This is a genomic window from Siminovitchia sp. FSL H7-0308, assembly GCF_037980985.1.
Taxonomy (GTDB): domain Bacteria; phylum Bacillota; class Bacilli; order Bacillales; family Bacillaceae_C; genus Siminovitchia; species Siminovitchia thermophila.
On the sequence record NZ_CP150282.1, the window covers coordinates 2,076,172 to 2,998,917 of the forward strand.

Sequence of the window (922,746 nt, forward strand, 5' to 3'; positions counted from 1 at the left end):
CCCCGTGAACCGACAAGATATCCGTCTTCAAGCGATTTTTTTACAAGCTTATGAGAAATTAAGTAAATAACTGCAAAACCATGGCCAATGATGCTTTTTAGTTCTTTTTCGAGCCTGGCTTCCACAATCTCGGGAAGCGGGTCTCCATAAATGGATTTGGCCATGCCGTAGCTCATTTGCCTGATTTCATCTTCGGCTCCTTCAATTTTCGGTGTGTACAAGTCATCTTTAATCGGTTTTATTTTATCGATCTTGTCATTAATGAGATTGGAGTTTGTGACAACCACCTCATAAGCTTTTTCATCACCAAGGAAAGAAAACTCGGACAGCATTTCATCTGTTGTTCGGAAATGAACATCGGGAAGCTTATGCCTGTTTAGCGGATTTGCCCCGCCTTGGGAGTTTATGAGAATCTCCCGGTATATTTTATCTTCTTTATTTAAATAATGGACATTTCCTGTTGCAACGACGGGCATGTTTAAAGTTTCTCCCATCATGACGATGTTTCGGATAATGTCTTCCAAGTCTTTTTCATTCCTGACAAGCTCCATCTCAATTAGCGGGGCATATACAGGCTTGGGATGTATTTCCAAGTAGTCGTAAAAGGCGGCCGCCTGTTCGGCCTCAGCCCGTCCTTTTTGCATCATCGCTTCAAACACTTCACCTTTGTCACACCCGGAGCCAATCAAAATCCCTTCTCGGTGTTTCTCCAGCAAAGAACGCGGGATGCGCGGTACTCTATAAAAATAGTGCAGATGCGAATAAGATACGAGTTTATATAAGTTTTTCAGACCCGCTTCATTTTGGGCAAGCAAAGTGCAATGGTATGGACGCGCCTGTTTATAAGCGTCACCTTTGCCCATATTGTCATTGAGCTGATCATGATAAAGGATGCCCTTTTTCTTGGCATCGCCCAGCATTTTCAAAAAGATATTACCAGTTGTTTCGGCATCATAAATGGCCCGGTGGTGTTGCACAAGCTCTATATCAAACCTTTTTGCCAGCGTGTTTAACCGATGGTTTTTAAATTCGGGATATAGGAATCTTGCAAGCTCAAGCGTGTCAATGACCGGATTTGCGACTTTATCAAATCCAATCCTTTGATATCCGCTATTTAAAAAGCCGATATCAAAAGAGGCGTTGTGGGCTACAAGAATGCCGTCCCCTGTCCAATTCTTAAATTCTTCCAGCACTTCCTCGATTTCGGGGGCGTTTTCTACCATATCGTCTGTAATGCCTGTCAATTCAATCGTTGTTGCGGACAATGGATGGTGGGGATTGGCAAATCTCTCAAACTTGTCAATCACTTCCCCCTGATGAATTTTGACTGCCGCCAGTTCAATGATTTTGTCATATATCGCCGATAGACCGGTTGTTTCCACGTCAAAAACGATAAACGTATCTTCTTCCAGCAGCCTGTTGGCGCTATTATAGGCGATTGGCACCCCGTCGTTTACCAAATTGGCTTCCAGCCCATAGATGATCTTCATATCATGTTTTCCGCCCGCCCCAAACGCTTCGGGAAATGATTGAACGACGGCATGGTCGGTAATTGCCACCGCCGGATGTCCCCACTTTTTCGCCTGGGCAATAAGATCCCCCACTGAGGTAACAGCATCCATTTGGCTCATGGGTGTATGCATGTGGAGTTCAACCCGCTTATCACCGGCTGCTTTATCCTCACGTATTTTCGGCTTTACTTCATTAATGTCTTGCGCCATAATGACCAGTTCGCGGGCAAATGTGTCCGTTTGGACACTTCCTCGAACCTTCACCCACATGCCTTTTTTTAAACTGGCCATGATGGAAGCATCCTCATTATCTTTTGAGAACATTTTTACGGAGATGGAATCGGTATAATCCGTCATTTTAAACGTCAGTAAAGTTCTTCCGCTTCGCAGTTCCCTTGTCTCTGCCTGAAAAACATACCCTTCTACCGTGACCCTGCGCTCTTCGTCCACTATTTCCTCGAGTCTTTTCATCTCTTCACCATTTTTAATGGCATACCCAAGCATTAACGGTCCGGAAGGCAACTCACCTTCGTTTGTCCGCCTTTCCTGCTCAAGCTTTTGCATTTCTAAAACAGCTTGTCTTGCCCGCTCTTCATCCTCTTTCCGTTTCGCTTCAACAAATTTTGCATATTCTTCACTCGATTCACTTTCGGAGCGGACTTCTGCTGAAAATAGGAGTGAAGGAAAGCCAAAGTATTGATACACTTCGGTGATGATTTTTCCATATTTCTCTTGAAGCGTCCTGGCCTCCATATCGTTGCGGACTTGAACAATGATTTTATTTCCATCGACTTTGGGTGTTTGATGATGTAAAAGACTGAGCAGCATAGGAGACATTCCTTCTATTTCTTTCAAGCAGCCCTGCCAGTAATCTGCCACAAGCTGATCAGTGATCGTTGTTTGCGATATCGACAACGAGAATTGAACCCGGGCAATGTGTTGAAACGACTGTTCAAGTCTCCTGGTGAAATGTTCATATATTTGGAAAGGCAAAATCCGCTCAAAAATAAAATAAAAATGCCATTTCTGATTGATGCGATCCACAACAAGCTTTTCAATTTGTCCAGACCGCAAGTGCTCTATGTACGGGTCATCTGTTAAGCCGATCTGTTGCAGCAGCAGATGGAAACGTTTCTTTTGTTCGACGGGATTTTGCGTCTTTTGCATCGTTTATCCTCTCCCATCTATTAATCGTCCAATCAATAAAAAGATCATATGAAACTTCAATCAGCGAGGGCTTTCTTCCCCCGCTGATAAGAAATAATACAAAAGCCCAGTTCTAAAGCGTCCTGTTGGCAAGCTCAGGCAACGATGTCACCAAATTGCACTGGTACATCCTGTACGTCACAAAGCATTTGTGACCGATACCCTTGATGCATGATAGATGTCGAATTCTTTCAGGTTCTGTCTATCGGAAATAGACAATGATCTGACACCCTTCTCCACATATAGACGGAAGCCTTGCCGGCTTTTACATGCGGGTAAAGGAGTCACCTGAAAGAACCGTTATACCGATAATGCTTTAAAAATATTTTGCAATGTTGCCGAAAGATCCCGCCGATGTACTTCCAACATTTCACCGGTCTTCCGGACTTTCACTTCCACGATTCCTTCGGAAGCTCTCTTTCCGACAGTCACGCGAACAGGAAGACCGATTAAATCCGAGTCGTTAAATTTGACGCCTGCGCGTTCGTTGCGGTCATCAAACAGCACATCGTATTCAGCCTGTAATTCATCGTATAATTGTTCGGCACAGCTCGCTTGTTCCGAATCTTTCATATTGATCGGAATAAGATGAACATCGTATGGCGCAATATTCACAGGCCAGATCAACCCTCGCTCATCATTGAACTGTTCCGCTACTGCGGTAAGGGTTCTTGATACACCGATTCCGTAACAGCCCATGATATAAGGATGGGGTTTTCCGTTTTCATCAAGGAATCCGGCGGACATCGCTTCACTGTACTTTGTTCCCAATTTAAAAATATGCCCTACTTCAATACCACGCGCGAATCGAATTGTTCCTTTTCCATCAGGGGAAGGGTCGCCTTCCTGGATAAACCGGAGATCGGCATATTCGTCAACAGCAAAATCACGCCCTGGTACAACATTGATATAATGATGCTCATCTTCGTTGGCGCCGCAGACCGCATTGACCATTGCCCCGACCGCATGGTCGGCTATGATCTTCATTTCGGATGGTATCTGGATCGGCCCTATCGATCCGAAGGAACATTTCAATAGCTCTTTCGTTTTTTCTTCCTCCGCAAATTCTACCATTTTGGCGTTCAAAGCATTTTTCACTTTAATATCGTTTACTTCGTGATCACCTCGCACGAGTACCATGACGGGCTCTTCATCTGCAAGCATTACAAGGGATTTAATAACTTCTGAAGGCTTTACACTTAGAAACTCTGAAACATCCACGATCGTTTTTTGACCTGGGGTTTTTATTTTTTTCAACTCTTTTTCCGCAACATCCGGCTTTTCATAAACTTGACAGACGTCTGCCATTTCAATGTTGGCGGCATAATCGGACTGATCGGAATAGGCAATGGTATCTTCGCCAATCTCCGACAACACCATGAACTCCTGTGTGTCTTTACCGCCAATGGCTCCAGAATCCGCCAATACGGATCTAAAGTTCAGGCCGCACCTTTTAAATATATTCGTATACGCCACATGCATTTTCTGATAAACTTCATCCAAACTTTCGTGTGAAGTATGGAAGGAATAAGCATCTTTCATAATAAATTCACGCCCGCGAAGCAGCCCGAAACGGGGGCGCTTTTCATCCCTGTATTTCGTTTGAATTTGAAATAAGGTTAATGGCAGACGCTTATAGGATTGGACTGCATCCTTTACGATACTCGTAATGACTTCTTCATGAGTGGGACCTAAAGCAAAATGTCTGTCGTGGCGGTCATGAAGGCGCATTAACTCATCGCCATATGTATGCCAGCGCCCGGATTCCTGCCATAGTTCAGCAGGCTGGAGAGCCGGCAGAAGCAGTTCTGCAGCTCCCGCCTTTTCCATTTCTTCCCTAACGATATTTTCGATGTTATCGAGTGCTCTTTTTGCCAATGGCAAATAGGAATAAATGCCGCTGGCAATTTGCTTAATAAACCCTGCTCTTAAAAGCAGCTGATGGCTTTTTATTTCTGCATCAGACGGAACTGCCCTTAGAGTGGGGATGAAAGTCATGCTTTGTTTCATCAATTGCACCTCTACTTATAGTTATTTAATAATAAAAAAGCGTTGTATATCGTTCCAGGTGACTACAATCATCAAAACCATCAAGAGCGCAAAGCCGATAAAATGCACCATTCCTTCTTTTTGCCGGTCAATCGGTTTACCCCGCAACGCCTCAACGCCGAAGAACAAGAGGCGGCCTCCATCAAGCGCCGGTATCGGCAGCAAGTTCATGATGCCGAGGTTAATGCTCAACAACGCAGCCCATTTCATTAATATCAATATTCCTGCCTGGGCAGCTGTCTCTGTCGTTTTATAAATCCCTACCGGACCAGCCAGCATATCAATGGAGAATTGACCCGTAACAAGTGTTCCCAGCAACTCGATAATTTTGACTGTCCAATTGTACGTTTCTACAAACCCGAATGTCGCCAGCCGCAGGAACGACTTGTCGACCGGTGCTTGTACCCCGATTAAGCCAATTTCCTTATCCTCGATGATTTCCCGTTTTGGTGTCACCGGAACGTCCAGTGTTTCTTCATTTCGTTCCACCGTAAAAATGAGCTCTTCTTCAGGATGGCTTCGTACAATTTCAGTGATGTCATCAAAATCCGAAATTTCCGCTCCATCAATGCTCAGGACAACATCACCCTCCTGCAGCCCCGCTTTATGGGCAGACCCTTCAGGAAGAAGTTCACCGATGAACGGCTCATTGACTTGAACCCCTTGGATAAAACCGAGCAATGTAAAGATCACAATTGCCAGTAAAAAGTTCATCATCGGACCCGCAAAAATCGTCATTGCTCTGGCCCCGAGCTTTTTGGAAGCAAATTGCCGGTCCCAAGGCGCGATAAGTGTTTCCGCTTGTTCTTCCACAATGACTGCGGTGCGAGAAAGATGAAATGTTTTCAATGTCTCATCTTCTTCGTCTTCATATCCTTTAATGATCAGATCGTGTTCCAAATCAGCCATTTCCACTTCGATAATCCTGGCGTTTGGAAACCGGTCTTTCCCCTGTAAAACAATTTTTTCAACGAGATTATCGTCGTTCAATACGAGCGCGATCCGATGACCCGGTTTAATTTCAACCATTTCGGGGTCGTCTCCCGCCATCCGGACAAATCCGCCGAGCGGCAAAAGCCGAATCGTATAGTTCGTCTCATTTTTTGTGTGAGAAAACACTTTCGGTCCAAATCCGATGGAAAAATCCCTGACAAGGATTCCAGCGCGTTTGGCAAAAATAAAATGTCCAAGTTCATGGAAAAACACAAGCGCCCCAAAAATAATAATAAACGCAATGACTGTATTCAAAAAAATAACCACCTTTTACAGGAGTGTATAAACGTGCTTCCTTGTCTCACGGTCAACTTCCTCTATAGCCGCCAAATCCGGCTGATCAATAACATTATGCCTTTCCAACGCTTTTTCAATCAACTCTTCAATATTTAAAAAGGAAATTTGTTCTTTCAAAAATGCTTCGACAGCTACTTCATTCGCCGCATTTAACACTGTGGGCATCGTTCCCCCTCTCATTCCCGCATCATAAGCAAGCTTTAGGCAACGATAGCGATCCATGTCCATTTTTTCAAAATGAAGGATGCCTATCTCCGCGAGGCCGAGTCCTTTCGTATCAAGCTTCATTCTGTCCGGATAAGTAAGTGCATATTGAATCGGAATACGCATATCCGGAGTACCTAGTTGGGCGATGACGCTGCGATCCTTATATTCCACTAGTGAATGGATGATGCTTTCCCGGTGAAGAAGAACCTCAATGTTTTCATAGGGAATATGGAACAGCCAATGTGCTTCGATCACTTCCAGCCCTTTGTTCATCATTGTAGCAGAGTCAATCGTAATTTTGGAACCCATTGACCAGTTTGGGTGCTTCAATGCTTGTTGTCGTGTAACATGCTTCAGCTCTTCCCTGCTCAAATCCCGAAAGCTTCCTCCGGACGCCGTGATGATCAATTTAGAAACATTTTCCCGGCTTTCTCCCTGCAAGCACTGAAAAATAGCAGAATGTTCGCTGTCAACCGGAAGAATATCCACTCCGAACTTTTTAGCTGCACCCATAACAATATGACCCGCCGTTACAAGTGTTTCCTTATTGGCCAGCCCAATCGTTTTTTTAGCTTCAATCGCGTGCATTGTCGGAACAAGGCCGACGCTTCCCATAACGGCGTTTAATACAATATCGGCCTGGTCGTGTACCGCGGCCTCGATTAAACCATGCTTGCCGTAAGTAAATTTGATCCCGGACGGGAATTCGGCTTTTAATCGTTCACAGTCTTCCTTTTCAAGCACTGCTACGAGATTTGGTTGAAAATCTGAAATGATTTTTCGGACTAGGTCAATGTTTCTTCCAGCCGAAATCGCGCAGAGCCGAAATTGGTCCGGATGTTCTTTTATGACTTGCAGTGCTTGCGTCCCTATCGATCCGGTTGCGCCCAGCAAACTAACATACTTCATCATTTCACTCCTAAACTAATTCTACGCTTATATGATTTGCAAAATGTGTATGAGCGGCAAAACGAAAAGCCAGCTGTCACACCTGTCCAAAATGCCCCCGTGGCCCGGAATAAGCTTGCCGGCATCTTTTACCCCATAATGGCGTTTAAACGCTGATTGGACCAAATCCCCCATTTGCCCAAACATGGACAATAAGACCGTTACAAACAACAATTTTAAGGTAGGAATGCCCATGTCCGCAAAGACAGAAAACAACAGGGCAACGACAATTGCAACGACTATGCCCCCGATGGACCCGCCGATCGTTTTATTGGGACTGATCACCGGCCACAGCTTTCTTTTTCCGAGTGACTTGCCAATAAAGTAAGCTCCGGAATCCGTTCCCCATATGACGAAAAGGACATAAAAAAGATATATAAGCCCCGCTTCACGAGTCGCTATCAAAAAATAGAACCCGACACCGACATATAGTGCCGACAAGATGGAAAAACCGGCATTGTCAAAGGTAAAGCGGTTTTTTGAAACGACCGTATATGACAAAATGAGCAATACAGCCAAATATACAATTTCCATTTTTGTCATTGCCCCCGCGAAAAGCAACTGAAAATATTCGTTCGGCAGCAATATGACCCAAAGCATGACAAAAGATAGCAAGCTTTGTCCGGACATTACCGGCTGCTTTTTCATTCGTAACAATTCAAAAAGTCCTATAGTCGCCATCATATATGTCAAAATGACGAAAGGTAGTCCGCCTATCCATACAAGCGGCAAAAAAATTCCCATGGCAACAACTGCTGATATAATTCTTTCTTTCATTACTGAAACTCCTCGCTGATTAATCCGCCGAACCGTCTAGAGCGGCGCTGAAAAGATTCGATCGCATCCATTAAATGTTTTTCTGAAAAATCGGGCCATAATACATCGATAAAGAATAATTCTGTATAGGCAAGCTGCCAGAGCATAAAGTTGCTCAATCTCAGCTCCCCACTTGTTCTAATCAATAAATCGGGATCACGCAAACTTTTTGTCATCAAATAATTGGAAAAGCATTCATCATCAATATCATTTTCATTCAGCCGGCCATCCTTGACATCGGCGGAAAGTTGCTTGATTGCATCAATGATTTCTGCACGGCTCCCATAGTTCAATGCAAAGTTTAAAATAAGTCCATTATTATGTTTCGTTTTGTTGATCGCATGGTTGACAGCTTTTCGTGTAGTCTCCGGTAGACGGGTTGTGTCGCCCATTGTACATACTTTCACATTTTCTTCAACAAGCTCCGGTAAAAAGTTTCCGAGAAACTCTTCCGGAAGCTTCATTAAATAGTCCACTTCCGATTTGGGCCTTTTCCAATTTTCTGTTGAAAAAGCATATAATGTTAATATTTTCACCCCAAGGCGGTTGGCTGCTTTCGTTATTTTTCTGACCGTCTTCATTCCTTCGTGATGGCCTGCAATTCTCGGAAGTGCCCTCTTCTTCGCCCACCGGCCATTCCCATCCATAATAATCGCGATATGTTGCGGTATCGGCTGGTTCATTATTTGGCCTACTCGGTCTTCACTAATTTCTTTATCTTTTGAAGTTTTCCATAACTTCATTTTATTAAACATAATTAGTCCTCCGTCAGAAGTGCTGGCATCTAGCATCAAACATATTTTAGCATATTGGAAGGAATAAGCGATATGATTCCCGCCTGATTTATTATTACAATTTCAAGAGAAAGAATAAAATACGAAAAAGAGACGTTATCGTAAATAGAGGGAAACTTGATCATCCCATAAAAAAACCCTCCGATAGGAGGGGATCATATCAATTATATTTGCCTAAACCTCTAAAACTTCCTGCTCTTTTTCCTTCGTTATCTGATCAATTTTCTTGATGTGTTCATCTGTAAGCTTTTGGATATCTTCTCCATATGAGCGCAAGTCATCTTCAGATATGTCTCCGTTTTTCTCAAGCTTTTTTAATTCGTCGTTCCCATCTCTGCGAATATTCCGGATGACGACTTTGGCATCTTCCGCTTCTCTTTTTACTTGTTTCACAAGCTCTTTGCGACGTTCTTCCGTCAGCTGTGGAATCGAGATTCTTAAAAGAGAACCATCATTTGCCGGTGTAAGGCCAAGGTCAGATTTTAAAATGGCTTTTTCCATATCGCCCAAAACCGCTTTATCGTAAGGTTGAATAACGAGAAGCCGTGCTTCTGGAACGGAGACTGTCGCTAATTGATTGATCGGTGTTGGGACACCATAGTAATCAACTGAAATTTTGTCCAAAAGTGCCGCGCTTGCTCGTCCGGCACGAATGCTGGCCAATTCCCGGGTGTAGACTTGAATGGCTTTTTTCATTTTCTCTTTGACATTCGAGATTACTTGATTAGGCATTATTCCTTCCCCCTTACTATCGTTCCGATTTGTTTACCTAACACAGCGCGCTTAATATTTCCTTTTTCCGTAAAAGAAAAGACGATCAGCGGAATATCATTGTCCATGCAAAGTGATGAAGCGGTTGAATCCATGACGGCCAATCCTTCTTTTAAAACGTCAAGATATGAAAGCTGCTCATATTTGACAGCATCTTTATCAAGCTTCGGATCGGCATTATACACGCCGTCAACATTGTTTTTCGCCATTAAAATGACGTCCGCTTCAATTTCGGCAGCCCTTAAAGCGGCAGTGGTGTCCGTTGAAAAATAAGGATTTCCCGTACCAGCGGCAAAAATGACAACGCGCTTTTTCTCGAGGTGGCGAATGGCTCGGCGCCTGATGTAAGGTTCAGCTACTTGAATCATGTCTATCGACGTTTGAACCCGCGTTTCAATTCCCAATTGTTCGAGGCTGTCTTGAAGGGCAAGCGAGTTCATGACTGTTGCGAGCATACCCATATAGTCTGCTGTAGCCCGGTCCATTCCCATTTCGCTTCCGACTTTCCCTCTCCAAATATTTCCTCCGCCAACAACTACGGCAATTTCAACATTAAGCTCCGCCACTTCTTTTATTTGCTCCGCAATGGATTTGATGATGGCCGGATTAATGCCAAAGCCTTCTTTACCCGCCAACGCCTCTCCACTCAATTTCAGTACAACTCGGTTATATTTCGGGATGCTCATCTGAACCTCCAAATCAATTATGTATTCCATTTTCAGTTTGTAAAAGAGGGAACACAAAGTGTTCCCTTTAAATCTGGATGATTTATTTCTTCGCTTGATTCATTACTTCTTCAGCAAAGTTTTCTTGGCGTTTCTCCAACCCTTCGCCGACCTCATAACGAACAAAATCGACAACTTTCGCTCCGTTTGAGCTGACAAATTTACCAACTTTTTCATCAGGGTTTTTTACAAAGGATTGGTCAAGCAGACAAATTTCTTCAAAAAATTTGCCGAGTCGGCCTTCCACCATTTTTTCAACAATTTTTTCCGGTTTGCCCTCATTTAAGGCTTGCTCTGTCAACACTTGGCGTTCGCGTTCTGTTTCCTCCGCAGGCACTTGATCGCGAGAAATGTATTTAGGCTTGATTGCGGCGACATGCATCGCAACATCCTTGGCAACATCGGCGTCTGTCGTTCCTTCAAGAACAGTCAAAACACCAATGCGTCCGCCCATATGCAAATACTCACCAAATACGCCATTATCCGTTTTTGTTTTTACTTCAAAGCGGCGAAGCGTGATTTTTTCACCGATTTTCGCAATGGCTGAGTTAATATATTCAGTGACAGTTTCGCCGCCGCTCATTTTTTGCTCAAGTGCTTCTTCCAATGATGAAGGTTTGTTGGCAAGCAAATGCTGGGCCAATTCTTTTACAAGCTCTTGGAAGTTTTCGTTTTTTGCAACAAAATCTGTTTCGGCGTTCACTTCTAAGATGACAGCTTCATTGCCCTCACTGAGGATATAAGCTGTTCCTTCGGCTGCAATCCGATCAGCTTTTTTTGCTGCCGAAGCCATGCCTTTCTTTCTGAGAAAGTCAATTGCTTCTTCCATGTTTCCATTTGTTTCTGTTAGTGCTTTTTTGCAGTCTAGCATGCCCGCACCTGTTTTGGCACGCAGTTCTTTTACCATTTGTGCAGTAATTGCCATTATTTTTCCTCCTTGAATGAGATACGAACCAAGTTGTTTTAAAAAAAGGTGACAAGCGTATCCACTCTTATCACCTTTTCACTGCATTAACTGTTATGCATTGGCAGTTTCAGACGCTTCTTCTTCTTCCTGCTCTTCTTCGCTGTATTTAGCTTCCAACAAGGCATCGGCCATTGTAGCTGTCAACAACTTAACCGCGCGGATTGCGTCGTCGTTTGCCGGAATCACATAATCAATTTCATCCGGATCGCAGTTCGTATCAACAATACCCACAATCGGAATATTTAACTTCCGGGCTTCAGCCACTGCAATGCGCTCTTTTCTCGGATCAATGATAAACATTGCGTCAGGAAGAGTCTTCATGTCTTTGATTCCGCCTAAAAACTTGACGAGACGGTCACGTTCCCTATTCAGCATGACAACTTCTTTTTTCGGTAGAACGTCAAATGTTCCGTCTTCTTCCATTTTTTCAATCGCTTTTAAGCGCTCGATTCTTTTTTGGATTGTTTCAAAATTCGTTAAAGTTCCGCCGAGCCAGCGGTGGTTGACATAAAAGTGTCCAGCTCTCTCCGCTTCATCTTTAACAGATTCCTGGGCTTGCTTCTTTGTTCCGACGAATAAAACTTTCCCGTCGTTTTCGGCAAGCTCTCTCATAAATTTGTAAGCTTCCTCGACCTTTTTCACAGTTTTTTGCAAGTCGATGATATAAATACCGTTTCTTTCCGTAAAAATGTATTTCTTCATTTTAGGATTCCAACGGCGGGTTTGGTGTCCAAAATGTACACCAGCTTCAAGCAATTGCTTCATAGAAATGATAGACATAAAATGTTTCCTCCTTGGTTTTTTTCCTCCGTTTCAATCATTTTTTGTGCAGGCTGTTTTTTGCAATAATGCCAAACAGCACCCTGTCACAAAATTATGAAACGTGTGTTTTAATACCACCAAATAATATAGCACAATCAAAAATCGTAATCAAGTAATGTTTTAAGCCTGCTGGTAAAATTTCATGGCAAGTTCAATTTCGGTTTTCCCCTTCCCAAGAGCTTTTGCGATCTCTGTCATTGTCATCCCCTGGGCCGCCATTGCTTCCACTTGGTTTCGGAGGGATTGTTCCTCTTGAGCATTTTCCGTTTCTTCAACCCTGTCTAACATTTCTTCAGTGATGTCTATTGTTTCCTCAGTACTGTCTATCGCTTCTTCGGATAGCCCGCCTCCAATGACGTCTTCAGGTTTGTCCGCTTTATCGTTATATGAGGTGTTCTGCCCCGGTTTTTCATCCATCTTTCTAGCATGCGCGAGTTGCTGTAAAAACCGGTCGTTTTCTTCCCTCATCTCCGCAAGCAGGCCGCTTACCAGCTCTTCCGCTTCAGATAGCATTTCCCGCTGCTTTTTTTCAACCTCCAATAGCCGATTTTGCCGCATAAACAGGAGGATAATGGCAAAAATCAAAAGAGCGTTTATTAAAAATAAAATAAGTATCATTACGGCTGTCAAGATGATCCCTCGCTATCTTAATTGCATGAGCTGGTTTCTTAACTTAAATAACGCTTTAGAATGAATTTGGGAAATTCTAGAGGTCGACAAGTCTAGGACTTGGCCGATCTCTGTCAATGTTAGCTCCTCTTTATAAAACAGGCTTAAAACGAGTTGTTCATTTTCCGTCAGATGGGCGATTGCCCCAGCCATTTCTTCCAGCCATTCATGATGGACAAGCTGTTCCTCAGGTCCGGGGGTTTGTTCATCTTTTATGATATAGCCGTGATGTTCTTGATCTTCGTCTCCAGTTAAAAAATCATCCACTGAAATAATTTGTGAAAAATAATATTCATTTAATGTTTTCGTTACATCTGTTTCATCAAGGCCGAGCTCTTGCGCAATCTCTTCTACGGTTACACGCCGCATATATTGCTGTTCTAGCTTTTGCTGCACAGATTCGATTTCTTTTGCTTTGTCGCGGGTGTTTCTCGGAAGCCAATCTTCCTTCCGAAGGCCGTCCAAAATCGCGCCTCTTATCCGAAACGATGCATACGTTTCAAACTTTAGATCCCGGGAATGGTCAAATTTTTCAAATGCGTCCAAAAGACCAATGAGCCCAAGGCTCCGTAACTCTTCCCGACTTACATTTTTAGGCAAATTGACGGAAATCCGCTGGACATGGTATGAAACGAGAGGCATATATTTTTTTACCAAATGGTTGCCGGATTGTTCATCCCTTGTTTTTTTCCAGAGATCCCAATGCCTCCGTTCTTCAAGAGGTGGGGAAAGTGACATATATATCTCCTCCTTTTCGAAATGGAAACGGGGGAAACGTTTGAGAAAGTAGCCCCTTGTTTATTTGCCGTGAAACAGCTTGCGCAATCTTGCCATAAATGAATCGTTCTTTGTTTCACCATCAGATCTGCCGTTTCTTCCCGTCAATTGGTCAACGGCATGTTCCAATATAATAGATACGGAAGAACGGGGATACACACAATAAACAGGGGTGTAATTCAAGACGGCTTCTCGTACAAGTTTGTCTTCCGGTAATATCCCCAACAATTCGATTTCCTTTTGAAGAAACTTGCGCATGGCTTGCTGTAGACGAAAGAATGTTTCCCGTCCCTGTCGTTCATGATCAGTCCGGTTGCACACTACGAGAAACCGGGTATTTTCATTCTGCAGATAGGCCAGTTTCATGATTGAGTAAGCATCCATGACCGCAGTAGGTTCCGGGGTTGTCACAACGATTAAATAGTCGGCTGCCAGCAGGATATGGAGCAATGCTTGGCCGGCTCCTGCCGCCATATCAAAAATAATATAATCGTATGTTTCCTGAAACATTTGTAAACCTGCAAGAAGCGACTTGACCGTATTGTTATCCAGTTCAACCGCGCCATATAGCCCGTTTCCGCCTGCAATATACGAGACGCCCAAAGGCCCTTTCTGCACAATTTGGGCTAACGGTTCACCTTTTAGGATAAAATCACCCATTGTCTTGTCCGCTGAGCCACCCAACAGTAAATTGACATTCCCCATGCCGATATCGAGATCAAAAACAAGCACTTTATATCCTCTTTTGGCAAGGATGACAGCTAAATTACTTGAAATATTGGATTTGCCCACTCCGCCTTTCCCACTGACCACGGCTAAAGTCCTCGCCTGTTTCTTTGTTATGTTCTTCAATTTTAAACGCAGGCCTTCTGCTTGATCCTTCATCTGCTTTGCTCTCCAAAGATATAGTTGCCAAACAACTCCGGTGCAGCAAGGACAAGGTCATCGGGTACTTCTTGCCCGTCTGTGATATAGTCGGCCGCCAAGCCATACTGAAGCATCATGTTAACCATGGGACCGTAAACATCCGTTTCATCCACTTTTGTAAAAATAAATTTTTGAGCACTGAGATGCTGAAAATGCTTCATGATGGATTCAACATCCCTTTCTTTCATGGAGGCAGTTAATATGAGATAAATATCCAAATCACTTACCAGTGAAAGTATACCGTTTAAATCGGTGACGAATTTGCCATCACGATAATTCCTTCCCGCTGTGTCAATAAATACATGGTCGTAGGAAGCAAGTTTGTTTGCGGCTTCTTTAAAATCATTCGCGTCATATACGACTTCCACCGGGACATCAAGCAGCTTAGCGTATGTTTTTAATTGTTCGATCGCGGCAATGCGGTATGTATCCATCGTCATAAAGGCGATCTTCTTTTTCTGTTCAAGCATGGCGCAGGCTGCCAGCTTGGCTAAGGTCGTTGTTTTTCCCACACCCGTAGGCCCGACAAGCGCAATAAATTTTTTTTCGAATGTCGCGCCAGAAAAGCCCAATTTCTTTAATTCGCCGCAAAGAATGGATTTAGCCGCCAGCGCCATTTCCATTTCATCGGGTTCTTTTTCTGCTTTCCTCCACATGTCCAATAACTGGTCCCCAATCGCCAGGACAAAATTCTTATCCAGCTCTTGATTCATGCATCTTAACAAATTTTTTTGAATCGCGGACGGATACATTTCCAGTTTGGAATCAGGGACATAACTTCTTTTTTTCACAATTTTTTTCAACGTTTCCAGTTCTTTTAAAACAGCATCATTTTGCGCTGGTTGGAGCATTTGGGCATAAACTGCCGGTTGAACTGGCTTTGTTTCCTCTACGTGATCAAGAGCGGCAATCACTTCAAATTGCTTTTTCTTGAAAAGTCCCATAATGCCCTTCGTCCATAACACTTTTGAGCTTAATATGACAGCATCCTCGCCGAGCTGTTTTTTTACCCTGTTAATAGCCTCCGGCATCGAAGCCGCCACGATTTTTTCTACCTTCATCAGATATTCACCATCCCGATGCTCTGTACTTCAATATCCGCTTCCAACTCATTATAGGATAGAACTGGCACTTGTGGGAAATATCTCTCGGTCAATTGCCGGACATACATTCTGACAGCAGGAGAACAGAGTAAAATGGGTATTTGTTGCACCTTCGACAATTGTTCGAGTTGTGCCGCAATAGATTCCAATATTTTTTTCGAGTCATTTGGCTCGATGGCCAAGTAATTGCCATTCTCCGTTTGCTGTATGCTGTCAGCAATCATTTTTTCCACTTTTCCTGAGACTGTCAGGACTTTTAAGACTGGCTCATCTCCTACATACTGTTTTGTTATTTGCCGTGCCAGCGCCTGGCGAACATATTCCGTTAGCAGATCGGTATCAATGGTCGTCTTTGCATAATCAGCAAGTGTTTCAAATATAACAACCAAGTTTCTGACCGATACTTGCTCTTTTAACAATTTGGCAAGGACTTTTTGAACTTCTCCAATCGTGAGCGGATTAGGTGTTACTTCTTCAACAAGAATCGGGTGTGTTTCCTTTAAGTGATCTATCAATTCTTTCGTTTCCTGTCTGCCGAGCAGCTCATGAGCATTCGCCCTAAGCACTTCCGTTAAATGAGTCGCTACGACAGAAGCAGGATCGACAACGGTATAACCGGCAATCTCGGCCTGTTCTTTTACTTCTTCTGTAATCCATTTTGCGGGAAGACCAAAGGACGGTTCAATCGTATCAATTCCCTCAATCTCGTCCTCGCCTCCCGGACTCATTGCCAAGTAATGATCCAATAACAAATTACCGGAAGCAACAGGGTGACCCTTAATTTTAATTTGGTAGGCATTAGGTTCCAACTGGATATTGTCACGTATCCGTACAACAGGAATCACAATTCCCAGTTCTAATGCCAATTGCCTCCTAATCATGACAATTCTGTCCAGCAAATCTCCTCCCTGCTTCACATCGGCAAGCGGAATGAGCCCATACCCAAATTCAAACTCAATCGGGTCCACATGCAATAACCCAAGTATATTTTCCGGCTTTTTCATTTCTTCCGCTTCCAGTTCCTCAGGAGCTTGTGCTATTGCAGCACTTTCTTTGTCGGGTATCCGGGAAAGGAAGAACCCCCCTGCTCCAAGTAAGCCTGCAATCGGGACCGTTAGCATATTATGTATGGGTGTTGCAAGACCAAGCAGAAAAATGGTGCCAGACGCGATGTACAGCAACTTTGGGTAACTGAGCAGTTGTCCGACGATATCAGAACTAAGGTTCCCGTCTGATGCGGCCCTTGTCACAACAATACCGGTTGCCGTTGAAATCAGGAGCGCAGGGATTTGGCTGACAATCCCATCTCCTACCGTAAGCATGGAGTATTTCAAAGCGGCTTCCCCGATCGGCAGGCCATGTTGCAGCATTCCAATCAAAATTCCAAATAATAGATTGATCAGTACAATAATAATACCGGCAATGGCATCACCTTTTACAAATTTGCTGGCCCCATCCATCGCTCCGTAAAAATCGGATTCGCGGGCCACTTTTTCTCTTCGCACTTTCGCCTCGTGCTCTGAAATAATGCCGGCATTTAAATCAGCATCGATGCTCATCTGTTTGCCCGGCATCGCATCGAGGGTAAACCTCGCGGCTACTTCCGATACCCGTTCGGCTCCTTTTGTAATGACGACAAATTGAATAATGACCAGTATAAAAAAAACAACCAGTCCAACAAGGACATTACCGCCAACTACGAATGTCCCGAAGGTTTCTACGACATTTCCGGCATCTCCAACGGAAAGAATAGATCTCGTCGTCGAAACGTTTAGTCCCAGCCTGAACAAAGTGAGCAGCAATAATAAAGATGGAAAAATTGAAAACTGCAGCGGCTCATGCATGTTCATGGAAGTAAGTACAACCAACAGTGCGAGAGAAATGTTCGCGATGATGAGAAAGCTTAACAGCCATGGCGGAAACGGAATGACCAACATGGCGATGATTAATATAACGCCTAATAAAATAGTAATATCTTTTACTTTCATCATACGTTCTCTCCCTAAAGCCCAAATCAAATCTTATGTTTGATTCGATACACATAAGCTAATATTTCAGCAACCGCCTTAAAAAAGTCTTCGGGTATTTTGTCCCCGATGTCGGTTTGTTTGTATAATGCCTGTGCCAATGGACGATTTTCAACAAGCACAACATCATGTTCCTTGGCAATTTTTTTTATTCTTTCCGCCATGAAATCGAGTCCTTTTGCTACCACAAACGGAGCGTCGGATTCATCTTCGTCATATTTAAGGGCAATGGCATAGTGTGTGGGGTTAGTAATGACAACATCCGCATTGGGAACTTCCTGCATCATGCGAGCCATGGCCATCTCTCTTTGCCGCTGCTTAATTTTTGATTTTACCAGCGGATCGCCTTCTGTATTTTTAAATTCGTCCTTTACATCCTGCTTGGACATCCGGATGTTTTTTTCAAAATCATACCGTTGATATAAATAGTCCAATAGGGATAACAGCAATAAGGCGATGGAGGCGCTGATTCCCATTTGCAAGGTCAAGCTTGCGATTGTTTTTAAAGCTGCGGGGGCGGCTTTATGGGACAGCACGAGCACTTCGTCAATTCTTTGCCACAATACAAAGAAAGCCACGAAGCCGACAAACCCGATTTTCAAAATCGACTTTAACAATTCAACAATTGCCCTGACAGAGAATATCCTCTTCATCCCTTTGATCGGATCAATTTTTTCAAACTTTGGTTTGAGCGGCTCGGTTGTTGCCATAAACCCGATTTGCAGCAAGTTCGCCCCCACTCCTGCCAGCAATCCCAATAGCATGATGGGCCCCAAAAGAATAGCCATTCCGTTTAATACTTCAATGGAAATGAGCCGCAAATTCCCAGGCGTCAAATCAAGAAGCATATATTCCGTAAATGTTTCCCGAAAAATATGAAAAACTGTTTGGCCCAGCTTCGAGGAAAAAAACAGTAAAAAGGTGAAGACAGCAAGCAATCCAATCGCTGTATTGACATCTTGGCTTTTTGCCGCCTGTCCTTTTTTTCTCGAATCTTGCCTTTTCTTCGGTGTTGCTTTCTCTGTTTTCTCCCCCGCAAAAAATTGAAGATCCAACTGAAACTGTTTCATGATTGACTCCCCAGCATTTCCATCACATCTCTCATCACTTGTCCCATCGTTTCAAATAACTGTTGAATGACACCAAATATGACACCCATCACAATAAACAGGACAATAAAACTGACAGCAATTTTGATTGGAAAACCAACGACAAACACGTTCATTTGCGGTACCGTCCTGGCCACTATCCCGAGTGCCACATCTACCAGAAAAAGCACGGCAACAACAGGCACTGAGATTTGAAAAGCAATTAGAAACAGCATCGAAAAAGATTTTGCGATATACTCCGCCAGATTGGCATTGGCAAATCCAAAGCTGGCCTGATCGAGCGGAATAAACTGATAACTGTAAAAAATCCCGTTTAGCAGCATATGGTGTCCGTCCACGGCCAAGAGCAATAAAAGAGAAAAAATATACAAATACTGGCCAATTAAGGGAGATTGAACGCCTGTTTGCGGGTCAATGATATTAGCGATGGCAAACCCCATCTGAAAGTCGATAAAATTTCCGGCAACTTGAATGGAAGTCAAAACCATATAGGCGATAAACCCGATAAAAAGTCCTACAGCCGCCTCTTTTAACATCAACAGAAAATAAGCCGCATTAATATCAATCGTTCCCTGGTATACCGATGCATACATCAAAACCGATACAAAAAAAGCAAGGCCGATACGAAATAAGGAAGGCAGTGTCCGGTATGAAAATAGCGGCATCGTGACGAAAAAGGCAGACACCCTGACAAATACAAGCAAAAAGACTGAAAATCGTGTAATAAACTCTTCCATTCCATCAACCTACAAACTGGGTTAAGTTTTGGAAAATATCCGAAGTGTAGGATAACATCCGACTTAACATCCAGGGCCCGAAAAATACAATTCCCAACAGGACTGCAATAATTTTGGGAATGAACGCGAGGGTTTGTTCCTGTATTTGTGTCGTTGCCTGAAAAATACTGACGGCCAGGCCAATGATTAATGCAAGTAACAGAAGAGGGCCGGCGATAATTAAAATCGTATAAACTCCCTTTCCCGCTAACGAAATAACCGATTCGGCGCTCATATGATCACCTTCTTTGAATGTATAAAGTGAAATAGGACCACATGGTGTGGTTCATGCAGACGTTGCCGCACGATGTGGCGTTCCCGCTAATAAAAGGCAGAACAAAGGCAAAAGCCGAAAGCGTCCTATTCATAAGCCCATGTCATGCAGAGACTTCCTCGAAAAAGCTTGCGCTTTTTCTACAGATGATGACGGTACGATCGAAACTTTCCTTGTCTTTTCGCTTCGCTTGTACGTTGCAACGCCTTTTTGCCCGCCTTGAAAACATGCGATGTATCACTGTCAAAGTTTCTTCTTATCCTGGCCATCCAAAGCCATCGGGCGATTACTGACAGTGCTCCCTATACAGATCACGCTCATGTGATTTTCTGAAAGCAGGGGGCTTCCTGCCAGTCAAAGCCGGATAAAGTGAAACTTCAATTAGTGACGGTGAGACCCGTAATATGGGGCAGCGGGTTAAAACTTGTTACGTAAAACTTTCAAGCAATGATTTGATCACCAAGTACCACCCGTCAACGAGCACAAAGAGCAAAATTTTAAACGGGAGAGAAATCATCATCGGCGGAAGCATCATCATCCCCATAGACATCAAAACACTGGCCACAACCATGTCAATGACCAAGAAGGGGATAAAGATCATAAAGCCAATTTGAAACGCGGTCTTCATTTCACTGAGCGCAAAGGCGGGCACAAGTGCCTGCAATGGAATATCCTGAATCGACTCGGGCGGTTCAGATTCTGTATACGTTAGAAAGAGTTCCAAATCTTTTTGTCTTGTATGCTTGCTCATAAATTCTTTAAAAGGCACCGCAGCCTTTGTGTACGCTTCTTCCAAAGTAATTTCATCCTCAAACAAAGGGGTCAGCGCTTCATTATTTACCTCGTTGAATGTGGGTGCCATAATGAAAAATGTTAAAAACAGCGATAAGCCCACGATGACCTGGTTAGGAGGCATTTGTGGAGTTGCCAGGGACGTTCTCACAAATGAAAGAACGATCACAATACGCGTAAATGATGTCATGACCATTAAAATGCCTGGAGTGATCGACAACACGGTTAACAGGAGAAACAATTTAACGGAAGTGGACACCGATTCTGGTGAACTGTTAAAAAACTCCGTGATTTCACTCATGTGTCTCACTCTCCTTCCGCAAACGATCAAGCGCCTGTAATCTTTCTTTTTTGATGCCATCCATTTCATCCATCAGCTGCTGGTGAAAATCTTTTTTATGTTTGTTGTCCATTCCGCTTCCATGCTTGACAGCCTTTTTTACATTGTTAACCCATTTTGTCAGCTTTGTTGGCTGAAAACTCTTTTCCAACTGCTCGTTATACTGGTGAAGATATTCCTGAATTTCTTTTTCGTCTGATACTTCTTTAATCAAGCGAATATCTTCACCAACACCCAAAACAAAAAGGCGCTTGCCGACCCTTACCATTTGGAGCGAGCGGTTGCCGCCCAATGCCGTCCCGCCAAGATTTTGGATCAGGCTTGTTTGTTGATATGATTGGGTCCGTTTATTGATAAACTTTAACAAGAAATATAAAAGGGCGATGACAAAAATCAAGGCAAATAGCATTTTTAAGACATCCATCACACCGATTGAAACTGACTGATTTTTTTGGGGCGCAACATCCCCTTGTTCCGTATCTTCTTTATCTTCTTTGCATTTCTCAGGGTTTTCCATGCATTCGCCGACGGAATAACCCGTTTTGCTTGCCTGGGCAACTGGCGGGTTGATCAGGGTGAAAAAAATGATCACGCACCATAAAACTTTACTTTTGTTTATCATTGTTCGATTTCCCAACTCTATGAAAATATATGGCTTTGCCTCCATTCTATCTCAAACGTTCGAGGCGATTCCGCTTGTTCAAAATATTAGTGACTCTTACACCAAAGTTTTCATCAATCACAACCACTTCCCCTTTTGCTATGTGACGGTTGTTGATTAAGATATCTACTGGTTCCCCAGCCAATTTATCAAGTTCTATAATGGATCCTGCGCCAAATTCAAGTATTTCCTTAACCGAACGGCTAGTTCGTCCGAGCTCAACAGTCACTTGCAAAGGTATATCCAGTAAAACATCAAGGTTGTTGGCTTCAAAACTATCAACACTCTCTTCATTAAAATCGGAAAAGTCGGCTTTATGAACATTGGGCGGAGTGTTTTCGGCAGCCATTTGTTGAGTGGCTGTCCTTGTATTTTCCTTCCTGGGACGCGATGCCTCTTTATCTGTCATTTGAGGGGAAGTCGTCTCACTCTGTTCTTTAACAGGTTTCTCTCCTGCTTTTTCCATCTTGGACTGCTCATCTCCTCCTTTTTCAAGCTTTAACATAAGTTCTTTCACCAAATCCTTTGCAAAGTCGATCGGTATGAGCTGTGTTAATGTGGAATCAATAATATCACCGACTTTTAACTGGAAAGAAACGCGGGCAAACTTGCTTTGGTTTGACAACTCTTCCAATACTTCAACAAAGGAGTCTTCAGGCCAATGAATAGTGGGAGGAGAAATATCCACCCTTTTACTAAAAAATGTGGACATCGATGATGCTGCTGAACCAATCATCTGATTCATCGCTTCCTGAACAGCGCTTAAATGGATCTCATCCATTTCTTCTGCAGGCGACGTTCCATCCCCGCCCAACATCATATCGGCAATGGCAGCTACATCGCTTTTTTTTAGAATTAATACATTTACCCCTGAAAAGCCGGAAGTATAGGTAACACGGACAGCCACACCCGAATCCAAAGGCTCATCCGAGATATCCCTGTCTAACATAGAAACAGTCGGCGTTGTGATTTCTACTTTTTGATTTAGCAGTGTAGAAAGAGTGGTTGCTGCCCTGCCGACAGAGATGTTGCCTACCTCGCCTAATGCGTCACGTTCCATTTCATTCAAATCATCTATTTCATTGTTGTTTTCATTCTCTTTTTCAATGAATCCTGTAGAAAGCAGCATTTCAATCTCTTCCGGAGAGAGCTTCTCATTATTCATTGTCTTCATCTCCCTCGTTTATCATCGATAGAATTTGTACAGCAAGATAATTATGTCTCCTGCCCGGTTGACCCAGGTATTTCGGGATGCCGGCAATTTTGACAGTTAGGGGGTCATCTATACTTGTATTGAGTTGAAAAACATCCCCCTCATTAAGCGACAGAAAATCTTTTACAGTCAGATCCGCCGAACCCAAGTCGGCTGTTATTTCCATCTCTGTACCTCTTATATTTTTGTCCAATGCCAAAATGGTTTCAGGCTTTCTTTCTTTGGCGCCCGATTCCATCCAATATTGTGCCGAAAGCTTCGGAATGATGGGCTCCAGTACAACGTGGGGAATACATATATTAATCATTCCGCTCGTTTCTCCAACCGTTGCCTGCATTGTAATGACAACAACCGTTTCATTTGGGGAAACCATTTGTAAAAATTGTGGATTCACTTCAATTTCGGTTAAAATCGGATCAATATGCGTAATGCCCGTCCACGCCTCTTGCAATGGTTCCAGCGTCCTCCGAAATAGCTTTTCCAACAGCTTCATCTCTATATCTGTTAAATGATTGATCTTGTTCAAACCAGAACCCTTACCGCCCAAAATGCGATCAACCATCGCATAAGCAATATTGGGATGGACTTCCATGATCATTCTGCCTTTAAGCGGCGGTATTTCCAAGACATTTAAAAATGTCATACTTGGAATGGAACGTATGTACTCGTCATATGGTATTTGATCAGCCGATGCGACTGAAAAATTGGTATATGTTCGTAAATGAGCAGAATAAAGAGTTGTCAATAACCTGGAAAAATTGTCATAAATCCTCGTTAAGCTTCTGATTTGATCCTTGGAAAAGCGTAAAGCCCTTTTAAAATCATAAACTTGCACATCTTTTTCTTGCTCATTAAGTACTTCTTCTTCAAGAGTGATGTCTCCCTCTGAAAGCCCCGATAATAAATCGTCAATTTCACTTTGAGATAATATCTCATCAGACATGATAGCCACCTCCAATGATACAATTTGAATATTTATTCATGAAACAATATAGGAGGTGATATATACTTTTTTTATTTCACCATTTTGTAACAGTTCGCCTATTTTGACTTCCATCATTTCTTCTAACTTCCTTTTCCCTTCTTTTCCCTCTAAATCTCCCGACTTCATGTCTGCAAGTTCAGACAGAATGATACTCCGAATTTGAAAATCACGCTTTTCAAGCTCTTGTTTCGCTTCTTCCCCGTCCGTTTCCACTGTCAAAGACAGCTTAATATAGCGGCCATCCTGCAAGTTCGTCGTAATGTCATTTACATGAACTGATGCTTCTAACACTTCGTCAATGGAAGGCTCTTTATCTTTCGATTTTCCACTGTTGTCATTTATCAACAAATAAGCTGTTCCGCCAAGAAGCACAACGATAAATATAATAAGCAAAATATTGATAATTCGTTTACCCATCAGCATGGCCCCCCTGTTTCTGGCCAAAAAGTTGAATTGATTGATAAAAATCAAGCATTCTTTCCCTGACCAAAATTTCAGATTCCGAAACAACATACTTATGCCCATTCGTCAAAGTAATGGTCGTATCAGGAAAAGTTTCAATTTTTTCTATGTACAATGCATTCAAATAAAAAGACTTTCCGTTTAATTTCGTCACCTGAATCAATAATCATCCAGGACCGGAGTGTGACCGGTCCTGTCCCCTCCTTTTAGTTAACGTTTTAAGTTGACAAGTTCCTGAAGTATCTCATCGGATGTGGTAATGATTCTTGAATTGGACTGGAAGCCGCGTTGTGCAATGATCATTTCTGTGAATTCTTCTGAAAGATCAACGTTTGACATTTCCAACCTTCCGCTTAAAAGCTTCCCTGCCCCGTTTTCCAGAGGCTGCCCATGCGCGGGAGGCCCGGACGCTTCAGTCGGAATGTAAAAGCTTTCCCCTGATTTTTCCAGCCCACCATTATTAGGGAACCTGGCTACTCCGATCACCCCGGCAGTACCAGGTGTTCCATTACGCATAAATGAGACTGTTCCATCATCTGCGATGCTTATGTTTGAAACTTGATTAATATCATTAATGACAATCGGATCCCCATTACTTTGCAATACTAGGGCACCAGTAGATGTAACAAGGGTGCCGGATTGATCAAAACCAAGATTTCCAACCCGTGTGTATTTAATGTCATTTCCGACCTGGGCAATCAAATAGCCGTCTCCTTGAATGGCGACATCCAGCATTCTATCAGTCATTTGCGGGCTTCCTTGCGTATCGATCGTTTCAATCGCGGAAATCTGCGAGCCCAGCCCCACTTGTTTAGGATTGACTCCTCCACGATTATTCCCCCCGCCGCTGGCACCGGAGATCGTCTGGCTTACCATGTCCTGAAAGGTGATACGCCCTTTTTTAAATCCGTGTGTGTTGACATTCGCGATGTTGTTTCCTATTACATCCAGCTTAGTTTGAAAGTTTTTCATTCCACTTATTCCTGCATACATTGATCGCAGCATATTTTTTTCCTCCTTTAATCAACCGCTTCAGTCATTCCGCGGTTACGGCTCCCTATTCAGGTCCAGCCGTTTGCAAAATGTCTATTCCATAATGATGGTTCCATCAATATTTGTGAAAATATGGCTCGCCGCCTCTTTCAGCAGCACAAGCGGTTCATTTACGCCTTTTGCCTGTGCCTTATGTATTTTTTCTTCTATTTGGCCCCACTTGTTGGGACTTATATGGATATTCCTTTGCTCCATCCTCAACCTGGCATGTTTGCTTAATGTCAGCTTGTTCGATTGTTGAATCGTTTCGTTTAGCTGTTGCGCAAATGAATGTTTATTTTGCACGGTTGCATGTTTCGCTTCGTTTGCCGGCTGGCGGATTACATTCACTTTTCCGCTGTAGGGATGAATAAAATGATTGTTCATGGATCTTTTATCCTTTTTACAAAATTTTCGTAATCTGATTGAAATCAACGACAGTCTGATCTTCAAGCAGAAGCGATAGTACACCGTTTTTAACAGATACGGATTGTACAGTTCCGGATTGTTCATTTTGTTCATCGTCCATCCATGACACTGTTTTTCCAATGAGATGGCTCGCCTCAAGCAATGGATTTCCAGCCGGAGCAGGCATTAATTCAGAGATGTTCGCCGGTGTCAGTTCTGTACCGTCTTCAAGAATGATCCGTACCGTATCCCCAAGAAACTGGACAGATGCTACAACTCCCTTGCCTTCAGTAATGATCGGCTCTCCCGTCTCACTATCTTGACCATCAACCCTATGCCAAGTCACTTCTTTCCCGACAAACTCGGTAAAAGAAAGCAAAGAGGACTGTGAAAAACCATCTTGCCACATTTCCAAGGTCTTATTAATATTTGTCAACTGCTCTAATGACGAGAAAGTGGCCATTTGCGCAATAAAATCTTTATCTTCCATCGGATTCAGAGGGTCTTGATTTTGTAACTGTGTTAGTAAAATCTTTAAAAACGCATCCTGCCCTAAAGTGTTTTGACCCTCACTTTTCTTTTGAAATGGATTTTCCGGTACAGAATAGTCGTTGTTGATCGCGTTTGTCACAATTTCACCTACACTTCCGTCTCAAATATGGCATCATTTAGTACAATGGAAAAATGTTGTTCATTCTTTTCCTTCTTTTCTTTCTGTGTTTGTTCGCTGTGTTGTTCTTCTTGCTGCTCCTTTTGCCCTTGCTTGCCGTCAAAGTACGGGTGCTTTTCGATGTTTGGCTGATGTGTTACATCCACTTTTTCAATTTGAATGTTGTGGTTTACCAAGCCATGCTTCAGTTGCTGTAAATTCGAATCAAGCAGTTTTTTGGCCATTTGCGTAGATGCGATAATACGGGCAACCATTTCCCCTTCTTTTTGGAATAACTCGACTCTCAGCATCCCCAGATGTTCTGGATAAAGGCGAATCGTCAATTGTTTTGTTTGATGAATATTGGAAAAATGAGCGTTCCGTAAAACGGAAACTAATTTCCTTACAAGTGCTCTCCCCTCTGGTTCTTGAACACCGTCATCAAGTAAGCGGGACAAGTATTGCTTTGTATGAGCTTCTGTCAAACCCATATTGAAAGGACTGTCGCGGTCAATCGAAATTCTTGGTGCTGCGTGTTCCTGATAAGCTTGGCGTCCGAATATAAGCCCCAAGTTCAATTGTTGCTCCCTGCTCACTTGATTGTTCACTGGTTGCAACGATCTTGACTTCGCCAATTGTACAATAGGAGACTCTTTATGTTTCTCAGTTGAGTCCGCTACTTTCGGCCATTCGTTTTCCGGTTGAACAGCCCTGAGAGATTCAGGCCGCTCTGGAACAGTCTTAGTCGGCTCCGGAACAGTCTTAGTCAGCTCTGAAACAATTTCAGACCGCTCTGGAGCAGGTCGCGTTTTAAATTCGTCAAAGCGCAAGTATTTCTGAGCTTCTGGGGTTCCCAAGATTGATGTCAACTTTTCTCCCAACTGATGCAGTTGTTGAATAGTGTTGTGCTCATGCTCAACCGGCGATTCAGCAACAAGGGAAATGAACTCCTCCAGTTTCTTTAATAAATCAAGCGGATTCGTGACTTCTGTGTTCTCCAGTTCCAAAAGAACTTGTTTCATATTTTCCAATAATTGCGGGTCTATATGTTCCAGCTCCTGCTCTATTTCTTTCGAAAGCAAGGGAACCAAATGCTGAATGTCCTTGATCAACTTTTGGAGTACCGAACCATCTTCCTCAGAAAGCAAAGAAGCAAAGTTTTGAACATCCTGCGTTAATTTTTGCGACTGTGAATCACCTTCTTCAGAAAGCAAAGACGGGTCATCACCATTCAAATTTTTTATCAGTCCTCCAAGCACCTGATGAAATAAAGTGCCTTGATCCACATTTGCCTGGCCCGTTTCGGACGTTACTTTATTGGGCATCATTTCTAACAGCTGCAGCCGCACTGCACTCACCTCCTTTCATTGGCCTCCGTTGATAATTTCTGGGAGAAGGCAGCCGCTCTATCCGGAGGCATTTTCTCCAATATCCTCGCCAATGATTCGGTCGATAAATTAGAAAGTATGTTTAATGATTCCTCTTCTTTCATTTCCAGGATAATCAGTGCAGCTTTTTTGGGCGCCATCGTTTCATAGACCGCTTTTATCTCTTTTATGTCAGGCTTAGCTTCCTTATTGTTTTCTGGATTCCCTTCTGCGTCTTCTTCAATGGAACTCTCCAATCTTTCCTGTTCCAAAAGCAACTTGTCCGCTTCCGCTTCTTTTTCTTCCAATTTTTTTTGAAGGCGTTCAAGTTGAGTGTTTTTGTCTTGTATTTCTCCTTCCAGATCCACAATTCTTTTTTGATACTCTTCAATGCTCAATGTGCTGCTATCTGTAAAAGCCGAAAGAATCGGTACTTTGCTCATTGATTTTTTCGCCTTTTCAAAGACGTTTATACCAGCAATGGATGCAATGACAAGAATGAGGAGCAATATGACTAAAAGCGGAACCGCCACCCATAATATAAACTTCTTAAATACTCCCTTTTTCTCGTTTTGTTCCATATCTTTCAAGGATTTATCCACTTCACCACCTAATTTCCCTTTCGATGACTATATTGAATAGCTGCCAATTCATCCATTTGAGTGTTTTCATGACGCTGAATGAATTGTAAGAAAGACTCTTCGTTTTTTTCTTTTAAACGCTCATATTTCTTACATTCAATATCCCTTTCCAGAAGTTCATCTTTCAGAGATTGCATCTGTTCCCTCGCTTGAATGACTTCCAATTGCCAATGATCAATCGTCTCAGTCATACTTTGCAAAAATTGTTGATACTGCCTAATACCGTTTACTGTAAACCCTTTTTGTAGTTCGTTTGACTGGACTTGTTCAAGGTTCTCTTTTTTCCTTAGAAACTCATACAATGTGGTGGCCGCTTTTTCAAATTGATGAACTGCATTTTGATACGACACATATGCTTCATCTTTTTCTCTTTCTTTTATCTCTAATAAGTTTTGAAATCGATATTCAAACTTCATTTAAACTCACCTGTTTCTACTAAATGAATCAATGACCTGATACATTCTTCACTGGATATCCGTTCATTTGTTTCCTGCTGCAAAAACTTCATAATAGCGGGATAATATTGTATGGCTTCATCAATTTCTGCAGAGCTTCCTTTTTTATAGGCGCCTATATTGATTAAGTCTTCATTATTCATATAAGTACCTAATACATTGCGAATTTTTTCTGCAGCTTTTTTGTGTTCCGGTGTAACCAGGTGATTCATTAGCCGGCTGATACTATTCAATACATTGATCGCTGGATAATGGCCTTTTTGGGCCATTGCCCTGTCTAACACAACATGCCCATCCAATATACCTCTTACTGTATCAGCAACCGGTTCATTCAAATCGTCTCCATCGACAAGAACTGTATAAAAGGCAGTAATGGACCCCTTTTCGCTTGTCCCTGTCCGCTCCATAAGCCTGGGAAGTAACGCAAAAACAGAAGGTGTGTAGCCTTTTGTTGTTGGAGGTTCGCCAACAGCCAAGCCAATTTCTCTTTGGCTCATTGCCACTCTCGTTACCGAATCCATTAATAACGTTACATTGCAACCCTTATCCCGAAAGTATTCAGCAATGGCCGTTGCGGTAAAAGCGCCTCTAATTCTCATTAAGGCAGGTTGGTCGGATGTTGCGGCAACGATAATTGATTTCTTCAATCCCTCAGGACCTAAATCACGTTCAATGAATTCTTTCACTTCTCTTCCCCGTTCACCAATTAAGGCAATGACATTTACATCTGCATGAATATTTCGGGCAATCATGCCAAGAAGCGTACTCTTCCCAACGCCGCTTCCCGCAAATATGCCGAGACGCTGTCCATGACCCACAGTAAGCAAACTGTCAATCACTCTAATTCCAACTTCCAATTTGTTGGATATGGATGGCCTTGTTAATGGTGGGGGCGGATTTCTTTCTATCGGTACCGAAGGCATGCCTTGGGGAACCAATGATCCATCCATCGGAACCCCCAAGGGATCGACAACTTTTCCAACCAATTCATTCCCCACATGTATCTTAAGAGGCTTGTTGGTTGATTCAACAAGACTGCCCGGTGCTACTTCCATTAAATTGGAATACGGCATGAGAATTAATTTTCTCCCTTGAAAACCAACTACTTCTGCCATCACAGTACGAACCTTGCCTGTTCTGCCGGAAACGTGAATAAGACATACGTCGCCAATTGAACTTTCTGGCCCATGTGATTCGATCATTAACCCGACAACTTTCGTCACTTTTCCATATCGTTTAAACGTATTAATATTACGGATATGCGGAATTAAGTCTTTCGCCTTCATTTTTTTTCATCAGCGGAAAGTATTTCCGTTAGCTTTTCTTTTAACTCTGACAGTTGGCTGTCGATACCTGCTTCTATTCTGATATTTTCCGATTCTATAATGCAGCCATGTTCGTCCATTTCTTCAGATGGGTATATAAACATTTTGACATCAGTGGAACTTGCGGCGGCAAGCTCTTTAGACGCTTCCATCATGAAAGGATATTGGCAAGGATGGACATATAAAGAGATTTCCGGTTCGTTTCTCAACTCTTTTAATACGTTTTTCACGATACCAATATATTGTTCCGGATGATTCGAAACTTCGGATTGCAAAATGGCTTGCGCACTCTCGATAGCGAGTTCAAGTATGGTATACTCGGCCTCTTCGATGTATGCACGGCATTCGTTTTTTGCTTGTTCAATGACGCCCTGGGCTTGCATAATCAATTGCTTGTATTCTTTTTTACCTGCTTCTCTCCCGCCTTCCAATCCTTTTTGATAAGCTTCATTCCATGCTTCCTCTTGCAATCTCTTTTTTTCGGCATCCCATGATTGGCGTTCTTCTTCAATGTCCATTTTTAATTTGTCGGCAGCATCGTTAGCATCAGCTAAAATCTTTTTTGCTTTATGTTCTGCTTCAATAATAAATTCTATCGTTTTATTTTCGGTGTCCTCTTCATAAGGTTGTACTTTTTCTATAATTTTTGGCTTTATTGTGGCAGACGTAAGGTGTTCGGAATTCAGTTTGATGAGCTTAGACAAGTATATCGTCTCCTCCTCCTCGCGCCAGTACGATTTCTCCGGTTTCTTCCAAACGGCGAATAATCGAAACAATCGTTGATTGCGCTTCTTCAACATCACTTAATCTGACTGGTCCCATGAGCTCCATCTCTTCTTGAAGCGTCATAGCCATCCGTGATGACATGTTCTTGTAGACCATTTCTTTGACTTCATCGCTTGCCACCTTAAGCGCCAACATCAGATCTTCATTTTCACACTCTCTTATGACTCTCTGAATAGAGCGGTCATCGAGTGTGACGATATCTTCAAACACAAACATCCGCTTTTTAATTTCTTCCGCCAATTTGGGATCTTGAACGCCAAGCGCATCAAGAATGGTTTTCTCGGCTGCACGCCCAACACCTTGAAGGACCTCCACCACAGTATTAATTCCCCCGCTTTGTGAATAATCGTTGGTTACAGTGGCAGAAAGCTTTCTTTCGAGTATCGACTCAACTTCCTTAATGACATCCGGAGATGTTCTATCCATTACCGCGATCCTTCTGGCGATATCAGCCTGCGTATCATTGGGCAATTCCGAAAGAATTTGACCTGCTTTCTCCGGATCCAGATAGGACAATACCAAAGCAATGGTTTGCGGATGCTCATTTTGTATAAAGTTTAAAATTTGGCTTGGATCGGCCTTTCTTGCAAAATCAAAAGGCCTAACTTGCATGGTGGATTGCAATCGATTGATGATTTGGCTGGCTTCTTCTTCGCCGAGCGCTTTTTCGAGCACTGCTTTTGCATAGTCAACGCCGCCTTGAGATATGTACTTCTGGTCGATTGCAATTTCGTGAAATTCTTGAATAACCTCGTCAATTTGTTCCGAGTTAACATTTCTAACCCCAGTAATCTCCATCGTTAATGCTTCAATTTCTTCTTCTGACAAATGCTTATATACTTTAGAGGCACTTTCAGGACCCAATGAAATAAGAAGCACGGCAGCTTTTTGCCTGGCTGTTAGTTCTTGATCTTTTCTCATATGCGTCATGCCTCCTCATCGTCAGCCAGCCACGTGCGAAGCAGCTCCGCAAATTGTTCGGGCTTTTCTTGCGCAAATACTTCCAGCTGTTTACGGTGTTCAAATGGTTCCAGTTCGGCTTTCATATCCGTGTCTGCGTTAGTGTCTTCCGGTTGTTCCACAACTTCCACTTCTTCGGCTTCTTCCCTTGATTTAGAAGATCGAATCCATAAAAATATCAAAGTTGCTATGATGGCCACAAGTAGTCCAAATATGATATATGCCCACCAAGGCAGTAGGCTTCCTTTGGCTTCCTCATCCATGGCTGTTTTTCCATTAAACGGCTGCACAGATACGACAACCTTGTTTTCAATCTCTTCATCCGTTACTTCCACATCCGGATCTTTGTCAATTGAAGTCCTGACAACAGTAGAGAGGATATCACGAATATCATCGACTCGCTCTTCCGGAAAAGAGTTTTCATCTTCCGGGTCTGGCGGCTCGACCATCACTTGTATCCCCAAATCCCGTATTTTATAAGGACTTTCGACGATTTCCTTGCGGACTTTGTTTACTTCATAATTAATCGTCTCTTCGGACTTCTCATATTCCCCGTTATTTCCAGCACCTTCAACGTATTGATTGGCGCCGGCGTCTGCTGGATCACTTGCTTGAGGCACTCCGCCAGGAACACCCTCTTCTCCTGTATAAGCTTCATTTATTCTTTGGGCGCTAATGGCAATTCCGCGCATATTTTCTTCGTCTACAGGTGTAACCAAGTTCTCCTCCCTGTTTTCTTGGGAAAAGTCAATATCGGCTGTAACAAGAGTGACCACTTTGTCAAATCCCGTTAACGTGCCAAGCATTTGTTGAACTTGTCTTTGAATATTCTTTTCAATTTTATCCTTGATTTTCATTTGCTGATCTAATCTGTTATCAGCAAGGCCGCTTTCTTCCAAGTCGTAATACTCCAAATATTGGTTTCTTATCACAATATTCTCAGTTGGAAGATTGGGCACGCTTTTTGATACAAGATGATATAAAGACCGTATTTGCTTTTCAGTAAATTCGTGACCGGGTTGAGTTTGAAGGACAATGGAAGCAGTTGCTTTCTCATCTCCTTCTTTTACGAAAACGCTTTTCTCAGGTATGTTGATCATTACTTTTGCTTCATCAACACCCTCGACGCTAGCTATCATTTCCGACAGCTCATTTTGCATTGCATCCAATTTAATGACATTAAATTCATTGTCTGTCATCCCAAAACTTGCATTGTCGCTAAAGAAAGAATAATCGATATTACCCGACTTCGGAATTCCTTCCGCTGCTAACTCAACCATTAATGACTCAGCCTGTCCCTCTGGCACCTTTATCGTTGTTCCATCGTCTGTGATTTCCGACTTAATTCCTTTGGAATCCAGGTTTTCCTTGATTGAGCCGGTTTCGGCGGCCTTTAAGTTTGTATACAAGGGAACCATTGACGGCCGATTGAATATGTAAGTTAAGCCCACAACCAATAACAGGCCAATAACGAGCAATGAGATAAACAGTATTTTTTGCTTCTTAGATCGCTCCACCCAAAAGTTTTTTATGTATTGTAGTTGCTTTTCCAGTTTCTCCCTCATCGAATATCCCCTTAAATATTACACTTGCATCCTCATGATTTCTTGATATGCTTCTACTGCTTTGTTTCTGATTTCCAATGCCGCTTGCATGGATACGGATGCTTTTTGTGATGCGATCATTACTTCATGCAATTCTATCTTTTCTCCCGCAGCCAACTTTTTTGTCGCCACATCAGATTCTAGCTGAAGATTATTTACCTCATTTAAAGCTTTTTTCAAATAAGTGCCAAATCCGTTTTCCTGACCGGCCCCTTGCATTGCTTTGCTTGCTTGATTGCCAGGGTTCGAGTTTACTAATTGTGAATTTAGTAGCTGTACTTCCATTCAGTGTCATTCTCCTCTATTTTCCAATTTCTAGAGCTTTCATTAACATTCCTTTTGTCGCATTGAGAACAGTTACATTTGCTTCATAGGATCGGGTGGTACCGACCAGGTCCACCATTTCTTTCAGGGGGTCAACATTTGGATAGTACACATACCCATCTTCGTCTGCATCCGGGTGAACCGGATCAAATACTGCACGGTAGGGCGTTTGATCTTCAATGATACGTGACACCTTTACGCCATTGTGCATTTTTTCATTACTTTTTGAACTGACAGCTTTGTTGAAAATGGATGAAAAGGATGTGTCCTGCGGCTGCATCACTACCATCTTGCGCCTGTAAGGCTGCCATTGGCCATCTACCATTCTGCCGCGCGTCGTATCTACATTCGCCATATTCGACGAGATTGTGTCCATCCTTAGACGTTGGGCAGTGAGAGCCGAGGAGGAAATATTTAACGAATGAAACATTTTATCTACCTCCTTTTATAACATTTTTTAGTGAATTGAATTTTCCATTCAATCTGTCTGATATTGCATTAAAGTAAATTTGGTTTGCCGCAAGATCCGACATTTCTTTATCTATGTCCACGCTATTTCCATCATGGCGATATTGGACACGTACATTATCAATGCCGGTGGTCGGGTGCAAATCAGACTTCAATGTAAAATGTCGTGGATCTGTCCTATGACTTTTCATGTTTGCAACAGAGTTATCCAATGCCTTTTTAAAACTTACTCGTTTCCCCTTGTAGTTCGGTGTATCCGCGTTTGCAATATTCTGGGATGACACCTCATGCTTAATAGTGGAATACTTCAGTGAAGCCTCTAGGGTCGGGAAGATTCCAGAGAATAATGTCATACAAAACACCATCCATTTTTTTCATGTTTCTCCTAAACTTACTACTATTGTAATCTGAATGTCATATTACGTCTATAGATGTCGATACTTTTTTGCGGGTTTAAGGGGTAAAAAGGTGAAAAATGGTACTTTAGTTCTATGAAAATGAGATTGTTTTGTGACATTTTATTGCAAAAATGTATTAAAAATTACATCAAAACGTAAAGTGAAAACAATTGATATGATTTTCATTTTTTTATGAAAAAGAGTAAGAAATCCATATGTTATCGAGAAATACAGGTCAAATTTCAAAAAGTCGACCTTTTTAGTCATACCAGTATTTTGACTTATGACCAACAGCCTATGCTTGCCTTTAGCACCTGTCGCCCGAACACTTTCAGACCTTCAAAATGCTGTATTTTTCCTTTTTATGGCATTTTTTACATCTAATCCGCTTCTTCTGCGACGTCGGTGGTACTAGGACTTTTTATATGTTAGAGCCAGCACTAGCGTTCATTCATTTCCATGTTTTTTCCCTTCCGTTTTTTCAAGTTTTTTTCTTAGGGTAAAATACCATTTGCTCTGCGGCTGAAAACCTTGCTGGCACTCAGCAAAATTCGACAACTTTCCTGTTTTTATGACAACAAGGTCTTTTTTTATCTTGTTGGGGGGCTGTAAAATAACCCTTTGACCTTGATATAAGCAAAGAGAAAGAGCATGTTTAGATACATCTTTTTCAAAACATGCTCTTACAATGTGAATGGATGGTACTAACTGTAGAGTGACACTTATGTTTTTATCTCAGCGTCACGATGTTATTCTTTCTGGATATTACGGTGAGCATCTTCCAAATCCATCCGTTCGACTTTTATGATATATTCCTCTTGCTAAATTTCTTCAGACTTCTTTATGGAACAGCATTCATGCAAAAAACTGCAATGATAACCGACTCGGCAGCATATCCCGTTTCCTCCATTATAACAGCAAGATCCCTTTCGCTTCACGCACCACCATGTGGCAGACCATGCGACATTCTTTCATGTTTTTAGGATATCATGACGGGTTGGTCAAATAATAGAACATATGCAATATCTTCTTATGATCGATCCAAGCCATTCTCATGGGAATATGGAGATCATATCATTAAACCAATCTAGACTATGATCGAATCACTTTTTTAAAACACGCACCCATCTTATCGAGGTCGAAACAAAGCGCTTTTCCTTCGTACTGTGATATGGGACGAAGCCAGCGCCCGCTTCGCCTGCACTGGAACGGAAATGTCCAATTCAGCTACTGACACGTCTGTGTCGCTTTTCATACACTAGGACATCCAGTTCAGCGGCTTGCCCATCCGGCGTTGGCCCCGTGCATCACTTGTATACTTCAACGTGCTGTTTTAGCGAATCTGGGCATTTCATATACATGTCGCTTCCATATCATACTAACATAAAAAACGCCGGGAAAATCCCGGCGCTGATATTAGTTTGATTTTAATTTGTCCAATTCTACGAGGAATTTTGAGTTCAATACTTTAATGTATGTTCCTTTCATTCCAAGCGAGCGGGATTCGATTACTCCCGCGCTTTCCAGCTTTCTCAATGCGTTGACAATGACAGACCGGGTAATACCAACACGGTCGGCAATTTTGGATGCGACAAGCAATCCTTCCGTACCATTGAGTTCCTCAAAAATATGTTCAATCGCCTCTAATTCACTGTAAGACAATGAACTGATGGCCATTTGAACAACGGCTTTGCTGCGAGCCTCTTCTTCAATTTCCTCGGCTTTTTCACGAAGGATTTCCATTCCTACAACTGTTGCACCGTACTCTGCCAATATCAAGTCATCGTTGTCAAACTCCTGATCCAACCTTGCCAAGATCAGTGTGCCCAAGCGCTCACCACCACCATTGATCGGAACAATCGTTGTTAAACCCGTCGCAAATAAATCTTTGCTTTCTTCAGGAAATGCCGTGTATGGGCTGTTTACATCAAGGTTTGATGAAGTTTCTGTAATGTTAAACAGATTTTTCGTGTAATCTTCGGGAAATTGGCGATCCTCAAGCATTTTTTTCATTCTGTCATTTTCAATTTGTTGGCGGATTGCATAACCAAGCACCTTTCCCCGCCGGCTTAATACATATACATTTGTATCGATAACATCACATAATGTTTCGGCCATTTCCTTAAAGTTGACTGGTTTTCCGGCTGCTTTTTGAAGCATTGCGTTAATTGTTCTTGTTCTTGATAATAGTTCCATTGTTTCTCCTCCTAACGGTTAATTAGACTCTACTTCCAACAATATTAAAGAATAAATTGGCTTAAATCTTTGTCTTCCGAGATTACTGCGAGTTTTTGGTCAACATACTGCGGTGTGATTTCCACTTTTTCAAGCGTGATATCTGGTGCTTCAAATGATAAATCTTCCAATAATTTTTCCATGATTGTATGGAGGCGCCTGGCACCAATGTTATCCGTATTTTGATTCACCTCAAAAGCAATTTCCGCAAGCCTGTTAATAGCATCGTCTGAAAATTCTATTTGTATACCTTCCGTTTCCAATAATGCCGTATATTGCTTAATTAATGCATTATCGGGTTCGGTTAAAATTTTGACGAAATCATTTACGGTCAATTTTTCAAGTTCCACCCTGATTGGAAAGCGCCCTTGAAGTTCTGGAATTAAATCAGACGGCTTTGCCATATGAAATGCGCCCGCAGCTATAAACAAAATATAATCCGTTTTGACGGGGCCATATTTTGTTATGACCGTGGAGCCTTCCACGATTGGTAAAATATCCCTCTGAACACCTTCCCTTGATACGTCTGCAGATGAAGATTGATTTCCTCTGCTGGCAATTTTGTCAATTTCATCAATAAAGATGATGCCTGTTTGCTCCGCTCTTTGGATAGCTGTTTGCGTAACTTCATCCATATCAATCAATTTTTGGGCTTCATCGTTTGTTAAAACAATTCGTGCATCTTTTACGGGAAGTTTCCTTTTTTTCATGCGTTTAGGCATGAGGTTGCTTAATGCATCCTGCATATTCATTCCCATTTGCTCCATGCCCGAACCTTGGAAAAGATCAAACATAGATGGTTGCTGTTCCTCAACTTCCACTTGGACGATTTCATTTTCGAGTTCTCCGTCCGCAAGCTTTTGCGCAATGATCCTCCGCTTCTCACGGATGCTCATTTCTTCCTGCTCATTAGCAGAATCGGTCGTCTCGCCTTGTTGCGCTCCCCCAAAGATCATTTCGAAGGGGTTTTTAAAACCCTCCGCTTTTTTCTTGTCGGGGACAAGAAGTTTTACGAGTCGTTTGTTCGCCTGCTCTTCCGCGCGTTCCTTCACTTCCAGCATTTTTTCTTCTTTTACGATCCGGATGGACGTTTCCATGAGGTCGCGAATCATCGACTCAACATCTCTGCCGACATAGCCTACTTCTGTAAATTTGGTTGCTTCCACTTTTACAAAAGGCGCTCCCGTCATTTTAGCCAGTCTGCGGGCAATCTCGGTTTTACCGACACCCGTAGGGCCTATCATCAAAATGTTTTTGGGGACAATTTCATCCCGTAGATCTTCTTGTAAAAGTCCTCGCCGATAGCGATTCCTCAACGCAACAGCAACAGCACGCTTCGCTTCTTTTTGCCCAATGATATATTGATCAAGCCGCTCAACAATCTGTCTTGGAGTTAAGTCATTCCCTTTATTCAAAATTGGCAAATTAGTCCCTCCTTACATACAGTACCGCATTGAGCAGCCGACATGTGTTACAATTCTTCGACAATTATTTGTCGATTTGTGTAGACACAAATATCGGCTGCAATTTCCAATGCCGCCTTTGCCATTTCTTTAGCTGATAAATGTTCGCCAGCATAATGTTTCAGGGCCCTGCCAGCGGCAAGCGCATAGTTTCCCCCGGAACCGATGGCCAGAATCCCGTCATCCGGTTCAATCACTTCGCCTGTTCCGGATATGAGGAGCAAGTTGTCTTTGTCCATCACAATTAACATCGCTTCAAGCTTGCGCAATATTTTATCACTGCGCCATTCTTTGGCAAGCTCCACCGCAGACCGCTGAAGGTTGCCATTGAATTCTTCGAGTTTTCCTTCAAATTTTTCAAAAAGCGTAAATGCATCTGCAACAGATCCGGCAAACCCGGCGAGAACTTTTCCATGAAATAATGTACGTACTTTGCGGGCAGTATGTTTCATGACGACGGCATTACCAAAAGTTACCTGCCCATCACCTGCCATCGCACACTTGCCATTATGATGAACGGCAAAAATCGTCGTTGCATGAAATTGATCCATCGGAATCTCTCCTTCTACCCCGCTACGCTCTCGGGTGAAAATTCATGTATGTTTTTCGCAAATGTTCTTTCGTTACATGTGTATACACTTGAGTGGACGATAAATGCGAGTGGCCTAAAAGCTCCTGCACTGTTCTCATATCGGCGCCATTATTCAGCAAGTGTGTCGCAAAACTATGACGGATCATATGCGGATGCAATTTCCCATTCAATGACGCCTTTTTCATTAATTCGGTTAATATATAACGGATTCCCCTTGGAGTCAGCGGTCCACCCCGCGCATTGACAAACAGTCTGTTGTGGGCAGAGGGCTGTTTTACCAGTTCGTTTCTTCCTTGATCAATATATATAAGCAATGCCTCCCTGGCAAAATCGCCAAAAGGAATGTAGCGTTCTTTTCTTCCCTTTCCCTTCACCAGGACTGTAGAAAAGTCGAAGTCAATGTCTTTGTCTTCAATTTCCGCACATTCACTTACCCTGATGCCCGTAGCGTACATCAGCTCCAATAGCGCCCGATTTCTTTTTCCTAATGGGGTGGAAACATCACATGCGAGAAAAAGCTGCTCCATTTCTTCTTCATAGAGAAAGCTTGGAAGCTTGACCCCGAGTTTTGGTTGAATAACCAACAGAAAGGGATTTTCAGATACCAGTTTTTCTCTCAAACAGTATTTGAAAAAGCTTCGTAAACTTGAAATTTTCCTGGCTGCGCTCGTTCTGGCATATTTCTTTTCATATAAAGTGGTCACATATAAGCGCGCATCTAGGTATTCAACATCTTTAAACGACCCGATTCCGTTCTCTTTCATAAAATGGATGAACTCGTCAATATCTTTTTTATAAAACTGAATTGTATAAGAGGAATGGCTTTTTTCAATTTGCATATACTCTAAAAATGATTGTACCGCTTTATGCACCATATGTAATCCCTCTTTCGGAAGCCTTCTAAATATTATCACAATTCATTTATCGGCGCAACTTCCATAAAGTTTTGAATGGTAGCTAATGCTCTTTGCGCATATTGTTCGATTCGCTGCTTTTTGTTCCTTACTTTTTGTGGGAGTTCGGGAAAAAGCCCGAAGTTTACATTCATTGGCTGAAAGCTTTTCGCTCCTGTTGTTGTGATATAGTTGGCCAAACTTCCGATGGCCGTTTCCTTCGGAAAGACAAGCGGTTCTTTTCCACTGGATAGCATGGCGGCATTGATTCCTGCAACAAGCCCGCTCGCTGCCGATTCGACATAGCCCTCCACTCCTGTCATTTGTCCGGCAAAGAATACTGTTTCTTTTTCCTTAAACTGATAGGTGTTTTTAAGCACCTTGGGCGAATTAATAAACGTATTTCGGTGCATGACGCCATAACGGACAATTTCAACCTTCTCCAAGCCGGGAATCAGTTGGATGACTTCCTTTTGGGGTCCCCATTTCATATGGGTCTGAAATCCCACCATATTGTATAGCGTTCCTGCTGCATCATCTTGTCGAAGTTGGACAACGGCATAAGGTGTTTTTCCAGTACGTGGATCTTCCAAACCTACCGGCTTCAGCGGTCCAAACAACATCGTCTTTTTGCCCCTTTTGGCCATGACTTCGATCGGCATGCAGCCTTCAAAGAACATTTCTTTTTCAAATTCTTTCAATGGGACGGTTTCCGCTTCGATTAACGCTTCATAAAAGCGATCGAATTCCTCCTCATTCATGGGGCAGTTCAAGTATGCTGCTTCTCCTTTGTCGTATCGTGACTTTAAGTAAACTTTATCCATGTCAATGCTGTCTTTTTCCACAATGGGCGCGGCGGCATCGTAAAAATATAAATATTCTTCTCCGGTCAGTTGTTTTAATTTTTCAGAAAGGCCCGGGCTCGTCAATGGTCCCGTTGCGATAATGGTAAGCCCTGTAGGTATTTCTGTTATTTCTTCGTTATAAACCGTTATGAGCGGGTGGTTACGAATCTTCTCGGTTACATAACCGGCAAATTCATGACGGTCGACGGCCAAAGCGCCTCCGGCAGGTACGGAAGCCGAATCGGCCGCTTCAATGATAAGCGAGTCGAGGATTCTCATCTCTTCTTTCAGTACACCGACTGCGTTCGTTAAGGAGTTGGCCCTTAGAGAATTGGAACAGACCAATTCGGCAAATTTATCCGTATGGTGTGCAGGCGTCTGTTTTGCAGGTCTCATCTCGTATAAATGAACGGGGACGCCCCTTTTCGCCAACTGCCAGGCAGCTTCACTGCCAGCGAGCCCTGCCCCGACTATATTAACAGATTGCGTCATCTATTTACCTCCTGATAATGATCAATCATTCACAAACTCCACTATTTCCACATCCCTATTGCATTTTACCCTAAATAATTCAGAAATAACAACAATGAGCTTATGGATCGTGCATTTTTTACATTCATAGAAAAAAGCGAGCCAGTGCTCGCTTCACATTACTCTTGCGGTTGTTCTTTATAGGTACAATTTGAACATTGCACCTGTTTGCCTTTTTTCAATTTTTTCTCTACAAGCAAGCCTTCACATTTAGGACAAGGTCTTTCAAGCGGCTTATCCCAAGACAAGAAATCACACTCGGGATAGCGGTCACACCCAAAAAATATTCTTTTTTTCTTGCTTTTTCTTTCGACAATACTGCCTTTATGGCATTTCGGGCATTGAACACCAATATGTTTTACAATCGGCTTTGTGTTTCTGCAATCAGGGAAGTTACTGCAAGCCATGAATTTTCCGTACCGGCCCATTTTTATGACCATCGGATTGCCGCATTTTTCACAATCCTCGCCTGCGTATTCATCTTTGATTTCTACTTCCTTCATTTCCTCTTCTGCTTTTTTCAGGTTTTTCTCAAAGCCTTTATAAAAGTCATCAATCAGTTTTACCCAGACAAGCTGGCCTTCTTCAATTTCATCCAAATTGGATTCCATTTTTGCCGTAAATTCCACGTCCAAAATTTCCGGGAAAAACTCCATAATCAGCTCCAAAACAATTTCACCGAGTTCTGTCGGTACAAAACGGCGGTTGTCAAGAGCGACATAGCCGCGTTTTTGGATCGTGTCCAATGTAGGCGCATAAGTGGATGGCCTTCCGATTCCAAGCTCTTCAAGTGCTTTGACAAGCCTTGCTTCCGTATACCGTGGAGGTGGCTGCGTAAAATGCTGTTTCGGATCAAGTTTCTCAGCTTTTACATGCTCTCCTTCGGAAAAAGCCGGCAGGACATTTTCCTTTTCCTCAAGCTGATCATCGGTGCCTTCTACATAAACCTTCATGAAGCCCGGGAATTTGATCTGTGAGCCGGTTGCGCGAAATATGACTTCTCCATTTTTTAAATCGACTGCCACCGTGTCCATGACAGCCGGAGCCATTTGACTCGCTACAAATCTTTCCCAGATCAATTTATACAATCTAAGCTGATCCCGGCTCAAATAGGCCTTTACCGAGTTCGGTTCCCTCATCGTACTTGTCGGCCTGATCGCTTCATGGGCGTCTTGGGTGTTGACAGCCTTTTTCTCTTTCCGGCCGCCGGTTCCTTTATATTCTTGCCCGTAGCTGGCCGTAATGTATTCCGCCGCTTCGTTTTTGGCCAGATCTGAAATTCTCGTGGAATCTGTTCTCATATACGTAATCAGTCCGACTGTGCCTTCTTTTCCTAAGTCAATTCCTTCGTATAGTTGCTGGGCCAGCATCATCGTCTTTTTGGCCCGAAAGTTCAGCTTTCTCGCGGCTTCCTGTTGCAGTGAAGAAGTCGTAAACGGTTTTGCCGGATTCCGTCTTCTTTCTTTTTTAGTGACGGTATCTACTATAAATTGATCGCCTTTGACTTTTCCCAATATGTTTTTGACGTCCTCTTCGGACGTCAGTTTTACTTTCTTGCCGCCAACTCCGTAAAAAGCTGCTTGAAAAGGGTCCTTTCCTTTTTTAAAACTGCCTTCAATGGACCAGTACTCTTCAGGCACGAAATTTTTAATTTCATTTTCCCTGTCGATGATCAGTCTGACTGCCACTGATTGCACCCTTCCGGCGCTCAATCCCTTTTTCACTTTTTTCCAAAGAAGCGGGCTGATATTGTACCCTACCAGTCTGTCCAGAACCCGTCTTGCCTGTTGTGCGTCCACCAGGTCCATGTTGATGGGACGGGGATGTTTAAACGATTCTTTAATGGCATCTTTCGTAATTTCGTTAAAAATAACCCGGCAATTGGAAGTGATGTCAACATCCAAGCTGTGGGCGAGATGCCAGGCAATCGCTTCTCCCTCCCTGTCTGGGTCAGCTGCAAGATAAACCTTTTTCGCTTTTTTTGCCGCAGTCCTTAATTCTTTTAAAATGGGGCCTTTCCCACGGATGGTAATATACTTTGGTTCGTAATTATGTTCGATGTCTACACCCATTTGGCTTTTCGGCAAATCGCGGACATGCCCCATGGATGCTTTCACTTTATATTTTTTTCCTAAATATCGTTCAATGGTTTTCGCCTTTGCAGGCGATTCCACAATAACCAAATAATCGGACATACAAAAATCCTCCCTAGAGGTGTAGTTACTGAAATCAGAATAAATCTTATACATGTATCATTCTTTTGTCAATGAAATAAATAGAACAGGCGAAAGGTGACAGCCTGTTCAAAGCTTCTTTTGATGAATCTATCCCACTTTTGGCCAAAATGCAAGTTTTATTGTTTTACAAAATCCTCAAAACAGGAGTTCTTCTAAAATGTCTTCCCCGGATGATACGAGTTTGGCCCCTTGTTTAATCAGTCTATTCGTCCCTTCTGACAAAGGACTGTCGATGGGCCCGGGAACCGCAAAAACTTCTCTGCCTTCATCTAGAGCAAAGTCTGCTGTAATCAGAGAACCGCTCTTTATGTTCGCTTGAATTATAACGGTTCCTTTGGCAAGACCACTGATAATTCTGTTGCGCATCGGGAAAAACCACTTTTTCGGCTTCCAGATGGGGGGATATTCGGACAAGAGCAAATGATGTTTACTCATCTCTTCCGCAAGAGTTTTGTTTTCAGGCGGGTAAAGGTGAAAAAAACCGCCTCCCAACACCCCGATTGTTTTTCCACCCATCATCATTGTCTGTTGATGGGCTATGCTATCGGTTCCTCTTGCCAATCCGCTAATGATGATGAATCCTTTTTGAAGAAGCGGGGGAAGCAGCAATCGGATCGACCTTTTGGCATAATTGTCCGCCTTTCGGGCCCCCACAATCGCTAATGAAGGCCTTTTCAAAAGAGCGGTGTCTCCTCTGGCAAACAGAACGAGCGGCGGATCATAAACTTCCTTCAATTGTTCAGGATATTCTTCGTCACGGTAAGTGATAACGGCAATGTTGTTCGAATGGTATAAAGAAAGAAGTTTGTTCATATCCATTGTATAAAATTGCTCCGAAAATCGCTTCTTGGAAGAAGGGTCTAAATGGAGTAAAGATTGAAGTGTTGAGAAGGAAATCGAATAGAGTTGTGATAAATCGGGGTCCAATTCCAGCAAGTGTCTAATGGAGCCATTCGGTAATTGACAATGGAGAAGATGTAACAATCTTTCCTTAAAAATGAATACCATCTCCTTTATAACAGCCCCTCAAAAGGAGGGGCCATTTTTGAAAAACTGGGGGAAAAAGCCTTCAACATGATGGTAACGGGCCAATCCCTTTTTCGTTCGTTTTTAAGCATGCGTTTTGCATTTTTCGTACAGCCCTTTTTCCTTGAGGACGCCGATCAATGTTTCACCAATAACAGCTGGTGTTTCCGCTACTTTTATGCCGCATTCATTCATGACGCGGATTTTTTCATCAGCGGTTCCTTTTCCTCCGGAAATGATGGCTCCCGCATGACCCATCCGCTTTCCTGGAGGTGCTGTACGACCGCCAATAAATCCGACAACCGGCTTTGTCATGTTTTCTTTTACCCAGCGGGCCGCGTCTTCTTCGGCTGTTCCGCCGATTTCCCCGATCATGATGACCGCCTCTGTTTCCGGGTCTTCGTTGAACGCGGTTAAAACATCGATAAAGTCGGTGCCGTTAACAGGGTCTCCGCCAATTCCGACCGCAGTGGATTGGCCTACTCCCGCTTGGGAAAGCTGATGTACGGCTTCATATGTCAAAGTTCCCGAGCGGGAGACGACGCCTACGTGGCCTTTTTTATGAATATAGCCAGGCATAATGCCGATTTTACATTCTTCCGGAGTAATGACTCCCGGGCAGTTCGGGCCGACAAGGCGTGTTTTCTTGCCTTCCATAGCTCTTTTTACTTTTACCATATCAAGAACCGGAATATGTTCTGTAATGCAGATGACCAAGTCAAGCTCGGCATCGACAGCTTCCAAAATGGCGTCTGCCGCAAATGGAGCAGGAACATAAATGACGGAAGCATTTGCACCAGTTGCTTTTACAGCATCTTCGACTGTGTTAAAGACCGGAACTCCTTCGACCTCTTGACCGCCTTTGCCAGGTGTTACTCCCCCGACAATTTTTGTTCCATATTCAAGCATTTGTTTTGTGTGAAATAATGCGGTTGAACCGGTAATTCCCTGTACGATCACTTTTGTATCTTTATTTATATAAACACTCATGATTTTTTAACCTTCCTTTCAGTTTTGTACAGCCGAAAAGAAAAACAAATCGTGTACATGTATTTTGTTTTTTTTAGCTGACAAGCTCAACAATTTTTTGGGCACCGTCAGACATGGATTCAGCAGCGATGATATTGAGTCCGGATTCGTTCAATATTTTTTTGCCCAAATCAACATTCGTGCCTTCGAGTCTTACAACGAGAGGGACACTCAAGCCGACTTGCTTGGCCGCTTCAACAACACCGGTTGCAATAATGTCACACTTCATAATTCCTCCGAAAATGTTGACAAATATCCCTTTCACATGTTCATCGGAAAGAATAATTTTAAACGCTTCTGTTACTTTCTCCGCGGTAGCCCCGCCTCCAACATCCAGGAAGTTTGCAGGATCTCCGCCGTAATGTTTGATAATGTCCATTGTAGCCATCGCCAGACCGGCACCGTTGACCATGCATCCGATGTTCCCATCAAGGGAGATATAGCTCAGGTCATATTTGGAAGCTTCAATTTCTTTCGGGTCTTCCTCATCCAAATCGCGGTATTCCAAAATATCCTTATGCCTGAATAGGGCGTTATCATCAAAGTTCAGCTTGGCATCAAGTGCGAGCACATTGCCGTCGCCTGTAACGACTAGCGGGTTGATTTCCGCAATGGAGCAATCATTATCAACAAAAGCATTGTAGAGAGTGATCATAAATTTGGCCGCTTTTCCCACAAGCTCTTTTGGCATGTTTATGTTAAATGCAATACGTCTTGCTTGGAAGCCAGTTAATCCAACAACCGGATCGACGACCTCTTTAAATATTTTTTCCGGCGTTTTAGCTGCCACTTCTTCGATGTCCATCCCGCCTTCTTCGGATGCCATTAAGACGACTCTATCTGTGGCGCGATCTACAACGAGACCGACATAATATTCTTTCTTGATATCGCAGCCTTCCTCAATCAATAACCGTTTTACTTCTTTTCCTTCCGGTCCTGTTTGATGAGTAACGAGGGTTTTTCCAAGTATTTCGTCAGCATATGTACGAACTTCATCTAGATTTTTCGCGACTTTCACACCACCGGCTTTCCCGCGTCCCCCGGCGTGGATTTGCGCCTTTACAACGCATATTTCCGTACCCAGTTCTTTTGCCGCATCGACCGCTTCATCAACGGTAAATGCCACTTTTCCATTTGGTACAGATACGCCGTATTTTCTCAGGATCTCTTTACCTTGATACTCATGGATATTCATTTTCCGTCCTCCCTCAGACTGTAAAAAATAGATTACCGTGTTTATTGTATTAAAATGGCGAATGGAAGTCCACCCTTAAAGCCTTTTCATTTCGATTCTCCGGTTTTCTTGTCGATTTGATAGATAAAAGCCAGAACTTCGGCAACTGCGCCGTATAGTTCTTCCGGAATAGCTTCGTTAATATTCAGCTGTCCCAGCAATTCAGCAAGGGTGGGGTCTTGCTGCACCGGAATATTATTTTCTTCCGCCTTTTCCAGAATTTTCTCCGCCACTTTTCCCGTTCCTTTTGCCAATACGATAGGCGCCTGATCGCTTTCAGCATACCGTAAAGCAATGGCTTTCTTCTGTTCTACATTTTTCTCATTCATATCCGAATATCAACCCCAGTATACGGATTGCTCTCCAAGCCTGATAGCCGGTTTACGACAGGGCTTTTGTTTGCCGGCTTGCGAATATGCACCGTGGATAAAGTATAATCTAAATTTTTTAATTCCTCTTTTAGAAAGGGCATAAGCGTTTGCGCCAGGGGTTTGATTGCCTCTGATTCGTTAAAGAGCGTAACTGTGACGACCCGGTTTTGTATTTGCATGTCCACAACCGTTTCCTTTAAATGTTGCAGGTCAAGGTAAAATAAAATCCGACAATAATCAGCGTCTATTTTTCCATCCGGTTTCCGCTTTGCTGTCCATTGCATTGTTAATTCGGTGTATTGCTGAAAAACTGTTAAAGGAATAGTGAAAACGATTTGCTGAACAGATGTGTTATTGGCTGAAAATAGCTGCTGTCCGTTCATTTTTAAAATAATTTGCTCCGCGTAATTTCGCGAAGTGTTTCCAGCTTCATTGATCCCGACATATTTTACAAGAAGGGATTTTAATGCCAACTCCGGCTTGAGCTGTTCCATATTGGCTTCATAAAAGATCCCTGTATGCTTAATCGCTCTCATAAGATGTTGAAAAACGTCCTTGCCTGTTCCTGTATGAGCTTTTTCTTGATGGCTGCCATGATGGAGCAGCTCCTCAAGATGCTGAAGGATTTGTTGAACGAGAGGGGCATTTTTTGGTTCCTGCTGGAGGGATTCATATAATGAGGACATTAAATTGGTGAAGGATGTTTTGTTTACAGCCGCAAAAAGGGATTGAAACACCGAGTCAATAAAGGGTAAGTTTTGCCTGCTCATAAAACGGATGACATCCATAGCCAAACTTTGGTCATTCACTGTCTTCAGCCATCTTCCAGCAGTGAATATTTGCTCTTTCGTCAATGGAACGGGTTCCTTCATTAAGAAATTTGTAAGCTCTTGCAATCCCTTCTGCTCTGGAAATGGAGAGTGATCGAGCGAAATGGGACCAGGGGTGCGAGGGGCTTCTTTCGACAGTAATTTTAAAAGCAATTCTCCTTGTTGAAACGCTGCCTGAAACCAATATCCCTTTCCGCTTTCCAAAGGAACCTCCAGTTTTGCAATCAAGCGGTTGGATCCAATTTGAATTTCTGCCAGCTGATTGGGAAAAAAGCGAAGTGTTCTGGCAAATACTACTTGGCCATCCCGCAGTATGAACGGCTGGTCAGCAGGGACTTTATCGGTATTAAACATTATTCTCGAAATGGTATGTATATCCAATCAACTCACGTCCTTCTCACTGGCCGGCATGTTCTTTTATCGGGCCGAAAGATTTTCGGTGAATCGGACAAGGCCCGTAAGATTGCAATGCAGACAAGTGGCCTGCAGTTCCGTAGCCCTTATGGATGCGGAAACCGTACTGGGGAAACTGCTCATCATATTGTATCATAAGCCGATCGCGGGTGACTTTGGCAATGATTGATGCAGCCGCTATTGAAACACTTGCTGTGTCGCCTTTTACAATCGACTTGTAGGAAAACGGCACATCTATTTCCATGGCGTCAAAAAGGATAAAATCCGGCTGGACACTTAATTCGCTGATGGCTGTCTGCATTGATTTTTTGACGGCATTATGTATGTTCAATATATCTATTTCCCGCGCCGAAATAATCCCAACTCCGACAGCGATTGCTTTTTCCGTAATTTCTTGATAAATGTCAAAGCGTTTTTTTTCGGAAAGTTGTTTTGAATCATTGATCCCCGCGATATAACAGTCGGCAGGCAATATGACAGCGGCCGAAACAACCGGCCCGGCCAGCGGCCCGCGCCCGGCTTCATCAACTCCCGCGATATGCTCATAACCCGCCGCTCTCGCTTCTTCTTCCAATTTGCTCATGTTCTCATATCGCTTCCGCTCAAGTAGCGCTTTTTGTTTTTCACGCCGCCATTTGGCTACAAGGGTTTGGACGCCCTTGCGTGAATCCAAGGCAAGCTGCTGAAATAATGGGTCCTGCTCGTCTGTTATCTCTGGCAGCAATTTTTTTACTTGTTCGACAGTCATCTTGTCCATCCATTGTCCCTCATTGTCTATCTGTTTTTTATATCGGCCAAGTGAAGAGGTTATGTATATGTTTACAAAAAATTAGTCGGATTGTTCTTTCGGAAAATCAAATGTCAATCGACCAAGCTTTTGTGTTCGCACATCCATCACGATGATGTCAGCCGTTTTATCATAATCAACTTCCCCTCCGGACATTAAACAGCCGCGGAGCTTCCCGATATGATCGAATAAATCAGCCATTTCTGTCGCTATATCCGCCATTTGGTACCTCTCCATTAAGCGTTGCGGATAATGGCTTTTCAGGAAATCCAGCGCATAGACGGCAATGTCTTGCATATTTAATAATGAATCCTTAATGGCTCCTGTTAAAGCCAACTTGTATCCAATTTCTTTATCTTCAAATTTCGGCCATAAAATTCCGGGTGTATCGAGAAGTTCCAGTTCTTTTCCGACTTTTATCCATGCTTGTCCGCGTGTTACTCCCGGTGTATTGGCAGTTTTGGCGATATTACGCTTTGCAAGCCGATTAATCAAAGTTGACTTCCCCACATTCGGTATGCCAATAATCATCGCCCGTAAGGCTCTTGGCTTTAGACCTTTTTTTGCCCGCCGCTCGATTTGCTCCTTCAGCAATTCCTTCGATGCTGCGATGATTTCTTTCAATCCCTTCCCTTCCTGGGAATTAATGGCAAGCGCCTTATGGCCCTTTTCACTGTAATAACGAATCCACTCCTTCGTATAATCAGGATCCGCCATGTCAGCCTTATTCAAAAGAATAAGGCGCTTTTTTTGCAGAATGATTTCATCAAGCATAGGGTTGGCGGATGAGATGGGAATCCGCGCATCAACAAGCTCGAACACAATATCTACGACTTTTAATTTTTCTGTCACTTCCCGGCGAGCCTTTGCCATATGCCCGGGAAACCATTGAATTGCCATGAATGTTCCTCCATTCAATCACTTTACAACTCTAACATCCTTTAAAGGCCAATATACAAATTTGGTGTCGCCAATCACTTTTTCCATTGGTATTGTTCCTATATGGCGACTGTCTTTACTTGAACGGCGGTTGTCCCCCATTACAAACAGTTCACCTTCCGGAACGGTTTTGTGGCCGGTAATTTCCTCCAAAGTAAAATCTTCCGTTAAAGGACCTTCCGGATTTTGCTTTTTGTAGACTTCCAAATATGGTTCCTTATAAGGCTTTCCATTCACATAAAGTGTGTCGTTTACATACTCAACGGTATCTCCGGGCAATCCGATCACGCGTTTTATATAATCCTTTTGCTCAGGGGCATGAAAGACGATAATATCAAAACGGTCCGGTTTGCTCAGTTTGTTAACAATCATTCTGTCGCCGTTATGGAGTGTGGGCATCATGGAAAACCCGTCTACAACAATCGGAGCAAAAAGGAAGTAACGAATAATCGCAGCCAGCCCTACGGCAATGAGCAAGGCTTTTGTCCATTCCCAAATCTCATTTTTTTGTTTCGCCATTTTGTCACCATCCAATCATCACTGGGAAGTTTTCACATGTTTTCTCTCATATGTATACACCATTTTACACGAGTTTAAAACGCAAGGAAATAAATTGCAAAGTAAAAGGAGCTTGAATCCAAGCTCCTTTGACAAATTTCATTTACGGCCTCTTGTTGCAACGAAGCAGGCATGAGCCATAAATTAACGAATTTCTTTGATACGAGCCGCTTTACCACGCAGTTTGCGCAGATAGTAAAGTTTTGCACGGCGAACCTTACCGCGACGCACGACTTCAATTTTAGCAATTCGTGGTGTATGGACCGGAAATGTTCTTTCCACACCAACACCGTAGGAAATTTTGCGAACGGTAAAAGTCTCGCTGATTCCGGCACCTCGCCGGCGGATAACGACTCCTTCAAACAGCTGGATCCGCTCACGCGTTCCCTCTACGACTTTTACATGAATCCGAACTGTATCCCCCGGGCGGAATGCCGGCAGGTCAGTACGAAGCTGCTCTTTCGTGATTTCCTCTATTAATTTGTGCATCGTATTCATCTCCTTCCACCGATGCTCATGCAAACGTTCAATCTTGCAGCGGAACACCGTAGTCACCGACTGGAAACAACTTGCTACATTCCCAGCCACAAAAGTAATAATATCATAGCCAGCCGTCATTTACAATTGGAATTAGGACAGATTTTCCTCGTCAAGCCACTTTTTTTGTTCTTCCGTTAACGGATAGCTGTCAAGAAGGTCGGACCGGCGATTTTTTGTCCTTTTTAAAGATTGCTTGATACGCCATTCTTCGATCTTTTTATGGTTGCCGGATAGGAGCACGTCAGGCACCTTCATTCCCCGAAACTCGGCCGGCCTTGTATAATGCGGGTGTTCAAGCAATCCGGTTGAATAAGAATCCAAAACAGGTGATTTTTCATTTCCAAGAACGCCCGGCAATAGCCGGACAACCGAATCAATGACAACCATAGCGGCCAGTTCACCGCCTGTTAATATGTAATCCCCAATGGAAATTTCGTCAGTCACAATACTTCTGATCCGCTCATCATATCCTTCATAATGTCCGCAAATGAAAATAATTTGCTCCTCTTTTGACAACTGTTCCGCCTTCTTTTGGGTAAATGTCTCTCCCTGCGGGCATAAAAGAATAACGCGCGATGAATGTTTCTTTTTTACGCATTCTACCGCATCGAAGATCGGCTGCGGCTTTAATACCATTCCCGCGCCGCCGCCATAAGGGTAATCATCTACCGTCTTGTGCTTGTCATCGGAAAAATCACGGAAATTTGTTAGATGGTATGTGACGGCATTTTTTTCGGCAGCTTTTTTTAAAATGGAAGAACCGAGAACTCCTGAAAACATTTCGGGGAACAAAGTCAATACGTCAATCCTCACGGCAATAATCCCTCCAGCGGATCAATGACAATTTCTTTTGTATCAACAGAAACTTTAAGGACTACATCAGCGATATAGGGTATGAGCAAATCTTTTCCGTTCTCTCTTTGGACGACCCAAACATCGTTGGCCCCTGGGGTTAAAATTTCTTTTACAGTACCAAGCTCTTCTCCGTCAACAGTCAACACTTTGCAGCCAATGATTTGGTGAAAATAGTATTCGCCTTCTGGAAGATCCATCAATTCTTCTTCGGAGACTTTTAACATCCCGTTTTTCCATTGTTCTACTTCATTCACATTGTCATATCCTTCAAAGGTAAGCAAATCAAATTGTTTATGCTTGCGATGTGTTTTGACTACAAGTGGAATAGGTGCTGCTTCGTTGAGGAAGAGATGCAGGGTATTACCCGGGGCGTAGCGTTGTTCCGGAAAATCGGTTACGGAAATCACTCGGACTTCTCCGCGTATTCCGTGGGTATTGACAATTTTTCCAACATTAAACCAACAGCCCATGACAGTCACCTTTCTCGAATTTCAGATATGATTCCGTCTTTTATAATGACGGTTTTCCCTTTCATTATTTCTTCCCAATTATCACCAATTTCAACTTCTACAAGTGCCTGGACATCTTGATCCTTTAGCTCGCTCCCGTACGGAAGCATCCCAAGCTGCTCAATTTGAAAGTCGATTAATTTTATTTTTTCCTTTCTCAAATCAATTTCCTTATCAAATTGGGCTTTTAGGCCGACGGCTGAAAACTTTCTTGTTCTTTCCAATTTTTTCATCTCAAATAATAATTGATCGCATTCTTTTTGCAATTGCTGTTTTTGCTGGTTATATTTAGCGGAAAGCTTTTCACGGCTTTTTTCGGTTAAAATTTGTTTGACGGTGACAGTTTGGATAATTTTCACACGATCATCCTCCGTCTTTTATTTTCGGTGATATCGTTAAAAAAAAGGGAGGTTTTTCCTCCCTATTCGTCGATTTCCATGTATACCTTCTTATGTTGTTTGGATCCTGCAGCGGCATACACGACCGTTCTAATCGCTTTGGCTACGCGTCCATGCTTTCCAATCACCTTCCCGATATCCTTTTCGTGAACCGTAAGATGATAAACAATTCGTTTGTCATCTTCACTGACACGCACTTGAACATCGTCAGGATGATCAACAATCGGCTTGACGATCGACAAAATTAATTCTTGCATCGCTATCACGTTTACTTGCTATTCTTCGCGTTATGGTATTTCTCCATAATACCTTGTTTCGAGAACAGGTTGCGGACGGTATCAGAAGGTTTCGCCCCATCCTGAAGCCACTTTAACACACTTTCTTCATTAATTGTAACTTGTGCAGGCTCAGCGACTGGGTTATATGTGCCAACCTCCTCAATGATACGTCCGTCACGCGGTGAACGCGAGTCGGCAACAACGATCCGATAAAAAGGAGCTTTCTTTGCTCCCATACGTTTTAAACGAATTTTAACTGCCATGCTTTAAAGCACCTCCGAATAGTTTCACACAAGATAGTATAATATCAGTGTGTGTTTTGTTTGTAAAGTGTTTTTTCTTAACATGTTAAAATGACATGTATGCAACCCCAAGACGGGATAACTACGTGGCATACAGTTGCCTTTTGGTAATCGGCGGAAGCTTGATATTATCTTGCTCCCGCGCCGCTTATCGACTAGCTGACTTTACGCTAATATGCTCCTGCGCCCCGGCTTATTCGATAGAAGCCTTATTCAGCGCGTCACAAGATGCAGACGCTTTGCACAGCTTCTTGTCTCCTAAGACACGGTACACTTAATTGAAGTGGTTAAACCTCAGCGCATCACAAAGAAGCTTATTCTGATTGGAAACAGCTGAGGCGCCATGGTCCTATTAACTTGGCAAAAGCGCTCTAGATAAGCAGGCGCTTTTCGCTTTTCTTATTGTCCAGCTCTAGCGCCTATCGACTAGCCGACTTCGAGCCTACTCCTACGATAAGTCAACATCGGCTCGGTCCTCGCCGTGTTTCCTTTATCTCGTCGCAGGCGCTCCAGTCTGTACGTCGATGAACAGGCGCTTTCCGCTTTTCTTACATAAACGGAAATTTGAAGCCTTTCTTTCTCCCTTTTTGCTGCATGCCCGACATTTGTTTGAGCATTTTTTTCATTTCCTCAAACTGTTTCAGGAGCCGGTTTACTTCTTGAACGGGACGCCCGCTCCCTTTGGCGATTCTTCTGCGCCTGCTCGCATTAATGATTTCGGGATTTTCTTTCTCGGCTTTTGTCATGGACCGGATAATGGCCTCCACATGCCCAATCTGCTTTTCATCCACTTGCAAATTGTTGAGCCCTTTCATCTTGTTGGCGCCCGGCATCATTTTGATCAATTCATCGAGCGGCCCCATGCTCCTGACTTGGCCAAGTTGTTCAAGGAAATCGTCAAATGTAAAAGAGGCTGTCCGGAATTTATGTTCCATTTCCTTCGCTTTTTCTTCATCGACAGATTCCTGGGCTTTCTCAATCAAGGTAAGCACATCGCCCATACCCAAGATCCGGGAAGCCATTCGCTCGGGGTGGAACGGTTCGAGTGCATCCATCTTTTCTCCCATCCCCACAAATTTAATGGGTTTTTGGGCAACGGAGCGAATGGATAAAGCAGCCCCTCCGCGGGTATCCCCGTCCAGCTTTGTCAAGATGACCCCTGTAATGTCAAGCTGCTCATTAAAGCTTTGTGCCACATTGACAGCATCCTGCCCCGTCATCGCGTCCACTACAAGGAATATTTCATCCGGATCGGCTACTTCCTTGATTTGCCTTAATTCTTCCATCAGCTCGTCATCAATATGCAACCGTCCGGCAGTGTCGATTAGAACATAATCACAATTTTCTTCCTTTGCCTTTTCGATTCCTTTACGGACAATGTCCACGGGGTTCACTTGGTCGCCCAGCGAAAACACTGGCATATCGAGTTGCTTTCCGATCGTCTCGAGCTGTTTAATGGCCGCCGGCCTGTATATATCGGCTGCAATGAGCAAAGGCTTGCGGTTGTAGCTTTTGCGCAACAAATTGGCAAGCTTCCCCGTTGTCGTCGTTTTACCGGCTCCTTGCAGTCCGGACATCATGATCACCGTCGGTGGACGTTTCGCCGTGGCAATCTTGCTTTGTTCACCGCCCATCAGATCGGTAAGCTCTTCTTTCACCACTTTAATGACTTGCTGGCCAGGCGTGAGGCTTTTCATTACCTCCTGCCCGACTGCCCTTTCGCTCACCTTTTTAATAAATTGTTTGACAACCCGAAAGTTGACATCCGCCTCAAGCAAAGCAAGCCGGACTTCACGCATCATTTCTTTGACGTCCGCTTCTGTTACTTTTCCCTTGCCGCGGATTTTTTGAATTGTCGATTGCAACCGGTCGGCCAATCCTTCAAATGCCATTATTGCCGCCCCCTAATCCAATTCCTCTAATTTATCCAGATAGATGGATATTTTATCCTTCAAATCCGGGAAGTCGCTTAACTGTTCCCTCATCAAACTCGTCAAATGTGTTCGTTTTTGGAATTTTTCCAGCAGTAAAAGCTTGCTTTCATACTCTTCGAGCAATGCTTCAGTCCGTTTTAAATTATCGTATACAGCTTGCCGGCTCACGCCATAGTTTTCGGCAATTTCTCCGAGTGAAAGATCATCCCGGTAGTAAAGGGCCATATAATTACGCTGCTTTGGAGTCAACAACGTTTGATAAAAGTCATACAAGTAGTTCATGCGCGTTGTCTTCTCAAGCATCATCGGGATCTCCACCTTGTTAAGTTAAAAGCCTTTACACACCCTAAATCTTACACCATTACCAGTGAGGCGTCAACCCGTTTCCTTGAAAGCGACTATTCCTCCGTTTTCTCGATCGCATCAGAAAACAATCCGTAAATATATTTCTCAGGATCAAATGGCTGTAAATCATCTATTTTTTCACCAAGGCCGACAAATTTCACCGGAATATTGAGTTCTTTCCGAATCGCCAATACAATGCCGCCTTTGGCTGTTCCATCCAACTTGGATAACACAATGCCGCTGACATCGGTCGCTTCTTTAAAAGTTTTTGCCTGGAGCAAGGCATTTTGCCCGGTTGTGGCATCCAGAACGAGCAAAACTTCATGTGGTGCCCCAGGAATCTCCCTTTCTATGACACGCTTGATCTTTCCCAGCTCGTTCATCAAGTTTACTTTGTTCTGCAGGCGGCCTGCGGTATCACATAACAAAATATCCGCTTTTCTCGCTTTTGCGGCCTGTACCGCATCATACATAACAGCAGCCGGATCCGAACCCGCTGTTTGTTTAATGACTTCCACACCGACACGCTCACCCCATACTTCAAGCTGCTCAATGGCTCCGGCGCGGAACGTATCTCCTGCGGCAAGCAACACTTTGTTTCCCTCCGCTTTAAAATGGTGGGCCAGTTTGCCGATCGTCGTCGTTTTGCCGACGCCGTTAACCCCGACAAATAAAATGACGGTTAGACCATCCTTCTGGATGTTCAAATCACCGAGATGATCCTCCCCCGACTCGTAAATCTCAATCAGCTTTTCGGATATAACGGATTGGACCTCTAGCGGATCTTTCATGTTTCTTCTTTTCACTTCCGTCTTTAACTCATCGACAAGTTCCATAACCGTGTCAAAACCGACATCCGCCTGAATCAATATTTCTTCAAGCTCTTCAAAGAAGTCTTCATCCACCGTACGATAGCGGGCGACGAGGTCATTGATTTTATTGGAAAAATTATCACGGGTTTTTACAAGGCCTTCTTTAAATTTTTCAGAGATGGTATCGGTTGATGTTGTAAATTTATCTTTTAATTTTTTAAAAAAACTCATTTGCTTCACCCCCAAGGTTATTTGGCCAGCGCTTCAGCTTCCTCCAGTTTTACAGAAACAAGTTTGGATACGCCGGACTCCTGCATCGTGACGCCGTATAATACGTCTGCTCCGGACATAGTGCCTTGTCTGTGTGTAATGACGATAAACTGGGTGCTTTGGCTGAATTCTTTTAAATAATTGCTAAATCGAAGGACATTCGCTTCGTCCAGCGCCGCTTCCACTTCGTCCAGCACACAAAACGGGACTGGTCTGACTGTTAAAATGGAAAATAATAGGGCGATGGCTGTCATCGATCGTTCTCCGCCCGATAAAAGGCTCAAATTTTGCAGTTTTTTTCCGGGCGGCTGGGCTACTATTTCAACTCCGGTCGTTAATAAATCATCCGGTGCTGTCAACTCCAGCTTCGCTCGTCCTCCGCCAAATAAGGATCGAAAAACTCCTTCAAATGCTTGTTGGATGGATTCAAACGTTTGACCAAACCGTTTAATCATTTCTCCATCCATCTCCTCCATAATTTGTATAAGCGTATCCTTCGCTTCCATTAAGTCTTGCTGCTGGGCTTGTAAAAATTCAAATCGGCTGTTTACCCTGTCATATTCTTCTATTGCACCAATGTTGACAGTACCCATATCCTCAATTTCATTCTTAAGCACTTCCAACCTGTTTTTTGCTTCTTCAGGTGTTTCTTCTAATGGATAATCTGCTTTCGCCCGCTCATAAGACATCCTATATTCATTTTTTAATATATGGGCATAGTTTTCCAATTCAACTTCGAGCCGGTTTTTCTTTAATTCGCTTTCTTTTGCCAGATTCATCATTTTCCGATGTTTTCTTTTTAACGCTCGCAGTTCGATTTCGATTTCCGCAATGGCTTGCTGGACAGCGTTTCTTTCTTTACGCCTGAGTGCAGCTTCTTCGATCGTTTCTTCCTTTTTTTTCCGCATAATGTGTATTTGTTGGTGATTATCGACGATATTTTTCTCGATTTTTTCGCTTTCTTTTTGGAGTGCGGCGAGTCTTTCCTCTGCGTCCACCATGTCGTTTTGCAATTCTTTCAACGTTAACATAAGCCTGTCCCGATTGGCTATTTCTGCGTTTTTCTGTTCATGCAAAGTCGCATAACGCGTATTTAATTCGTTTATGTCCCCTGAAAGCAACTCTTTATGTTGACGCTGCTCATTCCGTTTTGTTGTGAGCTCTTCAATCTCCTTATCAAGCTTGGCAATTTCTTGTTGACTATTTTCCAACACGGATGCAACTTGCTTCATTTGGTCTTGGATCGAGATACATTCGGCTGTGATTTCCTTTTTTTCCATTTCAAAAAGAGCCATGTAGTCTTGCGCATTTTTTTCATTGATTTCAAGCTGGGAAATTTGTTTCTCTAATTCCTGGCGCTCTCGCAGCCACTTTTTCTTTTGTTTTCCCGCTTCATCCAGCACATTATTATATTTGGCAAGTTGCTCCTTCAGTCTGCTTCCTTCAAGTTCATAGTTTGAAATGGTTGTCTCCACAGCATATAGCTCTTTTTTTAACCGGGCAATCTCATTCTTGCGTCCCACAAGGGAGTTCCGTTTTTGTTTTGAATTTCCCCCCGTCATGGAACCGCCGGGATTCATCACTTCGCCGTCGACGGTTACGATGCGAAAACGATATTGAAGCAGCTTTGCCAGCTCCGTTGCTCCTTGCAAGTCTTTGGCAATAATGACATTTCCCAGCAAGTTGCCAATTGCCGCCTCATGCTTTTTGTCAAAGCGGATCAGTTGCGAGGCAATGCCGACAAATCGGCTGTGACGCTGAAGGAACGCTAGTTGCTCGCTTTGCAGCTGTTTCGGCCTGACAATATTAAGCGGCAAAAAAGTCGTCCGTCCCAATCTGTTTTTCTTTAAAAATTCGATCGCTTTCCGGGCGTCTTCGTCTGTTTGGACAATGATGTGTTGAACGGCGCTGCCAAGCGCGATTTCAATGGCTGTCTCCAGCTCTTTCGGAACATCAATCAATTCTGCGACGGCTCCTTCTATGCCAGACAAAATGGATTTTTTGGCTTTCAACACTTGACGTACACCATGAAAATATCCGGCATAATCCTCAGCCAATGATTCTAGACTTTCCTTTTGGGCTTTCAGTTTATCGGCGGTTCTGTAGGATTCCATCAGCATGGATTGCTGTTGATCCAATTTACCCTTCAACCCATTCATATGTTCCACAAGTTCTTTTTCCTGCAACACTATGTCTTCCAGGGCTTTTAACACTTGAACGATTTTTTCCTTTTTCTCCAAAAGCTTGCTTTTTATATCTTGATAGTCTCCTGAATATTTGTCATAATTTTCATTCGCCTTTTGCAGCTTTATTTCCTGCTGGCTTAACTGGCTTTCTAAATATTGAAGCCTGTTTTTCTCGGATGCCCGCTGATTCAAAACCTCGACATAATCACTTTTTAGCGAATCTATCGTCGCCTCAATTTGGTCATCAAAAAAGCCCAGCTCATTTTTCTTTTTTTTAAGCTCATCCTGGACATGGTCAATTTCCTGATCTTTTTTTTGTAAGAGATTTCTCGTGGCCTCGAGTTGTTTTTTTAACTCTTCTATTTTACTGCCGGCCTCTTGAATCGAAACTTGGAGCTGTTCCATTTGTTCGTTCGTATACTTCTTTCTTTCCTGAAGAACCTGGCTCGTCCCTTCCAGTTTCTCTAGTTGTCCAGACACATCGAGAAGAACATTTTGAAGTGAGGTGATCGCCTCGTCAAGCCCATTCTCGGTCTCCCTTTTCCCATCAAGAGCCATTTCAGCTTGCTGGACGGCATTTGCCACTGATTGCTCATTGTCGGTATGCTCTTCCCACTTGTTGTTCAACGACTCCCATTCTTTATAAAGCGTTTCGATTTGGTATACTGTTAACGCTATTTCACTTTTTTCTTTCAACCTTTTTTTATCCAGATATGTTTTGGCCTTTTCTGCTTGTTCCATTAACGTTTCCAATTGTCCATCCAATTCATGGATAATATCGTTTACCCGGTTTAAGTTGTCCTCTGTTTCCGCCAATTTTCCTTCTGCTTTCATTTTTCTCTGCTTATATTTCAGGACTCCGGCGGCCTCTTCAAAAATGGTCCGCCTTTCTTCCGGTTTACTGTTTAAAATTTGATCCACTTTTCCTTGGCTAATGATGGAAAAGGCCTCTCTTCCAAGCCCTGAATCAGTAAACAGATCGACAATATCCCTGAGCCTGCATCGGCTCCCATTGATATAAAATTCACTTTCTCCGGTCCGATGAACGCATCTTTTCACACTGACTTCATTATAATCAATCGGAAGCAACCCGGATGTATTATCCAAGATCATGGTCACTTCCGCAATATTAAGCGGCTTCCTTGAATCGCTTCCCGCAAAGATGACGTCTTCCATCGTTCCCCCGCGCAAGCTTTTGGCGGATTGTTCGCCGAGCACCCAGCGAAGAGCGTCTGTAATATTGCTCTTGCCGCTTCCGTTTGGCCCGACAACCGCGGTAACGCCGGGTACAAAATCGACCGTTACCTTCTCGGCGAAAGACTTAAATCCAAATATGCTTAATTGTTTCAAGAACAATCTGTTTCTTCCCTTCACTATTGAGTTAAAGCTCGTTTAGTTTTCCTAAAGCCATTTGGGCGGCATGCTGCTCCGCTTCTTTTTTGGAGCGGCCCATGCCTTCGCCGAGTACTTGGCCATTGAGGATTACTTGCGCTTCAAACACACGATTGTGGGCCGGACCGTGTTCTTTGAGTATATTGTATTCAATCGCTCCGGAACCGTCTCTTTGAACGAATTCCTGAAGCTGGCTTTTAAAATCCATCACATGAGAAAAAGCACCTTTGTCCACTTTTGGAAACACGATTTTTTCAAGGAATGCTTTCGTTATTTCCAAGCCCTGATCCAAGTATAAAGCTCCGATAAATGCTTCAAAGGCATCCGCAAGCAATGCGGGCCGTTTTCTTCCGCCAGTCATTTCTTCTCCCTTGCCAAGTAAAACGGCATCACCAAAATGCAGTTCATTGGCAAAAACAACTAATGACGGCTCACACACGATGGCAGCTCGGAGCTTCGTCAGCTCTCCTTCGCTCATCATCGGATATTTTTCGTATAAGTAGTGGGAAACTGTCAGTTCCAGAACCGCATCTCCCAAAAATTCCAGACGTTCATTATCTTCATAGGGCTTTTTTCGATGCTCATTCACATAGGATGAATGTGTAAAAGCTTTCATCAGGAGTGTTTCATTGGAAAATTGAATTCCAATTTTTTCTTGGATCTGTTTAAATAACAAACGCTCCCGTTCTCCTGCTTGTTGACTTTTTTTTGGTTTGCGCATATCTTCTTCCACCTTATCGGTATTTATAAGTAGAAAAAGCCCCGTCGGCAATCAACGGGACATTTTACTTCCAACGATTAACTGTTGCTTTTTATGTAATTGACCGCATCACCGACTGTCGCGATTTTTTCAGCATCCTCATCGGAAATTTCCATATCAAACTCGTCTTCAAATTCCATGACCAGTTCAACTACATCAAGCGAATCTGCTCCTAGATCATCTCTGAACGAAGCTTCAAGCGTTACTTTAGACTCTTCCACTCCAAGACGGTCAACAATAATTTTCGTTACTCTTTCCATAACATCTGCCATCCGATTCACCTCCCCTCAAGTCATTATAATCGATATACATGAAAAATAAAATATCGCCTTTATTTTCTTCAGGCGCATTTACATCGCCATTCCGCCATCTACGCAAATCGTTTGTCCTGTTATGTACTCGGCATCATCGGAAGCCAAAAACAGCGCTGTTTTGGCGATATGCTTTGCTTCACCGAATCTCGCAAGCGGAATTTGTTGTAACATCGCTTCTTTCATGTCTTCCGATAATTCGTGAGTCATATCCGTGGTAATAAATCCAGGCGCAATCGCATTGACTGTAATATTGCGTGATGCAAGCTCCCTTGCCGTAGATTTCGTTAAGCCGATGACTCCGGCCTTTGCTGCAACGTAATTGGCTTGACCCGGGTTTCCGATCACACCGACGATCGAAGAGATGTTGATGATTCTTCCAGATCTTTGCTTCATCATTTGCCTCGTTACAGCTTTTGTGCAAAGGAAGACTCCTTTTAAGTTGGTGTCGATCACTTCATCCCACTCATCTTCCTTCATTCTCATCAGCAGATTATCTCTCGTAATACCGGCGTTGTTGACAAGAATATCTATACGCCCAAAGTGGCTAATTGTATCTTTCACCATTTTTTGTACCGCATCCCCAGACGCCACATTGCATTGATAGGCGACCGCTTCGCGGCCCATGTCGGTAATCAGGCGTACTACTTCATCCGCTTTTTCCTTGCTGCCGGAATAATTGACGATGATATTGGCTCCTTCATTGGCAAGTGTCAAAGCCATTTCCCGGCCTATTCCCCTTGAGGCTCCTGTCACGATAGCCGTTTTTCCTTCCAAACGCAATTTAATTCCCCCTTAATGCCGCCACTGCAGCTTGTAAGCTTTCCGTATCTTGGACAGATACTGTCTTGACGTTGCGGTCTACTTTTCTGATAAGTCCGGATAACACTTTTCCCGGGCCGACTTCTACGAAAGTGCCGACACCAAGCTTGATGAGCTTTTCGACCGTATCTTCCCACAAAACTGGTGAATATAATTGTTCAATCAACTTTTTCCGAATCATTGCAGAATCGGTTTCGGGAGCCGCCGTCACATTGACTACGACCGGGATCTCGGCATCTTTTACATTGATTTCGTCCAATACGGCTTGGAATTTTTCTGCTGCGGGTTTCATGAGCATGGAATGAAAAGGACCGCTCACCTGCAATGGAAGGACGCGTTTCGCCCCCGCTTCTTTAGCCCGATCTCCAGCTTTTTGCACTCCCGCAACCGTACCGGAAATCACAATCTGTCCGGGACAATTGAGATTGGCCAATTGAACGGGATCTCCTGCTCCCGTTACATGTTGGCAAATATCGTGAAGGATGCTTCGGTCCAACCCCAATACAGCCGCCATTGTGCCTTCTCCGCTTGGAACAGCTTCTTCCATATATTCGCCCCGCTTCCTGACTGTATAAACAGCGTCTTTAAAGTCGAGCGCTCCGCTCGCTACCAGTGCGGAATATTCTCCCAAGCTGTGTCCGGCCGTATAATCCGGGCGAATGCCGGCTTCTTCCAGTTCTTTCAGCAAAGCGACGCTTGTCGTCAAAAGGGCGGGCTGGGCGTTCGTTGTAAGCGTCAGCGTTTCCTGAGGTCCCTCAAAAATGACCTTGGACAAGGAAAAACCCAATGTTTCATCCGCCAAGTCAAAAATGCGGTTTGCCTGTTTATTTTGCGTGGCCATTTCCTTTCCCATGCCTACCGTTTGCGAGCCTTGCCCCGGAAAAACAAAGGCAATTTTCTCCATGTATTCCACTCCCTTTATATTAACCATTTTGTTCAGTAATATTGGCTTTGATCGTTCCCGTCACATCGTTCTTGACAATGTCGAACGCTTGGCGGATCGCATGGTAGACGGCATTCGCATTAGAGGAGCCATGAGCCTTGATGACCGGCGACTCCAATCCGAACAGACAGGCGCCTCCATACTCCGTATAGTCCATTTGATCTTTCAGTTCAAGCAAATCCCCTTTGATGATCCCGGCTGCCAATTTGTTTTTAACACTTTTTGTCATCGTTTTTTTCAGCATGGAAAAAAGCGAAGCGGCTGTTCCTTCAATGGCTTTTAAAACCACATTTCCGGTAAATCCATCCGTTACGACAACGTCCGCATGACCCTCAAGAAGTTCCCGGGCCTCGATATTTCCGGTAAAGTTCACGTTTGCTTTTTTCAATAAGTCGTATGTCTTTTTCGTCAGATCGTTACCTTTATTCTGTTCAGAGCCAATATTTAATAAAGCCACTCGCGGATTTTCTATCTTTCTAACATTTTCAGCATATATTTTTCCCATATAAGCATATTGCAGCAAATGCTCGGGCTTGGCATCCACATTAGCCCCTAAATCTAGCATCACAAATCCTTTTCCATCAATGGTCGGAAGTGTCGGGGCAAGAGCGGGCCGCTCCACACCTTTAATTCTCCCGACAATAAATAAACCTGATGCCATCAAGGCCCCTGTATTGCCGGCTGATATACAGGCATCCGCCTGTCCATCGGCCACAGCTTGGGCCATTTTCACCATGGATGCCTCTTTCTTGCGGCGCACGGCTCTGACCGGTTCGTCGTCCGCCCCGATTACTTCTGTTGTATGGACGATTTCAATCCGTTCATGACTAGTCAGGTATTGCTGTATGTCCTTTTCGTTTCCATACAACGTGAATGCTGCATCAGTAAAATCTTTGGCTGCTTTTTCTACACCACGGACAATTTCTCTTGGTGCATGATCGCCGCCCATCGCATCTATCGCAATCTTCATGTTAAAACTCCCTTACTCATAACTGAAACGATACATTTCAAAATTTCCTTTAAAGCACATTTCGCCGCCTACAAAACTTTCAACCTTCACAAACGTTCTTTTGTCACCTTTTGTATGGCCGAGGACTTTTGCTTTGGCGACTACTCTTTCACCTGCTTTAACCGACCTTGTAAAATGAATGTCCGCTGTGACCGTAAGAGCAACTTCATCATCAATGACTGCAACAGCCAATGAGTTTGCCTGGGCAAACAGATGGTGCCCCCGCGCAATAGAATTTCTTGTAAATGTGTGTTCGCTTTTCACATCAAAAATGGATATCGCACTTTTATCAAGCTCAATATCGATGATATCACCGATGACATCATCTGCAGGCAATGACTTTACTTCATTATCGACATGTTGTTCGGCCACATGCTTAATACGTTCACGCAGCTCCGGTATACCGAGTTCCATCCGATCAAGTCTGATCGTTTGAACACTGACCAAAAAACGTTCAGCCAATTCCTCATCCGTGATGAACGGGTTCGTGTCAATCGTTTGGACGAGAAGCTGCTGGCGTTCTTTTTTCGTTGGCTTCATGCATGCATCACACCATTTCACGTTATTAAGACTTGGTATTAATAGTAGTATATAAAAAGGTGGATTGTCATGCAACATTATTGGAATATCTTAATCTAATTTCTCTCCGGACATAGCTCCCGATTCTTCAAGATAACATCTAAGCGGCGCATATTCATCATCCTGCCAAAATTCGTCCAGTTCAATGAAACGGATCGCGTCGGCGCGGGCAATTTCCAAAATTCGGTAATCATGGACCATGTCCGCCACTCGAAACTCAGGCAGCCCGCTTTGTTTTTTTCCGAAGAAATCCCCTGGCCCACGCAATTCTAGGTCACGTTCACTCAATACAAATCCGTCATTCGTTTCTGTCATAATTTTCATTCGTTCTTTCCCGGTTTCATTTTTCGGATCGGCAAGCAAAATGCAATACGATTGGCCGGAGCCGCGTCCAACTCGGCCGCGCAGTTGGTGCAACTGGGATAACCCGAATCTTTCCGCATCATAAATCAGCATGAATGTCGCATTTGGAACATTGACTCCTACTTCCACAACAGTTGTCGAAACAAGGACTTGGATTTTATTGGCGCTGAATGCTTTCATGACTTCCTCTTTTTCTGAAGAGGGGAGGCGTCCGTGCATCAAGCCTGTATGAAACCTGCCGTGAAAATGATTGGCCAGCAAATTATACACGTCAATCGCATTTTGGACATCCAGGTTCTCCGACTCTTCAATTAAGGGGCATATGACATAGGCCTGCCTGCCTTTATTCAACTCTTTTTCCATTAATGAAAGTACCCGATCCAGCATTTCATGCTTTGCCCAAAACGTTTCAACAGGCTTTCTGCCGGCAGGCATTTCGTCAATAACAGACACATCCATCTCGCCAAAAACAGTAATAGCGAGCGTTCGGGGAATTGGGGTGGCAGTCATAAATAAAACGTCCGGATTTTCCCCTTTTTCTTTTAAAACTCTCCGCTGTTCTACACCGAAGCGGTGCTGTTCATCTGTAATGACGAGCCCCAGATTTGAAAAATGCACCTCATCTTGAATCAAGGCATGCGTTCCCACTAATATATCAATCTCTCCATTTTGAAGCCGTTCCAATATTTCTTGGCGGGCCTTCCCTTTTACTGAGCTGGTTAACAAGCCTATTGTCAATTCCGTATTGGCGAACAGCTTGCTTAACGATTCGGCATGCTGTTCGGCCAATATTTCCGTTGGAACCATTAAAGCCCCCTGAAAACCCGCCGTATAACTTGCGTACAACGCAATCGCGGCCACAACCGTTTTCCCCGAACCGACGTCCCCCTGAAGCAGCCTGTTCATTTTGTAAGGCGATTTTAAATCTGCACAAATGTCATTGACTGCTTTTTTTTGTGCATTCGTCAAAGAAAAAGGGAGGGTCGAGATAAACTGCTTCAATTGCTTCAAATGATAGTCTTGGCCGACTCCCCGTGTTCGTTCCCTTCTCATTTTCCTGAACACTTGAAGCTTTAATTGGAACAATAAAAATTCCTCGTAGACAAACCGTCTGCGCGCCTGCTTCATCTCTTCCTCCGTTTTCGGAAAATGGATGAATGCTAGAGCATCCTGTATAGGAGCCAATTTGTAGCGGTCTCTTACTGCTTTTGGAAGAATTTCTCCCACGGAGCCGCCGTATTTTTGCAGGGCATTTTCTATATAGCGACGCAGCGCTGGAACCGTAACATTCCCTTTTACCGGATAAACAGGAAGGAATGGCGTGACTTGCTGGTGTGGACCAAAAACGATGTGGCTGCATGTAATGGTTTGCCGATGTTTGTCCCACTTTCCGGACACAGTAATCACATCATTCGGCGCCAACTTGCCCTTTAAATACGATCGATTGAAAAATACTGCCTTAATCAAGTATTTATCAACCAAAAGATGGATCGTCAGCCTGTTCTTTTTTCTTCCATAAAATACAAGAGAAGGTTCACTATGAACCTTCCCTTCAACCGTTATCCGCTCATCGTGTTGAACGTCGGCCAAATCACGCACTCTCATGTCATCGTAACGGTAAGGCAAGTAGTACATTAAATCTTGAATGGAGTGAATCCCCATATCGGCAAGCTGGACGGCCGTTTCCTTCCCAATTCCTTTTACTACTGTTACGTCTATATTTTGTAAATCGGTCATGGGCTGCTTGCCTCCCTCCTTCCTTATTTCAGGAGCATATCACTCAACTGAAAAAATAAAGTCGTATACAGGCTGGCCCCCTTCATGGAGTTCAACCTCTATATCAGGAAACTGCTCTTCGGCAAACCGGCCCAATTGTTCCGCAACCGCCGGTTCGGTGCCTTCTCCATAAATGATCGTCAAAATTTCCGAGTCATTCTCAATCATTTTTATCAACAAATTTTTGGCCGCTTCCAACAAGTTTTTGTTTGTTGTTACGATTTTACCGTTGGCAATGCCCATATAGTCATCTTTTTTGATTTCCATTCCATCGATGGACGTATCCCTGACAGCATACGTAATTTGTCCTGTTTTTACCAATTGCATCGCATTTTTCATTGCCTGTACGTTGCTTTCAAGGTCCCGATCCGGATGGAATGCCAGCATAGCGGCGATCCCCTCAGGAATTGTCTTTGATGGAACGACAAAGATGTTTCCCTTGGCAACTTCGGCTGCCTGTTCCGCTGCCATGACAATATTCTTATTATTGGGAAGAATAATGATGTTTTCAGCATTTACCCGATTGACGGCGTTAAGCAAGTCTTCGGTACTCGGGTTCATCGTTTGGCCGCCTTCGATAATGGCGGAAACGCCGGTGCTTTTTAACAATTTAGCGACGCCTTCTCCAGTGGCAACAGCAACTATTCCCCATTTCTCCTGTTTCTTTTTCTCAACAACCGGAGTGGATGGGGCTAAAGCCGGGCGCTCTTTTACAAGGGCGCTGTGCTGCTCCCGCATATTTTCAATCTTTATATGAATAAGTGGACCGTACTGCTGGCCGTATGATAAGACCTCTCCGGGCTGCTCGGAGTGAATGTGGACTTTTGCCACCTCTTCATCGGAAATAACAAGCAGGGAATCACCGTATTCACTCAAGTCTTTCCGGAAGGTTTCTTCATAAAAAGGTTTGTGATCTTTTTCCAAACGGACCATGAATTCTGTGCAATATCCAAATTCAATATCTTCCGTACTCATAAATCCGTGAACATTTTGGTGATGCTGCGCGTTTACCAGTTCTTCCATCGAGCGGACGTCCGTTCGGGGAGCGCGCGAAAGAACTTGTCCTTTCAAAACTGCCAGAAAGGCTTCATATATAAAAACAAGTCCCTGCCCACCGCTGTCTACAACACCTACTTCCTTTAAAACGGGTAGCAGATCGGGGGTCCGGGAGAGCGACTTTTTTGCAGTAGCCAGAGTATCATCCATTACTTCTGCAATATCCACCGTCGTTTTGGCGGTTTCCACCGCTTGTTTGGCGGCATCTTTTGCTACTGTCAAAATCGTTCCTTCCACTGGTTTCATGACTGCTTTATAAGCTGTTTGAACGCCTGCTTCCAATGCGCGGGCAAATTCTCTGCTCGATAAAGCGGATTTGGTTTCAATTTCTTTGGAAAATCCCCGAAAAAGCTGGGATAAAATGACGCCGGAATTCCCGCGGGCTCCCATTAACAAGCCTTTGGAAAAAGCGGCACCTACCTTGCCTATGTGATCTTGTACATTTTTTTGTACCTCTTTTGCTCCCGAATTTATTGATAATTTCATATTTGTACCTGTATCGCCGTCAGGCACAGGAAAAACATTTAAGGCATCAACCAACTCGGCATTGGCTGATAAGTAATCGGCTCCGTGAGTAACCATCTCAGCGAAGCGATTTCCATCCAATGATGTTATCGACACAAACTTTTCCTCCTCATTACGGGTTCGTAACCCGAACTCCATGAACAAATATATTGACTGTATCGGCTGATAGTCCGATCATTTTTTTCAATGTATACTTAACCTTTGATTGGACGTTGTAAGCCACTTCTGAAATTTTTGTTCCATAACTGACAATTATGTACATATCGATGTGGAAGGCGCCTTCTTCCTGACGGATGACCACTCCGCGCGAAAAATTATCTCTGCGCAATATTTCAGTCAGCCCATCTCTAATTTGATTTCTGGAAGCCATACCGACGATACCATAGCAATCAATCGCCGCTCCACCGGCAATCGTTGCGATCGTTTCATTCGATATGTCGATTTGGCCGTACTTCGTTTTCATTTCAATGGACATGTTGCTCCCTCCTATTCTCTTTCCAAAAGGTTGAACGGTTCAAGTTTATGGCTATGCTTATCTTACTATAACAGAGGTAAATTTTAAAGCTGAATCATTTTTAATTGATTGCTCCGTAAAGAAAAAAACCTTAACAGCAGGGAGAAGATTTGTTGCATTCTGGCCCGTTGTATGATAAATTATTAAAGTATTATTTACGAATAAAGATTAATGTAACCATCAACTGGCGGTTTGAGCAAAAAAAGCAAGCAGTTCGCAAGAAAGCAACCGAGCGGCACCGGAGTGTAGGGTGTTAAAGAACACCGCGGTAAAGCCCGACGGCTTGTCCGCAACATCAGCGCTGGCACATCCAGCACACCCGATGTGCGCAAGGGAAGCAATCAAGAAATGCGGCGCTTCTTTTGGTCAACAGTTGATTTATGGGGATTTATATGGATTGGAGGGAATCTTTATGGCGAAGCAATGCGTCATTACCGGGCGTAAAACAGCTACGGGCAATAAACGTTCTCATGCTATGAATGCAAACAGACGCACATGGGGTGCCAACTTGCAAAAAGTGCGGATTTTGGTGAACGGGAAACCAAAGCGGGTGTGGGTATCAGCACGCGCACTCAAATCAGGAAAAGTTCAAAGAGTATAATGGCAGTGAGAAAATTGCTCTTTCTTATGAAAGGCAATTCTCTCTATAAAAAAGGGCGCCTATTCGTATAGGTGCCTCTTTGCATTTTGATTCAACCTTTTTTAAATGTACTAAGCATCGCCCGTACTATGCCGCCTAAAAACCTCGGAAGCTTGATCGTGTAAAACTTCATACAGGTCCCCTCCTCACCGCTTTAAAGAGAAATAGCTGTTTTCACTCTTATCTTATTCAACATGTATTCATTAGTACACGAAGCAAACAAACATGTTAGAAACATTAATCCATGCTCCTTATCATCATTAATATGCCTTTTTCAAAAGAAAAATGACCGGTTTGCCGAATAAGTTCATTGCTGACGCATAGTGAAGAGCCGAGCGGAACCGTATGATTGCGTAATGGATATTTGAAACCCGACAATGTAAGCCCTATAACCTCGTTAAACACGGGAATAAAAGAGACATATTTTTTTGCGGTGTCCTGCTCAATGGTGTGCATGCCGGGCAACCAGACTGAAATTGTATTATTTGTATCAATTAATTCAAACATAATGTCAGGGTATTTCTGTTTATAGGCCGCCACCAAAAAGGCGTTTGCCATAAAATGATCGAGTCTGCCACCGGTTGCCCCAAAAATAACGATTTTTTCCGGTGTTTGCCCGACGGCCCACAATAAAGCCAGTTCCATGTCTGTTTCATCTTTTTCCGGGCGAAACTTGTGAATCGCGGGTACTTTCTTTTCAATTTGCTGCCACTCTTCCTTACTGATCGAATCAAAATCTCCAACAGCGACGTGGGGGGCGATACCTGCCTGGAAGATTGTGCGAACCCCGTGATCGACCCCTGCCCAAAGTACGGGATGATCGATAAACAAAGACAGATCCGGGATTAAATTCCTCGGACCTCCAGCAACGATATGGATGATTGGTTTTGTCATTCCCAACGTTTATTCCTTTCTAAACGATTTCTTTACGGATTTCCAGCAAGGCTTTTTTTCTGTCTTTTTGTTGAAAAATAGAGGAACCGGCTACCAAGACAGTCGCGCCGGCTTCTTTGCATAGCCTCGCCGTTTCGGGATTAATGCCGCCATCCACTTCAATATCAAATTGAACACCATGTTTCAGCCCCATATTCCTTACTTCGGTAATTTTGGGGAGCACGGAATGAATAAATGATTGCCCGCCAAATCCCGGATTTACTGTCATCAACAAGACCATATCAATGTTGTCGAGCACATATTTTATCGATTCTGCCGGTGTTGCCGGGTTAAGAACAACACCTGATTTTATCCCTTGCTTTTTGATCTCATCCAGTGTTCGATGCAAGTGGGGCGAAGCCTCGACATGAACGGTCATATAATCCGCCCCCGCTTTGGCGAATGCCTCAATATATTGATCCGGATTTTCAATCATAAGATGAACATCAAGAGGGAGCTCTGTAATAGACCGGATCGCTTCTACTACTGCGGGGCCCATCGTGATGTTGGGGACAAAATGACCGTCCATGACGTCAATATGGATCAAATCTGCTCCTGCGGCTTCAACTTCTTTAATTTCCTCCCCCAGCTTTGTAAAGTCCGCAGCCAATATGGATGGCGCTATTTTCATAACCTAATACCTCGGCTTTCTCTCTTTAATTTCTTCCAAAAATTTCTTGTAATGTTCATATCTGTATAAACAAATATCGCCTTCTTCGACGGATTTTATCACCGCGCACCCAGGTTCATTTACATGAAGGCAACGACGAAACTTACAACTTGCACTCGCTGCAAAAATTTCCGGAAATGCTCGTCCTAATTCGGCCTCCTCCATCTCGGGAAATTCCAGGGAACTAAATCCCGGCGTATCTGCAACAAGTCCTTCACCAATTTGCAGCAATTCAACATGGCGGGTTGTATGCTTGCCTCGTCCAAGATGTGATGAAATATGTCCTGTTTTTAAATCAAGCTCTGGTCGCAACGCATTCAAAAGAGAAGATTTTCCGACACCTGACTGTCCGGCTAGAACACTCACTTTTGAATCAATATGCGGCAAAAGCTGGTCTATCCCTTCACCGGTCAAAGCAGACACCAAAATAACATCATAGCCGATCGTCCGATAGTCTTCCACATAACGATCAAGTTGCTTTCTCTCCTCTTCCAAAAGCAAATCAATCTTCGTCACGCAAATGATAGGATGAATATTGTTTGCCTCCACAACGGATAGAAAGCGATCTAGAAGAAGTGTGTTAAAGTCCGGTTCTTTGGCGGAAAAGACCAGGATGCCCTGGTCAATATTCGCTATTGGCGGACGTGTCAGTTCATTTTTTCTCGGCTCAATCGCCATAATATAACCTTCTTGCTCATTTTCAGCCTGAAATGTAACATAATCGCCAACGAGCGGATGTATATTCTTTTTGCGGAAAACGCCTCTTCCCCTGCATTGGACTATTTGATCTCCCGCCAATACATAGTAAAAACCGCTTAACGCTTTAATAATCTTTCCTTTGGTCATGGCATCCTTCCTTTCAAATATTAATCATTTGGATAAGGCACTTCCTCTTCCAGTATGACTGTATTGTCCCTCACCACTTTATAACCGGCTTTTTTGTCTTTTTCAACCTTTAATTGGATCTCCCTCTTAACATTGGAGTTGATTAAAAAAATTTCTGCAGGAACCGTCATACTATGATTCATATCCTCTATAAAGATTCTTACTTCTTGAGATTTCCCCTTTTCTGCGGGTTCATATGGAATCGTAATTTCTTTTGTCACGGTTTTGGGCGGGATTTCTTTTTCCCCTTTGGAAATGACCACCTTGACTGTATCGCCCTTTTTTAGTTCGGTCCCTGCGGCAGGCTCCTGTGATATGACGAGACCTGCATCAACTTCGTTCGAATATTCTTCCGCAGAGGAGTCAATCGTTAAACCAGTAGATTCCTCGTAGCTTTCCAAACCTTTTTTATTGTACCCTCTCAAATCTCTTAGCGTAATTCTCTCTGCCCCTTGGCTAACGGTGAAAGTAACCGTCGTTTCGGAAGGAACTACTTCCGATCCAGGTGAAGGATCCTGCTCAATGATCGTCCCCGGTTCTTCGTCTGAAGTCACCATTTCTTTTCTAATTTCCTTAAATTCTTCATCATTCAACAATGTAAGAATGTCTTCGTACGGTCGTCCCGTGTAATCTGACATGACGAATTTTTCTTCTCCCGTACTTAAATAAATGTCGATGACACTGCCCTTTTTAACTTCCCTACCCGCTTTGGGGCTTGTTTTAATGACTTCGCCTTCTTTAAACTCTTCATCCGGGGTTTCTATTGTTTCACCGACCTCCAAGCCGGCATCGACCAGCGCCAGAACTGCATCATCGTATTCTTTTCCGCTTACATCAGGTACGTTGACAATTTTCGCCCCAAGGACTGCTGGCAAAATAATGGTAAACAACAATACCAATAAAAGTGCAAGGGTTATGATCGATCCAATAATCCAAAGCAACTTTTTTCTCGGCTTTTTCTTCTTCTTTTCTTTTTTCTCGGGGTTATTGTCCGAGCTGTTAGGATGAATAACCGTTTCGTCCCCTGAGGAATTGATGTCATGATCCGTAATAACCGGAATGGCTTTTGTCGCCTCTTCATCTTCTGGAATCAAAAATTTAGGCTCTTGCAGCCGATCCGGGTCAAGGGCCGTTTCTAAGTCTTTTTCCATTTCATCTACATTATTGTAGCGTAAAAAAGGATCCTTTGCTGTTGCTTTTAAAACAATATTTTCAACACTTTGGGGGATATCTGGATTCCACCGTCTTGGAGATGGGGTTTCTGACTGCAAATGTTTCAGTGCAATGGATACCGCCGATTCCCCGAAGAATGGGAGCCTTCCGGTAAGAAGTTCAAACATGACAATCCCGAGTGAATATATATCTGACTTTTTAGTGGCCATGCCTCCGCGCGCTTGTTCAGGAGACAAGTAATGAACGGAACCCAAAACGGCATTCGTATGGGTAATCGAGGTTGCGCTTAAAGCCATGGCGATGCCAAAATCCGTAATTTTGACGGTTCCTTCATGATCAATCAATATATTTTGCGGCTTTATGTCGCGATGGATAATGTGATTGTAATGCGCATGGGAAAGTCCGGATGTTAGCTGTTGCATAATGTCAAGCGTTTTTTCCACCGAAATGGGATGATTTTGTTGTATGTATTGTTTTAACGTCATTCCATCGACATATTCCATTACAATATAGTATATATTTCCTTCCTCACCCACGTCATATATATTGACAATATTGGAATGAGCAAGGCTCGTAGCGGACTGGGCTTCTCTTTGAAAACGGCGAATAAATTCGTCTTCATCTGCGAAGTCAAGTCTCAATACTTTTACAGCCACATCCCGGTCCAAGATCATGTCGTGGGCCAGATAAACGTTCGCCATTCCTCCTCCGCCAATCACTTTTATGATCTTATAGCGCCCGCTTATCCTTTTTCCGATCAGCATCCATTACACCTGCTTTCACCGCGGGCTTCATATTCAATAATGGCGAGTGAAATATTGTCCTCACCGCCGTATTGATTAGCCATCTGTATCAATTTGCCGGCTTTTTCCTCTACATCGCCCTGTTCATTTAAAATTGATTCCATCTCGTCCTTCGTTACCTTGTCCGACAAACCATCGGAACAGAGCAATATTTTATCCCCTTCTTCAAAGGTGATTGTTTTCGTGTCCATTTCGATGTCCGGCTCGGTTCCAACCGCTTTTAACACAATATTTTTACGTGGGTGATGGGCCGCATCTTCAGGCGTAATTTGCCCTGTTTTCACCAATTCGTTGACAAATGAATGATCTTCCGTTAATTGTTTATACCCTTGTTCATTCATCACATAACAGCGGCTGTCCCCGATATTGGCCACCGTCGCAAATTTATCGGTAACAATGACCGCCACAATCGTTGTGCCCATGCCCTCATACTCTTTGTTTTCCCGGGAATATTTTAAAATTTGCTTGTTGACCGCCGTTATATTTTTTCGAAACCAATTTTCTGCCTGAGCAGGGGTCTCCATCGTATCCACTTGCTGCCACTGATCTTTCAAATGGCTTACAGCACATTGGCTTGCCACTTCCCCTGCCTTGTGCCCGCCCATCCCGTCTGCAACAATGGCAAGATAATCGCCGCGATGATTTACAAAAACACCACCGTTATCTTCATTATGCGGCCGGACTTTTCCCGTATCTGTTTTAAATATTGCTTTCAATTGCGATCCACCTCATCCCATAAGTCAATTTGGAACGACTTTTTATTCTTCCTTTTTCCTAAATGATGAAATGAAAAAGCCGTCACTGTCAAAATCTTGGGGCATGATTTGCACGTAATATCCATTTGCCAAGGCGGATATCGCCTCCGGCAATTGTAATGGATACGGTTCAAAGTCAGGGTGATCAATCAGAAAGTTCTCAGCAACTTTTACGTTTTCTTCCTGATCAACCGTACATGTACTGTAAACGAGCACCCCGCCTATTTTCACAAGCTTTGCTGTTGCATTCAATATATCGGCTTGAACAGTTTTCAGGGAATAAATATCTGCCGCCGTCTTGGCATACTTGATGTCCGGCTTCCGACGCAGAACACCTAAACCCGAACAAGGCGCATCTACGAGCACCCTGTCAAAGGATTTCTCAGGAAATATCTCGTTTACCTTCCGGCTGTCAAGTATTTGGACTGTTATGTTTTGAAGGCTTAACCGGTTCGCCTGCTCGGTAATCAATTTTGCTTTATGGGCGTGAAGATCGAGCGCAATGACTTCCCCTGTATTTTCCAGCATCTCGGCAATATGAGCCGCTTTGCCCCCGGGAGCCGCGCAAGCATCAAGCACCTTTTGACGGGGAGAAAGGTTGAGCGCGTAGGCGGCCAGCATGGAGCTTTCGTCCTGAATGGTAAAATATCCCTTCTCATAATATTTCGAATGCGCCAAGTTGCCCTTGACAGCTCGAACAGAAATGGGAATAATGGGGCTCGGCTCTGCAATAAGGCCTTCTTCTTCCAGTAATTCAAGCAAGTGTTCCCTTGACGTTTTTAACACGTTTACCCTCGCTGTTTGAACAGGAGCCTGCAAATTCTTTTCACACATGTCTTGCGTTTTTTCAAGTCCATACTGAGTGATCCACCGCTCGACCAGCCACTGTGGGTGGCTAGTCGCAATCGCCAGGCGTTGTGCGGGATCTGAGATAGAATCCAGGGATGGTATACCGTTTCTCTGAATGGACCTTAATACACCGTTCACAAGCCCGGCAATACCTCGATGGCCACGTTTTTTGGCTATTTCTACTGCTTCGTGAATAACAGCCCGATCAGGAATTTTATCCAAATAAACCATTTGATATACGGAAAGCCGCAACAAATTGCGAACCCAGTTCTCCAATTTCTTTTTAATAAACGGCTCCAAATAATAATCAAGGGTCATCTTTCTTTGGATTGTTCCGTAGACCATTTCTGTCAGCAAAGCCGTATCAGGCCCTTTTAATTGATATTTTTTAATGAAGCTGTTCAGCAGAAGATTGCTGTATGACCTTTGTTTTTCCACTGCTTCTAATATGTCCAATGCAACTTCGCGAACGTTTTTCGGTGGCTTTTTCATGTTTTATTCTCCTAAAAGATCGCCTTCTTTGATGGAAGCCCCTGCTCCTCTTAAATATTGGGACGCTGACATTTTTTTCTTCCCCGCAGGCTGCAATTCCAATATTTTGATGCCTGTATTGTTTCCCGTGGATACTAGAAAACCGTCTTTTTCAACCTTGACAATCGTTCCCGGCTTCTTTTTTGCTTCGATATGCTTTTTTTGCGCTTGCCAAATTTTTAAAATGTCACCGTCGAAAGTTGTATAGGCAACCGGCCAAGGGCATAAACCGCGAATATGATTGTATATGTCTTCTCCGGAAGAAGACCAGTCAATTTGTTCTTGTTCACGGGTGATGTTGAAAGCATAAGTTGCTTGTGATTCTTCCTGGGGACGGGGATTTAGTTCACCGGCGAGAAGCTTCGGAAGTGTTGTCGACAAAAGGGTTGCCCCTGCTTCACTCAGCTTGTCATGCAAGGAACCGACGTCATCTTGTTCGGTAATGGGAACTTCCACTTGACTGATAATATCTCCGGCATCGAGTTTTTCAACCATATACATGATCGTGATCCCTGTTTTGGCCATCCCGCGCATGATGGCGTGGTGAATCGGCGCCCCGCCCCGAAGCTCAGGCAACAAGGAAGCATGGACATTTATGCAGCCGTGTTTAGGAGCGTCCAAAATGGGGCTTGGCAACAGTTGCCCAAAAGCAGCCGTGACGATCAAGTCCGGGGAAAGCTCCAGGATTTTGTCCGTTTCTGCTGCTTCACTGATTTTCTCAGGCTGGTAGACGGGAATATTCCACTTTTCCGCTTCTTTTTTTACAGGCGGCGGCGTCAATATCCTTTTCCTGCCAACCGGCCTGTCCGGCTGGGTAACGACTGCGGCCACATCATACCCATCCTCGATCAACGTTCTTAAAATGGGGACGGCAAAATCGGGCGTTCCCATAAATATCACCTTAGTCATTCAGTTCGCTCCCTTCCAATGTCGCCAATTCAGATTCCGTTACATATTCAGTGACTTTTGTTGTAAACAAAATGCCTTGCAAATGATCAATTTCATGCTGCAGAGCCCTGGCTAAAAAGCCTTCGGCTTTTATGGAAAATACTTGTCCATGCCGATCCATTGCTTTTACAACGACAATGCGATGGCGTGGGACCTTTCCATATAAACCGGGCATGCTCAAACAGCCCTCTATATCAGTTTCTGAACCACTTGCCTGTACGATGACAGGATTAATCAGTTCAATATACTCATTACCATATTCCTCACCAATGTCCACGATTGCAATTTGTTGACCAACGCCTATTTGCGGAGCGGCTAGCCCAACTCCATCAGCGGCGATCATTGTTTCATACATATCATTCAACAGTGATCCAAGAGCTTCGTCAAAAAGAGTGACACGTTCACAGCTCTTCTCCAACATTTCGTTTGGATGACATACGATGGGTAGAATAGCCACTATGAGTTCCTCATTTCTGTCAGTTATATCATCATATAAGGATTAACATCGATGGAGATGGATAATCCCTCTTTTGAAAGTTTCGTTTGATAATGTTCAAGCACTTTCTTCAATGCTGGAAAAAGGTTCGGTTCCCGCTTGTATTTTATCAAACATTGATAACGATATCTATCATTGATTCTGGGGATGGGGGACGCGACAGGCCCCAATAAAATGGCATCTTGCGATATTCTTGCTTTCATATAGTTGGATATTTTTTCGGTAACGGAAATGACTTTCATTAAGTCTTCGTGTTGAACCGTGATTAATGCCAGATAGTAAAAAGGAGGATATGAGCCAAGTTTTCTCATGGCCATTTCCTGCCTGTAAAAACGATCGTAATCCTGCTTCCCCGCAAGCTGGATGCTGTAATGTTCAGGTGAATATGTTTGAATGACCACTTCTCCAGATAATTCATGTCTTCCTGCTCTCCCGCTCACTTGCGTCAGAAGCTGGAACGTTTTTTCGGCAGCGCGAAAATCCGGCAAATGAAGCATCGTATCGGCACTTAATACGCCAACAAGGGTAATATTGGGAAAATCCAGCCCTTTGGCAATCATTTGTGTTCCAAGCAAAATATCCGCTCGTCCCGCCTGAAAATGGTCTAATAGCCGTTCGTGGGCACCTTTTCGTCCAGTTGTGTCCACGTCCATCCTGATCACCCTGGCCTCTGGAAGCAATTTAGAAAGCTCTTCTTCCACTTTTTGTGTTCCGGTACCAAAATAACGGATATGCGAACTTGCGCAGTCCGGGCAGGTTTGCGGCGCCTCCGTTTGAAACCCGCAATAATGGCACTTCATTTCATTGGAGTAGCGGTGAAATGTCAGCGTAATGTCACAGTGGGGGCATTGCATGACAAATCCGCAATCGCGGCACATTAAAAACGTAGAATGACCGCGGCGATTCAAAAATAAAACCGTTTGTTCCCGTTTGGCAAGCCTGTCTTTGAGTTTTTCAAAAAGCTCTTTGGAAAACATCGACCGGTTGCCGCTTCTCATTTCCTCCCGCATATCCACAATTGCTACCGAAGGCAACTGTTTTTCATTCATCCTTTTAGACAATGTCAACAGTTGGTAAACTCCTTTTTGAGCCCTGGCAAACGACTCGAGTGAAGGTGTGGCGCTGCCAAGAACGACTGGGCACTGATGATATTTTGCCCTTTCAATGGCAACGTCCCGGGCATGATAGCGCGGTGTTTCTTCCTGCTTATAGCTCGTTTCATGTTCTTCATCTATAATAATGATTCCCAAGTTTTCGAAAGGGGCAAACACGGCTGAACGCGCTCCGACAACGACTTTGACTTCCTTTTTTTGGATTTTGCGCCACTCGTCATACTGTTCGCCAATGGAAAGCCGGCTGTGCAGGACAGCCACATCACTTCCAAATCGTCCTTTAAATCTTTCTACCATTTGCGGGGTAAGTGCGATTTCTGGTACAAGGACAATCGCCTCTTCCCCTTTTTTGATCACTTCATGAATGGACTGTAAATAGACTTCTGTCTTGCCGCTGCCTGTTACACCGAAAAGCATGAACGTTTGGTGGATATTTGTTTCAATCGTTTCCAATATCGGGCGAATGGCCTCTTGCTGTTGGGCAGTGAGCGGCAACGGGGTCGTCCGTTGAAAAGTTTTGTGCTTATATGGGTCCCGATATACGTCTTCTTCTGTTTCAGATAAAATTCCCTTTTTGACAAGTGCCGCAATCGTTTGCCGGGGCACTTCCGCGCGGGCGGCCAAATCCCCCGCCTCAAATGATTCCTCTTGTGCAGCATGAATATATTGCAGCAGCTTTATTTGGTTCACTGCATTCTTTGGAAGCTCATCGGCAGCCACTCTCAGCTCATGATGTGGCACTGCCGGCTGCACTATTTTCATTTTTTTCGTTTTCGCCCGGTCCTTTACAAGATAAATGACTTCGGCATTGCCTTTATTGATCTCTTTGTGAAGAGCAGGAAGCAGATTTCGTTTTTCTGCCTCCTTCCAGTCTATTTCCTGCTTTCCGCCAAATAAGTCGTCTAAAGAAGTCAGTTTCATATGATCCGTTTTCCGGATGACTTTTTTATACTTTGCTTTCATGGCGGCTGGAAGCATTGCATGGAAGGAAGTGATCTTAAAAGACAACGTTTGTTCGGCAATCCACTCTCCTAATCTCAGAAGCTCCTTATTTAAAACGGGCGTCATATCCAATGGCTTACTGATGGATTTTAAACGTGGAACATCTGTCGTATCTTTCAACCCAATGACAAACCCTTGAATAATCCGGGGGCCAAATGGCACGGCAACACGCATTCCCGGCTGAATCATTTCCCGCCATTTTTCAGGTATGGCGTAATCAAACTCTTTATCTGTTCCAATTGCGGGAACATCAACAATGACCCGGGCAATTGTCATGTTTGCCATTCCCCCATTTGTGAAGCGATCTCCATTAGAATTTCTTTGGCAATATCCGCTTTGCTCATTATTGGTAACTCCTTCGCGGAACCATCCTTATGATAGATCGTTACGATGTTGGTATTCCCTTCAAATCCGGCTCCTTCAAGGGTGACATTGTTGGCAACAATCATATCGGCGTTTTTTCTTGTAAGCTTTTCTCTCGCATATTCTTCAACATGATTTGTTTCAGCAGCAAAACCGACCAAAAATTGATCCTTCTTTCTTTTTCCGAGTTCATAAAGGATATCTGTCGTTTTTTCCATCTCGATCATGATTCGGTCTGCTGATTTCTTTATTTTGGAGTCAAACATCTGCTTCGGCCGGTAATCAGCCACGGCGGCGCTCTTTATGATGATATCGGCTCCAACGGAATGTTTCATCACTTCTTTATACATGTCCTCTGCACTTTCAACATGTATCCACGTAACATCTCGCGGGATCGGAAGACGATCCGTTCCAGATATTAAAATGACGTTTGCCCCGAGCAAAGCAGCCTGCTCCGCCAATGCATAACCCATTTTTCCGCTTGATCTGTTTGTAAAGTAACGGACTGGATCAAGCTTTTCTTTTGTGGGTCCTGCCGTGACAAGGACAGTTTGATTTTGTAATACCGCTTGCTTGGGCGCAAAAAACTCCTCCACTTTTTCCAAAATAACGGCCGGGCTTTCCAATCTGCCCTTCCCCACATATCCGCATGCCAAATACCCCGATCCCGGCTCAATCATACGGACACCATATTCCAAAAGGGTTTCGATATTTTTTTTCACGGATGGGTGGTTATACATATGGACATTCATGGCGGGAGCAATCCATACGGGCGCAGTCGTGGCCAAAAGAGTCGTGGAGATCATGTCATCTGCGATGCCGTTCGCCAATTTCCCGATCATATTGGCCGTAGCCGGAACGACCAACACCAAATCTGCCCAACCCGCCAGATCAATGTGGGCAATAACAGATGGGTCATTTTCGGCAAAGGTATCTATATGGACTTCATTTCTCGAAAGAGCCTGAAATGTCAGCGGTGTAACAAACTTTACTGCGGAGGCGGTCATGATCACTTTCACTTCAAAGCCTGATTGAACAAGCTTGCTCGTTAAATCCGCCGCTTTGTATACTGCGATTCCCCCAGAAATACAAAGCAAGATTTTTTTTTTATTCACGACATATATCTCCTTTATTGTACACTTTTCTTATTTTCTTCTATTATGAATGATAATCGTGTTATAGAAAAGAAAAAACAACCTATCCTGGCGGACAGGTTGATTATTTTCCCTATTCGGCTAGCGCGTTGTCTTCGACCTTGACTTTGAGGACACCTTCATTTATTTCTTCCAATGCCTTGCCGACATATTTATGGGAAACGTATTTTTCCAAAAGAGGCTTGTTATGATCCTTCAGATCACGGGCTCTTTTTGCGGCAATGGAAACGAGTGAATATTTGGAGTCAATCACTTCCATTAACTTATCAATAGAAGGATATAGCATGTTATTCCACCTCCAGCATTTTTATGTATTTGTCGATGACACGTTCGCTGCGGCAATGTTCCGCCTGCACAATGGCATTAATTTTATCAACTGCGCGTTCGACATCGTCATTTTCCACAATATAATCGTACATGCTTGTTAATTCAATTTCTTTCTTGGCCGCTTCCATCCGATTATGAATGAGCTCAATGGACTCAGTGCCCCGGCCGACAATTCTTTTTTTCAGCTCGTCAAGGCTGGGTGGCATGAGAAAAATAAAAAGTCCATCTGGAAACTTTTCCCGAACCTGCTTTGCTCCTTGTACTTCAATCTCTAAAAAAACATCTTTTCCGGAAGCAAGTGTTTCTTTTACATAATCAATGGGAGTTCCGTAATAATGACCGACGTATTCGGCATACTCGAGAAGTTTCCCTTCCTTGATCAGCCGCTCGAACTCTTCCCTTGACTTGAAAAAATAATCGACCCCATCAACTTCCCCTTCGCGCGGCTTGCGTGTTGTCATGGAAATTGAATATGCAAATGTTGCGTCCGGACGGGAGAATACAGCCTTTCTCACCGTTCCTTTGCCCACTCCGGATGGGCCTGATAATACAATCAGAATGCCTTTCTCTTTCATATGTCCGTTTCCTACCCCTCTTCCTGGCCATTCGATACTAACCGTTGTGCAACCGTTTCAGGCTGCACCGCTGACAGAATAATATGATCACTGTCCATTATGATGACGGCCCGCGTTCTTCTCCCATAAGTGGCATCAATGAGCGTGGCACGTTCCCGTGCATCCTGAATCATCCTTTTGATAGGGGCAGATTCAGGACTGACAATGGAAATAATTCGATTGGCGGAAACAATATTTCCAAACCCTATGTTTAATAACTGTACCGGCATGCTGCTCCTCCCAGTATTGACGGTTGTTTGCTTTTACAACCGTTATTTACTCCAAATTTTGCACTTGCTCCCGTAGCTTTTCGATCAACACTTTCATTTCCACTACGAGCGATGAAATGTCAGAATCGCTTCCTTTTGAACCAATTGTATTCGCTTCCCTGTTCATTTCTTGGATAATGAAATCGAGTTTCCGACCGACGGGTCCCTTGGAGTTCATTGTTTCTGTAAACTGTGCGATATGGCTTGCAAGCCTGGCCAGCTCTTCACTTATATCGGATTTATCGGCAAAAACAGCCGCCTCCGTTGCGATTCTTGTGTCATCTAACATGTCGCCAGCCACATCTTTCAATTTCTTTTCAAGTTTTTCCCGATAAGCCATTTCTGCTTTTGGAGCCTGCATCTTTGCCTTTTCTACGAGGAGATGTAACGAAGAAATGTGGTTTGCCAGATCGGAAAGCAAGTTTTCTCCTTCCCTTATCCGCATTTCCAGAAGTTTATCTGCGGCTTCTTCAACAGCCTCCATCAGGACAGTAACAAGATCGTCGACATCTCGCCTGCCTTCGCTGACAACTACTGCTTCATCAATATGTAATACATCCGTAACCGACAGGTCTGAAGGCAATTGATACCTTTCGCTGGCCTGCTGTATAAACTGATAATAACTGTCTAAAAGATTCCAGTCAATATGCAATTCCTTTGCCGCATTCCATGTGCCAGAAAACGTTGCATGAACCTCTACCCGGCCCCGCTTTATGTATTTGTTCAAGCATTTTCTTATTTCCATATCAGCATAGGCGAAAGCTTGGGGTAATTTGATGCTATATTCCAAAAAACGGTGGTTAACCGTTTTTATTTCTACTTGAATGCTCAAATTTTCCGTTTGTTTTATGCTTCGTCCAAATCCCGTCATGCTTGCAGCCATTCACAGTCACTCCCGGTCGCTTCATACACAATAAGAAAGGTAATAGCTTCATCCTATTACCTTCATCGATTATATCATAACATTATTTGTTTTTTCTTGAAAACAATGAACCTGCCAATAAGAAAGTCGGGAAACAACTGAGACCCAATACCAACAACCAGTCCAAAGGTAAAATGGGGACAGTATGAAAAATCGGCTGGAGTATTGGGATATAAATAACCGCCACAGTCAGCAATGCCGAGGAAATGACAGCCCAAACCAAGTACTTGTTTTCAAACGGATTTCTTGAAAAAACGGATATTTCGCTTCGGCAATCAAAAACATGTATAAGCTGGGACAGTACAAGGGTAGTAAAAGCAATCGTCTGGGCATAGGAAAGATCAGAAGGATCCCGTCTGTAGACGATGATAAAAGCAATTAACGAAACGATGCCGATCAAAAATCCGCGGGAAACAATTTTCCACCCTAGCTTGCGGGCAAAGACACCTTCCTTTGGATGCCGCGGTTTTCTGTGCATCACATTTTCTTCAGGCTGGTCCAACCCAAGAGCCATGGCCGGCAATCCATCAGTTACAAGATTGACCCATAAAATTTGAATGGGAACCAACGGAAGCGGCAGGTACAAGAGCATCGCGAATAACATCACAAGAATTTCCCCTACATTTGAAGCCAGTAAATAACGGATGAATTTACGAATGTTTTCATAAATGTTCCGCCCTTCCTTGATGGCGGCCTTGATGGTGGCAAAGTTATCGTCAAGTAAAATTAAAGAAGATGCTTCTTTTGACACGTCTGTTCCAGTAATTCCCATGGCAATTCCGATATCAGCCGCTTTGATCGCGGGCGCGTCGTTTACCCCGTCACCGGTCATGGCGACAACATGGCCTCTGTTTTGCAATGCCTTGACAATCTTCAATTTATGTTCTGGAGATACCCGGGCAAACACCCCAACATCCTCAACGGTTCCTTCCAGCTCCTGAACGGACATATCGTCCAGCATTTGTCCGTCCATCACGTTTCTGCTTTCCTTTCCTGTTTCCAGTATCCCCAATTGTTTGGCAATTGCCCGGGCGGTAACGACGTGATCGCCGGTAATCATGATGGTTTTAATTCCGGCCTGGCGACACTCTTCAACGGCGGCTTTCACTTCGGGACGCGGCGGATCGATCATTCCGAATAACCCGATAAACGTCAGGCCGCTTTCGGCCTCTTGAGCCGTTTGCGGAATGTCTGGGGAGTGGAGTTCTTTGCAACCGACGGCAATCGTCCTCAATGCTTGGACAGCAAGCTCCTCGACCGCCCCGTCTACCTCTTTTCGAATGAAATCATTAATCGGTTTTACGGTTTCGCCCCACAAAGCCCTTTGGCATTTCGTAATGAGCACATCCGGTGCCCCTTTAGAAATAATCAAACGGCGGCCGGAGCGATCCTTGACAAGCACACTCATCATTTTTCGTTCAGAATCAAACGGATATTCTTTTTCAACTGTAAATTCATTTAATAGCGTCTGTTTTTCATATCCCGCTTTCAAGGCAGCAATCAATAAGGCGCCTTCCGTCGGGTCTCCATCCAACTCGACTTCATTACCAGTAACAGAAACGGAGGCGTTATTGCATAAGGCTCCAAAAATGAGCAATTGTTGAAGTGTTTTTTCCTTCAGCACGTCCACCTTATGATCCTGATAAAAAAATTCGCCCTCAAGATGATATCCGGTTCCCGTTACATCCCAGTCTTTTCCACCATTCCAAATTTTTGTCACAGTCATTTTGTTTTGGGTCATCGTTCCGGTCTTGTCCGAACAAATAATAGATGCGCACCCAAGTGTTTCAACAGCCGGCAGCTTGCGAACAATCGCATTTTTTCGTATCATCCGCTGCACGCCAAGAGATAATGCGATCGTAACGATGGCTGGCAAACCTTCGGGAATAGCCGCCACAGCCAAGGAAACTCCCGCCAAGAACATCGTATAAACATCGTGGCCATGGATGATTCCCGTAATGACGACAAGTACTGTCAAAACAAGTGCCACGGAAATCAATATTTTTCCGAGTTGATCCAACCTTCTTTGCAAAGGCGTCATAACGGATTCGGCTGTCTGGATCATTCCGGCTATATTGCCCATCACTGTGGACATTCCAATAGCGGTCACAACCCCTACCCCATTTCCGCGAGTAACCAACGTTCCCTTAAATGCCATGTTCGCCAAATCCCCTAGCGGAGGATTCGTTTCAGCAATGGGTTCTGTAAATTTCGGAGCAGGGATGGATTCACCAGTTAAAGCAGATTCCTCAATCTCCAAATTATTCGCGGCAATAATCCGCATATCAGCGCCAATCCGGTCACCGCTTGCAAATTTGATAATATCCCCGGGAACAACTTCTTTCGAATTGATCTTTTGCCATTCGCCATCCCGCAACACAGTAACTTGCGGAGCCGATAAATTTTTTAACGCCTGCAGGGACTTTTCTGCTTTATTTTCCTGTAAAAAGCCTAAGAAACCGTTTATTAAAACAATGACCATGATGGCCACCGCATCCAGGTATTCACCGAGGAGTCCGGAAATAAGCGTAGCTGCCAGAAGAACAAGCACCATAAAATCTTTAAATTGGTTAAAAAAGAGCAGGATAGCCGACGGCCGCTCCCCCTCGGACAATTCATTCCAGCCGAACTTCTCCCGTTTTTTATGAACAGCTTTACGAGTCAAACCATGCGTTATATTCGTATGAAGTGTTTGTTCCACTTCTTCTAGTTTCATTTGATGGAATTTCAACAAGCAACACCCGCCTTCCCTTCAAAAGAAGTAGTAGTTGTCCTTATCACTCCATGCTTATTCAGAAAGAAAGGCTTTCATGATATAATTTTTCCTACGGGAAATTTATTTTAAGCAAAGGAATGTTTTATATGGCTTTTGACGGCTTATTTACACGTGCAATGGCAAAAGAACTGGATGAAGCACTTACGGGTGGAAGAGTCCACAAAATTTACCAACCTTACAAAAATGAAGTTATGATCATTATCCGCAATAAGGGAAAAAATGTAAAGCTACTCGTTTCCGCGCATCCCAATTATTCCCGGGTTCAAATAACGGAAGAAACAGCGGTCAACCCGGAAGAACCCCCGATGTTTTGCATGATACTCAGAAAGCATTTGGAACGCGCCACCGTCCAAAGTGTTTACCAGCCGGGCCTTGAGAGGATCATTGTCATAGAAATGAAAGGAAGAAACGATCTTGGGGATGAGACGATCAAGCAGTTGAAGATCGAAATCATGGGCAGGCACAGCAATATCATTCTTGTAAACAAGGACACTCAAAAAATAATTGACAGCATCAAACACATCCCTTCATCATTGAACAGCTATCGAACGATATTGCCCGGCTCAACTTATGTTTATCCGCCTCCCCAGGAAAAAGAAGACCCATTTAAAGCGGACAAATTGGATATATTGAAGCATATTGACTTTAACGCCGGCAAAATCGACAAACAAATTGTCCAGCGGTTTGCGGGCATTTCACCTGTTGCCGCAAAGGAAATTGTATTCCGAGCGGGATTGGTGAACCCCAAAACGCTGCCTCCGGTGTTCCTAAACATCATGGAAAAACTAAAGCTGCATCAATATGATTATTCGTTGACAGTAACTGAACATAAAAGCGACTTTTATTTGTTTCCCCTCAAACATATTGGGGATAAGCATAAGTCTTTTACCAGTTTAAGTGAAATGCTTGACCATTTTTACTTTGGAAAAGCAGAACGGGATCGTGTCAGACAGCAAACGCTTGATTTGGAACGACTGATGAAAAACGAGAAAGAAAAAAATGAAAAAAAGCTTATTAAGCTTGAGGCCACTTTGGAAAAAGCCGAGAAAGCCGACGAGCTTCAACTGTTGGGAGAATTGCTGACAGCAAACATGCATGCTGTAAAAAAAGGCATGAAAGAGATTGAAGTGATGAATTATTATGATGAAAACGGTGGAAAATTAACCATCCCATTGGACCCCAGGAAAAGCCCGGCCGAAAACGCCCAGAACTATTTCAAAAAATATCAAAAAGCGAAAAATTCCATTCAGGCGGTCAAAGAGCAGATGAAACTGGCCATGGAAGAAATACGATATTTCGACGTTCTGCTCCAACAACTCGAATCAGCATCCGTAAAAGATATTGAAGAAATCAGGGAAGAGCTCATTGAAGGCGGCTATATCAGACGAAAAGCCAAACGCGGCTTCAAGAAAAAAAGCGATGCTAAACCGCTTATTGAGAAATATAGATCAAGTGACCAAACGGACATACTTGTCGGAAAGAACAATAAGCAAAACGATTATTTGACGAATAAACTGGCCCGCCGTGATGACATATGGCTGCATACGAAAGATATTCCCGGTTCACATGTAGTCATAAGAAGCAAAGAGCCTTCTGAACAAACGCTGCTTGAAGCTGCCATGCTAGCCGCGTATTTCAGCAAAGCAAAACATTCGTCTTCCGTACCGGTTGACTATACAAAGGTCCGCCATGTTCACAAACCAAAAGGAGCCAAACCGGGATTTGTCATTTACGATCATCAAGAAACGCTCTATGTCACTCCTGACGAGGAACAAATCAAAGCAATGCGAATCTAAATGAAAAGTCCAACACCATCCGAATCTCTAAAAGGGTGAACTGTTCCATTTTCATTAAGTGAAACTTCATTCAGGAGGCGTTTTCTTCCCTCGCCAACTGAATGTTAGTTGAACGAACCAGGCATGTAGGTGCCGTTTTCTCCACTTAGACCTTTTGTATCTACTCAGGTCTTGAAGTAGTGTATTGGCACCTTACATGCGGGATAAAAAAGTTTGATCGTTTTCCACCTTTGTTATTCAAGAATAGCGCCCGATTCTGAAACAATGCTTCACTAAAAATTTTAAAGAAAAAAGGTATTATTAACACAAGAAATACCCCTGCAACAAACCCAGATATAACCTGAAATCTTTTTTCACTTTCCTTTCCAAAAAGACATCCCCTTAAAGTGATTTTCATTTATTTAATGTCTATTTTGGATTCCCAAACGAGTAATCAATATAGCAAAGAACGCTAATACAGAAAGGGAAAATGTAGTCCCGGTTACTACCCAATTTATTTCTCCGTTCCGAAGCATACTCACAACTATAATTCCTGTGAGGACACCCGCAATAAGTCCGAAGTATGCCTTTGATATTTTAGCCATAATGTCGCCCCCTAAACAAAATTGATCTAATTGAATCATATCACTTAATCAAGATAATGGGTCGATTGTTAAATAAGGAAAATCCTGGATTAAAAATGGATTTTTAATCAATCTTTATTATCAATTCTCAATCTTTATTTTAAACAATCGAATTTTGTTCCAAGTGATCAATCTGTTTTATAAAAACTACATTAGTCCGCTAATAGGATGGAGAACAAAGGCTAAGATCGCGCCGTACATCCTGTACTTCACAATGCCTTGGGATCGGCATCTTGAAAAAGAAGAGGGCTTTTTTGTGCGGGAGATGTCTCGTTGCCGAAGTTTTTACTTGATCCGAACCAATCAGGCGTTTACTGGCAGTTGACCCCTATTACCATTCTCGTTTTACCTCGATTGCTTGAAATAGGACTTACTGGAAGTTTATATTGCCACGGAGGGGCCAAGCAGTTTGTTTCAATGCGGATGGGAAAATGAAATGGACGGTGAAAAACATTATATCATGAGTAAGAGCAGGCCTGAGGATGGGAGGAAAAAGGTATTCGAATGATCCATTTCAGATAAAGAAATTCAAGGTTGTAAACCTTTTTTCTCCCGTTATGCTACTCAAGATTTCTTAAATAAGCTATGGCGCAGAAGCAGATTTTGTTGACTCATCGTAAAGCTCTGAATTCACTTCCACGAAAAAACAACCACGCAGAAAAAGCGGAGCTTTTTCGGGGAAAGGAGAATGAAATTTGCTGGGCCCTGAATGGACAATGACAGTTTACTTGTACGAATATCAATACAAAAATCACCCTTCTTATCTTTAAATAAAAGGGGCTTCCCTCTCGCCTTTGTTAACAAACAATTACAACGACATGATTACTTGCAATATGCCGGCTTGCAGACTTTAACACTTATTTTTTTACGCATGAGGGCATGCAAAAATGAGCATATGTGCAATGCAAATTTTTTCAAGGGATTATTTCAGTCGTAAAAATCTATTGAGTTATAGTCTATTTGAATCATTTCTGTCCTCTCAAATATTCAATTAAGCATCTTTCTGTAAGCTACATGACTAAGAAATGGACGGAAATTCTTTCTTTTTAAGAGTGTATGAATGCCATTTCGACTGTTTTGGTCTGCCATGGCTATCACTTTAGAGAAATTCTTTTTTTCTAATCGACTACACAGCTCATTTATTAGGAAAGAAGCAATTCCTTTACTTTGATATTCTGTTTTAACTCCTATAAATGATAATTCTGGAATCCCGTTGACGACATCGCAACAAACAAAACCAACAATTGAATCATTATTGATCAATATCATATCAAGGTCGGGATCGTAATTTACTGTATTAAATCTTTGAAAAGCAGCTTTTTCAGTCATAAGCCCTAATCCCCAATAGTTTTCAAAAACTTGGTTAAAAAACTGAACCCATTTTAAAAGGTTATAATCGACCAAATTGAGGCATTTGAATTCACTTGCTAAGTGAGTTTTATTAAAACTTTTTTGGTTTAAAATCTTTTTGTATTCTATAAACTTCCTTGCTAATTTAAATCCATTGTTTTCCGCAAAAAATTTAAATTCTTTAACCTGCTCATAACCTACTAAATCCATAATACGATATTTATTTTCGAGTGATTTAATATGGGTTGTAATATGATTTAGTAACAAAGTTCCAAGTCCTTGTCTTCTAAATGCAGGATGGATAATTCCATAGATTCGCGCTCTTTGTCTATTCGGTATTTCATCTACACCAATAAATCCGATGATATCGACAGCTTTGTTTTTCATTAGAAAAACATTTTTATTCGTATCAGTTTCCTGAAAAAAGCTAACTAATGCTTGGGCAGATTGTGGGTATTGTGTATCATCGTATTGATTGGTAAACCTCAATAGTTCTATTAGTGCAGATTCATCTTGATCATTAAAAGGAACAATTTTAAAATCCACAAATTTTCCTCCATATTGTTGGGTTATCGTCAAAAGTGTTCGAATATTCATTTCAAAAAAGTCGACTCATTTCATAACAGATAGTAATGCATAGGGCTACAATATTAAAAATCATGATCTTTTGGACTAAAATCCAATTGTGCCATTTTTGGTTTTCGATCATCATCGGGTTTTGAGGGCATTAAAACTTTCAGATAAAAATATGAAAGTAAACTTCAGTACACTTACCAGTACAATAAATATGCATTGAATTGTCCAACAAATATATGGACGTTATGTATTCTTGTGGCGTATGGTACTGGTTTAAGCAACATAAGATTACAACGGATCGAGAGATGGATCGTAATGAAGAAATTTTTTAATGGTTTTGAATATTCAAGGAGAATTGGACACTAAATGTAGCAAGCGGTATTGTGTCTAACAAAAGTTATATAATGGCAACACTTTTTTTATGAATTATCCGGTCTTCTCCTTTTTTCCATCTTCATTTTTTTTGTGTGATATCCATTTCAACACTCCATAAAGGGTTGCCGTTTCTATTAACATGGCCGAAACAAGCGATATGGCAGCTATCATTGCGCCAGGAAGGAAGGAGCCCATATTAAGAAAAAGCAGCACCAGTGTCATGACAATGATATTATTATACATTGAACGTTCCACATACTTTTCTTTTTCTAAGCAAATTAATCTTCCGCGCAAGTTACTTTGAATCGAGAAAAAAATAGGAGTGATCAACATAATGGCTGTTGAGACGTTAGCCAGATAAAAATACTCCTCCTGTAATCCCATCAATTTTATATAATAAAGTTCACCTAGTGGGGTAACGACGACAGTTAATAAAATAGCACTTAAGCTGATCCCTAATAGTAAGCTGAAGTTCCGCAAATGGATGATAGACTGAACGTTATTACTTAGATTAATGGTTATGTTCTGCAACTCAAGAGCAACTCCACCGATCATATAAATAAAACTAAGAACAATTTGCCATACCACTAAAGACTCCTCCGCAAGATTTGGCGCGTTGCTTATCCCTATCAAAAAAATAGGTGTATCCAAAGTAAGTAAAAACCCTGTAATAGCAAGGGGGTAATGTGACTTCCATATCATTGAAATACTGACGATATCTCCAGTAGCAGGGATATTTCTCTTCGTTTGCTTTCTCCAGACTGTCACTACAATCGCTTCAACAAATGCGCTAATGACCAAAGCATAAGCGCCAACCATTACACCATCAACTGAATGGAATAGATAAAAAAAAGCAGCAATCGTTATTCCTGAAAAAAGCCGAAATAAAGTACTCAAAGTAATGACTTCAGTAGCTTCCCGTTTAATCCAGCGGCCTTGATATACCCTTCTCCACGCAACTGCTAAAGGAGAAAAGCTTAAGACTAAACATCCTTGTTTAATAAGTTCCATTGTGTGAGAGTCATTTATAGAGAGAACCTTTTCAAAAAACCAATCAAAAATAGGAGTAGTCAGGAATAACCATCCACACACTACTAAACAAGTACTGTAAATGAGAGAGAACCTTAAAAGACGAAAAAATGAAGGTTGGTTACTAGACAATTTTGCGCTGACAGATGTCAAGTACTGCACAGTGCTATTCAAAATAAATATAAAACCCAGCCCCATACTAAAAGCGATGATGTTTTTACTGGGATCTTCCATTCTTGATATAAAAAATAACATGATAGGAACTTCAATAAAAAGAATACTTGTACTAAGTGCCAATGGAAACCACTGGCGAAATATTTCTTTTTTTGAGTAAACCTTATTCAGTTTTTCCTTCATCAGATACCACCCTTAAGCATGCTCATAAGTGATAAGAGAATGACAGATACAATCAGGTTTAATGGCATGTTCAATATAATCAAATGCCATTTTTTCAGTATTAATATGAAGCGTTTTGCCTAAAACAGAAGGAGTTGCAAATCCTGTTAATAATTTAATCATTTCATGAACAGCAATGGATGCAACCATTAATACATTTGCACCCATGATAGCAGCGTCGTATTTATGTTCATAAAAAAACTTATCGATAGGCAATAAACCTAAACATTCATAACAAGGTGTTTTTCCTGGAATGACCATAGGGCCTACACGAGAAGCTTTATCACTAGAACCAATGCTTACATATGGAATATTTGCTTTTAAACAAGCTCTTGTTACCCAAAGTGCAGAATAGTATAGAGGTTCGTCGATGGCATCAAAAACAAAATCTGCACCTTTTATAATTTCATATACATCTTCTGTTGACTCAACACGCTTATTATAAAATTCACAATTAACACTCGAGTTAAAGGAGGTTATATGCTTTTTAATTGCTTTCACTTTAAGATCGCCAATATCGCTTTCTTTAAAAAATATTTGTGATGGAAGATTAACTTCTTCTACTGTATCGAAATCCATCCCAACTATGTTTCCAATTCCTGCGGCGGATAAAAGGCTGATAAGCGAGGAACCACCTGCTCCAATTCCTACTACAGCTACAGTTGAATTTTTAAGTTTTTCCTGTGCCTTTCTAGCGTTAAAACCTTCCCTTTCGAACAATGCAAAATAATTAATTTGGCGATCCCACCTCTTAAGCAAATACGGATCAATAGGTGTTTTAGGTACATCAAAATCTCTTAACAAATCAAACTCATCTAATTGTTGTAGCCATTTTTTTCCCAGCGGAAATTTATTACAAATATCTTCGTATGTATGTTCTCCGTCTAACATTTCAATAAAATTAATGATTTCATCATTTACATCTTCAATTTTAAATTTATCTGTTCCACGACCTATACTAAGAATGTTCCCCTGTAGTATACAGATGTACTCACTTTTAATGCCGGGCTTTTTCATCATTTCAGCCTCCTAAAAGGTTAATACTTAAAAGGGTGGCGATATTTCTAGAAATATCGCCATTGAAAAGTCAAACAACACTAGATTTTTTTCACGTACCAGATGCGATCTTCGGTAGCATTTTTTTCATGTTTAATCTTTAGCACAAGCTCACCTCCCAAAAGTCAAATCGGGATTCAGCGAAATACCAATTTGACATGTAGAGACCATAGTAACTTGAGTGAAGAAAGATGTCAATATTTTAACATAATTTTCTGTAAAATAATTAACTCAAAATTCGACAAATTTATCCCAGACTTTCATCAGAGGGAAGTGTATGATTGTAAAAATATCCAGCCGCATAGAGCAGTCTCTTTTGGGTTAACGCTTCAAAAAGATTGGAAGCGGCAAGCCGAATTCAACAAAAGGTGTTTTTCTTTGAAGCTGGTTGGTTGGAAACTACAGCCTCTGCTGACTTCTTTCTGTTTAGCTGCCACATCACCGAACAGATGGACTAACCATCCCTTTACTTCATGCCAAACGCGCAGTCTTTTCTTCTACTTTACTTATAAAACTATCGATTTGGTAATCTCAGTCAATTATACCTAGCCTATATGTAGTCGGGTTCCTATTCCGCCTCGAAACGCACATTATTGATCTAAAGTTAAACGAACTGCGACTTTTGCTTCACATCCCGGAAACTTTCCCCTCTGAGCACAAAAAAAGGAGGGCATCCAAATTGGACAGCCCCTTTGCTTTACATTCTTTTTGCCCATTCCTCGGGATTTTCCCTCCATTTTTTTAAGGCATTCAAGTCTTCTTCGGAAATCCTTTTTTGCTCAAAAGCAGTTTGAATCAAGTCCGAATAGCCTGCAAGCGATACCGCTTTTACCCCAGCCTCTTCTAATTGACGCTTCCCTTTTTCAAGCTCGTATGAAAAAATGCTGACCGTTCCGAGAACAGTGCATCCGGCTTCCCGCAGGGCCTCTACAGCAGTTAGAACACTGCCGCCTGTGGAAATCAGATCTTCGACAACAACGACATGTTGGCCCTTTTCTACTTTTCCTTCAATTTGGTTGCCTTTTCCGTGCACTTTTGCCTTGGAACGCACATAACACATCGGCAGATCCAGCAAATCGCTTACCCATGCGGCATGTGGTATACCGGCCGTTGCCGTGCCGACGATCATCTCCACTTGCGGAAAATGGGTTCTGATTAACGCGGCCAGTCCTGCCGCTATTTCTTTTCTTACCTCCGGGTAGGACATCGTCATCCTGTTATCGCAATAAATGGGTGATTTCAACCCCGACGACCACGTAAATGGATCATTCGGACGTAAAAATACCGCCCCGATATTCAGCAAGTGCTCGGCTATAGAGCTGTTCATCTTCCCATCTCCCATTCTTTCAAGACTTTTTGATAGGCCGACCGGGGTTGATCGGCACGGGTAATCGGCCTGCCAACAACAATCAAGGATGCCCCTATTTTTCTTGCTTCTTTAGGGGTTACAACCCTTTTTTGATCGTCAGTTGCATGTCCCTCAGGGCGTATACCCGGTGTTACCCGCAAAAATGAAGATCCCGCTTCATCGGCAATGAGGCCTGCCTCATGGGCAGAACAGACAACTCCGTCAAGACCCGCTCTTTTGGCGAGTAGCGCATAATGCAAGACCGATTTCTGCAAAGGCCGGTCAACTAATTGCTCGGTTTTCATTTGTTCTTCGCTCGTACTCGTTAATTGAGTCACAGCAATGATTGCCGGGCGGGAGCGCCCGGTGCCGCTCCCATCTTCCAGACCGTGCACTGCTGCTTCCATCATTTTGCTCCCGCCGGCAGCATGTACGTTCACCATGTCAATATCCAGCTTCGCCAATACTTTCATGGCACGGTACACCGTATTGGGAATATCATGAAGCTTCAAATCAAGAAAAACGGAATGTCCGGCTCTTTTTAATTCTTTGATAAAATCTGCTCCCGTTTGATAATACAGCTCCATGCCCACTTTTACGAAAAGTTCTTCCCCGGGAAAAAGGCGTAAAAAGTCTACCGCCTCATCTTTTCCCGGAAAATCAAGGGCAATAATTGGCCTGTTTTCTTTACTAAGCACGTTTGCCATTAGTTAACCACCTTTTTGCCGCCAGTCATCGGTTCTGAAGAAAATACCATTGATTCCAATACATCAAGGATCGCTTTTGCCGTATCAAGGGACGTTAAGCAAGGTATTTCATTTTCCACTGATTCCCTGCGGATTCTAAATCCATCACGGCGGGGCTGCTTTCCTCTTGTCATTGTATTAATGACAAGTTGGGCATTGCCTTGGCGGATGACATCCAGCAGGTTGGGACCTTCTGAACCAATTTTATCAACCGGCTGCACTTTTACTCCGAAATTCGTCAAAAACTGTGCTGTTCCTCTTGTAGCCAATATTTGATAGCCGATCGCTGCAAACCTCTTAGCGAGCTCCGCTGCTTCCTCTTTATCTTTGTCCGCAACAGTGATCAGTACGGCTCCGTGCGTTTTAATTTGAATACCGGAAGCGACAAGACCTTTATAAAGCGCCTTTTCCATTGTCCTATCTATCCCCATGACTTCACCGGTGGACTTCATTTCAGGTCCAAGGTTGATATCCACTCTTCGTAGTTTGGCGAATGAAAAGACCGGAACCTTTACATACACCCCATCTATCTCTTCATGCAGTCCTGTTCCATAACCAAGAGAAGCCAGGCTTTCGCCAAGAATCACTTTGGAAGCAATATTCGCCATTGGCACACCTGTTATTTTACTCAAAAACGGAACCGTACGGCTGGAGCGCGGATTCACTTCGATAACATAAAGCTCATTATTCGATACAACGTATTGAATATTCAACAGCCCTACAATTCCAAGGCCTTTGCCCAATCGAATCGTATAATCGACAATTTTATCCATCATCTCCCGGCTGATATGCTGCGGTGGGTAGACAGCGATTGAGTCTCCCGAGTGGACTCCGGCCCGCTCTATATGCTCCATGATTCCGGGGATAAATACATTTTCGCCATCGGAAATGGCATCTACTTCAATTTCTTTTCCCGTTAAATATCTGTCAACAAGCACCGGATGTTCCGGATTAATTTTCACTGCGTGTTCCATGTAGTGAAGCAGTTCTTTTTCTTCATACACAATTTCCATTGCCCGGCCGCCGAGTACATACGAGGGGCGGACAAGGACCGGATAGCCGATATCTGTTGCAATTTTTACCGCTTCCTCCACGGAAAATGCTGTTTTTCCTTTAGGCTGCGGGATATTTAATTCAGCAAGCGCATGCTCAAATTTATCCCTGTCTTCCGCCCGATCAAGGCTTTCAAGTGACGTTCCGAGAATGTTTACGCCACGTTCGGCAAGACTGCCGGCGAGGTTGATCGCTGTTTGGCCACCGAACTGCACAACAACTCCGATTGGCTGCTCCAAATCAATAATGTGCATCACATCTTCGATTGTCAGCGGTTCAAAATACAGTTTGTCAGAAATGCTAAAGTCGGTTGAAACTGTTTCGGGATTGTTGTTGATAATGATAGCTTCGTATCCGGCTTCCTGAATCGCCCAAACGCTGTGTACTGTCGCATAGTCAAACTCGATTCCCTGCCCGATCCGGATCGGACCAGATCCTAGGACAATGACACTTTCTTTTGTCGATTGAACTGATTCATTTTCTTCCTCGTATGTGCCATAAAAATAAGGCGTCTCTGATTCAAATTCCCCTGCACACGTGTCCACTTTCTTATAGACTGGTATAATGCCGTTCTCTTTCCGCCACTCATAAACCTCTTTTTCAGTGCAGTTCCATCGTTTTCCTATTGTAAAATCCGAAAATCCCATCTCTTTGGCACGTCTGGCCCATTCAACAGAAAATGCTTCCTTTTGCAGTTCTCCTTCAAGTTGGATGATGTTGTTCAGTTTATGAAGGAAAAAGAAGTCAATCCGGCTCCATTCATGAATGGTTTCAATGGAAATGCCTCTTCTTAAAGCTTCAGCTATGATAAACAAGCGCTCGTCCGTGGCGTTTTGTATTTCTGACTTAAATGTATCCTCTTCGTAACCGCCTGCCTCCTCGTGTTCCAAGTGGTAGAGGCTGATTTCCAGCGAACGAACAGCTTTTAACAGTGATTCCTCAAATGTCCGACCGATCGCCATCACTTCGCCCGTCGCTTTCATTTGCGTACCAAGCAACCGATTGGCTGACTCGAATTTATCAAATGGCCATCTCGGTATTTTTGTCACGACATAATCAATGGCAGGCTCAAAACAGGCATACGTTTTCCCCGTTACCGGATTCATCAGCTCATCGAGCGTATAGCCCGCAGCTATTTTTGCCGCGAGTTTCGCAATCGGAAATCCGGTTGCTTTTGAGGCTAAAGCAGAAGAACGGCTGACACGCGGATTCACCTCAATAATATAATATTCGTAGCTATTTGGATCCAGGGCGAGTTGGACGTTACAGCCGCCCTCAATTTCCAAGGCGCGGATCAGCTTTAATGAAGTGTTCCTTAACAACTGTACTTCCCTGTCGCTTAATGTTTGACAGGGGGCAACGACAATGGAATCACCGGTATGGATGCCGACCGGATCAACATTTTCCATATGGCAGACAACAATCGCCTGATCATTAGAGTCCCGCATTACTTCAAATTCGATTTCTTTAAAACCAGCAATGCTTTTTTCCAGGAGACATTGGTTGACGGGGCTGTTTTTTAAACCGCTCGATACGATGGAAATAAGCTCTTCTCTATTATGGCAAATCCCCCCGCCGGTTCCCCCCAATGTATAAGCCGGGCGAACAATGACTGGAAATCCTACTTCCTCTGTAAAAGTCTCAGCTTCCTCGAGGGAATGGACGATGTCACTTTCAGGAACCGGTTCATTCAAGTCATTCATTAGTTTCTTAAAAAGCTCTCTGTCTTCAGCTTGTTCGATGGCTGACAACTTTGTGCCAAGAATCTCAACACCGCATTCTTCCAACACACCTGCTTCCGCTAACTGCTTTGCGATATTCAATCCTGTTTGGCCGCCAAGTGTCGGCAAGATGGCGTCTGGTCTTTCTTTTCTAATAATCCGGCTGACAAATTCGATTGTCAGCGGTTCAATATAAACGGCATCTGCGATTTCAGAGTCTGTCATGATTGTGGCCGGATTTGAGTTAATCAGGATGACTCTATAGCCTTCTTCTTTCAAAGCAAGACAAGCTTGGGTCCCGGCGTAGTCAAATTCTGCCGCCTGCCCGATGACAATTGGTCCTGACCCAACCACCAAGATGCTTTCAATATCAGTTCGTTTTGGCATGCCCATCAACCTTTCGTTTGTTGGTCTCCATAATGGCTAAAAATTGATCGAAAACATATTTCGCATCTTCTGACCCCGGGGATGCTTCCGGATTAAATTGAACGGAAAATGCCGGAAACTGTTTATGGGCCAGTCCTTCCACAGACTCGCTGTTGATTTCTTCATGAGTCACAGAAAGGGTATTTTCATCAACCGTTTCTTTCACAACTTCGTAACCGTGGTTTTGCGAAGTAAAAAGGACTTTGCCCGTTTCCAAATCTTTTACTGGATAGCTGGAACCCCGATGGCCGATGGTCATTTTTTTCGTTTGGCAGCCGTTTGCCAGAGCAAAAAGCTGATGTCCCAAACCGACGCCTAATATCGGAATCTCCTGTTGGATCACCCGGACTGTATCCGCCAATTTTTGAACATGAAGCGGATCACCAGGACCATTGGAGAGCAGTACTCCGTCAGGGTGCAATGAAAGAATATCACTGGCATTCGTGTGATATGGAACAACGGTTACATCGCAGCCTCTTTTCGTCAACTCACGCAAAATTCCATGTTTGAGACCAAGATCCATGACAACGACTTTATGTCCCCGTCCCGGTACTGGATACGGTTTAACGGTTGATACTTGCTTCACTTGGTCAACCAATGTTTCCATCGCTTGCAGCCTCGACAAGTGAGTTTCGACTTTTTCTCCGAAACCGCAAATGATGCCTTTCATCGGTCCGTTTGCCCGGATTTTGCGAATGAGTTTCCTTGTGTCGATTCCGGAGATCCCCGGGATATCTTTTAATTTCAAAAATTCGTGGATCGACATGCCGCTTCTCCAATTTGACGGCTGTTCGGCGGCTTCCTTTACGATAACCGCTTTGACGACCGGCTGTATCGTCTCAAAATCGTCGCGGTTGATGCCATAGTTTCCAATAAGAGGAAAGCTGAAAGCAACGATTTGCCCGTAGTTGGAAGGGTCTGTAATGATTTCTTGGTATCCCGTCATACTCGTATTGAATATGACTTCTCCGGATGTCTCTTTTTCACTTCCGAACGCCTTGCCAATAAATGTTGTCCCATCTTCTAAAATAAGCTGCCGTTTCATTCACAATCACGTCCTTTCGCCCATGTGAGCTTTCCACTTACAAATGTTGCAACAGGCCAGCCCTGGCAGCTCCAACCTGCAAATGGAGTGTTTTTTCCTTTTGAAGCAAACGTTGCCGGATCAATTTTCTGTTCTTTTTCCAAGTCGATCAGCGTGATGTCGGCCGGTTTGCCCGTTTCCAGCGTTCCACTTTTCAAATTGAAAGTTTTCGAAGGGGCGACGCTCATCCAATCGATCAACTGTTTTAATGTGCATAGTCCTTGTTTGACAAAGTGCGTGTAGAGCAATGGAAATGCGGTTTCCAAACCGACGATTCCAAACGGAGCCGCCTTCATCCCTCTCGCTTTCTCTGACGCAGTATGGGGAGCATGATCCGTTGCGATGAAATCAATTGTCCCATCAAGCAAGCCCTCTATTAAAGCTTCTCGATCCTCTTTGCTCCTAAGCGGCGGATTCATTTTATAATGGGCATCATCGCCTTTTATGTCTTCATCACATAAAAGCAGATGGTGCGGAGATACCTCAGCTGTCACCTTTATGCCAGCGCGCTTGGCATCCCGGACAGTACGGACAGATTCTTTCGTGCTAATATGGCAAACGTGGTAGTGACAGTTAGCCGCTTCCGCCAGCAACACATCTCTGGCAATCTGGACAGATTCGCAGATGGAAGGAATCCCGGGAATCCCTGATTGCTTTGAAAAGGTTCCTTCGTGAACCGCTCCCCCGTAAATAAGTGAATTATCTTCACAATGGGCTACGATTGGCATCTCTATAGCGGCAGCTTTTTTCATGGCTTCATACATCATTCCAGCCGATTGAATACCCACTCCATCATCGGTAAAGGCAAATGCGCCCGCCTGTTTTAGCGCCTCGAAATCATTCAGTTCCTCTCCCTTTAAACCAGCCGTGATGGCGCCATAGGGTAAAACATTCACATGCGCCTTTTCTTCAATGCGTTGCATGAGCCATCTCATTTGCTCTTCATTGTCAGGTACTGGATTCGTATTCGGCATGGAAGCTACCGTTGTAAATCCGCCTTTGGCTGCTGCTTTTGTTCCAGTCTCAATTGTTTCCTTTTCTTCGCCACCGGGCTCCCGAAGATGGATGTGGAGATCCACAAATCCTGGCGATATAAGCAGCCCTTCCGCGGCAAACTCTTCTTCTCCGTCACTTTCCAAATCAGAACCCACTTCGGCAATCATGCCATCCTGAATGCGGACGTCCACATCCTTCAATTCTCCCAAATCATTAAGCATTTTTACGTCTTTTATCAGCCAGTTCATGCCCATCCTCCTTTTATTGTTCCAATACAGTCCGCAGTACGGCCATTCGTGTATACACACCGTTTTGCATCTGTTTAAAAATTCTTGACCTGTTGCATTCGACAAGACCGTCCGCTATTTCAACCCCTCTGTTAACAGGACCTGGGTGCATAATAATGCTACCCTTCTTCATCCGCCTTTCCCTTTTAAGGGTTAAGCCATACAACTCGTGATATTCTTCAGCGCTCAAATGGGACATGTTTTCATGACGCTCATGCTGAATTCTTAACAGCATGACTACATCACATATTTCCATTGCATCGTCTATATCGATATACCGCTCTGCATTGCCATAAAACCATTCGCGCGGTCCTGAGAAAAATACATTTGCACCGAGGGCGGACAATGCTTCACTGTTTGATTTCGCGACTCTGGAATGGCTTAAATCCCCAATGATCGCCACATTCAATCCGGAAAAGCCCCCAAATTCCTGACGGATTGTATGAAGATCAAGCAAAGATTGCGTCGGATGCTGGCCGCAGCCATCTCCTGCATTGACAAGTCTTGTGCCAACTTTGTTTTTCAGCGCTTCATAATACTTTTCTTCTTTGTGCCGGATCACCACAACGTCCACACCGATCGCTTCCAGTGTTTTTATTGTATCCTCTAATGTTTCTCCTTTTAAAATACTTGATTGGGCCGTTTCAAACGGGATGACATCCAGTCCAAGTTTTCTTTCTGCCATTTCAAAGCTCGTTTTGGTTCGAGTGCTTGGTTCAAAAAACAAATTGACGGCAAAAAGCTCTTTAGGCGGGCTCCAGGTTTTTCCTTGTTGGAAGGAGTCTGCCATATCCAATATTCCGCATATGTCCTCCTTCGAAAGCTCACACATTGAAAGTAAATGTTTCATGACAATTCACCTGTCTTTCTGTCAAAATAAAAAACCCTTTTTGCCCAACACGGCAAAGAGGGTTCGCGAAAAGAAGCCTGTTACATTCAGCTTCCATAAAACCTCCCTTTGCCAGCCTCACGGGACTGTATTTAAAAGGGATTATTCAATTGAATGGATTGTAACTTTGTCCTCGCCATCTGTTTCCGAAAGTTCCACAACGATTTTTTCCTGGCGGGAAGTAGGGATATTTTTTCCGATAAAATCAGCACGTATTGGCAATTCCCTGTGTCCCCTGTCCACGAGGACGGCGAGCTGGATTTGCGAGGGCCGCCCCATATCAATCAATGCATCCATTGCTGCCCTCACCGTTCTTCCGGTATATAACACATCATCTACTAAAATGACTTTTTGATTGGCAATATCAATCGGCAAACTGGATCCTCTTACTTCAGGCTCCGCATTTTCTGTTTCAACCGTCAAATCATCTCTGTATAACGTAATATCGAGATCCCCGACAGGTACTTGCACGCCTTCAATCTGGTTGATTCTTTCCGCCAGGCGCTGTGCCAAGTAAATGCCCCGCGTTTTTATCCCGATCAGCACACAATCTTCAATTCCTTTATTTCTTTCAATGATCTCATGGGCAATTCTTGTCAATGCCCTTTGAATGGCCTTTTCATCAAGAACAATCGCCTTTGGAGCCATAAACAACACCTCTTTCAAAAGTCTTTTTCAACAAGAAGGAGTACTTCGACGGCGAACGACGTCATGCCTTGCTGCAACGGAGAAATGGGATATTCGAAACTATGCTGTTTGAACATGCTCTATAAACATAGAAAAACCCTCTTGCCAATGCGGCGAGAGGGTGCATTTCTCCTTAAACGGGCACGACAAACGAGCTGCCCATTATATACACGTTCCTTCTCAGCCTCACGGGACCGAATTTAAAGGCATTTATTAAGCTATACCAACTATATACTTGTTGCTTGGATATGTCAATCATTCTGACGCAATTTATTTAGAAGCGCAACAAAATATTGTGGCAATGGGGCGTTGAACTCCAAATACTCTCCCGTTCTCGGATGTTGAAAACCCAATACTCCTGCATGCAGCACTTGTCCGTCCGCGGAAATCGTCTGTTTCGGTCCGTATTTCGGATCGCCTGCAAGCGGGTAGCCGATATACTTCATATGGACCCTAATTTGGTGGGTTCTTCCTGTTTCCAGTTCGCATTCTGCCAATGTAAATTGTTCAAATCTTTCTTTTACGGAAAAATGAGTGACAGCATGCTTGCCTTTTTCGGTGACCGCCATACTTTGCCGATCGGCCGGATTTCGCCCGATCGGAGCATCGACCGTTCCATGATCATGGGGAATGATCCCGTGAACAAGCGCTACATATTTCCGGACGACGGTTTTTTTGACAAGCTGATCGACAAGCCGTTCGTGGGCAAGATCATTTTTGGCGACCATCAGCAATCCCGATGTGTCCTTATCGATTCGATGAACAATGCCGGGGCGTAACACACCATTAATACCCGATAAATCTTTGCAATGAGCCATCAGTCCATTTACAAGTGTGCCGGAAGGGTGGCCCGGCGCAGGGTGCACGACCATGCCTTTAGGCTTATTGACTACGATCACATCCTGATCCTCGTAATAAATATCAAGATCCATTTCCTCCGGTTCCACATTAAGCAGTTCTGGTTCGGGAATAGAAATGGCGATCTCATCATCTGTCTGACATTTATAATTTGCCTTCACTTGTTCCGCATTTACTTCAACGAATCCAGCTTTTATCCATTGCTGGACTTGTGAACGGGACCATTGTTCATCAAGGGAAGCAATCAACTTGTCAATCCGTTCCCCGTTTTCCTCACTTGAAACAAGATGCTCAACCTTTTTCATTCGCGTTCACCTTTTCTTTTCTGTCTTCACGAAAGATTTGAATCATCAATAGGACAACACCGATCGTCAGAGCGGAATCGGCTATATTAAAAATCGGAAAATCGTAGCCAAAAATATATGTATCAAGAAAGTCAACGACTTCCTTCCTAAACAAGCGGTCAATAAAATTCCCGATCGCTCCGCCGAGAATAAAAGCGAGGCTTATCTGAAAGAATGGCTTTCCTTTCACTTGGGTTTGCATATAATATATGATTCCCGCTACCACAATGACGGTTATAATATAAAACAGCCACATTTGCCCCTCTAATATTCCCCAGGCCGCTCCCCTGTTGCGGTGTGAAGTAATATGAAACAGATTGGGAAGAATCGGAATGCTTTCCCCGATCTCCATATGACGAACGATCAGCCACTTTGTAATTTGGTCCAATACAACTACAAATAAGGCAATCAAATAATAGCCCACGCGCAAACCCCCGTATCGTAATTCATTCCAATTACATTTTAGCTATAATCACTTATTTTTAAAAGTAACAAGCCCTCCGAAAAAGAAGGGCTTGCCATCAATCATGTTAACTGCTTAACGACATTGGCACAACGCGGGCAAATATCCGGATAATCCTTATCTTCTCCGACGGTCGGTGTCACGACCCAGCAGCGGGCACATGTTTCGCCTTCAGCCTTCTCAACAACAACAGCAGCACGTTCCAGCTTCAAGGCGCTGTCCGGCGCATCATCGTACGCGCCACCCACTTCAAACGCTGAAACAATAAACAACTGTTTAATGTCTTCAGAAATACTTTCCAGCAGCGTCTTTACTTCATCATTAACGTAAAGGGTCACTTTTGCGGTAAGCGATTTGCCGATCACTTTATCGTTTCTGGCTTCTTCCAGCGCTTTTAATACGTCATCGCGCACACGCAAAAATTTGTTCCATTTATGTTCAAGATTTTCCCTATCGGCAATTTTTTCTGGTTGGGGCATATCCGTTAATTGAACGCTGATTTCCTCTACACCAGGGATGTATGACCACACTTCATCCATAGTATGCGGCAGAAGCGGCGACAATAATTTTGCCAGAGTCACAACACATTTGTACATGACCGTTTGCATGGCTCTTCTTTCTAAGTGATTTGCCGCTTCAATGTACAGCACATCTTTGGCAAAGTCCATGTAAAAAGAACTTAAGTCGTTTGTACAGAAATTGTTCACCGCGTGATAAATATCGGCAAACTCAAAATCTTCATATGCCGCCAATGATTCTTTTATCAAGTTGTTTAGCCTGACAAGCAGAAATTGGTCGACTTCCCTCAGCTTGGCTGTTGCAACCGAATGTGTTTTGGGATCAAAATCTGCCAGATTTCCAAGCATGAAGCGGAAGGTATTCCTGATTTTCCGATATACTTCACTTACTTGTTTTAAAATAGCGTCGGAAATTCTGACATCTGATTGATAATCAACCGAAGCAACCCAAAGACGGAATATTTCTGCTCCAAATTGGCTCGTAATTTTGGCTGGTACAATAACATTGCCCAGAGATTTACTCATTTTATGGCCTTCGCCATCAAGAGCAAATCCATGGCTCAGCACTCCTTTATATGGTGCTTTTCCCGTGACGGCGACCGAAGTTGTTAAAGAAGAGTTAAACCAGCCGCGGTATTGGTCCGAACCTTCCAGATATAAATCCGCAGGCCTTCTTAGGTCTTCGCGGACGTTCAAGACGCTCTGATGGGAAGAACCGGAATCAAACCAAACATCCATAATATCCGTTTCTTTTGTGAAAATGCCGTTGGGGCTTCCCGGATGTGTAAAGCCTTCAGGCAACAGCTCCGACGCTTCTTTTTCAAACCAAATGTTGGAGCCGTGCTTGCGGAACAGTTCGGAAACATGGGTAATCGTTTCATCCGTAATAATCGGCTCCCCGTTTTCCGCATAAAATACGGGAATGGGTACTCCCCATACCCTTTGCCTTGAAATACACCAGTCGCCACGATCGCGTACCATATTGTACAGCCGTGTCTCTCCCCATTTCGGAGTCCATTTTACTTCTTTGATCGCCTCAAGAAGTTCGGACCGGAAATCTTTAATGGAAGTAAACCATTGGGGGGTCGCGCGGTAAATAACCGGCTTTTTCGTCCGCCAATCATGCGGATACGAGTGTGTAATGAATTCAAGCTTTAAAAGCGCTCCTGCTTCATCCAGCTTTTCGGTGATCGGTTTGTTCGCCTTATCATAAAACAACCCTTCAAAACCGGGCGCCTCATCTGTCATATAACCTTTATCATCAACAGGGCAAAGCACATCAAGTCCATATTTTTGGCCAATATAAAAGTCGTCTTCTCCGTGCCCGGGAGCAGTATGGACACATCCCGTACCGGCATCAACCGTGACATGCTCACCAAGGACTACAAGCGAATCCCTTTCATAAAGCGGATGTGTGGCTGTTACATGCTCCAGCTCATTTCCTTTCAAGGTTTGCACGGTTTCATATCGATCCCATTCAAGTAAAGAAGCTACCTTTTCCAACAGATCTTTGGCCAGAACATATTGTTTGCCTTCATGCTCAACGACTGCATATTGTAAGTCAGGATGCACGGCAATCGCGAGATTGGCCGGGATGGTCCACGGCGTCGTGGTCCAAACAATCAAATAACTTCCTTCTTTCAGTACTTGTTTGCCGTCTTTTACAGGAAAGGCAACATAAATGGACGGAGAACGTTTGTCTTTATATTCAATTTCCGCTTCCGCCAGTGCAGATTCACTCGAAGGCGACCAGTATACGGGTTTTTTCCCTTTGTAAATATAGCCCTTTTTGGCCATTTCACCGAACACTTTTATCTGTTCCGCCTCATACTCGGGCTCTAGCGTAATATAAGGATTTTCCCAATCCCCCCGTACACCGAGCCGTTTAAACTCCTTGCGCTGGTTGTCAATTTGCTCAAGAGCGTACTGGGCACATTTTTCCCTGAACTCGGCAACCGACATCTCCTTGCGCTTTACACCTTTATTTGTCAAAACCTGTTCAATCGGAAGGCCGTGAGTGTCCCAGCCCGGAACATAAGGGGCGCAAAAACCAGCCATCGATTTGTAGCGGACGATAAAATCCTTTAACGTTTTATTGAGTGCATGCCCCATATGAAGACTGCCATTGGCGAATGGGGGGCCGTCATGAAGAATATAAAGCGGCCTGCCCGCCGTCCTTTCCTGGACTTTCCGATAAATATCTTGTTCCTCCCACCATGCCTGGATTTCCGGCTCTCTTTTCGGCAAGTTCCCTCGCATTGGGAAATCCGTTTTCGGCATAAGCAACGTATCTTTATAATCCATTTTTTTTCCTCCTTCAACTTTTATCTTGCAGCCATCCGGCCTTGTACAACGCATTTTTCAACATTTCTTCTTACAATGCAAAAAACCTTCACATCCCCACAAGGGACGAGAAGGTTATATTCCCGCGGTACCACCCAATTAGACATGCATAAAAGTGTTACTCAAAAAGTTCGTTAAAAATGACACATCGAATTTCTTCACTGGCAACTATGCTGCGCAAACTGCGACGCCTCGAAATTCTTGGTCCTTTTATACTCCTTTTTGAACACACTTTAAAGTGCATTTGTCCACTCTGAATCAGTATCGTTGATCAGCCGCTCTCATCTACTTACCAAAGGCTTTCGTTTCGAGTACTCAAGGGTGATTTTCCATTTCTCTTCCATCCCGGGCTTCCACCATCCCCGGATCGCTTGAATGGCTTTTTTAAAAATGTACTTTCCCTATCATCGCTTTATTCCCTGTAAAATTACTATTATTATATGTGAGCACTCAAAATGATGTCAAGTTCTACTCTACTTCTTCCGCCTCTTCTAAAGAAGTGAGTTCGGTAGCATCAAGTTCAAACTCCATCAGTTTATCCCAATCATCGCTTTGCAACAGGTCAAGCTGAGCCTCGATCAACATGCGGAAACGTGTGCGGAATACTTTTGACTGCTTCTTTAGTTCTTCAATTTCCAAGGCGATCTTTCGCGCTTTTGATAAAGCTTCATTTACAATTCTATCTGCATTTTTTTCAGCTTCACGTATGATCAGCTTTGCTTCTTTCAATGCATTGCCTTTTACTTCTTCAGCAGCCTCCTGAGCCACAACAATCGACTTATTAAGCGTTTCCTCTATATTGTTGAAGTGGCCCAGACGCTCATTCATAGCAGCCAATTGGTCTTCTAATTCTTTTTTTTCGCGTATTAAAAGCTCATAGTCTTTTATAACCTGATCAAGAAACTCATTGACTTCATCTCTATCATAACCGCTCATTCTTTTGCTGAATTCTTTATTATGTATGTCTACCGGCGTTAACGGCATCATGCCACCTCCTAGTGCTTTTCCTCATCATAAGATACATATATTATAACGAATTTTGTCTAAGTCTGGGGAGATTCTTTTCAAATTTAAGATTTTACCATCCCGAATTGTATCCTAAGCTTCTGTTTTTTCGTTTCTCCCAAAATGCGGATAATCTTACACCTTCCAAGCCTGCGCGCAGAGATCATATCACCTTCAAAACAGTCCGTTGCCGGTTGTTCGGTTATTTTCCAGTTTAATTTTACCAACTTTTGACCGATGATTGATTGGGCTTTTTGCCTTGAAACGGAAAAAGCGGCAGAAATAATAGCATCCAGCCGCATCGAGGAAGCAGTCTTTTCCATCTGGACCCACTCTTCTTCCCGTTCAATCACTTCATCCAGCCCAAGCTTTTGAATTGTCACATTGGCCTTACCGACCTCTTTAAATTGAGAGATGATATAATCTTCAATTTCCGTACTGGAAAAAAACTGAATGCGATCCCCGTTTACAATGATGTCGCCAAACTTCTCTCGCTTGATCCCTAAGGACATTAACGACCCGAGCACCATGCGATGTTCCAGCTTCACAAACTTCCGGGGATAATCAATCTCGTACAAGCCGATTTGAAAGTGATCTTCTTGCGGTTTTAAATAATCCGGAAAAATGAGTGCCCTTTTACGCTCACAAGAAGGACCTCCTCCAAAAAAAGCATAGCGGACATCAGGTCCATCACCGACAACCGACTGTAATATGAACTGTTGTCTTGGATCAAGAAAGTCTGTCAATTTCTCTGCATAGGTTCTTTCCACAAACTCTTTCCAGTCCATCGCCAAATCAATAAATTGTTTTTCTTCCTTGCGAAAATGTTGATATATATCATCCAAAACGGTCAACCCCATTTGCAAAAAACACTCGGATCATGAGTCAAGGAGCTCAGCGGCCCCAAACCCTTATCCCACCCATTTGGCAATTTCAAGTAATCCCATTGTCGCAAGCTTGAGAACAATAAAAGCGACAATCGGAGAAATATCAATCATGCCAAGGGGCGGCACAATTCTGCGGAATGGTTCCAAATAAGGTTCGCAAATCCGCCCCAGAAACTGCCCGATTCCAGATTCTCTGGCGTTCGGAAACCACGACATTAATATGTATATAATTAATGCCCAAGAATATAGTTGAATCAATTGTACAATTATAGCAGTTATTAATGTCATCCCGTTATGACCACCTCGTATCATCATAATGATCGGTGTCTATCATTTCTGTAATATTTCCTGATACTTCCACGTTATCAGGCGTACAGAGAAAAATATCCTTGCCGATTCTTTGTATGTCGCCTCCTATAGCGTAAACAGTACCGCTTAAAAAGTCGACGATTCTGACTGCCTGGTCGTGCTGAATACGTTGTAAATTAACGACAACCGCTCGGCGGTTGACCAAATGATCCGCTACTTCCTGTGCTTCGGCATATACTCTCGGTTCAATCAATATTACCTTGGAAGACTGTTGTACGCTTTGCAGACTGACGACATTTTGCTTCCGTGTAGCCGGTGTGCTTGGTTTTTTTGTTTCCTCAGGTTCGTTAGCCACTTTTTCTTCTTCAGCGTATTCATACTCATCTTCCAGCAAAAAAAAGTTTTTAAATTTTGATTTAATACCCAATTTCGTGCCTCCTTCGCATCATTCACCAACAAGAGCGGACCCGATGCGGACGAAAGTTGCCCCCTCTTCTATGGCAATTTTGAAATCATTGGACATGCCCATCGACAGATCTTCACATGGCGCATGCGGCAAATCCAACTGTTTGATTTCTGTTTGCAAATGCTTCAGTTTTCGAAAACAGGTGCGTAACATATCCTCGTCATCTGTTAATGGCGCCATCGTCATTAATCCGGCAACAATTATTTTATCAAATTGGGCCAATTGTTCAATAAACTCTTTCACCTGACCAGGATCCAACCCGTGTTTTGACTCTTCACCGGAAACGTTTACTTGGACAAAGCACTTAACAGATTGTTCGGCTCTTTTGTTAATTTCTTTTGCCAACGATAGCCGGTCAAGCGAGTGAATATACGTTACCTTGTCAATAATATTTTTAACTTTTCGGGATTGGAGTGTTCCGATGAAATGCCATGTGGGCTTGTCTTTTAAAACTTCCCATTTTTTCTGCAGACCGTCATCTCGGTTTTCACCAAAATGCTGAATGCCCGCTTCAAGTGCTTCCACAGCCCTGTCTATTGTCACATATTTCGTTACCGCCACGATGGTGATGTCTTCAGGATTCCGGTTGGACCGGGCGCATGCTTCTGCGATTTCCTGTTGAATCAAATGCAGCTTTTCAATAACTTTCACGATTCATTACCCCTATATTCTTGTTGTATATATTCGCGTAAAATGACATTTTCTTTAGTGTACCACAAAAGCATGCGAACAGCATGGATAATCTTAATCTTTTGGCATGTTAAGCTGCTGTTGTTCAAATTTGGCACTGCTGTGCCTCACAAGAATGACATCCGTTCCGATTTTGATAATTTGATTCCAGGGAATAATGATTTCATCTTCTTTTCCAAAAAAACCAAGCAGTTTGCCTGTTTGGCTAATAATGATCGACTCTATTTTACCCGTATCAAGATTTATATCGATATCGCCTATATTTCCAAGCTTGCGGCCATCTGTCACATTCACCACATCTTTTAATTGAAATTCCGATATTCTTACCATTATGATCCCCGCTTCCCGCCATGCTTTTTATATACTATAAGTATATGCAACACCCTTAGCCTTTCATGATAAGCGAAAGCCGGATTTCGTATAGTGAAATCCGGCTCATTGAATGTTGATGTTTTTATTCATTTGTTTAATAGCGGCTTTTTCCAATCTTGATACTTGTGCTTGGGATATGCCAATTTCCTCTGCCACTTCCATTTGGGTCTTTCCTTGAAAAAACCGTTTGCGGATGATCATCTTTTCCCTATCATTCAGCCGCTGCAGGCCATCATGCAAAGCGATTTCTTCAATCCACTGGCTATCCCTGCTCTTTTCGTCGCTCAATTGATCCATGACAAAAATGGGGTCCCCACCGTCGTTATATATCGGCTCAAACAAAGAGACAGGGTCTTGAATGGCATCAAGGGCAAAAACAACTTCTTCATGAGGGATTTCCAGTTCACGGGCAATTTCCGCTGCTGTTGGCTCCTTAGACGTTTTTGCCATTAACCGTTCACGTACATGGAGTGCTTTATAAGCGATGTCCCGCAATGAACGCGATACCCGGATAGGGTTGTTATCCCGTAAATATCGGCGGATTTCCCCAATGATCATCGGGACGGCATACGTTGAAAAGCGGACATTTTGGCTGAGGTCGAAATTATCTATTGATTTCATTAATCCGATACACCCGACCTGAAATAAGTCGTCCACATACTCTCCCCGGTTGTTAAAACGTTGAATGACGCTTAACACAAGGCGCAGATTGCCGTTGATCAGTTTTTCTCTGGCTGTTACATCCCCTTGTTGCATTTGCTTCAACAGTTCCCGCATTTCCTCATTTTTCAAAACAGGGAGCTTTGAAGTATCCACACCGCAAATTTCCACCTTATTTCGCTTCAACAGTTTTTCCCTCCTAGCAGGAGCTTGCTTACAGTGTAAGTATCTCCCTGGGAGGAAAATATATGCATTCCCATTTCTTCCTGCCGCTTATAAATCCATGTGAGCCTCTGCCGTCCTTTGCTTTTCGTTCAAAATAATTTTTTAGTTCTTAAATCATTTTATTGAATTCTTTTCTGAGGCGTTTGATAATTCTTTTCTCTAGTCGCGAAATATACGATTGGGAAATGCCCAGAATTTCCGCAACGTCTTTTTGTGTTTTTTCCTCCCCACCCGCCAGGCCAAAACGAAGCTCCATAATCTGTTTTTCCCGATGGTTTAATTTTTCCAACGCATTGAATAACAGTTTCTTGTCCACATTCGCCTCGAGATCCCTTGTGATAATATCATTTTCCGTCCCCAATACATCAGACAACAACAGCTCGTTGCCATCCCAATCAATGTTAAGCGGCTCATCAAAGGAGACTTCGGATCTTGTTTTGTTATTTCGGCGCAAATACATGAGAATTTCATTTTCAATACACCGTGAAGCATAGGTCGCCAGTTTTATCTTTTTCTCGGGATTAAACGTATTGACCGCTTTAATGAGTCCGATCGTTCCAATGCTGATTAAGTCCTCAATATTGATCCCGGTATTTTCAAATTTTCTGGCAATATAAACTACCAACCTTAAATTCCTTTCAATCAGCATGGACCTTGCGGTCTTGTCCCCTTTGGGAAGCTTTTCAAGAAGAACCGCTTCCTCTTCCTTGGAAAGCGGGGGAGGAAGAGCCTCACTTCCCCCTATGTAATAAACTTCATCTGTTTTCCATCCCAATTTCATGAGGAACTTATACCAATAATATGTGATGCGAAACCGAAACTTTTTCACGATATGTCCTCCCTGAATTTTTTTGTTGTGCGGCACTTATGATGCTGACTCGGAGATTGCTTGCTCGATAATGAGAGGATGTACAATACACTCAAATGTGCCATCGCTGGACAGATGTTGGTCTGTAAAAGCAATCAAAGCTTTTCTAGCAACCTTCTCCTGGTCATTCATTTTGATCTTGATTGATTCTGGCTTAAAAGCGAATAAAAGCTGGTGATTCATTCCCAGCGTTTTTGCGGGAATAAGCCTCATCTTTTCCCTCCACTGATCAGGCAATTCCGAAGCAACCTCAAGTGAGTGGTTCGACTCATTGGATAGGTTCACGATTTCTTCCGGCAAGACCTCTTTTAAAGAATGAGTCGAAATGATCATAACCGGAGTTTTGGAGATGGGATCATACAATTGATTGCCGCTGTCAATCAAACCCTTTACATGAATATGGAGTCCGTTCAAGTGGATGGAAACATCTGCCAATACACTATATTCAACAGACGAAATCGTCATATCGTCCACTCTTTTCCTTGAAAAATACCACGCGAGCGGAAATGCAAAGATTACAAACAGCCAGCTGATCGGATCGCCAAACCCTTTTATGCTCTCAAGAAAATAAGCTGTTTCAAGATCCATGTCGAATGAGAGAAAATAGTGAACACCTATAAGAGTTCCTCCCATGAGAAATGTAGCGAAATAAAATGTCAGCAGGGAGGAGATGAACGTTTTAAATCTTTTATACCCGAAGGTGATCATCACCATAAAAACGGATAAACCAAACTTTGCAAGCGGGTGGCCGGACATCTCGGCTACCGGAGTAACAGCCAAAAGAACGACAATGGATCCTGCAATCCCCCCGAGTAAGAGACGCCAGAGTTTGACATGCCTTTTTAAAAAAATAGCTGTTATCCATAAAAGCAAGCTGTCTACCAAGACATTTAAAAGCCATATGATATCCAAATAAACAACCAATGACCCTCCCTCCCCAAGTGGATCATAGCGCAAGGGCAGTCCTTTTATTCATTATCGTTTAGTATAAAGGAAGAGGGCTATAGAATGTGTCAATTCCTGTAAGGGAAAATAGAGAAGTTTTCACAATTAACATCGAAGATTGGCTAATGCGGAAGGGTAGAAGATAAATAAAAAAACCAGATTCATGATCAGGCCAGGTAACTAGATGCTTGACAACCTGTCTACAGGACCGGCTATCTGTTTTAAAAAATAATATTACGTGTTTGCTAAGACAGTAATGGGATGACTCCGGAAAGAAACATTCCAATTGCCCAAGCCTGGATTCATTTAAAAAAGGCTTGAAGGGCAGCCATGCTTTTACATTTCCTCCATTCCTGGTTGGGCTAAGTGGGATAATCGTCAAAACATCCTGGTTGGGCAAAAAAGGATGATCGTCAAAACATCCTGGCGGGCTATGGGGATGATTGTCAAGACGGACATCAAGAGGGAACGCATGTCAGGTCCCAATGTAAAAACGGGCATCATGCAGAAATAGGGATGTCTCATTTTACAAGCCGATCAACATCCACCCGAAAAGCGCGCAAGATGGAACAGTGATCAAACATATGACTGATCGGCCGCATTCATAATGAATAGGAGATCCGCAATCTGTTTTTTCGCTTCTATAATACCTTACAAAATAAAAAAGCTTGTAGAGAAAAACAACTGCTTTTTCTACAAGCCGACCAGATTCATCATCTGGCTTATCTTCTTCTATTTCGATTTCTTAAAAATGTAGGAATATCCAGTGTATCCTCCACCGGAGGCTGGTTTGTCCTTGCAGGCTCCTGCACCTCTTCCCTTTTTTGCTCTCGGCTTGTCACAGGGTTATGGTTATGCTGGTGTTGCGGCCTCATTTGCCGGAGCAAAGGATTTTGTTGCTTTTCCTGTCCAGCTGTTTCGTTAAAGCCCGTTGCGATTACAGTCACAACAATTTCATCCTTTAAACTTTCATTAATGACAGATCCGAAAATCATGTTTACTTCCTGGTCTGAGGCACTGGCCACTACATCTGCCGCTTCTTGAACTTCATACAGGCTCAAATTTGTTCCGCCGGAGATATTCATCAATACCCCTTGGGCGCCATCGATGGAAGTTTCCAGGAGTGGGGAAGAAATAGCCTTTTTGGCAGCTTCTACCGCCCGATTTTCACCGGTTGCGACACCAATCCCCATTAAAGCGGAACCTTTATTCGTCATGATGGTTTTGACATCCGCGAAATCCAAGTTAATTAAACCAGGGACGGCAATCAACTCGGAGATTCCCTGAACACCTTGCCGCAAAACATTATCGGCTTCCCGAAATGCTTCCAGCATCGGCGTGCTTTTATCCACAATCTCTAAAAGTCTGTCGTTTGGAATGACGATTAAAGTATCGACAGACTCTTTCATCGCGTCAATTCCACCGCTTGCTTGGTTCGCCCGCTTCCGGCCTTCAAAAGTAAATGGCCTCGTGACGATTCCGACAGTCAATGCCCCCAAATCTTTGGCAATCTGGGCGATGACCGGTGCAGCTCCCGTTCCGGTGCCGCCGCCCATTCCCGCGGTGACAAAAACCATGTCTGCCCCTTTTAATGCTTCTTCTATCTGTTCTTTACTCTCTTCGGCAGCTTTTTTCCCGACTTCGGGATTGGCACCCGCACCAAGACCTCTTGTTAACTTCGCGCCAATTTGCATTTTAATCTCGGCTTTTGACAAGTTAAGTGCTTGTGCGTCCGTATTGACTGCGATAAATTCGACGCCCTGAACGTCATGCTCTATCATCCGGTTTACGGCATTGTTACCGCCGCCGCCGACACCAATAACTTTAATGGTTGCTAAAGAATCAATATTTGTATCGAAATCCAACATGACATGTCCTCCTGTTCTTTTATTCCCAACGGATGTCTCTATTCAAAAAAGTACCCAAAGAATTTTTTTACTTTAGTAGATATTTTCGCATCGGGATCCTTCGTATCTTTTGTATTCGGCTGATGACCCGCAGGAATTCGGGCTTCATCTGCGTCACTTGGCAATTGCACAGGAGAGGCACTGATATTTCTGCCTTGTAATTTTGCCTCGTGGTAGGCATACTTGATGAGCCCTACAGCTGTTGTATATTGCGGCTCTCTGACACCGATGTAATCCGGAAGGGCGATCCTCACCCTGTTTTGGAAAATGATTTGAGCCAATTCCATTACCCCGGGCATATTGGCGACGCCTCCTGTCAAAACAAAACCTCCCGGTAAATCGGCAGCTCCCATTTGCTTTAATTCAAGCTGCACAAGCTCGAATATTTCTTCCATTCTAGCTTCAATGATATCAGATAGCTCCAGCTGGTTAAATTGTTGATGTTGGTCGCTGCCAATAATTGGCACGCTGAATACTACTTCTTCTGACGCATGGTCGTAAAATGCATGTCCATATGCGAGCTTGATGTTTTCCGCGTCATCAGTAGCCGTCCTTAAACCAATTGACAAATCCTTTGTAATATGATCCCCGCCAACCGGGATAACGCTTGTACCCGCAATGCCTCCATTGGCAAATACGGCAACTGTCGTGGAACCTCCCCCGATATCGATTAAGGCACTTCCCATTTGGCGTTCATCTTTTGACAATGCAATAGAAGCAGCTGCCAGCGGTTGCAGAACGATATCGGTGATTTCCAGACCGGCTCGTTCGACGCAGCGCAAAGTATTATGTAATATGGTCTTTGCCCCGGTGACAATCGTCCCTTCCATTTCCAGGCGGACTCCAATCATTCCTCTCGGATCTGTAATTTCATCCAATCCGTCCACAATAAATTGTCCGGGAATGACATTGATAATTTCCCTCTCAGGAGGAATGGACACAACTTGAGCCGCATCCATCACCCTTGCAACATCATCATTCGTAATTTCCCTGTTTTGGCTGGAAACGGCGACTACTCCGTGACATGGCATAAGAGAAACATGATTTCCGGCAATGCCGACAATGCAATTATTAATTTGCATGCCTATCATTCTCTCGGCCTGCTCTACTGCCTTCTTTATCGAATGAACGGTTTCATCTATATCAACAATTGAACCTTTCTTGATCCCTTCAGCCTTGGCGTTGCCAACTCCGATAATATTTAAAGAATCACCGGTCATCGAGCCAATTATGACTTTTATTGTGGAAGTTCCCATATCAAGACTGACATACAATTCATTGGTGTTCACTCCGCGGCACCTCCTTCAACTCTCCCATTCTCTTTTTCTCTTAAAGTTGCCATTTAATGATCATCCTTAATTTTTTAACTACTTTTACTTATTCGGCAAATGAACGTTATTTCCTGTTTGTCAACTAAATTTATTAGACTTTTCATTCGTTGTTTTTTGTACAACTTATCATGATTACAACAGTTTTCGACCAATTCCGGCAAAAGCATGATGAAATTTGACGGTTATGTACCATGATAACTTATTATAAGTCTACAACAAGATTAGCACCTAGAAAAGTCAAACTTGAGTCATACATTATATATTCGCCCCTTTGGGTTTGTCCCTAATGACAGGACATGCTCGAAATCTCTCGAAAAAACGGTCCAAATAAGCGGACCTGTTCCCAAACATTTCCAGCATTCCTGGTGCGAAAAAAAGCTTTACTGGAAGACAAGGTTTTTTCAGCTTCCATTTACAGGAAAGAAAAAGGAAGTGGGGCACGTCCATGTGTAGAAAAAATCATCCTGTTTATTGCCCCTCCTCTTTTTCTTCTTTGTTATCTGATTCGTATGCTTTAAAAAAAGACCCGACTTCCAGATCAATTATACCTTTCTTCTGTGGGTCCAGTTCACTGACAAAGGAAGGATAATGAATCATTTTTTCCGCAAAAGTTAGGATTGTGGCACTTACTTCAAACCCGTCATTCATATACAAACTAATGTGGTATTGATCTGTTTTTTTGGGGCTGTAATGTATTTCGGAAATGGCATTTACAATTTCCGGCGGTAGCTCCATTAATTGTTTTGCCATTTCTTCCAAGATATGGTTTTCTTCAAAACCATTAAGAATAGGCGCATTGCCTGGAATCTCCATCTTTGGATTATCTGTTAATATTTTCCCATTTTCTAATATGGGGAAAAATTCGGTTCCCGTCGATACGAATGCAATCTTCGCGTATTCTTTCACATTTATATGTACGGTATTCGGAAAACCGATCCGTACGGCAGCGCTTTTGATTTCAGGATGGCTTTTTAAATCTTTCACCGCTTGTTTTCTGTCAATCTCCCATATACTCAAACCACGTTTTAGTTTGCTCATTTTAATGGCTTCTTCAGAAGTGACTGCTTCATTTCCATGCACTTGAATCTGTTTAACGTGGCTAAGGGGGGATTGAAAATAAATGACACAGACAATTAAAAGGAAGAATAGGGAAATAAGGAAAATGAGCCGGCGATTTGCCTTTCGTCTCCGATGCTCTTTTATTTTTGGAATGCGCTCTTCCAAAGATAATATTTTTCCTTTATCCATGCTCCTTACTCCCCGTCAAGATCATTTGTTTGTTATAAAGGATGCCGCTTTGCTGAACAAACATGAAAAACTCCATCCTTTCGCCTGCTTAATCTATTTCCCTTTGCACGATTTCAACCTCTGTATGCAAGTGAATTCCCGTGCTTTCAAAAATTGTTTTTTTAATATGATCGATTAGCTTGATGACGTCTTCGGCCTTGGCATTTCCCGTATTGATAATGAAGTTCCCGTGAAGTTCGGAGATTTGGGCACCTCCTATCTGGAACCCTTTCAAGTTTGCGTCCTGAATCAACTTGCCGGCATGATGAGGTAAAGGATTGCGAAATACACTGCCACAGCATGGTTTTACCGGTTGTGTTTCACGACGATAATGTTTATGCTTCTTCATTTCAACAGTTATCAGTTCCCGATCGCCCTCACGCAACTCAAAAACAGCTTCCAACACGATGCCCGGGCGTTTTTTCTGTAAAACGGATGTCCTGTATGAATATTCCATTTCTTCATTGGAAAGCCATTCTACCGTCCCGTCCGGAAAAAGGATGTGCGCCTTCCGTAAAATCTTTGAGACGTCAGATCCGTGTGCTCCGGCATTCATATAGACGGCTCCCCCGACGGAACCCGGAATTCCTCCGGCAAATTCCAGCCCGCTTAAACCTCTCCTGGCCATGGCATTGGCCAAAACGATAAATGAATAGCCAGCACCGACCCTTACTTCTGTCCCATTTACCTCAAGATGGTCCAGCCCTTTTCCGAGCTTGATAACGACCCCTTCTATTCCCTCATCAGATACGAGCAGATTGGACCCGCGTCCTATGACTCTCCAAGGCATATGATGTTTTTGCACAATTTCCATCGTTTTTAGCAAAAGATCAATTGAATCTGGTTCGACAAATATATCTGCGGGTCCTCCCACCTTAATCGTCGTATGATTGGCAAGAGGCTCATATTCCTTTATCTTCCCAACTTGGTTGGCATGAAGTTCTTCTAAAAAATCCATTGCATTAACCCCCTCACAAGTTAGCGGCGTTTATTGACAACACTTAAAAGCACATTATATAAGCGCTTGGTCGCATCCGGCATACCAAGGTTTTTCGATGCTTCAGACATTGAGTCTAATATTTCGTGATCTAGTAAAATCTCATCTATGGCTGCAACAAGCCGTTGGCTTGTTAACTCTTTTTCAGGAAGCATAATCGCTGCCCCGGCCGAAGTTAAAACCGATGCATTTTTTTCCTGATGGTTATTCGTAACATATGGACTTGGGATTAATATGGCGGGAAGTCCGAGTGCAGTAATTTCGGCAAGGGATGTTGCCCCCGCCCGGCCGACGACAACGGCTACATCGGCCAACACCTCTTCCATATTATGAATAAACGGTACGATCGCCACATTTGGAGAGCGGCCGATTAAAGCAACTTCTTCTTCCACATCTCCATAATGAGTCTCACCGGTTATGTACAATACTTGATAAGGTTTATTGGCAAACTGCGACAGCGATTTGATCACCGCTTCATTAATCGGCCTTGCGCCTCTGCTTCCGCCAAAAATTAAAGCTGTCGGTATATGTTCCTTTAGACCAAATTGATTCAGCCTTCCACTCCCTTTTTTGCCAATTACTTCAGATGCCCGGGGGTTCCCCGTAAGAACCACTTTCTGTCCCGGAAAAAACTGCCTTGAAGATTCAAAACAGATGGCAACCTTTTGTACATAACGGCTTAAAAACTTGTTCGTTAATCCCGGCACGCTATTTTGCTCGTGAATGACAGCAGGAATTTTTAATTTTGCTGCCGCATATACAACAGGAGCGGAAACATAGCCTCCCGTACCGATGACAACATCAGGCTGGAAGGCCTTTAGCATTTTTTTACATTCCCTTACGCCTTTAAAAAAGCGCATAATTGTTTTTATATTTTCCAAGGACAACGAGCGTTTAAAACCGGTTATATGTATTTTTTTAAAAGGTATGTTTTCTCTTTGCACAATATTGGCTTCAAGCCCTTTTTCTGTGCCGATATACAAAAACTGCGTATCAGGATGCTTTTCTTTAATTGTTCGGATCAGGGCAAGCGCCGGATACACATGGCCGCCTGTTCCCCCTCCGCTGACAACAATTTTCATCGTGTCACCTCAAGTCAGTGAGATCATCATATTCATTTAACTCTTCAATTATCTTATTTTACTATATTTTACACAAGAAAAATGTGAAACATAACGATTGTTGTCTATTTGTAAAATGAAGAAACATTTGGAGAACAACCGTAATAAAAAAAGAAACCCATTATTTGGAGTTTCTCTCAAATACGTGCATAACGGCTAATATTGAGCAATACGCCAACGGCCATCAGCATAATCGTGAGTGAAGATCCGCCATAACTCAGAAAAGGCAAGGTGATGCCTGTTACTGGCATAAGGCCCGTTACAACCCCAATATTGATCATTACTTGTATGGCAATCATCGAAATGATGCCCACGGCGAGAAAACTGCCATATAAATCAGGGGCGCCAAGCGCTATTTTAATTCCCCGCCATAACAACAAAGCGAATAACAAAATGACAAAGCTTCCCCCGATAAAACCAAGTTCTTCCGATAAAATAGCAAAAATAAAATCTGTTTGCGGCTCAGGCAGATAAAAAAATTTTTGCCTGCTTTGGCCCAGCCCCAATCCGAACAATCCGCCCGGGCCGATCGCATATAGCGACTGGATGATTTGAAATCCGCTGTTCAACGGGTCTTGCCACGGGTCCAAAAATGAAGTAATTCGGGCCATTCTATATGGAGCGGATACAATGAGGGCGACAAAGCCGGCAAGTCCCACCAAACCTAGAAAAACAAAATGAGAAATTCTCGCACCCGCGATGAATAACATGACGACACACGTTCCTGCCATGACCGTTCCCGTTCCGAGGTCAGGCTGAAGCATAATGAGTCCAAACGCAAAGAAGACAAGAGACAAAGAAGGCAAAAGACCTTTTTTAACCGTTGTAATATACCTTTGGTTTTCTGAAAGAAACTTAGCTAAAAAAGCGATAAGGGCAAGCTTGATAAATTCAGACGGCTGAATGGAAAAAGCCCCGACCCCGATCCAGCTTCGGGAACCGTTTCTCTCCATGCCGATGCCGGGGATTAAAACAATCAACAGTAAAAGAAAGCAGATGAGCAAAAGCGGCTTGGCCCATTTCCGCCATGACCAATAATCAATCTTCATCATGAAAAACATCGCTGCAAAACCAAGCCCGGCAAATAACAACTGTCTTTTGGCGAAGAAAAAAGAGTCGTTAAATTTATAATTTGCCCAAACCGCACTGGCACTGTATACCATAATTAAACCGAAAGCCAGCAATGTACAGGTAACTATAATTAAAATAAAATCAGGAGTGGATTTTTTAAAAGGCAACGAAACAGCACCTCTGTCTCCTTTTTATTGAGCCTGCTCCTTCAGTTTGGGATGCGAAGATTCCTTATTCGCGGCATGTCCTCATTATAGGCTCTCTTTCAGTTTATGCACGGCCTCTGTGAAAATATGACCACGAACCTCAAAAGTCTTGTATTGATCCCAGCTCGCACACGCGGGCGACAATAAGACAATATCTCCCGGCTCAGACAAGCTGTACGAAACCGGAACAGCTTCCTCCACATTATCGACATGATGTATGGATCGTATTCCCGCCTCTTTTCCCGCTTTGGCCAATTTATCCGCTGATTGTCCAAATACGACTAAAGCCTTCACTCCCTTTAAATATGGGACAAGTTCATCAAAATCGTTACCTCTGTCCAGTCCGCCCGCCAGCAAAATAACGGGGCTTTGAAAAGCTTCCAATGCACTTTTTGTCGCCAATATATTGGTTGCCTTTGAATCGTTATAAAAGGTGCGGCCGTTCATTTCCGTGACGAGCTGTGTCCTATGCTCCACCCCTTTAAAGCTGCCAAGAACACGGACTATCGCTTCATTTTCAACACCCATCAGCTTGACTGCCGCAATCGCCGAAAGAATATTTTCCAGATTATGTTTTCCCGGCAAAATGATTTCATCAAGTGAAATAATTTCCTCATCAAACCATACAATCTTGCGATTTTGTATGGATATGCCCTCTGCAAGCGGCTGTTTGGTAGAAAAGAAGATTTTCTGGGCCTTTGAATCTTTTACGAGTTCCAATAAATGCTCCTGATCCCCATTGACGATCAAATGGTCGCCTTCCGATTGGTTCAGTGTAATATTCACTTTCGCCTGACTGTATTCATCCATCGTTCCATGGTAATCAAGGTGGGCTTCATATATGTTTGTTATGATGGCAATTCGGGGTTTGAATGTGCGGACTCCCATTAATTGGAAGGAGGAAAGCTCCATGACGATCGTATTGTCGGAAGATGCTTCCCTGGCTACTTCAGAAGCCACCGTACCAATATTTCCTGCTATCAATGGATTTTTATCCGCTGCTTCTAACATTTCAAAGATCAGTGTAGTCGTGGTCGTTTTCCCATTTGTCCCCGTTATGCCAATAATATCCGCTTCTGACACTTGGTAAGCAAGTTCTACTTCCGTAATGATCGGAATATGATGATCCACAGCCTTCCTGACAAGAGGATTCCCGTATGGAATCCCGGGGTTTTTTACGATCAGTTCAAACCCGTCGTCAAGGAGTTCGGGAGGATGGCTTCCACAAATCACCTTTATTCCTTTTTCCAGCAAGCCTTGAGCCGCCGGATTCTCCTCAAAAGGCTTTTTATCATTGACCGTAACAAAGGCGCCAAGTTCGTGTAAAAGAGATGCAGCGGCAACCCCGCTTTTTGCCAGGCCAAGCACAAGTATTTTTTTATGACGATATATTTCAATGTTTTTCAATTTATACCCACACCTCTATGTAAATTCCCAAGATGGCAAAAAGCAAGCCGACTGCCCAAAATGTTACCACGACCCGCCACTCGGACCAGCCGGACAACTCATAATGATGATGGAGCGGACTCATTTTAAAGACTCTTTTTCCTGTAAGTTTAAAGGAGGTTACCTGAATAATAACAGAAAGTGTTTCAATAACAAAGATACCTCCGACGAGGAGAAGCATGAGTTCCATTTTTGTCATGATCGCAATCGCGGCAATAGCTCCCCCAAGCGCAAGCGATCCCGTGTCGCCCATAAAGACTTTGGCCGGATGGGCGTTGAAGACGAGAAAGCCCAACAGGGCGCCAACAACAGCTACGCTAAATACGGCAATGTCGTATTGAGATTGGCTCCAGGCAAGAATAGCGAAAGCGCCAAATGCAATGGCGGCCGTTCCGGACAGAAGACCGTCCAGCCCATCGGTCAAGTTAACCGCGTTCGAAAAGCCGACAAGCCAAAACACAAGGAATAGGGCATAAAAAGGCCCTAAATCAAGTTCCCAATTTGTTAATGGAATCTCCACTGCCGTATCAAATCCAAATCGCTTTAAGACGAAATAGAAAATAAGCGCAATGACAATTTGGCCCAATAGTTTTTGCTTCGATGTTAAGCCAAGATTTCTCTTTAGGGCGATTTTGATAAAATCATCCAAAAAGCCGAGCAAACCATAACCAAATGTAACAAGCAGCAGTAAATATGTATCCAAACCGGGCTGAGAATATTTTCCCGTCATCGTCAATGTTGTCACGATGATTGACAGCAAAATAATAATGCCGCCCATCGTAGGCGTACCTTTTTTCTTATGATGGGATTTGGGTCCTTCATCCCTAATGCTTTGCCCAAACTTTAACTTTCTTAAAAAAGGAATAAAAAGAGGGGATAACAAAACAGTGACTAAAAAAGACATCAAGATCGTAAAAAGAATGACACGTTCCATCATCACTGTTCCCCCTCCCTGTTGCTGTTATTTTGAAGCAAGTGACAAATTTGTGTAAATATATCTCTATATCGTTCATTGTTTATTTTTGGCATAATCAACTCTGTTTTTCCTCTTTTTTTTCCAATACTGATCTTATGCTTATATTGATCAACTATCTGAACAACCGCTTCTGCTGGTTCATCCGCAAAAAATATGGGGAAATGATTAGGTGCGTAAAATGGAACCTCCACATCCTTCTTCCACACCGCCGCAACCGCCCCCTGATGAATGGCTTGTTGAAGATCATCATCATCCGCGGTAAAAACAAACAACCCTTTTTCCTGATCATGTTCACTTGAAAAGGTAATTTTTTTAAAAGAAATCGGGACTTGCACACCCCGGAACTCTGGAAGGATCCGTAAAACATCATTATATTCAAGCATCATTATAGCTCCTCAATTGCTTTCATGGCCACAAGACGATCATCAAAATCAATCACTTTCTCGCCGATAATCTGATACGTTTCATGCCCTTTTCCGGCAATTAACACAACGTCCCCTTGTTTGGCTTCCCTAATGGCTGTCTGGATCGCTTCTTTGCGATCGGGAATCACTTTGTAGCGTTGGTCCTGTACCCCAGCCTCCATATCAGCCAAAATGGCCGACGGGTCTTCGGTGCGCGGATTATCTGATGTGAATATGGGATTTGTCGAGTAAACGCAAGCTACTTTCGCCATGAGGGGCCGTTTCGTCCGATCCCTGTCCCCGCCACAGCCAACGACGGTAAAAATTCGTTTTTTCGCAAACTGCTGAATGGTTTTCAGGACATTCTCCAAACTGTCAGGCGTATGAGCATAATCGACGATCACTGTAAAATCCTGTCCCGCGTTCACTGCTTCAAAGCGGCCGGGAATCCCCTCCAATTGTTCAAGGGAATGAATTGCCGATTGGAGCGGAATATTCGCGACATATGCAGTCGTAATGGCAGCCAAGGCGTTATACACACTGAATTTACCCATTAATCTCAGTTTTACTTCTTGCTTGCCTTCAGGGGAATGAAGGGTAAATGAGGCCCCGTCGACACTCATTTGTATATTTCCCGCCGAAAATTCGGCCGGCTGATCGATTCCATAGGTGACAACATGGGCTGACGTCTCTTTTACAAAATATGGTCCCGCCGGATCATCGGCGTTGATCACGGCAAACTTCGGCTTATTCCTGTCGTAAATATTGCCCAGACGGGAGAACAAAAGACCTTTCGCCCTTTTGTATTCCTCCATCGTTTCGTGGTAGTCCAAATGATCTTGGGACAAGTTTGTAAACACAGCCACATCAAAGTCGCAGCCATTTACCCTTCCTTGGATAAGGGCATGGGAAGATACTTCCATGGCGACTGTATGGACTCCTTCTTCAACCATATGCGCAAATGTTTGCTGGAGTACAATATTATCAGGGGTGGTATTTTTTGTTTCTAATTTTTCATCCCCTATTTTTATATGAAGCGTTCCAATCAAGCCTGTTTTTTTGCCGGCATCTCTAAAAATGTTTTCAATCATCATACTCGTTGTCGTTTTTCCATTTGTACCGGTAATTCCGATTAAATTCAGTCGCTGCGTAGGGTGGCCATAGAACTCATCAGCCAACACTGCCATCGCCCGTTTCGTATCAGGGACAAGGATTACCGGCGCCTCCACTGCCACTTTCTTTTCCGCTAATACGGCAACAGCGCCCTTTGCCACGGCCGCATTCGCAAATTGATGTCCATCTGTTTGATGGCCTTTTATACAAATAAATAACGCACCTGGTTCAATTTTTCGAGTGTCATTTGTTATGCTGTTGATATCGGGATTTTCCCGGGGAGCTTTTGTTAACGGCAATACCTTTAATAGACTATGTAACTTCATGGATCCGATCCTTTCTATTATGAAACATTATCGTCCTTTTATGAAAGCTTGCGCATTCTTTAATTGGCATCATTTTACCATAAGACCGTATGATAATATACTATTATATGAATATACAGGAACATGCATTCCTTAGTACAAATGATGTTATTTTCCTTGGTGACATCTGCCATCCATTATATTATCCACAGATTCATTTTTTCGCAATAGAAAAAACCCTCTTATCTAGATTACATATTTTACCATCAGCAAACAGTTTCCATAAAATCTACTCATGCCAAGCAAAATCTGCCCCGAAGGAAGCGGGGCAGATCTCTGCATACCTGATTACTTCATGTATATTCTGACCACTGATCCTTCCTCCACCTTGACTCCGGGATCGGGCGCCTGCTGGATAACAGTCGTTCCATCCCCGCTCACCTCAAGCTTTAAATTCAGCATTTGCTGCAATAGCTCTTTTTTCGTCATTCCTTTCAAATCAGGAACGGTAACCATTTTGGGATCAAGCCATGTTGTCTTCTTTTCAATTTGTTTTTTGCGGGGCTTCACATCAAGTGAACGCAATGAATCTTCCATAATTTTTCCAACGATCGGAGCGGCTACAGTACCTCCAAATTGAATGGTCCCCTTTGGGTTATCCACTGCGAGATAAACGACAATTTGCGGGTCATCCGCCGGCGCAAATCCAATAAACGAAACAATATGGTTGTTTTCAAGATAACGTCCGTCTTTTGCTTTTTGGGCGGTTCCCGTTTTTCCGCCAACCCGAAAAGATTCTATAAAAGCATTTCTGCCTGTACCTTGGGCAACAACGCTTTCCAAAGCGTGGCGGACTTGCTTGGAAGTGTTTTCGGAAATAACGCGCCGTTTAGCGACAGGGCTCTTTCTCATTACGACTTCATCTGTTGCCGGATCGACTAGTTCTTTTGCTATATAAGGCTGATAAAGAGTGCCTCCATTGACTGCGGCAGCTACAGCGGCTACTTGCTGTATGGGCGTGACTGACACTCCTTGCCCAAAAGCGGTCGTTGCCTGTTCCACTGGTCCCACTTGATCCATATGAAAGAGTATGCCAGTACCTTCGCCAGCCAAATCGATGCCCGTTTTTGCGCCAAAACCGAAATCTCTTATATATTTAAACAATTTTTCTTTCCCAAGCCGATCCCCAAGCTCCACAAATCCGGGGTTACACGAGTTTTGAACTACTTCCAAAAACGTTTGGCTCCCATGCCCCCCTTTTTTCCAACATCTTAATTTTGCTCCTCCTACTTTGACGGAACCAGAATCAAAAAACTGCCCGTGTTCCAAATCAACTTTTTTTTCTTCCAAAGCAGCGGCAAGTGTAATAATTTTGAACGTTGACCCCGGCTCATACGTACTCCAAATCGGAAGATTTCGGTTATATATTTCCTGCGGGACGTCGCGGTATTCTGAAGGATTAAAAGTGGGCCTGCTTGACATGGCCAGAATTTCCCCGTTGTTCGGATCCATCGCAAGGGCCACAATCCCATCCGGCTTATACTGTACTTCAGCGTTATCCAATTCCCGCTCCATGATCGTCTGTATTTTTGTGTCTATCGTCAGCCGCAGATTAAAGCCGTCAACCGGAGGATCAAAGTCATCCGACATGTCCGGCATCCTTCTTCCTTTCGCATCCGAAAAGAACTGGACCGATCCTTTTTTTCCCTGCAATTCTTCATCATAATACAGTTCCAGCCCCATCAATCCCTGATTATCAATTCCCGTAAAGCCAAGCACGTGGGATAAGTAGCGGCCGAACGGATAGTGGCGTTTCGAATCCTCCGCGATATACACACCTTTAATATTCAGGGCTCTCACATCTCGTGCCTTCTCATATGAAATTTTTCTTCCTTCCGGCAGACGCTCTATGGAAGAATTGGCCGTCATGCGCTTATACACTTTATCTACCGGCACATCCAGCACATTGGCCAGCATTTCTGCCGAACGGGCCGGGTCCTCGATTTGCCTTGGAACAATGTAAACCGTCGGCGCACTCTTATTTTCGGCTATGGGAACATTGTTTCGGTCCAAAATCAGTCCCCTTTCAGGCTCAAACGGGATATTTCGGCTCCACGAGTCGCGGGCCTTGTCTGTTAACGAATTCCCTAGCACAAATTGAACATATCCCAGCCTGATGTCAATGATCAAAAATACAATGATACCTATAAAGAGAAAAAAAGATAGTCTTTTCCTTACGGTTACAGCAGAAACCCGCTTCACTAAAATGAACCCCCTCATTATTCGGCTCCTTACAACATATGCCTTGTCCTTTTTACATAGAACAGGCATAGTTGCTTGCGGGGGTTCAGCTGATCAGTTTAACGGACGTTCATCTTGATCGGCGGTTTCATTCGCTTTCTTCTTTTCAATCATTTGAAGCTGTGTTTCAAAATTGACGACAAGGCTGTCCCCTTCCCTCACTTTTGTTCCTGGCTTCAAGTTTTGTTTTACGGCAAATCCGGTTCCAACTATATTTATTTTTAATTTGCCCACTTGCGCCACTTTCAGCACATCGCGTTTCGACCAGTTCCTCATATCTGGAATTAAGAGGTCGCCATCTGTCCTTAAAACAACTTTTTCGCCTTCCAACACTTTTTCACCTTGACTTGGCGAATGACTTACAACTGTATCCCCATTGCCCAGCACGATGGGTTGCAAGCCGCTTTCCTTCATGGAATTGACTGCTTCTTCCGCTTTCATCTTCGTTAAATCCGGAACTTTGGACAGTTTTGTCTTTCTTTTTTGTTCCGGCTGGATATTCAAGTATTTCAAGCTGTTTTGCATGACTGGTTTAAAGATTTTTGATACCGGGAGCGCACCATTTTCCGTTTCTTTCAGCTTCGGTTTTTCCACCATCACGTACATGATAAGCTTCGGGTCTTCCTTGGGGGCGATTCCGATAAAGGAAAATATATAGTTTTCCCTTCCTTGCAAATAGCCGCCTGTTGGTGAAGGTATTTGTGATGTCCCGGTTTTTCCGGCTACTGAATAACCTTCCAGCTGATAAAATTGATGCCCGGTCCCTTTTTTTTCGGTAATTACTGTTTCCAGGTAATCCCGGACCTTTTTAGCACTTTCGGCACTGATTGGCTGTCCACTTGATTCGGGATTTGTTTTCTTTTCTTCCCCGCTTTGAGGATCAACGATTTTTTCAACCACGTAAGGTTTCATCATTTTTCCGTCATTTGCAATGGCTGACATGGCCTGGACCATTTGCAGCGATGTTACAGTTGTCCCTTGGCCAAATACGCTCGTTACCTTTTCGACCGGATAGTTGTATAAAATTTTTCCGGTAGCTTCATTCGGAAGTTCAATCCCTGTCTTTACGCCAAACTTGAACTTCTCCATGTATTGTTTCCACGTATCTGTCCCCATTTTTTCCAGCAGGTTTGCAAAAGCAACATTCGAAGAGCGTTGAACACCTTCTAAATAGGGAATAGTTCCCCAGCCTCTTCCATAGTTATGATCTTTAATGGGCGGCTGTTTTTTGTCAACATAATACACGCCCGACTTAAATTGTTCATTGGGATTAAAAACACCTTCTTCAACCGCGGCTGCCAAAGAAAAAACCTTCATGGTCGATCCGGGTTCAAAGGACGCTTCAACAACCTCATTATGCCACGTTTTATCGATTCCTTCTCTTGTTGTCGGATGGAAGGTGGGACGCTGGCCCATCCCTAATATAGCTCCTGTTTTCGGATCGGCGACAATCGCCATCATCCGGCTTGGGGAGTGTTCCTTTTCTACTTGATTCATGGCGTCTTCTAAAAACGTTTGAATCTTTTTATCAATTGTTAAATATAAATCGTTGCCATCTTTCGGCTCCACGACTTGTTTTTCGGAATTTGGCAATATGTAATCCCACACATCCCCAGAATATTTCAGTGAACCATCCGTTCCCTTCAGCAATTTATCATAGCTTTTTTCAATCCCGGTACTTCCGGTAATGTCCTCCCCCTTTTCATCCTCCTCTCCCTTTTGGGCATAACCGATCAGGTGAGAAGCAAAAATGCCGTTGGGATAAAACCTTTTCGTATCTTTTATAAAGGTGATACCGGGTAATTTTAACGCTTCGATCTTCTTTTTAATATGATGCGGCAAGTCACGTCCCGCCTGTCCAAACTCAACTTGGTAGCGGTTTTTTTTTGTAAGCAGCTTATATATTTCTTCTTCGCTCAGGGAAATATGCTTTGCCAATTCACGTGCTGTGCCTTCGGGATCGGTCACATGGTTCGGGCGTTTTGGATTTGTGGTTGCTTTTTTATTCAAAATAGCCACAAGCGTATAAGAGGCAGAATCTTCGGCAATGACTTCTCCTTGCCTGTCGTAAATCGTTCCCCGGCTTGCTTTCAGCACTTCTGTGCGCATATATTTTTGGGCCGCTTTTGCCGCCAGAGCTTTTCCCTCGACCTCGCCCGTGTATTGTATCGTGAAGATCCTAACCGCTAAGACAAAAAAAAGCAGCCCGAATAATGAAAACAACAGCGCTGCTCCTATGTTCCTATTTTTTTTTTGAACATTCATCGTTTTTCAACAACCTTGACATTATTTTCATTCAAGTCAAATCCGCGCTCCTTCGCTTTCTCCCAAATACGGTCGTATTTACTTAAATCATCCACTTGCATGGATAAATCAGCATTTATTTTTGCTTGTTCCTGGACCGAAGTGCGGACATCCTGAATATCTTTGTTCACTTCATAAATAGTAGACTGCACACTGACAATTTTAACAGCCATAAAGGCAACAAACAACACAAAAATGATAAATAGAATTTTTTCCCCGGGGCTGATGCGGGCAAGGCGTTGAACCTTTTGAACGGGAACTTCTTTTGGCCCCAAAGACTTGTGAATTGTTTCATGTTGCTTTCGGGCAAGATTGCTCACAGATTTTCCCCCATTCTTTTCATGTATATTTATCGTTTTTCTGCGATTCTTAATTTAGCAGATCTGGATCGGTTATTTACGGCAAGTTCCTCTTCTGTCGGAACAATCGGCTTCCTCGTTATCAACTTCATTTCCGGCTTCAGCTCGTCCGGAATAACGGGCAGGCCGGGAGGAAGATCTGGTACGGAACTGGCTTCCTTGAGCAGTTGTTTACAAATTCTGTCTTCCAGGGAATGGAAAGTGATCACACAAATCCTTCCGCCTGGATTTAGCAACTGAATAGCCTGTTTCAGCGAACTTTCGAAGGCCTTTAACTCATCGTTTACCGCGATGCGAATCGCCTGAAAGATCCGCTTGGCCGGGTGGCCGCCTTTTCTTCTTGCCGGTGCCGGAATACTTTGTTTAATGATCTCTACAAGTTCGCCTGTTGTTTCTATCGGCCTTTTTTCCCTTGTCTTTTCAATGTTCCTCGCCACTTGTTTGGAAAACTTTTCTTCCCCGTAACGGAAAAAAATCCTCACCAGCTCTTCATAAGTCCAGTTATTGACTACTTCATAAGCTGTTAAGTCGCCTTCCAAATCCATTCTCATGTCAAGAGGAGCGTCATGATGATAACTAAAGCCGCGCTCTGGTGTGTCCAATTGTGGTGATGATACACCTAAATCATACAAAACACCGTCGACACGATTTATCCCAAGATGTTGGAGTTCCTCTTGGAGATATTTAAAATTGCTTTTAATGGCCGTAAATTGTTCCGCATAACCTTTCAGCTTTTCTCGCGCATACCGCAGAGCAGTTTCATCTTGGTCAAACGCAAACAATTTTCCGCCATTCGTAAGTTTGGATAAAATATATGAACTATGCCCGGCTCCGCCAAGTGTACAATCCACATATATACCATCAGGACGAATATTCAGGCCGTCCACAGACTCCTTCAATAATACAGTTTCATGATTAAACAAAGCTTTCACCATCCAATTCACTTTGAGGCCTTGGAGCATGTTATATGTTAAAGTCAATCATGTTTTCAGCGATTTCCGCAAATGATTCTTCTGAAGTTGAAAAATAGTCTTCCCATATATCCTTGCTCCAAATCTCAAAACGGTTGGACACACCCAAAATGACACATTCCTTTTCCAACTTTGCATAGTCGAGAAGGGAAGAAGGCAAATTGACCCTTCCTTGTTTATCAAGTTCACACTCTACTGCTCCAGAGAAAAAAAACCTCGTAAAAGCCCGGGCATCTTTTTTCGTTAAGGGGAGAGCTTTTAATTTTTCTTCAATGGACTTCCACTCGGAAAATGGGTAGCCAAACAAACATCGGTCAAGTCCCCTTGTAATGACAAAAGATTCTCCAAGATGTTCCCGGTATTTGGCAGGAACGATCAAACGGCCTTTTGTATCAATGTTGTGGCGATATTCCCCCATGAACATGACCCGTGCCCCCACTTTCTATAATTAATGTACCACAATCCCCCACCTTCCTCCACCATTTTTTCAAAAAAATTTATCGCAAATTCATCCGATTGTTCGATAAAAAAACCGAATCCGCAGCGGATTCGGTTTTTTATCGACTATATTCTTACAACTTTATGCTTCCCGTCAAATTCGTATGGTTTGTTTGCAAGAGAATGAATGAAATGACGGCCGTATTCGTTTAGGAAGTAAAAAATATTCCAAGCTCTTTCCTGCGGATGTCCTGCCGGGCGGAGCATTAATTCCACATTTAGATACTTGTTTAATATCGCTTCATGCCGTTTTATGACACTTTCTTCTACTTTCCTCTGTAGAAAATCAAGCTGTTGAAGGTGGAACGCCAGATTTGTATCAGCAAGGCGTGTATGTCCACGGTCAACTTCATATATATGGGTCCGGATTTTTTGATAGTGCTCCTGGAGGCTCTCCTTTGTTTGCTGCACAAGGACAGCCAACTGTTTATCTTGAATATGCTTTAAAAATTGTTCCCTTTCTTCCTTGCAGCCGTGCTGAAGCACCTTTTCCAATGATAATTCAAGGTCTTCCAAGTCTTTTTCAACGGCACGGTTCAGCAATGTAACATGTAATCGGGGAACAATCGGCGGCATTTCCATACCGACTGTTTCAAAAGCTGTTTGCAACTCGCCCCAATAGGCGATTTCACCAGGACCGGCTATAAAGGCCAAAGTGGGAAACAACCATTCCTGCATCAGCGGCCGCGTTACAACATTATTGCTAAAGCTTTCAGGGTGATCGTGAAGATGTTGCCGCAATTGCTCCTCCGTCATCACAATACTTCCACCCTTGCTGATAAATACTTGATCAGCCGGGTCATATAAAAGCAATTCCCGCCCGACATCTGTATTCATGAACAGATTGGCCGCGTTTTCGTCCATATCAATCGCCTTCTCAAAGCCTTTTTGTTCCATGATCGTCTGACGAGATAAAACAGCTTCGGTAATGGCTTGGTTTCGCTCAATCAACTTTGAAAAATAAGGCTTTTCAAGTTTACGAAGTGAAGGGTCTGCAGAATCAATGACGAGCAGTCCATAATCTTTAAACAACGAAAGAATGATATATGTGAAGAAATCAACTACTGTATCAGAATGATGAACGGCTTCATCTAAAAAAGGGAGAATTTCATTTGTGTGGGGTTTTTCACCCATCATGGAAAATACTTGGCGGATCCAACTTTTCATGACCCCTTTATCAAATTCGATGTGGGAAGCCATTTTCTTGCTTGTCATTTGTTGGGGATACGTTATTTTTTTCAACGTTTGCTTTTCTCTTACATAGAGATGGTTGATCTCTTGATAATCATGATCCTCCCCGGCTGCCCAAAATACGGGTACAACGGGAATTCCCAGTTCTTTTTCTTGTTGTTCAGCAAGTTTTATAATGGAAATAATTTTATGGATCGTGTATAAAGGACCTGTCAACAAGCCGGCTTGCTGGCCCCCGATCACGACTACCGACCGTTGGTCACGGAGCTTTTCCAGTGCCAGCCCCGTTGCATCCGACTTTGGAAACCGGCTCATATATTTTTCAATACAGGCAGCCAAACTGGCCCTGTCAAAATGACGCTCGAGCACATCCCGATACCGTTGCCTGAATATGCCATTCTTCGTTATGTCATAATGAAAAAATTCTTGGATGTTCTCTCTATTTTCTATATATAAAGAGGCAAACCGATTCGTTGCAGGAACAACGGTACTTTGCAATTCCATATAAGGTACTCCCCTTCTCCTACTGTTTCAGTCACAAAGAGTATAGCAAACAAAATCGTTAAAAGACATTTTCCTGCTTGATTTATACAGTCAACGCTTCCTTTGCGCGAGATATAACGCCAAAAAGAATTAAACTGACATAAAGGAGTGAGAATACCAGAAAATTAAATCTCCAAAAGCCGATAAACACTTTTCGATAATGAATTTCTTCTTTCGTCTTCCAATGATAAAAAGTAAACATAATGGCAAGCACGAGCATGACTAGTATAATCAACGCGAGAAAGGAGCGGTCCCAAATCGTCAAAATGATCAAATGAACGGATATAATCAAAACAAATGTAGTGGCATTAATCGCACTGTTCAACGCCAACCGGTGATTTTTCGTTATTTGTTTTATAATCGTAAAAAGCAATATGTAAAAAAGAAACGGGATTGTAATAAAAAGTCCTGCCGCAGATGAAAAAATTGCTGTCAATTTCTCTCCTCAACTCCTTTCCTGTTCAATCCCTTTTACCATGAGATAAACCGTCTGTAACGTCTTAGGATTCAGGCCTTTTTGGGAGGCTGAACGAAGTGCGTATCCCAATATAGCCTCAATTTCGGTCTTTCTTCCCCCTTGAATATCCTTTAGCATGGATGAAGTATTGTCTTTCGTATTTTGACATATATTAACAACTTTTTGAAATGTTTTTTCCTTATCATCATCCGGGAATATTTCATAAATCTCTTCAAACAACAGCCTGAAGAGTTGAAAATAATAAGGGTTTTCCACAAGGGCACCGTTTTTTTCCTGAAAAATAACTGTCAATGGATTGATCAGTGCATTAGCGATTAATTTTTCTACCAACATCCCTTCATAATCATGATGAAACTGAAACGGAAAATTTGGGTGCTTGCAGCCGAATAATGTTTGAAAGCTGCTGCTGTCGCCACGGTATAATCCGATGTTGATTTTACCTATTCCATTATGGGCAACCGTTCTGCTATCTTCCCGTTTGGCGCCATGCTCCACCGTAGCCAGGAAAATCGTTTTGTTCGGGAGACTCGGCAGCCATTCAAGATGCCCCATGCCATTTTGCAAAAAGCAAAGCGGAATATCGCTGGCGATTTCACGGACAATCGGAACAAGATCGTCCAAATGATATTGCTTCACCGCCACAAAAATAAAATCCTGGCGATTCAAGTCGCCAAATTCTTTGCGGGCCTTTACCTTCGTGAAGAAATCCTCCTTATGAGTGACCAATCGAATACCCTTTTCAGCCAATTCTCCGGCTTGCTCTTCCGTACGGGTGTAAACCGTTATGTCAACACATTTTCCTAGATAAGCCGCCAGTAACAAACCAATGGAGCCTCCTCCAATAATGCCCACTTTCATTTTTCATTCACCCGCTCCCAGTATTCCTCAGTTTCTATTTTAGCAAAAATACCATAACTCCCCTTCCTGCAAAGGAAGAAAAGAGATGCCGAACATTCCATAATACAGCATTGTGCAACAAGCCACCTTGGAAACTTGTATCATTCCAATACAATTAAAACATCCTCTTCATTGACAAAATCCCCTTCCGCCACTTTTAATGCAGCGACATTTCCGGCACTCGGACTATCCACCGGGATTTCCATCTTCATTGACTCTAACACAACAACCGTTTGGCCCTTCAAGACATCTTGGCCCTCTTTTACCATTATTTTAAAAACTGTTCCAGCCATGGCCGCTTTGATTTCTTCCACATCCAACTCCTCCATTACCGTTAATTGTACGATGCTCTTTGGCCTCCCCCAAAAGGTGTAACCGTTTCCTACCATTATATCTGAATTTTTTTGGGGTTTGTTATATAATGAAACTAAAATAGATAATTTCTAACAAATAGGATTTATAAGGGGATGAAAATATGCCGACGGAAGTACAAAAGTTAAAAATCAACTATAAGACGATGGAAGATTTCAAACATTTTAAGGAATACGGTGCCCAAGAGCTGTCCATGCTCGAAGACTTACAAACAAACTTTGTGGAAGATGAAATCGACTCTCCTTTTTATGGAATTTATTATGGCGATAAACTGGTGGCGAGGATGAGCCTTTACAAGCGAGATGCCAAGTATGACCAATATTTTAACCCGCCACAGGATTATTTAGAATTATGGAAATTGGAAGTGCTCCCAGATTATCAGGAAAAAGGGTTGGGAACAAAACTGGTAAACTACGCTAAGAGTTTTAAAATGCCCATAAAAACAAATCCCCGAATGAATTCTCGGCCTTTTTTTGAGAAAATGGGTTTTGAGCCGGTTACATACAGTGTTGAAAGGGATTTAGGGGAAAACCCTCTCGTTTGGTACCCAGAGGGAGTTTCGGAGCAAAAAAGAGGAATGGAATAACGCCTAAAAGGCTGGTGAACACCGGCCGTAACGCCATTTCAGCAGTTTCGGCGGCCTGATGCGGCCCCGAAAAACCTTTTTTGTTTTAAAAAAATCGAAACTATTTTCCTTCCTCTCCGTACTATATACAGACACCGTTACACTTAAAGAGGAGGAATCTTGATGAAAAGAACAGGTGAAGTTGTACTGGGAGTCATTGGCATCATATTAAATGCTTTACTTTCCTTAATAGGAGGCTTTTTTGCATGGGCGGCTACTTCAGATACCACAACTGAACAAATGGCCAACGACCCAACGTTTAGTGCTAATCCCGATGATGCAGATGCAATACTCGGGCTCATGAGCACATTTGGCTGGGCCGTGGTTGCGGCGGCCATCCTTGGAATTATTTTTGGTATCATTGCCGTCGTCAACATCTCTAAAAATAAAAGCCCAAAACTGGCCGGATGGATGTTTATTGTTGGTGCAGTTTTGACCGGAGTTGTTTCAGTAGGATTTGGCTTTTTACCCGCTCTTCTCTATTTAATTGCCGGTATCATGTCATTTGTCCGGAAAGAACCAGCAGAAGCTAGCTTTTAGAGAAACGGAAGGGGCTCCAACTTAGCGTAAAGACACTAAAACTTAAAACCCAAGAATGTTGATTTTACAGCATTCTTGGGTTTTATTTTTTGATTCTCAAGCTCCAATATTACTTTTCGGACAGCTTCTTTTTTTATGTTTGTGCTTCGGCTTTTTGTCTCGTTTTTTTCTCCCGGTCAATTGCCGCTACTTCCCTCGCCTTTTCCAGAATTCCCAAAAGTGATGCATAATCGTTTTTGATGGTTTGCAATTGATGTTTCGTTTCTGCCAATTCCTGTTTTAGTCTTTCATTTTCCCTTTTTAACGCTTCTTGTATCTCTGACTCAGATTGGATGTTGGACTGTGCTTCTTCCATATCCATTAGAAACTGAATAATGTCTTTTGTAGAAAAGGTTTTTGCTTTTTCTTTTGGCTCATCCTGTATATCTGGCTCTTTCCCTTTTCTCCCCTGTTTCGGATACGCTTTTCTTGCTTTTTTCGCTTCGGATATTTCATTTTTATATTTTTTTCTGACATAGGAGTTCCACCGGAATCCACATGCTGCTGCTGTTCTCGACAGTTTCGCCCCCACTTCTTCAAAAGCTTTTAATTGGGTGCTTCCTGCCCGGATATGTTCCAATACAATCTCCGCAAGCAGTCTATCTTCTTCCATCGTCCATGCATCTTGGCGTCCTGTCGCCATATTCATCACTCCCGGCTTTTTAACACATACATATGCATGTAATAGAAGAGATAGAATAGCGGAATGGTATATTTATTAATTTAGAAATTCGGAAACTGCATCATGATGGGCATCAAGCGCCCAAAGTTCTGCACATCGCTTTATTTCATTTTCCATGCGTTCTTTTAAATGGACAGCATGAAATTTCTCAATCATTGCCTTTTTATAAGCTTCTATTACTCCTGTATCTTTTTGCAAGATGATTTCCATAAAATCGAATGCTGTTTGGTCCTTTAGTGAATCATATACTTTCTGCAAAAAACCGATAGCTTCCATTTCTTCCGCAGTATGTAATTTTGCTTCAGACAATAATGCAAAAGCGGTGGAAGGGGCCAAACGCTCATACAACAAGCTTGCCCCTCCCCATCCAGTTGTAATGGCAAGATTCGCTTGAATAAAACCTAGTTTTGCCCCGCTGCGTGCGATTCTAAAGTCGCAGGCCGCCGCTATCTCACATCCACCGCCCACTGCCGTGCCATTTAGGGAAGCAAGCGTCGGTTTTGGAAGCGTGGCAAGCCGGTATAACAACTTTCCCATTCGCGACAACATGGAAATGGCTTCCTCTTCGGTTTTCAGATCATGAAATTCGGCAATGTCCCCTCCGGCACAAAAAGCGCGACAGCCTTCCCCGGTAATAACTACAGCTTTAACAGAACGGTCACTCTCGGCGCGATCAAGCAACTCCTGAAACCCATCCATGACTTGATAATTTACGGCATTTCGCTTTTCGGGTCTTGTAATCTTCCCAAAAAGAATGCCTTCTTCTGATTTATATTGTATAAAATCCCCCATCGTTTTCCTCCATTAGTGCTTTTCATCTATTATAATGAAAAGAGGACAAAACTGTAAGCTTGGCCTATCGCCTTTCCAATAGGATATAATGTAGAATTAACTTTACATCGTACTTTTGAAAGGAGCATATACCATGCATTATGATGACCTGTTAAAAAATAGAGTAAAGAGAATAGAAGGACAATTACGCGGAATCTTACGAATGATGGAAGAAGGTAAAGACTGCAAAGATGTGATTACACAGATGTCGGCAGCGAGAACAGCCATTGACCGTTCGATCGGCGTAATCGTCAGCCAAAACCTTGTGGAATGCGTAAAGCAGGCAGAAGCGGAAGGAACACAGAAGACAGAAGAGCTCGTTCAAGAGGCGGTTAATTTGCTTGTCCGAAGTAAGTAAGCAATACAATACTTTTTATAGGCAAGTTAGTGAAGCGGCCTAACGAACAGTCTAGTGCCAAGCTTTTGGACGCCGTGGCCTTGTTCATATAAACTTCCATTGGAAGGTCAGCAAGTGCCTTGGTTGTTCGGAAAAAATATAGAGCCACTCAACCGCCGTTTAAGATATTTACGAAACGAGTTTGATGACCTGATTTCTGAACGCTATCGTGTTTAGGCAACATCAACTTGGGATCTCCCCTGAAGCAAGCGGAAAAAACTTCGCCTTAAGCGGCCAAGATGCTGAACATGAGCTACTTTCGGAGCTCCTCCCTTAATCGCCCGGGCAACACCAGCCGCTCTCCATAAGCGTCATATCGAGTTCACCTGATGTTCGGGCGGCACATTTGATATAATGCTTTGAACATCCGTCAAACCGATGTTGACTTATAGGGTTTTTTACAAACCGAATGTTTTTGAAAAAAAAAAATGATTTTCCCCATTATCACTCAGCTTTCCAAAAAAAGAAAAAACGTGAAGAGGCTTTCCTCATCACGTTTTTTCATGCAGCAAAAATTAATCGTTTACTACCGATTTACCTTTATAAGTTCCGCATTCTTTACAAACGCGGTGGGCAAGCTTTAATTCACCGCAATTTGGGCATTCAACCATTCCTGGTACACGCAACTTAAAATGAGTCCGGCGTTGTCTTTTTGCAGTTTTAGAAGTTCTTCTTTTAGGTACAGCCATTCTTCCCACCTCCTTACAGTGCAGTCATCGTATTATTTTTGAGTATCTTTGTTTTTTTCAAGCAATTTGGCAAGCCCTGCCAGCCGAGGGTCCACCTTTTCCTTCTCTTGTTCCCTGGCTTTAGCCAGCTGCTCCTCGGTAAGGACTTCCCATCCTTTTCCCGCAGGCAATTCCGTATTTGTTTGCGCCTCTTCAGAAAAAACCTGCATCGGTACTTCCAGCAGAAGCAGTTCATAAATTACGGGCATTAAGTCTACGACGCCGCCTTCGACTACATGAGCCATCTCCGCTTCATCATTGTAAAGCGCAGGATTTAACAAAAAAGTTTCCGCCGAAGAAATATGAAAAGGATAGCGGGCGTCTGCCAATGTTCTCGAACAAGGCAAGATAAATGTACCGGTAATGACAAGATGAAAAGTAACCTTGCGAGCGTCAATATCTGCTGTTCCTTTTACATGAACCGGTGATATATCCCTAATGTCGGGATTTTCCTTTTGCAGGACCTTATTCACGTTGATTGTCTCATCAAGCTCCATTACATCATGTTGATATTTATGTAATTCAGCTACCGTCCACTTCATTATCATCACCTCTGGGCAACAAAAGTTATTATATCTTTCACGACTCCTTTTGTCAATATAATCCTCTTTACACCTTTCCCCACCTTCTCTTATTTTACCCTTACCCATTATGAAAGAAACTGAACATAAAAATCTCGGTACATAAAAAGGACAATCGCCTTCACAGCTTGGTTATTTATACATACACTAATTCGAAATGATCACCTGGAGGTGAAACAATGGACAATAAAGAACGGCAATTTTACGGGCCCTCTCCTATTATGGGCGGATATCCTGGTTATGGCGGCTTCCCGGGACCTGGCGGATTTGGCGGTTATGGTGGACCGGCAGGCATGGGCGGCTTTCCGGGATACCCTGGGTATACCGGATATGGACCAATGGGACAATATCCTTCTTATGGCGGCTTCCCGGGCTACGGCGGCTTCCCGGGCTACGGCGGCTTCCCGGGCTATCGGAATGAATCGAAATAATTTCGAGGGGATATTCCCCTCCTTATTTATCCCGCATGTAAGGTGCCGTAAAACTCCCAATTCAAAATCTCGAGTGAATACAAAAGGTCTAAGTGGGAGTAAACGGCACCTAAATGCCCGATTGGTTCAACTAACATTCAGTAGGAGCCCTACTAAATGAAGTTTCACTTTATTTCCCATCAACGGTTGTTTCAAGTAATATATAGTTACGATATTGTAACAGGAGTAGATCTTATGAAAAGTGTTGGCATTATTGCAGAATATAATCCATTTCATAACGGACATCTGTATCATTTACACAAATCAAAGGAAGTGTCTGGAGCGGGTGTGGTCATTTGTGTCATGAGCGGGAATTTTTTGCAAAGGGGAGAACCCGCACTCATTTCAAAATGGTACAGGACACGAATGGCCCTTGAGGCCGGCTCGGATATTGTGGTGGAATTGCCGTATGCATTTGCTGTCCAAAAAGCGGAAATTTTTGCTTTTGGAGCCGTTTATCTGCTAAATGCGTTAAAATGCGACTCTATTTGTTTTGGCAGCGAATCGGGAGAGGTCCAGCCATTTTTTAATACGCTGGATTATTTAAATAAGCATTCCGAAACATATAACGATCACATAAAACGTTATGTAAAACAGGGAGTCAGTTATCCCCGGGCCTTGGCGCTGGCATACGAAGCCGTTAAAGATGGATTGCGCAATGGCGTTGATTTATCCAAACCGAATAACATATTGGGCTACCAATACATACGTGCAGCACATGAGATTAACAGCCATATTCATTTTTTTACAGTAAAAAGAAACAAAGCGGGGCACCATGATCAAACTTTCCATCATGAGAAAATGGCAAGCGCTACATCGATTCGCAAATCATTGAGCGAAAATCCCAACCTTGATCACATTGCCGCTTATGTTCCCGAATCAACACTTTCCGCGCTCGCTTCCTATGTAAACAGATACAAAAAGCTCCATGATTGGGAAGATTATTGGCCTTATCTTCAATACCGCCTGCTCACAATGAGTGATGATGAACTTCAGCAAGTATACGATGCCGAAGAAGGATTGCCTTACCGGCTTAAAAAAACAGCCCAAAATGCAAAGAGCTTCCATTCGTTTATGGAAAGTGCCAAAACAAAAAGATATACATGGACGAGATTGCAACGAATTTGTGTACACATCTTAACAAACACACCGAAAAATATGATGATTCCTGCCGCCAAAAAGCCACAGTATATTCGTTTACTCGGAATGAGTTCCGCCGGAAGAGATTACTTGAACAAACGAAAAAAAGAGTTGGAGCTTCCGCTCATTTCAACTGTTTCCTCTTACCCTGACGAATGGCTGATGTTGGATCGAAAATCTTCTCAAGTATACGCACATGTATTGCCTGATCCTGAAAAAAGCAGACTGGTCTCCCTTGAATTTGCCCAACCGCCCATCATGATCGGGAATCGTCCATAGTGTGGGGCCACCTTTTCATTGCTTCGTTTATTTCGGGCAATTTTAAAAGGGCGGCCTCTTCCCCTATCTGGATAATCTCTTCGATATTTCTAAAGGACCGCGCATTCACGTGTTCCACCGGTGGTAAAATCATTACATCTGCTTCCATTTCCCGCGCAGCAATGATTTCCATTTGTAAAATATCAATACTTTGCATGATCACATCGTAAATCGTTTGAATATCCGCTCTTGTATTGATTCTTGAAACATCAACACCTATTACAATATTCGCGCCCATTTCTCTTACTGTTGCGATGGGTACCCGGTCAGAAACCCCGCCATCAATCAGGAGCCGCCCTTTGATTTTTTCCGGCACAAAAATGCCGGGAATCGAAATGCTTGCCCTGATTGCTTCTTCGGCCTGCCCCTCCCTAAAAACCACTTTTTCCCCCGTATGCAAATCGGTGGCAATGACCGCTACAGGGATACGTAATTGTTCCAATCGCTTTCCTTGCATAAAAAGCCGAATGAAGTTTTTGAGCCTTTTTCCGGAAATAAACCCCATTTTTGGTATCGTAAAATCCAAATAATGCTTTCGATGGAACGCCTTTGACAGCTTGATTAGCTTGTCAACATCATGTCCGAATGCGTAAAAACAGCCGACGAGCGCCCCCATGCTGCTACCGGCAATCATATCAATCGGGATGGAATGGTCCGCCAAAGCTTTAATGACCCCCAAATGCGCAAAACCCCTTGCTCCGCCTGATCCAAGCGCCAGGCCGACTGTTGGCTTCTCCATTGTCACACCTCCCTACCTCATTTTATGGTCTAAATGAACAGCCTATGAGTATATTGATTATGTAGGGACGTTGGACAGGGAGGTCATGAATTGAGTTTATCAAAAATAAAAACGATCTTACTCGCCGCAAGCATTTCATGCATGGCTGCTTCCATGATCCTACTGCCGGAAAAATCATTTGAAGCTTCCGTTCGGGGATTAAATATGTGGTGGGAAATTGTCTTTCCATCCCTTTTTCCTTTTTTTGTACTCTCCGAATTACTGATCGGATTCGGAGTCGTTAAATTTGTAGGAATATTACTTGAGCCTTTCATGCGCCCATTATTTAGAGTCCCCGGAGTGGGTGGATTTGCCTGGGCGATGGGGATGGCTTCCGGCTTTCCGGCAGGAGCAAAAATTACTGCCCGACTGCGTCAAGAAGGCCAGTTAACCAGGGGCGAAGCCGAACGGCTCGTATCATTTACAAATTGTTCCAGTCCCCTTTTTATTTTTGGAGCAGTATCGGTTGGCTTCTTTCACAACCCGAAACTGGGGATTATGTTGGCAGCGGCTCATTACTTTAGTAATTTTTGTGTCGGTGTAATCATGAGAGGATACGGTAAAAAAGAAACGAAGCCGAAGCAGTATAAAAGAGCATCCACGCGCCCCATTTTTGCCCAAGCACTGTCCGCATTGCATCACACAAGGCTTAAAAATAAAAAGCCAATCGGCAAGCTAGTTGGAGACGCGGTTATCACATCTATCAACACACTGCTCATGATTGGCGGGTTTATCATTCTGTTTTCAGTGCTTAATAAGCTGTTGTTTCATCTTCATATTACATTGTTTCTGGCAAAAATCGCCAAAGTACTATTATTATTTTTCCAACTGCCGACTGACTTGAGCATTCCTTTGATTGCCGGGCTATTTGAAATCACGATCGGAAACCAAATGGCAAGTCAAGCAGTGGATGCAGGCCTGATGTATCAAGTCGTAATGGCCAGCTTTATTTTGGGTTTCAGCGGGTTCAGTGTTCAAGCGCAAGTTGCCAGTATACTGGCGCAAACAGATATTCGCTTTCTGCCGTTTTTCATTGCCCGCATCATGCAAGGGTTTATATCCGGATTGTTTACATTCCTTTTATGGATTCCCTTTGAACAAAGATTTTTAATACACTCATCAGCCATACCGGCATTTTTGCAATTCCAAGTTAATTGGTGGGAAAAAGCATTGGCTTGGCTTAGCCATATCGGACCGATTAGTACAATCCTCCTATTGATCGTTGGAATCGGTTTTTACTTGCACAAGATGAGAACAGCAAATTAAGCATCTTTTCACTTTTGCAAAAACTTTTCTTTCAGCGCTTTTTCAACTTGTGCCGGAACCAAATCCGAGATATTCGCACCGTATTTCGCAACTTCTTTGACGATGCTGGAACTTAAAAAAGAATATTGACTATTTGTCATAACGAAAAACGTTTCGATGTTTTCATCCAGCACCCTGTTCATAGATGTAATTTGCATTTCATATTCAAAGTCGGAAACGGCCCTTAAGCCTCTTACAATAGCGCTTGCACCAACGCCCTTTGCATAATCGACAAGCAGGCCGTTAAAGGAATCGACTTTCACATTATGTATTTCTTTCGTTACTTGCTGCAATAACGCTGTTCTTTCTTCTGTAGAAAATAATGGGCGTTTGGAAGAATTGCTTAAAACAACGACACTTACTTCATCAAATACTTTCGCCGCCCGGCGAATGATATCCAAATGCCCGTTTGTAACGGGATCAAAACTTCCCGGACATACTGCGATTCTCTTCATTCTGATTCCCCCTCTTTCGTATATAACGACAAACCGCTCATCCCATAATCAGTATGTTTTGCTTGTATGAGCTTTCCGACCGATGCGGGAAGCTTTACCTCTGGATCATGTTCACAAATAATAGAGCCCGCTTCTTTTAATAATGAATGTTTATCGATCTCTTCAAGCAATGCGGCAATTTTTTGCTTTTGATATGGAGGATCAATAAAAATGACATCAAACTGCAAGCCTCTCTTTGTGACAGCTTTTAAAGCCCTTCTTGCATCATTTTGATATATCTCGCATTGATCATCAAAACCACATAAAGATATGTTCGTTTTAACCGTTTGCACGGCAAATTTATTGCTATCTATAAAGATGACCCGATCAAGTCCCCGGCTTAACGCTTCCAGACCGAGCCCACCGCTTCCGGCATATAAATCAAGCCCAAGTCCTCCATTAAAATAGGGACCAATCCAGTTAAAAATGGTCTCTTTCATTTTATCAGTCGTCGGTCTCGTTGATGTTCCCGGAACCGCTTTTAACCTTCTACCTTTACAACTGCCAGATATTATCCTCATATTCGTCACCATTCGCTGTTTTCATACTTTTTTATACTAACACAAAAAAAATGGACAAGCTACCTGTAAAAGCTTTTACAAGTAAGAACCTGCAAGCAATTTATGTATAAAACTTTCCCAACAGGCGATAATATGAATAACAACATCGCAGCAGATGTTGTTGCCAACCGCGGAGAAGACTTACGTTTCCCCATAAGTTCTTCCTCCGGTTTCTCCTCTCCCTTTGCCTTCTATCCGCCAAGGCGGAAAATAGAAGGACCCTGCAGAATTTCTGCAGGGTTTTTTATTGCAATTTGATTTTATTGTCTGCTTCAAAAAGCCTGATGCCAAAGACAAGTGAGACCACCTCGGTATGGATATATGTTTCTGATCCCATTAATAGAAAGGGATTGCTTGAAAGACCAAATGGGCGCCCATTTTTATAGAAGATTTTTTTTCCGTAATAAAACTCAAAAGTATCATCTCCCCTTTTCATCACCGCTTGATCTGGCCCCGGCTGTACTGTAAACCCGAGCTGCTCAGCAAGTGGAAAGAAGGAAATGTACGGCTGTTCATTGTGATACAAGATTGATACGTTATCCGCCTGTACCTCATGAATCAAAATCGGCCTTGCATCCACTGCAAAAAATGGGATAAAAGCTTTCGTTTCCTCCTCATTTAATGCAAAAAAATTTGTCTTTCTGCCTGTTTCTTCCCATATATGAGCGTCCAACCGACGTGCCGATATAGCCGTTTTATCAGACAGAACTTTCGACAGCCAACGCTCAACACCCTCTTTTTGCAATTCTCGTTCCAACTCAAGATACATGCTTTGAGCTTTTTTACTGCCGTAAGGACGCTCTAAAAAAGCTGAAATGATCACATCGAGCAACCACTCTTGATTCTTTTCCATAGAAATTGTTTTCGCAACCATTGCCGGCAAAATGGCTTCTTCCTCGGGAACCAGGATCAGGTCGTCAAAATCCTGAAGTTTTTTCGCTTTTTTTGTAACAATTGCCACCAGCTTCCCCTTGCCATTCAAATTACTTAACTTTGAAAAATCCGCCGATACATTGCTTTCCGAATAAACCGTTACATACTGATCCTTATAAAGTTCATGCATCTCATTCGCATTCCAATAAAGAGCCGGACTTTTCTGGTTTGTCTCAAACACATAATAATCGATGGCATTCATTTTTCTCTTGCCTACAGAATCGGCCGCTGCCACCCACTCCCCTTGCCGCCATTTTTCGTCCGTAAGCTGAATTCGGGTGGAATGGCGAGAGATATTTTGAACTTCAAACAGCCAGTTGTCCAGCACAAAATGACTCGGGCTTTTAAAGGATGGAAGCCGGTATGTAAAAGAAATCGTTTCTTCTTCACCAATAGCGATTTTTGTATTTTCCTGATTCAGCCAAATACACGATTGATGGCGGCTGCTTGTACAAGAAAAAGAATCCAGATTTGTGGGCTTGCGCATTTCATAGCTGCCTTCAGGAATATGTTTGATTGATTGCTCTATTTGAAAGTGATCCTGCATATGCCGGACCACCACGTTTTGTTCGACTTTTTCTCCCCCGGAAAACGTTGAAATGGGCTTCCATTGAAAAAAAAGCAGGCCACATATGGAAAGGATCAGTATGAAAACAGTCGGCCAGACAAGTTTAGACATCGCGTCAAATCTCCCCGTCACAAGAAATACTTATTAGTCCATCTTGTATATTTCTCTCTATTTTAAAAGACGGCCTTTTACCGGGCCGCCTTTTTATTAAAGACCAATTCGATAATCATATTCTTTTGCTTTATCCGGTTTGGCATTTTCAAACTCTGTCTTTAAGTATGGCTTGTATGATGGCTCCACTTTCTTTACAAACTGAAACTGCCGCAACTTGTCCGAAATAAGTTCCAAATCTTCCTGGTTGCAATAAAGAACGGCATACTTCATTCTCTTGGAGACATAATGTATATTCCCAAATCGTTTTAACGCCTTTATATTTTTCGTATGGGTCAGCCATACAATTAATCCTTGCTTCTTTATAAACATTTATGATCCCCTTTAGCTCTTAGGCAGAACAGCCGCAGCCGCCGCCAGTACCGCAACCACCGCCGCAAGCAGCACCTGTTTCAAAAAAAGGATTGCCCGTTGCCACCTTGATATTGGCGGAGACTGCTTTTCCAATTAACATGCTTATTTCATCCAAAATAGATTGGATTTCATTTTCCGCTTTCCGGAAATTAGCCACATTTTCATCCAAATCCATATCTCTTTTTAATTCGCGAACCTTTCTCATCACCTGTTTATAATCAGGATGATAACGTCCAAAGCGTTGAACATCTTCGTACACTTCTTTCATTTTCACGAAAGCCTCTATCTTTGCTTTCGTCCTTCCATCTTGATGCAATTTATGATAATAAAACCGGTACTTATCGGCGATGTCAGTGGCATTGATCATGTTCCCAAGCATCTCGGCTGTTTCAATAATTTTGACTCTTTCAAGTGTTGCAAGCAAACGGTCCACCTCCACACTCATTTTACCATGTTTTTATTTGCTATGCGACTGCGTTATTGAATTGTCACCGAAAACTGCTCGCTTAAGCCGACAGGTTCATCATGGTCATTTACAATTTCTATTTTAATGTCATGTACACCTTTGGGCAAATCTTTGACGATAAAAGCAGCCGATTCGTGTTCGCTGTGAAATGTTCCGTTCATGTATAATCGAGCTTTCCCCTTATTTTTTGCCTCCGACTGATTGGAAAATGAAATGGACGGTGCAAAACATTCGATCATGAGTGTATTCCCTTTTAAAATTCGATGAACCGTGAAGGTTTTTTGCTTTGTGCTTTCCTCCGAAGCCCTTGCATTCATTGATTCCGGCTCAGGCAATTTTTGGGCACAGCCGCTGGCAAGCAAAAATACAATGAAACAAATCGCCAATATTTTCAATGTCATCACTCCTTGACCATAGCTTTTCTCCAAACAAGAGGCTTCATGCAAAAAAATAAAGAACACATGGACTTTCATTCACATGTGTTCTTTACTTAGTATTCATTGCTTGGAGCATGCCCATAAACATGTTTGCCATTTGCACTCCCTGTGAAAATTTTTCCACTTGATGAGGAATCGTTTTTTTAAAATAATGGAGGGAGGCGATTTCAAATTGCTCCAATTGTTTTGGATCTCTGGACAATGTTCGATACCATCGAGGCTGTTCCCGGATAAATTGTTTTAATTCATGATTTGCATAAATATATTGCAAAACATCGGCTCTCATCCGTTCTCCTCCTTGCGTCAGTCTTTTCTAAAAGCAAATGGATCGCGGGGTGCCTCTTGTGCCGGGTCGTTTTGTTGCTGGCTACTTCCTTGAAATTGAGAGAGCAGGCCTTGGATCGCACCTATCGCTTGGCTTAGGTTATCAATATGATATTGCATTTGATTGGCATCCATTTTTTTCAAAAGACCGGAAAAATGAGTAAACCATTTTTTTACATCATCCTTGGTTTCGGTTGTTTCAGCCGTTTTTCCATTTTTATATTTTTCCCATTTGGGGTCATCCCCACCGAGCAAGTACCACTCCTCATATAGCTCCTGCCATGTACTTTCCTCTGCTCTTACCAGTTTGACAAGGTTCGGATGCTCTCTTACAAATTGCTTAAATTGTTCGACTGACGGGTGAAGTTTTTTCCTTGTCATCCCTCAATCACCTCAAATGACTCGATTATCCGTCACTTCATGTATATGTTTGATCATATATAATGCCACTGGGTTCCCTTTTATTTTTTACGCACAAAGTTTTGGGTATAATTTTTTTGATAAACACCCACCCCGATATGCTTAACATCTTTATCCAAAAGCGGCTTTCTATGATTTTCCGAATTCAGCCACCCTTCAAATGCTGCCGGTCCGTCAATATAATCTGCGGCAATATTCTCTGCTGCTGATTGAAACTCAACCTTTCCTTCGTTCAACCGCTTTTCCAAGTCGCCGTATTTGGGCGACTCATGGTCAAAATAATCGTTTAAATTCATATCTTTACTATGGCCATAAGCAACGCTTGAAATCTCTTCATCCCACGTTAATGTGTCCAGTCCAAACCTCTTTCGAAAAATATTCGTTATATCGTATATTTGGCGCTCGCTTCCCCTTTCAATTGCTGCCCATTCCTCGTCATCAGGTTCTTCGCTCTGGGGCCCATCTCCTCTGTAAACAAGCTCGTACGACCTTTGGGCAACGAGTGTGTCCTGATCAAGAAAGCGGACACTAAACAGCTTGCCGGTAAACTTATCAACGGACAGTTGGGCGAAAATATCCCCTAGCTGAATAAGCGGCCTCATATTTAAGTCTTCTTCTGAAAGCTCAAGCCGATAAGTTCCATTTTCAGAAGTGACCACAATCTCTGTTTCCAGCATTGTCGTACGGTAAATATCTTCGACCGGCTGGCCTATTTTGTAAGGGGAAACATCTAATTGATCACCTAAAACGTATAATGTAACAATAATGCCATCTCGGACTCCCACTTGCATATATTTATGGGCCTGATCATTGTACACCCACCATTCATAATCATAGGCGGAAGGTTCTTTCCTGTCTGGTTTACCGTGAACTTCCAGCAATTGATTGGCGGGCTTTCCAATATAGGAACCCAATCCGCTTTCAGGCTGAGTTTCAGAACCCGGAATATTTTGATCGGGAATGTTTTCTTCATTATCTTTGGAAGGAAGCATATACGTATTATCTTTTAAGGGGCCTGTTTGTTCGGGAGAATATATATAAAAGCTGATAAACAAGAAGAAGCCAGCCAAAATAAATATTCTGAATAACGTACGCAGCTTTTCTCCTCCTTCCCGAATACTCTTTTCATGATTCGTTTTCATTATACCACTTCCTACTGCATGTACAATAAACTACAGCAAGAAAAACCCTGAAATTCAGGGTTTTTGAAAAGGAAAGTATACATGAATGATAAGTATTCGTCAGAATGAGTAAAGCGTGTCCTTAATGTGCGGGCCAAACTGCTCTAATTGAGACGAAGACAGCACCGATGAAGCCTGCGAAATATAGAGCACTCGTCCAGCCAATGATGAGACTTGTCACGCCGACTAATGACTGTTGACGTATAGGTCGCTAGTAAGCCGATTGAGGCAGGACTGCGTCGATTGAAGCCCGTTGACCTAAATAGGCCGCTAGTTCAGCCGAAAGACGGGCCTGCGGCGATTGAGACCCCAATGAACAGGACAGGCTTCAAGCAACCGATGAGGCAGGACGCGCCAGTTAAAGCGGCGACAAAACATGGATAATCATCCCTCCAAGAGAAAGCGCAAGCTTTTTGGAGCATGACTGACTAAGCAACATCACTTAATGTCCCTGCTGCCTAGCTGGGCTGATTGGGAAAGCAATAGAAAGCTTCATACAATTTTTAGAGATATTTTCCTTGAATCGAGCAAGATGAGTAGCAACATCCATTCCCTTTTAGCTTGTCGATAGCAGTTCGCTTGCGTTTTTCTGTAAGCATCTTCGATTTTGATGAAATCAATGAATGGATTGTTCATCGTCCGGTTCGGATATTTCGGATAAAGCTGTTTTTGCTTGATTATCGGTCAAGTCGCGAACGGCCAGGTCACCGAGAGCAACGATTCCGACAAGCTCACCATTTTCAACAACAGGGAGTCTGCGAATTTGTTCTTTTGCCATTAGTCTCGCCGCTTCCTGCGTAGTCGTATCAGGTGTCACAGTAAATAAGTTCTCACTCATAATTTCTTCAACTTTAGAAGAAGGAGGATTTTTCTCAGCGATGCACCTAAGTACAATGTCACGATCCGTAATAATGCCTACAAGTCTTTTTCCTTCCACAATCGGGATTACACCAACATCCCATTCTTTCATTTTTACCGCAACTTCGTAAATATTATCTTTCAATGAACATGTCTCAACTTCATCCGTCATAATATCCCGGATAAGCGTCATGATGATACCTCCTCCTGAATCATTTTTTCATTACACTTTCATATGTTCACCAACAGTCCGCAAATTATACACAATTGTTACATACCTTTGTTGCAACTGAGCACTTTTTGGACTATTATAAAACATGGGGAATTACTCATTCGGCCTGATTATTTAGGAGGGATTGAAGATATGAAGTTTGAAGATACTGGTATTGAATCGATAAAAATTGATTTTAACCGTCTGGACGAAGTAATGAGCAAGCACAGAATGATTCTTGCGGGACAATGGGATTATGAACGGGCTACATATGATCATAAGTTCCAAATCAAAGAAGGTACATACTACTTACGCATCCCCGGCTATGCCGTTGAGGGAGATGTCGGTAGCCGCAAAGCAGTTATTCAATTGATGACGCCACTTCTTGGCAAACATTATTATCCTCATGGAGTAGAGTACGGGGACGATGAAGTATTTCCAAACCATCTTGTCAAGCAATGCAAGCAAATGCTTGATAACATCAAAAAAGATTTGGATATGTTTGCTGAGTAGGAGCTGGGACATAAGCAAATGCGAAATAGCAAAAACCGAACAATTCATTTATAATTGTTCGGTTTATTTGTGTAAAAAAATCCCTATCATCGCTACGTCAACATATTTCGCTTTCCGCAGGTCTCTTCAGCTTCCTCGGAAAGCAAAGGTCGCTTTCCTGCGGGATCTTCAGCTCGAGCCATTCCCGCAGGAGTCTACCTATTTTGACTACGCTAAAAGCTTGCGTATTGTACACTAGGACAATTTATCCCGCATGTAAGGTGCCGTAAGTACTCCCACTTCAAAATCTTGAGTGAATACAAAAGGTCCAAGTGGGAGAAAACGGCACCTAAATGCCCGATTCGTTCAACTAACATTCAGTAGGAGAGGGAAGAAAATCCCTACTGAATGAAGTTTCACTTTATCCCGCATGTAAGGTGCCGTAAGTACTCCCACTTCAAAATCTTGAGTGAATACAAAAAGTCTAAGTGGGAGATAACGGCACCTAAATGCCCGATTGGTTCAACTAACATTCAGTAGGAGAGGGAAGAAAATCCCTACTGAATGAAGTTTCACTTTATCCCGCATGTAAGGTGCCGTAAGACTCCCACTTCAAAATCTTGAGTGAATACAAAAGGTCCAAGTGGGAGAAAACGGCACCTAAATGCCCGATTGGTTCAACTAACATTCAGTAGGAGAGGGAAGAAAATCCCTACTGAATGAAGTTTCACTTTATCCCGCATGTAAGGTGCCGTAAGACTCCCACTTCAAAATCTTGAGTGAATACAAAAGGTCCAAGTGGGAGAAAACGGCACCTAAATGCCCGATTCGTTCAACTAACATTCAGTAGGAGAGGGAAGAAAACTCCTACTGAATTGTTTCAATTTGTTGTTTGTTTTTTAATCAGCTGATTTAGTTGTGTCCCAGACTATTTGTGCGTTAAGATGCCACACATGTATACGGGAAATGAAGTTGGCCACATTCATCCCGCCAAACAGGACACCCATGTAAGAAGTAGTAGTCAAGAAGGCTTCACAAAGCTTTGAAACAGCCTGCCGCCAAACAGGACTCCTCATGCGGCAAAACGAAGAGCAAGCAATCATATCTTGGATGTGGCGATTTTAGGTGCTTAATAAAAAAAGGATTTATTTGGAAATAATTAAGCTCGCAACATTTGTTCAGAGGGGGTTTATTCCTGCGCTAAGCTTCAATATATATTCAAAAGTTTGATGAAAGCGAGCAACAAGTCCCCTTCGCCACTTGGCAAACCCGATTGCCTGAGACTACGGTCCTGCACTTTTTTTGTTTTTGCCTGCATATTACTACCGAAAAGGCTGTGGACATTATATAATAAATTAAAATCATGAGAAAAGGAGAAGTATTTTGCGTGGAATGTTAAAAAGAAAATACGTGATTCTTGCTGCCGCCATGGTGATTCTTGGTTTGGCCGCGTTTTATATCCTTCCAGTATCTGTCCCACTGATCGCCGCATTGATTACTGCACTTTTGTTGGAGCCGCTCGTAAGAATGCTGCAATCAAAGTTTAAAATGAAAAGACATTATAACGTCATGATCGTTTTTACAGTATTTACACTTGTTATGGGGATTGGCATTTATTTCACAACAACGAAAGTCATCAGCCAAGGCGTTAAGCTTGTGGAAGATCTGCCGGAGTACGTGAACAATGTTTCGAGAATATGGTACCAATATGAAGAACAATTTAAAAACACCGCCCAAGCGCTACCAAAAGAAATGGTTCATGCCGTCACCCACGAAATAAACACTTTTTTGAACACGATTGTAACGAGCGTCATCAATTATATCAATATAGAAAATATCAGTAGTGCGTTATCATACATACCGAACTTTTTAGTAAGCTTTCTCGTATACTTGATCGCATTATTTCTGTTTATGTTGGATTTACCTAAAATACGAAATAGAATTTACCGTCATTTAACCGATCAAACTTCAGAAAAAGTAAATTTCATGACGAAAAGGATCTCAACGGTTGTTTTTGGTTTTTGCAAAGCGCAGTTTTTAGTCAGTTTGTTGATTCTGGGTGTTTCATTAATTGGCCTCTTAATCATTTCTCCCAAAACAGCCATTATTATGTCTATCATTATTTGGATCATTGATTTAATACCCATTATCGGTTCAATCGTCATACTGGCTCCATGGTCACTATATCACCTGTTAACAGGAAACGTCATTCTTGGTACACAACTGGCGGTTCTTGCAACCGTTTTGCTTATTATTAGACGAACAGTGGAACCAAAAGTGATGGGAACCCATATCGGTTTGTCGCCACTTGCAACCTTAATTGCCATGTATCTCGGTTTAAAGTTATTTGGCTTTCTTGGGTTTTTCATTGGACCGATGCTGCTCATCGTTTTCAAAACAGCACGAGAGGCCGAGATTATCAAATTAAACTTCAAAATATAAGATCTATTGCTCAATAGATTTTGGAGGAATAACCCAACCAAGGCGCTCATGTTAACTATCGTAGACAATGCTGCAGAACTCCAGGCAGGCTTCATGCGGCTTTTCTACGATTCATAAAATGGCGAGCCTGCTCGTTAATAAATACTCGCCGCCTATTTGAAGTGATATTCTGGTTTCCTTGGAGCGATGAGCTCCTTGAATATGTCTTGATTCCATCACCCTATAACCATTCTTGCATTTACCGCACAAGTTAAATCGTTTTTGCGCTCGCCCTTCTAGCAAAAGCGAAGATAGCCCATCTTTTATTTAAAAAAACATGCCAGGAATCCCCCTGGCATGTTTTTATGTTTAATTTCCCAATATTGCTTTGATAAGAGAAGTCGTTTCCCCACCCTCATATATCACATACAACAGTAAATAGACTATAACACCTGTTATTCCGGTTGCAAGCCATACAACACTTGAAAACGGCCCAATCTTACGATGAACATGCAGCCTGTCTTTAAAGCCGGTCCACAGAGAGATAATGCCAAGGACAGCACCTACAGTTGCCAAGGTAATATGAAAGAATAAGAAAACTGTGTAAAACAACTTTACTTCATCCGGACCCCCGAATGAAGTATTTCCTATAAATACTGTCCTTGATGAATAAATAGCAAAAAAGATTACGGCAAATACAGCTGCTGCTGTCATCATTTTTTGATGGGTTTCTAGTTCTCTTCTCTTGACTTTGGACCAGCCAATTGCTACTAGAACAGCACTTATAACGATACACACCGTACTGATTGTCGGTAACATTGGAACAGACATTATGCGATACCCTTCCTTATTTGTATATTGAATTGCTCCAGTACTTCCCGTCTTTATTTTAGTTAATCTGCGTGGCGGGGTTCCTGCTGAACAAGCGTTCCTGTTTCATCCACAGGTTCCGAATCAACTTGCTCTTTTTTATACCAATCAAAGAATACTTTTGCCAAGATGGTGGCGAGTACAATTTCCTGGATGATTTTCATTAATACGCCGCCTAATTGTTGGTCTTCCTTTGCTGGCATGTTTGTGAATAATTCTGGGCCACTGATGGTCAGCCCTTCCAAAGTTGACCCGGGCACACAGAGGGCCATCGACTTTAGCCATAATTCCCCATCAGTATAGGTCGCATACATTGCTTCGGGAGCAAATATAATGAGTCCGCATGCCGGTGTAAGGAGAACCGCATCCCCCAATATATAACCGATCTTTTTCAAGCCATGAAGCTGATTCTGCCCCGGCAGAGTATTGACTAAAGGCCACCATAGAAAAATGGCAAACACAAATAACATCACCGTATACGAAGCATGCAAAATGATATTCATTTTTACGAAATCCATTACAAGTGGAATATGATAAATCGAAAATAGCCCATTAAATCCAACTAGAGCGATAAGGGGCCTTGTAAAAAAGCGGAACATTGAACGAATCACTGGCAGTTCAATTACTTTTTCCCAAATCCAGTTCGGCACCCCCGCAATGAAAAGCGGTGGTATGACAAGGTAAAGAAATGCCATTTGCACCATATGAAAAGAAAACATGATATGCGCCATTAAGTCCACGGGAGAGCCCTTAATCACATAAAGGAGAACCATGCTTATGACAAAAATGATGCCTTCTTTTTTTTTCAGTGGTTCACTGTTGGCAAATTGGTCACGTTTCTTAACCGTCAAATAGAAAAAGGCGGCGATCAACAACAAAACAAAGATCAAAAAATACGGGCTCCAAAGAGCTCGAAATCCAAATATACTTAAAGCGCTAAAAGGCATTCGCCTTCACCTCTTTTGTAGAATACGTTTCCTTCTACTTTTCATTATACGTTTACCTACTTTCCGGTTCAATGATGGCGATTGACAAGTTCATGACAAAACAAATGAAAAGCCAGCCGAAAGTTTCGACTGGCTCTCCTATTACCACCATACAATCGTGACGAAGCCTAAAATGGTTACAAAACCAATAATGACTCCCCCATATATAAATAATTGAACCGCTTCATGTCCTTTTTCATTCATATGCATGAAATAATACAATTGGAAAATAACTTGCACCAATGCGAGCAAAAGAATGAACGGGATGACAAACCATTTGTCAAATCCTGCTGCCACTGCCCCAAATGCCACCAATGTCAGAAAAATTGAAATGGCAAAAGAAATTACTTGATGGCGCATGGCTTCCTTGTTTCTTTTTTTGCGGTACTCATAATCAACGCGTGCATTTCCTGAATTCATGTATTGATCTTCCATACGTTATCCCACCATTCCCATTAAATAAACGACAGTGAAGATAAATACCCAGACTACGTCAATAAAGTGCCAGTAAATACTTGCCAGGTAAAACTTTGGCGCATTATAAAGGCTGAGTCCACGTTTTCTGTTTCTGATCAGCAATGCTGCAATCCAGCCAAGTCCAAACACTACGTGTCCTCCGTGGAATCCAACAAGTGTATAGAAAGCCGAGCTGAAAGCACTGCTTGTGAAACCAAATCCTAACTCTGTCGTATAATGCCAAAACTCATAAATTTCTAAAGCAAAGAATCCTAAGCCCAATAAAAGCGTGATGATAAACCATAACTGCATCTTTTTATAATTAAAGTTCCGCAAATGGTAAATGGCATACACACTTGTTACCGAACTAGTGAGTAACAGCATCGTCATGGCAAATGCAAGCGGTAAACCGAAGACTTCGGACGAGGTCAAGCCTCCGCTGGCTGGGACCTTATCCTTCAGTGCCAAATATGTCGCGAAAAAGGACGCAAATAATACGGTTTCGCCCCCAAGAAAGAACCAGAGGCCCAAAAACTTATTTTTACCCTCCAGAGTGGCCCGTTCAGGCAACTCGGGCCATGTTTCTGGAGTAAATTGCTGTTCAACATGCATTATGCCTTAACCCCCTTCTCATCTTCCAACAACTCTGCTTTCGGAATATGATAGCCATGATCATCTTTCAGGGAGCGCACAAGCATGGATCCAAAGGCGATAGCCAAACCAATGATTAATACTGGTATTCCCCAAGCATGTTCCTGATTGTAAATGGCTCCAAAGGAAGCAACGAAGAAACCTAAAGAGATCATAAATGGAATAAATGAACCATTTGGCATATGAATGTCTCCTACAGGCTCAGCTGGAGTCATTTCTGTTTTTCCATCCATTTTCTCAAGCCAGTAAGCGTCAAGTCCGCGAACGAGCGGGAGTTGTTTAAAGTTATAATATGGCGGTGGTGAAGGAATTGCCCATTCGATAGAACGGCCGTCACCCCAAGGGTCATTTGCAACAGATTCATTTTTAATAGCAGTGATCACAACGTTAATGAGTAAAACCACAACGGCTACGCCCATTGTCAAAGCTCCGATAGAACTAATCATGTTTCCAGTCTCTAATCCTTGTCCGTCAAGGAATGTAAAGACTCTTCGCGGCATCCCCATTAGACCAAGGAAATGCTGGATGAAGAATGTTAGATGGAATCCGATGACAAATAAGATACATGTGATTTTCCCTAAAGTCTCATTTAACATGTGTCCAAAAAGCTTTGGCCAGTAAAAATGAACGGCAGCAAAAATACCGAATACGACTCCACCAACAATGACATAGTGGAAGTGGGCCACGATAAAGTAGGTGTCATGGTATTGGTAGTCGGCTGGAGCTGCAGCCTGCATGATTCCAGTCACTCCACCCATTACGAATGAAGGAATGAACGCAGCCGCCCATAGCATTGGTGTTGTAAATTTAATGCTTCCGCCCCACATTGTTAATAGCCAGTTAAAGATTTTAATACCTGTCGGAACCGCAATTGCCATCGTCGCAACAGCAAAGATTGCATTGGCGATATTACCTAATCCAACTGTAAACATATGGTGAGCCCACACCATGAAGCCAAGGAATCCGATTAGAACGGTAGCGAATACCATTGACGAATATCCAAATAATCTTTTTCTTGAAAAGGTCGAGATCACTTCCGAGAAAATCCCGAAAGCAGGCAAAATCAAGATATATACTTCCGGATGTCCAAAGATCCAGAAGAAGTGTTCCCAAATAATAGTGTTCCCTCCGGCAGCTACATTAAAGAATTGAGAGCCAAACAGTCTGTCAAATGTAAGCAAGAACAATGCAACTGTCAGCGGCGGGAATGCAAACAAAATAAGTGCTGAAGTAATAAATGTTGTCCATGTGAACATTGGCATTCTCATGTAAGTCATTCCTGGCGCACGCATGTTGATAATCGTGACCAAGAAGTTAATTCCCCCCATGAGTGTTCCAAACCCGGAAATTTGAATTCCGGTAGCATAGAAATCTGTACCATGGGTTGCGGAGTTCATCGCAAGTGATGCATAAGAAGTCCAACCAGCTTCTGGTGCGCCTCCTAAAAACCAAGAGACGTTGACCAATAATCCTCCAAAAATGAACAGCCATAGTCCAAGAGCATTCAAAAACGGGAATGCCACGTCCCGCGCCCCAATTTGGAGAGGCATAATGGCGTTCATAAATCCAATCAAGATCGGCATGGCGGCAAAGAAGATCATCGTTGTCCCATGCATGGTCATCATTTCATTAAACGTTCCAGCACTTACAAAGTCATTGTTAGGAACTGCGAGCTGGATACGAATAATCATGGCTTCGATTCCGCCAAGGAGGAAGAAGAAAAATCCTGCGCCAAAATATAAGATACCAACTTTTTTATGGTCGACAGTCGTTAAATAATCCCATAAAACGGCACCGAAACCTCTTTTTTGAGCAATAGTACTCACAGAGATAAACCTCCCTTATTTTAAAGTCGTCATTCTTGAACCTTTAATTCCATTAAATAGGCAGCCAAAGCATCCAATTCTTCATCAGATAATGCTGGATAAGTGCCCGTCATTTTATTGCCCGGTTTCACTTTCTCAGGATCCTTCAGCCATTCCTTCAAGTTTTCCTCGTTATGGTCAAGGATACCGGCAATTCTTTCGCGTTCAGCAAACCCGGCCAAATTTGGTGCTGTTCTCGCTTGAGCCGGTGCTTCGTTGCTCGGGGAGATAGCATGGCATGTGATACAACTTTGTTGAAAAATTTCTTCTCCCTGTTGCGCAAGTTCTGTAGTTGGAGCAGGTTCTTTGGCGTCTTGCATATCTGCCACCCATTTTTCAAAATCTTGCTGAGGCAACGCTTTTACCTTGAAGTCCATTAATGCGTGGGAAGGACCGCATAGCTCGGCACACTTGCCGTAAAAGACATTTTCTGCTTTTTCCGCTTTTTTGCCGTCAACAATCAACCAAAACTTGTTTTCGTTTTCAGGGTTTGTATCCAGCTTTCCTCCCAGTGGCGGAATCCAAAACGAGTGTTTTACATCTGCGGCTTTTACTTTGAAATAAACTTTCTCGTCAGTCGGAATCACCAAGTCCTGGCTTGTTACGATGCCAAGATCAGGATATTCAAATTCCCACCAGTACAAATGGGCACGCACATTGACAACCAATGCCTCCCTGTTTCCATCCTCATCCTTCTTGTTAATTGCGGATACATCGCCTTGGCTAAATGTAATGGCAACCGTAGGAACGGCGAGAATCAGCAACAAGACAATTGGAATAACAGTCCAGACGATTTCCAATGTATGACTGCCTTCGACCTGTTTAGGGATTTTATTTTCTTCCCCTTTCCGGCGACGGAAACGAATAATGGCAAAAGTAAAAATGATTACTACAACGACGATTACCAATGTCATGATCCCCAAACTTAACAGAATGAGATCATATTGTTGCTTGGCAATTTTACCCGCTGGTACCAGTGCGGATACAAAAGGCTCGCCGCAGCCTGAAAGAACGAGCGCCAACATCGCAAACACCGATAAAAGGCGCCACTTATGCAGCCATTGTTTCATAATTCTACTAACCCCTCTTTCGTTAAAAAATCATAATGTCAACCAATGACCGGGTCTTTTATATATGGATTTCTTACATAAGAAAGAATTCCCCAAGTTATATAACTGTAAATATGACCATGGCCGTAAAAAGAATGGTCAAATAATTTAAGGAATAGACAAACATGAACGTTGCCCATTTTATATTATTTTTCATTTTATATCCAGCAATACCCAAAATGAGCCATCCGACATTTAACATAGTCGCAAATATTACGAATGGAGTGCCCAAAGAAGACATGAAAAACGGTAATGGCAGCAACAAGGCCACCCACATAATAATGCTTCTCTTTGTAGCAGCAAATCCTTTTACAACAGGCAACATCGGAATATTTGCCGCCCGGTATTCTTCCACTCTTCTCATTGCCAACGCATAAAAATGCGGCGGCTGCCAAATGAACATGAGGAGAAAAAGCATCCAGGCCATGGCCGGCAAGCTCGGATCCACTGCCGCCCAACCAATTAAGGGCGGGACCGCACCGGAAATGCTTCCGATCACAGTGTTGCTTACATACCGCCTCTTTGACCACATGCTATAGAGAACCACGTAACTGAAGACCCCTACTATACTAATAAAACCGGCTGTCATATTCGTCATAAAAACCATGAACAGGCCAGCAGCGATAAAAATAAAGCCAATCGCCAACACTTTGCCTCCGCTGATTCTTCCTGTAACTGTAGGCCTGTCTTTCGTTCTTTCCATAATCGGGTCAATGTCACGATCAATATAATTATTGAGTGCACATGAACCGGCTATAATAAGGGATGTGCCAAGCAATGTTAAAAAGACAATGTCAAGTGACTGCAAAAAGTGTTTTTCAGTCATGATGATTGCTATCCATAGTCCAGTAAATGTGGTGATCAAGTTCGAGTTGACAATACCAATTTTGATCAATGACAGGAAGTCTTTCCAGGCAGTAGCAGGAGGGATGGCTTCTTCCACCGCTGATGCAAGCCGACTGTTATCCATTATTCTTCCACCTCTCTCCCTTTATAAACTTGATTGCTTTACCCTTACTATAGTCCAAAATGATGCAATTTTCCCTTATTATGTTCATTTTTCAGTATTTGTTCACTTATTTTCCTGTTTTTTCAATATGTTATGTAGGTATGCTGGTGCACTTTGTATTGTACCATAATGCATCCGAAAATCCGAACTATCAGGTTTAAAGCATTTTTCCCCTCAGGCCATTGCTACTTTCCATTTTATATTTAAGCATATTATGCAACCATTTATATATTGCTTTCGCCACAATCTTTGTCAAAAGTGTGTCGGCCATTTTGTCAAAAGTGTGTCGGCAGCAATCTTTTTTGATCAGTTTATGGAGCATACTATATATCATTTCTAGCAAAAAACCCCTGTAATTTCAAGTTTTTCAATAGTGAAAGCGATGTTAACAAATTTGTCGGTTGTTTTTTGGAGCATGATTAGGTACTATCGTTATTGAAATTATTGTTGCTGAACGTTCCATGAAAATAAAATTTCTTATAGTAAGTAGGTGAAAATTTGCACCGGAAATTAAAATGGTTCGCCGTTCTCTCGACGGTGGTCATGGTCTTCGTCTTGCTCGGGGGAGCTTTAGTGACAAAGACAGGTTCTTCACTCGGCTGTGGAAGATCATGGCCCCTTTGCAATGGCGAACTGATTCCATCAAATATCAATGCAGAACTGATCATTGAACTAGCCCACCGGGTTGTTTCCGGATCTGCAGCCATTATGGTTGTTATTCTTTCCATCTGGGCTTGGAAAGCGATCGGAGACAAAAGAGAAACGAAGCCGCTCGCGGTTCTTTCTGTCTTCTTTCTTATTTTACAAGCATTAATCGGTGCGGCTGCAGTTGTATGGGGGCAATCAAAATTTGTTTTAGCGCTTCATTTCGGTATTTCCCTTATTTCTTTTGCTTCTGTCTTTTTATTGACACTGTTGATTTTTGAAGTGGATAAAAAGTTCGATGCAACGAAATTGCAAATAGATAAAAGGATGAAATATCATACGGTCGGTGTCACCATATACAGTTATATTGTCGTTTATACAGGCGCGCTCGTCCGCCATACCGATGCAAGCCTTATTTGCAGTGATTGGCCTTTATGTTCGAACGGGTCTCTACTGGCGCTTCCATCCAATATGTATGAGTGGATTCAAATGGGCCACCGCGTAATGGCCGGACTCATTTTTATTTGGATTGGTTATATCACATGGATGGCCGTAAAGCATTATAAAAATCAAAGAGTCGTGTATATGGGGTGGATTGTAGCCTTCATTCTGGTTACCTTGCAAGTAGCGGCTGGTGCTGTCGTTGTGTTAACGGAATTGAATATTTACGTTGCCCTTGCGCATGCCCTCTTTATTACCTGCCTCTTTGGTTTACTTAGTTATTTTATTATGTTATTTTCAAGACCAGGCGTGGAATATGCACCTGTACAAGAAACAACGCCGGGTGAACTGAAATCATCTAAAATGATTACGCAGCAATGAAAAAACTTGCACATGATGTTCGTGTGCAAGTTTTTTTGCGCTCGGGATATTATTTTTCCATCTCGATAAGCAAATCGCCTGTTTGGATCGCCTCGCCGCTTTTGACGTAAATATCTTTGATCGTTCCAGAGAAAGGCGCCTGTACGGTTGTCTCCATTTTCATTGCTTCGGTGATAATGAGGTGATCGCCTTTTTTCACGGCCTCTCCTTTGGCAACAAGCACTTTTAGCACCGTTCCAGGCATGGTGGCAGCGATTTCAGCTTCATTTTTCGGATCCGCCTTCCGCTTTGCGATAACGGTCGACTTGATGCTTTCATCTTTAATGATAATTTCACGCGGCTGGCCATTTAGCTCGAAATAAACTGTCCGGGTTCCATCCGGCTGTGATTGGCCGATTGATACAAGCTTGACGATCAATGTCTTTCCTGTTTCGATTTCTACTTCGATTTCTTCTCCCAATCTCATTCCGTGAAAAAATGTGGGCGTGTCGATAACCGAAATATTTCCAAATTGGTTGATGGTTTGAAAATACTCAAGGAATACTTTCGGGTACAGGGCGTAGGCCATTACATCATACTCAGAAACGGTACCTCCGACCTCTTGTGCCAACTGGGCTTTTAACGCGGCAAAATCGATATCTTCAAGCAGCTCTCCAGGGCGTACGGTAATAGGCTTGCGTTTCTTTAAAATGACTCGCTGCAAATCTTTCGGAAAGCCGCCGTAAGGCTGTCCGAGGTATCCTTCAAACAGTTCAATAACCGAATCAGGAAAGTCGATTGTCATGCCTTTTTCAAGGACAGATTCCTCCGTCAAATCGTTTTGCACCATAAAGAGCGCCATATCCCCGACCACCTTGGATGAAGGTGTCACTTTGACGATATCTCCAAACATCAAGTTTACCCGGCGGTACATATCTTTTACTTCATCCCAGCGGCTTCCAAGCCCAACCGCTTTCGCCTGTTGTTGCAAGTTGCTATATTGTCCGCCCGGCATCTCATGACGGTATACTTCTGAATGAGGAGCAAGCATGCCGCTTTCGAAGTGCTGGTAATATTTGCGGACATCCTCCCAATAGTAGGAAAGCTTCTCCACATCATCAATCGACACATCTGGCTGCCTGTCTGTTCCCTCCAGGGCATAGTAAAGCGAATTCAAACTGGGCTGGGATGTAAGCCCCGCAACCGATCCCAAAGCCGTGTCAATAATGTCGACACCCGCTTCAATAGCTTTCGTATACGTAAAGATTCCGTTGCCGCTCGTATCATGCATGTGCAGATGAATTGGCACATCGACTATACCCTTCAATTCGGAAATAAGGCGGTAAGCCGCTTCGGGCTTTAATAAGCCAGCCATATCTTTAATGGCCAGAATATGGGCACCCTGAGCTTCCAATTCTTTGGCGAGCTGCTTATAATAATTGACATCATACTTGGACCTTCCCGGATCGTTGATGTCCCCGGTATAACAAATAGCCGCTTGGGCAATTTTCCCTGATGCGCGGACAGAATCGATTGCCACTTCCATTCCCTTGACCCAGTTAAGGCTGTCAAAAATCCGAAAAACGTCAATGCCTGCATCAGCGGATAATCTGATAAACTCACGGATAACGTTATCAGGATAGTTTTTATATCCGACGGCGTTCGAGCCGCGGAAAAGCATTTGAAAAAGCAAATTCGGAATCTTCTTCCGAAGTACTTGAAGGCGCTCCCACGGGTCTTCTTTCAAAAACCGGTACGCAACATCAAACGTGGCCCCTCCCCACATTTCCAAGGAGAACAGTCCTGGAAGAAGTTGTGCTGTCGGCTCTGCCACTTGCAACATATCACGGGTTCTGACACGAGTGGCAAGCAACGACTGGTGGGCATCGCGAAAAGTTGTATCGCTTACAAGCGCTCTATTCTGATTTTTTACCCAATTAACAAGCCCTTCCGCACCTTGTTGTTCCAAAATTTGCTTTGTTCCGGGTGGCACTGATTGGCCCGCAGGTATTTTGGGTATGCGCGGATCCGGAAAAACCGGTTTTTTCGTCGTTTCAATTCCAGGGAAACCATTTACCGTGACCGTTCCAATATAGGAGAGCATTTTTGTTCCGCGGTCTTTGCTCTCCTCAAAAGAAAACAATTCCGGCGTCTCATCAATAAAAGAAGTATCATATTCACCCGTAATGAACTTTTCATGTTCCATAACATTGATCAAAAATGGAATATTTGTTTTTATTCCCCTAATGCGAAATTCTTTCAGATTTCTGACCATTTTTGCCGCAGCCTGCCTGAAGGTGAGCGCTTGGGTCGATACTTTTACAAGCAGCGAATCATAAAACGGGGTAATGACAGCCCCTTGAAAGCCGTTACCTGCATCAAGACGAACGCCAAATCCACCGCCAGAACGATACGCCATGATCTTACCGGTGTCCGGCATGAAGTCGTTAAGCGGATCTTCAGTTGTGACACGTGACTGAATGGCAAAACCGTTCATCTTAATATGTTCCTGCTTTGGAATCTGAATTGTTTCTCCATGCAGGGAATGCCCTTCCGCAATCAGGATTTGTGATTGGACGATGTCAATCCCGGTGATCATTTCTGTAATCGTATGTTCCACCTGGATTCTTGGATTCACTTCAATAAAGTAAAACTCATTGCCTGAAACAAGGAACTCTACCGTTCCGGCATTTATGTACCCGACATTTTTCATGAGGGTAACCGCCGCATCGCAAATTCTTTCCCGCATATGGTCTGAAAGCGATACGCATGGTGCCGTTTCAACAACTTTTTGATGGCGTCTTTGGACGGAGCAATCCCTTTCAAACAAATGAATGATATGGCCTTTGGCATCTCCCAAAATCTGGACTTCAATATGCTTCGGATTTTCAATTAATTTTTCGACATATACTTCATCATTTCCAAAAGCGGCTTTTGCTTCCGATTTGGCCCGCTCGTAAGCTTCCTTTAGCTCTCCGCGCGAACGCACAATCCTCATACCGCGTCCACCGCCGCCAAGAGCCGCCTTTACCATAATTGGGTATCCATGGTCATTACCGAATGTGGCCGCTTCTTCAAGGGTTTCTGCAGGCCCATCGCTTCCCGGGATAACTGGGATCCCCGCCAAGATGGCCTGGTGCTTGGCTTTTACTTTATCCCCGAACATATCGAGGTGTTTGACAGCCGGTCCGATGAAGATGAGTCCCTCTTCTTCGCACCGTCTGGCAAAATCAATGTTTTCGGAAAGGAATCCATACCCAGGGTGAATGGCATCCACTCCGGCCCTTTTCGCAATGTCAATGATGCCTTCAATATCTAAATAAGCATCTATAGGTTTTTTTCCTTCGCCGACCAAATAGGCTTCATCCGCTTTATAGCGGTGGTAGGACCCGGAGTCTTCGCGGGAATAGACGGCCACCGTCCGGATGTTGAGCTCTGTACAGGCCCTGAATACCCGGATGGCGATTTCCCCCCTGTTGGCAACCAGTACTTTATTAATATTCTTCATCCACAATTCTCCCCTTCTATAATAACCATTTATTTAAATGTACGCCGCTGAGCGCCCCATTTCCGATTGGCATTCGGCTGGGAAGGCTCAGCATGTGGTACAGGAACAGCTTTTTCGGCTTTGAATTTTTCTTCGTAATTGTTAAACATGGCCACATTAGCCAAAATTCCCATCAAAATGGATAATACTAGAATGGATGATCCGCCATAACTAATGAAAGGAAGTGGAACCCCCGTTATCGGGATTAGGCCTGACATTCCCCCCAAATTAATAAAGGATTGAATACCAATCATGCATGAAATGCCAATCGCCAGCATGGCGCCAAACGGATCCTTACTTCTGGTGGCGATAAAAAGGCCTCTCAAAACGATATATCCAAGCCCAACCAATACAAAAGCGACTCCAAATGCTCCAAGTTCCTCTGCAATGATTGCCATAATAAAATCGGTGTGGGCTTCCGGCAAATACCCTAGCTTTTGGACACTTTGACCAAGCCCCAATCCTTTTAAGCCGCCGGAACCGATAGCCAAATACGAGTTTACGAGTTGAAAGCCCTCATTCTGCCCGGTTCCAAAAGGGTCCAAGTACCCCGCGAATCGGCCCATGCGATTTTCTGTAAAAATCTTTTCGAACTTTAAAATAAGGAAAGGAGAAAGGACAGCAATTAACAGCAATCCGAGCATGACGAGCTTCATGATCGTGCGAAATCGCATTCCCGAGCAGACGATAATCGTCATTCCGATTAATAAAGTAATGAGCGCGGTACCATTATCTGGTTCCATTGCAATCAAAAAACAGACAAAAACGAGAAAGAGCAAAGGGGGCAATACCCCTTTATTGAGTTGGTTGATATAGGATTGCTTTTTTGAATATACCGCGGATAAGTATATAATGACGCTTATCTTCGCGAACTCGGAGGGCTGGATTTTTCGCGCCCCCAATTGAATCCAGCTTTGGGCGTTATTTGTGACATGTCCAAACAAAACAACTGCAAATAAACCAAGCACCGCAGCTAACGTAATGGAAATGAGAAAGGTTTTATTTTTGTATGCTTTATATGGAAAAATGGCGAAAAACAAAAAAAACAAGAATCCGACGAGCAGGTTGATCTTCTGCTTTTCATAAAAAAAATCAGCCGGGTAACCAAACCACTGAACAGCCACCACCATGCTGGCGCTATAAATCATGATTAATCCAAATAAGCAGAGCAGAAAATAAACAGCGATGATCGAGTAATCATATGACCGCAGTATTTTTTTCAGCATATTCTTCATCCAATCTTTCATTCAATTTTCGCCATTTATTAATAGAGTAAAAAAGTAAAAGAATACTACCTAAACGTCTGTCCATAGGACAAAAAAACCCAAACAATTTCGAATAAACTGTTTGAGTTTTACAGTGCGGCGATAGTGATGATGCTTGTACAAAATCACTCACTTTTCACTTTCTGTAAATGCCTCATGGAGAGCAGATAGCCGCCTTTCAAGTGAACATATCAATTCCTTGCCATCCTTTTCATCCACAAGTCCGAGGCGGACGGCAAAGTCTATTTCACGAGAAAAGCCGAACATCTGAGTATCCAACACTTCCTCGTATAAAGGACATTTGGGCATCGTTAAGTTGTCCATTTGCACCTGAATCAAACGCAAAATCTTGTCCGCGTCTGCCTTGAGCAGAGCGTAGGCCCTTTCCCGATGATCAATCTTCATTTCAGACACCACATTTTATCCCCCTGTCTCCGGACAAATAGACAATACTATCTGTAAATTTTAACCCTAATATAGGCAAATTGCAAGGGGTAAGTGGAAATATGACAAGAGAGCTTCCGTAAAAAAACAAATGCTTATGAAACAATAAGTGCGGACAACTTTTATTTTTGCAAGTTTTTCGGTATACTTACTCCAGGATAAGAAGGAGGTTAAATGATGGATACGATTCTCCCGATTAAAGGCAAGGTCAAGTTTCCAATCACATTGGATGCGGGTGTTTGGATTTTCGATGACCGCAAAATCGATTTGAATACATATTTTTCGGAAGACCATAAAGAGGACGATGAAGAAGAATTTACAGTAGCCTCCAAACATTGGGACAGGGTGATCAAAGAAGGAAATGTTTCCCCGCCAACCCTTAAATCAGAACGGCAATTTGAAAAAACGAAATTGCTGACAGGCACTTTCGGCATTTCTTTAAAACCATTTTTGGAAAATGCCGAGCCTGAAAAGAATGCCTCAACATTTGTCATCGAAACAGATTCAAAAGACATTTCATATCCTCTTGAAAACGCGTATGATTTAATCCTTGCTTTTTCAAAAGACGGTAAGCCGCTTCGAGAAGACGGTCCTGTACATGTGTTACACTCAGACGGGTCCAATAGAAATAACCCGATTAAGTTTGTCAAAGGTTTTCGTGTGGAATAGGGTAAAACAGACGCGAGGCTGGGACATAAGCAAATCCGAAATAGCAAGAGCCGAACAATTCATTTATCATTGTTCGGTTTATTTGTGTTAAAAAACCCTATCATCGCTACGTCTACATATTGCGCTTTCCGCAGGTCTCTTCAGCTTCCTCGGAAAACAAAGGTCGCTTTCCTGCGGGACCTTCAGCTCGAGCTATTCCCGCAGGAGTCCACATATGTTGACTACGCTAAAAGCTTGCGCATTATACACTGGGACCATTTATCCGGCATGTAAGGTGCCGTAAGACCCCCACTTCAAAATCTGGAATGAATATAAAAGGTCTAAGTGGGAGATAACGGCACCTAAATGCCCGATTGGTTCAACTAACATTCAAGGAGAAAAGCATTCCTTGAATGAAGTTTCACTTTATCCCGCATGTAAGATGCCGTAAGCCTCCCACTTCAAAATCTGGAGTGAATATAAAAGGGCTAAGTGGGAGATAACGGCACCTAAATGCCCGATTGATTCAACTAACATTCAGCAGGAGATGGAAGAAAACGCCTACTGAATGAAGTTTCACTGTATTGTTCGTTTTTTCATCAGCTGATTTAGTTGTGTTCCGGACTCTTTCTTTATGTAACTTTTGTATGAATATTGGCAAGAAACAATCTGACGTTGTCGCAGTTGCGCCCCCCTCTCCTCGAAAAAGCTCCGCTTTTTCTGCGTGGCTCTTTTTCAAAATAGTATTCAAAGAATCACGATTAGCATCTTAAACCGCTTTGCGATATCGCTTGTTTTGTTTACCGCGTCACAAAGCGGCAGGAAGTTTATTGTGCCTATTGAATGAATTTTGAAGCGAGTCTCTCCCTGGGAGGACTCTGGTTAGCGCTAATCGGGGGCTTGTCTGACAGTTAAGCGCATGAGTTGCCTCATTTTTCAAACTGCCCATTCCGCTTCCGAGGAAATTATTGATCAAAACATGGCGAGCTTTTCATTTCAAGACAACACTAAAGCGCATATGGATTACGATATGTAATGGTTCTTCAGCCCGCGGATTCGTCCAGATGCTACTTCAATCCGCTGATTCCTTCTATTTTCAAGTATGCAAGAAAAGGGCAGATCATCATCACATCCTCATTGAAGAGTTCAGGAATGAATAAAAAACAGCGATCATTTTATTCGGAGCAATGATCACTTAATTGGCCCATTCAGTCCCTAAAAGGGCATCCTCTTTTACTCTCTTGTTGAAATCTCGTCCTTCTCAGGAATATTTGTCATTATGATCACTTTTGGAAAAGGCTTATAATATGTCAGCGGCAAGCTGCGCCAATTGGGATCTTTCACCTTTGACAAGCTTAATATGCCCCGCCGCACTTTCCCCTTTAAACTTCTCCAATACGTATGTCAAACCGTTGTTGTATTCATCCAAATAAGGATGGTCGATTTGTTGCGGATCACCCATCAAAACAATTTTGCTTCTTTCTCCCACCCTTGTTAATATTGTCTTTGCTTCATGCTTCGTCAAATTTTGGGCTTCATCTATAATGATAAATTGCTCCGGAATGCTTCTTCCTCGAATATATGTGAGCGCTTCTACCTCTATTGAGCCCATTCCGGCGAGGATCGAATCGAGTTCCCCCGGCTTTTTTGTATTGAATAAATATTCAAGGTTGTCGTATATCGGCTGCATCCAAGGCCGTAATTTTTCTTGTTTTTCTCCGGGCAAATACCCGATATCCTTTCCAACTGGAACGATCGGGCGCGCCACCAACAGCTTTTTGTACGACTGCAAGTCTTCCGTCTGCATTAACCCTGCAGCCAGTGCAAGCAAAGTCTTTCCCGTACCGGCTTTGCCGATCATTGTGACAAGCTGGATATCATTTCGGAAGAGCAGTTCTGCGGCCATCATTTGCTGAGCGTTCCTTGGTCTGATTCCCCATATGGACTCATAACTGCTTTTGAGCTTTTTAATGTTTGCTCCCCGTTTATCGACCATCCCAATCCCGGAAGACGAGCTCCCCATTTCATCTTTCATGATGACGAATTGATTTGGATAAAAGGTCTTTTTTTCTGATAAATCCAAAGCGGATATTTCGCCCTTTTCGTAAAAAATCCTTAAACAGTCGATATCGACAAAAATTTCTTGCATTCCGGTATACAAGTGTTCGACTTCAACGACCCGGTCGCTCAAAAAATCTTCTGCAAGCAAGCCAAGAGCATCGGCTTTCACCCTTAATAATGCATCTTTGCTTACGATGATCACCGGCTTTCCATCTTCCTTTCCCTCTTCTTCAATGGCGATATTCTTCGCCACCGCGAGTATGCGATTATCATTTGTTTTTTCAAGAAAAATCTCCTGCAGTTGATGAAAGGATCTATGGTTCAATTCAATTCTCAGTGTGCCGCCATTTTCGAGAATGATTTGTTCATGCAATTTTCCCGTCTTCCTGAAGCTGTCAATCAATTTGGAAACATGTCTTGCATTCCTGCCGATTTCACTCATATCCCTTTTTTTAGAATCGAGTTCCTCCAATACTACAGCCGGAATGACGATCTCATTATCTTGAAATGAAAATACGGCATTCGGATCTTGAAGCAAGACATTCGTATCTAACACGTAAATTTTCGTCAAATTGATGCCTCCTGCTCCTTTTTAATATCATATGAAGCGAGAAATGCGCCGGTGCCAGTCAGCACTTTTTCAGAAATATATGCCTGACCGCATAAAGATAGAAGCTCTTTCACAATATAAGTGTAAGAAGGCAATATGAAAGGAGGCAATTCATATGAAAAAAGTTTTATTACTCATGTGCATTTTTTTATTGGCGGCATGCGGGCAACAAAATAATATGGAAAATAATACGAACGAGCCCAGACCACAAGGTGTTAGTACAAAAAATGAAGAAATGGCGGACGATAATCGCCGAGATAATATAGATAAGGCAGACCATCTTGCCAACTTGGCTTCACAAGTTCGGGGAGTAAGAGGAGCCAGGGCGGTTGTTGCCGGGGATTATGCCGTAATCGGAATTGATGTGGACAAAGACATGGACAGATCGAAAGTCGGCTCTCTTAAATATTCGGTTGTTGAAAGCATTAAGCATGATCCGCTGGGAGCCGGCGCGGTTGTCGTAGCCGACCCCGATTTGAATGAAAGACTTGACGAATTAAGAAATGATTTTGCAGCAGGCCAGCCGCTTCAGGGGATTATGAATGAGTTGGCAGATATAACAGGCAGGGTAATGCCGGAGGCTCCGCCCCGGGAAATGAATAAAAATCCCGAAGAGGCCCCCCAAAAGCCCAAGCGGGAAATGAATCAAAATGAAAACAGAACTTTAAACAAGGAACAGCAAGAGCAATCTACGGAAGAATAAAGGAAAAAATGCTAGCAGCGGGTTGGTTGGGTCGTGCAGGCGTGATGTAGTGTTCTTAGCCTGCGATCCTCTAAGCCCTCACCGATTAGGTGGCAAGCTCCGGAAGCAACGTCCTTGAAGCTCGCGCTTTTTTCAGGCGAAGACGATGCTATCGAAATCGCTTCACTTACACTAATAATCCTGTAAGCCACATCACTTTTCGTGGTCGGAATCTTTGAAAAACAGATGATGTGACGATGCCGATTTTTAACAATGGAGCCGACCGAAACCGGGCTGTTACTGGCGGTTGAGCCCCACCCAACCTTTTTACTGCCAGTTAAAGGCGGTTAAGGCGAAACTTCTAGCGGCGGAGAGCTTTTGGGCCGCTAGTTGTTAGTTAAGCCAATCCGGCTGGTACTGGCAGGCCTCCACCCAACCCCATTTCAGTGGAAGTCTTACTGCCATTTAAAGCGATAATTTATACAATCACCGAATCATGGTATAATCGTACAGAAGGAATTTCCATTTGTACTTGAGGTGGTCTTTATGAAAGTACAGTGTGTGATATGTGATGAACAAAACGAGCTTGAAGATGACACGCCGCTTGCAAAAAAGCTTCGGAACAGGCCGATCCATACGTATATGTGTGAACAATGCCACAACCGAATTGAAGAAAAGACAAGAGCCCGGTTTGCAAGCGGACAATTTCACCTGTACAGTTTTAAAAAAAAGAAAAATGACTTCTAGAATGTAAAACACCCAAGCCTTGTGAAGTCACCCCTAAAAGTTAGACACGGTTATTTCATCAGGCAACTTGAGTAAAATGAGTTCGGTATTGCACCGGACTCATTTTTAATTTTGACTTTATCCGTAGTAATCGATATATTTTTCTAATTTAAAGTGTTTTACAATTACAACGAGGCTGGTATATAAAAAATCGAACGATTCATTTATCATTGTTCAGTTTATTTGTGTTAAAAAAATCCCTATCATCGCTACGCCAAAATATTTTGCTTTCCGCGGGCCCGGCATCAGCTTCCACGGAAAGCAAAGGTCGCTTTCCTGCGGGATCTTCAGCTCGAGCTATTCCCGCAAGAGTCTACCTATTTTAACTACGCTAAAAGCTTGCGTATTAAACACTGGGATAATTGATCCCGCATGTAAGGTGCCGTAAGACTTCCACTTCAAGACCTGAGTTGATACAAAAGGTCTAAGTGGGAGATAACGGCACCTAAATGCCCGATTCGTTCAACTAACATTCAGTAGGAGAGGGAAGAATACTCCTACTGAATGAAGTTTCACTGTATTGTTCGTTTTTTATTGTATCCCAGACTCTTCCGAATTCATAATCCCAAAGAAATTCTCCAACGGGTGGACGTCCCTTTTTCTTTGATTGAAGGGCATCGAATCCTTGTGTTTCAAATTGTTTTTTCCACTGCGAAGTGCAGGTTGAGTAGATATATTACATATACCGCAGTTTCAATCATGCATTTTAGTACATCTGGTTTAAACTGTGCTGGATAATTTGTATACCGTTTTATAAACGCTTCTACGCCGTTATACTCATATTGTTTCACCCATTTTAGAATCGCTTTATGATCAGTTCTTAACGATTTTGCTGTTCATTTGAACCTCATTTCTATTTAAATTTCACTCAATTGCTTGTAATTTATCTTCTGCAGTAAATGTAGCCATAGAAAAAACTGCACCTCCAATAGTTAGATGGATGCAGTTCATTGTGTGTGCATGGGTATTTTTCGTTTGTGGTGCCTGAAGCTATAGTGCACCCGATTTTTTTTCTTTGTGTAATCTGATCTTATAAAGGATTAAAATGAGGGCCGCAACAATAAGCCCTTCCGCTATTGGCAGGAAAATGCCCAAAAAGGTAAGTACCGTACATCCCGCTATGAGAAAAATGTAAATAATAGCGGATTTTAGCAATGGGAGCTTTTTGGCAAACCCCAATTTATACACAAGGATGCTAAGGGCAATGATCGTTACATAAAAAAGCCAGTTTGCCGTTGGCGGATTTTGAGTCAAATCGTAGTAAAATCTATAAATGGCAGAAAATCTGTCAATGACAGCCTGATCTTCTTTGGTCATGGCGATAATGGATGCCAGGCTTCCGAAGAAATTCATTTCCGCTCCCTCCTTTTCCAGCCTTTTAAAAGGGGATTCCTCCATACAGAAGAATCCCAAATAAGCATATCATATTTACCATGTTTAAAAACCCGTTTAGACATATTTTTTCTTTTTCGCCACTTTTTCCCGTTCATTTTTATTCAAAATCTTTTTCCTCAATCGGATTGACTCGGGAGTGACTTCACACAACTCATCGTCATTCAAGTATTCAAGCGACTCTTCCAACGACATGATCCTCGGCCTTTTAATAGTCGACGTTTGATCTTTCGTAGCCGAACGAACGTTTGTTGCATGCTTTGTTTTCGTAATATTGACAGCAAGGTCATTTTCCCGGGTATGCTCTCCGATGATCATTCCCTCGTATATTTCGGTTCCGGGTTCGACGAAAATAGTACCGCGGTCTTCAACATGCATGATGCCATAAGTTGTTGCTTTTCCACTTTCCATGGAAACGAGCACTCCTTGATGTCGCCCGCCTATCTGTCCCTGTGCCATTGGCTGATAACTATCAAAGGTGTGGTTCAAGATGCCGTACCCTCTTGTAATCGACATAAATTCAGTCGTATAGCCGATCAGCCCTCGCGCCGGAACCTGGAAGATCAACCTGACCTGTCCTTTTCCGTTATTGATCATGTCCAGCATTGTCCCTTTTCGGGAGCCGAGAGATTCAATGATGCTGCCCGTATGTTCCTCAGGGGCATCGATTTGTACGTGCTCAATCGGCTCACAAAGGGTCCCATCAATTTCTTTCACGATGACTTTCGGCTTGGAAACCTGCAGTTCAAAACCTTCACGCCGCATATTTTCAATTAAAATAGACAAATGGAGCTCACCACGTCCGGAGACGATCCAAGTATCGGGAGAATCGCCAAGTTCTACACGCAAACTGACATCGGTCTCCAACTGTGTCATAAGCCTTTCTTCAATTTTTCTGGCAGTGACAAATTTGCCTTCCCTGCCGGCGAACGGACTATTATTGACAAGAAATGTCATTTGCAAAGTAGGCTCGTCAATTGTGAGGATCGGCAGAGGCTCTTGATGGTCTACCGGGCAAAGCGTTTCACCCACATTTATATCTTCCATCCCAGAAACGGCAACGATATCGCCAGAAAATGCTTCGTCGATCTCTACTCTTTTTAAACCAAAGAATCCGAACAGCTTGGTCACCCGAAATTGTTTTACTGTGCCATCTTGTTTTAAAAGGGCGACCTGTTGCCCGACTTTAATTGTTCCGCGAAAGATACGGCCGATGCCGGTTCTGCCAACATACTTGTCATAATCCAGCAAAGAGACTTGGAGTTGGAGCGGCTCTTCCCGATTTTCCACGGGAGCCGGAATATGATCCAATATCGTTTCGTACAGGACTTCCATCGTTTCTTCCTGACGGTCCGGTTCTGTACTTGCTGTTCCGTTTATGCCGGAAGCAAAAACAACTGGAAATTCAAGCTGGTCATCGTTCGCATCCAGTTCGATAAACAATTCCAACACCTCGTCCACCACTTCTTCCGGGCGGGCAAAATCACGGTCGACTTTATTGACAACAACGATCGGTGTCAAGTTTTGTTCAAGCGCTTTTTTCAAAACAAACCGCGTTTGGGGCATGCAACCCTCGTAAGCATCCACAACAAGCAAAACGCCGTCAACCATTCGCAAAATCCGCTCTACTTCACCGCCAAAATCGGCATGTCCAGGGGTATCCATGATATTGATTTTTGTACCTTTATATTGAATGGCTGTATTTTTAGCCAAAATTGTGATTCCCCGTTCACGTTCCAATTCATTGGAATCCATTACACGATCTTCAACGTGCTCATTCGTACGGAAAATCCCTGATTGTCTTAAAAGCTGATCCACCAATGTCGTTTTCCCATGATCAACATGGGCAATGATCGCTATATTTCTTATATCATCTCTTTTATTCAAAGTTGTTCCTCCTGCCTAAGTCGTGCATATTGAACATTGAACCTGACAATTATATCATAAATGGTGGTTAAATGGTTAATTTTTTTGTACAATATCAATAAGGAGGCGAACGTTTGTGACTGGCATAAAGTGGAACTTTTTATGTCTCGCCATTTTGGCGGCATTTTCCATTGTGGGAATGGGCATTTCGCTCGGAGTACAAAGCATGTTGGGAATGCTCATTTGCTTGATTATTTTAGTATCCGTCATGGGTTACGGTTTTAAAATGAAAAAAAAGCTTCGGGAAGCCGGAAGGCTATAAGATAACCCGGTGTATTCTCATGCTTAGTATCCACAACACGGCGTCCATTCAATGAATGGCGCCGTTTGTTATTGAATGCCCTTTTTTAAATACTCTTCTATTATTTTTTCATGGAGACGCGGTTTTGCGGCGACAACCGGGGTTTTTTCAAGCAGATTCAAAGGTTCCCCTTTTAAATTGGTTATTTTCCCTCCCACTTCTTCCAGAATGATTTTTCCGCCTGCGAAATCCCATGGAGAAAGCCGCATCGTTATGTAGGCATCAAGCCTTCCTGTCGATACGTAAGCAAATTCCATGGCAGCTGAACCGTATGAACGAGTTCCGCGCACATCATTTGCCAAGGGTATAAGTGTTTTGGCCGGATCCAACAGCCTGTTGGATGTCAGCCATGTCAGGTTAATACCAATAACAGCCTTGTCAACAGTTGTTTCTTTCAACATGGGGAGCTGTTCATCATTCCAATAAGCTCCCTCACCCGCAACAGCAACATATATTTCGTTTAATACGACATCATATATGTACCCAAGACGCGATTCACCGTTTTCAAATATTCCGATGGAGATCATAAAATTCCGTTTTTGATGGATAAAATTCGTCGTTCCATCAATAGGGTCGACGATCCATACGACTCCGGAAAGATCTTTTAGGTCATCACCAAAACCTTCTTCCCCCATAATTCGATGTCCGGGAAATGTTTGTCTAATCTGTTTGGCAAAAAATCGTTCTGTCTCCTGATCGATATTCGTAACAAGGTCGTTTGCGTTCGTTTTTTCCTTTATTTGAAGAGCCGTTTGAAATGATAAAATAATTTTATCGCCGGCTTCCTTCAACCAGGCCCGAGCACATTGATCAATTTCCGTCCAGTTTGTCATTGTTTACCTCCAAAAAAGTCTTTCATAGTTGCCTTGCTACAAGCTTAGATAATTAAGGGAACGTTTTCAAGTGCCACCACACAAAAAAACGAACCCCTATTATGAAACATGGCCCTTAATAGTGAGTCCGCTTTTTCATATGTTTATATTCATTGATGTCTAATTTCATTTGTCAAACTCTCACAATGCTTCCATTTTCATTAACTCGGCACGAATTTTTTCCAACTTTCGCTTTGCTTTTATTTTCAACTCTTCATTTTCCTCTTGCATGGCATCAAATAACACAGCCAATTCATAGTTCAACTCAAGGTGAAGGACAGCAAGTTTTTGTTTATCCATCGACTTTTTGCGATAAGCATTCATTACTTGCTTCATGAAAAAACACCCCTTCCAAAATTAATCTCCATCCTGACCTTAATTCACAATTTACTTATGATATCTTATGTTGTCTGCATTATGCCGGTAACAAAATTGTGCACTTACCTATGAAAATGTTATATGAGTCCTTCTGCTTACTAGTTTAGTACCCTTTTTAGCAAAAAAATAAACGCATTGGATCAATGCGTTCATAAGGGATCATGTATGTTTTATGATGATGGTTTTGTTATCTTCAGCCTGCTTCGCTTTTTGAAAAACTTGGTAAGCGGAGTATCCGCTTACCTCTTCAAATTCCTTCGTCACCTTTTTTTCTTCTGCTTTTCCGGGAACAATTTGTTTGAAGCGGCGATATTGAGCCATAAATTCATCCCGGGGAATGCCTGTTTCATAGGCCTTTTCTACAGCTTGAAAAAAATGAATGACGGCAATGATTTCTTCCGTCGTCCAATGGTGTGAACAGGGATATTGATATTCCATTTATTTTACACCCCACTTCTTTCGAATTCCTGCTGCCTCCGAAATCAGCGATTGGATCAACTCTTCAACACTGACCACTTTATGTATTAATCCAATTGCCTGGCCGGCCCAACCATATCCTTGATCTACAAGACCTTCATGTATATATTTTTTGTTTGCTTCCCCGCTGATATACTCTTTCATTTCTTCGTAGCCGCCGCCCGCTTGCTCGATGTCCAGAATTTTTTTCGCCCAATCATTTACAATGACCCTGCCTGGGGCATTTAAAGTCTGTTTGATGACAACAGTATCGGTTTCCTCTCCCTTGATAATCGCCTGCTTGTATTCCTCGGAAGCATGTACACATTCTTTTGTCGCAATAAATCGTGTTCCCATCTCAATTCCTTCCGCGCCGAGTGCAAGGGCAGCCATCAATCCTCTGCCATCAGCGATTCCCCCCGAAGCAATGACAGGTATTTGCACACTGTCCACAACGCGCGGAATAAGAACAAAAGTCCCGATATCATCTTTGCCGATATGCCCCCCGCCTTCCTGACCAACAACCATTACAGCGTCCGCTCCAAGCTCTTCCGCTTTCTGCGCCTGTCTTTTAGCTGCAACAAGCACGAGCTTTTTGACATCGACACCTTCCAGCATCTTGAAAAATGGGGCAGGGTTTCCGCCAGTCACGGAAACAACACTGACACTTTCCTCTATGGCGGCTTCAACCATATGTTCAAAAGGTCGTCCGTGCTGGCCGATTGCAAAATTAACGCCAAAAGGCTTATCGGTCAATTCTTTCGTTTTTTTAATTTCTTCCTTCAACATTTCCGGGTTTTCCAGCGACATTGCCGTTATCTGTCCAAGTCCACCTGCGTTTGAAACGGCTGCAGCCAGTTCCGAATAGGCCAGATAAGCAAGGCCTCCCTGAATGATCGGATATTGAATATGTAATAAGTCAGTCACTCGCGTTTTCAACTGTTCCACTGCCATCTTCTCCTTTTTTTCCTTTTCTGTATTCATTCTCCATGCTTTTCGAAAAAACCTTTCTCCAACAAAAAAAAGGAAGCATACCCGGGGCTGCTTCCTTAAATGGCAGTGGCGACTGTTGTTTCCTCTTTTTTTCCGCAGTCACAGCAACAGGAATAAAGTGTCGTGACCTTCTCATCTTCAAAATAATCAATCGTTTCATTGCATGCTTGGCAGACAATGATACCCATTTATTTCATTCCTTTCGTAAGAAAATGAAATCTTTTATTTTATATTAGGGTATCATATATCTGAAATCAAGCACAAATTGTATGTCACATATGACAAATTGGTTATCCTGTTGTCATTCAATTGCAATGAGATTCGGATCTGCCATGTCGTAGCCTTTTTCCCGCAACCCCTGAACCATTTTTTCCAAACCGTCTCTTGTCCACTCTCTGTCATGCATCAGCAAATTGGCGCCGTTTTGAAGATAGGGTGTATTGACCATAATGTCAGATATGGCATCCCCTGTTTTGTATTGGGACTCCCAGTCATAACCGTACGTCCAATTCATCAGCACCATGCCTTCCTGGGCTGCAATCTCCTTGCTCTTATCCGTATTCTTTCCAAACGGGGCCCGGAAAAATTTCGGTCGCTCCCCCGTTACCTTTTCCACGATATCGTTGACGGAAACAATTTCCTCCAATTGTTTTTCTTCCGGCAAAGTTGTCAAATCACTGTGGGAATAGGTATGGTTCCCGATGACAAACCCAAGGTCATATATTTCCTTTAACATTTTTTCTTTTTCGGGTGTGTTGATAAAGTGCCCATTGACAAAAAAGATGGCAGGGGCCTCAAGTCTTTTCAATATATGAGCCATATCCAGCGCATATTTGTCGGGAGCGTCATCAATGGTCAGCAAGACCACTTGCGGATTTGCGTCGGCAATCGGTTCAAGTGCATACATTTCATTCATTTTGTACTCGGGTTTTGTTTGTGTTTTCTCGGTCTCATTCTCTTCTTTATTTTCTGCTTGCTCTTCTTTCGAATCTACCTCTTTGTCATCATTCCTGCTTTTCTTTTCGGTTCCTTCGTCTTGCGAGGTTGAACCCTTGCCCCCGGCCTTTTCAGTTTCCGTTCCTGCTTCGCTGGAGCAGCCCAGCAAAAACATTGCACATAACATGATGTAAAACCATTTCATAAAACCATTTCACCTTCTATAAATCTACTATTTTCATTCGAATATATTTCATTATACCCATTTTTGGCCTAGGAATGACATAAGCGAAAAGTCATGTTGGAAAAATAAACTGCAAGAACAAATGCATGGCTGAATAAGCAGAAAGACTCATAACCGTTATGATAAAAGTGATTTTATTGGATTTGAGAATGATCCTTGCCAACATAAAAGCGAGATAAAAAAACACTCCAAACAAAATAACTTTGAAAAAAAGGCGGTCCCCTCCCGAAAGCCATTCCACCAATGTAAACCCGCTCCAAATCATTAGTTGTAAAATAAGAGCAATATATTTATTCATCCAAAATCTCCACCGTCTCATGAAAGTGATTTGCATCTTACTGATAATATGCACGTTACGGCGGGATTTAAAACTATGAATTTAGTCTTTATTAAAAACATGTGTAACTACAAAGGAAAAACACATGGTGTTGTTCCTGATACAGGAAGAATCCATGTGTTTTTCGACTATTTTTTATTTCACAATATGAATAGGCGTTCCCAGTGCCACTTCCGCGGCTTCCATCGTAATTTCTCCCAAAGTAGGATGGGCGTGGATCGTCATCGCGATGTCCTCGGCTGTCATCCCGGCTTCAATGGCGAGTCCGATCTCAGCGATCATATCGGATGCGCTCGCTCCGGCAACTTGTCCGCCAATAACGAGTCCGTCCTCTTTGCGAGTAATTAATTTGACAAATCCGTCCGTCGCATTAAGTGCGAGTGCCCGGCCATTTGCCGCAAACGGAAATCTTCCTACTGCAATGTCAATGCCTTCTTCTTTCGCTTGCTTCTCCGTGTAGCCGACAGATGCCAGCTCCGGCTCGGAAAAGACGACAGCCGGAATGCCAAGATAATCAATCTCTGAAGAATGACCCGAAATGACTTCGGCGGCGATTTTTCCTTCGTAGGATGCTTTATGAGCAAGCTTTGGCCCATCAACGATATCGCCAATGGCAAAGATGTTCGGTATATTCGTTCTTAACTGCTTGTCTACTTCAATCAGACCTTGGTCGTTTACTTTAATGCCGACTTGCTCAAGACCAAGCTCGTCCGTGTTCGGCTTTCTTCCGACTGTAACAAGGACATAATCCGCTTCAATCGTATGTTCTTCCCCTTTGGCCTCATACGTCACTTTTACACCATCGTCTGTCTCTTCGACACCTTTTGCCGACGCGTTGGTCACAACCGACACGTTTTTCTTTTTCAAGTTTCTTTTGACAAGAGCGGTCATTTGTTTTTCAAATCCGCCCAAAATTTCTTTCATTCCTTCAATGATCGTTACTTCAGTACCAAAATTGGCATATGCTGTTCCCAGTTCAACCCCGATATAGCCTCCTCCGACAACAACGAGTTTTTTCGGCAGTTCGTCAAGGTTGAGGGCTCCTGTTGAATCAATCACCCGTTTCGAATATGTAAAGCCGGGGATTTCAACAGGACGAGATCCAGTCGCAATAATGGCGTTTTTGAACGTATACGTTTGTGCTGAGTTATCGTCCATGACACGGACGCTGTTTTCATCCACAAAGTAGGCTTCACCTTGGACGATGTCGACTTTGTTCCCTTTTAAAAGGCCTTCAACTCCTCCGGTCAGCTTGTTAACGACGCCGGATTTCCATTCTTGCACTTTTGAAAAATCCAACGTAACGTTTTCCGCGTTAATGCCGATATCGCTGGAATTTTTGGCCTCATCATAGCGGTGCGAAGCAGAAATGAGTGCTTTGGATGGAATACATCCCACATTTAAACAAACTCCTCCAAGGTTACCTTTTTCCACGATCGTCACTTTTTGGCCAAGCTGAGCAGCCCGAATAGCCGCAACGTAGCCGCCGGGTCCCGCCCCTATCACAATCGTATCGGTTTCAATTGGGAAATCTCCTACTACCATTCTCTACGCCTCCATTAGTAAAAGTTCCGGGTCGCTCAACAGACGTTTTATCTGATTTAATGCCTGCTGTGCGGTAACTCCATCAATAACCCGATGATCAAAGCTCAAGGATAATGCTAACACAGGAGCGGCTACAATTTCACCATTTTTGACTACCGGTTTTTCAGCAATTCTGCCAATACCCAGAATGGCTGTTTCCGGATGATTGATCACTGGCGTAAACCATTGGCCCCCGGCAGATCCGATGTTCGTAATTGTGCACGAGCCTCCGCTCATTTCATTCGGACTAAGTTTGCCGCTTCTCGCTTTTTCCGCCAGTTCATTGATTTCTTTTGAAATCGCAAAAACAGATTTGGAGTCGGCATGCTTGACAACAGGGACAAGCAACCCTCGCTCTGTGTCGGCGGCAATACCGATATTGTAGTAGTGTTTCTGGATGATTTCTTCTTTTTCATCATCAACCGATGTATTAAGCGCCGGATATTCACGCAATGTGCTGACGAGCGCCTTTACAACATAAGGGAGGTACGTCAATTTTATATTTTTCTCGGCCGCAACAGCTTTAAATTTCTTCCGGTGGGCAACAAGTTCTGTAACATCCACTTCATCCAAAATGGTGACGTGCGGAGCGGTATGTTTCGAATTAACCATTGCTTTGGCAATCGCTTTGCGAATCCCGCTCATTTTTTCTCTTGTTTCAGGATATTCTCCTTCCGGAACGACAGGAGCCTTCGGTTTTTCTTCTTGCTTCGTATCCGCCTTTTGAACTTCCTGAGTGTCAGGAACTTCGGTAGCTTTTTCTGGCGCGTTCAAATACTGGTCAATATCTTCTTTTAGTATTCTGCCATTTTTACCTGTACCTGTTACCTTTTGGATATCAACATTTTTTTCACGGGCATATTTGCGTACAGAAGGCATTGCGATAACCCGGTTGTTCGTTTTTTCCTGTTCAGCCGCGGCACCCGTGCTTTCTGCTTCTTTTTCCTGTTTTTCTTCAGCTTTCACTTCTTCTTTTTGAATATCCTGTCCGGATTCTGCGGTTGATTGCACGTCCGCTTCGGTTTCTTCTTCACCACTGTCCCCTTTAAACTGGAGATCTTCGTATCCCGGCGCATCAAATGTAACGAGCACATCTCCGACAACAGCCGTCTCGCCTTCCTGAACGAGTATTTCCTCCACTGTACCAGTTACCGGAGATGGTATTTCCACCACGGCTTTGTCATTTTGCACTTCACATAATACGTCATCTTCTTCCACTTTCTTACCAGGTTCCACGAACCATTTCACAATTTCGCCTTCATGGATTCCTTCTCCAATATCAGGCAGCTTAAATTGGAATGACAATATTTTCACCCTCCTGTTGTAAATAGTTGTTCAGTCTTGAGGTTGTTTAAAATTCCAGTACTTTTTTAGCCGTTTCAACGATATCTTTATGGTTTGGCAGCCAAACCGGTTCAGCTTGTGAAAATGGATATACCGTATCCGGAGCTGTTACTCGCAATACAGGCGCCTCCAAGCTTAAAATGGCGCGATCGTTAATTTCCGCCACAACATTCGCTGCAATTCCCGCCTGTTTTTGAGCCTCTTGGACGACAATAGCCCGGTTCGTTTTTTCAACGGATTGAATAATGGTTTCAATATCAAGCGGGCTAACAGTTCGCAAGTCGATGACTTCCACGGAGTACCCATCTTTTTCAAGCAGTTCGGCAGCTTTTAGTGAATCATGAACCATTGCGCCATACGTTACGATCGACAAGTCGCTTCCTTCACGCTTTATATCTGCTTTCCCGATAGGAATCGTATATTCTTCTTCCGGAACTTCTTGTCTGAAAGAGCGGTACAATTTCATATGCTCAAGGAAAATAACCGGATCATTGTCTCGAATGGCGGAAATAAGCAAACCTTTGGCGTCATAAGGCGTCGAAGGAATGACAACCTTTAGTCCGGGTTGCTGGGCTACAAGGCCTTCAAGACTGTCTGCGTGCAACTCAGGTGTATGTACGCCGCCCCCAAAAGGTGATCGGACTGTAATGGGTGCATGATACGAACCACCCGTCCGGTAGCGCCAGCGGGCCATTTGGCCATTGATTGAATCCATTACCTCATATAGGAAACCAAAGAATTGAATTTCTGGGACTGGACGGAATCCTTGAGTTGTCAAGCCAATTGCCAGCCCGCCAATAGCGGATTCCGCAAGCGGCGTGTCGAATACCCGTTCTTCTCCAAATTCTTTTTGCAGTCCCTCCGTCGCGCGGAAAACGCCTCCGTTTACCCCCACGTCTTCGCCGAACACAAGGACATTTTCATCATTGCGCAATTCCGTGCGCATCGCATCTGTGATTGCCTGTATCATTGTCATTTGCGCCATGGCTTACTTCGACTCCTTCTCTTTATATATTTCAAACTGCTCTTTTAAATGGAACGGAAGTTCTTCATACATATTCGAAATCAAGTCCGTCACTTTTTGCTTTGGCGTTTGATCCGCTTTTTTAATGGCTTCTCTAATTTCGTCTTTCGCTTTTTCAATTACTTCATTTTCCTTATCTTCGTTCCACAGACCTTTTTCTTCCAAATACTTTCTAAAGCGGACAATCGGATCTTTTTTCTCCCATTCGCTGTCAGTATCGGAAGTTCTATATCGTGTCGGGTCATCTCCCGCCATTGTGTGTGGACCATATCTGTAGCAAATGGTTTCGATAAGAGAAGGTCCTCCTCCATCAACAGCCCGTTTCCGAGCTTCCCGCACCACAGCATATACCGCAAGCGGATCCATGCCATCTACCACAATACCCGGAATTCCTGCCGCCACTGCTTTTTGGGCAATAGTCGAAGCGGCTGTCTGTTTGTCCCGCGGTGTAGAAATGGCAAATTGGTTGTTTTGGACGATAAAGACCGCTGGCGCGCCGAATGCGCCGGCAAAGTTGATTCCCTCGTAAAAGTCTCCTTGGGAAGATCCGCCGTCACCCGTATATGTTGCGGCAACCGCTTTTTTACCGCGCTTTTTAAGTCCAAGGGCAACGCCCGCCGCCTGCACATATTGCGCTCCAATAATGATTTGCGGAGGAATGACGTTTACTTCTTCGGGAATTTGATTCCCAACATAGTGTCCTCTTGAAAATAAGAATGCTTTATAAAGCGGAAGACCGTGCCAGATGATTTGAGGAACATCCCTGTACCCCGGCAAAATAAAGTCTTCTTTTTCCAATGCGAAATGCGAAGCAATCGCGGATGCCTCTTGACCGGCAGTCGGTGCATAAAAGCCGAGCCGTCCCTGTCTGTTCAAAGAAATGGAACGTTGATCAAATATGCGCGTATAAACCATTCGGCTCATAAGCTCAACCAGTTCATCATCAGATAAATCCGGCAACAATTTTTCGTTGACCACTTCACCCTTTTCATTCAACACTTGAATCATTTCAAATTGTTTTTCAATATTCTCGAGCGTTTCGACCGCATCGAATTCCGCTGTCTTCGCTTTTGAAGCCATCGAAATCACCAACCCTTTCTATTTTTAAATGCATTACTTGGTAGAGTGCCCTAAAAAAAGCATGTCAATATGAAATAAAGGTGTCTCTATAGTTTTTCCACAATCTTGAGTTGAAAAAACAACTATCGACCTCCTTTGAAACACCCTAATCTGTATCAGTTATTTTTTTATGTATTATAACACAATGTAATTTTTCCTCATTTTTTAGATTACATGAGAAAATCCCTTTCGTCAACGAATATATTTTAACATAAAGCCCTTTCCAATTTTTCAATCATTCATTCCTGTATTATTATCAATCAGAAAACTGTATTATATAAAAACTTATTTTCTTCCGCTGTTATAGTACATAATTAAAGCGCTTTCAACAGCTTTTTACAAATATCCCCGCCAAATTCACCAAAAACTGCCCGAAAAAAAAGAAACGGCTGATTCCCGTTTCTGTTGATTAAGATGCATTTTTAAGATCCTCTTCTTTATAAAAAGCAGATTTTTCTTCATTAAACTTTTTCGTATATTCGTTGAATTCTTTATTGGCCTCTATGACCTGCTCCCGGGCCTTGTTGGACGCAGCAATTTGTTGTTCCAGTTCTTCCAGTTTTAAATCTTTATTCTTCATCATTTCATACAGTTTTCGGTCTTCCTTGATGGTTGCTTTATAGGCTTTGGAAAGCTTGACATGGGCGTCATACCGTTCAGCCATAAGCTGCTCCAACTGATTTGCTTTTTCTTTTAACGGTTCATCTTCTAATGAAGGAATGGTTTCTTTTACTTTTTCAAATTCTTTTTTGGAAGCCGCGATCGCTTTCTCTTCTTTTTTAAGATATTCTTCCCGCTTTTTCAAATTGTTTAAGGCCTTGTCAGAGAGTTCCGTAACTTTGTCCATTTGTTTCATTCCGAGCTTCATCATTTCATTAAAAATCTCAGTTTCCTTTTCCTCAAGCTCGGCCATCGGTTTTTGTTGGCTTTCAAAATCTTTTTCTATGCTCACGGTTTCTTCAAGGGTTTTATATATTTTTTTTTCCGGACTTCCGCAACTTGCCAATAAAAAAGCAGAAACACATATAACGGTAGCCAATTTCCTTTTTCTCACCGGTATTCCTCCCATCGTTCACATTTCCTACTATAACGGGAGAAAAAAAGTTTTACAACCTTGAATTTTTTTATCTGGGAATGGAATGGAAGTAATCTGATTTAATTAGCTGATCTTTTTTGGTAAACTGATTATACAGTATCACATACAGGGGGATGTACATGATTTTAATGAAGGATATAGTTCGGGATGGACATCCGGTACTTAGGAAAAAAGCGGCCGACGTGCCGTTGCCGCCATCCCAGGAAGATATAGATACGATCAAAAAAATGGAGGAATTTTTAATAAACAGCCAAGATCCGGAAATAAGTGAAAGGTATGGCCTTCGGCCAGGCGTCGGATTAGCTGCTCCACAAATCAACGTGTCTAAACGAATGTTTGTTATGAGGGTTACGGATGACAAGGGAGAGAAATATCATTATGGCTTTTTCAATCCGAAAATAATGAGTCACTCAGTGGAGAAAGCCTATTTGACTTCCGGTGAGGGGTGTTTATCTGTCGACCGTGATATACCCGGTTATGTTCTTCGCCACGCACGAATCAAAGTAAAAGGATATGATGAAAACGGCAATGAAATCAAGTTGCGCTTGCGGGGTCTTCCGGCAATTGTTTTTCAGCATGAGCTTGATCATTTAAACGGCGTGATGTTTTATGATCATATCAACAAGGAAAATCCGTTCCACGTTCCGCAAGACGCCGTTCCGATTGATCGTTAACCAACCAGGCAGGAGAATGGGCTTTTCCCCTGCCTGGCTGCGTTTATTGTTTAACCGTATCAAATTCACGGGATAGAAGCCCGATTTCTTTCAATCCATTGACAATCCCATCATTTTCAACATTCGTTGTCACAAAGTCGGCATGGTCTTTCACAACTTGGTGGGCATTCCCCATCGCTACCCCGGTTCCAGCCTCTTGAAGCATTTCGATGTCATTCATTCCATCTCCAAAAGCGACGACATCTTCCATTTGGAAACCGAGTCGGCCAATCATTTGCTTGATCCCCTCCGCTTTTGATCCTCCCTTCGGTACGATATCCAGAGAAGATTCATGCCAGCGAATATAAGTAACATCATCGACCTCCGGCAAATCCCTCCCTGCATTCTCATTGGCAAAGATGAGCGCCTGGTATATTTCTTTGTTTTTGTAAAAATGAGGATCAAATTCCGGATGTGAAAGCTTCAATGAACGAAGGCTTTTTTCAATCAATTCATTATGAGGGACATTCGCTTTCATCGTTATTTCATTCATGTATACGAGCGGGTAATCACGCTCTCTTGCTGTTTCATCAATTTGTTGAAGGGCATAGCGATTGATTGGATTTTTGTAGATCGCTTCATTTTCAAAAACAACATATTGCCCGTTAAAACAAATATAGGAATGGATATTTAATTCCGCAAGCACGGGGGATATAAAAAACGGTGCCCTTCCTGTCGCAATGGCCGTATAAATGCCTTGCTTTTGCAATTGCCGGACAGCAGCCTTGGCAGATGCAGGCAATTCTTTTTGAGCATCGAGCAAAGTGTCGTCAATGTCGAAAAACACAATCTTTGTCATGATCATCCCTCTTTCTCTTATTTCCATTGTTCTCCATGAGAGTCACTCTATATTTGAGCATATAATAAAAACAAAAACGATGCATATAAAAACAACCTGTTTTATGATACTTTTACTTTTTACAAAAATCGGTTAAAATAGTGATAAGGAGTGATCCACCATGTTTAAGAAGCTGCGGAAAAAGCTTTTGAAACAGTGGAAAGACTTGCTCAGAAAGAAAACAATTGCGTAAATGATTATACCGTCATTTCCGAAACCCTCTGAATCAAAGAGGGCTTATTCTTTTTATGATAAGTGTGTGGCCGACATTTTCACCAGCCCTGCAAAAAACATGCATTCACCCGGGCTTTCTAATATAATAAAGAAAATTAACAATGACAACGGAGTTAAGGAGAGAAGAACATGATTTTTAAAGTATACTACCAGGATAGCATCCATGAAATGCCTGTCCGGGAAAAAACAAAAGTATTATTTATTGAAGCTGAAAACGAACGGAAAGTACGACATTTTTTAAAAGACCGCCAACTAAATATTGAATATATTCAATTGCTTGAAGGAAAATACCTTGAATATGAAAAGAACAGCCCGAATTTTAGTCTGGAGAATGTGTAACAGATGAAGTTTGTAAAAAATGACCAGACGGCCATTTTCGCCTTGGGCGGTTTGGGTGAAATTGGTAAAAACACATACGGGGTTCAATTTCAAGACGAAATTATCATGATTGATGCAGGAATTAAATTTCCGGAAGACGAGTTGCTCGGTATTGATTACGTCATTCCAGATTATTCCTATTTGGTGAAAAATGAAGATAAAATCAAAGGACTGTTTATCACGCACGGACATGAAGACCATATAGGCGGCATTCCGTACTTGCTGAGACAAGTGAATATACCCATATATGCCGGGAAATTGGCCATTGGGTTGATCAAAAATAAACTGGAAGAGCACGGTCTCCTGCGAAAAACAAAACTGATTGAAATTAAAGAAGACGATATCATCAAGTTTCGAAAAACATCGGTCACGTTTTTCAGAACGACCCATAGTATTCCGGATTCGTACGGAATTGTTGTTAAAACGCCTCCGGGCAATATCGTCCATACGGGTGATTTCAAGTTTGATTTCACACCGGTTGGCGAACCCGCCAATTTAACCAAAATGGCGGAAATCGGAAAAGAAGGAGTGCTTTGTCTGCTGTCCGACAGCACAAATGCCGAAGTCCCGCATTTTACAATGTCGGAGCGCAAGGTCGGCGAGAGCATTAAAGATATTTTTCGCAAAGTGGAAGGAAGGGTGATCTTTGCCACCTTTGCATCTAATATTCACCGTTTGCAGCAAGTAACAGATGCCGCAGTCGCCAACAACCGGAAAATAGCGGTATTTGGACGAAGCATGGAAGCAGCGATTGAAATTGGACAAGACCTGGGATATATCCGGGCGCCAAAAGATACATTCATCACTACCCAGCAATTGAACAGGCTCCCAGCAAATAAAGTAACCATTCTTTGTACCGGCAGCCAAGGTGAGCCGATGGCGGCACTTTCGCGTATCGCCAACGGAACGCACCGTCAAATCCAAATTCAGCCGGGGGACACAGTCGTCTTTTCTTCGTCCCCAATTCCCGGTAATACAACCAGTGTAAACCGGACGATTAACCTGCTCTACCGTGCAGGCGCTGAAGTTATTGCGGGCTCCTTGAATGATATCCACACATCCGGGCACGGAGGGCAGGAAGAGCAGAAGCTGATGCTGCGGCTTATACAGCCAAAGTTCTTTATGCCGATTCACGGAGAATTTCGCATGCAAACCATGCATGCCCAACTCGCGGTAGACTGCGGCATTCCTGAAGAAAATTGCTTTATTATGGATAATGGCGAGGTACTTGCCCTAAGTTCCAATCATGCTGAAGTAGCTGGAAAAATTCCATCTGGTTCTGTTTATATTGACGGAAGCGGCATTGGCGACATCGGGAACATCGTTCTGCGCGACAGAAGAATTCTATCTGAAGAAGGGCTCGTCATCGTTGTTGTTTCCATCGATATGAACGAATATAAGATTGCGGCTGGTCCCGATATTATATCAAGGGGATTCGTCTACATGAGAGAATCGAGCGATTTGATCAACGATGCGCAAAAGATGATCTCTAAGCATCTTCAGAAAGTCATGGAACGAAAAACAACCCAATGGTCCGAAATCAAAAATGAAATTACTGAGACACTCATGCCGTTCTTATACGAGCGGACAAAAAGAAAGCCGATGATTCTTCCCATTATTATGGAAGTATAGAAAAAATCCTCTTGAACGCTTTTCAGGCGCCCAAGAGGATTTTTTTATTCAAGTACTTTTTTTTCAAACCGGTTAATATCGGTATCAGCGCCGATAATGATTAAAATATCACCGAGTTGAAGTGGATCGTCCGCTTTTGGCGAAACGATGATTTCCTCTCCCCGTTTAATGGCGACGATATTTAAACCGAATTGCGCCCTAACATCCAATTCCACGAGGGAATGTCCAGCCAATAATTCATTTACCTTAATTTCCACAATACTGTACTCCTCAGACAGTTCCAAATAGTCAAGTACATTGTTGGAAACAATATAGTGGGCGATTCTTTTGCCCATATCCCTTTCCGGGTGAACGACATGATCCGCGCCTATTTTGCGGAGCACTTTTTCATGGTAGTCGTTTTGGGCCTTAACGGTAATATGAGTAACGCCAAGTTCTTTTAAAATTAAAGTGGTCAATATACTCGACTGGATATTATCTCCAATCGCTACAATGACGTGATCAAAGTTGCGAATGCCCAAGCTTTTTAACACTTGCTCATCCGTCGTGTCGGCTACGACAGCCTGTGTGGCGATGGAGGCAAATTCATTTACACGGTCCTCGTCTATATCGATAGCCATGACATCCATTCCTTGCTCGCTTAAGGAGTGGCAAATGCTTCCTCCAAATCGGCCCAGTCCAATGACGGCAAATTCCTTTTTCACTTTCATTCCTCCACTTTCGCTGTTATTTTATTCTACCACAATCCAGCGGAGTGTACATGATTTCCTTTGAAACGCCAGGATCATACCGTTCATTTTTTATTTTTTCGCCTTAATACGTCCCCCAGCCACCCTTTTCTGTAGAGCCACCAATAAATCAGGCCGGTGGAAGCGAGGATGATCACCCAGGCAAACAAGTATCCGAAACCCCAGTCAAGCTCCGGCATATTTTTAAAGTTCATTCCCCACAACGCTCCGAATACCGTGATTGGGGTGACTAACACCGTGAAGACTGTCAATGCTTTAATCACTTCATTGCCCCGGTATGAATATAAGTTCATATTTATATTTAAAAGTGTTTCTATTTGGCTGTCGTAATGATATAACAGCTTCATTGTCCGCTCAAGCCTTACTTTCGTCTGCCGGAACGCATCCATATCCTTAATATTTTCGTAAAAAGCCTCCTCCATAGCCAGCAACATCTCTTCTATCGGTATCGTAAGCTGTTTTAAAAAAAGCATTTCCGATCTGCGATCAAATATTTCTTCAAGAATATTGCCGTGATTATGGAAGCGAATCCTCTTTTCCAAGTCAATCAGCTTTTCCTCAAAATCATCGATCCCATCTAAAAAAGTGTTAAGGATCTCCCCCATGATAAATAAAAATGCTTCAAAGGCATTATCACACTTTTCCAGCCGTGCCATTAATGTTTGTCTCGTCATTTTAGAAATGGTGCCAATGTCAAAATCAATCGTTAACAACTTGTTCTCAGTCACATAATAATGGAGCAGCCTGTACGAATCCTCATCGCTCGGATCAGCGGAATAGTTTAACGACCCGATCAATGCGCAATCATGATGATCATCAAAAGATAGGACCCGCAAATAATTCGTTTCAATGTCCATCGCATTGTTGATCCAAACGTCGTATTCGGGAAATTTGTCAGTCAACTGTTTTAATTTATCTTTTTCTTGAAAACTAAACTCCTGCCATCTCCACCCGTTTGCAAAACAATGAATATCTTCTTTTTTTCCACTCATATGCATCACCTGCTAGTAAATTATAGGTTTTATTCCCTTTTTCCAGGTAAATATTCATGTATAGCGATTCATTTTGTTTGCAAGGGTACTTTGGATGAAGGGAGCAGATGTGATCGTGGAACTCATGTTAATGGCAGTTTATTTTATTTTCATCGCCATCGTCATTGAAATGGCGACCACTTTCCTATGTTTGACAGGTTTATCAAGAGAAGTTTCCCGCTATCAGGCCATCTCGATGTTAACGAATACCGGGTTTACAACTGATGAGGCCAAGCTCATCTTGGAACATCCCATAAGAAGAAAAATCAGCACTTTTCTTATTCTGTTCGGCGCTTTTTCACTTGCGGTTGTGATCTCCATTTTAAGCACATATTTGTCGGATGATTTGAAAATTCCCGAGATGGCGGCGCTCGTCGTTTTGTTTAGTGTATTTTTGCTGCTTTTAAAAACACAACGGGCAACAAATGTGCTAAAAAAGAAGTTTTCCTCTGAGATGAAGGACCATTATGATCCGGAAGAGCTTCCCATCAACGAAGTTCTTTATGTAAATGAAGATGATTACTTTACAGATATTCCCATTCAAGAAGGATCCTCCTATATTGGAAAAAAGCTTGCCGATATGTTTTCCGAAAATGAGGATGTGCATGTACTGTTCATAAAACGGGGTGAAGAAGCCATCCGCAAAAACTTGGACGAAGAGCATGTCCAGGAAGGTGACCTCTTCTTCGTTTATGGAAGCAAGAAAGAAATGATGCGGAAATTCCAGCACGAGCTTGACTACAAAGAACAACATAGACATCATGATTCATGACGGCTATCTTGATCGGTTATATGGGTCCAACCATCTTTTTGAATAATTTTTCCCTCTTTCATGAGTTTTCCCAGCACTTTTTTAAACAGGCCTTTGCTGATGGAAAATCGCTTCTTAATATCCTCCGCCTCACTTTTATCTGAATACGGCATCGATCCTCCGCGACCTTGTAGGTAGCGGTATATTTGTTCGGCCTGCTCGTCGATCATTTCGTGAGCTCTCGGCAAGAGAGAAACATTGATCGTGCCGTCTTCTTTTACGGCTACAACTCGCCCCTCCACATGTTGACCAAGCCGGGGCTCTTCTTTCCTTTCCGATTGATGAATAAATCCGATGTATCTTTCTTCTGTAATAATCAAAGAACCGCTAAGGAGAACCCGATACACGGTCCCCTTGACGCTTTTATTAAAAACACTTTGGCCGGCCCTGACAGAAAGCCCTCTCATTACTTCCTCATTCGCCAATTCCCCGAACAGCCTGTTTTTCTTGTCCGTTTTCATTGAACAATACAGCTTGTCCCCTTTTTCGGGCCATAACTGCAACAGTTCCGGCAAGTCATCTTTTGATATAAGCAAATCTTTTTGAAGCCCGATATGGACAAATACGCCAAGCCCCGCTTTTACTTCCACTACTTCTGCCCATCCGTATTGTCCCTTTCTGATTTGCGGAATCGTTAAAGAGGCCGAAAGACGCCCTTCATGATCCTGATATAAAAAGACAGTTTGCTTTTCCTCCGGATGAAAATTTTCGGGAACTTCCGAATGGTGAAGCAATACATCTTCCTCACCGTTTGTCAAAAAATATCCAAACGGCGCTTCACGCACTACTGTCAATTCTTTTACCGTTCCTGGTTCAAGCATGGTGTTAGTCTCCTCTATTTTTGATACATTTTTATCGAAAAAATCAACCCAATTATAGCATGACCGATTGATCCTTCCTACTTTCATTAAAAAGCAACATGATATAAAAAGCCAATATACACCATTTTTTTGAGGAAAGTGATAACAACTATATCATAAAATCCCAGAAAAATGAGTATTAAGACCTATTTTGCAATTTCAAGGTGAAAAGCGGCTCAAAATGTGAAAGATATGGTACAATTTTGTATGAAAATGGTTACAATATCGACCGGTTGGCACTTGGCAGCGAACCTGTTAAAGACTAACCACCGCCTGCGCCTATCTGTGATGGCTCTATTTGCGGTGGTTTTTACTTATTCGGAAGATACTTTGTTGAGAGCGGTTACACCCCCTGATAAAATTGCTGAACTTTTCCGAAAAGGAGGATTTCACATGGAAAAATTAAAAAATAGATGGCTGATCGTTACTTCGGCTGTGGGTATTCACATTTCGATCGGTTCCGTTTATGCATGGAGCAACTTTACAAACCCGCTCATGGAGCAATATAATTGGACTGCAAGCCAAGTCCAACTTACGTTCAGTTTGGCCATTTTATTTTTGGGTTTGTCTGCTGCTTTTTTGGGACATTTTGTGGAAAAACACGGCCCCCGAAAATCGGGCCTTTTGGCGAGCGCGTTTTTCGGAATCGGTGTCTTTTGTACCGGATTTGCCGTAAAGTTTGAATCTTTGCCCCTACTGTACATATGCTACGGTGTATTGGGGGGCATCGGCCTGGGTGTCGGCTACATTGCCCCTGTATCCACCCTTGTCAAATGGTTTCCTGACCGCAGAGGAATGGCCACCGGTATGGCGATTATGGGATTTGGCTTCGCCGCGGCAATCAGCAGTCCCATCATGGATTACCTGATTAAAAATACCGGAATCGCCAATACGTTCTTTATTCTTGGCGCGGCTTATTTTATTGTCATGACGGTTTCATCCCTATACTTGGCTAAGCCTCCGGATAATTGGACCCCGAGAGGTTATAAAGAAAAGGTGGAAGCAGGTAAAATATCCGCGGACCTGGCGCAGCTCACCGCCAATGAAGCGGTCAAAACCTCGCGTTTTTATTATTTATGGATCATGCTCTTTATTAATATTACATGCGGAATCGCCATTCTCTCCGCCGCAAGTCCGCTTGCGCAAGAGAGTATCGGCATGAGCTCGATTGAGGCGGCTGCCTTTGTAGGCGTCCTCGGGATATTCAACGGTCTTGGGAGGATCGGCTGGGCTTCGGCATCGGACTATTTGGGGCGCCCCAATACATATACAGCCTTTTTCGCCATTCAAATTGTGTTATTTGCTCTATTACCTTTTACAACGATTTCAATTTTATTCCAAATCATGCTCGCCATCATATATACTTGCTATGGAGGCGGATTTTCCTCCATTCCCGCCTATATTGGAGATATTTTTGGAACGAAGCAACTTGGAGCCATTCACGGATACATTTTAACAGCGTGGGCTGCCGCGGGAGTTGCTGGACCAATGTTTGCGGCTTGGGTAAAAGATGCAACAGGAAGCTATGGCAACAGTTTATTATTTTTTGCCGGACTGTTTGTCGTTGCTTTCGTCGTATCCCTCCTCATTCGTTTGGATATAAAAAAGCAGAAAGAACGGGGATCTGCTCATGCAAGCTAAAAACAGTTTTTAATTAACCGGGTTGAGAACTTTTGTAAACATGGTAAAATTAAGGAGAGGCAACAAAAATCAGGGGTTAACCGTTATGAAAAATTATGAAGCAGAGTTTAGCAATCTTGTACGGGCATTCCGCAAACGCCATATGGGCAAAGGCCCCAGTAAAATCAAAACGACCTTTTGTAAAAACTGGGCCATTTGCGAAATGGAAGGAAATCTTTCTCCGGTCGAAAAGTTTATTGCCAGTGCACAAGACGGTAGACAAATGGTAAGGGCTGCCCGTACCGAAATGGTAAAAGAAATGTATCGAAAGAACCACCCTGTCGAGATGGAAGAATTACTCGACGCCAAATTTCTGGATCTGTTCGTTGATATTGATATTGAAAAAGACCTGGGCATGTCCATTTTTATTTTTGACCAGGATCTTGAGAAAAAATTTCATCACTGACCATGCAGTTGGCACTTGACAGGGACCCTGTTAAAGACTAACCGCCGTGACACGCTTATCATAAAGATAAGCATGTTTGCGGTGGTTTTTTTATGAATGAAAGAAAGAAAGGATGTACTAAAATGGGAAATACTAAACATACTGGACCAATTAAATTGCCAAAAACCCCCGATCCACAGCATTGGGTGAGCCCCATTCCATTTGGCCTCGGCAAAGTAAAACCAAAACATATTCGCGATACCATGAAGGTGGTCATTGAAAACCGGGACAATCTTCCCTACGCTTATCGCATATTAACTCAGGGAGTTTGTGATGGATGTGCGCTCGGAGTATCGGGTCTGTATGATCAAACATTGGCGGGACCTCATCTTTGTACAACAAGGCTGAACGTGCTGCGGCTGAATACGATGCCCGCCATTTCGGAAAATGTGCTTCATGCGGATATTGAAGAGTTGCGAAAAATGGACAGCACCGAATTAAGAAAACTCGGACGCATCCCCTATCCCCTTTCGAGAAAACCCGGAGAAAAAAAGTTTCGGAGAATTTCGTGGGATGAGGCTTTAAACAAAATAGCCGGCAAAATCAAATCTATTGATCCCAAACAGTTGGCATTCTTCTTGACTGCACGGGGAATTACAAACGAAGTGTATTATACGGCGGCAAAATTTGCCCGTTTTATTGGGACAAACAATATTGATAATGCTTCACGAATCTGTCATTCTCCTAGTAAAACGGCATTAAAAAGATCTTTGGGCATCGGCGCATCCAGCTGCAATTACAAAGATTGGATCGGAACCGATGTGCTCATTTTCTGGGGCTCGGTTGCGGCGAACAACCAGCCTGTCTCGACAAAGTATATGTACGCAGCCAAAAGGAAAGGAACAAAAATTATTTGTATTAATCCATATAAAGAGCCCGCCATGGACGGATATTGGGTCCCTTCCATCCCTGAATCCGCCTTATTTGGCACCAAAATTGCCGATGATGTATATCAAGTAAATATAGGCGGTGATATCGCCTTTATGAATGGCATTATAAAGCATTGGTTCGAGATGGAAGAGAAACATCCCGGCTCCGCGATCAATCATGAATTTGTTTCCCGGCACGCCAACGGTTATGAGGAACTAAAAGTTCATATTGAAGAGCAATCTTGGGAACAGCTCGAACAATCATCGGGCGTCTCAAAAGAAAGAATGCTTGAATTCGCGCAGCTTCTGGCCAACTCAAATAGCGGTGTATTCGTTTGGTCAATGGGATTAACCCAACACAGGTTTGGCACGGATAACATATCACAAGTGGCCAATTTGGCTATCTTAAGGGGATTTATCGGCAAAGAACATTGCGGCGTCATGCCGATCCGCGGCCACTCAGGTGTACAAGGTTCCGGAGAGATGGGAGCAGATCCATTCGTCCTTCCCGGAGGGGATTTTGAACCTGAAAACATAAAGAGAATGGAAAAAGTATGGGGTTTTGACATACCGAAATGGCAAGGTGACATCGTGGGTGTTTCCCTTGAAAATGCCTTGCTTCCGGAAGACCGTGAGCGAAAGCTGAAAGTATTTTATACTTCGGGCGGAAACTTCCTGGAAACAATGCCTGATCCGGAATTCATGGAAAAATGTTTAAGCAATGTAGATATAAGGGTACACCAAGATATTATATTAAATACTTCAACGCTTGTAGATGCGAAAGAGGAAGTGATTGTCCTCCCTGCCCAGACACGCTATGAACAGCGCGGTGGCGGTACTTCGACTTCCACGGAGAGGATGGTATATTTCTCGCCGGAAATTCAAGGACCCAGAATCGAAGAAGCCCGGTGTGAGTGGGAAATATATGTTGATCTTGCTGCTCGGATCAAACCGGATATGAAGCACCTCATGACGTTTAACGAAGCACAGGAAATCCGTGATGAAATTGCCGTGGCCAACCCAAACTATGACGGCATCCAACATTTAAAAAAGCGTGGCGATGTCTTTCAATGGGGAGGAGCTTGGCTCTGTGAAGGCGGCAATTGTCCAACAGAGGATGGGAAAGCCAATTTAATTCCGATTGAGTTGCCGGAATTGCGTAAACCGGACGGCCATTTCTATGTGACCACAAGACGGGGCAAACAATTTAACTCGATGATATACAGCGAGAAAGATCCTTTCAACGCTGCTGACAGATATGATGTGTTAATCAACGAAGAAGACGCGAAAGAACTTGGTATTGCCGATCAGGAAGCTATCGTTGTTTATAACCAATTTGGCACCTTTCAAGGGAGAGCCAAATACGCGGATACACGGCGCGGAAATATTTCCGTTTATTGGCCTGAAGGAAATGTACTGCTTCAAAAAGGCATTTATGAACAATTTGCGGGAATTCCTGAATATAATATCGGTGTCGTTGTTGAAAAAGCGGACACATTCAATGCCAAAAAAGATATTCAATACTTGGAGAAAAGGATCGATGACTTAGAGCAGGAAATTAGTTAAGCAGGTGATCAGATGAATCACATGGTCAAAAAACATCTCAACATATGGAAATATGATGGGCAGACAATCCGCAAAACCGAGGACTGCGCAGCTGTAGAATTTCCTTTTACGATTTATATTGATGGAGAAGAGTTCGCGACGGCAGTTTGTTCACCGACTGATCTTGAACAACTGGCCGTCGGCTTCCTGGCATCAGAAGGAATCATCCGGCAAATGGATGATCTGGATTCATTGGACATTGACCAAGCTCGTGGTTTTGCCTATGCCGCCTTAAAAAGAAAACAAACGATTTCCAAAGAGTTTTACTCGAAACGGATGATCGGCTCATGTTGCGGCAAAAGCAGACAATTCTACTTTTACAACGATGCTAAAACAGCCAAAACTGTCATGTCCAAACAACAGATTTCGATCACCCAATGCTTTCGTTTAATGGCAGACTTGCAAACGCAATCCGAGGACTTTTTGCTCACCGGCGGCGTCCATAATGCCGCTCTTTGCACAGCCGATGATATTATGGTTTCCTTCTCAGATATCGGCCGCCACAACGCCCTAGACAAAATATACGGCTATTGCTTAATGAATCACGTACCTTTGCACGATAAAATCATTGCCTTCAGCGGCAGGATTTCATCCGAGATCGTTTTAAAAGCCGCAAAAATTGGTGTCGGCATTCTTATTTCCAAATCCGCTCCAACCACACTGGGAATCAGTTTGGCTGAGGACCTCGGCATCACTGCTATCGGTTTTGTCAGGAAAAACCAGCTGAATATTTACTCGCATCCACACCGAATCATCGAAGTAGCTGACGATTTAGAGGAAGATGCCACAACCAAATAGAGGCTGAGACAAACCTCTATAAAAATGGATAAACCGCGTGAAATCAAGTGGTACTTACCCCCGAAAGTTAGAGTAGAAAATCTAATTTTCGGGGGTGTTTTTATGGCTAAATATAATGAAGAATTTAAAATAAAGCTTGTCACCGAGTATTTATATGGCAACCTAGGATATAAATCATTGGCAAAAAAATATAATATGGGTAGTGAAACACCAATAGTTGAATGGGTGAAAGTGTATAAATCTCAGGGAATGGATGGGTTAAAAAGAAAGCAAACTAGGGAAATGTATCCTGTCCAATTTAAATTAGATACGATACAATTTGTGTTAAAGACAGGTGCTTCTTATTTAGAAACTGCTGTTCAATTTAAGTTGAACAACCCTTCCTTAATTAGACGCTGGATGAAAGAATTTAAGGAACAAGGTGTAGAAGGCCTGAAACCAAAGGGGGAGTCTTCTATGTCCAAGAAACCCAATAAACCAAAGAAAAAGGAAGAAATAAAGTTAACACGTGAAGAAGAGCTGGAACGTGAGAATGAACTACTAAGGCTAGAAAATGCGTATCTAAAAAAGTTGCGAGCTTTTCGGGAGAATCCGAATGCCTTCCACGAAAAGCACAGGCAAAGGTGGCATTCGAACTTAAAGAAGAAGGATTCCGATTAAAACATATTCTCCTTGTTGTGGGTATTCCTGAAGCAACCTATCACTATCATGTAAAAAACTTCGGTAAAGAAGATGCGGATGCAGAAATAAAAGAACTCATTAGACACCTATTTAAGCAATTCCATGAACGCTATGGTTATAAACGAATCACAAAAGAATTAAAGAAATTAGGACATTGCGTTAATCATAAGAAAGTGTATCGGCTTATGCGGGAATTAAGTCTGAAATGTGTTAAATTTATGCGGAAATCTCGGAAATACAACTCCTATAAGGGATGGGCTGGAAAGGTAGCGAAAAACCTTCTATCCCGCCGTTTTAACACATCTATTCCTCTTCAAAAATTAGTAATTGACATTACAGAATTCAAATGTCTAGGCGAAGAGAAGTTGTATTTAAACCCTATTCTTGACCTTTATAATGGAGAAATTATTTCGTTTGGAATTAAGAAACGTCCAACATTGGATCTTGTCATGGAACCTTTAGACGAAACAATTGAGATCATAAAGAATCACGCAACCTACCGTACTACCGTCCACTCGGATCAAGGGTGGCATTACCAACACAAACAATGGGTTAAAACATTAAAGAAAAATAATGTATTCCAAAGCATGTCACGTAAAGCAGCCTGCGCAGACAACGCCTCGATGGAGAATTTCTTTGGCATTTTAAAGCAAGAAATGTATTATGGGGAAAAATTAGTAAGCTATGAGGAGTTATAGAGGAGAAAAGAAGACTATATCTACTGGTATAACAATGAACGATCCAAAGAAAAATGGTTCTATGTCAAATGTTGGGGTGAAGTGAGATGGAATCTCACCTACCCAACATGACTTCCAATTTTTTTATACTTATGTAAAAGAAGTATTCTTGCCCTTGCCCTTAGGAAGTTCCTAAATCCAAAGGCGTTCCTCTTCATGACTTTCGTCAGGTTATTAATTCCCTCCAAAAAACCATTTGAGTAATCAAATAAAAAGCTGTTTAGTACCTCTGTCTGCCAGTTCTTGAATGTACGGATAGCCTTCACAAATTCAGGGATGCCCTCTTGTTCTACCTTCCTATAAAAATCCATTAATCCTTGCTTGGTTTCTTGGATCTTAGCCTGTCCATTTTCCTTGGCTTGCTTAAACCAACAGCAGTAGGACTCTTTCAACTCGTAAGCCCTGCGAAGCTCTTCGTCCATCCCAAGGTACCTGTCCAAATACCAGCGATCCTCTTCGGTCAGCTTTGCACTGTCTTTGTAAAACACATAGCGCATCCTTTTACATTTCTTCCGATCATAATCATTCCAATCAGACTGGATTCTTCTTCTGACCCCGTCAAGAGCCCAATAAATATAACGGCAAAAATGAAAACGATCTGCTACAATAACTGGCTTCCCCAACGCCTTTCGGACAGCTGCTTTAAAAGAAGGGCTCATATCCATAATGACCACTTCCACATTGGTTCCATGTTTTTGGAGATAATCCTTGATGGTCTTCTTTTTTCGGTTTGGCAAGATATCAATCGGTTCCTTTGTCTCCCCGTCAGCAATAATCAATTGATATTTTCCTTCCTTTGTATCTCCCTTGTACTCATCGATGGCGATCACCCTGGGCAGTTCTTGAACCTCTGTCATTTCCTTTACGGCCAAACGATCAAACCTGCGCATGACAGTTGATACGGAGACACCAAACTGCTGGGCAGTTTCCTTAAATGTCTTCGCTTGCACGATCCGAACGGATACTGCCTGATTCCACTCGATAGAAAGCCGTTGATATCGATGAACAAAAGGATTGTCCTCCGCAAATCTCTTCCCGCACGAACAGGCATAGCGGCGCTTTTTGTAGAAGAGGTACGTCAACCGTTCAAACCACTTTAAATGTTTGATCTTTTGGATCCGGTAATCATGAATTTTCTTAGTCCTTTCCCCACAGCTGGGACACTTATGTACCTTGACAGCCATTTCTACATGAAGCGCAATACGATCTTCCATTTTCTCCACTTTTGTGATCCATACATCTTCAAGGCCGGGGATTTTTATGGTAAAATTCACTTGCACGCAACTCCAATCTTTTCTTGTTTCTAGGCAATTCAAGTATAAAAGAATTGGATGTTTGCGTGTATATTTTTATGTGCAAATTATGTGGAAACCCCAACATTTAGTATAGAGCCAGAAAAATTGACTGGACTAAGTCCGGTCCAATACCGAACTCAATCCAGCCAATCAGCTGCATAATAAAAACTCTAGCTTTTAGGGGTAACCACCAATATAAAAAGATGATTTCACGCGGCTTTATCGTCACAATTTATCGTTATGGGTTTTATTGTTGCTTTTCCATTTCTCCAAGAACACGGTTAACTCTTTTCTCAAGCATCTTCATTCCGCCGCCCCCGGCTTGGAAATGGCGCAACTTGCCATCTTTATCAAATACATAATAGGCGGGAACATATTGGTTTTCGAAAGCATCGGCTAATTTCATTTCACTATCCACGAAGATCGGCTGGGTAATATCATGGTCAGCAGCCACCTTCTTGATTTCATTTAAATCAAGATCGTCCTCTGAACGCGGCATATGTACGGCCACAACATTTAATTTATCCTGATACTTATCGCGGAATTCATTCACTTGCGGCATTGCCTCTTTGCACAAATGGCAGCTGATCGACCAGAAATGAATAAGGGTGGGCTTTTCGCCTACAAGCTCCTCTTTTGTAACCTGGCCATTCAGCCAATCTACAGCACCGTTCAGTTCAGGCATGGGCTCACGTAATTTCATTCGCTATCCCTCTTTTCTCGTAAAATAGTTTTCGATATGGGAAGGACAGACACAATGGGTGCCTGTCCTCAAAAAGGTTTATTTAAAATTAAACATTCAATGTTTCTTGTCCTGGTCTCCAGTTGGCAGGGCAAAGGCCACCTGTTTGCAACGCTTGAAGTACGCGAAGCGTTTCATCAACATCACGGCCGATATTGTTGTGGTTTACAACAGAGTACATCATTTCCCCTTCAGGGTTGATGATGAAAAGGCCACGAAGGGCGATTCCTTCTTCTTCAATTAAAACGCCATACTCCCGGGATACGGCGTGGTTTGTGTCAGCCGCAAGCGGATATTTCAATTGACCCAATCCATTGTCTTTACGGTCTGTGTTAATCCAAGCCAAGTGTGTATGAATCGTGTCCGTAGAAACCCCAATCACTTCTGCATCCAAATCTTCGAACTCATCATAACGGTCGGAAAGAGCTGTAATCTCAGTCGGACAAACAAATGTGAAGTCCATTGGATAGAAGAAAAGCACTGTCCACTTGTCATTTTTCATGTTCTCTTCCAAACTTACCTTGCCAAACTCTTTGTTGGGCATAACAGCATCCATTTCAAATCGAGGAGCTTGCTTACCTACCATACGTTCTGCCACAAAAATCCCTCCGTTGTTATAATTATTATTAATTGAGAAAATGAAATACATTTTCTCATATAAAACTTGATTACATTTGACATTATAGGCTAAATTTCGACACAAGTCAACATAAATTATAATAAATGTAATTAAAAACTAATTACTGTTTAGAATTTCGTTCACACTTTTTAAGTTATACCCCAAAAAGGGGAATTTATTCCTTATTTAAGATAAGTGTAGCACGCTTCAGTAATTTGTTAAAATAAAATGCCTTTATTAAAACAACTACATAACAGGCTGATCTTTACTATAATCCCTTACTACATCAAGGAAAGCCTGTACCTGTCGCAATTCAAATGCCGAATCATACCCCAAGAGCCATGTATCTCTTCTGATCGGGGTCCCCCGTTCATCCAAAAGGGGAATTTTGTATATATTATTTTCAGTTTCATTAATCGTAATGGCCGGTAAAATAGCGTAACCGATTCCGTTATACGTCATTTGCTTGCACGTTTCGATCTGATCCACGACAATAGACCTTTTGGGAAAAGTTTGAAACTGACGGTGCCACCAATCCTGAATCTCCTGATAATAATTGGAGTCACTTTTAAATTGGATGAAAGGCCTGTCCGTTTCAATGACTTGTTCAATCTTTTGAATTTCACGGTCAACAAGATATAGACTATCCTTGAACAACGGGTATTTCGTGCCCTTCCAATCGGTTGTCCCCCGAGTGATCCCTATATGAACCTCGCCTTCGTATAAAGCTTTCAATATTTCACTGCTCCATCCTGTAATGAGAGATATTCTCACATGTGGATATTGAGTGACAAATTGTTTTAATACTTTCGGCAGCCAATTTTGACCGACAATCGAAGCGCAGGCAATTTTCAATGTTCCGTGTACATGCGTTTCCAATGCCCGAATCTCTTCATATACCCTTTCCTGCTTCTCCAGTGTTTCGCTTGCAAATTGAACGACCTTTTCACCGGAAGGTGTAAGCATTAAGCCTTTTTGTGATCTGATAAACAGCTTTGTCCCCCATTGTTTCTCAATATTTTGTAGACGCTGGGATAATGCAGGCTGCGAGACGAACAGCTTTTCCGCCGCTTTTCGCATATTCATTTCTTTGGCCAAAACCGTTAACAATTTTAAATCAGTTAAAGACATAGCATTCCCTCTTCATTATGATGATGACGAATCAACTTGCCAATTTTTCTTTTTAGGCAAAAAGAATATTAAAATAAGACTTATGATGCCAAAAATCAAAACTGCTACATAGACAGAATGGAGCGAATGGGATAATCCGTCTTGCAAAAGCGCTTTGACGGCAGGAAGCAATTCACTTCTTTGCTCCTCCGTCAACAGCTTGTTCGTGGAATCCAGTGTAAGCTCCTCCCCCACCTTTCCACCTCGCTCAGAAAAATAGCGGAGTATTTGACCATTTAATATTCCGCCAAGCAAAGCCGCTCCCACAGTATTTCCCAAGTTTCTCATGAACATGTTCGTTGCTGTCGTGATTCCCCGCTGTTTCCAGCTCACGGCACTTTGGATCAGTACGATAAATGACGTTGATGTCATACCCATCCCAACGCCAAAACAAAAAGAAGACAAGGCCGCGCCACCAGGGCCGGCAGCAGGAACAATGGCTACAAACAACAAACCGCCAACGACCAAAAATATCCCGCCGATAAAAGATGTATTCCGATAGCCGATCTTTAACATCAATTTCCCCGCAACAGTCGAGGCAATCGGCCAACCAATGGACATGGCCGTTAATGTAAAGCCCGCGACAGTTGCACTTTCTTCCATGACACCTTGTACATAGGCAGGCAAAAAGCTGGATATTCCAATAAGCATCAATCCCGTTGTAAACGAAACTACATTGGCAATGAAGAGCGGCCGGATTTTCCATATTTCAAATGGAACCATCGGTTCGGCTGTTTTTTGTTCCTGGACGATAAAGAACAGAAATGCCGCAACAGCAATTACAGATAAGCCGATGATTTGGGGGGAGGTCCAAGAAAATCGCACTCCCCCTTCGACAAGAATAATCATGAGCGAGGCAATAACGACCGTTAACAGGCCGGCTCCGGCATAATCAATCTGAGGCTTCTTCTTCTCCATATTTTCATGAAGAAAGAGCCAAAAACCCACCATGGCGAGCAGACCGAGGGGGATGCTCACCCAAAACACCCATCTCCAACTGAGAAATTCAACCAACAGGCCGCCTACTGCCGGACCCATAACGGCTGAAATCCCCCAAACGCTCGATAAATAACCTTGAATCTTCGGACGTTCTTCTGGCGAATATATATCACCGACGATCGTTGTCGCGATGGGCATGACTGCGCCGGCGCCGATCCCTTGAAGCAGCCGAAAAAGAATCAGTTGTCCCATGGAGGCGGCAACCCCGCAAAGGAGCGACCCAAGAAGGAATATGCCGATCCCGAAAGTGATAACCGGTTTTCTTCCAAATAAATCGGCCAGCTTGCCGTAGATCAGGACAGTAATGGTATTCATTAACAAATAGGCTGAAAATACCCAGCTATAATGTGAAAAACCGCCCAACTCCCCCACAATGGCCGGCATGGCGGTGGCGACGATAGTGGCCTCGACCGCTCCGACAAACATGGCAAGCATAACGGCAACCAGCACATATTTTCTCTTTGTTTCTTTTTTTTCTGTATTTTGAATAGTATCTTCCACAAACGCCCCTCCCGAAATCCCAATTGGTTTCCCCATTCCTTTTAGAACCGTATTATGAACAGAAGACCCCCATTGCAGGGAAAAGAAAAAATGACCCTTTTGAATTTTTCAAAAACAAACCATAAAAAATGGGCTCCCGAATGAGGGAGCCTCCCTTGATGTTTATGTTTAAAGCTGCATTTTTAATTCTTTTAAAAGGGCTCTTCTTGTAAAAATGCCTTCAAAATACCCCTCATCATCCAGTACACACAAAAAAGGATGGTCGATGAGCAAATCAACCGCTTTTTCAAATGGATCCTTCAACAAGACGATCGGGATGTTTACCGCCATAACATCTTCCACTTTCTTATCACTAAGCTTTTCAAACTCAATTCGTTCCAATCCAAGAATGGATTCCGTAATGATGGCGGAACTGATTAATCCGTGTAATTTAAAACGGGCATCAAGGACCGGAATCGCGGAATAACCACTTTTTGTCAATACGAGCAAAGCGTGTTCCAGGTTATTGCCAACTTGAACGTGGGCTACTTTCTCAGATGGTATGATATAGTCGCTTATCTTTGGGTTTGTAAACGCATGACTTTTTAAGGAAAGCATTGTAAACTCCCTCATCTCTTTAAAATCTTTCTTACTTCATTTTACCATAAATTAAGAAAAGGGAAACCAATATGCCATAGCAAAAAAGCACTTTCACATCCCGCAAGCAGCTTTATTTAAGAGAGATTTTTCACTTCCTGGACGATGTCAAAAATCTCGATAGCCGCAGCATCAATATCATCAAACTGGTACACTCGCTTATTTTTGTGTTTGTCGTACTCTTCAACTTCAAACGTTTTTTTGTCGGGAAAAAATTTTACTTGGCAAATAACCTTTCCGTTTACTTCAAACTGTCTTTGCGGAAAGTCATCGTAGTCCGTCATATTTTGCATGGATTGCAATCTTTGAATAATGCCCATTAATTGTGACATGTTTAAAACCCCTTTCTTTGGGAGACACACTAATTATAAAAGAAGCACCTTTCACATTGCAAACTGTTTTTCTTGCTTGTGCTAAATTTGCCACTCCTTTATTTTCCAGGGGTAAAAAAACCTTGATTTTGCAGGGAAATAAAATCCGAAGCCAGTCACCGGCATTTTGCGAAAGGCTCACTGACAATAAAAAGTGAAAAAAGCAGGCTGTCAGCCTGCATCATTCATCTTCTTTCATATTTAATAAGGATTCATTCAATTTTTCAAGTGAGCGGATAATTGTTTTCTTGCGGTTATAGCCTTTGACATTCACCGATACCGTATTCATGCTCGTAAACACTTGTCCCCATGAGCCATACGGTTTAAAACCGTAAATATATATTTTAATGACTCCTGATTTTGTCGGCAGGAAAAGAGCTTCATAAGTGTTGTTTTTTAACATTTTAATCCCCTTCCATCGTTCTTCCCAGCCAATGTTATATAAAGTATCCCATCATACGAATGTTTGGTCTGACAAAGTAAATATACACTTGAAGCCTTGTGTTTTCAAGTGTAAATTCTTTTTAATAAAATCAATGAATGAAATGTTTGTGGTCAAAGAAATAATCAAACTGGGTGAATCTTTATAACATAACATAAAATCGCCACTCTTTTTAAAATAGACGTGAAGTTTTTTCGGAAAACTGCTGGAACAATGTACCGAAGTTTCGTACCGAACGAACGGATCAAGAAAAAAATCCTCCAGTCTGCCATTATTCAGATATAGCGCGCCAAAACTGACCACTCCGAAGCCAGTGGTATCTTTCCAACAGATCTATAAAATGTTATAATAATGTCAAATTCAATCAATCTCAAGAAAGGGGAACTTTCTGTGGACCTGGATTCCAATAAGACGCACCCATTGCCGCCGACGATTGAAAACCTTTCACAAGCCATTTTTACCGTCAACAGACATGCGAAAACCGCCATTAACCCCAAATTTTTATATAAACTGAAAAAAACGGCTATTGACAAAATGATTCAAGAAAAAAAAGCGACAAAGACAGGACTGCATTTTTCAAGAAATCCGAGATTCAGCCAACAGCAATCAGATGTTTTGGTAAAATGCGGTGATTACACCTTTCACATACCGCCCACTAAAGAGGATTTTCAACGTTTACCCCATTTAGGCCATCTTGATCAACATTCCCGCAATCCTAAAACCCGAATGCCGCTTAATACAGCAAAGAAGCTTTTACAAGAATATACAGGTCTTAAAGAAACCAAACAAAACCCCCATCGTCCAGAAAGAAAGAAGCCTACATTTAAAAAATTGGGCGACAGCTTTTTTTAATAGGCTAAGACCGTCTGTGCAGGCTGTCTGAAAAAGATACAGCCTTTACGGGAAGAGCTGCCTCCTTCAAGGAGACAGCGAAATCGTAAAAATATGTTAAGCGGCTTGGGGCAAAGCCGTTTAATCTTTTTGATACCGTTCATGTCATAAAAGTCAATGACTTGTTTCATCCTTCCAATGGATCGTACTTCTTGCATTTTACCATACTCGAAGTGGCTTTCATGTCGCTGTCAAGACATCGCCAATACGCGACATCCTCTCTGCTTCACTAACCATTCGTTACACACTCAAATAATGCATTTTGAAATCCGAGATCCCTATGAAAATGCTTCATTTATACATGGAAGCGCCGCATGCAGGTTCTGAAAACTCCGTGAATGATGTGAAGCATGACTTCTTTGGGGGCTTGTAAAAGGAAAACCCCCAATGAGTGAGCTTGTCGCCTGTCTACTCATTGGGAGCACATCATTGTTTGATGGGGTATTTACTTCCAATACTTAATCAATGCCTGTGTTCCGCTTTCTTCTTCTCCTTTTTTCGCAATAGCTTCATACATTTGTTTGGCCAATTCCAATCCCGGAAGCTTCAAATCCATTTTATCTGCTTCCTCAAGAGCGATGCCCATATCTTTGATAAAGTGCTTAACAAAAAACCCAGGCGAATAATCTTCTTTTAAAACCCTGGGAAGCAGGTTGGACATCGACCAGCTTCCGGCCGCGCCCGTGCTGATCGATTGGAGCATTTTCTCCGGATCTAGCCCTGCTTTTCTTGCATAAATGAGCGCTTCCATGACGCCAATCATGTTCGATGCAATGGCAATTTGGTTGCACATCTTCGTATGCTGGCCCGCCCCGGCCTCGCCTTGATAAACAATATTGTTTCCAAGGATTTCCAAAATCGGCTTAAGCTGTTCGAAAGTCTCTTTTGACCCGCCTGCCATAATGGAAAGCGTTCCGTTTTTCGCCCCGATATCACCGCCTGATACGGGCGCATCGAGCGCTCCAATACCGCGTCTTTGCGCCTCTTGAGCAATCTTTTTGGCAAGTGTCGGTGTTGAAGTCGTCATATCGACCACTATTTTTCCTTTGGAAGCCCCATTAAAAATCCCGTCATCACCAAAATAAACATGCTCCACATCATGCGGATAACCGACCATCGTTATAATGACATTTGCATCACTTGCCACCTCTTTGGGGCTTACTTTCCATTCGGTCCCTTCCCTGATCAAATCTTCAGCTTTTTCTTTCGTGCGTGTATGAATAAGAACACGGTAACCATGTTTTTGCAAATTCCGCACCATTGATTTTCCCATGACACCGATTCCAATAAAGCCGATCACTGCATCCATTGTAAAAACCGCCTTTCTTTTTATATGGATCTTAACTTGCCGCCGTCAACGATAAAAGTATTTCCAGTCATATATGTATTTCCGTCTGATGCGAGAAATACGACAACTTTCGCAAATTCTTCCGGTTTCCCGTCCCTGCCAAGTGGTATGCTCCTTTTCGCTCTTTCTTCAATAATATCAACGTGAACCCCTTCCCTATCTGCCTGGGCACGATCAAGCTCCTTCACTCTTTCCGTTGCGATTCTGCCCGGCCCCACCGTATTGACCAAAATATGATAAGGCGCAAGCTCTTGAGACAATGTTTTGGAGAGCCCGACAATCCCAAGCCTGAATGTATTGGATAAAATCAATCCTGGAATAGGTTCCTTAATGGAGGACGAGGCGATATTCACAATTCTCCCACCCTGTCTCTTTAAGTAAGGGAGTGCTTCCCTAATCGTCCTAATATAAGATAATAAATTAAGCTGGAATGAATAGGCCCAATCTTCATCCGTCATGTCCTCAAACCCGCCCGCCGGAGGACCACCTGCATTATTCACCAAAATATCGATGCCGCCGAACTTCTCAGCCGTATATTGGACTGCCTGCTGAATATCGGACGGCTTCAAGATATCGCAAACGGTATATCCGGCAGATCCTTCCTTTAACCTATTTAACTTTGAAACTACAGTTTTGAGTCTTTCTTCATTACGGCTGGCAAGCATTACTTTCGCACCCTCTAAGACAAATTGCTCCGCTATTGCCCTGCCAAGCCCTTTGCTTGCTGCCATAACGAGCACTCTTTTCCCCGCTAAGCCGAGATCCATGTCTCTTCACCCCTCGTTAAATAATAATGTTCAACAAGCGCTTAACCGCTTTTTGATCCATTCACCTCCTATCCTTAAGTATAATGAAAAAAGAATCGGTTGCCGCCTTTTCCGCATCCGGCATATTATTTTAACAATTATAAAAATTATATCTATTTTAATCCGAAAAATAAACAAAAAAACCGGAAGGCAATTGCGGCCTTCCGACAAAATAGGGGGAAAAATGAGATTGACATGACTACTAAAAAGCAAGATCAGTCATGGTTATTATTCTATACCACATTTTTTACTTTATACTCCTTCTTTTGAAGATTTTTTTGTTTCAATTATATTACAATTTTTTAAAATTCCTAATTCCTTCTATTGGATAATTGACAGTTGTTTCGTTTTCCGTTTTACTGTACATATTCGCGTAAAAACATGATTTAAAAAAGTAGCATTGTGTCATATTTGCACTTTCATAAAATATAGTGCAAACTATGTAAAAAAACATAAGGGGGAAGCCAATGAAAATTGCCAAAGTCGGAGACTTGATTGAATTCAGGGGAGGCCTTCAAGGAATTGTGGAAAAAATTAATGACAACTCGGTCATTGTTGATTTAACGTATATGAAAAACTACCGTGAACTTGAACTGGAAGAAAAAACGGTCGTCAACCATAAAAAATATAAAATCATTAAAGAATCTGTGGGGTTATAAGAAGCAAGCACCATGCTTGCTTCTCTTTCATGCCAATGATACCATAGAAAATTGTCGAAAAATGGAGTCCAGAAAGGAATTTACATATTCAAATGAGTAAAAAATGGATTGATGTTAAACTGGCCGGCGGAGTCTTTTTGGCCTACTTGCTTGTTTTTGTTGCCTTTGATAGAACAGATGTGTTCTGGTATTTATATACAGCCGCCATCTTGTTTCTGATCAGTTACTCTATCATTCATGAACCATTGGACGATGAAGCACCTACAAAACAATATATCACGTATGGCGTCATATCGGGGATCGCCCTTTATGTATTATTTTTCATTGGAGATTGGGTGTTGGGAATTATACCGAATCCGTTATCTGAACAAGTGGATAGCGTTTACACCCATTTTAGCTTTGAATTTTTTTGGCATTATTTAGTCCTCGTTTTTATTATGATTCCTGGAGAAGAAATTTTTTGGCGGGGATTTGTCCTAAAAAAATTGCTGGTTTGGCTAAATCCAATTGGCGCCATCTTTGCGGGAGCGCTACTGAATGGAGCGGCATTTTATTTTACCGGTTATTTTATCTTGGTGATTGCCGCCTTCGTCAGCGGACTTGTGTGGGGTTGGCTATATATTTGGAAAAGAAGCATTCGACTCGTCATCCTGTCCCATTTAACATTTAATTTGTTACTCTTGATTCTCTTCCCTCTTCAATAATAGAAAAGCATTTCTTCTATCGTTTGTGAAAAAGGTCTATATGTTTGTTTTGGATTGTATGCCCCGAGAAAAATATCTACCATACTTGCAAGTGGGGACTTTTGTCATAAAAGCCCCTCCTCTACCTCTTTTTATCGAAGCATGTTTTGCAGATTATTTTCCCTTCATTCTGTATGTATGCTTTGATTTCAGTCATACCTCGGCTTTTCGGATAGCGCATCTTCACATAAATCTCTTCATAAGGCTGAATTTCTTTTTTGCATACAGAACATTGGGCAGTCAATTGAAACATTATCAACCATACTCCTCCCTATTGCTTGTCTTTTTATATATACGGTGTAACGAATAGGATAGTTTTCATATGGCAACGGTTCTTCATTACTGCCTTCCAATTACCCTCACCCACAACTTTTCCAAATATATAGGAACATTATCGCATATGAAAACAACCTCCCCTTCGCCCCTTTGCACCCAGCCGCTTAAAGGGTATTTTGAGATGATCAACGATAAAAAGCCCTCAATTCAATAAACGGCCGGAATAGACAGTCGTTTTTATGGAGACACTTTCGCCGGCTTTATCAACAACAACAGCAAAAAGCCAATGCTCACATAGCCGAATAACGGATACAACAAACCGAGCAGCTTGCCATATTTCACAAGACTAATCAAACAAAACACGATAAACAGGAACAGAATGATCCATAAGGGGTTTGTCGGAACGTATTGATGGAGCTGACGTTCAATCCCATATGTATTGCCAATCAATGTTGTAAAAATTTCTCCATATATAATGAGGATATATATAAGGTAAAGACTTCCTGCCGACTCATGAACAATCACCGCCATCGGAATTTCAAACATCCTGGGATCACGCAACACGGATAAACAGATATGGCTGGAAATTAGCAGGACGGTGAGAAATACCCCTCCCATCACCCCACCCCATTTGACTGTTTTTCTGTCATTTATTTCTGCAGCAAGGGGAACTAGTACAGCTTGAGCCAAAGCAAGATTAAAGCCGGCATACGAAATGGCTGACAACACTGCAAACCACCCATTACCTGCATCTTCTACTTGAAACCATAATGTAACATTCCCCCCAGGGACAATATGAAAAAGGACGGCTGTATTAAAGGCGATCATCATTGGAACAACAATCACATTAATCGCCAACAGCCCTTTTATCCCGGCAGCCATAATAACCAGACCAATAAACGTGGTTAAGAGCATGCCGGAAAATTTGGGGAAATTCAACTGCTCGACAAACAATGCTTCCGCGCCCGCAAGCATTACTCCACAAACGCCTACAAGCATAACTAATAGAAATAGATTAATAAACTTCGCCAACTTTTTTCCAAACAAATATTCATTTAATTGTTCAAATGATGTCGCTTTAATATCAATTGACAACAACATGATTTTTGAACCGAGGATTACGAACAAAAATCCTGCCATCAGGATTGACAACAAGCCAAGAAAACCAAACCGTGTAAAAAACTCTACAATTTCCCTTCCTGTTGCAAATCCCGCACCAATGACGGTTCCTACGTAAACGGCAGCCACTTGACATACATCTATCCAATTCTTCACGGCTCATCCCCCTTAGAAAAATCGTATGATGGCTTGCCCAAAAAAATTTGCAAAATGAGTAAAAAAGAGTTGAAAGTCAAAATTGGTCAGTGTATAATGAAATCAAAGGTCAAAGTTAGTCAATGTCAAAGGACCTTTTTTATATCATTAAATGGTCAAAGAAGATCAAAAAAATAACAAATGGAGGTTTGGTGTATATGTTTTGCAGTAAATGTAAGGAAAAACAAGCAAACATTCATCTCCACGTCAATATTAACGGACAAAAGCAAACGATGGCATTATGTTCAGAATGCTATGCGTCGGAAAAACAACAACTCGGTGCATTAGGAGGCGTCCCATTTAAAAGTCAATTTGGCAGCTTTGATGATTTATTTAAACAATTCCCCGGAATGAATCAGCCATTTGGGCAAAACATGGGCGTATCCCAAAAAGAAAGAAGCACAACAGGACGCGGCGGAGGATTTCTTGATCAGCACGGTCATAACTTAAACGATGCCGCCAGAGCCGGACTGGTCGACCCTGTAATTGGCCGCGAGGAAGAAATAAACCGGGTCATCGAAATATTGAACCGGCGAACGAAAAACAATCCGGTGCTCATCGGTGAGCCAGGTGTCGGAAAAACTGCTATCGCGGAAGGGTTGGCGCTGAAAATTGTTGAAGGAAAAGTGCCCGCCAAACTAAAAAACAAGGAAGTCTATTTGCTTGATGTGGCATCTCTTGTCGCCAATACCGGTATTCGCGGACAGTTTGAAGAGCGGATGAAACAACTCATCACAGAGCTTCAAAGCCGCAAAAACATCCTGTTGTTCATTGATGAAGTGCATCTTCTTGTTGGAGCCGGATCCGCTGAAGGATCGATGGATGCCGGGAATATTTTAAAACCGGCGCTCGCACGTGGAGAATTGCAAGTCATCGGGGCCACGACACTAAAAGAATATCGACAAATTGAAAAAGACGCCGCACTGGAAAGGCGCTTCCAGCCGGTTCAGGTCGGAGAGCCATCTTCAGACAAGGCCCTGGAAATCTTGAAAGGATTAAAAGAGAAATATGAAAACTACCATGATGTAACGTTTACAGACGAAGCGTTAAAAGCATGCGTAGAACTATCAAGCCGCTACATTCAGGATCGCTACCTGCCTGACAAAGCAATCGACTTAATGGATGAAGCCGGCTCCAAACTCAACTTGACGATTCAAGATACAGATAAAGAGTCGCTCCAACAACGCTTTGCCGAAATTGAGAAAGAAAAGCAAGCGGCCCTTGCCAAAGAAGATTATGAAACGGCAGCAAAACTTCGAGACGAAGAAATGGATCTCGAAAAACTTCTTAAAGAAGAGTCTCCAGAAAAGCGGGTTGTCGTAGACGTCCGCCATATTCAGGAAATCGTAGCGAAAAAAACGGGCATTCCCGTCGGCAAGCTCGAATCAGATGAACAGAAAAAAATGAAACACTTGGAAAAAGCTCTGGGGGCAAAAGTCATCGGACAAGAGGAAGCCGTTCAAAAAGTAGCTAAAGCCATTCGCCGTAGCAGAGCCGGATTAAAAGCGAAAAGCCGCCCGATTGGTTCGTTCCTGTTTGTAGGACCCACAGGGGTTGGTAAAACAGAGCTTACAAAGGTACTGGCTGAAGAACTATTTGGCACAAAAGACGCGTATATTCGCCTGGACATGAGCGAATATATGGAAAAACACAGCGTTTCAAAACTGATCGGTTCCCCTCCGGGCTATGTCGGCCATGAGGAAGCCGGACAGCTTACAGAACGAGTGCGCCGCAACCCGTACAGCATTATATTGCTTGACGAAATCGAAAAAGCGCACCCGGACGTTCAACACATGTTCCTGCAAATTTTAGAAGATGGCAGATTGACTGACAGCCAAGGCCGGACAGTCAGCTTTAAAGATACAGTCATCATCATGACGAGCAATGCAGGAACAGGCGAAAAGCAAATTCATGTGGGATTTGGCCAAAGTAATGCATTAAAAGAGACAAGCATTCTTGACAAGCTCGGTGCATTTTTCAAGCCGGAATTTCTTAACCGCTTCGATGCGATTATCGAATTTAACTCACTTGAAAAAGAACATCTCTTGAAAATAGTTGATCTGTTACTTGCTGAACTGGCTGGGACACTTTCCGAACAAGGAATCACGATCACGATTTCCGATCAGGTAAAAGAAAAACTAACGGAATTGGGCTACCACCCTCAATACGGGGCACGTCCTCTCCGCAGAGCCATTCAGGAGCATTTGGAGGATCAAATATCCGACTACATTTTAGACCATGAAAATGTTCAAGATCTGCACGCAGTTGTGGAAAACGGACAAATCAAAGTCATCCAAAAAGAAGTTGCCTAATACGAGGCAATCCCAGGCCGTCGAGCGTTTCTCGACGGTCTTTTTATCGAGAAAAAAACTTGTGTTTGTAAAAAGTGTAAGCTTTTTTCGAGGACACGGCTGTCTGAGCTCGCCAACAGAACAGTTTCACTTTAAGCCTTTTCGATTTCGGTGAATTTAAGGAGACGGGCCATGTCTGAGCAAGCACTGGTCACTTTCAATCTTAAGCTTTGTTCTGCTTCAATCAGGAACTAAAAACCCGCTCATTGATGTTTCGTTTATCTAGCAGTGGAGTCTCCTTTTTATACATCACCAAAGTGGGATTTAGAGGTTTGCAGGCGAAGAAAGTCACATCATGTGCACCTCCCCCTCCCACTGATTGAGCTTGTATATTCATTATTTCACTTAACGTGTCCATGGCGAAAATTATCCCAGTGTATAATACGCAAGCATTTAGCGTAGTCAAAATATGTAGACTCCCGCGGGAATAGCTCGAGCTGAAGATCCCGCAGGAAAGCGAAATATGTTGACGTAGCGATGATAGGGATTTTTTTACACAAATAAACCGAACAATTATAAATGAATTGTTCGGTTTTGCTATTTCGTATTTGCTTATGTCCCATTCTCTTTTTTATCGTTTTTTACTGTATGAATTATATTCTCGGGGTTTGCAATCTATTAGGACGACCGTATATGGTTTTGACGAAATGGTTTGGAAAATAATACGAATGACTTCTTTAGAGCATGTCTCACTTTTTTAGAAACTGTGCCAGTTTGAAAGTCCCGATAATATTCATTTAACAACTGGTCAAGCTCACGGCTGCATCTCACTGTTTCCTCGGCATTCAGTCCATATTTATTGCCAATAAAAAACATTTCTTCGCGTTTTTCCTGAATTTTTGCCAACAAGATTTGCTTTTCCATCCTACCGTAACCCATCGTTCGTTCTCCCCCGCCAATTATTTTCCTTTTCAACTTCCTCATTATCTCAAAAGTCTCTATTTTTGTAAACGCCTGAAAACGACCAGTCACACTTTTGACATATTTGTGGTTCATTATAATACTCCTTCCAATTTTAGCAAAATCTCTTTTTTATCAACTTGATTTCCAGCATATCCCATGAGTGACTTGTTCTTCCCAACTACCCGATGACAAGGGATAATAATAGGAATTGGGTTTCTTCTGTTCGCCTGTCCAACAGCTCTTACCGCTTGCTCATTACCGATCCACTTTGCGATTTCTCCATAGGTTCGCGTTTGGCCGTACGGAATTTCCAACAATTTACTCCACACCATTTTTTGAAATGATGTACCATGTAAAAATAACGGCACGTTAAATAATTGAATTGTGCCTTTAAAATACTGATCCAATTGCCGCTCCGCTTCTTTGAGGATGGAATGTTCGGCATTTTCCACGGGTTTGGTGGCTGTTTGTAGAAACTTGTCCCATCCAAACGTAATACCCGTAACTGCCTCATCCGTCCCTGTTATGACAAGTTGTCCAATTGGACTGTCCATAGTTGTATAATACATTCTCTAGACTCCTTACCTCATTTTGTTATAATATGGCAAATGAAAATATCATATGTTTGTTAAACGACGTAAAGGGAAAATATAGGCTGACTTAATAAATGAATCAAGCAGGTGATTGCATATGGATAAAAGAGACAGTTATTTTGATAATGCCAAAACCCTTTTAATCTTTCTTGTTGTGTTTGGTCATTTGATCCAATCCTACATTGAAACAAACGCTTTTATATCCTACTTGTATAATTTTATTTATACGTTTCATATGCCCGCCTTTATCATCATATCAGGATTTTTTGCCAAAGGAATATATGAGAAAGGCTATATTTGGAAAATAACAAAAAAGTTAATCATTCCATATATTCTGTTCCAAGGACTTTACGCTGTTTTTTATTACTTTTTGCACAAAGAAGATACTTTTCGTTTTGAACTGCTTGACCCAAAATGGTCGCTTTGGTTCTTAATTAGCCTCTTTTTCTGGAATATTTTGCTTTTGGTCTTTAACAAATTTAAACCGGCCGTGGCTTTAACAATTACCATTGCAATCGGCCTTGCTGCCGGATATGCCGATTGGATTACGAATTATCTCAGTTTATCAAGAACGCTCGTTTTCTTTCCTTTTTTCCTGGCGGGATACTTTTTAAACAAAGACGACTTTCAGATGTTACGATCCAATAAGGCAAAAGTTGTGGCGGCGACTGTCATGTTCGTAGTAACAATTGGAATCGTCTATTTTTCGGACTTAGATGAAAAATGGTTCTTCGGGTCAAAGCCATATGGTGAACTGGAAAGTGAAGCCATTTTGGGAATGTTGAAGCGAACCGGCATATACACACTTCAGTTTTTGATGGCTGGAAGTTTCTTTGCTTTCGTTCCTCGCCGACGCTTCTTTTTTACAAGGTGGGGAAGAAATACACTGTACGTTTACTTGCTTCATGGCTTTATCATTCGCTTGTTTAGAGGAAGCAGTTTGGAGGATTATCTAAACCAAACACTGACCCTACCTGTTCTGATTTTCGCCAGTTTCGTTTTAACCGCCATCCTTTCCAGCAAATATGTAACGAGTTTGACACAGCCGTTCATAGAATTAAGAATGTCAAAGTTGAAAAAGTTTTTCGAGCAGCTGAGAAAAGAATATAGAGCACTAAGACATTCCTGAAGCCTCCCCATTAAAATGGGGAGGTTCTAAATTTTCAAGGTTTTTCGTAGTCCTTTTTTCTAATTCGTTGTATTTGGTCTTTATCCTGCTATATTCGCTCGACATTTTTCGTGAAATTGTGGTTTCCCCCTTTCTCCGCTAAAATAGAAAAAGAGTGTCAAAAAAAGGAGTTGCCATGTTTCATGAAAGTAATCGCAAGTACTTTAAACGCGAAATTTATCCATACAAATTTAGCCATCCGATATTTAAAAGCATACGCTGCACCGGAATTTGAAGTCGAAATAGCTGAATACACGATCAATGATCCGGTTTTAAATATTGCATCCGACTTATTTGCCAAAAAACCGGACGTGATCGGCTTCAGTTGTTATATATGGAACATTGAAGAAACAGTGAAAGTGATTCAAATTTTGCGTAAGATCCTGCCGGATGCGGTCCTCATTTTGGGTGGCCCGGAAGTTTCGTACGACGTAATTTATTGGCTTAAACGATTGCCGGAAATCAATTATATTGTCATCGGTGAAGGTGAAGCTACCTTTAAAGAACTGCTTGCACATTTGGCGGGTGGAAAAACAATCACGGATGTGATGGGGATCGGCTTTATGGAAAACGGAAAGCCGGTAATCAATCCGATCCGTCCGAAAATTGACTTGCGTGAAATGCCTTCCCCTTTTCGTTTTCCAGAAGACATACCGAATCTGTCCAAGCGGGTCACATACATTGAGACAAGCCGTGGCTGTCCCTTCAGCTGCCAATTCTGCCTCTCCTCCATCGAGGTCGGAGTCCGTTATTTTAACCGGGAGAACATAAAAGAAGATATCCGGTATTTAATGAAAAATGGCGCTAAAACGATCAAATTTGTTGACCGCACTTTTAATATTAGCCGGAGCTATGCAATGGAAATGTTTCAGTTTTTAATTGATGAACACGTGCCGGGCACCGTATTCCAGTTTGAAATCACCGGCGATATTATGCGCCCTGAAGTGATTGAATTTTTGAATGAAAACGCACCAAAAGGGCTATTCCGCTTTGAAATCGGCGTCCAATCTACAAATGATTTGACGAACGAACTCGTTAAAAGAAGGCAAAATTTCGAGAAGTTGACAAGGACTGTGACCATGGTAAAAGACGGGGGAAAAATTGTTCAGCACCTCGACCTGATTGCGGGCCTCCCGGAAGAAGATTACAATTCCTTTAGAAAAACATTTAATGACGTATTTGCCTTAAAACCGGAAGAGTTGCAGCTCGGCTTTTTAAAAATGCTGAGGGGGACCGGCCTGAGAATATCGGCCAAGCAATTCGGCTATACGTATATGGACCATGCACCATATGAAATCCTCGGTAACAACGTCATTGACTTTAACGACATTCTTAAAATTAAGCAAGTGGAAGATGTGCTTGAAAAATATTGGAACAACCATCGCATGGATAACGCTGTTGAATATATCGTTTCAACTTGTTTTGAAACTCCCTTCGATTTCTTCCAACGGTTTGGAGCATATTGGGATCAGCAAGGCTGGTCGAGAATAGGCCATCAACTTGAGGATTTATTCATTCGTCTCCAGCAGTTTTTGAGGGTAGAGAATGTGGAGGGAAGAGCGATAGCTGAAGGACTCATGAAGTTTGACTATTTGTTGAACATCCGCTACAAACCAAGAAAACCATGGTGGAAACCTTCCTTAAAAAAAGAAGAAAAAGCCTATATTTACAAGGCTGTACTCGCTAAACCCGAAATGGCCGGCAGCGCGTTTGCCCGTCTGCAGTTAAAGGAAAGGGATTTATTTAAGCATACGATCCTTGAACTATTTCCATTCAGCATCTCAGATTATCTTCAATCTGGCCGGATCGTTTCACAGCCATCCATGGCCCTCGTTTATTTTGACCCGGCCGATGGAAGATCATCTTTGTTCCCTTTAGCAAAAAAACAGGCTACAAACATGCGCAAGCGTCTTATTCATGACATTTAAACACCAAAAACCGGCCCTAGAGCCGGTTTTTGAAACTATATATAATTGCTAACTTGGGAACTTTTTACAAAAGCTCTTTTCTGAGCTGTTCGGGAGATTTCGGAGACAGGAGACCGACAGGTACATCAAATACCGTCTTGGCGCCAATTTGCCCCAGGGCATTCAACCGATAGGCCGCCCTTGCGTAAGCAACCAAAATGCTTGAAGTAAATTCCGGGTTGCTGTCAAGCTTTAGAGAATACTCGACAATTTGATTCGTTCCTTCTCCGGTCTTTCCGCTTCGGATCACAAATCCGCCGTGAAGCATTTTAGCATGATTTTTCTCCAGCTCTTCTTTTGAAATAAAGTGTACGGTTGTCTCATAATCGGCGAAGTAATTTGGCATTGTTTTGATTTCTTTCTCAATCCTACCTAAATCCGCTCCTTCTTCCGCTACAACGTAACATTCGCGCAAATGCTTTTCCCTAGTGGTCAGTTCAGGATTTTCCCCTCTTCTTACGCGTTCAACAGCTTCTTCAATCGGAATTGTATATTGCACGGCGCCTTTTACGCCTTCAATTCTGCGAACAGCATCGGAATGGCCCTGGCTGAGTCCTTTTCCCCAGAACGTATATGTCGCCCCTTCAGGAAGAATCGCTTCTCCCATCAGCCTGTTTAGAGAAAACATGCCCGGATCCCAACCGACGGAAATAATGCTTGTTTTTTTGCCGGATATTGCCGCTTCATTCACCGCACTGTAATATTCAGGTATTTTCGCATGTGTGTCATAGCTGTCAATTGTATTAAACAGCTTGGCAAACTCTGGCCCCTGCTCGGGAAGGTCTGTTGCGGATCCTCCGCATAAAATCATGACATCAATATCGTTCACATATGATTCAGCATCGGAAATATGCAACACTTTGACTTGTGGATTCTTCACATGAACATCTTCCGGGTTTCTGCGCGAAAAAACAGCAACAAGCTCCATATCCCGATTTTGCTCGATAGCCGCTTCTGTACCGCGTCCCAAATTTCCATAACCAACAATGCCTATTTTGATTTTTTCCATTGTCATGCCTCCTTGAAATTTTGACTAGCCAATGATGACCCGTTCTTTCGGATAATGGAAGTCCGGTTCCTTTTCATTGCTTGACATAATGAACAAGAATGATAAAATCCCGACTCTGCCAATGAACATTAATATGATCAACAGCCATTTTCCCGTATTGGTTAAATCGGCTGTTATCCCCATGGAAGCCCCGCACGTACCAAAAGCGGAGGAAACTTCAAATATAATGGCCAACAAACTGGCATCTTCCGTATAAGATAAAATAATGATGGAAATGCCATATAACAAAACCGCAAGCAATAGAACGACAAGCGATTTAATCACATCAGCCTGGTGAATCTCTCTTTTAAAGACTTTAATGGACCTGTTCCCTCTTGCATAATGATAAAGAAATAATATATTTAAGGCAAAAGTGGTTGTACGAATGCCGCCTCCGACAGAGCTTGGCGAAGCTCCGATAAACATGAGGGCCGACATGAAAAGTACTGTCGAATGATGAAGGTCGTTAATATCGAGCGTTAATAATCCGGCACTTCTCATCGTAGTTGATTGAAACAAAGCATAAAAGAATGATTCATGCCAAGATTTTCCGACAAAATACCCGTTAAACTCTAAAAAAATAATCACAATCGTTCCAAAACCCAACAATAAAAAATAGGTGGAAGTGGTAATTTTCGTAAAAAGAGAGAATTGAAAGCGATTTTTCAACGGCTTGTTAAATAAGAAGTTTTTCACTTCAATCCATACAGGAAAGCCAATGGCGCCAAGAATGATCAGGATGATTGTAACAAACTGGACAAAATAGTCCCGGGCAAAAGGAATTAAAGATTGTCCAGTAATATCGAACCCCGCATTCGTTGTCGCACTGACAGCAGCAAACAGCCCCTGAAGAAAAGCCTCCTGCCATGTTGGAAAATAGTTCAAATAATAAACGCCAAGCACAAGCGCCCCGAGAACTTCAATTAGTAAAATCAAGGCAACAATTTGCCTGAGCAAACTGACTAACCCCGAAAAATTAAGCTGATTTTGATCCGTCTTAATCAATTGCCTTTGCTTTAGCCCGATTTTTTTTCCGAAAATAAGCCAAAAAAATGTACTTATTGTCATAATGCCGATCCCGCCGATTTGAAGGGCAAAGATCAAAATAAAAATACCTGTTATTGTAAACGTTTCTGATAAGTCAACAGTTGTCAAACCCGTGACACTAACGGAGCTGGCTGCAACGAAGACAGCATCCATTGCCGACCAGTCAGCTCCCTTTTGCCTGGCGACCGGAAGGCTTAAAAGTATCGACACAACCGCAACTGCCATTATATAGTAGGAAACCAATAACCGGAACGGTGTCAGGGCGAGTCTGTATAATTTTTGTTTATGTATCGGTTTGTCATTCATCATATTCAATTTCCTTTTTGTTACTCATTCTTACATATTAAGCAAAAAAGTATTAAAAAGAAAGAATTATTCACCACGATTTCAGAAAAAAATGGATTGATTTTAGCCATATAGGAAGTTATGCACCAATATACAGCATGTTCCAGCATGGTTTACACTTTGCGCGGAATAATAAAAATTAAGCCAAACAAAGAGAAAGGAGGAATAGGTATGGGACAGCAAAGCAATCAATTGCTTGTTCCTGGCGTGGAACAATTTTTGGACAACGTGAAATACGAAATAGCTCAGGAATTCGGTGTTACTCTTGGATCCGACACAGCAGCGAGGGCAAATGGCTCCGTAGGCGGAGAAATCACTAAGCGCCTTGTGAAACAAGCACAAGTACAATTATCCAACCAACAAAGCGACAGCTAAGACAGCTAAAGTCTAACGCCAATTAACGCCAACTTCCCTAACTTGGATAATACCAGGTATAAATGATACTTCACCGTCCCCAAATATATACCCCATAAAAGGGAATATCAAATATAGAGGCGGGGGCTGGGGTATAAGTTGAAAGCCTGATTAATATTCGTAAAAATCGTGAGAATAAAACCGCGTGAAATCAAGGTTTTTAAACTTGATTCCATGCGGTTTGTTTCATTTTTACATGGTTATGTCCCGGTCCCTTTCCTTTGAGCACAATAAGCGTTGAATAACCGTTTTTTCGATTATCTCCGTATACGAGCTTTGATCGTTTTTCCCATTAAAATGGGAACGAGCACCTCGGCCTGATGACCACTGCTTCGATTATCCCCATAGAACAGGCTCGATCACTGCCATCTCTTATGACCGTTTTTTCCATTTCCCCCATAAAACGGAAATGAGCACTTCGGCCTGATGACCACTTTCCATGTATCCCCATGGAACGGCAGTGATCGCCTCGGTTTATTGATTTTGGCCGCTTCTTTAATCATCCCCCAGGGGCTGGCGTGGTCCCGTCACTAAAGGAGCTTTTTCAAACTCGTGCTATTGATCGCGATACACCATAAGCGGTCTTCCATTTATTTAGATTCTTGTAAGACATTCTTTTTCGATAGAAAATATCCACCGGCTGCAATGACAACCAGGACGATCCAGAATGTAAGCTTCCATTCCGCTGATTCGGGAAAATGCTTGTTTAAAATACCAAGATTTGGATGTGACAATGTTAACACAGCCAATTTTACCCCGACCCATCCAACGATCAGAAATGCGGCTGTCTCCAAACCAGGATATTTGGCCAACAAACGCACAAAGGTTGTGGCGGCAAAACGCATAATGATTACTCCGATAAGGCCGCCAAGTAACATGACAATAAATTGGCCTCCGTCTATGCCCCCTACTTGAAACCATCCTGTCGGCTTCAATGTAACAGCAAGAACAACCGCTGCAAGCATGGAATCAATCGCAAAAGCAATGTCGGCAATTTCAACTTTAATCACCGTCGGCCAAAATGAGTGGGATTTTTTGTTCTTTACTTTTTCCGGTTTACTTTCATTACCATTAGCCGAATACTTTTTCACAATGTGATGAACAGATAAAAATAATAAATAAGCTGCACCAAGCGCTTGTATTTGCCATACATTAACTAAAAAAGTGATAAGGAATAAGGCGATAAATCGAAAAATAAATGCACCAAACAAGCCGTAAAACAACGCCTTTTTCTGTTTATCCCTTGGCAAATGCTTGACCATGACAGCCATGACGACCGCATTGTCCGCGGCCAAAATCCCTTCCAGTCCCACTAAAATAACCAGGACCCATAAATACTCCAGTAGCATAGAAAAATCCAAAGAAATCCCTCCAATATAGTATAGACATTCCACCGGGCATTTAAAATGGATTTTTCAAGAAAACAAAAAGACCCCTGCCCGATGGGCAAAGGTCTTGCTAGACATTTATCATGCCAACAAAGCCGGTGAAGCGTAACCTTCACGAATTGACGACTTTGTTGCAGATGCAGGTAAACGCATCTGCTGCTACTCCCCTTCACTAAAAGCCAAGCCTATTAAACTATTAGTATTATAAAACACAATGGATCAAATTTCAATGGTTATCATGAGGTTTTTTTATTTTTTTTATTCATTTTTCTTGTTTCCGGGTCAAACAGACTATAAACAACCGGAATAACAAATAAAGTAAGGAAGGTACTGCTGACGAGTCCCCCGATGACCGCTACCCCCATTGGCTGGTTCATTTCTGTTCCTTCACCGATTCCAAGTGCAAGCGGAACAAGCCCCAAAATGGTCGTTAATGCTGTCATCAAAATAGGACGAGCCCTGTCTTTTACAGAAATGACAAGCGCATCGTAGCTTGACATTCCGTCCCTTTTTCGTTGATTTATATAGTCAACGATCACAATGGCATTATTTACGACGATTCCCGCCAATATAATGATACCAATCAATGCTGGTATGCTGAGCGGCATTTGCGCCAAAAATAGCGCAATCATTACACCGATCGCCATAAGTGGCACTGTAAACATGATGACAAACGGATATTTGAATGATTCGAATTGGGCAGCCATGACAATATAGACAAGGATAATGGCCAGGATAAACGCCATCATCATGTCACTGATGGAGTCTTCAAGCAGCTCTGACTCCCCGCTGTATGTGATTTCTGTTCCGTCTTCCAAGTTAAGGTCGGCTATTTTCTCATTAACTCTTTTCGTGATATCTCCTAAATTGGTATCCGTACTGTATTTTACTGTAAATTCCACAGAGTTTTGCTGGTTGATTCGCTGGATTTCAACCGGCCCTTCACCTACTTTGACTGTTGCCACATCTTTTAATTCCGTATAGGTTCCGTCCGGCTTTTTAATCAATACCGTTTTCAGCTTATCGAGATTTCTTGTTACTTGTTCATCGTATTGAACGAAAACCCCATATACATCGGAGTTTTCACCAATTATTTGCGCTGCCTGCACACCGCGTGTTACATCGTTGACGATGGTTGCGATTTGTGCTGGAGCTAGTCCGGCTTCAAACGCTTTTTCCCTGTCAATCGTCATTTGGACTTCCTCAACTGTTTCCGCGGTGCTCGTCATGAGGGATGTCACATGATCCAACTGGCCAAGCGCTTTATAAATTTTATCGGTATTTTTATCTAAACGCTCTTTATCCGTATCGCTCACATTAAATGTCAAGGTTTGTGCTTCCATGCCGGAAGCAGTGTCTACTTGAAACGTAAGTTTCGTTCCTTTTTTTGCCTTCTCCACCTCTTTTTCCAATTCCGACTTAAGATCTTCAACATAATGAAACAGTGATATGTCTCTATCCTCTAGAGATTGCATCTTTACATAAATCTCTGCCGTATTTGCTTTCGAACTGCCTTGGAAGGAGGCTTCCTGAGTAGAACCAATCAAGCTGACATACGTATTGACGGCCTTATCATCTTTTAAGCGGTCCTCAATCAATTTGACAACTTTCTCCGTTTCAGACAAAGCGGCGCCATTTTCCAGCTCCACATTCATGCTGAAAAATCCTTCATCCGTTGGAGGTAAAAACTGCATACCTACTGTTGATATTCCAGCGGCTCCTCCAACAAAGAGCAGTAGAGAGACGAGCAAGACGACGAAGCGGTGCCTTAAGGACCAGCGAATGGAACGGTCCAGCCATCTAAACGTCTTGGACCTGCGTCGCCTTGCCTCATGATTGGCTGGCGGCTTTTTCAACACCCTGCTGGCAAGCATCGGAACAACAGTCAAGGCGACGAATAGTGATGCAAAAAGGCTAAATGAAATGGTTAGAGCGAATTCTTTAAACAATTGACCTAAAAGACCACTGATAAATACAACGGGCAGGAACACGGCAACCGTGGTTAAAGTGGAAGCCGTAATGGCACCTGCGATCTCTTTGGCACCTTCTCTCGCGGCAGTTTTCGGATCTTTTCCCATCGAAAGATGCCGATAAATATTTTCAATGACAACAATGGCATTATCAACAAGCATACCGATGCCAAGCGCAAGCCCACCGAGAGTCATAATATTCAATGCGAAATCCGAAAAATAGATTAAAACAAACGTCACGATAACGGAATAAGGGATCGCAATGCCAATAATGAGTGGACTTTTTACACTTCGTAAGAATAAAAACAATACGAGCATTGCCAGCGCTCCCCCGATGATGAGGGAAGAAGAAATGTTTCCGATAGCAATCCTAATATAATCCCCTTGGTCAAAAAGAATATCTGCTTCAATGTCTTTAAATTGGTCTTTTTGAAGCAATGTTTTTAATTCTTTTTGAAAATCCTTTGAGACGCTTGCTGTATTCGCATCTGATTCCTGCAAAACACTGACTAGAACAGACGGCAATTCATTTGTCCGTGTAATTGTTTTTTCCTCTTGCTTCTGCAGGTTCACAGTGGCCACGTCACGTATCTGAATTTTTTCGCCGCTTGCCGGATTGATTGTAACGGAAAGGTTTTCGATATCTTTAGGAGATTGAAGGCTGCTAATAATGCGTGTTGTCAATTCCTTTCCATCCGTTAACACAGTTTCGCCGGGCATTGACACATTGCTCGCTTGAACCACATTCACAATATCCGACTGGGAGAGCCCATAGTCTCTCAGTTTGTTTTGGTCAAGCGTGATCCGGATTTCTTCAGTTAGCGTTCCGGACACATTCACGCTCGCTACGCCTTTCACTCTTTTCAGTTCCGTTGTTAATTGATCGGCAAGCCTTTTTAAGGAGTCCTCATCCGTATTGGATTTTAGTGAAAGCTGAATGACCGGAAATTGCGATGGATCAAACTTTAATAATCTCGGTTTTTCCGCATCGGCAGGAACCGGAGTCTGATCAATTCTTTGCAGTATATCGTTTTGAACATCATCAATCGAAGTGGACCATGAAAACTCCAACAAAACCAAGTTAGATCCATCCTCGGAAAATGATTGTATATTTTTAATGCCCGGTAGTGTGGATAAGTTTGCTTCCAGCGGTTTAGTAATCTTTTCAACCACTTCCTCCGGACTTGCCCCCTCATAAGACGTCACTACAACGGCAATGGGGGGATTAATATCTGGTATTAATTTCAGCGGAATTTTTAGAAGTGAGACGATTCCGAGTATAACAACGAGAAACATTGTAACGATTGTAAAAACCGGTCTTCTAATCGAAAAATGGCTCAGGTTCACAAAAAGTACTCCTTTCGGTATGTCTAAACACCTTCCATTATATCAATGTATCCTCCAAGTTCATAAACATAAAACATAGTAGTTTTAAACATATTTTCTCACACAAACAAAGCAAGACGCCCAAAGGCGTCTGGTCGCTGCCATCCAACCTTGCCGGTCCAAATGGAATCAGGGATTGTCCGATAAGTAATATTGCTGCTTGAAAATTTCAAAAAAACCCAAGAATGCTGTATATTCAACTTTCTTGGGTGTTACCTTTTAGTGCAATACTAGACAGCCTCTTTTTGGTGGGACATTTTTATCTTATGAACGAAGTCTTTCGAGGAGTTGGGAGAATTCGACGAATGCTTTTCTCCAACAGCGCTTGGGGACTTTGGCATTCGCAAACGACTTTCGCTTCGCTTTTCAACATGTTCGCCAGTGCATTTTCCCAACATAAAAAGCACCCACCGAATCGCTCAGTGAATGCCTGGGATTATTACTTTACATCTTTTACCGAATGATCCGATGCCGTCACTTTAAGCACGGCTATCCGGTTGCGGTTCGTGGCAATGATGTAAATAGCGGTAAATATAATGGCCAAGGCTATGATGGACCCAAGATTAAACAACCCTTTCTGGGAGTACCATACAATGGCATAACCGATGGAGCCGGTTAACAGCGCATAATACGTAAACGGGAATAATGTTTTTCGAATAACCGTTCCCTCTTTGCCAAGCAAACCAACAACGGCGGATGCGGCTACAACATTATGGACGCAAATCATGTTTCCCGCCGCACCGCCAACAGATTGCAAAGCGACAATCCAAGTCGGATCGACGCCAATCTGTGATCCAACGTCATATTGAAAAAGGGAAAACATCATGTTGCTCACCGTATTGCTTCCTGCAATAAATGCTCCGAGGCCCCCAATAAAGGTGGCAAAAAACGGCCAGTACTCCCCGGCAAGTGCCGCAACACCGTTGGCAAGCTCTATCGGCATTCGTTCATAGCCCGCTTCTCCACCGCCGCTATTCAGAAATACTTGCACCATCGGGACAGTAAAAATGAGAGCAGTAGATGCAGCCAAAGCCGTTTTTCCGGATTGCGCCCACGACCTGTAGTAAGCGCTTCCATTCATTCCATGTAAGAAGTATGTGATGAAAGAAACGATAATGAAAATGGTGCCCGGCGAATAGAGCGGCTGAAAGCTTGCTGTAATGCCCGAATCAAACATATTTTCAAATGCGATTGTCCATGACTGGGCCCACTCCATAAACGGCAAGGTCTTTAATCTGGTCAAAACGAGGAAAATCCCAACTAGAATGTAAGGGGACCAGGCACGAATCATTGACATGGAGCCGCTTTTATGAGCGATGTCTTTTATAACAACTGTTCCTTTCCAATCAGAGTCCCATTTGGATTCATCTTCAAAATTCCATGCCTCTTCTTTCGGGGGCACAAACAGCCCTTTTTTGGCCGCCAATACGACAATGATCAGGCCGACCAATCCGCCCGTCATAGATGGAAACTCGGGACCAAGAACATTTGCTACGATCACGTACGGAATCGTCATGGCAAATGCAGCGAACAACGCAAACTTCCATACTTGAATTCCTTCTGAAAATGATTTGTTTTTACCAAAAAATCGTGTCATGAGCGATACAACAAATAGTGGAACGAATGTGCCGGCTATCATGTGCAAAATGGCCGTCTTGCCGCCAATCACCGTGACCAACTGCAGAAAGTCATTGCTAATGCCGGGGTCTGCCGAGAGCCCTGTTTGAACCCCGACAAGCACCGGGGTTCCCACTGCCCCAAAAGTTACCGGGGTACTTTGAATCACCATGCCCGCCACAACTGCCGCCATAGCGGGGAATCCCAAACCGACAAGGAGCGGAACGGCAACAGCCGCAGGCGTTCCAAACCCGGCAGACCCCTCGATAAAAGAGCCAAATAACCAGGCAATAATGATAACCTGGATTCGCCGGTCTTCCGAAATATCCGTAAATCCTTGGCGAATTGTTTTAATGCCGCCGCTCTCTTGGAGCGTATTCAACAATAAAATGGCGCCAAAAATGATGTATAAGAGGGTAAAGGCGACAACAACGCCATTAATTGTCGCGGCCCCAACATTTGCTCCTGGAACTTGCCACACAAAAAGCGCCAATGCGGCTGCCAGAATATAAGAAATGGGCATAGCCCTGCTGGCAGGCCACCTCAACCCAACAAGAAACACACCTACAGCAAGAATCGGCAATAGAGATAAAAAAGCAAGCAAGCCTGTACTCACCAAAAAACTCCTTTCAAAGTGAATTTTTTATATGCCTTCTTTTGTGGTGAATGTATTATGGTTATTTTTTCTGAAGTTCTTGTTTTATCTCGGCGCAACGGCCAGGGGTTGGAAACATTTTTCCCGCATTTAACAGATTATCCGGATTAAATACCCGGCGGATATTTATTTGGGCAGTTATTTCATCATCTGTAAAAACGAAGCGCATTTCTTCCTTTTTCTCGATCCCCACACCATGTTCACCTGTAATCGTGCCGCCTGCATCGGCGCATGCCTTTAAACAGGCGCTTCCCGCTTCGATCGCCTTTTCGGTTTCGCCCGGAATCCGCGAATCAAACAGGACAAGCGGATGAAGGTTCCCATCTCCCGCGTGAAAAATATTGGCGATCCTTAATCCATGCTCTTTACTGATGTGATGAATCTTTTTCAATACTTGAGGTAATTTGCTTCGTGGTATAACTCCATCCTGGACGAGGTAATCGTTCGAAATAGCCCCCATCGCTCCAAAGCCTGTTTTCCGGTTCGCCCACCATCTTTCTCTTTCTTGTTCATTTTTGGCCACCCTCACCTCCCTCACATTTCTGTTTCTGCATACTTCTAATATTTGTTCAATCTGTTCCTCGATTCCCGCGGCGATTCCATCGACTTCTATTAATAATACAGCCGCGATGTCCCGGGGATGCCCAACCGGAAAAGCGGCAGACTCCACACCTTCGATCGCGATTTTATCCATCATTTCCAATGCAGCCGGAACAATTCCTGCCGAAATAATGTCGGATACCGCCTGGCTTCCGTCTTCTATCCGGTCAAAATAGGCCAGTACCGTTTGCTTTGATTCCGGATTTTTTAATAGCCTGATTGTAATTTTTGTCACGATGCCCAGCGTTCCTTCAGACCCCGTTAACAGCCCAAGCAAATCATAGCCCGGTTCATCGGGAATGCCGTTTTTTCCAATCTCCATTATCTCTCCATTCGGTAAAACGACCTCCAATCCCAAAATATGATTGGTCGTCACCCCATATTTCAGACAATGTGCACCACCGGCATTTTCAGCAACATTGCCCCCAATCGTACAGCAATATTGACTGGATGGATCAGGAGCATAATAATAATCTTTATTTGCAACAGAACGGGTTAATTGCAAGTTAATAAAACCTGGCTCCACGACCGCTCGCCTATTTTCAAGATCAACACTTAAAAGGCGTTTCATTCTTGTCAAACTGATGATCACTTCTCCATTAAGCGGAATCGCTCCTCCGCTCAAGCCCGTGCCTGCCCCGCGCGCCAAAAACGGTAAATTGTTTTCAGCGCAATATTTGACGACTGCTGCCACTTCTTCTGTATTTTCAGGAAAAACAACCGCCTTGGGCAAAAATCTCTGAATCGTAAAACCGTCACAATCATAAGCGGCCAAATCAACTTTTTTGTATAAAATAGGATTAGGTCCCGATAAAAGAGATGCCAAGTTTTGTATATGAGGATCGGCCACTTTTATGTTTCTTGTTTTCATCATTTCACCCCCTCTTTTTCTTTTTGATAGGCTAAATCAAGCAATTGGACTGTATGAACGATCTCCTGTCGTCGTCCGTGCCTTTGGACACCGAGTGCCATTTGGAGCATGCACCCTGGATTTCCCATAGATATAATGTCCACATCGTGGGGAACATTGCTCATTTTGCTTGCCAATATCGCATCCGCCATTTCGGGATTCGTAATATTATAGATTCCCGCGCTTCCGCAGCAGCGGTCAGCATTGGGCATTTCTACGATTTCCACACCAGGAATAGCCTGCAAAATGTCCCGGGGTTCCTTCGAAATGCCTTGCCCGTGTACCAAGTGGCACGCATCATGGTACGTTACTCGCTTGTGAATTTCGGCTGTTGGTTTTTCGTATCCAATATCATGCAAATATTCCGATATATCCTTTATCTTGTTGGAAAAGACTTCCGCACGTTCTTTCCACTCCTGGTCAAAGCGGAACAACTCGGGATATTCTTTCATCATTGACCCACATCCGGCAGCATTCACCACAATCGTTTCTGTCTCTGCAAATGCTTGAATATTTTGTTTCGCCAGCTTTCTTCCCATTTCCCTATCACCGGCATGAACATGAAGCGCGCCACAGCATGTCTGATTTTTAGGAATCGTCACATCGACTCCATTTCTATTTAAGACATGAATCGTTGCCTCGTTCACATCACTGAACATGATATCCATTATGCAGCCGGTTAACAGGGCGGCTTCACCCTTTTTCTCTGTCTTTGTCTTGATCACGTCTTCATTTTTATATTTCTTTTGAACGGCCTGCTGTTCAATAACCGGCATGATCCCTTCCATTTCAACAAGATGCTTGGGCATTACACGGATCAAGCCGGTTTTTCTTACGACTGTTTGTATCCCGCTTTTTTGATACAGCTTTAACATCCCGCCAATCTTTTGCATTCGAGCGGGATATGGGAACAAGCTTTCCAAAAATAATTTACTCACAATATTTTTCCAGCCTGTTAAAGGCATGGCCTGCCGAATCTGTCCTCTTGCTTCCTCGATCAGCCCGCCCACATTGACATCTGCGGGACACGCCGTAGTACAAGCCCGGCAATCTAAACAATCAAACACTGGATGAACCAAATCCTCATTTACTTCCAGCCTGCCTTCAGCAACCGATTGAATGAGATGGACGCGCCCCCGCGGTGAATGCTGTTCCTGCCCTGTTATTTCATATGTTGGACATGACTCCAAACACATGCCACAGTGTACGCAATCTGCCCACTTATTGGGATCAGGGGGATCTTGCCAAAGATAGTTGCCCAGCCGTATTTCCTCACATGCAGGGGTTTGTTGAGCTTCCCTTTGCTTTTCTGCAGACAATTATATCCCTCCCACAAATCTGTGCCGATTTAATATTCCTTTTGGATCAACCTCTTTTTTCATCCCTTCCAGCAAGAAAAAGTAAGACGGTTTTTCTCCCCAAACTTGAATCTCCTTTCTATAAGATAACGGCAAATGTGTGATAACGGCATAGCCGCCAAGCTGTTCCGCCTTTGTTCTCATCTGGTGAATGGCCGCAACCACTTTCTCTGCCTCTCCATAAAAATTGATTTTGCAGAGCCCATGCCCCAAACCTCCATGAGCCTTGAGTTGTATGTTTTGCGAGTGTTCCAGTTTCATGGTTTCGTTGATAATCTCTACAACGTCCATGTTGACGACGCCTATTTTGACAGCCGCCTGAAAAACGTTTTGACCCTTATTTCCTTTGGAATAAAAGGAATCCCAAAATTGTTTTGTTTCCCCTTCAGACAGTATGGACAGTTCAGAGTCCGAAGGCTTCATTGCCTTGAGCATGTTTTCTTGATAAAGAACCGAACTTTCTACATCTTCAAAGCTGACAACCAAAGTTGTGCATGCATATCCTGTTAATGTAGCGGCCATTGTTGGGTTCAGCAATTCAATGGCAACAGGCTCAATCATGACATCCAAAAGTTGTGAGGCAAATCGGCGTATCTCTTTCATCTGATTAGCCGGGAAACTGATAAAAGCAACGCTTTCGCACTTTGGTAGAGGACGCAACTTAAATGTCACTTCCGAAATAACCCCAAGAGTTCCCATTGAGCCGATAAATAACTTATTCATGTCATACCCCGCTACATTTTTCACCACTTTTCCGCCGGTGCGGATTATTTTTCCATCTGGATAAACGATTCTCATCCCGATGACAGCATCCCGCGCGGCGCCGTATCTAAATCGTTTCGGCCCGCTGTCATTGGCGGCAATCACCCCGCCCACCGTTGCTTCTTCGGGAAAAAAAGGATCGACGGCCACTTTTTGATAATAATCGGCAAGATACTGCTGCAATTCGCCAAATACGGTTCCTGCCCTCACCGTCACGGTCATATCACCTTGAACATGTTCAACAACCCCAGTATAGGATTTTGTCGATATCAATATATCAGCTTGTTCCGTTAAACCGCCAAATCCTCTTTTCGTTCCCGCTCCCATGACAGAAACGGTTTGTCCCGATGTGTTGGCATAAGCCAAAATATCAGCCATTTCCTGCTCAGTTTTGGGGTAAATCGTCACTTTTCCTCCATTGCCAAGATGGAGTTCATCATCTTCCCCATCAAAAATGCGATCTTCAGGAATAACTGCCTTTAAATGAGAGAGAATACTTGCTGTCGTCATTTCATCCACCCCAATCTACGAAGTCCTGTTTTCTCCATTTAATCATTAAAATTCTTTGTATTCAAGCAATTTTTAGAATATACTAAACAGTTTAACCACAAAAAAACTCACCCAAGTAAGGATGAGAAATATACATTGTTTAAAGTGAAACCATTTTTTCCAATCATTCATCATGCCTTTGCCAATTCCACCATCTTCGCGGAAATGCGATCTACAGGCATAATATGATCCACGCACCCCAGTTGAACGGCTGATTTCGGCATACCATAGACAACGCAAGTTTTTTCAGATTCGGCAATGGTTGTCGCGGCGCCTTCCTCTTTGCCTTTTTGCATCCCTTTCGCTCCATCACTGCCCATGCCGGTCATAATAATATAGTGGCGTTTTAACTTTTTCAGCTTGGAAACAGAATCAAATAAAACATCGACAGATGGGCGATGCCCATTCCGTTGCGGCTCCTTGTTCAGCACGATTCGATAGCCATTGATGGTTTGACGGACTTCCATATGATAATCTCCCGGTGCAATATAAACCGTACCACCCCGGATGATTTCATTGTTTTCAGCTTCAGTCACGGTGACATTGGAAATGTCGTTTAATCTTTTCGCCAAATAATGAGTGAATTTAGGCGGCATATGCTGAACAACCAATACCGGACAATGAAAATCAGGCGGGAGCTCAGTAATGACGGTTTCGAGCGCTTTTGGCCCGCCTGTGGATGTCCCGATGGCAAATATTTGGTTAAACGTTGTATTGACAGGACCCGGATGAAGAATGGGATCTTTTTTTATCTTTTTTGCGGGTGCGAATCTACGTTTAGGCCGATCTTTCGAAAGCGGCGCCTTGGCAACCGCTTTGACTTTTGTAAGTAGTTCATCTCTTACACGAAACATATCCACTGAGATAGAGCCCGACGGTTTTTGGATAAAGTCTACAGCTCCGAGCTGCAAGGCTTTAATTGTTTCATATGCTCCCTTATCGGTAAGAGAACTTACCATAAGGGTAGGAGTAGGGAAGTTTTTCATAATTTGCTCAAGTGCTGATAGGCCATCCATTTTCGGCATCTCAATATCCATGGTTATGACGTCAGGCTTAAGTTCTTTTGTTAATTCCATTGCCTCCAGCCCGTTTTTGGCGATCCCGACCACTTCCAGCAAGGGATCTTGATTAATCAGTTCTGAAATGAGTTTACGCATAAACATGGAGTCATCAACAACAAGCACCCTGATTTTTAACACCTGAAACCTCTCCTATACTTTCATATAAAAAAACGTCTCTGTTTCCTTTAACTGATATTTTCCGGGTTGAAAAATCTGCTCGGCCCCTCCGACAAAAAGGTATCCTCCTTTATTCAGCGATCTGCTAAATTTATGAAAAAGATCGTCCTTTGCTTCATCAGTAAAGTAGATTAATACATTCCGGCAAATAATCAAATCAAAACCTCCTGGAAAAGGTTCTGACAATAAGTCTTGCTTTTTGAATTCTACCTTTCTTTTGATCTCATCCCTCACTTTGAAATGGTCACCCGCATCCTGAAAAAAAGATTTGATTTGAGCAGGAGACAGGTTTTTCAATGAGCTTTCCTCATATTCTCCACGTTTTGCTTTATCAAGGACTTTTTGATTAATATCCGTGGCCAAAACCCGAAAATCTTTTACATTGTTGAGGGAAGACAATACCATCGCCGCACTATAAGGTTCCTCCCCAGTTGAACAAGCGGCACTCCAGCAATGAATGACATCATTTTGTGACAACAGCCTGGGAATAATTTTTTTCTCCAGTATTTCCCATCTCATGGGGTTACGAAAAAATTCTGTCACGTTGATCGTCATATGATCTAAAAACTCATCAAATAGAAATTCATTATTGATCATCCCAACGAACAAATCATCGAAGGTGGAAAAGCCCTTTCTTGTTTTAAAAGCAGTCAACCTTCGCTTCATTTGATCCTCTTTATAGAGCTGCAAATCTATATTGGTCCTCTTTTTGATCTTCAGCACAAATTGCTCATAATCTTTCTCCAAATCAATCACTTTTGGCATGGTTTTACCTTCAGCTCCATCGGGATTTTATTCTTCATACAGAAGCGTTAGTTCAATAGATCCCGTATTATTGATGGACAGAGCGGTGTATAAAGCTTTCATCTCTGTTCCTGACACCTCGATAGATTGGCCTACCACTAACGTTGGAGGTGTGATATTCATGGAAAAACCCTTCTCCATAAAAATAGTCATGGCATTGCCACAAATCATATTCCCCAGTTCCAAAAGTGCGCTTTGAGCCATTTGATCCAAGTTTTCAGTCGGCATCCCCATCATTGTAGAAGAGATCTCCAGCCCAACCTGTAAAGGAATTCTAAAAATGATTTGTCCGCGGACATCACCTGTTATGCCTATCATAGCGAGTACATCTTCCGATGTTGGTGTTGCTGCTTGGCTGTTGTCCCCGGTTTCTTGACAAGACATTTGAAATTGTTCAAACACATGTGTTGATGCTTTTAAAAAAGGTTCTAAACTAATTGTATTCATAAGTTCCATCCTCACATTCATTTCTCGCTACCAAAAAAGAGTTACTGAACCTTGTTTACTTTTCACCAATCTTTTTGATAGCTGCACTCATTCTTTGCGGATCAATTGGCTTAACGATAAAATCGGAGGCTCCTGCAATGATGGCATCTTTAACCATTGACTCCTGCCCCATAGCTGATGAAATAAGAACCTTGGCTTTGGGATCAAGTTCCCTTATTTCCTTGGTGGCGGTGATCCCGTCTTTGTTTGGCATCGTGATATCCATCGTAACCAAATCAGGATTTAATTCTTTGTACTTCTCTACCGCATCATTGCCATCAACAGCTTCTCCCACCACTTCGTGGCCAAACTCTTCCAACATCTTTCGTAAAGTCATGCGCATAAAAGCAGCATCATCCACAATTAAAATCCTCATAATTCCATTCCCCTATTCTGATTTCATGTTTATTCGTCATTAACAACCCTGGAAATACCGGCAACTTCCAGTATTAATTCAACTCTACCATCACCCAAAATGGTAGCTCCTGATATATATTTAATTTTGCCGATATATTTTCCTAATGATTTTACAACGATTTCTTGGTTGCCGTGCAGTTCATCCACCATTAAAGCGATTCTTTTTTCACCCAAACCTACAATGACAAGCGGAACCTGCCTGTTATTTCGATCTTTTCTGGGAATCTGTAATAAATCGTTCAACCATACGACAGGTAAAACTTGCTCCCTGATCACCACAATGGATTTTCCTTTTATCGTTTGGATGGAATCCAGAGGTACTCGTACAATCTCCAGGACGTTGCTCATCGGGATGATAAAGGTTCTCTCGCCTATGCCCACAATCAGCCCTGTAATAATCGCCAATGTTAACGGAAGTTTGATTTTAAAAATGGTGCCTTTCCCCAGTTTTGAGTCCAGTTCAATGATTCCATTTAAACTTTCAATGTGGTTTCGGACGATGTCCATGCCCACTCCTCTTCCGGAAACATCACTGACATTCGCAACAGTCGAGAATCCCGGGCGAAAAATTAAATGTATCGCCTCTTCATCTGTCATTGCCTCGGCTTCTTCTGTGGTGATCAGTTCTTTTTTAATGGCGGAAGCTTTTATTTTCTCGGGGTTTATTCCCGCGCCATCATCTTCCACGGTAATGACAACCTGATTTTCCTCGTGGTAGGCATTAATACGTAAAAGGCCCTTTTCAGGCTTATTATTCTTGATTCGCTCCTCAGTGGATTCAAGTCCATGATCCACCGCATTTCGTATTAAGTGGATGAGCGGATCGCCAATCTTTTCAATAACTGTCCGGTCCAATTCTGTTTCTTGGCCTTCAATGACCAAATCTATTTCTTTGTTCAAAGAATGGGAAAGATCACGTACCATTCTCGGGAACCGGCTGAATAATTGACCTATCGGAAGCATCCGAACTTTCATCACGCTTTCCTGGAGCTCTCCGATTACCCGGCCAATGTGATCAGTTACCTGATCCAGTTCTTCAATCGCTTCTGCCCCGGAGTTTTGTCTGCCTAAATCGCTCGCCACTTGTTTGATCCTTGTTTGGTCGATCACCAATTCACCGACCAAGTTCATTAAGTGCTCCAATCGGTCTACATCCACTCGAATCGTCTGTTTCGTCTGTTTCCTCTGCTTTGCCTCATCCTGCCTTTTGCGCGTAACCTTAGGCTTTTTTTCTGCAGATCCGCTATCCGAACGAGTCTTTTTGACTGGTTTGCTTTGCGCTTCGCTCCTTGCAGTAAACGGGACTACACTTACATCTGCAACTTCGTTCATGGATTGAAGCAAGTCTTTGATGTCCTCGGCATCTTGTTGTGTAGCGATCAGGAAGTAAACATTCTGAAAGTCAGCGTCAACTTCGCTGTCCATTGCGGGGATGGTTTGTATCATCTCTCCCCATGATTGCAACTCATTATAAATTAAAAAAGCACGAACTGATTTCATTCCGCAGTCAGGAGATATTTTTACTTCAACTTGAAAAATACGCAATCCTTTTTCCTTTAAAGCTTGAGCTTTGCGATGCGTTTCCGCGGTGAACAAAGCAGCCGTTTCTCCCTTGCCTTCAGGTTGTCCAGAAGCATTGCCACCACCGGTTCCCTGGGAAAATGATTGCACTTCCTTTATAAGCGGAGCGACATCCGTTCTTTGTTCTTCCTCAGAAACAATTTCATCTTTTAGCTGTCTTAATTGATCGAGACATTTAAACAAAAGGTCAATTAATGCTTCGCTTACATGTAAGCGATTATTCCGGACATGGTCCAATAAATGTTCCATCGCATGGGTTAATTTGGCCATGTCATCGAATCCCATCGTCGCGGAGGACCCTTTTATCGTATGGGCGGCACGGAAAAGCTTTTGGATCACTTCCTTGGATTCTCCATCTTCTTCAAGCGCCAATACTTCCTGATCCATTATTTGCAGTTGTTCGTCCACCTCATCGATAAAAACGCCCAAAAACTCGGTTAAATCGAATGTTTCCATGTTTTTCACCACCTATTGCCCAAGAAGTTCATTTAAATTTAATACAGCAACCAATTCTTCCCCTGAAGTCCCGATTCCACTAATAAAAGATTTATCAATATTACCGTGATCCCCGGACGATGGCTGTAAATCATCAAACGTTGTCACCCGGCTTACTCGGTCGACCACAATGCCTACCATTTCGCCTTCATAGCTGACGACTATAATTCTAGTATCTTTTGTGTATTTTTCTTCAGGCAAGTCAAATCGGTGTCTCAGGCTGATAACCGGAATAACGATGCCTCGCAGATTAATAACTCCTTTTATATATTCTTTGGAGTTTGGGATGACGGTAGTATCCTGCATTTTGATGATTTCTTTTATTTCATTGATTTTGATGCCATATAATTCTTCCCCAATGGCGAAAGAAATATATTTTTCCTGTTGGATCGTTTCCATCGTTTCACCCACTCTCACTCTTCTTTTACAGGCGCTTAAACATTTACTTCTTTTTACAAAATTTCGTTTTTACCTTCATGGCAAAATGTTCACAATGGCGATTGCAAGCCGCTTACTCCAACACTTTCTTTACATCTACATCACTTAGCAGTGTTTCCAAATCCAAGATTGTGATCGTTTGATCATCATGATGATAAACTCCTTTGATCCATTCACTCTGAGATGAGTGAGGGGCAGGGGCTATATACTCTTCCGGCAGAAACTTCACCTGATCCACATCATCTACCACAAACCCGCTTTCCTTGATATTGTTGTTCAAAACGATTATGCGGGTTGTTGACACTAATTCATTTTCCTTTTCCAAAAACATTCGATGCAAGCTAACAATCGGTATGACTTTTTCTCTAAAATGAATGACACCCAAAAACTCGTCTTTTGAATTGGGAACCCATTTCACAGTCCTCATTCTGGTAATTTCAAATACATCTTGAATGGAGATGGCAAAATATTTATCATTAATCGCAAAAACAACATATTGATCATTGATCGGATTCATTCAAACCTCCCCTTTCAAAAAATAAAAACAGAACCCCTACTACTTTTCAAAGGTTCTCCAAATATGTAAAGCGGCAGATTCCACAGAGGTCTTTACGACATACAGGAACATTGACATCCTCTATTCAATATTTATCTCGTGCCTGTTTACAAAACTGGATATCTCATATCATTTTTATCGACATACATGACACTTTCTTTAGAATGCAGGGAGTTTTTTTACTATTCAAACAGTTCGTTTGCACATCTCCATCCGCCCCCTTTAGGCAAACATTCCGCAAACGGCTGTTGGATTGCTGCAATGATTCCCTTAAACACGTCTAATATTTTTGGTGCTTTCATGAACTTGACGAACCCGGCAATCTCGGCAACAAACTTTTCATAGTGAAACAATTCTCAAATCATTTTAAGCCCTAAACACTTCCTTCAAACTCACTATAACGCCTTTTTAAATGAACAATGCTGGCATCCCCCGCCATCTGCCCATTATCCTTACAAAAAGAATAAAGGAAAGTTTACAAGATAATTTTAAAAATACTACATAAAATTTGATAATTCAACGGAAACATGTTATTTTTTACCTAGGCATAAAGACTCATTTTTATTGGCTTTAGAAATTAAAAAAGATCAAGCGGCGGGACGATCGCCCCGTAAAGCAAAAAAATATAAAACAAATTCCTTGTAAAACTAAATAATATGATTAACATAGCCGATATAAATAATTGCAGGCAAAATATTAAACATAATAATGTGTATGATGAATCGTATTTTTCATTTCATAAAGCAAGAAGCTGGTTAAAGTGGATCAAGGAATGGGGAGGAAGCAGGATGGCATTGTTCGGTTTGGTAAAAAAAAGTGGCAAATCCGATAAAACAGTAAAAACACTCAAAAGCAGGGGAACGGGTGATATTGACATTCAGGATGCCCGTCTCATAGCCAAAATGAAGATGATCGATTTAAGTAAATCTGATTTGGATATCATCAAAAGCATTCAGCCACTAATCGAAAAGAATATTGATCTATTGGTGAATACTTTCTATGACACTATTTTAAATCTTGATCATTTAAAAGAAATGGTTCTAAAACACAGTACGGTGGATAGACTAAAAAAGACGTTAAGAAGACATATGATTGAATTGTTTGACGGCAATATTGACAAGAATTTTATCAATAAAAGACTGAAGGTAGCCAATATACATTTTAAAATAGGGCTTGAACCTTCTTGGTATATGGGGGCTTTCCAAAATATACAAAATTCACTTACCCAGATTATTTTTAAAGAAGTGCAATCCAAAGGGGAGCTTCTGAGCGTCATTGACGCGGTGCAAAAGGTATTGAGCTTTGAACAACAAATTGTGCTTGAAGCATACCATCAAGAACAAATGGAACAGTTAAGCGTTCAGTTCGAAGAAGGGAAATCCTACTTGAAAAATAAAATGACAGCTGTCAGTGAAGACCTTGTGGCACTTGCTGAGCAAAATCAGGCTTCTGTTGAAACGTTAAGCATAAGCATTGATGAAGTCAATCAAACAACGGCTGAAAGTAACGAAAAAGCGATATTGGCTAGAGACTTTGCCAGTGATGGCCAAAACAATTTAAATGAACTCCTTGAAAAGATCAACTTTATGGAAGAACTGTCAAAGGAAATGATTGAAAGTATCCATAAGCTGGGAGAGTCTTCCGAAAAAATCTCAAATGTCATATATATGGTCCAAGATATAGCCGAACAAACAAACGTCTTGGCTTTAAACTCCGCCATAGAGGCGGCAAGAGCCGGAGAACATGGCAGGGGATTTGCTGTACTTGCCCAGGAAGTGCAAAAGCTTGCTGAACAAACAAAAGATTCCATTACTCAAATACATGAATTAATCACCACTTCCAACAACCATAAAGAGCGGGTCATCGAATCTTTGGAACAGGTGGAAAACGCAGTGCAATCCGGTATTACCTCTTCAAGAGACACCTATGAATCGTTCCAAAAAATAGTCCAGTCCGTACAACAAAACAGCATTACCGCAACGGAAGTGCAAGAACAAGTAAAAGTTCTAATCAAAGTTGTAAAGGAAATTGAACATGCGACTTCGATCGTGGCCGAATCTGCCGAAGAATTGAATGAAGCAGCCATAAAGGCGTAAATATAGAGCTGACTGCTGCTTGATCATGACTATTGAAGGCAGGAACCTGAATTGCACCCCAATTGTGAGATGCGCGTCTGACAATTGGCGGTGCTTTTATTATGTCTATATGTAGAGGCAAGGCCGTATAAAACAGTTACAAAACGATCGTGCTGGAAATAAGGAAACCCATTGAGTCGGCTGAAATATGAGTGACAGGTGAATGAAAAGGGTGTGAAAATTTCCATTGAATTTCAGAAATGAACTCGGCCACCTCTTTCTTATGAAAATAAAGTAAAGAAGCCTTATACAAATGAAACCGCATGAAATCAAATGTAAAAACCTTGATTTCATGCGGTTTATTTTCACGATTGGACAAACAGCAATTCGTTTTCAACTTATGGTCGAACCTCTCACTTTCCACCTTCCGGCTTCTTGATTTTAGCGCGGTGTTCCAAAAATCCGGTTCCGAGCACGACCCCGACCACAATCAACAAAAACCCGATCCATTGGATGGAATAAATTTTTTCTCCGAGAAATACAGCAGCCCCAACCAACGAAAAGAAGGGAGACAAGTTAAGAAAAAGAGCAGCCTGGCCTGCTCCAATTCTCTGAATGGCATAGTTATACAAAAGATGGCCCATTGCCGTCGCAATGGAACCAGACGCAAAAAACACGAGCCAGGCCATGAGAGTCCCCGTTTTCAAGGAAGCCAATCCTTCAGGTTCAACCGTGACGCTAAGGACGAATAACATAACGGATCCCATCAACATGGACAACCCCGTCAAAGATTGCGAACCTACCGAGTTTGCCATTTTATTAATTAAAATAAAACTGGCCGCTTGAGTAAGAACGGCGATAAAAATGAATATATCCCCAATGGAAAATTGCAATGCCGCTCCCGGCTTGGCAAGCATGATCAAAGCCACTCCCGAGAACCCAAAAACCAAACCAAGAATCCGAAAAACCGTTAGACGGTCGCCAAGAAAAAGAGCAGCCGCGACGGTCGTAACAATGGGCACCGAGCCAAGAATCAAGCCTCCATTGGCCGCACTTGTATACTTTAGTCCGACAGATAAAAAAGCATGGTGGCCAAGAACTCCAAAAACAGCAACACACGCAATCATCAGTATGTTTTTAAATGAAAGCCTTTGAATTTTATTGCGATAAAATAGCAACGGCGAGAGTGTTAAAAAAGCGAGAAAAATGCGTAAAGACGTAATTGTCACCGGAGAGAAGTGGCTGACGATAATTTTAATCGCAGTGACATTAAACCCCCAAACGATCATGAGTACAAATAATAAAATGTATAGCAAAAAGCTGTTCATCTGATACCGCCTGCCAATCCATCATCGTTCAATTTCCTATATCATACTACCATATTATTGGATAGAAAGACTATTTATTTACCCGGAAGCCTTGGGAAACCATCCATACGAGATACATAAACAGAAAATATCCAATCGTCGAATACCAATGATGCCAGCTTTCTGTATGCCGAAGTAATCCCGCGGATTCCGCCAACATTTCAAATACCGCGGCGGCAAGACCCAATCCCAAGTAGAAAAGACATCTTCCCTTCCTGGACATGTTCTTTCCCATATACAAAAACAGTAACGTGAATAACGGCAAAGCAACCAGTGTAAAAAACACATCGATAGGAAAAACATCCGAAAACGGCCGTTTAGGAAACTCATATAACCCTTTACCAACCAATAACAAATCCAAATATGTCGCGATAAGGCAGCCAAATACAATCGCCGTAAAATAAGAAGGCCTCCTATTTCGAAAATGCTGTTTTGGCGGAGGCCGCAAACTCGAGATTTTCCAGCGTTTCACAGTAATCATCTTCTATGTCCCCACTCTTTTTTTCATGATCTTTTTCCAAGTAGTAGATGACGTCCCAGCGATTAAACCAGTCCCCTTCTTCCGCATCTTCTTGAACAACATTTTTCCAGGCAAATTCCAGTCTTGGGCTATAAAATCGTGGAAATCCTTTTTTCAATTGGCATTTCTTTAATCTTTTATAAATAGTGCCCGGCAACCCTTCATGCACATCGTTGAAAAGATGCGGCCAATAGTCTTTCCTTGATCCTGTATGCGGCTGGGCGATACACCATCCCAACACCTTTCGCCACAAACGCTGGTCCGAAAATAACAGACGATATAAGTGCTTACCAAGTACAATGCGTTCATGAAGCGAGCCGAAATAATCAAGTGTCATTCCGACAAGCGCGGTTCCTCCTTCATGATCCGGCTCTGAATACGGAAACAGAATATGGTTGAATGAAAGCAGTTCCTGTAAAAGAAATTCAAACGTATAAAGTACTTTCTCTTGATACACCGGATTTTTTACAACTCGCTTTTCTAGATAACTCTGTTCATTGATGACCTGGGCAATCGCCAACGTATAGCTGTCTCCTCTATTCCAAAAGTCATTCCACACTACTTCCATAAAAACGGATACATGCAAATAGGGCAACAAATAAAATAAATTCCTATTTTGTTTCACGGATTCCGCATAAAGTAGAAACTGGGGATAGATGTCCTGGAAGATGAGCCAATTTCCCCTCTCTAAAAAAAGGAAATAGTCTTCCCTCCGTCTTTCATTTAATAGCTTTACAAGCAATTCTCCTTTTAGATCCGTCATATTCCAACCACCGTTCCGAGAAACGACATGACCTAAAAAAGCCCAATGGATTTCCGGGTAATGCAGATAAAAATTCAGGTAAGCCATTGTTCTTGTCACATTATTGAGATTTAATGCGGCGGTTTGGGCTTTTATTTGCTCCAACAGCATCTTGTCTTTACTCGGCAAGACTGCCGATTCGCAAGATGAAGGGGTACCCTCTTTTTTCTTCAATTGATTTTTCATGGGGATAAGATGGTCAGAGAGCTTTTTTTTCGTTAGTTTTTTTTTAACAAAAAACTCCTTCACCCCCAAACCGCATTCTTTTTCCCCGCAAGAATAAATATGAAACATACACATAGCAAGCAAGGAGTTGGTTTTAATTGAAATTTGAACACGTTGAGATGACCATCCGGCGCATCACCGAAGAGCTGAAAGCCCGCCAATCTTCTGATGGGTCGTGGAATTTCCCTTTTGAAACGGGGACTTCCACCGACGCGTATATGATTATTTTATTAAGGACGCTGGAAATAAATGATGAAGATTTAATCCGCGAATTGACTCAACGCCTCCTCAGCAGGCAAGAAAAGAATGGGGCATGGAAACTTTATTACGATGAAGGAGACGGAAATTTAACGGCTACAGTGGAAGCATACTATGCACTCCTTTATTCCACCTATTATTCGACATCAGATCCACAAATGCGGGCAGCCAAAAAGTTTATTGTCAAGAATGGCGGAATTCAAAAATCCCATATGTTTACAAAAATAATGCTTGCGTTAACCGGACAATATCAATGGCCGGCTTTTTTCCCCATACCCGTAGAATTGATCTTGCTTCCCCTCTCTTTTCCAATCCATTTTTATGACATTTCAGTATTTGGCCGGGCCAACCTCGCCCCCATCATGATTTTGGCAACAAAAAAATACAGTAAAAAAACAAAATACAGTCCAGATCTTTCGCATTTATTTACATCCAGATCGAGTGATTTCTATTCAAACGAAGAGCTCCGAAAGCTGAAAACAATCGCCGATTATATGGAAAAAGCGGTTAAATACCTCATCGGCTTGCCATTTCAGCTTCGCCAATCGGCCATTGAGCGAACAAAGCAATATATGCTTACACACATCGAACCGGATGGCACGTTAAACAGCTACTTCAGTGCCACTTTTCTCATGATTTTTGCTTTGCTTTCGCTTGGTAGCCGAAAAGATGCCCCCCTCATTACCAAAGCGATTGACGGCTTAAAAAGAATGAGATGTACTATCAAGGGTCACACCCATATGCAATACACAACAGCCAATGTGTGGAATACCTCTCTCATTTCATTTGCCATGCAAAGCGCGGGAATTTCACCATCCGATCCCGGTATCCAAAAAGCGAACAGGTATTTACTGGAGAAACAGCATATCAAATTCGGCGATTGGGCTATTCGTAATTCCGGTGTTATGCCCGGTGGATGGGGTTTCTCGGACATCAATACATTTAACCCGGATGTGGATGACACTACTGCATCTTTGAGGGCGCTGTCCGCTACGGTCCAATCTGCCACAATTCGGGAATCATGGAACCGCGGTGTGTCATGGAGTCTTTCCATGCAAAATCGTGATGGCGGCTGGCCGGCATTCGAAAAAAATATCGATAAAAAGATATGGAACCTGCTCCCGATCGAAGGAAACAAGTTTCTCATTTCAGATGCCAGCAGTGCGGACCTGACCGGAAGGACACTTGAGTTTCTCGGTCATTATACGAATTTGCCGAAAAAACACCGAATTGTAAAGAACGGAACAAACTGGCTTCTTACCAACCAGAGAAAAGACGGCACCTGGTATGGCCGCTGGGGAATTTGCTATATATATGGAACATGGGCGGCAATGACCGGCCTTTTGGCAGCTGGGATAAATCCGGAGGAAAAACATATTCAAAAAGCGCTGCATTGGTTGAAGCACATTCAAAATGAAGACGGCGGCTGGGGGGAATCTTGTCATAGTGACCAGAAAAATCAGTATATACCCCTAGGAGCAAGCAACATTACTCAAACTTCCTGGGCGTTGGACAGTCTCATTGCTGCCGAAGCCAAACCTTCAAGGGAAATCAATTTCGGCATCGATTATCTATTACAAAAATACGACCAAAAGGACTGGACGGATGACTATCCCGTCGGTCAGGGTATGGGCGGCGCATTTTATATCCATTATCACAGTTACCGCTACATCTTTCCTTTAATAAGCTTAACGAACTACGTAAAAAAGTATAAAAATCAATGAAAATGCCCATTTGAACTATTTTGAAACAGGAAAAACACCTTCAAAGTGTCAAATTTAAGGGTGTTCAACTGTTCATTTCCATTAAAGACAGATGAATTCTTTGAACGCGAATAAATACAGGGCGTCATGATATTTGAAAAAGAGCCGCCAAACGCCGCCGTAACTCGGATGTTGAGCAGCCTTGAAGGTGATTTATCCCGCATGTAAGGTGCCATATACACCACTTCAAGACCTGAGTTGATACAAAAGGTCTAAGTGGAAGAAAACGGCACTTAAATGCCCGATTCGTTCAACTAACATTCAGTAGGAGGTGGAAGAAAACGCCTGCTGAATGAAGATTCACTTTATATAAGATGGATATTATTGATGTAATAAAACCAAATATTTGAACCATTACCTCACGTGATTTCAAGTATTAAAAAGCATTTATCACCACAGAAAGAAAATCGCTATGGCTTGATGATGAAAGGGCATTTCCTGCAAAATATAGGAAATTTTGCTACACTTAGGTTATCTAGTGTCACGAAATGATTCACTAACTGGCGGAATTATAGAATATAGAGAGAATTGATAAGTATAGAAATTGACCTTTCTTGAGGGAGCGGATAGAGTGCTTTTAGATTCTGTTGAAAAACCTTTGAGTAACTTGCGTGAAGAAAATGGAGCAGGAACAATAATAAAGGAGTATATACAAATTAACGGAGTAAGACAAGGAATCATCATTGAATCTTTAAATAAAGGAAACCCATTATTATTATTTTTACATGGCGGGCCTGGATTTCCTGTCTATCCTATTATTAAAGCTCACGATATTAGGCTTGAGCAATTTTTTGACGTCTGTTACTGGGATCAAAGAGGAGCAGGAATGTCTTACCATGTTAAAGACGCTAAAAAACAACTAACGGTTGAACAGTTAGTTGACGATACGATACAAGTAATAAACTATTTGAGAAATAAATATTCACAAGACAAAGTTTTTCTGCTTGGACATTCATGGGGCACTTTTCTTGGGAGCCTTGTGGCAAGAGACAAACCTGAGCTTTTCCACGCCTATATTGGTATTGGTCAAATAGGGTCAGCAAAAGAATCTGAAAAAGAGACCTATCACTTTATCTTGCAAACCGCGATAGCTAAACGTGACAACCGTGCGCAAAAACAAATAGAAAAAGTTGCATTTAACGATACATATTACAAAAATCGTTCATATGGTGCTATTAGAGAAAAGTTTACAAACAAGTATGGAGGTGGGTTTAAGCGTACCGGGTATTCACATTTTAAAATACTAAAACATGTTTTTACTTGCCCACATTATTCTTTTCAAGAACGAATGAATATTTTCCCAGGGAGTATTTACAGCTATCAGTCATTAGGTCATATCATGGCTACAACCGATTTAGTAGAACTTATTCCAACACTCAACCTCCCTGTCTTTATACTCCAGGGTGTCCATGATTATCAAACAACATACACCCAAGCTAAACGCTTTTATGACTCAATTGAAGCTCCATACAAGAAAATGTACACTTTTCATCATTCCGCACACGCTCCTTTTATTGAGGAGGAAGAGCGCTTTTATACGATTATGCAGAATGATGTTTTGGAAATTATGAAAAGGTAATGACAAATTGATCTATTTGAGAAAATAACAGTAAAAATCCTAACGGTGCTTTTGCGGGAAAAAGAATGTCGATATGGCAGTTTCCTAGCGTAATTAAAATATTGCTTGAGCGGGTACATCTAGAAAAACCTAAAATAGCTTTTACAATTATGATTGTTTTGAATACAAGAAATATCTTTAAGGATTGCACTCTTCTTATTATCCATTTTTGAAAGTGATCGAATTTGGACATGGATAGAGGGAGGAAGAAAGTGCGATTACTTCTTCAACTATAGAGTGCATTGTTTAAAATTCAAAAAAACATACTAAGATTAGTGGGTAAGATCATCGACGGATGATTTTACCCACTATTTCTTTTTTAAGATATAGTGAGAAGTGAGAGAAAGCCCGACCGTAGCCTCGAGGATTGCGAATCCGAATAAAAAACCGGGCTTCTTCACTTTCATTTTTGAATCAGGTTTAAGTATGTTGGGGCCTTGAGCTCGTGTATAGGAAATTGGAATCGAAATGAATAAGTGAAGAACTTTCATCACTAAGAGAGAAAAGAGGTAGTTAAATGGGAACAGTAATGGCTTTAGATGTATCAATGGGGAAAAGCTACAAGGTTGTTTACGACGATCAACAGTGTCTTTCTGAAGGTGAAGTAATACATAGTCAAGCTGGTTTTCAGGAACTCTTGTATGAAATATATACACTTCCTGAAGATTTGATGCTTGTCTTTGAATCTACTGGAATTTACTCTAAGACGCTAGAAACATTCTGTCAAAAAAATCAATTACGTTATTGTTTATTGAACCCCTTGGCAGCCAAAAAGCAATTAGAACAAGGGACATTACGAAGCTGGAAAACAGACAAACATGACGCCCATAAATTGGCCCAAGTTCATCGACAAAATGATCGACCAGAAAAATTAGACCAACCAGATATTTATCATGATATACGTGATTTATCTCGCTTTTATCAAGAAGTAGAAGAGGATATAAAGCGTACACGGATGTATTTGCATAATGCGTTACAATTAAGTTTTCCAGAACTTGAGAGATTCTTTTCTAGTAGAGTCACACCTTATGCACTTACACTAATCGATTTATTTCCACATCCAGATTTTGTATTACAAACAAGTAAAACAAAAATAAAAAACCTTTTGATAAGAAGTACCACTAAAAAGATATCCGAGAATCGTGCGAAGCAGAATGCAAGTGAAATTTTTGAATACGCCAAAGAGTCTTATCCAGCTGTTTCATCAAGTAGTGTCAAACTCAAAAGGTTCAATATTACGCAAGACAACTTCTTCAACGATTAGAAGAAAAAGAAAAGGTTTCTAAACAAATGACCGAGAAAGCCAAACAACTTCCAGAGTTTGAGTTACTCATAAGTTTTCCAGGCATTGGTGACATAAGTGCAGCACTCTTTATTGGTGAAATCGGCGACCTATCACGTTTTTCTGATCATAAGAAAGTAAATGCCTTTATTGGGATTGATATTCGGAGATACCAATCAGGAAAATATGCAGGCCAGGATCACATTAATAAGCGTGGTAATCCAAAAGGAAGAAAAATTTTATATTTCATTGTCCGGAACATGATTCGTCAACAAAAAGCAGCACCAAATCACATTGTAGATTACTATTACAAATTAAAAAAACAACCTCATCCGAAGAAGGACAAGGTTGCGGTAGTAGCTTGCATGAACAAGCTACTAAAATGTATTTATTCCATGGTCAGGAACAATACGAAGTACGATTATTCGTACACGGCCTCTATGGACCAATAAATCAATTAGATTATATCACATATCACACCTCAATTTAAAAATAAAATACTTGAGGTTTATTTCTTATGCCCAGATATTCCATACAAAGTAAATTGAAAAGTATTATAAAGATACTTGACTAATCGTAGGAAGGGGCTTGGACATAGGCAAATACGAAATAGCAAGGGGCTTGGACAAAACCCTGTAAACATGAAACAAACCGCATGGAATCAAGTTTAAAACCTTGATTTCACGCGGTTTTATTCTCGCGATTTTACGAATATCAATCAGCTTGCAACTTGTGTCCCAGCACCTTAACCTAGTATGAGCCTTTCACTTAAAAGGTCATAAGAGATGTTGCTATCATTATTGTAAAATAAAGGGCACTTTTCTTTAAATGTTATGACTATATCCCCAACGATTACATATTTCGCAAATCTGTGACGACATCGACTGAGGAAAAATCATGATGTTTCACCAATTGGACGAGTCTTTTTGCCGTTTCTTCCGCTGAACTGAGTAATCCTTTTTCTTTATACCCTTTAAATTGATCAACAAGTTCAAAATTTTTCCGATCCGTAGACCGGATTCGTTTCTGCATATCCGTATCAATGATGCCTGGAGCAACTGAAACAATTTTCACCCCATAAGGCTCCCGTTTTTGCTCCAACGAAACAGCCCGGGAATAATGGTCAAGACCCGCTTTCGCGGCACAATAACTGCTCCATCCCGCATAGGCATGCCTGCCTGCTCCCGATGACACATTTACGACCCGTTTGGGAACATGTTTGTCTTTTAATCTGCGAATAAAAGCCGAAGTTAAAATCATCGGAGCTGTTAGATTAACCGCAATGTTTCTTTCAATTTCCCCAACAGGATTGTCTTCCGTATTCCCGATCGGATCAATCACTCCGGCATTATTGATGAGTGTGACAGACTCTGGATAGTTTGGCATATGTGCAATCATGTTGTCCATTAAGCTGTCCAAGCCGGCAGTTTCGGCCAAATCATATTTTATAAAAGCGAGATGTACTCCCTTTTCTTCTACCAGCGCAGCCAACTCATGATTCTTTGAGCGGGCTGTACAAACAAGGATGTGATTTTCATGTAAAAGTTCTTTTGCGAGCGCCAAGCCAATACCTCTTGAAGCACCGGTTATAAAGAAAACTTCCATCGTCGACCATCCTTTCTGAATAAAAGTCTTAAGCACGATTAATTATTTTCAACATCTGTATAAAATTCCGCCGGAATCGATCCGAAATGGCGTCGATGATACAGCATCGGATTGCGATTCTCTACTTGAATATCCAACACTTTCCCAATCAGAATCGTATGGTCGCCGGCTTCGACCGCCTTAAACAACTCACATTGCAATACGGAGAAAGCTCCTTCAATGACCGGCAGACCAAATTCGGACTCGCTCCATTCGCATTGGCTGAATCTATCTACATTAGGTGTCGCAAATGTTTTGCACAATTCGACCTGATCCGCCGCAAGAATGTGAACCGCAAATTTATCGCCCTTTGTAAAAGCCTCGAGCGATGAAACGCGATGGTCGATTGACCAGAGTATAAGAAGCGGATCGAGAGAAACGGATGCAAAAGAGTTGACAGTAAGTCCAACTGGTATATTTTCGTCTGTAAACGTCGTAACAATTGTTACTCCGGTAGGATAGTTGCCAAGCGCTTCTTTAAATAACTGCTGTTTTTCTTCTTTCGTCATCTTTTAATTCCCCTTCTTCCAAATTCCTCAAACTTCTTTTATATTTTAAAATATTTCAGTCATGCGGTTGCGCACATCAGTTGTTGAAGCATTGCCTCCCCTGATCTGGTAAGCCCTTGCAGGAGAGTATGCATGATAAGCCAACCGTTTTTGCTCATAACTTCAAAAATCAAGCAGTCGTCTTGACGACCAAATCACTGTAAGCTGAGTGACATGTCCCGCCTCCGTGATACCGGCACAAATTGCGCCGACTCGAACACGGACCTCTCAGGATTCACATTTGCTCCCGCCGTAAAGCCCTCATTTTTCGCAAGCCCAGTAATTCTGTCTTCATCCATCATTTTACCATGTTTTAAAGAATACGCGCATCCCTAAGGAAAATGGATGAAATCCAACTGACAGGCTCCATGCAACTCAACCGCTTTTTTAGCTACCATATTACGGCGATCATGAACCTTAGGGACCGTCCCTCGGGATGGTTTTCATGTGAAAGAATCTTTTATGGAAATTGAACGTAATCCCCGAGCCGTCAACCGACCGCTCAAAATTTCAAGAAACCTTTTGACTGCAAGAATCTTAGCATATATTCTCTGCGATTCTTTGCCATAAATTCCGCCATCACATCCGTCCAGGCATTGTCTCGTTTATTCGCTGTCCGCTGTTCATAATAATCTTTCATGATGTTATCGTAATCTTCCAGAATCCGCTCATATTTCTCCTCGTCATATGTATCTTCATGTAAAATAGCTTCGACCGGGAGACGCGGCTTTACTTCGTTGGATTCATCCGGCACGCCAACCGTCATCCCGAACAATGGAACAACAAATTCCGGCAATTCAAGCACTTCGCTAATGAGTTCCGGATTATTCCGCACCCCTCCTATATAGCAAATTCCATACCCTTTAGATTCTGCGGCAATGACAAAGTTTTGAGCGAATAAAGCCGTATCAATCACTGAAACAAGAAAGTTTTCAGTCAATCCGGCTCGTATATCCTTTTTCTGAATTCTTGCCGCATGTTCCAGTCTCTTTAAATCGGCACAAAAAACAAGCGCCAACGGAGCAGAATCAAATTGTTTCTGATTTTTCGACAGCTCGGCCAGCTTATCTTTTTTGACAGAATCTTTCACCCTGATGACGGAATAAGCCTGGACAAAATTGGAGCTTGCCGCATGTTGTGCAGCGTGAAGCATCTCATAAAATATTTCATCAGAGATGGGTTCGTCTTTATATAGTCGAACAGATGAATGTGACTTTAACAGATCAAGCATACAAACATCCTTTCTTAAAACATTTCGCAATACATCAAACATCATCATAACAAAGTTTGACTGCCCTTACAGTATATATGCTTGGGACGAGTTGATAGAATTGATGTTTTAATGAATTTTAGTGAAACTTACGTTCATGGAAACATATCGACCGTTTTGGACGTATGCGAGAACATGTCAATATATATTTAATCCTTACTCAGCTGCTCCGATAAATATTTTAGCATATCAGGAACTCTCCAAGTATTTGCTTGACATATTTCTATATGTTTTTCTAGAAGATGGGGTTTTAAGGTATAAAGTTCCTCTAGTTCATCCCTTAATTTGAAAGGCGGATAAGCACTATCTAAAGCATTATTTATTGCATTAACGATTTTTTCATCTAAATCTATTTGGGATATGTAATACATAACAATTTCTTTATTTCGATTTCCCCAGTTAAAATTATGTGCAATAGTTTCACCGACAAAAGCCTTCTCATAAAATGTTTTAAAAAAACCTTGCTGGATTAGAGTTAGCTTGTCTATATCAGAAATATCATTGAACATTCCGTTCCATTTATACTCCGTACCAAAAATATCAGAATCTATGGTATTAAATACATGCTCATAAGCCTCTTCTAATTGGTCTCTGGGTATCAGTTTGTTTCTAAGCAAGCTAATAAGAATCTTATAATCATCCGACACTTTAAACTTACTTCTCCACAGCTCTCTTATAAAAGTTTCTCTGCCATGAAAATACCTTATAATTGAACTTTTTCTTCTTAGAATATCTAAACAAAAGCCACTTTCCTCCGTTAAAAATTCAATTAATATCTCACAGTACACCTCAGGAAGTTCAAATTGTCTATACCAAACTTTTGCTATTTCATCGTCTAATACCTTGAATGGTTGAGGATATCTTTCTAATGTAAAACTCTTTAATTGGGTTAAAAAGTCACTATATTCGTCAATCTCTATTGCAGTTGGTATTTGTTGTACAATTGGATCTATTGGTGTTTCAGGAGGAGTAAATACTGGATTATAATAATCACTAATCTCTTCTAATATAAATTTCATCCCGCCATGGACCACGAATTTAGTTAAATTAGACTGAATAAATAACCAAAAACTTTCAACATGGGGATAGCTGACAGTATTTCCCTTCGCATGGGCACAATCGTTTCTACGATTTTTCCAAAAGTTATACTGATCCCTTAAATCCTCAGATATGTTAAATATGGGCTTCTTTTTGTTACTTATCAATGAGATTATTTTTTTGTCCCATAAATCATCATTTTGTAAATCTTTTCTTATTTGGCTCCATTCGCCGTCTGAATAATCCTTTGCAGCTCTAGACTTGATAACTCTGTGTTTAATAATCGTTTGAAAGCCTAAAAAGGAAAATAGTAACGATGCTCTATAGGCTGATGCTTTATAGCAAATAATACTTTCTTCGAACAGCTCTTTAGCCTCGCTTTGTACATCATGGTTCCTTAACCATTTTTCAAAACCTATAATCATTTGCTCACTTCCATTTGTACTTAGTAAAAATATTTATTATTTAACTTTAAATTAAACAACTCACTTTTCTCTTTTTCCGTTAATAACTCATCTGGATGTTTACTAGAATCTTGAATCCAATTAGCTTTATTCATGGCCCACTGATATTCATCTGTTGACTTATCTAATTCACTAGAAATATATTCTCTTATAATATTTGAATAAAAATAGTTCATCGAATTATTCAGCAAATCCTGTGTTCTTTTATATTCTTTTTCTCGCCGTTCTTTGAGTAATAACCTTTCCTCTTCTTCCTTTAGTTTTCTCTCTTCAGCTATTATATGAGCCTTTTCTTCCTCATCAATAATTTGTGGCAATGAAAAGATATAAATAAATACCTTTCTTAACAAATCTTCTACTGACATAGTTTTAGTTTGATTGATCACCTTTTCATTTCTACTCCAACGATACCAATAAGCTTTATACCCAACTTCGACATTAATCGTTCCTTTTGTTTCATATTCATATGTGTGATAAGTTGAATAATTTTTATCTTCTGGAGAAAGGTTTATTTTTCTGCATGGAAGCTTAAAATTTATTGTGAAAGTATACTTCTTAAATATTATCTCTGTTTCATCAAATTTACATATGATCTTTGCACCAGCTTTTTCAAGTGCTTTAAACAAACTATCAATAAAAGATAATACTTCAGGAAATATTTCACCTGATGCAGATTTAATTCTTAGTCTATCTTCCCTATAAGTTTTTGTTTTTCTACGGTATTTTATTATCTCTTTATGTGGCTTAGTAGATAAATTTTTGTTGATATTCAATGAATTATAAATATCCATTAAATTTTTTTGTTCAGATTCTAAATAAGAAAAATAACGAAGTTCTTTCTTTTCAGTTGGTGAAGTCTTAGTATTAACTTTTGATATTTCATTAGCATCTTTATTAGCATCGGGTATAATAATTTTTTCTGGTACAGTGGTAACTCGATGTTTCTTCGCCTTTTCAATAGAAACTATACGGTTATCTTCTGAGTTTGGTAACGGTGGTTGAACTGGCTTTTCATTCCCCATGTGTAACTTGCTCCAATAGGATGCTGTCGGCAGTGGTATATCATTATTTAAACAAGCTTTTTTTAATTTATCATAGGGTGCTTTTAAATCCCTTGCTGTTTTTGTTATTCCTATTGACCAGAGCATATCATATAAATCTTTCCTGGAGATTGATATCATCCGTTACACGCTCCTTAGTTTTTACTCTATTCTATAACTCATAGAATTCTCAGTCAATTTAATACAAAGTAAGAGCTCATGCCATATTAGACATGAGCTTGTAAAGAAGTTATTTTAAATATCTTTTTCAATTTCAATTCCCGATTTAAATTCAATTGTTAAATGTCTTTCACGAACCGTTATTTTTTCAATCAATCTTCTAACAAGTAAATCGTCATATGCTTCAAGTTGCTTCGGTTGTTCTTTTAAAAACTTTGTCATTTCTTCTATCCGCTGTCTCATTCCTTCACGTTCAGCATTTTTCAACAAGACATCTTGTTTCAATTCCCGCAGTCTATAAATCTCTTCTGCCACTTCATCATAATCTGCTTTTGAGTTAGCAAGTCTGAGCAGTTCCATTTGTAGTTCTTCTAGCTTTTCGTCAATGTCAGCTGTAGGTTTATCTGCATTTTCATTTAAAACTGTTTCAATGTTTTCTACCAATATACTTAAATAACTATCTTTACTGCCCAGCACTTCATTTATTGCTTGTACAATTGCATTTTGCAAATCATCTTCTCTGATGGTTTCTGCATTACATAGATGTGTTTTTCTCTCCAATCTGCTAACGCATCTCCAAACAATTGATTTGTAACCTCTGTTGTTCCAATGCACCCTTCGAAAAACATCTTCACATTCTGCACAAAACACAATGCTAGATAATGCGTATTTACTGCTATATACTCGTTTCTTTCCAGTTTTTCCGTTTCTAATATTTACCCTTCGCATCATTTCTTCCTGCACTTGTAAATAAATCTCTCTTGGAATAATCGGTTCATGATTGTTTTCTACATAGTATTGTGGGACGATTCCATTGTTCACAACCCGCTTTTTTGTCAGAAAGTCTACGGTATATGTTTTTTGAAGCAGTGCATCTCCTATATATTTTTCGTTCTGCAAGATCTTCTTAACTGATTCCGGTCGCCACTTTTTCCTTTTCGCTGCTGTCAATATTCCATCTGCTTCAAGTCCACGAGCAATTTGGATCAAGCTTTCCCCTTCTAAATATTTTCGGTATATACGTTTTATAATCTTTGCTTCTTCAGGTACAATGACTAGTTGCTTATTTTCATCTTTTGTATAGCCTAAAAATCGGTTATGATTCACCTGCACTTCACCTTGTTGGTAACGATACTGTATGCCTAGTTTTACGTTTTGGCTTAGGGACTGACTTTCCTGTTGTGCAAGGGATGCCATGATAGTTAACATAATTTCACCCTTGGCATCCATTGTGTTAATATTTTCTTTCTCAAAAAATACAGGTATTTCTTTATCCTTTAGCTGCCTAATATACTTCAAGCAGTCTAATGTGTTTCTCGCAAATCGACTAATAGATTTTGTAATAATCATATCGATTTTTCCGTTCATACAGTCCTCAATCATTTGGTTAAACTGTTCTCTCTTTTTGGTGTTCGTTCCTGATATCCCATCATCGGCATAAATACCTGCAAGTTTCCACTCTGGATTGCTTTGAATATAAGATGTGTAATGTTCAATTTGAACCTCGTAACTTGATGCTTGTTCGTCACTATCAGTTGAAACTCGGCAATAGGCCGCCACTCTCAGTTTCTTTCGTTCCGCTTCATCTTGATTATTTCTAACTCTTGCTCTTGCAGGAATGACTGTCACGTTTCTTGCTACAGCCATTGATTAAGTCACCTCACTTTGTATTAAACTGTATACATATTCTGCTTGTTTTATTGGATTGTCATATTCCTTTTCTATTTCATTAATCAAAAATTCATAACTAGGTTGAAATCGTTCCTCTTTCTTTTTCCTATTTAATCTGCCTAATTTTTTAGCGCGTTTGTGCCTTTCCTCCTGAGCACATTCAAAAACCTCTTTTGAAATTAGAGCTGGGAATATTTCGTTACCGAGATACCGCTCATCTGTAAGAAGTCTTGTAATTCCACTATGAGTACGATTGATGTTTGCTTTCTTTCCCGCATTTTGCATTGACTTGCCTGATAAATACGCTTTAAATAAAGTCTTCAGTCGCTCCGCTTCTTGTTCATTTACAAAGACCTTTCCACCTACAATCTGATATCCAAACGGAGTGTGTGCCATTATCTATCAATCCTTTCTTTCAATGTAATGCCACATTTTAATTGGAATCCGATTGCTGTTGGCGAGTAAGCAATAATTTTTTTGACATATTTTTCAAATATCTCATCTTCAAATGATTGGATATTTGACATCTTGTTTAGAAACTTTAGCAGTTTTTTCAATTCTTCAATCTGCGTTACCCCACCGTTGATTAATTGATGTAATCTTATTTTTTCATTTTTTAATTCCATTGAGTTCCGCTGAAGTTCTATTTTCTGCTCGTTAAAAATGGCTGGTTCTAAAAAGCCTTTTGACATTAAATGAATCAATGTTTGTAATTGCTCTTTGTTATCTTCTATCTGAACTTCGATATCCTGAACTTGTTCATAGCTATTATCGAACTTTAAACTTTCCAACTTTTTCAGTAAAGGAATCAGTACATAATTCCTTCCGAAAATTAACTTATTTATCATTGTGACGAATGCTTGATGGATTCTCTCCTCTTTAATAAAAAGCATGGAACACACATCTTTATTTTTTATGTGTGTTGAGCAGCACCAAGCAATATATTTTATATGTGTTGATGTATGAATCCTTCTTCTGAATGAATCGCCACATTCTGCGCATTCAATCCTCCCTGAAAATGGGTAGCGGTTCTGATATTTTCTACTGCCACTTTTCACATTCTTCTGAGTGGCTTGGTATTCAAGCATTTTATTTGCCGCTTCAAATTCAGCATGATTAATAATCGACTCGTGATGTTTTTCAATTAGATACTGATCTAATTCGCCCTTATTAACTTTTCGGTTAAAGTTTTCATCAGTGTACGTTTTTTGTAGCAAGGCATCCCCAGTATACTTTTCATTTTTAATAATTCCTCGAATGGTAGATCCAGTCCAGTTTCCGTTCCTTTTCGTTGGAACTCCTTCTTCGTTTAGTTGTTTAGCAATTTTTTCTGTTCCTTTACCATTCAGTACACTTTTAAAGATTCGTTTGATTATTTTTGCCTGTTCTTCATTCACAATTATTTGTCCGTCTACATAATCGTAACCATATGGTGGATAAGCCAGCTTATACGTACCGCGTTTAAATCTTTGTCTAATTGCCCACTTATTATTTTCTGAAATCGATATTGATTCGCTTTCCGCAAGGCTACTAAGAATTGAAAGCATCAGTTCACTGTCCATCGATTCAGTATTTATGTTTTCTTTTTCAAAATAAATATGAATTCCCAAGTCCACTAACTTTCTAACTAGTTCCAAGCAATCAATTGTATTTCTTGCAAACCGACTGATGGACTTTGTCATGATGAAATCAATTTTTCCCTTTTCACAATCGGAAATCATTCTTAATAGTTCTGGACGTCTGTCTTTTTTTGTTCCTGTTATTCCTTCATCACAATAAATATCGACAAGCTTCCATTCAGATTTCTTTTCAATTAAAGTTTTGTAATGTTTCTTCTGTGCGTCCAAACTAATTAGTTGATCCTCATTAACGGTAGAAACTCTAACGTAAGCAGCAACTCTTAATCTATCTTTTATTTTCTGATTAGTGGTAGCATCAATCGTTGTTATCTTTCTCATCAACTCAACCTCCCTTCTTGTACGTGATATATTAGCTCTAAACCCTTGATATATCAAGGGTTATCGCACATCAAAGGACCTAATAACGGTTTGAATTTCTGACGATTTAATTCGTTAATTTTATTGAATTCTTCTTTTGTGATGAGGTTGTTTTCGAGAATTTTCATGAGCAATCCTTCTGAATAATAATAATCAAATTCATTTTGCAATTGCTCATGCGTTATTTCGTGCTTCATTTTCATTGCAGACGTGTTTTTTGCTTTATGTTGTTTCACTCGCATATAGATTCCTCCTAAAAGTCTTCTACCTATATGCGATAAAAAGAGGGTATTCGAACCCCTTTACGATAACTTGAAGTTTTTTCTCTTTATACTTTGATAAACTTACCTTATTCAATTATCATCAATATTAGATAATAAAGTTTATTCAACAAGCAAATCAATTAGGAATCTATTAATCAAAGTTGATACTAATTTAAGGGGGATTTACATGGGGATATTTGATTTTCTGTTTAGGAACAAATCTAATAAAAGTGAAAAGGAAAAACAGCAAACGAACATAACTACAGAAATAAAAGAAGAATATAAAGAGCCTGTCTCTATTGCTGAAACAAGCTATTCTGTGACTAAGAGAGAGAAGTATGGAATATTTGAATACATTGATTTCAAAATTGCAGGAACCTCTTTTTACCAAAAAGCTATAAAAAAAGCCATACAACAAGAAAAAGAAGATAGTATTTTCTTTGATGAAAAATTTGAGGGTATGACAAACAAAGATATCTTAGAAGACACTTATGATGAACCAATTTTTGAATATGCAGGTGCATTATTTTCCAATTGCTCGCTACAATTAGAACCTAACAACGAATATGATTCAAAGGCAATAGCGGTCTATATAGATTCATATTTGGTCGGTTATGTTCCTAAGAAAGGCTTCTTGGAAGGTAAAGAATACATTTATAATCTATTAAACGGTGGATTGAAAGAAAACCAAAAGCTGAATATCAGTATTAACCTAAGAGGTGGGAAATATAAAATAAACCGTGATGAAAAAATTGAAACTGGGGAATCTGATTATAAATTAGACGGACAAGTAACTATAAAAACTGAACATAAGTAATATAGTGCCCAAAGTAAATCACACCCCTTGGGCACTTTTATTTAACCGTAGTTTATAAAAGCATCACTGAAACCTGCCTTTTTAGCATTTGCAAGTTGCTTCTCTGCATTAGCCTTTACGCTATATGCACCAATCTGCACTCGATATAGTTTCTTTCCGGATATCGGTTTTGAAGGTGTTATACTCTTCGCAAGTTCCTTTTTTACATCTGCTCGGAATATATCCATACTCTTTCCATGTTTTGTAAACCAATGACTTGGATCGACATGATTACTTGCGATTTTCTTTTGATATCCTTCGTAGTGGCCAATAATATCTTTCTCGGTTAATTTGTATTGCTTACAAAGATACGCACACAATTCAACCGCTTCTTTATAAACTTGATTAAAATAAGTTTTATCCGTTAAACCATCCTCACAAATTTCAAAGCCAATATGTGTATTATTCGCCTCTCCACCAGCATGCCATCCACGATGATTCCATGGTAAAGTTTGATACGTTGCAATCGAGCCATCTTTTAATTTCCCAATAAAAGCATGAACACAAACTTGTCTACCATCGGGACATGACTGATTCCAGTGATTATTGTATTGATTCTTACCAAGCCATCCATCATCTGGTCCCACATAACGTTTTAGATTAGGATTGTTTGCTCCTGTACTGTGAACCATAATTCCCGTTGGTCTAATTTTCTTTCCTGATTTGTAGCAATCGTTATTTGTAAAAATTAATTTCCTTAAATTCATTTTTCATTTCCTCCTTTGTCACGCAGTTGGGCAAGAACATTTTTTAGTTTTTGTGGGATAGGAAGCCCAATTCTTGCAGCATTTTCTAAGATGCTGATACCTTCATTTGATAAATAAAAAAAGATGACAGCTGTGCGAATTACACTGCTATCACCTATAAGTCGACTATCTACAATATGAGCAATTGCGACCATAATAAAGATAAAAATCTTTTTAAAAATCCCCTTAGCTCCAATTTCACTTGAGAGTTCACGTTTAATAATTCCAACCATTATTCCTGTAATATAATCTATAATAACAAAAACAATCAATGCATATAAAAATCCATCAATCCCACCTAAAAACCAACCTACCCACCCGCCGATTAACGTAATCAATGTTTGAACATATACAAAAACATCTTTAACCACCAATATTTTCTCACCTCTTTTTAACTAGTTTTTTTGATTATGTCTTTCTAAAAAAAAAATAATTAATTACTGCTACCAGTAACAATGTCCGTCTTTAGAATCAAATATTTATTTTCATACCTAATATTATCAATAGCAATTATGTTATATTGTTTTCCCCTAAAAAGTATCTTGTATGTTGTGTCAATACCTGGGAAGTATCGAACAATAAAACTTACCGTATTTTCCGCCTGTACTGCGGCAGCAGCATAAAACTCTCTACCGCTAAGGTTGGAGACTGCCGCCCATACAGTTGCAACATCCACCCATTCTTCAATTGGAAATCCATCTGGATCGGTACCATAAATATGCTTTTGGAAAGTAACGCGATTTCTTAACCTTCCAATTTCCATTACATTACCAACTTTCTTTTCGGTAATTATTTAGGATTAATTTCATAATCTCAATTGTTTCTTTAATCCCACCACTATCATTTCTAGTGTAGTTGTATGTTCCTTCTCTTTTCTCATACATATTTGCAACACAATATAGCATTGCTTGTTTCACCGTTAAAGGGATTTCTTCAAAATCTGTAAACGGATATCTTAGTATTTGTTCACAGAGTTCCTTCGCTGTACCAATTAGAGCGGTGATAAGGGTATCTTCCTCATCACCGTCTACACGTAAATATAATTTAGCTTCTTCAAGCGTCAGCATACACCTGCACCACCAATACATTTATAAGCTAAAAATTCCATTTATGTTGTTTTCTGTTGGAGCACCTTGATTGCCTCAGGAAGAATCAATTTGCCATCAACTCGGTGTGTACCTTTAAATCCAACTTGTCCTGTCGCAGCATAAAGTTCATTTAATCGTTGGAAGGAACGTGCCTGTCTATCTGCAATCCAGTAGTAGCCAAAGTCTCCAAATGCAATCGTTTTAGCATCAGCCTTTGCAGTTGGAACATACGGTGAAGTCTTAACTGGTCGATTCAAAATAGTATCTGGTTCTCCAGCCTTAATAGATGGTTGCCATAAATACTGTCCATTACCATCTTTAAGCTTCCGTATCTTTTTAACTGTGTCATCATTCATGACAAATACAGCATTCCTACGATAAGGTGATCTTAAGGAGTAAACTAAATCTATGATTTCATCAGCTGTGATAGCCGTAGCTGAAGCTGCAGTCACTCCTAACTCTGCACCACCCGTTGCATTAAAAATACCAGTCGGTTTTCCAGTGCCATCTCCAACGAAGAAAGCTTCTTCTTCTTTAGCACCGATCCGTCTGGCAAACTCTTTTGCGATATAAGATTCAAGATTAAACGCACTATCATTTAATAGTTCTTCGGATACTTTAATCATCGTTGCTACTTTATAAGCTCCAATTAATACTTGTCCGAAGCTATCATCCGAATCAGGAATCAAGGCCTCTTCATCAACCCAAGATGCAGTTCCTTTGGAAGCAACCACTGGTATTTTTCTGTCTCCTGACGATGTATTAATAACTTTAGCTAAAGTACGAAATATATTTTCTTCCTCTAGCGATTGTATTAAAGTCCGCTCAAACTCATCTGGAGCTAAATATCCACCTTCAGTATCTACACCTACTTGTAATGCGTTTTTTAGGTTATAATTGTCTTTGTTTCGCATCGCATTCCAGAATGCCTCTCTATATTCATCCGTTCCTCTACCTGCTTTAGGTTTGCCCATCTCAGTTGGATTTAATTTAATTGGCTGATTTGTTGGCTTTGATAATTCTAAATCGATAGCCTTTTGTCGCTCTAATCTATCTATTTCTTTGCCAAGATTGACCACTTCCTCTTCCATTCTTTCATAAGTAGCTGTATCTTCAGCTGACAAAAAATCACTTTCTTTCTTCTTAGAATTGAGGAAAGACTTTGTTTCCTCCCATACCTTCGCTCGTTTTTCTCTCAGTTTTAAAATTTGACTCATTAAAATCTCCTCCTTAAATTTTCAAGAGATCAAGTCTCTTTTCCAGTATATTAATATCTGTATTTGCTTCATTTTTTGGTAACTTATGCAGGAATGAATTCATAACAGCAACTTTATTGTAAATAATCCCTTCTTCTGGTGAGGATTGTTCATTTTCATTTTGGAACATAATTTCATCTGCAAATCCAAGTTCAACTGCCTTTTTGGAATTAAACCAACTCTCTCCATCCATTAGATGTGAAAGTTTTCTTCTTGAAAGGCCCGTTTTTAATTCATAGGCATTAATGATGCTCTCTTTTACTTCACTTAGCATACTGATTGCCTTTTTCATCTCAGATGAATCTCCAAATGCAATCGTCATTGGATTGTGAATCATCATCATGGAAACTGGAGACATTAGAATATTTTCACCTGCCATCGCTATGACAGATGCGGCACTTGCGGCAATCCCGTCAATTTTCACAGTGACGTGTCCTTTATAATCCATCAACATGTTGTAAATTTGACTAGCTGCGAAAACATCACCTCCTGGCGAATTGATCCAAATATCAATATCTCCACAGTCTTTATTTAACTCATTTTTAAATTGCTTTGGAGTTACATCATCGTCATACCAAGATTCCTCGGCTATAATACCATCCAAGTAAAGTACTCGACCTTCTTCATTCGAAACCCAATTCCAAAACTTTTTCAAGGACTACCCCTCCTCATATTTCTCTGTCCAAATACCTGCTTTTGACATGTCGACAAAGTTACCGTTCACTAAATATTTATCTCCTCCCATATCAGATGAAATCATATTCATCTCTTCTAACTCGCGTATATCATTTGCTGACATGACCCCATTTTGTCGCATAATTTGATAGAACTGTGCTCTTGAACCTGCATCCCCTCGTAATCTGCCATTTAAGTTAAATTTAATAGAATAATTCCTTTTATCTTTATCACTTAATAAAGCTTTCTTCATAGACTGTTCAATTCTTGTTACCCAAGGCATAATTGTATTATCTATAAAGCTAATTGATTGATGTTCAATATTGCTAAATGTTGCTTTATCTAAATTCGCCACGAGATGTGGTGGAACACGAAAAATTCTACAAATCTCTTCGGTCTGAAATTTCCTAGTTTCCAGAAATTGAGCCTGTTCAGGTGGGATACCGATACTTTGAAATTTCATCCCCTCCTCTAGTACCGCAATTCGATGGGCATTACCACTTCCCTGATAGACGGCATTCCAGCTTTCCCTAATTTTTGTTGGATCCTTAACTACTCCAGGGTGTTCCAAAACTCCACCCGGATTTGCACCGTTGGCAAAGAATTTAGCACCATATTCCTCTGTTGCCAGCGCCATTCCGATTGCATTTTTTGCCATAGCAATTGGTGAGTATCCTATTAACCCATCAAAACCAAGACCAGGGATGTGTAGAACTTCTTCTCTTCTAAGAATGGTAGAACCTTCGTCTTTACGATACTCATAGTACAGTTCTCCTGATGCAGTCCTATCCACCGTCATTCTATTGGGAAGTAATGGATAAAGAGAAAGCACCTCTCCTCTACCATCTCGGATAATCTGAGCATAAGCATTTCCCCATAATAAAAGATGACTCATCAGTGTTTCTCTAAACACGAACGAAGTCATCTCATTATTTGGCTCATCATGTAGCATATAGAACAAATTATGTTCTATCGCCTTTTCTTTTCCATTATCAGTATGTCTGTATAAATGTAGTGGAAGGCTTGCAATGGTTTCTGCTAAAATTCGTACACAAGCATAAACTGCGGTAGTTTGCATAGCGGTTCTTTCATTAACTGATTTCCCACTAGTTGTACCGCCGAAGAAAAAACTATAAGTATTTCCCAGAAGACTATTTTTGGGACTAGCTCTAGTTTTAAATAGTTTCTGTATAAATGGAAACTTAATGTTAACCACCTCCCTAAAGAGCTCTAACATAATCTTCTTATAGATAGAATCACAGAATAATTATCCCACGTTCATCATAAATACTTTCCCTATTCTCATTTCTTATCGCCCTGTCCAATGCCATAATCAAAGCAACTGCCCCATCAATTCGTTCTGTACTTTTTGCTTTATCTGGCTTTATGTTCCCAGCTGGGTCTGTTCTCACAAAAATGTTATCCATCATCCAACGTAAAACAGGATTTCCCCCATGAACGATCCGATTTTCTAATGTAATTTTCATTAATTCTTTGGTTGCTGGAGACATATCCTTGTATCCCTGTCCAAATGGCACAACAACAAAACCCATCCCATCTAAATTCTGAACCATTTGAACTGCACCCCATCTATCGAATGCAATTTCCTTAATGTTGTATTTCGTCCCTAATTCTTCAATAAAAGCTTCGATAAAACCATAATGAACGACATTACCTTCAGTAGTTTTGATAAACCCTTGTTGTTTCCAAATATCATATGGTACATGGTCTCTTCGCACCCTGACTTTTAGGTTTTCATCTGGAATCCAAAAATAAGGTAGAACAACGTACTTCTCATCATCTGTTCTTGGTGGAAAAACTAACACAAACGCTGTTATATCAGTCGTACTCGAAAGGTCAAGACCAGCAAAGCATTCTCGACCTCGTAGACTATCGAAGTCAATGGAATCATCACAGGCATCCCACTTATCCATTTGCATCCAACGGGTTGATTGTTTTACCCATTGATTTAACCTTAATTGACGGAAGATATTCTCCTCTGCCGGATTTTCTTTAGCACTAATAAATGCATTTCTAACTTTTTCTATGTCAATGGTATGGTCAAGCGATGGGTTAGCTTTATACCAGTTCTTTTCATCTGTCCAATCATCGTCATCATCAATTCCATAAATCACTGGATAGAATGTTGGATCAATTTTTCTACCTTCAATAATATCCTCTGCTTTTTGATGTATCTCATAACAAATTGAATTCCGATCTGTCCCAGCTGTTGTAATTAAGAAAAACAACGGTTGACGTCTTGCATCTCCTGAACCTTTCGTCATAACATCAAATAATTCTCGATTTGGTTGGGCATGCAATTCATCAAAAACCACTGAATGAACATTAAGTCCATGTTTGGTATAGGCTTCAGCAGATAATACTTGATAAAAACTATTTGTAGGCTTATAAACTAAACGTTTCATAGACATGACTGGTTTAAATCTTTTTCTGAGTGCTGGAGATTGGTCCACCATTTCAACTGCAACATCAAATACAATTGATGCCTGTTGCCTATCTGAAGCACAGCCATACACTTCTGCTCCCCACTCATTATCAGCACATGTCATTAATAGGGCAATAGCTGCAGCAAGTTCACTCTTTCCATTTTTCTTTGGAATTTCAACATAAGCTGTATTATATTGACGATATCCATTTTCTTTTACTGTTCCAAAAATATCTCGAATAATTTTATCTTGCCATGGTAATAAATCGAAAGGAACACCACGCCACTGTCCTTTTGTGTGCTTTAAAAGACTTATGAAATCCACAGCATGCTGTGCTTTCTTTTCGTCATACACTTTTACCACCGCCTTGCAAGAGCATTAACTCCATTGGATCGTTTGAATCATTCGTCTGCTCAACCACTATCCTACTTCTTGATGAAGGTGTTAATCCAAACTGTTCACAAAAACGAGTCATGATTTTTAAATAACTCTGTGCGATAGATACTTGAGGCACTTGCTGCCAATAACCCGATGGTGTTTTAACAATCGATCCATGTTTGGAAATAAACTCCTCAGCCTCTCTCCACCTCGCATAAGCTTGACAATATCCAGCAAAGGCTGCCATATCAACTTCTGTTAGAATACCTAAATGCTCCATCTTTTTGACCATTCTACGCCATTCTTTCTTCGCTTCTGGTTCAAGCCAAGATGGACATCTAGGCGCTCTTTTTTCAGGTTTAGGTTCATTTTGGTTCAGCTTTCGTTTGCCAGGATTGCCCTCTAGCGCCATTATTGCAGTCGGCTTGGGTTTACGTCCACGTTGAGCCACAAGCGCCACCTCCCTTCAATTTTGGCATAATAAAAGGGTCTATCCAAAGACAGACCCAGTTTGAAGATATTTATTGATACTTCAACAAATCCCATTACTTTTTGCGTATTTGTTCATCCATATTAACTTAGAGAATAGCAGTTTAATTATTACTATTGATACCTGGAAAATTGTAGTTTCCTTTCTTGATTTCTTCATGGTCGGCTTTAACTGCATCACGATAGTCAATGCGTTTAGATTCCTTGTCTTTACATGCTAGACAAATGCAATCAGTATTGTACATGGACATAATTCTACCGTCTTTTAAATTTCCACCACAGCGGTCACAGTTTGCTTGTGTAAAAAACTTATCCATTTGAGCCCCTCACATTCCGATGAGCTCCACTTCCTTCGAGGTTTTTCAAGAGGACCTTCCTTGTTGTTTTATAATGTGGTCCATTCATACCAAGCCGTATCAGCCAAGTTCTGAAGGCATACTTTGGATTGTCATTCTGAGATTTTTTGAAGGATGCTCTTTTTTGCCTTTTAGCATTTTGATTAATGAAAGTAACAAGGGCTTGAAAAGCATCTATTTTCTCTGAATTTAAATTTTTACCCGCTAATTTGATGGTGAAGATTTCATTTTCAAAGTCAAAAGTTAATCCTGGCATCTTTCCATCACCTAGTTCTTCAAATACCATTTTAAAATCCTGAATAGTTTCCGTTTCCTTTTTGCTAAAATCCTTTGGTATGGTTTCATCCATCAATGGCTCTGTTGTTTCGAATGCCATCATAATTAGGTGCTGTTTACTATAAAGCATATTTACAATATTTTTCAGAGTGTTTCCAGTGTGACCCTCAAGTGGAAGTGTAATCTCCATGCCTTCAAGTTCAAAATTTACTGATTGATTATCGTTCTTCACTGCATCCTCATGTATTGGTGGATTTACAATTTCTTCAAAACTCCTCTCTTCTCCTGCTGAATTTGTAATCGTTCCTTCCCTATCAATCGTGTACGTTTCCTCAGCTGTCACTATCTCATAAGCAAAGCTTGGGACACCTAAATAAGTTGGTTTTACATCAAAAAATTCGCCTAGTTTTTTGACCATTTCTTTCCGTTCCATTTTCACTACCTCCTGTGTTTTGGTGTAGTACATATATCACTCTAAACACAAGATATAGCAAGCTATTAAAACGTATTTTCAAACTATCCTGCATTAGAATTTCTATGCAATGTTTGTACGATTCCTTTTAGTACAAAATGAACACATGGCAATGCGACCCCATTTCCCCACATTTTATATTCAGCAGTGTCAGAGTGTGGTTGATTTAACCACTTGATAATTTGCTTTCTTGTTTTTGGTCGTTTACTTTTACCGATTACTTTTCTATGTGTTTCCCACACTTCTGTCCAGAATAAGATTTCGTCTTCTGTAGGCTCATCTGTTCCAAGGTTACTGCACCACTCATCAGGAAATCCTTGAAGTCTAGCACATTCAGTTGGAGTTAATCTACGTACTATTCTGTTAGGTTCATTAATAAGTGGAGGATCTTTGTAATCTGTTGCAACTAACGTATTTGCAACTTCTTCTTTCGCATGTGTAAAATGGGAGTTTTTACTTGCCGAAAAAATTGGGGTTTTATTCTTTTTATCCCCTTCACTTTGAACAGCAACCACAGCAATTCCACCTTGATTACTATCAGGCACATTTCCAGATGTATCAATAGTTCTTGAAATAGAACTTTCATAAACATTTGCTCTAACATTTGCAGTACCCTCAGAGGTAAAGCGAACATCAAACGTTTTAGATTTTTCTAAAATAAAAGGTTGACTGTTACCTCCAGTTCCATAAACTGATAGTACCGTTTGAGCAACCTCTATTGGTCCTTTAACCCTCGCATCTCTGCCATGATTTTCAAAAACAAGCGGTGGATGATTAGACTGAGCACGAAGTGTTGCTGTTTTTCCATTAGTCACATCCATTCGACTGCCGCCTTGGTCATTTAAGCAGAGTTCGCTTGCCGCTCCAAAGCTATCTTCAATACTTGTGGTAATTCTTTTCCTCGTTTCTCCGCTCTTCGTAAAATTCCCTGACAGGCTCTCTGACTCAAATAATATTTTGGATGCACTCTGTCCATTAAAATCTGCGACAAGGAAGATGCGTTTTCTTCGCTGGGGAACTCCCCAATATTGCGCGTCAAGGACTCGCCAAGCGAGTGAAAAGTTTTCTCCCACAATTTCACCTGCGTGTTCCCACTTGTCAGGTTTAGTGATAGCAACGCTTTCTTCTTTAATCTTACAGAATTCTTCAAGGACACTTCTAAAATCTTGTCCTTTGTTTGAAGAGAAGGCTCCACAGACATTTTCCCATACTGCGTATTTTGGATATTTACCATTCGTTTTACACCTCATTTCCTTTATAATTCGAATGGCTTGATAGAATAATGACGACTGTTCTCCATCAAGTCCTGCCCGCTTACCTGCAATAGATAAATCGGTACAAGGTGAGCCAAAAGTTATCACATCAACGGGAGGAATTTTATCTCCTCGGAGCATACTGATATCTCCTAAATGTTTCATTTGCGGGATTCGCTTTGTCGTTACTCTTATCGGAAATGGCTCTATTTCTGAAGCCCATACAGGATTTATTCCACAAAGTAATCCAGCCAATGGAAATCCTCCACTTCCATCAAATAGTGAACCTAAAGTTAATTTACTCATCGGCAATCACCTTCAGGTCACGATAATTATGTTTTTTATTTCCTCTTAATAGATACACTTCCTCATCTGTACCAACATGTTCAATAAATCTTTTAACTATTACATCTGTATATTTTTCGTCTAATTCAATCGTGTAACAAATACGGTTTGTTTGTTCACATGCTATCAATGTAGAACCACTACCACCAAATGGATCCAGTACAATACAATTACTCATACTACTGTTTTTAATCGGGTAGGCACAAAGCGCAACTGGTTTCATCGTTGGATGGAGTGCATTTTTAGATGGTCTGTCAAAATTCCAAATGGTACTCTGCTTTCGATCTGTATACCAGTTATGCTTTCCATCTTTTAACCAACCAAATAATATCGGTTCATGTTTCCATTGATAAGGACTTCTACCAAGCACTAAGCTTTGCTTTGCCCAAATACAAACTCCCGAAAGATAGAATCCGGCATCTTTAAATGCTTTTCTAAAGTTATAACCTTCAGTATCAGCATGAAACACATAGATAGACGCATCTTTTTCCATGTTAGCAGCCATATTTTTATACGCTTTTAAAAGGAAATTATAAAACTCTTCATCCTTCAAATTGTCATTTTTTATATCTCCAACTTGAGAAGAATAATTTACGTTGTATGGTGGGTCTGTCACCACGAGGTTTGCTAATTGTCCATTCATAAGTTCCCTATAGACAGTTGGATCTGTACTATCCCCACAAATGAGTCGATGTCTCCCTAATAACCACATATCACCTTTTTGTGAAACAGTCGGTTTTTTAAGTTCCTCATCTACGTTAAAATCATCTTCTTTTATTTCCTTATCATGAATTTCGTTAAAAAGCTGTTCAATTTCAGGGGGGTCAAAACCTGTAAATGAAACATCATATTCTACAGAATGCAAATCTTGAATAAGATCTGCAAGTAGTTCTTTATTCCATTCACCGCTAATTTTATTTAATGCTATATTTAGTGCTTTTTCTTTTGTCTTATCAATATCAACGATGACGCAGTCTATTTCTGTATAACCTAATGTCTTTAATACCGTCAGTCGTTGGTGACCACCAATAACTGTTCTATCACTATTTACAATGATAGGATCCACATAACCAAATTCTTGTATACTATTCTTAATTTTTTCAAATTCACTATCCCCAGGTTTCAACTTTTTTCTAGGATTGTAGCTTGCAGGAACTAATTCATCAATTGCTAGTTTTTCAAACTTCATCTTCTTCACTCCAAAATCTAGATTTGATATAACAGTCATGACTACAGTACTTTCGTCTTTTATTTCCATAGCAACTAAATTCTCTTTCACATTGTTGGCACGTATAATGATAAAATGCTGATTTATTCCTATTCCGCGCTCTAGGATTTTCTTTCCACCATTTCCTCCGACAATGTTCTGAACAAAACTTACGAACTCTACCACGCGCTTTTTGGTTTATCGGTCGTCCACATGAAGTGCAGAGTAAATGGTTTTTCATTTGTTCCTTGACGTTTAATGCAACAACACTTGAATCCCCAACCAGACCATTTCTTTTACAAAAACCACGGACACTGTCCCGGCTCTTACCTAGCACTGTGGCGATTGCTCTATAGCCGACTCCTTTAAGTCTCAAATCAAAAATTATCTGCCTTTCTATCTCATTCACCCTCTGCACTCCTTTCTGCGTAATCTTTTTAATAAAATCGATAAAAATACACCTTAATCAGCTGTTCAGCATGCTTAATAAGGTGCATTTTAGGTATTACTGTTAAATTAAGAATGTATTGAAAAACCTTAGTATCATTAATGGTATACAGCTTTTAGATTTATCTTCCATTGAACTTTTACGCAAAAAACAAACTGCCAAAAACACTTATGGACAGTGGGGTAATCTCTATAAATGACTCTCTCTATGATACCCCCCTTGCACAATTTCGCGAAAATTCACGCGAAGGGGGCCGACGGTCGTGGTGGCTTTGATTGTAGAGATTCATCTCCCCCCTGGGTATGCTTATTAAAAGGTGTAAACCGGATAACGGTCTTCCCTTCCGGTTTTACGATCATGGCATTTCTTACACAATGGTTGCCAATTGCTTTTATCCCAGAACAACTCCATGTTTCCTCGGTGCGGTTTAATATGGTCAACAACAGTTGCCTGAATCAATCTACCGCTTCGTTCACACTGTTTACAAAGAGGATGTGTTTTTAGGAATTGCTTACTTACCTTCCTCCAACGATAACCGTATCCACGTTTTGTAGCACTTGGCCTATCATTAGAATGGAGTTCTGCATGGGACTCACAATACTTTCTGTTCGTTAGCATGGGACAACCATTATGCATACATGGCTTTTTTGGTTTCTTTGGCATTATACTCAACTCCATCACTAAAAAAGCCCCGTAGGTTTACCTACGAAGGCTATCGATAATTTTTCTCTACTATCATTCTATTATAGGTAAAGTAAAAAAGCGTCCACGATATTACTCACTTGCCATAGAGTAATAGTGTTAAACGTTCCAAAGTTCGATTTTTCTTGTTGTAAGCTGACGAACGTTCTATATTAAAACGGTCGCAAATATTATACACTGCGCTTGTTTGCGATTGTTCTTCCACCATATAAAACTCATGTAAAACAAATTGTTCATCTTCTGTTAACTCATCCCAAGCAGGCTGAAACCAGTCCATGTACTCTAAGGCTTGTCGTAATCTTTCTTTTAACACATCAATTTTATCAATAGTATGGGCAATTCGATTTTCATTTGCTTGCGGATTACGTACAGTTGGCATCCCATCATTTACAGGAGAACTAGGTGATATCATCCCGTCATAAATCATGGAGATATCATCATCAGTACGTTCAATGATATGCTTCATACTGTTGTAGTCTTTTAAAACTTTTATCGTAGCGGCTCTTTTATCAAGATATTGCCAAACAATATTCATACGAGTATTCCCCCCTTTAATGTTGCTTTCACTGCATCGATTAAAGCCGATTGTGTATTGTTCTTTTTATTTAAAGCCTCCATCACACGTTCATCCATCGTATCTTTTGCGATTAAATGATGAATAACAACCGTATCCGTTTGACCTTGTCGATAAAGTCTAGCGTTTGTTTGTTGGTACAGTTCTAAACTCCACGTAAGTCCGAACCAAACAAGTGTTGATCCACCTGCTTGTAAATTCAAACCATGCCCTGCGGATGCTGGATGGATTGCTGCAATTTGAATTTTCCCTTCGTTCCACCTCTTAATTGACTCACTACTAGTTAGAATTTCCACTTTAAAACGACTTTGTATTCTTTGTAGATCGTGCTTAAACCAGTAAGCAATTAAAACAGGTTTACCATTTGCTGCTTCAATAATATCTTCTAACTTTTCTAGTTTTCTATCATGTATTTGAATGACGGAACCTTTGTCGTCATATACCGCTCCATTTGCCATTTGAAGAAGTTTTCCAGATAATGCAGCTGCGTTTGAAGCGGTTATATCTTCTCCTTTAATCGTTGCAATTAAATCTCGCTTCATAACATCCAGTGTTTCTTTTTCTTTATGATTTAAAGGGACGGGCACTTCATTCATCATCAGATTGGGAAGTTTTAAATAATCAGTCCCTTTCATACTAATCGTGATATCAGCAATTTTGTCATATATCGCTTTTTCAGCTCCTGGCTTAGGCTTATAGGAAAAAATCATATGTTGATTTCTTTTATCTGGATCAAAATAGGATTCTCTAAATCTACCAATAAACTTGCCTAGCCGCTCACCCATATCTAATATTCGATATTCTGCCCATAAATCCATTAGTCCATTTGATGAAGGTGTCCCAGTTAAACCTACCATTCGTTTCACCTTTGGTCTTACTTTCATCAGACTTTTAAAACGTTTTGATTGATGGGATTTGAATGATGATAGTTCATCGATTACAACCATATCAAAGTTAAAATCAAAACCGCTTCTCGCAATTAACCACTCTACATTTTCTCTGTTAATGATATATACATGTGCGTCCGAATATAATGCTTCAAGTCGTTCTTTTTCTGTTCCAACTGCCACTGCATAGGTTAGTCCGTTCAAATGGCTCCATTTTTCAATTTCCTCAGGCCATGTATCTCTTGCTACTCGAAGTGGTGCAATAACAAGAACCCTACTAACCTCGAATCGCTCTAACATTAATTCATAAATTGCACTTAGTGTAATAACACTTTTTCCAAGGCCCATTTCAAGGAAGATTGCAGCTATCGGATTGTTTACGATAAAATTTGTTGCGTAAACTTGATAGTCATGAGGTTTGAATTGCATGAAGCATCCCTCCAATGTGCTCAGGATTGTCCAAACAGAATACTAAAAAACCTAGTTTCTCTAACTCGTTTTTTCGCTTTTCTTGCAAAGGTCTCAGATTCTTTCCAGGTGATTTCACCTCAATAAAAGCTATCTTTCCGTTTGGTAACAACACAAGTCGGTCTGGCAAACCATCAAATCCTGGTGCTGCAAGTTTAATCGCAAGACCACTCATATTTTTAACTTGTTTCACTAACTTTTGTTCAATTTGCTTTTCTCGCATTTAATCACTCCAGTTCCGAAAAACAAAAATTTCCTTTACGCGCGTATATAGGCGTTTACACGTGATTTCCCCTATATATTCATACATTTTCTATATATTATATTTTTATTGGAACATTGGAACAGAAGTTTGATAGAACCCTACTAGACAATGGGCTCCCGCCTGTTCCTATGGGATGTTCCAAACAGTCCTTTTCGGAACAAAGGAACACATTTTTGCTTGTTTGTTTCACTATTTGTTCCGAGCGTTCCAAACTTTTTTTAGTCTTTCGGAACATAAACCCACTGCGGTCCATAGATAGAAATCCGCTCTTTTCTTACGAGTCCTGTCCATCCACCAATGCTCGCCATAATCGTTGCGATTTCGTTACCGTCCATCCTTCTTAAATTAGAACGATCCTTTCCAAAGCACTCGCACCAAATTTCCATGTTGGAAACATATTCACGTTTCCATACACCTTTTTTCTTACTATCACCAAACTCTGTGCCATTGATATATGCTCTACGTTCATATAAATCCATTTCATCCCAATCTTCTGGCAATAACATATCAAGATATTCACGTACCAAACCTTCCCGCTCATCTGATTCCATTGCCTCTCTTTGTTCTTCTTTAGCTAATTGTTCAAGGTTTGCTTCTAAATAAAGTTTTTCCCCTTGTTTCACGTATTCCAAAGTTTCAGCCCATATTTGAAGAACTTCCTCTTCCGAAACTTCCCATGACTTTTTAATACCATCACCTGGTGTTTTCACAGGCCAAAATCGTCTGTTTCCCGTTGTATCTCTTAAATATCCCTTTTCAGCATTAGTCGTTCCGAAAAATACACATTGCCTTAAATGTGGTGTAACTCTTCTTCCAAAACTCGCTCGATATATGTCGTTTTGTCTGGATAAGAAACTACGAAGTGTTTCTACTTCTGCCTTTTTTAATCCTGCAAGTTCTCCAATTTCAATGATCCAGTAGCCTTGTAATTTCTCGGCTGCCGTTTTATCTTTTGTATCTGATAAACTTAAACTATCTGAAAACCATTCACCGCCAAGTCTTGCAATGAGTGTACTTTTTCCGACACCTTGCGGGCCATTTAAAACAAGCATAGAATCAAACTTAGTTCCAGGTGTCAAAACCCTTGAAATTGCAGCACACAATGTTTTTCTTGTAACAGCACGAACATACGGATTGTCATCAGCACCTAAATAATCAATTAAAAGCGTATCTACTCTTGGCACCTTATCCCATTCTGGCAGGTCATCTATAAAATCACGTATTGGATGATAAGACCTGTCATCAGCTACTTTGGCAATCGCCACATCATAATTTCTAGCTGAAAAAGACCCATAGTGTGCATCGATATAACTTATCAGCTGCGCATCATCTGCATCTCGCCAGTATTTAGATGGATGCGACCAAGGAACGGTACTTACAATTTCCAAATTGTCCGATAGCTCGTTAAACACAATACCTTGAAGATTTGGATCATGTTCTAATATTAAAATTAAATTTTTAAGTGTATTTTTAACTGCACCCGTTTTATCTAGTTCAAGCTGTCCTTCCCAATCATCTTCACTAAATTCAGCTTCTGCTTGTGATTTTCGTTCTTCAGCAAATTGTGCTTTTACTAGTTCATCCTTTAGTGCAAATTCTGTCATTGCTTTAAAAGATGGTAGTTTTGTAGTTGCTGTTGTATATGAAGCTTTGTCATCTAAATCCTGAAACAAATGAAGCCTTACTAAATCAAAAGCATTTAATAAATAACCCGATGCCGGGTCTGTTGCATGATGGCTATAAGCGAACTTTCCATTGTAAATCACAACACCTGCGGATGAATCAGCTAGGATATAATCGTATCTTCCTTCCATTAAACTAGGTTCATACACATGATTTAAAAATGTATCGATTGCCTCTTCAATTGAATAAGCCCTGCAAAACGCACCGATGATACCATCTTTTTCTAAAGGATCAGCCTGCTTTTTAATGTTACGTTGCACAACCTCTGATTGTCGTGATGATACCGGCCATGTAGTTGTATCTCGCCAGTCAACATATTTAGATAAGTACACATCTGGATCTAATAAATCTCCATCCTTTTTATTAAAGAAAAACTCACCATTAGATGGTGTAGATGGCCAGTACATTAACCTTGAAGGTTCGTAAGTTGTATCATCGAAATAATCGATTCCGATTTCCTTTGCGACCATTCTTGCGATTGCTGGATATTCATCTTCTGACACATCCCGTTTTAATGGGATAATTAATCGAAGCCGTGGTTTATTCGGAGTGTGTTTATGTGTTGAATATACGCAGCATTTAAAATCATATAAAAGTTCAATTTGATCCCAAATGCCAGGTATTGCATAGTCCATATCAAGAGTAAGAAGTGAACGTGACAATACATGTCCGTTCCTTCTTTTGCCTTGTTTTAATTCTCCACCAACAAACCCACCCACATCTTTAATAGAGTCTTGTTTTGCACGATTCATCTTTTTATATTCTTCTACCGTTTCAGTCGTACGAATCGTTTGTTTTACTAAATCTACGAATGCTTCCCACGTTATATCTTTGTTTTTCCACTTACGATCCATTCGACTATTTCCGACAGCAATTTTCATATCGAATACCTCCAATGCTTAACTGTTCAGTTCAATCTTTGGTAAGATGCCATTTGATTTAAGTAAATCGTAAATAAACAAACGACCTTTTTGCGTCCAGTACGTATGCACTTTTGAACGGTCATATCCATTACTGTCTTTAAACGTATGAGTCTTTGTCGTTGTATAACCAAACTCCGCATGGTTTTGATAAAGCAACCAAATCTTCCCTTGTTTATACTGAACACCTTGTTCGTGTAAATATTTGTTTAACCAGCGAGCTGATTTTCCATAATCTTTTGCAATAACGGAAATTGCAACCGCATCTTTACAATTAAGAACAATGTCGTAATAACTCGCTTTCGGTTTCATCTCGACAATTTGTTGTTCTTGAATACTGATTGTTTCTGTAAGCTGGGTATTTTTTAAACGTTCAGCTTTTAATTCTTGTAATGCTTTAATTAAAATATCAGGATTCGTAAGAACTTCATCGACCACATATAAACCATGTTTTCGAATCGATGGAAGGACATCGTGAGTAACCCATCTTCTAAACTTTTTAGCATTTGGTTTGTTTGAACGAATTATCAAAGTGTATAAACCACTTTCATTGATACAAATCATTTCTTGTGGACCTCCAAGGGTGTCCACTGTTATCGGCTCCCTTTCATCTATATCCAATCTTTCAGCAGCATCACGATACTTTGATATACCTAAAACTCCACACACATCTTTGGCAACCCACCACGGATTACCGTCCTTTAAAATTGTTCTAACTGAGATACCTTCGAAATCAAATACTTTTAAATTGTTCATGTAAATGAGCCTCCAACAAATAGTTGTAGAGTAAATAAAATTACTCTCACCTATATGCGAAGAAAAAGGAGGATTCGAACCCCCCTTTGTTAATCTTTTTTATAAAAGTCTGTTTCAAATCCATCTGCGCGTAAATTTAGATGTTTTGCCCATGGAGGAGATTCACTCATTAAATCGCTAATATAATCAACGGTTACATCTTTTGGTGCTTCAATTACAATTTCATCATGTACGTGCATAACAATTCGAAAGCCTTCTTCATGAACATACTTTAATGCATAGCACAATAAATCTCTTGAAATTGCCTGCACGATATTCTCAACAAACTTCGGACCATAGCTAAATATCCGCTCCCACTTTTTTGTTGCACCAATTCCTTCATAAGACACAGACTCATTTCCAAAGCTATTTATTCCAAGACGTGGTTTAACATACGTAAGCCATCTACCGGAAGGCAAACCAATGAGTAACATGCCACTTCGGTATTCAAATTTAATTCCATGAGTAGTTCTTGATTTTCTTTCTCTTACAACTTCCTTCGTAGCTCGATCGACATCCCACCAAAACTTCACGATTTTAGAATTGGATTGTCTCCACACATCAACAAGAGGCTTTAATTCTTCTTCTTCCAGTCCCATACTAAGTGCACCCATTGATTTTAAAGCACCAACAGAACCACCATAACCAAGGGCTAATTCTGCAATCTTTCCTTTTTGCCTAAGTGGACTATCTTTTGAGATTTCATCAATTGGAACTTTAAACATTTGTGCAGCAGATGCTTCATAAATTTTTCCGTGCGATGCAAACACTTCATTTCGCCATGTTTCACCAGCAATCCAAGCAATCACACGAGCCTCGATTGCACTAAAGTCAACGATTATGAATTTATTGTTCCGAATAGGAACAAATGCGGTCCTAATCAGCTGAGAAAGTACACTCGGAATCGAATCATATAATAGTTTCAAAGCTTCAAAGTTTCCTTGTCGCAATAATTCTCGTGCTTCTTCTAAGTCGGGGAGATGATTTTGTGGTAGGTTTTGTACTTGAATTAATCTTCCGGCAAATCTTCCTGTTCGGTTTGCCCCGTAAAATTGAATTAAACCTCTTGCCCGTCCATCCTCACAAACGACATTTTCCATTGCTGTATATTTTTTTACACTTGATTTAGCGAGTTGTCTTCTTAGTTGTAAAACTTCTTTAATTTCACCATCAGTTTCTTCGATTAAATGCATAACTGCTGCATTATTTAAACTATCTGTTTCAATACCTTGTTCTTTTAACCATTCACGCATTTGCATGACGGAATTCGGATTGTCCAGTTGGGTTATTTCTTTCATGCGGCTTAATAGTTCACTTCGAATAAGTACATCGCATTTAATTGCCTGAGCAACAAACTCTAAATCTAGCTTTATTCCCCTATCGTTAATAAGCTGATCTAAACGGTAATTTTCCCACTCATCCTCTGGCATTGGAAACTTAGATAATCTTTCTTGAATTGCTAGTTCAGTTTCCACATCACGTTTGTTATATTCTTTAAAGTTCTCCCACCACTCAGGTGCATGTTCTTTTGAATTTCGAGTACGACCTCCATTTGATTTTGTTGGACGACAAGGAATGGAGAAAAACCGAATTAAATCCTTCCCTTCAGATAACTTTTGTTTATCTGCACCAGTTATCATTGCTGCTCCTTCTAATGAAAGTGGCAATCCTAAATAAGCAGACCAAATCATTGTGCATCGCCAATCATCTGGAAATAAATGTTGCTTAAAATGTTTACTTAAACAGACACGTTCAAACTGAGCATTGAATGCCCATTTCGTAATTTCTTTATTAAATATCGCTTGTTCTATTTCATTCGGAATCACTTCACCATTCGCTAAATCAACAATATGAACAGGACCTCCGTCCACACTATAAGCAAATAACATGACCTCGAAATCTTCTGCTTCTACATAGCGATAGACCCCGCTTTTAGCGAGGTCCACACTACTATACGTTTCAATGTCGATATTTAACGTTCTCATGATAAGAAATCATCATCCACATCAGTGGCAAAATCGACAGAGGCATCTGTACGTCCACCAAGCGGTTCTCCATCTCGAATCTTTTGAATGTTTCCAAGGCCACATGCAATCCCGCGATTTCCATTTGAATTAAATGCGTAAAAATTAATACTTACACGTGCATAAACTCCTGAGTAAACTTCCGAGCGCTCTAAAATTGGATTGATGTCCTTGTCAACAATTTGTGGTGGAGTGATACTATTTGCATTTACAAAGTAGCTGTTTGAATATGCCTCGTCATCTGAGCGATCAATATTACCATCACGAAGTGGTAATTTTAATGCAGCTTTGTTTGGAATCTTCCCGCCAAACTTTCCTCTACCTTCTTCAATCGCAGCATCTACCGCTTTCTCAATTGCCTGTAATGTTTTTGTATCATCTTTTGGAATGATAATACTGACACTGTATTTTTCTTTTCCACCATTAATTGACTTTGGCTCCCATACATTTGCATAAGATAATCTCACTACTCCTGTAATTACTTTCGTTGGATTTTTTACTTGTTTTGTCATAATTAATTTTCCTCCATAAATTCATTTTTAATTGATATATTTTTTATTTCAGGTCGTTTATCTGATAATGGAACTAATGTCGGTTTGCCCTTTGGCTTCATAACAAATTGACCTAAAATTTCATTAAACTTAGATTTACCCATTAACTTTTCCATGTTCGTTATGGTTAAAATGCTCTTTTTATAAATGTCTTCATAACCAGCTTTAATTGCAGCTTCTTCGACATCTTTTTCATTTGTGTACTTACGTATAGACCTACCTTCCACCACTTTAAATCCTGGCCATTCTTTGCCATGATTGACTGCAGCACTTGTCGCATAACTAGTAATTTCATTTGTCCACTTCGTTAAATCGGCGATGCTTGTTAATATGTCGGCAATTTCTTCATCCGCTAAAAGTGGTGGTTTTTTGAATTCATATTTAGCAACTTTTAAATTTGCTTCAGCTCTTGCCCTACATTTAACAGATGCCCTGCAAAACCTGCACCAATCACCAGCCACGTATTCACCTTTACCTGCAAAAGCTAACTCCGCTTTAGATTGTAAAACATTATTCGCCCAATCTAGTAGTTCTTCTTTTGCTAGTGTAAAAACACTTAAGTTTTCCCGTCGTGGCTGATAGATGGTCATGCAAACTTGTTCAATATCATAAATGCCATCAAACAAGTTCAAAGCACCCAGTGCATACAACATCATTTGCGGGTTAGTTTCCGCTTCTACTAAAACACCTTGTCCATATTTAAAGTCGATTACATGAACAACATCATTTCCAACAATTACGCAATCCCCTGTTCCAAAACCTTCTGGCACATAATTTGAAAAATCTAATCGTTGTTCAATCAAAATAAGCGGGTCCTTTGTTTTCTGTTTCACTTCTTCAATTACTTCTAGAATGTATTGAACGTATCCATCTGTATGAAATTCCATCTCATCAGAATGATAGACTAACGATGGCTTTTCGCACTCCCTGTTTAAAGCGTTTCTTAATTTATACTCACTTAACTCATGAGCAGCAGTTCCTTCAGCTGCCGCTTCTCCTGAAGTATCATCAAACTCTAATTCCAGTCGAGCGGATGGAGTACATTTCAACCAGCGATGTGCGCCTGAAGCGGATAAAATGGCATGTTTCATTATTTCAATTCCTCCGCATCTTCCATAAGTGCAACATAATGTTTTGGATCAATTTCACTTAGCTTTATCGCATGATATTTTCTCAGTAACTTTTTTATTTCAGCTGTAAATCCAGCTTGGCTCTTTTGTGCAAGTAAGGTTCTCACTTCTTCAAGTGTTACTTCCTTTCTTGATTCATCTTTCTTAACAACGTCTTCTTCTTTTGTTCGTAGAGACTCTTCATTACTTGCTAACACTTCAGCAATTTCTTGCACTGTTTCAGCTAGATTGTTTAAATCAGTTACTAGATCAAGAAGTAATTTTGTTCTGCTCATATCAAGCCTCACCACCTTTCTTGGATTCTTTAATTTCTACTGTTTCCACTGAGTCCCCAGGTGTGATAACGAGCAAATTCACCTTTTTGCCGAGTAGTAAATCTAGCATTCTACTTCGTACTGTTTTTCTCTTACCTTCAACTACTCGTGTTTTTTCGCCATGCTGATCTGTTACATTGATAATCACCTTGTGATTTAGACTCATTGAAAAACACTCCTTTCTAAGAGTGATTTAATATCCTCTCACCTATAAGCGATTTTTTCGCCGTATTCGAACCCGTTTTTTACGATTAATTTCAAAAAGGCTCAATTATGAGCCTTCTCGAATTAACTTTTTTAATCTTCTGTATATTTTTGTTAGACGATTTCGAATAGCCGCTTCCGTTACACCTTCTTCAGCAGCAATATCAACATTCGTTCTGTTTTCAAAAAACTTCTTTTGAATCGTACTTAATTGTTTCTCAGTTAAGTGTCGCATGGCATCTGACAACTCATTAATTAATTCCTGTTTTTCTTGGTAGTTTTCCATTTCTACAATTTCATTAATTGGATTAGCGTCCCAATCAGCTAGTACTTTATTATGTTCGGCTTGTGAATCTCCTACAAAGTCATCGATATAATGATTTGTTTTTTCGATATATCTATTCCATGCTCTAGTTTCTTCATCATCCATTTCATGTATAATTTTAATGTCAACTTCTGTTACACCATTTTCACCAGGAGTAATTGTTATTGGCGGTTGATTTGCTCCCGAATAAATATAAACTCCTCTTTTGTTTTGATTCGTAATGTACTTCTTTTCAAGTCTTTTCACTGCTTTCTCTTTTGTCATTGTCTGGCATCCTTTCCGCCTATTTGCGGAAGACAAAGGATACAAACAAAAACTAACTTGTCCTGAAGTACACTGCCCTTTACCTAAAAAAGTGCGCAATAAGGGTAGGGTACTAATATTGAGTCACAACAATCCATATGGACTGTGATTTTCAATATGTATCCTTTGCCCTTATTGCAAATCAGGCATTTGATATTTTTTTGATAGAATTCTAGTTTAAAGTGCCACAACTAAATTTCTATTGACTTTATTGTCTCTCTTCTAACTAGGTAATTAAAATAGTCTAAAAATCTAATTATCTAAAAAATAAATCATTGATTAAATAATATTTTTTGATAATGTTAATATAGACATAATTAGAAATTAGTAATTTATTAATTACTATTTGAAAGGTGGGGGTATACCAAATGAGTTACGACACATTTAAGAGTGCATTTGTCTTCGAAAGCTTTAAATGTGAAACCAACTTTAATGAAATTGTCGAACCGAGTACAGGCGAAAAAGTAAAGAGCTTAGTGATTAGAAATAATAGTACTGAAAAGTTCCGAGCTGCCTATATTTATGGTGAAGGATTGAAGGAAATCAGTAGAAGTAAAGGAAGTGAAAAAAATAATATTTTAGGTGAATTTTTGGGGATAAAAAAAAATGACATCGAATCTATCATGTCATTTTTTAAAAAATATGGATTTTTATTTAGTTTGAAAGAATTTAATCAGTACATATCAGTCGACATAGATGACATCATTTATATAAAAGAAAACCTTGAGGCTTTAATAAATTTGCTAAATGCTCAAGAGTCAAGTGAGATTGATTATAAAAAATTACTCGATTCTGTGCTCTTTCTCATATTAAGTGAAAAGAAAAATGTAAAAATAAACGAGAAAATATTTTATAAACCTACACAAGATAATTTTTTACATAATATTAAAAGTGCTAATAAGATTAATTTTGAAGGTAATGGTAATATAATTCAAATTCCAAGAAATGATGGAGGAAGTTATCCAGCATATAGAGTTAAAGATAACATTATTGACGCTGGTTTCTATGATATGAATATAACTAATTATGAAAGTTTACTTGAAAGTGAAGATTCATCTTTAGATTTCATTAAACAAATATTTAAGTCATTTGTAACAAAAAACACTTCCATTTTTTCAGAAGATGAGTGTTTAATAGTAGATTTCTTATTTCATTTTGTTCAACGAATTTCTATAATTGATTTGCATTCGTTATCTTTAAACATGCCATTTTCAAAAGAAGTGTATGAAAAAATTATCATTGAAGAAAACACAGATTTAAAAAAAGCATTATTAACAATTTCTAAATTTCTTATTGAGAGAGAGCTCAATCATCATTTATCTGAAATTAAACCAGTGTATAATGCAAAAACTATGCAACCCAACTGGAACCTTCCTTCCTTACTATCTGCTATGTACTTATCATTATTCTATTTGGATTCTAAACAAGCATCTTACAGAGCTTGCCAAAATATTAATTGCAACCAATTCTTTTTAGTATCTAAAACTAATAGGGTAAAAAAATATTGTTGTGTTTATTGTACTAATGCAGTTTCCCAAAGAAGATACAGGCAAAAAAAAATAGAGTGAGAACTTTTTTCATTTCTCACTCTACATCTTTTTATTCAATTCTAAACTTTCTTTTATTGCTTCAGATAACTTTTTTATCTCTTGTCTATTTGGTCTAGTTGAATTTGCCATTAATGTTTTTACATCAACTAATATTCCTTGCACTCGTTCATAATCCTTATTAGAACTTTTCCAATCTGCCACCGCTTCGCCAATCGAAAAATAATTGTTATTTGCATTGAATCTATTATTTCCTAAATTAAATGGCATTAAGAATGCGTTTAGTACTTCTTTCCCATCTTTGCGCTTTTCATCGAACTTTGGATTTTCAGCAATATATTCAGCATAAGTTATTTGCTTATTAATCGATGTTGACCTTGGTAAGTCACTTACTTTCCCAGAAACTCCATACTTATAATATTTCGCATCTAAAACTATTATATTATCATCTGTTACCATAATGGTATCAGGTTCAAGTGCAGCATTTTCTCTTTCACCAATTCTTAGTTTCCAGGATGTTTTTGGAAAATAGAAATATTTATCAGAAACACCGTAAGTTTCATCAATTAATTTTTCCCATATATATTCAAAGTTATTAGTTCCAAAATAAAATTCTTCAGGATCATCTACACTATTTCTAAATTCAATTATTGCAAGCATACTTTGAAACAATTGTTTCAATGAATCATCATTGGTTTTTTCTAATTTTTGTAGTAATATGCTGCGATAAACTTTTAGATTTGGATTCTTCACACTTGCAGGTGGGGGTAATTTTTGTTTGTAAATCCAACCTAGTTTCATAAAACTTTCATAAACACAAAATTTGTTAATTTCAGTGATAAGGTGTTTATCGGTATCATTACTTTTTCTAACCATTAAATTCGGAAATACAAACCCTGACTTTTGAACAATTGGATGAATCTTTTTTATAGTTTGCTTCATACTCACAGGTCCAGACATACCTTGAACATAGACTTCTTCATTTTCCATATAATAATCATAATCCAAAAAATACTGCATTACCCTAAAATAAGCCTGAACTGGAAACCTAACGGTTTTTAAAACCTGATTAGGGTTAATTTGTGAAACTCTAGATTGTTTATCATTATAAGAAGCTAATATTCCAATTAAATCTATAATTTCATCCCTTATTTTTTCTTCTTTTTCGGATATTTTATAACCAATTGGAAAGTTCACACTTATTTCGTGCCTGTCACCTTTAATTTCAGATTTAATTCCAACGAATGTATCTCCTTCTTTATTAGTAGCATTTCTACAATATTCTTTTAAAGATTTGGACATTAAAACATCGTTAAAATCACTGCTCATTTATATTCCCCTCAGTCGAGCTATCCAAAAATAAATCCTCTCTGATATCCTGATTAAAAATATTAAACCTAGCATCTGCCGTATATCTATTAAAATCGTCCAAAACTTTTTCTAAGCTTTTATAGCTACTATCAAACAAGTCTTCCCGGCTAAATTTAAATGCATCATCCCAAAGATATTTAATAACCTTATCTCCAAATCTTGAGTTTAAATCTTGAATAATTCTATTAATTCTCTCGGTATCACTTGAATCTACTTTATATTTTTCTGATATTTCTTCCCGATTTTCAGTAATTGAGTAATACTGTAAAACATTCTTTGTAACAAAGTAAGCACCTAGTCGTTTATCTTCAGACGATAGAGTTGAAGCACTGCTAGTAATAATTTGGTTATTAATAGTCGTATTAAACTTTTTCCAAGTTACATTCGTATCAAGAATTTTAATATCCGCATGCTCCGCTTTTGTCACATCATTTTCAATCATTTTCATATTCCATCTTCTTTGGAATGCAGTATCCAAAGTAAATACATTTTGATCCGCAGTATTCATAGTCGCCAAAATATGTAAGTTAGACGGGATATAAATAGGTCTTTCTTTTTCATTGAATATTTCATTTGCTATATTGTAATTTGTAATTTCATATGAACTTTTACCATCATCATCCCTGTCCAATAATTGAAATATTTCACCGAAAATTGCCGGAGCATTACCACGATTAATTTCCTCAATTACTAAATAATAATGACTACCTGGATTTTCTATTGCTTTTTTAAGCACTCTTGTAAAAGGCCCTGGAGTAAAATCATAAGTGATTTCTTTTTCCTCCCCTTCACCTTTTACTGTTGGTAAAATCTGGCCAACAAAATCTGTATTCATGTAATCTGGATGAAAAACAACTCGTTCCATCAAATTAAAATCATTACAATATTTTGTTTTTATTTCATGACTTTTTCCTGATCCTGGGACACCATATAATAAAATGTTATTTCCACCAGTTAAACGATTAATTTCCATTGTTCTGTCCCTATCTATTATTGGATCCGATACATCTTTATCAATATTATAGACCTTTAGGTTTCTTAAGCGTTTCTCGTATTGTTCTAAAACTGTTGGTTCGACTATTATTCGCTTTGGTCCTGCTACGTTTTCTTGTTCGGCAAGAAATCCCCATCGTACTAAAACCATAATCGGCTTACAGTCTGCATATTTACTTGCCTCTTCATCTAATACAAAAGAATTTTCTGTACGCATTCTTCTAATTTCTTGCAAACTATCCGTATAATTGCCACCAACATCTTCTAGTTTCCAAAGTAAATAAGCAAACTCTCTATATGTTAAATACTCTAAATCTAATATTGCTCTAATATAAAGATTTGGAGGTTCCACATCCGAATCACTTTCTGGGCTTCCGTAATTTTCTCGACCAAATTTAACAGTTTCCAAAGATTGCATTAAAATTTCCTGAATCCTATTTTTGTTATTATCTCTGATAGCTTCATAAATAGCTTTTCCAGATTCAGTAATTCTACGTTTCGATTGTGGGTTATTTATATCTTCCCAGACTGTAAATCCAAAATATGAAGTAATTTGTGCTTTTTTTGTATATGAAGATGAGTATTGATCTGGTCCTATCAGTTCCTTTAAACGTTCTTTATAAACACTATTATGTAACCAATCATTAGCTTCGTAATATATTTTTAAAACTGATTCAACCTCATGTAACAAGGCACTGTTCTTTGGCATAACTATTTTCCCCATGATTTCTCCCCCTAAAATTGTTTTAATAATTCCAACATTATATTCTTAACTAATTTCGGCGGAATCCCCTCACCTATTGATTTTCTAATTAAAGTTTCACTTGCCCAGTCAGGTATACTCCAATCCAGCGGAAGTGACATAACAATTAACAATTCATATATTGATAGTACTCTAGGATCGGAATAAAGTATCTCGCCAGATTCATTAATAAATTCTCTTCCTGGATGTACGCATGCCAAAGAAGACATGACACCGTTGTTTTGTGTAATTGTTCGACTTGGCATGTCCCATTTCAATCTTCGATAATGATTATGGTGAGCCTTAACTGGAGTACCATCTTTTTTCTTCGGATAATATTTCTCATTATAAATGGCAGGTCTTCCGGATGGTGTGTGTAACATCCATTCTACTTGCCGCCAAGAATGTGTAGGTGGATAATGCCATTTTGAAACTTCGAGTCCCAAAGTTTTTTTTCTTTCAAAGTCCGGAAACTTTTCCAATGTAAAATCTAAACCTTCTCTTAATTTAGGATCAAGCGAAGGTAAATGACCAATTGCTTCTCGTAAAGTAATTTCAGGTTGCTTTTCCGGGAACTCCCAAGTATATGGCAAGTCATTTCTTACAAGCAAGAATATGCTTCTTTCACGTAATTGTGGAACTCCATGATCTTTAGCCATAACTAATGTTTCTCTATTAAACTTATAAAATTCACCTAATTCCCTTTTGATAAATTCAGGAATTAATATAATATCATTCTCATACTTAATTTTAGTCGTTAATTGTTTAGGGACATTTTCTAGTAACACAAACTTAGGCTTAACTCTTTTAATCACATCTATTGCATAGGTTATCAATTGATTCCGTGGATCATATTTTAGTCTTAATCCAGCTTCACTCATTCCTTGACAAGGGGGTGTTGCTATTAAAAAGTCAACTTGATTTTGAATTGATTTTTTTACAATTTCATCACGAACTTTATCGTCTGTTATATCACCAATAATCATTTCTGTATCACTATAAATTTCCTTATAAAATCTTGCTCTTTCTTCGTCAATTTCATTTGCAATTTTAATATCAATGCCTAGCTCACTCATATATGCTTCTGCTACACCGACATTAGCAAATAAAGAAACACCATTTAACTTTCCCATAATTTAATCTCCTAATTCAAGTTTTCAAATACCTTTTTTACAAATAAAGGTGGTATCCCTTCGCCAATTATCCGTCTTACAAAAGCTTCTGAAATATCATCAGGTAATGGCCAACTCTCTGGAATTGACATTATTATCATAATCTCATATAAAGTAAGTGCTCTCGGATCTGAATAAATCTCTTCCCCTTCACTATTTACATACTCTAGTCTACCCGGATGGACATTTTCTTGTGATGATATTTTTCTGTTATCCATTGTAACGGTATAAGCTGGTGTACTCCAATTTTGTCTTTTATAGGTATTCCTATATCCCCTTACTCTTTCTCCATTTTCTTTCTTTGGATAATGTTTTTCATTGTCAAAGGCAGTACATCCTGTTGGGGTATGTTGCATTGCAATGACTTGTCTTTTCACATGATGGGGAGGTATATGCCACTTTGAAATTTTTTCAGCTTCACTTTTCCTTTCATAAAAGCGTGGAAAAATCTCTAATAATTCATCTTCAGATATATCAGTAATGAATGGGTCTAATATGGGTAAGTGCCCAATTGCATCCTGCATTGTGACCATTTGAGTATCTTTTTCAGGCATTTTCCACTCTTTTATTCCCATATTTTTTTGCGTCATTAAAATGATTGCACGTTCACGTGTTGAGGGTACCGAATAGTTCTTAGTGTCTATAACATAGTCATTGATTAGATAATCAGACTTTAATTCTCTTTCAATCAAATGAGGTATTAAAACATCTTCACCTTCTATATTTATAATAGTGTTCAAAAAATTAGGGACATTTTCTATAAAAACATACTTAGGCTTCACTCGTTTTATAATTTCTATAACTGGTACTATTAATTTATTTCTTTTATCATTTTTATCCAATCTTCCTACGGTGCTCATTCCTTGGCATGGTGGCGTTGCAACTATTGTATTAACCCCGTGCTCGATACTTAAATTAATTATTTTCTCTAAAATTTCTTCATTGGTTATATCTCCACAAATCATATTAGTTTCTGGATAGATCTTTGAATATAAATCTGCTCTACGTTTCTCAAGTTCGTTGGCAACTGGTACTTCTATACCAATTTCATCAAAATATGCTTCTGCAACCCCTATATTTGCAAATAACGATAAAACTTTAATATCCCTTGCTTTACCATCTCTTGTCGATTTACCATTGTCCAGAAATTCAAAATATAGTTTTACCGCTCTTCTAATCTGAGAACGTACTGAACACGACAATTCTTTAAATTCGGATTCTCGTTCCAATTCGAACAAATATACAGGGTCATTAAACCATGATAAAATTCTATTTGCCCGCTTCATCCTAGAAACGGTATTGCTTATTGTTTTTTTTGAATAATTCTGGTTATTAATCAACCAATCTCTATAACCTTCTAAATCTAATTCCATATTATCAACCCTCTATATTAACCTCTTTTAATCTATTTTAGTATACTACAAGCACTTAAAAGGCGTCAACAATTTGACGCCTTTTAAGTAGAGTGCATCAATTCTGTCAACTCTCCTACGCAAAAGTCATCCTATCAACTCAACCCTATTTCATCGTGATTTTTCCCATTATTTCTTACCAAATAAAATAAGATTTCCCAGTATTGGCAACTTCCCAAAACACTGGAAAACCTTATTATTTCAACGCTATAACTACACTTATTCATCTATTCTTGACATCAATGCTACGCACTCGACGTGGCAGGACAGCGGTAACTTATCAACTATATGTCAAGCCAACTTTTTTTGACTGCTGATCGATCATCGTTTTTCTTCCGAAGTATCATTCCTCTCTTCCGATATCATTTCAAGATTGCCGCCGCTTGGAATTCTTCTTCATCCAGTTTTGGCAATCCCGGGCGGTACATTAACAATCGGCCGACCTGTTCCTCAGCCGCCATTTTTCTCTTAACGAAGCCAGCCCCCTCAGATTGAGCGTCCAGCTCCTTCGAGTTTAACAAAAGTAATGTTGTCACTGCTGCGTGTTTCTTCTTTACGGCTTACTGATTTGATTGTTCGTGGATCTCGTTATATTACCTTATTATTTTTCAGCTTCGGAAAAAATAAAGTTGTCATCATCCTGATACTTTACATTGGATGCTGCTCCTCCTTTATTTTGTCTGAAACAACGCCCGCTTCCTTTTTCGATTCGAATCTTTTTCTCCCTTTTACCTTATTATTACAACCGCCAACTCTTTTTTACTGAAGCATAATGCTCTGGCTTTTGGCTGCATGCGACGTTATACAAAAGGGTATTGCTGAAAAAATACACGTGATCCAATTCATTTGATTTTATCGCTATTTCACATGTCTATTTCCCTTCCATTATATTCAAATCGAAGATAAACAGAAGGCAACTAGTTCCCTGAATATGCCTATTAAAATATGTTTGTCTGCGATTGGAATAGATTTTGCCAGCAAAAAAACGGTTTGGACGATTCGCCTGCATAGCATATGTACAAAGAGCTAGCTTTACATTTTCGTTTATTTTTTCTCATTCTTCTTCTTTCAATTTCGATCATATAATGCAAACTTGAATCCTCTGCCCATAGACTAATTATTTATTTTCAAGATTCGGCATGAGAGTTTCCCACATTCAAATATAGTCACATAAGGTTAATGAACATTCCTTATTTTGATTAGAAACCCAAACCTTGTACAACACCGGTCATATTTTAATATGAGAACAAAGTATAAGGGAGTGAAAGCCTATGAATCAATCGTATAGAAGGGGTTATGATAGCGACATGATCTGTGATTGTGAAGCTTGCAGAGCAGATTTGAATCAAGTAGATGATCACCTCCGTGAAACAGAGCAAACGAATAATAGCATGGATGAAATGATGCGGCAATCCGCTGATCGTTTGTATCGAATTCCAGTATTTTTAAGCAGACCCAATGTTTTAAATGCTGTCCAAGAAGCATTTATGAGGCGTTTGATTCGTGAAATCAGAAGAGAGCTCTTGTTCCCCAGGACATTGCCGAGAACCGAACAATACCCAGAAACGGTTTTGGAAAATGTTAGGCGTTTAGTTAATTCGAGTTATGGCTTATTGCAACGAATCTCAAACAATTGGAAGTTGATGTATTAGGAACGAATACCGGCAGATTTCCAACACCGAGAATAGAGTGGTTAGGATCGGAATTTTTACAAATCGAGCCAAGTATGGCCTATCAACGGGGGCTGCCTCTCCTTCTTATTAGAGAAAGAGGCGTTGAAGGTACAGGGATTTGGAGTCCGGGCATTGCGCCTTTTTTAATCTTTTTAGAGTGGGACCCTTCCCAACCTCTGAATGAGTTTTTCAATAGTAACGCCTGGAAAGAGGTATTAAAAAACTGGGCGCATGAGGTGAGAAATGGCTACTATATTCAAACAGAACCGGAATTTAGATACAAATCATGCTGACTGGAATAATGAGAGTTCAATACGCCATCAATCAACAAGGGGGTACAACGAGTGGCAATATTAACGAGAGGGACATGTGTTGGGGTATTATATCGGGCTAACCAAGGTGCTTCGTGTAATACGAGCGGCTATTGCGTTCACAATGGGAGATTAGTAGGCGGCGTTTTAAGTATCGACAACAACACGATACGTGTGAGCAGAACTGTTAACAACGCTAATTTGCAGCAATATAGAGGGATCATACTAAGCCATTTGGCCATTAATGCAAATAACCCAAGCGGCCGGCCACGCCAACAATATTTATATTTTACTACAAACCAATTGCGGAAAGTTTTAAGAACACCCTATTAATGGAAGCTGCCAAACAGCTACCCGCGATAATGTACGGGATATTATTTACCCCGGAGAATGCGTTGGCATTAGGTATTATGATGTAAACGCGAATCGATACAACGTTCATTTGGGCAGGTACCTTTATTGGGTCGGACAAAGGAGACATTGTATATTGGATGAGCGACCACAAAGTACCAACCGGCAATTTTTAAGAGCAATCTGGTATTCTCACTGGATACTGGACCCCGCCAACCCGGCAAACATTATACCGACACCCACTTCCAGAAGCCATGCCATGGGAGAACGCCGAATTTTCGTGTATAAACTCAGAATTCCTGCAAATGGTCAATCTATACGGATTCAACGAGTCCCCGGGTCTAGGCAACGGCCAAGAAGAATCATATATCAATAGATGCGGGGATCTGACTGAATAAAGCAAAACAATCAGCAGGCTTTTAGTCCGCTGATTGTTCGTTAACCAATCGGATGTTTATTGGCAGTTGATCTGCCATTTACTATTCTCGCTTTATCTCGAGTTTTTAAAGAAAGCCCCCTGCAATTCATTATTTGCTTTATCAATCGTTGAATCTTCTTTCGGAAGCGACATTCAACCAGACATGAAATAACTATTTGGAATCAATCATGAATTCACCAATCGAGAACATTATTTTTGGCGTGATGGCCAAAAGACTTTACCGACATAAACATGAAAAGCCCCGGTTAAAAACCGGGACTGGTTACTTATTATGTTTACCTTATTTTAAAGGACTCGACAGACCGGTTAAGCTGTTCAGCAAGATCGTTTAAAGCCTGGGCCGTTGAGGCTGTTTCCTCGCTACTTGCCGCCGCTTCTTCAGTCGTAGCAGAAATGCTTTCAATAAAGGAAAGAACTTCCGCTGATTGTGCCGCCTGCTCTTCGCTGGCTCCGGCAATCTCCGTCACTTTATTTCCGGTGTCGTTCACCACGTCGATAATTTCTTTAAACGCCTCTCCGGATTTCTGAGTATATGTCAGACCGTCCTCAACCGCAGCTACGCTTCTATGCGTGTTGTCCTGCATCTCCTTAATGATATCGGTGATCTGTTTTGTCGCTTCCCCGCTTCTTTCAGCCAACTTGCGCACTTCATCGGCCACAACGGCAAAGCCACGGCCTTGTTCTCCGGCGCGGGCAGCTTCAATGGCCGCATTCAAAGCCAATAGATTCGTCTGATCCGCGATATCATCTATCACTTCTATTATTTCTCCAATCTTATTGGAGTCTTCTTCCAACTGAGCCACTCGTTCACTAACAAGATTCGAACCTTCAACAGAAGACAACACTACTTTTTCCCCATCTTGGGCGACTTTAATGGCTCTATTAGAAAGTTCAGCAGCCTGTTCTGTATTTTGTGCGACGGCACTGATCGCATCCGATAATTCTTTAAACAACTCATTCATTGTTTGGGCTGAATTCGCCTGTTCGGTGCTGGAGCTGGCAATCTCCTCAGTAGCAGCGGATACTTGGGACGCAGAGGCTGAAAGATTCCCTGCCGCGCTCAAAATGTTTCCGACAGTCTCCCTCATCTGAAACACCATTTTATTCAGGGACTCAGCAAGCCGTCCAATCTCATCATTCGTTTGGATATTGGTTGTTACAGTCAGATCCCCTTGCGCCACCTTCTCCAACAAATCCGCCATGTGATCAAGCGGACGGGCAATGATCCTTGTGAGCATCATTCCCAAAGCAATACAAATGATTAATGTGATGACGACGATGGCAATCATGATTTTTATCGTAGTGGAAAAAGTTTTATTAGAATTATCATATTCTTCTTTCGAAAGCGACATGTCCAATTCCCATATCTCTTCGAGACTATTTGTTAATCGATTGTGATAGCCATACAAATCGTCATCCAGTTGTGGAAAGCTTCTCCGATCCGCGACAACCGACTGGATTGCTTGATCCATTAAATCGTTATAGGCTTTGAAGTCCGCCATAAACATGTCATGAAACTCTTGCGCCTCCTGTTGCGCTTCTTTAGGTTGATTTTTATAAGAATCGGTGTAAATGCCAATATCTTCTTCAATATCTTTCCTGACTTGCTTTAATTCTTCGGTCTTTGCCTCCAGGTTCTCATTATCCTCAGAAGTGGCTATGTCACGCCAAGTAATTCTTAATTGCAAGAGTCCATTCTGGGCTTGTGCCATATTTTCCATTGGCTTCAATGCATCCGTGTACATTTCAGAACCAATATCATGAATTCTACTCATATTTGCCATGGCATAAATGCTCACACCGGCAAGTATGACAGCAATGAGAATAAAAGTCGACAGTAATTTAAATGATGTTTTTTTATTTAGGAACCAACGCATCTTTATCATCCTTTCGCTGAGTTTCTTCGTTCCACGATCTCTATCCCTGTTCGGCGAAGCGTCCAATCAGGAATGTAAATGTTCCAGAAATTCCAAGAAGAGTATATAAAGCCGATGGTAGCCCAAATGTATTCAGGTCTTCACACATGATAAACCGCGTATATATAACAATGGCGCTTTTCCGAGGAATAAAACGATTCCAATCGGCTTATAGGCACCCTCAAAAAATAAGCATCCTTGGAAGTTGGATCTTCATGTTTGAATCAAACAAAAATTTTATGTTACATGCATTACTCAATCATACTCCTTTCGAACAGCCACAAAAAAACCCCGTATAGGGGACAATATTGTGGACAGAAAAGTTTTATCGGTATAGTAACTACGAGCGGAGCAGCCTGACATGTTTCAGTAATGTCAGTAACAATTTTAACTGCCAGGCTACATAAAATGATCGCCTTATTTAATGTATCGGCTGATTTCATTACAATAATAGTGTTTTTTTAAAAAAATCATTGACAATTGAATGAAAAATGTAAATCCGTCAGCCAGATTACCCGCGTTCGGTCGAACACCGGACTGTAAACACCCCTCGAATTTATCTATTTCCGTTCCTTGACCGGGGGGGGTGACAAGCAGAATACAATGCGAAATAAACATATCATTTTGATGTTGTGGGTTTATTGATGGATACTCAAATGTTATTGAAGACAGTTTGAGCACTTTTGCTGGATACTGCATTGGCGCCGGGAAATCTACTGTTGATCGGCATGTCGCCATGGCAGGGAGCACAAATTGATTCCAACTGTGTAACGTAATCCGGCTTATGTATTTTCAAGCGGGAAATGGCCAACCGAAGTAGATGACAGGCAAGCATTTAAAAAGGCCCAAAAAGACACTGTTCCATGTTTTTAAGAAACAGCGTCATATCATTAGACCGGGCTTAAACGAGCGAGTTCCACCTGTCAGGCATTAAAAAGTGAATCCTTTTAACTTAAAAAAGCATGAATTGTCCGACGGAAAGATCGATTCTTCATATTTGTTTTAAATGATTTTCTTCATAAACGTATGTTACTTTTTCTTTTGGATAAAAAACGGTTTGGTTTGGACTGATTGGTTTTATGAGTTCTGGATATTGGCTATGCCATGGAATGACAATCTTTGGCCTAACTTGTTCAATGTATGTTAAGATATCTTTTTCAAGCGCATGACCAGATACGTGTAAAGGTTTGTAATCAATGTCTAAATGATTTAAGACAGATAGCAATTTTGGATAATCCGGATCAAAGTTGCCCAAAGGAGTTCCGTTTGTATGTATATAAACACTTTCTTTCAAGTCAAAATCTAATAAATTTAGTATGTTTTCAAAACGATTTTGCACAAAATAATTTCCAGGGCGAACATTCATTTCCGCCGGAGTAATCCTTGCATATTTCATCAGCAATTTTTTATTCCAATCTGTTTTTTTTATCTTGTTATCGTAAATTAAAAAAGACGGATTCTCTAAAAATGTATTTGCTAGATAGGCTGTTTCCAACTCTAAAACCGCTGTACGATTCGTTAATGTTGCTACTTGGAGAATATGATGTAAACGCTCAATATTACGGTGATACAGATTAAAAAATGCCAATCCTTTGTATTCACTTAAAAGATGTTTGCTAACTTGTATGATATCCGTTTCTGTTTGACAAAGTGTATCCGTATTTTCTTCCTTCGTTGGCTTAATAGTCGTTCCTTCTATCAAAAGAATGTCTATTTGTTGCTGGCTTATACTTTTTATTAAATGATGAAAATACTCAGGATGCAGTCCATGCAACCGAAAATCTCCGGAATATAAAATCTTGAGATCCGGGGTTTCAATTAAAAATGAAGCAGCCCCGATAATATCGTGGTCGATTCGATACGGAGTAACAGAAATCGCTCCAATTTGCAGCTTTTCCGCAAACTGGAAGGACAGTACTTCACGGGAAAAAGTCAAGCCTTCACCTATATTTATTAAAGTATCGTATAGCTTTTTCGATTCCGCGGACATATAAACGGGGACAGATGGCGCCAAAGTATCAATAGCGCCCATATGATCTAAATGAAGATGGGAGATCAATACTGCTGTTGTCATCTTTGATTTTTCATAGGGCACAGGCTTTTTATTGAAAAATGGTTCACCAGCCGATAAGTCTTTATTCGAATAAACTCCATCCATATTAGGAATCATAGCCAGTTTTAATAAATCCGTGATATACTTGCTTTTTTCTCTCGTATGATCGGCGTTCACAATCAAACTAGCTGGATCATAAACAAGCCCAAAGTCAAAAATAACTCGGTTGTTTCCAAAAGTGATTTCTGCGATATTTCCACCTATCGTACGTAATCCACTCCAAAAAGTAATGGTCGTTTTGTTCATAACACGATTCTCCTTATCATGATCAAAATAATGAGTAAAGGCAGGGTACGGTATGCCCCTGCCCGATCCGACTATAATTCAGGTAAAGTCTTCTTTTATTTTTTTAGTTCTGCATTTGAACGTTCTTGGGCATCTGCCAAACCATCTTCAACAGACTTTTCATTCAATAAAATCGTTTCGAATTCCTCAATCACAATATTGCGGACAGCGTCTCCACCTTTAACACGCGCAGTAAAGAAACCGGCATCAAATTGTGCTGGTCCCGCTTTATAAGCTGGATTTTCTTCGACATACTTTTTATATTCCTCTAATTCTTGCGCAGAATAGCGAACAGGCAAATAACCTGTTTTCATTGACCATTCTGCAGTAACTTCAGGGGTTGTCAAGAATTTCATAAACTCCCAAGCCGCTTTTTGTTCTGCTTCATCTATTTGATTAAACATGACGATATCATTTCCGGCAAAAGGAGTAGCGGCTTTACCTTCAAAAGTCGGCAAGACTGCTGTTGACCATTCCATATTTCCTTCGACGGCAGTGCCTACGTGCGGGATCCCCGCAGAAGAACCAATGTACATAGCGACATCACCGCGTCCAAACGGATTCGACATATATTGGTCTTCACCGGCAGTACGTGCTAAACCGTCATCAATCATTTCCTTCATAAAGCTCAATGCCTTTATTCCTTCTTCTGAAGCGAACTTTGCTTCACTAGTGGCCTCATCAATAAAAACACCACCCATTTGTTCCAATAATCCTTGGAATTCTAATTCAAATGAATTTTCAAAGCCCATTCCGATCGTCTTACCTTTCGTCAGTTTTTCGGAGGCTTGAAGAATTTCTTCCCAAGTTTTCGGTACTTCGACTCCATTTTCCTCTAATATATTTTTGTTATAATATAAAACTCTTGTACTTTTACTAAATGGTAAGCTGTAATAAGTATCGTCCCATTGACTAGATTCACGGAAGACGTCGACATAATCATTTAATTCTTCTTCGGAAAGTCCCTTTTCGCTATCTTCAATAAACTCATTTAATGGTGTGATCAAATCATTAGCTATATACTCCGGGATGGCTCCTGTAGCCGTTTGTGCTACCGCAGGTAATGTTTTTGCTTTTGCAGCTGCCATTGTTTTTTGTCTTAAATCATCATATCCGCCTTGATTGACAGGTTTGATCGTAATATTTTTATGCTCACGATTAAATTTTTCAACTAGAGCATTCATAGCTTCTTCATGTGGCCCACTCATTGCGTGCCAAAATTCAATTTCGACTAGATCCGTTTCTCCTTCTTCTGAAGTTCTTTCTGATTCTTTATTTTCATTATTTGCTGTGGCTTCTTGCCCTTTATTTTCTCCTCCACCACAAGCACTGAGCACGACAATGAATAATAGACAAAATAGGCTGAAGGGTAACCATTTTTTCATCGTATCTCTCCTCCTATACTCTTATTAGTCATCAAACGATCCATGAACGCCTCAAACGAAATTGCTTGGCATCACCCCCCCAAAAAAGTCCTTTTGAGATTTAACCTTTTAATCCAGCTCGAGCGACACCAGCGACAATATATTTTTGCATGATAAAAAAGAGTATGATCATAGGAAGTATAACCATAGATGAGGCGGCCATTAATAATTCATACTTAATTCCTGCTTCTGTCGTAAACGCCGATAAACCGACAGGCAACGTGCGTAACTCTTTAGAATTTGTAACAATTAAAGGCCAAAGAAAAGCGTTCCAACTATTAATGATTTTTAAGAGAGCTATCGTAATAATGGCGGGTTTGGCAAGTGGAACCATCACATACCACAAAAATGTAAAATCCCTACACCCGTCGATTTTGGCCGCATACGATAATTCGTTTGGAATGGTTAAGAAAAACTGCCGAAGCAGGAAAATGGCAAAAACACTTGCAATCCAAGGAATGATTAATGCTTGATATGTATTAATCCAACCTAAATTAGATAATGTCACGAAATTAGGAATGATCAGAACCTCACCTGGAACCATCATCGTTCCAAGCAGGATGGCAAAACAAATATCCCTACCAAAAAAATTGATTCGTGAAAAAGCATAGGCGGCCAGAATAGTAGTCAGTAGTTCACCAACAGTACTAAGCAGTGTCACAATGACACTATTAACAAAATAGCGATCAAATGGTGCGACTTCTAGCGCTTTTAAAAAATTATCCCATTTTATTTCACCAGGAATCCAAATGGGAGGCATTGCCATTACTTCATTAGGTGCTTTGACTGATGTGCTAATCATCCAAATAAAGGGTAATATCATCAAAATGGCTCCCAAAGAGAGTAAAAAATAGATCGTTCCTTTAGACAAAGCATCACGTGTCATTTGGATTCCCCCTAATTGTAATGTACGAACTTCCTGCCGATTAATAATTGAACAAGTGTAAAAATAAACACGATCATAAATAGGATAAATGCCGCGGTTGATGCAAGACCAAACTGCCATTCCTCATAGAACTTTTGATAAACATAGTAAACAACCGTTAACGCGCTATTGGCAGGACCAGGTCTTCCACCAAATAAGGCAAAGATTTCATCAAAAACTTTAAAACCATTTATGATCGAAATAATGGACACGAAAAACATAGTCGGAGATAACAAGGGGAGCGTCACAGATGTAAACCGATGCCAAGCTTAAGCCCCATCTACTTTTGCTGCCAAATAATACTGTTCATCTATGTTTTGTAAGCCAGCGAGGAAAATAATGATATTAAACCCCAATCCTTTCCAAATACTTAAAATGATTAAGGAAGGCATGGCATAGGTCGGGTCAGTAACCCATTTGATCGGATCTATACCAAAAAAACCGAGGAAAAAATTAAGCAAGCCATAATCCGAATGAAATATCCATCCCCAGACAATCGCTACAGCCACCACTGAAGTAACATAAGGGAGGAAATAGATCGTTCGAAAAAACCTAAGAAATTTTATTTTGCTATTTAATAACATGGAGATACCAAGTGATAGGATAATCGATAAAGGTACGACACCGACAACAAATATAATCGTATTTATCAGGGCTTTAATAAAATTCGGATCTTGAAAAATGGCGATGAAATGATCAACACCATAGGCATGAACGATATTGGCGAAATAATCATAGTCTACATAAAAGCTCATTAAAAATGATTTCATAATGGGATAAATATTAAATGGAATTAGGATAATAAGGGCGGGTAGTAAATAAAAATAAGCTTTAAGCGTACTCTTCCAGGTCGGTTTGATCATCATCAACTTTTCCCCCTTTTAACCGTTCACCCGTTTCACTAGAAAAATAATGAATCTCTTCTTCCTCAGCTCCCAAAAAACATACATCGCCAATCTGAAGTTTCTTTTTGGGATCAACTAAAGCCCGGACAGTGGATTCCCCTAAATCGACCCGTATTAATGTATCACGGCCAATTGTCTCAATATGAATGATGTCCCCTCTAAACAAAGAGTTGTTCTGTGTGGTAACAAATAAGGATTCTGGCCGAATGCCCATTTTTAAAGTGGTTCTGTCAAAATGTTTTAATCTCGATAAATGTATCGGTTGTGCTGTATGCTTTATTTTGTAATGCTCATTCTGACGATGTCTTTCAACAGTGATGAAATTGATCGGGGGATTTCCTAAAAAGGAAGCAACGAATTCGTTTGCAGGTTTTTTATACATTTGCTGCGGTTCGCTATCTTGTTGCAGGACGCCATTATTCATAATCATGACTCGATCTGAAATACTAAGTGCTTCCTCTTGGTCATGAGTGACAAAAACAGCAGTAATTCCAACTTCTTGTTGAATTCTGCGAATCTCTTCTCTCATTTCTAAACGAAGACGTGCATCTAAATTGGAAAGAGGTTCATCTAATAATAATACATTGGGTTTTTTTACCAACGCCCTTGCGATGGCAACTCGTTGTTGCTGTCCACCGGATAATTGTCCGGGCTTTCGATTCAGTAAGTGGCCAATATGTAGTAATTCTGCCATTTCAGTAGCTTGTTCCCTCGCTTCTATTTTGTTCATTTTTTTCATTTTAAGAGGGAACATAATGTTTTTTAAAACAGATAAATGAGGATATAATGCGTAATTTTGAAAGACCATACCGACTTGTCTTTTTTCTGCATCAAGTTCAGTGACATTTTGATTACCAAAATAAATCCTTCCCGATGTCGGTTTATAGAGTCCTGATAACAGCATTAATGTCGTACTTTTTCCACAACCACTTGGTCCTAGTAATGAAACGAGCTCTCCATCCTTTATTGTTGTTGATAGGTGGTTCACCGCGGTTATATTATCAAAACGCATCGTTAGGTCTTGAATACGAATATCCATACGTCTGCTCCTTTCACAAAACTACTTAAATATAGTTTAATAGTAGCAAGCTAAAATCAATATAACGTTAAGATAGCGTAAAATAATTCTTTACAATATTCCATTTTCGAAAGAAAGATGTTATGATATAATCTTGACCTTATATCCTATTTTCGAAATGGTTTAATAAAAATGGTATTTTTAAATATACAAAAAAGACTGATCCCAACAATTTAGGGATACAAGCTTCTTGGGCCATAATAGGGACAAGATGCCCCGACTTACATCCAAAACGATGATTGACAGCGTTTGTTAGGAGATGAATTTTCAATCAGCTGTGTTTTGGAACGCTAAAACAAAGAAACTTGGGGTTTGAGAAAGCATGACAGGTCATATGATGGGTGAAGAGCTTTTGAAACCTAGTAAACCGCTTTTATATGAAAATACGGCACAATACATACAACGATTGTTGTTCGACCAAGCAATATATACACCAAAGCCTCCCCCTGCATTTCGGGGGAGGTTTTCTGATTAAAAGGGAGACTTTCGTAGAAGAAAGCGGCTATTATTCAGGGGGGTTGTACGTCAGGAATTATGAATTGAGACATATCCTCCATAATGTGTAATGGTAATTGAAGTGAGATGGAGGCTATTTACTCTTTGATGATCATCGCATAATCGAAAAAGACTCGACAAAATAGTGTGCGAAGATTGTTATGAAGGCTATTTGTTTTTATATGTATAAAAGCCCGGTCAGCGCCGGGCCTGTTTTTATTTAGCCATTGATTTCTCTACAACGGCAAATGAATCGCTCGCGCTCACGATCATGGTGGTGGTCGTGATCACAATCATCCCAATCCCTTACTTCCCTACATCTACAAACTAACCTTACTCTCCTTCTCCGCTCTTCTCTTTCTCCACCGACAAAATCATCTTCAAACCACATATACATCTCTCCTATTGTTTATTAAAGCCGGCTTCGATATTAATATATTGTATTTTGTATAAAAGGATTGGACAAACATTCTGATGCAAATGACGATTTTTAATATAAACAAGTAGGAGCCCTTATTCAGTATCGTTATTTAACCGCGCATCTGATTAAGCAGCAGCGTATTTTGTGCAGCCGTACCGGTATAATTCTTGATACCGTGCTGCGCTGCCAGCTTTTTCCGGTTTGCGTAAGACGAGTCAACACCGAGCGACTTAAGATAATCAACAATGCTGTTCGTCTTTTGGTCGCCTTTCTTGGTGTTAACGGGCTTTGGATATGCCGCGGCGGTTTTGCCTGCGCGCATTTTATTGAGTAGCTGCATATTTTGCGCGGCAGTGCCTTGGTAACCGGATATGCCGTACTGTGCGGCCAATCTCGCGCGGTTAGCATAGCTTGCATCCTGGCCGATGCTTTTTAGATAGTCGACGATACTGCTGCCGTTGTAGCCGCTGGATGGTTTGCTCCTCGTCCGATATACGACAACGAATGTGTCATCCAGCTCATTCGAATATATCTATAATGAAAGAGGGTGCCAATCTTTTTAAAGAAGACAAAACTTCAAGGAGAGTAACGACAACCTCTATCTGATTAAATGCATTATACCTTGAGAAAGGTATAACGATTTAGAAACTAGTTATAAAACTAGTCAATAATAATATACGAGGAGAGTAAGTCATGAAAAAAGGATATGATAAGCCAAGGGGAAGCAACAAATTGGCCGGGTTTATAGCCTAAGTCGCCTGAAGTGGATATTATGAACCAGAAAAGATAATGTTTCTTGATTTCGTCAATAATGAATGTATGCCGAAAAGCATTTGTCTCATACAACGCTTGAAATTGATATAGGCTGCCTTGAAAGAAGGATTCTCTCTGCTCCCAATTTTGCGACTAGACCAAACTAAGCCAGTGCATATAAAAATTAGATGAACAGAACCATAAAAGTATAATAAAAAAATATCTAAAATTAACATGAATCAACATTTCGCCGTCAAAATGTTAGCAAATCGAAGTTTTTTCTGGGATTATAAAAAGAAAAAAATAATATCAAGGTTTTTGAATTGACAGTACGATTGTTTCTAATTAAAAATGAGTGTTGTTGATGAGTTTGGTCAACATTTCTTCAACAAGTGGAGTTTTTACTATCTTTGAGCAAAATAAAAGAACCCTTGAAACATTGAAGTATCAAGGGTTCTAGCGATGATTCCGACTGGGTTCGAACCAGCGACCTCCACCCTGTCAAGGTGAACGGTTTTTAGTCGGTAAGTCTACGGTATGTCAAACGTTGGTATGTACGTTAAGTCTAACGGTATGTCACACGCTTACAACGATTATACCGATAATGGCGCTACCTTACAAGCCCTATTTCGCAATGAAAGGCCGATAGTACGCCGACGCCTCTACTCGATTGCTCTAAACGCGATTCTCTGCATAAAAAAAAGACGGACTAGCCCGAAAGCCAGCCCGTTCCGCTAAACATCATATGCCTATGATCTCCGCCCGCTGCCGATAGCTGCGTACTCGAAGGAAGAGGAAATGCCCATAATGGGCAATTATGATCTCCGCCCGCTGCCGATAGCTGCGTACTACCTCCGGCCATGCGTAAAGCCCTCATCAGGGCCAAACATTTAATTAACGTATTTATTGAGTTCTGCCAAGCCGCGGCTGATCTCGTCTCGCGAGTACGTAGGCTTGCGATTATCCGTCATGACAACCGTTTGTTTATCCTGCATACGTCCGTTCAGTTTATAGAAAAGCTCCAATGCCTTAATAGAGGCAACTCCGTTATTAGAAGTACCTTGTATCAGTTTAATCAACTGACTATCGGCAAGGCTTCGGTAATTATCAAGCTTATTATCGCTGATTGCGGACATATATCGGGTAAAGTCCGCATCCTGTCGCCAGTTGTAAAGCTGTCGATCCGTAACGCCCACCTGCTCCGCAATTTGTTCTAACGTCATTTTCTCACCTTTTGGCGCGAAGTCGTTTTGAACGATTAATTCCGCAGCGAGGCGTTGACCTGGCTTTAATCGTTGTTTTAATTCATCGAAAGTAATTTCCATTATATGGCCCCCTAGTATAAGTGTTTTATAGACTCGTAGTGTTCGCGCAGCTTTTTATATTCTGCGTCGAAATATTCCTCATCTTTTAATCGCTCGTATTCGGCATATACTTCTTTACTAAACTTATCGTTTTCCTCTTTGCTCGCGTTCCATTGCCAAGTATATTCCTCGAGCCGTGGCGGATGGTATTCGCCCTTTAAGAAGTCGAGACAAACGAACATAGGCCGCAATAAGTCTAATGCCGATTCACATTCGGCGTGCTTTTCCATTCTCGAAATAAGTCCGCCCAATGCTCCGCCTAATACTTTAAGCAGGGTAGCGTGTTTTACCTCTGTAATAAGCTCCGTATATGGTCTGAATGACTGCGCCCATTGTATTTGCTCGTCCGATAGTGGTAAAACTTCGTTGGCTTTATCGCATAGTTGGGCGTATCTAATAGCGAATTGATGCAATGGCTGGCAACGCTCGTATAAAGTCCACGCCATCGCAACCGATACAAAGTCCGGCGGCGGTTCTTCCGGTAATCCTCGTGCTTCTCGATCCGCTTTAATCTCGGCAGATAATCTTTCTATATCGCTCTTAATTTGCTCAATCGTATCAGCTTTCATCGTTTCACTTCCTTGTTATATTGACGGGGACAGCGTGCCGGACCGCCCCGTCTGCTCGAACTCATAGTTTGCATTGCGCACGGTTACGCGCCTTTTCCTCTCCGGCCATCAGCTTGCCATCATCGAGGCATGAACGCTCCTTTACCTTTCAAATGTTCCTCGTAAAATTCTCGATCAATTCCGCCGCCTTTTAGTGCGCTACTGGCTTCATCTTGTACGACCCGACGCGCGATGTCATCGATTCGCTGCTTTCCTAGTACACTTGTCGGCAACTGTTCCGCGACTTTGACAGCGAGTAAATCGCTATTACGAATATCCTGCACCGCCTCGATTATCAGCAGCTTGTCCGACTCGTTGCCGTCAATACCTCCGATAAGCCCTGCGATATGTCCTTGTAAAGCCGTTTTCTGCTCGTCTGTAAGCAAGTTAATCTCGTTTCTAATCTCCGTCAATGCTTCGCCTTTATTGGACGCGCCCGCAAGTTTTAACGCTGCCCTATTTTTAAACTGTTCCGCTACTGCGCGATCACTGTCCGTTACCTTAATAACTGCCCGCGCGGCTCTTACTTTGGCTTCTTCGATTTGTTGCGCTCGGTAAGCCTTCCATTCCGCCTCGATTTCCGCAGTCTTGGCGCGATATTCCTTTTCGAGTTTATCGAGTTCATACTTTTGTACTTTCTCGTCTTGCAATAACGGATTGTCCGACTTGCGGATACGGTCAACATTAGCGCGGTAAGTTGTTCGCAGCTCGTCCGCCTTTTGCTCTAAACGCTCAAGCTCCGGTAAATCTAATTTAACCGCCTTACCACTGTCGATAAGTGCCTGCGCTTGCTCATGTTCAGCATGAATTACTCTATGCTTTTCGATATTTCCATCTGATTGGTACGTGAATAGCCTTGTCATTTTATCGTCTCCTTTTTATTTGAATGGTCGCCATGACCTGTCATCAACATATACGTCCGTATAACTTTTTTCTCGCTTAATATCTGCCGCTACCGCTTGCGCCTGCTTTTCGATTTCCTCCGGGCTGTCTCCGGTAATATATTTAGTGTAAATATCAACGTCGGTTATACTGACGCCAGCCTCCGCGAGTTTTACTTGTTTTAATTTCGATAGATAATCGGCTTTTGTTTGCTCTAGCTTTTCGCTCATACTTACCACCCCCAACGTAATTTATCTTTTATGCGTTCAAATACTTTTTTGCCTAGCTCGGTCGGGTCTTTATGCTTTGGTCGATAACTTCGCCCTGACATTGGAGTCGGGTCTACATAATTAATTGCTGGCGGAATCTCGAGCATTAAATTAAAAACGGACTGCTTAATTTCCTCGTCCGTTTCGCCTTCGACGTGCTCGAGATAACGCTCGATCTGCTCGTCGTTATAGTGTAGTTCCCGCATGGCCTTCCGCTTGCTCTCCGCAATGCTTTCCGCCTTAAATCCGGCGAGCTGTTCGTCTAGCTTCGCTATCTTCGACTGATAGGATTCGATTTCTCGCTCAATTTCGATGAGGGCGTCCGTTTGATCCTCGATTTCTTCGGCCTTACCCTCGACTTGTTCCTGCTGTTCCGGCGCAGTCATTCCGCTATATAGCTGTTCAGTTTCCGTCTGATTTTCGCTCATAGTCGATCATCTCCTTATCAAGTTTTAGGACCTCGAGTTCTATTTCCAGTTCGTGGATACGCTCATTTAGCTTGTTTACTCGCTGTCTTACGATTTGGCTTACGTCGTCTTTTGTATATAGGCGTTCGCTCATTCTTTTTCGCACTCTCCTTTAATAGTTATTTTCATAACCCCCCTTGACTTGCTTTTTAACGTGTGTTATTGTTTAGGTGAGATAATATTGTCTAATTCCTTATACATACCTAAAAATAAAATAAGTTCCTGGTTAACTTCGATATTTTGGGCTATTCTCGCTCGTACTGTGTCACTAATACAGCGCCGGCCTGTCTCGATGGCTGCCACCGTCGACTCTGATACTCTCAATAGGTCGGCAAACTCTTTCTGCGTCATCCCTTTCTGTAACCTCATAGCTTTAAAACTTGCTTTATTCATTTACTTGCCTCCTTTTCCGTACATTTATAGTAAAAATTATGGCGTCAAGTGCTGCCGGCTTGCACTCGACCCCTCTACTCTAGTATGGACTTTTTCAAGGTTAACTTACTGATTTTTCATAATAGTCTGCATTATATTTCTGTTGGTCTATAATCTCGCAAGCTGACCGCTTTGACCGTCTACCGTCCGAGCCTATTCCGTGTTGCTGATCGCATACCTGGCGCCTCATATCGTGCGTATAGAATCCTCCGCCACATATACGGCACTCCTTGACGCGCTCTAGCTTTAGCGCATTGATCCGTTTTAAGGCTTCCGCCTCGTCGTATCCGTATTCCTCCGATAATGTAGCCGCCCAATATTCCGGATACTCTTTCACACGGGCAAGTTCCCGCCGCACGTCCTCGACACTTGGCGGCCGCTTTGACTGGTGTGCTAGATGGGAGACGACATCCTCCTCGCTAATGTAGCCGCTAGGCACGCGCTCGCCTAATTCTTCGTCAATTTCGTCCGAAAATAGGCCGATTTCATTTTCCCCGCGCTTGTCCGCGTTTGTTATGTCCTGTTCGGCATGTGTGACCGGATACTCTGCTCGACGTTCCGCGCGCATATCCGCCCGTATAATAAAGTCCGCCAGTATATCCATCGCTGTATACTTCGGTTCATCGTAGCGCCTTTTTTGGCTATTCATCGGATGGTAAAAGACAGGCTTGTCCAGCTTTATTTTAGAAGGATCGAGCCACTTGGCCGCGAAGTCCTCGACAAGTTGATTACGCTGGGCGGTAGTGTATGGCTTAGTATAGTGATCGAACCAAAAGCGATATAGCGCGTCTTTTACTGCGGTTTCTTCTTTTGTTAGTTGTGTCATCAGTCGTTTTCCCCTTCTTAGTCGTTTTTGTGCGATAGTTCCCGCAATGCTTTTCTAAACTCCGGCGTATCTTCGAATATAAAAGCCGCCTGCCCTCTCTTTTTAGATGACGGCTTAAATTCTACGGGAACGAAGCCCGCCTTTAACAGACGATCCGCCATGAAAATGTTAATGATCGCTTTGTACTGCGTCATGGCCCTCCTCCTTTTATATTTCATACTTAGCCCACATTTTTAATAGTTCACGCATCCGACTAGACGGCAAATATAGATTGATAGATTCACCGTTGCGGATTCTCGAGCGATATATCCACTGTAATAAGTCGGAAACTGCTAGCAAGTCTTGATCGACTTTAACGCCATGATCTTCGAAAAATGCCCTTTCTATCGGATTCATAAAGCGATTAAACACGTAAGCTAACGCCCAACGCTCTTGATATTCATTTGTTGCTCTTGCGTTACATTGTAGAAATGACCGAGCGTAACCTTTCCCCGATAATTCCTTACGTACTGTATCGCCTTCACCTTTTACGGTCGTCCATAAAATTTCCTTTGCTTTTGCTTTAATATCATTCCGAAAATAACCATATATAGCTCGTTGTATCTTAAGCGTGTTATCATCAGACATATTCTTTAACTTAGACGCACTCAAAGCGTAGTAATCATTGCCGATGTCGTTCTTTTTTCCTTCATATAAATCAATAAGCTGGAATAATTCCTCCCTACCTTCGTTTTTTGGATTATATTCGCTAACAGCGTACTTCTCTCCGTCATACTTAATGGCTTGGAAGCTGTATTCGAATCCGTACAAATCGAAATAATAGCGCTGTATCTGTCCGTTAAATAAGTAGGTCATGACGTACACTTTACTGAATGCCTCGAATATCCTCGGAGGGAACGCCCATATTAAAAACTTGCCGCGGTGATAAAATAGATTGCCTGCGCGTGCTAGTCGCATAATATCCGAATATTTGGCGTTAGTATCATAATCAACGCACGTCCATAGCACACGATTGTTTTCTATTTCGATATGACCGAGCGCCTTTAAATCTCGTATATCCCTCTCCGTAACTTTCGCCTTGTCGATAACGTCCATTACTTCATCGAGTATGAGCGTATAGCCACTGTCGGTTAGAAGTTCCAATAGTTCATCATCAGCCGTCTGGAATAGCGAGTGGGTCGATACTATGTCCTTGCCGTCCGCGATTAACTCCTTAAGGCTGTGCATTTTACTGCCGCTTTTATTGCGCGGATTAGGCTCTAAGAAGGTACGACATGATACGTTTTCTCTTATGCGTTGCACCTCGCTTAGATACGGTGTAATGTAGATAAACTTTTCCAGCGGGCCGGCATCGTTCATATACTGGATGGCCCAGCTTGTCTTTCCGCTTCCCATGATCGAGTCGATAACTTTAATTTCCGTCACTATGATTCCTCCCTTATTTTAGGTCTAGCACATAAAAGTGCTAAAACAGTACTACAAACGTTGATATGACGCGGTTTATAAGCCCTCGCCCTTAAAGAAGGGTATAAATAAGTGCTAAAACCCACCGCCCAATTCAGCCATAAAAACCAATGGCTTCATTGGTCGGAATCTACGCTTTTTAAAACCTTCGAAAAATATTAATACCGCCGAAAAAGTATTATAGACACGTTCAGACGGAAACTTGTTTTCCGGCTGTAGGTTTTAATGGATTGTTTACAATCCTCGTATTAACCCGCGGACATTATCGGGGAATGTATAACGGGAATATTAAAATATTCGACGGACATTCCTATACAACGACTTTTAAGATGCGTCTTAATTCGGCCAGTTCCTCGTCTGTCAACTCGAAAGCCTGTCGGACTCTTTCGGCTGTTCTCGGCGTCAATCGCTTCATGCCCGCCTCGATCTGCGCGACTAGGCCGTGACTGACTCCGATAGCTTCGGCAAACTCCCGTTGTGTAAGACGCTTGGAAACTCGGACAAATCGAAATAGATCGCTGTTCATCTTATCCCCTCCGTTTATTTGTTACGCTTATAGGTTGTGGTAACTTTACACTAACCTATATCCGTAACATTTCTTTTTCTATATGCAGCCTGCTTACATGCTGTTGAGCAGTATTTCGCATCGTTTCTTCTTGCTTGAAATTCTACCCCACATTGACCGCATACCTTCTGACGCGATTTTTCTCTTAGTTTTTTACGTTTGGATATATAACTATCATTGGTGCAACGGTAAGAGCAATAACGAGCCTCGGGACGCATCGCGTAGAACTCTTTACTACATTGCCAGCAAGCACGCTTATAAGCCCCCAATCCGTCACCACGCCGATCATGTTGCTCTTTTAGTATTTGCTGAACCCTTTCAGAATGTACTGACTCGCCATGAAACGAACTGTAGCTCAACTCTATCCCCTCCGTTTATTTTTGCTTACTAACTCCCGAAAAAAAATCGGAATACCGCGCGGGAGTTGTGAGTTATCACGGTGCCGACCTTCATTTCCTAATAATAAAGCGACGATTAGAACGGATAATTTGCTTGACACTCGAAAAAAATCTCTTGTAATATTAAATTATCATGATAAGATAGGTTATTTATGTTTAAATTTAGACGTACATCTTTTTATTATATCGGACACTTGGACTCTATTTCAAGCGTTTTTTGTATTGTTCACAAATTTGTCACAATTAACGATTAAACGCCTCCAACTTCTCGATTCGCTCGCCAACCTCCGCATAATGATTACGGAAGAAGTCGCGCAATGGCAGTAACTTCAACGCGACATCTTTTACCTGCCTGCGCTGTATAAGTAATTGCTCCATTTCATCGGCGGTAAGTTCCGGCCTGCCCCGCTTGCCCAACTCGTTCAGCCGTTTATCAATTTCCGAGTTTTGCTTCCGATAATACTGAAAATCTGCCTCGATCTGCTCGTATAGCTCGTCCAGTTGCTCAATGTATCCGATATGTAATCTATTAACCGTCGTTATACTACCCACTCGAATCCCTCCGGTAATTTAATTAAACGGGCATTCTCCGTCAGTTCCCACAATTCTTCTTCGGTGACTTCTGCACAGCCGAGTACTGCCTCTTTACTCACGCCTGTTATTTCCCGAAATATTTCCGGCTCGATATTATACGTAGCGCCTGCCTCCGTATCGAAGTTGTACCATCCTACGACAGTCCTGCGATAAGATATTAGTCTCAATTCGTTCACTTTGAACCGCTCCCTTTCAACCGTTTATTTAACGCTGCCTTATACTCGATCAACCGCTTGCCCCTTCGCCCGTGCCTATCGTCTCGCTTTGTCGGATGTACGGCGCCCCATGCGGCGACCTTGCGCGTGTACCATGCTATACGTCTAGCTTGCTTCATTCCGCCTCGCCCTCCTTTGAAATACCGATAAATAGTCCGATTGTAAAACTGCCCAGGACTGCGAATAATACTGTCATTAGTTCCAATTTCGATGGCCTCCTTACGTATTACTGTAATGCGTTAATTACATATTACCGTAATAAGAAACGCAAGTCAACACTTAAATTACACTTTTGCGAAATTATTTTCCGTGGTAGAATAAGAGGACTAACTCACGACGATTAGGAGACGATAGCATGACGATAAATGAGCGTAGAATTGTATTGAAGCTCGACGAACATATTAAACGGAAGGGATGGCAGCAAAAAGAGTTCGCGGAACTTGCTAACCTTCGACCAGCTACCGTAAGCCAGCTCGTTAATAATAAGTATGATCGGATACAACTGACGCACTTGCTGGCCGTGATGGATGCGCTCGAGATAACGGATTTCAACGATATACTAACGATAGTAGACGATGAATAGAACGCATTTAAAGCGCCCTACGAGCCGTTTTAAGCCCTCCGAATAGGAATATACTAGGACGGCTTTAGGACGCTCACACGGCGCTTAGAATGCGTCTAAATGACGATTGAACCCTGCGAATTATAAAATTATATCGCGCTATTTTTTAAGGCTGGGATAATAAAATTTTCGGTCGAATTTAGAGGATAGCAGGCGACGCGCAGGAAATAATAAGGCCGCCGGGGGGTTATTTCCCAGCGGTCTTTTCCTCGTTCAATATTTTATAAATTGTACTTCGTCCAATTCCGTATTCTTTTGCGATGTCTGTCGCGCTTTCTCCTGCTTCATATAATGCGATTACTTGTCGCTTCGTCTTATTATCTAACGCCGGTCGTCCTCCTGTCCGTCCCCTGCGCTTTGCTGCGTCCAGTCCTGCCCGAGTGCGTTCGCTTATAATGTCGCGCTCAAACTCCGCGAATACTGCGAGTATACCGAACAATGCTTTACCTCCTGCCGTTGTTGTATCGAGCTTATCCGTTAGGCTGACGAACTCCACGCCTTGCTCCTTCATAACGTCCGTATGCGTATATAATTCCTTTGTTGATCGTGCCAGCCTATCGAGTTTATAGACTGCGAATATATCGCCTTTAGTCATCGCCTTTAGTGCCTCGTTTAGTTGCGGCCTAGTCTTACGAGATGATACTTTATCAACGTATAATACTAGCGCCTTGCCGGAGTCCTTGGCGTACTTATTTAATGCGTCCACTTGTAAAGCCTCGTCTTGTCCGTCCGTACTTACTCGAACATATCCGATTATTCTATTCGTCATATTCTCCGATCCCCTTCCGTCTATTTGTCATACGTTTTATATAATTCTAAGTATAGACGACTTTATAGACAATTGCAAGTAGAAATATCGCTTATAAACGTGATAAGTGCGATCGTTCTAAATCTGTACATTAAACAATCGTTAAATAGACGGTATAATCGAGGGGTGAAGTTTCGGAGGGGGTCACGCGTCAAGGGCGCTCGCCTGATATTATCGGGAAATAATCGGAAGTATTCGGGAAATAAAAGACGAGGGCAAGCGGAAACTGATCCGATTAAGAAGTCGAGGATTGCGAAATTCTTGCAGGAGTATTGGAACGTAAGGGAAGGGAGTGCGGGGAAAAGAAGTTTAGAGGGACAAAATGCCCTCCAAAAAACAACAAGTGACATCGCCGATATGCTCGGCGAATCTGAACGCAATACAAAGCGAATCCTAAAACTCCACGACCTCATCCCGCAACTCCAACGCCTAGTATCCGCGGGCAAGCTCGGAACGACAGCAGGCGAGCAATTAGCGCATTTAACGCCTTCCGGTTGCTCGTCCGCCTTCATCTGCGTATATGCCCGATTAATCGAATACTCTCCGTTGAATACCCGCTCGAATAGGTCGGTACGTCGTTTGTAGACCGTTATTAGATTCCCGATAGAGCCTTTACTGATTCCTGCCATTTTAGCCAGTTTTTCGTGGATATTTAACTTTTCCCAATCTTGGGATAAGTCCGTTCTTTTCCCTTGCGCACCCCCATCTTTATAGTGCAGCCGAATCACTAGTGCCGCTTTCTGTCCGTTTTTTAAATCATCCCTATTCAGTTTAGTTTCCGTGATATATGCCGGTATGTCATCTTCGGGAATGTCCTCGATACTTCTGTATCTAAACACGTTTCACATTCCGCATAACGACGCGCTTAATCCGTCGATTACGTAGGTCGATACTTGAGTAGTTGCAGCATGTTCGCACGTTGTGACGATCTTCTCCGAAAATCGGAGGACATGGAAACGAAGAAGCAATACACACGCCTATATACGTTGTGACCATCGACCGTTTTAACCTTGTGCAAAATTTGCACGAACTAATACACACGCCTATATACGTTGTGACTGCGAATTTAAGCAAGCCAGTCGTATAATACCGGATGCTTGTCCACGCTGACGCGTCTTTTAATCGTCGAAGTAACCGCCTGCCATGTGCGATAAAGTAGACCGGACAGGCTCCGCACCTTGCCCGCTTTATACAGTCTGACAACGTTCATGAATGCGTCAATATAGGCTTGTCCATGCGTTTCTAGCGTGATAGAACGGTCTACAGACGCCTTGGCACGCAATAGTATGCCGTAGGTATCGTATAATTCTTGACCTCCGAAAAAGGGCGCCAGGGCGTTGTAAATGGGCGTAGGGATAGCGTGTTTAAGGCCGCGCTTAATTATTTCATCCGCGCTTATATACGTCTCTTTATATGTATTATTATTAATGTTTTTAGAAGGAGCTTCTTGGCGTGACATGTCCGGTGTGACTTGCGCTTTGTAATTGCGCATTATGCGCATTTCATCTTCTTCGAAAGTATACCCATTTTGGGTACCCTTTTCCGCCATACTTCCCGACGTCGGGCGGTTTGAAAACGAAACTCGGGATTCCTTTTGGCTCACCGGTGAATCATTTGCGGCCAATATAACGATAACATTCGTTGACTGCCTACGATCCCCACCATCGCGCTTAGTTTCGTATTGCTTGATGATGCCGAGCGCCTCTAAACGTTGGCATACTCGAATAACAGTACGACGTACCTTGCCGACTGCTTTTCCGATATTAGTTTTCGATAAATAGCACACTCCGACGTATTTACACGCGTACTGGCTGATTACGTCCAGGACAGCGCGCTCTGTTTCGGATAGCTTATGCGCCGACCTGTGCGCTTTGATTGCTTCGTCCATTTCTTCGACTGATTGAAACGTGGATAGGCTGCGATATGTATTTTCGTTTGCTAGTAACATTTTCGACGGCTCCTTTACGGTAGCCCATCGCAACTAGAAACATATGTTCGGTTGACAACGCGCACTTAAATAAACGTTGCATATCTCTATTTTTTTCGATATACTAACGTTAACTATTGCTATTGCGTACCCGTTGTCGCGGGTGTGCGCGTTGCCTTCTGCGGAGAACTTCGTTTCTTGTCTGCGGGAGGCTTTTTATTTTATTGTGTTTTACGTTTAATTTTCCGAGGCAAATTACGCTTACCTAATACTTGCTTAATCGGTGAGTATTGCTCATGTTGTTGTTTAAGCGCCTCATTAGATAAATGCGTATACCTAAGAAGTACGCGCAAATCAGAATGACCGAGTAACATTTGCAGATGCCGAATGTCGCCGCCAGCTTCTAAGAACATAGTGGCCGCCGTATGTCGAAATAAATGCGGATGCACATTCTTCTTGATGCCAGCCTTTTCTGCGAAATCATTAAGACGCTTCCGAAAATGGTCGCGGCTGATCGGCCCGCCATAAACGGTAAGAAATATATAATCGCTATCGAAGTCGGCTTTATTTTCGATAATCAATTCGTTTATTAATCGAGCCGTCCGGCTTTCTATCGGAATGGTTCGCGTTTTTCTATTTTTAGCGATTGCAGCTCTAATAACGACGGACTGTCCCGAGAGGTTAAAATCGTCTACCTTTAAATTGATCGCCTCACTAATCCGCATCATTCCGTCAATTAATAGATTCATTAGTACGTAATCTCGAAAGTCCGCATAGCTCCGACGGTTTGGTACGTTTAGAAGGCGCTGCAATTCTTCGGCGGTCAATACTTCGATATTCTCCTGCTGCTCCGGGAGATTGCGGACGCCTTCCATCGGATTGCTATCGACTAGCGCCTCGTCCATTAGACAGCGATACATTACCCGTAATGTTTTTAAACGCGTGTTTATTGTTGCTGGCGCTAGGCCGGCGGTTTGTTCAACTTCCGTTTTGAAGCTATGGCCTTCGAATCTGATCCAATCATTCCGCATGAATACTATGTAATCTCGTATGGTGTCGCGCGTAATAGCGCTAGGCGTCCTCTTGATGCCGTGCTTGTCCAGGTATTCGGTAAAGAATCCGTAATTCTCCCGATACTGTTGCATAGTAGACGGTGCCCGCCCTTCCGCATCTTTGATAGCGATAAATATATCGAATAAATCGTCTAAACTTTCGGTGGCTCTTCTAACGTTCCTTTTCCGCATAAAAAAACACACCTCCCTATTTCGGAAAGTGTGTGATATACCGCTACCCTGTCGCCTAAGTCTCCGCCTATGTCAACGCATAGAAAAAGGCGCCAAACGCTGTAATAACAACGCTTGACGCCCGTGTAGTGATTCCGACTGGGTTCGAACCAGCGACCTCCACCCTGTCAAGGTGGCGCTCTCCCAGCTGAGCTACGGAATCGCTATTTAATGAAATCGACATTTATTAATATATAATAGATTCTTTATAATGTCAACTATTATTCTAAAAATATTTGGCAACCAGTTTATACACCGGAATGTTTATGCACTCCATCTTTGTATGCTCCATATGCTGGTGTTTGTCTTCTCCTATTTTTGGCAAGGGGTTTGATGAACGTTTGCCAAAAATGGAGCCGCCAGTTTGAAAAGGCCAATGATATAGCGTGTATTTTTTCTCCTTGCCAGTCCATTCAGCTATTTCATAATAGAACAATTTGATTTCAGTTGTCCAAAGGACGGCGATTTCTCCTTTCTCCGACCATAAATGACCTCATTGATGTTCCTTTTTTTCGATCATTTTTTCCTTTGCAAGAATCCACATATAGCATAGACAAACCATGAACGAAAAGGTGCCGCCGCCGCTGATACGCTACACCCCTGGGACACCCGCTTTATTCTGTTATTCTTCCTTTTTTAGAGAATGTTGTACGGTCAATATGTGATCTTATTGCATTTCGGCGCAGGCAGCATCTTGATCCTTGATCAAAAAATAGGCCTGAAAGGCGCGTAGTTGTTCTTCCTCATAAGACAACGCTTTTTCCTATCAAAAACGGCCAAATGAGCGGACTGTCCCGATCTGATAGATATATAGCCTTTTTGGCTATTTAATAAAATATTACATTGTTCTCATAACATATCACTATTATTTTTATCTGTAAACCTTTTCACGGACTGACTACCCAAAGCAAAAATAAGGTGAAGCTTCCGTTGCTTTTTCCTCAACTTTATCCAGCAAGTTCTCAGAGGGTGTTAGCTCAAAGCACTCCTTACAATTCGCTTCACTGGTGCTGAACTGTCGAAGTACATAAGCGTACCCTCTTTGTTATATAAATTTCGCTGGCGACTCAAAAAAGCAACTCCAAGAGTGGGGTTTTTTTAATACCTCGCGATAAGCTTTCCAGAACCATACGCCTAGCGCTTGGTCAGCTTGTAGAGAAAGTCGATGGCAATTTCCAAAAGTCGTGAGTAAATCAAAAAAAGCGCGCGTCATTATCTGGAGTCAGCGTTTAAATTAAAGAATTTTCCAAGATTCGTTCGAAAACCCCAAAACAGACGAGTGCATTCCAAAGGGTGGGAGGATTTAGGCTTTCGAGGGTTTTGTCCCAGCGCCAACGTTTTGCCTAGTTATGCCCCAGCCCCAAAAAAAGCGAAAAACCGTTTAATCTTGGTTTTTCGCTTTTTGACTTTAAGCTGCCTTGTATTTTCCTTTGTTTTTCGTAATGATTTGGCTTGCGATCAAAGCAATAAACAATCCAAGACCGATTGTATCGGACATACCTTCCGGATACATGAGCATGAGACCGGCAATGATCGCGATAATGCGTTCAAACCAGTACATTTTTCTGTACCAGAAGCCAATGATTCCCGCGCCAATAGCAATCATTCCCGTAAATGCCGTAAAGATGACCCATATCATGTAAGGAACAGTCGTATCAATCATTAATAACTCGGGAGAAAGGACGAACATATACGGTATGATAAATGCGGCGATCGCCAATTTGGCCGCGTTCACACCGGTTCGTATTGGTTCTCCCCCGGAAACCCCCGAGGCGGCAAAAGCTGCCAACGCAACCGGTGGTGTAATATCTGCCACAATACCAAAATAAAAAACAAACAAATGTGCCGATAAATCAGGAACACCCAATAAAATAATGGCTGGCGCAGCGATTGTAGAGGTAATGACATAGTTGGCCGTTGTCGGCGATCCCATTCCGAGCACGATGGCCGTCAACATGGTAAAGAACAACGTTAATAATAGTTTTTCGTTGGCCAAACCGACCAAGCCGTTCGCAAGATTCAGCCCGAGTCCTGTTTTGGTCACGACACCTACGATGATCCCGGCAGTGGCGGTAGCCGCAGCCACGGAAAGAGCGGTCCGGGCACCATCAACGAGTGCTTCCACCATCTGCTTAAATCCGATCCGAGTGCTTTTGCGAATGGCACTGACCACAATTGTGCCGATGATGGACCAGAGGGCAGCGCGCATGACACTAACACCGGACATAAGTAAAATAATGATCAATAAAATCGGAATTAATAAATAAATTTTACTTAATACATCTTTTCTATCAGGCATTTCTTCCTTGGCAAGCCCTCTGAGGCCAACACGCTTCGCTTCAAAATGGGTCATGATCCAAATGCCGGAAAAATATAGAATAGCAGGTATCGCTGCCGCTTTGGCAATTTCCCAATACGTAATCCCGATAAATTCAACCATTAGAAATGCTGCGGCTCCCATGACTGGAGGCATAATTTGCCCTCCGGTCGATGCAGCGGCTTCAACCGCTCCAGCGAATTCTTTTCGGTAACCAAGCTTTTTCATCATGGGAATTGTAAAGGAACCTGATGTCACAACATTCGCGACCGAGCTGCCGCTGATCGTTCCCTGTAAGGCACTGGAAAAAATGGCGACTTTGGCAGGTCCGCCTACCCGCCTACCCGCAATCGAAAGCGCCAAATCATTGAAGTATTGGCCTACACCTGTTTTGACAAGAAATGCCCCGAACAGCAAGAAAAGGAAAATAAATGTCGCCGATACGTAAAGCGGAGTCCCCAAGATGCCTTGTGAAGTAAAGAACAGCGTATTGACAAGGCTTTCAAAGTTCAGTCCCCGATGAGCCAAAAAGCTTGGCATTGACTGTCCAAAATACGCATATAACATAAACAGAATGGCGATAACCGTAATCGGCATTCCTACTGCCCTTCGTGTCGCCTCAAGTGTCAATAAGATTGCGAGAACGCCAACCGTCAAGTCGATAGGTGTCAACGTTCCTACTCTATTGACAATCGTTTCGATCATCATCGGCCAATAAGCACCAATTCCAACGGATATAAGCGATAAAATAATATCATACCAAGGAACCTTATTTTTCCTTTTGATTTTTCTACTTGCTGGAAACAAAAGAAAAATCAAAGAAAGCGCAAATCCAAGATGAATCGATAGCAGAATTTGCCGCGGAATAGATTGTGTAATGGATGCATATAACTGGAATATGGAAAAAGCAAGCAAGCCAAAAAAGATAATCCAACCGGTCGGGCCGCTTGCTTTTCTTGTTGCCGACTCTGGGTCATATTTCTCCAATATTCTCTGTTGTTCGTCTTCTGATAAAACTTCAAACTTTTGTTGATCTGCCAAGCAGGTTCACTCCTTTCCAGAGCTGCCATAGTGCCAATTTTTGTTTTTTCACTCTTACAACGGAACCGGGAGCTGAAAATGAAGAAAGCGGGATGGTTTTATTTTGAATCAACAACCTGTGATTGGCATTTACTTGACCAACACTTATGTCTATCCAGGAAAAGTCACGCTTCATATCACGGATATAATATTTACCATCTTTCATTTCAAAGTCTCCCCCTCCTTCCGATTCGGACGGCATCCCTATGGATGTATCTTCATACTCCAATTCTATTTGGCGAATTACCCCGCTATTTTCCACCTGATATGTTTCTATCACTTCTGATTGATGAATAGAGTGTGTATATTCGATTTGAAAGGTTTTGTCAGTATCCCGCAAGAGAAAATACGCCAGGAGCTCCCCGCTCTTTCGAGCTTCAAAGGTGACTGCCTGTTGAAAAGGGATAACCGCCAAAACAGCCCCGATCATGAGAGTAAAAACGACCCAACCACCATATTTATTACATTTTTGCATCATATTCTCCATTTGGTCTTCTAGAACAAGACAAAGAAAAGAATAGACCGTGAAGCGGCCGGCCTATTCACTCAGTTGAGGATTTTGTGTCATTCCGATGAAATGCCCTTTTCATCAAAATATTTTTTTGCACCAGGATGCAAGTCGATAGCCATGCCCTCTAATGCTTTTTCAGCACTAATTAATTCACCTTTTGCATGGCCGATTTTATCCGTATTTTCATAGATCGATTTTGTGATTTCGTAAACAAGGTCATCAGACAAATCATCGCGAACGACGAGCATCGCCTGAACGGCTACTGTGTTTGTATCGTCAGATAACCCATAAGTGCCGGATTTGATTGTTTCCTTTGCGTAATAAGGATATTTTTCAATCAGTGCATCAATTTTGTCGTCGGCAATAGGAACAATGGACACTTTTTCTGTTGCAGCGAGCCCTTCTACCGCACCTGTCGGTGTACCTGCCGTAATAAAGGCCGCATCAATGGTTCCATCTTGAATGCCTGTTGTGGAGTCATCGAACGATAAGTTACGCGCTTTAACGTCATCCAATGTCAAGTCATGCACTTCCAAGATCTGCTCGGCGTTTGCCAGCGTACCGGAACCAGATTCACCAACCGATACCGTTTTTCCTTTTAAATCTTCAACAGATTTGATACCCGACTTTTCAGTCGTTACGATTTGAATCGTTTCAGGGTAAAGAGTTCCGAGGCCTTTCATATTTTCCACTTTGTCGCCGTCAAACATTCTTGTACCTTCAGTCGCGTAAGTGGCGATGTCTGTTTGGGTAAATGCCACTTCGGTTTCTTCTTTTTTAATCAGCGCCATGTTTTCCGCTGAAGCCCCTGAAGTAATAGCATTTGCCTCGATCCCTGTCGCATCTTTAATGAGGTTGGCAAAGTTTCCACCCAATGGATAATATGTGCCCCCCGTACCGCCTGTTGCGATACTTAAAAATTTAATCCCATAATCCTTTTTGTCTCCGCCATCACCTTTCGATTCTTTTTTACCGTCTCCTCCTCCGCCGCAGGCGGCGAGCATAAATGAAAGCACTAACATTAAAGCGGTTACAAATAATAGATTTCTTTTCTTCATTGAAGCATCCCCCTCATCTTTATTATTTAACAATAACGATTTTAACACATTACTATCTGGAATCAAGCAATAACTTTGCTGAATATACCTTGCCTGGTCAAGCTTTACCTCAATAAACGGGACGAGAAACATTTTTTTATTTCAACGCAGGCTTGTGGTAAAATCATACATATCATTTTCAATTATGGAATGTGGAGGAAATAAATGTATGAATAAGGGTCAAGGAACCGTTACTGAATATGAATTTGAAAGTCGGGAACTGGATGAAACAATTTCGCTCCTGATTTATCTGCCCCCCGGCTATTCGCCGCTTTACAAACACTCTGTTGTCATCGCGCAAGATGGCAGGGACTACTTTCAATTGGGCCGCCTTCCCCGTTTCGCGGATGAACTGATTCACAATAATGAAATCGAAAATGTCATCATAATCGGCGTTCCTTATAAAAATGTAAAAGATCGTCGAAACAAATACCACCCGGACGGAGAAAAAAATGAGGCTTATATTCGTTTTCTGGCCCATGAGCTGTTGCCGTGGATCGAAAGCGAGTATCCGGCATATTGCATCGGGAAGTGCAGAACACTAATAGGGGATAGTCTTGCGGGTACAGTATCATTAATGACTGCCCTTCGTTACCCAAACATATTCGGAAAAGTCATCCTTCATTCGCCATTTGTGAACGACAAGGTTCTTTCCGAAGTAAAATCCCACACTGAACCTCATTTATTGGACATTTACCATGTTGTTGGAAAAAAAGAAAATGAGGTGAGATTTTCGCCCGAGCGGGTGGAGGATTTTTTAACACCCAACAGAGAGTTGCATGAGGCCTTTATGGAAGCGGGCTTCACCTCGTTCTATGATGAATTTGATGGAGGTCATGCGTGGACATATTGGCAGCCTGATGTAAAAAGAGCGCTAAAAATGATGTTTCCCTAGATATAACTCTTTCTTCAGTCCTATAGGAAAATAGGATGAAATTTGCTATAGTTAAACATAAGTTGTATCATTTATCTAAGTTTTGACAATAAGGAGGTAGACAATTTGAAATATGGCGTTGTTATTTTTCCATCCAAGAAATTACAGGACTTGGCAAACTCCTATCGAAAAAGGTATGACCCCAATTATGCACTGATTCCTCCACATTTAACATTGAAAACTGCATTCGAAACAGATATGGATGTGGAAAAAATCACTGATCATTTAGAAGAAATTGCTAAAAAATATGAACCTTTTACATTAAAAATCCGGAAAGTCAGTTCTTTCCAGCCGTTGAACAACACTATCCACTTTAAAGCGGAAAAAGACCCCGTGCTGGAAGGCCTATCCGAAGATTTATATGAAACGTTGCCAGGCGAAAGACCCGAACATCCATTCGTTCCACATATTACGATCGGACAAAAGCTGTCCAACGATGAACATTCGGATGTGTATAGCCAATTAAGAATGCTTGGCCTAGAACACGAAGAAATCGTCGATCGCTTCCATCTTGTATACCAATTGGAAAACGGTTCTTGGACGGTGTATGAAACATTCCGCCTCGGAAAGGACCCCCAGTAAATGGAAGTGATTCGGGCAACAACAGAAGACCAGCTTCAGGATGCCTATGCCATTCGAAAGAAAGTATTTGTTGAGGAACAGCATGTTCCTCTTGAAATTGAGATAGACGATCATGAAAACGATTCATCACATTTTGTCCTCTATGATGAAAACAAACCTGTCGGCGCCGGCAGGTTTCGTATTTTGAACGGAAAAGGGAAAGTGGAAAGAATTTGCATCCTTCCATCTTACAGAGGAAAAGGTGCCGGCCTAAAAGTGATGAAAAAAATCGAGGAATTTGCAAGCGATCTTTACATAAAAGAGCTCGTGTTGAATGCCCAAACCTCGGCCATCCCCTTTTATACAAAACAAGGGTATGAAGTCGTTTCGGAAGAATTTTTTGACGCAGGAATACCCCACCGCACGATGAAAAAAACGCTCAAACATACATCGCCCCTGGATTCATAACAAATCCAGGGAATTGGTGCTTATCACCCAAAGTACATTGTCCTTTACAGTTAATTTCACTTTACCATCTTCTACCAGGGAAGAGAGGTATGCTGTAAAAGAAGTTCTGTACAAAAGCCATTGCCCCACTTCCCTTGCCTTAAGATCGAAATGTTCCAAGATTTTTCTTTGTATGGTGTCCATCGAAACGCCCGAAGGAACACTTTCTATTAGATTTTGTATAAATGTTTTTACATGTTCATGACATTCAATATTGGCGCGAATCGTATAAGTGGGGTCTTTTTCAAACTCTCCGTGTCCAGGCACAAATCCGGAGCAAGACAGCCGCAGGACTTTTTCCAACGATGTAATGGCTGCATTCGCGTCGACAATAAATGGAACTTTATGCTTGCGCAGTACTTCAACTTCAAAGTAACTGTCAGCCGCATAAAAAATTTCTTCAACCAATATCCCGCATTGACTGTAACTGTGACCGGGCAGATGTATAGCCGTGATCTGAAAGGGACCAATGGCCTGCTCCCCACAATCAAGCAGACTATCAACTTTGACAGGTTGTCCTTCCAGAAATTTGTTTCTAAGCGCTTTCATTGGAAAAGCCCCGTTCCATAAGTAAATAGGCTCCAAAACTGGATTTTCCATGATAGCGGCTTCAAGTGGTGGCGCAAACACCTCGACATGCGCCTCTTTTTTTATGTACGCAGCCCCGCCATAGTGATCGGCATGGGCGTGGGTCACTATCAAGTAATGGACAGGCAGTTCTCTTTTGATTAATTGCTTAAGAACTTTCTTGGCGGTACTTTTTTCCAAGCCGGAATCAATCAACATGCCTTTTCCATCCTTGAAAACATAACCGATGTTGACCGCACTTTTAAAGTAATGGCAATGCTCCGATACGCTGATGAACTCCAATAAGAAACACCCTTTCAATCATGATACTAGACATATTCGTTCACGTATCGGCCTTTTCCTGTCGGGTCCAACAATTCCTTTGCCTGTTGTTTGCTCTTTTCGGGGTAATATTTGCCCTCCTGGTAAAATGGCAATATTCTCCTTCCAAAAATGCGCTCCACTTTTGCTGTTGGGGTAACCGGCATCGGATCCTGAATATGTTCGGCTTGCTCAATCCTTCGCTTGTAGTCCTCGTATTGGTATGCAGTTACAGGAGCAATGTAACCCATTGTTCGTCCCTCCTTGATTGTGATGTTTTTATTTATTTACCCTCGTTTGTTTCAATATAAACATTTTTTTCATAATTTGCCAGCGCCAAATTGGCTCATTAAAAAAAGGACTTGCAGTAATGTCCGCAAGCCCCATTCATTATCTATTGTTTAACATATTGGTTATAGTTCCCATATCCAGTTTGCTTCCATCTTTCGTAATGGTTTTGACCATTTTGTCTTCCAATTCTTTGGAAACCGGTTTATTAGCAATCTTGGCCACTTGGCGTATCACTCTTCTGACTGTCTTTTCATCTTTAAAGTTTGCACCTTGTAATGAGTTGGCGAGTCTAAGTACCTCATCCATACTTACTCCGGTCTTTTTTTCAATGTTCTTGAAAAACTGGTTATCCATTCCTTCCCTATCCCTCCTTTACATCTTTTATATATTATGAAGGAGGAATTTTTTGGTGAAGTCAGGAAAACCAAATTCAAAAGATCGGGGCAATGCCCAGTATCTATCCGCTTATCCCTTCGGTTTAAAAATAAGAGCCCCGAGAAAACCGAATATGATGGCAGCCGAAATACCCGAAGATGTGACTTCAAACATGCCGGTTATCACCCCGATAATCCCATGTCGTTTCGCTTCTTGCATCGCTCCTTCTACGAGTGAATTTCCAAAGCTAGTAATAGGAATGGTTGCTCCGGCACCTGCAAAATCAATGAGTGGCTCATATAGCCCAAAACCGGCAAGAACTGCCCCGGCCACAACCATGATGCTTAATGTATGTCCCGGTGTTAGCTTGGCTACATCGAACATAAGCTGTCCAATTACACATATGGAGCCGCCAATCACAAAAGCCCAAAAAAACATTGCTAGCATCCGTTTACCTCCTCATCACATACATTCAATTCCAACAGCATGCGCAATGCATGGAATGGTCTCTTTCTGTTGATATGACAACGGGGATAAAAGCGCTCCTGTCGCCACAAATAAAACTTTCTTGTAAGTTCCTTTGCTCATTTCGTTTAATATATGCCCATAAGTTACGACTGCTGCACATGCCGGTCCGCTGGCACCGGCAAAGACTTCCTGTTCCTCACTGTAAATCATCAAACCACAGTCAAGAAACTGTTCTTCCTTCATTTTCAGCCCTTGCTGATGAAGCAAATCAAGGGCTGCGGCTCTGCCGATTTTGGCTAAATCGCCCGTCAAGATAAGATCATAATAAGAGGGGTCGATGTTCAAATCAAAAAGATGGCGCGTAATCGTGTCTACTGCTGCGGGCGCCATCGCTCCTCCCATATTGTAGGGATCTGTTAATCCCATATCCACCACTTTTCCAATCGTTGCAGAGACAATCCGGGGGTGGGGGCTGTTGAGTCCCTGTCCCTTGCTCAGCAATGCAACACCCGCGCCAGTAACCGTCCATTGTGCAGTCGGCGGCTTTTGCCCTCCATACTCTGTCGGATAACGAAATTGCCTTTCTGCAGAAGCATTATGGCTTGAAGCTCCAGTTAAAATATAGTTTGCTCCATCATTATCGAGAATCATGGCGGATAGGGCCAACCCTTGTGTTGCAGTGGCACAGGCGCTGAACAGTCCTAAATGGGGAATTTGATTCTTCCTGGCGGCAAAACTCGTTGGGGTTATCTGGTTGATTAAATCGCCGGCCAAAAAAAATTGAATAGCGTCTTCTTTTAATGCTTTTTTTCTCAGGGCAATATCGACCGCATCTTCGAGGAGAACTGTTTGCGCTTTTTCGTAAGAATCCTTTCCCATCCATAAGTCCTGATGAAACTTATCGAAGTCTTTTGCCAAGCGGCCGTCTTTTTCAAACGGTCCTCCTACAGTTCCGGTGGATATGATAGCCGGCTTTGTTTTAAAAACCCATGTTTGGGCTCCTGTAAGCATTACGATCCCCCCCATGTAATCCATATCGTTTTGATCAATGTAATGACAAAGGCGGAAAAAACGCCAAAGACGATAACCGATCCGGCCAATTTAAACATATTTCCGCCAACACCGAACACAAAGCCTTCTGTTCGATGTTCAATCGCCGATGAAATGACGGCATTTCCAAAGCCGGAAACCGGCACCGCGCTGCCTGCTCCTCCGAATTGTCCCATCCTGTCGTACATGCCAAAACCGGTAAGCAACATGGCCAAAAAGACGATTGTGGCGACAGTTGGATTTCCAGCAGTCTGTTCGGTAAAATCGAAATAGTAAATGTAAAAATATGTAATTGCCTGGCCAATGACGCAAATGCTTCCGCCGACAAAGAAAGCCCGAACACAGTTTTTGAAAATGGGGCGCTTTTCTTCATGCTTGCTCTGCAATTGTTCGTATTTGATTTGATTGGGTGTTTTCGTTTTATTTTTGCTTGACATGCTGATGCTCCTAAGTCATTTCTTTTTTTAGTTTGATGATTTTCTTAAAGCGTTTTTCAGCTTCTTCATTCGACATGTTCGCGCCATCCAAATCTTCTTTTAACCTTACTGTTTCAAGAAAAATTTTATAGTCGCTTGAAACAATGAAATCATCACCAGGATATTTTTTATTTAATTTGTCCGTAATTTTTTTTTCAATACTCTTCATTCGAAAGCGATTCAGATGCTTCACTTTGTAGGCGACTACAATCTGTTTGTCGCCTTCCAAAACAGCCACATCATATATTTCATCCACCTTGGAAACATCTTTGCGCACTTGGTAGGCAATAGAATCTTTCTCTTCTCTTTTTTTCAGTTCCACCGGTGCGGGTTTTGTCGTTTTGAACAGTGCCGTATCGCTTTTTTCATGCTCTTTACCGCCATCATAAGAACAACTTGTCAAGAATATGAAAGCGAATATGATCAATATAAATGGCTTTTTTGTATATAGAATAAACATAATAACCCCCGTAAGAAATGTACTGTAACCTTATTTTTCACCATTCCTCATAAAATATGAACGGTTCAAATGAAATAAAAAAAAGACTGGATGAACCAACAGATTTCATCCAGCCTTTTGATTAATAATAACGCGGCTTTTTTTTAGGGGAGCCACAGCCACAGCCTTTTTTTCTTTTTCTCTTACTTGCCGGCTTGATTACATGAGGATTGTTTGTTTTTTTCATGCCTTCACACCCCGGTTAGTTTTGGAATGATTTGCCACCCCTATTATAATTTATGTTCCGGTGGATATTTTTGTTTTCCGAAAATCCCAGTTTAATCCGAAATGATTGCCTGAACGATCGTTTCAATTAGTGCAGCAAGACCGGCCAGTGAGAAGATGACAATAATGGGTTCCGCAATAATGGGCGCGCTGACGTAACATACATATAATCCAGCAGCAATCCAGACGCCGGTACACCAATAACAACTCAGAAGCGATCCGACCCAACCCCTGAATCCGCGCTCAATAGGCATATAATAAACTTCTTTTTCTCCCGCTTCATTCTCCTCTTCATATTCCTTCATGAAAGGCTTTCTCAACCATTCCATAATTTCGTCATACACAAAAAGCCTTGTTAAGCGGAATATGGCCAAGCTGAGCAATCCCAATTCCATCCAGGAAATATCCATGTCCCCAACCACTCCTTTTGCCTATTTTATGCAATACAGGCGATTGTCCGTTACTCATTTACCTACCCATTAATATGTTGTTAATGTAAATGACCATATACACTAAATTAAAGGAGGAATTTGATTTATGAAATTTGAAGAAATGGAGTCATCGTCCATGACATTTGGAGGAGAGTCTTCTTCGGTTGAATCAATGGGGATGCACCACCACCATCATCATGATCGGAAAAAAGACTGTGGGTGCAAATTAAATTGTGTATGCCAGGTTGTAAAGGCGATCAAGGATATTCAAGATCAGGCTGTTGAAGAAGAATGCGAAAGGTGTACGACAAATTGCTTCATCGAACCTCTCGGTGAATTGGGTGTAAGAGGCCGAATGCATGCCGATACACGCGTATTCACATTGACGAATAAAAATGGCGAATTATTTAAAGCATTGTTCAGAGGTCATCACGGTAAATGCGTTTCCGTCTTTTTCCGAGTTGAAGAAATCTTTGATAATTGTTGTGCCACGCTGCGGGTTTTGATTCCATTGAAAAAAGACCGTCAAACTGTCGTTGATATTTTAACACCAAGTGGGCATATCAACCATCATGATCTTTGCGAAGTAAGGAGCTGGGGTGCAAGCAACAGCTGTATTACGGTAGACCTTCACTGCTTCTGTGCAGTACAATGTATTGCCGACGTGGATTTGGAAATCTGTGAATAAATGTTTGGGACGGAAATGGACCCCCTCGCCATTCCGTCCTTTACTCTAACCGATAATCCGGATCGCAACAAGATCTTGTCTCTCGATCGTTTGCCTAATTCCTTTTGTCGTCATGATCAGAATGTTGTCTTGATGAAGCTCCTTTATTTTCCCAACAAATTCGCTGTCTTTTGTCTTAAAAGCGCAATAGTAAAATTGCGGGCTTGAAAAAATATAATCTAGTTTTTCATCAATTGTCATGCTTGGAAACGACTTTACCGGCTGTAACCCTTTTGAAGGCTGCTGATTGACAGATGATTCCGGCTGCTTTGGGACCTCTTTGACAGGCTCCTCAAATATAAGCGACTGTTCTTCGACGGAGATTCTTTTCCTGTTTCTTTTGTTTTCTTGAACTGAATCTCGTTCATCTGTTTTTTGAACCGGATGTCTTTCAACTTGTGTTGAATCTGGTATTTGGACCGGTTTTTCCGGTGAAAAAGTGAAGCTGGATTGCATTTGTCCCAGAGGCTCTTTCATTTTTGGCTGATTTATAAAAAGTAAAGGCTTTTTCGTCACTGGTTTTTGATGCATTAGGAACACCCCTCAAATATTTGTTTCATAATAGCGTATGCACATCCCGATTTAGAGGTTTATACTTGTGCAACAAAAAAAACTGCGGCATCAAAATGCGGCAGTTTTTTTATATTAATTCCCCATAATATGGTATCCAGAATCAACATGAATGTTTTCGCCGGTAATACCCCTCGATAATTCGCTGAACAGGAATAATGCCGTATCTCCCACTTCTTCCTGTGTCGTCGTTCTTCTGAGTGGCGCTTTTTCCTCAATTTCTTTTAAAATACTGTTAAAATCACTGATTCCTTTTGCTGACAGCGTGCGGATCGGGCCGGCAGAGATAGAGTTCACCCTAATGCCGTATTTACCGAGATCACTGGCCAAATATTTAACACTCGCATCAAGTGAGGCTTTGGCCACACCCATCACATTATAATTGGTGACTACCCGCTCTCCACCGAGATACGTCATCGTGACGATGCTTCCTCCCTCAGGCATTGCCTGGAGCTTTTGTACTGCTTTGGCAACCGCTGTTAACGAGTACGAACTTATGTTATGGGCAAGCAGAAATCCATCGCGAGTGACATTCAAATACTCACCCACCAGCTCTTCTCGATTGGCAAATGCGATGCAGTGGGCAATCCCGTGAATCGGCCCTGCCTTTTCTTTAATGTTGCTGAAGCATTCTTCAATGTCTTCATCTTTTGTTACATCGCATGGCAAAACGATGGATTCATTACCTTCCAACGATTCGGCCAGCTCCCGGACGCTTTTTTCCAAACGTTCCCCCGCATATGTAAAAACAAGGCGAGCGCCTGCCTGGTGCAGTGATCTGGCGATTCCCCACGCAATGCTCCTTTTATTTGCCACCCCCATCACCACAAATGTCTTTCCGTCCAATGACAACATAATTGATGACCTCCTAATGATAACGTGTTATTAGCACCTAGTACTAATCATACATGAGCGCTTTTTATTCTGTAAAGATATTATTCCTTAAATTGAAGTTCACGAGTTAATTCTTCCACATATTGGGGAGAGCCGGTCACAACAAGGCGGTCGTTCATAAGCAGCTCCGTATCGCCGTGGGGAACAATGGAATCGACTCCCCTGAAGATTCGGACGATAATAACATCCCCCGTAAACGGAAATTCCCGTAAAGTCATCTTATGGTAATGCGGATTCAGCATCTGAATCTCATGTAAGGCCGTATCCTGATTTGTCATGATTTTGGCGATATTAGCCGATTCAATTAACGCTTTGACTAAAGCGGTTGTCGAAAGGATCGTTGAAAATATTTCAATGTCCTGTTCTGCCAACGGCTTGCCCAGATCAGGGGTTTCAATTCTGGCGATGACCCTTTCTACCCCCCGCTCCTTTGCCGCCATGGCGATGACAGCATTCAACTCTTCATCTCCTGTTGAGATAAAAAGAATGTCCGCTTCGAATACTCCCTCTTGTTGCAGAATGTCCTCATCGTATCCTTCCACTTCATGAATGTCAAAAACAGAATTAGTCGTTTGTGAGTCTGCTTTTTCAACTTTCTTATGAATGAGTGAAAGGTCATACAAAGATCTGTTTAATTCTTTTGAAACCGCCAAGGTAAGCTGGTTGGCACCTATAAATACGACGCGTGTTTTTCTTTCTTCCCCGTTTTCTTTCGGAAGCCATTTTTTGAATAAAATAGGTGTTACAATGCATGAAATAACCGCTACCAATATCAAAGTTCCGCTCATTTCATGCGAAATGACATTCATTCGTTCCGCGATTTTTGCGGCCGCAATGACTAAGGATAATGTCGACGTTAGTAAAAAAGAAGACGCTACGACAGTTTTTGTATCAAGCCAACGCTTTAAAAACAGCACCGGGATAAATTTAGATATAAATAGTGCAAGGAGTAAAAGCGGAATCAATAAAAGCATATCTTTATTGTTCAACAAAGTCCATAAATCAAGGTCTACTCCCACCATGACAAAAAATATGGGAATAAAAAATCCATATCCGAAGGAATCCAACTGCCGAACCATCGTCTTGTTCGGGTTAAGCAAAGAAACAAGGGTTCCCGCGATAAAAGCCCCCAAAATATTTTCCGCCCCTACCGACTCAGATAATGCGACCAACACGATAATGAGCGTAAATACTGCCCGCGTCCCGATCTGCACTGTTCCCCTTGAAAGGCGCGGGATGACATATTTATTCTTAAAACGGGCGCCGATAAAGTAAAAGAAAACCCCCGTGGCAAACAAAATAAGCAGAAGCCACATTTGGCCGCCGCCTTCACTTGACAGTGAAACGAAAACAGACAATAAAATCATCGTGACAAGGTCCGCAATGACCGCTATCAGCAGAATGATTTGGCCAATGCTTGTCTTCATTAGATTCGCTTCTTTTAGAGTGGGTACAACGACACCGAGGGAAATCGTGGAGATGATCAACGTCATGAGAAAGACATTTTCCATCAACCCGGCCATTTTCATGATAAACGCTAGCAACAGCGAAATAAGGAAAATGCCTATAAAAACAGTGAAGGAAACCGCCAAGCGGTTGGGTTCCTTCTTTCCGTTCGCCAGTTCCTTATGCTGATTTCCTTTAAAAGCAGAAAAATCGATTTCCAAACCGCTTAAAAACATTAAAAAGATAAAGCCCAATACAGATAGCGTGTCCAGCCACATATCATGCTGAATCAAATTAAATCCACTTTTTCCGATAATCAGCCCCATAACGATTTCAGCGATCACGACCGGAATAAAAAAGAGCCGCAAACGGTGGAGCAGAAGCGGAGTAAAAAAAGCGACCAACAGGACAATGACGAGAGAAAGCAAAGAAGATTCATTTTCCATATATTCACACCCCGCTTCAAGCATTAATGGACGAGATAGCCCATGAATAACGTCGCCAAGCCAAAATAAATCAAGATTGATGTAATATCGTTCATCGTTGTAATAAATGGTCCCGATGCAACGGCGGGATCAATTTTTAACTTATGCATCAAAAGAGGAACAAGGGAACCTGCCAAGGTGGCAACAAATAAAGAAGCCAGAATGGAGACCCCCACCAAAAAACCAAGAAACAGTTCCCCTTTCCAAAGATATACGATAATGGAAACCATAATACCGCAAATAGAACCGGTAATCAGGCCTGTTCCCGCTTCCCGCAGTACAAGCTTCCACCTGCTTTCTTCTTCCAATTCACCAGTGGCAATTCCCCTAACGGCGACAGCCAAAGCCTGGGTCCCCGTATTTCCGGCCATTCCAGCGATCAATGGAATAAATACGGCTAAAATGGAAACCTCATTCAATGTCGCTTCAAACCTGCCGATAAGACTCGCTGTAAACATACCGAGAAACAGCAGGATGATCAGCCAAGGAAGTCGTTTTCTCGCTGCGGTAAATGGACTTTTATCAACGGTGTCAACATCAAATACACCCGCGAGTTTAGAGTAGTCGTCAGACGCTTCCTCATCAATAACGTCAATGATATCATCAACGGTAATAATCCCTAATAAATGATTTTGAAAATCGACAACTGGCAGTGCCAACAAATCATAATCCCTCATTTGCTTCGCGGCGGATTCCTGGTTTTCATCGACAGTCGTAGATACGACACGGTCGGACATCATATCGGCTATCATCGCATCGTCATTACTGATGATCAGGTCACGAAGAGAAATGACTCCGACGAGCCGATGGTCATCATCGACAACATAGACATAATAAATCGTCTCGGCAGTAGGTGCTTCATTTTTTAAAATATGCATGGCCGAACGGACCGTTTGATTGGCGGAAATGGCAATAAATTCCGTCGTCATAATACTTCCGGCGGTAGATTCTTCATAATGCAGAAGATTTTTGATCTCTTGCGCGCTTTCCTTGTTCATAATCGTTAAATAGCTGACTGCCTGGCGTTTATCAAGCTTATTTAACACATCTACCGCATTATCGGTGTACATGAAGGAAAGCATGTCGGCAGCATAATTTGGTTCCATCTCAGCCAAAATATCTTTATATTCCTGGTCTTCTATATCAAGAACTTCAAAGAAATCCGCCACTTCTTTCGGTGATAAGAAATAATAGATGTTCAGCCGATCGTCGAATTCAATTTTCATAAAAAACTTTGCCTGGTCGTACGGATGCAGTTTTAGGAAGTTTTCCCTGAACTGCTTAATATCATTCTTTGCGAGAGCATGCAGCAGCAACTCTTCGTTTATTTGTTCCCTTTCGTCATCATGTAGTTCCATTGTCGACACGCCTCCTCTCCCATTCGTATTCATTATCCTAACAAATCTTTTATCAATTGTCGCTTATATCATTTATTTTTTTGCAATAAATCATTTCTGTTCGTTACAATTTATGATGTAAAGAAAGGTGATGCAGGTGAAAATCGATATTATAGGCGATATTCATGGCTGTTACAGAGAATTAAAAAATCTTACTGAACACCTTGGTTATACATGGAGAAATGACAAGCCCGTTCATCCGGAGCGAGTCCTGGGCTTTGTCGGAGACCTGGCTGATCGGGGACCCGATTCTTTAAAAGTAATTGATACAGTTTGGGGGCTACGGAAAGATCATAAAGCCTATTATGTTCCAGGCAATCATTGTAACAAACTATACCGCTATTTTCTGGGGAGAAATGTAAAAATAGCTCATGGTTTGGAAACGACGGTGGCCGAATTAAACAGCCTTTCTACGGAAAAAAGACTTCTTTATAAAAAAAAGTTCATGGAATTATATGAAAATGCCCCGCTTTATCAAGTATTGGCTGACGGAAATCTCGTGATTGCCCATGCCGGTATTAAAGAAGAAATGATCGGCAAGTCGAACAATAAGGTCAAAACATTTGTGCTTTACGGAGATATTACCGGCGAAGTTCTTCCTGACGGAATGCCTGTCCGCCGAGACTGGGCCAAATCATATACGGGAAAACCCTTTATCGTCTATGGCCATACGCCGGTCCATACACCGCGCATGGTCGGAAACACCATCAATATTGACACCGGCGCTGTTTTTGGGGGAGCATTAACAGCATTTCGGTATCCCGAAATGACAACTGTTTCCGTTCCGTCAACGATGCCTTTTGTAAAAGAAAAATTCCAGACATTTGACGAGTAAGCCTATTCCAGTAAATGAAGCACTTGTTTTAGATCAAGAGGAAGCGGCGCATTAAAGTGTAGTTCCTTATGTAAAAAGGGATGAAAAAACCGCAATTCACTGCAATGAAGCGCCTGCCGCTTCATCAAATCTGTCGGCCCTCCATATAGTTCATCCCCCAACAGCGGATGGCCTATGTAAGAAAAATGGACTCTTATTTGATGGGTCCGTCCCGTTTCCAGCCATATTTTCACATGCGCCGCGTCATGGAACTGTTGTAATACTTCGTATTTTGTTACCGCCCGCTTTCCGTCATCTCTTACTTCACGTTCGATAATGCTGGAAAGCTTTCTCCCAATCGGGGCATCAATGACATCCTCCTTCTTGCTAAAGACACCTGAAGCAACGCCCTCATATGATCGGGCGATTTCGTTTTTCTGTTGTAAAATGCTACATAAATGATGCGCATGCCGATGCTTTGCCACGAGTAACAAGCCGGATGTATTTCGATCAAGTCTCGTCACAATATGAACGGCGGCTGATATCCCCTTTTGTTCATAATAATAAGCCAGTGCATTGGCAATACTGCCTCCCGGATGTTCTCTGGAAGGTATCGTGTTCATTTGGGGCGGCTTATTGACGACCAAAAGGTCCCTGTCTTCATAAAGGATGTCAAGAGGAATGTTTTCTTTTGTGAGTTGTTCGTTTTTGGCTTCCTCCGGAAATTCCACCTCAAGCCTATCTCCAAACTTCAACACGTAACGGACATTTTTCTCTATCCCGTTTACTTTAATGGAGCCGCCTTGAAATTTTATTTTGGTCAGGGCTCTCCGCGAGATCTGTTTTTCCACTAAAAACTGTTTAATTGTTTTTTCATTTTCGCTGCTTTTCACGATCCAGCTTAGCTTATATTGTCGCATATCGTGTTAGCTCATCCTTCGTCTGAAATAAACGAATCATGCACTCTCTTCCAAAAAGGAAAGGGGCGAAAACGTGCAAAGCGCACTTTTTCATCAGCGACTCGGAATTGAATTGATTTCACATCCCGGTGCATGACCGTTAAATGATCGATCGTAACATGAAAGTCATTCGTATTGACCGGTTTTAACATTAACGTATGGTGCGCCGGTAAAATAAGCGGAGAGCCGACTGTCCGGAATACCCGGTTGTTAATCGATGCCATTTCGGCCAACTGGATGGCGTGCAACGTCGGGTGGATAATAGCTCCACCGAGCGCTTTATTGTACGCCGTGCTTCCGGATGGGGTTGATACACAAAGACCGTCGCCGCGGAACCGCTCAAAGTGTTCCCCCCGGATTTCCACATCCATTACGAGCGTTCCTTCCATGCTTTTCACGGTTGATTCGTTTAATCCGAGATACTTCGTCTCTTTTCCTCCATGCCTGTAACGTATGATCACTTCAAGGAGCGGATACTCCACTACCTGGTAGGGGGTTTTGGCAATGGCGATCACCAGTTTTTCAATTTCTTCCGGAAGCCAATCTGCGTAAAATCCGAGGTGGCCGGTATGTACCCCGACAAAAGCCGTTTTATCTAACCGTGAACTGTAGCGGTGAAATGCATGTAAAAGGGTCCCGTCACCACCGACCGAAATGACGATATCCGGTTGCTCTTCATCATAGATCAGCTCAAAATCCTGTAAATATGTAATCATCTTTTGCATTAATGCATTTGAAGTCGAATCTCCTTTTGACATGACTGTGAATCTCAAACGTCTCCACCCTCTCCAAGTTAATTTCTGTCAGTCCGTTCAAAAACTTCTTTGTTTTTTGTAAAATATACTTGCGCTTCTTGAACTTCTTCTTTAATTTGCGACATTTGTTCATCAAGACGAAATGCAGCTTCGGCGGCTTTTTGCAACCTTATTTTAATGTCTTCGGGAATCTCCCCCTGATATTTATAGTTGAGTGAATGTTCGATTGTTGCCCAAAAATTCATGGCCAATGTTCTGATTTGAATCTCCGCCAAAATTTTCTTCTCGCCATTGATCGTTTCAACGGGATATTCAATCACGACATGATATGAACGGTATCCGCTCGGTTTTTTATTGGAAATATAATTTCTTTCCTCTACGATTCGAAAATCGTTTCTTTGTCTAAGTAAGTGCACGACCGTCTTAATGTCATCGACAAATTGGCACATGATGCGCAAACCCGCAATGTCCTGCATTTCCGTTTCTATCTTTTCCAAAGGGATGTTTTTCAAATTCGCTTTAACAAGAATACTTGCGACGGGTTTTACCCTCCCGGTAACAAATTCAATAGGAGAATGAATATGTTCTCCGACAAATTGTGCCCTCATCCCTTTTAATTTAATCTTTAACTCATCAACGGCTTGTTTATATGGAGATAAAAATTGGTCCCACTGATTCAATGCAATTCACCTCTAAAAACAGACACTGATTCTCATTACATGAACCCATTTTAGCACAAAGCCCTGTTACTGAACATTGACAACCCGGGCAAACAGCACATAATAAAACATAGACATGGAAAGGACGATGAAACTTTGGGAAGACATATTGAAATCGAATTTAAAAACATGGTCACAAAAGAACATTTTGAATTACTGCTAAGCGTTTTTCACATAACAAGGGATGACTTTGCCAAACAGGTGAATCATTACTTTGATACGGATACATTTTTGCTGAAACAAAAGGCGGCGGCACTGAGAATCAGAAACAGGGATCACCTTTATGAACTGACATTAAAAAAGAAAACAGAGACGATTGGACTGCTGGAAATCAATCAAGAGATATCACCCGCTGAAGCCAATGCATGCTTACATAAACAAATGTTCCCCGAAGGCGAAGTGAAAGCAGAATTAGCGGCAATTGATATTAATCCCAACTGGCTCATCTGTTTCGGTTCGCTTGAGACGAGACGGGCGGAAAGGCCATTTGGTCCAGGATGCCTGCAATTTGACCATAGTCTGTACTTGGGGAGAGAAGATTTTGAAGTGGAATACGAAATTCCTGAAGGCAAAATAGATGAAGGGAAAAAAAATTTCTTCCAATTACTAAACGAACTTAACATTCCTACTAAGAAAGCCGATAATAAAATTAAGAGACTTTATGATGCGAAATTTACATATTTGGAGTGAATAGGCTTGAACAAGCTTGGTGAAATAAATTTGTTAATGGAATTGCAGACACTGAGAAGATTGACAACACAAACGGCCAACCACATGCTACAAGATTCAACCGAGGCGTTCAGCAGTTTGCTTGGGGAAGCTATAAACAATGTGATGGCTGAAGCGGCGAAGAATCCCGAAAAAATGAACACGCTTGGCCTCATTCATTCATTGGCTCAGAATCAAGTGCAGACGAAAACAAACAAACCGCTGCCAGCGGTTGACATGAAGCACATAAACAGCTTGGAAGGAATGATTGACGCCGCGGCAAATAAATATAATCTCCCGCCAAAGCTGATTAAGTCCATTATTCGCCATGAATCCAATTTTAATCCGAACGCGGTGAGCAAAGCGGGCGCTTCCGGATTGATGCAGTTGATGCCCGCAACCGCCCGCGGCCTGGGCATTAAGAATATATTCGATCCTTTGGAAAATATTATGGGCGGCAGCAAGTACATCCGCAACATGCTGGATAAATATAATGGAAATATACAGCTCGCTTTGGCAGCTTATAACGCGGGACCCGGAAACGTCGACAAATATGGAGGTATCCCCCCATTTAAAGAAACACAAAATTATGTAAGAAAAGTAACCGAATCATTTTACAGTTAAACCCCTGTTCCTTTACACGGGGGTTTTATTTATTTCAATTCCCTTTTTTTCCAAAAAGGCTATTTATTTGAGTTATTTTTTACACGTTGTTACAATGTACATACATTTTAGAAAAAGGAGCGATTCATATGGTTGAAGAGCGCATGACGCCGTATGACGCAATTGGGGAAAAAAAGCTTTCTTCCCTTGTGGACGCCTTTTACCGCAGGGTGGCAAATCATCCCGAACTCATCCCCATTTTTCCTAAAGACTTAACCGAAACAGCCAGATTACAAAAGCAATTTTTAACACAATTCTTGGGGGGACCTCCATTATATACAGAAGAGCACGGACATCCCATGTTGCGTGCCCGGCACCTGCCTCATGAAATTACTCCACGGAGGGCAAAGGCCTGGTTGTCTTGCATGTCGGCCGCTATGGATGAGGTAAAGCTCGATAGTCCCATTCGGGAGCACTTTTTTTCCCGGCTTGCATTGACCGCCAACCATATGGTAAATAGTCCTGATAAGGTGCAAGGTGAAGTGCCGTGATGGAATGGAAATCCCAGAAAGAACTTAAAGCCAAATATATGCAAAACAAGCCTGTAGAAATGTATGTGTTTGTAGATCCGTTTTGTATGGACTGCTGGATGCTTTCGCCCATTGTAAAAAAACTTCAAATACAATACGGAGATTACTTCACAATAAAGCATGTATTAGCTGGCGATTTAACGGCTTTAAATTCGTGTAAATTAAACAACCGAAAAGAACAGCTGACAAACTCATCGACTCCTTCCAAAAAAATGAAGCATATGCCCCATTTGGCCGCCATCAGCATCAAGGCAGCCGAATTGCAAGGAAAAAGGGCTGGAATACGCTATCTGCGTCGGCTTCAAGAACTGCTTTTTATGGAACAGGAGGATATTACAGACCTGTATGTTTTGGAACAATGCGCGGATCATGTGGGGCTGGACTGTAAAGAGTTTCTGCGCGATCTGTATTCATCGAGCGCGGCCAGAGCGTTCCAGTGTGATGTCATCATTGCTACTGAGATGAATGTGGCAGAAATGCCGGCTATCGTCTTTTTCAACGAGCGCATAGAGGACGAAGGCCTTAAAATCAGCGGCCTGTATTCATATGATATTTATGTCCATATTTTAACGGAGATGCTTGGCGGGTACGTCCAGCCGACAGAGCTTCCGCCGCTGGAGCTCTATTTATCCGCAAATCCGATGATATCCACTCAGGATTTGGCCATGATCTATGATATGCCTTTCCAAACAATCGAAAGAAAAATGAAAAAGCTGCAATTACAGCGCAGAGTGAAAAGAATTCAAACACAGAACGGTTCTTATTGGAAATATATTGCATATGAACAATAGGAGCGCTTCGTTCATTACGGAGCATCGGTAATGGTGAGCCTGGCGTATGTATCGCAGGAAAACAGATGTAGAGCTTTCGCAGCTGCAAATCGTACCAAGACAGGACGGCAACTAACAGCGCTAGCCGCCTTTCATAGCCGCATCTTCCGAAAAGCCCGGCGTGTATGATTCACGGCATGCTGCTTCCTTTGATGGTTGCGCGCGGTACTAGACTTCCTGCCCGGAGCAGGACAAAGCAAGTTTTATATTTTACTTTCGAGGAAGGCCGAGACGGCCTTTCTTTTTTCGTATAAAATGGGACAACAATGAATACTCATTGTTAACAGACGCTTCCTCTAAATAAGCTCTCGTATAACTGAAAGGAGAGATTTCAAAAGATGCGAAAGGCATATATAGCCGGAATGATTCTTTTCTTTTTAATCAGTTTTTCTGTACAAATGCTTGCTCTAATCCGGTTAATACCACTGTATATATCTTCTCCCATTTTATTCCTTTCCATTTTAGTGTTTTTTTCATACTTGAATAACCGCAACAAATTTAAAGGCTTTCAATAACCATAATGCCGACGAGGCTGGGACATAAGCAAAAACCGAACAATTCATTATAATTGTTCGGTTTATTTGTGTAAAAAAATCCCCATCATCACTACGTCAACATATTTCAGTTTCCGCAGGTCTCTTCAGCTTCCTCAGAAAGCAAAGGTCGCTTTCCTGCGTGATCTTCAGCTCGAGCTATTCCCGCAGGAGTCCACATATGTTGACGACGCTAAAAGCTTGCGTATGATACACTAGGACAATTTATCCGGCATGTAAGGTGCCGTAAAACTCCCACTTCAAAATCTTGAGTGAATACAAAATGTCTAAGTAGGAGATAACGGCACCTAAATGCCCGATTGGTTCAACTAACATTCAGTAGGAGATGGAAGAAAACTACTACTGAATGAAGTTTCACTTTATCCCGCATGTAAGGTGCCGTATGACTCCCACTTCAAAACATGAGTGAATACAAAATGTCTAAGTAGGAGATAACGGCACCTAAATGCCCGATTGGTTCAACTAACATTCAGTAGGAGATGGAAAAAAACGCCTACTGAATGAAGTTTCACTTTATCCCGCATGTAAGGTGCCGTAAAACTCCCACATCAAAATCTTGAGTGAATACAAAAGGTCCAAGTGGGAGATAACGGCACCTAAATGCCCGATTGGTTCAACTAACATTCAGTAGGAGATGGAAAAAAACGCCTACTGAATGAAGTTTCACTTTATCCCGCATGTAAGGTGCCGTAAAACTCCCACATCAAAATCTTGAGTGAATACAAAATGTCTAAGTAGGAGATAACGGCACCTAAATGCCCGATTGGTTCAACTAACATTCAGTAGAAGCCCTACTGAATGAAGTTTCACTTTATTGTTCGTTTTTTCATCAGCTGATTTAGTTGTGTCCCGGCCTCGTATATTATTGAAAACTGATGAAGATTATAAAGAAGCTCGATGATCCTAATTTACATTTTTGAATCATCGAGCTTTTTTGTCATGCCTAATTTTCACTTAGAAAATGGATGGAATTCACCAATAACAGTATTGACTTTATATAGTTAGCCTCGTTGTTGATCCTACTTGCGTATTAGGACATTAACAGTTGTTCCATTTCATTCAGTTTTTCTTCAAACACTTTACATGCCGCTTCGATCGGCTCTGTTGTTGTCATGTCAACCCCTGCCTGTTTGAGCACTTCGATCGGATAATCAGAGTTGCCCGCTTTTAAAAAGTTGATATATCGCCCGACAGCTGTTTCACCTTCTTCCAATATTTGTTTGCTTAAGGCAGTTGCGGCGCTGAATCCTGTAGCATATTGATAAACGTAATAATTATAGTAAAAATGGGGGATTCTCGACCATTCAAGCCCGATTTGTTCGTCAATATGGATATGGTCCTCGCCAAAATATTTTTTGTTTAATTCATAGTATTGTTTTGTAAGGAAGTCTGCGGTTAAGGCAGTCCCTTCTTGAGCTTTTTGGTGGATTAAATGCTCAAATTCCGCAAACATCGTCTGGCGAAAAACGGTTCCACGAAAGCCTTCCAAGTAATGGTTAATCAAATATAGACGCTCCTGTTTATCATCAGTCGCTTTTTGCATATAATCTCCAAGTAGTGCTTCATTGCATGTGGAAGCCACTTCCGCGACAAATATGGAGTAATTGCCGTACGGATATGGCTGGTTTTTTCTTGTATAGTAGCTGTGCACACTGTGTCCGAATTCATGTGCCAATGTAAATAAGTTGTTGACGTTATCCTGCCAATTCATGAGGATATAAGGATTCGTGCCATATGCGCCCGAAGAATAGGCACCGCTTCGTTTCCCCTTATTTTCCACAACATCCACCCAGCGGTTTTCAAATCCTGCTTGCAAGATCCCGACATACTCTTTTCCTAGAGGAATAAGGCCGGAAAGGAGAATGTCTTTCGCTTCCTCGTATGTCACTTTCATGTCGACTTCTTTTACAAGCGGTACGTATAAATCATACATATGCAACTGTTCAAGTCCCAAAATCTGTTTGCGGAGCTTCAAATAGCGCTGCAACAGGTGCAGATTGTTATTGATCGTTGATACAAGATTGTCATATACTTTTTCAGGAATGTTGTTGGCTGCCAAAGCTGCCTGCCTTGCCGTTTGATAATTTCTCGCTTTGGCATAAAAGTTATCCTGCTTGATAGAACCGCTTAAAGTACTGGCAAATGTATTCTTAAATTTTCCGTACGTGCGGTACACGTTCATAAATGCTTCTTTTCTGACGGAGCGATCCCGACTCTCCAGAAAACGAATGTAATTTCCATGCGAAAGCTGCACATCATTTCCTTCTTCGTCCTTTATGACCGGGAATTCAAGGTCTGCGTTGTTTAACACGCTGAATGTGGTGCTTGATGCCCCCATTACTTCCGAGGCTTCGGCAAGAAGCGCCTCCTGCTCTGCGTCCAACACGTGCCCGCGCTTCAGGTTAATACGGTTTAGCGCATGCTCATACAATTGTAATGCCGGTTCTTCTTTTAAAATTTGCGCAAGCTGTTCCTTTTCGATATTGAGTATTTCCGGAACGATATATGAAAAAGCGCTGGTTAATTGTGAATACAAACTTTCCGCCCGGGCATTCATCCCTTGATAATGTGTATTCGTCGTATCCTGATCGTTGCGCATATGAGCATATGTATAAAGTTTACCCATCCGTTCCGACAGTTTTGATTGAAATTGCAACGCTTCATACAATGTTGCCGCACTTTCGCCCAATTTCCCTTTAAACTGTTGCGCTTCTTTCATCTTTTGCTGGATGGCAGCATACTCTTTTTCCCACTCCTCATCCGTCACAAATATATCCTCTAATCTCCATGTTAATTCTTCCGACACTTCCGATCGGCTTGGAAGAGTTTTTACGTTATTCTCCTCTGTCATCTGTTATCCTCCATTCAAGTTGTAATGCGAAATTCCGCCCATGTTATAATCATTCTATTTAAATATTCATTTTTCCTGCTCCCCAAACAGGAAACATTGCTTGTTTTTTTTATTTATTTTGTTTGTGTAGGAACTTTTGATGAGAACTTTAAAAATATATTCCTCCTCTGTCCGATCTTCCGTATGCTTCAAGCTGTTGATCATTTTTCGCTTTACAAATAAGTCTTCCCCCGCAATTCGCAAATATGACAAATGAACGAGCAGCCGCAAGTAAAAAGCGACGGCCTTTTCCCAATTGCGATAGTCGTGAAACGGCAACTGTCGTAAAAGAACATCTTCACGATCGATCCGCCGTCCAAGTTTATACAGGACGTATTTTAAAGAAATCTTTTTGCCAAAAGGTAATTTTTGCAAACAATCGATCCAAACATAAAACTGCCAGATCATCGGAGCGGAAGCAAAGCTTTCCATATACGGAACCGGGAGGCCGCATACAGCCGGCAATAAAAAAGGATTATTCCCCGATTTATATACGTTTTTAAGAAAACTTCCATGAACAATTGTTCCATATCTGACTTTTTGTTGAATCCACTTGTTCTTTTCCTTCAACCAATGTAGATACGGAAAAGAAGCCGTTTGGTCTTGAATGTAAAAAGGAATGCGACAGTTGTTGAGTGGGATACTTTCCAGGCGGGCAAATACTTTTTTGGAGGTGAAAGGAGCCAAATTTGATAATACAAACAGGGTGCTGTCTACAGGTTCGTAGCCGATTAAGGTGATATCTGCACCGGTTCTTTTCGTCAAGGACCAATAAAAATCGGTAAGCTCATAGACGGAGTTTTTCAGTTTTTTCACAAATGGATAACCGCCGATAATCCATATGGGCGTAATGCCGATCTTTAAGTAACGATCAGACCTTTGTTGTATGGAACGGATAGAAATGGGGGTGCATTGGTACTCAATTGCATAGCGCCTCCCGTTTCTAATGGCCAAAACATCGGGACGCTGTTGAATTTCGGGGAGATACTGTTCTAAAGTAGATTCATAGCCGTTTTTAAGACAAAATCGAAATAAATCTTTCTTTCCTTGGAGATGTCGGGCGCTTTCGGGTTCTGTTGTGAAGCATTGGGATTTGATACGGTGGGCAAAATGGGGAATACGGACAGATCCTGCCTTCAGGACGAGGGGCTCTTTACAAACGGGGCAGTAGAAGCGGATGTTTCGCAACTTACCTACATGACGGCGTTCCATCTCTGCAAGATTAACCGCCATTCCCTTTTCATTAACTGCTGTGAACAGATTAACACTTCCTTTCAACTCTTTGGACTTAAAAAATGGACGAATAAACGTTGGAGTCCATTTGTTCAACATTATAGCATAAGTCCAATGATTATGAAAATTGCTCACTTTCATCTGGCAATATCCTTTCCCTTCACTTCATTTCATCGCAAAATATACTAACGAATTTTTAAGTTTTCGAAGCTTTCGATAGAATAGTAGTTTTTCGAGTGGCCATTAAACACTGTCTTCAAAATAGATCAAAGTGCCTGCGAGCAAATCTTCCTTGTTTTTCACATTTTTCTGTACTATTTAGCGACTTGATACAAAAATAAAACGGCTTCCCTCTTCGAAATTATCGTATTATTTATTTGTTATAACTTGGACGACTCCATGTACAACCTATAAAAAAACCGATTTCTGCAAGAAATCGGCTCAGTTAGGAAAAATGTTTATTTAATGTGGCAAATACGTCTTGGCTGATGATTTGTTTTCCGTATTCTTGCAAACGATGAATCGTAAAGGACGATTCATGCCCATATTCCAAAAGAACACTTAACATGTCTTCAACTTCTTCTTCATCATATTCCTCATCCGGGAACTTAACATATAGGAAATATTTGCCTTCATATGAAAAAATCTTTGTGTCCAAATCACTCGTAGTTTGCGTTCTTGCCAAATCAAGGATATCATCAAAATCGTTAAAGAGGAGAACAAATTCGAGCAAGTCATCTTCCGAACGGTCATATTGATTCAGATGAAGATGATGGTCCAAAAACTCCTCGATTCTTTCATCAATCGGCAAGTCCTTAAGCTTGTCATCCGGAATCGGCAATTCAAACCTTTGGCCATCTTTGGAAAGCTGGGCTTTTGTAACGAGGACCTCCAAGCCCTTGTCCAAAGCTTGCACTTGAATCCAGAGCGGCCCCTCTGGGACAAACTCCTCTTCATGATGAATTTCATCCATCATTTCCCAAAATAACTCTTCACTTTTTTCGCGATTGTACCATATCTCTTCGCGATCAAAGCCCCTTTCTTCTATATCGACATATGAAATGTAAAATTTCACCGTATTTTCGTTAATGCGTTCAATTTCCATCATACAACTCCCCCTTCTATAATAGGGTAGTAAGGTGAAGGGATCTTACTTCCCGGAGACCAACCATCAGGACTTAAATACAGTAAGTAATAGTCTTCCCCTTGTACTTCTTATTTTATGATAAATAAATGGAAAAGGGAAACAAAATATGTTTCCATTTCATAAATCATCATATGCCTAGCAACGCCCAAGATGATGTTGCGCCTATCTTAACCAATATATGAAGATAAATCAAGCATATTTATTCATCTAAATGGAAGCAACTTGCAGACCATCAGCCGTCCGATGACTTTCACTCCTTCTCTTCCCTTATTCCCTTGCGGCCAGCGGCTTACACATTGGAGCAGAGAAAAGGGAAGGCACGGCGGCAAAAGAGCCAAGCAGCTTGCTTTAAAGTCTCATGCATGTGCTCCATTAGAGATAAGCTTCAGGTAGCTTTGCGACAAACTAAACAAAACTTCTTCGAATAAGCATGGACGTATCGTAGCGCACCGAATCTCCTCCCCCATAAAAATGGCCATGTGAAAAAAGCCGAGCTTTCGATAATGGGAGGGAGAAGTTGCTTATCGTCGTACACCAGTTTATCGTACGAATATTCATACTGAAATGGTACTGTTCACCTTATAAAAAAAACCTCCATACTTTCGCATGAAGGTCGGGTTCATTTGTTAGTCTGTGTTGTCATGTAAGCCTGCATGGTACCAGTGTTAATTCACCATTTTCTGAGCTTGGCGAAGCTGATACGTTCTTACCTTACGAGGCAGAAAACGTCTAATTTCATCTTCATTGTAGCCCACCTGGAGTCTTTTCTCATCAAGAATGATCGGGCGCCGAAGGAGGCCCGGGTTTTTTTGAATAATATCGTAAAGCTGCTGCAACGGCAGAGAATCTAAATCTATATTGAGCTTTTGGAAAACTTTAGAACGTGTCGAGATAATCTCGTCTGTTCCGTCTTCGGTCATGCGCAAGATTTCCTTGATTTCCTCAAGGCTCAAAGGTTCGGAAAAAATATTCCGTTCAACATATGGAATGTTTTGTTCTTCCAACCACGTTCTCGCTTTCCGGCATGATGTACAACTTGGTGAGGTGTATAATGTGACCATGTTCATCCACACTCCCATTCATAAATTGAAATGCACAATTGTATATGCAAGGCCCGTCTAAAGACCCATATTATAATTAATCTTAATAAACACTCTCTATTATGTATTATACACTAATATCGGCAGAAATAATAGGTGATTTTGGCAATTTTTCGCTCTGTATCTCTCCTTTTCATTAAACTGTTACATATGGATGTATTTCTTATTACCACCTCTGATTACCTTTTAAACATTCTCTTTGTATAATTTATCCATCCACCCCATTTCCATACATAAAAATGATTTATTTTATATGGGTAAATAACTGTCACATTATTGATCCGGTGTATAATCCACGTTTTTCGTATACGTGTTACCCGCATTCCATAGCAGGAATTCTTTGATTCCTGAATCATACAATGCCTTTATTTGGGCTTCAACTTCCGCTTTTCCGTACACTTTATAATTTCCGCTTCCCAAATAAGATGCCGTAAAATCTTGAATCCAAGGGCGCGAAACAGGAGGATTTTCCAACTTGGATAACTTTGCATTCTCCACCTTTGCATATTCATGCACAAGTTTATAAGGCTCTAAATCAGGTTTGGCGATTCCAAAGTATGACGTCCAGTGGCTTGGATAAATCATCGAGGAAATGACATCTACATTTTCGGATATTTTACTGAAGTTTTGTCCGATTCCAGGTGCCTCCGGAAGTGTTGCGGTATAGCCAAAAATATCTACGGACACTTTTGCACCGTATGGCTTTAGTTTTTCCCGCGCATAGGCAACAAAATCGGTAACAGCATGAACGCGCTTTTGCACGTTGTCTTCCTTCATATTTTCATATTCGCCCATCCCGTACTGTAGCTGTTGATCACGCTTTTCAAATCCTTCCGGGAAACGGACATAGTCAAACTGAATCTCCTTAAATCCGAGCTTTGCCGCCTCTATGGCGATTCCCACATTATAGTCCCATACTTCTTTTAAAAACGGGTTGACGAATGCCTCCTTTCGGTTGTTGACCCAGACTTTCCCCCCTTGTTGAAAAGAAAGGTCGGGACTTTTTTTCGCAAGCAGAGAATCTTTAAACACAACAATTCTGGCAATGGGGTAGATCTGTTTCTCCTCCATTGTTTTTAGCATTTCTCTTGGATTCTCTATATAACTTTGGCCGATTCCTGCATAAGGTGAATCTTTATCGGCTTTGTATGTCACATTTCCCCAATCGTCTTTTATGTCGATAACCATGGCGTTTAAATCTGTCGTTTCTATCAACTTAACGAGCTCATTAAAACGGCTTCCTCCTGCTGAATGACCGGTCACATAAATTCCCCGGACCGCGTCGGGATATTCAAACTTTAAGCCGGAATCATACACAAAGCGGGGTGAGTCCACAGGAACGGTTTTCAACTCAACAGCCAGTTGTCTTTGCGGGTTTGTATGTACTTGATCAGATGCTTTACCCGAAACTGGCTGGGCCGGTAACGCAATCATTCCAATCAGCCCCGCAGTTGCCAGTATCTTTTTGACTTTCAATATGGTTCGCTCCTTTTCCCAGATGCCTTTCATCCAAGGTAAATTCATTACCTATTCTAGCAATAATTTCTATGGAAAGAAATCCTTTTTTCCTCCTTTTCTTTTTGGGTGTTCTTGTGTTGGCTTGATTGTAAGCAGGCCAAAAGTTATAATAAGAACATAAGTTTTTTCGAATACATATAACATTTATTATGGAATACGCAAGAAAGTTGTTATAAAAACCATTTCGCCCATGATCGGGTAAAATGGTTTTCGCGTATACAGGAGGATTTTAAGATGAAAACGATTTTTTCTGGTATTCAGCCCAGCGGTGTCATTACGCTTGGCAACTATCTGGGAGCCATTAAACAGTTTATAGAGCTCCAGCATGAATATGATTGTTATTTTTGCGTGGTAGACCAACATGCAATTACTGTGCCGCAAGACCGTCTGGAGCTTAGAAAAAATATCCGTTCCCTAGCCGCATTGTACATTGCTGCGGGGCTCGACCATAAGAAAGCGACGCTATTTATCCAATCAGAAGTACCCGCTCATGCGCAGGCAAGCTGGATGCTGCAATGTATCGCATATATCGGCGAGTTGGAAAGAATGACACAATTTAAAGACAAATCAGCGGGTAAAGAAGCCGTCTCAGCCGGATTGTTAACATATCCGCCTTTAATGGCTGCCGATATTCTGCTTTACGGCACTCACCTTGTTCCTGTTGGAGAAGACCAAAAACAGCATCTCGAATTAACCCGCGACCTTGCGGAAAGATTTAACCGAAGATACAACGACATTTTTACGATTCCGGACGTGCGCATTCCAAAGGTTGGGGCCAGAATTATGTCCTTGCAGGAGCCAACGAAAAAAATGAGCAAGTCGGATCAAAATAAAAAAGCCTTTATCACGTTGTTGGACGAGCCGAAACAAATTGAAAAGAAAATTAAAAGCGCCGTTACAGATTCTGATGGCTTGGTAAAATTTGATCGCGAAAATAAACCCGGTGTTTCGAACCTGCTTGCCATTTATTCAATTTTGGGGAATAAAACAATTGAAGAGCTTGAGAACCAATATGCCGGCAAAGGCTACGGGGAATTTAAAGCGGATTTGGCTGAGGTCGTCCTCCAGGCATTAACGCCCATTCAGGAAAGATACCGCGAATTGGTTGATTCCAAGGAACTCGATGACATCTTGGATGAAGGAGCTGAAAAAGCGCGGGCAAAAGCCAACCGTATGTTAAAGAAGATGGAAAATGCGATGGGGCTCGGCAGAAAAAGGTCCTAGTATGCATTAGCTTAAAACTTTAAGCATAAAGAGGCTAACTATATAAAGTCAATACTGTTATTGATGAATTCCATCCATTTTCTCAGTAAAAATTAGGCATGACAAAAAAGCTCGATGATTCAAAAATGTAAATTAGGATCATCGAGCTTCTTTCGTATTTCCTTATGTCCCAGACTGTTCTTTTTCGCGGCTTTGGGCTTCAATTTACTTTTGAATCACATTCCATCTCCCAAAGCTTTTCAAAGAATGGCTGGCCTTTAATCATATTTTCACACAATAATTGATGTTTTTCCGACCATCCTTTTTTTGTTGCCTCATAAAGGTCGTTCCACACCTTTTCAAAATCCATCTCCTGTATTTCAGAGTACAGATGAGGACACCATTCTGTATACCAATATCTTACTTCTGCCGTATTTTTTGACGAGTAAAGCTGGTCCAGCGCCATAAACAGCAACTGTTTTAACTGTCTTTCTTTTCTTGTCAAACCGCGCATTAATATTGGGTCCGGCGATAGTATATGGTACTCTTTCTTTTTGGTTAACGGCTCAAATGTAAACGTTTCGGGCTGATTATTGGCGATCATCTCATACACCAACTGCTCCTGACGGGGAATGAGCCTGCTTTTTCGCAGCGGTATCGAGTATCCGACCGTATCTACAGCAAGAATTCCTTGTCCATCTGTTACAACAAAACAATAGTCCAACACAATTCGTTCATGATTCTTTCTCAAATAGGCCTTTTTATAAATTTCATTCAACAATGCCTCGGGCAAATCGGCCATATCATTTTCTATATGGTTGAAAAGGAGAGAATCGATATATAACAGCGGAACTTGATCTAACAGTTCAATCACGTCTTCTCCTCTTCTCCACTCGTGAAAATGGCATACATTATACCCATTTTCTTCTCCTTCAAACCAATTAACCCATACATCATGAAGATAAAGCATCTTAACCCCTCACTTCATCACTATTTGTTTTTCAGTATGGGCAGGCTTTAGTCAATTTATTCCTATATATCCAGTTCTAACGAGGGACTATTCGCCCGTCTGAAACCCAAACACGGCAAGTGAGATCATCATGACGCCAACGACAAACAAATAGCATTCAGGTCTTTTTAAAATAAAAAGAATATATTCTGCAAAACTGGCGCCCATTACCAACAAATTGAAATAGGCGATAATGTTGAACCCTCCCGCAACCGCAAATCCGAATCCTGCCAGATAAAGGAATGTTCTGAAGAGCATATCAATTCCCCCGGTGTGTTTATCATACAATTTTCTTTGCTTCATTATATTCGGCCATGCCTGTTCTATACATTTTCCCCAAAAAAAAAGCGCCTAAGATGGCGGGTTGTATCGGGAATTATTTGCTAGTATCTCCTCTGAAGGAATTTGAAAAGAGTACTGGACTGTGAGCGGCCTGCGCCCTTTATACCCTTTGACCAAATCAGCTCCAATCGCATAACCCATCATCGGAGGAACTGGCCCACTGCCAAATAAGAGTTGATCATGAAGGGGATGATTTTTCTTCCGTTCAAGATTTGGTTGATAATGCCTCTCCCAAAATACCCGGAGCATATCAGGATTATATTGTTTTACCCATTCAGATTGATATTCTTTTCCGCAATATTTTTGGACGGCCTGCTCGGCAAGCCCTTCAAATACAAGTGAATCAAGCAAATGGTAATGATCTACATCTTTTTTATAATGATGCATCCTCGTTGCGTGATGATACTCATGCACGAACAAGGATTCCCAATTTTTTTCATCTTCCGTCGGCGATAAAAACAAAAACAACTTTTTGGGAAACGCCGCACCCGAACGTCCTTTTAAACCTTCGAGAAATTGTCGGGTTGGATTAATCGGAAAAATATAAATATCAATCTTATGCTGTTTCCACTTATTATAGTATTTTTGATAAATGTTACCGATTTTTTCCCATGCGTTTTGCCTTTTCAGCTCTTCAAAAAAGCCAAATGTAGCCCTGGACGGTTCGTACATTCCGAATCGGCGCAAATAGTGGTAAAAACGGCCGCCTTCTTTATCCTCAGAATAAGCCATGCCGCAAACATGCTCTGGATTGAAAAAATGCTGCTCAAGCCAATCATTCGTTTCAATAACTCCCATATGCCGTCTCCTCCCCTTCGATATTGTACGAAAGCCTAGAAAAAAGGTGACAGCGTTCCAAATACGAAGTAAAACAAAAAAGATATAGCCCGATTGCTCTGGCTATATCTTTTGTACTTACTCATATTTTTTAAAGGCGATTGTAGCATTATGTCCGCCGAATCCGAGAGAGTTGCTCAGAACCCCTTTCAAGTCCCGCTTACGGGCTTCGTTGACCACATAGTCGAGATCGCATTTTGGATCAGGTGTCTCATAGTTGATCGTCGGCGGCATGATGCCGTCTTTAATAGCCAAAACAGAATAAATGGCCTCAACTCCCCCTGCTGCCCCAAGCAGATGACCTGTCATGGATTTTGTGGAGCTAATCCCTAATTTATAAGCATGTTCGCCAAACACTTGCTTGACTGCGTTCGTTTCAAATTCATCATTATAAGGCGTGCTTGTCCCATGGGCATTAATATAATCAATGTCTTCCGGCTTCATACCCGCATCCTCCAGAGCCAATTTCATCGCTCTCGCGCCGCCTTCACCACCGGGAGCCGGCGCTGTAATATGATAGGCATCTCCCGTGGAGCCATATCCGACGATTTCTGCATATATATCCGCTCCGCGGTTAAGCGCATGATCCAGCTCTTCCAGAATCAATACACCGGCCCCTTCACCGATGACGAAACCGTCGCGATTTAAGTCAAACGGTCTGCTTGCCGTGTTCGGATCAGGATTTGTCGATAATGCCTTATTGGCACAAAAACCGGCTACCGACATTTGAGTGATCGGCGCTTCTGTCCCGCCGGCAATCATGGCATCGGCATCACCACGCTGAATCACTTTAAAAGCGTCCCCGATGGAATTCGTCCCTGTTGCGCATGCTGTCACCGTACAGGAATTGACGCCCTTGGCTCCGAGAAAAATCGACACTTGGCCTGTCGCCATATCCGGAATCATCATTGGGACAAAGAACGGACTGACCCGGCGGTAGCCTCTCTTTTGAAAAATCTCATATTGCTTTTCAAATGTCTCCATTCCCCCGATGCCGGAACCAATCCATACACCGATCCGGTGCGCATTGTTGTCGTCGATGACCAGCCCCGCATCTTTAACAGCCATCAATGCTGATGCCAACGCAAAATGGGTAAAACGATCCATTTTCCGGGCATCTTTTATCTCAATAAACTTTTCTATATCAAAGTCTGTTACTTCTGCAGCTACTTTCACAGAAAAATCGTCCGGATTTAATCGTGTAAGGGGCCCAATCCCTGATTTTCCAGCCACAATATTTCCCCATGCTGTTTCTACATCGTTCCCAACCGGCGATATGGAGCCGATTCCGGTTACAACTACTCTTTTCTTCATCTTTTGCATCATCTCCTTTATGTTATTTCAAGAAGATATTAAGCGCCTAGCGGCCCCATCTTAAAGCAATGGCCCCCCATGTGAGACCTCCGCCAAAACCGACTAAAACGATAACATCATCATCCTTTATTTTTCCCGCTTCCACTTCATCGGCAATCACCATTGGGATGGAAGCAGAGGATGTGTTGCCGTATTTATGAATCATTTTGGACATTTTTTCTTCAGGGAGCTCAAGGCGCTGCCTGGCCGCTTCCATTATGCGAATGTTGGCCTGATGAGGGATCAAGAAATCAACATCATTTTTGGTTAAGCCGGCTTTTTCGAGAACTTTGACAGAAGATTCTCCCATTTGCCTGACAGCAAATTTGAATACTTCTCTTCCGTTCATCACGATATATTGATCTTGGTATAAATGTTGGCCGCCTGTTCCGTCTGCGCCAAGGTCAAATGCCAAAATACCCCGGCCCTCGGATACGGGCCCCACTACGACCGCTCCGGCTCCGTCCCCAAAAAGGACAGCCGTGTTCCTGTCAGACCAGTCGGTGATTTTTGACAGTTTTTCAACACCTACAACTAAAATGTTCTTGCAGGCTTCATTTTCTATAAATTGTTTCGCTGTTGCTACGGCATACATAAAACCAGCGCACGCCGCGCTGACATCCATTGCGGATGCGTTGACGCAGCCCAGCCTCGCCTGCAGCATACACGCAACCGAAGGGAACGGGCGGTCAGGAGTCACCGTCGCAACAAGAATCATATCAATATTTTCCGGTTGCACTCCGGCATGATCCATGGCTTTTTTGGCTGCTTCATAAGCCATGTCCGATGTATCAATGTCGTCAGGGGCAATTCTTCGTTCCTCAATCCCCGTTCGCGTCCGAATCCATTCATCGGACGTATCCATCATCGTTTCCAGCTCTTTATTGGTCACAACCCGGTCGGGCATGTATTTTCCTACGCCAATAATACCTGCATTCATAGGTAATTCCCTTCTTTCCCTTACAAACATAATGAATTTATTATGATATCTTCTATTAAGACTTGGTGCTAATTATACCACCTGTCTTCTTCATTGTCACCCTCATTATAGAGCACGCCGATGTTTCGAAACTTGTCAGGGCCTTCCAAGCCATTCTCTGTTTTTTAATGCCGTTATTCCTAGTTGCCAACAAGCTTTTCTTCAGATCTGGAAAGCACGTTCTCCACTTCACGCTTGCACTCTTCCTTGGTTATGACTGACTCTTTTTCTATCTCTATAGACAGGAAAAAGTCGTTAACAGAAACTTGATTCGTTTGAAAGTTTGAGTAAATGCTATCGAGATTTTTGAAAAAGGGAGCCTGATGCAAACGTGAAGCAGGAGGATAAATGAAAAACACGAATGCTTCTTCCAACATTTCCATATGGGACAAAAACGTTAATTGCCGAACAAGCTGATCAGCTACATGTGAAACATGGCGCATGACATAATCAATAATAGGAATAAATATGAGACAATTTTTGGAAGGTTGAAATGGAAGTTTGGCTTGGTCTTCTTCCCTTGCGATCTCATGATAGACCAAATTGGCATTGCGGCCAATAAAGAGCCATTTTTCTTCATCCTCCTCCCTCATCCAATGTTGATGGTCAACGGCATGCACAACATATCCTTTTTCAAGCAGTTGTGAACATAATTCAAATCCAAATGGCTGGCGCGCTCCATAAACTACGGCATGTCTCATACATGAAAACTCCCTTCTCTTTTTCCTACTTCATACATATGCCAAAGTGACAAGGACTTACCACCAGATGTGGAAATGCCGACAGCGAATGTTTGTACCATTTGATTTATTTATGTTATACTATCGGGGTAAATATATCGTGGATTTTTTATGTGGGTTTGAAATGGGGTGAAGAGTTTGAGATATATCGTTACAATTTTTTGGACATTTTTGCTTGTCAATATGGTCATGTACGTTGGCGGATCTATGATCGGATCCACTTATGATTTTAAAACGGCCTCTATGTTGTCTGCTGCAGTCTCTATCTTAATCTTCATTGCATCGGCTATTTTACCACAGCCGGTGGAAGAAAAATAACTCGCCGAAACATTGGCGAGTTATTTTTTCTTTGTTTATGATCTCTGAACTGTTACCGCCAGCTCGCCGTCTTTTAATTCAACGAGGAGCGAGTCGAAAGGATGTACATGGCCGGCAATGATTTCTTTGGCGATCTTCGTCTCCACATTGCTTTGCAGATATCTTCTGAGCGGACGCGCGCCATACACAGGGTCAAACGCTTCACGGGCTATAAAGCTTTTGGCTTCCTCTGTCATGTTCATCTGTATATGCTGGTGCCGTAACCTTTCTTTGAGTTCTTCCGTCAATTTTTCAACGATTCCTTTTATGTTTTCCAAGTTTAAAGGCTTAAACAGAATAATTTCATCCACCCTGTTTAAAAATTCCGGTCTGAAAGACGCTTTGAGCTGACTGAGTACGCGTTCTTTTGTCTGTTCATCAATGTGGTCTTCATGTTGCTCCCTTTCCAGCAAAAACGCCGATCCTATATTGGATGTCATAATAATGACGGTGTTTTTAAAATCGACTTTCCTGCCTTGAGAATCGGTGATTCTTCCATCATCCAACACTTGAAGCAAAATATGAAACACTTCCGGGTGGGCTTTCTCAATTTCATCCAGCAAAACGACCGAATACGGCTTTCTCCGAACCGCTTCTGTCAGCTGACCTCCTTCTTCATAACCAACATAACCCGGCGGCGCGCCGATCAACCTGGATACAGCATGTTTTTCCATGTACTCGGACATATCGATTCGGATCATTTGTTCTTCACTGTCGAATAACGTTTCCGCCAACGCTTTCGCCAACTCTGTTTTCCCGACACCTGTAGGGCCTAAAAAGATAAATGAACCAATTGGACGATTGGGATCTTTAATTCCGGCGCGAGCGCGAATGACGGCATTGCTGACGAGCGCGACCGCTTCATTTTGGCCGATGACCCGCTTGTGCAAAATGGATTCCAGGCGCAATAGTTTTTCCCTTTCGCCTTCCACCAGCTTGGTGATCGGGATTCCGGTCCACCGGGAAATAATTTCAGCAATTTCATCTTCGGTGACTTCTTCTTTTACGAGCCGAGATTCTTCCGCCTCTTTTCTTTCGAGAGTTCTTTCCATTTGTTTTAACTCTTTTTCAAGAGCCGGAATTTTTCCATGCCGCAGTTCCGCAGCTCGATTCAAATTATATTCATTTTCAGCATCTTCGAGCTCCCTGCGCAGTTTTTCCAGCTGCTCCCGTTTTTCACGAATGACGGAAATCTCGTCTTTTTCCTTCTCCCATTTTGCCTTCATTTCCTTGGCTGTTTCTTTTAAATCGGCCAATTCTTGTCTCAATAAATCCAATCTCTCTTTGCTTGCTTCATCATCTTCTTTCACAAGAGCCGCTTCTTCAATTTCCAATTGCATGACACGTCTTGTAATCTCATCAAGTTCACTTGGCATCGAATCAATTTCAACCCGGATGTTGGCGCAAGCCTCATCAATCGTGTCAATCGCTTTATCAGGCAGGAAGCGGTCCGTGATATAGCGGTCCGATAAGGTGGCGGCGGCCACGATGGCACGATCATGAATATTAACCCCGTGATGTATTTCAAACCGCTCTTTCAGTCCGCGCAATATGGAGATCGTGTCTTCCACCGTAGGTTCGGGAACGAGCACTTTTTGAAAGCGGCGTTCCAGTGCGGCGTCTTTTTCAATATAGAGCCGGTATTCATCGAGAGTCGTGGCGCCAATACAATGAAGCTCGCCTCTGGCAAGCATCGGTTTGAGCATGTTTCCGGCATCCATCGCGCCTTCCGCTTTGCCTGCGCCGACAATTGTATGAATTTCATCTATAAAGAGCAGGATCTTGCCCTCGCTTTTTTTCACCTCTTGAAGTACCGCTTTCAGCCTTTCTTCAAATTCTCCCCGAAACTTGGCGCCGGCAATTAATGAACCCATGTCAAGAGCAAAAATCGTCTTATCTTTCAACCCTTCGGGAACATCCCGTCTGACGATCCGTTGGGCAAGTCCTTCGACTATCGCTGTTTTCCCGACGCCGGGCTCGCCGATCAAGACAGGGTTGTTTTTCGTTTTTCTGGACAGGATTCGGATGACATTGCGAATCTCCTGATCCCGGCCAATGACAGGGTCCAGCCTGCCCGACTTTGCCTCTTTCACCAAGTCCCTTCCATATTTTTTTAATGCTTCATATCCGGCTTCAGGATTTTGGTTTTCCACACGATGTCCTCCCCTTATTTCTGTAATTACTTTCAATAAAACATCCCTCGTTATGCCTTGTTTCGTAATATAACGGGTAATGTCGTGATGTTCCATATCTAAAAGGGCTAATGCAACATGTTCTACCGATAAGTAAGCATCTTTAAAGGCGACTCTTTGTTCCTCCGCTTTTCGGATAAGTTCCCCAAGAGCGCTGCTTACGTATTGCCCGCCTTGAACACCTTGTCCATATACTTCAGGTATTTGATCGAGCAATTGGTCGATCTGGCCAATCATTGCTTCTTTTGCCAGCCCCAGCCGTTCATACAAGGAAGTCAGCAAGCTATCGCTTTTTTCAAGGAGCGCTTTCCAAAGGTGAACAATATCCATTTCCGGATGGTGATGAGAAACAGCAATTTGCTGAGCTTTTGCAAAAGCTTCCTGCATCGTATGAGTCATTTTGCTTAGGTCCATTTTTAACCCCCTCCACACTTGATAAGGTGATGACAATAAAGAGCGAAGCCGCCTCTTTACAGGTGCTCCGCTCTATAAACGCTGTGTGTCAAATATCAGGTTACGCCAAGTGCAATTTTTGCGTACCGTGACATTTTGTCTTTTGTCCATGGAGGATTCCAGACAATATCGACTTCTGTCTGTTTCACTTCCGGTATATCGGCAAGAGCCGCATTAACCTGGTCTACGATAACTGGTGCCAACGGACACCCCATAGATGTGAGGGTCATGGTAATTTTGGCGGTACCATTTTCGTCCAAATCGACATCGTACACGAGTCCGAGATTGACAATATCTATTCCAAGTTCGGGGTCTATTACTTGTTCCAAGGCACCGTAAATATTTTCTTTCAACGCTTCATCCATCGGTCCCCACTCCTTTCAAGAAATCAGGATTCTATTCTTATCATACCAAAATGAAGCCAATTTCACACGGAAAAGCCTTATGATTGTAAATATGTTGTGAACCATTCCACCGTTTTTAAAAATGCTTCCCGGGTGACTTTATGACCGGCCCGCTCATCCGCTAAAAACTGTAACCGTTCGGGATATTTCTTATATTTATCCCGGACTGTCAAATAAAAATCATATGTAGGGCCAAACGGCACAACAACATCTTGTTTCCCGTGCCAAATGAACAGCGGCCTGTCATTCAGCGTTTCGGGCTGCACGCTGACATCATACTTTTTTACCGTTTGATACATTTCTTCCAATTCATTATCGGTGTGGGGGAGGTTAATTCCTTCTCGTTTCAATGCCTCAATCTGTCCCCTGACAAATGTTTCAAATGTCGGGCTTCCCATTAACGATGCCCCGGCTTTAATCCAGTCGTACTGAGTGAGTGCCCCAAAGGTGATCATGCCGCCCATCGATGTACCGATAACCCCGATGTGATCACTGATCAGCGCTTTTGTCGCCAGGGCATTTTTCATCTGATCCAATTCTGCTATCGTATGGATCACAATATCCAAAAACTCATACATCATTTCTTTTTCCGGCCGGCCATCTGTCCGCTCACCGTGCAGTCTGGCATCTGGAAGGATAACCCGAAAGCCTTTTTCGGCCAATAAATAAGCAAAGTGCAAATTATGTTCCTTTGCTGATGTGAAGCCATGAACGAAAAAAATAAGCGGTAGTTTTTTGTTCATATTGTCGGACTTTACGGCATGCAATGCTGGAATTCCCGCTAAAATTTCCCGATGAATCTCAATCAAGCGACCACTCCTTCGGTTATCCCGTTGTTGATTTCAGTCTAACATGAGCGAATGTTATTTTCCAAAACATACAAATGGATTGCCTGCGTTTTTTGCAACGATTCGCAAACAATAAAGCTTGAACACGCTTTGTGTTCACATCCTGTTCGAATGGTGGTGCGGTTTAGTGGCTAAAAACAGCAAATCAAAACGCTTTACCCAGCAGGGGAAAGTGTCGGTGGAAAAACATGCCGAAAGATTTCCTTACCGGGCAACCTTGGATGAAGCAGAAAAAGAAAAAATTGAGTATATGAAAAAGTCGTCTCTAGGCGGTATTTGAATCATACGGGAGCTAGCGCTCCCTTTTTTCACATAACTAATCTCTCCGGAAAAAACCCAAGACGCCCGCGGTTTCCACAATATTGGTAAAAGCATTAGGATCGACTTCCTTGATGATTTTTTTGAGTTCATATAGTTCGTAACGGGTGATGACCGATATCATCAAGTCTCTGTGTTCATTTGAAAAAGCGCCTTTCGCCGGCACAATCGTAATCCCGCGCACCAGCCTTGAATAAATCGCTTTCTGTAAAGCAGGCGCTTTCTTGGTGACAATCATGGCAGTCAGCTTTTGATGACGGGTATGAATGGCATCAATAACCCTTGTGGAAACATACACCGAAAGCAGCGTGTACAATGCTTTATCCCATCCGTATAATGCGCCGGCTGTCAAAATGATGATGGCGTTTAAGATAAAAAAATACGTTCCAACCGATTTGTCGCTCATCCGCGACAACACCATGGAAATGATATCGAGCCCCCCTGTTGAAGCGCCGACCTTTAATGTGATTCCGATTCCGATTGCCGCAATGACACCGCCAAAAACGGCATATAGCATCACATCTTCGGCTCTTTCCTGAACGGGAATGAACTCCAAAAATACGGTTGTCAACACCACTGAAAGAAAACTGTATAAAGTGAATGAACGGCCGACTTTTAACCAGCCCAGGATGGCGACGGGTATATTGAAAAGCAGCAAGAGGATGCCAGTCGATACCTGGATTGATGCAAAGTCGGCCAAAATTCTGGACAATAGTTGGGAAGCCCCGGCAAAACCGCTTGCATACACATTTGCCGGAATCAGAAAAAAGTTTAATGCCAATGCTCCTAAGAGAGCCCCGAATGTAATGATGCTTATTTTTTTTATCATTTCCCACACCGAAACAGTTTTCATGTTTTCACCCTTAAAAACAATTGTTGAGCTTTCTTATGAAAGCATATACACTAAAAACAGCGGAATGCATATTATTACTATTTCACGAAGGGTGTTATTTTATGTCTACGAAACTATTTGCGGACAGTTCATGCGACCTGCCGCTTGCTTTTTTTAAAGAACATGGCGTTGAACTTATTTCCTTGCAAGTACATATTGATGACAAGGAATTTAAAGATTTGATCACCATACAGCCGGAAACGGTATACAACGAAATCAGGGCTGGGAAAATGCCAAAAACATCCCAAGCTACCCCGCAATTTATTGAGAATTTGTTTATCGAGCTTGCGGAGTCGGGAGAGAGCGGCATTTACATCGCACTTTCCTCGGAACTTTCCGGCACATATCAAACGGCTGTCATGATGTGCGAACAAGTAAAAGAAAAATATCCGAACCTTGATTTAACAATCATTGATTCCAGATGCGTATCTGTCGGATACGGCATGGCGGTCATGACTGCGGTGGATCTTATAAAAAAAGGAAAGCCAAAAGACGTCATTGTAGAAATTGTGAAGGAACAATGCCAGCATATGGAACACTTGTTTACGGTCGAGGATCTGGACTTCCTGGCCAAAGGCGGACGATTATCCCGCTCTTCCGCGTTTATTGGCGGGCTCTTAAATATCAAACCCCTCCTGCATGTGGAAGATGGAAAGCTCGTCCCTCTTGAAAAAATTCGCGGTAAGAAAAAACTGCTGAAGCGAATGCTTGATGTAATGGAGGAGCGAGGCGTTGATTTGGAAAACCAATTGATTGGCATCAGTCACGGAGATGATGAAGCAACCGCGCTTGAAGTCAAACAAATGATTGAAGAACGGTTTGGGGCAAAAAAGTTTTACATTAACTTGATCGGCTCTGTCGTCGCATCTCATGCCGGGCCAGGAACACTTGCTTTCTTTTTTCTCAATAAAAAACCATCAATGGAGGAGGTATAAAATGGCTAAAGAGCATTCATTTGATATTGTCTCCAAAATCGATATGTCCGAAGTTTCCAATGCGATCAATATCGCGATGAAAGAAATTAAAAATCGTTATGATTTCAAAGGGAGCAAAAGCGACATTCGTTTGGAGAACAATGAGTTGGTACTCATATCGGACGACGAATTTAAATTATCTCAAGTGAAAGACGTACTCCATGGAAAACTGATCAAACGGGAAGTGCCGATTAAAAACATTGACTACGGGAAAACCGAAAATGCGGCAGGCGGCACAGTCCGGCAGCGTGCCAAGCTTATCCAAGGCATTGATCAAGACAATGCCAAAAAAATCAATACCATTATTAAAAACAGCAAATTAAAAGTAAAAAGCCAAATACAAGATGACCAAATCCGTGTAACAGGAAAAAATCGCGATGACCTGCAACAAATCATCAGCGCCATCCGCTCCGCGGATTTGCCAATCGACGTTCAATTTATCAATTATCGCTAGGAAAGCTCTTCCCATTCGGGTTGAACGCGATTCAGGCTGAATTTCGGAGGAGGTCAATATAGACAATGGTAAGCACTCGGTGTCCAATGGCAACGAGTGCTTTTTTCTCAGCACGCGAATCCACATTTCGTTTCATTTATGCTTCTTTCACTTTAACAATAAAAAAACAAGGCTGCCGAACAACCTTTTCGGGAGCCTTGTTTATAATGATCATGGCCGCATATTGTGTTTTTTTCCTCTTTTCCATGCAGCATACATAAACACGATAAAGAAACCAAATACAGCAAATAGCGCGATGATAAACGGTATATTGTAACTGCTTTTGTCAACCAGATCATAGATTTCCGTCATCTCTCTGTCCACAATGATCTTATATTCGCCGTTTTCACTTCGAACCATATCCGTACCATATAATCCGCGCAACTCTTTTCCATCCTGCAAATCAGCCGCTTGAATGACAGCCGTTTGGTCCTCACTCGTATTATTGATGGCCACAACGATTGTATCATCCTGATACTCTCTTTTAAACACGAGCATTCCATCTTTTTCATATAAAAGCTCCATTGTCCCATGGGTGAGTGCCGGATGCTGACTGCGAATCTCCGCCAATCTTCCAATGAATTCAATCAGCTCTTCTTTTGCCCAAAAACTCATCAACGGAACATTATCGGGCGGACCCCCGCCATTTACTGCGATTTCCGAACCGTAGAAAACAATGGGGACTTGTGGCTGAGTATACAAATAAAACAGCGCGAGCTTCCATCGGGAACCGGGGAATTGCTTTTGATCCACCATATCCCGCGTATATCTCACGGTATTTTTGTCATCCAAATAAGCCGGAAATAAGCTTGGTTGATCATAGGCGCTTACATTTTCTTTCCAATTATCCAATAACGCAGAGGAGGAAGCATCTATTTTGGAAAAAGCGTCCCTCATCGGCTTGTTCAACTGGATATCTTTTATCCCATCAAGCCCGGCTGCCTCCAATTCGGCCAGTTCTTTCCGACTTCCTTCATTAACTGCGCCAATCAGATAGGACCCTTTTTTGAAAGACTTCACTTCAGATGTAAATGCTTTTATAAAATCTGACGGAACATTATCCAAATATTGAAGGCTGAATCCATCTACCTGTGTTTCATCCATCCACCATTTGGCCGCCTCGATCAAGTAGGCCCTTACTTCCTCATTTTCCAAATTAATCACTGGAAGCCCCTTATTCCATTCGCTCCCGCCGTTATCGGCACCTGCTTTAATCCAATCTTTCGTCTCGGGGTTTGAATTCCAAGGGTGAGCTTCTGCCACCCGATCAACCGGAAATTCAAGCATGACTTTCATCTTCCGCCTATGGGCTTCTTCAACGAGTTTTTTCAAATCCTCAGTAGAGCCAAAATGTTCTTCTGTTTTGTAAAAATCTGTTACCGCTTCACCATGGAAACCACCTGAATCATTTTGAAAAACAGGCGACAGCAAAATGGTTGTGAATCCCATCTCTTGTAAATAATCAAGCTTTGCGGTAATCCCTTTGAAATCCCCGCCTTCAAAACCGGCTTCATCCGCTTCATGAACCCTATCATTTGCGGGGTCTCCGTTGTTAAATTTGTCGATCATGAGTGAATAGACAATTTCCTCTTCCCATACCCGTTCTTCTTTTTTGTCGGCACTTGCTGGAAAAGCGTAAAAAAGCAAAAACGGAACAAGCAGGAATGCCAATATTTTTTTACCCACTTCCGTTACCTCCCTAAAACTACTCCGCCTTAAGATTATCTCTTTTTATAGCCCTTCGTCAATTTTATAATTATTACAACTATGTGGCGGGGGCTTGATGTCAAATCAAAAGCCCCGGCAGTTGGCACCGGGGCGTTCAAATATTCGAGTTTTTCCGCTTCCTTTCCAGCCAGTGTGTAAAACGCCTTGCTTCCAACGGCTTTTCTATCAAATATCCCTGAACGAAATCACAACCGAGACTCGTTAACATATGCAGTTGTTCAGTCGTTTCGATTCCTTCCGCAACAATTCTCAACCCAAGCCCATGTCCCATTGTCAAAATGGCGTGAACAATGGCAAGATCCGGAGATTGCTTATTGAGATTCTGAATAAAAGAACGATCAATTTTCAACGTATGAATTGGAAAATGTTTTAAATAACTAAGAGATGAGTAACCCGTCCCAAAATCATCTATCGAAATATGAATGCCCATTTCCATCAATTCACGCAACATTTCAACGGTCGTTAATGATCGGTCAATCATTACACTTTCAGTCAATTCCAAATGGAGATACCGGGGGGCAAGTGCTGATTCGTCCAATGCCTGTTTAATATTGTCGATAAATCGGTTGTTTTGCAGCTGATGGGCTGACACATTGACAGATACACTAATATGTTCAAAACCATCTCTTTGCCAATCCTTCACCTGCAAACAGGCGGTTTTTAAAATCCACTTGCCCAGCGTATGAATCATCCCTGTTTCTTCAGCAATTGGAATAAACTTCTTCGGCGACACAATCCCCCATTCGGGATGTTCCCACCTAAGCAGCGCTTCACAAGCGACAATTTCATTGGTCACCGGGTTTATGATTGGCTGATAAGCCAGGAAAAATTCATTGTTTTCGATCCCTTTGCGCAAGCTTCTTTCCAGCTCCACCCGCTCAATCATTTCCTTATTCATTTCATTTAAATAAAAAACAACATTTTTATTTGTTACAGTATCAGTCCGGCTTAGTGCCACGTCCGCATTTTTCATTAAGCTTGCATATTCCTGCCCATCAAAAGGATACACACTTATCCCAATGCTTGAAGCGATATAAAATTCTTGATTTTCAAAAAGTAATGGTTCTTGAATGGTTTGTAAAATACGTTGGCTAATGGACATCACCGTGGTTGAATCCGTTTCCCCTCCAAGCAGAACGGTAAATGTATCAGTCGAAAACCTCCCCAAAAAAGAGCCGCTTGGCAGTAAAGATTGGATTCTGGAGGCCAATTGTATCCGCGCTTTGTCACCGATATGATGTCCAAACGCATCATTAATGGTTTTTATGCGATCCAGCTTGATAAACAAGATCGGAAATGACTGTTTTCCCCTTTCGGCTTTTTTAATCCATTGGTTCAAAATTTGTTCCAACTTTTTTTGGTTCGGCAGCCCTGTTTTCTCATCATAGTACGCCATTTGTTCAAGCTTTTTTTCCATTTGCCGCAGTTCCGTCATATTACGGCCCAAAAACAATATTTCCACACATTCACCATCTACGAAAATAGGGAAGACGTGCAAGTCAAACGTTTTTAATTTCTTTCCCCATAAAAGTTCCAATTCTAATTGAACTGCCTGTCCCGTTTTGGCGATCTCAACATTCTTTTTCAGTCTCTCTCCTTTCTTAGGATTAAGAAATTCCAGCCAGCTTTTCCCTGCCAGGTCTGCTGTCTCTTTGCCAAATAGCTTTGTAAAAGCTGGATTCACCATATGAAAATGACCATGTAAATCTGTTGTAAAAATGATATCCGGGTGGTTCTGTATGATGGAATCACAAAATTCCTTTGAATGAATCAAGCGGTACCGCTCTTCTTGATCATACTGCGAAGCCTCTTCTGGCGATTGCTCCAAGCATTCCCTCATCTTGGCGCCAGCCCGCTTTGAAATATATAAAAATACGTCCTTTTCATGATGCCATCTTGCGGATTTGCCGGGATGCTTCACAATTTTTTGCAAGCACGGGAACTGTCCAGTATTTGCCCTATGAAGCTTTGACAACCCTTGCAATTGACTGACGAAACCAATAACGAAATTGGTATCATCATAAACGGCCGTTCTACCTTTTCTTGTCGTGTAATGTTTGGCTGGCAGCAGCTTTGTAGCAGTCTTTTTTCCCAACTGCATGTTTAGCGGCTTAGTTGGAATTGGGCTGTCTGTTTCTTGTGAAAAATCTTTTGCATCACCTGATACATTCGGCTCCACCACCCTTTTCTTCACAGCGATATGGACTGCCGAGTTTTGCCCGCTGAAAGTGACGGCTGCAATTCCTTCTTCGGCGATCATCGTTTCTGTAAAAATAATGGTGCCGCTTCCAGATATTCCGCCGGCAATGGCGATTTCCGGCAGGTGATGTTCAAACAGGCCCAGGCACTCTTCAAGCATCCCGGTCCATTTATTCGCCATCACCATGGCCGCTTTTGGCCTGTCAAATGTGAGACCTTTTACAAAGTCATTTATGGAATCATTATCGGAAAGTTTAAATAGAGAAGATGTTATGTTTATGTCTTTAAAATGTGTAAAAAATAGCCTGGATTGCTCATTCATACCGTCAAATAAACAGCCAGAAGAATTGCTCCCAATCATCACTGCACGGGGTAAAAGAGTGGAAAATAAACGCCGCAATCGATCAATTTTTTCAATTGGCCAATTAACAAGATTCGCTTGGATTAGAAGGTTGTTGGAAAATTCGTGATAATGTGCTTGTATGAATTCCTTCAATTCATTTTCATTCTTGTAAAGATAGGCATATGTCGTTTTCAACCCGCTAGTCACCACCGTTTTATTTTACGACATTTTTTGACTATATCCTTGTTATTACTATTCTAATAAATTTTGTCCTGCTATGTCACTACTAATTGTTCACCTTTTCAAGAATTAAAAAAAACCGCCGATATGCAGCGGTTTTTTCCCAAGTTCTATGCCAGCCAATTCCATCCAAGCGGTAATTTTATCCCCAGAATAAACGTTACAATAAAGGCAATGATCAAGACACCCCAAAATAATCCTGTCCCTTTTCCTTTTGACATACGTACAAGTATCATTTCCATCATCGCAATCACAATGACGCCGCCAAGAAATTTCATTCCGTATAAAGCCGGGTTGTAGCCTTGGTGTTTCCAAAATAATAATATTCCAGTCATGAGAATGAGCAAGTAAAAAATCCTAAGGATCATTTGGACAATTTTCTTGCCTTTTTCGTTGCCGGCGTTAGATAAAGCCACGGCAACAACAAAAAGAATAAGTGCAATCACCCATGTTGTAATATGGGCATGTGTCGTATCAAACATCAGTCAAACCTCCTCAAACTTGCCTCATTTTTTGGTATCTATCCTCTCACCATCTTAGCATACAAGGGTTCGGCAAAATATTGTCAAGCCTTTAGTTCACAGTATTGTTTAATTTTCCAATTCCTTCAACATAAATCTCGACTTCATCCCCTTTGCTTAATAAACGGGGCGGCTTAAAGCCTTTTCCTACCCCCGACGGCGTTCCTGTCGCAATGATATCACCGGGTTCCAGTGTCATGCCTTGTGAAAGAGTTGCAATGATTTCCTCAATAGGGAAGATAAAATGTTCTGTATTGGAATTCTGGCGGATTTCTCCGTTAACCCTCGTCTGGATATTTAATCCGTTGGGATTTTTGATTTCCGAATGATGGACAATCCACGGTCCCATTGGGCAGGAAGAGTCAAGACTTTTCCCCAGGAAGTATTGCTTATGCCTTACTTGAAGATCCCGAGCCGTAATATCATTCACGATTGTATAGCCAAATACATAATCAAGCGCATCTGCTTCAGCTATATTTCTCCCCTGTTTGCCAATGACTACCGCCAGTTCGCCTTCATAATCCAGTTCATTCGTCAATTCTTCATGGGCTTCGATGCTATCTTTATGGCCAATCACTGTCGTAGGAGCTTTCGTAAACACAATCATATGCTTTGGTATATCTGCTTCGCTCCCCATTTCTATCGCATGATCTCGATAGTTTTTTCCCACACACATGATGTTTTTCCAGGGCTTTGGAATGGGTGGAAGCCACTTGACATCTTCCAAAGGCAATTGATATTCATTTTTTCCATTTTCCACTCCCCATTGAACCAACTCTTCAAGGGTGGCATAAAAGGGGCCGCTCTCTTGAATTCCTGCGAAAATGGAATCAGGGACTTCCTGATTTTTGGCTTTCGCAAGTGCCGGCACATCCCAAACGCGATTGCCGTTTTCGTGAACTACGCCATATGTTGGCGTGCCATTCCACTCAAAGCTCATTAACTTCATTCGTTCCACCTCTTCTTTTCATATTCTTTCCATACGTCAAGCTCCGCCATAGCATTTCTGCCGGACCCCTTTGGAATTTTGCCAGCCATAACCCGGCCAAAACGACCTGAATAACATATATACAAACGGCAAGCCATGTTCCAGTTGTTAACGAAATATCACCATACAACCCTAAGCCATAAGGATAAAAGATAAGCGTTCCGATAAGCGATTGCATTAAATACATCGAAAGAGACATACGCCCTATTGTCGAAAACGGCTTCAACAGCTTGCCGGCCATGCGGGCATTCATGAGCAGAATGAGACCGGCTGCATAGGCAAATCCCAAAATCGGTCCTCCCAATGCGTCCTGAATGTATTGAAAACTGAGTGAAGGTTCCACAATCAGCGGGAGAAGCTTTATGGCTATCCCTATCGGCAACGCAATCAAGAAAATAACAAGCCACATTCGCCAATATTCCTTCGACTTTTCAATCCACTTCAACTTGGCAGCTCCAGCGCCTATCAACATCATTGGTAAAATTAAAAATATGTATAAAGTAAAGCCAGCCGACAGATTGATTGTTTTCCAATCAGATATACGCTGGGCAGTCACTTCCATGTAGCTTCCATTTGTATAAGCTTCCTGCGAAGTTTGCAAAGCGACGATATTCGTATAATCCGCCAATGAAACCCCATTAGACAAATGGAGTATGAGAAAAAGTGCTGTTAAAAACAACTGAGGCAACAAATACAAAGCCATGCCCAAACCAATCAGGAAGGGACCGGGAATTCTTAAAAACAAAAGCAATAAAAACCCTATCAGTGCGTATGTAATCAATATGTCTCCGTGCCATATGAAAAAGGCGTGGATGACGCCGAATGCCAGAAGAACCAGCAGCCGCTTGACACCAATTTTCCAAAAAGTATTTCCATTTGCCAAAGCTTTTCTTCGAATCATGACCATGCCATATCCAAAAAGCAAGGCGAAGATCGGGTAAAAGGTTCCTTGTACAAGTACATCTATCCAAGCATGTGTTGTGAGGTCGTCATATTTCCACCACTCGTACGGATTGTAATACCCGTAAGGAGAATGAAATCCGATCATATTCACAAGAATAATTCCAAAGAGGGAAAATCCGCGCAAAACATCGAGTGTTTGGATTCGTTCCGTTTGGACAACAGGCGGTATGTGATTCATCGCCATAACTCCTTTCTAAATGTTGAATATATAACACCCCCCTTATTGTAAAAAAAGACGGCAATATATTCCCCTGCTTTTGTTTATACCATCTTCGCCCATGTTTGTCTAAAAAACTGTGCTTATGACATAAAAGCTTTACAAAGTAGGCATGGGCAATTGAAGCACAAATTACCCAGTTACTCATAAAATACAATAATGATATATAGAAGCAACGGAAGGATGTGAACGGATTTGCCTGGATTTGTTGGTGCCGTTCAAGTGATTAACGTAAGTACAGGAGGCGTCGTCAACATTGGAGACGTGTTTCAAATCCATCCGATTGCCTATGCCAAAACATTTTCTGGAGCAGGTTCATTTAACACCGGTGAAGGGATCACGGTCAAAAATAATTATTCTTCAACAAACACTTATGATGTCGACGGCCTTGACCAAGGAATATTGTTTAATTTATAAAAAAGCAGGCGACTGTTTTGTAAAGTACAAAATCGGATACTCCGCAAAGAGATGAAAGAAGCACTAGTCGCAAAGAAAGACAGTCACGAGACAGTTTCCCATATTATACCATCAAGAACAGGAGGCCGAAATGATCATTAATGTTCAACAAAACATTCATATTAATACGCTAAAAATTGGCGGGATTACAAACTCATCAGTATTGCAAATCGGAACTTCAGGAATCATTAAGCCCGCATCTTATTTATTTAATACAGGAGGATTCGAAGAGCCGGCCCCTCCTGCCATTCCTGAGCTGGTCGAGGAGCAAGTAAGCTTGATTCCTTTGTAATTTGCCTGATACCAAAATAAAGCGTGGTGGAGGAATATGAACGTCAACTACTATATTCAGCAATTGTACGGCTGTATCAACCAACAGCAAAAGGCCATCGCACAACTGAAAAGCGACATACAAGATTTATCGGCGGAAGTCAAACGATTGGGGGAAAAACCGCCCATGACCGTCGAAAGGCTTGAGTATAAATTCGACCAATTGAAGGTTGAAACGTTGGAAGGAACTTTAAATATCGGCCTTTCACCAAGTAGCCTTGATGCCGTCGATGAGTTATCCATTCCGAACGGAACGTTTCCCCAGACGCAAACTTTTTTCCGGAACAAAGAGATTTATCGCGATACGATCAGCAAGCTGAACCATTATATTGACGAAGAACTAGAACAACATGTTTTGGATTCCCAAACACAGGCAGGAGTTCAACTTGATCCTTCTTTTATTCAAATGATCAAAGAGGATGTCCGAAAACAAATTGAGAGACGAGCGGATCATTATTTGCACTATTTTAGTTCGCAGCCAAATAACGAAGGAACAGAAGAAGAATTATATCATAAAGTATATCAAACGGTCGTTGCCGATATTAACAAGGCGGTACATCGTTTTATCGCGGAAATGCCGAATAACCAGGGAGGGGTGAACCCCCATGGAACTTAATGTCGTAAACAAGGAGTTATCCGTCGGCCAAATTCGAGTCATCGGAGTGAGCGCCGCCTCATTGCTGTTGGTTGGGGACGCTAATACAATTCAATTGGGCTCTGTTTTTGATACGCCCCCTGAATCATTGATCATCGGTCCCTTCGCTCCCCTCACCAGAGAAACTGGAGTATATCCAAAATGATCGGAACAAGGAACTCTGTCGTTCAATATCTTGATATTAAAAATCTCATCTTTGGTTCCATATTGGAAATTGGGGATTCGGTTCATCTGGGGGCGAATGCGAACGCCTTGGCGGTCCAAAGGAGGAGACAGCTTTTTTATGCCGATGAAGGAGATTTGCTCTCTTTCTCCGCTTTTACCAAACCCATTCCCCTTCCGCCAATTTACGAATCATTCCCCATCAGACATAAAATACATGATAGTCCGAACATTCGAGTAGGAAATGTTCATGTCATCGCTGCTTCCAACGCTGCCGTCCTGTATATAGGAAGTACAAACCATATTGCAATGGAAGGAAGAGTTAAGCATATTCGGCAAATCAATCCGAGGATTTAAAAAAGGATAAGGAGATGCACAATGCCTGCTATTCTGGGACCCGTCCAAATTTTTAACGTTTCCGGAGGAATTGTTCAATTTGGCGATACTGCTGTCATTTCACCAAAAAGCAGTTCAAAATCATATGCCGGCTCGGGCTCGGACAGTACCGGAGGATTTATCATAACTAATAATGGTATAAGTTCCAGCAATACGCTTGATACGAACCTCGTTGACCAGCCCACGGTAGGCAATAACTGATTTGCTAGATTCATGAAAAAAAACGGGGCAGGGACAACACCTGTAAAAAGGAATAAACCGCGTGGAATCAAGTTTAAATCCTTGATTTCACGCGGTTTTATTCTCACGATTTTTACGAATATGAATCAGCTTTCAACTTATGTCCCAGTCCCGTTTTATAGTTTGATGGTAAATCCACCATCGAAGAAATATAAATAGGCTTCCTTGACTTTCTTTTTTAAAATTTCCTTAATGGCCCGTTCATATAAGCGAACTTGCATTTGATATCTGTTCTTCAATCGCTCTTTGGCCTGAGGGAATCCTCCCGGGAATCGGCCCGTGATAGAATCGGTTTTATAATCAAGTAAAACGACTCCGTCTTTTTCTTCGATGATACAGTCCATCACACCTTGCACAATCACCAGTTCATCTTCCCCGTCCCATGCCGGATAAATGTCCCGCGCCGGAATCCCCATTGTAAAAGGAACTTCTCTTGAAACACCTGATGCTCCCAGGAGCCTTTTTCCTAATTCCGTTTCGAAAAATTGGACAATCTGTTCACCGGAAACCGCATCAGCCTGCTCTCCTGTAAGAATTTCTCTTTGAATAAGCTCATCGAGCAAATGTTCAATAGACAGCAGTGTCGGAGCTTCTGTCAAGGGAATATGCTGCATGACGGTATGCATGATGGTTCCCCGTTCAGCAGGCGACAACACTTTTTGCTCCAAAAACTTGGGCTTATGAAACAAAAGAGTGTTTTGACGCTTTCCTGCAAACTCATACCCGCTTGTCTCATCCTGCAATTCAACCATTCTTTTTAACTCGGAAACGGATTGCTTCGACATTTTATTTGTGGCCATTTGATGCGAATATGTCCAGCTAAGTCGTGTAAAGACAAGATGCTTACATGAAGATTCAACAGGAAATGGCTCACCTGCTTTTACGTGTTGCAGCCATTCATCGCTGTCACTTGCTTCATCTTCCGCTACCGGTTTGATATCCATTTTTGAAACGATATCGATGTGCCAGCGGGAAGGGTGTTCCGCTATGAGGCCTTCCGACCAAATACTTTCGGAAATATGGCAATGGCGATGCCGTAGCAAAGCCGGCCCAATCCAGTCCAAGTAGGCCTTCGCATTCGCTCTGTCAAAATCTTTTAATAGCCATTCCCCACTGATGAAGGATTTTTGCCATTTTAACACTTCTTTTTCCGCATTTTTCACCGTACCGACAAGAAACAGTTTCTCCTTGGCCCTTGTGAGCGCCACATAAAGAACCCGCATTTCTTCGGCCACCAATTCCAGCCTCTTTTTTCTCTTTAAAGCCAACTGGGGCAGGGATGGATAGGAAATCCGTTTTTCCGGGTGGATATATTTGCTTGCAAATCCGTAATCTTTGTCAATTAAAAAGGGACGATGCAAATCCTTTGTATGGAATTCGCGCCCGAGTCCCGAGACGAATACGATGGGAAACTCCAACCCCTTGCTGGAGTGAATCGTCATAATCCGCACGACATCTTCCTGCTCCCCCAATGCCCGGGCCACGCCCAAATCTTTGCCTCGGTCGCGCATTCTGTCGATAAAGCGAAGGAACCGGAATAACCCCCTGAAGGAAGTTTCTTCATATTGGGAAGCTCGGTCATAAAGCGCACGCAAATTCGCCTGCCGCTGTTTTCCTCCCGGGAGGCCGCCAACGAATTCATAAAAGCCTGTATCACGATACAACTGCCAAATGAGATCCGGGAGCGGCCCGCTTCTGGCAAGGGTTCTCCATTCATACAAACCTTCCAAAAAGCCCCGGGCTTTTTCCCTCGTTTCTTCTTGTCCATCTTCCTCAGGGGTGTTCACATACTGTTTAACGGCTGCAAAGTAACTCCCCTGCCGGGCTGCCAGCCGGATTCGGGCAAGCTCTTCTTCATCCAAACCGACAAGCGGCGACCGCAGAACCGCAGCCAGCGGTATATCCTGTTCCGGATTATCAATCACTTTTAACAACGACAGCATGATGGTCACTTCAGTCGCGTCAAAATAGCCTTCCGACAGATCAGCATAAACGGGAATGCCCGCATGCCTCAATTCATCGACCATATCCTGGGCCCATGTCAACGAACGCAACAAAATAACAATATCTTTATATTGTGCTGGGCGGGAGACGCCTTTTTTCACATCATAGACAGGTTTTTTTTCGTCGATGATCTTCCTGATCTTACCTGCCAAAAAGCGGGCTTCCAGTTGCGACTTTTCAAGTTCTTCCTCCATTATTTCCGCTTCTGCATCTTTGCTTTTCCCGGAACTTTCATCCGCCAGATCAATGATGGCCACTTCCACAGGATACGGTTCATCTTCGGGATATCCTGCGCCCTTCACCAATTCCGAGTCAGCGTTATATTCGATTTCACCCACTTGAACCCCCATAATTTGCTTGAACAAATAATTTGTTCCTTCCAGCACTTCAGCCCGGCTGCGGAAATTCCGGGATAAATCGATGCGGAGGCCGCTGTTTTCTCCATTGGAAGAAAAGCGGCTATACTTTGCCAAGAACAAATTGGGTTCCGCCAAACGGAATCGGTAGATGGATTGTTTCACATCACCAACCATGAACAGATTGCCGTTATATTCTTCATCTTGTGAAATGAGCTGTAAGATGGTCTCTTGCACCATATTAATATCTTGATACTCATCAATTAGCACTTCTTTAAATTGATGACGGTAACCGCGAGCCACCTCCGAAGGGCTGACCTGGCCTTTTTCCTGATCCACTAAAATAGCAAGTGCCAAATGCTCCAAATCCGAGAAATCGACAAGCCCTTTGTCTCTTTTGATTTGTTCAAACCGGCAAGCAAAAGCTTTTACAACTTTTACTAAAGTCGCATAAACAGGCCGCATCTCGCGCATGTCCCGAATAAAATTTTCAGGGGACCTTGAAAAGAGTTCAGCTGTCATTTTATTCAGGATTTCTTTTGCCTTATCCCGTAAATCAGCGGCTCTTTTCATTAATTCAGGATCGTATTCATCCCCTCGACATGGTTTGGCGCGTGAAAAACTCCAATTATTCATCATTTCATAGAGCGCATCAAATCCAGTATCGGCGGCTCTTTCCATTTGGCGAATGATCTCCAAATCGTCTTCATAATTGACAGCGCGGGGAGCCGGCCCTCCCGGCCACTTGGTCATTTCATATGCTTCCTCTAACAGTCCTTTTGCACCTGAAAGCTGAAGCCTGATATCGGCTAGGAGGAGCTTTCCAAATTCCAGGTCATCCACACGAGTGTTTTCTGTAACATCATACTTACTGACAAGCTCATCAAGCCATTGATTTGGAAACGGATGAGACCGGGAAAATTCGTATAACTTTAACACAAGGGTTTGCAGTTCTTCATCACTTCGGTCACTTGTAAAAGTATCCACTAGCCTAAAAAAAGCGTCATTATCTTTTTTCCCGTACTCTTCTTCAAACAATTCATCCATCACTTCATCTTGAAGAAGCACCATCTCGGTGTCATCGCCAATGCGAAATTGCGGGTCGATGTCCACCATATAATAAAACTTTCTGATTACCTCCAGACAAAAAGAGTGGAGAGTGGAAATCGACGCTTTGTTCAATAATCCCAATTGCTTGCGAAGATGATTGGACTCGGGGCGATCGTTGATTGCCCGGGAGAGTGCTTCTCCGATTCTGGATCTCATCTCCGCCGCCGAAGCGTTTGTGAAAGTCACGACGAGTAATTGATCCACATTGAGCGGATCTTTTTCCGCCAATATTCTTTGGATAATCCTTTCTACGAGAACAGCCGTTTTTCCAGAACCCGCCGCCGCCGCCACCAATATATCCTGGTCCTTGGCAAAAATCGCTTTCCACTGATCATTTGTCCACGAGGCCTGCTCCGGTTTTGCCGGAATGAATGTTTTCATATTTCTTCACCTTCTTCCCGAATGCGCGCAATAACTTGCTCCCGCTTTTCTTTTTGAATGAGTCGAAATTGGTTTGCAGCCAAGGCCTGGTCGAATTGACAAACAGGCTTATAAACACAAAATTGGCAAGGTGTTTTGTTCGCGAATTGATAGGGACTGATGTCAACATATCCTGACAAAATAGCATTCCCCGACTTTTTATAAAGGCTGCGGACATGGTTCCGTAGTTTGTGGAAATCTTCCTTGCTGGCTGCTTTAGAGTTTGCCCTTAGGGTTCCGTCCGTTTTCAAACCTGCGGAAATAATGTGGGAACTGCCCGATTTCAGCGTGTTGTCCATGAGGCGGATGATGTCGGGATCTTTCAGAACGAGTCCATCCATTTTAAATTTCTTGTGAATTTCTCCTTCAATGGCTTCCATTGTCATTGCTTTATTACTTTCAATCATTGGGTTATGCAAATGGAAATAAAATACCCCTGCAGGGAATCCCTCTTGACCGATTAATGCTTTTGAGTGGGTAACGACAATGTCCAAATATGTCAACATTTGAACAGACAATCCGTAATACACTTCCGTTAAGTCAAGCTGGCGGGCGCTTGATTTGTAATCGATCACCCGTACATAAATACCATTTTCATTTTCGGCTTTGTCTACACGGTCAATGCGTCCTTGCAGCTCCATCCGGGTTCCGTCTTTCAAGGTGAACGCCAAAGGCGGCAGAGCCTGGTTCGGGCCAAAAGAAAGCTCAAAACCGACAGGCGAGAACCCGCTCTTTTTGGCATGTCCGCTCATGACATAGGAAGCTCTTTCAATTACTTTTTCCAATTTTCTTTTAAGATAAGAATGCCGGTTCGAGCTTAACAATATTTGATTGTTTAATTTTGGAGCCAGATGTTCGACAGCTTCTTTTGCAAGCTGGGCACACTGTTCCTTTGTCAGCTCGGACCATTTCAACCGATGTTGATTGATTTGGTCGGCAATCCATTTCAATGCGCTATGGAACAAGTCGCCGATATGAGGAGCTTCCAGCCGATAAATCTCTCTCTCCTGCAACTTTAACCCGTGTGAGACAAAGTGGGAAAAAGGGCAACTGTGAAAAAGTTCCATTCGCGAAACGCTGGCGACCATTTTGTCTCCGTATAATTTTTTACTCGTGTCTTCTGAAAGTTTCTTCGTTCTGTTATCGTAATATAAACTTGACAATATGCGTCTTGCCTTATTTTTCCAAGTGGGGTCGGCCATATAAAAATTGTAAACATCCCACCAAAAGTCAGCCATTGGATATTTTCTTTTTTTCAATTGCAGCTGCCCGGTCAAATACGCAATGGCAGAGTCTGGATGGGAAATATATTCAAGTTGGTTGTCTTCAAACAATTCGGCCGGTTCGTTTACAACCATGCTTTCAGTTGCATGGGGAAACATTGTCCTGATCCGTTCAATAAATGGAGAAGGCTGAAGGGCTTTCCCTTCATCATCTGCCAATGGATAGGACAGGATGAGTTGCTTTTCGGCTGCAGTAAATGACCGATAAGCCACAAACTCCTCATTCAGCAGCCGCCTTCTGCTGTCCGGAGCAATAGGCACGCCTGCTTGCAATAATGCAGTCCGGTCTTCGTCAGACAACACTCCCCCATCTATCATCCTTGCCGGCAAAACGCCGTCGTTTAAACCGGCTACAAATGCCGTTTTAATATGAGACAACCTCGATAATTCCAAATTGGCAACAAAAACTTGATCTACGGCCGGCGGAATAAGAGAAAACTTCATTTCTTCCAATCCGGAGTCAATAATGGAAATAAATTTATCCAATGAGATGCTCGCATCCCCCAAAATCTCCACAAACTGGTCCAATAACTCAATGATGGCATTCCACGCCTGATCATGCTCCCTTGATTCAATTAACCGGCCTTTCTTCTCGGCATTCTCACTGAGCTGCTCCAATTTTTGCGGAACTTCCAGTTCTTCCAGAAATAAATAGACAGCTTCGCATAAATCCCGTCCCTTTACAGCTTTTTTAAGTCGCCTAGACAGCCTTACAATGGGAAGTGTAACGAGCTCCCTTGAACGGGCGATCTCCCTCTCTATTTCCTTTTCTTTATCAGTCTGTACGAATTGGGCAGACTCCAACCCGCGAAACCGGCTGTACGTCCATCGTTCGTTCTTTGTCCAGTCTTCCCCTTTCTTCCCATAAGCAAGAACGTAATTTTCCAGCCTGTCCATTTGCTCCCGGAACGTCTCAATATGTTCTCCAAGCGGAAAAAGCAGGTCTGTTTTGACAGCCCGAAATACCGGCTCGTATCGCCAGTTTCCATTGATGACCTCCAAAACAGAGCGAAGCAACTCTACGAGCGGATGATTGAGCATTGAACGCTTTTGATCAATAAAAAACGGTATGTCGTAGTCATGAAAAATGGTCTCCAAAGCCGACCGATAATCATTTCCATTCCGGATTAAAACAGCGATATCTTTATAACGGTATCCTTCCTCCATCACCAGCCGGCGAATTTCTCTTGCAATGCCTTCCATTTCCGCCCGGCGATTGGCGGCTGCCATCAATTGTATACCGCCTTCCTCCTTTGAAGCACTCACCGGCCTGCTTTCAAATTGGGCTTCTAAATGGCGCAGGTTTGCAGACTTGAATTTTTTCGCATGCAAAAGCTGGATATCTTGTTCAACCGGAACGTCTTCTTGCTGCGCCATCTCATATAAGTGAGCATACGTTTCGCCAGTCATTCTAAATAGATGAAGTTCATCAGGCAGCTCATGTTGAAAGGGCCGATCCAGTATAAGCGCCACCGTCACCCTGCTGCATTTTTTCAAAAGGCGATTGATCACCAAATATTCCTGGGGCGTAAAATTGTGAAAACCGTCAATATAAATTTCGGCATTCTGCAGATATTGAGACCGGTCAATCAGTTCTGACAACAAGCGCAAGCTATCATTGGAATCCAAATACTTTCCTTCCAGTCCTTTTTCAAAAAGCCGGTAAATCAATTCAATGTCATGGAGTTTATCAGCCAATGCCCGTGTAGAATGAAGAAACGCCATTTCCTCCTTCTGTTTAGCCAGGTCATCAGGCGCCACACAATAATGTTTCAGTTCAGTGAACATCTGTTCCAATTGCTGGACAAAGCCCGATTTATCGGATGCCTGTCGGAACAACTTCAACTCATTCTTATGGTCTTCCACAATTTTTCTGATCAACATATTCAGCCCGGCACTTGTCACATGATTTCTGCTTGACCCGCCTGTTTCCTGAAAAATCCGCCAAGCAAGCCGGGTGAAACTGTATACTTGGGCCCGGATCGTTCCGGCGAGTCCCGGCGTTTGCACCAATTCATATTCAGATAAAAACGTCATTTGCTCCGGAACTATGTATAAAATGGGGGGACCGTCAGGAAGTTCTTTTAACTTCTCTCTGATTTCGTTTAGAATGAATGTCGTTTTTCCTGTCCCCGAACGGCCGATAATAAAACGAAGCGACATATTTCCAACCCCTTTATTCACTTTTTCCCCATGAAACCGAAAAATTTCCTTTTATTATAACATATAACGCCCAACAAATACGAACATACATTCCGCAAGAAAAGTGGGAAAGTCACCGGCCTGCACACAAAAAATGCGATCATTTCAATAAGTACGGTCAAATCGCACAAGACCATTCCCACCGGTGTCAAAATCACATCGGGCCAGTTGACCAATTTACTCGCCTCATTCCTGGGAGCGGGCATGATCAACCGGGTTTGATGACCACTTTTGCGATTTACTCTATAGGGAGGACGGAGCTGTCATGGATGGTGACCGTTTTCTTCGCCTCTCCCGGGAGCGGGCATGATCTATCATAGCTAGTGGTCGGTTTCCGTTATTACTTAGACGTTATACTTGTGTGTGCTCCTTTTTTCAACCTTGGAAAGTAGAATGGTAATGACCGCTGCTGTTTCTGTGATGGACGATCTCTCCTCTGTTCCTTTCATCAAGCATGTTCCATTTAAACGATAAAGTGTACGGTGAGTTTTGCGAGCGCTTTCTCCCCCAAAGTGATACATATGTCTCTCATTTCTTTTCGATTAATTACATGCAACATGAGAAAAGCACCTCCAATATTTGATTGGGGTGCAGTTCAACGTTCACATCTTTATTGCCATCCATTTTCCAGATCATGCGTACGTTTTTTAAATGCGCGACGCCAAAGCCTTTTGTTTATTTGAAAATCTGCGCGACGCAAAAAGAAGGCTTGTACACTTTTCTTAATCGTGCAGACGTGTCTTATCCTTTTCTTTCAGCTTTTCTTCGACCCGTTTTCCAGCATACCACAGGATGGCGATGATCAAACAAACAATTCCCGTTCTGACGGGCTGTTTTACTAAAGAGATGACGTCATATCCAATAAAGCTCATTGTAAAAATCATGACGGCTTTCCCGGTTAACACAGCAAGCATGTATTGATATATGCCTATTTTCGAAAGACCTGCCACAATATTTACGACAGCTGATGGTGTAAACGGAAAACAGAGTAGAATAAATAACGGACCAAAGCCGCGCCTTTCCACCCAAGCCATCAAGCTCCGAACTTTTTCATTCCTGCGCAGAAAGTTGAACACCCGCGCTTCGCCAAATCTTCGTATGAGCAAGAACACAAAATAAGCCCCGCTCGCAGAGCCAATCCAGGAAAACAGAAACCCCCAGCCAAGTCCGAAAGCATTGGCGTTTGCCATCACAAACAAAAACAACGGCAAAAACGGGAAAAACGCCTCTAGGAATGGCAATAAAATACCGGGGAGCGGACCGAAAGAGCGGTACTTTTCGATTAATTCCATCACATTTTCAATCGTTATCCATTCTTTGAAAAAATCCAGATCCATCAATATTCCTCTATTCACAACCGGGAGCACGGCCTTGTTTGTTTTTAAATTATAACATAGCCGCATGCCTCTGATCTATTCTTCTTCCTCCATGCAAGAATTGCCTTCCTTACCAGCAATTTCATCTTGCTATTTCGAATGCCTCTTAGTAAAATGAGAACAAATGTTCCCTTCTTTAAGGAAAGGAGAATGAAAAATGACAAGGATTCCTGACAATGAACGGGATGTAATTGAGCAGGCGATCTACTTGCCAATGGTTCTTTCCGTATTGCGCCGTGACTTGCGCATGATAGAAAAAAGTCCCTTCAAACTAAAAAAACCTTATCAGGAATTGATTCAAAAAACAATGAACATCATTCAGAAGGAGCTTGCAGCAGTAAAACACCATTTGCAAAAAAACAATATCCGTGTCAAGAAAATAAAATCAGACAATGCTTTTACGATGTACATGTTTTTTTACAAAGGCTACGAGGAACACCATAATTACTTTAATCCCCGTCTGCGAAACAGGGTCGAAGAACTGCTCACTGATTATTTGGGCAGCGGCAGCCGGACCAAATCACAAGCGCGTAGCCCCGAAACGGAGCCAACACCAAAAAAGAAGGAGACATGAACATGTTCCTTCTAAATTAAGTCCAATAAAATCCTCTCTGCTCTGAAACCTGATTATGTATCAGCTTGGCAAACTTCTCCATCCGCTTCATATTTTGCATAAATTTAATTCTTAGCATGGCCGTCCGCGATAACTGGTTTTCAAACGAATAAAATGAAATCGGAAGTTCATGGATTTCATTGTTTTGGAATGTAACGATCGTCGCATCTGACCCGTTTCTTTTATGTGAGGTAACATAATCGTGAGAAATCCATATACAATGGGAGCTTGTAGGTGATGCGGTAGGAAAAAGAAAGATGGATGTGTAGGGGTCTACAATAATCGGTGGCTTGTGGGTAATTCCTATGAGCTGCCGTGTCCCGTGTCGTCTTCCATTGAAAGAAGATCCAAAATATTCACAGCTTCTCTTTACGATATTAAAGGGCGGGTCTGAAGATAAGTAACGACCATTCATTTCAAAAATTTCCGAGAGAATTTGAGGATCATTGTTCGTTGCGGGCTTAATCATCATCGTGTACGGGTTAATTTCATAATCCTCAACAAAAACGATGTCCTTTTTCGCCATAGCTCTTCCCCTTTCAACAAACTTCATCATTATTCATATAAATCATAACATACGCGCACAAAAATGTCACATAAATTCCAAATTATATTAAATAATGAAAATTCTCTCATTCATAATAAGCAACAGATTTATTCTTAAAAAACATCTGAAAATTTTCATAGATTAGTTGTATTTTGCCCATTAACCGTGTATAATTAAAAAAAGGTTCCGAGGTGATCATCGATGGAAAGGAAGAAATCTTATCAGGAACTGTTGAAAGAGTATACGATGACACAGCAACAAAAAGAAGCACAAGCGCTTGAGTGGTACACTGACCTTTTCCTGAACGGACTCCTGCAAAAAAGACGCGAAGAGCAGTTGCGAAAAGAAATTGACTTGGCGCTTGACCGAAAAGACAAAGAAGCTTTTATGAAGCTGACAAAAGAATTGGCCAAATATACAGAATAAATACTCAACAATAGTCATCCCCCTCTTAAGGGGGATGTTTTTCATTTATAACTCTTCGTCCCGATCACCTTCAAATTCTTCCATCATTCTAATCCGTTCCAGCATCGTTGGATGTCCATAACGGAAAATTTTCACAAGGTATGGCGGGTTTACTTGGCTTAACCCTGCTTTCGTCAAGTTTTGAAATGTCCGTACGGCCGCGTCTTTGTCCTGTGTCATTTCGATCGCATATCGATCAGCCCGCATTTCCTGGTAACGTGATACCCAGTTTGTCAACGGACTGACGGCAAACAGAAGAATAGAGATTGTCAGCAGAAAAACAGGCAGGGAGCTGATGTTTGTTATACTTTCCACCTTCCACACTGTTCCTCTTTTGGCAACCCACCGTTCCATCCATTTCGCTGTCAGCCACAGGCCCGCAAAGGAAAGCAGCGTATAGCCGGCAATGCCAAAATAAATATGCTTTTCCACGTAGTGGCCCATCTCGTGAGCCATGATAAACAAAACTTCCTCATCATCCAAACGTTCAAGGGTCGTATCCCAAAGAACGATCCTGGAGTTAGATCCAACACCCGTTACATAGGCATTTAACGCATTCGTTTTTTGCGACATATCCACTTCATATACATGTTCCGCCGGTATGTCCGCTTCATTGGCAAGCAGGAGGATTTTGGATTCCAGTTGTTTGTCTTTCAAGGGGTAAAAATCATTATACAGCGGATCAATGACGACAGGCTGGATAAACATCATGAAAATGGAATACGGAACCGACAACACCCATGCGGCCAACCACCACTTCTTTTTAAATTTTTTCATCAAACTATATAGCACGAGGACAAGGATGAACATAGTGGCGTAACTGACCCAAAAATCAATTAATTCATCCTTCATCCACGATGGGAACAACTGTGTGGAAATATTGTAAGTTCTTGAAAATACATAAGAGATATAAGAAAATGGAAAAGTAAATACGAATGATGCAAGAGACAGCCAGAATAAATAAATAGCTGTTTTCAACGGAAACCATTTTGACGCTTGGCCTGCCCAACGTTCGAAGGCGGCTGAAACACCAAAAATAAGTACTAAATAATAAAACAACCACTCATATGGAGAAGACAGAAAAAAAAGCAAGTTGCGGATCTTGGAATATTCTTCACTTAACATCATTTCCCGGGCGTTTAAAAATGTGGTTGGATCGACGCTTGTACCTTTATACATATCCGGGATGGACGTATCAGCCAAAAAAAACAAATAAACGTACATGACTACGCCGAACAAAAAATAAGCGGCGATTGCACGTAAACACCATTTTCTAACCATTTCATTCCCCCCCTCGTCCATTCATTATTATATGTAGAAAAAAATACATCAGAATAGAACCTGTTTGAAAGTATTGTGTCCTACTGCACAAAAAAATAAGCGGGCGAAGACGCCACGCTAATGAAAACCATTCGTATTTTTTTACAAAAAAGTTGAAGAAGCAGCTAAGATCACAATGGAACCAATGACGACGAGAATGACGTTCGCCCCAGCAAAGGCGATCAAAAATGCGGCCACCGCCCCGACAATGCCGTACAGAATATCCCCGTCACGTATAAATAAAACAGCCGGAAAAATGAGGGCGCCGAGCGTTGCATATGGGACGTTTTTCAGGACACCCTGTACAAACGGCGGCAACTCCTTTCCTTTAAACATAATAAACGGCAGCATCCTCGGGATATACGTCACAACAGCCATTCCGATAATCGTTAAAATAATCGTGGAACCGGAAGGATTCATTTGATCATCCCTCCTTTGTTTTTCACCATCTCGACAATTTCAATGATAATGGACGAGAAAAGAGTCGCTGCCACAATCGCCCAACCTTTTCCCATCACTCCAGAGTAAACAAAGAGACTATTGAATACCGCGGCTAACAGAGCCAAACAGCCCACTTTTACACTCTTTTTCATAGATGGCACGAGCAATCCAATGAACATTGCATAAAGTGAGATGGCCATACTTTCTTGCAACACTTGCGGCAGTCTGGCGCCAATGGCAAAACCTATAGCCGAACAGATCACCCAGCTGCTGTAGGCAAGTGTAATAATCCCAAATATATATCCCGTTTTCACTGTGTCCGGCTTCGTGGCGGCGACCGAAAAAGTTTCATCTGTAATACCAAAAGCATAAATGGCTTTTTTCCAACGGGCGTCTTCTTCCATTTTTTCATTTAAGGAAGCAGACATGAGAAAATGCCTGATATTAACGATAAACGTCGTCATTATGATTTCAATGGCCCCAGTCCCAAGTGCAAACATGCTGAGCGCCATATATTGTGACGCCCCGGCAAAAACGATTAGGCTCATCAAGACTGTCTCCAATAACGTCAACCCTGATGTTTTCGCAAGCAGCCCATAAGTTAAGGCTATGGGGGCATACCCGATTGCGATACTGATGCCTCCCTGAAGGCCTAGGCGAAATGATGAATCTTCCTGTTTGCCGACCGATACTTCCACCATTGTCCCTCCTCACAACAAAACCGGCTTTTAACATACTTAGCTTAGAACTTGGTTCGTTTCTTTCATGATGTTTTTAAGAATATGAGCGGCATGTTCTTCAGGCCGCCGGAGGAGCCGTGTTCCTTGTCCCGCCCACAAAGACATATATTCTGGATCGTTTTGTTCTGCGGCTACCTTTCTGATGTCATTTGTCAAGGTATTCTGGGTAGGAAACGGAAGCGGTTCTACCGCAGCTTCAAATTCTTGGATAAATGTGTTTTTGATTCCCCGAGCCGGTCGGCCTGAAAAGCTTTTCGTAATAACAGTACTTTCCTCTGTACTTTCGGACAATGCTTTCTTATAAACAGGATGAGCGACAGACTCTTTGCTAATTAGAAAAGCCGTGCCAAGCTGAACACCGGCTGCCCCCAGTGCCAGTGCTGCTATTACCCCTCTGCCATCCATAATGCCTCCGGCAGCGACTACGGGGACATTCACATGATCTACAACTTGCGGAATGAGAGAAAAAGTGCCGATATTGGCTCCATTCGGATGTGCGCCGATGTCAAACGTTCCACGATGGCCGCCCGCATCGCTTCCTTGAGCCACAATTATATCCACTCCCGCTTTTTCGGCTGCAATCGCTTCGTTTACAGTTGTCACCATGGAAATGGCTTTGCTTCCTGCCCTTTTTGCCTCTTTCATTTTATCCGGTGAAAGCAAGCCGAAGGCTGTGCTGATCACCGGAACTTTTTCTTCCGTCAGTACTTGAAATTGCTCTTCAAACAACTGTGGCGGCATTTCAAAGTCCAATTTCTCATCCATGCCCAGATCCTTTCTGAAGCGATTTAAGACATGTTGAACTTTCTCGAATCCATCCGTGCCGCCTTGCTCTTTCGTACAAAATAAGTTCACTCCAAACGGCTTATCCGTCTTTTCTCGAATGTCCCTGATACACGTTCTGATCGTTTCAGGAGCCATATAAGCCGCCCCCACTGTCCCAAGCCCGCCGGCCATGGAAACAGCTGCAGCTAATGCCGCGGTCGCGGTCCCTGCCATACCTGCCTGAATAACCGGAAATTGAATATTTAACTCATCACAAATAGATGTTCTCACATTAATCATGATTCCGCATCCTCTTTTCTTTTTCTATCAATCTTTTGACATGTTCTTTCGGTGTCCAGCAATCAAACTGATAGTTTGTTTTTGTTTCAAACCCGAGGCGGGTACATAAATAGACCATCTTGCCCTCTTTTCTTTCTGCCGAAAAATGAATGCAAGTGGCACAACAATGATAATTTTTCATCTCAAGCCCCCGATTCATTTCTACACGTATAACCCCATTATAAAGAACCAATAGTATAAGCAGGAGGGTTCTTTCATGAATATAATGCGAGCAAAAGAAATTGCTTCCTTGCCAGACATGGTAAAGGTCACTTTAAACGGCGTTCCTGTATATATCCAACATGTGGACGAGAAAAACGAAACGGCCAGGATTTACCCGCTTGATGAGCCGCAAAATGAACAATCCGTTTCAATCCGCCAACTGAAAGAAGAAGAGGGATAAAGTGAAACTTCAATCAGCGGAATTTTTTGTCCGCTGATTGTTAGTTGAACCAATCGGGCGTTTACTGGCAGTTGGACCTCTACTCACATTTTTCATTTTACCTTGAACTCTTGGAGTGGGGGCTTACTGCCAGTTAATGCGGGATAAAGTGAAACTTCAATCAGAGGAATTTTTTGTCCGCTGATTGTTCGTTGAACCAATCGGGCGTTTACTGGCAGTTGGACCTCTACTTACATTTTTCATTTTACCTTGAACTCTTGGAGTGGGGGCTTACTGCCAGTTAATGCGGGATAAAGTGAAACTTCAATCAGCGGAATTTTTTGTCCGCTGATTGTTCGTTGAACCAATCGGGCGTTTACTGGCAGTTGGACCTCTACTCACATTTTTCATTTTACCTTGAACTCTTGGAGTGGGGGCTTACTGCCAGTTAATGCGGGATAAAGTGAAACTTCAATCAGCGGAATTTTTCGTCCGCTGATTGTTCGTTGAACCAATCGGGCGTTTACTGGCAGTTGGACCTCTACTCACATTTTTCATTTTACCTTGAACTCTTGGAGTGGGGGCTTACTGCCAGTTAATGCGGGATAAAGTGAAACTTCAATCAGCGGAATTTTTCGTCCGCTGATTGTTCGTTGAACCAATCGGGCGTTTACTGGCAGTTGGACCTCTACTCACATTTTTCATTTTACCTTGAACTCTTGGAGTGGGGGCTTACTGCCAGTTAATGCGGGATAAAGTGAAACTTCAATCAGAGGAATTTTTTGTCCGCTGATTGTTAGTTGAACCAATCGGGCGTTTACTGGCAGTTGCTCACCCCGCCACATCTTCGTTTTATTTTTTTGAATCGAGTGTCTTGCTGCCGATTCAGGCGGGAAAGTTGAAACGAGTTACTCGTTCATCCAGTTCAGCTTGTTATTTTCCTTGGTATACAGGCTTTCTTTTTTCACTGAATGCCTGAAGGGCTTCCAGTCTGTCTTCTGTCGGGATCGTCAATTCATAGGCTTTTCTCTCGATTTCAAGCCCGGTGGCAAGATCGGCATTCATCCCCGTTTTAACGGCATATTTCGCCTGCTGGACGGCAATCGGGCCATTAGCCAAAATCGCATTTGCCAATTCTCTTGCGGCTTCCATAACCCTTTCCTTTTCCACCGCTTTCGTTACCACTCCATATGTAACAGCATCTTCACCCGAAAATCTTTTCGCCGTCAAAATTAATTCGAGCGCCTTTGCTTCACCAATCAGACGCGGCAGCCGCTGTGTCCCGCCGGCCCCCGGTATGATGGCAAGGCTTGTTTCCGTCAGACCCATCAACGCCTCTTTGGCAGCGATCCGGAAATCGCAAGCAAGCGCCAGCTCCATCCCTCCGCCAAATGCATGTCCATTCATGGCGGCAATGGTCGGCTGTGGAAGTTGTTCAACCGCCTGAAACACTTTTCCTATTTTATAGACATTGCGGCGCACTTGCTCTTCTGAGAGTGTTTTTCTTTCTTTCAAATCTGCTCCAACGCTGAATGCTTTGTCACCTGCTCCCCGAAACACAATGACTCTGGCGTCCTTGTCCATTCTCAATGATTCAATTGTTTCTTCAAGCTGGCACAGCGTTTCATAATTAAATGCGTTCAAAGAATCCGGCCGGTTAATCGTAATGGTTGCGATAAAGTTCTCCACATGACAAACAATATTTCCCATTTTATTCCTCTCCTTTGGAAGATCTTTTAGCATTTTTTATTTTTAGGAACAAATTTAAAGCATCTATCATCAAAAGCTAATAAATTAAATTGACGATTTCCTCTTTCGTCACATTTCCGAAATAATGGGAGACATCGATCCCCGCCAGCGCTCTTTCGATATCGGCTCGTTCATAGCGTGTTCCGATCAAACGGCTTTCTATTTCGGCTACATCTCCAACACCGAAAAAGTCGCCAAATATTTTACATTGCGAGATGACTCCTTTCGTTACATCGAGGCGGAATTCAACCAGGCCAACCGGGAATCTGCGGGAATGCTGGATATTACACTGAGGGGACTTTCCAAAGTTCCAATCCCAACTCTTGTAGCGTTTTTCAGAGATTTCATGGATCTTTTGCCAGTCATCCTCGGTTAGCTTATATTCCGGAATCTCGTCTACCCCTTCAAAAATATGCCGAAGCAGTAATTGCCTAAACGCTTCAATCGTCATTTCTTCCGTTAAGAACTCAGAGATGTTGGCCACCCGGCTTCGAATCGACTTAATGCCTTTGGATTCTATTTTATCTTTTCTTACTTTTAAAGCCGATACGACGTTTTCAATTTCCGAGTCAAACATAAGCGTTCCATGGCTGAACATCCTGCCCCTGGTTGCGAATTGGGCATTTCCCGAGACTTTTCTCCCCTCAACGAGAATATCATTTCTTCCTTTCATCTCCGCTTTCACCCCGATTTTATCCAGGGCCTGAATGACAGGCTGTACGAACTTTTGAAAGTTCATGAAGCTGTCGCCATCATCTTTTGTAATAAAGCTGAAGTTCAAATTGCCGAGATCGTGGTAAACGGCTCCTCCCCCGGATAGCCTGCGGACGACATGAATACCGTTTTTTTCTACATACTCCGTATTGATTTCCTCGATGGTATTTTGGTTTTTTCCAATAATGATGGAAGGTTCATTGATATAAAATAATAAATATGTATTGTCCGCATCCAAATGCTTGAGCGCATATTCCTCGATTGCCAAATTAATGCGCGGATCCGTAATCCCGTTGTTATCAATAAAAAGCATTTTTTCCTTTCCTTCCTTTCCAATTTTATAACGAAACAGTGAGTCCTTCTTGGGCGATGAGAATGTCCCCCCTGTATTGTTCCCCTGCTTCTGTTTTAAGTTGATTCAAGTTTCCATAGTGCGGAAGATGCGTCAAAATCAGCTTCCCCACTTTTGCCATGTTTGCCACACGTCCTGCCTCTTCACTCGTCATATGCCCCGCGGCTGTTCCATCCATCCCTTTATAAAAATTGGACTCCGCCAATAATACGTCGGCATCCTTGGAAAATTCGGCCAACTCTTCAAAAAATGCGGTGTCCCCCGTGTACACAAGCGTCTTTCCGCCAGCTTCAATCCTCATGCCATAGCAAGGAACAGGGTGCTTCGTTTTAAAGAAGACAATGGAGAAGGGCCCAATATGCAATAGTTGATCCGATTCATAGGGAATGCCTTTCATGACATCTTTATAGGATAGCTTGTCAAATTCGGCCTCATTTTGGCCGTGCCCATAGACGGGAAGGCATCCGTCGTATTGATGAATGAATTTTGCAACGTAAAGTGCATGTTGGGTAACGCCGATATCCGCTATATGATCGGGATGATAGTGTGAAAGTACGATGGCATCCAGTTTCTCTGGCGGAATCATCATTTGCAACTTTGACAGGACGGCACTACCGCAATCAAGCAGCAAGTAATAGTTATCATACTTCAACAAATAGCCGGAGCTTGCTTCCCCCCCTTTCGGATAGCCGCCCCAGCAGCCCAATACAGACAGTTCCAATTGATTCACCACTTTTTTTATTTACCTTAACTATACTTGATTTCGAAAAATTTATCATGACAAAAAATTTTTATTGACAGGAAAAGCGCTGTTATAATACAATATTATTAAAGATGATCAGTTGTATAACAAAATGGAAGGAGAGGGAAACAAGTAATGCTTGATAACGTCGTAGAATTCTTTAAAAACCTGCCTCCAAAAAGATGTACGGAATGTGGAGAAACTGTATCAGAACAGCACGAGTGTTATGGAACAAAATGTGAAAAATGCCTTGATTTTAAATAATGATAGATAAAGAACTTATAAGATTTGATAACAGCAAAAAATCTCCTTTCATGCAGACATGAGATCGGAGATTTTTTTTCGTCCTTCTATTCCTCGTGAATCTCGGCGTTCCACTCCGGCTTGATTTCCATTCCGATTGTTTCAGCCACTTTTTTATTGACCATAAATAATAAGGTTTTGGGCGGCTGAGCCGGTATGTCCCCCGGATTTGCCTCCTCTGTTAATATTTTGACGGCCATTTTTCCTGCTTCATGGCCAACCTCAAAAAAGTCAACACCATATGCGGCAAAAGCACCGCGTGGAACCGAGGCCACATCGGCTGCCAGTAACGGCACTTTTTTATCCGATGTTACGTCAGCAACCGATTCAAAAGCGGAAACGACCGTATTATCCGTGATCACATAAAAAGCATCCACTTGATCGATGATCGACTCGGTTGCCTGTTTGACATCGGCGGTGGTTGAAACCGTCGCCTCCACTAATTCCAACCCGTAATCATCCATTTGTTTGATCAGCTTATCAATTTGGGCCCGCGCATTTTGTTCTCCTGAATTATAAACAGTTCCGATTTTCTTCGCGTTTAATTGTTCTTTAAAAAATGTTAACGTCTCCGGAATCGAATCAGGATGGTGATGGCTCGTCCCTGTTACATTCCCGCCCGGCTTTTCCATTGATTCTACTAATTCGGCGCCGACTGGATCAACGACAGAAGTAAACACAATCGGAATCTCGTTCGTTTTGCTTAATGCAGCCTGTGCGCTCGGCGTTGAATTGGCAAAAATCAGATCTACATTTGCACTGACAAAGTTGGTGGCAATCGTGTCATTGGCTGTGTTGTCGCCTTGGGCATTTTGAATGTCATATTCGACATCCAGTCCCGCTTCTTCCAGGGCTTTTTGAAACCCTTCAGTGGCAAGGTTCAAAGCAGGATGCTCTTGGACTTGTGTAATGCCAATCGTATATGTTTTCCCTTTTTCTTCATCTTTATTGGTATCTGGAGAAGCAGTGTCATTGTTGCACGCCCCTAAAATGAAGATAGCGCTCATAAAAACAAAAGCGCATTTTTTGAATGCGTTCATTTACATCCCCCCATAAACTCCCTTAATAATAACTTTAGAAAAATATTAATTTTCAAAAATTATAATGGAGGGAATATTGACTGTCAACCTATTTTGTGATTTGGTCGATCGCAACAACCAGATATAAATAGAAAGCCATCAAAAAAGACGGCTTTCATGTTTCGTTATTTTACATCGGCCCCAACCACTTCGGAAATATGGTGGATGCCGTCCCGGTCCATCAGTTCAATTAGCCTTGCGTTGATGTTTTTGGCAATGCTTGGCCCCTCATAGATCATTCCGGTATATACTTGAATAAGGCTCGCTCCCGCACGGATTTTTTCGTAAGCGTCCTCCCCGGTAAAAATACCGCCGACTCCAATAATCGGCAGTTCGTCCCCCACCTCTCGATAGATTTCTCTTATCCAGGCGGTTGAACGTTCTTTCAGCGGCAAGCCGCTTAAACCGCCGGCCTCGGAAGCTGTGTCCCGATTTCGCAGGCCTTCCCGCGACAATGTCGTGTTCGTGGCGATAATGCCGGAAAGTCCCTCCTCTTTGGCCAAGCGGATGACATCAGACATCTGTTCATCTGCCATATCAGGGGCGACTTTTAACATAATCGGTTTCTTTTGGGCACCATTGTGTTCCAAATCTCTTTTCTTGTTTTGAATGGACGCGATTAAATGTCGGAGACTCTCTGTTTCCTGCAAGTCCCGCAAGTTCGGCGTATTGGGGGAGCTGACATTGATGACAAAATAATGTCCGTACGGATAGAGGACTTCCAAACATTTTTCATAATCACTTGCCGCGTCTTCGTTCGGGGTAATTTTGTTTTTTCCGATGTTGATTCCAATCGGTATATGAGCTTTCTCAAAATCCCGCAAGTTCTCTTTGATCCGCTCTGCTCCTTCGTTATTAAAGCCCATTCGGTTAATGACTGCTTTGTCATCAGCAAGGCGAAATAAACGAGGTTTGTCATTCCCGGATTGAGCTTTGGGCGTAATCGTCCCTACTTCCACGAATCCGAAACCGAGTGCGGCCAGCCCGCCGTATACTTCCGCATTTTTATCAAAACCGGCAGCAAGCCCGACAGGATTGGGAAAGCTGATCCCCATTACGGTGGATGACAGCCGGTTGTCAGCCGCACCATATATTTTTTTTAGCAGTCCGCCCCCACCCATATTTTCAGCCAGCTTTAGCAGCGCCACCGTCTTATGATGGACATCCTCAGGGTCAAGCCGGAATAAATATTTTTTAATAAGAGGATAAATGGCTGTTCACACCTTTCTATTGTCTCGATGCTATGTACTTGAAGAGATTCTACCATTATACACAAAATTGCTCAATGACCTGTAATTGAATGTCTAAATTGAATAATTTCTGAACTCTTGCGTGACATAATCCTCTTTAAAAGAATCGTAGGTTATAATAAGGATAAGAAGTGCGTAAATGGAGGTATCTTTCTTGAGAAAATCGCTATATATCATGTTCCTGGCTGTGTTGCTCGCATTAGCTGCCTGTTCATCCGAAAAAAAAGGGACGCCGATCGCGGACTTTAACTTTACCGATCAGGATGGGAAGCCTTTCGGCCTGAAAGATTTGGAAGGAAAAGTGTGGGTGGCCGACTTTGTGTTTACAAATTGTACGACCGTTTGTCCGCCCATGAGTATGAATATGAGTGAACTGCAAAAAAGGGTGAAGGAAGAAAAACTGGATGACGTCCATTTTGTTTCTTTCAGTGTGGACCCTGAAGTCGATACGCCCGAAGCATTAAAAAAATACGGAGAATCTTTTAACGCGGACTTTTCCAGGTGGCATTTTTTAACAGGGTATACGCAAAAAGAAATTGAAGATTGGGTTCCGAAAAATTTTAAATCTGTTGTGAAGAAGCCTCGTGACGACAACCAAGTGATACATGGCGTCAGCTTTTACCTGATGAATAAAAATGGAGAAATTATCGGTGAATATCCCGGCGATAAGGATGTTCCATTCGATCAAATTATGAAAGACATTAAAAGAGCCTTGTAGCAGGAAAGGAGGTCCTCCTTCCTGCTTTTTTGAGGACATATATGTAGCACAACAAAAGCGGCCCATTTCCGGCCGCTTTTATTACGAGTTGATATAGGTTAACACTTTGTTCACTACCGCTTTCCCCTGGTCAATACAATCCGGAATCCCGAGTCCTTCAAACGAACTTCCTGCTATATATACCCCCGGCAAATCCTCGCTGACGATTTTGTTCATCTTTCCGACACGCTCTTTGTGCCCTATTGTGTATTGAGGCATCGCCTGTTTCCAGCGGGTAACGATCGTAAATTCGGGTTTGGCTTGTAAATCCATGATCCTTTTTAAATCATCCAATACAATCTGCTCAATTTCTTCATCCGGCAGATCAACAACGGTTTCTTCTCCGGCACGGCCAACATATGACCGTAAAAGCACTTTTCCGGCAGGTGTCGTATGCGGCCATTTCTTATGAGTCCATGTGCAGGCTGTGATCGTGTAATCACTGTTTCTGGAAACGACAAAGCCGGTTCCGTCCATGTGGTCCGCCACGTCATTTGCATCAAAGGCCATCGCCACTGTCGCAACCGACGTGGAAGGAACATGCTTAAAGCTGCCGAAAAAGTCGTATTGTGGAAATAGATCGGCCAATAACATATGCGGTACTGTACAAACGACACTATCCGCTTCTATATTTTTTCCGTTATTTAAATAAACGGTATAACCTTCTTCGTCTACTTTCCTTAAAACTTTCATGACCCGGGTCCCTTTTAGAATACTTGATGCGGGAAGCTTTTCTTCAATGGCACATACAATCGACTGAAGCCCGCCTTTCAGTGTTTGAAAAATCCCCTGGGTTTTCGGGTTCAATGTTTTTTTCGGCGCAGATGGCGTTGTGTTCTTCATCCCCAATATTAAGCTGCGATATTTCTTCTCCACCTCGTAAAATTGGGGAAAGGTGGATTGAAGGCTTAACTGGTCGATATCCCCGGCATAAATGCCCGATAAAAGGGGTTCAATCAGATTTTCAACGACTTCATCACCAAGCCGCCTTCTGAAAAATCTTCCCAAAGACTGGTCTCCCGAAACTTTGGAACGCGGGATGATAAAATCAGCAGCCGCTCTCATTTTTCCTTGAACCGAAAATAAATTAGTAGTGATAAAAGGGGTAATTTGTGTGGGTATCCCCATTACTGCCCCTTTCGGCATGGAATGAAGCTTATCGTTTACAAGCACGAATGACTTTCCCACTGTATTGTTGACAAGCTCTTCTTCCAATCCCACATCTTTTGCGAGTTCAGCGGCACTTTTCTTGCGTTCCAGAAATGAGTCCGGACCGCGTTCGATGATAAAACCGTCCTTATGGACTGTTTGAATTTTTCCTCCAAGCTTGTGGCTTGCTTCAACGAGTTTAATATCTATCGGGAGCTCTTGTTCATCAATAGCCCGCTGTAAATAATACGCTGCTGTCAAACCGGTGATGCCTCCGCCGATTACAACAACTGTTTTATGACTATCCAAAGCTATACCGCCTTCTTTTGCAAATTAATCAACTTGTTCCAATTTCTTTAACACAACCGTGGCCATGGCATCAATAAAGTCCGGCTGGGCATCCGGCATGGCGGGACGGTAGTATGACGCACCAATCTCATCGGTGACAACCTTACATTCATAATCATTATCATAAAGGACTTCCAAATGCGTCGAAACAAAACCAACAGGAATATATATATATGCCTTATAACCTTTACGTTTATGCAAATCCCTGGTTAAGTCCTGCACATCGGGTCCAAGCCATGGCTCAGGTGTATTTCCTTCACTTTGCCAGCCCACGGCATACTCTTTCACCCCTGCTCCCTCGGCAATCAAATCGGCTGTTTCTTCCAATTGCTTCGGATAAGGGTCATTCAATTGCAATATTTTCTCCGGGAGGCTATGAGCCGATACAATGAGACACGCCGAATGTTGCTCATCCTCAGGCATGTTTTCCAGTGTCTCTTTAACTTTCTCGACCCAATAATCGATAAACTTAGGTTCGTTGTACCAGCTTTCCACTGACGTAATGGCCGGACCGCCAAGCTTATCGGCTGTTTCTTTCGCGCGGCTGTTGTATGACTTGACGCTGAATGTTGAAAAATGTGGTGCCAATACGATTGAAACAGCTTCCTCAATACCGTCTTCCTTCATTTTTTCAACAGCATCTTCAATGAACGGTTCAATATGCTTCAGTCCAATGTAAGCCTTAAACTCAACATCTTGCTGAACTTCGTTTAACCGCTTCTCCAAACCAAAGGCCTGATCCTCGGTTATTTTGGCAAGAGGTGAAATACCTCCGATGGCCTCGTACCTTCTCCGCAAATCTTCCAATGCTTCTGGAGATGGCGGCCTGCCATGCCGAATATGTGTGTAATATCTTTCAATATCGTCTTCGGTGTATGGAGTGCCATATGCCATTACTAGCAAACCCATTTTTTTTCTTGCCACGTTTTTCGCTCCTTTTTTATTGGGACTGTTTCATTTTCATTGCGCTGTATTCGTGAATAAAAGCTGTCAGTTTTTTGAGTGTTTCCGGTTTTACATCAGGGAACACACCGTGTCCCAGATTAAAGATGAATCCCGGCTTTTCTATACCTTGGTCAATAATGTCTCTCGCCCTTTCTTCAATCATTTCCCACGAGGAAATGAGCAGAGCCGGATCCAGATTTCCTTGCACGGCCTTTGTGATTCCAAGGTTTCTCGCCTCACGAATCGGAAGCCGCCAATCAAGCCCGATGACATCAAGCGGCAGATCATTCCATTCCAATGCGAGGTGGCTTGCTCCCACGCCATGCATAATGATTGGTGCTTTTTCATTTTTAAAGCCATAAAAAATCTTTTCCATATGAGGTTTGATATACGTCCGATAGTCTTGACGGCTCAACGCCCCTACCCAGGAATCGAAAAGCTGCACGGCACTTGCACCGGCATTGATCTGTGCTTTTAAATACACAATGGTCATATCGGCCAGCTTATCCATTAAAAGCGCCCAAGTTTCAGGTTCCGAGTACATAAGCGCCTTCGTTTTATGGTAATTTTTTGAAGGTCCGCCTTCAATCATGTATGACGCCAAAGTAAACGGAGCCCCGCCAAAACCGATCAAAGGAACCGATAACTGCTCGTCTGTTAACAGCTTGATCGTTTCCAATATATAGCTGATGTCTTCTTCAGGAGAAAGCTCCCCGAGTTTTTCCACATCCTCTTTCGATCTGATGGGATTGTCGATTACCGGGCCTACCCCGCTCACAATTTCCACATCAATTCCGAGTGCCGGAAGGGGTGTCATAATATCTTTATATAAAATGGCCGCATCCACATCATACATTTCTACGGGTAGCCTGGTGACATAAGCACATAATTCCGGTTGATGTGTAATTTCAAACAAGGAATATTTTTCTTTTAGCTCCCTATATTGTGGCTGTGACCTTCCCGCCTGGCGCATATACCAGACAGGAACATGATTAGTCTGTTCTCCCTTTGCTGCCTTTAAAAAAGAATCGTTTGTTATGTTTTTCATATAAGAAACCGCCCTTCATCATTTTAGACGCATGGATCTAGTATAATTGTAATGGTTGGAACGCACATAATTCATGTTCGCCTTTACTATAGTCTTTTTAGAGCCCAAAGTATAGCCGGGGCGCATGGTTGTCATAAATTTGTGCTTTTTTTGTTCTCATTAGCAACTTTCCGTTCACGGAAAATGGCGTTTTCAATTTCAAAAAAGGGTAAACTACAAATATGAAATAAAAATGGCCAAAGAGGTGCTTTTATTGTACACATATATTACAACTGGTACTTATTATTTTATGAAAAAAATAGCCGACCAATATCCGAATGAAACGATGATTTTGATGGTAAGTCCCGTAACAGTCCAATTATGGCATGAAACAGATGGCGCAACCATTTTCAAGTCTCCCAGAAAATATGAGGTCATCCACTCAAGCGGAACATGGGCAGAAAAAGGGTTTGTAGCCTGTCACCATATTCCTGTACGGGATGAAGGACGCCCTGTTTTTGAATACGACTTCATAGAAAGTGTCAAAAATGTCGAGCAGTTTCCAGGATTAATCGTCATGAGAGTGTTGCGGCCCCTGTCAAGCGATACGTACATTACCATGACGATGTGGAACGATAAAAAAGCATATAATGATTGGAAAGACGACTTGAAACAGCAGATAGATTTAAAAATAGTCAAAAATACCGGCATATTTGCTGGACCATCTTATATTTCCACATTTGCCGTTGGTGAAGAAGAGGATCAAGAGTAAGCAGCTGATCTCATTTGACCGATCAAGCGCTGAGCCAAACACAGCTGGGAATTCGATCACGTATGTGCCGCCAACCAAATCACCTAACACATTCCTGAAAAAGCGATATGTTTACAGCCAGCGTACCCACTTCGTTCTCAAACCCATTTCAAAAAAACAGCCCCAAATAAAAAAAGTGGTATTAAATGGGCACCTACTGGCAGTTAAGGTGGGGAAAAAAGCCCGCTAAAAATAATAACGTTGGAGAATAGGGGTGGAATCTCGCGCCCTCACGATAATCGTGATGGCGTTTTCTCATTTTTAGGCAAGCAATAAACATCCTTATCATCATAATATTTACATCTGGCGGCGTCCATAAACGCGAACCAATGAAAAACGAGAGCAGACTTCGCAAAAAACCCTTGCCGCCACACATTTTTTCGGCAAGTAGAGAAGCCAACTGCCGGCATTCCTTTATTTTTCCATTAATGATATAATTTAATGTGAAAAATGGATGGGTGGTGTTTTATTTGAAACAAGCACTCTTTACAAAACTGGAGCAATATTATGATGAAATGGTTGAAATTCGCCGTTACTTGCATCAATATCCAGAATTGTCTTTCAAAGAAGAAAAGACTCCACAATATATTGCCGATTTTTACAGAAAACTCGGAATAAAAGTCCGTACCGGCGTTGGCGAAAATGGAGTGGTTGCCCGTATCAAAGGAAACAAACCTGGGAAAACGATTGCTTTGAGGGCTGATTTTGACGCGCTGCCAATACAAGAAGAAACGAATTTGCCATTCCAATCCAAAAACCCGGGCGTCATGCACGCTTGCGGACACGATGGCCATACTGCGACATTGTTAATTGTCGGTAAAGTTCTACATGAATTGAAGGAAGAGCTTTCGGGAGAATATGTACTCATTCATCAACATGCCGAAGAATTGGCTCCCGGCGGAGCCATCGCCATGATTAATGATGGGTGTCTTGAGGGTGTAGATGCCATTTTCGGTACCCATCTATGGGCCGAAACTGCATATGGGACTGTCCGTTACAAAACAGGTCCCTTTATGGCGGCTGCCGACCGTTATGAAATTACCATCAAAGGCCGCGGCGGTCATGGAGCCATGCCGCATAAAACGAAAGATGCCATCGTGATTGGCTCCCAACTTGTCATGAACTTGCAGCAAATTGTCAGCAGACAAGTAAATCCTACGGAACCTGCCGTTGTTTCAGTAGGCTCTTTTGTGGCAGAGAATGCGTTTAATGTTATTGCCGATACGGCCAAAATAAGCGGAACCGTTAGAACTTTCAGTGAACAGATACGAGATCAGGTCGAAGAGGAAATGGAAAGAATTGTCCGCGGAACATGTACAGCAGCCGGATGCGAATATGAATTTGAATATGCCCGTGGGTATCCAGCAGTTGTAAATCACCAAGACGAAACTGAATTTTTAATGAAAGTCGCCCACGAAGTGCCTGAAGTATCTGTTGTGGAAGAATCCAACCTTGAAATGAGTGGGGAAGATTTTGCCCATTACCTGCAACACGTAAAAGGGACATACTTTTTTACGGGAGCAAAACCAGATGCGCCCATCACTTATTCACATCATCATCCAAAGTTTGATATCAATGAAAAATCGATGCTGGTGGCAGCCAAGATTCTGGCACTCTCTGCGATCGACTATCAGCACTCGGAAACAAAGTGCAAACAGAAAGCCACAGTGTAAACAAGAAAAGAGTCTGGGAGGCAACTAAATCAGCTGATGAAAAAACGAACAATAAAGTGAAACTTCATTCAGTAGGCGTTTTCTTCCTTCTCCTACTGAATGTTAGTTGAACCAATCGGGCATTTAGGTACCGTTTTCTCACACTTAGACCTTTTGTATTCACTCAAGATTTTGAAGGGGGAGTCTCTTACGGAACCTTACATGCGGGATAAAGTGAAACTTCATTCAGTAGGGCTCCTACTGAATGTTAGTTGAACCAATCGGGCATTTAGGTGCCGTTTTCTCCCATTTAGACCTTTTGTATTCACTCAAGATTTTGAAGTGGGAGTCTTACGGCACCTTACATGCGGGATAAATGGTCCCAGTGTATTATACGCAAGCTTTTAGCGTAGTCAACATATGCGGGAATAGCTCGAGCTGAAGACCCGCAGGAAAGCGACCTTTGCTTTCCGAGGAAGCTGAAGAGACCTGCTTTAAAGCGAAATATGTTGACGTTGCGATGATAGGGATTTTTTAACACAAAAAAACCGAACAATGATAAATGAATTGTTCGGCTTTTGCTATTTCGTATTTGCTTATGTAGCTCCTTTTTTACTCGAATCGTTGCGCCCCCACTTTTTTCGCCGCATACACCTTCACAAACCAGGCTGTAAACGCCGCGCTCGCTCCCCCTATATAGACAGCATTTAAAAAGTTGCCATTCAATAGTTGAATGATCACAAACAAAATAGCCTGTCCCGCCAACACAAACAACAGTAATTTTAAAAAAGCTTTCTTTTTATGATGAGGTGATATTGGATAAAGATGGACCCATACTTTTACATCATTCCGGCGGTAAACCGGAAGCAGCTGGAATCCAGTCAAATATAAAAAGGCCACTGATATGGCAACCGCAATATACGGATTGTCCACAAACCATAAAAGAATCGCCGGTATGACTGATAAGCGCAAGATCAAGCCCGAAAACTCTTTCGTCCGCAGAAGTGTTCTTGAAAACAAGTGTACATATACTTGCTGTTGACCATATGGGATAAAGCGAAAAATCGGATCAAGCCATTTTCTTCTGCCCACACGGCTTTTTAAATGGGGAACGTCTGTGAACATATTGGCCGTGCGATAAAACAGCTGCATTCTTCCAGACTCTTTTTCAATCAGTCTTTCCCATTTAAGCGGCTGCTCCTTGCTCTTGCTTTCTGAGTACAAAGTGTAGGCAACGATAAACAAAGCAACCGCCAACATGATCATGACAGAGGATTGTGTGATCAGAAAAAACAAAAAAAAGCCGTTAAGCAAACTGCGAACTGAAAAGTCAGTGATAAGAGATGCCGTTTTTCCCGACTTCAAGGCATTCCAATGCATCCGTATGTTCCAAATTTTTAACAACAGCAGGCAGGCCAATATAATAAAGAAAGACCTGAAGTCGGCTCCAACCGTTCGATTCAGCAGCGGCATGAGGGCGGCCAAGACAAGCAAAAGCAAATACGACTGCAGGATAAAACTAAGCCGGCCGCCTTTTTGGAAATATCCGGACAGGCGTTTTTCCAAAGGGGAAAGAAAGACGGCATCCGGTTGCTTTAACAGCGTAATAATGGGACTGGCCGCAAGAAATCCCGCCAGCATCACCGCTGCAATTGCCGCACCGGGAAAGTCCGGCCCTATCGTTCTGATCCATTGGGAATAATAATAGATGGCGGCGCCTCCGCCAAAAATAAGAACAAACCTCACATGGTCATTCAGCATATATTTGAAATAACGCCTGATCTCCTTCATAAACGAATGGAGCCGTTCCGGCCATAGCGATTCAATCTGTTTCATTCGTCTCTTCCTTTGTCAGATGAATATATATATCATCAAGCCGAGCATCTCTCATTCCGAACTCTTCCTGCAATTCAGCCAGTGAGCCGTTTGCCCGCACCTCTCCGTTATGCATGATGATAAAACCGTCACAAAATCGCTCTGCAGTCGCCAGGATATGAGTAGACATCAATATTCCGGCTCCCTCTTCTTTTCTCTTGTTCATCAACTCCAGCAAAGATTGGATCCCGAGCGGGTCCAACCCCAAAAAAGGTTCGTCAATGATATAAAGCATTGGTTCCACCAAAAAGGCACACATGATCATGACCTTTTGCTTCATCCCTTTGGAAAAATGTGCCGGGAACCAACTTAATTTTTTATCGAGGCGGAACTCTTTTAATAAGGATCCGATTCTTTCCTTATATGTTTCCTCTTTCAACCCGTATGCCATTGCCGTTAAACGAAGATGTTCCTCTAGCGTCAATTCTTCATATAAAACAGGCGTTTCAGGTATGAAAGAAAACTGCCTTCGATATGTTTCCGTGTTTTCTTTTAAGGTAATGCCGTTTATCGTAACTGTTCCGGATCTTTCTTCCATCAAGCCGGTGATATGCTTAATCGTCGTACTTTTACCGGCGCCATTTAGGCCGATCAGTCCAATCATCTGTCCTTCTTCGACTGAAAAACTGACATTTTTAAGTACAGGATTTTTTGTATAGCCTCCGGTTAGATCTTTGACTTCCAATAAAGCCATCGCAAACGTCCTCTCTTTAAATTGCTTTCATTGTAACATATCAGCCATTTGGATGGTATTCCCACATAATGAATGCCGCCAGGGTCTTCGTACGGATCATATATTTTCCGCTTTTTTCCGGTCATGAAGGCAGTCAATATGGTTACCTTAATGATTGAAAGGGCTGGAAAAGAATATGGGGTGAAGCCGTTGGGCAATATTCTGCTTCAAACGCGCAAGTCGATCAGCATTTAAAGCACGAATCAAACCGTTAAGGGGATGATAGTGTTGGACATGTTATCGGATCATCGCATTTTTCTTTAGCGACAATTCAATTTGTGCGCCCTTTCCTTCAATGATGTGCAGGGAAGCTTTCCCTGCACTTTTCGTTTTTCATCGGGTTTGGACATGACAAACAGACGCCTCGTGCTTTTGTACACCGTCCTTTCCTATGCTAAAATGTGGGTAACAACAAGGAAAGGTGGAACTAACCATGGGTGCTTGCATTTTTTGTAAAATTATTAACGGAGACCTCCCCTCTGCACAAATTTATGAAGATGAGCATGTATTGGCTTTTCTTGACATCAGCCAGGTAACGAAAGGCCACACGCTTGTCATACCGAAAATACATATCGAAGATATTTTTCAAATGGATTCCGCGACAGCAAAAAACCTATTCTCTCCCGTCCCGGAAATAGCAAATGCGATTAAAGAAGCGTTTCATGCGGAAGGGATGAACCTTTTAAATAATAACGGAGCATTTGCCGGACAGGAAGTTTTCCATTATCATTTGCATCTTATTCCCCGGTATGATCATAAGGATGGTTTTTCCAAAACGTTTATCAGCCATCAGAAGGAATATTCGCCAGCGGACCTGCAAGAAATTGCTGCAACCGTACGCACCAAGCTTCAATAAGCCGATGCAGTCCCTCTTTTCACTTTAAAAAAGGCTTCATTCCAAAAGTTTAGTATGATACAATATTTCTAATCTTTCGCTGGCAGCATCAGAGCATGTCAGGAAAGCAGAAAGCCAGTTTAGTTGAGCAGAGGAGAGTTAGTATGAATACTAGAACGTTGGTCGTGTTATCCCTATTTATCGCCATCGGGGCGGCATTGCATTTCATCATGCCTGGAATTTATTTGGGAATGAAGCCTGATACAATGCTGGCCATGATGTTTTTGGGAGTTGTGTTATTCCCCGGCGTAAAAAATGTGCTCGTGCTTGGAATCGCAACCGGAGTGCTTGCCGGAATGACATCGAGCTTCCCGGGAGGCCAGATTCCAAACATAATCGACAAACCGATTACTGCATTTATCTTTTTCGCCTTATACTTGCTGATCGCCAAAAAATTTACGAACGTTGTCAGTGTATCCATTTTAACAGCAGTTGGCACGCTTGTATCGGGAACTTTGTTTCTTACATCCGCATACTTGATCGTCGGTTTGCCGGGACCATTCGCTGCACTTTTTGGCACGGTTGTCATCCCTACCATCGTCATGAATACGATCGTCATGTTTATTTTATACCCGATCGTCAAAACGATTCTCAAACGGACGAACCTTTTACAGACGGCCCAATAGAAGAACCCTTTCGGGGTTCTTTTGTTTTACATACTTACAGCAACAGAGCTATAATGATCATCACTAGACCTGTAAAGCCGAGCAAAGCGGCCCGCTGTTTCAAAACTTTTTTCGGCGGATAAATTCTCGGACGCATGCACGCCATCATGTGGTGCAGCATTCCAAACAGCAGGCATATGCCAATCACGATTGCCAAACCTTTTACGATGTTCAATTCCCGCCACCTCAATCCCCGCAACTTTCTAAATCATATGCTCAAATGCGTGTGGACATGAAAAAGTTGGGGTATAAAGTATATAAGGGAGTCTATTTTTTCACCAAGGAAATGATTATAATGATAGGGGTGATGTGAAATGAACAAAAAAATGTTGACTTATGGATTAGTAGTTGGAGGGGTGGTTGGTGCTGCGACAGCACTGCTCTCTGCGCCGCTTTCGGGAAAAGATTTGCGCAAACAGATAAAAGAAGCCAAAAATGAGTGGGTTCGAATCGCCAATGAATTCAAAGAGAATGCTGCCGAAATGAAGCATTCTGTCGCAAAGCTTTCCAAAGAAGGAACTGAAATCATCAAAGAACTGGCAACAGATGTTAAAACAGTTGTCGAAGAATGGCAGCAGGACATCGAACCAACTAAAGAATCACTGCAACAAGAAATTAAAAATATCCAGCAAACAATTGCTGATTTGGAAGACAAGTTGCAAAAAGGAAAAGGGACAAATAATCCAGCCTAAATAAAAAAAGCAAGAGTAAATTTCGACAAAACTCTTGCTTTTTTTATTTTTTACTTAAAAACCATGATTTTCTCGTTGCATCTTTATTTTTTATTTTGCATAATAATGAAAAGACATGCAAAGCGAGGGAATAAAATGCAGAAAGAACATTTCTCAATGAAGGAAGCGATGATTTTCAGCCAACGGATGGCACAACTGAGCAAGGCGTTATGGAAAGCGATAGAAAAGGACTGGCAAAACTGGATCAAGCCATACAATTTGAATATTAACGAACATCATATTTTATGGATTTCCTACCATTTGAAACAAGCATCTATTTCTGATATCGCCAAGTTTGGTGTGATGCATGTATCCACTGCATTTAATTTCTCGAAAAAGCTTGAAAAGCGAGGGTATCTCCAATTTTCCAAAACGGAAGATGACAAACGGAATACGTATATAAGGCTGACGAAAAAAGGAGAGCATTTACTGCTGGATTTAATGGAATGCTATGAGCCTCATAAAAGCATGATTGTCCAAGGAGCATTGCCGCTACAAGACCTGTATGGAAAGTTTCCGGAAGCACCAGAAATCATGGTAATGGTACGTAAAATATATGGCGATGACTTTATGGAAATTTTTGAAAAATCATTCAACAATCTCGAATCCGACTTTACAGAAGACGGACTGGCCATTCATAAAACAAAGGTTGACAATGCGGTTTAGCGCACACTAATCCATATTTTGCAGCAATTTATTCATCAGTTCCACATATATGCCTTGCTTTATGCATGCGGTAATGGTTTCTTTTAGCGATAATTTTTTATTCAATCTTGTTGTAAATTCTTGAAAAAGCGGAGTGTAATAAACAAAATGATCCGCTTTTAGTTTTTTTAAATCTTTGTTAAGCTTTTCACAAAGTTCCAGGAAGCCCTCTACCTCCTGTTCAGATAAATTATATTTTATGACAAGAAGGTCGAAAGCTTTGTCCGTATGCTGGATCATTCCCAACAGCAACCTTTGGTGATATTCCAACTTTTCCACCCTCGCCTTCATCTCTCCCATATCCATGTTTTCCCTTCCCCCCATCGACTCTATATCTTTGTTTTACATTAAGGAAAAAGCATATTGCAATTCAGCATTTTTCATCGTAAAGTATGGAAAGTAACCGATTTTCAAACCACTGGAGGCTGTCCATTATGCATTGTTGGAAAACATATTATTTAAATCGCAAGTACGATTTTTTTCGGCGTTTTTTTATTTCTTCTATTGTTACTCTGCTTGTTTTTATTATATTTTATGTTACAATGCAATCCTTTATGGACCGTCAATTTAACGATGATTACGTGTTTGCTTTTATATTGGCAACCATTCTTCTATACCCGCTTCATAAATTATGCCACCTGCTGCCAATCATTCCATATTATCAGTATATGAAGTGGGAAATCGAGTTTTTTTATCTATTGCCAGTTATTAAAATGAAAGTGGAATATCCCATTCCAAAAAAAAGGTTTCTCTTTGCACTTATTTTACCATTTTTACTGATCAACGCGGTACTAATCACATTCCTATTTCTTTTTCCGAAATATGGACATTACATCGCTATTTTATTTTCTTTACACAGCGGTATGTCCACGTTTGATTTTATTTATATAAGAGCGCTGTTTTCTTCACCCAAAAATACACTCGTTGAGGAAAATGAAGACGGCTACGACCTCCTTGTGGAAGACGAGGAGGACTAATTCACAAGCATTTTCAACATGGCACTGTTATTTTGTTATAAAATTTGCTATCCTTTCTTTATGAGGCAGTGAGGGGGAGGATCATTCTTGGTTTCTTTTTTTATTGTGTATGCAGTTATCATATTATATGTTTTTAATAATTTAACTTACTCCCTCTGTATCCAGAGAGAGATTCCCGAAGAGCGCCATCCCAAAATTTTTCGAACGATCAATATTTTAATTACGATATTGCTATTTTCGTCATATATTGAAATTTTGTTTACGTAAATGCCGGGCTGGTTTAAAGATCGGATAAAAAGAAGGACGGGATGTTGGAATCCCGCCTTTTTTGGCCTATATAAACCGTTATTGGCTTCTTAGTAGCCCCAAGCGGCACCAACGATTACTAACAAAATGAACAAAACGACGATCAGGGCAAAGCCGCCGCCGTATCCAACTCCTGCGCCCACTTTCTACACCTCCTCTATACCATTCACCATTCATCATATTCCCTTATCAGTTTATTGATCAGGTAATTAGCCCACTTTTCAGCAAATTACCAAACAAATGCCGCCCCAACGATCACCAGCAAAATAAACAACACAACGATCAAGGAAAAGCCGCCGCCACGAAAGCCGCCCATTCTTCATGACCTCCTTTACTCACTTACAGCATATGCCATGCAGGGCTATTTGGCTGATACAAACGCCCAATTTGCTTCGATTTTATGGAAACTGTTTTTTTCTGTAATCATCTATGATATAGTAAGTTTTGTGGAATTTCTCCAAAAAGGATAACATTACAGGGAGTTGGCTTATATGAAAAAATGGGTAGTTACCCTTACGATGGCGGCAGGAATCGTCGGTTTAGCAGGTTGCGGCGGCCAAAACAGTGATACAGTAGCAAAAACGAGTGCCGGTAATGTAACAAAAGATGAGCTTTATGAAGCAATGAAAGGAAAAGCCGGTGAACAGGCCCTTCAGCAGCTCGTATTTGAAAAAGTTCTTTCCAAGGAATATAAAGTATCGGATAAAGAAGTTGATAAAAAAATGGACGAGCTAAAAGAGCAGCTCGGACCCCAATTTGAAATGGCGCTGGCTCAAAGCGGTTTTAAAGATGAAGATGATTTCCGCGAGTCTCTCAAAGTAAATCTGCTGCAAGAAAAAGCCGCGGTAAAAGACGTTAAAGTTTCTGAAAAAGAAGTAAAAGAATATTACGATAACAAACAAAAAGAACTCGAAGTTCGCCACATTTTAGTGGAGGACGAAAAAACCGCGAAAGATGTGAAAGCAAAGCTTGATCAGGGCGGAGACTTCGCGGCACTCGCGAAAGAGCATTCTGTCGATACGGCCGCCAATGAACAGGGTGGAAGCCTTGGGACAATTACCATTGATACTCCACAGATGGATCAGACATTTATAAAAGAAGCATTCAAATTAAAGAAAGATCAAATCAGCAACCCTGTGCAAACACAATTTGGCTGGCATATCATTCAAGTAACGAATATTAAAGAGAAACCAAAAAAGGATGTTAAACCATTCGATGAAGTCAAGGATGATTATGCCCATGAATTAAAAGTGGCCAAGCTTGACCCTGAGACCATGCAAGAAGCTTTAACGAAAGAACTGAAAAAAGCAGATATCAAAGTAAATGACAAAGATTTAAAAGAAACCTTTGATGCCATGTTAAATGACAAGCAGGATCAAGGCGACAATAAAAAAGAAGAAGAAAAAAAATAACGCGAGTCTGAGACAGAACACTGTAAAAATGAGTGAACCGCGTGAAATCAAGTTTGAAAACCTTGATTTCACGCGGTTTTATTATCACGATTTTTACGAATATCAATCAGCTTTCAACTTATGTCCACTCCCCTATTTGTGTAAAAAAATCCCTCTCATCGCTACGTCAACATATTTCGCTTTCCGCAGGTCTCTTCAGCTTCCACGGAAAGCGAAGGTCGCTTTCCTGCGGGATCTTCAGCTCGAGCTATTCCCGCATATGTTGACTACGCTAAAAGCTTGCGTATGATACACTGGGACAATTGATCCCGCATATAAGGTGCCGTAAGACTCCCACTTCAAAATCTGAGTGAATACAAAAGGGCTAAGTGGGAGAAACGGCACCTAAATGCCCGATTGGTTCAACTAACATTCAGTAGGAGATAGAAGAAAACGCCTACTGAATGTTGTTTCACTTTATTGTTCGTTTTTTCATCAGCTGACTTAGTTGTGTCACAGACTCTTTCCATTTTTCATATAAAGCAAAACGCCTTAAGCATTTTCCGCTTCGTTTACTTCCTTTCTTCGCTCTTTCTCTTCTTCCATTCTCTTCATAAATACTTCTCCTTCTTTTTCAATCCATTCTTGCTCCACTTCCCGGTCTTCTCGGGCCGTTTTCACGGCCATAAACGCGCTGACAAAGATTCCTGCAATAACGAAGTATATCCAAATAGGCAGAGACATGTGTGACATCTCCTTTCATAAGCTTGTCCGTTTGTTTTCATCATATGCCGGGATCAAAAAAAAATGCCTCTTAACAAGAGAAACTATCAGATGAAAAGGATGCATACGCTTAACTTTACTTGCGTGAGTATTCGCAGGAAAAAACAAAGTGAATACATAGGAAAGCGACACTCCAAATAAAAACCCGTGTCTATATTCAAATGAAAATAACACTCATAAAACCCGCGCCAATATTTATATGAAATCGTTACCATCTTATTTCAAAATAAAACTTGTAGAGAAATGATTCCCTACAAGCTGAATGACTTTAAATGAAAAAGCCATTATGAATGGAATGTTGGCTTGTAAAACGAGCGATTGTCCAGAGGAAATATTTTTTCTGTATATTCCCCGGGTTTTACCCGTTTTAAGGCGCGATCCAACATATTCATTTTTGCATCCAAGTTATCAATCAAATGTAATATTTCCGCTTCTTTGATCATTGGCTGCTTCGGACTTCCCCATTCCATTTTTCCGTGATGGCTTAAGACAAGGTGCTGAAGGACAACTATTTCCTCCCCTTGGATGCCCAACTCCTCAGCGGCTTTTCCAATCTCCTCCACCATGATTGTGATATGGCCGAGCAAGTTGCCTTCGATTGTATAAGCAGCCGCCACCGGGCCTGTCAATTCGATGACTTTGCCCAAGTCATGCAAAATAATTCCTGCATACAGCAAATCCCTGTCTAGAGACGGATATAATTCAGTGATCGACCTGGCAAGATCCAACATGGACACAACATGGAAACCAAGTCCCGATACAAATTCATGATGATTTTTCGTAGCCGCCGGATATTCGAGAAACTGCTCATAATATTTGCGGAGCAGATGTCTCGTAATCCGTTGGATATTGGGATTTTTCATTTCAAATATATATTGTGTCACCTTGCTGGATATTTCTTCTTTTGACAATGGGGCTGTTTCCAGCAAATCTGCAACCGTTATTCCGTCTTGTGGAGCCGATCTTCTAATCTGCTTGATCTTTAATTGCATTCTTCCCCGATAATTATGGACTTCCCCCGCTACTCGCACGATCTTTCCCGGTTGGTATATCTTGACTTCATCATCAGAAGCATCCCATAACTTCGCTTCTATATCCCCCGATCGGTCCTGGAGGATAAGCGTAAGAAATGGTTTTCCGTTGCTCGCAATTCCCCTGACCGCATTTTTGATCAGTAGAAACATATCAACATGTTCGCCCACTTCATATTCCAATAGTTCTTTTAGCATCCAAACGCCTCCATCCCCTTGTTCCAATCAAATTATACCATAACCCTTTCCTATTGAGCCCCGCTCAATTGAAATGATTGCTCATCAAGCTCCAAGACATGTTCTCCGGGAAGGTGTTCGATTACATGCGGATGACACGTAAACAACAATACTTGCGTGTTGGAACTAACTTGTTTGATCAACTGTAACACCCGCTGTGTCCGCTTTTGATCAAAATTGACAAATCCATCATCAATGAAAACCGGAAACGGGAGTTCTTCTCTCAGCACGTGAATCAGTCCCAAGCGAATCGCCGTATATAGCTGTTCACCCGTTCCTTTGCTCATTTCGATAGGTGTAAACACTGTCCGGTCTTTTCTTTCCACAAGCAGATTTCCATCCTCCCGCAAGAAAATGCGCCTGTATTCACCGCCTGTCAATATGGAGAAGCATTCCTCCGCTTTTTGTATTGCCTTTGGAAAGCGTTCTTCTTGATATTTTTGCAATGTTTTTTCAAGTATCGCTTTGGCGGCGGCAAGCTCTGTCCATTTTTTGGCGTCCTCGTTAAAAGTTGAGCGCAAATGATAAAAGTGATGGAGGTGCTCCGTATAAGTTCCTCCGTTTTCAAGGAAGCGGATCTCCTGAGTCAGAGCTGCAAGCTGATTGCGATAGCGCTCCATCTTCTCCTCATCATTGTTAATAGAATCTTTTAATATGGCCATTTCACCTTTTAACTCCCCGGCAGTTTGGAATTCAGGCACAAGCTGATCGGGATCAATCTGACTTGCTAACAGGTCGAGCCTTTGGCTTAATTTTTCTGTCTCATGAAACAAGTCCGCCTTTTTTCGAAATGCCTCTTCTGTTTCAACCCCCGCCGCTTCCAGTAATGTAGACATATGCGTTCTGATTTCTTTCTGCTCATTTTCATAAAACAGCGCATCCGTTTGTAAATTTTGCAGCTTTTTCTTCAATTCCTGGAATACAATTTGTTTTTTACGTTCCTTATCGAGTAATTCTTTGATCGTAAAAACAGCTTCAGAGGGATCTGTTACTCGTATATCAAGCGCGCTCAAAAAAGTCTTTATACCGGTATGCCATTCTTCCTGTTTTCGGGATAACATACGCCATTGTTTCTTTAGATCATGTATACGCTCTTTCGTCTCCTGCAGTCGTTTCAAGAGTTGAAACGCGTCTTCCAGCTTCAAATTATGGAAACTTTCGTGAAGCCCGAACGCTTTTTTAATCTCATTCAGCTCTTTTTGATTGGCCGACATCGCCGTCCTTATCGTTTCGTACTGGTCCTTTACTTGGTCCACTTTCTCCCGTTGCTGTTCTAATTGATGATAAGCCTGCTTCCACTCCTCACGAAGCTGGAGTTGCCTTTCAAATCGTGAGAAAAGATCCGTTCGTCCGTCGAATTTTGCAATGGTCTCCTCCATTGTTTTTAATTGCTCTTTCTTTATGCGGATGCTTTCATCGTATAACCCATCATTATTTCTCTTCCAAGACAGCATCATAACCGAATACAAGATGGCAGCGATGGAAAACAGTGCAAATATCCATTGGTTGGAAAAAAAGCTCCATATAAAAACAAAAGCAAACAGTGAAACAAACAGGCCGTTTATAATAAAGCTCTGTTTTCTTTTTTGTGCCCTTTCCCGCTCTTCGCGGCTTTTTTGCTCAAGAAGGCGCTCAATCTCCCTTTCCAAAGTCCGCTTTTCTTGTTCGGCCGACTGGACAGACGCTTGCATGTCATACTGTTTTTTCCACTTTTGAAATGTTTCTTCATCGATCAGGTTGCGTTCAATGTCCTTACACGTTTCCTCACATTTTTTCAGCAGCACTAGCTCATTGTTCAACATGTCATCCATGTCGCTTATTTTTCCTTCCAAACGGACATATTGTCGAACCTGTTCCTTCAATTTCGCTTTCATGTCCATTCCCAAGTTGAATTCATGCATGGCGGAAAAAATATGCTCGGACAAATTCAATTCCTTCAAAATATAGGCCGTTTCTTTTTCATAATCCTCTATTTCTTTAACAATCAAGGAAATTTTTTCGTCTGCTTGCTCATATGAGGGCCATCCCTGCACAAGCAACTCAGCCCGGCTTTGTTGAAACCCCGGCATTGGCGCGTGCGCCTCCAGCTCCTCCTTTGTTTCCGCCCATTTTTGTTTGGTTGTTGCCAAAGCACTGCTCACTTGAATCAGTTGATCTTTATATTTTTCAAGCCTGGCAATCCCTTCTGTCGGAAAATCGACAGGACCCACTTGTTCAAGCCGGCTTTTGATCTGTTCGGCCTCCATGATGAGCGGCCAGGACTTATACAAGTTCTCATAGTTTCTTAGCTGTTCCTTTTTCAAACGAAGTAACTCTTCAAGTTCCCTCATGGCTTGTTTTACAGACTCTTTCTTTTGGAGCAACGTTTCATATTGTGCGTTTTCTTGCCTGGCATGTTTAAGAAGCTGTTCCTGCTCACGGAGCTTTTTCATTTGGACATTCATCCGGGGTTTGCGTCCGCCTGGTTTAAAAAGATCATGCATGTTTTTTTGCAGATGCTGTTCCGCTTGGAGTAATAAGTCTGTTCCCACTGTTCCGGCAGCGATTAAATACTTGGCGATATCCTCTTCTTTTAATCGGTGGATTTGCTGCAATCCTTCGAGGCGAAAAGAAAAAATACTTTCAAACATCTGCCTGTCCATTCCGTTTAAAAGTTCGCGTAAAAATGCTTCATCTTTGATCGTTCCGTCTTCCAACACAATTGTTACATCTCCCGCAGCCTTTCCCCTTACTCGTTCGATGACGACTTCACCAAATTTACCGGTTGCCATGACCAATTTACCGCCATAAGAAGAGCCGGTTTTCGGTTCATATCTTGGCTGAGATGTCTGTTGTTTGCCTGGAAATCCGAATAACATGCTTTGGATAAACGACATGATCGTCGATTTGCCCGCTTCATTCTCACCGTAAAAAATTTGGAAATCCCCCATGTTTTTAATATGGAGATCGTTAAATTTACCATATCCGTATATGTAAATTTCTATAAGCCGCAATGATTCTCCCCCCTTCACTTCATCCTGGAAATCGAGTCAATCACAAGCTTTTGGGCAGAATAAAGTATCTCGTCTAATTCCTGTTCAGTGAAAGCATCCAAATAACGACTTCCATATGTATGGGAGTAAAGATCAGCAATCGCTTCATCTAATCCATCGCTCTTTAATTCCAAAACGATGCTTTCGATAGTGTCGGCCAGTTTTTCATCAATAACACTCGAGGAATGAAGCATCGTGGCATGAATCTTATAAGGCCAAACAAATGCTCCTTCGAAATCAGCATTGTCTTGAAGCATTTCTAGAAACTCTTCATTCTCAATCGTTCGCAAAACGTTATCCAAAAGCAAATCCGCCTGGTGAAGGGTCAAACTGCAAAGGACCCCTTCGGCTTTGTTTGACCGGAGTGATTCCATTTCTTTTATACATTCATTAAAAAGCTGCGTTAGATCCATGCCTTCCCGAATGTGGATGTCGATTGATTCCCAGCGAATATCCGCCGTTTCAATAAATTCCACTTCCGTTTCGCCCGCCTCTTTTAAAACAACAAAATAACAACCTTTTTCCCCATACTCTTTTTGGTGCCTTCCTTGAATGTTTCCCGGATATACGATATACGGATTGGAATGCAGTATTTGTTTTTGATGTATGTGGCCGAGCGCCCAATAATCCATGGTTTTTTTGAGCAATTCATCAACTGAAAAAGGAGCATAAGGCTGATGCGTCCCTCCTTGCCCTTCTTCGCTTCCATGAAGCATGGCAATATGGAAATCGGCCCCTTCCACTCTTTTATATTCTGCGACTTTCCGGGAATAGACATGCCGCTTTGGATAACTGAATCCGTACACATAAGCGGAAACCCCGTTTTTCCCAATCCATTTGACGGACTCCACTTTCTCTGAAAAGATCCGAACATTTCCCGGCATGTCAAGCGAGATCCAGCCGCCGTCCAAGTGATCGTGATTCCCGTGTATCATAAAAACGGATATGCCGCTTTCTTCCAATCGCTGCAACTGTTTTCTCAATCGCGCCTGTGCTTTGATGCTGCGGTCTTCCCCGTCATATAAATCACCACATATGAGCACGAAATCAACCTTTTTTTCGATAGCCGCGTCAATTACGTTTTGAAATGCCGTAAATGTACTTTCCCTTAAACGCTGTACCAATGGTTTCGGCAAATGGCCCAAGCCCCGGAAAGGACTGTCCAAATGCAAATCTGCTGTATGTATAAAACGGATTTCTTTCATGATGACAGCCACCCCCCCCAAACGAATATACGTTCTCATTATTATACTAAAGTTTGGGAGTACATGCCATCACCACCTTTTCATTTTACCGCAAGTATGTAATGATAGTGATAAAAAAAGGAGGTTCATAGAATGGGAACCTATTACTTAACCGCTTTTGAGAAAACAGGGAAAACATTGCTGGATGAAACGTTTGAAGCAAACAATGAAAGCGAGGCCAAAGAGAAAGGGAACGCCATTCTGGCTGAAAAAGGACTGCTTCAACACACACACCGATGCACAACACAAGCGGGACAGCTTGTTTTATTTCACCGCTGACAATGAACAGGCGCCTCCGAGCTTTTACCAAAAGCCGAAGGCGCCTTTCCAAGCGTTTATTTAAGCATATTGTTCTTTTTTAAAAATTCGATGCGATACTGCTTTCGAAAATGTTCTCGAACCATGTAGGCCAAGCCGTTTTCATTATTGGTCCTCGTAATCCAGTCTGCGGAATCTTGAAGCGCAATAGGCGCATTGCCCATGGCAACACCCAAACCCGCCCAACTGACGAGAGGAATATCATCCATGCCTGCTCCGACGGCAACAACTTCGTGCTGCTTGATGCCATAGTGGTTACAAATATACTTGATCCCATTTAACTTTGAAGCGCCCGCCGCCACAATTTCCATCTTTAGTCCATCGGATTCTATGCAATGGACTTCTTCGTACATTTCCTCAATCGCTTTTTTCGCATCTTCCAAATCCTTTTTCGCGAAAAAAACCACTTCCATTTTTGGTGGAGAAACAGGATCATCCAACAGTCGTTCACTTAGAGAATCAACGTACCTTTCTTGGTAGATGAAGCGGCTCGCCGATTGAAAAACAACCTTTGCCAGCATGTTGTTGGGGACCTTCACTTTATTGCCAAGTAAAAATTTTTCATGTACAAGGCGAATTTGGCAAGAAAAAGATTCTAAAAGCGTGACGAGTTCACTTGTAATCTGCTCATTAATTCGATGAACATATATCGGTTTGTTTAATTCTTTGGCGATGAAAGCGCCTTGATGCGTAGCTAAATAGGAGTCAAGCTTTAGCATTTTCGCCACACGTTTGGCTGCCGGAAAGTTCCTCGATGTGGCGATCGTTATATGAATTCCCTTTTGCAGCGCAAAATCCACCGCTTCCCGGGTATGTTTATGAATCTTGCCATTGTCTTGCTCAAGAGTTCCATCGATATTCATGACAAGCATTTTATATACCATGTTGCATGCTCCCCCTTTACGCAGTCTCTGCCTTTATTTATATATACGAGATGCGCGGGACAATTAGAACAAACTTGACGGATTGGAAAATAGCAAGAAAACGGGGCTGGACATAAGCAAATACGAAATAGCAAAGGGACCGGAACAAAAACCCTGTAAAAATGAAACAAACCGCATGGAAACAAGTTTCAAAACCTTGATTTCACGCGGTTTTATTCTCACGATTTTTACGAATATGAATCAGCTTTCAACTTATGTTCCAGCCCCTTCGTTCAAATCACCCGAAACTGGGACCATACAGATCATCAAGTGGTTTCAGAATGATTTTATTTAATTCGGCAATGATCATGCTCATCCGTTGTTCTGCATCCATTAACTTCGCCACTTTATGATGTTGCTGCACCCGGTTGGCAATTTCTTGTGCTTTCATTACTTCATCATCAGTAATATGCAGGCCTTCCATTTGTTTGTGCTGAAGCTGCAATTGAACATTCCGAAACTCATCAAACAAGTCACGGGCTGCCGGATCATTGGCGACTGCTTCAAACATTTGCTTCAGGTGGCTGAATTCTGTGCTTCTTCGCACCGCTTTTTCAAGAACATACGCTTGATCATATAAATTGGTACTCATATTAACAACTCCTCCCTCATCGTTTAACATACTATGATGCAACTGTAACAATGATACCCTGTATGATTCCAATTACTCCCCCCAATATCGCTCCGAGATAAGTGATCATGACCAATTCTTTTTTAGCGATTGAAATGACAAGCTCTTCCAATCGTTTCAGGGAGAAAGATTCTATTTCGTTCCGAATAATGTCTTCTATTTGAAAACGTTCCAACACCTCGCCGGATTGTTTCGTCAAGTACTCCCCTGCGATGGACAGAAGATTCGGGAGGACAGATTCCTTTATTTTAGCCCGATAAGGGAGGACAAGTTCACTGATCGGCTTTTGTAAAATGTCATCCACTTTCACCATCTTTGCAGCCGTTTCTTGCAAAAATGAAATAGCTTTTTGATCATTTAAATGTTGCAGAAATTCATGCGCCTTTTTACGTTTAAATTTGGCTGTTTCTTCTTCCATGATGGAGACAAGTACTTGTTTTGTGTTTGGATGATGCAGAAATTTGTTCAACTCAGGCTGCACCTTTTCAGCAAGCTGTTCCTCACCAATAAACATTTGAATCAGGTTCCATATTTTCCCCCGGGTTTTGAAAAAGTTTTCAATCATGACAGTGATTTTCTCTTTGCCTTCCTCACTTGTAAAATACTCGCTCCCCTTTTGAATGATTCGGTCGGCAATAAGGGGAATGTTTTGCTGAAAAACTTCCAACCACTGTTCGGGAACGATCTCCATTAATGATTTGTCTTTATATTGTTGCTTTAATGAATAAAACTTTTTTTCAATTTGGGTATTCATATATACAGATATTTTTTCACCCGGGGCGAATATTTGCATGTGTTCCAACAATTCTTCCAATGTCATCCCTTTGTCAAGCCAATGAGATATCTTGTCATTGATCCAGATTTCCATTTCTTGTTTGAACGTTTCATCTGTCAATTTTTTATTAATGCTGTCGGGCGTGACTAAATGGCTGACGACAAGCCGCCCTATTTGTGCCGCCAGTTCCCCTTGTCTTTTCGGAATTAACCCCGGCGTAAACGGAAGCCTCCATTTCCCGATATAAACTGGATAAAACGGCCGAAACAGCATCCGAATGGCAAGAAAGTTTGTAAAGCCACCGATCACTGCTCCTATCACCATCATAAACAACACTAATATGAACCAATTGTTCATCATGCATCTCCTCCAACTATGCAAAAGCGTATAAACGATATAAACAAGCACTTTGGATTGGCCACGATCAGCATAAGCCTCTTCAACTGCTATAAGCGTGGTAACCCAGTGGTGGCAACGGTTTTTTCAATGACAGCTAGTCCGAAAAAAACTTGCCGGGGTCGATGATCCGCTTTTCCGACTAGCACACAAGCAAAAAATCAAGCAAGATGTCTTGCAACTACCGGCGCACAGCATACAATGTCCGGCGCAACCGGATAGTGACCGATATTGTTTAGGCGAATATTCATATTTCTTTTGAACACAGACATTTACACTCACATACGATGATAAGAAAAGCGCCCACAAAAACCGGTCATGACCTGATTATAAAGAATGACCGCATACAAGGGCAAATATGGACGCTCCCAGGGAGGCTTCAGCAATGAAAAGACATTTTAAAATTGAGTTTTTTGAAGAGCCAAAGCTGGAATTGCATTACCCGAAGGATTTCACTTTTAAACAAAAACATCAATATGCGGCATTTGGTTCGGCTTTGGAAGAGGCGGTATTTCTAACACATCCGGATGGAAAGAACGTGGTCAGGATCAGTACAGGGTTGCGCGCTGCCCTTGAACTTCCGGATTTTATTTCCTCCATCAGTCTTTTTGAAAATGGGGAAATCTTATTTTTGGGACCGCTCATCGGTATTTACACGTCAGGCTTCACTCCGAAACAGCTTACACCAATTGGACCAAGATCCGACCTCATTGCAAGTTCAATGTCTGTTCATAGAGCGTTAGGAGCTGTCCCGTTTTTATTCGGGAAAGAGCATATTGACTGGGAAAACGGTTGTATCCACGGGTTTTTCCATACGGAGGAGGGTTGGAAAAAAAGTACGGTCCCTTTTCCAAGCATCGTAATGGATCGTCTGCCAAAAAGGTCCAGCGAAAATCGTCATAAATCAGTGTTATTAAAACAAAAGTTTGAAAATGATTATTTGATCTCCTGGTATCATCCCGGCTTTTTCAGCCAACTTGAACTGTATGAAAAACTTTACAATGATTCGCGGGCAGAGCAGTACTTGCCGGAAACGCATCCGTTCATCTCTTTTTCATCCGTGGGGCGCATGCTCGATGACTATGGCCATGTCTTTTTAAAAGGTGATGATGGCCATGCAGCTTGCCAGCTTCTTTATCACCCGAAAGAACGGTTATATTATTGCCGCTTATTCGATCAAACGAACAAACTTCTGAAATTCAAATCTCTTGAAGGCTTTTCAAGAAGGGTATACGGGAGAAAGCAATTGGAAAAATTCCTCGTTCAACAAGGTATTCGGCTCATTCGAAAAGAAAACAAAGCAGTTGATTTTCATGTTGTTGTAAATCACAATAATACATGGGAAGCGGATACAATCAAAGTAAAATACGCCTATGAACAAAACGGAACAAACGAACTTTCTTTTGAAGACGTATTTCAAGACGAAGAGGAAAGGAATAAAAATCTGGAAAAGCTTAAAAAGGCTGCCAGTGAAATTGCCAGTGCGATCGAGGATAATATCGGAGGAATACTTACAGGAATGAAATTGGAGCTGGGGATAGACCGTGATGGGCGCATCTGGCTGCTTAAAGCGGAGGAAAACTGCGATCCAGCCCTTTTTCCCCATCCGGAATTGGGCCAAACAGATTATTTGACGAAACGGCTGGCTGGCGCCTTTTTGCTTCGTTCTAACAAAACACTGGAAAATGAACTGGTATTATCGAAACAATAGAAGGAGCGATTCAGATGCTGCAACATTTTCAATACAGTCCGTTGTATCGGAATGAAAACATTCCCGGCTGGAATTTTTCTTTTTATTTTAACGGACAAAAATATGAAGGCATATACAAGCAAAACGGAGGCATTGATTGGCTTACCCAAGCTCCCGATGCCAAAAGTGTGCAAAATATCGAGAAGTATATACACGATTTAATGCTTTATCATGTTTATGACCAACGCTAGCAAAAAACTGACATTCTTTTCTATGAATGATTTATCACATAGACTGCCGAAACTGTAAAAAAGGAGGTTTATGTGATGGATCAAAAAAACGGCCAATTTTTACCCGATACAAAATATGAAGGAAAAAATCAATCTTTTCTTGATATCGACCGCATGGTGAATGAGGGACTTGCGGGTGGAACAGTGTTTATGAGAAAAGATTATGTAAACATCGAACAGAGTACAGATTTTCCTCCCGAAGAATCGCCGGAAAACAATGAGAGTATGCCATAAAGGGCGCGGATATCCGTGCCCTTTTTTATGGATGATGAACCGTCAATTCTCGTTCGTTACCACAATAAGGGCAGATCAATAAGTGTACGCATTCCGGCTTCTCTGCATTATCTGGAATGCCATCCACGAGCTTATTCCAATCAATTTCCATATAAGGAGAATAATCGTCGTAGTAATCGTACATTTTTCCTTTATCCTTCATTTCCCCCTTACATAAGGAGCATTGATAAGACTCATCGCTCATTCCGTTACATAGTGGACAAACTGACATTTGGAAGCCACCTTTTTGATTACTTTTTGTGGCCGCGCTGAAATCATACATGTTTGATGCCAGGGAAAATTTCCCTTTTATCTACATGTATATTTTTTTCTTATGAAAACAAAATAGAAATACATTGGGTTGAGCTTAGTAGCTAACATGCATGTTTGTCGGTGCAATTCCGACTGACCCAACCAATTTATATCATACAATAAGGAGATGACAACATGGCTAACAATAACAGCTCCAACCAAATTTTAGTACAAGGAGCCGAGCAAGCGATTGATCAAATGAAGTATGAAATCGCTCAAGAGTTTGGCGTGAATCTTGGCGCGGACACTACCTCCCGTGCAAACGGATCTGTTGGTGGTGAAATCACCAAACGTCTGGTTGCAATGGCGCAGCAGCAACTTGGTGGATTTTCCGGCCGATAACATGATAATAGGATGGATAAAAACCCCCTGGGAATGACCCGGGGGGTTTCAATTTTTTGTCCATTATTTCGGAAGGTTGACCATTTTGCTTGGATCAATCCATTCGTCATATTGCTGTTCTGTTACATAACCTGTTTTAATGGCCGCTTCTTTCAACGTTGTTCCTTCTTTAAAAGCCAACTTCGCGATTTCAGCAGCTTTTTCGTAACCGATGTACGGGTTGAGGGCTGTCACGAGCATTAGAGAACGGTTTACATTCTCATTAATGACCTCGATATTAGGCTCCAATCCACGTACACATTTTTCATCAAACGAAACCATGGCATCTGCCAGTAAATGAACGGATTGAAGGAAGTTGTAAATAATGACCGGTTTATAAACGTTCAATTCAAAGTTGCCCTGGCTCGCCGCAAATCCGATCGCGGCATCATTTCCAAACACTTGCACAGCCACCATTGTGAGGGCTTCACTTTGTGTCGGGTTTACCTTTCCAGGCATGATGGAGCTGCCAGGTTCATTCGCCGGAATGGCAATTTCTCCGATGCCGCTCCGTGGACCGCTTGCCAGCCAGCGTACGTCATTGGCGACTTTCGTCAAATCGGCGGCAAGTCCTTTTAGCGCACCGTGAACAAAAACAATTTCATCATGGCTTGTCAAGGCATGAAATTTATTGTCGGAAGATACGAATTCATATCCTGTTTGTTTGCTGATCTGGTTCGCGACTTTGTCTCCAAATTCGGGCTCCGCATTAATTCCCGTTCCGACAGCAGTTCCGCCAATCGCCAAGTTAAGCAAATGTTCCGCGCTTTCTCGAATCATTTTTTCACTTTTCTCTAACATGGCGCGCCAACCGCTGATTTCCTGTCCCAATGTAAGCGGCGTAGCGTCCTGTAAATGTGTACGGCCAATTTTGATAATGTCCCTATACGCTTCTTCCTTTTCAAGAAGCGTCTGCTTTAATTGTTCCAATGCCGGAAGCAGTTCTTGATAAATGGCATGATAGGCCGCGATGTGCATGGCCGTTGGAAAAGTGTCGTTCGAGCTTTGTGACATGTTAATATCATCGTTTGGATGGACTTTCTCATCCGAATCCTCGCTCAACCACTCGTTGGCACGGCGCGCAAGCACTTCGTTAACATTCATGTTAGATTGGGTGCCGCTCCCTGTCTGCCACACAACAAGTGGAAAATGCTCGTCAAACTTTCCTTCCAATACCTCATCACAAGCTTTGAGGATAGCTTCTTTTTTTGTATCGGACAACTTGCCGAGCTCATTGTTCGCAATGGCAGCAGCTTTCTTCAATTGGACAAATGCCTTAATGACTTCCAGCGGCATTTTTTCATGGCCAATTTTAAAGTTCTCCTTGCTTCTCTGTGTTTGTGCTCCCCAATACTTGTCCGCAGGAACTTTCATTTCACCAATTGTATCCCGCTCAATCCGGAATTCCATCTTGTACATGCCTCCTCGTGTTCTTTAACAACATGTATTCTCTCATAAAACGCCAAAAATTTCATCTTCCGTGTTTAAGAAAAACTGGACTTGAAACGTTTATTGTTCTTTCAGCCGCCGGTACGTATCCTTTAGTTTTTCTTCAAGTTTTTCCAGATGACCTTTTCCTTTTTCCAGCTGCTCCTTCCATTTTTTGGCTTCTTCCTTCATTTTTTCGTCAAACTGATCAAGCTTTTCCTTTACGGATTGTTCCTCTTTTCGTTTTTCTTCTTCTAACCGCTCATTAACAGAAGGTATATCAAATTCTTCTTGTTCCACATGGGGAAGCGCATTTGCCATCATTTCCCGGAAAATAGGAACAACAGTTTGGCTGCTCGATCCCTTTAGGTAATGGTTTCTGTCAGTAATATCATATCCGAGCCAAACAGCTCCAACTAGATTAGGGCTGTACCCCACGAACCACTGGTCTTTTGTGCCGTTTCTAATTTCTGGATATGGCAGCTGGGTTGATCCGGTTTTTCCGGCAATCGAGTAGCCTTCTACTTTTGCATTTCTGCCCGTTCCGGTTTCTACAACATTCTGTAAAATGGCCGTCATTTGTTTAGCCGTCTTTCGGCTTGTCACACGGGTTGATTTTGGTTTGAATTCAGCTTCAACATTGCCGGTGGGACCGACAATTTTTGTAATGATGTGGCTTTCCATCCTTTTTCCGTCATTGGCAAATACAGAATATGCTTCAGCCATTTGGCGCGGTGAATATCCCGTAGTCGTTCCCCCCAACGCGAGACTTAAGTTTTTATCCTCTTCTTTGATCGTCAAGCCAAACTTTCGGGCTGCTTCTACCCCTTTTTCCAAGCCAATTTCATTTAAAAGCCAAACCGCCGGAACATTTAATGATTGCTCAACGGCTGTATAGAGGGGAACTTCACCTGCATATTGGCCGTTAAAGTTTTTCGGTGTGTATCCGTTAAATGACATACCCTCTTCATCTTTCAACATTGATTCGGCCGTATACCCTTCTTCAAGCGCCGGTGTATATACGGCCAGCGGCTTCATGACAGATCCAGGCTGCGCCTTTAGTTGAGTAGCACGATTATAAGCCCTGAACGTATGCTTGCCGCGCCCCCCGACAAGCGCCCGGATACCGCCTGAATTCGGGTCAAGAAGGATGGACCCGCTCTGAGCCAATGTTCCATCGGGACTCGACGGGAAGATGGCATGATTGGCATACACCTTTTCCAAGCTGGCTTGGAGGTTTTGATCCATTTGCGTATAGATTTTATATCCCCTCGTCAAAATCTCGTCTTGGGTCAATCCATATTTGTTGATCGCTTCATTGAGAACAGCATCCACATAATATGGATACTTTCCTTTCAATGGATCTCCTCCCTTATCATCCAACACAATCTTTTCTTTACGGGCTTTTTGATAATCTGACTCAGAAATCATTTCAAATTCGAGCATTTGTTTTAATACTAGATTTCTTCGTTCTATCGCCCCATCAAAGTTTTTATAGGGATCAAGGGCGGTTGGTCTGTTTACAATGCCAGCCAGCATGGCCGCTTCACTTAAGGTGATGTCATCCACATCTTTTCCAAAATATTTTTTCGATGCGTTTTGCACACCCCAGGCACCGCTGCCAAAATACACTTGATTCAAATACATTTCCAATATTTCATCTTTCGTATATTTCTTTTCGATTTCAATCGCCAGAAATACTTCTTCCAATTTTCTTTTATAGGTTCTTTCAGGTGACAAGAGAGCGTTTTTCGTCAACTGCTGTGTTAACGTACTTCCTCCCGCCCGGATTCGGCCGGACAATAAATTTTGGAAAAAGGCGCGCATAATTCCCCGGACATCAAACCCTCTATGATCATAGAAGCGGTGGTCCTCAATGGCGACTATCGCGTCTTTCAAATGATCGGGCACTTTACCGATTGATACGCCTTCTGTCCGATTGGCGGATATTTTGCTGGCCTCATCGCTATCTTTGTCATAAATCACGGTAGCTTGAGCCAACCCTTGCTTTAAAGACTCGACATTCGCCGTGTTGGCCAAATACGCAAAATAAGATAATCCTATCAATATGAATAATGATACGAGCAATAATATAATTTGGTTTAAATGGGCTTTTTTCCATAGTTTTTTAACTGCAGCCCATAGTTTGTGAAAAAGTTGCATTCTTTTATCCCTTCTTTCTTCCACACCCATGCTACAGTAACCCATCTTCTAATATAAAGTTTTTTTATTTGAAAAGCCATTCCTTTTTTGTTGGCTAATCAGCAATATTTAGGAAAATACAACAAGTAAAAGAGGCGTACCCAATTTATTCCATTAGATACGCTCAAGGCGCAAGTCTACGCGCAAGAAGGACAAAACTCATTGCAAGCCGGTCTTTTCAACCACCTGAGCATTGTCGGCTTTGGATATGTTTTTCGGAAACTACTCCAAGCTCGCAGCAATTTCCGCTATCGCACTTTTCAATTTCTGTCGCTTCGCCGGCCATCGCCAGGCAAGCAGCCTTGTTACTTCACATGCACACCAATCTTCCTGTTTAATGAAGCTGGGGTGAATTACACATCGTCGGCATAAAAGCGGTTTGACTTTATATTATGTAACAATAAAAAAACAATCGGATCACCGATTGTCTACAGAATTTATAAGTTGGTCAACTTGAAGGTTTTGTTTCTTCAACCTTTCAATTTCTTCATCCATTGACTTCATATACATATACACAATTTGCCTTGTCTTATCATTAGCTCCGATGATATCCAAATGCTTCATACATTTTCGAATGGCTGGATGCTGCCGTCTGTTAGGTTCATGTTCATTTTTCATGACCGGTTTCACCCCGCGTGACAAGATTGTGCCTTGTCCAATTTTATACTGTGGCTGATCCGAGCATTCGACACCATCATGATTTTACTTGCATAAAAATTAAGCAAATTGGCTAGGAAACGTTGATACCATTATTATAAATGACTTGGGAAAATTAATATATAGGCATATATCCCTGCTTTATAAAATGATACAATGGACATGGAATCCTGTTCTTTATAAAGAAAAAACTTGCAACATTTTGTATGAAGAATGAATATTTTGCCGAATAACGAATAATAGTCTTATAAAGTATTATTTTTTTGATAGAGCTTTTTATTTTCTAGTTGTTATAATAGTAGAGAGGTGAGTGAGGCTATGGATCAGCTAAAGGATGATGTGATATCTTATCTCCAAGAGAAAAAGACGACAATCCTCGAAAGATGGGATAAAAAAGCAATGCATCCGCCCGATCAGACCGGATCAGGACAATTAAGCACAAATAGCGTAGGGCGATTTATTTTAAAGGTAGCTTTGCATGGTCTGTCACTATCCAAAGCTGAACTGGAAAATTATTTGCAAGCCAACGCTTATAAATTGGCCAAGATTAAAATTAAGGATAATTTAGGGATTGAAACACTCGTATATAATGTCAATATGGCAAGAAACATGCTCGTGGATGAGCTATACAATTATCCTGCCCATCTAAAAAAGTTGGAACATATCTTTTCACAATTATTAAATATCATTGATCGATTCACATTTCATTTGATTTCCCACTACTGTGCCATAAAAAATCAAATGAATGAAGAGAAAAATCGCCATATTAATTCAAGTCACGAAGATCGCCTGACGTTACTCGGCCAGATGACATCCAGTTTTGTTCATGAATTCAGGAATCCGCTTACAACTGTTCAAGGATTCGTTCAACTATTGCGTGCCGAATACCCGGATCTCCCGTATATGGACATTATTTCGGCGGAGTTGGACCAACTAAAGTTCAGAATTACACAATTTCTTATGCTTTCCAAAAAGCAAGTGGTTGATCAAGAAAAAGTGGTCTTTTCCTTAAACGATTTAATGGATCAAATTTCTGCATTTGTTTATCCCAGGCTGCTCGAACTAAATGTTTCCTTAAAGCAAGAACTGGAACAAAATCTATTTGTAAAAGGGGTTCAAGAAGAAATTCGCCAAGTCATCATCAATATTATTTTCAATGCCATTGAGGTGATGGCGGCAGAGAGCTCCGAAGCAGTGATCCATATAAAAGGGTACAGAAAAGACGGGAAAATTGTTCTGGAAACATCCAATACAGGGCCTAAAATACCGGATCACCTGATTAAAAGCATTTTTGAGCCGTTTGTGACGACTAAGAAAACAGGAACTGGCCTTGGGCTTTATGTATCCAAAGAAATTATCGAAAAACATAACGGAAAATTATTTTGCCGGTCAAACGATGATTGGACTACTTTTACTATTATTCTCAATGCATATGATAAACAAGAAGGGTTTGACTAAACTTGGCAAAAGTGCAGACTGCCCCATACCTGCTGGGAAGTGAGGCAGTCTTTTTCCGGCAAATTATTTTATGAAGACAGTGCGGTAAACCGTCTCCACTTATATTTTAGTAACCCCAAGCAGCGCCGACAATAATCAACAAGATAAATAATACGACGATCAACGCGAAGCCTCCGCCGTAGCCAAAGCCATAGCCTCCAAAGCCATAACCGCATCCCCAGAAGCCCATGATCTTCACCTCCTGATTCGGGAATAAGGGAAAACCCCCTACACCATAAGCTATTCAAAAGCTTAGCTTTTGGATTGGGCGCTTCATTTATATACCATCAACTATTTTATCTTTCGTCTATTGATCGTTATACTAAGATATGAACCTTAAGTTCGAAGGGAGCACCATAATGAAATCACTCATACTAGCGGAAAAGCCCAGCGTAGCACGCGATTTGGCGCGTATTCTGGGCTGTAAAACAAAACAAAAGCATTATATAGAAGGAGAAAAGTTTGTCATTACTTGGGCACTAGGACATTTAGTGGAATTGAAGATGCCTGAAGACTATGATACAAAATATAAAACTTGGCGCATGGAAGACTTGCCCATTATCCCAGAGAAAATGGGCTTAAAAGTCATCAGACAAACAACAGCCCAGTTTAAAGGCATTGAGAGGCTCGCGAAAAGAAAAGACATGAAAGAACTGATTATCGCCACGGATGCCGGACGCGAAGGTGAACTTGTCGCCCGCTGGATTATCGAAAGAATCCGGTGGAATAAACCAATTAAAAGATTATGGATATCGTCCTATACAGACCGGGCGGTCAAAGAAGGCTTTCGCCGGTTGAAGCCCGCAAAACAATATGATTCACTATACAAATCAGCGGTTTGTCGTGCCGAAGCCGATTGGCTCATCGGCTTAAACGCAACCCGGGCCTTGACGACAAAATATGAAGATCCGTTATCCGCCGGTCGGGTACAAACACCAACATTGGCCATGATCTTAGACCGCGAAAAAGAGATCCAATCTTTTATTCCCAAACCATATTGGACCATTCACGCCCATGTCGGGACCTTAACAGCAATATGGGAAACAAATGGCAACAAAAACATTTTTTCAGAACAACAGGCCAAACAAATTTTCGAGAAAATAAAAGGCAAGCAGGCTCTCGTGAAAACGATCGAACGAAAAGAAAAAACAGAGCCGCAGCCCCTTCCCTATGATTTGACAGAATTGCAAAGGGATGCCAACAGACGGTATGGATTTTCCGCCAAAAAAACGTCCAACGTCTTGCAAAGCCTTTATGAGCAGCATAAACTCGTAACGTATCCACGAACTGATTCTCGTTATCTAACGACGGATTTGGCCGGTACTATGTCAGAAAGGCTCTCCGCTCTTTCATCCGTTTATAAAGAAGAAGTGCGTCATGCAAGGAAACATAGTGGGAGCGTATTGGCGAAACGGGTTTTTAATAACGAAAAAGTAACCGACCATCACGCTATCATACCGACAGAAGAAAGACCTTCCATGAATGATCTTTCTGTGGATGAGAAAAAGTTGTACGGACTAATTGCCACAAGATTTTTGACTCTTTTTTATCCAATCTGCCGATTCGAATCGGTGCGGGCAGTATTTGATATTGAAGGGGAATTCTTTACAGTCCAAGAAACCATTGCGGTTGATCCCGGCTTTAAAGTGATTTTGCAAGGCAATGAACCTACGGAAGCTTCCAACAGTTTGGCAGTCCTCAAACCTGGTAAGAAAATCTCTGTACGCGACGCCATGTTGAAGGAAAATATGACAGAAGCACCTCCCCGGTTTAACGAATCGGACTTACTTGCCCGAATGGAGAAATACGGTTTGGGGACACCGGCAACAAGAGCCGACATTATCGAAAAGCTTTTAAGTTCCGAAGTCATTGACCGCCAAAATAACCGGTTGTATCCAACTCCAAAGGGCAAACAGCTGATTGATTTGGTGAATGACGAATTGAAATCACCCGAATTGACGTCTAAGTGGGAGGCCGAGCTTGAGGCCATTGCACGCGGAAAAGGCAATCCAGGCGAATTTTTACAAAAAATAAGAAACCAAACGAAACGAATCGTAACAGAAATAAAACAAAGCGAAAAAAAATATAAAGCACATAACTTGACAGGGACAAAATGTCCGGAATGCGGCTCTCTTATGAAAGAAGTGAAAAGAAAAGACGGCCGGATGCTCGTTTGCTCGGACATCTCGTGCGGCTTTCGAAAACGGAAAGACCCAAAACTGTCAAATCGCCGCTGTCCGCAATGCCGCAAAAAAATGGAAATCCACCAGGGGAAGGCGGGTGCCTATTTTCAATGCCGCCGCTGTAATATTGTAGAAAAGCTGGAAAAACAGAAAAAAGCCGTGTCAAAAAGAGAGGAGCGGCAGCTTTTAAAAAAATATTCAAATGACGAATCGTTTGGGAACAGTTTGGCGGATGCGTTAAAGTCAGCCATGGAAGAGAAAGATGAATGAGATCACTGTCAAGCTCCTTGTCCGTAATTTTGGAGCTGACAAATCTTCTCATCTAAAAAAAGGCGGTGCCGCGCGGCACTGCCTTTTTTCAAATTCTACATGTCCATCGAGCTGTAGAGATTAGCCATTTCAATAGCGCTGACAGCCGCTTCCCATCCTTTGTTTCCCGCTTTTGTCCCGGCACGCTCTATAGCCTGTTCAATCGTGTCAGTCGTCAATACCCCAAAAATAACAGGTGTACCAGATTCCATTGCGGCGTTAGCAACTCCTTTTGCCGCTTCTGCACTTACATAATCAAAATGGGGTGTCGCCCCGCGAATTACTGTGCCAAGCGTAATAATGGCATCATAATCATTTGTCTTGGCCATTTTTTTGGCCGTTAAGGGAATTTCAAATGCACCGGGGACCCAAGCAATGGAAACATCGCCTTCGGAAACCCCGTGCCGTTTGAGCGCGTCCAATGCACCGGAAAGAAGTTTTCCCGTAATAAATTCGTTGAACCTGCCTGTCACAATGCCTATCTTCAAACCTGTCCCAACAAGATTTCCTTCAAAAACTTTACTCATTTAAGCCTCTCCCTTTTCTTAGAATAGCAACATATGACCCAATTTCTCAGCTTTTGTTTTTAAATATCTTTCGTTCTCTCTTTTCGTTGGCAACTGTATCGGTATTCTCTCAACAATGTCCAAACCCAATCCTCGCAAGCTCGATATCTTTCTTGGATTATTCGTTAATAACCGCACCTGCTTGACGCCAAGATCCTTTAAAATATGCGCTCCTATGGAAAAGTCACGCATGTCGGCGGGGAAACCGAGCTTTTCATTCGCCTGTACCGTATCATACCCTTCATCCTGCAATTGGTAGGCTTTTAATTTATTGACAAGCCCGATCCCTCTTCCTTCTTGGCGCAAATAAAGCAGTACACCGTTTTCCTCTTCAGAAATCCGTTCTAGGGCAGCCTCTAGTTGAGGGCCGCAGTCGCAGCGGCATGAACCGAACACATCCCCTGTTAAACATTCAGAATGCAAGCGGACAATAATAGGCCAATCGGAAGAAACATCCCCTTTTACAAGTGCCACATGTTCTTTCCCGTCCGTTTTATCTACATAACCGATCATCTTAAAATCTCCGTACTTCGTAGGGAGTTTCGTCTCCGCTTCCCGGCTCATCTCCGATTCTGAAAAAAGCCTGTACATGATTAAATCTTTTATTGTAATCATGACCAAGCCAAATTGGCCGGCCAACTTTTCAAGATCTGTAAGACGTGCCATCGTTCCATCGTCATTCATAATTTCACAAATAACGCCCGCCGGCTTTGCACCACATAATACAGCAAGATCCACCGCAGCTTCCGTATGTCCCGGCCGCTTTAATACTCCCCCGTCCACAGCTACGAGGGGAAATACGTGGCCCGGTCTGTTAAAATCAGCAGGTCTTGCGCCGTCTTCAAGCATTTTTAATATCGTTGTAGAGCGCTCAAATGCGCTGATGCCTGTATGGGTGGAAATATGATCTATGCTGACAGTAAAGGCTGTTCCGAGCGGATCTGTATGTTCAAGCACCATTTTCGGCAAATTCAAATCGACCGCCAACTCTTTTGTAATCGGTGTACAGATAAGACCTCGCCCCTGTTTCGCCATAAAATTAATCACTTCCGGGGTCGCTTTTTCGGCGAGAGCAACAAAATCCCCTTCATTTTCCCGATCCTCATCATCAACAACGATAATCATTTTTCCTTTTTTCAATTCTTCCAATGCAGTTTCAATATCAGCAAACATATTTTCACCTCCATACTTTCTCCATTCAGAACTGATCAAATAAAGTGAAACTTCATTCAGTAGGGCTCCTACTGAATGTTAGTTGAACCAATCGGGCATTTAGGTGCCGTTTGCTCCCACCTTTTGTATTCACTCAAGATTTTGAAGGGGTGTATATGGCACCTTATATGCGGGATCAAAAAACACATGCTACAAATCGGAATACTGGCAATTTTTTTAAAATCCTTGCGACCTTTTTGGCATACTAGCTACTTGACTTCTTTTACTTTCGACTTTTACGAAATAGTAGCGGCTTGACTCTAATTACCAGCAACTTTCTAAAATAGTAGCGGCTTGACTCTAATTACTAGCAACTTTCTGAAATAGTAGCGGCTTGACTCATTTACTTTCGACTTTTACGAAATAGTAACGGCTTGGCTCTAATTACCAGCAACTTTCTGAAGTAGTAGCGGCTTGACTTACATAACTAGTCACTTGTCCAGATTACTAGCGACTTTCCCCTTGAAATACGGAATTTATAAAAAACCATTGTTGACAAGGGTTTCCATTGTGACACCCCTGTTTGATTGGCCTGTTTTGTTGAGCATATGAAAGACATATTTTGCAAGCATGTCACATTCTATATTTACTGGATCTCCAACCGCTTTTTCGGCCAGAATGGTTGCTGTTTGTGTATGCGGAATGAGGGAAATAGTAATGTTGTTTCCCTTCACGCCAAACACGGTCAATGAGGTTCCATCAATGGCAATCGAACCTTTATCATGAATAAAGGAATGACATGTATCGGGTACTTGAATCGTTACATACAACGCGTTCTCACTGCGCTTTTTCTCTATAATGGTACCTGTGCCGTCGACGTGGCCGCTCACAAAATGTCCTCCGAATCTGCCATCGGCTCTCATTGCCCGTTCAAGGTTGACAACCGAACCAGTCCGCAATTTTTTCAAGGCGGTGGCCATATACGTTTCAGGCATGATGTCGGCCGCAAAGGAATTGGCATCAAACTTAGAAACTGTAAGACATACACCATTGACAGCGATACTGTCTCCTAAATGAACATCTTGCAACACTGTTTTGGCTGCAATCATGATCGTAAAGGATGTAGAACCGTGTACCACCTTCGAAACAGTTCCAATTTCTTCAACAATCCCGGTAAATATCGTCTTCTCCCCCTTCCTTTGGCACAGCAATAATCTTAATGTCGGGACCTACTTTTTCAACCGCTTGGAACGCGATGGGGGTTCCTTCTTTTATCAGCTCTTTTGGCGTTCCGCCAAACACTGGGCGGCCTTTATCATCAGATAATATCCTTGGCGCCATATACATGATTATTTCTTGAAATGCCTGAGCCTGAATAAAAGAAGAATGGACCGTACTTCCTCCTTCAACAAACAATGAAGTAATTTGTTCTTCTCCCAGCCACGTAAGCAGTGAATCAATATGAATCATGTCTGATGGCATTCTTTTTACTTGTACACCCAGTTGTTCAAGAGCAACCTGTCTGCTTTGTTGAGCACCTTTCCCGCACACAACAATGACTGGGGCGACACTATCATGAAGCATATTGGCTTGCAAAGGTATGGTTAAAAGGGTATCTAACACAATTCGAATGGGATGTATTCCACCTTGGGGCAATCGAGTGGTGAGATGGGGGTTATCGGCCAGGACTGTGTTCACACCAATTAAAATCGCATCGTGGCGATGGCGATATTCATGAACATCCATCCGCGCCTCTTTTGAAGTAATCCATTTGCTGTTCCCGCTCGCAGCTGCTGTTTTTCCGTCGAAGGTAACAGCTGTTTTCAATGTGACGAACGGCTTTTTTGTTTTGATAAAATGAAAATAGTGTTTATACAAAGTTCGGGAAACATCTTCACATATTCCCGCCTCAACAAAAATTCCGGCATCGCGCAATTTGTCTGCGCCTTTTCCTCCAACAAGCGGGTTCGGATCAATACTCGCGATATAGACATTTCTAATCTTTTTGCGAATGATCAGGTTTGCGCATGGCGGCGTTTTCCCCGTATGTGAACAAGGTTCAAGTGTAACATACAGATCGGCTCCTTCAGCCTTGTCTCCCGCCTGCATAAGCGCATTTACTTCTGCATGCGGCTCTCCGGCTTTCATATGCGCTCCCATACCGATGATCCGGCCGTCTTTTACAACGACACAACCAACGGGCGGGTTCGGGCTTGTTTGTCCGATAACAGACTCGGCAAGCTGCAATGCCAATTTCATATAAAATTCTTTATCAGGCATGGCTCCTCCTTTCAAAATGACCATGATCTCGACGGAAAAGCCCCGAAACGATTTGTTTCGGGGCTTAAAAGAACAGCAAAGTTAACGTTTGGACAAAGCTTTTCCATAGAAAAATAAGCATGCTTACAAGCATGTTTTGTCCTAACGCCAGTTTCCTTCTCCCATCCAGACTATCACTGTCGGCTTTGGAATTTCACCAAATCCACCGTCTTGACACAAGACGGGTCACGGGCTAAGAGAGATCATCTCATCACCGCCGGTAGGGATTTTCACCCTGCCCCGAAGGAAAACTTATTCGAATTTTTATGATCACTGGTTTCTCCCTTTGCTCGAAAGTGTTTATTATCAACATTTATGCGTTAGAAAAACGACCAAACGTCTACCAGTGATTTTACACTTTCGATTGGTTAAATTCTATCAGCATAAAAAAATAAAAGCAAGAGCTTTCTTTCTCTTACTTCCCACCAAACCATTCAAAGAACGATTTTTTTGAAGCTTTATAAGACGTCCCACTTTAGCCACACTAGTAGTTCATATATCAGGCGCCTATCACTGTTGAGGATGCTTCGGTTCTAACGCTTCTGGTAATTAAACAATTGCAATAGATAATTCATCTTAACATCAATTCTCATGAAATTCACCTTTATGAACACACACATTACCGTTCTGAAGTTCTTAAACCTTTTCTTTTAACCGTGCGTGATCGTCGTGTGCTCATTAAAAACATGTATAAATCACATAAAAAGCAAGTGAACGATTTTTAAGGCCTTGAACTGACGCCCCATTATGAATCGTAATAATACATAACTTTGCACTTTATTTATGTAAAAAAGGATCTTCCCAGTCATATCTATCGAATAAAAAGTTCACTAAATATGCATGTTATTTAAGTACTGCAATCATGTATTAGTGATAAACTAACTAGATGTATGGAGTTGATATGAATGATTCAGCATGTGAAAACACATCAATTACTCATGGAAGCAGCCCACTTTATAAATAATTGTTACAGTGAACTTGGGATTTCTAAAGAAAAGCAATTGAAACGAATTGAGGAAATAAAAAATGAAATAAACGCTACCGGAACTTATGTTCACAAGACTTTTGAATTAGAACACGGAGCCAAAATGGCGTGGCGAAATAGTAATCGCTGTATAGGGCGATTGCTCTGGAATAGGCTGCATGTTTTTGATGCGCGGCATGTACAAACAGCAGACGACGCCTATAAAACATTAATAAAACATATTGAATATGCTACAAATAATGGGAAAATCAGGCCTACTATCACGATCTTTGCGCCCCGAAAAAACGGAAAAGATCCAATCAGAGTTTGGAACCATCAATTAATACGTTATGCCGGATACAAAGAAGGCGATCAAGTAATTGGAGATTCAACGTCTATCAAATTGACCAACATGTGCGAAAAAATGGGGTGGCGAGGAAACAAAACCCCCTTCGATATTCTCCCGCTTGTCGTTCAAGAATATGGGGAAGAACCAAAGCTATATGAGATTCCCAAGGAAATGGTGAAAGAAGTTCCAATAACTCACCCGGAGCTTACTGGTTTTAGCAAGCTGGATATAAGGTGGTACGCTGTTCCCATTATTTCAGATATGCGTTTAGAGATAGGCGGAATTGATTATCCGCTGGCTCCGTTTAATGGTTGGTATATGGGGACCGAAATTGGAGCAAGAAACTTGGCGGATGAAGACCGTTATCATTTACTGCCAAAAGTGGCGGAAATCATGGGCTTGGATATTCAGTCCAACCGATCATTATGGATGGACAAAGCTTTAATTGAATTAAATATCGCGGTGTTGCATTCTTATGAAAAAGCGGGTGTCACGATTGTCGACCATCATACGGCAGCCAAGCAATTGAAACAATTTGAAGAAAACGAAATAAAAAGCGGACGCCCGGTCACCGGGGATTGGACATGGCTTATTCCACCAATATCTCCAGCAACGACTCATATTTTTCATAAACCTTATAACAACGAAATTTTAACCCCTAACTACTTTTATCAAGAAGATCCTCAAGAAAGCTAAACAGGCAATTTCCAACAATGAGTTGATTGAAACAGTTTGGGCTTTCCTATTTATTGTTGCTTTGAGAATTGTTTTTGACATGTGAAAATAATTGTGAATGAAAGGCCAGAAAGAATGGACGCTTTTTTAACGTGATGGTTCATGTGCCAAATGCTTTTTTTCAGTTGCCCATCCGCAATTTTCTAGATAACCCTTTTCAAAACATCCATAATCCCTCTAAGGACACATGTAGCAGGCAATGCCAAGTATACCCTAATGGGTGTGTGTCCTTATTTGGGGCTTCTTAAAAAATGTTGGGGATGATTCTGTACGTTACGATTGCATTTACGGCAAGATTGGATTTATTCCCTGTAAAACAGGCTGAAATAACTGCTTCGGAAACACCGCCTCTTTTTACAATTTATCCGAAGAACTCCTGTCTACATACTGTTTATTGTTCAGCTGGATTTTTCAAAAACGAAATATTCACAAAAATGATTCTTCATGAGCAGGAGCTATGATATACTTTGATTGTACAATAGAAGAAGGCTCTCTCAAGGGTGGTCTGGCTCACTCCCGGTGAAAGGGGGTGATGCCATTGACGGTATTTGAAGCGCTGTCACTTATGATTGCTTTCGGCGCTTTGATCGCGATACTGTCTGAAGACAAAAAGAAATAGACCTCCCTTGAGCCCTCGACAAGTTTAGGGGATCGGTCTATTTCATGTAGACAATCTGAGCCGGCCGCTCTTGAAAGGGCGGCTATTGTACGAGGCCGCAAGTGTCGGCAACACTTGCGGTCCTTTTTATTTTACTTATGTCGTACCCTTTTTATAACATATTATTTTATCGATTACAATAAACAATATGCCCCGGCAGGAACAATCCTTGCCAAGGCATATGCATTTTCTTTACTAAAATTGCGCGGCTTCTGTCGATCCAGCCAACGCTGTTGTGGAAGACTTTCCGCCCGAAATGACGAGAGATACTTCATCGAAATAACCTGTTCCGACTTCACGCTGGTGGCGAGTTGCCGTATATCCGTCAGATTCGGAAGCAAATTCGGCCTGTTGCAGTTTGGAGTATGCAGCCATTCCTGTTTCTTTATATCCTTTGGCAAGCTCAAACATGCTGTGGTTAAGAGAGTGAAACCCGGCCAGCGTAACAAATTGGAATTTGTAACCCATTTTACCCAACTCTTGCTGGAAGCTGGCAATTTCCTTATCCGTTAGCTTGCTCTTCCAGTTAAATGATGGTGAGCAGTTGTACGCGAGAAGTTTTCCGGGATACTTTTCATGGATCGCTTCGGCAAATCGTCTTGCTTCATCCATATCAGGTTCGGCTGTTTCACACCAAATAAGATCGGCATATGGAGCATACGCAAGTCCCCTGGAAATGGCCTGATCCAGCCCCGGCTTCGTATAGTAAAACCCTTCTGGACTCCTTTCTCCTGTTAAAAATGGATGATCGTAAGGGTCAACATCACTTGTCAGCAAGTTCGCTGCATTGGCATCTGTGCGTGCAACTATGACAGTAGGGATATCCATGATATCTGCAGCAAGTCTTGCGGCAATCAAATGCTTGATGGCTGTTTGGGTGGGCTGAAGCACTTTTCCTCCAAGATGGCCACATTTCTTTTCGGATGCAAGCTGGTCTTCAAGATGAACGCCTCCCGCACCGGCTTCAATCATTGCTTTGGTCAATTCGAATACATTTAACGGCCCGCCAAAACCTGCCTCCATATCCGCGACTATCGGCGCAAACCAGTATGTGTCTCCCTTCCCTTCCGCTTGCTGGATTTGATCGGCACGCTGCAATGTTTGATTAATGCGTTTGACAACCTGCGGCACGCTGTTGGCGGGATATAAGCTTTGGTCCGGATACATATGGCCAGCCAAGTTCGCATCTGCGGCCACTTGCCATCCGCTTAAGTAAATGGCTTTCAAACCCGCTTTTACCTGCTGCATCGCCTGATTTCCTGTTAATGCGCCAAGTGCGTTGATGTAGTCCTCTTCATTAATGAGTTTCCACAACCTCTCTGCTCCCATGCGCGCCAATGTATGTTCCACAACGACCGAGCCGCGAAGCTTTACAACATCGGCTGCCGAATACGGCCGTTCAATCCCTCTCCAGCGATCCGTTTTCCAACTTTCTTCGATTTGGCGAATTTGTTCCTCTCTTGTGGACATTCTTTTCTCTCCCATTCAATTCATATTTTTTTATCATGAGTAGATTGGCTTTAAGCCAATCTATCAATCACTCAACCTGTTGTATATCTGAATTCTAATAACACAATATGTTATATAACACTATAAGCAAAAAAATTAATCAATATCAGCGCAGCATTGCAAGGATTCCTTAAAAGAAGAGTATTCTGTTCCACACTTGGGACAAATCTCAACTTCTGTATGTGGTTTTTCCAAAACGACCACCTCCGGCGCTTTTTGCGGTACGACCACAAACGAACCATCAGCCTTTTTCTTGAGTGTTAATAATTCGTTTCCATATATAAATGTAGTTCCGTTCATATCTTCGATTGATTTTCCCATGACTAATCTTTCCATCACCCATTCGTCAATAAAGATTCTTCCAGCTGATTGGTTTGTTTGCATATTGTCACCTTCTTATGATTTGTTGTTATTAATATATAACAGACACAAATATTTATCAAGTGTTATATAACAATTATTTTGAAAAATTTTCTCTTTTACTCAATATAGCAAAATGAGCTTGACTGCTTGCCTTATGCCCTGTTCAAAGCCCGTTTCTTCTTGAATTCCAATCGGCGCCGATGCAAGATTGGTTCCGTATAGCCGTTTGGCTGATGTTTACCTTCTAATACGAGTTCACAAGCCGCTTGAAATGCGACGGATTCGTCATAGTTTTCGGACATCGGTATATAGTTTGGATCGCCAGCATTTTGTTCATCAACCACTTTTGCCATTCGTTTCATTGTTTCCAACACTTGCTCTTTCGTACAGATGCCATGATGAAGCCAGTTGGCCATATGTTGGCTTGAAATTCTCAAGGTGGCCCGGTCTTCCATTAGGCCGATATTATGAATATCAGGTACTTTGGAACAGCCCACGCCTTGTTCAACCCAGCGGACAACATACCCCAGTATGCCTTGGGCGTTATTGTCCAGTTCTTCCTGAATTTCTTCATTGCTCCAGTTTGGTATGTGCTGCAAAGGAATTTTCAATAAATCATCTTTCATATCCGCTGTTTTCTTGTAAAGCTTCTTTTGTACTTCTTTTACATTTGCTTGATGATAATGGAGCGCATGCAATGTCGCCGCTGTCGGTGAAGGAACCCACGCCGTATTTGCCCCGGCTTTGACATGGGCAATTTTTTGTTCAAGCATATCTTTCATTTTGTCAGGCATTGCCCACATGCCTTTTCCAATTTGAGCTTTGCCTGGAAGTCCAGTTGCAAGCCCTATCAAAACATTTGATTTTTCATATGCACTCAGCCATGTGGAGTGTTTCATGTCATTTTTCCGGATCATGACCCCAGCTTCCATGGAAGTATGGATTTCATCGCCTGTTCTGTCAAGAAACCCGGTATTGATAAAGACGATACGGTCACGCACCTGTTTAATACAGGCTTTTAGATTTAACGATGTCCGTCTTTCTTCATCCATTACGCCCATTTTTATAGAGTTTCGTTCTAAACCAAGAAGATCCTCGACGCGGTCAAACAATGTATTGGCGAAAGCAACTTCCTCAGATCCATGCATTTTCGGCTTAACGATGTATATCGAGCCTTTTTCTGAATTTTTCTTTACTGTATTGCCAAGTAAATCATGCTTCGCAATTAAACTCGTTACAATCGTATCAAGAATGCCTTCCGGAACTTCTTCCCCGTTTTCATCAAGAATCGCGGGTGTTGTCATTAAATGGCCAACGTTGCGAATGAGCTGCAATGAGCGGCCTTTCAAGCGAATGTTTGTACCCTCAGATGATGTATATGTTCGATCATCACTAAGTGAACGCTGGACGGTTTTTCCATTTTTTGAAAAAGTGGAAGTGAGTGTTCCTTTCATCAGGCCAAGCCAGTTTCTGTAGACAAGCACTTTATCTTTTGCATCCACTGCAGCAACTGAATCTTCACAATCCATAATAGTGGACAGAGCCGATTCCAAAATCAAGTCTTTGACACCGGCATCATCCGTTTTTCCGATCGGATCATCATGGTCAATTTGTATTTCTACATGCAGCCCGTTATTTTTTAATAAAATTGCCTCTGGTTGTTCCATGTTACCACGGAAGCCGAAAAATTGACTTGCATCTTGCAGTCGTGCTTTACCGCCATTTTTTAGTCGGACAATAAGCTCGCCTTCGTCCACAACATATGTTACCGCCTCCTGATGAGAGGATTTAGCCAGGGGGAACACGTGGTCCAAAAATGCCTTTCCATACGCGATTACTCTTTGTCCCCTAATCGGATTGTAAGTGTCGGTCCGCTCCGCACCGTTAGATTCATCGATCGCATCTGTACCATATAATGCATCATACAAACTCCCCCACCTTGCATTGGCCGCATTAATGGCATATCTCGCGTTATTGATAGGTACAACGAGCTGCGGTCCTGCCTGTACGGCAATTTCGTCATCAACACTGTCAGTTGTGATGTGAAAATCTTCCACCTCAGGCTCCAGGTACCCAATTTCCTTCAAAAACTTCTTATAATCTTCTAACCTGAAAGAATTGACATGCTGTTGATGCCATTCATCTATTTTCCTTTGCAAGGTTTCACGTTTTTTGAGTAATTGTTTGTTTACGGGGGCAAGATCGCGAAAAATATGGTCCATTCCTTTCCAAAATGCTCCATGGTCTACACCCGTCTGGGGCAAAGCCTCTTGTTCAATGAAATCATAAAGAGCCGAAGCAACCTGCATTCCGCCTACTTTTACATATTTCTCCATTCCCTCTCCTCCTAAAAAACAGCATTGTTATATATCAGATTTAATGAAATCGTATTTATTATATAACAACATTTTTGGAAATGAAAGAGTTTTTTAGCAAATCAGACCATAAATCTGGAAATTTATGAAGCAAAAGCTTCAAAAGTCTCTTTTTTTTTAAAGCCAAAAGTGCCGGCAGCTTCTTGCCAAAAAAAAAAAAAGAATCCACTCTTTGTAAAAGGGATTCCTAAATGGATTCAACATGCTCGCGGCTTCTTTTTGCCTCCATTTTTCCAACGATATAAATGCTTGCTTCATACAGAAGCGCCATGGGAACGAGAACCATTAATTGGCTGACAAAATCGGGCGGCGTTATTAGCGCCGAAACAATGGCGATCACTAAATAAGCCCATTTTCTGGCTATTTTCATCCTCTCTTTCGTTAATACACCGATGGATGACAAAAACATGGCAATGATCGGCAATTCGAATAAAAATCCAAGCGGAATCGTTGTCATAATCAGAAAATGAATATATTCCTGAGCTGAAACGATGACATCAAAATTTATGGCCCCAACCTTCATCAGAAAATGATAGCTTAAAGGATTCACAATAAAATATCCGAAAGCTACCCCGCCGATAAACAGGAAAAACATGGCAGGTGAATAAAGGCCGAGAAATCTGATTTCCTTTGGCTTCAATCCCGGCTTGACAAACTGCCATAAAAAATGAACAAGAAAAGGAAGAGAGAGCCCGAGTGCCAGTGTTACACAAATGGAGGTGTAAAATTTCACGACTTGAAACGGGCCAAACACAACTAGCTCATTCTCTTTTGTTACGTACGGAAACCACCAGTTGATTGTTGAGAATACAGCCATCAAAAACAACATAAATACGATGCCGCTTTTTATGAATTGCTTGCGGAGATCACTAAGGTGTTCCACAAGCGAATCTGTATTCTTTTTTGCCTCCATGCCCCCTCCAGAGGATTGATCCAGTTGTTCCGTCCCTTTAGGTGAAACCGCCTGCTTATCCAAGGGACTGAGGAATCTTCGTTTTTGTTTGACTACTGGTCCCATAAAAAAACACCTTCTACATCATAGTTGCTTTTTCTTATCCTGTTTCGGGGTCTCGTTCTCATCCATGATTTCCCGCGTCGACTTTTTAAATTCGGAAAGTGTTTTTCCCATCGCTCCGCCAATTTCAGGTAGTTTTTTTGGGCCAAAAATGATGAGAACGATCACCAAAATAATGATAAGGCCGGGTATGCCAATTTGTGCTACTCCCATTAAAGCCACCTCCTAACGTTATACTAGGCTTCCTCCGTTTTTACTGTATTTGATAACGCCTTCCGCACAGCGATAAGCCAGTGCGCCAACTGTCCCTGTCGGATTATATCCGCTATTATGCGGAAAATTGCCGGCACCGACAACAAACAGATTATCCGCATCCCAATGTTGCAAATAATTATTGACGACACTCGTATCAGGATCAGAACCCATGATCGTTCCGCCTGTATTATGCGTCGTTTGATAAGGAACGATGTCATAATCGGAAATCGCATTTGAAGGAACAACTTCCTTCGCGCCCATTTCCTTTATAATTTCTGCAGACCGATCCGTCGCAAATTGATGGAGCGCGCGATCCTGGTCCGTAAAATTATAAGTCATCTGCAATAATGGCAGGCCAAAGGCATCCTTGTACGTCGTGTCCAATGATAGATAATTTTCCCGGTGGGGAAGCGTTGCTCCCTGACCGCCGACAAACAGTGTCCTCGTGTAATAATGGATCGAGGCTTTTTTGAACTCCTCTCCCCACAAGGGAACATCCGGCGGAACCGGGTTGCTGGATATGGGTCTTGTGCCCGATTGTACAATCCAAATTCCCGCCCCGTGCAAAAAGTCTTCTTTTGAATGGTCAAAATTATCGCCATTAAAGTCATCCATATACATGCCTAGCGCACCGGCTCCCATAAACGTGTTCATTTGTTCATCGAAAAATCCGGTTGCACCCGCGTTGATCTGATAACAATAATTTTTTCCAAGTGTCCCCCTTCCCGTATCCGGATCATATGGTGTCCCAATATCAGATATCATGAGAAGCTTCGCATTGTTAAGCACATAACTTGTCAGTACAACCGTTTCGGCTGGCTGGATAAACTCTTCCTTTGTCAAAGTATCGATATATCTGACACCCGTCACTTTATCCCCTTGTTTCAAAACTTCCACAACATTGGAATTTGTCCTTACTTCAAAATTTCCTGTCTTTACGGCTGTTGGAACAACCGTTACTTCCGGAGTGGATTTCGCCCCGTATTCACATCCAAACCTTTCACAAAAACCGCAATATTGGCATGCATAGATGGTCTCGCCATCCGGGTTTTTATAAGTCTCCGACAAATTTCCCGATGGCATCATGTACGGATTATATCCTTTATCTGTTGTCGCTTTTTTGAATTTCTCCAGAATTGGCGTCATTTTCATCGGTGGTGTCGGGTATTCATTTTTCCTTTTTCCTCCAAGTGGATTGGCTTCACCCGAAATGCCGGCAGTCTTTTCAAATTGATCGTAATATGGTTCAATTTCGTCATATGTAATGCCCCAATCCTGAAGCTGAAAGCCTTCCTTAATCTTGTTTTTTCCGTACTTCTTTTCCGTCTGTGACTTAATTTCAAAGTCGTATGGAAGGAATCTGAACGTCCAGCCGTTCCAGTGAGTGCCAGAACCGCCAAGCCCTTCACCAAGCAGAAATGAACCCATTTGCCGCATTGGAAGCGCACGCTCTTTACGAGTGTTTCTAAACGTAATTGTTTCCTTCGACAAATCTTGCATTAATTCATAACGGATCGCATATCTATATTCATCATGTATTCGCAAATAATCTTCCGTTCCTCTTTTTCGTCCTCTTTCCAGACCGACAACTTTTAATCCCGCTTTCGCACATTCGGCTGCGACAATACCTCCGGTCCAACCGACACCGACCGTCACAACGTCCACTTTATCCAGTGTTTTAGCCATGATTTACATCTCCTTTAATGATCCATGCTTGACAATGATTGTGGCTTGATCTTTTGAAATTTGTCACTCTCAATGACATTTATGTATGCGGCCTGATGACCCGGAAAGTTTTTCATTTTCCAACCATCCATATTGTTATTTCCGCCATAGATCGGGTCGGAGTATGCCCCCTCCAATGTGGCAGACCTAAGAAGGGTAAAGAAAAAGCTTGAGGTGACTCCATTCAATTTCACTTCCCCTTTTTGAAAAGCCGTTAAAATCTCATCCATTTGACCGCCTTCCAGATCCGTGAAGCTTTTTTTAAATCGCTTCTGAGCCTCATTGTCTAAGGCAGCGATGCCGACAGAAAAAATTTCCGCCCTTGTTAAGGGACTCTGATACCCTTGCGTCTCCTTTCCCACAAAAAACGGTCCTTGCATATATTCTCTGGAATTCATTCCATAAGCGCCCGCAAGCTGGTTGTCTATGAAATAGGGCACACCCAATTCGATGGCCCCCGGCCCCAAATCATCCTTGGGAAATATCCTTTCCGTTGCTTGGGACAGTATTTTAAAGTCTGCATCCCTCGTAAAAAACTTTCTGCCTTTCGGACTGATCTGTCTGGCTTTTTCACGGGTTTCTTCCGGGGTTGTTTCCGTATTATTTCTGGCATTGTAGCCAATGACGCCTCCCAGTAAGCCGCCTCCGACCAATGTGCCAGTAACAATGCCGGACCTTTTTAAAAAGTCCCGGCGAGAAAGTCCTTTATCCTTTTCTGTCATAATGAACCCTCCTGCACTGTAAGTAAATGATCCAAACAATGAAATGGATCTTTTTTAAAAAATAAAAAAACAACCGCTTAAGAACTTTATGGCACTTTAGCGGCTGTTTTAAACTCAGTAAGTGAAAAATTATTCTTTTTTACTATTATTTGGTAGATGATGGAAGAAATTCTTCCATGCAAATCCTTTGACCTGTTCTTCAGAATAATATTTAAGCAATTCATTTATGAGATTTTGGTATTTAGAAGCATCTTCCAAACCGATGATATGCTCGTCGATGCCGTCAAAGTCGGAACCAAATCCGATGTGCTTGACGCCCCCCAATGAACAAAAATGATCAATGTGTTTGATGAGATCTGAAATATATACTTTTTCCTTATTGGCCGTAAAGTCCGGATAAAACACTACATGAATCATGGCGTTTTTCATAAAAAGTGTTTTTGCCTGGTCGTCGGTCAAGTTCCTCTGATGGCCACAAACTGCTTTGGCGTTTGAATGGCTGGCGATTGGATAGTTTGCGAGTTCAACCACTTCCCAAAAAGCGCGTTCACTTAAGTGGGATACGTCGGTAAACAGGTGGTGGTTGTTATGGAACTGAACAACCTGTTTTCCGAATGCAGTCAGACCTGCTCCCCGCGGCTCTTCTATTCCATCAGCCGCAAGATTGGCGTTATTCCAAGTAAGCCCGACCAGCCTTACACCAAGGCGATACAAGATACTAAGCTTTTGCGGATCACTGCCAATGCAATCAACCCCTTCAAGGGAAAGAATGGCTCCGATTTCATCTTCCCCCAATGTAAGCAAATCCGACCATTGCTTAATATGCTTCATCCCATTCTTTTCAACGATGTTTGAATAAAAATAATGCACTTGATCAAGGGCCGCTTGAAATTTTGCCTCTTCTTTCACTTCGGGGGGGACAAAAATGGCGAAACATTGGACTTTAACCTTCCCTAGTTTCATTTTTTCCCTATTGACATCCAGTTTCGGGGAATGCTCAAAATCCAATTTCCCGCTGCTGTTCCACATTTTCCACAATACGTCACAATGAAGATCCGCAATATTCATGTCTTTCCCACCTGTTCTGTGTTTTTAATAAAATGATCAGTGTTCAACCAAAGAGAAGCAAAATACTTGAAAAGGATCAGCGCTACTTTCATTTGGCTTCAAAAAAAAAAATTATTGGCAATAGGCAGTTATAGATGTATTCTTTTTAAACGCAAAGCATTTGCCACAACAGAAACCGAACTGAATGCCATGGCCGCACCCGCAATCCATGGAGCAAGCAATCCCGATGCCGCAATGGGAATTCCGGCTGTATTATATGCCAATGCCCAAAACAAATTTTGTTTGACATTTTTCATGGTAGCTTTACTGAGCTGGAATGCCTTTGAGACAAGCCTTAAATCCCCACCCAAAATTGTTATATCCGCGGCTTCAATCGCCACATCGGTTCCAGTATCAATGGCAATCCCAATGTCCGCCACGGCAAGGGCTGGCGCGTCATTCATACCATCTCCAACCATCGCTACGATTTTTCCATTCTTTTGCAATTCCTGAACCATTTCCGCCTTTTGCTCTGGCAGCACTTCCGCGTATACTTGATCAATTCCCACTGTGCTGGCAATCGTATGAGCAGTCCTTTCATTATCACCTGTAAGCATGATGACTTCCAGCCCTTGTTTTTTTAATTCGTGAATGGCATCACGCGCATGTTCTTTTACCGTATCTGCAACTGCAACAATTCCGGCCAAGCGTCCATTAATGGCTATGAACATAACGGTTTTCCCTTTTTTCTCAAAATTCCGCACCTGTTTCGCCTTTTCTTGGTATAACACGAGATGGTCCCGCATCAGCTTTCTAGTGCCGATTAAAATTTGTTTGCCATCAATATCCGCTTTAATCCCTTGTCCTTGTATTGCCTCGAAGCTTTTGACTGCTTTCGGTTTGACTCCCTTTTCTTGTCCATATGTTACAATCGCATCTGCAAGTGGATGCTCGGAAACAGATTCAGCCGAAACCAAATACTGTAAGGCATTTTGGTGGAAAAGCTCTATATCGGTAACAACCGGCCTGCCAACTGTAATGGTGCCTGTTTTATCAAAGATAACCGCATTTACTTTATGAGCAATCTCCAAATGTTCGCCACCTTTAAATAAAATGCCCGTTTCCGCCCCCTTTCCCGAACCAACCATAATGGCAGTCGGAGTGGCTAGTCCCAAAGCACAAGGGCAGGCAATGACAAGAACAGTAATAGATGCTTCCAGTGCTTTTTCCAGATTTCCCTGGTCTAAAAGGAACAGCCACGCCAGAAAAGTCGCAATGGAAATCGCCACAACGAATGGAACGAATATGCCTGAAATGTTGTCTGCCACCCGCTGAATGGGCGCTTTGCTTCCCTGGGCAGCTTCCACAACTTGAATGATGCCGGCAAGCGCTGTATCTTTCCCGACTTTTGTTGCCCTTATTTGAATCATGCCGTTTTTGTTTACTGTGCTTCCGATCACAACATCGCCCATTTGCTTTTCTACTGGAATCGCTTCTCCAGTAATCATTGATTCATCGACAAACGTCCCGCCGGAAGTGATCTCTCCATCAACAGGTATTTTTTCCCCGGGACGAACTACCAAAATATCCCCCGCCTGGACTTCTTCAATTGGGACTTGCCGCTCAAGCCCATTCGTAAGGATTGTTGCATGTTTCGCCTGCAAGCGCAATAAGTGGGATAATGCCTCAGTTGTTTTTCCTTTCGCTTTCGCTTCCAACCATTTTCCAAACAATATGAGTGTGATTAACACCGCGCTCGTTTCAAAGTAAAGATGTGGTTTATATATTGGGTAAATGAGTGAACGGATGCTTTCTAAAACACTAAAGAAAAATGCCGCGGATGTTCCGAGTGCCACAAGCACATCCATATTGGCGCTTTTGTTTTTTAATGACTTGTAAGCTCCTTCGTAAAACGGCCAACCAATATAAAACTGGACAGGGAACGCCAATGCAAGCTGTATCCAGGGGTTCGTCAAAACATGTGGAACAGGCAGTGCCAGGCCGCCTGGTAAATGACCGAGCATCGTATAGACAAGCGGCAGGGACAGCAATGCTGAAAGCAACAGTTTTTGTTTCTGTCTAAGGTCATGTTCTGATTTGTTACGTTCCGTATTTTCCTTGTTTTGATGCACCTTCGCCTCATAACCTAATGATTTCATTTTATCAATGATATCGGGAGTGGAAATCATTCCTTCCTCCATGTGGATGGATGCCGTTGCTGCCGCCAGATTCACATTAGCAGATCTGACACCCGCCATTTTATTCAATGTTTTTTCGATTCTGGCAGAACACGCAGAGCACGTCATTCCATAAACATCTAAAAGAACCTTATCTGTTTTAATGTCATAACCCAAACCCTTAATTTTATCAATGACATCAGCGGGTGTTAATGTTGTGCTGTTAATGGAAACAGAAGCTTTTTCAAGAGTCAAATGAACGGTTGCTTCCACACCCTCCATTTGGTTCAGTACTGTTTCAATTCTGTTGGAGCAAGCCGCACAAGTCATACCTTCAATGGAAAGATCAAACCGCGTTTTCACAAAATGGGGTCCCTCCTCGAAAATTAAAATGGAATGGATCACAAAATGGACATGGCCAGTCGCCACACAATACCGCATCTTTATCCCATTAATTCTACATGCTATGTCCGCAATCCTTTTTTACCTGCTTTGTCAATAAAATTAGATATTTCTCTCTATAATCTGTCCAGTCGAAGCCTTGCACCTTTACATATGATGTAGGAGATTCGGCATAAGGAGGTGGCTGTCCATGAGTGGAGGATATGGAATGGGTTTTGCCTTGATCGTCGTGCTGTTCATTTTACTAGTAATTGTAGGAACAGCTTACGGTTATGGCTATTAATGGCTATATGATGTAAAAAGAAGCGTCTATTTAGGCGCTTCTTTTTCATGTTCGAGCTTTTTTGGGGCATGATAATGTTAAATTGGTTAGGAGGATCGTTATGGAGCATTTTCCAGTAATACATACAAATTTTTGGGATGCCGTTATCGCCGTTCCCGCTGTTTTGGTCGCAACTCAAATCATCAAGCTTTTGTTCCCGATACCCCGGGTGATTATTCCGACAATCGCCACTATTCTTGGATTGATGTTTTCCCTTTTCATCGCCCACCGTTTCAATTTTTGGGGGGCTGTTTTCATGGGTTTGTTCTATGGGAATGCCGCTGTCGGGACATATGCTTCATTAAAAACGACTTGGGAAACATATAGAGCATCAGGAAATAAATACTCCGATAAACAAATTTGAAAGGAATACAACATGACATTCGGCTAAGAATGGAAACCGATCAACTTCGTTTCTTTTCCCGCTCCCACCGGACGCAGTTGCGGAAAAGCAATAATCGAATCAATATAATCCCATTTAATCAATAAATTCGTCGGACAATTTTTCCTTGACTGGTTTTCCTTTGGAACAGTAGTACCGTCTTCTTCCTGCACTTTTGTATGCTCATAACAGGGGTTTTCAACCCAAATGCCGATTGGCTCCGTATATACGAGCTTGGCAACACACCATTTTTCCGGAAAATAGATCCCTGTAATGGAGCCAGATAAAGATTCAGGCAAATGTTTAAACTTGATCTGGATTTTTTGATTTACATAATTATCTAAAAACATGATCATCCTCCTTGAAATTGGTTCTTTACTTATTCATTCCTTCATTCAAGGAGCTTAAAACACGAAATAGAGGCTGGGGCATAAGCAAATACGAAATAGCAAAAACCGAACAATTCATTTATAGTTGTTCGGGCTATTTGTGTTAAAAAATCCCTATCATCGCTACGTCAACCTATTTCGCTTTCCGCAGGTCTCTTCAGCTTCCTCGGAAAGCAAAGGCCGCTTTCCTGCGGGATCTTCAGCTCGAGCTATTCCCGCAGGAGTCTACCTATTTTGACTACGCTAAAAGCTTGCGTATGATACACTGGGACAATTTTTCCCGCATGTAAGGTGCCGTATTGAGTGAATACAAAAGGGCTAAGTGGGAGAAAACGGCACCTAAATGCCCGATTGGTTCAACTAACATTCAGTTAGAGCCCTACTGAATGAAGTTTCACTTTATCCCGCATGTAAGGTGCCGTATTGAGTGAATACAAAAGGGCTAAGTGGGAGAAAACGGCACCTAAATGCCCGATTGGTTCAACTAACATTCAGTAGCCCTACTGAATGAAGTTTCACTTTATCCCGCATGTAAGGTGCCGTAAGACTACCACTTCAAAATCTTGAGTAAATACAAGAGGTCTAAGTGGGAGAAACGGCACCTAAATGCCTGATTGGTTCAACTAACATTCAGTAGAAGCCCTACTGAATGAAGTTTCACTTTATTGTTCGTTTTTTCATCAGCTGATTTAGCTGTGTTCCAGGCTCTCCATCTCCTTTAGAGAAAAGCCCCCTTAAAAACAGCCCTCGCTCATATGAATTTCCGTTGTACGTTCCTGCCGTCATAACTGAATAACATCGAGCGATTTTCCACTACGCTCTCCAAGTGAACGGTTCTTCCCCACAATTGATAAATATAAGGCAGTACTTTTTCCAAATATTTTAGGTCAAGTTCAACTCCCTCATAAGAATGTTTCAAATATAGCTCTCCATTCTTCATATAGTCGCCGTCATTGACTGTAATGTACGGGAATCCGCCGTTTACTCTCATGCTCACAAGCTGGTCGCGGACCTCGGTCCATTTTTTGTCAACAATTTTATAATCCCTTCCTTGCTTTTGAAATAAATACATATCTTCCCGCAATACAAGATCTTTTGTTAAATAATTTCTTAAAAAGGATATATCGGATTCCAGTTCGCGAACTTCGAACATCTTTTCCCGACCCGAATTAGGCTTAACTCCTTGTTTTTTCATTTCTTCGTCCGGATTATTCCATCTTTCTTCAATATCCTCGAAAATTTTCAAACCAAGATAATAAGGGTTGATACTTGTCCTTGATGGCTGAATAACCCCCGCATTCAATTTGGCGAATTCAATTGCCTCATCGCTCGTCAAATCCAACTCACGGATAATCCGCTGATGCCAATAAGACGCCCAGCCTTCATTCATAATTTTCGTTTCAAGCTGCGGCCAAAAATAAAGCATCTCTTCTCGAACCATTGTCATGATATCCCGTTGCCAATCAGACAGCTCCCGGCTATACTGTTCGATAAATAACACGATATCCTTTTCCGGTTGGGGCGGGAATTTTTTTCTCCGTTTTTTCCTGGCCGGCTCTTCCTTTTTCTCTTCATCCAATCCCCATAAATCATCGTATTCCGTTACCGGCGTAGTATCTTCTTCCCATTCATCCTCTTCATCCATCTCCCAATCCAGCACCGGCCGCATCAAAGACGGGTCAATATGCTCTTCAATCGCGAGCACCGCATCCAAAAATTGCTCCACTTCTTTTTTTCCGTGTTCCATTTCATATTGCCTGATTCTCCCTGCTGTCGCCGCCATGCTTTCCACCATATCCCGATTCGTGTTTTTAAATCGAACATTGTTTTTAAAAAAGTCGCAATGGGCTAGAACATGCGCCACAATCAGCTTGTTTTGAATCAACGAGTTGGAATCAAGGAGAAAGGCATAACAAGGGTTTGAGTTGATCACGAGTTCATATATTTTACTTAAACCAAAGTCATAATGCAGTTTCATTTTAAAAAATTGCTTTCCGAAACTCCAGTGGGAAAAACGAGTCGGCATTCCGTAAGCGCCAAATGTGTAGATAATGTCAGCCGGGCATATTTCGTATCTCATCGGATAAAAGTCGAGGCCAAATCCACTGGCAATTTCTGTTATTTCATCAATAGCATATTCTAATGTTTTCTCATCCGCACTCATGAATATTCCCTCCTTTTATCCACAATGTATGAAAGACAAGGAAATAACATGAATTACATCCGCCTTGGCCGCCAAATTATTTTCCTCACCAAAAAGAGTAACTTCTCACCAATGATCTGGCGAACACCCAAATTCGGCTATGTCACGTTTTACACGTATTGGCTGGTTCTTATTTTTTAACCGTGGTTAAACCCAAATCCAACCATGTCAAGATTTACACCCCTATATATCCCGGCTCCGCGGATATAATAAAGGCAACTCCTAAAAAGGAGGAAACCAGATGGATTATGATCGTGCCCTTTACTATACGCATCGGTCGGAATGGGATAATCTGATCGTTTTAATGGTTCGTACAAAAGACCATATGCTGTCAAAAAGAATAGAACGCTTTTTACACGCGTATTATTTTTCCCGCGATTATTCCCTGATTGAGCGTCAACTCTACTCACTGCTTCGTTATCTAGAGCATGCCGTTTCTGTTACGGAAGAGGAAAGCATCTTTGAGAACAGCCCCTTGGTTCCCATTTAACTGGCTGCCGCAAGCAGCCGGTTTTTTTAGTAGCCATTTTGGAAAGATAGCGTTTTCATTTACTTTAAACAGTTTTTTCCATTATAATCAAAGGAATACATAAACGATTTTAAAGGCAGTGATTTATGTGGGGAAAAAAGATCAGCGGGAAAATATGATTTTTTTTGCATGGGCTGTAGCTGTCATAGCGACACTCGGAAGTTTATATTTTTCGGAAATCAAGCAATATGAACCGTGCGAGCTTTGCTGGTACCAAAGAATTCTAATGTATCCGCAAGCCATTTTGCTCGGAATCGCCTTGGTCAAAAAAGATTACAAAGCGGCAATATACACATCCGTACTTTCGGGAATGGGCGTGCTTTTATCTTTTTACCATTATTTAATTCAAAAAGTTGATTTTTTCTCCGCTTACTCCCCCGCTTGCGGGCGAGTTCCATGTACGGGGGAATATATTAACTGGGCGGGATTTGTGACCATCCCCTTTTTAGCCTTTATTGCTTTTACACTCATTTTCTCCGTAAGTTTGATTTTATTGAAACAATCGAAAGGTGATGCACAATGAAAAAAGTAGTTATATTTTTAGTCATTATTATCGGGTTGTTTGTCGCGATCGCCATAGTAACAAAAGTGCAGCAGGAAAAGAAGTCTGAAGGCAACGTATATCAAAAAGAAAGCTTGCATCCCACAACAGTCGAATTGTTGGATGATCCGCTGTACCAAAACATCATTTTGCCGGATGAGTTGGAGAAAAAATTGAAAAATAAGGAAGATGTCACCGTTTATTTCTTTAGCCCGACTTGCTCGCATTGCATAAAGACGACGCCGGTAGTTGCACCCCTTGCGAAAGAAAAAAATATTGACCTTGTCCAATACAATTTGAAAGAGTTTGAAAACGGCTTTAAAAAATATGGAATTACCCATACCCCGACGCTTATGCATTTCAAAGATGGGAAAGAAGCAGCACGAATGGTCGGCTCCCATCCAAAAGAAGATTTTGCGGCTTGGTTTGATGAACATGTAAAAAAATAAAAGCGCCCATCCTTTTGGACAAGCGCTTGCCAGAAAAAGATTCCCCTGCACTATTCAAACTGGATTCAGTGCAGGGGAGCCATTTTCATGTTCCTGAGACCGTCAGGTTGGACAATCCAAAACGTGTAAACGGCCTTAGCCCCGTGAAAATAAGCCAAAGCCGTTCGGTTGTCTCAACAGCCGAAAAGTGTATGTTTCAAATTAAAAAATCGTTGTATGCAGGCGTAAAAATGCTTAACGAGTGACTCAGCCCTTTTTGTCGTGTGTACTGTGAATATGTGAAAGGAAATGATATGTCATGGCTTTCCAAAATCTTTTTGTTTTTGTAAAAAATACTTTCCAAATGAGGATTATGTGAGTCGATGTTTCTCAATTCCAATAATGTTTTCATGACTTGCAGCGCCGCAATCACATTCAACGCATCCGATGCGCTATTGGGCCAATCTTCAAAAGAAGGTGTTTTCAATATATTCAGTTCGCAAAACGTGTAAATATCATCGTCTTGAAAATAAGAAGGTAAAATGGATGAATAAAAATCGTCAAGCAAACTGCTTATTGTTTCCTTCTGTTCTTGTGTAGCCGCAAATACAACCTTCATATCCGAAAACCTGCCTTATGCTCTGAATGTTCTCCCCATTAGAATAACATATGAAAAGCCTACAGATCGTTGGGAAAGTAAGGTAATCGATTAACAAGCGGCATAGGCGGCCAATCACTAACTAATCAAAGTTAAAATGATCAGGATGAGGGCCATACCTTTCGTCCAGGTTCAATCCATTTATTTCATTCATATCTTTGAGTGAAAGTTCAAAATCAAAAATTTCCGCATTTTCACGGATACGATTGCTATTGATCGACTTTGGAATAATGATGTTTCCGTTTTGCAAGTGCCAGCGCAAAATAATTTGCGCACTGCTTTTTCCGTATTTTTTGCCAAGCGCAACGAGAGAAGGTTCTTCAAGCAAACGTGCGCGGGCAAGAGGCGACCACGCTTCGACAGCAATATCATGCTCTTGGCAATATTCCCGAAGCGGTTCTTGTGTCAACCGTGGATGCAGTTCAATTTGATTAACGACAGGCTTTTCATTACTGCGGACGGCCAAATCTTCCAAATGATGAATTTGGAAATTGCAAACGCCAATGGCCCGGACAAGCTTTTCATCATATAACCTTTCAAGCGCACGCCACGTGTCCACATACTTATCTTTTACGGCCCAGTGAATCAAATATAAATCCACATATTCCATTTGTAATTGATTCAAACTTTCTTCAAATGCTTTCAAAGTGTTGTCATAGCCCTGGTCCGTGTTCCATACCTTAGTGGTGATAAACAGCTCCTCCCGCGGAATTCCAGAATCCTTTACCGCCTCTCCGACAACATCTTCATTTTCATAAATTTTTGCCGTATCAATCGACCTGTATCCGTATTGTAATGCATATCTTATGGCATTAACCGCTTTCTTTTTCTCCTTCATTAAGTAAACCCCAAGTCCGAGGTACGGCATGTCGATCCCATTATGTAATGTTTTTACACTTTGCAAATGTTGAACCATTTCCATCACCCTTTCTCCCATTTTCTTCATTGTATATTGATCCGTTGTATAGTGCTAACTATTTGTTCACATATTTATTTCGACAGAAGCTTTTAACTTTCCCGCAAATAAGCTAAAATAAGATCGTTTGTTAATTTGTTTTAACTCACGATGAGGCCCTTTCATCCAGAGAGAAATATGGATCTAGGTTCCTTTTTCACCATGAGCGGCGCCACTTATCTTTCTTTCGTTGTTCCTAAAATTGTTTGGCGTAAAAGAAACTGACTACACTTCGTTTATTGTTGTTTATATTAATGAGGCAGCCGATAAAAACGAGCTGCCTGATGCACTGGAGGTCACCTATGTTTAAATTAAAGGAAAATCAAACAAATGTTAGAACTGAAATCATTGCAGGAATGACGACTTTTTTAACGATGGTATATATTATTGTTGTCAATCCGATCATCTTAAAAGATGCCGGCGTGCCTATTGATCAAGTGTTTACTGCAACGATCATCGCGACTGTTGCCGGAACACTTTGGATGGCGCTGGCGGCCAATTACCCGATCGCGATTGCTCCGGGTATGGGATTGAATGCCTATTTTGCTTATTCCGTTGTCGAAACACACGACATATCTTATATAACGGCGTTTGCTGCTGTATTTGTTGCAGGCATCATATTTATTATTTTATCCTTGACACCTTTTCGCAAAGTATTGATCGAAGCCATACCTGCAAACTTGAAACATGGTATTACGGCGGGAATCGGACTTTTTATTGCATTTATCGGAATGAGACTCACCGGTCTGATCGTGGCTCATCCAACTAACCTTGTAGCCTTGGGAGATCTTCACTCTCCTCCTGTCTTGCTTGCACTTTTAGGCTTGTTCGTGACAATCGTTTTACTGGCTTTTCATATACATGGAGCCTTGTTTATCGGGATGGTCATCACAGGTTTAACAGCCTTTTTTACTGGCCAGCTTCATTTTGACCAGGGCTTTGTACAAATGCCATCGCTTCCTGAAGGAATCTTGATTACCAACCCATTGTCCGCCTTTAGCGAAGTGGCGGAACATTTTCTTTTTGCGGTTGTCTTCTCTTTTCTGCTTGTAACTATCTTCGATACCACCGGTACAATGATCGGTGTTGCTCAGCAAGCGGGACTGATGAAGGGCAATACTTTTCCCCGGGCACGGCAGGCACTGTTGGCTGACTCTGTGGCCACTACGATCGGGGCCATGGTCGGTACAAGCCCGACAAGCGCCTATATCGAATCTTCATCCGGAGTCGCTGCCGGCGGCCGTACAGGTCTGACAACTGTGACTGTTTCGCTTTTATTTATCATTGCGGCTTTTTTCGGCCCGCTCGTAAGTGCCGTTTCCGAACTGTCCGCAATTACTGCTCCTGCGCTAATCATTGTCGGAAGCATGATGATGGGGGCTATTTCAAAAATAAATTGGTCACAAATTGATGAAGGATTTCCCGCGTTTTTAATTATATTGAGTATGCCTTTAACCTCCAGCATTGCGACAGGCATCGCTCTCGGATTTATTTCTTATCCAATCTTAAAGATCGTAAAAGGAAAGTGGCGGGATGTCCATCCGTTAGTATATATATTTGCTGTCCTATTTTTCTACCAGTTGGCTTTCCTGCCGCATTAAGCTTGCTCCCGACATTCAGAGCGCAGACAACCAATGTTCTAATCATTTTTGCCAACAGCTTGGCGTTTTGGCAATGCCAAGAGGGTTCGGGTGCAGCAAGTTTGTCAACGTCTTTCCGCTCCTTATGCTCACTCGGGAATACCGCCCTCGCCTTCTCATCAAATAGGCAGCATGCCCGCTTTGTAAGAGATACACTTTCGGAGCCGACCTTCTCCTGCTGAGAGGGCATACTTGGTTCCATCCTAAACTATTGGAACTAAAACAAAAAACCTGATCAAATGATCAGGCTTTTTGTTTTAGTTTTTTTGGCGGCTGGTGAATGGCAAGGCCTTTCATTTGTTCAACAGCTTCCAATAAAGATTCGCTTGTGCTCGGATGTGGATAAAATGGAAATAGAAAGTCTTCATCCCTTGCCCCCATCTCCAAACCGAGTACAGCGCTTGAAATAAGCTCGACTGCCCCTTCCCCAATGAAGTGTACACCTAAAAGCCGGTCCGATTGGTCGTCAAACACAACTTTTGCCATCCCCTCCTTATTTTGCGTCAATGACGCGTATCCGTTGGCGGTTAATGGGAAAACCCCCGTCTTAATTGTAAAACCCGCTTCTTTTGCTTCACTTTCGGTAAATCCTGAAAAAGCGATAGGCGGGTCTGTATGGATGACTGTCGGCATCCATGTCATATCAACCTCACCCGTTTTCCCACATGCTATTTCAGCGGCTGTTTTCCCTTGGCGAATTCCTTTTACAGCAAGTAATGGCGGCCCTGTCACATCTCCAATTGCAAAGATGCCTCCCCTGTTTGTTCGACATTGCTCATCCACGACAATAAAACCTTGATCATCCAACTCGACTCCTAGACGGGACACACCCAAGCCGTCCGTGTTGCCCCTAATCTCTTCCTGAGAATAAATATGAGTTCCGGTCACTTCACGCCGTTCCCCGTTGGCATTATTGAAAGTGCATTCAATTAGATTGTTTGATATATGCCAGCGAATATTCTTTACATCAAGGTGCAGATCAATCTTTCTTTTCTTCAGCAGTCTTATCAACTCTTTTTCAATTTCAGCGTCCAAAAAGCCGCTGTCATCTCTTGTGGCAAGAACCGTCACATCACATCCCAAGCCGGAATAAGCGAACGCAGCTTCTAAAACAAGGTAATTCCAGCCGATAAGAAGTAATTTTCCGGGAAGGTTTTCCGGATTAAACAGCTGATAAGAAGAAAGCATCCGGTTAGTTTCATCTTCCTTGATGTATGCTCCCGCAGCAATGATCGCTTGGGAAAATTTGATTGTCTCGTATTGATGCCCGTTTTCCACTCCGATCCTTTCATGATCAAGGAAATAGGCTTTTCCGGTTATGATCTCAATTTTATGTGCTTTACACAGCGCCATGACGCCTTTTCTGAGATTGTCTATGATATTGTTTTTATATTGATGGTAAGTGGATAGTTCAAATGACGGGTCATCAAACAAAAAGCCCAACTCTTTCATTTTTTGCAAGCGTCCGCTTTGCTTGGCCGCATGAACCAATGTTTTGGACGGAACGCATCCTTTATTCAGGCAGACTCCGCCGATTTTTTCTTTTTCTATTATGACAACTTCTTTGCCGAGCTGTGCCGCTCTAATGGCCGCAGTGTAGCCGGCAGGTCCACCGCCGACTACGACCAATTCTTTTTCTTGAACTAGTTCTCCTACGACCATTCTACATCAACTCCAATAACATTTTAGCCGGATTTTCGATTAAGCGGACGAATCGGTTCGTAAATGCCACTGCCATTGCCCCATCGGCTACACGGTGGTCAAAGGACATCGATATATTCATCATGGACCGGATCGTGATCTCATCATTGACAACGGACGGGCGTTTTTTCGCCTTATGAAAAGCCATCAAACCTGTTTCCGGATAATTAATAATAGGAGTGGCGGCAATGCTGCCGAGCGGTCCTACATTGCTGATTGTGAAAGTGCTGCCGGACATTTCTTTCGGGTTCAGCCGGTTTTCTTGCGCTTTTTGAATAAGTTGCTTCATCTCATCATGAATTTGTTTGATGGATTTACGTTCTGTATGACGGATCACTGGGACAATTAGCCCTTCTTCCGTATCAACGGCAATCCCCATATGGCAATGGTTTTTCATTTTGATTACTTCGTTCTCCTCATCCAGTACAGCGTTGAATACCGGAAAGTCCTGCAACGCAATCTGAACCGCCTTAATGAAAAAAGCTGCGACAGATACATGATCTCCTTCTTCCTTTAGTTGCTGTGCCAGGTTTAGGACATTTGTTACATCTGCTTCTTCAAAATGGGTGACATGCGGAATTGTAAACAGCGATTTTGCCATTTTCTCTGCAATGATTTTTCTCCGGCCTTTAAAAGGAACGATGTTCTCCTCTTCTGTTTCCACCCGCCGCGCAGAAGCGGACGCACTTTCCTGAGACACTTGTCTTTTTCCCGCTACTGATTCGTTCGTAAACCTGTAAACATCTTCATCCGTTATTCTTCCGGCTGGACCCGTTCCGGTTACTTCTTCTATATTGACTCCAAGATCACGAGCTATTTTTCGAGTATAGGGTGCGGCCAAAACCAGTTTCTTATTGGCAGGCTTAGTCACTTGGATTTGCACGCTTTTTTTTGCTTGTTCCTCTTCTTTTCTTGTGTCAACGGTTGCAGATTGGCCTGGATCAATGACAAGCAACGTGGTTCCGACAGTAATCTGTTCTCCTTCGGGAACCTTGATGTCTGTGATAGTGCCTTGAGCCGGCGAAGGCAGTTCAGCAGTCATTTTGTCGGTCTGCACCTCAACAAGTGGCTGGTCCGCCTCCACTTTTTCACCAATTTTAACAAGGTATTGGATCACTTCTCCTTCGGTGATCCCTTCTCCGATATCATGAAATTTCACATCGACCAAAAACACTCACCCTTTTCTTAAAAATTGACTGTTGTTTCAATGGCCTTCATTACACGCTCGGGTGTCGGCAAATAATGTTGTTCCAGTGTATAAAATGGGACAGGTACATCAAAGCCGGTAACTCTTTCAATCGGGGCTTTTAAATATAAAAATGAAGTGTCTTGAATAAGGGTAATGATTTCCGTCCCAAGTCCGCTTGTGGCGTGCGCTTCATGAACAATGACGGCTCTTCCTGTTTTTTGGACAGATTCGGCTATCATGTCTTTGTCAAGCGGATATAGCGTTCTTAAATCAAGCACATCACAATGGACGCCTTGTTCCTTCATTTGTTCAGCCGCTTGAATCGCCACTGGAACCATCGCTCCCCACGCAATGACCGTCACATCATTGCCCTCCATTATCCTCTTTGCTTTGCCGATTTCGACCGTGTACTTTTCAGTAGGAACATCTTCTCGAAACGCTCGATATGATCTCATGGATTCTAGAAACAAAACAGGATCAGGATCCTCGATGCTCGCAATGAGCAAGCCTTTTGCATCATACGGACTGGCTGGACAGACCACCTTGATTCCCGGCATATGGGTAAAAAATGCTTCAACACTGTCAGAATGGATTTCAGGAGCGCGGATACCGGCGCCATACGGTGCCCTTATGACGAGCGGAACGGTAAAATGGCTGTTCGTCCGCATCCGAATCCGTGTAACATGAGTCGCGATTTGTTCAAATGCGGGATAAATGAAACCGAGAAATTGCATTTCCACTACCGGAAGCAGCCCGTTTACCGCCATGCCGATGGCGGTGCCGACAATCCCCGATTCACTAATCGGCGTATCAATGACACGATGTTCGCCGAATTCATCCATTAAGCCGTCTGTTGCGCGAAACACTCCGCCATTCACGCCAATGTCTTCACCCATCATAAGCATCTCATGGCGCTCCCTCAACATCGTGCGCAGCCCATCGGTGACCGCTTGAACCAACGTCAATTTTTGAGTAGCCGGTGCCGATACATTCATGAAGTAACACCTCGCAAAAAGTCAAAGTATTTGTTTTTCTGCTCTTGAATCGTCCATGGATTTTCCTCAAATACGTGATCAAATAAATCATTCACATCGGCAGCAGGGAAGGCTTCCATGTCTTTAACCGCTTTTTCAACCTGATCAGCCGCTTCCATTTGAATACTTGCGGCCCACTGTTCATCCCACAAGTCTTCTTTTTTCATATATCTTTCCAAGCGTAAAATAGGATCGCCTTCTTCCCTCTTCTGTTCGCTCAATGATTGGTCACGGTATTTGCTCGGGTCATCTGCAGTTGTATGTGCACCGTAACGCCATGTAACAGCCTCGATCAATGTAGGGCCTTCTCCATTTCGAGCCCGTTCCAACGCTTTTTTTGTTTCAAAATAAACAGCGAATATATCATTGCCATCAAGACGGATGCCGGGAATATCATAAGCTACGGCTTTTTGGGCAATGGTTCTGGAGTTCATTTGCCTTTCGATCGGGACAGAAATGGCATATTTGTTGTTTTGGTTAAAAAACACCACCGGCGCCTTAAATATGCTTGCGAAATTCATCCCTTCATGAAAATCTCCTTCTGACGTAGAACCGTCCCCGAAGTATACAATAACGGCATTGTTCGTCCCTTTGTATTGTTCAGCCATCGCCGCACCTGCAGCATGGGGAAGCTGAGTTGCGAGCGGAACAGCAGGAGGGAAAATTCTTTTCCCGGAAGGGGGGATACAGCCTTCGGCGCGCCCATTCCAATATAAAAGGACTGTTTCAAGAGGAAGTCCAAAAGTCATTGTAGCAGCATGATCCCGGTATGTCGGGAATATCCAATCATCATTTTGCAGGGCCAAGGCACTGCCTACTTGTGAGGCTTCCTGTCCCTCAAACGGGGCATATGTTCCAAGCCTCCCCTGCCTCTGTAAATTAATAGCCTTTCTGTCGAATGTTCTCATTAAGGTCAACTGCCTATATACCTTTCTAAGAAATTCGTCAGATATTTGGTCCCGTATTTCTTCTTTGACCAGCTTCCCATTACCTTGCAAATAAACGACTTTTTCAAAGTTCTCCATGCTTCTCCTCCTTTAGATGATGACACGGATTTTAATGTTTGATTTGCCACTTGGGCGGAACCTTGCGCGCGAAGAAACTATTTCCAGCTTTTCTTGCCGCCAATTTTTGCTCACAAAACCTATTGGCTGCTTCCACGGTGGAAACGCTATCATTTTCCGAGACAATAAATATTTCCATCAATGAATCGTAGATTGCTTTTGTTTTTTGCAATACCCGCTCTTGATTGACTCCGTACAATTCGTCAGCTACTTGAATCAATCCGCCAGCATTCACAATATAATCCGGAGCATATACGATTCCCTTTTCTTGCAGTGCGGCGCAATGACGCTCCTCCTTTAATTGATTGTTCGCGGAACCGACAACGGCTTTTACTTTTAACATGTCAAGCGTTTCATCGTTCAACACGCCGCCAATGGCGCATGGAACGAAAACATCCGCTTCAACTCCGTAAATATCATTTGATGAAACCACTCGAATGGATGGGTTTCCAATGCTCTTTCCATAATCCACCAGTTTGGTGATCGCTCGCTCGTTCAGTTCTGTCACATATAGATCAGCACCTTTTTCCAGCAGCTGCTCTGCTACCTTTAATCCCACTTTACCAAGACCTTGTATAGCATATGTTTGATTACCCAAGCCACTGGAACCGCTTACAAACTCATTGGTAGCCTGAATGCCGTATAAGACCCCAATCGAGGTTGGCACGGATGAATCTCCGCCTCCTCCATACTCCTTTGGAAGTCCAATGATACAGTTTGTTTCTTTCATCGCATGAACAAAATCTTCCGGGGTTGTGCCCATGTCAGTTCCAGTGTAAAATCGTCCATTCAATGATTCTACAAATCTTCCGAAAGAACGGAATAGTTCCGGTGATTTGTCTTTTGCCGGATCACCGATGATAACCGATTTCCCGCCTCCAAAATCTACGTCGGCGGCAGCACATTTATATGTCATGCCCTTCGAAAGGCGCAGAACATCATCCAGGGCATCTTCAAAGGAACGATATGGATACATTCTGCAGCCGCCGGTTGCCGGACCGAGCGTTGTATTATGGATGGCTATAATCGCTTTCAATCCTGTGTTTGGATCATTGCAAACAACTACTTGCTCATGTTCATGAATCTGTTCAAAAAAACCCATCTTGACCTCCCCTTTTTCCGCAATCTCTTTCTGTAAAAAACGAGGATTTGATCTTTATTTACTTTCATTCTATGAACAGTTATCCACCATTTAGTGCATATAATGGATATTTTTTTGGAAAATAATGGTAAAAATCATGTAAATTGGGTAATAAAAATGAGAGAACATCATAAAGAAGCCTCCCTTTTTTATTTAAAAATCAAGAAACGCAAATATCTCCTAACTCGATAATAGCGCCTTGTCACTTGCAAATTGTTCTCCGCGAATCCGCTGAAACTCTCCAAGCAACTTTTCTATTGTTAAATCTTTTTTCTCTTCTTTGTTAACCTCCAAAATAATTTGACCTTTATCCATCATGATCAAGCGGTTGCCAAGATCAAGCGCCTGCTGCATATTGTGTGTGACCATGAGCGTTGTCAAACGATCCTTTTCAACAAGCTCTTTTGTCAAGTTCGTAATGAGCTCCGCTCTTGCCGGATCCAGCGCCGCGGTATGCTCGTCAAGAAGCAGAATAGACGGTTGAGTGAATGTTGCCATTAAAAGCGATAGAGCTTGCCTCTCTCCCCCTGACAACAACCCCACTTTGGCATTTAAACGGTTTTCCAAGTTTAAATGGAGCGTTTCGAGCGCCGCACGGAAAAAGTCCCTTCTTTTCCTGTCGACACCTCTCCTTAAACCGCGCTTTTTATTGCGTGAATAGGCCATCGCCAGGTTTTCTTCGATCGTCATGGATGGTGCAGTTCCAGCCATTGGGTCCTGAAATACCCTCCCGATTAATCGCGATCTTTTATATTCCGGCAGTTTTGTTACTTTTTTGGAACCAATTTCCACTGTCCCGACATCCGGAGTCAATACACCGGAAATCATGTTCATTAATGTGGACTTGCCCGCACCGTTACTGCCTATCACTGTGACGAAATCGCCTTCTTCCATTTCCAGGTTCACTCGATCCAGTGCTATTTTTTCGTCAGGTGTCCCTTCATTGAAGATTTTGCTAATCTGTTCGAGCTTCAGCAACGGATTCTACCTCCTCTTTTCCGGCCGATTTCAAAGCTGCCATTCGCTGGGTGTGCCACTTGGCCTTCCGCTTGTTTGCTCTTCTTTTTTCGATGATTTGCGGCATGACAAGTGCGGCAATAACAATGACTGCCGTAATAAGTTTCATATCCCCTGTATCAAGCAACTTGATTCGCAGCGCCAATCCAAGAACAATTCGATAGATAATAGCACCAGCTACTACAGCCAACGTTGTTCGAACAATTGTTTTCGTACCAAAAATCGCTTCCCCAATAATGACCGACGCAAGCCCAATGATAATCATCCCGATTCCCATACCAATATCAGAAAATTTTCCATATTGGGCAATCAATGCTCCGGAAAATGCCACAAGCGCATTGGAAATGCCAAGTCCAAGAATGACAAGTGAATCCGTATTTGCGGAGAAACTGCGAATCATTCGTTTGTTGTCACCGGTGGCACGAATCGCAAGCCCCACTTCGGTTTGAAGAAACCAGTCGGCAATCAGCTTGATGATAATTGTTACAATTGCCATAAGGATCAATATTCCCCAAGTGGAAGGGATATGCTGAACGCCAATGGATGACAACATATTGTTCAACGCGGCATCAATTCCCAGGTTTTCCCAAAATACTTGAAATTTTGTAAAGATTGTTTCAGAATTTAATAAAGGTATATTCGGGCGTCCGACCGAGTTATCAGAAGTTAAACCCATAATCCGCAAATTGATAGAATATAGTGCAATCATCATTAAAATGCCGGATAATAGCGGGTTTATTTTTCCTTTCGTATGCAATAGTCCCGTGACACAACCAGCCAAAAACCCGACGACCAAGGCAACAGCCGTTGCCGTTGCCGGATGATACCCGAAGATAATCATCGTGGCGGCAACCGAAGCTCCTGTGACAAAGCTGCCGTCAACCGTCAGATCCGGGAAGTCGAGCACCCGGAATGAAAGATATACCCCGAGTGCCATTATTGCATAGATGATTCCTTGCTCTACGGAGCCAAACATTGCTGCAAACATCTTAGAATCATCTCCTATCTATTTATTTGCCTTCGTAAATTTCAGCTTCCCATTCATCTTTAATTTCTTTTCCAATCTTATCCGCAATTTTCTTGTTGACCATTAATTTCAAGTTTTGCGGAGCCTGTACTGGCATTTCGGCTGGTTTGTCCTCTTCTTTTAAAATCTTCACTGCCATTTGTCCAGCTTCATATCCAATGTCAAAGTATTCAAAACCATATGCTGCAAAGCCGCCCTTTTTTAATGAATCCAATTCTCCCACCACTAGTGGAAGTTCGTTGTCATTGGCAACCGAAATAACAGATTCCAATGCGGAAACGACCGTGTTATCCGTAATAATATAAATAGAGTCAGCCTTTCCAAGCAATGATTCTGTTGCCTGCTTTACTTCGGCAGAGGTTGATACGGGTGCTTCTACAATGTTCAAATCAAGATTTTCTTTTTTGATCGTTTCTTTTACGATATTTACTTGAGCGACCGAGTTTTGCTCCCCTGCGTTATAAACCATTCCCACATTTTTGGATTCTAGTTCTTCACTAATAAACTTAACAGAATTCGGAATGGCCTCTGGATGGGTGTCAATGGTTCCAGTAACATTAGCGCCGGGCTTTTCCAATGATTCGACCAATTCAGCCCCGACTGCATCCGTAACAGATGTGAAAACGATCGGAATGTCTTTTGTAGCGCTCGCGACAGATTGTGCGCTCGGTGTTGAGTTGGCAAATATCAAATCAACGCCGGCATTTACAAGGTTCGAGGCAATCGTCGTGTTATTATTTGGATCTCCTTGCGCATTTTGTTCATCATATTCCACCTCTAATCCTGCATCCTCCAAGGCTTTCTTAAAACCGTCGTAGGCAGCATTCAAAGATGGGTGGTCAACGAGTTGCGTAACACCGATTTTATATTTTTTTCCTTCTTCCTGCTTTCCATTATTATCTTCTTCCTTCTCTGGGGCAGATGTATTATTGCCACATGCAGCCAATACAAGGACCGCACCGCCAAACAATGCCATTAAACCTTTTTTCCATTTTACGCTCACCTTTGTTCCCCCTCTATTTAAAATTTTATCGCCTTTTTCACACTATGTAAACGGCAATAATTATCGTAATGGTACACTGGTTATGGTAGATAGTCAATAAGTTTGGCAGGTTAATAAACGTGCGGAAGAAGCTCTTTATTTCCCTTGAAAAGCAGGTTTGCGCTTCTCGACAAATGCTCGTACTCCTTCTAGATGATCCTTCGATCTGCCGGCCAACCGCTGCGCTTCCGCTTCCAAGTCAAGCACCTCTTCAAGAGTTGAGTTCCATGATTTCTGCACATTGCTTTTCATCATGGCGATGGCCTTTGTCGGCATGGACACGATCTTATCCAAAAATTCCGATACTTCATGATCCCACCCATCCGCTGGAATCATTCTCGTGACAAGCCCTAATTGATCAGCTTGTTCAGCACTTATTTTTTCCCCAAGCATCATGAGTTCAAGTGCTTTTGCATGGCCAATCATGCGCGGTAAATAGTAAGTATTTCCAGAATCTGGAACTAGACCGATGTGCACGAACGCATTTAAAAAACTGGCCTTTTTTGACACGAGTCTGAAATCCGCAGCCAAGGCCAGGCTGAATCCCGCTCCTGCTGCCGTACCATTCACTACCGCAACAATCGGCTTTTGGCTTGCGGCCATTTTCAAGATAATCGGGTTGTACCGATTGGTAAGCAGCTCCCCATAATCAAAGGCGGCATCGGCTTCCCCCAAGTCTTGTCCCGCGCTGAAAGCACGTCCCGCTCCCGTAATGACGATTGCCCGCACATCATCATCTTGATCTCCTTTTTCAAAGGCGCTCAGCAATTCGGCGTGCATTTGGGCATTGAAAGAGTTCAATTTATCCGGACGGTTTAACGTAATCCATGCGGCGGATTTCCTAACTTCATACAAAATTGTTTCAAACATGGCAACCTCCATTAATATCCTTTAAAATCAGGTTTTCTTTTTTCCATAAAAGCTTTCATGCCCTCTTTTTGGTCTTGGGAAGAAAATAGCAAATAGAAGTTCTTCCGCTCAAAATACATCCCTTCTTGAAGTGGATAGTCTACCGCTTTGTGAACGGCTTCTTTGATCATTCGAACGGCGAGGGGGGGCTTTTCAGCCAGTTTTTTTGCAAAATTCAACGTTTCTTCAAATACAGTGTCAGCAGGATACAACTTATTGACGACCCCAAAGGATAGGGCTTCTTCGGCTGACATCATGTCGCCGCTCCAAATCCATTCAAGCGCTCTTGTCTTTCCAAGCAATTTAGTCAACCTTTGCGTGCCTCCGGCACCGGGCATAACCGCCAGGTTTACTTCCGGAAATCCAAACTTGGCATCGCTTGCGGCATACATCATGTCGCATAAAAGAGCAAGCTCAAAGCCTCCGCCTAAGCAATAGCCGTGTACTGATCCAATAATTGGCGTTTTAATTTGGGCAAGGCGGTCCCAATCGGCAAATTGATTCAATAATTCCATCGAGATTGTATTCTCTTCCGCCATTTCATCAATATCCGCCCCAGCGGCGAATGCCTTTCCTTTCCCGGCAAGCAAAATAACCCTGATCCGCTCTTTCCGATCAAATCGTTCGAGAGCCTCCAAAATCTCTCGAACCATTACTCTGTTTAGGGCGTTCAATACATTTGGGCGATTGAGCCACACAACCCCGACCGGGCCTACTTCTTCTGTTAAAATATGTTGATAATTACTCATTAACTTCCTCACCAAACATAAATGTGACAAGGTTGCCGGCGAATTTCATGACATCCTTTCCAGAAGCTTTTGATTCCTCTGTTTTGGACGCCTCTTTAAATGCTTCTTTACTATCATAAAACATTTCACACATCAAATAATACGGACTTTCTCCCATCGGCGATCCAGTAAATTTTGTCACGTTGACTTTGCGGAGTCCGGGAATTTTTTCTGTCAAAGGCAAGTGCGTTCCAAAATAATATTGATCAAACTCCTCAGGGTCTTCCGGCTTTTTGAACAGTGCAACCATTTTAAACATGTACATATCCCCTTTCATAATGTGCTTTTTATTAAAGGCAAAGCCTTTAAAAACGTTTTATGGCTGGCGCTTTTCTTTGTGAGGGCGGTCTTCCGCCCATGACATGATTTCTTTTTCATCGAGCATTTTTTGCTCGTACTGGCGCCACTTCTTTCTTAAATATCCATAACCTTTCGTCAGCCGGTAATCTTTGTTGTCAAGCCTTTGAACAATGTCCCGCTCCTCCGGCTTCATCCTTCGGATGTCCGAGCGCTTTACCACCCATATATCCACTACGGGCTCCCTGCGCATGAAATTTTCCTGAGCCATGATAAATGCCATATCGGCATTCGGGGCCAACAAACTGAATTGATGCTGAAAGTCCCCTTTATGGCTTCTCTTGCTGAAAACCTCGTATACATCATAAAAATCATCTGTTTTCCCGCTATCCATAGTTGTTCCTCCTCCTCACGGTGCATGATTTTCGGAAAAGCGATCCTTTTTTGTTTTTTCGGGTATTTCTGCCGTCTGCTTGAGGTGATGGTTCCCTTACTGGCTGTCTAAGTTGGCTTTAACGGAGGCTCCTGCCAAAACGATCCCGAAAAAGGAAATCCACTTCATTTTTGGCAAGCTGTCTTTCATGATTTTTCCAGTAATAAACGTTAGCATGTTTTATATGGGATTTCGTTTGATAGCCAGTTGAGTGTTTATGGGTGGGTCTGTGTCATTACTGTCTTCATAATATTTTAAATTTACAGTTTTGTAAGCGTTTAACAATTGACGCACAGCGAATTGGGTATAACAAAATAATTCAAGTAGCGTGAAATGTCGTTATATTATTTATTTTAAGGATACTTTTTATTTTCTCCGCTGTCAACCACAAAATGGGCATTCCAAAAGAAAAAAGAGGAAACAACATCTTGCTTCCTCTGATGACTTCCATATTTACATATAGCTGTTTTCAGGCTTCTTTCGGAAAAAGCTTTTCATTGCGTGATACACGTCCGCCTTTTGCTTCAAAATATAATAATAAAACTTTTCATTTTTAATATTTTTATAAGCCGACATTAACGTGGAATTGCGCTGATACTGATTTACTTCACCGTACCCAAAAATATTTGACTTCTCCATCAGTTCATTCACGAGCTTTACACATCTTGCGTTATCCGATGTCAAGTTATCTCCATCGGAAAAATGGAACGGATAAATATTGTATCGCTCAGGATCATATTTATCCGATATGACCTCCAATGCCTTTCTATACACGGAAGAACAAATTGTTCCGCCGCTCTCTCCTTTGGAAAAGAAATCTTCTTCGGATACTACTTTTGCTTCCGTATGATGGGCAATAAATTCAATAGAAACCTTTTCATATTTCGTCCGTAAAAAACGGGTCATCCAGAAGAAAAAGCTGCGCGCCATATATTTTTCCCATATCCCCATCGAACCGCTTGTGTCCATCATTGCAATGACAACTGCATTGGATTCCGGTTTTTCAATTTCATTCCATGTCCGGAATTTCAAATCTTCCGGAAATATCGGGTAAAAATCCGGTTCTCCTTTCATGGCATTTCGTTTAAAGGCTGTCATCATTGTTCTTTTCTTATCAATATTGCCCATTAACCCTGTTTTGCGCACATCGTTATATTCAATATTCGTCACTTTGTTGGCATCTTGCTCTTTCCGCTGTAAATTGGGAAGCTCAAGCTCCTTGAATAACGCTTCTTCCAAATCCAGCATGGATACTTCCGCTTCGTAATAGTCTTCGCCCGGCTGGTCACCTGCTCTTTGCCCTCTTCCCGGACCGGATTTTTGTGACCCTCCATCTCTGGCAACAACGTCACCAACTTGACTATCTCCGTCTCCTTGGCCAACATGTTTGTTTTTATCGTAATTATAGCGAATTTTATATTCATCCAAAGATCTGATGGGAATTTTTACAACATCGCTGCCATCGGACATAATGATACTTTCCTCGGTAATCAGGTCGGGCAAATTATTGCGAATTGCTTCCTGTACCTTTTCTTGATGGCGCTGTTGATCATCATAACCTTTCCGATGGAGGGACCAATCTTCTTTTGAAATAGCAAATTGGTGAGACATTGACTCTGACATGATTACGACGCCCCCCTTTAATGGTTTTATTAAACATGTGTACCCGAAAATCCGTGTACAATCACCTTTAATTATTCTATCTTATGCGAAATCGCAAATTTATTTACTGCTAGTTGTAAGAATGGGACAAAGATTTTTCATGCAGGACTGCTTCCTATCAGGTATACGGTGAGTTTGAAATAAAAAGAAAACCCCATCCAGTTATTGAACTTGTCGGTTCATAATGGAAAGGGTTGATGTTTTATCGGTTTAGCAAGCTTCCCACGTAACGAAGAAGTTCGTTGGCCGAAGTTGAGTTATAACCATGTTCGTCTATTAAACGGGCTACGACTTCATTTATTTTCTTCAGTTGCTGTTCATCCGGCGTTTTGGCTGAAGTTGTGATTTTTACAACGTCCTTCAGATCGGCAAACAGTTTTTTCTGAATGGCTTCCCGCAATCTCGCGTGTGATCTGTAATCGAAGCGTTTGCCTTTCCTTGCCAATGCCGAAATACGTATTAATATTTCCTCCCGGAAAGCTTTCTTCGCGTTTTCGGAAATACCGATCTGCTCCTCAATCGAACGCATTAATTTTTCATCAGGGTTAATCTCTTCTCCGGTAAGTGGATCGCGCAACTTCGATTTATTGCAAAAGGCTTCCACATTATCCAAATAATTATCCATCAATGTTTTTGCGGATTCTTCGTAAGAATATACGAAAGCTTTTTGAACCTCTTTTTTCGCCAGTTCATCATATTCTTTTCTCGCAAGGGAAATGAAGTTTAAATATTTTTCCCTAAGTTCATTTGTGATGGACGGATGTTGATCCAGCCCTTCTTTTAACGATCTCAACACATCCAAAGCGTTAATCGAAGGAATATTTTTGCGGATAATGGCTGATGAGATCCGGTTGATGACATATCTTGGATCGATTCCACTCATTCCTTCATCCTGGTACTCTTTTTTCAGCTCGTTCAAGTCAGATGAGTTATATCCTTCCACATTTTCCCCGTCATACAGGCGCATTTTCTTTAAAAGGTCAATATCTCCTCTTTTTGGCTCCTTTAATCTCGTTAAAATGGTAAACATGGCCGCTACCCTTAACGTATGGGGCGCTATATGAACGTCGGCCACATCGCTTTCACGAATCATCTTTTCATATATCCTTTCCTCCTGGGATACCTTTAAATTGTACGGAACGGGCATGACGATGATCCGTGAATGAAGCGCTTCATTCTTTTTATTTGAAATAAAGGACCGATACTCAGTCTCATTTGTATGGGCAATAATGAGCTCATCTGCCGAGATAAGCGCGAATCTCCCCGCTTTAAAATTTCCTTCTTGTGTTAACGACAAGAGATGCCACAAAAACTTTTCATCACATTTCAGCATTTCCTGAAATTCCATAAGCCCACGGTTGGCTTTGTTCAACTCGCCATCAAATCGATACGCCCTTGGGTCTGACTCTGAACCATACTCTGCAATGGTGGAAAAATCGATGCTGCCTGTCAAGTCGGCAATATCCTGTGATTTGGGATCAGATGGACTGAACGTTCCAATACCAACCCGCTTATCTTCAGAAAAGAATATCCGCTCAACTAGCACATCTTCAATTCTGCCTCCGTAATCTTCCTCCAAACGCATGCTATTTAGCGGGGACAAACTTCCTTCCACCCGAATGCCGTATTCTTTGTAGAAATCTTCCCTTAAATGCTGTGGAATTAAATGGAGTGGATCTTCGTGCATCGGGCACCCTTTGATTGCATATACAGCGCCGCCATCTGTTCTGGAATATGCTTCAAGTCCCCGCTTCAACATCGTAACAATGGTTGATTTTCCACCACTGACCGGCCCCATTAGTAATAATATTCTTTTCCTTACATCAAGACGTTTCGCTGCCGGATGGAAATATTCTTCAACCAGCTTTTCCAAAGCTTCTTCTAACCCGAACATCTCATGGCTGAAAAAGCGGTATACTTTTTGTCCGTTTACTTCTTCGACCCCCGCATCCCTGATCATGTTATATATACGGGAGTGTGCCGACTGAGCAACCCATGGTTTTTCCTTGAGTAGTTTTAAATAATCTGCAAAAGTTCCTTCCCACTTTAGTCTCGCTTCATGAGACCGATATTGTTCAATTTTTTTTAGTATATCCATAAGGACCTCCCTGTTTTGCTTGATGAGGAATGATTAATTAAACCATATGCACCCTGGTGCTTGAACATGCTTAATTAAAGGTATGTCAATAAATGTTCGGTTGTGAATAAACCGTTTCAACATTTCGCCATAAGTTTCATTCACATTACAAAAAAAATGGGATATAATAACGGAAGGACTACTTCTGGAAAAGGAGGCTTACATATATCTTATGAAAACAATTTTGATTTTGGGCGTATGCATCGCATTTTTGGCAGCCATCTTTACTGCAGGTTACGAAGATAAGCCGGGAGTTTACAGAAAGTAAGGTTGAAAAATCCCCCTTCACTTTGAAGGGGGATTTCTTATTGCAAGTTTGGATAGCCCTGCTGCCGAAGTGCTTCATATACAAGAATTGCGGCAGTGTTGGACAAGTTGAGAGCCCGAACATTTTCCGTCATCGGAATTCTCAAGCACCGCTCTTGATGTTGTGCCAACACATTTTTTGGCAATCCGGATGATTCTTTTCCAAAAATAAAGTAATAGTTTTTATGAGGATCGTTATATTTGAATGCGGTATGGGGATGCTTTCCATGTTTCGTTAAGAAAAAATGCTCGCCGTCTTCATTTGCCGCAAAAAACTCTTCCAAAGAATCATAATAGGTGATGTTTACAAACGACCAATAATCAACACCCGCCCGTTTGAGCATCTTGTCATCCGTTGAAAAACCGAGCGGACGGATCAAGTGTAATCGTGCATCGGTAGCGGCACATGTCCGAGCAATATTTCCAGTGTTTGAAGGAATTTCTGGCTGATATAATACAACGTTGATTGGCACTGCTGTTCACCTCAATTTTTGCTTACCGTGACATTATACCACCACTATGAGGACAATGAAAAGGGCTATGACCTTTTGCGCTAACTGTCATCCACAATCGTAAACATTTTATATTGAATGTTTGGCGTATATGCCGAGGAGTCCTCGTATGCCCAATATCTCATCCGGCTGTTATACGTATGGGCGTTTACAAGGGGCATACCCGTTGCGTCTTTTCCCGTCACAATCGTATTGTGGTCAAATCTCCCGTCTCCCTGGAAGTCGTAACAAATGACATCACCAAGCTGAAGTTCAAGGGGATCGTGTACCTCCTTCGCTCGTAATCCGGTCCGTGAATGCTGCAAATACGTTTTTAGAGCGTTTGCCACAGACCAGCTGAAGCTCCAATTTCTGTTGCGATACCACCAGCCATTGCTTCTGTTTGGATAGCCTCTCATCGGTGCTCCACCGGCATGAAGGCATTGGGAAACATAATTTGTACAATCCACTTCAAATTTGATATATGCGGGGTTGTAATCGTTCCACCATCTTTCCGCATAGCGAACAGCCTCTAAACGGTCATAATAATACGGGATCCGTTCGCTTTCCTCTCTTTTCCAACCTTCATCCATATTTAACGTCTCCGCTCTGAACTCAACCGGAACCTCACCATCTTCGCATATGCGGTCATTATAAAATGCGGCTTTTCTTTTTTCCACCTCCTCTTCAATATAAAAGTACCCGCCCTGTTTAATCATGTATTTAAAATGAAAATGATACAGTAAATAATCCATCCCCTGTTCCGATGTTTTCTCCTTTACTTGACCCACCGCATCCACTTTGACGATCTCACATTTGCGGTTTGCCAAAGATTGCAATTTTTGATTCACTTTATCATCCTTTGATTTTTTCCTCCCCGCATACTCCTCTACCCTTTCTTCCAAAATATGCTCTAAACAATTTCTCACTTCATCCCTCCTCGCTCATATATATGGGAGAAACACCTTCTTTTTTCATTTCATTCCACAGAAAATTTACAAGCGCATAGATTACCTTGGACACGAGCATGTTTACTCGTTTTTTCAACGCATAAAAAAAGAAGATGAACTTGAGAAAATACACCTGCATGAAGGTGCTATGTAACAATAAAAAATGGTTCCAACCATCAAAGACCGACGGTTGAAACCATTTCTGCATATTTTTGGCCAGTTATATCTCAACTTCTTTTCATCCTATATATGAATTTACTTGTTGTCGTTTTCACGTTGTTTTGCGCGGGCATTTCCGCCTTTTTCGCCAATGTCTTCATAAAAGCCCCTATCATGATTTTCGGAAGTTGCTTCTCCGCCTTTGCGGCCTATTTCTTCATAGAAGTCCCTGTCATGATTTTCAGAAGTTGCTTCTCCACCTTTGCGGCCGATTTTCTCATAGAAATCCTTGCCATGATTTTCGGAGGTTGCTTCTCCACCTTTGCGGCCGATTTCTTCATAGAAATCTCTGTCATGATTTTCGGAGGTTGCTTCTCCACCTTTGCGGCCGATTTCTTGATAGAATTCCTTATCGTGTGTTCTGGCAGTTTCTTCTCCACCTTTTCTTCCGGCTTCTTCTAGTGTCATTTTGTCACGCTTGTTGTTGTCTGCCATCGAGAATTCCTCCTTGAAAATTTTTTCTCTTACAGTTCTCTATGTTCCCGCTCATTTGAGTATAAAACATTTTTTTCAAAAAGAATCATTTAAGGAGGCAAACATTCAGTGGAACAGTCAAATGTGAATAGGTGGAGCCATTTGCAAAAATGAAAAAGCAGGCAACTGATGCCTGCTTACATGTCATTGATCTAAAAAACACGGCGAGCGCCCAAAAGCATAAGATCAGAAAACTGCCTAGTTGTCCTTATTGCGATAAAGACATGTTCGACGCCTCATCACTTGCCCGCTAATTTGTTATTGTTCATTCAACAAATGTAAACCTTTTTGTATTTCTTGTTGGACGTCACTGTTTTTTTCATGGACACGTGCCGTTAAAAGGGCCGTTCTTGCTTTCTCTCCTCCAATTTTCCCAAGGGACCACGCCGCCGTTCCCCTTATTTCAGGACGAACATCTTCTTGTAAGACCTTAATTAAATCATCTACCGCCTGTTCTTCCTTAAAATGGGCGAGCGCCAGTATGGCATTCCGCTGAATGGGCTTTTTTCCTCGCCAAGAGCCTGCCATTTTGCCAAATTTCTCCTTAAACTCACGATTGGATAGTTGAAGAAGAGGCTTAAGAAGCGGCTTGGCTGTTTCGGGATCTGGCTCCATTTTCGGATGGAAACGATTGTCAATCCCTTTATTTTTCGGGCATACTGTTTGGCACGTATCACAACCATACAAACGGTTACCAATTTCTTCTCTGAATTCATCCGGCAAAAAGCCTTTTGTCTGTGTGAGAAAGGCGATACAGCGCTGGGCGTTAAGCTGCCCAGGCCCAACAAGAGCTCCCGTAGGGCATGCTTCCAGGCATTTCGTACATTCTCCGCACTGGTCATGCAGCGGTTCATCCGGTTCAAAAGGCAAGTTTGTAATCATTTCACCCAAATACACGTAAGAACCAAATTCCGGCGTAATAATGGAGCAGTTTTTCCCGCTCCATCCGATTCCTGCCCTTTCAGCCACTGCCCTGTCCACAAGCTCTCCGGTATCAACCATCAGCTTACATCGCGCTTCGCTTACTTTTTCCTTAATATAAGCCGCCAATTGTTCCAGTTTTTCCCGGACCAAAATATGGTAGTCGATTCCCCAAGAAGCCCGGCAAAAAATCCCTCTTCTTTCCCCGCGTTTTCCGCGTGGAGGGTTTGTCATTTTAGATGGGTAGGCGAGCGCAATGGCAATAATCGAGCGCGGTTCTTCAAAAATGAGTTCCGGATGAGTGCGCTCATCAATATTTTTATGTTCAAACCCGGACTGATAGCCGAGAGCTTCCTGCCTCATTAACAAATTTTTCATTTCAATAAACGGGTCGGAAGCGGCAAAACCGATTTTGTCAATCCCGATCTGCTTGCTATATTCGATGATCTCTTCTTTTAGTTGGCCATAATCCAATTGCGCCCCTCCTTTCCATTACAAGTATCCGTAAGCAGCCCTTATTACTTCCATACAGCAAACTCATTATTATGATAAACTATTTTTAACATTAGTTGGAGGTGTAAACGTTGGAAGTTGTAATAGACGAAACGTTGCGTGCAGCCGTTCCACAAATAAAGTTCGGAATCATTCACTATGAGGATATTACAGTCGGAGATTCCCCGCAAATGTTAAAAGGAAGGCTTCAATTATTTCAAGAGTCGCTCTTTTTTGAGCTGGAAGATCAAAATATAAATGAGCTCCCCGAAATAAAAGATTGGCGCTCTATTTTTAAAAAGCTTGGAAAAGATCCTAATCGGTACAGGCATTCGGCTGAAGCCTTGTATCGGCGAGTCAAAAAACAACAATACATAACATCCATCAATTCAGCCACTGATTTAAATAACTTTTTCTCTTTAAAATATCGGATTCCACTCGGCATATATGATAAAGAGTTGATACAAGGAAATGTAGTCATTCGTAAAGGAGCAGAAGGAGAAAGCTATGAAGGCTTAAACGGACGGCAAAATAATGCGGAAAACTTGCCCATATCCGCGGATGATGCCGGCCCATTCGGCAGTCCGTTCGTGGATGCAAAACGGACTGCCGTTTCCGCCAATACGACAAGAGCTTTGCAAATTGTCTACCTTCCGCTAATGATAGAAACAAACGATGCAATGAAGCTGGTTGAATCGTTCGCATCTATGTTCACCCATATCAATGGGGGAACTGCCCACACCGCCATCCTTGCAGACTAAAAGGAAAGTCTTTCACCCAGGCGCTTCCACTGGCTATTATCATTTTAACTACATTGGCTTCGAACTTACACAAAAAACGCAGTGCTTCGTCCTTAATTGGAACGAAACACTGCGTTAGTAAGAAAATATGTATGAGAGCAAGTGATGGGATTGAAACCCACAACAGCCAGCGGCTGCCCTCGCATACATCATTGCATGCACAGACTATTATACAAAATGCGACAGCACACGGCAATGGATGTCACAGAATGTTCAATTTTTCACAAAATCCGTCACCGGCAGTTGCGGCAAGACTTCAACCAATAGAGATAAATACCAGCGATGCAGGTCACCCTATGTTTCCACCAGATGTGGCGTTCTTAATCTGCGAACCTCTTGGTTGGTTTCCCCCCACCTCTTCGAGCTTCCTTTTGGTTTAAGATAGGCGTCTTTCTTCCAGTGAATCCGAGATAAAGCGGCTGCATCAGATCCAGCCACTTAGGCTATCGAGAAACCTTCGAAAGCTTCATCACGGCAAATTCATCCCCACCTTTGGGATTTACTCGTCTTTCTCGGGGTTTACTAGCGACTTTTTTCACTTACTATCCACTTCTTTGATTTATTCACGACCTTTGGAAAATACTATCCACTTTTTTGATTTACTCGCCGATTCCAGGTAATTACTCGCCTCTTTTTCGATTTACTCGCGGCTTTTGGGAATTATCATCCGCTTTCTCTACAAGCTGAGCGGCTGTATCCAGCCGCTCTATTCTCGTTATATCAACATTTGATACGGTTTTTCAAGATTGTCCTTGATTAGGTGAAGAAAACGGCTTGCTGGTACTCCGTCAATAGCCCGGTGATCGAAGGTTAAACTGAGCGGCAGCATGCTTTCCCGTTTGACTACTTCTCCAACGAATACCGGTGTGTCAACAATAGAGCCTACGCCAAGAATCCCCACCTCTGGTGGATTTAAGATCGGTGTGAAAAACTCCACTCCTTCCGCACCGAGGCTTGTCACTGTAAAAGTAGAACCTTTCATTTGCTCCGTCTCAAGCGTTCCTGCTCTCGCTTTTTTCCCCAAGTTCTTAATTTCGTTGGAAAGCTGAAATATGGTGTGCTTTTCCGCATTCTTTATGACGGGAACGACAAGTCCATTATCCACGGCAACAGCAATTCCCAAATGAACTGAATGATACGTTTTTATTTGCTCCTCCTCATATGTACTGTTCATGATTTTATGATTTGCTAATGCCAATACTGCTGCCCGCGCGATGAAGTCAGTCATCGTCAACTTGACCTTTTTTCGGCTGCTCGTATCATATTGGTCGTTTATTTTTTGGCGGAGTAAAAGCAATTCGGTGACATTTGCCCGCATATGAATGGTGAGCTGCGCACTTTGCTGGAGGCTTGTAAACATTCTTGACGCAATCACTTTTCTCATGCCGGAAACTTGCTTGACTGATATTTCATTTTGCGCCTGCTTATCTGTTAGATGAACTGGTTGTTTTTCAACTTTCGCTTTTTTCTTTTCGATTGCTTTTTCAACATCTTCCCTTGTCACTCTTCCTTTTGGCCCGGTACCAGAAATTGTATGGATGTCAATGTCTTCTATTTGGGCGAGCTTCCTTGCCGCAGGTGATACTCTAAGTTTTAATGGCCTGGCGCCCGGCTTATGGGCCGGAACTTCTGCCGCTTGAATAGTAGCGGCTGTTTCTTGGCGCTGTGCCGTTTTTTCCTCTTCGCTTGCGGCTGTTTCCATTTTCTCCCCGGGCTGTCCGATATAGCCGATCGCTTTCCCGACCGTTACGGTTTCATCGACATCGGCGGCAATTTTAAGCAAAATGCCATTATCCGGCGCTTCAATGTCTTTTTCGATTTTATCAGAGGAGATAACTGCAACCGACTCTCCTTTTTGAACCTGTTCCCCCTGTTTTTTCAACCATTCCACAACTGTCCCTTCTTCCATGCCCATTCCTAGCTTTGGCATCATAATTTCTACAGCCAACAAAATCGTCTCCTTTCTAAAATCAGCGTGCCACGTAATGACACGCTGAATATGTTTTGTAAATGGCCTCTTTATATCGTGACGATCGTTTCATCACCGATCATTTCAGCGACGACTTGCAGTACTTTTTCTGGTGAAGGCAAATATAAATCTTCCAACGCGGGTGAAAAAGGAACCGGACAATGCGGTGCCGTAACCATTTTGATGGGCGCATCCAAAAAGTCAAAGCCTTTATCAGCCACTAATGCCGAAATATCGGTTGCCGCGCTACAACGCGGATTTGCTTCGTCAATAATAATGAGACGATTTGTTTTCGCAACAGAAGTTAAAATGGTTTCCTCATCAAGCGGTGACAAACTTCGCGGATCAACTACTTCAGTATCAATTCCCCTTTCCGCCAATTGGTCGGCTGCTTTCAGCGCTGTATGGACTTGTTTGCCAATGGCAACAATCGTCAAATCTTCCCCGGCCCGCTTAATATCCGCTTTTCCAATTGGGATCGTGTAGTATTCTTCATCCACTGCCCCTTTCATACTGTAAAGTGTCTTATCTTCAAAAAAGATGACAGGGTCATCATCAAAGATCGCTGAGAGGAGCAGCCCTTTCGCATCGGCAGGAGTAGATGGTACAACAACCTTTAATCCCGGAATATGCGTGAAAATGGCATACAAACTTTGTGAATGCTGGGCGGCTGCCCGAAAGCCCGCTCCATGCATCGTTCGAATCGTAAGCGGCACTTTCGCCTTTCCTCCGAACATATACCTCAGCTTCGCGGCCTGGTTCATGACTTCATCAAGACAGCTTCCGATAAAATCGTTAAACATTAATTCCGCGATCGGACGAAGCCCTGTTGCCGCGGCTGTAACAGAAGCACCGATAAAACCGGCCTCGGCAATAGGCGTATCCAATACCCGGCTTCTGCCAAACTCCGTCACGAGCCCTTTTGTTACGCCCATCACGCCTCCCCATGCGTCTTCATCCTGTAAATGATCCACTTCCGCTCCGCCCGCCACATCTTCTCCCATTAAAATAACTGTCTCATCCCGTCTCATCGCCATTTTCATAGCTTCATTCAAGGCATCTGCATAAGAAATATTCCTTGTCATTTTTTTCACCCCCATCCATTTTCGTAAGCCACATAAACATCTTTTACCAAGTCATTTGCAGAAGGAAAAGGGCTCTCTTCGGCAAATTTGACTGCCTCATCGATTGATTCCTTCACCTGTTTTTCTATATCGTTGAGCTCCCCATCCGTTAAAAATCCGTGTTCCGTTGCGTAGTGGCGGAACAGTCCGATCGCATCCAATTCATGTAAATGCCGCTTTTTCTCATCCTGCTTTTTATACGTCTGGGCATCTCCTTCAAAGTGTCCATAATTCCGGTACGTAACGCATTCGATCAATGTGGGGCCTTCTCCTCGTCTTGCTCTTTCCACCGCTGCTTCTGCCGCTTGATAGACGGCCATCACATCTTTTCCATCCACAGTTTGTCCGGGGATATTGTAAGCTTTTGCTCTATCCGCGATATTGGTGCAGCTAGACGCATAATGGAATGGGGTAGCTTCCGCGTAACCATTATTTTCGGCGACAAAGATGACCGGCAATTTCCAAATGGCGGCAAGGTTGATCCCCTCATGGAAAGTCCCGTGATTGTTTGCGCCATCACCAAAAAAGCAGACAGCTACAGCATCGGTTTTCTTTATTTTAGCGGTTAATGCCGCTCCAACAGCGAGTGGAAAACCACCGCCAACGATTCCGTTCGCTCCGAGCATTCCTTTTTCAACGTCGGCTATATGCATAGAGCCGCCTTTTCCCTTGCAAAGCCCCGTTGCCTTTCCATAAATCTCCGCCATCATCGCATGTAAGTCACATTCTTTGGCAATGCAATGGCCATGGCCCCGGTGTGTACTCGTAATGCTGTCACTTTCGTTTAAATGGGCACAACCCCCGACTGCCACCGCCTCTTGTCCGGCGTATAAGTGTACAAAACCCGGCAACACCCCCGTTTGAAAAATGTCATGGACCCTGTCTTCAAATTGACGGATTTCACACATTTTTTCATACATCCATCTGGCCTTTTGCTTCGTCAAACCGGCAGATACCGATACCGTCACATTTACTCCTCCTACCTTTTCGAAAGAATGGGTAAAATCACTACTTACTATAGTTAATATTGCAAAAAATGTGCCAACTTTAAAAATAACGCGTTTATGGGGTTTTGCACGACAACCTGAACCAAGCGGCCAACTTGCATTAGAATAAATGAGACTATGTATCATTTTGTCTCACTTTTTCCCACCTAAAGATTCAATTTTTTTAGTTTTCTATAAAAAGTGCTCCGCGGCATGTTTAATTGAGCAGCGGCTTTTGTCACATTTCCGTTGGCTGCGATAAGTGCTTCTGCAATTTTGGATCTTTCCATTTGCTCTCTGAAAGTAAGTTTATCTTGTAGTGAATCGTCCAAAGACGGTGGCAGTGTTTTCTTGGGGCTTAACATTGATGAGATCAATTCGAGGGTCGGTTGACTAGAACCGGCTTCCACATGGAGCCGATCCAAACAGTGAAGCAATTGTCTGATATTCCCGGGCCAAGGAAAGCTTTGCAAATAGGCCACCACTTCTTTGGGAAAATGGATGTGCCAGTCATTCTTTTGGCCATAATCCTTTATGAAGCAGGGAATATCTTCTATACGTTTTCTTAATGGAGGGAGTTCGATCGGATAAACAAACATTCGATAAAATAAATCTTCCCGCAGACTTCCTTTGTCCACCATCTCTTCCAAGTCGCGGTGCGAAGCAGTGATGATCCGTATATCAACATCGACTGGTTTGACACCCCCCAAAGGTACAACCTTCTTATCTTCGAGGACTCTTAGCAATGCAATCTGCATTTCTTGGCTAATCTCGCCAATTTCATCCAGAAAAAGTGTTCCGCCGTGTGCCTGTTCAAATTTTCCCTTATGACCGCTTCGTTTGGCTCCTGTAAAAGCTCCACTCACATATCCAAACAGCTCGCCAGCCATTAAATCTTTTGGAACAGCACCGCAGTTGACGGGAATAAACGGGCCGGATGTACGAGGACTGTTTACATGAATGGCGCGAGCCAATAGTTCTTTTCCTGTTCCCGTTTCTCCTGAAAGATGAACCGGTATGTTGGTTCTGCTTGCTTTTTCCGCTTGTAGTAATGTCTTTTGAAATGTTTCACTTTTCCCTTGGACTCCTTCATATGTAAATGTCGAACGAATTTGCGACAAAAGTTTCGGAATCCTTTTTTTCAGGTGAATATGATACCCAATTACGGAATCTTGTTGTTGAAAAGAGTATAGAGGCTTTTTCCTTGCTATTGAAAAACCCTCTCCTTTTACATCGGATAGTGTTAATTGATGCCATTTGGGAAGCAACTTTCGCATGGAGTCTGTTACCCAAACGAGTTTTCCTTGGTTATTGCAAATGATTGTAAGGGAATGTGAAAGCTGAATGAGCGAGGCATGCTTCAGCAATTCCAACTCTCTGGTCCGGGCATCAGCAACAAGCCGCTGCTCAATGGCGTAAGTTGCGGCAATGACAAATGGCAGCATCTGCTCATCTATTCCCAAGCGAACCGGGTAAGAAGTATTCAATATTCCCGCCATTTGGCCGTCCGCGTTCCAAATGGGTGAAGAACAACAGCCCCACGAATGGGAAGCAACAGCATAATGTTCAGCCCCTACAATTTGAATCGGCTCTTTGATCCGCAGAGCTGTGCCAATTGCGTTCGTTCCGACCTCTTCTTCTGTCCATTTCACGCCTTCGATGAAATGAATGGATTTTGCCTTATGCAAAGCCATTTCGTGGCCATCCATAAAAAGGACGTAGCCTTCCGGGTCAACTAGCAAGAACACCGCCCTTGTGTGATTAAAAAAAGGCAGCAAGTTTTTCAGAACCGGGAGAGCCGTATGTAGCAATTTTTTGTTTGCTTTTTTACGTTCTTGAAACTTGTCATTCGTCAATATTGTCTTTCCTTTACCGTAATAAGGATTAATTCCTTTCTGACGGCAAAAAAGCCAAGATTCGGAAATTCTTTTGTTGATTCTGCTGTCATCCAATGCGCCTTCCTTCACAAAGCGATCCCATACAGAACGGTTTAGCGCGTCTCGTACATCCAACAATACCACCTCGCATTTCTCATTTTTCTCGTTATTAACCATTTCGCTTTATTTGGAAAAATTCCTTTCTTTGCAATCAGAATAGCTAGAAGATTTTTGTCTGCTAAAGAAACTTTAACTGATTTTCCATTGACATTTTTAAGCTGTACTAGGATGATAGATAGGGCAAAAGTAGAAAAGAGGTGCATCTATGCTTACCAATGCCGTCATTGTCAGTGTCATCGTGATGGTTGCACTTAGTTTAATGCGGGTAAATGTATTGTTTGCAATCACCATAGCGGCCTTAACAGCCGGTTTAGTGTCGGGGTTAAATTTCTCTGATTCTGTTAACTTGATGGTTTCAGGTATGGGGGGCCAAGCAAATACAGCCTTTAGTTATATATTGCTTGGAATGTTCGCCGTCATGATCGGCTTTTCAGGTATTACCACTTTACTTGTACAAAAAATGCTAACCATTTTTAAAGGGAAAAAAATAGTCCTCGTCCTCACCATAGCGGGGATTGCCTGTTTATCGCAAAACGTCATACCGGTCCACATCGCATTTATTCCTATATTAATTCCTCCTCTCCTTGGCTTATTTGACCGTCTCAAGCTGGACCGACGAGCAGTGGCTACCGCGTTGACGTTTGGATTAAAAGCTCCTTATGTGATGATCCCGGCTGGTTTCGGACTCATCTTCCACGGTATCATCCGTGACGAGATGATTTCCAACAAAATGGACATTTCCATGACGCAAGTTGCCGAAGCCATGCTAATTCCCGGATTGGGCATGGTCGCGGGATTGTTCATCGCCATTTTTATTTCATATCGGAAAGACCGGGTGTCCAAACCTGCGGAACAAATGGATTTTTATGGAGCTGACAAGGTAGAAGAAAATCAGCTGCCGGCCTCTTGGAACATCACGCATACGTTTACGGTAATCGCCATTATCATGGCACTTGTCGTGCAAATAGTTACAAAATCTCTTGTTTTAGGTGCGTTATCCGGAATCATCATTTTATTCCTGACAAGAGTCGTTCCATTTCGCCGGGGCGACCGGGTTGTTCAGGAAGGAATCGGCATGATGGGAATGATCGCTTTCGTTATGCTGATCGCGTCAGGATATGCCCATGTGTTGAAGGAAACCGGGGAGGTGGATGATTTGGTGGAGAAAACAACCAGCATGGTTGGCACCTCTCCTTTCGTCCTTTCCTTCTTCATGCTGCTTGTCGGTTTAATCATTACAATGGGAATTGGTTCATCATTTGGAACGATTCCAATATTGGCCGCTTTATATGTGCCGCTTTGTGCGGCGGCAGGGTTGTCTCCGCTGGCAACAGCAGCTTTGATCGGTACGGCGGGCGCACTTGGGGATGCGGGTTCACCTGCCTCTGACAGTACGCTTGGACCGACATCCGGATTAAATGCCGATGGCCGTCATCACCATATTTGGGATACGTGTGTACCCACTTTCCTGCACTATAATATCCCTTTATTTATTTTTGGCATGATAGCAGCCCTCATGTTGTAGCTGACAAACAAAACCGCTCTAGCACAGGCTGGAGCGGTTTTTTCATTCCTATATTTTTCAAAAAACAATTGACATTTCACCGGTGATATTGTTATATTAAATAGCTATGGTTTTTTACATGAAAGGGGGATTTTTATGAATCCGCAGCAAAGAAAAAAATTATTTATCCTTATGGTCAATATGTTTATCGCCATTGGGAGTTTTGGTATTATTATTCCAATTCTGCCAGCTTATCTTATGTCCATTGGCGAAAGTGGGATGGCAGCTGGATTCATGATCGCCATTTTTGGTGGAGCACAATTTGTGATGTCCCCCTTTGCGGGAAAATGGACAGATCTTTACGGCAGAAGAATCATGATCATCGCCGGACTTAGTGTTTTGGCCCTATCCATGTTTATTTTTTATTTTTCGCATTCCATTGGGGTATTGTATATTTCCCGCGCGATCGGCGGAGTTGGGGCAGCGCTTTTAATTCCGGCCATTTTTGCCTACGTCGCCGATATCACCACAATGGATCAACGGGCAAAAGGGAACAGCCTCATTTCTGCCGCCATGTCGCTTGGTATCGTAGTAGGTCCGGGCATCGGAGGCTTTCTGGCGGAATTCGGCTTAAAAATGCCGCTGCTTGTCTCGGCGATTGTCGGAGTCATAGCAGTGATTTTTTCATTGATCGTCTTGAAAGAAAGCAGGGAAAACAAGGACGTCTCCGTTCCAAAGGATAATGATCCGATGTTTCAAAAGCTTGCCAAGTCGATTCACAAGCCTTATTTCATCCCACTTGTCATTACACTTGTCATGAGCTTTGGATTGATGGCCTATGAATCTATCATTGGTTTATATATCGATAATGCTTTTGGCGCATCTCCACAAGACATTGCCATCATGATAACAGTCTCGGGAACGATCAGCGTCATCGTGCAATTATTTGTTGTGGATCGTCTTGTCAGACGTTTTGGCGAAGGTAAAGTATTAAATATGTTTGTCTTTGTCGTGGCGGCCGGCTTTTTATTTTCTATGTTCGCCTCGACTTATATCCTGTTTTTTGTCATTACCCTTATTATTTTTCTTGCAACTTCTATTTTAAGACCGGTCCTGAATACCCTTATTTCCAAGCGGGCTGGAGATGAGCAAGGATTTGCCATGGGAATGAACAACGCTTATATGAGTATAGGAAACATACTGGGACCGACGACAGCGGGGCTCCTCTACGATTTCCACAATATTTACCCATTTTTGCTCGGTTTTGCCGTTCTCTCCTTGACAATGGTTGTTTCAGTCATGTGGCAAAAGAAACAAAGCATCAAATCTGCACCGGCTCTAAAATAGAGAAAGGCTGCTTTTCCTATTTTCATAGGAAAGCAGCTTTTTTATTATGAAAAATATTCTTTCAAAAAGCAAAAAAAGAAATGCTCATGCGCCTGCCCCATCGGTAATAGACAGAGCATCCAGGTGCTAGCGTTGTGACATGGACGCCCCCGAGATGACTCTATGACGGACTGCACATTGGACGTTGTGCTAGGAGATGCGCCGACAGGCAAGGAAAGCTTTAACACGGCAATAATCGTATGCAAGAAATGCGTGAGCTTCGAGGACGTAGCACTTATAAGCAGTGGAAACTTCAATACAGGAAGGATTCAAGGGTAATTGTTAATAGTGAGAAAGTTTGCAACTCTGCTGCGGCTGATGAATTTGCCTCCTCCTCGTCATTGGCTTGTGCTTGCGGCCAGGCTGTACGATTGCCGCTGGCTCCAGCAGTTGTTGCCTTTTTCAACTGGTGATTTTAAAAAATATCAACCCATATTTTAATGGCTGTCGCCAATATCAACACAGCCAAAATGACCTGCAATACTTTTGTGTTTACCTTCTTTCCTGCAATCGCTCCAAGCGGTGAAGCAATCAAACTTGCAACGATCATAATAAGCGCCGGAAAATAATCCACTTGACCCGTTGTCACCTTTCCTACAGTTGTTCCGATTGAAGAAATGAACGTAATGGCCAAAGATGAGGCAATGGTCATGCGGGTGGGAATTTTTAACACAACCAGCATGATAGGCACCAATAAGAATGCGCCCGCGGCCCCTACAATCCCGGCTCCCAGGCCGACAATAAATGCCAGCAATGCCGCCAGCCATTTATTGAATGTCACCTGATCGAAAGGAGTGTCATCAATTCCTTTTTTCGGTATAAACATCATGACTGCGGCAATCAAAGCCAATATGCCATATATTAAGTTAATGCCGCCTTCAGACATCAATTTTGAGCCATAGCCGCCGATAAAGCTCCCGATTAAAATACTCATTCCCATATATCCAATCAAAGCCTTATTTAAGTAACCGCCTTTTCGATAGGCCCATACACCGCCAATTGTTGCGAAAAACACCTGAACGGCGCTGATTCCGGAAACTTCATGGGCGGTGAATGCCGCCAATCCAAATAGGGGTGGAATATATAAAAGCATCGGATATTTAATGATAGAACCGCCAATTCCCAGCATTCCCGAAATATAGGATCCGATAAAACCAATTAAAAAAATGACAATGATAAATGTAAAATCCATTGTTCAACCCCCCTTAAGAAAAAGGGAACCAATGCGGTTCCCTCCATTTGTCAGGCTTTCTTAATCCAAAATTTGAAAACACCATTTTCTTCTTCTTGTTTGAACAGTTCATGACCGCTAGATTTTGACCATGCGGTTAAATCGCTTTTGGATCCTTTATCCGTTGTATGGATTTCCAATATTTGTCCAGTCTCCAATTCATTCATCGCTTTTTTGGCTCTAACAATCGGCATTGGGCAAGCTAATCCTTTTGCATCTAAAAACTTTGTTGTTTCCATTTGTCATTCCTCCTAATATATTATCGAACCGCACAACGGTTTGGACCAATTTCCATTTCTCGTTGTTTGTCAAGATCGGGAGTTATTTTTCCCATATTTGTTTCACGGATTTCCTGATAAGCATTTGGCTGGGGAGGCAAGTTCTCCGTTACCAGTTTCCTGAACTCTTCTTCACTTTCCACATTCAAACCATGATTTTCCGCAAAAAGGGTTCCCAACTTTTCGGAAACACTTCCATCTTCATTCAATTCATCCATGATCATAAAGTGGGCGGGCAAAACAATCAGCTCTTCAGATAGGCTTCTATATCGCGAATACAAAGTTTCCCGAAGGTCGCTCACCCAGTCTTGGGCCAATCCCGCAAGGTCGGGTCTTCCGATTGAGTCTACAAATAGGATATCGCCTGACAATAAATATTGCCCATCTACGATAAAAGATGTAGATCCAATCGTATGGCCGGGAGAATAAAGGGCATGGATATCTATTGCGGTATTGCCCACAGTAATCACGTTTCCATCTTCCAAAGGCTGATAATCAAACGTCACCTCTGCAGCATCCTTGGGCGGAAGCCAGTACAACGCTTCTGTCTGCTCTGAGATGGTTCTTCCTCCAGAAATATGATCGGCATGAAGATGAGTGTCGAGCACATGAGTAATCTTCGCATCTTTGCTTTGCGCAAAATCAATGAACACATCTGCCATGCGGGTTGCATCGATAACTGCTGCTTCACCGTTGGAAATAACCATATATGACAAGCAGCCTTTTCCGATCCGGACAAATTGATACATTTCTCCGCCGCCTTTCAAGTCTCCGATTTTTACAGGCTCCAAATGTTCACTCCACGCCTTCATGCCACCTTGGAGGTATGATACGTCCAACCCTTGCTCTGACAACATTTCAGCAACCATGATTGATGACCCTTCTTTTGCACAAACAACCAAGACTTCTTTTTCTTTAGGAATTTTATCCAGAATGTCCTCCACACCATCAAGCAGTTCAAAATAAGGAATGTTTAGATGTGCAATATGTTTCCCTTCAATCTTCCAATCCTTAAAATCACTTTCATTGCGGACATCCAAGATAAACAGATCCTCATTATTCAAAATTTTGTTTGTGACGTCCTTAGGTGTCATTGCTGTTACTGTCATTTTTACCCCTCCCGGTATATTTTTTATAAAAAAAAACTACTTTCGCAATGTTGCCATAATGCTATTCGGATCAAATCCGATAATCCATTCGCCATTGATTTCGGTTTGCGGCACACCCATTTGTCCTGTCGTATTGATTAGTTTCTGCATTTGTGCAGGATCTTTTTCCACATTCACTTCATTAAAAATGATTCCTTTTTCTGACAAAAAGTTTTTTAGCATGACGCAATACGGGCATCTTGTCGTTGTATATATGGTGACAGACATGATTATTGACCTCCTTCCGTTTCTCCGGTCCATTTACTCATACCCGGTATGACATTAAAAACGTTGTGAAATCCTTTATCTTTCAACTTTTTCGCTGCCAAATCGCTACGGTTGCCTGTACGGCATATGACGAAAATATCCTGGTCTTTCCTTAGTTCATCCGCCCTTTCATCCAATTCTCCCATTGGAATAGAAACAGCTCCGGGGATATGGCAAGAGGCATATTCCACTGCTTCCCTTACATCGAGTACAACAATAGACTCATTGGCTTCCATTTTTTCTTTCAGCTCATCGTTGCTGGCAATATGGGGGTACTTTTTCCCATCTGCTTCGTCATGAGTATGCTTTTTGAGAAAATGCTTCAACACACCATTCTCTTCTAAAGTACCCAAGTATTGATGGCCTGTGCTTTCAGCCCAAGCTTTTATATCGGCTTGTGATCCTTTATCGGTCGCCTGAACCTCAAGTACCTTGCCGGGCTCCAATTGGTTGATCGCTTTTTTTGTTTTAACGATTGGCATTGGACATGCCAATCCCTTTGCATCTAGGATGACATCTGCACTTATTTTATCCATCCTTATACCTCCATTTGTATATTCAGCTTTCTAGCCGCCAAATCGTTGAAAAAGATACTAACGAGAATATGGTTTATAGCATTAAATAAACAGATTGACATGGCCGATTTCGGCATCCGCAAGATAGGCGGCAACACCTGCGTATTCAATTCCATCCAAGAGTTCCTCTTGCTGCAAGCCAAGTAAATCCATCGTCATCGTACACGCAACTAACTTAATGTCCTGCTCTTTAGCCATTTCAATTAATTGCGGAAGCGGAACGGCATTATGCTTTTTCATAATATTTTTGATCATTTTGGGACCAACCCCGGCAAAGTTCATTTTGGAAAGCCCCATCTGGTCGGCACCTCTTGGCATCATCTTTCCAAACATTTTTTCCATAAACCCTTTCTTCACTGGAATGCTTTCTTCTTTTCTCAATGCATTCAACCCCCAAAAGGTATGAAAAATAGTTACCTCATGATCATACGCCGCCGCACCGTTGGCAATGATATAAGCTGCCATTGCTTTATCGTAATCGCCACTAAACAAAACGATCGTTGTTTTCTTCTTCTCCGTCATTGTTCACCCTCCAAACTATATACCCCAAAGGGTATTAATAGTCACAAAAAAATATTTACCTTTACCCCTATGGGTATTATAATCACAAATAAAAATGATGTCAACCGTCTTTTTTTAACGGCTGCGCACCAACAAGTCGACTGCTTCTTTGACCAATGCTTCCGTATCCGCATCACCACTTGCCTTTGCCAATTGAACACATTCAACCAAATTGGAACTGACGATGAGGCCGATGCTCCGGTCAATCGCAGATCTGGCTGCAGATAATTGGGTGATGACATCTTTGCAGTCTTTGTTTTCTTCCATCATCTTTAAAATCCCTCTTAACTGCCCTTCGATTCGCTTTACCCTGTTTTTTATCTGCGCATCATATTTCAACATACTCCCTCCTTCCAAAAATCATTTTTTATTGAACTTAATATTGATTATATACCTGCACGGGTATATTGTCAAACAGCCATGCTTTATAACGGATACGTTTCGCGCTTTGGATTAACATTAAGGATAATAATCTCTGCGACAACAGCCTTGATAAGCTTTATCTCCACCTTCTATATATTCTTTCTTCAAACATTTTTCTCCAACGTACTAATACAGCTCCCTTTAGATTCCGAAATCGGATGATCTAGTTGAAACAAAAAAACTTTACTCGTTTTTGCAAGAGGAGTTACCATTGCATTATTTGCATGCTCGGCTCATCTTCCCTACGAGAAAAAATTACTTCCGTTCTCCTTTGTTTAAAAAATGGTATTCACAGCTTAAAACGTTAATCTTTTGAAGCTTTCGAGAATATTAACTTCAATTATTCCATTGCTCGTAGCAATCTCCCCTTCAAACAATGGAAGAAAAGCAATGACGATTACTTAGCTTCTACAACCAGTCCAATCATCATTGCTCCTCACTTCATGCTCGCTATCCGATCAATCCGGCGTCTAAGATCACTTTATCACTCTTGATTGTCATTGCGTATAAATCGGCCCTTATCTTCATCGAAATAGCCGTGACCCGGCCTTTACCCGACTTTATAAATCAAGAAATGTATTGAGTGAACGACGTTCGCTTTTCCCAGTTTTCGTACCATCTTTGAATATCTTCCCTGGGAAGAGTTCCATATTCCTCTTGCAACATTTTCTTTAAGTGCGTATATTCTTTTTTCACCGAATCGCGTTTCTTTAATGCATCATACAACTGCATCAGCATGAAATAACTATCTTCTTCAAGTGGCTGAATCTTTTGCACACGCAAATAAAGCAAGATGGCTTCAGTATAATCTTCATTAAAGATAAAATAATCCGCCAACCGTTTGATATGGCTTAACCAAATCACTCTTAACCGCTTTCGTTCATTATCAGCCCACAAATAATCATCTTTGTCAAAGTAATCGCCTTTATACAAATCAAGTGTTTTTATGTACTCTGGAAGCGTTTCTCTTGTCAAAAACGATAACCTTTTCATTCCGTTTTCCCATTCTTCAACATCTACACGCACATCATTTAGTTCCAGCTTATAGCTATTTTCGGAACTAATAATTTTAATCGGGAAGTCAATGGATTTCAAAGTCTTCCGAATTTGATAGACAGTAGAATAAAGTTGGGTGAATCCATCTTTCCAACCGGCATTCGGCCAAAAGTATTCCAGCAGTACATCCTTGCGTACAAATTGCTCGCGATGATGTATCAAATAAGCAAACAATTCCCGAGCTTTCGTTGTTCTCCAATAAACATCTATCATTTCGGGTTTTTTTCCGTCCATTTTAAAATGAAGTTTATTAAAACAACAAACCATCGGTGAAGCAGCTGTTTTTTTTCCAGTCAATTCCAACAGTTGATCAATCGTTTTAAGCAATCGTTTCTGCCGAATCGGTTTTACGATATAATCCGCAGCATTGATTTCAAATGCATCTACTGCGTATTCATTATGTGCTGTTACGAAAACAATCTTGACACTTGGCATCAACCTTTGAATTTTCTTCGCTAAATCCATCCCGCTTATTTCAGGCATTTCGATATCGAGAAAAACAGCATCAGGGTGGTTTTTTGTTATTTCTTCCAACCCTTTATAGGCATCATTGTATTTCCCGATAATTTCAATTCCACCGATTTCATCCAACTTTTTCTCCAAGAACTCTAGAGCCAATGATTCGTCATCAATAAGTATTACTCTCAAGCAAAATGTACCCCCTCTAATTATATAGTACTTTTTTACCATATCAATATACCCATTTTTATCCAAAATGAAACTTTAGACCTACTTTTGTGAGTCTGAGATTGGGTGACATATCATGAATCACTAGCAATACACTAGTTATTTTTGAACTTCCGTATAAGTTCTTTTGAAAAAGTGTCAAACAGATAAAATCCCTATTGCGCATCACATTTTCTATTTGCGTTAAACATGTACGGGTAGACTAAGGAACGACGATAGTAAAAAAGTTGGGTGGTTGGATGACCTAAGTAACTTGTGGAGATCAAACATTGTGATAGTATAAACGAAACGGTTAACAAAGTTGAATGTATTTGGATCAACTTACATGATTTGTCCGGTTGAACAGACAACAAGAAAACGCAGCTTCGGCTCACCCGTTAGCAAACGAATTGGAAGCCTGCATATTGTAAGAGTTCGACACTTTTCCGGGAAAAAAAGTTGCCGCTGTTCAATTGTGCCCAAGTTTTTTAAAGAGCTTCTCATCATTGATTAGATGCAGGAGCTTCAACTCTTAGAACTGGGCATTTTTGTTATAAGGAGGGTTGTGTCCACAAAACCCTTTAACTATGAAAAAAGTAATGAATACACATCATTGCGAACTGTCTACCACCTCCATTGTAAAGTATTTTTTTTTGTTATACTAGTAAAATATTGAATATTTTTATTATTGCGAATTGATATTATTGCTTTGGAACAAGCCAAAATCAACCATTTCTCCTGGGTTTAATGATGTCCTCGGGCGGTAGCATCTTACTGATCCCGCTCACCTTGGATCAACAATCGCTGATAATCATAGCGATAAGGATGACACGTTAATAACGTCGCCAAATCCCTATTTTCTTCCACTTCCAAAGAGTCCGTTTCGTGGGGCTCAATCACCTCTTGATTAAATACACGGTAGGTTAATGTTTCGTTCATCGTATGAATGTAAAATACATCGCCGTCATGCAGTTCATCTATATTTCGAAACATCGCTTTTGTTCCCATTCCACGATGGCCGGCCAATACGGTATGTGTATTTTCCCCGCCAAGCGGCAATGAAGAACCTTCCACTTGGCCAATTCCTTTGCTTAACACTTCCTCTGATGAACCTAAATAGATCGGTATCACTAATTTGAGCTTCGGTATTTCAATGGCTCCAAAAATATCATCATTGCCAAAACCGAGGCATTCATTGAATGCTGTCAACTTTTCTTGATTGTCCCCCCACGGATCACGAAAGCCATCCAAATCATAATAGATTTCTTTATTACACTTTTGAGCCCGTGCCATCAATTCATTAATCTCGTCATCCGATAAATGGTCCAATCCGCTTTGAAAGTTCTCCACCTGACTCTTTTGCAGATAGCCATTGACGAGTTGCGCGATATGCGGGTAACCCAAAATAAGGAGGCCAATAAGAAATAAGAACATAATACCTTTATGTTTCATCGGTCGCCTCCTTCTTCTTTTTCCTTCGGTAAATAAAGTAAATAAGGGAAAGAAGAACGAGAGCTGCCAGCACATACACATATACAGGTACCCCGTCGTTTTCACTTGCTTGTTTTTCCTCTGGAGAATAAGGTACACGTTTCCCCTTCACCAACAACCGGTGTGTATTGACCATATATGGTTCACACGTCAGCAAGGTGACGATATCTTCATCCTGCTTCATTTGCAGCCAGTCTGTTTCATGCGGCAGCACGATGTCAACATCAAACACTTCATAGGCCATTTTTTCATCAAGCACTTGGATAAAAAATTTGTCGCCAAACGCTAAAGAATCCAAATTTCGAAACAGCTTTGAAGTAGGCAGCCCCCGGTGGGCCGTTAAAACGCTATGTGTCCCCGCTTTCCCTGTAGGTAAGGAAGAGTTTTCCAAATGGCCTACCCCTTTCGATAAAACCTCTTCGCTTGTGCCATGGTATATGGGAAGCTGGATATTGATTTTAGGAATGTCTATGCTGCCGATGGCGGGCCCAACATTCAAGGCATCATAATAACTGTTATTCCCGCGTCTTTCATCCGATTTGGCATCTTCCGAAAAAGGGTCCACAAAATCCAATTGTGAATCGGCTAATTCTTCGTTATGTTGATCGGCTTTCTTCTTTTCCGCCTCTATTTGTTCCTTATCCATCTTTTTTACTTTATCGCTATAGCCATGGACAACGGATTGGTGCACTTGTGTAGATAAAATATTACTTATCATAGGATAGGAAAAAATGCCTAATCCAATAAAAAATATGGCTATGACAATTGCTTTTTTCATCGCTTTCCCGTCCTATCGTAAATAAATTTTATTTTGGCATTAACAAATAAATGGGAGAGAAATCATTCCCTCTCCCACTTATTACGCTTTTAACCTACTTCAGCACCCGATTTTCTACGACGTACATAAAGAACGAATGCCGTAACCATCAATGCCAATCCGATAAGCGTAAACAGAGTTGTACCGATACCGCCTGTTGTTGGCAGCTCCCAATCTGTTTTGGAGTTATCGACCGTGATCGTTTGCTCATGGTTGCTTTTATCAACTGTAACGTCAATCGGCTTTGTTAATTTACGGTAACCTTCCGGCGCTTTTGTTTCTACTAGTTGATATTTCCCGTAGTCAAGCTCCTTGAAAGAAAGCTCCCCATTATCATTCGTTACACCGCTTTTGATCACATTACCTTCTAAATCGCGAAGTTCAAATTCCGCACCCGCCAGTCTTTTTTGAGAAGACTTATCTTGCTTAATGACTGTCAAATAACCCGCTGTCGGATTAACAGGTGTTTCATCCGTTTCTTTATGCCCGTCATTTCCATGCTGATTTTCAAAGTCGATGATCGCTTTGTTATTAATCACTTCATTAGGCGGCGCATCTTCTGCGATTTTTGCCTTGAAAGAAATTTTCATTTCTTTCACGCCTTCAAGTGCGGCGAAATTGTGCACTGTCCATTTCAATGTTTGGCCGTTTTGCTCAAATGTCAGGGCGGATGGATCAACACCTTCAACCGTCCAGCTCCCATCGACGAAAGATAATCTGTCATCCAACACGTCCGTAATTACAAATTGTTTGTATTTGTGAATATCGCCAGGGAGTGTGTTTGTAATCGTATAAGTGACTTCTTCTCCACGGTTCATATCACTTTCATCGACTTCTTTTTTCGGTTCGGGAGATTTATAGTTATCAATATTGACCTCTACAATTTCCCCTGTTGTTGTTCCATCTTCTTCAAATTTCCCGCTGTTTTGAATAGAGAACGGGACATTTTGGCTGCCTAATACATAGCCGTCTTTTGTCGCGACTTCTTTAAAGAAATAGTCGCCATAGGCAAGACCATCAATGCGAATTTTTCCATCTGCGTCTGTTGTGAAAGTACCTTCCACTTGTGTGCCGTCTTTGTGATAAAGTTCAAATACCACGCCATCTAATGCTTTATTCGTGTCACCATCCACTTTCGTCAGCTCAACAGCTCCGCGGATTGTTTCGTTTTTCGGATAAATGTGAACATCATAGTTTAACGTGGATCCGTCTTTACTTGTCATCGGAATATCGACATAAAACGTATCCGGATTTAAATTGACATGATCTGGACCACCCGTTTCAACAACTGAATAACGGCCCAAAGGCAATTCTTGTGTTACCTCGCCATTTTCATTAGTCGTTAACGTATATTCCGCCCCATCGCTTACTTCAGTCCAATTTTCTCCATCATAAGAATGTGTTTGTTTTACTTTGTATACAACTCCTGGCAACGGCTTTCCTTTAGGATTTTGGCCAGAAGAGCCATCTGGTTCGCCCTGTTCAGTGCCAGGCTCCTGCTCATACTTATGAATCGTTAATGTCCCCGACGTCCGGTCTTCTGCACTGGCAAATCCTGTCGGCAGAAGTAAGCCAAAGATAAGTAATGCGGTTAATATTCTATAAAACCCCGATACTGTTTTTCTCATGTTATTTCCCCCTATAATTTGTCTTTCGTCCTACGCCTTGCATTTTTAAAGAACAACCAAAAGCATGCGCCTGCCATCAGCAGGATGCCAAGTCCATAAAACCCAAGGGCACCGATGCCCCCCGTGTCCGGAAGTGTCCAATCGACTTGCGTATTTTCCACTGTTTTTTCAACATGCAAATGCTCTTTCGTAATGTCCACCTTGATCGGATCTGTTAATTTTCGATAGCCTTCTGGCGCTTTCGTTTCAACAAGTGTGTACTCGCCCCAGTCCAGATGATCAAATAGGATGATTCCGTCTTCTCCTGTCGTTTTCGTGGCGATCAAAGTGTTGTTTGCGTCGTACAATTCAAATGTCGCGCCTGCAAGAGCTTTGTCATGATCATTTTTGTCTACTTTCTTAATTGAAAGCGAACCCAGTTTTTTCTTATACACATAGATGACGGTTTGCTCTTCTTTTGTAAAAGTACCCTCTGCCGGTGCGCTATCTTGGTGCATCTCTTTAAACTCATAACCGGGAATCTTTTTCTGCTCCGTGGTGTAAGTTTCACCGATTTTTCCTGAAAGAATCTCTTCTTTGGCGATTGGATTTCCGTCTTCATCGACGTACTTTACTGTAATATCACCAGCTTGCAATTCCTCGGTTTTTACATATCCAAACCAAACCGTTTGTTTTGGATTTGCTGCGGTCAAACGGACATTCGTCGGATTTTCCCCCACATGAAGCGTATAACCGGGAACATCATTAGCCGGCACCGAGTATGTTTCATTAAACTTTAACTCTTTGCTTCGATTTTCTTCATGGAAGACATCATAAAACTGCTTGCAACCACATTGCCATTGCGGTCAATCGGTTGGCCATCAACATTTACACGGTAGCCCTTTTTAACAATTAACCCTTTATCGATCCCGGCTTCCGGGATTGGAAAAGGTTTTGTTGACGGCTTTCCGCTTGGATCCGTGTAATTCAAAGGCGTATCGCCATTCGTAGGATATAGAACGTTTCCTTGCGGATTTTTATCCCAGTCGATCGTGATTTTGTATTTCAGTCTGTATACCTCATCCTCTTTGATGTCTCCCACATTCCACGTGAATGTTTCTGTTGCATCATCCCATTTGACGGTTCCATGTGAGGCTGTAAAATTTTCACCGTTATAGCTGCCGTCTTTAACAAGATTAAACATCTCGCCCATTGGATCGGTAACAATAGCATTTGTTGCCGCATAATGGATTTTAGCCGCGATATCTTCAAAGATTTCGCTTAAATCATCTTGGCCGCCGAGATAATAGCCTTTATTCTGACTATTTTCAAGCACGTACGTTGCATTCCTGTTGCGGCCAACTTCGAGGCCGACTGAGTAAATGCCGACTCCGGCGTTCATAATATGCTTTGCTTCAGATATTGTAGCGATTCCGTTTGTTTCGACGGTATGACCATTGACACGGTAGCTGTACCACCCTAGATTGTAGCCCCCCCTGAACCGATGATCGTATTGTAATCAAAATTGGACAGGATAAAGCGATATTTATTCCCAGGCCATGAATAGGCTGATGCATTACTGGCTTGAAAGCTGTACGTCGGTTCACCATCACTTAATACGACGATAACCTTTTGATCTGCACTGCTTCTTGCAAGCATCGTTTGTGCTTGGTGAAGCCCGGCTTGAATATTCGTGCCGCCTGATGGCCAAACACCATTAATCGCGTTTTTTAATTGTCTTTTATTGGAATATCCGGAAAAATCCTGATTTATGGTGGCTTGATGATTAAATGAAACCAATGCGATTCTTGTCGAAGAACCTTCCAATAGAAGATTGTCAACAAATTCATTAGCCGCTTGTTTGGCTTTTGACAATCTCCTTCCTAGCCCCATACTGTTTGATTTGTCCAGTACGAGCACTATATCAGAACTCGTTTTTACATTTTTCCCTTCAATCGCTAACTCAACTTCCCATTCGGCATATGTACCGGTTGGAGTAGCGTCTTTCATTAACTTGAGAGAGCCTGGAGCAGGCCATTCACTTCCACTTTGCATTCCTGCTAAAGCACTTGGCCTTGCCGTTGATAAAAATGGAGGATGGGGTTTCCCTTCTATCTGCTTTACATCCTTTTCTTCTGGACCCGAGTTTTCTATTTTGGGCTTTTCTTCTGGAGGCGAATTCTCTACTTTTGGCTTTTCATGTTCAGTTTCTTTACCGGCTTCATTACTTTCTTTCTTTTGATCTGAAGAGTCTTGATCTGGCGTTGTTGGTTTTTCCTGATTCTGATTTGCAGGTTTTTCCTCTTCAGCCACTTGCCCATCATCGTTGATTACTGAACCTTCGGAACTTTCTCTCGGCAACGTTGTTTGATCAGACGCTTCGAATTGGCCATCTGGAAAAGTCGCAAGCGCTTGAACTTCATAGATTATTTGTTTTGAATCTTTGATGTTAGTTACCAGTTCCAACTCAAATGCTTCACTTCCAGCCGGTGTTTTGATGTCGTAACCATCAGCTGTTTTTTTGATTTCAACATTCTGTATTTCCGTTATAGAACCATGAGTTAAACCTGGACTAAAGCTTATCTTTGCGCCGATTCCGTTATTTTCTTGGCCAGAAGCATTCATCACAACGTGCCATTTGATCGCTTCCTTGCTTTGATCGACTTTTTTGACTTCGATTCTCCCGTTACTTTCCCCATGTCCTGCGCCTAAAGCTGGATTCGCAAAGGTTGTTGGAATTGGGACAAGTAATTGCAAAATCAATAACATACTAAAGAGAATCGAAAATCCCCTTAATTTTGTCAAGCAGTTTCCCCCTTTCCCATATGATTGGGTCCTTTATGGAGCTTATTGAAAACAAATAACCCAATGGAAATAAATCAGATGCACATATTCAATAACCGGTATATTTCTGGTCAATTCATATACAGCTGATAGCGTTTCCAATTAGGAAAAAGGTCACAAATAAAGCAGGAAAAAGAAAAATCTGGCTGTTTTGTCATTACAACGCCAAAGCAAAATGTCCCATATCTGATCAATTTCTGTACATTTCATGTACAAATCGGTATAAATAGAGGCTGAAAATAAAGCAGAGAAAGAGCAATGTGGTTTTTTACTTGTTGTTACGGTACAAAAAGCGAATACAACCCTTATATGAATTTTTTCTAGGCTAAAGCAAGCTTGGCTGATTCGAAAAAAGCATTTATGGTGGAAAAACCCGCTGGAGGAGCACCATAGAATCATGAAGAAAGAATGGCAGTAACATCTGAGAAGCGGAGGAAACAAATGGAACGTCAAGGTGGTTTCCAAATCCGTAGGGAAAGTTATTGAAAAACGCAAATTGATCGCGCGTCCTAACAAATCGCCCCTTTTTCAACCACTAAAAAAACCATCTTCACTTAGATGGCTTTTTTAATTAGTTATGATTGATTTTCATTTGTCATGCAGCATTAACGATTGCTTGTCTTTTTAACATTGTCAAATACAAAAATGGCAGAAGTTTGCCTATAAAAGAACCTGTATCGTCCGCAAATGCGTACAAAAACACCCCCATCATGAACCAACCATCCGGGATGAATAGGTATGAGTAGATAATAAATAAAACCGATCCCACCGTAGGAACGATCGCCGGCAATAAATAATATATTTTTTGCGGGAATTTTTTAATGAAGTAATACGAAGGTATGTAGAATATCATAATCGCCATTAAACCAGCTAAAACTTTATCTTCCCTAAAAAACCGACTCGAAGCAAAAGGCAATCATCAATAGCCTTTTTTCTTTTTAAAGGCCTCATAAAACGTTAAAACAATTAACGAAATGAAAGCCCCCATAAATAACGCTAAACTGAAAACACCGAGCCCCATTCCTTCCCAACTTCCAATTGAAAAACTAATAATCAATAAAATGATACTCAACGCTAGTACGATATATGGTAATATAAGGCTTTTTCTTTTGAATACAACAAGGGAAACAATAGTGGTCAAAAAAGCGATCATCATTGTCATTGTCATAAAGCTGGGAATGCCGTTCATGGTCAATTCTCCTCTCAAATTTAAAAGGGCCTTGCTCCCGCCGATTTTACTCCGATAACAGAGCCTCAGAGAAAGTTCAAAGATGGAAAAAGAATACGATTTTGTATGATATAAGGCATTTTACGAAAAAAGATTTCCATATGGGCCCTTTCATGAAGACAGCTCCCTCAAAGGTTATCATTCTTAAAAACTTCCAATATCTTTGCCCATGCTATCACACTGTTGGGGGCCCTTGACACTCTTCAAGATCCCATTTCAATTCAGTCCATAAAACCGTAAACTTTTATGCAGAAAATAAGCTGTCAATTCCGTCCAATAAGGTGCTTATTTTTATACAGGCTTTCATCACCCATTTACGTAGTTCAACAAACAAGAAGCATAATCACCGTTAACTGTATAAAACGTAATTTTCCTATTGAGATTCTACAAGTTCTATATGAAGTACATCACTTCTTGTGCTGAAAGGGTACAGTAATGAGCAACCGCGACTGAATCGTATGCTCCCGCAAGTATGCTGCTCGGCGCCGTCCATCAGCTTTTTCATCAGAAAAACCGTTCCACATGCCTTCGATATCCTTTCGGCAGCTAACAAGCGATGCTACTGCGAAGTCAAATTGGAGATTCGCACAACTGCCGCCTTCCTTCGTTCGCCTGGATAAAACGTCATCTCTCCGGACGACGCGTAACCGCCGTTCACTCCCGGCACAGCATGAACAAAGTCAGCCGTTACAGCTTGGACATGATTAGGATCATCGAAAAATAGTGGAGAAAAAAATAATTACTTATAATCGCCTCATAGCCATAAATCCGATAACAAAACTCATTTGGCTGAAGTTTCAACAACAAAAACACCGATTCTTTTTAGCTTCAAATGGGGAATCAGTGTTTCTTATGTTTCATTATTATTTTCGCAAAATCTTCTCCATCGCTTTTCCCTTTGCTAACTCATCGATTAGCTTATCCAAATAGCGAATTTCCCGCATCGTTGGTTCTTCGATTTCTTCCACTCGGACGCCGCAGACAACCCCTTTGATCAAAGCACGTGAAGGATTTAATTGGGGAGCTTCCGCAAAGAAGGTCTCAAAATCTGCATGTTTTTCCAGTTGTGCTTCTAACCCTTCCTGGCTATACCCTGTCAACCAGCAGATGATTTCATCGACTTCTGATTTTGTACGCCCTTTTTTCTCTGCTTTCGTAATATAATGAGGATAGACACTTGCCACACTCATTGTATAAATCCGATGTTTGGTCATATTACATCCTCCCTTACATGGTTTTTTTACTATAGCAAGAAAATTAGTCATGTTCAAACGAAGCAGCCGTCAATTATTTATTCAAATCCTGCATTGATTTCCAGCGAAATACCCGATGATTTTTAAACAAATTGCTCTCCAAAGCGCCGAGCATCATTGATCATTCTTTGACACTGATGTTATTGGCCGCCCGATATGAGCCAATTGGACTAAAGCGGGCAGGGTGTAATCGTTGCTTTTGGAAAAAGAAATTTCCCCCATCACCTAACTCACATTACGGATCTTTAAGTTTCAAAATTTTGGCTCTGACATGTAATGAAATTAGGATCCAAAATCCGCCGGTGGCTCTTCAAAAGGATATCCTATTTATGATTGAAGGTCACCTGGATTCTTGGAGAAACCCGCTCTCTCCTAATCGATTTACATACCGCTTTTCCTCAACAATATTCATTCTTAGCTTGCGGTGTAGGCCCATTTTATGAGACATGGGCGATTATCGCTTGATCATACTCGGATTCAGCTCCCACGTGCATTATGTATTTTTGATAAAAAACACGCCTTCAATCGGCGTGCTTCATATTATTATGTTATAAGCCGAAAGGGCTAACCGCATGGCATTAAGGCGCCCTTTTACACTGACAGATCGCACCCAGATGATCAAAAGCTGCGGTTATCTGAAGATGGCGACATAATGTTTGTCATAACAAACTTTAGTTGAGATCACCACAGTATGGCAAATCATATTACCTTACATCGTCAAGAGATTTTGCAACTGTGTGAGCAATCGGTTTCCATTCTACATCCTTAAACAAGGCGACGACCGCAATCGGCAAATAGGTGAACATAAACAATGGAAAAGTGATCGTGTAAGCAATTTTTTTCCATCCAGAACAATGAATTTTTCTCCACTCCGTCAAAGTTGTCATAAAACCAATCATGAATAGTATTCCATAAAACCAGAAAGCGGATTTTACCATTGCAATGGTCGTTGTCTGAACAATCCTTTTTTCATCAACAAATTCAAATAAGCCTGCTAAGTAAAAAAATACATTAACGATAATGCTGATGCTGGAAAAGAGTATGGCCGGCATGATTGTCATGGTCATGTCATAACACGAAAACCAGTTGCTCTTTCCTTTAAATATACAACCAATTAATGCTCTTCCATATTTCGAAAAAACTTGATAAAATCCTTTGGCCCAACGTAATCTCTGATGCCAAGACTGGCTAATGGTTATTGGCTGCTCATCATAAAACATGGCATTTCTACAGTATCCGATTTTTTCACCCTTAATAATTTGCGAAATGGAAAATTCAATGTCTTCTGTAAGAAGATGGTAATTCCAACCACCATTATCTTTAATCAGATCAGCATGCACCAAAAATCCCGTTCCAGAAATGGCACAACTAGCGTTTAAGACCATTCTGGGAAGATTAAGATATTCAGCTTCATGCAAAAACCAAAGAGCATAGCCTGCAGAAATCCAGTTCTGATCATAGTTCTTAGAATTTCTATAGCTTGTGATCACCCTGTATCCTTGATTAAATGTTTTGTTCATCTCCATTATATAATGCTCATCAAGGAGATTGTCCGCATCAAACACAAAATAACCTTCATACTTTCTGGACGCATATTCACTTTCAATGATTTTGATCATATAATCCAGCGCATATCCCTTTCCAACCTGCGTTTTATTAAAACGCTCCCTCACAATAGCTCCTGCTTTCTCGGCAACCCTGGCTGTATTATCGGTACAGTTATCTGCTACTACGAAAATATCAATGAAGTTTTCGGGATATTTCTGATTTTTAATACTTTGGATAAGCTGTCCGATGACAAGCTCTTCATTTCGCGCTGCAATAATGACAGCGTATTTGTTTAATACATTGCTATTCCCGGAATGTTCACCCTTTTTGGCCTTGAGGGCAACAAACAAATATACAAATTTATACGAATACAACAATGTAAATAAAACAAACATGATTAAATTAAAATCATTAATAAAAGTTGATATAGGTGCGTCCAAGCTGATACCTCCATGATTTATCATAGTATTTTTAACAGAAGATTCTTCTATTTCCCAATGACTCACATGATCGTGGAGGATAGTGAAAATAAAAATTGAAGCATCTAGTTATACGGCATAATAGCATGGTGCCTTTCTTTTAGACGAATGATCGTTTCAAACAAAATGCTTCGAGATCCAATCATGATCCCTTAAAGCAAAAGTATATAACAAAAATTCAAATCCCAAATAAAAATTATGTTAAGAGTAAGTAAAAATTTCCGCAATAAAAAAACCTATCGCTCCAATAGAATGATAGGCAAGCATCCTGATTTTTATAAATACACGTCTGATCAACAGAAACCCAAGGGGAAGGACGGGCTGGGACATAAGCAAATACGACCGTACAATTCATTTATAATTGTTCGGTTTATTTGTTAAAAAAATCCCTATCATCGCTACGTCAACATATTTCGCTTTCCCCAGGTCTCTCAGCTTCCTTGGAAAGCAAAGGTCGCTTTCCTGGGGGATCTTACGGTTTCAATTCCTCTTAGGTAAGATTTCAACAATGCCAGCCGACAGTTCGACCGCCAGCTCCGTTGAGGTTTCAATTCCTCTTAGGTAAGATGTCAACATTGGCCAATGAATGGAAAGGATTTAAACATTGGTCGTTTCAATTCCTCTTAGGTAAGATGTCAACTCTAACCTTTTGCAGACGGGACATGCTTTCGGTTCAGGTTTCAATTCCTCTTAGGTAAGATGTCAACCCCATAGCATCGTCGATTTCTTTTGGTGAATGTTTCAGTTTCAATTCCTCTTAGGTAAGATGTCAACTCGTTCCTAACAAAATTGAGAACAGAACAACACTAACAATGTTTCAATTCCTCTTAGGTAAGATGTCAACGAGGACAGAGTTCATGTCTAAGCAGGAAAGAAAGGATGTTTCAATTCCTCTTAGGTAAGATGTCAACAATTCAGTTTGCTCATCACTATTTCTTGTTTCTTCCTGTTTCAATTCCTCTTAGGTAAGATGTCAACCGACGATCGGGTATGATTCGGCTGAGCCTTCATTGTGTTTCAATTCCTCTTAGGTAAGATGTCAACTGGCTAGACTTTGCATAGTGAGCAACTCCTTTGTTCTGTTTCAATTCCTCTTAGGTAAGATGTCAACTAGAAAAGTCAGAATCCCAAGCAATAGAGAAATATAGTTTCAATTCCTCTTAGGTAAGATGTCAACACGAAGACGGAATATCAAAAGAACCAAAAGAAGAGAGTTTCAATTCCTCTTAGGTAAGATGTCAACTTGAAGGTGGTTTTATGGATTCGACAATAGATATTGGTTTCAATTCCTCTTAGGTAAGATGTCAACGCAACGAATCGTAGGCCACGCCGACATACAGACGAGTTTCAATTCCTCTTAGGTAAGATGTCAACCTGCGACGCACGGTTTAGGAAACCGGAAAACATCCGTGTTTCAATTCCTCTTAGGTAAGATGTCAACCTGACAAATCCACGATCTGGGCATCATCTTTGTAAAGTTTCAATTCCTCTTAGGTAAGATGTCAACTATATTCCTCATATACCCGGTCATTGTCAAAGTCATCGGTTTCAATTCCTCTTAGGTAAGATGTCAACTCGAAAAAACGTATGGCAACGAATACAAGCGGAGGCGTTTCAATTCCTCTTAGGTAAGATGTCAACTGAGGCCTTTCGAAAGGATATAGCGGAGTTTAACGAGTTTCAATTCCTCTTAGGTAAGATGTCAACGATTAAAAAGCTCGTCGACTATCGGTGGCAGGGTCGGTTTCAATTCCTCTTAGGTAAGATGTCAACGTAAGGAAAACCGAAAAATCAGATGGTGAACTATACAGGTTTCAATTCCTCTTAGGTAAGATGTCAACCCTGATGAGTTAGCTTAAAATCATCACCTAGAGCAGTTTCAATTCCTCTTAGGTAAGATGTCAACGCGGATTGCTCCGTGCCGTATTTGTGGGGGTCGGGGCAGTTTCAATTCCTCTTAGGTAAGATGTCAACGCTTTGGTATCAACTGAAACAGGCTTGAATAAGTCGTGTTTCAATTCCTCTTAGGTAAGATGTCAACGTTTGTTCATCTCTGCGAGCGCATTTTTCTGGCTGTGTTTCAATTCCTCTTAGGTAAGATGTCAACGAATATCCACTTACCGTGGGAGACGCTCTATTTCCGTTTCAATTCCTCTTAGGTAAGATGTCAACTAGCGTGCCGAATGCGCCTATAATCCATTCCATGCCCGTTTCAATTCCTCTTAGGTAAGATGTCAACAATTTTCATACTTATCAACGAGATTTTTGACAGCTACGTTTCAATTCCTCTTAGGTAAGATGTCAACCACACAACCAATCCTTTGATAAACTGTTCCACCTCAGTTTCAATTCCTCTTAGGTAAGATGTCAACAATGTTGGTGAGTATGCACATCTACTCACTTGACCAAGTTTCAATTCCTCTTAGGTAAGATGTCAACGAGCGTGGGGGGTATGCACTGTGAAGAGATTGGTTGGTTTCAATTCCTCTTAGGTAAGATGTCAACAAGCAGCACTCCCAGCAAGTGCAGGAGCGTGTTTCCGGTTTCAATTCCTCTTAGGTAAGATGTCAACTGGACAAACAAGAGGATGTCATCATTGGCACACTCAAGTTTCAATTCCTCTTAGGTAAGATGTCAACTCACCGGAGTGGTTGCGGGATGGCAAAGCAAAGAAGTGTTTCAATTCCTCTTAGGTAAGATGTCAACCGGAGGCTTTCGGGCTCTCCGCCGCTTTGTCACTTCGGTTTCAATTCCTCTTAGGTAAGATGTCAACGGACAGCGCAATGCGTGCCGTAAATTCGGACAGTCCTAGTTTCAATTCCTCTTAGGTAAGATGTCAACGGTCCCCCGCCCCCGAAGATACGGGAATACTAGAAATGTTTCAATTCCTCTTAGGTAAGATGTCAACGCGGAATACGAAAAAGTGCGGGCTGAAGTTAATCGGTTTCAATTCCTCTTAGGTAAGATGTCAACGGTAATGTCGATGGACTTTCCGCGCGAAATAATCAAGTTTCAATTCCTCTTAGGTAAGATGTCAACGTACAACATTAGCAATAGGGATTTTGTGACGATCCATGTTTCAATTCCTCTTAGGTAAGATGTCAACCTCAAATGGCTAAAGAGGTGATTGACGGAAAACACGGGTTTCAATTCCTCTTAGGTAAGATGTCAACTCAAATTCCGCTACTTTCTTTTCGCGGAAATCAAGGTTTCAATTCCTCTTAGGTAAGATGTCAACAAAACAGGAACGGACGCACAGTATCTATCTCGTATATGTTTCAATTCCTCTTAGGTAAGATGTCAACCTTTTCATCGATTGTTAGTTTTCCAGTCGAGATAGCCTGTTTCAATTCCTCTTAGGTAAGATGTCAACCGGGTTACTTTTATTTGCGGTATAAATACGATAGTAGTTTCAATTCCTCTTAGGTAAGATGTCAACCGTTTCGCATTTAAAGCATCGTCGATTTCTTTTGGGTTTCAATTCCTCTTAGGTAAGATGTCAACGCGTAGAAAGTTTAAATGGAATCGAACGGTTATCCAGTTTCAATTCCTCTTAGGTAAGATGTCAACCAACGCCGTTGTATGTTATGTTCTCTACGCTCTCTATGTTTCAATTCCTCTTAGGTAAGATGTCAACCAACCATTCCCTCGAAATCTCCCGTTACCAAAGCCTTGTTTCAATTCCTCTTAGGTAAGATGTCAACGGTTGCGGAAAGCGTTGGAGAAGATTGGCAGTCCGAGTTTCAATTCCTCTTAGGTAAGATGTCAACCAATCAAGCCCTCTATGATGTTCTTTCCAACTTCTTTGTTTCAATTCCTCTTAGGTAAGATGTCAACGGTTGACAGTATTGACAAAGCGTCTGATGAAATTTGTTTCAATTCCTCTTAGGTAAGATGTCAACCCCCAAACAACATGCCTCTTACCATCTTATTGTATATCACATACTTCGCGAAAATAAAAGTGATTATTTTCCAAATAGCTTCGCTTCATTGTGTTTACTGCCTTTTGTCCCATGTTGGTTTGTCGTCGATCCCGCGGGTTTGGTGTCACGAGATGGATCGACGACAATGGGTGTTTTTTCATGATACAACATCAAGCTTGTCATATATCGCTGCTCATTCTTTGGCCAACAGTACTCCTAGACGATTTTCAGAACACTTTCCCAGTTTCTGTAACTGGTTCTTGAATCTCTACGAGCAAGTTGCGGTCGGATTCTTCTCCATGCGGTTGCTCGATAGGGACAAATCCTGGTATTTTTGTGTTGACAATCGCGATCTGCTCCATAAGCGTCTCGTCATCAATCGAAATCATGTCGATATTCACTTGGCCGTCCTTGATTTCTACTACTCGGAATGCGGGAACATCCAGGCATGCAGCGGTTTGAATGTAATGCCAACTACCTTGCTGAACAATTGAGTTTACATGATTGTGACCACAAAAGTAAAACCCTGCACCTCCACTTTTATTCAATAGTTCTTTCATGCCTATCTCCGGATGAATCGATAATTTATCGATGGTAGAACGCGCAGTCGTATCATAAACAGGATGATGGGCGAAAACAAAGACCGGCTTGTCGTTCGATTTTTCTAGTTGAAATTGTAGCCATTGTAGCTGTTCTGCATCAATTTCCCCGCCCCAGTCATCCCGATTCATTTCTTTGGTTGTGTCCAGAAAAATCAGATTCGCTTCATCCGTATCAATCGCCTGGTAACGCTGCTGTCCGGTCACTGTCAAAATGTCGCTTTTGGGAATAGATAACGCATCATGGTTGCCAAGCACGTGGATAAAATTGCGGCTGCTGTCCATCCGATTAAGCACATCACGAAACTCCTCGGGATACCCTTCATGCGTAAGATCTCCCAATGAAATATGATAATCCGCATCGATTTCCCAAAACGCATCGATCAAGACGCTAAAAACTTTTTCTCTTGCTATACACATTTCTTCAGTGCCGTCCCCCATGCGCGAATAATGAAGGTCTCCCATTAGAACTAGTTTCATTGTCAATCCACCTTTTACTTATTTTTCATCGCCATCAATACGTTTTTAAACGATTTTTATCGTTTCCGGCTGACGGCTGGTAAATGTATAAATATATTTGAATCCTGCTTCCTTCGCCATATCCAAAGCTGTATCTAAATGATAGCCAACTGTGCTAGCGGCATGCGAATCTGAACCGATCGTTAACACTTCTCCTCCCAACTCCTTATATAATTTTAACACTTTCATAGAAGGCAGGGGCTCATTTAACGTCTTTTTGGCAAATCCAGAAGTATTAATCTCTATACCGATATTTCTCTCAATCGCTTTTTTAAAAATCTCTATTAAACCTTCCTTACATACGTGAAAATCATATGTCCCCAAATAATCCACGTCCACCGCATATCGTTTCATCAAATCCAGATGTGCCACTACATCAATATCGGCATTTCTAACTAATTGATACACCTCTTCAAAATACCTTTGATAAAGTGATTCAGGTTCTTTATGGACCATATAAGATCGAATGTCTTGATTTTCAATATTGTGTACAGAGCCCAGTATAAAATCTAGCGGAAGCCCCTGTAATTGTTCATGATATGTTTCTTGCAATAAATGCGGCTCACATAATTCAAGTCCAACTTTTATCTTCAGGCGCTGTCCAAATAGATGCCGACATTGTTCAATTTGTGAAAAATAACGTTTAAAATCCATATGGCCATAGGTTATCGCCTGAGGATTCACCGAGAAATGCTCTGTAAAACAAATTTCGTTAATACCTTTCTTGATCGCTTCTTCGCATACCGATTTCATAGATGCTTGAGAGTCAAATGAATTGTCTGTGTGATGATGATAGTCAGTTAAATACATCATATATTTCCTTTCAAAAAAATGAATGATTGATTATCGTCCATAATGCTTGATTGTATGCCTTTCATGCTCTTCATGTGTTATAGCCCAAACAACATCCTCTTGCGGATTTACATAGATCGGATGTGAAAAAATCTCCCGGTCGCGAAGTGAATAGTAATTATAAGAAACCCGGTTTGTATAATTCACCATTTCTTTTGAGTTATGCACACCGAACGCTAGACTCTCAATGGAAAATTGAGGGATGCTCCCGATATAATTGATGCCGGGTAAATGGAGATGTCCACTATGAATGCTGATAACGTCGCTGTTTTTAAGAATATCAAATAAGCGATCAGACACTTCTGTTGTTTTCTCGCCATTCCATATTAATGGGTGATGCATAAATAATAATGAGCCGGTTTCTGATTTTTCTTTTAAAATCGCTTCCAGCCAGTCTAACTGCGCCTCTGCTACATATCCCCCATGCATATGATCAACGGACGTATCTAAAAAAATGAGGCGATAGCCGTTCATCGCTTCCACATAATCCAGTGAAGTTGATTTATTTTCGATATGATAAAAACCTTCATAGTAATTTTCTTTATCATCATGATTTCCTAAACAATAAAAGACAGGGAAGTCAGACGGAATTTGATCTTCCACAATTGACTTTAACCCCCTATAGTCTTCCGCACTTCCATCATGTACAAGGTCACCTGTGATGGTAATAAAGTCAATGTCTCCAAAATTAATATGTTGAAGTACTTCGATCAGATTTTCTGCCGGGTCTTTCACTCCTTTAAAAACTTCTTCCAGCGGATCATTGATATAATGATTTCTAAAATGAGTATCGGACAATTGAATAAATGATAAGCGATTCATGTGCATCCCCTTTTTTCTCATTAGATGTTTTTATTGTAAAACTTCAAGCAAATGTTCGTCTGTTCCACTCGCAACTTTCTTTTTCCGAATGATATTTTCGGGATAACCCAAATTGTTCTCTGTTGCTTTATCGAACAAATGAATTTCATCCATCGTTATATTTACGAATACTTCTTCACCAGCTTTGAAAATATTAAAAGCCTCTATCGCGATTATATTTTCTCCTTCCACATCTAAATGAATCGCAAAATTGCTTCCCTGGTTTTCTGAGTGTTTCACTTTTGCGCGTATACTTCCTGCTTGCGGTGATTTCGTTAAATGAATATGTTCAGGACGGATACCTAACACGATTTGATGATAGGTACTTTTTTCCACATAATTCTTCCAATCATCACTGAGTTGTAAAGATTGCTTTCCAATAGTTAAGAGACCGTTCGTATAATGGACATTTTCCAAAATATTTGTCGGGGGATTGCCGATAAATGTAGCAGTAAAAATATTGGCGGGCCGATGGTACACATTTTCCGGGGTATCGAGCATTTGCAATTCCCCTTTATTTAATAAGGCAATCCGCGTACCGAACGTCATCGCTTCAATCTGATCATGTGTCACATACACCATTGTTTGTTTATATTCATGATGAATATCCATCAGTGCTTCACGGGCGGAAATTCGCAATTGGGCATCTAAATTAGAAAGTGGTTCATCCAGTAAAAAATAATCACTGTTCTTTACCGTGGATCTTGCTAAAGCAACCCTTTGTCTTTGGCCCCCGGAAAGCTCACTCGGTTTTCTGTCATAGTACTGTTTTAATTGCAGAAATTCAGCAGTGGCATCCAGCCTTTTTTCAATTTCATGTTTCGGTACCTTCTTCACTTTCAGCGCATACGTAATATTTTCTTTAACCGTCATATGCGGATATAAGGCATAATTTTGGAAAACCATTCCAACGTTGCGTTTTCCAGGCGGAATGTCATTTACCCGCTCATTTCTCATATAAAGGTCCCCATCAGTCACCTCTTCCAGACCGGCAATCATTCTTAATATCGTTGATTTTCCACAGCCCGAAGGCCCTAACAACACTAAACGTTCACCTGAATGAATTTCCAAGTTTAAATTGTTAATAATCACATGATTTCCATAGGATTTTTTTACATTTACAAATTTAATATTTGCCATTACCGATTCCTCCTATTTAATTCCAGATGCTGTAAATGTTCCAATTATATATTTTTGGAAAATCAGATAAAGCAATAGTGGAATGGACATTGTAATCACCGACACCGCCATGGCTACCGCAAAATTCGTACCGCCTTCGGAACTGATAAACATCTGGAGTGCCAAGGGCAGCGTATAACTTTCTTTTGATTTTAAAATCAATGAAGGCCACACAAATTCGTTCCAAGAATTCACGAAAAACCAGATGCCAACAGAAGTAATTTGTGGGCTTATCAGTGGTAACACAATATCTTTCATAATTCTAAAATGGCCGATCTCATCCAACTTCGCCGATTCTATTAACGAATAGGGGATGGATCTCATCACTTGCGTTAACAAAAAAATTCCCACCGCATCCGCAACTTGGGGTAAAATAACACCTGCGATATGATCTGTTAACCCAACTTTAGACAACATGATATAATTCGGAACCATCGTTACAGTAAATGGAATAAAAATAGTTGCAATGAATAGAAAATACAAAGGTTTCTTTCCTGTAAAACGGAAGAAAACAAGCGCATAGGCTGCTAAAAAAGATGTTACTAATTTTAATATCGTTACCGTGGTCGCAATCGTAAAATTGTTCATAATGATTTTGAACATCGGTAATTGCTCAAATAATTGATTGTAGTTTTCAAAAGTTGGCGCAGTTGGAAATATCGCCAACACATTATCATAAACATCCTGTAAACTTCTAAACGATGTTCCCAATGCAAATACGATGGGCATAAGCCAGATCATCACAATGGCAATAAATACCCCAGTCCAAATAATAGAAGGCAATCTACTCTCAATTTTCATAGTGGACCCCTCTTTCTACAAATCGAAACTCCAACACGAGAAGCAGGACAAACAATAATAATGTGAGCATTGAAAGTGCTGCCGAAGTCCCCGTGCTGTAAACATCAAATGCATGGTGATACGACTGATAAATCAAGTTTGAACTTGCCGAATCAGGGCCTCCCTGAGTGATGACTTTTACCGGAGTATACACATACTGTAAACCTGTTACGATCGTCATAATCAGAATATAAACACCCGTGGCGCTGCTCATCGGCACGACAATGTCCTTTAAAATTCTCCAACTTGGAATATTATCAAGCTTTGCCGCTTCGATGACTTCGCTAGAAATACCGGAAATAGAGGCATAAAGGGTGATAAAATTATAACCAAATACTTTCCATGAAGTAATCAAACAAATAATGAAAATAACAAGACCTTCTGTTTGGCTCCAATTTGGAATGGATAACCCAACATATTTAGCGATTTGCGCTACCGGTCCGGAAATAGGGTTGAGCATCCATGTTGTTAAGATGGAACCGACCACTAAGGATATAAAGGAAGGCAGGAAAAATGCCGCTTTAAAAAAGTTTTTAAATTTGCGTACTAATAAATGAAGGACGAATGCAAAAATATACGGGACAACAAAGTTTAACATTAACAAAACAACGATATACCAAAAAGTATTCAGCAATACTTTATACGTGGTGGCATCTGTTAACACTTCAACATAATTGGCCAACCCGACAAACTCTTTAGTAGGTGCGATCATATTCCATTCAAAGAAGCTTAAATAAAAGGTGTATAACGTCGGCCAAAGCACAAATAAGCTAAAAATCAATAAAGCAGGTGATAATAGCAGGATTGTTTTCCATTGTATCTTCTGAAGATGACTGTACATATGAACCTCCAATTTCGTTCTTACAATGTAATAATAGGAAAATAGGATAAAATCATTACCCTATTTTCCTACAGTTCATACACTATTATTTTGTTAATTTATTAATTGCTTCTTGAGTTTCTTTTAAATCCTTTTCCACATCTCCCCCGCCCAAAATACGGTCTCTCATATCAATCAGCATTTGTTCTGCTTCAAGTCCTGAATTTCCCGGGAATGGGGCCCACGGAATAAGATTTTCTATTGTCGCATAAGCCGCCGCCATCATATTATCTTCTTCAATTAAAGCCACCAGTTCTTTATTTTCCGTTGCGTCTGTCGTTTCTGGAAGATAACCGGTACCTTGTGTCCAGGCGGCAACACTATCTGGTTCATATAAGAATTTCATAAATTCCCATGCCGCTTTTTGTTCTTCTTCTTTTTCAGCCGTAATGGCCAATAAAGAACCTCCGGCTGGAACTTTTAATTCCTTTCCTTCAAATGTAGGAGATGGGACTGCCATCGCTTCAAAGTTTCCATTTTCAGTCACATTTTTTCTTTGGGCGACAGTCAAATGAGCCATACCTACCTCACCGGAAACAAATGCCTGCTGACCTTCGTCAATGCCAATATGCAAAGCACTGCCGCCTTTAATCAAATCTTGATAAAATTTGTATGTTTCGACTCCCTCTTCACTGGCAAAGGCAGCTTTTCCGTCAGCAATTGTTTTGCCGCCATTACTTTCCAGCATTTGTTGAACGTTCCAAGTATCTGTAGGCTCAGCTATATACAGCCCTTTTTTCCCAGTGACTTCCGTTATTTTTTCGGAAGCTTTTGCGACTTCTTCCCATGTATTTAATTCGCTTGTCTTGATGCCTGCTTCATTTAAAATATCCATATTTAAATAAAGAATTGGAACACTTAACGAATATGGCAATCCTACTTGGGAACCATCATTGTTAACAGCTAATTCCAAAACATTGTCTAAGAACTTTTCTTTTACATAGTCTTTATCATCCGGAAAATACTTTTCGATGATCGTTTGCGGCTCTGTATATTGAAAGTTGTTAGAAAAATACTCTCGATAAGACCAGCCAATTTGCACAACTGCTGGTGAGTTGCCCGCAGCGACCGCGGATTGCAGGTTTTGCATTAAGCCTTGGTACATTCCCGGGTTATATACGCCCTTAACAACAATTTTATCTTGTGATTCATTAAACTGATTAATTAATTCAGTAACCGTTTTTCCTCCTTGTGTCTCTGCGTTTGGATACCAATACTCAATAGTAACTGGATCTCCCTTGCCAGACTTGCCTTCTTTAGATGAATTACACCCGGTCAAAAAAACGGCTGCCAAAACAACGAAACCTAGTGCTAATGTAAAAAACTTTGTTCTCATCATGATGCCCCTTTATAATGATCTTTTCGAAAAAGTGGATACCTTATGCAGCATGCAAGCGCATAATGAACTATTTGTTGCCACCTTTTCCAAGTGTTCCGTTAGTTAGTGTAAGTATTGAAATGTATGGCGACTTATGCCATTTTCATTTTTTAAAATCCATGCTACACCACCTTTAACAGACTGATATCTCAAACCGTATAAACTGTGATGCCACTATCTCGAAATGGCTGAAGGTCAAACTCTGACGCTTCCTTCCCAGTAATCAACGTGTGGATCGAACTATTTGGAGCTACCGTATGGAGCGAAAGTTTCCCGATTTTGCTATGATCAGCAACCACAATTATTTCCCTTGCCGCCTTGATCATCCCTTGCTTGGCAGGAACCACTCGTTCCTCAGGATGCATCAAGCCATATTGCGGGTGCAAAGCAGGCGTTCCAACAAACGACTTTTCAACATGCAATGACCTCAGTACATGATCCGTGAACATGCCATTCAGAAAAAAACTGGACGGATATAGTTCTCCACCAGTCAAAATCACTTTCATTCGGTGGGCATCCCGCAGCTCTGCCGCGATATTCATGTCATTCGTCACTATTGTAATATCATTGCGGTGTAATAGATGTTTGACAATATGCAAAGTAGTCGTACCCGAATCGATTATAATGCTTTCCCCATCCTTCACCAGACTGGCCGCCATTTTTCCAATTCTCATTTTTTGATCCGAGTTCAGAGTGGTCCTTTCCGTAAAAGATGGCTCTTCTTGAGTCCACTGTTCCATAATGACTCCACCATGCGTTCTTTTTAGTGTGCCATTTCGTTCAATTTCAGCCAGATCCCGGCGGATTGTTGCTTCGTGGACACCAAATTGTTTTGCAAGCGCAGCGATCGTCGCCGTTCGATTCTGCCGGACATATTCGATGATCCGCATCTTTCTCTCGATAGGTAACAAAGACTTTCTCCCTTCGCACACATTTGCACAAAAATATTATTATTTGTGTTTTTTTGCTCATTTTGATTATAGTTCGGGATTATTAATACGTTATTTTTCTATGATGAAGAAAATGTAAAGAATGCGAAAAACATGTATAAAAATGTCGAAAACAGAAGAAAAATGATCCGTCGCCCAATTCACGATTTTGAGTGTTCATTTTTTTCGGAATCATTTGACCAAAAAAACGTTGGAAACAATATTCCAAAGCCTTGTACTGGATGCGTTTAAGCTCAAAAACAAAATGTCAATCATGCAAAAGTGTTTAAACACAAAAAAGCCGATTAAATCTTTGCAAATTCAATCAGCATGTAACAGTTAAAACAGATGGTTACCCATGTGACGAAGACATCAACTTCAGTACGGCAACCAACTTTTGCGGTAAAGGTTGGAAGTAAGTGCGAGATATCGTTTCTCCTTCTATGAATCAGCAGCAGATTCAAGATTTTTTAATGAAAGAAACGAGAATGTGTTTTTGTGAGCAAGTGAGGGGGGGAGCCATAGTGGCTGTCCTGGAGAACGAGTACGTTTGATTAAGATTAAAAAAGCTCATGTAGAAAACCGATTAAAGACCATCTGAATAAAATTCTAGTCATTGATCATTTACAGAATACACGCAGCTCTTCTTTCAGTTAATTGATATTCGTTATGAATAATATGATATTTACGACAAACAAAAACTTCAATCTTTAGATAAAGAAAGCCAAGTTCGATTTTCAAACACTAGCAACAATTTGCGTGGATTCATATTGTTTACATGATCGCTAACCGAGAGACTCCGAGTAAACAAGCGTTTACATGTTGAGCAGTATATGAAGAATCCCCCTTTCATATAAATGAATGAATGTCACCATTTGCCCCTAAAAGTTCGAGGATAGAAAAAGGAGTACCTCCTCCAAATATCGAAATGAGTAAGTAACAGGCCTGTTCAATGGCAGCTATGATATTGAGCCAATCTGTCAGCAACTGGCGGATCAAGAACATGCAGAGTGTCATCCCATATAACCACGAGTAAGAGGAAATGATCGGCGCCTTAATGGAATTTCGCGACTACAACATGTCCCGGTGCGTTCTTATTTCTATCGTTACGACAGCTACAATACAAAATACAAGACACTGAAATATACACACAACAAACAAAGAATATGCGACGTGCCATTAACACTCACTCATATAGAGTGCGACAGTATGAAGGGGGAGGCACGATGACGAAAAAGAATTTCAATCCACGCACTCATGTAGAGTGCGACTTCTAACGCATCCATTAAGCGACCGACGTGCATTCATTTCAATCCACGCACTCATATAGAGTGCGACATTAAGAAACTCACGGAAATCGGGGAGCTTACAATTTCAATCCACGCACTCATATAGAGTGCGACTGCTAATGTTGTACAGCATAACAGATGGAGTGGATTTCAATCCACGCACTCATATAGAGTGCGACCTGGATGATTACATTATGGACGAGCATCCAGAATTATTTCAATCCACGCACTCATATAGAGTGCGACGCTATAAGTCCGGCTATCACTCCTACGACTATAAATTTCAATCCACGCACTCATATAGAGTGCGACGTTGATGCCGCAGGTAATTATTATGTCATCGAAATTTCAATCCACGCACTCATATAGAGTGCGACGTGAACATTGATAAAGCCGCAGTTAATGTCTTGCTTATTTCAATCCACGCACTCATATAGAGTGCGACAGCGAAAATCTCCTAATAAAAGGAAAATCATTCCCTAAATCTAGTAGGATAACCTGTTTTTGGGGATATTTCGCCTATCTTCTTTTCAATTTTACCATATATTTTCGTATTATACTGGGTTTTTTTGGTGCGGGTCCCCCGGAGATTTTATGTTCGCTTGGGGTCCGCACCAAAGTTTACGTTCAATTTTATACAAACTGACGTTTCTCTTTTTAATTAAAATGGTTCTATGTCAAATGTTGGAGTGGGGTGAGATAGAATCTCACTTTACCCAACATGACTTCCAATTTTTTTATACTTATGTAAAAGAAGTATTCTTGCTCTTCCCCTTAGGAAGTTCCTAAATCCAAAGGCGTTCCTCTTCATGACTTTCGTTAGGTTATTAATTCTCTCCAAAAAACCATTTGAGTAAAAAGCTGTTTAGTACTTCTGTCTGCCAGTTTTTGAATGTACGGATAGCCTTCTCAAATTCAGGAATACCATCTTGTTCTACCTTCCTGTAAAAATCCATTAATCCTTTGTCTCCCCATCGGCAATAATCAATTGATATTTTCCTTCCTTTGTATCTCCCTTGTACTCATCGATGGCGATCACCCTGGGCAGTTCTTGAACCTCTGTCATTTCCTTTACGGCCAAACTGTCAAATCTGCGCATGACAGTTGATATGGAAACGCCAAACTGCTGGGCAGTTTCCTTAAATGTCTTCGCTTGCACGATCCGAACGGATACTGCCCGATTACATTCGTTAGAAAGCCGTTGATATCGATGAACAAAAGGATTCCTCCGCAAACCGCTTCCCGCACGAACAGGCATAGTGGCGCTATTTGTAGAAGAGGGACGTCAACCGTTCAAAACACTTCAAATGCTGATCTTTTGAATGCGATAATCATGAACTTTCTTAGTCCTTTCACCACAGCTTGGACACTTGTGGACCTTAACATCCATTTCTATATACGGTCTTCCACTTCTTCCACTTTTGTGATCAATACATCTTCAAGGTCGGGATTGTTATGGTAAAATTCACTTGCACGCAACTCCAATCTTTTCTTGCTTTCTCGTCAATTCAAGTATAAAAGAATTGGATGTTTGCGTGTATTTTTTTACGGGCAAATTGTGTGGAAACCCCAACATTTAGTATAGAGCCTAAAACGAAAAAAAACTCATAAACATTGATATATCAACGTTTATGAGCCTTTTCTCACTTATCTGACCTTAATTTTCTTAAAAATACCTGAGGTGGGATTCGAACCCACAAGCCCGTGAGGGCATTGGATTTTGAGTCCAACGTGTATGCCAGTTCCACCACTCAGGCGTGATAAAATTGGAGGCGGCAACCGGATTCGAACCGGTGGTAAGGGTGTTGCAGACCCGTGCCTTACCACTTGGCTATGCCGCCAAGGTTTTGGAGCGGAAGACGGGGTTCGAACCCGCGACCCCCACCTTGGCAAGGTGGTGTTCTACCACTGAACTACTTCCGCAATATACTGGGCTAGCTGGATTCGAACCAACGAATCACGGAGTCAAAGTCCGTTGCCTTACCGCTTGGCTATAGCCCATCGTTAGTTAAATGATACTATAAATATAAATGGGGCGACTAGTGGGAATCGAACCCACGAGTGTCGGAGCCACAATCCGATGCGTTAACCACTTCGCCATAGCCGCCACTTTGGCAGGGGTAGTAGGAATCGAACCCACACTGGAGGTTTTGGAGACCTCTGTTCTACCGTTAAACTATACCCCTAATCATGGTGGTGGGGGACGGATTCGAACCGCCGAACCCTGAGGGAGCGGATTTACAGTCCGCCGCGTTTAGCCACTTCGCTACCCCACCGAGAAAGTAATTATCTGGTTAGTTAGTTTTAGAAGGTGGCTCAGGACGGAATCGAACCGCCGACACAAGGATTTTCAGTCCTTTGCTCTACCGACTGAGCTACTGAGCCGTATATCATTTAAACGATGACAATTTTTAAAAACGCTCATCATCAGTATCTATGCAACAAGTGGATGGTATTAAAAATGGCGGTCCCGACGGGAATCGAACCCGCGATCTCCTGCGTGACAGGCAGGCATGTTAACCGCTACACTACGGGACCTGTTGATTGCGGGGGCAGGATTTGAACCTGCGACCTTCGGGTTATGAGCCCGACGAGCTACCGAACTGCTCCACCCCGCGACAATGAAAATAAAATATGGTGACCCCTACGGGATTCGAACCCGTGTTACCGCCGTGAAAGGGCGGTGTCTTAACCGCTTGACCAAGGGGCCGTATATATAAAGAGCTTATATGGCGGAGAGCAAGGGATTTGAACCCTTGAGACGGCGGTAGCCGCCTACACGATTTCCAATCGTGCTCCTTCGGCCAGCTCGGACAGCTCTCCGTATGGCTCCGCAGGTAGGATTCGAACCTACGACCGATCGGTTAACAGCCGATAGCTCTACCACTGAGCTACTGCGGAATAATATTGTTTTGCCCGGCAGCGTCCTGCTCTCACAAGGGGAAGCCCCTCATTACCATCGGCGCTGAAGAACTTAACTTCCGTGTTCGGGATGGGAACGGGTGTTGCCTCTTCGCTATCGCCACCAGACAAAAACAACGACATCTTTTATTATAATAGGTTTTATGTATATTTCAAGAGTTTTTTCATTCTCTCAAAACCGGGATACATGAGAAGAAGTCCGAGAACCGTTTTTGTTCAATCCAGCTCCGGACGCTATCGCTTTGCGTCACTTCGCTTCTTCTGGCAAAGTCGATTGACTTTTCCGCCAGAAGCTCCAGTGATGGACAAGCGTCCTGCGCTTTTTATATTTGATTAAGTCCTCGATCGATTAGTATCCGTCAGCTCCATGTGTCGCCACACTTCCACACCGGACCTATCTACCTGATCATCTTTCAGGGATCTTACGTTGCCTGGCAAGCCAGACAATGGGAAATCTCATCTTGAGGGGGGCTTCATGCTTAGATGCTTTCAGCACTTATCCCTTCCGCACATAGCTACCCAGCTATGCCTCTGGCGAGACAACTGGTACACCAGCGGTGCGTCCATCCCGGTCCTCTCGTACTAAGGACAGCTCCTCTCAAATTTCCTGCGCCCGCGACGGATAGGGACCGAACTGTCTCACGACGTTCTGAACCCAGCTCGCGTACCGCTTTAATGGGCGAACAGCCCAACCCTTGGGACCGACTACAGCCCCAGGATGCGATGAGCCGACATCGAGGTGCCAAACCTCCCCGTCGATGTGAACTCTTGGGGGAGATAAGCCTGTTATCCCCGGGGTAGCTTTTATCCGTTGAGCGATGGCCCTTCCATGCGGAACCACCGGATCACTAAGCCCGACTTTCGTCCCTGCTCGACTTGTAGGTCTCGCAGTCAAGCTCCCTTCTGCCTTTACACTCTGCGAATGATTTCCAACCATTCTGAGGGAACCTTTGGGCGCCTCCGTTACCTTTTAGGAGGCGACCGCCCCAGTCAAACTGCCTGCCTGACACTGTCTCCCAACCCGATCAGGGTCGCGGGTTAGACGGTCCATACAGCCAGGGTAGTATCCCACCGTTGCCTCCACGGAAGCTGGCGCTCCCGTTTCCATGGCTCCTACCTATCCTGTACAAGCTGCACAGACAGTCAATATCAAGCTACAGTAAAGCTCCACGGGGTCTTTCCGTCCTGTCGCGGGTAACCTGCATCTTCACAGGTACTATAATTTCACCGAGTCTCTCGTTGAGACAGTGCCCAGATCGTTGCGCCTTTCGTGCGGGTCGGAACTTACCCGACAAGGAATTTCGCTACCTTAGGACCGTTATAGTTACGGCCGCCGTTTACTGGGGCTTCAATTCGAAGCTTCGCCTAAGCTGACCTCTCCTCTTAACCTTCCAGCACCGGGCAGGCGTCAGCCCCTATACTTCGCCTTGCGGCTTCGCAGAGACCTGTGTTTTTGCTAAACAGTCGCCTGGGCCTATTCACTGCGGCTTCTCAGGGCTATTCACCCTAAAAAGCACCCCTTCTCCCGAAGTTACGGGGTCATTTTGCCGAGTTCCTTAACGAGAGTTCTCTCGCTCACCTTAGGATTCTCTCCTCGCCTACCTGTGTCGGTTTGCGGTACGGGCGCCTATTGCCTCGCTAGAAGCTTTTCTCGGCAGTGTGGAATCAGGAACTTCGGTACTTTTTTTCCCTCGCCATCACAGCTCAGCCTACACGGTAAGCGGATTTGCCTACTTACCGGCCTTACTGCTTGGACGCGCTTTTCCAGCTGCGCGCTTGCCTTATCCTCCTGCGTCCCTCCATCACTCAAACGGCAATGAGGCGGTACAGGAATCTCAACCTGTTATCCATCGCCTACGCCTTTCGGCCTCGGCTTAGGTCCCGACTTACCCTGAGCGGACGAGCCTTCCTCAGGAAACCTTAGGCTTTCGGTGGAAGGGATTCTCACCCTTCTTTCGCTACTCATACCGGCATTCTCACTTCCAAGCACTCCACCGCCTCTTTCAAGACGACTTCGCCGCGCTTGGAACGCTCTCCTACCATTGCTATTGCAATCCACAGCTTCGGTGATACGTTTAGCCCCGGTACATTTTCGGCGCAGAGTCACTCGACCAGTGAGCTATTACGCACTCTTTGAATGGTGGCTGCTTCTAAGCCAACATCCTGGTTGTCTAAGCAACTCCACATCCTTTTCCACTTAACGTATACTTGGGGACCTTAGCTGGTGGTCTGGGTTGTTTCCCTCTCGACTACGGATCTTATCACTCGCAGTCTGACTCCCAAGGATAAGTATTTGGCATTCGGAGTTTGTCTGAAGTCGGTAACCCGATGAGGGCCCCTCGTCCAAACAGTGCTCTACCTCCAATACTCTCACCTTGAGGCTAGCCCTAAAGCTATTTCGGAGAGAACCAGCTATCTCCAGGTTCGATTGGAATTTCACCCCTACCCACACCTCATCCCCGCATTTTTCAACATACGTGGGTTCGGGCCTCCAGTCAGTGTTACCTGACCTTCACCCTGGACATGGGTAGATCACCTGGTTTCGGGTCTGCGACCTCATACTCTTGCGCCCTATTCAGACTCGCTTTCGCTGCGGCTCCGTCTTTTCAACTTAACCTTGCATGAAATCGCAACTCGCCGGTTCATTCTACAAAAGGCACGCCATCACACTTATTGTGCTCTGACTACTTGTAGGCACACGGTTTCAGGTTCTATTTCACTCCCCTCCCGGGGTGCTTTTCACCTTTCCCTCACGGTACTGGTTCACTATCGGTCACTAGGGAGTATTTAGCCTTGGGAGATGGTCCTCCCGGATTCCGACGGGATTTCTCGTGTCCCGCCGTACTCAGGATCCACTCGGGAGGGAACGACGTTTCAACTACAGGGCTGTTACCTTCTTTGGCCGGCCTTTCCAGGCCGCTTCGTCTACGCCGTTCCTTTGTCACTCCACTTTGAGTGTCCTACAACCCCGAAAGGCAAGCCTTTCGGTTTGGGCTCTTCCCGTTTCGCTCGCCGCTACTGGGGGAATCGATTTTTCTTTCTCTTCCTCCGGGTACTTAGATGTTTCAGTTCCCCGGGTATGCCTTCCATTCCCTATGGATTCAGAAATGGATACTGCCTCATTATTGGCAGTGGGTTTCCCCATTCGGAAATCTCCGGATCAGCTTGCTTACAGCTCCCCGAAGCATATCGGTGTTCGTCCCGTCCTTCATCGGCTCCTAGTGCCAAGGCATTCACCGTGCGCCCTTATTAACTTAATCTTTTTCGGTCAACGATTAGCATCGAATCTCTGTGTCAGCTCCCTCATTCACGTCATCACGCACTCGTAGTGCGCTCTGGTGCTCATTCGGTCGCTTCCTTGATCTTCTCGCTTCTCGTTGCCCTTTGGTTTTTGCTCAAAAATAAGCAACGCTCGTTTTTTCGAACTGCTTGCTTCTTTTCGCCTAACCTAAAGGTTTTACACTTCTTATGGTTGCTCCATAATGGATCATCCATAAAGTGAACGATTCTCGGTTTGTTTCTTCTCATGTTATCCGGTTTTCAAAGAACGAAGCTGCTGACTTCCATCACGTCATGTGATTGATCAGCGCCTATGCTTCATGCAGCTTTGCGACGAGGTGAAGTTCCTCGAACACGCTGTGCCGCAAGTGAGCACATGTTTTGAGAGTTGTTTGACCTCTCAAAACTAAACGAAACGAAAGCGTCAATGTTGTATCTATTGGAAATGTTCAGTTGCGGCTCCTGCCGAGCAGTCGCCTCCACATTTCAATTATCCTTAGAAAGGAGGTGATCCAGCCGCACCTTCCGATACGGCTACCTTGTTACGACTTCACCCCAATCATCTGTCCCACCTTCGGCGGCTGGCTCCAAATGGTTACCCCACCGACTTCGGGTGTTACAAACTCTCGTGGTGTGACGGGCGGTGTGTACAAGGCCCGGGAACGTATTCACCGCGGCATGCTGATCCGCGATTACTAGCGATTCCGGCTTCATGCAGGCGAGTTGCAGCCTGCAATCCGAACTGAGAATGGTTTTATGGGATTCGCTCCACCTCGCGGTCTCGCGGCCCTTTGTACCATCCATTGTAGCACGTGTGTAGCCCAGGTCATAAGGGGCATGATGATTTGACGTCATCCCCACCTTCCTCCGGTTTGTCACCGGCAGTCACCTTAGAGTGCCCAACTTAATGCTGGCAACTAAGATCAAGGGTTGCGCTCGTTGCGGGACTTAACCCAACATCTCACGACACGAGCTGACGACAACCATGCACCACCTGTCACCGATGTCCCCGAAGGGAAAACTTTATCTCTAAAGCGGGCATCGGGATGTCAAGACCTGGTAAGGTTCTTCGCGTTGCTTCGAATTAAACCACATGCTCCACCGCTTGTGCGGGCCCCCGTCAATTCCTTTGAGTTTCAGCCTTGCGGCCGTACTCCCCAGGCGGAGTGCTTAATGCGTTTGCTGCAGCACTAAGGGGCGGAAACCCCCTAACACTTAGCACTCATCGTTTACGGCGTGGACTACCAGGGTATCTAATCCTGTTCGCTACCCACGCTTTCGCGCCTCAGCGTCAGTTACAGACCAGAGAGCCGCCTTCGCCACTGGTGTTCCTCCACATCTCTACGCATTTCACCGCTACACGTGGAATTCCGCTCTCCTCTTCTGCACTCAAGCCTCCCAGTTTCCAATGACCCTCCACGGTTGAGCCGTGGGCTTTCACATCAGACTTAAGAAGCCGCCTGCGCGCGCTTTACGCCCAATAATTCCGGACAACGCTTGCCACCTACGTATTACCGCGGCTGCTGGCACGTAGTTAGCCGTGGCTTTCTGGTCAGGTACCGTCAACGCACCGGCAGTTACTCCGATGCGGGTTCTTCCCTGATAACAGAGTTTTACGATCCGAAGACCTTCATCACTCACGCGGCGTTGCTCCGTCAGACTTGCGTCCATTGCGGAAGATTCCCTACTGCTGCCTCCCGTAGGAGTCTGGGCCGTGTCTCAGTCCCAGTGTGGCCGATCACCCTCTCAGGTCGGCTACGCATCGTTGCCTTGGTAGGCCGTTACCCCACCAACTAGCTAATGCGCCGCGGGCCCATCTGTAAGTGACAGCAGAGCCGTCTTTTATCCTTTCTCCATGCGGAAAAAGAAATTATCCGGTATTAGCCCCGGTTTCCCGGAGTTATCCCAGTCTTACAGGCAGGTTGCCCACGTGTTACTCACCCGTCCGCCGCTGACTAAAAAGGAGCAAGCTCCTCTTTTGTCCGCTCGACTTGCATGTATTAGGCACGCCGCCAGCGTTCGTCCTGAGCCAGGATCAAACTCTCATGTAAAAGTTTGGTTAGCTCATAATTAAAGCTGACTAATTAATTATTGATTGACGTTTCGTTTCGTTCAGTTTTCAAAGATCAAACTTTCGTTTGCCGCTTTATAGGCGACTTTTATATACTAACATATTGAACATCGTTATGTCAACATGTTTTTTGATTCGTTTTTTGTCGGCTGTTTATCAGCGACGACTATTAATATATCAAACAACATTTTTTATGTCAACAACAAATTTCAAAAAACATCTATCCAGTTTGATAACAGCGTTCATAGATCCCCTTTAAGTCCGTTTCCACTTGGACCGGGACAATAACGCTTCTTTCAATTAAGTAGTCAAACAGAATGCTTAAGTTTGCTCCGTAGTGTTTTGTTTGGGGATGTTGGACAATTTCTTCAAATCTCCAGAGAGGCTTCTCTTGCATAACTCCCAATAAGTGTTCTGTTCCTAAAGGAGTTTTCGAGTATATTAAAAATTCACTTGCCAAATATAACAGCTCTAGCCTTTTATCAATCGATTCGTTCCCAAGAACCAGCTCCTCATACAACTTTAAAATTTCTGGTTCAATTTGCTTGATCTGTCTCCAAACGGCCGAATCCGGAAACAGCCCGCTCTCTATAACAGCTATCTTTCCCAGTCGATAAAGCGCATATACCGCATGATGAAAAGCATGAAAAAATTGATCTTTCTTGAAAAAACTTTTTCCTTCTGTAAAGCTTTTGATTAATTCGGCAAATTCCAGCCCAATCGTTAGTTTTCGCTTTTTCGTCATTAAGCTGTGCAAATCATTTTTCAAGCATTCCATATAACGGTCACGGTCAAATAATATATGCCCTTCATGCCATATATCTATCAACTTTAGCTGTGAACCGGGCAGCGTCCATTCCTGTAGCCGCTTTTCATCAATAATGTAAAAAGCAATTTTCTTTTCCTGGAAGTTGTAGTGCTTAATTACTTCCAGCTTATCCTGCCAGACTTCAACGACTATCACTATTACATCAAACATATCCATGGCCGTCAATAATCTGTCTTCTTTTTCAATCATTATTATTCCTAATGTGGTGGATTTGGAAGCATATTGTTCAAATAATGGCCGCAGGATATCCTCCATTATCATTCCTCCAAATAAAAATTGATTTCGTAATTGTTTCGACGATTTGATGTGATTTTCCTGCTTTTTTCAATTATATACACTTTGCTAGGCCTTTTTTATGGTATAGTGTATTTTTGGGAGGGCTGGTAATATGGCAAAAAAATATTCAAGTAAAATAAACAAAATCCGCAGTTTTGCGTTAAGTTTAATTTTTATCGGATTCATCATTATGTATGTAGGCATTTTCTTTCAAAAGCAGCCGATCCTCATGACATTATTTATGTTGTTGGGCTTATTAGCCATTATTGGTAGTACAGTGGTCTATTTCTGGATTGGAATGCTTTCCACAAAAGCTGTTCAGGTAATATGCCCAAATTGCGATAAAGCGACAAAGGTTCTTGGACGGGTAGATATGTGCATGCATTGCCGTGAGCCGCTCACACTTGACCCTGAACTTGAAGGAAAAGAGTTCGATGAAAATTATAATCGAAAAAGAAATAAATAAAAAAGATCGCCTGCTTTTATACGGCGATCTTTTTAGTGGTTTTGTCGATTTTGGCACTCGGGACAGACTCCGTAAATTTCCATTCGATGGGTCCCAACTTCAAAACCCGTTACATGTGCAGCAAGCTGTTCTACTTCATCAAGACCGGGATAATGGAAATCAACAATTTTTTCGCATTTTTCACATATGATATGGTAATGATCCGTTGTTACAAAGTCAAAGCGGCTGGATGCATCACCATAAGTAAGTTCTTTAACGAGCCCGACTTCCTTGAAAACCCGCAAATTGTTATAAACAGTAGCAACACTCATATTTGGAAATTTACTTTCAAGAGATTTATAAATATCGTCAGCAGTCGGATGAGACATTGACTGAATCAGGTATTCTAAAATCGCATGACGTTGAGGTGTAATCCGGACCCCTGTTTTTTTCAACGTATCAATTGCCTCTTTTAACTGGTGTTCTGACATCGCCATGCACCTCTTTTCTTATAAGAAATTGATTCTCTTTTTATAATCCTTATAATTAGTGTACTAATTGATATGACGTTTTGTCAATGATTATCATTGTTTTCACTATAAGTATACTCTTTTTTAAGCTGTTTCATGTCCCGGTAATCGGAAACCAATGAAAGCAGATTGGTTTTTAAGTGCTGGAAACAACAAAAAAGGACTGCTACTGCAGTCCAAAATGAATTTTTACTGAGGAGGTATGCCCTGTAATGTTACTTTATGTATTTGAACTTAACTTGAATGGACAAAAGCCGTATAAAATCGAAAAATGGGCAAATACATTTACGATAAATGATCTTTGATGTACTGCAGGGCTTCTTCCACGTGCCCCTTAACCTTTACTTTTCTCCATTCCTTGGCGATCCTGCCCTCTTTATCGATGATAAAAGTTGAACGCTCAATTCCCATATATTCCTTGCCAAAGTTCTTTTTCAACTTCCAGACACCATACTTTTCCGCCACTTCATGGTTGTCATCGACGAGAAGCAAAAATGGCAAGCCATGCTTTTCAATAAACTTTTCATGCTTGTCCAACGGATCGGGGCTGACTCCCAAAATGACTGCATCAAGCGTTGCGAAGTCTTCATGCATATCTCTGAAGTCACATGCCTGCGTTGTACATCCAGGTGTCATATCTTTAGGATAAAAATATAAAACGACGTTTTTCCCTTTAAAATCAGATAAGCTAACTTCCTTCCCATTGCTTGCAAGCAATGAAAAATCCGGAGCCATTTCCATTTCTTTTACTGTCATAAAATCGCCTCCTGTCATGATCATCTCTTATAAGCCTACACAAAATTAAAGACAAATACAATTATTCTAATTTTTACCCCGAGAGGCAGGATCAAAATCAACAAAGGTACGAACAACGAAGGCAGCCGGAATCGTATAACCAAGGAGTGCTTCAATGATGACAAGGAAGCGACCGATACCAATGGGAGCGACATCCCCAAAGCCTACGGAAAAAAGGGTGACGGCACTTAAATAGATGGAGGTTCCCAGCCGGGAAAAAAATGATTGTGGGGCAGAAGAAGCTGCGTCATCATAAAGAACCCGATAACCTTTCAATTCCAGAAGGAGGTAAAGCATTCCGAAGCCGACCATGATAACGGCATATGTGATTGCCAGAAAAATGAAATTTTCAAAAGACACTTCTTTGAATTTGAACCTTGTGGGGAAAAATAGCATTCTAAGAGCCATCAATATACAAATGACAACTCCTAAAAATAAAATGTACCACATCCCCATCAACTCCTTTAACCCTTGTCTTTCATCTTACGTTCGATTATTTATTGCTATGACGCCCGTTGAAGAATCATCAAAATCATTGCGTGAAGATCACTTGCATACTAAAATATATGAAGGATTTTACTTCTGAGGGTATCAATTTTACATAAAGAAGCACTAATCACGGGAGGATGAAACAGCCTTTCCCGCGCTTTTAAAACAGTAGAGGGCGGTACGCCTGCCGATTACGGAGCCTATATAATGGAGATTGATTACTTAGTAGCCATATACATTACCCTTTCCCATCCTCATGTTGCCAAGGTTAGCGACGAAACAGGAGTGTTGTTTGAAGTGAACTTTGCACAAATGCTGAAAAATGACCCCTTCACTGGACAAAGCTCGGGAACAAAAAGCAGTTATGTCCACAATCCGGAAGCATGAGCTTTAAGTTATCATGGTCATTTTGATCTCGCACTCGTTGTGGAAGGGTCAGGTTCTTAACAATTTTAGCATGCCTCCTCCGAGGAGTTATGATCATTACTGTTCAATCATATTGAGGAGTTGAACATGCCATGAAGCCTGAGCAGTGAAAATAGCCAGCTGTTTTGATTTGAGACGATGGCTGAAAGCAATGGATTGGTGATTCTAAAAACGGATTTCTTGAAAAATAAATGAAATAGCACCTGATCATGAAACACTCGTGATTTATAATGAGGTGATCTCTCTTCCCTTTATGTATGGATAGTGTCCAAAACGAAGATTTGGCTGCCACGGGAAAAATGATCGGCATGGACTTGCCGGTCGGTGGTTATGGCGGGAAAAAACAATAAAAGGTGTCGCTTCCTTGGTTCTGCTCGGGGGCAATCGCCGGAAACCCGCTTCCATTCTTTCAACAGAATTGCTTGTTTAAAAATTCCCTCAAAAGAGGGGGATATAAGGACTTGGCGCCTCCTTGAAGATAGGATTTCTAGGCAGAAAAACCGGCGATCGTCTGAAAGGCGCACACCCGCGAAAAAGAGATATATGATGAACAGGCAGAAAGAACATGTGTCAACTTCTTCAAACTGCTGCCTCGGGAAGCCATACAAATAAGCCACTCGCATAGGATATAATGGATACCATTTCCTATGTGGAAAATGCTTTTAAAAAATTGAAATGAAGGAAACGCTTGTAATAGCGATTTTCCTAACAGAAAGGAACTATTGAATATGAAGCTTGGTGCCCGCATGTTAAAAACGGGAATAGCCATTACGTTATCACTTTATATCGCTCAGCTTCTTAATTTGCAACCAATTCTGTTTGCAGGAATAGCAGCTATATTTGCAATCCAGCCGACCATTTATCGTTCGTACTTATCTGTTGTGGAGCAAATACAAGGAAATATTATTGGTGCTTTACTGGCCATCGCCTTTACCCTGCTGTTTGGGAATCATTTGCTGATCATCGGACTGGCTGCGATCGTAGCGATCGGAATCATGTTAAAGTTGAAGCTGGAGAATTCGATTAGGCTGGCGCTCGTTACGATTATTGCCATTATGGAAGCACCGGTTGATGAATTCCTGTACTATGCTTCTTTACGTACATTTTCAATTTTTATTGGTATTTTAAGTGCTTTTGTCGTCAACTTGATCTTCCTTCCCCCGAAATATGAAACAAGACTTTTTCAAAGCATTTCGGAAGTAACGGAAGACATATTAAAGTGGCTTAGACTTACGACGAGATTCGCCTCCGAAGACGAGCTTTTAAAAGAAGATATTGAAACAATCAAAAAGAGATTAACGAAAGTAAATCAGCTGTATTCCATGTATGAAGAAGAACGGAGTTATTTTAAAAAAACAGATTATGCCAAACTCCGCAAACTTGTCCTCTACAGGCAAATGATCCAAGTGACACAAAAGAGCTATGACATCTTGAAACTCCAGCATAAATATGAGAATATCCTACTCCAGCTTCCCGAAACGCTTCAAGTGGAAACACGGGAAAGGCTTGATCTCTTAATGAGCTATCATGACCAGTTGCTCTTGAAGTTTATCGGACGGGTCAAACCGGAAGCAGAGCTTGATGATGTTCATTATGGCGAATCGAGCAGGGACCAGCTGCGGGATGCCTATTTAGCCGAAATTCGCAGAGATAATATAGAAGATGAATTTCAGCCTTACCATTTAATGCGGGTGCTGACCGCGATCATTGAATATGAAGAACAATTGGAGCAACTGGAAAAGTTGATCCGAACTTCTCAAACATTCCATGAAGACGAAACCCAGGTGACATTACCTTCATAATTTATATGAATCAAATAATGCTTATCATGAATTAAAATGAAACTTCGGGCAGCAGTGGTTGGCCTAAAAGGGGTGGATCATGCAAAGGGCGCCACACAATGTGGTGCCCCTGAGTCTTGCGGACCTCCAGAAGCAAAGGCTAAGATCGAAAGCGTCATATTGGCAAGCTCAGACAGCAACATCCCACACTTTTTTCTACGTGGGTAACATGCATCGAAGCTCCTCATCCTTTATACATCTTTGTGACCGACCTCCTTGAAAAACAATACGATGTGTCGCAGTCGAAGCTTTTTTCTATTGAATCGGGTGTTTACAAACGTAGGGGGGACTACCAGTTCATGCTGGATCTCAAAACAAAATGATACACATGAAAAAAACCGGAGGTTCTCTTCCTCCGGCTTTTTCATGCCAACTGCTGTACTTGGAAAAGGGAGTAGTAATGCCCTTGCCTTTTCATAAGCTCTTCATGCGTTCCCACTTCAACAATTCTTCCATGCTCAATCAATACAATCCGGTCGGCATGTGTAATCGTTGATAGTCTGTGCGCAATGACAAACGTCGTTCTATTTTTCGCCAATTCATCAAGGGCTTCCTGGATTAAATGTTCACTTTCCAGGTCAAGAGCCGATGTTGCCTCATCCAATATAAGTATAGGCGGATTTTTTAAGAAAACCCTTGCGATGGCAATCCTTTGTTTTTGTCCACCGGACAATTTCACGCCGCGTTCTCCGACAGTCGTCTCGTACCCATTGGGCAAATCCATGATAAAATCGTGTGCATTGGCGGCTTTGGCCGCTCTGATCACCTCTTCCTCGGTGCTGTCAGGCTTTCCGAGCAAAATATTTGTTTTGACCGAGTCGCTGAATAAAATATTGTCCTGTAAAACAACTCCGATTTTATCGCGCAAGCTGCGTACTTTCAAGGTTCGGATGTCTATTCCATCCAGCAAGACTTTCCCTTTCGTTACATCATAAAAACGCGGAATCAAACTGACAAGGGATGATTTTCCTCCTCCACTCATTCCAACAAGCGCGATCGTTTCCCCTTCTTTTACATCTAAGTTAATGTCTCGAAGCACGAGCTTTTCCTTTTCACTATAGGAAAAAGAAACATCATCAAAACGAATATTGCCCCGGACTTCTCCAACTTCCACCGCACCCGGTTCATCAGCAATATCATATTTGACATCGGCCAACTCGAAGACACGATCCATCGACGCAATCGATTGGGTAAGTGTAGTTGAAGAGTTCATTAACCGGCGAAGCGGATTATACAATCGTTCTACATATCCCATAAAGGCAACCATCGTACCGATCGAGAGATTTCCATGAATGACCTGGTACCCGGCATAGGCGATGACAATGAGCGGGGCAATATCCGTAATTGTATTGACAACAGCAAACGCTTTTGCCGTCCAGCTCGTATGATTCAGCGCTTTTTGCAAAAAGTTTGTATTATTTTTATCGAATTGGGTTTGTTCATGGTCTTCAATTGCAAAACTTTTAATAACAGGCATCCCTTGGACCCGTTCGTGCAGATAACTTTGGACCTCGGCCAACGCTTGGGAACGCTCCCTTGTCAATCTCCGTAAATTTCCAAAGAAATAGCGTACCGATATCATATAAAGCGGGAATACGGCAAGCGATACAATTGTGAGAGGTACGTCAAGTGTAAACATAATGGCGATCGCGATAAGGACTGTAGCCGCATCCAGCCACAAGTTCATCAACCCGGTAATCACAAAGTCCTTTGTTGCTTCGACATCATTAATGACCCTGGAAATCACTTCTCCGGAACGAGTGTTTGAATAAAACTTAAAACTCAGCTTTTGAATATGCGTGAACAGCCGATCGCGGATATCATACAATATTTTGCTCGCGGTCCATTGCGCAAAATATTGCCTGTAATACTCAACAGGCGGCCTTATAATAACAAATATGAACATCATAACGGCCATCGTGATAAACAATGTGGATGTTTTTTCATCGGCACTCAAATGATTGGCAGTAATGATATCATCTATCACATACTTCATTAAAAAAGGAATTAACAGCGGTATCGCGAATTTAATAATTCCTATGAAAAGTGTTCCAATAATTTTCCAACGATACGGCTTTACGAAAGCCAAATACCTTTTAATGATCCCCATGCGACTCCCCCCAAAGAAGGGCAAATGCCCTAATTTCTGATGTCAGCTTCTTTTTGCCAACAATAAATAAAGCCTGCCGAGAAACGCCAACAGGGATTAACTTAAATATGTTAAATAGCGATCATACCAAATATCAATAAAGTCAGCGGAAAAGGGCCCCTTCCCCTGCCTGATCCAGCGTACAAGCTTATCCACATTTTTTTTCAAGATATGATCGATTACATCCGGATATCCCATCAACTTTCGGTTGTGTTCATACTCGTCTTCGTCCAAAAGGGTAAAAGTCATGTCAGGAAATACTTTTATATCCAAGTCATAGTCAATATATTTTAATGCTTCCCGGTCATACACAAATGGCGAGCCGAGGTTGCAATAGTGGTAAATACCGTCATCTCTGATCATCGAAATAATGTTAAACCACAAGTCAGAATGAAAGTAACAGATTGCAGGTTCACGTGTCATCCAAGTCCTGCCATCCGCTTCCGTTACGAGTGTTCGGTCGTTTCCGCCGATCACCATATGATTTGTCGCCTTTAACACTTTAGTTTCGGCCCAAATCCTATGTAGGCTGCCGTTGTGTTTATAGCTTTGTATTTGAATATTTGATCCTTCCGCGGGAATATCCATCGTCTCCCCTACTTTCTAAATAAAAAAGAGCGCACCGTAATAGGAGCGTCTCACACCACGCGCCTCATATTTAAAAATGCCTTTTACATATAATACGATAAACTATCCGATACTATTATAACGGTTTAAGCACATTTTTAAAACTGAAGGGCTTCTTAAAAAGAGCGCGAGTCGCGTACCAGACAACAAAAATTTTCCAAAAACAGCTTTTCTACTTTCCGCGCAAAGCTGCCGACTTACCATCATAAACAGCATCTTTGGATGTACTGCTTTCTTTCCTACTGCTTAACTTGAACCGCTGACCGCGGTCTTCCTCACCACATATTCAATTCGCGCTTTTACTCGCCCGCTGATATGCTGACGATTTTTCCTTACTCTAGAGCCGGCACTTGCTTGGACCTCCTGTACGGGGGCAGTCTCAATCGGCGACATCCTGTCGCTTCGCCGGAACTTAAATGTCTTGTTCGGCGCAGGCTTAATCGGCGACGTCCTAACGCTTCGCCTGAACTTGAATGTCCTATTCGGCGCAGGCCCACTCGGCGACGTCCTAACGTTTCGCCTGAACTTCAATGTCCTGTTCGGCGCAGGCCCACTCGGCGACGTCCTAACGCTTCGCCTGAACTTGAATGTCCTATTCAGCGCAGGCCCACTCGGCGACGTCCTAACGTTTCGCCTGAACTTCAATGTCCTGTTCGGCGCAGGCTCAATCGGCGCCTCCCAGCACAGCATAGAAAAATGATACAAAAAATGAGCGGCTGCTCTTCATGTGAAAAGCAGCCGCTCACTTACATATATGCGTTACTGTCCGGCGTTTTGGCCTTTGCGTGCCTCAGCACGTTGGTTTTTCTGTCTTACTTGTTGTGCATCAGTTTCGCTGGCGAACTCAGCGCCAAATTGGCCTTGTTGTTGGGCACCAGCTGATTGTGCGTTTTGTTGTTTTACCTTTTGCACGTTTGTTTCGCTCGCAAACTCAGTGCCAAATTGGCCTTGAGCGCCCGCTGATTGTGCATTTTGCTGCCTTACTTTTTGAACGTTTGTTTCAGATTGGTTTCTTTTAGCCATCATTCTCACCTCCACGTTTCTTAATGTAACCAGAGGTGTATGTTGTTATCCAATTTTTTGGGCAAAAATAAAAACCAATCCGCCATACACGTACCAAATTTGGATAAGTATTTTAAACGAGGATAGAGCGGCCTCCATCAACGATAATTGTCTGGCCCCTGATCATGGACGCATCATCTGAAACGAGAAACATGATCGTTTTGACAATATCATCAATTTCGACCATGCGTCCTGCAGGTGTATTTTTTCGGGCGTCTTCCAACAACTCCTCGCGATTCGGGAAATGTGTCAATGCATCCGTATCAATAGCCCCCCCGGATACGGCATTCACAATAATATTTTTCGGGGAAAGCTCCACCGCCAAATAGCGTGTCAATGCTTCAACGGCGGCTTTTGATACTCCGACTGTTGTATAATTTTCTAAATATCGAATGGAGCCCAAAGAACTCAGGCTGACAATTTTTCCTCCACCGTTTTTTTCCATTAACTTTGCGGATTCTTGGGCACAAAAAAGCAGTGCTTTACTGTTAATATTCATTGTCCAATCCCAGTGGGATTCTTCAAGCTCCATTGCCGGACGCAAAACGCCGGATGCCGCGTTATTGATCAATACATCCAGGCGTCCAAACTCTTCCGAAATCTTTTCAAACATCGCTTTTATTTTGTCAACATCTCCGACATTCGCCCGCGCGAGCAACGCCTTTCTTCCCAGCTTTTCAATCTCTTCAACCGTTTCGAGGGCGGCTTTTTTGCTCCGCGCATAATTTACTACTATGTCGTAACCTTTTTCAGCCAAAGCAATGGCGGCAGCTTTTCCAACTCCCCTGCTGCTACCTGTAACGAGTGCTACTTTATTACTCATCTAAATCCTACCTTTCGTTTTCTCTTTCGTATTTTACATGGCTTTTATAAGCCTGCCAAATTTTTTGGTGGGAAACAGGAAACGCCAACTCTCCCATTTCCTCCTCCGTGACAAACCGTATCCGCTCATCCTCCTCCAGTCTGCCATTTACCACTTTTCCGGAAAAAGCGGAAATCGTCCATCTTAAATGGGTAAACACATGGTGAACCATCGTAAAAGACTCAGGAGTAACCTCTGCATCAACCGAGTACTTCGTCATCAAAAAGTCTTGAAGCGTTTCATATGGCTCCAGTACAGGGCGCGTTTCAATATTGGGGAATTCCCATAAATTAGCTAAAAGCCCCTTCCCAGGCCTTTTGCGAATCAGGAATTCTCCTTTCTCATTTTGTAAAACAATTGCCACCAATTCATCGTGTCTTGTATTTTTTTTGCGGGTCTTAACAGGAAGTTGATCCTGGACTCCTTTTTCAAAAGCGGAACAATGCTTTTGCACCGGACATAAAAGACATGCAGGTGACGTCGGCGTACAGACAAGGGCCCCTAGCTCCATTAACGCTTGATTAAAGTAAGAAGGATTCGGCTCAAACATCAATGCTCGAGCACATGCCTCAAACGTTTTGCGTGAAGCGGGGACAGCAATATCCTCCGTAATCAATAAAATTCTGGATAATACCCGCATCACATTTCCGTCTACCGCTGGTTCAGGTATTCCATAAGCAATGCTTAATACCGCACCTGCGGTGTATGGACCGACTCCTTTTAATTTTAAAATTTCTTCTTTTTGATCCGGAACTTTTCCCCCGTAATTTGCAACCACTTCTTTTATCGCTGAGTGCAAATTTCTGACACGGGAATAATATCCAAGACCTTCCCATATTTTAAGAATAGATTCTTCGTCCGCTTCCGCGAACGATTCAATCGTCGGAAATTTTTCCAAAAAACGCTGAAAGTAGGGAATGACAGTTTCTACCCTCGTCTGTTGCAGCATGATTTCCGAAACCCATACTTTGTAAGGGTCATTGTCCTTTCTCCACGGAAGATCCCGTTGTTCCGCTTCAAACCAACTAATAAGATCTTGTTGAAATTCTTCTACTTTGGGCATGTTTATTCTTTCGGTTAAAGCCATCTTCAAACCCCTTTATTCATGATTATTCCTGCTTTTTTTAGGGAATAGTATAATGACAATCATACTGCGCCTATTGCTTTTTAATTTTAAAAAGAATATGATTGACAAAGAAAGAATCCCTTCACGAAGGAGGATCTAGATTGGACACAGCTACCCATGTTGTGATGGGATTTGCAATCGGCGGGCTAGCCACACTTGATCCAGTTGTGGCACAATCTACTGTAAATACTCAGAGCGTGCTCGTTGCTGCAATTATCGGCTCGCAAATTCCTGACATAGATACACTTTTAAAGCTCCGGAATAATGCGGTGTATATCCGTAATCATAGAGGCATTACCCACTCGATCCCCGCCATTTTTATTTGGTCGGTGGTCGTAGCCGCTTTCGTTTACTTCTTTTTCCCGGAAACAAATTGGCTGCACTTGTGGATTTGGTCACTCGTCGCTGTGTTTATGCATGTGTTTGTGGATATTTTCAATGCATACGGTACACAGGCATTGCGACCTTTTTCCTCAAAGTGGGTTGCCCTTGGGATGATCAATACATTTGACCCTTATATTTTTGGCCTGCACGTGGCCGGCATTCTAATATGGCTGCTCGGTGCGCCTCCCGGATATACATTCCTTATTATGTATGGGATCATTTTCCTATATTATATTCTGCGTTTTGTCATGCAGCAAATGGTCAAGTCCGCTGTGTTAAAAACAGTTCCGGATGCTGAAAGAATCATTATTGCATCTACAATGTACTTTAACCAATGGAGAATTGCCGTCACCGCCAAAGACTATTATTACGTAGGGAGAGCCTACAGGCGGTCGATTACAATTTTTGACAAATTTAAACGGATTCCCGTTCCGGACACACCTGTTATAAAAGCGGCCTTACAAGACAAAAATATTTCAGCCTTTCTATCATTTTCACCGGTTTATCGCTGGGAGATAAAAGAATACAATCAGTATACCGAAGTGCGTTTTATTGATCTCCGGTATCGCAGTAATGGACATTATCCATTTGTTGCCATCGTCAAGCTTGACGAGGACTTAGAATTGATCACATCTTATACCGGTTGGGTGTACAGCGAAGAAAAGCTGAGAAAAAAACTACAGGTTGTTACCGATTAAGCACACAGTGTTAGGCACTGTGTTTTTTTATGGCTCCTCATTTCCTTTTCTTTCCTTTCGTTATGGCTCGTCCCGCAAAACGCCACACATAAGTATGAATTTTCTTCCAACAGCAAGATCGGGCCCAATCGGGTCCGTATTTTTTCTTAGTCCCCAAGCCATACTACCGATAAGCGGATGGATGTCCGCGCTATTGGGAGGTGAATATTCATTGCGCAACAAAGCAAAACACTTTCCATATGAAAACAAAAATCAGTTGGATTTAAACCCCCGTGCTAAAGCAATATATGCTTCAAAGCGGGCGGACGGAACGATCAATACGACCCCGCAAGCAAGAATGAGGGAGTCCGGAGCAAGGGATGAAAGTCGAAACGATTAGGGGTGTTTTATTTGCGAAAAAAAGACCTTACTCATTTAAACCGAAATCTGACACCTTTCAACAGAGGCTGGTATAGGCCGAAACATAGTGATTCCCAAGTGAACGGCGAAACTGAACAAACACAGCAGATGATCATCACCGAAAAAGATGCCGTCAAAAGATACAAAAGATAAATAAATGAGCACAGCGGACTACGCTGTGCCCTTTACTTCAACAAAGATATTGGCAGGGCTTCTTCTTTGCCGGATCCTCCCAAACGATACCCCCATGCAAATACACCGTTCAAATAGTCAATTTTAAAATAGCTTCCGGGATCGCCGTCTATGCCATATATAGTGCCTGGTTTAAAGTCGGCTGGGTCCAATAAGTACGCTTTTGCCATCACCGCTTTGCGTTCCAAAACGGCAAATTGGTTCACCATCCCCATTTGCTCCGCTTTACGAGCTTCTTCCTTCACTTTCGCTATTTCGGCTTTCAGCTCAGCTTCTGTCATTTGGCTATATCTTTTTTCATTCTCCATTTTCGGCATCCTCCGCATCTTTTTCTACATAACGGATAATCAAATCCATTGCAAACCCTTTCCGATACAAAGCCTGTTTCATTCTTTGTTTATATTCGTAACCAGAAAATTTGCTGAATCTCCTTTTCGCTTTGTCGCCTTCTCTTACGATCGCTTCCCACTCTTCATCTTCATCTTTTTCAATAGCAATCTTATTCATGGCTTCGTTGATGATCTCAAAAGGAAAACCTTTGGTTGACAATGCATACTCCACTTTTTGCTTTCGCATTCGTTCAGACAGTTTATGGTGTTGTTTGGCGAATTTATTGCCCAATACAATCGCGTTTGCTATTTGCTGGTCTCGTGTATATTCCTCCATTGCCGCTTCGAGCACGGGTTCTTTGATCCCTTTTTTTAACAGTTCTTGTTGGATGACAGCAGGCCCTTTTCTCCCCATGTTCATGGCCGTCCGTACATAAGCTTTGGCAAATTCCAGATCATCCGTCAATTTTTCCTGTCTTAATTGATGTAAAACGGCATCAATAATCGAATCATCCCAATCCTTTTTCTTAAGGTGGCTCCGTATTTCCTGTTCCGACCGCATGCGAAAAGACAAAAAGCGCAAAGCCACATGAAAAGCTTTTCTGATTTCATCTGCGTGTTGAATTTGTGTGATCTCCAAGTCCGTTATCTGCTTTCCTTTTTTTAACTGAAAACGAATTAGTACATCTTCATCGACGCTGAAAGCATACTGTTCGTCGAGGAAAATATTGTACCGCGCCCCTTTTTGCTTTTGGGTAGAGATTTTAGTAATAATGGGCATATTTTTTCACCCTCGTTCCATAAGCTATATGTATTTTAACATAAAGTGAAACTTCCATCAGCGAAAGACTTTTTATTGGCAGTCTCCGCCAGTGGCATTTTTCGCGCTGACATTGCTGTCAAAGCTTCCCTTGTCTCAACCCGTACATTCTGCACATCGAAAAGACTTCGGGGCATGTGGTGTGTCGCTGCGGAAGTTTTCCTTTTTATTGATCTGACCTAACCGGGCTTTTACTGGCAATTGTTCTTTTAAGTTTGAGGTCGAATCTAGCTGCCCATTCAAGTGGATAAATATCCATATCTATTTTTGTATGAAGCCAATGAATGAAGGCAAAAATGATTACCAAATGACTGGAGGTGCAGGGGCATTGAAAAAAGGCAAAGAGTTCAAATCGAAAAATAAACTTTCTGCGACCCAGGAAGTCCTTTATCAACGAGAATTTAAACGAGCCGACCGGGCTGGCGGATATGTTGAAAAAGAACGAAAATAATGAATGAAAACGGGTGAAAAAGCGGCGGCTACACATAATATAAAGGCGGGCCAAACCTGCAAATAACGAAAGGGGAGTTCATGATGGGACGTGCACATAATCAAAACCAGCGGGACAAAAACAAGCAAAAACTTCCGCAGGTGCCGAAAAATGAAAAAAGTGACGGGCAGGATATCGAATTCTCGCAAGAATTAGCCGATCACGAGGATATAGAAGCCCAATTGAGATCCAAGGCAGCAGACAAACGTGCCCGAAAAAAGCGGACATGATATTGATTTTTAAGGAAAGGGTCTGTCTTTAACGGGTTCGGTTGCTGGGGAGAAAACAATAAAAAAACATATTAATTAGAGACACAATTCGCATATGAATTGGCGTCTCTTTTTTTATTGATATACCAAAGTTTATCTCGAATTTTCTTTCATCATCTTTACGCTAAATTGTTATTAAGTCGGACACCAGTCACAAGAACTTGTGAAATTTTAGGAATTGGACGAGGAACTTACTACGATAAGTTGGAATGGCTATATCGAAGATGTTTGGAATTTCTAGAAAAACACGAGACTAAACCTTGGAGCCGAAAGATGTTCCGTCATTAATAATAAATGTTTATGACAACGCTACAAACGCCTTTATTCAACAGATTCGAAGAAGGCTATCTATTTTGGAAAGACCATTGACCACCGCCCGTGGCGATGGAAAAAGTTATATCTATTCAAATTTCAATCCAAAGTATGCACAGATGGCAATCACTATCCTTCGAACGTATTACAATTTTTGTTTCCCTTTTATATATCAAACGGAACAAGGGAGACTCCCGCGCAACGATTGGGTATAACAGATAGAACTTTTGATTTGAAAGAAATAATCTATCCAAGGTAGATCGCTAATAATTAGCGATGTTTTTTTGAAAGAATACCTTGTATTATTGGGTATTATATTTTATAGTATGGTTAGGAGGCGGTGTATTTGGAAATTAACAAAGAGGTTTTAAAAGGTCATATTGATACGATCATTCTCTCCTTGTTAAGAGATGAGGATATGTACGGATATGAAATTGCCAAGTTTGTTCGAGAAAAGAGCGAAGAACAATTCGAATTGAAAGAAGGAACACTTTATTTATCATTAAAGCGCCTAGAGAAAAACATGTGGATAGAGTCCTATTGGGGAGATGAGCAAGGACCAGGAGGAAGGCGGAAATATTATCGATTAACTCCATCGGGTGAAGAAGGATTAGAACAAAAGCGCAAAGAATGGGAATTTGTTAAAAATATGATTGATTCGTTTCTTGAAAGGGGAGAAAAAAATTGAAACAAGTTGAAGAGTACGTTAACAAGGTTTATCGGAATGCGAAAGGCAACAAAGATGAAATCCAAGATTTAAAAAGTGAAATGAAAAGTCATTTGCTCGAATCCGTTCACGAATTAATATCCGAGGGAAAAACGGAAGAGGAAGCTGTTGAAATCGCCATTGAACGATTTGGTAAAGAGAATGAACTCCGATCACTGATAAATCAGGTATTTCAAACACAAAAAACATTTGGAAAAAGGCTATTAAATGCTGGATTAGGTATTTTTGTTCTTTCATTAATCTTCTTTATTATTACAATAATCCCAATCAATGATATTCACAAAGAACAAACTGCTATTGTTAACGATATCCTTGAAATTATTCCGACAGATGGGCAGTTGTCTGAAGCGAATAAAATTGAGATAGAAGAAATTTTGGAGGGTGCGAAATTTTCTGTTGGGACGGCGGTAGTTAAAAACTACTCAAATGGAGATGAGGTCATATATGAATACACAACGTACGATAACCCTCTTATGAGTAAATTATACAGCTCATATTACTTTGGTTCGGGATCGCATGGTGTATTTATTGAATCAAAGGATTATTCATTTTTAGGATTATTGGTGTTGTTAGTCGGTGGAACAACCTTTGTGCTGTTTGCTATGTTATGGGCAATAATTAAAGCATACAATAAACAAAAAACTAAAATACTTAACTAAACACGTTAAATATGGATATTAATATATCATTAATTGGTAAGTTTAACCAATTACACAAAATTTTTTACATTCTCAAACGCTCGGATTTTCTCTGAGCGTTTTTGCTTGCTATTTAATATGCTGATTCATTGCTGAATTCCATGCTAATAAGTTTCCGAATTCTATTGTTATTAGCATTTTTCTCCTCACCAACCAAACCCGTTAGTCTGCCTTTCCTTACTTTTTTTCAATGCTTCTCCATAAATATAAAGAGGCGTAGCTCAAATATGGTTCCCAGTTTTTTATATAACCACCAATCTCATCCGGGCTTGGCTTACGCTCGAGCTGAAACAGCTTTTGCAAAGCCTTTTGCAGCCCTATATCCGCTTTTGGAAAAAGATTATTCCTCCCCAATCCAAATAATAGAAAGCTTTGGGCTGTCCAAGGCCCTACTCCCCTTAACTTGACCAGCTCAGCAATCACTTCCTGATCGGGCAATTGTTTTACATGCTCCAAATTTACATCACCATTGGCGATTTTCCTTGAAATATCGATCAGATATTCTGCTTTACGCTGGCTCATCCTCAGCCTGCGAAGATCATCCACTTTCAGCGCAACAACTGTTTCCGGCAAGGGAAAAAACGGCACGCCGTCTACTTCAAGGCCGTATGTTTTAACAAATTGCTCGGTTAAAGAAATCGCCAATTTCATATGAATTTGCTGGTGAATGATAGAGCGCATAATGGAAGCATAGAGAGAAAACTCCAGAACAATTGGTGTACCCCGATGTTCAGAAAAGATATCGCTAAGAACTGTATCGGAAAAATAGCGATGAATTTCATCAAGCGGCTTATTCCATTGAAAAACTCTCATCACTTCGGCAATGATTTTTTCTTTAGTATTGATGTTTTTTCCTTTCAATTTAAATACAGGTTTTTCGGTTGATCCTATCGCCTGAACATCAACCACTTCCGCATATGGCTCATAAATCGGGACCCGTATAAGCCTTTTTTCACTATCAATCATATGGAGAGGATCCATGGCAAGCCTGTCCAACGCCAAATCAAAATTGTACGGCCCCTCAATCTGAACACGCTCTTCCCACATATAGCCCCCTCCTTTTGTTTGCTTTATTATATCTTAAAAAAGAAAAAGCAGCTTCTTTAGCCGCTTTAACCTTCATCATTATATAATTTTCCTCATCATGAATGATTTACACTAGTTTCAGGCTTGTACATTCCACCAAGCTGTTCCTTCTCTTCATTTTGAAAACCGACAGATTCCAATCATCCATTTCTGCCTAGTTGTTAAAGTCCTTGTCTTTCTTCCTTCGACACGCTGGGATTCCACCTTTAAAGCGCTTTTCGTTTTCTCGGTTCATCATTGGATAATAAATTTATAAAGCGCCTGACATAATGACTAATAAGAATTTATTGAAAGACCTACTGGGAAATCAATGGATTCTTCATTTTTTCATGTGCGATATAGTCATCCAGGCTTTTAAACGTATAACCCCTCTTTTTCAGATCGCCAATGACTTTTTCCAAAGCGTCGGCGTTATCCTTGGAGACTGTATGAAGAAGGATCACCGCACCTGGATGGACTTGCGACATGATGTTATCGTATGCATATTTCCATCCTCTTTGCTGATCCGTTTGCCAATCTTTGAATGCCAATGACCACAAGACATGGTAATAGCCTGCTTCCTTGGCAACTTTTAGGGTTCTTTCGCTTAAAATTCCCCTTGGCGGCCTAAGATACTGCATTTCAGTCTGTCCGGTCAAAGCAGCTGTTTTTTCTTTCACCATTTCCAGCTCTTCTTTTATTTTGTCATCACTTACCTGTGTTAAATCGGGATGGCTCCAAGAATGATTCCCAATGATATGTCCTTCCTTTACCATCCGTTTGGCCAGGTCAGGAGCGCTATCTAAATAATGGCCGGTAACAAAAAAAGTTGCCGGAACTTTTTCTTTTTTTAATACATCCAAGATTTTACCGGTGTAGCCATTTTCATATCCATTATCAAACGTCATATATAACACTTTTTTATCTGGGCTTCCTTTATAAAAAGCGTCATATTTATTCAGCAATTGTTCATATTCCTGTCCGGCATCAGCCTGCTTTTCTCCGCTTCCCTTTTTAAACCCCCAATGAATGGGCGTATTGGATACTGCATTCACCTCGTGTCCATAAAGAAAGAAGAGAAAAAAAAGTGGCAGCCACATCGCCAAGCGTTTCATTCACACACCGCCTTTCAATCTTTTTCTTATATTTTTTCCATTGCAGGGATTTTATCCATGCCATACCTTTCCAAATGTTGTAGTTCATGGCGGAGGCGGCAAGGACAGAGCATCTTGACAAGATGTTGATAGCAAAAAAGAGAGGCTTCTGCCCCTCCTATTCCCTCGTTTCAAATGAAAAGCTTAAATGATCCTGAATCGGAATCCAGGCGCCGATTTCTTGTGTCGTCACATTTTTTACGACTATTTTTTGTTTCGTACCTTTTAATAATAAGTATACTTCGCCATAAGTCAGCTTTCCTTTTTCGCTTACTGCAGGTGCATATGCATATAAATACCCTACGCGAGTGGGCGGAATGTTGTAAACATGCGTATGTTTCGTTCCGGCACCGATGAGTGTTTCAAATGAAAGCGGCAAATTCACTTTTTCACGCGCTTTTTCCTGCATCATTTTTTGAACGTCTTCGGGGTGGGTCACTTTGGATGTCAAACCGCCCTTGATTGTTTTTTGGGATTCCTGTACATAATGAATTTGATAATTGCCTGTTCCGCCCCGGTTATCATAAAAATTTGTATTGATTTTCTGATATTTCCAGTTCGGGTCCGTCTCTTCCGATTCATAGTTCAATGCCCATTCTCCCAGAAAAATAGTGGCCCTTGCTCCGAAAGAAAGAGGAGACTTTGTAACAGCCGATTCATTCAATATACGAATCAGATTGGGATTTTCAATTTTCACTTTGGAATTCTCCAGCAATTCTTTCGTAAACTTGCTCGGCGCCAAACGAGGAAGCTCGCTGGAAGGGTTTGAAATGGTATTTTCTTTTCCTATATTCACTACGGATGAAGGGATTTCAAAGGTTGCTTCTTTACGCGATTCAGGCTCCTTTGCAGCCGTTGCCGTAATAGGGCCCATTGCCAGGACAAAGGCTAAAAGCAAGAACATAATTTCATGATGCCGTTTCATGGTGTTTTTACTCCTTTCATCTTAAAAGCGGCGTTATGTTGATGCGTTTATTTTTTCCTAATTGCCCCGGATTATCCACCCCTACAGCAAATAAAATCCAATACCCATAATTAAGTATGCCGCAAGCATCGTTAATCCTTCAAACCAGTTCGATTCCCCGTCGTTTGCAATAACGATCGTCAGCAATACGGCAGTGGCCATTGAAACAAGCTCGGGTACTGTAAATACGAGCGGCATCTCTTGTTTAAAAAACAATGAGATCAAGACAAGAACAGGTGCTACAAACATGGCAATTTGCAATGTAGAGCCAATCGCAATCTCTACGGCTATATCCAATTTATTCTTGTAAGCCATAATAATGGCCGAGGCATGTTCGGCTGCATTACCGACAATGGCCACAATGATGACCCCGATAAATAACTCGGACCAGCCAAACTGTTCGCCCACAGCCTCAAATGTATGAACAAGCCGCTCAGACACATACGCAACGGCCAACGTTGCCAGCGCCAAAATGAGCATCGCCTTTCCTTTTGACCATTCGGGAATTTCTTCCTCATGAGCCGCCTCTTTTTCCTCCCTTGTCATATACACCCCACGATGTGTAACAAGCTTGAAGAAAAGCGCAAACATATAAAGGATGATCATGATAATGGATATGCCAATGCTTAACGTCATTTTTTCCCCGGGGGTCATCTTTAACGTAAATAATTCCGGAATCATAAAGGCAACGATCACGGCAAACATGAGTAAACCCGCGTTATGTCTTGCGTCGTACACATTAAACATTTGCCTTTTAAACTTCAACCCGCCTACGAAAAAAGACAATCCTCCAACTAAGAGCAAGTTTCCGATGACCGAGCCTGTCAAGGAAGCAAGGACAACATTAATAAGTCCTGCCTTTAATGCGAAAATGGAAATGATTAATTCAACAGCGTTTCCAAACGTCGCATTTAAAAGCCCGCCAATCCGGGGTCCTGCCACAATAGCCAAGCTTTCCGTTGCTCGCCCCATCACGCCCGCCAAAGCGACGATCGTCAGGCAATATACGCCGAACATTGCCGTCCCTGGCCATTGCAAAAATGAGCCGATAATAGAAAGCGGAAGCCCTATAGCAATGACAATTAAAATGATTTTATTGACCATCCACTGATCATCCTCCTTCAACTTTAACTATCGATGATTTCGTAAGTTTTACATACTTCGATGGAATCAATCACAGATTGAACCATTGCACAATTTTTTGTTGTCAGTTCTAAGGCTTTTGCTATTTTTTCATCACTCAAATGAGAGCCTTTGATTTTAAAATGCAGGGAAACTTTTTCAATCCGATTGGCCATTTTCAGATTTCTTTCCGCATCGGCAATAATTCGAATATCGTCAACCTTTAAACGCATCTTTGTCAATATGGTGCGCAATATTCCCCCGCTGCATACAGCAAGTGAAGAAATTAACAGTTGATACGGCCGAAAACCATTTTCCTCATTCCCCGAAATATCAAGCCTTCCGTAGGGCAATTCAATGTGAAAACCTTCCGTCTTCATTTTAAATTCCATTTTTTTCTTCCCCTTTCCAAAATAAAACAAACATGATTTGAAAGCATTATACCAACTGGCAGTTGGCTTCAAAAGACATTCATCTGTAAGAGGCGCTTCTCTAATCTCTTACCGAATCCGTAAATGAAGCTTGAAGAGCATGGCGTTTCAGCTGGCATTGCCCCTAGCGAATTGTCAATGTGAGCTTTTCTCTCCTTCACGATGTGAAACCGGAAAAATTCTCCATCAACCTTGTCATTTCCAGATTGAAACTTCATGAATAAACAAACGGGAAGTCCGATTGCAGTAAAACAATCAAAACTTCCCATGTCAAAAAACAGCTTGTTGTTATCAAGTTTACTCACGATTTTTAGTATCCGTCTCCTTACTTTGCGAGTTCCGCGTTGCCTGCTTGTCAAGCGGCTCTTTAATGAATTCGATTTTCCTTTTTTTCTGTAAAAAAAGAGTTGATCTCCCCGCCGACCATAATAATGATGGATGAAAAATAAAACCATAACATCAAAATGATAATACCGGTTATGCTCCCGTAAGTCGCTGTATAATTTCCAAATGTTGAAACATAATACGAAAACCCGAGTGATACGACGATCCAGCCAACCGTTGCAAAAACAGCTCCTGGCACTGCTGATAGATACTTGATCTTGACATTGGGCGCCAGATAGTACACGGCCAGAAAAACGACAAATAATATGATGGGACTAAGTGTCCAGCGAATAATTCCCCAAACTTTTAAAAAGTGCTCCGACAGGCCGAGAAAAGAAAACATAAACAGACCGATTTGTTTTCCAAAAACAGGAAGAAGCAATGCCAAAATAAATACAAAGATCATGGCAATTGTCAAAACGACCGACAATCCCCGTGCAATAAAGAAGGAGCGTTTTTCCTCGACCCCATGTGCCCGATTTAAAGATTTCATCAAGGCATTCATTCCTTTGGAGGCTGACCAAATCGTAGCAATAAAGCCGATGGAAAGAAGCCCGCCGCTTCTATTAGCCATAACATCCGTCAATGTATCGTACATGAACGTATATGTCTCTTCTGGCGCAAAATCTTTTATCAGGTTAAAAATGTCTTGTTGCGTTACCGGCGTATAAGGTAAAAGAGTAAACAGAAAAATTAACATGGGGAATAAGGACAGCAGGAAAAAGTAGGCCAACTGGGCTGCAAGCCCTGTGACATCATTATGTTGAATCTTTTCCATTAATGTATTTACAAATCTGATGATTTTCTTGCGATTATTTCTGGCTTTCACTTTATCCATACCGGACACCTCTCCCGACCACTTTATCTGCCTTATGTTTACCTTTTTGGAGAAACTATAAAACATTTTACCAGATCCCGAATGAACTTGACATTCTATTGATCTTTTTGCAGAATGAGAGCATATGAGTTTAACAGATAAAAAAGGAGGTTGTGTATGAAAGCGCCTACATTCACAGACAAAATTTCTAAAATTCTGGAGACAATCAGTGGTTTTGTATGGGGATTGCCCCTTCTCGTACTCATTTTGGGAACAGGGATTTTTCTCACTTTTCGGATCGGATTTTTGCAGCTCCGGCTCCTCCCCTATTCTTTAAAGCTTGCTTTTAGCTTCAAGCAAGATAAATCTTCAAAAGGAGACATATCCCATTTCCAGGCTTTAATGACTGCTTTAGCAGCAACAGTCGGAACAGGAAATATTGTTGGTGTTGCAACGGCGGTCACTCTTGGAGGTCCGGGAGCAGTTTTATGGATGTGGCTTTCCGCCCTTTTCGGTATGGCAACTAAATATGCAGAAGCGGTTCTTGCCGTAAAATATCGGATTGTTGATACAAATGGAGAAATGTCGGGCGGGCCCATGTATTATTTAGAGCGCGGCCTGAAACAAAAATGGCTCGGGGTTTTGTTTGCCATTTTTGGCGCTATTGCCGCATTTGGTATAGGGAACCTTGTCCAGTCCAATGCTGTTTCCAATATCGTTAAAACAACTTTTGGAATTAACGAATGGATTACCGGAATCATCCTTGTGATTTTTGCCGGCCTTTCCATTATTGGAGGAATCAAAAGTATTGGAAAAGTCACAGCACTTTTTGTCCCTTTTATGGCCTTGTTTTATGTTATGAGCGGACTGGCAGTATTATTTATGAATCTTGATTTAATTCCTACCGCTGTTTCCGTTATTGTTTCAGATGCATTTTCAGGACAAGCCGTTGCCGGGGGCGCAATTGGAGCCGTTATTCGGTACGGCGTGGCCCGTGGTGTATTTTCTAATGAAGCAGGCCTTGGTTCTGCACCTATTGCAGCCGCAGCAGCCAAAACGGATATGCCGGGCCGACAAGCGCTCGTGTCAATGACACAAGTTTTCATTGATACGATTGTCATCTGTTCAATCACCGGAATAACCATTGTCATGGCAGGTTTGTATAAGGATGGTTCAATAGCTGCCGGAGACTTGACTTCAGCATCCTTTGAAACTTTCCTGGGCCCTGCCGGATCGATCATAATTGCTCTTGGGCTTCTATTCTTCGCCTCTTCAACTATTTTGGGTTGGTCATATTACGGTGAAAAATGTTTTTCTTACCTGTTTACTGCCAAAGCAATTATTTACTATAGAATCGTATTTGTAAGTGCCATCTTTATTGGAGCAGTCACCACCCTTGATATCGTCTGGACGTTTGCCGACATTATGAACGGCCTCATGGCGATTCCCAACTTAATTGGATTGCTGGGTCTTTCGGGTGTAGTTGTTTATGAAACAAAGAGAATCATTAATACGATCAAGGAAGAAAAACAACAACTGAAAAGAAATTCGGCTTGATTCAATCCCTGTCTTAATATGGAGATCATATTCATAATCTAGTTGACAATCCTTTAAGAGAATGGAATCATTGGATTATCATAATTCAAATCAGGGAGATGACATCGGTGGATTTATCGAAAAACAAGCCGCAAAACATTGAATATATGCTCAACCAAATTACAGAAAAACTGCGCATGGTGAATACGAGTGCGGTAAAAGCAGAGGCGATCAATGAAGAGTTATACGAAGAACTCTGCGAAATCTATGAAATGGTCATGAAAAAAGAACACTTCACTCCAAACGAAATGGAAGCTATCGCCGAAGAGTTGGGGAGACTGCGAAAATAACGCCTTTCTCATCTGCTATTCCTTCCTCAGACGAAACACACCCAAAAGCACGCGCAGCTTTTGGGTGTTTCATTTAATAAAATTCCGGTCTCCGGTCATCAAAAACAGGAATTCTTCCACGAATTTCATCAATTAGTCCAAGATCTACGTTTCCTGTCAGCAGCTCCTCGCCTTCACCGCCCTCGGAAATGACTGTTCCCCAAGGGTCGATGATCATAGAATGCCCCGCAAATATGTTATGGGGATCGCGGCCAACCCGGTTGCATGCAACGACATAGCTTTGGTTTTCGATGGCGCGTGCCTTTAATAATGTTTGCCAATGATCCAACCTTGGAAGCGGCCATTCGGCAACAACAAACAGGACCTTTGCTCCGTTCAAAACAGGTTTGCGCAGCCATTCCGGAAACCTGATATCATAACATATAAAGCTCCCTGCTTCCTCTCCATCAACCGTAAATCTTGCTTCATCCTCGCCCGCAATAAGATACTTATGTTCATCCATCAATCGGAACAAATGAAGCTTGCTATATTCATGAAGCATTCTTCCATTTTTATCGACAATATACATTGTATTTTTTACGCCATCTGCTGTTTGTTTCGCAACCGATCCACCTACAATATGAAAGCGATGTTTGACCGCCTGTTCCTTTAAAAATTGGCGCGCGTCTTCACCTTCATAATGGGCAATTTCGTCCAATCGTGTCAAATCATAACCAGTAGTCCACAACTCCGGAAGCACTACGAGCGTGCACTCTTGTTCAGCAGCTTTTTCAAACCATTGTTCAGCCCTTTTGTAATTTTCTTTCGGATCGCCAAATGCAATATCCATTTGGATAAGGCCCACTTTCCACTTCATGAACTGTTCTCCTCCTGTTCATTCTTGCCTGTTCTTTACAAACATACCATTAAGGGGTAACATTTTGAACTATATAGATAAAAAAATAGAATTATCTTAAAAAAGGTGATGGAATGCTTACATTTGAACAATCTCAATTACTGAAACATTTACCGACGCAATTTTTTGCTTCACTTGTGGAGAAGGTTAATCACATTAAAGCCGAAGGACATGACGTCATTAATCTTGGCCAGGGCAATCCGGACAAGCCGACGCCTGTCAACATTGTGGAGCGTTTAAAATCGGCTGCCGACAATCCGAATAATCATCGATATCCGCCATTTAGAGGCAAAAGGAATTTAAAACAGGCTGCCGCGGATTTTTATAAGAAAGAATACGGTGTTGACCTTGACCCCGAAAAACATATCGCCATATTGTTTGGAGGAAAGGCCGGACTGGTAGAGTTGCCGCAATGTCTGTTAAATTCCGGGGATGTCATGCTTGTGCCCGACCCCGGTTATCCCGACTATTGGTCTGGAGCCGCGCTTGCCAATGCTAAAATGGAAATGATGCCCCTTATGGAAGAAAATGATTTTCTTCCTTCCTATGACCTTATACATAAAGAAATTGCTGATAAAGCGAAGTTAATGATATTAAATTATCCCAACAATCCGACCGGCGCAGTTGCTGATATCGGCTTTTTCGAAAAAACGGTAGAGTTTGCGGCCAACCACCATATTTGTGTCTGCCATGATTTTGCATACGGCGGGATCGGCTTTGATGGAAAAAAACCAGTCAGTTTCCTGCAAGCAGCGGGTGCAAAAGACATTGGCGTCGAGATCTACACGTTATCGAAAACATTTAATATGGCGGGATGGAGAATCGCTTTTGCAGCGGGAAATCCATCTGTTATCGAAGCGATCAATCTACTGCAGGATCACTTGTATGTAAGCCTGTTTGGCGCCATACAAGATGCGGCAGAAGAAGCCCTTTCCAATACGGCCGAAGCCGCAAAGCAAATGAATGATATGTACGAACTTAGAAGAAATGTTTTCATTTCAAGCCTTCATGAAATTGGATGGCATGTCGATGCACCGAAAGGTTCCTTTTTCGCATGGCTAAAAGTTCCTTCCGGATATACCTCAGAGTCATTCGCGGACCTCTTACTTGAAAAGGCCCACGTAGCTGTAGCACCCGGAATCGGCTTCGGCCAATATGGGGAAGGTTATGTCAGAGTGGGGCTCCTTACATCTGAAGAACGTCTTCAGGAAGCGGCAGCACGTATACGTAAGCTTGGAATATTTTAACTCCTACTCATCGAAAATGTACATTTACATTAGTTGCATACTCAAGCTATGATAGCGATTTTTTTAACACAATAGGGGCCGGGACATAAATTGAAAGCTGATTCATATTCGTAAAAATCGTGAGAAGAAAACCGCGTGAAATCAAGGTTTTTAAACTTGATTCCATGCGGTTTGTTTCATGTTTACAGGGTTTTGTCCAAGCCCCTTGCTATTTCGTATTTGCTTATAGTGAATACAAGAGAAAACGGCACCTAAATGCCCGATTGGTTCAACTAACATTCAGTAGGAGCCCTACTGAATGAAGTTTCACTTTATCGTTCTTTTTTTAATCAGCTGATTTTGTTGTGTCACTGGCTCAAGTAGAATGCCGGCATTAACTGCTTCTGCTTATTGCGTTTCTTCGGTATATGGTTGAATGAGCACTTCCACTCTGCGGTTCTTTTCTCTGCCTTCTGCTGTATTATTATCAGCGATTGGTTGAAATTCCCCAAAGCCTTTGGCACTGAATAGCTGTGGGTCCAAGTTTTCGTTTTCCAGAAGGACTTTCATAAAATTGACCGCCCGCATAACGCTCAATTCCCAGTTTGATTGAAAATTCGAGTTTTTGATCGGAACATTGTCGGTATGGCCGCTAATGATGACGCTTCGCGGCACCTCCATTTCAAGCAGCTTTGCCAACTCTCTACCCGTGTTCTTATCTTCTTCCCGTACGGTATCGCTCCCTGACTGAAACAGTACGCTGTCATTAATTCTAATAAGGAGCCCCTCTGCAGTGAGTGAAGTCGAGAATTTATCTTCGTAACCATTTTTTTGAATAAAGCTTTCCACTTTTTCCCGGATGGCTTCCAGTATTTCCAATTCTTTCTCCATCTCTTGGATAGCCTTTTCAGCGGCTTCCTTTTCTGCTTTATTATAGGCGTCCCAATCGGATGGGACATCCGCACTTTGTTCGCTGTCTTCAACCGGCTGTTGAAACTCGACCGGACCCGTCCCGTTCATGAAGATACCGCTAAACACTTGGGACAAGTGGCTAAACCGTTGGGCATCAACGGAACTAATCGCAAATAACACGATGAACAAGGCAAGGAGCAACGTTAATAAGTCGGCATATGGCAGTAGCCAAGCCTCACTCATATGCTCTTCGTCTTTTCTTCTTTTTTTACGCCTCGACATTTTGGGCCACTTCACTTTCATTTTCTACAAATAAACCTTTTCGTTCTGAAGCCGGAAGATGTGATGAAAGCTTTTGTTCAATGATGCGCGGCGCTTCACCTTCTAATATGGATAGAATGCCTTCAACCATCATTTCCTTCAATTTGATTTCTTCATGCGTTTTTCTCTTTAGCTTATTGGCGAATGGGTGCCACAACACATAACCGGTAAAAATCCCGAGTAAAGTGGCGACAAACGCACCTGAAATGGCAATTCCAAGTTCATCGGTATTTTCCATATTGCCCAATGCAGCAATTAATCCGATAACAGCTCCTAGAACCCCCAGTGTAGGTGCATACGTACCCGCTTGGGAAAAAATAGCAGCGCCGGCTGCATGCCGTTCTTCCATGGCATCAATTTCATCCGAAAGGACATCACGAATATAGTCGGCATTTTGTCCATCAACGGCCAAAATGAGTCCTTGCTTTAAAAACGGGTCATCAATCTCGTCCAATCTCGATTCTAGCGCCAGAAGCCCTTCCCTTCTCGCTAATTGGGCCATATCGGAAAACAAAAGAATAAGATCTTTTGGCTTTGGCATATTTTGCTCTTTGAAAATAATTCCGAAAAGCTTGGGTATCCTTTTGATTTCCGAAGAAGGGAAAGCGATAATCACGCTTGCAGCCGTTCCCACCAAGATGACGAGGATGGCAGCCGGATTAATCAACGCTGCTATATCTACTCCTTTTAATATCATGCCTGCCCCAATTGCAATAAATCCAAGGACGACCCCAGTCAATGATGTTTTATCCATTTATTTGCTTCACCCTCAATAATTGTCTTATCCTTTATATCGGACGGTGAAATCAGATGTTAAGTACAAAAATCTAAACGGTTCCTTTATTGGTTAAGTTTTCCATTAAAGGAGCAAGCTGGTTAATTTCATCAATTCCTTTAATATCAGAGGACTGCATCGGAATATATATCTTATTGAAACTGGAAAATTTTTCTTCTATTTCTTTTACATATATTTTTTCTTGCTCTCTTCTCTTTTCCAAAAATGTTCCATCCGCTTCTTCGGGCAATACCCGGTTAATGATGATTCCTCCAACTTTTATATGGTATTTTTCCAAAATGCCCATCGCCTTTTCAGTTTCCAATATCGGGAGGCGTTCCGGATTTAATACGAAATAAAAAGTCGTTTTTTCCGAGTCCAGCAATAATTTTTTTACCATGGAAAAACGGTGCTTCCTTCTTTGCAACAAATGATACACTTGATCAGCCGGCTCTTCCTCCCGAACGCCGGCTATATTGTTTAACATGCGGTTCATTTCCTGAGACTTCTTTCGTTGGGCGAGCATGCCTTCCATCCACACTTCCATCAAATCAGGCAGCGAAAGGAGTCTGAGCGTGTGGCCTGTCGGAGCAGTATCAAAAACGATATGATCAAAGTTTCCCTCGGCATCCAATATAATTGTTACGAGCTCATCAAATAAAGCAGCCTCATCTGCGCCGGGTGAAGCTTTTGCAAAATCTACCTGTCTCTCTACCTCTTTCCACATTTCGGGTGCGGTTAATTTTTCCAAATTGCCCTTCACTTCGTTGATATAACGGTTACTGGCACGTTCGCTGTCCAACTCCATGACGGATAAGCCCGGAGCAATTTGCTGCTCGGAACCGGCATCCACTTCTAGTAAATCCCCCAAAGAATGAGCGGGGTCAGTGGAGACGAGGAGTGTCTTATGCCCTTTTTTGGCCAAAGAAAAAGCAAAGAGGGCGGAGCAGGTTGTTTTACCTACTCCACCTTTACCCCCAAAAAAGGATATGTTCAATTGTCTTTCGTTTTGTTTCTCATTGCGATTGTCTTCTTGCCGGCTATCCCCATTCCTGTTCCTTAACCATCTTAACAACAGCGAAAACCTTCCAGTGGGGATTTTTCCATCCCCATTCTTGTATGCCATTTATGGAAGTCTTCCAGCATAAACGGCATTAGTTCAAGCGTGTAAAAAGAAGCGGGATTGGGTAGGCCGAGCATTTCCGACATAACAAGCAGCTTAAACATATCGTCTCTCCGCTGAATTTCTCGCTGCATCGTTTGACGATATGGAACATAGTACATTTCACGATAGAAATGTTTGATTTCCTTTAAAACACTTTTTAGTTTTTCGACATGTATGTTCATGATTTGACCTCTTTTACGTGTATTATTTGGAAAGCGGAGGCGCGGGTGGAATCCTTGACTGCATTTCCCTTCTTACCGCTGCAAGTCCTTCAAGGATCAGCCAGATATTCAAAGCAAGAATAAACGTTCCAACTATTACGAGCAATGTATTTCCGGCTTGAATATAATTGGCAATGTTAATGACCATGCTGACTGTGGTAGCTGTAACAACAACGATGAGCGGAATGAGCGAGTAAATATAATTTCTTCCCATGCGCCATAACAAAATGGTCAAAATAAGCAGCGACAATCCGGCAGTCAACTGGTTTGTCGTACCAAATAGCGGCCAAAGAACCATTCCACCAGCCCCTGGGTTGGAAGGATCGGCAAGAAACGCGAGCGCAACACAGCTCAAAAAGGCCACGACAGTACTCACATTGGCATTCTTTAACGGTTGAACGTTATATTGCTCACCAATTTCCGATAAAATAAAACGCTGCAATCTCATGGAAGTATCAAGTGTCGTTGCGGCAAATGCCACAATCATGATGGAGATGAATGTCGTTCCAATCACTGGTGAAATCCCCAAACTGGAGAGGAAGTGGCCTGCACCAGTTACAAATGCCGCTGTTCCCCCGGCACTGGCCGCAGCCCAAGATTCATAATGCTGGCTCCATGCGTCAAAAGTGGCAAACCCGGCGGCCGTCGCCATGATCGCAGCAAGTGCAAGCATCCCCTCTCCCACTGCGCCAAAATATCCGACAAAACGGGCATCCGTCTCTTTATCAAGCTGTTTGGATGACGTTCCCGAACTCACCAGTCCGTGGAATCCGGAGATCGCACCGCAAGCAATTGTCACAAATAATAAGGGTAAAATCGGCGGAGTGCCTGCCGGAACATCCGTATTAAAGAATGGGGCTACAAAATCCGGGCGTGTCACGAACAAGCCCAAGTAAATGATAATCAACCCCAAGAACAGCATGTGTGAGTTGATATAATCACGCGGCTGAAGCAATAGCCATACTGGCAGCCTTGAAGCAACCGCACCATAAATCAGCATAATGATGACCCACCATGCGCCAGGTGACATTCCGAGCATCGCCTCCGGCAAAGGGAGGGGAACATTGGCCCCGATTAAAATAAATACAAACAACAAAATAAGTCCGATAATGGAAGGCCAAAGCAACTTCGTTCCCCGTTTGTATACTAGAAAACCTATGGTGATCGCTACGGGGATTTGCAGCCAATATGGCAGAACACTTTCGGGAAATGCAGTAAACAAGTTGGCGATCGTGACAGCGAAAACGGCATTCACCATAAGGAGCAAAAAGAAAATAACCAATAAAAACAAACCTTTTGCCCGTGTTCCGATCACCGAGTTTGTAATGACCCCAACAGATTTTCCTTTGTTTCTAACAGAAGCCCACAACGTCCCAAAGTCGTGAAGCCCGGCAAAGAAAATCGTGCCTAGCGTCACCCATATAAGAGCAGGCCCCCAGCCCCAAATCATGGCAATTGCAGGCCCGACAATTGGGGCGGCACCAGCGACTGAACTAAAATGATGTCCCCAAAGAACAAAACGGTTCGTGGGAACATGATCCACCCCGTCTTTAAACTCATGGGCAGGTGTCACAAAATTCGGATCGAGCCGAAAAATCCTTTCCGACAAAAACTTCGAATAATAACGGTACCCCAAATAAAAGAGAATGAGAACTGCTATCGTCGTTATTGTAGGACTCACTTTCTCCCCTCCTATTTAAAATATTCTGAAAAGATATTATATAACAATAATAGACTTTTTTCAAGCATGTCTCACTTTAACATGCTGTTTCTATACGCTCTCTAAAACCATTGAGTAAAGACGTATTCTTGAAAAAAGCCAGCCTTGACTAAAGGGCAACCTGATTTTAAAGAAAAAACGTTCATAAAGAAAAAACAGCCGGTCCGCAAACAGGCTGGTTAGTCTCCAAAAAACTTCTTTTCTATTTTGTGTTCATACTTTTTGAAAACGGATGAGTTTGTTTTTATACGCTTTTTCGCTAGGAGGCTGTTATAATTCAATAATTTTTCGTTTAACTTTTTCCGTAGTTGTTCTATCTCCAACTCATCTTCGGAACGGCGGATAAGATCCTCGATTGTCATTAACTCTTTTTTAACGTCCATCTCATCCGGTGAAAAGCCGGCATTTTTCATAACGCGGTACGCCATTCTCAATTCTTTGGGAATGCCCTCCAAATTTTCCTCCGGAAGAGGCTTTCCAAAGCCGGGAAGCTCGTCAAATTCACCTTCCTCATATGCCTTGCGAATTTTTTCTTCCGAAATGTTGGTGAACTTGTCCAAAATACAGCCTCCTTTCCCTTCTTATCGTACGAATGATATACCCTTTTTATCCGTTTTTCTTTCGAAGAATACATCACTGCTGGCAAAGCTTTCATCGAAATGATCAAAGCCCCATTGATCATTCCGCAAACAGACTATATCCAACCACTGAAAATATCCAAATCCTCGAAAGAAAGTCACGCTTTTTTCTTTTTGAGACGACGATTGCAAATCCTTCGTTGTAAGATAATAATAACATTAGAAAGCAAGCTCGTACTATTGGCATGTTCAGTGAAGGTTGCCCGCCCCGCATGAAATGGTTCATGCCGACGTTAGCATCTTAGTCTGCGAATCCCATCCCCACTGCCGAGAACAAAAAAGCAAAGCCAGAAAACGTCCTGTTGGACAATTCAGGTAGCCATGCTCGAAAAAGATTACGCTTTTTCTTCGAGTTGCCGCCGAAGCTTTCCTTGTCCTGTCGTTTCGCTTTTAACAGTACTTCCTGTACGTCTTAGAGCCTTTGTAATTGACATCCTTTAGAAAAACACGCGATGTGTCGCTGTCTTTTTCTTGTCCTGCCGGCCCGAACGATCGTGTTTTACTGGCAGTTGACCCCAAAAAAATACTTTTCTATTTTACGATAACTGCCAGTTCATGCGAGACAAATTTATCATTATAAAGAAGGTGTGTTTATGGATAAAAAACAGATTGTTTTCTTAACAGGTGCTGCCCGGGGCATTGGATACGAAGTTGGAAAAGTTTTTGCCGAAAATGGCGCAACAGTTATTCTATCAGATCTTCATGAAGGTCACGCTAAAATGGCCGCAACTAAATTGAAAGAGCAAGGGCTGAATGTATTCGGGATCTCTTGTAATGTCAGCAATGAGGAAGATATTGAACAGGCACTAAAAAATACGGTTGATGAATTCGGCAGACTTGACGTTTTAATGAATAATGCCGGGCTTCAGCATGTTTCGTTTATTGAAGACTTCCCAACGGAAAAATTTGAGCAAATGTTGAAAGTGATGGTAACCGGGCCCTTTATTGCGATTAAACATGCTCTTCCGGTTATGAAAAAACAGAAGTTTGGCCGCATTATCAATATGTCTTCCATCAACGGTCTAGTCGGCTTCTCGGGAAAAGCGGCATATAACAGCGCAAAACACGGCGTGATCGGTCTGACAAAAGTGGCAGCCCTCGAAGCGGCCGAGTATGGAGTTACAGTCAATGCACTTTGCCCTGGATATATCGATACACCCTTGGTTCGAAATCAACTGAGTGATTTGGCAAAAACGAGAAATATCCCTGTAAACAAAGTACTGGAAGAAGTCATATACCCTCTTGTCCCCCAGAAAAGACTGCTGGATGTTTCTGAAATCGCGGAATACGCTTTATTTTTGGCGAGCGACGCTGCCAAAGGAATTACCGGCCAAGCGATCGTGATAGATGGAGGATATACCGTCCAGTAAAATGAAAATGGGCATAAATAATATGTGTCGTGCTGCTTTTTCCTCTTGCCGTCTTTGCATTTTTATTATATAATATCCAAATCGTAATCATTACGATTTACGATGTGACAATCTTTATCCACAGTTATCACCAGAAAGGAAGATTCGTATTTTGAGGGTGAAAATATTTCCTGTAACGGCATTCTTATTGTTCGTATTATTTTTATCCGGTTGCAACGGCGAAGCGGCAGATGATCAAAAGGAACAAAATACTGTAACGGTTTATACAACCATTTATCCCATTGAAGATTTCACAAAAAAAATTGGTGGAGAACATGTCAATGTTAAAAGTGTCTACCCGGTGGGCGCAGATGCCCATACGTTTGAACCGACAATGAAAACGATGATGAAAGTGGCCGATTCCGACTTGTTTATTTACAATGGGGCTGGCCTCGAAGCATTTGTCGATAAATTGAAAAGTTCTTTGAAGGATGAACATGTGACAACCGTTGAAGCAACTAAAGGCATTCCATTCATCGACGGTGGACATGAACATTCGGAAGACCACGAGAATCATGAGAAAACAGACCATCATACAGATCCGCATGTTTGGCTCGATCCTACTCACGCGATCACAATGGCCGAAAACATAAAAAACGCGCTTATAGAAAAAAAGCCGGACGCAAAAGCCGATTTCGAACAAAACTACGAACAGTTGGCAAATCAATTAAAAGAGATTGATATAGAACTGAAGCAAACCGTGGAGTCGGCGGACCGTAATGTAATATTGGTTTCCCACGCTTCCTACGGCTATTGGGAGCACCGCTATGGAATAAAGCAAATCACGATTACCGGTTTAAGCCCTGAACATGAACCATCCCAAAAGGAGCTGCAATCCATTATTGAAGAGGTAAACAAACAGGGAATTCCGTTTATTATTTACGATCAAAATCCACTGACAAGAGTAACGGAAACCATACAAAAAGAAACCGGGACAACGCCGCTCACTTTGCACAATCTTGAATACATCACAACTGAAGACGCCAAAAACAACGAAGATTACTTCTCCATCATGAAAAAAAATATTTCCAATTTGCAAAAAGCATTGTCGGAATAACAACTAGCGACGGCCTAATGGCAGATTGACATTTTGTAAGAGAGATACGAAAGTACAGGTTAGCTTTCCACGCATCGTAAGAAATGTACAGAAATACACGTTAGCTGCCACTCCGTCGTAAGAAATGTACGGAACTACACGTTAACTGCCACTCCGTCGTAAGAAATGTACAGAAATACACGTTAGCTGCCATGCGTCCAACCTTCATTTCCATCGTAAGAGACAAGGGAACCGGGCGCCTTACATCCGCCGCGCGTTTTTGACTTGGGTAGGTACCGTAATGGAATATACGGTTTTTTTCAGTCCAACAGCAAGGGATAACTTGATTGGCGCAATAAAAATTTGAATCGAAATGCATAAAAAAGAGCAAGGGGCTGATGAAGCCGGATCCTTGCTCTTTTCATATATTATTAAACAGCAGTTTTATTAGTTTGCAAGCTCATAGCCGGACCGAAAAATTCATAGCGGATATTGTCTTCGGTGATGCCGAGATCTGTTAGCATTTGAACGACATTTTTTAAGAACGGAACCGGCCCACATACATAACAAATCGTATCTTTTGTAATATGTTCCTTCAAAAATTCTTTTGTTATATAGCCGCTAAAATGATGTCCTCCAGTTTGATCAAATGGGTGTTCATAGCCGTATAAGAAGCGCCCATGTTCCAGTTTGTCAACCATATTTTTTACCTCGTCACGGAAAGCGTGAACACCTTCGTGTCTTGCTGAATGAATAAATGTAACATCCCGATTTTCATTACTTTTTGTCAAAGTTTCCAGCATGCTCATCAGAGGCGTAAGTCCTACTCCCCCACTAATAAAAGCAACTGGTGCCGTTTCTTCCATATTGAATGTAAAATCACCTGCCGGAGCGCTTGCTTCAATCACGTTACCAACATTGATTTTTTCATGCAAATAATTGGATACTTTCCCGAATGGTTCCTGGTCAGCTTCCTTTTTAACCGAAATGCGATAATAATCATTTCCCGGAGCGCATGACAAGCTGTATTGGCGATTTAGCGCATATTTTTCGCCGGGGATCTGAAGCCTAACGGTAATGTATTGGCCGGGTTCGAAAGAAGGGAGTGCTGTTCCGTCTTTTGCTTTCAAGTAGAAGGAAGTAATTACATCACTTTCTTTCACTTTATCAATTACTTCAAGCTCCTTAAAGCCTTCCCAACCCCCTGGCTGTTCCGCTGATGTTTTGTACATGTCCGCTTCAATGCCAATGAATGCTTGGGCGATCACCCCGTAAGCTTCTGACCAGGCATCGATGATTTCATCAGTTGCTGCATCCCCAAGCACTTCCTTGATCGCACCGAGTAAGTATTTTCCAACAATTGGATAATGTTCTGGTTTTACCCCGAGACCTCGGTGCTTATGGGCTACTTGTACAACTTCGGGAAGGACGTTTTCCAATTGGTCGATATTTTTGGCCGCAGCATATACCATGTTCGCCAAAGCGGTTTGCTGCCTTCCTTGAGATTGATTTGCATGATTGAAAATATTCAATAATTCAGGATGATTTTTGAACATATTTTTGTAAAATACTGAAGTAATGGTAACACCATGTACCTCTAACACAGGAGCAGTTGATTTGACCACATCAATCGTTTTTTGGGAAAGTGCCATTTTTCATTCTCCTTTTTTAAAAAGATGTATTTTAAATGTATCTTTAAGTATACAATAAAACATAGCTGACAACTACACAATCCCTTTTTTCGATGTGTAAAAAAGCTGCCATAATACAGACTTATTTTAGCCACAAAACATGTATTTTGAATCCATGTTTTGTAATCAAGCTTATTTTTTATAAAAATGATAAAATTAAAATGGGTGATCATGATGAGACTGACAAATTATACGGACTACTCATTGCGAGTTTTAATATATTTGGCTTCCAAAAAACAAGACGAGCTGTCCAATATTACGGAGATTGCGGAAGCGTATGGCATTTCTAGAAACCACTTGATGAAAGTCATTCATGAGCTTGGAAAAATGGGGGTTATTCAAACAATCCGCGGGCGTAACGGCGGCATAAAACTGGCACTACCTCCTGAAGAAGTCAATATTGGGAAGATTGTCAGACAGACCGAAGATGACTTTAATCTCGTGGAATGTTTTGGAGATGGCCCTTCGAATTGTGTTATTTCTCCGGTATGTGGTTTAAAACATGTATTGAATCGTGCCCTCTCCTCCTATTTGGCTGTTTTGGATGAATATACTTTGGCAGATATTATTCGAAATCCATATGATTACCGGGAACTCCTTGGAATCAAATAACGGATGAATTGGTTTGTCCTGCCAATATTGGTATGATAAAAATACATTTTTATCACAAAGGAGAATGTTGTATGAGTCATTTTCAGGAACAGCTGGAAAAATACGCGGAACTGGCAGTCAAAGTAGGAGTTAATATTCAAACAGGACAGACGCTTTTTATTAACACTGCTTTGAACAGCGTTGATTTTATCCGGCTAATCGTCAAAAAAGCATATGAGGCCGGGGCAAAGAATGTCATCGTCAACTGGAATGATGACATCGTTTCCCGTTTAAAATATGATCTGGCTCCAGACGAAGTTTTTCATGAGTTTCCAAAGTGGCGGGCAAAAGAAATGGAAGAGCTTGCTGAGCAAGGTACCGCTTTTATGTCGGTGGTCTCTTCCAGTCCCGACTTGCTGAAAGGCGTAGATCCGAAGCGCATTGTCAACTTTCAAAAGGCGGCGGGAACTGCTTTGCACAAATACCGCCAATATATCCAATCAGATAAAATAAGCTGGACCGTCATTGCCGCCCCTTCCGCGGATTGGGCCAAAAAAGTATTTCCGGATGCTCCTGCTGATGAACAAATTGATAAACTGTGGGAAGCAATCTTTCAAGCAACGAGAGCAGATCAGGAAGATCCGATTGCTGCGTGGAAAAAGCATGATCAATCGCTCCATGAAAAAGTGGATTATTTAAATAAAAAGCGCTATAAACAGCTTCACTATAAAGCCCCTGGGACAGACTTGACGATTGAACTCCCCGAAGGCCATCTCTGGGTCGGAGCAGGCAGCACAAATGAAAAAGGCGATGAATTTATGGCCAACATGCCAACAGAGGAAGTATTTACAGTGCCTCACAAGTTGGGGGTTAACGGTGTTGTAACGAATACGAAGCCGCTCAGCTATGGCGGAAACATTATTGACGGTTTTACCCTTACCTTTGAAAAAGGAAGAATTGTCGATGTCAAAGCGAAGGAAGGCGAAGAAATACTAAAAGGACTGATCGAAACAGACGAAGGCTCCCATTATTTAGGCGAAGTGGCGCTCGTACCGTTCAGCTCCCCCATTTCCCAGTCAAACATCTTATTTTACAACACCCTGTTTGACGAAAATGCCTCGAACCATATTGCCATCGGAAGCGCTTATGCTTTTTGTCTTGAAGGAGGAAAAAACATGAGCCAGGCAGAACTGGAAGCAAAAGGGCTTAATACGAGCATAACCCATGTTGATTTCATGATCGGTTCAGACCAAATGGACATTGACGGCATTACAGAGAGCGGAAAGCGTGAACCTGTCTTCCGCAACGGAGAATGGGCATTTTAAACACCCTATTATACCTGCCATGACCACCCGCGGATACTCTTATCAGTTATCCGCGGGTATTTTTCTCTTATACGCGGGTATTTCTCCTTATACGCGGGTATTTTTCTCTATACGCGGGTATTTTTCTCTATACGCGGGTATTTTCCTTTATACGCGGGTATTTTCCTTTATGCGCGGGTATTTTCCTCTATACGCGGGTATTTTCCTCTATACGCGGGTATTTTTCTTTATACGCGGGTATTTTCCTCTATACGCGGGTATTTTCCTCTATACGCGGGTATTTTTCCTCTATACGCGGGTATTTTCCTCTATACGCGGGTAGTATTTTTCTCTATACGCGGGTATTTTTCTCTATACGCGGGTATTTTTCTTTATACGCGGGTACACCGCGGTTTGTCTGCTGCTTATTTGCCACCCGCCAAACCGCCAATATGGGCTGCAGCGTTGCTTTCCACCATCCACTGGAAAGCAATGCAAATATTACATAAAAAAATCGGGCTGATATGCCCGATTTCCCAATTCTTTCCACGATCTGTTATGTTTCGTCAATTTATTGCTCTTTGGAAACAACTCTACTTTCGCCTCATTAATAATAATCCAGTTCTGTTTCCCAGTTGTAGCCATCATCCCCAGTAGATTCCTCTTGACCATGGAAACGTATATCTCTCATTCCCGGTGCGCCTTCCTCTGTCTTTCCTTTGACTACTAAACGATCATCCCAACGCCTAATGAGCAATGTGCCATCCGGGTTACATCTGATTTTCTTCGTCAGCTTGTCCATCATGACATCTCCCCCTATCCATAAATTGATTCCTAAAATAAAGAGACAAGAGACGTCCATGGCCGATGAAGGTGCAAAGCATATTTAACAATTCCCGTATTTTTATATACTTAAACTTCTTTTTTGAAAAATTTTTACCTAGCCTGAACACAATGATATAATATGATCAGTTTTGACTACTTAGAGGTGATTAGGATGGTTGAGCAACTTGAAAAAAAGATGAGAGAAACAATAACAATTAAGACAAGCCATGTATCACCGCCTGATACGAATCATCACGGCAATTTATTCGGAGGAAAATTAATGTCCCATATTGATGACGTGGCTTCTATCGCAGCTACCAAATTTGCCAGGAAACCCGTCGTAACAGCTTCAACAGATTCAGTTGATTTTTTTAAACCCATCCGAATTGGAGATGCCGTTACGTTGGAAGCAATTGTCACCAGGAGCGGACGGACTTCGATGGAAGTGTTTGTCAAAGTCGTTTCCGAACATTTATTATCTGGAGAAAAATCCATTGCGGCTTTTTCGTTTCTAACATTCGTTGCTTTAGACGAAAATGGAAATCCGTCCCCTGTTCCAAAAGCAGTTCCCGAATCCGAGGAAGAACGCTGGCTTCATGAAACGGCCCAAACTCGGGCGGCCCACCGTAAAAAAAGAAAAAAGGAAAGCAAGGAATTAGCCGAATTCTTCTCAAAGATTGCATTATAATACAGGCGACCTTAAGCCATGCACATGTCAGTTCCTTATGATGTATGATTATCTTTTTGGATTGACGGAGCCCTTCCGGTCTCCTCTTGCGTTTCGCATTATTGGTTTAACCTTACAACTACTAACTGCCAGAGAAACCAATCGCATTTGATAGCGAACTATCCCTTCGTTAGTATTTTGCGACAGACCGATTATCATTGGCTGGTCGGTAGCTCTAGCTCCAGCAACCAGCCTAAAACAGAAGAACAAAAAGAGCCCGAACGTAAAAGGGACCGGGACAGAACCCTGTAAAAATGAATATACCGCGTGAATTCAAGTTTGAAAACCTGGTAAGTACCTCTTGATTTCACGCGGTTTTATTCTAACGATTTTTACGAGTATCAATCAGCTTTTAACTTGTGTCCCAGCCCCAATTCCATTCATCTCATGCCATACACGTCGACAAGCATCTGAAAACCTACGATAAAAACAACATTCTATTTACCTCATGCCGCTGCCATATACACACTGACAAACATCTGAAAACCTATGATCAAAACAACAATTCTACTTATCTTCTCTTTCCACCAGTGCTTATTACAAATTAGTTAAATTTGTATAACAAGCGCCGGGAAGATCTTCCATAAACCGCTACATTTCAATGCTTTTTAATCTGCATAAGCTGTTTTTCTGTAACAAAGCCGTTCTGCCATAATATGTAAGAAGAATTCTTGTACCAAATTGATTATACTTTTATATATGCAAAGCATGGACTTTATAATAAAAAGGCAAGGTGGTACATATGTTTTCAAATCTTGAAATCGGAATCGATCTTGGCACGGCGAACGTACTCGTGCATACAAAAAATAAGGGTATAGTTTTAAATGAACCTTCCGTCGTTGCAGTTAATGCGGATACGAAGCAAGTAATAGCGGTGGGGTCAGAAGCAAAGGATATGATCGGAAAAACACCTGCTAACATCATTGCTGTGCGGCCATTACGTGATGGCGTTATTGCAGACTTTGATATTACAAGTCAAATGCTGAAGCATGTGATGAAAAAAGCCGCAAAGACGGTGGGTGTTGCGATCAGGAAGCCCGATGTCGTCGTTTGTACTCCTTCAGGCGCCACCTCTGTTGAAAGACGGGCCATCCATGATGCGGTCAAATCTTGCGGAGCGAAAAATGTCCATTTGATCGAAGAGCCTGTTGCCGCTGCTATCGGAGCGGATCTTCCAGTTGAAGAACCTGTCGCAAACGTCATTGTCGATATCGGCGGGGGCACCACGGAAGTCGCCATTATTTCGTACGGCGGAGTCGTTAATTGCAACACGGTCCGCATAGGCGGAGACCTCTTGAATGAAAATATTATCCAGCATGTGCGGAAAGGATATAATTTACTGATTGGTGAAAGAACAGCGGAAAATATTAAAATAGAAATTGGTTACGCCTTGATTGAACATCCAGAACAAACAATGGCCGTTCGCGGTCGCGACCTCGTTACAGGTTTGCCAAAAACCATTACGCTTAGGTCAACCGAAATTCAGGAAGCCATAAAAGAATCATTGCTTCATATTTTAGAAGCAATCCGGGCCACACTGGAAAATTGTCCGGCTGAATTGAGCGGTGACATTGTTGACCATGGGGTCGTTTTATCCGGTGGCGGAGCCCTGTTAAACGGCATGAAAGAATGGCTTAGCGATGAAATCATCGTTCCCGTCCATATTGCCCCGAATCCGCTCGAATCAGTGGCTGTCGGGACTGGCCGGGCCTTGCGATTTATTAATAAATTGCAAACAACTGGAAAATAAGAGTAACACTACGAAAATAGGAAACAACCATGGACGGAAATCAACTTTCCGTACCATGGTTTCGTTCCATAGTTCCGTAACATGGTTTCTATGCGTTATACAGTCTCCCCTTGAGTGGTTTCTGTTTCTTCTTTCGCGCCTCTCAAATCATATGTCCCTCCGACCAGGCTGTCATACGTATTTTTGCCGGAAAGGTTTTCCAAAAGTTCCTTCACATCGATTCCCGAAGATGCTTTCAGTGTCTCCTGCATCGTGGCCATCAGATTTGTGGCGTACCCACTCACTTTGTTCGCTCCGCCATCACCGCCTGCGCCTGTATCAACAACGGTAATTTTATCAATATTTCCAAGAGGGGCGGCGACTTGTTTGGCATATTCAGGAAGCATTTTCAAAACCATATCGAGAACTGCCGCCTGTCCGTATTGTTCGAAAGCTTCCGCCACTTTGCGTTTTGCTTCCGCTTCGGAAATCCCTTTCAGGCGGATCACTTCGGCTTCGGTCTCCCCTTTCGCTCGCTCGGCATCCGCTTTGGCGATTCCATCTAGCCGAACGCGCTCAGCATCTGCTTTAGCGGTAGCTTCCACCCGATATTTATGGGCATCCGCTTCAGCAATTTGTCTCATTTTTTCGGCCGTCGCTCCTTGCTCAACCGCATAACGATCGGCATCTGCTTTTTTCTTCACTTCAGAATCATACTGACGTTCGCGTCTTAAAATTTCTTTTTCTTCCAATTCTATTTGCTTTTGACGTTCAATAATTTTGATTTGCATTTCTTGTTCGGTTACTTCCTGCTTGGAGCGGGCAGATTCAAGATCATACGCTTGGTCCGCGCTCGCCTTGGCAATCTCTTGCTCGCGCCGAAACTCGGCCATTTTCAATTGATTGATTTTTTCCGCTTCAGCAATCTCCGTCGCCCTTTCAAGCTCCGCTTTCTTTGCTTCTTTTGCCGCTTCCGCCCGCTTAATCCGCGTTTCTTTTTCCGCGTCGGCCGTTGCGATATCCGCGTCCCGTTTTACTTGGGCGATTCGGGGTTTTCCAAGTGAATCCAAGTATCCATTTTTATCGCGAACTTCTTTGATAGTGAATGAGACGATGATCAATCCCATTTTGGCCAAATCTTGTGAAGCTACCCGCTGTACTTCCTGGGAAAATTTGTCGCGGTTTTTATAAATTTCTTCGACTGTCATGGAACCGAGGATGGAGCGGAGATGTCCCTCCAATACTTCTTTCGCTTCATTTTCGCGCTCTTCTTTCGTTTTTCCCAAAAATTGTTCAGCGGCGGTTGCGATCTCGCTTATGGAGCCGCCGATTTTAATGATCGCCGTTCCATCTGCCATGACCGGCACGCCTTGCTCTGTATAAACTTCAGGTGTTGTTACTTCAAGTTTGCTCGATAAAAGGCTTAATGGTTGGGCCTGTTGAAAAACAGGAAGGATAAAAGCTCCTCCGCCACGAATGATTTTAATTTTATTACCCGCATCATCGACGTGAACATTTTTCCCTCCCAAATAGCTTCCTGTTACAATTAAAGCTTCATCCGGACCCGCCGTACGGTATTTCGTGATGATGATAGCAAGCAAGGCAACCAGTATGAAAATAACAATGCCGACAACAATCCAAACGCCAACTCCCATTACTTTATTCCCCCTTTATGTAAAATTTTTCTTGTAAGGAACAACATATAAAACACCATTCTTTACTTCAACGACAAGCACTTCAGTTCCTTCTGGAATTGCAGCAGCTTCCTCAAAGCTGGCTGCAGGCTTGGAAATACTTCCGCTGTAACTGTCGATAATGACTTCCCCGTATCCTTCTTTCGGTATAGGAATGATTGTTTTCCCGATTCTTCCCTCTAATGATTGTTCCGTATAACTTAACGATTGTTCAGCAGAAGATAGTGGAATCAGTACAAATACGTTAAGAAGGGTATCCAAAAGCAGAGCGGCAAAAGCGGCAATTCCCACAATCAGCATGCTGTTTAGAGGCGTGGTCGTTTCGAGAATATATCCTCCGGCTGAGAAAAAAGTGATAAAAGCAAAGATGAGAACAGGGTGGAGAAAAGGGGAAACTTCGCCAATTCCTTCCAGCACATCTCCAAATAATAAATATAAAATGCTTAGACTTCCTGAAACGATTAATAATATTAAATAAACCGTCTCGATCGGCATACCAAAAAGAGTCATCGACACTCATTCCTTTTATCATATTTTATTTTTTTGAACATCCCACCTTTTCTATCATTCCGATAATCTATATACGTAATTGATTAGTCATTCGTTTCATTTTTTGCAAAAGTTTTTATTTTTCCTCATGAAAATTTGTGGAGTGACGATTTTCTTTGAAACTCTCGTCTGCACAAGCGGACGAGCAAATAAACGAATGGCGTATCAAAAATGGCCATTACAAATTTAAAGGAATACTGGGTCAAAATAAGCCCGGCGAGTGCCCCGACAGGCATCGTTCCGTAAAAGGCAATTGTAATAAAAATAGTTGTGTCTACCAGCTGACTCGTCATCGTTGATGCATTGTTCCGAATCCAAAGACCTTTATCCCCGTGCCGTTCTTTCAACTTGTGAAACAATGCCACATCCAAATTTTGGCTGATGAGAAAGGAAACCAAGCTGGCAATCGTAACGCGGAATCCAGAAGTAAAAATGGCTTCAAACTCAGCTTGATTTTGATAAAAAGGTGCCGCGGGCAGCTTGATCGCGACATATATAAAAATAACCGCCAATATTTGCGTAATAAGACCCGCCATCACTGTTTGCTTTGCAGCTTCCTTTCCATATACTTCCGTAATCGTATCGGTAATCGGATAAGTAAAGATATAAATGATCACAGCGGCCGGCAGGACGACCCAATTTCCAATGCTAATCAGTTTTACCGCCAATATATTGGACAAAACCAACAGGCCGACAAACGCTCCGTTTAAATAAAAAAGCATTTTAGCGGTTATCCACTTTTTCAGGATACATATCGTGATTCATCAAGCGATATTCGGCCATTTGTTCGTATTTCGTGTCCGGCCTTCCATAATTGCAATAAGGGTCGATCGAAAGCCCGCCCCTTGGCGTAAACTTCCCCCACACCTCAATATATCGAGGATCAAGCAATTGAATCAAATCGTTCATGATAATGTTGACACAGTCCTCATGAAAATCTCCATGATTCCGGAAGCTGAACAGATACAATTTTAACGACTTGCTCTCCACAATTTTTGTATCCGGAATATAACTGATATACAACGTGGCAAAATCCGGCTGGTGTGTCTGAGGGCACAGTGATGTAAATTCCGGACAGTTAAATTTAATAAAATAGTCGCGGTTTACATGCAAATTATCAATCGCCTCCAACACTTCCGGTGAGTAATGAAATAAGTATTTCGTTTCCTTGTTTCCCAAGAGCTTCAAATCTTTTAAACGATCTTCCTGTCTTTCAGTCATAAAAAAAGCCTCCCTAAATAGTTTTTGGGAGGAGGTTCAACTTATGGGCAAAAAATAAAGCCATATCTAACTGATATGGCGATTCTTATTAGCCATAGTTTTTTATAGAGGGTTGACGCTATGAACCTCTCCCAACATATCTTCCAACATCATACAAAATGCAAAACAGAACGTCAAACTTTTTTTTCACCATCATTTTCTGTAAAATGAATTTATATTTCAATCCAATATTGCCTTAGGAGGGAAGATCATCATGTCCTTATTAAATGAAATCCTTAAATACAACCAAACATTTATTGAAGAAAAAATGTACGAAGCTTATGCAACAACAAAATTCCCAGATAAGAAACTTGTTATTTTAACATGCATGGACACGCGCCTCGTTGAATTGCTCCATAAGGCAATGAATATGAAAAACGGTGACGTAAAAGTGGTAAAAAATGCGGGAGCTATTCTCACCCATCCATTTGGAAGTATTATGCGGAGCCTGCTTATTGCCGTTTATGAATTAAAGGCGGATGAAGTTTATGTCATTGGTCATCACGATTGCGGCATGAGCGCTATCGAAAGTGATCAAGTTCTAGAGAAAATGAAACTTCGCGGCATTAAACAGGACACATTGGATATTATCCAAAACGCCGGCATCAACCTGGATGAATGGCTGACAGGGTTTGACAGCGTGGAACAAAGCGTTGAACACAGTGTCAATATGATTCGAAATCACCCATTAATGGCGGGTGAAATTCCGGTTCACGGGCTCGTGATTGATCCCGTTACAGGCAAGCTTGATTTGGTCGTCAATGGTTATGAGAATGTAAAAGCCAATGACCAAACATAATGGATTAATGAAGCGGTTTGCCACTGATTTCCTGCACTGCAAACGGATAATCGTAACAAACCATATAAAGCTCCATTAACTCTTCAACACTCGGCACCTTTGGATGATTGGCCGGACTGCCGCTGTCAATCGCATCCTTCGCCATCTTGGCCAAGGATTGTCTGAAGGTCCCCTCTTCTATTCCCCAACTTTTCAGGTTGGGAATGTCCAGCCGGGCACAAAGCTTTTTCACCGAGGCAATAGCCACTTCAGCCGCCTCTTCATTGGTGAAGGCTTTGTCCCTTTCAAAGATTCTTCCCAAATCTGCGAGCCTGTCAACGCAGGCATCTTTACTGTACTCCAATACGGCCGGGAGAAGCATGGCATTGGAAATGCCGTGCGGAACATGAAACAAGGCCCCAATCGGCCGGGACATGCCATGAACCAAACAAACCGAAGCATTGGAAAAAGCAATCCCAGCCTGCAAAGAACCCAAGGACACCTTTTCACGTGCAGCGATATTGTCCCCTTCGCGATAAGCGCTTTCAATATATTCCACTATCAGTTTCATCGCCGACAACGAATACATATCTGTCATGGGATGCGCTTTTTTTGATAAGTATGCTTCAATGGCGTGACTTAAAGCATCTATTCCTGTAGCGGCTGTCACATTTTTCGGTGATGACACCGTTAAAATAGGATCGACAATGGCACACGCAGGCATAAAAGCCGGCTGTTTTATCATCATTTTGACGTGGTTGGAAGTATTCGTAATCACTGTCGCATCTGTTGCTTCCGAGCCTGTACCGGCTGTCGTTGGAATGGCGATATGGGGCACGGGCGCATTTTTTGCAAGCTTCTTTCCACCCATGTAATCCCCAATATTGCCCCCGTTTGTTGCCAAAACGCCGACCGCTTTCGCTGTATCAATGCAGCTGCCTCCTCCAAGGGAGACAATAACGTCACAATCGTGAGCGATGTACAGTTTGAGCGCCTCGGTCACGTAGCGATCAGTCGGCTCAGAATCGATATCGAGATATAAAACACTGGATATTTCGGAGGATGTCAAATAATGCCGGCATTTTTCCACATTTCCGAGCTTTTCCATGATCCTATCACTTACAATAAGTGCTTTCTTTCCTCTCTCTGCTGTTAGTTCACCCACTTTTTCAAAAGCATGGCTTCCGTAAATAATAACAGGCGGCATGGAAAAGCTTGCGTATGTATACATCTACCTTCCTCCCTGAATTTGAATATATACTGAATATTTTAACCTTTCTCACAAGAAAAGCGCAAGTGGCCGTTTAGCGAAGTACCGGGAACATAGGCAATGACATCAAACGGGTGGGTTAGGCCCATAAGATTTGGAGCATGCCGACGGGGCATTCTTAGTTTGGGAGCCTTTAAACTTCACTGATAAGAAACGAAAACAGAGCTCAAGATCGAAAGCGGTCTGTTGGCAAGGCCCAGCAGCAACGTCCACAAACAGCTTGCGCTTTTTCTCGTACGATGATGATGTTGTTCCTAGCTTTCTTTGACAAGTCGAGTCGCTTGCACTCCTGCACTAGTACGTCAAAACGACTTTGTGATCGACACCCTTGAAAAATATGCTGAAGCTGGGAAACACCAGGCTGTTGTTGTACGAATAAAATCCAGACTTTCCCATTGTAAATAAAGAAAAAGCCGGAGGCTGCTCCTCCGGCTTCTATTTTAATGAAAATCAACATCGATTTTGTTTCTGTTTTGACCGTCATCTTGCATTTTCGGCATTCGAATTTCGAGTACCCCATTTTTATAGGTGGCTTTTGCATTGCCCTCCAACGATACCGGTGACGGCAAAGGGATCGTCCGCTGAAAGCGACCTGTAAAACGCTCCTGCTTGTGCATTCTGTCTTCCTTAATCTCATTGGAGCGTTGGATGATTCCGCTGATCGTCAGCGTGTTCTGATCATTGATATGAATCTGGACATCATCTTTCTTTTCCAGCCCGGGAAGATCACATGTGGCTACCACTTCGTTTTCCGTTTCATACACATCCACTTTCGGTATGCCGAACTCCCTGTCCATCCCAAAGTCCGTCGAAAATAACCGATTTAAATCTCTCCTCATATTGTCCAGTTGGCGAAAAGGGTCAAATGGTACTAAAGACATTTTTCCATCTCCTCCCATGTTAGTTATTCATGGAAAAAGGCAGAGAGCCTTTCAATTCTCTTTTACCCGATGTCAACACAAATGAAACATAAGAAATGATCGTTCAGTTAGTAAAATACATAAAGGCCGTTAAACAGTTCGATTGATTTTTTAATGTTAAAATGATTTACATGAATAGCGATCGGACGCTTTGCTTTGCCTTGTATAAACTTCAATTCCACGTTTCCTACCTGAAGCAAAATGGCCTCTTTCTTGTAAAACTCATCTAAAACAACAGATGGTTCCGGCGATTGCAGCAATTTTCCCCAATGAGCAGCGTACTCTTCAGGTGATGGGACAGCATAATCAATTTTGTTTACGTGTAAATGTTTGCTGTTTTTCCGGGATCATACCCCGCTCAGAAAATTCTTTGAACCTGTCCGAATCATCCTGTTCCCATTGGATGAAGAAGGGATAGCGGATCGGGAAAGATGGAGTTTCCACAAACATCATTTTCCACCGCAACATCGTTCCGTCTTCTCTTATCCGTTCCGCGTTTACTATTTCTCCGGGTGTAAAACCTGAAGCAACGAGCCGTTCACGAAGCGATAGTAAGTTATGCGTTCTAAAACAGATCGTTCCGAATCCTTCCCCTTTCTGTAAATCTTCGTTCATTTGTTGTATTAAAGGATTGCTGGAAGTTCTAGCAATCGCATCGTGTTCTATCGCCAAGTATTCCACATATGAAAGCCCGAAGTAGAGCAAACTGTTCCAACTTCCCCATTGAAGATGCGATCCCCCTTTCACAGCATGAAGACCGTGTTTCTTCCACTCAAAAATGGCCGATGACGGATCTCGGTCAATAAAATGAACGATATGGTCAAAAACCAATGCAGCCATTGAATCACCATTCCTTTACTTTTTTATCATTGTATCAGAGTTTATAAGGACAGATTGACGACGATCTTATACTCACAAGGGACAATCTTACGATTGCTGGCTGCCTCAAAATCCGTACATCCTTGTAGTGGCGTCGTTTTTTTGATGGGCCCGAAACTTTCCCAACCTTGTACCGCCTGCCATCTGCGGCGGAACATTGTGCCTTAGGGATCTGTATCATATCTCAAAACGGACTCATTACCGCAGGCCAGGGTATATTCGCAACCAAATAGGCCATTATACATAATCTCCTTAAATAGGCTTGATCATTTTATAGCAACCTCGCTGGCAATAGGCCTTACCGTACACAATTTTTGAAATGGCCTATATATCCTCTTCAATAATATCATTGTATCGTTAAGGGTATCCTTTCTGATTGATGATCCCATTTTATGATTGCTTCAATATCCGAATTCTTGCTTATGTCAGTACACCCACTATACGGTAACGTAAAAACGGCTATTTTTCTCTAATGGAACTGTTCCTGTTGAACGATAAATAGAGTACTCCAACACCTCTGGAATAGATCCGTTCCCAACATATTTAATGTATCCACTGCTTACTCGACAGCCATTTTTTTCATTCACTTCATAGTGTATACTCCAATTGTCACTTGCCTCCACAAAAGTAAGTGGTTTCTGTTTATAAGCAAACAAAAATATGTAAGCAAATAAAGTGAAACTTCATTCAGTAGGAGTTTTCTTCTATCTCCTACTGAATGTTAGTTGAACCAATCGGGCATTTAGGTGCCGTTTTCTCTTGTATTCACTTAAGATTTTGAAGTGGGAGGCTTACGGCACCTTACATGCGGGATAAAGTGAAACTTCATTCAGTAGGTGTTTTCTTCCATCTCCTACTGAATGTTAGTTGAACCAATCGGGCATTTAGGTGCCGTTTTCTCTTGTATTCACTCAAGATTTTGAAGTGGGAGGCTTACGGCACCTTACATGCGGGATAAAACGGAAACAACGAGAAAAATGATCAAAAATGTAACCTTGATTTTCATTTACAACATCCTTTTTTATTCGCGAAATAATTTGACTAATCCCTTAAGATTTATATTGCATTAATAGTACGATTATTTCCAATAATTAGTTTACAAGAATGTTTTTAAAGAAAGGAGTAGACAAAAATTATAGATAGTTGTCGATAAGTTACCCCTTTAAGTGATTCAACCAAAAGGAGTGTGATTCATTATGAAATTCCGCTGAATATAATCATCTTCTCATACATTTCTTAAACAATGGCCCGTTTGTTGGGTAATGCCGCCCTCTTCATTTTATCTAGTCTCTTTTTTCTTCGAGAAAACCACGCAAAGAATCTCCTGCTTTTTTCTCTCCGGCAGCCACGCTCGTTCCCTGACTTCCAACAACAATTTTTTGTTTCCAATCATTTTCTTTCAATGATGGTGCGAGCTTCAAATCATGTTGCTTTAGGTTGCTTTCAATCAGGGTTTCGTTGCTCTGGCATTTGTTGAAGCTGAAGAGCATGTTGTTTTTGCCTGCTCTTTCTGCCGGTTGTCACCACATTTTTATCAAAGTCTTAACGTCATTACTTTGTTTAGGGGCATGACTGGGATCCGTTATGGCATCATGAACCAGTGTCCCTTTTGCTCCGCTCTTCCGATCATCTTTGCGGCAAATTCAAGCTTCATGATCATTACAGTTGTCCATTTCACAGCGTGACTCCATATGATGTTTGCTTCCATTATCGGGCAAAGTTAAAATAGGAGTAACATACGTCTTAGAGAAAATCACAATCTATAATAATGAATTTGGAGATGGAACAATGGGATTTGTTCAAATAACAAAAAGGAATATCGAATCCGAACATATATGCTGCGCATTAGGGGCAAAACAGTACGAACACGCAGTAAGTGAGAAAAAGAAGTGGCTGACAGAACGAATGGATGAAGGATTAGTTTTTTACCGTTTAGATGAACGTGCAAAAGTATTTATAGAATACTTGCCTGCTGAAATGGCATGGGTTCCTATTGATGCACCAAATTATATGTATATCAACTGCTTGTGGGTTTCAGGCCGCCATAAAAATAACGGATATGCCAAGCAATTGCTAGCACATTGCAAAGAAGATGCGATTAGTCGTGGCATGGATGGGATTGTGCACATTGTGGGAAAGAAAAAATATCCATATTTAAGCGATAAACGTTTCTTTGAACATATGGGTTTTGAGTTGGCGGACCAAACAGAACCTTATTTCCAGTTAGTGGCATTGAGATGGAATGAACAAGCTGTTTTACCTTCTTTTAAAAAACAACTAAAGACTTTCTTCGATGACGAAGGCATATCCATTTATTACACCGCTCAGTGTCCATTTGCTGTTGGCATATTGGACGAGCTGGGAAAAATAGCAGAAAACAAAGGAATCCCTTTTAAAACTGTTAGGATAACCACTAAAGAGGAAGCACAAAATGCACCGACAATCTGGACAACATTTGGTTTGTTCTATAATGGAAAATACATTACACACGAAATCATCAGTCCAAACAAATTTGACAAATTATTAACAAAACTATTAGCAGCCGGCTAGTCCATAACCGACCAATAGAAGATTTGAAGATCATATTATATAAAAAAACCGCCTGCAATATTATACGGCAGGCGGTTTTTGATCAGCCACTTTTTTGTTGATCAGAAGGTAGCTCATCTATTTTTTTGGAATCTTCCGAATCTAGCGCACCGCCAAGGAAGTATATTAAAAATACGGCGATAACACCAAGAAGGATAGACAAGCCAATGAGTACGCCCAGTTGCATAAACATCTCCTCCACCCATACATTGTCCGCTTTTCATCTGCGCACAACTGAAAAGCAAGGATGTACATCCTTTTCCGTTTGTCTATTTTATAGTATATATCATTTTGGACTTTTCAACAAAGATAATGTGTATTATAATAGAAAAGGTCATTTATGAATAACAACTTGGCTCCGTAGCTCAGAGGATAGAGCGTCGGTTTCCTAAACCGTGCGTCGCAGGTTCGATTCCTGCCGGGGCCGTACCTAAAAAGCCAGTAACAGCAAGGGGTTCAGCGTTTATGCTCCCTTGCTTTTTTTGTTACCATTGACAAAGTGGCACGTATTGGTCACCTTTCGTCTAAAAACGGTCAAAACCAACATTTGTGTTTTAAGCCAATAATGCTAGAAACAAAGTTGAACTCACTCACATTTTGATATTCATTCAGGATCGTGAACAAGTGGATCAAAAAATCGTCTCATCAGGCTAATTGATAACATACAGGAGATTTCATAAAAAACCTCTCTATTATGAAGTGTATTCGAAGCTGACGATTAAATCGCATTTAATGAAATCCTTGTCTTTTTTATTTGATGATAGGCAATTGCACATATGACAGATGGTTCCCTTGATGATAAACTCGTTGTTTGGCCTTTAGGAAATCAATATCTGTTGCAGGATCTTTTCCGGTATTGGAGTTTGGAAAAATATAGTTATCCGCACTGGAAGTTATCGTTAAACGAATCCGGTGTCCTTTCTTAAAGGTATTGGCTATTTTCGATGTGCGAATAACATATTCTTCCACTTTATTTGGTTCAAGCAAAATCTCTCGTTCAAAACCTTTTCTGAATCGGGCACAAAACACACCATCCACTAGTTGAATAGAATTGCCTTTCGGGTCAACATCTGTTAGGCGAACAACCCAATCCGTATCTTTGGCAGAGCTGGAGGCGAATATTTTCACATAAATGTCCCCGGCAATCGTTATTGGTTTATCCAAAGGTGCGGAAGTGTAAACTAGTACGTCCTCTCTTTCTTCCACTTCTTTATAATTGGCCGGGACGCCAATTTCATTTTCCGATAGATCAATCAAGTGCGGAGCCGGGTTTTCCGGATCATATACAAATTCATCATACCCCTCCTGGACAGATGAATCGAACAATAGAGTACCATCCCCATAGGAAGATTTGGCACTGCTTTTGCTGCTTATATACATATTAGTCCATTCAACATTTTCAGGAGGCCATTGTTTGGCTGTCACCCATCTGTTTTCACCGGTAACATAATATTCGACGATTGAGCCGCCATCAATTCCATTATTTATTCCTTTTAGTTTCCGATCAAACCATTGCAAATAGTAAAAATCGATATCATAACGAAGCGCATTATTACCGAAAGCAACGCCTTGGATATCACGAGTCGTATTTGCATCATGCATCCACGGCCCGAGAATAATCTTCTTATCATTGTCGGCATAGTCTTGTACTACTTCCAGCGCTTCCGTCGTTCCCTTCCCGTTATCATCATACCATCCTGATACGATCATGGCTGGCACCTTAATATTTGCTTTATATTGATACCAATCCGACTTTGACCAAAAATCATCTTTCGCAAGGTGTGCCATCCATTCGTTCCAAAAAGGGACTTCTTTTCCCAATGCCTTTTTCGGGATATCTCGTAATGGCCGAATGTTCAAAACTTTACCCCAATCTGTACGATGCATATTTTCCGGCTTAAATTCTTTTTCCACCATTGCAAAGACCCAAGCGAGCGTGCCGGATACGAAGGTGCCCCCTTTTCTGGGAATATCGATAAAAGGACTTCCGGCGGTAACAATACTGACTATGGCCTTTAAATGAGGATTGCCGCTGGCTGCGGCAGCCCATTGAACATACCCGCCATAAGAAGCACCGATCATCCCGATGTTTCCGTTACACCAAGATTGCTCGGCAATCCAATTTAACGTATCATCGCCATCTTCTATCTCTGAATACATCGGTAGCCATTCACCTTCTGAATCTTGTCTTCCTCGCGTATCTTGGATAACGACGACATAACCACGTTGAATGAAATCCACATACGATCGTTTGTATATCATTCGTCCATAAGGCGTCCTCACTAAAATAACCGGCTTTGGTCCCTCAAGTTTACTTGGAACCCATACATCTGTAGCCAATCTAATTTCATCTCTCATAGCCACCATAAAGCTCCCGAGATGTTCAATACCGTATGTTGCTTTCGATACTTTTGGGTGATCCCAAAGTTTTATAGGTGTATTTGCTTCATATCCTTCCTTAACCAAAACACTGCAATTGATCCTCGAAGGGCATATAAAGGCAACTGGTTCTCCATCTGCCAGCACTATATCGAGCGGAAACTTTTTCTTTCTTTCAACCCATACGATTTTATCTTCCTCAAGTCTTTGATAAACAGCCCCCCAGGACGTGACTACCTGCTGTTTTTCTGTTTGAAAAATATTCCTGTATTCATCCAGACGCTCCCAAATCTCTCGCGGATTTATATGGTAGTAATCTTCCAGTGCCTTTGTTTGTGTGTCCGTTACGCTTACCTGATCATCCCATTCGTTTGTCATAACGTTTCTTTCTCGAAATAAGATCCCGTCACTATGAAATGTCAATGTCGCATCATGAATTCCTGACCGATATAACAGATAGGTCGCCATTTAATCTCCTCCTATTTTTAGGCATCGATGATACATTTAATGAAGTATGTACGCCAATCCCCAAATAATTGAACCGATGACTCCTACAAGGCTAACGAGCGCTCGCCACTTAGCTGAAGCCGCAACTAACACAGAAGTTGCACCATCCGCGATTGATGCAACGACGGAAATAATGACATATTGGTAATCACTATTAAAGATACGACACGACTGCATGCCATATAAGCGAAAAGATTACAACAACAAAACAATACAAGGGTTTAATACATCTTCTCAAAGACAAGAACGATCACATTACTCTAAAATATAATATCTGTTCATATTGTCAAAACAAAAAACCTTCTTCTTGAAAGAGGTCGTCCTTTTGTGGCATTAGAAAAAGGATTACCTTCAAGCTTCTGTATAAGTTGTTTGATGAAATATTTTAAAAAGATTATTTTCACACCTTTCCACAACTTGCTATTTTGCGTTATGATGAAATCAATGCATGGTTGTAGAGCTGTTAGATTGAAGAAATGGCCCAAAGACTTTGCTTCGTACCGAAACCAGCCAGGTTCTCGCTACTTCCACTTGTTGCGAAAAGCGAATGGTCGATTTCATGATCAAATTGCTAGTTGGAGGTTAAGGGATAGAACCCGTTTATAGCATTTCTGGTACTCTTATTCAAATCAATCATGAGTATTGCATTCAATATGAAGCAAAGGAAGGTGCCGTTATGTTTGAAGCTATCATTCTCATCATTATTTTCATTTCGTTTTTCATTTTCGCTATCATATTGTCAAGAGGAAAAGGAGCATTTTTGATTGCGGGTTATAATACAATGTCTGACAGTGAAAAAGCTCAATACGATGAAGTGGCTTTGTGCAAATTTATGGGGAAAATCATGTTTGGCGTTTGCTTAAGCATCTTATTGTTGACATTAAGTGAGGTGTTAGGGAAACAAGTGTTGTTGATTATAGGTCTTATTTTACTTCTTACTCTTATTATTTTTGCCTTGGTGTACTTAAATACAGGCAACAGATTCAAAAAGAAAGCTTAACCTTCGATTTATTTCATTTTTGAATCAGGTGGAATGAAATAAACTCGGAGTTATCGTGTATTTTCTACTCTCTTATTTAAAGCTTTTACATAATAAAAATCTCCATACATGAGATGTCTCTAATCATTCATGAAATCATGTATTGTCATGCATCTGCCATCTGATATGACAATGTCTTGATCATAATGAACATGAAACACTCTCACTTGACTGGGATCGTCAAAACAAGGGTTTTTTGTTTTTCTATTATATACAATATCGAATTGTATATCGCTCATTTGCGCAAGTTTACTTACTACCCTGAAATTATTGTAATCTGCTAAAAATGGCCGCCATTGATTTAGGGTAAAATAAGATCGTTTTAATTCGTAAAAGCGCTCAATAACGTCCTGACTTGAGATTTTAAACATGTCTATATCAACCGCAATCATTCGATTTCCGAGATTTCCTCTCTGCCAATTCATGTATGCGCTGGATGATTCGCTATTAATCGCTTTTTTTGTAGGATTACGATTCATTTCTAAATGAAACGATTGCAGTTTCTTGGCTAACTCAGGCAACGGTATGTTGGCAAAGTTGCCATCTCTTTTTGCCATAGCGACTTCTGTTATTTGTGTAACATCTGTTCTAAAAAGAATTGTGACAAACGGAACCCCTGATCGGTGGCTGATCTGGTTTAAAAGCGCATACATTTCGTAATAGCTGTTCGACAATGGTTCATCGGCTTTCACTCCAGCCGCCAAAATCAATACTTTGGGATGAAACGTATTCTTATCTCCATATATGAGCGCCCAAATATTGCCTTTTGGAAACTTGAATAAAGGATGAGGATTCTCGTCCAAATAACGATAAATCGCATTTGTATGATAATAATTTCCCATTGAATAACCCCCTTTAAAATAGAAACACCCTTAGACATGATTCGTCACTAAGGGTGAATTTTCCTGCTCTTCCTATTTTATTCTATGCGTGATTTTTCCCACCAATCACGAACTGTTTGATCAACAACCCCATAATTGATACCCAGCTTGCCAAAATATTTTTGAGCACATTTGACTTGGGAAATATTCAGACCGCTTTTCAAATCTATAATGAATTCAAGCTTTACTTCTCCCTCTTTTTCTAATCTGACCATTCCCCAGCCGGGTTTATAATTGCCAATCACTTTTGGGAATTTTATTTTGAAATGGGGCGGGAATTTAAAATAAAGCTTCGTGTTGTCAGCATCAGGGATGACTCGTTTCAACATAAAGTCACGTTCAACATCTGAATCAACTTGCACTTTATCATATAAGCTGTTTATCCCGCCCGCGATCAACTGCTTCTGCGGACACTTGCCAGTGACAGGAAATATTGCATTTACATCATACAATGGCTCCGCCATTACCGTAAATTCAATGTTTTCGGCGATGTGATGACGGGAAACTTCCTGAATCCGGGATAGAAACTCACGAATCCAGCCCTCGGGGTTTATCCATATAAGCTTTCTTTTTTCAAGATCCATTTTTTTAAATATCGTTATGATCGTTTTTTTTGTTAAATTTGTTTCTTTTGCCGCCCTCTCTATAAAATTGGGTATGGGGTATTTTTCACTAAAAACACTTGTTTGGCTTTTTTCAATATGACTGGTTTTTTCAGTGTGAAATATGAATGGACTTTCTTTTGTGAGGATCTCCCCATTGGCAAATGTAAGAGATTGTTCCTCACTTTTGCTGCTATAATTGATTTTCTTAACGATGTAATGTTTCAATCGGATATCATTTACTAGTTTATAAAGACTGTCCCCTTCCTGAACTGCTTCATTTCTCTTATAACGATTGCCGGTGGAATCTTGAACCACAATGGTGATATGTGCTTTTTCACCCCGGGTTTCCCTTAACGCTATCTTATATTGATGCATGATAAACTTGGCGCGGGAAATTTCCATTTTAGGCTCAGGGAACTTGGTGGCATTTAACCTTTTCACACATTGATTGATGAGCTTTTCCGTATCAATGTTTATTTCGTACTTTACTTTCTGATTTAATTTCGCCCAAAAATGTTGAAACTCTGAAGAAAGAAATAGACTGTCATTGCGTTTAACAATGGCTTGCCGCGGCTTTTTTGGCTTCTGAGGAGGTTTATTTCCATCTTCTTCATATTCATGTTGCAAACTTGCCACGTAGTTCTCATAACTTTCATTGGCGATGACCGTGAGGATATTCATTTCATATTCCGCAGGCCTCTCCCCTTTTTGGTCTACAGCCAATCGTAATCCTCTTCCTATTTCCTGCCTTTTTTTGATGTTAGAAACAGTTTGATTTAATGTGCAGATTTGAAACACATTCGGATTATCCCAACCTTCTCTGAGTGCAGAGTGGGCAAAGATAAAAGAGACCGGTTCTTCAAAAGAAAGTAATTGTTCCTTTTTCTTCATAATTAATTCAAAAGCGGCTTTTTCCATTTTTCTTTCGGTTTGATTGCGGCCATTCGTGTCAACCGCTTCATCATCACTCGCCGTCTTGCCGGGCTTTGCAAAATAACCTTCTCTGACTTCACTCGGCTCCATATTGGAAAAAGAAGGAAATTTCGTCTTTAATCTGTTAAAACACTCATCAAACAACCTTCTAATAAGAGCCTCTTTACCGGTATAATTTTTCACTTTGTCGATAAAAAACAATGATAACACTTTAATTCCTTTTTCTTTCAATTCCTCTTGTTTAGCCATATGCACTTCAATCGTTTTTTCAATTTGTGCTCGAAAAATACTTTCTTTAGATGCAAGTGCATGATGAAAACTTAATTCAAACCCATTTTCAAACGAAACTTTTTTATGTTCGTCTTTTTTGCCATACTGGATTTCCGTCACTTTCAATCCGGCATAATCTTGTAATCCGGTGATCTTTTCTAGATCAGAACCTTGTCTTAACAAGATGTCTCTTTCCTTTTTTATTCCCTTATCCAATACATTCACTTTTACTTTTGCCGCTATTGGCTGGCGAACTATATCCATTAACCGGATTAAAGGAACATTGAAGTTGTCCAAATCAGATATGCCGATCACTTCAATTTGTTTCACAAGATTATTTCTAAAAGCATCTATTGGCGTAAGACGATAACATAAGTTGGGCGTCTCTTTATGGGTCGCCGAATATCTTAAGACAAATAAAGGTTTTAGTGTGCGGATGGCTTCCTTGGCTATTTTTGTATGAAAATTTTGCGGTTCATCCAATACAACGATAGGTCTCGTTTCTTGGACAAAATGAATGGGCTTTTTATCACCTTGTAATTGTTCGGTCATTTTATAAAAGTTATTGGAAGGTTTATTAAACGAATCCATTGTCATGATCATGACAGATAGATAGGGGGTTTCGGCATACTCGCGCAATCTGCCCAATTTAGCGCCATCATATTGAATCAAAGATATTTCTTCATTATCGTACAATGACGCAAAATGGGATTTTGTCATTTCAATTGTTTTTACCACACCTTCATAAATGGCTATGCTCGGCACAACGATCATGAACTTTTTATACCCATAGATTTTATGTAATTCATGGATGGTTCTTACATAAACATATGTTTTTCCGGTGCCGGTTTCCATTTCGATTGTAAAATGCGGAATAGCAATATGTTGGTCATGGTGAATGCCATTCAGAAGAGGCCCTTCATCGAGTTCTATTTTGGAAGAAAGCGAGATTTCGCTCCCTCTCTTTTCAAGATTGTTTTTCTGTTGGACTTGTTGCAGGTTGTGCAACAGAAGATGATGATCCAATTGTTCATCCAAGCCCGCATTACTAACGATTTTATCATCTATATGGGTTGGCCAAAAATCAACGTTATCAAGTGTCGGTACTCCCTCAAAAAGCTTTACAACACTATTGATCGCATCAAGTTGATATTGTTGTTCAGAATCAAACTTTATTTTCAAATGTTGTCCCAATGATACTCTTCCTTTTTTAGAGTGTTTTTACATTTAACGTTTCAGATAAGACCATTTTTAATGTGTCGGTTACGGCATCGTCCAATACAATCAAAACATCCCCCTTGAATGGGATAAGATCATTGGCTGTATGTTCTTCCAGCTTCTTGTCCAGGCATATATATAAACTGTAGTCGACGCGGTCATGTGTAATCTTCCACACTTTGTTGTACCGCACATTTTTTAAAACTTCCCTATTGCTATCAAGGGGAAAACCTTGAACTAACAAAAGTTCGGTTATGACATTTTCTTCATTCCAGCCTGGAACGAGCGGTGAATAATCAAACTGTTCTTCCAATTCTTCAATACGATCCCCGTCAAAATCAGACCATTGTCTAATATTTGTTTTCCCTAAACCAAAAACCTTAAATCCGCAATCAGAAACGGCTCCCCTTTGCTTTATACATGTCGCGGCTTCCATTAACCTTTTCTTTGTTATTTGGGAAATAGTGTTAAATCCGGATTTTCTAGCTGCCGAATTTTTGGCTGTTTCTTCGGGAACCTGAACCAAAATAAATCTTCTTCGGGTATGATATTTTTCATTTAATTCATAGACTGCATGACCCGTTGTGCCTGATCCCGCAAAAAAATCTAATATGATATCATCTTCCTCAGTAAAAAAGTGTATCATGTCCATAGCGAATCTATAAGGCTTTGGATTTTCAAAAGGCAGCCCCAGCTTGTTAAACAAATCATCGTCGCTTCCGCCATACCTGAGGATGGATGGGATATTTTCATATAAATATTCTTTTAAAAGATATTTTCTATTTGGTATTGTTTTTTCATCTTTCCCAAAGAGGATTTTATTTTCTTCCAATAATTTTCTCATTGTAGAGGGAGGATTTCTCCAGCCTCTTTGAGGAATCGCACAAGGTTTTTTAGTTTGGGGATGAATCAATGGAATAAAATAATGGTCAGGAGCCTGCTTTTTATTTGGCCAAGCCATTGAAACTGGACGATATACATCCCCATTTTCATCAATACATTTATAAGCGGCTTCCCCGCCCGATAGATCATCTTGGGTTTGTAACCATTTTTTATATTCTTCATTCACAGCGTCCAAATCATATTCTTTGATATGTTCTTCCAGAATCGATTTGGGTAATGTATATTTTTGGGCCACTTCTTGAAGGTCATCCGGCAAACTTGTCTTGCCAAGCTTGCTGAATAGCTCCTTGGCTTTTCGAATCATTTTTTCAGCGTTTCGTTTGGGTCTTTTTATTTCATGTTTTGCGAGCAAATAATCCTTATTTCTGGCGTAGACTAATATGGATTCATGTTGATAAGCGATGCCCGTAGCATCCCCCTTGGGATTTCGCTTATCCCAAATGATATGTCCAAGTCTATTTTCTTCTCCAAATATTTCATTCATCAGCAATTCCAGATTGCTCTGTTCGTGTTCATCTATATGTATGGCGATAACTCCTTCTTTTTTAAGCAAAAACTTTGCCAACCGTAAACGCGGATACATCATATTTAACCAATTAGTATGAAATCTGCCGCTCGACTTGGGATTGCTCGTTAACACTCCTTCTTCGTCCGCTTGTCCGGTTTTCAATAAATATGATTGTACAGACTCTTTGTATTCATCTTCGTAAATAAAATCATTCCCGGTATTATAGGGGGGGTCAATGTATATGAACTTCACTTGTTCTCTATAGCTTTTTTGCAGTATGCGGAGAACTTCCAAGTTTTCTCCTTCAATCAAGATATTTCTGGTATTTTCAACGTTTATCCCTTCATGTTTCATAGGATAAAGTGAACCTGTAAATGGTTTTGCAGCCAGTTTTTTAGCTTCCACTTTTCCGGGCCATTTTAACTCATAAAAGCCGTCTTTTTCCGAAGAAAGATCCAGAATATGTAATTCTTCTTTTAATATTTCCAGGTTAAAAGTTCCATCAGTAAACGCTTCTGGAAATAATTCTTTTAATACATCTATTCTTTCTTGATCAGACCTTTCGGGTTTATTGAGTTTTTCTATAGACATTAGCGTATTCGCCCCTATTAATTGGTGTTCTTATTGTAAAATATATCGTCAGTGAGAATGTCCGTTCGCATTTCATTATAACAATAATTTGCTTTAAACAACAAATGCGTATTATTTTCATTATACAACCATAAACGGCTGTCAATATAAGTTTGCGGTAGCGGACCGAAGGGAGCGTACAAAAGAATGTAGCCAAGGTAACCAAATTTACCGGGCTTCGTAAATGGATCCGTGCCTCTGAGACCAGCTTTCGGTTATGACTAAATGGAATTCGGAATTATCTTTCATCTTTCGGTCCAGAATAGGTTTTTTTACTGCGATTGCTAAACGATTGTCATCATTTAACAAAACCACTAGACAAATACCCATTTTACGAAAAATAGGTTTCATGTTTTTTCCTGGGTCATATGGTGTATAAACACAAAGCAAGGAAGGTGATCTACATGCATCATTATGGCTACCATGGTTATCCAATGCATCATTACGGATATCCAATGCACCATCACGGGCATCATCATCATGGCCACCACCATGGGCACCACCATTGGCATCATCATGGATATGAATTGGATCAAATGCAATTTCAACATCAGGGGATACATCCCTATTCCATGCACCATGCCCACCCTCACCACCACCATCATATGTATTAAAGAGCATCATGAAATCAATAAAGAGAAGAACTATTTTTTGAGCGCTTTTACAAGGCGCTCTTTTATTTATCATGATCGCCAGGACTCCCGCTTTAACAAACATTGCGTTGCTTTTTAATCATGGCTCACTATCTATAAACGGTTATCGTCTCGAGGACGGTTAGGAGGTTGAGCAATTGAATGAACATTTCCGCCATTTTATTCAGCCCTGTCGTGTTCCTTTTCTTTGTTTTCCCGCGAACGGCTTGTTGATGTTGCTAGCTTGACAGCCGAGTGTGTCGTTTTAGATGGAGCGGCAGATTGTGATAGAATCCCTCTGTCTTGTACCTTGGTGGATCATCATCATCGCAAAGGCCCACGGCAAACGATACAAAACTGAAACGCATTTTTTTATGATGAATGTAATTCGGCGGCAAGCATACATATTGTACCAAGGAGGAATGCTCATGGAATTATGGATTACAATTGGATTAACAGGTGTGTTGGCGGCTATAGCGGGATTTCTTATTTATTACATTCGTACTGTGTTGGATTTTGATGACACACGTACAATTGATTCCTCCCCTTCAGATGAACAGAAAGAGAATGAGTAACATACCTCCCGCATAATTGTCCTAATATTTTTAAAAATGAGTTGACAATTAGGAATATGATGTTTATTCTATTAGCAAACGGGGTAATGATTGTACTAAACGATCACAAAACTGGGAGGGAACAACGTTGGACTTATCGGTTTTGATTGGACTGGTCGTTTTTTTAGCCGTAGTTGCCGGAGGACTCGTATTTTTTATCGGTTCTGCCCTTGATTTTGAAGATGCCAGGAAAGTCGATCGGCCCCCTTCTAAAGATTTACATCATGAAAATTAGAAATCAAAATCTCCTGCAGCCCGCAGGAGATTTTTTCTCTTCTATTTATCCATCTTTGATATAGCGTCCTTATATTTTTCATAAAGCCGCCCGACTATGACTCCCTTGTTCCCCGGCAGTTTGCATTTCATGAACTTGTGAACAGGGACGATTTCCTGGATGGAGTTGGTAAAAAATATTTCATCCGCCTCTTGCAGGACATTTTCTTTAAACAAGCCTTCTATAACGGGAATGTCTGCGGATCTAGCCAGCTTTAATATCAATTGCCGTGTAATTCCGTTTAAAATCCCTGTTTCCAGGGAGGGTGTGTACAACACACCCGCTTTTACCCAAAATAGATTGGAAGTAATGCCCTCTGCCAAATATCCTTCTCTTGTCAGAAAAATTCCTTCCCTATCGCGGTCAGGCCCCAGCTCCCTTTTCGCTGCAGCATTGTTGAAAAAGTGATGGGACTTCATCCGGATTTCCGTTTCCGGTGTATTGCGCCGCAGTTTTAAAATGACCGCTTCTTTTTCCTGAAGGGGAATGAGCGGGGGAAGCGATTTTTGAAAAATAATAACAGTTGGATCGATGTATGGCGCGGTTTGCAGCCCGATGTCACCTTCTCCCGCAGATACATTCATTCGGATGTAGGAATCGGGGAGGCCGTTTATCAGGCATAATTCCTGGATAATCGGCTTTACTTCTCCTGATGTAAATGATCTGTCTATCTCCAGCTCTTCTAATCCATGATTCAGCCTTTCTATATGCTCCTCCAATAAAAACGGCTTCCCGCCATAAGTACGAATCGTTTCAAAGACGCCCAATCCGTATAAATAACCGTGATCAAAGGGGGAAATAACGGCGTTTTCCTTTTTGATAAACTTCCCATTTAAAAATAAAACCATGTTATTTCACAACCAATTCTATTGATTTCAGAAAGTTTAAAAAAATCCATTTTCCTTCCCGGGTCATGATCGATTCTGGATGAAACTGGACACTTTCGACTGGCCATTCTTTATGACGGATAGCCATGATTTCTTCATTTTCGCTTTGTGCACTCACTTCCAAACAAGCTGGGAAGTCTGTCTTCTGGATAAGAAGTGAGTGGTAGCATGTTGCTTGGAACGGATGATCCAGTCCGGCAAAAACGGATTTCCCGTCATGATGAATTTCTAATGTTTTCCCATGCAGCACATATTGTGAACCTCCAATTTCACCTCCAAAAGCTACGGCAACCGCCAAATGTCCAAATCCAATGCCAAGGATGGGAACTTTCCCTAAAAAATGGCGGATGATATTTACCGTTGTGCCCTCTTTGTCGGGAATACCCGCTCCTGATGAAAGAATGATAGAGTCAGGAGCCAGTTTGTCCATTTCTTCGATGGACGCATGAGCTGATATGACCGCCACTTCTCTTCCCGTAGCGCCAATCATCTGGACAATGTTATATGTGAATGAATCATCATGATCAATAATCAGTATCAACGCTAATCCCTCTTTTCTCTGCCGCTTCCTTTGCTTTCCAAAGGGCTTCCGCTTTTTTCAATGATTCCCTATACTCCGCCGCCGGATCTGAATCAATGACAATTCCCGCCCCGGCTTGTACATGGCACATTTGTTCTTTGATTACCATCGTGCGGATCGTAATATTGAGATGGAGATCGCCGTTAAAGCCAATCCAGCCAAGTGATCCTGTATAGACCCCGCGTTTTATTGGTTCTAATTCTTCGATGATTTTCATTGTGCGAATTTTAGGCGCGCCTGTAATCGATCCGCCGGGAAATATGGCCTCGATGACATCATTTACAGTTTTGTCTGCGGACAGCTCGCCGCCTACATGTGAAACAAGATGCATGACATGGGAATACTTTTCGATGGCCAACAGTTCATCTACTTGAACAGTTCCGTATTCGCATATTTTCCCAAGATCATTCCGTTCCACATCGACAAGCATAATATGTTCCGCCCGCTCCTTTTCATTGAAAAGCAGTTCCTCTTGCAGGGCTTGATCCTCCGTTTCATTTGCACCCCGGGGCCTCGTTCCCCCAATCGGTCTTGTTCCCACATGCTTGCCATGTTTTTTGATTAACAGTTCCGGCGAGCCTGACACAATTTGAAATCCGGGTGTGTGAAAATACCCCATATAGGGTGAGGGATTCAGCTTTCGCAATTCTTTGTATACCTGTATAGGAGGAACGGCTATTTTTTGGGATTGGCGCACCGTAAGGTTCACCTGCGAAACTTCGCCAGCTTGAATGTATTGTTGCACCTTTTGAACGGCCGCCTTAAACTCCTCTTCCGTGAAGGAAACTTGCATATCTTGCTCATCCGCTACGGGTTTGTCAAAGACGGATTCCTCAATGGCCGGCTTGGAAGCTTCCATCCACTCATGTTTCATTCGGGTAATCGTTTCCTCTGCCTGTCCGTGCTTCAATGCCATTAACCAGAGAGTCTGCTCCTCGTGGTCAAAAACAGCCCACTCGTCAAACACCAAAACATATAATAATGGAAGCCGCAAGTCGTCTTTGGCGATTTGCGGCATACTCGCCACATGTTCTATGTAATCATAGCTAATAAAACCAATGGCTCCGCCTTGAAAATCGGGGATTTCCGGCAAAGGGGCAAAAGAAAAGGGCTTCATCCACTTTTCAAGCTCCTCTAATGGCTTCCCTGCCATGATCTTTTTTTCACCATGATGAAAAATCTCCAAACCGTTTTCATTCGCTCTTGCCTCGGCAAATGGTCGAATGCCTGCAATACTGAACCGCCCGGTCCTGCCGCTTTCCAATAATACGTGCCGATCCTCGTTCCGGGTCAAATGAACATATGCGCGAAAAAAGCTTTCTTGATCAAAAGGGATTTTTTCAAACAACACATTTCTGTTTGCCATCTGTCAGTCATCACTTCCTGCCTTGTCAGTATAAATGTCTTCTTCAAATTTTATAGTACATCGTTAATAGAGTACAAGTATTATCCCGCATGTAAGGTGCCGTAAGACTCCCACTTCAAAATCTTGAGTGAATACAAAAGGGCTAAGTGGGAGAAACGGCACCTAAATGCCCGATTGGTTCAACTAACATTCAGTAGGAATGGAAGAAAACGCCTACTGAATGAAGTTTCACTTTATCCCGCATGTAAGGTGCCGTATACACCACTTCAAAATCTTGAGTGAATACAAAGGTCTAAATGGGAGAAAACGGCACCTAAATGCCCGATTGGTTCAACTAACATTCAGTAGGAGAAACGCCTACTGAATGAAGTTTCACTTTATGTAAAGCAAAATAAAACTCCGCAACATAAGCGGAGATTTGATAGTTTATGATTCTTTTTTTTGTTCTTTTCGAAATTGCTTTTTTCCCTTCTCAAATGCTTGCTTTGCTTTTTTCAAATCTTTTCCTTCAATGTAGTATGAAATGCCGGCCTGACCAATCCCATACGTTACCCCACCTGCCACTGCGCCGGAAATGACGTTGCCGGCAGCGGGAATTAGTTTGGCCGCTGAACGGGCTCCTTCTCTTACGAGAAAAGCCACTCCAAGATTGACTCCAAGCGCTCCAATAAACTCGCCGGCAGTGGCCTTGCTGATTTCCCTGCCCGAAATATAGGCAATCGCCATAATCATAAACGCCTGAAGTGCCGTCAACAGCGGCATATCCGCAAACGGTATCGGCTCAATTCCGATGATCATCGCCATACCGGACATCGTGACGACGATCTTCTGTGCCGCTTTTTTTTTAGCCGGGATCGCCTTTGCCGCTTTTGCCGTTTTTAATTTGGCGTCGTTTGGAAGGACGTCGACTAAATATGCGGCCAGCTCATCTACGTTCCAGCGCATATCGTATACGATATTTCCATCTTTGTCAAAATCGGCATATGTGCAAATTGGAATCGTCGTGATCAGAGGAATTTTATGTTCCTTAAAGCGTTTTTCCATCAAATTGACGGCCGCTTTGATATTTTTTGCTTTTTCCGGATGCCCATCGAGCGGCAGTTCTTTATAGTAAGGCGGATCAAGCTCATCCACTTGGCTCACGATGCAAATGACTGGAACATCATAGGCGTGAACCTGGCGGATGAACTCCCTGATGTCGTTTAGCTCCCGCAAATCCTCCTCCACCCGTGCATCGATTTCCTTTGCCTTGATTAAAAACAGGAATACATCCGGCTGCTCCGCTTTTACTTCTTTTTTTAATTGATCTATCGCACGATCTTCGTCGGCTGCTTCAAGCGGCTTCTCGCTTTCACCAAGCCCCCTGGAATCAAGCAGCCTGATCTTCGGGTCTTCATCTGAAGGGTACCATAGCCATTTTCCCCTTCCAGTTCCCGCCTGGACCGGGCTGACTACTTGCCGCCTTTCTCCAAATAATGCATTGATGAGAGATGATTTCCCGGCTCCTCTTCTTCCCACAAGCGCAATTCTTGGTTCCCGCGCTTCGATTGTAAGCTCCTTTAATTCAAAGATCTTGGATTTCATTTTTTGTTTTGCGTTGCCGGAAATTGGCAGTCGATCTACTTGATCCTTTAAGTTTTTAAATACAGAAAAAAAATTTTTGTCATTGCCCATCTCGATCCCTCACGATCTGTAATATGTAAATTTATCCCGCATGTAAGGTGCCATTTACATCACTTCAAAACCTGGGTTGATACAAAAGGTCTGAGTGGGAGAAAACGGCACCTAAATGCCCGATTCGTTCATCTAACATTCAGTAGGAGATGGAAGAAAACGCCTACTGAATGAAGTTGCAATTTATATTTTCCCTCTTTTTCCGTAATTGAACCATTTCTATTTCTGTTTCTTCATCAAAAGATTATAATGAACAGGAAGGGAACGATGATTATGGAGCTTTTACATTGGTCATACTCAAAAAAATACAATATTGTGGCAAGGTTTCATCCATTTTCCCACTCAAAAGTCATTTTCAGACAGATCAAGGACTATTATTTCATTTATACCATTTATTGGTCTTCCGAAGATCCTGTCGTTGTCCGCAAGGATTTGGAAACAATGGAAATTCTGCTGAACCGCGAGCTTGGAACAGAACAAGCCTACTTTAATAGGCTTGCCTACAATCATTAATTCGGCAGAAACGGAGTGATCATGATGACCGTCCATCTTGTCCCAACGATCAAAACTTTGGAGAAGAATCTTTATAGATTAAGAGAGAATCAGCTAGTTTATTACGATGCGCAAGCAGACAGGAATGAAATCATCCAATATTATCGACGTGTCGACGTGTGGGAAACGAAATCCATATACCGGCAATTGCACGCCCTCGTCAAACAAACCCATAAAAACCGCGTGCCCTATGGGGTAAGCAAAGACCAATATTTATATACGTGGGTGGATCTGCAGCCCGACGGAGGAATTAAAAGCATATACTCCGGAAAGGATGAAGATCCGGCTATGTTGATTGCAAAAGATGATGAAGTTCGAAAAAAGCATGAACAGTTATTGGCGGAAAACGGCCTCCCAAAATATATGCCGATGGAGCTCAAGTTTAATGCCGAGCACATTGTCCCGCAATCATGGTTTTCCGGTCGCGAACCGATGAAGGGGGATTTACACCATCTTTTTGCCTGTGAACCAAGCTGTAATGCCATTCGGTCCAATTTTCCATACTACGACTTTCCGGAATACAACCCGGAATTGCCTACTGAAAAAATACGGAACCATTGCGGAGTCGCTTCGTCCGGTTTATTTGAACCAGAGTTTGGAAAAGGAACGGTCGCCCGTGCGCTGCTTTATTTTGTCCTCCGTTACCCGAAAGGGATCAAAAAAGCATTTCGCAAAAAAGTGGACTTCCCGCTCTTGCGGAAATGGAACAAGACCTTCCCACCCGAGCTTTACGAAAAGCACCGGAATCAAGCCATTTTTCATATTCAGGGAAACCGCAACCCATTTATCGATTTTCCCGAGCTTGCGGATAGCATTTATTTTCCTCTGCGTTGGTAATTTTTTGCCGGATGAAAGCCGCCTTTATAAAGGCGCTTTTTGCTGAGTGGAATCCCTAAAAGTTTGCCATATTTTTGCAGCTCGCGTTCATCCCTTGGAGAAACGAGCGAAACAACTGTTCCGAATTTCCCCATTCGCCCTGTTCTTCCTGAACGGTGGATATATTGTTCCACGTCCTTCGCCAGGTCAAAATGAATGACGTGGGATATCCCTTTTATATCCAACCCTCTGGCTGCTATATCTGTGGCGAGCAAGATGCTTACATCCCCGGAGTCAAGCCTTTGTAACGCCTTTTTCCGTTCATCTTTGCGCATATCACTGTGAAGGATTTCCAAATCAACACCTTCATAGGATAACTTGTCGGCAATGACATGCAAGTTGCCAATAGACCGAATGAAAGCGAGGCCTTTCATCCCGTCCATTTTCGCGATTTTTCCAAGCAGGTTGATTTTTTCACGCGGTTCACACAACAAATAAATATGTTCGATCTCAGATGGTACAGCTAGTTCCCCCTCGACCACAATCCTTTCGGGCTCCCTTCCAAGCATGGCTGTTACTTGGTCGGGATCTTGCAATGCGGTTGCTGAAAACAGCAGCAACTGGCGGTCATTGAGCGCCGATTTCACGACACGCCGGACATCGTCAAGATGTTCCTTGCCGAGCAGTTCGTCCCCTTCGTCCAGCACAATGGTTTTCACTTCATGCATCTTCAGTTTTTTCATTTGAATCAGTTCCCAAATGCGCCCTGGTGTTCCCACAATCAGTTGTGGGCGCTTTTTCAACTTTTCCATTTGCCGCTTTATATTGGCCCCGCCAACAAGGGAAACGCTTGTCAGCCCGGTTCCTATAGACCATGCTTTTATCTCTTCAAAAATTTGCATGACAAGCTCTCGGGATGGAGCCAAAATGACTGCCTGTGTCGCTTCCTTTTCTTCATCCACCCTGTTTAAAATCGGCAGTAAATAGGCAACTGTTTTGCCAGTGCCCGTTGGAGATTGAGCGACCACATCTTTACCTTCCAAAATAGAAGGTATAGCTCGTTGTTGAACAGGCGTCGGCTCTGTAAACGACTTTTTCCAATTTTCCTGCAGGGCAGGTTTTAAGCTATGTAAAAAATTCATATTACTTCCTCATTTCAACTTGTTGATTGCTGGATTATCATAATGGACAAAATGCCCTCTTCCAGATTATATCCTAAGTTTAAATCGTGAATAAGAAGAAAAGCAAATGTTATCGCAAACCAAGGCTGTTTAGCACATATGCCTGATATTGCTTGACTTCATATATTTGAATTATTAGAATATATTTAATTAACTTCTCTATTTGTCGAGAAAGGATGATTGTCATGAACATAGATGAGGTTACCGCAATCGTTACGGGAGGAGCCTCCGGTCTTGGGGAAGCCACCGTAAGAGACATTGTTTCACATGGTGGCCGGGCTTTTATTCTCGACCTTGAGGAAGAAAAAGCAAGGAAGCTTGCGGATGAGCTCGGAAGCAATGCCGCTTTTTTTCATGCTGATGTTACAGATGAAGACAGTGTTCAAGACGCAGTGGGAAAGGCATGTGACACTTTTGGGCACATCAATGTGCTTGTAAACTGTGCCGGGATTGCTATCGCTAAGAAAACGCTCGGCAAGCAAGGGCCGCATGATTTGCCGTCCTTTTCAAAAGTCATCGCCGTCAATCTGACAGGCACTTTCAATGCGATCCGCTTGGTATCTGAAAAAATGGCGACCAACGAACCGAACCTGCACGGTGAACGGGGTGTCATTATTAATACAGCTTCTGTCGCTGCTTTTGACGGACAAATCGGACAGGCTGCCTACAGCGCATCAAAGGGCGGTATTGTAGGAATGACATTGCCACTCGCAAGGGATTTGGCTCACCTTGGCATTCGGGTCATGACCATTGCTCCCGGATTGTTTCATACCCCCCTATTTGCCCAACTGCCTGAAAAAGCCCGAAAAGCCTTGGGTGAAATGACTCCTTTTCCTTCCCGCCTCGGCCAGCCAAGCGAGTATGCGCATTTAGTGTTGTCAATTATAGAAAACGCGATGCTGAACGGAGAAACAATCCGTCTGGATGGTGCCATTAGAATGCAGCCAAAGTAATGGCAAAACCCTCAAAAGCACGAGGTGAACATAGTGAAAAGAACGTTTTTAAAAGAAGAACATGACATTTTCCGCCGGTCACTAAGAACCTTTCTTGAACAGGAAGCTGCCCCCTTTATTAAGCGATGGGAAGAAGAAAAAGAAGTTCCGCGTAGTTTTTGGAAAAAGATGGGGAAGCATGGATTTCTCTCCCCGCAAGTCAGTGAGAAATACGGAGGGTATGATGCCGACTTCGGTTTTGCCGTTGTCGTTTCCGAAGAGTTGGACCGTGTGAATGTTGGACTTGTTGGAATCAGTTTACATAATGACATTGTCATTCCCTATATTGAAACATACGGCACCGAAGAGCAGAAGAAGCGGTGGCTGCCGGGGACTATTAGCGGAGACTTGATCTCGGCGATTGCCATGACAGAGCCGGGAGCCGGTTCCGATTTGGCCGCGATTAAGACGAAGGCCATTAAAGATGGAAACCATTATGTTTTAAATGGAGAAAAAACATTTATTACAAATGGAAAAACCGCTGATATCGTTGTAGTGGTATGCAAAACGGATCCTCAGGCCAGTCCGCCGCACAAAGGAATCAGCCTGCTCGTCGTTGAAGCGGGAACACCCGGCTTTATAAAAGGGAAAAAATTAAACAAGCTTGGCCAACATCTCAATGACACTTGCGAGTTAATTTTTGAAGATGCGAGAATTCCTGCGCAAAACTTGTTGGGAGAAGAAGGAAAAGGATTCTATTATTTAATGGAAAAATTACAGCAGGAACGGCTTTTGGTTGCTATTCAGAGCATGGCCTCAGCAGAACTCATGCTGGAGAAGACCGTTGAATTTGTAGAACAGCGGGAAGCCTTTGGCAAACGCATCAGCCAGTTTCAAAATACGCAGTTTAAGCTGGCAGAAATGAAGTCGGAAATTGAAATTGGCAGGACATTTGTGGACAGGCTCATTGAAGCGCATATAAACAATACAAAAATCACGACAGAAGTAGCCATGGCCAAATGGTGGACAACAGATTTGGTGAAGAAAGTGTCTGCAAACTGTTTACAGCTTCACGGGGGGTACGGATATATGGAAGAATACGAGATTGCGAGAAGGTACCGCGATGTGGCCGTTTCATCCATATATGCAGGTTCCAATGAAATTATGAAAATGATCATTGCAAAAAATATGGGTCTATGACATTTGAAAGGAGGAGCCTTTTTGCCGTTAACATCTATTATGGTCTTGGATTTAACCCGCCTCCTGCCGGGACCTTATTGCACGATGATTCTGGCTGACTTTGGGGCGGAGGTCATAAAAGTAGAAGATCCCCAGCTTGGCGATTATGCAAGACATTTCGAACCGAAAACGAATGGAAGCAGTGCCCTGTTTCAATCACTGAATCGTAACAAAAAGAGTATTTGTCTGAATTTGAAAGATGAAAGCGATAAAAAAACCTTTACGCAACTGGTTAAACAAGCGGATGTCCTTGTTGAATCTTTTCGGCCAAATGTCATGAAACGGCTTGGACTTGACTATCAAACGTTAAAAGAGCTGAATCCCGGTTTAATCTTTTGCTCCATAACAGGGTATGGACAAACTGGTCCTTATGCAAACCGCCCCGGCCATGACATCAATTATCTTAGCTATGCCGGGCTTTTGGATATTATGGGAGCAAAGGATGGCATCCCGATCGTTCCCGCTGTCCAAATTGCCGATATTGGGGGCGGGGCTTTTCCGGCTGCTGTCGGTATTTTGCTCGCACTACTGGAAAGAAACCGGTCAGGAAAAGGACAATTGATTGATATATCCATGCTCGATGGAGTGATTTCCTGGCTGCAAACATCGCTTCCAAATTTTTTGGCAGGCGGCACTGTCCCAAAACGCGGTGAAGAAATGCTGACCGGCGGACGGGCATGCTACTCCGTTTATGAAACAAAGGACGGAAGGTTTTTATCAGTCGGGGCCATTGAGCCGAAGTTTTGGAAAGCTTTTTGCCATACAATTGAACAGCCTGATTTTATTCCTTTATTGGAAGCGTCTTTACATGAACAGCACCGGCTGAAATATGAGATTCAACAGATTATATTGCAAAAAACTCTTTCCGAATGGATAAAAGCGTTTTCTGAAGTGGAAGCATGCGTCTCTCCTGTTTTAACTTTTAAAGAAATGACAAGAGATCCGCAAGTTGTCGCAAGAGGCATCCTGCGAACCATTTTTCAGCAAATGGCAGGTGAAATAACATATATTGATAATCCGATCAAACTATCAGATACGCCCGCAACATTCAGATATCCGGCTCCCAAACACGGTGAACATAATAACCAAGTAGTTAGCCATATAAAGTGAAACTTCATTCAGTAGGCGTTTCTCCTACTGAATGTTAGTTGAACCAATCGGGCATTTAGGTGCCGTTCTCTCCCATTTAGACCTTTTGTATTCACTCAGGTCTTGATGTGGTGTATATATGGCACCTTACATGCGGGATAAAATAAAGCAGAGTAAAGGAGAGTTCCCTATGATGGACATCCCATTAACCCTCACTGCGCTGATAGAGCGTGCTGAAAAATATTTTTCCAAAAAAGAGGTCATTTCTAGGACCCATGGCGGATTGCATCGTCTCAATTACGGGAAAATCGGCCGCCGTACTCGGGCTTTAGCAAGCGCATTGGAAAAGTTGGGCGTAAAAAAAGGAGATCGTGTCGGGACATTCGCCTGGAACCACCACCGCCATTTGGAAGCGTATTTTGCCATCCCATGCATGGGCGCAGTGTTGCACACCATTAACATCCGTTTGTCAGTAGAGCATTTAATATATATTATCAATCATGCTGAGAACAAAATATTGCTGATCGACCCTGACCTTTTGCCCATTATTGAAAAAATTCGAGAACAGATCCCCACGGTGCAAGCTTTTATTGTCATGGCTGATGAAAATGCATCCATAGAGTCCAGTTTAGAATCATTATATTCTTATGAAAAGCTGGTCGGTGATGGCGATGAATCTTATGAGTTCACATCTGATATCGAGGAAAACGACCCTGCGGGCATGTGTTTTACTTCTGCAACAACAGGAAAACCGAAAGGCGTTGTTTATTCCCACAGAGGTATCGTTCTGCACAGCATGGCATTAAGTATGGCCGATACCGCGGGCATTTCCGAATCAGATATAGCAATGCCTGTTGTCCCAATGTTTCACGTAAATGCCTGGGGATTGCCGTTTGTGGCCACCTGGCTTGGAACTACGCAAGTCCTTCCCGGTCCCATGGTGACACCCAAGCTTCTTGCCGAACTCATTGAAACTCATAAGATAACGATTGCAGCCGGTGTGCCGACCATTTGGATCGGACTGTTACATGAACTTGAAAACGGAGAATACGACACGTCCAGCTTAAGGTATGTCCTTTGCGGAGGAGCTGCCGCGCCTAAAAGCGTGATTCATGCGTTTGAATCAAAGTTCGGCATACCTTTTATTCACGCATACGGCATGACGGAAACGACACCCCTGGCTACGCTGTCGCGCCTCAAAAGTTATCAGCGTGATCTTCCAGAAGAAGAGAAGCTGGCGATCAAGGCTAAACAAGGGATCGTTGCTCCCGGTCTTGAAATCAAAGTAATCAACGAAAATGGCGAAGTGAAGCCTGATGGAAAGGAAATGGGAGAGCTTCTCATTCGTGGCCCCTGGATCGCCAATGAGTATTACAAAGACGAGCGGACGGAAGACGCCTTCCAAGACGGCTGGCTTCATACCGGAGATGTGGTAACAATTGATGAGGAAGGCTTTATCCATATTATCGACCGGACAAAGGATCTAATCAAAAGTGGCGGTGAATGGATCTCTTCTGTCGAACTGGAAAATGCGCTCATGGCCCATGAAGCTGTTTTTGAAGCGGCAGTTGTTTCGGTTCCCCATCCAAAATGGCAGGAACGCCCTGTTGCGTGCGTCGTTCTTAAAGAAGGAAAAAGCTTGACAAAAGAGGAAATCATCGCCTTTTTGAAACCGCAATTTGTCAGCTGGTGGCTTCCTGATGATGTGATCTTTCTCAAGGAAATACCCAAAACATCCGTTGGAAAGTTTTTAAAACGCCAACTGCAGGAACAATTGAAAGAACATCTTACCACCCAGTAAATAAAGGAAATGGCGCTGACGCCTTATGGCTCTAATACTTCGTGCTCGGCTTCTGAACGCAAAAAATAATAAAAAACCTAATGAAATCATGTGGAAGAAGAACTTTTTCCTCCACATGATTTTCATTTGTTCGATCTCCACAAGCCAAAACAGCAGAAATAAGCGACAAACGGGCAGCTGGACGGACACGTCCGCACAATAATAGCGGACAGCTGGACGGTGGAATTTTGCCCGTAAGCACGAATGGCTCAAAACCCGTTCGATTGTCCTTGAAAAAGGAGAGAGATCACTCAGTCAAGTTTTCGGCCTTGGACGTCATGCAATATGATATTAATAATCGGTCCCTGAATCTGTGTAAATTGCACTTATCTTAATCATGAGTATGAGCAATATATTTTTCTCATGGAAGTTGCTTTTCCAATGGGCAGCTCACCGTTTTACTAAAAAGGTCCTTGCCGTGCGTCCCTCCCCCTGCCTCTTCCATCATCGCTTTTTCAATTTGCGGGAAAATGCGCAACTCGTCCGTCCATCAAGCGTCAGGCCAAATTTATTTTAGGAGTGGGAGCTTTACGACCACGACCGTCACCTAACTCACATTTGCTTTTTCCTCTTCCAAATCCTTTAAATAATATTTTTCCGAAGTGAAAAACTCATCTTTTAGCTCCTTCACTTGTTTACGGAGCAAAAGGATCGCTATGACATTTGGAATCAGTATTGCCGCAAGGGCGATATCAAGAAAGCTCCACAGCACTTCGGCGGCGCCAATAGCGCCAAGAATAATGCACGCGACATATACTACTTGCATTCCTCTTCCTGCCGTTAATCCAAATAAAAACTCAGCCTGCTTTACTCCGTAATAAATCAGAACAAGCATCGTAGAAAGCACAAAGAACACGAGGGAAATCGCCACGACGGCACTTCCAATCCCGCCAAAATACTCTCCAAATGCGACCGCTGTCAAGCCGGAGGGGTTTTCACTGGCTGCTTCTCGTGTCCAGGCATCTGAGGATAGGACAACAAACGCTGTTGCGGTACAAATGATGAGCGTGTCCACCACGATTCCGATGATAGACCAAAATCCCTGTCTTACCGGATGGTCAGTTGTCGCTGTGGCGTGCGCAATTGGTGTTGTTCCGAGTCCTGCTTCATTAGAATATAGACCGCGGGCAAATCCCCAGCGGATTGTTTCCGCAATGGCGGCCCCGGCAAATCCCCCGATTGCCGACATTGGCTGAAAAGCAGAAGTGACGATCAATTTAATTATGGAGGGAAACTCTCCGATATTCATGGCAACAATGATGAGAGCTGATGCCACATAAAATATAGCCATAAATGGCACTACAAATTCGGTGACGCGGCCGATTCTTTTAATACCGCCAAATACAATGATGGAAATCAAAGCGGCGGCGCCAATACCTGTATATAAAGGAGAGATTTGGGTTGTTTCATAAATGGTAGAGGCAATTGAATTTCCTTGCACCATCATGCTGGGGACAAGTTCAAGCATGAGGGCGAAAGAAAACCAGATGCCAAGCCATTTCATGTTAAGCCCTTTTGTCATGTAATACATTGGTCCGCCTACGTATTCTCCCGTTTCGTTTTTCTCCCGGTAACGTACAGCGAGAACACTTTCAGAAAACTTAATAGACATGCCGATTAACGCGATGACCCACATCCAAAAAATGGAACCAGGCCCTCCAAACATAATGGCAGCCGGTACCCCCACAATATTTGCGGCGCCAATCGTACAGGACAACTCGGAGGTCAGAGCCTGAAAAGGAGTAAGTGTCCCCTTCCCTTTCGGCCTTTTGAAAACGCTTCCTAATGTTTGTTTTATGATATAAATAGGATAGCGAAATTGAAAAAAACCGAGCAGAACAGTTAAATATATACCCGTGACAAGAAGCAACAAAATAATGGGCAAACCCCATAACCAATTGGAAAAAGCCTCTACTTTCGCAAGAAATTCATCCATCTTAATTCAAACAACCCCTTTCCCTATTAGGTACGAATTACCCCGTTCCAGAGGCTATAAACACACTTTTTAAAAAATAGGAAAAATGTCATAGTTCTGAAATTTTATTATCGGAACAATTCATTTTTTCGAGTTCATATTTTGGGACTTTTTCAATAGCGTCTGGAAAGTTTATAATATAAATAAGCCATTAAAGAGAGGAATTATCCAATGAGACAGAAAGACAAAACATTACCTTCCCAGGCGCAGCACAGAAAGTTGACGAAAAAGGCTCTTTTCTGGCGATTCGTTTTTGTCACTTTAGGGGCTGTTCTGATGGCTGTCGCTTTAGAGTTTTTCTTAATACCGAACAACATTTTGGACGGAGGCATTACCGGCATTTCCATCATTGTCGGATATCTCACCGGTTGGAGAGTTGGATTTATCATCTTTCTATTAAACCTGCCTTTTATTTATATTGGGTATAAACAGATGGGAAAAACCTTCGCGCTGACCACATTGTATGGTATTTTTATTTTATCCATCACCTCTATTCTCCTTCATAATGTCTATATCGTGACAGATGATTTATTGCTGGATACGGTTTTTGGCGGGATCATTTTGGGAGTCGGTGTCGGCATGGTGATCAGAGCCGGCGGTTCACTTGACGGGACAGAGGTTCTCTCCATCCTTTTAAGTAATAAACTGCCTTTTTCAGTTGGCGAAATCATTATGTTTTTTAACTTTTTTATTTTTACCGCCGCCGGATTTATCTTTAGCTGGGAACGGGCGATGTATTCGATCATCACTTATTTCATCGCCTATAAAGCGATTGATTTAGTCGTCGAAGGCTTAAATCAATCTAAATCGGTCTGGATTATTAGCGAGGAAGCGGAACATATCGGAGATGCCATCATTGCCAGGCTTGGCCGGGGTGTGACGTATTTGAAAGGCGAAGGCGCTTTTACAGGGGACAAAAAAAGAGTCATTTTTTGTGTCGTTACCCGCCTGGAAGAATCCAAGTTAAAGACGATCGTAAATGACTTTGACCCCAATGCTTTCATTGCTTTTGGAAATATATCCGAGGTCAAAGGCGGCAGGTTCAAGAAAAAGCATATTCACTAAAACCGGCGGAACTGCCGGTTTTTTTTATGGGAAAAGGACATCCTATCATTAGTAAATATGAAAAGGAGGACGAACAAATGAAAGCCGTGACATACCAAGGTCCCCAAAAGGTGGAAGTAAAAAATGTCCCTGACCCCGTGATCGAGAAGAAAGATGACATCATCATCCGTATTACCTCTACTGCGATTTGCGGATCGGATCTTCATTTATACCTCGGAAACATCAAACTTCGCGAAGGCTATATCATTGGGCATGAACCGATGGGAATCGTGGAAGAAACAGGCCCGGACGTTACGAAAGTCAAAAAGGGAGACCGGGTCGTCATCCCTTTTACCGTTGCGTGCGGAACTTGCTTTTATTGTAAAAATGACATGGAAAGTCAATGTGACCATGCCAATGAAGTTGAAGATACCGGGGGATATTTTGGATACTCCGAATGGTTTGGTGATTATCCGGGAGGCCAGGCCGAGCTTTTGAGAGTCCCTTTTGGAAATTTCCTTCCGTTTGCCATACCGGAGACGTGTGAACTGGAAGACGAGGCCTTATTGTTTTTATCCGATGTCCTGCCCACATCTTATTGGAGTGTGAAAAATGCGGGGGTAAAGCCGGGAGATACCGTTGTTGTTCTCGGCTGTGGCCCCATTGGCCTGATGACGCAAAAATTTGCATGGAAGGCCGGGGCCAAGCGGGTTATCGGTGTGGACTATATTCCATACCGTTTAGATCATGCTCAAAAAATAAACAATGTCGAAGTCTTTGATTTTACAAAGCATGATGATATGGGGTTGGAATTAAAAGAGTTAACGAGCGGAGGCGCGGACGTTGTCATTGACTGTGTCGGGATGGACGGAAAAAAATCCCCGCTAGAAAAAGTCGGACAAAAGCTGATGATCCAAGGCGGAACGTTAAGCGCCATTCAAATAGCAACAAAGGCCGTTCGAAAGTTCGGCACCATCCAGCTGACAGGTGTATATGGATTAAACTATAACATGTTTCCGCTCGGCGATCTTTTCGCCCGAAACATATCACTAAAAATGGGCCAGGCCCCTGCCCCTCATTTCATGCAGGAACTTTATGAACAAATCGTTTCCAACGAGATTGATCCGACTGATATTATCACCCACCGAATTCCATTAGAAGAAGCGGCCCGAGGCTATGAAATGTTTAACGAACGCGAGGAAGGCTGCATCAAGGTTGTCATGAAGCCGTAAGAAAAGTGCAGCGCCTGTTTAGTCACATACAAACTGAAGCACTCCACAATGAGATAAAACGAAATAGCGGCCAGCGGAAAGCTTTTGTCCGCCGCTTGTTCGTGACGGTCACTTCCGCAGTTGCCCCCAATGTTTTTGAAATGGGGGTAATGCCAGTTCATGCGAAAGAAAGCCAAATAACCACAATACGATAAAGGCAAAATGACAAGGAGGTTGGGACACAACTAAATCAGCTGATGAAAAAAAGAACAATAAAGTGAAACTTCATTCAGTAGGCGTTTTCTTCCATCTCCTACTGAATGTTCGTTGAACGAATGGGCATTTAGGTGCCGTTTTCCCCTACTTAGACCTTTTGTATTCACTCAAGGTTTTCAAATGGTGTATATGGCATCTTACATGCGGGAAAAATTTAGCTAGTGTATAATACGCAAGCTTTTAGCGTAGTCAACATATGTGGACTCCTGCGGGAATAGCTCGATCTGAAGATCCCCCGATCCCGCAGGAAAGCGACCTTTGCTTTCCGAGGAAGCTGAAGAGACCTGCGGAAAACGAAATATGTTGACGTAGCGATGATAGGGATTTTTTTAATACAAATAAACCGAACAATTTTAAATGAATTGTTCGGTTCGTATTTGCTTATGTCCAGTCTCTTTTTTACCAGTTTTCAATTTCCGGGCGTTCCGGCTTCGCATTTCCTTTTTTGGATGAACGTTTTTCCAATTCCGCGTATACTTCTTCAAGGGAAACCCCTTGCTCTGCCAATAACACGAGACTGTGGTAGAGCAGGTCTCCACATTCGCTGATAACCTCATTTTTATCTTTGTTTTTCGCAGCAATCACAATTTCTCCCGCTTCTTCAATCAGCTTTTTGGAAATTTTATCGATTCCCTTTTGAAATAAGTACGTTGTATAGGAACCTTCAACCGGGTTCGTCTGGCGTTCATTGATTTCCGCCATCAATGAAGCAAAAATCGATGAGTCGGCCTTTTTTTCACCAACAATAGTATTATAAAAACATGACTGTTCTCCCGTATGACACGCGGGACCAAGCGGCTCCACATAAATGAGCAAAGAGTCGTTGTCGCAGTCCAAATGTACCGATTTAACGATTTGCTTGTTTCCGGATGTGGCCCCTTTGTTCCAATATTCTTGGCGCGACCTTGAATAAAACCACGTTTCTTTTGTCTCCAAAGTTTTCCGGTAGGCTGTTTCATCCATATAACCGAGCATCAGCACCTCTTTGCTCACGTCATCCACAATCACCGCCGGAAGCAGTCCTTTTGAAAAATCAGGCTCCACTAACGTCAACTCCCCGCTCGCGGCATAACGTTTTCACTTCGGGAATGCCCACTTCGTTTTGATGGAAAATAGATGCCGCCAATGCTGCGGCCACATTCGTTTTTTCAAATACCTCTACGATATCCTCCGCACTGCCACATCCACCTGAAGCAATTACAGGTATATCAACAGCATCGACAATCGCTTTCGTTAATTCCAAGTCGTAACCGTCCTTAACACCATCACGGTCAACACTTGTCAGCAAAATTTCGCCGGCGCCAAGTTCTTCAAGCATTTTCGCCCATTGTACCGCGTCAAGGCCGGAATCTTTCATACCGCCATGTGTCATCACATGCCATGTCCCATCCGACATTTGCTTGGCATCAACTGCTGCGACAATAGTGGCCGAACCAAATTTTTCCGCCGCTTCTTTAATAAGTTCCGGCCGATCTACGGCAGCTGTATTGATCCCGACTTTGTCCGCCCCGGCTTCTAAAATCCTTCCGATATCGTCGGCTGTCTTGATTCCCCCGCCAACTGTAAAGGGGATCGATACTTTTTTCGCCACTTTTTTGACGACATCCACCATCGTTTTGCGCCCTTCGGTAGTAGCTGAAATGTCAAGAAAAACAAGTTCATCAGCGCCATTATTTGAATAGTCGGAGGCCATTTCTACTGGGTCGCCCATTTCACGCATTCCCTCAAAATGAATTCCTTTCACTACTTTTCCATCTTTTACATCCAAGCAAGGAATAATTTTTTTCAACTTTTATGACCTCCTTAATTTGACTGTTCCCTCATACATGGCTTTTCCCACGATGGCTTCTTCAATCCCCAGCGCGGCAACTGCATCTAAATCTTCTTGATTGCGAATACCGCCTGATGCGACAATTTTACAGCTCACCGCATCATTGATTTTCTTCAGTTGCTCCAGGTTGGGCCCTTGCATCGTGCCGTCTTTTGAAATGTCCGTAAAGACAATTGTTTGGACGCCCAGCTGCTCCATTTGCTTCGCAAATTCAATATAATCCATTTCGGTTTCCTGCTCCCAGCCCGAAACCGCCACTTTTTCATTTCGGGCATCAATGCCGATTACGATATGTTTTCTATGTTTTTCCAAAGCAGCTTGTAGAAATTCCCTATCTTGAATGGCAGCCGTTCCAATAACGATTCTGTCCACCCCTGAGTTGACATATGCCTCGACTGTTTCAAGGTTCCGAATACCACCACCAACCTGAATCGGCACAGTCGACTTGGCGCATAATTCTGAGATCAATTCAAATTGCTCAGGCTTTCCTGAACGGGCGCCGTCTAAATCAACAATATGAATGATTTCCGCCCCATCATTCATAAACGTTTGTAATTGTGAAGCGGGGTCGCTTCCTACTTGCGTTGTCTTATTAAAATCCCCCTGATACAGCCTGACACACTTTCCATCAATTAAATCCATTGCTGGTAAAATCTTCATTTGCCCCTCCCGCATTGTTTGCTCAATGATTTTAAAAAGGCTCCTTACTCAAGCAAGCCTTTTGTTGACAAAACACCTTCCAACGAAGGATCTATTTTCACCGCTTCCGCCAGCGCCCGTCCCAGCGCCTTAAAAAGAGCTTCAATTTTGTGATGTGTATTTTCTCCGTATAGTACCCTCGCATGGAGAGTAATCCCTGCGTTAAATGCAAATGCCTGGAAAAACTCCCGTACAAGCTCAGTATCAAAATTCCCGAGGGAGGTTAAATGGAATTCACCCTCAAAATGTAAGAATGGACGGCCGCTTATGTCCAGTGACACAAAGGCAAGCGCATCATCCATCGGTACGTACGATGTTCCAAAGCGAACGATGCCGCGTTTGTCCCCCAGCGCTTCCCGGACTGCTTTTCCAAGAACAATGCCTGTATCCTCAACAGTATGATGACTGTCGATATGCAGATCGCCTTCGACATTCAACGTTAGCCCAATCCGGCCATGACGTGCAAACGCATGAAGCATATGGTCAAAAAATCCGACTCCCGTCTTAATACTGATTTCCGACGCATCATCAAGCCGGACAGCCAAGTCGATTTTCGTTTCGGCCGTCTCCCGTTTACTGGATGCTTGGCGCATACGACTCACTCCATTCTTTCAAGGCTGACCGTAATTTCTCATGTTCTTCCTTCGTGCCGGCCGATATCCGGACTGCTTCCGGCTCACTACCGAAATAACGTATTTTTATCTTTTTTTCATATAAAAAGTCTGTCAGGCTTTTCGCCCCGCTTAATGTCATGAAAAAGAAATTGGTGTTTGAAGGATATAATTTGGCATCTTTCCTGCTTGCCGCAAATTCCTTCATAATGTCTTCCAATTCAGCAATTTGCGCCAGTTGCATGATCAAAAACTGATCAAGAAGCTCCGGTTTTTTTAACAGCTGCGTCCCGATTTGAGCGGAGACGGTATTCACATTATAAGGTGGCTTTATAGAGCCGATCCCTTCAATCAGACGATCATTTGCCGCCAAAAATCCGAGTCTGAGCGCCGCCATGCCAAGCGCTTTGGAAGCTGTTCGTAAAATAATAAGATTGTCATAATCAAGCAATTTTGACACGAAAGGAGATTCACCGGCAAAGTCTATGTAGGCTTCATCCAACACAAGAATGCCCCCGCCATTTGTCTCCAATGCCATCATGATTTGCTCTATTTCTGTCTGTTCATATAGTCTGCCAGTCGGATTGTTTGGATTTGATAACAAGAAGAGTTTTGGCTTTAAATGCTCAATCTTTTGCAAAACGATTTCAAGCGGCAGAGCAAAATCATCTTGTAAAGCAACTTTCTCAACGTTCGCCCCCATAATTCGGGCATTTTTTTCATACATTGAAAAGTCTGGTTCCAATACTATGACCGTATCTTTCGGATCAAGAGCATATTGGCATATAAGTGTAATGCATTCGTCCGATCCGTTCCCTGCCAATAAATTGTTTTGGGGAAAACCGGAAAATTTGCTGTACGCCTCGATGAGCGCTTCCGTACTTTCTGCCGGATAGCGGTGAATCAGCGTTTTTTCCAGCTCGGAAAAATCTACGTATGATAATAGACTCGTATATGCTTCATTGTTGTCCAGCCTGATCATGTCGCCAGGCTCTGGTTTCACTTTATAAGGGCTTATGCCCGAAAGCGTCTTTCTCACTGTTCCAGCCTCACTTTCACCGCGCGTGCATGGCCGTCAAGCTCCTCTTCCTGCGCAAGAGTTTCCACATAAGGAGCGGCCTGCCGCAATGCGTTTTCTGAATAATAAACATAAGTTGTTTTCTTGATAAAATCATCGACTGACAATCCCGAAGAAAAACGGGCTGTCCCAACCGTCGGCAATACATGGTTCGGCCCGGCAAAATAGTCGCCGACAGCTTCCGGTGTATGATGGCCGATAAAAACAGAACCGGCATTTTTCACTTTACTCAAATGATGAAGTGCATTCTTTGTCTGAATTTCCAAATGTTCAGGAGCAAGAGCGTTCACTAGGGAGAATGCTTCATCAATTGTGTCTACCAAAACGGCAGCACCTTCGTTGGCAAGCGAGATTTCCGCAATGTCTTTACGTGGAAGCTCTTCACATTGCCGTTTTACTTCTTCCAGCGTTTTGGCAAGGAGGGCTTTGGACGTGCAGAAAAGAAAAGAGCGCGCCTTTTCATCATGTTCGGCTTGCGCGATCAAATCTGCAGCCACATACGGGGGATGGGCCGATTCATCCACGATAATCGCCACTTCCGAAGGCCCCGCAATCATGTCGATTCCGACATCACCAAAAACGAGTGATTTTGCCGCGGCCACATATGCGTTCCCGGGGCCGACAATTTTATCAACGGCTTCAATTTGTTCTGTCCCGTATGCAAGTGCGCCGATCGCTTGGCTTCCGCCAATTTTATAAATAGTGTCCACACCGGCAATGTCTGCGGCAACTGACAGAACAGGCGGAATATTTTTGCCGTCTCTTGCCGGGGTTGTCATGACAATCTTCTTGACGCCGGCAAGCTTTGCTGGTATAGCATTCATGAGAACCGTTGAAGGGTAGGAAGCCTTCCCTCCCGGAACATAAATGCCAACTCGTTCGAGCGGCCGGAAAAGCTGGCCGGAAACAATGTCATCCGTCATTTCCATCACACGTGATGTTTGAAGTTGTTTTGAGTGAAAGCTTCGAATATTGTCCGCCGCTTTTTTAAGAGCGGTGATCACTTCCGGCGCTACGTCATTCCAGGCGTTCTCCCGCTCTTTCTTGGAAACTAGCAAAGAAGCGGCGGCCAAACCGTCAAATTTCTTCGTATATTCCTTTACAGCTTCATCACCGCGATTCCGAATATCATCCAATATGTGTTTCACCGTCTGTAATACGTCACTGTCAAATGGCTGCTTTTTTGTTTTCGCGGCAATAAAAGCTTCCTTAAATTCCTTTTGGGAATATTGGCGTATCATATGGCGACCTCCTCAATCCGGAAGGAATCAATAAGGGGGGCCAAGATGGCTTTTTTCAACTTCAAGGAGTTTCGGTTGGCGATACACCGGGCACTGATCGAAAGCATTTCTTCCTTTACAACAAGCCCGTTCTCCCTTAAAGTATTTCCCGTTTCGACAATATCAACAATATCGTCTGCCAACCCCAATAATGGAGCCAGTTCAACAGAGCCTTCCAATTTTACAATATCAACCGACTTTCCTCTTTCCCGAAAATATTTCGTCGTGATATTGGGAAATTTCGTCGCGATACGCTGTTTTGCAAACTTGTTTTCCGCCTTCTGTTCGCCCGCGACAGCCAAACGGCATTTTCCAAAAGGCAGCGGCAGCAAATCATACACATCAGGCTCAAACTCTAACAATATATCTTCACCGACAATCCCTATATCGGCTATCCCATGTTCAACATAAGTAGCCACATCAACTCCTTTGGCAAATACGGCATAAAAATGCTCAGTTTCCACTTGGAGTTTTCTGCCTTTCTCTTTTAAAGGCTGAATATCATAATTGAGCGATTCCAGAAAGGCAAGAAATTGCTTTTCCAACCTTCCCTTTGTTAAAGCGATCACCGGTTTCACTTTTCCAACACCTCATATTTTCCATCATTAAATTGTATTTCCACTACTTTATCATAATTTCCGGTATTTGCGGCGTCCAACTGCACATCAACAATGCAATTTTCATATGATTTTCTCAATTTTTCCGCATAAACGATCGTATCCATATTGGCAATGATGCAAATACGCTGTTTTGTATTTTCTTCTTCATATTGTTCGGCCAATAAATCCAGATCAAATGCCAAACCCGCCGCAGATACATTTCGTCCATATCTGTCATAAAGCTTGTCGTAGCGCCCTCCGGAAAAACAAACGCCACCATTTTTTTTCAAAAAGCCCCGATACATCATTCCGGAATAATAAGGGAGGTTTTTAACTCTTCCCAAATCGACGAGAATGTCCCCGCTTCCGGATGCTTTCAATATATGGGCTACTTTTTTCATTTGTTCAAGGATTTGAAGCAAGTGCTCCTGATCTTTCCAGCGCTTCTCATATTCGTCAATGACACCAATATCACCATATGCATCAACAAGCGCCGCGAGTTCTGCCGCTGCTTTTTTTCCTCCGATATTGAGTACGATGTGGTATACCTCATCCTTTTTCTTGTCATGCATGGCTTGGTGGAGTTTTTCCGCATCATCTTTGGCAAATGGCAGATTTGAAACGAGGCTTTCATATATATTTGCATGCCCCAGCTCAATTACATAATCCTCCATGCCCATTTCCTTCAAGAAAGAATGGGCCATGAGCAGACTCTCACTTTCCCCCATCAATAGCGGCATATGAAGTATTTCAATTCCGGCCTGGTTGCATTCCATGCCAGGACGGTCCGTCCTAAATATAGAACCTTGATAAGCCCATTTTTGCGGTGTGGCTTCCCGGGAAGATAAAGCTCTTGCAATGGCCGTCGTCCAATCGGGACGCAACACTTCAATTTCTCCTTCAGAGTTGAACCATTTTAACATGTTTTGTAATTTCATATTGACGTAATCATTCGTAAAAGTGGACGCATACTCCACAACTGGTGTTGAAATCATTTCATATCCGCGTAATGTCACGACCTTCCGGAACTTTTCCATTACCGAAAACCGATTGCTGACGGCGGGTCCCATTTCATCTCTGCTCCCTGCAGGCAAAAACATAATACTCACTTCCCGAATCAATTATTCTTTAACTCTCTATCGAACTAAAGGATTTTCATAAATTGGTATTACTTTACCATAAAACAAAGGATTGAGTCAATCTGATCGTAAACTATTAAAATAATGAAAAAAAAAACATTTTTCCATTGAAAGTCATGTAAACGAAGAATGGTTTGAGGATTAGACCATAAGAATCGAGGATTGCCCCGGAAAGAAGGACATGAATATGTTCGCTATTCCAGTAAAACTTCCAGCCACATGTATGCATTTTTCGCAACATGTAAAAAGGGGCTCGCGGCCCCCTGTTACTGATATAAATGACATGCGGTGAAATGTCCCGGTTTTACTTCTTTCCAGTCTGGATCAACTTTGGCACACACGTCCATAGCAACCGGACAGCGCGTTCGGAATACACATCCGCTCGGGGGATCTATGGGACTTGGCACATCGCCTTTTAAAATAATCCGTTCCCGCTTCACTTCGGGATCGGGGATCGGAACCGATGACAATAAAGCTTTTGTATATGGATGCAATGGGTCCTCATACAGCTTTTCACTATCCGCAAGCTCAAACATTTTCCCCAGATACATGACGAGAATTCGATCGGAAATATATTTGACCATTGATAAATCATGCGCAATAAATAAATAGGTCAAACCCATTTTTCGTTGCAAGTCTTTTAGAAGATTCACAACTTGAGCCTGTATCGATACGTCCAGGGCCGAAATCGGTTCATCACAAACAATGAATGTCGGATCAAGGGCAAGCGCCCGCGCAATGCCGATCCGCTGGCGTTGGCCGCCGCTGAACTCATGGGGAAAACGGCTAATATGATCGGCATCCAACCCGACAAGCCGCAGCAATTCTTTGACCCGCTCACGCCTCTTTTTTCCGCTCAACACACCGTGAATCGCAAATGGCTCTCCAATGACTTCCTCAACTGTCATTCGCGGATTCAACGATGCGTAGGGATCCTGAAAAATCATTTGCATTTCCCGCCGCATTTGGGACATTTCACGATCATTGCTTTGAAAAATATTTTTTCCGTTAAATAAAACTGCACCCGAAGTCGGCTCGTATAATCTGATGATCGTTCTGCCCGCGGTTGATTTCCCGCAGCCGCTTTCACCAACAAGGCCGACCGTTTCTCCCTGGTATATATCCAAATATAACCCGTCAACCGCCTTCAATTTTTTATTACCTACGGTAAAATATTTCTTTACATTCTTCACTTGGATTAATGGTATGGAAGAATATCCCTGTTCAAAAGATTTTTTTTCTTTCAATTCCGGTGTCATGTGCTTCCTCCTTTGTTACACACTTGCTCTCTTTTGAGCCATTGGGTGGTGAAGCCAGCAAGCGGTAAACTGGTTTGAACCTACTTCTTCAAACTCCGGGTTGTGACCTTTGCATATGCGCATGGCATATTTGCATCTGGCATAAAATGGACACCCTTCCGGAGGATCTATCAAGTCTGGCGGAGTACCGATGATGGGAGCAAGCGGCTGGTTTTTATCCATATCCAAGCGCGGAATGGAATTTAATAATCCCATTGTGTAGGGATGTTGAGGGTTGTTAAAGATCTCTTTCACTGTGCCGCTTTCGATCACCTGGCCGGCATACATGACGACTACGCGCTCGGCCATTTCTGCTACTACGCCCAAATCATGTGTAATTAAAATAATGGAAGTTCCGGTTTCTTGCTGGATTTTTTTCATCAATTCCAATATTTGAGCCTGTATCGTCACATCCAAAGCTGTCGTCGGTTCGTCGGCGATCAACAGCCGCGGATTGCATGCCAGCGCCATGGCAATCATGGCCCTTTGGCGCATCCCGCCCGAAAATTCATGCGGATATTGATTCACCCGGTGGCCTGGCTGCGGAATTCCAACAAGTTCCAGCATTTCAATGGCTTTTTCAACAGCTGCCTTTTTATTCATGTCATTATGTTTCAAAATAGCCTCTATAATCTGGTTGCCTATTTTGCTTGTTGGATTTAAAGATGTCATTGGGTCCTGGAAGATCATGCTGATTTTATTGCCTCTGATGCGCTGCATTTCTTTTTCAGTTATATCGAAAAGATTGTTCCCCTGAAATTGTATCGATCCCTGCTTATATTGCGCGGGAGGGGAAGGCAACAGCCGCATGATTGATTTGGCTGTTACACTTTTACCGCAGCCCGATTCTCCAACAATGGCGATCGTTTCTCCTTCTCTTACGTTAAAATTGACGCCTCTGACCGCCTTTACCTCTCCGGCATATGTTTGAAAAGATACGTGCAAGTTTTTGACTTCCAGTATATTATTCATATCGATCCCCACCTCTCTCATTCTCTTAATCTGGGATCGAGCGCATCCCTAAGTCCATCCCCGAATACGTTAAATGCCAACATCGTTAAAGAAATTAAAATAGCAGGTATAAACAATTGATAGAAATTCCCCACATGAATACTGCCCAAGGAATCACTTACGAGCGTCCCCCAGCTTGCTTGGGGCGCTTGAACACCCAATCCCAGGAAACTCAAGGTCGCTTCAGCAAAAATGGCCGTCGGAACAGTAAGGGTAATATTGACAAGGATAGGCCCTAATGTATTCGGTATCATATGTTTTCTTAAAACCCAGCCCATTTTGGCCCCAAGAGCGTTCGATGCGTGAACAAATTCCTGCTCCTTTAATTGCAGCACCTGGCCCCTGACGAGCCTTGCCATTTGAATCCAGCCCGTAATAGACAAAGCAATGATGATCGGCCAAATACCTCTTTCCATGACGATCATGACTAAAATCACAACAAGCAAATAAGGAATCGAGTATAGTATTTCAGCAATCCTCATCATGACGTTATCAGTGCGGCCGCCTTTGATGGCCGAAATACCGCCGTATACGACACCAATTAAAAAGTCGATCAACGCGGCCATCGATCCGATAAACAGTGAAATTCTCGCCCCATACCAACTGCGGGTAAATAAATCTCTTCCGGCCGAGTCGGTTCCAAACCAATGCTCAGCATTGGGGTGCAAATTCTTTTTGGTAAAATCCTGTTCATAATACGTATATCCGTTTAAATGTGGACCGATAACGGCCATGATTGTCAATAGAAAAATAACAGTTAATCCGAGCATCGCAAGCTTGTTTTCAACAAGTCTGCGCCATACATCACTCCAATAGGAAACAGAAGGCCTCGCAATTTTTTCAGCTTCCTGGTAATTGTCTTCCGCCGGCAAAAACATATCTTCCGTCATATTCAGTTCGTGCTTGCTCATCAGCCGCTCTCCTTTCCGATCTTGATTCTGGGGTCAATCCAAGTGTAGGCAACATCCACAATAAAGATCAATGCGATGAGAATGATGCTGTAAAAGATGGTCGCCCCTAAAATGACCGGATAGTCACGGTTGAAAATGCTATTTACAAACATTTCACCCATGCCGGGTATTCCAAATATATACTCGATAATGAAACTCCCGGTTACCAGATTGGCCGTCAGGATACCGAGTACTGTCACGACAGGCAGGATAGCATTCCGTACCGCATGCTTCATGATGATGGCACCGCCGGCCAGACCCTTGGCTTTGGCAGTTAATATATAATCCTGGCTCATCACTTCCAGCATGCTCGATCTCATTAATCGGGCAATATAAGCCATGGGCATCATCGCCAACGCAATCGAAGGGAGAATGGTATGAGACCAAGACTTCCACGTTGCAACGGGCAGAAGTTCCCACTTAACAGCAACATAATGGATCAAAAAGGTGGCAAGGACAAAACTTGGAACGGACAGGCCGATGATGGCAAGGACCATCGCTGAGTAGTCTGGCCACCGGTTTCTGTTCAAAGCAGCAATGACCCCAAGGAACAAACCGAATGTAATGGCTATCAACAATGCTTGAAGCCCTAAATGGAGAGAAACGGGAAATCCATTTTTAATATAATCATTGACTGTGATAGCTTTTGTTTTCATGGATGGCCCGAAATCCAGTTGGAGGACAGACTTTAAATATAGGGCATATTGGACCATTTCCGGTTTATCAAGATTATAGTGGCGCTGTAAGTTTTCATATACAGCCGGGGGCATCGGCCCTTCTTTGGCGAACGGATTCCCCGGAATGGTTTTCATAATGATAAAGGTGAGTGTAATGATGACCCACACAGTGATGATTGCCCAAAATAAACGATTTAGCGTATATTTCCACATCATTTACACCTCTTTCTAAGCAAAACTTCAATCTGCGAAAGCTTTATTTCGCATATGGTTAGTTGTACCAATCGGGCTTTTACTAGCAGTTGATTCCCGGTGAACCTATTTCCCCGCGAATTTTTGAAAATGGGAAGCTTGCTTGCTGCCTGTTAATCCGGGATATAGCCATGCCATACATACAGTAAGATGAAAAAATAAAGACTAAAACCAGGTATGCCAAAAGTGGCATACCCAATTTTGAAATGCATGATTATTTTTCAATGTCCGCATAAATGAACTGTGGATATCGGTTAATTGGTGTAAAAATCCCTTTCACATGCGGCTTCACAGTGAACGGTTTTGTGTAGAAATATAGCGGTATAATCGGCATTTCTTCGATTAAAATTTCTTCCGCTTTGTGCATGGCTTCCATCCGTTCTTTTTGATCCATGGACGTCTTGCCGATTTTAACGTTTTTATCATATTCCGGATTGCTCCAATTCGCATCATTGAACGAACCGTCTGTTACCCAAAGATCAACGAATGTCATCGGGTCAACATAGTCCCCTACCCAACCGCCACGGGAAATTTGATAGTCCCCAGCTTTTTCCCGGTCAAGCTTGACTTGGAATTCTACGTTTTCCAATGTGACGTTTACATCCAAGTTTTTGCGCCACATTTCCTGTATCGCCTCAGCAACCTTTTTATGCCCTTCATCCGTATTATACGTTAGGGTAAACTCTGGCATTTGATCCATGTCTTCTTCAGCAAGTCCTTCCTGCAGGAGCTTCTTCGCTTCTTCCGCATCTTCTTTAAACAGGTCGCCGGAGTTTTCCTGGAAATCTCCTTCCACATCGGGAATTCCTGGCGGGATGATGCCATACGCGGGCTGCTGGCCGCCCTGCGTCACATGTTCAACAAGAGACTTTCGGTCAATCGCCATCGATAAAGCCTTTCTAACCTTTACATTGTTAAATGGCTTTACCTCATTATTTAAATTATAGTAATATATTGCCAAATCCGGAGCAATCTCGAATTCTGGATCGTCTGTTCCACTCAGTTCGCCTGTCACATCCGGAGGCAGCGGGTAGACGAGGTCAAGCTCATTGGACTGATACATTTGCCACGCGGTATCAGCATTGTCAATAATGACAAATTGAACCTCATCCAGTTTGATTTTATCCTTATCGTAATAGTTTTCGTTTTTCTCCAATTTCATGCTTTCTTTATGTTTCCACTCCGTCAGTTTAAAAGCTCCGTTTGATACATATGTTTCAGCTTCCAGTGCCCAGTCGGGGTTTGCTTCCTGTACCTTTTTGTTCACAGGATAAAACGTATAAAAAGATGTCAAATCAAGGAAGTAAGGTGTTGGTTCCGCAAGTTTAACTTCAAGCGTAAGGTCGTCCAAAGCCTTTACACCGACTTTTTCTTCCAACGCGGCATATTCGTCCTTGTTTTGCGAGCTGTTGTACGCTTCTCCTCCTTCAAGATAATAGAGTTGATAAGCATACTCGGAAGCGCTTTCAGGATTGAGCGCGTATTTCCAGGCAAATTCAAAGTCGTGAGCTGTTACAGGGTCGCCATTGGACCATTTCGCGTCATCCCTTAAGTTGAAAGTCCACGTTAATCCGTCATCACTCACATTCCAATCTTTAGCGATTCCCTCGACTATTTCACCTTCAGGCGTTTTCTTCGTCAATCCTTCAAAGGCATGCTCCAGGATCCATGAATCATGGGTTCCCTGTGCTGTTCCAGGGTGTAGTGAACCCGGCTCTTCATTGTTATTGAGACGTAAAATTTTCTTCTCGCCCGACTTTTGCTCGCCACCAGATTTTTTCTCGTCAGCCGGTTCCGGCGAAGTCTCCGTTTGACCGCTAAAACAGCCGGAAAGTACCAGTAAGATTGATAGTACGAAAACCATGAAAGCAGACCGTGACATCTTCAAGCAAATTCCCCCTTCTTCATGATAATGGACGTGGCAACGATTACATAAACCAACAACTAAAACCCGTTAACAAACATTGGGTCCATATTAGTCTATGATTCGTTACACATTTACTATACCAAAAAAACAATCTGAATACCAAACTTTTATTTGCAAGATTCGGAATTGTGTTTTGGGGATGGACAAAAAAACCCCACAGAGAGAAAGAGATGTTACAGGCTTAAGCCGTAACATCCCTTTTCAAAAAGAATAGAAAAGCCAGTATTTGAAAGATTGTAAAATACAGTATCATCATCCATATGGAAAAAGAGAGCGTCATGCCATCCACCAATGGCATCCCATCAATATATTGCATTAAGTTAGTGTTGGCAAACAAACTATATTTGGCCCATTCAAATTTGCTGGCCAGCAATTTGGTGGCCGTTTCGCCTGTGAAAAGCAGAAATACCGACAGGCCGATCGCCAGCGCGCTGTTCTTGAAAACAGCCGAAATCATGAATGCCATAGCGGCAAGCAAAAAGACGCTTAAGGAATTGAGGGCATACGATTTGACCAAGTATAAAAACAGACTTTGTTCCTTCACCTGTCCATTCACATAAGCCAGATGGACATTGCTTGACGAATCTCCCGTCCCGAACAGAACCGCTCCAATGATACTGGCGCAAACGAATAGGATGGCAAGCATAAGCAGCAGGAACAAATTGACGGTAAAGTATTTTGCCAACAATATCTTCCAACGTTTATAGGGCTTCACCAACAATATTTTGATCGTTCCCCATGAAAATTCATTGGCGACAATACCAGCAGCAACAATGAGTACGAACAAGCCGGCAAATGGTATGAGAGAAATCGAGTCGTTGATAAATGTCCAAACCGTGCGCTCCTCAACAGGCGGCAAGTCATTTTTTATCCGATATTCATTAATAGCTATCTCCTGTTCAATAAGATCCTTAGGGCCTATAATTTGCATATCTTCATGCTGTTGTTTTAAATTCTCGTTTTCCGCCATCAACTCTTGCTTCCAATCTTGATTTTCCGCTTTTTCTTTGCTGTCAAGATATTTCATCATGCCAGCCGTTACGATCAGAATGAGAATGAGCAGTCCCATCATGATATATGTACTGATCTGCCTAAAAATCTTCTCCCATTCATTGCGTACCAAATTAAACATTGGCTGCCACCCCCGGGTCGTTTGTCATTTCAAGGAACCTTTCTTCCAAAGATTTTTTCACTGGGCTTATTTCAAACACGAGGAGATCGTGTTCAAGCAATAAGCGCAACACATCCGGTATTTGAGAAGGTTCCACTAAAATATGAATGCCATTTTCTCTCTTCATTCCTTGAATTCCACGACTTGCCAATAATTTTAAGGCTTCATTTCTATTATCCACATCGCAATAATACGTTTTGGTATCAGACTCCACCTCTTCACTGGCGATACTTTGGACATTGACGAGCGTCCCCTTTTGAATAATAGCGAACCGGTCACACATCATTTCCATTTCCGACAACAAATGACTGGAGACGATAATGGAAAGGTTTTTCTCTTTGGCCAATCGCCTTAAATAGCCCCTGATTTCCCTGATGCCCGCGGGATCAAGCCCATTTGTCGGTTCATCCAAAATAAGAACTTTTGGATCATGCAGGAGGCTTTGGGCAATTCCCAATCTCTGTCTCATCCCCAAAGAGTAAGTCTTGACTTTGTCGTGGATTCGCTCTGTCAATCCGACAAGACTTACGACCGCATCTATTTTTTCTTTCGTGATTCCCTTAAACAGGCGGGCAGACTGCTGTAAATTTTGATAACCAGTCAAGAATTTATACAACTCCGGGTTTTCGACGATGGCTCCTACATGGCTAATCGCGTCTTCATAATTTTTGCGGACGCTTTTTCCGCAAATTTTAATCTCCCCGGCCGTTATGCCAATCAAACCGACAATCATTCTGATCGTTGTCGTCTTCCCGGCTCCGTTCGGCCCCAAAAATCCAAACACTTCCCCGGCTTCGACTTCAAAGCTTAAGTCATCAATAATTTTTCTTCCGCGAATTATTTTCGTGACATTTTTCAACTCAACAACAGCTTTCATTTCTCACACTTCCTTCCCTTTGTTCCGCATGATTGATTTGAACCATTCTAAGACAGATAAGCCTTGTTCTTCGCGTATGGCTTCCACATTTTGGCGGCCGATAATGTCACCGTTATAAATGGCGATCACTTCATCCATTATCTGCTCAATCTCATCAATCTCGTGCGTGGCGATAATGACGGTCTGTTTTTCAAAATTAATATAGGTGAGCAAGCTTGTAACAATGGAATCCCGCACCATTGGATCGAGTCCGGAAAATGGTTCGTCCAGCAGGACCACCGGAACGTCCCTTGCCAAGGTTAATACGAGTTTCAATCTTCCCCGGTTCCCTTTGGAAAGCTGTTTGATTTTTTTATTTTCCGGCAACTCCATTTCTTTAAGAAGGTGAAACGCTTTGTCCCGGTCAAAATCGGGAAATTGAGAATCATAGAACTCGATCATTTTCCCGGTGGTAAAAGAATCATAAAACATATCAAGTTCCGTCAAGTATGCCACTTTTTTGCTGATCCTTCTTGTGACCTTCTCTTGTAAAACGGTCACTGTTCCGCTGTTCGGATAAACAAGGCCGGTGATCAATTTCAATGTGGTGGATTTTCCACTCCCATTGGGACCGAGCAGACCGTAAATTTTCCCCGGTTCAAAATATAGAGTGACATTGTCCAGAGCCTTTTCTGCTCCGTATTTTTTCACGACGCCCTTTAATTCAATGTTCATCCTGCCCACCATCCTCCAAATAATGTGTCAATCCACTCACCATTTGCTGGTTCGTATATCCCAATTCTTTCATGCTTTTGACAAACTGGCCGATGATTTCCGTCTGCATCGACTGCTTCAATTTATTCACAATGCTTTCCTTTTCAATCACGAACGTCCCCTGTCCACGTCTTGTCTCCACAATACCCATCCTTTCCATTTCCGCATATGACCTTTGTATCGTATTTGGGTTGACACCCGATTGGACAGCCATGCCCCTTACAGACGGAAGTTTTTCCCCGGGATTGATTTTTCCCCGGATGATCCTTTGAAAAATCTTTTCAGTAATTTGTATATAAATGGGCTTTGACGCTTCAAATTCTTTGGACATGTTTACACCTCGACTTTCCGGTCCAGCAGCCTACTGGCAAGGAGAAAGAAGATGATGGATAAAATAGCGTACATCAAGGTAAACAAGGATAGACTATTTTGGAAAATAGGTAGTTTCCAGAGTTGCCTTTCCACCAGTACGTGATAGGAAAGCCAAACGAGAACCACCGCCAGCCAGCGAAAATGTCTAATAGCGGGGTATTTTCCTAGTGAATGGTAAACCGTCCAAAGAAACATGAACAAAACTGATACATGCATCGCTGTGCCAAAGATATGTAACTGTAAAGAAATGATCCCTTGATCGATAGGCAGAGCACTGCTGAAAAAAGCGATCGCCCTTCGCATAAAAAACAAAGCATAAAAGGATATGAAAAGTTGCGCAATCAACTGAATAATAGCCGCGGCACCGAGCTTTGCTAACAGCAATTTCAAACTGCTTTGCGGATTATACAGCCATAACTGTGTTTTCCCCTCGACCCTTAAAGTATAAAGCAGTAAGAGCGGCGCCAATATCAGAACAGCAGCCATCATGAAGGGAAACATTAACTCCGGCTCCGATATATAACCTGAGAAGATATGCATACCTGCCATACCGAAAAATAGAAGCCCCATCCAAGACCAAAATTTCATTAAACCTAAATCCTTTTTAACCAACCCAATAAATGCCTTCATGACTTTACCTCCGCCACCTTGTATTAGTGTGTTAATTAGATAGTACACTAACACAAGTATACATGCAACCATTTTTACAAAAAAACATAAGATGTATTTTTTACCTGATAGAAAATTTCAAGAGATGGGCTATGGTCACCGGATGCAGCTACTTTCAGAGAATTATGCCATTCTCTTCCCCTCGATCAAAAGGCGGAACAAAGGCTAAAGAATGAAAGCGTCCTGTTGGCTTAACCGAGGAAATAGCGTCATCCAAGCTCGCGCTTTCCCTGCCTTGTTTGTTTCTTCTCTTACACTCGTACAAGCGTATACGTTGCGGCGCTTCCATGACCGATATCTTTGAAAACCATGAGTTGTGTATCACCGCCCCGGACGAATCGGACTTTTGGCGCGATTTTTTGAAATGGGGACCTTCCTGCAGTTCATACCGAAAAAACTACTAACATCAGTAGTGCGACCAAGGCCATGGTTTGTGCTAGTATTTTTTTGCCGAACAGCTTCAAGATCTAGAATCCATATAAAAGACCGGCCAACTTCACAAGTTTAGTATGTTGGGGGTCCAAAAAGATCATGTCAATAAGGCAGTGTGAAGGCTTCTATGATTGGCTAAGAGGGAGCAGAAATCATGAAACATAAACATGTTGTAGCTTTTGATGTGAGTATGGGGGAAAATGGGATGACAGTCTGACCGTTATAAACGATGTGAGTATGGAGATGAAGTGGAACATACACGTCCTAGCTTTTACGATGACAAATTAAAAATGCAACCTCGGCGAAATCCTTATGAGGTTGCAGTAATGGCATGTATAAATAAGCTTCCGAAATACATCTTCACCATTAAGGAACTGGAAACAAAATGGGATGGCGGGCATATCCAAAATTGGGCCATGGTCAGAAACCAACTGCTCTTTCACGACAAACTGAAAGATAGGGTTTTAAGATACCTTGAGTAAAGTGTACTTACACACTTAACTTGACAAACCCGATAGTTCCTTTTCATTGTCCACCTTTCCAATTCAATGGTTAACTTTATTTTTTAACATCCCTTCCAAAGGCCTTTGTGTCAATATTCTTCTCATCAAGGAAGTCTTCAATTTTTTTCTGTTCTCTTCCACTCACTTTAGGAGTTTTATTAATGATGGATCCAATGTCTTTTTCAGAAATTTTCCCTTCGCTTGCGTTGTCGAGCACTTCACTTAATTCACGAATATACTCATTTGAAGTTGTAATATAACGACTAATCCTTTCCGACTCTTCTTGATAACCTTTAGGTAAGGTATTATTGGAGATATAACGAGAGAAATTCTCATCATTTTCTTTTATAAGTTTGTTAATTTTTTTAAATTTCTCTAATTCACTTTTATTTAATGTCTGATCGTCCCATATGAACTCCTCAAATGATTCTAAAGCATTATTTAACTCTTCGTCACTGTCTAAATATATTTTGATACTTTGTTTCATTTCTTCTTCGTCAATGACACTATTGTTTTTTTCAGAGGTGAAGATAGTACTAGGGATTTTTATGTCCTTTAGAGAAATTTCCTCTTCTGTAGCACTTTCTTCCTGAGCATCCATATTTTCTTCCTCGGAACATCCGCTCAACACAAAGATGATGATCATGAAGCAACTATAAAATATTTTTCTCATAATTAGAACCATTCCTTTCGCTCTCGCTAAGGGCACAAAACTGTATAAAATGTACTTATTCCGAGCGCGTTTTTAGTATTACTGAAACGATAGGGATTTACAGAACTACAAATCAAGTGAAGGTGAGAGGCCGATGGATAAAAAGCAGAAATGACATTCACACCTTAACAAGTTGTTGAACGGATCCATTTTATCATTCGTTTCCAATGGATTTTACAGACATGCTGGCTTGGCTTTAGCCTCCTCATCGCTTTGCACCTGCGGGGTCTTCAGCTCAAGCTATTCCCGCAGGAGTCGTCGCCTTCCGTTCTGAATATATATTGTGAACTAAAAAAAGCAATGATGAAATTTCTAAACTCCTTCCATTCACATTTTAAAGCGTTAACCGACAATCATTCTGATCGTTGCCGTCTTCCCGGCTCCGTTCGGCCCCAAAAATCCAAACACTTCCCCGACTTCGACTTCAAAGCTTAAGTCATCAATCATTTTTCTTCCGCGAATCATTTTCGTGACATTTTTCAACTCAACGACAGCTTTTTTCACACTTCCTTCCCTTTGTTCCGCATGATTAATTTGAACCATTCTAAGACAGATAAGCCTTGTTCTTCGCGTATGGCTTCCACATTTTCACGGCCGATAATGTCACCGTTATAAATGGCGATCACTTCATCCATTATCTGCTCAATCTCATCAATCTCGTGCGTGGCGATAATGACGGTCTGTTTTTCAAAATTAATATAGGTGAGCAAGCTTGTAACAATGGAATCCCGCACCATTGGATCGAGTCCGGAAAATGGTTCGTCCAGCAGGACCACCGGAACGTCCCTTGCCAAGGTTAATACGAGTTTCAACCTTCCGCGGTTCCCTTTGGAAAGCTGTTTAATTTTTTTATTTTCCGGCAGTTCCATTTCTTTAAGAAGGTGAAACGCTTTGTCCCGGTCAAAATCGGGAAATTGAGAATCATAGAACTCGATCATTTTCCCGGTGGTAAAAGAATCATAAAACATATCGAGTTCCGTCAAGTATGCCACTTTTTTGCTGATCCTTCTTGTGACCTTCTCTTGTAAAACGGTCACTGTTCCGCTGTTCGGATAAACAAGGCCGGTGATCAATTTCAATGTGGTGGATTTTCCACTCCCATTGGGGCCGAGCAGACCGTAAATTTTCCCCGGTTCAAAATATAGAGTGACATTGTCCAGAGCCTTTTCTGCTCCGTATTTTTTCACGACGCCCTTTAATTCAATGTTCATCCTGCCCACCATCCTCCAAATAATGTGTCAATCCACTCACCATTTGCTGGTTCGTATATCCCAATTCTTTCATGCTTTTGACAAACTGGCCGATGATTTCCGTCTGCATCGACTGCTTCAATTCATCGACAATGCTTTCCTTTTCAATCACGAACGTCCCCTGTCCACGTCTTGTCTCCACAATACCCATCCTTTCCATTTCCGCATATGACCTTTGTATCGTATTTGGGTTGACACCCGATTGGACAGCCATGTCCCTTACTGACGGAAGCTTTTCCCCGGGATTGATTTCTCCCCGGATAATCCTTTGAAAAATCTTTTCAGTAATTTGTATATAAATGGGCTTTGACGCTTCAAATTCTTTGGACATGTTTACACCTCGACTTTCCGGTCCAGCAACCTACTGGCAAGGAGGAAAAGGATGATAGCCAAAGCGGCATACAACAGAATGGGTATGATAGGTAGCGATACATCCGTATAGATGATGTTCCAGCCATCTTCATATTTCAAGTTGGGCTCAATATGGACGTTTAGGTCCAAAGAGAACCACTCATTTGTTAAAATCTTCGTTTTTACAAGAAGCTCTTCCAGTAAGCTCCATGCAAACCAAACGAGAACCACCGCCAGCCAGCGAAAATGTCTAATGGCGGGGTATTTTCCTAGAGAATGGTAAACCGTCCAAAGGAAAATGAACCAGATCGATATATACATTGCTGTGCTGAAAATGCCCAACTGCATAAAAATCCCTTGTTTGATAGGCAGGAAGTTGCCGAAAGAAGCGATTTTCCCTGCTTTCACCAATGCTTGCATGATAAACAAGGCATACAAGGAAATGATGAGTTGCGCAATCAACTGAATAATGGCTGCCGTACTGAGCTTTGATAACAGCAATTTCAAACTGCTTTGCGGATTATACAGCCATAACTGTGTTTTCCCCTCGAGATTTAAAGTATAAAGTAGGGAGATCGGTGCCAAAAACATGTGAAACCCGGCAGCCATCATCAGAAAAGGAACGGGTATTAGCGGCTCTGATAAATAAACAGAGAGGATATACACACCCGCCATCCCGATAATAAAAACCGCAAGCCAAACGATGTACCAAAATTTCATTAAACTTAAATCCTTTTTAACTAATCCAATAAATGCTTTCATGAGTTTGACCTCCGTCATCAACTGTTATTGTACTAACCAAATAGTACACTAACACAAATATACATGCAACCATTTTTACAAAAAAATATGAGATGCATTTTTACCTGATAGCGAAATCTATTGGCGGCATGATCAGGGTGACAGGGTGCGGGTCCATGCAAGAAGCTCATGCCGCGCTCTCTTTCCCCTTATAAGAAACGGAGCGACAGCGTCCTGTTGGCAAGCTCTGGGGAGGAGCGCCTTACTTTATCTTCGTGCGATCATGATGCTGTCGCACTTTCCCTGTCTTGTGGCTTCGCTGCACCCGTACATCATGGTTATGACGCTTCCAGAAAACCATGAGATGTGTGTCGCCGCCCCGGACGAATCGGGCTTTAACTGACTGTTGCTCCCCCGCACTTACCGTGATTTTTTGAAGTGGGGATCTTCCTGCCAGTTCATACCGAAAAAAAGCTGTCCGGAAAGGAATATGACAGCTTGAAAAATAATAAAACAAAACCCAAGAATGCTATAAAATCAACATTCTTGGGTTTTAGATTGTAGTGTGTTGACTCTAAATCGGACTTTTTAAACAGCCCCCTCCATATATATTTTATCGTGATACATATGGATTTCCCTTAACCCAGAAACGCCACGGGTAATCTCGCGCCTCACCCGAATTTTGAATCCCGATCCTGGTTCCTTGCTCTATTTCTGTCGGGGAATAGCCATCACTGATATATAACGGCCGCTCATAAAATGTTCGGCCGTAGTCCTCCATGGTAATCCCCATTGCCTTTGTTAATTTTCCGGGGCCATTCGTCAAGTTTTTCATTTGATCGACTGGGCGCCTCTTTTTCATAAGGCCAATTCCTGTAACAGGCTCCAACGCTCGAATCAATACGGCTTCGGGCTCATCAATGCCTGCGCTGACGACATTGATCAGACAATGCGTGTGCATCGAGTATGTATACACGAGCCCTGCCTGGCCATACATGATTTCAGTCCGCTTCGTCCTTCTATTGCCGTAACTGTGGGCGGCGCGATCATGCGGGCCTATATAGGCTTCCGTTTCCACTATATATCCGGCGGAAAGCCCTTCTTCCGTTTCGTTGACAAGGAGGCAGCCTAAAAGCGACTTGGCTAGTTCAAGCGTTGGCTGTTGAAAAAATTGTTTGTTTAACGGTTTTTTCGGCATTTTGTCATTCATTTCCATTACATCTATTCACCATCATCCATTTTATGAATTTATTTTTTTGCTTGATCGAGTCATACTCATTTATATTCGCAGATGTCCGCCAAAGCGCCATTCGCAACCTCAGCATCGTTTTCTTGCGTTCCGGGCGGACATGGCTTATTCCCGCCAGCATCATGTACGTTTTTTCATGTTGAGCCTGTCACTCATCTTCCTTTATTCCTTGTAATACCCCGTCAAAAAAAGCAATCACCTTTTCAACATATTCCTCAGAGTTTTGCTCAAAAGATTTCACATGCCCGTCTCCCTCGGTAAGCCAAAACGAAAAAACATCGGGGTGCTTTTTGTACATTTTTTCACTTTCTGTGTAAGGGATGGAACGATCGCCTTTATTGTGGATAAATAACACTGGACGCGGAGCCACATCATCCAGCACAGTGATCGGGCTTGCGCCGGACAAATCGATGTCAGCCATTAGTGGAATGATATTGAGGATCAACGGTGTAAAAGGAAAATTCGGCAGATCGGTCCAGACCGGCATATTTTCTTCCAAATAATCATGCAAATCGCTGAACGGGCTGTCGGCTACGACTGCATGCACATTCTTTGATTCAGCCGCCGCTAAAATGGAAGTGGACGCCCCCATGGATATTCCCAGCAATCCAATCGGCTCCTCATATTGGTCGGCTGTCCAATCAATGGCCCCCAGGAGGTCCCATTTTTCTTTGACTCCAACAGTGGTCATGTCTCCTTCTGATTCCCCCGCATAACGAAAATCAAACGTAATGACCCGATATCCTTTTACAAGTAAATTGTTGGCCAGCGGCATAAACGGAATGTTTTCCTCGTAACGGTTCCCTTTATAACCGTGGGCAAAAATAATGTTCATTTTTGCCGGAACGGGAGGTTCAAGCACCCAGCCCGCCAACTTCGTTTTGGCATCATGGCTGAAAAAGTCGATATCTTGATAATTCATGTCATAATCGCCAGGGGTAATGACGATCGGTTTTTTCTCCGGTTTTGTCAAATTTGTTCCCACATATACAGAAATCGCGACGCAAGTTGCAGCAGCCAGGAAAAACAAGGCAGCCAGAGAACCGATCACAATGAATTTGGTGTTCCGTTTCTTTGGCCCTCTGTTGACCGTTGTTTCCCTGTTGATTTCCGGCCCCATAATGCCGTATTCCTCCTTTTGCTTTATTCTTTTATTCATATTTCTAGAAAAACGGTTGGATTCCTCTTTTCAAAATGTCACAATATGTTCATTTTACAGCAAAAACAGGTAAAAAAACCCCTTGACTTTTGAAGTTTAAATGTCTACTATATAAAAACAAATGTATTTTACAGACATACAGAAAGGTGAGGAAGAAATGAAAAGCTATGTATCTATCGGACTATTGGGTTTGGGAACGGTTGGCTCCGGAGTTGTCCAGCTCATTCAAAATCACCAAGAGGAGTTGCAACATCAAGTAGGATGCGAAGTGAGAGTCAAAAGCATTCTCGTCAGAAACACTGATAAGGAACGTGATATTCAAATCGGCCAAACATTCCTCACCTCTAATCCGGATGATATACTGCAAGACCCCGATATTGATCTTGTCGTGGAAGTAATCGGTGGTATCGAAGAGGCACGGGAACACATGATAAAAGCGATCCAGTCGGGGAAACATGTTGTTACCGCCAATAAGGATTTAATTGCCCTTCATGGTCCGGAATTGCTTGAAGCGGCTGCTCAAAATCAGGTGGATTTGTTTTATGAAGCGAGTGTCGGTGGCGGAATTCCGATTTTAAGAGGATTATCGGAAGGTCTTGTATCAGACCGGTTGAAAAAAGTGATGGGTATTGTCAATGGTACGACGAATTATATATTGACAAAAATGGATGAAGAAGGCCAGTCCTATGAAGCGGCTCTGAAAAAAGCGCAAGAACTCGGGTTTGCAGAAGCAGATCCAACAGCAGATGTGGAAGGGTTGGACGCGGCAAGGAAAATGGCCATTTTAGCCAGGCTGGCGTTCTCAACCAATGTATCGCTCGATGATGTGGAAGTGGAAGGCATAAGCAATCTTTCGCTGCAAGACTTGCATTACGGGCAAAAACTGGGATATACGATGAAGCTCATCGGTATAGCCCAATTGGATGACCAAAAAGTGGAAGTCAGTGTACAGCCTACTTTCCTTGCGACTAGTCATCCGCTTGCCTCTGTTAAAAATGAATATAATGCCATTTATGTTAAGGGAGAAGCCGTTGGAGAAACAATGTTCTACGGTCCTGGTGCAGGAAGCTTGCCTACGGCAACCGCGGTGATGGCGGATGTCGTAGCGGTGATCAGAAACATGCGGCTTGGCGTAAATGGAAAAACCGTTGTAGCGCCTAGGTTTAAAAGTGTGTTAAAATCACCTCAGGAGCGGTATGGACAGTTTTATTTCCGTCTCCACTTAGCAGATGAAGTCGGGGCATTTTCCAAAATCACAGGCTTATTCAACGAATTAGGCATTAGCTTTGAGAAAATTTTGCAAACCCCGCTCAATAAAGGAGAATTGGCAGAAATTATTATTGTTACCCATACCGTATCATTGGAAAACTTCCAAGAAGCACTGATGAAATTAAGGGATCTCCCCGTTGTAAAAGACGTCATCAGTTATTATCGAGTAGAGGGGAATGGAGCAAAATGAATTGGCCGGGCCTGATTAAACAATATCAATCCTACTTGCCTGTTACAGATCAAACACCAGCGCTTACGCTTCAAGAAGGGAATACACCTTTGGTGCATCTGGCCCATTTATCTGAGCAATTGGGAATCGAATTATATGCGAAAATGGAAGGTGCCAATCCGACTGGATCTTTTAAAGACCGCGGAATGGTGATGGCCGTCGCCAAAGCAGTGGAAGCTGGCAGCGAGTCCGTCATTTGTGCATCTACGGGGAATACGTCCGCTGCCGCTGCGGCTTATGCGGCAAAAGCCGGGATCAGGGCGATCATCGTCATCCCAAATGGAAAAGTGGCACTCGGTAAGCTTGCCCAAGCAATGATGTACGGTGCCGAAATTGTTGAAATTGAAGGCAATTTCGACGAAGCATTGCAAATTGTCCGCACTGTAAGTGATACAGCGCCGGTTACACTTGTCAACTCTGTCAATCCATACCGGATTGAAGGGCAAAAAACAGCGGCATTTGAAATTTGTGATCAACTTGGAGCCGCTCCAGATATTTTGGCCATCCCGGTGGGGAATGCCGGTAATATAAGCGCCTATTGGAAAGGATTTAAAGAGTACAACGACGCAAAACAAACAGGACTTCCAAAAATGTTCGGCTTTGAAGCGGAAGGTGCGGCGGCCATTGTAAAAGGAGAGCCGATCGCCCAGCCGGAAACGGTGGCAACGGCCATCCGCATTGGAAATCCGGCAAGTTGGAATCTTGCTGTCGCCGCTCGTGATGAGTCTGAAGGTAAAATTGAATCCGTTTCTGACCAAGAAATTTTAGAGGCATTCCAGCTACTTCCGAAATCGGAAGGTCTGTTTGCCGAACCGGGTTCATGCGCCTCGATTGCCGGAGTAATCCAACAAGTGAAAAATGGCCAAATTGAAAAAGGAAGCAAGGTAGTGGCCGTATTAACCGGAAACGGATTAAAAGATCCGCAAACGGCTGTTTCTCAAATCAAATATGATCCCGTAGTCTTGCCAAATGATGAAGAAGTCATTATTGACTATATTAAAGGCGTGGTTAAGGCATGAACTGTTTGACCATTACGGTTCCCGCCAGCTCAGCCAATATCGGACCCGGGTTTGATTCCGCCGGTATGGCTTTGAACCGCTATTTAACATTACATGTTACACCGAATGAAGAGTGGATATTTGAACACCGCTCTTTGCATCTTCCGCAGGCCCCTCCTGCGGAAGATCATTTTATTTTTAACATTGCCAAACAGATGGCGGAACAATTCAACGCCAACCTTCCTCCGTGCAACATTATGGTGGAAAGCGACATTCCTTTGGCACGCGGCATGGGAAGCAGCGCATCTGCGGTAGTGGCAGGCATCGAACTGGCCAACCAGGTTTGCCAACTTGAATTAAGCGCGTCAGAAAAGTTGCGGTGGGCCACCAAGTTTGAGGGGCATCCCGACAATGTGGCGCCTGCATTGCTGGGTGGGCTCGTCATTACAGCAATGCTTTCTGAAGACCGTATCGAATTTTTTCAAACTACAAATATTGATTTGGATCTCGTACTTTATATCCCGGATTTTGAATTAAAAACGGAAGCAGCAAGAAAAGTGCTCCCAGAACAGTTTTCCAGAAATAACGCGACTGCCGCAAGTAGTATTGGGAACATGATGGTAGCCGCTCTCGTCGCCGGGGATTATCAGCTGGCAGGACGCATGATGGAAGCAGACTTATTTCATGAGCCATACCGTGCTTCCCTCATTCCCAACTACGCTGAAATCCGCCGCGAAGCAAAAAACCTCGGAGCATACGGAACAGTCATCAGCGGTGCCGGACCAACCTTAATCTCCTTTGCTCCCAAAGGCGGCGGACAAACCATTGTGGATCATTTACAAACAATGTTTTCCGACCACTCCGTTCAATTGGTAAAATTGGATAACGAGGGACTTCGTGTCAATCATCAAAGTGAAAATGCGATTTGCCAATAAACCGCTGGATAGGCAAATTTGTATTTTGAAACGAACATGCGAAAACCCGGGCGCCAGTTAACAACGTCCGGGTTTTTTACAATATAACAGCACATAGGTGTAAAGCGCATCGAAGTCAACCTATTTTTTTTATTGAAAAAGCGCACACCTGCTTTTCTCTATAAGCAGGCGGTTCCTTTTCTCTTACGAAGCTTAATGGTGCATGCCATTATCAGTGGACTCGGCTTGTTCATCTTGTCCGCCTTTACCCTGAGTCCCCTCACCAATGGTGATCGACTTTTTCGGCATATTGTGCATGCCGCGTGCGGTCACGTGGACTTGAACAGTAAATGCTCCTTCGCGATCAAACGCTTTTTCCATCTCATAAGTGCCGTCTTCATTGTTTTTCGCTTCAATCTTTTCTCCCTCTTCTTTTTTTCCTTCTTCCCAAATTTCAAACTCCACCTCATCGGCGTCTTTCACTTTTTCATCGCCTTGTGTCACCAAGGCTGTAAAAACGACTTTTTCATTTACATCGGCAGTATCAGGACCTTCAAGCTCTACCTCAAGTACCTCGGGAACCTTATCGCTAACTCCGTTGTTTTGATCTTGGGTACTTCCACATGCTCCCAATAAACCAATGGCGAAAGCCAAAATTAAAAACGAACGTATCCTGTTCAATTTATTTACCCCCAACACTATGATTCTTGTCATCAACTCAGTGTAACATGATTATGTGTGAAAGATGTGAAATCCGCGTTACCAATTAACGAAACAACGTTACATAAGCGGCAGCTTGATCGAGACGGAAGTGCCCTTGCCAACTTGGCTCGAAATTGTCATCGTTCCTCCATGCAGCTTCGCCAGCCTGTCTACAATCGCGAGCCCAAGCCCTGTACCGCCTTGCTTGCGTGTCCTTGCTTTATCAACCCGGTAAAAGCGTTCCGTTATTTGGGCCAAATCCGCTTCGGGAATTCCCTGCCCGGTATCCGCGATCGTAATAACTCCAAAGCGTTCGTCCTCCAAAGTAAGGGAAACGAATATGCTCCCTCCCGGATTTGTATAGTTAATCGCATTATCCAATATATTCATCAACATTTGAATAAGCCGTTCCTCATCTGCTTCCGCAATTAATTCGTAATCAAAACAGCTTTCCAAATGGATCCCTTTTTCATCCATTCGGTGTTTTACCTTGTTGATGGATTCCTCAATCGTTTGTGCAAGCGGAATCGGCGCCATCTTTAACGAAAATTCCCTGGATTCAAACCTGGCAAGATCAAGTAAATCATCAACAAGCCGTTCCATCCGGTTCGCTTCCCGCAAAATAATGTGCTCATATTTTTCTTTGTCTTCCGTTTTGGCGACACCCGTTTGGATGGCTTCCATATAACCAATAATGTAGCTGAGCGGTGTTCGAAGTTCATGCGAGACATTGGCCAAAAATTCCTTTCTCCGATCATCTTCCTTTTGGACAGATTCCGCCATTTCATTGAACGTTTTGGCAAGCTGTCCAATCTCGTCATCATGATAATCGGCTACCCTTACAGACAAATTTCCCGATGAAAGCTCGCGAGCGGCATTTTTCATGTCGGTGATCGGTTTAAGTGTTCGCTTCAGCCACTTATTCCCGATCGTAAGCGCAACGAGTAAAAAAAGAAATGCCCCGGCAAGCCAATACACAGAATACCGAAAAATCATTTCACTTAAATTTTCGAGCGGATAGTATAAATAGATAATGCCCTCCAGCCTTTTGCCGTCAAGCAGCGGGACAACAACCGAAATGACATCCCGATCCAGCCGCTCCACATGCCCTTTTCGATAAACGGGAGCGCCTGTTAACAGCTTTTCCCGGTCCTCTCCGCTAATCAAAGCGTGATAATCTATTTCAAAAGGCAAACACATGCTCAATTCCCTGGGATTTTTCACAGCAAACACTTCAAACTGCGATTTTTCCCCGAACGCGTTAATGTCCTCTATCAAGGAGTTTTCCACAGCTCCCCCTTCATATGAAAGAGCCAGCCGCTTTCCGGTTTCAAGCATATCCTTTTCCAATTTTTTGACGTACAAACTTTCATATAGCATATACGAAAAAAAAGAAGCGTACACAATTGAGACAAGAAAAGCGACTAATAAGGCCAAAGACAATTTTCGAGACAGCCTCATTTTGGCACCTCAAATTTATATCCGCAGCCCCAAACAGTTTGAATATATCTCCCCGCGCTTTCTCCAACTTTCATCCGCAAGGTTTTAATATGGGTATCCACCGTCCTTGGCCCTCCCTGGTAAGACATATCCCACACCTGATCCAGCAGGGCCTCTCTGGAAAACACTTTTCCCGGCTCGCTCATCATGACTTTCAACAGTTCGAATTCCTTAAATGTCAGCTCCGTTTCGATACCGAATATCTCAAGCCTTCTCCTTTCCAAGTCCATGAAATAGCTCCCTATCTCAATCGTCGCCTTCGTATTTCGCTTATAAGCGGATCTTCTTAAAACAGCTTCTATTCTGGCAACAAGTTCACCGGGAGAAAATGGCTTTACGATATAATCATCTCCGCCAAGCTTCAACCCCTTAACCTTGTCCCATTCCTCTCCTTTTGCTGATAAAAAAATAATCGGAATTTCGCTTTTTTCCCGGATTTCTTGACAGATATCAAAGCCATCCTTGCCGGGAAGCATAATATCGAGCAAAACAAGATCTATTTTTTCCTTCGTTAAAAAATGATAAAGCTCTTCGTGTCCCTTTGCTTCCGAAGTTTTATAACCGGAATTTTGCAAGTACATCGAGATTAAATGCCTCATATCCTCTTCATCATCGACAATTAAAACATGTACCATTATTCCACCTTCTCGCGTGTAAAAATTCCGAATGGACCTTTGCCCACCTTGGTTTTCCCTTCAATTTCCAATGTCTCCGGATCAATCCAATACACTTCATTACTGTCAAACCCGGCTACAATCATTTTTCCCGAAAAAGAACTGACGGCAAAAGGATTCGCCCCTACTTCGACTTGCGCTTTCAGCTTTTTGTCAAAATCAAAACGATACAACATGTTCGTTCCGTGGCTTAGGGCATACAAACCGTAATTATTTTCATAAAAATCAACAGGCATCAGCGGCGCGGGAATCTGTTCCTTCAATGCTTGTGTTTTTAATGAATAGACTGCGATGAAGGACTGGGGCTTCGTCCCTTCTCCATGTCCCCCTATCCATAATTCGCTTTCTTTGCTGCGCAACAGCATGCCGGTGCTTGATGCCGGAATCGAAAGCTCGCTTTCAATTGAATAATCGTCTAAATTGATAAAAGCCAACGCTTTTCCTTTGAAAGAAGCAACATATATATACTGCCCGTCTGTTTCCATTTCAAGCGGATATGGCTTCGTCTTCACACTTTTGATTTCTTCTCCGTTTTTATTGAAAAATCGGACTGCATTGCTTTCCTTATCGGCAAAAGCAAATCCTGAATTGTTTTTAAGATAGACACCGTTGACAATGCCCTTCCCGGTCTTGAACGACCGCTTTAGCTTTCCCGTTTTCAATGAATAAAAGTCGACTTCTTCAAGCTCTGGCCCGAATAACAACAATGTATCCCCATCAGGAAGCAGCCTTGCGCCTGTATAGGCTTTGTGCAGTTCCCAGTGGCCAAATACTTCTCCTTTTTTGTTCAAAAAATCAATGCTGAACTCCCCCAAGTTTAACGTAGCGGCAAACTCTTGGCCTTCCTTTACAGGTTGATAGCTTTTATCTTGGCAGCCCGCCAGCAAAATGATGAACAATATAAAAAGAAGATGGGTTTTTTTCTTCACTTTCTCACCTTCCGCCAAAACAATTTCATCTTATTTTAGCATAACGGATATTTGTGATATTTAAATGAAATTCACATGAAAATTTCGGCGCCGGCCACCCTATTTCCAAATTTCTGTTGAGATGCTTCAGTCTGAAGATTTTACGTCTGAATCGATACGGAGCTATTTTGAGGTGGACGATGTATAGTGATATGCGGGGTTCCCATAAGCATTGTCGAGGCAAAAAAATGGCCGGACCGCTCAAGCAGTCCGGCAGTCTTTTAACTGACATCCCTTTTTTTAAAATCGTCACTTTCCCAAAAGTCGGCGTTTTTAATGCCCACTTTCTGAGGATCAAATACAGGATCCAGCCCTTGTTTCCTCTGTTCCTCGTAGTCTTTTAAGGCGATCATCGCTGGTTTAAACAGGATCAAAATGGCAATCAAATTAAGCCAGCACATGATCCCAAGCCCGACATCCCCGAGATCCCAAGCAGCCTTTGCCGTTCTGACACTTCCATAAAAAACGCCAGCCAACAAGACGATTTTTACAATGAACATGGGAATCTTTCCGTCTTTTCCCCGCGTCAAATAAGCGACATTCGTCTCGGCGATATAATAGTAAGCCATGATAGTCGTAAATGCGAAGAAAAAAAGCGCGATGGCCACAAAAGCCGAGCCAAATCCGGGTAAAGCGGATTCCACTGCCGCCTGGGTGTAAACTGGGCCCGGTTCCACATCGCCGAGGCGGTTGACGATAAAAGATTTGTCGGGACGAACCGTATTATACATGCCTGTAACGATGATCATGAAAGCGGTCGCCGAACATACGATCAAGGTATCCACATAAACCGAAAACGCCTGAACAATTCCTTGCTTTGCGGGATGCGACACTTCAGCTGCCCCCGCAGCATGCGCGCCTGACCCTTGGCCGGCTTCGTTTGAATAAATTCCCCGTTTAACCCCCCAGGAAATCGCCATTCCGAGAATTCCCCCGAAGGCAGAATCAAGCCCGAAAGCACTTTTAAAGATTAAAGCAATAACTGCCGGCAATTCCGTGATGTTAAACGCCATAACGATCAAGGCAACAAGAACATAGCCGATAGCCATGAACGGGACAACGAATTCAGCCGTTTTCGCAATTCTTTTAATACCACCGAAAATAATAAAGCCCAATAATAATACGATGACAATACCGGTAATAACAGTACTGATTCCAAAAGCATTTTCAAGTCCAGTCGCAATCGAGTTGGACTGCACCCCTGGCATCAGAAGAGCCATCGCAATACTCGTAGCCACTGCAAAAATGACCGCGTACCACTTTTTCCCCATCCCTTTTTCTATATAGTAGGCAGGACCGCCGCGGTATTGTCCGTCTTGCTTTACTTTATATATTTGGGCTAATGTCGATTCTACATACGCGGTGCTAGCACCCAAAAATGCAATCGCCCACATCCAAAAGACCGCGCCCGGACCCCCAAAGGCAATCGCTGTCGCTGTTCCTGCGATATTACCAGTTCCGACCCGTCCCGAAACCGCAACTGACAACGCTTGGAACGATGAAATTCCTGCACTTGAACTTTTTCCAGAGAATAATTGCTTAAGCATTTCCTTAATAAGACGAAGCTGCATAAAACGAGTCATGATCGAAAACAAGATGCCAATACCAAGCGACAAATAAATAAGGGGGGAACTCCATATTACGCCCGACAGCCATTCAATAAACGTTACCATCCGCATTCCTCCTAGCCATTATTATATTAATATATTTGTAAGCGCTTGCAAATAGAATTATATACCGCTTAAAAAAATAATACTACATCATAAATTCTTAACTATAAGAATGTTCAAATGGATAAAAAATCCCCCTTAACCTATACCTCGTCTAACACGGTATCCGGCTAAGGGGAGTTTATATAAAGAGGTTATTAGATTTTTGCGGCTTAAACATTTTCAAAATACGAGCAACTGTGTTTCACACCACATCATTTTCGAAGACTTCACTTAACCTGGTTCCCTTATGTGTGCTGAATAGATGTCTTTTCCTTGAATTCTAAACGGCGACGATGCAAAATGGGCTCGGTATAACCATTTGGCTGATCTCGTCCTTTAAATACAAGGTCACACGCAGCCTGAAATGCCACGGAACGATCAAAATCGCCTGACATCGGTCTATATGCCGGATCTCCCGCATTTTGCTGATCCACAACTTTTGCCATCCGTTTCATCGTTGTCATAACTTGCTCCTTCGTGCAAATGCCATGGCGGAGCCAATTGGCGATATGCTGGCTTGAAATTCGCAGGGTAGCCCGGTCTTCCATTAAACCGACATCGTGAATATCAGGCACCTTTGAACAGCCGACACCCTGTTCCACCCAGCGGACAACATATCCCAGTATCCCTTGAGCGTTATTATCAAGCTCTTTTTGAATTTCTTCTTTGCTGAAGTGGGGATTTTTTTCAAGCGGAATATCCAGCATGTCATTTTGCAAGTCTTTGATTGAACGGGATAGCTGTTGTTGTACATCCCAAACATTCACCTTGTGATAATGTAAGACATGCAATGTCGCAGCTGTCGGAGACGGTACCCAAGCTGTGCTGGCCCCCGCCTCGACATGGCCCATTTTTTGTTCGATCATGTCTTTCATTTTATCCGGCATTGCCCACATGCCTTTCCCTATCTGCGCCCGGCCGGGCAGCCCGGCCGCAAGGCCCGTGTACACATTGGATTGTTCATATGCACTGAGCCAATTGGCTTTTTTCATTTCATTTTTTCTTATTACGGGTCCAGCCTCCATAGAAGTATGGATTTCATCTCCTGTCCGATCAAGGAAACCCGTATTGATAAAGGCTATTCTTTCTTTTGCTTCGTAAATGCAATTTTTCAAATTTAACGACGTCCGCCGTTCCTCATCCATAATGCCCATTTTCAAAGTGTGCCGGGCAAGGCCGAGCAGATCTTCTACCCGATTAAACAGTTCATTGGCGAAAGCTACTTCTTCCGAACCATGCATTTTAGGTTTGACAATATATACAGAGCCTTTTTTAGAATTTTTCTTTGCGGTGTTGCCAAGCAGATCATGCTTAGCAATTAAACTGGTGACAACCGCATCCAAAATCCCTTCGGGAATCTCTTCCCCATTATGATCCAAAACCGCAGGCGTTGTCATTAAATGACCTACATTGCGGACGAGCTGCAGCGAGCGGCCGGGAAGCTGAAACGCTTCTCCATCCGGTGACATGTATTTCCGATCCTCATTCAGTACTCGATGAACGATTTTTCCATTTTTCTTAAATACAGCTGTTAATGTTCCTTTCATCAAACCAAGCCAGTTTCGGTACACATCGACTTTGTCTTCCGCGTCCACTGCTGTGACGGAATCTTCGCAATCCATGATCGTTGATAAAGCAGATTCTAGCAATATATCTTTTATCCCTGCCGGATCTGTTTTACCGACAGGATGTTGGGGGTCAAATTGAATTTCAACATGCAAACCATTGTTTTTCAACAGAACGGCAGTCGGATTTTCAACACTTCCACGGTAGCCAGCCAACTTTTTTTGATTGAGCAAACACACTCTATTTCCGTTATTTAATTGAACAGCAAGCTTTCTCCCGTCAATATAATAATTGACCGCTTCTTTATGAGATGCTCCGTGAAGGGGCGCGATTTGGTCCAGAAATTTTTTTCCGTACTGAATGACCTTTTGTCCGCGAACCGGGTTATATTCACTCATTCGGCGTGCTCCATTTTCCTCATCAATGGCATCTGTTCCGTACAGGGCATCATACAAACTTCCCCATCTGGCATTTGCCGCGTTAATAGCGTACCTGGCATTATTGACCGGAACAACCAATTGTGGTCCCGCCATATTTGCCATTTCTTGATCCACATTTTTGGTTGTGACTTTACAATGGTCTACAGGAGGCTCCAAGTACCCAATATCTTTTAAAAAAGATTTATACTCTGTCAAGTCAAAGTGATCTGTATGTTTGTGATGCCATTCATTTATTTTTCGTTGCAACATGTCACGCTTTTTTAAAAGTTTCCTGTTTTTGGGAGCAAGATCTTGAATAAGTCTGCTCAACCCCCTCCAAAACACCCCGCTCTCAACCCCGCTCCCGGGCAAGGCCTCTCTTTCAATAAATTTGTACAAAGCGGGAGCCACTTGAATTTCATTTACATTCAGATAGCTTTCCATCTCTTTCTCCTCCATTTCCGACGGCCAAATATATCATAAATTGATTTTTGCTTGCTTGATCATCACCCTGTTTTATTTACACCGGAACTTTGGAGAACTCCTCCTGAAATCTCGCTATCGCCCCATCAACATTTGCAGAATAACCCATTTCATTCAGCGTTTCACCAATGAAACGAACCGCCTTTTCAAGCATTTCTTTCGTTGTGTTGCCCATATGGCCAATGCGGAAGGCTTTGCCAGCCAAGTGAGCTAGCGCTCCTGCCACAATGAGCCCCTTCCCGGCTAATTGTTTACGGAAAGCAGCGTCATTGACTCCCTCTGGATAAAGAATGCAAGATAATGTCGGGGCCGCAACTTTTTCTTCTGCCAATGGTGTCATACCGTACGCTTTCAACGCTGCCCTGACGGCTCTTCCAAATTTTTCATGCCGTTCATATCTATTTTCCAAGCCCTCCTCCAACACGAGCCTCATCCCAAGTTCATACGCATAGACCAAATTGATGGCAGGCGTTGCAAAATATTTTTGCGGATCGTGCATAACAGGTAGCCAATTGTAAATATCGCAATAATAAGCAGGCACTTTTCCGAGTTTTTCACGGGCGGCCAATGCTGTTTGATTAAAGGCTACCACCGCTATGCCTGGTGGCACTCCAATAGCCTTTTGCGAACCTGTTAATACGACATCTATTTTATAAGCCGGGTTGCCCCCATACGCTTTTCCCATATTCTCTTCCATTGCGGCAGTAGCACAAACACCATCCAAAATGACAAGCGCATCATATTTTTTAATGACAGGAATGAGCGAATCCAAATCCGCTTTTACCCCTGTTGAAGTATCTGCATGCGTAATCGTAACTGCCTTGAAACCGCCTTTTTTCAACTTTTTTTCCACTTCGGCCGGTGAAACTTGTTTGCCCCATTCCGATTGGACTGTTTCAACCTCAATCCCAAATGCTGCTCCCAATTTGCTAAATCGATCTCCGAAAAATCCTTGGCTGATGACCAAAAGCTTCTCCCCCGGCGCAACTGTATTCACCAACGCCATTTCCATTGCAAGTGTTCCAGAACCGGAAATGACAAATGTCTCACCATCTGTTTGCAGCATTTCTTTTGTCTTGGAAATGGCACTTGTATACAGTTCGGCAAATCGGGGATCTGTATGACTCCGGGTTTCTTGGGCCAACGCCTTATAAATAGGATCAATGACCGGTGTTGGGCCGGGTATTAACAACATTTCTTTGTTTGGCATCATGCATCCTCCTCCAATATAGTTGTATTTTTTAAAAATATTCGGTGAAATTTGTCTTAATATATACATTAAGCGCTTTCAACTTCTGAATCATTATTGAAAATAACTAAAAAGGTTGGCCGGTTTTATTCATTTCAGATAAAACGAATACCAAAATGCTATTCTCGTTAAAGTATAAAGCCGCAGTAGAACCAGGCCTTCAAAATTGTGGGCCATGCAGACGCGTTGCCACACAACCTCTAAGCCCCCGTATCAGAAAGGGAACAAGATCGAAAGTGTCCTGTTGGCAAGCTCATGCAGCGATATCTTCGGAAAAAACTTATCCTTTTCCTCCGTGCGCTAACGATCATGTAGCTTATACTATAATAGCTTATACTATAACAACGAAGCTTTCCTTTGTCTGTCGCTTCGCTAGCGCTCATACACCCTGTACGTCGCGAAGCCTTTTGATCGACATTCTTGAAAAAACGATTGTTTCAAGTCGGCAGGACAAAGCAGCGGCATAGGCTTTTACAGGCTGTTGGTCCTCCACTCATCATTCTCGTTTTGCCCCGATTTCTTGAAGTCACGAGGCATACAGCCGGTTCATACCGGATAAATCCCTCATAGGGCCGGTTCATTGATCAAATATGGTTCCTTTTCTAAACTCAGACTGCTTATATGCATATTTCATTAACAGAATATAGACAATACCGGAAGTGATCGCTCCAACGACCCATGCCAGCTCCACCATGATAAAAGCCGCTGCCGCCCCGATAATCAGCGCCATGATGGCGGCCGGATTAAATCCGGCAAATGGGCCGTCTTCTTTATACAAATCCGGTATATGTACTTGTTGCGTTCTCAAAATATAATATTCTATCAGCAATATCGAAACAATCGGACCTAAAAATGCGGAATAGATCAGAATAAACATCCCAAGGCCTTTTGCGGATGAATCTTGCACAAGCACCCACGGGAATGAGCATAATGCCAGCAAACCCGTTATGATAACAGCTGGCTTGTAATGTAATTTTGTCAGTAACGTAATGACATAAGTTGGCGGAATAATATTTGCCATCATATTTACGCCAATGGCGCCAATCACTATAAAGGCGGATACAACGAATGTGATATATGAATTGTCAACTACGATGGCAAAAGCTTTTACGGGATTGGAAATCCCAGTGACAGAAGCAAGCATTGCGCCAATTGAAAGCGTCAGAACGAATGCCAGCATAATAGGGAAAAAATACAAAAATACGCGCGCTTTGTTGCTGATGCCTGTTTTCAATTCTCGTGAATAATCCGCCGCACTTAAAAAGAGTGCCGAATAATAACCGATCAACATCATAATAAACCCAAAAAACGGCAATCCCCAAGATCCCTTTGCAGCAACCCATTTTTCAACAATCAAAGCAGAGTGGTTCGTCAGAAGGACAAACAAGACATAGCCAAGGCCCAATGAAATCATAATGGATACAGCTGTTTCCACCCACTTCACAGCTTTAAATCCATGTAAGGAAAGCCCTATTTGCAAGACTTGAAGCAAGACAAAGCAAGCAGGGACACTGTCAAAAGCGCCTCCGGTCATGATCTTGGCGATTTCATTTAATGCCGTGCCGCCAATCCAACTCTGAAACCCAAACCAAATGATACCGGGAACCCCCCGAAGGAGCGCTGAAACAACAGATCCTTTTAAGCCGAATGACATTCTAAGCTGTATGACATAAGGAATCCCTGTTTGATATCCGACCCGATCATTTAAGGCAAATATGACCGATACGATACAGACCGCTATGATTGCTGCCATAAATGTTTGATAAACATTTAATGTCGCGATTCCGGCAACAATCAAACTTGCTCCCAGCGTCATATTTCCCAAATTGATACCTTCTCCGGTCCACATAAACATATAAGAAATTGGACCGACTGTTCTTCCCTCTTCTGTTTTTGGGCGTAATGATTCGTTTGATCCATATGGGTGTCCAGTATTATTTTTTTGCGTAGTAACATTTTTTATTTGTATCGGCATAGAGGTCAAACTCCTTATTTTCATCGCGTACCAAAAAAATTTGCCCATCGAAATGGCGGATAATTCCGCCGGCCAATACTTATGGTGGCAAGAGCAACATTATTATCCGGCTTTCAATTTGGAAGTCACTTTATTCCAATTCACAAATTTCTCCAAAAATATCGATATAAGAACTCCCATCATAAACCCATTTGATATAAGCGGCCGCATAAAAGGCGGTACGCTGCCAAATTGTTCTGGAGGTATATTCATTACACATACACCTATGATGACTGGAACCGCCAAACGATAGATTGTATGAGAATTAAAGAGCATGCCCTTTAAACTATTTAATGAAGTTCCAAATAATTGGAGGTAAGCAACAAATAAAACGGCGTTCCCCACGGTCAGCGGCATGGTTCCCAAAAAGGCGGCCAAGGGCGGTATAATTCCCAGCAACATAAACATCAGCCCGCCAATAAAGAAAGGATTCTTTTTTAATAGCTTTGTACTTTCCAAAAATCCGATCGTGGATGTAAAAGGCGTATAGGGCACCAGGCCGAAAACAGCCGATATGGACGTAAAAATACAATAATAAAAATCGACTTCCTATATTGGTGATGTTGGATCTTTTCCTTGTATATTTCAGCAGCAGCCCTAATTGAAACAAATGTATTCGTTAAGTTCATCAGGACTCCGAAAAAAGAGACAATGATGATGCCCAACTCCAAGTTTGGAACTCCAAAAGGAAAGATGATAAACTTCGCGGCCGCAACCCCTTCTTCAGGTGCATGAGAGGGAAAAAGAATCCGGTACAATAACCAGCCTCCGGTCATGCCGATCAAGATGGAAAAGTTGGCTATTCTTTTGCCGCCTTTTATCATCAGAAAGATAACGAAAATGACAACTCCGATTGAAAAAAAGCTGACAGGAAGGTCAAATGTTCCACTTTCGGTCATTTTAAACATGCCTTTAAAAAAAACAAAAGTAAGGTGAAAGGTAAGCAAAAATGTGTAGACGCTCATCACCATGGGTGTAATGATTTTTTGGATGATAGAAATAAGGTCAAACGCCGCCATAAAAATCAGTACAATGCCCGCCAACAGAACACCTGTTGCAATTCCCCCTCCGACTGTGGAGAAATCCATTCCAAGAGCGGAGGCAGAAATCCCCAAATTTAGGATAAGTCCCCACATTAAGCCTGAGTGGCTATCTAAAATGGGATAACGGTGCCCTGCCCAGGCCTGCAATATACAGGCGGCTCCTGTGATGATAAAAGAGTAGCGAATGGTCATTTCAACGACTTCTGATGGAAGCTGAAATGCAGCACCGACCGATATAGGAACCACGACTGTATTTACAAAGATAAATAAGAGCCATTGGAATGAGGAAAATAAAGTTATGACAGCTTCTTGCTTTGTCATTCAGACATCACTACTTCCAAATGGAGTTTACAGTTATAAACAGACGGCTGTTTAATATCTCGTAATATCCATCGGCAATGAGCCGGCTGCAAATCCAACAAACATAAAACGGCCTTTTCCAGTGTTTCGCATTCCGTGGATTTCGTTTGGTCTTGCCAATAAGACCATTCCCTCTCTGATTGGGATTTCATTTTCCAAGTCTGGAAAGTAGATGCCCTCTCCTTCTATGCAGACCCACATATCATCGACATTTGAATGAGAGTGGATGTATACTTCCTGCCCTGGTTCTAGACACCAAATAGCTCCAACTGTTTTGTCCGTTTCATAAAAATAGTTTTTCTGTGGTTCATCCGGGTCAAATTTGGCAATTTTATCAATCTCAAAGACTCTTTCTTTTAAAATCTGGGCAACGCTTAATGTTGTCTTATTTTCCACCTTTAGCTCCCCCTTTTTTTAAAGATCTTCATCACGATTGCAATCCTTGGAGTAAACATAAGTTAAATTTTCCTCTCCTACCGCGTACGCTGCTTGCTGTACATAGGGCCCCATGAAAATGTAATCGTCTTTTTGAACCGGAACCCACTGATTGTCCAAATTGTACATCCCTTGGCCGCTCAACAGATAGGCGCCATGTTCTTGAACATGTGTTTCTATAAAAGGATGGCTTGCGGCCGGATCAAAAGATAAAATATGAAAATTCATGTCAAAATCCAAATCCGCAGGAAGCAAATCCTTAATATGGACATTATGCAAGCCGTCATATATTTCATAATCGATATGGTCGGCATGATTGGAATAAACCCACGGCTTCCTGCCTTCAAGAGGCCGATATTTTTTCTTGTAAAGAAACAACTTTGATTGACCGTTCCGTAGATTTTCCAAATACATTTTTACTCCTGGAGGACAGTATAAATAGCCACTTTCCTCTAAAATGAATTCCTGTTCCCCCGCAGCGGCTTTTATATTTCCATCAATTACGTAAACAAACGTTTCTATATTAGCTTGGCCGCCAAAACCTTCCATGTTTTTCCCGCCGTCTTGCATCGTTACTATATAATCAACAAAGCTCGCCCCAAGCTTTGGAGAAGCCAAAATGGAAATGATACAATTCTCAAATCCCGGGATGATGTTGTTCACCAAACCTTCAGGTGTAATCAGTGCGTATTTTCCCGGTTCAATAATGGATCTGCTTGATAATAACTCTTTAACGGTACTGCTCGTTAATAGATCTTTCGGATAGCTCATCTTTATAAACTCCTTTTTATTCTTTTATTGAATCCTAATATGCCAATTCGTATAAAATACCAATCAAAGTCTTAACTCCTTTGCCCAAATCCCGGTAATCCGTGTATTCTGCGGGATTGTGGCTAATCCCCTTTCGGCTTGGAACAAATATCATTGCCGTCGGGATCGTTTCGGCCATCATTTGAGCATCATGCCCCGCCCCGCTATGCATCAATTTGTAGCTGAATTTATTTAACTTGCAACCGTTTTCAATCAGTTCTACTAATTGGGGAGCCATCGGGACCGGATCGGTATCGAGCTGCATGTTAATGGATATTTCTACTTCATGTTCTTTGGAGATCCCTCTTATTTTCTCCTTGAATAAATCGGAATACTGAACGATTGCCTGTTTATCCGGGTGGCGAACATCCAATGAAAAAACCACTTTTCCAGGCACAACATTTACATTATTGGGAATAAATGTGATTTTTCCGACGGTAGCTACCAACGGATCTCCATATTGCTCAGCCAGTTTAATCATTTCATAGATCATATGGCTGCTTGCATAGGCCGCATCTTTCCGGTATTTCATCGGCGTTGTTCCGGCATGGTTTGCTTCGCCAGTAACCTCTATAGAGAACCTTCTTTGGCCAACGATGCTGTATACAATACCGATACTCTTCTGTTCTGCTTCAAGCACCTGTCCCTGTTCCACATGCACTTCGATAAATGCCTTTAAGTCCTGCCGTGGAGGTTTTGATTCATCCCTGAAAGTAAATCCCGACGCTTTCATTGCTTCTATAAAAGAAATACCATCTGCATCTTGAATACGTTCTACTTCCTTCCGTGATGCTTTTCCAATGACATTTTTTGACCCCCAAAAAGTATAGGGAAACCGGCTCCCTTCTTCTTCCGCAAATGAGATGACTTCGATATTCCTTTTTGGCTTGCCGAAATGGTCTTTGAGATATTTAATAGCAATCATGCCTGCCACAATGCCATATTGGCCATCATAGAGCCCGCCATTTGTCACGGTGTCAATATGTGATCCGGTCAGAATGGTTTCATCTGCGTTGGCGCCCTCTAAAATGCCGCTTAAGTTCCCAACTTCATCGAAACGTGCTACAAACCCCTCGCTCTCCATCCATTGCTTTAAGGCCCTTTGAGCTTCCACCCATTCTCTTGAATAAAGCAGGCGGGTGACGCCCCCTGCCGGATCCTTTCCAAATCTTCCGAGCCAAACGAGCCTGTCAATAGCCTCTTTTCCCAACTTTTCTATGTCATGGTTTGTGGCATTTTGTAATTGGGCCGCCATACTCTTATCCCCCCTTTGTTTGCGAGTCATTTCCCAGTTTATGTTTCATTTTAAATATTTTTCTTTTATTTATCATTAACACTAACAGCTAAAAAACGTTCAGCAAATTAGCCATTATCAATAAAGAAATCTATTTTCCATACAAAAAGTGGGGATGTCCGCAAAGTATAATTCAAACTTGAAAACTAAAAAACAAAACCCAAGAATGCTGTAAATCAACATTCTCGGGTTTTAAATTTTAATGCGTTTACTCTGATTGGACTTTTTTAGACATCTCCACTATGCCTGCATGATTTTTTTAATTTGCCATGTGGGGCGTTTTTTTATGTGTGATAAATTGGCCGATCGGCTCTCCTATAAATCCACGATTAACATCATAAACGAGATTCCCCCGAACGATTGTCTTTGTGATGCGGCAATTTATTTTTCGGCCGATATAAGGACTGTGCTTATGTTTATAAAACAGATCGTCTTTCTGAACGATATAGGACTGTCCTGAATCAATCAATATGAAATCAGCATCCTTCGCTATGGCAATGGTTCCTTTATTCGGTATATTGAATCGTTTGGCAGGATTGGCGGCAATCATACGGGCAAATCTGGCAGGCGGAACCCCACGCTTTAAAACGGCCTCGTCAAACAGTAAGTCCACACTATTTTGACACCCCGAGATTCCCCCCCACGCTTCAAACATATTATTTGCAGGGTTTTGTTTTAGGTCTGTTGGACAAGGTGAATGATCCGAGGCCACTATATCAATCTTTCCTTCTATCAACTTTTTCCAAAGTTTTTTCTGCTCCTCTTCATTCCGCAATGGCGGCGAACATTTTGCCGCCGGCCCGATAGCCGCAAACTGGGCGGCGGTGATCGTAAAATAGTGGGGGCAAGATTCAATCGTTACGTCCTGCCCGCCGTTGCGGGCTTTGACAATTTCTTCTACCGCCTCTGCCGAGCTGATGTGCACAAAATGAAGCATACAGCCTGTTTCCTTGGCAAAGTACAAGGCTCTTTTGACCGCATCCACTTCTGTAAAAACGGGACGCGACGCGGTATAATCTTCAGCCGAAGTTCTTCCCTGCTTTTCCATTTCCTCACCGAGGCGGTCTGTAATGACCGCATTTTCAGCATGGATCGCTAATACTTGCCCCAGTTCAGCCAGCTTTTTCATTCCTTCGTATAAAGTGTGATCATCGACATTTTTAAAATCCCCTGGCAGATCAGATCCACAAGTGGCCATAAAACATTTAAAGGCAACGGCTCCTTCTTCAACGAGTTCCTCTAGTTGATCCAAATTCCCCGGAACAAGGCCGCCATAAAAAGCATAGTCAATATAGTTTTTTCCTTTTGCCGCTTCCCTTTTTAATCGGAAAGAAGCCCGGTCCACCGTTGCTGGAAGGACATTTAGCGGCATATCTATATAACAAGTTGTACCGCCCGCAGCCAAGGCTTGCGTCCCTGTCACAAACCCTTCCCATTCGGTTCGCCCGGGTTCGTTCATATGTACATGGGCATCCACCATGCCCGGCAGCACATATTGCCCGCCAGCATGTATTTCCCCATCTGCAGGATCGGTTATGGATTCGGCCATTGCCGCTATTTTTCCATTTCTGACCCCGATATCAACTTTCTTAACTTGGTCTGAAAACACAACATTGCCGCCCTTAATGATCAAGTCATATTTCATGTTCTTCCTCCCGCTTGATATGTCATTTCGATGAAGCAGTTGATTATAATGATATTGTAACCGTTACCACAACTGACTTCATTATATCTTTTATCCAAACAGAAATTCGACGTTTAGACAAAACATACAAAAAAAGGATGCCTCCAACTTTGTCAGCACCCCTTTCCAGAAATCTCTTGATATTACTGAATGACAGCAGATTGATTTTCATATACATCGAGGGCGGCTTGCGCTGCCGCGCCTAAATGAACTTTTCCCCCTTGGCGATAAACAGATGCTTCTAATGCTGTCAATACCTTTAAAATATTTTCTTTTCGGCAACTGTATCCCATTGAGCCAATACGCCAAATTTTTCCAGCCAGCGATCCGAAAGAACTCGCAATTTCGACACCAAACTCATAAAGCATCATATGACGAACTTGATCGCCGTCCACCCCTTCGGGAATGTTCACACAAGTGACCACGGGCAATTTATAGAACGGATCTCCAAACAGTGTGAGCCCCATCGCTTTCAATCCTTCCGTCAGTGCCTTCTCATGTAATTTATGTCTGGCAAAGCGCGGTTGCAGCCCTTCTTCATGAATAATGCGCAGCCCTTCCCGCAATGCATAAAGCATGGATGTGGCTTCAGTATGGTGATTCAGCCGCTGGGGGGCCCAATATTCCTGTATCTGGCTTAAGTCCAAATAATTACTTTGAATTCTTCGGTGGTTGACCGATGAAATATCCAGACCCTGTTCAATTTTCTGCCGTTCTAATAATATTTTCTCCACTTTTTCATTATAAGTGATCGGAGCCATCCCCGTTGGAACCCCTAAACATTTCTGTGTTCCGGATATAACGGCGTCAACATTCCATTCATCCGTTTTAAAATCGGTCCCGCCCAAGGTTGCGACCGCGTCCACAATCAATAAAATTTGATTGTCGCGGCAAAACTTCCCTACTTCTTCTATCGGCTGCATGATGCCAGTGGACGTTTCTCCATGAACTAAGGCGACCACTTTTGGCTTCACTTTTTTTATCTGAGTAATCATATCTTCTTGCTCAAAGGCTGTCCCCCATTCGCATTCAATCGTAGAAACTTCCGCTCCACTTCGATAAGCTATTTCCGCCAGCAAATGGCCAAACCTGCCGTAAATCGGAACTAACACTTGATCACCCGGTTCAATTACGGAACAAAGAACAGCTTCGATCCCGGAGCGCGCTGTGCCATCAATCGGATAGGCCCAGTGATTCTTCGTTTGAAACAGCTTTCTTAATAAAGCCATCGTCTCGTCCATTATTTGGAGGAACTCCGGATCAAATTGTCCAATGACCGGAATGGACATCGCGCGCAAAACCCGCGGCTCCGCCTCCACGGGTCCCGGAGTCATTAACGTACGTATTGAAGGATTCAATTCTTTTAACATGTTTATCCTTCCTTTCTATCATAAGAGATAAAAATTTTAAACTTTTAGTTGAAATATGGTGATTTCCGTTTAAAATTGATTTTATAGCAATAAAATTCAAAATTCATTATCCACTCTGAACAATTTGGCTTCCCAAGTTTGTATATTTCATATTTTTAAAGAAGGTGAGGTGCAAAAATGAAAAAAGTCGAGGATTTATTTTTAGTAGATGTTTTCCAAAACGTAAAAATTATAGCCGGACATGCGGGTGTAAAAAGAGTTGTTGAGTCGATCGAAATATCGGAAACACCCGATGTCATTCACTTTTTAGCGGAAAATGCCTTATTGCTGACAACCGGGTTCGCCTTTAAGGAAGACCCTTCTGCGTTATACAATCTTATTGCGGAGTTGAGTGAATACCCTTGTGCGGGAGTCGCGATCAAATTAAAAAGATTCATCGACGAAGTCCCCCAAAACGTGATCGACCTGGCTAACGCAAAAGACTTTCCCATTATGAAAATTCCAGAATCATTGACACTTGGTACGGTTGCCCATCAATTATTAAGTTTTATATGGAATCATCAAATCGAAGAGCTGACGTATGCGATTCATGTCCACAAGAGATTTACCAATATGATGATAAAGGGATATACACTGCAATCATTGATTGATAATATCGGCTTTTTAATCAAATGCCCTGTCCTTCTACTGGACCCTATTGGGGATATTGCCTCTTTTTCCAAGCATTTTCAAAAAGAGGATATGAAAAACATCATGAACAAAACGGAGGAAATCATTAAAAAAAAGAGAGAGCCATTTCAAGTTCAAAAGCGTTTTTCAATCCCCGATCCAAACAAAGAAGGTGACTACATTTCAGCCAGAATATTCCATGTCAAGACAATGCATCCGTACCCATACCTGCTCATCATATTTTATATGGACAAACTTTCCCATCCCTCTTCACCGTTGGCCATTGAACAGGCATCGACAGTCATTTCTTTTACACTGCTTAAAAATGAAGCCATTCGAGAAAACAGCCGTATGCTGGAAAATAATTTCTTTACTTCCCTTGTTGACGGGAACATCACGAATAGACAAGAGATCATTCATAGGGGAAAGCAGCACGGCTTGCTGGACAATCAGAAATACGCTTGCATCGTTTGTAAAATGGATGAGGAAAAGCAGGATCCCTTTTCGCAAAATACAGAAATGATGAACAGACTGTATGATTATTTAAACAGATTTTTGGATAAATCCATTTTAAAAGCTGATGCCAAAAATTTAGTGTTTATGAAAGATGAATTCTTTGTCATTTTGATGCAATGCCCCAAAGACTTGGATGATCCGCTGAAAAACAAAATCGAAGAATGGCTAAAAGAATTTCAACGTGAAGCATTCTCCAGTTTAAACATTTCACTTTCATTTGGGGTAGGCAATTTTTTTAACGACATTGCCTATATACCGATTACATATAAAGAAGCGGTAAACGCCTGGGAAGATGGAGCAGAGCTGTTCCGGTTTTCATTTATCAACTTTTACGAAACAAAGCAATTGCAAGAAATGATTCGCTTGATTCCAGAAGAAAACTTGCTCAAATTTTATGAAAATACTTTACGCTCACTTTCTTATCCACAAAATAAAGATGAAGAAAGTTTATTGAATACATTAATGGTGTATTTGGACCATAATTGTGAAATAGCGATCACGGCGAGAAAATTGTACGTACACAGAAATACTGTTAAGTATCGAATTGCCAAATGTGAGGAAATGTTGGGGTATCCGATCGAAGATTCACAAAACTCACTCAATTTACGCATGGCTTTGCTGATGCGGTCAATGTTTACGGAGGGAAAATAAACATATAAAGTGATCGGCGGTTACTACTTGTGAGGTACGGGGCACGCAGAGAGAGCGTTCCTTATCCTAGTAACAGAAAGTGAGATCCCTAAAAATCAAGCAACATGCAGAGGAATATCAAGGAGAGATAATACATCACTTAAATTTTACCTTTTTGTGTCTTGACAAAAGGAGGGCATTATACTTTTTGGGAACCCTGAAATGTGAACAGTATTATTTATATACAACGTTTGAGGAACTCCAAAAAGCCGTGAGTTATCCACTTCTATAATCACAAATGTCTATAAGAAAGACTAAATGGTCTCAACCCGTTTGAATACAGAGCGTAAGTCGTATAATCCTGTTCAACTGTCAACTTAACGAGGAGACAGTTCACAGTGATTTTCATTTTTGCAATTTGCGCATAATATACAGTAAAAACATATTTTTTTGACTTTAATTGCTTTCTAATGATCGTTTGTTTTATATTAAGGGGAGTATTCAGAATGCAAAAAATGCGAATTGGGGGATGGTTATAATCGGAGGTTTGCATGTTTTTTTAATCGCTGGTTTACTATCAATATTTATTTTCTATGTTGCTTCCTATTACTTAAAAAAGAAATATCCACACAGAATTTATTATTTATTGCCAGCCATTATCATAACAGTTTGCTTGTCTTTATTTGCAATCTTTTCAATTTTTACAGTAATAGATGGTTGGGTGGTTATGGGGAATTTCTTTTTCGCATTCGCCATTGTCACTGGAGCTTTTATAGGGACATTCCTTCCGTTTTTATTTCTAAAGTCTAGTAAATAAAGATAATAGTTAATTAGTTGTTATCACTGGGTCGCATACTGGCATAGTTATCCTGTATTGGCTACAGGAAAGCTTTTTAAGACGATCCAGCACGGCAGTCACCAATGCTATCCTTTCAATCGTCCCGGCAGTCTTACGATGACGAGTGAGACAAAGCAGATAGGAAGTGGGTGAAGAGGACGGGATTTGGCGCTTGAGCCACTACCTCACGATAACACCTTGTCTTCCGCTAACGGTTCCTACTGCCAAGCCTGTAGCGGACTTTAACCACCGAGTATTCACCCATGCCCCGTGTACAATAAAAAGGGGCGTCCAACATCGAAAAAATCGACTGATTGGACACCCCTTGTTTACACAAGAACCAGTTCTTCCGAACCCTCCACGGGTCTTTCTCCCCCTACGATTTGCTGGACTTCATGTCCGTCCAGCGTTTCTTTGTGAAGCAGGGCTTCCACCAGGTTTTCGTACTCGGCTTTATGTGATTTGATCAAAGCTTCAGTTCGTTCGATCGCATCATCAAACAGCTCTTGCATTTTGGCTTCTTTTTCTTTCTTGTCAAACGTCAAGGTAAATCCATCCTGCAGCATGCCCGTATCGACCATTTGTTCCAAAATATGCTTGGCTTGCTGGACATCACCGCTTACTCCGATACTGTGTTCACCAAGGTAAAGGCGCTCTGCAACACCGCCGGCAAGAATCATACTCACTTGGTCAAGCAATTCGCTTGTCGTGGACAAGTGCAATTCCTTCTGAATTGGTGCCACATAGCCAAGCGCTTGGCCACGCGGAATGATGGTTGCTTTTCTTACCGTATTTGGTTTTGTGAGAGCTTGGACAAGCGCATGCCCCGCCTCATGTATCGCCACTCGACGTTTTGTTTTCGGATCTTTCAATGACCGGGATGTACTGCCAAGGATCGTTCTGTCGATCGCATAATCAAGGTCTTCCTTCCCGATTACGTCTCTTCCTTCCCGTACGGCTTTTCTGCTGGCTGATTCAAACAATGAACTAATTTCAGCACCGGAAAAACCCGAAGTACTTTCAGCCAGCATGTTTAAAGACGCAGCAACTTCCGGTGATAAACTTTTGCCTTTTACATGGATGTCAATGATTTCTTTTCTTCCTTGCGTATCGGGAAGCGGAACGTGGAATGAAAAATCAATCCGTCCCGGACGCAAGAAAGCATCATCCAACATGTCTTTCCGGTTTGTCGCCGCTATAAATAAAATTCGGTCGTTGGAATGGCCGCCATCAAGCTGAACGAGCAGTTCCGTCAGCGTTTTTTCGGTTTCTTCCCCGCCGTGGGCTTTCCGTTTCCCGGCAAGCGCATCTACCTCATCAATAAAGATTACGGCCGGCGCCTGCTTGCGGGCATTTTCAAACAGTGAACGCACCCGGGAAGCACCAACACCCACAAATAGTTCTGTAAAGGCGGAACCCGATGAAGAGAAGAAAGAAGCGCCAATCTCATGGGCAATGGCCTGTGCCAACAGTGTTTTTCCCGTACCGGGAGGCCCATATAATAAAATTCCTTTCGGAGCCTTGATTCCAAGCTTGTCTGAACGATCAGGATCTTTGATAATTTCCAGCGTCTGAAGAATCTCTTCTTTCATCTCTTTTGGCAATCCACCCACATCATCTAATGTAATAGATGGAAGAGGCGTTTCTTTAGCCGTGCTATTCTTCATGGCGGAAACGCCAATTTTTCCTTTTTTATGCAAAACGAACGCGGCACCAACCATGAGGACAATCAGGCCCCCAATGAGCCAATTCCCTGCTTGGTTGCCGTCCGTATATTTATAGCTTATATGGTAGTTTTGAACAAGCTTTTCTACCATCGGACTATCCGGTCTGACATGGGAGATGAACTTTCCTTCCGGTGTCTTCAGGTACAAAGTTCCATCAGAAGTTTCTTTAAGTGAAACCTGCTTGCCACTTTGGGCTGCTTGTATCGTTTTTTCCATTTGCGAAAATGGAATGACGGTTCCTCTATCGAAAGATTGAACCGCCCACACAATGCATGCCGCAATGACAATCACACCAATGGCTAGAGGAACAATCTTCGCTGTGATCTTGGAATTCGATTTCACTCTTCCATCTCCTTATAAATGTAAAAATCTATGTTCTAGTATAACATCTATAAAGAGATTAGGCTATAAGTCATATTATGGCATGTCAGTGGATTTCTTTATGAATAATAGAGCGCCATTCCAAGTCACCGCGTTCTAATCCGCGAATCAGCACCTCGGCTGTTCCCATATTTGTAGCCAGCGGTACACCGTAAACATCACTCAGCCTCATCAATGCAGAAACATCCGGTTCATGAGGCTGGGCTGTCAGTGGATCCCTCAGAAAAATAATCAAATCAATTTTGTTCTCCGCGACAAGAGCCCCAATTTGCTGATCCCCTCCAAGCGGGCCGGATTGAAAGCGTTGAATATCGAGACCCGTAGCCTCCATGATTCTCGTTCCTGTCGTTCCTGTTGCAAACAACTGATGCTTTTTCAAAATATATTTATAAGCCATGGAAAATTCGACTATATCGTCCTTTTTCTTGTCATGCGCAATCAGAGCAATCCGCATAATCGTCCCCCTTTTTCTTCATGCGTCACATATGTTAGCCGTTCACGCTGTTATTTGTCCGAGAACCTGTTTTACTTTTTCCTTTCATCCATTCAAGCTGGCGGAGTCTGACGTCAAACAACATCAACGGGTTGTGGAATTTTTCCGGATTTGATTTCATGTCATCCAGCTTTGCTTTATTTTTGTCCACTGTCTCTTGGAGTTCATCCGCAGATTTCCGCAACACATGATACGGATTGCGGAAGAACAGTGATATATCCCTGGGAATTGCTTTTTCAAACAGTTCAAATTGCCGAAAAAACTTTTCAGCGATTGATTCTGCCGTATCATCATAATTTTCGTTTTCTATATATTGACGGTAACGTTTATACATGATGGATTGATTGGCCGGTATCACTCCAAACAGCTTCCCGGCACTTTTTAATAGAACTTGCGCAGGCGTTCTTTTTAGTAATATGTTTTCTTTATCTATCTGAATGGTGCCTGTCATACGATCGGCGTCTCTTCGCCAGTCCCCAAGAATTTGAAAATCGCAAGCAAGTTCGAGTCGCTCTTCTCCGAACATAAGATTGAACCCTTCATTCCACTCGATTAATTGCTCTTGGGCCTTGTTCAGTTCCCCTTCGGAAAAACTGATCCAATCCTGAAGCGAGCTGATATATGTTGGATGGACCGTATACTGCAAATAATCGGAAATCCGCTTGTTCATTTCATCATTCAATTTTTTGTGGATCGTCCCAAAGTCGCTGTCCTCCTGAAGAATATCGGCAGATTCCTTAAGCAATTTCGGTACGGTTTTTAACAGATCAGATTTGATTTCATCCTTAAATGATCGGTAAGCATCGCTTAATACTTTTGTTTTTTCCTCTTCCAGATCATACAATTGATGGATGGCGCCCTGGATCTTAGTCAGCACCTCTTCATCAAACTCAATCGCTTCGGTAAGTTCCCTTTGGATTTTTTCGCGTTGTTTCAGCAGGCCCCCGATCATTTTTTTGATTAAAAAGATCAGGTGTCCTGTTAACAGCAGCCAATTTTTCTTTTCGTCGACCTCATTTAATATGCTTTCCAATTGGCTGTCACTAATTGGATCGGAACCGGAAATGGCGAAGAAGTTTGCGTCAGGAAAAAATTGAGAAACATGCTGCTTCACGCTGTCAAGCTTTTCGTTCGTGATGGGTCCATGCGTCTGTAAAATAAAATGGACTGGATATTCCGGAATATGCTCTTTAATTTCATTTAACAGTTCTTGCTCATCAATAGTGAGTGAAGCATCTTCATTTAATATGAAAAACATACACGCGCTCATCCGGATACTTTCAATGACACTTTCCTTCCTTTTGGGAAAATGCAGCACCGGAAAATCAATGACAGATAACCTATGATCTGCCAAAAAGCGGTTTGGCCATATATATTCGATCAAGGCGTCGGGCTTGCGTTCGCCTTCCACCAATTCGTGGCTAGTAGTTACCGTTGCGATGTTTTCGTTCGTAATGAGACGAAATGCAGTCGTCTCTCCGTGCCCATAAAGTACTGGAACAGACGTGTCAAAAAAATCTGCTTCCGTACTGCCTAGCAGCATATTAACGAAGGAAGACTTGCTGCCTGCAGACGTACCGGCTATCAAGACCGTTTTATGATCCAACATGGACAGTTTTTGAAACATCCATTTTACTTTTGGATTCATGGCAGCATTCATAGCGGATGCCCATTGTTCAATCGACTTGAATAAATTTTGGCTGTCCATAAACAGGTTTGAGCGATCTGCAACTCCAGAAAGCCGTCCAAGAATATCTTGGGCTTCCTGTATTGAAGATTCCCCCACGCTGGCAGGGAATACGTCGTTCCAGGCAAGCACCCCGGCGGCGGCTGCAGGAGCCGTTGCGGAGTCAGCTACTTGAAGCCATGATGATAATAAAGATGGTACGACTTCTTTGAGCCGCTCTAAAGGAAAATCTTCTAAAAGCAGCTTCCTAAAGGAATCGGAGAATTTGGCAGGCAGTTTATTCCACCGATATGATGCTGTTATCTCCGATTTGGCGATCACCGCACTTAATTCTTTCAACCAGGACAAGTAATGATCCCGTTTCTGAAAATTGTCCCATAAAACAACCGTCATTTGTTCAAAAAGCGAAAAGTCTATTGCCTGCAATGCGGTTAGCGCCGGCACAAAAAAGCGCGGCTCCTGGGCACTGGCATGCCCGTTTTCTATATAATCGAGCAGCTTTCTGAACCACTGCCGGGATTTTGTCCTGACCGCCTCACTTATCGTCAGATCCAATGCGCTTTCCCAGTCCTGCTGTTCTTCAAAAAATGCGCAAGCAAGTTCCGTTACATTTTCATAGTCAGGATTTAATACAACGGCATTTTTAATCATTTGGTCTGCTTCTCCGGCTTTGCCCTGCTGCAAGTATAAAGAGAAAAGCTGTAATGAAATTTCCGTGTTTAAGATCAGAGAATCGGACGAAATGGATTTATAAATTTCCTCCGCAGTACTTAGCAAGTCCAACTCCATATAAGCATCCGCTATATTTTTTTTCGCCCACGGCTCCAGTTCATTATGTATATTCTCCCATTTGAAGATGGCCGCTTCATAGTCATTATTTAAAAAGTACACTTCTCCTTGGGCAAAACGAATGTAGGAGAGGTCCGCCATTTCTTTCTTTTGCTCGGATACATATAGTTCGCCCAGCACCCGAATCGGATGTTCAGACTCATCCCCCTTCAGAAAATGTTGTTCATGGTAAAGCTTTTTTACCAAATATTGTTCCTTTTCCACTTTCATCACCCGCCCAATTAGAATATAGCATATATTAATAATACTATATTTCATTTCTTGGTTTCTTGCATCGTTCAGCTAATGTAATATAAATGAAATAATGGGAGCGGTTACAAAGTTTTTTTATCATTTAAGTCTTTTTATTGCGAATGCGTTGTGTTAAAATGATCACAAACATAGGAAATAAATGATGAAAGTTATGATGAAGAAGGCATGGAGTAAAACCTTAAGAGAGTCGGTGGCTGGTGAAAACCGATGCTTTTGCTTCAATATTGCCCAGCACTTCTGAACTGGCTTTGCAGCCCGGCGCTTCGCCGTTATTCACTCGAGACCGCTCTTTGGAAAAAGTGGCGGTGAACGAGGGTGGCACCACGGAGATTACGTCCCTCATAACAAGGCAACCATGCCTGTTATGAGGGCTTTTCATTTAATTTTAACTTTTTGAAAGGGATGAACAACAAGTGTTTCTAGACAAAGAATATTTATTTACACCGGGGCCGACTCCCATACCGGATCGGGTAAAAATTGCCATGAACCAACCGATGATCGGGCATCGGGGCGCTGCTTTTCCCGTGTTGCTGGAAGATGTAGCCACAAGGCTCCAACCAGTCTTTGGGGCGGACAACCCTGTTCTCATCATTTCAGGCAGTGGAACAGGCGCCCTTGAAACAGCAGCTGTAAATGTAATAGATCCTGGAGATGACGTAGTTGTTATTGTCGGTGGTGCTTTTGGCGACCGTTTTGCAAAAATTTGTGAAGCTCACGGTGCCAACGTCCATAAGCTTGAAGTTGAATGGGGTACTGCTTGCCAGCCCGAACAGCTTGAAGATTTTATAAAATCTCTTGATGCGAACGTAAAAGCCGTTTTTGCCACTTATTGTGAGACATCAACAAGCATTATCCATCCGATCAAACAACTCGGAGAAGTGACCAAGCGCCTGACAGACGGGCTGTTTATAGTTGATGGCGTCAGCTGCATTGGCGGTGTTCCTGCGGACATGGCAGGATGGAATATTGACATTTTAGTATCCGGATCACAAAAAGCGCTCATGCTTCCTCCGGGCCTTGCATTCGTGGCTGTCAGCGACCAGGCGAAAGAGGCGATCCAAAAAACAAAAAATACCCGGTTTTACTTTGACTTAAACCGCTATTTTGACAATTATGACCAAAAAAAATCAACTCCGTTCACTCCTGCCATCTCTTTAATATATGGGGCGCAGGAAGTATGCAACATGATTGATGAAGAGGGTTGGGAAAATGTCATTAAACGCCATGAATTGTTAAAAACAATGACGCGCGAGGGAGTGAAAGCTCTTGGCATCCCGCTTTTGACAAATGATAAAGAGGCTTCTCCGACAGTTACAGCTGTCATGCCTAAGGACGATCAAGCGAATGCTATCAGAAAAATCATGAAAGACAAATATCATATTTCCCTTGCCGGCGGACAACAAAAGCTATCTGGAAAAATATTCCGGATCGGCCATATGGGCTATTGCAATCCGTATGATGTCCTCACCGTTTTGGCGGCATTGGAAATGACCATTAAAGAAATGGAAAACAAAGACGTACTTGGTCTAGCGACCAAAAGAGCACAGGAGGTTTGGGCAGAACATGTATAAAGTATTAGTAACGGATGCAATCAGCGACAGCGGATTAAAAGTATTGTATGATCATCCGAATTTTACCGTCGATAAAAAATCAAACTTGTCCCCTGCGGAATTGAAAGAAATCATGAAAGACTATGACGCTCTCATCGTCCGGAGCCAAACACAAGTAACGGAAGACTTGCTTGATGCCGCGGACCGACTTCGCGTCATTGCCCGTGCGGGTGTAGGTGTGGACAATATCGACGTCGCCACTGCGACAAAAAAAGGCATTATCGTCATCAACGCACCAGGCGCCAATACGATTGCAGCCGCAGAACATACGATGGCGATGATGTTATCGATGGCACGCAAAATACCGCAAGCCCACATGTCCACTTCTGCTGGAAATTGGGACCGAAACGCGTTTAAAGGCGTTGAATTATACGAAAAAACACTCGGCATCATCGGCATGGGCAAAATTGGTGCGGAAGTATCGAAAAGAGCCAAAAAATTCGGCATGAGCATTTTAGGCTTTGATCCTTATTTGACAGAAGAACGCGCCAACCAACTCGGCATTACGAAAGCCTCTTTGGACGAAATTGCTGAACAAGCCGACTTTATTACGGTTCATACTCCGTTAACGAAAGATACAAAAGGCCTCATTAACGACGAATATTTGGCCAAAACGAAAAAAGGCGTTCGGATTGTTAACTGCGCACGCGGCGGCATCATCGACGAAGCCGCTTTGGTAAGGGCATTAAACTCCGGACAGGTAGCAGGTGCTGCCATTGACGTTTTTGAAACCGAACCGGCATCCAATATGGAGTTGCTTACGCATCCAAATGCCGTTGTAACACCACACTTGGGTGCTTCCACAGTAGAAGCACAAGAAAAAGTAGCACAAGAAGTCAGCCAAGAAATCATTAATATTTTTGAAACAGATTCAATCCGCCACGCGATCAATATGCCTCAAGTTTCCGGGGAAGCCCAGAAAAAACTTCAGCCGTATATTGATCTTGGCGAGCAGATTGGCATTTTGTCCATTCAACTTTTAAAACATGCTCCGGACAAAATTGAAATCAACTTTTACGGTGAATTGGCCAAACAAGATACTGACCTGTTGTCGAGAACGATGATTAAGGGAATCCTTTCCCATCATCTGAGCGACTCTGTTAATATGGTCAATGCCCTTCACCTATTAAATGACCAGGGAGTTGCCCTTAACGTGGTGAAAAATCCGACAAGCAAAGGTTTTGCCAACTATATGGAACTCACTTTATTTAAAGGTGATGAGCAGGCAAGCATCGGTGCAACGGTCCTGAACGGATACGGCGGCCGCATCGTAAAAATGAATGAATACAGGGTTGATGTGCGTCCCGAACAATACTTGCTGTACATTGAACACCACGACGTTCCAGGAATGATTGGCCGGGTTGGATCAATTCTCGGCAGCCACGAAATCAATATCGGAACGATGCAAGTCGGAAGAGCCGTAGCCGGCGGCGAAGCAATCATGGTTCTTACTTTGGACAAAAAAGTGGATGAAAGTGTCGCAAAAGATCTCGTCGCCATGGACGGATTAAGGGCTGTCCAGTTTTTGGAACTGCCCACTGCAAATGTGCCGGTTTATCATTAAGAAAAGAAACTGGGACATAAGCAAATACGAAATATCAAAGGGGCCGGGACCAAGTTAAAAGCTGATTGATTTTCGTAAAAATAATGAGGATAAAACCGCTTGAAATCAAGGCTTTTAAACTTGATTTCAAGCGGTTTATTCATTTTACAGGGTTCTATCCCGGCTCCTATTCTTACGATTAGTCAAGTGTATTTCATCAATTTCTATTATTGTGACTAAATTTTCACATGACGAAAAGACCTAACGATTTTTATTTTTTTCAAGAGGTCTGTATGGTATAGTTGAGTTATGTTTTAATACGATTTCTGAGCTGGTAGTGCGGACTCATAATCGTATGGAATACCTTGCGTCACTAACTGAAATGTTACTTTTAGAAATGTATTGACGCAGGCGATGATCGCAACCTTATGAGGCTTTCTCTGAGGTTGCGTTTTTAATTTATAGTAGTAATCCACAAAATGATTTGGCTTCTCTTTTAAGGCTCTATACTAAATGTTGGGGTTTCCACACAATTTGCCCGTAAAAAAATACACGCAAACATCCAATTCTTTTTGAATTGACGAGAAACAAGAAAAGATTGGAGTTGCGTGCAAGTGAATTTTACCATAAAAATCCCGGTCTTGAAGATGTATGGATCACAAAAATGGAAGAAGCGGAAGATCGCATTGCGCTTATGGAGTTCTATGGAGTTCGCCTTCAAATTCACATTGACAATTGCCATCATAAACGACCATCGAACTTTTCCCTTTACTTACATCTAGTGCAATGACATGTTTCATATCGTTTCTCCTTTTTCGCCAAATATAGAAGTCTTCACAGTACCTTATCGATTCCACTTTCTTATACACGATCTCTTGGACCCGACAAACTAAACTGATTCTCATAAGGGTGTGAAGTTAGCCTGTTTTATATACGGACTCTCAAATGGTCCCAGAGGCTGGTCGACTTTCCTTCGCTTCTATTATAAAAATAGTAGCACAAACCATGGCCTTGGTTTGTGCTACTAATCTTAGCATGTTTTTATTGTCTTTATTTCACAAGGGACAGCACAATCTCTTTTACGTCAAGAACACTGTCCAATATATAATCTGCCTGATGTTCCTCAAATTCCGGGCGCGCATCTTGCCCTGACAATCCCGTCAGTACTGCCGCAAACAAGCAGCCCATTTCCCTTGCCGCCAGTAAGTCAGCGAGCGAGTCCCCGACAATTAATGTTTCTTTCGAATGATCAATGGGGAGTTTTTCGGCAAGGCATTGTTCTACCGTTTTGGTTTTTCCGGAAAGTGCCAAAATATATGTAAACGGGTGGGGCTTAGCCAAGGCGGGGATATTATTGTTTTCCCGCTCCGCCTTTAATACATCATCTGCTGTCACGATATAATTACGATCAAAATGCTGTAGCCAGCCCAATATTCTAAACGGTTCAATCGTCTCTAGTTCCGGGCGCCCTGTTCCAACCCCGATTCTTACACCGTGATTGTTTAATGCCGCAAACAACCCGGCAATTTCTTCTTTGGGCGCAAGCACTTTTTCATCGGACATAAACCCGGCTTTTCCGGTTTGTACTGAAGGCTTGCCAGTCGATTGAAAGACGTATTTGTCTCCCACATACCATTCTTGGGAAGCATGTTCGCACGTCGACCATAACGCATCCGCTTTGCCAAAAATATCCGTATCCACACCGAGCTTTTCTTTCGACAATGTGTCCAAATGCCCCAGTAGCCCCTGTTTGGACGGTTCGGCCGTTTTGAAATCATCAAGAAATTTCGCGTAGTCAAGCTCAACCCGCTTTCCTTTCAAGTTCGCGCCTATTTCAAGCAAAATATCACGATTGATCTCATTTGTCAGCCACCCTTGTATTTGATCCGCAAATTCATCTTTTACCTGTTCCAACACATGAATCAACTGGTAACCGACTGCCAAATATATCATGTCCCAGTTCGCGTTTAATCCGCAGGCCTTCATAAATTTCAAGGCTTGGTCCTGAACAAACACTTGTGAGCGAATGTCATCAATCTCGCGATCTCCAAGATCTGTTTTAAATGTTTCGGGTTCGAGCCCCAAATATTTGCTACTGTTCAATACTTCCCACACCGTAAGTGCAGACATGTCAAAATATCGTTCTTCACTTAATAAAACGCCATCCACATCAAATAAAACCGTTTTTACCATGAGTATCTCCTTCGGCTGCTTTTTTCCTTTAGTGTAGCATAGGAAGAAAATAATGTCTTTAGGCGGGCCAACTTTCACACATTTCATATGCATATTCAAAGAGCTTTTTCCCATGCTAAAATAAAAGGAGTTGAACAAAATGCCGAGAAAAACCGAAAATGTCGGTAGCAAAACAACTGGCCATCATGATGGAACATATGAGGGCGTCATCAATGACCCCGGATTGCAAAGCCCTGGCATTGGGATTGCCGCAAACAATGAGAAAACGCCCAATCCTTTTCGCCTGTCCAAAACAAAAAACAAGGATATGACAGAATTCGAACAATATATGCGCGGCGATTCTCTTGATAAATAATCATCATAAGTGAACAGGAAAGCCTTGTCAGCTTCCTGTTTTTTATTGACGAAGCAAGGCGTACGGCGCTATTATAAAGTCTCGGGCTTCGACCCGCGTGGTTCGAAACCATCCCACGTTATCAAAACTAAGGAGAGAGTTAGATTGAAGTTAAAAACGTTGGCCACAAACAGCATTTTGGCGGCACTTTACATGGCCGTATCCTTTTTTATCCAGCCTTTTGGATTTACGAACATCCAATTTCGTGTTTCCGAAATGTTTAACCATCTCGTTGTTTTTAACAAAAAATATATTTTTGGCATCGTAATGGGCGTCTTTTTAACGAATCTGCTGTTTTCGCCCCTTGGCGTATACGATCTTGTTTTCGGCGTTGGACAATCATTGATCGCCCTGCTCATTACAATATTTTCTTCTAAGTTTTTGAAAAATATTTGGCTCCGGATGATATTTAATACGGTCGTCTTTACTTTCACCATGTTTATTATTGCACTTGAATTAAAGCTTGTCCTTGGCTATCCATTTTTCATTACTTGGTTTACGGTCGCGGCAGGGGAATTTGTCGTCATGTTCGCAGGAATGCCCATCGTTTATTACTTGAATAAACGAATTGGCTTTGACAAGCTTTTATCATAAAAAACTGGAAGCTTCAGCTTGTGGGGAAAGCAAGTGTTTCTTTTCTCTGCAAGCTTTTTCCTGTTGCTTCATTCCTAGTTCGTTAAAAAGTCCTCTCCATACTGACTGTTCGGGCACCATTTTATCATTGTTCTTATAAGTAAACAGATATGCGTGCCCCCTGTTCTTTATCAAAGAAGTACAAAGCTTCGGGAGCGTTGATGACCAAACCATAAAAAAGCGTGCAACGGTAAAAAGGCTGCCGAGAATTTTCTCAACAGCCTGGGAACGGATCATCCGCGGTTCCTTATCCTGCCTCTTCATCCAATTCCTCGTCTTTCCGGTCACGCACCGTGGCAATGGCAATCAATGAAATGAGAGAAGTGAAAATGATGTACAAAGCAACAGGGACATACGAATTGTTATATGCATTCAGCAATGCTGTAGCAACTAACGGGGCGGTCCCTCCCGCGACAGCGGCACCAATCTGGTAACCGAGAGATATACCCGTATATCTTACGTTTGACTTAAAAATCTCCGAAAACATTGTTCCAAGGACAGCCGTGATCGGCGCCCAAATAATTCCCAAACCCACAATAGTAGCCACGATCAACAGCACTTTGGAATTTTGGTGTAACAGCCAAAAATAGGGGAATGCATATAAAATCATCAAAACGGTTCCACCAACATAAAGCGGCTTCCGGCCCACTTTATCCGAAAAACGTCCCATCACTGGAATCAACAGTGTTGTAACAACAGTAGCAATTGTAACCGCATTCAACGTAACCGTTCTTGAAAATCCAAGATTGGCCGTCGCATAGGAAACGATGAAAGTCGAGAAAATGTAAAATGGCGCGGTTTCCACCACTTTTCCCCCGATGGCAATCAGCACCTCTTTCCAATGGGTACGCATCGTTTCAACAAAAGGCAATTTCGCAATTTCCCCTTTTTCCTGGGCTGCCTTAAAGGATGGTGTTTCATCAATTCCTTTACGAATCCATAAACCGAAAAAAACTAAAAATGCGCTTAAAATAAAAGGAACCCGCCATCCCCATGTCATAAAGGCATCTTCCGGGAGCAGTGACATGAGTGAAAGTGCCAGCGTACCGAGCAGCATGCCGATTGTTACGCCCATTTGCGGAATACTGCCAAAAAATCCGCGTTTTTCTTTCGGTGCGTATTCAACAGCAAGCAAAAGGGCTCCTCCCCATTCTCCCCCAAGACCCAAGCCTTGAATGAGGCGAAGCAAGATAAGCAATACAGGAGCCATTGTGCCAATAGAAGCATACGTCGGCAGCAATCCCATTAAAACAGTCGCTCCCCCCATTAGGGACAACGTTAACACAAGTGTTTTTTTGCGTCCGATTCGGTCTCCAATATGACTGAACACAATTCCCCCAATCGGGCGGATAAAGAAAGCCAACGCGAATGATGCATATGCCAACAATAAACCGACCGCGGGATCATCCGCGTGAAAAAACAACTCATTGAACACAAGAGCGGCAACCGTCCCATACAAGAAATAATCAAACCACTCGATGGAGCTTCCTACAAGACTGGCAATGAGTACCCTTTTTGTCACTTTATGTTCCAATCAGCTTGCCTCCCCTTTCAGCTCATCTTTTGTCAATCACTTATGGTAAAAGATAATCACGGATTGCCTGTTGCAGTGTCCCTTTTAAAATGGCTTTATCCCCAAAAGAGACGCCCAGATCAATCACTTTCTTCACTACAACCGGGTGCAGTCCGGTAATGACCGCTTTGCAGCCCATCATTTCAATTCCGTCAATCATTTTTAAAAATTGGTCAATGACATATGGCTCCATTTCGCCAACGCCCGACAAGTCCATAATCAATGTTTGAATGCGTTTGCTTGAAATCTCCATCAGCACTTTTTCAGTAATGGAAGCTGAGCGCCTGTTGTCGATGCTTCCAATTAAAGGAAGCACGCTAATCGAGGCATCAATTGGGATAATCGGAGCAGATAAATTTTCGACCATTTTCCGCTGCGATTCAATCAGCTCATCTTTAAACTTGGAATAAGCAATAAAAAAGCGGTTGAGAAACTGGTCAATTCCTTGGTTGATCTCTTTTTCCACTGCATAAAATTGATCAATAGGCACTTCTTTCCCTTTCAAATAATCGTACTGATGGAGGAAAGCCCAAAGGGTTCTGCGAATCGCCTGCACCCACTCGAGTTTAAATGACAAAGTAAGAGAAAATCGCGCCCAGGCCTCCCCTTCCTGATTGGCAAAGGCGACCACTTCTTCTCCCCTGCCCTCCACAACGAATAAAACAAGCTTATGGGCATTTTCTAACAGATTAATATTTCCGATTTGGCGAATTTCTTCAATTTTATCACGGACATTGACTGCTTCTTCTAAAAGGCGCTTCTCAAACTGGTCTCTATTTTCTTTTAAGAAAGCTTTAATATCTTGGTCTTCATGATAAGTCAATTCCATGTGGCAGTCCCTCTTTCATCCTAAATGTAGAAAAAAAACTTATGAAAATAATTCATAATTTGTTCATATTTTAGCAGATACAAAGCTTTTTTTAAAATAATATGGAAACCACGGCTCAGTCCCTGGACTGGCAAAATATATCCGTTTCCCCTATGGTAGAAGCAGAAGCCTATTTACAAAATGGAGGGATGAAGAATTGATAGATAAGTTGTCGGAACACGTCAAATGGGTATCTAATCATAAACACGCAAAGAAAGCCTCAGAGGACTTGATCTATTTTTCCCGTGAGAAGATAGAGTCAGTATTGCGTTTTCAAATGTCCCACAAAAACTATTCAAGCACTCCCCTTATTGCATTACATCACCTGGCCAAAAAATGGAATGTAAAAACAGTTCAAGTAAAAGATGAATCTTGGAGATTTGGCTTAAACGCCTTTAAAGTGCTGGGAGGCATTTATGCCATTGGAAAATACTTGGCAGAAAGGTTAAATAAACCGATTGAAGAACTGTCATTTGCAGAATTGACTTCCCCAGAAGCAAAGAAAAAGCTCGGTAATATCACGTTTATTACGGCTACTGACGGCAACCACGGCCGGGCAGTCGCCTGGGCAGCCCGTGAACTGGGACAACATTCCGTTGTATATATGCCGAAGGGGGCCTCCAAAGCCCGCTTGGATGCGATCCGGAATGAAGGCGCCCACGCCGGCATAACCGATGTAAACTATGATGAAACAGTAAAATTATGTGCCAAATTGGCGGAAGAAAACGGTTGGATTCTCATCCAGGATACCGCATGGGAAGGATATGAAGAGATCCCTCTTTGGATTATGCAAGGATATGCCGCCATTGCTCTGGAGATCATTGATGAAATAGAGCATAATGACGAACAGCCGCCGACACACATCTTTCTTCAGGCGGGCGTCGGCACGTTTGCCGCCGGAATTGCCGCTTATTTCGCACAGCATTACAGAGCAAATCAGCCATCTATTATCGTCGTGGAACCGGATCAGGCCGACTGCTTTTACCGTTCATTTTTAACAGGAAATATGAAAACCGTTACAGGTCATTTAGATACGATCATGGCAGGGCTGGCCTGCGGCGTTCCTAATGAGACGGCGCTCCGAATTTTAGACAGCACAGCGGCTGCGGCTTTTTCATGTTCCGATCCCATCGCCGCCCTTGGTATGAGAATATTGGGAAATCCGCTTGGGGTTGACCGAAAACTAATCTCCGGGGAATCCGGCGCGGTCACAATGGGTTTGTTGTATTATCTTTTGACTGCCCATCCCTGTTTTGCGGAAGAACATTTACAGCTTAATAAGGAATCGAGAATCCTTTTGATCAACACCGAAGGAGATACAGATAAACAGCGCTACCGTGATATTGTGTGGAAGGGAACCCATTCAATAAGCTTTTGAACAAAGGCTCCATTGAAATATTTACATGTTGCATGCTAAAATGCATGATAAAAGAATGCTATTTTTGGGCGAAAAAACTTCCAAAACATACATTTATTTTTTCAACATCAATGAAGGCGTTTACAGTAAGCGTCTCCAATTATAGGGAAATTCCCCCACTTAACTTACGCTTGTCCACTATATATAGAAAAAATGGGGTGAAAAAATGAATTATCATCTTAAACCATTTGGTGACAACGCGGTAGTGATTCATGGAGGCGATGAGATCAATCCGCAAACGCAAAATCTTGTTCAAAGTATTTGCGAAATTCTTGAAAGACAGCATGAAGAGTGGTTGATCGAATATGTCCCGGCTTATACAAGCGTGACACTGTTTTATGATATTTATATAGCTTCCAAACTAGCGAAGAAACATGAGCCGCCTTTTGAAACCGTTTCCCGAAGAATTCATGAACTGCTTTCTTCTTATACGACCGAACAAAAAATAAGGCAAAGAGTGATTGAAATCCCCGTGTGCTATGGCGGTGCATTCGGGCCCGACTTGTCATATGTTGCCGAACATAATGGACTCACCCCCGAAGAAGTCATCGACATTCATTCCACTGGGAATTACACCGTTTATATGATCGGGTTTGCACCCGGCTTTCCTTTTGTTGGCGGTATGCCGGAAAAAATCGCCACTCCAAGAAGGAAGACGCCCCGGCTGAAAATTCCACCAAGAACAGTTGGGATCGCGGGAAAGCAAACAGGAATCTATCCGATTGAAACACCCGGTGGCTGGCAACTTATCGGCAGAACTCCAATAGAGCTATTTTATCCTGGTCAGGAGCCTCCCACCTTGCTCCAAGCAGGAGATAAAATTCAATTCAAGCCGATCAGCTTGAAGGAATACAAGCAGTGGGAGGTACAGAGCCAATGATCAAAGTGCTACGTCCCGGTCTTATGACAACCGTTCAAGATCTCGGAAGGACCGGCTACCAAAAATACGGAGTCATAACAAGCGGAGCAATGGATCCGTTGGCGCATCGGATCGCCAATTTGCTTGTCGGGAATAGCGGCAATGAAGCCGCCCTTGAAATCACATTGGTCGGACCTGCCATTCAATTCGAAGAAGATACGCTCATCGCCATTACCGGCGCAGACCTCTCCCCCACTATAGATGGAGAACAAGTAAGGGCATGGCGGCCTGTTCTTGTCAAAAAGGGAGCCCGCCTCGATTTTAAGTATGCGCAAAAAGGATGCCGGGCCTATTTGGCCATCGCGGGCGGATTAGATATTCCCATTGTGATGGGAAGCCAATCCACTTATCTGCGCGCGAAAGTGGGTGGATACAAGGGACGTGCCTTGGAAACAGGGGATCGCCTATCAGTCGGTTCCTCTTCTGCACTTTCCAAACAGATTCTGAAGCAATTGGCGATTCAATGCGGAAATAAGCCGTTTGCAGAGAGTCGTTGGGCCGCTTCCGAAAACCTGTACCCGCCTCTTGAAAAACGCAGGTCTGTTCGGGCAATGAAAGGCCTTCAATTTCATTGGTTTCAGACAGCAAGTCAAACAGGCTTTTTTGAAAAGCCCTTTTATGTTACGTCCGAATCGGATCGGATGGGGTACCGATTAAAAGGCCCTGCCTTACAACTAAAACAAGCAAAAGACATGATATCGGAAGCCATCAATATCGGATCCATACAAGTGCCGCCAGACGGAAATCCGATTATTCTTTTGGCAGACCGCCAGTCTATCGGCGGATATCCGAAGATCGGACAAATTGCTTCCATAGACTTGCCGCTCGTTGCCCAGACGAAGCCCGGAGAACAGATCAGTTTTACAGAGATATCGTTGGAAGAGGCCCAAGAATTGTATGTAGAAATGGAAGTTTCCATCGAACAATTGACACAAGGCATTTATTTAAAAATGACTCGGGAGGGAGCTTAAATGTATACTGTCGATTTAAACTGTGATATGGGAGAGGGCTTTGGAGCCTACATAATCGGACATGACGATGAAATCTTGAATTATATTACCTCTGCAAACATTGCCTGCGGCTTTCACGCTGGCGATCCTTCCATCATGAAAAAAACAGTAAGAAATGCGCTAAGAAAGAATGTAGCCATTGGTGCCCACCCCGGCCTGCCCGACAAATTGGGATTTGGCCGGAGGGAAATAAATATTTCCCCCGAAGAAGCATATGACATCGTTGTTTATCAAATTGGGGCGCTCCATGCGTTTGTCGCGTCAGAAGGCGCAAAGTTACAACATGTAAAGCCGCACGGAGCGTTATTTAATATGGCCGTAAAAAATGCCGCTCTCTCAAAGGCAATCGCCGAAGCCGTATACAAGGTGGATCCGGAACTAATCCTATTTGGTCTTTCCGGGTCAGAACTCGTAAAAGCCGGAGAAAAAATCGGGCTAAAAACGGCAAATGAGGTGTTTTCGGACCGGACATACCAGGAAGATGGGACACTAACTTCCAGACAGGAAACCAATGCGCTCATTACCGATCACGGCAAAGCGGTCAACCAGGTGATCCGGATGGTAAAAGAAGGAAAAGCTCCCACCCTTCAAGGAAGGGATATTCCGATTAAAGCTGAAACTGTCTGCATCCATGGAGACGGTCAAACAGCCCTCGAATTTGCCAAATATATTCCGGAAGCATTAAAAAAGGAAGGCGTTACTGTTACCGCGATTGGAAACTTCATACATCAATAGTTGGAGGAATGATTAGTGGCTAAGAAAGGAAATGCGAGCCTCTTGCTTGGAGCTGCCTTCCTAATGGCAACTTCGGCAATCGGGCCAGGATTTTTGACACAAACAACTGTATTTACTGAAAAATTATTGGCAAGCTTCAGCTTCGTCATCCTCATGTCAATCATTATTGATATTGGTGCTCAACTGAATATTTGGCGTATTATTGCCGTTTCGGAAAAGCGTGCCCAAGATATCGCAAATGACGTATTGCCTGGCTTGGGCTATTTGCTTGCCGCTTTGATTGTGGCAGGAGGGCTGGCCTTTAATGTCGGCAACATTGCCGGAGCCGGTCTGGGCGGGAATGTTTTGCTTGGGTTGGATATCAAGGTAGGAGCGCTTTTAAGTGGTGCTGTCGCCATTGGCATCTTTCTCGTACGAGAGGCTGACAAGGCGATGGACCACTTTGCCCAAATCATGGGCTTTGTCATGATCGGGCTAACCGTTTACGTGATGTTTACCGCACAGCCCCCGGTTGGAGAAGCGCTCATGAAAACATTTGCGCCAGACCAAATCGACATATTGGCCATTATTACCCTCGTCGGCGGCACGGTTGGGGGCTATATTACGTTTGCAGGCGGACATCGTTTAATCGACGCCGGATTAAAAGGGAAAGAGGCACTGCCTGAGGTGACGAGAAGCTCGGTGAGCGCCATCGGGATTGCGTCTATTATGCGTATTTTCCTTTTCTTAGCTGCGCTCGGGGTTGTCGCGCAGGGATTCACACTTGACCCAGGCAATCCGCCGGCATCTGTCTTCCGACTGGCAGCCGGCGATATCGGCTACAAAATATTTGGGATTGTTATGTGGGCGGCGGCCGTTACTTCTGTTGTGGGCTGTGCTTATACTTCCGTTTCTTTTATCCGCACCTTTCATCCGACTTTGGAAAAGTATCATAATTGGATCATTATCGGATTTATCACTGCTTCAACACTTGTCTTCATTTCCGTTGGACAGCCAGTCAAAATTTTGGTGTTGGTCGGTTCCTTAAATGCGCTCATACTCCCGCTTGCGCTCGGAGTGATGCTTGTTGCTGCCCACCGCGCAAAAATTGTCGGTGATTATAAGCATCCCCTGTGGATGACCATTTTTGGCATCTTTATCGTCATCGCCATGTCATATATGGGTGTGTATTCGCTTGTCAACGGAATTCCGCAACTCTTTAAATAAGGAGCCAATGAAAATTTGAGAATGAGCGAGTCTTTTAGAGATCATTTAACTTTTTTGAAGGAGGACAAATCATGAGTTTAATGGCCGACATGAATCCGGCAGAGATCAGACAACTCATACGAAGGAAAAAGTGGGTAAAACCAACGTCGGGATTGGCATCTGGGTTTGTACAAGCAAATTTGGCCATACTGCCGAAAGAACTGGCTTTTGAATTCCTGCTGTTTTGCCAACGGAATCCAAAGCCTTGTCCGTTAATCGATGTGACAGAGCCGGGCTCTTTCATTCCAACATTATCTGCGCCAAATGCCGACATCAGAACCGACTTGCCCAAATACAGGGTATATCGCAATGGCGTATTAACAGAGGAACGGACAGACATCTTTGATTTTTGGAATAACGAAATGGTCGCTTTTCTTCTTGGCTGCAGCTTCACTTTTGAAGAAAAGCTGCTGGACAACGGCGTGCCGGTCCGCCATATGGAAGAAGACTGCAATGCTCCTATGTATATTACAAATATTCCTTGCCAAAAAGCAGGACGTTTTGAAGGCCCGACTGTCGTAAGCATGAGGCCGATGCCTCCCAAAGACGCCATTCGCGCTGTGCAAATTACGAGCCGCTTTCCAAGTGTCCACGGAGCCCCCATACATCTAGGAGACCCTGAACAAATTGGAATTCGAGATATCAATCAACCTGACTTTGGCGATAGCGTCACAATCAAAGAAGGAGAAATTCCTGTATTTTGGGCTTGCGGAGTCACCCCGCAAGCAGTCGCCATGCATGTAAAACCTGATATGATGATCACACATGCACCCGGGCACATGTTTTTGACCGATTTAACAAATGAAAGTCTGAGTATTATGTAAAGTAAAAAACGAGGCTCATCTAGCTTATAGAGAAAGTGGATATTCATTTTTGTTACTAGTAAAAATGCATAAAAACCTGTCTCTCCTGTTTGTTACTGAAAAAGCGCATTGGCAGATGGAAAGCATTGCACCAATATTGTGGAAGAGGCGATCATCCGGTAATGATTTCGCCTTTATCATTACCGATAAGGCGGAAGTCACGCACGCTCCCCACTTTATCCCTTGCCGAAATAGGGGAAGTAACGATCATCCGGGCACGGATTTCTTTTTTATCTTACCGAGGAGTTTGGTATAATTCCTCTTTTATCGTTACTGAATTGCAAAACAGATATGGTTAGGGCGCGTTCTTAAGAAATCGCGATCATTCTGTCTTTTGCTAAAACGGCTGTTACTAAGAGCAGGAAGAAAGGGCTGTCCAAAAAGTAAAATTGCAGCTTGAAAATAAAAAAACAAAACCCAAGAATGCTGTAAAATTAACATTCTTGGGTTTTAAATTGTAGTGCATTTACTCTAAATTGGACTTTTTAGAATGCCCCTGAATCAGCCTATTCAGGCTAAATTTTGCTTTACCACACGGGGTCGATTGGTTTTTGGCCAGTCAAGACGGCAACCATGTTCTGAGCCGCCCGCATGGCCATGGCATCGCTTGTTTTTTGGGTGGCGGATCCGATATGGGGAGTTGTTACAACATTTGGCATTTGGAGCAAAGGGTTGTCTTTTTCCACTGGCTCTTGATCAAACACATCCAGTGCGGCCCCATGAATCTCCTTATTTCGCAAGGCAGTGATCAAGGCCTGCTCATCGACCGTTTGGCCCCGGGACACATTGATGAAGATTGCCGTCTTTTTCATCAGCTTGAATTCTTTTTCCCCTATTAAATGGCGGGTTTCCGGAGTAAGCGGTGTCATTAACAAAACGAAATCAGATTCCTTTAATAAATCTTCGAAATGACTGTATGTAACGCCGATCTCTTTTTCAACCTCGGGCTTTTGGTTCCGGTTGTAATAAAGAACATCCATATTAAATCCGAATTTTGCCCTTCTGGCAATCGCTTCTCCAATTCTGCCCATTCCTATAATGCCGAGAGTCGCATGATGCACGTCTACACCCATAAACGGATCATCACCATTCTCTCGTTCCCATTTCCCCTCTTTCACAAAACGATCCAGCTCAGCGATGCGGCGGGCAGAAGCAAGAATGAGCCCAAAAGCCAAGTCGGCAACGGTTTCATCCAAAACATGCGGTGTATTAGTTCCGATCACGTTCCTTTTTTTCATCGCCTCTAAATCAAAGTTGTTATAGCCAACAGAAACATTGCTCACAACTTTCAACTTCGGTGCGTGATTTAGTAGATTCTCTGTGATTCTTCTTCCAGTAGTCATCAAGCCATCTATATCAGCAAGCTCTTTCAGAAGCATGTCCCTCGGGATCGCTTCCTTTCTTTCCCATTTGCGAACTTCACAATGTTTGGCAATATATTCTTCCACTTCTTTTGCCACCGGAAGCGTAATATACACTTTGGGTTTACTCATGGCACTTTCCCCCTGTTTCATCATTGTCCTCAAACTCATTTTAACATTGATCACCTGAAAATAAAGGGAAATGAGAATCCCTTAGTCTCCCAACACCCATACCGCACGGCAAACATTACTGATCCGATGCAGGAGACTTTTCCCGATGAGGAGCAAAAACAACCTTTTTTATATCCTTCAACTGTTGAAAAAAACAGTAGTGAAGGGAAACGCTTTTTTACAAAATCCGCATCTCATAAGTGTTAAGTTCCCTCTATCTTTAGCTTTCAAACACTGAACGCCTGTTTATGCGAATCCATTGTTATGCCTCACTTTTTGATTGTTTGTTATTTACTTGGACCGAGTTTCTTTTCCCTTTTACCCTGGTCGTCAATAATACCCCGCCAATAACGGCCAACGCACCGACGATTTGGGTTACAGTGACTGTTTCCCCAAGCCAAAAATAGGCGCCAATCATCGTGATGACTGGGAGAAAATTCAAGAAAATGGATGCTTGGGAGGGATTTAAAATTTCTACAGCGCGATTGTAAAATATAAGAGCAAGAACAGACGGAAAAATGCCCAAATATAAAAGCCCCCCTACGGTTGGAACAGTAAATGCCGGAATCCCCATAACGAACCATTCAATAAGAAGAAATGGCAGCAACATGATGAGGGATAAACCCGACATTACGAGCAATGCGCCATATAAAGGGAATAAAGGCATATATTGTTTAACAGCAATTGTATAAATAGCCCAAGTGATAACAGCCCCAACCATGATGACGTCCCCTACATTCCAATCAGACGTGGCCAGCTCCAGCACATTGCCATTCATGACGACCCAGACCGCTCCCGCCATTGAAAGGAGAATTCCTGACCATTGGCTGATATTCAAGCGCTCTTTTAGCATATACGCGCTCATGATAACCGTTACAACGGGAATGGCTCCCTCCATCACGGCCACTTTTGTGGAAGTCGTAAATTGCAACGCCCCGTAAAGCAAAATGTTGAATAGAGCAATCCCCGTCACCGTCATGATCAGCAGCGGCTTTTTATGCTTTCTAAATTCTTCACGATGGCGCAATGCGCCTGAAACACCAATAGGAAGCAACACAATAAAAGCAGTCAGCAGCCGAAAGAAAGTGATGGTAAAGGGCGGCAATTCATTTATTGCTTTTCCCACTAGGATATTTCCTGCATAAAAAATCACGGCAAACATCAATAATATGTAGGGATACATAAAAATGCCCCCCCCTTTGCATTTCGTTTTATGTAATCGCTTTCTAACGTATCCTATTTCATTGTATCAAAAAAAGAATAGTCCCGGGACTCTAACAAGCCCCGAGACTATTTTTTATCTGGAAGTCAGCAGCGCACGAGCTATACCGATAAAATATTCCGATTCACGTATAATATGGTCCAAGACGACAACAGCCGTTTGATTGTTCGCCACAACCGCGCTGTCATTTTTTATTTGCCGGCATAACTCGATAAAACGTTCACTCTCCTCAAGACAAAATGTCACGAGCTGAAGTACTTGCTGATACAATTGAACAGGAATATAGTAACCGGAACGGACGACAGACTCAATAAAACTGACGACTTGCTGATGGGTTTTTGACAGCGCTTTCTCCCATTCAAACAGCGCTTCGACATATTCCGGCTCTAATCCTGTCACTAATTCCCGGATAACGACTGTATGTTCTTCTTCTTGATGCTTCCAAAACTCCGCCTCATCCAATATGCGCAGCGGCATTTGCGGGCCGTAATAAAACTGCATGCCACTCCCCCTCCCATTTTCAATATATGGGAAGGAGGACAACTATATTCTTCTAACTTCCTATTCATCCATCTTTCAGTGGGTACTTGTTTAGATAGGCAGATGAACGAAGCCTTTACTTCCCAGAACGGGAAGATGTTTTTTTCGACTTCAACGTGTAAAATGACCAGTCGCCCTTGTTTCTTATGAACGTTTCCGTTTTTACGGCCGACCTGGCTTTCTATGCAATTCAATTAAGTTGTAGCGTTTTCTCAGAATTCATGATGGAATCTATTACATCGTCCGCCTGAATCACTTCACTGCCTTCAATGAGGTTTTCTTCTTTTACGCCGTTATGTTTCATGCATGCTGAACATACTTTTATTTTACCGCCTTGTCGCAAGAAGGCAGGCAATAATTCTTTGATGGGTTGAAAAGGTTCGCCAATATCAATCTTGTCAGCATAACCTGTTTCAGCCAGATAGACAGCATCTGACAGAAGCAGCAATTCAACGGTATGTCCTTTTTCCAACGCTTTGGTACCCATCGTAAAAGCAATCGTTACATTGTTTGGATTGTTTTCATATGCGGTCAGTGTAATGAGCAAGTCTGCGTGCGCCAAAACAAAACCCTCCTAAATTTTTCAATCATTGTAACATATTGGGCATCGATATCAAAATGTCAGTGGTCATCCCTTAATATGAAGAAAAATACATGTCTGTAGGTTCAACTAATGGCCTCATTGTCACCCTTCCGGCATGAACATGGCAAATATCCGCGCCACACTGGGACACCGATCTAACGATTGAGCAACGAACAGTAAATGGTTAATAGCTGCTCATAACAGAAGCTTTGACACAGCCCTTCCGGTTAATGGAATTCGGCTTTATACCCTTCTTACAATAAGCCATGAAATAACTATCTCGTGTAGTCTTTTGGTTTTGCATCCAGCGGCAATGAAAGGCTGTTCATACCATCAGGAAAGACTTTTCCATTATAAAAAGCCGCTACTCGAGCGGCTTTCCGTTTGTATGGATAGGGACGAAAGTAGATCGTACATCTGGCGAGTCAACCGGAATTCTCAAAAATTCGTCACGTAAAACCGGAAAATAGCAGAGTAAATCGAAAAGTGTGAATGGCTTGCTATCACCAGCCTCTCGAACAGCTTTTCCCCTTATACCTTTATCCATTCACCTTGAACATTTACACCCGCATCAACCAACAAATTAAAAACAGGGCATCTTTTTTCCACTTCACTTTTTAAAGCATTTATTTTTTCTTCGCTTTCATTCGTTTTAATGTGTACCTTATAATGAACCGTTTGAAAGTGGGGAGAAATTCCTTCAACTCCCTGCAATCCCCGTAAATCAAGCGCTCCTTCATTTTGAAATTCCACACCTTCATACGAGAATTGTTGTTCCTTGGCAATGAGCGCAATCATGACGGATGTACAACTGGATAACCCGCCCAATACAAGCTCAACCGGGTTTGGTCCTTTGTCCGTTCCCCCCAGACTGGCTGGTTCATCAACAATTATTTTTTCAAAATCCCTGATGAAAATGGAGGTTTGCAATCCTTTTTCCCATTTACCGCTTGTTTTTACTTTCATAAATTGTGCTGTTGCCATTTCAATACACCTCTTCTTTAATTATTTTTACTTGGCCGTCTTGCGTTGGGGAATCGACTAGACTGTTTACCCCTTTGATTCCCGAAAACTGTAAGTTTCAAAACATAAACCCACTCTTTAAATATACGAGCGAACATCACTTAAATTCACTAAATCTTGTTCCGTTGGGATCAATCGATTGCAGTATTGACAACTCTTCTTTCGTAACCGGAGGAAATTCAATGAACTCCTCGTGCTTTTCCACAACAAATCCCGTGTTCTCTTGAATTTCTTGCAAAGAGCTGTTTGGAAAAATAGCGTAAAGACGCAGACGCCCATCCTCCTTTGATTTTTTAAAAATGCCAAGTGGCGTGATGACAAATTCCGTATTGCCCGCAGCGGTCACAATATCCAATTTCTCCACTAGGCTCCTTTTATCATGATTCGTTTTCCAAAGGATGCCCCTCTTGACAGTTGGAAGCAAAGCCGCACTGCCCGCCCCGCCCGGCAATCGGACTTTCGGTTGGTCATACGTTCCGATTGCACTCAAGTTCATCCTACCATACCCATCAATTTGCGCTCCACTTAAAAAAGCTACATCAAGCCCGCCACGAGCCGATAAGTCGAAAATATCGGAAAGCGGAAAATCAGAAATGGACCCTTCCCGCAATACAGGATCTGCCGAAGAATAACTTGAAAAAGCTGCAGGTACAGCATCCACCCCTCCCGGGATGCTCAAGTACACCGCTGTTTGGGCATGCAACTTTTTCGCCAATTGAATCGCTACCGCGGGCATGGGAGAGGCTACTCCATGAAAGACGCGCTCACCGTCTTTGATTAGACGGGCCATCGCAATCGTGATGTTATCAGCCAATTGAACATTAGACATGGATTTCAGCCTCCTTTACTTTTTCCACGAACCCTTCGCAATTCTGCAAATATGCCACAACACCGGCTTTGTCGATAGAATACAAAGGTGCACAACTGCCTGGTGCCGCTCCGTTTTCAGCCAAGACGACATGCTCGACGAGGAAGCCGGGAACTTGCGGCCTGACAGTCCAGCTTTCGGAATCAATTACTTGTTCGGCTGTGACGATTACTTTTTTCGCCGCCCGTACCATAATCAGATCTTCAAACACTGCTCCTTCGATAAAAGCATTTCCTTTTTCATCGGCAATGTTAGTGTGAATCACCGTGTAATCTGGACGCAGTGCGGAAACTACGGCTGTTTTTTCACCTGTAAAAGGACAGGTAACATAGCGAACCTCTCCCGTAAGCTCCGGAAGCTCGCTTCCTTGAAATCCGTTGAGTGGCTGAAAAGGGACACCATAAATGCTTGCCCGCAAAGCCGCGATGACACTGGCACATGCATGTTCATACACTGTAATGTCTCCTTTTTGGACGCCTTTACGATAGCTTTGCGCCAATCCAAACATTTCAAAGCCAATGTAGCCGCCGTATACAGCCTTTAGCGATTGAGCCGCCGCTAACAGATCGACATCCAAGGCGCCGGCTGTTTTAATAACGGAAAGATTCTTCTTTTCTTGACGGATCAACTCTTTGACGAACGCCACCGGAGAGCGGTGCAGCGCATTTCCGCCAAGGGCGAGCAACGCTCCGTCTTCAACGGCTGCCACCGCTGTTTTTAAGCTTGTTTGTTTTGACATTTGTTTTCTCCTCCTTTTTATGCAATGACAATGCCATCAGGATCAAGCGTCCGCAATGTTTTCAAGTCAGCTTCTGTCGGAGGATCCACATAGGACCAGTCGTCGGCTACTTCAATTGGGAAGCTGCTGTTTGCCTGAACATCATCCAACGTATATCCCCTAAATAATTGAAGCAATGTCATTTTCTTTGTTTCTTCAGCAAATCCGTACACACCGATCTGTGTAATGACGCGATATGGTCCCGTATTGGCCGGCAATCCGGCTTCCTCCCGCCTGCCTGGCCCTTGCAAATACCCGGGACTTGTTAAAAAGTCGAGCCTGTTAACAAACTTTCTCTTATCCTGACCCATGATGATGATCGTACGTTCACACAAGGATGCGATATCGGCTCCGCCGCCGGAGCCGGGCAACCTTACTTTCGGCTTTTCCCAATCACCGATTACGGTTGTGTTCAAATTTCCGTACTGATCGATCTGGGCGCCACCCAAGAATCCGTAACGGATCCAGCCTGCTTGCGCCAAACTCATCACATAGTCCATAGAGCCGACTGTCACGCCGTTTTCATATGTCAACGACTCACTTACCTGAATCGGCAGCCTTCCGGTTGGCTTCCCTCCCACTCCACCGCCTTCATAGACAAGCAACAAATCGGGTGCATGAGTATTTAAAGCCAAAACAGAAGCGAGAAGCGGCATGCCCGTTCCTACATAAACAGCCGCATCTTTCGGTAAAAGACGCGATGCCGCAATAATCATTTTTTCTGTATCGTTTCCCATTTTTATCCTCTCCTTTTCGCCACTTTTGGATATGGCGCCAATTTCTTTTCAATTTTCTCCAACTGTTTCAACACACGGACACCACCAATTTGCTCCAAATATTCGTAGTGATCATGGCTGCCATACACATATTCCTGCAAATAGGTTTCAACGCCTTCATCACTGATAGATGCATCCAGCCAAATTTGCCAATGATCTTCATCGAATGAATAAAGGCTCGGCACTTGATTTGGATGAGAACCGTATGGTACTTCAACAACCGCATCCACAACGAAATAAGGAATTTTCGTCAAGTCCGGACGACTTGAAAATACTTCGTCATGTACGATTTCTTCCGCTGTCACTAAGACGAATTTTGCCGCGTGGGCCAGTTCAATGTCTTCCGCGACATTCCCATCAATTTGACAGTTTCCATATTGATCAGCACGGTGGACATGGATGACCGCGACATCCGGATAACAAGCGGGCAGAAGCTCCACTTTCTCGTTTGTAAAAGGGTCCGTGATTGTTTTCGATCCGCTGTAATGTAAAGTATCCGTGCCAAGCGAGGATCTCGTCGGGTAAAAAGATAAACCTTTCATCGCCGCGGTAAAGCGCCATTGAAAACCGGCATTTGTAATCTCGGATAACACTTTCAACCGGCCGGATTCAACCGCTCTTCTCGTTGGAAGTGACAGTCCCCGCACTTCATCGGCAAAACCGTAGGAGACTTCCGCTTTTGTGATGTTTCCCGCTGCCGCCAACAATTGCCAATCATGCTGTGATCCTTTCGTGCCAATTGTCAGATTCCCTGTTTTTTGGCGGATGATTTCATGCACCGCGGCAATCGGGTTGCGCACCGATCCCATTCCGCCAAAAACGATATAATCCCCTTCTTTCACCCCACGCGCCACCGCTTCTTGCAATGTGGCTCTCTTGTCTTTTTTCACGAGTGATTTATTGTTTTTTCGGAACTCCCTTATTTTGTCCGGATGCTCCCACCCGAAAAGCCTGGATGTGGTATCTTCCTTTATGAATGTTTGAGTCATTGTTTTTCCTCCTTTGATATACCATTATCTTTTATCTACTGCCCTGGCTGCCCGGTCGCCGACAAACTGGATCAATTGAACGAGAATAACCAATATGATCACCGTGGCAATCATGACATCGTTTTGGAAACGGTAATAGCCGAAGCGAATGGCCAAGTCGCCAATTCCTCCGCCGCCGACGATGCCAGCCATTGCCGAATAGCTTAATAGACTGATCACCGTCACAGTAAGTCCGGCTATCATGCTCGGCTTCGCTTCAGGAAGCAGGACATCTTTCATAATCAGCCACGGGGAAGCGCCGCATGATTCCGCCGCTTCGATCACCCCTTTATCAATTTCCCGTAATGATGTTTCCACAAGGCGGGCGTAAAAAGGGATGGCGGCGACGGTCAGTGAGACGCTTGCAGCCACCGGTCCCATCGTTGTTCCCAGGATCAATTTTGTAAACGGAATAAGAACAACGAGTAAAATGATAAATGGGATCGAGCGAATGATATTGATGATGCTTCCAGCCACGCTTTGTATATAGCGGTTTTGCCAAAACATGCCTTCACTTGTCACAAAAAGGGCTACCCCCATAGGGACGCCGATGATGACCGCAAACGCAACAGCAATGCCCATCATCCATGACGTTTCAACAAATGCTTTTCCAAACTCATTTACCATTTCAGGCAACATCGGCAAGCACCTCCAATTGATTCGTCCTTTTCGTTATATATCGAATCGCCTGCCGGACATCTGATTGACTGCCAATCATTTCGATGATGAGTGTTCCGAGCGGACGTTCCTGAATGTAAGAAATTTGACCATGCAGGATATTCACAGAAATATGAAATTGTCTTAATGTCTCCGAAATGACCGCCTCTTCGGCCGAATCTCCTTTGAAAGTGATTTGGACAATCGCCCCTTTTCTTCCCAAAAGAAGTCTTTCAGGCAATTCCAGGGAGTGGACCGTTTGAACAAATTGCTTGGACAAGGCCGTTTGCGGATTGGCAAACATATCATACACATCAGCCAGTTCAACAACCTGCCCATTTTCCATAACAGCCACCCGATGGCATACATTCTGAACCACTTCCATTTCATGTGTGATTAACACGATCGTGATCCCAAGCGTTTTGTTGATTTTTTTCAACAGTTGCAATATTGACTTTGTTGTTGTCGGATCAAGTGCCGAAGTCGCTTCGTCGCATAGAAGCACTTTCGGTTCATTGGCCAGCGCCCGGGCGATACCGACCCGCTGTTTTTGTCCTCCTGAGAGTTGAGCGGGATAATGAGCGCTACGATCGGACAGCCCTACCATCTCCAAAAGCTCCGGAACCCGCTTTTTAATTTCAGCTTTCGTCTTGCCTGCCGCTTTTAATGAAAAAGCGATATTGTCATAAACGGTTTTCGAACTAATCAGATGAAAATGTTGAAAAATCATGCCGATCTTTTGGCGCTCTTTCCGAACTTCCTGATCAGATAATGCCGTCAATTCTTTACCGTCCATAACAATGATGCCTTGTGTCGGCTTTTCCAGCAGATTCAAGCATCTGAGCAATGTGCTTTTCCCGGCCCCGCTGTAACCAATGATGCCAAAAATCTCACCTTGGCGAATGGACAAGTTGACATGGTCGACAGCCGTCAACTGTTTATACCGTTTCGTAACATTCACAATTTCGATCATTCATTTTCCTCCTTTTTCACTTGATAGGGCGGTTTCACATATCCCTTTGCATGCTTGTTTGTATAGTCTAAAAATTCATCTGAGTGATAGGCTTTTTCGAGAGCTTTTGCGAACGGCTTTTCAATATCTTCTTTTCTGAGCGTCACATAAATCAAATAACCTTCCGGTGTTTTTTCGATCTCCACTGCTTCATCCAGTTTTAATCCCGAAGCCAATGCAAAATTTCCGTTAATAAAAGCAAAATCAGTATCTCCCAATGAACGCGGTGTCTGAGCGGGATCAATTGGTTTGATGTGTAAATGAAGCTTATTTTCCACGATGTCTTTTTCAGAAACGACAGTTGGATCGGCCTTTTCATTCACAGTGATCAACCCGAAGTCCGCAAGCATATTCAACGATCTGGCCAAGTTGGTCGGATCATTGGGCATCGTTATCGTCATCCCTTCTTTCAAATCATCCAACGAATCATGCTTGTCGGAATAAAGTGCGATAGGGGCAGTCGGAACCGCATAAGAAGCAACAAGATCCACGTCATGATTTTTATTGAACTGTTTTAAATAGATGCTGTTCTGAAATAGATTGGCGTCTATTTCTCCTTCGTTTAATGCGATGTTTGGCTGGATGTAATCATTGAACTCCACAATATTTACTCGATATCCCTCCTTTTCAAGAATCGGAATGATGCCTTCTTTCAATTGATCGCTGTACGGTCCTGCTGTGGCGCCAATGGTGATTTCTTTCTTTTCATCCCCTGCTGAAGTGCTTCCACACGCTCCCAAAGCAAGTAAAGTAAAAATCAGGCTAATGGTAAGTAATGTTTTTCTCATTTGATGATTCTCCCTCTTTAGCAAATTTTTCCCATGTTATGCCAACAAATCGCAATATAATCGTTTTAAGATAGGAATACTATGTTTTTTTCCATGACAGTATCCATATTCTTTCCGGCCTTGGCTACGTATCAATGGAAAGCGTCGTGTCACTCAAAACAATTCGCAATCCACTTTTTTCATAAAAAAGACCCCTTGATTCGCACAACTATGCCGTACGTGGGCAAACTTGTGTAAATCAAGAGGCCTCCGGTTGTCCGGTCAGCTTCTTTATCATCTATAGATGTATCAGGCTGGAAATTTCGGTTGTTTTGGCGTCGTCATGGGCAACTATTGATTTTGTAATGACCTGCGACTTCAAGATTCATTTTTGCTTCAACACTCCCTTTTACGAAAGCATCTCTCATTTCAATAAATGCCCAAATAAAAAGACCCCTTTACATATAAGAGGTCTCCGCTTTAAATCATATTTATCAGCTTCGCCCCTTATCTGTCAGACTTTGAACAAAAGTCTGCTGGAATTGGCACCGTTTGAATATAAAATATATTCAATGGTTGCCGAGGCTTCACAGGGCCAGTCCCTCCACCTCTCTTCATAAGAGTCATAAAAATCATTTGATTTTGTTTGGAATGTTGAAACCTATTCTATTCCGAATCTTCCCGGTTGTCAACTAAGTTTTAGAATTTTATTGGCTTCTGCCGTTAAAATGTTGAACAAGGTTTTCCGCGATGTCACCAACGACCGGCACTTTTATCCGCTCACGATGATATGTCTGGACCATGAGCACCACCCACAAAATGAAGCCAACCAATGAGATAAGCAACTTGAATAACCATCCGACAAAGGGTACATAACTAACGCCTGTCCCTACAATCCACAGAGTTGCATAAAGGACCATTGACTGCATTGCATGAAATTTTACAAAAGGGCTTTTCTTTTCCAAGATAAAGAAGATAATGCCCGTCACGAATGTTCCCAAATAGCATAATAAGCCCGCGACATTTTCTTCAAGGCCGGTGGATGATTTACTGTCGTTCTCCTTTTGGGGGCCAATTTCATGATGATCGTCCATTCACTGCTCTCCCTTTCAAGTAATTTTTGCTGACACGAGTGTCACAAATCACACCATTTATTCAACCTTACATAAAAAAGTGAATCTAATCAATCATAATTTAGCCAAAAAAACCATAGCATGATAGCAGATTTTTCCCCACGTTCAACAGGCAAGGTCCACAGCATGGTATAATCTATGAATAATGAGTCTGACAGATTTATGGAAATAGGAGAAGTTCGTTCCGCCGTACAGCCAACAACGGCTTTGATCTGGTGAAAGTACATGAAAGCGCTATAAGCTAAAAAAGATATAGAATGAAAACGACACATTTTAGGGGAGTTGTTTGTTTTGAATAAAGAATTTAAACTTTTGGTGGCTATGTTTTTAATTATCGTCCCTATTTTACTTTCAATTTTTTTCAGTTTTAAAAGTGAGCTCTTGTTGACCAAAGGTTACGATTTAGCACTTGATGGATGGATATGTAATATCTAAAACGATGGTGATGATTTTTACCTTTTATTTACTGACTAAGACAGGATTTTTTATTTTGCGACATATTAAAAAAGACTAGCTGTATACTAGTCTGAGGCTGGCGACAAAGCATTTGGGACTGTAACAGTTTTTCCAGGTTTATTCAAACTATACGATTATATTTCGTCCTCCTAGAAATTTTTGATGTTATTCCCCCTTATAAAATTATATAAATGGGGGTGGAATGATCACTTAAACCAATCATCTCATATATTTGAGCAATAAAAGGCGTTGCAAGAGCTTGATACAATGTAGAGTCATCCAAGTTAAAGGAATAACCGGTCGGAACTACAAAAGAAACAATATTTTTTGGACATCTGAACTTTTCCATTTTATGCATCACTTTTGGCAATACTGTTTCAGAGCTAGAAGTTGAATATGCCAAAAGCAGCTCATCTTTCAATAATTTCAATGTGGAAAATATTAGTAATAAGCCAGCTTCTCGATACCTCCAAGCACAACAACAATAAAAAAGAGCATAGTTGCAAAGACAAGAATCATTAGTTTTCCAAGTGGAATCAATGAATCTAAACCAAATTTTGACACCGATACACCAATTAAAGAAAATACACCGAATGGGGCAAAACTTCATAATAATATTTGTCACCCAAAACATAGCATCTGCTCCACCTTCAAAGAAGGCAAACACAGTTTTTCCTTTTTCGCCAACCACTGTAATCCCTAAACCGAATAAGACAGAAAAGAAGATAATGGGAAGCATATTCCCATGATTGGTAATACGTACTTCTTGGCACTTCAAGCACTTCGCACATTATTCGAACCGGGTGGTTTTCTTTCTCCTGCTTGATATGGTCGATGATCTCTTGGTTGGTCACTTTTTCGCGAATATGGTCATAGCCTTTTTTAGAATGTCGCCCTCTTGTTTAAGGCGAAGGTTTTCTTTTTGGATTTCCGCAATCTCTGCTGATGATAAGCCATCACTTCCTTCAGGAGAAAGTGCTTTGATCCATTTATAAATCGTTACTTCAGATACCCCATATTCGCGGTTGAGATCGCTCACAGATGTGCCAGATCTGTAAAGCTCGACAATTGTTTGCTTACATTCTTGATTATAACGTTTTTGTTTCATTCCGGACACGTCCTCTCTATTTTATAGGATAGAGACTTAACTAACATGTGTCCATACATCTATACTAGCTCCACACTTCATCCAGCAGGTGATATGATGAGAAAATTTATGATTGAAACTACTAGCGGACGGATTACAGCCCATACAGGTTTAGCCATTGCTTAATTCGGCCTTCTTCTTCGTTTCTGCTCTTCTTGTTACTTGCCTTCTTTTTCCGATAATGAGCCGAGGCGGAGCATCTTCTGTGCATTTCTAATCATATCCTTGCATGTTTTTAGCTGGTGCTTTTTGAAAGTAAGCTATATAGATTTCATAAGAATATACGTTCTTATTTGGTTTAAAAGAAAAGCCCGAAATTGGGCCATTTTGTTACATGTTTAAAATTTTTTCTTTTTGTGCTTGACATTCTTCTTGTGTAACGATGCCCTCATCAAGCAATTCTCTGAACTTTTTATCGAAAAATCCCAATTAATTTACCTCTGATTTTATTATTTCCTAAGTCCCGTCAGTTTTAAAAGGCTTGATAAAAATCCTTCTTTTTTACGTCTCGTCTCGGGTTGTTTATTGACATCTACTGTTATTGTTATGGAATTAACGTGAGCAAGATGATTTTTTGGCTCAACACCTTCATTCACCCTAACCCAATCCTTGTCTATTTCTGGATTAATAAAGTCTGGCAGATCATCTAACGCTTTTAGTATTCTTTCCATGGAAAATGCTGGACAGTGAATATAAGGAGTGGAATATTCTTTGATTCTATCTAAAATCTCGTTTTTATTTACATGCCATACTCCATTAGTATCAAATCTGCCAAATTTCCACCAAGGGTTATTAAACTGACTTATTTGTAGCCTATGGCAACCGAATGGATTTATAGTATACTCACTAGCGCCGTAACAAAAATCAGACTTACCAGACCTTAATTTATCTCCATAACAATAGTTAATTCCACCAACAATTTTTCTGTCTACAATTTCACCGTTTATTATAACAAAGCATGATTTCCAATTATTTATTAGCTCATATAAACTAATAAACGCGAGGTAATCACTGGTCTGCTCCGAAAATACAGCTTGATGAATAATGTTATTATCTTCATCAAAAGATTCAATATATTGCGGCGCTGATTTCGCTAATGTGACTGCCTTTTGATAATTCTTAGAAGTAGAATAACCAAAACTTATTGAAACATACCATTTTGGAAATAATGATACGTTAATGTTTTTTTTTGCTAAACTTAAAACGTCTTCATTCATTACTACATTGTTATTATCAACAATTTCCTGTATCGGTTCCTCTGGAATATCCTGACCTTCTAACCACAAAGAATATGTACTTTTGATTTTTCTCTTTATTAATGAGTTTGTGTTTGCTAAGTACCATTTCAATGCATTTCTATCCAACTCTGGAAGAATAACGTATAAGTCTTTTTGCAAAGTTCCTGGATATTCTCTTACTCTAGATTGGACAGAAATATATGCACTTTTAACATTGTTTATAAACTCTAATTCATCGTTTCCTCGTCTTTCATCCCAAGCTCGACATTCAACTGATCTATTAACTACACTTCTTGCTTTCTCAAAATCTGAAATAATCAAGTAGCATTTTAACAAAACATCTCTACAAGGAATAGAGGGAGGAATTATTACAGAGTGATCTTTGTATTCTATATGGCATTCTCTAATAAAAGCTGGGAGGTTATCCATTCCCATTTCGCAAACACTAATGCATTTTTCGATATCCCCGTCTCCATTTCGTTTTGGTCTATATTTTTCGATTTTCTCATGAAGACTAAAGTGAAAATCAATAGCATTCTTCACAGCGATCACCCCTTAAAGAAATATTTTTTTTACATATTGATCAGAATAAGGGGGCGACAAATATTACAAGTAAACATTCAAAAAAATTACACTTCTTGAGTTTAACAAACTCTTATGGGACTCCAAAAATACATAACATGCAATTTCATACATGGATAGTCTCATAATATTCCTTTAACTGATTGTCAGGCATGTAATTCAACAGCAAACTTGTGAGCTTCCGCCTCAATCCTGCTGACTGAATAAAAGGTGTTTTTACGCGCGCAAACGTACTTTTGAATTTCATAGCATAAGTCCTTATTAATCGCGATGAATTTATTTAAATATTTACGTGGTTAGTCGTTACTTGAATCATGAAATGAATGGCTTTTAAAAATATCAGTTAATAAGTAGGGATCATTCGTTTTGTGTTTTTTGATTAATTCATTAACTTTTTTACGAATCAACTTAACTACGCCCTATTCTTTATTTTGAATATCTCCCGTTCATGTTGAGAAATCTTTTTATCAAAATAATCAAGGTCATCCTTTGTGGCGAGCTGTTCAAGATGAGACATGGTTTCAGAATGGTATTCAGTTAGCTTTCCAGTTTGCTCATAAATAATTTGTTGCTTAGATTCTATGCTGGTTAAACGTTCGTTTGTTTTTTGTTGTTCTAGTTTAATTTCAAAAACTTCGGTCTTAATCCCGGCAATTTCTTCTTTGACGCCTTTTAATTCATCTAAAATCTGCTTCAACAGCTGCTCATTCATCGCTATTCTCCTTTCTGTATTTTTTGGTGTGTATTTTCTTATTAATTTTTTTAGTGTTCTCACGATATATTCCATGGATTTTGAAAATGATTTCTGCGCTTCTTTTGAAAATGGTTCATCATCAAACACTAACCCTTCTGCATGCTCAAGATCGTTTTTTATTTCCTAAAGTCTTTTGGCAATGTCCTCTTCGTCTTGGTCAGCAGGGCGGTGTAGAGAGTATCTGGTTTCATTTTATCAGTTCTGCCGAGGTGGGAACAGTTAAAACTTTATAATAATCAGCTATTTTTTGTAATGTTTCATAATAAGGTTCTCGATTACCCTGTTCATACATAAGGCAACATCAATTTTTTGAAAATTTTTATTGAGTAAGATTAGTAGTTGAATGAGCGGTCGCTTTCTTTTGCCACATAGCTTCGTTTCTCTATTTTCGCAGAAAGGCGTTTTCCTTTCTTGTTTTTGTAGTATTGCTATATTCTATTGCCATATATTGGCCGGCGATGATCTTTTCAAAGGAAATCATTGTAATTAACAGCCCATTATTAAAGGACAACTATGCTATTTCTCAAGATATAACTGATAGTGCTTCTCCTGAAAAAGTATTAATGAGCGTTGAATTATAAAAAGAGGTTTATCCTCTACTCTATAAAAATCATGGAACGAAAATGGAATTGGTTTCCCAGAAAGAGGATTCAACAAAAAGATGTATGTCATTAGTGATGATGGGAAAACCCTCTCTTATGGGAAACTAATCGTGCCCTAGAATAAGAACAAATTCCGCTGTTGTTTATTCATTTAAAACATCGGTTATATAGCCAAAACCCTTCCTTCCTCTTTTGTGTAATACGGTACTGGCAACTCTGGGCTCCTTAACATATCCCTTAACCACATGAGCAACTGAATTCAAATATACAATGGCATCGTCTTCCGCTCTTGCTTTACTTGATTTGAATTTCGTTTCGAAAAAGCGACTATATTAGTTCTCCAGTTATTGGCGTTTTCACAGTCTTTTGTTAGAAAATGTCACTTTTTTCAGTGGTGGTATCATGCTACTTTCTTGTGCCTTTTTCTTTATCACCCATCTAGGCTCGCTTATTTTTTCAACGTCCGATTGTCCGTAATATGATATAATCTATGAAATTATGATGTTAGGGGATGCTATATGGAATCTTTTGCACATATAAAAGATGGACTATTTCCTGCGGTTTGCTCCCTTGATTGCCCGGATCAATGCGGATTGCTCATCCATAAACAAGATGGGAAAATCGTGAAAATTGACGGAGATCCGGCTCATCCCGTTACGAAAGGGAGTATTTGCAATAAAGTTCGGAATATGGGAGCGCGACTTTACGATGAAAAAAGATTGAAAACACCTTTAAAGCGGGTTGGACCAAAAGGCGAAGGTACTTTTGTTCCAATCAGTTGGCAAGAAGCGATTGAGAGTATTTGTAATAACTGGAAAAATCTGATTGCAAAACAAGGCCCTGAGTCCATTTTGCCGTATAGCTTTTATGGAAATATGGGCAAGATCCATTCGGAGGGAATGGACAGGCGATTCTTTTACCGGCTCGGGGCAAGCCAGTTAGAACGAACCATTTGTTCAGATGCCGGAAGTGAGGGCTACCGCTATACGATGGGCGGCAGTTTCGGTACGGATCCCGAGGAAATGACAGAAACAAAACTATTTATTTTTTGGGGAATCAACGCGGCGAGCACAAATATGCATCAGGTGATGATCGCGCAAAAAGCGAGAAAACGAGGGGCAAAACTCATCGTCATTGATGTCCATAAAAACCAGACCGGCCGGATGGCGGATTGGTTTATTCCAATTATCCCCGGAACCGATGCGGCATTGGCGCTCGGCATCATGCACATTTTATACAACGAGAACCTCGTTGACCGCGCTTTTTTAAAAAAGCATACCGTAGGATACGAAGAACTGGAACACCACGTAAAGCAATATGAGCCGGAAGTTGTCTCTGGCATTACCGGAATTTCGGTTGAAGATATTTATAAACTTGCCCGGCTGTACGGGGCTACTTCCCCTTCCATGATCCGGATCGGCAACGGATTGCAACACCATGACAACGGGGGGATGATAGTCAGAACCATTTCTTGCCTCCCGGCTTTAACGGGTCAATGGCTGTTGAATGGCGGCGGCGCAATTAAATCAAATTCCGCTTACTTGAACTACAACACAAGGGCATTACAGCGGCCGGATCTGCAAAGAAAACCAACCCGCTCCATTAATATGATCCAATTGGGCCAGGCGCTTATGGAGAAGGACAACCCGATATACTCCCTGTTTGTATATGGCAGCAACCCTGCCGTGGTTGCGCCTAATTCCAGTAAGGTAAGAGAAGGATTGATGCGTGAAGATCTGTTTGTAGTCGTCCATGACTTGTTCTTAACGGAAACGGCGGCATATGCCGATATCGTTTTGCCTGCAACGTCATCCTTTGAGAATAGAGATATTTATACATCGTATTGGCATCATTATTTGCATTTACAGGAGCCAGTAATCCCTCCTTACGGGGAAAGCAAGTCAAATGCGGATGTGTTTAGGTTGCTGGCGGAAGCGATGGGATTTGATGAAGAAGCTTTTAAAGACAGTGATGAAGATATGATTCGCCAGGCGATATCAAATGTGTCGAATCCATATTTTCCCGATGTTACCTTGGAAGAACTGCAAGACAAACGCTTTGTCAAAGCACGTGATCCGCAAAGCCGCTTACAACGGTTGAACACACCAAGCGGGAAAATTGAATTGTATTCGCATAAAATGGCGTTGGACGGGCATCCGCCACTGCCAACGCATATACCGTTGAAAGAAGAGCATTCCGACTATCCGTTTCTATTTGTACCAGGTCCGAACCATAACTTTTTGAATTCCACTTTTTCACATGACGAAAAACATGTACGATTGGAAAAAGCGCCGCAACTGTTCATTCATGAGGAAGACGCGCTGCGGCTCGGTATTGAAAATGGTGATTGGGTCCGCATTTGGAATGATCGTGGAGAATGCGAGCTGCCGGCATCTGTCGGAGACCAAGTTCTCCCAGGCGTTCTGGTCACTCAAGGACTCTGGGCCGATGCCCCTGGAGCAAAGCGACTTGTAAATTCATTGACTCCAGACCGGGAAGCTGACATGGGCGGAGGCGCAGTGTTTTTCTCAGGCAAAGTAAATGCCGAGAAGCTGGTTGTGGTGAGCAAATAAAGATGGAGTAAAGATTAAATGAAAAATAAGCCCATGGTTTTAGGCTTGAAAGTGGCGGGCATCCGCCGGTTTCCTCAAGAGGAAACCCCACAAATGCAAAATCAGTCGTGGAAAAATGGTTCTTTTTTCTACGACTGATTTATTTTAGGGGCTTTTTAGACACGCCCTTTCCTTAACTCTCGATAAGAGTATGTGGAATATATTTTATAAAATTCATTAATTTGATATCAAAGTATTCTTCTATATCTTTTCTTAGCTTTTGCTCTAAATCAACAAACTCAGTAACAATATAATTCAAATCAAATACATTATAAATATCTGATTCTGCCCATATTGATTTAACCCTTGCCTTATCAGAAAACGGTAGCAAAGAAATAATAGCCCCATCTTCATAATCATCATATTCAACAGTATAGTACTGGAATTTCGGTATATTATCTTTTGTAATTTTTTCCTTCCATTTAAACAAAGCTTTGTAAAACTCAAGTATAGCCAACTCTGATTGAAAATATATTTCGTCATTAATTTTAATTGTAAACATTGCCTCTACAGCTAAAATAGATGGTACGTCCTTATTATGTTTATTAGAAATAATCTCTTTATTACTAATAAATTCATATTCAAAACTTATTTTACTGGAAATGCTGACCATATCTTACCATCATATCCTATCACTATTCTAATTTTAGTTTCTCCTTTTGTTCCAACTTTTTTTTCTAAATTGACATCAACTCTAAATGATAATTTTTCATTTTTATTTATTTCAAATTTGGAGACTGATGCTTTCTGCAATGCTTCCTTAATACATTTCTTATCAGTAGTTTGACTATTTGCATTAAATTTACTAAACCTTTGTTTGCTACTCTTTAAGTGCTTACTTTTAACTGTTAGTTTTGCAACGTTTTTTATTGCGTTACTTAGAGCATATTTTCCAAATGCACTTATAAGAGCTCTTTTTCCGTATTTTTTGATAGCCCACGTTGCGCCTTGTCTTAAAACTAAAGCTAAAACTGGTATTGCAGATGCTTGTGCATCAATTGTATTTACATTATATATCTCTCCACTACTTCTAAAAACTGGACCTATCTGGCGCACGATGATCTGCTCAACTGTCCAAATGGCCGGAAAGTGATCTTTCAATCGTACAAAAATAAAAAGAATGCCTTAGGCCATGTCCAAAGCTGAATGCGAGGATTGTTCCGATTGCCCGCTAAAAGCTCGATGTATAAAAGCCAAAGGTAACAGGCAGGTCCATTTGAATATGATCTATGAAGAAATGAAAGCAAAGGCCAAGAGAGCCCTTGAAAGTGAAGAGAACGCAGAAATCTACGCCCGAAGCAAAGTTGGGGTAGAAAGTGTGCTCGGTCACATCAAGGGCAATCGGTCGTTCCCCCGATTTTCCTGCGGGGCCTTGAAAAGGTCCACTTGGAATTCGGGATCGTGGCCCTTGCCCACAACTTCTTGAAAATAGCGGACATCCTCCGGTTTCCTCAAGAGGAAACCCCACAAATGCAAAATCAGTCGTGGAAAAATGGTTCTTTTTTCTACGACTGATTTATTTTAGGGGCTTTTTAGACACGCCCTTTTCCTTTGCAATCCTTCATCCAAATGAGTCCGCCTTTCACTTATGCCTATCCGCCAGTTGTTTCATATAAACCGTTACCGCTTGTTCCCACTTCTTCTTCCAGTCCACGTTAAAAAGACTCGCCCCAGTTCTGCGTGTGAAAAAATCTTCCGGCGTCATGGCCATTTCATACATCATGGCGTAGTGAACAAGCAATTTAATGGCCAATGGCAGATCGCCATCCGGTAACACATCTTCTTTGAGCGAAGCGAGAATATCTGCGTTTGTTCCATAAGTTGCGGCCATTTTCCTCGCTTCTTGTTCATCTAACCCCAACGCTTGCAATTCTCGGCTTTTCTGGTCAACAAACAGATCATAATCCCTCGGACTCGTAAAGTCTCCTCCGGAAAGCCGCAGGTTTTTCGTTACGCATTGTCCGCTTTGAACCCCTTCTTCTTCAAGCTTTTGCGCCAGCATATCCGTAACGGTTTCAGCCATTTTTCGATAACCTGTTAATTTCCCGCCAGCAATAGTTATTAATCCGGTATCAGATATCCAAATTTCATCTTTACGAGATATCTCGGAAGGACCTTTGCCTTTTTCCTGAATTAATGGACGAACTCCAGACCATCCGGATTCAATGTCATCTATAGTAAGATCAAGTTCAGGAAACATAAACTCAATGCATGACAACAAATATTCTTTATCCTCCTCCGTAATGGGCGGATTTTTCAAATCACCATCGAAAAAGGTGTCTGTTGTCCCAACATAAGTTTTTCCGTCTCTCGGAATGGCAAAAACCATCCGGCCATCAGGCGTATCAAAATAAATAGCCTGTCTAAGTGGGAATACCCCTTGATCAATTACAATATGGACACCTTTCGTATGTGTCAGACCTTTTCCTTTTACCTCTATATCTTTTTCAATAAGACTCTCCACCCACGGACCGGTTGCATTGACAACCTTACGGCCCACTGCTTCATATCGTTGATCCGTCAAGACGTCCCGAACCTTAACCCCCGAAATGTTTCCATCTTCATATAAGAAGCCTTCCACCTTTGTATAATTAAGCAGGTCGGCTCCCTTTTCAAAGGCTTTCTTGGCCACTTCTATTGTCAGGCGGGCATCATCCGTCCGATATTCAACATAATAACCGCTTCCCAGGAGACCATCTTTTTTTAAAAGCGGTTCCTTTGCCAATGTTTCTTCCCTCGTCAACATTCGACGCCGTTCATCCCTTTTGACTCCGGCTAAAAAATCATATACCCGCAAGCCAGCAGAAGTCGAAAACTTGCCAAATGTTCCTTTCTTATAGATCGGCAGCAACATCCATTCCGGATGTGTCACGTGGGGCGCATTCTCGTAAACAATCGCCCGCTCCTTTCCAACCTCTGAAACCATACCGACTTCAAACTGCTTTAAGTATCGCAGCCCTCCGTGGACTAGCTTTGTCGACCTGCTGGAAGTTCCCGCGGCAAAATCCTGCATCTCGACGAGAAGTGTCTTCAATCCTCTTGTTACACAGTCAAGAGCGATCCCGGTTCCTGTAATTCCCCCTCCCACAATGATGACATCGTAGTTTGTATCACCTAAATGCTCCAATAATTGGTTTCGTTCCTTAAATGAAAATGTTCTCACTTTAAAATCCTCCGTATAATAAAAGCCACTCCAACCGCCCCGTTTAAAAACGGGGGATTGCAATGGCCTTTTCTCAGAATCTCTGACCCTATATCATATTTTTAACAAATCACTTATGTGATAAACTAAAACTATTAACAATAAAAAGGGTGTGATTTGTACTACATGAGAATTGAAGACATGGTTGAATCACAAATTATCGCTTCCGTTAAAAGTGAAGCCGATCTGGAAATGGCATTAAAGAGCAACGTCAATATCGTCTTCTTGCTTACTGGGAACCTGTTATCCGCTAAGCGCTACATTTTGCAGCTAAAAGAAGCCGGAAAACACGTCTTTCTCCACCTTGACTTTATTGAAGGTCTTTCCAATTCCCGCAGTGCCGTCAACTTCATTGCTGAGGCATGGAAGCCGACAGGAATCATTACGACGAAAGGAAACATGGTCAAATTCGCCAAAGAAATGAACCTCATGACCATTCAACGGATCTTCCTTTTAGATCGCAGCGCCTTGTACAAAGGAATTGAAATGGTAAAATCATGCAGTCCCGATGCTGTCGAAATCATGCCGGGTATCATGCCGAAAATAGTTGATCAGCTTACATCAGAGCTTCCTTATCCCATTATCGTTGGTGGACTAGTTTCGGAACTTCAGGAAGTTCATGACGCATTGAGAGCCGGAGCACTCGCGGTTTCTTCCGGCAATCCGAATATGTGGCATTTCGACCTGTAATCGTTCCTTATCCATATGAATTGATTTTTATAAATCAACAGATTTTTACACAATTTGATCAATGTCCTTCACGCTGGAGAGTGTATATTTGGGTCGGTCCACCGTCCTTTCAAGCATAGATGAATCCGTGATTCCTGTCAACACAAGAACAGAGTTCATCCCTGCTTCATTCCCCATACGAATATCTGTTTCAAGCCGGTCCCCAACCATATAAACGTTTTCTGCGGGAAGCCGAAGAACTTGATCCAATACATAGCTGGCCATAAGATGAGACGGTTTTCCTATAATCATTGTCACCGTTTCTCCTGTCGCACCTTCAATGGCGCCAATCATCGCACCGCAATCGGGTAATTCTCCTTCTTTAACCGGACAAGTCCTATCCGGATTCGTTGCGATGATTTTCGCACCATTTCTCCATGCTTGAAAAGCGATGTTTAACTTATTATAATCAAATTTTCGATCCCAACCGATAACAACATGAGAAGCTAGGTGGGGATCCTTCGCTATATGGATGTTTTCTTCCGCGAGCTCGTCAAATAACGGCTCCTCCCCTATAACGTAAGCCGCATCCCCTGGCTTCATGCTATTTTTTAAATATTTTGCCGTTATAAAGTTGGAACTAATCACTTCATCTAAAGTGGTATCAACTCCAAGCATGTTGAGTTTTTTAACATAATCGGTCCGGCGTGCGATCGACTTGTTTGTCAAAAAAATCACTCGATCCCCCCGGGATTTCAGCCTGTGAATGGCGTCGGCGGCTCCTTCAATCATTTCATCATCAACATAAATCGTTCCATCCAGATCAAATATAAACCCCTTCATCACTGTCACTCCTGTAGTCTGCTATAACTGCTTTTTCCCCAGCCTGTTTGCAAGTGCCTGTAACACAAGTACAAGGACAACTAATACGATCGACATCGCTGCGGCTGTATAATATTCTCCCCGCAATATATTTTGAAAGATCGCCAAACTCATCGGTGCCCACTCAGCCGGAGCCAGAAGGATTGAAACACTGGCTTCCTTAATGACAGTAACGAAAACAAGAACCGATCCAGCCGCTATACCCGGAAGCATAAGTGGTCCAATAATCGTCATCGCCGCTGTAAGCTGTGTGGCTCCAAGATTAATGGCGGCCTCTTCAATATCCTGCTTGATGGCACGCATTGTTCCCATCGTCGACCTGATCATGTACGGAAGACGCCTGATCGTATAGGCGATGATGAGCAGGATAGCTGTTCCCGTTAATTGGAGCGGAGCGGTATTAAAGGTTTGAATAAGCGCAATGCCAAAAGCAATACCTGGAACAACCAACGGGATTGATACCATAAAGTCCAGCGCAGAAGAGTTTTGCCGGACAACGAAATACGAAACGAAAGTTGAAATGATCACACTGACCACAAGCGCGCCCAGCGCCAGAATAATACTGTTTTGAATATTTCCCAGCGAGGTTGAGAAAATTGTTTTATAATGCTGCAGTGTATATCCGTTCGGCAGCGGATCTTTTCCCCATGTTGTCGCAAAAGACTGAATGGCGATTGAAACCATCGCCAAGCATGGAATGAGCACAACGATTAAGGAGTAGATCGAAAGTGTCCAGTTTAATCCTTTATGATCACTAAGCTTTTGCTGCTTAGGCTTTCCGGAAACTGTTCCGTAATTCTTTCCTTTTGTAAACAAATGCTGCAGCCAAAAGAAGAAGCCGGCGACCAGCACCATGACGACCGTTAAGATGGCTGCACCTCCCCAATTAAAGAAACCGGCCATTTCGCGGTAAGCCTCCACAACAAGCAAATTTGTTTCTTTAGGCGCCAAGATGATCGGCGTGCCAAAGTCGGAGAAACTCACAGTAAAAATAAGAAGCGCGCTCGAAATAATACCTGGCAATGCAAGCGGAAACGTTATAAAAGCAAAGGTGAAGAGGTTTTTCGCCCCGAGATTTTGCGAGGCTTCTTCCAAACTTAAGTCACTCACTTTAAACGCGGCTACGAGCGGCCAAAGTGCATATGGAAAGAAGAAGAAAACTTGAACAAGCATGATCCCCGACATGGAATACGGGTTCATCAACATTCCTTCTCCTCCAAGCGCATTGTAAATCTGCGTAACCCAACCTGAGCGGCCAAGCATAATAATGAAAGCATAAGCAGAAATAAAGGTTGGTACGATGAGCGGAACCATACATAAAGCTGATATCGTTTTCTTAAATGGCATTTTGGTGCGGGCAATGCCGTATGCAAGTGGTATACAGACGAGAGTTACAACAATCGTAACGAGAAACGAAAGTAGCAAACTATTTTTCAAAGCGGCAAAGTAACTTCTTGTTGTAAAAATCTTTTTATAATAATCAAAGGACGCCTCTTTAAACTTCTCAACCGTGGAACTGAACGTTGCCGGATCGGTCAGCGAGCCAAGCAGATTGATCGGCTGCCCGGTAAAACTGACGAGAATAACCGAAATAAGCGGAAGAATCAGGAATAGCCCAAAAAATATATAAATGAGGACTTTCACGACCGTCAGACCATTAAATCTCCCTTTTAACTGCTTCATATCAATAGCACCCTCTCGTGTTCCACCGTAAGCTTTACCTTTTTCCCTTCTTCAAAAATGCCGGTTCCGGCAGAATACGTTGTGTCTACAATAAGCTGATAACTTCCGACTTGGACGTCATATCGGACGATTGAACCAAGATATGTTGCCATTATAACGATTCCTTGAATAACGTTTGTATCATCTTCGTTGACTGTTTGATTTGCATCAGCCACTTTCACATGCTCAGGCCGAATAATGACATCCACTTCATCTTTATCTGTCCAGTTTGAGGATCGCAATACAAAACCATCCCCTTTTACAACGGTTAATCCGTTCTCCTTTCCGTCAACAATGGCTTTGAGAATGTTGGATGTTCCAACAAAATCGGCAATGAACGGTGTCGCCGGATGACTATAAAGTTCGGTTGGCGTTCCCACTTGGATCACATTGCCATGATCCATAACCGAAATGCGGTCAGCCATGCTCATTGCTTCTTCTTGATCATGTGTAACAAAAATCGTTGTGATCCCAAGATCCTGTTGAATGGAACGAATTGTATTACGCATCGAATGGCGCAGCTTCTGGTCCAGATTAGAAAGCGGCTCATCCATCAGAAGCACTGCCGGTTCCATAAGAAGCGCCCGCGCCAATGCGACACGCTGCTGCTGGCCCCCAGAAAGCTCACTCGTTAAACGATCCGCATACTGTTCGAGTTCAACATATCGGAGCATTTCTATGACTCTGTCTTTAATGTCCTTTGGAGTCCTCCCAAGCCGTTTCGATAAAAGCCGGGCATATATTGGTAATTTTGCAAACCACTTCTTTGTATTTAGCTGTTTGATGTTCAAGCTGTACGCAACGTTGTCAAACACATTCATATGTGGGAACAAAGCATAACTTTGAAATACCATCCCGCAATTCCGCCTGTTGGCAGGAATCCCCTTCATTTCGCGGTCACCTATGTAAATGGAGCCGCTTGTAGGACTCTCGAAACCCGCGATACATCTCATTGTCGTTGTCTTTCCACAACCCGACGGGCCGAGAAGGGCGAAAAATTCGCCTTCTCGAATGTCGAGGCTAATGTTGTCCAAAGCTGTCATCTCTCCGAATTTCTTTGTTACGTTTTCTATTCTCACTGACCCCATATTGTTTCATCCTTTTCTACTGAAATTTATCTTTCCACTCATTTCGAATGCGGTCATAATTTTCGTTGACCCAATCGATATCAAGATCTATCGCATGCGATTTCACGCTGTCCAAGGTGAGTGGTGTTTTAGATTCTACTTCAGGATTAATTGGAATATGGTACCAATTCGCCAACACTTCCTGTCCTTCTTTAGATAGAAGGAAATCAATAAACTTTTTGCCGCCCTCCTCGTTTGGCCCCCCTTCAACTAGTGATACAGGATTAACAAGAATGGGCGTTTTATCCGGAACAACAAAATCAACGCTTTCTCCCTTGGCTTTTAATTCATACGCCATGAAGTCGAAACCAACCCCAATATGAGCCTCCCCCATGGAAACCGCTTTTGTAGGAGCTGAACCTGAATCCGGCATAGAGTTTGCCTGCTCCGCCAGTTTCTCGAAATATGTCCAAGCTTCGTCTTCTCCCTTTTGCATCATCTTGCTCATAACCATTAAAGTGGCTGTGCCTGAAGCTGCCGGGTTGGAAAATTGGATTTTTCCTTTCCACTTCGGATCAAGTAAATCTTCCCACGTTTTCGGCGCTTCTTCTTCGGAAACAAGTTCAGTGTTATATGAAAATCCAAGGACAAAGATTTCCACACCGACATATTTGCCATCCTCATGTTTCACTTTTATGCCGTTTTCTACCACTTCCCAATCAGCTGCCAAGTCGGGAATATAAGAACCGATAATACCTTTTTCAACAGCAGCTTCAAATGGGAGAATGCCTCCACCTCCATACCAAACATCAGCTTTTGGATTGTCTTTCTCTGCCATCATTTGGTTGACAAGAACATTAGTCCCCGCATAGTGCACATCAACCGTTTCATCATTAAGCTCTTCATATTTTTGCTTCAATTCTTTCGTCATATCTGGTGTTTCCGGGGAATAGAGCGTTATCCGCCCCTCGCCCTTCTCGCCGCCTTCACCTGAGCCCGACGAATCACCTGCACATCCTGCCAACATGACAGCACCCAAAAAAACACTTGCCAAGAATCCTACTACCTTTTTCACTTCGTTCCCCCCTTAATAAATGTGGATAACCAAGACAAAAAAATGAGATAAACGTACTGAAAGAAACCCCGCACGTTTTGTAAGGGTTTTCAATTCAGGCGTTCATCTCATCGTCTCTGCCTTATATTGGATTTACATACATTATACTCTATTTTTATAAAACATCAAGTATAAATTCAGAATAAAAGAATATTTGTCAGTGTTAACAATTTTTTGTTTTGTCCCGCGTGTTGTGCCGTAAGACTCCCACTTCAAAATCTTGAGTGAATACAAATGGTCTAAGTGGGAGAAAACAGCACCTACATGCATGATTGGTTCAACTAATAACATTCAGTAGAAGCCCTACTGAAGGAAGTTTCTCTTTATCTGCTTGTTTACAAAGAAATAGCAACACTTGCAAAGGAATGAATCCCAAATTTTTCGCGCGATCCGTCCTCCCCTTGGATGATAGGCAGGAACTGATGCATAACCAATGCCGACTACAATGCCATGAGTCAGAAACTCAAAAAGCGTATGAAAATCTATTAGAACGGAAAGTGATGGCAAGCTTCTCGGGCGTTTTGGATGTACGTCAGACAGTAAAATAAGGCCAACCACTTTTTGTTTGAATCCATATTTGACCACAAAATACCCCAAAGGTTAGAATTGGTTTGTCTAACTTTTGGGGTGCATATCAGTATGGATAGTCTAGTCTTGCTTATTAGTTTTAAATTAAGGTAAGGTATAAATCAAATATAATAAAGTTTAAATATAAGAAATATCCCAACAGTGTATACTAGTTGAGTCAAAACAAATAAAATATATCCTTTATTGAGATTTTTTTCTTTATATTTTTGATCATAAATACTCGCTGGTGAAACAAATTTGGATGTCTTAAGGATTGGATTTTTCACTATTTGTAAAAGCCAATGAAAACAGTATGATTGAAATGGCTAAAAATATATACGAAAATCGGAAATTTTTGAAATACCCCCTTTAAGCATCCAGGTTTTCATTTTTTACAAGTCTACTTAAAAGGGAGCATATCAGCTGACCCCTCTCATTCCGGCATTTTTTCTTGTTCCATATTCTTATTAGGAAAAGAATGAATCTCCTTTTTTCTCTATCCCCAATAAGCCAATGTGCGTTTTTTCATCGCTTCCCTGTATTGGGCGGTTGACTTCGGAAGCAGTTCATTTGTTTTTTGATCAATAATAATGCCGTAATGACGGATCAGATCCAATAGATCCAATTCACCATTATGATATTTTTCCATGACGCTTTCCGGATCTTGTTCCAGCCACTTTCTGCGGTTAAGCCGAATATACTCGCGAGCCGTTTTCGTTGCTTCTTCATCAATTTCAAAGAGGTCGATTTCTCTGTCAATTTCCTTTATGACGACACCATAATCTTTCTTCGCTCTTTCAATGGACACATAGTCGTCAATGACGTCTTCAAGCACATCTTGCGGATCTCTTTCAAGCGGATCGCCAAGACCGCCGCCGCCAGCAGATGGTCTTGTGAATTCATCTCCTTTGTTTACTTTAACATTGGAAAAAATCGTTCCCAGGAATTCGCTGTCTGCTTCACCCCGCATCAGTTGAACACCATGCGGAGTGGAGGGTAAACCGCCGAAGATTCCCCACGTGACAGAACGGGAGCGGTCACAGCAGTAAGACATCACAGCATCGTCTGCTTCCGTCAGGATACCGCCTTTTTCCACGCCGCAGCCGCCGCGGAATTTTCCAGGGCCGCCGGAATCAGTGACAATTTCATGTTTGGTCGTAATGACGGGGGACAGACGTTCCTGCCCTTCACATGGCTGAATGCTCAATCCGACACCGAACACCGGGGACAATGCATTCGCCCCATCTTTTGTGCTGCGGCCTCCATGGCCTCCGGCCATCCAGTCATACCACATGAAATAGTTGTTATAGCCGTTCCGTTTATCGTCTCCGCCGATAAGAAGATACTCCAGGTTGAAAGAACAGGCAAGGGCGCGCTCAGGCATGATCTGCGACCATAATTCAAAGCACGCATTCATGATTTTTTCATACGCTCCCGAACAGAACCCAGTGACAGCCACCGGCCAGCAGGAATTGACGACTGTATTTTCCGGAAGATCCACATGGACAGCCCGGTAAAATCCGGAGTTAAGCGGTATATCCGGGAAGAACGTTTTCGTTCCGGCGTATGCCGCGGACATCGAAGCACCAAATGCCGAATTCAAGAAACAGCCGATCGATTCATGAGAACCGGAAAGATCGTAAAAAATTTCATCGTCTTTAATCGTCATTTTTACTTTTATCGGTATCAGGCTGTCCCCAATCTCAGGATCCATGTCGATATAATCAGTCGTTTCCCACACACCATTTGGAAGCTCTTTTACTTTTACGCGGGTTAAGCGTTCCACATAATTTTGGACTTCTTCAAATGCAGTCAAAATCGTATCAAGTCCATATTTTTCGATCAATTTGATCAACTGTCTTTCTCCCGTTTTGGTCGCTTCCGCCTGGGAACGGAGATCCCCGAGCCGTTCTTCGGGTACACGCATGTTGGCAACGAGCAAGTGAGCCACATCATGCAAGTACTCTCCTTTGCTCCAAATTCTGAGTGGAGGAATCCGGACTCCTTCCCCATAATGGTTTTTGGCGTTAATATCAAAGGAACCCGGCGTAGATCCGCCCATATCTGCCCAGTGCCCATTCACTTGCATAAAAGCGATGAGTTGGCCCTCATGAAAAACTGGACGGATAATCCGTGTATCATTAAAATGCGTTCCCCCTCTATAGGGGTCATTAATGATAAATACATCCCCCGGATGAATATCGTCACCAAAATCCTCAATCACCGCTTTCGCTGTTAAATGCAATGTCCCGACGTGGACGGAAATATCCTGAGTTCCCTGCATTACGGTGTTTCCTTGGGCATCACAAAGCGCCGAGCTGAAATCGCGGTTGTATATCACAAAAGAATAACAAGTTCTCAATACTTGCTCTGACATTTGGTCAACCAAATTGACAAAGCCATTTTTTAAGACTTCAAACGTTACCGGATCTAATTTTGTATCCACTTTCAACATGATATCGCTCCTTCTCTTCATTATAGAATTTGTCTGTTTTTAAACCCGATTCATAATAATATTGCGGTATTCGTCTATTTTGACGTTGTAATCCGCCGGCACAACGATCGTCGAATCAAGCTGTTCAATAATTGCCGGGCCTTGGAATTCCGACAGAACCGGGATTTTCGAACGGTCGTAAATCTTCGACTCTACCATACCGCCTTCTTCTTGGAAATAAACAGGGCGAATTTCTTTTAGGGCATCTTCCAAAGTTCCGGCCGGCTGCTCTTTTACGAATTGAGGCTTTTTGACAGTACCAATTGCTTCCACACGCAAGCCGTAAATTTCAATGTCTTTTTCACGGTCCGTAAAAGCGAATTCACGCTCATGCTCAAGATGGAACTTTTCAATGGCATCTTCCAGATTGAAAATCGGTCGGTCAACTGTGACGGATAAAGTTCTCCACTGTCCGACATAGCGCATATCAATATAGCGAATCAAATTCATTTGATCGTCTTCAATTCCTTCTTCCGCCAAAAGTTCAGTTGCTTCTTTTTCCATTTCGATAAACTCATTTTCTAATTGTTCTTTTGTAACTCCTGCCGCTTTGGCAAAATACGTTTTTGAAATATCGTGGCGAACATCCACAAGCAGACAGCCCATAGCCGCAGCAACGCCCGGATGGGCGGGAACGATCACTGTGGGAATTTCCATTTCCCTTGCCAAATCTGCGCCATGAAGCGCACCTGCACCACCAAATGCCACAAGAGCAAAGTCACGGGGGTCATAGCCGCGACGGACGGAAATTAAGTTCAATGCATCGCACATATTGGCGTTGGCCACTTGGATCATGGCATTGGCAGCACCGAGAGTATCATAACCGAGAGGCTTCGCCACTTTTTCTTCAATTACTTTGGCGGAAATCCCTTTATCCAGTGACATCTCGCCATTAATCAATTTCGTATTCAATCTGCCAAGAACCAGGTTGGCATCTGTATTTGTCGGCTCCATGCCGCCATTTCCGTAACATGCAGGCCCTGGGTCCGCTCCGGCACTGTGCGGGCCATTCCGCAAGGACCCTCCTTCATCAATCCAAGAGATACTTCCGCCCCCCGCGCCAATCGTCAAGATTTCAATGCTCGGGAAACCGATCGGATAACCGTATTCAATGTACCAATCTTTCGTGATCCGGAGTTCATTGTCATACATCAATGAAATATCTGTACTTGTCCCACCCATATCCAGACCGATCGCATTTTTAAATCCGCACATATTGGCAATATGTTTGCTGGCGATCGCGCCTGCCGCGATACCGGAGCTTGCCAATCTTGCCGCATACTTTGGAACCGTTTGGGAGGTCATTACCCCTCCCCCTGAGTGAAGGACAATAATATCGCCTTCGTACCCGATATCTTTCATATTGCTTTCCAAAAGATGAATGTACTTGCTGACTGTCGGTCCAAGCACCGCGTTGACAATTGTCGTGCTCATCCGCTCATGCTCAAAAATTTCCGGTAAAGTATCGGAAGAAGTGCAAATATAAGCATCTGGCAATTCTTCTTGTAAAATTTCCTTCGTTTTCTGCTCATTTTTTCCGTTGACATAAGCATTCATAAAGCAAATGGCTACTGATTTAATTTCTTTTCTTCTTAAAATTCTGGCTAATTCACGGACTTCTGCTTCATTTACTTCCTTCATCATTTCCCCGTTAAAGTCGACACGCTCGTCCAATTCGAAGCGGTTTCTCCGCTTAATATAAGGCTCTGCCACATCATTATATGCATCCCATAGATCGAGCTTCGTCCCGCGCCGTATTTCAGGAACATCTCTGAATCCTTTTGTCGTAATAAGCGCTGCTGTTGGAAGCTTCCTTTCGATTAATGCGTTGGTCCCCACTGTCGTACCATGGGAAAACATTTTTATTTGATCGCCTGTCAACTCGGCTTTCATAACCCCATTAATAATCCCTTTTTCCGGATTGGAAGGCGTAGAAGAAGTTTTGGTGACAAACATCTCACCGGTTATTTCATCAAAAACAAATACGTCCGTAAAAGTACCTCCTACGTCTACTGCCACATGATAGCCTGATTTTTTGCTCAACATAATCCCCTCCGTTTTAAATATATTTATTGATCCCGCATGTAAGGTGCCGTAATACTCCCACTTTCAAAATCTTGAGTGAATACAAGAGGTCCATGTGGGAGATAACGGCTCCTAAATGCCCGATTGGTTCAACTAACATTCAGTAATAAGCCCTACTGAATGAAGTTTCACTTTATCCCGCATGTAAGGTGCCGTAATACTCCCACTTTCAAAATCTTGAGTGAATACAAGAGGTCCATGTGGGAGATAACGGCTCCTAAATGCCCGATTAGTTCAACTAACATTCAGTAATAAGCCCTACTGAATGAAGTTTCACTTTATCCCGCATGTAAGGTGCCGTAATACTCCCACTTTCAAAGTCTTGAGTGAATACAAGAGGTCCATGTGGGAGATAACGGCTCCTAAATGCCCGATTGGTTCAACTAACAGTCAGTAATAAGCCCTACTGAATGAAGTTTCACTTTATCTAAATAATGCATTGCTTAATTTTTGCAGAGCTGTTTGACGAAGCATCACCACCTAACATGATTAAAATTGAACACTTTCCCGTACTCTTTCAATCAATCTTTCTTTTTCTCTCCTCATGGCAATCGCCTGATCGACAGTAATCGCTTTAAATTTCACCGTTGACAATGGTCTCATTTGAGATAATTCGTTGATATCCTGCCATATGACGGTTCCGATCGTGACGAATCCGCCTCCGCCCGTTCCATCTGTTAATAGCACAATGATTTCTCCTTCGTTGGGAACGATGACTGCTCCAATCGGATAAGGAATATCAACGATATTTCCCGGATTTCCCCCTGAGCCAAACGGTGGTTCGCTCTCTTTGTAGCGAACGTCCCCGCCGTTTAACCGGCACGCTGTCCGGGTTGATTGCGGTTGTATCGTCCAGGGCGTATTTAAAAAGGAAACCAATCCTTCGTCACTCACCAAGTCACATGTGATCCCCAAAACAATATGGGCCGTTCCCGTTCTGGCAAATATTGGCTTTGCTTCTTCAATCACTTGTTTTCCCACAAGCTGAATGGCCCCGGGAAGCGGTTCAGCCATTCTGATTTCATCACCTGCCAATAAAAGCCGGCCAGTGATGCCATGAAAGCCGCTGGCTAAACAACTGGATCTGCTTCCCAGCACCTCCGGCGCTTCCAATCCCCCTGAAACACACAGATAGCTGAACAAGCCTTCCGAAATCTTCCCAATTTCCAGCACATCGCCTTTTTTGACTTCAAATACTTCCCACATTGGCTGCATGTTCCCGTTTAACCTGACTTCGGCCGGGGCGCCTGTTATGACTACGGTCGTTCTTTTTTCAAATTCAACACTGGCACCCTTTACCATCATCTCCAATCCCGCGACATCCGTTGGATTACCGATGAGTACATTGCCAAGCATAAAAGACAATTTGTCAGCAGCTCCGGATGGAGGAACTCCCAAATGAAAAAAACCTGTCCGTCCAAGATCTTGTATAGTTGTCCGTATTCCGGGATCAATTAGTTTCATCATGAACGGAGTCCCTCCATTAAATCTGCGATATACAAATCTCCTTTCTCCTCGTAGCGGGAGGCAGAGAAAGTGACATGCTTTATATTGAATTCGTAAGTGCCGCTGGACACTTGTTCACGGATATTTTGGTATTCCGCCTCTGATACGGGCCGATATTTCCATAAATCACCGGGCCTTGCCAGGAAAAAGCTTTCTTTAAACGGCTCCAGCTTTTGATTGACATCGTAAACGGGGACTGCCGCCATACCGATCAATTGGTAGCTTCCCGGAGAATCGGAAGGGTAGACCACCGTAAAGGCGCCACCCAGCCCTACCGCTCTTTCCGGAGTGAATGGGCGCGGGCTTTTATACTTGGGAACTTCGATAATTCTTTCCCTTTCCTTTATTAATGGAAAGCACCACGCAGTTCCTGGTTTAAACCCGAGCGATGTGACAAAGTAAAGAGGGCGGGAATGGGCTTGAATAAAATCTTCCTTGCTGCTATATCCCGTGAGCTCCATGACATAATCAAAATTCGACTTTTCTTCTCCCCCATGTTGGGCTGAGTACTTTCCGGACACTTCTTTTGTCCACTCATCGTTATACAGAACGGGAATTTCAATGATCCTTGATTGAAAGTTCAAGCTTTCATGTTCATTCTTCATGGAATCCACGTCCCGCAAATATTCAAGCAGATGATGCGGAGAAATGGTGTTTGGATCATAGCGAATTAAATAGGACGTATTATTCGGGTAAATCTCTATGATTCCCGGAATCTTTCTCTCTTGCAACTCGTTCGTAATGGAAAGCGCCTTTAACGTGCTCTCGATCCGCATCTCTCTGGAAATTTCGGCGTAAATATATTCATCGCCACAAAAGTCAAATTTAGTTTCGGAAAAAAAGATCAACTTCCGCACCCCCCGCACCGTTAAATCTTTTCATGCGCCGACTGACAGTAGATATACTAATATCAAGCGCCTTAGCCGCTTCAGTGGCTGTTCCAAATTTCGCCACTGCTTGCTCAATGAGCTGCCGCTCCACTTCATCAACCGCTTTTTTCAAAGGCATGATCCCTTTAACCGTCAAGAAGCTTTGTTCATCAGCATCATTGGCCCAAAGCACACGATAGACGTCAGTTTCGGTAATCAGTTCTTCTTTGGAAACGACTACAAGCCTTTCAATCATATTGCGCAATTCTCGAATATTTCCTGGCCATTGGTAGCTTTCCAATGCATTCAGGGCATCAGTTGAAATTTTTTTCCTCTTTCCAAACTGCTCGTTTAATTCTTCCAAAAAATGAATCGCCAGCGGCGCGATATCTTCTTTTCTTTTTCTTAACGGCGGAATAGAAACGGGAACAACGTGCAAACGGTAAAAAAGATCCTCCCGAAACTGATTTGCCTCAACCATTTTCTGTATGTTTTTATTGGATGCGGCAACCACCCTTACATTTACTTTTACAGGAATAACCGAACCGACTTTGGCAATCTCTCTTTCTTCCAAAACCCGCAACAGTTTCACTTGCATCAGGAGCGGCAATTCAGAAATTTCATCCAAAAATACCGTGCCGTTGTGAGCTTCCTCAAACAGGCCGATTCTTCTTGTATCTGCTCCCGTGAAGGCGCCTTTTTCATGGCCGAATAATACGCTTTCAATCAAGTTTTCAGGGATGGCGCCACAGTTCACCGCTATAAAAGCGTTGTCTGACCGACTGCTTAAATCATGAATTTTTCGGGCGATGACTTCCTTTCCGACACCCGACTCGCCGTGGATCAGAACTGTGGAATCCAAAGGAGCAACCGCTTTCACTTCGTCCATAAGCCGATGCATTTGACGAGAGCGGTAAATAATGGAAACCATACTCGCGGATTCATGTACCGGCTCTTCGTTTGTCCCCATCTCTTTGTCTGCCGATGTGATGTCTTTTGAAAAAACGATAACCTTCTTTAGTTTTCCTCCGACATATATCGGTGCCGCTGTTGATAAAACAGCCCCTTTTTTTCCTTCCTGCGTTAACGACACCCTTGACTTCTTTTCGATTGCTGCGGAAACAATATCCGGAATAAAAATGCCCTTATCCACAAACTCTTGAATACGCTTTCCCTTTAAAGCTCCCGCATCCTCTTCTCCCCAAAAATGCCGAAAAAAAGCCCCAGCTGCCCGTGTAATTGTTCCGGAAGCGCTCACAACCAAAATCTGCTCATTGGCCAGTGTATAAAATGCCTGAAGGTCTTCATTCATCTCCTGTACAAAATCCACTTCATGAACAGCTTCTTTAAGCTGTTCTTTCAAGTAAAAATTATGAATAATCCCGATGATGTTTCCGTTTTCATAAATAGGAGAAAATTGGCCTGTGATCACTTTAAAGTTGAACATATTTTCAATCCCAAACCACTTTTGCCCCTCGAACACTTCATCAAAGGATTCTTCCATGCGGATGATCTTCCTGTAATCTCTCCCTTGCAAAATTGATCTTTTCATGCCAAGGATTTGTTCCGCCTTTTCGTTCATGAATTGAACGTGGAAGGAAGCATCCATCGTGACGATCCCCATCTCCGCACTATTCAGCGCATCATTAAAGCTCTTTAACTGCAATTGATTCATTTGATGTTGCAGGTCGTCCATCAGAATATAACCCGTTGGTTTTTCAGAGTGATCCACTCCAATCACCAGAAAACAGTTATGAATCCGTTTCGCTTGTGTATCTTCCCTCACGAACAGAAAATTGTTTTCAGGCTTGATCAAGCCGTTCTTATCATCCCCATTCACAAGTTGGTTTAATAAAGAAGAGGGGGTTACGTAGCCGATTATTTCTTCATTATCGGCAACAAAGCCAACCTCGAAGCCTTCTTCTTTTAACAGAACAATCGATTGTTCCACAGTCCAGTCAGGAGATAATATAACCGATAAGGGTTGCAATACATCTTTCCAATCCCAACTCATGGATCCCCCTCCAAACATCTATTTGTATCTTCTTGACGGTGCTGTTTTCGATTTTCTGTTTTGCAAAGTTATTTTGCAATTTGCGTGCCAACGAATGTTGAAAATGCGAAAACGTGCTATCGTTAGCGTTTTCAAACGGAAAATCTATAAGTACAGCTCCGATCTTTTTCATTTTTGAAAAACAATTTTGCAATTCTGCAAAATTATGTGGTTTCATCATATAGGAAAAAAAACGTTTGCGCAATAGCGCAAAAAAAAAAAGCGGGAGTCATCAACTCCCCGCTTTCACCATTCTTCTTTTAATTTTTTTGTACAGTAATCGTCCAAGCCGCTTCATCAATTTGTTCAAAGTTGGTTACAGTGTGGCCAGCCTCGGCTGCCCAGCGCGGAATACTTTCCGTCGCCTGCGTACAATCAAATTCAATGACAAGCTCGTCTCCTGGCCCAATTTCTTCGATTGCTTTTTTTGCTTCAACGAGCGGGAAAGGACATACCTGCCCCATCACTTCCAATTTTTTTTGCATGTTGCTTCCTCCTTATGTTATCACTGTTTTTTCCGCCACAACAGCGTTTTTCTTCTTCGCATATGGACGGATAAATACAAAGTAAGATGACGTCCACGTTCCAAGAATAATAAACAATAGCGATATCCACCCTTGCCATGTCATCATCGCCGTCATAACCAAACCATTACCAATCGAGCATCCTCCGGCGAGACTTGCTCCAAAACCCATTAAATTTCCTCCAATAAAGCTTGTAATGCCTGTTTTGGCATCGGGCATTCTAAAGCGGAATTCTTTGCTTGCCTTGGCCGCAATAAATGAACCAAGAAAAATACCAAGGACAAGAAAAACACCCCAATTCACAAACTTCATGTCACTGGTGACCAAGTATTGAAGGATATTGGCTGATGGTGTCGTAATGCCCAACCCATACATTCTTCCAGTTGCTTCACTGAGCGGCCAGGCGAGAATCGCGATCAATCCCACCAACACCGCCGTAAAAAATGGATGCCAACGTTTCTCAAACAACAGATGGGAAAGTCCCGAACGCTTTGGTTTCATTGCAGGAATAGCAACTTTTGGTTTCTTGAGCTCTCTGATGATCACCCATAATACGATGCCGACAAAGACAATGATAAAAACCCACACGGAAATACCTGTTGTTTCCGCAATGGAATTCGTGGCAAACTGCACTGATTTCATCGACTGATCAATAGGGGCAAGTACTCCCGTTCGCATGACAGCGCTCATGAACATATAACCGAATAAAGCAATCCAACTGCCAAGCAATCCTTCACCCGCACGATACCACGTACCGGTTGCGCAACCGCCGGCAAACACGATGCCGATCCCGAAAATAAAGGACCCAATGATCGTGGCAACCCACGAAAAAGCCCCTGCTGAAAATTCGATCAATCCGAATTGAATCAATGCAAATACACCAATGCTTTGAACAGCAATAGCGATGAGCAAAGCATAAAACATTCGATTGTCTTTCGCAATATACATATCACGGAATCCGCCGGTAAGGCAAAAGCGGCCTCTTTGCATGACAAAGCCAAGCAAAGCCCCACATAACAGACCCGTAACAACCATTTGAAGCAATCTCATTCTCCTCCTTTACTACAAGCAAAAACATAAGTAAACCGCTATGATTTATAAACATAATTGTATATCCATTTTACCTCTTTCGTCAATAGGCTAAAATAGGGTAAAAACTCCATTTGCAAACAGGGACTTTTTCTTTTAAAATGATATTGTTTAACGCTACATAAATCGAAACAGTTGTTTCGGCAAAATGAGGTTTCCCCAGTGTACGGCTGAACTCCGAGTCACATCGTATACCGGTTATACGGATACTCTGTTACAATAAGGGAGAGGTAAAATGAGATTGCAGGTTATGTCTTTCCGGCATAGAACCTTGTAACCATTGACTACTATAAAGAAGGAGAGAAAAACATGGCACAAACTTTTGAAGTAAAAAACCCAGCAACGGGTGAAGTAGTCGATGAAGTGAAAATCGACACATCCGAAGAAGTCAAAGCAAAACTGGAAAAAGGCCATAAAGCTTTTAAAGAGTGGTCTAAAATCAATGCTCACAAACGGGCCGAGCTTCTTTTCAAATGGGCCGATAAAATTAAAGAAAACAAAGAAAGCATTGCAGAAATCATGACAAAGGAAAACGGCAAACCTCTTCACGAATCACTAGGAGAAGTTGACTATGCAGCCAGCTATGTCATTTGGTATGCCGAAGAAGCAAAACGCATTTATGGAAGAACCGTTCCCGCTTCAACGGAGTCCAAACGGATAATCGTCACAAAACAGCCAATCGGCCTTGTTGCCGCCATCACTCCATGGAACTTTCCGGCAGCGATGATGACAAGAAAAGCGGCTCCCGCGCTTGCAGCCGGTTGCACTTTTATCGTCAAACCTGCGGTTGAAACACCGTTAACAACAATTCGTCTCATTGAACTGGCTCATGAAGCAGGCATTCCAGAAGACGCCGTTCAAGTAGTCAATGGGAGCGGACGGGAAATCGGCGGATTGTTCACTGACAGCACACTCGTCAGAAAAATTACATTTACAGGCTCTACGCCTGTTGGAAAAGCCTTGATCAAAGACAGCGCCAATACAATCAAGCACGTCACAATGGAGCTTGGCGGACATGCCCCGCTCATTGTTACCGAAGATGCCGACCTTGATTTTGCCGTTGAACAAACAATGATCACCAAATTTAGAAATGCGGGTCAAACTTGTGTTTGCGCGAATCGCCTCCTCGTTCACGAAAGTGTCGCCGATGAGTTTTCCAAAAAATTGGCTGAACGCGCACGCCAGCTAAAAGTCGGTAACGGCTTGGAAAAAGGCACAGATATCGGTCCGGTTATCAACAAAAAAGGCTACGAAAAAATTGCTTTCCAAATTAATGACGCCATTGAAAAAGGCGCAGAAGTGCTTGCCGGCAATAAATTTGATGTAGATGAAGAAAAAGGCAGCTATTTCATTTATCCTACAGTCCTTAAAAACGTAACGGACGACATGGACATCATGCAGGAAGAAACTTTCGGACCTGTCGCACCCATTACAACATTCAGCACATTGGAAGAAGCGGTTGAAATTGCCAACAGCACGCCATACGGGCTTGCCGCGTACTTCTTTACGAATGACTACAAGGCTGGCACTTACCTTTCCGAAAACCTCGAATTCGGGATTGTCGGCTGGAATGATGGAGCTCCATCTGCAGCCCACGTACCATTCGGCGGTATGAAAGAAAGCGGTCTTGGACGAGAAGGCGGTCCCGAAGGAATCGAACCCTACTTGGAAACAAAATATTTGTCCATTGGCGGACTATAAATTCGAAAAAATGCTCCCTGCCTCAGGGAGCGTTTTTCATCTGAATTTCCTGCAAAATATCCCGGAATTTTGCAATGGATCTGGTGTAAAAAAGTTTTGGCCGCCGCTTAAAGTCGATCTGTTCCTTACGTCCCGACCTATATATTTTTATGCGGGGGCCATCTTCGTGTTCCAGGAAGCGGAGCACCGCTCTCCCCATATTCTTTTTTACTTTCGGAATATCCGCCCCCTTTTTTATCACTGGCTGAATCATTCTATGATCGTTTAAACAAGATACACAAACAAAGACATCCCATTTTCCTTTAGGAAGATTCATACACGAAAGACGCCCCTTAAATTCGGCTGTCCCCTTATCCAGCCAACGCATCTCAAGTGGAACACATATGTCTTCCAGCCGCTTTTTCCGTCTTAATTGCAATGCCAAAGAGATATCCTGTTTGATGAACTTTTCCTTGACCTGAACGCGCCCCTGTAAAACAATCTCTTTTGCATTCGGATATGATACTTGTTCCAACTCGCAATCAATTTTTCCAAGTCTGATACGCCTGTCTTTTTGCTTTACCGCTTCTTCAAAAACAGTCAACCACTTTTCCGCGATCACTTCCCCGCAATGTGTTTTACTGGCCTTTTGCGCCGCGAGGCTGAGAGCGCGACGCTTTTCCTTGTTCAAAAACAGTCCAGTCATGGCCTCCGCCAGTCCGTTGATGTGATCTGCTTCGACAAGAAGCCCGTTTTTTCCATGTTCAATCAAATCAGAGGGACCATACTTGCAGTCATAACAAATGACAGGCGTGCCCGCTGCCATACTTTCCACGATCGCCATGCCAAAAGCTTCGGATTTGGAAGTCATAATCGAGAAAGCCGCCCGCCTGAATACCTTAAAAGGCTGGTGTGTAAATCCCATTACAAATACATGGTTTTCCAGCTTTAACCTTTTGATTAACGCTTTGTACTTGGCTTCGTCCTTTCCAAACCCCCAAATTTCCAGTCTTGCTTTTGGTACTTGTTTCACCACTTTCTTGAACGCCTTAATGGCATGCGGGATTTGCTTGATTCTTTGAAATCGTGACAGCATCACCGCTGTATAAGGATCATATTCACCCTTTATGTCCTCATTCATGACCGCTGGATGACCAATGACATGAATGGTCGTCCTGTCTCCGAACCTTTTGCGAATATCTTCCGCCTGGCTTTCTGTCAGCACAATCAGCCCATCGAGATTGCTCAATTGGTATAACAGATTGCCGTTTCTTGGCACAAGACTACTGCCATATTCAAACGGAAACTGCAAATGATTGCTATGAAGAACGGCGAGTTTGGCAATTTTTGGATTTCGAATGGGAAAAAGCACCCTGTCGGAAAAGCGGCTGTCCGAAACCAACACCGCCGCTTCATCTTGTTGAACGATCGCGTTGATAAAGAATTCCCGGTAATCTCTTACCGCCCGAAAGGCTTTCACTTGTTTTCCGTTGCGGTCGAACCAATAACACCCTGCCGACTTGCCGGTCACCGGATGAAAGAGCCGTTTAAAAAAAAGCCGTCCGTTCTTTGTAAAGAACATTTCTTTCGTTATCTCGGATGTTTTCGGGTCATAATGCGCCACTTGCCGAACATTTCCATACTGATCAAAAAGAATTCTCTTTTCTTTTTTCCTTTTACCGGACAAACAATTGATCGCATGCAAACGATTTTCCTTAAACTCTTTCTCGAGCCGATAGTTTCCGTAACGAAGCGCTTGCTTTCGATAGCTCTGCCCTTTTTCAACAGGGATATCATCTTCACCGCTTTGCTTTTCAAAAAATTCATATACATTGAAATGGCCTATCTTCCTGTTCCAAAGCCCAATAGAACAGTAATGCTCGATCACATCTCCATAATCGGGATTAAAATCGAAAGTGATAATGCCTATTTCTTTTCCCTGCCCGGACAATAAAGAAGCTCTTTGGATCATTGCCCTCGTCATGCCCCCTCTTTGGGTTTCGATCGAGTGAGTCATAAAGTAGACGCCATAATTATTCACATGATTTCACCTATCATTCCATAGCATTGATATATTAACCTTTATAGTCAACAAAAGAACAAAATAAACGGATATCCACGTGATTGAACTTGGCATCCACAAACGTTTACAATAACATCATAGGAAAGTGCTTCAAGATAATACGAGCCAATAAGGAGTGACAGTATTTGCCAATCGTACAACATATGGACATTTTTCCGATTCATGTACCAGTTTCATCATCTTTGCGATCCATTAACTTTTACCTCGTACAGAGCGGACAATCCCTTATACTGATCGACGCCGGATACAACAATGACGATTGTCGGAAGGCGCTTGTCGATACTTTAAAGCAAAATGAATTTGCTTTAAAAGATTTGACGCATATCATTTTGACCCATCACCATATAGACCACGCAGGCCTTGTCAATTGCCTAACCGCGGAACACCCAATTCCTGTATATGCGCACCCACTTTCTTTTCCAAGATTAAAAAGAGCGTCCGTTTTTTTGCAAATGCGAATACAATTTTTTCAAGAGCTATATGAAACAATGGGGTGCGGCCAACAAGGGAAGAAACAGATTGAACATTTGAAAAAAACAATGAAGGAAAACGAATCTCAAAAAATAACGGCGGAACTGGTTGAAGTTGGAGAAAACTTTGGAGATCATTTCGAAGTGCTGGAGGTACCCGGGCATGCCCCAGATCAAATCGCTCTTTATGACCGTAAACAAGAGCGGCTTTTTGCCGGAGATTTATTAATCAGCCACATCTCCAGCAATGCCCTTGTCGAGCCTGATGAAAACGGAAAGAGAATTCCCTCCTTGTTGATCCATATCGATTCTTTGAAAAAATGCTTGTCGCTATCGCTTGAGCAAGTCTATTCAGGTCATGGGAAAGTCATCCAGCAACCAAAAGAATTGATACAAAAAAGACTGGATGGAATAGAGAAAAAAGCGGAGCGCTTTTTAACATTGATCAAGGGTGGGAAAAGAACGGCCAACGACATTGCCGAAACGTACTATAAAGATGTTTACGACCAGCAGTTTCCGCTTGTCATGTCAGAGGTGATTGGACATTTGGATTATTTGGAACAGCGGGAAAAGATACAAAAAGAGAAAGTGCATGGCATTTGGCGTTATACTTCCTCATAAATCTGCTTTCTTTGGCCAAACGGCGCCACCGAAAGGATATTTTCTCTTTTAAAAGTCCGACATTGTTTTTTAAAGTAACAGTACGCCTTAACAGTCGTTTCAGACACAAATAGGACTTTAATGACACGCTGGGAAAGCTGATTATTTTCCGACAAATAGATGATTTCCAGCCTTTCTCCTGACAACGCAGCACGCATGAGCAGCCTTTTCATTTGCATCACCCCGAACTTTTGTTTGTGTATATTATATGCAAACAAATGTTCTTTATTCAAGTGGAAAATGTTGTTATCAAAGTTTAAAACATGCTTAAACGGTAAGCTTTTGCTAACAGCTCCAACAGCTTGATACCTGCCGCACTGTTCCCCTTTTCATTCAATGCGGGACCAAAAATGCCGATCCCGCAAACCCCCGGAACAGCGCCCATGATCCCGCCGGATACGCCGCTTTTTGCCGGAATTCCGACTTTAATCGCAAACTCTCCGGAAGCATTATACATCCCGCATGTCACCATAAATGTTTTACAGATACGGGCAACTTTGGGCGGCATAATCTGTTTTCCACTCACCGGATCCAGGCCGTTCATCGCGAACACCATTCCGATTCTGGCCAGTTCAAGACAATTCATTTCTATCGCGCACTGCTTCGTGTACAGATCAATCAGTTCTTCCACATCTTCCTGAATGACACGATGCTGTTTTAAAAAATAAGCAAGGGCACGATTTAAAAAAGATGATTGATATTCAGACAAAGCAACTTCTTCACTGAAATCAACCTGGCTGTTATCCGCCATTTCCCGTGTAAAGGAAAGCAATGATTGTAACCGGCCTTCAACACCGTTTCCTTTTAGCAAGTGCGTAACGACTAACGCGCCGGCGTTGATCATTGGGTTTAAAGGCTTGGCTGGCGACATTGTTTCCAGTTTGGCGATCGAATGAAACGGATCCCCAGTCGGCTCCATGCCCACACGCGAAAACACCTCTTTTTCTTCCCTGTCCATGAGGACGAGCGCCAGGCTTACGACCTTGGAAATACTTTGCAGTGTTATCTTTTTTTCAATATCACCTGCCGATACGCATGTTCCATCGGGATAAAAAATAGCAATCGATAAGCTATGGGGATCCGCTTTTGCCAGTGCCGGAATATATTCCGCAACTTTTCCATGTTTGGCAGCTTCCCTTGCTTCTTTTACAAATTCTATTAATTCTTCGTTCGAGCGACACAACATATTCATCACCAATAGCAGTATGATCAAAAAGCGCGTGATCCAACCGCTCATTTAAAAAATCGAGATCGCTACGAGCGTAAAATAACAGGTAGTTCCGACAATGACCGAAATCCGATCAACTTCCTCCACCGCGGCTTGGAATCGGATAATCGAAGACCCGGCATGCGCTGTAATAGTATTTGAATTGCGATTTGAGCTTCCATTCGCGCCAGTGACGCACCTATACAAAAGTGAACACCATGTCCAAATGCCAGATGAGGGTTGGGTTTCCTCGTCATATCAAATACATCGGCCTTGGCAAATTTCTCTGGATCCCGGTTTGCCGCCCCTAAAAGAACATATACATGGTCACCTTTTTGAACGATAGATTCCCCCATTTTTATATCTTCTGATGCCACTCGGGCTGTCATCTGTGTAGGGCTTTCATAGCGAAGAACTTCCTCTATCGCCGTTTCGATCAGTGCTGGATTTTCTTGTAATGCCTTATACTGCACCGGATGATTCAATAAAACGAGGACAGTATTACTAATCAAGTTTACCGTCGTTTCATGTCCGGCTATCATCAGCAAAATGCATGTTGCCAGCAATTCTTTTTCAGATAATTCGCTGTCCTGCTTTACGAACATGCTAATCAGATCATCTTTGGGAGCTCTTTTCTTCTTGTTGATTAATCTCTGAAAATAATCCAACAACACACCAATGGTTTCGTCGCCACTTGCCAATATATGTCTGGTGCGGGTAAAATCAATCGTTCGGATTAAACTGGCCGACCATTCTCTAAATAATGGCCGCTCTACTACCGGAACACCAATCATCTTTGCGATCACCAGACTTGCCAGAGGAAAAGCATAATCAGATACGACATCCATTTTGTTCTTTTGCTCTGCCTGATTAAGCAAATCATGAGCAGTTTCTTCTATATAATAGCGAATATGTTTCAGCTTGGAAGGTACAAAAGCCGCGCTGGCAAGTCCGCGCAAGCGCCTGTGGTCAAGCTCATTTTTAAACAACATCATATGATTTTGAACTTCTTTCAGGCGCTCATATTTTTTCGATGTGAGTGGAAGCGGTATCCGATTTTTAAACCTTGTGTCCAAAAGGACTTTTTTGACTTCCTCATAACCGGTCACATACCAACCCGGATATGGAAACGAATCCAGCTTGTATAACGGCCCCATGGAACGCATCTCGTCATAAAACGGATAAGGATTGTCTATAAACTCCGCGGAAGTAAGTGAAATTGACTGCTTTGTCGTCATGTCAAACGCACTTCCTGATCAGAAGCCCCGTCTACTTTCAAGCGGCTTAGCAATAATGGCATATCCAAGTAAACTTGAATCATGCTTTGAACCTTTTCCTTCGTGACTTTTTCAAGCTTCGGCAGCATGCCTAAAATGGGCACGCCACACATATCCTCCATCAATTTCGGGCTCGTTACCTCGGCAATATCCGGGTGCTCACTTCTACCATTAATGACGATGCCGGCAATGGGAAGACCCATGCTTTTGGCGTATTGAACCGTTAAAAAAGTATGATTGATTGTCCCAAGATTGGGCCGGGCTACAATTAACAACGGCAACTGTAAAGCTTTTATCAAATCACTCACCAAAAAGTCTTCGCCGAGCGGTACAGAAATGCCGCCCGCGCCTTCCACGATAAAAAATTCATGCTTTTCTTTCACTCTCTCCCAATGAGCGAGCACATCTTCAAGAAACATCTTTCTCTCTTCCAGGCGTGCCGCCACGAGCGGGGCGAGAGGTTCCGCAAATTCAAATGGGGTAATCTCCTCATGGGATAGCGTTGTTTGCGACATTTGTTTCAACAAGCTCGTATCACTCTCGGCATGTTCACGCGAAATACCGCTTAACAGCGGTTTATATACGCCAACATCCAGCATTCGTTCTTTTAACACTGCCGCAATCCCGCAAGAAACAATTGTTTTTCCAACTCCGGTATCTGTCCCCGTTACAAATATTCCTTTCATTTGATAATCCTCAACTCTCTTCCTATAAAATCAAACACCTTTAACAAGTATGTTATTTCTTTTACATCATGGTCGGCGGTCACTGTCAGCCGAATACGGCTTTCCCCTGCCGGTACGGTTGGCGGACGGATGGCTGGCGCGTATATTCCTTTTTCCTGCAATTTTTTGGAAAATGTAACTGCCGTTCTGTCATCACCAATGATCACGGGAATAATCGCAGTATTTTCCCCTTTGACTTGGTACCCCAAACTACATAATCCCGTTTTCAACTTCTTGATGTTGTAATAGAGATGTTGACGCTTTTCCCCCTCCTGTTCGATGATCCCCAAAGCAGTATACGAAGCCGCACAGCTTGCCGGAGGAATGGCCGTTTGAAAGATAAATGTTCTGGCGTGATTGATTAAAAATTTAATGAAGACATGAGAACCGGCGGCAAAGCCACCTTCCGTACCGACAGCTTTGCTTAAAGTGCCAATCACTATGTCAGGTAATACGCCAAAATATTCACTCGTCCCTCTGCCATTTTTCCCCACAACACCAGTGGCATGAGCATCATCGACAATCACATAGGCATCATAGCGGTTGGCAAGCTCGCTGATCCGGTCAAGAGGCGCTATCGTGCCATCCATGCTAAAGACACCGTCTGTCACGATAAACCGCCGTTGATAACAAGCCGTATCAATCAGTTTTTTTTCCAGATCCTCCATGTCGACATGTTGGTAAATAAGTGTTTCCGCCCTGGATAGCCTGCAGCCGTCGATAATGCTGGCGTGATTATATTGATCACTTAAAATGACGTCTCCTTTTCCCGGCAATGATGACAAGACACCGATATTCGCTAAATATCCGCTTGAAAAAAGCAGAGCGGCTTCCGTTTGCTTAAAGTCCGCAATTCTTTTTTCCAATTCTTGATGCCAATCAGAATTTCCTGTCGTTAACCGTGAACCGCTACTTCCAACCCCATATTGATTCAATGTGTTCAGCGCGGCGGCAATTACCCGTTTATCATTCGCAAGCCCCAAATAGTTATTGGATGAAAAGACGATTTGCTTTTGTCCATCTACCATCATTTCGGGCTGGGGAGCCGTCTCCATTGTTCGGAGCTCCCGGTACAACCCGGCGGCTTTTACCTCGTTTAAGCGGCCATGCAGCCAGCCATCAAACGGCAACACTTGTCACCTCATGAATGGCTTTTTTCATAATGGCGATCATTTCCTCAAGCTCCTCGACGGTACTGGCAAGTGGCGGCATGAAGACGATCGTATTACCGAGCGGCCGTGTCAACATACCGAGTTCCCTCATTTTTAGAGAAACACGATAGCCGACTCTTTTTTCATTAGGAAAAGGTTCCTTCGTTTCTTTGGATGCGACAAGCTCGACACCGCACATAAAACCGAGCTGTCTAATATCTCCAACGTGTGGAAGTGTATACAACGTATCGAGAAGCCGTTCCAGCACCTTGGCCTTCTTGGCCACCTCGTCAACAATATTTTCGGTTTTCAATAACCGCAAATTTTCAAGGGCGACTGCGCACCCGAGCTGATTTCCTGTATACGAATGACCATGGAAAAAAGTCTTCATTTGATCATAATCATCGTAAAAAGCTTCGTAGATTTTTTCGGTGGTGAATGTTGCGGCAATCGGCAAATACCCTCCCGTTATACCTTTGCCGACAGCCATAAGATCCGGCTGGACATGTTCATGTTCACAAGCAAACATTTTTCCTGTTCGTCCAAATCCGGTCGCCACCTCGTCGACAATCAGCAAAACATCATATTTCGTGCACAACTCACGCACACCTGACAAAAATCCTTCAGGCATCACAATCATCCCGGCGGCCCCCTGAATCATCGATTCTATGGAAAGTGCCGCAATCTCCTCATGCTTTTCAATCAGAAGCTGTTCAAGCTCATACAGGCATTCATCGCGACACTGATTTGGATCGCCGCTTTCAGAACGATAAACGTATGGAATGGACGACTTGTAACTGTCAAACATCAACGGCCCGTAGACTTGATGAAAAAGCTCAATGGAACCGACGCTTACAGCACCAATCGTATCTCCGTGATAGCCGTTTTGCATGGCGATAAATTTCTGCTTCTCCGGCCTGCCGATATTGATCCAATATTGAAAGGCCATTTTCAGGGCAATTTCCATGGCTGTTGCCCCGCTGTCTGAATAAAAAACACGCGTCAAATTCTCGGGGCTGATTTCAATCAGCTTTTCGGCCAGTTCCGTTGCAGGAACATTTGTCATACCGAGCAGCGTGGAGTGGGCAATTTTTTCAAGTTGGTTCTTGATCGCTTCGTCCAACTCTTTTTTACGGTGCCCATGCACATTTAGCCAAACAGAAGAAAAGCCGTCATAATACTCCTTCCCAAATATGTCTTTTACTTTTACTCCATTGCCGCTCTCGATGATGAGGGGATCATGATCATAATCTTTCATTTGCGTAAAAGGCAGCCATAAATATTTCTTGCTTTTGTCAATGATTGCTTTTGTCATTTTTCTACCTCCCATTGAATCATTACAGGCTGATGTTCCAAATAATGTATGTAAGAATCCACATCTTCCTTGCCGTCAATAAAAAAGATCCGGCACCCCTGTTCATCCCCATATTCTTTTAGTTGGGTGATGCGCTGATAGCCAAGGGTTTTACTTGCCACATAACCAGTTATATAATCCGGATCATCTGACCAGCACAACTCCGCCACCGCGACTCGATGTTCACATACCTTTGTGGCAAGAGCAAGCGCTTCTTTTATCCTTGAGTGGAGGGGCATATGATGACAGCCAGCCCATTTTTCATAATGTCCGTTCTGCCAATCCATTCTGGAAGCCCGCACCCCTTTTTCTCCCCTGTCATCCAGCCGTTTTCCTGAATGAACATCAATCAACATGGCCCCTCTCATGCTTGAATATTGCGAAACAAGCCTATCGGCTTCATCAATGATGTTTCTTGGAATTCCTGATTGTTCCAGCAAACTCCATGCCAGCGCTCGTCCTTCCTTTGCACTTTTCACCTTATTCGTCGTCACGCTCAAAGGTTCCACGCGCTTTGCCGGTTCCTCAATGCATTCAAATTGAATTTGCATAAAGTCCGGTTTGCCTTTTGAATGAACCAATCCTTTTTCAAGCAAATACATAACCGCCTGTTGTATATCACTGTAAGCTGCCAGCATCTCTCCACCAGAAACATGAGTGCTGCCTCGTTCATGTGCCCCACCCTTGGCCGCCCTCATTCTAACACTGAACAGCTCTTCCCTTTTCATCGCATTCTCCCCCTTTCCACACTCTATTGTTAACCATTATGGAAATATAGTTAACAATAAGGATTGTATGTCTCAAATGGCTATCTGTCAATACGGCAAAACAAAATGAGGAAGAAAAGCAGTAAAGGAAAAGAGGGAGATAATACGGAAGGAAAGGTTTTTTCTTGTGTACGAGATAAAAAATAATTGTTAACATTTTTCTGTTTATCGTAAACATTCAACCGGTTATAGTCTAGTAAATTGAAAAAGTTATAAAATTCTTTTTTTCATGCAACCAATTGGACTCTCTCCTAAAATCGCCAAGGGGGTAGTGGAGTGGGATCATGAAAAGCCTTGGTCATAAGGGCAAAAAAGGAGACGACGAGGAGGATATTTCACTTATAAAGCAGGGCCGAACAGCATTGTTAAGCAATGAAGACGGTGTGTTTGATCTGATGTAAGAAACTATTATCGGAAAGAGCTGTTCCGAGTAACCAAACGTAACGGCGACATATGGAAAATGCAGGATTAAACATCGGGTATTCATGCTTCCGAAGCTTATGCTAATCCAACATCATTCAACCTGGCTTTTTCATGGGAAGGGATATATATGAGGCTGAAGATACCTTTGCATATCGAATGAAAGTCAGCGATGAAACGGACAATGAGTATCAAGCAAAAGGATCTCAGATGAGTCCATAAAACATGATTTTTTTACTTATCTACTTCAAAAACTTAAGCTAGTATTAGAAATATAGGATAAGGGGAATTGTTGAAACAATAGCCAGCCCGAAAAAAACCCCTAAATTTGTGTTAAGACAGCGTTCGGAATTTTTTATAAATCCGACTGTAGTACACTTTGAACCGTAATACCCCTACGCAAACAAATCAAATTCCCTGATCACAAAACTTGGAACATCGCCTTATGGTAAAAGGAAAAATGGCATGATTTAAACGCGGAAAATTCAGTCTTATTTTATGATGAATTGGAATGGAATTTGGGAAGTTATATCATCTAGTGAAATTCGGAGTACACATGCGCCAATACTTTGGGGATCGGAAACGAAAGTTCTTTAAAATACGCCTCGCGAAAAATTTCACTGTAAAAAAACTATTTTACGAAAGTCAGAATATTAGGTTAGTCCCTGGTGCGGGGAGCTTCTCATTCAGTTACCATGGTTTATTAGGTAAAAAGAGATCATGATATATTTGCCCAAAAATTACGGAGGCTTTGCCATTGTATGTTGAAAGAGCTTGATAGACTTCCTCGGTAGAGCCAGATTCGCGGGGGTATCTGGCTCCCCTTCATACTGGATGAGGCTCCCTATCATGAGAATGTTAGTTGCGCATTCACCGGTGGAATATCTTACATCTGCACCGAAAGGAACCGCTATAAAGTCACAACGGTTGCAAATCATTCGTGAATGAGGGAAAGTATCCACTTGCTGATTGAAGTTTTAACAGCTCCCTTATTGCGAACGGTGGACAATGAAGAGCAGTACACCTTATTATTCCGCGACGATTAAAAACTCTTCCGCCAGCACTTGCTGGAGTGACCCATATGTATCGATTGAACTGAAATCCAATCCAAGTTGTATGGCCGTTTGGGCAATTTCGGGACGGATTCCTGTAATTCTCGCTTGAATCCCCAATAAATCCAAAATTTGAGCCATATCATATAATTGGTGAGCAACCATCGTATCAATAATCGACACGCCCGACAAGTCAATGTATAAACGCGTAATCCCAATATCAACACTTTTTTTAGGAACATATTCAAGAATCTTCTTTGCCCGATATGTATCAATATCGCCAATAAGAGGGAGCACTCCGGATTCTGAAGTTATTTTTATGACGGGAGTACTTAGCTCATCAATCAAATTGAGCTGTGCAGTAAGCCGATTCGTCATTAATTTAAAATACATTTCGGAGAATTCGACATACAATTCATCAAACGCCAGATGAATAACTTCCCCCCATCTTTGCAAATCTTCCTTCGTCACCACTTCTCCCTTTAAAGAAGAAAATTGCTTTACAAATGACCAATAAATTTTCCTGACTTTACTAAGTGCCCCTAACACTTCGTAAATCGGCGTATTGCTTTGGATTCTGCTCTTTGCAACGATTTGGGCCCATTTTTCCTTGCTTTCTTGAAATTGCTTTTCATCAGCCAACAAACTGCTGGCAATGGTTACATTCGTTAAACGATTTTGTTCTCTCAAAGTATGTTCCACTTCTTCGCCCGCATCGACAGAGTAGATGGAACCCTTCTCCTTTTTTCTAAGAGCGAGCCATTGATCGGAAATCGCATCCAGATGATCGATCAAATATCCGTAAAGCTCAATATCGATGTCGCTCATATAGGTAACCTCCCCATAACTAAGAAGTCTCGTTATCCATTATTATAACATAACAGAAATTGTAAACTCTTTAGGGAAATGCACGCAGTCCATAATTTTATGCAGAAACAACCATTCATTTAAACGTATACAATACGATCCTTCAGTATCATGAACTAAAAATTCACCAATTGGATCCAAAGCTGTTCCTATACTATTTAAACCATCCTTTTTCCTTAAACCTGGAAATCGCCTCAATCCGATTACCAACGCCCAGCTTTTCAAGAATCGAAGATATATAATTTCGGATGGTCCCCGGAGTCAAATATAGTTCTTTTGCAATCTCTTTCGTTGTTTTTCCTTCGGCGACAAGGGCAAGGACTTCACTTTCCCGCTCCGTCAGCGGATTTTCCATCTCCTCCCCATCACCATAAGCGATATCTATGAGCTCAGGTGCATACATGCGCCTACCATCCATAATCAAGCGAATGGCAGATACCAGTTCTTCAATTGGACTATCTTTCAATAAATACCCGCGTACTCCCGCTTTTCTGGCGCGCTCAAAATAACCCGCCCGTGCAAAAGTGGTTAAAATAATGACTTTACAAGTACTGCCTTTCAGCTCTTGGGCGGCTTCCAACCCTGTTTTTACCGGCATCTCGATATCCATAATACAGACATCCGGCTCCTGTTCTCTTACTAATCTGACCGCTTCTTCTCCATTTTTTGCCTGCCCAACGACTTCCATATCTTCTTCTATGTTCAGTAAAGAAGCAAGCGCACCCAGCATCATCCCTTGGTCTTCGGCGATCACAATACGAATCATATTAATCAGCCTCCTCCATTATATGCTTTAAGACAACTGGCACCCGAATAGTCAGCTTTGTTCCTTTTTCCCCTTCAATTTGCAGACTCCCATTTACAAACTCCAGCCTTTCACGGATTCCTCTTAAACCGCTCCCGTTTTGCATCTCTCCCCCACCTGCTAAACCAACTCCATTATCCTCAATACTAATGACAAATTCATTTGGCTGTTGTTCAAATGTAATGCGGCACGAAGTTGCTTGGCTATGTTTGACTACATTTGTCACCGCTTCTTTTAGGCACATGCTTACAACACTTTCGACAATCGGAGGAATGTGATGGAAAGAAGGATCACCGGCAATGGTCAAGTCCATTTCAGCCGCTTGAAACATCTGTTTCGTCCTAAGCAACTCTTCCTTCAACTTTGTTGCCCGAATGTCGGCGACCAGCTCTCTTACTTCCCGGAGTGCCGCACTGGCAGTCTGGCGAATATCTTTCAGCTCTTTTTCAGCAGCATGAGGGTCGCGATAAATCAATTTCCCAGCCAAATCACTTTTCAAGCCGATCAGCGATAACTTTTGTCCTAAAATATCATGTAAATCCCGGGAAATACGCTCCCTTTCCTCTATAATCACAAGTTCCGAAATCCGCTCGTTGGCGTCCTCCAGCTGGCCTTCCAAGTTCATGTTTTTATTTCTGTAATATAAATTAAACGGCAACAGCACGGTCCCCAGGACAGAAATAACAATGAAATGAATCTGAGGAAGAAACAAATCCATATCGATAAAAAAGCCCGCAACAATCGCGCCGACCGTCAAGGCAATATGAAGTCCATACATAATGAAAAAGCCGACTGGATTGCGGATATTGCCGATGAAAAAAGCCGTAAATATGGCTAAATATACATATCCAAACAACAGTGTCATCACAATGTTGATGACAACTTCAAAACTGATCCACATATAAACGAGACCGCTTTTCGACTTATAGGAAAACCGGTAAGATAAAAAATACAATAGTAACAATGATATCCCAATGGAAATTTCTATGGGCGACGAGGATCTGAAGATAAAAAAGAACGGCAAAAAACAAAAAATAACCCACGCGTATATACTGATCCAGGGATTTTTCGGAAAAATGCTTAACCAACTGCTCTGCATTTGAAGTCACCGCCTCGTCTGATTGCCTTATTATTATATCATGAATCATGAAAAAGCCATTCCCAAGAAGCAGAATGGCTCATGAACACCCTCTTTATTTCGTATCAAAACTGACATGTTTTGTTTTTAAAGGAACGCGGTTCTTTTCAGCCTGAAGCTGACGATGCGCTTCTTTGAAAGTGACAAACATTTTCTTTTCAGGGTCATACAATCGGAACTTTAAAGACTCCAAGCTCGATTTTATCGTGATGGTCGTGGCATGATGAAGCGGAGGATTCTCGTTATGCGCCTTTTCCAGATGGTAATTCGGAACGCGGGGCGCCAAATGGTGCACATGGTGAAAACCGATATTTCCCGTCACCCACTGCAATACTCGCGGCAATTTATAATAGGAACTGCCCTCAACCGCCGCTTTTACATAATGCCAATCTGATTCTTCTTCAAAGTAAGAGTCTTCGAACGTATGCTGGATATAGAACAGCCAAATCCCTAATGCCGTTGCAACGAACATGATGGTCCCCTGGATGAGTGCAAAAGCCTGCCAACCAACGAGAATCGCCATGAAAGTATACATCACCAACACACAGGCATTCGTCAAATACGTATTGAACCGCTCTTTCCTTCTTGCGTCTTTCCTGTTTTTCCTGTTTATAATCAGCATTAAATACAAAGGACCCAACCCGAACATGACGAGCGGATTTCGATAAAAACGATACCATAGACGCTCCCATTTAGATGCTTCTTTATATTCATCAATCGTCATCACCCAAATATCGCCGACCCCCCTTTTATCAAGGTTGGAACTGGATGCATGATGAATAGCGTGTTCCCGTTTCCACTTTTCATATGGAAAAAGTGTCAATATTCCTGTAATCGTTCCGACGATATCGTTTGCTTTTTTACTTTTAAAAAAAGATCCGTGGGTGCAATCATGAAAAATGATAAATGTCCGTACCAAAAAACCCGCCGCAACGACAGCTAGTCCCAACGTCAGCCAAACCGATATGGATAAGCTTTGGTAGGCCAAAAACCATAAAATAATAAAAGGTAAAACTGTATTGATTATTTGCAAGATACTTTTCTTTTTATCAGATTTGGCAAAAACAGCAACTTCTTTGAATAATTTCCTTGTTTTTTCTTTCATCGAATCCTCCTCATGCTGATGAATTCATTTGTTATATCTAATGATAAGATTCTTCTTGCTTCTCGAAAAGACATAAACGTCATTACTTTGAGATGATAAACGTCATATATTGTGAATCACTTCACAATTTCTCCTGCATGACAGGTATTTTTGCCCGTTGTTCGTGAAATAATAACCAAAAAATATAACCTTCGGAGTTGATTAACATTGGGTGCCATCGAAAGGAACGGATTTATATTTGAACCTGAATATAGTGTCATTGAGCAAAATGGAGCCATTCATGTATACCATGAAGGAGAATTTATTGAAGAAATAAAGTTTACTTTTTCTGGAAAGTCCCCCGATCTTGACGGAATTGAGCGGCTCGTTGACGATTATTGCGATCAAAAAGGCATTTGATGTTTTTTAGCGTTAAGTATTGACAGCTATAGCGAAACATTTTACAATAAAAATAGCTACATTGTATAACAAAGTAGTTATTTTTTTATGACACTATCTCGCTTTGTCAAGTACCGGTCATGACATCTTTTTTATGATCAACTATCTTGTATGGCAATATAGCATCAAAGGAAGGTGCGTATATGTCTGTACATGGCAATGATAGTAGTTATTTTTTTATGACACTATCTTGCTTTGGCAAGTACCAATCATGACATCTTTTTTATGATCAACTATCTTGTATGGCAATATAGCAACGAAGGAAGGTGCGTATATGTCTGTACGTAGTCAATTGCTGAAAGGAATTTTAGATGGCTGTGTATTGGCAGTGATTGAAAAAGAAGCCGTATACGGCTATGAGCTGTCCAAAAAGCTGCAAGACATTGGCTTGCAAGATGTGAGTGAAGGCACTATTTATCCGGTATTATTAAGACTGCAAAAAAACGGCTTAATAAGAGGCGAAATGCGGCCATCCGATTCCGGGCCGAATCGGAAATATTATTTTTTAACGGATACAGGGCAGGAAACACTAACAACAATTATTGAGGAATGGCACCGCCTCTCTGGTCCTGTCAATACATTACTAAAAAGAAGGTGAAAGATATGAATGTTGACATGCTGATTGAAGAAAACAACAGAAAAAGAGAGTTGCTGACACCGGAAAATGAGAAATACTACGACGACATGTTGATATATATCCGCCTTCAATGGCGCCTTTCTGAACAGCAATCCGAAGAAGTGTTAATGGAAATCCTGGACCACCTCCTTCAAGGCCAGGAGGAAGGAAAAACGGCAAAAGACATGTTCGGCCATAACCCGAAGGCTTTTGCGGATGAAATAATAGAACAGCTTCCAAACGAGAAAAAGCGGGAAATCATCCCTTTTTATGCCAGGATCATTGGTAATATTGTCAGTTGGTCGTTAATAATTAGAGGGATTCTGCATTTGATTTTATCGCAATTTATTGAAGTCAATTCAGAAATCAATTTGTTTCAAATGGCTATGAGTTTCTTGGCTATCACATGCTTTGTCAGTTTTGCCACTTGGTTTATTTTGAGGCTTGTCCACAACTCTTTATTTAAAGAAAACCGAAACATAAAGCTGCATACGATAAAAGCCGGATTCGTTGGTGCGGCTGGTATGGCAGTCGTATTGCTTGTTGCCAAGTTCACCCCTGAGATCGGACCATCTTATAACTTGCCTTGGCAAGTATCGTTAATCGCGGGGGCTATCCTGTGGCTCATTTTATTTGTGGAAAAGAAACGGTAAAGAACTGGGGGGGAATCAACATTGTTATCAGACAAAAGCAAAGCATTTATTGAGAATCTGCGGCTTTATTTAGTGACATCCGGAAAAAAGCAAAAAGAAATAAATGAACTAATCGATGAATTAAAAGTTCATTTAATAGAGGCGGAAAAACAAGGGAAAAGTATCGACGAGATGATTGACTGTACGCCGGAACAGTATATGAACTCATTAAAAAGAGAAATGGATACAGACTATAAAAACCTTATCAAAAATGTGATAATTATTTTTGCAGGTGTTATTGCTTATTTAATCATGGGATCTGCCATCAAGGGGGAGAGTTCTCGCTCAATATCGTGCAAGTCATAGGTTTCCCACTCATCATCATCGCCGGCCTGCTTATTTATGTATTCTTTTTGCAACAGGCGGGAAAAAAGCAATTCTCAACCAAAAAATTATTTGTCATGGGCATGCTTGCCACCACAAGTGTCAATACACTCTTTATACTTGTATTGCTGGGAAGTACTCTCATTGTTGAACCTTTTTATATAGGAACCACTCTTGTCAATTGGATTGTTGTTGGTGTTTGTGCCAGTATTCTTATCATCCTTGCCATTTGGAGCAAGACTTGGTTCTCCATTTTGATCCCCGTCCTGCTGTTTATACCGGATATGCTTTTCCGCTTTTCAAATTTGAGTGATACAACTATTTTCATCATTGGCTTAGCATCTTTCATGCTTATTTTTATCTTCATGATCATCAACCTCCTTATTATGGATAAAAGAAAGAAGAGATGATCTTGAAGTTGATCACCGATTGGACTACATCATTTTTGATTCAAATGCCAACATTTCGTCCTATTAAGCCGAAATGTTGGCAAAAAAGAACAATATAGCGGCGGCGACTGTAAGTCATCGTATATTGCCGGGGAAATAATGTTGGCATTATTTTTGCAATATTAAGTAATTAGTTAGCCGATTAAATCTAAGGAGGAATCAGAATTGAAAGCAGCAGTCGTTAATGAATTCCAACAAGAACTGGAAATAAAAGAGGTGGATATTCCAAAGCCGGAGCATGGCGAAGTGTTGATCAAAATGGAAGCGTGCGGTGTTTGCCATACCGACTTGCATGCGGCCCACGGAGATTGGCCCATTAAACCAAAGCTTCCGGTTATTCCTGGCCATGAAGGCGTGGGAATTGTTGAGCAGGTAGGACAAGGCGTAACTTCCTTGAAAAAAGGAGACCGTGTCGGGGTTCCGTGGCTTTTTAAAGCATGCGGTGAATGCGAATACTGCCTATCCGGCAATGAAACCCTCTGTCCCAACCAATTAAATGGCGGCTATTCTGCTGACGGCGCCTTTGCCGAATATTGCGTGGCACCCGCCGATTATGTGGCAAGAATTCCCGATGGTGTGGATTCCGTTGAAATTGCCCCCATATTATGTGCGGGGGTGACCACTTATAAAGCATTAAAAGTCTCCGGGGCAAAAGCGGGAGATTGGGTGGCCATTTACGGCATTGGCGGACTGGGCCATATCGCCTTGCAATATGCCAAAGCGATGGGGTTTAATGTGGTGGCGGTTGATATTAACGATGATAAACTTCAGCTTGCAAAGGAGCTGGGGGCTGATTTGACCGTTAATGGAAAAGCTTCAGACCCTGCGCAAACAATCAAAGATAAAGTCGGCGGCGTGCAGACCGCCATCAGTGTCGCAGTGAACAAAGCCGCGTTTGAGCAGGCTTATCACTCTGTCAAACGCGGCGGATCAGTTGTCTTAGTAGGATTGCCTAATGATGAAATCCCAGTGCCCATTTTTGATACCGTGTTAAATGGCGTAACTGTCAAAGGCTCCATTGTCGGTACAAGAAAAGATATGCAAGAAGCCTTGCAATTTGCTGCGGATGGAAAAGTTCGGGCTATCGTTTCCACCGCCAAGCTTGAAGACATTAATCAGGTGTTTGACAAAATGGAAAAAGGGCAAATCAATGGACGGATTGTGCTAACTTTTTAATGTATCCGTTACTTGATAAACAAGAAAAAGCGTAGCCAATGACATACTAAGGCTTTGCCATTGATAACTATAAAAAGCGGGGAGACAATGACAGCAATCCCCGGGAACCGCTTCCAACGATTGATTCGGGTAGGCAATTCCAAGGTGCATTACCCAACATCAGGCATCCGCTCATTTCATGGACGGGTGCTTTTTTCATTCAATAAGTACCTGAGCTTACGCATGCTTATATTCAAACGCTTGGCTGCATCCTGTCTGTTTCCGATCGTTGCCCTCAGCATTTTCATGACGAATGCACGGCCGATTTCACGTTCCAGCTCTTTTACGTTGTGCAGAATCATTTCCATTTCGACTTTGTCTTCACTTTTCCAAACGGCAATCATGTTATCTGTCCATTGTTGCATATATTCCTCAAAATTCTCTTCTTCAGGCTGCTTTTTTTCAACAAGACGCGGCTTGCCGATCCACATTTTTTCCGGCAAGTGTTTAGGGGTGATGATGTGGCTGTCTTCATCCATAACCGTTAATGCCCGCTTGATAACATTGGATAATTCCCTTACATTCCCCGGCCAATCGTATTGCTCGAATATGGCGGCCGTTTCTGCACTTAACTGGAAGACAGTTCCCGCCTGTTCCAACAAATGATTTGCAATCAGCTGAATGTCTTCCTTCCTTTCCCGCAAAGGAGGGATGACCAACTTCACAACATCCAACCGATACAAGAGATCTTCCCGGAATGTTTTGCTTTTGACCGCTTCTGCGAGAGCGACATGCGTGGCCGAAATAATCCGGGTGTTTGTTTTTTGTATTTTTTCACCGCCGACCCGCATAAATTCACCTGTCTCCAATATACGCAGCAGCTTCACCTGTGTGGCAAGCGAAGCCTCACCAATTTCATCCAAGAACAATGTCCCTTTTCCCGCCAGTTCAAACACGCCTTTTCTTTCTTTGAGCGCACCTGTAAAAGCGCCCTTATCGTGGCCGAACAGTTCGCTTTCCAGCAGTGTGTCAGATAAAGCGCCGCAGTTAATGCCGATAAAAGGCTGTTCATTCCGCTTACTCGCTTGGTGAATGAAATGAGCCAACAGTTCCTTTCCCGTCCCTGTCTCACCCTCAATGAGAACATTGATATGTTTGGGGGCGATTTTATACGCAAGAGCGAGAAGACGCTTCATCATTTCACTATTTCCCGTCACAATGCCGCTCTTTTTAGCCAGTACTTGAATATCACTTTCCGCCATGGTTGTTTTGTTTTTCAACAGATGGTCAATGGTTTTTTCCAATACATCTAAATCGGCAAACGGCTTTTCAATAAAGTCGTTGGCACCAAGCTTAATTGCTTCTACAGCCACTTTTATCGTACTATATCCGGTCATAACGATCGTTTTGCACACAGGCATTTGTTCCGTTATCTCTTTTAAAATATCCAATCCGCTCGCATCGGGCAGCTTCACATCGATCAACGCCAAGTGGTAGGACTGCTGCCGAAATAACCGTTGAAAATCTTTCCCGTTATATGCTTTGTATACTTCTAAGTTTTTTTCTTTTAAAAAATAACTTAAAAAATTGGCGACTTCTCGATCGTCATCCACTATCAATATATTGGCCACAATCCTACACCACCTTTTATGCAGGGTCCTTTTTGACCGGCAAACGAAGAGTGAAAACACTCCCAATCCCCGGTTCGCTTTTGACATCAATCGTCCCGCCATGAGCTTCCGCAATACCAAGGCTGACTGATAGACCAAGTCCTGTTCCTTTCAAAGCTTCTTTCGTCGTATAAAACGGATGGAATATTTCCTTCATTCTTTTTGAATCAATTCCCGGCCCATTATCACTGACCGATAGGGCAACCCCTTCCGGGCTGCTTACCGTTCGAATGACGATTTTTTTGTCATTCTGCCTCGCTGTCTCATCCAGCGCATCCCTGGCATTTAAAAGCAAGTTGATGATAATCTGCTCAAGCTGTTGGATGCTGCCATCGACAAGAGGAATATCGGGATCGAGTCTCACTTTTACATCAATATGGCTCTGGCGAATTTGATACCCGACGAGACTAAGTACTTGTTCAACCGCCTCGTTGAGGGAACAAGTTTGGAATAAGTATTCGTCCTGTCTGGAAAAAGTGAGCAAATTCCGAATAATATCTTGACATCTTTTGCTGCATTTCAAAACATCTGCCAGCAATTCATGCGAAGGATGACCTTTATCCGCTTTCCGCAGCAATAACTGAGTGTTTCCTAAAATCGCCGTCAAGGGATTGTTCAACTCATGGGCCACTCCCGCAGCCATTTCACCAAGAGCCGCCAGCTTGCCGGATTGCATCATCCGCGCCTCAAAATGGCGTTTTTCGGTCACATCTTTTATATAGGCGATCACCCCGTACATGTCATCTTTTTCGTTTATGATCGGGTATGTATGCACTTCACAAATCGTCTGGCCAAACATTGTTATTTCCCGATAGGCAGTCCTTTTCGTCTTCAAAGTTTCATAAAGCGGACTTTCCTCTTTCATCTGCTCTCCATACAGCAAATTGTCCAATGTGTAATCGGCGGCCTCCACCCCATCCAAACGGAAAAAAGAAGATGCCGCTCCGTTGCACCGCAAAATGCTTCCGTTTACATCGACTAACATAATCGGATCTGCCACCGCAAGAAATGTCTGCTCCCATTCTTTCTTGCTATTCAATACTTCGTTATATAAACGGACATTCTCAATGCATACTGCCAATTGGTCCGAAAACTGCTGTAAAAACACAAGATCTTCTTTGTCATATGCTGATTGCCGCTCACTCCCCAGACTTAAAACACCGATAATCCGCCCTTTGCCATAAAGGGGAAAAACAAGCACTTCGCGCAAACTTAATTTTTCAAAAGCCACTATTTCCGTGTACGTTTCCCGATCATCCGCATTCACAAAATACACCTGCGAAATACCAGACTCCGCCACCTTCCAATAAAGGGACTTTTCCTTAGGTATCGCACTCCCGATATCAACATGGGCGTAATCACGCGGATATACATTTGTCAGTATCAGTTTGCCGCTTTTAAAAATGGACAAACTCAATCTCTTAAGAGGAAATATTTTCCGCAATTTTTCCAGTATGTTTTTCAGCATGGCGTCCATTGACATATCAATATTAAAGCTTCGCATCACTTCATTGATGATCTCAAGCTGTGTATTTTTCTTCTTCATTTCATCAATCGTTTTTTTGAGTTCCGTATAATAATTGATTTTCGATGAGGAAACCCCGACAAGCCGTTCAATCAACTGCTGTCTGTCTGACATTAGATGCCCTCCTATAATGCGAGTTTAAACAACCTTTCCACATCTGCCGCTGTGATGTCACGGGGGTTGGTAATCATGCAAGCATCTTCTATTGCGACTTGCCCGATAATGGCCGCATCCGAATTTTGCAACCCCATGTCCGATAACCGCTGAGGCGCCCCGATATCCAGCGACAGTTGCTTGACATATTCGATCGCTTTTTTCCCTGAATGGCGGCCGTCTTCGCCAAACAGCTCCGCAATCTGATAAAACTTTTCCGGACAAGCCAAATAATTAAATTCCATGACGTAGGGCAGTAAAATGGCATTTACATCACCGTGCGGCAGAAGAAATCGTCCCCCGATCGCATGACTCATGGCGTGGACTGCCCCAAGAATCGCGTTCGAGAAAGCCAAACCGGCCTGTACGCTTGCCATGGCCATTTTTTCTTTCGCTTCTTTATTCATTTTGGAAGCGACAGACGGCCGTAAATATTGCGCTACGAGCGAAATCGCACTTTTTGCCTGTACGTCCGTCAAGGGAGTTGCCGCAATGCTGACGAATGATTCGATTGCATGCGTCAACACATCCAATCCTGTTGTCGCCGTTAAGTGGGGACTTTTCGTCATCAATGTCTGGGGATCCACTATGGCAATATCAGGGACAAGGGATTTGGAAATGATCGTCAATTTTTTCTTTTTCTCCGAATCCGTTATAATTGAAAATTGGGATACCTCGGAACCTGATCCGGCAGTCGTCGCGACCATCACTTGGGGAGGAAGAGGAAATACGATTTTGTCCACTCCTTCATAATCATGAATGCTTCCGCCATTTGTGGCAACGATGGCAATGGCCTTCGCCACATCAATGGGACTGCCGCCGCCAACCCCGACAATGGCATCACACTCCTCTTCCAAATATATTTGTACACCCCTATCCACCTCATCATCTTTGGGATTCGTTGTGATATCCGAAAAAATGACATAGGGAAGCCCGGCATTTTTACAACTGTCTAGTACCTGCTCGAACCAGTTCAAAGCCAGAACCCCCGGATCCGTCGTAATAAACACTTTCCTGGCACCAAGCCTTGCGCAGCTCTCGCCCACCCGCTTAATGGAATCGCTTCCAATAATAAGTTCCGGCATGACGAATTTATTAATCTTCATAAGCGGGCGATCCTCTCCCTCAACTCTTTTATACTATTATAACAGGTATTTTTCTTGACCACCGCATAAAAATTCCAGACAAGTTGCTCTCCATGAATCAAAATGTAAATCGCGACGTTTTCAACTTGAAGCATACTTATATACGTTGAGTTGATCTTATACCTGTCGACCCGGTTGCTGTTTGTAAAAAATACACCGACTCATGTCATGGCTTATTAAGACGAAGTTAAAAGCAAAGCCGCAACTTCGGAGGAAGCCTCAAAAGCTGCGGCCATTTGCTTGCGGCTATTATATTTCTGTACCTAAAAAGAATATACCATCATTTGGCCCTCAAAAAAAAGTTCTATTTGGCATGCAAAAGGGAGAGCTCCCCCCAATAGGTCATCCGATAAGTGAAAAGCCGACATGTTGGACAGCCTCTATGTGAATCTACAGAATCCATTCTTTTACATAGGAAAAAATAACATTTCCTATGAGAAATTTTAAAGCGATGATGATGAAGAGTCCCATTAACAAAACCATTCCTGCTTTCTTGTTATTAGCCATGCGAATCCTCCTTATTCTTCAAACGATAAATTGATAGGTTCATCCAATAACTCGCTGGTGAACTCTAAGTTTGTTGTAGGTGTATTGTGGTCAACTTCTTCAAATGTTATTTCATCCACCCAAACATGGCCTTTCCCTGAAAGCAATACGCCGAAAGCAATGACCGCACTATTTTCCGGCACATCCAAAACAATGGCGTAATGGTTCCATTCATTGTCTCCCTTTATCGGACGATCACTCATATTATCAAATTGCAAGACATCTTGGAGATGGTCATCAACCCGCATCCATAATCCGCAAAATCCATCCACTCCTTTTGATTTGATAAAACCGGAGAGCTTTAATCTTTTCCCCAAATATTTATCCGCTTTGAATTCCTGCATCATCGTTGCAAACTCCCCAACTTCTTCTACAGTGACAGATTTTAAATACCCCGATGCTTGCCCTTTATGGAATATCTCTCTGTCAATCCCCATTTCATAATGAAATGGATGACTACCGCTTAATTGCCATCCTTTTAATAATTGGTCATTTTTCAACTTCATTTCCTCCTTTTGAAATAGCAATTTACCCATGATTTTCCGATATTGGCCCGGTGGCAAATGATAATACTTTTTAAAAGAGCGAGTGAAAGACTCTTGTGATTCAAAGCGATAAAAAAGAGCAATGTCGATGATTTTTTCATCCGTATACAGCAATAATGTAGCAGAATTGGCAATGCGCCGATAGCGCACATACTCGGAAATAGATACACCCACTTCACGGAGAAAAATCCGGTGATAATGATATTTGGAAAAACCAGCCTGCCGGGCGATCCTGTCTAACGATAAATCTGTCTGTAAATGATTCTCGATATAATGAATCGTTTTTTGAATTATGGGGTTGTAGCTCATCACCGTGCCTCCTTGACTATAAGATAACAAAAAGAACGAAAGACTTTTTGACATAAATTGCTCTCTTTTGAAAAGGAAAGCTGGGAATTGCTATTCATACAAATCGTGAAAATAAAACCGCGTGAAATCAAGATATTTCCATTTGATTTCATGCGGCATGTTCATCTTATAGGGTATTGTCGCCTACATTCTTCCGGACTTGAAAATCGAGTAGATCATAAATAAAAACATAAGTGTAGCCACGACCGAACCTATTTCAATTGCAGGAAGCCTGAATAAAAAGGCCGTTTTGTCAGCAATAGCGGTCCCGATGATTAAGCCGACCATTAAAATACTAAAAGAAAGCAAAATGATACTAAAAGAAAGCCGATTGCTGATTTTATCCAATCTTTGCAGAAAAGTTTGCAACTCTTTTATATTGATATCAAATCGGAGTCTGCCTTTTTTGACGGTTGTCGAGATTTCTTTTAAGTCCTTCGGCAGATCCCTGATGACTTCAATATTCTCAATCATATCCTCAAAAGACCTGCTCAGAATATGTTTTGGGCTGAACCTTTGTTTCATCAATTTTTTGCCGAATGGCTCAACCGCCCTCATGACACTGAATTCCGGATCCAGTGTTGAGATAATCTCCTCCATCGTCAAGATCGCCTTGCCGAGAATCGCAATTTCGGTCGGAATCCTCACCCGATGCCTATAAGCGATGGCGAACACATCGGTAAGCGCTGCCCCCATGCTGATTTCCTTAAAAGCAGTATCATAATATTTGCTGATCAAGCGCTCCAAATCATACTGAAGTTCGTGTGCATCCGTATCCCCGTCAAGCAAATCCATCGCAGCAAATGTCTTGATCATCCCCTTGGCGCTTCCTTGCTGGAGATTCATTAGAAGAGAGGCAAAGTGATACTTCAAATCCTCCTTCAACTGCCCCACCATCCCAAAATCCAAATAGGCAACAACATTATCGGGTAAAACATAAATATTTCCGGGATGCGGGTCCCCATGGAAAAAACCGTGCTCCAACACTTGGCTGAACATCGAATCGGCCAGCCGTCCTGCAATCAGTTTCCGGTCATATCCTGCTTCATCCAACTTTTCCACGTGCGTCACTTTAATCCCTTTGATTAATTCCATCGTAAGAACTTTCTTAGATGAAAAGTCCCAGTAAATTCGTGGAATATGGATAGACGACTCATTTACAAATTGCCTCGCAATACGTTCTCCATTACGACCCTCCACTTCGTAATCCAGCTCATCGCGCAAAGAAGCGGAGAACTCTTCGATCATTTCACGAATCCGGTACCGCCTGGCCAGCTCCATCCTTTTTTCGACTCCTCTGGCCAAATCATGCAAAATGTCCAAATCGGTTTCAATGATCGACTGGATGTCAGGCCGCTGAATTTTCACAGCCACTTTTTCACCCGTGAAAAGCTGCGCAACGTGTACCTGTCCGATCGAAGCAGTCGCAAGGGGCGTTTGCTGAAATTCTTGAAAAAGATTTTCAAGAGTATCCCCGAGCTCCAACTCTACGATTTCAACCACTTTTTCATAAGAAAAAGGAACGACATCATCCTGAAGCCTCTCCAGTTCGGCAGTAATCTCTTCCGGAATCAAATCCCGGCGTGAACTCGCGATCTGCCCCAGCTTGATAAAAGTCGGTCCCAATCCCTGCAAAGTCGTACGAAGTCTGATCCCCAAATCCTTCATATTTTCTTTTGCATCCCGTGACTTTCCAGTACGATCAATCAAACCAATACGAAACAACAAATGACCGAGTCCATTTTTTAAAAAAGCGTTGATAATTTCTTGATAACGCTGGGTGTGTTTTATTCTTCTCCCAAACACCTTCTTCCCCTCCAGCAGCAAATATTAAAAATAAGGTTGCTTTCATTATAAAGTGAATCTTCATTCAGCAGGCGTTTTCTTCCATCTCCTACTGAATGTTAGTTGAACCAATCGGGCATGTAGGTGCCGTTTCTCCCACTTAGACCTTTTGTATTCACTCAAGATTTTGAATTGTGGGAGTCTTGCGCACCTTACAAGCGGGATAAAAAACCGAAATGTGATTGCAAAACTTCCATTTTAGCGCATAAATGCGCTTCAAAATTACATTTTGCCTGATTGACTATGCCCAAAGCAATTGTATAATAAAGGCATACGAACATAAATAGAGAGGGGGTAATAATGTGGAACAAAAACTCGATTTGATTATCAATGAGCTGCAAGTTTTGAATAAGAGGGTTTCGACCGTAGAAGAAAGAATGGCCACAAAGCAAGACCTGAAAGCCGTTGAAGAAAGAATGGCCACGAAACAAGACCTGAAAGCCGTTGAAGAAAGAATGGCCACGAAACAAGACCTGAAAAACGTTGAAGAAAGAATGGCCACAAAGCAAGACCTGAAAGCCGTTGAAGAAAGAATGGCCACAAAACAAGACTTGAAAGCCGTTGAAGAAAGAATGGCCACAAAACAAGACCTGAAAAACGTTGAAGAAAGAATGGCCACAAAGCAAGACTTGAAAGCCGTTGAAGAAAGAATGGCCACAAAACAAGACTTGAAAGCCGTTGAAGAAAGAATGGCCACAAAACAAGACCTGAAAGCCGTTGAAGAAAGAATGGCCACGAAACAAGACCTGAAAAACGTTGAGGTAAGAATCAATTCCGTTGAGGACAAACTGTCAGCAAAAATCAATCATGTCGAGCAGAAGCTCGATCGACTGTCAGAAAAAGTCGATGATCACCATATAGAAAGCATTAATGCTGATAATATTTTATTAAATGAAATTAGGACTCAAGAATCCGGATTGTATTCTTCCAAAATGAGCATATTGGCCCAAAAATAGACAGAAACACCCGAAAACCGCATAGCCCTATTTTACGAAAACAGATCAGAGGCTGTATGATTGTAGGAGTTTAGTTGGTTTATTTTTAAGTGCAAATATCTTTCTTTTCTGAATATACAACCATCATTTCCAAGTCATGTTTTGTCCCTTCTATTTTGCAGATTCTCGCTGACAGACGGAAAAACAACTTTGATCCGCGTGAGATTTATTGCTTTGCCTCTTGATACAATTCAATCGGCACTGCCAATCCAACCTTCCCGTAAACATCATGTTTCATCGTCGCAAATACCACTCCTATCACTTGGCCATTGTCATCAATGACCGGGCTGCCACTGTTTCCCCGGTAAACCGGAGCTTTTATTACGATGACTTCCTCCTCCCAATCATTTAACAGAATCGAATCGACGATGGTTCCTTCATTCACAATGCCGTGAAAACGGAGAGGATTCCCGATAAATGTAATCATATCATTCTTACTCATGTAAGCTGGCTGTTCCGCCAATTTAAGAAAAGGCAAGTTTTCACCTTTGACTTTTAACAAAGCTAAATCTATCTCTTCGTAAGTGTCCACCACGTCCGCCATATATACGCCCTCCTCGGGAAAATCAACTTGTACCTGTTCATTTCCTTCGATCACGTGATAGTTGGTTAACATGAATCCATTGCTCGAAATAGAAAAGCCCGTTCCCTTGCTATCCCCCGCTGCAATAGTGACGACTGATTTTTTATATGATTGAATGTTTTCATTCGCCGACAGCCTGGCGGACGCTGTCAAAAATTCAATGGCGGGTATGGAGTAAGTTTGAAAAATGAAAGAAAAAGTGCTGAAAAGGAAAATAACCGATATCATCCAAAATAGCCACCTTGGAAAACGGCGGACCGGCTTTTCCGCTTCTTTTTCGAGTGCAGCTTTACGAATTGCTTCCTCTTGGGCATCGTGAACCAGCTTGCTCATTTCCTCTTCGTCCAACTGCTCGAACAAATCGCTGTCAACTGTATTTTTTCTTTCCTCCATGCACTCCCACACTCCTCCGTTTCATTGTAGCATACGGGCTTTTCTGAAACTAAAAAAGAAACGAATCCATATAACATGAACTCGTTCCTATTATTCGGCCTGACATTTTTTCATAAAAGCTTCATCCGTTTGGGGCGGTTTTGCCCGTTTCATGAATAACGCCAAAAGCAACGCGACAGCCGCAATGAAAGTTGAGACTAAAAATGAGAATGTGATTCCGTCCAATGTTGCTTGCTGTGTCAACTCCTTCATTACCTCGGGATTATTTAATGACTTTCCGGATGCTGCAGCGGCGTCTGCAAGCTCATGACCCTTTGTTTCCATTCTGTTGTTCATCACTGTAACAAGAACTGCCGTTCCAATAGCTCCTGAAATTTGCTGCAATGTATTGTTCATCGCGGTACCATGGGGGTTGGCTGACATCGGCAGCTGATTTAATCCATTCGTCATTACCGGCATCATCACTAGAGACATCCCCAGCATGCGAATCGTATAGAGAAGCATAATAAGGTAAAATCCGGTGTCCACAGTAAGTTTATGGAATAAATATGTTGTAATCACTGTAATAGCAAGACCGATTGATGCTATAATCCGTGCCCCGTATTTATCAAAAAGCCTTCCTGTAATCGGAGACATGATTGCCATTAAAATCGCTCCTGGAAGCATTAATAACCCTGCATGGAATGGCGAAATCCCCCTCACTGTCTGCACATAAATCGGAGTTAAAATCATTCCCGAGAACATGGACGCGGAAACAACAACCATGATAACTGAAGATAAGGCAAACACAGGGTATTTATAGATCCTGAATTCCAGCATCGGATCTTCCATGCGAAGCTGACGAAAGATAAAAGCTATAATCGCGGCCGCTCCGACAATAATGGTTCCATACACTTCCAAAGCACCCCATCCTTTATCGCCGGCCGTACTGAATCCATACAGAAGACTGCCAAAACCAATGCTTGATAAAATGAGTGACAAAACATCGACTTTCATATCGCGGTTTGGGGTAATATTTTTTAATTTAAAGAAACCAATCGTTAGAGCCAGTACAGCAAAAGGAAGGATAATTTCAAAAAGTGTCCGCCAACTGTAATGTTCCACTACCCAGCCTGATAGTGTCGGCCCAATGGCGGGAGCGGCCATAATCACAAGACCAAACATTCCCATTGCGGCCCCCCGCCTTTCCACCGGGAAAGAGGCAAGCATGACGTTCATAAGAAGCGGCATCATCATTGCGGAACCTGAAGCCTGAATCATCCTTCCCGCTATGAGTACGCCAAAAAAAGGTGCAAAAGCGGCAAGTGCCGTTCCCAATGTAAACAAAGACATAGCTGTCAAAAACAATTTGCGGTTCGTAAATTTTTGAATAAAAAATGCACTTGCCGGAATGAGAATGCCATTTACGAGCATATATCCATTCGTAAGCCATTGCGCGATGGCTGGTTTTACATTGAATTCCTCCATAATGGTCGGAAGCGCCACATTCAATAATGTATTATTCAAAAAAGCCACAAACGCGCCGAAAAAAAGTATGGCAATCATGCCATATGGGGGTTTTTTATGTAATTCTTGTATATCCATTCCATTTCCCATCCTTTATCATGCAACCCTGTTCATTTACCTTTCAAATTTTATACTCTATGTTTCACATTTTATACTCCATGTTCAATTTATTCAACAGAAAATTGTCACACAAGAAAACCCTTGATAACTAAAGGGATGATAGCTATTATAAAAATTATACTACTAGTCTAAAGGTGATAAATAAATGAATGCTCGTAAGCACCGTGTCTTATTAACAGCACAGCGGCTTTTTATAGAAAAAGGCTTTGCCGCCACTTCTGTCCAAGATATATTGGACGAATCAGGCATATCAAAAGGAACGTTTTATAACTATTTCTCTTCTAAAAACGAATGTCTGATGGCTATACTTATTCATGCATATGAAGTTGCCACCGCTCGAAGACATGAACTTATGATTGGAATAGACCGCTCCGATAAAGATGTCTTTATCCAACAGATTGCCATCAGGTTCGAGGTGAATCGCGAGTACCAATTGGTGCCCCTTTTCGAAATCATTTTCCATTCCAAGGACCCTGAATTAAGAAACTTTATCCAAAAACATCACTTAACTGAACTTTCTTGGCTTTCACAAAGATTGGTTGACATCTATGGACAGGAATCAGCACCATACTCCTTGGATTGTGCTATTATGATCGTTGGAATGTTACAGCATTTTATTAACATGTGGGTGACGGGTTTAAAAGAAGAGTTGGATACCCATAAACTCATCCGCTTCATCATGCGCAGAACGGATGCCATTATGGATAATATGATTCATGCCGATGATCAACTGCTCGGGGAACGTCTATTTTTACCACGCAGAAAAAATCTGACTGAAGATACGCTTACTAAGGAACGAATACTTGAAAGACTTTCAAATTTCGCCAAATCGCTTGGTAATAATCATAAAAGTAAACAATATATCGAATTTCTTATGGAGGAAATAAATTCAGGACACCCGAGAGAATTTCTGCTAGAAACCATCCTCCGCGCCTTAAGAGAAACCTTTACAGGCACCCCTATGGAATTAGAAGCCAAAGAAATGGCGTACATTATATACAATTACGCAAGCTCTTTGCCCAGCGACAATATAGGGGGGAAAAAGCGCTAAAGAAAACACGTTCAACCAAAGGAAAATGGATACTTGGTTTTTTGGGGGGAAATTCATTTTTTGCTGGCTTCAAGGGGGAAGCTTCTTTTTTTGCCAAGTTATTGGAAATGAAATGTATGAGTAACCGCTTTGATAACCTTACACTTTGGAAATACGGAATCGGATTGAAAAATAGCCCCCTCTTGCTTAATGAAGAAATCGATCATGATTGTGGACAATCACAGTCATTCGTGAAAAACTTAGTATTTCATTCCCTGTATATTTCATCTGTTTTTACAAACGATATTTTCTACAGATTGTAAAAGCAAAGGGTGAAATAACTCATGAAACGTTTTTTGCTGTTGTCTTTCCTGTTCTTACTATGTGCCAGCATTGGTCCATTTAACAAGCCAGTACAATCACACGTTCACCAGGTAAAGACGCAGCCCTTGTCTGCGCCTGACCAGCCTGTTGTTTGGCCAAGCTCTAAAAGTTTTAAAAATAAATACCAAAATACATTTCTAATGAGAGGACCGGGAACAAAACGTGAAGTCGCTTTAACTTTCGATGATGCACCCGATGATATTTTCACACCTACAATATTGGATATTTTAAAAGAAAAAGATGCCAAAGCCACCTTTTTCCTTGTAGGGTTTCGAATTGAAAAGTACCCGGAAGTTGTAAAGCGTATTGTGCAGGAAGGGCATGCCATTGGTAATCATTCGTACAACCACCCGAACTTTTTGAAACTAACTGATGCGGATTTCCGGAATCAAATCATCAGAACAGACCAACTGATCATTCCGTTTACAGGATTTGCACCAACCCTTATTAGACCGCCTTATGGAAACATAAGTGAAAAACAAATTGAATGGCTGGCAGCAAAAAACAAGATCGTTGTGAACTGGGATGTAGACTCTCTCGATTGGAAAGGAATAAACGCAGAACAAGTGGCAGGCAATATTCTCCCAAACGTTAGTCCCGGATCGATTGTGTTACAGCATTCCGGGACAGGAGAAGGCGGGGATTTGTCCGGAACAGTCCATGCACTGCCAAATATTATTGATGAACTCAGAAAAAAAGGGTATAAACTTGTTACAGTTCAAGAAATGCTTAATATGAATCACAAACAATGAAATTCCCCCGGAAAAAGTCAAGAATTGGTATGCTCCCCCTTTAAGTAAACAGGTAAAAAAACCGGATACTTTAAAGGGGGCATTTTTATCCCGCATGTAAGGTGCCATATACACCACTTCAAGACCTGAGTTGATATAGAAGGTCTAAGTGGGAGAAAACGGCACCTAAATGCCCGATTCGTTCAACTAACATTCAGCAGGATAGGAGCCCTACTGAATGAAGTTTCACTTTATGTCATCACGAAGCTTGACTCTAATCCCTCCACTTCTTCTCTTTTGGAGAGGTTCTCAAAAGAAAACTTTTCCTCTCCATAAAGCAAATGAAATACAGAACCAAAGCCTCACCACCTTGTAAATTTGACATGACACAGCTCAGATGTGCACTACTTACGGGCGTTTTTTCGTCTGCTCCCTAGCTTCGTCAAATTCCGAAACGATCTTCAAGTTTTACAACAGTCGTGATAAAATAATAGGCATCATAAAATAAATAGTTCCGTATACACTGAAAATAAAAGAAAAGGACATCGGGGAAAAATGATGATTGGTACAATAAAAAAGTTGATTGAGGACACTCTCTTTGCTGTCGGCATGGACGTGGAAATCAAGCACGAGCAATGCGGAATCAATATGAGCTATAATTTCATTCTCCATTACATCGGATTTGACGCAAACCGAATCCAGGTCGCCCTGAGAGATACCAAGCCCGCCGTCACACTCGAACAATATGTGAAGGCATTTACTTTGCATGAACTAGGGCATGCGCTGGATCGCGACGCTTTGTTTGGATCGTTAACGAGAACCATGGAGATTTACGAAATGAAGCGCGGTTATTCAAAAGAACAAAGATATTCAAATCCTGAATTGCTGGCTCTGTTACTTGAAGAACATGCGATGAATTTGGAATTTGAGGAAACAGCATGGAACAACGCCAAAAAACTCAATAGAATGTATAGAATCGTCGAATGGAACGTTTTTGAACAGATTAAGCGACATGGGCTCATGACTTATCAACAAGCTTACCAAAAAGATGTAAACATATACGAACAGCTTTTGTCCGCTCAATCTGACATTGCCTAATTGCAGGCTGCTCCCATTTTGCCGCTTATAGCAATGGTGAGCAGCTTTCTTTTATGAATCCCCCTCCCTCATTCCCTTGTTAGCGCAGACTCGCCAATTCACTGCATCTTCTTCGCCTCACTTCGCATGTTCAAGAATGAGACTACAAACCTGCTGACCATTTATCCCGCATGTAAGGTGCCGTAAAACTCCCACTTCAAGATCTTGAGCGAATACAAAAGGTCCAAGTGGGAGAAAACGGCACCTATATGCCCGATTGGTTCAACTAACATTCAGTAGGAGAAACGCCTACTGAATGAAGTTTCACTTTATCCCGCATGTAAGGTGCCGTAAGACTCCCACTTAAAATCTTGAGCGAATACAAAAGGTCCAAGTGGGAGAAAACGGCACCTATATGCCCGATTGGTTCAACTAACATTCAGTAGGAGAAACGCCTACTGAATGAAGTTTCACTTTATCCCGCATGTAAGGTGCCGTAAGACTCCCACTTCAAAATCTTGAGTGAATACAAAAGGTCCAAGTGGGAATAAACGGCACCTAAATGCCCAATTGGTTCAACTAACATTCAGTAGGAGAAACGCCTACTGAATGAAGTTTCACTTTATATGGAAGTTCCATGAATAAGAATGACTAGCAAGAGTTTCCCTGCGCAATGCTTTACGAAGAAAAAACCAAAAGCAGAAAAGAAGAAAGCTTCTTCCTGCTTTGGCTACCATATTTTATTTTTCAAAAGCTTTCCGATCGATTTCTCCTTCAGTACCCGCTACAACAACGGCTGCTGAAGCATCTCCCACTATATTGACCGTTGTGCGGAACATATCGAGGATCCGATCAATCCCAGCTATTACAGCAATGCCTTCCAACGGCAAGCCAATAGCGCCCAATACCATTGCAAGCATGATCATGCCTGCCCCGGGAACGCCGGCGGTTCCAATGGAAGCCAATACAGTTGTGATAACTACCGTAACAATTTGCATGAAGGTTAATTCCAAATTGTAAAACTGCGCGATAAAGAGAACGGCAACCCCTTGATAAATAGCGGTCCCATCCATATTAATAGTAGCACCGAGCGGAAGGACAAAACTGCTTATTTTATTGGATACCCCCAAGTTTTCTTGCGTATTTTTGATCGTGACCGGCAGTGTTCCGGCACTGCTTGCAGTACTAAAGGCGACAATCGCCGCGGGTGAAATGCCTTTAAAGAAAGCCAAAGGACTCATCTTTGCAAACATTTTTACAGAAACAGAATATACCGCAATGGCATGTAATAGACAGGCGATCCCGACTGCGATAATAATTTTCAGCAACGGCAATAATACTTGGGCTCCATATTCTCCAATGATGGGGGCGACCAGCCCCAATATTCCAATCGGCGCAAAACGCATCACAATACCCGTTATCCGAAACATGACTTCAGCAAACCCATCAAAAAATCGGTAAACAGGCTCCGCTTTATCCCCGACAAGCGTGATCGCCAAACCAATGAAAATGGCAAAGAAAATAATTTGTAAAATATTTCCTTCTGTTAAAGCCATAAATGGATTTTCCGGAACAATGTTCAGAAAGGTTTGGATGACGCCCTCTGTTTCATTGACTTCCACTTCTTTTTTCGGAACCTCAATAGACAGCCCTTTTCCGGGAGAAACAATAAATGCCGTACCCAGGCCGATCACAATAGCGACAGCAGTTGTAATTAAATAATAGCCGATTGTTTTTGTTCCCACCCGTCCCAATGATTTAGGGTCACCAATGCTGGCAACTCCAATGACGAGTGTAGACAATACCAATGGTGCAATAATAAATTTAATCAGCCTTAAAAATAAATCTCCCAAAGGTTTTATCACTTCAATGGATTGTCCAAAAATGAGACCAAGTATTATAGCGGTTACAAAAGCGATTAAAATTTGTGTGAGAAGATTCATTTTAAATAATTTCATATGTATCCCCTATCCCTATGTAAGCTCTACATAAATTATTATGAAGTATTCTTGCGGCAAAGAGACATCTCTGCCGCAATCGATCATTGCATTGTCATTCATTGTTGCCATTTTTCAATCAAATAGTTGGAATCACTCATGAGCCGATTATAAACCGCATCTGATATAAATCCGCTTTCTTTCTGTTGAGCAAGCAGTAATTTAAAGCTCTTCAAATGGTTCACAACCTTGTTCGCCTGCTCCTTTTCCTCATAATGGTTTACAGCGATCAAATGCGTTTTTAAGGAGCGTGCCGCCTCATCGCCCGTAATCTCACCTTCTTTAGCATAATGCTCAACAAGAGCCAACATATCGGATACATGTGACGTCCAATATTTTGGCAGTTTGAGAAAATCATCGCCATTCAAGCGATTAATAGAATGATCGGCCATACGACTTGCAATGCCCCACAGCCCATTCTCGACACGGTCTATTAACTCTTGATCATAACCAAATCTTGGTTGTTGGCCGGGCATCTCGAACAACACGGTCGAGGTCCCATTAAGGGCAAAGGATGATCTGGCCTGACCGGGTAAATCCCGCTCCTCTGGATGGATATAGCGGGCGACACCAGATTCCTCTTTATCCGAAAATTCTTTTACCCCTAAAGCAGCAGCCAGCGCATACTTTCGAGATCTATCTTGATTCAATTTCGGCCAAGCAGCATACTTTGGATTGTGTTCCGGACCCAGCGGCGGATAGTCGATCGCCATCGTCACATCTTCACCTGTTTCAATCATCTGCGGAGTCCCCATATGATGAATGTCTACAAAAGCTTCCACCTCGCCAAACTCGGCTTTCAAATCAAGGTACACATCCCTGAGAATGCGGGACTCGTTTGTCAAGAAAAATCCAAAATCAGCGCCAGTTCCCGGCAGATTTTCTGGAACTGGTTCGTAGCTTACATTCGGATGAAAGTCTCGATTGATATCAAAGCCGCCATTTCTCTCATGATAGTACCAGGGAGGCATAACGCCAACTAGTTGAGGAAACGCTTCCATCACAACCGTCCAAGGGAATATATTCTGCCGTTGGGTTATCTCTGCGCCATCAACATTAAGCCGCGGGATCGCAACGATTGTAACTCCCTCCCGTACTGATTGCGCCAAGGAACTATCGCTTGTTCCAAGCGTCCTGAACATCTGGATCAATGCTTCGGGACCGCTCTTCTCGTTGCCATGTATGTTCCCATTGATCAACAGCACTTGATCACCTGTTCCCACACGAGCTGCATAGATTTCTCGCCCTTGGTAAGAGTGCCCAACCACATCGACCTGAACTTTTCCGGAACTGTCCTTTTCAATTTGATCTAAATTCTCCCTCAGTTTCTCATGGCTCATCCAGCGATCATCCATATCGACGCTATCCATTTTGTCCTGGCTTGCCAATCCGGTAAGCGGTCCCATCAGCACGAGAAGCGACATAACGACAACAATAGTCAGCTTTTTCCCAATGGTCTTCATGAGAACCTCCTCCTCGTTTCATGTAACAATCCTGGAAGTGGACATGTTTTCCCCCTGCTAAAGCTACAATCTCCCTTCTTTCAAGGCTTTCCCAAACACTTTACAAACCGTAAAGAGTATTATAAAATTCAAACTACATAAAATTACAGAAAACTACAAAAATCAAAGAGGGATCGTGTTAAAAAGGGGGGCCTAGCCATTTTAAACTTCCCTTTACGAAATAAAGAGATTTTTATACTCATGATGATGATCGTACCGCTGGCAGGCGAAATCAGCTTTTACCCTTTTAATGAATCTTTTCGGATTAGTTTTGGCACGCCGACGTTCTTCTTTTTTTTATTGCTGTTACGTAACATTCCCGCTTTTTTATCAGGTGTCATCATCGGTATTCTTGTTGTCGCATTTCGAATGACATTGGGTCTGCTTTTTTTCGGTGACGATGTTTCTGGTTTGTTTCAATTTCATTACCCTACTTTTTTTTACTATTTTACTTTCGGATGCTTTTTTCAATTGTTAAGAGTAAACCACAATCATCACTCCTTACTCTTGGGCTTTCTTGGAATCATCCTTGAAATGTTGGCAAGCACTGCTGAATTAGCCTTTCAATATATTGCTTTCAGTTCAACATTTACTCTTGCGGACATGTGGAAGGTGAGCATAATCGCCATTTTTCGCAGCTACTTTACGGTCGGATTTTTTAATTTGATGAGACTTTACCAATCCCGGTTAAGGGAAGAAGAAATGAGAAAACAAAACGAACAATTGATCACACTCATAGCGACCTTATATGAAGAATCTATCCATCTCAGTAAAACCTTAATCAACAGCGAAAATATCACAAAGGAATCCTACCGTTTATACCAATCTTTGAAAAATCTCAAAAACAATAATAACCAACCCCAAATTGATCCATTATGTGAAAAGGCATTGAAAATTGCCGGTGAAACCCATGAAATAAAAAAAGATAACCAAAGAATATACATAGGTCTTTCAAAACTGATCTCGAATAAAAGCTTTTCGGAATATATGGACATAAAAGAGTTGCTCAATATCGCCGTTAAAACGAATAAAAAATATGCTCATTCACTGGGGAAAAACATTGAGTTTTTGCTTGATATACAAGGGTCACACCCCCATTATCACATATACAAAGTGCTATCCATTATAAATAATTTGATTATGAATTCCATTGAAATCATGACAGAAGCGGGGATCATAACGATATGTGTATACAGACTCTCCGATTGTGTAGAAATCAAAATCGGTGATAATGGTCCGGGCATTTCTCCAAAACGAAGGGATATCATCTTTAAACCGGGGTTTACGTCCAAGTATGACAAAAACGGCATCCCTTCTACAGGTATAGGCCTCACTTATGTCCAGGAACTGGTTGAAAGACTCGAAGGGAAAATAATGCTGCAAAGCAAACCGGAAATCAATGGCGCCATTTTTACGGTACGGCTGCCCATCCAACATTTGATACAGAAAGGATGATTGTATGCTCTTTTATATTGTCGATGATGACGAGGCAACTCGTTCCATGTTGACGGAAATGATAGAAGATGAAGAGCTTGGCGAAATAGTCGGCGAAGCAGAAAATGGAGCATTATTAGATGAAGATTACGCGACTTTGAAAAGGACAAATATATTGTTAATTGATTTATTAATGCCTGTAAGAGATGGCATTGAAACAATCCGTCATATAAAACCTTCATTTCCAGGAAAAATCATCATGATTTCCCAAGTGGAAGCAAAAGAATTGGTGGGGCGCGCGTATTCACATGGCGCAGAGTACTATATAACCAAGCCAATCAACAGGTTTGAAGTTATAGCGGTAATCAAAAGGGTCACAGAGCGGATTTATTTGGAACAAACGTTACAAAATATACATCAATCAGTCAGCAATGTGTTTGAACCGCAACCGACTGAATATCAAAAGGACAAATCCTTGGAACATCAATTCATGCTTTCGGGCCAATACCACTTATCAAAACTGGGCATAGTCGGCGAAAATGGTTATCAAGATTTGCTGGAAATTTTACACTATTTATTGACAGATAGCACCAGGAAAACAACGGAATATGATTTCCCCCACCTGAAAGATATATTTTTGGCAGTTTGCCGAAAAAAACAAGGAGTTTCCTCCGAACCAGACTTAAAACGAGAAATAAAAGCGGCTGAACAACGTGTCCGCAGGGCCATTTACCAATCATTAAATCACTTGTCGGCTTTGGGATTAACCGATTTTGCCAATCCAATATTCGAACATTATGCTCCCAAATTTTTTGATTTTACATTAGTACGGAAAAGAATGGCAGAAATAAAAAACGGACAAACCATCCCTTCTTCCAATATTCGGATAAATACGAAGAAATTCATTCAGGTTCTTTATTTTGAAACGAAATATGTCACTTTTGAGAAATCACGGTAACAATGATTGTTGATTTTTTCGCTCAGGCTTCAGCTGCTGCACGATGAGCAACTGAAGCCTTCACTTTTGATCGAGATGAATCCAAAGACGTCTACTTATGAATGTGGCGAGACTCTTTTTTAAAATGTTCCGCAAAATGAACGGTCATGTACAGCGCGGCAATTGCCAACAAGAACCCGGCGCCCATAAACACCATTTTCACATTCACATACTCGGCAATCGCTCCAAACATAAGCACAAACAATCCGAAGGTTAAAGCTATCAATGCATGTTGGGCGCTATATATTTTCGGCAATTCCTCTAAAGACGTTTCTGTTTGTATATAAGTATTGATGATGATTCCCTTTACTTGCTCAAAGAAACCGCTGAATGCGGCCAGAATAAGCGCCATCCAAGTAATGGAATTAAAACCGAACCACATTGTCACGATAGATATTCCAATAGATGCGCATATGAATATGTTTCTCATATGCCGCCCCAACCAGACGGCAAATTTCAAACAAAACAGACCTCCAGCCATGAATCCCGTAAAAAAAGCGGCATTGATATATCCCCAAAACGCTTCTGTAACATGCAACACCTCGAATACGAACACATAGAGAATGGCGGCAACCCACACGACACTCGCTGCTGTTTCCAGGACAATAACAATGTGAACCCTTCTCAGGAATCGATTGTTCCATATTAACAACCAGCCTTCTTTTAATTCCTCCCTTTTCCCGGGTTTATGTCGTTTGGATTTCAACGGTGCTTCATCCTTCATTGCTGTCATCATAATGGCGGACATCATAAACAATACAAAAGTCAACCATATGATATTTTCCTCATGAAAAATGATCGTAAGCAGCCCACCAAACGCCCACCCTCCAAGTTGAGTCGTTTCGTATATGACCGCGACAAAACTGTTTGCCTTTACTAGTTCTTCCCGTTTGACCAATCTTGGGACTAACGCATTCATTGCGGGTGCTGCCCAGCCATCCAGAAAAGCAATGATCCATATGCAAATAAAAATGGGCCAAACAATTGGTGGTGGCTGAAAAGTGATCCACAAAATTAATATGAACAACACAACCGTTTTATAACATTGGGAGCCTGCCAAAAGACTCGTTAAACGATACCTGTTTACTAATAGGGGAAATAGCATTCCTCCTGAAAATCGGCCGAACGTGTTAAGGAAAGGCAGTACAGTCAAATAAAACACGGACTCTTTTGCAGCATATAAAATGGAAATCAACCCGACAATATACAATACATCGCCCAAATTGGCGAATAACTGACCCAGCCACAACAATCTAAAATGTTTACTTTTCATCTTACCGCCCCTTTATCGTTTTTTCATTGATAAAAAAGGCAGTTATTCACACCGGAAACGTTCTCCTCCCTTCTCGCATTTACCATGGCAATCGTCAACGGCGGTAACAGTTCATAAAGTGAAACTTCATTCAGTAGGAGCTTTCTTCCATCTCCTACTGAATGTTAGTTGAACCAATCGGGCATTTAGGTGCCGTTTTCTCACACTTGGACCTTTTGTATTCACTCAAGATCTTGAAGTGGGAGTTTTACGGCACCTTACATGAGGGATAAAGTGAAACTTCATTCAGTAGGGGTTTTCCCTACTGAATGTTAGTTGAACCAATCGGGCATTTAGGTGCCGTTTTCTACCACTTAGACCTTTTGTATTCACTCAAATATTGAAGTGGGAGTTTTACGGCACCTTACATGCGGGATAAAAAATGCGGGCAGCAAGATGAAAAGTATTGATGAAAAAGATCAAACATCAAGCCTGTTACAAAGTCGATAACAGCATATATCTTTATTGTATTATATGATATAAACGAAGACCAATGCGACCATCTTCTCGTGATAAAAATCCTCGGCATTATAGAAACATGTCCACATTCGATATAATAATCTTTATTCACTTTATGGTTTCTAAAGACTTCCATAGCTGAAAGTTGAGGAGAAAAAGATGTATTTATTTGAAGATGATTCTTGGAACGATGTCATTTCAACATTTCTTTCCAATAGCACTGAAGAAATTGAAATTAAAAATAAGAGCGGAGAAACAGTTGGCATTTTAACGACACAGGAATTAATAAAAACAATACTGCATGGTGGAGATCAAGTAAAATTAAAAGATAAAATGTCTTCCCTCGATAAGAAAAAGCCACTGCCCATCCAACTCCATCATGAAGATTTTATCAACATGATTGATAGTCCCATTTTTACTAAAATCATTGACTCGCTGTACGATGGCGTGTACATCACTGACGGCAATGGCGTTACCGTAAAAGTCAATCAAGCATACGAACGGATTACCGGGCTGCGCAGAGCAGAACTGATCGGCCATCATATGAATGATATTGTAACTTCCGGCTTCATCAATAAATCAGTTTCGTTAAGGGTCATTTCGGAAAAACGTCCGATCACGATTATGCAGACGATTAAACAAGAGAGAAAAATCATCGTTTCAGGGATGCCTGTTTTTAATGAACACGGAGAGATCCTATTTGTTGTCACAAATGTCCGGGATATCACGGAGCTTCTTCATTTAAAACTGGAATTGGAAGAGCTGCAAAAAATGAAAGAACTAAAAGATGTATCAAAAGAACTTTCAGGTATCAGTACCGATTCTCTTATCATTAGTGAAGACTCAAAAGATATGTTTTTTATAGCTGAAAAAGTAGCGAAAACGGATGCGACAGTTCTTCTTCAAGGGGAAACAGGTGTGGGAAAGAGTGTTGTAGCCAAATTCATCCATCAGAACTCCAAGCGAAAAGGCGCGCCTTTTATGGAGTTAAACTGTGGCGCCTTGCCTCCCAGTTTAATCGAAGCGGAACTTTTTGGCTATGAGCCCGGGGCTTTTACCGGCGCTCTTGCAAAAGGCAAAAAGGGATTATTGGAAATCGCTCATAACGGGACCTTATTCTTGGATGAGATCGGAGATTTGCCGTTGGAAGTACAGGTAAAGCTGTTAAAAGTTCTTGAGGATCAGGCATTTATTCCCGTCGGTTCAACAAATGTAAAGAAAATAAATGTTCGAATCATTTCTGCTTCCTTGAAAAATTTGCGGGAGTTGATACGACAAGGAACATTTCGCGAAGATTTGTTTTACCGCCTGCATGTCATTCCCATCGAAGTTCCTCCTCTTAGAAAAAGGAAAAAGGAATTAATTTTACTAATACAGCATTATATTGATTTCTTTAATCAAATATACGAATTGAATAGAACCGTTTCACTGGAAGCATTGGAATTACTGCAACATTACCAATGGCCGGGAAATATTCGGGAGTTAAAAAACGTAATGGAACGCATTGTCATCATGGCTGCCACCGATACGATCGAACCAAGTGATTTGCCGGCGGAAATCAGACATACGAGTAAAGATCCCGGGTTATTGGGAGAAACGATTATTCCCTTAAAAGAGGCTGTTGAGCGCGTAGAAAAACATTATATTTTAAAAGCCATAAAGGAATTCAAAACAACACGAAAAGCAGCAGAAGCTCTTAAAATCAGCCAGCCAACGATTGTGCAAAAAATGAAAAGATGGGATCAGATTGATTAATTGTATAATCAAATGACTGATAACTGATCAAAAAATAAATCGTTTTTGTCCATAAAATGACAAGGAATTGACATTCCTCGTCATTTTTTGTTGCCATAGCTATATTCTCGTTATTTGGCACGATTATTGCATACTATTTTCCGTTGAAAGGAGAATGAACATCATGTCTATATCATCATTCAAAATTGCCAACAAACTAATTACCGGGGAAGGAGCAACTTCCCGCATTCCAAGTGAATTGGCAAGACTCAAGATCAATAATCCCTTAATCATTACTGATAAAATATTGATAGAAGTCGGGACTGTCAAAAAAATCACCAATTTACTGAAAGGGATACCATATGGTATTTTCGACGGAGTCTTGCCTGAGCCTGAGTTCTCACTGGCCAAAGAGTGTACCGAAACCTTTATCAACGGCGGTTATGATGGATTGATCGCTATTGGCGGAGGAAGCGCTATCGACATCGCGAAAGCGGTATCAGCTTTTTCGAAATACGAAGGAAACGTTGAAAACCTTGTCGGAACCGATCTTGTTCCCGCCAAAGGGGCGCCGATTATAGCCGTTCCTACAACTGCCGGAACTGGATCAGAAGTAACGAACATCTCCATCCTCTCAGATTCGAAAACCCAGTTGAAAAAAGGAGTTGTAAGTGATTTCATATTACCGGATACAGCGATTGTTTCACCGGAAATGACGATGTCCATGCCTCCTTCCGTTACGGCGGCCAGCGGCATTGACGCACTTGTGCACGCCATTGAAGCGTATATTTCTGTCAATCGCTCTCCGATTACAGATGCTTTGGCTTTACATGCGATGAAACTGATCTCGGTCAATTTGCCGAAAGCTTATTGCAACCCCAACCATATAAAAGCAAGGGAAAATATGGCAACAGCTAGTTTAATGGCAGGCATGGCTTTTGGAAATGCCGGAGTAGGAGCCGTTCATGCACTCGCATACCCATTGGGTGGCCGCTATCATATCCCTCACGGTGTCAGCAACGCCCTTCTCCTTCCCTATGTAATGGAATGGAACAAAGCAAGCTGTGTTGAAAGATTTAGAGATATTGCCGAGGCCTTGGGTCATGACACTCGACAGTTATCTGATATGGAGGCGGCTGATATCGCCGTGAAAGGAATGAAAAAGTTGTGCGAAATCGTTCGAATTCCCGACGGTTTGCGCTCATTCCAAATTCCTGAAGAGGACTTGGAAGAGATGGCGGAAGACGCCAGCCAAATTGATCGTTTATTAAAAAATAATCCCCGTGTCCTAACGAAACAAGACATATTTGCCATTTATAAGGAAGCGTATTAAACGAGGAGGAAGGAACGAACATGCTCTGGAAAAATCGGCAATACGGTGAAGAATCACCATTCATTCCATTAGGGCCTTTTAAACTGAGGCTGCCCTTTGTTCATTATAAGTTTGAATGGCCCGACTATGTTCAGGGGCTGCTCATGTGTGCGGTTGACTTGGCGGCAATCCCGCTTTTGATTGAACTTTTGGGAATGCCTTTTGAAGTCGCGCTGGCCGTGGTCATGCTAAATGGACTTTTCTATTTAACCCATCATTTACTGGGAGATCCAGTCATTCCCGGATGGATTACACCAGCCATCCCTTTAATTATGGCATACGTTTCAACGTTCCCGGAAGGACAGGAGCGGGTATATGCATTAATCTCTTTTCAATTAATGCTCGGGATCCTGTCGCTCTTTTTAGGAATTACAGGCTTAGCAAGCAAGGTTGTAAACCTCATACCTCCTGCCATGAAGTCAGGGATTATTCTTGGTGCAGGTTTTGCGGCAGTGATTTCTGTCTTCCAAGTCGGTGGAAGGTTTGAGTCATTTCCTTGGACGATTACCATTGCAGTAGGCATTTCTTTTTATTTACTGTTTTCAAAGCATTTTAATTCCATCAAAAATCGCAATAAATATTTACAGCTTTTAGCCAAATTAGGGATCTTTCCTATTATCGTGATAACAGTATTTATCGCCCCGATATTTAAGGAAGCGCCATGGCCCACAATTGAATGGGGTTTCAGTAAACCTGACTTTGCTGCTTTGTGGAGTGAATATACCGTCTTTGGACTCGGATTCCCTCCGCTTGAGATGTTTATAACCGCCTTGCCAACCGTTTTAGCCACTTATATTGTTCTTTTTGGAGACGTTTTGCAAAGCAAGGCATTAATTGATGAAGCAGATGAAATCCGGCAAGATGAGAAAATCGATTACAACCCCAACCGCGCCCACCTTGTGTTTGGAGGCCGGAATTCAATTATGAGTATTTTGGGACCGGATGTCACAATGTGCGGACCGCTATGGGCAGCCATGCAAGTCGTTGTGATTGAACGCTATAAAGAAGGCAAGAAAGTAATGAACTCTCTCTTTGGAGGATCGGGATCGTTTCGCTGGGGGACGAATACAGGGCTGCTATTATTGCCCATTGTGAGTCTTCTTGAACCGATTTTAGGGATTGCTCTTGCCTTAACCTTACTTATTCAAGGCTATGTCAGCGTCAGGGTTGGAGTTTTGGAGGCAAAAAGCCAACGCGACCTTGGAATAGCAGGTATTATCGGCGCCATATTGGCGACAAAAGGAGCGACGTGGGCTTTTGCCGCAGGCATCATTCTTTGTCTTTTAATTTATGGCAAACAGTTCTTTAAAGGGGAAAACGACGAAACCTTCACAAAGGATATGAAAAAAAAGGACGAACGAGCTTCCCAGGTCAGTTAAAGTTGGAAGCTGAAAACGTAGAAAGCGTGTATCGGGGCTCCGTCTGCTCCGGTACACGCTTTTTTTGACCAACATATCTTCCTCGTACAACATGACCATCAATGTAAATACCTTCTTGTGAACAGCTCGCTTACAAAGCATGAAGATATTTCATATAATCAAAGGAAATGCTTTAGAAAAATTCCTCTTGTTGATAAACTGAATATACCCTTTTATGAAAGGAAGATGCCCGCATGGAATTGTTCATAAGAAAAATATATGAGTCCGGCTACCCTGAGGATAAGCCGCCAAAAGACCGGGTAACTTTTATTTTACAGAAATTTGCCGAATGGTTCCCGTTTGAAAACACCGATGTCATGAATCACAATATCGATCCCGTCACCCCGGCGTTTTTAATAAAAAAGATGGTCACGGCCAGCCGCGGCGGTCTTTGCTATGAAATAAACCCTTTGTTGTATCTTGTCTTGAAGGAGCTTGGATTTCAGCCAACGCTCGCGGCAGCAACCGTCAAAAATAAGGATGAGTGGGTGTTGGATGGGACACATGCTCTTGTTCTTTTGGAGATCGATCATGAAAAATATATTGCTGACAGCGGATTTGGCAACCGGCTGGCACTCGCTCCCCTTCAGCTTGATGGACCTGAAGTCATCTCCCCGGCAGGCGCATTCCGATTACGTTCGGTTTCAACAGAGAAAGGCGCCGTTGTCATGGAGCATTCGGCGGACCATAAAGAATGGAGCATTTGCTATGCCTTTGATTGGGCTCCTGTTACATGGGAGAGCCTGAACCGCATGAAAAAAACGATCCACGAACATCCCCGTTCTCCATTTAATAAGGAACTGCTCATTGCGTCTGTTCTTGAAGATGGAACAATATCCATCAATGAAAAACGTCAGCATAAAAAATGGATGGATGGACGCGAAGATACCATTTATTTAGAAAATGAACAATGCTTATTAGACAAAATAAGAGCGCAATTTCATCCGTCTCTTGTAAAAGAAGTTGAGAAATACAAATTGAAATAACCGGGGAGAGAAACATTGGATTGGGTCATCATAGAAAAAATATCGTATTCATGGAAACAGAAAATGAATATTTGACGGCGGATACTGATAGGTCGGACCGGATATCGAAAGAGAAAAGATACGGCAATCATAGTTGCATTACAAACTAGCTCGTTTCGTCTTACCTTTACAAGCCAAACCCTAAATGCCGGGCTAGCTGCGCCCGGCTTCCTATCGCTATAACGGACCAAAGTCCCCTTTAACGAAACTTCCCATCCCTTTCTCCTCCAGTGTTATTCCGCCGGCTCCCCAATGGGTATCGTTAATGTCCGACACCAACACTCTAACCCGCTCGGGATAAACAGATAATGTGAAACTTCTTTCAGTAGGAATTTCCTTCCATCTCCTACTGAATGTTAGTTGAACCAATCGGGCATTTGGGTGCCGTTTCTCCCACTTGGACCTTTTGTATTCACGCAAGTTTTTGAAGTGGGAGTCTTATGGCACCTTACATGCGGGATAAAGTGAAACTTCATTCAGTAGGAGTTTCCTTCCATCTCCTACTGAATGTTAGTTGAACCAATCGGGCATTTAGGTGCCGTTTCTCCCACTTGGACCTTTTGTATTCACCCAAGATTTTGAAGTGGGAGGCTTACGGCACCTTACATGCGGGATAATGTGAAACTTCTTTCAGTAGGAATTTCCTTCCATCTCCTACTAAATGTTAGTTGAACCAATCGGGCATTTGGGTGCCGTTTCTCACACTTGGACCTTTTGTATTCACCCAAGATTTTGAAGTGGGAGTCTTACGGCACCTTACATCAGACTGTCTAACAAATAAAACCAAAAAAAGGTATAATATAGGTAACTTATAAGCAGAGGAGATTCTTTAGAATGGGCAATGTTCACGGTTTTTCAAGAGATCAAATAAGTTTTCAATTACTGTGTTTAGATGAAATGATTGATAAGGAAAACCCTGTTCGAGCAATTGATGCTTTCGTAGAATCACTCTGCTTGGTCGATATGGGAATTAAAGAATATAAAAAACATAATCCTGGACAACAACCTTATGAGAGAAAAGATTTATTAAAGTTGTTCATCTATGGATACTTTAACAAGATCAGATCTTCTCGTTCTTTAGAGATAGAATGTAAAAGAAATATCGAGTTAATGTGGTTAGTAAATGGAATACGTCCTGATCATGGGACTATTTCATTATTTCTAAAGGAAAACCGTAAAGGCTTTAAGAAAGTTATGCGCACTTTTACATACTTACTTAAAGGATGGGGATTAATTGATGGCAAGCTTATTGCCATTGATGGAACAAAAATACGAGCACAAAATAGTAAGAAAAATTGCATTACTTCAAATGGATTAACAAAGAAGATGAATTATATTGATGAAAAGATTGAACACTACCTCCAACAACTAGAACAAATAGCACAGGAGAATGAATTAACAGAAGAGAACGTTTCATCTATTGAATCGAAAATTGATAAATATCAAAAGAAAAAAGAATATTTAACAGAAATAAAAAAGAAAATGAATGAAGAAGAAAAGAACCAATTGACAACGACAGATCCGGAATCTAGAGCTATGAAAAATAATGGGAAAATAGATGTAGCTTACAATATGCAATCTTCTGTAGATAATAAGCATAAACTGATTGTTACTTTAGATGTAGTAAACGATGTAAATGATCAGAGTCAACTATCCCCGATGGTTTCAAAAACAAATGAAATATTATCAAAAAACACAGACAGAGTCATAGTAGCTGATACAGGATATTATAATGCAAAAGAAATAAAAGATTGTTTAGATGACGGAAACACTTTATACTTAAAACCTCAAAAAAAGAAAAGTATGTCAGGAGATCCTACTTATTCAAAAGATAATTTTCAGTATCAAAAAGAAACAGATAGTTATCGTTGTCCTCAAGGACAAGAACTTCCTTACAAGGAAAACACGTCTAAAAATGGCTTGAAGTACAAAAGGTATATTGGAGGAGATGTTTGTTTATCTTGTCCTGTATATAGTTTATGTACAAAAGCTAAAAGAGGAAGAAATATTCAACGCTGGGAACATGAAGAACTTATCGAAAAATTGAAAGAAGATACGGAAGCCAATAATGAAATTTATAAAAAACGATCACAAATTGTGGAACATCCTTTTGGAACCATTAAGCGATCCTTTGGTTATACTTTCTTTCTAGGGAAAGGGCTGGATTCTGTGAACGCAGAAGCAGCTCTAATTGGTGTTGCCTATAATTTCAAAAGACTAACGAAAATCAAAAAAATTTCGGAGATTGTGGAGCTATTAGTAGCTTAACCACACCGAAACTCTTTGTTAATTTCAATATTAGAAGTTTTGCAAGCAAAAAAGTACGTTTGAGTGCTGAAAATTGAATATTTGTTAGACAGTCTGACATGCGGGATAAAGTGAAACTTCTTTCAGTAGGAATTTCCTTCCATCTCCTACTGAATGTTAGTTGAACCAATCGGGCATTTAGGTGCCGTTTCTCCCACTTGGACCTTTTGTATTCACGCAAGTTTTTGAAGTGGGAGTCTTACGGCACCTTACATGCGGGATAAAGTGAAACTTCATTCAGTAGGAGTTTCCTTCCATCTCCTGCTGAATGTTAGTTGAACCAATCGGGCATTTAGGTGCCGTTTTCTCACACTTAGACCTTTTGTATCAACTCATCAAGTCTTGAAGTGGGAGTCTTACGGCACCTTACATGCGGGATAAAGTGAAACTTCATTCAGTAGGAGTTTCCTTCCATCTCCTACTGAATGTTAGTTGAACCAATCGGGCATTTAGGTGCCGTTTTCTCACACCTAGACCTTTTGTATCAACTCATCAAGTCTTGAAGTGGGAGTCTTACGGCACCTTACATGCGGGATACATTTTTTGCACATGCATTTGTAATGTCTGTAATGAGACTTTTGATTTGCCCTTGCTTCTGCCCTTTAAAATCTGAACTTGAATAATCGGCAATCGTGAAACCTCCAGACGTTGTGAGTTACTCGCAAGATAAGAGGACACTTCCCAATTCGGCAAATTGGGCGATAATGGTATCCCCGGATTCGAAGGAAATGGCCTCAGACATGGCGCCGCTCAATACAACATCGCCTTTTGTAAACCCTCTTCCACGAGCCGCCAATTGTTTTGCTGCCCAGGCAATAGCCGTGGCCGGATGGCCCAGTACGGCAGCACTTGATCCAGTTTGTTCCACCCTCCCGTTTTTGGTCATCACCATGCCGACATTTCCTAAGTCAAGATCTTTAGGACTTGCCCATTGACTGCCAATGATAAACTTTGACGATGAACAGTTATCAGCGACGACATCAACAAGTGTAAAGCGAAAATCCTTATATCTGCTGTCAATGATTTCAAGTGCGGGAGCAACATATTTGGTCGCATTCAGCACGTCTTCTTCCGTAACGTTTTCCCCTTGAAGATCCTGATCCAAAAAGAACGCGATCTCCGGCTCAGCCTTGGGATGAATCAGCTCTGATCTTTTAACCGGTTCCCATTCATAGGCAAGCATATCGGCATGCAAATAACCGTATATAGCTTCTTTAACCCCCATCATTTCCTGTTTGGCCTTGCTTGTTAATCCAAGTTTCAGACCAATTTGTTTCGTGTGATTCTTTTTGGCTCGGTGTGCCAGCAGGCCATCTTGCAGTTCGTACGCTTGTTCAATCGTCAACTCCGGATACTGATCAGTGATTTTGACAACCTCTCGTACATCCCGCTCCGCACAATATAAGTACTCGATTATCTCTTGATCACTACTCGTTTTAAGAATCATCGTGTTGCCTCCACTTTTCTTTTTTTAGACAAATCGGCAGCCACATCCAGTATCATATCCTCTTGTCCACCCACAACTTTCATCTTGCCCAATTCTATTAAAATATCACGGGGATCCACATCATACATTCTTCCCGCGCGTTCAGCATGAAGCAAGAAGCTGGAATAAACACCCGCATAACCAAGGACAAGGCTGCCTTTTTTAATTTCTTGTGAACCACGAATAAGTGGTCCGACTACGTCTTCAGCGAGATCCATCATTTTATACAAATCGATTCCGACATCGTAGCCTAGACGATTCATCACCGCCAACAATACTTCCGTTTGCGTATTTCCGGCCCCCGCCCCCAAACAGCGAACACTCCCATCAATTCTTGTAGCCCCTTCTTCCATGGCCGCCAAGGTATTTGCCACCGCCACTGACAGGTTATTATGTCCATGGAATCCTACTTCAACATCCAGGCTCTCCCGAAGCGCCTTCACTCTTTCCCGCACTTCATGCGGAAGCAAAGCGCCGGCAGAGTCGGTAACATAGACAGCCTCTGCCCCATAACTTTTCATCAACTTTGCTTGTTCCACCAGCTTTTCCGTCGATACAGAATGAGCCATCATCAGAAATCCCAACGCTTCCATGCCAAGTTCGCGGGCCTTGTGTATATGTTGAGCCGAAACATCGGCTTCCGTTGCATGGGTAGCCACCCTGACAAGCTTGGCTCCGAGCTTGCTTGCTTCTCGCAAATCATGAACAGTACCGATCCCGGGAAGCAACAATACAGCTATTTTTGCTTGTCTACATTCTTCAACGGCGGCCGCGATCAGTCGCATTTCATCTACAAGAGATTTTCCATACTGGATCGTTGAACCTCCCAAACCATCTCCATGGCTCACTTCGATATAATGCATGCCGGCATCGTCCAAAGCACGTGCAACAGCCCGCACCTGTTCTTCCGTAAATTGGTGTGCGACAGCATGGCTCCCGTCCCGCAAACTTACTTCCGTTATTTTAATATCTTTACAAGCAGGTTGTTTCATCTCATGAACTCCTTTCGTTTCCCGTCACCACTTCCAACCGTCCAATAGATACTTAGGATATTACATGCAATTTGCGGGCAATATCTTCTCCTGCACGCGCGGCAGCAGCCGTCATAATATCAAGGTTTCCTGCATAAGGAGGAAAATAGTCTCCAACCCCTTCCACTTCAATGAAAACCGTGACGATATTTCCGGAAAATAACGGTTCCTGCTTCAAACGGTACCCCGGGACATATTCCTGAACAGTGCCGACGATGGAATCAATCGCTTCACGGATGGCCTGTTCATCCATGTTCTTCACTTCGCAATAGACCGTATTCCTCATTAAAATAGGCGGTTCCGCAGGGTTTAGGATGATGAGCGCTTTTCCTTTGTCCGCTCCTCCGACTCTTTCAATTCCCCGCCTTGTCGTGATCGTAAATTCATCAATGTTGGCCCGGGTTCCCGGTCCCGCACTTTTGCTGGATATCGTGGCAACAATTTCAGCATAAGCAACATCTGCTATCTCATTCACCGCACTAACAACAGGAATGGTAGCCTGCCCGCCGCATGTAATCATATTGACATTATCAACCGCAGCATTTTCAAGCTGGCGATTGACCGCGGGGCTAAAGAAAGGACCTACAGCCGCAGGCGTTAAATCAACCACTTTCTTGCCCAATTCTTTTAATATTTTTGCGTGGCGGACATGAGCTTTTGCGGAAGTAGCATCAAAAATGATGTCCGCAATATCCGGGTTATCCACCAATCCTTGGATGCCATTGTAAAAAACGGCATACCCTTTTTCTTGTGCCATCTTCAGCCCTTCAGAATTCTTATCAATCCCGATCATGGCAGTCAATTGAACCCATTCACTGCGTTCCAGCTTAAACATTAAGTCGGTTCCGATATTACCCGATCCAATAATGGCCGCTTTTATTTTCCCCATAAAAATTCCCCTTTCAGTCGTCCAATTGGAATGTCACAGTAACGGTGCCCAGTCTGCCAAAATCCGCTTTCACCTCATCACCTGCTGACACCGTGATCGCTCCCGATAACGCTCCCGGTAAAATCAACTCATCTTTTTTGAGAGTGATACCGTATTCAAATAGCTTATTAGCCAACCAGGCAATCGCTTCGGCCGGATGCCCCAAAGCCGCCGCTCCCGCCCCGGTGGCAATCAATTCATTGTTTTGAAATAAAGCCATTCCATTCGTGCGTAAATCACTTCCGGACAATCCAGTCTTTTTATCGCCTATGACAACTTTGGATGAAGAGCCGTTATCTGCCACTGTATCAATTAATTTGATCTTCCAATCCGCAATTCGGCTATCAATGATTTCCAACGTAGGGACTACGTATTTTGTAGCCATTAGGACGTCTATATAAGTGATGTTGGGTCCTGTCAGCTCCTCTTCCAATACAAAACCGATTTCCGCTTCTACTTTTGGTGAAATCAACGTTTTTATATGAACTGTTCCGCCATTTTCAACACACATGTCATCAAATAAATGTCCATAATCAGGTTCATTGACATTCAACATTTTTTGCATGGCCGCGCTTGTCAAACCAATCTTTTTTCCAATGACCTTCTTCCCTTGCCCCCTTTTCAAGCTGACCGTCTCCAACTGTATTTGATAAGCTTCTTTTACAGTCAACGACCTATCCCGTTCAGTTAAAGGTTGAACTTCCTTTACAGATTGTTCCGCATCCAACAGCTCTTTTGCAAAATCGATCAGTTTTGGTGACACGTCTTTCGCCCTCCCGCATGTAAAACAAATGAAAGGTGAACATAGATCACCTTTCGCTTTGTTTCATTTACTTTTTCATTGTGATTGTTTTCGCCTCGGTATAAAATTCAAAGCTGTGTCTTCCGCCTTCTCTTCCAATCCCACTCGCTTTTGCTCCGCCAAATGGTGTTCTCAAATCGCGTACATACCAGCAATTAATCCATAACAGTCCGGAGTGAATGGACGCAGAAACCCGCTGTGCCCTTCGCAAGTCATTTGTCCAGACTACTCCAGCCAAACCATAAATCGAGTCATTGGCTATTTGAATCGCTTCTTCCTCCGTTTTAAACGGGATGATGACCGGAACAGGTCCAAAAATCTCTTCCTGCGCCACCCGCATTTTGTTGTTTACATCATATAAAACAGTAGGCATGTAGAAATTTCCTTCTTCCAGGCCTTCCACTCTTTTTCCTCCGTAAGCAAGTTTTGCTCCTTCGCTCATACCGATTTGAACGTAATGGTCTACGGTCTCGAGATGGCTCTTCGAAACAAGCGCGCCCATATCCGTCGACTCATCCGTCGGGTCTCCGACTTTGATTTTCTTAACAGCTTCAACAAACTTGTCCAAAAATTGATCATAAACGCTCTCTTGGACTAAAATTCTTGAGCCGGCTAAGCAAATCTCCCCCTGATTTCGGAAAGTGGCTTCTTTTGACCCTTCGACAGCTTCATCCAAGTCCGCATCTTCAAATACAATATTGGCAGATTTCCCTCCAAGTTCGAGTGAAACGGGGATCAGACTTTTTGAAGCATTCTCCATTACTGTTTTACCCGTCTCGGTTTCCCCGACAAAAGCGAGGCGCCGGACAAAAGGATGGGTGGACATTGTTGTGCCGACCGTGCTTCCGGGACCGGTGATAATATTTAAAACGCCTGGGGGCAAGCCGGCTTCATTGGCAATTTCACCAAGCATGACGGCACTTAGCGGTGTATAGGAGGCTGTTTTAATGACAATTGTGTTGCCGGCCGCGAGCGCAGCCGATGCTTTCCACGTCATCTGCATAAAGGGAAGATTCCATGGAATAATCAAGCTTGTCACACCTGCTGGTGTGTACTGTGTATACGACATATGTTTGCTCATATCGTAATGCTCATGAACCATATACTTGGCCATTTCTGCAAAAAAACGAAAATTGGCGGCGGCCCGGGGAATGTCAAAATCCCTGCTCTCTTTTATCGGCTTGCCTACATCCAACGTTTCCACATAAGCAAGCTCGTCCACATTTTTCATAATGAGATCAGACATATTGCAAAGGATTCGGGATCTCTCTTCCACGGGCATATTGCTCCAAACTCCGCTTTGAAAGGTACGTCCTGCCACTTCGATTGCGCGTTTGGCATCATGTTCCGTACCGTTTGCGACCGTGGCCAGTTTTTGATTCGTTGCCGGGTTAATAGAATCAAAGGTTTTTCTTGATTCTGATTCAACATATTCGCCATTTATAAAGAGCTTCGCATTTTTAACCATTGGTTTTTTTACTATATTCTGATACATGTTTTAGTCCTCCCCGCCCTCCACTTCAAGAATAATTTCAATTTCAATCGCAGTATTATTCGGTAATTGAGCCATGCCGACGGCAGACCGCCCGTGCTTGCCCTTATCTCCAAAAACTTGTCCCAGCAAGTCGGAAGCACCGTTCATGACGGCAGGCTGATCTGTAAAATCTTCGGTACTGTTGACCATTCCGAGCACCTTTACAATCCGTTTTACCTTGCTTAATTCACCGAGCTCGGCTTTCACAACACTTAATAAATTGAGAATCGATTGTCTGGCGGCAAGATAACCTTCTTCTGTTGTAAGATCCCTCCCCAGTTTTCCATGGAATTCATCCACTCCCTGCCCGGCTGTAAATAATAAATTTCCAGTTCTGACACAGCTCACATAGCTTCCTACAGGAGATCTTAAAGCGGGCAACTTCAAGCCCAAATGTTCCAGCTTTTTTTCCGGTGTATCCGCCATTTCTGCAATACTTCCTATATCTGGTGTATCCATCATTTTTGCAACGCTTCCTTTATATTCATATTTAAAAATGACAAGGCATTCCCGCCCAACATGGCAGCTTTTTGTTCCTCTGTGAGACCGAGCGTATCGTCTATGACTTTTCCGGGCGGTATCTCCCTCAAGAGGAAGGGATAGTCAGATCCCATGACAATTTTTTCATATCCAAAACGCTCTACTAAATATGATAGATTTACAGGGTCATAGTTAAGCGAATCAAAATAAAACTTTTGCGCATAAAAGCTTGGAGGCTTTTGAATCTTCCGGATGTGGGGCCATACGTTCCACCCTTGATCCAGACGCGGCAATATATAAGGGAAAGAACCTCCCCCATGGGCAAAACAAACCTTCAAGGTCGGATATTTTTCCATGACCGCCCCATTAATCAAACTGGCGGCGGCCAAAGCGGTTTCACTCGGCATGCCTACTGTATACATAAAGTGATGGCGGGGCATTCTTTCTCTTCCAAGCGTCTCCCATGGATGCACGAATAACGGCACATTCCATTTTTCCGCCATTTCGAAAAAGCCAGAAAATGAAGGATCGTCCAAGTTTTTGCCATTCACATTCGTTCCGATTTCAATCCCTTTTAAGCCGAGTTGAAACATACACCGTTCCATTTCGCGAATGGAAACATCCACATCCTGAAGCGGGACAGTCCCAAGGCCAATAAATCTTGAAGAATACTGCTTCACCGTTTCAGCAATAAAGTCATTTTGAATATGTGCCATTTCTTCAGCGGCATTTGGCTCTGCCCAATAAGAGAACGTCACCGGAATGGGGGACAGGACTTGAAGATCGACACCTTCTTTGTCCATATCTTCTATTCTTTTTTCAGGGCTCCACACTTGATCGGTCACTTCCCGGAAAACTTTCCCGGAAACCATTATATTAGCACCGCATGAGCAGGTCTTTTCTAAAACTGGCCAACGGCCGCCACCGTATCTTTTTGTAAAGTCAGGTATGTCTTCAGGAATAATATGTGTGTGAAAGTCCACTCTCATTTCCATATCCCTGCTTCCGCCGGCATCACATATCCACATTTATCACATGTTCTAAGTTCTTCACTGCTATCAAACTGTTCAATTCCGGCTTTTAACTGAGTTTCAATATTGGTAAGCTGCATCGTCATTCGATGAAGTTCATGATCACATTGATCACAGAACCAAACCATTGATTCCAATTCGCCCGGACCGCGTTTTTTCTCAATCACCAAGCCATATGTGTCTGCCACACGATGCGGGGAATGAGGGACATTTGCCGGAAGCAGGAAAACTTCCCCTTCTTGGACAGTAACGACCTCTCTTTTTCCCTCGTCATTGATTACTTCGATATAACAGGCGCCTTTGATTTGATAAAAGAACTCTTCGGCAGGGCTGACATGAAAATCACGGCGCTTGTTCGGCCCCCCGACCATCATGTAAATGAAGTCCGACTCTTCCCAAAGCATTTTATTATTCACTGGCGGCTTTAATTGACCCTTGTTTTCTTCAATCCATCCGAGCAAACTGAACGCTTTAAAATTTCTTGATTTCAACTTTGACATCATGATTCCTCCATCATTTTGTTTATAAGATACCCACTTGTCATTTTCCCGAGACTGTAGCTTGAAAAAGCAGGACTGCTTTCCGTTTCTTCTTCCTTTATCTTTTCGCAGGTGTCGCACGTTCTAAGTTCTTCACTGCTGTCAACTTAACTTTGTTTTCTATTGGTAAGCCGCATTGTCGTTTGATGAAGCCCACACTCACATGTATCACCGAATTAAACCATGGGCCCACCGCGCTTTTTTTCAATCACCAAGCCTATGTGTTTGCCACACGATGCGGGAAATAAGGGCTATCTTTCGGAAGAAAAAAACATTTTTTTAACTAAAATCAACCTCTTGTTTTCCATGATTACCGCAACTTTGATTTTGCCAAATGATCGCTTCTCTTCGAGAGCCGATATGAAGATCACGGCGCTTGTTCGGGCTTCCGACTACCGATTCTCTTATTGTTCATAAGCGGCTTTACTTGCTCTCAATCAAACTCACTTTATCAAGCCCTATTTCATCCATTTCTTTTAACCATATCCTCACATCCATCCGAGCAGAGGCAGCACTTGTTCTTGTTTCCCTTTTACAATAAGCTCTCTAATTCTAGTTGAAGAGATTCGCTCTCCCCGCGTACAACAAATCGGATTGATTGATTGGACGTTAAAATATGATTTTAATAGCGAAACATCACCGGCTCGATTGTTTCCAAAGCGAAAATCATCTCCGACAATCATGCATTTCGGATTGATACGTGACAGCTCTTCAACAAACTCCAGCGCTGTCCGCTTTACATACTCTTCATCAAACTTTGCGAGTATCGTGTGGGTAACACCTAAACGCTCCAACAATGTAAGCTTTTGTTCAGGGCTTGTCAGAGTACGGGCTCCTTGAAAATAGACCCGGGGAGGAGGGCTGAATGTATAAACGACAGTGGGCACTCCTTCCAAGTTTCCTTTTCTCACCATCTCGCGGATCACTGATTGATGTCCGCGGTGAACGCCGTCAAAAGCGCCAATGGCAACCACCGATCCCGATAATGTAAGGCTTTCGGCTTGATAAACTTTCAACTGAATCCCTCACTTCCGCAATACGACTTTCCATTCATGAATGTAATTGCTTTGTTTGCTCCTGATGTTCCTCCGATAATAAGAGAGACTCTTCCAGCACCCGCTCCACCAGCGGGTAAGAAAGATTGTTTCTTTTATGGACATTGTAGAACATTCCCATTTTTCGTACCGGATCACCGGAATAATAACGCTCATACTGCACCAACCTTTGGCCGAACGCTTCCCCGCACAGATCCCATGCCAGTTTAAATAATCTGACCCGTTTTTCCGAGGAGACTCCAGAACGGCCGGCATAATATTTATTCATATCGTCACTTATTTCCGGACGCGCGAAGTCCGCGCCCGTTGGTGACATCAACAGACCTCCGGCACCGATAGTCTGTAAGACTTCAATGGCCCTCGGATACATTTTCGGCAATAGCCCCCGGATCGTTTCAAGCGGCACAATATTGGGAAGGGCTTCCCCTTGATCAGTGATTGAGTACTCCCGCTCGGCGGTACGCACTAAAGCCCGGATTGTCTCGACAGCTTGGATCAGTTCCGACAGGAGATTTTGAACATTCAAGTATCCATCAACTCCAATGGAATCCGCAAGGGAGCACGCCACATCAGTTACAAACGAAAGTTTGCATAATCCTCTGACCGCCGATTGATGTGACGGTTGGAGATTGATCCCTGTTTTCGGATAGAGTAAGTTGCCCGCTTCAACGTTTTGGTTAATAAAGACCCGCTCCCACGGTACGAATACATCGTCAAAGACAAGCAATGCGTCCATTTCTTCAAATCTGGAAGCCAACGGATGATCCCATGTCGAACGGGTTCCACTTTGTGTCTCTTCTCTGCAATAAATGCGCAGGCCCGGCGCATCGATTGGAAGAGCAAACGAAATGGCAAACTTTTCGTCTCCCGGCTTAAAGCTCGGATAGGAGTAGATGATGACTTCATCAGTGATCGGCGCAAGCGTTGCCAACATTTTCGCCCCTCGTACAATCAAACCATCTTCCGTTTCTTTGCAAACTCCCAAGTGGGCATACTCCACTTCTTGCTCATGGGAAGCTTTGCTTCTATCATTTTGCGGATTAACAATCGCATGGGTAAGAAACAGGTCGTTGTCTCTTATATATCTGTAATAGTTGATGATATTGTCACCGTAACGTTCACCATACTGCCGGAAAAACCAATCGTTTGTAGCCATCGATGTGACTACAACATTTAGGAAGTCCGGTGTTCTGCCCATTAAACCGTAAGTGGCTTCTGCCCAGACTTCAAACAATCTCCTCCTTGCTTCAAGATCCTCCGCATTCCTTGGAATCAGGAAACCATTATTTACCCGCTTTCCAGTTTCTTCGCAAATATGGGTGATATCGGCCTGATACTTAGGGTCGTGCTGCATATCAAATAATCTCGCCATCTCCTTAATCGGCTGTTTAAACACCGGATGATTCACCAAATCTGTCACCCGTTCACCACCAAGCCAGACCTCCGGCTGCCGCGACTTCAACCCTTGAATATATTGCTCTCCCGTTCTGATGCTCATCGTTTTTTCCCTCCATTATGAATTTGCAGCAAGAATGGAACGATCTGCTGTTTCGAAAAATTTTCCCCTGTAAAATAATAAACTCTCTTTTTGATTGTAGGAAAAATCCTCCACCTTCCCCACAAACAAAAGATGATCTCCGCCTTCATACTCCTTCCAGGGCGAACACTTAAAATGAGCTACTGTTCCTTTTAGTGCAGGCAGCGGGCCAAGCGTTTCTTCCCACTCCACCTCCAGATCCGCCTGTGGCCGTCCCGCGAATTGCAGTGCATAGGCAGCCTGATCAGCAGATAATATATTGATAACAAAGGACTTGTTTTTCAATTCTTCAAAAGCCTTTGTCTTCTTATCTATCGAAATAAGTACAAGCGGCGGGTCCAATGAAACAGAAGTGAAGGAGTTGACGGTTATCCCTCTTCTTTGGCCATCGTCATTCATCCAAGTGATCACCGTGACACCGGTTGCAAAACAGCCAAAACAATTCCGTAATTCTCTCGTATCCATAGACTCCATCCTCCAATCTTCAGATTTGTATTTACTATATTGAAAACGCTGACACCCTACAACGCATAGATTTCAGATGATGAAATCTATTAAAAATTTTCATAGAACCATTAATAAAGTAGGAAAGGGGTTTGGATATATGTTGAAAGCTGATGGATATTCGTAAAAATCGCGAGAATAGGGGCTGGGACATAAACAAGTACGAAATAAAAGAGGGACCGGAATCATTTCGAATATCAGATACAACTCCGAATACTCACTATTTTTCTGCAAAAAAAAAAAAACGAACCACCAAGAGGATGGTGATTCATTTCTTCCTTAAAATGACGAATTATCTTCAATTGCTGTTTTATCATTGAATGTTTTCAAATTCAGTTTCCCCAAGATTCGTGCTGTCAATGTGCCGGAAACCATGCTGTCATTTACATTGACAGCCGTACGTCCCATATCAATTAGTGCCTCGATTGATATGAGTAAACCAGCCAAAGCTACAGGGAGCCCCATAGAAGACAAAACAATCAATGCGGCAAAGGTAGCACCCCCACCAACACCGGCAACACCAAATGAACTGATACCGATAATTAACACCAATTTGATGATAAATGCTGGTGCAAGTGGATCAATCCCGACTGTAGGCGCGATCATGAATGCCAGCATGGCGGGATACATTCCGGCACAGCCGTTTTGCCCGATGGTCGCTCCAAACGAAGCCGACATGTTAGCGATTCCTGAATCAACACCAAGGGAGTTTTTCTGTGCTTGAATGTTCAGTGGAATCGTACCCGCACTCGAGCGGGATGTAAAAGCAAAACCTAGCACTGGCATGGCCTTTCTTAAGTATGTCAGCGGATTTAAACCAAAGAGCCCCACTAATAAAAGATGGAAGATCATGATGACAAATAAACCGACATAAGAGGCAATCACAAATTTACCAAGCTGAACAATACCAGCAACATCTGTTTTAGCCACCGTATTAGCCATCAAAGCTAGAATTCCAAATGGTGTCAGGCGCAAAATCAATGTTACAATTCGCATAACAACTGCATAAACCGCATTCACGATTTTTTTAAACATTTCCGCTTGTTCCGGATTTTTTCTCCGTAACCCAAGGACAGCAATCCCAACGATGATGGAGAAAATGACCACCGCAATGACCGAAGTCGCCCGCTCTCCTGTCATATCCAGAAAGATATTGGATGGAATAAAACTGAGGATTTTCTGCGGCGTTGTTAGATCCTCCACTTCTCCAAGTTTTTCTAAAAGCATATCCCCTCGATCTATTTCCGCTTGTCCCGCATCAATTTGATCTGCATTCAAATCAAATAATGCAGCAGATCCAATTCCAATCAAAGCGGCCACCATAGCCGTCGAAACTAAGAAACCAATAATCCAGGCAGACATTTTTCCAAGGTCTGCTGATTTTTCCAGGTTAATAATGGATTGAATGATAGACACCATGACAAGTGGCACGACAATCATCATCAACAGTTTGATATATCCGCTTCCGACAATACTATACCAATCTGCTGTAGTCGTTAAAACTTCCGAATCTACTCCATAGATGGCTTGTAAAATTGCGCCAAGCACAATCCCTGTACCTAAGCCCGTAAATACACGTTTTGTAAACGATACATGTTTCTTTTGCATAAAAATAAGAAGACCAATAAACGCAAGTAAAGCCACTATATTCAAGCTAATGAACCATATATCCATAATATGTTCCCCCCTTTGTTTTGGGCTTCAGTTGGTTTTTCATCATATGCGCCACCGATTTACTGTGCCACCACAAAAACCAATAATCCCTATGAAATTAGTATCCTTAATAAGTGTATAATATACATATCGCCAACGGTTCTGTCAATGTTTTGGTTTAAGGATCAACTTCATGAGTCACTGCTGTTAAAAGCTGTGGGTGATCTGTTCAAACTGAACATATAGTACGGCGCAGTCACAAGCACCAATGTTCCTGGTCCTCATCATTTAAAGAGGAACAACATCCTTTCTGTAATGAAAAACCCCAGAAGGTTCAAGGGTGTAAGTGTAAAATCCCGTATGATCCTTAATTAAATGTCTTCCTTTATATAAAGGTTTGATCCGGCATTCTCTTTTTTCGGTTATCCAGACTATTGACCGGGTCCTTTCTTTGTCAAACTCCATGCTTTTCCCCTGGCCTTCCTCAACACCTTTATCCTCACAATCATAAACAAAACCTAATTGTAATGAAATAACCAATTTTATGATTCAACACAACCTGATGGACCTTTTAAGTCTAAAAAGTACTTTGGAGTTAAACAGATAAAAGCCATGATTTACTTTTTCAACATCACCGAGTATAATGAGTTTTATAAAGTGGATTTCAATGAGATGAACAATCCGATTAATAAGAGGTGCTTTTTGTGAGTGCGGTAGTATCTAAATAGGAAAATGTAAAAGGAAATAAGGAAATTGTAACAACAGGGGATTTTAGCTCATTTCATACCCCTTGTTTTACTATGGACTTATTTCCACCTATGAAGATACCTACCCTACTTTATAAACAAGCGCGCCATTTCGTAAATAGAACGAACTTTACGGATGGTTTTATTCTCTTTTGCCTTGTAAACGTAAAAAAGCTGCGGTAGATACCGCGGCTTTTTTTATTGAACAACTCATTGAAATCCTGCCAGTAGGTTTCTTCATTGCTGATCAATTCAATTCATCACTTTGAGGAGAATCAAAACATGAATAAAAATACTTTTGAAAAATTACAATACAACGAACTTAAAGAGATCGTAAAATCATATTGCGTGAGCGGACTAGGCAAACAACTGATCGACCAATTAACACCGAGCTCTAACCTAAAAGTGGTAAAACATCGCTTAACCGAAACATCTGAAGCACGAGCCATTCTGGATGCAGGTGGAAACATGCCTTTTATTGGTGTTTCCCAAATTGAACATATCATCACTAAATTAGATAAAGGGATTATTTTAGACCCTGGGGAACTTTTAAGTATTGCCGATTTTTTAAGGGGTTGTCGGAAAATAAAAATGTTCATGTCCAACAAAGAGTTTGTCGCGCCTACATTGGCTTCCTATGCTCAATCCATGACAGAATTCCTGGATGTGGAAGAGGAAATCCATTTTTCCATAAAAAATAATGAAGTTGACTCGGCAGCCAGCAAAGAACTTAAACGTGTTCGTTCCCATATTCAATCCACCGAACAAAAAATAAAAGAACGATTAAATAAATTCATAAACAGCAGTGCCCATAAACATTACATTCAGGAGTTCATTATTACGATCAAAGATGACCGCTATACAATCCCTATTAAAGCCTCCTACAAAAATAAAATACAAGGAACGGTCATTGAAATATCTTCTAAAGGTTCGACAGTCTTTATAGAGCCTAGCGCGGTAGGAAAATTAAGTGCTGAATTAGCGGCTTTAAAATCCGAAGAGGCCATGTTGGAATATCAAATACTAGCTACTTTAACAGGGCTCGTAGCAGAAAATCTCCGGCCTCTTAACATCAATATCGAGCTTATATCCCAGTACGATATGATTTTTGCCAAAGCGAAATATAGCAGACATGTCGATGGAATTGAGCCAAACATTAATGAACATGGATATATTTCATTCGTTCATTGCAAGCATCCATTATTATCAGGACATGTTGTTCCGCTTCACTTTCAGATTGGAAACAGTTATCGCAGCTTGATCATAACCGGTCCAAATGCCGGGGGAAAAACAATTGTGCTGAAAACAATAGGCCTTGTTACTTTGGCAACGATGTCCGGGTTTCATATTACAGCTTCAAAAGAAACTGAAATTGCGATATTTGACCATATTTTTGTGGATATTGGTGATAATCAGAGCATAGAAAATGCACTTAGCACGTTCTCTTCTCACATGCAGAACTTATCGGAAATCCTTCGTTCCGTAAACAACAATACGCTGTTACTATTCGACGAGATTGGCAGCGGGACAGAACCAAATGAAGGGGCGGCTTTAGCCATCTCCCTGTTAGAAGAATTTTATCTGAAAGGATGTATAACCGTTGCGACAACCCACTATGGCGAAATAAAACGCTTTTCCGAACTGCATAGTGATTTCATGAACGCTGCCATGCAATTTAATCATGAAACACTTGAGCCATTATATAAGCTTCTGATCGGGCAATCGGGAGACAGTAACGCCTTATGGATCTCTAGAAAAATGAATGTACCGGAACATGTATTACAAAGAGCAGAAGATTATATGAAAAATAAAGAATACCGCTTAGAACGAGTACATGAAAGTAAAATACGAAAACCTAAGCAAGCTGCTGTAAGAGCAGAACATCGTATCCACTATCAAAAAGGAGACCGCGTAAAACTGCTGGATCACGACGATTTTGGAATTGTATATAAAGAAAAAGACCAATATCAAAACGTCACCGTTTTTTATCAACATCAATTGATTGAAGTACATGAAAAACGGTTGGCCATAGAAGGAAAAGCCGCGGACTTATACCCGGAGGGATATGACTTAGACTCTTTATTCATTGACCATAAAACGAGAAAGCTCCAGCATGACATTGAACGCGGCTCAAAAAAAGCGCTTCGTAAAGTTGAAAAAGAAATACGAAAAAAGAACAGATTATAATGGTGAAAAAGCTCTCAGGCTGGGCCGAGAGCTTTTCACTGCTGTGATTCTATATACTTGGCGAACCCCTCCTAGACTCACAACCATGTACAATTTTATGGCTCATAAAGGCTTGGAATCCAAAGCACTGCATCTTTCCAATAAGTGATGACCAGCAGTAAAACAATCGCTGTCAGTAAAAAAGGAATGATGGCCTTGACAAGATCTTCTATTTTAACTTTTGCCACGGAAGAAACAATAAACAGACCTGTTCCAACAGGCGGAGTCAAAAGGCCGATGGTGAGATTAATTGTCACGATAACCCCAAAATGAACCGGATCTATTTGATAAGTTGTCAAAAGCGGAGCAAATACCGGCACTAAAATAATCAATGCCGCAATTCCATCCAAAACGGTTCCTAACAACAACAATAAAATATTGACCAGTAAAAGGAATACAAGTGGATTGTCCGATAAACTCAACATTGAGTTTGCAATAAGCTGTGGAATTTGTTCGTAGGCGATAATATATCCGAATAAATTGGCTGTCACAATAAGGAACGTGATGGTGGCAGTATTCACCACTGTGTTTAATAATATTTCCGGAAGATGTCCAACCTTTAACTCCTTATAGGCAAAGCCAATGATAACGGCGATTATACAGGCTACGGCTGCCGACTCAGTAGGCGTAAACACGCCGCTTAATATGCCATAAATAATTATAAAAGGAATCAGCAAGGCAGGAAGCACGCTCAAAAAACTTTTCAGCATCGACCTCAATGTTCCCCGCTCGCTTTTTGGAAATTGTTCCTTCACACTCATGAAACCGATTACAGCGATAAATCCAATTCCCAGTAAAATTCCCGGTATGATACCGGCCATAAATAAATCTCCTATGGAAGCACCCGTCAATGTCCCATAAATGATAAATAACATACTCGGTGGAATGACCGGAGCCACAATCGATGAAGCCAATGTTAATGCGGCGGAAAAGCTTCGGGAATATCCTTCCTTTTCCATCTCGGGAACCATGACCTTACTCATCATGGCAGCTTGCGCATTGGCAGAGCCCAAAATGGATGCGAGAAACATGTTGGCGATAATGGAGACATACGCTAATCCTCCTCGGAAATGTCCGATCAGCACCTTGGCAAAAGTGATTAATCTCGTGGTGATGCCCCCAAAATTCATTAATTCACCGGCCAACATAAAGAGGGGAATGGCCAGTAATCCAAAGTTATCCAGCCCGGAAAACATTTTCTGTGGAACCGATCCCAAGACGGCGACGGAATCAGTCAAAATGAGATAAGCCAATGAAGTAATTGCTAAAACAAGCGAAATCGGGATGCCGATTATCAAGAGCAAAATAAATATGATGATCGTTGCTAATAAGTGGATGGTCATGATGCTTCACTACTTTGTGGTGTATTTTTACATAAATCGATAAAATAATCCAATAGGTGGATAAACGCAAATGTCAATCCCACTGGTACAGAAAGATAAGGGATCCACATCGGCAAGCGCATAGAACTCGACTTTTGCGGAGACAAGGTAAATACCCATTGATAGCTCAAATACAGTAAGAACGCCAACGCTATTAAAATAATATATGTGTCATGATAAAAAGAATTTTCCTTCCTTTTTCTGAAAAACGGTCAACCAAAAAAGTGATGGAAGCCTGGGACTTATACTTAAGCCCCAAACTTCCTCCGATAAAGGTAAGCCAGGCCATCATAAAGATACTGGCTTCATTCGCCCAAAAAAGCGGGGCGTTTAAAAAGTACCTGAATATGACAGAGATAAACAGGACCACTGTCATGGCAGCAATTAACAGGATGGACGCCAGCTTTTCAAAAGCTTCAATCCAGTTGCTTAATGTCTTCATGTTAACACCTCCTATTTACGAAACGTTTCAATAAATTCTTTTATAAGAGGATCCATCTCCTTATATTTCTTATCAAATTCTTTCATGTGAGGCTTAAATAAAGCGGTATCTATGTCGTAAAGCTCCATCCCTCTATCTTCAAGTGTTTTTTTGAATTCTTCTTCCTGCGAAGCACGCTGCATTGTGGCATACTCGGATGCAACAGCCATAGATTCTTCAATTATTTTTTGATCATCTTCAGACATGTCTTCAAAACGTTTTTTATTAATGATCATCACTGCCGGCCAAACCATATGATTTGTCAACGCCCCGTAACCTGTCACTTCATTAAAGTTCGAAGTGATAGCGGCATCCAAATCCATTTCCATCCCGTCGATAACCCCTGTTTGTGCCGATTGGTAAACATCCGGCAATGAGATGGACTCCGGGTTTACCCCGAGTGAACGGTACCAATCTTCCAAGGCCGGGCTTGGTGTCACGCGCATTGTTAGCCCTTTCATTTCATCAGGTGTTTCAATTTTTTCCCTAAACATCATTGTCCGATGACCCGAAAAGAAATAATCCATTGCTTTTAGTCCTTGATCATCCAGCGTCGCCAAAATCTTTTTGGCCACATCCGAATTGCTGGCTTCAAAGGCTTCTTCATAAGAGCCAAATAAATAAGGTGCAAACCATGCGCTGAAAGCATCCGACTTTGATGTCAAGAAAGCATTTGTAATGAAAGCTATGTCCAATGACCCTGTTTCAAGCTGCTGTACCATGTCAGAATCACTCCCAAGCTGACCACCGGGATACAGATCTACTTTCATACGACCATTGGAACGTTTTTCCAATTCTTCACCCAGCTTTTCTGCCGCTTTATTCCAAATATGGTCAGGAGGCGCAATATGTCCCAACTTTAGTTCGTAAGTCTGCTCTGCTCCGCCGCCGCTTGCCTTTGTTGATTCTTTGTCTCCGCCGCTGCCGCATGCGGCTAATAACAGAGCAGCCATCACCATTACAATAAAAATGCGACTTTTGTAAATGTTCATTTGTTCATGCCCCCTAAAGCTTGTTTGTATAGAAAAAAGGAAGTCTTTTTTTGGAACCTTTAAAATAGTTTGTTTATTTTTCTGAATATTCTCTTTATTCCAAGGCGTTGAAAACCATTAAATTTCGATGTAGCCCAATTCACGCGAAATTGATTTCGCTGTATTGATAACACACTGGATAATGTGGCCCTTATGAAGCCCTTTCATATAACTAATCGGCCCCACCAAATTGACAGATGCGATCGTTTCCCCCGAATACGATTGAATCGGTGCTGCTATCGCATAAGTACGTGTGTCATTTTCATTATTGCTAATAGAGTATCCCTGCTCACGAACCGCTTTCAATTCCTGTTTTAAAGTTTCGATATTCGTAATGGTATTGGGACCCTGCCTCGATAATCCCTTGGCAATCGTTTCTTTCAAGTAAACATCGTTATAGGCGATGAGAGCTTTTCCGGCGCTTGTACAATAGGCGGGTTTTCTTCCTCCAAGATAAGTTGGTACATCATTCGCCTCCATGGAAGAAATCCGGAGGACAAAAACGACGTCTCCTCGATCAAACATGCCAATATGGGCTGTTCCCCTGAATCTGTCCGTCAATTCTTTTACCAAAGGCATTGCCTTATTATAAAAATCATGTTGAAACATGACTCTGTTATTCCATTCCAAAAGCTTCCAACCAAGGCGGTATTTTCTACTGGCATCCCTTATTAAGACACCTTCATTGCATAGTGTAGTGATTAAATGATGTGTCGTACTTCTGCTTAATCCCAGTTTTTCAGCAATTTCTGCATTGCCCAATACAGGCTCCTCCTGAGTAAAACAGCTTAAAATATCAATAGCTCTGCTAACAGAAGCAATCATACTTTCCCCTCTCCTCCTATTTATTTGTATGATTTTTCTTGGAAAACAGCGGACAATTAGCTGATGCTGAAATTTGTCATTTCACCTCCTTCTACCGGGAAAGCGTTGTCATTTTCTGAAAAACTCAAAAGATTAAACATTACTATAGTCACTAATGAACCGCTCCTCAACCACTCAATTTAAGATAGTGAAACTTTGTCATTTTTTTAGGAAAAATGTTTTATTTTCTTGGATTCTTCTTGTTTCACAGACATCACATTCAACAGCAACATCAATGAATGAAATAAACAGCCAGCCTGATATAAAAGAACCGCTCATATCCACAATGAATCCAAAAAAAGGAGGACCTGCCACAACACCCCAAGACCCGACAGTAATGCTAAAGCCCGTTGCAATGCCCAATTGCTCCTCTGGAACTAATTTCGGTTGTGGCATTCATCCAAATGCCATTAAACCCGGAAACACCAAACCCGAATAAAAAGGCGACGGGCACCATCACAATGTAAGATGTCCCCGCCGGAAGCAGGGCGACAATCATTGAAATGGCGGCAGCCATCACGGCAATGATGAAATAACACCATCAAGCGCTTACTGTTGAAAAAGCGGTCACTGATCACACCCCAACAGATCCTTCCCACAGAACCGCCTGCTTCGGACAAAACAAGCAATGTTCCGGATAAAAAAAGACTGATGCCCAGCCTTTCATAGGAAAACAAAACAAGATATGTATTTACGATCATTTGAGTACCGCTTAAAATCAAAGCACTCAAACTGACATACACAAGCGCTTTATGTCGTAACGGCGTCCAACATGTCATTGGATTTCTTTTCACTGCCGCTGCCGTCGGATTTGTTTTTTGGCGTGGTTCATCATACATGATATAAGTAAACATACCGGTCAATAATAAAATCGAATTTCCCGCCAATATGGCCGGACGCCACCCCCAAACACTTGCCAACGGCAGCAGGAGCAGGGCTGCAAGGGCAGATCGGAGAGTGACGCCCATTTGTTTGATTCCCATAGCGATCCCCCGTCTTTCTGCCGGAAACCACTGAGAATACCCCGGTTAGTTGCAGGATGAGAAGCGCCATAGCCAAGTCCCCTGATAACAATTGCACATAACAATAGAAAAAGTGATGACGTAAAAGTCATTATCAAAAACCCTGTCCCCAGACAAACGGAGAGAAGTAGCAGTACTTTTCTAGATCCCATTTGATCGGTCAGTAGCCCTGCCGGTATCGACACAGTCGACTACCCTAAAAATAACGCGGCAGGCAGCATTCCGATCTGTGCTTTCGTCTATGAAAGATCTTCCCCGATTAAAATCCCCAAAGGAGCGATACTTCTCCCGACAAAAGCGACAAGCACCTGAATGACAAGCAGCCACCCGAGCATCATCCAAAGCATGTGATTTTTATTCAATTTGTAATAGATACGCATCATCATTCCATCAGCTTTTTTTCAATGAACACTATCATTCATTTAGTAAGAACCTTATCAATTTATTGAGCAAAATCACCATGTTAAACGTTGAGTTTATCCCGCTTATTGGACAAAGGCGCAAAAGCCCATTCGCGACAGCACACTTTTCCTTCCCTATATGATTTTAAATGGATGGCTACCTTATTTAATAGAGATGTTGTAATAATTTCCATTAAAAATCTTAACAAGAATATCCGAGTTCATAAAAGGAAACAAATGAAGGTTTAGCGGAACTTTTTAACGAGCATTTCGTATGAGTGTATAAGTACACTTTTTAGAAATAATTTGGAGGTTTTATTTTTGATTGCTGGTTCTATTAACCCAGAAGAGTTTGGAAGAATATTTCAATGTGAAGATTTTGAAAAAATATACCGTTGCACCTCTGAAGATTTTCAGCAACTAATATCTTTAAAGCAATTTGTTGAGCTAGCAAAAACCTTTAATGCGGGCGTTACACATTACCAATTAAAATGGAAAGCAACTTTACAAGGTTTGTATTACTATACTTGGTTAGATGACCGAAATGAAAAGGCCATTCACGTTTCTTTCGATAGGCACCATCAGATACAAAGCCTCTATATAAAGCCATTTAGAATTTTTCCAGAGAGTGATAATCGCTTTACGCAAATTACTTATAGTATGCCAATAAAAGGTGAATCGTTTGTCTTTTGGGGCGGGACAAATGAATTCATCAATTATCATTATCCATATGAAAATCAGCGTTATGCTTATGATTTAGTAAAAGTACAAAATGGTTCATCTTATAAGGATACACGAACTCGAAATGAAAACTTCTATGTTTATGGTGAAGAAATCATAGCCCCGGCAGATGGAAAAGTGACAAAAGTGGTTGATGGTATGAAAGACAATATTCCTGGCGAAGTGGATATGGATGCCGAAAATCCGGCCGGAAATTATGTCATCATACAACATGCGGAAAAAGAATATAGCCTGTTAGCTCATTTAAAAAAGAACTCAATACGAGTTAAAGTAGGTGATTTTGTAAAAGAAGGACAATACATTGGAAAATGCGGCAATTCCGGAAACTCTTCAGAACCACATTTGCATTTCCAAGTAATGGATTCAGCAGATTTGGAAAGTGGAAAATCAATCCGGATTAAGTTTAAAAATGGAATAGAGCCAATTCAAGGAGATACCATTTCGAATGTCCAATAGTTCGCCAAACGAAATGTTGCATCTTTTGAATAATGGCCCATACAAGGAAGAGATTGCAAACCATTTGCTCTAACATCGAATAGGAGGCGGACATTAACCGCCGTCCATTCCCGCCACCAAGCATACACTTTTTGTACTTGGTGGTTTTTGTTAACGACGTTGTTAATCCATTTTCTATAAAATAGCCAGCCCAACTTTTCGGTAATAATAACGTGGCCGATTGATCGCACCGTCCCCTTTTGCGAAAACGATTAAAAGTAAGCGTGACGAAGATTCGCGCCTGTCCCCCTTTTACACTGGCAATGAAAAGACGGTCGTGACCGCTGGAGCAGCTTCCAATATGAAAACCATGCAAATACCGTTATCGATTTTTCGTCAAGTCTATCATCCACGCATATAAATCAACGATCCGCATATGGCGCGGTTTTGTGTCCGTGCCCGTTACGATCACGGGAACCATTGTATCCTGCTCATGCAACGCGCCATGCGCAGCTCCACCAAGGTGAATCGGGGTTCCTTCGCCTTGAAACTCAAACCCGGGCTTGGCATCCGCAATGATGTAAGTGCCCGAATGTGAATGAAGCGAACTATGAAGCCGCGCAAGCGCATCAGGGTACGTTTTATATTCAATCACATCACCATGAACCGTCATATCCAGCACAGAAGGATCTCCTTTAATTGTCCACGTTTGCCCGTATGAATCCCTGTACGGGCCGTCGGGGCGAAAAGTAAAAATTTCTTTGTGGCCATTCGCAACCACATGAACATCAGCCCCGTCTTTCCAGGCGAGAAACCCAATTCTTTCATCCTTTTGCAGTTTTTTTACAACTTCCTCCTGTCTGATCGCCTCATCCAAAATATATATGAACGCCATCCTTTCATTGTGCCCGAGGACAATTTGGTCATCTTTTTTAACCTGCTCTGTCACTTTGTATATGTTATAATCATCCAGCATGTCTTTTAAGCGAATAAGGGATTGATTTTTGTCATTTCCCACTTCCGCCTGGCCGCTGTCTCCCATCACAATCCAAATGGCGCTATTCAGCGCTTCGTCCCACGATTCATACGTATTCAACACTTCTTGAACCTGCTTGTCTGTTTTCGCAATGGCATCAATATGTTCTTTAGGGCCATTTTTGTGGACTTCTTGGTCAAGCTCCGGAAAATAGGCAATTGTAAAAGCGGGAAGCTTATCATTTTGAATGAGATGCTTCAATTCTTGGGCGGAAAAGGCATCATTAAAACCAAACTTTTCAAACGGGCCGATATGTTGATCGTTTTTTGGGCTGAATTGCGACAGCATGCCATAGGAAAAAAGCGCAGGCGTTTTTATGTGTAATGTTTCCGGCGCCAATTTCAATTTTGCTGCGACTTCGGGAATATGCAGCGTCTTTTTTTCGTTTCCACGGTAAACGAGCGCATTGATCGACGCGCTTTGCTGCCCCGCATCCGCTAATGTTTCATGAATCGTCTTGACATCACGATGTAAATGCTTATGGTTCAACTTATAAAGATTGTCCTCCGCCACTTGCTTGACGCCAAGCTTAAACACTTCTTCTCTGGCGCTTCCATAATTGACGAGCCGTTTTTCATTTTCATCATACCAAACGAGACCCGGAACACGATGCTTATCCGAATACGTTCCCGTTAATAATGTGCTGTCAATCGTCACAGACATTGTGGGATAACTGCTGACAACATCAGGATATAGCCGGCCATGTTCCATCAGAAATTGAAGCGCCGGCGCACGGTCTTTTTTTACTGCCTGCTGCAGCGGTTCATTCATCAGGGAGTCGACGATCAGTAAAATGACAGGTTTCCCTGTTTGCGTCATTTCTGTTTGATCCAAAGATTGTCGATTAGGCTTAACAGCCGTTTTTATCAAAATGATGATCATGACAACGACAATGATAACGATCATTAAATAGACCATTCTCTTCATCCTTTTTCATTTCCTTTTCGTATCAATTATTGTGTCCATAACGGCTCATTAATGTATCCCTTGACATAAATAAATACATGGGAGACGGAATTTCTTTATTGAATGCTCTTGCGGAGGAGAGAAAATAGATCGGAAGAAGAGAAAACTTTTTGAAATGTTTATAAAACGGGTGAATAATTGGGTACGGCTCTAACCCTAATTTCTTACATCCTTTATAAAGCATCGTAATGCCGATCAGCCCTTTTATCTGCTCATGATTCTTCTGAGTCTGGATATAACGGATAACGAATGGAAGCGACTCTTTAACCGCTTGGTAAATATATAAAGCTCTTCTAATTTCGCTATGACACGACTCCATTTGCTGCAAAAGCTTGCTATTATGCAAATGAATTTTCACAAGTACGTCATTCTTCTTGATAGGAGTCCCGTCTGATAAAACGATATCCCTTCCTTTGTATTTCGTTAACCGGACACGTAATATGGATTGATTACCGCATGCTTTTTGAATATATTGCAACCGCGTACATTGAAAATAAACCGGATCGATGAAATTCCATGCCGAAAGGCAATATTGTCTCATCCTAATGTCCATTGGCAATTCCCCTTACAATAAATTGTTCTGATTTATTTTGTATAAGAAATAAGTAAATATGAGTGGAAAAATAAGACTAGTGTATGAAATAAAGCGAACTTCAAACACTATTTTGTAAAGTTGCAGAGGGAATGGGTGAACGCTTTGGAGATCAAGGCAATGACCTTTAATATTCATCATGGCAGGGGATCGGATAAAAAAGTCGACCTTGGCAGAATTGCTGATGTCATTGCGTTTTGCAAGCCGGATATTATCGGTCTCAACGAAGTTGACAGTCATTTTTCAAAACGAAGTCTTTATGAAGATCAGGCGGATTGGTTGGCGAAACAATGTGGGATGGACTATGCATTTTGTCCATCTATTTGGAAAAAAACCAAATATTTGGCGAAAGAACGGCAATTTGGAAACGCCCTTTTATCGAGATATCCCATTGTCGACAAAGCAACCCATTCATTTACGATGCCGGGACTCAGCGAGGGAAGGTCTCTGTTGGAGGCAAAAGTTCAAATCGAAACATTATCCTTGCAAATAATCGTCACCCACTTAAGCCTTAACCCATTGCTCCACAAAAAACAAACAGATTATATATTGAAGTTACAGCAAAATAAAGCCAAACCGGTTGTGATAATGGGCGATTGGAACATGAAGCCGAGATCGAAACGATGGCAAAATTTGACGAAAGAATTTCAGGATGCGTGGGAAATAGTTGGAAAAGGAACAGGCTTTACATATCCTGCACATCGGCCAAGAACGCGACTAGATTATATCTTTGCCAGTCATCATTTTGACATATTGGATGCTGGGGTTGTTAACATAATGCCAGAAGCTTCTGACCACTTGCCTGTAGTGGCCATGTTGTTCTTTGGGGGGTAAAATCACCATTAAATACGATTAGTGGACCGGCTTCTTTGAAAAAAGATACTGAGATGATCTCCTTTTATCGAGACATTAACCAATCAAATTCGGCAAAATACACTCGTCACAAACCGCCATGCACCATTTAGTTCAATTGAATCGGCGGGTGCGCAAATCTTTTTATTTCCGGAACATTTTTTTGGAAATCCAAGCAAGTGATGAAAAAGTTCAATGAAAAAAGCTAACCGGACATTTGCCGATTAGCTCCCGATTACCGTTATTGATTCGCTTTTTTCACCCATTCCGCGACGGTTACGGTGCGCTTTGCCTGATGCTTAACCGCTGCTTGGACATCGTCAACCATGTTGCCATCTTGATCAACGGTTACACTTGTGCCGTATGGATTTCCACCGGCCCCGAAAACCGATTGATCTGTATAACCAGGAGGTACAATGATCGCCCCCCAGTGCATCATCGTTGTATACAAAGATAAAAGCGTTGCTTCTTGGCCGCCATGCGGGTTTTGCGCTGAAGTCATGGCACTGACCACTTTGTTCACTGTTTTACCCGAAGACCACAGCCCTCCTTGAATATCGAGAAATTGTTTCATTTGTGAAGGCATGTTGCCAAATCGGGTAGGGACACTGAAGATTATCGCATCCGCCCATTGAATGTCGTCGCCAGTAGCAATGGGAACATCTTTTGTTGCCTCTACTGTTGATTTCCATGCTTCATTTCTTTCAATAATGGATTCCGGGGCTAACTCCTCCACTTTCAGCACTTTAACTTGAGCTCCTGCTTCTTTTCCCCCTTCTTCAGCCCATTTTGCCAATTGATAATTCGTTCCGCCCATGCTGTAAAAGATGACTGCTAATTTGACATTGGACATGTTCGTTCTCCTTTGTTGATTTATTGACTAAGTCTTATTATTTCTTTTATTCCGTTATCCATGCACCATTAAACCTCTTTCAGGAAAAAATGCTAGAAAATCCGGAAGCTTATACGGCTTTTGTTCAGGCGCATATCCAACGTAAAAAAACCGCTCAAGAAGAGTCTTCTCTTCCTGAAACGGCTTCGTTTTAAAATGAAGAGTCTTCTCTTCCTGAAACGGTTCGTTTTAAAAGAGGATAACGTTGCTCCATCCTAACCGTCATCTTTTCTGGGCGGCGGACTTTGAGTAGCCGGCTCCTCTTTTTTCTCGCCGGAGCCGTCCGTTCCGCCAGTGTCCCCCGCGGGCGGGGTATCCTTATTTCCCGGCGGATTATTTCCTGGATTGCCTTTATCATTGTTCCCGGTATCCTGCTGATCATCGTTTTGCTGGTTATTATCTTCTCCAGGCTGCTGATTGTCTTGAGCAGGCTTTTCTCCACCAGGATTTTCTGGTTTATTCGTGTCGGGTGTTTCGTTTTCTTGTTTTTCTTCGTTCGGATTAGGCACTTTCTCTTTCTCCTGCTCCGGTTCTTTCTCTTCTTCTTGCACTTCATCCTGTTTCTTCTCTGTCTCTTCCACTTCCTGTTGCTTGTTTTCCTCTTTATCTTCGACTTTCTTTGGCTTATCGATATTCAACTGTTTCCTCTTCGGCGCGGTGCCTTTGACAAACAACTCAACCCGATTGCCAATCGTCACCTTTTCAACCGAGGGCGGCATCGTAAAATCAGGTGTTTCGATTCCTTTCGAAACTTCGGACATGATGTGTTTAAAGATCAATTTGGCATTGTGGGAGTCCTTTGTTCGAACATAGCTTTCCTGGGTAATCTCATCGTATCCCGTCCATACCGCAGCGGTATAGCGGGTTGTATATCCGGCAAACCAGGCATCCGTTACCCCGGAACCCCTAATCGTATCCGGCAGTTCGTTCGTTCCGGTTTTTCCGGCCAAAGGAAGTCCTGGAATATGGGCCATCTGTCCCGTTCCTTCTTCGACCACTGTTTTTAGCATATCGGTGATCATGTAGGCTGTATAATCGCTCATTGCCTGAACAGGTTTTGGCTGAAGACTCTTTTCCTTTCCACTTGGATAGACGATCTTTCTCACTGTATGTGGTTCGTTAAAAACACCGTCGTTACCGAAGGCAGAATAAGCTCCTGCCAACTGCAGAGGCGATATTCCGTCACCAAACCCTCCGATAGCATAAGATGGAAAAACTTCCTTTAAGGGAATCCCCAGTTTTCCGGCAAACTGCTTGGCCTCTTCAGTGCCCACTTCCATCATCGCCTTGATAGCCGGGATATTATATGACCATTGCATCGCCTTACGCATGGAGACATTTCCGTGAAAACGATTATTCCAGTTTTTAAATACCTTGCCATTCAATTCAATGGGTTCATCTTTAATTTGCTCATAAGTAGACCATTTCAACTTTTCAATCGCCGGTCCATAAGCCATAACCGGCTTAGCCGTTGAACCGGGTTGGCGCTTTAATTGAGTGGCATAGTTGAATCCCCTTTGGACTTCTTCCGAATGCCGGCTACCGCCGATTGCCCGTACTTCTCCTGTTTTTGTATCTAACAGCACAACACCCGCTTTGAATTGATCATCGGGAAATTCGATATATTCATTTGTCTTTAGCACTTTTTCCGTTATTGACTGTGCTTTTGGATCAAGCGTTGTATAGATTTTCAGTCCCTGTGTAAAAAGTTCCTTCTCATCAATCCCTTTTTCTTTCAGCTCTTCAATAACCCGATCCGTAAAGCTGTTATAAAAAGTTTTATTCTCCCGTTTTTTAAGAAGCTTCTCTACAGGGATCGACTGGGCTTCTTTTTTTTCTTTTTCCGAAATATATCCATGCTCTTCCATTAAAGAAAGGACAATATTTCTCCGGTTCTCGGCAAGGTCAGGGTGATTGTATGGATTATACCCACTCGGCCTTTGCGGCAACCCCGCCAGTAGCGCAGCCTCGCTGATATTCAGATCCTCAACCGATTTACCAAAATACACTTCTGCGGCTGTCGCTACACCATAAGTTTTTTCGCCAAGATACACTTTGTTCAAATACTTTTCCAATATTTCTTTTTTTGTATACTTATTTTCCACTTTTAAGGCAAGATACGCTTCCTGTACTTTCCGCTCAATCGTTTTTTCCGAGGATAAAAAGGACATCTTGACAAGCTGCTGTGTGATTGTGCTGCCCCCTTCTGCCCCAAAACCTTCCTTCACATTGGCCACCGCCGCGCCGGCAACCCGCTTGACATCAATGCCGGGATGGTTCCAAAACCTCGCATCTTCAACGGACAAAAACGCATTTTGCACTTTTTTTGGTATCTGATCCAAAGGAACGACCTTGCGATATTCCTCTCCGGCGATATCTGTCACTTTTTTGCTATTCATATCATAGATCGTGGATGACTGCGGGGAATTCAGCAACTCGGGATTTAATTGTGGAGCATCCCTTACATAAGCCACTGCGGCAAACGCAAGCACCCCCATCAATAAAACACCGCAGATAAAAAATGCCATCACGGTGTGAATGGCTAACTTTTTTAATATTCTTTTTCCCTGCTGTCTTTTCTTTTGATACTGCCTGCGACTAGGATAACCTTCCTCCATGACCACATTCCCCCTAATATGTAATCATATCAATGAAGGAATACCCAATTTTTCATTTTCGCAAACCACTGAGCAGCTCCTATATGTGAAAAAAGAAATACAAATGATTGACTTTTTCAGTTTCTTCCACACTCTTTCCTGATTGAATCTCTGCGATGTCGTTTGCAAATATTGGGTTGGCGAACATTCCTTCTTTTTGTGACTACTCTCTTGACCCGTAAACCATACTGATTGCGATCCTTTTCACTATATATAATGAATACGATGAAGTTGCATGTCTTCCTGTAAAAAACTTTCGTCATAATCATTCATTAAACTTCATTGTAGGGAATACAGTGTCAAATCGTGCGCCATATTTCAAACATCTTCAAGGGGGAACAGCCGACATGAAAGGGAAAAACATCGAGAATATATACTATCGTTGGGCTTTGGCTAGGTTAAGCCCCATATGTTGTTTTTTCACCCGCTTACTTGCGAAAGGTTTTCACGCTGCATCTTCATATAAGCTTCCTCAAGCGTCTTGGAGCTCGTATCACTTACAATATACCTTACCAATTGAGAAAATCCCTTCCAATCATGATATTAATCGGAAGGGATTTCATTATTTTTACATATGGCTGGGACTGGCTTTAAAAATCTGCCGGAAACTGATCAGATGGGATGGAACGCTTTTACAAAAAAACACATCTATTCCTGTTCTGCTTCCTTCACATAATATTCCATCGCCTCGTTAAGCCATTTCTGCTCTTCTTCCGTAAATGGAAAAGGCGACATATTCTCCAGTTCTTGAATATCCGTTTCTTCGACATTTGCGTCCGCCAGTTGGTGAATCAAGTCTTCTCCCAGAAAGGAAAAAGTATTATGAAGATAAGATTCAAGCATTTCTGTTACTTTGGGGTCGTCTACCGGACTGCCATATAATTGTTTGACTTCCTTATAAAATGTAATAAACATTTGATCCAAGGCGATTTTTTCTTCTTCGGATCTCCCGGACAACACTTCCATTACCTCTGTCAGCTCATGCTCATCCATCCATTCTTTTTGCTTTTTCGCCGTTTGCATATTATGAATGATGCTGAATAATGCGGAACTTTCCACTTCTCCTTCTTCCTTAAGCAATCTGACGACTCTCTTCATCGCATTCATTGATATCTCAATTCGCTTTTTATCTTCTTCCAAAGCCTTCATATGAAGAGTCAATGTGTCAGCTAAATCAACCGTAAAGCTCGATTTATGCAGCAAGGAAGCGATTTGCTCCAGACTGAAACCGAGAAATTTAAGACTTAAGATTTTCTGCAAGGTTACAATATCTGAATGACTGTAAATGCGGTGACCTGTTTCCGAATCCTTTTCAGGTTGAAGCAACCCAATTTCATCATAGTAATGCAGCGTGCGAACAGACAAACCTGTCTTTTTGGAAAACTCTCCAACGGCGTACTTCGTATTCTCTTTCATTAAAAACCCTCCTACGAAAAGTATATATTCATCATAAGGCCTCACGTAGCTGGAGGTGCAAGAGGGAACATGAAAAAGACGCTGGATTTTCAAAAAAACGTCAAAACATTTTATGTTCATATTATGTTATAATAATAGAGCTATCATTTTTGCCGCGGTGGCGGAAAGGCAGACGCGCTAGATTCAGGTTCTAGTGTCCGCAAGGGCGTGTGGGTTCGACTCCCACTCGCGGCATTCCGGAATGTGGCTCAGCTTGGTAGAGCGCTTGGTTCGGGACCAAGAGGTCACAGGTTCAAATCCTGTCATTCCGACTTTCGGCTAAGCGTAAAGGAAGGTCCAGAACCTTCCACCACATCTAAAAATAATTGATCTTCGTACAAGTCGTGAACATAAAGTGAAACTTCATTCAGTAGGGCTCCTACTGAATGTTAGTTGAACGAATCGGGCATTTAGTGCCGTTTTCTCCCACTTACCAACTCAGGTCTTGATGTGGGGTATATGGCACCTTACATGCCGGATAAAATGCGGCCTTAACCGGTACCGCAAACCGAAACAACCTGGCCCCACAAGTAAATCCGGCATCCTGATTCGCAGAATTTTCGCTTTATATCATAGTGGATATTAAAAGGACCACACATTTTAGAGTTGTCTAAATGGTGGTCCCAATTTATTTCTTATGAAACAATACCGCCCGATTGCGTAATTTAACTCTCCTTCAAAAGTTTCTCATGCGTTCTTGAAGTATTTGCAATGTCAAGATGAGACTTGCAAATAAAACAATTCCACTGTCATTACCAGAAAACCCTCTTTACTTTTTCACAATCTGATCCAATTTTTTCACCTTTTATTGACGAAAAAAACCTTGTGAACTCTTTATCGTTCATTTGAACTCCTCTTCTAAAATGGCGTAATAGTATTCATCCCACCATTCATTACCATTAGGGATACATTTTTTAAAAAAGCCTTCCCTTCTCATTCCAATCTTCTCCATCACTCGGAATGAAGGAATATTCTCAGGCTGACATGTTGCTATAATCCTGTGTAAGTTCATTTCTTTAAAGCCATATTCCAAGATGGCTTTTGCCGCTTCAGAGGCGTATCCTCTGTTTTGGTATTTTGGATTAAACACCCATCCAATCTCATAAGTATGCTCACCAAAATACTTATGAAAAACAATATGCCCTATAACAATATCTTCCGCTATTAATACTACAGGAAATTTTTCGGCATCATCACTTGTGTTTTTACTTACAAATTCTTTGGCATCTTTTTCAGTAAAAACGCCTTCAGGTATATACTTCATAACATGACTGTCCGACGTATACGCGTATACAGCTTGCCAATCCTTGGATTCAAATTCTCGTATCAATAACCTTTTCGTTTTTATGTGCATTACCCAAACCCCCATCAAAAATACTTCCCTACTATTAAGTCAACAATAACCACTGCAAATACGAATGAAACGTTCTACAATCTGGCCCTATTTGTGGAAAAAAGAAAAGCAAGTTGGACACTTATAGAATTGGATTATTTTATGCTGTGTTATCATTAAATAGCGCTATTCTATGACATTTGTTGGTGTTGCTGCCTTTACAATAATAACACTGTCATATGCTTTGCTGGGTGTCATTTCAATCGTGTAAAACTTCTTTAAAGTCTTGTACCACCAGCGGAAATCATCCCCAATATTCGCCATTTTTTGTTCCCTCGAGATGATATCCGATAACTCATCCGACTTCCTTGCTTTTGCAAAATCAACATAGAAAACATTTGATTCCACTTCACTGAATGCATCAACTAAATCATTGTGATTCTCCAGTGTATGAATTTGTCGTTCACCAGAGCCGCCATTTTTCGCCTGAAACTCGCTGCTGATAAAATCAGTACCAATTGCAAAGTATTCTTCACCATACAAATCATCCAAATAATTTCCCATCGATTTGTAACCAGCTAACGATGCAGACGTTTTTTCAATATGCCCGTTATGTCCGGTCATAAATACTTTATCGTGACCTCGCTCTGCTTCAAATTCAACAATCCATTGTAAATTATCCGCCAAATATTGATCACGAAGTTTTGTATAATCTCCTTCGTTTAAAAATAACTGTGTACGCTGTTTCATGATTTGCGCATATTGTAAAGCAAAGAGATAAGCTTCAGTAGATGATTGTTCCACGTAATTCCCTTCATTTGTTTGCAGGTCTGAAAGGATGTTTTCTATTGTTTCATCGATTTCCTTCAATTGCTCTGTCGTTAACTCATGCATTTTATCATTTGAAACAGGTTCCAGCTGTAATGCATATTTTTTGAATGCATCTTCATTTACAACTTTATAATAGTCTAGCACGCCTTTTTTACTGTAGTCATAGCGTTGCATATCATTTCCATAAAAATAAATTTTCCTGTCCTCGCTCACCGTCGCGTTGTAATCATGCATCCATTGAACAAGCTCAATCATTTGTTCCGTTTTATAAATACCATAATCAAGGGCGTTCACTGCCTCTTTTGCAGTACCAGCTCCATTTAAAATGAATTGATTTATTTGCTGTCCGCCCCCAAAATCACCTTCTAAGACAAAAACACGGACATTTTCATTTTTTACCAATACTTTAAAAACGTCTTTTTTCAACTCTTGAAATTCAATATTTCCATGTGTTGCCTCACCCAGTCCGATAACCTTTATATCATCTGGAATATCGATTTGTTCAATAGTTGTTATGTATTGATCTGCTCCTTCAACTGCTTTACCTGCCCCGCATCCAGACAATAAAACAAATAAAGATATTGCTAGAGCCAATAAAGAATACTTTTTAAAAAATTGCATTTTATATCGCCCCATATTCTCTAAAATTTTATAATACACATATAGAAATATTGACTAAATAGTGGGGCTTACAAATAGATGGCTTTGTCCAGCCACTTGTCGCAAGATTTAGCGGACAGCCCCCGCCCAGTCAAATTCAGCTAATTCCCCAAGCGTCCGTCTGGCGGGCATTGTCAGTTTATTCTTGAGAACATCGTCTTTATACCCTCGCCAAAAATTAATTTTTTCCAAGAATGGGAATTATACATATATTTTGGTGTAAAAGCTAACTTCGTCCATTCTTTATGAATGTACTCCCATTATCAGAATAATACCCTTTTTCAAAGGTTTATCTTTTTCGGATAAAGCAGTCCGAACAGCTACTTTCCTCAGTAAGTTCGTGCCTGAATCGTTTATTGTATATCTTTAATGCCCAAGTGATGATTAAATCGTACGTTATCATGACCATCTTTGGAGAATTTTTTGTAATTGCAGGTTCCGTAAGAGCCCCGCGTATTCATTGAGTTTGAAGGTGTTTCCGTAAATTCCCGAAAAATAAGTTAGGTGGAATAATCCCGTCTTATGACTGAATCGCTTTGGTTCTTCGATCAAGTACCCCACTTGATCATTGTCTGTTACTGATCCACCATAGGTTTAGATAAGTTCCGTGATAATCTTCATCAAGGTACTTTTGCCAGCACCATTTCTTCCAATCAGACCAACGATTTCTCCTTGGTTAAATTCTAAAGAGAGATCTTTTAAAACGATTGAATTTCCATATCGCTTCGTCAGCTTATTTACCAGCATTGTCTAATCCTCTATCCATGGCTAGCCTCGCTCCTCTGCTTTTTTCTTATGAAAAATCCTTTTTATATTGAACGGCCAAGTAAATTCCACCAGCTAAAAATGCCAGCGCATATTTGAACGTGAAAAAGATGTTCCACATATAGTCTTTTGGAAAAATGATGTCACACAGCACAATTGTCAATAGCATGAAGTAAGCACTCTTCAATGAGATCTTACTTGTCCGTTCATCGGCAGGTCCCATCTTCCTATGAAAGATATAGACAAAAATCGCACTGCCCATCACCAGTAAAAAACCAACTACAACGAGAATATTCCAATTTCCCTGAGATTGTTCAGCCCAGGACTTTAAAGGGAAAAAAACGGCGTCGTGGATATTTGAGAAAAATTCATGGATCATTTTGATCATTTCCTTTCACATAAGTAAAAATATCATTTACATCGACATTAAAAAAATCGGCAATTCGAAAAGCTAACAGCAAGGTCGGAACATAATTTCCTTTTTCCATTACGAAGATGGTTTGTTTGGAAACCCCGACTTTGTTTGCTAATTCTTGCTGAGTCATTCTGGCAAGTACACGATATTCATAAACTTTATTGGATATCGAATCACCAAAATCTTTCTTCACGACCATCACCTCTTCAAATCAAATTATAAACTTATCTTTTATAATAGTAAAGTAAACTTATACAAAACAATGAAAAACTTTTATTTTTGATTAGATTACTTATATTTAACAAGAGTCATAATGCTGAAAAACCTGACGAAATTCACGATTCCATCAGGTTCACATATCGAATCTGGGGAATTTATCGTTTTGGCTGTGAAATGCAGTGGTGTAAAAAACGGTTAGAGTGGTGCAATCGGGTGATCATATTCAAATTTTTTCCTGGATCAGCTGGCAGCACTTTACTTAAAAGTAGCTAAGATGACCAAAGCAACTAAAACGCAAACTACAACGTAATAGGGATTATTGATTTTGATTCCTTCCGTTGACATAACTAAATCAGCTGATGAAAAAGCGAACAATAAAGAGTGAAACTTCATTTAGTAGGGCTCCTGCTGAATGTTAGTTGAACCAATCGGGCATTTAGGTGCCGTTTACTCCCACTTAGACCTTTTGTATTCACTCAAGATTTTGAAGTGGGAGGCTTACGGCACCTTACATGCGGGATAAATGGTCCTAGTATATAATACGCAAGCTTTTAGCGTAGTCAACATATGTAGACTCCTGCGGGAATAGCTCGAGCTGAAGATACCGCAGGAAAGCGACCTTTGCTTTCCGAGGAAGCTGAAGCCGTGCCCGCGGAAAGCGAAATATGTTGACGTAGCGATGATAGGGATTTTTTAAACACAAATAAACCGAACAACTATAAATGAATTGTTCGGTTTTTGCTATTTCGTATTTGCTTATGTCCCGGCCCCATAATAAAGGATCAGTCACTAGGACTGATCCTCACATTACCTATACGTACAACTACTTATTTTGTCTTGTTCTTTTATTGATAAGAACAATAACAATACCTGCAAATAGCAATACGATCGCTACCGTTAACCAAAGATACATATTTGTTGCAGTGTTTGGAAGTTTTTCTCCTGCTTTATCTTTATTGTCCTGATCACTCTGTCTTTCTGTACGTTCTTTGTTCGCTACTGTTTCCTTTTTTGATTCAAACACTGTAAATTCACTAAAGTGATTCGTCGCGGCAGTAACGACACCAGCTTCATACGTACCGCCAACTAACTCCCACTTCTTGGATTTTTCATTGAAATAATAAACATGGACATTGCTGGAATCTTGTATTTTTCCGTCAATGGTAAACTTCATCGTTACAGGTGTTTCGAAATCCTGAATCACTTGATCTCCTTGAATGATTGTAAAATCGTAAACATCCGTAAGAGCATCTTTAACTTTTCCAGTTTTCGTGATTTTAATGACGACTTCTTCATCCTGATGAACAAAGTTTATTGCCGGAATTCCTAACTCGACATTCGCAGCTTTCACGTTCAATGTCGCATTTTTCTCTCTTAACATCTGGACTTGTTTTTTCGTTAATTTCACAAAACCTTCTTCATTATTCTTCAAGTCAACGACCAATTTTCCTTGTAATGCGAGCTGTTCAATAGAGCCATTTTTAATTTCGAATTGATCGTTCTTATTTTTAGAAGGTACTACAGTAACAACTTTTTTCCGTTCTTCCTTATCATCCGGTTTCTCACCTTTACCCGGCTTCTCGCCTTTACCCGGCTTCTCGCCTTTACCTGGCTTCTCACCTTCGCCCGGTTTCTCACCTTCGCCCGGCTTCTCACCTTTACCTGGTTTCTCACCTTCGCCCGGTTTCTCACCTTCGCCTGGTTTCTCACCTTCGCCCGGTTTCTCACCTTCGCCTGGTTTCTCACCTTCACCCGGTTTCTCGCCTTCACCCGGTTTCTCGCCTTCACCCGGTTTCTCACCTTCGCCCGGTTTCTCACCTTCGCCTGGTTTCTCACCTTCACCCGGTTTCTCACCTTCGCCTGGTTTCTCACCTTCGCCCGGCTTCTCACCTTCGCCCGGCTTCTCACCTTCGCCCGGCTTCTCACCTTCGCCCGGTTTCTCGCCTTCGCCCGGTTTCTCGCCTTCGCCCGGCTTCTCGCCTTCGCCCGGCTTCTCACCTTCGCCCGGTTTCTCGCCTTCGCCCGGTTTCTCGCCTTCGCCCGGTTTCTCACCTTCGCCCGGTTTCTCACCTTCGCCCGGTTTCTCACCTTCGCCCGGCTTCTCACCTTCGCCCGGCTTCTCACCTTCGCCCGGTTTCTCGCCTTCGCCTGGGTCTTTATCTTGTTTGACCATTGTAAAGGCGTCTACCGTATCACCTTCTCTTGTTGTTACTTTAAACGTTAATTCATTCTTATCAATCGTAACACCAGAATAAATTTGAATATCGTCATCAAAAGCGACCCGAATCCATTCCTGATCACCCATTTCATAAAACTTAGGGCCTGCGGATCCGCCTATGATATACGTAGGACCTTTACCTTCTTCCACCTTCTCTCCATTGTATAACGGCCAACTCCGCATATACGCATGGTCATGACCGGAAAGAACAAGATCAATACCAACCTCATCAAAGACTGGCGTCCATTCATTACGAATATCTTCGCTGCCACGAGAGAAATGACTGTGGTATGGAGAACGGTGAAAAGAAACAATTTTCCACTGTTTATCACTGTTGTTCATATCCTGCTTCAACCATTCTGCCTGCTTTTTCAGATCGCCTTCTGTATTTAAGACAGCGATATGAAGGTTCCCATAATCAAACGAATATGCTTGCTCCACTTCACCTTCTGGACCATTTAAAGGCAATTGGAACTGAGCCTTGAAGTTGGCATTTCCTCCGCCCACAACATCATGGTTCCCAAGGACGGGCACCATATTAATGTTCGGAAGATATTCCTTCGCCGCGTCAAACCAATGTTCCCAATGAAGCTGTTTGTCGCCATAATCAACGATATCCCCAGAAAGAAGCATAAATTTAGCATTTGGATATTCTTGTAGTCCTTTACCAAAAATTTCTCCCCAAATACCGTAACCATCTACCGCTGTTTCGTTCGGAATGGCTTGTGTATCTGATGTGAATAAAAATGTAAATGCCTCATCCTCTTTCGCTTCGGTCGTAAATGTGGCACTTTCACTCCATCCTGCGTCTGTTCCATCCCCAACACGATATGTGTACGATGTCCCTGGCTCTAAATTAACGGCGCTCGCTTCGTGAATTTGCATGACACCAATGTCGGTAGCAAACGGATAATTCTTTCCTTTTATCGTATCGACATTATCCGCTTCAAACCCTTTAAATTCATCGGTTTTTACAATTTCAACTACTGTGTTTGTAACGGTCGGTGCCGTTCTCCATGTAAAGCTTTGTGTTGTTTTTGGGCTTTGTTCCCAAGATAAAGCCAAATGTTCCGGCTTTGTTGATCCAAGATGCGGCTTCACTGTCGTAGTTGTCTTTTTACTATAATGGGACCCTTTTTTCGCTTGCAGGTCATACGAGCCTACAGCTAAAGTAAGATCTTTCGTAACAAATTCTCCATCTTTATTTGTTACTCCCAAAGGTTGTCCCCAAGAAGAAATCGACGCATGTTCTTTGAGGATCCATCCTGCATTGCCGTTCGGCAGTTTCACGTTAATCCATGAGTCGTTATGATCGATCACTAATAACTGATCATACTCATTTACTGTTTCTAACACTTTTGATTCCGCATTACTATCACTAAAGACTTTTACACTATCGCTCTTGATTCGAGCTACTTGATTTACATCCCCCAGTACAAAAACCCCAACTCCAGCAAGTGGTTTTCCATTTTCGTCTGTTGCTTTAATCGTTGTGGGTGATTGTACAGATAAAGCTTCCAACTCTAATTGAACACCATAACTGATTTCACGGCTAAAATCAGGCAAGTTTATCGGCTTGGCATTCTCTTTATCGTCCTGTAAGCGAATATGGCCTTCTTTCCAAGCAACGGTCACATCGTCTTCAGCGTTCGGCTTCACTTTCCCGATGATCGATATAACCTCTTCTTGTTCGGTAAGATCTTTTATTTTCTCCATGTTTTCTACTGAGAATGTAATTATGCCTTTATCGGCATCGACCTGGTTCGCCGTAATCGTCGCTTGCTTTAATTTTTCAGCAACAGCTATTTGAATACCTTCTTTTTCTTCATCCTGGTCTACGATCTCTACTTTACTAGGATCATATGTAAATGATAGAGACGAACCATGAATATCTTTTAATTTATTCGCTTGGACCTTTAATTCAAATGGGTTTCCTGCGTATACTTTTTCGGGAGCAGAAAGAGATAATTGGGCACTGTCTGTATCTACTTCAAAGCTCCACTTTTTTTCCACCGGATTTCCAAAATTATCTTGGACGGCTAAGTACACATGGTGGATGCCATCCGCATAAGGCTGTTTAGATGTATACGTGATTTTTCCAGTTTTTTCATCGAATGAAGGTTTTACAGAAACATTATCTACTTTCATTTCGATTCGATCTTTATTGATCCCCGTTCCTTCTTTATCATCTGTTGCAACGGCCGAAATTTCAACGGTATTCTCTTTTAACACCGCTTTATCGGCTGGTGCAATATCTGATATCGTTGGATTGGTTAAATCATCATTCGTTTCGCCATAGACTGCGCGAATATTATCAATATAAACCGTTCCCGCGTCTTTTTTATCGTTGCTCGTTTCCATATAACGAAATGCTAAGTCTAACTTTAGCGGCGTCGGCCTGCCCTTTGGAACGGGTGCTTCAATGTATTTCCAGCCTTTAAAGTCCGCATTCGTCACAAAATCTATAGCAAATGCTTTGTTCTCACCATCTTTTAATTGAGAACGAATCCAGTGTCCTTTACCATCACCATATACCCACATACCAATTGCTTCCGGATATCCTTCAATTATGATATCTTCTTTCGGAAATGCGTATGCACCCGATGTGCCCAGCTTTCCGGTAAAATCGTAATCCAATTGGAGAGCATGATTTCCGAAACGAGCCGGTTCCGGATACGTTGTTTGCCGAATATCAACTGTATTGTATCTTGCCCCTCCAGATGCCCAGTGGGATATTCCTTTTTCAAAGTCTTCTAGAATAATGGGCGGCTTGCCAACTTCAATCGTTATCGTATCTTCAACACCGCCATAGGAAACTGTTACCTTTCCTTTTGCGACTTTATCTGTAGCAGTAAATATTCCTTCGTCATTAATCGTGCCAATTTCGTCTTCTACTTTCCAATTAAATAAGCGTTGATCCGCCACTACTTTTTTTCCCTTATGATAGACAGCAGCCGACAAATCAAACGTTCCACCACGATCAAGCGTTAGTTCTGATTGTGGAAGTTTTATTTCATCAATTTGATCAACAATTTCTACTTCTGCACTACCTTCTACTGAACCAGTCGCAGCAGTAATCTTTGTTTTACCAGCTTCTTTCGCGGTAAGTAAACCTTCAGCTGAAATATCCGCAATGTTTTCAGATGAAGACCAAGAAATAGTGTCGTTAATGGCAACTGGATTGTATGCAGCATCTAATCCACTTGCCTTAAATTGCATCTTACTGCCTTTTAATATGAATCCTTTATTCGGCGTAACTGCTAAACTACTTAATTGTCCTACCGGAGCAGAACTTACAATCAATAATGAGTTGGCAATGAGTCGCTCAGAACCATCAGAAGGTGTGTTCACAACAGAAACAGTCTCTTGGCTTGGTTGCCTTGCTACTAGAGTGGAAGACCCGCCGCCATCTAAGTTAAGTGCATGAACAGCTCCCATTTCCTGCATGATTTTCTGTAATTCATGCACGGTAACTCCTTCACTATATCCAGGGTTACGCCCATCAATGACGACAAAAAAGAACGTCCCATCTGCTTTAATACCAACAGCCGATCTTGGTGCAACCGCGTCATTAAAAGCGTTACTAGGAAGATCCGTTAATGTATTTGATTCTATTAATAACGGATGCCCGCCTACCGCTTCTTTAACATTATTCCATGGTTCGTTGGCAGCCATGGTAATGACCACCTCAGCGCCTTCTTTAAATTCATTTACTAAAAATGATTTTGCGGCACCGTGTCCAGACAGAACGATTGTCCCTTCAGCTAATGGAGTATCTCCTTTATCACTGATCACTTCTTTTACTGTAGCTTTTACAGTACCAAACTGATGGGCATCTCCCTCCACATTTTCTAAAACGACTTCAGCTCCGCTCGAATTCGTTTTTGTAGACGCTCCTTGCTTCGGAGTATAAAGAACTAATTGATCCGTCCCTCTGGCTTTATTTGTTCCGGCTATATCAAAAAATTTGTCTCCCAACGTCACTTGATGGCTAAATGAGGGTGTGCCAATAATTGGTTTTCCATCTTCAGTAATGCCAAAAGCCGGTCGAGTAGACATATGTAACCATTCTTTGTTATGTACAAATAAACCGACAACTTCACCTGTACTCATGTTATAAAAGTCGGCATTAATACCACCTACAACCACATGACCAGGCTTTGATACTTGCTTCGCTTGACCTGTTAATGTTTGCATACCTGGATATTTACCGTTAGGGATTCCAGTTTCAATGGCTAAATCCCCTTTACTTAAATCAACCGATAGCATCGATACACGTTGATTACCCCGATTATTCGAAACATGCATCTTTTTTTGCGTTACTCCTGGTGCAATCTTTGCCTCTTCTTCTTCAACAAGTGTCCCCAGTTGAGACGACTCTGCTTCAACCGAAGCAACGGGTGTCCCTACATAAGGAGCAACAGGAGAAACGATAAGAAGCAAACTAAATAAGGCAATCAAACTATTACGTAACAAAAGTTTCATGGAATCCTCCTATTCTAACAATTGATGTCAATTTTTGACGACTCTACCAACTTAGCAAAGAAATGTAAATCCCATGTAAATTTTTTGGAACAAAATAGAAAAGAATGTTATGTTTTTGTAAATTTTTCATTTTTAGCTCTCACGCTTGATCTTCCTTACATATTGGATGTATAAATCATGTAAGGATGTAAATTCGCCACAAAATACCTCAACATTCATGGAGTTAATTTCAATTTCTCAATTATATGAGCACATCGTGATGTGGATGAGATAGGAAAAAGGACATTGAAAGTTGAACTTCTCGAGTAAAAGAAGTAGCACCTGCCATGGGTTGGGGCTACAAATTTTTTTAATAGAAATGAAGAAATACGGAACAGTCCGTATCATAAATGAGCCGGACTCCCACCCTTATTAAAGTCACATGTATATGACGCAGACTGTTTTAAATGAAGGATGTTGTCGCATGTTTACCATTACGACCATCAATGAAGACTTACAGGAGCGATTGCACATACTAATTTGCTAAATACAGTTCTCCGAGCGTTACAGGCCAAAGTTGCCCAGACACACAAAATTGAATTTTGCAATGAGGAAACGTTAAACTGCGGAGACCCATGGTTTAACGGTTGAAAAATGACTTTATGGCGCATGTTTCCTTGCTCTTTCATTTTTTCACCATTTCCCACTTGTTTCCGAGTTCAGTGGCCAAGGCTTTGAACGAAGAAGCAGCTGATCGCCAAAACCTTCTTTTATGTCAATAAAGTGCCACGTAAGCGCCTTTGTCGCCTCCCTTTATAAAAACGAAACAACATTCTATATTTAAATATTTTTGTAAATTAATTTGGGTACGATATAATTTTTATAGATCCTAACTTTTAAGGGGGTAGATGGAATGGGAAAGATGGAAAATAAAGTTGTAATTGTAACTGGAGCGGCTATGGGTAATGGATTGGGGATCGCCAAAGTGTTAGCGAAATACCGCGGAAAAGTCGTTTTGGCTGATATTTCATCAAAGGTGCACGAAGCGAGTAACCGATTGAATGAAGAAGGCTATGAAACAATGGCGGTTGAAATGGATGTCAGTAATCCAGAAAGTATTAATGCCGCCGTGAAACAAGTAATGGAGCAATACGGACGGATCGATGCCCTTGTCAATAACGCCGGAGTCATACGGTTAGGCTCGTTGTTGGATACTACAAATGAAGACCGTGACTTTCAATTCAACATTAACATTAATGGTGTGTGGAACGTTTCAAAAGCCGTCTTGCCTTATATGAAAGAGAAAAAATATGGGCGAATTGTCAATCTTTCCTCCGTAACAGGCATGATGGTTGCGGATCCTGGAGAAACGGCCTACGCAACATCGAAAGCGGCTGTGATTGGCTTTACAAAAGCTTTGGCACGAGAGGTCGCCGAACACGGAATTACCGTAAACGCGATAATGCCAGGGTATATCCATACACCAATGGCCGAACAAATTGCCCATGATTCCAATCCGGAAAACCCTCAAGAAGTGATCGCCGGAATTGCGAGTGGCGTACCTTTAGGACGGCTTGGAAAAATTGAAGAAGTGGGAGAATTGGCGGCGTTTTTAGCATCGGACGAATCCAGCTACATAACCGGCACTCAAATTGTAATAGACGGCGGAAGTTCATTGCCGGAAACTGTTTCGGCCGGGGTGTGAAAGTAATTGCCAACGGTTGAGCCCGAATCCCTTAGATAGAGTGAAAATTCAACCAGTGGGGGGTTCGAGGCTGACACAAAACCTTATAAAAATGAATAAGCCGCACATGAAATCAAATGTAAAAACTTTGATTTCACGCGGTTTTCTGTTCACGACTTGTACGAATATCTTTTCGTTTTCAACTTATTCCCAGCTAGTATACGAACCTCCATTCCCTGATAAGGAACAGCAAGACAGGCAGGCTGGGCAGCGACACCTGTGAAAGCGATGATCAATGTATCAATGAAAAGCGGGGGCGGGCGAAAACTGTTCCTGTCTATACAAGAACACCGCCGTACATCCTTGATGGACTTTAACGCTCAAGGACATGCCATATCATCCCCGGCTTGAAGTACACCAATAAATGGGAGGTTACTATTACCATTCGAATGGAAATTTCAATGCCTTCCTTATTAGAACAAAAGGGCAAATATCTACAGGAGTTTATCCTGTGAGTATTGCCCTTTTTCCAATTTATACGGCTAACTGATTATACATGAAAAAAGTTGGAGCAAACCAAACTGCTTATCTTGGTGGTATTTACACTTTTAGGTCGAAGCTAGAACTAGCGGCCCGACTGTAGTTTTGTGTCGGGCTTGTTTTCATCTCTGCTCTTGCGGCTTTATAGGCTTCATAATAAATTGCCGTTGTTTCATCATAAAACTGACTTTCTGCTCTTGTCTGCCTCTCTGCCCATCCGGAATTAGTGCCATAAGATAATACTTCTTCGCCGTTTTTATTATAAATAAACATAGATGCCCCAGTTGCACCAACACATATTTGCCCTGTAAACGGTAATCCCGTAATCTTAAAAAAGAATGGTGAACCATTTGTATATGTTGCATTCATTAACCTGGGTGTCGTCAGTGATATAAGTCTTGAACGGTCAGGAGATACATGTTGTTTCTTATAAGAATTGATATAGGATATATAATCCTTTCCCATGTACACGCCTTTCGCCGCACCATCCTGCGCCATTTCCTTAATTCTTCTTACAACGTTATCTGGCAAAGAGCTTGTATTTTTCTTTTCAAAAATGCTTTTATCTGCTTTTGCTTTATGAGTCGCATGAGAATTTATACTTGAAAAACGGTCCAAACCACCAGAACGCACCATCATCATATCACCCCTTTTTATGAATAGTCACAATCATATTATCGTCTGTTTTTAGTAAAACTACATATCTATAAAATGAGCAGGACGTTCTTTATAGTTTTCTCTTCTGTATTAAAACAGGCTATTCCAAATAGTAAGGAATGGACATTTTGAAAAATCAAGGAAATACTGCCAAAGAACAGAGATCAAGAATTGAGTCTCCTGTAAGGCATGCACTTTTTTCCACGTTCCACTTTTGCCTCGACAATCACGGCCTAACCGCCAAAGAAACACATAATAGACAAGCAAATGAGTAAAAAAAGATTTACCCCCACCAAGCGAACTTAAAAAGGCAAGAGCATCGGTAACGGATCCTTCTACACTCTGACTAGCAAGACTCGGATTCAAATATCGAATGACATTACAACCAACAGATATAGGACAAACCATGCCATTTGGGTAAACGGCGCAGAAGTAGACAAGCGAAAGTCATTAATCGCCTAAGTAAACTTTCCCCCGATCAGATACTGGTATAGCTTTTTAATTTCTTCCAATTCGTTTAAATTCAAATAAAAAATAGGGCCGGGACATAAGCAAATACGAAATAGCAAAAACCGAACAATTCATTTGTAATTGTCCGGTTTATTTGTGTTAAAAAAATCCCGATTATCGCTACGTCAACATATTTCGCTTTCCGCGGGCACGGCTTCAGCTTCCTCGGAAAGCAAAGGTCGCTTTCCTGCGGGATCTTCAGCTCGAGCTATTCCCGCAGGAGTCTACATATGTTGACTACGCTAAAAGCTTGCGTATGATACATTGGGAAAATTTATCCCGCATGTCAGACTGTCTAACAAATATTCAATTTTCAGCACTCAAACGTACTTTTTTGCTTGCAAAACTTCTAATATTGAAATTAACAAAGAGTTTCGGTGTGGTTAAGCTACTAATAGCTCCACAATCTCCGAAATTTTTTTGATTTTCGTTAGTCTTTTGAAATTATAGGCAACACCAATTAGAGCTGCTTCTGCGTTCACAGAATCCAGCCCTTTCCCTAGAAAGAAAGTATAACCAAAGGATCGCTTAATGGTTCCAAAAGGATGTTCCACAATTTGTGATCGTTTTTTATAAATTTCATTATTGGCTTCCGTATCTTCTTTCAATTTTTCGATAAGTTCTTCATGTTCCCAGCGTTGAATATTTCTTCCTCTTTTAGCTTTTGTACATAAACTATATACAGGACAAGATAAACAAACATCTCCTCCAATATACCTTTTGTACTTCAAGCCATTTTTAGACGTGTTTTCCTTGTAAGGAAGTTCTTGTCCTTGAGGACAACGATAACTATCTGTTTCTTTTTGATACTGAAAATTATCTTTTGAATAAGTAGGATCTCCTGACATACTTTTCTTTTTTTGAGGTTTTAAGTATAAAGTGTTTCCGTCATCTAAACAATCTTTTATTTCTTTTGCATTATAATATCCTGTATCAGCTACTATGACTCTGTCTGTGTTTTTTGATAATATTTCATTTGTTTTTGAAACCATCGGGGATAGTTGACTCTGATCATTTACATCGTTTACTACATCTAAAGTAACAATCAGTTTATGCTTATTATCTACAGAAGATTGCATATTGTAAGCTACATCTATTTTCCCATTATTTTTCATAGCTCTAGATTCCGGATCTGTCGTTGTCAATTGGTTCTTTTCTTCTTCATTCATTTTCTTTTTTATTTCTGTTAAATATTCTTTTTTCTTTTGATATTTATCAATTTTCGATTCAATAGATGAAACGTTCTCTTCTGTTAATTCATTCTCCTGTGCTATTTGTTCTAGTTGTTGGAGGTAGTGTTCAATCTTTTCATCAATATAATTCATCTTCTTTGTTAATCCATTTGAAGTAATGCAATTTTTCTTACTATTTTGTGCTCGTATTTTTGTTCCATCAATGGCAATAAGCTTGCCATCAATTAATCCCCATCCTTTAAGTAAGTATGTAAAAGTGCGCATAACTTTCTTAAAGCCTTTACGGTTTTCCTTTAGAAATAATGAAATAGTCCCATGATCAGGACGTATTCCATTTACTAACCACATTAACTCGATATTTCTTTTACATTCTATCTCTAAAGAACGAGAAGATCTGATCTTGTTAAAGTATCCATAGATGAACAACTTTAATAAATCTTTTCTCTCATAAGGTTGTTGTCCAGGATTATGTTTTTTATATTCTTTAATTCCCATATCGACCAAGCAGAGTGATTCTACGAAAGCATCAATTGCTCGAACAGGGTTTTCCTTATCAATCATTTCATCTAAACACAGTAATTGAAAACTTATTTGATCTCTTGAAAAACCGTGAACATTGCCCATTCTAAAGAATCTCCTCTGCTTATAAGTTACCTATATTATACCTTTTTTTGGTTTTATTTGTTAGACAGTCTGATGTAAGGTGCCGTAAGACTTCCACATCAAAATCTTGAGTGAATGGAAAAGATCTAAGTGTGAGAAAACGGCACCTAAATGCCCGATTGGTTCAACTAACATTCAGTAGGAGATGGAAAAAAACTCCTACTGAATGAAGTTTCACTTTATTGTTCGTTTTTTATCAGCTGATTTAGTTGTGTCCCAGTCCTAAATAGTTTTGCTGTTGAACTTTTTATTTTAATTTTCTACTGTTCCTCCACAATCGTTCCCGTTTGTTAAAAACCTAGGTGATCTGTTCTCACATTCAAACTTAGCTGTCTACCAAAATTCAAACCCTTAGTGAGCCGCGGAATCCTCTGGCAGCATAGTAAGAGTCCGCACCGTTGTGATACAAAAAAACGTGGCCGAAGCGATAATCGCAAAAAAGGGCACCGCCAAGTTCTCTAATATCAGACGGTGTTTGCACCCAACTTGACGTTTTTTGATCGAATTTTCCGAGTTTTTGCAACTCTCGATATTGTTCTTCTGTCAAAAGTTCGATGCCCATGGCCGTTGCCATATCAATAGCGTTATTTTCTGGTTTATGTTTTTTCCTTGACTCTAGCGCTTCACGGTCGTAACAAACACTTCTGCGCCCTTTGGGACTTTCCGCTGAACAATCATAAAAGATGTATTCATCCTTCTTTTTATCATAACCAACAACATCCGGTTCACCGCCCGTTTTTTCCATTTCATTGAGCGACCATAGTTTTAGAGGAGTAGCTTCCAACTTCTCTTGAACTTTCGTCCATTCAAGACCTTTATGGCGGTCCATGTTCTTCTCAAAACGGGCTTTCAATGTTTTAAGTAATTCTTCACGTTGTTCTAGGGACAATTCCTTTTCACTGCTGATGTTATTTCCCTTTGTCATGTTCATTCCTCCTTATCGTTTTTACTCATTATTTCAGAATATACGAATAGCCAGAATTCCATACAGTCATCTACATTTCGGTTTTGACATAATAATGATCAATGTTTCATAGATCAATTATATCAAGTACGAGCTTTGTTTCATATATTCATGTAAAGTGACAAGAGATGTTCCCATTGATTGACAAGGTAATATACAAAACTATATCACTTTTCTAAATATATGGCGGCGCTTCATTAAAAGCGCCTGTTTCTTCAACCAAATACCTTGCCATATCAGGATAACAGATAGCGCTCGCCCCATTCCCAAAGCTGTCAAAAAGGCAAATTGAAACTCTTTCACTTCTACCTTCCATACATTAGATGAAAAAATTATTCCATATAGTCTTCAACTAATTCAAAGCATCTTTCTTCTGTAATATCTGCTTGCACAGCCACAAATTCTAATTGTTCCATCGTACCACCTTTATATGTAAGAGATGCCTCTTTTGCAGAGTTATCTCGGTAAGCTATCCATTCACGTTGTTCTTTTCTTAGTTGGTCCATCTCTTCTGAAGGAAGTTGCTTCTGTAAAACTTCATAAACTTCATTTAACAATCCATCCCAAACGTCATATCTATCTCCCTCAACTTTTTTCAAAGCGTATGTTGAATCATCTTCTGGATTGTTTTTTAGCTCATCCATTTCTTTTTTAGTTTCATTTAATTTCTTGAGATATTCTTCCTTCAAACTCGCTGTTTGATTCGTTGAAGCGTCTTCTTCTTTAAGCTCATTGGTTGATATATCTGCTTTTTCGTTTGTTTCACTTCTTGTATCAGCGGTATTCGCTTTGTCGTGATGTGAATCATTCTCTGCCGAATCTGCACCAGAAGAATCGGTGTTTGGGTTTTGAGTGGTGTTATTTGGAGACTGTTTGTCCAAGCCAGCACTTGACTCGTCGGATGAGTTGCCACAAGCAGCCAATATAACGAATACGACTGTTAACATTCCTAATAAAAATGTACGATTATTTTTCATGAAAATACTGCCTTTCTTTTTCTATAATGTAGGTTATTCTGTATCCACAACTTTAACCTATTGTTTAAAACCATCTTTTTCCATCTCTTACTCTTTGTTTATGTTAACATATACTCAATATGCATCCCAAACTCATTCCGAATTGTTCAATTTTTACCAATTTCATTTTACGACTGTTTCATCCTTCTACTATCCTGAACTTTTGATTTTAGATGGGGAAATCCTCCCGAAACTATTTCAGTTCTTTTTTACGCTCTTCTTCTTTCTCTTTATACCGACATTTTAGCAGCGGGCGGGAAGATCGTTCCCTCATTTCTTAATTTCGATCATGATTGTGATGTAAGCTAAAACCACGTTGTTCAAATTTATACTCGAACTTTGTGTCTAATAACAACTTGCTTAGCACCCTGTTTGCCAGTTCAATTTCCTTCGTTGTATAAAGTTGAGTCATTTTTCGATACATTTGCTCTTCCGCTTTTGTAATGAGTAGATGTTTTTCTTTACCTAATGGACTGAGTGTCATTCTTATAAACCGGGCGTCATTTTTATCCTTTTCCCGCCTTATGAGGCCTTCTTTTACCATTCTCTCCACTAACCTGGAAGGACTTCCATCTTCACAGATTAGTAACTGTCCCAACTCTTTCAGAGTAAGGAACTCCTTTTCTGCTAAAATACGTATTACTTCAGCTTGTGAAGGTGTAACGCCAATTTCTCTTAGTAATTCCATTAAGATTTTATTTCCTTGTCTTTGTGCAGCCAAAATCAAATACCTGAACTTTTCTATCTCGCGATACTTTTCCATTTTTTCACCTTATCGAATTATTTCTGGCACAATCGCTGGATCATGGTTACAAATGATTCTTACACATTCTTCTCTTTTTGCAAAGTTGTGCAGCCACTTTAAAGAATCATAAGCAGCCGTTCTATCTGTAGTTATACCAGGCAATATCATTTGCGTCCATGATTTTTCTGAGTAACCCACATCATTTGCCAGTACCACCCAGCCTTTTTCCATCTTAACCATCAAAGCGACCAAACCAGCACTATGGCCCGGTGTATGAACGATATAAAGCGAATTGTCACCAAATAGGTCATATCCTCTTTTATAGGGACCATAAGGTATATCAGTGAAACGAAAGGTATTTATAGGCACATCTTTCCACATTGATTGAATGTAGCCTAATTTTTTATGGGCCACCTTCCATTCGATGTCACTAACAAGGATATTTTTAGCGTCTTGAACATGTTTAATACCACTGACATGATCAGAGTGCATATGTGAAAGAATAACATAGTCCAAGTCCCTTGCCTTAATGCCAAGGTGATTGAGCCGTTCTGCTACTGAATGCCCTTTTGGCAATTCACCCTTAAACATAGAAAAAGCTAAACTCCCTAGATGTTTTCTCTGATTCACTCTCATATCTTCATGCCAGCCCGCATCAACTAAAATGAGCCCTTTAGGGTGTTCAATCAAATACGAAGAAACCGGCACCCATATCTTTTTCCCGCTATTCCTAAACCATCCCGTAAATGGAGCTGGGTGTAGGCCTCGCTCTTTATAAGCTAATGCTCGATCAATCTGTACTTTCCCTGTGTGTAAAATATGTATTCGCACTTCAAATCCCCCTTCAAAATAGATGACGCGTCATCTATTATTCATATTAAATGACACATCATTTATTTGCAATAAGGAATGTTGATATATTCTCCTGTAAAAGTCCTTCCCCTTTACCCTCAAGCAAATTGATTCGATCATAAACATTCAGCAAATCCCCCCGTATTCAACCGTACATTATAAAATGTTATGATTGAACCCCAAAAAATCCAGGTGATAATGGACGGTTTTTTTTGAAAAAGTTTGTCCCAACTCTAAAAGAAATCCTTTTCAACATACGATCCGCATACCCGTATTCCTCCATTGTCGTTAAAATAAAGTTTTTCCGTTTTTGGAAAATAACCCGCTTTCTGAAAAACCAGTTCTACTCTGGGGTTGATCATTAAAAAGACCCCGACGAAAATCGAGGTCTGAATCAAAAATAGATGTTTAAAGTGGGAAATGCTCATTTTAGGGAGCCAATTGTCTTTGTAGAAACGCTATTGGCCGAGCTGATGGCATTGATGTCTGAGGCCATTTGGGAACCTATTAATTGTTGAGATATCTGTATGAAGGAACATATCGAAAAATCCTCGACAATCATGCCAATAGCAATCAGCTTTTTCATCATTAACACGATTGGAAAAGTACTCAAATGTTAAGACAAGACTCTATAGACTTTTTCATATAATGAACAAGTGACGCCACCTCGATCTCCCTTCCTTCCCACTTATCAACACGCTCTCCTAAGTAAGCCTTTCTCGCTAAATGGAGTAAAGCCGCATGATATTCAGGTAATTGAGGTATTGCCCATTCCGCGGACTGATCTTTAGAGCTAATTTCACTAGTAGATGCTGTAAACCACATTCTGGCTAAAGTTAAAATGACATTGCGTTCGTCACCTTTTATATCCTCAATCAACCCAGGTAAAGATTCTTTAATAGCCCTTTGAATATCTTTTATTGGCACAGGATCAAGGATTTCTGCTGCATTTACTCCCAAAAGAGTCATGCTATTCTCTCTTGCAAGAGCTAAAAGAATAGCTAAATCAGGATCATAAGTGGGCGGAGGGATATCTCCCTTTTCAAACTGATCTCTCAGCCACTCTCCATACATAAATTCATATTTGGGAGGAAATTGCCAAGGAACAACATCTTTTTGATTGATCACCGTCACTTCAAGTGGTCGAATCGCATGTGCATTTCCTATTTTTCCAGATATAAGCATCAGCCTATTTGTAAGCTCTCTCCGGGTTTTTTCAGATAAACTCTGATTTGTTACCACCAAAATATCTACATCGCTATTAATGCGTAAACCTCCCATCACAGCAGAACCATATAAATATACCCCCACTAATATCCTATCAAGCAGTCCCTCTATCATTTCGATTGCTTGAATGGCTTCCTTTGGTATTTTCTTCAGCGAATTGCCCTTCAATTGTTATCCCCCTTTCATGAAAAAATAGAGCATCTTTATGAAACTCTATTGCATCTTAATCTCAAATTTTCGCTTCATCTTCAGGTGGAAAAAACCCCATATCCTCTGGCTTTTGCATTATTATGATATTCCCAAATTGATTAAGCCAAACATCATTCATATCCGCACAAAATATGTAATATCATCATCCTGGAATTCATCTTTGGGTATATTAATATTTGTATGAGACCTTCGATCGTTACAATTCTAATTCGCTCTTCCTCATTTGCTATGGAAAGTATTATATTCATCATTTCCTGTTCTATTCTCTTTTACATGCTCCCCGTCTACAAAAACACCATAAAACAGTTTTTTAAGAATGTCGCTACTTAATAGTACTAAAGCGGTTTAAAAAGATTGTAAGTCCTATTGAGATAAAACAGCCTATTGGCAGAAGGTTTAACGTACTGATATTAAAATCGAACCCTGTTTCATCTGCAGTAATTTCATATACTTTAAAAAAGTCTCCAAATAAAACAAATGAGCTAAAATCCTTCATTTTTAAATAAATAGTAAAGAGAAACAACAGAACAACAGTTAATATTGATGGTAAAAAGTGCCCGGTAATAAAACTTAACAGTTTGCCTTTCATTTTTTAATCAACTCTTATTTTTCTGTTGGATTTGTTTACCATCTTTCAAGTAATAATATAGCAATTTCAAAATATATATCAAAAATATTTTGAGATATACTCGATTATTACGGCTGTAATCTTTTCCAGGTTTCCCCACCTATAAAAAAGAAATGTTTATACCATGCAGATAAAGTATATACAAACTTTATCCACATTAGTATAAACATTCTTTTAATCTACAATTATTCAATTAACGATGTGTATAGGTATATACTGCCGCAGCTTTATATTTACTTCCACCCTGCACACCGTGTGTTCCATAAATCACATAAACATTTGATGGTACAGATGACCATGAGCCTGAGAAATAGGTTCTTCCTCTTGGACTCTTAATTTCTTGTGTTGAGACAACTGTTTTTCCATTTCTATCCTGCATAGATCCCTTTATTGACAGCTGTGCAGAGTCAGGGTTTTGGGTTACCTTTGTAATATAATTCGAACCCGATAACGTTCCAGTCAGTGTTCCATACCCAGTTACCGGTTTAGAAGAAGTGTTTGCAAATGATGGGGCAGCCAATGACAAACAAACCAAAATAGCAGCAATACTACTTATTAGCGTTTTCTTACTTAATACCATAGTAATCCCTCCTATTTTTTTCGTAAACATCCACTAGACCCAACAACATCTCAAAAACTATTTAAAACCAATAGATTTATTGGATATAACATGCCTCCTTTTCTACTCATTACCACCACCATACATGACTTACCTTAAAAAGTCCAGATTATTTAGACTTTTATTAATTTTACAATCGATTCTATTCAAGGGATTTCTCGGGGTACGGTGTTGCAGTCAATGCACCATCCTACCAAATTTAATCATTTTGATCCTCTAATAATAAATCATTTTCCCCATCCCTATCTATGCGATATTTTTTGGAGTCCGTCCTCGCCTCGTAGAAAATATATTGATCATCACAAGTAAAGTTCAGTACAGATTGCTCCGTGATTTTTCGGGTTGCAAAATCGTCCAGACTCATGGCATAGATTTTATATTGATCTTTACGATTCAAAAAGAGCAGTTCTGTCTCCGTTAAAATAAAATGTGTCGTTATGATATCAGGCAGAACTGTTTCCGAATCCGTCTTCGTATCATACTGAACCACTTCATATTTTTCATTAAAATAATAAATATGCTGACCATCAAAGGCCACACTTGTTAATAACGGCGCACGAATGATGACATTTGATTTGCCTGTCCCCCTATTTACCCGCCTAATCTCGTTTTGAACGATAAAATAGATACTCTTCTCATCCAAAAAGAAGGAATCTATTTCAAAGTAAAACCCCGAGTCAGCACTGTCCGCTGAATGAGGTCCTAGAAAATGATCTTCATTGGAATTCATGTTTTTTTCAAAAATGATCCACTCATCAAACGTCCTCGTATCCACTTCCATAACAAAAAACCTGCCACGTTCTTCATTGCGGTAGGCAAAACCTCGCAACTTATCAAACTCTTGCTTGATATAATAGACAAACGGACCATTTCCATAAATAGAGGTCTCAACCTTTGTGAGTGATTGCATCGGATTTCTGATCAAATGATTCATTTCACCAGTTTGCTTATCTTCAAATACAAGTTTCATATCATCCAAATCCGTTTCATCCACATAAAAACGATATTGCTCATTTTCAAAGGACTGCCTGGAAGAATAATTATAAATATCAACGTCCTTCATATTTTGAGTGGAGGTGCAGCCGGCAAAGGTAAATGCGGTCAGGCAGAGGATCACCATCATACTTAATGACTTTAACCTTCCGCCTCTTCTTTTCTTGACACTCCATACATTCGTATGCCGGATCATAATCACTATCATGGCCCCGATGTTAAGGCACAATGTGATCACGAACAGGATCATCACGGTCAGCATCGAAATTTCCTCAAACGTCACATCCATCTGATCTGTAACGATATTATACTCAGCTTCACTCCCTCTGAAAAACCCGGTGGCAATCATAAAGGCAAGCGGCCCCGGCAAAAAATATTTAGTGGATTCCATACTCAGTCCAACATAAGGTAACAGAATCACGGCAGTAGATGAAAATAAGGTTAATGCGTATTTTTTCGTCCATACAGAAAAGAGCATAATGAGCACGGAGAAGCTTAGGTTGCCGAATATTTTTAAAACCGTTACCCATATAAAAGTGGAAAAAAGTGTGCTGTTTTTTGTAGAAGTTCCAAAATAAGATAAACTCTGTAGGGGATAATCACCATTCTCTAAGCCATATTTTATGTGAAAGAATCCATACCTTAACAGCGAGGTTAAGAAACAAAGCACAATCACCGTCATGAATACAAGAACAACTTTTGAGACAGCATGCACGCGCGTCCCTTTCTTTACAGTCAAGTGAAGGGAATCCATCTCACTGGCAAACTCCGCACAAAAAACGGGCGTAACCAATACTAACAATAATAATAGAAATAACAAATCCAAATGATCCGTGGCCAATAGTCCATTCCAACCATTCGTAGATAAAAAATACCGGTTGTCCGGATTTTCGCGAATATACGAATATTGGTCAAAAATGACTTTAAAGCCACTTTCATTTTTTACGATTTCCTCCAATGGACTTGCTATTTTTAGTAACTCATCCTCGGAGATTTTTCCATCATAGTAATCGTTGTATGCCCTTTCTAATGCTACGTTTGCTTCAGAAATTCTCTTTGCTTCCGTTTTAAAGAATCTCTCTGTTTCGTCCGTAAGTGCCCCCTTAACTTGGTTTAAATAGAAAGCATACGGTTCGGAATTCATCTCAATTTCCGGGTTTTTTGGCGTGTCAAAAATCAGTAATGTCGCCATGCTTAAGACGAAAAACAAACTGATAAAGTACAAACCTTTCTGATAGAAAAGCATTTTCTTCCATTCATAACTTAATAGTGACACGCTCTCTCCCCCCTCTTCTGGTGACAGTATTTTTCCTAATGAGCAGCATTATGCCTAATATACAGATCGCTCCCCAAGCTACCGCAAACAATAAGGCTAGGGTATAACTCACCACGGGGTATCCGAAAAGATTGACAAATTCCGTTTTACGAAATAATTCCCGATTGACCACAAGCACAAATGGATTTAGAACTTTGAACAAGACTCGACCAGACCCTATATACAGTTCCTGGATATAATTGAATCCAAAGGTAGCGAGCAGGCTGATAATAAACGGAAATAAAGCATTTTTAAAAAAAATGGAAATCAATAAAAACACGAAACTCAGTACTAGAATTCCCATTGTTTTTATGAGATTCGATAAAACGGCATACGCTCCTAAACGGATACCAATCGATGAATTTGCAAAGTTTTCAATCGCATAAAGCGGGGAAAAGGTTGCTTCCACCGATCCAAAAAAAGTCGCAAATGCCACAAAATCAAGCAACCAAAACCAAAAACAGACAACAAAGACAAAAATGGCAGAGGAAATCAGTTTTGCCCAAACAGTTCTATTTCCTCCTGCTTGCGTCGTCAATAAAAGAACATCCATCTCCGTTTCCTTTTCGGAGACAAATACATAGATTAAGACATACATACAAATCAGTATGACCAAAAAAGATGAAAAGTCGTAATGAATAAGGTTTTCATACATTTCCGTATATGAAAAATCCGATATCATCCGTCCCGCGTAACGATCCGCAATCGCTGCATTCTTTCTATATTCGTATTGATTTCCGAGCGATTCAAAAAATGTCAGATTCTCTTTTGCCGTCATGACAACATCATTTGCATAACTTTTGTACATATAGGCATATTCCATTGGATTCACAAAATTCCAACGGAAGAATAAGGTGTCGTTGTATACATTTCCCGTATATGTATTCGGATTATCTGTTGCTGTGCTTGCGGTTTTATCCGCTGTTTGCTGGTCAAGCGGTCCGTAAATCGACATGAGTTTCTCGATTTTTTCCTTTGTAATGGTTCCCCCAAAATCCTCATACATTTCCCAATATAAATCATGCCAATCCGACCCTGTACTTTTGGAAAGTAATGATGTTTGGTCATAAACGCTATATATTTTAACAACATTCAGTATACTAAAAAGAAGAATCGCCAGGACAACTGACTTTTTAAAGAAATGTTTACGGCATTCAAAAAGAAGTAACTTCACCATCGTTCGCGTTCTCCCGAATAGTACAAAAATACATCCTCCAAATTGGGCTCTATATTCACCGCATGGGGATCCGGTTTTTCATCATCAATCACTCTTAAATGAATGCCATCGTGATCCCTCATCATGTTACTAATGTGAAAATGATTGAGCTTTTCTTCCATCGTTTCATCTGTCACTGTCACCATCCAGACTTTCCCCTCGATTTCACGCGCAAGTGCCTGAGGCGAATTCTGTTTTAAAAGCTGTCCAGCTTTTAGTAAAAGAACCTGATTGGCGATATATTCAACATCGGAGACGATATGCGTTGCCAGTAAGACAATTCGATTCTCTGAAAACTTGGTAATCAAATTTCGAAAACGAATTCTTTCTTGCGGGTCAAGTCCAGCTGTTGGTTCATCCAAAATTAAAATATCAGGATCATTCAGCATCGCTTGTACAATACCGACGCGCTGGCGCATGCCGCCGGATAGTGCGCCGATTTTTTTATTAGAGGCGTCACTTAAATTGACGATATCCAATAATTCCTTTGCTCTTTTTTCACCTTGTTCTTTCGGAATATCTTTGAGGACACACATGTATCGCAGAAAGTCCATCACTTCAAAGTTTTTATAAAACTGCGGGTACTGTGGTAAATAGCCAATATGGGATAAAAAATCGATTCCTAAATGTCTCACATCCACATCATTCATGAGCACTTGCCCTTTGTCGCTCTTTAAAATGCCCACAAAAATATTAATCAGTGTTGTTTTGCCCGCACCATTCGCGCCCAACAGACCATAAATCCCATTCTCTAGTTCTGAGGAGAAATCTTTGAGTGCATACTTGCCCTTATATTGCTTTGAAATATCCTTAAACGTGACTTTCATAAACATGCCCCCCTTATTTCCCGCTTATCAGAAAGAACATTTCATTACCATTAAAATTGACTAATGATTACTTTCGATTCTATATCGTCTCGTTTTGACCCTAATAACACAATACAAGTCCTCGTCTCGTCTATCAATTTGATCACTGGTTCGTGAGACATAAAATGATCGTTTCCGTCATTTGAAACCTGTTGCTCCGCTTCCAACTTTCCGGTTTCCGTATGATACACCCGAATGGTCCAGCCGGTTTTATGTGCAATCGGAGTGGCAAAATAACGACCGGCATTAGAACCCGATATGAATCCGCTTTCCGCTTTTTCCCTCAGAGTATGCAGTTTCGTTTGATTGCTTGGCATCTCCATCACCAATGCTTTTCCGGATACAACGGTCGGATCTTCTGCAAATAACAGCAAATGATTGTAAGCCGTTAAATTCTGACATGAAAAATTGTCAAATGTACGATTTAACAACTCTGAACCATCTATATTTACGATCCCGCAAGTTGCAAAGGAAGGCTTGTCAGGGTCAGCTGGAATATCAAAGCTTTGCGCCTTAAATGCGATCCGTTGATCCTCATTCGTGAAGCCAATTTGTTCAATGTTGACCATACCAGAACGCTCCTTTGCGTCTTCAGATGTCAAATCGATGATCGTATTCTTTGTTTCTGTTGTAAAATCATAGATATATAATCCGGAATAGGTTGCAAATGCCACTTGGGTTCCAGAGGCAGAAAACGAAATCGCATCTGTTGACATCAACATATCGTCGTCCGCTAGCAATTGATTCAAGTCAAATTCTGAAACGATGTTCAAGTCATAATCGTAAAACGCGGCTTTATAACGAAAAGCCCCATCCGTCATCACCGACTCACCATGATCGCTCGTTGATGATTGTCTAACTGCCACATAACCATTGTCAGTCACCCAAAAACGTTCACTTAAAACTTCTTCGTGCGGGGCTTCTTGTAGTATTTTCTTCGTATCTGTATCATATAGGTATAGCTTATCAGCCACTATGAAAACCTTGTCGTCATCAGCATAATAAACATGCTTGATATCTCCCTCTAATTTCAATTCTGAAACAACATCCGGTGTCGTCGGCTTGGGTGTGGTTGTTTCGCGGACTTCATCTGCTCTATTTGAATGCTCTTGACCATCATTTGAGGGACCAAAATGTTCATTATTTTTTGAACATCCCACGGAAAAGAACACAAATATGCTGAATATAATGCTGAATCGTTTAAAATTCATCTTGATCCCCCGATCATTTATACAATAAGACGGATTCACTTTTTAGTAGAAAAGCATTATCAGGGAAATCCGCCGTATTCGTAGGTACGGAAACAACATAAAACGTATTGAAATCTTCCAATCTCTCTAAGTCAATCTCCACATCAATCACGGATACCTCTCCTTTTGCTAAAGTTGTTTCAAAAGAAGTGTCGCCATCTACGGTTGCTAACGCTTGATGGTTGATATAAAACGTATTTTGGTAGTGTATCCCTGGGTGGCCGAATAGTTTAAATGTCACGTGAAGGGTTCCGTTATCATTTACCTGTAGGTTATCGACATTCATCGCACGATCCCCATCAAAATTCACTTCATTTATTACGAGCTTTTCCAATGTCTCCAAGTCTATTTTCATCGCACTATGCTTTTCATGTTTTTCCAACAATTCCTTCGTCACTGGTTCTGTTGACAGACGAACATTCCTTAAATAGTCTTTTTTAGGGATGCTAGAAGCTTCCAGAACATCTGCATCTTTTTCAAAAACCAACGAACCTAACGACTGCAATGTAGAGTGATATCCTCCATAAGAACTCGTTTCTTTCATGTCTGGCATAAATGCTGGATTGTAAACGCTCGTAATATTGACATCCAAAGTATCCCCTTGCTTCCCTGTTATGGGGGTAAAGACAAATGTGAATGGTGTCTCTTTGTCGTCCTCTTCCAAATCAAGAATATGCATATATTCGTAAGGTGCTTCCGTTGTATTAAATTTATAGGGTTGCGGGATGCCGTCCACGAAAATAAGAAAACCGACATTTTTAGCTTTCCCTGATGCAGCTACGGAATAGTCTATTTTCAACTCTCCCCCATGATATGGAATGGGGAGCATTTCTTCATTTTCATCTACTTCTGGGTTATCAAAACCATGAACCATAGATCCCATAATACCCGTTTCTTCGTCATTTACTTCAAATGGATTGTCCGTTTCATGATGGATGGTGCCCTCGTTATTTTTATCAGAATTTTGATTGGAACAACCTGCCGCCAACACCATCAATGCGAGTAGTAATAATGCCAATGCATACCGAGAGAACCCGCATTTCCCCATACCTCATTTCTCCTTTCATATTCTGATGATTGACTTTTCTCGCTGTAGCATTATTTACTCTCTATCAACTTAGGATTATCATATTCGAACATCTTTTCATCATTATCTATTAATAGATTCCTATCTGTTGTATTTCTTGATACATCTTCGTCCACTTCTAGAACCGGTTTATCCTTTTGGGGGAGTGTCTGATCAATCTTTCTATTTTCCTCATGATCCATGCTCGGATCGCTTTCATTCTCAGGTACAAGTACAGATGGTTCGGGAGAGGCGTCTGGAGTGCTGATTTTTATCATCATACTTGTACTAAAAGTCGCCACAACAATCATTGCGAAAATTGAAAATCCCCATTTTTTGTTTCTGACATCCATAATGGAGAAAACTCTGTGTTTCATCCCCTGCTTCCCACTATAAAAATTGGTGGAAAATGTACTTCGTACCTTGGATTGTTTGCGGATGACCCCAATAATTGTTTCAACATATTTTTGTCGACCATCCACATTCGTATTTTTGACTACTTCTTCGTCACAAGCAATTTCACATTGAATAGAAACTTCTCTTGCTATCAGGTAAACGAATGGATTGAACCAATGCAGCGCAGTCGCTAAAAATACAAGTGCTCTAAACCAAATGTCTCTGCGTTTAAAATGAATCAGTTCGTGCTTTAAAATAAGCGGAAGCTCATCCGGCGGAATGTTGCCCGTTGGGAGCAATATGGTTGGCCGGATAAAACCAATTAACATGGGACTGGAAATACCGGGACAGATTTGCAATTCTACTTGTTGCTTGATTCGCAACTTTTTTTGAACATCGTGCAACAGATTCAGTACTTTCAAATCCTCGACTTTCATGCTCCAGCGTTTCACCATTTTCAAGAAGTGTCCGTGTCGAATGACATGAATGATGATAAAAACAACCACACCGACAAGCCATAGCCCACTCAATAGAACAGACCATGGAATAGCTGATGACATCGCCATCTCATAGGGTGCTACGAAATGACTGTTTGTTGTCTTTATGGCAGGTATGAACTTATCAATAGAAATTGCTGATTCTTGTCGGTGAAATCGGAAGGGAATAATCAGCCCGATAATAATGACCAACCATGTATAGTAACGTCCTTTTGCTGTAAATATTTTGCTTAATAATGGAGTGACGGCCATGTACACAAGCGCGATGATTGACATGGCAATCGAAACTTCAAGCAACGAAAACAACAATTTCTGCAATATTACTCCCTCCGTTCTTTCGCCCATTTTAACAACTCATCCAACTCTTCTTCGGTAGGCGGCTCCGTGTTATACAACGTATTTACAAAACTTAAAAATGAGTTTTTGTGATATTTCTTCATAAATTGTTCTGTTTCTAATTGAAGATAATCTTCTTTACTGATCAACGGGTAATACGTGCGCTCTTTCCCTTTCTTTTCTGTTCGTAAAAACCCTCGTTCTACCAAACGCCTCATAAGGGTGAGTACAGTAGGCGCTTTCCATTTACGTTTATCTCCTATTTCTGCCATAATCATCGCTGTTGTGATAGGTGGTTCGTTCTCCCATACAACCTTCATGATTTCAAATTCTGCATCAGGTAACTTTTTCATTTTCTCCATACAAATAACTCCTTTTTCTACAATTGTCTTCCTCATATTCTACACTTGTAAAATATGAAGGTCAATTATTTCATGAATATTTTTACATTTGTCTAAAAGAGGGGCGTATTCATTTGAAGTGATGATAACCGCTGCATTGCACAAGCTCTTTACGTAATGCCGTTTGCTTTGTTTCATTCATTAACCCATCTGATTTTTGGCTGGCTTGAATAGTGAAAGGATGATTCAAGCCTTTTTCATTACTGGATTGAATCATACTGATTTTTAAAGACTTATTTTAGGATTTTATTACAAAACAAGGGGATAGAAGTAGAAAATTAAATCCTGCTTAGATAGGTTAATTTAATATAACTACTTTTGTGGTTTTTTTGGAAAGTATTAACAACAATCGTGCCCTTTCTTACTCAATATTTTTCATACGCACATGCGTCATAAACGTCTCTCATGTAATGTACACTTAAACGTAGAGTCAATGTATGAGGGGCCATTTTTTAATGGAAATGGGGTGCTCAGAAAACAGTGTGGAGAAATGAAAAACAAATCTCAAACTACTAAAACATTTTCATGATCCTTACGAGCTATCCTGTTTTTTTCCACAATCGCAACCGATTGTGGAAAGCAGCATGAAAAAGATAAAGTGAAACTTCGGGGCTGTCCGAAAAGTAATATTGCCGCTTGAAAACAAAAAAACCAAAGCCAAGATTGCCGTAAAATCAACATTCTTGGGTTTTACATTTTAATGCATTTACTCTAAATTGGATTTTTTAGACAGCCCCGTTAGTTGAACCAATAGGGCATGTAGGTGCCGTTTTCTCCCACTTAGATCTTTTGTATCAACTCAGGTTTTAAAGGCGGAGTCTTATGGCACCTTACATGCGGGATAAAGTGAAACTTCATTCAGTAGGGCTCCTACTGAATGTTAGTTGAACTAATCGGGCTTTTAGGTGCCGTTTTCTCCCACTTAGACCTCTTGTATTCACTCAAGATTTTGAAGTGGGAGTCTTACGGCATCTTACATGCGGGATAAATATTTACATTTATATCACCATATTTACAATTTCATTCACCCGTTCTGAATCATTTTCGATTTCCAATAGTTCACAAAGTGTATCATGTACTTTTTTAAATTCAAGTACGATACTTCTCATAACACTCATCATTTCTATCGTTTCTCTTCCGCATTCCCAACTTTCAAGTAGCGACTTCTGCCAGTCTTTTAACCGACTTCTATCACCTTCGTATTTAGACCAATCACCAAACGTATTTGGTTGAATTCCTGAAGCCATATACCAAGCTGTTGACATGGATAATCGTAATGTATCAATACAATCCAAAGCATAATAATATTCTTTTGTCATTGCCTTCCGATAAGCTTCATGTAAATACGCAAAAAATTTTGTTCTCCAAGCTTCAAATTCAGCGATTGTTGGTTTGTAAGTCATTTCCATGGATTGTCTTTGTATAGCTCTCATCACTTCATTGGTGTCCTTGATTATTTTAATGTTTTGTAACCAAGGAGAGGGTTGAATATCGTCCAAAGTAAAATAAAAAATGTCCACTTTAACAAAACAATCGTAATGGGCAACAGTATAGATTGACGAAGGATCAGAATCCTCAAAATACAATACATTTCCCCAGTTTTTTGCGCGCATCTGTTTATTTGCAATGTATTTGTTTATTTTGTGAGGTTTCACAACGATTCTAAGGTCAATATCCGAAAAAATATTTGTATTTTCATTACCGATGGAACCACCATAAAAAAATGACAGAACATTACCATCGCTTAATAAATCACTTGCAATTGCATCTAATAATTTGTTTCGGTTATTTGGTAATTCTAAGTCTCTCTCTCCATGTTTACTTACAAATCCACACATGAACAGGAATGCTCCTTTCTTTATCAGGAACTTCTTTAAACATCACTGGTATATTTTTCAGGAAGTAATTCCAAAATCTTACACTTTACTAATTTGTCATTATAGGGAATGATGACATCTGTATTTTTCCCATAATCACTAATTAACTCCCGACACATGCCGCAGGGGGCAACCACCCAACATTTTTCTATATTTTCATGAGGGTGAGGATGAGCCACGGCTACAATTGTTTCAAATTCATGATCTCCTTCAGAAATAGACTTACCGATAGCTATTGCTTCCGCACAAACGGTGATTCTTCCCACATTTGCTTCTACGTGAACGGCTGAAAAAATAGCACCAGCTCTAGTTCTTACTGCGGAACCAACATGGTGTCGTCCATACTTATAATTTTTTTTAATAACTGTTTCTGCTTCTTTGATCAAATCATAGTCTCTATCCTCTAAAGGGCGTACCTTTAACATCATATTAACTCCTTAGTCATTTTAACCTTTACTTTATAATCCTACTATCAGCATTGCTTTTGAAGCTCAATCTTTATTTTTCTCTGGCCGTAGTTATTTCTGCTGGATTTGAATATATCTTTGATAAGCCTTATCAGTTCCTCTTCTTCCTGGCCACCTTTGATTTTGGCTTCATACATAATACGTACTTCTAGGGACTTGCAGGACGTCACACATTGCACCTGCGGTTACTCGGTGCAGTAAAAACATGTGCTGATACTGAGTATTTGTGAGCGTTATTTCGAATCACATCTACTTTCGTCCCATGATCAGCGCGGCTTGCTTTAAAATGTCATTCCCCATCGCAAGCCTTTGGTTTTCTTTACGTAGCTTAATCAGTTCTTCCTGTTCAGGCACTCGGTTATCTTTCTCTTCAAAAGAGTCAGTCATATTGTGTTAACGCACCCATTTATCAAAGGAAGAAGGTGTTAGATCATACTCCATGATGATTTCGGTTCGTGGCTTGCCAGTTGCATACAGCTGTACGATTTGTTCTTTAAATTGTTCATTCTCGATTCTCCTCCGACTAGATTGAATCGAGTCTATGACCTTAACAAATCTGTCCAACTAAGTGTAGCCGATTCAAAAAGATTCCTTATTGAAATGGATAGAAAGGTCTAAGTCTTTCTCGAATTAATTGCAGTATGCTTTGCTATAGAACCTGAGTATTTAAACTTTATCACCAAATTTCTCTCTTATTGCTGTTTCTACTTCATCTCTTTTTTCTTCTTTATTTTCATCGTCAATTTTTTCCTCTTCAAGTAATGATTCTAAATACTCTATTACTGACATATTAATTTCCCCTTTCATATGATAGTGCATTAGCCAATGACATCATATTACTTGTAAGGCTTGTCGGCATATTCGCCATAACTGAAAATGGGTAAGAATTTACTGAATGAAGGTCTTCTCCATCTACTCTTGTACCATGAGGAGCATAAACTACAATGGGAATTTCCAAGTCCAAATCTTTTAGCTTTTTTATGTATTTCCTTATAGTTTCTTCTTGCTTTTTCCCACCAGCTTTTTCATACCTATATATAATAATATCTATTTCACCACTAGCTATCGCCTGGTCAAATTCTTTGAAGTTTTCCAAACTCAATAACCGAGCTTCATCTACTATTCTACGAATTCTCATTACTTCAAGTCTTTCCATCTCTTCTTTTTTATCTTGGGGGCTTAAAACCATTACTCTGCTCTTTCTAAGAGAGTGTTGATTCTCCATAAACCTTTCTAACTCACTGTATTTTGCTTCAAAGTCTTCCATTTTAGGATCAATTAAAAGTTTAATTTTAGTTTTAGCTTCCTCTTCAATTACCTTTACGGAATCCTTCACTGTTGAGTCAGCACTTTCTTTTATCTCATTAATGGATGATTTTATTGTTAAATTTGCATTTTCTTTTACTTCTGTTTTCGTTTGACCAAAAATCCAAAGGACTATTGTTCCACCTGTTACCAAGACGGCTAATGCTACAAAAAATAAGCTGACTAAGTTCATGAAGCTTTCTCGGTCATTGTTTGCAAAATCCTTATAGTTTATATATTCCTGTTTAAGAAAATCAATCGTTTTATCAGCACTACTATTTCCTGTTGTTGAATTGTTTTCCTGCAGATCGCCTATTTGACTACTTAATTTGGTAAGTCTTTCTTCTAATTGCTTCTGCTTTTCGTTCATTGAATTATTAATGTGCAATAAAAAGAAAAAATTGAAGGCTAGTAGGGCTATGAGCAATATCCCTAACACCTTTTCAATGTTGTTTTTCAACATACCACCCCCAGCATTTACTATCAATTTAACCACGTAAGAAATAGAATTATCAAGGGAGAGAATAAAGAAAAAAAATTGCAGCCATTCTCATCCCTCATTCCATTAAAGCACCCCATTAGTGGAAGAGTGTTTTTGCTTAATACAAAAACATCCCGTTGCTTATAGACTTGTCACGTTATCAAAGGGTATTGATTCCCGATTTACTAGAACTTCTATTACATCGTGTTCTGGGTCTGTCGTTAAATAAAATGTATGTTGCTTTACAGCGTCTTCTGCTAAATTGGTTTCATTCAACTTTAAAGTAACTTTATCCCCTTGTGTTTCTAAATCAGTTTCTACATCTCCACTTGAATGAAAAATGATATAAGAACCTTTTTCTCCATCATTGATTAATTGAAGTTTTAAATTGGAATCAATTCTGTCTTGCACATGATTAGGTACATTTTCAATTTCACTAAAACTCAATGCTGATGAATTACAAGCCGATAAAATCAAAATCACTAAAGTTACAGATATATATGTTTTCTTCATTGTTTTGACTCCTTCTGCACTTTACTTTGATACAGTTAAAACAAATATAAGTTCCACTTTTGATTCAATTTTATTTGAAATAACAAAAAATCCATTGGTGCTTATTAAAGAAACCTGCTTCGTTAGTACAATAAAAGACACGATAATCCTTCTTAGTTCAATTAGTTCAACAGAAAAGTGCGTTAAACCTTCTTGAAATCATCATAATTTTAAAATAGTTTACCGCAGCCTACGGGAAAATTGAAAATCCATTGGTTTGGCATCATTATATTTATATAACCACTACCACCAGTATGTATTACCTTTTCTCTTTTTTTCGCATATTTGCCCCGAACTAAAACCTGATGCACGTGCTCCGAGCTCCTGATACCTGAATATAATTATTATCAGCCATGATTTCTCCTTTTTATATATGATACGGTAAATATATGAGTGGGTTAACCATATTTAATCACTACATGACCATAATAGAATTTTGTGGATAAATCGGTATGACAATATTTTTAATGACAGCTTTACTAATTTTTGTTGAACATCACGTTGCTTAGTATTACTTATAGATTTGCTATGAATAAAACATTTATAATTTTTGAGCACATTGACGAGAAAATAGTTTATTTAAACAGAAATAACCTCACTACTGTTGCATAAAATTTGATAGAATTTCCCATTTATTCACTTTCCGTGTTAAGAGCTAAAAAAGTAAAAACCTAACTAAAGGTGGTTCCATCCACTTGGGGTTTATTTACAATTAGACTTTAAGAACGACGACGACTTACTTATCAGGGAACGCCTTTTCCTTCAATTTTCCGAAGCCAAATATGCGCTAAGCAGCCCGTAATAACGGCTGATTTGCAAGGTCTTTCGTTTGCTTCCTGTCTCTATTTGTACGAGAATATGTAGGCAAAAAACAATCAGTGCGATGAACACTTGATTTTGGATGGCCCACTCGCTTTGACCGTAGAATTTTTTTATGTTGAGATGTTGTTTGATCCATTTGAAAAATAATTCAATTCCCAACGTGATTTATACATCTCTGAAATTTCTTCGGCGCTCAAATCAAACCGATTTGTAATGAAGTGTAGTACATTCCCTTTTGAATCCATCCCTTTTAGAAAACGAAAGTAATTTTTAGCACTATTTTGAGTCGTAGTCGTACCAATCAGCACCATTTGATCAGATAAAACAGTCGTATCCTCGGGCAATTTAAAATTGTAAATTGCCCGTATGACAGCGCTTTTACGTAGTCTTGATAGAAAAAAGTAGCCGTCATCCTTCATGCGGTCAAAGCGCTCGTAGTCCAGATAGCCACGGTCAAACACATACATGCATTCCTTGTCATCCACCATGAATTCAAGCTGACCACGGTCGTGTTCTTTTTTTGTTATGACGGCTTTTTCGGGATAGGAAGTTCCTTTTTCCATAAATACAAGGCGTAGATGCAGTTTCACACCGGCTTTTGTCTTGCGGAACTTTGCCCCACCCATGGTTGTTTAAATTCAGTGACAATGTGCTTGAATCTATGTTTTTTAACGGCATAACAAGTTTTGTATAGTGAGTTTTGGCATGCATTTATGAGACTAAGTCATGGAAAAGCCTTTGAAATAGATCTGGATTCATACCATTTATTCGGCGTGACAGCTGCGAAATACTGATCGAATCAAGGTCAATCTCTTTTTGAAGATGATCATCGAAAAGACAATCACTTAGCGCATAAAGACTTTCTACTTCATGTAGCTAAGAAAAAAGCAGTAATTTTAGGAATGACTCTGTCGTTAATTTTTTAGTATAGAAATCTAACTTCTGGTTTTCACCTGTTCTTCAAATTATGAAGTTTTTCATGTAATCTTGTCCATGAGTTTGTGTCCTTTTTAGTGGATTTGGATGGGTTACCACATGACTTATCCATTATAAAAGACTTTTTCTATGCAAAAAATAAAAAGTGAAATTTAATTAATGCAACACTAGTGATTTCAGAATCATTATCAAAACTAGCAATGATGCCAGTTGATAAAAGTAAGATTCCACTTGCAATAAAAAGTTTTTTAGCTTTCAGCCAAAAAGGCCGAGAAAGAAAAAGAGAAAAAAGAAGCTGAAGAAGAACAGAAAAAGCTCGAACAAGAAAAACAGAAAGAAAAAGAGCGACTCGAAAAAGAGAAAGAGCAAAAAGCGCTTGAGAAGGAAGAGGCCGAAGCAAAAGCCAATGCCGAGGCGAAAAGCGCTGAATCAGCGAAAGAGTCTCCCCGTGATGAAGAGATCAAAGAGGTTATTAAAAAATCGCAAAGAAATATTTCGTTGAGATCAAAGAGATTAAAGCAAATGAAAACATGGGTCTTAATGACGGGAGTTATGTTGTACTCCCCCACTTCACTTGGAATGTAAAAAACGGTGCTAAAAATACACGTAACATGCTATCAATGTACAGTGAACATCTAGCTGCAAAGTTGGCCAAAGAATCTGATGTAAGTGAGATTACAGTATTCTGGGAGGTTCCCTATCATAAAGAAGCAAACAATGTTGCCAAGTTTAGTTATGAAAGAAATGGTGAACAAATGATGGTTGGCGAAGAATGGTTTGATCAGGTGATTCGTGAATAATATAAAGTGCGAGGTGAAATAAAATAATGGATGACAAAATAAAAACTGAGATGGAAATACAGAATGAACTTGAACAGTTAACTATTGAATTTCGTCGTGAATCAACGATTACAAACTCTCAAACGAAGAAAGATAAACTAAAGTTTATAAAAAACAAAGCGAAAAATCTAAGTATGAGAAGCATGCCCTTAAAAGGTTCAAACTTATATACCGAAATAGTGGGTTTGCAATACGACGTTGACCAAAGTTTAAAAGAAGAAACAAATAAATCAAGGAAGCGACACCTTGATCTTGAACGGTAACATCGCTTGATTTTAAGCCCTCTCGAAAGGGGCTTGTTTTTTATAAAAAACATTAACTTTTTTCATAATATCTGTTTACAACGTAAAGCGGTGGTATAATTTGTTATAGAAAGGAGGTGAAAAGTTGGAGGATGTAAGAAATATAGTCCTCACCGTCGCAGGAATCATCGCTAGCATCAAGGCGCTACTTGATATATACGATAGATTCACTAAAAGAGACGATAAGGACTAAACCACAGGGGGAGGCAATCCCCCTCCCTACAAATATTATAACACATCTTTCTCAAGCTTATGAATAAGATAAACAGTACAGACTTATTGGCGTTTGTTTTAATGGCCATACTGCTCTTGGAAATTGACTTCAACAACATGACTACATTAAACTGGATCGGTTTAGTAGTAAGTTTATTATGGTTTATACTCTTTATTACTAAAATGATATTACCAACAAAAGAAAAGAAGTGAGTGCGATGACAACTTACCAAAACTATACTCTAAAGCCGACTTAGCTCGGCGTTGGAACGTAAGTAGACAAGTCGTAAAAAATTGGGAGTTGAGACATGACGATTTTCCAAAACCGGCGATGTGGGTACATGACAACTCCCTCCCTCTTTATATTGAAAAAGACATCAACGAATATGAAGAAAAACGAGGTCTGTTAAAAAATGAAAATTAAAATCGGTCCCCGTAAACCCAGCTTAAAAAAGCGTATCAGCGGACAACGTTTTTACACGGAATATGACTGGAACAACAAAAAATAAAGAAGGGAAAGTGATTGGTATGACTTTTAAAGATACGAAATATCTTCATATTTATGCTCAATACATGCCACACCACGAGTCATTTATAGTGGGGAATAAAACAGCATTATTAGAATTAAAAAGAGTAATTGATGTAGCATTAAGTACGGGAGAGTCTCAAGGTGATTTTTCTGCATCTGATGGAGAGGGTTATGAAGTAATTGTGATAAAAGTTTCAGATGACAGCATGAAGTTATTTGAATCACTTGAAATGCCTTATACAGAACAATACGGAGAAATTAATAACCATATGTATTTTGTGAATGAAACGAAAGATAACAGTACACCTCATCCTCCTGCGATCTTGTTGAAAAATAAAAATGAGGATGGGAAATAAGTAAAAAATCATCGGAATTGGTACAAACCCAGAAAGTAAAACCGCATAAAATCAAATTTGAAAACCCTTGATTTCATGCGGCTTTTTTGATTTTCACTGGGTTTTACCCAGCATCATTTTTAAAATAACGTAAGGCCTGGTTTAGGTTTATATTTTGAAGGAATTATAGCTCTTAAAGAGTAATGATGTTTCATTGCGGCTGGTGTTCCTCCTATATGGAAATGCCAGAACCATTGTGATGTACCAGGTTTTAAATATGCATGTAAACTACCATTATCTAATCTAAATACAATTTGTTTTGTAGGTTTGTGTTGAATACTTAATAATGTTGTAACTTTACCTTTAGAATTTTTAATATTCCAGATTAATCTGTAATTCTTTCCTACTTTTTTTAGATTCTTTTTTAAATATGAGGATGCAACACGAGTTCCATGTCTTACAACAGTTTGTAATGCAATTCTTGCAACATGGGCTAGAATTGGAACAAAAATTGGAGCTATTGCAGGTTGTACTTCTCCATGTTGACCCTCAAGTGCTGAGTATACTTCCCCATGTTCTCTTTCTAGTTCTAGAAATTCCTCGCTATAAAAATATGTATTAAAAATCTTATCAAACTCTTCATCACTCATTGTTTCAAATTCTTCTTCGGTATAAGGAATTGTTTTAAGATAATCATCAATTTCATCTTCAATATTTGATAACTTTTGAGTCAAAATAATGTTTTCTTTCTCGCTTAGCGCAGAATTATACTGGTTTTCATCCTTGATTGAAACCTTATTAGTTTCTGCGCTAACCACATTGGTAAAAAAAGGTAATGTCATTCCGAAAACTAAAAGGAAAGCGCATAGTAAAGAAATTACATTCTTCATCCTCTTTTTTGAAAATAAACTGTTCATTTTCAAATCCTCCTGAATTATAAATTTGTTTAATTATAACAAATTTTTTTAAAAAAACGAATAAATAAATACAGGAAGCGATCACTGCTCTTTATATTAATCGACGGTGTATTGGGTGCTGAAAGAGACCAATTGTGGTAAAAAGCATATTTTAAACTAATTAAGGATCCTTTGATTACCTGAGCATTTTGTAGTTATAAAGGGACTGTCTAAAAAATCCAATTGAGAGTAAAGGCACTAAAATATTAAACCCAAGAATGTTGATTTTACAGCAATCTTGGGTTTGTTTTATTTAGTATTCAAGCTGTAATTTTACTTTTCGGACAGCCCGCCTTTTTTTAAAAAGGAGGGATAATTTATGAATGCAGCTATATATGTAAGAGTATCTACACACGAACAGGCTGAAGAAGGTTATTCTATAGAAGAACAGAAAGAAAGGCTAAAATCTTTTGCTGAAGCTAAAGGTTATGATGTTGCTAAAATATATTCGGATCCTGGATTTTCTGGTTCTAATTTAGACAGGCCAGCTATGCAAGAAATGATAAAGTTAATAAAAACTCGATCCATTGACGCTGTGTTAGTCTACAAAATAGATAGGTTAAGTAGATCACAGAAAGATACTTTATTTCTGATAGAAGAAATTTTTCAAAAAAATGGGGTAGCCTTAATTAGTATGAGCGAATCATTTGACACATCTACTCCCTTTGGAATAGCTATGATTGGTATACTTTCCGTTTTTGCACAACTAGAGAGGGAACAAATAAGAGAACGTTTTATAATGGGAAAAGAAGCGAGAGCAAAGAGTGGAAAGTGGCATGGTGGAGGTGGTGGTGCAAGGATAGTCACAGGATATGATTACATTGATGGCAGTTTGATTATCAATGAATACGAGGCACAATGCGTCAAATACATCTATGATAGGTACAACAAAGGTCACGGTATTTTTAATATATTAGAAAATGTTAGGGAAAAGTTTCCTGGGGTTCTTTCTTCTGAAACAACAATAAGCAACATTCTTTCTAATCCCATTTATATAGGAAAATTGAAATACAAAGGGGAAATTTATGAGGGCGAACATGAACCTATAATAGAAGAGGATTTGTTTAATCGAACTCAAGAATTGTTAGCAAAACGAACAAGTAAAACGAATCCTTTTAGAAAAACCTATCTATTATCTGGGATAATCTATTGCGGTTTATGTGGAGCTAGAATGAACGGAAGAAGCGGAGGATTGCTAAAAAATGGTGAAAGAAACAAATACTACAAGTGTTCTGATAAAATAATTAAAAAAAGGAAAGGTATTGCCGACGAATATTGCAATAAAAAAGAAGAAGCGAAAGAAGATATTGAAAATTATATCATAAGTGAGATTAAAAAAGTCAATATTGGTAACTTCGAGCAATACAAAAGAAAGAATAACGATAAAAATAAAGAAGTCTCAATACTTAAAAAGAAGTTGGGTGGCATCGATAAACAAATATCCAACTTGGTTGATTTATACAGCTTAGGTAACATCCCTGCCGAAGTAATATCAAATAAAATCAAAAAACTAAATGAAGACAAAGAAGGTATTTCAAACAGAATTAATGAATTAAAAAAGGAAAAAGATGTGAAACACTTAGAGCAAATAAAAGAAACAGTCTCTCAATTACCCAATTTCGACTGGGAGAACGAAGAGACTGATAAGAAAAGATTAGTCATTGCAACGCTTATAGATAGAATCACGGTCTTTGAAAATAAGGTTGTTATTGATTGGGCTTTCTAATTATGTTACAAACGCATTCTACATGCAACGATCGGGGTGGATTGATGTCTTTTACATTGTCGGTAGTCGGAAACACGTCATCGCCACTTTTTGCACTATCGGTAGGCGGGAATATATCGATTAATTTTTACATATCGAAAAAATGAATACATCGCCGATTGCGTCCCTAGGATGTATAGACGCTGAAGTTGGATTCTTGCTTCATCTGCTGATGAACGAACTTACGGTACAATGCATGTCCATCCATCAATTGAGCATGCGTTCCTTGGCCAGTCAAGATGCCATTCTCCAGGAAGATGATTTGGTCTGCATCAACGACGGTTGACAAGCGATGCGCGATGATAAGCGTCGTGCGACCATGCATCAAGTTTTGCAGTGCTTCCTGGACAAGTGCTTCCGATTCGCTATCCAGATTCGACGTCGCTTCGTCCAGAAGTAGCAGCTTTGGATCGCGCATCAGAGCGCGAGCAATGGCGATGCGCTGGCGCTGACCACCGGACAGCTTGATGCCCCGTTCGCCAACCTCGGTGTCGTATCCTGACGGCAATTGTTCGATAAATGCCGCGGCATTAGCCAGACGCGCAGCCTCGCGCACTTCGTCGTCGGTAACCGGACGCGTGAGCCCGTACGTGATGTTGCTTTTGATCGAACCTGACATGAGCGGGCTTTCTTGCAGGACGTAGCCGATCCCTTCCCGCCAAGCGTGAAGCGGAATTTGTTCGATGTTCTGCTCTCCGAGCATGATGCTGCCCGCCGACGTTTCATAAAACCGCTCCAACAAGGAGAAGATCGTTGTCTTACCGGCACCGCTCGGCCCGACGAAGGCGACAGTTTGCCCCGGCTCAATCGTGAAGTTTAAGCTGCGCAGCACCTCGTCCTCTTGCCCATAGCCAAAGGATACGTCCTGGAAGTGGATGGGCTGCGACTTGGTATGACGCATCTTCCGATTGCTCCCAGTCCGCAGACAGCGTTAACGCGGTTGCGAAATCAGACTTCGATTGACGGTCTGGCTCCTGATGGTCAGGATCATCATTTTGCTGATTTTGCTGTATGCGTCCTGTTGACTGCTCTGGATCAGTGCATAGCAACTCTTGGATGCGCTCGGTCGCTCCCATCGCTTTTTGAAAGGCGGTGAAAAACTGTGCCAGCATGCTGAATGGCACTACGACCTGGAACATATAAATAATGACAGCAACCAGTGTTCCGGCAGACAGATCACCGGCGGAAACGCGCGCTCCACCGTATCCGATGATGACGACCAGCACGGCCATGATCACGGTTGTCATTAGTGGTGAGACGAATGCTTGGATGCGTGCTTCTCTCATGCCGAAGTGAAACAAGCTGGCAATCTTTCGCTCGCCCCGTTCGCGCTCAACGGACTGGGCATTGTGCGATTTCACAAGACGGATGTCGCTGAGCACGCGACCGAGTCCCGCGCTGAAAGCGGCAAGCTCATCTTGCATTTGCAAGGAAATTTTGTACACCAGTCTGCCTAATGGAGCCAAAATCAGCATGGACACTGGCACTGCGGAAAGCATAATGAGCGTCATTTTCCAGTCGATGACAAACAGGATCGCTAATGCGCCGATGATCGAAAGAATGCCGGAGATGGAGGTGACGAGATGGTTCGTTATTAGTGTCTTAAGCGTGTTCGTATCCTGTGTAACACGGCTGATCAGCTCGCCGGATTCGTGCTTGTCAAAGTAGGAAACTTTGAGTTTGAGAATGTGATTCCACAAGCGCAATCGGATGTTTCTCACGAACATCTCGCCAATATACGTCATGAAATAGTAGGAAAATCCGCCCGCAGCCGCCTGCACAAAAAACGCCGCTATGAGCCAAATGATGACGCCGATATCGAGACCACTAGCCGCAAATTGATCAATCAAATCACGGGTGAAAAGCGGCACAATCAAGCCGCCTGCAGCTTCCAATACACTTAGGATGATGGCAACGGCAAACAGCCCTCTCCTGGGAACGGCACTGCGCAACATTCGCAAAAACTTCCGCCATTGTCGTCCCTGGTCATGATTATTCACTCTCTCTGTGTCCATCTGAAAACAGTCCTTTCTTTATGGAATAGTACTCGAACGCTTCTGCAAACCATTTCTCTTCCTCTTCTGTAAACGGGGTGCCGATCGCAGCGGGCAGTTCTATATTTTCTAAGTGATCCGCATATTCATTCATAAAGTACCAATTGTCGCCCATCAGTTCGTTAGCGAGAGCCATAAATTGCTCGATGAGCTGCTGGACTTCTTCGGAGTCTGGACGATGGTTGCGCAATGCTTGTTTGAGGTCTTGAAGGATCAATGTCGAGCGCATGTTCCAGTCCCGCTCTTTGCTTTCGTCCGCGAAATTTTCCTTTATTCTCTGAATCAACGGCTCTGGAAACCAATCAGACATCCATTCCATCTGCTGCTGCTCCGTCACGATGCTGTGAATCAAGAAGGAGATCACTTGCGGATCTATCCTATGCTCGGCTTCAAGTACCGCGGCAGCATGATCAATCGCTTTCAATATTTGCTGAATGTGTTGCTGTTTATGCTCCAAAGCCTGCTTCTGCATTCGCAAAGATCGTAGCAAGGCGTTACTGTCCTCCGCTTGTCCGGACATGATCGCTTTAATGTCTTTCAGTGAAAAACCAAGATATTTGTATGCAATGATTTGCTGTAGCGGAATTAGATCGTCCGGGCGATAATACCTTCTCCCGGAATCACTAATATAGCTTGGCTTGAGCAAGCCTTGCTCTTCATAAAATCGCAGCGTGCGTGGACTGACACGGGCTATACGGGAGAATTCTCCAATGGACATTTGCTCTTTCATCATCTCAATCAACCTCCGAATTCATTGTACAACTTTACGTAACGTAAGAATCAAGCGTTTCTTTATTTGCATAATTTCGTTTGTAAGCTTTTCACGTACGAATATCCCCAGTTCATGTGGTGGGCTAAACTCATTATAAATTTCAATACTCTTACACTGAACAAGCAAGAAAAAACTATCTACTAATTGCCTTAAATTAAGCAAAGCATCCACCCCATACACCCTAATATAATTTATAGTTTTTTATTGCCCTTCATAATAGTTTTGCTATATCCTCAAACCTTCTGATACCTCTGCTGGTTAGATGAGGTCTTTTCAATCGCCTTTATATTACCTTCCAGTTTATTTACGTAGTTTAAAAATAAAGTCCCAAGCAGAAGTCGATCCTTTCTGGGTATTCTATTCCATACATAACCCTTGAACAAATCTTTAACAAGAAAGACTTCACCTTCATTCAAGTTTTCAGTTTCCTTAATAGCTTCTTCTAGTAGTTCATTAACATCACTCATGTTGTCATCTCCTTATCAATAACAATATCAACAACATTGTTAATAAGATTATATGTCTTTTACCAATTCCAGTCAATGAAAGAAAACCACCAATCAAGAGAATATATCTCCTGAATGGTGGTCATTCATGAAGGTTATGTTTATACATCTACTTCTACACCAGATTTAAATTCAATAGTTAGTTTGTCATCATAAACCGTTATTTTCTCTATAAGTCTCCTTACTAGTTGCTCATCATACTCCTCAAGGAGGGTGGATTGTTCATTTAGGAACTTTTCCATATCTTCTAGTCTTTGCTTGGAGCCTTTTTTACCAGCTTCTTCTGCTAAAGCCTTATGCCTTTCCTCTCTGAGCCTGTAAATCTCATCGGCTATATCGTTATAATCTTCTTTGGAATTGGCCAGTCTCAAAAGGTCTTTTTGTAATTCCTCTAGCTTTTTATCTATCTCGGAAACAACATTATTGCCCGTTTCACTTATCACTGTTTCTATATTTTCCTTTAAGATAGCTAAAAAGCCATCCTTTTGCCCTATTAGTTTATTAATTGCCTCTACCGTAGCAATACCTATCATATCCTCCAGCACGGTTCGGGAATGACAAGTTAACCCTGTATTCTCAAGTCTACTGACGCATCTCCAAACAATCGATTTTTTACCTCGATTATTCCAATGAACTCTACGGTATATTTCGCCACACTCTCCACAGAAGATAAATTGCGAAAATACATGATTTGAACTAAAGTTTCTTTTCTTTCCACTAGTACTTATATGTCCTCTACTTCTACGAACTAACTCTTCTTGTACCTGCATGAAAATTTCACGTGGGATAATGGCTTCATGGTTATTCTCTACATAATACTGAGGTACGATTCCGTTATTCACAACCCTCTTTCTTGTAAGAAAATCTACCGTATAAGTTTTTTGGAGCAGTGCATCACCAATGTATTTTTCATTGCTTAATATTTTCCTTATAGTACTGGTATGCCACCTTTTTTTCCCCGCTCCTGTAAGTATGCCATCAGCTTCAAGTCCTTTTTTGATTTTATCCATACTGGAGCCTTCAAGATACTCTCGGTAAATCCTTTTGACTATTTCAGCTTCCTCCGGCACAATTACTAATCGCTTATTTTCATCTTTGGTATATCCTAAAAACCTAGAACAATTGACCATTACCTCTCCCTGTTGGTATCGGTATTGATAGCCAAGCTTTACATTCTGGCTTAATGACTGGCTCTCTTGTTGCGCTAAGGATGCCATAATGGTAAGCATAATTTCACCTTTGGCATCCAGTGTATTGATATTTTCTTTTTCAAAATATACCGCTACATTTTTATCTTTAAGTTTCCTGATGTATTGTAGACAGTCCAAGGTATTTCTAGCAAATCGGCTTATTGATTTGGTAATAACCATATCAATTTTCCCACCCATGCACTCATCAATCATTCGATTAAATTCATCACGATTTTTTGTATTTGTACCGCTGATGCCATCATCAGCAAAAATCCCTGCAAATTCCCACTCTGAATTTTTCTTTATAAACTCAGTATAATGTTCAATCTGCACTTCGTAACTACTAGCTTGTTCATCACTGTCGGTTGAAACTCGACAATAAGCTGCGACCCGAAGCTTTGGTGTTTCATCTTCTTTTCGATTGTTGCCCATGCGTTTTATTGCAGGTATAATCATTACATTTTTACTAACTGCCATCTTGCTGTCCCTCACTTTCTATTAAGCTATAAACATACTCCGCTTGTGTAAAAGGATTTGTATACTTCTGAATTACTTGTCCTATGGTAAATTTTTTAGAAATAGTAGGTTTATCTTCTATCTTGGGTTCAAAAATTCTACCTAGCTTTTTTGCTCTCTTTAACCTCTCTGCTTCTGCTCTTTTGTATGTCTCTTTATCAATGATGGCAGGGTAATAATCATCACCAAGATAACGTTCATTTCTTAGCATCCTTCCAGCAGTTCCATGATAAGCATCTATTCCAGCAGACTTTGCCGCGACCGATAAGGAAAGGCCTGATAAGTAACCCTTATATAAATTCCTAACCTTTTCAGCTTTTTCTTCATCGATAACTGCTATTCCATTCTCTATCCTATAGCCATAAGGCGTATGCGCCACTTTTCTCACATCCTTTCCCTTAGTGTGATTCCACATTTCAGAACAAAACCTATCTCTACCCTTGAGAAAACGATAATTTTTTCAATATGTTCATTGAAAATTTGCTCGTTAAAAGTGTTTATCATTTCAGCCTTATTTGTAAACTTTATTAAGTTACTGACTTCCTGCACCTTTGATAATTCTCCATTTAAAGCATGAATTAAAGCTTCTTTTTGCCCCATATAACTATCTGCTTCCATTTGCAGTTCATTGTTTTCTCTGTTAAAAAGGGCAGCTTCTAGATAACCCTTTGCCATAAGCTTTACAAGCAGTTCTCTCTGTTCTGCATTTTTTTCAATTTGCTTCTCTAATTCCTGAATTCTTGAAAGGTTATCTGAGTTGCTCATTCCACGCAAAGCATCTAATAGTGGTTGTAGAATAAGTTTTCTACCGAAAATCAGCTTGTTAATCATAGTAACAAAGGCCGTCTTTATATCCTCATCTCGAATAAACTGCATTGAACATTCTGTTATCTGCTTTAAGTGTTTACTACAACACCAGGCTACATATTTTTTTGTGCCGGATGAATGAATTCGTCTTTTAAAGGTGCTACCACATTCCGAGCAAATAATTTTTCCGGAGAAAGAATACCGATTTTGGTACTTATCATTACGCTTTTCTATACCCTTTTCTTTTGCCCTTTGATTTAAGGCAGCTTCTACTACTTCAAACATTTCATGGCTAATAATAGCCTCATGGTGATTTTCTATTAAATATCTGTTTTTCTCACCATAATTGGTGCCTTATTAAAACGGGAATCTGTATAGGTTTTTTGCAGTATAACATCCCCGGTATATTTCTCATTTTTTAGAATTCCTCGAATTGTGGTAGCAGTCCAACGACCGCCTCTTTTGGAGGGAATACCCTTTTGATTAAGATCATCTGCTATTTTCTGTGTACCCTTGCCCGATAATACTTCTGCGAAAATATACTTCACAATTTCTGCTTGCTCAGGATTTACCACCATTTGACCGTCAATGTTGTCATAACCATATGGTGGATATGAAATCTTAAAAGTTCCGTTCTGAAATCTCTTTTGAATTGCCCACTTGTTATTTTCTGAAATGGAGATTGACTCACTTTCTGCAAGCCCGCTTAATATAGAAAGCATTAATTCACTTTCCATTGATTGGGTATTGATATTCTCTTTCTCGAAATAGATATAAATCCCAAGGTCCAGCAGTTTACGAACCATCTCCAAACAATCCGTAGTGTTTCTTGCAAACCTACTAATGGACTTTGTAATAATTAAGTCAATCTTCTTGTTTTCACAATCTGACAGCATCCTTAGAAGTTCCGTTCGGTTTTCTTTTTTGGTGCCACTAATTCCCTCGTCATAATACAAGCCAACATACTCCCATTCTGGGTTTGCCTTTATGTAAGTCTCATAATGGGATTTTTGTGCTTGTAGACTTACTAACTGTTCATCACTACCCGTAGAAACACGACAGTATGCGGCCACTCGTAGTTTAGGTTTGATAATCGATGCAACCTTATTTCCTTCTATTTTCGTTATCTTTTTCATCGCCTCACCTCCTTCTTGGTAGGTCACATATTACCTCTGAAACCCTTATATATCAACGACTTCAGGGCATTATCTCTGCTAAAAAAGGAGAGAAAGTTTGGCGGTTGAGTGCGTCTATCTTGTTGAATTCTGCCTCTGTTATTAAACCTTTTTGGAGCATCTTTCTAAGTAATTTCTCTGCTTGAATATAATCGAACTCACGCTGTAGCTGCTCCTGTGACATTTTCTTTAACTCGATGCTTTTGTCTATAACCCCATCTGAGATCTTCATTACTTTTTTATCCTCATGCTGATTCACGTAGAATCACCTCCTACCTAATAGCCGCGGGAACAGGTCGAAGTTGAGGATTTGTAAAAATAAAATAAAATCAGAGCATAAAAAAAGAGCCTGCAAGGGAATAACCCCCACAGGCTATATACATCTAATAGTTAATATTTTTAGGGAAACTCTGTAAAGCTAAAGCATAATTGCTTATTAACTCGCTCCCCTTGATTAATCATACTTAATAAATGCATCCGTAAATCCCGCCTTTTTAGCTTTTGCAAGCTGTGCCTCAGCATTTGCTTTGACAGTGTATGCACCTATTTGTACACGATAGTATTTCTTTTTCGCTGGTTCTGCTGATTTTTCTTCTTCGCTTAGAAGTTTCTTAACATCTGCTCTAAAGGTATCCATGGTCTTGCCATGCTTAGGAAACCAGTGCATAACATCCGCATGGTTACTGGCTATACCTTGCTTATAGCCTTCACTATGACAGATGATATCCTTCTCACTTAGTCCATAGAGTTTGCAAAGATGTACACAAAGCTCTACTGCTTCCTTATAAACAGCAGAAAAATACGAGGCATCGGTTAGACCGTCCTCGCAAATTTCAAAACCTATATGGGTATTATTCGCATCCCCTCCAGCATGCCAACCACGATGATTCCAAGGCAATGTTTGGTATGTGGCAATGGAGCCATCTGCTAACTTACCAATAAAAGCATGGACACAAACTTGACGACCTCCGGGTTTATCCTGATTCCAATGATTGTTGTATTGATTCTTTCCTAGCAAACCGTCATCCGGACCAACATATCTCTTCAACCACGGGTTGTTAGCCCCTGTTGAGTGAACCATTATACCCTTTGGTGTTATAGTTTTGCCTGCTTTGTAGCAGGCATTGTTCGTAAGTATTAATTTACGTAGATTCATTTATAGTCCTCCTTTTCACTTCTGTTGTGAAGCTGCTCTAATATATCCTTGAGTTTCTGTGGTACAGGCAGACCAACATGAACAGCATTTTCAAGTATAGATATGCCTTCATTTGAAAGATAAAAAAAGATGACCGCTGTTCGTATAACAGAGCCATCTCCAATAACGTTTTTATCAATAATGTGACCGATTGCTACCAATGAAAAGATGAGTACTTTCTTAAATATGCCGCGAAAGCCTACCTCGCTGGATAGTTTCTTATCAAGCACAGCACACATCAAACCTGTGATGTAATCAATCACAACAAAAGTAAGTAAAGCATATAAAAATCCGTCCCATCCTCCGAGAAAATATCCGAGCCAACCACCAACAGCAGCAAATGTCACTTGAATCCAGTTCCAAATTTCCTTCATTATCTTAACCTCCTATCATTCTGATTACACAAAAAAAACGCCAACTGAAATAGGCAAGCGTATACTTGTATAGTTTATTTTTCCTCTATATTTGTTTTGGCAAAGCTTCCCATAGACGCATATCTTCCTGTCCCAATGACCAGATAGCAATACCCCGTAGGTCCCAACGATAAGCCGCTTCGTTTGACCAGTAGACCAGCGAATCCACATCTTGATAGTACAAAATTGAAAAGCCATCTGCATCACCGAGAAACAGCCGAGATATCCAGACGTTTATGTCCTTTGGTATAACCTTCGCTGTATAATCTGCATTGCATGGTATCTGCAAGAGATTACTATGATAAAAGTCATAATCCATGGAAATATCCTCACTTCTGGTGGAGGCTTCCTCTACATCAGCTGTAAGAGTAAATACATGAAACTTACTATCCCAAGTTACACCATTCCTAGCAATTCTGCCATACTGCATAAGTGATCCGTCTGGCATGGTGACATCAAAGGCTTCGTAAGGTTCATAAGTCCATGCATCTCCCAAGCGGAGAAGTTCACATTTTATATGCCCATCGGACTGAATCCCACAATAGCCACCCGTACTTGAGATGTTTGCAGTAAAACGGAGTGTGTTGGAATTCCCAGAGTAGACACGCACCTTATTTCCACGTTTCCTCATTTCAATGAGATACATATTCGGATTTGTGCGGATGTCAGCATCTGAAGTCTTATAGTAACTTGCCGGATAACTACCAAGTAATGTAGAGCCTTGGTAAAGCTCCACTTGTTGGGCATCAATGTTGATACAACAAAACACATTCCCACAAAACACTCCTGCTCTTCCGCTACCGCTCATAGGAAAGGCAATTCTAGCACGAATATGCACATCACTAAAGCTGTCGTATTTCCAGGCAAGCTGACCACTTCCTTCAAGCTGAGAATACGGGCGATTGCCATTGTCATCAGGATTTTGCCATACACTCCAACTCCCCGATAACGTCTGCCAGTAGCTTTCTGGCAGGATGAAGGGATCTCTAAAGTCTTCATACCAAGCTAACGCTGAATCCGGCTTACGGCGCAAAACCTCTGTAGTAAGCTTAAACCCTTTGTCGGGAACAGCCATGTTACCATTTACGTCTTTGAAGCTTCGTGGAGATAAACTGAAGGTTGCCTCTCCAGCAGAAGGATATTCACTAAAATTAGAACAAACCCGGAAACCATAAAATTGAGTACCAACTACACCACCTTCAATCGTGATGCTATGTGTTCCTGCTAGGAGATTTACATTAGTGGCAAGTTCTGCCCAGAAAGTTTTCCTCCAGTATGGCCACCACAGACGATTCTCTGAGTAGCTAACCACTGTACCGTCAATTGCAATTGTGATACCATTCTTATCCCAGAACGGAAAGCAAAGCTGTACAACTACATCATAAGTACCTGATTTGTCAATTGTAAAGTTGTACTCCGCTTTACCTTCACTTGACGAAAGAGTGATCATTCCATTACCAACCACAACACCATCTGTGTAGCTGTCTGGTTCACCATCTCGGTTAACATATATAGTTCCAAACTCCGACTTTTGTGTTTTCCCATAACAAGTAAGATATTTTCGCCGATTATATGTTTCAGCAATAATAGGAGCTTCTCGTGATACTGCGTCCCAGCCTTCCATATAATCGTAGACATGTGGCAGCGCCCATGGTACTTTATCGTGATCATCCCAGTAGGCAATGATTGGGATAAATGGTTGTGGAGGCTGATCATTTGTAAAGTTATACACCCCAGTCATCCAGTTCTTAGCTGCATAGTAAGTGTTCGATGTACCGCGATAAGTCTTACCTAGGTTGGATGGATAGTCGTAAATCTGCCAATTCCAACCGTAACCAGGTAAACCCATATATACTTTTTGTGGTGACATAGCTATAATAGCATAATTGTAGATACCTTCAAGCCAGCTCCTTGGTGATACTGGGCCTGGAGCTGAACCTGCCCATGCCATGCCATAACTCATGATTGCTGCCGTATCACAATAATCGTTAAGGTCGGCATAAACACACCAATTTTCTCCACCAACTGATCCTTGCACACCCGTCATTCCAGGTAAGCAGATATTGACCAGTTTTGATGAATCATAGTTTTTAACAGTCGAGTATATATCAGCAAATAGAGCATTTGCGGCAGCACGGTTCTCAAATCCGCCACCGCGCTCTAAATCGATATCTACACCTGCACACCAAGGGTGTTTGTTCATAATACGTACTATTTCTGAGAGGAATTTCGACTTTGCACCACCTTCGTTATTTCTCAGAGCCGTAAATATGCTCTCTGTCCCATGATTCATAATGGTAAGTAACCATTTGATATGTGGCCACTTTGTACGATATGGAGTAAGGGAAGAAACGCTAGTACCTGTTTCCGTTATCGTGCCTGTGATGTCTACCTCAAAAGTGAAAATACCAACAGTATCTAAGCGGTCACCGTAATCGTTCAAAGCCTGATACATCCGAGCATTGCCCATGAAGGACCATACCATACAGCGTTTACCCTTAATATAATCTTTCATGGACGCAGATCCCCTTTCAGCATTTCTTTGTATTCGAAATATACCCTAGCAGATTTTCTGTCTTGTAGCTTTACTTGGTGCTTACTGTCGGTAGCGGCTGTGTATTGAAAGTATCCATGTTTCGGCGTGGGATAGCCGTTTCTCAAACACTCTCTTGTTGAAGCCTTAAGCGCAAATTCATCACCTGGGTAAGCCTCTGAATCAAATTTTACCTTATGTGAACCCATCCCCTGTGAAAGCTGAATACTGCCAGCTTCCATAGCTTGCAGGGGGTAGATATAACAATCTAGCCCGCTTGAAGTTTCTCCGAGGTTAAAAATAATGATTGTGTCTCCACTACGGACTACACCATTGTGGAAACGTACCGGATTAGGCGAATGCTTTAGGAACGTTTCCGTGTGTAGCGTGTATCCTGTCAGCTTGTCACCCTCCTGAAGTTGTAGGTCGGAGAAATAAATCGAACCCGTACAGTTGGTAATAATGGGACGCACAGTAATACTAACTATATGCTTTTCTGATTTTACTTTTATGACTTCCGCAAAACGTATAAAATTACTTTCCTGCATAGCCATCACCTACCCGTCGTTCGTCCACTTGATTTCGCATACATGACCGACCCAGCCAGTGGCTATAGAACCTGCCTGCAGCATAATGTCAGTGAAATATACTTCTCCCGTGCAGTTTGAAACTACCAACCGAATGGTGATAGAGTGAAGCTTCCCATACCCTTTAGGTGTTGCATCACGAGCAATTTGTTGAAATACAGCCAAATCAATCACCATCCTTTCTTAAAACAGGTCAATAAATCTCGTTTCAGTAGTTCCATCTTCAAACTCAAATACTACCTCGATACCCACTTGTCCATCTATACCTTTTTGGAGATTTTCTGATCCTATTTGTGCTGATATGGTGTAGTTACGGCGGGATGCAGGGTATACTGTTTGAGCCATACTTTTTGTAGAGGTTGCAGAACCTACCGCTTTAAATGAAGCTGTACCTGTCACACCTTTTTCAGTGTCCACCTCAAAACCTGAATTCTGCCAATAAGCAAAGCCATCGTCTGCTCTACTATTACGCAGATGGTTAAACGGCACCATATCTTTAATTTCCTGCCCAATGAGGTTGCTTTGGCCGAGCTGATCAGCGAGAATGCTAGAAGACGTATCCCCAAGTTCACGAAGTTTTGATGATAATTCAAGTACAGTTTTCCATGGCTCCTGAAGATTGTATTGTCTGCGAACAACCCTTGTTTTGATAGTAAGATTCAAATCTCTATCATCCACCGTCACAATGTCGCCAAGTGACCACCTTTCATGCTCATAACCTGTCAGCACAGACAAATCCATCGCTGATAGCACATAGGAAACACGGGGCTTTGAAAATTCTGCGAGTCGCATATTCGTAAACTCAAGCATTTGATAAGGATTTGTGAAATTCGAAAGATCGAGTGTTGAAACCCGCACCTCATTGCAATATTCATAGTTTTCTACATATTCCTTGCCACTATTGATAGTGGCAAAGGTCATGCCATCTTTACCATAGGCATATAGCCTTGTTACCAGAGAGCGGGTATCAACAACTCTCTTGATACTTGTAAGGTTTTTCTTATACGCAAATAATGCACCACTATCTCTACCACTAAATGTTAGTAAACTCACAAGACGGTTTCGACTATCAAATACTAAGTCCCCACCGTGAATCTGTTGCGTCATTCTGAGTATGGCCAATGCATTCTTCTCTTGGCATTGCCATGTTCGCTTGGTAGTGACATCAACTACACCAAGAGACCATCCTGTGCCTTCCAATGCATAGCTCATTGGAACAGAAGGTAAATCGGCATTAAACTCTCGCGGCTGTTTTTCATCTGAAAAGGTCAAATCATAAAATGCCGCTTCCGCATATACGGTGGTCAGAATCCCTGTTCCATCTGCTCCTTTTTCATCTGTCAATGTCCTTATGCGATAAATGTCATGCGCAACCTGAACCTGTTTTTCATTATCTAAATGTACACGTTTGCTATCATTCCATGGGAGTTTGAATTCCAAAGTATCTGCGCCGTTAATCTCTCCCGTTACGATGATGTCATATGCATTTTCAAGTACTGCTTCCCATGCACCATTCTCGTCCAGCACGACAGGCCTAGCAAAACCCAGTTTTTCATATGGAGCTTTCGGTATGTCGTGAAGTGTGATATCCAAAAGTTTCGGTGTAACCAAGGGATCAATAGTTGAAAGTGTAATCCTATAACGAATAAAGTCACGGTTTGGAGAAACCAGTTCGCCGTTGGAACCCACCTCCTGCCACGCCGACCAATCCTGCAAATCGTCTGACGTAGACGTCTCTATAGTAGATATAGAAGTCACACCTGCTGTATACTCCGAAGTCACAGACACTCGACCACTACCCGCAAGAGAACATTCCGCAGCTATAGTCGTAAGCTGCCCAGCTTCAGGATATCTGTTGTTATTGTCCTTGAGGAGAGTTACCACACCAGGTTCTGTAATAGCATCAATCGCACCACTAGTATCACCGCCGTTGGCAAGCAATGACTGTTTGAAATGTCGTTCTAAATCCTCAATTGTAAGCTGTGAATTCACTTCGATAAACCAATCATCAAATCCACCTGCATAATAATACTGATTTGCATGCATTCCAATCACAATATCGGCTGTGCAAGATGGATTTAATGTTCCCGTGAATGTCCGTTTGGGTGCAATCCAGACCGTTCCGTCTGCTCGGTTACAAAGAATAAACTGCGATGTCTTGGCACTCACTTCAATAATTGCTGCAATAAAGTACCACCCGCCGTTAACCATGTTAAAACTTGGTGTTTCACTCTGGTCGAGAATCAGTGAACCAGAAGAGTTATATAACATCATTCGAGGTCTGCCCTGGTACAGGGACAAGTATAGAATAGGTTGACCCGGACCTTGTCTTGTATTAAACAGCGGAATAAAGGTCTGTCCCACAGAGTAGGTAGTTGGGTTTATCCATCCACCTACTGCGACTTTATCGCCTAGATTGGAGAAAAATGTACCATCATTCTTTGCAATTAAGTGGGTTTTCTCTGATGTCGGATTAATAATATTCTGACGAAAAAATCGTCCATAACGACCGCTTGGGAGACTTGCCGATGTGCCAGACCATCCCGATATAGCGATGTGCCGACCGTGACCACTCGCATCGACAAGTTTAACATCGGAGTCAGGTCCAGACTCATTGAATCGCCAAAGAGCAAGGGTATTCTCACTTACAGGAAACTCACCAGTAAAATCAGTTTGTGATGTCAATATTGATTTAATTGCCATTTGCATCACCTCCATCGGCTTTTTGCTTGTATTTTAAGCTCCATAAAATCTGCACCTACAGGATTAACCGTCACAGTATTGTTACCCTTATGAAGTACAGGAAAATTGAGTTCTTGCATAAGCGGTAGACCGTTACGGAGTGTTTCGCCGCTAGTATCAACGACCTTTGCTGTGACCTTTCCTGTATCAATGATTAATGTTTCACCATCATACAAAGGGCCAATAACACGAATTTCTTCATTGTTAGTCTGAATGGAAACATATGTGTTTGTTCCTGATGGAATTATTCCTTTTATCAAGTACACGGGTTCGGAGTCGGCATTGCCTTTAAGCCTCGTAACGGTATTTTCTCCCTCGGCTGTTATGGTATAGGTTTCATCCGTTAAAGCGTAGGCATGGGGATCTGGGCAAACAAATTTCAAATCAAATGCGCCGGCTGAAAGAATGAGTCTGTCACAGTCTACTGCTTCTGACAGACGGGCAGTGAAATAACGGTCAGGTACATCGTCCAACACAAGTTGTTTCAGCCCACGTTCAGGATTCAGCCAATCAGCAAGGTTATCCATAACAGATACCAGTTTAGAAAATTTATATTGTGGATATACATTACAATGAACTGTGATTATTTTCTCTGCAATATCGCTACCAAAGTCAGCAATACCAGGCTTGCCAGGTATAGTTACAAAGGAGTTTCGCAATGAGGGTGATGCTTGCCAGTTTGTAAGCCTAGCATTTATATTCATTGATTGCGATGATATGCCGTTAAATGTGAACCCCATTTTCATCCTCCCTCCTTAAGCGGGATTGAATCGTCCTTGTGCCCTCGAGCCGGTTTCCATCAAGTTGTACAGTTCCTGCGAAATCCTGCGGATATCGTCCTCGGATCGAACTATCATCTGCTGTATGGTGATAAGCGAACCACCAAAACCCCCAGTACCGACTGACCCATTGATAGAACTGCTAAGGTTTATACCTGGTGTGCTAAAGTCTGTGGGGATAGCATTTTGCATATCCTCACCAACCTGCGCCATCGTCTTCTCAAAGCCTTGACCAAGCCCCTGTGCCATATTGTCACCAAGTCCTGCAAAAAGTGCAGAAGGTGAGCGAATACCAAAGAAGTTTTTGATTTTATCCACCACACCCCCAAAGAAACCGGATATTTTCCCCCAGAGCCATGCTCCCGCATCAGAGATTCCTTGCCATAGACCTTTGATGAGATTGCCACCAACTTGAGCCATCTGCCCAATTGAACCCGTAAAACCCTTAACTAAAGCTGCGATTATCTGTGGGACAGCTTTGACAACTTCTACGATAATAGTAGGTAGGTTTTTAATCAGTGATACTAAAAGTTGTATACCTGCCTGAATTATCTGTGGGATACTGCCAATAATTGCACTGACAAGCGAGGTAATAATGTTAGGTATCGCCGCCACCACAGTAGTGATGATGAGTGGTAAATTTTGAATTAAGGCAATCAACAGATTCACCCCGGCATCAATTATTTGGGGGATTGAGCTAAGTATCGCCGTAACTAAACCATCAATTATCTGTGGGATTGCAGCAACTATTGCTGCAACGATTTCCGGCAATGCTTCAACTAGTGACACCAAAAGCTGTATACCTGCATCGATAATCTGCGGAATGGCACCAATGATAAAGTCAACTAAAGCGGTAATGATAGCGGGTAATGCGGCAATTAACTGCGGAATAGCGTCAATTAGACCTTGGGCAAGCCCCATAATAAGCTGAAAGGCTGCCTCCAGTATCATTGGCAAGTTGTCAGTTAATCCTTGTACAATCTGTGTAACTGCAAGAACCGTTGCTGGTATGAGTTGTGGTAAAGCCAAACCGATGCCTTCTACAAGTGCAGTGACCAGTTCCACTGCGGCATTAATCAGGAGTGGAAGATTATCGATCAATGCCCCAACAATCGTCATTACAGCTTCAACAGTAGCTGGAATAAGTTCTGGTAAAAGATTCAGAATTGCCTCCAGTACTTGAGAAAACAGTTCTGTTACAGTGCCAAGAAGCATAGGAAGCAAGTCGCCTACCGCTGATAATATCGCACCTGTTGCCGTAGGTAATGCAGTTACGATATTCTCTAAAACTGGGACAATATTAGCAACAACCGATTGGAATGCATCTACAAGATTCTGTGTCAAATTCGTCATATCTGCATCGGCATTGCCAAGTCCTGCTGTAAACGAGCCGAGTGCGGCTTGGAGTAGACCCAGCGAACCTGTGACGGTTTCTGTTGATTCACGGGCAAAGTTGCCTGCATACTGCTCTGTGTTCTCAAAGAACATCTGCATGGCTACTTCAGCTTTTTCCGCTTGTGTTGCGGTGTTCCAAGTGAAATCCAGCCCTTTTGCAAGTGCGTAGGCTTCGATATTGGTAGCGTTCATAGCAACACCCAGGTTATCCATCATATCAAAGTTACCCTTTGCAGCACCTGTGACCGCCTCCAGTGCAGAGGACATATCGATACCCATAACAGATGCCATATCCGCCGCTCGTTGCATAGCCTTTTCAGTTAGCTCAAGACTTCTCTGTTGCTGTATACCAGAGCCTTGAAACAATGCACCCATTTTGTTTGCCGTAGCAAGATACTCACTTTGAGAAACACCGAGATTTTTGTAAGCCTCTTCACCAGTTTTTTGAATGGATGTGGCATATTGACCAAATACCGCCTCAGAGCCACCGAGATTCTGTTCTAACTCCCCGAACTGAGTAACTACCTCTTTCCCTAGCTTTATAGCAGCAGCTCCTGCTGCAACAGCAACTGTACCCATCGCCACACCAATGCCTTTAAGGACACCGCCTAGCTTCTCAAACTTGCTACCGGCTTCATCTGCACTATTACCTGTATCCTCAAGTTCCTCTCCAAGATCATCTGCTTCATCAGCTGCCCCTTCTAGCTCCCGTTCCATATCGTTGAGTTGGGCTTTTGCATTATTCAGCTGAATAGCCCAATTTTGTGTACGCCTGTCATTCTCGCCAAAGCTCTCAGAAGCATTTTTTAGAGCGGCTTCTAACGTAGAAATTTTATCCTTCTGTGCCTCAATGGCCTTGTTCAGAACTTCATTTCGAGCGGTTATCGCCTGAATACTTTTATCATTTTTATCAAATTCCGAGGATACGAGTTTCATCTCACTACCTAGAACCTTAAAGGACTGATTGATATCACGAAGGGCGTTCTTAAATTCTTTTTCTCCCTCAATGCCAATCTTTAAGCCAAAATTATCAGCCATATGTAAACGCCTTCCTTTCTAATTCAATCCTTCGGGGATTATGTCCTCAATGAAGAGTTCTCGCTTCCGGTTAGTAAGCCCCAAGAACTGGCGATGACAATCCCACAAGTCCATGAGAAGCCCTAATGGTGTGAGCCACGTTTCTTCCTCAGTACGGTTCAGATGAACTGTTCCGTAATAAAGAAGCCGAGTAAACAATTCATCATCGCTTACTCGGCCTCGGTGTTTTTTGAGTTATCTTCACTTTCAATATTTCTCTTTGTGCCTTTAAACATGGCTTCTGTAATGGCACTTTTATAAGTTGCGAGTTCTAGTGGTGAGGTGAGCAGTTCCACCTCATCCTCAGTCAACACATCCTTTGGGGCTTCTTTATTTTTCAGGTTGTAAATGAGAATGGATTGGTTTGCCAAGAGAGTAATAAGCCATATTATCTCATCCAAAGCCATCTCAAAGTTTTCAGATTTCAGCAGTTTCTCACCCAGATTCTCCAAACCACCATAGCGACGGGCAATTTCTTTTGTAGCCTTGGTCGTAAGGATAAGCTCATGTTCCTGTCCGCCAATATTAATCATTGCACTTCTTTCGTTATCCATCCTTATTCACCTCCACCAGAAACAGCAAAAACAGGTTCATAGACTTCCGTGTACCAACCACTGATGGTAGCTGGTAAAACTCCTTCATCATCTGCATTGACCTCCGCTTTCCACGGATGGTTGCCGTTTCCATCTAATTTATTTCTGCGCGATACAGTTCCCTCAATGGTTGGTGTGGAAAAAGTGATAGAATCTCCCTTTGTAGCCAGGTTGGTGGAGGGAACACCAAACTTTACCCTGTATAGCCAGAAGTAGCGGTATTGCCCATTTGCCTTTTTCGCTCGAAAGCCAATAGCAACAGGGCTACCTCCACGATGAGGTCACACCTAAGATGTTTAAAGATGAACTGCTGGCAGGCACCGGCGACATTACTCCCATGCATCGCGGTGGCCGCTGCTTCACTTTCTTCTCCCCCTTTTCTTGAAAATCTTCATCCGAACTCATACTTTTTTTCGATTTCCCAGCATGGCTCCAGCTTCAAACTACATATGTTTTTACTATTGATTGTTCGCGTATCCACCCACTTCTTTGCAGTTTGCTGTGAAGATTGTATGATAAGTACTGGATTCGTAATTATGATGACTAAGGTGTGTGAATATGAAAGAAACAGGAAGCAAAATTAACAGTCTGGAAAAAGCATTGGCTCTGCTGGATTTATTCTCCGAAGAAGTCGCCTCTCTGACATTAGATGAAATCGTTGCATTATCGGGCTACTCAAAATCAACCGTTTTTCGGATGGTCAGTTCCTTTGAAAAGTTCGGATATTTATCGAAGGTACAAAAAGGAGGCGAAATGAAAATATCGTTGGGGATGCGTTTCCTTGAAAAAAGCCGCTATGTTTCCTCCCAGTTAGAAATAAAAAGAGCGGCAAAGATGCCGATGCTACAGTTGCGGCAAAAGACCGGGCTTTCTGTTCAACTTGCCGTCAAATCGGGTTTGGATGCCATTTATATTGAGCAATTTGAATCTATGAAAGCCGTACGTGTTTATCCCCAGGTGGGCCGAAAAGTTCCTTTATATGCCGCTGCCTGTCCACGGGTGTTGCTCTCCGGTCTGAGCGAAAAAGATATTCGGACTTATATTCGTAATCAAGAGCTTTCCTCCTTTACTGAACAAACTTTAAATGAAAAAGAAGAGCTCCTGAACGAAATGATGAAAATAAAAGAACAAGGCTATTCGATCAGTAAGGGTGAGCTTTACTCTGGAACTTTAGCCATTGCCGTACCGATCTACCACCCTCCGGGCCATATTGTGGCCGCTTTGAGTGTTATTGGATTGGAGCAAGATTTTGAAACCGAAAGCTTGGAACATTTCTTACAGCTTTTAAACGATGCTTCCAAAAAAATAACAGATTATTTGACTTCCAAATGATAAAGCAGCTTGTAGAGAAAGGATGAGATTTTCTCTACAAGCTTTTTTTAGGATAATTGTAAAAAATATGGATTCATCCCGACCTTTGATACAAGCCCTGCAAGCCATCCTTATACGTATTGGATGTAATGCAGGTTTTGAAAACAATCCCTGGTAGAACAGTATGTTCAGCACTCACATGTTTCCGTCATCATTGGTGTAAATGGCTGTAGTAATAGCTTCACTAATATAACGAAGCGCTTCTTTTGCTCTTTTTCATTATCGAAGTGTTATGTCGGCGAAGCTGGCCTCGGCTGAGATTTTTTACGTTAACACAAAACAGTTATTGATTATAATTCACGCCGTGTTAAAATATAACTAAATTCGTATTATGGAATTACTATTTCACAATGCGGAATATGGGGGTTGAAAATGTCTGTTCAAAAAGTACACGCGGACGGGGCCCAAGGCGCAAAGCTGTCTAGAGGCCTCGGTTTTATTGATTTATGGAGCGTTGGTGTCGGCGCTTTAATTGGCGGCGGAATTTTCACCGTCATTGGCCCGGCCGCAGCGCAGGCGGGGCCGGCATTGTTCGTTGCCTTTTTAATTGCGGGAGTAGTAGCATTGCTCTCCAGCTTGAGTTATGCAGAAATGGCTTCACTATGGCCATATGAAGGAGCATCTTATGCCTATTCAAAGTTTGCTTTTTTGCCCATTTCCAAAGATTTGGCACAATGGATGGCATTGCTCTGTTCTATGCTCTATTTCTTATCTTTTGCGTTTGCCGCAGGTGCGGTCAATATGGGGTTTGCCGGCTATTTTCAATATTTATTCCCTTCGCTTTCACCCCAATTCGTCGCACCAATTGTTTCGGTTTTAATTACTCTGCTGTTACTGGCCGGTATTAAAACGACTGGGAAAGTGAATACCATTTTTTCCATTATTCAAGTCGCGGCATTATTTGTCATTTCAATTATCGCCATGTTCTCCAATCCGTCTGGTCCTTTCACGTATCCTGAATTTTTACCAAATGGATGGACAGGAGTCTTTGCTGCCACCGCTTTGATTGCTTTTGGACAAATGCAAGTCGAGGCTGTCCTTACACTGGGGGAAGAGGCAAAGAATCCTCGGAGGAATTTGCCTCTTGCACAAATTTCGGCTTTGGCAACGGTCGTTGTTTTGTATATATGCACCGGATATGGGGTCGTTTCCGCCGCCGACATTAAAGCGTTAAGTGAATCGTCGGCTCCCCTTTCACTGGCTGTTGAAAAAGTGCTTCCAGTTGGAGGAGCCATGCTCATTTCGATTGCCGCGTTAACAGCAACTGGCACTTCGACTGTCGGGTGCCTGCTCGGTTCTTCCAGAATGCTATTTGCGGCGGCACGCGAAAAAGCCATTCCGGCGATTTTTGGAAAAGTGAATGAAAAAACGAAAGTACCAGCCAATGCCATTATTTTTACAGGTGTCATCGCTTTGGCTACAACACTGATGAGCTCTTTCGGGCTTGGACAAGCAATCTCGATTGCTGTTGGCGCCGCTGTTTTTTCCAACTGGCTGATGATGGCTTTAATGAATATCGCGCTTATCATTACAAGAATCAAACAGCCCCATTTGCGGGCATCGTTTCGCTATCCGCTCAATATCAAAAATATTCCCGTGCTGGCGATCATTGCGACAGTTGCCGCAATGGCCATTTTGGCTTATATTGAGCCGATTCCACTGCTGATCGGAATCTCATGGGTCATCGTTATTACGATTTGGTATTTTGCCTATTCTCGAAAACGCTGGGAATTTTTAGATGAAAGTGAATTGGAAGATTAAGAGGGAGTGTTTTTTTATGAAAAGCGTCTGGCTTCAAGAAAATAAATCACACGATGTAGAGGAATATTTAAAACATAAGAAGAGCATCATTGTGCCAATCGGCAGTGTTGAGCAGCATGCAAGACATCTTCCTCTCGGTACGGATTCCATGGTTGCCATCAAAGTGGCTGAAGAGGCCGCAAAACAATCGGGAATACTCGTGAGTCCCCCGCTTTGGCTTGGATGGGCTCCCCATCACATGGCATTTCCTGGAACGATTACGCTTAAGCCGGAAACATTAATCGAACTTGTCTATGATGTATGTAAAAGCTTAATCTACCATGGATTTGAGAAGATTCATATTTTTAATGGCCACCGTGAAGCAAACTTGCCGCCTTTAAAAATTGCGGCGACGAAACTCCGGAATGAGACAGGTGCTTATATTTCAATTTTGGACCCTTTTTATGTCGCTTATGAAATTGGCAAAGAAATCAAGGTGTCAGAACCTGGAGGAGTCGGCCATGCGGCTGAGATGGAGACGTCCCATATGCTCTATATCCATCCGGAGCTGTGCAATCTGGAAGAGGCGGTCAAAAACATTCAGGAAAAACATCGCTTCCTATCCCATGATCCTTTTGTTGAAGGGGATACCGTGTTTGTTCCGAGTGACGTGGCCCTGTACCGCGAAGGCGCATTAAATATCGGTGTCGTTGGGGATCCGACCGTTTCGACTAAAGAGAATGGCGAAAAATATCATAAGCAACTCGTAGAAAATGTGGTCGAATTTATTCATTACTGTGAAAATGAAATTGAGGTAGACATCCGCAAAAAAGAAATACCTTTATAAAATACAATCAAAGTCCGCAGAGAACGATTGAGTGATCTCTGCGGATTTTTTGAATGCCCTACTCTTTCAATTGATGATCCAATTCCTTTAAGAGCGAGCCGATTTTCCGGTTATGAATGGTCATGTCGGCATATATGTCCAGCTCGGTCGGCTCCATATTCACAATGACGAGATAGGCTCCGTTTTGTTTCGCGATGAGTGGAAACTGGTTGGCAGGTGTAACACTGAGTGAAGACCCGAGAACGATAAACAGCTCTGCCTTTTCACTCTCTTCCGCGGCTTGAAAAAGCGCATCCTCCGGAAGCATTTCTCCAAACAACACAACAGACGGGCGAAGTTTGCCGCCGCACTCACATTCATATTGCTTATTAATGTAAGTATCATTTCTATACTGTTTTCCACACGATTGGCAATGAACCTTTTGCAGTGTTCCGTGGAGTTCCGCGACATTTTTGCTGCCCGCTTCCGTATGAAATCCATCCACATTTTGTGTGATGATACTTTGGATGATTCCGTCTTTTTCCCATTTGGCCAAAATGTCGTGGCCAATATGAGGCTTGCAATCTTTCAAGCCTAGCACACGGTGGCGGTAAAATTCGAAAAATTTTTCCACATTGCGGTTCAGCGCATCAGTACTTGCAATCCGGCTTGGATCTTCTTTCTGCCAAAGGCCGCCGCTTTGAGAACGGAAATCGGGAAGGCCACTCTCCGTCGACATGCCTGCTCCTGTCAGGACAACTGTATAATTGGATTTTTTCAATTTTTCGAGCAACACCTGGTACAGCACTCCTTTCAGCTTCTCACTTCAGTATAGCATGGAAATAGAAATGTGATGGGTTGTGGCAAAACGGAAAGTGAATCATTTCTAAGCTGCTGGATGAAATGGCATTTTCGGATGACATTCCGATGACAAGCCGTTTTGAACGTCCTCCCCCTTGCTAGCGGAGAGCCGCTTCCCCGCTTTTAGAGTCCTGCCTTTGCCATGTCGCGGCTCTGCGGCGTTGCTTCCACAATTGATTCTTATTTCTTTAGTATGCGTTCGGGATGAACACCCGATTGCTCGAAGAACGATTATCACGACCAAATTATCGTGGAAACCTAGAAACGGGCAGCACCTTTTTGCACAATAAAGGCCCTCTTCGATTGTTACACTGCGTCTAACAATATAGATGCGGTTCGTTTACCTTTACATAACGGGTATCAAGTCCGCTTTTTCTTCCTCGATCAGGGGTATCCAGCAAATCTGGTATTCGGTTTTTGGTCTCCCTCCTGCTTGCCTATTATCTTTTTAAGCCAGAATTGGAATCTGATAAATGATTCTTTTTATAGAAAACAAGATAACACATAATATTCTGTAAATAATAGCACTCCTAACCAATAAAGATGAGGCCAATCGCAAGATATAAAATAGCGGCGATACAAGCAACCGTTAAAGCGTATGGCAATTGTGTCCTAATATGATCAATATGATCTGAAGCTGCCCCCGTTGAAGCTAAAATGGATGTATCTGAAAGCGGCGAACAATGGTCACCGAAGACACCGCCTCCCGCGACTGCGGCAATGGTGGCAAGCACCACAGTACTGATTTCTCCTCCTGAAAAATGAAAGGCCATCGGAACCGATAAGGGAATCATAATCGCAAAAGTTCCCCAAGACGTGCCTGTCGAAAATGAAATGACCGCCGCGATGAGAAAGGTTAGTAATGGCAGTAAACTGGCCGACATCCACCCTTCAGTGATCGAAACAATATAAGATGCAGTCCCCAGTTGTTGACTCAAATGATTAAGCGAATAAGCAAACGCCAAAATAATAACGGCGGGCATAATTCCCTTCACTCCATCTGTAGCCGTTTTCATGATTTCTTGCAATGGGATGCCTTGAATTCGCATAATGATACCGAGCACGACAACGGCCGCCAAGAACGCTTCCATCGTTTTGGCAGATTGAACAGCCATAAAAGTCCCGACAGCGATCGAAATGACAATAGCGACCGGAAAGAAAAAGTTCAAAAAAATATTCGTTTTTATCCCTTCGTAAGGAGGTGTATTCGTCAACTCCTCCCCCATTAATGGCTCAGCCCCATCACGCAATACTTTTCCTTCTTCCATCGCACGCCGTTCCGCCTCCTTCATGGGACCGTATTCAGGAATGAACCGGAGAGCCAACAATCCAACGAAAAGGACGGACAGAATGGCGTAAAAATTGAATGGAATCGATTGGACAAATACATTTATCGCAGATGATTGATCACTAACACTCCCTAAACCGATCAGCAGCCCGGAAATATAAACTGCCCAACCCGAAATCGGGATCATGACACTGACGGGAGCAGATGTCGAATCTGCGATGTACGCTAGTTTTTCCCTCGAAATTTTTGCCTTGTCTGATACATTTCGCATCGTTGATCCGACAAATAGCGGACTGAAATAATCGCTAAAAAAAACAAACATACCTAATAACCATGAGAGGACTTGTGTTTTGACACGGGTTAAATTTCTCCTATCAATTATCTTTGTAAAGTTTTGAATGGCCCCGGTGCGCTGAAAGAAGGCAATTAAAATACCAATAAACAATTCCAGTAAAAATATCCACGAAAAACTCGTCGTTCCTAAAGAATCTTTTAATAAGTTAGGAAAGCCCATTAATCCTTGTCCCGCAAATAAGACACCGACAAAGCAGGCCACAGCCAAAGAAAAAACTGTATTTCGGGTTATAAAAGCCAAAGCAATGGCAACCGTTGCCGGAATGATCGAAACAATGCCTAAGTGTTCGGCCGCTTCCATATTCTTCTCCTCCAAGTATAATATGGGCAACTGCTTGTGATCAGTTTTTGTTAAACGAAATCGTAATCCCTCTCTTCTTCAACTCTTTCATGAAAGCATGAAATTTCTCTCCAGTTATTAATTGTTCAATCGGGAGAACGCCCTGATCAGCAATCTTGCCTCTCGCCATCCAATCTGCCACTACTACTGCTGGAAAAGCTGTCGTTTTCGCCATCGAAGTAATGTTACGTTCCCGGTCGTACAGGTCGACCATCTCCCATGTAAATGTTGCTGTTTCCCCATCTCGTTTTCCTTTTGCAATGACCCTTAATACGGTTGTATCTTCAATGGAGCCGCTTTTAAGTTTGGGCTCCAACAATGCGGTCGTCACCTGTTGCGGACTGATCATAATGCCGTCTATGTTGAGTGTTTTTTCATCCAAAAATCCCAACTCGGCCAAAACCCCCATTTTGGTCCAGTGACCCTTGTAACGCACTGTTTTTTCATATATTTTTTTGACTTTATTTTTTAAAGTATGGGGGACACTATGGGCATCAGTAATAACAGCCTCGCACGCGCCCACTGGTTCCGGAAAATGAATATCTTCCAATCCCGATAGTGGGGGAAATTCAATGATTTTACCATTTTCAGCTGCCAAAGCTGGCCTTGTGTACAGTTTCATCACGCTCTCCAAGCGAAAAACGACTTGGTACCATAATGGGGGTTTGGGATGACGGGGTAACCCGCCGCAAATCATTGTCACTTCATCCGCTTCGTCCAACAATTCAGCTCCACGCGCCGCTAAAGCGTTTACAATTCCAGGCGCGACACCGCACCCCGGTACAATCAAGACGTTACTGTCTTGTGCGGCACCGTTTAACCTTTCTTTTTCTACATATTGAGAGCCGACTAAGTCCACGAGGTGGCACTTTGCTGATATCGCCGCTTGCACAGCTAGAAAACTGAGGGAATGGGGCAAGCAGGCGATCGCAATATCAGCTTCCCGCATCACGTCTGTCAGGCCTTCAACCTCGTTTAATTGTGCCAGTTTGCCTTTTACTTTCGCATTATTCGCCTGCGATACACACTGATCCAAATTCTTTTGTAAACCATCTACCGCCAGTACTTCGGCAACTGCCTCACTTTTGGCAATCTCGCATACGACTAAGTTGCCAATCATTCCGGTTCCTAGCACAACAACTCGCATAAAGTTCAACTCCTCTATCCAATCTGGGTTCAGGGGCGCGCGCTATTTTCACCCGCCCGCTTGTCCCGCATTACATATTTATGCAAAAGGTGTCCCAATAAATACGTTTCGTTATAAATTGACCGTAAGCATCGATGAAACGGCACACTTACACACAAAAAAAGCGGAATGATGTTTCATCCGCTTTTGTTTTATGGTCATTTTTTTGGTAAAGTTTATCCGATTTTACATGCAATGATCTGCCCGGGATGGTGGAAGAGTGGCTCACAACATGATGAGTCGATGAACCCATACATAACATAGCGTGCGGCCGCTTTTTCACGGCTTTTTTCTACAATAAACAGAAGAGTATGGGACACAAGCAAAGCCGTAGGACTCCCACTTCAAAATCTTGAATGAATACAAAAGGTCTGAGTGAGGGAAAACGGCACCTAAATGCCCGATTCGTTCAACTAACATTCAGTAGAAGCCCTACTGAATGAAGTTTCACTTTATTATTCTTTATTTCATCAGCTGATTTATTTGTGTCCCAGACTCCCGCATCTTTACATTATGCTTCTTCTGTCGGTGTTGGATCTGCATAACCTTCTTTATATTTTTGATCAATTTCAGAACGTATTTCCTTTATCGATTTTCCTTCCTGAAAATCCATCACCGCTTTTGCGGCAATTTCCAGGCAAACGATGCATTTTGTACCGTGATCATCCCATACGACTGCACCATCTTCCTTATTTTCATGAACAAAGCAATCATAATTGTCTTTATGCCCGACAGAATCTCCGCAGCCGCAATAACAAGGCATTTTCTCCAATAAATCTTTGTTAAGTGCCGCCGCTTTATAAATCGTTTGCATGTCTTCCGGCTTTTCTTTTAAAAACTCGGGAAGCACCGTTGTCCCGCTCGTTTCTTCACGAATATCCGCAGCAGCGACTTGTTGATCTTTATTTGAATCATCTTGTGGTTTTTCTTCCCCTGACTGTGAACAGGCTGCCAGCAACAGCATCCCAAACAACATCCCACTGATTATGATCTTTTTCATGAAAGCTTCCTTTCTTTTCAAATTCTTCAATGTATATTCTACTGTTGTTCATAGCCATTCTCAACATATGTCACATGACATTCTGTTTCTCCGCCGTTTTTACTACTGCAAAAAAGGGGAAACTGCGAGATTTCGTAAATTATGGTAAAATAGAACTGGTGAAATGGGGGAGTTAGTATGTCCAGCGGTTTATGGACTCTGATTTTAGCATTTATAATTATTGGAATGTTAACTGCTTGGGGGGTTACACAAACAAAAAGAAATATCCAAAAAGGGAAAAGATATACGACAGGTTCGATTTTATTTTTTGTAGGAGTAGCCTTGGGAATTGGATTTATTATTTTCGCCAGAAGTATGACCAATTTAGACTTGATTCTTTTCTGGCTCATTTTAGCTATGGGGTGTATGGCTGCAGCTTCGATCGCGCTTCTCATCGGGTTTTATTCCGAAAAAAGCGGTAAATAAAATTTGAATAGAAAGTAGGAATGACGCCTATGAACATCAGGCATATCCGCCTGGAGGACGCCGAGCAGTTTACTCATTTACTTGTAAGCATCGATTCTTCCAATATGATGTTGTTTGATCCTGGAGAAAGAAAAACGAGCATAGAACAGGAAGAGCAACGCATTGAAAAAATTCTTCTCCAAAGCAATTCTACAATCATTGTAGCCGAAGAAGAGGATAGACTGGTCGGTTATGTGATGGTCCTCGGCGGGACAACAACAAGAAACCAGCATTCTGCCCGTATTGTAACCGGAGTTGTAGAGGAACACCGGGGAAAAGGTGTTGCCGAAAAAATGTTGAAGGAGGCTTTCCGGTGGGCGAAAGAAGTTGGGGTGACCCGACTCGGCCTTACAGTGATAAAACACAATGAAAAGGCTTACGAACTATATAAAAAGCTTGGTTTTGAAGTTGAGGGCGAAAGGGTCCATTCACTGATGATCAACGGAAAGCCGATTGACGAACTATATTTATATAAACTATTATCGTAAACAAGAATGTGAATGTGATAGAAAGCAGCTCTTGCATTAAACCGTTTGGCGATTGCCACGGTAGGCAAAAGGAGCTGCTTTTCTATTTCCATTTACTCTGCCTTGTCTTCAGGTCTGATGTCATCAATGGGTACAAATACTTCCAAATGCCTGTACAAGTTGTTAAACTCGGCTGGCAAAAGTCCTCCATATTCTCCATCAATGTTTAATTGCATTTTTTCTTTCGACTTGACTTTGATATGGTTTGCTTTGGAATAAATTAAATTGGGATCGTTGATATGTTCTCCCCGGAGTGCGAGTGTTGCAATTCTGATAAACTCGGCCAGATTCGTTTTTTTCAAGATAAGCAATGTAAACAAGCCATCGTTAATGGAAGAGTCCGGCGCCAGTTTTTCAAACCCGCCAACGGAATTTGTCAGCGCGACCAGAAATAACATGATTTCCCCTTCAAACAGTTTCCCGTCATATTCGATGCTCACTTCTGAGGAACGAATAGATGGCAGCATTTCGATACCTTTTAAGTAATAGGCAAGCTGTCCAAGGACCGTTTTCAATTTGGCAGGTACTTCATACGTCAGTTCGGTCAGTCTTCCGCCTCCGGCAATATTGATAAAGTAACTGTCATTCATCTTGCCGATGTCAATTGGGATCGTATGGCCAGCCGTAATGATATCGACGGCGGCATCTATATCCCGGGGCATTTGCAAAGCACGGGCGAAGTCATTCGTTGTTCCCGTGGGGATCACACCCAATTTTGGACGGTAATCCTGCTCCGCAAGGCCGTTGACCACTTCATTGATCGTTCCATCCCCGCCCGCACAGATGACAACATCATACTTTCTTTCTACAGCTATACGTGCAGCTTTTTTCGCGTCGCCCGCACCAGTTGTCGCGTGGCAAGAAGTTTCATAGCCGGCCATTTCCAGTTTTTGAAGGACTTCGGCAATATGGCGTTTAAAGATTTCTCGCCCGGCTGTGGGATTATAAATTATTCGTGCTCTTTTCATGTACATCCATCCTTCATCAGCTAACAACCAAAAATTCCTGAAATGTATTGTAAGAAGATTTTTTCGAAAGATCTTTCCTCAACAATCATACCTTTTTTTCTCCAGAAAATCTACTTAGTGGACATTTACTGCATCAGCTCCGACGATTGTTAGCGTGTGTGCGCCATTTCCAATCGTCATAGTAGCTGAAAGAGGGCCATACTCTCCCCTATTTTCTCTTTCGTTGCTTTTATCTTGAACATTTTCCCAGTCCCCTTGTCCGAGATTGTGACTGTTTTGAACGGAAATATTCATGTTTGCCGATTTTTCCGCTTTCACTTCAACAACTCCTGCTCCCTCGATTTTCCAATCGTTTTCTATTTGCCGGGGGCTCGCTTTGATCATATGGTTTTTTGCATCCACTTCCAACTTCATTCCCGTTGGCACGAGTAATGTCGCTTCGGCGGTCAAATGTTCGGAAAACCGATGATACGGAAGCTCCTTCATTTTGATAAACAAGGTGTCGCCTTTTTTTTCAACGAGTGCGTAATCTGAAACTTCTTTTAATGAGGGCGAGGAAGTTTCACTTGCCTTTTCTTCTTCATACGTCCCAAATAGAGAAACGTGTTGCTCTTGGGTCCCTTCGATGTTAAGCGGGTAGGACCAGGAATCCACAACGATTCGCTTGACCCCCGCCAAGGAGGTTTCCTCATATTTCGGCAAGTTCTCCGTTCTCACTTCCGCCTTCATGACTTGCTCCGCCACCGCCAATATACCCGTTGAATGGGCCAGTACCATGGCGACACCTGCCGTTCCGATTAAACCGATAAAAATAATGCTAATAAAATCATATTGGACTGCAGCATTTTCCTTTTTCGCTATTCTCAAATAAAGGAGGATCTCAAGACCTAAAATGATAAGCAGCGTTGGCCACCAGGACAATAATACATATCCTGGATCCCACTGGAAAACCTGGGTTAATAAAAGGAATAAGCCCAATAATAATAGGGCGGCCCCCATGGAAAATGAGCCAACTCTCCACATTCTCATTTCGCATCCCCCTCTTTGGCTGTCGCGCTTGATTTTTTTCCCATTAATACCTTAATCCCGCCTCCGATCAAGATCAGGCATAGAATCGCCTGTTGGAGATAACCGTAGACAAAATCGTGAAAATTCGTATTTAGAAATTCTTCAAGTGCCGGCTCAGCTAACGGAATAAAAATGTTCATAACCAGGTAATAAAAACCCAAAACAATTAAACCTAAACCAAGCCATTTCTGGTGATTGGCCAGATATGATACGAGTGGCTCATCCTCTACTTCCCCGGTACCGTATAGAGAGGCTTTTTGCATGCTGTCAAAAAAGCTGTAAAACCAAATGATCGGAATGATAAAAAGGAAAAGACCCAGGCTTAACACATCCAATATATAGATGGAGAACAAAAAGGCCGCCATCAGTTGAATTCCGCGTTTTTGCAGGCCAAGATACAGGTGCCCCGCCCCTGGCATGATAGAAAGCAACGCAGCTACTGATTTGCTTTTTTTACCGCCCGCTCTCCGCTTTTCTAGGTCTTCCAAAACGGAGATGTCCTCAAGCGTTTCCCCTTTCTGTTTCCGTTCAAGCAATTGCATGATATCAAAAAATCCATAAACCCAAATGAGCGGAAGTGCTCCCAGGAAAATAAGAAATTGACTATATCCTGACATCATGGCCACGAAAAGCACCATAACAGCCAGCCCGATAAAGATGGCAAGCAGTGTTACTCCCCTGTAAACCAATCCTAGTTGAAAGTGGCCAAGCCCGGGAACGAAAGAGAGAATGATGGCAAAAAAACGTTCCGAATCTGGTGTCTTTTCCATCAATTGTCCGTCGGGTAGCACTTCGTTAGGATTGTATAGCTTTGAGGCGGTGATCGTCGTATCAATAAAATTGATGATATACATGATCAGCCCGCCAAAAGCAAATACAAGGAAAAAGTCGCTGTTAGTAACACCGGTCGCCACCACTGAAAGGACCGGAAAGCCAAATACGATAGCCGTATAAAAAAGCCCGCGTAATACTTTTCCGAGATACATGAGCCCCCCGCCCGGAAAGAAGGCGAGCAAAAATGCAATGATCGGATTTTTATTCATCTTTATTTTCCTCCTCAAGGGTGGTTTCAATTTTTTCAGTAATGGAATCAGTGTTTTGCAAAAAGCCATTCACGATGGAACGATCCTCGTTGGCGGCAAAGGTACTGGCTATGTTCACCAATTGTGAGAATGCCCCGGTAGACATTAGTAAAAACGTCATGGCAGCAGCCACCCCGTAATGCATCAATGTTTGCTTCTTTATATTGCCGCCCGCTTTTTCCCGCGGTACTTCTTTCGGCTTTTCAATACGTTTCATCACCGAGTCGGAAAAGCTTGCTCCAACAGAATCAGCGAGAGAAGGATAATCCGCTTCCTCAACGGCTTTTACGTACAGCTCGAGGCAGTGGTTGCAGCTGTATAGATGGTTTTCATATTGAACACGCAATTCTTCATCAAGTTCGTCTTTGGCATACTGGAGCCATTGCCCATACGTCTGGTGGTTCATGAAAAATCATCCTCCTTCCAGTGCTTTTTCATCCATTGCCTTGCCCTGTACAATCTTACTTCGACCGTTTTCAATTTTACATCCAGTTTTTCAGCCAGTTCTTCATAAGTCTGTTCTTTTATGTAAAAACCTTCCACAACGTCCCTGTAATTGTCAGGAAGTTCATTCAGTCTTTTGCGGATAAGCCGTTTCCTTTCACGTTGAATCACAAGCAGTTCAACACTTTCTCCAGGCGGGGCATGACTCTTTTCCTCATACTCAACATTCATTTCTTCATGTCTTCGCGTTTTCTTTCTTTTGATATCAATGGCATGATTGACAGCAATTCTTGTAACCCACGTTGTAAAACCTTGCTTCTCATATTGGGGGAGAGAAGTATAGATTTTAAGAAATACTTCTTGCGCGGCGTCTTCCGCATCTTTTTCATTGCGCAAAACGCCATATGCAGTATGAAAGACCAGATTCCGGTATTTCTCAACGAGTATCCGGAACGCATGGTCATTTCCGCTCTTGATTTTTTCAATGAGCTGATCATCCAACCCTTCTCTCCCCCCTCTCAAACGACGTCACCTATATAGACGCAGGGCACCGGGATTTCCCTACAGTATTATGTAAAATTTATTCAAGCCTTGATTATTGTATCATTATGCCGTCAATAGAGGAGCTTCATTCGAGTAAATCAGCGGTTCAAAAAGAAATTAGAGTGGGAATTTCAAAAAATGATGATAAGATTATTTGTACTATCCGCTTTTTTTCGAGATTATCTTCCTGTTTCCGGAATTTCTTTGAATTATATTTCAGAATATTTCCTACTTTACAATCGACAATTTACTTGTCTTTTTTGGAGTTTACTAGCGACTTTTTCCATTTACTATCAACTATTTCGATTTACTCACGACTTTAGGAAAATACGATCCACTTTTTCGATCTACTCACGACTTTTGAAAAATACGATCCACTTTTTCGATTTACTCACGTCTTTTGGAAAATACAAACCCTTTTTTGAGTTACTCGCCGATTCCAAGTCAAGACTCGCTAAGATTTACTCGCGGCTTTTGTACAAATCTCGGACAAAATTTAACAGGAAAATTTCTTTTGATCATCCCCGCTTTTTTAACAGCGATGAGCGGTGACGGTCTTCTTATTAGAAAAAAACGCTCTCTTTTTTCACCCGCGGAAGAGCGGAAGTGCGCTTATTCAAGCATTTCCGCTTGTTAGTTTTCTTTGACTAAGGTTGCCTTCTTTATGCGTTTTTTCTTTCCGGAATCCCTGACACCATTTATGTCGTGGAGCCATTGACCGCTACCCGGCCACATTTCTCACTGCCTTTGGATGCTTCTGGTTAAGACTTTTAAAAAACGAAACGACCTCTTACATTCATAGAGCAGGGATTTATCGTTGCAATAAGTTCTTTGACCAACTAAAAAATGCAGGGTGATTGACTGGCACCCTGCATTTTGTCACTGAAGATATTTGGGATTTTTCTTGTCATTGTCTTGAATTTCTTTAAATAGATTGTCGGTCTATTGACCCAGTGCCGGGTCACTATGATTGCTTTGCAAATAAACCTCCATCCACTTTTTGAATTCGCCTGCGGTCAACGGTTTGGTATCGTCCATTAGCTCGTAGCCCAATTGACCATTCGGTTCAATTGTGGCTGTTTTTACATCTTCAATTTTTTCAATTCCACTCGTTCGGAGCCTCATTTCCAACTGGTCAACCGTCATCCGCAACTTTTTTAATTCAGCAACATTCAAAACCCCGTCTTGAATGACGATTCTGGACTTTCCCGTCAATAATTTTTCAAATCCATTTATTTTTACCTGCAAAAATTCTAACAGCAGCAATGTGACCACAAACGTTGCAATGACGACGAATGTATCTACCACACCTTTATCTGTGATCGGATGGACGAGAATAGTCCCGACCGCCAGCATGACAATCGTTTGGGGCAAGGTCATTTGGGCAATTGATTTTCTTCCGGATAACCGTAACAACAGGATTGCTGCTATCAGAATAGTGGCTGCTTGGAAAACGGCGTTCATGACATCATCTCCCTTAAACATTATCCTTTGCGGCAACTAGGGAAAATATTTACAAATATTTTTTGTAGTATTTCTTTCCTTTCGATCGTCTAATAGATAAATGCATCTTTCAAAGGACGGGATCACGATGATTGAAGTTAAAAATCTTTGTCATGCTTTTCGAGTGGGGAGAAAAGGGGCAACGCAAAAAATTCACGTACTGAAAGATTTATCCTTTTCAGTAAAAAAACGTGAGCTGGTTGCCATTATGGGCAGAAGCGGTTCAGGCAAATCCACGTTGCTGAATATCATAAGCGGCTTCCTGAAACCAAATCGGGGCGAGGTGAAAATTGGAGGAACGTTCGTTACAAATTTGAATGAGTCTAGGTTTGCCGAGTTCCGTCTCCATCATATCGGGTTTATCTTCCAAAACTTTCAGTTGATCCCGAGCATGACCGCCTTTCAAAATATCGAACTGCCGCTTATTTTAAAAGGAATGCGGAAAGCCGAACGAAGTATGAAAGTGGATGAAGCATTGGAAAGGGTTGGCTTACTTACATACAAGTCTCACTATCCCAGTGAGTTATCGGGAGGCCAGCAGCAGCGTGTCAGTATCGCACGCGCCCTTGTTGTCAATCCCCCTCTGATCCTTGCCGATGAACCGACTGGAAGTTTGGACAGTGAAACGGAAGATAACTTGCTGATGTTTATGAAAGAACTGAATAATGAACTTGGTATTACTTTTTTAGTCATCACCCATGATAAAAAGGTGGCGCAAATGGGAAGACGGATTCTCGAAATGGCGGATGGCAAAATGATGGAGGGTGTTCTTCCATGAGTTTGAAAGATCAATTCCGATTTGTTAAACAAAATATGAAAAAGAATAAGAGACAGATGTTCATGACGATTGTAGCAACAGCGATTGGGTGTGCATTTTTGATTGTCCTGGCGTCTGTAGGCTTTGGACTTCATAAAGCTATAATAAAAGAAATGCTGGAAGGCCGGCTTGTGACGGAAATTGATGTCAATGGAAAAGAAAATGAAGCGGGAAGCATTGATCAATTGACGGACAGGCATATTGAATATTTCGAAGCGCTGGAAAATGTGAAAGTTGTGACACGCAGGCAAAATTTACAGCAGACTCCCTCTTTTACAATTGGAGAATTCACTGCTTCTGCCGAAGCTTTCGTCCCCCACTTTCCTTCAGAACTAAAAGCAGGGTTCAAACTCTCTGAAGGAAGGCTTCCGGCAAAAGACAATGAAATTGTCGTTAGCCACACCTTTTCAAAAGACTTGTCACACAAGGCTCCAGATGGTGTCGCCCCTTATCATAAAGACGGGACTTTAAAGAACGAGCTTGCCTTTAAAGACGGTGTAGTTGGGAAAACGGTGGACATGGAAGTGCTCAAAATCAATGATGGGAAAGAAACGAAAGCGTCATTTCCCCTTACGATTGTCGGGGTTGCCGAAAAGCCCGCAAAAGACTGGCTAAGCATCTCGAATGTGTATATTTCTGAAACCATCTTACAAGAGGTTGAAAAATTCACCGGAACTCCTCGCGGCAATCCAGAAAAAAATAGTGCAAAAGAAAAAACGTATGACAGTGTAAAAATTTACGCGCAAAACGCGCAAGCGGTGTCCGATATTATTGAAAAGCTGGATGCCGACAACTATATCACCTACTCCATCCATGATGAAATGAAGCAAGTGAACAAGCTATTTATGATTATAAAAACAGGATTACTCTTTATTGGCACAATCGCAATCATTATTGCTTCTATTGGAATTTATAACACGATGACGATGGCGGTAACAGAACGGGCGCCGGACATTGGGATTATGAAAGCGATCGGGGCCAAGCCAAAAACAATAAAAAGTATTTTTTTATTGGAAAGCAGTTATATCGGCTTCCTAGGTGCCGTAATCGGATCAGTTGTTGCTTACGGAATCAGTTCTCTCGTTAACTTTTCTTTTCCCCTCGTTTTTGAACATGTTTTTGATGAGACTTTTCCCGAAGGACTTCTGTTCTCCTATATTCCCTGGACATTAACCATCAGCAGTATGGCAATCTGCTTCATTGTCACCATTTTTTCCGGCTGGAGACCGGCGCAGCGCGCCACAAAAATAGATGTATTAAGAGCCATTCGAAGAGAAGTGTAATGGAAAATCCTGAAGGGATTCCCCTCTCCTTCAGGATGTTTTTCACAAACAGGATTCTTTTACCCCTGGTTCTACAATGCTTTAAGAGTCGTTTCTTCTATCTCACTTTTTTGTTTGGCGTTTTCTGAATAGGAGTGCAACGTGTTAAATAACTCTTCTACATGCGCTTGCTTTTTCGTTAAAAGAGAGACAGCCACATACAAAATGAGATTGTATAACAATCCAAACTTGATGAAATCGTGATGAAAAAAAGCATTTTAATGTTATTTTGCATTCCCATAAGGAGGCATGATCATGGATCTTAAAATCGTCCATGGAAACTGTTTGAAGTAAAATGAAAACCTCTCTCATCATACCCTTCACTCAATTCCCAAAAAGTTCAGCAATAAAGACTTGTTGGCAAGTTACGGCGGGGAATGAAGGCCCCTTGTTTACCATGGAGGATGGAAAAATCGCATTAATGATGACTTTTGATGCGGGATTCCCTGAAATGTCACGCATATATGCCTTAAATGGAGCTGAAATGATCGTCGTGTTGTCAGCGCATGTTGTTCCTTATCAAATCTATCACAAAATTATGATGAGAGCCCGGGCATTGGAGAATCAGCTTTTTCTGGCAGTCGTCAATAAGGTTGGCCTGGAAGAACAATCTGTTTATTTTGGTGAAAGTGCCATTATTTCACCATATGGTGACTACTTAAATAAAACGGATCATCAAGAAAAAGTGATTATAGAAAGCATTGATCTATCATTGGTTTACAAGACGAGAGAGAGTTTGTCCATGAAATATCTTGAAAATAGAAACGTGAATTATTTTAAGAAGAGCAGGTTGTGTAAATGAAAGCAGCAAAGCAATAGAAGGAAAACACTCACCGTCAGTTTGAGGTGAGTGTCTTTTCCAAGTAGAAATGAAACTACATTTTTTTATAGACCGGAATATCATAAATGAGTTTATAAGAGCCTAGTAGACTATATAAATTATGAATTTGATTAATTTGTTTTACTGCCCAACCGATATCCGTTGCATATTGATGGGAGGCTCTTCCATTTGCAGCTGATGCCGCCGGGTTCCATCTCATTTTATATATGGTATTCTGGCCTTTGCCAATATAACCTTGTGCAATGAATTTTGCCCCGCCAATAATCGCATCTTCAGGTGTGAACCAGCCTGCATTATAGGCAAATTGAGCGCCTTTTGCCACTGCGTCTCCATCTTTTGCACCGATGCCGTACATATTATAGACCGTTCTTCCATTTACTTTGACACCATTTGCCAATCTGGAAGAGCCGTTGCCTGTTTCCAACAATGCATGGGAAATTAAATATAGTTCGTTAACTCCGTATAACTGTCCTGCTCTTATGAAAGCAGCAGCTTTTCCACTTAATATTCCTTTTCTGTAAAGAATATTTTGATTTACTTCTGTCGCTTGAATATGTGTAGGTTTGGATAAATTGATAAACTGCAGCGACTTGACCGGATCATTCACAAAGTTGTTTGGGTCCACATAATATCTTACATCATCTGGACTTGCATTCACCCAAGTCTTATTATATTGTACCTGATACCATGTATGACCGTCTGTACCTTTTATAGAAGAAATGATTTTTAAACGAGTGCCCCTTTGAACTTGTCCTACTGTCCAAAAGTTTGTTCCGGCTCCGCCCCTTACGTTCCAGTTGCTTCCTTGAACAATTCCTGATGAACGAGAATCCATTTTTAATGCATCTGCCCGTATGTATGTTTGATATTTCTTGTCGGTCTGCGGCTTTGCCGCCATTTGAATCTTGACCATTTCATCTAACGTCAGATCATAATTGCTATACATTGTGGATCCTTTACCATTCTCTTGTGGTGTATCCAATTTGGCGGATAAATATTGTGAGCTCACATAACCGGTTTTTCCGTTCACCGATACTTTGGCCCAGCCATCTTTTTCAGAAAGAAAATTAACGACAGTACCATTGGCCAGTTTTGCAATAACCGAGGCACTTAGTGATGGCGATGACCGCAAATTTAAATTTGATCCTGCATTTATGTTTACATATTTGACCTGTCCTCCGGGAGCATTGTTATCTTGCCCACCGCCTGTAGCAGGAGGTGTAGCCGCGAGATATTTTGACTGGACATATCCATCCTTGCCATAGGCGCGAATTTTGGCCCATCCATTTTCTTCTGAGTATACAAGCACTGGAACTCCCGAGGCTATGTTTACCATGACTGATGCCTGTGATGAAGGTTTCGTGTGCATGCTTATTCCAGAAATAGATGCATGATTGACATATTTCGTTATCGTTTTTCCTGGGGCCGAAGGACTCGGAGTTGGCGCTGTTGGCGCACCCGACTGGCTTGACAAGTATTGACTGCTTACATAGCCGGTCTTGCCGTTTGCCGTTACTTTTGCCCAGCCGTTGGATTCCGATAGCACTGATACTTGGGTACCTCTGGACAATTTGCCGATAACTGATCCACGCGTTGACGCTGTGCTCCGCAGGTTCAGGTTAGAGCCGGCATTTACCGACACAAATTTCGTTGTCACTTTGCCTGGTGCAGAAGGACTCGGAGTGGCCGAACCCGACTGGCTTGACAAGTATTGACTGCTTACATAGCCGGTCCTGCCGTTTGCCGTTACTTTTGCCCAACCGTTGGATTCCGAGATCACTGACACTTGGGTCCCTCTGGACAATTTGCCGATAACTGATCCACGCGTTGACGCTGTGCTCCTGAGATTCAGATTGGAGCCGGCATTTACCGACACAAATTTCGTTATCGTTTTTCCTGGGGCAGAAGGACTCGGAGTGGCCGAACCCGACTGGCTTGACAAGTATTGACTGCTTACATAGCCTGTCTTACCGTTTGCTGTCACTTTTGCCCAACCGTTGGATTCTGATAGCACTGATACTTGGGTACCTCTGGACAATTTGCCGATAACTGATCCACGCGTTGACGCTGTGCTCCTGAGATTCAGATTGGAGCCGGCATTTACCGACACATATTTCGTTATCGTTTTTCCTGGGGCCGAAGGACTCGGAGTGGCCGAACCCGACTGGCTTGATAAGTATTGACTGCTTACATAGCCGGTCCTGCCGTTTGCTGTCACTTTTGCCCAACCGTTGGATTCCGATAGCACTGAGACTTTTGTACCTTTGGACAGACGGGCGATGACCGAACCACGCGTTGACGCTGTGCTCCGCAGGTTCAGATTGGAGCCGGCATTTACCGACACATATTTCGTTGTCGTTTTGCCTGGTGCAGAAGGACTTGGTTTAGGCGCTGTTGGTGTGCTCGACTGGCTTGATAAGTACTGACTGCTTACATAGCCGGTCTTGCCATTCGCCGTCACTTTTGCCCAGCCGTTGGATTCTGATAACACCGAGACTTTTGTACCATTGGACACCCTGCCAATGACTGACCCGCTCGTCGATGGCGTGCTCCTGAGATTCAAATTGGAGCCAGGATTTACCGACACATATTTCGTTGTCGTTTTTCCTGGGGCAGAAGGACTTGGTTTAGGCGCTGTTGGTGTGCTCGACTGGCTCGACAAGTACTGACTGCTTACATAGCCGGTCTTACCATTCGCCGTCACTTTTGCCCAGCCGTTGGATTCTGATAACACCGAGACTTTTGTACCATTGGATACCCTGCCAATGACTGACCCGCTCGTCGATGGCGTGCTCCTGAGATTCAAATTGGAGCCGGCATTTACCGACACATATTTCGTTGTCGTTTTTCCTGGGGCAGAAGGACTCGGTTTAGGCGCTGGTGGTGTGCTCGACTGGCTTGACAAGTACTGACTGCTTACATAGCCGGTCTTACCATTCGCTGTCACTTTTGCCCAGCCGTTGGATTCTGATAACACTGAGACTTTTGTACCTCTGGACAGACGGGCGATGACCGATCCGCTCGTCGATGGCGTGCTCCTAAGATTGAGTACAGAGCCGGAATTCACAGAGACAATTTTGCTCTCATTTTGAGACTTTAAAACACTTGATGGTTCTGCAGCCTGAACGGCCTCTTGAAACGCGGTTGTCGATAGGGCTGCAAAACACAAACCGGGAATAATCAGCTTTTTTTTCATTTTTTCACTCCCTTTTTTAGGAACTCATACTTTCATCCTACCATAAGCACTTAAATTGGTAAATGTTTAATATTTTGGTAGAATTTTGGGGAGTTTTGTAGAAAAAAAGCATGATTTCTTTATGACATGTAGTGAAGTTTTAATTTATCTCAATATTTTTTAAAAAATGTTTATACCATGTTTTTCCAAAAAGGCGAGAGCATATGCTGTCGAATGTTTATCAATCTGGTAAACTTCCTGGATTAAATTCATCCATCTGTCCGGATTGTGAAGACGAATTTCACTAATATTCCGGAGTGTCATGACTTTCATCGTGTCGTTGCGCAGAAAAAAACATTGATGACCATTAAACCGAACGGCTGTAATTCTTCGCATGGTAATGTTTTCATCCCGATCATCGTACGATTCATCTATATCAGCCGTTATCTCTTCTTCCGACAACGGTTCCCAATCAATCTGCTTTTTGATAAATGACTTTCCATTTGATCTACGGTCAATTTCATACTTGTCGGAGCCGGCTTTTGTGAAAATGATCTCTTCTCCGAAACCGTGCAATATGTGACGGTGCTTTGCTTCCAATTCAATGGGCTTCATGATGGGAGACCCGTAGCCCACATCCACATACAAGCGTTTTCCGGCTATTTTGACCATAATCGCCAAATGAGATGGGTTTACTCTGACGAGTGAACAGTGAAAGCCAAGCTCAGCCAGCAGGCGGGAAAAATTAATATTGAGTGTGAAGCATGTTCCGCCCCACCCCTTTTCCGTCAAGTTTTTAACAAATAGGGGTAAAGAAGGGACAAACTCCGAACCATGTGTATAATAATAAAACTTGCTAAACGTTTCGTAAGGTACGATCGACAGATGGTGTTGGATGAGCCTTTGCAAGTAATTTATGGTTGGAGGTTCTGTTTTTAACCGTAAATGATGCAAATATTGCTCGACAACTGTTTCCATCCGTTCTCACCTCCCAATTTGGCGGTGTATTCCAATCTGTATTTATTATAACATGCCCTGCTCATGACACAGCCACTTGCAAGAACCCAATACTGAATTCGCCATTTGCCTATTATCATGCTGCAAACCCATATCGTAATCATCATGACGTGTTTCAAGTGGATTCAAACATTTTTTCCAACAAGAACAAGCTTCCAAACTAAAATAAGCTTGCCCTCCTCCGTAGCCTTCATCGCTGTGAAAAACACCATAAATCTCTCCATTCGGATTCATTAACCTGTTTGGGGATTAGAAATGAACGTTACTCTATGAGTTGCAAAAGAGCATCCATTGGCCTCATCCACCCTGTATGGATGTTTGTCCATTATTCGAAATGATTCATTGAATGCAGGTTCTACAATTTAAGAGATGAAGCATTTTATCAGCACCATCCACCACAATGTCATCATTTTACGAGATCAGCTTTAAACCAATAGCCGCCCCTAAGATCATTGCAATGAAAATAATTCTTTTCCAATTTTTTGATTCACCATAAAAAAACATTCCTAATATAGCTCCACCGGATGCACCGATTCCTGTCCAAATCGCATATGCTGTTCCCATGGGCAATGTTTTCATTGCATGTGCAAGAAAAAGAAAGCTTGTTCCAAATCCAAGAATTAACAATGCCAGCGATTGCCAATTGCCGTCTTTATGCCACTTATTTATCATTAAAACACCCAATATTTCACACAAGCCTGCAACTACTAAGGAAGCCCATGCCATTAAGATTCAGCTCCTTCTTTAACGTTGTCTTTAGTCACTAATTTCAAGCCGATTACGCCTGCTAATAAAACCAGTATCAAAATGATTTTTGTTATATTAAATGGTTCATCAAAAAATACAATATCTGAAAAAGCCGTCCCTGCTGTACCCAAACCTACAAATACCGCATAGACCGTTCCAACAGGAAGTTTTCTGCCTGCCATAATCATTAAATAAAAACTGACAACAATAGAAATAACCGTCCCTGTCCAAGTCGCAAAATTATCTGCGTGTTTTAATCCAATAACCCAAAAGACTTCAAATACAGCAGCAATAACTACTTTAATCCAGCTTGTATTCATTTCACCGACACCCTCCATTTTGATGATTTCCATAACGCAAAAAAAAAGCCTAAGAGATAACTGTTAAACAGTATCTCCCAGGCTTTTATCCTTCCGTGACACAGCAGAGCTGCGAGTTTCCTCTTGGTCCAGGCTAACATACTTTGTTACGGAACCCTAGAAAACATTTACCTTATTTCATTAGGTAAAATTATACACAAATATAGCCTTTATTCAAGTTTTAAGTGTAATCATATATCCATAATCAATCGAGGTCCAAAGTAGAGTGCGTATGTTGCCTCATTAAACTTTTACTGAATTGCATAAATCTCTGCGCTGTAATCTCAAAAGGGACTGGGACATAAGCAAATACGAAATAGAAAAACCGAACAATTCATTTATAATTGTTCGGTTTATTTGTGTGAAAAAAATTCCTATCTTCGCTACGTCAACATATTTCGCTTTCCGCAGGTCTCTTCAGCTTCCTTGGAAAGCAAAGTTCGCTTTCCTGCGGGATCTTCAGCTCGAGCTATTCCAACAGGAGTCTACCTATTTTGACTACGCTAAAAGCTTGCGTATGATACACTGGGACAATTGATCCGGCATGTAAGGTGCCGTATACTCCCACTTCAACAACTTGAGTTGAATACTAAAGGTCTAAGAGGGAGAAACGGCCCCTAAATGCCCGATTGGTTCAACTAAGGGGCTGTCTAAAAAGTCCAATTTAGAGCAAATGCATTAAAAAGTAAAACCCAAGAATGTTGATTTTACGGCAATCTTAGGTTTTATTTTTTTCCTTTTCAAGCTCCATTATTACTTTTCGGACAGTCCCAAGTTTCACTTTATCCCGCATGTAAGGCACCCGATTCGTTCAACTAACATTCAGTAGGAGATGGAAGAAAACGCCTACTGAATGAAGCTTCACTGTATTGTTCGTTTTTTCATCAGCTGATTTAGTTGTGCCACAGCCTCTTCCTTTTCACCGTTTATTGATTTCCTGAACGAGCAATTTATTGACAAGCGGCGGGTTTGCCTGGCCTTTTGTCGCTTTCATGACTTGCCCGACCAAGAAGCCGAGTGCCCTATCTTTACCATTTTTGAAGTCTTCAATGGACTGAGCGTTGTTGTCGAGAACTTCGCCAATGATTTTCAAAAGGGCTCCTTCGTCAGAAATTTGGACGAGGCCTTTTTCTTTGACGATTTTTTCCGGATCTCCACCATTTTCCACGAGTTCCCGGAACACTTTTTTCGCAATTTTTGAAGAGATGGTTCCCTTTTCGATGAGCTTAATCATCCCGGCAAGCCCTTCTGGTGTCAACGCGACCTCATGAAGCTCCTTCTGCTCGGCATTCAAGTAGGCAGACACTTCACCCATGAGCCAGTTAGAAGCTTGTTTTGCGTCCGCCCCGGCAGCAATCGTCGCTTCAAAGAAATCGGACATCTCCTTCGTAAGTGTTAGTACCATCGCATCGTATTCAGGCAGCCCGAGCTCTTCGACATAGCGCTGTTTACGGGCATCCGGTAGCTCTGGAATTTCAGAGCGGACACGGTCTTTCCACTCATCGTCAATGTAGAGATCAACCAAGTCTGGATCAGGGAAATAACGGTAGTCGTCCGCTGTTTCCTTGACACGCATGAGAATCGTTTCCCCAGTAGATTCGTCGTAGCGGCGGGTTTCTTGTAAAATGACACCGCCTGACAGAAGAACTTTCTCCTGGCGCTTTTCCTCAAACTCAAGGCCCCGGCGCACGAAGTTAAATGAGTTTAAGTTTTTCAATTCGGTTTTCGTCCCGAATTCTTCTTGTCCAATTGGGCGAAGGGAAATATTGGCATCACAGCGCAACGAGCCTTCCTCCATTTTACAATCGGAAACACCCGTATATTGGACAATTGATTTTAACTTTTCCAAGTAGGCATACGCTTCTTGAGGACTGCGCATATCCGCTTCCGACACGATTTCAATAAGCGGCGTGCCGGCACGGTTTAGGTCGACAAGGGAATACCCCATGTTCGTATGTGTCAACTTGCCCGCATCTTCCTCAAGATGCACCCGGTTAATCCGGATTATTTTCTTCTTTCCCTCTACTTCTATTTCTATCCAACCGTTCTGCCCGATCGGTTTGTCCAACTGGGAAATTTGGTAAGCCTTCGGATTGTCGGGGTAAAAATAGTTTTTCCGGTCAAATTTTGTTACTGTGGCAATTTCGCAATTCAACGCCATAGCCGCTTTCATACCGAATTCTACCGCTTTTTTATTTAAAACAGGGAGCACACCCGGATACGCAAGATCAACAATTGATGTGTTCGCATTAGGCTCGGCACCAAAATGGTTTGGTGCAGGCGAAAATATTTTTGAATCTGTTTTTAACTCGACGTGTACTTCCAGTCCAATGATCGTTTCAAAGTTCATTTCATTTTCACCCCTTACAATTGTGGTTTTTGTTTATGATAGTCTGTCGCTTGTTCGAACGCGTGAGCAACGCGGTAAATGGTTATTTCATCAAAATAATTGCCGATAATTTGCAGGCCTAAAGGCAATCCGTTTGTAAAACCGCATGGAACGGAAATTGCCGGAACACCGGCCAAGTTTACAGGTATTGTTAATAAGTCGCCGGCATACATGGTTAACAAATCATCGATCACTTCGCCCATTTTGTAAGCGGGTGTCGGGGTAGTAGGCCCGATAATGACGTCATATTCAGAAAAAATATGATCAAAGTCTTGCTTGATCAGGGTGCGTACTTGCTGGGCTTTTTTGTAATACGCGTCATAATAGCCGGCACTGAGCGCAAATGTCCCGAGCATGATGCGGCGTTTTACTTCATCGCCAAATCCTTCGGCACGGGTTTTCTTGTATAAATCATCTAAGCTTTCCGGATTAGGGGTTCTGTATCCATAACGCACTCCGTCAAACCGGGCCAAGTTCGATGATGCTTCCGATGAAGTCAAGATATAATATGTACCTACTCCGTATTTTGAATGCGGGAGGGATACTTCTTCCCAAGTCGCCCCAAGGCTTTCCAATACTTTCAATGCCGCCAAAACAGATTCCCTTGATGCTTCACTGACGCCATCTCCAAGATATTCTTTTGGAACAGCGATTTTCAAGCCTTTTATATCACCGCTCAGCGCCGCCGAATAATTCGGCACCTCTTGATCAATGGAAGTGGAGTCCCGATGGTCGTGACCGGCAATAGCTTCCATGACGATTGCGTTGTCCTCCACATTTCTTGTGATGGGTCCGATTTGGTCCAAGGAAGACGCAAACGCAACAAGCCCTGATCGTGAAACACGCCCGTATGTAGGTTTTAATCCAACGACGCCACAAAAAGCCGCCGGCTGACGAATGGAACCGCCTGTATCACTTCCAAGCGAAAACATAATTTCGCCTGCTGCCACTGCCGCTGCTGAACCTCCTGATGAACCGCCGGGAACAAATTCAGGATTCCACGGGTTGAACGTCGGGTGAAATGCGGATGTTTCAGTCGTCGAACCCATCGCGAATTCATCCATATTCATCTTTCCAATTGTGACGGCGCCTTTCTCATTTAATTTCTCCATTACCGTGGCATCATAAATGGGGTCGAAGTTTTCGAGCATTTTACTGGCGCACGTAGTGACAAGATTTTTCGTGACGATGTTATCTTTTATGCCGGACGGAATACCGAATAGCGGATGGTTGCTAGTTTCTGTCCCAACTTTTTCGTCAAGGTCCTTTGCTTGCTGCCGCGCCTTTTCCTCATCTACAGTGATAAATGCTTTCACTTTTTCTTCTACCTTGTTGATCTGCTGAATAGACTCCTCAACAAGTTCGGAAACGGATATTTCTTTTTTATGTAAGAGTTCATGGACATCTTTTATCTTTTGATCGAATATAGACATAAGTTTCCCTCCTTATTCCAAAATCGCAGGAACTTTAATAAGACCGTCTTCATGCTCCGGAACATTTTTCATCACTTCTTCAAGAGAAAGCCCTTTATCCGGAACATCTTCACGCATGACATTTTTTTGGTCAAATACATGTGAAGTCGGTTCAATATGGGCAGTATCGAGCTCGTTCAATATTTCTGCCATTTGCAAGATTTGATCAAGCTCGTTCGTAAATTGCTCTGCCTCTTCTTCATTTATTTTCAAACGGGCCAAATTTGCGATGTGATACACTTGTTCTTTGGAAATTCCAGACATTTTACCACCTCCGGTTTTTTTCGATCCACTTACAATAATATAGATCATATCAAAAAAAGTTCGGATCGGGCAAGAAGAAGCGGTACTTCCGCTCTTGCCCATCCTTAATAAACATGTACAAACGGTTCTTTTTCCCCTGCTTTTCTCACAATGAGCGCTTCGGCGCCGTTCACTGATGTAATGTCCACTTCGACATTGATATAATCGGGAAAATGGTTCATGACAAGCGACGCCGCCCATTGGGTAAATCCGATAATTTCAGCTTCGCCAAACATCTGAATCGGAATTTCGATCTTTAAATCGACAAGCTGGCTGTCTTTGTAAAAGGCCTTTCCGATTACTCCGTTATAGTTTGGAAAATATTTTTCGATATCATCTTTAAATCTTAAATAAAAGGTAAGATCGTCCCGATGGTTTTTCTCGGCTTCATCGGATGGGAAAAGGACGTATTTTTCTTTAATATCTTTCCACCCTCCCAAAGAGGCGCTGCCTTCCCCAGCCTTTGCATAAGCAAAAAAGTTTCCGGGTACAACGGAGTTTTTGCCTTTTTGCTCAAAAAGCGCCACGACAATCGGTACACTTTCCATCCCTTTCATGCCTCGCATCCTTTTGACGACTTCTTCTGCAATCTTTTTCCCTTCCTCCGTCATTTTCTCGCGGGAAATTTCCTGTTCAAATGTCGCCCCGTATTTTTCTTTCTGGTAGTAGTGGACGGAATTAAGGGCGAGCCCCACAACAACGCCGCTCAGCTTGACCGATTTGTCGTTTTTAATCAAATAATTATGCTCTAAAATATGGGCTAAATAAATCGGGTTTTTTTGATTTTGTTCCTCCACTGAACCTTTGCCATCATTTAATGGATTCAATCCAACATTTTGTTCTTCTTTCAGCCCTCGTTCCTTCAACTGTTCCTTCGTAAACTTCCGATTCAGCCAAAGGCTTACCGTATCTTTGTCCAGATGCTGGCCTTCCTGGAATACATACTTATCTGGAGAAAATTCCTCCTTTGCAATCCTCATCAAACCGTTCTCGAATTCATTAATATCGTAACGGGAATTTAAATTCGATACGACCAATCCTCTTGCCTTGCTTGGTTCAAAAGGCAAGGTTGTCCGATATGAGTCGGACATTTGGTAATTCGGGATGATGGAAGCCTCCTTTTGATCGTCTTTTGTTTTTTTGGAGCCTTCCGAATTGTTGTTAAAACCGGGGGCACATCCTGTCAGCAATACACCTGCCATTAGAAGTGAAAGCCATTTTTTCATGTCTTATTATCCACCTTTAGTGTTCAAGTTGTTCCAAAAATTCTTCTTCGTCCCAAATGTCGATGCCCAGTTCCTGAGCTTTTGCCAGTTTTGAGCCCGCATCTTCGCCGGCAATGACCAAGTCTGTTTTTTTGCTTACGCTGCCGGTGACATTTCCTCCGAGCATTTCAATCTTTTCCTTTGCCTCTCCACGTGTCAATTTTTCCAGTTTTCCTGTCAAAACAATTGTTTTTCCGGCAAAAATGGACTCGACATCAGTTTGCGAAGATGGCCGCGGTCCGCGATAAGTCATATTGACTCCGGCAGCTTTCAATTCATCGATCAGTTGTTTCACTTCTTCACTGCCAAAGTAAGTCACGATCGCATCCGACATTTTTTCACCTATTTCCGGAATCAATTGCAATTCCTCATCTGTCGCTTTCATCAAATCATCGAGCGTTCCATAATGCTCGGATAAGATTTTCGCCGCTCTTTCACCGACATGACGGATGCCCAGACCGAATAGCAGTTTTTCCATTGAATTGCTCTTTGATTTCTCAATAGCTTCAAGTAAGTTGTTGACGGATTTCTCACCCATTCGTTCGAGCTTTAACAACTCTTCTTTTTTCAAAAAGTAAATATCCGCCGCATCTTTGATAAGACCGTGCAAGAACAATTGCCCAATAACTTTTTCTCCGAGTCCTTCGATGTTCATCGCATTTCTGGAGACAAAATGAATCAGGCTTTCCCTCATTTGAGCAGGGCATTTCGGGTTGATGCAGCGGAGCGCCACTTCGCCCTCCAGCCGCACAAGATCACTCCCGCATTCCGGACAATGCTTCGGCATATGAAAAACAGTCTCTTCGCCTGTTCGTCTTTCCGTTAATACATGAACAACTTCCGGAATAATGTCACCAGCTTTTTTGACAACAACCCAGTCACCGATCATAATATCTTTTTCGCGGATCAAGTCTTCATTATGAAGGGAAGCTCGTTGAACGGTCGTGCCCGCTACCTGGACAGGAATCAATTTGGCCGTTGGAGTGACAACACCTGTTCTGCCAACACTCAATTCGATATCGGTCAGTTGCGTGACGACTTCTTCTGCGGGGAACTTATAAGCAATCGCCCAGCGCGGCGACTTGGCCGTCCTGCTGAGCTGCTCCTGTTGCTCCAGGGAGTCGACTTTAACGACAATTCCATCAATATCGTATGGGAGGGAAGGCCGCTTTTCAGTCCAGGATTCGATATATGCGATTACTTCATCTATATTACGGCATTTCTTCCATTCTTTATTTACTTTTAGTCCCAAACGGGAAAGAAGCTCCAGTGATTCGCTATGGGTAGCAACAGCCAAATTTCTTGTATTGCCTATGCCATATAGAAAAATATCCAGATGGCGGGAAGCGGCAATTCTCGGATCAAGTTGCCGCAACGAACCGGCGGCCGCGTTTCGCGGATTGGCAAACAACATTTCTCCTTTTTCTTCCCGCAATTTGTTCAATTGCTCAAATGACTTGCGCGGCATAAAGGCCTCTCCGCGCACTTCAAAGGTTACTTCTTCATTTAATCTGAGCGGAATGGAACGGATCGTTTTTAAATTGGCCGTAATATTCTCGCCAACCGTTCCGTCGCCCCTCGTTGCTCCCAGAACGAATAGCCCATCCTCATACCGCAGCGATACAGCCAATCCATCTATTTTCAGCTCGCATACATATGCATAGTCTTCACCGATTGCCTGGCGGACGCGGCGGTCAAAATCACGCAAATCTTCTTCACTGAAAGCATTGGCAAGGCTCAACATCGGAGACTCGTGCTCCACCTTTTCGAATGCGGAAAGTGCTTCACCACCCACCCGCTGGGAAGGCGACTCAGGGACCACAAGGTCGGGAAAACGCTGTTCAATCTCGATTAATTCATTCATAAGCCGGTCATATTCCGCATCAGGGACGGATGGATTGTCCAAAACATGGTATTCATAATTATATTGATTTAATAGATTATGCAGTTCCTTGATCCGTTTTTCAGCGGCCTTACGGTCCATCTCAACAGCCCTTTCTAAAAGCGTTTTTACATTAGGGAGAGCGCCCGGGTCAAACTTTTTTGATTGGAGCAAAGTCGGCAAGCAGGCGTTTGATCCCGATCGGACTTGGAAAAGCGATGTCCAATTCCACACTGTCATTTTCATTTTTTATACTGACAACCGTTCCGACTCCCCATTTTTTATGTTCGGCCTTATCTCCGACCTTCCACTGGGTTTGTCCTTCTTCAGAAGCCGGTTCCGGCCTGACAACCTGTCGATAGGCTTTTTTACTCGGTTCAAACCCAAAAGAAATCCGTTTGTTATCCACTTCTACAATCATTTCCACTAGTTCATCCGGGATTTCATCAATAAAACGGGAGGGCGGATTCATATTTGTGCGGCCATAAAGAGTGCGCATTTCAGCATTCGTCAAATAAAGCTCCTCTTCGGCCCGTGTAATCCCAACATAGGCAAGCCGGCGCTCTTCCTCCATCTCTTCTTCATCCACCAAAGAGCGATTATGAGGAAAAATTCCTTCTTCCATACCGACCAAAAATACGACAGGGAACTCCAATCCTTTCGCTGAGTGAAGCGTCATAAGGGTCACAGCATCTGAAGAAGCCCCATCATCGTCCAATTGATCAATATCTGCAACAAGTGCCAAATCCGTTAAAAAGGCAACCAGGCTTTTATCTTCGTTCTGATCTTCAAAGCTTTTTGTAACAGACAAGAATTCTTCGATGTTTTCCAAGCGGCTTTCTGCTTCCAATGTCTTTTCGGCTTTCAGCATGTCCCTATATCCGGATTTTTCAATGACTTCTTCAACAAGTTCCGTCACTGATAAAAACTCCTGCATTTGCGAATAGTTCTTCATCATATCATAAAAGGCGGCTGCCGAGTTCACCGCTCTGCCGCTCAGTCCGATAAAATCAACTTCACCGAGTGACTCAAACATGGATAAATCCCGTTCATTCGCATACGCTGAAATTTTGTCAACAGAGCTTGCGCCAATCCCACGCTTTGGCACGTTGATGATGCGCTGGAAGCTTACATCGTCATCAGGGTTTGCGATCAAGCGCAAGTAAGCTAGCAAGTCCTTAATTTCTTTTCGATCATAGAACTTCGTACCCCCGACGATGTTGTATGGAATATTTGATTTCATCAATACTTCTTCAATCACGCGGGATTGGGCATTTGTCCGGTACAAAATAGCGATATCGGAGCGGGAACGCTTCCCAGCTTCTGTCAGCTCTTTAATTTTACCGGCCACAAATTGGGCCTCCGTTTTTTCACCCTCCGCCCTATAATAAACAATTTCTTTCCCTTCATCATTATCGGTCCACAAGTTTTTCGGTTTGCGGTTTACATTATGTTTAATCACTTCATTGGCCGCTTCTAAAATCTTCCCTGTGGAGCGATAATTTTGTTCAAGTAAAATAACGTTTGCGTTAGGGTAGTCTTTTTCAAACGATAAAATGTTGGCGATATCCGCCCCGCGCCATCTATAAATCGACTGATCAGAATCCCCTACCACGCATAAATTTTTAAAGCGGGCAGCAAGGAGTTTGACGAGTGTGTATTGCGCCCTGTTTGTATCTTGGTATTCATCCACATGAATATAATGAAATTTTCTTTGGTAGTATTCCAATATTTCCGGCACTCTCTCAAAAAGCTGGATCGTCACCATAATCAGGTCATCAAAATCAAGGGCGGAATTCCTTCTTAAACGGCGCTGGTATTCCACATACACATCACTGATCGTTTTTTCATAGTATCCAGCGGCGCTTTTGCTATATTCATCCGCATCAATCAGTTCATTTTTCGCATTGCTGATCGCCCCGAGGATCGCCCTTGGGTCAAATTTTTTCGAATCGATGTTTACATCTTTTAATATGTTTTTGATCACCGAAAGCTGGTCTGTCGTATCCAAAATCGTAAAGTTTCGGTTGTATCCAAGCCGGTCAATATCGCGGCGGAGCATCCGGACACACATTGAATGAAATGTTGAGATCCAAACATTCTGCGCTGAATCTCCCATTATGTGCCCAATCCGCTCTTTCATCTCTCTTGCGGCTTTATTTGTAAATGTAATCGCCAAAATATTATATGGATTGACCCCTTTTTCTATCATTAAATAAGCCACACGATGAGTCAGAACCCGAGTTTTTCCGCTACCTGCCCCGGCCATGATCAACAGCGGTCCCTCCGTCGTTTTGACAGCCTCTTTTTGCTTTCGGTTCAATCCTTCGAGCAAGTTTTCTGTTAAAAATTGCACAAGATCCACCACCTTATCAGGAACATCCGTTCCTATTATAGCATGTTTATTTTACAGATCGAACTGTTTTCAGCGCTTCTTTTAAATTGTCGTAAACAGCATTTCCTACAACAATAACATCAGCATGAGCGCCCATTTCCGCTGCCTGCTCAGCTGTCGAAATGCCCCCTCCGTAAAATAACGTTGTCTTGGAAAGCTCCTCTTTTACTGCCTTCACAAGTTCCGGATCCCCATATGTACCACTATACTCCAAATAAAATATGGGCATACAAAACAATTTTTCCGCCATCATGGCGTAGGCAGCTACTTCTTCCGTAGAAAGGTTCGTATTGGCGTCTGTCATCTTGGCAGCCTTGCAATCTGCGTTCAATATACAATAACCTTCTATGCACACTTCTTCCCAATCAATGAGTGCGCCATATTCTTTGATAGCTTCTTTATGTAAGCCTGTTATCCAACGCACATCACGGCTGTTTAAAACAGTCGGTACAAAATATATGTCAAATCCCGGCGTAATGGATTCAAGATTGCTCACTTCCAACACACAAGGCACAGTGAACCGCCGGACTTTGGCCATGAGATCCAGTACATTGTCCAGCGTCACTCCATCCGTGCCGCCAATGATAATGGCATCAGTGCCGGATTCGCATACTTTTTCCAAATCGCCAGATGCTAACTTTTTATTTGGGTCCAGTTTAAAAACATGGCGCCAGTTCCTGACATCATACACGTCAATGTCCTCCATTCTCCAATTCCGTACACTATTATATCATTATCAAGTCAAATCTCCGAATTGAAAAATGAATATTTTCAACGGTAAAAATAACCCCCTCATCATGCTGAAAAGCAGGGCTGATCACATAGCAGATTAAACTGTTTTGCCTGATGCCGAAAATTGGTTATTGCTTTGTGATCCGCTGCCAATTCATCAAGAGGTTAGTGCTTCCTGACTTTGGATCGAATCCGGTTGCCACCGCTGTTCGGATAAACGACAATCTGAAGACCGTTTTACTTGCTATTATGTTTTAAGAAATGTTTTCACGTTCGTTCATTCCATCATATCATCCGGAACACAGGGGGAAAAAATGTACTTTAGCAGAGGAGCTTCTACCCAGGACTCTTCGTAATCCTCTTATCGTATCTGCGGGATAGCGGCATTCTTGTATTCAAAACAGTGAAATGGCTCGCTATCCACTCCCTCATATCCTTTTACCCAATGAAAAATAACCAAGACGTCCGTTCAGAATAATGAGTTTGTAAAAATTGGTACATACTTGAAATTTATGTAAAGTTTTATGTAAATATGGTAATCTTGTACCATAAACTTCTATATGATGGGGTGCATCATGAAAGAACAACGGACGAAACGCACGCTTTTTATCTCCATCGGAGCGAACATTTTACTCCTATTCATAATCGGTTTTATATTCATTAAGTTTGATGGGATAGGTGGAGTGAACGCAGGCTTAGAAAAGCCAAATAAAAGGTCAGGATTTCACTACCAGGAAAGAACCACTTTATTTAACGAACTCACCATTCCTCCCGACTCTATCGTGTTCTTGGGAGACAGCCTTACCTTTCGAACAGAGTGGAGTGAGCTATTTCCAGAAGAAATTGTCATCAATCGCGGGATCGGCCGGGATACAACAGCAGGAGTGCTCAAACGATTGGATCACATTATAGAGGCGAAACCCAAAAAAATCTTTATTCTCATTGGGGTGAATGACCTGAAGAGTCGAAAAGGCGTTTCGGCAACCATTCATAATTACGCCAAAATAATCACAAGCATCCAATCCAGATCACCCAAAACAGACATTTTTATACAAAGTTTGCTTCCAGTCAATAACAAAAAGTATGGCAATATACTAAGCAACGATACAATAAAAACAATGAACAAAGATTTGCAGGCATTAGCGGAAAAAAACGGTGTGCAATATATTGACCTCTATTCCGCTTTTTCCCAAAACGACCAGCTGCCTGACAAATATACGGTCGATGGAATCCATTTAACAGGTGAAGGATATATCCTTTGGAGAGAGAGCATAAAACAATATGTTCATGAAAAGTGAAATAAGACGTCATTCGGATTTTCTATGCTCACTTAAGTCCATCGGATAGATTCCTTACATAAAGAAAAACCGCGACTTTTTTATTCGTCGCGGTCCTCTTCATAGAGACGTTTCAACACCATTTCATACGTGTCATTCCCATAGTTAAGGCAGCGTTTGACACGTGAAATAGTAGCTGTGCTGGCTCCTGTCGCCTTTTCAATTTTTTGGTACGTATTTCCTTCCCTCAGCATCCTTGCTACTTCCAGGCGCTGGGAAAGTGATTGGATTTCATTAATGGTGCATAAATCATCGAAAAAACGGTAGCATTCTTCCAAATCCTTTAATGATAAGATGGCATTAAAAAGTTGATCAAGTGCTTTTCCACGTAACTTCTCTATTTGCATCATAAATTCTCCTTCAATTACTTTTCTCCGAAAGAGACAATCGCCATCTCGGGCACAATACTAATCCATGTTTTTCCCGGGACAAGTTTGACAGGGCGTCCATCCTCATATGGCACAATTCGCCCATCCTCATTTCTCCATTCGGCTTCTTTTTTGATCCCATGTTGGAGAACATAGGCCTCGCCTCCCGACTCGAGAGCAATTTCTTTTCGCCCTTGTTCATCGGCAACATGATGGGCAGCTTCAACCACTATAACATTATCAAACAGCACCGGCTCGTTTGTTTCATATTCAACCATCTCCACTTCTCCTGTTGAGCGCGTATATTTTTCCTTATTCGCGTCATAGGAAAATTCAGAAGCAAAAACCGCGTCCTTGCTGTAAGAAATCGTCATGTTTGAAACACTTTCGCCATCCAATGACTCAACTTCTTCTTTCTTTAAAAATGCCAGCGGCTTCGGCGGTTTATCCATTTCAAAGTCGCTATCCACTGCTTGTTTTTCAATTTTGTCAAAAGTAATATAGGAATTATGGGGCGCCTTGCGAAAGCCTACCCGTTTAAACAGGGTTCCATCATGCCGCATCCCGTTAATATGATCAATCACTCCGTTCTCAAGCATCCGCTTCGCTTCGGGGCTATAGCCATGTGAAATATATAAACTGTCATACCCTTTAGCCAGATCAATAAAATATTTCCTTGCGCTGCGAACGGGACCGACGGTTTCCGGTTTTTCACTTTGATAAATCGCCAAAAATCGTGTGACCGCCCCTTCCGTGAGCACTTCATAAACAATATCTGCCTCGGCAAGCCCACTTTGCGGCCTTGCTTTCGGATGATTATTCACAGTTATAGCTATAGCACGCTGTGTGGAATCTTTTTTTGCTTCCATTCCTGTCAAAGGAAATTGTTCCGCAGCTTTTTGTTTCTCCACTTTAGGTTGTTCCTTGCGTTCATCGCCATCTTTTTTACTGCATGCAGAAACAATCATAAAAGCTGCACAACATACGATGATCCATTTGTTCATTTTCAAAGTCCCATCCCCTAATGATGTAAATTTTCGTTTCCCACACTATTTTAACGCATTAACGTCGGAAAAAGTACCGTTTTATTCTTCACATCATACATTCCGCGCTGAGTAACGCGAATATACGGGAGATGGGTGGAAGAAAGAAAAAATAACGTATAAACAGGATCTGAATAAGGATAGCCTCGTTCTACAAGCAATCTGATTAACTCCGCTTCCTCTTCCATAAGCGCCGGAAGATCTTTGTTTGACATGATGCCGAGAAGAGGCAAGCGGATTTCATGAATTATGACACCATTTTCCACTAGGACGATCCCGCCTTGAATCCCTCTCATTCGATCAAAAGCCAGCAGCATATCTTGTTTGTTTTTGCCAATCAAGATAATATCGCCGGTTGTTGAAAAGGAAGAAACGAATCCCCCTACATGACGGGCGAATCCTTTCAGCAATGTGTTGATTCTCCACTTTCCCTGCCGGTCAAGCAGCATGAAAAAGCACTCGTCGCTGTCAGCAGGCATTTCGTCAGACACATCTCGTGTAATGGAATAAGGTTTTGTGATTGCATTGCTGACCATTTGAATACCAAAAGGCATGGAGTACGCCAAATCTTCCTTCGTTAATTGCCAGTCGAATGAAAATGGCTCTATTCCGTAATCTTTCCAGCAAATATCTTCATCCACAACAATTTCTTCACCGGATTTTTTTACCCACTGGCCATTTGCCAAGACAGAGATCGGGGTGGGCTGTTGTTCATTTTCCAAAAAGTTGATACTTGCCACTCTTCCCGTTGCAATCATTCCATGCAAATGTTGCAGATTATAATGCTTTGCCACATTATAGGAAGCCATATGGTAGGCATCAATAGCAGGCACACCACTTTCAATTGCTATGCGGACCATCATATCCGACATTCCTTGTTTGTAAAATGACGGAGTTGATCCATCGGTGGTAAGCACCATGGAATCATACTGGCCGATCCCCTGCTCCTTCATTTCCTTTAGTAAAACAGGCAAGTCGGGACGAACAGAGGAATGCCTTAATGAAACGGTATAACCATGCATCAGCCGCTTATAAATATCTTCCCCTGTTATCGACTCATGGTCGCTATCCGTTCCAAAAAGCATCATTTTCGCCAAGGTCCTGTCGGAAGCGCCCGGAAAATGCCCTTCGACTTTTTTGCCTATCCGCTTTGTTTCTTGTATCCAGTAAAGCATTAAATCATCGCCATCCAAAAGCTGGGGCCAACCTGTCAACTCCCCGCCTTGGATCACCTTATCATGTTCAATCCATTCTTTGACATCTCTGTTGGAAAAAATCATTTCTTCTCCATTTAGGACAGTTTGGGCATCATAGCGCGCCCACCAATACATCGTAACAGGACATTCCCATAATTTCGCCAATAGTGAAAACGCTTTCTTTTTCTGTAAATGTAAAAACAGAAAAAGGTTGTCGTTGATTAACGTTGTAGTGCCTGTTTGCGCAGCATAACGCGACAACGATTGAGGATTATAGAGCAGATAGGGGTGTGAATGCGGCTCTATATAACCTGGAACAAGCGTCAACCCTGAACAATCAACAATTTCTGTCCCATTCGTTTTTTTGGGAAGAGCCTCTCCCGCATAAACGATGCGATTATGGTGAATCCAAATATTCCCATTCACCCATTGACGGAGGACCGAATGCAAAAAACGAGCGTTTTTTAACAGTAATGTCGGTGATTGTTTACCATCGATAATAGCGGCTTGTTCACGTATATGTTTGTTTTTCCACATAAAACGTTGTTCCAAAATGTATCCCTCCCTGGGGAGAAAACTGTTTATTTTTATATAATGACAACTCCATAAAACAGTGCGTACTTTCTACTCCTGAACAAAAAAGCAAACGCTTTCACTATTTGTTCTTAATAGTAACATATTTTTTCTTTTAGCGCATTAAAGTTTGAAAGGAAACTTTATATTTTTTGTGAAGGGCAAAACGCAATAAAAAGATCCTTGGGGAAACTTGCATCCCAAGGCGCATAGTCAATTTTTATCATTATAATATGTTTTCAACAATCACTGCAATCCCCTGCCTCACTCCTATTTACATCATTGCATATATATGTTGATTCCCGCTTTTTTATTTCTTAAACATTCGTCCGACATTTTTGTTATGATTCGCGTTCTCAAATTTGACTTGGTCGCATTTTTCAGAAAGTGTTTCGTACAGGCCCTTCGGGTTCAGCAGAATATGTTCGTTAAATCGTTTAGGATGTCTTTCCGCAGGCTGGATGACAATGGCTCCCCTAAAATCCTGACCGAAACTTTTCCAGGTACTCTATACCGCACAATCGGTGTCCGGGCAGCATGAGCCATGACGACTTATTTCATGTTTTTTCCACCATACCATCCCCTGTATAATCATAAACACCTTTGCCCGTCTTTCTGCCAAGCCTCCCTGCTTTTGCATATTGTTCTAAAAGGGGCGCCGGACGATATTTCTCACCAAGCTTATCATAGAGGTAGCGAAGGTTATTCAGCCTTGTATCCAAGCCTACGAGATCTGCCAGTTCGAATGGACCCATTGGATAATGTAATCCGTGTTTGATCGCTTTACCAATTTCCTCAAGTGAACCAAGTCCTTCCTGAAGCATATAAAATGCCTCTTTCCCGACAAGCGCCGAAATCCTGCTCGTCACAAACCCCGGAAACTCGTTGATGATAACCATTTCTTTTCCCATTTTTTGTGCCACTTCCTGTATAACCTCTGTTGTTTTGTCACTCGTTTCCAGACCACGGATTATTTCCACAAGCGGCATCTTATGTACTGGATTAAAAAAATGCATCGCAATGGTTTTATCCGGCCGCATCGCATACGATGCAATCTCGGTTGGGCTCATCGTGGATGTATTGGTGGCAAAATAGCAATGTTTTGGTGCATATGCTTCCATTATTTCAAATATTTGTTTTTTTATGTCGGCCTTTTCCGGAACCGCTTCTATGATTAAATCCGCTTCGGTAACCGCTACTTCCAGGCTGCTTGCAAATTTTAGGCGATTTTTGGATTCATAAGCCCATTGTTCCGTTATCTTATGACGAGCAATTCCCTTTTCAAAAGTGGCATTGATTTCATTTTCGGCGCTTTCTAAAGCAGAAAGGCTAACATCCGCCACCGTTACGCGGAATCCCCCTGCCGCTCCCACATAAGCGATGCCCCGGCCCATAACGCCCGCACCGATAACCACTATATGTTGCATCAGCTCATTTCCTCCCAACATCGCAGAATAGGAATCAATCGAATATCCTACCCCGAGTTCCTTCCATATATAGTACAATTTTTTACCGTTTTATTTATGATTTTTTGACGTGATTGCCTTGTACAAAAAGCGCAGCGCGGGCGCAATGTGACACGAAAAAACGATGAAAGCAACGTTAGCAGGAACAGCTTTCATTTTTTCAATGGGCCGCTGGTTATGTCCGGGCACTCACTTGCCTTTCCTACGAAGCATCGGCTGGAATTTTGCAAGACAGCTGCCTCATCCCGCACTTTTACAAGTGGTGGAATTTTTCTGAATGAAGTTAAAAGGTTCATTAGAAAGTTTAATAGAATCGGTCGGGCAGCCATCATAGGCATCTTCAACATCTTCAATAAGTTCCTCTGGAATTTCGGCGATGCCTTGATTATGATCCAAGAGGACAAATGATAACCCCTCTTTATCGTAGTCAAATACATCTGGGGCAGCATCTGCGCAAGCTCCACAAGCAATGCATGTATCTTGATCAACCAACGTATACCATTTCATGGTTTTACCTCCCCACTATTAGAAATCAAAGCAGTCAGCAAAAGATTATTACACATAAAAACGGGCCGGTTCTGTTGACAGCAACAGAATTTCATCCGTCTTTACTTCATACAATCCATATGGATAAGGCGCAACCCCGGCAGAAAATCACATGTCAAAAACAGCAATGTGTACAAAATATCGTGAAATGGAAATCGTCCTTCCCGCATCATCTCCTAAAGGCGATCATGCTGTTTTAAGGCAGTATCAAAAGATGGACCGGTCGTCATCATCCCGGTAAACGACAAAGGAATTGCGAGTACGATCTTATCTTTATTGGCGATGGCAATCCCTCCTCCCATTTCGTAGACCTTGGATGCCGCTTGCTTTTGCCATTGCTTTCAAATCTCTTCCGATCACCAGCAATACTGTCGTCGTATTATAGGTGGAAGCCAGACCATCCAAATCCACAGCAAAACGCTCCAAAATCCCTTTCGTGACCCATTGCTGATTTCGCTCAATAAGGGCTGGATATAATAGTCCTTTTTCAATCGTTAGATCAATGTAACCATTTACCGAAGGAAGCCGCATATCTTTTCTCGCAGTGATGACATTGCTTTTAAAGTGAACGACAGGCACCGGACTTTCGGGATCGCTGTGGGGATACTGATAAAGATGCAAATCCTCCAGAAAACTCTTTTTAAATCCAAAAGGTGTTCTCACGACATATTGATTCCAGTCTATTTCCGGCAAAGGAGCTATCAATTTACCGGCTCGGGCAACCACTTTCCCTTTGGAAATCACGATATTTGGCCGAAAATCCACAAGATTCGGAAGTATTAAAATATCCGCCTGCCGGCCTGGCGCAATTCCGCCGATATAGTCGTCCAACCGCAAGTATGAAGCAGGGTCTAACGTCGCCATCTGAATTGCCTGAATAGGAGAGACTCCAAGTTCGACAGCCTTTTTGACAAGTCCATCCATAAACCCCTCTTTTTCAATAAAGGAGGGGTGAGGCCCATCGGTCGTCATTAATAAACGATTTGTATTCGCATTGCTTTCCGTAATTAGTTTGATGATTTCCTCTAGATCCGGCCGTAGGGAACTATTCCGCAGTGTCGTCCACAGTCCGAGCCGCAGTCTGTCGAAGTCCTCCTTTGACGTTATAGCCTCATGACATGCACTGACACCCGAAGCCGCCACTGCATTCAATTTCTCATATGAGCAGCCGGCAGTATGGCCATCAATCACTGTAAACATCCCAACTGGATCTGCATCAATAATTGACACACCAAATATTGTTTCATTATTCTGTATTTTAACGATAAAACCATCCTTTTTACGCCTTCAGCAATCTCCACCGATATCTTCCCATTAGTGTTATGAATGAAGGAGCTCTTTCAATTTAAAGCGCTGAATTTTACCAGTTGCCGTCTTGGGCAATTCATCTATAAATTGAATAATACGCGGGTATTTATATCGTGCCAGATTTTTTCTTACAAACTGTTGAATATCTTTTTTCAATTGTTCCGATGGAGTGAAGTTCTCTTTTAATACAATAAATGCTTTGGGGACGATGAGATTTTGATCATTCGTTTCCCCTATGACCGCCGTTTCCAACACCGCCTTGTGATCTAAAAGGCAGTTTTCGATTTCTATCGGAGACACCCAGATTCCTCCGACTTTTAACATATCGTCAGAACGGCCACAATACCAATAATAACCTTCTTTATCCGTGTAATATTTATCTCCGGTATGAAACCATTTTCCCATAAATTTATGTTTGGTTTGCTCATGCAAATTCCAGTAGCCCTGTGCAATACTGTCACCGCTTATGATCAAGTCGCCGGCTTCGTTTGGCGGCAGTTCCACTCCTTGTTCATTGACGATCTTTGCTTCATAGCCGGGTACAATTTTTCCGCTACTCCCTTCTTTCATATCATCGATACGATTTGAGATAAAAATATGGAGTGCTTCCGTCGAACCAATACCGTCCAAAATGTCTACTCCAAATAGATGGTTCCATTTTTTACTGAACGATGACGGGAGGGGTTCGCCCGCCGATATGCAAATTCTCAAAGAGGAAAGATCAGGACATTCTCCGCTCTGATCCACATGCTCTATCATCGCGCCAAACAGCGTCGGCACCCCGAAGAAGATAGTCGGTTTATATTTTTCAATGGTTTGAAACATTGTTTTGGGTGTTGTTTTTTCCTTGACCAAAATGGTTGACGCCTTCATTCCCAACGGAAAAAACATCCCCCCGCCCATTCCATAGGCAAAGAAAAGTTTGGAAGCTGACAGACAGCGGTCGGCTTCCGTCATTTTCAATACTTTTTTTGCATAATGGCTAGTGGACACTTCCATATCATGATGCAGATGGATGACACCTTTTGGATCACCGGTAGTGCCAGAGGTATAAAGCCAAAAAGCCGCATCATCATAGCACGTCAACGAAGGCGGGCATTCAACTGGTTGCTCCGATATTTGCAGATTAAAATTCAGGGCACCTTCATGGATATCTGTGGCGATGTCACTGATGATCAATATCTCCCTTACATAAATAAAGCGTTTTCTTTTATGCTTTATCTTTTTCCAAATATCATGATGCACGATCAAAGCTTTGGCTCTGCTATTATTTAAATAATACTCATAGTCGCCAGCCTGCATCATCGTATTGACGGGGATCGGAACAGCCCCTATCCTGACGGCTCCAAAAAAGGAATAGATAAACTCCGGGGAATCATGGCAAATAATGAGTACCCGATCTTCCATTTCCAATCCTAATGCTTTTAACATATTGGCGGTCTGATTCACGAGGGTCTGGAGTGTTTTATACGTAATGTTCCCGTCCTCATAATAAACGGCTGTTTTCTTTTCAAAGCCGGACAATACACTTTCATCAATCAAACGACTACACGCGTTATAAACCGGCCGTATTCCATTTAGTTCCATTTTCACTCATCACCCTATCACTTATTTTTCATACGAGTGAATTATGTGAACATCTAGTTGCCAATACTCAATAAAAGAAGTTACCCAAAAGGACATTGAGAAATATTCTCTTGGGTAACTTGTTGAACAGTCACGACTTTATATAAAAACTTACTTTCCTTTCCAGTCTGGCGTCCTCTTATCTAAAAAGGCTTTTAACCCTTCATGGGCATCTTCCGAGCGGAACAATAAGTTTTGCAGTTCGCCTTCATAACGGATGGCCGCGTTTAATGGCATTTCCTTTCCATTCATAATGGAAAGCTTAATATTAGAAACCGCGTAGGTGGCGCTTTCTACAATTTTCCGTGCATATTCCAAGGTTCTCTCCCTGACTTCTTCTTGCGGAAATACGCGGTTTACAAGTCCGATATCCAATGCTTCCTGGGGTGTTAGTGTATCCCCCGTAATATTCAAGTCAAGGGCCCGGGAATAACCGACAAGGCGGGCCAAGCGCTGCGTACCACCCGTTCCGGCCAATACGCCCAGCGACACTTCCGGCAGACCGATTTTTCCCGCCTGATCCCCCATAAAGCGCAGATCGCATCCGAGCGCCATTTCCAAACCGCCGCCCACGGTATGCCCCTCCAGACAGGCAATGTAAACTTGCGGAGAGCGCGCCATTTTGTCCAAGGTTTCGTTACAGAACAGGCAAAATTGTGTTTTAAAGTGCGGGTCTGCAGATTTTAGAAAATGGATATCTGCCCCGGCCGAAAAAAAGTTTGGCATATCACTCATGAGGATGGCCACCTTGATATCATGATCAAAACGGATATCGTCAATGGCCGCATTCAATTCCTGATAGAATGCAAGACTGTAAGAGTTTGATTTGTTCACGTGGATATGGATTTCCGCAACTCCGTTGTCTTTGACAACCGTGATATTCTTCTTCTTTGCTTCTACTTGTGTACTCATATTCGTTCCTCCTATATTTTACATTTTTAAAATGGTGCTTATTTCTTTTGCTTGTCAATTTACAGCTACAGGGCTTCGCAAAGGCAAGCTGTTCAGCTCCTGTTCAAATTTTTTGTACAGTGAAGAGCTTTTTACGATATAGCCTTTGGCGGCAATCTCCGTTTTCTCCTCCACACTTTGTAGCCACTGTTTCACCTCGGGCAGTACAATGTTTATGGCATCCTTAAATTTGACAGGAATCAGACCTTCATCGTTTAAAAGCTGCTGTGCCCATTGCTTGGAATAAATAATGTGTTCTTTTTGTTCATTGACAAGTTTTTGAATGCGGGAAATGACTTTTTCATTCCCAGTTTCCAAAATGGCTTTTAATACGATATCCACTGCCGTGCTGACCGTATAAAGCGCCGCAATCAATGAGATCCAATTTTGAACCTTAATGACTTCATGAAATGCTTTGCCGGTCTGATTCTCAATACTGGGCTTTTTTCCTTTTAATCCTTTTAAGTCAAATATCCAATTGTACAATAGACGGGCGTGGCCAAGCTCCCCTTGTGCCATTGCAATGGCAGCCAGCGTCGCCTCCAGGTTCGGACCACTTACCCCCACTTCCACCAAACGATCACCCAGCACATATTTATTGTCCGCGATCGCTTCAAGAAGCTGAATAAATTCCTCCGCACTTTGTTTCTGTTCCCCCACGTCTTTACGCCCCTTTCCTGGCAAATAATCCTTTCGCTTTTTTGACCCATTGAAGCTGGTTTCTTTCAACGACACACATCTCGGTCCAATCCTCTTCATCGTAGGTATAGGCGGCATATACTTTTGCCAAATCTGCCGTTTCCGCCTCTACTGTTCCAATATGGATTAAGTCGTCCCCCCGCTTAATTCTTGTGAAAATATCAAAGGTAGCTTTCTTTCTTGACTGTTCAGTCATTTTGAACTGACCCCCCAGTACCTCATCTTGTCACGGCCTTTCAGACTCATCATCTCAACAGTCCACGGCGGGCTCCAAACGACTTCGATATGGACTTCTTTTACTTCCGGCTCCTTGAGAAGACGGTTCTCAATGTCTTCCTTTATCCAATCCATGCATGCACAGGAAACCGCGGTGAACGTCATCGTAACATAGAGGGCAGCGCCGTTTTTTTCAATGTTGTAAATTAATCCCATATCGACAACACTGATTGGAAATTCCGGATCATTTACTTCTTTCAAGGCATCCCAGTATTTTTGAACACCCCCAGCAACCGCTTTCATTTATACCACCTCTTTTCTTAGTCTTTCCATCTCTTTCGCACCGCGCTGTATTCTTTCAACAAATTGTTTGTTTTGCGGCCCGCGTCTTTTAAATCGTTTAATGACGTTCTCCCATGTATCCGGCTGGTCAAAGAGCCACTGTTTGTTTTTTACGTCGAACTTGCATGGGAAAGGAACATCAAGGACATATTTGTTTTGTTCCTCATCATAATGAGCCGGTACTTTCACGCCGATGGATTCGCAGAATGGAACAGCCGTTGAAAGCCACTGTTGGCGAAGTTCGTCATTCGTTTTTCCCTTTAATTTATATTCGAGCTGATGGGAACGGCTTTTCAAGTTGTCTTCCACACCAAAAAATTCAAGCGCCATCAAAAACATCCAATCAACTGCTTTTTGCACTTCTTCCCGTAGCTTTGGATCTTTCATTGCTGTTTTCATAATGATTTCGCCATTTCGGAGGTGGAACAATTCTTCTTTATCAACTTTTACGAGTGCCCGCTTCCATGGACCGTATGATGTATGCTTGCCGGCATCACCGAGTAATGTATAGCCGGCCCGGTCGAACAGCGCGTTAAATACGCCAAGTTCAATCCAGTTGTCTAGTTTAAAATCAAATGCATACGGGTTTTTCCACCGGTGGGGTTCTCTGCTGTACAATAATTCGTCTGTATCTTCTCCCAAATCTTTCAGCAGGCGAAAAGCGATATGTGCATGGCCGATTTCATCTTGCATGATGGCAAGAGCGGTTATCTTGTTATTGAGGGTCGGTGCCTGGTTGTATACAGTCAGCAGTGGAGGAACACTCAATAATTCCGTGTCCCCAACAATGACGAGCGTTTGCTTCAATGCTCGGAGATATTCCCCGTTCATATCCTCCAAGCTTTCAACCATAAACCCCTTGCGAACCTTCTCTTTTAAAAGCTCTGCACTTTCCATTTCCTGCACCTTCATATTACGTTTATTTATCTGTCGTTTATTAAACATAATATTAATAAACATTCATAGGAATGTCAAGAACATTTTAAAAAAAGGTTTCAATTCAGAATAAAACAGGGGTTAAGCTACTTCTAAGCATTTTCCTTGAATACAAGAAGGGACCGGGACACAACTAAATCAGTCGATTAAAAAACGAACAATAAAGTGAAACTTCATTCAGCAGGCGTTTTCTTCCATCTCCCTACTGAATGTTAGTTGAACCAATCGGGCATTTAGATGCCGTTTTCTCACACTTGGACTTTTTGTATTCACTCAAGATTTTGAAGTGGGAGTCTTACGGCACTTTACATGCCGGATAAATTGAAACTTCATTCAGTAGGCGTTTTCTTCCATCTCCCTACTGAATGTTAGTTGAACCAATCGGGCATTTAGGTACCGTTTTCTCACACTTGGACCTTTTGTATTCACTCAAGATTTTGAAGTGGGAGTTTTACGGCACCTTACATGCGGGATCAATTGTCCCAGTGTATAATGCGTAAGCTTTTAGCGTAGTCAACTCCTGCGGGAATAGCTCGAGCTGAAGATCCCGCAGGAAAGTTCCGAGGAAGCTGAAGAGACCTGCGGAAAGCGAAATATGTTGACATAGCGATGATAGGGATTTTTTTAACACAAATAAACCGAACAATTATAAATGAATTGTTCGGTTTTTGCTATTTCGTATTTGCTTATGTCCCAGCTTCAATATAAGAGTCCGCAGTATATACAGTAGTATTACTTCCCGCGGATTTTGATTTTGTTATTTTTCCGGAAAAATAAAGATACTCCAAGTGCGCCAGCGTCTCTGCGATTGCAAATCTCCATTGATGTGAGTTCAATTGTCTTTCTTTAAATACTTCCCTGGAAACTTCAAAAGCGGTCTTTCCCCCTATCACCAGGTTGTACATTTCATTTAATCGTTGCTCGTGGTGCAAATGAATTTCGTTAATTCGTTTAGGCAAATCTAAAATAAGATCCCCATGGCCAGGGAGGGCGCATCTGACATCCAAGGAACTGATTTCTTCTAAAGATTGCAAATAATCCTGAAGCGGATTTTCTCTTCCATAGGGCCAAAGACCAATATTGGGCGTGATCCTTGCCAATACATGATCTGCTGCCAAAAGCAATTGTTTTTCCTGTTGGTAAAAACAGAACATGCCGTCACTATGGCCAGGTGTATGAATCACTTGCCATCGGTCACCTCCCAATATGATTTCATCCTTTTCAAAAAATGTAAACTCTGGGAAAGGCCGAACATGTTCTCCCATTTTTTCGAACTGATCTTGAATATCAAACATCAGCTCTTCAGGCACTCCATTTTCTTTACATATTTCACCAAACCGGGCGGCCATTACTTTTTTATCACTGAAAGCCAAATCAAATGTCTCGCCGTCTTTTACACTGATATACACCGGTGCGCCCGACCATTTCTGCATCCACCCCGCCAAACCCGAATGGTCCGGGTGATAATGTGTTACATATATCGCTTGCAGGGAAGAAGGTTTTATGGACAGTTCGGAGAACACCTTTTTCCACACTTCTGTGGCCTCTGGATAGTTAAACCCCGTATCGACGATGCTCCATCCGTCTTCTTCCTGAAAAAGGTAGCAATATACGTATTTCATCGGAAAAGGAATGGGCACGGCAATCCGGTAAATCTTCTCTTCTATTGCCCGTATTTGCAAGTTGCATGCCCCCTATGCATTCGTCCAGACCGGCTTCCTTTTTTCAACAAAAGATCGGAGGCCTTCCTGGGCATCTTTAGATGGAATTAATTCACGGAAATAAATCTGTTCGATCTTGCCAATGGCAGACGCAAAGTTGACCGCCATCGCTTCCCTGACAGCCTTTCGAGTAAGCGAAAGCGCCAGGGCGCTCTTATTTTTCAAGTGATTCAGCAGCTCCTGAAGCGTTTCCTCCAGTTGTTCCGAAGGAACGATACGATTGACGAACCCCCATTCATAAGCCTTTTGAACATCGATCGTTTCACCTGTTAAAAGCAACTCCATCGTTCTGTTCAATCCGGTGATCCATGGAAATGCGACAATGGAGACTGGCGGGAAAAGCCCTAAATGAATTTCCGGCTGGCCAAATGTTGCTTTTTCCGTTGCATACACCATATCGCAAAAAGTAGCCAATTCACATCCCCCTCCCAAAGTAGCTCCTTCAACAACCGCAATCGTCGGGCAGGGAATTTCAACCAGCAAGTGAAACATTTTATGAAAAACATGAAACATCGGCTCTGCCTTTTCCCCCATATGGTCTTCCACCGAAGCACCAACCGAAAAAGCTTTTCCTTCTGCCCGTATAACGAGTGCATGCAAATCCTTTTCTTCCCGGATCGTTAAATGCATCGCATATTTCCTCCATCATTTCAATATTTAAAACATGTAACGGAGGACGATTGAGCGTCAAATGGGCAACTCCTTCACTCACTTTAAATATGATCGTTTCAAAATCGGTTTTCATGGCTTGCTCCTTTCATTGAAAGATGCTGGCTTATACGATATTCATGAATGGATTGATCGCCCGATCCCGGTTATATGCGGCCTTGGTGTCTGGCGCCTGCTCAAAAACAGACTCAAAATACCGGATGGCCGGAATAGCCAACAACTGGTGGATATTAAAAAATAGCTCTCTTGCCCGAAATCCGATCCAATCACGCGGTAAGAAGTCCGCTGGAAAGTTGGGGTCGAAAAATAAAAATTTCCTATATTCGTGGACAAGCTCCGTTCTATCGATAAAACACTGATTATCCGTTAATTTACTGTTCCAGGCATCTTCTTTAAGCTGCTCAAATTTATTTTTATAACGTGCAATGAAGTCGGCATGTTTTTCTTCAATTTGATCCAAGTCCCAGCCTTTATGAATGATATCTTGATCATCATGGGAAACAAACGAACTGGAAGTAAACAGAATACTGTAGTCGTTTAAATGATGTTCCTGAACCATTTCCATTACTTGCTTTTCGATGGGGTTAGGGGTGGCCCATACACCATTGGAAATAGCCCCAAAGCCAAGCCAACTTAAATCCTTGCGCAGTTGATTTCTTAATTCCCGCATTTCTTCCGGAATGGAATATGTAAAAATCCGCCATTTGCCGTCCCATTTCGTATTCGGCGCGGAATAAACCCTTGATACTCCATCAAAAACCGTTCTTTTCCCTTTCTCTGTCAAAGAATAATAGCTTTTATTGCCAATTTTTCTGGCCTGTATAAAGCCTTGCTGCACCATCCTCAAAGTGGCGCCGCGGCAAGAAGATTCTGACAATCCAAAATGGGACATGAGCCGAATTAGGCTTCCAATCCATATTTCTCCTCCATAATGCTGGATATACTCTCCAAAAAGCGTGAACATCAATCCTCTGGGCTTCATATTTTCACCATCTTATTCTCATATTTTCCCTCCTTTATTATATCATTTGGAAAATTTTTTTAAAAAGACTACCGCTGTTTATAAAAAGCCGGCAGCCATTTGCGGGACAGCCTCTTTACCAATCCGGATTCCCATTTTCCAAAAGGCATTCAACCCTCCATGAATATTTTCGGAGCGGAACAACAAGTTTTGTAGCCCGCCTTCATAACCGGATAGCCACGTTGGACATCCATTCTAATGGACAGCTTCATATTGGCCACCGCATAGATGCACTTTATATGATTTCCCTTGCATATTTCAAGGTGTTTTCCTGCACTTTCAAAAATGTGATTTTTCTATATAAACTTGAAACGCTTACATTTTTTCTTCTTGTTGCCATCTGATACATTCAAACACACTCTTGCAATGATTGCAGTAGTATTGTGAGACAAGCTGCGCTGTACCAAACGAAGAGATTCGGCTAACGTCTTCCGAATCGCAGAAAGAACAATAAGGCCGGAATGATTGCGCCTGATTGAGCACATCATGACCTCCCTTCTTCCTTTATTATCTTTTTATTCACACCATCTATTAAACATAATAATAAGGAAGTTGTGTTTCATTGTCAATACATTTCATTTTTAACGTCTAAAGATTCCACAAAAGGAAAAGCAAAGAAACTGAAAACGGAATACTTATTTGCCCTTTCTCTACATTTATTTTTCCATCATCGGATGCATTGTAGAAGCTTCTCGACAAAACGGAAAACCAGAAATGTCCGAAGAGATTGGCTAATTCGATAAGAAAGAGGTACCAAGATCATGTAATGAAAATTGGAACGCTCTCCTAAATCACATTTATTGAATGTCCCTTTTCAACGCAACCGGCTTCCCTTTTCTTTTTACACCAGTTTGATTTTTCACTCGTTCTTCCATCCCTTCTCTTGAACCTCCTCCGTTTGAAAAACCTAAAATAGAAAAAAATCAGTCGTCCATCTCTTTCTCTGAGGACCTCATCTTAACTCTCCTTCAAGGTTTTCAATTAATTCTTCCCGCAAAGAAATTTTTTTGATCTTACCGCTCGCGGTCATCGGAAATTCATCTAAAATAATCATTTTATCCGGCACTTTGTAATCAGCGATTCTCTCTCTGATAAACTGGAAAAGATCCTTTTCATCCATTTGGCTGTGCGGCTTTAATGTAATGCATGCACACGAAATTTCTCCCAGCACTGTATCAGGAAGGCCCACTACGGCTGCTTCCATTACGTCAGGATGTTGGTAAAAGACTTCTTCGATTTCTCTCGGATAAATATTATAGCCGCCCCTTACAACCATTTCTTTTTTCCTTCCGACAATTCGGAGGTTTCCTTCAATATCGATTGTGCCAAGATCGCCAGTATAAAACCAGCCGTCTTCATCCAAGACTGCTTTTGTGTGTTCCGGCATGTTGCAATAACCTTTCATAACGCCAAAGCTCCGGCAAGCGATTTCCCCTACTTCACCATTCATTACCTCATTGCGATTGTTATCTACAATCTTCACTTCTGCCCCTGGAAGTGCCTTTCCAACGGTTTCCGCCCGTACGACATCACTGTCGGAAAAGCTTGTCATCGTCAATGTCGGTGAAGTTTCACTTAATCCATACGCGACCATAATCTCACAGCCCATTTCCTGACGAATCCGTTTAACAATTTCAACCGGACACGGCGCAGCAGCGATAATTCCCGTTCTTAGAGAAGATAGATCGTATTGGTGAAAGTTTTTATGATTTAATTCTAAGATGAACATCGTTGGTACACCGTGTTTGACCGTAATTTTTTCGGATTCCGTCAATGACAAAGCTTTTTCCGGTTTGTATTCATCCAGCAGTACCATGCGGGCGCCTACCGAAACTGCGGATAGGATGCTTGGTACCATGCCGAATACATGAAAAACCGGGACAGACACGAAAAAGACGTCCTCTGCTGTACAATCCATTTGTTCCGCTGTTTTTATGGCGGTCATCACAACATTGGCATGAGTAAGCATGGCCCCTTTCGGGGAGCCGGTTGAACCCGATGTAAATAAAATCGTAAACACATCTTTTTTCGGATTGACGGCAGTCCGATTAAAAGAGGTGCATACTTCTTCTCCTTTTATTATTTGCTCATAGCTTTCCAGTTGATCGGCCTTGTACCGAACAGTAATCAGTTGTTTCAGGGAAGTGACATTTTCCTTTGCTTCCAGGAACTGTTCCATGTGGTTTACACCGTCAAATTCATTTGTAAAAAACGCCAGCTTCGCTCCTGAATTTCTTATATTATATTGGACTTCATACATGCGGTACCTCGTATTAAAAGGAACAATAACCGCTCCAATATGGGCAGCGGCAAAATAAATCACAACAAACTCATTCCAATTGGGCAAGCAGACTGCAATTCTATCTCCTTTACTGATGCCCATTTTTTGAAGGGAAGCCGCCAATAAACAAGATTGATCCATGAGTTCTCCATAAGTCATTCTGCTATAACCGTCAAACAATACTTCCTTTTCCGGCTCCAATTGATAGGCCCGGTAAAGCAACTCTGAAACAGACAAACTCTCAAGTTTCTCCTTCATACCCATGTTCTCCTTTCAAATCGAATATGAGAGTACTTTTCAAAACTGTCATCACTAAGCCGCCACAGCATCAAAGTTCTTCAACATAATGCTGGTTTTGCGCCACTTGCTCCGAGCTGATGAAGAAGTGCTTCGCACCGTCAATCAAGCTCAATTTTCATCGCCAAAACCAGCTTTTGGGGCTACAAAAAAATGTGCTTATTTTAGTGCTGGCCAGATCTGCAAATACAAACGATGATCCACATCTCTTTCTTTCAGTCAACTTTCCAATAAAAACGCTTCCGTTATTTTCAGTTATTTCTGTTATTTCAGAATATGTTAACATCATTGTCATCCTATTTGTACCTGAAATTTGCGGAATTAAACGATTACAATTCCGCATAAATGAGGAAAAAAATTCTTAAGAGCGAAAGCTCCTCGTCTCGATCTTCGAAAGAAAATACTCCCCCTTTCCGGAACTCATAGCGTATAAGCTTCCCAAGTCAGGAAAATAGAAAAAGTACAAAGGAATAAAAAAGATGACCTCATCTAAAAACAGAGATCATCTTTTTCATCCTTTATTTACAGTGCCTTATGCCCGATATCGCTTCTGTAAAAGAAATGATCGCTATCCAGCTTTTTCATTTCTTTATACACGTTGGCATAGGCTTCTGGAATATTGGCTCCTTTAGCAGCGGCCAATAATAGCCGGCCACCATTTGATACGTACGTCCCAGGCTCGCTTCCGGCTGCAGTTCCGGCGTGGAACACTTGAATGGCCGGATCGAGAACGTTTAAATCCGGGATAGGCAGTCCTTTTTCATAGTCTCCTGGATAGCCGTTGGATGCGACGACTACTCCGATCACGGCGTCGGCAGACCATTTGATGACTGGTTCTTTTCCGGCGAGCAAATCTTGAATGAGTTCTGCCAAGTCGCTGTCCAGGCGCTCCAGGACAACTTGGGTTTCAGGGTCGCCAAAACGGGCATTAAATTCGATCGTTTTCGGCCCTTCTTTTGTTAAGATCAGTCCGGCATATAAAATCCCGGTAAAGGGTCTTCCTTCTTGTACCATGGCTTTGGCGGTCGGGATCACAATTTCAGCAACTGCCCGCTCGACTTCGATATCCGGAATGTGAGGAACAGGGGTGTAGGCACCCATTCCTCCCGTATTCGGCCCCTTGTCGCCGTCAAAAGCTCGTTTATGGTCTTGGGCGATGACCATCGGAAAGACGTTTTCTCCTATTACGAAAGCCATGAGGGAAAATTCTTCGCCTTCTAAAAATTCCTCAATGACAACACTTGCGGATGATTCACCGAATTTTTCGTCCAACAGCATTTCTTTCAGTGCCGTGTCAGCTTCTTCGTCTGTCATTGCTACGACGACACCTTTTCCGGCTGCCAAACCATCTGCTTTAATCACAATCGGGGCGCCCTGTTTGTCAATATAAGCCTTCGCTTCTTCATAAGAGTGGAATGTTTCATAAGCGGCTGTTGGGATTTGATATTTTTTCATTAAATCTTTAGCAAATGATTTACTGCCTTCGATGATAGCGGCATTTTTCCGCGGGCCGAAAATCTTCAATCCCGCCGCCTCGAATTCATCGACAATGCCGGCGTTTAACGGAACCTCGGGACCTACAACCGTTAAATCAATCTCTTCCTTTTTGGCAAAATCAATTAAATCGGCAAACTTTGTTTCTTTAATCGGTACGATCGTGGCATCTTCGGAAATCCCCGCATTTCCCGGGGCACAAAAAACCGCAGTTACTTGTTTGCTTTCTTTCATTTTTTTACAAATGGCGTGTTCCCGGCCTCCGCTTCCAATCACTAAAACCTTCATTACACTTCACCATCCAATATCGTTATTAGTGTTTAAAATGGCGTACACCTGTAAAGACCATGGCGATTCCGTGTTTGTCGGCCATTTGAATGGAATCTTCATCCCGAATAGACCCGCCCGGTTGAATAATCGCTTTAATGCCGGCGCGCGCTGCTTCTTCCACTGTATCACTCATTGGGAAAAATGCATCTGAAGCAAGAACAGCTCCATTTGCCCTCTCTCCCGCCTGTTCAAGCGCAATTTTGGCAGCACCCACACGGTTCATTTGTCCTGCGCCAACTCCGAGTGTCATTGATTGGTCAGCAACGACAATCGCATTTGATTTTACGTGCTTGACCACTTTCCAAGCCAGCTTCAACGCAGTCATCTCATCATCCGTCGGCTTTCGTGTTGTAGGCACCGTGACTTCAGCTTCTGCCAGCGTATGTTCATCCTGGTCTTGAACAAGCAGCCCGCCTTCAATCGACGTTAACATCTTTTCTCTCACTTTTTCCGCATGGAAATCAATCGTCAAAAGCCGAATGTTTTTCTTGGCGGTTAAAATGTCCAGTGCCTCTTCTGTGAATGATGGCGCAATAATAATTTCAAGGAAAATTTCTCTCAGCTTATTGGCTGTGTCCGCATCCACTTCACGATTGAAAGCAATAATTCCTCCGAAAATCGATGTTGGATCCGCTTCGTATGCTTTTGCAAAAGCAGCAGCGGCACTTTCACCTATTCCGACTCCGCATGGATTCATATGCTTGACTGCAACAGCGGCAGGCTCTTCAAATTCTTTCACAATTTGCAGCGCCGCATCGGCATCATGAATGTTATTATAAGAAAGCTCCTTGCCATGAAGCTGCTTTGCATGAGCGATAGAGAACTTGGAACCAAGCGGCCGGGCATAGAAAGCTGCTTTTTGATGAGGATTCTCACCGTATCGGAGTGGCTGTTTCAGTTCGTATGTAAACGTCACCCGTTCCGGCTGCTCTTCTTCGGCAAGCTCAGTCATGTACCCGGCGATCAACGCATCGTAAGAAGCCGTATGACGGAACACCTTCGCCGCCAACCTTCTTTTCGTTTCAAGTGGAACTTCTCCGCTGTCACGAAGGGCAGAAATAACCTCATCATAATCCGCACTGTCAACAATGACTGTAACACTTTCATGATTTTTGGCAGATGCCCTTAACATTGCAGGTCCACCGATATCAATATTTTCGATTGCTTCTTCCGGCGTTACGCTTGGCTTTTCAATCGTTTTTTGGAACGGATATAAGTTTACGCAGACAAGCTCAATTCTTTGGATGCCCTGTTCCTCCAACTGCTTCGTATGAGAAGGATCATTCCCTTTGGCAAGCAATCCTCCGTGAATGAATGGGTGGAGTGTTTTTACCCTGCCTTCCAAAATCTCCGGAAAACCTGTTACTTCATCAACACCGGTTACGGGCAATCCGTTTTCTTCCAAAATGCGTTTTGTCCCGCCAGTTGATAAAATTTCATACCCGAGGTCCACCAATTGCTTTGCAAATTCAACAATACCTGTCTTATCCGAGACACTGATCAGCGCTCTTTTCATGTTTACAGCACCTTCCAAAAATTTAATTTAACAGCTTTTCAAGCGTTTCGGGATAAAATACATGTTCGACCGCATGGATTTTTTCCGCCACTTCTTGCTCCGTTTCTCCATCAGCAATTTCGATGGCGCGCTGGGCAATAATCGGGCCTGTATCCATCCCTTCATCGACAAAGTGAATCGTTACTCCTGTTACTTTCACCCCTGCCGAGACGGCTTGGCCGATCGCGTCTTTTCCCGGAAATGCCGGCAGCAGCGATGGATGAATATTTATGATTCTTCCAGGATATTTTTCAAGTAAAAATGGGCCAATTAAGCGCATATAGCCAGCCAAAACGATGTAATCAACACCATAATTTTCCAGTTGCTCATGGATTGCCTGTTCAAATGCCGTTTTGGATGAAAACTCTTTCGGAGCAAACGAATAAACGGGAACACCCGCCTTCTCCGCCCTTTCTATCACAAATGCTCCCGGCTTGTCGCAAACAAGCAGACTTACGTTCACATGAAGGATTCCCGCTTCAATCGCATCAACAATTGCTTGGAAGTTGCTTCCGTTTCCAGAAGCAAAAACGGCTATATTTTTCACGATGACGCCTCCGCATCTTGAAACTGGACGCCTTCTCCTTTGACAACTTTGCCAATAATGTAGGCTTTTTCCCCTTGCTCGCTCAAAAAATGAACCGCACTTTCCGCATCGTCTTCATGAACTGCCAAAACAAATCCGATCCCCATATTGAAAATGTTAAACATTTCTTCTTTCGTGAGCTTTCCATATTTTTCAAGCGCATGGAAAATGGGCAGGATGGGCCAAGAGCCGATGTTCATTTCTGCCCCCATCCCTTTTGGAAGCATTCTCGGGATATTTTCGATAAAGCCCCCACCGGTAATGTGGGCCATTCCTTTTATTTCAAACTGCTGAAGAGCCGCAACAACTTGCTTTACATAAATTTTTGTCGGTTTTAACAGCTCAGCCCCAAGGGTTCCGTCCAATTCAGGCAATTGGTCATCCACCGTAAAGGATTGATCTTCGAAAAATATTTTTCTCACTAAAGAATAGCCGTTACTATGGATGCCGCTTGACGCCAAGCCAATGAGTACATCCCCTTCTCCAATCCGCTCTCCAGTTATCAACGCCGATTTTTCACAAGCGCCCACGGTAAAGCCGGCTAAGTCATACTCATTCTCTTTGTATAAACCGGGCATTTCCGCGGTTTCTCCGCCAATCAACGCACAACCTGCTAATTCGCAGCCATCTGCAATGCCTTTTACGATTTGTTCAATCTTATCGGGCACCGCTTTTCCACATGCAATATAATCAAGAAAATAAAGCGGCTCAGCACCTTGGACAACGACATCATTTACACACATGGCCACGCAGTCAATACCGATCGTATCGTGGCGATCCATCATAAAGGCAAGCTTCAGCTTCGTTCCAACACCATCTGTTCCTGAAACAAGAACAGGCTCTTTCAAATGTAATTGCGATAAATCGAAAGCACCGCCAAAACCGCCTAACTGTCCCATCACACCAAGCCTTTCTGTCCGCTTTACATGTTTCTTAATTTTTTCTACAGCCTCATATCCGGCTTCAATGTTAACTCCCGCTTTTCGATAGGCGTCAGCCATCGTTATTGCCTCCTATTACACATTTTAAAAACAGCCGCCCGCAAGTCCCCGATGCCTATTTTTAAGATGCCATATACACCACTTCAAGACCTGAGTTGATACAAAAGATCTAAGTGGGAGAAAACGGCACCTACATGCCCGATTCGTTCAACTAACATTCAGTAGGAGAGGGAAGAAAACGCCTACTGATTGAAGTTTCACTTTATTTCATCTCTTTTTCATATGGCAATGGTGTGTCCGGATAAATTTCCGTTGGATATTCTCCAGTAAAGCAGGCCATACACTGACCGCAATTTTTCCCCATATTTTCGCTTCTGCCAATTGCTTTCAGCATACCTTCCACACTTAAAAAAGTCAGTGAGTCGGCTTCGATGATTTCGCGGATCTCTTCCATTGAATGGTTCGCTGCAATGAGCTCTTCGTGTGTGGATACGTCAATCCCGTAAAAACAAGGGTTTGTCATCGGCGGCGAGCTAATGCAAACATGGACTTCTTTTGCTCCTGCTTGTTTTAACATTCTGACGATCCGCTTGCTCGTCGTTCCCCGAACGATCGAGTCGTCCACCATAATCACCCGCTTGCCTTCAACAACTTTCCGAACGGGGGAAAGCTTCATTTTGACACCCTGCTCGCGAAGTTCCTGAGTCGGCTTAATAAATGTCCTTCCAACATACCGGTTTTTGATCAGACCCAGTTCATAAGGAATACCGGCCGTTTCCGCAAAGCCGATCGCTGCCGAAATGCTGGAATCCGGCACTCCCGTTACAACATCCCCTTGGACATTCACTTCAAGAGCCAGCTGTTTCCCCAAATTCTTTCTTGCCGTATGGATATTGATTCCGCCAATATCACTGTCCGGCCGGGAAAAATAGACGTATTCCATCGTACACATCGCATGGGTGGCAGACAAGGAAAAGCGCTCTTCATGAATCCCATCGCGATCAATAATAATGAGCTCGCCAGGTTCGACATCACGGATATACTCTGCTCCGATTAAATCATAGGCGCAGGTTTCAGCCGCAACGCAATAGGCATCACCGACTTTTCCGATCGAAAGGGGACGGAGGCCATTCGGATCCTGGGCAATAATTAATTCCTTTTCCGTTAACATCATAAAAGAATACGCGCCTTTTACCATCGAAAGGGCATTTTTCACCTTATCTTCCTGCGCCAAATAGCCGCTTCGTTTTATAAGATGAGCCAAAACTTCCGTGTCTGTATTCGTTTGAAAAATACTTCCCTGCATTTCCAATTGATGTTTTAAATCATTGGCATTGATTAAGTTTCCATTTTGTGCAAGCGCAAGGCTTCCGCTAGATGAGTGGAATAGAAGGGGCTGAATATTTTCAATCCCCTTTTTTCCTCCATAGCGAACATGGCCAATAGCTCCGATGCCCTTCAGGCTATCAAGTTTTTTCTCGTCGAACACTTCGTTCAGAAGTCCTTCTCCCTTGATGCCTTGCAGGCGTTCCCCATCTGTAGTTACGATGCCGACTCCTTCTTGCCCTCTATGCTGCAAACTGTGCAATCCATAATATGTCATTCTTGTCGCATCGGGATGTCCCCATATTCCAAACACGCCGCATTCCTCATTTAAACTTTATTCAGCAAACGCGGAATTGCTTTTTTCCATGCTTCTTCCAACGATTTGCTGTTGATTTTGATTAAAAGTTCTTTGTTCTCATTTTGAATGACAAGTTCTTCATTGCCGGTAACTTCACCAATGAATTGCGCATCTTCAACTGCTTGTTCGAACGCTGCTTGATTTTCTTTTTTCACCGACACGATAAAACGTGACTGTGTTTCCGAGAATAAAACGGTTGTTTCATCACCTGGTAATGTGATTTCTGCACCAAGTCCATCCGTTTCAAATAAACATTCTGCTAGTGCAACAGCCGCTCCGCCTTCAGAGATGTCATGAGCAGATGATACAAGTCCGCTCCTGATGGCTTCAAGTAATTGTTTCTGTCTTCTCACTTCTTTATCTAAGTCAATCTCAGGCGCTTTTCCGGAAATGTCGCCGCGAACCATTTTTTGCAGCTCGCTTCCTCCAAATTCCTGCTTTGTTTCCCCAATCATGTAGACTAAGTCGCCTTTTGCTTTGAAAGATTGTGTCGTAACATGATTAAGATCAGAGATCAAGCCGACCATACCGATGATGGGTGTCGGGTAAATCGCTTTTCCTCCTTTCTCATTGTACAGGGAGACGTTTCCACTAATAACTGGACTGTTCAAGGCGCGGCAAGCGGCACTGATTCCTTCTGCAGACTTTTCTATTTGCCAAAAAATTTCCGGTTTATCCGGGCTCCCGAAGTTCAAACCATCGGTAATGGCGAGCGGTTCCGCACCCGAGCAAACGACGTTGCGCGCCGCCTCGGCAACTGCAATTTTCCCGCCTGTTTCCGGGTCCAAATAAATGTATCGGGAATTACAGTCCGTTGAAATGGCAATGGCTTTATTCTTGCCCGGAATTCTAACGACTGCCGCATCAGATCCTGGCGTTACAACTGTATTTAATCCGACTTGATGGTCAAATTGTTCATACACCCACTGCTTGCTCGCAATTGTTGGTTGTTCCAAAAGTTTGAGCAACGTTTCCTGATAATCTGTTATGTGAATAACATCCTGCTCCATTGACTGGAATTCACGATAATAAGCTGGTTCCTCGGCCTTTTTATGATACACGGGCGCATCTTCCGCCAAAGCATCGGCAGGAACTTCAGCCACAACTGCTCCCTTATGGAAAAGACGAAGCATTTTATCATCAGTAACATGTCCAATGGACACAGCTTCAAGGTCATATTTTGCAAATAAATCAATAATCTCCTGCTCACGGCCTTTTTTAATAACGATCAACATCCGCTCCTGGGACTCTGACAACATCATTTCATAAGGTGTCATATTCTCTTCCCGCTGTGGAACAAGATCCAAGTCCATTTCAACGCCATATCCTGCTTTACTTGCCATTTCGGCAGAGGAACTGGTCAGTCCGGCCGCCCCCATATCCTGAATACCGATCAACGCATCCGAATGAATGAGCTCCAAACAGGCATCCATGAGCAGTTTCTCGGTAAACGGATCGCCGGCTTGGACCGCGGCCCGCTCTTCATCTTCCGCCTCCGACAATTCCGAAGAGGAGAATGTCGCTCCGTGAATACCGTCGCGTCCTGTTTTGGAACCAACATACATGACCGTGTTGCCCACGCCTTTGGCTTGGCCTTTTTGCATGTCTTCGTGATTCAACAAACCTACAACCATCGCATTGACGAGCGGGTTGCTCTCGTAGGACGGGTCAAACTGAATTTCACCGCCGACAGTTGGAACTCCGAGCGTGTTGCCGTAATCAGCAATTCCGGCAACAGCCTGTTCAAGCAAATAGCGAACCCTTGAAGAACTCAATTCGCCAAAGCGCAAGGAATTCATCGCCGCAATCGGGCGTGCTCCCATGGAGAAGACGTCACGCACAATGCCTCCCACACCTGTTGCAGCACCCTCGTACGGTTCAATCGCAGAAGGAGAATTGTGGCTTTCAATTTTAAATACAACCGCTTGGTTATCGCCAATATCGACGATTCCGGCGCCTTCACCCGGCCCCTGAAGGACTTGCTTGCCTTCCGTGGGGAATCTTTTTAAAACTGGTTTGGAACTTTTATAGCTGCAATGTTCGGACCACATGACGGAAAAAAGTCCGGTTTCCGTATAATTCGGGGTTCTCCCGAGCATTTTCTCCGCCCGCTCAAACTCTTCATCTGTCAATCCCATTTCTCGGTATATTTTTTCTTCCTTGATTTGTTGCGGACTAGGTTCAAGCGTTTGCGGCATGTGACTCCCTCCAGTTTCTTTCAATAGATTGAAACAATTTGACGCCATCCGTGCTTCCCAAAAGCGTATCGATCGCTCGTTCCGGATGCGGCATCAAGCCAAGGACATTACGACGTTCGTTTGTAATTCCGGCTATGCCCCCAATGCTGCCATTCGGATTTTCAGATGTATAAGTGAAGATAATTTGATTATTTTCCTTTAATTGTTTATAGATAGCTTCATCACAAAAGTACCTGCCCACTTTATGGGCAATGGGCATTTTGATTTTTTCTCCGTCCTCATATAAAGAAGTAAAACATGTATCACTATTTTGAACGAATAATTCCATCTGCTTGCAAACAAATTTCAAGGTTTCGTTTTGCAATACCGTGCCGGGAAGAAGACCTGCTTCAAGCAAAATTTGAAAACCGTTCCCAATGCCGACAACTGGCTTTCCGGCTTCAGCCGCTTTCTTCACTGCCCCCATGACAGGCTGTCTTTTGGCAATGGCTCCCGGACGAATGGCGTCTCCATACGCCGCTCCTCCCGGAAGGAGAATGGCGTCGAATGAATCAAGGTCCGTCTCATCGTGAGATACGTAAGTTGCCTTGACACCCGAAACTTGTCCAGCTGCTTCGAATGTGTCTGTTTCACAGGTCGTGCCCGGAAAAACGACAATGGCTATTTTCACTCTGCAACAACCTCCTCGATTTCAAACCGGTAGTCTTCCACTTCCGTGTTGACCAGCAAGTTGCGGCACATATCATGTACAGCTTCTTCTACGTTTTTATCCGTTTTAGCCATTGTCACTTCTATATATTTGCCAATGCGTAAGCTTTCCACTTCTGGAAATTCCGATCTTTTTAGTTCTTTCATGGCAGCGTCCCCTGCAGGGTCAATAACACTTTCCCTCAACGTTACGAATATCTTCACTTTATACATCTTTCATTTCTCCTTTCACTGGCGCAAGCCAAGTTTTTCAAAAATGGCATCAACATGCTTTAAATGATATTGGGGATCAAAGCAAGCGTCTATTTCCTCATGTCCAAGCAGCTTTTGCACTTTCTCATCTTCGGCAATCAACTTTTTAAAAGAAACTTGTTTTTCCCAGGCTTCCATCGCTTTTGGCTGAACTGTATCGTACGCTTCTTCACGGGAAAGACCCTTTTCAATTAGCGCAAGCAACACTTGCTGTGAAAAAATTAAGCCGAGTGTTTTCTCCATGTTCCTTTTCATATTTTCCGGGTAAACCGTCAAATTTTTCACAACATTGCCGAAGCGGTTTAACATGTAGTTCAAGGCAATCGTCGCATCTGGCAAAATGATTCGTTCCGCAGAAGAGTGGGAAATATCCCTTTCATGCCAAAGCGGGACATTTTCATACGCAGTCATCATGTAACCGCGAATGACCCTTGCCATTCCCGTCATATTCTCGGAAGCGATCGGATTCCGTTTATGCGGCATAGCGGAAGATCCTTTTTGTCCCTTTGCGAAAAATTCTTCCACTTCCCGTGTCTCGCTTTTTTGCAAACCGCGGATTTCAATGGCAAACTTTTCAATCGACGTGGCGATTAAAGCAAGGACACTCATGTAATGGGCGTGCCTGTCACGCTGCAACGTTTGCGTAGAAATCGGCGCCGGCTGAAGACCAAGTTTTTCACAAACATACTGCTCGACAAATGGATCAATGTTGGCGTAGGTGCCGACAGCTCCAGAAATTTTGCCAAACTCGACTCCTTTTGCTGCCGCTTGAAATCGTTCCAGATTCCGCTTCATTTCCTCATACCATAATGCGAGCTTTAATCCGAACGTTGTCGGCTCGGCATGAACTCCGTGTGTCCGTCCCATCATAACAGTATCTTTATGTTCAATCGCTTTTTCCTTGATAATGGAAATCATATTTTCCAAGTCTTTTACAATAAGACTATTCGCCTGTTTTAACAAATAAGAAAGAGCTGTGTCCACAACATCCGTTGATGTTAAACCGTAGTGAATCCATTTCCGTTCTTCCCCTAATGTTTCCGACACGGCCCTTGTAAAAGCAACGACATCATGCCTTGTTTCTTTCTCAATCTCTTTGATTCGGGCAACATCAAAAGAAGCCTTTTCCCGAATTTTTTTCACGTCTTCCCTGGGAATCTCCCCAAGTTCTGCCCATGCTTCACAAGCAAGTATTTCCACTTCCAGCCAAGCATTGTAGCGGTTCTCCTCTTTCCATACCGCTCCCATTTCAGGCCTTGTGTAACGTTCAATCATAATTTGAAGTACCTCACTTTTCCTTACATCATTTTTTCCATATGCCACTGTTCTCAAATGCTGCCAATGTATCGTCCAAATCATCGGAAAGCACGGTAATATGACCCATTTTCCGGTTCACTTTTGCTTCTGCTTTTCCGTATAAATGAACATTCCAATGAGGCTGGTTTGGAATCTGCTTGACCACGCCTTCCACATGCTGCCCGAGAATATTGATCATGACAGCCTGTTCCAAAAGCCTTGGCTTTAATAATGGCCACCCGCAAACAGCCCGAATATGCTGGGCAAACTGTGAAATATTGCATGCTTCAATCGTATAATGGCCGGAATTGTGTGGACGTGGCGCCAATTCATTTACGTATAACGCCCCATCTTTCGTTAAAAACATCTCAATTGCCAGCGTCCCGACAAGATCAAGATGCCGAGCAATTTTTTCGGCAAGTAGGACCGCCTGTTCTTCTACTGCTTCGGAAATTCTTGCAGGAACAATCGTTTCATGCAAAATGTTGTTCACATGAACATTTTCTCCTATCGGAAAACATTCAAGCTCTCCGGTTGTACTTTTGGTAATAATCATGGATATTTCTTTGTCAAACGGAATCCATGATTCCAGCACACACGGACCACTTTTCAACAACTCAGCTGCAGCGGCAATATCTTCTTCCTTTCGGAGTACATACTGTCCTTTTCCGTCATAGCCTCCGCGTGACGTCTTTAAAACAGAAGGAAAGCCGATCGTTCGGAGCTCCTTATTCAAATCTTCTTCCGTTTCGATCACGGCAAAAGGAGCGACATCCACCCCTGCCTCTGTCAATGCTCGTTTTTCCAGAATCCGGTCTTGCGTCACTTTGATGATCTCTGCTCCCTGGGGAACATAAGTCTTCTCAGTAAGCCATTTCAGCGCTTCATAGTCGACGTTTTCAAATTCATACGTAATAACATCACTAATGGCGGCCAACTTTTCCAGAGCTTGTCGGTCATCATATGATGCCACAATTTCGTCATCAGCTACTTGTCCTGTAGGTGAATCTCTCGTCGGCTCTACAACGGCAATACGGTATCCCGCCGCTTTAGCCGACATAGCCATCATCCGGCCAAGTTGTCCTCCGCCGATAATGCCGATGGTTTTTCCCGGTTCAATAAAACCCCTAAACAAGCTCATCACTGCTTTCCATTACTTTTTCTTTTAATACATTCCTTCTATTTACCAATTTTTCATAAATATCATCATTCATAGTTCCAAGTATTTGGGCTGCCAATAACCCTGCATTCGTTGCTCCAGCTTTTCCTATGGCAACGGTTGCTACTGGTACACCACCCGGCATTTGAACGATGGATAACAAAGAGTCCATCCCTTTTAACGCCTTCGATTCTACCGGTACACCAATGACCGGAAGCACCGTCTTGGCCGCCACCATCCCCGGTAAATGAGCCGCACCGCCCGCTCCGGCAATAATGACCTTCAAGCCGCGCTTCTTCGCGGTTTCAGCATACTCAAACATCAAATCAGGTGTCCGATGTGCAGAAACGACTTTTTTTTCATACGGTATTTCCAATTCATCCAAAATATCGCAGGCGTGCTTCATCGTTTCCCAATCGGATGTACTGCCCATAATAATTCCGACTTCGGCTTTCATTCAATCAAACCCTCCGTCTATTTTATAAAATAAAAGTGAAACTTCAATCAGCGGGATTTTTCTTCCATTCCTACTGATTGTTGGTTGAACCAATCGGGCTTTTACTGGCAGTTGTTCCCCCGCTTGCCATTCTCCTATGATCTAACATTCTTGAAGTTAAGGTCTTATTGCCAGTTAAAGCGGAATAAAAAAACCGGATCACTACTTTTCTGGAATAGAAAGCAGTTGATCCGGGAGTACCTTATGCATTTGAAAAAAGCATCTCAAATGCTTCCCAAATTCCACTTTCCTCATAGTCCAATTATTTACGGTAATTGGGTAGAAACTTATGGGCCTTATTCCCATGATATACGAGGCTTTTTACATATTCATCTTAACAATCGGACGAATGGATGTCAAACAATAATCGAACAATAATTAAACTTTTTTGTATAATGTTCGGATTCAGGACATCTTCTCTCCCTCAAAAATAATTTTCTGCAAAACGGGCTTATATTCAGAATCGCCATTACCTTTCCCCTCCATAAAGACCGGCTTTTCCAGCCGGCGCACCGGCCTATATCCTTCCCGTTCCATTCGGGCCAGGCAGTCATCAATCGTTTCATGTTCCTCCACAAAAAACTTCTTCTTTTGTTTGGTCATTTCTCCAGCTTTCCTCTCTTGACCGTTTTCACCCAAAATCCCCCATGAATGGCCTTCGGCTCATAGGCAATAATGAATGCTTTGGGATCTAACTCCTTAATTTGCTGATACAATTTTAATTCATATTTCCTTGGCGTCAGTACTTGAATCGCCATTCTGTCTCCTTCAAGACCCTGCGCCGCCCAACTCGTCACGCCGTAGCCTTGCTCACGGAGTAGTTTGGGCAAATCTCGATCATATTCTTTTGTAATCACATTAACGGTTATGTATCCGAGCGCAAGCTTTTCTTCAATTTTTGATCCAACAATAATCCCGATCCCATATCCTGCAGCATAGGCAAGTAAATTTTGAACTTTGTTTAAGTTATCAAGCACCAAACCTAAGCCCACCACATACACGAGTATTTCAATAACACTAATACCGGCGGCCAAATAGCGGTAACCTTTTAAAGTCAGGATCATGCGAATCGTGAAAAAAGATACGTAAACAATATTTATAACTAAAATAATAGCCAACATCATGAATCCATTTTCAAGCATGGCGCCCACTCCCTTCTCCCTTAAATCTTGTAGCAATTATAATGGGTCGTAAAATCGATTTTACATGTAATATATGCCGAGAGCAATATGTAAAAAAACATACTGATTCTCCTCGCTTACATTGATTTCTTTTCAATACTTTTTTTAAAAAACTAAAAAAGACACCCATTGATATGGATGTCCTGTTTGCCCGGCAACGTCCTGCTCTCACAAGGGGAAGCCCCTCATTACCATCGGCGCGCGAACTTAACTTCCGTGTTCGGGCTGCGGATCATGATGACCGGCGAATCTCTTCGTCATCTGCACTCGCTCGATTCTCATGGGCATTGCCCATTGCGAGTCTCTCTCCCTTGATTCCTCGATCTTCTTGGTCCTTCTGATCCTCGCTTACATTGAGTTTCTTTATATCTTTCAATACTTTTTAAATAAACTAAAATAAGACATCCATTAATATGGATGTCCTGTTTGCCCGGCAACGTCCTGCTCTCACAAGGGGAAGCCCCTCATTACCATCGGCGCTGAAGAACTTAACTTCCGTGTTCGGGATGGGAACGGGTGTTGCCTCTTCGCTATCGTCACCAGACATATGTTGTTGTGAGATTCATTCTCTCAAAACCAGGATACATGAGAAGAAGTCCGAGAATCGTTTTTGTTCAATCCAGCTCCGGACGCTATCGCTTTGCGTCACTTCGCTTCTTCTGGCAAAGTCGATTGACTTTTCCGCCAGAAGCTCCAGTGATGGACAAGCGTCCTGCGCTTTTTATATTTGATTAAGTCCTCGATCGATTAGTATCCGTCAGCTCCATGTGTCGCCACACTTCCACACCGGACCTATCTACCTGATCATCTTTCAGGGATCTTACGTTGCCTGGCAAGCCAGACAATGGGAAATCTCATCTTGAGGGGGGCTTCATGCTTAGATGCTTTCAGCACTTATCCCTTCCGCACATAGCTACCCAGCTATGCCTCTGGCGAGACAACTGGTACACCAGCGGTGCGTCCATCCCGGTCCTCTCGTACTAAGGACAGCTCCTCTCAAATTTCCTGCGCCCGCGACGGATAGGGACCGAACTGTCTCACGACGTTCTGAACCCAGCTCGCGTACCGCTTTAATGGGCGAACAGCCCAACCCTTGGGACCGACTACAGCCCCAGGATGCGATGAGCCGACATCGAGGTGCCAAACCTCCCCGTCGATGTGAACTCTTGGGGGAGATAAGCCTGTTATCCCCGGGGTAGCTTTTATCCGTTGAGCGATGGCCCTTCCATGCGGAACCACCGGATCACTAAGCCCGACTTTCGTCCCTGCTCGACTTGTAGGTCTCGCAGTCAAGCTCCCTTCTGCCTTTACACTCTGCGAATGATTTCCAACCATTCTGAGGGAACCTTTGGGCGCCTCCGTTACCTTTTAGGAGGCGACCGCCCCAGTCAAACTGCCTGCCTGACACTGTCTCCCAACCCGATCAGGGTCGCGGGTTAGACGGTCCATACAGCCAGGGTAGTATCCCACCGTTGCCTCCACGGAAGCTGGCGCTCCCGTTTCCATGGCTCCTACCTATCCTGTACAAGCTGCACAGACAGTCAATATCAAGCTACAGTAAAGCTCCACGGGGTCTTTCCGTCCTGTCGCGGGTAACCTGCATCTTCACAGGTACTATAATTTCACCGAGTCTCTCGTTGAGACAGTGCCCAGATCGTTGCGCCTTTCGTGCGGGTCGGAACTTACCCGACAAGGAATTTCGCTACCTTAGGACCGTTATAGTTACGGCCGCCGTTTACTGGGGCTTCAATTCGAAGCTTCGCCTAAGCTGACCTCTCCTCTTAACCTTCCAGCACCGGGCAGGCGTCAGCCCCTATACTTCGCCTTGCGGCTTCGCAGAGACCTGTGTTTTTGCTAAACAGTCGCCTGGGCCTATTCACTGCGGCTTCTCAGGGCTATTCACCCTAAAAAGCACCCCTTCTCCCGAAGTTACGGGGTCATTTTGCCGAGTTCCTTAACGAGAGTTCTCTCGCTCACCTTAGGATTCTCTCCTCGCCTACCTGTGTCGGTTTGCGGTACGGGCGCCTATTGCCTCGCTAGAAGCTTTTCTCGGCAGTGTGGAATCAGGAACTTCGGTACTTTTTTTCCCTCGCCATCACAGCTCAGCCTACACGGTAAGCGGATTTGCCTACTTACCGGCCTTACTGCTTGGACGCGCTTTTCCAGCTGCGCGCTTGCCTTATCCTCCTGCGTCCCTCCATCACTCAAACGGCAATGAGGCGGTACAGGAATCTCAACCTGTTATCCATCGCCTACGCCTTTCGGCCTCGGCTTAGGTCCCGACTTACCCTGAGCGGACGAGCCTTCCTCAGGAAACCTTAGGCTTTCGGTGGAAGGGATTCTCACCCTTCTTTCGCTACTCATACCGGCATTCTCACTTCCAAGCACTCCACCGCCTCTTTCAAGACGACTTCGCCGCGCTTGGAACGCTCTCCTACCATTGCTATTGCAATCCACAGCTTCGGTGATACGTTTAGCCCCGGTACATTTTCGGCGCAGAGTCACTCGACCAGTGAGCTATTACGCACTCTTTGAATGGTGGCTGCTTCTAAGCCAACATCCTGGTTGTCTAAGCAACTCCACATCCTTTTCCACTTAACGTATACTTGGGGACCTTAGCTGGTGGTCTGGGTTGTTTCCCTCTCGACTACGGATCTTATCACTCGCAGTCTGACTCCCAAGGATAAGTATTTGGCATTCGGAGTTTGTCTGAAGTCGGTAACCCGATGAGGGCCCCTCGTCCAAACAGTGCTCTACCTCCAATACTCTCACCTTGAGGCTAGCCCTAAAGCTATTTCGGAGAGAACCAGCTATCTCCAGGTTCGATTGGAATTTCACCCCTACCCACACCTCATCCCCGCATTTTTCAACATACGTGGGTTCGGGCCTCCAGTCAGTGTTACCTGACCTTCACCCTGGACATGGGTAGATCACCTGGTTTCGGGTCTGCGACCTCATACTCTTGCGCCCTATTCAGACTCGCTTTCGCTGCGGCTCCGTCTTTTCAACTTAACCTTGCATGAAATCGCAACTCGCCGGTTCATTCTACAAAAGGCACGCCATCACACTTATTGTGCTCTGACTACTTGTAGGCACACGGTTTCAGGTTCTATTTCACTCCCCTCCCGGGGTGCTTTTCACCTTTCCCTCACGGTACTGGTTCACTATCGGTCACTAGGGAGTATTTAGCCTTGGGAGATGGTCCTCCCGGATTCCGACGGGATTTCTCGTGTCCCGCCGTACTCAGGATCCACTCGGGAGGGAACGACGTTTCAACTACAGGGCTGTTACCTTCTTTGGCCGGCCTTTCCAGGCCGCTTCGTCTACGCCGTTCCTTTGTCACTCCACTTTGAGTGTCCTACAACCCCGAAAGGCAAGCCTTTCGGTTTGGGCTCTTCCCGTTTCGCTCGCCGCTACTGGGGGAATCGATTTTTCTTTCTCTTCCTCCGGGTACTTAGATGTTTCAGTTCCCCGGGTATGCCTTCCATTCCCTATGGATTCAGAAATGGATACTGCCTCATTATTGGCAGTGGGTTTCCCCATTCGGAAATCTCCGGATCAGCTTGCTTACAGCTCCCCGAAGCATATCGGTGTTCGTCCCGTCCTTCATCGGCTCCTAGTGCCAAGGCATTCACCGTGCGCCCTTATTAACTTAATCTTTTTCGGTCAACGATTAGCATCGAATCTCTGTGTCAGCTCCCTCATTCACGTCATCACGCACTCGTAGTGCGCTCTGGTGCTCATTCGGTCGCTTCCTTGATCTTCTCGCTTCTCGTTGCCCTTTGGTTTTTGCTCAAAAATAAGCAACGCTCGTTTTTTCGAACTGCTTGCTTCTTTTCGCCTAACCTAAAGGTTTTACACTTCTTATGGTTGCTCCATAATGGATCATCCATAAAGTGAACGATTCTCGGTTTGTTTCTTCTCATGTTATCCGGTTTTCAAAGAACGAAGCTGCTGACTTCCATCACGTCATGTGATTGATCAGCGCCTATGCTTCATGCAGCTTTGCGACGAGGTGAAGTTCCTCGAACACGCTGTGCCGCAAGTGAGCACATGTTTTGAGAGTTGTTTGACCTCTCAAAACTAAACGAAACGAAAGCGTCAATGTTGTATCTATTGGAAATGTTCAGTTGCGGCTCCTGCCGAGCAGTCGCCTCCACATTTCAATTATCCTTAGAAAGGAGGTGATCCAGCCGCACCTTCCGATACGGCTACCTTGTTACGACTTCACCCCAATCATCTGTCCCACCTTCGGCGGCTGGCTCCAAATGGTTACCCCACCGACTTCGGGTGTTACAAACTCTCGTGGTGTGACGGGCGGTGTGTACAAGGCCCGGGAACGTATTCACCGCGGCATGCTGATCCGCGATTACTAGCGATTCCGGCTTCATGCAGGCGAGTTGCAGCCTGCAATCCGAACTGAGAATGGTTTTATGGGATTCGCTCCACCTCGCGGTCTCGCGGCCCTTTGTACCATCCATTGTAGCACGTGTGTAGCCCAGGTCATAAGGGGCATGATGATTTGACGTCATCCCCACCTTCCTCCGGTTTGTCACCGGCAGTCACCTTAGAGTGCCCAACTTAATGCTGGCAACTAAGATCAAGGGTTGCGCTCGTTGCGGGACTTAACCCAACATCTCACGACACGAGCTGACGACAACCATGCACCACCTGTCACCGATGTCCCCGAAGGGAAAACTTTATCTCTAAAGCGGGCATCGGGATGTCAAGACCTGGTAAGGTTCTTCGCGTTGCTTCGAATTAAACCACATGCTCCACCGCTTGTGCGGGCCCCCGTCAATTCCTTTGAGTTTCAGCCTTGCGGCCGTACTCCCCAGGCGGAGTGCTTAATGCGTTTGCTGCAGCACTAAGGGGCGGAAACCCCCTAACACTTAGCACTCATCGTTTACGGCGTGGACTACCAGGGTATCTAATCCTGTTCGCTACCCACGCTTTCGCGCCTCAGCGTCAGTTACAGACCAGAGAGCCGCCTTCGCCACTGGTGTTCCTCCACATCTCTACGCATTTCACCGCTACACGTGGAATTCCGCTCTCCTCTTCTGCACTCAAGCCTCCCAGTTTCCAATGACCCTCCACGGTTGAGCCGTGGGCTTTCACATCAGACTTAAGAAGCCGCCTGCGCGCGCTTTACGCCCAATAATTCCGGACAACGCTTGCCACCTACGTATTACCGCGGCTGCTGGCACGTAGTTAGCCGTGGCTTTCTGGTCAGGTACCGTCAACGCACCGGCAGTTACTCCGATGCGGGTTC

At 42.2% G+C, this 922,746-nt stretch carries 844 protein-coding genes, 17 tRNA genes, 6 rRNA genes, 12 pseudogenes, 2 CRISPR repeat arrays and 4 riboswitches (2 of these 885 cut by a window edge); of the genes and pseudogenes, 181 read left to right on the forward strand and 698 right to left on the reverse strand.

The annotated features are described in order from the left end of the window. The 70 genes from MHB50_RS09855 to MHB50_RS10200 all read right to left on the reverse strand — a co-directional run. Window positions 1-2,678: the 5' portion of a PolC-type DNA polymerase III gene (locus tag MHB50_RS09855; protein ID WP_340085207.1), read on the reverse strand. It extends 1,654 nt beyond the left edge of the window; the window shows 2,678 of its 4,332 coding nt (coding positions 1-2,678); its start codon is at window positions 2,676-2,678; the stop codon falls past the left edge of the window. A gap of 339 nt (window positions 2,679-3,017) precedes the next feature. Beyond that, complete coding sequence (locus MHB50_RS09860; RefSeq protein ID WP_340085208.1) at window positions 3,018-4,727, reverse strand: proline--tRNA ligase; 1,710 nt, start codon at window positions 4,725-4,727, stop codon at window positions 3,018-3,020. A gap of 21 nt (window positions 4,728-4,748) precedes the next feature. Beyond that, window positions 4,749-6,014: an RIP metalloprotease RseP gene (rseP, locus tag MHB50_RS09865; protein ID WP_340085209.1), complete on the reverse strand. Its 1,266-nt coding sequence runs from the start codon at window positions 6,012-6,014 to the stop codon at window positions 4,749-4,751. Window positions 6,015-6,029: 15 nt separating this feature from the next. Then, window positions 6,030-7,172: a 1-deoxy-D-xylulose-5-phosphate reductoisomerase gene (gene dxr / locus MHB50_RS09870; protein WP_339165452.1), complete on the reverse strand. Its 1,143-nt coding sequence runs from the start codon at window positions 7,170-7,172 to the stop codon at window positions 6,030-6,032. Window positions 7,173-7,199: 27 nt separating this feature from the next. After that, on the reverse strand, window positions 7,200-7,988 hold the full coding sequence (locus MHB50_RS09875) for a phosphatidate cytidylyltransferase (RefSeq protein WP_077111703.1): 789 nt from the start codon (window positions 7,986-7,988) through the stop codon (window positions 7,200-7,202). After that, entirely contained in the window at window positions 7,988-8,782 is a 795-nt protein-coding gene (locus tag MHB50_RS09880; protein ID WP_077111704.1) for an isoprenyl transferase, read from the reverse strand. Before MHB50_RS09880 ends, MHB50_RS09875 begins: the two co-directional genes overlap by 1 nt. 213 nt (window positions 8,783-8,995) lie before the next feature. Beyond that, window positions 8,996-9,553 (reverse strand): ribosome recycling factor, encoded by a 558-nt coding sequence (gene frr / locus MHB50_RS09885; RefSeq protein WP_077111705.1) that lies wholly within the window; start codon window positions 9,551-9,553, stop codon window positions 8,996-8,998. After that, a complete protein-coding gene (gene pyrH, locus MHB50_RS09890; protein ID WP_077111706.1) occupies window positions 9,553-10,278 on the reverse strand; it encodes a UMP kinase in 726 nt (241 codons plus the stop codon). The genes frr and pyrH overlap by 1 nt, the downstream gene beginning before the upstream one ends. 82 nt (window positions 10,279-10,360) lie before the next feature. Then, window positions 10,361-11,242, reverse strand: a complete 882-nt coding sequence (tsf, locus tag MHB50_RS09895; protein WP_077111707.1) for a translation elongation factor Ts — start codon at window positions 11,240-11,242, stop codon at window positions 10,361-10,363. 93 nt (window positions 11,243-11,335) lie between these two features. Then, entirely contained in the window at window positions 11,336-12,064 is a 729-nt protein-coding gene (gene rpsB / locus MHB50_RS09900; protein WP_077111708.1) for a 30S ribosomal protein S2, read from the reverse strand. A gap of 162 nt (window positions 12,065-12,226) precedes the next feature. Beyond that, the gene (locus MHB50_RS09905; RefSeq protein ID WP_340085210.1) at window positions 12,227-12,736 is read right to left on the reverse strand and encodes a hypothetical protein; all 510 of its coding nucleotides are present in this window, start codon (window positions 12,734-12,736) and stop codon (window positions 12,227-12,229) included. Window positions 12,737-12,748: 12 nt separating this feature from the next. After that, window positions 12,749-13,513 carry a FliA/WhiG family RNA polymerase sigma factor gene (locus MHB50_RS09910; protein WP_077111710.1) on the reverse strand — a complete coding sequence of 255 codons (765 nt, stop codon included), beginning with the start codon at window positions 13,511-13,513 and terminating at the stop codon, window positions 12,749-12,751. Window positions 13,514-13,573: 60 nt separating this feature from the next. After that, window positions 13,574-14,437, reverse strand: a complete 864-nt coding sequence (locus MHB50_RS09915) for a MinD/ParA family protein (protein ID WP_340085211.1) — start codon at window positions 14,435-14,437, stop codon at window positions 13,574-13,576. Further along, window positions 14,434-15,540, reverse strand: coding sequence for a flagellar biosynthesis protein FlhF (gene flhF / locus MHB50_RS09920; protein ID WP_340085212.1), 1,107 nt, complete (start codon window positions 15,538-15,540; stop codon window positions 14,434-14,436). Before flhF ends, MHB50_RS09915 begins: the two co-directional genes overlap by 4 nt. Further along, window positions 15,540-17,570 (reverse strand): flagellar biosynthesis protein FlhA, encoded by a 2,031-nt coding sequence (flhA, locus tag MHB50_RS09925; RefSeq protein WP_077111833.1) that lies wholly within the window; start codon window positions 17,568-17,570, stop codon window positions 15,540-15,542. Before flhA ends, flhF begins: the two co-directional genes overlap by 1 nt. A 26-nt stretch (window positions 17,571-17,596) precedes the next feature. After that, the gene (gene flhB, locus MHB50_RS09930) at window positions 17,597-18,679 is read right to left on the reverse strand and encodes a flagellar biosynthesis protein FlhB (RefSeq protein WP_077111713.1); all 1,083 of its coding nucleotides are present in this window, start codon (window positions 18,677-18,679) and stop codon (window positions 17,597-17,599) included. Beyond that, window positions 18,676-19,455: a flagellar biosynthetic protein FliR gene (gene fliR / locus MHB50_RS09935; protein WP_077111714.1), complete on the reverse strand. Its 780-nt coding sequence runs from the start codon at window positions 19,453-19,455 to the stop codon at window positions 18,676-18,678. Before fliR ends, flhB begins: the two co-directional genes overlap by 4 nt. 4 nt (window positions 19,456-19,459) lie before the next feature. Continuing rightward, window positions 19,460-19,729 (reverse strand): flagellar biosynthesis protein FliQ, encoded by a 270-nt coding sequence (fliQ, locus tag MHB50_RS09940; RefSeq protein ID WP_077111715.1) that lies wholly within the window; start codon window positions 19,727-19,729, stop codon window positions 19,460-19,462. Between the two features lie 466 nt (window positions 19,730-20,195). Further along, complete coding sequence (gene fliP, locus MHB50_RS09945; RefSeq protein ID WP_077111716.1) at window positions 20,196-20,861, reverse strand: flagellar type III secretion system pore protein FliP; 666 nt, start codon at window positions 20,859-20,861, stop codon at window positions 20,196-20,198. Further along, window positions 20,854-21,522, reverse strand: a complete 669-nt coding sequence (locus tag MHB50_RS09950; RefSeq protein ID WP_340085213.1) for a flagellar biosynthetic protein FliO — start codon at window positions 21,520-21,522, stop codon at window positions 20,854-20,856. The genes fliP and MHB50_RS09950 overlap by 8 nt, the downstream gene beginning before the upstream one ends. Window positions 21,523-21,568: 46 nt before the next feature. Then, window positions 21,569-22,726 carry a flagellar motor switch phosphatase FliY gene (gene fliY / locus MHB50_RS09955; RefSeq protein ID WP_077111717.1) on the reverse strand — a complete coding sequence of 386 codons (1,158 nt, stop codon included), beginning with the start codon at window positions 22,724-22,726 and terminating at the stop codon, window positions 21,569-21,571. Next, window positions 22,719-23,717, reverse strand: a complete 999-nt coding sequence (gene fliM, locus MHB50_RS09960) for a flagellar motor switch protein FliM (protein WP_077111718.1) — start codon at window positions 23,715-23,717, stop codon at window positions 22,719-22,721. Before fliM ends, fliY begins: the two co-directional genes overlap by 8 nt. Before the next feature lie 36 nt (window positions 23,718-23,753). Next, the gene (gene fliL, locus MHB50_RS09965; protein WP_077111719.1) at window positions 23,754-24,176 is read right to left on the reverse strand and encodes a flagellar basal body-associated protein FliL; all 423 of its coding nucleotides are present in this window, start codon (window positions 24,174-24,176) and stop codon (window positions 23,754-23,756) included. Further along, window positions 24,169-24,384, reverse strand: a complete 216-nt coding sequence (locus MHB50_RS09970; protein ID WP_077111720.1) for a flagellar FlbD family protein — start codon at window positions 24,382-24,384, stop codon at window positions 24,169-24,171. Before MHB50_RS09970 ends, fliL begins: the two co-directional genes overlap by 8 nt. Window positions 24,385-24,431: 47 nt before the next feature. Continuing rightward, window positions 24,432-25,226 carry a flagellar basal body rod protein FlgG gene (flgG, locus tag MHB50_RS09975; protein WP_077111721.1) on the reverse strand — a complete coding sequence of 265 codons (795 nt, stop codon included), beginning with the start codon at window positions 25,224-25,226 and terminating at the stop codon, window positions 24,432-24,434. Between the two features lie 81 nt (window positions 25,227-25,307). Beyond that, window positions 25,308-25,640, reverse strand: a complete 333-nt coding sequence (locus MHB50_RS09980) for a flagellar protein (protein WP_340085214.1) — start codon at window positions 25,638-25,640, stop codon at window positions 25,308-25,310. A 16-nt stretch (window positions 25,641-25,656) separates the two neighbouring features. After that, a complete protein-coding gene (gene flgD / locus MHB50_RS09985; RefSeq protein WP_077111723.1) occupies window positions 25,657-26,292 on the reverse strand; it encodes a flagellar hook assembly protein FlgD in 636 nt (211 codons plus the stop codon). An 8-nt stretch (window positions 26,293-26,300) separates the two neighbouring features. Further along, window positions 26,301-27,659 (reverse strand): flagellar hook-length control protein FliK, encoded by a 1,359-nt coding sequence (locus tag MHB50_RS09990; RefSeq protein ID WP_077111724.1) that lies wholly within the window; start codon window positions 27,657-27,659, stop codon window positions 26,301-26,303. Between the two features lie 5 nt (window positions 27,660-27,664). Next, window positions 27,665-28,279, reverse strand: a complete 615-nt coding sequence (locus MHB50_RS09995) for a hypothetical protein (protein WP_339163485.1) — start codon at window positions 28,277-28,279, stop codon at window positions 27,665-27,667. A gap of 8 nt (window positions 28,280-28,287) precedes the next feature. After that, entirely contained in the window at window positions 28,288-28,734 is a 447-nt protein-coding gene (gene fliJ, locus MHB50_RS10000) for a flagellar export protein FliJ (protein WP_077111726.1), read from the reverse strand. Next, the gene (gene fliI, locus MHB50_RS10005) at window positions 28,731-30,059 is read right to left on the reverse strand and encodes a flagellar protein export ATPase FliI (protein WP_339163488.1); all 1,329 of its coding nucleotides are present in this window, start codon (window positions 30,057-30,059) and stop codon (window positions 28,731-28,733) included. The genes fliJ and fliI overlap by 4 nt, the downstream gene beginning before the upstream one ends. After that, a complete protein-coding gene (gene fliH / locus MHB50_RS10010; protein ID WP_340085215.1) occupies window positions 30,056-30,802 on the reverse strand; it encodes a flagellar assembly protein FliH in 747 nt (248 codons plus the stop codon). Before fliH ends, fliI begins: the two co-directional genes overlap by 4 nt. Next, a complete protein-coding gene (gene fliG, locus MHB50_RS10015) occupies window positions 30,795-31,805 on the reverse strand; it encodes a flagellar motor switch protein FliG (RefSeq protein ID WP_077111729.1) in 1,011 nt (336 codons plus the stop codon). The genes fliH and fliG overlap by 8 nt, the downstream gene beginning before the upstream one ends. Window positions 31,806-31,810: 5 nt before the next feature. Beyond that, entirely contained in the window at window positions 31,811-33,409 is a 1,599-nt protein-coding gene (fliF, locus tag MHB50_RS10020) for a flagellar basal-body MS-ring/collar protein FliF (protein WP_077111730.1), read from the reverse strand. A gap of 18 nt (window positions 33,410-33,427) precedes the next feature. Beyond that, the gene (gene fliE, locus MHB50_RS10025) at window positions 33,428-33,667 is read right to left on the reverse strand and encodes a flagellar hook-basal body complex protein FliE (RefSeq protein WP_236017136.1); all 240 of its coding nucleotides are present in this window, start codon (window positions 33,665-33,667) and stop codon (window positions 33,428-33,430) included. 82 nt (window positions 33,668-33,749) lie between these two features. Further along, complete coding sequence (flgC, locus tag MHB50_RS10030) at window positions 33,750-34,202, reverse strand: flagellar basal body rod protein FlgC (RefSeq protein ID WP_077111732.1); 453 nt, start codon at window positions 34,200-34,202, stop codon at window positions 33,750-33,752. A gap of 1 nt (window position 34,203) precedes the next feature. Beyond that, on the reverse strand, window positions 34,204-34,593 hold the full coding sequence (flgB, locus tag MHB50_RS10035; RefSeq protein WP_077111733.1) for a flagellar basal body rod protein FlgB: 390 nt from the start codon (window positions 34,591-34,593) through the stop codon (window positions 34,204-34,206). Window positions 34,594-36,054: 1,461 nt separating this feature from the next. Continuing rightward, window positions 36,055-36,834, reverse strand: coding sequence for a GTP-sensing pleiotropic transcriptional regulator CodY (codY, locus tag MHB50_RS10040; protein WP_077111734.1), 780 nt, complete (start codon window positions 36,832-36,834; stop codon window positions 36,055-36,057). Window positions 36,835-36,878: 44 nt separating this feature from the next. Further along, window positions 36,879-38,288 (reverse strand): HslU--HslV peptidase ATPase subunit, encoded by a 1,410-nt coding sequence (hslU, locus tag MHB50_RS10045; protein ID WP_077111835.1) that lies wholly within the window; start codon window positions 38,286-38,288, stop codon window positions 36,879-36,881. Between the two features lie 56 nt (window positions 38,289-38,344). Then, window positions 38,345-38,887 carry an ATP-dependent protease subunit HslV gene (hslV, locus tag MHB50_RS10050; RefSeq protein WP_077111735.1) on the reverse strand — a complete coding sequence of 181 codons (543 nt, stop codon included), beginning with the start codon at window positions 38,885-38,887 and terminating at the stop codon, window positions 38,345-38,347. A 22-nt stretch (window positions 38,888-38,909) separates the two neighbouring features. Next, a complete protein-coding gene (gene xerC / locus MHB50_RS10055) occupies window positions 38,910-39,803 on the reverse strand; it encodes a tyrosine recombinase XerC (protein WP_077111736.1) in 894 nt (297 codons plus the stop codon). 35 nt (window positions 39,804-39,838) lie between these two features. Beyond that, window positions 39,839-41,158 carry an FADH(2)-oxidizing methylenetetrahydrofolate--tRNA-(uracil(54)-C(5))-methyltransferase TrmFO gene (gene trmFO / locus MHB50_RS10060; protein ID WP_077111737.1) on the reverse strand — a complete coding sequence of 440 codons (1,320 nt, stop codon included), beginning with the start codon at window positions 41,156-41,158 and terminating at the stop codon, window positions 39,839-39,841. A 158-nt stretch (window positions 41,159-41,316) separates the two neighbouring features. Further along, entirely contained in the window at window positions 41,317-43,392 is a 2,076-nt protein-coding gene (gene topA / locus MHB50_RS10065; protein ID WP_077111738.1) for a type I DNA topoisomerase, read from the reverse strand. Window positions 43,393-43,569: 177 nt separating this feature from the next. Continuing rightward, entirely contained in the window at window positions 43,570-44,442 is an 873-nt protein-coding gene (dprA, locus tag MHB50_RS10070; protein WP_340085216.1) for a DNA-processing protein DprA, read from the reverse strand. Between the two features lie 102 nt (window positions 44,443-44,544). After that, window positions 44,545-45,450: a succinate--CoA ligase subunit alpha gene (gene sucD, locus MHB50_RS10075; RefSeq protein ID WP_339163499.1), complete on the reverse strand. Its 906-nt coding sequence runs from the start codon at window positions 45,448-45,450 to the stop codon at window positions 44,545-44,547. Between the two features lie 73 nt (window positions 45,451-45,523). Beyond that, window positions 45,524-46,684, reverse strand: coding sequence for an ADP-forming succinate--CoA ligase subunit beta (sucC, locus tag MHB50_RS10080; protein ID WP_077111741.1), 1,161 nt, complete (start codon window positions 46,682-46,684; stop codon window positions 45,524-45,526). An 86-nt stretch (window positions 46,685-46,770) separates the two neighbouring features. Continuing rightward, a complete protein-coding gene (locus MHB50_RS10085; RefSeq protein ID WP_077111742.1) occupies window positions 46,771-47,052 on the reverse strand; it encodes an EscU/YscU/HrcU family type III secretion system export apparatus switch protein in 282 nt (93 codons plus the stop codon). Further along, window positions 47,049-48,305 carry a hypothetical protein gene (locus MHB50_RS10090; RefSeq protein WP_077111743.1) on the reverse strand — a complete coding sequence of 419 codons (1,257 nt, stop codon included), beginning with the start codon at window positions 48,303-48,305 and terminating at the stop codon, window positions 47,049-47,051. The genes MHB50_RS10085 and MHB50_RS10090 overlap by 4 nt, the downstream gene beginning before the upstream one ends. A 16-nt stretch (window positions 48,306-48,321) precedes the next feature. Beyond that, window positions 48,322-49,095: a ribonuclease HII gene (locus MHB50_RS10095; RefSeq protein WP_205179462.1), complete on the reverse strand. Its 774-nt coding sequence runs from the start codon at window positions 49,093-49,095 to the stop codon at window positions 48,322-48,324. Between the two features lie 72 nt (window positions 49,096-49,167). Then, window positions 49,168-50,025 (reverse strand): ribosome biogenesis GTPase YlqF, encoded by an 858-nt coding sequence (gene ylqF, locus MHB50_RS10100; protein ID WP_077111745.1) that lies wholly within the window; start codon window positions 50,023-50,025, stop codon window positions 49,168-49,170. An 18-nt stretch (window positions 50,026-50,043) separates the two neighbouring features. After that, complete coding sequence (gene lepB / locus MHB50_RS10105) at window positions 50,044-50,583, reverse strand: signal peptidase I (protein ID WP_077111746.1); 540 nt, start codon at window positions 50,581-50,583, stop codon at window positions 50,044-50,046. A gap of 183 nt (window positions 50,584-50,766) precedes the next feature. Continuing rightward, window positions 50,767-51,111: a 50S ribosomal protein L19 gene (rplS, locus tag MHB50_RS10110; RefSeq protein ID WP_077111747.1), complete on the reverse strand. Its 345-nt coding sequence runs from the start codon at window positions 51,109-51,111 to the stop codon at window positions 50,767-50,769. A 141-nt stretch (window positions 51,112-51,252) separates the two neighbouring features. Then, a complete protein-coding gene (gene trmD / locus MHB50_RS10115; protein ID WP_077111748.1) occupies window positions 51,253-51,975 on the reverse strand; it encodes a tRNA (guanosine(37)-N1)-methyltransferase TrmD in 723 nt (240 codons plus the stop codon). After that, on the reverse strand, window positions 51,972-52,487 hold the full coding sequence (rimM, locus tag MHB50_RS10120; protein WP_077111749.1) for a ribosome maturation factor RimM: 516 nt from the start codon (window positions 52,485-52,487) through the stop codon (window positions 51,972-51,974). The genes trmD and rimM overlap by 4 nt, the downstream gene beginning before the upstream one ends. 5 nt (window positions 52,488-52,492) lie before the next feature. After that, window positions 52,493-52,885 carry a YlqD family protein gene (locus MHB50_RS10125; protein WP_340085217.1) on the reverse strand — a complete coding sequence of 131 codons (393 nt, stop codon included), beginning with the start codon at window positions 52,883-52,885 and terminating at the stop codon, window positions 52,493-52,495. Window positions 52,886-52,947: 62 nt separating this feature from the next. Beyond that, entirely contained in the window at window positions 52,948-53,181 is a 234-nt protein-coding gene (locus MHB50_RS10130; protein WP_077111836.1) for a KH domain-containing protein, read from the reverse strand. Between the two features lie 11 nt (window positions 53,182-53,192). After that, window positions 53,193-53,465: a 30S ribosomal protein S16 gene (rpsP, locus tag MHB50_RS10135; protein WP_077111751.1), complete on the reverse strand. Its 273-nt coding sequence runs from the start codon at window positions 53,463-53,465 to the stop codon at window positions 53,193-53,195. A 587-nt stretch (window positions 53,466-54,052) separates the two neighbouring features. Further along, on the reverse strand, window positions 54,053-55,396 hold the full coding sequence (ffh, locus tag MHB50_RS10140) for a signal recognition particle protein (RefSeq protein ID WP_077111752.1): 1,344 nt from the start codon (window positions 55,394-55,396) through the stop codon (window positions 54,053-54,055). A 12-nt stretch (window positions 55,397-55,408) separates the two neighbouring features. After that, complete coding sequence (locus MHB50_RS10145) at window positions 55,409-55,741, reverse strand: putative DNA-binding protein (RefSeq protein WP_077111837.1); 333 nt, start codon at window positions 55,739-55,741, stop codon at window positions 55,409-55,411. Window positions 55,742-55,836: 95 nt separating this feature from the next. Next, window positions 55,837-56,826, reverse strand: coding sequence for a signal recognition particle-docking protein FtsY (gene ftsY, locus MHB50_RS10150; RefSeq protein WP_340085218.1), 990 nt, complete (start codon window positions 56,824-56,826; stop codon window positions 55,837-55,839). 17 nt (window positions 56,827-56,843) lie between these two features. Continuing rightward, the gene (gene smc, locus MHB50_RS10155) at window positions 56,844-60,407 is read right to left on the reverse strand and encodes a chromosome segregation protein SMC (protein ID WP_340085219.1); all 3,564 of its coding nucleotides are present in this window, start codon (window positions 60,405-60,407) and stop codon (window positions 56,844-56,846) included. Window positions 60,408-60,432: 25 nt separating this feature from the next. Beyond that, complete coding sequence (rnc, locus tag MHB50_RS10160; RefSeq protein ID WP_077111755.1) at window positions 60,433-61,164, reverse strand: ribonuclease III; 732 nt, start codon at window positions 61,162-61,164, stop codon at window positions 60,433-60,435. A 77-nt stretch (window positions 61,165-61,241) separates the two neighbouring features. Continuing rightward, window positions 61,242-61,475, reverse strand: a complete 234-nt coding sequence (locus MHB50_RS10165; RefSeq protein ID WP_077111756.1) for an acyl carrier protein — start codon at window positions 61,473-61,475, stop codon at window positions 61,242-61,244. Between the two features lie 78 nt (window positions 61,476-61,553). Next, the gene (gene fabG, locus MHB50_RS10170; RefSeq protein WP_340085220.1) at window positions 61,554-62,297 is read right to left on the reverse strand and encodes a 3-oxoacyl-[acyl-carrier-protein] reductase; all 744 of its coding nucleotides are present in this window, start codon (window positions 62,295-62,297) and stop codon (window positions 61,554-61,556) included. A 1-nt stretch (window position 62,298) separates the two neighbouring features. Continuing rightward, window positions 62,299-63,240: an ACP S-malonyltransferase gene (gene fabD, locus MHB50_RS10175; protein ID WP_340085221.1), complete on the reverse strand. Its 942-nt coding sequence runs from the start codon at window positions 63,238-63,240 to the stop codon at window positions 62,299-62,301. Window positions 63,241-63,259: 19 nt separating this feature from the next. After that, on the reverse strand, window positions 63,260-64,249 hold the full coding sequence (gene plsX / locus MHB50_RS10180; protein ID WP_077111759.1) for a phosphate acyltransferase PlsX: 990 nt from the start codon (window positions 64,247-64,249) through the stop codon (window positions 63,260-63,262). Between the two features lie 12 nt (window positions 64,250-64,261). Continuing rightward, window positions 64,262-64,828 carry a transcription factor FapR gene (gene fapR, locus MHB50_RS10185; protein ID WP_077111760.1) on the reverse strand — a complete coding sequence of 189 codons (567 nt, stop codon included), beginning with the start codon at window positions 64,826-64,828 and terminating at the stop codon, window positions 64,262-64,264. 90 nt (window positions 64,829-64,918) lie between these two features. Further along, window positions 64,919-66,967, reverse strand: coding sequence for an ATP-dependent DNA helicase RecG (recG, locus tag MHB50_RS10190; protein ID WP_340085222.1), 2,049 nt, complete (start codon window positions 66,965-66,967; stop codon window positions 64,919-64,921). 39 nt (window positions 66,968-67,006) lie between these two features. Continuing rightward, complete coding sequence (locus tag MHB50_RS10195) at window positions 67,007-68,683, reverse strand: DAK2 domain-containing protein (RefSeq protein WP_340085223.1); 1,677 nt, start codon at window positions 68,681-68,683, stop codon at window positions 67,007-67,009. Between the two features lie 16 nt (window positions 68,684-68,699). Further along, window positions 68,700-69,062 (reverse strand): Asp23/Gls24 family envelope stress response protein, encoded by a 363-nt coding sequence (locus tag MHB50_RS10200; protein ID WP_077111763.1) that lies wholly within the window; start codon window positions 69,060-69,062, stop codon window positions 68,700-68,702. A gap of 451 nt (window positions 69,063-69,513) precedes the next feature. Between MHB50_RS10200 and rpmB the strand changes: the two genes are divergently transcribed. Continuing rightward, entirely contained in the window at window positions 69,514-69,702 is a 189-nt protein-coding gene (gene rpmB, locus MHB50_RS10205) for a 50S ribosomal protein L28 (RefSeq protein WP_205179456.1), read from the forward strand. Window positions 69,703-69,793: 91 nt separating this feature from the next. Here the strand turns inward: rpmB and spoVM are convergent, their stop codons facing one another. The 16 genes from spoVM to MHB50_RS10285 all read right to left on the reverse strand — a co-directional run bounded on the left by spoVM (window position 69,794) and on the right by MHB50_RS10285 (window position 86,278). Next, complete coding sequence (gene spoVM / locus MHB50_RS10210) at window positions 69,794-69,874, reverse strand: stage V sporulation protein SpoVM (protein WP_077111765.1); 81 nt, start codon at window positions 69,872-69,874, stop codon at window positions 69,794-69,796. A gap of 104 nt (window positions 69,875-69,978) precedes the next feature. Further along, a complete protein-coding gene (locus MHB50_RS10215; protein WP_205179455.1) occupies window positions 69,979-70,635 on the reverse strand; it encodes a thiamine diphosphokinase in 657 nt (218 codons plus the stop codon). Between the two features lie 19 nt (window positions 70,636-70,654). Beyond that, entirely contained in the window at window positions 70,655-71,305 is a 651-nt protein-coding gene (gene rpe / locus MHB50_RS10220; protein WP_339163533.1) for a ribulose-phosphate 3-epimerase, read from the reverse strand. Between the two features lie 3 nt (window positions 71,306-71,308). Then, window positions 71,309-72,190: a ribosome small subunit-dependent GTPase A gene (gene rsgA / locus MHB50_RS10225; RefSeq protein ID WP_340085224.1), complete on the reverse strand. Its 882-nt coding sequence runs from the start codon at window positions 72,188-72,190 to the stop codon at window positions 71,309-71,311. 20 nt (window positions 72,191-72,210) lie between these two features. Next, entirely contained in the window at window positions 72,211-74,166 is a 1,956-nt protein-coding gene (gene pknB, locus MHB50_RS10230) for a Stk1 family PASTA domain-containing Ser/Thr kinase (RefSeq protein WP_340085225.1), read from the reverse strand. Beyond that, window positions 74,160-74,921 carry a Stp1/IreP family PP2C-type Ser/Thr phosphatase gene (locus MHB50_RS10235; protein WP_340085226.1) on the reverse strand — a complete coding sequence of 254 codons (762 nt, stop codon included), beginning with the start codon at window positions 74,919-74,921 and terminating at the stop codon, window positions 74,160-74,162. Before MHB50_RS10235 ends, pknB begins: the two co-directional genes overlap by 7 nt. A 42-nt stretch (window positions 74,922-74,963) precedes the next feature. Beyond that, entirely contained in the window at window positions 74,964-76,301 is a 1,338-nt protein-coding gene (gene rsmB, locus MHB50_RS10240) for a 16S rRNA (cytosine(967)-C(5))-methyltransferase RsmB (RefSeq protein ID WP_340085227.1), read from the reverse strand. 3 nt (window positions 76,302-76,304) lie between these two features. Further along, window positions 76,305-77,249: a methionyl-tRNA formyltransferase gene (gene fmt / locus MHB50_RS10245; protein ID WP_340085228.1), complete on the reverse strand. Its 945-nt coding sequence runs from the start codon at window positions 77,247-77,249 to the stop codon at window positions 76,305-76,307. Continuing rightward, window positions 77,242-77,745, reverse strand: coding sequence for a peptide deformylase (gene def, locus MHB50_RS10250; protein ID WP_077111773.1), 504 nt, complete (start codon window positions 77,743-77,745; stop codon window positions 77,242-77,244). Before def (MHB50_RS10250) ends, fmt begins: the two co-directional genes overlap by 8 nt. A gap of 23 nt (window positions 77,746-77,768) precedes the next feature. Further along, window positions 77,769-80,174 (reverse strand): primosomal protein N', encoded by a 2,406-nt coding sequence (priA, locus tag MHB50_RS10255; RefSeq protein ID WP_340085324.1) that lies wholly within the window; start codon window positions 80,172-80,174, stop codon window positions 77,769-77,771. After that, window positions 80,171-81,376, reverse strand: coding sequence for a bifunctional phosphopantothenoylcysteine decarboxylase/phosphopantothenate--cysteine ligase CoaBC (gene coaBC / locus MHB50_RS10260; RefSeq protein WP_340085229.1), 1,206 nt, complete (start codon window positions 81,374-81,376; stop codon window positions 80,171-80,173). The genes priA and coaBC overlap by 4 nt, the downstream gene beginning before the upstream one ends. A gap of 112 nt (window positions 81,377-81,488) precedes the next feature. Then, window positions 81,489-81,701 (reverse strand): DNA-directed RNA polymerase subunit omega, encoded by a 213-nt coding sequence (rpoZ, locus tag MHB50_RS10265; protein ID WP_077111776.1) that lies wholly within the window; start codon window positions 81,699-81,701, stop codon window positions 81,489-81,491. A 1-nt stretch (window position 81,702) separates the two neighbouring features. Next, on the reverse strand, window positions 81,703-82,317 hold the full coding sequence (gmk, locus tag MHB50_RS10270; protein WP_077111777.1) for a guanylate kinase: 615 nt from the start codon (window positions 82,315-82,317) through the stop codon (window positions 81,703-81,705). Window positions 82,318-82,328: 11 nt separating this feature from the next. Further along, on the reverse strand, window positions 82,329-82,586 hold the full coding sequence (locus MHB50_RS10275; RefSeq protein ID WP_077111778.1) for a DUF370 domain-containing protein: 258 nt from the start codon (window positions 82,584-82,586) through the stop codon (window positions 82,329-82,331). Between the two features lie 46 nt (window positions 82,587-82,632). After that, window positions 82,633-83,508, reverse strand: a complete 876-nt coding sequence (locus MHB50_RS10280; protein WP_340085230.1) for a YicC/YloC family endoribonuclease — start codon at window positions 83,506-83,508, stop codon at window positions 82,633-82,635. A gap of 82 nt (window positions 83,509-83,590) precedes the next feature. Next, window positions 83,591-86,278, reverse strand: coding sequence for a calcium-translocating P-type ATPase, SERCA-type (locus MHB50_RS10285; protein WP_340085325.1), 2,688 nt, complete (start codon window positions 86,276-86,278; stop codon window positions 83,591-83,593). A gap of 131 nt (window positions 86,279-86,409) precedes the next feature. Between MHB50_RS10285 and MHB50_RS10290 the strand changes: the two genes are divergently transcribed. Together MHB50_RS10290 and MHB50_RS10295 are read left to right on the forward strand one after the other, a co-directional pair. Beyond that, window positions 86,410-88,119, forward strand: coding sequence for an NFACT RNA binding domain-containing protein (locus tag MHB50_RS10290; protein WP_340085231.1), 1,710 nt, complete (start codon window positions 86,410-86,412; stop codon window positions 88,117-88,119). Window positions 88,120-89,015: 896 nt separating this feature from the next. Then, window positions 89,016-89,177, forward strand: coding sequence for a hypothetical protein (locus tag MHB50_RS10295; RefSeq protein ID WP_340085232.1), 162 nt, complete (start codon window positions 89,016-89,018; stop codon window positions 89,175-89,177). A gap of 552 nt (window positions 89,178-89,729) precedes the next feature. Here MHB50_RS10295 and MHB50_RS10300 read toward each other — a convergent pair. The 41 genes from MHB50_RS10300 to MHB50_RS10500 form a co-directional block, all read right to left on the reverse strand. Further along, on the reverse strand, window positions 89,730-90,638 hold the full coding sequence (locus MHB50_RS10300; protein ID WP_340085233.1) for a GNAT family N-acetyltransferase: 909 nt from the start codon (window positions 90,636-90,638) through the stop codon (window positions 89,730-89,732). Window positions 90,639-91,094: 456 nt separating this feature from the next. After that, complete coding sequence (locus MHB50_RS10305; protein WP_340085234.1) at window positions 91,095-92,429, reverse strand: hypothetical protein; 1,335 nt, start codon at window positions 92,427-92,429, stop codon at window positions 91,095-91,097. Between the two features lie 12 nt (window positions 92,430-92,441). Continuing rightward, window positions 92,442-93,488, reverse strand: coding sequence for a ThiF family adenylyltransferase (locus MHB50_RS10310; RefSeq protein ID WP_340085235.1), 1,047 nt, complete (start codon window positions 93,486-93,488; stop codon window positions 92,442-92,444). A 733-nt stretch (window positions 93,489-94,221) separates the two neighbouring features. Further along, window positions 94,222-94,851 (reverse strand): orotate phosphoribosyltransferase, encoded by a 630-nt coding sequence (pyrE, locus tag MHB50_RS10315; RefSeq protein ID WP_339163554.1) that lies wholly within the window; start codon window positions 94,849-94,851, stop codon window positions 94,222-94,224. Then, on the reverse strand, window positions 94,848-95,579 hold the full coding sequence (gene pyrF, locus MHB50_RS10320) for an orotidine-5'-phosphate decarboxylase (protein ID WP_077111787.1): 732 nt from the start codon (window positions 95,577-95,579) through the stop codon (window positions 94,848-94,850). Before pyrF ends, pyrE begins: the two co-directional genes overlap by 4 nt. Next, the gene (gene carB / locus MHB50_RS10325) at window positions 95,579-98,779 is read right to left on the reverse strand and encodes a carbamoyl-phosphate synthase large subunit (protein ID WP_077111788.1); all 3,201 of its coding nucleotides are present in this window, start codon (window positions 98,777-98,779) and stop codon (window positions 95,579-95,581) included. The genes pyrF and carB overlap by 1 nt, the downstream gene beginning before the upstream one ends. Beyond that, the gene (locus MHB50_RS10330) at window positions 98,763-99,863 is read right to left on the reverse strand and encodes a carbamoyl phosphate synthase small subunit (protein ID WP_339163560.1); all 1,101 of its coding nucleotides are present in this window, start codon (window positions 99,861-99,863) and stop codon (window positions 98,763-98,765) included. Before MHB50_RS10330 ends, carB begins: the two co-directional genes overlap by 17 nt. After that, a complete protein-coding gene (locus MHB50_RS10335) occupies window positions 99,860-101,146 on the reverse strand; it encodes a dihydroorotase (RefSeq protein WP_083717528.1) in 1,287 nt (428 codons plus the stop codon). The genes MHB50_RS10330 and MHB50_RS10335 overlap by 4 nt, the downstream gene beginning before the upstream one ends. 13 nt (window positions 101,147-101,159) lie before the next feature. Beyond that, window positions 101,160-102,035, reverse strand: a complete 876-nt coding sequence (locus MHB50_RS10340) for an aspartate carbamoyltransferase catalytic subunit (RefSeq protein ID WP_077111791.1) — start codon at window positions 102,033-102,035, stop codon at window positions 101,160-101,162. A gap of 141 nt (window positions 102,036-102,176) precedes the next feature. Next, window positions 102,177-102,722: a bifunctional pyr operon transcriptional regulator/uracil phosphoribosyltransferase PyrR gene (gene pyrR / locus MHB50_RS10345; protein ID WP_077111792.1), complete on the reverse strand. Its 546-nt coding sequence runs from the start codon at window positions 102,720-102,722 to the stop codon at window positions 102,177-102,179. Between the two features lie 290 nt (window positions 102,723-103,012). Next, on the reverse strand, window positions 103,013-103,924 hold the full coding sequence (locus MHB50_RS10350) for an RluA family pseudouridine synthase (protein WP_077111793.1): 912 nt from the start codon (window positions 103,922-103,924) through the stop codon (window positions 103,013-103,015). Next, complete coding sequence (gene lspA / locus MHB50_RS10355; RefSeq protein WP_205179427.1) at window positions 103,911-104,387, reverse strand: signal peptidase II; 477 nt, start codon at window positions 104,385-104,387, stop codon at window positions 103,911-103,913. The genes MHB50_RS10350 and lspA overlap by 14 nt, the downstream gene beginning before the upstream one ends. Before the next feature lie 101 nt (window positions 104,388-104,488). Continuing rightward, on the reverse strand, window positions 104,489-107,248 hold the full coding sequence (gene ileS, locus MHB50_RS10360) for an isoleucine--tRNA ligase (protein ID WP_340085236.1): 2,760 nt from the start codon (window positions 107,246-107,248) through the stop codon (window positions 104,489-104,491). Window positions 107,249-107,755: 507 nt separating this feature from the next. Further along, on the reverse strand, window positions 107,756-108,271 hold the full coding sequence (locus MHB50_RS10365; RefSeq protein ID WP_077111796.1) for a DivIVA domain-containing protein: 516 nt from the start codon (window positions 108,269-108,271) through the stop codon (window positions 107,756-107,758). An 86-nt stretch (window positions 108,272-108,357) separates the two neighbouring features. Continuing rightward, window positions 108,358-109,137: an RNA-binding protein gene (locus tag MHB50_RS10370; protein ID WP_236017082.1), complete on the reverse strand. Its 780-nt coding sequence runs from the start codon at window positions 109,135-109,137 to the stop codon at window positions 108,358-108,360. Between the two features lie 66 nt (window positions 109,138-109,203). After that, window positions 109,204-109,467 (reverse strand): YggT family protein, encoded by a 264-nt coding sequence (locus MHB50_RS10375; protein ID WP_077111798.1) that lies wholly within the window; start codon window positions 109,465-109,467, stop codon window positions 109,204-109,206. Between the two features lie 4 nt (window positions 109,468-109,471). Continuing rightward, a complete protein-coding gene (locus tag MHB50_RS10380) occupies window positions 109,472-109,915 on the reverse strand; it encodes a cell division protein SepF (RefSeq protein WP_077111799.1) in 444 nt (147 codons plus the stop codon). Between the two features lie 18 nt (window positions 109,916-109,933). Then, window positions 109,934-110,605 carry a YggS family pyridoxal phosphate-dependent enzyme gene (locus tag MHB50_RS10385; RefSeq protein WP_077111800.1) on the reverse strand — a complete coding sequence of 224 codons (672 nt, stop codon included), beginning with the start codon at window positions 110,603-110,605 and terminating at the stop codon, window positions 109,934-109,936. A gap of 93 nt (window positions 110,606-110,698) precedes the next feature. After that, window positions 110,699-110,974: a YlmC/YmxH family sporulation protein gene (locus tag MHB50_RS10390; RefSeq protein WP_077111801.1), complete on the reverse strand. Its 276-nt coding sequence runs from the start codon at window positions 110,972-110,974 to the stop codon at window positions 110,699-110,701. A 105-nt stretch (window positions 110,975-111,079) separates the two neighbouring features. Then, entirely contained in the window at window positions 111,080-111,862 is a 783-nt protein-coding gene (gene sigG / locus MHB50_RS10395; protein ID WP_077111802.1) for an RNA polymerase sporulation sigma factor SigG, read from the reverse strand. Window positions 111,863-112,010: 148 nt separating this feature from the next. Further along, a complete protein-coding gene (sigE, locus tag MHB50_RS10400) occupies window positions 112,011-112,730 on the reverse strand; it encodes an RNA polymerase sporulation sigma factor SigE (protein WP_077111803.1) in 720 nt (239 codons plus the stop codon). 36 nt (window positions 112,731-112,766) lie between these two features. Further along, window positions 112,767-113,693: a sigma-E processing peptidase SpoIIGA gene (gene spoIIGA, locus MHB50_RS10405; protein ID WP_077111804.1), complete on the reverse strand. Its 927-nt coding sequence runs from the start codon at window positions 113,691-113,693 to the stop codon at window positions 112,767-112,769. A gap of 743 nt (window positions 113,694-114,436) precedes the next feature. Beyond that, window positions 114,437-115,582 carry a cell division protein FtsZ gene (gene ftsZ / locus MHB50_RS10410; RefSeq protein ID WP_077111806.1) on the reverse strand — a complete coding sequence of 382 codons (1,146 nt, stop codon included), beginning with the start codon at window positions 115,580-115,582 and terminating at the stop codon, window positions 114,437-114,439. Window positions 115,583-115,620: 38 nt separating this feature from the next. Further along, entirely contained in the window at window positions 115,621-116,910 is a 1,290-nt protein-coding gene (gene ftsA / locus MHB50_RS10415; RefSeq protein WP_077111807.1) for a cell division protein FtsA, read from the reverse strand. Window positions 116,911-117,420: 510 nt separating this feature from the next. Continuing rightward, window positions 117,421-118,200, reverse strand: a complete 780-nt coding sequence (locus MHB50_RS10420) for a cell division protein FtsQ/DivIB (RefSeq protein WP_077111808.1) — start codon at window positions 118,198-118,200, stop codon at window positions 117,421-117,423. 88 nt (window positions 118,201-118,288) lie between these two features. Then, the gene (murB, locus tag MHB50_RS10425) at window positions 118,289-119,197 is read right to left on the reverse strand and encodes a UDP-N-acetylmuramate dehydrogenase (RefSeq protein ID WP_077111809.1); all 909 of its coding nucleotides are present in this window, start codon (window positions 119,195-119,197) and stop codon (window positions 118,289-118,291) included. A 20-nt stretch (window positions 119,198-119,217) separates the two neighbouring features. Continuing rightward, window positions 119,218-120,318, reverse strand: a complete 1,101-nt coding sequence (gene murG, locus MHB50_RS10430) for an undecaprenyldiphospho-muramoylpentapeptide beta-N-acetylglucosaminyltransferase (protein ID WP_340085237.1) — start codon at window positions 120,316-120,318, stop codon at window positions 119,218-119,220. Window positions 120,319-120,494: 176 nt separating this feature from the next. Beyond that, the gene (gene spoVE / locus MHB50_RS10435) at window positions 120,495-121,595 is read right to left on the reverse strand and encodes a stage V sporulation protein E (protein WP_077111811.1); all 1,101 of its coding nucleotides are present in this window, start codon (window positions 121,593-121,595) and stop codon (window positions 120,495-120,497) included. An 84-nt stretch (window positions 121,596-121,679) separates the two neighbouring features. Then, a complete protein-coding gene (gene murD / locus MHB50_RS10440; RefSeq protein WP_340085238.1) occupies window positions 121,680-123,041 on the reverse strand; it encodes a UDP-N-acetylmuramoyl-L-alanine--D-glutamate ligase in 1,362 nt (453 codons plus the stop codon). Between the two features lies 1 nt (window position 123,042). Further along, window positions 123,043-124,017: a phospho-N-acetylmuramoyl-pentapeptide-transferase gene (gene mraY / locus MHB50_RS10445; RefSeq protein ID WP_205179426.1), complete on the reverse strand. Its 975-nt coding sequence runs from the start codon at window positions 124,015-124,017 to the stop codon at window positions 123,043-123,045. Then, window positions 124,017-124,442 carry a hypothetical protein gene (locus MHB50_RS10450; protein WP_205179425.1) on the reverse strand — a complete coding sequence of 142 codons (426 nt, stop codon included), beginning with the start codon at window positions 124,440-124,442 and terminating at the stop codon, window positions 124,017-124,019. Before MHB50_RS10450 ends, mraY begins: the two co-directional genes overlap by 1 nt. Further along, window positions 124,442-125,899 carry a UDP-N-acetylmuramoyl-L-alanyl-D-glutamate--2,6-diaminopimelate ligase gene (locus MHB50_RS10455; protein WP_205179423.1) on the reverse strand — a complete coding sequence of 486 codons (1,458 nt, stop codon included), beginning with the start codon at window positions 125,897-125,899 and terminating at the stop codon, window positions 124,442-124,444. The genes MHB50_RS10450 and MHB50_RS10455 overlap by 1 nt, the downstream gene beginning before the upstream one ends. Window positions 125,900-126,226: 327 nt before the next feature. Next, complete coding sequence (locus tag MHB50_RS10460; RefSeq protein WP_339163588.1) at window positions 126,227-128,140, reverse strand: stage V sporulation protein D; 1,914 nt, start codon at window positions 128,138-128,140, stop codon at window positions 126,227-126,229. A 93-nt stretch (window positions 128,141-128,233) separates the two neighbouring features. Continuing rightward, window positions 128,234-130,402, reverse strand: coding sequence for a penicillin-binding protein (locus MHB50_RS10465; RefSeq protein ID WP_328799802.1), 2,169 nt, complete (start codon window positions 130,400-130,402; stop codon window positions 128,234-128,236). Window positions 130,403-130,440: 38 nt separating this feature from the next. Further along, window positions 130,441-130,803: a cell division protein FtsL gene (gene ftsL / locus MHB50_RS10470; RefSeq protein ID WP_205179420.1), complete on the reverse strand. Its 363-nt coding sequence runs from the start codon at window positions 130,801-130,803 to the stop codon at window positions 130,441-130,443. A 29-nt stretch (window positions 130,804-130,832) separates the two neighbouring features. Next, window positions 130,833-131,765 carry a 16S rRNA (cytosine(1402)-N(4))-methyltransferase RsmH gene (gene rsmH / locus MHB50_RS10475; RefSeq protein WP_077111839.1) on the reverse strand — a complete coding sequence of 311 codons (933 nt, stop codon included), beginning with the start codon at window positions 131,763-131,765 and terminating at the stop codon, window positions 130,833-130,835. 40 nt (window positions 131,766-131,805) lie between these two features. Next, window positions 131,806-132,237 (reverse strand): division/cell wall cluster transcriptional repressor MraZ, encoded by a 432-nt coding sequence (gene mraZ, locus MHB50_RS10480; protein WP_077111819.1) that lies wholly within the window; start codon window positions 132,235-132,237, stop codon window positions 131,806-131,808. 140 nt (window positions 132,238-132,377) lie between these two features. Further along, complete coding sequence (gene bshC, locus MHB50_RS10485; RefSeq protein ID WP_340085239.1) at window positions 132,378-134,006, reverse strand: bacillithiol biosynthesis cysteine-adding enzyme BshC; 1,629 nt, start codon at window positions 134,004-134,006, stop codon at window positions 132,378-132,380. 82 nt (window positions 134,007-134,088) lie between these two features. After that, entirely contained in the window at window positions 134,089-134,481 is a 393-nt protein-coding gene (locus MHB50_RS10490) for a DUF3397 domain-containing protein (RefSeq protein WP_077111821.1), read from the reverse strand. Between the two features lie 9 nt (window positions 134,482-134,490). After that, the gene (locus MHB50_RS10495; protein ID WP_340085240.1) at window positions 134,491-135,381 is read right to left on the reverse strand and encodes a 2-dehydropantoate 2-reductase; all 891 of its coding nucleotides are present in this window, start codon (window positions 135,379-135,381) and stop codon (window positions 134,491-134,493) included. A 140-nt stretch (window positions 135,382-135,521) separates the two neighbouring features. Beyond that, window positions 135,522-135,734 carry an acetyl-CoA carboxylase biotin carboxyl carrier protein subunit gene (locus tag MHB50_RS10500; protein ID WP_340085241.1) on the reverse strand — a complete coding sequence of 71 codons (213 nt, stop codon included), beginning with the start codon at window positions 135,732-135,734 and terminating at the stop codon, window positions 135,522-135,524. A 161-nt stretch (window positions 135,735-135,895) separates the two neighbouring features. Between MHB50_RS10500 and MHB50_RS10505 the strand changes: the two genes are divergently transcribed. After that, a complete protein-coding gene (locus tag MHB50_RS10505) occupies window positions 135,896-136,378 on the forward strand; it encodes an N-acetyltransferase (protein ID WP_340085242.1) in 483 nt (160 codons plus the stop codon). 162 nt (window positions 136,379-136,540) lie between these two features. Next, on the forward strand, window positions 136,541-136,957 hold the full coding sequence (locus tag MHB50_RS10510; protein WP_340085243.1) for a DUF4064 domain-containing protein: 417 nt from the start codon (window positions 136,541-136,543) through the stop codon (window positions 136,955-136,957). Between the two features lie 133 nt (window positions 136,958-137,090). Here MHB50_RS10510 and MHB50_RS10515 read toward each other — a convergent pair whose 3' ends face one another. Beyond that, a complete protein-coding gene (locus MHB50_RS10515) occupies window positions 137,091-137,639 on the reverse strand; it encodes an RsfA family transcriptional regulator (RefSeq protein WP_077111825.1) in 549 nt (182 codons plus the stop codon). 75 nt (window positions 137,640-137,714) lie between these two features. Beyond that, window positions 137,715-138,470 carry an enoyl-CoA hydratase/isomerase family protein gene (locus MHB50_RS10520; protein WP_340085244.1) on the reverse strand — a complete coding sequence of 252 codons (756 nt, stop codon included), beginning with the start codon at window positions 138,468-138,470 and terminating at the stop codon, window positions 137,715-137,717. Between the two features lie 133 nt (window positions 138,471-138,603). Between MHB50_RS10520 and MHB50_RS10525 the strand changes: the two genes are divergently transcribed. Continuing rightward, window positions 138,604-138,867, forward strand: a complete 264-nt coding sequence (locus tag MHB50_RS10525) for a metal-sensitive transcriptional regulator (protein ID WP_077111827.1) — start codon at window positions 138,604-138,606, stop codon at window positions 138,865-138,867. A 554-nt stretch (window positions 138,868-139,421) separates the two neighbouring features. On the opposite strand, the gene rpmF is transcribed toward MHB50_RS10525, so the two are convergent. Together rpmF and MHB50_RS10535 are read right to left on the reverse strand one after the other, a co-directional pair. Then, window positions 139,422-139,595: a 50S ribosomal protein L32 gene (gene rpmF, locus MHB50_RS10530; RefSeq protein ID WP_077111828.1), complete on the reverse strand. Its 174-nt coding sequence runs from the start codon at window positions 139,593-139,595 to the stop codon at window positions 139,422-139,424. Window positions 139,596-139,627: 32 nt separating this feature from the next. Then, window positions 139,628-140,176: a DUF177 domain-containing protein gene (locus MHB50_RS10535; RefSeq protein WP_339163597.1), complete on the reverse strand. Its 549-nt coding sequence runs from the start codon at window positions 140,174-140,176 to the stop codon at window positions 139,628-139,630. 218 nt (window positions 140,177-140,394) lie between these two features. Between MHB50_RS10535 and MHB50_RS10540 the strand changes: the two genes are divergently transcribed. Together MHB50_RS10540 and MHB50_RS10545 are read left to right on the forward strand one after the other, a co-directional pair. After that, a complete protein-coding gene (locus MHB50_RS10540; protein ID WP_340085245.1) occupies window positions 140,395-140,646 on the forward strand; it encodes a spore coat protein in 252 nt (83 codons plus the stop codon). A 156-nt stretch (window positions 140,647-140,802) separates the two neighbouring features. Continuing rightward, window positions 140,803-142,104 carry a nucleotidyltransferase gene (locus tag MHB50_RS10545; protein WP_340085246.1) on the forward strand — a complete coding sequence of 434 codons (1,302 nt, stop codon included), beginning with the start codon at window positions 140,803-140,805 and terminating at the stop codon, window positions 142,102-142,104. On the opposite strand, the gene MHB50_RS10550 is transcribed toward MHB50_RS10545, so the two are convergent. After that, on the reverse strand, window positions 142,082-142,882 hold the full coding sequence (locus tag MHB50_RS10550) for a patatin-like phospholipase family protein (protein ID WP_077111024.1): 801 nt from the start codon (window positions 142,880-142,882) through the stop codon (window positions 142,082-142,084). The two genes, MHB50_RS10545 and MHB50_RS10550, sit on opposite strands and share 23 nt — an antisense overlap. Before the next feature lie 90 nt (window positions 142,883-142,972). Between MHB50_RS10550 and ylbJ the strand changes: the two genes are divergently transcribed. Next, complete coding sequence (ylbJ, locus tag MHB50_RS10555) at window positions 142,973-144,187, forward strand: sporulation integral membrane protein YlbJ (protein ID WP_340085247.1); 1,215 nt, start codon at window positions 142,973-142,975, stop codon at window positions 144,185-144,187. Between the two features lie 8 nt (window positions 144,188-144,195). Here the strand turns inward: ylbJ and coaD are convergent, their stop codons facing one another. The 10 genes from coaD to MHB50_RS10605 all read right to left on the reverse strand — a co-directional run bounded on the left by coaD (window position 144,196) and on the right by MHB50_RS10605 (window position 151,185). Then, entirely contained in the window at window positions 144,196-144,681 is a 486-nt protein-coding gene (gene coaD / locus MHB50_RS10560) for a pantetheine-phosphate adenylyltransferase (protein ID WP_077111020.1), read from the reverse strand. Then, window positions 144,678-145,241 carry a 16S rRNA (guanine(966)-N(2))-methyltransferase RsmD gene (gene rsmD, locus MHB50_RS10565; RefSeq protein ID WP_340085248.1) on the reverse strand — a complete coding sequence of 188 codons (564 nt, stop codon included), beginning with the start codon at window positions 145,239-145,241 and terminating at the stop codon, window positions 144,678-144,680. The genes coaD and rsmD overlap by 4 nt, the downstream gene beginning before the upstream one ends. Window positions 145,242-145,524: 283 nt before the next feature. Then, a complete protein-coding gene (locus MHB50_RS10570) occupies window positions 145,525-146,892 on the reverse strand; it encodes a stalk domain-containing protein (RefSeq protein WP_340085249.1) in 1,368 nt (455 codons plus the stop codon). Between the two features lie 96 nt (window positions 146,893-146,988). Further along, window positions 146,989-147,264, reverse strand: a complete 276-nt coding sequence (locus MHB50_RS10575) for a YlbG family protein (protein ID WP_077111015.1) — start codon at window positions 147,262-147,264, stop codon at window positions 146,989-146,991. A 19-nt stretch (window positions 147,265-147,283) separates the two neighbouring features. Then, entirely contained in the window at window positions 147,284-147,730 is a 447-nt protein-coding gene (locus MHB50_RS10580; RefSeq protein WP_077111013.1) for a YlbF family regulator, read from the reverse strand. 53 nt (window positions 147,731-147,783) lie between these two features. Continuing rightward, a complete protein-coding gene (locus MHB50_RS10585) occupies window positions 147,784-148,167 on the reverse strand; it encodes a hypothetical protein (protein ID WP_139345599.1) in 384 nt (127 codons plus the stop codon). Between the two features lie 91 nt (window positions 148,168-148,258). After that, on the reverse strand, window positions 148,259-148,495 hold the full coding sequence (locus tag MHB50_RS10590) for a YlbE-like family protein (RefSeq protein WP_077111009.1): 237 nt from the start codon (window positions 148,493-148,495) through the stop codon (window positions 148,259-148,261). Between the two features lie 17 nt (window positions 148,496-148,512). Beyond that, entirely contained in the window at window positions 148,513-148,914 is a 402-nt protein-coding gene (locus MHB50_RS10595) for a YlbD family protein (RefSeq protein WP_340085250.1), read from the reverse strand. 80 nt (window positions 148,915-148,994) lie between these two features. Beyond that, window positions 148,995-150,095, reverse strand: coding sequence for a CAP domain-containing protein (locus MHB50_RS10600; RefSeq protein WP_340085251.1), 1,101 nt, complete (start codon window positions 150,093-150,095; stop codon window positions 148,995-148,997). Window positions 150,096-150,750: 655 nt separating this feature from the next. Next, entirely contained in the window at window positions 150,751-151,185 is a 435-nt protein-coding gene (locus tag MHB50_RS10605; RefSeq protein ID WP_077111002.1) for a CBS domain-containing protein, read from the reverse strand. 171 nt (window positions 151,186-151,356) lie between these two features. On the opposite strand from MHB50_RS10605, the gene MHB50_RS10610 reads away from it, so the two are divergent. Continuing rightward, on the forward strand, window positions 151,357-151,716 hold the full coding sequence (locus MHB50_RS10610; protein ID WP_077111000.1) for a YugN family protein: 360 nt from the start codon (window positions 151,357-151,359) through the stop codon (window positions 151,714-151,716). A 1,371-nt stretch (window positions 151,717-153,087) separates the two neighbouring features. After that, window positions 153,088-154,137, forward strand: a complete 1,050-nt coding sequence (gene ytvI / locus MHB50_RS10615) for a sporulation integral membrane protein YtvI (protein WP_077111028.1) — start codon at window positions 153,088-153,090, stop codon at window positions 154,135-154,137. Between the two features lie 348 nt (window positions 154,138-154,485). On the opposite strand, the gene MHB50_RS10620 is transcribed toward ytvI, so the two are convergent. From MHB50_RS10620 to cyoE, 7 genes are all read right to left on the reverse strand, one after another. After that, window positions 154,486-154,947: a DUF420 domain-containing protein gene (locus MHB50_RS10620; RefSeq protein WP_077110998.1), complete on the reverse strand. Its 462-nt coding sequence runs from the start codon at window positions 154,945-154,947 to the stop codon at window positions 154,486-154,488. Window positions 154,948-155,009: 62 nt separating this feature from the next. Next, a complete protein-coding gene (gene ctaG, locus MHB50_RS10625) occupies window positions 155,010-155,933 on the reverse strand; it encodes a cytochrome c oxidase assembly factor CtaG (protein WP_077110996.1) in 924 nt (307 codons plus the stop codon). Window positions 155,934-156,074: 141 nt separating this feature from the next. Then, window positions 156,075-156,407 (reverse strand): cytochrome c oxidase subunit IVB, encoded by a 333-nt coding sequence (ctaF, locus tag MHB50_RS10630; protein WP_077110995.1) that lies wholly within the window; start codon window positions 156,405-156,407, stop codon window positions 156,075-156,077. Between the two features lie 3 nt (window positions 156,408-156,410). After that, window positions 156,411-157,040, reverse strand: coding sequence for a cytochrome c oxidase subunit 3 (locus MHB50_RS10635; RefSeq protein WP_077110993.1), 630 nt, complete (start codon window positions 157,038-157,040; stop codon window positions 156,411-156,413). Next, window positions 157,040-158,905: a cytochrome c oxidase subunit I gene (gene ctaD / locus MHB50_RS10640; protein WP_340085252.1), complete on the reverse strand. Its 1,866-nt coding sequence runs from the start codon at window positions 158,903-158,905 to the stop codon at window positions 157,040-157,042. The genes MHB50_RS10635 and ctaD overlap by 1 nt, the downstream gene beginning before the upstream one ends. A gap of 29 nt (window positions 158,906-158,934) precedes the next feature. Further along, window positions 158,935-160,014, reverse strand: coding sequence for a cytochrome c oxidase subunit II (gene coxB, locus MHB50_RS10645; RefSeq protein ID WP_077110990.1), 1,080 nt, complete (start codon window positions 160,012-160,014; stop codon window positions 158,935-158,937). 97 nt (window positions 160,015-160,111) lie between these two features. Then, window positions 160,112-161,023: a heme o synthase gene (gene cyoE, locus MHB50_RS10650; RefSeq protein WP_340085253.1), complete on the reverse strand. Its 912-nt coding sequence runs from the start codon at window positions 161,021-161,023 to the stop codon at window positions 160,112-160,114. 537 nt (window positions 161,024-161,560) lie between these two features. On the opposite strand from cyoE, the gene MHB50_RS10655 reads away from it, so the two are divergent. After that, the gene (locus MHB50_RS10655; protein ID WP_339163612.1) at window positions 161,561-162,529 is read left to right on the forward strand and encodes a heme A synthase; all 969 of its coding nucleotides are present in this window, start codon (window positions 161,561-161,563) and stop codon (window positions 162,527-162,529) included. Between the two features lie 49 nt (window positions 162,530-162,578). On the opposite strand, the gene pyc is transcribed toward MHB50_RS10655, so the two are convergent. The 3 genes from pyc to MHB50_RS10670 all read right to left on the reverse strand — a co-directional run bounded on the left by pyc (window position 162,579) and on the right by MHB50_RS10670 (window position 167,737). Continuing rightward, on the reverse strand, window positions 162,579-166,016 hold the full coding sequence (pyc, locus tag MHB50_RS10660) for a pyruvate carboxylase (protein WP_340085254.1): 3,438 nt from the start codon (window positions 166,014-166,016) through the stop codon (window positions 162,579-162,581). A gap of 29 nt (window positions 166,017-166,045) precedes the next feature. Next, complete coding sequence (locus tag MHB50_RS10665; protein WP_205180036.1) at window positions 166,046-167,281, reverse strand: FtsW/RodA/SpoVE family cell cycle protein; 1,236 nt, start codon at window positions 167,279-167,281, stop codon at window positions 166,046-166,048. A gap of 168 nt (window positions 167,282-167,449) precedes the next feature. Beyond that, entirely contained in the window at window positions 167,450-167,737 is a 288-nt protein-coding gene (locus MHB50_RS10670; protein WP_077110982.1) for a YlaN family protein, read from the reverse strand. Between the two features lie 204 nt (window positions 167,738-167,941). Between MHB50_RS10670 and MHB50_RS10675 the strand changes: the two genes are divergently transcribed. After that, window positions 167,942-168,433 carry a peptidyl-prolyl cis-trans isomerase gene (locus MHB50_RS10675; protein ID WP_340085326.1) on the forward strand — a complete coding sequence of 164 codons (492 nt, stop codon included), beginning with the start codon at window positions 167,942-167,944 and terminating at the stop codon, window positions 168,431-168,433. Window positions 168,434-169,712: 1,279 nt separating this feature from the next. Here MHB50_RS10675 and MHB50_RS10680 read toward each other — a convergent pair. Next, window positions 169,713-171,044 carry a PhoH family protein gene (locus MHB50_RS10680; RefSeq protein WP_077111247.1) on the reverse strand — a complete coding sequence of 444 codons (1,332 nt, stop codon included), beginning with the start codon at window positions 171,042-171,044 and terminating at the stop codon, window positions 169,713-169,715. Window positions 171,045-171,198: 154 nt separating this feature from the next. On the opposite strand from MHB50_RS10680, the gene MHB50_RS10685 reads away from it, so the two are divergent. Next, window positions 171,199-171,786 carry a YhcN/YlaJ family sporulation lipoprotein gene (locus tag MHB50_RS10685; protein ID WP_077111248.1) on the forward strand — a complete coding sequence of 196 codons (588 nt, stop codon included), beginning with the start codon at window positions 171,199-171,201 and terminating at the stop codon, window positions 171,784-171,786. A 525-nt stretch (window positions 171,787-172,311) separates the two neighbouring features. Continuing rightward, entirely contained in the window at window positions 172,312-172,512 is a 201-nt protein-coding gene (locus MHB50_RS10690) for a YlaI family protein (protein ID WP_077111249.1), read from the forward strand. 1,029 nt (window positions 172,513-173,541) lie between these two features. Here MHB50_RS10690 and MHB50_RS10695 read toward each other — a convergent pair. After that, window positions 173,542-173,868 carry a YlaH-like family protein gene (locus tag MHB50_RS10695; protein ID WP_077111274.1) on the reverse strand — a complete coding sequence of 109 codons (327 nt, stop codon included), beginning with the start codon at window positions 173,866-173,868 and terminating at the stop codon, window positions 173,542-173,544. Window positions 173,869-174,000: 132 nt separating this feature from the next. Next, entirely contained in the window at window positions 174,001-175,830 is a 1,830-nt protein-coding gene (typA, locus tag MHB50_RS10700) for a translational GTPase TypA (protein WP_077111250.1), read from the reverse strand. 115 nt (window positions 175,831-175,945) lie between these two features. Here typA and MHB50_RS10705 point away from each other — a divergent pair, with 115 nt between their 5' ends. Next, window positions 175,946-176,131 (forward strand): YlaF family protein, encoded by a 186-nt coding sequence (locus MHB50_RS10705; RefSeq protein WP_077111251.1) that lies wholly within the window; start codon window positions 175,946-175,948, stop codon window positions 176,129-176,131. A 68-nt stretch (window positions 176,132-176,199) separates the two neighbouring features. On the opposite strand, the gene MHB50_RS10710 is transcribed toward MHB50_RS10705, so the two are convergent. From MHB50_RS10710 to MHB50_RS10765, 12 genes are all read right to left on the reverse strand, one after another. Then, entirely contained in the window at window positions 176,200-177,003 is an 804-nt protein-coding gene (locus MHB50_RS10710; protein WP_077111252.1) for an inositol monophosphatase family protein, read from the reverse strand. Between the two features lie 180 nt (window positions 177,004-177,183). Next, window positions 177,184-177,378: a hypothetical protein gene (locus MHB50_RS10715; RefSeq protein ID WP_077111253.1), complete on the reverse strand. Its 195-nt coding sequence runs from the start codon at window positions 177,376-177,378 to the stop codon at window positions 177,184-177,186. 201 nt (window positions 177,379-177,579) lie between these two features. Beyond that, complete coding sequence (locus tag MHB50_RS10720) at window positions 177,580-177,858, reverse strand: UPF0223 family protein (RefSeq protein ID WP_077111254.1); 279 nt, start codon at window positions 177,856-177,858, stop codon at window positions 177,580-177,582. Continuing rightward, entirely contained in the window at window positions 177,859-178,860 is a 1,002-nt protein-coding gene (locus MHB50_RS10725) for a nitronate monooxygenase family protein (RefSeq protein ID WP_339163619.1), read from the reverse strand. Between the two features lie 65 nt (window positions 178,861-178,925). Further along, window positions 178,926-179,057 carry a GapA-binding peptide SR1P gene (locus tag MHB50_RS10730; protein ID WP_077111255.1) on the reverse strand — a complete coding sequence of 44 codons (132 nt, stop codon included), beginning with the start codon at window positions 179,055-179,057 and terminating at the stop codon, window positions 178,926-178,928. Window positions 179,058-179,170: 113 nt separating this feature from the next. Beyond that, a complete protein-coding gene (locus MHB50_RS10735) occupies window positions 179,171-180,010 on the reverse strand; it encodes a polysaccharide deacetylase family protein (RefSeq protein WP_340085255.1) in 840 nt (279 codons plus the stop codon). Between the two features lie 91 nt (window positions 180,011-180,101). Next, a complete protein-coding gene (locus MHB50_RS10740; protein ID WP_077111257.1) occupies window positions 180,102-180,347 on the reverse strand; it encodes a hypothetical protein in 246 nt (81 codons plus the stop codon). Window positions 180,348-180,521: 174 nt separating this feature from the next. Beyond that, window positions 180,522-181,931 (reverse strand): dihydrolipoyl dehydrogenase, encoded by a 1,410-nt coding sequence (gene lpdA, locus MHB50_RS10745; RefSeq protein ID WP_077111258.1) that lies wholly within the window; start codon window positions 181,929-181,931, stop codon window positions 180,522-180,524. Between the two features lie 3 nt (window positions 181,932-181,934). Further along, window positions 181,935-183,275, reverse strand: coding sequence for a dihydrolipoamide acetyltransferase family protein (locus MHB50_RS10750; protein WP_340085256.1), 1,341 nt, complete (start codon window positions 183,273-183,275; stop codon window positions 181,935-181,937). A 46-nt stretch (window positions 183,276-183,321) separates the two neighbouring features. Continuing rightward, window positions 183,322-184,299 (reverse strand): alpha-ketoacid dehydrogenase subunit beta, encoded by a 978-nt coding sequence (locus MHB50_RS10755; protein WP_340085257.1) that lies wholly within the window; start codon window positions 184,297-184,299, stop codon window positions 183,322-183,324. A gap of 3 nt (window positions 184,300-184,302) precedes the next feature. After that, a complete protein-coding gene (pdhA, locus tag MHB50_RS10760; protein WP_340085258.1) occupies window positions 184,303-185,418 on the reverse strand; it encodes a pyruvate dehydrogenase (acetyl-transferring) E1 component subunit alpha in 1,116 nt (371 codons plus the stop codon). 448 nt (window positions 185,419-185,866) lie between these two features. After that, window positions 185,867-186,511: a YkyA family protein gene (locus MHB50_RS10765; RefSeq protein WP_340085259.1), complete on the reverse strand. Its 645-nt coding sequence runs from the start codon at window positions 186,509-186,511 to the stop codon at window positions 185,867-185,869. Between the two features lie 161 nt (window positions 186,512-186,672). On the opposite strand from MHB50_RS10765, the gene def (MHB50_RS10770) reads away from it, so the two are divergent. Next, window positions 186,673-187,227 carry a peptide deformylase gene (gene def, locus MHB50_RS10770; protein ID WP_077111263.1) on the forward strand — a complete coding sequence of 185 codons (555 nt, stop codon included), beginning with the start codon at window positions 186,673-186,675 and terminating at the stop codon, window positions 187,225-187,227. 43 nt (window positions 187,228-187,270) lie between these two features. On the opposite strand, the gene MHB50_RS10775 is transcribed toward def (MHB50_RS10770), so the two are convergent. Next, complete coding sequence (locus tag MHB50_RS10775; RefSeq protein WP_077111264.1) at window positions 187,271-188,065, reverse strand: Cof-type HAD-IIB family hydrolase; 795 nt, start codon at window positions 188,063-188,065, stop codon at window positions 187,271-187,273. A gap of 402 nt (window positions 188,066-188,467) precedes the next feature. On the opposite strand from MHB50_RS10775, the gene MHB50_RS10780 reads away from it, so the two are divergent. Together MHB50_RS10780 and rnjA are read left to right on the forward strand one after the other, a co-directional pair. Continuing rightward, window positions 188,468-188,677: a DNA-directed RNA polymerase subunit epsilon gene (locus MHB50_RS10780; protein ID WP_077111265.1), complete on the forward strand. Its 210-nt coding sequence runs from the start codon at window positions 188,468-188,470 to the stop codon at window positions 188,675-188,677. A gap of 3 nt (window positions 188,678-188,680) precedes the next feature. Continuing rightward, on the forward strand, window positions 188,681-190,348 hold the full coding sequence (rnjA, locus tag MHB50_RS10785) for a ribonuclease J1 (RefSeq protein ID WP_077111266.1): 1,668 nt from the start codon (window positions 188,681-188,683) through the stop codon (window positions 190,346-190,348). A 44-nt stretch (window positions 190,349-190,392) separates the two neighbouring features. On the opposite strand, the gene MHB50_RS10790 is transcribed toward rnjA, so the two are convergent. Then, window positions 190,393-191,058 carry a TrkA family potassium uptake protein gene (locus tag MHB50_RS10790; protein ID WP_077111267.1) on the reverse strand — a complete coding sequence of 222 codons (666 nt, stop codon included), beginning with the start codon at window positions 191,056-191,058 and terminating at the stop codon, window positions 190,393-190,395. Between the two features lie 83 nt (window positions 191,059-191,141). Further along, complete coding sequence (locus MHB50_RS10795; protein ID WP_077111268.1) at window positions 191,142-192,089, reverse strand: magnesium transporter CorA family protein; 948 nt, start codon at window positions 192,087-192,089, stop codon at window positions 191,142-191,144. A gap of 94 nt (window positions 192,090-192,183) precedes the next feature. Between MHB50_RS10795 and MHB50_RS10800 the strand changes: the two genes are divergently transcribed. Then, window positions 192,184-192,900 carry a TrkA C-terminal domain-containing protein gene (locus MHB50_RS10800; RefSeq protein ID WP_083717454.1) on the forward strand — a complete coding sequence of 239 codons (717 nt, stop codon included), beginning with the start codon at window positions 192,184-192,186 and terminating at the stop codon, window positions 192,898-192,900. Here MHB50_RS10800 and MHB50_RS10805 read toward each other — a convergent pair. Continuing rightward, on the reverse strand, window positions 192,888-193,760 hold the full coding sequence (locus MHB50_RS10805; RefSeq protein WP_077111269.1) for a S1-like domain-containing RNA-binding protein: 873 nt from the start codon (window positions 193,758-193,760) through the stop codon (window positions 192,888-192,890). The two genes, MHB50_RS10800 and MHB50_RS10805, sit on opposite strands and share 13 nt — an antisense overlap. Before the next feature lie 432 nt (window positions 193,761-194,192). Here MHB50_RS10805 and MHB50_RS10810 point away from each other — a divergent pair, with 432 nt between their 5' ends. The 6 genes from MHB50_RS10810 (at window position 194,193) to MHB50_RS10835 (ending at window position 200,575) form a co-directional block, all read left to right on the forward strand. Further along, entirely contained in the window at window positions 194,193-195,440 is a 1,248-nt protein-coding gene (locus MHB50_RS10810) for an OFA family MFS transporter (protein WP_205180034.1), read from the forward strand. An 85-nt stretch (window positions 195,441-195,525) separates the two neighbouring features. Next, window positions 195,526-195,885 carry a DUF2294 domain-containing protein gene (locus MHB50_RS10815; protein WP_077111271.1) on the forward strand — a complete coding sequence of 120 codons (360 nt, stop codon included), beginning with the start codon at window positions 195,526-195,528 and terminating at the stop codon, window positions 195,883-195,885. Window positions 195,886-196,007: 122 nt separating this feature from the next. Beyond that, window positions 196,008-198,359, forward strand: a complete 2,352-nt coding sequence (locus MHB50_RS10820) for an FdhF/YdeP family oxidoreductase (protein WP_205180033.1) — start codon at window positions 196,008-196,010, stop codon at window positions 198,357-198,359. A 12-nt stretch (window positions 198,360-198,371) separates the two neighbouring features. Further along, window positions 198,372-199,196 carry a formate dehydrogenase accessory sulfurtransferase FdhD gene (gene fdhD, locus MHB50_RS10825; protein ID WP_205180026.1) on the forward strand — a complete coding sequence of 275 codons (825 nt, stop codon included), beginning with the start codon at window positions 198,372-198,374 and terminating at the stop codon, window positions 199,194-199,196. A 102-nt stretch (window positions 199,197-199,298) separates the two neighbouring features. Further along, on the forward strand, window positions 199,299-199,856 hold the full coding sequence (locus MHB50_RS10830; RefSeq protein ID WP_205180282.1) for a helix-turn-helix domain-containing protein: 558 nt from the start codon (window positions 199,299-199,301) through the stop codon (window positions 199,854-199,856). Continuing rightward, window positions 199,820-200,575 carry an IS3 family transposase gene (locus tag MHB50_RS10835; protein WP_340085265.1) on the forward strand — a complete coding sequence of 252 codons (756 nt, stop codon included), beginning with the start codon at window positions 199,820-199,822 and terminating at the stop codon, window positions 200,573-200,575. Before MHB50_RS10830 ends, MHB50_RS10835 begins: the two co-directional genes overlap by 37 nt. Window positions 200,576-200,673: 98 nt before the next feature. Here the strand turns inward: MHB50_RS10835 and MHB50_RS10840 are convergent, their stop codons facing one another. The 8 genes from MHB50_RS10840 to MHB50_RS10875 all read right to left on the reverse strand — a co-directional run bounded on the left by MHB50_RS10840 (window position 200,674) and on the right by MHB50_RS10875 (window position 207,350). Then, window positions 200,674-201,828 carry an ISL3 family transposase gene (locus MHB50_RS10840; protein ID WP_253191846.1) on the reverse strand — a complete coding sequence of 385 codons (1,155 nt, stop codon included), beginning with the start codon at window positions 201,826-201,828 and terminating at the stop codon, window positions 200,674-200,676. Window positions 201,829-202,156: 328 nt separating this feature from the next. Next, complete coding sequence (locus MHB50_RS10845; RefSeq protein WP_077109384.1) at window positions 202,157-202,612, reverse strand: TlpA disulfide reductase family protein; 456 nt, start codon at window positions 202,610-202,612, stop codon at window positions 202,157-202,159. A gap of 88 nt (window positions 202,613-202,700) precedes the next feature. Beyond that, window positions 202,701-203,249, reverse strand: a complete 549-nt coding sequence (locus tag MHB50_RS10850) for a peroxiredoxin (protein ID WP_077109383.1) — start codon at window positions 203,247-203,249, stop codon at window positions 202,701-202,703. Window positions 203,250-203,516: 267 nt separating this feature from the next. After that, window positions 203,517-204,401: a LysR family transcriptional regulator gene (locus MHB50_RS10855; protein WP_205180104.1), complete on the reverse strand. Its 885-nt coding sequence runs from the start codon at window positions 204,399-204,401 to the stop codon at window positions 203,517-203,519. 15 nt (window positions 204,402-204,416) lie between these two features. Further along, entirely contained in the window at window positions 204,417-205,874 is a 1,458-nt protein-coding gene (locus MHB50_RS10860; RefSeq protein ID WP_236017158.1) for an MDR family MFS transporter, read from the reverse strand. A 234-nt stretch (window positions 205,875-206,108) separates the two neighbouring features. Beyond that, entirely contained in the window at window positions 206,109-206,537 is a 429-nt protein-coding gene (cbpB, locus tag MHB50_RS10865) for a cyclic-di-AMP-binding protein CbpB (protein WP_077109381.1), read from the reverse strand. Window positions 206,538-206,653: 116 nt separating this feature from the next. Beyond that, the gene (locus MHB50_RS10870; RefSeq protein ID WP_205180102.1) at window positions 206,654-206,908 is read right to left on the reverse strand and encodes a YkuJ family protein; all 255 of its coding nucleotides are present in this window, start codon (window positions 206,906-206,908) and stop codon (window positions 206,654-206,656) included. Between the two features lie 220 nt (window positions 206,909-207,128). Further along, the gene (locus MHB50_RS10875; protein WP_077109379.1) at window positions 207,129-207,350 is read right to left on the reverse strand and encodes a hypothetical protein; all 222 of its coding nucleotides are present in this window, start codon (window positions 207,348-207,350) and stop codon (window positions 207,129-207,131) included. A gap of 435 nt (window positions 207,351-207,785) precedes the next feature. On the opposite strand from MHB50_RS10875, the gene MHB50_RS10880 reads away from it, so the two are divergent. Continuing rightward, complete coding sequence (locus tag MHB50_RS10880) at window positions 207,786-208,241, forward strand: YkyB family protein (RefSeq protein ID WP_236017157.1); 456 nt, start codon at window positions 207,786-207,788, stop codon at window positions 208,239-208,241. 484 nt (window positions 208,242-208,725) lie between these two features. Here MHB50_RS10880 and MHB50_RS10885 read toward each other — a convergent pair whose 3' ends face one another. Beyond that, window positions 208,726-209,589 (reverse strand): NAD(P)-dependent oxidoreductase, encoded by an 864-nt coding sequence (locus MHB50_RS10885; RefSeq protein ID WP_077109377.1) that lies wholly within the window; start codon window positions 209,587-209,589, stop codon window positions 208,726-208,728. A gap of 20 nt (window positions 209,590-209,609) precedes the next feature. Beyond that, window positions 209,610-210,395 carry an SDR family oxidoreductase gene (locus MHB50_RS10890; RefSeq protein WP_077109376.1) on the reverse strand — a complete coding sequence of 262 codons (786 nt, stop codon included), beginning with the start codon at window positions 210,393-210,395 and terminating at the stop codon, window positions 209,610-209,612. 506 nt (window positions 210,396-210,901) lie between these two features. On the opposite strand from MHB50_RS10890, the gene MHB50_RS10895 reads away from it, so the two are divergent. Both MHB50_RS10895 and MHB50_RS10900 read left to right on the forward strand, forming a co-directional pair. Further along, a complete protein-coding gene (locus MHB50_RS10895) occupies window positions 210,902-211,093 on the forward strand; it encodes a DUF2187 family protein (protein ID WP_077109374.1) in 192 nt (63 codons plus the stop codon). Window positions 211,094-211,185: 92 nt separating this feature from the next. Beyond that, on the forward strand, window positions 211,186-211,797 hold the full coding sequence (locus MHB50_RS10900) for a CPBP family intramembrane glutamic endopeptidase (protein ID WP_077109373.1): 612 nt from the start codon (window positions 211,186-211,188) through the stop codon (window positions 211,795-211,797). 552 nt (window positions 211,798-212,349) lie between these two features. Here MHB50_RS10900 and MHB50_RS10905 read toward each other — a convergent pair. Then, entirely contained in the window at window positions 212,350-213,387 is a 1,038-nt protein-coding gene (locus MHB50_RS10905; protein WP_077109372.1) for a hypothetical protein, read from the reverse strand. 197 nt (window positions 213,388-213,584) lie between these two features. Between MHB50_RS10905 and MHB50_RS10910 the strand changes: the two genes are divergently transcribed. Next, the gene (locus MHB50_RS10910) at window positions 213,585-215,738 is read left to right on the forward strand and encodes an ATP-dependent Clp protease ATP-binding subunit (protein WP_205180100.1); all 2,154 of its coding nucleotides are present in this window, start codon (window positions 213,585-213,587) and stop codon (window positions 215,736-215,738) included. A gap of 657 nt (window positions 215,739-216,395) precedes the next feature. Here MHB50_RS10910 and MHB50_RS10915 read toward each other — a convergent pair. Continuing rightward, window positions 216,396-216,773 carry an aspartyl-phosphate phosphatase Spo0E family protein gene (locus MHB50_RS10915; protein WP_205180099.1) on the reverse strand — a complete coding sequence of 126 codons (378 nt, stop codon included), beginning with the start codon at window positions 216,771-216,773 and terminating at the stop codon, window positions 216,396-216,398. Beyond that, a complete protein-coding gene (locus MHB50_RS10920) occupies window positions 216,773-217,249 on the reverse strand; it encodes a methylated-DNA--[protein]-cysteine S-methyltransferase (RefSeq protein WP_205180098.1) in 477 nt (158 codons plus the stop codon). Before MHB50_RS10920 ends, MHB50_RS10915 begins: the two co-directional genes overlap by 1 nt. A 121-nt stretch (window positions 217,250-217,370) precedes the next feature. Between MHB50_RS10920 and MHB50_RS10925 the strand changes: the two genes are divergently transcribed. Beyond that, on the forward strand, window positions 217,371-218,402 hold the full coding sequence (locus MHB50_RS10925) for an acyltransferase family protein (protein WP_339163648.1): 1,032 nt from the start codon (window positions 217,371-217,373) through the stop codon (window positions 218,400-218,402). 182 nt (window positions 218,403-218,584) lie between these two features. Further along, a complete protein-coding gene (locus MHB50_RS10930) occupies window positions 218,585-220,369 on the forward strand; it encodes a B12-binding domain-containing radical SAM protein (RefSeq protein WP_077109368.1) in 1,785 nt (594 codons plus the stop codon). 64 nt (window positions 220,370-220,433) lie between these two features. On the opposite strand, the gene MHB50_RS10935 is transcribed toward MHB50_RS10930, so the two are convergent. Continuing rightward, window positions 220,434-221,417: a diaminopimelate dehydrogenase gene (locus MHB50_RS10935; protein WP_077109367.1), complete on the reverse strand. Its 984-nt coding sequence runs from the start codon at window positions 221,415-221,417 to the stop codon at window positions 220,434-220,436. A gap of 24 nt (window positions 221,418-221,441) precedes the next feature. Next, window positions 221,442-222,812 (reverse strand): TrkH family potassium uptake protein, encoded by a 1,371-nt coding sequence (locus tag MHB50_RS10940; RefSeq protein ID WP_083717169.1) that lies wholly within the window; start codon window positions 222,810-222,812, stop codon window positions 221,442-221,444. A 207-nt stretch (window positions 222,813-223,019) separates the two neighbouring features. On the opposite strand from MHB50_RS10940, the gene MHB50_RS10945 reads away from it, so the two are divergent. Beyond that, window positions 223,020-223,223 (forward strand): alpha/beta-type small acid-soluble spore protein, encoded by a 204-nt coding sequence (locus MHB50_RS10945; protein ID WP_077109366.1) that lies wholly within the window; start codon window positions 223,020-223,022, stop codon window positions 223,221-223,223. Window positions 223,224-223,852: 629 nt separating this feature from the next. Here the strand turns inward: MHB50_RS10945 and MHB50_RS10950 are convergent. The 13 genes from MHB50_RS10950 to MHB50_RS11010 form a co-directional block, all read right to left on the reverse strand. After that, window positions 223,853-224,623, reverse strand: a complete 771-nt coding sequence (locus MHB50_RS10950; RefSeq protein ID WP_077109365.1) for a TerC family protein — start codon at window positions 224,621-224,623, stop codon at window positions 223,853-223,855. A gap of 263 nt (window positions 224,624-224,886) precedes the next feature. After that, window positions 224,887-227,967, reverse strand: a complete 3,081-nt coding sequence (locus MHB50_RS10955; RefSeq protein ID WP_205180096.1) for an efflux RND transporter permease subunit — start codon at window positions 227,965-227,967, stop codon at window positions 224,887-224,889. A gap of 478 nt (window positions 227,968-228,445) precedes the next feature. Continuing rightward, on the reverse strand, window positions 228,446-230,239 hold the full coding sequence (locus MHB50_RS10960; RefSeq protein ID WP_205180094.1) for an L-lactate permease: 1,794 nt from the start codon (window positions 230,237-230,239) through the stop codon (window positions 228,446-228,448). A gap of 61 nt (window positions 230,240-230,300) precedes the next feature. Beyond that, entirely contained in the window at window positions 230,301-231,749 is a 1,449-nt protein-coding gene (locus MHB50_RS10965) for an FAD-linked oxidase C-terminal domain-containing protein (protein WP_077109362.1), read from the reverse strand. Continuing rightward, entirely contained in the window at window positions 231,749-233,056 is a 1,308-nt protein-coding gene (locus MHB50_RS10970) for a (Fe-S)-binding protein (protein ID WP_253191819.1), read from the reverse strand. Before MHB50_RS10970 ends, MHB50_RS10965 begins: the two co-directional genes overlap by 1 nt. A 51-nt stretch (window positions 233,057-233,107) precedes the next feature. Continuing rightward, window positions 233,108-234,418: an FAD-binding oxidoreductase gene (locus MHB50_RS10975; protein WP_077109360.1), complete on the reverse strand. Its 1,311-nt coding sequence runs from the start codon at window positions 234,416-234,418 to the stop codon at window positions 233,108-233,110. Between the two features lie 170 nt (window positions 234,419-234,588). Further along, window positions 234,589-235,656, reverse strand: a complete 1,068-nt coding sequence (locus MHB50_RS10980; RefSeq protein ID WP_077109359.1) for a chemotaxis response regulator protein-glutamate methylesterase — start codon at window positions 235,654-235,656, stop codon at window positions 234,589-234,591. Between the two features lie 12 nt (window positions 235,657-235,668). After that, a complete protein-coding gene (locus MHB50_RS10985; protein ID WP_077109358.1) occupies window positions 235,669-236,460 on the reverse strand; it encodes a protein-glutamate O-methyltransferase CheR in 792 nt (263 codons plus the stop codon). Between the two features lie 27 nt (window positions 236,461-236,487). Then, entirely contained in the window at window positions 236,488-236,946 is a 459-nt protein-coding gene (locus tag MHB50_RS10990) for a chemotaxis protein CheX (protein WP_077109357.1), read from the reverse strand. 55 nt (window positions 236,947-237,001) lie between these two features. Further along, complete coding sequence (locus MHB50_RS10995; protein WP_077109356.1) at window positions 237,002-237,361, reverse strand: response regulator; 360 nt, start codon at window positions 237,359-237,361, stop codon at window positions 237,002-237,004. Between the two features lie 29 nt (window positions 237,362-237,390). After that, on the reverse strand, window positions 237,391-239,439 hold the full coding sequence (locus MHB50_RS11000; protein WP_340083763.1) for a chemotaxis protein CheA: 2,049 nt from the start codon (window positions 239,437-239,439) through the stop codon (window positions 237,391-237,393). 12 nt (window positions 239,440-239,451) lie between these two features. Beyond that, a complete protein-coding gene (locus MHB50_RS11005) occupies window positions 239,452-239,889 on the reverse strand; it encodes a chemotaxis protein CheW (protein ID WP_253191817.1) in 438 nt (145 codons plus the stop codon). A gap of 100 nt (window positions 239,890-239,989) precedes the next feature. Then, on the reverse strand, window positions 239,990-240,433 hold the full coding sequence (locus MHB50_RS11010) for a chemotaxis protein CheW (RefSeq protein WP_077109354.1): 444 nt from the start codon (window positions 240,431-240,433) through the stop codon (window positions 239,990-239,992). Window positions 240,434-241,260: 827 nt separating this feature from the next. On the opposite strand from MHB50_RS11010, the gene MHB50_RS11015 reads away from it, so the two are divergent. Continuing rightward, window positions 241,261-242,568 carry a globin-coupled sensor protein gene (locus tag MHB50_RS11015; RefSeq protein WP_077109353.1) on the forward strand — a complete coding sequence of 436 codons (1,308 nt, stop codon included), beginning with the start codon at window positions 241,261-241,263 and terminating at the stop codon, window positions 242,566-242,568. Between the two features lie 392 nt (window positions 242,569-242,960). On the opposite strand, the gene MHB50_RS11020 is transcribed toward MHB50_RS11015, so the two are convergent. From MHB50_RS11020 to MHB50_RS11030, 3 genes are all read right to left on the reverse strand, one after another. Further along, window positions 242,961-243,875, reverse strand: coding sequence for a DMT family transporter (locus tag MHB50_RS11020; protein WP_340083764.1), 915 nt, complete (start codon window positions 243,873-243,875; stop codon window positions 242,961-242,963). Window positions 243,876-243,945: 70 nt separating this feature from the next. Next, entirely contained in the window at window positions 243,946-244,395 is a 450-nt protein-coding gene (locus tag MHB50_RS11025) for a CBO0543 family protein (protein ID WP_339163674.1), read from the reverse strand. Further along, window positions 244,328-245,422 carry a DUF2515 family protein gene (locus tag MHB50_RS11030; RefSeq protein WP_077109387.1) on the reverse strand — a complete coding sequence of 365 codons (1,095 nt, stop codon included), beginning with the start codon at window positions 245,420-245,422 and terminating at the stop codon, window positions 244,328-244,330. Before MHB50_RS11030 ends, MHB50_RS11025 begins: the two co-directional genes overlap by 68 nt. Before the next feature lie 158 nt (window positions 245,423-245,580). Here MHB50_RS11030 and shc point away from each other — a divergent pair, with 158 nt between their 5' ends. The 4 genes from shc (at window position 245,581) to MHB50_RS11050 (ending at window position 250,834) form a co-directional block, all read left to right on the forward strand. Further along, a complete protein-coding gene (shc, locus tag MHB50_RS11035; protein ID WP_340085329.1) occupies window positions 245,581-247,443 on the forward strand; it encodes a squalene--hopene cyclase in 1,863 nt (620 codons plus the stop codon). Between the two features lie 610 nt (window positions 247,444-248,053). After that, window positions 248,054-249,061, forward strand: a complete 1,008-nt coding sequence (locus MHB50_RS11040) for an alpha/beta hydrolase (protein WP_340083765.1) — start codon at window positions 248,054-248,056, stop codon at window positions 249,059-249,061. Window positions 249,062-249,617: 556 nt separating this feature from the next. Beyond that, window positions 249,618-250,364 (forward strand): transposase, encoded by a 747-nt coding sequence (locus tag MHB50_RS11045; protein ID WP_340083766.1) that lies wholly within the window; start codon window positions 249,618-249,620, stop codon window positions 250,362-250,364. A gap of 26 nt (window positions 250,365-250,390) precedes the next feature. After that, window positions 250,391-250,834 (forward strand): transposase, encoded by a 444-nt coding sequence (locus tag MHB50_RS11050; RefSeq protein WP_340083767.1) that lies wholly within the window; start codon window positions 250,391-250,393, stop codon window positions 250,832-250,834. Window positions 250,835-251,234: 400 nt separating this feature from the next. Here MHB50_RS11050 and MHB50_RS11055 read toward each other — a convergent pair whose 3' ends face one another. The 9 genes from MHB50_RS11055 to MHB50_RS11095 all read right to left on the reverse strand — a co-directional run bounded on the left by MHB50_RS11055 (window position 251,235) and on the right by MHB50_RS11095 (window position 260,476). After that, window positions 251,235-251,987 (reverse strand): (S)-benzoin forming benzil reductase, encoded by a 753-nt coding sequence (locus MHB50_RS11055; protein ID WP_205180238.1) that lies wholly within the window; start codon window positions 251,985-251,987, stop codon window positions 251,235-251,237. A gap of 38 nt (window positions 251,988-252,025) precedes the next feature. Continuing rightward, the gene (locus MHB50_RS11060; RefSeq protein ID WP_339163681.1) at window positions 252,026-252,535 is read right to left on the reverse strand and encodes a flavin reductase family protein; all 510 of its coding nucleotides are present in this window, start codon (window positions 252,533-252,535) and stop codon (window positions 252,026-252,028) included. A gap of 541 nt (window positions 252,536-253,076) precedes the next feature. Further along, window positions 253,077-253,805 (reverse strand): oxygen-insensitive NADPH nitroreductase, encoded by a 729-nt coding sequence (nfsA, locus tag MHB50_RS11065; protein WP_340083768.1) that lies wholly within the window; start codon window positions 253,803-253,805, stop codon window positions 253,077-253,079. 188 nt (window positions 253,806-253,993) lie between these two features. Next, entirely contained in the window at window positions 253,994-255,307 is a 1,314-nt protein-coding gene (locus tag MHB50_RS11070; RefSeq protein WP_340083769.1) for a hypothetical protein, read from the reverse strand. A gap of 20 nt (window positions 255,308-255,327) precedes the next feature. Further along, complete coding sequence (locus MHB50_RS11075; protein ID WP_340083770.1) at window positions 255,328-256,527, reverse strand: hypothetical protein; 1,200 nt, start codon at window positions 256,525-256,527, stop codon at window positions 255,328-255,330. Between the two features lie 114 nt (window positions 256,528-256,641). After that, window positions 256,642-258,213 (reverse strand): recombinase family protein, encoded by a 1,572-nt coding sequence (locus tag MHB50_RS11080; RefSeq protein ID WP_340083771.1) that lies wholly within the window; start codon window positions 258,211-258,213, stop codon window positions 256,642-256,644. Between the two features lie 3 nt (window positions 258,214-258,216). Continuing rightward, window positions 258,217-258,633: a recombinase gene (locus tag MHB50_RS11085; RefSeq protein ID WP_340083772.1), complete on the reverse strand. Its 417-nt coding sequence runs from the start codon at window positions 258,631-258,633 to the stop codon at window positions 258,217-258,219. Next, complete coding sequence (locus MHB50_RS11090) at window positions 258,633-260,195, reverse strand: recombinase family protein (protein WP_340083773.1); 1,563 nt, start codon at window positions 260,193-260,195, stop codon at window positions 258,633-258,635. Before MHB50_RS11090 ends, MHB50_RS11085 begins: the two co-directional genes overlap by 1 nt. Before the next feature lie 53 nt (window positions 260,196-260,248). After that, on the reverse strand, window positions 260,249-260,476 hold the full coding sequence (locus MHB50_RS11095) for an SHOCT domain-containing protein (protein ID WP_340083774.1): 228 nt from the start codon (window positions 260,474-260,476) through the stop codon (window positions 260,249-260,251). A gap of 208 nt (window positions 260,477-260,684) precedes the next feature. Here MHB50_RS11095 and MHB50_RS11100 point away from each other — a divergent pair, with 208 nt between their 5' ends. Beyond that, entirely contained in the window at window positions 260,685-261,314 is a 630-nt protein-coding gene (locus MHB50_RS11100; protein WP_340083775.1) for a hypothetical protein, read from the forward strand. A 41-nt stretch (window positions 261,315-261,355) separates the two neighbouring features. Here the strand turns inward: MHB50_RS11100 and MHB50_RS11105 are convergent, their stop codons facing one another. The 25 genes from MHB50_RS11105 to MHB50_RS11225 all read right to left on the reverse strand — a co-directional run bounded on the left by MHB50_RS11105 (window position 261,356) and on the right by MHB50_RS11225 (window position 283,895). Then, window positions 261,356-262,060 carry an N-acetylmuramoyl-L-alanine amidase gene (locus MHB50_RS11105; RefSeq protein WP_340083776.1) on the reverse strand — a complete coding sequence of 235 codons (705 nt, stop codon included), beginning with the start codon at window positions 262,058-262,060 and terminating at the stop codon, window positions 261,356-261,358. After that, window positions 262,057-262,470, reverse strand: coding sequence for a phage holin family protein (locus tag MHB50_RS11110; RefSeq protein ID WP_340085330.1), 414 nt, complete (start codon window positions 262,468-262,470; stop codon window positions 262,057-262,059). Before MHB50_RS11110 ends, MHB50_RS11105 begins: the two co-directional genes overlap by 4 nt. A gap of 62 nt (window positions 262,471-262,532) precedes the next feature. Continuing rightward, window positions 262,533-262,862 (reverse strand): phage head closure protein, encoded by a 330-nt coding sequence (locus MHB50_RS11115; RefSeq protein ID WP_340083777.1) that lies wholly within the window; start codon window positions 262,860-262,862, stop codon window positions 262,533-262,535. A gap of 4 nt (window positions 262,863-262,866) precedes the next feature. Then, entirely contained in the window at window positions 262,867-263,166 is a 300-nt protein-coding gene (locus MHB50_RS11120) for a head-tail connector protein (RefSeq protein WP_340083778.1), read from the reverse strand. Between the two features lie 41 nt (window positions 263,167-263,207). After that, window positions 263,208-264,404 carry a phage major capsid protein gene (locus MHB50_RS11125; protein WP_340083779.1) on the reverse strand — a complete coding sequence of 399 codons (1,197 nt, stop codon included), beginning with the start codon at window positions 264,402-264,404 and terminating at the stop codon, window positions 263,208-263,210. 13 nt (window positions 264,405-264,417) lie between these two features. Beyond that, window positions 264,418-265,098, reverse strand: a complete 681-nt coding sequence (locus tag MHB50_RS11130) for a head maturation protease, ClpP-related (RefSeq protein ID WP_340083780.1) — start codon at window positions 265,096-265,098, stop codon at window positions 264,418-264,420. Window positions 265,099-265,101: 3 nt separating this feature from the next. Further along, the gene (locus MHB50_RS11135; RefSeq protein ID WP_340085331.1) at window positions 265,102-266,325 is read right to left on the reverse strand and encodes a phage portal protein; all 1,224 of its coding nucleotides are present in this window, start codon (window positions 266,323-266,325) and stop codon (window positions 265,102-265,104) included. 49 nt (window positions 266,326-266,374) lie between these two features. Continuing rightward, window positions 266,375-267,919, reverse strand: coding sequence for a terminase TerL endonuclease subunit (locus tag MHB50_RS11140; RefSeq protein WP_340083781.1), 1,545 nt, complete (start codon window positions 267,917-267,919; stop codon window positions 266,375-266,377). After that, window positions 267,912-268,394 (reverse strand): phage terminase small subunit P27 family, encoded by a 483-nt coding sequence (locus MHB50_RS11145; protein ID WP_340083782.1) that lies wholly within the window; start codon window positions 268,392-268,394, stop codon window positions 267,912-267,914. The genes MHB50_RS11140 and MHB50_RS11145 overlap by 8 nt, the downstream gene beginning before the upstream one ends. A gap of 142 nt (window positions 268,395-268,536) precedes the next feature. After that, the gene (locus MHB50_RS11150) at window positions 268,537-268,749 is read right to left on the reverse strand and encodes a hypothetical protein (protein WP_340083783.1); all 213 of its coding nucleotides are present in this window, start codon (window positions 268,747-268,749) and stop codon (window positions 268,537-268,539) included. Next, window positions 268,742-269,497, reverse strand: coding sequence for a hypothetical protein (locus MHB50_RS11155; RefSeq protein WP_340083784.1), 756 nt, complete (start codon window positions 269,495-269,497; stop codon window positions 268,742-268,744). The genes MHB50_RS11150 and MHB50_RS11155 overlap by 8 nt, the downstream gene beginning before the upstream one ends. An 83-nt stretch (window positions 269,498-269,580) precedes the next feature. Continuing rightward, a complete protein-coding gene (gene dcm / locus MHB50_RS11160) occupies window positions 269,581-271,095 on the reverse strand; it encodes a DNA (cytosine-5-)-methyltransferase (RefSeq protein ID WP_340083785.1) in 1,515 nt (504 codons plus the stop codon). Next, window positions 271,088-272,323 carry a site-specific DNA-methyltransferase gene (locus tag MHB50_RS11165; RefSeq protein ID WP_340085332.1) on the reverse strand — a complete coding sequence of 412 codons (1,236 nt, stop codon included), beginning with the start codon at window positions 272,321-272,323 and terminating at the stop codon, window positions 271,088-271,090. Before MHB50_RS11165 ends, dcm begins: the two co-directional genes overlap by 8 nt. A gap of 775 nt (window positions 272,324-273,098) precedes the next feature. Next, window positions 273,099-273,467 carry an HNH endonuclease signature motif containing protein gene (locus MHB50_RS11170; protein ID WP_340083786.1) on the reverse strand — a complete coding sequence of 123 codons (369 nt, stop codon included), beginning with the start codon at window positions 273,465-273,467 and terminating at the stop codon, window positions 273,099-273,101. Window positions 273,468-273,567: 100 nt separating this feature from the next. Then, window positions 273,568-274,026 (reverse strand): hypothetical protein, encoded by a 459-nt coding sequence (locus MHB50_RS11175; protein WP_340083787.1) that lies wholly within the window; start codon window positions 274,024-274,026, stop codon window positions 273,568-273,570. Then, window positions 274,023-275,381, reverse strand: coding sequence for a DEAD/DEAH box helicase (locus MHB50_RS11180; protein WP_340083788.1), 1,359 nt, complete (start codon window positions 275,379-275,381; stop codon window positions 274,023-274,025). The genes MHB50_RS11175 and MHB50_RS11180 overlap by 4 nt, the downstream gene beginning before the upstream one ends. Next, on the reverse strand, window positions 275,362-275,643 hold the full coding sequence (locus MHB50_RS11185) for a VRR-NUC domain-containing protein (RefSeq protein ID WP_204667973.1): 282 nt from the start codon (window positions 275,641-275,643) through the stop codon (window positions 275,362-275,364). The genes MHB50_RS11180 and MHB50_RS11185 overlap by 20 nt, the downstream gene beginning before the upstream one ends. A gap of 260 nt (window positions 275,644-275,903) precedes the next feature. After that, on the reverse strand, window positions 275,904-278,249 hold the full coding sequence (locus tag MHB50_RS11190) for a virulence-associated E family protein (protein WP_340083789.1): 2,346 nt from the start codon (window positions 278,247-278,249) through the stop codon (window positions 275,904-275,906). Window positions 278,250-278,267: 18 nt separating this feature from the next. After that, on the reverse strand, window positions 278,268-279,044 hold the full coding sequence (locus MHB50_RS11195) for a phage antirepressor (protein ID WP_340083790.1): 777 nt from the start codon (window positions 279,042-279,044) through the stop codon (window positions 278,268-278,270). Between the two features lie 89 nt (window positions 279,045-279,133). Further along, a complete protein-coding gene (locus MHB50_RS11200; protein WP_340083791.1) occupies window positions 279,134-281,068 on the reverse strand; it encodes a DNA polymerase in 1,935 nt (644 codons plus the stop codon). After that, window positions 281,065-281,619 (reverse strand): DUF2815 family protein, encoded by a 555-nt coding sequence (locus MHB50_RS11205; protein ID WP_340083792.1) that lies wholly within the window; start codon window positions 281,617-281,619, stop codon window positions 281,065-281,067. The genes MHB50_RS11200 and MHB50_RS11205 overlap by 4 nt, the downstream gene beginning before the upstream one ends. Before the next feature lie 2 nt (window positions 281,620-281,621). Further along, window positions 281,622-282,752, reverse strand: coding sequence for a DUF2800 domain-containing protein (locus MHB50_RS11210; protein ID WP_340085333.1), 1,131 nt, complete (start codon window positions 282,750-282,752; stop codon window positions 281,622-281,624). After that, window positions 282,749-283,063 carry an rRNA biogenesis protein rrp5 gene (locus MHB50_RS11215; protein WP_340083793.1) on the reverse strand — a complete coding sequence of 105 codons (315 nt, stop codon included), beginning with the start codon at window positions 283,061-283,063 and terminating at the stop codon, window positions 282,749-282,751. Before MHB50_RS11215 ends, MHB50_RS11210 begins: the two co-directional genes overlap by 4 nt. Before the next feature lies 1 nt (window position 283,064). Further along, a complete protein-coding gene (locus MHB50_RS11220) occupies window positions 283,065-283,268 on the reverse strand; it encodes a hypothetical protein (RefSeq protein ID WP_340083794.1) in 204 nt (67 codons plus the stop codon). A gap of 105 nt (window positions 283,269-283,373) precedes the next feature. After that, window positions 283,374-283,895 carry a sigma-70 family RNA polymerase sigma factor gene (locus tag MHB50_RS11225; protein WP_340083795.1) on the reverse strand — a complete coding sequence of 174 codons (522 nt, stop codon included), beginning with the start codon at window positions 283,893-283,895 and terminating at the stop codon, window positions 283,374-283,376. 407 nt (window positions 283,896-284,302) lie between these two features. Here MHB50_RS11225 and MHB50_RS11230 point away from each other — a divergent pair, with 407 nt between their 5' ends. Further along, on the forward strand, window positions 284,303-285,502 hold the full coding sequence (locus tag MHB50_RS11230; RefSeq protein WP_340083796.1) for a hypothetical protein: 1,200 nt from the start codon (window positions 284,303-284,305) through the stop codon (window positions 285,500-285,502). A 21-nt stretch (window positions 285,503-285,523) separates the two neighbouring features. On the opposite strand, the gene MHB50_RS11235 is transcribed toward MHB50_RS11230, so the two are convergent. The 5 genes from MHB50_RS11235 to MHB50_RS11255 all read right to left on the reverse strand — a co-directional run bounded on the left by MHB50_RS11235 (window position 285,524) and on the right by MHB50_RS11255 (window position 291,707). Beyond that, a complete protein-coding gene (locus MHB50_RS11235; RefSeq protein ID WP_340083797.1) occupies window positions 285,524-286,810 on the reverse strand; it encodes an LlaJI family restriction endonuclease in 1,287 nt (428 codons plus the stop codon). After that, the gene (locus MHB50_RS11240) at window positions 286,800-288,569 is read right to left on the reverse strand and encodes an AAA family ATPase (protein WP_340083798.1); all 1,770 of its coding nucleotides are present in this window, start codon (window positions 288,567-288,569) and stop codon (window positions 286,800-286,802) included. Before MHB50_RS11240 ends, MHB50_RS11235 begins: the two co-directional genes overlap by 11 nt. An 11-nt stretch (window positions 288,570-288,580) precedes the next feature. Beyond that, complete coding sequence (locus MHB50_RS11245) at window positions 288,581-289,720, reverse strand: DNA cytosine methyltransferase (protein WP_340083799.1); 1,140 nt, start codon at window positions 289,718-289,720, stop codon at window positions 288,581-288,583. Between the two features lie 11 nt (window positions 289,721-289,731). Continuing rightward, window positions 289,732-291,132, reverse strand: a complete 1,401-nt coding sequence (locus MHB50_RS11250; RefSeq protein ID WP_340083800.1) for a DNA cytosine methyltransferase — start codon at window positions 291,130-291,132, stop codon at window positions 289,732-289,734. Between the two features lie 401 nt (window positions 291,133-291,533). Further along, window positions 291,534-291,707: a hypothetical protein gene (locus MHB50_RS11255; RefSeq protein WP_340083801.1), complete on the reverse strand. Its 174-nt coding sequence runs from the start codon at window positions 291,705-291,707 to the stop codon at window positions 291,534-291,536. A gap of 735 nt (window positions 291,708-292,442) precedes the next feature. Here MHB50_RS11255 and MHB50_RS11260 point away from each other — a divergent pair. Together MHB50_RS11260 and MHB50_RS11265 are read left to right on the forward strand one after the other, a co-directional pair. Further along, window positions 292,443-292,823 carry a hypothetical protein gene (locus MHB50_RS11260; protein ID WP_340083802.1) on the forward strand — a complete coding sequence of 127 codons (381 nt, stop codon included), beginning with the start codon at window positions 292,443-292,445 and terminating at the stop codon, window positions 292,821-292,823. A 365-nt stretch (window positions 292,824-293,188) separates the two neighbouring features. Beyond that, window positions 293,189-293,488, forward strand: a complete 300-nt coding sequence (locus MHB50_RS11265; protein WP_340083803.1) for a hypothetical protein — start codon at window positions 293,189-293,191, stop codon at window positions 293,486-293,488. A 732-nt stretch (window positions 293,489-294,220) separates the two neighbouring features. Here the strand turns inward: MHB50_RS11265 and MHB50_RS11270 are convergent. The 23 genes from MHB50_RS11270 to MHB50_RS11380 all read right to left on the reverse strand — a co-directional run bounded on the left by MHB50_RS11270 (window position 294,221) and on the right by MHB50_RS11380 (window position 312,463). Then, the gene (locus MHB50_RS11270; RefSeq protein ID WP_077112010.1) at window positions 294,221-295,822 is read right to left on the reverse strand and encodes a methyl-accepting chemotaxis protein; all 1,602 of its coding nucleotides are present in this window, start codon (window positions 295,820-295,822) and stop codon (window positions 294,221-294,223) included. A 1,030-nt stretch (window positions 295,823-296,852) separates the two neighbouring features. Then, the gene (locus tag MHB50_RS11275; protein WP_077112009.1) at window positions 296,853-298,220 is read right to left on the reverse strand and encodes an MBL fold metallo-hydrolase; all 1,368 of its coding nucleotides are present in this window, start codon (window positions 298,218-298,220) and stop codon (window positions 296,853-296,855) included. A 95-nt stretch (window positions 298,221-298,315) separates the two neighbouring features. Beyond that, window positions 298,316-299,644, reverse strand: a complete 1,329-nt coding sequence (locus tag MHB50_RS11280; protein ID WP_077112008.1) for an ABC transporter substrate-binding protein — start codon at window positions 299,642-299,644, stop codon at window positions 298,316-298,318. A gap of 100 nt (window positions 299,645-299,744) precedes the next feature. Next, the gene (locus tag MHB50_RS11285; RefSeq protein ID WP_077112007.1) at window positions 299,745-300,569 is read right to left on the reverse strand and encodes a carbohydrate ABC transporter permease; all 825 of its coding nucleotides are present in this window, start codon (window positions 300,567-300,569) and stop codon (window positions 299,745-299,747) included. Between the two features lie 11 nt (window positions 300,570-300,580). Continuing rightward, on the reverse strand, window positions 300,581-300,844 hold the full coding sequence (locus tag MHB50_RS11290; RefSeq protein WP_340083804.1) for a hypothetical protein: 264 nt from the start codon (window positions 300,842-300,844) through the stop codon (window positions 300,581-300,583). A 33-nt stretch (window positions 300,845-300,877) separates the two neighbouring features. Next, window positions 300,878-301,474 (reverse strand): sugar ABC transporter permease, encoded by a 597-nt coding sequence (locus MHB50_RS11295; RefSeq protein WP_340083805.1) that lies wholly within the window; start codon window positions 301,472-301,474, stop codon window positions 300,878-300,880. Further along, on the reverse strand, window positions 301,440-302,552 hold the full coding sequence (locus tag MHB50_RS11300; RefSeq protein WP_077112005.1) for an ABC transporter ATP-binding protein: 1,113 nt from the start codon (window positions 302,550-302,552) through the stop codon (window positions 301,440-301,442). The genes MHB50_RS11295 and MHB50_RS11300 overlap by 35 nt, the downstream gene beginning before the upstream one ends. 754 nt (window positions 302,553-303,306) lie before the next feature. Further along, entirely contained in the window at window positions 303,307-303,477 is a 171-nt protein-coding gene (locus MHB50_RS11305; protein ID WP_171973915.1) for a hypothetical protein, read from the reverse strand. A gap of 139 nt (window positions 303,478-303,616) precedes the next feature. Beyond that, entirely contained in the window at window positions 303,617-303,898 is a 282-nt protein-coding gene (locus tag MHB50_RS11310; RefSeq protein ID WP_340083806.1) for a DUF3597 family protein, read from the reverse strand. A gap of 1,252 nt (window positions 303,899-305,150) precedes the next feature. Then, window positions 305,151-305,585, reverse strand: coding sequence for a phBC6A51 family helix-turn-helix protein (locus MHB50_RS11315; protein ID WP_340083807.1), 435 nt, complete (start codon window positions 305,583-305,585; stop codon window positions 305,151-305,153). An 11-nt stretch (window positions 305,586-305,596) separates the two neighbouring features. Beyond that, on the reverse strand, window positions 305,597-306,193 hold the full coding sequence (locus MHB50_RS11320; RefSeq protein WP_340083808.1) for a hypothetical protein: 597 nt from the start codon (window positions 306,191-306,193) through the stop codon (window positions 305,597-305,599). A 119-nt stretch (window positions 306,194-306,312) separates the two neighbouring features. Next, on the reverse strand, window positions 306,313-307,095 hold the full coding sequence (locus MHB50_RS11325; RefSeq protein ID WP_340083809.1) for a hypothetical protein: 783 nt from the start codon (window positions 307,093-307,095) through the stop codon (window positions 306,313-306,315). Window positions 307,096-307,110: 15 nt separating this feature from the next. Continuing rightward, the gene (locus MHB50_RS11330) at window positions 307,111-307,344 is read right to left on the reverse strand and encodes a hypothetical protein (protein ID WP_077110255.1); all 234 of its coding nucleotides are present in this window, start codon (window positions 307,342-307,344) and stop codon (window positions 307,111-307,113) included. Window positions 307,345-307,346: 2 nt separating this feature from the next. Further along, window positions 307,347-307,811, reverse strand: a complete 465-nt coding sequence (locus tag MHB50_RS11335; protein ID WP_340083810.1) for a hypothetical protein — start codon at window positions 307,809-307,811, stop codon at window positions 307,347-307,349. Beyond that, a complete protein-coding gene (locus MHB50_RS11340; protein WP_340083811.1) occupies window positions 307,786-307,944 on the reverse strand; it encodes a hypothetical protein in 159 nt (52 codons plus the stop codon). The genes MHB50_RS11335 and MHB50_RS11340 overlap by 26 nt, the downstream gene beginning before the upstream one ends. Before the next feature lie 65 nt (window positions 307,945-308,009). Continuing rightward, on the reverse strand, window positions 308,010-308,243 hold the full coding sequence (locus MHB50_RS11345; protein WP_340083812.1) for a helix-turn-helix transcriptional regulator: 234 nt from the start codon (window positions 308,241-308,243) through the stop codon (window positions 308,010-308,012). Between the two features lie 100 nt (window positions 308,244-308,343). Next, the gene (locus tag MHB50_RS11350; protein WP_340083813.1) at window positions 308,344-309,108 is read right to left on the reverse strand and encodes a hypothetical protein; all 765 of its coding nucleotides are present in this window, start codon (window positions 309,106-309,108) and stop codon (window positions 308,344-308,346) included. A gap of 17 nt (window positions 309,109-309,125) precedes the next feature. After that, on the reverse strand, window positions 309,126-309,302 hold the full coding sequence (locus tag MHB50_RS11355; RefSeq protein ID WP_340083814.1) for a hypothetical protein: 177 nt from the start codon (window positions 309,300-309,302) through the stop codon (window positions 309,126-309,128). Between the two features lie 13 nt (window positions 309,303-309,315). Beyond that, the gene (locus MHB50_RS11360) at window positions 309,316-310,533 is read right to left on the reverse strand and encodes a hypothetical protein (protein WP_340083815.1); all 1,218 of its coding nucleotides are present in this window, start codon (window positions 310,531-310,533) and stop codon (window positions 309,316-309,318) included. Between the two features lie 349 nt (window positions 310,534-310,882). After that, window positions 310,883-311,098 (reverse strand): helix-turn-helix transcriptional regulator, encoded by a 216-nt coding sequence (locus MHB50_RS11365; protein ID WP_340083816.1) that lies wholly within the window; start codon window positions 311,096-311,098, stop codon window positions 310,883-310,885. Window positions 311,099-311,778: 680 nt separating this feature from the next. Beyond that, window positions 311,779-312,087, reverse strand: coding sequence for a hypothetical protein (locus tag MHB50_RS11370; protein WP_077110263.1), 309 nt, complete (start codon window positions 312,085-312,087; stop codon window positions 311,779-311,781). After that, window positions 312,075-312,305 carry a hypothetical protein gene (locus MHB50_RS11375; RefSeq protein WP_340083817.1) on the reverse strand — a complete coding sequence of 77 codons (231 nt, stop codon included), beginning with the start codon at window positions 312,303-312,305 and terminating at the stop codon, window positions 312,075-312,077. The genes MHB50_RS11370 and MHB50_RS11375 overlap by 13 nt, the downstream gene beginning before the upstream one ends. Further along, the gene (locus tag MHB50_RS11380; protein WP_186306513.1) at window positions 312,302-312,463 is read right to left on the reverse strand and encodes a hypothetical protein; all 162 of its coding nucleotides are present in this window, start codon (window positions 312,461-312,463) and stop codon (window positions 312,302-312,304) included. The genes MHB50_RS11375 and MHB50_RS11380 overlap by 4 nt, the downstream gene beginning before the upstream one ends. A 236-nt stretch (window positions 312,464-312,699) precedes the next feature. On the opposite strand from MHB50_RS11380, the gene MHB50_RS11385 reads away from it, so the two are divergent. Next, on the forward strand, window positions 312,700-312,927 hold the full coding sequence (locus tag MHB50_RS11385; RefSeq protein WP_340083818.1) for a helix-turn-helix transcriptional regulator: 228 nt from the start codon (window positions 312,700-312,702) through the stop codon (window positions 312,925-312,927). 226 nt (window positions 312,928-313,153) lie between these two features. Here MHB50_RS11385 and MHB50_RS11390 read toward each other — a convergent pair whose 3' ends face one another. The 7 genes from MHB50_RS11390 to MHB50_RS11420 all read right to left on the reverse strand — a co-directional run bounded on the left by MHB50_RS11390 (window position 313,154) and on the right by MHB50_RS11420 (window position 321,950). Then, entirely contained in the window at window positions 313,154-313,735 is a 582-nt protein-coding gene (locus MHB50_RS11390) for a recombinase family protein (RefSeq protein WP_340083819.1), read from the reverse strand. A 1,105-nt stretch (window positions 313,736-314,840) separates the two neighbouring features. After that, window positions 314,841-315,722, reverse strand: a complete 882-nt coding sequence (locus tag MHB50_RS11395; protein WP_077110269.1) for a hypothetical protein — start codon at window positions 315,720-315,722, stop codon at window positions 314,841-314,843. Window positions 315,723-315,922: 200 nt separating this feature from the next. Next, on the reverse strand, window positions 315,923-316,945 hold the full coding sequence (locus MHB50_RS11400) for a tyrosine-type recombinase/integrase (RefSeq protein ID WP_077110270.1): 1,023 nt from the start codon (window positions 316,943-316,945) through the stop codon (window positions 315,923-315,925). Between the two features lie 129 nt (window positions 316,946-317,074). Further along, window positions 317,075-317,147 (reverse strand) — tRNA-Val (locus MHB50_RS11405). 1,245 nt (window positions 317,148-318,392) lie between these two features. Continuing rightward, window positions 318,393-320,342, reverse strand: coding sequence for a TRAP transporter permease (locus MHB50_RS11410; RefSeq protein ID WP_205180288.1), 1,950 nt, complete (start codon window positions 320,340-320,342; stop codon window positions 318,393-318,395). Beyond that, a complete protein-coding gene (locus tag MHB50_RS11415) occupies window positions 320,320-320,868 on the reverse strand; it encodes a DUF1850 domain-containing protein (protein ID WP_339163732.1) in 549 nt (182 codons plus the stop codon). Before MHB50_RS11415 ends, MHB50_RS11410 begins: the two co-directional genes overlap by 23 nt. A gap of 77 nt (window positions 320,869-320,945) precedes the next feature. Beyond that, a complete protein-coding gene (locus MHB50_RS11420; protein WP_077110274.1) occupies window positions 320,946-321,950 on the reverse strand; it encodes a TAXI family TRAP transporter solute-binding subunit in 1,005 nt (334 codons plus the stop codon). Window positions 321,951-322,158: 208 nt separating this feature from the next. Here MHB50_RS11420 and MHB50_RS11425 point away from each other — a divergent pair, with 208 nt between their 5' ends. The 3 genes from MHB50_RS11425 (at window position 322,159) to MHB50_RS11435 (ending at window position 323,952) form a co-directional block, all read left to right on the forward strand. After that, a complete protein-coding gene (locus MHB50_RS11425; RefSeq protein ID WP_077110275.1) occupies window positions 322,159-322,884 on the forward strand; it encodes an esterase family protein in 726 nt (241 codons plus the stop codon). Window positions 322,885-322,989: 105 nt separating this feature from the next. Then, entirely contained in the window at window positions 322,990-323,505 is a 516-nt protein-coding gene (locus tag MHB50_RS11430) for a YjcG family protein (RefSeq protein WP_077110276.1), read from the forward strand. Further along, window positions 323,506-323,952 carry a GNAT family N-acetyltransferase gene (locus MHB50_RS11435; RefSeq protein ID WP_077110277.1) on the forward strand — a complete coding sequence of 149 codons (447 nt, stop codon included), beginning with the start codon at window positions 323,506-323,508 and terminating at the stop codon, window positions 323,950-323,952. Here MHB50_RS11435 and MHB50_RS11440 read toward each other — a convergent pair. The 8 genes from MHB50_RS11440 to MHB50_RS11475 all read right to left on the reverse strand — a co-directional run bounded on the left by MHB50_RS11440 (window position 323,947) and on the right by MHB50_RS11475 (window position 328,673). Beyond that, window positions 323,947-324,861 carry an MBL fold metallo-hydrolase gene (locus MHB50_RS11440; protein WP_077110278.1) on the reverse strand — a complete coding sequence of 305 codons (915 nt, stop codon included), beginning with the start codon at window positions 324,859-324,861 and terminating at the stop codon, window positions 323,947-323,949. The two genes, MHB50_RS11435 and MHB50_RS11440, sit on opposite strands and share 6 nt — an antisense overlap. A gap of 26 nt (window positions 324,862-324,887) precedes the next feature. After that, window positions 324,888-325,130, reverse strand: a complete 243-nt coding sequence (locus MHB50_RS11445) for a hypothetical protein (protein ID WP_077110279.1) — start codon at window positions 325,128-325,130, stop codon at window positions 324,888-324,890. 139 nt (window positions 325,131-325,269) lie between these two features. Further along, window positions 325,270-325,524: a stage VI sporulation protein F gene (locus tag MHB50_RS11450; RefSeq protein ID WP_077110280.1), complete on the reverse strand. Its 255-nt coding sequence runs from the start codon at window positions 325,522-325,524 to the stop codon at window positions 325,270-325,272. Between the two features lie 111 nt (window positions 325,525-325,635). Further along, entirely contained in the window at window positions 325,636-325,992 is a 357-nt protein-coding gene (gene spoVAE, locus MHB50_RS11455; protein ID WP_077110281.1) for a stage V sporulation protein AE, read from the reverse strand. 15 nt (window positions 325,993-326,007) lie between these two features. Then, window positions 326,008-327,024: a stage V sporulation protein AD gene (spoVAD, locus tag MHB50_RS11460; RefSeq protein WP_077110282.1), complete on the reverse strand. Its 1,017-nt coding sequence runs from the start codon at window positions 327,022-327,024 to the stop codon at window positions 326,008-326,010. Beyond that, the gene (spoVAC, locus tag MHB50_RS11465; protein ID WP_077110283.1) at window positions 327,024-327,500 is read right to left on the reverse strand and encodes a stage V sporulation protein AC; all 477 of its coding nucleotides are present in this window, start codon (window positions 327,498-327,500) and stop codon (window positions 327,024-327,026) included. The genes spoVAD and spoVAC overlap by 1 nt, the downstream gene beginning before the upstream one ends. A gap of 10 nt (window positions 327,501-327,510) precedes the next feature. Continuing rightward, window positions 327,511-327,999: a YhcN/YlaJ family sporulation lipoprotein gene (locus MHB50_RS11470; protein WP_205180289.1), complete on the reverse strand. Its 489-nt coding sequence runs from the start codon at window positions 327,997-327,999 to the stop codon at window positions 327,511-327,513. Window positions 328,000-328,316: 317 nt separating this feature from the next. Continuing rightward, on the reverse strand, window positions 328,317-328,673 hold the full coding sequence (locus tag MHB50_RS11475; protein ID WP_077110285.1) for a DUF1360 domain-containing protein: 357 nt from the start codon (window positions 328,671-328,673) through the stop codon (window positions 328,317-328,319). 199 nt (window positions 328,674-328,872) lie between these two features. Here MHB50_RS11475 and MHB50_RS11480 point away from each other — a divergent pair, with 199 nt between their 5' ends. Next, window positions 328,873-329,382 carry a CotY/CotZ family spore coat protein gene (locus MHB50_RS11480; protein ID WP_205180292.1) on the forward strand — a complete coding sequence of 170 codons (510 nt, stop codon included), beginning with the start codon at window positions 328,873-328,875 and terminating at the stop codon, window positions 329,380-329,382. Window positions 329,383-329,427: 45 nt separating this feature from the next. On the opposite strand, the gene MHB50_RS11485 is transcribed toward MHB50_RS11480, so the two are convergent. The 4 genes from MHB50_RS11485 to mgtE form a co-directional block, all read right to left on the reverse strand. Next, window positions 329,428-329,952, reverse strand: coding sequence for a CotO family spore coat protein (locus tag MHB50_RS11485; RefSeq protein ID WP_205180290.1), 525 nt, complete (start codon window positions 329,950-329,952; stop codon window positions 329,428-329,430). A gap of 114 nt (window positions 329,953-330,066) precedes the next feature. Beyond that, window positions 330,067-330,849, reverse strand: a complete 783-nt coding sequence (gene fabI, locus MHB50_RS11490) for an enoyl-ACP reductase FabI (protein WP_205180293.1) — start codon at window positions 330,847-330,849, stop codon at window positions 330,067-330,069. Window positions 330,850-330,926: 77 nt separating this feature from the next. Next, on the reverse strand, window positions 330,927-332,777 hold the full coding sequence (locus tag MHB50_RS11495; protein WP_340083820.1) for a monovalent cation:proton antiporter family protein: 1,851 nt from the start codon (window positions 332,775-332,777) through the stop codon (window positions 330,927-330,929). A 23-nt stretch (window positions 332,778-332,800) separates the two neighbouring features. Beyond that, a complete protein-coding gene (gene mgtE / locus MHB50_RS11500) occupies window positions 332,801-334,174 on the reverse strand; it encodes a magnesium transporter (RefSeq protein ID WP_077110289.1) in 1,374 nt (457 codons plus the stop codon). Window positions 334,175-334,310: 136 nt separating this feature from the next. Between mgtE and prpE the strand changes: the two genes are divergently transcribed. After that, window positions 334,311-335,048, forward strand: a complete 738-nt coding sequence (prpE, locus tag MHB50_RS11505; protein WP_077110290.1) for a bis(5'-nucleosyl)-tetraphosphatase PrpE — start codon at window positions 334,311-334,313, stop codon at window positions 335,046-335,048. 2 nt (window positions 335,049-335,050) lie between these two features. Here the strand turns inward: prpE and MHB50_RS11510 are convergent, their stop codons facing one another. The 3 genes from MHB50_RS11510 to MHB50_RS11520 are packed head-to-tail and all read right to left on the reverse strand — an operon-like array spanning window position 335,051 to window position 337,421. Further along, window positions 335,051-335,947 carry an RluA family pseudouridine synthase gene (locus MHB50_RS11510; RefSeq protein ID WP_077110291.1) on the reverse strand — a complete coding sequence of 299 codons (897 nt, stop codon included), beginning with the start codon at window positions 335,945-335,947 and terminating at the stop codon, window positions 335,051-335,053. Between the two features lie 11 nt (window positions 335,948-335,958). After that, complete coding sequence (locus MHB50_RS11515) at window positions 335,959-336,759, reverse strand: NAD kinase (RefSeq protein ID WP_077110292.1); 801 nt, start codon at window positions 336,757-336,759, stop codon at window positions 335,959-335,961. 20 nt (window positions 336,760-336,779) lie between these two features. Further along, the gene (locus tag MHB50_RS11520; protein ID WP_077110293.1) at window positions 336,780-337,421 is read right to left on the reverse strand and encodes a GTP pyrophosphokinase family protein; all 642 of its coding nucleotides are present in this window, start codon (window positions 337,419-337,421) and stop codon (window positions 336,780-336,782) included. 135 nt (window positions 337,422-337,556) lie between these two features. On the opposite strand from MHB50_RS11520, the gene MHB50_RS11525 reads away from it, so the two are divergent. From MHB50_RS11525 to MHB50_RS11540, 4 genes are all read left to right on the forward strand, one after another. Further along, the gene (locus MHB50_RS11525) at window positions 337,557-338,150 is read left to right on the forward strand and encodes a CYTH domain-containing protein (protein ID WP_077110294.1); all 594 of its coding nucleotides are present in this window, start codon (window positions 337,557-337,559) and stop codon (window positions 338,148-338,150) included. Between the two features lie 6 nt (window positions 338,151-338,156). Further along, window positions 338,157-338,792, forward strand: a complete 636-nt coding sequence (locus MHB50_RS11530) for a lytic transglycosylase domain-containing protein (protein ID WP_236017173.1) — start codon at window positions 338,157-338,159, stop codon at window positions 338,790-338,792. Between the two features lie 128 nt (window positions 338,793-338,920). Next, window positions 338,921-339,322 (forward strand): globin, encoded by a 402-nt coding sequence (locus MHB50_RS11535; RefSeq protein ID WP_077110295.1) that lies wholly within the window; start codon window positions 338,921-338,923, stop codon window positions 339,320-339,322. Then, on the forward strand, window positions 339,322-340,152 hold the full coding sequence (locus tag MHB50_RS11540; RefSeq protein WP_077110296.1) for a ClpXP adapter SpxH family protein: 831 nt from the start codon (window positions 339,322-339,324) through the stop codon (window positions 340,150-340,152). The genes MHB50_RS11535 and MHB50_RS11540 overlap by 1 nt, the downstream gene beginning before the upstream one ends. 1,623 nt (window positions 340,153-341,775) lie before the next feature. Here MHB50_RS11540 and pepF read toward each other — a convergent pair. The 5 genes from pepF to MHB50_RS11565 form a co-directional block, all read right to left on the reverse strand. Then, entirely contained in the window at window positions 341,776-343,596 is a 1,821-nt protein-coding gene (gene pepF / locus MHB50_RS11545) for an oligoendopeptidase F (protein ID WP_077112399.1), read from the reverse strand. 66 nt (window positions 343,597-343,662) lie between these two features. Then, window positions 343,663-345,009, reverse strand: coding sequence for a competence protein CoiA family protein (locus MHB50_RS11550; RefSeq protein WP_077112397.1), 1,347 nt, complete (start codon window positions 345,007-345,009; stop codon window positions 343,663-343,665). A 304-nt stretch (window positions 345,010-345,313) separates the two neighbouring features. After that, complete coding sequence (mecA, locus tag MHB50_RS11555; protein ID WP_340085334.1) at window positions 345,314-345,973, reverse strand: adaptor protein MecA; 660 nt, start codon at window positions 345,971-345,973, stop codon at window positions 345,314-345,316. A 707-nt stretch (window positions 345,974-346,680) separates the two neighbouring features. Continuing rightward, on the reverse strand, window positions 346,681-347,076 hold the full coding sequence (gene spxA / locus MHB50_RS11560) for a transcriptional regulator SpxA (protein ID WP_077112395.1): 396 nt from the start codon (window positions 347,074-347,076) through the stop codon (window positions 346,681-346,683). A 312-nt stretch (window positions 347,077-347,388) separates the two neighbouring features. Next, window positions 347,389-348,591, reverse strand: a complete 1,203-nt coding sequence (locus MHB50_RS11565) for a putative glycoside hydrolase (RefSeq protein WP_236017177.1) — start codon at window positions 348,589-348,591, stop codon at window positions 347,389-347,391. Between the two features lie 276 nt (window positions 348,592-348,867). On the opposite strand from MHB50_RS11565, the gene trpS reads away from it, so the two are divergent. Further along, window positions 348,868-349,857 carry a tryptophan--tRNA ligase gene (trpS, locus tag MHB50_RS11570; protein ID WP_077112393.1) on the forward strand — a complete coding sequence of 330 codons (990 nt, stop codon included), beginning with the start codon at window positions 348,868-348,870 and terminating at the stop codon, window positions 349,855-349,857. 199 nt (window positions 349,858-350,056) lie between these two features. Here trpS and MHB50_RS11575 read toward each other — a convergent pair whose 3' ends face one another. From MHB50_RS11575 to MHB50_RS11600, 6 genes are all read right to left on the reverse strand, one after another. Further along, window positions 350,057-350,806, reverse strand: a complete 750-nt coding sequence (locus MHB50_RS11575; RefSeq protein WP_077112391.1) for a YjbA family protein — start codon at window positions 350,804-350,806, stop codon at window positions 350,057-350,059. 87 nt (window positions 350,807-350,893) lie between these two features. Then, window positions 350,894-351,103, reverse strand: a complete 210-nt coding sequence (locus MHB50_RS11580; RefSeq protein ID WP_077112427.1) for a hypothetical protein — start codon at window positions 351,101-351,103, stop codon at window positions 350,894-350,896. Between the two features lie 93 nt (window positions 351,104-351,196). Next, window positions 351,197-351,985 (reverse strand): DUF2268 domain-containing putative Zn-dependent protease, encoded by a 789-nt coding sequence (locus MHB50_RS11585; protein ID WP_083717587.1) that lies wholly within the window; start codon window positions 351,983-351,985, stop codon window positions 351,197-351,199. A 117-nt stretch (window positions 351,986-352,102) separates the two neighbouring features. After that, window positions 352,103-353,338, reverse strand: a complete 1,236-nt coding sequence (gene fabF, locus MHB50_RS11590) for a beta-ketoacyl-ACP synthase II (RefSeq protein ID WP_077112390.1) — start codon at window positions 353,336-353,338, stop codon at window positions 352,103-352,105. A gap of 46 nt (window positions 353,339-353,384) precedes the next feature. Further along, window positions 353,385-354,317: a beta-ketoacyl-ACP synthase III gene (locus MHB50_RS11595; protein WP_077112388.1), complete on the reverse strand. Its 933-nt coding sequence runs from the start codon at window positions 354,315-354,317 to the stop codon at window positions 353,385-353,387. 179 nt (window positions 354,318-354,496) lie between these two features. Beyond that, a complete protein-coding gene (locus MHB50_RS11600) occupies window positions 354,497-355,057 on the reverse strand; it encodes a hypothetical protein (RefSeq protein ID WP_077112386.1) in 561 nt (186 codons plus the stop codon). Between the two features lie 168 nt (window positions 355,058-355,225). On the opposite strand from MHB50_RS11600, the gene MHB50_RS11605 reads away from it, so the two are divergent. Then, window positions 355,226-355,414, forward strand: a complete 189-nt coding sequence (locus MHB50_RS11605; RefSeq protein WP_321189684.1) for a YjzD family protein — start codon at window positions 355,226-355,228, stop codon at window positions 355,412-355,414. Between the two features lie 35 nt (window positions 355,415-355,449). On the opposite strand, the gene clpB is transcribed toward MHB50_RS11605, so the two are convergent. The 3 genes from clpB to MHB50_RS11620 all read right to left on the reverse strand — a co-directional run bounded on the left by clpB (window position 355,450) and on the right by MHB50_RS11620 (window position 359,311). Next, the gene (clpB, locus tag MHB50_RS11610) at window positions 355,450-358,059 is read right to left on the reverse strand and encodes an ATP-dependent chaperone ClpB (protein ID WP_077112381.1); all 2,610 of its coding nucleotides are present in this window, start codon (window positions 358,057-358,059) and stop codon (window positions 355,450-355,452) included. Between the two features lie 95 nt (window positions 358,060-358,154). Further along, window positions 358,155-358,463 (reverse strand): metal-sulfur cluster assembly factor, encoded by a 309-nt coding sequence (locus MHB50_RS11615; RefSeq protein ID WP_077112380.1) that lies wholly within the window; start codon window positions 358,461-358,463, stop codon window positions 358,155-358,157. A gap of 77 nt (window positions 358,464-358,540) precedes the next feature. Next, window positions 358,541-359,311: an alpha/beta fold hydrolase gene (locus MHB50_RS11620; protein ID WP_077112378.1), complete on the reverse strand. Its 771-nt coding sequence runs from the start codon at window positions 359,309-359,311 to the stop codon at window positions 358,541-358,543. A 166-nt stretch (window positions 359,312-359,477) separates the two neighbouring features. Here MHB50_RS11620 and MHB50_RS11625 point away from each other — a divergent pair, with 166 nt between their 5' ends. Next, entirely contained in the window at window positions 359,478-359,630 is a 153-nt protein-coding gene (locus tag MHB50_RS11625; RefSeq protein WP_077112376.1) for a competence protein, read from the forward strand. Between the two features lie 36 nt (window positions 359,631-359,666). On the opposite strand, the gene MHB50_RS11630 is transcribed toward MHB50_RS11625, so the two are convergent. Continuing rightward, entirely contained in the window at window positions 359,667-360,521 is an 855-nt protein-coding gene (locus tag MHB50_RS11630; protein ID WP_077112374.1) for a YitT family protein, read from the reverse strand. 101 nt (window positions 360,522-360,622) lie between these two features. Here MHB50_RS11630 and MHB50_RS11635 point away from each other — a divergent pair, with 101 nt between their 5' ends. Both MHB50_RS11635 and MHB50_RS11640 read left to right on the forward strand, forming a co-directional pair. Next, on the forward strand, window positions 360,623-361,495 hold the full coding sequence (locus tag MHB50_RS11635) for a DegV family protein (RefSeq protein ID WP_205180297.1): 873 nt from the start codon (window positions 360,623-360,625) through the stop codon (window positions 361,493-361,495). Window position 361,496: 1 nt separating this feature from the next. Next, on the forward strand, window positions 361,497-361,988 hold the full coding sequence (locus MHB50_RS11640; protein ID WP_077112370.1) for a YajQ family cyclic di-GMP-binding protein: 492 nt from the start codon (window positions 361,497-361,499) through the stop codon (window positions 361,986-361,988). Window positions 361,989-362,198: 210 nt separating this feature from the next. Here MHB50_RS11640 and MHB50_RS11645 read toward each other — a convergent pair whose 3' ends face one another. From MHB50_RS11645 to MHB50_RS11665, 5 genes are all read right to left on the reverse strand, one after another. Next, window positions 362,199-363,713, reverse strand: a complete 1,515-nt coding sequence (locus MHB50_RS11645) for an alpha-amylase family glycosyl hydrolase (RefSeq protein ID WP_205180299.1) — start codon at window positions 363,711-363,713, stop codon at window positions 362,199-362,201. A 136-nt stretch (window positions 363,714-363,849) separates the two neighbouring features. Next, window positions 363,850-366,492: an EAL domain-containing protein gene (locus tag MHB50_RS11650; protein WP_340083821.1), complete on the reverse strand. Its 2,643-nt coding sequence runs from the start codon at window positions 366,490-366,492 to the stop codon at window positions 363,850-363,852. A 155-nt stretch (window positions 366,493-366,647) separates the two neighbouring features. Continuing rightward, complete coding sequence (locus MHB50_RS11655; RefSeq protein ID WP_077112364.1) at window positions 366,648-367,019, reverse strand: YisL family protein; 372 nt, start codon at window positions 367,017-367,019, stop codon at window positions 366,648-366,650. Window positions 367,020-367,110: 91 nt separating this feature from the next. Next, window positions 367,111-368,007 (reverse strand): fumarylacetoacetate hydrolase family protein, encoded by an 897-nt coding sequence (locus tag MHB50_RS11660; protein ID WP_077112362.1) that lies wholly within the window; start codon window positions 368,005-368,007, stop codon window positions 367,111-367,113. Next, on the reverse strand, window positions 367,988-369,187 hold the full coding sequence (locus MHB50_RS11665) for a DUF418 domain-containing protein (RefSeq protein ID WP_077112360.1): 1,200 nt from the start codon (window positions 369,185-369,187) through the stop codon (window positions 367,988-367,990). The genes MHB50_RS11660 and MHB50_RS11665 overlap by 20 nt, the downstream gene beginning before the upstream one ends. Before the next feature lie 234 nt (window positions 369,188-369,421). Between MHB50_RS11665 and MHB50_RS11670 the strand changes: the two genes are divergently transcribed. The 6 genes from MHB50_RS11670 (at window position 369,422) to MHB50_RS11695 (ending at window position 371,426) form a co-directional block, all read left to right on the forward strand. Then, a complete protein-coding gene (locus tag MHB50_RS11670) occupies window positions 369,422-369,643 on the forward strand; it encodes a spore germination protein (RefSeq protein ID WP_340083822.1) in 222 nt (73 codons plus the stop codon). A gap of 130 nt (window positions 369,644-369,773) precedes the next feature. Then, window positions 369,774-369,974 carry a spore germination protein GerPB gene (locus tag MHB50_RS11675; RefSeq protein WP_077112356.1) on the forward strand — a complete coding sequence of 67 codons (201 nt, stop codon included), beginning with the start codon at window positions 369,774-369,776 and terminating at the stop codon, window positions 369,972-369,974. A 36-nt stretch (window positions 369,975-370,010) separates the two neighbouring features. Further along, entirely contained in the window at window positions 370,011-370,628 is a 618-nt protein-coding gene (gerPC, locus tag MHB50_RS11680) for a spore germination protein GerPC (RefSeq protein WP_340083823.1), read from the forward strand. Further along, complete coding sequence (locus MHB50_RS11685; RefSeq protein ID WP_077112352.1) at window positions 370,618-370,812, forward strand: spore gernimation protein GerPD; 195 nt, start codon at window positions 370,618-370,620, stop codon at window positions 370,810-370,812. The genes gerPC and MHB50_RS11685 overlap by 11 nt, the downstream gene beginning before the upstream one ends. Beyond that, window positions 370,809-371,186 (forward strand): spore germination protein GerPE, encoded by a 378-nt coding sequence (locus MHB50_RS11690; RefSeq protein ID WP_340083824.1) that lies wholly within the window; start codon window positions 370,809-370,811, stop codon window positions 371,184-371,186. Before MHB50_RS11685 ends, MHB50_RS11690 begins: the two co-directional genes overlap by 4 nt. A gap of 21 nt (window positions 371,187-371,207) precedes the next feature. After that, on the forward strand, window positions 371,208-371,426 hold the full coding sequence (locus MHB50_RS11695) for a spore germination protein (RefSeq protein ID WP_077112348.1): 219 nt from the start codon (window positions 371,208-371,210) through the stop codon (window positions 371,424-371,426). 155 nt (window positions 371,427-371,581) lie between these two features. Here the strand turns inward: MHB50_RS11695 and addA are convergent, their stop codons facing one another. The 3 genes from addA to MHB50_RS11710 form a co-directional block, all read right to left on the reverse strand. Continuing rightward, window positions 371,582-375,316, reverse strand: coding sequence for a helicase-exonuclease AddAB subunit AddA (gene addA, locus MHB50_RS11700; RefSeq protein WP_340083825.1), 3,735 nt, complete (start codon window positions 375,314-375,316; stop codon window positions 371,582-371,584). Continuing rightward, window positions 375,313-378,801 (reverse strand): helicase-exonuclease AddAB subunit AddB, encoded by a 3,489-nt coding sequence (gene addB / locus MHB50_RS11705; RefSeq protein WP_077112344.1) that lies wholly within the window; start codon window positions 378,799-378,801, stop codon window positions 375,313-375,315. Before addB ends, addA begins: the two co-directional genes overlap by 4 nt. A gap of 761 nt (window positions 378,802-379,562) precedes the next feature. Continuing rightward, window positions 379,563-380,177, reverse strand: coding sequence for a TVP38/TMEM64 family protein (locus tag MHB50_RS11710; RefSeq protein ID WP_077112423.1), 615 nt, complete (start codon window positions 380,175-380,177; stop codon window positions 379,563-379,565). Between the two features lie 196 nt (window positions 380,178-380,373). Between MHB50_RS11710 and MHB50_RS11715 the strand changes: the two genes are divergently transcribed. After that, window positions 380,374-380,790, forward strand: a complete 417-nt coding sequence (locus tag MHB50_RS11715) for a hypothetical protein (RefSeq protein WP_077112342.1) — start codon at window positions 380,374-380,376, stop codon at window positions 380,788-380,790. A gap of 16 nt (window positions 380,791-380,806) precedes the next feature. Here MHB50_RS11715 and MHB50_RS11720 read toward each other — a convergent pair whose 3' ends face one another. Further along, window positions 380,807-381,355, reverse strand: a complete 549-nt coding sequence (locus MHB50_RS11720) for a competence protein ComK (RefSeq protein WP_077112340.1) — start codon at window positions 381,353-381,355, stop codon at window positions 380,807-380,809. Between the two features lie 222 nt (window positions 381,356-381,577). Here MHB50_RS11720 and MHB50_RS11725 point away from each other — a divergent pair, with 222 nt between their 5' ends. Further along, window positions 381,578-381,802 carry an IDEAL domain-containing protein gene (locus MHB50_RS11725; protein ID WP_077112338.1) on the forward strand — a complete coding sequence of 75 codons (225 nt, stop codon included), beginning with the start codon at window positions 381,578-381,580 and terminating at the stop codon, window positions 381,800-381,802. A gap of 45 nt (window positions 381,803-381,847) precedes the next feature. Here MHB50_RS11725 and MHB50_RS11730 read toward each other — a convergent pair whose 3' ends face one another. The 5 genes from MHB50_RS11730 to MHB50_RS11750 all read right to left on the reverse strand — a co-directional run bounded on the left by MHB50_RS11730 (window position 381,848) and on the right by MHB50_RS11750 (window position 385,588). Next, complete coding sequence (locus MHB50_RS11730) at window positions 381,848-383,122, reverse strand: M48 family metallopeptidase (protein ID WP_077112336.1); 1,275 nt, start codon at window positions 383,120-383,122, stop codon at window positions 381,848-381,850. 141 nt (window positions 383,123-383,263) lie between these two features. Then, window positions 383,264-383,581: an AzlD domain-containing protein gene (locus MHB50_RS11735; RefSeq protein WP_077112334.1), complete on the reverse strand. Its 318-nt coding sequence runs from the start codon at window positions 383,579-383,581 to the stop codon at window positions 383,264-383,266. Next, the gene (locus MHB50_RS11740; RefSeq protein WP_077112332.1) at window positions 383,578-384,303 is read right to left on the reverse strand and encodes an AzlC family ABC transporter permease; all 726 of its coding nucleotides are present in this window, start codon (window positions 384,301-384,303) and stop codon (window positions 383,578-383,580) included. Before MHB50_RS11740 ends, MHB50_RS11735 begins: the two co-directional genes overlap by 4 nt. 36 nt (window positions 384,304-384,339) lie before the next feature. Continuing rightward, complete coding sequence (locus MHB50_RS11745; RefSeq protein ID WP_077112331.1) at window positions 384,340-385,407, reverse strand: nitronate monooxygenase; 1,068 nt, start codon at window positions 385,405-385,407, stop codon at window positions 384,340-384,342. Then, window positions 385,400-385,588 carry a hypothetical protein gene (locus MHB50_RS11750; RefSeq protein ID WP_083717583.1) on the reverse strand — a complete coding sequence of 63 codons (189 nt, stop codon included), beginning with the start codon at window positions 385,586-385,588 and terminating at the stop codon, window positions 385,400-385,402. The genes MHB50_RS11745 and MHB50_RS11750 overlap by 8 nt, the downstream gene beginning before the upstream one ends. Window positions 385,589-385,663: 75 nt before the next feature. Between MHB50_RS11750 and MHB50_RS11755 the strand changes: the two genes are divergently transcribed. After that, window positions 385,664-385,849: a small acid-soluble spore protein H gene (locus tag MHB50_RS11755; RefSeq protein ID WP_077112327.1), complete on the forward strand. Its 186-nt coding sequence runs from the start codon at window positions 385,664-385,666 to the stop codon at window positions 385,847-385,849. 912 nt (window positions 385,850-386,761) lie between these two features. On the opposite strand, the gene MHB50_RS11760 is transcribed toward MHB50_RS11755, so the two are convergent. The 3 genes from MHB50_RS11760 to MHB50_RS11770 form a co-directional block, all read right to left on the reverse strand. Continuing rightward, the gene (locus tag MHB50_RS11760) at window positions 386,762-387,538 is read right to left on the reverse strand and encodes an enoyl-CoA hydratase-related protein (RefSeq protein ID WP_077112325.1); all 777 of its coding nucleotides are present in this window, start codon (window positions 387,536-387,538) and stop codon (window positions 386,762-386,764) included. Window positions 387,539-387,614: 76 nt separating this feature from the next. Then, window positions 387,615-388,604: a lipoate--protein ligase gene (locus MHB50_RS11765; protein ID WP_077112323.1), complete on the reverse strand. Its 990-nt coding sequence runs from the start codon at window positions 388,602-388,604 to the stop codon at window positions 387,615-387,617. Window positions 388,605-388,629: 25 nt separating this feature from the next. Beyond that, complete coding sequence (locus tag MHB50_RS11770) at window positions 388,630-389,364, reverse strand: MBL fold metallo-hydrolase (RefSeq protein WP_077112321.1); 735 nt, start codon at window positions 389,362-389,364, stop codon at window positions 388,630-388,632. Between the two features lie 156 nt (window positions 389,365-389,520). Between MHB50_RS11770 and yhfH the strand changes: the two genes are divergently transcribed. Next, window positions 389,521-389,649, forward strand: coding sequence for a protein YhfH (gene yhfH / locus MHB50_RS11775; RefSeq protein WP_077112319.1), 129 nt, complete (start codon window positions 389,521-389,523; stop codon window positions 389,647-389,649). Window positions 389,650-389,735: 86 nt separating this feature from the next. Here the strand turns inward: yhfH and MHB50_RS11780 are convergent, their stop codons facing one another. Next, the gene (locus MHB50_RS11780; RefSeq protein WP_077112317.1) at window positions 389,736-390,728 is read right to left on the reverse strand and encodes an ABC transporter substrate-binding protein; all 993 of its coding nucleotides are present in this window, start codon (window positions 390,726-390,728) and stop codon (window positions 389,736-389,738) included. Window positions 390,729-390,892: 164 nt separating this feature from the next. Continuing rightward, window positions 390,893-391,978 (reverse strand): quinone-dependent dihydroorotate dehydrogenase, encoded by a 1,086-nt coding sequence (locus MHB50_RS11785; protein WP_077112315.1) that lies wholly within the window; start codon window positions 391,976-391,978, stop codon window positions 390,893-390,895. 214 nt (window positions 391,979-392,192) lie between these two features. Here MHB50_RS11785 and MHB50_RS11790 point away from each other — a divergent pair, with 214 nt between their 5' ends. Further along, window positions 392,193-392,735, forward strand: coding sequence for an SCO family protein (locus MHB50_RS11790; protein ID WP_236017052.1), 543 nt, complete (start codon window positions 392,193-392,195; stop codon window positions 392,733-392,735). An 81-nt stretch (window positions 392,736-392,816) separates the two neighbouring features. Here MHB50_RS11790 and hemY read toward each other — a convergent pair whose 3' ends face one another. From hemY to hemE, 3 genes are read right to left on the reverse strand one after another with little or no spacing between them, the layout of a single operon-like run. Continuing rightward, window positions 392,817-394,232, reverse strand: a complete 1,416-nt coding sequence (gene hemY, locus MHB50_RS11795; protein WP_077112311.1) for a protoporphyrinogen oxidase — start codon at window positions 394,230-394,232, stop codon at window positions 392,817-392,819. Window positions 394,233-394,256: 24 nt separating this feature from the next. Continuing rightward, the gene (gene hemH, locus MHB50_RS11800) at window positions 394,257-395,195 is read right to left on the reverse strand and encodes a ferrochelatase (protein WP_340083826.1); all 939 of its coding nucleotides are present in this window, start codon (window positions 395,193-395,195) and stop codon (window positions 394,257-394,259) included. A gap of 16 nt (window positions 395,196-395,211) precedes the next feature. Then, a complete protein-coding gene (gene hemE / locus MHB50_RS11805; protein WP_340083827.1) occupies window positions 395,212-396,264 on the reverse strand; it encodes a uroporphyrinogen decarboxylase in 1,053 nt (350 codons plus the stop codon). A 253-nt stretch (window positions 396,265-396,517) separates the two neighbouring features. Between hemE and MHB50_RS11810 the strand changes: the two genes are divergently transcribed. Then, entirely contained in the window at window positions 396,518-397,015 is a 498-nt protein-coding gene (locus MHB50_RS11810; protein ID WP_083717581.1) for an antibiotic biosynthesis monooxygenase, read from the forward strand. A 509-nt stretch (window positions 397,016-397,524) separates the two neighbouring features. Beyond that, window positions 397,525-398,727, forward strand: coding sequence for a M20 family metallopeptidase (locus MHB50_RS11815; protein ID WP_340083828.1), 1,203 nt, complete (start codon window positions 397,525-397,527; stop codon window positions 398,725-398,727). Between the two features lie 591 nt (window positions 398,728-399,318). Here MHB50_RS11815 and MHB50_RS11820 read toward each other — a convergent pair. Together MHB50_RS11820 and MHB50_RS11825 are read right to left on the reverse strand one after the other, a co-directional pair. Beyond that, on the reverse strand, window positions 399,319-400,542 hold the full coding sequence (locus tag MHB50_RS11820) for an ABC transporter permease (RefSeq protein WP_339163822.1): 1,224 nt from the start codon (window positions 400,540-400,542) through the stop codon (window positions 399,319-399,321). Further along, window positions 400,529-401,275: an ABC transporter ATP-binding protein gene (locus MHB50_RS11825; RefSeq protein ID WP_340083829.1), complete on the reverse strand. Its 747-nt coding sequence runs from the start codon at window positions 401,273-401,275 to the stop codon at window positions 400,529-400,531. The genes MHB50_RS11820 and MHB50_RS11825 overlap by 14 nt, the downstream gene beginning before the upstream one ends. Window positions 401,276-401,747: 472 nt before the next feature. Between MHB50_RS11825 and MHB50_RS11830 the strand changes: the two genes are divergently transcribed. Next, window positions 401,748-402,170 (forward strand): HIT family protein, encoded by a 423-nt coding sequence (locus tag MHB50_RS11830; protein WP_077112298.1) that lies wholly within the window; start codon window positions 401,748-401,750, stop codon window positions 402,168-402,170. Between the two features lie 143 nt (window positions 402,171-402,313). Further along, on the forward strand, window positions 402,314-402,835 hold the full coding sequence (locus MHB50_RS11835; RefSeq protein ID WP_077112297.1) for a tryptophan transporter: 522 nt from the start codon (window positions 402,314-402,316) through the stop codon (window positions 402,833-402,835). Between the two features lie 34 nt (window positions 402,836-402,869). On the opposite strand, the gene MHB50_RS11840 is transcribed toward MHB50_RS11835, so the two are convergent. Then, window positions 402,870-403,049 carry a hypothetical protein gene (locus MHB50_RS11840; protein WP_077112293.1) on the reverse strand — a complete coding sequence of 60 codons (180 nt, stop codon included), beginning with the start codon at window positions 403,047-403,049 and terminating at the stop codon, window positions 402,870-402,872. Window positions 403,050-403,188: 139 nt separating this feature from the next. Between MHB50_RS11840 and MHB50_RS11845 the strand changes: the two genes are divergently transcribed. Then, window positions 403,189-403,566, forward strand: a complete 378-nt coding sequence (locus MHB50_RS11845; protein ID WP_077112291.1) for a YtxH domain-containing protein — start codon at window positions 403,189-403,191, stop codon at window positions 403,564-403,566. Window positions 403,567-403,701: 135 nt separating this feature from the next. Continuing rightward, window positions 403,702-404,271 (forward strand): HTH-type transcriptional regulator Hpr, encoded by a 570-nt coding sequence (locus MHB50_RS11850; RefSeq protein WP_077112289.1) that lies wholly within the window; start codon window positions 403,702-403,704, stop codon window positions 404,269-404,271. Window positions 404,272-404,277: 6 nt separating this feature from the next. Here the strand turns inward: MHB50_RS11850 and MHB50_RS11855 are convergent, their stop codons facing one another. Beyond that, on the reverse strand, window positions 404,278-404,616 hold the full coding sequence (locus MHB50_RS11855) for a DUF1878 family protein (protein WP_236017051.1): 339 nt from the start codon (window positions 404,614-404,616) through the stop codon (window positions 404,278-404,280). Between the two features lie 128 nt (window positions 404,617-404,744). Here MHB50_RS11855 and MHB50_RS11860 point away from each other — a divergent pair, with 128 nt between their 5' ends. Both MHB50_RS11860 and MHB50_RS11865 read left to right on the forward strand, forming a co-directional pair. After that, window positions 404,745-405,287, forward strand: coding sequence for a DUF3267 domain-containing protein (locus tag MHB50_RS11860; RefSeq protein WP_077112287.1), 543 nt, complete (start codon window positions 404,745-404,747; stop codon window positions 405,285-405,287). Between the two features lie 87 nt (window positions 405,288-405,374). After that, on the forward strand, window positions 405,375-405,554 hold the full coding sequence (locus MHB50_RS11865) for a hypothetical protein (protein ID WP_077112285.1): 180 nt from the start codon (window positions 405,375-405,377) through the stop codon (window positions 405,552-405,554). 89 nt (window positions 405,555-405,643) lie between these two features. On the opposite strand, the gene MHB50_RS11870 is transcribed toward MHB50_RS11865, so the two are convergent. Then, window positions 405,644-405,736 (reverse strand): YjcZ family sporulation protein, encoded by a 93-nt coding sequence (locus tag MHB50_RS11870; protein WP_077112283.1) that lies wholly within the window; start codon window positions 405,734-405,736, stop codon window positions 405,644-405,646. 86 nt (window positions 405,737-405,822) lie between these two features. Next, on the reverse strand, window positions 405,823-405,909 hold the full coding sequence (locus MHB50_RS11875) for a YjcZ family sporulation protein (protein WP_077112281.1): 87 nt from the start codon (window positions 405,907-405,909) through the stop codon (window positions 405,823-405,825). Between the two features lie 175 nt (window positions 405,910-406,084). Here MHB50_RS11875 and MHB50_RS11880 point away from each other — a divergent pair, with 175 nt between their 5' ends. Further along, window positions 406,085-407,005: a peptidylprolyl isomerase gene (locus tag MHB50_RS11880; protein WP_077112279.1), complete on the forward strand. Its 921-nt coding sequence runs from the start codon at window positions 406,085-406,087 to the stop codon at window positions 407,003-407,005. 531 nt (window positions 407,006-407,536) lie between these two features. Here the strand turns inward: MHB50_RS11880 and MHB50_RS11885 are convergent. From MHB50_RS11885 to MHB50_RS11900, 4 genes are all read right to left on the reverse strand, one after another. After that, entirely contained in the window at window positions 407,537-407,728 is a 192-nt protein-coding gene (locus tag MHB50_RS11885) for a sporulation YhaL family protein (RefSeq protein WP_077112277.1), read from the reverse strand. 323 nt (window positions 407,729-408,051) lie between these two features. After that, complete coding sequence (gene yhaM, locus MHB50_RS11890; RefSeq protein WP_077112276.1) at window positions 408,052-408,996, reverse strand: 3'-5' exoribonuclease YhaM; 945 nt, start codon at window positions 408,994-408,996, stop codon at window positions 408,052-408,054. Between the two features lie 50 nt (window positions 408,997-409,046). After that, window positions 409,047-412,028 (reverse strand): AAA family ATPase, encoded by a 2,982-nt coding sequence (locus MHB50_RS11895; protein WP_340083830.1) that lies wholly within the window; start codon window positions 412,026-412,028, stop codon window positions 409,047-409,049. Window positions 412,029-412,042: 14 nt separating this feature from the next. After that, window positions 412,043-413,272: a DNA repair exonuclease gene (locus MHB50_RS11900; protein WP_077112272.1), complete on the reverse strand. Its 1,230-nt coding sequence runs from the start codon at window positions 413,270-413,272 to the stop codon at window positions 412,043-412,045. Between the two features lie 132 nt (window positions 413,273-413,404). Here MHB50_RS11900 and MHB50_RS11905 point away from each other — a divergent pair, with 132 nt between their 5' ends. Beyond that, window positions 413,405-413,590 carry a YhzD family protein gene (locus tag MHB50_RS11905; protein WP_077112270.1) on the forward strand — a complete coding sequence of 62 codons (186 nt, stop codon included), beginning with the start codon at window positions 413,405-413,407 and terminating at the stop codon, window positions 413,588-413,590. Between the two features lie 56 nt (window positions 413,591-413,646). Here the strand turns inward: MHB50_RS11905 and MHB50_RS11910 are convergent, their stop codons facing one another. The 3 genes from MHB50_RS11910 to MHB50_RS11920 form a co-directional block, all read right to left on the reverse strand. After that, a complete protein-coding gene (locus tag MHB50_RS11910; protein WP_077112268.1) occupies window positions 413,647-414,513 on the reverse strand; it encodes a Cof-type HAD-IIB family hydrolase in 867 nt (288 codons plus the stop codon). Window positions 414,514-414,790: 277 nt separating this feature from the next. Continuing rightward, the gene (locus MHB50_RS11915; RefSeq protein ID WP_077112266.1) at window positions 414,791-415,144 is read right to left on the reverse strand and encodes a YlbF family regulator; all 354 of its coding nucleotides are present in this window, start codon (window positions 415,142-415,144) and stop codon (window positions 414,791-414,793) included. Between the two features lie 31 nt (window positions 415,145-415,175). Continuing rightward, window positions 415,176-416,318 carry a DUF445 family protein gene (locus MHB50_RS11920; protein WP_340083831.1) on the reverse strand — a complete coding sequence of 381 codons (1,143 nt, stop codon included), beginning with the start codon at window positions 416,316-416,318 and terminating at the stop codon, window positions 415,176-415,178. 421 nt (window positions 416,319-416,739) lie between these two features. On the opposite strand from MHB50_RS11920, the gene MHB50_RS11925 reads away from it, so the two are divergent. The 3 genes from MHB50_RS11925 to MHB50_RS11935 all read left to right on the forward strand — a co-directional run bounded on the left by MHB50_RS11925 (window position 416,740) and on the right by MHB50_RS11935 (window position 418,568). After that, window positions 416,740-418,065, forward strand: coding sequence for a YheC/YheD family protein (locus MHB50_RS11925; protein ID WP_340083832.1), 1,326 nt, complete (start codon window positions 416,740-416,742; stop codon window positions 418,063-418,065). A 14-nt stretch (window positions 418,066-418,079) separates the two neighbouring features. Beyond that, window positions 418,080-418,295, forward strand: coding sequence for a YheE family protein (locus MHB50_RS11930; RefSeq protein ID WP_077112260.1), 216 nt, complete (start codon window positions 418,080-418,082; stop codon window positions 418,293-418,295). Window positions 418,296-418,370: 75 nt separating this feature from the next. Further along, a complete protein-coding gene (locus MHB50_RS11935) occupies window positions 418,371-418,568 on the forward strand; it encodes a hypothetical protein (protein ID WP_205179250.1) in 198 nt (65 codons plus the stop codon). A gap of 25 nt (window positions 418,569-418,593) precedes the next feature. Here MHB50_RS11935 and MHB50_RS11940 read toward each other — a convergent pair whose 3' ends face one another. Continuing rightward, the gene (locus tag MHB50_RS11940; protein ID WP_077112256.1) at window positions 418,594-418,839 is read right to left on the reverse strand and encodes a hypothetical protein; all 246 of its coding nucleotides are present in this window, start codon (window positions 418,837-418,839) and stop codon (window positions 418,594-418,596) included. A gap of 215 nt (window positions 418,840-419,054) precedes the next feature. On the opposite strand from MHB50_RS11940, the gene MHB50_RS11945 reads away from it, so the two are divergent. After that, window positions 419,055-419,261: an alpha/beta-type small acid-soluble spore protein gene (locus tag MHB50_RS11945; protein ID WP_077112254.1), complete on the forward strand. Its 207-nt coding sequence runs from the start codon at window positions 419,055-419,057 to the stop codon at window positions 419,259-419,261. A gap of 63 nt (window positions 419,262-419,324) precedes the next feature. Here MHB50_RS11945 and fumC read toward each other — a convergent pair whose 3' ends face one another. The 3 genes from fumC to MHB50_RS11960 all read right to left on the reverse strand — a co-directional run bounded on the left by fumC (window position 419,325) and on the right by MHB50_RS11960 (window position 423,548). After that, on the reverse strand, window positions 419,325-420,710 hold the full coding sequence (gene fumC, locus MHB50_RS11950) for a class II fumarate hydratase (protein WP_340083833.1): 1,386 nt from the start codon (window positions 420,708-420,710) through the stop codon (window positions 419,325-419,327). Window positions 420,711-420,809: 99 nt separating this feature from the next. Beyond that, complete coding sequence (locus MHB50_RS11955) at window positions 420,810-422,891, reverse strand: penicillin-binding protein 1A (protein WP_340083834.1); 2,082 nt, start codon at window positions 422,889-422,891, stop codon at window positions 420,810-420,812. 456 nt (window positions 422,892-423,347) lie between these two features. Beyond that, the gene (locus MHB50_RS11960) at window positions 423,348-423,548 is read right to left on the reverse strand and encodes a hypothetical protein (RefSeq protein ID WP_205179255.1); all 201 of its coding nucleotides are present in this window, start codon (window positions 423,546-423,548) and stop codon (window positions 423,348-423,350) included. 357 nt (window positions 423,549-423,905) lie between these two features. Here MHB50_RS11960 and MHB50_RS11965 point away from each other — a divergent pair, with 357 nt between their 5' ends. Further along, complete coding sequence (locus MHB50_RS11965; protein ID WP_077112248.1) at window positions 423,906-425,045, forward strand: ATP-binding protein; 1,140 nt, start codon at window positions 423,906-423,908, stop codon at window positions 425,043-425,045. 106 nt (window positions 425,046-425,151) lie between these two features. On the opposite strand, the gene MHB50_RS11970 is transcribed toward MHB50_RS11965, so the two are convergent. Then, on the reverse strand, window positions 425,152-425,274 hold the full coding sequence (locus MHB50_RS11970; protein ID WP_077112246.1) for a YjcZ family sporulation protein: 123 nt from the start codon (window positions 425,272-425,274) through the stop codon (window positions 425,152-425,154). A gap of 169 nt (window positions 425,275-425,443) precedes the next feature. Here MHB50_RS11970 and MHB50_RS11975 point away from each other — a divergent pair, with 169 nt between their 5' ends. Continuing rightward, complete coding sequence (locus tag MHB50_RS11975) at window positions 425,444-427,537, forward strand: DNA topoisomerase III (protein WP_205179256.1); 2,094 nt, start codon at window positions 425,444-425,446, stop codon at window positions 427,535-427,537. 95 nt (window positions 427,538-427,632) lie between these two features. Here the strand turns inward: MHB50_RS11975 and ribE (MHB50_RS11980) are convergent, their stop codons facing one another. The 4 genes from ribE (MHB50_RS11980) to ribD all read right to left on the reverse strand — a co-directional run bounded on the left by ribE (MHB50_RS11980) (window position 427,633) and on the right by ribD (window position 431,574). Further along, window positions 427,633-428,103, reverse strand: coding sequence for a 6,7-dimethyl-8-ribityllumazine synthase (ribE, locus tag MHB50_RS11980; protein ID WP_077112243.1), 471 nt, complete (start codon window positions 428,101-428,103; stop codon window positions 427,633-427,635). 18 nt (window positions 428,104-428,121) lie between these two features. Next, window positions 428,122-429,315, reverse strand: coding sequence for a bifunctional 3,4-dihydroxy-2-butanone-4-phosphate synthase/GTP cyclohydrolase II (locus MHB50_RS11985; RefSeq protein ID WP_205179257.1), 1,194 nt, complete (start codon window positions 429,313-429,315; stop codon window positions 428,122-428,124). A gap of 515 nt (window positions 429,316-429,830) precedes the next feature. Continuing rightward, window positions 429,831-430,475: a riboflavin synthase gene (gene ribE, locus MHB50_RS11990; protein WP_205179264.1), complete on the reverse strand. Its 645-nt coding sequence runs from the start codon at window positions 430,473-430,475 to the stop codon at window positions 429,831-429,833. Beyond that, complete coding sequence (gene ribD, locus MHB50_RS11995) at window positions 430,456-431,574, reverse strand: bifunctional diaminohydroxyphosphoribosylaminopyrimidine deaminase/5-amino-6-(5-phosphoribosylamino)uracil reductase RibD (RefSeq protein WP_340083835.1); 1,119 nt, start codon at window positions 431,572-431,574, stop codon at window positions 430,456-430,458. The genes ribE (MHB50_RS11990) and ribD overlap by 20 nt, the downstream gene beginning before the upstream one ends. A gap of 149 nt (window positions 431,575-431,723) precedes the next feature. After that, window positions 431,724-431,865: riboswitch (FMN riboswitch) on the reverse strand. 653 nt (window positions 431,866-432,518) lie between these two features. On the opposite strand from ribD, the gene MHB50_RS12000 reads away from it, so the two are divergent. Beyond that, window positions 432,519-433,622 carry a nitric oxide synthase oxygenase gene (locus MHB50_RS12000; protein WP_340083836.1) on the forward strand — a complete coding sequence of 368 codons (1,104 nt, stop codon included), beginning with the start codon at window positions 432,519-432,521 and terminating at the stop codon, window positions 433,620-433,622. Between the two features lie 892 nt (window positions 433,623-434,514). Here MHB50_RS12000 and aceA read toward each other — a convergent pair. The 9 genes from aceA to MHB50_RS12045 form a co-directional block, all read right to left on the reverse strand. Beyond that, window positions 434,515-435,789, reverse strand: a complete 1,275-nt coding sequence (gene aceA / locus MHB50_RS12005; protein WP_077112235.1) for an isocitrate lyase — start codon at window positions 435,787-435,789, stop codon at window positions 434,515-434,517. 135 nt (window positions 435,790-435,924) lie between these two features. Next, on the reverse strand, window positions 435,925-436,212 hold the full coding sequence (locus MHB50_RS12010) for a hypothetical protein (RefSeq protein ID WP_077112234.1): 288 nt from the start codon (window positions 436,210-436,212) through the stop codon (window positions 435,925-435,927). A gap of 131 nt (window positions 436,213-436,343) precedes the next feature. Further along, window positions 436,344-438,527 (reverse strand): malate synthase G, encoded by a 2,184-nt coding sequence (locus MHB50_RS12015; protein ID WP_340083837.1) that lies wholly within the window; start codon window positions 438,525-438,527, stop codon window positions 436,344-436,346. Between the two features lie 226 nt (window positions 438,528-438,753). Further along, window positions 438,754-439,584 (reverse strand): twin-arginine translocase subunit TatC, encoded by an 831-nt coding sequence (tatC, locus tag MHB50_RS12020; protein WP_077112230.1) that lies wholly within the window; start codon window positions 439,582-439,584, stop codon window positions 438,754-438,756. 18 nt (window positions 439,585-439,602) lie between these two features. Continuing rightward, complete coding sequence (gene tatA / locus MHB50_RS12025) at window positions 439,603-439,794, reverse strand: twin-arginine translocase TatA/TatE family subunit (RefSeq protein WP_077112228.1); 192 nt, start codon at window positions 439,792-439,794, stop codon at window positions 439,603-439,605. Between the two features lie 18 nt (window positions 439,795-439,812). Then, complete coding sequence (locus MHB50_RS12030) at window positions 439,813-441,522, reverse strand: GMC family oxidoreductase (protein ID WP_077112226.1); 1,710 nt, start codon at window positions 441,520-441,522, stop codon at window positions 439,813-439,815. Window positions 441,523-441,536: 14 nt separating this feature from the next. Further along, complete coding sequence (locus MHB50_RS12035; protein WP_340083838.1) at window positions 441,537-442,283, reverse strand: gluconate 2-dehydrogenase subunit 3 family protein; 747 nt, start codon at window positions 442,281-442,283, stop codon at window positions 441,537-441,539. Window positions 442,284-442,412: 129 nt separating this feature from the next. Then, complete coding sequence (locus MHB50_RS12040; RefSeq protein ID WP_340083839.1) at window positions 442,413-443,351, reverse strand: dipeptidase; 939 nt, start codon at window positions 443,349-443,351, stop codon at window positions 442,413-442,415. Window positions 443,352-443,479: 128 nt separating this feature from the next. Next, window positions 443,480-445,837, reverse strand: a complete 2,358-nt coding sequence (locus MHB50_RS12045) for a heavy metal translocating P-type ATPase (RefSeq protein WP_340085335.1) — start codon at window positions 445,835-445,837, stop codon at window positions 443,480-443,482. Window positions 445,838-446,099: 262 nt separating this feature from the next. On the opposite strand from MHB50_RS12045, the gene MHB50_RS12050 reads away from it, so the two are divergent. Both MHB50_RS12050 and MHB50_RS12055 read left to right on the forward strand, forming a co-directional pair. Further along, window positions 446,100-446,192, forward strand: a complete 93-nt coding sequence (locus MHB50_RS12050) for a YjcZ family sporulation protein (RefSeq protein WP_083717573.1) — start codon at window positions 446,100-446,102, stop codon at window positions 446,190-446,192. A 100-nt stretch (window positions 446,193-446,292) separates the two neighbouring features. Beyond that, the gene (locus MHB50_RS12055) at window positions 446,293-446,595 is read left to right on the forward strand and encodes a hypothetical protein (RefSeq protein ID WP_340083840.1); all 303 of its coding nucleotides are present in this window, start codon (window positions 446,293-446,295) and stop codon (window positions 446,593-446,595) included. A gap of 23 nt (window positions 446,596-446,618) precedes the next feature. On the opposite strand, the gene MHB50_RS12060 is transcribed toward MHB50_RS12055, so the two are convergent. Then, window positions 446,619-446,963 (reverse strand): hypothetical protein, encoded by a 345-nt coding sequence (locus tag MHB50_RS12060; RefSeq protein WP_077112217.1) that lies wholly within the window; start codon window positions 446,961-446,963, stop codon window positions 446,619-446,621. Window positions 446,964-447,753: 790 nt separating this feature from the next. Next, entirely contained in the window at window positions 447,754-449,166 is a 1,413-nt protein-coding gene (locus MHB50_RS12065; RefSeq protein ID WP_340083841.1) for a SpoVR family protein, read from the reverse strand. A gap of 280 nt (window positions 449,167-449,446) precedes the next feature. Between MHB50_RS12065 and MHB50_RS12070 the strand changes: the two genes are divergently transcribed. The 3 genes from MHB50_RS12070 (at window position 449,447) to MHB50_RS12080 (ending at window position 450,724) form a co-directional block, all read left to right on the forward strand. Then, window positions 449,447-449,695, forward strand: coding sequence for a YhdB family protein (locus MHB50_RS12070; RefSeq protein ID WP_077112214.1), 249 nt, complete (start codon window positions 449,447-449,449; stop codon window positions 449,693-449,695). Between the two features lie 154 nt (window positions 449,696-449,849). Further along, window positions 449,850-450,257 carry a disulfide oxidoreductase gene (locus MHB50_RS12075; protein WP_077112414.1) on the forward strand — a complete coding sequence of 136 codons (408 nt, stop codon included), beginning with the start codon at window positions 449,850-449,852 and terminating at the stop codon, window positions 450,255-450,257. Further along, window positions 450,254-450,724, forward strand: a complete 471-nt coding sequence (locus tag MHB50_RS12080) for a thioredoxin family protein (protein WP_340083842.1) — start codon at window positions 450,254-450,256, stop codon at window positions 450,722-450,724. Before MHB50_RS12075 ends, MHB50_RS12080 begins: the two co-directional genes overlap by 4 nt. A 196-nt stretch (window positions 450,725-450,920) precedes the next feature. Here the strand turns inward: MHB50_RS12080 and MHB50_RS12085 are convergent, their stop codons facing one another. Next, window positions 450,921-451,322, reverse strand: a complete 402-nt coding sequence (locus MHB50_RS12085) for a DUF5365 family protein (RefSeq protein WP_077112212.1) — start codon at window positions 451,320-451,322, stop codon at window positions 450,921-450,923. 121 nt (window positions 451,323-451,443) lie between these two features. Beyond that, entirely contained in the window at window positions 451,444-452,277 is an 834-nt protein-coding gene (locus tag MHB50_RS12090; protein WP_077112412.1) for an aldo/keto reductase, read from the reverse strand. A gap of 341 nt (window positions 452,278-452,618) precedes the next feature. On the opposite strand from MHB50_RS12090, the gene MHB50_RS12095 reads away from it, so the two are divergent. Further along, window positions 452,619-453,917, forward strand: coding sequence for an NCS2 family permease (locus MHB50_RS12095; protein ID WP_077112210.1), 1,299 nt, complete (start codon window positions 452,619-452,621; stop codon window positions 453,915-453,917). A 282-nt stretch (window positions 453,918-454,199) separates the two neighbouring features. Here the strand turns inward: MHB50_RS12095 and MHB50_RS12100 are convergent, their stop codons facing one another. The 18 genes from MHB50_RS12100 to queG form a co-directional block, all read right to left on the reverse strand. After that, window positions 454,200-455,618, reverse strand: a complete 1,419-nt coding sequence (locus tag MHB50_RS12100; RefSeq protein ID WP_339163872.1) for an NAD(P)/FAD-dependent oxidoreductase — start codon at window positions 455,616-455,618, stop codon at window positions 454,200-454,202. 1 nt (window position 455,619) lies between these two features. Beyond that, window positions 455,620-456,825, reverse strand: coding sequence for a dihydrolipoamide acetyltransferase family protein (locus MHB50_RS12105; protein ID WP_339163874.1), 1,206 nt, complete (start codon window positions 456,823-456,825; stop codon window positions 455,620-455,622). A 17-nt stretch (window positions 456,826-456,842) separates the two neighbouring features. Next, window positions 456,843-457,841 (reverse strand): alpha-ketoacid dehydrogenase subunit beta, encoded by a 999-nt coding sequence (locus MHB50_RS12110; protein WP_339163877.1) that lies wholly within the window; start codon window positions 457,839-457,841, stop codon window positions 456,843-456,845. Then, window positions 457,838-458,905, reverse strand: coding sequence for a pyruvate dehydrogenase (acetyl-transferring) E1 component subunit alpha (pdhA, locus tag MHB50_RS12115; RefSeq protein ID WP_339163880.1), 1,068 nt, complete (start codon window positions 458,903-458,905; stop codon window positions 457,838-457,840). Before pdhA (MHB50_RS12115) ends, MHB50_RS12110 begins: the two co-directional genes overlap by 4 nt. A 31-nt stretch (window positions 458,906-458,936) precedes the next feature. After that, window positions 458,937-460,046 carry a Glu/Leu/Phe/Val dehydrogenase gene (locus MHB50_RS12120; RefSeq protein ID WP_077112200.1) on the reverse strand — a complete coding sequence of 370 codons (1,110 nt, stop codon included), beginning with the start codon at window positions 460,044-460,046 and terminating at the stop codon, window positions 458,937-458,939. 219 nt (window positions 460,047-460,265) lie between these two features. Then, window positions 460,266-461,063: an ABC transporter ATP-binding protein gene (locus tag MHB50_RS12125; RefSeq protein WP_077112199.1), complete on the reverse strand. Its 798-nt coding sequence runs from the start codon at window positions 461,061-461,063 to the stop codon at window positions 460,266-460,268. Beyond that, window positions 461,041-462,090, reverse strand: coding sequence for an ABC transporter permease (locus MHB50_RS12130; protein ID WP_077112197.1), 1,050 nt, complete (start codon window positions 462,088-462,090; stop codon window positions 461,041-461,043). Before MHB50_RS12130 ends, MHB50_RS12125 begins: the two co-directional genes overlap by 23 nt. A gap of 22 nt (window positions 462,091-462,112) precedes the next feature. Then, window positions 462,113-463,105 (reverse strand): ABC transporter substrate-binding protein, encoded by a 993-nt coding sequence (locus MHB50_RS12135; RefSeq protein ID WP_077112410.1) that lies wholly within the window; start codon window positions 463,103-463,105, stop codon window positions 462,113-462,115. Window positions 463,106-463,267: 162 nt separating this feature from the next. Then, window positions 463,268-464,041, reverse strand: a complete 774-nt coding sequence (locus tag MHB50_RS12140) for an enoyl-CoA hydratase-related protein (protein WP_077112195.1) — start codon at window positions 464,039-464,041, stop codon at window positions 463,268-463,270. A gap of 11 nt (window positions 464,042-464,052) precedes the next feature. Next, window positions 464,053-464,829: an enoyl-CoA hydratase-related protein gene (locus MHB50_RS12145; protein ID WP_077112193.1), complete on the reverse strand. Its 777-nt coding sequence runs from the start codon at window positions 464,827-464,829 to the stop codon at window positions 464,053-464,055. Continuing rightward, a complete protein-coding gene (locus MHB50_RS12150) occupies window positions 464,822-465,127 on the reverse strand; it encodes an EthD family reductase (RefSeq protein WP_077112192.1) in 306 nt (101 codons plus the stop codon). The genes MHB50_RS12145 and MHB50_RS12150 overlap by 8 nt, the downstream gene beginning before the upstream one ends. 57 nt (window positions 465,128-465,184) lie before the next feature. Further along, window positions 465,185-465,559, reverse strand: coding sequence for a 1,2-phenylacetyl-CoA epoxidase subunit PaaB (gene paaB / locus MHB50_RS12155; RefSeq protein ID WP_077112190.1), 375 nt, complete (start codon window positions 465,557-465,559; stop codon window positions 465,185-465,187). A gap of 492 nt (window positions 465,560-466,051) precedes the next feature. After that, complete coding sequence (yhbH, locus tag MHB50_RS12160; RefSeq protein WP_077112188.1) at window positions 466,052-467,221, reverse strand: sporulation protein YhbH; 1,170 nt, start codon at window positions 467,219-467,221, stop codon at window positions 466,052-466,054. A gap of 241 nt (window positions 467,222-467,462) precedes the next feature. Continuing rightward, entirely contained in the window at window positions 467,463-469,358 is a 1,896-nt protein-coding gene (locus tag MHB50_RS12165) for a PrkA family serine protein kinase (RefSeq protein WP_077112186.1), read from the reverse strand. Between the two features lie 344 nt (window positions 469,359-469,702). After that, entirely contained in the window at window positions 469,703-470,176 is a 474-nt protein-coding gene (trmL, locus tag MHB50_RS12170; RefSeq protein WP_077112184.1) for a tRNA (uridine(34)/cytosine(34)/5-carboxymethylaminomethyluridine(34)-2'-O)-methyltransferase TrmL, read from the reverse strand. 80 nt (window positions 470,177-470,256) lie between these two features. Beyond that, the gene (locus MHB50_RS12175; protein WP_077112182.1) at window positions 470,257-471,123 is read right to left on the reverse strand and encodes an amidase domain-containing protein; all 867 of its coding nucleotides are present in this window, start codon (window positions 471,121-471,123) and stop codon (window positions 470,257-470,259) included. A 276-nt stretch (window positions 471,124-471,399) separates the two neighbouring features. Continuing rightward, a complete protein-coding gene (locus MHB50_RS12180) occupies window positions 471,400-471,798 on the reverse strand; it encodes a general stress protein (protein WP_077112179.1) in 399 nt (132 codons plus the stop codon). Window positions 471,799-472,095: 297 nt separating this feature from the next. Then, window positions 472,096-473,232, reverse strand: a complete 1,137-nt coding sequence (queG, locus tag MHB50_RS12185; RefSeq protein WP_077112177.1) for a tRNA epoxyqueuosine(34) reductase QueG — start codon at window positions 473,230-473,232, stop codon at window positions 472,096-472,098. A gap of 110 nt (window positions 473,233-473,342) precedes the next feature. Here queG and MHB50_RS12190 point away from each other — a divergent pair, with 110 nt between their 5' ends. Continuing rightward, window positions 473,343-474,011, forward strand: coding sequence for a phenylalanine--tRNA ligase beta subunit-related protein (locus MHB50_RS12190; protein WP_077112175.1), 669 nt, complete (start codon window positions 473,343-473,345; stop codon window positions 474,009-474,011). 754 nt (window positions 474,012-474,765) lie between these two features. Here the strand turns inward: MHB50_RS12190 and MHB50_RS12195 are convergent. The 4 genes from MHB50_RS12195 to MHB50_RS12210 form a co-directional block, all read right to left on the reverse strand. Continuing rightward, entirely contained in the window at window positions 474,766-475,998 is a 1,233-nt protein-coding gene (locus MHB50_RS12195) for a dihydrolipoamide acetyltransferase family protein (protein WP_340083843.1), read from the reverse strand. Window positions 475,999-476,069: 71 nt separating this feature from the next. Beyond that, window positions 476,070-477,104, reverse strand: coding sequence for an alpha-ketoacid dehydrogenase subunit beta (locus tag MHB50_RS12200; protein ID WP_077112171.1), 1,035 nt, complete (start codon window positions 477,102-477,104; stop codon window positions 476,070-476,072). 5 nt (window positions 477,105-477,109) lie between these two features. Beyond that, entirely contained in the window at window positions 477,110-478,063 is a 954-nt protein-coding gene (locus MHB50_RS12205) for a thiamine pyrophosphate-dependent dehydrogenase E1 component subunit alpha (RefSeq protein ID WP_340085336.1), read from the reverse strand. Window positions 478,064-478,296: 233 nt separating this feature from the next. Further along, the gene (locus MHB50_RS12210; RefSeq protein WP_340083844.1) at window positions 478,297-480,150 is read right to left on the reverse strand and encodes a sigma-54-dependent Fis family transcriptional regulator; all 1,854 of its coding nucleotides are present in this window, start codon (window positions 480,148-480,150) and stop codon (window positions 478,297-478,299) included. 181 nt (window positions 480,151-480,331) lie between these two features. On the opposite strand from MHB50_RS12210, the gene MHB50_RS12215 reads away from it, so the two are divergent. Continuing rightward, window positions 480,332-481,651 carry a Na+/H+ antiporter family protein gene (locus MHB50_RS12215; RefSeq protein WP_340083845.1) on the forward strand — a complete coding sequence of 440 codons (1,320 nt, stop codon included), beginning with the start codon at window positions 480,332-480,334 and terminating at the stop codon, window positions 481,649-481,651. Window positions 481,652-481,786: 135 nt separating this feature from the next. Then, the gene (locus tag MHB50_RS12220; RefSeq protein WP_340083846.1) at window positions 481,787-482,977 is read left to right on the forward strand and encodes an MFS transporter; all 1,191 of its coding nucleotides are present in this window, start codon (window positions 481,787-481,789) and stop codon (window positions 482,975-482,977) included. Window positions 482,978-483,431: 454 nt separating this feature from the next. Here MHB50_RS12220 and MHB50_RS12225 read toward each other — a convergent pair whose 3' ends face one another. From MHB50_RS12225 to MHB50_RS12445, 45 genes and pseudogenes are all read right to left on the reverse strand, one after another. Further along, window positions 483,432-484,208: a sulfite exporter TauE/SafE family protein gene (locus MHB50_RS12225; protein WP_077112161.1), complete on the reverse strand. Its 777-nt coding sequence runs from the start codon at window positions 484,206-484,208 to the stop codon at window positions 483,432-483,434. Window positions 484,209-484,258: 50 nt separating this feature from the next. Further along, window positions 484,259-484,486 carry a sulfurtransferase TusA family protein gene (locus MHB50_RS12230; RefSeq protein ID WP_077112159.1) on the reverse strand — a complete coding sequence of 76 codons (228 nt, stop codon included), beginning with the start codon at window positions 484,484-484,486 and terminating at the stop codon, window positions 484,259-484,261. A gap of 20 nt (window positions 484,487-484,506) precedes the next feature. Next, window positions 484,507-485,634, reverse strand: a complete 1,128-nt coding sequence (locus MHB50_RS12235) for an MBL fold metallo-hydrolase (protein ID WP_077112158.1) — start codon at window positions 485,632-485,634, stop codon at window positions 484,507-484,509. A 36-nt stretch (window positions 485,635-485,670) separates the two neighbouring features. Continuing rightward, window positions 485,671-485,904, reverse strand: coding sequence for a glutaredoxin domain-containing protein (locus MHB50_RS12240; protein ID WP_139345659.1), 234 nt, complete (start codon window positions 485,902-485,904; stop codon window positions 485,671-485,673). Further along, window positions 485,904-486,476, reverse strand: coding sequence for a sulfurtransferase TusA family protein (locus MHB50_RS12245; protein WP_077112154.1), 573 nt, complete (start codon window positions 486,474-486,476; stop codon window positions 485,904-485,906). The genes MHB50_RS12240 and MHB50_RS12245 overlap by 1 nt, the downstream gene beginning before the upstream one ends. 81 nt (window positions 486,477-486,557) lie before the next feature. Then, window positions 486,558-487,037, reverse strand: a complete 480-nt coding sequence (locus tag MHB50_RS12250) for a DsrE/DsrF/DrsH-like family protein (RefSeq protein ID WP_077112152.1) — start codon at window positions 487,035-487,037, stop codon at window positions 486,558-486,560. A 114-nt stretch (window positions 487,038-487,151) separates the two neighbouring features. Beyond that, on the reverse strand, window positions 487,152-487,415 hold the full coding sequence (locus MHB50_RS12255) for a metal-sensitive transcriptional regulator (protein WP_077112406.1): 264 nt from the start codon (window positions 487,413-487,415) through the stop codon (window positions 487,152-487,154). A 651-nt stretch (window positions 487,416-488,066) separates the two neighbouring features. Next, complete coding sequence (locus MHB50_RS12260) at window positions 488,067-489,203, reverse strand: response regulator (protein WP_077112150.1); 1,137 nt, start codon at window positions 489,201-489,203, stop codon at window positions 488,067-488,069. A gap of 789 nt (window positions 489,204-489,992) precedes the next feature. Beyond that, window positions 489,993-490,673 (reverse strand): class C sortase, encoded by a 681-nt coding sequence (locus MHB50_RS12265; RefSeq protein WP_077112148.1) that lies wholly within the window; start codon window positions 490,671-490,673, stop codon window positions 489,993-489,995. Then, window positions 490,663-491,490: a class C sortase gene (locus MHB50_RS12270; protein ID WP_077112146.1), complete on the reverse strand. Its 828-nt coding sequence runs from the start codon at window positions 491,488-491,490 to the stop codon at window positions 490,663-490,665. The genes MHB50_RS12265 and MHB50_RS12270 overlap by 11 nt, the downstream gene beginning before the upstream one ends. 89 nt (window positions 491,491-491,579) lie before the next feature. Next, window positions 491,580-493,157 carry a SpaH/EbpB family LPXTG-anchored major pilin gene (locus MHB50_RS12275; RefSeq protein ID WP_340083847.1) on the reverse strand — a complete coding sequence of 526 codons (1,578 nt, stop codon included), beginning with the start codon at window positions 493,155-493,157 and terminating at the stop codon, window positions 491,580-491,582. An 11-nt stretch (window positions 493,158-493,168) separates the two neighbouring features. Further along, a complete protein-coding gene (locus MHB50_RS12280) occupies window positions 493,169-493,912 on the reverse strand; it encodes a MucBP domain-containing protein (protein WP_077112142.1) in 744 nt (247 codons plus the stop codon). Window positions 493,913-493,932: 20 nt separating this feature from the next. After that, window positions 493,933-494,538 carry a hypothetical protein gene (locus MHB50_RS12285; protein ID WP_077112140.1) on the reverse strand — a complete coding sequence of 202 codons (606 nt, stop codon included), beginning with the start codon at window positions 494,536-494,538 and terminating at the stop codon, window positions 493,933-493,935. 77 nt (window positions 494,539-494,615) lie between these two features. Then, window positions 494,616-495,941 carry a vWA domain-containing protein gene (locus MHB50_RS12290; RefSeq protein WP_340083848.1) on the reverse strand — a complete coding sequence of 442 codons (1,326 nt, stop codon included), beginning with the start codon at window positions 495,939-495,941 and terminating at the stop codon, window positions 494,616-494,618. 634 nt (window positions 495,942-496,575) lie between these two features. After that, window positions 496,576-496,842, reverse strand: a complete 267-nt coding sequence (locus tag MHB50_RS12295) for a hypothetical protein (RefSeq protein WP_339163910.1) — start codon at window positions 496,840-496,842, stop codon at window positions 496,576-496,578. Window positions 496,843-496,899: 57 nt separating this feature from the next. Beyond that, window positions 496,900-497,169, reverse strand: coding sequence for a YesK family protein (locus MHB50_RS12300; protein WP_339163912.1), 270 nt, complete (start codon window positions 497,167-497,169; stop codon window positions 496,900-496,902). A gap of 902 nt (window positions 497,170-498,071) precedes the next feature. Next, window positions 498,072-498,422: a DUF2200 domain-containing protein gene (locus tag MHB50_RS12305; protein WP_077112134.1), complete on the reverse strand. Its 351-nt coding sequence runs from the start codon at window positions 498,420-498,422 to the stop codon at window positions 498,072-498,074. A 743-nt stretch (window positions 498,423-499,165) separates the two neighbouring features. Then, window positions 499,166-500,449 (reverse strand): glycosyltransferase family 2 protein, encoded by a 1,284-nt coding sequence (locus tag MHB50_RS12310; RefSeq protein WP_205179266.1) that lies wholly within the window; start codon window positions 500,447-500,449, stop codon window positions 499,166-499,168. A gap of 516 nt (window positions 500,450-500,965) precedes the next feature. Further along, window positions 500,966-504,390: a CRISPR direct-repeat array (repeat unit 30 nt; unit sequence GTTTCAATTCCTCTTAGGTAAGATGTCAAC). Window positions 504,391-504,453: 63 nt separating this feature from the next. Continuing rightward, a complete protein-coding gene (locus tag MHB50_RS12315) occupies window positions 504,454-504,594 on the reverse strand; it encodes a hypothetical protein (protein ID WP_340083849.1) in 141 nt (46 codons plus the stop codon). A gap of 44 nt (window positions 504,595-504,638) precedes the next feature. After that, window positions 504,639-505,490: a metallophosphoesterase gene (locus tag MHB50_RS12320; protein ID WP_340083850.1), complete on the reverse strand. Its 852-nt coding sequence runs from the start codon at window positions 505,488-505,490 to the stop codon at window positions 504,639-504,641. Window positions 505,491-505,535: 45 nt separating this feature from the next. Beyond that, entirely contained in the window at window positions 505,536-506,342 is an 807-nt protein-coding gene (locus MHB50_RS12325) for a histidinol-phosphatase HisJ family protein (RefSeq protein ID WP_340083851.1), read from the reverse strand. A 30-nt stretch (window positions 506,343-506,372) separates the two neighbouring features. Further along, complete coding sequence (locus tag MHB50_RS12330) at window positions 506,373-507,203, reverse strand: metallophosphoesterase (protein WP_340083852.1); 831 nt, start codon at window positions 507,201-507,203, stop codon at window positions 506,373-506,375. A gap of 30 nt (window positions 507,204-507,233) precedes the next feature. Further along, window positions 507,234-508,382: an ABC transporter ATP-binding protein gene (locus MHB50_RS12335; protein WP_077112126.1), complete on the reverse strand. Its 1,149-nt coding sequence runs from the start codon at window positions 508,380-508,382 to the stop codon at window positions 507,234-507,236. A gap of 12 nt (window positions 508,383-508,394) precedes the next feature. Continuing rightward, on the reverse strand, window positions 508,395-509,222 hold the full coding sequence (locus tag MHB50_RS12340) for a carbohydrate ABC transporter permease (RefSeq protein WP_077112124.1): 828 nt from the start codon (window positions 509,220-509,222) through the stop codon (window positions 508,395-508,397). After that, window positions 509,212-510,102, reverse strand: a complete 891-nt coding sequence (locus tag MHB50_RS12345) for a sugar ABC transporter permease (protein WP_077112122.1) — start codon at window positions 510,100-510,102, stop codon at window positions 509,212-509,214. Before MHB50_RS12345 ends, MHB50_RS12340 begins: the two co-directional genes overlap by 11 nt. Window positions 510,103-510,187: 85 nt before the next feature. Beyond that, entirely contained in the window at window positions 510,188-511,480 is a 1,293-nt protein-coding gene (locus MHB50_RS12350; RefSeq protein WP_340083853.1) for an ABC transporter substrate-binding protein, read from the reverse strand. 188 nt (window positions 511,481-511,668) lie between these two features. Continuing rightward, window positions 511,669-512,430, reverse strand: a complete 762-nt coding sequence (locus MHB50_RS12355; protein WP_340083854.1) for a DeoR/GlpR family DNA-binding transcription regulator — start codon at window positions 512,428-512,430, stop codon at window positions 511,669-511,671. 1,192 nt (window positions 512,431-513,622) lie between these two features. Further along, a CRISPR array of direct repeats spans window positions 513,623-514,182; the repeat unit is 32 nt; unit sequence ATTTCAATCCACGCACTCATATAGAGTGCGAC. Between the two features lie 267 nt (window positions 514,183-514,449). Beyond that, a pseudogene (locus MHB50_RS12360) lies at window positions 514,450-515,216 on the reverse strand (transposase). A 194-nt stretch (window positions 515,217-515,410) separates the two neighbouring features. Next, a tRNA-Leu gene (locus tag MHB50_RS12365) sits at window positions 515,411-515,494 on the reverse strand. 10 nt (window positions 515,495-515,504) lie between these two features. Next, window positions 515,505-515,578 (reverse strand) — tRNA-Cys (locus MHB50_RS12370). A 7-nt stretch (window positions 515,579-515,585) separates the two neighbouring features. After that, window positions 515,586-515,660 (reverse strand) — tRNA-Gly (locus MHB50_RS12375). A gap of 6 nt (window positions 515,661-515,666) precedes the next feature. Then, window positions 515,667-515,738 (reverse strand) — tRNA-Gln (locus MHB50_RS12380). A gap of 30 nt (window positions 515,739-515,768) precedes the next feature. Further along, a tRNA-His gene (locus MHB50_RS12385) sits at window positions 515,769-515,844 on the reverse strand. A 5-nt stretch (window positions 515,845-515,849) separates the two neighbouring features. Then, window positions 515,850-515,923: transfer RNA gene (locus MHB50_RS12390), tRNA-Trp, on the reverse strand. A gap of 5 nt (window positions 515,924-515,928) precedes the next feature. After that, window positions 515,929-516,013: transfer RNA gene (locus MHB50_RS12395), tRNA-Tyr, on the reverse strand. A gap of 36 nt (window positions 516,014-516,049) precedes the next feature. Then, window positions 516,050-516,122, reverse strand: a tRNA-Phe gene (locus MHB50_RS12400). A 77-nt stretch (window positions 516,123-516,199) separates the two neighbouring features. Beyond that, a tRNA-Asp gene (locus tag MHB50_RS12405) sits at window positions 516,200-516,275 on the reverse strand. Between the two features lie 6 nt (window positions 516,276-516,281). Beyond that, window positions 516,282-516,355, reverse strand: a tRNA-Met gene (locus MHB50_RS12410). A 17-nt stretch (window positions 516,356-516,372) separates the two neighbouring features. Further along, window positions 516,373-516,447, reverse strand: a tRNA-Glu gene (locus MHB50_RS12415). 20 nt (window positions 516,448-516,467) lie between these two features. After that, a tRNA-Ser gene (locus MHB50_RS12420) sits at window positions 516,468-516,560 on the reverse strand. A 3-nt stretch (window positions 516,561-516,563) separates the two neighbouring features. Beyond that, a tRNA-Asn gene (locus MHB50_RS12425) sits at window positions 516,564-516,638 on the reverse strand. A 13-nt stretch (window positions 516,639-516,651) separates the two neighbouring features. Further along, window positions 516,652-516,767 (reverse strand): 5S ribosomal RNA (rrf, locus tag MHB50_RS12430). Window positions 516,768-516,988: 221 nt separating this feature from the next. Further along, window positions 516,989-519,919 (reverse strand): 23S ribosomal RNA (locus MHB50_RS12435). A gap of 519 nt (window positions 519,920-520,438) precedes the next feature. After that, window positions 520,439-521,989: ribosomal RNA gene (locus MHB50_RS12440) — 16S ribosomal RNA — on the reverse strand. The 16S, 23S and 5S rRNA genes sit together here with 13 tRNA genes alongside, the layout of an rRNA operon. Window positions 521,990-522,229: 240 nt before the next feature. Further along, window positions 522,230-523,093, reverse strand: coding sequence for a nucleotidyltransferase-like protein (locus tag MHB50_RS12445; RefSeq protein WP_340083855.1), 864 nt, complete (start codon window positions 523,091-523,093; stop codon window positions 522,230-522,232). A gap of 133 nt (window positions 523,094-523,226) precedes the next feature. Between MHB50_RS12445 and MHB50_RS12450 the strand changes: the two genes are divergently transcribed. Continuing rightward, on the forward strand, window positions 523,227-523,580 hold the full coding sequence (locus tag MHB50_RS12450) for a YgzB family protein (protein WP_077109560.1): 354 nt from the start codon (window positions 523,227-523,229) through the stop codon (window positions 523,578-523,580). A gap of 32 nt (window positions 523,581-523,612) precedes the next feature. Here the strand turns inward: MHB50_RS12450 and perR are convergent, their stop codons facing one another. The 3 genes from perR to MHB50_RS12465 form a co-directional block, all read right to left on the reverse strand. Continuing rightward, window positions 523,613-524,050: a peroxide-responsive transcriptional repressor PerR gene (perR, locus tag MHB50_RS12455; protein ID WP_139345531.1), complete on the reverse strand. Its 438-nt coding sequence runs from the start codon at window positions 524,048-524,050 to the stop codon at window positions 523,613-523,615. A gap of 324 nt (window positions 524,051-524,374) precedes the next feature. Continuing rightward, entirely contained in the window at window positions 524,375-524,845 is a 471-nt protein-coding gene (gene bcp / locus MHB50_RS12460; protein ID WP_077109558.1) for a thioredoxin-dependent thiol peroxidase, read from the reverse strand. A gap of 66 nt (window positions 524,846-524,911) precedes the next feature. Then, window positions 524,912-525,334 (reverse strand): ion channel, encoded by a 423-nt coding sequence (locus MHB50_RS12465; RefSeq protein ID WP_077109557.1) that lies wholly within the window; start codon window positions 525,332-525,334, stop codon window positions 524,912-524,914. Between the two features lie 246 nt (window positions 525,335-525,580). On the opposite strand from MHB50_RS12465, the gene MHB50_RS12470 reads away from it, so the two are divergent. Both MHB50_RS12470 and MHB50_RS12475 read left to right on the forward strand, forming a co-directional pair. Continuing rightward, window positions 525,581-525,760 (forward strand): hypothetical protein, encoded by a 180-nt coding sequence (locus MHB50_RS12470; RefSeq protein WP_340083856.1) that lies wholly within the window; start codon window positions 525,581-525,583, stop codon window positions 525,758-525,760. A gap of 767 nt (window positions 525,761-526,527) precedes the next feature. Beyond that, on the forward strand, window positions 526,528-527,601 hold the full coding sequence (locus MHB50_RS12475) for an aromatic acid exporter family protein (RefSeq protein ID WP_077109554.1): 1,074 nt from the start codon (window positions 526,528-526,530) through the stop codon (window positions 527,599-527,601). Window positions 527,602-528,004: 403 nt separating this feature from the next. Here the strand turns inward: MHB50_RS12475 and MHB50_RS12480 are convergent, their stop codons facing one another. The 5 genes from MHB50_RS12480 to mutY form a co-directional block, all read right to left on the reverse strand. Further along, window positions 528,005-529,750, reverse strand: coding sequence for an ABC transporter ATP-binding protein (locus tag MHB50_RS12480; protein WP_077109553.1), 1,746 nt, complete (start codon window positions 529,748-529,750; stop codon window positions 528,005-528,007). Window positions 529,751-529,846: 96 nt separating this feature from the next. Continuing rightward, the gene (locus MHB50_RS12485) at window positions 529,847-530,377 is read right to left on the reverse strand and encodes a DUF402 domain-containing protein (RefSeq protein ID WP_077109552.1); all 531 of its coding nucleotides are present in this window, start codon (window positions 530,375-530,377) and stop codon (window positions 529,847-529,849) included. Between the two features lie 798 nt (window positions 530,378-531,175). Further along, window positions 531,176-531,439: a gamma-type small acid-soluble spore protein gene (locus MHB50_RS12490; RefSeq protein WP_139345529.1), complete on the reverse strand. Its 264-nt coding sequence runs from the start codon at window positions 531,437-531,439 to the stop codon at window positions 531,176-531,178. A gap of 112 nt (window positions 531,440-531,551) precedes the next feature. Further along, entirely contained in the window at window positions 531,552-532,301 is a 750-nt protein-coding gene (fabL, locus tag MHB50_RS12495) for an enoyl-[acyl-carrier-protein] reductase FabL (RefSeq protein ID WP_077109550.1), read from the reverse strand. Between the two features lie 7 nt (window positions 532,302-532,308). Beyond that, window positions 532,309-533,427 (reverse strand): A/G-specific adenine glycosylase, encoded by a 1,119-nt coding sequence (gene mutY, locus MHB50_RS12500; RefSeq protein WP_077109549.1) that lies wholly within the window; start codon window positions 533,425-533,427, stop codon window positions 532,309-532,311. Between the two features lie 140 nt (window positions 533,428-533,567). Between mutY and MHB50_RS12505 the strand changes: the two genes are divergently transcribed. From MHB50_RS12505 to MHB50_RS12515, 3 genes are all read left to right on the forward strand, one after another. Next, window positions 533,568-534,548 (forward strand): metal-dependent hydrolase, encoded by a 981-nt coding sequence (locus tag MHB50_RS12505; protein ID WP_077109548.1) that lies wholly within the window; start codon window positions 533,568-533,570, stop codon window positions 534,546-534,548. 211 nt (window positions 534,549-534,759) lie between these two features. Continuing rightward, the gene (gene sspK, locus MHB50_RS12510) at window positions 534,760-534,927 is read left to right on the forward strand and encodes a small, acid-soluble spore protein K (RefSeq protein WP_077109547.1); all 168 of its coding nucleotides are present in this window, start codon (window positions 534,760-534,762) and stop codon (window positions 534,925-534,927) included. A gap of 47 nt (window positions 534,928-534,974) precedes the next feature. Continuing rightward, window positions 534,975-535,100, forward strand: a complete 126-nt coding sequence (locus MHB50_RS12515; RefSeq protein ID WP_171973778.1) for a YpzG family protein — start codon at window positions 534,975-534,977, stop codon at window positions 535,098-535,100. Between the two features lie 32 nt (window positions 535,101-535,132). Here MHB50_RS12515 and MHB50_RS12520 read toward each other — a convergent pair whose 3' ends face one another. Together MHB50_RS12520 and recX are read right to left on the reverse strand one after the other, a co-directional pair. Then, the gene (locus MHB50_RS12520) at window positions 535,133-535,447 is read right to left on the reverse strand and encodes a YfhH family protein (RefSeq protein ID WP_139345527.1); all 315 of its coding nucleotides are present in this window, start codon (window positions 535,445-535,447) and stop codon (window positions 535,133-535,135) included. After that, entirely contained in the window at window positions 535,437-536,249 is an 813-nt protein-coding gene (recX, locus tag MHB50_RS12525) for a recombination regulator RecX (RefSeq protein ID WP_077109545.1), read from the reverse strand. The genes MHB50_RS12520 and recX overlap by 11 nt, the downstream gene beginning before the upstream one ends. Before the next feature lie 367 nt (window positions 536,250-536,616). Here recX and MHB50_RS12530 point away from each other — a divergent pair, with 367 nt between their 5' ends. From MHB50_RS12530 to MHB50_RS12545, 4 genes are all read left to right on the forward strand, one after another. Continuing rightward, window positions 536,617-536,739, forward strand: a complete 123-nt coding sequence (locus MHB50_RS12530; protein ID WP_077109565.1) for a YfhE family protein — start codon at window positions 536,617-536,619, stop codon at window positions 536,737-536,739. 83 nt (window positions 536,740-536,822) lie between these two features. After that, complete coding sequence (locus MHB50_RS12535) at window positions 536,823-537,008, forward strand: YfhD family protein (RefSeq protein WP_077109544.1); 186 nt, start codon at window positions 536,823-536,825, stop codon at window positions 537,006-537,008. A gap of 697 nt (window positions 537,009-537,705) precedes the next feature. After that, window positions 537,706-538,047: a helix-turn-helix transcriptional regulator gene (locus tag MHB50_RS12540; protein ID WP_339163950.1), complete on the forward strand. Its 342-nt coding sequence runs from the start codon at window positions 537,706-537,708 to the stop codon at window positions 538,045-538,047. Next, window positions 538,044-538,745: a permease prefix domain 1-containing protein gene (locus MHB50_RS12545; RefSeq protein WP_339163953.1), complete on the forward strand. Its 702-nt coding sequence runs from the start codon at window positions 538,044-538,046 to the stop codon at window positions 538,743-538,745. Before MHB50_RS12540 ends, MHB50_RS12545 begins: the two co-directional genes overlap by 4 nt. A gap of 216 nt (window positions 538,746-538,961) precedes the next feature. Here the strand turns inward: MHB50_RS12545 and MHB50_RS12550 are convergent, their stop codons facing one another. From MHB50_RS12550 to MHB50_RS12575, 6 genes are all read right to left on the reverse strand, one after another. Then, a complete protein-coding gene (locus MHB50_RS12550) occupies window positions 538,962-539,831 on the reverse strand; it encodes a DNA-3-methyladenine glycosylase (protein ID WP_339163955.1) in 870 nt (289 codons plus the stop codon). 335 nt (window positions 539,832-540,166) lie between these two features. Further along, entirely contained in the window at window positions 540,167-540,964 is a 798-nt protein-coding gene (pdaA, locus tag MHB50_RS12555; protein WP_339163958.1) for a delta-lactam-biosynthetic de-N-acetylase, read from the reverse strand. A gap of 157 nt (window positions 540,965-541,121) precedes the next feature. Further along, the gene (locus MHB50_RS12560; RefSeq protein WP_339163961.1) at window positions 541,122-541,928 is read right to left on the reverse strand and encodes a YfkD family protein; all 807 of its coding nucleotides are present in this window, start codon (window positions 541,926-541,928) and stop codon (window positions 541,122-541,124) included. An 81-nt stretch (window positions 541,929-542,009) separates the two neighbouring features. Then, entirely contained in the window at window positions 542,010-543,071 is a 1,062-nt protein-coding gene (cax, locus tag MHB50_RS12565; RefSeq protein ID WP_077109538.1) for a calcium/proton exchanger, read from the reverse strand. A 23-nt stretch (window positions 543,072-543,094) separates the two neighbouring features. Beyond that, window positions 543,095-543,481, reverse strand: a complete 387-nt coding sequence (locus MHB50_RS12570; protein WP_339163963.1) for an OsmC family protein — start codon at window positions 543,479-543,481, stop codon at window positions 543,095-543,097. Between the two features lie 406 nt (window positions 543,482-543,887). Further along, complete coding sequence (locus MHB50_RS12575) at window positions 543,888-544,742, reverse strand: YihY/virulence factor BrkB family protein (protein WP_339163966.1); 855 nt, start codon at window positions 544,740-544,742, stop codon at window positions 543,888-543,890. 156 nt (window positions 544,743-544,898) lie between these two features. Here MHB50_RS12575 and MHB50_RS12580 point away from each other — a divergent pair, with 156 nt between their 5' ends. Both MHB50_RS12580 and MHB50_RS12585 read left to right on the forward strand, forming a co-directional pair. Beyond that, a complete protein-coding gene (locus MHB50_RS12580; RefSeq protein WP_339163968.1) occupies window positions 544,899-546,278 on the forward strand; it encodes a sodium:alanine symporter family protein in 1,380 nt (459 codons plus the stop codon). Between the two features lie 107 nt (window positions 546,279-546,385). After that, window positions 546,386-546,607, forward strand: coding sequence for a DUF1128 domain-containing protein (locus MHB50_RS12585; RefSeq protein WP_077109534.1), 222 nt, complete (start codon window positions 546,386-546,388; stop codon window positions 546,605-546,607). A 73-nt stretch (window positions 546,608-546,680) separates the two neighbouring features. Here MHB50_RS12585 and MHB50_RS12590 read toward each other — a convergent pair whose 3' ends face one another. Then, window positions 546,681-547,463 carry a carbon-nitrogen family hydrolase gene (locus tag MHB50_RS12590; protein ID WP_339163970.1) on the reverse strand — a complete coding sequence of 261 codons (783 nt, stop codon included), beginning with the start codon at window positions 547,461-547,463 and terminating at the stop codon, window positions 546,681-546,683. Between the two features lie 113 nt (window positions 547,464-547,576). Here MHB50_RS12590 and MHB50_RS12595 point away from each other — a divergent pair, with 113 nt between their 5' ends. Continuing rightward, window positions 547,577-548,749 (forward strand): pyridoxal phosphate-dependent aminotransferase, encoded by a 1,173-nt coding sequence (locus tag MHB50_RS12595; RefSeq protein WP_339163973.1) that lies wholly within the window; start codon window positions 547,577-547,579, stop codon window positions 548,747-548,749. Between the two features lie 387 nt (window positions 548,750-549,136). Here the strand turns inward: MHB50_RS12595 and motB are convergent, their stop codons facing one another. The 6 genes from motB to MHB50_RS12625 all read right to left on the reverse strand — a co-directional run bounded on the left by motB (window position 549,137) and on the right by MHB50_RS12625 (window position 554,402). Continuing rightward, window positions 549,137-549,922: a flagellar motor protein MotB gene (gene motB / locus MHB50_RS12600; RefSeq protein ID WP_077109531.1), complete on the reverse strand. Its 786-nt coding sequence runs from the start codon at window positions 549,920-549,922 to the stop codon at window positions 549,137-549,139. Continuing rightward, window positions 549,909-550,715, reverse strand: a complete 807-nt coding sequence (gene motA, locus MHB50_RS12605; RefSeq protein WP_077109530.1) for a flagellar motor stator protein MotA — start codon at window positions 550,713-550,715, stop codon at window positions 549,909-549,911. The genes motB and motA overlap by 14 nt, the downstream gene beginning before the upstream one ends. A gap of 73 nt (window positions 550,716-550,788) precedes the next feature. Further along, window positions 550,789-551,811: an ArsA family ATPase gene (locus MHB50_RS12610; protein ID WP_339163977.1), complete on the reverse strand. Its 1,023-nt coding sequence runs from the start codon at window positions 551,809-551,811 to the stop codon at window positions 550,789-550,791. Next, window positions 551,805-552,083, reverse strand: coding sequence for a cory-CC-star protein (locus MHB50_RS12615; protein ID WP_077109529.1), 279 nt, complete (start codon window positions 552,081-552,083; stop codon window positions 551,805-551,807). The genes MHB50_RS12610 and MHB50_RS12615 overlap by 7 nt, the downstream gene beginning before the upstream one ends. 22 nt (window positions 552,084-552,105) lie before the next feature. Beyond that, window positions 552,106-553,803: a carbon starvation protein A gene (locus tag MHB50_RS12620; RefSeq protein ID WP_339163980.1), complete on the reverse strand. Its 1,698-nt coding sequence runs from the start codon at window positions 553,801-553,803 to the stop codon at window positions 552,106-552,108. A gap of 218 nt (window positions 553,804-554,021) precedes the next feature. Further along, window positions 554,022-554,402, reverse strand: coding sequence for a DUF1992 domain-containing protein (locus MHB50_RS12625; RefSeq protein ID WP_077109528.1), 381 nt, complete (start codon window positions 554,400-554,402; stop codon window positions 554,022-554,024). Between the two features lie 671 nt (window positions 554,403-555,073). Here MHB50_RS12625 and MHB50_RS12630 point away from each other — a divergent pair. Continuing rightward, window positions 555,074-555,850 (forward strand): 3-hydroxybutyrate dehydrogenase, encoded by a 777-nt coding sequence (locus MHB50_RS12630; protein ID WP_339163982.1) that lies wholly within the window; start codon window positions 555,074-555,076, stop codon window positions 555,848-555,850. Between the two features lie 157 nt (window positions 555,851-556,007). Further along, entirely contained in the window at window positions 556,008-556,946 is a 939-nt protein-coding gene (locus tag MHB50_RS12635; RefSeq protein WP_339165471.1) for a zinc ABC transporter substrate-binding protein, read from the forward strand. Window positions 556,947-557,356: 410 nt separating this feature from the next. Here the strand turns inward: MHB50_RS12635 and hmpA are convergent, their stop codons facing one another. Further along, complete coding sequence (gene hmpA / locus MHB50_RS12640) at window positions 557,357-558,577, reverse strand: NO-inducible flavohemoprotein (RefSeq protein WP_077109525.1); 1,221 nt, start codon at window positions 558,575-558,577, stop codon at window positions 557,357-557,359. A 213-nt stretch (window positions 558,578-558,790) separates the two neighbouring features. Here hmpA and MHB50_RS12645 point away from each other — a divergent pair, with 213 nt between their 5' ends. Beyond that, window positions 558,791-559,228, forward strand: a complete 438-nt coding sequence (locus MHB50_RS12645) for an Rrf2 family transcriptional regulator (protein ID WP_077109524.1) — start codon at window positions 558,791-558,793, stop codon at window positions 559,226-559,228. 71 nt (window positions 559,229-559,299) lie between these two features. After that, window positions 559,300-560,532: an aminopeptidase gene (locus MHB50_RS12650; protein ID WP_339163986.1), complete on the forward strand. Its 1,233-nt coding sequence runs from the start codon at window positions 559,300-559,302 to the stop codon at window positions 560,530-560,532. Window positions 560,533-561,118: 586 nt separating this feature from the next. Here MHB50_RS12650 and MHB50_RS12655 read toward each other — a convergent pair. Beyond that, a complete protein-coding gene (locus MHB50_RS12655) occupies window positions 561,119-561,316 on the reverse strand; it encodes a hypothetical protein (RefSeq protein WP_077109521.1) in 198 nt (65 codons plus the stop codon). A 192-nt stretch (window positions 561,317-561,508) separates the two neighbouring features. Here MHB50_RS12655 and MHB50_RS12660 point away from each other — a divergent pair, with 192 nt between their 5' ends. Together MHB50_RS12660 and mreBH are read left to right on the forward strand one after the other, a co-directional pair. Continuing rightward, on the forward strand, window positions 561,509-562,024 hold the full coding sequence (locus MHB50_RS12660) for an acyl-CoA thioesterase (protein ID WP_077109520.1): 516 nt from the start codon (window positions 561,509-561,511) through the stop codon (window positions 562,022-562,024). A 781-nt stretch (window positions 562,025-562,805) separates the two neighbouring features. Next, on the forward strand, window positions 562,806-563,813 hold the full coding sequence (gene mreBH / locus MHB50_RS12665) for a rod-share determining protein MreBH (protein WP_077109519.1): 1,008 nt from the start codon (window positions 562,806-562,808) through the stop codon (window positions 563,811-563,813). A 95-nt stretch (window positions 563,814-563,908) separates the two neighbouring features. Here the strand turns inward: mreBH and MHB50_RS12670 are convergent, their stop codons facing one another. The 4 genes from MHB50_RS12670 to queF all read right to left on the reverse strand — a co-directional run bounded on the left by MHB50_RS12670 (window position 563,909) and on the right by queF (window position 567,256). Further along, on the reverse strand, window positions 563,909-565,447 hold the full coding sequence (locus MHB50_RS12670) for a flotillin family protein (protein ID WP_077109518.1): 1,539 nt from the start codon (window positions 565,445-565,447) through the stop codon (window positions 563,909-563,911). 15 nt (window positions 565,448-565,462) lie between these two features. Further along, window positions 565,463-565,996, reverse strand: coding sequence for an NfeD family protein (locus tag MHB50_RS12675; protein ID WP_339163989.1), 534 nt, complete (start codon window positions 565,994-565,996; stop codon window positions 565,463-565,465). 125 nt (window positions 565,997-566,121) lie between these two features. Next, the gene (locus MHB50_RS12680; RefSeq protein WP_077109516.1) at window positions 566,122-566,757 is read right to left on the reverse strand and encodes a queuosine precursor transporter; all 636 of its coding nucleotides are present in this window, start codon (window positions 566,755-566,757) and stop codon (window positions 566,122-566,124) included. 1 nt (window position 566,758) lies between these two features. Further along, complete coding sequence (gene queF, locus MHB50_RS12685) at window positions 566,759-567,256, reverse strand: preQ(1) synthase (RefSeq protein ID WP_077109515.1); 498 nt, start codon at window positions 567,254-567,256, stop codon at window positions 566,759-566,761. Window positions 567,257-567,509: 253 nt separating this feature from the next. Here queF and MHB50_RS12690 point away from each other — a divergent pair, with 253 nt between their 5' ends. Then, entirely contained in the window at window positions 567,510-568,094 is a 585-nt protein-coding gene (locus MHB50_RS12690) for a carbonic anhydrase (RefSeq protein WP_077109514.1), read from the forward strand. A 4-nt stretch (window positions 568,095-568,098) separates the two neighbouring features. Here the strand turns inward: MHB50_RS12690 and MHB50_RS12695 are convergent, their stop codons facing one another. The 5 genes from MHB50_RS12695 to MHB50_RS12715 form a co-directional block, all read right to left on the reverse strand. After that, entirely contained in the window at window positions 568,099-569,304 is a 1,206-nt protein-coding gene (locus tag MHB50_RS12695; protein WP_077109513.1) for an iron-containing alcohol dehydrogenase, read from the reverse strand. 205 nt (window positions 569,305-569,509) lie between these two features. After that, window positions 569,510-569,800 (reverse strand): hypothetical protein, encoded by a 291-nt coding sequence (locus MHB50_RS12700; RefSeq protein ID WP_139345525.1) that lies wholly within the window; start codon window positions 569,798-569,800, stop codon window positions 569,510-569,512. Beyond that, window positions 569,784-570,224: an Hsp20/alpha crystallin family protein gene (locus tag MHB50_RS12705; RefSeq protein ID WP_077109512.1), complete on the reverse strand. Its 441-nt coding sequence runs from the start codon at window positions 570,222-570,224 to the stop codon at window positions 569,784-569,786. The genes MHB50_RS12700 and MHB50_RS12705 overlap by 17 nt, the downstream gene beginning before the upstream one ends. Window positions 570,225-570,331: 107 nt before the next feature. Beyond that, complete coding sequence (locus MHB50_RS12710) at window positions 570,332-570,523, reverse strand: hypothetical protein (protein WP_340083857.1); 192 nt, start codon at window positions 570,521-570,523, stop codon at window positions 570,332-570,334. 46 nt (window positions 570,524-570,569) lie between these two features. Continuing rightward, the gene (locus tag MHB50_RS12715) at window positions 570,570-571,103 is read right to left on the reverse strand and encodes a VOC family protein (RefSeq protein WP_340083858.1); all 534 of its coding nucleotides are present in this window, start codon (window positions 571,101-571,103) and stop codon (window positions 570,570-570,572) included. Window positions 571,104-572,930: 1,827 nt separating this feature from the next. Here MHB50_RS12715 and MHB50_RS12720 point away from each other — a divergent pair. Further along, the gene (locus tag MHB50_RS12720; protein ID WP_340083859.1) at window positions 572,931-573,692 is read left to right on the forward strand and encodes a GNAT family N-acetyltransferase; all 762 of its coding nucleotides are present in this window, start codon (window positions 572,931-572,933) and stop codon (window positions 573,690-573,692) included. 82 nt (window positions 573,693-573,774) lie between these two features. On the opposite strand, the gene MHB50_RS12725 is transcribed toward MHB50_RS12720, so the two are convergent. After that, entirely contained in the window at window positions 573,775-573,918 is a 144-nt protein-coding gene (locus MHB50_RS12725; protein WP_171973774.1) for a hypothetical protein, read from the reverse strand. Between the two features lie 167 nt (window positions 573,919-574,085). Here MHB50_RS12725 and MHB50_RS12730 point away from each other — a divergent pair. Next, window positions 574,086-574,158 (forward strand) — tRNA-Arg (locus MHB50_RS12730). Between the two features lie 323 nt (window positions 574,159-574,481). Here the strand turns inward: MHB50_RS12730 and MHB50_RS12735 are convergent. Beyond that, on the reverse strand, window positions 574,482-576,578 hold the full coding sequence (locus MHB50_RS12735; protein ID WP_340083860.1) for a CocE/NonD family hydrolase: 2,097 nt from the start codon (window positions 576,576-576,578) through the stop codon (window positions 574,482-574,484). 715 nt (window positions 576,579-577,293) lie between these two features. Here MHB50_RS12735 and MHB50_RS12740 point away from each other — a divergent pair. Then, window positions 577,294-577,617 (forward strand): DUF3784 domain-containing protein, encoded by a 324-nt coding sequence (locus tag MHB50_RS12740; protein WP_339163996.1) that lies wholly within the window; start codon window positions 577,294-577,296, stop codon window positions 577,615-577,617. A 119-nt stretch (window positions 577,618-577,736) separates the two neighbouring features. Here the strand turns inward: MHB50_RS12740 and MHB50_RS12745 are convergent, their stop codons facing one another. The 4 genes from MHB50_RS12745 to MHB50_RS12760 form a co-directional block, all read right to left on the reverse strand. Beyond that, window positions 577,737-578,498: a hypothetical protein gene (locus tag MHB50_RS12745; protein ID WP_340083861.1), complete on the reverse strand. Its 762-nt coding sequence runs from the start codon at window positions 578,496-578,498 to the stop codon at window positions 577,737-577,739. A 77-nt stretch (window positions 578,499-578,575) separates the two neighbouring features. Next, complete coding sequence (locus MHB50_RS12750; protein ID WP_340083862.1) at window positions 578,576-581,539, reverse strand: DEAD/DEAH box helicase family protein; 2,964 nt, start codon at window positions 581,537-581,539, stop codon at window positions 578,576-578,578. Window positions 581,540-581,555: 16 nt separating this feature from the next. Further along, window positions 581,556-583,565 carry a site-specific DNA-methyltransferase gene (locus MHB50_RS12755; RefSeq protein WP_340083863.1) on the reverse strand — a complete coding sequence of 670 codons (2,010 nt, stop codon included), beginning with the start codon at window positions 583,563-583,565 and terminating at the stop codon, window positions 581,556-581,558. Window positions 583,566-583,772: 207 nt separating this feature from the next. Further along, on the reverse strand, window positions 583,773-584,291 hold the full coding sequence (locus tag MHB50_RS12760; protein WP_340083864.1) for a hypothetical protein: 519 nt from the start codon (window positions 584,289-584,291) through the stop codon (window positions 583,773-583,775). A 373-nt stretch (window positions 584,292-584,664) separates the two neighbouring features. Between MHB50_RS12760 and MHB50_RS12765 the strand changes: the two genes are divergently transcribed. Together MHB50_RS12765 and MHB50_RS12770 are read left to right on the forward strand one after the other, a co-directional pair. After that, complete coding sequence (locus MHB50_RS12765; protein WP_171973773.1) at window positions 584,665-584,811, forward strand: hypothetical protein; 147 nt, start codon at window positions 584,665-584,667, stop codon at window positions 584,809-584,811. 127 nt (window positions 584,812-584,938) lie between these two features. Further along, window positions 584,939-585,085 carry a hypothetical protein gene (locus MHB50_RS12770; RefSeq protein ID WP_171973772.1) on the forward strand — a complete coding sequence of 49 codons (147 nt, stop codon included), beginning with the start codon at window positions 584,939-584,941 and terminating at the stop codon, window positions 585,083-585,085. A 41-nt stretch (window positions 585,086-585,126) separates the two neighbouring features. Here the strand turns inward: MHB50_RS12770 and pabC are convergent, their stop codons facing one another. The 4 genes from pabC to MHB50_RS12790 form a co-directional block, all read right to left on the reverse strand. Continuing rightward, on the reverse strand, window positions 585,127-585,972 hold the full coding sequence (pabC, locus tag MHB50_RS12775; RefSeq protein ID WP_340083865.1) for an aminodeoxychorismate lyase: 846 nt from the start codon (window positions 585,970-585,972) through the stop codon (window positions 585,127-585,129). 1 nt (window position 585,973) lies between these two features. Continuing rightward, window positions 585,974-586,552: an aminodeoxychorismate/anthranilate synthase component II gene (locus tag MHB50_RS12780; RefSeq protein WP_340083866.1), complete on the reverse strand. Its 579-nt coding sequence runs from the start codon at window positions 586,550-586,552 to the stop codon at window positions 585,974-585,976. After that, complete coding sequence (locus MHB50_RS12785) at window positions 586,536-587,957, reverse strand: anthranilate synthase component I family protein (RefSeq protein WP_339164014.1); 1,422 nt, start codon at window positions 587,955-587,957, stop codon at window positions 586,536-586,538. The genes MHB50_RS12780 and MHB50_RS12785 overlap by 17 nt, the downstream gene beginning before the upstream one ends. Before the next feature lie 426 nt (window positions 587,958-588,383). Beyond that, complete coding sequence (locus MHB50_RS12790; RefSeq protein WP_077109961.1) at window positions 588,384-589,631, reverse strand: GTPase; 1,248 nt, start codon at window positions 589,629-589,631, stop codon at window positions 588,384-588,386. A gap of 267 nt (window positions 589,632-589,898) precedes the next feature. On the opposite strand from MHB50_RS12790, the gene MHB50_RS12795 reads away from it, so the two are divergent. Then, on the forward strand, window positions 589,899-590,144 hold the full coding sequence (locus tag MHB50_RS12795; RefSeq protein WP_236016915.1) for a hypothetical protein: 246 nt from the start codon (window positions 589,899-589,901) through the stop codon (window positions 590,142-590,144). Between the two features lie 21 nt (window positions 590,145-590,165). Further along, complete coding sequence (locus MHB50_RS12800) at window positions 590,166-591,020, forward strand: endonuclease (RefSeq protein WP_236016916.1); 855 nt, start codon at window positions 590,166-590,168, stop codon at window positions 591,018-591,020. Here MHB50_RS12800 and MHB50_RS12805 read toward each other — a convergent pair. Next, a complete protein-coding gene (locus MHB50_RS12805; RefSeq protein WP_077109959.1) occupies window positions 590,999-592,141 on the reverse strand; it encodes a DEAD/DEAH box helicase in 1,143 nt (380 codons plus the stop codon). The two genes, MHB50_RS12800 and MHB50_RS12805, sit on opposite strands and share 22 nt — an antisense overlap. Before the next feature lie 224 nt (window positions 592,142-592,365). On the opposite strand from MHB50_RS12805, the gene MHB50_RS12810 reads away from it, so the two are divergent. The 4 genes from MHB50_RS12810 (at window position 592,366) to MHB50_RS12825 (ending at window position 597,241) form a co-directional block, all read left to right on the forward strand. Continuing rightward, window positions 592,366-593,133 carry a 3-hydroxyacyl-CoA dehydrogenase gene (locus tag MHB50_RS12810; protein WP_077109958.1) on the forward strand — a complete coding sequence of 256 codons (768 nt, stop codon included), beginning with the start codon at window positions 592,366-592,368 and terminating at the stop codon, window positions 593,131-593,133. Between the two features lie 33 nt (window positions 593,134-593,166). Further along, window positions 593,167-594,312, forward strand: coding sequence for an acyl-CoA dehydrogenase family protein (locus MHB50_RS12815; RefSeq protein WP_077109957.1), 1,146 nt, complete (start codon window positions 593,167-593,169; stop codon window positions 594,310-594,312). A 21-nt stretch (window positions 594,313-594,333) separates the two neighbouring features. After that, window positions 594,334-595,461: a CaiB/BaiF CoA-transferase family protein gene (locus tag MHB50_RS12820; protein ID WP_339164025.1), complete on the forward strand. Its 1,128-nt coding sequence runs from the start codon at window positions 594,334-594,336 to the stop codon at window positions 595,459-595,461. Between the two features lie 169 nt (window positions 595,462-595,630). Further along, window positions 595,631-597,241 (forward strand): long-chain fatty acid--CoA ligase, encoded by a 1,611-nt coding sequence (locus MHB50_RS12825; protein WP_339164028.1) that lies wholly within the window; start codon window positions 595,631-595,633, stop codon window positions 597,239-597,241. Window positions 597,242-597,827: 586 nt separating this feature from the next. On the opposite strand, the gene MHB50_RS12830 is transcribed toward MHB50_RS12825, so the two are convergent. After that, entirely contained in the window at window positions 597,828-599,216 is a 1,389-nt protein-coding gene (locus MHB50_RS12830; protein WP_077109876.1) for a sodium:alanine symporter family protein, read from the reverse strand. A gap of 210 nt (window positions 599,217-599,426) precedes the next feature. On the opposite strand from MHB50_RS12830, the gene MHB50_RS12835 reads away from it, so the two are divergent. Continuing rightward, window positions 599,427-600,320: a YitT family protein gene (locus MHB50_RS12835; RefSeq protein ID WP_171973799.1), complete on the forward strand. Its 894-nt coding sequence runs from the start codon at window positions 599,427-599,429 to the stop codon at window positions 600,318-600,320. Window positions 600,321-600,397: 77 nt separating this feature from the next. Further along, window positions 600,398-601,531: a zinc-dependent alcohol dehydrogenase gene (locus MHB50_RS12840; protein ID WP_077109874.1), complete on the forward strand. Its 1,134-nt coding sequence runs from the start codon at window positions 600,398-600,400 to the stop codon at window positions 601,529-601,531. A 654-nt stretch (window positions 601,532-602,185) separates the two neighbouring features. Here MHB50_RS12840 and hisIE read toward each other — a convergent pair. From hisIE to MHB50_RS12965, 25 genes and pseudogenes are all read right to left on the reverse strand, one after another. Then, window positions 602,186-602,830: a bifunctional phosphoribosyl-AMP cyclohydrolase/phosphoribosyl-ATP diphosphatase HisIE gene (gene hisIE / locus MHB50_RS12845; RefSeq protein WP_077109873.1), complete on the reverse strand. Its 645-nt coding sequence runs from the start codon at window positions 602,828-602,830 to the stop codon at window positions 602,186-602,188. Then, entirely contained in the window at window positions 602,820-603,575 is a 756-nt protein-coding gene (hisF, locus tag MHB50_RS12850; protein ID WP_077109872.1) for an imidazole glycerol phosphate synthase subunit HisF, read from the reverse strand. The genes hisIE and hisF overlap by 11 nt, the downstream gene beginning before the upstream one ends. Window positions 603,576-603,578: 3 nt before the next feature. Continuing rightward, window positions 603,579-604,277, reverse strand: coding sequence for a 1-(5-phosphoribosyl)-5-[(5-phosphoribosylamino)methylideneamino]imidazole-4-carboxamide isomerase (gene hisA / locus MHB50_RS12855; RefSeq protein WP_077109871.1), 699 nt, complete (start codon window positions 604,275-604,277; stop codon window positions 603,579-603,581). Between the two features lie 44 nt (window positions 604,278-604,321). Then, window positions 604,322-604,909: an imidazoleglycerol-phosphate dehydratase HisB gene (gene hisB, locus MHB50_RS12860; protein ID WP_077109870.1), complete on the reverse strand. Its 588-nt coding sequence runs from the start codon at window positions 604,907-604,909 to the stop codon at window positions 604,322-604,324. Then, window positions 604,890-605,966, reverse strand: a complete 1,077-nt coding sequence (locus MHB50_RS12865) for a histidinol-phosphate transaminase (RefSeq protein ID WP_077109869.1) — start codon at window positions 605,964-605,966, stop codon at window positions 604,890-604,892. Before MHB50_RS12865 ends, hisB begins: the two co-directional genes overlap by 20 nt. Next, on the reverse strand, window positions 605,963-607,246 hold the full coding sequence (gene hisD, locus MHB50_RS12870; RefSeq protein WP_077109868.1) for a histidinol dehydrogenase: 1,284 nt from the start codon (window positions 607,244-607,246) through the stop codon (window positions 605,963-605,965). Before hisD ends, MHB50_RS12865 begins: the two co-directional genes overlap by 4 nt. Next, window positions 607,243-607,863 carry an ATP phosphoribosyltransferase gene (hisG, locus tag MHB50_RS12875; protein WP_077109867.1) on the reverse strand — a complete coding sequence of 207 codons (621 nt, stop codon included), beginning with the start codon at window positions 607,861-607,863 and terminating at the stop codon, window positions 607,243-607,245. Before hisG ends, hisD begins: the two co-directional genes overlap by 4 nt. Then, a complete protein-coding gene (locus MHB50_RS12880) occupies window positions 607,860-608,984 on the reverse strand; it encodes an ATP phosphoribosyltransferase regulatory subunit (protein WP_077109866.1) in 1,125 nt (374 codons plus the stop codon). Before MHB50_RS12880 ends, hisG begins: the two co-directional genes overlap by 4 nt. Window positions 608,985-609,289: 305 nt before the next feature. Continuing rightward, window positions 609,290-610,282 carry an oligopeptide/dipeptide ABC transporter ATP-binding protein gene (locus tag MHB50_RS12885; RefSeq protein WP_077109865.1) on the reverse strand — a complete coding sequence of 331 codons (993 nt, stop codon included), beginning with the start codon at window positions 610,280-610,282 and terminating at the stop codon, window positions 609,290-609,292. 15 nt (window positions 610,283-610,297) lie between these two features. Continuing rightward, the gene (locus MHB50_RS12890) at window positions 610,298-611,293 is read right to left on the reverse strand and encodes an ABC transporter ATP-binding protein (protein WP_077109864.1); all 996 of its coding nucleotides are present in this window, start codon (window positions 611,291-611,293) and stop codon (window positions 610,298-610,300) included. 17 nt (window positions 611,294-611,310) lie between these two features. After that, window positions 611,311-612,243: an ABC transporter permease gene (locus MHB50_RS12895; RefSeq protein ID WP_083717264.1), complete on the reverse strand. Its 933-nt coding sequence runs from the start codon at window positions 612,241-612,243 to the stop codon at window positions 611,311-611,313. Further along, entirely contained in the window at window positions 612,243-613,172 is a 930-nt protein-coding gene (locus tag MHB50_RS12900) for an ABC transporter permease (RefSeq protein ID WP_077109862.1), read from the reverse strand. Before MHB50_RS12900 ends, MHB50_RS12895 begins: the two co-directional genes overlap by 1 nt. 253 nt (window positions 613,173-613,425) lie before the next feature. Then, a complete protein-coding gene (locus MHB50_RS12905) occupies window positions 613,426-615,093 on the reverse strand; it encodes a peptide ABC transporter substrate-binding protein (RefSeq protein WP_077109886.1) in 1,668 nt (555 codons plus the stop codon). A gap of 226 nt (window positions 615,094-615,319) precedes the next feature. Then, window positions 615,320-616,270, reverse strand: coding sequence for an ABC transporter permease (locus tag MHB50_RS12910; protein WP_077109861.1), 951 nt, complete (start codon window positions 616,268-616,270; stop codon window positions 615,320-615,322). Beyond that, window positions 616,263-617,186, reverse strand: a complete 924-nt coding sequence (locus tag MHB50_RS12915; RefSeq protein ID WP_077109860.1) for an ABC transporter ATP-binding protein — start codon at window positions 617,184-617,186, stop codon at window positions 616,263-616,265. Before MHB50_RS12915 ends, MHB50_RS12910 begins: the two co-directional genes overlap by 8 nt. Before the next feature lie 3 nt (window positions 617,187-617,189). Beyond that, a complete protein-coding gene (locus tag MHB50_RS12920) occupies window positions 617,190-617,900 on the reverse strand; it encodes an ABC transporter ATP-binding protein (protein ID WP_339164040.1) in 711 nt (236 codons plus the stop codon). Continuing rightward, complete coding sequence (locus tag MHB50_RS12925) at window positions 617,890-618,270, reverse strand: GntR family transcriptional regulator (RefSeq protein ID WP_077109858.1); 381 nt, start codon at window positions 618,268-618,270, stop codon at window positions 617,890-617,892. Before MHB50_RS12925 ends, MHB50_RS12920 begins: the two co-directional genes overlap by 11 nt. Window positions 618,271-618,272: 2 nt before the next feature. Continuing rightward, a complete protein-coding gene (locus MHB50_RS12930; RefSeq protein ID WP_077109857.1) occupies window positions 618,273-618,941 on the reverse strand; it encodes a hypothetical protein in 669 nt (222 codons plus the stop codon). A gap of 1,029 nt (window positions 618,942-619,970) precedes the next feature. Then, window positions 619,971-620,600, reverse strand: coding sequence for an NDxxF motif lipoprotein (locus tag MHB50_RS12935; protein WP_339164043.1), 630 nt, complete (start codon window positions 620,598-620,600; stop codon window positions 619,971-619,973). Window positions 620,601-620,972: 372 nt separating this feature from the next. Continuing rightward, window positions 620,973-621,170: pseudogene (locus MHB50_RS12940) on the reverse strand (ATP-binding cassette domain-containing protein); the annotation flags it as partial. After that, the gene (locus tag MHB50_RS12945; RefSeq protein WP_077109854.1) at window positions 621,128-621,838 is read right to left on the reverse strand and encodes an ABC transporter ATP-binding protein; all 711 of its coding nucleotides are present in this window, start codon (window positions 621,836-621,838) and stop codon (window positions 621,128-621,130) included. The gene MHB50_RS12945 and the pseudogene MHB50_RS12940, both read right to left, overlap by 43 nt. Further along, entirely contained in the window at window positions 621,828-622,208 is a 381-nt protein-coding gene (locus tag MHB50_RS12950; RefSeq protein ID WP_077109853.1) for a GntR family transcriptional regulator, read from the reverse strand. Before MHB50_RS12950 ends, MHB50_RS12945 begins: the two co-directional genes overlap by 11 nt. Before the next feature lie 2 nt (window positions 622,209-622,210). Beyond that, entirely contained in the window at window positions 622,211-622,990 is a 780-nt protein-coding gene (locus MHB50_RS12955) for a hypothetical protein (protein ID WP_077109852.1), read from the reverse strand. A gap of 592 nt (window positions 622,991-623,582) precedes the next feature. Further along, a complete protein-coding gene (locus MHB50_RS12960) occupies window positions 623,583-624,179 on the reverse strand; it encodes a DNA-3-methyladenine glycosylase (RefSeq protein ID WP_077109885.1) in 597 nt (198 codons plus the stop codon). A gap of 187 nt (window positions 624,180-624,366) precedes the next feature. After that, window positions 624,367-625,338: an alpha/beta hydrolase gene (locus tag MHB50_RS12965; RefSeq protein WP_077109851.1), complete on the reverse strand. Its 972-nt coding sequence runs from the start codon at window positions 625,336-625,338 to the stop codon at window positions 624,367-624,369. 196 nt (window positions 625,339-625,534) lie between these two features. On the opposite strand from MHB50_RS12965, the gene MHB50_RS12970 reads away from it, so the two are divergent. From MHB50_RS12970 to thrB, 3 genes are read left to right on the forward strand one after another with little or no spacing between them, the layout of a single operon-like run. Then, complete coding sequence (locus tag MHB50_RS12970; protein ID WP_077109850.1) at window positions 625,535-626,836, forward strand: homoserine dehydrogenase; 1,302 nt, start codon at window positions 625,535-625,537, stop codon at window positions 626,834-626,836. Next, on the forward strand, window positions 626,833-627,894 hold the full coding sequence (gene thrC / locus MHB50_RS12975; RefSeq protein WP_077109849.1) for a threonine synthase: 1,062 nt from the start codon (window positions 626,833-626,835) through the stop codon (window positions 627,892-627,894). Before MHB50_RS12970 ends, thrC begins: the two co-directional genes overlap by 4 nt. Continuing rightward, window positions 627,891-628,808, forward strand: coding sequence for a homoserine kinase (thrB, locus tag MHB50_RS12980; RefSeq protein WP_077109848.1), 918 nt, complete (start codon window positions 627,891-627,893; stop codon window positions 628,806-628,808). Before thrC ends, thrB begins: the two co-directional genes overlap by 4 nt. Before the next feature lie 192 nt (window positions 628,809-629,000). On the opposite strand, the gene MHB50_RS12985 is transcribed toward thrB, so the two are convergent. From MHB50_RS12985 to MHB50_RS13055, 15 genes are all read right to left on the reverse strand, one after another. Next, window positions 629,001-629,468: a FixH family protein gene (locus tag MHB50_RS12985; RefSeq protein ID WP_236016918.1), complete on the reverse strand. Its 468-nt coding sequence runs from the start codon at window positions 629,466-629,468 to the stop codon at window positions 629,001-629,003. A 99-nt stretch (window positions 629,469-629,567) separates the two neighbouring features. After that, on the reverse strand, window positions 629,568-630,950 hold the full coding sequence (locus tag MHB50_RS12990) for a HAMP domain-containing sensor histidine kinase (protein WP_339164047.1): 1,383 nt from the start codon (window positions 630,948-630,950) through the stop codon (window positions 629,568-629,570). Further along, window positions 630,947-631,624 (reverse strand): response regulator transcription factor, encoded by a 678-nt coding sequence (locus MHB50_RS12995; protein ID WP_077109845.1) that lies wholly within the window; start codon window positions 631,622-631,624, stop codon window positions 630,947-630,949. Before MHB50_RS12995 ends, MHB50_RS12990 begins: the two co-directional genes overlap by 4 nt. Next, entirely contained in the window at window positions 631,624-632,592 is a 969-nt protein-coding gene (locus MHB50_RS13000) for a WD40 repeat domain-containing protein (protein WP_339164049.1), read from the reverse strand. The genes MHB50_RS12995 and MHB50_RS13000 overlap by 1 nt, the downstream gene beginning before the upstream one ends. A gap of 260 nt (window positions 632,593-632,852) precedes the next feature. After that, complete coding sequence (locus MHB50_RS13005) at window positions 632,853-634,304, reverse strand: alanine/glycine:cation symporter family protein (RefSeq protein ID WP_077109844.1); 1,452 nt, start codon at window positions 634,302-634,304, stop codon at window positions 632,853-632,855. A 284-nt stretch (window positions 634,305-634,588) separates the two neighbouring features. Next, window positions 634,589-636,772: a malate synthase G gene (locus tag MHB50_RS13010; RefSeq protein WP_077109843.1), complete on the reverse strand. Its 2,184-nt coding sequence runs from the start codon at window positions 636,770-636,772 to the stop codon at window positions 634,589-634,591. Between the two features lie 76 nt (window positions 636,773-636,848). Further along, entirely contained in the window at window positions 636,849-638,021 is a 1,173-nt protein-coding gene (locus tag MHB50_RS13015) for an alanine--glyoxylate aminotransferase family protein (protein WP_077109842.1), read from the reverse strand. Between the two features lie 616 nt (window positions 638,022-638,637). Beyond that, window positions 638,638-640,035, reverse strand: a complete 1,398-nt coding sequence (locus tag MHB50_RS13020) for an NCS1 family transporter (protein WP_077109841.1) — start codon at window positions 640,033-640,035, stop codon at window positions 638,638-638,640. Window positions 640,036-640,137: 102 nt separating this feature from the next. Beyond that, a complete protein-coding gene (locus MHB50_RS13025; protein ID WP_339164052.1) occupies window positions 640,138-640,569 on the reverse strand; it encodes a purine/pyrimidine permease in 432 nt (143 codons plus the stop codon). Next, on the reverse strand, window positions 640,512-641,438 hold the full coding sequence (locus tag MHB50_RS13030) for a purine/pyrimidine permease (RefSeq protein ID WP_339164054.1): 927 nt from the start codon (window positions 641,436-641,438) through the stop codon (window positions 640,512-640,514). The genes MHB50_RS13025 and MHB50_RS13030 overlap by 58 nt, the downstream gene beginning before the upstream one ends. Window positions 641,439-641,489: 51 nt before the next feature. Beyond that, the gene (locus MHB50_RS13035) at window positions 641,490-641,873 is read right to left on the reverse strand and encodes a cupin domain-containing protein (protein WP_205177860.1); all 384 of its coding nucleotides are present in this window, start codon (window positions 641,871-641,873) and stop codon (window positions 641,490-641,492) included. 18 nt (window positions 641,874-641,891) lie between these two features. Continuing rightward, window positions 641,892-642,683: a (S)-ureidoglycine aminohydrolase gene (gene allE, locus MHB50_RS13040; RefSeq protein ID WP_077109839.1), complete on the reverse strand. Its 792-nt coding sequence runs from the start codon at window positions 642,681-642,683 to the stop codon at window positions 641,892-641,894. A gap of 34 nt (window positions 642,684-642,717) precedes the next feature. After that, on the reverse strand, window positions 642,718-643,977 hold the full coding sequence (gene allC / locus MHB50_RS13045; protein WP_077109838.1) for an allantoate deiminase: 1,260 nt from the start codon (window positions 643,975-643,977) through the stop codon (window positions 642,718-642,720). A gap of 298 nt (window positions 643,978-644,275) precedes the next feature. Further along, window positions 644,276-645,661, reverse strand: a complete 1,386-nt coding sequence (gene allB / locus MHB50_RS13050; protein ID WP_205177867.1) for an allantoinase AllB — start codon at window positions 645,659-645,661, stop codon at window positions 644,276-644,278. Between the two features lie 182 nt (window positions 645,662-645,843). After that, complete coding sequence (locus MHB50_RS13055; protein ID WP_339165473.1) at window positions 645,844-647,076, reverse strand: alanine--glyoxylate aminotransferase family protein; 1,233 nt, start codon at window positions 647,074-647,076, stop codon at window positions 645,844-645,846. Window positions 647,077-647,247: 171 nt separating this feature from the next. Here MHB50_RS13055 and MHB50_RS13060 point away from each other — a divergent pair, with 171 nt between their 5' ends. Next, a complete protein-coding gene (locus MHB50_RS13060) occupies window positions 647,248-648,906 on the forward strand; it encodes a PucR family transcriptional regulator (RefSeq protein ID WP_077109837.1) in 1,659 nt (552 codons plus the stop codon). A 1,146-nt stretch (window positions 648,907-650,052) separates the two neighbouring features. On the opposite strand, the gene MHB50_RS13065 is transcribed toward MHB50_RS13060, so the two are convergent. From MHB50_RS13065 to MHB50_RS13075, 3 genes are all read right to left on the reverse strand, one after another. Further along, window positions 650,053-651,792: an AAA family ATPase gene (locus MHB50_RS13065; RefSeq protein WP_340083868.1), complete on the reverse strand. Its 1,740-nt coding sequence runs from the start codon at window positions 651,790-651,792 to the stop codon at window positions 650,053-650,055. 85 nt (window positions 651,793-651,877) lie between these two features. After that, the gene (gene mgsA, locus MHB50_RS13070; RefSeq protein WP_077109834.1) at window positions 651,878-652,285 is read right to left on the reverse strand and encodes a methylglyoxal synthase; all 408 of its coding nucleotides are present in this window, start codon (window positions 652,283-652,285) and stop codon (window positions 651,878-651,880) included. Between the two features lie 34 nt (window positions 652,286-652,319). Then, complete coding sequence (locus MHB50_RS13075; protein ID WP_340083869.1) at window positions 652,320-655,064, reverse strand: GTP-binding protein; 2,745 nt, start codon at window positions 655,062-655,064, stop codon at window positions 652,320-652,322. 461 nt (window positions 655,065-655,525) lie between these two features. Between MHB50_RS13075 and MHB50_RS13080 the strand changes: the two genes are divergently transcribed. Then, window positions 655,526-656,683, forward strand: a complete 1,158-nt coding sequence (locus tag MHB50_RS13080; RefSeq protein ID WP_340083870.1) for an alanine--glyoxylate aminotransferase family protein — start codon at window positions 655,526-655,528, stop codon at window positions 656,681-656,683. Then, window positions 656,676-658,286 (forward strand): phosphoglycerate dehydrogenase, encoded by a 1,611-nt coding sequence (gene serA / locus MHB50_RS13085; RefSeq protein WP_077109831.1) that lies wholly within the window; start codon window positions 656,676-656,678, stop codon window positions 658,284-658,286. Before MHB50_RS13080 ends, serA begins: the two co-directional genes overlap by 8 nt. Window positions 658,287-658,579: 293 nt before the next feature. On the opposite strand, the pseudogene MHB50_RS13090 reads toward serA, so the two are convergent. Together MHB50_RS13090 and MHB50_RS13095 are read right to left on the reverse strand one after the other, a co-directional pair. Next, a pseudogene (locus tag MHB50_RS13090) lies at window positions 658,580-658,750 on the reverse strand (IS110 family transposase); the annotation flags it as partial. Window positions 658,751-659,315: 565 nt separating this feature from the next. Then, window positions 659,316-660,458: an HAD family hydrolase gene (locus MHB50_RS13095; protein WP_077109828.1), complete on the reverse strand. Its 1,143-nt coding sequence runs from the start codon at window positions 660,456-660,458 to the stop codon at window positions 659,316-659,318. Window positions 660,459-660,597: 139 nt separating this feature from the next. On the opposite strand from MHB50_RS13095, the gene MHB50_RS13100 reads away from it, so the two are divergent. Both MHB50_RS13100 and MHB50_RS13105 read left to right on the forward strand, forming a co-directional pair. Continuing rightward, a complete protein-coding gene (locus MHB50_RS13100; protein WP_077109827.1) occupies window positions 660,598-660,813 on the forward strand; it encodes a hypothetical protein in 216 nt (71 codons plus the stop codon). A 144-nt stretch (window positions 660,814-660,957) separates the two neighbouring features. Then, window positions 660,958-661,446 (forward strand): QueT transporter family protein, encoded by a 489-nt coding sequence (locus MHB50_RS13105; protein WP_340083871.1) that lies wholly within the window; start codon window positions 660,958-660,960, stop codon window positions 661,444-661,446. Window positions 661,447-661,732: 286 nt separating this feature from the next. Here the strand turns inward: MHB50_RS13105 and MHB50_RS13110 are convergent, their stop codons facing one another. Further along, complete coding sequence (locus tag MHB50_RS13110; protein ID WP_340083872.1) at window positions 661,733-663,019, reverse strand: MFS transporter; 1,287 nt, start codon at window positions 663,017-663,019, stop codon at window positions 661,733-661,735. Window positions 663,020-663,059: 40 nt separating this feature from the next. Further along, window positions 663,060-663,887: an STAS domain-containing protein gene (locus tag MHB50_RS13115; RefSeq protein ID WP_077109823.1), complete on the reverse strand. Its 828-nt coding sequence runs from the start codon at window positions 663,885-663,887 to the stop codon at window positions 663,060-663,062. 196 nt (window positions 663,888-664,083) lie between these two features. Between MHB50_RS13115 and dpaL the strand changes: the two genes are divergently transcribed. From dpaL to MHB50_RS13145, 6 genes are all read left to right on the forward strand, one after another. After that, window positions 664,084-665,304 (forward strand): diaminopropionate ammonia-lyase, encoded by a 1,221-nt coding sequence (dpaL, locus tag MHB50_RS13120; protein ID WP_340083873.1) that lies wholly within the window; start codon window positions 664,084-664,086, stop codon window positions 665,302-665,304. Window positions 665,305-665,509: 205 nt separating this feature from the next. Further along, window positions 665,510-666,223, forward strand: a complete 714-nt coding sequence (pxpB, locus tag MHB50_RS13125; RefSeq protein WP_340083874.1) for a 5-oxoprolinase subunit PxpB — start codon at window positions 665,510-665,512, stop codon at window positions 666,221-666,223. Then, window positions 666,220-667,233, forward strand: coding sequence for a biotin-dependent carboxyltransferase family protein (locus tag MHB50_RS13130; RefSeq protein WP_077109821.1), 1,014 nt, complete (start codon window positions 666,220-666,222; stop codon window positions 667,231-667,233). The genes pxpB and MHB50_RS13130 overlap by 4 nt, the downstream gene beginning before the upstream one ends. After that, window positions 667,234-668,007 carry a 5-oxoprolinase subunit PxpA gene (locus tag MHB50_RS13135; protein ID WP_077109820.1) on the forward strand — a complete coding sequence of 258 codons (774 nt, stop codon included), beginning with the start codon at window positions 667,234-667,236 and terminating at the stop codon, window positions 668,005-668,007. Between the two features lie 63 nt (window positions 668,008-668,070). Then, window positions 668,071-669,213 carry an NRAMP family divalent metal transporter gene (locus MHB50_RS13140; RefSeq protein WP_340085338.1) on the forward strand — a complete coding sequence of 381 codons (1,143 nt, stop codon included), beginning with the start codon at window positions 668,071-668,073 and terminating at the stop codon, window positions 669,211-669,213. Window positions 669,214-669,284: 71 nt separating this feature from the next. Continuing rightward, window positions 669,285-670,076 (forward strand): putative hydro-lyase, encoded by a 792-nt coding sequence (locus MHB50_RS13145; RefSeq protein WP_077109818.1) that lies wholly within the window; start codon window positions 669,285-669,287, stop codon window positions 670,074-670,076. Window positions 670,077-670,642: 566 nt separating this feature from the next. On the opposite strand, the gene MHB50_RS13150 is transcribed toward MHB50_RS13145, so the two are convergent. The 17 genes and pseudogenes from MHB50_RS13150 to MHB50_RS13230 form a co-directional block, all read right to left on the reverse strand. After that, on the reverse strand, window positions 670,643-671,608 hold the full coding sequence (locus MHB50_RS13150) for a D-glycerate dehydrogenase (RefSeq protein ID WP_340083875.1): 966 nt from the start codon (window positions 671,606-671,608) through the stop codon (window positions 670,643-670,645). Window positions 671,609-671,909: 301 nt separating this feature from the next. Next, a complete protein-coding gene (locus MHB50_RS13155) occupies window positions 671,910-672,830 on the reverse strand; it encodes a DMT family transporter (RefSeq protein WP_339164094.1) in 921 nt (306 codons plus the stop codon). Between the two features lie 114 nt (window positions 672,831-672,944). Then, the gene (locus MHB50_RS13160; protein WP_339164097.1) at window positions 672,945-673,370 is read right to left on the reverse strand and encodes a DUF2935 domain-containing protein; all 426 of its coding nucleotides are present in this window, start codon (window positions 673,368-673,370) and stop codon (window positions 672,945-672,947) included. A 229-nt stretch (window positions 673,371-673,599) separates the two neighbouring features. Further along, complete coding sequence (locus MHB50_RS13165; RefSeq protein ID WP_339164099.1) at window positions 673,600-673,971, reverse strand: DsrE family protein; 372 nt, start codon at window positions 673,969-673,971, stop codon at window positions 673,600-673,602. Window positions 673,972-674,523: 552 nt separating this feature from the next. Next, window positions 674,524-674,976 (reverse strand): OsmC family protein, encoded by a 453-nt coding sequence (locus MHB50_RS13170; RefSeq protein ID WP_339164103.1) that lies wholly within the window; start codon window positions 674,974-674,976, stop codon window positions 674,524-674,526. A 136-nt stretch (window positions 674,977-675,112) separates the two neighbouring features. Further along, window positions 675,113-675,844, reverse strand: coding sequence for a CoA-transferase (locus MHB50_RS13175; protein ID WP_077109813.1), 732 nt, complete (start codon window positions 675,842-675,844; stop codon window positions 675,113-675,115). Continuing rightward, window positions 675,837-676,622 (reverse strand): CoA-transferase, encoded by a 786-nt coding sequence (locus tag MHB50_RS13180; RefSeq protein WP_340083876.1) that lies wholly within the window; start codon window positions 676,620-676,622, stop codon window positions 675,837-675,839. Before MHB50_RS13180 ends, MHB50_RS13175 begins: the two co-directional genes overlap by 8 nt. Before the next feature lie 17 nt (window positions 676,623-676,639). Next, window positions 676,640-677,398 carry a CoA-transferase gene (locus MHB50_RS13185; protein WP_077109811.1) on the reverse strand — a complete coding sequence of 253 codons (759 nt, stop codon included), beginning with the start codon at window positions 677,396-677,398 and terminating at the stop codon, window positions 676,640-676,642. Window positions 677,399-677,400: 2 nt separating this feature from the next. Next, the gene (locus MHB50_RS13190; protein ID WP_077109810.1) at window positions 677,401-678,426 is read right to left on the reverse strand and encodes a CoA-transferase; all 1,026 of its coding nucleotides are present in this window, start codon (window positions 678,424-678,426) and stop codon (window positions 677,401-677,403) included. A 24-nt stretch (window positions 678,427-678,450) separates the two neighbouring features. Beyond that, complete coding sequence (locus tag MHB50_RS13195) at window positions 678,451-679,104, reverse strand: methionine ABC transporter permease (protein WP_340083877.1); 654 nt, start codon at window positions 679,102-679,104, stop codon at window positions 678,451-678,453. Beyond that, window positions 679,094-680,095 carry a methionine ABC transporter ATP-binding protein gene (locus MHB50_RS13200; RefSeq protein ID WP_340083878.1) on the reverse strand — a complete coding sequence of 334 codons (1,002 nt, stop codon included), beginning with the start codon at window positions 680,093-680,095 and terminating at the stop codon, window positions 679,094-679,096. The genes MHB50_RS13195 and MHB50_RS13200 overlap by 11 nt, the downstream gene beginning before the upstream one ends. Continuing rightward, entirely contained in the window at window positions 680,092-680,922 is an 831-nt protein-coding gene (locus tag MHB50_RS13205) for a MetQ/NlpA family ABC transporter substrate-binding protein (protein ID WP_077109807.1), read from the reverse strand. The genes MHB50_RS13200 and MHB50_RS13205 overlap by 4 nt, the downstream gene beginning before the upstream one ends. A gap of 483 nt (window positions 680,923-681,405) precedes the next feature. Continuing rightward, window positions 681,406-681,524, reverse strand: a riboswitch (SAM riboswitch). A gap of 84 nt (window positions 681,525-681,608) precedes the next feature. Then, window positions 681,609-681,995, reverse strand: a complete 387-nt coding sequence (locus tag MHB50_RS13210) for a DUF4870 domain-containing protein (RefSeq protein WP_340083879.1) — start codon at window positions 681,993-681,995, stop codon at window positions 681,609-681,611. Between the two features lie 673 nt (window positions 681,996-682,668). Beyond that, window positions 682,669-683,241: pseudogene (locus MHB50_RS13215) on the reverse strand (cation:dicarboxylase symporter family transporter); the annotation flags it as partial. 99 nt (window positions 683,242-683,340) lie between these two features. Further along, entirely contained in the window at window positions 683,341-683,598 is a 258-nt protein-coding gene (locus MHB50_RS13220; protein WP_077109805.1) for a transposase, read from the reverse strand. A gap of 488 nt (window positions 683,599-684,086) precedes the next feature. Continuing rightward, window positions 684,087-685,418 carry a hypothetical protein gene (locus MHB50_RS13225; protein WP_077109804.1) on the reverse strand — a complete coding sequence of 444 codons (1,332 nt, stop codon included), beginning with the start codon at window positions 685,416-685,418 and terminating at the stop codon, window positions 684,087-684,089. A 451-nt stretch (window positions 685,419-685,869) separates the two neighbouring features. After that, the gene (locus MHB50_RS13230) at window positions 685,870-686,298 is read right to left on the reverse strand and encodes a hypothetical protein (protein WP_077109803.1); all 429 of its coding nucleotides are present in this window, start codon (window positions 686,296-686,298) and stop codon (window positions 685,870-685,872) included. A gap of 1,033 nt (window positions 686,299-687,331) precedes the next feature. Here MHB50_RS13230 and MHB50_RS13235 point away from each other — a divergent pair. Further along, window positions 687,332-689,386, forward strand: coding sequence for a molybdopterin oxidoreductase family protein (locus tag MHB50_RS13235; protein WP_340083880.1), 2,055 nt, complete (start codon window positions 687,332-687,334; stop codon window positions 689,384-689,386). 172 nt (window positions 689,387-689,558) lie between these two features. On the opposite strand, the gene MHB50_RS13240 is transcribed toward MHB50_RS13235, so the two are convergent. From MHB50_RS13240 to MHB50_RS13250, 3 genes are all read right to left on the reverse strand, one after another. Next, entirely contained in the window at window positions 689,559-690,038 is a 480-nt protein-coding gene (locus MHB50_RS13240) for a hypothetical protein (protein ID WP_340083881.1), read from the reverse strand. Next, the gene (locus MHB50_RS13245) at window positions 690,014-690,481 is read right to left on the reverse strand and encodes a hypothetical protein (RefSeq protein ID WP_340083882.1); all 468 of its coding nucleotides are present in this window, start codon (window positions 690,479-690,481) and stop codon (window positions 690,014-690,016) included. The genes MHB50_RS13240 and MHB50_RS13245 overlap by 25 nt, the downstream gene beginning before the upstream one ends. A 526-nt stretch (window positions 690,482-691,007) precedes the next feature. Further along, window positions 691,008-692,588 carry a glycerol-3-phosphate dehydrogenase/oxidase gene (locus MHB50_RS13250; protein ID WP_340083883.1) on the reverse strand — a complete coding sequence of 527 codons (1,581 nt, stop codon included), beginning with the start codon at window positions 692,586-692,588 and terminating at the stop codon, window positions 691,008-691,010. Window positions 692,589-692,753: 165 nt separating this feature from the next. Between MHB50_RS13250 and MHB50_RS13255 the strand changes: the two genes are divergently transcribed. Further along, window positions 692,754-693,317: a glycerol-3-phosphate responsive antiterminator gene (locus MHB50_RS13255; protein ID WP_340083884.1), complete on the forward strand. Its 564-nt coding sequence runs from the start codon at window positions 692,754-692,756 to the stop codon at window positions 693,315-693,317. 45 nt (window positions 693,318-693,362) lie between these two features. Here the strand turns inward: MHB50_RS13255 and MHB50_RS13260 are convergent, their stop codons facing one another. From MHB50_RS13260 to MHB50_RS13310, 11 genes are all read right to left on the reverse strand, one after another. Further along, the gene (locus MHB50_RS13260) at window positions 693,363-694,139 is read right to left on the reverse strand and encodes an HAD-IIA family hydrolase (protein WP_340083885.1); all 777 of its coding nucleotides are present in this window, start codon (window positions 694,137-694,139) and stop codon (window positions 693,363-693,365) included. Window positions 694,140-694,160: 21 nt separating this feature from the next. Beyond that, the gene (locus MHB50_RS13265; protein ID WP_340083886.1) at window positions 694,161-695,861 is read right to left on the reverse strand and encodes an iron ABC transporter permease; all 1,701 of its coding nucleotides are present in this window, start codon (window positions 695,859-695,861) and stop codon (window positions 694,161-694,163) included. Beyond that, on the reverse strand, window positions 695,858-696,988 hold the full coding sequence (locus tag MHB50_RS13270; RefSeq protein ID WP_340083888.1) for an ABC transporter ATP-binding protein: 1,131 nt from the start codon (window positions 696,986-696,988) through the stop codon (window positions 695,858-695,860). Before MHB50_RS13270 ends, MHB50_RS13265 begins: the two co-directional genes overlap by 4 nt. Before the next feature lie 16 nt (window positions 696,989-697,004). Continuing rightward, window positions 697,005-698,042: an extracellular solute-binding protein gene (locus tag MHB50_RS13275; protein ID WP_340083890.1), complete on the reverse strand. Its 1,038-nt coding sequence runs from the start codon at window positions 698,040-698,042 to the stop codon at window positions 697,005-697,007. Between the two features lie 1,102 nt (window positions 698,043-699,144). Beyond that, window positions 699,145-701,103: a hydantoinase B/oxoprolinase family protein gene (locus MHB50_RS13280; protein ID WP_077109792.1), complete on the reverse strand. Its 1,959-nt coding sequence runs from the start codon at window positions 701,101-701,103 to the stop codon at window positions 699,145-699,147. A gap of 39 nt (window positions 701,104-701,142) precedes the next feature. Further along, window positions 701,143-703,188, reverse strand: a complete 2,046-nt coding sequence (locus MHB50_RS13285) for a hydantoinase/oxoprolinase family protein (protein WP_077109791.1) — start codon at window positions 703,186-703,188, stop codon at window positions 701,143-701,145. A gap of 528 nt (window positions 703,189-703,716) precedes the next feature. Further along, the gene (locus tag MHB50_RS13290) at window positions 703,717-704,694 is read right to left on the reverse strand and encodes a biotin-dependent carboxyltransferase family protein (protein WP_077109790.1); all 978 of its coding nucleotides are present in this window, start codon (window positions 704,692-704,694) and stop codon (window positions 703,717-703,719) included. Then, window positions 704,691-705,581 carry an allophanate hydrolase subunit 1 gene (locus MHB50_RS13295; protein ID WP_083717254.1) on the reverse strand — a complete coding sequence of 297 codons (891 nt, stop codon included), beginning with the start codon at window positions 705,579-705,581 and terminating at the stop codon, window positions 704,691-704,693. Before MHB50_RS13295 ends, MHB50_RS13290 begins: the two co-directional genes overlap by 4 nt. Continuing rightward, the gene (locus MHB50_RS13300) at window positions 705,559-707,616 is read right to left on the reverse strand and encodes a sigma 54-interacting transcriptional regulator (RefSeq protein ID WP_077109788.1); all 2,058 of its coding nucleotides are present in this window, start codon (window positions 707,614-707,616) and stop codon (window positions 705,559-705,561) included. The genes MHB50_RS13295 and MHB50_RS13300 overlap by 23 nt, the downstream gene beginning before the upstream one ends. A 299-nt stretch (window positions 707,617-707,915) precedes the next feature. Continuing rightward, complete coding sequence (locus tag MHB50_RS13305; RefSeq protein ID WP_077109786.1) at window positions 707,916-708,140, reverse strand: sulfurtransferase TusA family protein; 225 nt, start codon at window positions 708,138-708,140, stop codon at window positions 707,916-707,918. Between the two features lie 12 nt (window positions 708,141-708,152). Beyond that, the gene (locus MHB50_RS13310) at window positions 708,153-709,214 is read right to left on the reverse strand and encodes a YeeE/YedE family protein (RefSeq protein ID WP_077109879.1); all 1,062 of its coding nucleotides are present in this window, start codon (window positions 709,212-709,214) and stop codon (window positions 708,153-708,155) included. Window positions 709,215-709,577: 363 nt separating this feature from the next. Between MHB50_RS13310 and MHB50_RS13315 the strand changes: the two genes are divergently transcribed. Further along, window positions 709,578-710,969, forward strand: a complete 1,392-nt coding sequence (locus MHB50_RS13315) for an NAD-dependent succinate-semialdehyde dehydrogenase (RefSeq protein WP_077109785.1) — start codon at window positions 709,578-709,580, stop codon at window positions 710,967-710,969. A gap of 22 nt (window positions 710,970-710,991) precedes the next feature. On the opposite strand, the gene MHB50_RS13320 is transcribed toward MHB50_RS13315, so the two are convergent. Further along, window positions 710,992-712,989, reverse strand: coding sequence for a glycosyltransferase (locus MHB50_RS13320; protein WP_205177873.1), 1,998 nt, complete (start codon window positions 712,987-712,989; stop codon window positions 710,992-710,994). Between the two features lie 167 nt (window positions 712,990-713,156). Between MHB50_RS13320 and MHB50_RS13325 the strand changes: the two genes are divergently transcribed. Further along, window positions 713,157-714,122, forward strand: a complete 966-nt coding sequence (locus MHB50_RS13325) for an MBL fold metallo-hydrolase (protein ID WP_236016923.1) — start codon at window positions 713,157-713,159, stop codon at window positions 714,120-714,122. On the opposite strand, the gene MHB50_RS13330 is transcribed toward MHB50_RS13325, so the two are convergent. The 11 genes from MHB50_RS13330 to MHB50_RS13380 form a co-directional block, all read right to left on the reverse strand. After that, window positions 714,107-714,334 carry a hypothetical protein gene (locus MHB50_RS13330; RefSeq protein WP_077109783.1) on the reverse strand — a complete coding sequence of 76 codons (228 nt, stop codon included), beginning with the start codon at window positions 714,332-714,334 and terminating at the stop codon, window positions 714,107-714,109. The two genes, MHB50_RS13325 and MHB50_RS13330, sit on opposite strands and share 16 nt — an antisense overlap. Window positions 714,335-714,417: 83 nt before the next feature. Continuing rightward, a complete protein-coding gene (glsA, locus tag MHB50_RS13335) occupies window positions 714,418-715,347 on the reverse strand; it encodes a glutaminase A (RefSeq protein WP_077109782.1) in 930 nt (309 codons plus the stop codon). A 68-nt stretch (window positions 715,348-715,415) separates the two neighbouring features. Continuing rightward, complete coding sequence (locus MHB50_RS13340; RefSeq protein WP_077109781.1) at window positions 715,416-716,606, reverse strand: cytochrome P450; 1,191 nt, start codon at window positions 716,604-716,606, stop codon at window positions 715,416-715,418. Beyond that, window positions 716,603-717,331: a dethiobiotin synthase gene (gene bioD / locus MHB50_RS13345; protein WP_339164135.1), complete on the reverse strand. Its 729-nt coding sequence runs from the start codon at window positions 717,329-717,331 to the stop codon at window positions 716,603-716,605. Before bioD ends, MHB50_RS13340 begins: the two co-directional genes overlap by 4 nt. Then, the gene (gene bioF / locus MHB50_RS13350) at window positions 717,328-718,500 is read right to left on the reverse strand and encodes an 8-amino-7-oxononanoate synthase (RefSeq protein ID WP_340085339.1); all 1,173 of its coding nucleotides are present in this window, start codon (window positions 718,498-718,500) and stop codon (window positions 717,328-717,330) included. Before bioF ends, bioD begins: the two co-directional genes overlap by 4 nt. Further along, the gene (bioA, locus tag MHB50_RS13355) at window positions 718,490-719,836 is read right to left on the reverse strand and encodes an adenosylmethionine--8-amino-7-oxononanoate transaminase (RefSeq protein ID WP_077109778.1); all 1,347 of its coding nucleotides are present in this window, start codon (window positions 719,834-719,836) and stop codon (window positions 718,490-718,492) included. The genes bioF and bioA overlap by 11 nt, the downstream gene beginning before the upstream one ends. Beyond that, window positions 719,833-720,603: a 6-carboxyhexanoate--CoA ligase gene (gene bioW / locus MHB50_RS13360; protein WP_077109777.1), complete on the reverse strand. Its 771-nt coding sequence runs from the start codon at window positions 720,601-720,603 to the stop codon at window positions 719,833-719,835. Before bioW ends, bioA begins: the two co-directional genes overlap by 4 nt. A 1,487-nt stretch (window positions 720,604-722,090) precedes the next feature. Continuing rightward, a complete protein-coding gene (locus MHB50_RS13365; protein ID WP_077109776.1) occupies window positions 722,091-722,942 on the reverse strand; it encodes an STAS domain-containing protein in 852 nt (283 codons plus the stop codon). Window positions 722,943-723,135: 193 nt separating this feature from the next. Beyond that, window positions 723,136-723,747 (reverse strand): response regulator transcription factor, encoded by a 612-nt coding sequence (locus MHB50_RS13370; RefSeq protein WP_077109775.1) that lies wholly within the window; start codon window positions 723,745-723,747, stop codon window positions 723,136-723,138. Between the two features lies 1 nt (window position 723,748). After that, a complete protein-coding gene (locus tag MHB50_RS13375; RefSeq protein ID WP_077109774.1) occupies window positions 723,749-724,885 on the reverse strand; it encodes a sensor histidine kinase in 1,137 nt (378 codons plus the stop codon). Window positions 724,886-724,979: 94 nt separating this feature from the next. Further along, window positions 724,980-726,029 carry a fatty acid desaturase gene (locus tag MHB50_RS13380; RefSeq protein ID WP_077109773.1) on the reverse strand — a complete coding sequence of 350 codons (1,050 nt, stop codon included), beginning with the start codon at window positions 726,027-726,029 and terminating at the stop codon, window positions 724,980-724,982. 207 nt (window positions 726,030-726,236) lie between these two features. Here MHB50_RS13380 and MHB50_RS13385 point away from each other — a divergent pair, with 207 nt between their 5' ends. The 6 genes from MHB50_RS13385 to adhP all read left to right on the forward strand — a co-directional run bounded on the left by MHB50_RS13385 (window position 726,237) and on the right by adhP (window position 729,724). Next, window positions 726,237-726,428 (forward strand): YbxH family protein, encoded by a 192-nt coding sequence (locus tag MHB50_RS13385; RefSeq protein WP_077109772.1) that lies wholly within the window; start codon window positions 726,237-726,239, stop codon window positions 726,426-726,428. 313 nt (window positions 726,429-726,741) lie between these two features. After that, on the forward strand, window positions 726,742-727,065 hold the full coding sequence (locus MHB50_RS13390) for a PadR family transcriptional regulator (RefSeq protein ID WP_077109771.1): 324 nt from the start codon (window positions 726,742-726,744) through the stop codon (window positions 727,063-727,065). 5 nt (window positions 727,066-727,070) lie between these two features. Next, on the forward strand, window positions 727,071-727,736 hold the full coding sequence (locus MHB50_RS13395; RefSeq protein WP_077109770.1) for a DUF1129 family protein: 666 nt from the start codon (window positions 727,071-727,073) through the stop codon (window positions 727,734-727,736). Window positions 727,737-727,757: 21 nt separating this feature from the next. After that, complete coding sequence (locus MHB50_RS13400) at window positions 727,758-728,081, forward strand: hypothetical protein (protein ID WP_253191843.1); 324 nt, start codon at window positions 727,758-727,760, stop codon at window positions 728,079-728,081. Continuing rightward, window positions 728,069-728,509, forward strand: coding sequence for a hypothetical protein (locus MHB50_RS13405; protein WP_340083896.1), 441 nt, complete (start codon window positions 728,069-728,071; stop codon window positions 728,507-728,509). Before MHB50_RS13400 ends, MHB50_RS13405 begins: the two co-directional genes overlap by 13 nt. Window positions 728,510-728,713: 204 nt before the next feature. Beyond that, window positions 728,714-729,724: an alcohol dehydrogenase AdhP gene (adhP, locus tag MHB50_RS13410; protein WP_077109769.1), complete on the forward strand. Its 1,011-nt coding sequence runs from the start codon at window positions 728,714-728,716 to the stop codon at window positions 729,722-729,724. A gap of 176 nt (window positions 729,725-729,900) precedes the next feature. Here adhP and MHB50_RS13415 read toward each other — a convergent pair whose 3' ends face one another. The 5 genes from MHB50_RS13415 to MHB50_RS13435 form a co-directional block, all read right to left on the reverse strand. After that, a complete protein-coding gene (locus MHB50_RS13415; RefSeq protein ID WP_340083897.1) occupies window positions 729,901-731,334 on the reverse strand; it encodes a sigma-54 dependent transcriptional regulator in 1,434 nt (477 codons plus the stop codon). 16 nt (window positions 731,335-731,350) lie between these two features. Then, window positions 731,351-733,012 carry an ATP-binding protein gene (locus MHB50_RS13420; RefSeq protein ID WP_340083898.1) on the reverse strand — a complete coding sequence of 554 codons (1,662 nt, stop codon included), beginning with the start codon at window positions 733,010-733,012 and terminating at the stop codon, window positions 731,351-731,353. 11 nt (window positions 733,013-733,023) lie between these two features. Continuing rightward, window positions 733,024-734,157, reverse strand: a complete 1,134-nt coding sequence (locus MHB50_RS13425) for an iron-containing alcohol dehydrogenase (protein ID WP_340083900.1) — start codon at window positions 734,155-734,157, stop codon at window positions 733,024-733,026. A gap of 557 nt (window positions 734,158-734,714) precedes the next feature. Next, window positions 734,715-735,596 (reverse strand): AraC family transcriptional regulator, encoded by an 882-nt coding sequence (locus MHB50_RS13430; protein ID WP_340083902.1) that lies wholly within the window; start codon window positions 735,594-735,596, stop codon window positions 734,715-734,717. Between the two features lie 183 nt (window positions 735,597-735,779). Continuing rightward, window positions 735,780-737,441 (reverse strand): AarF/ABC1/UbiB kinase family protein, encoded by a 1,662-nt coding sequence (locus tag MHB50_RS13435; protein WP_340083903.1) that lies wholly within the window; start codon window positions 737,439-737,441, stop codon window positions 735,780-735,782. Window positions 737,442-737,782: 341 nt separating this feature from the next. Between MHB50_RS13435 and MHB50_RS13440 the strand changes: the two genes are divergently transcribed. Beyond that, entirely contained in the window at window positions 737,783-738,436 is a 654-nt protein-coding gene (locus MHB50_RS13440) for a hypothetical protein (RefSeq protein WP_340083904.1), read from the forward strand. A 205-nt stretch (window positions 738,437-738,641) separates the two neighbouring features. Here the strand turns inward: MHB50_RS13440 and MHB50_RS13445 are convergent, their stop codons facing one another. Together MHB50_RS13445 and MHB50_RS13450 are read right to left on the reverse strand one after the other, a co-directional pair. Then, window positions 738,642-739,451: a serine protease gene (locus tag MHB50_RS13445; protein ID WP_339164172.1), complete on the reverse strand. Its 810-nt coding sequence runs from the start codon at window positions 739,449-739,451 to the stop codon at window positions 738,642-738,644. 90 nt (window positions 739,452-739,541) lie between these two features. After that, window positions 739,542-741,035 carry an MDR family MFS transporter gene (locus MHB50_RS13450; RefSeq protein ID WP_077109761.1) on the reverse strand — a complete coding sequence of 498 codons (1,494 nt, stop codon included), beginning with the start codon at window positions 741,033-741,035 and terminating at the stop codon, window positions 739,542-739,544. A 187-nt stretch (window positions 741,036-741,222) separates the two neighbouring features. On the opposite strand from MHB50_RS13450, the gene MHB50_RS13455 reads away from it, so the two are divergent. The 3 genes from MHB50_RS13455 to MHB50_RS13465 all read left to right on the forward strand — a co-directional run bounded on the left by MHB50_RS13455 (window position 741,223) and on the right by MHB50_RS13465 (window position 744,320). Beyond that, on the forward strand, window positions 741,223-742,128 hold the full coding sequence (locus MHB50_RS13455; RefSeq protein WP_340083907.1) for a TetR/AcrR family transcriptional regulator: 906 nt from the start codon (window positions 741,223-741,225) through the stop codon (window positions 742,126-742,128). Between the two features lie 323 nt (window positions 742,129-742,451). Beyond that, window positions 742,452-743,243 carry a polysaccharide deacetylase family protein gene (locus MHB50_RS13460; protein ID WP_077109759.1) on the forward strand — a complete coding sequence of 264 codons (792 nt, stop codon included), beginning with the start codon at window positions 742,452-742,454 and terminating at the stop codon, window positions 743,241-743,243. A gap of 534 nt (window positions 743,244-743,777) precedes the next feature. After that, complete coding sequence (locus MHB50_RS13465; RefSeq protein WP_139345549.1) at window positions 743,778-744,320, forward strand: integrase; 543 nt, start codon at window positions 743,778-743,780, stop codon at window positions 744,318-744,320. 719 nt (window positions 744,321-745,039) lie between these two features. On the opposite strand, the gene MHB50_RS13470 is transcribed toward MHB50_RS13465, so the two are convergent. Together MHB50_RS13470 and MHB50_RS13475 are read right to left on the reverse strand one after the other, a co-directional pair. After that, window positions 745,040-746,257: a dicarboxylate/amino acid:cation symporter gene (locus tag MHB50_RS13470; protein ID WP_077110328.1), complete on the reverse strand. Its 1,218-nt coding sequence runs from the start codon at window positions 746,255-746,257 to the stop codon at window positions 745,040-745,042. A 98-nt stretch (window positions 746,258-746,355) separates the two neighbouring features. After that, window positions 746,356-747,759 (reverse strand): M14 family zinc carboxypeptidase, encoded by a 1,404-nt coding sequence (locus MHB50_RS13475; RefSeq protein WP_077110329.1) that lies wholly within the window; start codon window positions 747,757-747,759, stop codon window positions 746,356-746,358. Window positions 747,760-747,999: 240 nt separating this feature from the next. Between MHB50_RS13475 and MHB50_RS13480 the strand changes: the two genes are divergently transcribed. Together MHB50_RS13480 and MHB50_RS13485 are read left to right on the forward strand one after the other, a co-directional pair. Then, window positions 748,000-749,253: an ATP-binding protein gene (locus tag MHB50_RS13480; RefSeq protein WP_077110330.1), complete on the forward strand. Its 1,254-nt coding sequence runs from the start codon at window positions 748,000-748,002 to the stop codon at window positions 749,251-749,253. A gap of 4 nt (window positions 749,254-749,257) precedes the next feature. Further along, window positions 749,258-750,190, forward strand: coding sequence for a response regulator (locus MHB50_RS13485; protein ID WP_077110331.1), 933 nt, complete (start codon window positions 749,258-749,260; stop codon window positions 750,188-750,190). Window positions 750,191-750,281: 91 nt separating this feature from the next. Here MHB50_RS13485 and MHB50_RS13490 read toward each other — a convergent pair whose 3' ends face one another. Then, a complete protein-coding gene (locus MHB50_RS13490; protein WP_077110332.1) occupies window positions 750,282-751,502 on the reverse strand; it encodes an MFS transporter in 1,221 nt (406 codons plus the stop codon). Between the two features lie 657 nt (window positions 751,503-752,159). Between MHB50_RS13490 and MHB50_RS13495 the strand changes: the two genes are divergently transcribed. The 5 genes from MHB50_RS13495 to MHB50_RS13515 all read left to right on the forward strand — a co-directional run bounded on the left by MHB50_RS13495 (window position 752,160) and on the right by MHB50_RS13515 (window position 759,817). After that, entirely contained in the window at window positions 752,160-753,755 is a 1,596-nt protein-coding gene (locus MHB50_RS13495) for a sigma 54-interacting transcriptional regulator (RefSeq protein ID WP_077113500.1), read from the forward strand. 163 nt (window positions 753,756-753,918) lie between these two features. Then, a complete protein-coding gene (locus MHB50_RS13500; RefSeq protein ID WP_077113501.1) occupies window positions 753,919-755,067 on the forward strand; it encodes an iron-containing alcohol dehydrogenase in 1,149 nt (382 codons plus the stop codon). A gap of 20 nt (window positions 755,068-755,087) precedes the next feature. Beyond that, entirely contained in the window at window positions 755,088-756,485 is a 1,398-nt protein-coding gene (locus tag MHB50_RS13505) for a hypothetical protein (RefSeq protein WP_077113502.1), read from the forward strand. A 233-nt stretch (window positions 756,486-756,718) separates the two neighbouring features. Beyond that, window positions 756,719-757,510, forward strand: coding sequence for an arylamine N-acetyltransferase (locus MHB50_RS13510; RefSeq protein ID WP_077113503.1), 792 nt, complete (start codon window positions 756,719-756,721; stop codon window positions 757,508-757,510). Window positions 757,511-758,383: 873 nt separating this feature from the next. Next, window positions 758,384-759,817, forward strand: a complete 1,434-nt coding sequence (locus tag MHB50_RS13515; protein WP_340083911.1) for an IS1182 family transposase — start codon at window positions 758,384-758,386, stop codon at window positions 759,815-759,817. Window positions 759,818-760,511: 694 nt separating this feature from the next. On the opposite strand, the gene MHB50_RS13520 is transcribed toward MHB50_RS13515, so the two are convergent. The 12 genes from MHB50_RS13520 to MHB50_RS13575 form a co-directional block, all read right to left on the reverse strand. Further along, window positions 760,512-761,303, reverse strand: coding sequence for a fumarylacetoacetate hydrolase family protein (locus tag MHB50_RS13520; protein WP_205177925.1), 792 nt, complete (start codon window positions 761,301-761,303; stop codon window positions 760,512-760,514). Continuing rightward, on the reverse strand, window positions 761,300-762,334 hold the full coding sequence (dmpG, locus tag MHB50_RS13525) for a 4-hydroxy-2-oxovalerate aldolase (protein ID WP_205177927.1): 1,035 nt from the start codon (window positions 762,332-762,334) through the stop codon (window positions 761,300-761,302). The genes MHB50_RS13520 and dmpG overlap by 4 nt, the downstream gene beginning before the upstream one ends. A 52-nt stretch (window positions 762,335-762,386) precedes the next feature. Then, complete coding sequence (locus MHB50_RS13530; RefSeq protein ID WP_205177929.1) at window positions 762,387-763,262, reverse strand: acetaldehyde dehydrogenase (acetylating); 876 nt, start codon at window positions 763,260-763,262, stop codon at window positions 762,387-762,389. Window positions 763,263-763,275: 13 nt separating this feature from the next. Next, window positions 763,276-764,064, reverse strand: coding sequence for a fumarylacetoacetate hydrolase family protein (locus MHB50_RS13535; RefSeq protein ID WP_205177938.1), 789 nt, complete (start codon window positions 764,062-764,064; stop codon window positions 763,276-763,278). Window positions 764,065-764,131: 67 nt separating this feature from the next. Continuing rightward, the gene (locus tag MHB50_RS13540) at window positions 764,132-765,598 is read right to left on the reverse strand and encodes an aldehyde dehydrogenase (RefSeq protein WP_340083913.1); all 1,467 of its coding nucleotides are present in this window, start codon (window positions 765,596-765,598) and stop codon (window positions 764,132-764,134) included. A 3-nt stretch (window positions 765,599-765,601) separates the two neighbouring features. Then, entirely contained in the window at window positions 765,602-766,099 is a 498-nt protein-coding gene (locus MHB50_RS13545) for a RidA family protein (RefSeq protein ID WP_340083914.1), read from the reverse strand. Further along, window positions 766,096-767,106, reverse strand: a complete 1,011-nt coding sequence (locus tag MHB50_RS13550) for an amidohydrolase family protein (protein ID WP_340085340.1) — start codon at window positions 767,104-767,106, stop codon at window positions 766,096-766,098. Before MHB50_RS13550 ends, MHB50_RS13545 begins: the two co-directional genes overlap by 4 nt. Further along, on the reverse strand, window positions 767,103-767,651 hold the full coding sequence (locus MHB50_RS13555) for a 3-hydroxyanthranilate 3,4-dioxygenase (RefSeq protein WP_205177944.1): 549 nt from the start codon (window positions 767,649-767,651) through the stop codon (window positions 767,103-767,105). The genes MHB50_RS13550 and MHB50_RS13555 overlap by 4 nt, the downstream gene beginning before the upstream one ends. 524 nt (window positions 767,652-768,175) lie before the next feature. Then, complete coding sequence (locus MHB50_RS13560) at window positions 768,176-768,703, reverse strand: FAD synthetase family protein (RefSeq protein ID WP_340083915.1); 528 nt, start codon at window positions 768,701-768,703, stop codon at window positions 768,176-768,178. Window positions 768,704-768,737: 34 nt separating this feature from the next. Next, window positions 768,738-770,240 carry a 4-hydroxyphenylacetate 3-hydroxylase N-terminal domain-containing protein gene (locus MHB50_RS13565; protein WP_339164206.1) on the reverse strand — a complete coding sequence of 501 codons (1,503 nt, stop codon included), beginning with the start codon at window positions 770,238-770,240 and terminating at the stop codon, window positions 768,738-768,740. Window positions 770,241-770,255: 15 nt separating this feature from the next. Beyond that, window positions 770,256-770,744 carry a flavin reductase family protein gene (locus tag MHB50_RS13570; protein ID WP_205177950.1) on the reverse strand — a complete coding sequence of 163 codons (489 nt, stop codon included), beginning with the start codon at window positions 770,742-770,744 and terminating at the stop codon, window positions 770,256-770,258. Window positions 770,745-771,062: 318 nt separating this feature from the next. Further along, window positions 771,063-772,457, reverse strand: coding sequence for a cation:dicarboxylase symporter family transporter (locus MHB50_RS13575; protein ID WP_339164208.1), 1,395 nt, complete (start codon window positions 772,455-772,457; stop codon window positions 771,063-771,065). Window positions 772,458-773,464: 1,007 nt separating this feature from the next. Between MHB50_RS13575 and MHB50_RS13580 the strand changes: the two genes are divergently transcribed. Further along, entirely contained in the window at window positions 773,465-775,369 is a 1,905-nt protein-coding gene (locus tag MHB50_RS13580) for an endonuclease MutS2 (protein ID WP_340083917.1), read from the forward strand. Window positions 775,370-775,464: 95 nt separating this feature from the next. Here the strand turns inward: MHB50_RS13580 and MHB50_RS13585 are convergent, their stop codons facing one another. The 8 genes from MHB50_RS13585 to MHB50_RS13620 all read right to left on the reverse strand — a co-directional run bounded on the left by MHB50_RS13585 (window position 775,465) and on the right by MHB50_RS13620 (window position 780,574). Beyond that, entirely contained in the window at window positions 775,465-776,751 is a 1,287-nt protein-coding gene (locus MHB50_RS13585) for a TRAP transporter large permease (protein ID WP_340083918.1), read from the reverse strand. After that, window positions 776,748-776,939 (reverse strand): TRAP transporter small permease subunit, encoded by a 192-nt coding sequence (locus tag MHB50_RS13590; protein ID WP_340083919.1) that lies wholly within the window; start codon window positions 776,937-776,939, stop codon window positions 776,748-776,750. Before MHB50_RS13590 ends, MHB50_RS13585 begins: the two co-directional genes overlap by 4 nt. Before the next feature lie 5 nt (window positions 776,940-776,944). After that, window positions 776,945-777,232 (reverse strand): TRAP transporter small permease subunit, encoded by a 288-nt coding sequence (locus tag MHB50_RS13595; protein ID WP_340083920.1) that lies wholly within the window; start codon window positions 777,230-777,232, stop codon window positions 776,945-776,947. A gap of 11 nt (window positions 777,233-777,243) precedes the next feature. After that, window positions 777,244-778,263, reverse strand: coding sequence for a TRAP transporter substrate-binding protein (locus tag MHB50_RS13600; RefSeq protein WP_340083921.1), 1,020 nt, complete (start codon window positions 778,261-778,263; stop codon window positions 777,244-777,246). Between the two features lie 117 nt (window positions 778,264-778,380). After that, window positions 778,381-779,127 carry an IclR family transcriptional regulator gene (locus MHB50_RS13605; RefSeq protein ID WP_339164218.1) on the reverse strand — a complete coding sequence of 249 codons (747 nt, stop codon included), beginning with the start codon at window positions 779,125-779,127 and terminating at the stop codon, window positions 778,381-778,383. Window positions 779,128-779,325: 198 nt separating this feature from the next. Next, complete coding sequence (locus MHB50_RS13610) at window positions 779,326-779,562, reverse strand: hypothetical protein (protein ID WP_339164220.1); 237 nt, start codon at window positions 779,560-779,562, stop codon at window positions 779,326-779,328. 14 nt (window positions 779,563-779,576) lie between these two features. After that, window positions 779,577-780,149, reverse strand: a complete 573-nt coding sequence (locus MHB50_RS13615; protein ID WP_340083922.1) for an MFS transporter — start codon at window positions 780,147-780,149, stop codon at window positions 779,577-779,579. Window positions 780,150-780,427: 278 nt separating this feature from the next. After that, entirely contained in the window at window positions 780,428-780,574 is a 147-nt protein-coding gene (locus MHB50_RS13620; protein WP_340083923.1) for a hypothetical protein, read from the reverse strand. A gap of 336 nt (window positions 780,575-780,910) precedes the next feature. Here MHB50_RS13620 and MHB50_RS13625 point away from each other — a divergent pair, with 336 nt between their 5' ends. After that, window positions 780,911-781,786 carry a M23 family metallopeptidase gene (locus tag MHB50_RS13625; RefSeq protein WP_340083925.1) on the forward strand — a complete coding sequence of 292 codons (876 nt, stop codon included), beginning with the start codon at window positions 780,911-780,913 and terminating at the stop codon, window positions 781,784-781,786. A gap of 361 nt (window positions 781,787-782,147) precedes the next feature. Here MHB50_RS13625 and MHB50_RS13630 read toward each other — a convergent pair whose 3' ends face one another. Beyond that, a complete protein-coding gene (locus MHB50_RS13630; RefSeq protein ID WP_340083926.1) occupies window positions 782,148-783,719 on the reverse strand; it encodes an alkaline phosphatase family protein in 1,572 nt (523 codons plus the stop codon). Window positions 783,720-783,750: 31 nt separating this feature from the next. After that, complete coding sequence (locus MHB50_RS13635) at window positions 783,751-784,320, reverse strand: hypothetical protein (RefSeq protein ID WP_340083927.1); 570 nt, start codon at window positions 784,318-784,320, stop codon at window positions 783,751-783,753. Window positions 784,321-784,479: 159 nt separating this feature from the next. On the opposite strand from MHB50_RS13635, the gene MHB50_RS13640 reads away from it, so the two are divergent. Then, the gene (locus MHB50_RS13640; RefSeq protein ID WP_339164232.1) at window positions 784,480-785,193 is read left to right on the forward strand and encodes an endonuclease/exonuclease/phosphatase family protein; all 714 of its coding nucleotides are present in this window, start codon (window positions 784,480-784,482) and stop codon (window positions 785,191-785,193) included. A 259-nt stretch (window positions 785,194-785,452) separates the two neighbouring features. Here the strand turns inward: MHB50_RS13640 and wrbA are convergent, their stop codons facing one another. From wrbA to MHB50_RS13655, 3 genes are all read right to left on the reverse strand, one after another. Next, entirely contained in the window at window positions 785,453-786,064 is a 612-nt protein-coding gene (wrbA, locus tag MHB50_RS13645) for an NAD(P)H:quinone oxidoreductase type IV (protein ID WP_340083929.1), read from the reverse strand. A 254-nt stretch (window positions 786,065-786,318) separates the two neighbouring features. Further along, complete coding sequence (locus MHB50_RS13650; RefSeq protein ID WP_340083930.1) at window positions 786,319-788,721, reverse strand: PBP1A family penicillin-binding protein; 2,403 nt, start codon at window positions 788,719-788,721, stop codon at window positions 786,319-786,321. 687 nt (window positions 788,722-789,408) lie between these two features. Then, window positions 789,409-790,176, reverse strand: coding sequence for a MerR family transcriptional regulator (locus tag MHB50_RS13655; RefSeq protein ID WP_340083931.1), 768 nt, complete (start codon window positions 790,174-790,176; stop codon window positions 789,409-789,411). Between the two features lie 151 nt (window positions 790,177-790,327). Here MHB50_RS13655 and MHB50_RS13660 point away from each other — a divergent pair. Together MHB50_RS13660 and MHB50_RS13665 are read left to right on the forward strand one after the other, a co-directional pair. Further along, window positions 790,328-790,410: transfer RNA gene (locus tag MHB50_RS13660), tRNA-Leu, on the forward strand. A 3-nt stretch (window positions 790,411-790,413) separates the two neighbouring features. Next, a tRNA-Pro gene (locus MHB50_RS13665) sits at window positions 790,414-790,487 on the forward strand. 569 nt (window positions 790,488-791,056) lie between these two features. Here MHB50_RS13665 and MHB50_RS13670 read toward each other — a convergent pair. The 6 genes from MHB50_RS13670 to MHB50_RS13695 all read right to left on the reverse strand — a co-directional run bounded on the left by MHB50_RS13670 (window position 791,057) and on the right by MHB50_RS13695 (window position 801,141). Further along, window positions 791,057-791,569, reverse strand: a complete 513-nt coding sequence (locus MHB50_RS13670; protein WP_340085341.1) for a GNAT family N-acetyltransferase — start codon at window positions 791,567-791,569, stop codon at window positions 791,057-791,059. Between the two features lie 165 nt (window positions 791,570-791,734). Next, a complete protein-coding gene (locus MHB50_RS13675) occupies window positions 791,735-793,039 on the reverse strand; it encodes an erythromycin esterase family protein (RefSeq protein WP_340083933.1) in 1,305 nt (434 codons plus the stop codon). 594 nt (window positions 793,040-793,633) lie between these two features. Next, window positions 793,634-793,786: an ATP-binding cassette domain-containing protein gene (locus tag MHB50_RS13680; RefSeq protein WP_339164240.1), complete on the reverse strand. Its 153-nt coding sequence runs from the start codon at window positions 793,784-793,786 to the stop codon at window positions 793,634-793,636. A gap of 46 nt (window positions 793,787-793,832) precedes the next feature. After that, window positions 793,833-794,183: a DUF2178 domain-containing protein gene (locus tag MHB50_RS13685; protein ID WP_340083935.1), complete on the reverse strand. Its 351-nt coding sequence runs from the start codon at window positions 794,181-794,183 to the stop codon at window positions 793,833-793,835. Beyond that, complete coding sequence (locus tag MHB50_RS13690; RefSeq protein WP_077109445.1) at window positions 794,173-794,418, reverse strand: helix-turn-helix transcriptional regulator; 246 nt, start codon at window positions 794,416-794,418, stop codon at window positions 794,173-794,175. The genes MHB50_RS13685 and MHB50_RS13690 overlap by 11 nt, the downstream gene beginning before the upstream one ends. 843 nt (window positions 794,419-795,261) lie before the next feature. Beyond that, window positions 795,262-801,141: a phosphodiester glycosidase family protein gene (locus MHB50_RS13695; RefSeq protein WP_340083936.1), complete on the reverse strand. Its 5,880-nt coding sequence runs from the start codon at window positions 801,139-801,141 to the stop codon at window positions 795,262-795,264. 892 nt (window positions 801,142-802,033) lie between these two features. Here MHB50_RS13695 and ucpA point away from each other — a divergent pair. Further along, window positions 802,034-802,825 (forward strand): SDR family oxidoreductase UcpA, encoded by a 792-nt coding sequence (gene ucpA / locus MHB50_RS13700; protein ID WP_340083937.1) that lies wholly within the window; start codon window positions 802,034-802,036, stop codon window positions 802,823-802,825. A gap of 579 nt (window positions 802,826-803,404) precedes the next feature. Here the strand turns inward: ucpA and MHB50_RS13705 are convergent. The 24 genes and pseudogenes from MHB50_RS13705 to MHB50_RS13820 all read right to left on the reverse strand — a co-directional run. After that, window positions 803,405-803,986 (reverse strand): hypothetical protein, encoded by a 582-nt coding sequence (locus MHB50_RS13705; RefSeq protein WP_205177965.1) that lies wholly within the window; start codon window positions 803,984-803,986, stop codon window positions 803,405-803,407. Window positions 803,987-804,241: 255 nt separating this feature from the next. Then, window positions 804,242-804,388, reverse strand: a pseudogene (locus MHB50_RS13710) (ATP-binding protein); the annotation flags it as partial. Window positions 804,389-804,894: 506 nt separating this feature from the next. After that, window positions 804,895-806,328 carry an IS1182 family transposase gene (locus tag MHB50_RS13715; RefSeq protein ID WP_340083911.1) on the reverse strand — a complete coding sequence of 478 codons (1,434 nt, stop codon included), beginning with the start codon at window positions 806,326-806,328 and terminating at the stop codon, window positions 804,895-804,897. A 382-nt stretch (window positions 806,329-806,710) separates the two neighbouring features. Continuing rightward, complete coding sequence (locus tag MHB50_RS13720; RefSeq protein ID WP_205177967.1) at window positions 806,711-807,292, reverse strand: DUF4256 domain-containing protein; 582 nt, start codon at window positions 807,290-807,292, stop codon at window positions 806,711-806,713. Window positions 807,293-807,663: 371 nt separating this feature from the next. After that, a complete protein-coding gene (locus MHB50_RS13725) occupies window positions 807,664-808,308 on the reverse strand; it encodes a lysozyme inhibitor LprI family protein (RefSeq protein WP_205177969.1) in 645 nt (214 codons plus the stop codon). 316 nt (window positions 808,309-808,624) lie between these two features. Continuing rightward, entirely contained in the window at window positions 808,625-809,110 is a 486-nt protein-coding gene (locus MHB50_RS13730) for a MarR family transcriptional regulator (protein WP_205177971.1), read from the reverse strand. A gap of 9 nt (window positions 809,111-809,119) precedes the next feature. Beyond that, complete coding sequence (locus MHB50_RS13735; protein WP_205177973.1) at window positions 809,120-809,923, reverse strand: N-acyl homoserine lactonase family protein; 804 nt, start codon at window positions 809,921-809,923, stop codon at window positions 809,120-809,122. 630 nt (window positions 809,924-810,553) lie between these two features. Further along, entirely contained in the window at window positions 810,554-811,285 is a 732-nt protein-coding gene (ant(9), locus tag MHB50_RS13740) for an aminoglycoside nucleotidyltransferase ANT(9) (RefSeq protein WP_236016936.1), read from the reverse strand. Between the two features lie 127 nt (window positions 811,286-811,412). Beyond that, window positions 811,413-811,632: pseudogene (locus tag MHB50_RS13745) on the reverse strand (aminoglycoside 6-adenylyltransferase); the annotation flags it as partial. 570 nt (window positions 811,633-812,202) lie between these two features. Then, the gene (locus MHB50_RS13750) at window positions 812,203-812,589 is read right to left on the reverse strand and encodes a hypothetical protein (protein WP_205177977.1); all 387 of its coding nucleotides are present in this window, start codon (window positions 812,587-812,589) and stop codon (window positions 812,203-812,205) included. A gap of 238 nt (window positions 812,590-812,827) precedes the next feature. Further along, complete coding sequence (locus tag MHB50_RS13755) at window positions 812,828-814,897, reverse strand: DUF5050 domain-containing protein (protein ID WP_340083939.1); 2,070 nt, start codon at window positions 814,895-814,897, stop codon at window positions 812,828-812,830. Next, window positions 814,878-816,113: an ABC transporter permease gene (locus tag MHB50_RS13760; RefSeq protein WP_205177979.1), complete on the reverse strand. Its 1,236-nt coding sequence runs from the start codon at window positions 816,111-816,113 to the stop codon at window positions 814,878-814,880. The genes MHB50_RS13755 and MHB50_RS13760 overlap by 20 nt, the downstream gene beginning before the upstream one ends. Continuing rightward, window positions 816,107-816,979 carry an ABC transporter ATP-binding protein gene (locus MHB50_RS13765; protein WP_205177980.1) on the reverse strand — a complete coding sequence of 291 codons (873 nt, stop codon included), beginning with the start codon at window positions 816,977-816,979 and terminating at the stop codon, window positions 816,107-816,109. Before MHB50_RS13765 ends, MHB50_RS13760 begins: the two co-directional genes overlap by 7 nt. Before the next feature lie 50 nt (window positions 816,980-817,029). Continuing rightward, window positions 817,030-818,229: a transcriptional regulator gene (locus MHB50_RS13770; protein ID WP_340083941.1), complete on the reverse strand. Its 1,200-nt coding sequence runs from the start codon at window positions 818,227-818,229 to the stop codon at window positions 817,030-817,032. 13 nt (window positions 818,230-818,242) lie between these two features. After that, window positions 818,243-819,316: a beta-glucanase/beta-glucan synthetase gene (locus tag MHB50_RS13775; RefSeq protein WP_205177984.1), complete on the reverse strand. Its 1,074-nt coding sequence runs from the start codon at window positions 819,314-819,316 to the stop codon at window positions 818,243-818,245. A gap of 50 nt (window positions 819,317-819,366) precedes the next feature. Further along, window positions 819,367-820,545, reverse strand: a complete 1,179-nt coding sequence (locus tag MHB50_RS13780) for a M56 family metallopeptidase (protein WP_205177987.1) — start codon at window positions 820,543-820,545, stop codon at window positions 819,367-819,369. 2 nt (window positions 820,546-820,547) lie between these two features. After that, window positions 820,548-820,925, reverse strand: coding sequence for a BlaI/MecI/CopY family transcriptional regulator (locus MHB50_RS13785; RefSeq protein WP_077110405.1), 378 nt, complete (start codon window positions 820,923-820,925; stop codon window positions 820,548-820,550). A gap of 1,037 nt (window positions 820,926-821,962) precedes the next feature. After that, window positions 821,963-822,802 (reverse strand): hypothetical protein, encoded by an 840-nt coding sequence (locus MHB50_RS13790; protein ID WP_077110406.1) that lies wholly within the window; start codon window positions 822,800-822,802, stop codon window positions 821,963-821,965. A 35-nt stretch (window positions 822,803-822,837) separates the two neighbouring features. Continuing rightward, the gene (locus MHB50_RS13795) at window positions 822,838-823,266 is read right to left on the reverse strand and encodes a cytidine deaminase (RefSeq protein ID WP_077110408.1); all 429 of its coding nucleotides are present in this window, start codon (window positions 823,264-823,266) and stop codon (window positions 822,838-822,840) included. 53 nt (window positions 823,267-823,319) lie between these two features. Then, window positions 823,320-823,842: pseudogene (locus MHB50_RS13800) on the reverse strand (IS3 family transposase); the annotation flags it as partial. Between the two features lie 132 nt (window positions 823,843-823,974). Further along, the gene (locus tag MHB50_RS13805) at window positions 823,975-824,097 is read right to left on the reverse strand and encodes a hypothetical protein (RefSeq protein ID WP_268920932.1); all 123 of its coding nucleotides are present in this window, start codon (window positions 824,095-824,097) and stop codon (window positions 823,975-823,977) included. A gap of 1 nt (window position 824,098) precedes the next feature. Then, window positions 824,099-825,076, reverse strand: coding sequence for a hypothetical protein (locus tag MHB50_RS13810; protein ID WP_340083943.1), 978 nt, complete (start codon window positions 825,074-825,076; stop codon window positions 824,099-824,101). A 159-nt stretch (window positions 825,077-825,235) separates the two neighbouring features. Next, window positions 825,236-825,607, reverse strand: coding sequence for a hypothetical protein (locus MHB50_RS13815; protein WP_077110412.1), 372 nt, complete (start codon window positions 825,605-825,607; stop codon window positions 825,236-825,238). Between the two features lie 782 nt (window positions 825,608-826,389). Then, window positions 826,390-827,433: pseudogene (locus MHB50_RS13820) on the reverse strand (IS4 family transposase); the annotation flags it as partial. A 501-nt stretch (window positions 827,434-827,934) separates the two neighbouring features. Between MHB50_RS13820 and MHB50_RS13825 the strand changes: the two are divergent. The 3 genes from MHB50_RS13825 (at window position 827,935) to MHB50_RS13835 (ending at window position 829,643) form a co-directional block, all read left to right on the forward strand. Then, on the forward strand, window positions 827,935-828,204 hold the full coding sequence (locus MHB50_RS13825; protein WP_077110416.1) for a hypothetical protein: 270 nt from the start codon (window positions 827,935-827,937) through the stop codon (window positions 828,202-828,204). 26 nt (window positions 828,205-828,230) lie between these two features. Continuing rightward, window positions 828,231-828,506 carry a hypothetical protein gene (locus MHB50_RS13830; protein ID WP_077110418.1) on the forward strand — a complete coding sequence of 92 codons (276 nt, stop codon included), beginning with the start codon at window positions 828,231-828,233 and terminating at the stop codon, window positions 828,504-828,506. Window positions 828,507-829,244: 738 nt separating this feature from the next. After that, entirely contained in the window at window positions 829,245-829,643 is a 399-nt protein-coding gene (locus tag MHB50_RS13835; RefSeq protein ID WP_077110250.1) for a hypothetical protein, read from the forward strand. Window positions 829,644-829,762: 119 nt separating this feature from the next. On the opposite strand, the gene MHB50_RS13840 is transcribed toward MHB50_RS13835, so the two are convergent. After that, window positions 829,763-830,539: a hypothetical protein gene (locus tag MHB50_RS13840; RefSeq protein WP_077110069.1), complete on the reverse strand. Its 777-nt coding sequence runs from the start codon at window positions 830,537-830,539 to the stop codon at window positions 829,763-829,765. Window positions 830,540-830,897: 358 nt separating this feature from the next. On the opposite strand from MHB50_RS13840, the gene MHB50_RS13845 reads away from it, so the two are divergent. Further along, entirely contained in the window at window positions 830,898-832,304 is a 1,407-nt protein-coding gene (locus MHB50_RS13845; RefSeq protein ID WP_077110068.1) for a recombinase family protein, read from the forward strand. A 166-nt stretch (window positions 832,305-832,470) separates the two neighbouring features. On the opposite strand, the pseudogene MHB50_RS13850 reads toward MHB50_RS13845, so the two are convergent. The 18 genes and pseudogenes from MHB50_RS13850 to MHB50_RS13935 form a co-directional block, all read right to left on the reverse strand. Further along, a pseudogene (locus MHB50_RS13850) lies at window positions 832,471-834,298 on the reverse strand (ABC transporter ATP-binding protein). Window positions 834,299-834,335: 37 nt separating this feature from the next. Beyond that, window positions 834,336-835,130, reverse strand: a complete 795-nt coding sequence (locus MHB50_RS13855; protein ID WP_340083944.1) for a MerR family transcriptional regulator — start codon at window positions 835,128-835,130, stop codon at window positions 834,336-834,338. A gap of 18 nt (window positions 835,131-835,148) precedes the next feature. Further along, window positions 835,149-835,340 (reverse strand): hypothetical protein, encoded by a 192-nt coding sequence (locus MHB50_RS13860; protein WP_340083945.1) that lies wholly within the window; start codon window positions 835,338-835,340, stop codon window positions 835,149-835,151. 62 nt (window positions 835,341-835,402) lie between these two features. Continuing rightward, window positions 835,403-835,636: a single-stranded DNA-binding protein gene (locus MHB50_RS13865; RefSeq protein WP_340083946.1), complete on the reverse strand. Its 234-nt coding sequence runs from the start codon at window positions 835,634-835,636 to the stop codon at window positions 835,403-835,405. 140 nt (window positions 835,637-835,776) lie between these two features. Further along, on the reverse strand, window positions 835,777-837,342 hold the full coding sequence (locus MHB50_RS13870; RefSeq protein ID WP_340083948.1) for a recombinase family protein: 1,566 nt from the start codon (window positions 837,340-837,342) through the stop codon (window positions 835,777-835,779). After that, entirely contained in the window at window positions 837,332-837,796 is a 465-nt protein-coding gene (locus MHB50_RS13875) for a recombinase (RefSeq protein WP_340083949.1), read from the reverse strand. Before MHB50_RS13875 ends, MHB50_RS13870 begins: the two co-directional genes overlap by 11 nt. Next, window positions 837,766-839,324, reverse strand: a pseudogene (locus MHB50_RS13880) (recombinase family protein). The gene MHB50_RS13875 and the pseudogene MHB50_RS13880 overlap by 31 nt, the downstream one beginning before the upstream one ends. 61 nt (window positions 839,325-839,385) lie before the next feature. Then, the gene (locus tag MHB50_RS13885; protein ID WP_138202871.1) at window positions 839,386-839,622 is read right to left on the reverse strand and encodes an SHOCT domain-containing protein; all 237 of its coding nucleotides are present in this window, start codon (window positions 839,620-839,622) and stop codon (window positions 839,386-839,388) included. A 195-nt stretch (window positions 839,623-839,817) separates the two neighbouring features. After that, window positions 839,818-840,519, reverse strand: coding sequence for an N-acetylmuramoyl-L-alanine amidase (locus MHB50_RS13890; protein ID WP_340083950.1), 702 nt, complete (start codon window positions 840,517-840,519; stop codon window positions 839,818-839,820). Continuing rightward, entirely contained in the window at window positions 840,516-840,932 is a 417-nt protein-coding gene (locus MHB50_RS13895; protein ID WP_096635223.1) for a phage holin family protein, read from the reverse strand. Before MHB50_RS13895 ends, MHB50_RS13890 begins: the two co-directional genes overlap by 4 nt. Before the next feature lie 85 nt (window positions 840,933-841,017). After that, on the reverse strand, window positions 841,018-843,486 hold the full coding sequence (locus MHB50_RS13900; RefSeq protein ID WP_340083952.1) for a glycosyl hydrolase family 18 protein: 2,469 nt from the start codon (window positions 843,484-843,486) through the stop codon (window positions 841,018-841,020). Further along, window positions 843,483-844,058 carry a hypothetical protein gene (locus MHB50_RS13905; RefSeq protein WP_340083953.1) on the reverse strand — a complete coding sequence of 192 codons (576 nt, stop codon included), beginning with the start codon at window positions 844,056-844,058 and terminating at the stop codon, window positions 843,483-843,485. The genes MHB50_RS13900 and MHB50_RS13905 overlap by 4 nt, the downstream gene beginning before the upstream one ends. 3 nt (window positions 844,059-844,061) lie before the next feature. Next, complete coding sequence (locus tag MHB50_RS13910; protein ID WP_067424482.1) at window positions 844,062-844,256, reverse strand: hypothetical protein; 195 nt, start codon at window positions 844,254-844,256, stop codon at window positions 844,062-844,064. 18 nt (window positions 844,257-844,274) lie between these two features. Further along, entirely contained in the window at window positions 844,275-846,794 is a 2,520-nt protein-coding gene (locus MHB50_RS13915; RefSeq protein WP_340083954.1) for a phage tail protein, read from the reverse strand. A gap of 5 nt (window positions 846,795-846,799) precedes the next feature. Beyond that, the gene (locus MHB50_RS13920; RefSeq protein ID WP_340083955.1) at window positions 846,800-847,579 is read right to left on the reverse strand and encodes a distal tail protein Dit; all 780 of its coding nucleotides are present in this window, start codon (window positions 847,577-847,579) and stop codon (window positions 846,800-846,802) included. Window positions 847,580-847,588: 9 nt separating this feature from the next. Next, window positions 847,589-850,045 (reverse strand): phage tail protein, encoded by a 2,457-nt coding sequence (locus MHB50_RS13925; RefSeq protein WP_340083956.1) that lies wholly within the window; start codon window positions 850,043-850,045, stop codon window positions 847,589-847,591. A 209-nt stretch (window positions 850,046-850,254) separates the two neighbouring features. Next, window positions 850,255-850,638: a hypothetical protein gene (locus MHB50_RS13930; protein ID WP_320074554.1), complete on the reverse strand. Its 384-nt coding sequence runs from the start codon at window positions 850,636-850,638 to the stop codon at window positions 850,255-850,257. Window positions 850,639-850,640: 2 nt separating this feature from the next. Further along, a pseudogene (locus MHB50_RS13935) lies at window positions 850,641-850,949 on the reverse strand (major tail protein); the annotation flags it as partial. Between the two features lie 286 nt (window positions 850,950-851,235). On the opposite strand from MHB50_RS13935, the gene MHB50_RS13940 reads away from it, so the two are divergent. From MHB50_RS13940 to MHB50_RS13950, 3 genes are all read left to right on the forward strand, one after another. Beyond that, window positions 851,236-852,009 carry an IclR family transcriptional regulator gene (locus MHB50_RS13940; RefSeq protein ID WP_077110063.1) on the forward strand — a complete coding sequence of 258 codons (774 nt, stop codon included), beginning with the start codon at window positions 851,236-851,238 and terminating at the stop codon, window positions 852,007-852,009. A gap of 411 nt (window positions 852,010-852,420) precedes the next feature. Beyond that, the gene (locus tag MHB50_RS13945; protein ID WP_077110062.1) at window positions 852,421-853,809 is read left to right on the forward strand and encodes an APC family permease; all 1,389 of its coding nucleotides are present in this window, start codon (window positions 852,421-852,423) and stop codon (window positions 853,807-853,809) included. 16 nt (window positions 853,810-853,825) lie between these two features. Continuing rightward, a complete protein-coding gene (locus MHB50_RS13950) occupies window positions 853,826-854,635 on the forward strand; it encodes a creatininase family protein (RefSeq protein WP_077110061.1) in 810 nt (269 codons plus the stop codon). A gap of 58 nt (window positions 854,636-854,693) precedes the next feature. Here MHB50_RS13950 and MHB50_RS13955 read toward each other — a convergent pair whose 3' ends face one another. The 4 genes from MHB50_RS13955 to MHB50_RS13970 all read right to left on the reverse strand — a co-directional run bounded on the left by MHB50_RS13955 (window position 854,694) and on the right by MHB50_RS13970 (window position 859,643). Next, a complete protein-coding gene (locus MHB50_RS13955) occupies window positions 854,694-855,410 on the reverse strand; it encodes an NAD-dependent protein deacylase (RefSeq protein ID WP_339164304.1) in 717 nt (238 codons plus the stop codon). A 595-nt stretch (window positions 855,411-856,005) separates the two neighbouring features. Then, window positions 856,006-857,418 carry a Na+/H+ antiporter NhaC family protein gene (locus MHB50_RS13960; RefSeq protein WP_205178071.1) on the reverse strand — a complete coding sequence of 471 codons (1,413 nt, stop codon included), beginning with the start codon at window positions 857,416-857,418 and terminating at the stop codon, window positions 856,006-856,008. A 40-nt stretch (window positions 857,419-857,458) separates the two neighbouring features. Further along, window positions 857,459-858,604: a saccharopine dehydrogenase C-terminal domain-containing protein gene (locus MHB50_RS13965; protein WP_340083960.1), complete on the reverse strand. Its 1,146-nt coding sequence runs from the start codon at window positions 858,602-858,604 to the stop codon at window positions 857,459-857,461. 550 nt (window positions 858,605-859,154) lie between these two features. Then, a complete protein-coding gene (locus MHB50_RS13970; protein ID WP_339164312.1) occupies window positions 859,155-859,643 on the reverse strand; it encodes a PCYCGC motif-containing (lipo)protein in 489 nt (162 codons plus the stop codon). Window positions 859,644-859,820: 177 nt separating this feature from the next. On the opposite strand from MHB50_RS13970, the gene MHB50_RS13975 reads away from it, so the two are divergent. Continuing rightward, window positions 859,821-860,108, forward strand: a complete 288-nt coding sequence (locus tag MHB50_RS13975; protein ID WP_339164314.1) for a hypothetical protein — start codon at window positions 859,821-859,823, stop codon at window positions 860,106-860,108. A 29-nt stretch (window positions 860,109-860,137) separates the two neighbouring features. Beyond that, on the forward strand, window positions 860,138-860,635 hold the full coding sequence (locus tag MHB50_RS13980) for a GNAT family N-acetyltransferase (protein ID WP_339164317.1): 498 nt from the start codon (window positions 860,138-860,140) through the stop codon (window positions 860,633-860,635). A gap of 92 nt (window positions 860,636-860,727) precedes the next feature. On the opposite strand, the gene MHB50_RS13985 is transcribed toward MHB50_RS13980, so the two are convergent. The 6 genes from MHB50_RS13985 to MHB50_RS14010 form a co-directional block, all read right to left on the reverse strand. Further along, entirely contained in the window at window positions 860,728-861,642 is a 915-nt protein-coding gene (locus tag MHB50_RS13985; RefSeq protein ID WP_339164319.1) for a diacylglycerol kinase, read from the reverse strand. Window positions 861,643-861,756: 114 nt separating this feature from the next. Next, window positions 861,757-862,671 (reverse strand): hypothetical protein, encoded by a 915-nt coding sequence (locus MHB50_RS13990; RefSeq protein ID WP_340083961.1) that lies wholly within the window; start codon window positions 862,669-862,671, stop codon window positions 861,757-861,759. Continuing rightward, complete coding sequence (locus MHB50_RS13995; protein ID WP_340083962.1) at window positions 862,668-863,753, reverse strand: hypothetical protein; 1,086 nt, start codon at window positions 863,751-863,753, stop codon at window positions 862,668-862,670. The genes MHB50_RS13990 and MHB50_RS13995 overlap by 4 nt, the downstream gene beginning before the upstream one ends. Continuing rightward, entirely contained in the window at window positions 863,746-864,198 is a 453-nt protein-coding gene (locus tag MHB50_RS14000) for a hypothetical protein (RefSeq protein WP_340083963.1), read from the reverse strand. Before MHB50_RS14000 ends, MHB50_RS13995 begins: the two co-directional genes overlap by 8 nt. After that, the gene (locus tag MHB50_RS14005; RefSeq protein ID WP_077110079.1) at window positions 864,195-864,737 is read right to left on the reverse strand and encodes a sigma-70 family RNA polymerase sigma factor; all 543 of its coding nucleotides are present in this window, start codon (window positions 864,735-864,737) and stop codon (window positions 864,195-864,197) included. Before MHB50_RS14005 ends, MHB50_RS14000 begins: the two co-directional genes overlap by 4 nt. A 984-nt stretch (window positions 864,738-865,721) precedes the next feature. Then, window positions 865,722-866,243 (reverse strand): YetF domain-containing protein, encoded by a 522-nt coding sequence (locus MHB50_RS14010; RefSeq protein ID WP_340083964.1) that lies wholly within the window; start codon window positions 866,241-866,243, stop codon window positions 865,722-865,724. 127 nt (window positions 866,244-866,370) lie between these two features. Here MHB50_RS14010 and MHB50_RS14015 point away from each other — a divergent pair, with 127 nt between their 5' ends. The 3 genes from MHB50_RS14015 (at window position 866,371) to MHB50_RS14025 (ending at window position 869,223) form a co-directional block, all read left to right on the forward strand. Then, window positions 866,371-867,060 (forward strand): ABC transporter ATP-binding protein, encoded by a 690-nt coding sequence (locus MHB50_RS14015; RefSeq protein WP_340083965.1) that lies wholly within the window; start codon window positions 866,371-866,373, stop codon window positions 867,058-867,060. Further along, window positions 867,057-868,382 carry an FtsX-like permease family protein gene (locus MHB50_RS14020; protein ID WP_340083966.1) on the forward strand — a complete coding sequence of 442 codons (1,326 nt, stop codon included), beginning with the start codon at window positions 867,057-867,059 and terminating at the stop codon, window positions 868,380-868,382. Before MHB50_RS14015 ends, MHB50_RS14020 begins: the two co-directional genes overlap by 4 nt. A gap of 436 nt (window positions 868,383-868,818) precedes the next feature. Then, a complete protein-coding gene (locus MHB50_RS14025; protein ID WP_171973810.1) occupies window positions 868,819-869,223 on the forward strand; it encodes a carbon-nitrogen hydrolase family protein in 405 nt (134 codons plus the stop codon). Between the two features lie 73 nt (window positions 869,224-869,296). Here MHB50_RS14025 and MHB50_RS14030 read toward each other — a convergent pair whose 3' ends face one another. The 11 genes from MHB50_RS14030 to MHB50_RS14080 form a co-directional block, all read right to left on the reverse strand. Then, window positions 869,297-872,458 carry an SH3 domain-containing protein gene (locus MHB50_RS14030; protein WP_340083967.1) on the reverse strand — a complete coding sequence of 1,054 codons (3,162 nt, stop codon included), beginning with the start codon at window positions 872,456-872,458 and terminating at the stop codon, window positions 869,297-869,299. A 159-nt stretch (window positions 872,459-872,617) separates the two neighbouring features. After that, the gene (locus MHB50_RS14035) at window positions 872,618-873,415 is read right to left on the reverse strand and encodes an arylamine N-acetyltransferase (RefSeq protein ID WP_340083968.1); all 798 of its coding nucleotides are present in this window, start codon (window positions 873,413-873,415) and stop codon (window positions 872,618-872,620) included. Window positions 873,416-873,865: 450 nt separating this feature from the next. Then, window positions 873,866-874,180, reverse strand: coding sequence for a multidrug efflux SMR transporter (locus MHB50_RS14040; RefSeq protein ID WP_077110043.1), 315 nt, complete (start codon window positions 874,178-874,180; stop codon window positions 873,866-873,868). Next, window positions 874,180-874,521, reverse strand: coding sequence for a multidrug efflux SMR transporter (locus tag MHB50_RS14045; RefSeq protein ID WP_077110077.1), 342 nt, complete (start codon window positions 874,519-874,521; stop codon window positions 874,180-874,182). Before MHB50_RS14045 ends, MHB50_RS14040 begins: the two co-directional genes overlap by 1 nt. Before the next feature lie 72 nt (window positions 874,522-874,593). Next, window positions 874,594-874,692: riboswitch (guanidine-I (ykkC/yxkD leader) on the reverse strand. A 787-nt stretch (window positions 874,693-875,479) separates the two neighbouring features. Continuing rightward, window positions 875,480-876,910 carry an Asp-tRNA(Asn)/Glu-tRNA(Gln) amidotransferase subunit GatB gene (gene gatB / locus MHB50_RS14050; RefSeq protein ID WP_077110042.1) on the reverse strand — a complete coding sequence of 477 codons (1,431 nt, stop codon included), beginning with the start codon at window positions 876,908-876,910 and terminating at the stop codon, window positions 875,480-875,482. 14 nt (window positions 876,911-876,924) lie between these two features. Further along, window positions 876,925-878,382 carry an Asp-tRNA(Asn)/Glu-tRNA(Gln) amidotransferase subunit GatA gene (gatA, locus tag MHB50_RS14055; RefSeq protein ID WP_340083969.1) on the reverse strand — a complete coding sequence of 486 codons (1,458 nt, stop codon included), beginning with the start codon at window positions 878,380-878,382 and terminating at the stop codon, window positions 876,925-876,927. Window positions 878,383-878,394: 12 nt separating this feature from the next. Next, a complete protein-coding gene (gene gatC, locus MHB50_RS14060; RefSeq protein WP_077110076.1) occupies window positions 878,395-878,685 on the reverse strand; it encodes an Asp-tRNA(Asn)/Glu-tRNA(Gln) amidotransferase subunit GatC in 291 nt (96 codons plus the stop codon). A 104-nt stretch (window positions 878,686-878,789) separates the two neighbouring features. Continuing rightward, window positions 878,790-879,950: a CamS family sex pheromone protein gene (locus MHB50_RS14065; RefSeq protein WP_077110040.1), complete on the reverse strand. Its 1,161-nt coding sequence runs from the start codon at window positions 879,948-879,950 to the stop codon at window positions 878,790-878,792. 16 nt (window positions 879,951-879,966) lie between these two features. Next, window positions 879,967-881,973, reverse strand: coding sequence for an NAD-dependent DNA ligase LigA (gene ligA, locus MHB50_RS14070; protein ID WP_077110075.1), 2,007 nt, complete (start codon window positions 881,971-881,973; stop codon window positions 879,967-879,969). 49 nt (window positions 881,974-882,022) lie between these two features. Then, a complete protein-coding gene (pcrA, locus tag MHB50_RS14075; RefSeq protein WP_077110039.1) occupies window positions 882,023-884,227 on the reverse strand; it encodes a DNA helicase PcrA in 2,205 nt (734 codons plus the stop codon). A gap of 46 nt (window positions 884,228-884,273) precedes the next feature. Then, window positions 884,274-884,957, reverse strand: a complete 684-nt coding sequence (locus tag MHB50_RS14080) for a heptaprenylglyceryl phosphate synthase (protein WP_340083970.1) — start codon at window positions 884,955-884,957, stop codon at window positions 884,274-884,276. Between the two features lie 616 nt (window positions 884,958-885,573). Here MHB50_RS14080 and MHB50_RS14085 point away from each other — a divergent pair. After that, complete coding sequence (locus MHB50_RS14085; RefSeq protein WP_340083971.1) at window positions 885,574-886,296, forward strand: GDSL-type esterase/lipase family protein; 723 nt, start codon at window positions 885,574-885,576, stop codon at window positions 886,294-886,296. 80 nt (window positions 886,297-886,376) lie between these two features. Here MHB50_RS14085 and MHB50_RS14090 read toward each other — a convergent pair whose 3' ends face one another. From MHB50_RS14090 to MHB50_RS14245, 32 genes and pseudogenes are all read right to left on the reverse strand, one after another. Beyond that, window positions 886,377-886,682, reverse strand: coding sequence for a YerC/YecD family TrpR-related protein (locus MHB50_RS14090; RefSeq protein WP_077110037.1), 306 nt, complete (start codon window positions 886,680-886,682; stop codon window positions 886,377-886,379). 17 nt (window positions 886,683-886,699) lie between these two features. Next, window positions 886,700-887,707 carry a DUF3048 domain-containing protein gene (locus MHB50_RS14095; RefSeq protein ID WP_340085342.1) on the reverse strand — a complete coding sequence of 336 codons (1,008 nt, stop codon included), beginning with the start codon at window positions 887,705-887,707 and terminating at the stop codon, window positions 886,700-886,702. 50 nt (window positions 887,708-887,757) lie between these two features. Further along, window positions 887,758-889,497 carry an adenine deaminase C-terminal domain-containing protein gene (locus tag MHB50_RS14100; protein WP_340085343.1) on the reverse strand — a complete coding sequence of 580 codons (1,740 nt, stop codon included), beginning with the start codon at window positions 889,495-889,497 and terminating at the stop codon, window positions 887,758-887,760. Between the two features lie 575 nt (window positions 889,498-890,072). Beyond that, window positions 890,073-890,945: a 3-hydroxyacyl-CoA dehydrogenase gene (locus tag MHB50_RS14105; RefSeq protein WP_077110072.1), complete on the reverse strand. Its 873-nt coding sequence runs from the start codon at window positions 890,943-890,945 to the stop codon at window positions 890,073-890,075. A 276-nt stretch (window positions 890,946-891,221) separates the two neighbouring features. After that, window positions 891,222-891,488, reverse strand: a complete 267-nt coding sequence (locus tag MHB50_RS14110) for a ferredoxin (protein ID WP_339164375.1) — start codon at window positions 891,486-891,488, stop codon at window positions 891,222-891,224. Between the two features lie 48 nt (window positions 891,489-891,536). After that, a pseudogene (locus MHB50_RS14115) lies at window positions 891,537-892,718 on the reverse strand (adenine deaminase C-terminal domain-containing protein); the annotation flags it as partial. 129 nt (window positions 892,719-892,847) lie between these two features. Further along, window positions 892,848-894,422 (reverse strand): benzoate-CoA ligase family protein, encoded by a 1,575-nt coding sequence (locus MHB50_RS14120; RefSeq protein ID WP_340083972.1) that lies wholly within the window; start codon window positions 894,420-894,422, stop codon window positions 892,848-892,850. Between the two features lie 150 nt (window positions 894,423-894,572). Then, window positions 894,573-895,373: an enoyl-CoA hydratase/isomerase family protein gene (locus tag MHB50_RS14125; RefSeq protein ID WP_077110032.1), complete on the reverse strand. Its 801-nt coding sequence runs from the start codon at window positions 895,371-895,373 to the stop codon at window positions 894,573-894,575. Window positions 895,374-895,427: 54 nt separating this feature from the next. Continuing rightward, on the reverse strand, window positions 895,428-896,072 hold the full coding sequence (locus tag MHB50_RS14130; RefSeq protein ID WP_077110031.1) for a Phenylacetic acid catabolic protein: 645 nt from the start codon (window positions 896,070-896,072) through the stop codon (window positions 895,428-895,430). Window positions 896,073-896,076: 4 nt separating this feature from the next. Beyond that, complete coding sequence (locus MHB50_RS14135; RefSeq protein ID WP_077110030.1) at window positions 896,077-896,307, reverse strand: hypothetical protein; 231 nt, start codon at window positions 896,305-896,307, stop codon at window positions 896,077-896,079. After that, complete coding sequence (locus MHB50_RS14140; RefSeq protein ID WP_340083973.1) at window positions 896,304-896,630, reverse strand: metal-sulfur cluster assembly factor; 327 nt, start codon at window positions 896,628-896,630, stop codon at window positions 896,304-896,306. Before MHB50_RS14140 ends, MHB50_RS14135 begins: the two co-directional genes overlap by 4 nt. Next, on the reverse strand, window positions 896,631-897,566 hold the full coding sequence (locus tag MHB50_RS14145; protein ID WP_339164384.1) for a Phenylacetic acid catabolic protein: 936 nt from the start codon (window positions 897,564-897,566) through the stop codon (window positions 896,631-896,633). It abuts the gene before it with no gap. Between the two features lie 725 nt (window positions 897,567-898,291). Further along, on the reverse strand, window positions 898,292-899,287 hold the full coding sequence (locus MHB50_RS14150; RefSeq protein ID WP_340083974.1) for an MBL fold metallo-hydrolase: 996 nt from the start codon (window positions 899,285-899,287) through the stop codon (window positions 898,292-898,294). 12 nt (window positions 899,288-899,299) lie between these two features. Continuing rightward, window positions 899,300-899,956, reverse strand: a complete 657-nt coding sequence (locus MHB50_RS14155; RefSeq protein ID WP_236017159.1) for an enoyl-CoA hydratase-related protein — start codon at window positions 899,954-899,956, stop codon at window positions 899,300-899,302. A 145-nt stretch (window positions 899,957-900,101) separates the two neighbouring features. After that, window positions 900,102-900,977 (reverse strand): PaaX family transcriptional regulator C-terminal domain-containing protein, encoded by an 876-nt coding sequence (locus MHB50_RS14160; RefSeq protein WP_340083976.1) that lies wholly within the window; start codon window positions 900,975-900,977, stop codon window positions 900,102-900,104. Window positions 900,978-901,968: 991 nt separating this feature from the next. After that, on the reverse strand, window positions 901,969-903,555 hold the full coding sequence (locus MHB50_RS14165; RefSeq protein ID WP_077110025.1) for an AMP-binding protein: 1,587 nt from the start codon (window positions 903,553-903,555) through the stop codon (window positions 901,969-901,971). A gap of 561 nt (window positions 903,556-904,116) precedes the next feature. Beyond that, window positions 904,117-905,376 (reverse strand): phosphoribosylamine--glycine ligase, encoded by a 1,260-nt coding sequence (gene purD, locus MHB50_RS14170; protein ID WP_077110023.1) that lies wholly within the window; start codon window positions 905,374-905,376, stop codon window positions 904,117-904,119. A 25-nt stretch (window positions 905,377-905,401) separates the two neighbouring features. Then, complete coding sequence (purH, locus tag MHB50_RS14175; protein WP_077110022.1) at window positions 905,402-906,934, reverse strand: bifunctional phosphoribosylaminoimidazolecarboxamide formyltransferase/IMP cyclohydrolase; 1,533 nt, start codon at window positions 906,932-906,934, stop codon at window positions 905,402-905,404. A gap of 22 nt (window positions 906,935-906,956) precedes the next feature. Then, window positions 906,957-907,520: a phosphoribosylglycinamide formyltransferase gene (gene purN / locus MHB50_RS14180; RefSeq protein WP_077110021.1), complete on the reverse strand. Its 564-nt coding sequence runs from the start codon at window positions 907,518-907,520 to the stop codon at window positions 906,957-906,959. Then, on the reverse strand, window positions 907,517-908,560 hold the full coding sequence (gene purM, locus MHB50_RS14185; RefSeq protein ID WP_077110020.1) for a phosphoribosylformylglycinamidine cyclo-ligase: 1,044 nt from the start codon (window positions 908,558-908,560) through the stop codon (window positions 907,517-907,519). Before purM ends, purN begins: the two co-directional genes overlap by 4 nt. Before the next feature lie 202 nt (window positions 908,561-908,762). Next, window positions 908,763-910,103 carry an amidophosphoribosyltransferase gene (gene purF, locus MHB50_RS14190; protein ID WP_216352196.1) on the reverse strand — a complete coding sequence of 447 codons (1,341 nt, stop codon included), beginning with the start codon at window positions 910,101-910,103 and terminating at the stop codon, window positions 908,763-908,765. A gap of 50 nt (window positions 910,104-910,153) precedes the next feature. After that, window positions 910,154-912,382: a phosphoribosylformylglycinamidine synthase subunit PurL gene (gene purL / locus MHB50_RS14195; RefSeq protein WP_340083979.1), complete on the reverse strand. Its 2,229-nt coding sequence runs from the start codon at window positions 912,380-912,382 to the stop codon at window positions 910,154-910,156. Then, the gene (purQ, locus tag MHB50_RS14200) at window positions 912,366-913,052 is read right to left on the reverse strand and encodes a phosphoribosylformylglycinamidine synthase subunit PurQ (protein ID WP_077110017.1); all 687 of its coding nucleotides are present in this window, start codon (window positions 913,050-913,052) and stop codon (window positions 912,366-912,368) included. The genes purL and purQ overlap by 17 nt, the downstream gene beginning before the upstream one ends. Continuing rightward, window positions 913,049-913,303: a phosphoribosylformylglycinamidine synthase subunit PurS gene (gene purS, locus MHB50_RS14205; protein WP_340083980.1), complete on the reverse strand. Its 255-nt coding sequence runs from the start codon at window positions 913,301-913,303 to the stop codon at window positions 913,049-913,051. The genes purQ and purS overlap by 4 nt, the downstream gene beginning before the upstream one ends. Before the next feature lie 15 nt (window positions 913,304-913,318). Beyond that, complete coding sequence (purB, locus tag MHB50_RS14210) at window positions 913,319-914,617, reverse strand: adenylosuccinate lyase (protein ID WP_340083982.1); 1,299 nt, start codon at window positions 914,615-914,617, stop codon at window positions 913,319-913,321. A gap of 28 nt (window positions 914,618-914,645) precedes the next feature. After that, window positions 914,646-915,779 (reverse strand): 5-(carboxyamino)imidazole ribonucleotide synthase, encoded by a 1,134-nt coding sequence (purK, locus tag MHB50_RS14215; protein WP_340083983.1) that lies wholly within the window; start codon window positions 915,777-915,779, stop codon window positions 914,646-914,648. Further along, a complete protein-coding gene (gene purE / locus MHB50_RS14220; RefSeq protein ID WP_077110014.1) occupies window positions 915,766-916,254 on the reverse strand; it encodes a 5-(carboxyamino)imidazole ribonucleotide mutase in 489 nt (162 codons plus the stop codon). Before purE ends, purK begins: the two co-directional genes overlap by 14 nt. A gap of 273 nt (window positions 916,255-916,527) precedes the next feature. Continuing rightward, window positions 916,528-916,628, reverse strand: a riboswitch (purine riboswitch). Window positions 916,629-916,698: 70 nt separating this feature from the next. After that, window positions 916,699-916,896 (reverse strand): NETI motif-containing protein, encoded by a 198-nt coding sequence (locus MHB50_RS14225; protein ID WP_339164415.1) that lies wholly within the window; start codon window positions 916,894-916,896, stop codon window positions 916,699-916,701. Further along, the gene (locus MHB50_RS14230; RefSeq protein WP_077110070.1) at window positions 916,893-917,435 is read right to left on the reverse strand and encodes a DUF5698 domain-containing protein; all 543 of its coding nucleotides are present in this window, start codon (window positions 917,433-917,435) and stop codon (window positions 916,893-916,895) included. The genes MHB50_RS14225 and MHB50_RS14230 overlap by 4 nt, the downstream gene beginning before the upstream one ends. Before the next feature lie 467 nt (window positions 917,436-917,902). After that, a 5S ribosomal RNA gene (gene rrf / locus MHB50_RS14235) occupies window positions 917,903-918,018 on the reverse strand. Between the two features lie 183 nt (window positions 918,019-918,201). Next, window positions 918,202-921,132: ribosomal RNA gene (locus MHB50_RS14240) — 23S ribosomal RNA — on the reverse strand. Window positions 921,133-921,651: 519 nt separating this feature from the next. After that, window positions 921,652-922,746: ribosomal RNA gene (locus tag MHB50_RS14245) — 16S ribosomal RNA — on the reverse strand (it continues 455 nt past the right edge of the window).

What these genes read in the sequence shown, in the direction of transcription:
- MHB50_RS12165 (WP_077112186.1), bottom strand. Translation starts at nt 469,358, where the DNA reads ATGGATATACTAAAAAAAATTGAACAATATCGGTCTCATGAAGCGAGA.
- MHB50_RS10875 (WP_077109379.1), bottom strand. Translation starts at nt 207,350, where the DNA reads ATGTTAAAAAACAACACTTATGAAGCTCTTTTCCTGCCGACAAAATCA.
- purS (WP_340083980.1), bottom strand. Translation starts at nt 913,303, where the DNA reads ATGTATAAAGTGAAGATATTCGTAACGTTGAGGGAAAGTGTTATTGAC.
- MHB50_RS10990 (WP_077109357.1), bottom strand. Translation starts at nt 236,946, where the DNA reads ATGAATACAATTAGTTTAGAACCTTTTTTAAAAGCATCAACACATGTG.
- fliR (WP_077111714.1), bottom strand. Translation starts at nt 19,455, where the DNA reads ATGGAAGAGTTTATTACACGATTTTCAGTCTTTTTGCTTGTATTTGTC.
- MHB50_RS14045 (WP_077110077.1), bottom strand. Translation starts at nt 874,521, where the DNA reads ATGAATACAAGCTGGATTAAAGTAGTTATTGCTGCTGTATTTGAAGTC.
- MHB50_RS13615 (WP_340083922.1), bottom strand. Translation starts at nt 780,149, where the DNA reads ATGGGAATCAAACAAATGGGCGTCACTCTCCGATCTGCCCTTGCAGCC.
- MHB50_RS12965 (WP_077109851.1), bottom strand. Translation starts at nt 625,338, where the DNA reads ATGGGGCCGGAAATCAACAGGGAAACAACGGTCAACAGAGGGCCAAAG.
- MHB50_RS11975 (WP_205179256.1), top strand. Translation starts at nt 425,444, where the DNA reads ATGAAATCACTCATACTAGCGGAAAAGCCCAGCGTAGCACGCGATTTG.
- MHB50_RS09860 (WP_340085208.1), bottom strand. Translation starts at nt 4,727, where the DNA reads ATGAAACAAAGCATGACTTTCATCCCCACTCTAAGGGCAGTTCCGTCT.
- MHB50_RS12080 (WP_340083842.1), top strand. Translation starts at nt 450,254, where the DNA reads ATGAAAAAAGTAGTTATATTTTTAGTCATTATTATCGGGTTGTTTGTC.
- MHB50_RS11540 (WP_077110296.1), top strand. Translation starts at nt 339,322, where the DNA reads ATGGAATGGAAATCCCAGAAAGAACTTAAAGCCAAATATATGCAAAAC.
- MHB50_RS11655 (WP_077112364.1), bottom strand. Translation starts at nt 367,019, where the DNA reads ATGTTTGATACGACACATGCCCATATTACAACATGGGTGATTGCACTT.
- trmFO (WP_077111737.1), bottom strand. Translation starts at nt 41,158, where the DNA reads ATGACGCAATCTGTTAATATAGTCGGGGCAGGGCTCGCTGGCAGTGAA.
- MHB50_RS09915 (WP_340085211.1), bottom strand. Translation starts at nt 14,437, where the DNA reads ATGAAGGATCAAGCAGAAGGCCTGCGTTTAAAATTGAAGAACATAACA.
- MHB50_RS10495 (WP_340085240.1), bottom strand. Translation starts at nt 135,381, where the DNA reads ATGAAAGTGGGCATTATTGGAGGAGGCTCCATTGGTTTGTTACTGGCG.
- hisD (WP_077109868.1), bottom strand. Translation starts at nt 607,246, where the DNA reads ATGATACGCCAATATTCCCAAAAGGAATTTAAGGAAGCTTTTATTGCC.
- MHB50_RS12595 (WP_339163973.1), top strand. Translation starts at nt 547,577, where the DNA reads ATGCTTACATTTGAACAATCTCAATTACTGAAACATTTACCGACGCAA.
- MHB50_RS13175 (WP_077109813.1), bottom strand. Translation starts at nt 675,844, where the DNA reads ATGTCTAATGTTCAATTGGCTGATAACATCACGATTGCGATGGCCCGT.
- MHB50_RS13170 (WP_339164103.1), bottom strand. Translation starts at nt 674,976, where the DNA reads ATGGCAACAGCACAATTTATGAAAGTAAAAACAAGCGGTAAATGGGAA.
- rpoZ (WP_077111776.1), bottom strand. Translation starts at nt 81,701, where the DNA reads ATGCTATATCCTTCTATTGATAAGTTAATGGAAGTGATTGACTCCAAA.
- purE (WP_077110014.1), bottom strand. Translation starts at nt 916,254, where the DNA reads ATGAAAGCCGAAGTCGGAATTATTATGGGCAGTACATCCGATTGGGAA.
- MHB50_RS13640 (WP_339164232.1), top strand. Translation starts at nt 784,480, where the DNA reads ATGACCTTTAATATTCATCATGGCAGGGGATCGGATAAAAAAGTCGAC.
- MHB50_RS12345 (WP_077112122.1), bottom strand. Translation starts at nt 510,102, where the DNA reads ATGTACAGTCATCTTCAGAAGATACAATGGAAAACAATCCTGCTATTA.
- ligA (WP_077110075.1), bottom strand. Translation starts at nt 881,973, where the DNA reads ATGGACCGTAAGGCCGCTGAAAAACGGATCAAGGAACTGCATAATCTA.
- MHB50_RS11740 (WP_077112332.1), bottom strand. Translation starts at nt 384,303, where the DNA reads ATGGTGGAAGTATCGGTCGGCAAACAGGAAGATTCATCATTTCGCCTA.
- tatA (WP_077112228.1), bottom strand. Translation starts at nt 439,794, where the DNA reads ATGGGAGTAGCACAAATTGGCATACCCGGCCTTATCATTATTTTGGTG.
- MHB50_RS13575 (WP_339164208.1), bottom strand. Translation starts at nt 772,457, where the DNA reads ATGGATATATGGTTCATTAGCTTGAATATAGTGGCTTTACTTGCGTTT.
- yhaM (WP_077112276.1), bottom strand. Translation starts at nt 408,996, where the DNA reads ATGCTAAAAGAACTATTGGAATATGAAGTGGGCGAACATGTTGATATG.
- rpmF (WP_077111828.1), bottom strand. Translation starts at nt 139,595, where the DNA reads ATGGCTGTACCTAAAAGAAGAACTTCTAAAACTGCAAAAAGACAACGC.
- MHB50_RS12825 (WP_339164028.1), top strand. Translation starts at nt 595,631, where the DNA reads ATGATGGACATCCCATTAACCCTCACTGCGCTGATAGAGCGTGCTGAA.
- MHB50_RS13305 (WP_077109786.1), bottom strand. Translation starts at nt 708,140, where the DNA reads ATGCAAAAAAAATTGGAAGTGATGGGGCAGGTATGTCCTTTCCCGCTC.
- dcm (WP_340083785.1), bottom strand. Translation starts at nt 271,095, where the DNA reads ATGAGTAAATTAACTTTAGGTTCACTATTTGATGGAAGTGGAGGATTT.
- MHB50_RS12480 (WP_077109553.1), bottom strand. Translation starts at nt 529,750, where the DNA reads ATGGGGATCATTAAAAGGTATTTGGCTTTCGTAAAGCCGTATCGTTGG.
- MHB50_RS13920 (WP_340083955.1), bottom strand. Translation starts at nt 847,579, where the DNA reads ATGAAAATGGGGTTCACATTTAACGGCATATCATCGCAATCAATGAAT.
- MHB50_RS10890 (WP_077109376.1), bottom strand. Translation starts at nt 210,395, where the DNA reads ATGGATCTCGGCTTAGCGGGGAAAAGAGTGCTCGTTATGGCAGCAAGC.
- MHB50_RS10450 (WP_205179425.1), bottom strand. Translation starts at nt 124,442, where the DNA reads ATGATGCTTGAATATAATGATGTTTTACGGATCCTTCCAGAGTTCCGG.
- MHB50_RS10130 (WP_077111836.1), bottom strand. Translation starts at nt 53,181, where the DNA reads ATGCAAGAATTAATTTTGTCGATCGTCAAGCCGATTGTTGATCATCCT.
- MHB50_RS12450 (WP_077109560.1), top strand. Translation starts at nt 523,227, where the DNA reads ATGGCAAAAAAATATTCAAGTAAAATAAACAAAATCCGCAGTTTTGCG.
- MHB50_RS14145 (WP_339164384.1), bottom strand. Translation starts at nt 897,566, where the DNA reads ATGGAAAGTGCAGAGCTTTTAAAAGAGAAGGTTCGCAAGGGGTTTATG.
- MHB50_RS10780 (WP_077111265.1), top strand. Translation starts at nt 188,468, where the DNA reads ATGATTTTTAAAGTATACTACCAGGATAGCATCCATGAAATGCCTGTC.
- thrC (WP_077109849.1), top strand. Translation starts at nt 626,833, where the DNA reads ATGAATTGGCCGGGCCTGATTAAACAATATCAATCCTACTTGCCTGTT.
- allE (WP_077109839.1), bottom strand. Translation starts at nt 642,683, where the DNA reads ATGAGCTATCCGAAAGATCTATTAACGAGCAGTACCGTTAAAGAGTTA.
- MHB50_RS12945 (WP_077109854.1), bottom strand. Translation starts at nt 621,838, where the DNA reads ATGAACATTGAATTAAAGGGCGTCGTGAAAAAATACGGAGCAGAAAAG.
- MHB50_RS14110 (WP_339164375.1), bottom strand. Translation starts at nt 891,488, where the DNA reads ATGAAATGGTATACGTTGGTTGATCAAGATACATGCATTGCTTGTGGA.
- MHB50_RS13185 (WP_077109811.1), bottom strand. Translation starts at nt 677,398, where the DNA reads ATGGGAAACGATACAGAAAAAATGATTATTGCGGCATCGCGTCTTTTA.
- MHB50_RS13960 (WP_205178071.1), bottom strand. Translation starts at nt 857,418, where the DNA reads ATGGAAGCGGCCGAACACTTAGGCATTGTTTCGATCATTCCGGCAACG.
- coxB (WP_077110990.1), bottom strand. Translation starts at nt 160,014, where the DNA reads ATGAAACAATGGCTGCATAAGTGGCGCCTTTTATCGGTGTTTGCGATG.
- pxpB (WP_340083874.1), top strand. Translation starts at nt 665,510, where the DNA reads ATGAATTATCATCTTAAACCATTTGGTGACAACGCGGTAGTGATTCAT.
- MHB50_RS11015 (WP_077109353.1), top strand. Translation starts at nt 241,261, where the DNA reads ATGGCATTGTTCGGTTTGGTAAAAAAAAGTGGCAAATCCGATAAAACA.
- MHB50_RS13600 (WP_340083921.1), bottom strand. Translation starts at nt 778,263, where the DNA reads ATGAACATTTACAAAAGTCGCATTTTTATTGTAATGGTGATGGCTGCT.
- pdhA (WP_339163880.1), bottom strand. Translation starts at nt 458,905, where the DNA reads ATGGAGAACTTTGAAAAAGTCGTTTATTTGCAAGGTAATGGGAAGCTG.
- yhbH (WP_077112188.1), bottom strand. Translation starts at nt 467,221, where the DNA reads ATGTCAGAGTCAATGTCTCACCAATTTGCTATTTCAAAAGAAGATTGG.
- MHB50_RS10305 (WP_340085234.1), bottom strand. Translation starts at nt 92,429, where the DNA reads ATGAAGGAAAAACTGAATAAGGTTTACTCAAAAAAAGAAATATTTCGC.
- MHB50_RS13985 (WP_339164319.1), bottom strand. Translation starts at nt 861,642, where the DNA reads ATGAAAAGAGCACGAATAATTTATAATCCCACAGCCGGGCGAGAAATC.
- dmpG (WP_205177927.1), bottom strand. Translation starts at nt 762,334, where the DNA reads ATGAAACAACCTGCTTGTAAAGATATTAAAATAACGGAAGTAAGTTTG.
- MHB50_RS12010 (WP_077112234.1), bottom strand. Translation starts at nt 436,212, where the DNA reads ATGCAAACAAACCAATCAGCTGGAAGAATCTTTATTGACGAATGGGTG.
- MHB50_RS12830 (WP_077109876.1), bottom strand. Translation starts at nt 599,216, where the DNA reads ATGGATGAATTTCTTGCGAAAGTAGAGGCTTTTTCCAATTGGTTATGG.
- shc (WP_340085329.1), top strand. Translation starts at nt 245,581, where the DNA reads ATGACCATCCGGCGCATCACCGAAGAGCTGAAAGCCCGCCAATCTTCT.
- murG (WP_340085237.1), bottom strand. Translation starts at nt 120,318, where the DNA reads ATGAAAATTGTTGTCAGCGGAGGGGGAACAGGCGGCCATGTGTATCCG.
- MHB50_RS11845 (WP_077112291.1), top strand. Translation starts at nt 403,189, where the DNA reads ATGAACAAAAAAATGTTGACTTATGGATTAGTAGTTGGAGGGGTGGTT.
- MHB50_RS12880 (WP_077109866.1), bottom strand. Translation starts at nt 608,984, where the DNA reads ATGTTTTTGCCTGCAGGGAGCAGAGATGAAATGGGACCCGCCGTCAGC.
- MHB50_RS14140 (WP_340083973.1), bottom strand. Translation starts at nt 896,630, where the DNA reads ATGAAAGCGGTTGCTGGGGGTGTTCAAAAATACTGGGATGCCTTGAAA.
- MHB50_RS12225 (WP_077112161.1), bottom strand. Translation starts at nt 484,208, where the DNA reads ATGGATTTTACATTTATCATTGTCATTTTTTTAATTGGTTTTATCGGA.
- MHB50_RS14030 (WP_340083967.1), bottom strand. Translation starts at nt 872,458, where the DNA reads ATGAAAAAAAAGCTGATTATTCCCGGTTTGTGTTTTGCAGCCCTATCG.
- MHB50_RS13425 (WP_340083900.1), bottom strand. Translation starts at nt 734,157, where the DNA reads ATGAAGATTAATAAATTCGTCATGCCGGAACTTATTATTGGAAGCGAT.
- MHB50_RS13380 (WP_077109773.1), bottom strand. Translation starts at nt 726,029, where the DNA reads ATGAAAGAAAAAACAAGGAAATTATTCAAAGAAGTTGCTGTTTTTGCC.
- MHB50_RS13490 (WP_077110332.1), bottom strand. Translation starts at nt 751,502, where the DNA reads ATGAAAAGTAAACATTTTAGATTGTTGTGGCTGGGTCAGTTATTCGCC.
- fliY (WP_077111717.1), bottom strand. Translation starts at nt 22,726, where the DNA reads ATGAATAATGAGAAGCTCTCTCCGGAAGAGATTGAAATGCTGCTTTCT.
- MHB50_RS13030 (WP_339164054.1), bottom strand. Translation starts at nt 641,438, where the DNA reads ATGACAAAGCAAGAAGCTGTCATAACTTTATTTTCCTCATTCCAATGG.
- MHB50_RS11745 (WP_077112331.1), bottom strand. Translation starts at nt 385,407, where the DNA reads ATGATTAATGTGAGAACATCTATTTGTGATGAGTTAAATATTCAATTT.
- fumC (WP_340083833.1), bottom strand. Translation starts at nt 420,710, where the DNA reads ATGGAATTCCGGATTGAGCGGGATACAATTGGTGAAATGAAAGTTCCT.
- MHB50_RS13095 (WP_077109828.1), bottom strand. Translation starts at nt 660,458, where the DNA reads ATGGTAAAAACGGTTTTATTTGATGTGGATGGCGTTTTATTAAGTGAA.
- MHB50_RS11855 (WP_236017051.1), bottom strand. Translation starts at nt 404,616, where the DNA reads ATGGATATGGGAGAGATGAAGGCGAGGGTGGAAAAGTTGGAATATCAC.
- MHB50_RS14065 (WP_077110040.1), bottom strand. Translation starts at nt 879,950, where the DNA reads ATGAAAAAATGGCTTTCACTTCTAATGGCAGGTGTATTGCTGACAGGA.
- addB (WP_077112344.1), bottom strand. Translation starts at nt 378,801, where the DNA reads ATGTCGCTTCGTTTTATTATCGGCCGTTCGGGGACAGGAAAAACGACA.
- MHB50_RS10665 (WP_205180036.1), bottom strand. Translation starts at nt 167,281, where the DNA reads ATGCTGAAAAAAATACTGCGGTCATATGATTACTCGATCATCGCTGTT.
- MHB50_RS12575 (WP_339163966.1), bottom strand. Translation starts at nt 544,742, where the DNA reads ATGGATAAAGTGAAAGCCAGAAATAATCGCAAGAAAATCATCAGATTT.
- purH (WP_077110022.1), bottom strand. Translation starts at nt 906,934, where the DNA reads ATGAAAAGAGCGCTGATCAGTGTCTCGGATAAGACAGGTATTGTTGAA.
- MHB50_RS11270 (WP_077112010.1), bottom strand. Translation starts at nt 295,822, where the DNA reads ATGCGTTGGTTCCTAAATAAAAAAACATCATTTAAATTACTGTCGACT.
- MHB50_RS10935 (WP_077109367.1), bottom strand. Translation starts at nt 221,417, where the DNA reads ATGGAAAAAATCAAAATAGGCATTGTTGGTTATGGAAATTTGGGACGC.
- MHB50_RS13520 (WP_205177925.1), bottom strand. Translation starts at nt 761,303, where the DNA reads ATGATTCTTAAAACGAGTAGTGATCAAGAGATAATCGAGTACTTATAT.
- MHB50_RS13670 (WP_340085341.1), bottom strand. Translation starts at nt 791,569, where the DNA reads ATGCACATAAAAACGAAAAGGTTATTGATACGAGAATTTGAATCCAAG.
- MHB50_RS13680 (WP_339164240.1), bottom strand. Translation starts at nt 793,786, where the DNA reads ATGCTGGTAAATAAGCTGACGAAGCGATATGGAAATTCAATCGTTTTA.
- MHB50_RS11735 (WP_077112334.1), bottom strand. Translation starts at nt 383,581, where the DNA reads ATGAATCCTTCCGGTTCCACGATTATTTTAACGATTATCGGAATGGCT.
- MHB50_RS11640 (WP_077112370.1), top strand. Translation starts at nt 361,497, where the DNA reads ATGGCTAAAGAGCATTCATTTGATATTGTCTCCAAAATCGATATGTCC.
- MHB50_RS12130 (WP_077112197.1), bottom strand. Translation starts at nt 462,090, where the DNA reads ATGTTTGCAGCAATGTTTGGCTCCGTAGAGCAAGGAATCATCTATGCA.
- mreBH (WP_077109519.1), top strand. Translation starts at nt 562,806, where the DNA reads ATGTTTTCAAATCTTGAAATCGGAATCGATCTTGGCACGGCGAACGTA.
- MHB50_RS13620 (WP_340083923.1), bottom strand. Translation starts at nt 780,574, where the DNA reads ATGATGATGCGTATCTATTACAAATTGAATAAAAATCACATGCTTTGG.
- MHB50_RS10310 (WP_340085235.1), bottom strand. Translation starts at nt 93,488, where the DNA reads ATGATGAAAAAGCCCGGCATTAAAAGTGAGTACATCTGTATACTACAG.
- MHB50_RS09910 (WP_077111710.1), bottom strand. Translation starts at nt 13,513, where the DNA reads ATGTCACTTTCCCCACCTCTTGAAGAACGGAGGCATTGGGATCTCTGG.
- MHB50_RS11885 (WP_077112277.1), bottom strand. Translation starts at nt 407,728, where the DNA reads ATGTCTCTGCCTATTTGGATATACTTCGTTATTGCAGGAATCTTTGTC.
- MHB50_RS13235 (WP_340083880.1), top strand. Translation starts at nt 687,332, where the DNA reads ATGGAATCTTTTGCACATATAAAAGATGGACTATTTCCTGCGGTTTGC.
- MHB50_RS13810 (WP_340083943.1), bottom strand. Translation starts at nt 825,076, where the DNA reads ATGTTGAAAAACAACATTGAAAAGGTGTTAGGGATATTGCTCATAGCC.
- MHB50_RS10795 (WP_077111268.1), bottom strand. Translation starts at nt 192,089, where the DNA reads ATGAGTGGAAAAAAAGAAGATATTCATTGTTTTGCAAACGGGTGGAGA.
- MHB50_RS10420 (WP_077111808.1), bottom strand. Translation starts at nt 118,200, where the DNA reads ATGGATAAAGGAAAAATATTATCTTTGGAAGAGCGCATTCCAAAAATA.
- MHB50_RS10695 (WP_077111274.1), bottom strand. Translation starts at nt 173,868, where the DNA reads ATGACCAAAGAAGATCAGGCTGTCATTGACAGATTTTCTGCCATTTAT.
- MHB50_RS10900 (WP_077109373.1), top strand. Translation starts at nt 211,186, where the DNA reads ATGAGTAAAAAATGGATTGATGTTAAACTGGCCGGCGGAGTCTTTTTG.
- MHB50_RS09950 (WP_340085213.1), bottom strand. Translation starts at nt 21,522, where the DNA reads ATGATAAACAAAAGTAAAGTTTTATGGTGCGTGATCATTTTTTTCACC.
- recX (WP_077109545.1), bottom strand. Translation starts at nt 536,249, where the DNA reads ATGCCCATTATTACTAAAATCTCTACCCAAAAGCAAAAAGGGGCGCGG.
- MHB50_RS11635 (WP_205180297.1), top strand. Translation starts at nt 360,623, where the DNA reads ATGTCTACGAAACTATTTGCGGACAGTTCATGCGACCTGCCGCTTGCT.
- MHB50_RS13865 (WP_340083946.1), bottom strand. Translation starts at nt 835,636, where the DNA reads ATGAGTGATGTTAATGAACTACTAGAAGAAGCTATTAAGGAAACTGAA.
- MHB50_RS11690 (WP_340083824.1), top strand. Translation starts at nt 370,809, where the DNA reads ATGATCGGAACAAGGAACTCTGTCGTTCAATATCTTGATATTAAAAAT.
- MHB50_RS10350 (WP_077111793.1), bottom strand. Translation starts at nt 103,924, where the DNA reads ATGAAAAAGGTTGAGCATCTTGTTTCAAGTGAGGAAAACGGGGAACGG.
- MHB50_RS11875 (WP_077112281.1), bottom strand. Translation starts at nt 405,909, where the DNA reads ATGGGCGGCTTTCGTGGCGGCGGCTTTTCCTTGATCGTTGTGTTGTTT.
- MHB50_RS11985 (WP_205179257.1), bottom strand. Translation starts at nt 429,315, where the DNA reads ATGTTTGCTGATATTGAAACTGCATTGGAAGAATTGAAAAAAGGAAAA.
- MHB50_RS12740 (WP_339163996.1), top strand. Translation starts at nt 577,294, where the DNA reads ATGTTTGAAGCTATCATTCTCATCATTATTTTCATTTCGTTTTTCATT.
- MHB50_RS13450 (WP_077109761.1), bottom strand. Translation starts at nt 741,035, where the DNA reads ATGGATATACAAGAATTACATAAAAAACCCCCATATGGCATGATTGCC.
- MHB50_RS12905 (WP_077109886.1), bottom strand. Translation starts at nt 615,093, where the DNA reads ATGTCACGGTCTGCTTTCATGGTTTTCGTACTATCAATCTTACTGGTA.
- carB (WP_077111788.1), bottom strand. Translation starts at nt 98,779, where the DNA reads ATGCCAAAACGAACTGATATTGAAAGCATCTTGGTGGTTGGGTCAGGA.
- MHB50_RS12805 (WP_077109959.1), bottom strand. Translation starts at nt 592,141, where the DNA reads ATGAATTTTTTACATAGCTTAAAACCTGCCCTGCAGGAAAATTGGAAA.
- MHB50_RS10730 (WP_077111255.1), bottom strand. Translation starts at nt 179,057, where the DNA reads ATGGGTATCATTGTCTGCCAAGCATGCAATGAAACGATTGATTATTTT.
- MHB50_RS10675 (WP_340085326.1), top strand. Translation starts at nt 167,942, where the DNA reads ATGGATACGATTCTCCCGATTAAAGGCAAGGTCAAGTTTCCAATCACA.
- MHB50_RS11435 (WP_077110277.1), top strand. Translation starts at nt 323,506, where the DNA reads ATGGAAGTGATTCGGGCAACAACAGAAGACCAGCTTCAGGATGCCTAT.
- dprA (WP_340085216.1), bottom strand. Translation starts at nt 44,442, where the DNA reads ATGGTATTCATTTTTAAGGAAAGATTGTTACATCTTCTCCATTGTCAA.
- MHB50_RS10870 (WP_205180102.1), bottom strand. Translation starts at nt 206,908, where the DNA reads ATGTCACAATTAATGGGCATTATTCAAAGATTGCAATCCATGCAAAAT.
- fmt (WP_340085228.1), bottom strand. Translation starts at nt 77,249, where the DNA reads ATGACTAAGGTGATATTTATGGGAACGCCCGATTTTGCCGTCCCCATT.
- MHB50_RS11025 (WP_339163674.1), bottom strand. Translation starts at nt 244,395, where the DNA reads ATGATTACTGTGAAACGCTGGAAAATCTCGAGTTTGCGGCCTCCGCCA.
- MHB50_RS12070 (WP_077112214.1), top strand. Translation starts at nt 449,447, where the DNA reads ATGGATTATGATCGTGCCCTTTACTATACGCATCGGTCGGAATGGGAT.
- MHB50_RS10375 (WP_077111798.1), bottom strand. Translation starts at nt 109,467, where the DNA reads ATGACATTAATAACTGCTATAATTGTACAATTGATTCAACTATATTCT.
- MHB50_RS13195 (WP_340083877.1), bottom strand. Translation starts at nt 679,104, where the DNA reads ATGTTGCCTGAAATGGTAAATGAGTTTGGAAAAGCATTTGTTGAAACG.
- nfsA (WP_340083768.1), bottom strand. Translation starts at nt 253,805, where the DNA reads ATGCTTGATCTGTTAAAGTCACATTCATCTGTTCGACTATATAAAGAC.
- MHB50_RS11755 (WP_077112327.1), top strand. Translation starts at nt 385,664, where the DNA reads ATGAATATAATGCGAGCAAAAGAAATTGCTTCCTTGCCAGACATGGTA.
- mraY (WP_205179426.1), bottom strand. Translation starts at nt 124,017, where the DNA reads ATGATGGAACGTGTCATTCTTTTTACGATCTTGATGTCTTTTTTAGTC.
- MHB50_RS12150 (WP_077112192.1), bottom strand. Translation starts at nt 465,127, where the DNA reads ATGTTTAAAATGGTTGCACTGTTCAAAAAGCCGGAAGACCCTGAGGAG.
- fliP (WP_077111716.1), bottom strand. Translation starts at nt 20,861, where the DNA reads ATGAGTGAAATCACGGAGTTTTTTAACAGTTCACCAGAATCGGTGTCC.
- MHB50_RS12220 (WP_340083846.1), top strand. Translation starts at nt 481,787, where the DNA reads ATGAATCCGCAGCAAAGAAAAAAATTATTTATCCTTATGGTCAATATG.
- MHB50_RS10525 (WP_077111827.1), top strand. Translation starts at nt 138,604, where the DNA reads ATGCATTATGATGACCTGTTAAAAAATAGAGTAAAGAGAATAGAAGGA.
- MHB50_RS13695 (WP_340083936.1), bottom strand. Translation starts at nt 801,141, where the DNA reads ATGAAACTTTTGTTACGTAATAGTTTGATTGCCTTATTTAGTTTGCTT.
- MHB50_RS10740 (WP_077111257.1), bottom strand. Translation starts at nt 180,347, where the DNA reads ATGAATAAATATATTGCTCTTATTTTACAACTAATGATTTGGAGCGGG.
- MHB50_RS13140 (WP_340085338.1), top strand. Translation starts at nt 668,071, where the DNA reads ATGGCAACTTCGGCAATCGGGCCAGGATTTTTGACACAAACAACTGTA.
- MHB50_RS10915 (WP_205180099.1), bottom strand. Translation starts at nt 216,773, where the DNA reads ATGAACCACAAATATGTCAAAAGTGTGACTGGTCGTTTTCAGGCGTTT.
- rsmD (WP_340085248.1), bottom strand. Translation starts at nt 145,241, where the DNA reads ATGAGGATAATATCTGGCAGTTGTAAAGGTAGAAGGTTAAAAGCGGTT.
- MHB50_RS11295 (WP_340083805.1), bottom strand. Translation starts at nt 301,474, where the DNA reads ATGATGATCAAACCGACCTGGAAGAGTACGCTTAAAGCTTATTTTTAT.
- MHB50_RS12230 (WP_077112159.1), bottom strand. Translation starts at nt 484,486, where the DNA reads ATGGAAACAACAAAGTTTTTAGATGCAAAAGGATTAGCTTGCCCAATG.
- MHB50_RS10275 (WP_077111778.1), bottom strand. Translation starts at nt 82,586, where the DNA reads ATGCCGGTACAGTTATTAAACATAGGGTTTGGAAATATTGTTTCCGCC.
- MHB50_RS10800 (WP_083717454.1), top strand. Translation starts at nt 192,184, where the DNA reads ATGAAGGGAGCAGATGTGATCGTGGAACTCATGTTAATGGCAGTTTAT.
- MHB50_RS12270 (WP_077112146.1), bottom strand. Translation starts at nt 491,490, where the DNA reads ATGAAAAAAGCAATTGTCATAGCCATATTTTTTATTGGATTAGGCATT.
- MHB50_RS13020 (WP_077109841.1), bottom strand. Translation starts at nt 640,035, where the DNA reads ATGCCGATACAAATAAAAAATGTTACTACGCAAAAAAATAATACTGGA.
- pepF (WP_077112399.1), bottom strand. Translation starts at nt 343,596, where the DNA reads ATGACAGAGGAGAATAACGTAAAAACTCTTCCAAGCCGATCGGAAGTG.
- MHB50_RS10455 (WP_205179423.1), bottom strand. Translation starts at nt 125,899, where the DNA reads ATGAAGTTACATAGTCTATTAAAGGTATTGCCGTTAACAAAAGCTCCC.
- MHB50_RS13870 (WP_340083948.1), bottom strand. Translation starts at nt 837,342, where the DNA reads ATGGCAGTTAGTAAAAATGTAATGATTATACCTGCAATAAAACGCATG.
- MHB50_RS12995 (WP_077109845.1), bottom strand. Translation starts at nt 631,624, where the DNA reads ATGGTACATGTTTTAATTGTCGATGATGAAGAGGATATGAGGCATTTA.
- rsmB (WP_340085227.1), bottom strand. Translation starts at nt 76,301, where the DNA reads ATGAAAAAGCCACCGAAAAACGTTCGCGAAGTTGCATTGGACATATTA.
- MHB50_RS11665 (WP_077112360.1), bottom strand. Translation starts at nt 369,187, where the DNA reads ATGAATCACATACCGCCTGTTGTCCAAACGGAACGAATCCAAACACTC.
- MHB50_RS11675 (WP_077112356.1), top strand. Translation starts at nt 369,774, where the DNA reads ATGATCATTAATGTTCAACAAAACATTCATATTAATACGCTAAAAATT.
- MHB50_RS11580 (WP_077112427.1), bottom strand. Translation starts at nt 351,103, where the DNA reads ATGCTCTTCAGAACATTCCTTTATCTGGCAGGATTCGGATTTGCGGTT.
- rpsP (WP_077111751.1), bottom strand. Translation starts at nt 53,465, where the DNA reads ATGGCAGTTAAAATTCGTTTAAAACGTATGGGAGCAAAGAAAGCTCCT.
- MHB50_RS13980 (WP_339164317.1), top strand. Translation starts at nt 860,138, where the DNA reads ATGAACATCAGGCATATCCGCCTGGAGGACGCCGAGCAGTTTACTCAT.
- rplS (WP_077111747.1), bottom strand. Translation starts at nt 51,111, where the DNA reads ATGCACAAATTAATAGAGGAAATCACGAAAGAGCAGCTTCGTACTGAC.
- MHB50_RS13330 (WP_077109783.1), bottom strand. Translation starts at nt 714,334, where the DNA reads ATGAAAAGGCTGCTCATGCGTGCTGCGTTGTCAGGAGAAAGGCTGGAA.
- MHB50_RS11200 (WP_340083791.1), bottom strand. Translation starts at nt 281,068, where the DNA reads ATGAGAACGTTAAATATCGACATTGAAACGTATAGTAGTGTGGACCTC.
- MHB50_RS13010 (WP_077109843.1), bottom strand. Translation starts at nt 636,772, where the DNA reads ATGGAAAGCTATCTGAATGTAAATGAAATTCAAGTGGCTCCCGCTTTG.
- topA (WP_077111738.1), bottom strand. Translation starts at nt 43,392, where the DNA reads ATGTCCGATTATTTGGTTATTGTGGAATCGCCTGCAAAGGCGAAAACC.
- dxr (WP_339165452.1), bottom strand. Translation starts at nt 7,172, where the DNA reads ATGAAGTATGTTAGTTTGCTGGGCGCAACCGGATCGATAGGGACGCAA.
- MHB50_RS10830 (WP_205180282.1), top strand. Translation starts at nt 199,299, where the DNA reads ATGGCTAAATATAATGAAGAATTTAAAATAAAGCTTGTCACCGAGTAT.
- xerC (WP_077111736.1), bottom strand. Translation starts at nt 39,803, where the DNA reads ATGGTGCATAAAGCGGTACAATCATTTTTAGAGTATATGCAAATTGAA.
- MHB50_RS12900 (WP_077109862.1), bottom strand. Translation starts at nt 613,172, where the DNA reads ATGTGGAAATATACGCTAAATCGTTTATTTTGGGCAATCATCACTGTG.
- MHB50_RS12590 (WP_339163970.1), bottom strand. Translation starts at nt 547,463, where the DNA reads ATGAAGTGGAAAGTGGGCCTTATCCAAATGGATATTGCATTTGGCGAT.
- MHB50_RS10885 (WP_077109377.1), bottom strand. Translation starts at nt 209,589, where the DNA reads ATGGATGCAGTGATCGGCTTTATTGGAATCGGTGTCATGGGAAAATCA.
- MHB50_RS11695 (WP_077112348.1), top strand. Translation starts at nt 371,208, where the DNA reads ATGCCTGCTATTCTGGGACCCGTCCAAATTTTTAACGTTTCCGGAGGA.
- MHB50_RS13315 (WP_077109785.1), top strand. Translation starts at nt 709,578, where the DNA reads ATGGCACAAACTTTTGAAGTAAAAAACCCAGCAACGGGTGAAGTAGTC.
- MHB50_RS14160 (WP_340083976.1), bottom strand. Translation starts at nt 900,977, where the DNA reads ATGAAGCCCAGAGGATTGATGTTCACGCTTTTTGGAGAGTATATCCAG.
- MHB50_RS11050 (WP_340083767.1), top strand. Translation starts at nt 250,391, where the DNA reads ATGACCGAGAAAGCCAAACAACTTCCAGAGTTTGAGTTACTCATAAGT.
- MHB50_RS12650 (WP_339163986.1), top strand. Translation starts at nt 559,300, where the DNA reads ATGAGTCATTTTCAGGAACAGCTGGAAAAATACGCGGAACTGGCAGTC.
- rpmB (WP_205179456.1), top strand. Translation starts at nt 69,514, where the DNA reads ATGGCGAAGCAATGCGTCATTACCGGGCGTAAAACAGCTACGGGCAAT.
- MHB50_RS13950 (WP_077110061.1), top strand. Translation starts at nt 853,826, where the DNA reads ATGAAAAGCGTCTGGCTTCAAGAAAATAAATCACACGATGTAGAGGAA.
- rpsB (WP_077111708.1), bottom strand. Translation starts at nt 12,064, where the DNA reads ATGTCTATCATTTCTATGAAGCAATTGCTTGAAGCTGGTGTACATTTT.
- MHB50_RS14155 (WP_236017159.1), bottom strand. Translation starts at nt 899,956, where the DNA reads ATGCATTTAACGATCCGGGAAGAAAAGGATTTGCATGCACTCGTTATA.
- MHB50_RS13540 (WP_340083913.1), bottom strand. Translation starts at nt 765,598, where the DNA reads ATGTATCAGAATATAGTAAAAAAACCAATGGTTAAAAATGCGAAGCTC.
- MHB50_RS10550 (WP_077111024.1), bottom strand. Translation starts at nt 142,882, where the DNA reads ATGGAGAAGCCAACAGTCGGCCTGGCGCTTGGATCAGGCGGAGCAAGG.
- MHB50_RS11790 (WP_236017052.1), top strand. Translation starts at nt 392,193, where the DNA reads ATGTTCCTGGCTGTGTTGCTCGCATTAGCTGCCTGTTCATCCGAAAAA.
- MHB50_RS11365 (WP_340083816.1), bottom strand. Translation starts at nt 311,098, where the DNA reads ATGAACAGCGATCTATTTCGATTTGTCCGAGTTTCCAAGCGTCTTACA.
- MHB50_RS11725 (WP_077112338.1), top strand. Translation starts at nt 381,578, where the DNA reads ATGGAAAGGAAGAAATCTTATCAGGAACTGTTGAAAGAGTATACGATG.
- MHB50_RS11215 (WP_340083793.1), bottom strand. Translation starts at nt 283,063, where the DNA reads ATGAGCAGAACAAAATTACTTCTTGATCTAGTAACTGATTTAAACAAT.
- MHB50_RS11710 (WP_077112423.1), bottom strand. Translation starts at nt 380,177, where the DNA reads ATGGATCTGGATTTTTTCAAAGAATGGATAACGATTGAAAATGTGATG.
- fabL (WP_077109550.1), bottom strand. Translation starts at nt 532,301, where the DNA reads ATGAGTAATAAAGTAGCACTCGTTACAGGTAGCAGCAGGGGAGTTGGA.
- MHB50_RS12045 (WP_340085335.1), bottom strand. Translation starts at nt 445,837, where the DNA reads ATGACTTGTGCGGCTTGCTCCAACAGAATTGAAACAGTACTGAACCAA.
- addA (WP_340083825.1), bottom strand. Translation starts at nt 375,316, where the DNA reads ATGAAAACATTCATTCCGGCAAAACCGGAGCAGGCCTCGTGGACAAAT.
- MHB50_RS11045 (WP_340083766.1), top strand. Translation starts at nt 249,618, where the DNA reads ATGGGAACAGTAATGGCTTTAGATGTATCAATGGGGAAAAGCTACAAG.
- MHB50_RS10920 (WP_205180098.1), bottom strand. Translation starts at nt 217,249, where the DNA reads ATGTATTATACAACTATGGACAGTCCAATTGGACAACTTGTCATAACA.
- MHB50_RS13790 (WP_077110406.1), bottom strand. Translation starts at nt 822,802, where the DNA reads ATGTGTGGATTTGTAAGTAAACATGGAGAGAGAGACTTAGAATTACCA.
- MHB50_RS11905 (WP_077112270.1), top strand. Translation starts at nt 413,405, where the DNA reads ATGGGAACCTATTACTTAACCGCTTTTGAGAAAACAGGGAAAACATTG.
- MHB50_RS12580 (WP_339163968.1), top strand. Translation starts at nt 544,899, where the DNA reads ATGAAAGCGCCTACATTCACAGACAAAATTTCTAAAATTCTGGAGACA.
- MHB50_RS13500 (WP_077113501.1), top strand. Translation starts at nt 753,919, where the DNA reads ATGTCTATATCATCATTCAAAATTGCCAACAAACTAATTACCGGGGAA.
- MHB50_RS11615 (WP_077112380.1), bottom strand. Translation starts at nt 358,463, where the DNA reads ATGGATGAAGCGTTGAAAGAAAATATTTACGGTGCCTTGGAACAAGTA.
- MHB50_RS12285 (WP_077112140.1), bottom strand. Translation starts at nt 494,538, where the DNA reads ATGAACGCCGGAGTCGGCATTTACTCAGTCGGCCTCGAAGTTGGCCGC.
- MHB50_RS13285 (WP_077109791.1), bottom strand. Translation starts at nt 703,188, where the DNA reads ATGTTGAGCAAAAAATCAGGCTATCATGTGGCAGTAGACGTAGGAGGT.
- MHB50_RS13610 (WP_339164220.1), bottom strand. Translation starts at nt 779,562, where the DNA reads ATGCCACAACCGAAATTAGTTCCAGAGGAGCAATTGGGCATTGCAACG.
- MHB50_RS13875 (WP_340083949.1), bottom strand. Translation starts at nt 837,796, where the DNA reads ATGTGGAATCACACTAAGGGAAAGGATGTGAGAAAAGTGGCGCATACG.
- MHB50_RS10895 (WP_077109374.1), top strand. Translation starts at nt 210,902, where the DNA reads ATGAAAATTGCCAAAGTCGGAGACTTGATTGAATTCAGGGGAGGCCTT.
- MHB50_RS11320 (WP_340083808.1), bottom strand. Translation starts at nt 306,193, where the DNA reads ATGAAAGCTGATACGATTGAGCAAATTAAGAGCGATATAGAAAGATTA.
- MHB50_RS13390 (WP_077109771.1), top strand. Translation starts at nt 726,742, where the DNA reads ATGTCTGTACGTAGTCAATTGCTGAAAGGAATTTTAGATGGCTGTGTA.
- MHB50_RS10940 (WP_083717169.1), bottom strand. Translation starts at nt 222,812, where the DNA reads ATGATGAATGACAAACCGATACATAAACAAAAATTATACAGACTCGCC.
- MHB50_RS11250 (WP_340083800.1), bottom strand. Translation starts at nt 291,132, where the DNA reads ATGGAATTAGATTTAGAAGGTTATAGAGATTGGTTGATTAATAACCAG.
- MHB50_RS11380 (WP_186306513.1), bottom strand. Translation starts at nt 312,463, where the DNA reads ATGAAGCAAGCTAGACGTATAGCATGGTACACGCGCAAGGTCGCCGCA.
- queF (WP_077109515.1), bottom strand. Translation starts at nt 567,256, where the DNA reads ATGACTGAAAGACAGGAAGATCGTTTAAAAGATTTGAAGCTCTTGGGA.
- fliG (WP_077111729.1), bottom strand. Translation starts at nt 31,805, where the DNA reads ATGAGAAAAGATCAAGAACTAACAGCCAGGCAAAAAGCTGCCGTGCTT.
- MHB50_RS11100 (WP_340083775.1), top strand. Translation starts at nt 260,685, where the DNA reads ATGGGGATATTTGATTTTCTGTTTAGGAACAAATCTAATAAAAGTGAA.
- MHB50_RS11340 (WP_340083811.1), bottom strand. Translation starts at nt 307,944, where the DNA reads ATGAGCGAACGCCTATATACAAAAGACGACGTAAGCCAAATCGTAAGA.
- MHB50_RS13890 (WP_340083950.1), bottom strand. Translation starts at nt 840,519, where the DNA reads ATGAATCTACGTAAATTAATACTTACGAACAATGCCTGCTACAAAGCA.
- MHB50_RS11585 (WP_083717587.1), bottom strand. Translation starts at nt 351,985, where the DNA reads ATGGGAGTTATTGAAACGAATGATTGGCTTGAGCAGCATTTTTTCAAT.
- MHB50_RS12100 (WP_339163872.1), bottom strand. Translation starts at nt 455,618, where the DNA reads ATGGTCGTAGGAGAACTAGTTCAAGAAAAAGAATTGGTCGTAGTCGGC.
- mgtE (WP_077110289.1), bottom strand. Translation starts at nt 334,174, where the DNA reads ATGGAACTACATGATGACGAAAGGGAACAAATAAACGAAGAGTTGCTG.
- flgC (WP_077111732.1), bottom strand. Translation starts at nt 34,202, where the DNA reads ATGTTTCATTCGTTAAATATTTCCTCCTCGGCTCTCACTGCCCAACGT.
- MHB50_RS12695 (WP_077109513.1), bottom strand. Translation starts at nt 569,304, where the DNA reads ATGTATACATACGCAAGCTTTTCCATGCCGCCTGTTATTATTTACGGA.
- MHB50_RS11170 (WP_340083786.1), bottom strand. Translation starts at nt 273,467, where the DNA reads ATGGAGTTGAGTATAATGCCAAAGAAACCAAAAAAGCCATGTATGCAT.
- fliQ (WP_077111715.1), bottom strand. Translation starts at nt 19,729, where the DNA reads ATGAGCGCCGAATCGGTTATTTCGTTAGCGGGAAAGGGAGTTTATACG.
- MHB50_RS11260 (WP_340083802.1), top strand. Translation starts at nt 292,443, where the DNA reads ATGAATCAATCGTATAGAAGGGGTTATGATAGCGACATGATCTGTGAT.
- MHB50_RS12795 (WP_236016915.1), top strand. Translation starts at nt 589,899, where the DNA reads ATGATTATGGAGCTTTTACATTGGTCATACTCAAAAAAATACAATATT.
- MHB50_RS13805 (WP_268920932.1), bottom strand. Translation starts at nt 824,097, where the DNA reads ATGTCAGTAATAGAGTATTTAGAATCATTACTTGAAGAGGAAAAAATT.
- pdaA (WP_339163958.1), bottom strand. Translation starts at nt 540,964, where the DNA reads ATGAAACGCTTGGCGATGTGGCTGCCACTTTTTTTTCTCTTCTTTCTT.
- MHB50_RS11830 (WP_077112298.1), top strand. Translation starts at nt 401,748, where the DNA reads ATGGGTGCTTGCATTTTTTGTAAAATTATTAACGGAGACCTCCCCTCT.
- MHB50_RS10755 (WP_340085257.1), bottom strand. Translation starts at nt 184,299, where the DNA reads ATGGCGCAAATGACAATGATACAGGCAATCACAGATGCGATGCGCACG.
- spoVAC (WP_077110283.1), bottom strand. Translation starts at nt 327,500, where the DNA reads ATGTCAAGCAAAAATAAAACGAAAACACCCAATCAAATCAAATACGAA.
- MHB50_RS11315 (WP_340083807.1), bottom strand. Translation starts at nt 305,585, where the DNA reads ATGGAAATTACTTTCGATGAATTAAAACAACGATTAAAGCCAGGTCAA.
- pyrE (WP_339163554.1), bottom strand. Translation starts at nt 94,851, where the DNA reads ATGAACAGCTCTATAGCCGAGCACTTGCTGAATATCGGGGCGGTATTT.
- MHB50_RS12120 (WP_077112200.1), bottom strand. Translation starts at nt 460,046, where the DNA reads ATGGGTTTTTTTGAACAGATTCATGAACATGAGCAAGTAGTTGTTTGC.
- MHB50_RS13395 (WP_077109770.1), top strand. Translation starts at nt 727,071, where the DNA reads ATGAATGTTGACATGCTGATTGAAGAAAACAACAGAAAAAGAGAGTTG.
- MHB50_RS10215 (WP_205179455.1), bottom strand. Translation starts at nt 70,635, where the DNA reads ATGACAAAACCAATCATCCATATCGTTGCTGGAGGTCCGAGGAATTTA.
- MHB50_RS12060 (WP_077112217.1), bottom strand. Translation starts at nt 446,963, where the DNA reads ATGTTTTTAGATAATTATGTAAATCAAAAAATCCAGATCAAGTTTAAA.
- MHB50_RS13100 (WP_077109827.1), top strand. Translation starts at nt 660,598, where the DNA reads ATGCCGAGAAAAACCGAAAATGTCGGTAGCAAAACAACTGGCCATCAT.
- MHB50_RS13725 (WP_205177969.1), bottom strand. Translation starts at nt 808,308, where the DNA reads ATGAAAAATAATCGTACATTTTTATTAGGAATGTTAACAGTCGTATTC.
- MHB50_RS12735 (WP_340083860.1), bottom strand. Translation starts at nt 576,578, where the DNA reads ATGGCGACCTATCTGTTATATCGGTCAGGAATTCATGATGCGACATTG.
- MHB50_RS13565 (WP_339164206.1), bottom strand. Translation starts at nt 770,240, where the DNA reads ATGAGCATCAGAACGGGAGAGCAATATATTCAAGGGTTGAAGTCGCGG.
- MHB50_RS11330 (WP_077110255.1), bottom strand. Translation starts at nt 307,344, where the DNA reads ATGAGCGAAAAGCTAGAGCAAACAAAAGCCGATTATCTATCGAAATTA.
- ribE (WP_077112243.1), bottom strand. Translation starts at nt 428,103, where the DNA reads ATGAGTAAAGTTTTTGAAGGAAATCTTGTTGGGACAGGTTTGAAGATA.
- ribD (WP_340083835.1), bottom strand. Translation starts at nt 431,574, where the DNA reads ATGCCTGATAAAGAATTTTATATGAAATTGGCATTGCAGCTTGCCGAG.
- MHB50_RS12465 (WP_077109557.1), bottom strand. Translation starts at nt 525,334, where the DNA reads ATGTGGTACATTTTATTTTTAGGAGTTGTCATTTGTATATTGATGGCT.
- fliF (WP_077111730.1), bottom strand. Translation starts at nt 33,409, where the DNA reads ATGAGGGAGAAACTGGAAAAGCAACTACAATACATAAAAAACTTTTGG.
- MHB50_RS12920 (WP_339164040.1), bottom strand. Translation starts at nt 617,900, where the DNA reads ATGAACATTGAATTAAAGGGCGTCGTGAAAAAATACGGAGCAGAAAAG.
- MHB50_RS10815 (WP_077111271.1), top strand. Translation starts at nt 195,526, where the DNA reads ATGAAAAATTATGAAGCAGAGTTTAGCAATCTTGTACGGGCATTCCGC.
- MHB50_RS12300 (WP_339163912.1), bottom strand. Translation starts at nt 497,169, where the DNA reads ATGAACGGCATTCCCAGCTTTATGACAATGACAATGATGATCGCTTTT.
- MHB50_RS12655 (WP_077109521.1), bottom strand. Translation starts at nt 561,316, where the DNA reads ATGATGGACAAGCTGACGAAGAAAATCAGATGTAACCCGGATGGCACA.
- MHB50_RS12675 (WP_339163989.1), bottom strand. Translation starts at nt 565,996, where the DNA reads ATGACTCTTTTTGGTATGCCGATCGAGACGGTTTATTTAATATTATTA.
- MHB50_RS12765 (WP_171973773.1), top strand. Translation starts at nt 584,665, where the DNA reads ATGGAATTATGGATTACAATTGGATTAACAGGTGTGTTGGCGGCTATA.
- MHB50_RS12265 (WP_077112148.1), bottom strand. Translation starts at nt 490,673, where the DNA reads ATGAAACATAAAGGTATTATGTTCTTATTTCTTATTGGCCTCCTTATT.
- MHB50_RS13480 (WP_077110330.1), top strand. Translation starts at nt 748,000, where the DNA reads ATGATGATGATCGTACCGCTGGCAGGCGAAATCAGCTTTTACCCTTTT.
- MHB50_RS11180 (WP_340083788.1), bottom strand. Translation starts at nt 275,381, where the DNA reads ATGCAATTCAAACCTCATGACTATCAAGTTTACGCAACAAATTTTATC.
- MHB50_RS13585 (WP_340083918.1), bottom strand. Translation starts at nt 776,751, where the DNA reads ATGACCATCCACTTATTAGCAACGATCATCATATTTATTTTGCTCTTG.
- MHB50_RS11235 (WP_340083797.1), bottom strand. Translation starts at nt 286,810, where the DNA reads ATGAGCAGTGATTTTAACGATGTTTTAATGTCCAAATCTTTAAAAGAA.
- MHB50_RS14090 (WP_077110037.1), bottom strand. Translation starts at nt 886,682, where the DNA reads ATGCAAATAGAGAAGTTACGTGGAAAAGCACTTGATCAACTTTTTAAT.
- MHB50_RS11085 (WP_340083772.1), bottom strand. Translation starts at nt 258,633, where the DNA reads ATGGCACACACTCCGTTTGGATATCAGATTGTAGGTGGAAAGGTCTTT.
- purD (WP_077110023.1), bottom strand. Translation starts at nt 905,376, where the DNA reads ATGAAGGTTTTAGTGATTGGAAGCGGAGGCCGGGAACACGCCATTTGT.
- MHB50_RS13765 (WP_205177980.1), bottom strand. Translation starts at nt 816,979, where the DNA reads ATGAAAGTCACGTTTAAGGATATTTCAAAGCAATATAAGGGCAAGTAT.
- MHB50_RS12320 (WP_340083850.1), bottom strand. Translation starts at nt 505,490, where the DNA reads ATGAAACTAGTTCTAATGGGAGACCTTCATTATTCGCGCATGGGGGAC.
- MHB50_RS13845 (WP_077110068.1), top strand. Translation starts at nt 830,898, where the DNA reads ATGAATGCAGCTATATATGTAAGAGTATCTACACACGAACAGGCTGAA.
- allC (WP_077109838.1), bottom strand. Translation starts at nt 643,977, where the DNA reads ATGGCGGCCCAATTACAAAATGCCACAAACCATGACATAGAAAAGTTG.
- MHB50_RS13580 (WP_340083917.1), top strand. Translation starts at nt 773,465, where the DNA reads ATGAATAAAAATACTTTTGAAAAATTACAATACAACGAACTTAAAGAG.
- MHB50_RS12925 (WP_077109858.1), bottom strand. Translation starts at nt 618,270, where the DNA reads ATGTCCAAAGAATTTGAAGCGTCAAAGCCCATTTATATACAAATTACT.
- fabD (WP_340085221.1), bottom strand. Translation starts at nt 63,240, where the DNA reads ATGGAGAAAATTGCCTTTGTTTTTCCGGGGCAAGGCTCGCAAACGGTA.
- MHB50_RS11080 (WP_340083771.1), bottom strand. Translation starts at nt 258,213, where the DNA reads ATGGCTGTAGCAAGAAACGTGACAGTCATTCCTGCAAGAGCAAGAGTT.
- MHB50_RS10335 (WP_083717528.1), bottom strand. Translation starts at nt 101,146, where the DNA reads ATGAACTGGCTGATAAAAGACGTAAAAATGCTTAATGATTTGGGAGAA.
- MHB50_RS12970 (WP_077109850.1), top strand. Translation starts at nt 625,535, where the DNA reads ATGAAAAGCTATGTATCTATCGGACTATTGGGTTTGGGAACGGTTGGC.
- MHB50_RS12935 (WP_339164043.1), bottom strand. Translation starts at nt 620,600, where the DNA reads ATGGTTCTAATTATGAGAAAAATATTTTATAGTTGCTTCATGATCATC.
- MHB50_RS10735 (WP_340085255.1), bottom strand. Translation starts at nt 180,010, where the DNA reads ATGAAATGGTTTTACATCATGTTATGTGCAATGTTTTTGCTGGGCTGC.
- MHB50_RS10605 (WP_077111002.1), bottom strand. Translation starts at nt 151,185, where the DNA reads ATGACGCTTATCCGGGATATTATGACGGATGAAGTTGAGACATGTTCA.
- gatA (WP_340083969.1), bottom strand. Translation starts at nt 878,382, where the DNA reads ATGTCTATATTCGATCAAAAGATAAAAGATGTCCATGAACTCTTACAT.
- MHB50_RS11240 (WP_340083798.1), bottom strand. Translation starts at nt 288,569, where the DNA reads ATGGGGAAAATAGTTATGCCAAAGAACAGTGCCTTGTTACATGAGGTT.
- MHB50_RS12885 (WP_077109865.1), bottom strand. Translation starts at nt 610,282, where the DNA reads ATGACACCGGAATTGAAAGAAAAAAAATCTTTTGAACAGGGATATTCT.
- MHB50_RS11155 (WP_340083784.1), bottom strand. Translation starts at nt 269,497, where the DNA reads ATGGAACGGAAAGAAATGGTCAAAAAACTAGGCGAATTTTTTGATGTA.
- MHB50_RS10805 (WP_077111269.1), bottom strand. Translation starts at nt 193,760, where the DNA reads ATGCTTGAACCAGGAACGGTAAAAGAATTGACAGTAGTGCGTGAAGCG.
- MHB50_RS11550 (WP_077112397.1), bottom strand. Translation starts at nt 345,009, where the DNA reads ATGAAAGTGAGCAATTTTCATAATCATTGGACTTATGCTATAATGTTG.
- MHB50_RS10685 (WP_077111248.1), top strand. Translation starts at nt 171,199, where the DNA reads ATGAAAAAAGTTTTATTACTCATGTGCATTTTTTTATTGGCGGCATGC.
- wrbA (WP_340083929.1), bottom strand. Translation starts at nt 786,064, where the DNA reads ATGTCCAATGTCAAATTAGCAGTCATCTTTTACAGCATGGGCGGAACG.
- flgG (WP_077111721.1), bottom strand. Translation starts at nt 25,226, where the DNA reads ATGCTGCGATCAATGTATGCAGGAATAAGTGGAATGAAAAACTTTCAA.
- plsX (WP_077111759.1), bottom strand. Translation starts at nt 64,249, where the DNA reads ATGAAGATTGCGATAGATGCGATGGGCGGCGATCATGCACCAAGAGAA.
- MHB50_RS11090 (WP_340083773.1), bottom strand. Translation starts at nt 260,195, where the DNA reads ATGAGAAAGATAACAACGATTGATGCTACCACTAATCAGAAAATAAAA.
- sucD (WP_339163499.1), bottom strand. Translation starts at nt 45,450, where the DNA reads ATGAGTGTTTATATAAATAAAGATACAAAAGTGATCGTACAGGGAATT.
- gmk (WP_077111777.1), bottom strand. Translation starts at nt 82,317, where the DNA reads ATGAAAGAGAAAGGCATTCTGATTGTATTATCAGGCCCATCCGGAGTG.
- spoVAE (WP_077110281.1), bottom strand. Translation starts at nt 325,992, where the DNA reads ATGCTAGCAATGTTTTTTTGGGCTTTTGTGATTGGCGGCTCCATATGT.
- MHB50_RS12990 (WP_339164047.1), bottom strand. Translation starts at nt 630,950, where the DNA reads ATGAGGCTGTCTCGAAAATTGTCTTTGGCCTTATTAGTCGCTTTTCTT.
- MHB50_RS12930 (WP_077109857.1), bottom strand. Translation starts at nt 618,941, where the DNA reads ATGAAGGCATTTATTGGGTTGGTTAAAAAGGATTTAGGTTTAATGAAA.
- allB (WP_205177867.1), bottom strand. Translation starts at nt 645,661, where the DNA reads ATGAAATATGACTTGATCATTAAGGGCGGCAATGTTGTGTTTTCAGAC.
- MHB50_RS12745 (WP_340083861.1), bottom strand. Translation starts at nt 578,498, where the DNA reads ATGGGAAATTATTATCATACAAATGCGATTTATCGTTATTTGGACGAG.
- MHB50_RS11300 (WP_077112005.1), bottom strand. Translation starts at nt 302,552, where the DNA reads ATGGATATTCGTATTCAAGACCTAACGATGCGTTTTGATAATATAACC.
- MHB50_RS11720 (WP_077112340.1), bottom strand. Translation starts at nt 381,355, where the DNA reads ATGGCGAAAAAGGACATCGTTTTTGTTGAGGATTATGAAATTAACCCG.
- MHB50_RS11760 (WP_077112325.1), bottom strand. Translation starts at nt 387,538, where the DNA reads ATGGGAAATATTGTTTGTCATGTGGAGAACTTTATCGCAACCATTACG.
- tatC (WP_077112230.1), bottom strand. Translation starts at nt 439,584, where the DNA reads ATGGGACCAGTAGTCAAACAAAAACGAAGATTCCTCAGTCCCTTGGAT.
- MHB50_RS14020 (WP_340083966.1), top strand. Translation starts at nt 867,057, where the DNA reads ATGAGTTTGAAAGATCAATTCCGATTTGTTAAACAAAATATGAAAAAG.
- bioD (WP_339164135.1), bottom strand. Translation starts at nt 717,331, where the DNA reads ATGAAAGGAATATTTGTAACGGGGACAGATACCGGAGTTGGAAAAACA.
- serA (WP_077109831.1), top strand. Translation starts at nt 656,676, where the DNA reads ATGTATAAAGTATTAGTAACGGATGCAATCAGCGACAGCGGATTAAAA.
- MHB50_RS12250 (WP_077112152.1), bottom strand. Translation starts at nt 487,037, where the DNA reads ATGACGGAGAAGAAGAAAACAACGATCGTTTTGTTTAGTGGCGATTAC.
- gatC (WP_077110076.1), bottom strand. Translation starts at nt 878,685, where the DNA reads ATGTCTGGAATTTCCAAAGAACAAGTGTATCACATCGCAAATTTGGCC.
- MHB50_RS10085 (WP_077111742.1), bottom strand. Translation starts at nt 47,052, where the DNA reads ATGAATGAGAAAAATGTAGAACAGAAGAAAGCCATTGCTTTACGGTAT.
- MHB50_RS12200 (WP_077112171.1), bottom strand. Translation starts at nt 477,104, where the DNA reads ATGACAAGGAATATTTCTTATGCAGATGCCTTGAATGAAGCTATGAAA.
- pyrF (WP_077111787.1), bottom strand. Translation starts at nt 95,579, where the DNA reads ATGGCAAACGTGCTTAGTAAAGAAAACAGGCCAATTATTGCCCTTGAT.
- purK (WP_340083983.1), bottom strand. Translation starts at nt 915,779, where the DNA reads ATGAGCTTGTTTAGGGGTTTTATTGAACCGGGAAAAACCATCGGCATT.
- MHB50_RS11325 (WP_340083809.1), bottom strand. Translation starts at nt 307,095, where the DNA reads ATGACAAGGCTATTCACGTACCAATCAGATGGAAATATCGAAAAGCAT.
- motA (WP_077109530.1), bottom strand. Translation starts at nt 550,715, where the DNA reads ATGGATAAAACATCATTGACTGGGGTCGTCCTTGGATTTATTGCAATT.
- MHB50_RS10845 (WP_077109384.1), bottom strand. Translation starts at nt 202,612, where the DNA reads ATGAAATTACGTGAGCCCATGCCTGAACTGAACGGTGCTGTAGATTGG.
- perR (WP_139345531.1), bottom strand. Translation starts at nt 524,050, where the DNA reads ATGTCAGAACACCAGTTAAAAGAGGCAATTGATACGTTGAAAAAAACA.
- MHB50_RS12615 (WP_077109529.1), bottom strand. Translation starts at nt 552,083, where the DNA reads ATGAACATACATGTCGAAAAACTAAAAAGTGTTTTAAAGGAAATCAAA.
- MHB50_RS11910 (WP_077112268.1), bottom strand. Translation starts at nt 414,513, where the DNA reads ATGGTATATAAAATGCTTGTCATGAATATCGATGGAACTCTTGAGCAA.
- MHB50_RS12335 (WP_077112126.1), bottom strand. Translation starts at nt 508,382, where the DNA reads ATGGCAAATATTAAATTTGTAAATGTAAAAAAATCCTATGGAAATCAT.
- MHB50_RS12755 (WP_340083863.1), bottom strand. Translation starts at nt 583,565, where the DNA reads ATGTCTATAGAAAAACTCAATAAACCCGAAAGGTCTGATCAAGAAAGA.
- MHB50_RS11955 (WP_340083834.1), bottom strand. Translation starts at nt 422,891, where the DNA reads ATGCAACTTTTTCACAAACTATGGGCTGCAGTTAAAAAACTATGGAAA.
- MHB50_RS11660 (WP_077112362.1), bottom strand. Translation starts at nt 368,007, where the DNA reads ATGAAGTTAATGAGCTTTGAGTGGAATGGCACGCCAACATATGGCGTA.
- spoVAD (WP_077110282.1), bottom strand. Translation starts at nt 327,024, where the DNA reads ATGCTTACAGGAGCCCAAACATGGGTTTTTAAAACAAAGCCGGCTATC.
- MHB50_RS13495 (WP_077113500.1), top strand. Translation starts at nt 752,160, where the DNA reads ATGTATTTATTTGAAGATGATTCTTGGAACGATGTCATTTCAACATTT.
- MHB50_RS13470 (WP_077110328.1), bottom strand. Translation starts at nt 746,257, where the DNA reads ATGAAATTATTTAAAATGAATCTTCTCACACAAATTTTAATCGCTTTT.
- MHB50_RS13465 (WP_139345549.1), top strand. Translation starts at nt 743,778, where the DNA reads ATGATGATTGGTACAATAAAAAAGTTGATTGAGGACACTCTCTTTGCT.
- MHB50_RS11350 (WP_340083813.1), bottom strand. Translation starts at nt 309,108, where the DNA reads ATGACACAACTAACAAAAGAAGAAACCGCAGTAAAAGACGCGCTATAT.
- MHB50_RS11685 (WP_077112352.1), top strand. Translation starts at nt 370,618, where the DNA reads ATGGAACTTAATGTCGTAAACAAGGAGTTATCCGTCGGCCAAATTCGA.
- MHB50_RS12725 (WP_171973774.1), bottom strand. Translation starts at nt 573,918, where the DNA reads ATGCAACTGGGCGTACTCATTGGCTTGTCTATCCTTCTTGGTGTTATC.
- hslV (WP_077111735.1), bottom strand. Translation starts at nt 38,887, where the DNA reads ATGGATCAATTTCATGCAACGACGATTTTTGCCGTTCATCATAATGGC.
- MHB50_RS12340 (WP_077112124.1), bottom strand. Translation starts at nt 509,222, where the DNA reads ATGAAAATTGAGAGTAGATTGCCTTCTATTATTTGGACTGGGGTATTT.
- MHB50_RS11965 (WP_077112248.1), top strand. Translation starts at nt 423,906, where the DNA reads ATGGATCAGCTAAAGGATGATGTGATATCTTATCTCCAAGAGAAAAAG.
- MHB50_RS10715 (WP_077111253.1), bottom strand. Translation starts at nt 177,378, where the DNA reads ATGAAGCAAGTAATGAATGCTTATCGCAAAAAGTCGATGGATAAACAA.
- MHB50_RS12140 (WP_077112195.1), bottom strand. Translation starts at nt 464,041, where the DNA reads ATGTTTGAAACAATTTTGTATGAAGTTAGGAAATCCGCCGCATGGATT.
- bcp (WP_077109558.1), bottom strand. Translation starts at nt 524,845, where the DNA reads ATGACAGTAAAAGAAATGGAAATGGCTCCGGATTTTTCATTGCTTGCA.
- MHB50_RS11230 (WP_340083796.1), top strand. Translation starts at nt 284,303, where the DNA reads ATGAGTTACGACACATTTAAGAGTGCATTTGTCTTCGAAAGCTTTAAA.
- MHB50_RS10540 (WP_340085245.1), top strand. Translation starts at nt 140,395, where the DNA reads ATGGACAATAAAGAACGGCAATTTTACGGGCCCTCTCCTATTATGGGC.
- MHB50_RS12315 (WP_340083849.1), bottom strand. Translation starts at nt 504,594, where the DNA reads ATGACAAGCTTGATGTTGTATCATGAAAAAACACCCATTGTCGTCGAT.
- MHB50_RS14095 (WP_340085342.1), bottom strand. Translation starts at nt 887,707, where the DNA reads ATGAACAAATGGATCATCGTATGTTGTGCAGCTTTTATGATTGTTTCT.
- MHB50_RS13430 (WP_340083902.1), bottom strand. Translation starts at nt 735,596, where the DNA reads ATGAGCTACAACCCCATAATTCAAAAAACGATTCATTATATCGAGAAT.
- MHB50_RS11730 (WP_077112336.1), bottom strand. Translation starts at nt 383,122, where the DNA reads ATGGTTAGAAAATGGTGTTTACGTGCAATCGCCGCTTATTTTTTGTTC.
- MHB50_RS10590 (WP_077111009.1), bottom strand. Translation starts at nt 148,495, where the DNA reads ATGAGAGCCGATGTTTTGCAATATATTTATGCAAATCATGAATTAAAA.
- MHB50_RS14125 (WP_077110032.1), bottom strand. Translation starts at nt 895,373, where the DNA reads ATGAGTACACAAGTAGAAGCAAAGAAGAAGAATATCACGGTTGTCAAA.
- MHB50_RS12475 (WP_077109554.1), top strand. Translation starts at nt 526,528, where the DNA reads ATGAAGCTTGGTGCCCGCATGTTAAAAACGGGAATAGCCATTACGTTA.
- mecA (WP_340085334.1), bottom strand. Translation starts at nt 345,973, where the DNA reads ATGGAAATTGAACGCATTAACGAAAATACGGTGAAATTTTACATTTCA.
- MHB50_RS13260 (WP_340083885.1), bottom strand. Translation starts at nt 694,139, where the DNA reads ATGAAGGGGTTTATATTTGATCTGGATGGAACGATTTATGTTGATGAT.
- MHB50_RS10145 (WP_077111837.1), bottom strand. Translation starts at nt 55,741, where the DNA reads ATGCTTGAGAAGACAACGCGCATGAACTACTTGTATGACTTTTATCAA.
- rnjA (WP_077111266.1), top strand. Translation starts at nt 188,681, where the DNA reads ATGAAGTTTGTAAAAAATGACCAGACGGCCATTTTCGCCTTGGGCGGT.
- MHB50_RS13455 (WP_340083907.1), top strand. Translation starts at nt 741,223, where the DNA reads ATGAATGCTCGTAAGCACCGTGTCTTATTAACAGCACAGCGGCTTTTT.
- MHB50_RS13145 (WP_077109818.1), top strand. Translation starts at nt 669,285, where the DNA reads ATGAGTTTAATGGCCGACATGAATCCGGCAGAGATCAGACAACTCATA.
- MHB50_RS13180 (WP_340083876.1), bottom strand. Translation starts at nt 676,622, where the DNA reads ATGTCAAAACAAACAAGCTTAAAAACAGCGGTGGCAGCCGTTGAAGAC.
- MHB50_RS11915 (WP_077112266.1), bottom strand. Translation starts at nt 415,144, where the DNA reads ATGAGTACCAATTTATATGATCAAGCGTATGTTCTTGAAAAAGCGGTG.
- MHB50_RS10280 (WP_340085230.1), bottom strand. Translation starts at nt 83,508, where the DNA reads ATGGCTGCAAGCATGACGGGATTTGGACGAAGCATAAAACAAACGGAA.
- MHB50_RS12705 (WP_077109512.1), bottom strand. Translation starts at nt 570,224, where the DNA reads ATGTCTTTAGTACCATTTGACCCTTTTCGCCAACTGGACAATATGAGG.
- MHB50_RS11275 (WP_077112009.1), bottom strand. Translation starts at nt 298,220, where the DNA reads ATGAACAAAACGACCATTACTTTTTGGAGTGGATTACGTACGATAGGT.
- MHB50_RS11225 (WP_340083795.1), bottom strand. Translation starts at nt 283,895, where the DNA reads ATGACAAAAGAGAAAGCAGTGAAAAGACTTGAAAAGAAGTACATTACG.
- ctaG (WP_077110996.1), bottom strand. Translation starts at nt 155,933, where the DNA reads ATGCCTTTTAGCGCTTTAAGTATATTTGGATTTCGAGCTCTTTGGAGC.
- fliJ (WP_077111726.1), bottom strand. Translation starts at nt 28,734, where the DNA reads ATGAAGTTTGAATATCGATTTCAAAACTTATTAGAGATAAAAGAAAGA.
- MHB50_RS11825 (WP_340083829.1), bottom strand. Translation starts at nt 401,275, where the DNA reads ATGGCTTTATTGGAAGTCAAAGATCTAACCGGAGGCTATACAAAAAAT.
- ftsZ (WP_077111806.1), bottom strand. Translation starts at nt 115,582, where the DNA reads ATGTTGGATTTCGATACAAATATTGATTCTTTAGCAACCATTAAAGTT.
- MHB50_RS13485 (WP_077110331.1), top strand. Translation starts at nt 749,258, where the DNA reads ATGCTCTTTTATATTGTCGATGATGACGAGGCAACTCGTTCCATGTTG.
- MHB50_RS12040 (WP_340083839.1), bottom strand. Translation starts at nt 443,351, where the DNA reads ATGAATATTGCGGATCTTCATTGTGACGTATTGTGGAAAATGTGGAAC.
- MHB50_RS13900 (WP_340083952.1), bottom strand. Translation starts at nt 843,486, where the DNA reads ATGAAAGATTATATTAAGGGTAAACGCTGTATGGTATGGTCCTTCATG.
- MHB50_RS10600 (WP_340085251.1), bottom strand. Translation starts at nt 150,095, where the DNA reads ATGAAAACGAATCATGAAAAGAGTATTCGGGAAGGAGGAGAAAAGCTG.
- bshC (WP_340085239.1), bottom strand. Translation starts at nt 134,006, where the DNA reads ATGGAATTGCAAAGTACCGTTGTTCCTGCAACGAATCGGTTTGCCTCT.
- MHB50_RS13995 (WP_340083962.1), bottom strand. Translation starts at nt 863,753, where the DNA reads ATGAATAAAAATCCGATCATTGCATTTTTGCTCGCCTTCTTTCCGGGC.
- MHB50_RS13005 (WP_077109844.1), bottom strand. Translation starts at nt 634,304, where the DNA reads ATGGTAACGTTTATTGAATGGCTGTCGGGCGTAATATGGAGTTCCCCC.
- MHB50_RS13835 (WP_077110250.1), top strand. Translation starts at nt 829,245, where the DNA reads ATGACTGGAACAACAAAAAATAAAGAAGGGAAAGTGATTGGTATGACT.
- MHB50_RS12030 (WP_077112226.1), bottom strand. Translation starts at nt 441,522, where the DNA reads ATGGCTAAAACACTGGATAAAGTGGACGTTGTGACGGTCGGTGTCGGT.
- MHB50_RS12895 (WP_083717264.1), bottom strand. Translation starts at nt 612,243, where the DNA reads ATGAGCAAGCACGAACTGAATATGACGGAAGATATGTTTTTGCCGGCG.
- MHB50_RS13545 (WP_340083914.1), bottom strand. Translation starts at nt 766,099, where the DNA reads ATGATGGATACACCAGATATAGGAAGTATTGCAGAAATGGCGGATACA.
- rsgA (WP_340085224.1), bottom strand. Translation starts at nt 72,190, where the DNA reads ATGACCAAAGGAAAGATTATTAAAGCGTTAAGCGGTTTTTACTATGTA.
- ylqF (WP_077111745.1), bottom strand. Translation starts at nt 50,025, where the DNA reads ATGGCAATTCAATGGTTTCCCGGGCATATGGCAAAGGCTCGCCGGGAA.
- MHB50_RS11715 (WP_077112342.1), top strand. Translation starts at nt 380,374, where the DNA reads ATGACAAGGATTCCTGACAATGAACGGGATGTAATTGAGCAGGCGATC.
- MHB50_RS10510 (WP_340085243.1), top strand. Translation starts at nt 136,541, where the DNA reads ATGAAAAGAACAGGTGAAGTTGTACTGGGAGTCATTGGCATCATATTA.
- purL (WP_340083979.1), bottom strand. Translation starts at nt 912,382, where the DNA reads ATGCCGCAAACGCTTGAACCTAGTCCGCAACAAATCAAGGAAGAAAAA.
- MHB50_RS11105 (WP_340083776.1), bottom strand. Translation starts at nt 262,060, where the DNA reads ATGAATTTAAGGAAATTAATTTTTACAAATAACGATTGCTACAAATCA.
- MHB50_RS10575 (WP_077111015.1), bottom strand. Translation starts at nt 147,264, where the DNA reads ATGTTTATAAAGAAGCAAGGATTAATTGTATGGCTGACCCATACGAAA.
- MHB50_RS13905 (WP_340083953.1), bottom strand. Translation starts at nt 844,058, where the DNA reads ATGGCTATGCAGGAAAGTAATTTTATACGTTTTGCGGAAGTCATAAAA.
- MHB50_RS12915 (WP_077109860.1), bottom strand. Translation starts at nt 617,186, where the DNA reads ATGAAAGCTGTTGTTGAGTTGAAAAATGTCACGAAAATAATTCGCGGA.
- MHB50_RS13160 (WP_339164097.1), bottom strand. Translation starts at nt 673,370, where the DNA reads ATGCAGTTTTATTACGGCCCGCAAATGCCGCTGCGCATATTGGATGAG.
- frr (WP_077111705.1), bottom strand. Translation starts at nt 9,553, where the DNA reads ATGCCTAATCAAGTAATCTCGAATGTCAAAGAGAAAATGAAAAAAGCC.
- lepB (WP_077111746.1), bottom strand. Translation starts at nt 50,583, where the DNA reads ATGGCGAAACAAAAAAATGAGATTTGGGAATGGACAAAAGCCTTGCTC.
- rpe (WP_339163533.1), bottom strand. Translation starts at nt 71,305, where the DNA reads ATGAAAATAGCGCCATCCATATTGGCTGCGGACTTTACAAAGCTGGGG.
- pyrR (WP_077111792.1), bottom strand. Translation starts at nt 102,722, where the DNA reads ATGGCTCCAAAGGCGATTGTTCTTGATGAAAAGGCCATTCAAAGGGCA.
- MHB50_RS13370 (WP_077109775.1), bottom strand. Translation starts at nt 723,747, where the DNA reads ATGATTCGTATTGTGATCGCCGAAGACCAAGGGATGATGCTGGGTGCG.
- MHB50_RS10570 (WP_340085249.1), bottom strand. Translation starts at nt 146,892, where the DNA reads ATGTCTAAACTTGTCTGGCCGACTGTTTTCATACTGATCCTTTCCATA.
- purB (WP_340083982.1), bottom strand. Translation starts at nt 914,617, where the DNA reads ATGATTGAACGTTACACAAGGCCTGAAATGGGAGCGGTATGGAAAGAG.
- MHB50_RS11030 (WP_077109387.1), bottom strand. Translation starts at nt 245,422, where the DNA reads ATGAAAAATCAATTGAAGAAAAAAGAGGGTACCCCTTCATCTTGCGAA.
- def (WP_077111263.1), top strand. Translation starts at nt 186,673, where the DNA reads ATGATTTTAATGAAGGATATAGTTCGGGATGGACATCCGGTACTTAGG.
- MHB50_RS11115 (WP_340083777.1), bottom strand. Translation starts at nt 262,862, where the DNA reads ATGGAAATTGGAAGGTTAAGAAATCGCGTTACTTTCCAAAAGCATATT.
- pyrH (WP_077111706.1), bottom strand. Translation starts at nt 10,278, where the DNA reads ATGAGCATCCCGAAATATAACCGAGTTGTACTGAAATTGAGTGGAGAG.
- MHB50_RS11780 (WP_077112317.1), bottom strand. Translation starts at nt 390,728, where the DNA reads ATGAACGCATTCAAAAAATGCGCTTTTGTTTTTATGAGCGCTATCTTC.
- MHB50_RS12325 (WP_340083851.1), bottom strand. Translation starts at nt 506,342, where the DNA reads ATGATGTATTTAACTGACTATCATCATCACACAGACAATTCATTTGAC.
- MHB50_RS13930 (WP_320074554.1), bottom strand. Translation starts at nt 850,638, where the DNA reads ATGGATAACGAAAGAAGTGCAATGATTAATATTGGCGGACAGGAACAT.
- MHB50_RS13570 (WP_205177950.1), bottom strand. Translation starts at nt 770,744, where the DNA reads ATGGATACGAGAGAATTACGGAATTGTTTTGGCTGTTTTGCAACCGGT.
- MHB50_RS11055 (WP_205180238.1), bottom strand. Translation starts at nt 251,987, where the DNA reads ATGGAAGTTTTCTTTATAACCGGTGCTTCAAGAGGTATTGGCTTGGCG.
- MHB50_RS11835 (WP_077112297.1), top strand. Translation starts at nt 402,314, where the DNA reads ATGAATACTAGAACGTTGGTCGTGTTATCCCTATTTATCGCCATCGGG.
- flgB (WP_077111733.1), bottom strand. Translation starts at nt 34,593, where the DNA reads ATGACATTATTCTCTGGAATCTTCCCGACCCTAGAGGCTTCACTGAAG.
- MHB50_RS10725 (WP_339163619.1), bottom strand. Translation starts at nt 178,860, where the DNA reads ATGAATACAGAAAAGGAAAAAAAGGAGAAGATGGCAGTGGAACAGTTG.
- MHB50_RS13550 (WP_340085340.1), bottom strand. Translation starts at nt 767,106, where the DNA reads ATGAGAGTGGACTTTCACACACATATTATTCCTGAAGACATACCTGAC.
- MHB50_RS11935 (WP_205179250.1), top strand. Translation starts at nt 418,371, where the DNA reads ATGGATCAAAAAAACGGCCAATTTTTACCCGATACAAAATATGAAGGA.
- MHB50_RS13685 (WP_340083935.1), bottom strand. Translation starts at nt 794,183, where the DNA reads ATGATCCATGAATTTTTCTCAAATATCCACGACGCCGTTTTTTTCCCT.
- MHB50_RS13220 (WP_077109805.1), bottom strand. Translation starts at nt 683,598, where the DNA reads ATGAAACAAAAACGTTATAATCAAGAATGTAAGCAAACAATTGTCGAG.
- MHB50_RS14000 (WP_340083963.1), bottom strand. Translation starts at nt 864,198, where the DNA reads ATGAACCACCAGACGTATGGGCAATGGCTCCAGTATGCCAAAGACGAA.
- MHB50_RS13510 (WP_077113503.1), top strand. Translation starts at nt 756,719, where the DNA reads ATGGAATTGTTCATAAGAAAAATATATGAGTCCGGCTACCCTGAGGAT.
- fliL (WP_077111719.1), bottom strand. Translation starts at nt 24,176, where the DNA reads ATGGGTAAACGAATTATCAATATTTTGCTTATTATATTTATCGTTGTG.
- coaD (WP_077111020.1), bottom strand. Translation starts at nt 144,681, where the DNA reads ATGAAGAGAATCGCAGTATGTCCGGGAAGTTTTGATCCCGTTACAAAC.
- MHB50_RS13940 (WP_077110063.1), top strand. Translation starts at nt 851,236, where the DNA reads ATGAAAGAAACAGGAAGCAAAATTAACAGTCTGGAAAAAGCATTGGCT.
- MHB50_RS11575 (WP_077112391.1), bottom strand. Translation starts at nt 350,806, where the DNA reads ATGCTTTATCTTCATGATGTATGGGTTAATTGGTTTGAAGGAGAAGAA.
- MHB50_RS11495 (WP_340083820.1), bottom strand. Translation starts at nt 332,777, where the DNA reads ATGGAAAATGAATCTTCTTTGCTTTCTCTCGTCATTGTCCTGTTGGTC.
- aceA (WP_077112235.1), bottom strand. Translation starts at nt 435,789, where the DNA reads ATGTCCACAAGAGAGGAACAAATTCGCCAAATCGAAGAAAGTTGGAAA.
- MHB50_RS13280 (WP_077109792.1), bottom strand. Translation starts at nt 701,103, where the DNA reads ATGTTGAAAGTGGATACAAAATTAGATCCGGTAACGTTTGAAGTCTTA.
- ileS (WP_340085236.1), bottom strand. Translation starts at nt 107,248, where the DNA reads ATGGATTATAAAGATACGTTGCTTATGCCGAAAACGGATTTCCCAATG.
- MHB50_RS12035 (WP_340083838.1), bottom strand. Translation starts at nt 442,283, where the DNA reads ATGACAGAAAAGGATAAAGGACTTTCTCGCCGGGACTTTTTAAAAAGG.
- MHB50_RS13130 (WP_077109821.1), top strand. Translation starts at nt 666,220, where the DNA reads ATGATCAAAGTGCTACGTCCCGGTCTTATGACAACCGTTCAAGATCTC.
- MHB50_RS10975 (WP_077109360.1), bottom strand. Translation starts at nt 234,418, where the DNA reads ATGACGACAGCAAGTATTCTCTCTCATTTAAAGGCAGTTATTCCTGAA.
- MHB50_RS12145 (WP_077112193.1), bottom strand. Translation starts at nt 464,829, where the DNA reads ATGAGTAATTATCAACATATTTTAACAGAAGAAGTAGGCCCGGTCGGG.
- MHB50_RS11470 (WP_205180289.1), bottom strand. Translation starts at nt 327,999, where the DNA reads ATGTTTATTCTATATACAAAAAAGCCATTTATATTGATCATATTCGCT.
- MHB50_RS11075 (WP_340083770.1), bottom strand. Translation starts at nt 256,527, where the DNA reads ATGATATCAATCTCCAGGAAAGATTTATATGATATGCTCTGGTCAATA.
- MHB50_RS14015 (WP_340083965.1), top strand. Translation starts at nt 866,371, where the DNA reads ATGATTGAAGTTAAAAATCTTTGTCATGCTTTTCGAGTGGGGAGAAAA.
- MHB50_RS12085 (WP_077112212.1), bottom strand. Translation starts at nt 451,322, where the DNA reads ATGAAGGTTGTATTTGCGGCTACACAAGAACAGAAGGAAACAATAAGC.
- MHB50_RS13690 (WP_077109445.1), bottom strand. Translation starts at nt 794,418, where the DNA reads ATGGTCGTGAAGAAAGATTTTGGTGATTCGATATCCAATAAAGTTTAT.
- MHB50_RS11425 (WP_077110275.1), top strand. Translation starts at nt 322,159, where the DNA reads ATGAATAAGGGTCAAGGAACCGTTACTGAATATGAATTTGAAAGTCGG.
- MHB50_RS12630 (WP_339163982.1), top strand. Translation starts at nt 555,074, where the DNA reads ATGGATAAAAAACAGATTGTTTTCTTAACAGGTGCTGCCCGGGGCATT.
- spxA (WP_077112395.1), bottom strand. Translation starts at nt 347,076, where the DNA reads ATGGTCACATTATACACCTCACCAAGTTGTACATCATGCCGGAAAGCG.
- MHB50_RS11860 (WP_077112287.1), top strand. Translation starts at nt 404,745, where the DNA reads ATGCATTGTTGGAAAACATATTATTTAAATCGCAAGTACGATTTTTTT.
- MHB50_RS12835 (WP_171973799.1), top strand. Translation starts at nt 599,427, where the DNA reads ATGAGACAGAAAGACAAAACATTACCTTCCCAGGCGCAGCACAGAAAG.
- tsf (WP_077111707.1), bottom strand. Translation starts at nt 11,242, where the DNA reads ATGGCAATTACTGCACAAATGGTAAAAGAACTGCGTGCCAAAACAGGT.
- MHB50_RS12050 (WP_083717573.1), top strand. Translation starts at nt 446,100, where the DNA reads ATGAGTGGAGGATATGGAATGGGTTTTGCCTTGATCGTCGTGCTGTTC.
- MHB50_RS13760 (WP_205177979.1), bottom strand. Translation starts at nt 816,113, where the DNA reads ATGGTGAAGTTACTTCTTTTTGAATGCCGTAAACATTTCTTTAAAAAG.
- MHB50_RS10930 (WP_077109368.1), top strand. Translation starts at nt 218,585, where the DNA reads ATGAAAGTAATCGCAAGTACTTTAAACGCGAAATTTATCCATACAAAT.
- MHB50_RS14040 (WP_077110043.1), bottom strand. Translation starts at nt 874,180, where the DNA reads ATGGCATGGGCTTCCTTAGTAGTTGCAGGCTTGTGTGAAATATTGGGT.
- MHB50_RS10340 (WP_077111791.1), bottom strand. Translation starts at nt 102,035, where the DNA reads ATGAAACATTTACTTTCAATGTGTGAGCTTTCGAAGGAGGACATATGC.
- MHB50_RS10095 (WP_205179462.1), bottom strand. Translation starts at nt 49,095, where the DNA reads ATGGACAAGATGACTGTCGAACAAGTAAAAAAATTGCTGCCAGAGATA.
- MHB50_RS11480 (WP_205180292.1), top strand. Translation starts at nt 328,873, where the DNA reads ATGCACCACCACCATCATCATGATCGGAAAAAAGACTGTGGGTGCAAA.
- MHB50_RS12910 (WP_077109861.1), bottom strand. Translation starts at nt 616,270, where the DNA reads ATGTTTAATTTGGTACGCAATGAATGGGAGAAGATTTTTAGGCAGATC.
- MHB50_RS12075 (WP_077112414.1), top strand. Translation starts at nt 449,850, where the DNA reads ATGATTTTTTTTGCATGGGCTGTAGCTGTCATAGCGACACTCGGAAGT.
- MHB50_RS11305 (WP_171973915.1), bottom strand. Translation starts at nt 303,477, where the DNA reads ATGTGGTTTGAAGATGATTTTGTCGGTGGAGAAAGAGAAGAGCGGAGA.
- MHB50_RS13840 (WP_077110069.1), bottom strand. Translation starts at nt 830,539, where the DNA reads ATGAACAGTTTATTTTCAAAAAAGAGGATGAAGAATGTAATTTCTTTA.
- rnc (WP_077111755.1), bottom strand. Translation starts at nt 61,164, where the DNA reads ATGCGCAAACCAAAAAAAAGTCAACAAGCAGGAGAACGGGAGCGTTTG.
- MHB50_RS12535 (WP_077109544.1), top strand. Translation starts at nt 536,823, where the DNA reads ATGGGACGTGCACATAATCAAAACCAGCGGGACAAAAACAAGCAAAAA.
- MHB50_RS13990 (WP_340083961.1), bottom strand. Translation starts at nt 862,671, where the DNA reads ATGAGAATGTGGAGAGTTGGCTCATTTTCCATGGGGGCCGCCCTATTA.
- MHB50_RS11960 (WP_205179255.1), bottom strand. Translation starts at nt 423,548, where the DNA reads ATGAAAAATGAACATGAACCTAACAGACGGCAGCATCCAGCCATTCGA.
- MHB50_RS11285 (WP_077112007.1), bottom strand. Translation starts at nt 300,569, where the DNA reads ATGACACGTGATGCTTTGTCTAAAGGAACGATCTATTTTTTACTCTCT.
- fdhD (WP_205180026.1), top strand. Translation starts at nt 198,372, where the DNA reads ATGAATCACATGGTCAAAAAACATCTCAACATATGGAAATATGATGGG.
- motB (WP_077109531.1), bottom strand. Translation starts at nt 549,922, where the DNA reads ATGTCGAGGCGTAAAAAAAGAAGAAAAGACGAAGAGCATATGAGTGAG.
- hisA (WP_077109871.1), bottom strand. Translation starts at nt 604,277, where the DNA reads ATGAAGATTTTACCAGCAATGGATTTAATTGATGGAAAGTGTGTCAGG.
- MHB50_RS11765 (WP_077112323.1), bottom strand. Translation starts at nt 388,604, where the DNA reads ATGCTTTTTATTGATAACAACGGGATTACGGATCCGCGCATTAATTTG.
- MHB50_RS11000 (WP_340083763.1), bottom strand. Translation starts at nt 239,439, where the DNA reads ATGGAAACATTCGATTTAACCGAGTTTTTGGGCGTTTTTATCGATGAG.
- trpS (WP_077112393.1), top strand. Translation starts at nt 348,868, where the DNA reads ATGAAAACGATTTTTTCTGGTATTCAGCCCAGCGGTGTCATTACGCTT.
- MHB50_RS11165 (WP_340085332.1), bottom strand. Translation starts at nt 272,323, where the DNA reads ATGAAGTTTGAAAAACTAGCAATTGATGAATTAGTTCCTGCAAGCTAC.
- MHB50_RS12015 (WP_340083837.1), bottom strand. Translation starts at nt 438,527, where the DNA reads ATGGAGAAATATGTAAAAGTAGGCGGAATGCAGGTTGCTTCGGCTCTT.
- priA (WP_340085324.1), bottom strand. Translation starts at nt 80,174, where the DNA reads ATGACAATTGCCCGGGTCATTGTTGATGTTCCCGCAATTGGAACAGAT.
- MHB50_RS11390 (WP_340083819.1), bottom strand. Translation starts at nt 313,735, where the DNA reads ATGACGAATAGAATAATCGGATATGTTCGAGTAAGTACGGACGGACAA.
- MHB50_RS13445 (WP_339164172.1), bottom strand. Translation starts at nt 739,451, where the DNA reads ATGGAGGAAAGAAAAAATACAGTTGACAGCGATTTGTTCGAGCAGTTG.
- MHB50_RS13265 (WP_340083886.1), bottom strand. Translation starts at nt 695,861, where the DNA reads ATGAAGCAGTTAAAAGGGAGATTTAATGGTCTGACGGTCGTGAAAGTC.
- MHB50_RS12330 (WP_340083852.1), bottom strand. Translation starts at nt 507,203, where the DNA reads ATGAATCGCTTATCATTTATTCAATTGTCCGATACTCATTTTAGAAAT.
- MHB50_RS14165 (WP_077110025.1), bottom strand. Translation starts at nt 903,555, where the DNA reads ATGAAGGAGAAACTTGAGAGTTTGTCTGTTTCAGAGTTGCTTTACCGG.
- pyc (WP_340085254.1), bottom strand. Translation starts at nt 166,016, where the DNA reads ATGAAGAATATTAATAAAGTACTGGTTGCCAACAGGGGGGAAATCGCC.
- MHB50_RS14225 (WP_339164415.1), bottom strand. Translation starts at nt 916,896, where the DNA reads ATGACCAAACAAAAGAAGAAGTTTTTTGTGGAGGAACATGAAACGATT.
- ctaF (WP_077110995.1), bottom strand. Translation starts at nt 156,407, where the DNA reads ATGGAAGATCAATACATGAATTCAGGAAATGCACGCGTTGATTATGAG.
- MHB50_RS11195 (WP_340083790.1), bottom strand. Translation starts at nt 279,044, where the DNA reads ATGAACAATTTAAAAGTATTTGATTTCGAAGGTATCTCAGTTAGAACA.
- MHB50_RS10515 (WP_077111825.1), bottom strand. Translation starts at nt 137,639, where the DNA reads ATGGCGACAGGACGCCAAGATGCATGGACGATGGAAGAAGATAGACTG.
- MHB50_RS12840 (WP_077109874.1), top strand. Translation starts at nt 600,398, where the DNA reads ATGAAAGCCGTGACATACCAAGGTCCCCAAAAGGTGGAAGTAAAAAAT.
- MHB50_RS10925 (WP_339163648.1), top strand. Translation starts at nt 217,371, where the DNA reads ATGGATAAAAGAGACAGTTATTTTGATAATGCCAAAACCCTTTTAATC.
- mgsA (WP_077109834.1), bottom strand. Translation starts at nt 652,285, where the DNA reads ATGCGGATTGCTCTGATTGCGCATGACAAGAAAAAGGACGATATAGTC.
- flhA (WP_077111833.1), bottom strand. Translation starts at nt 17,570, where the DNA reads ATGAAAGTAAAAGATATTACTATTTTATTAGGCGTTATATTAATCATC.
- MHB50_RS10520 (WP_340085244.1), bottom strand. Translation starts at nt 138,470, where the DNA reads ATGGGGGATTTTATACAATATAAATCAGAAGAAGGCATTCTTTTTGGG.
- MHB50_RS11400 (WP_077110270.1), bottom strand. Translation starts at nt 316,945, where the DNA reads ATGCGGAAAAGGAACGTTAGAAGAGCCACCGAAAGTTTAGACGATTTA.
- MHB50_RS12235 (WP_077112158.1), bottom strand. Translation starts at nt 485,634, where the DNA reads ATGACAGTAACAGCAATGACACCTAAGGACGTCACAAACAAAATTTTG.
- MHB50_RS12790 (WP_077109961.1), bottom strand. Translation starts at nt 589,631, where the DNA reads ATGGGCAATGACAAAAATTTTTTTTCTGTATTTAAAAACTTAAAGGAT.
- MHB50_RS13505 (WP_077113502.1), top strand. Translation starts at nt 755,088, where the DNA reads ATGCTCTGGAAAAATCGGCAATACGGTGAAGAATCACCATTCATTCCA.
- MHB50_RS13730 (WP_205177971.1), bottom strand. Translation starts at nt 809,110, where the DNA reads ATGGAAAAGTATCGCGAGATAGAAAAGTTCAGGTATTTGATTTTGGCT.
- MHB50_RS12890 (WP_077109864.1), bottom strand. Translation starts at nt 611,293, where the DNA reads ATGAATAATATACTGGAAGTCAAAAACTTGCACGTATCTTTTCAAACA.
- MHB50_RS12305 (WP_077112134.1), bottom strand. Translation starts at nt 498,422, where the DNA reads ATGACCAAACATCGGATTTATACAATGAGTGTGGCAAGTGTCTATCCT.
- MHB50_RS13635 (WP_340083927.1), bottom strand. Translation starts at nt 784,320, where the DNA reads ATGGACATTAGGATGAGACAATATTGCCTTTCGGCATGGAATTTCATC.
- MHB50_RS11535 (WP_077110295.1), top strand. Translation starts at nt 338,921, where the DNA reads ATGGTTGAAGAGCGCATGACGCCGTATGACGCAATTGGGGAAAAAAAG.
- MHB50_RS12205 (WP_340085336.1), bottom strand. Translation starts at nt 478,063, where the DNA reads ATGTATGAAAAAATGTGTGAAATCCGTCAATTTGAAGACAGGGTCCAT.
- MHB50_RS11880 (WP_077112279.1), top strand. Translation starts at nt 406,085, where the DNA reads ATGAAAAAATGGGTAGTTACCCTTACGATGGCGGCAGGAATCGTCGGT.
- MHB50_RS13210 (WP_340083879.1), bottom strand. Translation starts at nt 681,995, where the DNA reads ATGGACGATCATCATGAAATTGGCCCCCAAAAGGAGAACGACAGTAAA.
- hmpA (WP_077109525.1), bottom strand. Translation starts at nt 558,577, where the DNA reads ATGGCACTTTCCCAAAAAACGATTGATGTGGTCAAATCAACTGCTCCT.
- clpB (WP_077112381.1), bottom strand. Translation starts at nt 358,059, where the DNA reads ATGGACCTAAGCAAAATGACTCATACGATGCAGGAAGCTTTTGCAAAA.
- MHB50_RS10710 (WP_077111252.1), bottom strand. Translation starts at nt 177,003, where the DNA reads ATGACAAACTGGACGGAAATTGATCAATGTGCTCGGGCCTGGTTGAAG.
- MHB50_RS13630 (WP_340083926.1), bottom strand. Translation starts at nt 783,719, where the DNA reads ATGGTCTATTTAATGATCGTTATCATTGTCGTTGTCATGATCATCATT.
- MHB50_RS14025 (WP_171973810.1), top strand. Translation starts at nt 868,819, where the DNA reads ATGGAGGATGGAAAAATCGCATTAATGATGACTTTTGATGCGGGATTC.
- MHB50_RS09980 (WP_340085214.1), bottom strand. Translation starts at nt 25,640, where the DNA reads ATGAACAATCATTTTATTCATCCCTACAGCGGAAAAGTGAATGTAATC.
- MHB50_RS13605 (WP_339164218.1), bottom strand. Translation starts at nt 779,127, where the DNA reads ATGATTGCTTCTGTTAGCAGAGCTATTGATATTTTAAGCTGTTTTACT.
- MHB50_RS12960 (WP_077109885.1), bottom strand. Translation starts at nt 624,179, where the DNA reads ATGAATGACAAAATGCCGAAAAAACCGTTAAACAAACAATTTTTTCAA.
- pknB (WP_340085225.1), bottom strand. Translation starts at nt 74,166, where the DNA reads ATGCTGATCGGAAAAAGGATAAGCGGGCGCTATAAGATCATAAAAGTG.
- MHB50_RS11245 (WP_340083799.1), bottom strand. Translation starts at nt 289,720, where the DNA reads ATGGGAAAGTTAAATGGTGTTTCTTTATTTGCTAATGTCGGTGTAGCA.
- MHB50_RS12690 (WP_077109514.1), top strand. Translation starts at nt 567,510, where the DNA reads ATGTCCTTATTAAATGAAATCCTTAAATACAACCAAACATTTATTGAA.
- MHB50_RS11900 (WP_077112272.1), bottom strand. Translation starts at nt 413,272, where the DNA reads ATGAAAGAAATCCGTTTTATACATACAGCAGATTTGCATTTGGACAGT.
- bioW (WP_077109777.1), bottom strand. Translation starts at nt 720,603, where the DNA reads ATGAAAAGGGAAGAGCTGTTCAGTGTTAGAATGAGGGCGGCCAAGGGT.
- MHB50_RS10945 (WP_077109366.1), top strand. Translation starts at nt 223,020, where the DNA reads ATGGGACAGCAAAGCAATCAATTGCTTGTTCCTGGCGTGGAACAATTT.
- MHB50_RS13795 (WP_077110408.1), bottom strand. Translation starts at nt 823,266, where the DNA reads ATGTTAAAGGTACGCCCTTTAGAGGATAGAGACTATGATTTGATCAAA.
- MHB50_RS10690 (WP_077111249.1), top strand. Translation starts at nt 172,312, where the DNA reads ATGAAAGTACAGTGTGTGATATGTGATGAACAAAACGAGCTTGAAGAT.
- fliM (WP_077111718.1), bottom strand. Translation starts at nt 23,717, where the DNA reads ATGTCTGATGAGATATTATCTCAAAGTGAAATTGACGATTTATTATCG.
- MHB50_RS11930 (WP_077112260.1), top strand. Translation starts at nt 418,080, where the DNA reads ATGCTGCAACATTTTCAATACAGTCCGTTGTATCGGAATGAAAACATT.
- ucpA (WP_340083937.1), top strand. Translation starts at nt 802,034, where the DNA reads ATGGGAAAGATGGAAAATAAAGTTGTAATTGTAACTGGAGCGGCTATG.
- MHB50_RS12670 (WP_077109518.1), bottom strand. Translation starts at nt 565,447, where the DNA reads ATGGGAGTTGGCGTTTGGATTGTTGTCGGCATTGTTATTTTCATACTG.
- MHB50_RS10535 (WP_339163597.1), bottom strand. Translation starts at nt 140,176, where the DNA reads ATGAAGTGGACGGTAGCTGAATTACATAAATATCAACATGATGTAATG.
- ftsY (WP_340085218.1), bottom strand. Translation starts at nt 56,826, where the DNA reads ATGAGTTTTTTTAAAAAATTAAAAGATAAATTTACAACATCAACCGAT.
- MHB50_RS10505 (WP_340085242.1), top strand. Translation starts at nt 135,896, where the DNA reads ATGCCGACGGAAGTACAAAAGTTAAAAATCAACTATAAGACGATGGAA.
- MHB50_RS11925 (WP_340083832.1), top strand. Translation starts at nt 416,740, where the DNA reads ATGAAAAGACATTTTAAAATTGAGTTTTTTGAAGAGCCAAAGCTGGAA.
- MHB50_RS11280 (WP_077112008.1), bottom strand. Translation starts at nt 299,644, where the DNA reads ATGAAAAAATGGTTACCCTTCAGCCTATTTTGTCTATTATTCATTGTC.
- MHB50_RS10290 (WP_340085231.1), top strand. Translation starts at nt 86,410, where the DNA reads ATGGCTTTTGACGGCTTATTTACACGTGCAATGGCAAAAGAACTGGAT.
- MHB50_RS13340 (WP_077109781.1), bottom strand. Translation starts at nt 716,606, where the DNA reads ATGACGACAAAGCAGTCAATTTCACTTACTTCCGCGGAGTTTATAGAC.
- MHB50_RS12955 (WP_077109852.1), bottom strand. Translation starts at nt 622,990, where the DNA reads ATGAAAGCATTTATTGGATTAGTTAAAAAGGATTTAAGTTTAATGAAA.
- MHB50_RS11150 (WP_340083783.1), bottom strand. Translation starts at nt 268,749, where the DNA reads ATGGATAAGTTTTTTACACAAGCAAACTGTGACCGCTGTGGTGGAAAT.
- MHB50_RS10165 (WP_077111756.1), bottom strand. Translation starts at nt 61,475, where the DNA reads ATGGCAGATGTTATGGAAAGAGTAACGAAAATTATTGTTGACCGTCTT.
- MHB50_RS11510 (WP_077110291.1), bottom strand. Translation starts at nt 335,947, where the DNA reads ATGCGACAATATAAGCTAAGCTGGATCGTGAAAAGCAGCGAAAATGAA.
- MHB50_RS10855 (WP_205180104.1), bottom strand. Translation starts at nt 204,401, where the DNA reads ATGTCTTTAACTGATTTAAAATTGTTAACGGTTTTGGCCAAAGAAATG.
- MHB50_RS10995 (WP_077109356.1), bottom strand. Translation starts at nt 237,361, where the DNA reads ATGAGGATTTTAATTGTGGATGATGCTGCTTTTATGCGCATGACTTTA.
- gatB (WP_077110042.1), bottom strand. Translation starts at nt 876,910, where the DNA reads ATGAACTTTGAAACGATCATTGGACTGGAAGTACACGTCGAGTTAAAA.
- MHB50_RS11485 (WP_205180290.1), bottom strand. Translation starts at nt 329,952, where the DNA reads ATGCATCAAAAACCAGTGACGAAAAAGCCTTTACTTTTTATAAATCAG.
- MHB50_RS13475 (WP_077110329.1), bottom strand. Translation starts at nt 747,759, where the DNA reads ATGAAGACCATTGGGAAAAAGCTGACTATTGTTGTCGTTATGTCGCTT.
- MHB50_RS13310 (WP_077109879.1), bottom strand. Translation starts at nt 709,214, where the DNA reads ATGGTTGTTACGGGTCTGTTATGTGGGGCTTTGCTTGGCTTTGTCATG.
- MHB50_RS11355 (WP_340083814.1), bottom strand. Translation starts at nt 309,302, where the DNA reads ATGACGCAGTACAAAGCGATCATTAACATTTTCATGGCGGATCGTCTG.
- MHB50_RS12950 (WP_077109853.1), bottom strand. Translation starts at nt 622,208, where the DNA reads ATGTCCAAAGAATTTGAAGCGTCAAAGCCCATTTATATACAAATTACT.
- MHB50_RS11940 (WP_077112256.1), bottom strand. Translation starts at nt 418,839, where the DNA reads ATGTCAGTTTGTCCACTATGTAACGGAATGAGCGATGAGTCTTATCAA.
- MHB50_RS12090 (WP_077112412.1), bottom strand. Translation starts at nt 452,277, where the DNA reads ATGGTTCAACATTTGCAAAGTGTAAAAACATTACATAATGGGATCGAC.
- MHB50_RS10910 (WP_205180100.1), top strand. Translation starts at nt 213,585, where the DNA reads ATGTTTTGCAGTAAATGTAAGGAAAAACAAGCAAACATTCATCTCCAC.
- MHB50_RS10330 (WP_339163560.1), bottom strand. Translation starts at nt 99,863, where the DNA reads ATGAAACGGCAGCTTATTTTAGAAGATGGGACAACATTTATTGGCAAG.
- MHB50_RS13970 (WP_339164312.1), bottom strand. Translation starts at nt 859,643, where the DNA reads ATGAAAAAGATCATAATCAGTGGGATGTTGTTTGGGATGCTGTTGCTG.
- MHB50_RS13460 (WP_077109759.1), top strand. Translation starts at nt 742,452, where the DNA reads ATGAAACGTTTTTTGCTGTTGTCTTTCCTGTTCTTACTATGTGCCAGC.
- MHB50_RS13270 (WP_340083888.1), bottom strand. Translation starts at nt 696,988, where the DNA reads ATGGGGTCAGTGAGAATAGAAAACGTAACAAAGAAATTCGGAGAGATG.
- ytvI (WP_077111028.1), top strand. Translation starts at nt 153,088, where the DNA reads ATGTTAAAAAGAAAATACGTGATTCTTGCTGCCGCCATGGTGATTCTT.
- MHB50_RS12095 (WP_077112210.1), top strand. Translation starts at nt 452,619, where the DNA reads ATGTTTAAATTAAAGGAAAATCAAACAAATGTTAGAACTGAAATCATT.
- MHB50_RS12785 (WP_339164014.1), bottom strand. Translation starts at nt 587,957, where the DNA reads ATGGCAAACAGAAATGTGTTGTTTGAAAAAATCCCTTTTGATCAAGAA.
- MHB50_RS13200 (WP_340083878.1), bottom strand. Translation starts at nt 680,095, where the DNA reads ATGATCGAAATTGTGAATGTTACGAAACGGTATAAACAGTTGACGGCT.
- MHB50_RS13135 (WP_077109820.1), top strand. Translation starts at nt 667,234, where the DNA reads ATGTATACTGTCGATTTAAACTGTGATATGGGAGAGGGCTTTGGAGCC.
- MHB50_RS12660 (WP_077109520.1), top strand. Translation starts at nt 561,509, where the DNA reads ATGGTTGAGCAACTTGAAAAAAAGATGAGAGAAACAATAACAATTAAG.
- MHB50_RS11475 (WP_077110285.1), bottom strand. Translation starts at nt 328,673, where the DNA reads ATGGATATTTCCTGGATGGAATTGGGATTGCTCAGCTTGGCCATATTC.
- MHB50_RS11970 (WP_077112246.1), bottom strand. Translation starts at nt 425,274, where the DNA reads ATGGGCTTCTGGGGATGCGGTTATGGCTTTGGAGGCTATGGCTTTGGC.
- fliE (WP_236017136.1), bottom strand. Translation starts at nt 33,667, where the DNA reads ATGCAAGGGGCCGGTCAGGAAAACGGATTTGGCACTTATTTGAAAAAA.
- MHB50_RS12760 (WP_340083864.1), bottom strand. Translation starts at nt 584,291, where the DNA reads ATGATAAATAAAAGAGCGCCTTGTAAAAGCGCTCAAAAAATAGTTCTT.
- MHB50_RS12110 (WP_339163877.1), bottom strand. Translation starts at nt 457,841, where the DNA reads ATGAATGTATCGGCACCGGCTACTCAAAAATTGACGTTGGTTCAAGCG.
- MHB50_RS14010 (WP_340083964.1), bottom strand. Translation starts at nt 866,243, where the DNA reads ATGAACGCCGTTTTCCAAGCAGCCACTATTCTGATAGCAGCAATCCTG.
- MHB50_RS12000 (WP_340083836.1), top strand. Translation starts at nt 432,519, where the DNA reads ATGATTCAGCATGTGAAAACACATCAATTACTCATGGAAGCAGCCCAC.
- MHB50_RS11445 (WP_077110279.1), bottom strand. Translation starts at nt 325,130, where the DNA reads ATGGGTTACATTGCTCCTGTAACTGCATACCAATACGAGGACTACAAG.
- MHB50_RS11600 (WP_077112386.1), bottom strand. Translation starts at nt 355,057, where the DNA reads ATGAGACATGCCGTAGTTTATGGAGCGCGCCAGCCATTTGGATTTGAA.
- MHB50_RS13290 (WP_077109790.1), bottom strand. Translation starts at nt 704,694, where the DNA reads ATGATGAAACTAATTGATCCCGGAATACGGACAACTATACAAGATCTT.
- MHB50_RS11345 (WP_340083812.1), bottom strand. Translation starts at nt 308,243, where the DNA reads ATGAATAAAGCAAGTTTTAAAGCTATGAGGTTACAGAAAGGGATGACG.
- MHB50_RS11920 (WP_340083831.1), bottom strand. Translation starts at nt 416,318, where the DNA reads ATGATGAACAATTGGTTCATATTAGTGTTGTTTATGATGGTGATAGGA.
- MHB50_RS11220 (WP_340083794.1), bottom strand. Translation starts at nt 283,268, where the DNA reads ATGAGTCTAAATCACAAGGTGATTATCAATGTAACAGATCAGCATGGC.
- MHB50_RS13555 (WP_205177944.1), bottom strand. Translation starts at nt 767,651, where the DNA reads ATGATGTCAAAGTTGAAATCAAGAAATTTTAAAGCGTTCAGTTTGCTC.
- MHB50_RS11070 (WP_340083769.1), bottom strand. Translation starts at nt 255,307, where the DNA reads ATGATTATAGGTTTTGAAAAATGGTTAAGGAACCATGATGTACAAAGC.
- MHB50_RS11630 (WP_077112374.1), bottom strand. Translation starts at nt 360,521, where the DNA reads ATGAAAACTGTTTCGGTGTGGGAAATGATAAAAAAAATAAGCATCATT.
- MHB50_RS11335 (WP_340083810.1), bottom strand. Translation starts at nt 307,811, where the DNA reads ATGAGCGAAAATCAGACGGAAACTGAACAGCTATATAGCGGAATGACT.
- MHB50_RS12645 (WP_077109524.1), top strand. Translation starts at nt 558,791, where the DNA reads ATGAGACTGACAAATTATACGGACTACTCATTGCGAGTTTTAATATAT.
- MHB50_RS10840 (WP_253191846.1), bottom strand. Translation starts at nt 201,828, where the DNA reads ATGGAAGATCGTATTGCGCTTCATGTAGAAATGGCTGTCAAGGTACAT.
- MHB50_RS09875 (WP_077111703.1), bottom strand. Translation starts at nt 7,988, where the DNA reads ATGAAAGAAAGAATTATATCAGCAGTTGTTGCCATGGGAATTTTTTTG.
- MHB50_RS13655 (WP_340083931.1), bottom strand. Translation starts at nt 790,176, where the DNA reads ATGAAAGAGAATACGAAGTACGCCGTTGGAGAGTTTTCCAAAAAGACA.
- MHB50_RS12350 (WP_340083853.1), bottom strand. Translation starts at nt 511,480, where the DNA reads ATGATGAGAACAAAGTTTTTTACATTAGCACTAGGTTTCGTTGTTTTG.
- fabF (WP_077112390.1), bottom strand. Translation starts at nt 353,338, where the DNA reads ATGAAGAAAAGAGTAGTTGTAACCGGAATCGGCTCCATATCGCCGGTT.
- yhfH (WP_077112319.1), top strand. Translation starts at nt 389,521, where the DNA reads ATGCTTGATAACGTCGTAGAATTCTTTAAAAACCTGCCTCCAAAAAGA.
- MHB50_RS12720 (WP_340083859.1), top strand. Translation starts at nt 572,931, where the DNA reads ATGGGATTTGTTCAAATAACAAAAAGGAATATCGAATCCGAACATATA.
- MHB50_RS12715 (WP_340083858.1), bottom strand. Translation starts at nt 571,103, where the DNA reads ATGGCTGCATTGGTTTTTGACCATATCGTTCATTTTATTGACCGAGAT.
- purM (WP_077110020.1), bottom strand. Translation starts at nt 908,560, where the DNA reads ATGGCTGACGCCTATCGAAAAGCGGGAGTTAACATTGAAGCCGGATAT.
- mraZ (WP_077111819.1), bottom strand. Translation starts at nt 132,237, where the DNA reads ATGTTCATGGGGGAATATCGCCACAACATTGATACAAAAGGCCGTTTG.
- MHB50_RS14085 (WP_340083971.1), top strand. Translation starts at nt 885,574, where the DNA reads ATGAAAGAACAACGGACGAAACGCACGCTTTTTATCTCCATCGGAGCG.
- MHB50_RS11175 (WP_340083787.1), bottom strand. Translation starts at nt 274,026, where the DNA reads ATGAATATTGTTTGGCAATATCTTGATAAAAGAGCCGCTACGATAAAA.
- murB (WP_077111809.1), bottom strand. Translation starts at nt 119,197, where the DNA reads ATGGATTTTTTAGAAGAACTTCATGCCAACCAAGTTGGGAAGATAAAG.
- MHB50_RS14230 (WP_077110070.1), bottom strand. Translation starts at nt 917,435, where the DNA reads ATGCTTGAAAATGGATTCATGATGTTGGCTATTATTTTAGTTATAAAT.
- MHB50_RS13945 (WP_077110062.1), top strand. Translation starts at nt 852,421, where the DNA reads ATGTCTGTTCAAAAAGTACACGCGGACGGGGCCCAAGGCGCAAAGCTG.
- MHB50_RS13515 (WP_340083911.1), top strand. Translation starts at nt 758,384, where the DNA reads ATGGGCAATGTTCACGGTTTTTCAAGAGATCAAATAAGTTTTCAATTA.
- MHB50_RS10610 (WP_077111000.1), top strand. Translation starts at nt 151,357, where the DNA reads ATGAAGTTTGAAGATACTGGTATTGAATCGATAAAAATTGATTTTAAC.
- lpdA (WP_077111258.1), bottom strand. Translation starts at nt 181,931, where the DNA reads ATGGTAGTAGGAGATTTCCCAATTGAAACCGATACGATTGTGATAGGG.
- pdhA (WP_340085258.1), bottom strand. Translation starts at nt 185,418, where the DNA reads ATGGCTTCAAAAGCGAAGACAGCGGAATTCGATGCGGTCGAAACGCTC.
- MHB50_RS13775 (WP_205177984.1), bottom strand. Translation starts at nt 819,316, where the DNA reads ATGGGGAAATGCGGGTTCTCTCGGTATGCATTGGCATTATTACTACTC.
- MHB50_RS12215 (WP_340083845.1), top strand. Translation starts at nt 480,332, where the DNA reads ATGCTTACCAATGCCGTCATTGTCAGTGTCATCGTGATGGTTGCACTT.
- MHB50_RS10720 (WP_077111254.1), bottom strand. Translation starts at nt 177,858, where the DNA reads ATGGAATATCAATATCCCTGTTCACACCATTGGACGACGGAAGAAATC.
- MHB50_RS10810 (WP_205180034.1), top strand. Translation starts at nt 194,193, where the DNA reads ATGGAAAAATTAAAAAATAGATGGCTGATCGTTACTTCGGCTGTGGGT.
- MHB50_RS13750 (WP_205177977.1), bottom strand. Translation starts at nt 812,589, where the DNA reads ATGGTATTAAGTAAGAAAACGCTAATAAGTAGTATTGCTGCTATTTTG.
- MHB50_RS12445 (WP_340083855.1), bottom strand. Translation starts at nt 523,093, where the DNA reads ATGGAGGATATCCTGCGGCCATTATTTGAACAATATGCTTCCAAATCC.
- MHB50_RS10200 (WP_077111763.1), bottom strand. Translation starts at nt 69,062, where the DNA reads ATGTCCATTGAAATGAAAACGAAGTACGGCCAAATCGACATATCGAAT.
- MHB50_RS12485 (WP_077109552.1), bottom strand. Translation starts at nt 530,377, where the DNA reads ATGGATATTCCCGCGGAAGGATCAAATATTCAAATACAAAGCTATAAA.
- MHB50_RS11945 (WP_077112254.1), top strand. Translation starts at nt 419,055, where the DNA reads ATGGCTAACAATAACAGCTCCAACCAAATTTTAGTACAAGGAGCCGAG.
- glsA (WP_077109782.1), bottom strand. Translation starts at nt 715,347, where the DNA reads ATGTTGTGTCGCTCGAACGAAGAATTAATAGAATTTGTAAAAGAAGCA.
- MHB50_RS13785 (WP_077110405.1), bottom strand. Translation starts at nt 820,925, where the DNA reads ATGGAGAAAATGAAAAAGTTACCTGATGCAGAATTTGAAATCATGAAG.
- MHB50_RS12135 (WP_077112410.1), bottom strand. Translation starts at nt 463,105, where the DNA reads ATGGCATTGTTTGGCGGTGCGGTCCTTGTATTGGCTGCATGTGGCAAT.
- MHB50_RS10965 (WP_077109362.1), bottom strand. Translation starts at nt 231,749, where the DNA reads ATGAAAACAAGAAACATAAAAGTGGCCGATCCTCATATACAAAACTTG.
- MHB50_RS12295 (WP_339163910.1), bottom strand. Translation starts at nt 496,842, where the DNA reads ATGGCGATTATGATATTCTACATACCTTCGTATTACTTCATTAAAAAA.
- MHB50_RS10620 (WP_077110998.1), bottom strand. Translation starts at nt 154,947, where the DNA reads ATGTCTGTTCCAATGTTACCGACAATCAGTACGGTGTGTATCGTTATA.
- MHB50_RS13255 (WP_340083884.1), top strand. Translation starts at nt 692,754, where the DNA reads ATGAGAATTGAAGACATGGTTGAATCACAAATTATCGCTTCCGTTAAA.
- MHB50_RS13595 (WP_340083920.1), bottom strand. Translation starts at nt 777,232, where the DNA reads ATGAAGACATTAAGCAACTGGATTGAAGCTTTTGAAAAGCTGGCGTCC.
- MHB50_RS12680 (WP_077109516.1), bottom strand. Translation starts at nt 566,757, where the DNA reads ATGCTTTTTTATTTAAACGGAGCGTTTGTCGGCCTGTTGGTTTTGTCC.
- MHB50_RS11420 (WP_077110274.1), bottom strand. Translation starts at nt 321,950, where the DNA reads ATGAAGAAAAGAAATCTATTATTTGTAACCGCTTTAATGTTAGTGCTT.
- MHB50_RS13915 (WP_340083954.1), bottom strand. Translation starts at nt 846,794, where the DNA reads ATGGCAATTAAATCAATATTGACATCACAAACTGATTTTACTGGTGAG.
- MHB50_RS10775 (WP_077111264.1), bottom strand. Translation starts at nt 188,065, where the DNA reads ATGACAAAGATTGTGTTTTTCGACATTGACGACACTTTGCTCGATGCT.
- MHB50_RS13530 (WP_205177929.1), bottom strand. Translation starts at nt 763,262, where the DNA reads ATGGGGAAAATAAAAGCGGCCATTATTGGATCGGGTAATATCGGAACC.
- MHB50_RS13060 (WP_077109837.1), top strand. Translation starts at nt 647,248, where the DNA reads ATGAAAAAAGTCGAGGATTTATTTTTAGTAGATGTTTTCCAAAACGTA.
- MHB50_RS11820 (WP_339163822.1), bottom strand. Translation starts at nt 400,542, where the DNA reads ATGAAACAGATTGAATCGCTATGGCCGGAACGGCTCCATTCGTTTATG.
- MHB50_RS10595 (WP_340085250.1), bottom strand. Translation starts at nt 148,914, where the DNA reads ATGACAAGGAAAAAACTTCACCCGTCAGTCGAACAATTTAAGCAATTT.
- purF (WP_216352196.1), bottom strand. Translation starts at nt 910,103, where the DNA reads ATGACATATTATGGATTGCACAGTTTGCAGCATAGAGGGCAAGAAGGA.
- MHB50_RS14135 (WP_077110030.1), bottom strand. Translation starts at nt 896,307, where the DNA reads ATGACTGAACAGTCAAGAAAGAAAGCTACCTTTGATATTTTCACAAGA.
- rimM (WP_077111749.1), bottom strand. Translation starts at nt 52,487, where the DNA reads ATGGGCTGTTGGTTTAATGTTGGAAAAATTGTCAATACCCACGGAATA.
- MHB50_RS11125 (WP_340083779.1), bottom strand. Translation starts at nt 264,404, where the DNA reads ATGAGTCAAATTTTAAAACTGAGAGAAAAACGAGCGAAGGTATGGGAG.
- MHB50_RS12275 (WP_340083847.1), bottom strand. Translation starts at nt 493,157, where the DNA reads ATGAGAAAAACAGTATCGGGGTTTTATAGAATATTAACCGCATTACTT.
- MHB50_RS13855 (WP_340083944.1), bottom strand. Translation starts at nt 835,130, where the DNA reads ATGATGAAAGAGCAAATGTCCATTGGAGAATTCTCCCGTATAGCCCGT.
- MHB50_RS13115 (WP_077109823.1), bottom strand. Translation starts at nt 663,887, where the DNA reads ATGGAATTGACTTATCATGAAGACCAAGATATTAAAGCTTTCTTAAAA.
- spoVM (WP_077111765.1), bottom strand. Translation starts at nt 69,874, where the DNA reads ATGAAGTTTTACACGATCAAGCTTCCGAGGTTTTTAGGCGGCATAGTA.
- flhF (WP_340085212.1), bottom strand. Translation starts at nt 15,540, where the DNA reads ATGAAGGTAGAAAAAATCGTGGCGGCTTCGATGCCGGAGGCTATTAAC.
- fapR (WP_077111760.1), bottom strand. Translation starts at nt 64,828, where the DNA reads ATGAAGCCAACGAAAAAAGAACGCCAGCAGCTTCTCGTCCAAACGATT.
- MHB50_RS11095 (WP_340083774.1), bottom strand. Translation starts at nt 260,476, where the DNA reads ATGCGAGTGAAACAACATAAAGCAAAAAACACGTCTGCAATGAAAATG.
- MHB50_RS10545 (WP_340085246.1), top strand. Translation starts at nt 140,803, where the DNA reads ATGAAGTTTCACTTTATTTCCCATCAACGGTTGTTTCAAGTAATATAT.
- MHB50_RS13240 (WP_340083881.1), bottom strand. Translation starts at nt 690,038, where the DNA reads ATGGTCAGCATTTCCAGTAAAATAAGTTTTGAATATGAATTTATTAGT.
- MHB50_RS11595 (WP_077112388.1), bottom strand. Translation starts at nt 354,317, where the DNA reads ATGAATGCAGGTATTATTGGCGTAGGAAAATACATGCCCGACCGGGTT.
- MHB50_RS11010 (WP_077109354.1), bottom strand. Translation starts at nt 240,433, where the DNA reads ATGAATCCGATCAATGATCAATATGTTGTTTTTGCGATTAATGATAAA.
- MHB50_RS11205 (WP_340083792.1), bottom strand. Translation starts at nt 281,619, where the DNA reads ATGACAAAACAAGTAAAAAATCCAACGAAAGTAATTACAGGAGTAGTG.
- MHB50_RS10820 (WP_205180033.1), top strand. Translation starts at nt 196,008, where the DNA reads ATGGGAAATACTAAACATACTGGACCAATTAAATTGCCAAAAACCCCC.
- MHB50_RS11385 (WP_340083818.1), top strand. Translation starts at nt 312,700, where the DNA reads ATGACGATAAATGAGCGTAGAATTGTATTGAAGCTCGACGAACATATT.
- MHB50_RS13720 (WP_205177967.1), bottom strand. Translation starts at nt 807,292, where the DNA reads ATGACAAAGGGAAATAACATCAGCAGTGAAAAGGAATTGTCCCTAGAA.
- MHB50_RS11395 (WP_077110269.1), bottom strand. Translation starts at nt 315,722, where the DNA reads ATGTTACTAGCAAACGAAAATACATATCGCAGCCTATCCACGTTTCAA.
- MHB50_RS13015 (WP_077109842.1), bottom strand. Translation starts at nt 638,021, where the DNA reads ATGCCAAACAAAGAAATGTTGTTAATACCCGGCCCAACACCGGTCATT.
- MHB50_RS12800 (WP_236016916.1), top strand. Translation starts at nt 590,166, where the DNA reads ATGATGACCGTCCATCTTGTCCCAACGATCAAAACTTTGGAGAAGAAT.
- MHB50_RS13715 (WP_340083911.1), bottom strand. Translation starts at nt 806,328, where the DNA reads ATGGGCAATGTTCACGGTTTTTCAAGAGATCAAATAAGTTTTCAATTA.
- MHB50_RS13150 (WP_340083875.1), bottom strand. Translation starts at nt 671,608, where the DNA reads ATGAGTAAACCCAAAGTGTATATTACGCTTCCGGTGGCAAAAGAAGTG.
- MHB50_RS13155 (WP_339164094.1), bottom strand. Translation starts at nt 672,830, where the DNA reads ATGTATCCCTACATATTATTGATGTTTGCCGTGATTTTTTATGCAGGA.
- MHB50_RS11850 (WP_077112289.1), top strand. Translation starts at nt 403,702, where the DNA reads ATGCAGAAAGAACATTTCTCAATGAAGGAAGCGATGATTTTCAGCCAA.
- MHB50_RS13300 (WP_077109788.1), bottom strand. Translation starts at nt 707,616, where the DNA reads ATGAGTTGGGATTGGAAAGATGTATTGCAACCCTTATCGGTTATATTA.
- MHB50_RS13925 (WP_340083956.1), bottom strand. Translation starts at nt 850,045, where the DNA reads ATGGCTGATAATTTTGGCTTAAAGATTGGCATTGAGGGAGAAAAAGAA.
- recG (WP_340085222.1), bottom strand. Translation starts at nt 66,967, where the DNA reads ATGACCGATTTACAAAATATAGACGTAACAGTAGTAAAAGGAATTGGG.
- sucC (WP_077111741.1), bottom strand. Translation starts at nt 46,684, where the DNA reads ATGAATATCCATGAGTATCAAGGTAAAGAGATCCTGAGAAAATACGGC.
- MHB50_RS12245 (WP_077112154.1), bottom strand. Translation starts at nt 486,476, where the DNA reads ATGGATAAAATAAGTGCAGATGTCATCCTAGATGCAAAGGGATTGGCA.
- mutY (WP_077109549.1), bottom strand. Translation starts at nt 533,427, where the DNA reads ATGGCTTTAACCGAAAGAATAAACATGCCCAAAGTAGAAGAATTTCAA.
- MHB50_RS12490 (WP_139345529.1), bottom strand. Translation starts at nt 531,439, where the DNA reads ATGGCTAAAAGAAACCAATCTGAAACAAACGTTCAAAAAGTAAGGCAG.
- bioA (WP_077109778.1), bottom strand. Translation starts at nt 719,836, where the DNA reads ATGACAAAAGCAATCATTGACAAAAGCAAGAAATATTTATGGCTGCCT.
- MHB50_RS13770 (WP_340083941.1), bottom strand. Translation starts at nt 818,229, where the DNA reads ATGAATTTTAAACGATTCAGCATTATATTCAGCATATTTGTGTTCTTT.
- MHB50_RS10390 (WP_077111801.1), bottom strand. Translation starts at nt 110,974, where the DNA reads ATGGTAAGAATATCGGAATTTCAATTAAAAGATGTGGTGAATGTGACA.
- flhB (WP_077111713.1), bottom strand. Translation starts at nt 18,679, where the DNA reads ATGAAACAGTTTCAGTTGGATCTTCAATTTTTTGCGGGGGAGAAAACA.
- MHB50_RS11020 (WP_340083764.1), bottom strand. Translation starts at nt 243,875, where the DNA reads ATGAACAGCTTTTTGCTATACATTTTATTATTTGTACTCATGATCGTT.
- MHB50_RS12550 (WP_339163955.1), bottom strand. Translation starts at nt 539,831, where the DNA reads ATGTGGGAAGAGCGTGTTCAGATTGAGGGGCCGTACAATTTTGATTTG.
- MHB50_RS11120 (WP_340083778.1), bottom strand. Translation starts at nt 263,166, where the DNA reads ATGCTGACGCTTGAAGAAGCTAAATTATATTTACGTGTAGACGGTGAT.
- MHB50_RS13190 (WP_077109810.1), bottom strand. Translation starts at nt 678,426, where the DNA reads ATGACTCAAACATTCATAAAGGAAGATACCACATCCAGGCTTTTCGGG.
- MHB50_RS13205 (WP_077109807.1), bottom strand. Translation starts at nt 680,922, where the DNA reads ATGAGAAAAACATTACTTACCATTAGCCTGATTTTTACTTTACTTGCT.
- MHB50_RS10985 (WP_077109358.1), bottom strand. Translation starts at nt 236,460, where the DNA reads ATGCCAAAAGTGATTGATTTGGAGAAAGATTATGAGCAATTTGTGCTG.
- MHB50_RS13365 (WP_077109776.1), bottom strand. Translation starts at nt 722,942, where the DNA reads ATGAGCGACATCGATATTGAGCTTTACGGATATTTGATCGATCATCTG.
- MHB50_RS12520 (WP_139345527.1), bottom strand. Translation starts at nt 535,447, where the DNA reads ATGGAGAATGAAAAAAGATATAGCCAAATGACAGAAGCTGAGCTGAAA.
- MHB50_RS13975 (WP_339164314.1), top strand. Translation starts at nt 859,821, where the DNA reads ATGTCCAGCGGTTTATGGACTCTGATTTTAGCATTTATAATTATTGGA.
- MHB50_RS10790 (WP_077111267.1), bottom strand. Translation starts at nt 191,058, where the DNA reads ATGAAAGTGAAAAAGGAATTTGCCGTCATTGGACTGGGCCGATTTGGA.
- gerPC (WP_340083823.1), top strand. Translation starts at nt 370,011, where the DNA reads ATGAACGTCAACTACTATATTCAGCAATTGTACGGCTGTATCAACCAA.
- pabC (WP_340083865.1), bottom strand. Translation starts at nt 585,972, where the DNA reads ATGGTTTTATTTTTAAATGGGAAGTTTATCAAAAAGGAAAACGCCGTT.
- MHB50_RS11750 (WP_083717583.1), bottom strand. Translation starts at nt 385,588, where the DNA reads ATGAAAAATTATCATTGTTGTGCCACTTGCATTCATTTTTCGGCAGAA.
- codY (WP_077111734.1), bottom strand. Translation starts at nt 36,834, where the DNA reads ATGGAACTATTATCAAGAACAAGAACAATTAACGCAATGCTTCAAAAA.
- fliI (WP_339163488.1), bottom strand. Translation starts at nt 30,059, where the DNA reads ATGAAGGCGAAAGACTTAATTCCGCATATCCGTAATATTAATACGTTT.
- MHB50_RS12055 (WP_340083840.1), top strand. Translation starts at nt 446,293, where the DNA reads ATGGAGCATTTTCCAGTAATACATACAAATTTTTGGGATGCCGTTATC.
- MHB50_RS13420 (WP_340083898.1), bottom strand. Translation starts at nt 733,012, where the DNA reads ATGTCAGACAGACAGCAGTTGATTGAACGGCTTGTCGGGGTTTCCTCA.
- cbpB (WP_077109381.1), bottom strand. Translation starts at nt 206,537, where the DNA reads ATGCTTTCCTTAAAAAGTCATGCGTTTACAAACCCAAAGATAAGCGAC.
- MHB50_RS11060 (WP_339163681.1), bottom strand. Translation starts at nt 252,535, where the DNA reads ATGACGAAAGAAGAAAAACAGCAGTTATTTAAAGAAGCGCTTGGCAAC.
- paaB (WP_077112190.1), bottom strand. Translation starts at nt 465,559, where the DNA reads ATGGATAGCGGGAAAACAGATGATTTTTATGATGTATACGAGGTTTTC.
- MHB50_RS12560 (WP_339163961.1), bottom strand. Translation starts at nt 541,928, where the DNA reads ATGAAACGGCATCATGAAATTATGTTCTTGCTTTTAGCCTTTGTCCTG.
- MHB50_RS11450 (WP_077110280.1), bottom strand. Translation starts at nt 325,524, where the DNA reads ATGGATAACCAGTTTTTCAAGAACATTGAAAAAAAGACCGGAGTAAGT.
- MHB50_RS14035 (WP_340083968.1), bottom strand. Translation starts at nt 873,415, where the DNA reads ATGGAAACAGTTGTCGAGCAATATTTGCATCATTTACGGTTAAAAACA.
- thrB (WP_077109848.1), top strand. Translation starts at nt 627,891, where the DNA reads ATGAACTGTTTGACCATTACGGTTCCCGCCAGCTCAGCCAATATCGGA.
- MHB50_RS13705 (WP_205177965.1), bottom strand. Translation starts at nt 803,986, where the DNA reads ATGATGATGGTGCGTTCTGGTGGTTTGGACCGTTTTTCAAGTATAAAT.
- MHB50_RS10365 (WP_077111796.1), bottom strand. Translation starts at nt 108,271, where the DNA reads ATGCCGTTAACGCCGGTAGACATACATAATAAAGAATTCAGCAAAAGA.
- MHB50_RS11190 (WP_340083789.1), bottom strand. Translation starts at nt 278,249, where the DNA reads ATGAAAATTGCTGTCGGAAATAGTCGAATGGATCGTAAGTGGAAAAAC.
- MHB50_RS12570 (WP_339163963.1), bottom strand. Translation starts at nt 543,481, where the DNA reads ATGGAATTTAAAATGAAGACGGAAGGTTTTCACATTGAATTGCCCTAC.
- MHB50_RS14120 (WP_340083972.1), bottom strand. Translation starts at nt 894,422, where the DNA reads ATGGAACTAAATGGAATACGGCCGGTTTATAACGCGTGTAGTCGTTTG.
- cyoE (WP_340085253.1), bottom strand. Translation starts at nt 161,023, where the DNA reads ATGGATAACAGTCGGCTTGCATCAGCGGTGGAAGAAGCCATCCCTCCT.
- MHB50_RS10635 (WP_077110993.1), bottom strand. Translation starts at nt 157,040, where the DNA reads ATGCATGTTGAACAGCAATTTACTCCAGAAACATGGCCCGAGTTGCCT.
- MHB50_RS13895 (WP_096635223.1), bottom strand. Translation starts at nt 840,932, where the DNA reads ATGAAGGAAATTTGGAACTGGATTCAAGTGACATTTGCTGCTGTTGGT.
- MHB50_RS12180 (WP_077112179.1), bottom strand. Translation starts at nt 471,798, where the DNA reads ATGGCAGACAACAACAAGCGTGACAAAATGACACTAGAAGAAGCCGGA.
- ffh (WP_077111752.1), bottom strand. Translation starts at nt 55,396, where the DNA reads ATGGCATTTGAAGGATTGGCCGACCGGTTGCAATCGACAATTCAAAAA.
- MHB50_RS12470 (WP_340083856.1), top strand. Translation starts at nt 525,581, where the DNA reads ATGGAGATTGATTACTTAGTAGCCATATACATTACCCTTTCCCATCCT.
- MHB50_RS11185 (WP_204667973.1), bottom strand. Translation starts at nt 275,643, where the DNA reads ATGCGAGAAAAGCAAATTGAACAAAAGTTAGTGAAACAAGTTAAAAAT.
- MHB50_RS13825 (WP_077110416.1), top strand. Translation starts at nt 827,935, where the DNA reads ATGGGTCTTAATGACGGGAGTTATGTTGTACTCCCCCACTTCACTTGG.
- MHB50_RS13375 (WP_077109774.1), bottom strand. Translation starts at nt 724,885, where the DNA reads ATGCAGAGCAGTTGGTTAAGCATTTTTCCGAAAAATCCCTGGATCAGT.
- hisB (WP_077109870.1), bottom strand. Translation starts at nt 604,909, where the DNA reads ATGCGCCAAGCATCCAGTAAACGGGAGACGGCCGAAACGAAAATCGAC.
- MHB50_RS13965 (WP_340083960.1), bottom strand. Translation starts at nt 858,604, where the DNA reads ATGCGAGTTGTTGTGCTAGGAACCGGAATGATTGGCAACTTAGTCGTA.
- MHB50_RS13830 (WP_077110418.1), top strand. Translation starts at nt 828,231, where the DNA reads ATGGATGACAAAATAAAAACTGAGATGGAAATACAGAATGAACTTGAA.
- cax (WP_077109538.1), bottom strand. Translation starts at nt 543,071, where the DNA reads ATGGTCAATAAAATCATTTTAATTGTCATTGCTATAGGGCTTCCGCTT.
- MHB50_RS10860 (WP_236017158.1), bottom strand. Translation starts at nt 205,874, where the DNA reads ATGCTTGCCATGTTTGTCGGAGCGGTCGAGGCCACTATCGTCGCCACC.
- MHB50_RS11415 (WP_339163732.1), bottom strand. Translation starts at nt 320,868, where the DNA reads ATGGAGAATATGATGCAAAAATGTAATAAATATGGTGGTTGGGTCGTT.
- MHB50_RS12810 (WP_077109958.1), top strand. Translation starts at nt 592,366, where the DNA reads ATGAACATAGATGAGGTTACCGCAATCGTTACGGGAGGAGCCTCCGGT.
- MHB50_RS13650 (WP_340083930.1), bottom strand. Translation starts at nt 788,721, where the DNA reads ATGGAGGAAGGTTATCCTAGTCGCAGGCAGTATCAAAAGAAAAGACAG.
- MHB50_RS13815 (WP_077110412.1), bottom strand. Translation starts at nt 825,607, where the DNA reads ATGAAGAAAACATATATATCTGTAACTTTAGTGATTTTGATTTTATCG.
- MHB50_RS12700 (WP_139345525.1), bottom strand. Translation starts at nt 569,800, where the DNA reads ATGTTGATTTTCATTAAAATAGAAGCCGGAGGAGCAGCCTCCGGCTTT.
- MHB50_RS12065 (WP_340083841.1), bottom strand. Translation starts at nt 449,166, where the DNA reads ATGAGTGCGGATGAGAAAACATTAGAATATGCTATTGATGAAATAACA.
- MHB50_RS09880 (WP_077111704.1), bottom strand. Translation starts at nt 8,782, where the DNA reads ATGTTTAATAAAATGAAGTTATGGAAAACTTCAAAAGATAAAGAAATT.
- hemE (WP_340083827.1), bottom strand. Translation starts at nt 396,264, where the DNA reads ATGAAAAACATAACAAACGATTCTTTTTTAAAGGCAGCAAAGGGAGAA.